Here is an 805,019-nt window from a genome sequence, read left to right on the forward strand (position 1 = left end):
CCATCGGCCGTCTGGTGGCGCGCGGTATCGACCTTCTCCAGCGCAAACGGCAAGCCACATTCCAGCAGCAGGATGTGGGGCGACAAGGAGCAGGCGGCGGGGGAAAAGTACAGCTTCATGGGGAGGCCTTGGGGGCGTGGTGGAAAGGTGAAGCGATGGTATTGGCGATGCAAACAGCAATAAACTAGGCACCAGTAATTTCACTGATTACATGAAGTAATAAACAAGACATGGCGCGCCAATTTGACGACCTGAAGCTGGGCAGCATCGAGCTGTTCTGCCTGACCGCGCAGTGGCAAAGCTTCACGGCCGCCGCCCAGGCGGCCGGGCTGACGGCGGCGGCGGTGAGCCGATCCGTGGCACGCATGGAGGCGCGCCTGGGCGTGCGCCTGTTCCAGCGCACGACACGCCAGGTGCGGCTGACCGACGCCGGCAAGCGCTACTACGAGCAATGCCGCCAGGCGCTGGGGCAGCTGGCCGAGGCAGAACGCGAGCTGTCAGGCCAGCAACAAAGCCCGGCGGGCCTCGTCCGCTTCAGCCTGCCCACCTCCTATGGGCACTGCCGCATCCTGCCCCTGCTGCCCGCATTTGCGCAGGCCTACCCCGGCGTGGAGCTGGAGCTGCAGTTGAGCAACCGCAACGTGGACTTCACCGAGGAAGGCTTTGACCTGGCCGTGCGCGGTCGCGCCCCCATCGACTCGGGGCTGGTGGCACGCAAGCTGGAAGACGCCGCCCTGGTGGTGGTCGCCGCCCCGGCGTATCTGGCGCGTTGCGGCACGCCACACGAAGCGGCCGACCTGGCGGCGCACGAATGCATCCAGTTCGTGCTGCCCAGCAGCGGGCAGGCGGTTGCGTGGATACTGCGCGACGCGGCCGGGCGCGATGTGGAGGTGCCCACCCAAGGCCGCCTGCGCTGCGCCGATGACATCCTGGGCCCCGTGACCCTGGCGCGTGCCGGCGCAGGGCTGCTGCAGACCTACCGGTTCATTGTGGAAGCCGACCTGCACAGCGGTGCCTTGCAGGAGGTGCTGCCCGCACATGCCGGTGCCTCCCGCCCGTTTTCGTTGCTGTACCCCGCCAACCGGCACATGCCGCTGCGCGTGCGGGTGCTGGTGGATTTCCTCGTTGATCGGCTGGCGCGGGCTTGACCCTGTCCCGTCCGCCATGCGCCAGACCCGCAAAATACACAAAACCAATCCTCACCCACCATGCTCCGCTACCTCACCGTCCCTGTTACTGCGTTCCAGCAAAACTGCTCCCTCGTCTGGTGCGACGCCACCCACAAAGCCGCCGTGATCGACCCCGGCGGTGACCTGGATGTGCTGCTGGCAGAAATCCAGCGCCTTGACCTCACGCTCGAACAGATCTGGCTCACCCACGCCCACATCGACCACGCGGGCGGCACGGGCGAGCTGGCAGAGCGGCTTTCGCTGCCCATCGTCGGCCCCCACCCGGGCGACCAGTTCTGGATTGACGGCCTGCCGCAGCAAAGCGCGATGTTTGGTTTTCCGCCCGCCCAGCACTTCACGCCCACGCGCTGGCTGCACGACGGCGACACGGTGCAGATTGGCGACGAGACGCTGAATGTGCGCCACTGCCCCGGCCACACCCCTGGGCATGTGGTGTTCCATGCGCCGCAGATTGACCGTGCTTTTGTGGGCGATGTGCTGTTTGCCGGCAGCATGGGGCGCACCGACTTCCCGCAGGGCAACCACCAGCAGCTCATCGACAGCATCACCCAGCGCTTGTGGCCCATGGGCAACCAGACGGTGTTCATCCCCGGGCACGGTCCTGAGAGCACGTTCGGGCGTGAGCGCCAAAGCAACCCCTATGTGGGTGGGACGTAAGCCGTTTTTTTGCATTTTTTGGTTCTAGCGCTTATCCAGAAAGCGCAGACGGCTATTATTTTTGAAGTAGCCCTGTGCCTCTGCGCGTGCCGCAGGGGCCAGCGTGCCCACCAGGATGCACGCCGGCCCCTGCAATGCGGCGTCAGAAATCGAACGAGGCCGACAGGCGCACGGCGCGTGGCGCACCCACGTTCACCCGGCCCGCGCCCCAGATACTTTCAAAGTAAGCGCGGTTGGTGAGGTTGGTCACCGTGGCGCGCAGCACCACGGGTTGTGCGCCAAAACGCGTCGCATAGCGGGCGCCCACATCCAGCGTGGTCCAGGACGGCAGCTTCACGCTGTTGTCGCCCGTGAGCCACTGTGCACCCGTGTGGTTCACCCGGCCGTTCACCGACAGGCCCTGCACACCAGGGATGGCCCAGTCCGCGCCCAGGTTCAGCGTGAGCTTGGGCACGCCAAACTGCGCACGGCCCTGGTTCACGCCCTTGGCGGTCTGGGTCTGCTCGGCCTCGGTGTAGGCAACGCCACCCAGCAGCGTGAGGGCCGGGGTCAGCTGGCCGAACACGTTCCACTCCACGCCCCGGTTGCGCTGCTCGCCGTCCAGCACCTGGCGGTTGTTGGCTTCGATCAGGGCAGGCTTGCTGATCTGGAACAGGCTCACCGTCTGCGTCAGGCTGCCCGCAACCCACTTCACGCCCACCTCGGCCTGCTTGCTCTTGTAGGGCTTGAAGGTCTCGCCCTCGTTGGCATAGGGCGCCTTCACGGTGGTGCCGGCGCTCAGGCCTTCCACGTAGTTGCCGTACAGCGAAACGTTCTCGCCCCAGGGCTTGGCGACCACGCCCACCAGTGGGGTCACGGCGCTTTCCTTGTACTTGTTGAGCTTCTGGTTCACCTGCTGCGCGCGCACGCCCAGGGTGAGCTGCACCCTGTCGTCGGCGAACGCCAGTGTGTCCACCACGCTCATTGCAGTCATCACGTCGTCGTTGAGGGGGTTGTAGGTGGAAGCCGCCCCGCCCGGCGGCATCGCAATGGGCCGGGGGTTGTAGATGTTGCTGTTGATGGCGGCCGTGCCATTGGCCCGGCTGCCACCCTGGTAGCTCATCACGTTGGCGGCCAGCGTCAGCTTGTGGGCCACGGCGCCGGTGCTGAACTGGCCGCGCACGCCGAGCTCGGCCGTGGTGGTGTCGTACTCGCCCCAGGAGTTGTAGGCCGTGCCCGTGGCGTTGCCCGAAGCCGCGTTCGCCGCCGTCCACACCGGGCGCGTGCCGAAAATGAAGCCGTCGTATGCATGCTCGGCCTTGCCCGCCGATGCAAACGCTGTCCAGCCGGCATTGATCCGCGCCTGGCCGCGCACGATGAGGCCCTGCGTCAGCGTGTTGCTGTACACGCCTTCGCCGTAGAAGAAGTTGGTGGAACCATCGGGTGCCTTGGGCACCGTGGTCCAGCCCGTGATGATGGGCTGCATGGGCGAGCCCTTGCGCACCTTGTTTGTGAGCGAATAGGCGTCCGCCTCCACGTTCCAGCCGTCGCCCTGGTAGTCCAGCGCTAGGTGGCCGATCTCGCGCGCCTTGGTCTGGTGGTCCAGCCAGGTCTCGCCGCCCGACAGCACGCCGTTGACGCGCACGCCCAGGCGCTGGTCTTCGCCGAAGCGGCGCGACACGTCGGCGTGCACACCCACGTTGGATTGGGACGAATAGGTGGTGGTCACGCGTGTGAGCGGCTCCTTGCCCGCGCGCTTGGGCACGAGGTTGATGGCGCCACCCACATCACCTGACGGCGGCAGCCCCATCATCATGGCGCCGGGGCCCTTGAGCACTTCCACGCGCTCGAAGATCTCGGTGGGCGTGTTCTGCTCGGGCGCGAGGCCGTAGGCACCATTGATGGCCATGGAACTGGCGCCCACGCCGAAGCCCCGGATGATGAAGTTCTCGACGATGTGGCCTTCGTTGGTGGTGGTGCGCACCGAAGGGTCGTTCTTGAGCACGGCGCCCACGGTCTGCGCCTGCTGGTCGGCAATGCCTTCGGCGGTGTAGCCCGTCATGTTGAAGGGCGTGTCCATCACGCCCACATTGCCCAGCACCCCCAGGCGCGTGCCCCGGGCCACCTGGCCACCGGGCGCGGCAGCGGGCAGGCTTTCGGGCGTCTCGGCCGCCGCGTTCACGGTCACTTCCCTGAGCACCACCGGGGCTGCCGGGCTTTGCGCCCAGGCTGCGCCGGCACTGGCGAACAAGGTCCACGCACAGGCCCGGGCGACCTGGCGCAAGGCAAAAGGGTGTGCCGGGGTGGCACCCCGGAATGGGCGGCAACTGTGCATAGCGGTCCTGAGTCAAAAAACAAAAAAGGGATGCCTTGCAACCGAATTGCAAACAAGAATGAGTGCGATTTCATTCTGAACACGAGCCTGCTCCGTGTTGGAGCTGTGAAGGACGCTGTGCCCAGGATGTGCTGCAAGGCGTGCCGGCTTGTCGCATCCGGTATGCAGCGATGATTTCACGCAGCCCGCCAGGCTGTGTTTGCAGGGCCAACAAAGATGTTTGCAGCACCCGCCCGCGCCGCTTGCCGCGGGCGCGGCCGCGCAAGGGCCGCCCCGCCGCGCTGGCGGCGTCCCCCTCTGGGGGAAAGCGCCGCAGGCGACTCAGGGGGGTTTCAGATTCGTGCCCGGGCCAGTTTGGGTGGCATGCCAAAGCGCTTGCGGTACGCCGTGGCGAAGTTGGCGGCGCTGTTGTAGCCCGCGACCAAGGCCGCCTGCCCTACCGTCAGGCCGTCGCATTCCAGCGCGTGGCGCGCCCGCTGCAGACGGTGTTCGCGCACAAAGTCGAACACCGTGGTGCCATACACCGCGCGGAAGTGCCGCTGCAGCGTGTTGGCATTGGTGCCTGCCTGGCGCGCCAGCGCATCGAGCGACATGTCCATCGCACCGTCGGTCTGCAAGAAGGCGTGCAGCGCGCGCATGCGCTGGTGCTCATGGGGCAGCAGGCGCAGTGCCGCCGCGGCCGGTGCCGGGGCGGGCGCGGGCGCTGGGGCTGGCCCCGGGGCGTGCTGCGCCAGGCTGCCCAGGGCTTCGCCCACCAGTTCCAGCGCGCGGCTTTCCAGGTACAGGTGCAGCAGCAGGGGGCTCAGGTCCGGCGCATGGGTGATCTGCTCTGCCAGCGCGGCAATGCGGGGCGACGGCTGCCAGTGGTGCATGGCCAGGTGCTGGCGGCGAAAGGCCTCGATGGCATCGGACGCTGCGGGCCCAGCCACCTGCTCCAGCCACTCGCCCCCCAGGCCCACGCTCACCCGGCGCGCGTAGGCCCCCCGGCGGGCGCGGCGCTCAAAGCGCTCGGGCTGGGCCACTGACACCAGCAGCGCGCGCGGCAGCCCTGGCTCCCGAGGGCGTTGGGCAGTAGCGCTCGACAGCGCCACGCGTCGCGGGCCATAGCTCACGTCCACCGAGCCCTCCAGCAGCACCACGATGCGCAGCCCCGCATCCATGTCGCCACTGGCGGTGAAGTCCTGCGCGTCGGCCGCATCGTCGGCGTGCAGGTGCAGCCCGGGGCGCAAGACCCGCACCCGCTGCAGATGGCGCTGCAGCGACGCCTGCATACCCTCCGACGGCGGTGCCGCTGGCTGGACATTCAAGGGGCTGACAACGGACATGGGCGCAGGGGCGAGGAGATGCAAAAAGGTGTGGATGAAAGCGCAGTGAAAAGGTGCAGGCCCTGGGGTTGGCATGGGATGTACCCGAACCACACCGGCCACGCCTGACGTTTGCGCAAAGGTTTTTCTCCACGGGGCAAACACGGCAGGCACCGAGCCATGGGATGCTAGCAACTTGCGATAATAAATGCAAATGATTCTCAATATTGCTTGTTGCCTGGGAGCTTCTTCAGCGGGCCCCCAGGCCCTCGCAGCCGTCCATGACCTTCACACTCCCCCGTTTTTTCGGCTCCCTGGGCGTTGCGCTCTGCGCCGTGCTCATCACCACAGCCCCGGTACAGGCCCAGGGCACACCCCAGACCGTCACCGACCTGGCAGGCCGCACCGTCACCCTGCCCGCCAAGGTGGACCGCATCCTGCTGGGTGAAGGCCGGCTGTTGCCTGCGCTGGGCGTGTTCGAGCGCGACGACGTGGCACGCCGCCTGGTGGGCATGATGGGCGACTACGAAACGCTGGACCCCGCCGGCTATGCGCAGTGGCGCAGCCGCTTCCCGCAACTCGACAAGGTGCCCCGCGTGGGCCGCAACAACGCCGGCAGCTTCAGCGACGAGCAGGCGATAGCGCTGCGCCCGCAGGTCGCCATCCTGGGCCTGGCGGGTGGCCATGGGCCGAGCATGAACGACCGCGAGACCCTGGCCCGGCTGGAGGCGGCCGGCATCGCCGTAGTGTTCCTCGACTTCCGCCATGACCCGCTCAGGAACACGCCGCGCAGCATGGAACTGCTGGGCGCCGTGCTGGGCAAGCGCAAGGAGGCCGACGCTTTCAACACCCTGTGGCGGGCCCAGCTCGAACGGGTCGAGTCTCGCCTGCGCACCCTGCCGGCCGGCACCCGCCACCCCAGTGTGTTCCTCGAAAACCGGGTAGGGCTGGCCGACGACTGCTGCGCCACCATGGTGGGCCTGGTGGGCGTGCTGCTCGATGCCGCTGGCGCCGAGAACGTGGCGCGTGGCCGCATTCCGGGCGAGCACGGCACGCTCAACCCCGAGTTCCTGATCGCCACGCAGCCCCGGCTGTACATCGGCACCGGCATCGGCAGCATGGCCACTACCGGGAAGTCGCCGCTGCGCATCGTGCTGGGCGCTGACGCCACGCCCGAGGCGGCCCGCGCATCGCTGGCGCGTGCCACCCAGCGCAGAGGCATCGCCCAGCTGGAGGCCGTGCAGCAGAACGGGCGCGCCCACGCCATCTGGCACCACTACTACAACTCCCCCTTCAACGTGGTGGCGGTGCAGGTGTTTGCCAAATGGCTGCACCCCGCGCTGTTTGCCGACCTGGACCCGCGTGCCACGCTGCAGACCCTGTTCACCCAGTTCCAGCCCATACCGCTGACCGGCGTGTACTGGACCAGCCTCTGATGCCCGTGCTCCTGTCACCACAGGGTACGCGCCGCGCACTGCTTGCCGCAGGCGCCGGTGCGAGCCTGGGCTTGCTGGGTGGGTGCGCCCACGGCAAGGCTACGGCGCCACCGCTGCTGCAGGCAGCACCCGCCCAGCTGCCGGGCACGCACCAGCAGGATCTGCGCGACCCGGCCAGCGGCCGCACCTGGCGCATCTGGGTGCAGCAGCCTGCGGGCCCCGCGCCCGCCACGGGGTACCCGGTGCTGTATCTGCTCGACGGCAACGCCGCCTTTGCACTGGCGGCCCAGCTGGCCCGCAACAGCGCGGGGAGGCCCGGAGACATGGGCACCGACAGCACCATCGTGGTCGGCATCGGCCACCCTGGTGACGCCGTGATCCACCCGGCAGAACGCCAGCGCGACTACACACCTCCCGTGCCCGGCAGCACGGCCACACCCGAAGCAGGCGGCGCTGACATCCTGCTCGACTTCATTGCGCGCGAGTTGCAGCCGCGCGTGGCGCATGCCTTTGCCATTGACCCGCAGCGCCAGACCCTGAGCGGGCATTCGTTCGGCGGCTTGCTGGTGCTGCACGCACTGTTCACGCGCCCCGCGCAATTCACGCGGTACGCAGCCACCAGCCCCTCGGTGTGGTGGAACGGCGCACAGCTTCTGCGCACGGCCGGGCAGTTCGCACAGGTCCACGCGATGGCGCCGCGCCCCTTCCGGGCGCAGTTGCTGCTGCGCGTGGGCAGCCTGGAACAGGCGCAGACGGCACCCACCGCAGCCCGCGCTGCCATACAGGTCGAGCGCCGCATGGTCGAGCGCACCCTGGCGCTGGCCGACCAGCTGGGCGCTCTGCAGTGGCCCGAGCTGCGCGTGGACATGGCCGTGCTGCCCGGCCTGGACCATGGCAGCGCCATGGCCCCGGGGCTCATCGACGCCCTGGCATTGGCCCAGCAGCCCCGCTGAAAAACACGGACGCTCTGAAACCCTTTCGCGCACCACACGCCCTATACCGGAATTGCCTCCGTTGAACCCAGCCACTGCCTCTCCCTTGCCCGTAGCCATGGCCTCCACCGATTCGCTCGCGCAGCGCTACGGGCATTTCGTGCGCCGGCGTCTGCTGCTGCTGGCCACCTTGCTGGCCGTGCTGTGCGCCAGCGCCGTGGCCGACATTGCACTTGGGCCCTCCACCTTCGCGTTTGCCGACGTGCTGCGCGGCCTCTTCGCACCCGACGCCCTGCCGCAAGCGCAGCAGGTCATCCTGTGGGAAGTGCGCCTGCCCTATGCAGTGATGGCCGTGCTGGTGGGCGCCAGCCTGGGCCTGGCCGGGGCCGAGATGCAGACCGCGCTCAACAACCCGCTGGCCAGCCCGTTCACGCTGGGCGTGTCGGCCGCCGCTGCGGTGGGCGCGTCAGCCGCCGTGGTCAGCGGTTTCACGCTGCTGGCCTGGGGCGAGAACCTCGCGGTGCCGCTGTGCGCCTTTGCTGGAGCGGCGTGTGCCACGGCGTTGATCCAGCTGCTGGCTTGGCGCCAGGGCGCCAGCGTGGACACGGTGGTGTTGTTCGGCATCGCGCTGCTGTTCAGCTTCGAGGCGCTGCTGTGGCTGCTGCAGTTCATTGCCGACAGCAACGCGCTGCAGCAGATCGTGTTCTGGACCATGGGCAGCCTGGGCCGCGCCACCTGGACCAAGATCGGCATCGTGGGCACCGTGCTGGCGCTGTGCATGCTTTGGTCGGCGCACCAGGCCTGGGCCCTCACGGCGCTGCGCGCGGGCGAGGACCAGGCGCGCAGCTTCGGCATCGCGGTGGAGCGGCTGCGCCTGGTGACACTGCTGCGCGTAAGCCTGCTGGCGGCCACCGCCCTGTCGTTCGTGGGCACCATCGGCTTCGTGGGCCTGGTGGGACCACACATCGCGCGCATGCTGCTGGGCGAAGACCACCGCTACTACCTGCCGGGCAGCGCGCTGGCCGGGGCGCTGATGCTGTCGCTCGCGTCCATCCTGAGCAAGGCGCTGGTGCCCGGCGTGGTGCTGCCCATCGGCATCATCACCGCGCTGGTGGGCGTGCCGCTGTTCATGGTGCTGGTGCTGCGCCAAAGAAGGGCTGCATGAATCACCGCCTGAGCCGCTGCGCGTCTTCCCCCTCTCTCACATTGCCGCGCAATGCGGGAGGGGGACGCCCCCAGCGCGGCGGGGCGGCCCTTGCGCGGGGGCGCTGGCCTGGGCCGCGCCAGTTTCATTGGCTGCTGAGGGTGCGTAGCGCCATGGAGGCTTGATATGACAACGGGCCTGACCCTCGAACAACTCACCGCTGGCTACCCCGGCCGGGCCGTGCTGCAGGGCGTGGACCTGCCTTGCGTGCCCGCCGGCACCCTGGTGGCCGTGGTGGGCCCCAATGCCGTGGGCAAGTCCACGCTGCTCAAGGCCGTGGCCGGGCTGCGGCCCGCACAGGGGCGCGTGCTGCTGGAAGGGACCGACCTGGCCATGCTGGCCCCGCGCGAACGCCTGCGCCGCGTGGGCTACCTGCCCCAGGCACTGCCGCAGAGCACCTCGCTCGTGGCCTACGAGACCTGGCAGAGCGCCCTGCGCGCCGGCCGCAGCGAATGGAGCACCGCGCAGCGCGAGGCGGCCATCGAGTCGGTGGTGGCGGCGCTGGGGCTGCAGGCGCTGGCGCTGCGCCGGCTCGACGAGCTGTCGGGCGGCCAGCGCCAGATGGTGGGTCTGGCCCAGGTCATCGTGCGCGCGCCGCGCCTGCTGCTGCTGGACGAACCCACCAGCGCCCTCGACCTGCGCTGGCAGCTGCAGGTGCTGCAGGCCGTGCGCGCCATGGTGCAGCAGCAAGGCGCGATCGGCTTGGTGGCCGTGCACGACCTGAACCTGGCCCTGCGCTTTTGCCAGCACGTGCTGGTGCTGGGCGGCGGCACGGTGCTGGCTGCCGGCGAGCCCGCGCAGGTGCTCACCCCTGCCTTGCTGCAGCGTGCCTATGGCGTCGAGGCCCGCGTGGAGCGCTGCTCGAAAGGCAATTTGCTGGTGTTGGCCGATGCAGCGCTGCCACTGTCCGAACCCTTTTCCCCCACAACAACCCCCCCGCACCCATGATGCAACGCCAGGGCCACCTGCCCACCACCGAGGCCAGCCGCTACCTGCAGCGCCTGTGTTACCACTTCACCCGCAAGATCCGCGTGACCTACGACGCACACCATGGCGAGGCCCACTTTCCCTGGGGCCTGTGCGTGTTGCGCGCGGATACCGAGGCCTTGCGTTTCGACTGCAGCGCCGAGGACGATGCCAGCCTGGCGCGCGTGCAGTTCGCCATCGACTCGCATGTGGAGCTGTTCTCGCGCAAGAGCCCCATGGCCGTGTGCTGGCAGCCGGCGCAGACCGGCCCAGGCGCTGGTGTCGCGCCAGAAATTTGAACAAAATCAGGCCCTAGCGCTTATTCAGTAAGCGCTGGCAGCTATCAAATTTGATAGCTCCAGGCACACAGGGGCGCCCGACAGGTCAGCCGCGTTGGGCGGCTTGGTAGAGGCCCTGCACCTTCGGCACGTTCATTTCCAATTCCTTGATGCGCGCCGGACCCGAGGGGTGGGTGGAGAGGAAAGCCAGCCCGCCCTGCTTGTTGCCGCTGGCGTTGCCCATCTTTTGCCACAGGCTCACGGCAGCCGAAGGCTGGTAGCCCGCGCGGGCGGCCAGCTCCAGCCCCACCAGGTCGGCATCGGTCTCGTCCGACCGGCTGAACTGCAACGTGAGCAGTTGCCCGCCCAGGCTGGCAGCCGCATTGCCCAGGTCTCCCAGGCCGAGCAGCTGCGAGCCCAGGCGCAGCGCCAGGTTGGTGCCCTGCGTCTTGGCGATGCGCTCACGCGCATGCTCGCGCAGCGCGTGGGCCATTTCGTGGCCCATGATCATCGCGGCTTCGTCGTCGGTGAGCTTGAGCTGGTCGAGGATGCCGGTATAGAACGCAATCTTGCCGCCGGGCATGCAGAACGCATTGATCTGCTGGCTGCCAATGAGGTTGACCTCCCAGCGCCACTGCCTGGCGCGCTCGTTCCAGGGCGTGGCGTGCGGGATCAGCCGCTTTGAAATGGCGTGCAGGCGCTGCAGCTGCGGGTGGTTGTCGGGCGCCAGCGCACGTTTGGCCTTGGCCTGCTGCAGCATCTGCTGGTACTGCTGGGCTGCAGAGTTTTCCAGCGTCTCGGCGGGCACCAGCTTGCGCAGGCTGGACGCGGTACCCACATCCACCTGCGCCAGCACGGGAGCCGCAGCGCTGACACCTGCTGCCAGCAGGAAGGCGCGGCGCGCCGACCATGGGGACGACGGCGCAACAGAGGGAGCGGGGCAGAAAAGACACATACAAGGCAATCCCAAAAGGAATAATGAGCAGCGCTGGCACACAACACACCAGAGTCTGCCGCGCAGATGGAGGCCGACAGGCTGGCTACAAGGGTGCGTCGGCGATGATAGACAAAACCCACGCTCGCCCATGTCAGACACCTCCACATCTTCCCGCCCCAGCCTCGCACCCACCACCGCCCCGGACAAGCCCCCGCGCACGCCCTGGCTGCAGACGCTGCGCGTGTACCTGGAGCCCGCCAGCCTGCGCATGCTCACGCTCGGGTTCTCCGCCGGGCTGCCACTGCTGCTGGTGCTGGGCACGCTGAGCTTTCGCCTGCGCGAGGCGGGCATTGACCGCAGCACCATTGGGTATCTGAGCTGGGTGGGCCTGGCCTACGGCTTCAAGTGGGTGTGGGCGCCGCTGGTGGACCGCATGCCGATCCCGCTGCTCACCCAGGCGCTGGGGCGCCGCCGCAGCTGGCTGCTGCTGTCGCAGGCGCTCATCGTAGGCGGGCTCATCGGCATGGCGCTGGCCGACCCGCGCCAGACGCTCGGACCCATCGTGTGGTGCGCGCTCGCGGTGGCGTTTGGCTCAGCCACGCAGGACATTGCGTTGGATGCGTTTCGCATCGAATCTGCCGACGCCAATCACCAGGCCGCGCTGGCAGCCTCGTACCAGACAGGCTACCGCCTGGCCATGATCTGGGCCGGTGCGGGCGTGTTGTGGATTGCGGCGCGCTCCGAAGTGGCCCCTGCGGTGGGGCAGGTGGTAGCGCAAGGCGCGGCCGCGTACCAGAACGGCGCCTGGCAGGCGGCCTACCTGGCCATGGCGGCGTCAATGGCGGTGGGCGTGATCACCGTGCTGTTCTCGCGCGAGCCCGCGCCCGTGCAACTGCCCCCGGCCAAAAACGCTGCCGAGTGGATCCAGAGCGCCATGGTGGATCCGTTTGCCGACTTCCTGCGCCGCTATGGCTGGCACGCGGCGCTGATCCTGGCGCTCATTGCCGTCTACCGCATCAGCGATGTGGTGATGGGCATCATGGCCAACCCGTTCTATGTGGACATGGGCTTCACCAAGGACGAGGTGGCCGCCGTCACCAAGGTGTACGGCGTGATCATGACGCTGGCCGGTGCTTTCGTGGGCGGCGTGCTGTCGATGCGTTTTGGCGTGATGCGCATCCTGATGCTGGGCGCCATCCTGAGCGCCGCCAGCAACCTGCTGTTCGCCTGGCTGGCGGGCCACGGGCACGATGTGACCGCGCTGATCGCCGTGGTCTCGGCCGACAACCTGGCCAGCGGGATTGCCTCGGCCGCGTTCATCGCCTACCTGTCGAGCCTGACCAACGTCAGCTACTCGGCCACGCAGTACGCACTGTTCAGCTCGATGATGCTGCTGCTGCCCAAATTTGTAGCGGGCTTCTCGGGCGACTATGTGAATGCCTTCGGCTACGCGCACTTCTTCACGGCCACCGCGATGCTGGGGCTGCCGGTGCTGGTGCTGGTATGGCTGGCTGCACGGGTTCGGGCGCCATCGGCAACGCCACCCGCACACAGGTCCCCTGACCCGGCGCAGCCGTGATCTCCAGCTGCGCGCCAATGGCCTGCGCCCTGGCCCGCATGTTGGCCAGCCCCTGCCCTCCAAGCTGGGCCGAACTCTCCATGCCGACTCCGTTGTCGGCAATCTCCAGCACCAGATGCGGCGGCTGGCCCGGCCCATCCTGATGGCGGGCACTCACCCGCACGGTGCTGGCCTGCGCGTGCCGCAGCACGTTGGTGAATGCCTCCAGCAGGAGGCGTTGGATCTGCAGCACCATGTGCGGCGTGAGACTTTCTAGGGCGGGGAGCTCCTCCACCTGCCAATCCACCTGGATGCCTGTGGCCGCCAGGCGCGGTTGCATCCGGTAGCGCAGCGTGGCCAGTACCGTAGCCAGATCACCACCCACCGGCTGGATGGCATCCACGGCCATGCGCAGTTCATCCAGCGCAGCATTCGCGTGCTCGCGCAGCTGGGCATTGGTGCGGCCTTTGCCAATGAGGCTGAGCAACCCCACCAGTTGCGAACCCACGCCGTCGTGAATGTCGCGCATGATGCGCTGGCGCTCCAGGAGCGCGGCATGCTGGGCGTGCTCCTGCTGCAACAGGGCGTAGCTGACCTGCAGCTCCTGCTCGCGCTGGCGAACCTTCTCGTCCAGCGAATTGCTCAACCCCTGGTAGGCACGCACCTGCCGGGCGTAGCGGTTCAGGATGAGCCATCCCATGAGCAGCACGAACAACATGGTGGCCAGTGGCAGATAAGAAGAACGGCCCACACTTTCTGTGGACACCCGAATTTCCAGGAAATCGTAAAGTCCTGCGCCGATGGGAATAAAGCTGGCAAGACACAACGCGATGGCTTCGGGCTGCCGGGCCACCAGCGCCTCTCGCGCAGCAACGGCATACGCCCAGAAGGCAGGCACAAACAGCAGTGCCAGGGCGGCAGTCCAGCACCAGGGCTGCCCAAACCCAAAGCCCCCCACGACCAGTGACGCCTCGGCGGCCAGCAGCACCCAGAAGCCCCGCCTGGCCCCCACGCCGTCCCGGCCCACCAGCGCCAAGGCGAAGCGCACCAACAACAGCATGTGAACCGTCAACGAGAAAGCCACGATGCCGCCCCATAGCGGCCACCCCAGGGGGGATGTCTCCCACAGCCGATCGCCATACCGCAGCATCCCGAACGGCGCGCAAAGCGCAAAATAGCCATACACAGGCTCGCGATTCAGGTGCCACAGCCCCCCGGCAACCACGCCCGTGAGTGCCAGCGCAAACACCACGGCCACCGCGCCCCACTGCCGCCAGATATAGCGCTCGCGGTATTGCGGCAGCAACGTGGCCTCTGGCCCGAAACGTGGCGCGGCCAACCCTCCCCAACGTACGGGTTGCACCGCCACACGCACCTCCAGCGCCGTGGAAGCGGTGCTGGAAAGGAGGCTTGTAGGTACAGGCACCCACAGCGGCGCCTTGGTTGCATCGTTGCGGCTGTCTCCGAGGACGCCGCGATGCGCTATCAAATCACCCCCCACATATATTTGCACCTGGTTTCCCACACGAGGGAAATAAAGACCCCGCAGCACGCCGTCCGGGGCGACCGGGGGCAGGACGAGCTGGTAGCGGGCGCGCCCTGCCAGCCCTGGATAGGCCTTGTCCCAAAGATGAGGAAGTTTCACCTGTCCTGACCAGGCCGGAGCCCCCTCCGGCTCCAGGTACGCCTGCGCAATGTCAATCGTGTCCGTACCCCCCTGCGCCTGCACCGCGCTGCACAGAAGCATCGACAAAGCCACCACCACACGCCATGCCCACGCACGCACCAAGCACTGGAGCTTGCTACAACAGCCCCAGCTGTCGTGCCTCAAAAATCGCTTCCGTCTTTGAGTGAACGGCCAATTTGTTGTAGATATTCTTGACATGGGATTGGACGGTGGACGGCGCGATGCCAAGGATCTCTGCGGCTTCGGCATAGGTAAATCCGCGTGCGAGTTTGGCCAGAATTTCCCTCTCGCGCACCGTCAAGGTTTCGGCGACTGGCGATGGCCCCTGTGGCAAGGGCACAGGAGACAGCCGGGCCAGCAGCTGACGCGCAATGATGGGCGTCATCGGGGAGCCCCCTGCGTTAAGGCTCACCACATGTTCCGCCAGATCGTCTTCGGTGCCATCCTTGAGCAGGTAGCCGCGTGCGCCCGCCTCGAAAGCGCGCATCATGTTCGCCTCGTCGCCAAACATGGTGATGACCATGATCTCGGTACCTGGAGACAATTTCTGGCACTGGCGGATCACTTCCAGACCCGATCCATCCGGCAGACCGAGATCCACCAAGAGTACATCCACACTGTTCTCGCGCAGCCAGGCGACCATCTCGCTCACTGTGGCCGCGGCATAGGCCAGACACAGGCGCTTTGCACGCGCGAGCGCCCGTGCAAAGCGCTCACGGGTGCGCGGGTCGTCTTCCACGATAGCGACGGAAATGCCAAGGTCTTGCACGGCGGAGCGGTGCTCGGAGGATTTCATGCAGGGGCCCGAGCATTGGTCTCTGGCTGCAAAGCCCCATTCGCCGCCATTTCAGCGCCCTCTTGCCGCACATCACTGGCCTGCGGCCCACGCATTGAATCCAGGGGGTTCGCCGCGTCCATGTAGGAGGTAAAGACGAGTTTCATGCGCTCAAGCGTAGAGGCAAAGCAGGGGACGCACAAGAAGCCGCAGCTCCCATGTTCATGGCATGCGCACATTTCGTGGTTTGGAGAAAGTCAGATCAGCGGGTGACCAAGGGCACGCTTGGCGGAGCCTTGTCGCCAACGGCCGTGACCCGCAGTGGTGCTTCATCCATCAAAGGCCGTCCCGGCACACCTGCTCCAGATGCAAAGGTGGCGCGGAGCGGCACGATGGTCATCGGCGAAACCACATGCACAACAACTTCTGCGAGGCACTTGGACGCCAAAGCCTGGAGGCTCATGTGCATCCAGCGGGGCTTGTCACCGGACCGCATCTAACCCGTGCTGCCAAGGGCACGTTTTCACGCTCCCCCAGGGGAGCTTTTTTTATTGCGCTCCATCGACCGTTGGCTCCCGTCCAGGCACGGCACGCCGGGATTTGCTTTACGGAAGCTTTACCTGGCCGATAAAACCGCGTGACGGCCCGTCGCCACCATGAGAGGCACCCCCCACTACACTGCCCCCATGAGCTCCCAACTGCTGATGATCGAAGACGACGCCCGCCTCGCACAGATGGTGGGCGAGTACCTGGGCCAGTCGGGCCTGCAGGTCACGCACCGCGCGGACGGCAAAAGTGGCCTGGCGCAGCTGCAGGGGCCCGACGCCGGGGCGCTGCCCGACCTCGTGATCCTCGACCTCATGCTGCCCGACATGGACGGCCTGGAGGTGTGCCGGCGCATCCGGTCGCTGCAAGGCAATGCGGCCCAGGTGCCGGTGCTCATGCTCACCGCCAAGGGCGACCCCATGGACCGCATCATCGGCCTGGAGCTGGGTGCCGACGATTACCTGCCCAAACCTTTCGAGCCGCGTGAATTGCTGGCGCGCATCCGTGCGATCCTGCGCCGCCGCACCGATGGCGGCACAGCTTCGGCCACCACCCAGGTGCTGCGTTTTGGCACGCTGGAGATCGACCGCGACGCCCGCACCGTGACCGTGGCAGGCGAGCTGGCCGACCTCACCTCCTACCAATTCGATTTGCTCGTGGCGCTGGCCGAGCGTGCGGGCCGCGTGCTCACGCGCGACCAGATCATGGAGGCCGTGCGCGGCCGCGAGCTGGAGGCGTTCGACCGCTCCATCGACGTGCACATGGGCCGCATCCGTGCCGCCATCGAGGCCGACGCCAAGAACCCGCGCCGCATCCTCACCGTGCGCGGCGTGGGCTATGTATTCGCGAAACAACAAGACTGACCGGTGGAGCGCGGCCTTGCCACGGCGCGCACCCCCGCTTTGCTGAATGTCCCTCTCCACCCCCTTTTCCCGCCGCCTGTACCTGCGCATCTGGCTCGCCGTGGTCGGCGGCATCGCGGTGCTCACGCTGACCGTAGGCTGGGCCTGGCGCATGGCCGAGGAGCAGAAGGCACAGACCACCCAGCCGTTTGTGCCGCCCTCGCGCGAGATGGTGCTGCGCGACCCCACGGGCAACCTGGTGCTGAAGGGCCTGGCCACACGCCAGCCCACGGAACCCGGCGAAGGGGCCGAGTTCCATATTGAGTCCGACACGGGCCAGTCTTTCACGCTTCAGATGGCGCCCCGCCAGCCCCGGGGTGACCGAGGCGGCGGCCGGCCGGGAGGCGGTGGCCCCAACCAGGGCGACGCTGCGTTCTGGACCCGCCCGCCGTTTGGCTTCCTGTGGCTCCTAGGCATCGTGGGCCTGGCCGTGGCCGTGGGCGTGTACCCCATCATCCGGCGCCTCACGCTGCGGCTGGAAGCGCTGCAGCGCAGCGTGCAGAAGTTTGGCGAGGGCGACTTGTCGGTGCGTGTGCCCGAGCAGGGGCAGGACGAGGTGGCCGACCTCGCGCGCCAGTTCAACGCCGCCGCGGCGCGCGTGGAAACGCTGGTCAAGTCGCACAAATCCCTGCTGGCCAACGCCTCGCACGAACTGCGCTCGCCGCTCACCCGCATCCGCATGGGCATGGAGCTGATGGGCGGGCAGCAGCCCTCGCCCGCCTTCCGTGAGGAGATCCTGCGCAACATCGCCGAGCTGGACCAGCTGGTGGACGAAATCCTGCTGGCCAGCCGCCTGGATGCGCGCGAAGCCGATGTGGGCACCGTGGAGCTGGTCGACCTGATTGGCCTGGCCGCCGAGGAGTGCGCGCGCGTGGATGCCGACCTGGACGTGAGTTCGGATTCGGTGGACGTGCTCGGCGTCTCCAAGCTGCTGCGCCGCGCCATCCGCAACCTGCTGGAGAATGCACGCCGCTACAGCACAGGTGACATCACGGTGGCGGTGCTCCGCCGCCAGGGCCATGCCGAAGTGCGCGTGAGCGACCGGGGGCCGGGCGTGCCTGTGACCCACCGCGAACGCATCTTCGAGCCCTTCTATCGGCTGCCCGGCGCCAGCGAACGCGCCGGGGGCGTGGGCCTGGGGCTGGCACTGGTGCGGTCCATTGCGGGCCGCCACAACGGCACCGTGCACTGCGAAGACAGCGAGGGCGGCGGCGCCTGCTTCGTGCTGCGGTTGCCGGTCAGCACGGCTGGCGCCAGCGCCACGCCATGAAGCCGTAAATCACCGCCCCCATCACCAGCATCGAGCCCGCCACGGCGAGCGCCCAATCGAACCCCTGCGCCTGAGAGCCCGCGCGCGCCAGCAGCGCAGCCGCCATGGGCGGCCCCACGATCTGGCCGATGCCATACAGCGCGGTCATCAAGCCCGTGAAACCCGCGCCCGCCTGCGGCCACTGGTGGCGGGCCTCCTGCAGCGCAAAGAACGTGATGGCTGTGAAGGGCAGGCCCAGGAGCAGACTGCCGAGCGCAAAGCCCGCAGGCCCGGGCCACAACACCCCCAGCGCGACACCGCCCGCCTGCAGCACATAGGCCACGGCCAGCAGCAGGCGCCGGTCCCGCGCGGGGCTGATGCGCGTGGAGAGCAGCGCGCCCAGCGCCACGCCCGCACCAAAGATCGGCCAGAACAGATCAGGCCACACCGACCCCGCTGGCAAGGCGGCGCGCGCGATGACCGGCAGGAACGTGGCTGTGACGATGTAGCCCAGGCCGGCAAGGCCATACGCGGCGGCCAGCAGCGACCGCTCGGCTGCAGGGCGCGGTGGGGGCATGGACAACACGGTGGCGGCGCCGGATGTACCGATGGCTGACGCATCGCCATCGTGAAAGGCGCGCCATGCACCCGTGCACAACACCGCCGCCAGCACCGCAAAGGCCGCCCAGCCCGTGGCAGCGCTCCAGCCCGCCGCCACCATGGCGCTGGTCAGCAAACCGGTGATGACAATACCCAGCCCCGGCCCGCAGAAGATCAACCCACCCCAGGCCGGGCGCCCCAGGTGCGCCAACCGCCCCATGCACCAGTTGGCCGTTCCCAGAAACACCAGCGCGCTGGCCACGCCCGCCAGCAGGCGCAGCAGCGGCCAAGACACCGGCCACGGCAGGGCCAGCAGCCCTGTGAGCAGCACCGTGGCAACCAGCCCGCCACGCACCAGGGCCGCATTGCCGGGCACGCCACCCAGCCGGCGGCCCACCCAGGGCAACGCCATGTACAAGAGCGCCCCCGCCAGGTAGCCAGCGTAGTTGGCCGTGGCCAGCCAGCTGCCGGTGGCGATGTCCACCACGCCGTCGTGCAGCATCATGGGCAAGAGCGGGGTGAAGGCAAAGCGGCCGATGCCCATGGCCGCGGCCAGTGCGGCCATGCCGGCCAGGGCCACCCGCAGCGCGGCGGTGCCGTCGGTGTGCCGATGGGCGGAAGGAGAAAGAGACGCCTGGTTCACGGTACAGGGTGGCGGAGGGTTGCCACGGGGGTGGAGGGTGTTTATCATCTTAACAAGAGATTGAATTTTTGTGATTCATACTTTTTAAAGATGGACAAAGCCCCACCCCTTCTGGACCTCGCCGCCCTCGACATCTTCCGCACCGTGGCGGCAGAGGGCAGCGTCACGCGCGCGGCCGAGCGGCTGTCGCGTGTGCAGTCCAACGTGACGACGCGGGTGCGTCAGCTGGAGGCCGACCTGGGCACCCCGCTGTTCCTGCGCGAGGGCAAGCGCATGGCGCTCACGCCCGAGGGCCAGGTGCTGCTGGGCTATGCCGACCGGCTGCTCGCGCTGGCCGAGGAGGCGCGGCAGGCGCTGCAACCCGGCCCGCCCGCCGGCCGCCTGCGACTGGGGTCGATGGAAAGCACCGCGGCCAGCCGCCTGCCCGCGCCGCTGGCGCGGCTGCACAGCCAGTGGCCCGGCGTGGCGCTGGAGCTGACGACCGCCGCGACCCGCGTGCTGGTGGAACGCCTGCGCGCGCACGCGCTCGACGCGGTGCTGGTGGCCTGGCCACCGGGCCAGCCCGCCGACCCGGCCCTGGAAACTCGGCCGGTGTTCACGGAAGAGCTGCTGCTGGTCCTGCCCGCTGGCCACCCGCATGCCGCCGGCCCCGACCAGGTGCAGCCCGGCACGCTGGCGGTGTTCGAGCCCGGCTGCACCTACCGCCGCATCGCGCAAGAGTGGTTTGCGCCCCGGCGGCAGCCGATGCAGTTGCTGGAGCTGGGCTCGTACCACGCCATCCTGGCCAGCGTGGCGGGCGGCGGCTGCGCGGGCATCGTGCCGCGCTCGGTGCTCAGCATCTCGCCGCACGCGGCATTGCTGAGCCAGCAGCCGATCACCACCATCACCACCTTGCTGACCTGGCGCCAGGGCTACCGCTCGGCCGCGCTCGATGCGCTGCAGCAGGTGCTGGTCGACTGACCGCCTTCAGCTCTTTTCCCCCTTTGTTTCCCACTTCATTTCCTTCTTTCTTTCACGGAACGTCACCATGCCCGACCGCAGCCTGCGCACCGCCCTCTCCCTTCGCCTGCCCATCGTGCAGGGGCCCATGACCGGCGCGGACACGCCGGCCCTGGCAGCGGCCGTGTCCGCGGCGGGCGGGCTGGGCACGCTGGGCTGCGGCATGCGCTCGGCGGCGGCCATGGCCGAGGCCGCCGCCGAGGTGCGCCGCCGCACGGACCGGCCCTTCGGGCTCAACCTCTTCGTGCAGGACACGCCCACGCCCGATGCCGCCACCGTCGATTTGGCGCTGGCGCGCGTGGCGCCGCTGTACGCCGAGTTCGGCTTGCAGGCCGCCGTGCCCGCGCGCTGGTGCGAGGACTTCCGTGCGCAGTTCGATGCCTTGGTCGAGGCCCGGCCCGCGGTGGCCAGCTTCACCTTCGGCATCCTCACAGCCGCACAGGTCGAGCGCCTGCACAGCGCGGGCTGCTACGTGATCGGCACGGCCACGACGGTGGCCGAAGCGCTGGCCTGGGCCGACGTGGGGGCCGATGCCGTGTGCGCATCGGGCATGGAGGCGGGGGGCCACCGCGGCACCTTTTTGCCCACGGGCCGGCCGCAGGCCGAGGGCCTTGCGCCTGCTGGCTCCACCATGCGTGCGGGGGTACCATCACAGGCCGACTTCGCCGCTGCGATGGTGGGCGCGCTGGCGCTGGTGCCGCAGTGCGTCGACGCCTTGCGCCCCCGCGGCGTGGCCGTGATCGCGGCCGGCGGCATCATGGATGGCCGCGGCATCGCCGCGGCGCAGGCGCTGGGGGCCGAGGCGGTGCAGATGGGCACCGCCTTCCTCGCCTGCGACGAATCGGGCATCGGCCGCGCCTACCGCGACGCCATGGCCCAGGCCATCGCCACCGACACGCGCACCACCCGCGTGTTCTCGGGCCGCCCGGCGCGCGGCATCGTCAACCCCATGCTGCAGAAGCTGCACGCCCACGAGACCGATGTGCCGGCCTACCCCGTGCAGAACGCCCTCACCGGCGCCCTGCGCCGCGCCAGCGCCGAGGCAGGCCGCGCCGACCACCTCTCGCTGTGGGCCGGCCAGGGTGTGGCCGGGGTGCGCCCCATGCCCGCCGCAGCGCTGGTGGCCGCACTGGAAGCGGAATGGCGGGCCGCGCTGGCCGAAATGGCGGCACAACTCACCGCACAGTAAAGCTATTCGATTGATAGCAGATACCGCTTGATAGACAAGCGGTATCTGCCATTTTTGTTTCCAAGCGAGCCCCCAATACCGGCGCGCCCCTAACGCCAGTGCACCCGCGGAACCGGCTTTGCCGGGCCACTGGGTGCGTCCCCCTCCGGGGGAAGGCGCGCAGCGCCTCAGGGGGCTTCACTGCCTCCAGGGCAGTTCGCGTGCAGGCCCCAGGATGACAGGGGGCTGGGCGTTGATCTTTTCACCGGCCAGCACGCGCTCGTACATCCGCAGGTAGTTGCGCGCCATGCGCTCGGCGCCAAAATGGTCGACCACGTGCTGGTGGCAGGCCCGGGCATCGAAGCGGTTGTTGCGCACGGCTTCGGCCAGCACGTCGGCCTCGGCCGAGAGCACGCCGCAGTGCAGCGGCACCAGCTCGGGCAGCGCGCCGTACGGCGTGGAGAACACCGGGCACCCGAAGTACAGGCTTTCGATCACGGCCAGGCCGAAGGGCTCGTGCCAGCGCACCGGAAAGATGAGCCCGCGCGATGCGTTGAGCAGCCCGGTCTTCTGCGTACCGCCCACCATGCCGTGGAAATGGATCTTGCGCGACAGCGTCCAGCGGAAGCCCCGCTTGAAGTTGATGCGCGTGCCGCCCAGCACATCGAGCTCCACACCCGCGCGCAGTGCCACCTTGATCGCGCCGCGCACGTTCTTCACACCCCAGGCCGCCTTGCCCAGGAAGTGGTAGCGCGGACGCGGCAGGCCAAAGTCCACCGGGCCGTAGCCGCTCCAGTCCAGGCCGTTGTAGACGAACTCGGTAGAGCCGTACCGCGCAGCGTGGTCGCGCGAGAGGAACACGGTGTTCAGCGGCAGCGGCTTGGGCTTGCGCGCGTTGCCGTGCTCGGTCACCAGGTACGGCTTGGCCAGCTCGGTGCGGGGGTTGAACTGGAAGTGCGTGATGTCCACGCCCTTCGGGATCTGCCCTTCCCACGGCTCGTCGGGGCGGATGGGCAGCACGTCGCCGAAGTCGCAGGTCGAGCCCTCGGGCACCAGGTAGCTCACCCGGTGGCCTTGCTGGACCAAGGTCTTGCCCAGGTCCCAGATCACGCGCTCGGTACCGCCATAGCCGTAGACCGGGATGGGAGAGTTGTTGACCAGCAGGATGTGCATGAAGAATGCCTCTCGTCTCAGGAGTCCATGGCGCTGGGCACCAGCCGCAACGATTGAAACTGGCGCGGCCCAAGCCAGTGCCACCGTGGCACTGGCTTCGCCAGGCCACCGGTGGCGTCCTCCTCCCGCGCAGCGAGAGAGGGGGAAGGCGCGAAGCGACTCAGGGGGTGCTTCATTTCACAGCGGGCGGGGACAGCCCATGCGCGTGCGCCGCTCATGCAGGGCTGCCAGCACCAGGGGGCACATGAAGAGGTAGAACATGTTGCCGCTGTTGTGGGCCAGGAAGACCTGTGTGAGACCGAAGCCGATGTACGACAGGGGAACCATTACACCCACCAGGCACAATGAAAGCGACTCCTTGTCCATCTTTCCAGACCCATCGCGGATGCGCCAGGCCGTGGGCCAGAACATCGCCAGCGGTATGCCGTAGAAAGCCATCAGCAGCAGCACACCGGGCAGCCCCCGCTTGGCAAACAGGTCCAGGATTTCGTTGTGCGCATGGCCAAATTCAAGCACCACCGGGTGCGCCAGCCCGGCCGCCACGCGCCGTGCCTTTTCCTCGGTATACCCTGCCCGGCCCCAGCCAGTGAGGGGCCGGTCCCAGCCCATCTGCCATGCCAGGCGCCAGTGCGCCAGCCGCTGGCCCACCGAGCTGCGGCCATCGCCGTGGTTCTGGTAGGTCTGCACTTCCTGGCGCGCCTCGTCCACCCGCTGCTCCACTGCGGGCACCTGCGACAGCGCGGCCGCGGCCAGCGCCAGCGCACACAGGCCCCAGTACACGCGGCGTTGTCCCGTGGTACGCACCAGCAGCCACGCGCTGACCGGCAGCAGCAACACCAGGGCCAGCCAGCCCCCACGCGACTGGGACAGCACCGACCCTGTGGCGCCCAGCAGGATGGCACTGGCCAGCAGCAGGCGCTGCCACAGCAACCAGCGCTTCCACTGCACCACCAGCAGCAGGCCACTCATGACGGCCAGCAGCATGCTCAGGTTGCCATACTGGATCGCATTGGTAAAACCACTCGCGCGGGGCAATGCCATCACGTAGGTCTGGTACAGCGCGACCAACCCACTGCCCACCGCGCCCACCGCCACGCCCATCCACAGCCAGGAGGCGCGGGGCTCGAACGTCATCAAAAAGAAGATGCAGGGCAAGGCGAGCAGGTATTTGATCGGGCGGTCCATGCTGCCCCAGCCCCAGGTGGCACCCACATCCAGCATCCACAGCGCAGCCATGCATGAAAAAGCCGCCGTCAGCCACCAGGCGGCACGCGGTGCCGGGCGGCGCAACCACAGCGGCGCACTGGCCAGGGTGGCCAGCAGCAGCAGGACGGCACCGTAGGAATAGCCCGAGGGCAGCCACAGCGCCAGCCCCGGAACCATGAACGCACCCACACTGGCGCTGCGAGAAAACCAGCGCCGGGTGTCCTGCTGAGACGTCATCACCGAATCACCCGCCCCGTCAGGCTGTCGCGGTCGTAGTGCAGGGCGGCATAACGAAAGAAACCCTCCAGCGCCACAAACAGGCAGTACAGGAATCCCGCACCACCACACAGAAAGCCCAGGCGAAACACATACAGCCGCAGGAACATCGACAACCCCGACGCCAGGCCGCGCAGCACCCCGCCGCGCTGGCCCTTCTCGGCACGCTTGGCGGCACCCAGCATCACGTACTGGGTGAGCTTTTCCAGGCTGCCGCGCACCGTGGTGCGGGAGTAGTGCAGCAGCCGCGCCTTGATGAGGCGACGCGGCACTTCTGCACCGCCGGGCAAGGCATGCAGCTGGGCCTGCTCGTGCACCACGCCGGTAAATTCCCGGACGAGCGCGCGCACAAACAGGCGTTCGATCTGAGATTGGGAGCGGAAATACGTGAGCTCGTGCCCATAAGCCACCATGCGCCAGCGAATGGTCCACACCGCCTGCTCGCCCGAGCGGACGATGGCTTGCAGCTCCTGGGCAAACGCAGGCGTCATCACTTCGTCGGCATCCAGGAAGAACACATAGTCGCCACGTGCATGCGCCAGCAACCGGTTGCGCTGCACAGCAAAACCCTGCCAGTCGGGGTGGCTATGGACCTCGGCGCCCAGGCGCGTGGCGATGGCCACCGTGTCGTCCGTGCTGCCACTGTCCACCACCAGCAACTGGTCGGCAAACGCGGCGCTCTTCAGGCAGGCTTCAACCCGGTGTGCCTCGTTGTGGGTCAGCACCGCAACGGTCAACGTGGGCGACACCGATGCGCCGCCGGTTGCAACTGGCATCAATCAGTGGCCAGCGTGTACGTGTTCGCCCGCCTTCAGGCGGTACACCGTCCCGCAATACGGGCACTTGGCTTCGCCCGTGCGGGCCACATCCAGGTAGACCTTGGGGTGGCTGTTCCACAGCTTCATCTCGGCCTTGGGGCTCGGGCAGAAAACACCACCCTGGGCGTTCAGGTCTTTGGCCAGCAATTCAACGGCAGCTTGCGACATAGGTATCAGTTCTCCATAGTGCATCGCGCGGGGGGCGATGCTGAAATCGGTGCGGCACACGCCCGCAGACGCAGCGCAACGGCCGCCCTGTAGCGGTTGCGCCGTCCCCTGCCCGGCAAAGCCGAAAGAAAGGGGATGCGGCGCGGCCGCTCAGGGGGTTGGTCAGACTTTCGCGAGCCAGTGGGCGTATTTCGGATTGCGGCCACCCACGATGTCGAAGAAGGCGCTCTGGATTTTTTCGGTGATCGGGCCGCGCGAGCCCACATAGCCCTCTTTACCCAGTTCGATGCGGTCGAGTTCGCGAATCGGCGTCACTTCGGCCGCCGTGCCGGTGAAGAAGGCCTCATCGGCGATGTACACCTCGTCGCGCGTGATGCGCTTTTGCACAATTTCCAGGCCCAGGTCCTTGGCAATGTGGAACACGGTGTTGCGGGTGATGCCGTTCAGGGCCCCGGCCGAAAGATCGGGCGTGTAGATCACGCCATTCTTGATGACAAAGATGTTTTCGCCGGCGCCTTCGGACACAAAACCCGAGCTGTCGAGCAGCAGGGCTTCGTCGTAGCCGTCGTCCAGCGCTTCCATGTTGGCCAGGATGGAGTTGGTGTAGTTGCTCACCGCCTTGGCCTGCGTCATGGTGATGTTGACGTGGTGGCGGGTGTAGCTGCTGGTCTTGACGCGGATGCCGCGCTTCATGCCCTCTTCACCCAGGTAGGCTCCCCAGGCCCAGGCGGCCACCATCAGGTGGATCTGGTTGCCCTTGGGGGAAACGCCCAGCTTTTGCGAGCCGATCCAGGTCAATGGGCGCAGATAGCAAGATTCGAGCTTGTTCTCGCGCACCACGGCCTTTTGGGCCTCGTTCACCTCTTCCTTGGTGAACGGGATCTTCATGCGCAGGATCTTGGCGCTGTTGAACAGGCGTTCGGTGTGTTCTTCAAGGCGGAAGATCGCCGTGCCGTCCGCCGTGTTGTAGGCGCGCACGCCTTCGAAGGCGCCGCAGCCGTAGTGCAGGGTGTGGGTCAGCACATGGATCTTGGCGTCGCGCCAGTCGACCATCTGGCCGTCCATCCAGATCTTGCCGTCACGGTCGGCCATCGAGGGAACTACGGGGCTCATGGGAATCCTTTGGTTGCTGTGGGTCGCAAAACAGGGATTTTACGGGGCCGCCGCATGCACGGAATCCGTGCAAAAGGGTGCAGTGCAGCAAATCGCACCCCGCCGACGGCGATTGCGGCGCCCCACGGCACACAGACATTCCAGGCCCGGCTGCGCCAGTGCCTCCTTCGGCGGCTAGTCCTGCGGTGTGGCGGGTGCACTGGTATCGGGCCGCACCAGCGTCCATTTCACCAATTTGCCGTGACGGAACTCACAGGTCACGTGCGACTGGGTGCCGTCCGTCCAGCGGTACATCTCGGGGTCGGCGCCCTCTGGCGACAGCAGCTCGCCCAGCGCCTGCGTCATTGCCACCACATGCATCAGGTTCACGCCCTCGGCCAGTCGCGCATTGAGCATGACCGCGCTGCCCACATAGCCGATGGGGCGCTTGGCGGCCTTCTTCATCACATTCACCAGCCGCGTGAAATGCAGCAGGGCCCACATGACCAGCCCTCCGCCCACGGCGGCCACACCGGCCCAGCCATAGGCGTAGAAACCAAACCCGATCAGGCCCACGGCGCCCAGGGGCACCAAGATATTGCGCAAATTCATGGGTCGATTGTCTTACGGCGTAGCACACACCACGCTGTGGGGATTGCTTACAGCCCCCGCACCACGTTCATGGCCTCTTCCACCCGCTCCACCGCGTGGATCGTCAGCCCCTCAATGGGTTTCTTGGGCGCATTGGCCTTGGGCACCACCGCCACGCTGAAGCCCAGCTTGGCGGCTTCCTTCAGGCGCTCCTGCCCGCGCGGTGCGGGCCGCACCTCGCCGGCCAGGCCCACTTCGCCAAAGGCCAGGAAACCCCGGGGCAGCGCCTTGCCCCGCAGGCTGGAGGTGATGGACAACATCACCGCCAGGTCGGCCGCTGGCTCGCTGATGCGCACGCCCCCCACCGCATTCACAAACACATCCTGGTCCATACACGCCACCCCCGCGTGGCGGTGCAGCACGGCCAGCAGCATGGCCAGGCGGTCCTTGTCCAGGCCCACCGACAGGCGCCGGGGACTGGGGCCACCACTGTCCACCAGGGCCTGGATCTCCACCAGCAGCGGGCGAGTGCCTTCCAGCGTCACCATCACGCAGCTGCCCGGCACGGGCTCGCTGTGCTGGCTCAGGAAGATGGCGCTGGGGTTGCTCACGCCCTTGAGGCCCTTCTCGGTCATGGCGAATACGCCGATCTCGTTGACCGCGCCAAAGCGGTTCTTGATGGCCCGCACCAGCCGGAACTGGCTGTGCGTGTCGCCCTCGAAGTACAGCACCGTGTCCACCATGTGCTCCAGCACGCGCGGCCCGGCCAGGGCGCCTTCCTTCGTCACATGCCCCACCAGCACGATGGCCACGCCCGAAGACTTGGCGCAACGTGTGAGGTGCGCCGCACATTCGCGCACCTGGGCCACCGAGCCGGGTGCGGACGTGAGCTGGTCGGAATACACCGTCTGGATGGAGTCGATCACGGCCACCGCAGGCTGCATGGACTCGATGGTGGCCAGGATTTTCTCGAGCTGGATCTCGGCCAGCACGTTGACCTGGCTGTGGTCCAGCCCCAGGCGGCGCGAGCGCAACGCCACCTGGGCGCCGCTTTCCTCGCCCGTCACATAGAGCGTGGGCAGCCCGGCGCGCTGCAGGGCATCAAGCGCCTGCAGCAGCAGCGTGGATTTGCCGATGCCCGGGTCGCCGCCGATGAGCACCACGCCTCCTTCCACAATGCCGCCGCCCAGCACCCGGTCCAGCTCGTCGATGCCACTCGGTGTGCGCTCCACATCGCTGGCCTCGATGGCCGACAGGGGCATCACCGCCTGCGCCTGGGCCAGGCCCGCAAACTGCGATCCGCTGTAGCGGTTCTTGCCTGGCCCGGCCTCGGCCACCGATTCGATCAGCGTGTTCCAGGCGCCGCAGGCCGGGCATTTGCCCAGCCAGCGCGGGCTGGTGCCGCCGCACTCGGTGCAGGTGAACGTCGTTTTTTCTTTGGCCATGGCAGGTATCGGTAAGGAGCCCCGAGGTGGGGGCAGCCGACTATAGCGGCCGTGCCAACACGCGCGGGCCACAGCCCGTACGATGGCGGGCTTGGCACCGCCGCATGGAGCTCACATTGCAGACACCCAACAACCCCTTCAAACAGGCCATGGCCCAGGGCCAGGCGCAAATCGGCCTCTGGCTAGGGCTGGCCGACGCCTACAGCGCAGAAATCCTCGCGGGCACCGGCTACGACTGGCTGCTGGTCGATGGCGAACATGCGCCCAACGATGTGCGCTCCATCCTGCACCAGCTGCAAGCCATTGCCAGCGCCAGCAGCGCCCTGCCCCCGGGCGCGCAGGCGCCCCACCCCATTGCCCGCGTGCCCGTGGGCGATACCGCACTCATCAAACAGTACCTGGACATCGGCGCACAAACCCTGCTCGTGCCCATGGTGGACACCGCCGAGCAGGCGCAGCAGCTGGTGCGCGCCACACGCTACGCACCCGAGGGCGTGCGGGGCATGGGCAGTGCGCTGGCCCGCTCGTCGCGCTGGCAGGCCTACCCCCGGTATGTGCACGAGGCCAACCAGCAGGTCTGCCTGCTGGTGCAGGCCGAAACGGTGGAAGCGATGGGGAATCTGGATGCGATTGCCGCCACCCCGGGCGTGGACGGCGTGTTCATCGGCCCGGCCGACCTGTCAGCCTCCATGGGGCACCCCGGCAATGCCGGGCACCCCGACGTGCAGGCCGCCATCCACGATGGCATCGCCCGCATCCTGCGCGCGGGCAAGGCGCCGGGCATTCTGGCCACCACCGAATCGCAGGCGCGCCAATGGCTGGCGGCGGGTGCCCTGTTTGTGGCTGTGGGGGTGGATACCATGCTGCTGGCCAGCGCCGCCCAGGATTTGCTGGGGCGTTTTCGCGCCGGTGCCGTGGGCACATCAGCGCGCCCGGCAGGCTACTGAAGTCCGTACGAAGCCAAACGCAACCATTCAGAACCACACTCCCTGGAAGACAAAGGCTCTACAACCATGAAAGCATGTATCTACGGCGCGGGCGCCATCGGTGGCTGGATTGCCATGGCTTTGGCCCAGGCGGGCAACCCGGTCAGCATGGTGGCGCGGGGCGACACGCTGCGCGCCCTGCAGGCCGACGGGCTGCGCATGCGGCGCGCCGATGGCACGCTGGCACAGGCGGCGGTCACCGCACACGACGACCCGGCGGCGCTGGGCGTGCAGGACCTGGTGGTGGTCGCAGTCAAGGCGCCGGGCCTGCCCGATGTGGCGCGCGCCATGGCACCGCTCATCGGGCCGGGCACCATCGTGCTCACGGCCATGAATGGCGTGCCGTGGTGGTTCCTTGACGGTTTTGGCGGCGCGGCGCAGGGCCATGCCCTGCAGTCGGTGGATGCAGGCGGCGTGATTGCCAAAGCCATCCCGGCGCGCAACGTCGTGGGCAGCGTGGTGCACACCAGCTGCTCGCTGGAATCGCCTGGTTTCGTGCGCCAGCATTTTGGCAACCGCCTCATCGTGGGCGAGCCCGATGGCAGCCGCAGCGAGCGGCTGCAGACCCTGGCCGACACGCTGCAGCGCGGTGGCATCGACGTGGAGGTGACCGACTGCATTCAGAAGGACATCTGGTTCAAGCTCTGGGGCAACCTCACCATGAACCCGATCAGCGCCCTGACGGGCGCCACCACCGACCGCATCCTGGACGACGACCTGGTGCGCGGCTTTGTCAGCGCGGTGATGCTGGAGGCCAAGGCCATTGGCGAAAAGCTGGGTCTGCCGATTGACCAGCAGCCCGAAGACCGCCACGCCGTCACGCGCAAGCTGGGTGCATTCAAGACCTCGATGCTGCAGGACGTGGAGGCCGGCAAACCCATGGAGATCGACGCGCTGGTGGGCGCCGTGCGCGAACTGGGGCAGATCACCCTTACGGCCACACCCCACACCGATGCACTGCTGGGCCTGACCCGCCTGATGGCACGCACACGAGGCCTGTACTGAAATATTTCAAGAAAATTGGCCACTAGCGCTTACCTATCAAGCGCCAATAGCTATTTATTTTATAGCGCATCAACCATGACCACTCTCACGCTCTACTACACCCCCGGCACCTGCGCGCAGGCCGTTCGCATCGCTTTGGAAGAGGCCGGCGCCCCGTACCAACTGATGCGCGTGGACTTTGCAGCGGGCCAGCAGCGCACGCCCGAGTACCTCGCCGTCAACCCCAAGGGCCGCGTGCCCGCGCTGGCCACGCCACACGGTACCCTGACCGAAACACCCGCGCTGCTGGCCTACGTGGCACAGAGTTTCCCCGAGGCGCACCTGACGCCCGCCGATGCCCACGGCTTTGCGCGCCTGCAGGAGTTCCACAGCTACCTCGCCTCCACGGTGCACATCGCCCATGCGCACCGCCCCCGCGCCAGCCGCTGGGCCGACGATCCTGAAGCGATTGCCGCCATGCAGCGCAAGGTGTCGCAGAACATGACCGACTGCTTCAACCTGATTGAAACCCACTACCTGCCCCCTGCAGAACACGGCCCCTGGGTCATGGGCGCGCAGTACACCGTGGCCGACGGGTACCTGTTCACCATCGCCAGCTGGCTGGCAAGCGATGGTGTGGACATTGCGCTCTTTCCCAAGGTGCACGCCCACACCCAGCGCATGCTGCAACGCCCCGCCGTGCAGCGCGCCCTGGCCTGAAGCCTGCTGCGAGGGGCAGAAAAAAGCCCCGGGCTCTGGCAGCACCGGGGCTTTTTTGCGGGGCGCAGGTGATCAATTCACCTTGAGATAGCGCCAGTCGATGCGGTTGTCGGCACGGTGGATGATGTCCACCTTCTTCGTCGCCGCCCACGGAATCACCTGGTTGTACAACGGGATGTGCGACACCAGCTCACGCTCCTTGATCAGCGCCTGCTCGATCAGCTGGTTGCGCGTGGTGGTGTCGGTTTCCTTCTTCACGCGCTCGACCAGGGCGTCGATCTGCGGATCAGAGAAGCGGCCCAGGTTGAAGTTACCGTCGCCCCCCGCGCCCGTTGTGCGCACCAGCGACTGCAGGCTGTAGAACGCATCGAACGTGGGCACGCCCCAGCCCAACAGGTAGATGCTCGCCTCATTGCGCTGGATCATCGGGAAGTAGGTGGCAAACGGCAGCGAGCGCAGCTTGGCTTTCACGCCCACCTTGGCCCAGTGTGAGGTGATGGCCTGGCACAGCTGCTCGTCGTTGATGTAGCGGCCCGCGCTGCAGGCAAAGTCCACTTCAAAGCCGTTGGGGTAGCCCGCGTCGGCCAGCAGCTTCTGCGCAGCCTTGGGGTCGTAGGGGTAGCGCACGTCGGCTTTCTTGCTCCAGCCATTGACCTGGTTGGCGATCAGCGTGCCGGTGGGCTGGGCCAGGCCACGCAGCACCACACGCTGGATGGACTGGATATCGATCGCCTGGTACAGCGCCTTGCGCACGCGCAGGTCCTTGAGCGGGTTCTTGCCCTTCACGTCCGAGCCAGGCAGCTCGTCGCGGAACTGGTCCAACCCCAGGAAGATGGTGCGGTACTCCGGCCCTTCCAGCACCTGCAGGTTGGGCGTCTGCTTGATGCGCGCCAGGTCCTGCAGGCTGGGGTCGATCACAAAATCAATCTCGCCCGACAGCAACGCGGCCGTGCGCGTGGCGTCGGCCTTGATGGGGGTGTAGACGATCTCGGTCAGGTTGGTGGGGTACTTGCCCTTGCCCCACCAGTTGGGGTTGGGCTCCAGCACCACGCGCTGGTCGGGCGTCCACTGCTTGAGCTGGTAGGGGCCGGTGCCCAGCGCGTTGCGGTGGGCATAGGTTTCGTCCTTGGTCTTGATGTCCTTGGGCTCGACCGACTTGTTCTTTTCGGCCCAGGCCTTGCTCAGAATGCGCAGCTCGGTGAGCTGGTTCACGAGCACCGGGTTGGGCAGGTCGGAGTGGATGTCGATGGTGTAGGCGTCGATCTTCTCGACCCGGTCAATGCCCTGCGTGTACACGGCAAAGTTGGAGCTTTTGGCCTTGGCCCGTTCCAGCGAGAACTTGGCATCGTCGGCCGTGAACTCGCTGCCGTCGCTGAACTTCACACCCTTGCGCAAGGTCAGGCGCAGCTGGGTGGGCTTGATGAGTTTCCACTCGGTGGCCAGCGAGGGCTCGGGCTTGAAGGTCTTGCTGTTGTATTCGACCAGTGTGTCGTACACCGCGCCGTGCATAGTGTTGTTCACGCCCACGTTCTGGGTGTGGATGTCCCAGGTGGAAATATCCACCGAGCGGGACCAGCGGAAGGTCTTGGCCTGCACAGCCATCGGAAGCGCCGTGGCCAGCGCGGCCGCGAGCAAGAGGGTCTTGAAACGCATGGGGGAATCACTCCAGGTCAGTCAGTCCCCCACTATCGCCCAAGTCACCGTTTTGCGGAACGAACTTGTCCTTCTTAGCTTAGAACCATCACACCCGCCAAAATCATCATGGTGGCTGCGGTCACCCCGTCCAGCACCCGCCATGCGCCGGGCGATGCGAACACGGGCGCCAGCCATCGCGAGCCGAACCCGAGGGTCAGGAACCACAAGGCGCTGGCCAGCGAGCCCCCGGCGGCAAAGGTGGCACGGCCCCAGGTGGGGTACGGGGTGGCCATGGTGCCCAGCAGCAGCACGGTGTCCAGATACACATGGGGGTTCAGCCAGGTCAGCGCCAGCACCGTGAGCACGGTAGTGCGCAGGCTGGCGCCCGGCCCGTTGGCGGACACCAGCAGCTGGGCGGGCTGGAAGGCCCGGCTGGCGGCCTGCACGGCATAGGCGGCCAGAAACAGCGCCCCCGCCCAGCGCATGAACTGCGCCCACTCGGGCCGCGCCAGCAGCACCCCGCCCATGCCCCACACCCCCGCCTGCAACAGCACCGCATCGGACAGCGCGCACACCAGCACCACCGGCATCACATGCTCGCGCCGCAGGCCCTGGCGCAGCACAAAGGCGTTTTGCGCGCCAATGGCCATGATCAGAATGGCCGTTGAAGTGAATCCATGGACAAAGGCGGTGGTGCTCATGGGCGTGGATTGTGGGCAGGGTGCCATGGTCACGCCAGCTATACTTTTTAACGATCCGTCAGAATTGCTAACCACCCATGCGCCTCGACTCTGCCCAGCTCAACGCCTTTGCCACCGTGATCGACGAGGGCAGCTTCGAGCGCGCCGCCGCTGTGCTGCACGTTACGCGTTCTGCGGTGTCGCAGCGCGTCAAGCTGCTCGAAGAACGCGTGGGCCAGGTGCTGGTGCGCCGTGCCACGCCCTGTACGCCCACCGAAGCCGGGCAGGCCTTGTACCGGCACGCCCGCGAAGTGGCCCTGAGCGAGGCCGACGCGCTGGCCACCCTCGGCGGCGGGCAGCACACGTCCACGCGCCTGGCCATCGGCGTCAATGCCGACTCGCTCGCCACCTGGTTTCCCCATGCCATGGCGCAGGCCGCGGAGGGCCAAAGCATCACCTTCGACATCCATGTCGAAGACCAGGACCATTCGGCCAACCTGCTGCGCGAAGGCCGCGTGATGGCCGCCGTGACGGCCGACCCACAACCCGTGCAGGGCTGCAAGGTGCTGCCGCTGGGCACGCTGCGGTACCGCGCGCTGGCCAGCCCCGCCTTCCTGCAGCGCCACTTTGCCCAGGGGGTGAACGCCGCCACCCTGGCACAGGCGCCCATGCTGGTGTTCAACCGCAAGGATGCGCTGCAGGCGCGTTTCGTGGGGCGCATCACGCGCCGCAAACTCGCGCCGCCCGTGCACTGGCTGCCCGAGGCGAACGCGTTTGTCATGGCCTCCCGGGCTGGCCTGGGCTGGGGCATGACCCCGGACCCGATGGTGCAGCACGACCTGAAGGCCGGGACGCTGGTCGAGCTGATTCCGGGCAAGCCCGTCGATGTTCCGTTGTACTGGCAATACTGGCGCCTGAACGTGCAGGCGCTGCACCACATGACCGAAGCGGTGCAGCAAGCGGCGGGGCTTACCCTGCTGCGCTGACCAGGTCTTCGTGGTGGTCCGCAGCGCCGCGCTTCCAGTAGGCGGAGATGCGCATGCGCTTGGCGTCCACGCCCGGCTTGGCCAGCACGGCACGGCGCACCGCGGCCATGTCGCTGTACTCGCCTGCGGCCCACACAAACCCCGCACCGGTTGGCAGCGAGAGATCTTCCACCGCCGCAGGCAGCGCGTCTACCCATTGCAGATCGAGCCGCGCCGCACTGGCCAGGACCCGCTGGTCGGCAGGATTGCTCACCTGGATGCGCACGGTGGCCTGGGTGTGCGCGGGCAGCTCGGCCAGGCGGCGGGCGATGGCGGGCAAGGCGGTTTCGTCGCCCAGCAGCCAATGCCAGTCAAAACCGGTGGGTACGACCATGCTGCCGCGCGGCCCGGCAATGCCCACCCACTGGCCCACGGCGGCGCTCGCGGCCCAGTCGGTGGCAGGGCCTGCGTCGTGCAGGGCCACTTCGATGTCCAGCTCGCCCGCAGCGGCGTCATGGCGCGCAGGGGTGTAGTCGCGCAGCACGGGGCGTGGGTCGGGGAAGACGGGGCGGCCGTCCTGCATCGACGGCAGCGACGGGCGCTCCTGGCCTGGCTGGGGCAGGATGAGCTTGAGGTGGTCGTCAAACCCCGCGCTCACAAAACCGGCCAGCTCGGGCCCGGCCAGGGTGAGCCGCACGAAACCGGGGCTGACGGCGGTGCGCCGCACCACCTGGAGGTGGCGGGCTTGCAAGGGGTGGCGAACGCGTTCGACGGCAAGGTGCGTAGCGTCGGCGCGGGGTGTGGCGGTAGGCAGGGGTGCGTTCATGACTTAAAATGTTGATTTAATCAACCAATGATCAGCGCATTGGTTGATTTTGTCAACTACAAATCCCCATGACCACCCACGCGCCCGCCGATGTCTTTGAAGCCATGCACGACCTGCTGCATGTCTACCGGGCCCACATGGTGCGCACCATGGCCGCCATCCACCCCGACCTGACGCACAACGAAGTGCGGGCGCTGATGTTCGTGGGCCGCCACCCTGGCACCACGCAGCGCGAACTGGTGGCGCACAGCGGCGCGGACAAGGCGCAGGTGGCCCGCATGGTGGGCATGCTGCAGGACAAGGGCTGGCTGGAGAGCGCACCGAATGCCGAGGACAAACGCAGCCGCTGCCTGCGCCTGAGCGCCCAGGGTGCGGCCCTGCACCAGGCGCTGCGCGACGCCCGCCGGGGGCTGGCGGCGTCGCTGCTCAAAGGGTGCGACAACGCCACGCAGGCCCAGCTGCTCGCCCTGCTGGCGCAGGTACGCAGCAACCTGGACACCATCGATACCGGCTGCCAGGGCGGCCGGGACTGCCGCCGCTAGCGACGGGAAGGAGGCGCAGGAGGCCAGCCCCCCCGCTCAAAGAGGAAAAATGGTGAAATTGGGATCTAGCGCTGGATAGTTCTATATTTATAGCTACCAATTTAGTAGCAATTTATCTTTTCCATCACTGCCCCTGGATCACGCGCACGGCCTGGGGCAACGACTGCACGCCGGGCATGAAATGGTCGATGGTGGCACCTAGCACCACGGCGCAGACCAGCGCGCCCAGCAAGGGCTTCCAGGTCAGGCGCACGGCGGCCGTGAGCCAGCCCTCGCGCTCCACGCCCACGGCGGCCCTCGCAGTGGCCACCGAGAAGGCGATCTCCACCGCCACGGTCAGCAAGACATCCCAACCAAAAAACAGCATCGCCAGCGAGCCCGCGCCAAAAATGATCGCCGCGCCGATGAGGAAGATCGCCACCACGGGCACGACCACCACGGCGCCTTCGTCGGCGCTGCCCAGGGCGTCGGCGGCGCCACTGGCCAGGTCGCCCAGCGCGCTGGAATCGCTGCTGGAGCCCCTGCTGGACAGGCCTTGCGTCCACCCGCCGCCAAAGTCGCCGGACGCCCCGCCACCGCCAAAATCACCGCCGCCCGTGCGCGGCAGCGGCACCTGGCCACTGCCACCGCCGGACGACCCGTTGCCAGGCCAGGACACGTCGGGCACCTCCGGACCACTGCCATCGCCACCCGTGTCGCGGTCCTGCCGCACCAGCCGCGCCGCCCAGGCCCGCAGCACCAGCAGATACCCCAGGTAGCCCACCGAGAGGGTGACGAAATACCGCAGCGCCAGCGACTCCACGCCCAGCAGCATCTGCACATGCGAGGTGCACCACATCAGCAGCAACGTGAAGCTGCCGATCAGCAGCCCATGCCAGCGCAGGCTGTAGCGCTGCTGCAGGGTGCGCGCCACCGTGCCGTGGTGGGGCATGCGCACGGAGCGCCAGGTGGAAGTTTTTTTCTTGCTATTGCTGTTGCGGTCGCTGCGGGAAGTGGCCATGGAGGAAACACCTGCGGTGGAAAGAGGGGGGCGGCCGGCGGTGTTGGGTGCCGGCGCCGCGCCATTTCACACCACTTTGGCCCGGCAGTGCAGCCCCGCGCCCCTCCTTGCGTGAACTTGTCGACGGATCGACTCAGCCGATGCCATCCACCGACACAGGCACACGCTGGGCCAACGCCGTCAGCAGCTCCCAGCTGACGGTGCCCGCAGCGCTGGCCACCTCGTCCACGCCCAGCACCGTGCAGTTGCTGGCCTGGCCCCACAGCGTGACTTCCGCGCCAAACCCTGCGGCCACGCCCGCCTGTTGCAGCGGCGTGAGGTCCACCGTCACCATGTCCATGCTCACCCGCCCCACCAGCCGCGTGCGCACGCCGTTGACCAGCACCGGGGTGCCGGTATCGCAGTGGCGCGGGTAGCCGTCGGCATAGCCACAGGCCGCCACGCCGATCAAGAGCGGCCCCTCGGCCGTGAAGCGCGAGCCATAGCCCACGGTGTCGCCCGCCTGCAGCTGCTGCGTGGCGATGAGGCGGGTGGCGAGCGTCATCGTGGGGCGCATGCCCCAGTGGCTGGCGTCATGCTCGGGGTAGTCGGGCGCGCTGCCATACAGCGCGATGCCGGCGCGCACCCAGTCGGCGCGCACGCGCGCGTCCGCCGCGTGGCGCAGGGTGGCTGCGCTGTTGCTCAACGTGCGCTCGCCGGGCAGGTCCTGGGCGGCGGTGTTGAACAGGGCCAGCTGGTGGGCCACGCCCCGGGGGCCATCGGCGTCGCTGAAGTGGGTCATGAACGATATCTCGTCCACCTGCGGCAGCGCGTTGAGCCGCGCCCAGGCTGCGCGAAAGCGCTGGGGCACAAAGCCCAGCCGGTTCATGCCCGAGTTCATCTTGAGGAACACGCGGTGCGGCACCTGTGTCTTGTGGGCGGCCAGCATGTCGATCTGCTCGTCGCAATGCACCGCGTGCCACAGGCCCAGGCGCGAGCACAGTTCCAGGTCGCGTGGCTCGAACACGCCTTCGAGCAGCAGGATGGGCCCACGCCAGCCCAGCTGCCGCACGCGCTCGGCCTCGGCCAGGTCCAGCAGCGCAAAGCCGTCGGCGCCGCGCAGGCCTTCGTACGCGCGTTCGATGCCGTGCCCGTAGGCATTGGCCTTGACCACGGCCCAGACCTTGGCATCGGGCGCCGCCTGTCGGACACGCTCCAGGTTGTGGTGCAGGGCTGCGGTGTGGATGGTGGCGGCGATGGGACGGGGCATGGAAAGGACCAGGTGGGGCAAGGGATTTACCGGGGAATACGCGCAGGATTCTGGCACCGTGGCCGTTTATCCGCGTGATATAACCGTCCGTCACTTGCCAGGGTCCCCACATTTAACAGGGCATCAGCCGAACTGATGCAGCCAACAGCCATTCGATGAAGCGCGGTTTTTACACCATCATGTCGGCGCAGTTTTTCAGCTCGCTGGCCGACAACGCACTTTTCGTGGCCGCCGTGGAGCTTCTGCGCACAGAAGGTGCCCCCGAGTGGCAACGCGCGGCCCTGGTGCCCATGTTTGCGCTGTTCTATGTGGTGCTGGCGCCCTTCGTCGGCGCCTTTGCCGACGCCCTGCCCAAGGGCAAGGTCATGTTCGTCAGCAACGCCATCAAGGTGGTGGGCTGCCTGATGATGCTGTTCGGTTCGCACCCGCTCATTGCCTACGCGGTGGTGGGGCTGGGTGCTGCGGCCTACTCGCCCGCCAAATACGGCATCCTCACCGAGCTGTTGCCAGCCTCTCAACTGGTCAAGGCCAATGGCTGGATCGAAGGGCTCACCATCGCGTCCATCATCCTCGGCGTGCTGTTTGGCGGCCAGCTGGTGGGCCAGCACCTGTCGCGCCTGCTGCTGGGCATCGACATCCCGATGATCGACACAGGTGTGGACACGCCCGCCGAATCGGCCATTGCCGCGCTGATCGCGGTGTACGCATTGGCCGCGTGGTTCAACACCCGCATCCCACACACCGGGGTGGAGATGCGCCCCATGCGCAGCGATACTTCGCGCGGCATTTTCTCGAACGCGCTGGGCCTGCTGCCCGACTTCTGGGCCTGCAACGGCCGCCTGTGGCGCGACAAGCTCGGCCAGATCTCGCTGGCCACCACCACATTGTTCTGGGGCGCGGGCGGCAATCTCAAGTTCATCGTGCTGGCGTGGGCGGCGGTGGCGCTGGGCTACAACACCACGCAGGCCTCGGCGCTCACCGGCGTCGTGGCCATCGGCACCGCCGTGGGGGCGGTGGTGGCCTCGATGCGCATGCGCCTGGACATGGCGACCAAGGTGATTCCGCTGGGCATTGCCATGGGGCTGCTGCTGATCCTGATGGTGTTCATCAACAACATCTGGCTGGCGATTCCCTTCCTCATCCTGCTGGGTGGCCTGGGCGGCTACCTGGTGGTGCCCATGAATGCGCTGCTGCAGCACCGCGGCCACAACCTCATGGGCGCGGGCCGCTCGATTGCCGTGCAGAACTTCAACGAACAGGCCTGCATCCTGGGCCTGGGCGCGTTCTACAGCCTGTCGCTCAAGCTGGGCCTGTCGGTGTTTGGAGCGATCATCACCTTCGGCCTCGTGGTGGCCGGGATCATGTGGATCATCCGCCGCTGGCACCAGCGCAACTGCATCAACTACCGCGACGAAGTGAACCACCTGCTGCACATTGCGCGGCACGATACGCACCACTGACTCCCAATTGCGAAGCCCCCCTGTGCGGCTGCGCCGCTTCCCCCGGAGGGGGACGCACCCGGTGGCCTGGAATCACGGAAGGCTCCCCCTGAGGCGCTGCGCGCCTTCCCCCTCTCTCGCTGCGCGGGAGGTGGACGCACCCCGTGGCCTGGCAGAGCCAGTTCCACGGGTGCACTGGTAGGGGAGCGTGCCAGTTTTAACGGCTGTGCTGCATGGAACTATTTGCTACATAATTGATAGCTATTAACGCTTATTCATCAAGCGCCAGAGCCTGTTTTTATTCTCAATGCATTCACCCCTGCCCTTTGCTGCCCTGCTGTTCAACGCCTTCGTCTGGGGCCTGGCGTGGTGGCCGTTCCAGCGCATGCACCAGGCGGGGCTGCATCCGCTGTGGGCCACGGCGTCGATGTACGCCGTGGTGCTGGTGGCGCTGCTGGCCTGGCGGCCGGGCATCTTGCGGCAGGTGCGCGACCACCCGCAGCTGTGGCTGCTGGCGCTGGCCTCGGGCCTGAACAACGTGGCCTTCAACTGGGCCGTGACCATTGGCGACGTGGTGCGCGTGATCCTGCTGTTCTACCTGATGCCCGCCTGGGCCGTGCTGCTGGCCTGGCGCATCCTGGGCGAGCGGCCCACGCCCTCGGCACTGCTGCGCCTGGCCCTGGCCTTCGCGGGCGTGGTGCTGGTGCTGTTGCCCGAGGGCGCGCCCGCGGCGCGCCTGCTGCAGAACCTGAGCCTGGCCGACGGTCTGGCCCTGTTGGGCGGCTTCATGTTCGCGCTCACCAATGTCACGCTGCGCCGCCTGCACGCCGTGCCGGGGCCTGCGCGCATGGTCACCATGTTCGGCGGCTGCATGCTCATGGCGCTGGCCGTGGCTGGCATCGGGCTGCAGGTGGGCGTGGTCGAGCCCTTCCCCGCCCCCAACAGCACCTGGGTCGTCACCGGCCTCCTGCTGGCGGGGGTGCTGATGCTGGGCAACTGGGCGCTGCAATTCGGCGCCGCACGCCTGGCGGCGGGCACCACGGCGCTGGTGATGCTGTCGGAGGTGATGTTTGCGAGCGTGTCGTCGGCCCTGCTGGGCGCAGCCACACTGAGCACGCGCACCGTGCTGGGTGGGGCGCTGATCCTGCTGGCGTCCTTGCTCGCGGCGCTGCAGTTTCGCCGCCCCGGCGCCACCGCCCACTGAGCGGGGCACGCACGCCGAGAGCCAACGGCTACCATGGGGCGTCATTCCAACCCCGGAGGTTCCGCATGCCCACCAGCATCTACGACTTTGAAGCCCAGCAGATGAACGGGAAGACCGTGCCGCTTGCGCAGTACCAGGGCAAGGTGCTGCTCATCGTCAACACAGCCAGCGCCTGTGGCTTCACGCCCCAGTTCGGCGGACTGGAAGAACTGCACAAGGACTATGCCGACAAGGGCCTTGTGGTTCTGGGGTTCCCCTGCAACCAGTTTGGCAGCCAGGACCCCGGCAGCAACGACGAGATCGCCAGCTTCTGCCAGATCAACTACGGCGTGAGCTTTCCGATGATGGCCAAGATCGACGTGAACGGCGCCGACGCGTCGCCCCTGTACCAGTGGCTTGCCGCCGAAGCCCCCGGGCTGCTGGGCAGCAAGGCGATCAAATGGAATTTCACCAAGTTCCTGGTCGGCAAGGATGGCCGCGTCATCCGCCGCTACGCGCCGCAGGATGCGCCGAAGAAGCTGGCAGGCGACATCGAGGCAGCGCTCGCGGCCTGACGTTCAGAACGTGTTCAGCCTGCGGCCGCTGCCGCAGGGGGGAGCCATCGGCACAGCACGCGCTCCCGGCCCGTGGCCGGATGGGTATCAACAGCGCCCTCCACCAGGCCATGCTGCGCATAAAAGCGCCGCGCACTGTGGTTGGCGGTGGCCACATGCAGGGTCCAGCCGCCTGGGCACAGGTGATGCACCTGTTGCAGCAGCGCAGCCCCCACGCCCTGGCCTTGGCAGTCGGGGTCCACAAACAGCTGGTGCAGATGGGCGTGGGCCATGTCCAGCACCAGAAACGCCGTGACCTCTTGCCCGATCGCACGTACCAGCGTCACACACGGCAGACCAAACTCCGCACGGACCCGCGCCTCCCAGTGGTCTGGTGGAGCCACCGACGCCACGGATGGGTTGGCGGAACACCAGGCCCTGCGCCATACGCGGGCAAGGCTGGCAAGGTCGGCGTCGGTCGCGGGCCGCACCAAGGGCAGGACGGTGGAATCATGGGAGTTGGACGACATGGATGCATTGTCTCCGGGCCCCCCCCGAAAGCCCTTCTTCCTCAGTCCCGGCTGGGCAAGTTGCTGCCCTCAACGCACCGGCGGTAGCGGGTCTGCGCGCAAACCCGCTACCGCCCCTTGGGCCATCGGCACCCTGCCTCGGCCCGGCAACCCGAACAGCGGCCGCAGCCATCCCACGCGCCGCACCACAGCGGTCAGCCCCCAGCACAGAACCACCGTCCCGGCCGCCAGGGCCAGCGGCTCCACCACCGGCCCCAGTTGCAAAGGCGCCAGCCAGACCACCAGCACGATGATGGCCGTCTGGTGCAGCATGTACCACGGGTAGACCGACTCGCTGGCCCAGCGCAGCCAGGGCCAGGGCCGGTTGAGGCGGTGGTGGGCCCAGCCCAGGATGGCGATCAGCGCGGCCCACAGGTACACGTCTGCCAGCATGCGCAGGGGCAAGCGCGCGGCCCGAACCCCGTGCTGCTGTGCCAAGCCGAGCAGCCCCAGGTACAGCGCCAACACCCCCAGCGCCAGGGCGAGGGTGCGCCAGCGCAGGCGCACGAGTTCCGTCCACAAGCCGGTATCCAGCCCGATCCAGTAGCCGTAGACAAACACCGTGAAGTACACGGCATGCAGCCATCCGTCATGGATCAGGTCGTGGGTGGGTGGGAAATGCTGCCACAGCAGTACCGAGTACAGCGCCAGCGGCAGCACGGGCATCAGCACCAGTGCCCAGCCCCGCAGGTGGAGGAAGGCACTGCGCACACGCAGGCCGACGGCAGACTCGGCCAGGGGCAGCAGCGCGGCCAGCACCACGGTGTAAACCCACAGGTAGGCCAGGTACCAGAGGTGGTTCCAGGTGACGCCCGCCTCCCAGCCATCGAACGCCCCCGCCGGCCAGGTGCTGCCAGCGTAGTAGCGCAGCAAAAAGGCGCCAAAGCCTGGCGCAATGAGGCCGTTGGCCACCCCCTGAGCATAGGGCTGGTAGGGCACGACGACCGCCATGCCGAAAGCCAGCGGGATCAGCAGGCGCAGGCTGCGCAGCCGCGCCAGCCCAGGCACCGTCTGCCCCCGGCGCACCAGCCCGAAGGCCAGGCCGGAGACCAGGAACACCAGGTCCATGCGCCAGAGGTTGAGCGCTCGCATGGGGGTCTGCAGCCATTCGGCCGCGTGCGGGCTCTTGAGGTGCCAATGCCAGTCGGCCACGTAATACATCGCCACGTGGTAGAGGATGACCAAGCCAAAGGCCAGCGCCCGCAGCGTATCAATGTCATGGCGGCGGACGGGGGCGGGGGCGCAGGAAGGGGTAGACATAGCACAAGTCAGGCAGGGTGGATCACAGGGCGGGATGCTGGACCCCCACCCCATCGTGCGGTGTTCCCAGGGGACGGGCCGGGGCGCCGCAGGGACGAGCGGCGGGTGGCAGGGACGAAAAGGAATCGCTCCGGGGGAAACTCCCGCCCGTCGGCGCACGGCCCTGCCTACACTTGCCATCCATGACCGCCCCCGCGCCCGCCTGGATCGAACGCTACCCCCACGACCGCGCCCTGCGGCGGCGTGCCGAGGTCGGTTTCTGGGCCGTGGTGCTGCTGGTGCAGGCAGCCTTCAACACGGTGGTGACCTGGATCGACCTGCGCGGCTCCGGCAGATCCGTGGCGGCGTGGGAGCCACTGCTGTGGGAGCTGTCGAGCGTGGCAGTGGTCGCAGCACTGATCCCGGCCGTGGTGGCCTTCGAGCGGCGCTTTGTGCTGCGCAGGGGCACGCTCCGGCGCCATCTGCCCTGGCATGTACTGGCCAGCGTGGTGTACTGCACCGTGCACCTGGCGGGCATGTGGGCCTTGCGCCATGCGGGCTACGCGGCCCTGGGCGAGCACTACCAGCCGCCCAGCTGGTGGACGCAGTGGGGTTATGAATATTTGAAGGATGTGCGCAGCTACGCGCTTACCGTGGGTGCGCTGGTCAGCTACCGCTTCTTGTTGCTGCGCCTGCAGGGCGAGGCCCGCGTGCTGGATGCCCCCGAACCGCCCGCAGAGCCAGAACCGCCGCTCCACGCGCCGGGTGCGCCCGGGGCAGCCACAGCCACGCAAGCCCCGGCATCAACGCCCGAGGCCCCGGCCGCCCCTCCCCCCCAACGCCCCGAGCGTTTCCTGGTGCGCAAGCTGCGCCGCGAATTCCTGATCGCTGCGGGCGACATCGCCTGGCTGCAGGCCGAGGCCAACTACGTGGGCCTGCATGTAAACGGCCACGACTACCTGCTGCGCTCCACGCTCACCGACTTTCTAACGCAGCTCGACCCCACACGCTTCGTGCGCGTGCACCGCAGCTACGCCGTCAATCTGGACGCCATCGCCGAGATTGAGCCGCTGGACAGCGGCGATGCGCGTCTGGTGATGAAGGATGGGAGCAGCGTGCCTTGTAGCCGGCGGTACCGGGACGGGCTGGTGACGACGGCACGATAGCGCCTGACGCATGCGAGCCGGTGCGCGCGCCTGCGCGGACCCCTCAGGCATTCAACCCGGGTGTCTGCGCAGCCGGCCACTCTGGCGGACACGAGCCCATCTCCGCCTCCACCTTGCGCAGCATGTCGGCCAGCGTCTTGCCGGGCTCCTGGCGGAACTGTTCGTCGAGCACCACCAGGTCCACGATGCGGTCGATGCGAAAGCCCCGGAAATCGCCCCGCAGCTCGCACCAGGCTGAAAGCGTCCAGACCTTGCCCCAATAAAAGCAGCCCAGCGGGCGCAGGCGGCGCAGGCTGGGACGGCCTTGGACGTCGGCGTAGTCGATCTGCACCACATGCCGGCTGTGCACCGCCTCGCGCAGGGCCTGCAGGGTGGCCTGGACGCGCGGGTCCAGCCCCACGGACGGCGCATACAGCGCCTGCGCCTCGGCCGCCACGCGCGCGGCCGGGGGCAGCACCGAAAGGATCTTGCCCAAGGCGCCTTCCACCTCGCGCGCCAGCCCGGCATCGAGCCAGGCCTGGGCCAGCCGTGCAGCGGCCACCAGCGCATTGGCTTCGCCCTGGCTGAACATGAGTGGCGGCAGCTCGAAGCCCGCGCCCAGGCGGTAGCCCACACCGGCTTCGCCCTCAATGGGCACGCCCTGGTGCTGGAGGTCCGCCACATCGCGGTAGATGGTGCGGGCCGAGACTTCAAGCCGCTCGGCCAGGAAGGCGGCGGTGGACAGGCGCCGCCCCCGGATGAGCTGGACGATCTGGAACAGGCGGTCAGCGCGGCGCATGGGATCTCGATTTTTCAGTGATTTCGGGCAATAGCGCTTGAAAAACAAGCGCTGATCGCTACTAATTTGGAAGCATGACGCCAATATGGATGGCCACCCGGTCCGGGCCTTCATAAGCTTCGAAGTCGGTGCCAAAGCGGCGTTGCACCTGCGTATTCTCGGCAAAGTAATGCCAGATGCGAACCCAGGTGTCGATCACCATCTGCGGCATGTCGCCCTGGCCGGTGAAAACCAGGTAGTCGCCTTCCTGGATATCGATGCGGGCGGCGCCGGGCACGGCCTGAGCCAGATCCGGGTCAGCCACGGCCACACCGGCGGTCACATCGAAAGCGCCATGTTCGTTGGACTCGTAGCCGCTGTACACACCGAAGATCCGCCCGTCGTCGCCCCGGCTGGGCAATTTGCGCTCCCAGCTCTGGCTGAAAAATCGGTCCCACAGGCCTCCGAGGCGTGCGATCGCGGGGTTCATCTCTTCGCTGTTGCGCGTGCGCACGGCAATGCCGGCCACGCTGAATGCGGGAATCTGGATGGTTGCGGGGGTGTTTGTCATGGCGGGTCCTCTCTGGTCAGTGAATGGGATCAATCGGCAGATCGATCATGGTGTGCAGCTGCGAGGGACGAATGGTGCGGGTCTGCTACTGACACCTTGATGTCAGTAGCGTGCAGACTCTTCAAGCCGCAGGCGGAAGGCTGCTGACACGGGGCGTCAGCAGCTTCCGCGCGGTCCGGGAGGCCAGGCTGTCAGCCCTGTGGCTCCACGATGGCGGCCGTGGCCCGGCGCACCAGCGGAAGCACCAGCAGCAGCGTGGGGAACGCCACCAGCCAGGACAACGCCCAGGAGCTCATCCAGAGACGGGGCACGTCCATCGACAAGCCCACCACACGCAGGGTGCTGATCAGGGACACGATGAAGGTCATGAGCAGCGACAACAGCAGCGGCGTGACCCAGGCCGCAGAACGCGCAGGGAGCTTGCGCAGGCCGAAAAAGGTCCTGGAGGACGAGGACCCAGAGGTGCGAGGAGACGAAGGTTGGTTCATTGAAGTTCCAGAAAGCAAACCGGTCAAGCAAGGCGCCGCCCCCAGCCCGCGCGCACGACCTGCCGTGCCACTTGCGAACCGGGGACCACCACCCCGGCAGGGCCGGTGTTGGTTGGCGCGTTGATTGACGTAAACGCTTACGGCAACCCATGAACCGGGTCACAACTGGCATTCTAAGCCGCCCGTGCGCTACGCCTTGGGGCGCTGTGCTGCGCCCTGCAGATGGCCTGCAATGTGCGCAGCCACTGCGCCCGCGTGCGTCACGGCCAGGTCGTGGCCACCGCCCGCCAGCACATGCATCTGGCTGTGGCGCAGCAGCCCGGACAAACGCTGCCCCACGGCAGTGGGGCTGATGGCGTCCGCATCCCCCCACAAAAGCAAGCTGGGTGCCTGCACCGAGGGCAGGCGGGCGGACAGGTCCAGGCGCACATCGGCCAACCACTGCGGAAACGCGGGATTGGATTGCAGGAAGCCTGGGCGCCAATCCTCGGGGTGCAGATCGTCGATGGGGACACCGCCCGAAGTCGCCACCAGCACCAGGTGCGTCAGCCACTCGGGCCGCTCCAGTGCGGCCAGCAGAGCCACCACGCCTCCCATCGATTGCGCAATGAGCGCGCAGGGCCGGTCCATGTGCACCGTGGTGGCCGCCACGAGGTCCTGCATATCCCGGGCCCCCGTGGCGGGCAGGTCGGCCGGGGACGCGGCACCAAACCACGGCCAGCCGAGCAACACATGCGCTGCAGGCTGTGGCAGTGCGTCCGCCACAGGCCGCCAGAAGGCGGGGTTGCCCCCCACGCCCGGGAGGAAGATGAGTTTTTCAGGCGCACGCATCATGGTCTTTCCAACGCGCGTGCACACGGCACGACTGTCAACACGCACGTGGGGTGGTCACACCCTGCAGGCCAGCCGCAGCCGGGTCAGTTATGCGCCTTCGGGCGCAGGTGTTGCTGCGGCGGCAGCGCTGGCGGCTGCGGCGGCCGCGGATGCCAGCCGGCGCGCGCGCTCCAGCTGCTGCCCCACCGTGCGGGGCACCATGCCATACATGTCGGCAAAGGCGTCCAGCGTCTGGCCGCTGGCTTCAAAGGCGCGCAGCAGGGCCTCATCCCTGGCGTTGCGCGCCGACCATTCGGCAAAGGCTTCTTCGAGGATGGCGTTGGCGGCGTCATCGCGGCTCAGCACCAGCTCGGTATACGCCTCGCGCGTGAGGCCCGAGGCCTCGAACGCGGCCATCATGCGGTTGCGCAGCTTGGGCAGCAGGTCTTCAGTGGCGCGCGCCTTCTTGCGGCGATAGACCTCCAGCAGCGCATGGTGCACATGCTCGGGGGCCATGTCTTCCACGGGTTGGCCTTGCAGGTCGTGGCGCTTGTCGCCTGCCGCCACGCTTTGCAAATAGCGTGTGGAGCGGGTGTGGATGCCCAGGGCCACCTTGAGCGCCTCGCGCTCGAACAGCTCGGGGTGCGCGGCCAGCAGGTCCTGGAAGATGCCCCGCTTGAGCGGGCGAAACACCGCGCCGAACAGAGGGGGGTACAGCGCGGCCAGTTGCTCCAGCGCAGGGTGAACACGCTGGGGCGCGCGTGGGCCCGCGCCAGGTGCGGCCCCCGCGGGCACTGCGGCGTCTGCCGCGCCCGGGGATGCCTCGCGGCCCTCGGGCTTGCGGCGGTTGCGGCCACCACGGCGCGAGCCGCCTGTGCGTGGCTGGTTCGCCCCGGCTTCGGTTGACGCGATGGGCGCAGTGGCTGCCACGGCAGCGGCGGCCTCGGCCGCAACAGGCGCTGCCAGCGGTGCGGCAGGGGCTGTGTGGGGTTGTTCTTGTGCGGACACGGAGTCGGTCATGGCGTTGCAGTTCGGGGCAAAAATGGGGGCGACAAAACCCTCGATCATGCCAGCGTTGCGGCTACAGGCACCAAACTGCCTTTGTTGCGGCCCCATTTGCCAGCCAGCAGCCCATCACCGCATGAAAGCTCAGCCCGCGCGCATCGCCTCGTCCAGCACCTCCACCCAGTGCCGCACCGGCGTGCCTGTGCCACTTTGCAGGTGGGTGATGCAGCCGATGTTGGCCGACAGGATCATGTCGGGCGGCTGATCGCCAAAAGCCTCGCCGAGCACACCGAGCTTGCGGTCGCGCAGCTGGTACGACAGGTCGGGGTTGAGCACCGAATACGTGCCTGCCGAGCCGCAGCACAGGTGGGCATCGTTGCGCGCCGTGCGCAGCTTGAAACCCAGCTGATTGAGGTGCGCCTCTACACCGCCGCGCAGCTTCTGGCCGTGCTGCAGCGTGCAGGGAGGGTGGTAGGCAAACAGCGTGTCGGGCCGCTGCACGCGCCCGGCAAGCTTGTCGGCCAGCTCGGGCAGCAGGGCGGGCAGCAGCTCCGAGAGGTCGCTCGTGAGGGCGCTGATGCGCTCGGCCTTGGCCGCGTACAACGGGTCGTCCTTCAGGATGTGGCCGTATTCCTTGACGGTGACACCGCAGCCTGAAGCGTTCATGACGATGGCCTCCGCCACGCCCCGCCCCTGCTCCACCAGCGGCCACCAGGCGTCGATGTTGACGCGCATCTCGGCCTTGCCGCCCTCCTGGTCGTTGAGGTGGAACTTGACGGCGCCACAACACCCGGCCTTGGGCGCGATCACGGTCTGGATGCCCACGGCGTCGAGCACACGCGCGGTGGCGGTGTTGATGTTGGGCATCATGGCCGGTTGCACGCAGCCGGCCAGCAAAAGCACCTTGCGCGCGTGTTCGCGCGTGGGCCAGGCCCCGGCATTTTGGGGCGCAGGCACCTTGGCCTTGAGGGATGCAGGCAGCAGGCCGCGCACCAGTTGCCCGGCCTTCATGGCGGGGGCAAACAGGGGCGATGGCAGGCCCTCCTTCAGCGCCCAGCGCAGGGCTTTTTCGCCCACGGAGCGGGGCACTTTTTCATCGACGATCTTGCGGCCGATGTCGACCAGGTGGCCGTATTGCACGCCGCTGGGGCAGGTACTTTCGCAGTTGCGGCAGGTCAGGCACCGGTCCAGGTGCATCTGGGTCTTGCGCGTGGGGGTCTCGCCTTCGAGCACCTGCTTGATGAGGTAGATGCGGCCGCGCGGTCCGTCCAGTTCGTCGCCCAGCAGCTGGTAGGTGGGGCAGGTGGCGGTGCAAAAGCCACAGTGCACACATTTGCGCAGGATGGATTCGGCCTCCAGGCCATCGGCCCGGGCGCGGTATTCAGGGGAAAGCTGGGTTTGCATGGTGCATGCCTGGGCGAAGAAACAGAAAATTTCAGGACGGATTCAGCGCGTGGCCGGTGGGTCAGCAGGTGGGCCCAGGGGTGGGTCGAGCGGAACATTGAGCGCGAGCGACTTTCGCAACGGGTGGCGCAGCCGGGCACGGTCGGCCCACAGCGGGGGCAGCGACAGCGCCAGCAGCACCAGCGCCAGGGGCACCACAAACACAAAACCCACATGCTTGAAGCCCGCCGCGCCCGCAATGCCGCCCACCAGGAACATGCCCACCAGCCCAGCAAACAGCCGCAGCCGGGCCTGGTTGGCGCGCACCTGGGATTCGGGCGCCGTGCCGGTGCGGTTCCAGTACAGCATCTTGCCCATCTCGATGCCCAGGTCGGTTACCACCCCCGTCATGTGGGTGGTGCGGATCTGCGACGAGGACATCTTGGTCACCGTCGCGTTCTGCAGGCCCATGATGAAGGACAGCAGCAGCACCGTCATCGGCACGGCAAACGGCGTGGGCCAGCTGAGCGTGATGGCGCCCACCAGACCGAACAGCAGCATGAGCACGGACTCCAGCACCAGCGGCAGCGCGAAGGTGCTGCGCAGCCTGCGCTGGCGCGCCCAGTTGATCATGATGGCGGTGGTGCCCGCGCCCGACATGAAGGCCCACAGCGCGCCGATGGCACCCAGCACGATTTTCATCTGGCCCAGCACCAGGTTGTCCGCCAGCGACGACAAAAAGCCGGTCATGTGCGAGGTGTACAGGTGCACCACCAGAAAACCTCCGGCGTTGACCGCCCCGGCATTGAAGGCGAGCAACAGGCCCAGCACCCGGTTGCTGGCGACCGTGCGGTGGTGTCCTGTGAGGTGGCGAAGGCGTCGCATGGCGGAGGACGCAGTGATGGCGCGCCTACCAGGCCCGCGCCATGCGGCCGGGGTTGAAGATGCCGGCCGGGTCAAAGCTGTGCTTGAGCCGGGCGTGAATGTGCTCCAGCGCCTTGGATTGAAGGTCAAATGTGCCCCTGGCGCTTGATCCACCTGCGCCAGCAGCTACAAAAACAGAAGCATTTCCACCCACAGCCCGGGCAGCTTCGCGCAGGGCGTCGCCTGCAGCTTCGGGGGCTTGCACCCAGCGCAGCGCGCCATGCCACTCCACCAGCGGCTGCGCGCCGCCTGGCAAGCTCAGCACCGGGGCCGTGGCGGGCACCGACAGGCGCCACAGGGCATGGCCGGGCCGCGCAGCGCGGGCCGCGAACCAGGGCAGGGTCTGCTCGCGGCAGGCAGTCCAGTCGGCAGCGACCGTGGCGTTGTCCATGCGCGTGCCCCCCATGGTCTTGCACGCGGCCTCCACCGCCGCCACCGCGCCACGCAGGCGCACATAGAGGGTGCCCACGCCCCCATCTTGCACCCAACAGCTGGCGTTGAGCGGCAGCGGCTGGCCGCCCCAGGCGTGCAGCTTGCGCAGGGCATCGGCCTGGTTGATGCCATCAAACCGCAGCGTGGCCTCGCCGGGCGCTACGGGCAGCACCTTGAGGCTGACCTCGGTCAGCAGGCCCAGCGTGCCCCAGGCGCCCGCCATGAGGCGCGAGACGTCATACCCCGCCACGTTCTTCATGACCTGGCCCCCAAAGGTCAGCAGCTCGGCTTTGCCATTGAGCAAGGTCACGCCCAGCAGGTAGTCGCGCACCGCGCCGACACTGGCACGTGCCGGGCCCGACAGGCCAGCAGCCACCATGCCGCCCACGGTGGCAGCGTCTGAAGGGGTTTTTGCGAGGTGCGGGGGCTCAAAGGGCAGGCACTGGCCTTGTTCGGCCAGTGCGGCCTCCAGCTCGGCCAGCGGGGTGCCCGCCCGCACGGTGACGACCAGCTCGCTGGGCTCGTAGCTCACGATGCCGCGCAGCACACGGGTGTCGAGCACTTCGCCGTGCAGCGCCAGGCCATGGAAGTCCTTGGTGCCCCCGCCGCGGATGCGCAAAGGGGTCTGGTCGGCGGCGGCGGTGCGCACACGTTCTGCGATCTGGGCAAGGGCGAAGTCCATGCCTTGCATCGTAGCGGCAGCCATGTCCGGCGCCACACAAGGAGCGCGTGAATTTTTTGAACAGCGCCTGTGCAAATGACTGGGGGGCTGCCGGGAGACGGGTCTGGGGATAGGTGTTCTGGCATACATGCCAAAACAGGCAGCGAGCCCCCCATCGGTACGAAAAAAACCCGCCGTTGCCGGCGGGCTCAACAACCAAAGGAGTGACTCGCTTGTTCTTGTTGCGACGCTGCGGTGCCACCAGACACCGCAGCGCGTGGGGCGCAGGCGGATCAGCGGTTGTACGCTGTTTCGCCGTGCGAAGTGATGTCCAGGCCTTCGCGCTCGTCTTCTTCCGTGACACGCAGGCCGATCGTCAGGTCAACGATCTTGTACGCCACGAAGGAGACCACACCCGACCACACGATGGTCAGCAACACGGCCTTGGTCTGCGTCCAGACTTGCGCGGCGATGGAATAGTCGGCAGAGGTCACCATGGTGGCGGTCACCCAGTCGGCCACGTAGCCAGGGCCACCCAGGCCAGGGGCGTTGAACACGCCGGTCAGCAGGGCACCCACGATACCGCCAATGCCATGCACGCCGAACACGTCGAGCGAGTCATCCGCACCCAGCAGCTTCTTGAGGCCGTTCACACCCCACAGGCAGGCAAAGCCGCCCACGAGGCCGATCACCAGCGCACCGCCGATGCCAACGTTGCCGGCAGCAGGCGTGATGGCCACGAGGCCGGCCACGGCACCCGACGCTGCACCCAGCATCGAAGCCTTGCCGCGCATCAGCGCTTCACCGATAGACCATGCCAGCACGGCCGCAGCCGTGGCCACCAGCGTGTTGATGAAGGCCAGGGCGGCGAAGCCGTTGGCTTCCAGCGCAGAGCCGGCGTTGAAACCGAACCAGCCCACCCACAGCAGCGAGGCACCGACCATGGTCAGCGTCAGACTGTGAGGCGCCATGGCTTCCTTGCCGTAGCCGATGCGCTTGCCCACCATGAACGCGCCCACCAGGCCCGCCACAGCGGCGTTGATGTGCACCACGGTACCGCCAGCGAAGTCCAGAGCACCCCACTGCCAGATCTGGCCGGCCTTGCCGGTCATGGCGTCGGCCACTTCCTTGGAGGCGTAGGCGTCAGGACCCATCCAGAACCACACCATGTGGGCGATCGGCAGGTAGCTGAAAGTGAACCACAGCACCATGAACATCATGACGGCGCTGAACTTGATGCGCTCTGCGAACGCACCGACGATCAGGGCACAGGTGATGCCGGCGAAGGTTGCCTGGAAGGCGGCGAACACCACTTCAGGAATCACGACACCCTTGCTGAACGTGGCTGCATTGGCGAAGGTGCCGGCAGCGTTGTCCCAGATGCCTTTCATGAACAGCCTGTCAAAGCCACCGATGAAGGCGCCGCCTTCGGTGAAGGCCAGGCTGTAGCCGTAGATGAACCACAGCACCACGATCAGCGAGAACGTGACCATGACCTGCATCAGCACGGACAACATGTTCTTGCTGCGCACCAGGCCGCCGTAGAACAGCGCCAGGCCGGGCAGGACCATCAGGATCACGAGGATGGTGGAGGTCATCATCCAGGCGGTGTCACCCTTGTTGGGCACGGGCGCAGGCGCCTCGGCAGCGGCCGGAGCGGCAGCCGCTGCCGCAACGGGCGCCGGGGCAGCTGCCGCAGCAGGGGCTTCAGCGGCCGGAGCGGCTGCAGCAGCGGGCGCGGCGGCAGCCGGCTCGGAGGCGGCGGGCGCCTGTGCCAGGGACAGGTTGCCCATGGTCAGCAGACCCAACCCCAGAATGAAAGAAGCAAGCAGTTTTTTCATGGCGTTTCTCTTCTTGGATGTAGTACGGCCGCGCCCTTACAGCGCTTCCTTGCCGGTTTCGCCAGTGCGGATGCGCACCACCTGCTCCAGGTGGGTCACGAAGATCTTGCCGTCGCCGATCTTGCCGGTGCGGGCAGCGCTTTCGATGGACTCGATCACGCGGTCCACGAGGTCATCCGCCACGGCGGCCTCGATCTTGACCTTGGGCAGGAAGTCGACCACGTATTCCGCGCCGCGATACAGCTCGGTGTGGCCTTTTTGGCGACCGAAGCCCTTGACTTCAGTGACCGTGATGCCTTGCACGCCGATGTCCGACAGTGCTTCACGCACCTCGTCCAGCTTGAAGGGCTTGATGATGGCTGTCACCATTTTCATTTTGGTTCCTCCGACAATGGACGCACCGTGCGCCCATTGAGACTTGCTTACAGGGTTTTGGTGAGCGTGACGATCACGCGCGACTTGTTGACATGGCCGAAGAAGGCCTTCTTGTTGGCGCCCACCACGGCAGCGCCCAGCGACAGGCCGCTGCCGAAGTCATAGGCACCGCCCACGCTGTAGTCCATGTAGTTCGGCACGCCCAGGTCCTTGATGTCACTGGCAAAACGTGTGAAGCCCACCGAGGCCTTCACAGTGACGCTGGGAGCCACTTCTTGAGCGAAGGCGAAGTTCAGGTAGCCGGTGTTGCGGCCCTTGAGGCCCGAGCCGGACTTGGCGCCAGCCCAGCCGAAGTAGTCGTTAGAGATGGTGTGCGAATACTTGGCAGTGAAGGGGCCCATGGTGGCCGCACCGTACAGCTCGGTGGTGTTGCCATTGGCGTTGCCAGGGTAGATGTAGGTCAGCGCGCCCAGGTCGAGGTCTGCGCCACCGGCCTTGAACTTGTAGCCACCGTACAGGTCGGATTCGATGGAGTTGTTGGCCAGCCAGTCCACGCTGGAGTTCCAGTTGCCCACGTACCAGCCGGAGTCACCGAAGGCGTAGTCAAAACCACCCTGGATGGCGGGCTTGACGGCTTTGGACTTGGAAACGTCCTGGTCCTGGCCACGGAACTTGTAGTTGGTGGTCAGGCTGACGTTGCCAGTGAGCTGGGCATTGGCCAGCAGGGGAAGGGTTGCAACTAGGGCAACGCCCAGGGTCTTGATGATGGCGCGGGTCATGTTTCCTCCGGTTGGACAAAGTAGGGACGAGCGCTTTAAGCACGGACCGTGCCACACGCCGGTGCATCCACCCCATCGCCGTTGCGTTGCGTTACACCGATCCCCAAGTACAGTGGCGGTGTGCGCGCAGACGATGCTGCACCTTGTTGGTGCGCGATGCAACCCGGCCGCGCAAAAAAACCATAAAACGCACCCATCTGGGGAGAAACCGCTTCATGAGTCTTGCTTTGGTGCAAAGCCGCGCCCTTCTGGGGCTGCAGGCACCTTCTGTCACCGTCGAAGTGCATCTGGCCAACGGTTTGCCCAGTTTCACCCTGGTGGGACTGGCCGAGGTGGAGGTCAAGGAAGCCCGCGAACGGGTGCGCTCGGCATTGCAGAACGCGGGACTGGAGTTCCCCCACAACAAGCGCATCACGGTGAACCTGGCACCCGCCGATTTGCCCAAGGATTCAGGCCGTTTCGACCTGCCGATTGCGCTGGGCATCCTCGCCGCCAGCGGGCAGGTGGACGGCAGCCGCCTGGCGGGCTATGAGTTTGCGGGTGAGCTGTCGCTGTCGGGGGAGCTGCGCCCGGTGCGCGGCGCCCTGGCCACCAGCCTGGCGCTGCAGACGCAGCAGATCGACGCGCAGCTGGTGCTGCCCCCTGGCAGCGCCGAAGAGGCCGCCCTGGTGCCCGATGCACAGGTGGTGCGCGCACGCCACCTGCTGGATGTGGTGCGGGCCTTCCTGCCGCCCGGCAGCACGGCCGTGGGCGATGCGGCCGTGGACAACGACGGTTGGACGCGGCTGCAGCCCACGCCCCTGACCGCCACCACCACCGGCGCCGACATGGCCGATGTCAAAGGCCAGGCCACGGCCAAGCGCGCGCTGGAGATCGCGGCCGCCGGGGGCCACAGTGCCCTGATGGCAGGCCCGCCCGGTTCGGGCAAGTCGATGCTGGCACTGCGTTTTGCCGGACTGCTGCCCGCCATGACGGTGCAGGAAGCCCTGGAGAGCGCCGCGATTGCGAGCCTGGCCGGGCGCTTTCGGCCCGAACTCTGGGGCCACAGGCCCACGGGGTCGCCCCACCACACAGCCAGCGCCGTGGCGCTGGTGGGCGGGGGCTCGCCCCCACGCCCTGGCGAAATCTCGCTCGCGCACCATGGGGTGCTCTTCCTCGACGAGCTGCCTGAATTCCCCCGCGCCGCGCTAGAGGCGTTGCGCGAGCCGCTGGAGACAGGCCACATCACGATCTCGCGTGCAGCGCAGCGTGCGGAGTTTCCAGCGCGTTTTCAGATGATCGCGGCCATGAACCCCTGCCCCTGCGGATTCCTGGGCTCCACGCAGCGCGCGTGCCGCTGCACGCCGGACCAGGTGAACCGTTACCAGGCCAAGCTCAGCGGTCCGCTGCTGGACCGCATTGACCTGCATGTCGAAGTGCCCGCCCTGCCCGCCGAACAACTGGTGCAGGCGCCCGCCGGTGAAACCACGGCCGCAATCCGCCAGCGTGTGGAACAGGCGCGCGGCCGCGCGCTGGCCCGCCAGGGCAAGACCAACCAGGCACTGCAGGGCCAGGAGATCGACACCCACCTGCATCTGCAAGATGCCGCCGCCAAGTTCCTCAACACCGCCGCCGCGCGCCTGGGCTGGTCGGCACGCAGCACACACCGTGCGCTGAAGGTGGCGCGCACCATTGCCGACCTGGCCGGCGCACCCACCACCGAGGTGGGCCATGTGGCCGAGGCAGTGCAATACCGCCGCGTGCTGCGCAGCCCCGCCTGAAGCGCAATGGGCTCCGCAGGTGCGCCGTGTGTGGCAAGGGCCGCACACTGAATACTATTATTTTTATAGCAACAAACAGCCATCAAATAAGCGCTAACGGCTGATTTGAATCAAATTTTTCGCGAACTGCTGCCAACCCGCGCCCACCCCCGCCACAATCGCCCCATGTCCAGCGTTCGCCCCACCAAAAAGACCACGGCCTCCATGGCCCCAACCACCCCAGCCCCTGCCTCCGAGTCCGTGGACACCGGCTTTCTGCGCACGCTGGTGGGCTACAACGCGCGGCGCGCGTCGCTCGCGGTGATCGAAGTGTTCATGGAACGCATGGCGGTGTACCGCCTGAAGGTGGTGGATTTTTCGGTGCTGTCGCTGGTCTCGCACAACCCCGGCATCACCTCGCGCCAGCTGTGCGCCACGCTCAACGTATTGCCACCCAATCTGGTGGGCCTGATTGCGGCGCTGGAGCGGCGCGGGCTGATCGAGCGTCGCCCACACCCCAGCGACGGCCGCGCCATGGGCCTGCACCTGACGCCTGCCGGTGTGGAGTTGACCGCACAGGCCGAGCAGACGGCTGCGCAGCTGGAGGTGGACGCCACGGCCAACCTTACGAGCGCCGAGCGCAAGACGCTGATCCGCCTGTTGCAAAAGGTCTACACGCAGAGCGCGTCGTAGCGCTCGGGCTGCGGCTCACTGCAGCCACCAGCGGCAAAGAGCCAGCGCGCCCCTCGGGTTCGCTGGCTTTTTTCTGAGCTGGAGCTTGCTTGCGTTACACGGCCAACCGGGGCCAGCGGCTACCGGCAGCCCTTCAAGCCTTCGCCGCCATAGCCTGCGCCAGCCCGCCCCACTGCGCGCGGAACAGGCCAGCGTCCATGGTCTTCACGTTGCGCATGATGGGCTTGAAGCCCATATGCGCCAGCACGTCGCGTTCCAGGTCGATGCCGGGCGCGATCTCGGTCAGCTCCAGGCCCTCGGTGGTCAGGTGGAACACGGCGCGCTCGGTGACGAACAGCACGTTCTGCTCGCGCTGCGCGGCGTCCAGCCCGTTGAAGGTGATCTGCTCCACCTTCTCGATGAACTTGCGCGAGCGGCCTTCCTTGACGATCGTGAGCTTCCCATCAGCCACTTGCACTTCCAATCCGCCCGCGGTGAAGGTGCCGCAGAACACCAGGTGCTTGGTGGACCGCGTGATGTTCACGAAGCCGCCGCAGCCCACGGGCCGGCCGTTGAACTTGCTCACGTTCACGTTGCCGTGGTTGTCGGCCTGCGCCAGGCCCAGGAAGCTCGCGTCCAGCCCGCCGCCGTCGTAGAAGTCGAACTGCAGCGACTGCTCGATGATCGCGTCGGCGTTGTAGGCCGTGCCAAAGTCGCCCAGCTGCGCCGGGATGCCGCCGGTGATGCCGCTTTCCACGCTCAGCGTGAACTGGTCGGACACGCCCTCTTCCGCCGCCACCGACGGCACGCCCGCCGGGATACCGATACCGAGGTTGGTGATGGCGCCGGGCGTGAGCTCCAGCGCCGTGCGGCGCGCGATCACCTTGCGCTCGTCCAGCGGCATGGGCGCCAGCGAGTTGAGCGGCACGCGCACATCGCCGCACAGCGCGGGGTTGAACTGGGTGGTGATGGTCTGCATGTGGTTCTCGGGCTGGCTGACCACCACGTAGTCCACCGACACGCCCGGCACCTTGACCGACTTGGGGTGCAGGCTGCCGGCCTTGACGATGCGCTCCACCTGCGCGATCACGATGCCGCCGCTAGCCTTGGCTGCGTGGGCGATGTTGATCTGCTCGAGCAGCACGCCTTCCTTGTCCAGCGTGATGTTGCCGTTCTCGTCGGCCAGCGTGCCGCGGATGATGGCGACATCGACCTTGGGCGCGGGGTAGAACAACCACTCCTCGCCGTTGAACTCGACGAGCTTGACCAGGTCTTCGGTGGACTTGCTGTTGAGCTTGCCGCCTTCGATGCGCGGGTCCACGAACGTGCCCAGGCCCACCTTGGTCAGCAGCCCGGGGCTGCGGCTGGCGATGTGGCGCGTGAGGTGCGACAGACTGCCTTGCGGGAAGTTATAGGCCTCGACCTCGCCGTCGAAGACCATCTTCATCATCTCGGCGCCGGTCTGGCCGAAATGGCCCGCGACCGTGCGCTTGATCATGCCCGGGTGGGCAAAGTGGACCATGCCCGCGTCCTTGCTGTTGCCGATGGCGCCGCAGGCCCAGGTGGTCACGTTCTTCGGGTGGCCGGTATCGAGGAAGTTCTTTTCCACGCCCTTGAGCACTTCTTCGGGCAGGCTGGAGACGGCCAGGCCGCCCAGGAAGATGGTGGCGTTGTCGGGGATCAGGGCCCCGGCCTGGGCGGCAGTGATGATTTTCATGGTGACCTTCAATTGAACACTATTACTTCGATAGCTGCTCGCGCTTATCCCATAAGCGCTTGAGCCCTGTTTCTCTCAAACTTCAAGCATCCGGGTTCTCGATGAGCAAGGCAATGCCTTGCCCGCCGCCCACGCACGCGCCGGAGATACCGTAGCGCAGCCCGCGGCGGCGCAGCTCGCGCGCCAGCGTCACCGTCAAGCGCACGCCGGTGGCGGCCAGCGGGTGGCCCAGGGCGATGGCGCCCCCGTTCACGTTGAGCTTGTTCAGATCCAGGCCCAGTTCGCGGCCCACGGCCAAGGTCTGCGCGCCTTGCGCTTCGTTGATTTCAAAAAGGCCAATGTCCGCGAGCGTGAGCCCCGTGCGCGCCAACAGCGCACGGATGGCCGGCGCCGGGCCGATGCCCATGTACTCCGGCGCCACGCCCGCGGCCGCGGCACCGCGCAGGCGCGCCAGGGGCTTGAGGCCGCGCCGCTGCACATAGGCGTCGCTCGCCACGATAGCGCCCGCGGCGCCATCGACCAGGGCCGAGCTGTTGCCCGCCGTCTGCACGCCGCCGGGGTACACCGTGCGCAGGCCCGCCAGCGTCTCGACGGGCGAGGGGCGCGGGTGCGTGTCGCGGTCCAGCTGCGCCACCTTGCGCGGCAAGGTGATGCCGCGCGTGGCATAGCCTGCCAGCTCGAACTTCTCGCTAATGACCGGCACGATTTCGCCCGCCAGAAAACCGTCTGCCTGCGCCTTGAGCGCGCGGTCGAACGACTGCGAGGCGAAGGCGTCCACCTCCTCGCGCGTGATGCCGTATTGCTTGGCCAGGTTCTCGGCGGTCTCGATCATCGTGACCGGGCCGGCGGTGTCGATCAGCGCTTCGACCAGGAAGTCCTTGAACTCCACCGGCGCGCCCAGCTTGAAGCCGGTGCGGTGCGTGTAGGCGGCAATGGGGTTGCGCGTCATGGACTCGGTGCCCACCACCAGCGCCACGTCGGCATAGCCCAGGGCAATCTGGTCCGCCGCCTGGCGGAACAGCTCAAAGCCTGTGCCGCAGATTCGCGATACCAAAATGGCCGGCACGCTCTGCGGCACGCCGGCATACAGGCCGATGTGGCGCGGCAGCACGAAGGCGTCGAAGTCGGCCTGCGCCATCGACCCGGTGATGACCGAGTTCACATCGGCAGCGGGAACACCGCTGCGCTCCAGCACGGCGCGCGCCACCTTGATGCCCATGTCGGTGGGCGACACATGGCCCAGCGGCCCGCAGTAGTCGACCATGGGCGTGCGCACGCCGTCGACCAGCCAGGCGTTCAGCGGGGCAGAAAAGGAATGTTCGGTGCTTGTTGTCATGGTCAGACCTTGGTGGTTGTACTGGTTCTGCTGTCGGTCACGCGCAGCACGGTGGCGTAGCCCGTGTCGCCCGCCGCGCAGCCGGTGAACAGGCCCACGCCGCCGCCGCGCAGCACCAGCTCTTCAATCAGTTCGATGATGGCGCGCATGCCGGTCGGCGCCTGCGGGTGGCCCCAGATGATCGAGCTGCCGTAGTTGTTCATGCGCTCCCACGCAAAGCCGGTGTCGCGCGCCAGGGCGATGTCGTTCACAGCAAACGGGTTGTGCGTCTTGATGGCGTGCACGTCGGCGATGGACAGGCCCGCGTGCTTCAAAGCGTTGAAGGCGGCCGGCGACGGCGCCATGGGCATGAAGCCGGCTTCGACCCGCGACATGCCGAAGCCCAGGATCTCGACCTCGATGCCAGGGTCGATGGACGCGGCCCGTGCGCGGTCACGCGTGGTGACGATGGCGCCCGCATTGCCGTCGGCCGGGTGCGTCTGGCCGCCGAAGGTCACGGTGCCGCCTTCTTTCACCGGCTTGAGCTTGGCCAGGCCTTCTGCGGTGGTGGGGAAGATGCCTTCGTCGGCGCTGAGCGTGCCGGTCTGCTTGCGGAACTTGGAGTCAGTGATCGGCACATCGGCCATGTAGCGCTTTTGAAAGGCGCGGTCGTCGGCCAGCGCCGCCTGGTACTGCGTGTAGCGGTGCAGCTTGAGCGCGTGCTGCTCTTCGGTGCTGATGCCATAGCGCGCGGCCACGTTCTCGCCGGTCTGCAGCATGGGGTTCTTGGCGTACGGGTCGTGGCCCATGTTGTCGGGCACCCAGTGCTCGGTGATGCCATAGCCGCCGGTGCCGCTGGAGTCGGGGTAGTACACCACCGGGCCGTTGGACTGGCGGTCGGCCATCACCAGCAGGGCGCTGGTAGCGGTGCCGCAGGCCACCTCTTGCGCGGCCATCTGCAGCGCGCGCACACTGGTGGCGCAGGCCTGCTGCACCGTGGGGCCCGCCACGCGGTCGATACCCATGAGGCCCGTGACCCACGGCAGGCCGTAGAAGCTGCCCTTTTGCGGATTGGTGATGCCAAGGATTGCCAGGTCCACCGCCGCCAGGTCGTACCCGCGCGCAGCCAGCGCCTGCTTGCCCACGGTGGCTGCCAGCGGCAGGGCATTGAGGTTGGCCAGCGAGCCCTGCCACTTGGCAAACGGGGACGACCAGTAGATACCGTAGGGAATGAAGGCGTTCATGGCGGGTCCTTGCGATGAGTCGGTGTCATTTTAGTTATTTATCATAACCATATGACAGCCCCGGAAAGCTAGGGAAACCACCTAGCAAAGAGCACCATTGCGGGCTTGTTTTAGTTATTTTTGATAACCATAATTTCCCTAACTCATACACACCACCATGACCAAGCATTCCGACATCTCCCTTGAAATCCGTGGCGAACACGAGGAAATCGCGGTCATCCGCCTCACCCGCCCCGCCAAGCGCAATGCCTTGAACGACGGCCTGATCCTGGCGCTGCGGGACCTGATGGAGACGCTGCCCGCCTCCGTGGGCGCGGCGGTGATCGATGGCGAAGGCGACCACTTCTGCTCCGGCCTGGACCTGTCCGAGCTCAAGGAGCGCGATGCCGGCCAGGGCCTGCACCACTCGCGCATGTGGCACGCGGCGCTGGACCGCGTGCAGTTCGGCCCCGTGCCCGTGGTGGCGGCGCTGCACGGCGCGGTGGTGGGCGGCGGCCTGGAGCTGGCCAGCGCCTGCCACATCCGCGTGGCCGACGAGTCCACCTTCTACGCGCTGCCCGAAGGCTCGCGCGGCATCTTCGTGGGCGGCGGCGGCGCGGTGCGCATCCCGCGCCTGATCGGCACGGCGCGCATGACCGACATGATGATGACCGGCCGCGTCTACAACGCAGTGGACGGCGAGCGCGTGGGCTTTGCGCAGTACCTCGTGCCCAACGGCACCGCATTCGACAAGGCCTTCGAGCTGGCCCAGCGCATTGCGCAGAACGCGCCGCTGACCAACTACGCGCTGATGCACGCGCTGCCGCGCATCGCCGAGCAGCCGTCGGACCAGGGCCTGATGACCGAAGCCATGATGGCCGCCATCGCCCAGAGCGCCCCCGAAGCCAAGGCGCGTGTGCGGGCTTTCCTCGACGGCAAGGCCGCCAAGGTCAAGAAGGACTGAGAAAGCGGTATCGCGCCCGCGAAAAGCCTCGAAAGCACCTATGACGGCAACCAACCCCTCCCCCCGCTACCGGCCGCTGCGCTTTGGCGTGACCGAAGTCAGCACCCGCCAGGCCGACGACGGCGTGGTCTACGTGCGGGCCACGCAAGACCTGGAGGCCTACCCGCTGCGCCTGACCGACCGGCTGGCGCATTGGGCCCAGACCGTGCCCGACCGGACCTGGATGGCCCAGCGCGTGAAGAACGCCGACGGCAGCCTGGGCGAGTGGCGCCACATCACCTACGGCCAGGCGTGGCAGGCCGCGCGCAGCATTGCCCAGGCCCTGCTCGACATGCACCTGAGCGCCGAGCGCCCCGTGGCCATCCTGAGCGAGAACGACCTGGACCACGCGCTGCTGTCGCTGGGCTGCCTGGTGGCCGGCGTGCCGCAGTGCACCGTCTCCACCGCGTACTCCACCATCAGCCAGGACTTCGACAAGCTGCGCCATGTGCTGGACACGCTGACCCCCGGCCTGGTGTTCGCGAGCGACGCCACGCGCTTTGCGCGCGCCATCGAGGCCACCGTGGCCGACGACGTGAAGGTGGTGCTGGGCACCGGCAGCATCCCGGGCCGCAGCACCGTGGCCTTCAGCGACCTGCTGGCCACCCCTGCCACGCCGGCCGTGGATGCGGCGCACAGCGCCATCACGGCCGACAGCATCGCGAAGTTCATGTTCACCTCGGGCTCCACCAAGCTGCCCAAGGCCGTGATCGTGACGCACGGCATGTGGGCCGCCAACCTGCAGCAGATGAACCAGTCGATGCCGGTGCTGGCCGAAGAGCCCCTGGTGCTGGTGGACTGGCTGCCTTGGAACCACACCTTCGGCGGCAACCACAACTTCGGCATCGTCATCTACAACGGCGGCACGCTGTACCTGGACGAAGGCAAGCCCACGCCCAAGGGCATGGCCGAGACCATCCGCAACCTGCGCGAGATCGCGCCCACGGTGTACTTCAACGTGCCCACGGGTTTCGAGGTGATCGCACAGACCATGAAGACAGACGCGCAGCTGCGCAAGAACCTGCTCAGCCGCGTGAAGATGTTTTTCTTTGCCGCAGCCGCGCTCTCGCAGCCCATCTGGGACTCTCTGTTCGAGAGCGCCGAGCGCGAGGTGGGCGAGCGCATCGTGATGAACACGGGCCTGGGCATGACCGAAGGCTGCCCGTTCTGCGTGGCGGTGAACAGCCCCGACGTGCAGGCCGGCGACATCGGCGTGCCCACGCCGGGGCTCGAGCTCAAGCTCGTGCCCGTGGACGGCAAGGTCGAGGTGCGCTACCGCGGCCCCAACATCACGCCCGGCTACTGGCGCAATGCCGAAGCCACGCGCGACGCCTTCGATGAAGAGGGCTTCTACTGCTCGGGCGACGCGGTGAAGTGGATCGACGAGAACGACCTGAACAAGGGCCTGAAGTTCGACGGCCGCATTGCCGAGGACTTCAAGCTCAGTACCGGCACCTTCGTGAGCGTGGGCCCCATGCGCGCGAAGATCATCGCGGCCTGCGCACCCTATGTGCAGGACGCCGTGATCACCGGCATCAACCTCAAGGAGATCGGCGCGCTGCTGGTGCCCACGCCGGCCATCCGCTTGCTCAGCGGGCTGCCCGACAGCGCCAGCCAGCAAGAAGTGCTGGAGAGCGCGCCCGTGCAGCAGCACTTCCAGCAGGTCTTCAACCAGCTGGCGGCCCACTCCACCGGCAGTGCCACGCGCGTGGCCCGCGCGCACCTGATGGCCGAGCCGCCATCGCTCGACAAGGGCGAGATCACCGACAAGGGCTCCATCAACCAGCGCGCGGTGCTGCAACACCGCGCTGCGCTGGTCGACGCGCTGCACGGCGGCGCCCTGCCTTTCACGATCGTTCCCCAACACTGACTCCTCCAAGGAAACCACCATGCACATCCAGGGACAAGCCGCCATCGTGACCGGCGGCGCATCGGGCCTCGGTGAAGCCACCGCCCGCGAACTCGCGCGGCTGGGCGCCAAGGTCGCCGTGCTTGACCGCAATGCCGAGCTGGCCGAGAAGGTCGCCGCCGAGATCAACGGCATTGCCTGCGCCTGCGACATCACCGACCCCGCCAGCGTCACCGCTGCGCTGGAGAAAGCCGCTGCGGCCCACGGCCCCGCGCGCATCCTCATGAACGTGGCCGGCATCGGCAGCGCCAAGCGCATCGTGCAGCGCGATGGGAGCGCCGCGCCGCTGGAGGACTTCACGCGGGTGGTCACCATCAACCTGATCGGCAGCTACAACGTGAGCCGCCTGTTCGCCGCCGCCTGCGCCAAGCTCGACGCCCTGCCCAATGGCGAGCGCGGCGTGATGATGTTCACCGCCTCGGCCGCTGCCTTCGACGGCCAGGTGGGCCAGCAGGCCTACAGCGCCTCCAAGGGCGGCCTGGTGGGCATGACGCTGCCCATGGCGCGCGACCTGGCGCAGCACGGCATCCGCGTGTGCACCGTGGCGCCCGGCCTGTTCGCCACGCCGCTGATGAAGGAACTGCCCGAGGCCGTGCAGCAGTCGCTGGCCGCGAGCATTCCCTTCCCCCCGCGCCTGGGCAAGCCCGAGGAATTTGCCGAGCTGGCCTGCCACATCGTCACCAATGGGCACCTCAACGGCGAAGTCATTCGCCTGGATGGCGCCCTGCGCATGGCACCGAGGTAACCGATGCACCCCCTGAGTCGCTTCGCGCCTTCCCCCTCTCCTGCGGGAGGGGGACGCAGCCAGCGCGGCGGGGCGGCCCTTGCGCGGCTGCCGCGCGTCTGCGCAGCGCCAGTTTCTACGCGCTGTGGGCCATTCACAGCGCCGACATAACGAGAGGGCTCCCCATGCCCCATGCACTTTCTGATTTTCACCAGCCACACTAGGAGACAACACCATGACCATTACCCGCCGTCAACTCGTCCAGGCCTTCGGCGCCAGCGCCGCGCTGGGCGCATTGCACCCGTTCGCTGCCCACGCGCAGGTCGAGCAGGTCAAGGTCTACTTCGGCTTTCCGGCCGGCAGCTCGGGCGACACCGTCGCGCGCCGCGTGGCCGAGAAGTGGGGCGGCACCGCGTTCAGCAAGAACGCCGGCGTGGTGGAGAACAAGCCCGGCGCAGGCGGCCGCATTGCGCTCGAGACACTGAAGGCAGCGCCTGCCGACGGCTCGGTGCTGGCCGTGGCGCAGGTGTCGGCCCTGGCCAACTACCCGCACATCTACAGCAAGATGAACTACACCGACAAGGACTTCGCGCCCGTGTCGATCGCCGCGGTGATGCACCACGGCCTGGCCGTGGGCCCCATGGTGCCGGCCAGCGTGAAGACGGTGAAGGACTTCCTGGCCTGGGCCAAGGCCAACCCCAAGGACGCGAGCTACGGCTCGCCCGGTGCGGGCTCCACACCCCACTTTTTGGGTGCGCTCTTGGGCATCAACAGCGGCGTCGACTTGCGCCATGTGCCCTACCGTGGCTCCATCCCCGGTGTGACGGACGTCGTGGGCGGGCAGGTCGCCGCCATGGTCACGCCGCATGGCGACTTCATTGCCAACTACAAGGCCGGCAAGATCCGCATCCTGGCCACTTCGGGCCCGAAGCGCTCCATCTACGTGCCGGATGTGCCGACGTTTGCCGAACAGGGCTTCCCTGAGCTGACCACCGAAGAATGGTTTGGCTTCTACGCGCCTGCTGCGACACCCAAGCCCGTGATCGCCGCCGCCAACGCCGCCATCAACGCGGCGCTGAAGGAAAAGTCGGTCATCGACAGCCTGGCCATCGTGGGCCTGATGCCCCACGGCTCCACCCCCGAAGAGCAAGCCCGCTGGCAAAAGGCCGAGTACGACACCTGGGGTCCGCTGATCAAGAAGATCGGCTTCACCGCGGATTCTTGAGTTCCCCCTGAGCGGCTTCGCCGCTTCCCCCTGAGGGGGACGCCACCCGTGGCCTGGCAAAGCCAGTTCCACGGTGGCGCTCGCCTGGGCCGCGCCCGTTTTCAAGGTTTCCAGCAAAAAGAGCCGCCAGCGCTTATCCACAAAGCGCAATCAGCTATCAAATAGTGAGCAAACCATGCCAGCACGCCAGGCCCTTGCCGACATCCAGCATCTGCTGACCTATGTGCTGCAGGCGCCCAGCCGCTGGCAGGCGCTGCCACCGTTTGCCGACACCGACGGCGAACTGGCCGCGCAGGTGCTCGACGAAGCAGCCAAGTTTGTCGACAACGCCGTGGCCCCGCTGCAGCGCATGGGCGACGAGGAGGGTTGCCGCTTCGACGCAGGCCAGGTGCACACGCCCGCAGGGTTCCGCGATGCGTACCAGGCCTTCTGGCAGGCGGGCTGGCCCTCGCTCTCGTGTGCGCCTGAGGATGGCGGCCAGGGCCTGCCGGCGGTGCTCGAATGTGTGCTGTTTGAGTGGCTGGCCGGTGCCAACCACGGCTGGACCATGGCGCCGGGCCTGCTGCATGGCGCCTATGAATGCATCAAGCACCACGCCAGCGACGCACTCAAGGCGCAGTATCTGGAAAAGATCGCCACCGGCGAATGGCTGGCCACCATGTGCCTGACCGAAGCCCACGCGGGCAGCGACCTGGGCCTGGTGCGCACACGCGGCGTGCCGCAGCCCGACGGCAGTGCACGCGTGAACGGCAGCAAGATTTTTATCTCCGGCGGCGAACACGACCTGACCGACAACATCGTGCACCTGGTGCTGGCGCGGTTGCCCGATGCACCAGCGGGCCCCAAGGGGCTGTCGCTGTTCCTGGTGCCCAAGGTCTTGCCGGACGGAAAGCGCAATGCCGTGGTGTGCGAGCGCATCGAAGAAAAGATGGGCCTGCACGGCAGCCCCACCTGCGTGATGCGCTTTGACGACGCCACCAGCTGGCTGGTGGGCGAGCCGAACAAGGGCCTCAACGCCATGTTCGTGATGATGAATGCGGCGCGCCTGCACGTGGGCCTGCAGGGCATTGGCCTGCTCGAAGCCGCCTGGCAAAAGGCCAGCGCCTACGCCGCCGAGCGCCGCCAGATGCGCGCCCCAGGCGCCACCGACACCAGCCTCATCCAGGACCACCCGGCCATCCGCCGCATCCTGCACACGCAGCGCGCCTGGATCGACGGTGGGCGCGTGCTGGCCTACCACACGGCATTGCAGCTTGACGTGGCCAAACACCACCCCGATGCGGGCGAGCGCGCCGCGGCCCAGCGCTGGTGCGCGCTGGTCACGCCCGTGCTCAAGGCGGCACTCACCGACCAGGGGTTTCACGGCGCCAGTGCCTGCCTGCAGGTGTTTGGCGGCCACGGCTACGTGCGCGAATGGGGCATCGAGCAGATCGTGCGCGACGCGCGCGTGGCCATGATCTACGAGGGCACGAACGAGATCCAGGCCATCGACCTGCTGGTGCGCAAGGTGCTGGCCGACGGTGGCCAGGGCCTGACGGCGCTGTTGGCATCGCTGCCCGGCCCTACACCCTCCCCCGCCGCTGGTGCGCGCCGCCACGCGCTGATCGAGATCACGCAGACGCTGGCAATTGCCGCGCAGTCCGAGCCCGAGCTGCCCTACTGGGTGGCCGACGATTACCTGCGCGCCGTGGCGCTGGTGCTGCTGGACTGGGCCTGGGGCCAGATCCGCGCGGCCAGCCAAGGCGAGCGTGGGAGCGAGCCCACCGGTTCCTCCGAGCGCGGGAACGAGCCAGCGCACAACCCCGAACGCTGGAGCGCACCCGCCCAGGCCCTCAACCACTGGGTGCTGCCCGAATTCGACATGCGCGCCGCCATCCTGCGCCAGCGCATCGCGCAGTCCCTCGAAATCAAGACCAAATTGGCCGCCATCGCTTGATGGAAGAGCGTTAACAGCTACTCAATTTGTAGCAATCGCTTCTCTTGCCACACCAATCCCTGCTGCGCGTTGAGGCCGCGCTGCGGGTTTCCTTGGGCCTCAGATCACGGAGACAACAGCATGAATATCAAGAAAAGAAGAATGCGCATCCACCCCCTCGCCCTGTCGGCCCTGCCAGCAGCCCTGCTGATCGGATGCGGAGGGGGGTCATCGGATGGCGGTCTGCCGCAACTGGCAGCGGCCAGCCCTGGCACCTTGAAGTCATGCAGCGACCTGGCGGCGCGCATCAACTTCCCCAACACCACGATCACGACGGCCACCGCCGTGACCGCTGGCACGCTCACCGTGGCGGGCACCCCCGTGGCCGCGCACTGCCAGATCACCGGCACCATGCACTCGCGCGTCAGCGCCGTGGATGGCAAGAGCTACGCCATCGGTTTCGAGATGCGCCTGCCCAACGCCTGGAACGGCCGCTTTTACTACCAGGCCAACGGCGGGCTGGACGGCAGCGTGGTGCCTGCCACTGGCGCCTACAGCTCCGGCGTGCAGGTGACCAGCGCCTTGCTGCAGGGCTTTGCAGTCATTAGCTCGGACGCGGGGCACACCGGCGCGCAGAACAATACCTTCGGCTTTGACCCCCAGGCCCGGCTGGACTACGGCTACCAGGCGCCCCAAAAGCTCACGCCCATGGCCAAGAACGCGATCGAGCTCGCCTATGGCCGCGCGCCGGACCGCTCGTACTTTGGCGGCTGCTCCAACGGCGGGCGCCACACCATGGTGGCGATGTCGCGGCTGGCCTCGGAGTACGACGGCTTCCTCGCGGGCGACCCGGGGTTCAACCTGCCCAAGGCGGCGGTCAGCCAGGTGTGGGGCGCCAAGAAGTACGCCGCCCTGGCCACCCCCGGCGCGATGACCACCGCGCCCGCCTGGCTGGGTGGCTTCCCGGTGCCCGACATCGGCACCGCATTCACCCCCGCTGAACGCACGATGGTGTCGAACCGCATCCTGGCCAAGTGCGATGCGCTGGACGGTGTCACCGATGGCATCGTGGGCGATGTGGCGGCCTGCCAGACCCAGTTCAAGCTGACCGAGGATGTGCCCACCTGCACCGGCGCGCGCGACGGCACCTGCCTGACCGCCGAGCAGAAAACCATGGTGGCAGACATCTTTGCCGGGGCCAAGACATCCACGGGCGCCAACCTCTACAGCACCTTTCCGCTGGACCCGGGCATCGCCAACCAGGACTGGGCGACCTGGGAGTTCGTGATCGGCCAGGTGCTCGACCCACTGTCCTCCGGCACCGTGTTCAGCACGCCCCCCGTGCAGCAGACACTGGCCACGGCCAACATCGACCAATTGGCCGCGTCCATCTTCGCCACCAACGCCACATTCACCGAATCGTCCATGTCCTTCATGACGCCACCCAACGCCACCGACCTGGCCAAGCTGAAGAACCGTGGCGCCAAGGTCATGGTGTTCCATGGCACGGGCGATGCCGTGTTCTCGTTCGACGACACCGTGAACTGGTACAAGGGCGTGGCCGCTGCCAACCAGGGCGACGCCAGCAACTTTGCCCGGCTGTTCCCGGTGCCCGCCATGGGCCACTGCGGCAGCGGCATCACCACGGACCAGTTCGACATGCTGACCCCGCTGGTCAACTGGGTGGAAAAAGGCCAGGCCCCCGACCGCGTAGTCGCCCAGGCGCGCGGCGCCGGCAATGCTGCCGGTGCCAACCTGGAGCTGCCCGCAAGCTGGTCTGCCACCCGCACCCGCCCGCTGTGCGCCTACCCCAAGATCGCGCGCTACAACGGCACGGGTGACATCGAAAGCGCCAGCAGCTTCAGCTGCAAATAGGGCAAGTGCGGGAAGGGCCATGGCCACCGTTCGGCCAGGGCCCTTCCCTCCCGGTCGCCCCCGTGCCACCATGGCGCGGCAGCCCCCAGAACCCCCAGGAGACCACCGCATGAACACCCGCCTCCCCATGCGCCCCCGCGCTCTGGCCCCCTCTTTCACATCTTCCGCCTCTGCAGCCACGGCAGCCCTGGCGGCCGCCGCCGCGCTGCTGGCGGGCTGCAGCACCGCGCCCCGCGCCAACGTACCGCAACTGGCCGCCGCAACACCCGCCACCTTGCAGTCCTGCACCACGCTGGCCACCAGCCTGGCGCTGGCCGACACGCGCATCACCTCCGCCGAGCAGGTGCCGGAAGGCCCCCTGACCCTGCAGGGCGTGACCACCCAGGTCCCCGCGCACTGCCTCGTCAAGGGCAAGATGAAAGAGCGCACCGGCCCCGTGGATGGCGCGGCCTACGCCATCGGTTTCGAGATGCGCCTGCCCGTGGCGTGGAACGGCCGCTTTCTGCACCAGGCCAACGGCGGGCTGGACGGCAGCGTGGTGACCGCACTCGGCGCGGTGAGCGGCGCCGCGCCCCTGGCCCCCGGCCTGGTGCAAGGCTTTGCCGTGCTCAGCTCTGACGCGGGCCACGGCGCGCCCACACCCTTCTTCGGGCTGGACCCCCAGGCCCGGCGCGACTACGGCTACCAGGCAGTGGGCACCCTCACGCCCATGGCCAAAGACCTGATCAAGGGCGCCTACGGCAAGGGCCCCGACCGCTCGTACATCGCGGGCTGCTCCAACGGCGGGCGCCATGCCATGGTGGCCGCATCACGTTACGCCGACCAGTACGACGGCGTGCTGGCGGGCAACCCCGGCTTCAGCCTGCCCAAGGCCGCCACGGCCCAACTGTGGAAGGCCCAGCAATACGCCAAGGCATCCCCAGCCGGAGCCAACGGCCAGCCCGACCTGACCAAGGCCGTGAGCCCCGCCGAGTTCCAGCTCATCGGCCGCAAGATCGTGGAGCGCTGCGACGCGCTGGACGGCGCCACCGACGGCCAGGTGAACGACGTGCAAGCCTGCCAGGCTGCATTCAACCTGCAGCGCGATGTGCCCACCTGCACCGCAGCCAACACTGTGCGGGATGGATCGTGCATCTCTGCCGAGCAAAAGAACGTGCTGGCCAGCATCTTTGCCGGGCCCAAGAACAGCAAGGGCGAAGCCCTGTACACCGGCACCTGGTTCGACCCCGGCGTGGCAGGCAGCAACTTTGCGTTCTGGCACTTCAACGCCCCCACCACGCGCGACGCAGGGGCCGTGGCCTTTTTGTTCACCACACCGCCCTCCACCCTGGACGCCTTCAAGGCCACCACCGGCCTGCAGTACGCGCTGAACTTCAGCATGGACGCGGACTACCTCAAGATGTTCGCCACCACACCGGTCTACACCGAGTCATCGTGGTCGTACATGACGCCGCCCAACCCCGCCGACCTGGGCGCCCTGCGCAACCGGGGCGCCAAGATGATGGTCTACCACGGCGTGGCCGACGGCGTGTTCTCGCCCATCGACACCGCCCACTGGATGGACCGCGTGCAGGCCCACCACGGCGGCAAGGCCGACGACTTTGCCCGCCTGTACCTGGTGCCCGGCATGAACCACTGCTCCGGCGGCCCCGCCACCGACCAGTTCGACATGCTGGCCCCGCTGGTGGCCTGGGTGGAACAAGGCAAGGCGCCCGACAGCGTGACGGCGAACGCACGCGGTGCGGGGGCCAAGGTGGTGAATGCCGAGCTGCCTGCGACCTGGTCTGCCAGCCGCACCCGGCCGCTGTGTGTGTACCCGAAGGTAGCACGCTACAACGGGACGGGGGATGTGGAGAGTGCGAGCAGTTTTAGCTGCAGGTGATGGGGGATTGAAAGTGCGATGCCCGGCTTGTGCCGGGCTTTTTCTTTGCACAAGGAAGTTGCCTAGAAACTGGCCTTGACCTGAGCCTAGGGTTGCGGAGATGTTGCCTTACGTCGAATAGCCTTCAAGCGAAGTTCGATGTAGTCCTTCAGGAACTCATACATGTCCTCGGTGGGTGCGACAGAGAACTCAATACGCATTGCCCTACCGTCAAGGTCAAGCACTTGCTCAATAAACGCACCAGCCGGTGCGGTCATCGCCGGGCCGCCCCCCCCGTAAAAACGGGGATGGTGGTTTGTCAGTTGAGTGTTCGTGAGACGGGGGCTTTCGACCACGTCCATACCTGATATGAGAGGCAACCCATCACCGACATTGCGCGCACCCTTATCTCCCAAAATCTCAACTTCTTCAGATAAATTTAACCCCCCAAGAATGCCTGCAAGCTGTTGATTTTCCTTAAGAATTTTAACCGCTCGATATGCATTCGCTGGAGCAAACGCCCTCTCCAAGACAAGATAGTGATTCAGAGTATCGTCGGAGGGAAGTCCTTCAGGCCAGTTACTGTGAACCTCTGCGGAGACGCTTGGATTCAAGGCTGCCCGCCTAATCATCTCTTGCCGCTCCAACGACTCAATTCGAGTGTCCAACACAATTCGCAGAGCAAGCTCCGTTAGCTTAAGGCGCCGATCTGCGCCCGAGCCTTCGTCGCTCATAAGCCCATAGCTCTTCAAAGCCGCTACCGTCTGGATTAAGCCACTGCTGTTCGGGCTGTACTTCCAGTGTATGGCCGCACGCGTCACGGGAGCAGCGCCTTTCCGCTCCTCGTCATAAAAGGCTTTCGCCCTCGCGATGGCGTTTTCTAAGCTAATGAAAGGGAAATTAGGACTCCGATCCTTCTTCCGCGACTCTTGCTCTTCCATAGTGTCCCCACTGAACTGAAGCCCAGATTTTATGCCCTATCCGACGAATTCGGATTTTTTATCAGAAGCATTGCAGATAAAAATAAAGAAGTTCACAATCCGCCTATCTTCAAGCAAGCAGGAAATTCTTGACATTCCATCTTTTTCTAAAGTAAATTCATCTAATCCAAGCGGGACAATGATAGAACTGCACAAATTAAGGGCCTTCATCATGAGATAGCTCAGCGGCGATACGCACACGCCACCGACGTGTCGCCCAAATAGAAAAGGCCTGCGGACCGCACAACCCCTAGACAAGGCGCGGACCGCAGGCCGGTGTGGCTTCAGTGGGATGCGCGCATCCCGCCTCAACCTTTCGAAAACGAGGAAATCCTATCATGCCCGTAAAACAGTCAGAGACCACGTCCTCGCGCGTGGCATCCCAAGCCAGCAAACTGCTGCGCGACCCTAAAACGCCCGCTCCCGTTAAATCGGTGGCGGCATCCGCCCTGACCCAGAAGGTCAAGGCCAAGGGGAAGTGAAGTGGCACTGTTCTTTCTTGACTACGACTTGCGCAAACAGCGCAACTACCAACCCTTGTACGACGAGCTCGCGAGCTTCGGTGCAGTCCGAATCCTGGAATCGAGCTGGTGCTTCAACCGATTCAACACAACGGCGTCGGGCCTACGCGACCACTTCATACAGTTCATCGACGCTGATGATGGGCTATGGGTGGCTCAAGTAACTGACTGGGCCACATACAAGACGTTGAAATCGCCGAATGCCGCAGTAACAATCTAAGCCGCCAGCGGGGCAGCAGCTGCAATGCTGTTGCCCCATTTTTTTGAAGCCAACCATGCGGTCATGGGCGCTAAACCAGTGACAGTAGCGAGCCTCAAACCGCCAGAAGCTTGGTCGCATTGCAACATTCAACCGACCCCGTGGCAAACGAACGGACTTTTGCACCCTGTTAGGGCGGAAGTGCTCAGGGGCTAAATCCGACGGTGATCGGGACATACGAAAGGGTGCGCAGGTACTGTCCCAAACAAGCCTGTTTTTTGTCGATGCGTTCTGCCCGGGTTTTAGTACCACCTAGCTCCAGCCAGCAGAGCCGCAGGCGCACGTAGATGCTCAAAACGGCAACCCCAAATCGTTCTCCGCCGGCGACCACGGCGCCTTCTCTACGAGAACATATAAGCTAGGTCCATGTCCTGCAGCTTCTGGTCGTAGGCCCCGCCGCGAGGCATCAGCCGCCTACTCCGCCGCGCCCGGCGTGCGCTCAGTCGGAATTGGCGATCTGCTGGCTTCGTTCTTCGCCTTCTTCCCTTGGTCGTAATGCCACTTGATGGCGAAGAACATGCCGGTGCCGAACACGGCCACCTTGAACACAATGAAGACTATCGGTACCCAATCCATTATTGAGATTTTCCTGGCTGTTGATAGGCACTATCGAGTGTGAAGTGCAGTGCCTCAAAACGCTGCGTCAGCAGCTTCATCGTGTTCAAGCCATCGTCGAATCGCACCTCGACACCGTTGGGCAAATGATCTGAAAACTTGGTGCGATGCTATCGGGCCTGCTGTGTGGGCGTAAGCATCAGTTCTGCCTAAATTTTGCGTAGCAGATGGAGGTCGCTGTGCAAGGCAACTGCCTGGAAAGCGGCTTTGTGATTGGGGCTGTGTGTGACCACTATGCGCGGGCCATGGTGCGCGCCGAGAGTGAGCAGGCGGATCGCCGGTTGCACGCAACGCCGACCGCGCGCACACAAAAAAGGCTTGCATAAGGGAACCCCATGCAAGCCTTTGATTGAGCGGCAGTGCTATTGCCGGATGCTCAGAACGGCAACCCCACGTAGTTCTCTGCCAGCGAGCCCAGCGCCTTTTCCGACGAGAACAGGTACGCCAAGTCCGTGTCCTGCAGCTTCTGGTCGTAGGCCAGCGACTCGGGGAAGGTGTGCAGCATGGTCGTCATCCACCATGAGAAGCGCTGGGCCTTCCACACGCGGGCCAGGGCCTTCTCGGAGTATTTGTCGAGGCCGGTGCTGTCGCCATTCTTGTAGTGCGCGACCATGGCGTGGTACAGGTAGTAGATGTCGGATGCCGCGCTGTTCAGGCCCCGTGCGCCGGTGGGCGGCACGATGTGGGCCGCGTCGCCGGCCAGGAACAGGTTGCCGTAGCGCATGGGCTCGGCCACGAAGGAGCGCAGGGGGGCGATGGACTTTTCGATGGATGCACCCGTAATCAGCTTGTCGGCCACCTCGGCGGGCAGGCGACGCTTGAGTTCAGCCCAGAAGGCTTCGTCGGACCAGTCTTCCACGGTGTCGGTCAGCGGCACCTGGATGTAGTAACGGCTCAGCACCTGCGAGCGCAGCGAGCACAGCGCAAAGCCGCGTTCGTGCTTGGCGTAGATCAGTTCGGGCGAGACGGGCTTGATGCGCGAGAGCACGCCCAGCCAGCCGAAGGGGTAGACCTTTTCATATTCCTTGAGCACGTCGCGCGGGATGGACTTGCGGCTTACGCCGTGGAAGCCGTCGGCGCCGATGACGAAGTCGCAGTCGATGCGCACCACTTCGTCGCCACTGCGGTAGGTCACATACGGGTTGGCACTTTTGAGGTCGTGCGGCTGCACGTCTTCGGCGTTGTGGATGACGATGCCCTTCATGCGGTCGCGCGCTTCGTACAGGTCGCGCGTCAGCTCGGTCTGGCCGTACACCACCACCGAGCTGCCGCCGCTGTACTTGTGCAAATCGACCCGGTCCATCTTGCCGTCGTGGGCAATGATGAAGCCGTCGTGGATCTCGCCCTCCTTGTCCATGCGCTCGCCGCATTGGGCTTCGCGCATCAGGGCTGCAAAGCCGTGCTCCAGCACGCCGGCGCGGATGCGGCCCAGCACGTATTCGCGGCTTTGGCGCTCCAGCACGATGGTGTCGATGCCCTTGAGGTGCAAGAGCTGCGAGAGCATGAGGCCAGAGGGGCCTCCGCCGATGATGCAAACCTGGGTTTTCATGGTGTCTCCTTTGTGGCGAGCGGCTCACAAAACTCCCCTGGCGTTGTTGTCCTGCCTTGCCGTACTACTTGTACTGTCTGCGGCAGGACGCCTAGCCAGGGACGCTTCGCTGAGTTGTGTGAGCCGCTCTGTTGGGTTGATGACATGGGTCAAACGGACCATCCAAAGATACGTGGCACAGTCGCCGCGTTGAATGGACGGATGGAGCCAGAACATGCACTTTTCGAACATGGCCGAGAACCACAGCAGCATTCAGTCGTACAGCCTGTTCGGCGAGTCGCAGCACCTGCCCGACGTGCTGCACTGCGAGACGATTGCTGCGCGATCGGTGCTGCACGACTGGGAGCTGGCGCCGCACCGGCACACGCGGCTGCACCAGGTGCTGCTGATCGAGTCGGGCGGCGGTGTGGCGCACCTGGATGGCGAGCAGCACGCGCTGGCCGCCGGTGCGCTCATCAACGTGCCGCCGGGCCATGTGCACGCGTTTCGGTTCACACAACACACACAGGGCTGGGTGGCCACGCTGGCCGATGAATTGATGGACGAAATTTTTGTGCGGGTGGGCGATGTGCGGCGCGACCTGGCGCGGCCCGCCGTGGTCACCGCCAGCCCGCCCATCAGCCAGGCCATGGGGCAGATCTGGCAGGAGTTTTCGGGCCGCGCCAAGGCGCGTGCTCTGGTGCTGCGGGGCCTGAGCGCCACGCTGCTGGGCTGGGTGGCGCGGGCCATTGAGGACCACAGCCCGGGCGACACCGCTGCACCAGAGTCCAGCCTGGTGCAGCGGCTGGATGCGCTGATCGAGGCGCATTTTCTGGAGCACTGGCAGGTGGCGGACTATGCGCGTGCGCTGGCCGTATCACCCACACACCTGAGCCGTGTGGCACGTGCCACCACGGGCGTATCGGCCCAGCGGCTGATTGAGGCGCGCCTGATGCGCGAGGCGCGGCGCAACCTGGCCTACACCCACCTGGGCGTGGCCACCATTGCCTACACGCTGGGCTATACCGACCCGGCGTACTTCACCCGAGCCTTCACCCGCGATGCGGGCCTGTCGCCGCGCAGCTTCCGGGCGCAGGTGGCGGCATCGGGGCCCGGCCGCAGCGCGTGACCCCGATGACACGCTGCTGACACTCCGCTGTCAGTAGCCCACGCACACCATCGAGGCTTCCTTCTTTCATTCACACACAAGGAGCCTCCATGAAAAACGCCATCACCTGGTTTGAAATCCCTACTACCCAACTGGACCGCGCCCAAGCCTTTTATGAAACCGTGCTGGGCCAGCCCATGCGCCGCGAGAACATGGGCCCGAGCGAAGGCGCCGTGTTTCCCTACGACGGCGCTGCAGACGGCGTGGGCGGCGCGCTGATGATGGGCCCTACAGCACCGCAGGTATCGGGCAGCGGCACACTGGTGTACCTGGATGCCTCGCCCTCGCTCGACGCCGCACTGGAGCGCGCCGTAGCCCAGGGCGGCCAGGTAGCACTGCCCCGCCAGGCCCTGCCGCCGGGCATGGGGTTTTTTGCACACATCCACGACCTGGATGGCAACCGCGTGGGTCTTCACGCACTTTCTTGAAGAAGGGACAACCGCATGGAAACACAGGAACTGCACCGGGGCCGGCTGATTGACCACATCCAGCTCGTTGTGCGCGATCTGGCGGCCAGCCAGGCGTTTTACACAGCCGCGCTCGGGGCCCTGAAGGTGCCGATGGGTGGCGCGGACGAGGGCTATTTCTGGGCGGATGAGCTGTTTGTGTCGTCCGCCCACAGCCTCGCCGCGCAAGGCCACCTGACCGGCCGCACGCACCTGGCCTTCCAGGCGCAGGACCGGGCGATGGTGGATGCCTTCTACCAAGCCGCGCTGGCCCATGGCGGCACCGACAACGGCGCACCGGGCGAACGCGCCTACCACCCCGGCTACTACGCGGCGTTTGTGCTGGACCCGGACGGGAACAACATCGAGGCCGTGTTCCACGGCGACGCGCGGCGTAGTGCGGCGTCCGTAAAGATCACGTTCTGAGGTGTGGATCAGCCCGCCTCCGGGCGGGCCAGGCCGCGCAGCGGGATGGGGGTGGAGAACACGATGGACGTGCGTGTTTCGCCATAGCCGTTGATGTCGCCCAGAAAGCGCTCCAGATCGGGCAGGTCGCGCGCCACGACCTGCATCACATACGAGTCGTTGCCACTGACATGGTGGCATTCGAGCACCTGGGGCGACTGGCGCAGCTTGTCGATCAGCGCCTTCTTGCCGGGCTGCGGCACGTTGATGCCCACCACGGCGCGCACGCCGTAGCCGACCTTGGCGGGGTCGATGTCGGCGTGCACGCCACGCACCACCCCAGCCTCCTGCAGACGCCGCAGGCGCTCCAAGGTGGCGGGCACCGACAGCCCTACCGTGTGCGCCAGGTCTTTGAGTGAGATACGCCCATCGGCCTGCAACGCGGTGATGAGCCGCCAAGCCTTGTCATCGACTTCCATAAAAGCCTTTATCGGTACAAGCGGAAAAAATCGAAATCAAAATTTAACAATACCTAATTTTCTGCATTCTCCGTCGCAAACCACCGCCCTAGCATTGGTGCATGGACTTCGCCTCACTCACCCTGTTTCTCCAAGCCGCCATCATTGGCGTCCTCATCGCGGCCCCCGTCGGCCCCATTGGTCTGCTGACGATGCAGCGCACCCTGGAGCGGGGCCTGGCGGCCGGGCTGGCCACGGGCCTGGGCGCCGCTGCCGCAGACGCGGTGTACGGCGCCATCGGCGCCTTCAGCGTGCGCTGGCTGATCGACCTGCTCGCCAGCGCCAAGACACCGCTCGCGCTCGGCGGCGGCGCGTTGCTGCTGGTGCTGGCCTGGCGCACCTGGCATGCGCCGGTGGCCCACACTGCGGCACCGGCGCGCGATGCGCGTGGCCTGCTGGGCCTGGCTGCGGGCACGTTCGCGTTGACGCTGGCCAACCCGGCCACCATCGTTTCTTTCATCGCGGTGTTTGGGTCGCTGGGCGGTGGCCAGCAAGCCATGCCGTCCCCGCTGTGGATGGTGGCGGGCGTTCTGGCGGGCTCGGCAGCGTGGTGGCTACTGCTGACCGGCGCGATTGCGTACCAGCGGCGGCGCTTCACGCCGACCTGGCGCCAGCGCATCAACCAGGCCTCGGCACTGCTGCTGGGCGGGTTTGCGCTGTGGCAATGGGTACAGCTCGTCTAAGAGCGTGTTTACGATCTCGCAGCCAACGAGGTAATGCTGCAAAGGTACTGACACTGCGCTGTCAGCAGCGCACCCGCACCATCACGGCTTCTTTCCCCTCAAGGAGCTTTCCATGACCGACGCCTTGCTTCAGCAAGCCCTGTGGCGGGACGCCGAGCCCATGTCCGCGGCACAGGCCCCCTTCGTGGCAGAAACCCCCGCGGCCCCACCACGCCGCAACTGGATTGCGGTGGCCAGTGCCCAGCATGCTCGCCGCGGATGTGCTGCGCCAGGCGCAGGCTACATGCAGGTGTGCCATGGCAAGGCCGCGCCGCTCAAGCGCATCCAGCCGGGAGACCGCGTGGCCTACTACTCGCCCACGGTCACCATGGGTGGCAAGGACCGGCTGCAGGCATTTGTCTCCATCGGCATTGTTCTGGCAGGCGATCCGTATGCGTTTGACATGGGCGGCGGGTTTGTGCCGTTTCGCAAGGACGTGGCCTATGTGCCTGCGCGGGAGGCTGCGATTGCGCCGCTGCTGGACGACTTTGAGTTTGTGGACGACCGCACGCATTGGGGCGGCAAGTTCCGCTTTGGGCTGTTTGCCGTCAGCGACCACGACATGCGCCTCATCGCGCAGGCGATGGGGGCAGACGCCACATTGCTCCATTGGACATAGCCGCGCGCTACCGGGCGGCAAACACTGACCGGCCTACAGAGGCGCCACATGGGGGCTGGCACCTGCCGAGGCAACACAGGCGGTACAACAAGACGGGACAACGCCGCCAGGGGAGTTTTGTGAGCCGCGCTAACACACGGCCATCAACGCATCCACAATTCTTCGTTGGGCCGCGCTCAGGGCGGCATAGCCTTCGCGCATCATGCGCAGCACGATCGCGTGGATTTCCAGTTCACCAGTAGGCATGGTCTGCTCCTTGGAGGAAAGTCTTCGGCCACCGCGCAGGCAGGCCGACGGATCACAGTGCATGTTGCAGGCCCGCAGACCTACAAGCACCCGGGCCTGCCCCGCCATGGACCAAGCCCTCATACCACTGTGCCGAGGTAGCAGCACTGGCGGTAGCGCGATAAAAGGGGAAGTTCACGGCTTTTTTCAGACGCCGCCCCGTGGCTGGTGCGCACCCTACATCGCCACCCGGGGGGGCGCAAATACGCTCTACGGCGCATTGGCACCCGGCACGTAGGCATCCACGATCGAGGGCTCCCGGTCTCCAGGGGCAGTGCGGGTCAGTTTGGACCATGACCAGGTTTCAACATCGGGCGCGTCGTAGGTACCGTAGGACTGGCCACCCCAGGAGAAGTAAGAGCCCTTGTTCCCCGTGGAGACGGTGCGGGTGCCCACAGCCAGCGCACCATCCTTCAGCAGCGCAAGGCGAAAACCCTGGAGAACGCCCGTGCCCCCAGCATCCTTGCCCTCGGGGATGTCCTGGGGAACCACGTCGAGCATGCCGGAGGTGCAACGCGTCTGCGCGCCGCCGTAGGTGACCAGGCTCCATCGGCGAGTAAGGGAGGAGCGTATGTTGCGTGCGCGGTTGATGGTGCGCGTGCGCAGGGTCATCTCCCCACCCGCCTGCTGCACCCATATCTGCATCTCGGGCCCATTGACATAAAAGGGCAGCCCGCCCTGCTCCCACCGGCGATTGGACGGCCTGTTGCCATGCACGCCGCTGGCATCGACTGGAGGCCAGGCGTAAACCCCTTGCAGGGGCGGGCAGCCGAACCAGCTGCTCTGCACGGGGCCAAACGCCTTGGGCGGCTTGGGCGACCCTTGCAATTCAGGCCCGCAGGCCGATAGCGCCACACAACACAGTGCCAGCACAGCCACCAGGCGCGCGTGGCATACACGCGGGTGCCCGGTACGGGGGCCACCGTGCGATGGCGGAGGGAAGGCTGGAGTCATGGTCACAGGTCTGCCGTGGTGGCCCGATTGTCGTGCCGAACGCCGCCTTGTTCGCACTCTGTTTTTGATAGCTGCCCGCGCTTATCCAACCTGCGCCAGGGCCTGAAATCTCATCAAGGATGCGCAGACCCCGCCCGCACACGCACCAGTGCCTCGGACACATCGCGCCACGCCGGACGGCCGGGGGCGTAGCGCTGGCGCATGTAGCCCGCCAGCTCGGTGATCTGCGCGTCGCTGAGTGCGTGGCCGAAGCCGGGCATGAAGCCGATGTCGCGCGCAGCAGGCTCGCGGATGCCGTGCACGATGACTTGCAGCAGGTTGTCGGGCCGGTCGCTGTGCAGGTTGCTGTTGAGAGCCAGGGGCACATTCACGCCCAGCAGGCGCGGACCATCGCCGTCGTGGTGGCAGGCGGCGCAGGCACCGTCGAACAGGCGCTGGGCCTGGCCGGGCTGCGGGGCCAGCGCGGCGGCCTGGGCCACGGCGGTTTGGGCGCGCTGCTGCGGGTCAGACACAGGCAGGGTGGCTGGCTGGGTAGCCGCTTCCGTAGCGGTAAACGAGGCCAGGTAGCTTGCCATGGCGCGGATGTCGTCGTCGGGCAAATGCGCTAGCTCGCGCACCACGGGCGCCATGGGGCCGGAGGCGTTGCCGTGCTGCGGGCTGTGGCCGTAGCGCAGGTAGGCGTAGAGCGCATCGGCCGTCCAGGGCACGGGCGCCTTCGAAAGGCCGGTGAGCGCAGGCGCCTCCCAGCCATCAATCATGGCGCCGGAGAGGAACGCAGCCTCGCCCAACTCGGCCCCCAGCGCATTGCGCGGCGTGTGGCAGGCGCCGCAGTGGCCCACGCCCTGCACCAGGTAGGCGCCCCGGTTCCATTCGGGCGGGCGATTCGGGTCGGGCTTGAAGGGCGTGGCGTCGTGGAACAGCGCGTTCCAGCCGGCCATCAAAGGGCGCACGCTGAAGGGGAAGGCCAGTTCCGTCTTGGGCACCTCGGCCCTCACCGCAGGCTGCGCCATGAGGTAGGCATACAGCGCGGTCAAGTCGTCGTCGCTCATCTTGGCGAACGAGGTGTAGGGGAATGCGGGGTACAGGTGCTTGCCGTCGCGCGAGATGCCTTCACGCATGGCGCGCTGGAAGGCGCTGAAGGACCACTGGCCGATGCCGGTCTCGGCGTCGGGCGTGAGGTTGGTGGTGTACACCTTGCCAAAGGGGGTATCCATGGCACGACCACCCGTGTTGGGCGTGCCGCCTGGGGCGGTGTGGCACACCACGCAGTCGCCAGCGGCGGCCACGATGCGGCCGCGCTCAATGGTGGCGGCGTTGTACACCGCGGCGCCTGCTGTCTGCACCACGGGCGCGATGGACGGGCGCCAGCCCAGCAGCGCTGCGCCCATGGCGATGCCACCAGCGACGAGAGCGAGCGCGCGGGCCCAGGGGCTGCGCTGGGTGGGCCATGTGGCGCTGGCGGGCACGGTGGGCGCGGGGAGTTCCAATGTGGGCAACACCTCGGCGGGTTCTGCGGGTTGGCTACCCCCCGCAGCAGCTTCGCCCGCCCCACCGGGCAGGGGATTGAGCCCGGCGCGCACCACCTCGGGGGTGAACGGCGGCGCCCGAAACCGGACGCCCGTAGCGTCGAAGATCGCGTTGGCGATCGCCGCCGTGCCGGGCACCGAGGACGACTCGCCCGAGCCCAGCGGCGCCTCGTCCTGCCGGGGCATGTGCATGACCTCGATGACGGGCACTTCGCGAAAGCTCAGGATCGGGTAGCTGCCCCATTCGCGGTTGTCCACGGCCTGCTTCACGGGCTCAAACGTCACCTGCTCCTTGAGCGCGCGGCTGGTGGTCTGCACCACGTTGCCGTGCACCTGGTGCTCCACGCCGGCCGGGTTGACCATGAGGCCCGCATCGTGCCCCACGACCACGCGGCGCACGTGGACCTCGCCGGTCTTCCGGTTCACGTCCACGTCGGCCACCCAGGCCGCCCAGGCGGCGCCAAAGCCCGGCCATTTGCTGTGGATGTAGCGCGCGTAGGCAAAACCCTGGCCCTGCACCCAGTCGCCGTCCAGCCCGCGCTGCAAGGGGCCGGTGCGGCGCACCCAGCCCGCCTTTTCCGCCGTGGCCTGCACGAGCTCGGCCGCGCGCGGATCGTTCAGCAGCTGCAGGCGGAAAGCCACGGGGTCCACGCCGGCCGCCGTGGCCAGCTCGTCCACATACGACTCGTGCGCGAACGAGTTGGGCAGCGCCGAGACGCCGCGCAGCCACGAGGCCCGCACGATGGGCGCCATGTCGTTCACGGCCACGCGCAGGTTCTCGTAACCGTAGGGCGGGCGCGCGGTGCGGTCGCCCATCTCGTAGGCCTGGGCCACGGGCTCGATGGTGCGCGTGAGCAGCAGGGCCAGTGTGGGCGCGCCGTTGGAGGGGTAGGAGGTCTCGAAGTCGTAGGCCGCCACCGAGCCATCGGCGTTGAGCCCGCCACGCACCTGCATGAGCTGGGCCGTGCCCTTGGGCTCCCACAGGTGCTCCTGCTCGCGCGTGAGCTGCACGCGCACGGGCGCCCCCACAGCGCGCGAGAGCAGCGCAGCATCGGCCGCCACGTCGTCGGCCCCGTTGCGGCCGTAGCAACCCGCAGCCTCCATGCGCACCAGGTCGATGTCCACGTCGGCCAGGCCCATCAGCCGGGCCAGGTCGGCGCGCAGCACATGGGGGTTCTGCGTGCCGGCCCAGACGGCCATGCGGGCACGGCCCGAGGTTTCGTCCTGGCGCCACTCGGCCACCGCGCACGAGGGGCCGATGGAGCCGTGCAGCTGGTAGGGCCACACATAGGTGCGCGGCATGGGCTGGTCGGCAGCGGCCAGCGCGGCATCCACATCGCCCTCGTCCACCAGGCGGCGCTGGGTGGCGGGGTTGGCGCGAATGGCCTGCTCCACCGCTTCAGCGCTGTCCTGGCGCGGGAAACCGGGCCAGTGCTTCCACTGCACCTTCAGCTCGCGCAGGGCTTGCTCGGCCTGCTCCTCGCGCTCGGCGACGATGCCCACGAAGTCGCGGATCACCACCACCGCGCGGATGCCCGGGATGTGGGCGATGGACGACTGGTCCACCGATTCCAGCGTGTTGCCGATGAAGTCGCCATGGTCGGCGCCCGCATAGGGCGGGCGCACCACGCGCCCATGCAGCATGCCGGGCACGCGCATGTCGTGCACGAAGACCAGCTCGCCGCGGACCTTGGCGGGGATGTCCACGCGCGGCACCGGCTGCCCGACCACGGTGTAGTCGGCCGCGGGCTTGGTGGGCGTGGCCTCGGCCAGCTCCAGGGCGGTGTGCGCGCCAGCGAGCAGTTCGCCATAGGCCACCTGGCGCGCCGGTTCGGCGGCCGCCTGCACCACCCCGGCCTGCACCCGCAGGGTGTCGGCCGCCACGCCCAGGCGCGCGGCGGCGCGCGCCACCAGCCAGTGGCGCGCCTGCGCCGCGGCGATGCGCAGCGGCCTGGCGTGGATCTGGATCGAGGCGCTGGCGATGGTCGCACCCTGGTTGGGCGCGCGCGCGGTGTCGCCCAGCACCATGTGCACCCGGGCCAGCGGCACATCGAGTTCCTCGGCCACGATCTGCGCCAGCGCCGTGCGGATGCCCGTGCCCAGGTCGACGTGGCCGTTGAGCGCGGTCACGCTGCCGTCGTCCCACACGGCAATCAGGATTTCGACCCCCTCGGCCGGATTGCCCGCCACCAGCGCGGGCTGGCCTTTGACGGGCGGCGGCGCGGGCGGCGGGTTGCGCACCACCAGCAGCACACCCTGCGCGGCATGGAAGTCGGCGCGGGTCAGGGGTGCGTGGGCGCGCAATGGCCAGGCGCCGGCGGGCGTGGTGCTCATGCCCTGGCCTCCCGCATCAGCACGGCCGCACGCAACACGGCGCGGATGATCTCCACATGGGTGCCGCAGCGGCACAGGTTGCTGGCCAGTTCGCGGCGGATGGCGGCCTCGTCGGGGTCGGCGTTGCGCTCCAGCAGGGCCACGGTCATCATCACCATGCCGCTCAGGCAATAGCCGCATTGCGCGGCCTGCTCGTCGATGAAGGCCTGCTGCACCGGGTGCAGCCCCGTGGCCTGGCCGCAGCGCGCCGGCAGCCCCTCCAGCGTGGTCACGTCGCGCCCCGCCGCGCCCCGCGCGGGGATCACACAGGCCCGCGCGGCCACGCCGTCCACCAGCACCGTGCACGCGCCGCACTGCCCCAGGCCACAGCCGTACTTGGGGCCGTTGAGCTGCAGGTCGTTGCGCAGCACGTGCAGCAGCGTGGCGCCGTCCGCACCGGTGGCGGGCAGTGCGCAGGGCTGGCCGTTGACGGTGGCCGTGGCGCTGGGGGTGGCGTGCATGGGGCGAACGGACTCCTGGCCTTCAGCGCTTCAAGGTGCCCGAGCGCGTGTACATCTCCAGGTCCACGAAGTTGGAGCCATTGTGGTTGCCCGGGCCGTATTGCAGCGGGAAGTCGCCGAGCTTGGTCGTCCCCATGTCCTCCATGGCCTTGATGAAGCCATCGCGCGTGAGGTTGCGGCCCGCGCGCTTGAGGCCTTCGACGAACACGCGCGCGGCGATGTAGCCTTCCAGCATGGTGTAGCTGTCGATCTTCTCGCCGGCGTCGGCGCGGTCCTTGCGGTAGTCCGCCACGATGGGCATGCGGCTGGACTGGGGCGACGGCACAATGCTGGCGGTCACCAGCCCTTCGATGCCGCCGTTCAGGCGCTGCGCAGATCCCGGCGCGTCGGTGATGCCGACGGAGATGGTGTACAGCGGCGCCGCGCTGCCGCTGGCACGGTAGTCGCGCAGGAACACTTCCACCATCTTGCCGGCCATGATCATCACCACGGCACCGGGCTGGGCCTTGGTGAGCGTGGCAACCTGGGGCTTGGCGTCGGTGGCGGCGATCTCCATGGGCACGGATTCCACCACCTTCACCTTCAGGCCCTGCGCGATCTGCAGGCAGGTCTCGAGGTTGGACTTGCCGAACGCGCTGTTCTGGTAGATGACGGCAATGTTGTTGATGCCCAGGGTGGCCAGGTGCCCCACGATTTTGCGCAGTTCCGTTTCGTAGCTGGCGCGCACATGGAACAGATAGCGGTTGTGGTTGGTGCGAAACGAGGTAGTGCCCACCAGTGGCGCAAACATGGGCACGCCCGCCTTCTCGGCAATGGGCATGGCGGCGATCAGATTCCCGGTGGCCACATAGCCGATCAGGGCAAAAACCTTGTCTTCATCAATGAGGCGTGTGGTGTTCTCCGCGGTTTTCTTGGGGTCGTAAGCATCGTCGTGGGAGACGAGTTCCAGCGAACGCCCCTGCACGCCACCGGTCTTGTTGACCTTGTCAAAGTAGAGCGCAATGCCCGCCTTGTAGTCCACCCCGAAATCCTTGGCAGGCCCCGTGAAAACGGCCGACTGCCCCACCTTGATGCGGGTGTCCGTCACCCCGGTCTCGGCGGCTGCCGGGCCAGCCACTGCCAGAGCAGCGGCGGCCAGGGTTGTCAGCACCACCCGGCGGTCGATGCCCCTGTCATCCATCCCACGACATTTCATGAAACGCTCCTTACATCAAAGGCGCAAGTTTCCCTGCAAGCGGAGCGGGTGTGCAACCATTTCTGCGGGGTGTTGTGAATCTGTCAAACCCTGGTACCGCCGCACCAGAGCAGTGCGCCATCAGGCGATATCGATGTCGCTGGACTGAATGCGCTTGACGCCTTTGGCCTTCATGTTGTTCCAGGCGACGTCCAGCGAGCCATTGAGGTCAATGGCCCGGCAGGCATCTTCGACCACATAAGTCTCAAAGCCCAGACGTTTTGCATCGAGCGCCGTCCAGGCCACGCAGAAGTCGGTGGCCAGGCCGGTGACAAACACCGTCTTGATGCCACGCTGCTTCAGGTAACCCGCCAGGCCTGTGGAGGTTTTGCGGTCGGCCTCTTCAAACGCCGAATAGCTGTCCACATGCTGGTGAAAACCCTTGCGCAGAATCACCTGCGCCTGGGGCACCTTGAGGTCTTTGTGCAGGGCGGCATCGTCGGTGCCCTGTACACAATGGTCGGGCCACAGCACCTGCTGGCCGTAACTGAGCTTGGCGGTCTCGAACGGCTTCTTGCCCGCATGGGTGCTGGCAAACGAGGCGTGGCCCTGGGTGTGCCAATCCTGTGTGACCACCACATTCTCAAACGCTGTGGCAATGCGGTTGATGACCGGCACCACTTCGTCGCCCTTGGCCACCGGCAGGGTTCCGCCGGGGACGAAGCAGTTCTGCACATCGACCACGATGAGCGCCGCTCGCTCACCGGGCTTGATCTTGCCCGCCGCCCAGGTGGCGGGGAAACTGGCTCCGGCCACGGTGAATGCGGCCGATTGAAGAAGAAAGCGACGACGCAGGGCTGTTTGCATGGTGAACACTCCGGTTGGGAACGCACTGACACATTGGCCACGGCCCGGTAGGGCCAGGCCCGGGAACGTCTTCAAACACTGAGGTAGGCCCGCCGAACTTCCTCGTTGGCGGCCAACTCGGCCATCGTGGCCTGGTAGCGGATCTGCCCTTTCTCCAGCACATAGGCGCGGTCGGACACCAGCTCCGCAAAGTGCATGTTCTGCTCGGACAGCAGAATGCTCACGCCCTGCTCTTTCAGCTCCAGGATCATGTGTGCCATCTGCTCCACGATGACGGGCGCCACGCCTTCGGAAGGCTCGTCCAGCAGCACCAGGTACGGGTTGCCCATGAGCGTGCGCGCCACGGTCAGCATCTGCTGCTCACCGCCGCTCATGCGCCCGCCGGGGCGCAGAGGCATTTCGCCCAGATTGGGGAAGAGCTTGAACAGGCGCTCGGGCGTCCACACCGGGGCTGACGTGCCATCGGGCCAAGCGCGGGCAGGCTGGCGGCCCACCTCCAGGTTTTCCATCACCGTGAGGTCGGTGAACACACGGCGGTCCTCAGGCACAAAACCCAGGCCCAGGCGCGCGGCGTCATGCGGGTCGCTTTTGGAGATGTCCTTGCCCATGAACTGGATGCTGCCCTTGCGCTTGGCGAGCATGCCCATCAACGTCTTGAGCGTGGTGGATTTGCCGGCGCCGTTGCGACCCATCAGCGCCACGACTTCGCCACGGCGCACATCCAAATCCACGTCATACAGGATTTGCGCCGCGCCGTACCAGGCTTGCAGCCCCTTGGCCTGCAGCAGCAGTTCTTTGGGTTCGTTGGTCTTCATGCTCATGCGGCCTCTGCAGCAGCGGCTGCCGTTTTCTTCTCAAAGGTCTTGCCGGTGCCGAAGTAAACCTCCTGCACCTTGGGGTGGTCGCGCAGCTCCAGCGGCTTGCCCTCGGCAATGAGCCGCCCGCGCGCCAACACGATCATGCGGTCGGCATAGGCGAACACCACGTCCATGCTGTGTTCGGTGAACAGCACGGCCATGTTGCGATCGATCACCAGTTGCTTGGTGAGCGCCATGAGCTCATTGCGCTCCTTGGGCGCCATGCCGGCGGTGGGTTCATCCATGAGCAGCAGCTTCGGGCTGTTGGCCATGGCGATGGCCAGTTCCACCCGTTTCACATCGCCATAGGCGAGCACGCTGCAGGGGCGATCGGCTTGGGACTTCATGCCCACCTGGTCCAGCAGCGCCAGGGCTTCATCGCGCTTGTGGTCCGCGGCCTTGCGCCACATCGAGAACAAACGGCTGTCGCTGGAGATCAGTGCCATCTGCACGTTCTCCACCACCGTGAGCGAAGCAAAGGTTTCGGCGATCTGGAAGGTGCGACCCACGCCCATGCGCCAGATGTCGCGAGGCTTGCGGCCCACCAGCTCCTGGCCGTTAAGCTGGATCGAGCCCACGTCGGCCGACAGCTGGCCGTTGACCATGTTGAAGGTGGTGGACTTGCCCGCGCCGTTCGGGCCGATAAGCGCCAGCAGCTCACCAGCGGCCAGCTCGAAGTGGATGCCATCCACCGCCTTGACGCCACCAAAGGATTTACCCAGGCCTGTGACTTTGAGCAAGCTCATGCCTTGCCCTCCTTCGTGTTCTTGGCTTCGCGCTGGTTGTCAAAGAGCTGCTTGATGGCGCCCGCAATGCCCTGCGGGAAGAGCAGCACCAAGATCAGGATGATGGCGCCCAGCATGGCACGCCAGTAGTCGGTATTGCGCGCCACGGTATCGTGCAGCCAGGTGAAGGTGACGGCACCCACCACGGGGCCAGCCAGCGTCTGAATGCCACCCAGCAGCACCATCACCAGGCCATCGACCGAGCGGCCCACGTGCAGCGTCTCGGGCGAGATGCTGCCTTTGGAGAACGCGAACAGCGCGCCGCCCAGGCCGGCGAACAGGCCGGCGATCACAAAGGCCGTCCACTGCATGCGTTTCACATCGATGCCAATGGCGTCAGCACGCAGCACCGAGTCACGCCCTGCGCGCAGCGCATAACCAAAGGGCGAGAACAGCACGCGGCGCAGCAGCAGCACGCCGCCCACTACCAGGGCCAGCGTGAGGTAGTAGTAATTGCGTTTGTCCGACAGCCACTCTGCAGGCCACACGCCCGTGAGGCCATTGCTGCCGCCCGTGAATCCATCCCACTGGTAGCAGATGGCCCAGGTGATCTGGGCAAACGCCAGCGTCAGCATGGCCAGGTAGACGCCCGACAGGCGCACACAGAACCAGCCGTAAAGCAGCGCACCCGCAGCCGCCGCCAGCGGCGCCAGCACCAGCGCCAATTCCATGGGAATACCCGCCGAACGCACCAGCAGTGCGGCGGCATAGGCGCCCAGGCCAAAATACGCCGCATGGCCGAACGAATGCATCCCAGCCGGGCCCATGATGAAGTGCAGGCTGGCCGCAAACAGCGCGGCGATCAGCAGATCGATCATCAGTACCGTGAGGTACGGCGAGCCCGTGGTCAGCAACGGCAGCAGTACCAGCGCCGCCACCAGCACCGCCCCGCCGATCTTGAACCAACGCTCGGGCTCACGCAGGGGCGCTTCGGGCAGGCCGGTGTTGCGGCTCACGCCCTGTGGCTTGCCCATGAGGCCCCAGGGGCGCCAGACCAGCACCACGGCCATCACCAAAAATTCAACCACCAGCGTGAGCTTGGAGAACGACACGCTGATGCCAAAAATCTCGACGACGCCCAGCCAGATGCAGATGGCCTTGATCTCGGCGATCAGCAGCGCGGCCACATACGCGCCTGGAATGGAGCCCATGCCCCCCACCACGACCACCACAAAGGCGGCGCCGATGGTGTTGAGGTCCATCTCCAGCGTGGCCGGCTCGCGCGGCAATTGCAGCGCGCCGCCCAGGCCCGCCAACAGCGCGCCCAGCGCGAACACCGCCGTGAACAGCCAGGCCTGGTTCACGCCCAGCGCGCTGACCATCTCGCGGTCTTGCGTGGCGGCGCGCACCAGCGTGCCCCAACGCGTGCGGGTGAGCAGCAGCCACAGCAAGCCCAGAACCACCGGCCCGACAACGATCAGAAACAGGTCGTAGGACGGAAACTGCCGACCCAAGATATTGACGGAGCCCGACAACCCCGGCGCGCGCGGACCCAGCAGCTCTTCAGGCCCCCAGAACCACAGCGCGGCGTCCTTGATGACCAGCACCAGCGCAAACGTGGCCAGCAGCTGGAACAGCTCGGGTGCCTTGTAGATGCGGCGCAGCAGCACCACCTCCACCAAAGCGCCCAACGCCCCCACCACGACGGCCGCCAGCAGCAGCGCAGGCCAGAAACCCAGGCCCGTACCCAGCTTGGCCACCAGCGAATAGGCAACGTAGATGCCCACCATGAAGAACGAGCCGTGCGCAAAGTTCACGATGCGCGTGACGCCGAAGATCAGCGAGAGCCCGGCCCCCACCAGGAACAGCGAGGAAGCCCCCGCCAGTCCGTTGAGCAGCTGAACGATAAAACTCGAAAAACCCATCTCTGGTCTCCACGGCGCGAACTACGCACCGCCCACAAGCGTTGAAACTGGCGCACTCCAGACCAGGGCAGCCGAGCAAGGGCCGCCCCGCAGCGAGGGCTGCGTCCCCCTTCCCGCGCGCAGCGCGAGAGAAGGGGGAAGACGCGAAGCGTCTCAGGGGGGGTTGTTGCTTATTCAGCAGGACGCATCTTCTTGACTTCGTCGTTCGAAGGCTGGACCTTGGCACCATCGATGTACCGGTAGTCCACCATCACACCCTTGCCGCCTTCGTTCTTGGTGCGGCCCACATAGCCACCCATGGTGGACTGGTTGTCTTCGGGGCGGTAGGTAATACGGCCAAACGGTGTAGGCACCTGCAGGCCCTTGAACGCGGCCACGAGTTTTTCGGTGTCGGTGGAACCGGCCTTCTTCATACCTTCGGCCAGCGACTTGATGGCGCTGTAGCCCACGATGGAGCCCAGGCGCGGGTAGTCGTTGAACTTGGCCTGGTAGGCAGTCTGGAAAGCCTTGTGCTCGGGCGTCTGGATGCCATACCAGGGGTAGCCGGTGACGATCCAGCCGTTTGGCGCTTCGTCCTTGAGCGGGTCCATGTATTCGGGCTCGCCCGTCAGCAGACTGACCACCTCACGACCCTGAAACAGGCCACGCGTATTGCCTTCGCGCACAAACTTGGACAGGTCGGCACCGAACAGCACGTTGAAGATCGCATCGGGCTTGGCGTCGGCCAGGGCCTGCACCACGCTGCCCGAATCGACCTTGCCCAACGGCGGCGCCTGCTCGGCCACGAACTCGACATCGGGCTGTGCAGCCTTGAGCAGCTGCTTGAACGTGGCCACCGCAGACTGGCCATACTCGTAGTTGGGGTACACCAGCGCCCAGCGCTTCTTCTTGAGGGCTGCCGCCTCGGGCACCATCATCGACACCTGCATATAGGTGGAGGGACGCAGGCGGTAGGTGTAGCGGTTGCCGTTCTGCCAGACGATCTTGTCGGTCAGTGGCTCGCCCGCGAGGAAGAAGAATTTCTTTTGCTTGGCAAAGTCGGTCAACGCCAGCCCGATGTGCGAGAGGAACGAGCCAGTGAGCACATCGACCTTTTCGCGCGACACCAGTTCTTCGGCTGCGCGCACGGCGTCGCCTGGGTTGGCGTTGTCGTCGCGGATGACGAGCTGGACCTTCTTGCCCAGAACACCGCCCGCAGCGTTGATCTCATCGACCGCCAGCTCCATGCCTTTCTTGTAGGGCTCCAGGAAAGCAGGTTGCGCCTTGTAGCTGTTGATCTCGCCAATCTTGATGACATCCTGGGCGTGCACCACAGGGGCCAGCGTGAGGGCCAGCGCGGCTGCGGCCGTGGCACGCATGAGGTTTCGTCGCATCGTCATGGGGAAGCTCCTGAAAGGTGGGGTTGGGAAAGGGATCGGTGGGTGTGCTCGGGATGGTAGTGCGCGCTCAACGCAGGCCATCCTCGCCTTTGATTTCGGAAACCTGAAGACCGCCGATACGCGCCAGCGGACGACCGCTGTCGGTGACAACAACGGCCACCACAATTTCGTTGGCGCGCGGCGCGTCGGCCACACGGGCTTCCATCGCATCGAAATGGCTGCGCACATAGGCGGCATCCTTGTGGCCAAGGGGAACGTCAATCGCAGCACCCAGGCCGCCGATCTTTTTGCTCGAAGGCACAAGGGCTGCGCCTTTCTCGACCGCCACACGCAGTGGCGCGCCCAGCTTCGGGTGGAGGATGGCGGCAGCATGCTCCAGCTCGCCCGCCTCGCCCACGATGGCAGCCTTGCCATAGCTGTGCGACTGGCCGGGAGCGATGCCCAGGGCCGCAACGCAGCGAGCACCCAGCAGCGCGCCCAGCTCTTCGCCGATGGCCACGAGTTCATCGAGGTTCTCGACATAGCGGCCAGCGCAGGGGTTCTCGATCACGGCCATGGCCAGCGCTTTGCGCACAGGCGGCTGCAATTCTCGCCCCATTTCCACGCGGACTTCGTCAGTTTGAACAATGATCTTCCGAATCTTGGCGGGCATGTTGTGGTCTCCTTGGGTCTTGTGTTTACGCAGTAGATCAGCGCAGGCCGTTCCACTGGCTGATGTCCGCGGCCTTCAGGCCTCCGACGCGCGCATGGATGCGAGCGCCTGTGGACATGGCCAGGATGAAGACGATTTCATCCGACACGGGCGCGCCGGGCACACGCACTTCGATGGCATCGAAATGGCTGCGCACATAGCTCGCGTTGATGTGGGTCAGTGGCACATCCAGCGCTGCGCCCGGGCCTCCAACCTTTTTGGTGGAAGGCACGATGGACAGCGCGTTGGCGGGCTGCCCCGTCTTCTCTTCGGCCTGGCCCTTGGCGTAAGCGTTGCGGTCGCCCTTCCAACCCAGCAGCTCGCGCATGGCGTACCCACCGGGCACATGCCACAGCGCGCCATGCTCCAGTTCCCCAGCCGCCCCCACGATGGCGCCCTTGCCATAGGTTTCGATGCGTTCGGCAGGCACTGCCATGGCCCTGAGAAGGCGCTGGGCCATGTCCAGCCCCACGTCCTGCAAGGCGTCCATCATGGGGAGGATGTCGGGCTCGTACCGGCCCGCAAAAGGGTTGGTCAGCACCGCGCCGATGGCACCACGCAGAAGCGGCATATCGGCCACCGGCCCGAATTCGTGCCTGATTTCCTCAAGATGGGTGAAAACGCGTCGTATCTGGATCATTTTTGAAGACCTGTGCAATTCGTTAAGCAAATACTGAACCAACTTCCGATTCCGTCACCCATTCCGCCGGCCACTTTGCACCCGCAATGGCTTCTGGTGCCGCCGTTGCCACAAACTGTCCCTGGCACGCCAGGAGTGCAAACCACAGCAAGCCGCCGGACTGCAATTCTTGCGCCTTTTGCAGCCCCTGCTGCAAGGCCCGGCGCACCTGCCCTTCTGGCAAAGCAGGTACGTCCACAGTGACAGGAATGGCACCGAGATCGCTGTCGTCCCGCACCAAACACGCCGGCATGCGGCCAATGCGCGCATCCTGCACATTGACAGCGTTGGCCACGATGGTCGCCGCCGCATCGGCCTGCGCGGCCGTGCGCGCCAGCACCGTGACGCTGTCGGCAATGCCCAGAGACTGGCTGCGCCCGCGCCAGCCACTGGTCGCCACACCCCGCACCGGCATGGCGCTGGTGACGCGGATCTTCCCGTCGAGCACCAGGCCGCTGTGCAACTGTGCGGCGCTCAGTGCTGCAATGTCAGCGTACACCCCCACCGTGACGGACTGCCCAGATGCCAGGTGCAGGGCAATATCACCTCCGTTGTTGACCCAGGCACGGTCAATGCTTGGCTGGTCATAGCCCGCCAGAATCTCCTGCGCCACGGCACCCGCCACCGCCGCCATCGACGTGATGAAGCCTGCGCGGTAAGGAGCGCACGCCTCCCACATGCGACGCGCCACCGCACCCTGCAACACACAGAGGTCACCCACGGGCGCCCTCAGGCCGGGGAGTTCGTCCACCAGCTCCTGCAGCAGCCCTTCAAAGCGGTGCCAAGCGCGCTCGTGCGCCTGCGCCACGGCGTCGCGTCCCCCTTCAGCCTGGAGGATGAGGTCCATCGGCCCATGCTGGAAATGCCAGCGGCCATCGGGCAGGAGCTTGCGACAAGCGTTCACGGCGTGTACCCACTCAGCCTAGCAAGGGCGGACGACCCAACGGCCACGGATTGGCGGCGGGCAAGGTCTGCCACACGCGCGCCTGCGGTGCTCCGTCGTTGTGCCAGGCACCACGCTCCAACACCTCGCGCAAGCTTCGGATCTGGTCGGTATGCCCGCCCAGCGCTTCGTAGTCCGCGCGGCGCATGCTGAACTCGATGGGTGCGACGATGGCGGGCGTGGGCACAGTGCCAAAGCTGTTGTCGGGCATGCGCAGCACATCGGCCATCACCGTGATGCCGCCCCCTGGCCACACATAGGCCGGTGCGCCGCCGCAGGTCACGTTGACCAGCGCATTCTTGATGGCACGCGTGAGCAGCACCGGGTTTTCGGTGACCCCCGCGCGGAGGCTGCCGCCTGCGCCGCCGAGGAACAACACGGAGGCCAGCGAGGGCTCGCAGTTCTCGCCGATGCGGTCCACAATGCGGCGGATTTCGGCGGGCATCTCCGCCTCCACCGGGACCAGAGTGTCGTCGAGCACATACCAGCTTGCATGCTCACCCGTGGTGGACGTCATCAAAAGGCGCAACCCGGGCCAGGCGATAGATTCGTCCCAGCCCTCGATGATCGACAGCGGGTCGGCGATGTCGGTGCCGCCCCAGCCTGTGCCGGGGTTGGCCACCTGAAAGTAACGGCCCGGCGTGGACTTGCGCCCGCGCATCTGGATGCCCGAGGACTTCATGTCCAGGCAACGACCGGCCTGGTGTTCGGTCAACACACCCGTGATGTGGTCGTCGACCACCACCACCTCGTCGGCGTGGCCATAGAACTGGCGCGCAAAGATGCCGATGGCGGCGGAGCCACAGCCCACGCGCATGCGCTGCTCTGCCACACCATTGACGATGGGTGCGCGCCCCGCCTGGATCACCAGTTGGGAGCCACCGTCGATGGTGAACTCCACAGCCTGCTTGTTGCCGAGCAATTGCATCATCTCGGCTGCGACGCGGCCTTCCTTCTTGGTGCCGCCCGTGAGGTGGTGCACGCCGCCCAGCGACAGCATCTGCGAGCCATACTCCGCCGTGGTCACGTGGCCCACCACCTCGCCTTTGCAGCGCACATTGGCCTGCTCGGAGCCAAGGAAGCGGTCGGTGTCGATCTTCACCTTGAAGCTGCAGTAGCTGAAGATGCCTTCGGTGACTACGGTCACCATGTCCACGCCGTCGGTTTGGGAGCCGACAATGAACGGCGCCGGTTTGTAGTCAGGATAGGTGGTGGACGAACCCACGCCTGTGACGAACACCTCTTCCGACAGCAGCAGATCGCCAGACCAAGGCTGCGGCGCGACCGTCGGTTCCGCCTCGGCACCCTCCTGCGCATCGCTCGCCCCCACACGGCCCGCAAACGGCACCAGTGTGGCCTCGCATGCCTCCAGGGTCTTGCGCAGCAGCACCACAGGGTCTAGCCGCACCAGCACGCCGGCATGGTTGGCATAACGATCACATGCACCTGCACGGCCTTCGGAAATCTGGCACAGCACCGGGCACGCATTGCACTCGACCTTGGCGGCATTCATGCGCTCATTGCGAGGCCGGGCGCGCTCAAGCACCTGCGGCAGTTCTGGCGCATCCATGCCCGGTAGACCATCGGTCTTGGTGTGTTCAGTCATCGTGGCGGCCTATTCATTGCATTGTTGCAAGTGCTTGTACGCTCATTGCATTTTGTGTAGCATTCACTTAACTTAAATGTTGTGTTCACTACATTTATCGCGAATGTAGCGCAATCGTTCATGGTCCGCAATGGTGTTTTTGCGCCCCCAAAAATGGTGCACAAGGAGCCCCAAAATGACGCACGTTGTCACTGACGCCTGTATTCGGTGCAAGTACACCGACTGCGTCGATGTCTGCCCGGTGGACTGCTTCAAGGAGGGACGGGAGTTTCTGGTCATCGACCCCGATGAATGCATCGACTGCGCCGTGTGTATTCCTGAATGCCCGGCCAACGCCATTTACGCCGATACGGACCTTCCCGCCGAGTTTGAATCTTTCCTTGAATTCAACAAAAAGCTTGCGCCTGGCCTGCCCACAATCACCAAAAGAAAGCCTCCCCTCCCAGATGCGGAACAATGGAGGGTTGTGAGCCACAAGCTTTCCGGCCTGGACATCGCGCTTTAGTGTGCTCCAGGGCCTGTACTTCAGCCAGTTTTCTTATTTGCTTCCAACTTATCCATCTAAATCACCATGAGCGCCTTTCTTGAAGAACGCGTCCTGACGGTCCACCACTGGACGGACCGCCTTTTCTCCTTCACCACCACCCGCGACACCGCCCTGCGCTTTTCCAATGGGCATTTCACGATGATCGGCCTGCGCGGCGAGAACGGCAAACCCTTGCTGCGCGCCTACAGCATCGTGAGCCCCAACTACGAAGAGCACCTGGAGTTCCTCTCCATCAAGGTGCCCGACGGCCCGCTGACCTCGCGCCTGCAGCACATCAAGGTGGGCGACACCATCGTGGTGGGCAAGAAGCCCACCGGCACCCTGCTGATCGACTACCTGCTGCCCGCCAAGCGCCTGTACATGCTGTCCACCGGCACTGGGGTGGCTCCTTTCCTGAGCCTGATCCGCGACCCGGAGACCTACGAGAAGTTCGAGGAAGTCATCCTGGTGCACGGCGTGCGTGAAGTGAAGGAACTGGCTTACCACGACTACATCACGCAGGAACTGCCGCAGCACGAGTTCCTGGGCGAGATCGTCTCCAAGCAGCTCAAGTACTACCCCACGGTGACGCGCGAAGCGTTCAAGCACCAGGGCCGTGTGACCACGGTGATCGAAAACGGCCAGATGGCGCGCGACCTCGGCCTGCCCGCACTCAACCCGGAGGAAGACCGCGTGATGATCTGCGGCAGCCCCGAGATGCTGCGCGACCTCAAACACATGATGGAAGAACGCGGCTTCAAGGAAGGCAACACCACGAAGCCCGGCGACTTCGTGATCGAACGCGCGTTCGCAGAGCAGTGATCCCCGGCTGGCCCGCCCTTTGGGGGCCAACTTTATCCACCAGGACCCGCCATGTCTGCCACTCCCACCAAGACCCGGACAGCGCCCACCCGCTCCACCTCTGCCCGCAAGACGGGCGTGCGCGAGCAGGCCGCACAGACCACGCGCGACAACATCCTGAAGGCGGCGACCAAGGTGTTCGCACGCTACGGCTACGAAGGCGGCAGCGTGGAGAAGATCTCCAAGGCAGCCAAGTCCTTCGACCGGATGATCTATTACTACTTCGGCAGCAAGGAAGGCCTGTTCATCGAGGTGCTGGAGGAAACCTACCGGCGCATGAACGATGCCGAGTCCAAGCTCGACCTGGATACCGGCAAACCGGTCGAGGCCCTGCAGGCCGTGATCCGCTTCGTGGTGGGCTACTACCGCAAGAACCCCGAGTTCATCACGCTGCTCAACACCGAGAACCTGCACAAGGGCAAACACATCTCCAAGTCGATGCGGGCCCGCGAATACTCGTCGCCCGCCATCGAGGTGATCCGCCGCGTGCTCGAAAGCGGCCAGGCCCAGGGCCTGTTCCGCAAGGATGTGTCGGCACGCGATGTGTACCTGCTGATCGCCGCCACGGGCTACTTCTACATGTCCAACCGGCACACACTGTCTGCCTTTCTGGGTGAAGACCTGGAGACCCCCGACGCCCTGGTGCACTGGGAGTCCTTCGTCATCGACAGCGTGCTGCGCACCGTTGCGCCAGGCCCCAGCCTGCCCAAGGGCAAGTGATGGGCTGAAGGTCGCCAGTACCCGCCTCAGCATTCGGATCAGGACACGCAGGACGCACCAGGCACAACGATTTTTCTGAGCGAGGGCCCCAACGAGCCCGAGCCCCCACCCCACGAGGAGAATCCATGGCAGAAGCAGCAACCGGCGGCAAGTCGGGCAAGGTCGTCATCCAAAACATCGGTCTTTTGTTGTCGGGCGACCTGGACCGCCCCATCCTCGACGCCGACACCATCGTCGTGAATGACGGCCTCATCGTCGCAGTAGGCCGTTACAAGGACTGCGACACCGAACACGCGCAGACAGTGATCGATGCGCGCCAGACCTGCGTGGCGCCGGGTTTGATCGACAGCCACGTTCACCCGGTCTTTGGCGACTGGACGCCGCGGCAAAACCAGATCGGCTGGATCGACTCCACCATGAACGGCGGCGTGACCACCATGGTCTCGGCCGGTGAAGTGCACCTGCCCGGCCGCCCCAAGGACATCGTGGGCCTGAAGGCGCTGGCCATCACCGCGCAGCGCTCGTTCGACAACTTCCGCCCCGGTGGCGTGAAGGTGATTGCAGGCGCCCCGGTCATCGAAAAAGGCATGACCGAGCAGGACTTCAAGGACCTGGCCGACGCGGGCGTGACGCTGCTGGGCGAAGTGGGCCTGGGCTCCGTCAAGGCGGGCTACGAGGCCCAGCAGATGGTGGCGTGGGCGCGCAAGCACGGCATCCAAAGCACCATCCACACGGGCGGGCCATCCATTCCGGGTTCGGGCCTGATCGACAAGGACGTGGTGCTGGAGGCCGATGCCGACGTGATCGGCCACATCAATGGCGGCCACACCTCGCTGCCCTGGAAGCACGTGTGCGAGCTGTGCGAGAAGTCGTCCCGCGCCATCGAGCTGGTGCACAACGGCAACGAGAAGATCGCCATCCAGGCCGCGCGCGCGGCCATCGAGCTCAAGTGCCCGCACCGCGTGATCCTGGGCACCGACGGCCCGGCCGGCTCGGGCGTGCAGCCACTGGGCATGCTGCGCATGATTGCGCTGATATCGAGCTTTGCCGACATTCCTGCCGAGCTGGTGTTCTGCTTTGCCACGGGCAACACGGCGCGCATCCGCAACCTGAACTGCGGCCTGGTCGAGCCGGGCCGCGCGGCGGACTTTGTGTTCATGGACCGGGCGCAGCACACGGCTGGCGCCACGCTGCTGGAGAGCGTGCAGCTGGGCGACATCCCGGGCATTGGCATGGTGATGATCGACGGCCTGGTGCGCTGCGGGCGCAGCCGCAATACACCACCCGCGACCGAGATCCCCGTAGTGCTGTAGCCCACGCTCATCCCACAAAAAAGCCCGCAATCAGCGGGCTTTCTGTTGGGGGATTTGCGGTCGAATCAATACGTGTCCGCCACACGCACCGCGCCGGGCTGTGCACGCGGGTAAGGTTCTTCAGCGCGCATGGCGGCACCATCGTCCACGCGGAAACCCTTGCCCTGCAGCACCACGGGTGTGCCCACGGCCGGGGGCTGGGCGCGGGTAAAGCGCCGCACTGAACCATCTTCCATGCGCACGGCGATCTGGTAGACCGTCTGCGTGCGCGTGCGCTCTTCCACCTTGTGGCCCACATAGCCGCCGCCCACGGCGCCCAGTACGGTGGCCGCCGTACGGCCCGAGCCCTTGCCCACCTGGTTGCCCACCACGGCCCCCAGCACACCGCCCGCTACCGCCCCCACGCCCGTGGCCGGGGCCGCCTGTTGCACCGCCTGCACCGACTCCACGCGACCACAGGTGGCACACACGGGAGCCTGTGCAGCGGTGCGCAGGGGTGGCTGCTGTTGCTGGTACTGCTGCGGGGCCTGCCCGGCATAGCCTTGCGAAGCTGCAGGCGGCTGATTTGCTGCACTATTCATAGCAATATTTCTATTACCGGAAAGCGCTGGAGCCGGTTTTTGTTGAAAATTCTCGACTCCGGTCATTCCGGACGCAGGCTGCGCCGCCACGGCCAGGGGTTGCGCGTCGGCGGTGGACTTGCCCGCGTTCTGCACCACCAGGGTCGTGCCCAGCGCCACCACGCTCACGCCCAGCACGCCGATGGCGGCCCACAGCCATTTGAGGGAGGGACCGGCCGCGCCGCCAAAGGCGCCAGCCTGCGCCACAGGAACGGCGGAAGTATTAGTGGGGGGCGAAACGATAAGGCTCATGATTTTTCTCCGGAAGGTCCAGAAAGCTCTGAATGAATGGTCGCCAGCGTAACCAGCAAGCCCGGAAATTCGGGCATAGCGGCTGTAAAGGACGTAAGAACGTGTTTACGACCTCCGAACCGGTTGAAGACTCAACCTATTGCGGCACATGCAGACGCCCCCGCACTGCGGGCAATGCACCCAGTTCCTGAAAGGCCCGGGCGCAGCTGGCAGAAAACAGCAGCACCGCCGACGAGAAGTAGATCCACATCAGCAACACCACCAGGGACCCCGCTGCGCCATAGGCCGACACCACCGCCGCCGTGGCTAGGTACCAGGCCAGCAGCTGCTTGCCCACCGTGAACAACGTGGCGCCCACCACGGCCCCAGCCATGATGCAGCGTGGCGGCGGCTTGGCCCCGGCGCCAATGCGCATCAGGCCCACAAACAGCGCCACGGCAAATCCAAAGGCGACCACTTCATTGACCAGCTGCATGGCAGGTGCCAACGGCGCCAACGCCAGGCGCGAGCCCGCCCAGCCCGCCAGCAGGTGGATCAGCGTGGACAGCGCCAGCGACACTAGCAACAGAAACCCCAGCGCCAGCACATAGGCCAGCCCGCGCAAGCGCAGCGATGCCATGCGCCACCAGGCGGCCCGCTGCGGCAACGGGCCCTCGCCACGCCACAGGTGCTCCAGCGCCGACTGCAATTCGACAAACACCCCCGTGGCGCCCGAGACCAGCACCACAAACCCCACCAGCGACGCCAGCCGCCCCTCGGCCGGGGCTTGGGCACTGGCCATCGCCTGCCGCACCACGTCGGCCACCTGCTGGCCCATCACAGCCTGCAACTGCGCGACGAGGTTGCTTTCCAGATAGCTGCGGTCCATCCACCAGCCCAGAACCCCCACCAGCAACAGCAACAGGGGCGCCAGGCTGAGCATGCCGTAGAACGACATGGCGGCGCTCATGCGCAGCCCATCGGCATCCAGCCAGAGCGTGGTGGCACGCCAGAAAGGCTGGAACAGGGTCCACACGGATTTGACAAGGCGCAGTGCGCGGCGCTTCAGGGAGGGTGCGGCCATATGCGGCAAGCCTAGGGCGACAGCCTGCGCGCGTCCATCCGCGTTTCGCTGCAACTGCAGTAGGCCTCATCCCACATCCGCCCCGGCCCTGCCAAAGTGCCCATGCCTGTTGCCCAGGCGACCCTCTGCCCGGCACAGGCGCGGGTATTCTGGAGACAAATCCCACCTGCCCAGAGACACCGCCCCATGCACCCCCACGCCCTTGCCCGCCTGCGCGCCGCACTTCAGACCCACGTCGGCCAGGGCCTGTTGCCCGGCGCAGTGGCTCTGGTGCACCACCAGGGGCGCACGGTGCTGCACGAAGCCATTGGGGCCCAGCGGCCCGGGGCGGGCGCACCCGCCATGGCGCCCGACACCGTGTTCCGCATCTACTCCATGACCAAACCGATTGCCTCGCTGGCGGCGCTGATGCTCATGGAAGAAGGCCGACTGCTGCTGTCGCACCCCGTCTCGCACTACCTGCCCGCGTTTGCGGGCCAGCGGGTGTACGACGCAGCCACCGGCACCACCACGCCTGCAGCGCGCGAGGCCACGGTGCACGACCTGCTGCGCCACACCGCCGGGCTGAGCTACGCGTGGGAGGCGGGCACGGTGCCCGACCAATACCGGGCGGCACGCGTCGGCTCGCGGCGCCACAACAATGCCGAGCTCGTGGCCGCGCTGGGCCCCCTGCCACTGGTGCACCAGCCCGGCAGCCGCTGGGAATACAGCCGCGCCACCGATGTACTGGGCGCGGTGCTGGAGGTGGTCGAGGGTGCCAGCCTGGGCACCCTCCTGAAACGCCGCGTGCTGGAGCCCCTGGACATGCACGACACCGGCTTTGTGGTGCCGCCCGACCGCCTGGCCGACCTGGCCGAGCCGTTTGCCCGGGACCCGCAGACCGGGGCCGAGGTGGCGCTGATCGACGTCTCTGCACCGCCCGCGTTTGAATCCGCTGGCGGCGGGCTGGTATCCACCGCCAGCGACTACGCGCGCTTTTTGCAGCTGATGCTGGGCCGGGGCTCCGTGCAAGGCCCGGACGGCCGCCCCGTCCGCCTGGCCAGCCGCGCCACCGTGGATTTCATGACCGCCGACCACCTGGGCAACATCCCCACCGCGGGCGACATCCTGCCCGCAGGCTACGGCTTTGGCCTGGGCGTGGCCGTGCGCAAGGCCACCGGCCTGGCCACCAGCCCCGGTTCGGCAGGCACCTACAGCTGGAGCGGAATGGGCGGCACCTTCTTTTTGGTAGACCCCGCCGAAGACCTCTTCGCCATCCTGCTCACCCAGGCACCCGGCCAACTGCGCACCCTCTGCGAGCTGTATCCGGCGCTGGTCTACGCCGCACTGTGAAAGCCTGAACGCTCCCCGCTGCTGCCAGGCCGCCAAGGGCCAGCGCGCACCACCCCCCTTACACTCGGCGTCCAGCGGCAGCTGCAGACAAACGGACAAACAGGCGGGCCCGCACGTACACAGGACAACATCTATGCAGATTCGCTGCGCTCTGGTCGGAATGCCCGGCTCGGGAAAATCCACCATCGGCCGGCAGTTGGCCCACCGGGCAGGGGTGCCTTTCATCGACCTGGACCACCGGCTGGAACAGACCATTGGCACCACCATCCGCAGCTTCTTCGAGGCCGAAGGCGAAGCCCGCTTTCGTGACCTGGAGGCGCAGGCCCTGGTCGACGTGGCTGGGCAGCCCGGCGGCATGGTCCTGTCCACGGGCGGCGGCGCCGTGCTGCGCCCCGAAAACCGCGAAACCCTGCGCCAGTTTGGCAATGTGCTGTACCTGCGCGCCTCGCCCGAAGAGATCTACCGGCGCGTCAAACACGACAAGACTCGCCCCCTGCTGCAGGGCGGCAACCCCATGGACAAGCTGCGCGACCTGTACACCCAGCGCGACGCCCTGTACCGCGAAACTGCCCACTACGTCATCGAAACCGGGCGGCCCACGGTGCACACGCTGGTCAACATGATCATGATGCAGCTGGAGATGGCGGCGGGGGCAGAGGGGACGCCCGCAGACAGCTAATCCCCAGCGCCACTGAAGCAACTCCCATTACAGCGATTTGCAGAATTCAGTCGGACGGCGCGTCGCTGGCAGCCCTGATGGCGGGCGAGGGAACATCCGTGGTTTTTCTCCACGCTGCAGTGTGCGACAAGCGCATGTGGCAGCACCAAATGAAGGCCGTGGCAGCCAGCGGCCACCAATTGGTGGTGTACGACCGCCGGGGGCATGTGATCTTCTGGGCGCCACAAGCGCACTCCTGAGCCGACACAACCATCTACGCTTCCATCGCAGACAGAAAAAATGGGGCGCAGACATCCGTCCACGCCCCCCGTCTTTGCGCTAACAGGCCGTCAAGCCCGGCCCAACGCGCCACTTCACATCATCACGGCACCAAAGCAGCCATCTCCCCCGCGGGCACCACCCCATAGTGGTCTAGCTGCATCGAATACTGCGCACGGCCTGAAGACAGGGCGCGCAGGCTACCGATGTAGCCGAACATCTCCTTGAGCGGTACCTCGGCCTCGACCGTGGCGGCGTTGCCGCGTTGGCCCTGGCCGCGCACCAGCCCGCGGCGGCGGTTCAAATCACCGATGGCATCGCCCAGGTAGTCGGCCGGGGTGATGACCTCCACGGCCATCACGGGCTCCAGCACCTGGGGGGCTGCCTTCGCAAAACCTTCGCGGAAGGCGGCCATGGCCGCCAGCTCGAAGGCCAGCGTGGACGAATCGCGCTCGTGGAAGCTGCCATCCACCAGCGTGGCGGCGAAGTCCACGGCGGGGAAGCCGGCGACCACGCCTGCCAGGGCGGCGCGGCGGATGCCGGCCTCCACCGCGGGGATGAATTCGCGCGGCACGGCGCCGCCGACGATGCGGTTGTCAAAGCGGATGCCTTCGCCCCGGGGCAGGGGTTCGAGCAGCAGCCTCACCTCGGCGAACTGGCCGGGGCCGCCCGATTGCTTCTTGTGCACATGGTGTACCTCCACACTCTTCGAAATGGTTTCGCGGTAGGCCACCTGGGGGCGGCCGACCGACACGTTGACGCCGTGGCGTGCGCGCAGCTTCTCGATCGAGACTTCGAGCTGCAGCTCGCCCATGCCGGACAGAATGGTCTGGCCGGATTCGGCGTCGTGCTGCAGCCTGAGGCTCGGGTCTTCGCGCAGCAGGGACTGCAGGGCCTTGGACAGGCCTTGCTGGTCCGCGCTCGCCTTGGGCTCGATGGCCACGTGGATCACCGGCTCGGGCACGCTGATCTGCTCCAGCACCACGGGATGGGCCGGGTCGCTCAGGGTGTGCCCCGTCAGCGTGTCCTTGAGGCCCACGACGGCGGCGATGTCGCCCGCCACCAGCTCGTCGCGCTCGATGTGCTTGTCGGCATGCACTTCGTACAGGCGCGACACGCGCTCGGTCTTGCCCGTGCTAGTGTTGAGCACCACGTCGCCGCGGGCCAGCCGGCCTGCGTACACGCGCACGAAGACCTTGGCGCCGTGGTCGTCGGTGACGACCTTGAACGCCAGGGCCTTGAACGGGTCCGCAGCGGTCTCGCTGCCTTCGCGCACGATGTCGTCCGGCGAGGGCAGGTAGTCCACCACGGCGTCGAGCAAGGGCTCCACGCCCCGGTTCTTGAAGGCCGAGCCGGCCAGCGCGGGCACGAAGGCGCCGGCCAGCACACCCTTGCGGATGGCGGCGTGCAGCACATCCACAGCGATCTCTTCGCCGTTCACATAGGCCTGCAGGGCCGCTTCGTCCTGCTCCACGGCAGCCTCGACCAGGCGGGCGCGGCTGCGCAACGCTTGCTCCAGCAGCTCGGCGGGCACGTCGGCTTCGCGGTAGGGCGCACTCGCGTCGTCCTTGTCCCAGATGCGGGCGCGCAGGCTCAGCAAGTCCACCACGCCGCGGAAGTCGCCTTCCGCACCGATGGGGATCTGCAGCGGCACCACGCGCACGCCCAGGCGCTCTTCCATCATGGCCACCACGCGGTGGAAGTCGGCGCCTACGCGGTCGAGCTTGTTGATGAAGGCGATGCGCGGCACACGGTACTTGTCTGCAAGGCGCCAGTTGGTCTCGGTCTGCGGCTCCACGCCGGCCACGCCGTCGAACACGACGACCGCGCCATCGAGCACGCGCAGCGAGCGGTTCACCTCGATGTTGAAGTCGATGTGGCCGGGCGTGTCGATCAGGTTGAGCTGCGTGCCTTTCCAGTGCACGGTGACGGCCGCGCTGTTGATGGTGATGCCGCGCTTTTGCTCCTGCGGGTCGAAATCCATGTGCGCGGTGCCGTCGTGCACTTCGCCGATGCGGTGGCTTTCGCCCGTGTAGAACAGGATGCGTTCGGTGGTCGTGGTCTTGCCCGCGTCGACGTGGGCGATGACACCGAGGTTGCGCAGATGGGCGTTGCTGGTATGGCGTGAATTCTTGGTCATGGCGAATCTTTCAATCATCTTTCTTGCGGCTGCACTCGGCTCTGCGAGCAGCTGCCGCCTGGTTGGCTTTGCGCCAGCCCAGGCATGAAGGATTCGCCTGGTCGCTAGCGTCTGAGATGTGTGCTGTCGCCGGAGCCCGGGCGCACGGGGCTCATGCTCCGGCGGTCGGGAATCGTGGCGATCAACTTGTCGTAGGTACGCATAGGTTGGTGTGAAGCAAGTAAGTCGAAAAACAAAAAACCCCGGGAGGGACAAAGCCTGCCGGGGTTTGGAGGTCCGGAAGGCGCAAGGTCCTCCGACACGCGATCAGGGGGCGCAACTAGGTGGCGAACGATGCCTTGATCACGTTGGTGAGAATTTTCATAAGAGCGAATTATCCTCCTCGCGCAGCAAGCTTGCAAGCGACCCACCTGCGCTTGCCATTTTCAGGCTGGCAGCAGCCGCGCCACCCACGAGCAACTACCGCCTGCCGCTGCCGGAGCAGACAGTGGTCGCCGCTGCGCGCATGCCGGTTCAAGGAAAGAACCGCTTCAGCGCATCTTCAAACGCGGGCACATCCGCACCCACGTGCGAGGTGCTGTACTCGGCCTTGAGCATCACCAGGCCCGGCAGGTTCTGCGAGGCCATCTGGTTGAAAAGAGGGATGCTTATCAGCGGGTGGTTGCCACCGCTTGCCCCCGCGAGCAACAAGGTCGTGGGCAAGGGCTTGCCGTCGATCTGTTTTTCAAACGCCAACACCCCTGCAGGGCTGGTGTGCTCCCCCACGCTGCATTCGGTTGAGAGGTAGTGTGAAAAGCTGGGCGGCACACCCGCACGGGCCTCCAGTATCAGCGCCGCCACCACAAAGTAGCCGCCATGGGACAAGCCCGACAACACCCGGCGTTTGGGGTCGGCACGGTACTGCCGCTCGATGGCTGGCGCCAGTTCTTTCACAAGGAAGTCGAGGTACTTGGCTGCGCCCGGCATGAGGAAGTCGGTACCCCGCCAGGCAGTGCCGCCAATGCCGACCAGAATGGCCTGGGTCCCCCGCCGCTGCAGCACCTCCTTGAAGGTGTCGAAGCGGGAGCGATTGGGGCCGCCGTACTGGGCATCACCCTCGGTTGCATAGATGACGGGCAGGGTCGCTGTGCCCGTGGCGTATGACTCGGGCAAGAAAACCTGAACAGGGTAGGTGCTGCCATTGGAGGCCGACTTGATGGTGGAGTTGATCACCTGGCCTACCGGCGCGGGTGCTTCTCCATCGCCAGAGCCTCCGCCCCCGCACGCTGCCAAAGCGGCAGCTACCGCCGCAGTGAGCGCAGCGCGGCGCGTTTGCTGGAATCCTGTGTTCATGGGTGTGCTCCTGTCGCGCCATTGTGGCAGTGCGAAGTTACGTTGGGGCTGCCGGCCAGAGCACGCGCCCCCTTGTACCGCCCAAGCCGTCAAAATCACCCTTCGTCCTGCACCGCGCGGATGCAGGTGTGCATCTCAGTTTTGGAGACCCTCACCATGCCCAGCAAAAACACCATCTGCCTCTGGTTCAACGGCAACGCCCTGGATGCCGCCAAGTTCTACGCTGCCACCTTCCCTGACAGCGCAGTAGGCCGTGTGATGCACGCGCCGGGGGACTATCCTGCGGGCCAGCAGGGCGACGTATTGACGGTGGAGTTCACCGTGCTGGGCATTCCGTGCCTGGGGCTCAACGGGGGCCCGGCGTTTGTGCACAGCGAGGCGTTTTCGTTTCAGGTGGCAACGGACGACCAGGCCGAGACGGACCGGCTGTGGAACGCCATCGTTGACAACGGTGGCCAGGAAAGCGCTTGCGGCTGGTGCAAGGACCGGTGGGGGCTGTCGTGGCAGATCACGCCACGGGTGTTGACGCAGGCCGTCACCGACCCCGACAGAGCGGCTGCCAAGCGTGCGTTCGACGCGATGATGGAGATGCGCAAGATCGACATTGCAGCCATTGAGGCGGCTTGGCGCGGGTGATTGGCATCTGGCTGGTTTCGGCCGATTTTCTGGAATGATTTTGAGGCCAAACCGGCCTCTGGCGCTTTTCCATCAAGCGCCATAAGCTATTCATTCGATAGCACCACATCTCTACCCTGCCCCACCACCGGCGCGTGCTGCGCCATCAGCCCCACCACCCAGTCGATGAACACCCGCACCTTGGCGCTCACGTGGCGGTTGGGCGGGTAGGCCACGTACAGCGGCATGGGGTCCATCGTCCAGTCTTCAAACAGGGGCACCAGCTCGCCGCGGGCCAGGTGGGGCTGGGCCATGTAGCTGGGCAGCCAGAGCAACCCCATGCCCGCCAGGCCTGCGGCCAGGTAGGCGTTGCCATCATCCAGCGCGCACACGTAGCGGCCTTGCACCTGCACGCTTTCCGCGCCCCGGCGCATGGCGTAGGGCACAGGGCGGCCGGTGCGGGCCCACAGGAATCCAACGGTGCGGTGGTGCGTGTCGGCGTCGTCCAGCACCTGCGGGTGCGTGGGGGTGCCAGCCCGACGCAGGTAGCTGGGGGCGGCGAACACGCGCAGGGGGAGGTCGCCCACGTGGCGCGCGACAAGGGACGGGTCGGTGATGGTGCCGCCGCGCACCACGCAGTCCACGTTGTCGGCCACCATGTCCACGCGGCGGTCGCTCACACCCATGTCAAGCTGGATGTCGGGGTATTGCGCGTGGAACGCAGGCAGCGCGGGGACGAGGATGAGGCGGGCCAGCGGACTGGGCACGTCCACCCGCAGGCGGCCCCGGGGCGCGGCGGATGCGGTGGAGAGACTGGTCTCTGCGTCGTCCAGATCGGCCAACAGGCGCACCACGCGCTCGTAGTAGGCAGCGCCGTCGGCCGTGACCTGCACGCGGCGTGTGGTGCGGTGGAGCAGCTTCACGCGCAGGCGGGCCTCGAGCTGCTGCACCAGCTGCGTGGCGGTGGTGCGGCTCATGTGCAGGGTGTGGGCGGCTTTGGTGAAGCTGCCGGACTCCACCACGCGGGCAAAGGCCTGCATTGCGTCAAAACGGTCCATGGCGGGCCCATTGTTCAAAGATTGTTTGGATTCTAAGAACAGTGGTGGGCAGAGTTGCCTGTTTATCGGCCGGGCGCGCACTCCTACAGTGCCTTCATCGTTAACCACGGGGCAATTTGCTGGCCCCACTGAAGGAGTTCTCTCATGCCACCACGCGAAGTTGTTTTTCCGGCTGGTCGCCAAGCGCTGTACGAGCGCAACCGCTATTCGCCTGCGGTGCGGTCCCACGGGTTTCTGTTCGTGTCGGGCCAGGTAGGCAGCCGCGAAGATGGCTCGCCCGAGCCCGACCTGAAGGCGCAGGTGCGGCTGGCGTTCACCAACCTGAACGCGGTGCTGCAGGCGGCGGGCTGCACGTTTGACGATGTAGTGGACGTGACGATGTTTGTGGTCAACCCCGAGGCCAACTTTGAAACCGTGTGGAGTGTTGTGCCCGAGTTCTGGGGCGAGGCGCCCCACCCCACCCTGACGGGCATTGGCGTGACCTGGCTGTACGGGTTTCAGTTCGAGATCAAGGTGATTGCCCAGCTGCCGCAAGGCCAGCGCCACTGAAGGTTGTATGGAAGGGGTGGCTGCAAACTTTGAATGAAATCAGCCCCTAGCGCTTATCCATCAAGCGCCAAAAGCTACCAAATTCATAGCATCACAGATTCGGCGCCAGCAGCCGCACCAGCACCGCCTCGTCCATCCCCCGGCGCTGGGCCATGTCGTGCAATTGGTCTTCACCGATCTTGCCGACGTTGAAATACACCGCGTCGGGGTAGCCGATGTAGAAGCCACTCACGCTGGCGGCCGGCATCATGGCCAGGCTTTCGGTCAGCGTCATGCCAACTTCTTCGCACTGCAGCACACGGAACAGCTCGCTTTTGGCGCTGTGGTCCGGGCAGGCGGGGTAGCCGGGCGCGGGGCGGATGCCGTGATACTTCTCGGCAATCATGTCGTCGTTGCTCAGCGCTTCGCCAGCGGCATAGCCCCACAGGTCGGTGCGCACGCGGTGGTGCAAGGCTTCGGCAAAGGCTTCGGCCAGGCGGTCGGCCAGGCTCTTGAACATGATGGCCGAGTAGTCGTCCAGCGCGTCGATGAAGGCCTTTTCCTTCTTCTCGATGCCCAGGCCCGCCGTGACCGCGAACATGCCTGCGTAGTCGGCAATGCCGCTGCTCTTGGGCGCGACGAAGTCAGCCAGGCAGCGGCTGGGGCGGGTCACGCCGTCGATGGTGTGCTTTTCGGCTTGCTGGCGCAGGCCGTACCAGGTCATGGCCACCTCGGTGCGCGTCTCGTCGGTGTAGAACTCGATGTCGTCGTCGTTCACGCTGTTGGCGGGGTACAGGCCCATCACGCCGCTGGCGGTGAGCCAGCGGCCTTCTATGATCTTTTTCAGCATGGCCTGCGCGTCGGCGAACACGCGTGTGGCCTCCACGCCCACGACCTCGTCGGTCAGGATGGCGGGGTACGGCCCGGCCAGGTCCCAGGTCTGGAAGAACGGACCCCAGTCGATGTACTTGGCCAGCTCGGCCAGGTCGAAGTTCTTGAACACGCGGCGGCCCAACGCACGCGGCACAGCGGGCTGGTAGGCGGCCCAGTCCACGGGTGTCTTGTTGGCGCGGATCTTGGCCAGGGGCCACAGGGGTGTGGCCTTTTTGTTGGCGTGCTGGGTGCGCACCTTGTCGTAGTCCGCGTTCAACTCATCCACGTAGTTCTGCACGCCGTCGCCCAGCAGGCTCTGCGCCACGCTCACGCTGCGCGAGGCATCGGGCACGTAGACCACGGGGCCTTCGTAGTGCGGCGCGATCTTCACCGCCGTGTGCACGCGGCTGGTGGTGGCGCCGCCGATGAGCAGCGGAATCTTCTTGATGCGGAAGTGCTCGTCCTTCTGCATCTCGCCCGCCACGTACTGCATCTCTTCGAGGCTGGGGGTGATGAGTCCCGACAGGCCCACGATATCGGCGCCCTCGACCTTGGCACGCGCCAGGATCTCGTGGCAGGGCACCATCACGCCCATGTTCACCACCTCGAAGTTGTTGCACTGTAGGACCACGGTAACGATGTTCTTGCCGATGTCGTGCACGTCGCCCTTGACGGTGGCGATGACAATCTTGCCCTTGCTGCGCACATCGCGCCCCGCCAGTTCGTCCTGGCGCTTTTCTTCTTCGATGTAGGGGATCAGGTGGGCCACGGCGCTCTTCATCACGCGCGCGCTTTTCACCACCTGGGGCAAGAACATCTTGCCCGCGCCAAACAGGTCGCCCACCACGTTCATGCCGTCCATGAGCGGGCCTTCGATCACATGCAGCGGGCGGCCGCCCTTGGCCAGGATGGCGCGGTAGGCCTCTTCGGTGTCTTCGGTGATGAAGTCGGTGATGCCGTGCACCAGGGCGTGGCTCAAGCGTTCGCCCACCGTCTTCGGGTGCTCGGGTGTGCCACGCCATTCGAGCCGCTTGCTCTCGTCCTTGGCGCCGCTCTTGGCGGTTTCGGCGATCTCGACCAGGCGCTCACCGGCGTCGGGGCGGCGGTTGAGCACCACGTCTTCCACGCGCTCGCGCAGCTCGGGCTCCAGGTCGTCGTACACGCCCACCATGCCGGCGTTGACGATGCCCATGTCCATCCCGGCCTTGATGGCGTGGTACAGGAACACGGTGTGGATGGCCTCGCGCACGGGGTCGTTGCCGCGGAAGCTGAACGACACGTTCGACACACCGCCGCTCACCTTGGCGCCCGGCAGGTTCTGCTTGATCCAGCGCGTGGCTTCGATGAAATCGACGGCGTAGTTGTTGTGCTCTTCAATGCCGGTGGCCACGGCAAAGATGTTGGGGTCGAAGATGATGTCTTCGGGCGGGAAGCCGACTTCATCGACCAGGATGCGGTAGGCACGCTCGCAGATTTCGATCTTGCGCTCGTAGGTGTCGGCCTGGCCTGTTTCGTCAAACGCCATCACCACCGCAGCGGCGCCATAGCGGCGCACCAGGCGTGCCTCGTGCTTGAACTTGTCCACGCCCTCCTTCATCGAGATGGAGTTGACGATGCCCTTGCCCTGCACGCAGCGCAGGCCGGCCTCGATTACCTCCCACTTGGAGCTGTCCACCATGATGGGCACGCGCGCGATGTCGGGCTCGGACGCGATGAGCTGCAAAAACCGCACCATGGCGGCCTTGCTGTCGAGCATGGCTTCGTCCATGTTGATGTCGATGACCTGCGCGCCGTTCTCCACCTGCTGGCGGGCCACGGCCAGGGCTTCTTCGTACTGGCCGTTCAAAATCATGCGCGCAAACGCCTTGGAGCCGGTGACGTTGGTGCGCTCGCCGATGTTGACGAACAAGGTGCCCTCGCCAATGGAGACGGGCTCCAGGCCAGACAGTTTCATGGGGGGCAGGGATACAGCGGACATAGGACTTACTCACTCACCTGTGCAGCAGGAACAGCGGAAAAACAGGTGAGCGTCGTTGCGGTGTACGGTGGGGTGCGCGGGACCCAAGCCTGACGAATCGCCATGCACCCAACCGGGCATGGCAAGTCGCTGCAACGCTCCTTGGGCCGAGGAGCGATTGTAGTTGCCCGTCTGCGATCAGCGCACTGGGCGGCGGCCCCAGAATGCGGCCAGCAGCATCAAGCCCGCCATCAGCCACAGAGCCCACTCGGACAGCGACGGAATCGCGCTCGCAGCCACTGCGGCGATGGTGTCGGTATCGGTGGCGCTGTTGTTGCCCGGGTTGGGGTCGGTCACCCCCCCTGAGGCCGTGACCGTCGCGGTGTTGACCAGCGTCCCCGTCGCCGACGCGCTCACCGTGGCAGTGACGGTGTAGGTCACCGATCCACCCGCAGGCAGGTTGACGACATCGTTGATGCTGCCGCTGCCCGCTGCCGTGCAAGTGCCGCCGCCGGAGCCCACGCAGGTCCAGGTGCCAGTGAGCACGGCAGGCAGGGTGTCTGCCACCGTCGTGCCCGGGGCGTTGGACGGGCCGGCGTTGCTGGCGATGATGGTGTAGATCACCGACCCGCCGGGGTTCGCCGTGGTCACGCCATCGGTCTTGGTAATGGCCAGATCGGCCTGCGATGCGATGGTGTCGGAATCCGTGGCACTGTTGTTGCCCGGATTGGGGTCGGTGACTCCGCCCGGCGCGGTCACCGTCGCGGTATTGACCAGCGTTCCGCTGGCCGCTGCGCTCACGGTGGCGGTCACCGTATAGGTCACCGATCCCCCCGCAGGCAAGTTGACGGTGTCGTTGATGTTGCCACTGCCTGCTGCCGTGCAGGTGCCGCCACCAGCACCCACGCAGGTCCAGGTGCCGGTGAGCGCAGCGGGGAACGTATCCGCTACCGCCGTGCCAGGGGCATTGGACGGGCCCGCGTTGCTGGCGGTGATGGTGTAGGTGACCGAGCCACCCGGGATGGCCGTGGTCACGCCGTCCGTTTTGGTGATGGACAGATCGGCCTGCGGCGTGATGGTGTCGGAGTCGGTGGCGCTGTTGTTGCCTGGGACAGGATCGGTCACTCCACCAGGTGCTGTCACCGTCGCGGTGTTGGTCAATGTCCCTGTGGCTGCACCGCTCACCGTGGCGCTGACGGTGTACGTCACCGATCCCCCTGCGGGCAGGTTGACGGTGTCGTTGATGTTGCCGCTGCCTGCTGCCGTGCAGGTGCCGCCGCCCGCACCCACGCAGGTCCAGGTGCCGGTGAGCGCAGCAGGGAAGGTATCCGCCACCGTTGCGCCAGGCGCATTCGACGGCCCCGCATTGCTGGCGGTGATGGTGTAGGTGACCGAGCCCCCTGGGGTGGCCGTGGTCACGCCATCGGTTTTGGTGATGGACAGATCGGCCTGTGGCGTGAGCGTGTCGGAGTCGGTGGCGCTGTTGTTGCCTGGGACAGGATCGGTCACGCCGCCCGGCGCAGTCACCGTCGCGGTGTTGGTCAGTGTCCCGGTCGCCGAGCCATTGATCGTGGCGCTGACCGTGTAGGTCACCGAGCCGCCAGCGGGCAGGTTGACGGTGTCGTTGATGTTGCCGCTACCCGCCGCCGTGCAGGTGCCGCCGCCCGCACCCACGCAGGTCCAGGTGCCGGTGAGCACGGCGGGAAACGTATCCGCCACCGTCGCGCCAGGGGCATTGGACGGGCCGGCGTTGCTCGCGGTGATGGTGTAGGTGACCGAGCCGCCCGGGGTGGCCGTGGTCACGCCATCGGTTTTGGTGATGGACAGGTCCGCGCTTTGGGCATGTGCCGCGGTCGCAGCCCCCATGGCCAACAAGAACGCAGCGAGCCACAGCAAAACACGTTGGAGCATGTGGAAGTCCCGATTGGAGTGGAAAGGTTGCCAAAGTGTAACGCTACGTTTTCACCCGGAACTTTCACGCACCGAGGCGCACGCCAACCCAGTCCCGCGCTGGAAGCGCTTGATCCGCGCTCAACGCACCGGCAGGAACTGCAGGAAAGTGCCGCCCACAATGCCCTGTACATAGCTGATGGCCGCGCGGCGGTACTTTTCGGTGGTCAGGGCGGCAAGCAGGTCAAGGCGCGCGATGACCTTGCCAAACTCACGCTCGAAGCTCAGGTTGCGGCCCTGGGGCCCGATTTCGTCGGCCAGCAGCAGCGGCTGGCCCTGGGCATTGCGGCGCTGGGCCAGCAGCCACACGGCGCTTTCCACATTGCGGGCGGCGTTGTAGAGGTGCTGTGCATCCACACCGTCGAGCAAAAAGAACTCCGTCTTGCCGCCATGGGCTGTGATGATCATGTCGGCCGTGGCATGGATGAAGGCGGCCACGCGGTCCCCGGTGAACTCCGGCGCCAGCGCAAAGCCCATCGCGGCGATGTCGCGGCGCCCTTGCAGCGGCGCCCAGGGCTGGCGCTGCAGGATGGCCACGCGCACCTGCTCGGCGGCGTGCTCGCGGCTGGTGGTGCTGGTTTTTCGCCATTCGGCGGGGTTGCGGCGGTAGAGCTTGTCCATCAGCCGGAACAAGCCTTCCAGGTTCTCCTGCATGGCCAGCGTGGCCACCCGGTTCATGTCGGACTGGGCCAGCTCGGCGGGCGAAGCAGATGCGCCCTTGACCTCGCCGCGTGGTGCGGGGGCGCTGCCCGCACAACCCGCGAGTGCGGCGCACAGCAGCGCACAGGACGACATCCACAGGAGAGAAAAGAACGGCCCACGCATGGGGCCGATTATCGGGCGCAGGTGGTGGGCCAGGCGGCTCGCCAGCGCCCGTTAACACTGTTTGAAGATCTGGGCGACCCAACCCTCAGGCGGCGGCCATGGCCGAGGCTGGCAGACCGAACAGATGGTCAAACACCCAGTTGAAGACAAAGGTGTAACACAGGAAGAACACGATCAGCCCCAGGTCCATCACGAAAGCGTGCCACAGGCTGATGCCGAACCACCAGGCAAACAGCGGCACCAGCGTGAAGACCAGCCCGCCCTCAAAACCAATGGCATGCGCCACACGCCGCGCCACGCTGCGCCCACGCACGGGCTGGCGCGCTTCCCAGCGCTCGAAAGCCCAATTGAAGACGATGTTCCAGACGATGGCAATCACCGAAGCCGCCACAGCCACCACGCTCGAATGGCCCGCGCCCTGGCCCGAGAGCAGGGCGAGCCCGGCCGTGGCCGCCGCGATGGCGATCAGTTCGTACAGGCTTACGTAGATCAGTCGGCGCTTGAGTCCTTGCAGGCCGAACAGAGTGGGTTTCTTGTCCATGGGTAGGACTTTATGTGCCTGCGGCTGATATATAAAGTCAGCTTATTTCAGTTTATTTGATAGATCACACGCATGGCCTTCTCTTCAGACAGCGTGCAGGTGTTTCTGGCCGCCCTCGACCACGGCTCGTTTTCGGCTGCAGCGCGGGCGTTGTCGCGGGTGCCGTCGGCCGTGAGCATGACCATTGCCCACCTGGAGGCCGAGCTCAATGTGCAGCTGTTTGACCGCAGTGGCCGCGAGCCCCGGCCCACGGCGGCGGCGCGCGCGCTCGAACCGCAGGCCCGGTTGCTGGCAGGGCAACTGCAGCAGCTCAACGCCCAGGCGCTCGCGCTGACGCAGGGCCTGGAGGAGCGCCTGACGCTGGCCATTGCGCCCGAGCTGCTGGCCGCCCGCTGGACGGGCCCGTTGGCCACGCTGGCGTCGGAGTACCCGCTGCTGCAGGTGGAGGTGCTGACCGCCCCGCAGGTGGATGCCCTGGCACTGCTGCACAGCGGCCGCGCGCAGCTGGCGCTGGTGTTCGAGCGGCCCAGCATCGACGGGCGCGAGGGGTTTCAGGAAGTGGGCACCGAAACCCTGGTGGCCGTGATGGCGCCGGACCACGCGGTATTGCAGGGCGCGCGCGCCTCGGCCCTGACCCGGGGCGAGCCGCCCGAGCGCGCCATGCTGCGCGAAGAGCACCTGACCACCACTCGGCAGATCGTGGTGGCCAGCCGCGACCTGGGCCAGACCGACCCACGTTTTGTGTTTGCCCGCCACCACTGGCGCACCGACAACCACCTGGCCGCGTTGGGCCTGATCGAGGCCGGCCTGGGCTGGGGCTGGCAGCCCCGTGCACTGGTGCAACCGCGCATCGAGGCGGGGCGGCTGGTGGAGATGCCGTTCGAGAACCTGAGCAACGGCACCGCACTGTGGGTGGATGTGGTGTGGTCCAAGGAGCGGCCCCTGGGCCTGGGGGCAGCACGTTTTGTGGCGCTGATGCGAGACAGCGCTGCGCAGCGGAACACGCCGGATGGGAAGTCGGCTGGGCCTGAAATATGAGTCAAAAGTGGCCCTGGCGCCTATCCATCAGGCGCTATTTGCTACTGTTTCGATAGTATTTTTATGCTTCGCCTCGTGCAGGTACTCACTGCGTTCACCGTCCTCGGGCACCCACAACCGGTGCGCCCAACCACCCTGCTGCGCCAGGGCACGCACGGACTCGCGCGTGGTGGGGCAGTGGTCCAGCGCCTGCAGGTGGTTCACCACCAGCGTGCCGTGGGCCAGCTGCGCGGCTTCGGCCATGTCGGCGGCGTCCATAAGGATTTCTGCCCCCACATCGAACCGCGCCCCGCCCGCAGGCAACACCGACACCTCGGGCTGCAGGCGCGCCAGGCAATCGCGCACCGTGGGCGTGAGCACGGTGTCGCCCGCCAGGTAGACGCTGGGCTCGCCCGGCAGCTCCAGCAGGTAGCCATGGCCGTGCTCCATGAAGCGGCCCACCCAGCCGGTGCCGTGCACACACGGGATCGGCGTGACATGGCCGCCCAGCGCAAACGGCTGGCGCCCCGGCCCCGCCAGCGGCCACACCAGCAGGCCGCGCTGCGCCAGGTAATCGGCATCGCGCGGCATGCACAGCACGGGGATCTGCCGCTCGCGCAGAAAGCGCTTGCCCAGCCGGTCCAGGTGGTCGAAGTGGCCGCGCTGGCAGTGTGTGATGAGGGCATGGGTCACGCGCTGCAACAGCGCGTCCGTGCCCTCGGGCAGCTCCACAATAGGGTTGCGCTGGCGCCCGGAGCCCAGATAGCGCAACGCGGGCAGGCTGCCCCGGGGGGCGAGCATGGGGTCCACCAGCAGGCCCACGGGGCGACCTTCTGCGGAGGTGAATTCAAGAAGCAAGGTGGCGTTGCGCAATTGGGTGATCTGCATGGGGTGGGCTCCGAAGCCAGTGGGTGTGCAGTAGATTGTTGGGATTCGAGCGCCCGGTGAGAATGGCCTGTTTTGACAATTTCTTTCCATTTCAAGCCATACCATCTCGCCGAATGCCCCGTGCCGCCGCCCCACCCCCACCACCCCTGCGCCTGGCACTGCTGCTGTACCCCGGCTGCATGCCCGCAGGCCTCTTTGCCACCGCCGACCTGGCCCGCGCCGCGAACCTGCGCGCGCAGCGCGCGGTCATCACCACCTGCTGGGCCGGTGCAGACCTGCAGCCCGTGCCCACCTGGCAAGGCCCTGCCCTCACGCCCAGCGTGGCCCTGGCGCAGGCCGAGGTGGACGCGGTGCTGGTGCCCGGCCTGTGGCTGTCTTCGCCCGATGGACTGCAGATGCCGCAGCTGCAACAGCAGATCGCGCCCGCCATCGCGGCACTGCGGGCCCTGCCCCGCCGCACCCAGGTGTGGAGCTATTGCGCGGGCGTGGCGCTGGCAGCGGCCAGCGGCCGGATGCGCGGGCGCGGCGCCACGGCCACCTGGTGGCTGCGGGCCCCGCTGCAGCAGCAGTTTGGCGCGGTGCACTGGCGCTTTGACGAGCCTTTGGTGGAAGACGGCCCCATCACCACCGCTGCAGGCGCCAACGGCTACCTACCCCTGATGCTGCACGCGCTGGCAACGCGCCTGGATGCCGCAGCCCTGGCGGATCTGCAGTCGCTGCTGATGCTGCCCCGCCCACGCACGACCCACCCGGCGTTTGCCGGGCACGACCTCATGGCGGTGGCCGACGCCGAACTGCGGCGCGCGATGCTCTGGGTGCAGCGTTGCCCCGCCACCGCCCTGCGCCTGCCCGCGCTGGCCGATGCGCTGGGCCTGTCGCCCCGCACGCTGGCACGGCGGGTGCAGGCGCACACGGGGCTTTCTGCCGCGCACTGGATGCGGCGCATCAAGCTGCGGCAGGTGAGCGAGGCCCTGTGCGACACACCCCTGCCGCTCAAGCGCATTGCCGAAGACCTGGGCTTTGCCAGCGAGGCGGGCCTGCACCGCGCTTTTCAGCAGGCCACGGGGCAGACACCGCTGGCCTACCGCATGGCGCACGGCTGAGAAGCTACGAGCGAGTCCGCCACACCCGCGGGCACTTCAGCCCGGGGGGACGGAGCGAAGTCACGCGCCGCACGTTTTGCGAACCGTTGGCACGCCACCGCCGGGGCGCAGTGTTCCAATGGGGCCATCTGCCGCATTGCCCGGAGCCCCCATGCCGTTTCCCCTTGATTCGAGCCAATCCTCCCTGTGGCAGCGCTGCCTGCCCTGGCAACCCGGCCCCGCCGAGCCAGCAACCCAAGGGCGGCGCAGCAAGGCCCCACCGACTGCCGTATCGCTGGAAGATTTCGACCCTGGCGCCAAACCGTTTTCGCTGGGCAGCAAATCCGAGGACAAGGCGGCGGTCGATGCACTGGCTGCCGAGCTCGACACGCTGCAGAACCTGTTCTACGCAGACAAGCGCCACAAGCTGCTGGTGGTGCTGCAAGGCACCGACACCTCGGGCAAGGACGGCACGATCCGTGGCGTGTTTGGCCGCATGAGCGCCCTGGGCGTGCACGCCGTCGGCTGGAAAGCCCCCACCGAAGCCGAGCGAGCCCACGATTACCTCTGGCGCATCCACCAGCAGGTGCCGCAGGCCGGTGACATCACCGTGTTCAACCGCAGCCACTACGAGGACGTGCTGGTGCCCGTGGTCAACGGCTGGATCACGCCCGCGCAGCACCAGCAGCGGCTGGCGCACATCAACGACTTCGAGCGCATGCTCAGCGAGACGGGCACCATCGTGCTCAAGTTCCTGCTGCACATCGGCTTTGACGAGCAGCGCGAGCGGCTGCAGGAGCGCCTGGACGACCCCACCAAGCACTGGAAGTTCAGCATGGGCGATATCGAGGTGCGCAAGCAGTGGGCGCAGTACCAAGATACCTATGGCACCCTGCTGGCCGCCACCCACACGCCCTGGGCCCCTTGGACCATCGTGCCTTCCAACTCCAAGACCCACCGCAACCTGATGATCGCCACGGTGCTGCGCGAGCTGCTGCAGAACCTGGACCTGCGCTACCCCGCCGGCGACCCCGCGCTGACCCGTTTCACGGTCGAATAACACCTTTGTGTGGCAGTGCACCACGCTGCCTTTTCAGCGCATCCATTAGCCACACTTTTGCTGCAGCGCCGCATTGGGCGGTGTTTTCCCGCGGTTATGCATTATTTGCATAGCACCCAAACACTACGGCCTTAGACAGCGTGCGGCGGCAGGCATAAGCTTCGCAGCCTGAACTGATCCCACAAGGAATTCACCATGTCTTCACCCACTGGTGCTGCTGGCACCACCCACACCCTGCCCTCGTATCTGCAGGCCGACCACCTCGGCCCCTGGGGCAACTACCTGCAGCAGGTAGACCGCGTCACCCCCTACCTGGGCAGCCTGGCGCGTTGGGTGGAAACGCTCAAGCGCCCCAAGCGCATCCTGATCGTGGACGTACCGATCGAGCTGGACAACGGCACCATCGCCCACTACGAGGGCTACCGCGTGCAGCACAACCTGAGCCGCGGCCCCGGCAAGGGCGGCGTGCGTTTTCACCAGGATGTGACGCTGTCGGAAGTGATGGCCCTGTCGGCCTGGATGTCGGTCAAGAACGCCGCAGTGAACGTGCCCTACGGCGGTGCCAAGGGCGGCATCCGCGTGGACCCCAAGAAGCTCTCGATGGGTGAACTGGAGCGCCTGACGCGCCGCTACACCAGCGAGATCGGCCTGCTGATCGGCCCGTCCAAGGACATCCCCGCACCTGACGTGAACACCAACGGCCAGATCATGGCCTGGATGATGGACACGTATTCGATGAACACAGGCGCCACCGCCACCGGCGTGGTCACCGGCAAGCCCGTGGACCTGGGCGGCTCGCTGGGCCGTGTCGAGGCCACCGGCCGCGGCGTGTACACCGTGGGCGTGGAAGCCGCCAAGCTGACCGGACTGGCGCTCGACGGCGCCCGCGTGGCGGTGCAGGGCTTTGGCAACGTGGGCGGCATTGCGGCCAAGCTGTTTGCCGAAGCAGGCGCTAAGGTGGTGGCCGTGCAGGACCACACCGGCACCATCTTCAACAGCAAGGGCGTGGATGTGCCCGCGCTGCTGGCGCATGTGAAGACCCGTGGCGGCGTGGGCGGCTTTGCCGGCGCCGATGTGATGAAGCCCGAGGAGTTCTGGGGCGTGGATTGCGAGATCCTGATTCCTGCCGCGCTGGAAGGCCAGATCACCAAGGACAACGCGGGCCAGATCAAGGCCAAGCTCGTGATCGAAGGCGCCAACGGCCCCACGACCACCGAGGCCGACGACATCCTGCACGACAAGGGCGTGCTGGTGCTGCCCGACGTGATCGCCAACGCCGGCGGCGTGACGGTGAGCTATTTCGAATGGGTGCAGGACTTCTCCAGCTTCTTCTGGAGCGAGGACGAAATCAACGCGCGCCTGGTGCGCATCATGCAAGAGGCTTTTTCCGGCATCTGGCAAGTAGCCCAGGAGCACAAGGTGAGCCTGCGCACCGCCACCTTCATCGTGGCCTGCCAGCGCATCCTGCATGCGCGCGAAATGCGCGGACTGTATCCGTGATTCCCCCTGTGTCGCCTCCGGCGCCTTCCCCCTGAGGGGGACGCCACCCGTGGCCTGGCAAAGCCAGTTCCACGGTGGCACTGGTCTGGATTGAGCACTCTCCACAGGCCCTGCCGTCATCCGTGTCTCCCGCCCCACCCCGGCGGTAAGTCCCTAACAAAACCGCCAGTGCCGCGATCCGGCCCTGGCGGTTTTTTTGCTTTCATCTGTGCTGGCACACATGCGCTGTGGCGCGGCAGCGACGGCGCTGCAATGCCACGTGCCGTTGGCTGGTCCAAACCGACCGCACAGACGTGCCAGCAACAACAAGATACGCGTACATACAAATTGTGGCGGCTTGCAACCTGCCCCCATGAAAAACTGGCCGGCCATGCCTTCTCTCGGAGACTTCCGTGGCCCTTCCATCCCTGCGCAGCCTGGTGGTGCGCTTTCTGCTCAGCCGCCTGCGCACGGCACGGTCGGTGGCGCGCCTGGCGTACCGCCGCAATGCCCACAAGCCTGCGCTCATCGACCGGCGTGGCACCCTCACCTACGCACAGCTGCAAGAACGTGTAGAGCGGCTGCAGGCCTGGATGCAGGCGCAGGGCGTGAAGAAGGGCGATGTCGTGTTCACCCTGCTGCCCGAGACCGGCGAACAGTATGAAACCCGGCTCGCCACGTTCGAGAACGGCACCATCTTCGCGAGCTTTCACAAACACCTGCCGGCCGATGCGGCGCTGGCCACCATGGTGCGCGTCAAGCCCGTGGTGCTCATCCACGACCCGCTGCTGAGCGCGCCCATCCTGCAGGCCGTGCGCGAACAACTGCCAGGGATACACCTGCTGGCGCTGGGCGAAGACTACGAGCAGGCGCTGGCGCAGCACGCCCCCGCACCCGGCACAGCCACGCTGCACGAAGACGATATCTTTGCGCTGCACATGACCTCGGGCACCACGGGGCTGCCCAAATCCATCGGCTACAGCAACCGCAAGTACCTCGACAGCGTGCGGCTGATCTCCCGGTCCATCGACTTCCGGCCCCCCGCCAGCCGCCAGGATGTGAACATGCTGGGCTTGCCACTCACGGGGCCGGGTTCCGGCCTGGTGCTGCCCACCTTGCTGGCGGGCGCCACGCTGGTGATGCCGGAAGACTTCTGCGCCGCCACCCTGGCCGCGTTGATCCAGAAGCACCACGTCTCCCGCGCCTTTCTGTCGCCCTCGGCCATCATCGACCTGCTGGACGAGCCCACGCTGGGTCAGTACGACCTCTCGTCCCTCACGCACGTGCCCTACGGTTCCGAGATGATGCCGGCGCCCAAGATCGCTGAGGCCATCCGCCGCTTCGGGCCGATCTTCCAGCAAGGCTACGGTTGCCTGGAGGCGCTTCCGCCCATCACCTGGCTGCTGCCCCACCAGCATGTGGACGCGCAGGGCCAGCCACTGGGCAATGACATCCTCTCCACCGTGGGCCGGGTGATGCCCGGGGTGCAGGTGGTCATCCGCGACGAACAGTTCGCGCCCTTGCCGCTGGGCCAGATGGGCCTCATCACCGTGTTGACGCCGGTGCGTTTTGACGGCTACTGGCTCGACCCCGAAAAAACCCAGGAGACGCTGCGCGATGGCTGGGTGGTGATGGGCGATGTGGGTTACTTCGACGCAGCCGGCTACCTCCATGTGCTGGGCCGCAGCGCCGACCGTGTCCTGCGCCATGGGCAGTGGCTCAACCCCCGCGAGGTGGAAGAGGTGGCGCACACGCACCCCGCCGTCAAGGAGGCGTGCCTGGTGCAGCATGGCGCCACGGCCGTGCTGGTGCTGAGCCTGCGCCAGAGCTGGCGCACCGGGCACGACCGGCTGGCGCTGGAGCACGACATTGCCCAATACTTGGCGCACAAGCTGCCCACCGCCCAACAGCCCGACGATGTGCGCATCGTCGAAGAGATCCCCCGAAGCTTCCTCAACAAGATGCTGCGCCGCGAGGTGCGCCTGATGCTGGAGGCCGCCCCGCCCCGCGTGGCCCATGCCCCCGCCACCGCGAGCCCAACGGCGCCTCTTTCGGCCGCGCATCCATGACGGGCCCAGCCACCCGGCTCACGCTGGGCACCAAGCTGAGCTACGCCACCGGCAATGTCGGCCTGCAGATGCTGATTGCCGCCATGAACTTCATGCTCATGATCTTCTACACCGACGTGGCCCTGGTGGCGCCCGCCGTGGCGGGTGCGGCCCTGCTGGTGGGCAAGGTGTGGGACACCGTCAACGATCCGCTTTTTGGCTGGGTGACCGACCGAACACGTTCGCGCCATGGCCGCCACCGGGTCTACCTGATCTACGGCGCGCTCCCGCTCGGCGTGGCGGCGGCAGCCGTGTGGATGGTGCCGCCAGGCCTGAGCCCCTGGGCCGCCTTCCTGTGGATCGCCCTGACCTACACGGTGTTCGACACGCTCATGACCCTGGTGCAGCTGCCCTACCAGGCCATGGCCGCCAACATGACCCGCGACTACGACGAGCGCACCAGCCTCACAGCCTACGCATCGATGGGCGCCCTGCTGGGTTTTTTTGCGGGCAGCGTGTTCATGCCGATGCTGGTCCGGGCAGCGCCGGACGCCCGCACGGGCTATGCGCTGGCGGGCTCGTGTTTCGGGCTGGTCGCAGGCGTGGCGATGGCCGTGGTGGCCTGGCGCGTGCGCGAACCGGCGGGCGATCCGGTGCGGCCCGCCGACGCCGATAGCCCCGCGATGTGGGAGTCCGTGCGCGAAACCTTGCGGACCACGCTGCACAACCGCCCCTTCCTGATGCTCATGTCCGCCGCAACGCTGGTGCGCCTGGGCCTGACGCTGGTGCAGGCCTCGCTCGCGTATTTCGTGATCTACCAACTGCAGGGTGACAAGGGCGACCTGCCCCGCTTCATGGGCACCCTGCTGGGCGTGGTGGGCCTGTCGCTGTTCGTTTGGAAGCGCGTGGTGGACCGCTGGGAAAAGAACCTGGCCTACATCCTGGGCCTGGTTTTTTGCGCGGCCGGGCTGGTGGCGCTGCACTGGGTGGGCCCAGGAGACCAACGCCTGGTCACCGCCATTTTGGTGGTGGTCGGTATCGGCATGGGCTCGCACTGGATCGTGCCTTTTGCCATGGTGCCCGACACCATCGACCACGGCCACATGCAAACCGGCGAGCGCAAGACCGGCATGTACTATGGCCTGTATGGCCTGATGGACAAACTGGCGCGCACGCTGGCCACCGTGCTGGTGGCAGGCATGCTGGACCTGACGGGCTACGTACCCAACGTGGCGCAGTCCGCCACGGCGCTGCAGGGCATCACGCTGATGACGGGCATCCTGCCAGCGGTGTGCCTGGTGCTGGCGATTCCGCTGCTGGTGGCCTATCCGATCACCCGGTCGCGCCACGCAGAGATCTTGCGCCACAGTGGCACGCCCTGAGAACCTGCAGACGACCGGGAGTGCACGGCTGGCCGCAAGCCGGGTGTTGCCAGATCATTCCAGCCAGCGGACGTTCTGCAGAATCTCGTCGAAGAAGCTGCGCAAAGTGGCGGCAGGCATGCTGTAGGGGTCAAAGTCGGCGGTCCCGGAGTATTTCAGGAACATCTGACGGTTGGCCTCAAGCGAAGCGATCAGTCCCATCGACCAGCCGGTGAAGCGCCGATGAGGGATCTCGCTCAAATCGAGGACCGCCGTGTCGCGGTGGCGGCCGTCCTTCAGCAGACGGTGGTACAGCGCGTTGACGGCAGCACGGTCACCTTCGAGCAGCTGCAGAAAGATGCCGTTGTTCAGGCACAGGGCTCCCGTGATCCCGGCGCGGGTGTTGTTGCGCTGTGATGCCCCCAGGATGTCCTTGACGTCTGCAGGTCCCAGCACACGCGAAGACCGGCTCGCGTAGATCAGTTGTATCAACATGTATATCTCCAAAACGCCGAGTGTGTCAGCGCTGGCCCCGCTGGGTTGCCTGCGGTGGGATAACCCCTCAAAACCCGTCGGAGAATCCCACCGAAGCCTCTTGGCCCACCACAGACGGCGCCTGCGTGGAGGGTCTTTGCGCACAGCGGCACCGCTGCCCGAGGGGATCGTGTAACTTCCAGCAGCCCAACTCGGTATGACACCCATGACGGAACTGCCGCCCCCCAAGCCTGCCGACGGAACCCAGATACAGGCGGCGCTTTGCAACCCCCAGCGCCTGGCTGCGGTGCGCGAAACCGGCTTGCTGGACAGCATCGCCGAAGAGAGTTTTGACCGATTGACCCGACTGGCCTCCAAGATCACCGGGGCTCCTGTCACCTTCATATCGCTGGTGGACTCCCGCCGCGATTTCTACAAAAGCACGTTTGGCATGGGCGCGCCGTTGAACACCCAGCGGCAGCTCACCGGGCGGACCTTCTGCCACTACGCCATGGTTTCCGAAGGCCCCCTGGTGCTGGAAGATGCCACTGTGCTGCCGGTATTTCGAGACGTCCCCACCGTGGCGTCACTGGGGGTGCGCGCCTATGCCGGCATTCCCCTGAAAAACGAAGCTGGCGAGGTGCTTGGCAGTTTCTGCGCCGTGGATTTCAAGCCCAAGCAATGGACGCAGCAGGACATCGAAGTCCTGGTCGAACTGGCCCACTCCACGATGCGCGAGATCCGGCTGCGCAGGGCGCTGCAGAGCGCCGAGACGCTCAACCAGCAGCTGCTCCAGCAACTCCAAAAGGTGGACGAACTGAACCTGGCCCTCAACGAGCTGGCCCGGACCGACCCGCTGACGGGCCTGCGCAATCGGCGCGCGTTCGATGACAGCCTGGAACTGGAGCTGGCCGTGGTGGAGCGCACGCGCTCGCCCCTGAGCCTGCTCATGCTGGACGTGGACCATTTCAAGCAGATCAATGACAACTTCGGCCACGCCGCGGGAGACAAGGTGCTGCGGTCGATCGCGCAAGTGTTGAGCGGTTGCGTCAGGATCATCGACATCGTGGCCCGTGTGGGGGGAGAAGAATTCGCGGTGATCCTTCCCCACACCGACGCGACCGGCGCACACGAAGTCGCCCAGAGAATGCGCGTTGCGGTGGCCCAGGCGAGCTGGCTGTGCCAGCCCACCACCATCAGCATCGGTGCGGCCAGCCTGCGAGACGCAGAGAGTGCCCGCAGCCTCTTCGCGCGGGCTGATGCAGCGCTGTACGCAGCGAAAAGATCCGGAAGAAATCGCGTGGTGGCAGCATAGGCTGGCACACCAGGTTTTCGCAGGGGCCTTCCTTCTCGCTTCAATCCTTGAAAGCGGTGCTATGCCGAGAATGTGCGCTCAGCGGGGCGAGATATCGAAGGCCGAGGCGTCCACCGTGGCCACCGAACGAAATGCGGGCCTGGCAAACAGATAGCCTTGCATCAGGCTGATCCCCACATCCCACAGGAAGTCGCGTTCTGCGGGAGTTTCGATACCTTCGGCGACGACCTTGATGTTCATCTCCTCGCACAGGCGCACCAGGCTGCGCACGATGGCCTGGCGGGCGCGGTTGGTATCCACGTTGCGGATGAGGTCCATGTCGATCTTGATGATGTCGGGCTGAAAATCCGACAACAGCTTCATGCCTGCGTAGCCCGCTCCGAAATCGTCAATGGCAGTCTGGAAGCCGCAGCGCTTGTACTCGCGCAGGATCTGTGCAAACCAGGGGCCGTCCTCGATGCGCTCGCCCTCGGTCACCTCGAAGATGATCTGCTCCAGCGGAAAGCCATGCGCTCTGGCCGCCTCCAGGGTTGTGCGGATGCACACCTCGGGCTTGTAGATCGCGTTGGGCAGGAAATTGATCGACACCGGCTGCGCCAGTCCCAGCTCGGCCGCGCCCTTGATGGCCTTCACCCGGCAGGCCTGGTCAAAGCGATAGCGGTTGTGGTCGTTGACCTGCGACAGCACAGTCATCGCGCCCTCGCCACCAGGCCCTCTCACCAACGCTTCGTGTGCAAAGACCGCCCGGCGCCCCACGTCCACGATGGGCTGGTAGGCATAGTCAAACTGAAACCCCAGCCCCACGGCCTTTCCGCAGTCCTCGCAGTCTTGCGAAGTGCCGCCGAGCGGGATGAAATCAGCAGGAAACGAAGAATTGGCCTGGGAGGAACGAAGCGCGCGCATGGCTCGGATTTTCCATTCGATTCAAAAATGATGGCGTGGGGTGGAATTTGACCTCATGCAAGCCTCTGCCTGCAAATGTCCGTGTGCGATTTCAGACCCTGGGGCTGCACCCTGATTCGACGACCACCGTTTCAACACGAGCAGCGATTTGAAGCCCCTGGGAACGTCTTCACGGTCTTGCAGGGGATCGTCAACACGTTCTCAGGCACTGGGCGTTGGCCCCACCGGCTCGGGCGGCAGCACGCCACGCATCGCCAGGCAAAACGGCTGCGCGCATTCGGCCCGCGCGGCGTAGGGGCAGCCCACCGTCTCGCACAGGCCTGACGCCCCGTTGCGCGCCCGGTCTTCCTCGCGCGGCACCTGCCCGCTGGCCTGCAGCACGGCCATCTGCGTCCAGGGGTCCATGCGCAGTTGCGTCAGCATGTCGCGGCCATACACGGTGGCGGGCAATTGCGGCTGGAAATCCATCACCAGCAAGGCACTGGTGCGGGGGGCCGACGCCTCCAGACCCTGCAACACCAGCGCAAACACCCCGGATTGCAGCGACTGCGCGTTCCCCGTGAACGGCACCTGCAGCAGCGGCACCGCAGGGGGCACGGCAGCGGCCGCCGTGGACGCAGCAGATGCCGACGCCGCCGCACCCGAAGGCGCCTGCGACGCCAGCCATGGCACCGGAACGCGCAGGGTCAGCGCAAAGCCACGCGGGCCTTCGGGCGTCTGCACGCTGCCCTGGCGCACCAGCCAGGTCTGCAGCGGGGGGGCATCAGCGTCCACCGCACCGCTTTCCAGCGCCTGCGCCAGCCCGATGGGCCAGGGCTGGGCGGCCGTGACCCGCTGGGGCGCCCCGCTGCCCGCCGTGAGCTGCGCCACCAGCGCACCCACCATGCGCATCAGCGGCGTGCCCAGCCCTGTGGCAGGCCAGTCGGCGCCCGACACCGATGTGGCAGAAGGGGCGGACACGGCGGGTGCCGGCGCTGGCGCCCCCACGGGCAGCGGCGGTGGTGACAAAGGCCCCCGCAGTGCACCACCGGGCCGGGCACCCGAGGCGGCAGCTGCGGCGGCACGGTCTGCCCCTTCGCGCCGTGGGTCAAAACCTGCACCGAGCTGCTCGCGCGCCTGGGCCGAGATGCTGGCCTTGTCGGCCGGGGCAGGCAAAGGCCCAGCGGGGGGGCTGGGCGAGGTGGGTGTGGGCGGGGGCGCGCTCGGGTCGGCCGTGGGCAGCGGTGCGGGCGCTGGGGTGGGCTTGTCCAGCCCCAGCAACGCCGACTGCCGCTGCAGCGCCGCCTCGGCCAGAAACTGGGCCACGGGCGGCAGCGCGCTGCGGGAGGGGTCGATGGGAAGGGCCATACCGTACGTGCAGAGGGATGCCCGATTCTGTAGCGATTCGACCGGCGTGAACAGGGCGCGCCGCCCACAGCGCGGCAGCTCACCAAAACGCTATTAAATACATAGCTCAAAATACAATACAGTAAAGCGCCAGCGGCCTATTTGATTCAAAATTTGATCGCCCCGCTGGTCCGCCCAACGCCAGCACCCCGTGGTTTCAAACCCCGCCATGCCCCAGCACCCCACCCTCCGGTTATCCGACAACACGCCAGGCCCCAGACCAGCGCCTCACCGCTGGGTCGCACCCGCCCTGCTGGGCGCGGTGGCGGGATTTCTGCTGTTCAGCGCGTGGATCTTTGCACCGGGCTGGGAGCGCGCATTCCGCTCCGACAACTCGCCCGCATCGTGGCTGTCGAGTGCGCTGCTGCTCACGCTGTGCATCACCGCGCTGCGCCTGACGGCCGAGCGCTGCCTGCCCTGGCGGCTGGGCGTGTGGCTGGTGCTGGCCTTCGGCGCGCTGGCGCTGGACGAGCAGTTCATGCTGCATGAGTTGTGGAAGTTCCGCTGCCACGAATGGACCGATGCCTGTCGCTGGAGCGCAGTGCGCGAGGCACCGATGCTCGCGGTCGCGGTGGTGGGTTTGTTTTCGCTGGCCTGGCTGCACGGGGCGCTGAGCCACCGCAGCACCCGGGCCCTGCTGTGGGCCGGGTTCGCGGTGGGGCTGGTGGCGATTGGCGTGGACCAATGGCCGGAGGTGCAGCCGCATGGGGGCTGGCTGCCAGAACTGCCCGCGCCGCTGGCCACGATGGAGGAAGCGTTGGAGGTGGTGGCGGAGGCGCTGGTGTTGGGGGCGTTATTGCGGCAGCCCGGGAACGTGCCTGTGAACTCCTCATACCCAAGCCCTGTACATTGACAAGGCAAGCGACCGTTGTCCCGCTCGCAGGTCCCGGTTCGCAGGCATCACACTAACGCTTAAACAAAACTTCCGCTGCAAACCAAAGATGGCCTATTGCCCCAATTGCTCCCAGCCTCTCGAGTCGACTGAGGTGTTGATTTGCCCACATTGCGACGCGCGCTTTGGCCCAGGCAGTTCTTGGACACCGCTTGAGACGCGCCCTTCAGATCGCTCAAGTGGTGGGCATTGGGGATGCCTTGTTCCAGTGCTTGCACTGGCAATCTGGTTAGGCATCGGTGTAGTAGCCATCGCTTCCGTAATTCCGTACGGTGGTTCGAGTGGATGGTGGCAAGTTTGGGGGGTGCTTACAGGGGTGTTAATCCTGGCCAGCGGAGCATGGTTAGTGGGCAAGGTCGTTGCCCTTTTTCGCAAATAGAGCTTCTGGATGGAGCAACTGCGGGAGCAAAAGAAATTCCTGCCGCTCCGGGTATCCGACATGCTCCGCTAAGTGAGACTAACGCGGACATATCAGCCCATACGCCCGTTGGCAGCGGGCTGGCAGTCTTCGCGCTGAGCATTGCCTAGCCTCCGTCCGCTGCTCTTGTCCGACTGCCCGTCACTCACGTGCACTCCTGATCCACCCAATACCCCGCCCGGAACCACTGGCCGTTGATGTTCAAGTACCACCGCCAGTCAAAAACCGGCTCAAAGCTCATGCCACCCGGCGCAGGGGTATCGATGCGCAGGATGTCCGCCACACCATCGCGGTCCACGTCGATCTCGTGCACCATCACCGCCGTGTTCTTGCGCTGGGGCTTGTCGCGGATGGGCGGGTCGGCGGGCTGCATCCAGCTCGTGGCATAGCGGCGGGTCTTTACCTTCACGGCATCGGGCGGCAGCTTGCCGGGCACGACCAGGCGGACCAGCACCTCGGCGGTGTCGGACAGTTTGGCGTAGCCACGCACGGGGACCGTTTCATCCTCGCGCGGGTCGTCAAAGCCCTTGCCGAGGTAGTGGCCGCCGCAGTAGTGGTCGGCGTTGCTGATGTCCCAATAGCGCTGGCGCAGGGCCCGTGCGCCAACCAGCCCCTGGTGGGTGACGGCATACAGGGTGAGCGCGGGGGCAAAGGCCAGGTCGGCAGACCCCACGTCCCAGAAGCCGGTCACAAACTCAATCTCGGGCCCCATGTGGCGGTTGAAGCTGCCATGCGGCGCGCCGGTGGGGACCACGCTGATGCGGGTTCCCGCCACCGCCGCCAGGCCATCGGCATCCGTTTCGTGCAGCAGGGCCACGCTGGCGTGGGTGCGGAAGTACGACGGGGCAATCGCGGGCAGAACGGGCCGCGTGGCGAGGGGAGCCACGGCGGGGATGTGGTCCACCGCGCGGGTGGCCAGCTTCAGGTCGACGAGCGGGTCCACGGGCTCGCCCCGGTTGATCTCCTGGTCCGGCCGCAGCAGCACCCCCGCGCGCAGCAGCTTCTTGGCGGCTTCGAACTCGGGGCGTACCGGGTACACCACGGGCGCCTCGGGCGGGTGGGTCTTGGTCAGGGCGCTGATCTGCAGCGATGTCGGCCGGGGCAAGGCGTTGCCATAGGCACGCAGCCGGTTGGGCGATGGTGCCACCCAGAAGGCGCGGGCTGCGTCCTTGCCCGCCTGGGCCAGGGTCAGGGGCTGGTCAGACAGCAGATTGCAGGACACATGGGCTTGCAACGGTGCCGCCAATGCGGGGCCGAGGCGCACATCGCCCCGGTAGAGCACGGCGCACCAGCCGTCGCGCTCAGTGAGCTGCTCCAGCGCAGTGTTGGCCGGCACCTGGGCCAGCACGCTGGCTTGGGCCTGGGCCGACTCGCGCAGGTTGACCCAGGAGCCCTGTACATAGCGCACCTTGGCGGGCGCCAACTGCGGCGTGCCTGCAGTGGAGCCCTGCGCCAGGGCGCTGGCGCTGGCAAGCGCGGCCACAACCGACAGTGCCCAAGCAGGCGCTCGGCTGCGATGGTGTGTCCACATGGTGGTGCGCCCCGCTCAGGCCATGGCGGCAGGTTCGGCCGCCGTGGCCGCAGGCGGTGCCTCCACCACGCGGGCCAGCAGCGCGCCGGTATAGCGCGCAGGCAGCGGAATCCACACGCGCACCGGGTTGCCTTGCGCCACCGCCACCGGTTGGCCTTCCGCATTGCGCATCTGGTCCAGCCGCACGGTGATGTTGCCGCTGGGGTGCACCACTTCGATCAGGTCGCCCACGGCAAAGTGGTTCTTGGTTTCGACCAACACCCAGTCGCCTTGCAGCCCCACTTCGGCCTGCCCCTCGGCGCCCAGCACCTCGCCCACGAACTGGCTGCGCTGAGTGGCCGAGTGGCCGTTGATGTAGTTCTGGTAGTCGTTGCTGGGGCGGCGCTCCAGCAGGCCGCCGGTGTAGCCGCGGTTGGACAGGCCTTCGAGCTCGATGAGCAGCTCGGGGTTGAAGGGCCGGCCGGCCACGGCGTCGTCGATGGCGCGGCGGTACACCTGGGCGGTGCGGGCCACGTAGTACAGGCTCTTGGTGCGGCCTTCGATCTTGAGCGAATCGACGCCGATCTGCGCCAGGCGCGCCACGTGCTCTACCGCGCGCAGGTCCTTGCTGTTCATGATGTACGTGCCGTGCTCGTCTTCCATGATGGGCATCATCTGCCCGGGGCGGCCGGCTTCTTCGATGAGGTAGACCTTGTCGGCCTTGGGGTGGCGCTCGCCGTTGCCGGTGGTCGATGCAAAGGCTTGCTCCGCTTTCTGCTGCGCGGCCTCGAAGTTGAAGTCGCCTTCCATCTTTTGCGCAATGGCTTCGCCGGTGGTGGCGTCGATGTCAGCGTCGTGGGTGGCGTAGTTCCAGCGGCAGGCGTTGGTGCAGGTGCCCTGATTGGGGTCGCGGTGGTTGAAATAGCCGCTGAGCAAACACCGGCCCGAGTACGCGATGCACAGCGCGCCGTGCACGAAGACCTCCAGCTCCATGTCGGGGCATTCTTGGCGGATTTTTTCGATCTCGTCCAGGCTCAGTTCGCGCGAGAGGATGACGCGCTCCACGCCCATCTTCTGCCAGAACTTCACTGCCGCCCAGTTGGTGGTGTTGGCCTGCACGGAGAGGTGCACCACCTGCTCGGGCCACTTCTCCTTGACCATCATGATCAGGCCGGCGTCGGCCATGATGAGGGCGTCGGGCTGGCAGTCGATGACGGGCTCGATGTCGCGCAGGTAGGTGCGGATCTTGTCGTTGTGCGCAATCAGGTTGCTCGTCACAAAGAACTTCTTGCCGCGTGCATGGGCCTCGCTGATGCCTTGGCGGATCTGCTCGAGCTTGAACTCGTTGTTGCGCGCGCGCAGGGAGTAGCGCGGCTGGCCGGCGTACACGGCGTCGGCGCCAAAGTCGTAGGCGGCGCGCATCTTGTCGAGCGAGCCCGCGGGCAGCAGGAGTTCGGGGGCTTTGAGGATGGTCATGGGGTGGCCCAATCTAGAAATCGTCGGGATCAGTTTCAGCGGGGCATGGCGGGCATCAGCGGCAGGCCCGCCAGTGTGCCCACGGCCTGCGCCGGAAACTCTTGGGCATCAAATGCCTTGTCGCCATCTGCGTCCTGCACGCCATTGGGCACCATGCCCTTGAAGTCGAACTGGCGCGGGTCCATGAAGTGCGAAGGCACCAGGTTGCGCAGGGCCACGGCCATGTTCTCGATGCGGCCGGGGTACAGCTGCTGCCAGTCGCGCAGCATCTGGCCGATCTGCTTGCGCTGCAGGTTCTCCTGGCTGCCGCACAGCGTGCACGGGATGATGGGAAAGGCGCGGATGTCGGCCCAGCGGCTGAGGTCGTCTTCGGCCACGTAGGCCAGCGGGCGGATGATGAGGTGGTCGCCGCGGTCGCTCTGCACCTTGGGCGGCATGCCCTTGAGCTTGCCGCCGAAGAACATGTTGAGGAAGAACGTTTGCAGCATGTCGTCGCGGTGGTGGCCCAGCGCGATCTTTGTGCAGCCCAGCTCGTCAGCCACGCGGTACAGGATGCCCCGGCGCAGGCGGCTGCACAGGCTGCACATGGTCTTGCCTTCGGGGATGTGCTCCTTGACGACGCTGTAGGTGTCCTGCGTTTCGATGTGAAAGGGCACGCCGACCTGCGCCAAATACTCGGGCAACACATGGGCCGGAAAACCCGGCTGCTTCTGGTCGAGGTTGACGGCGATCAGCTCGAACCGGTTCCCGTTGCGCTGCTGCAGCAAACGCAGCACGTCGAGCATGGCGTAGCTGTCCTTGCCGCCGGACACGCACACCATGACCTTGTCGCCGTCTTCGATGAGGCCGAAGTCGGTGATGGCCTGGCTGACCTGGCGCACCAGGCGCTTTTCGAGCTTGAGCGCGGCGTGGGCGGCGGCTTTCTCGGCGGCCTCAGCAACAGGGGTGTTGGGCAGGGTGGCGGTAACGGACATGGGGAGCGGGCCGGGGTTCTGGCAAAGAGTGCGGGCGAAAGTTCAACCGAAGGCGTAAGGGTGCCGCAGAGTCATGCGCCCGGCAATGCGCCACCGCAGAGCAGCGACTATTTGATTGCTGCGTTTTTTATAGCTACTAGCGCTTTCTGGATAAGCGCTAGAGGCCGATTTTTCTCCAAATTCAGGCTTCAGCAGGGTAGAACATCTTGCGCGTGGGCACGTTCTGGACAGCCTTGGCGATGGCGCCGATGTGGTCGGGCGTGGTGCCGCAGCAGCCGCCCAGGATGTTGACCAGCCCTTCGGCCGCGAACTCGTGCACCAGGCGGCTGGTGATCTCGGGGGTTTCGTCAAACCCGGTGTCGCTCATGGGGTTGGGCAGGCCCGCGTTGGGGTAGCAGCTGATGAACGTGTCCTCGGCCACGCGGTTCAGCTCCTGGATGTAGGGGCGCATCAGCGTGGCGCCCAGGGCGCAATTGAGGCCGATGGCCAGCGGGCGCGAGTGGCGCACGCTGTTCCAGAAGGCAGTCACCGTCTGGCCGCTGAGGATGCGGCCCGACGCGTCGGTGACAGTGCCGCTGATGATCAGGGGCAGGCGCTGGCCGCTGTTCTCAAAAAACTCGTCGATGGCGAACAACGCGGCCTTGGCGTTGAGCGTGTCAAAAATCGTCTCGACCAGCAGCACGTCGCTGCCGCCCTCGACCAGCGCCTCGGTCTGCTCGTAGTACGCGGCGCGCAACTGCTCGAAATCGACATTGCGCGCGCCGGGGTCGTTCACGTCGGGGCTGATGCTGGCCGTCTTGGGCGTGGGGCCCAGGGCGCCGGCGACGAAGCGGGGCTTGTCGGGCGTGGAATATTTGTCGCAGGCGGCGCGGGCCAGTTGGGCGGACTTCAAATTCATCTCGCGCGCCAGCTCGGCCATCTTGTAGTCCTCCTGCGCGATGGTCGTCGCGCCGAAGGTGTTGGTCTCGATGAGGTCGGCGCCAGCGGCCAGATAGCGCTCGTGGATGTCGGTGATCACATCGGGCCGGGTGAGGCTGAGCAACTCGTTGTTGCCCTTCACGTCGCGCGGGAAGTCCTTGAAGCGGTCACCCACACTGCCCGGGCCGGTGTAGCCCTCGCCCCGGTACTGCGCCTCGCCCAGCTTGAAGCGCTGGATCATGGTGCCCATGGCGCCGTCGAGGATGACGATGCGTTGGGCGAGGATGTCGGGCAGCTGCGCGGCGCGGGTGTAGTGAAGGGCTTGCATAGCCCCCTATTGTAGAAAGCGCGGCCCTGCCACGGTGCAGCGCACAATATGGGCCTTCGGTGTGTGCGCCGGTCGCCCCACAAGCACCCTTCGCCAGACACCAAAATAGCCGTCAAATCAGCTTGTAGCGCTTATCCAAAAAGCACTAAAAGCTATCAAATTCAGAGCATTCGTTTGTCTTCTCGCCTGTCCTCCGCTGTGTCCCCTGCCCACACCGTCCTGCACGACGTTTTTGGCTACGAGCAGTTTCGCGGCCCCCAGCAGGACATCGTCGAGCATGTGATCGGCGGCAGCGACGCGCTGGTGTTGATGCCCACGGGTGGCGGCAAGTCGCTGTGCTACCAGGTGCCGGCCATCGTGCGCCAGCAGCAGGGACGCGGGGTGACCATCGTGATCTCGCCGCTGATCGCGCTGATGCACGACCAGGTGGGCGCGCTGCACGAGGCGGGGGTGGATGCCGCCTTTTTGAACTCCACGCTGAGTTTTGACGAGGCGCAGGATGTGGAGCTGCGCCTGCAGACCGGCGACATCACGCTGCTGTATGCGGCGCCCGAGCGGCTGAACACGCCACGTTTCCTGGGCCTGCTCGACAGCCTGTACCAGGGCGGACACCTCTCGCTGTTTGCCATCGACGAAGCGCACTGCGTGAGCCAGTGGGGCCACGACTTTCGCCCCGAGTACCGCGCGCTCACGGTGCTGCACGAGCGCTATGCGGGCGTCCCACGCATTGCGCTGACGGCCACGGCCGACGACCTCACACGCGCCGACATCATCGAGCGGCTGCAGCTGGAAGACGCGCGGCTGTTCATCAGCAGCTTCGACCGGCCCAACATCCGCTACCGCATCGAGGAAAAAAAGGACGTCACCACACAGCTGCTGCGCTTCATCGAGCGCGAGCATGCGGGCGAGGCGGGCGTGGTGTACTGCCAGTCGCGCAAGCGTGTGGAAGAACTGGCCGCCACGCTGTGCGACGCGGGTCTGACCGCCCTGCCCTACCACGCGGGGCTGGACACCAAAGTGCGCCAGAAGAACCAGGACCGCTTCCTGCGTGAAGAGGGCATCGTGATGGTCGCCACCATCGCGTTCGGCATGGGCATCGACAAGCCCGACGTGCGTTTTGTGGCGCACGTGGACATGCCCAAGAACATCGAGGGCTACTACCAGGAGACCGGCCGTGCGGGCCGCGACGGCCTGAACGCCGATGCCTGGATGGCCTACGGCCTGAACGACGTGGTCAACCAGCGCCGCATGATCGACGAGAGCCCGGCGGGCGAGGAGTTCAAGCAGGCGCTGCGCGGCAAGCTCGACGCGCTGCTGGCACTGGCCGAGGCCACCGACTGCCGCCGCGTGCGGCTGCTGGCCTACTTCGGCGAACAGTCCACGCCGTGCGGCAACTGCGACAACTGCATCAGCCCACCGGCGGTGTGGGATGCCACCGATGCCGCGCGCAAGCTGCTGTCCACCATCTACCGCGTGAACCAGGCCAGCGGCATCAGCTTTGGCACGGGGCACATCATGGACATCCTGCGCGGCAAAAAGACCGAGAAGGTCGCGCAGTTCGGGCACGAGAAGATTTCCACCTTTGGCATTGGCGCCGACCTGACCGAGCCCCAGCTGCGCGGCGTGCTGCGCCAGCTGATCGCCACGGGCGCCCTGGGCCTGCAGAAGGTGATGCTGGACAGCGGCCACAGCTTTGACACTCTGTGCCTCACCGAGGGCTCGCGCGGCGTGCTCAAGGGCGAGGTGCCGGTGCAGCTGCGCGAATCGGTGTCGTCCGCACCGGCCAAGCGCACGCGCAAGGGCAGCGCCCCACCCGCCGCTGCCGCCAACCTGGGGCCGGACGCGCAGGTGCGCTTCATCAACCTCAAGTCCTGGCGCGCAGAAGTCGCGCGTGAGCACAACCTGCCGGCGTACGTGATCTTTCACGACGCCACGCTGGCAGCGATTGCCGAGCGCAACCCGACCACGCTGGACGACCTGCAGGGCATCAGCGGGATGGGGGCGAAAAAGCTCGAAGCCTATGGCGCGGAGGTGCTGCGGGTGGTGGGCGCAGGCTGAGCACGGCCAGCCTTACCCGCGCGGGGCCTGCAGGGTGTGGGCATGCGCGCGCGCGATGTTCCTGAAGCCTTCCGAAATCCGCCCATCCAGGGACGCTTCACGCCAGAACGCCAGTGCCAGTGCCTGGGCCTCGGGCCACACATCGAGCGTGGCCGCCGTGGGCACTTTTTTCTCCAGGGCCAGGTCCTGTGGCACCAGCTCGCCCGCGATGGGCATATACAACATGGGCAGCACGTCGTAGGCGGGTGACAAGCGCCAGTCGTCCTCGACCAGCACCAGGGAGATGTTGCCGTAGTGCCGGTCGGTATTGCCAATCAGCACGCCGTAGGCCTCGAGCAGGCGCAAGGCACGCGCATCCTCAGGGGTCAGCAGGCCGCGTGCCTGCATGCGCAGGGCCGTGGCGGCCCAGTGGTCCATCTCGCCCACGTACTGCGCGTCGTAGACCATCAGCGACACCATGCCGATGCGTCCGGGCGGCGGGCCATGCAGCCCGCCCACCCAGGGTGAGCGCCGGTCAAAACGTTCGGATTCAAGAAAGACCCGGCCCTCGCGCACAAAGACCGCCGTGTTTGCGGCGGGCAGGCCGGCCTGGCCCAGCACCTTGAGGGCCAGGTGTTCGCACAGCAGCAGGTCGCGCGTGCGCTGGTCGGCCGGGCTGTCCCCGCTGCTGGAGAATTTCACGATCACGCTGCGCCCCTGCGTGACGCAGCAGAATTTGGGCTGCTCACCGCCGGCCGAAGAGCCCGGTAGCTGCCCTTGCAGCGCGCTGCGGGCGAGCTGGGGATAGTCGTCCGCCGAGGTGGCGCGCACCAGGCGTTGGCCCAGGGTGTGAAATCGCTCCAGCGACGCATTGCCCACGAGCAGGTTGCCTGGAAGGTCCTCGCCGCGCAGCGCCAGAGCGCGCAGCACATCGTCGTCGGACCAGTGGCGCGGATCCACAGGCAACTGCAGATCCGGGTGCAGCTGCGCAAAGTTGCGGCCCATGAAGCCCTGGGGCCGCATGTCGGCCAGAAACCAGGGCAGGCTGTCGTGGCGCTCGCTCACACCGTCTTCTTCGTCCACCCAGAACGCACCACCCGGCAGGGGCACCATGCGGCCAAAGGGGGCGGGGACCCCGGCGGTATTCACCCGCATGATGGGGATGTCGTCGCCCACGCCCGCCACCGAGCGCGGCAGCAGATAGCGCTGCGATCGCGCCGCGCCCACCTTGCGGACCTGGCCCGTGCGTACCAGCGGCATGAGGGCGCGCGACACCGTGGGCTGGCTGACGCCCAGGTCGGCCACCAGGGCAGCACTCGTTGCCACGCCGCCGTGGCGGCGCAAGACGGCCAAAAGGTTTTCAGCGTGGGGCGCCGGGCGATTCATGCATGATTATATGAATAGATAAAAATGACGCAAACCCTATTGAAAAGCACATTTGTGAATAGATATTTTTGCTCCTCGCAATGACTAGGAAGCCCGTGTCCGCAGGGCCCGGATGCCGTCAGAAAAACGCCGCAGCGTGGGCGTGCTATCACCCGGGGGCACCATCAGTTCAATGAGCTGGAAGCGCCCGCGTTCGGAAAACGCGGCATCGAGCGCCGCCTTGAACTGGGCGCGCGTGTGCACCCGGTGGCCGCGCCCGCCCAACGCGTCGGCGGCATCGGCCAGGTGCCAGTCGCCGAGCGTGGCACAGCGCGACGTGGTCTGGAACGCGCGGATCATCTCCCAGGTCTGGTTGTTGAGAACGATGGCGATGGGGTCCAGCCCCAGGCGCGGGCAATTGCCCAGCTCCCAGCCCGTCATCTGGAAGGCGCCGTCGCCCACCAGGATCAGGCTGCGCTGGCCCGTGGCCACCTGGGCGCCGATGCCGGCCGGCACCCCGAACCCCATGGACGCGTAGTAGCCCGGCGCCACCAGCGGCGTGGGCAGCAGCTCCATCGCGGCGAACAGGCAGTCGCCGATGTCCGAGACGATGTTCATGGGGCCGTGCGTGCGGATGCGGTCGTTGAGCGCGCGGGAGAGGTCGGCCGCGCACACGGGCGCATCGTCGGCCACCAGGCCTTCGGGGCAGATGGGCGGGGGTGGCAGCGCGCGTGCCATTGCAACGCCCGCTGCCGGGGCACGGGCCAGCAACGCCTCCACCAGCGCGGCCAGGGGGATGTCCGGGTACAGGTGGTGGCCCACGCGCGCCTCGCGGTGCGCGGCGATCAGCGCGCGGCGGAAGTCCATGCGCTGGGCGCTCACGCCGAAGTTGCTGTCCGACAGGATGGCGCCCAGCATCACGGGCAGGTCGGAGTCGTCCAGCAGCGCGCTGGTCTCCGGTGCGCCCGCCACGCCCAGGTAGGTGCCGTGGAAGGGCACGCCGGCATGCCCCGCGTCCTCGGCCAGCAGGCCCCGGCCCATGAAGGTGGTGAGCACGGGCAGCTGAAGGCGGCGCGCGAGTTCGGCCACGCGGGCTTCCAGGCCAAAGCGGCGCACCTCCACGTCCACCACCAGCACGGGGCGCCGGGCAGCCTGGATGCGGGCCATCCATTCGTCGGCGCATTCGGCCACGGCGGCTGCGTTGAACGGGCTGGGGGGCAGCACCGGCACCTCGGCCATGGGGTGCAGCGTCATGTCGCGTGGCACCTCGATGAGCACGGGCTGCGAGTATTCGCGGCAGCTGCGCAGCACGCGGGCAAGGTCGGCTGGCGCGGTGGCGGGGTCGGACAGGCGCACCTGGTCGCAGGTGATCTCGCGGAAGATGCGCCACTGCGAATCGACATGGCGCACCTGGTGGTGCAGCACCAGGCCGGAATGAGCCTCGACCTCGCCGGGGCAGCCGGCCAGCACCACCAGCGGCGAGCGCTCGGCATAGGCCCCCGCCACCGCATTGACCACGTTGAGTGCGCCCGCGCCATAGGTGACAGCCACCACGCCCAGCCCGCAGTGCATGCGGGCGGCGGCATCGGCGGCGAAGCCCAGTGAGGGTTCGTGGCTGAGCGTGACCAGGGGCAGGATGCCGCTTTCCTCGATCTGCGCGAACAAGGGCAGGATGAAATCACCGGGGATGCCAAAGATCTCGCGCGCGCCGTGGTGCTTGAGCGCGTGCAGCAGCTGGAGGCCGAGGGGGTTCATGGAGGATTTCCTAGCAAGGTGGTGCCGTTGTGCGGCGGTGGCGCGAATGATCCGCGCGGACCGAGCAAAGCACCTCTGACGCGCATCAAAGCGTGTGCAACAGCGGCCGTATTTGCAGGTTCATTTCATGCAGGCCCTTGCAACGCAGGAAATCTGCGCTCGGCGCTCACACCCGGCGCAAGGTGAATCCGGAAAACAGCGCGGCCAGTTGCTGCTGGTGCGCGGGCGCCAGCGCCCAGGCCGGGGCGCCGAGCACGCGGCATTCCTGCAGCGCCCAATGCCGCACCCCGCGCGCGGCCAGGGCCTGGGCCAGTTCCAGCAGTTCGCCCAAACCAAACAGGCCCGCGTGCCAGGTGGTGCGGCATTCGTGGTCGATGCCATGGGCCAGCATGGCATCGAGCGCGGCCCAGGCGCGCGCGCCGCTGCCGGGGGTGGCGGTGATGGCGTCGTAGCGCTGCGGCAGGGCCTTGATGTCCAGCCCCACCCAGTGGAGGCGCGGCAGCAGTGCCGCCAGCCGCCCGGGGTACATGCCGCCGGTGTGCAGCGCGGTCTGCAGGCCCAGTGCGCGCACGGCATCCACCGCAGCGGGCAGCGCGGCTTGCAGCGTCGGCTCACCGCCCGAAAACACCACGCCATCGAGCAAGCCACGGCGGCTGTGCAAAAACTGCAGCGCCTGGTCCCACGGCAACGCCGGGGGCGCGGCGGCGTCCAGCAGCCCGGGGTTGTGGCAGTAGCCGCAGCGCCAGGGGCAACCCTGGCAATAGAAAACGGCCGCGAGGCGGCCGGGGAAGTCGATGGTGGTGAGCGGCGTCATGCCGCCCAGCCGCAGCGCGGACGCTGGCGGCGCCTCAGCAGGCGTTGCTTCCACCACGCGCCTGCTCTGAAAAGAAACGGCGCTCGGCGTGCTCGCCCTGCTTGCCCGTGTTGAAGCTGGCCACGGGGCGGTGGTAGCCCATGACGCGGGTCCAGACCTCGCAGGGCTGGCGCTCGTCGTCGGTGAGCTGCACGGCGGCGGCGCTGGAGATGGCGGTGTGTTCGGTGGCGGAGAAATGGCTCATGCCGGGGTCCTTTCGGGGGTTGAGGAAATGGTTTGCTTCTGTTTTGATAGCTGCTTGCGCTTGACCATCAAGCGCCAGGGCCACTTTTTGTTCAAAATCTAGTGTGGTGTTGCATGCTTGACGGCACATTTAAAACCGATGGATTTTTGGTCAGGGCAAGGCGCAAACCACAGCGATACCCGTGGGTATCGCGAGGATTTGCAACGCAGCCCTGGCCGAAAAGACGCGGTTTTAAGTGCCGGATAGCGTGCAAAACCACACTAGGCGACCAGACGCTGCCGCTTTGCGTCCAGCCGCTCTTCGTCGCAACGCGGGCAAAACGGGTGCTCGCCCGCCAGGTAGCCGTGTGTGGGGCAGATCGAGAACGTGGGCGTGACGGTGATGTAGGGCAGGCGGAAGCGCGTGAGCGCGCGCCGCACCAGCTCGCGGCAGGCCGCGCCGCTGGACAAACGCTCGCCCATGTACAGATGCAGCACGGTGCCGCCGGTGTATTTGGACTGCAGCGCGTCCTGCCGCCTCAGGGCCTCGAACGGGTCGTCGGTGAAGCCCACGGGCAGCTGCGAGGAGTTGGTGTAGTAGGGCTGCTGCTCCGTGCCGGCCTGCAGGATGGCGGGCCAGCGCTTTTTGTCTTCCTTGGCGAAGCGGTAGGTCGTGCCTTCGGCGGGCGTGGCCTCCAGGTTGTAGAGGTGGCCGGTTTCTTCCTGGAAGGCGGTCATGCGCTCGCGCACGTGGTCGAGCAGGCGCACGGCAAACGCATGGCCCCATTCGCTGGTGATGTCGTGCTGGTCCGCTGTGAAGTTGCGCACCATCTCATTGATGCCGTTCACGCCCAGCGTGCTGAAGTGGTTGCGCAGCGTGCCCAGGTAGCGCTTGGTGTAGGGGAACAGGCCCTGGTCCATCAGGCGCTGGATGAGCTTGCGCTTGGTCTCCAGGCTTTGTTTTCCCAGCTCCATCAGGCGGTCGAGCGCGGCGAGCAACCCCGCCTCATCGCCCGCATGCTGGTAGCCCAGGCGCGCGCAGTTGATGGTCACCACGCCCAGGCTGCCCGTCTGCTCGGCGCTGCCGAACAGGCCGTTGCCGCGCTTCAAGAGTTCACGCAAATCGAGCTGCAAGCGGCAGCACATGGAGCGCACCATGTTCGGCTCCAGCTCGGAGTTGATGAAGTTCTGGAAGTACGGCAGGCCGTACTTGGCTGTCATGTCGAACAGCAGCTGCGCGTTCTCGCTCTCCCACGGGAAGTCCTTGGTGATGTTGTACGTGGGGATGGGGAAGGTGAACACGCGGCCCTTGGCATCGCCCGTGGTCATCACGTCGATGTAGGCGCGGTTGATGAGGTCCATCTCGGCCTGCAGGTCGCCATACGCGAAGGGCATCTCCTGGCCCGCGATCACGGGCACCTGCTCGCGCAGGTCCTCGGGACAGGTCCAGTCGAAGGTGAGGTTGGTGAACGGCGTCTGCGTGCCCCAGCGCGAGGGCACGTTGAGGTTGTAGACCAGCTCCTGGATGCACTGGCGCACCTGCGGGTAGTCCATGGCATCAATGCGCACGAAGGGTGCCATGTAGGTGTCGAACGACGAGAACGCCTGCGCGCCCGCCCACTCGTTCTGCAGCGTGCCCAGGAAGTTCACGATCTGCCCCACGGCGGAACTCATGTGTTTGGGCGGCCCCGCCTCCACCTTGCCCGGCACGCCGTTGAGCCCCTCGTGCAGCAGCGTGCGCAGCGACCAGCCCGCGCAGTAGCCGCTGAGCATGTCGAGGTCGTGGATGTGCAGGTCGCCGCTCCTGTGCGCCTCGCCGATCTCCGGCGTGTAGACGTGCGACAGCCAGTAGTTGGCCGTGACCTTGCCCGCCACGTTCAGGATCAGCCCGCCCAGCGAGTAGCCCTGGTTGGCGTTGGCATTCACGCGCCAGTCGGCACGGGTGAGGTATTCGTTGATGGAGCTTTCCACATCGACCAGCGTCTGCCTGTCGGCGCGCAAGGTGGCGTGCTGCTCGCGGTAGACGATGTAGGCGCGCGCCGTGGCCAGGTGGTTGGCGGCGATCAGCGTCTGCTCGGCCACGTCCTGGATCTGCTCCACCGTGGGGGCCTCGCCCTGGAAGCGGTGGATCAGCACCTTGGTGACCTGCGCGGTGAGCAGCGCCGCTTCTTCGGCGCCATATTCACCCGAGGCCTGGCCCGCACTGGCCAGCGCTGCGCGGATGCGTTCGGCGTCAAAAGAAACACGCTGGCCACTGCGCAACACAACATCGCGGGGCAAGGTGACAAGGGTGGGCGCCATGGGTTCGACCAATCTATGGAACGGGTTAAAAACACTACCTATGGTGTCCACGATACCTATCAAACACTATAGGTAGTTTGACCCAACACAATCGAGGCGGTAAGCAGCGGTAAAAAAAATGCCGGCACAAAGGCCGGCGAAAGGGAGGTGCCGTCAGGCCCTACCGATGGATGGGGGTGCGTGTGATGGCACGCTGGCGCACCAGGGGTGCGTAAGAAAAGGGTGGGTTGTTTTTCTTGGGGGGTTGTGGGCCGTGGGGGCCACACCGCTGCGGCCGGGCTGTGCTCTCGTTGGCGCTCAATGGCAGGCGGCGGTTTCTTCCTCCTCGATGCGGGGATAGAAGTCATGGTCTTCGCGCTGCATGCGCTCGAACACCCGGCGCAGCACCACATTGGCCTCGTCCCGAAAGCCCTGCGCATCGCGGCGCACGTTCTCGGCCGTGTTCCAGCGGCGCGCAAAGGCGTCGTAGGCGCTGGCAATCGAGGCCATCTCGCTCTGGTACTGGCGGCCCAGGCGCGCCAGTTCGGGGTTGCCACCGCGCTGCAGTGTGGGGTAGAGCACCTGGTCTTCCACGGCCAGGTGCAGCTTGATGGTGCCGCTCATGGCCACGATGCCCTGCGCGATGGCGCTGGCATTGCCTTCCACGCCCGCCTGGGCCAAGGCGCGCAAGGTGGCGATGCTGCGCAGGATGTCGGTGTGCTGGTGCTTGAATTTGTCGAGGTTCATGCTCACTCCTTGTGGGATGAATGAAGGGCCTGCGCTGCCACCGAGGGTGGTGGCGGCAGCGCGCGGCGCGGATCAGCGGCGGGACTCCGCCAGGTAAACCCCTGCGGTGGCTGCCGGGGCGCGCGAACCGAACACACCACTCACCACCTGCCAGGCCATGGCCAGCGCGCCAACGATGAAGACCACGTCGCCGAAGGTGCGCACCCAGCGCAGCGTCTGGATGAAGGGCTGTTGCATGAACTCTTCGCCCCGGGCGTACCACAGGCCTTCGCTCACGCTGGCATGGAACTGGAACAGGGCAATGGGGAACAGGCTGGTGGCGATCATCAGCACCAGGCCGGCGTTGAGCCACCAGAAGCCCGTCTTCATGAGCCGCTCGCTGAACACCAGCTGCGGCCGGATGTAGCGCAGCACCAGCAGCGTGAACCCGAGCGCCAGGAAGCCATACACCCCGAACAGCGCGGCGTGGGCATGCACCGGCGTGGTGTTCAGGCCCTGCACGTAGTACAGCGAGATGGGCGGGTTGATCATGAAGCCGAAGACACCCGCGCCCAGCATGTTCCAGAAGGCCACGGCCACGAAGCACATCAGCGGCCAGCGCAGGCGGGCCATCCAGGGCGTGCGGTGCTGCAGGCGCCAGTGTTCCCAGGCCTCGTGGCCCAGCACGACCAGCGGCACCACTTCGAGCGCGCTGAAGGCTGCGCCCACCGCCATCACCGGCGTGGTGGTGCCTGCAAAGTACAGGTGGTGGAAGGTACCGGGCACGCCGCCCAGCATGAACAGCGAGGCCGAGGCCAGGCTGGCCGTGGTGGCCATGCGCACCGACACCAGCCCCAGCGTCGAGAAGATGAAGGCCAGCGCCGTGGTGGCGAAGACTTCGAAGAAGCCCTCCACCCACAGGTGCACCACCCACCAGCGCCAGTACTCCATCACCGACAGGTGGGTGCGTTCGCCGTAGAAGAAACCCGCGCCGTAGAACAGGCCGATGGCCACCACCGACGCCGTCAGCAGCGCCAGCAGGTTCTTGTCGCCGCCGGGGGTGCGCAGCGCCGGAACGATGCCGCGCAGCATGAGCACCAGCCAGAAGGCGATGCCGGTGAACTTGCCGATCTGCCACAGGCGGCCCAGGTCCACATATTCATAGCCCTGGTGGCCCAGCCAGAAGTTCCACTCAGGCGGCATGATCTGCGCGATGGCCAGGTAGTTGCCCGTGAACGAGCCCACCACCACCACGACCAGCGCCCAGAACAGGATGTCCACGCCCAGCTTCTGCCAGGCCGGGTCCTTGCCACCGTTGATCAGCGGCGCGAGGAACAGCCCCGCCGCCAGGAAGCCCGTGGCGATCCAGAACAGCGCGCTCTGGATGTGCCAGGTGCGCACCAGCGAATAGGGGAACCACTGCGACACGTTGATGCCGTAGAACTGCTGGCCTTCCACCGTGTAGTGGGCCGTGAAGCCGCCCAGCAGCACCTGGAAGCTGAACAGCGCCACGATGAGGAACAGGTACTTGCCCAGGGCGCGCTGCGAGGGCGTGAGCGGCACGCGCGCGAGCGGGTCATGCTGGGGTGGCGTGGGCTCCACCTCGTCGTGCTTGCGCAGGAAGGACCAGCCCCACACGAGGAAGCCCACGCCCGCCATCATCACGACCACGCTCATCACCGACCAGACCATGTTCTCGGCCGTGGGCTTGTTGCCTATGAGTGGCTCGTGCGGCCAGTTGTTGGTGTACGTGGCCGTGGTGCCGGGGCGCTCGGTGGCGGCGGCCCAGGCCGTCCAGAAGAAGAAACCCGTCATCTGCGCGCGCCGCTCGGCGCTGGGCAGGGTGTTCTCCTTCATGGCGAAGTGCTCGCGGGTCTTGTGCAGCGCAGGCACGTCGCTGAAAAGCTGGTCGTAGTACAGCGCGGTCATCGCGATAGCGTCGGCCCGCGTGGACGACACCGTGGCCACGCCCGTCTCGGGGCTGTAGGTGTTGGTGCGGTACTCGGTCTTCATGCGGTCGCGCAGCACGGCCTGGGCGGCGGCGTCGAGCTCGGCAAAGGGCTTGCCGTGCGCACGCTCGGCGGCGACGTCAAGCCAGTTGAGCAGCTCGCGGTGCAGCCAGTCGGCCGTCCAGTCGGGTGCCTGGTAGGCGCCGTGGCCCCAGATGGAACCCAGCTGCATGCCGCCCACCGATTGCCACGCGGTCTGTCCGTCGAGGATGCTGTCGTGGGTGAAAAGCACTTCACCCCCTGCCGTGGCGATCTTCGCGGGGATGGGCGGCGCGGTGCGGTAGACCTCAGCGCCGTAGTAGCCCAGCAGGCTGAAGGTGACGATGAGCACGCCGATCAGCGTGAACCAGAGCTTGCGGTAGTTACCCATGGCGGGCCTCCTGCTTCAACTGAACAACAACGAAGGGGCGGCGCCAGCGTGCGCTGGCGGCATGGGGTCGGGGTCTTGTGGTCATGGCTTTTCGGAACGAGTGAATCGGTGTCACTGCCCACATTGCAAGCGCTGGGCCAGAGCTTCTGGCCCATCAAATCAACCACTTACACCAGTCGTGGTCTTTTTTACCATCCACATATAGGGTCTAATTCACCCATTAAAGGTAAATATCACCATGGACCACCGCCCCCTGCTGGCCGACCTTGCCACTGATCTGCCCCAGGCCGTGCGCCTGCAGCGGCTGGTGGACCACATGCGCACGCGCTTTCATTCCGGCGCCGTGGCGCTGCTGCAGCTGGAGGAAGACCACCTGCGCCCCGTGGCCGTGGAAGGCCTGGTGCGGGAGGCGCTGGGCCGGCGCTTTGTGGTCAGCCAGCACCCCCGGCTCGCGGCCATCCTGGCGCGGCGTGAGGTGACCTGCTTTGACCACGACAGCACCCTGCCCGACCCCTACGACGGCCTGCTCGACACCCTGGTGGGAGAGCCCCTGCCCGTGCACGACTGCATGGGCGTGAGCCTGTGGGTGGACGGCCAGCCCTGGGGGGTGCTGACGCTCGACGCGCTGCAGACCGGCACCTTCGGCGAGGCCGCACGCGCCGCGCTGGCCGACTGCAAGGTGCTGGTGGAGGCGGCCGTGCGCATCTCGCGGCTGGAGCGCGAGGTGCAGGCGCTGCGCAGCGCCCCCCACACCCGCAGCCCCGACGACGAGCGCACCACCCGCGCGGGCGATGGCGACATGGAGATCGTCGGCCAGAGCGAGCCCCTGCTGCGCCTGCTACACGAGCTGGAGGTGGTGGCGGGCTCGGACCTGCCCGTGTTGCTGCTGGGTGAGACCGGCGTGGGCAAGGAGCTGTTCGCGCGCCTGCTGCACCGCCAGTCCACGCGCCGCACCAAGCCCCTGGTGCACGTGAACTGCGCGGCGCTGCCCGAGTCACTGGCCGAGAGCGAGCTCTTCGGCCACGTGCGCGGCGCGTTCTCCGGCGCGGTGACCGACCGGCCGGGGCGCTTCGAGGCGGCCGAGGGCGGCACGCTGTTCCTTGATGAGGTGGGCGAGTTGCCGCTGGCCGTGCAGGCCAAGCTGCTGCGCACGCTGCAGAACGGCGAGATCCAGCGCCTGGGCGCCGACCGCCCGCGCCGCGTGGACGTGCGCGTGATCGCCGCCACCAACCGCAACCTGCGCGAGCAGGTGCGCGATGGCGCGTTCCGCGCCGACCTGTACCACCGGCTGTCGGTGTACCCCGTGCCCATCCCGCCGCTGCGCGAACGGGGCAACGATGTGCTGTTGCTCGCGGGCCGTTTTCTGGAGCTGAACCGTGCGCGCCTGGGCCTGCGCAGCCTGCGCTTGTCTGCCAGCGCACAGGACGCGCTGCGCCGCTACCCCTGGCCCGGCAACATCCGCGAGCTGGAGCATGTGGTCAGCCGCGCCGCCCTCAAGGCCCTGAGCCGGGGCGTGAACCGCGCCGACATCGTGACGCTGGAGCCCGCGCTGCTCGACCTGGACGCCGACGCCGCCAGCGTGGCCCACGCGCCCCTGGACGCCAGCGCCCCCGCTGCGGCCACCACGCCGCCGCCCCCCGCCACCGCCGAAGGCCCGCTGCGCGACGCGGTGGATGCCTGCCAGCGGCTCGCCATCACGCAGGCCCTGGCCCGCCACCAAGGCAACTGGGCCCAGGCCGCGCGTGCGCTGGAGGTGGACGCCAGCAACCTGCACAAGCTGGCGCGCAGGCTGGGGATCAAGTAAGTAGCTTCAAAAACCATAGCTGCTAGCGCTTTTCAGATAAGCGCCAGAGGCTGATTTGATGCCAAATCACACCTCAACGGGCCACTGCGAACGCTGCTGCGCCACAATCGGCCCATGCTGACCCTCCAAGACATCCGCGACGCCGCCACCCGCCTACAAGGCCATGTGCTGGACACTCCGTGCGTTGAATCCAAAACGCTTTCGCAAATCGTGGGCGCGCAGGTGTTTCTCAAGTTCGAGAACCTGCAGTTCACCGCGTCGTTCAAGGAACGCGGCGCCTGCAACCGGCTCACGCTGCTGACCGACGCAGAGCGCGCACGCGGCGTGGTCGCCATGAGCGCTGGCAACCACGCGCAGGGCGTGGCCTACCACGCGCAGCGGCTGGGCCTGCGTGCGGTGATCGTGATGCCGCGGTTCACGCCCGGCGTGAAGGTAGAGCGCACGCGCGGCTTTGGCGCCGAGGTCGTACTGCATGGCGACACGCTGGAGGAAGCCCGCGCCCACGCCTATGCCCTCGCCGACGCGCAGGGACTGACCTTTGTGCACCCGTATGACGACGAAGGCGTGGCCGCCGGCCAGGGCACGCTGGGCCTGGAGATGCTGCAGGCCGTGCCCGACCTGGACACCCTGGTGATCGCCGTGGGCGGCGGCGGGCTGATCTCGGGCGTGGCCACGGCGGCCAAGGCCCTCAAGCCCGGTATCGAGATCGTGGGCGTGCAGACCACGCGGTTCCCCGCCATGGTGAATGCCGTCAAAGGAACGAGCCATCCGCAGGGCACATCCACCATCGCGGAGGGCATTGCCGTGGGCACGCCGGGCAAGATCACGCAGGAGATCGTCAAGCGCTTGGTGGACGACCTGGTGCTGGTGGATGAAGGCGATATTGAGCAGGCGGTGCTGATGCTGCTGGAGATTGAAAAAACCCTGGTCGAAGGCGCGGGCGCCGCAGGCCTGGCGGCGCTGGTGCGCTACCCCGAACGCTTCAAGGGCAAGCGCGTGGGGCTGGTGCTGTGCGGCGGCAACATCGACCCGCTGCTGCTGGCGGCGATCATCGAGCGCGGCATGGTGCGGTCGGGGAGACTGGCACGCATCACCGTGAGCGCGCGCGACGTGCCGGGCGTGCTGGCGCGCATCACCGCCACCGTGGCCGACGCGGGCGCCAACATCGAGGAGGTGCACCACCAGCGCGCTTTCACGATGCTGGCCGCGCAGAACGTGGAGATCGAACTGGTGCTGCAAACCCGGGGCAAGGCGCATGTGGATGAAGTGCTGGGCCAGCTGCGCTCGGCGGGCATGGAGGCCGTTCTGATCTGACCTATCATCAGGTTTTGCGCCCGACTCAGGCTGGCGCGGCTAGAATTGCGCAAGTTTTAAGCATCTGGAGCCCACCATGTCCGACCACAACACCTCGCACACCCCTGCAACGCCATCGAACGACGCCGTGGAAAATGTCGTTCATCTGGTACCCGTGGTGCTGCCCGTGGTGGGTGGCATCATGATGTTCCTGCTGGCCTTCATTGCCGTGACGATGGCCTGATCACACCGGCCCGCGCCACCACCAGCCCCGCAGCGCGGGGCTTTTTTTCGTCCCGCACCACCGTTTGACCTGGAGAATTCCCATGAGACCCGGACACGCACTCGTTCTTTTTTCCGGCGGCCAGGATTCCACGACCTGCCTGGCCTGGGCGCTGGAAAACTTTGCCCACGTGGAAACCATCGGTTTTGACTACGGCCAGCGCCACCATGTGGAGCTGGAGGCGCGCCAGACGGTGCTGTCGGCGCTGCGCGCGCAGTTCCCGCGCTGGGCAGCAAAGCTGGGCGAGGACCACATGATCGATCTGGCCGTGCTGGGCCACATCAGCGACACGGCGTTGACCAGCGATACCGAAATTCAGATGACCGCCGCCGGCCTGCCCAACACCTTTGTGCCCGGGCGCAACCTGCTGTTCTTCCAGTTGGCGGCGGCCGTGGGCTACCGGCGTGGCCTGCATACGCTGGTGGGCGGCATGTGCGAAACCGATTTTTCGGGCTATCCCGACTGCCGCGACGACACGCTCAAGGCCTTGCAGGTGGCCGTGTCGCTGGGCATGGGGCAGCGTTTCACGTTCGACACACCGCTCATGTGGCTGGACAAGGCCGAAACCTGGGAACTGGCCCGGTCACTCGGTGGGCCAGTGCTGGTCGATCTGATCGTGAACGACTCCCACACCTGTTACCACGGCGTGCGCGACACCCCACACGCCTGGGGTTATGGCTGCGGCACCTGCCCGGCCTGCGAGCTGCGCAAGGCAGGCTACGAACGCTGGAAGGGCGCTTCGGCCGCCACTTGACGCCGTTGCACGGGGCAAAACCCCATCATGCATAACCCCATGTTTTTTTTGCATAATTTTAGCCTGTGTCTGACAGACAAGCGGGCGGCAGATTCATAAAATTGACATCCCAGCCGACCCGCGGAATCCGTGGAACTAGCCTCCACCCGTGGGGTTGATTCACGCTCCCGCCCGCCGACTGAGCACGAAAGCCGTTTTTTCAAAGGCAGCGCTCAGCATCCGCACTTGCGCCAGGCCTTGCCGCGATCCATGGGGTCCGCTTCCTTTGAAAAAACGTTTTTTCAACTTAGGAAGCTCCCCGATGAACGCACCCACCATGCAGGGCCTGAATCTCAACGCCCCGTCGTACGTCAAAAATGCCCGGCTGCTTGCCTGGGTGGCCGACATGGCCGCCCTGTGCAAACCTGACACCATCTATTGGTGCGATGGCACGAAGGAAGAGTACGACCGTCTGTGCCAACAGCTGGTGGACGCCGGCACTTTCAAGAAGCTCAACCCCGCCAAGCGCCCCGGCAGCTTCCTGGCCTGGTCCGACCCATCGGACGTGGCCCGTGTGGAAGACCGCACCTACATCTGCTCGGCCACCAAGGAAGACGCCGGCCCCACCAACAACTGGATGGCGCCCGCACAGATGCGGGCCACGCTGCAGCCCCTGTTCGACGGCTGCATGAAGGGCCGCACGATGTATGTGGTGCCCTTCAGCATGGGCCCGCTGGGCAGCCACATCGCCCACATCGGCGTGGAGCTGACCGACAGCGCTTACGTGGCCGTGAACCAGCGCCTGATGACCCGCATGGGCAAGGCCGTGTACGACGTGCTGGGCGTGGAAGGCGAATTCGTGCCCTGCATGCACACCGTGGGCGCCCCCCTGGCCGACGGCGAGAAGGACACCACGAGCTGGCCCTGCAACCCCAAGGTCAAGTACATCGTGCACTACCCCGAAACGCGCGAGATCTGGTCGTACGGCTCCGGCTACGGCGGCAACGCGCTGCTGGGTAAGAAGTGCCTGGCCCTGCGCATCGCCTCCACCATGGGCCGCGACCAGGGCTGGCTGGCAGAACACATGCTCATCCTGGGCGTGACCAACCCCCAAGGCAAGAAGTACCACGTGGCAGCGGCCTTCCCCAGCGCCTGCGGCAAGACCAACTTCTCGATGCTGGTGCCGCCCGAGGCTGGTTTTGCGGGCTGGAAGGTCACCACCATCGGTGACGATATCGCCTGGATCAAGCCCAACGCCGATGGCAAGATGGTGGCCATCAACCCCGAAGCCGGCTACTTCGGCGTGGCCCCCGGCACCAACATGCACACCAACCCCAACTGCATGCTCTCGCTGGGCAAGGACGTGATCTTCACCAACGTGGCCCTGACGGATGACGGCGACGTGTGGTGGGAAGGCATGGAAAAGGACACCGGCAAGCTGCCGGACCACCTGATCGACTGGCAAGGCAAGGACTGGACGCCCCAGATCGCCAAGGAAACCGGCGCCAAGGCCGCTCACCCCAATTCGCGCTTCACGGTGGCCGCCGCCAATAACCCGGCACTCGATGCCCAGTGGGACGACGCCAACGGCGTCGCCATCGACGCGTTCATCTTCGGCGGCCGCCGCTCCACCACCGTGCCCCTGGTGACGGAAGCCCGCACCTGGACAGAAGGCGTGTACATGGCCGCGACCATGGGCTCGGAGACCACCGCCGCCGCCTTCGGTGCCCAGGGCGTGGTGCGCCGCGACCCGTTCGCCATGCTGCCCTTCTGCGGCTACAACATGAGCGACTACTTCCAGCACTGGCTCGACATGGAAGGCAAGATCACCGCCACCGGCAAGGCGCTGCCCAAGGTGTTTTGCGTGAACTGGTTCCGCAAGGACGAAGCCGGCAAGTTCGTCTGGCCTGGCTACGGCGACAACATGCGCGTGCTCAAGTGGATGATCGACCGCATCGAAGGCCAGGCCCAGGGCACGGAGACGATGTTCGGCGTGGCACCCCAGTACGCCGAGATCAACTGGGCAGGCCTGGATTTCAGCGCCCAGAAGTTCGACGCCGTCACCAGCATCGACAAGGCGGCCTGGACGGAGGAGTTCAAGCTGCACGATGCCCACTTCGAACAGCTGGCCTACCACCTGCCGCCGGCTTTGCTCGACACCAAGGCTGCGCTGGAAAAGCGCCTGGTAAGCTGACCCCTGGTTCTTCTCAGTCCTGACAACCGCCCCTTCTGAAAGAGGGGCGGTTTTTTTTGCGCTGATGGAGACGAATACTGGATCAGGGTGGTCCGCCCCGCGCGGCCATGAAGAACAGCCCTTACCGCCCCTGCGCCGCGTGGCACATGCCCCTGGAGGCCTCGTTTTCCGTCCCATGACGGCCTGGCAATGAAAAAAGCCGTGGCGAACACTCGCCACGGCTTCAAGAATCAGGGTCACTGCACGGCAGACCGTGCGTCGCCATCTCAGTAGTACTTGCGGATGTCTTGCACGGTGGCAATGCCCATGGCATGGTTCAGTTCGGCCATGATGCGGGGGTCCTTCACGGCCACTTGCCAGGTGCGTTCGTCTTCCGCAGCGCGGCGGCGGCTTTCAGCCCAGGTGTGGGCACCCACACGCAGTGCGGCACCGGCGCGGCGGGCGGGGGCGGTCAGCAGAGCCAGGGCCGCAAAGGCTACCAGCCACAGCACCATCCAGGCCGCCAGCAGATGGCCTTCGCTCCAGGTGTCGATGACCTGGTTGGCCACCACCAGCAATGCCGAAACAACGGCCGCCAGCAGAAGGGTGGCGGCGCCACGGGCACCGTCAAAATTGGCGGCTACGCGCTTGAGGGCGGCGGCGGCGTTTTCGGCGCGGACAACGCCGGGGTGTTCGGTGGGGTACTCAACGTGTGCAAAGCTGGTCATTTCGGTTTCCCTTTTCTAACGCTTGTGGCGAGATTGCCGGGCGATGGGGTGATATTAGGGTTTACCCTTTACATGTTCAAGTTTATATTTTGAATCATTGATATTCATATTGGTGATGAATTGACCATGAATCCCTTGAACTTCCGCTCTTTGGACTTGAACCTGCTGCGTGTTTTCGACGAGGTCATGGCCGAGCGCAGCCTCACACGCGCAGCGCACAAGCTGTCCATCACCCAGCCCGCCGTGAGCAACGCGATGCGGCGCCTGCGCGATGTGCTGGGAGATGAGCTGGTGGTGCGCAGCGGCCAGGGCGTGGAGCCCACTCCGCGCGCGCTGGCCCTGTGGCCCCCTGTGCGCGAGGCGCTGGCCCACCTGCAGGAATCCCTGGCGCCCGGGCACTTTGAACCTGCTACGGCCGAATCCACCTTTGTGCTGGCCATGGCCGATGCCACGGCAGCCACCCTGGTTCCTGCCCTGGTCGAAATCATCGAGCGCGAGGCGCCCGGCGTGTCTATCCGCGTACTACCCCTGACCACGCGCGACCCCCGCCGCCTGCTGGACGAGGAGGCGGCGGACATGGCGGTGGGCTACTTCCCCGCCGTGCTGGCCGACCTGACCGCCCGCGCGCAATCGGGGGGGGCCGTGGCCTTTGAAAGCCGCCGCCTGTACGACGGCGAGTACGTGTGCGTGATGCGGCAAGGCCATCCCCTGGCCGATGCGCCCTTGACCCTGGACACCTATTGCGCCGCGCGCCACATGCTCGTGAGCTTCTCGGGGCGCCCCTTTGGTTTCATCGACGAGGCCCTGGCGTCCCTGGGCCGCGAGCGCAAGGTGGTGATCACGGTCAACCAGTTCTTCACCGCCGGGCGCGTGGTGTCGGGCTCGGACCTGTTGACGGTGCTGCCCCGCCACTTTGTCCCCGTCACCGGGATCGCCGATGCCCTGGTGCAGCGGGCCCTGCCGCTGGACGTGCCGGCGGTCCACGTGGACGCACTCTGGCGCCGCCGCGGCCCGCAGCAGGCCGCGATGACCTGGCTGCTGCAAGCCCTGGCGCGCTCGGCGCGCCGGACTTTCCCCGAACAGTGAGGCGGAGAGGCTGAACCCGTAGACTGCGCCCAGCATGAACATCCAGCTTTTTTCCGACCTGCACCTTGAGGCGCACCCCCACTTCATCCCCGAACCGGCGCCCGGCGCCGATGTGCTGGTGCTTGCCGGCGATGTGGGCTCCTACCAGGAAGGCTCGCAACTGGGCGACGAGGACTTTGGCCTGGCCCGGTTTTCGCCGTTGCCCCAGGGAGCTGGCTGGCCCACCCCCGTGCTTTTTGTCCCTGGCAACCACGAATACGATGCGCAGGATTTCGATGCGGCCCACCATCGACTTCGCAGCACCTGCGATCGCCTGGGAATCACCTGGCTGGAGCGCGAAACCGTCGAGCTTCAGGGAGTCCGTTTCATCGGAACCACGCTCTGGAGCGATTTCGACGCCCTCGCGGACCACGAGGGAAGCACCGACCTTGGCAGGCGGCTGAAACTGCGCGACAAAGCCTTTCGCGCGGCCAATTTCTACCTGCGCAAGACGGGTGGCACCCGCCATGCAGCGCCTTTTCTGGCCGAAGCCATGCGCGACCACGCACTGGTCTGCCAGCAATGGCTGGCTGAAGCACTTGCAACGCCTTTTGACGGGCCCACAGTGGCTGTCACCCACTTTGCGCCCAGCCTGCGCAGCGCCGATCCACGCTACGGGCTGGTGCCCGGTACGGCGGGGTTCTGCAATGCCCTGGATGGTTTGCTGCCTCACGCGCAGCTGTGGCTGCACGGCCACCTTCACGCACCGAGCGACTACAGGGCGCAGGGCTTGCGTGCCGATGGCAGCCCTTGGCAGTGCCGTGTGGTGGCCAATCCCCTGGGGTATGCGCGCAAGGGAGAGCAGGCGGCTTTCCAGCCGCAATGCTGCATCACCTTATGATCAGGACACGGGGCTCTGCCGCCCCGCAGCGCAGAAGAAAAAAGCATGACCCAGGTCAAGACAACAGAAGTCCGCGCACGGTAGTCTGGCCCATACCTTCTCGGAGAACCTCATGAACATCCTGCTTGCTGTCGATGGCAGCGCTTACACCAAAAAAATGCTGGCCTATCTGGCCACCCACGAAGAGTTGCTCGGTGGCAACCACCAGTACACCGCGCTCACCGTGCAGGCTCCCCTGCCAACACGCGCACGCGCCGCTCTGGGCAAGGAAGTGGTGGACAGCTACCACGCTGAAGAGGCGGAAAAAATCCTCGCCCCCGTGTGCAAATTCCTCGCGCGCCATGGCGTGGAAGCCAAGCGCAGCGTCAAGATCGGCAGCGTGGGCGAAAACATCGCCAAGGTGGCAGACAGCGGCAAGTTCGACCTGCTGGTGATGGGCTCCCATGGCCATGGCGCCCTGGCAACCCTGGTCATGGGCTCTGTCACCACCCAGGTGCTTGCCCACTGCAAGGTCCCCCTGCTGATCGTTCGCTAACCCGGACACCCCGGCCCGAAGGCCCCAGCCCTGCTCCGGCAGGGCTTTTTTTTGCCCGAACAATACCAATTGGTTTTCATAATAACCAATTGGTTTACTTTGGAACCAATTGGTTATACATTCCCGCTGCGCCCATCCTGGCGTGTCATTTCCATCGAAACCGAGGAACCGACCCATGAAAAAAACCCTGATTGCATTGGCCCTGACTGCAGGAGCCGCTTTCAACGTGATGGCCCAGGACATCGTGGATACCGCCGTGAAGGCGGGCAACTTCAAGACCCTGGTGGCGGCCGTGCAGGCGGCAGGCCTGGTGGACACCCTCAAGGGCCCCGGCCCGTTCACCGTGTTTGCGCCCACTGACGAGGCTTTCGCCAAGATTCCCAGGGCTACCCTGGACGGCCTGCTGGCCGACAAGGCCGCACTGACCAAGGTTCTGACCTACCACGTGGTGCCCGGCAAGGTGATGGCCAAGGACGTCAAGGCCGGAAAGGTCAAGACCGTGCAGGGCCAGGAGATCACCGTCACCACCGGCATGGGTGTGATGGTGGACCAGTCCAAGGTCATCGCGACCGACGTGGCTGCGAGCAATGGCGTGATCCACGCCATCGACACCGTACTGATGCCCAAGTAATCCAGCGGAACAACGCTCTTTTCCCCCACCCACCATCCCATAGCGAGGAGAAGCCGCCATGCACACCGCATTCAACCGCCGTACCGTTTTGTTGGCCGCAGCCCTGGGCACCGGCACCACCCTGCTGCAGGCCTGTGGCGGCGGCGACGACGAGCCCCAGCGCAATATCGTCGAAGTCGCCCAGAACAATCCCGACCTCAGCATCCTCGTGGAAGCTGTGGTGGCTGCAGGTCTGGCGCCCACCTTGAGCACAGGCATGCTTACGGTTTTCGCCCCGACCAATGCAGCCTTTGCAGCGTTGCTCAGCGAGCTGGGCGTGACCAAGGAAGCCCTGCTGGCCGACAAGCCCCTGCTGACGGCGGTGCTGACCTACCACGTGCTCGGCAGCAAGGTCGCGCGTGCGGACGTCCCCCTGGGCAAGGCGATCACGCCCGTCGCAGGTGGTTTCTTCAAGATCGAATCGGCCAATGGGCTCAAGATCACCGATGGCCGCAACCGCGTCACCACCATCACCGCCACCGACATCCAGGCCAGCAACGGCGTGGTGCATCTGGTGGACCGGGTGCTGCTGCCAGCCAACAAGGACATCGTCGCTACTGCATCAGCGCTGCCGGATTTCAGCATCCTCGTGGAAGCGGTGGTGGCTGCAGGCTTGGCAGGCACTTTGCAGGGCGCGGGCCCGTTCACGGTGTTTGCGCCCACCAACGCCGCGTTTGCAGCGCTGCTGGCCGAGCTGGGGATGACCAAGGCAGCGCTGCTGGCAGACACCGCCCTGCTGACCAAGGTGCTCACCTACCACGTGGTGCCCGCGCGCGTGCTCAAGGCCGAGGTGCCCGTCAACACCGCCATCGCCACGGTTCAGGGGCAGACCTTCACGGTGAACGCGAGCTTCGTGATCACCGACCAGAACATGCGCACCAGCAACATCGCCATGGCCGATGTGTTCACCAGCAACGGTGTGGTTCACGCCGTGGACAAGGTGATCCTGCCCAAATAAGCCCATGGCGTAAACCGCACGCAAGAAAGCCCGGCATGCCGGGCTTTCTTTTTTAGATGCGTGCGCAACGCAAGGAGGGAAGTGCGACTACCGCGCCGCCAACCCGTCAAAACAGGTGCGCACCACCAGATCAACGATCTCCGCGTCAGAATACTGGCCACCTTCCTTGAGAAAGCTCACCACCGGGTCACAGGCGCGCGCATACAGCGTATAGAGCACCACCAGCGGCGGCAGAGTCGGGCTGATCACGCCCTGGGCCTGGGCCTGGGTGATCCACTCACCGATCTGGTCGCTCACCGTCACCAGGCCGTTGAGATAGTCCTTGTTGGCCATCAGCACCGCGCGCAAAGTCGAGTTGCGGCTGGGCAGCAGCGGCATCTCGTTGCTCAGCAGGCGCTCCAGCGACCAGCGCACCAGCGCATGGAGCTTTTCGAGCGGGGGCATTTCAGCGGGCAGATCCGCGAGGTAGGCCTGCACGCGACCCAGAATCTGCACCATGGCGGCGCTGCACAGCTCTTCCTTGCTGCAAAAGTGCTTGTACAGGCTGGCCTTGGCAATGCCCACGGCGTTGGCCACGTCGTCCATGGTCATGGCATCGAAAGCCTTTTCGCCCAGGAGCTGGCAGGTGGACTGGAGGATGGCATCCTCGCGCGCCTGGTGCATCTGCTCTTTGAACGAAACTTTGGGTTGCGGCGTTTGCATGTCTTGCATTTTATACATTGCAGTAAAAAAATAAATGACTAAGTTGCAATGCAACTACGTCGTTCACGTTTTCCCCAGCATGAATCGTGCCGCCGCTTTGCAGGCGAAGAACCTGTTCATGGTCTTTTCGGGGGCACGATGGCACTCTTGTCCTGGTGCCCACCCCCATCGGCCGCCATAATCGCGCCGCCATGCCCGTGCCCCTCGCTCTACCGTCGACCGTTTTCACCACTGACCAAGGCTCCGGGGAAGAGCGCTTCGAGGCCTGGCGCAGCAGCATTTCGGTGGTCTTCGACGTCGCCCCTTTGGACCGCGATCCGCTCGAGAGCTTCAGCGCATCCGTGACCGCCTGCCATCTGGGCGCGCTGCTGGTGGGCGATCTGCACTTCGGTCGGCAGCAATTCTCACGCGGTGCGCCACGCGTGGCGCGCGACGGCGTCAACCACTACCTGGTGCAGTGGTACCGCAGCGGGGGTTTCGTGGGCCAGCACGACAACGGCGTGGACATGCAGGTGCGGGCGGGGGACATCACCGTCTTTGATCTCGGCCGCACGCAGCGCACCTATGCCAACCCCTCCCACGTGCTGTCCATCGTCGTGCCCCGCGAGATCGCCGACGAGGCCTTCTGCAGCCCATCGGCCGATCTGCACGGTACCGTCTTGCGCGGCCACACGGCGCTGGGCGGGCTGCTCAGCGACTACCTGCAGTCGCTGCACCGGCGCTTGCCTGCTGTCACGCTCCCGGAAGCACCTGCCGTGGTGCAGGCCACCACGCAGATGCTGGCCGCCTGCCTGCGGCCAAGCCGGGACACGCTAGCCCAGGCGCAGCCGCAAATCCAGGTTGTCACGCTCGAACGCATCCAGCAATACATCGCGCAGAGCCTGGGCGCACCGCTCAGCCCCGAGCTGCTGTGCCGCACGTTTGGTATTTCACGCAGCATGCTGTACCGCCTGTTCGAGCCGCTGGGCGGCGTGGCGCACTACGTGCAGCAGCAGCGCCTGGTCCGGGCGTTCCACGCCCTGGCCAACCCGGCCAACCGCCGGCTGCGGGTGGGCGAGATCGCCACGCGCTCCGGCTTCACCAGCGAGGCGCATTTCAGCCGCGCCTTTCGCGCGGCCTTTGGCCTCACGCCCAGCGATGTGCGCGCCACCGCCCGGGGCACAGCCAACCGCGCGGGGGCATTCGCGGCGGGCGATGCCATGCGCCCGACCGCCGAATATGCCGACTGGGTGCGCGCGCTGCAGGTGTAGCCGCCCCACTCGCAACGCTTGAGCCCCCTGGTCGTTCTTCAGGACGGCCAGTCAAAAACGTCGAAACACACAGTCAAGCCAGCGCGCTGGCCCCGCCTAGGATGCGCCGCAGTCTGTTCTCTGCCCCCTTGCGCGCCACACCATGTCCTTTGTCCGCCGCCTCGCCGCCGCCCTGCTGGCGGCCATGCTGTGCTGCCTTGCATCCGCCGGTAGCCCGCCCACCATCACCGGCCTGAGCCCTACCGAGGGCACCATGTACGGCGGGACAGCCGTCACGCTGGCCGGCAGCGGCTTCACAGGGGCTATGGGCGTGTATTTCGGAAACATCCGAGCCACCCGCTTCACCGTGGACAGCGACACGCAGATCACGGCCATCGCACCCGCCCAGCCACCCGGGACCTCGGTGATGTTCGATATCGTCACACCCACGGGCGGCATGGTGCACCCGATCGGCTACTTCACCTACGTGGTGCCGCCCGAACTGCGCCCCACCGTAACCCACATCTCGCCAGCGCGGGGCCCTGCCAGCGGTGGCACCACGGTCACGTTCACGGGCACCAACCTGGCCAACACCCACCAGGTGCGCTTTGGCAATGTGGCGGCAGGGTTCACCGTGGTCAGCGATACGCAGGTCACCGCCACCACCCCGGCCTCTCCGGCGGGGATGGTTTCGACGGAGCTCACCACCGCCTATGGCATTGCGGACGGCAGCTTCGGCACCTTCTTCGAGTACATCCCTCAGCCCACCATCACCGGCGTGAGCCCCATCGAAGGGAGCATGTTCGGCGGCACGGCGGTCACCCTGGCTGGCGGCGGGTTCACCGGGGCTACCAGCGTGCATTTCGGGAACGTTGCGGCTGCCAGCTTCACCGTGGACAGCGACACGCAGATCACGGCCATTGCGCCCCCGCAGCCTCTGGGAACGGCGGTGATGTTCGAAGTCTTCACACCCGACGGCGGCGGCATGGTGCACCCTATCGGGTACTTCACGTATGTGGTGCCGCCCGAGCTGCGCCCCACCCTCACCAGCGCTTCACCCGCGCGGGTGTCCGCTGCGGGGGGCACGCAGGTGGTCCTCACGGGCACCAACCTGGCCGGTGCGTCGTCCCTGCGCTTTGGTGGCTTTCCGGCGGCCAGCTTCACGGTGGACAGCTCCACCCGGATCACCGCCACCACCCTCGCTGTGGCGTCCCCGGGCTTCGTGACCATCGACGTCACCACTCCCTATGGCGGGGCCGACAGCCCTTTCGGCTTTGAATTCGTCGCTGCGCCCACGCTCACCGGCGTGGCACCGGCCACGGCGAATGCAGCGGGTGGCACCACCCTCGTCCTCTCCGGATCGGGGTTCGCCGATGCCACGGCGGTGGTGCTGGGCGGTGTGGCCGCCCGGGCATTCACCGTGGAGAGCGACTCCCGCATCACGGCCATCGCCCCACCACACGCGGCCGGGCCGGTTGCGGTGGAGGTGAGTGCGCCGGGCGGTACGGCGACACTGGCCTCGGGCGTGGTGTTTGCGGATCTGGCCGTGCGCGGCGCCTGCGGCACGGCGACGGGGCAAGCGCGCCCGACCCCACCCGCCGGTGCCAGCCTGTGCAGCGCAGGCCAGGCCAGCAGCGTGGCCTCTGTCCAGGGCGAGTTTTCCTGGACCTGCGCAGGACAGAACGGTGGAGCCGACGCGCCGCGCTGCACGGCCCCCTGGGCCGCGGCCGGGGGCACGGGGAGCCGCGCAACACTCGACCTGCCGGAAGCTGCCGTCAACAACGGCTGGACACTCGAGACCGCCAGTTTCCAGCACACCCTTCCCGCGCCGCTGCCCCCGGGTGCCAGCACAAGCCATTGGCCCCTGCACCTCCGGTTGACCGGCGGCGCGGCAGGCTCCAGCGCCCGCCTGACGGTGCACTACAGCACCCCCGTGCCGCTGGGCGCGGTCTATCTCAAGCACGGCCCCAGCCCAGAAGGTTTGCAGTGCTCGGGCACCACCTGCGCCCAGCCCCACTGGTACACGCTCGCCCCCAGCGCGGCCCTGTTCGCGGCCGACCGGCGCAGCGTGACCTTGACGCTGACCGATGGCGGCTTGGGCGATAGCGACGACGTGCCTGGCCAGATCACCGACCCCGGCCTGCCCGTGCTGCTGGCGCCGCCGGCAGGTGGCGGCAATGGCGGTGGCCCGGCTTCCGCCGTGCCCGTCCCGGCGCTCAACCCCTGGGCGATCGCACTGCTGGCCTTGTGCTTTCCGGCACTGGGCCATCTTCGCGGGACGCGCCAGTCACTCTCAAAACAATAGCTATTCACCCTTTTAAAACAAGCGCCAGAAGGCAATTCAATGCAAAAAAACAATCCCTCCCTCCGCCTCGGAACCGCCCCGCGCAGCGCCCTGCTGTGGGCCGCCGCTGCCATCGCCCCCACCGCCTGGGCCCAAGGTGCACCCGTGGGCACGGTGGCCTATGCACCACTGGCCAGCGTGCAGGCCGTGCCCACACTGTCGCAGTGGGCCCTGGCGGCTCTGGTGCTGGTTCTGGCCGCGCTGGCCCGCCACCTGCTGCGCCATGGGGCGAACGGCGTGGTGCGCGCCCTGGTGCCCGGGCTGCTGGCCTGTGCGGCGCTGCTGTGCATGCCCTGGGGCGGGCAGGCCATCGCACTGCCTTCGAGCGAGGTTGTGCTGGACAACCCGGCCGGGGGCGTCGCCGACATCCCCGACCACCCGGACCTGGAAATTGCGTTCAGGGACTACCTGCACGTGTACGAAGTGCGCAACACCACGGACCGGCCCCAGCAGATCACGGCAGTCAGCGTGACCCCGGTGCATCGCCTCTTCGACACCGATGACCGGTGCACCGTCGGGCAGATGCTGGCGCCGATGGCCGCGTGCTACCTCCGGGTGGGGCGCCTGCACTGAGAGGCCCCCTTCCAAGGGGGGCACACACCACGCCGCCTATGCCGCAGGGGCCTCCAGCGTCCGCGCTGCGGTAGCGGTGAGGGCGGCAGTGAGCGCATCCAGCACCGCCGACTCCAGGTTCCAGCAGTGCCAGTACAGCTGGATGGGCAAAGAGCGGCCCGGTGCCAGATTCACCATGCTGCCATTCGCCAGCGCCTCGCGCGCCATCAGCTCGGGCATCACCCCCACGGCCCAGCCTGCGGCCACGGCACGCATCTGCGCCTCGGAGCCCGGCACGAACAGGTGGCTGAGCGCCACGCGCTTGAGCCCGAATGCACGCGCCACAAACTCGGCAGCCATGTCGTCCTTGCGGTTGAACGACAGGAACGACACCTCGCGGAAGTTGTGCGGCGTGAGCCCCTGGGGCAGGTACTGCTCCGCATAGCTGGCCGAAGCCACGGCCACGTAGTGCATGGCGCCCAGCGGCACCATCTTGCAGCCGCGCAGGGCCTGCTTGAGCGTGGTCACACAGCCCAGCACCTGGCCGGAGCGCAGCCATTCCTGCGTGAAATCCTGGTCGTCCACGATGATTTCCAGCGGCAGGCGCTGGCGCACCAGCTCGTGCAGGGCGCCCATGGCCCAGGTGGCGATGCTGTCGGCGTTGATGGCAATCGAGATGCGCTCGTCCTCGCGCGATCCGCCCGGCGCGCTGGGCGCCAACTCCTGCAGGTCGCGCTCCAGGTCGGCGCGCAGCAGGCGCATCTGCTTGGTGTGCTTGAGCAGCAGCTGCCCCGCCGAGGTCGGCCGCAGGGGCCGGCTGCGCACGATGAGCACCGAGCCCACCTGCGCCTCCAGGGCGCGCAGGCGCTGTGAGACGGCCGACTGCGTGACGTTCAGGCGCTGCGCAGCGCGCTCGAAGCCGCCCTCTTCAACGATGGCGGCAAGGCATTCCAGGGCGGCGGGATCGTAGGTGCTCATGGTCTCGGGCTCGAACAAAAGAGGGTTGTCTCTACCGCACCGTTTATTAGGTGCGCTGATGTTTTTGGAGTAAGTTTAATTTTGCTTTTAGTTGAATGCAATGTCGCGCACACTGCGCCCCATCGTGTCCCGCACTGGGGCGGGTGGCACGTACAGGTTCACAACGCATTCCGCTTATGAAAACCATTGTTCTCGGCGCCGGCATCATCGGCATCAGCACGGCCTGGCATCTGCTGGAACGCGGTCACGAAGTCATCGTGATCGACCGCCAGCCCGATGCTGCGCTCGAAACCAGTTTTGCCAATGCAGCACAGATCTCGGTGAGCTACTGCGAGCCCTGGGCCAACCGCGAGGCGCCGCTCAAGGCGCTCAAGTGGATGTTCGACAAGGAAGCCCCGCTGCTGTTTCGCCCGCAGATGGACTGGCAGCAGTGGCGCTGGGGCCTGCAGTTCCTCGCGCAGTGCAACGATGCGGCCTTCGAGCGCAATGTGCAGCAGATCGTGGCGCTGGGCGCGTACAGCCATGCCGCGCTCAAGGACCTGGTCAACACCACGGGCATCGAATACAACCGGCTGGAACGCGGCATCGCCCACTTCTATACCGACCAGAAATCCTTTGACGCCGCCGGCCACGCGGTGGAGCTCATGCGCAAGCACGGCGTGCAGCGCCGCCTGGTGAGCCGCGACGAGCTGCTGCAGATCGAGCCCGCGTTCAAAGCCTACGGCGACAAGATCACCGGCGGCACCTACACCAGCACCGACGAAAGCGGCGACGCCCGCGTGTTCACGCAGGAGCTGGCCCGCCGCTGCATGGCGCGCGGCGCGCAGTTCCTCTACGGCCACGATGTGCTGCGCCTGAATAAAATCGGCAATGCTATTGATTCAGTAGCTGTCATGCCAAAACAGGCAAGCGCTGGCGGCAAAAAAGACTTCATATTGAAGGCCGACGCCGTCGTCGTCGCCTGCGGCTCCTACAGCGCGCCGCTGCTGCGCAGCGTGGGCGTGGACCTGCCGATCTACCCTGGCAAGGGCTACAGCGCCACCTTCCCGCTGCTGCGGCCCGAGGGTGCGCCCATGGTCTCCACCATCGACGACGGCAAGAAGATCGCCATGAGCCGCCTGGGCAACCACCTGCGCGTGGCGGGCACCATCGAACTCAATGGCTGGGACCTGACGCTCGACAGCACACTGGCGCGCGCACGCTGCCACATGCTGTCGCGCCGCATCGAAGCCATCCTGCCCGGCGTGTGCGACACCCGCACCCCCGAACAGGGCGGCGACCCGCAGTACTGGACCGGCCTGCGCCCGGCCACCCCCACCAACATCCCATTCATCGGGCAGACCCGCGTGGGCAAGCTCTGGGTGAATGCGGGCCACGGCACGCTGGGCTGGACACACGGTGCGGGCTCGGGCAAGGCCCTGGCCGAGTTGATCAGCGGCGAACAGCCTGCGATGAACTTCGGCTTCCTGGGCCATAGCGGCTCTGCACGGCACACATCGACCACGGCGCTGGCTGCCTGAGAGCACCCGTACTGCCTGCCCGGGTTGGGGCGGACCTATCGCACCAAACCGCGCCCTGCGCGCGGGCACTCAGGTGGCCAGCGCGAGGCCGCCGTCCACCCGCAGGTTCTGCCCGTTGATGTAGCCCGCCCCTTCCGAGGCCAGGAACGCGATGGTCGCGGCCACTTCGGCGGCCTGCCCATACCGCTGCAGCGGCACTGCGGCGCGGCGCTCTTCCCACACGGGCAAGGTGTCAATCCAGCCCGGCAACACGTTGTTCATGCGGATGTTGTGCCGCGAATGGCTGTCGACAAAGATCCTCGTGAACGAAGCCAGCCCGGCGCGAACCAGCGCCGATGTCGGAAACAGCGCGCTCGGGTCCACCGCCCAGGCCGCCGACAGATTGACGACCACGCCACCGCGCTGCGCTTGCATCAACGGGGTCACCAGCCGCGTGGGCCGGATCACGCTCTGCAGATAGGTGTCCGTCCCCTGCAGCCACCGCTCATCCGCCAGGGACAACAACGGCGCGCGCGGTTCGTGGCCAGTGCTGTTGATGAGCACATCGACCCGGCCCCAGCGGGCTTGCGCCAGATCCACCAGGCGGCCCAGATCCGCCAGACACCGGCTAGACCCGGTGACGCCAACGCCTCCGAGTTCCTGGGCCAAGGCCTCGCCTTTGCCCGACGACGAAAGAATGCCGACCTGAAAACCATCCTCCGCCAACCGGCGGGCGGTGGCAGCGGCAATGCCGGTGCCGCCCGCGGTGATAAGTGCTACTTTTTCTACTGCCATGATCGTCCTTGGATGCCGCACACCGGCATCTGGCAATTGTTCCGTACCCTTTACGTTTTGGACGATCGGACGGAGCAGCCGCCGTGCTTCGATCCAGTAGAAAATCTACACCCATGACCTCCCCGTTGGGCCGCACGCCCTCTCTCAATGCGCTGCGAGCGTTCGAGGCCGCCAGTCGCCATCTGAACTTTCGCCTGGCCGGGCTGGAGCTGGGCGTAACCCAGGGCGCCGTGGCGCAGCAGATTCGTGCGCTCGAAGCAGAGCTGGGCCTCAAGCTGTTCGAGCGACACCCGCGCACCCTGGTGTTGACCCACAACGGCCAGCGCTATGCCACCAACGTGCGGCGCGCGTTCGAGATGCTCGCCGATGCCACACAGGGCCTGCGGCCAGAGCCCCTGCATGTGACGGTCAGCGTCACGCCGACCTTCGCCACCAAGTGGCTCATTCCAAGGCTGGCGGACTACACGCGCCTGCACCCCGGTGTGGATCTGCGGATCCTGGCGACCGAGCGCCTGTCGCACTTTCAGACCGAGGCGGTGGACCTGGCGGTGCGGTACGGCCGCCCACCATTCGGCCCGGGGCTCACGGCCGACCTCCTGTTCGAAGAGTGCCTGGTGGCGGTGGGCAGCCCGCTGTTGCTGCGCCGCTCCGGGCCACCCGACACCGCGGGGGACGTCGGCCGCTACGTGCTGCTGCACGACTCCCAGTCTCCGTGGGCCGACTACCTTGCGCAGCACACGCCGCCCGCTCCCGCGGCTTCAGATCCCACACCACAGGCCATCTGGTTCAACCAGACGACGCTCGCGATCGACGCGGCCCTGACCGGCCAGGGGCTCGCGCTGGTGCAGAAAGATTTTGTGGCGCAGGACCTGTCCGCCGGTCGGCTGGCCAAGGTGTTTGACGAAGAAGCGCACACGGGCGCCGGCTACTACCTGGTGGCTCCGCGCAAGCAACGCGCACCGGACGTCGTCGCGGGCGTGAGGGCTTGGCTGCGAAGCCAGGCCGGCGCATAAACCGCATCCACCGCAAAAGCCGCAGGCAGCGCAGATGCTCTGGCCCCCTTCAACCCCGACCTGCGAGCCCGGCCAGGGGGGCGAGGTAGCGGGCCGGAATCTCCAGCGCATGGAATCCGCCCGCCAGCAGCACCACCAGGCAAACGGCCAGCAGCCAGCCCACCAGCATGGACCCCACCAACGCCCGCGCCCGCAGGGGCTCCGGCAGGTTCCAGTACAAGGCGCAGCCCACATGCGTGCCCAGCGCGAACACGGCGAAAAAGTAGTACGGGCCAAAGAACCACTGCCAGGGCGGTGTGTGCATGCCCGCCGCTGCAAACTGCAGGTTCGTGTCCACGCCCTGAAACCGGCCCACCCAGACGGACGTCACATGGACCAACAGGAACAGCGCCAGGTAGCCCCCCGAGAGGGCCTGCATCCACGCCACGCCCCCACGGCGCCGGCCCCGCCCGCGCCACAGCAAGGTGAGGCCGCTGCCCATCTGGAACAGCAGACAGCCAAGCAGCACGCCTTCGACCAGCGGCTGGCGATAGACCAGGCGCAGGGCTTCCAGCACCGACTGGTGCGCTGCCGCTCCGGCCAGCCCCGCCAGGTGGCCCAGCAAGTGGGCCGCCAGGAACGATGCCAGCGCGATGGCACTGGCGCGGTGCACGGCCCGCAGCGCAAGGCGCTGGCGCCATGCCCAGGTGCCAGCCAGGCCGACGGCGGCGGCGGCTCCCAGGGCAAGTTGGCTGGTTTCGTGCATGAAGGTTTTCTCCGGATGTTGCATGGGACTGGCGGCAGAATAAGCAGCGGCGCCGTGTCCGCCTACTCGCATTGCGCTCAGGTTTTCCATGCCTCCTGCCTCCTCCGCCCCCCGCCGTTCGCCCCGCCAGGAACGCTCGCAGTTCACGGTCGATGCCATCTTCGAAGCCGTCGCACGCATCGTGGCGACACAGGGCGAGGACGCGCTCACCACCAACCGCATCGCCGAGCTGGCTGGTGTGTCCGTGGGCTCGCTCTACCAGTACTTTCCAAGCAAGGAAGCCATCCTCCTGGCCATGCTGGACCAGCACTGCGACCAGGTGATGCTGGAGCTGGACGCCCTGCTCGCCCAGGCCCGCACCGAAGGCTGGACGCCCGAGCAGCAGGTGCGCGGGTACGTGCGCCACTACCTGCAGGCCTTCGGCGGCGGCCCCCGGGAAGGGCGCGCACTCGCCCGCCTGTCGTGGAAGCTCGACTACCGCGCGTCCGTGCTGATCTCGGTGCGCGGCGCCAGCGAGCGGCTGGCCCTGCACCTGCAGCGCGTGGCGCAAGAGCAGCAGATGCCCGCACCCTCGGCGGCCCAGCTGTTCGTGCTCACCCGCGCCTTCATGGGTGCGGTGCGGGCGGCATCGCTGGAACAGTCGCCCTTGCTGGACAGCCCCGAATTCGAGCAGGCGCTGGTGGCGCTGTGCATCGCAACCCTGGCACCGGGCACGGGTCTGCGGGGCGGCGCTACGATGGCGCCATGACCACGCCCACCGCACCGCACTACCTCTTTCTCACCACCTCCACCCGCGAACCGGGCCACACCGGCAATACCGAATGGCTGGCCCGCCAGGCCGCCGCCGCACTGCCTGCCGGCACCCCACAAACCTGGCACCACCTGGCGCACTTGCACCTGCCGCCCTTCGTGGACCAGCGCCACACCACGGGCACCTATGCACCGCCCGAAGGCGACATGAAGACCCTGCTCGACGCCACGCTGGCAGCCACGCACATCGTCTTTGTAGCGCCGGTCTACTGGTACAGCATTCCCTCGCCGCTCAAGACCTACCTCGACCACTGGAGCGCCTGGATGCGCGTGCCCGGCCTGGCCTTCAAGGAGCCGATGGCCGCCAAGACGCTGGCGCTCATCACCACCAGCGGCGACCGCACCAAGGCCCAGCCCATGATCGATTCGGTGGCGCTGTGCGCGCAGTTCCTGTCGATGACCTGGGGCGGCGCCCTGTGGGGCAAGGGCGGGCCACCGGGCGCGGTGCAGGCCGATGCGCAGGCGATGGAGGCAGCCAGCCGTTTTCTGCTGACACCGGCCGCAGGTTGACGGCTTAGCGATCCAGCGACCCGTGCTGGGCCAGGATGCCCAGCCATTCGTGCAGCGCCAGGCTGCTGTCGGCCAGCGCGGAGGCGCGCGGCAACACCCGGTACAGCTTGCGGGCCTGCCCGCCCTTGAAGCCCATGGGCGCGGGCAGCACCTGCAGCCCGGCGCGCTCGAAGGCCTCGGCCGCGCGCACCATGTGCCAGCCATGGGTGACCAGGGCTATGCGCTCGATGCCCGCTGCCTTGAGCAGCGCGGCGGATTTCTCTGCATTGCTGCGGGTATCGAGCGACTCCACCTCCGTCCAGCGCACCCGCCCTTTGAACTCGCGCTCCACCACGTCCTTCATGACCAGCGCCTCGGCCCGCGTGCCGCCGGTGGAGCCCCCCGTGGCCAGGATGGGAAGCCCGGTCTGCTGCTGCAGGTACACGGCGTAGCGCACCCGCTCACGCGCGCCCCGGCTGAGCACGTCCACGCCGTATTCAGGCGCCACCGTGTCGGCGCCGCCGCCCAGCACTACGATGACCTGCACTTTTAGCGAAGGCAACTCCTTGGGGACGACCGCCGGATAGCGCTCCAGGCTGCGCACCAGCGCGTCCGACACCGGCGGCCAGGACAGCACCAGCATCGACAGCAGCGACAGCACCACCACCGTGATGCCCGTGCGGCGGTGGTACCGCGCGATCCACAGCCCCACCAGCGCCAGCAGGATGCTGGACACCGGGGGCAACAGCAGCGCAGACAGTATTTTCTTCAGGGCAAACCACATGGCAACAGAAGGAGAAGGAGCAATCAGACCTGCACGCACCCGCCCGGTGGCGCCACGGCGTGGCAGGAAAAAATGGACCATTTGGAAGGCTGAAAAAACGGCCGCGCCGGGTGGGGCAAGCTCAGTGCAGCATCCGCCGCTGGGCCAGAAAGTCCAGCAGCGCGGCATCGAAACCCTCGGGGTCCTCCAGCTGGGGCCAGTGCCCGACATGGGGCAGCACCAGGGTCTGCGCATCGGGCAGCACCTGGGCAAGCGCCTCCAGGGCCACGGGGGGTGTGCAGCGGTCCAGCTCGCCCCCCACCAGCAGCGTGGGCATGGCCAGGTGGGCCAGCGCGGCAGCCCCGCGATCAAACGAGGGCAAGGCCTCCAGCGCGCGCCGGTAGGCCCCCGGGTACACCTGGGCCAGCGCATGGCTGGCCAGCCGCACCCCTTCGGGCAGGGCTCCGGTGCCGATGAACTGGGGTACCAGCGTCTGCGCCAGCGCCTCCATGCTGCCACCGCCGTCCAGTGCGGTCAGGGCGCGCAGCCGGGGCGCCACCCAGTCTTCCACCGCCTGCGCGTCCAGCGCCGGCCCGCCCGCACACAGCACCAGGCGCTGCACCTGCGATGGGCTGCGCACGGCAGCCTCGAGCGCCACCATGGCGCCCATGCCATGCCCCACCAGCGTGACCGGGCCACCCTGCAGGGCGTCGATCAAGGCCAGGCAGCTCTGCGCCAGCGCCTTGAAGGTGTAGGGCTCCACGGGCGCACTGCGGCCATAGCCCGGCATGTTCCAGGCCACGGCACGGTAGCCGACCGTGGCCAGTGTTTCCACCTGGGGGGCAAAGGTGAGGTGGTCGCCATCGGCGTCGTGCAGCATGAGCACGGTGGGGCCGGAGCCCAGGGCGGTGAAGGTAGGAAGAACGGCCATGCGGTGGAAAGCGGAACAGGAATGACTTACGCAAAACAGGGTTCAGGCAGATAGCTCGCCCCCACGCCAGGTGGTGGTTGCATCCCGATTTGCGCAAGTCTGACGGAAGTAAACCCCGCAACAGCGCGGTGGTGGGTGGCGCCTGATAATAGTTGCTCCCCCCTGCTGCCACCGCTGGCACCGCTTTTGTGAACCCTTCGCCCCCCCGCCCCGCCCTCGCCCTGCCACCGAGCTTCTCCACACGCGAGTTTCGCGATGCACTGGGCATGTTTGCCACGGGCGTGACCATCGTCACGGCCCGCACGGCAGCGGGTGACCTGGTGGGCCTCACGGCCAGTTCCTTCAATTCGGTGTCGCTGGCGCCCCCGCTGGTGCTGTGGAGCCTGTCGCACGGCGCCAGCACCCTGCCCACCTTTGCCGATGGCTCGCACTACGCCATCCACGTGCTGGCCGCAGACCAGAAGGCGCTGGCCGAGCGTTTTGCCACGCGCGGCATCGACCGCTGGGCAGGCCTGGAACACCGGCCCGGCATCAGCGGTGCCCCGTTGCTGGCCGGGGCAGCCGCCACATTCGAGTGCTTCAACCGCAGCCAGTACAAGGAGGGCGACCACACCATCTTTGTGGGCGAGGTCGAGCGCTGCGAGCACCGCGAAGGCATCTCGCCCCTGCTGTACCACGGGGGCAAGTTCTACACCGAGCACCCGCTGTGACGACCCCCACCGTGGCCGTGCGCCACGTGAACATCGGCCTGGCCCGGCGCCTGAAGGTGGGCGAACGCTCGGTGCTCACCGCCATCGGCAAGGCGCCCGTCACCGGCCCGGTGGCGGTGGGCCCGCTGGGCCTGGCAGGGGACGAGCAGGCCGACCCGAGCGTGCACGGCGGCCTGGGCAAGGCCGTATACGCCTACCCCGCCGCCCACTATGCGTTCTGGCAGGCCCAGCGCCGCGAACGGGGTGTCAGCCTGTTCGATGAAACCTTGCCGCCGGGTTTCATGGGGGAGAACCTCACCATCGACGGGCCGCTGGAAGCGGATGTGTTTGTGGGCGATGAATGGCATTTCCCCCACTGCGTGCTGCGGGTGAGTGCACCGCGCGAGCCATGCTTCAAGTTCAACGCCGTCATGGGTTTTGCGCAGGCGGGCCGCACCATGGCCCTGGCCGGATGCTGCGGCTACTACCTGGCGGTGGACCAGCCCGGCACCATCGCTGCCGGAGAGACCGCCACGCTGGTGCCCGGGCAGCGCGGGCTGAGCATTGCGCAGGCGCTGGCAGGCAAGTGGGCGAAACACTCGCGCTAACCAGGCCCCACTGGATTCATCAATATTGATAGCTACTAGCGCTTACCAGATAAGCGCCAGAGCCCAATTTTGCTCGAAACCGAGCCTTCAACGCACCGTGTCGGGCAGCTCGATCTTGACTTCCAGAACTTCCAGGTTGTCCTGGCGCTCAAGGTGCACCTTGAGGTCTTCGGGGTTGATCTTGACGTACTTGGAGATCACGGCCACCAGCTCGCGCTGCAGCGCGGGCAGGTAGTCGGGCTCGGCGGCGTTGCGGCCGTTGCGCTCGTGCGCCAGGATGATCTGCAGCCGCTCCTTGGCGACGCTGGCGGTTTTCTTCTTCTCGCCGAGCAGGAAGGACAGGAAAGAAGCCATGGCTTATTTGCTCCCGAACAGGCGTTTGAAGAAGCCTGGCTTTTCCGCGTCGATGAAACGCAGCGGCTTGTCGGTGGCGCCCAGGAAGCGTTCGATCACATCCTTGTAGGCCTCGGACACATCCGAGTCCTTGGCATGGATCGCGGGTGTGCCCTGGTTGGACGACTGCAGCACCACCTCCGACTCGGGGATCACGCCGATCAGCTTGATGCGCAGGATGTCCTGGATGTCTTCCAGGCTCAGCATCTGGCCGTCCTGCACGCGGCTGGGGTTGTAGCGCGTGATGAGCAGGTGCTCCTTGATGGGCTCGCCGCCTTCAATGGCGCGCTTGGTCTTGCTGCCCAGCATGCCCAGGATGCGGTCGGAGTCACGCACGGACGACACCTCGGGGTTCGTCACCAGCAGCGCCTCGTCGGCAAAGTGCATGGCCATCAGCGCCCCGCTTTCGATGCCAGCGGGCGAATCGCAGACGATGTACTCAAAGCCCATCTCGGCCAGGTCCTTCAGGATCTTCTCCACGCCGTCTTGCGTGAGGGCGTCCTTGTCGCGCGTCTGGCTGGCGGCCAGCACGAACAGGTTGTCGCACTGCTTGTCCTTGATGAGGGCCTGGTTCAGGTTGGCCTCGCCCTGGATCACGTTGATCAGGTCATACACCACGCGGCGTTCGCAGCCCATGATGAGGTCCAGGTTGCGCAGGCCGACGTCAAAGTCGATCACGGCAGTCTTGTGGCCGCGCAGGGCGAGGCCGGTGGCAAAGCTGGCACTGGTGGTGGTCTTGCCCACGCCACCCTTGCCGGAGGTCACGACGACGATTTTGGCCATGTGTTGCTGATTCTCTGTGGGGTTGGTACGAATGAAATAAGAACTCAGGCAAGCGGCTCGATGATGAGCTTCTCGCCGTCCAGCCGCACCTGCGCGGGCTTGCCGCGCACGTCGGCGGGCAGCTCGGTTTCTGTGGTGCGGTAAATGCCTGCGATGGACACCAGCTGCGGCTCCAGGCAGGTCGAAAAAATGCGGGCTTCGGTGTTGCCGCGCGCACCGGCAATCGCCCGGCCGCGCAGCGGCGCATAGACATGGATGTTGCCGTCGGCAATCACCTCGGCGCCAAAGCTCACCACGGCCATCACCACCAGGTCGGCGCCACGCGCATACACCTGCTGGCCCGAGCGCAAGGGCTTGTCCACCACCACGGTGCCGGGGCCGGGCATGGGCACTTCGCGCACCACCTCCACCTCGCGCACCACTTCGCGGATGACCTCGCGCACCTCGGGTGCGGGGGCCTCGGCGCGGGCGGGTGGTGCATCGGGCGCAGCCGCCAGGCCTGCGGCGCGCGCAGCGTCCATCTGGGCCGGGCTGCCGCCGCGCACCGCCACCGGCAGCGTGCTGTGTGCGCGCAGCGCGGCCACGATGGACGCAAAGTCGATGGCGGCTTCAGCCTCGCGCACGGGGGCCAGATCGATCAGCACAGGGTCATTGTCAAAGAAGCCCGGGGCATCGGCCACGCGCTCGGCGAGGTCGGCGGCAAACTGCGCGGCGTCGGTGGTCTTGAGCACCACGGCCACCACGGGCAGCGAGGCGCTTTTGAGGTCAAAGCTGGTGCGGGCCTGGGCCGCCGTGGTAAGGGCCATGAATGGATTGCGGGGGTGAATATCGCTCCAGTGGCGCCGGGCAGGCACGCCGGCGGCTGGATCAAAAGCGCAAAGTGTACTGTGCAGCACCCCGCGCCATCGTAACGGGGCGTGCCTGCGCGCGACCCGCACGGCATTCAGGGGCGAGGTTCGTGCATCTGTCTGTGACAAGCGGCAACACACAAAAGCCGCCAGACAGCGATGGTCTAATCATTTGGTGTGCCACGACCACCCAGGAGCGGATCGCGTGGCGAACTTCAAACTTTATCTACAAGAAAGAGCATTGATGTTGAACCAGTACCCCCAGGGCCCCAAGGCAGCCCCAAAAATTTCTCGCGCCTTGGCCCCCTTGCGAACCACATGGGCTCTGGGCATCTCAGCGCTGGCATTGGCGGGCTGCGGGGGTAGCTCGGGCGATGCAACGCAGCCGCCTCCCCCACCCTCTAACCTCGCAGCGCCCTCGAACTTCACGGTCAGCAACCTGGGGACCTTCGGGTGGAACGCCACGCCAGGCGCGACCCGATACGAACTGTATGTTGACCCGGACGGCGCGGGCCCGCTGAAGGAAGCCAAGCCCGACGATTTAAACCAGGCCTCTGGCACCGGCTTTACATATTCGCAGGCAGGAACCCAAGGGTTTTGGGGAAGCCTCTACGCCACAGCATCCAGCCTGGCTACAACCCTCAACTCCACCTACCGCCTGCGTGCGTGCGACGCCACTGGCTGTGGCGCCTTCACGGACTCCAAGGCCTACGACATCGCCAATGGCATCAGCTACGAATTCGCGTCCGGACGGGTTGCACTGAAGTCGTCACTGGGCTCCGATGCTGGCCCCAGGTTGTCCCAAGACGCGCTCACACTGGCCATTAGTTCGCCCAGCGCCAACGCTGCGGATTCTGTCGTGTATGTGTTCACGCGCGCCAACAGTGCCCAACTGTGGCAACAGCAAGCCGTGCTAGGCAACGGCAAGGCCCAATTTGGCGGGCAAGTCGCCTTGTCGGCAGACGGCGGCACGCTGGCTGTGTTGGCAAGCGAGACGACGGGCGGTAATGGCAGCGCCACCAAGGGAGTCGTGTACCTGTACCAGCGCAGCGGCAGCGCCTGGAACCTGCAGGGCCAGGTGGAGGCACCCAGTGCCCCAGCAACCTGCACGCTGCCCTGCAGAACCAGTTTTGCCAGCCTCTTGACCTTGTCCTCCGATGGCGGCCTGCTGGCTGCGTCGGTGGGCTACAGCACGGCGTCGGGCGTGGGCTCCACTTCCATCGGCGCCGTGGCCACCTACACACGCACTGCAGGTGCCTGGACTCCCCAGGCTTTGATGGAGTCGGGGGGCAAGTTCGTGTCGTCCCTGGCCCTGTCGGGCGACGGAAGCACCCTGGCCGTGAACGAGGACGGGTGGCGTCTAGGCGACTTGAGGACAGCCACCACCCCGGCGGTGCGCATTTTTGTCCAGCAAGGAAACGGAAATTGGACCCAGCAGGCGCGGCTGCCGGCCGGGCTGGTGAGCATCACCGACACCACAGGCCTCGTGTATAGCAACCTGGCCCTTTCCAGCGACGGCAGCACCCTGGCCGTGCACGCGAGCAACGTGCCCGGGCATCCAACTTCCGAGCTCGACATCAAGCCGTCTGACCTGACCTGCCCGGGCCTGGCTGAGGACGGCTGGTACATCGGGTTGTACAAGCGCACGGGAAGCACCTGGCAGCGGCGGCTCGTGGCGTCGCGCGGGCTGAGCGGCCCTTGGGCGCTGGCACCTGACGGGACCAATCTGTTTTACGGCAACTCGCTGTTCAATTACATATGGGTCTACGCTTGGCTCTGCCCTTGACCACGCGTCGCCACCACAGCACCCAAGATGCCCCACACCCGCAAGCCCCACCTCGACGCCCTCGCCATCTCTCTGTTGCTGACTTGCTGCATGTTCTGGGGCTTCCAGCAGGTGCTGGTCAAAGCCACGGTGGCCGAGGTGGCGCCAGTGTTTCAGGCCTTTGTGCGCTTTGCGCTGGCCACGGTGGCGGTGGCGGCCTGGTGCCTGTGGCGTGGCGTGCGGCTGTCGGCGGCGGCCGAGCCTGCCGGGGCAGCCCGCGCCGGGCTGCTGGCCGGGGCGCTGTTTGCGGGCGAGTTTGCGTGTATTTACCTGGGCCTGCAGTACACCACCGCATCGCGGCTCACGGTGTTTTTGTATGCCTCGCCATTCTGGGTAGCCCTGCTGCTGCCGCGCTTCATTCCTGGTGAGCGCCTGCAAGGCTGGCAGTGGCTGGGCCTGGCTGCCGCGTTTGTGGGCGTGGGGCTGGCGCTGGGCGACGGGCTGCTGGGCCCCGCCAATGCCGCCCTGCCCCAGGCCTGGCTGGGCGACCTGCTGGGTTTGGCCGCAGGCCTGATGTGGGCGCTGACCACGGTGGTCATCCGCACCACGCCGCTGGCGCGCGTGGCCCCGGCCAAGCAGCTGCTGTACCAGGTGGGCGTGAGCACGGCGGTACTGCCCGTGCTGTCGCTGGGCCTGGGCGAGGCCTGGGTCTGGCAATTCAGCGGCTTTGCCTGGGGCTCGCTGCTGGTGCAGGCCCTGGTGGGCGCGTTTGTGAGCTACCTGGCCTGGATGTGGATGCTGGCGCACTACCCGGCCACGAAGATCTCGGTGTTTGTGTTCCTCACGCCCGTGTTTGCGCTGCTGTTTGGCGCCTGGTGGCTGGGCGAGCCCATCACCCCCGGGCTGGTGGCGGCGCTGGTGCTGGTGGCGGCAGGCATCGTGCTGGTGAACCGGCGGCCTGCGGTCGCGTAGTACCCGGGACAAAAGAGTTTTCATAAAAACATGGCCTAGCGCTTTACCAACAAGCGCTAAAAGCTACTATTTTGATAGCAACTCTTTTGCAGGCGGGTGTTGTCAGCCAACCCGACTCAGTGCGTACCGCGTATCCAGCAACACTTGAATGCGCGCACCCAGCGCGGCGCCCTCATCGTCCTCCAGTCGTGTGAACTGCTGGGTCCAAGCCTCAGACTGCGCAAAATTCGGAAACCGGGGCGGTTCGCCCCACAGCCAGTCCGGGTGGGTGGCCCGGGGGCTTCGCCCAAATACATGCAGGTGCATCTTGCGGTGCAGCGCGGGGGTTTTGGGCCCCTGCGGGTGGGCCAGCGGGTTCAGCGCGTTGTTGCCCGCCTCCCAGTAGTTCAGGCAGCCTCCGGCGAGCTGCGGCAAGGTGTCGAGCATGGCCCGGCCCGTTGCGGCCACCAGGCACGACCAATGCGCCAGCTCTTCGGGCGTCAGCTCGCTGCGTTCCCAGACGGGGCGCGGCGGGTGGACCAGCACATGCCCGCCATCGCTGCGGTGGTTCATGGGCCGCACGGGCAGGTCGACCGTGCCACCGGCACAGCGGATCAATGTGGTGTGGATGTTCACGGGGACTTCTCCAAAACGGAAGGTTGTAAAAGGGGGGCGATGGCCGATCCGCGCCTCATCCGTCGCTGCGCGGCGCCCAGCAGGCGATGGCCGTGGCCGACAGCAGCAAGGCTGCAACGCCATACACCCAGGCAGAGGGCGCAATGGGCAGCAGCACACCCGCCAGCACCGGGCCCGCACCGGCGCCCAGGTCCCGCCACACCGACCGCGTCGCCAGCGCCTGGATGCGCCCCGGCCCCGGTGTGCGGCGCGCGACCAGCGGCGGCAACAGCGGCAGCAGCAGGGCCCGCAAAATCACGATGGCCAGTGCGCTGGTCCACAGCCACCCCAGGCCAAAACCCACCAGGGCCAGCGACGTCAGCACCGCAAAGCCCACCAGCAGCACTTCGGCGCCGTAGCGCTCGGCCAGGTCGCCGCCCACCGCGCTCAGCACGATCTCGGCCAGGTAGCGGACCGACAGCAACAGCCCCGCCACGATCACCGGATTGCCCGGCAGCACATCGCGGCCCAGGTACGACAAGCCGATGATGAACAGGCCGTCCAGCACCAGCCCCTCGACGAATGAAAAACGGTCCAGGCTACCGGGGAGCCTGCCCCAGCGCTTCTCAGGGGGCGGCACGGCATGCGGCTGGGCGGGCAAATGCCGCGTGGCCAGCAAGGCGCACAACGCGACGGCGGCAAACACCAAGAAGATGGCTCGGGGCCCCCACCAGAGCGCACAGACACCCCCCGCAGGCAGGGCCAGCATGGGCCCCAGCGCTGCAAAGGCGCGCGACTGCCCCGCGCGGCGCGCTGCGCCCACGGGCTCGGCCGTGGCCAGCGCCTGCGTGGCGAGGTTCAGCGCCGCAAACGCCAGGCCCCACAGCAGCCGCAGGCCCAACAAGGCGATGAACCCGCCAAGGGTGGCGTACCCCAGCGCGCACGCGGCGGCGGCCAGCACGGCCAGCGAGCAGGTGAGCCGCTCGCCATGGCGGGCGTAGAACCGCGCCACCGCCCCGTAGCCCGCGATGCGCACCAGGCGGTTCGCGGCCAGCAGGAGGCCCGCCTCGAACAGGGTGACGCCAAACGCCGGGGCAAACATCGGCAGGAGCAGGTAGAGCACCGTGTCCCCGGGGAGTGCAAGGCCGAGCGCCAAGGCGGCGCAGCGCGAGTGGTGGTCTGAGGCCGAGGTGTTGGCTGAAGGCTGTGGCATGGCCCGCATGGTGCGCGGCGGCACCGGGCGCGACAAACGATATTGCGGCGCCCCATGCGTGACAAAATTGCACACATGCCACCCCGCCTGCCCCCGCTCAACGCGGTCCGCGCCTTTGCGGCGGCGGCGCGCCACCAGAGCTTCACCCGCGCCGCACTGGAGCTGCACGTCACCCACAGCGCCATCAGCCGCCAGATCAAGGCGCTGGAATCCCACCTGGGCGTGGACCTGTTCGAGCGCAAGACGCGGCAGGTGCTGCTCACGGCGGCGGGCCACCAGTTCCACGCGCAGGTCGGGCCTGCGCTGGCGCAGATTGGGGCCGCCGCACAGTCGTTACGGGGCGACGCCGGCCTGCGCAGCGTCAAGATCAATGTGCGGCCCAGCTTTGCGGTGCGCTGGCTGATCCCCAGGCTGCCGGGCTTTGTGGCCCAGCACCCGGACATCGAGCCCCAGGTCATCACCAGCACCCTGGCGCCAGACCAGGCGGCCGAAGCCTTCGACCTGGCCCTGCGGCGCGGCCCGCGCGGGTGGCCGCCGGGTTTGCAGGTCCACCCGTTCCTGGAGGACGAGGCACTGGTGGTGGGGTCGCCTGCCCTGTTCGCCCAGCGCCCGGTGACGCGGCCCGAGGCGTTGTCGTCCCACGTGCTGCTGCTGTCCAAGTCGCGCAGCAAGGACTGGGAAAGCTGGAAGAAGCAGGTGAACGCGCCAGCGCTCCAGCCCGCCAGCTGCCTGCAGTTTGACCACCTGCACTTTGTGCTGCAGGCCGCCGTGGACGGGCTGGGCTTTGCGATGGCGCCGGTGTCGTTGATCACGCACGACCTGGCGTCGGGTCGGCTGGTGTCGCCTTTGCCAAGCTTGCGGTTGCCGCTGACGCGGCACTACTTCGGCGTCGCCCCGGACCCGTCGCCGGAGACGCTGCGTTTTGTGCAGTGGCTCAGGGAAGAGATGGAAGCATCAGCGCCTTCCGAAGCAGCCCCCACACAGCCGACTTCTGATTAAAAACGAGGTCTAGCGCTTTATCATCAAGCGTCAATAGCTATAAAATTTATAGCAAATGTCAAATCATTCCCCGTCGCCCATCCACCGTGCCGTGCCCGACACGCGGATGGAGCTGCCCGCCACCGGCCCCACCTCGGCGCGCAGGCGCGAGCGCATGCCCATGTCCTCGCCCTGCACCACATCGATGGCGCCGCCGTGTGGCCAGCCCAGGTCGCGCAGGTAGCCCGCCAGCGCGGCGGTGGCAGCGCCCGTGGCCGGGTCTTCGAGCACGCCGCCCGAGGCAAAGGCATTGCGGGTGTGCAGCAGGCGGTCTGACTCCACACACACCAGCACGATGGTGACCAACCCGGCATTCACCATCAGCGTGCGGCCTGCATCCAGTGCGTAGTGCATGGCCGCCAACGTCGCACGGCTGCGCAAGGCCAGCACCAGGTGATTGGCGCCGCCATGGATGAGTGCAGGCGGGATGCGCGGGTCCAGATCGGCCGCGCTGAGGCCGAACAGGGACAGGGAATCGGCCAGCAGCGCCGCCGGTACCGGCCCGCTGTGCGTGGGCGGTGACTGCAGCGCCGCCTGCACCAGCTCGCCCTGTCGGCGGCCTTCGACCGTGATCTCGGCCTGGCTCAGTGACAGCACAAACACACCGTCGCCCTCGCGCTGCGCCAGCGCGGCTCCCAGGGCAATGGTGGCATGGCCACAAAAGGGCACCTCACTCTCGGGCGAAAAATAGCGCACACGCCAGCGGCCTTCGCCCAGCGGGGCGGTAAACGCGGTTTCAGAGAAGCCGACCTCGGCGGCAATGCGCTGCATGTCGGCAGGGGCGGGCAGCTCGTCACCGATCCACACACCGGCGGGGTTGCCGCCCTGTGTGCCGTCGGAAAACGCTGCGATTTTTTGAAGTGCCATGGTATTCAACATCCAGAACAACAGGACGAGCCAGGCAGCGGCTCAGAGCTTGGGAATGCGGATCCGGCTGATCATCAGCGACCCCGACACCGCAAACAGCAGCACCAGCGGGTGCAGCGTGAAGCCGCCGATCAGCACCTTGCCAAACCACAGGCTCTCGCGCACGGCGCCCAGCCAGGCGGCCAGGGCCAGCAGGCCCACCAGCACGATGGAGGTGGGGATGGGCGTGCCTTCAAAATATTTGACCTTGCCGTCGTCGCCCGACAGGGTTTCGGCCGTGACGTTGTAGCGCGCCAGACGCGACACGCCGCAGGCCACGAAGTAGGCGAGCACGATGCGGTCGTACAGGCCTTGCATGCCGCAGCCATAGGCAATGATGGCCGGGGCCACGCCAAACGAGATCACGTCGGCCAGCGAATCCAGCTCGCGGCCCATGGCCGAACTCTTCTGGCGCCAGCGGGCGATGCGACCGTCCAGCACATCAAAGATCAGCGCGGCGAGCACCAGGGCGCAGGCGAAGTACACGTGCACCACGTCGCCGGTTTCCAGGTAGGTCATCGACGAGAACAGCGCCCCCACGCCGCAGACCGCGTTGCCCAGCGTGAACCAATCGGCCAGGTGGAATTCGCGGATCATGGAGAAACGTTTGGGATGTTGGGGTGTGTTCATGTCGAGGGCTCCGGTCGCGCCATGCAGGCGAGAACGTGGTTACGTTCTCAGGACGCCGCATTATGAGCGGCTGTGCACGGCGTTTTCTGTAGGCACACCGCCCGCCCGGCGGAGCGGTGATACCGGGCAAGGTTGCCCCCGCAGCGCGTCCCGACGGGGACGCCCGGCGATTGTCAGGAAGGCCGGGTAGCCCAACAATGCCTGATCCGTTCACTGCCGATCCCATGACCACCACCCCCGCAGCCCCCCGAACCACGTCAGCACCGCCCCGCAACCCTCCGTTTGCCCCCACCACCCCGGTGCGCAGCCTGCAGGACGTGGAGCGGCTCGAAGCCCGGCCGCTGGGCGCGGCGCTGCCGGTACAAAGCACTTACGAAATCTTCTGCAACGCCGCCCATGCGTTTGGCGACAAGACGGCGCTGACCTTTCTGCCCACGGCCGACCCGGCGGACGAACCCATCCGCTGGTCGTACGCACAACTGCTCTGCGGCATCCACCAGACGGCCAACCTGCTGCACATGCTGGGCGTGCGTCCACAGGACGCCGTGGCCGTACTGCTGCCCGGCTGCCTGGAATACCACCTGGCGCTGTGGGGGGGCGAGGCGGCGGGCATCGTGCAGCCGCTCAACCCCATGCTCACCGACGAGAAGATCGCAGCCATGATGACCCTGGCACACGCCAAGGTGCTGATCGCCTATGGCGCCGAAGGCGATGTGGGTTACTGGAGCAAGGCCCAGCGCCTGATGGGCATGGTGCCCACCCTGACGACACTGCTGCGCGTGGCGCCCCACGACGAAGCCCCCGGTGCTGCGGGCCCGCTGCCCGAGGGAGTGGTGGACCTGGCCGAGCGTTTGCAGCACCCCGGCGACCATCTGGTGAGCGGCCGCCACATCGTGGCCAGCGATATCGCCGCCTACTTCCACACCGGGGGCACCACGGGTGCGCCCAAGCTCGCGCGCCACAGCCACGGTGCACAGGTATTCACGGCGTGGGGCTGCGTGCAGATGCAGGGCATCACGCCCGGGGACGTGGGCATCAACGGCTACCCGCTGTTCCATGTGGCGGGGGTGTTGCCGGGCTCGCTGGCGGCGCTGTCGGCCGGGGTGGAAACCATCATCCCGACCACCGGACTGTTCCGCAACCGGCAGGTCATCGCCAACTACTGGCGGCTGGTGGAGCACTACCACTGCACCTACCTGTCCGCCGTGCCCACGGTGCTGGCGGCGCTGGCCAATGTGCCGCTGGAGGGGGCGGACATCTCCACGCTGCGCTACTGCCGCACGGGCGCGGCCATCCTCGCGCCCGAGCTGGCGGCACGGTTTGAGCGGCTGTTTGGCCTGCACATCCACGAAAGCCTGGGCATGACCGAAATGGCCGGCATCTCCACCATCACCCCGCCCGGCGTGCACGCGCCCGCGGGCTGCGTGGGCTGGCCGCTGCCGTACACGCAGTTGCGCATCGTGGCGCTGGATGCGCACGGCAATGCGTCCGGCCAAGACATGCCACCCGGCCAGCCGGGCATGGTGCTGTTCCAGTCGCCCAACCTGTTCTCGGGCTTTCTGGATGCAGCCGACACGGCCAAGGCCTTCACGCCCGATGGCTGGCTAGCGACGGGCGACCTGGGCTTTGTGGACGAGCAGGGCCGCCTGCACCTGAGCGGCCGCTCCAAGGACCTCATCATCCGCAGCGGCCACAACATCGACCCCAAGGTGATCGAGGACGCGCTGGGTGCCCACCCCGCCGTGCAGCTTGCCGCCGCGGTGGGTGCGCCCGATGCCTATGCGGGCGAGCTGCCTGTGGCCTATGCGACGCTGGTGCCGGGCGCTGAGGCGACCGAGGCCGAGCTGCTTGCGTTCACCGCCGAGCGCGTGGACGAGGCCGTCGCCCGCCCGCGCTGGGTGCAGGTGCTGGGCACCATGCCGGTGACCAATGTCGGCAAGATCTACAAGCCCGATCTGCGCCAGCGCGCGGCCTGCCACACGGTGCAGGCGCTGGTCGATAACGTGTGCGCCGAAGCCCTGGGCCAGCCCCGCCCCCGGGTGCAGCCCGAGGGCGACAGCGCCGTGCGCGTGACCGTCACGTCTGCCAGCGCGGCCCCTGCCGACACGGACGCGCTGCTGGCCCGCCTGCGCGAAGTGCTCGCGCCCCTGCCTCTCACCGTCACGGTGGCCAGCGGCCCGGCGCCCGAAATCGATCACCCACCCGCATAAGCCCGCGTGACAGACCCCTGCCGGCGCGCCACGATGCACGGCGGAGCCCGTTCGGTTTCTTTGCTTCTTACAACAACCACGACAGGAGACAGCGCATGCCCTTCCACCATCCGTTGATGAACCGCCGCCACTGGCTGGGCAATGCCGCGCTGGCCGCCGCTGCGGCCTGTGTCGGCACCGGCACCAGCACGGCCGTCTTTGCGCAGGCACCCGCCTACCCCAACAAGCCCATCAAGGTGATCGTGCCCTTTGCCGCAGGCGGCGCCACCGATGTGCTGGCGCGCGTGCTGGCCGAGAAGATGTCGGTGGGGCTGGGCCAGCCCATGGTCATCGACAACAAGCCCGGTGCGGCCGGCATCATCGGCACCGATGCGGTGGCCAAGGCAGCGCCCGACGGCTACACGCTGTTGCTGGGCCTGAGCAATTCGATGCTCACCAACCAGTTCCTCTACACCAAGCTGCCCTACAGCCCCGAGCGCGACATCGCGCCCATCTACCAGATCGCCATTGCGCCGCTGGTGCTGGTGGCGCACCCCAGCGTGCCCGCAGCCACGGGGCCCGAGCTGCTCAAGTACGTGGTGGCCAACAAGGGCAAGGTGTCCTATGGCTCGTATGGCACAGGCGCATATCCGCACCTGGCCGGGGCCTACATGAGCCTCACGCAGAACGCCGACATGAGCCACGTGGCCTACCGGGGCGAGGCGCCCATGGTGCAGGACCTGCTGGGCGGCCAGATCCAGATCGCGTTCGCGAGCGCGCTGCAGGTCAAGGCGCACATCGACGCGGGCAAGCTCAAGGCCATCGGCGTGAGCGGCGAGCACCGCATGGGCACCCTGCCCAACGTGCCCACGCTGGCCGAGCAGGGCCTGAACGACGAGGCCTACCGCGTGGCGGGCTGGCTGGCGTTCGGCGCACCGGCCGGCACACCCACGCCCATCCTGGAACGCATTGCCGCCGAAGTGCGCAAGGCCACGCAGTTGCCCGACGTAGCCCAGCGCATCGCGGCCATGGGGTTTGATGTGCAGAACAGCTCACCCGCGCTGTTTTCCGCCGCGATTGCCAAGGAGCGGCCTGTGTGGGAGCGATTGATCAAGGCGTCCGGCGCGAAGCTGGATTGACGGATTGAGGGGCGGGGCAGCCTTCTATCGCCCCCATCGGTCATGGCGCCCCTGAACACTCCCTCTCCCCTCGCGGGAGAGGGCCGGGGAGAGGGGGTCACACCGACGCGCCGCTGGTGCTTGGTTGGCTAGGGCCACATGGGTGGTATGACAACACAAAAATCCAAGCCAAAATTGCCGCAACCGCCCATCCAACAAGCGCTATTAGCTATGAATTTTGTAGCTTTCCAGCCCGCTCCGCCGCAAACGCCACATACCAATTCAGACACCCCGGATTGGCCATCGCGTCCTTGTTGACCACCTTCTCGATGGGCTGGCCCAGCAGCAGCTTCTTGATCGGCAGCTCCTGCTTCTTGCCGCTCAAGGTGCGCGGCACCTCGGCCACCACAAAGATGTCGTCGGGCACAAAACGGGGGCTCAGCGCCGTGCGCACCGCACCGTTGATACGGCCGCGCAGGGCCTCGTCGAGCACGCTGCCGGGGCGCAGCACCACAAACAGTGGCATGTAGCTTTCGCGGCCCAGGTACTCCAGATCCACCACCAGGCTGTCGAGCACCTCGGGCAGGGATTCGACCGCGCTGTAGATCTCGCTCGTGCCCATGCGCAGGCCGTGGCGGTTGATGGTGGCATCCGACCGGCCGTAGATGACGCAGCCGCCGTTGCTGCCGATCTTGAGCCAGTCACCATGGCGCCACACCGCGCCCATGCTGGCCGGGCCGTCGCCACCGCCGGGCAAGCGGCCGTGGCCTGCGGGGTACATATCGAAGTAGCTCGACAGATAGCGCGAGCCGTCCTTGTCGCCCCACAGGTAGAGCGGCATCGACGGGATGGGCTGCGCGCACACCAGCTCGCCCACCTCGTCCATCACCGGCAGGCCCTCGGCGTTCCAGGACTCCACCGCCGCGCCCAGCATGCGGCACTGCATCTCGCCGGGCACCTGGGGCAACTCGCGGTGGCCGCCAATAAATGCGCCGCAGAAATCCGTGCCGCCCGAAATGTTGTTCCACCAGATATCGTGCGTGCCCAGCGCCTCGAACTGCGCCGTGCCCCACTGCTGCACCTCGGGCGACAGCGGCGACCCGGTGGTGCCCAGCGCGCGGATGCGCGTCAGGTCGCCATAGTCCGCGAGCGTGATGCCGGCCTTCATGCAGTTGGCAAAGAACGCCGCCCCGGCGCCGAAGAAGGTCACGCCCGTCTCCGCCGCAAAGCGCCACAGCACGCCCCAGTCCGGGTGCTCCTTGCTGCCGCCCGGGTTGCCGTCGTAGATCACGCAGGTGGTGCCCGACAGCAGGCCCGAGAGCTGTGCGTTCCACATCACCCAGCCGGTGGAGCTGTACCAGTGGTAGCGCTCGCCAAAGCTGTTGGCCTCGTAGCTGCAGCCGATGTCGTTGTGCAGCACCTTGAGCTGCAGCGCCACCAGCACCGTGCCGCCGTGGCCGTGCACGATGGGCTTCGGTAACCCGGTGGTGCCGCTGGAGTAGACGATCCACAGCGGGTGGTCGAACGGCAGCCACATCGGCTCGAACCCTGTGGTTTCAGCATCATTTTGGGCCGTAGCGCTGGTCCAGCTTGCCCAACCAGCTATCGAAACAGAAGCATCCAGGTTGCCCAGCAGCACCCCGTGCTGCACGCTGGGCAGCGCCGCGCGCAACTCGGCCAGCACGGCGGTGCGGTCGTGGTCGCGCCCGCCGTAGGTCACGCCGTCCACGCCGATCAACACCTTGGGCTCGATCTGCCGAAAGCGGTCGAGCACCGCATGCGTGCCCATGTCGGGCGCGCAAATGCTCCACACGCCGCCGATGCTGACGGTGGCGAGGAAGGCGACCATGGCCTCGGGCACGTTGGGCAGGTACGCGGCCACGCGGTCGCCGGGCTGCACGCCCTGCGCCTTGAGGTGCAGCGCAAGCGCCGCGACCTGACGGCGCAGCTCGGGCCAGGAGAGTTCGCGGTGCTGGCCCTTTTCATTGCGGCTGATGATGGCCGGCAGCCCTGCGGCGTGCGCGGCATCCACATGCCGCAGCGCCTGGCGCGCGTAGTTCACCTGGGCGCCGGGGAACCACTGCGCGCCGGGCATGGTGTTGCGCGCCAGCACCGCCGTGTGCGGCGTGGGCGATTCGATGCGGAAGTAGTCCCACACGCTCTGCCAGAAGGTATCCAGCTCCGTGGTCGACCAGCGCCACAGCGCGTCATAGCTGTCGAACGCAATGCCGCGCTGGTCGCGCAGCCAGTTCTGGTACAGGCGGATCTGGGGAACGTAAGGCGCCGCCTGGGTGGGGCTGCGAAGGGGTGTTTTGTGGCTTGTCTCCATGGCGACGCAGCGTAACAGCGGTGCGTGGGCTGGGCTAGGCATTTAGGTCGCTCGGTTGACACGGTGGTGGACGATTTGGAAAGTCCGGGCGGAATGCCTCTTTCCTGTCGGGGCTGCTTTACGTGGTCGCCAGACGGCTCGAAATCGCCGAGTACATGCTTCGTCAATGGTCGAACTGCCGAAGACCGCCGTGCTGGCAAGAAAAGCATAAAACCCAAACACCCAGCGGCTAAAAGAAGAGCCACCTGAATCCCACTGCTTTTTTCAATTATCAAAATTAATTTCTGCAGATCTCGCCTTCATATGCCCCGCCAAACAATTTTTAATCATTTTATTTCTAATACATGAAATATGAAAGTGCGCGAAGCCATTCACGACAAAGCATGCCAACTACCGCTGTCTGCACTCATCCGAAACGCGCAGCTAATGCAGCCTGAAATTTTTCAAGCACTTCATCAACTGAATGGCCACTTAATGAATCCGCGTCATAGTTGTCGTCTATTACATGAAGCAGTGCATCCGACGACCATTCGCACGGTTGACCATCAAGCAACGGATATGTGGGTTGCAGTCTGTAGGTTTCCAATCTATAAACGATGCCACGAAGCAAGCCGCCGTTGAAATCGCGTGTAATTTCAACGCGAAATCTAAACAGATCTCCCTCACCAGCTTCAAAGGGTTCTACATCAAAGATTTTGACTACTTCTATCAGATTTCGCATATCGTTTCTAATCTTTAGAGCAGGAGGTACATTGACAGTGTCGCGCATAAGTACCTCGGGGTGAAGATTGAGTAGCAGCTCGCTTTGCTTCAGCACAAGCATCCGCTTGAGTTTTTCCTCTCGCACTGCCTGTTACTCGTGCGGGGACTTTTCCATCTAGCACTTGATCAATAACTGTGACGTTGCATGAAGCCGTGCAAGACCAACGACCAGGCCCTGACATTGTGGTAATACACCAATCAATAACATTGACTATTGGCTTGAATGGGAGAGGAAATCCGACAGGGGGCATCGGCGGAATATAGGGATCCACCGGAGGAGGCAGCGGAAAATCCGGATCAATAGGCCGCGAAGGAGGTGTACCAGTGGGAGGCACAGGAACCGTTATTGGCAAGCCACCCGGGTCACTCAGCGGGGTCACACTCAGCGAACACTCAGCGGGGTCAAAACACTCAGCGGGGTCAAACACTCAGCGCACTCAGCGGGGTCAGGTCTTGTCTTTCGCACTCAGCGGGGTCACGCACTCAGCGGGGTCAGGTCTCACGCACTCAGCGGGGTCAGGTCTTGTCTTTTGCCTCCCCCAGACTCATTTCATCCAACCGAGTAGTCTCCCTCAACACACGCTGACCCGACACAAGCCGGCTGATGCGAGATACGGACAGCCCCAATTGCCGGGCAATCTCTGACAGGCTGATTTGCGACACATAGTGCGCCTGATACAAAGCCTGCTCACGCGTGGGGCACTGGGCCAGCCAATCTTGCAGGCTCTTGGGGCTGGCGCGCTGGGATTTGGGCACCTCTTTGTCGCTGACAGCCCGGTTACTGGCCAAAGCCTGCATGCGCAAGACAAAGTCTTCATCGCCCAGATACACCTGCTGGCGCAGCCCCTGGGCCCACAACTGCACCCCTTGCCCAGCCTGAACCAACGCTGCATAGGCCTGAGCCGCCTGGCTGCGCGTGCCCTCATCCACAACATCGCGCCCCAGCAGATAACCCCACACGGCCTGCACATCCAGCCAGTCCGGTGCAGGGCGCAGACCCGTCAGCGAGTGGTAGCTGCACCAAGGCCATTGGGCCGGATGCTCCACCAGTTGGGCGCGCACCCGGTTCAGCTCCACATAGCGGCACACCTCCAGCAAGTAGGCATCGCGGTCTACCAAAATGGCTTTGAATCGCCCTTGAAACAGATGCCCCACCTTGCCATGGCGACGGTTGAAACGCTGGGTATAGACACCGTTGATATGACGCATCAACAGCGACAAATTGGGCTGCCGCGTGTGCAGAACAAAGTGATAGTGGTTGTCCATCAAGCACCATGCCAAGGCACAAGCATCAAACCGATGCAGCCCCTGGCCCAACACGCCCAACAGGTCTTCGCGATCCTCGTCGCCCAGTACGATGGGCTCGCGCCGGTCACCCCGAGAAGTCACGTGATACACAGCGCCGGGGAACTCGATGCGCAAGGGTCTTGCCATATTCAAAAACTCCGCTGAGTTGGACTGCAGTGGGAGTTTGTGCGCAAAAGGCAAGACCTGACCCCGTTGCTCCAGGTGCTGGCGCACTACTGCGTGTGCTGGCTGCTGCACCCAAGTGGCAGCAAGGCCACAGATACCGCATGCACAGCAAAGCTTCTCCGCCCATGTGCAGCTATTGCGCCAAACGTTCCCGCAGTCTGGAGCGTTCCCCCCCACAGCAGCCGATACGACGCAAGCGCTGGTTTGAACAACTGCTGGCGGTCTGTGCAAGGCTGAGGGCGACGCGCACCACCGGCAAACGCAACAAGCGCATGGTCAAGCGCAGAAACTCACCCTATGCCAGCCATGACCGGACGGCACCCAGGCATGTGCCCATGGATTGCACGGTGGTTATGTTGGAGGCGTTGCCTGTGACGGTTCGGAAACGAGGGAAAGCTTTCTAACCGAACAGTATTGAGACCTGACCCCGTTGCTCTTGTGACCCCGTTGCTCTTGCGGCGGTTGCACCTTTTGGGCAAAGGACAAGGCCTGACTCCAACGAGTTCGGGGTCTTTTCAAGAGAACGCTTCTACGATCTTGCTGCAAGCCTGAAGAATATCTTTACTCATATCATTTAAGTAAGTTTGCATCTCGTCATCAGCACGCATCAAGTACTCCGGACTACAACTTGCACGAATCGCCCCTAGCGGGAAATGATCAGTTTCTGAGTCAACAGCACGAATCGGCAGGAAGACTTCGTTGTCTGGATCTCGGACAGAAAATCGCAATCCACATATGCGGCGCGTACCCTCAAGCAGATTCATTTCACCAGTCAGCATTAATTGCGCCGTGTTGACGAGTTCGCGGCGTTTCAATTCAAGGTTGTCTATGTGCTGCATTTTTATTCAGGGAATTTTGTTTTGAACTCGACACGCTGCCCAGTTCTGATGTTCTCAACCCAATGAGTTTCGAATTTCGTACCCTTGCCATCCGCAAAAGACGAACTGGTCTTCTTAACCCAATCAGCAGCATCGCCGCCAAAATCGTCGGCGACTCGTTGAGCACCTCGGAACGCAACCCGGCCACCAGGACCTGCCATTACGGTGCCAACCTCAGCCATCTGCCCCTGGCTCGCAAGCATATTCTTAAGCTTAAGGACCGTGCCAGCACCGGTATCCAACCCCTTTGCAGAGCAATAAGCTCCGGTATCAATGCCGTGGTTGATAGCTTGGACCACGGGGGTAATTTTTGCAACAGAAGCAGGAATCGCCTGCCCCACCATCGCAGCGCCAACGGAGGATCGTGCTGCAATGCTGGAGCCCGGCAGCGGCACCGGGTCCATCGCTGCAGAGTGGAGCAGCATGGTGACTTCTGCCATCGCAAAAACACCGACGCAGATGGGGCAAAGCCCGTTCGGATCGGTGAAGAACAACGGATTTTGTTCGGCATATCCAAACCGGTTCCAACCGCCGTTGAACCCAATCGGATCCCCTTGCGTATACCGCCCCGTGCTCGGCGCGTACGTGCGGAAGTAGTTGTAGTGCAGCTTCGTCTCAGGGTCAAAGTACTGCCCCGGATACCGCAGGTTGAACGTGACTTCCGGGATGCTGGTGGCGCCCGTGGTCGGGTTGGTGCTCTCGCTGGTGAATCGCTTGGCCCCGATGGTGGGCTGTTCGTCCCCAAACGCGCTGTAAGCCCACTGCCACGCAGTTTGCCCATCCGCCTGGGTGAGTTTTCTGGGGGTGTTCAGGTGGTCGCTGTGGACGGCGTAGGCCGTTCCCTTGATCACGGCCGCAATAGGCATGGGGCCGCTGGCGGTGGGCAGGTACAGGTATTGCGCGGTGCCTGAGCTGTTGGTGCCGCCCGAGCCGTATTCACCCAGCAGGCTGCCGTCTTCGGCATACACGTAGCTGAAGCCCAGTTTCTCGGCGTCGCTGGCGCCGGGGCTCCAGAGCCTGCTCCAGAAGCCCAGGAGCCATTGGACCAGGCCGGGTTGCTCGGCCTGGGCGGGTTCTGCCTCGTCGTCGTCGGCCAGCAGGTTGTTCAGGTTCTTGCCGGTTTTGTTGCCGGTGCTGCTGCTTTGGGTGCCGCTGTACAAAGGCTCGGTCTTGAACACGCGCTGGCCCAGGGCGTTGTGGGCGTATTTGGTGGTGGGGGCGTCTTCGCCTTCTCCGGTGCTGGCGCTCTCCAGGCGGCCTTGGCTGTCGTAGCGGTAGGTGGTCAGGCCATCGCCCAGCAGGTCGCCTGCGCTGTTGTACTGGTAGGTGACGCTGGTGGTGGCGGTGTTGCCTTCTGCGCTGCTGGTCTGCTCAAAGCCCAGCAGGCGGTTGTGGCTGGCGTCGCCTCCGTAGCTGCGGCTGGTGCTGGTGCCGGCCACGTCGCGGGTGCTGGCGGTGCGGTTGCCGTTGGCGTCGTACTGGAAGCTGGCGGTGTCGGCAGGCGTGCTGGCCGCGGTCTCCCGGGTGAAGCCAATGATGCGGCCCGCGGGGCTGTACTGCACGCTCCAGCTGGCGGGGGCGGACTCGATGGTGCTGTCCTGCGGGTTGATGCTGGCCGGCTGCCACAGGTTTTGTGTGATGCCGCTGATGCGGCCTGCGGCGTCGTACTGGTAGCTGCTGAACTCAGTTTGGGTGAGCTGGCCGGCGGTGTTGTAGCTGCGGGTGGCGGGGATGGTGGTGGCCCCGCCGGGCAAAGCCCAGTTCCAGCCGGTGGGTTGGCCCAGGGGGTTCCAGGTGATGCCCGATACCAAGGGTTGGCCGGCCCAGGTCATTCCAGTTAGTTGGCCGGTGCTGTCGTACAGGTACTGCAGCACTTGGCCGCCCGGATAGGTTGTGTTGGCCAGCAGGCCCTGGGGGTTGTAGCTGTAGCTGACGCTGCGGGTGTCGCCGTTGAGCAGGGTCTGGGTCTTTTGGGTGGTGCGCCCCAGCAGGTCGCGCTGGTAGGTGGTGGTGCCGCTGGCATCCACGATCTCACCCAGGGTGCCGGTGCTGGCGGCGGTGAGGTCGTAGCGCAGCGTGGTGGTGCGGCTGGGGGCATTGGCGCTGCCCGCATGGGTGATGAGCGTGGGGCGGCCCAGCAGGTCGCGCTCTATGGTGGTGGCCTGGCCCAGGGCGTCGGTGATGGTCTTGGGCAGGCCCAGGGCGTCGTACTGGGCGCTCTCGGTGCCGCTGTCGGGGCTGGTTTCTGTGGTGGCGTTGCCTAGGGCGTCGCGGGTGTAGGTGGTGGCTACGCCCTTGAAGTCGCTGGCCTGGGTGATGCTGTCCAGGGCGTTGTAGGCCAGGGAGGCGGTGGCGTTCTCGGCGTTGGTGATGGCTTTGGTGCGGCGCAGGGCGTCCAGGCTCTGGCTGGTGCTTTGGCTCAAGCCGTTGGTGGAGGCCACCCAGTCGCCATTGTTGTCGTAGCCGTAGGTGGTGCTGATCTGCCCGCCAAGGGTGGTGCTCTCCACGCGGTTCAAGCTGTTGATGGTGCGCGCCAGGCGCCAGACGGTCTGCCCCTGGGCGTTGCGGATGTCCTCCTGGGTGCGGTTGCCCATGGCGTCGAGCACGTAGGTGCCGGAGGCGCCCCGGTTGTCGCTCCAGCCCACAAGGCGCTGGGCCGCGTCGTAGGTGTAGGTGAGCACATGGCCGTGGGGCAGGCGGGCGGTGGCCACCTGGCCGGAGGGGCGGTAGGTGAGGGTGGTCACCAACCCGCCGCGGCCCACCGTGAGGATGCGGCCGCGGGGATCATAGGTGTAGGTGGTCACCAGGCCCGAGGGCGCGGTGTGGGTGAGCACCCGGCCTGCGCCGTCGTGGGTGTAGGTGTCCACGTGGCCAAGGGCGTTGGTGGCGCGGGTGAGGTTGCCGGCGCTGTCGTACTGGTAGCTGGTGGCTGCGCCGTTGGGGGCGGTCTCGCTGGCCACAAGGCCGCTCGCGTGGTAGGTCCAGGTCGTGGTGCGGGCGCTACTACCTGAACCACCACCGGTGTCGGCAATGGTCTGGGTCAGGGGGTTGCCTTGGCTGTCGTAGGTGTAGCTGGTAACTCGGCCGGGCTCAGTTACGGTCACTGGCAGGCGCCATTGGGGGTGCCAGACTGTGCTGGTCGTGCGTGATTCGGGCTGGCCTGTGGCTTCGGTGGTGGACAGGGGCAGGCGGCGGTTGGTGTCCCACTGGTAGGTGGTGGTGAAATTATTAAAGTCCACCTCGTAATCGATCAGGCCAAACGTGTTTTGCGCGCGGCTTGTAGCGTGTGGAAGTCCAGCAGACGCTGGCGCAGTCCCGTACGTCACGGCCGAAATCCCTCTTGTGACGCTGTATTGATAGATGCGCGCAAAACCCAGCGGGTCGGTTACGGTGGCGCTGACTCCCGGAGGTACACCACCGTAGTCCACGGTATAGCGGTTGGTGTTGTTGGCCAGCACTGTGGAAATTGCGTAACCTTGCGCGTCGTATCCGACCGTCGCATAACGAACACCCTGAATACTTACACCTGTAAGCAGGTGGACGTTGGACGGATTTTCATAGTGAAAGCTCCGATTGCTGCCGTCCGCATAGTTGACGGTTTGTAATCGGCCGCCGCTGTCATAGGTATAGCCTACTATTCCATCCGGCGTGGTGACACTGGTCAGTTGTCCATTGCCGCTGTAGCCAAAGCTGAGCGCGCGTCCAAACCGGTTACGCACTTCTGTAACCCTACCCGAGGCATCATGAGTGTAAGCAATTACCCAGCCGTTGCGGTCGGTTTCAGTAAGCAGAACTCCATCCGTATTAAATCTGAGAACACTGTCATTTGCCAGAACGCGCAATACCCAACCGTCAGGCAATCGATCCAGTGTGTCAAATCCATCGACGGGGCGCCAAGGACTCGGGGATATAAATGTGTCACGTACAAACAATCGTTGCTCGCCGCCAGGCAAGTCAATATCCAGTCTGTTATTGTCCCGCTGCTTAATTCGCGCGAAATAGTTGTGACGCCAAGCTCTCCCCATCGGCCCGATGCTGCCGATAGGCTCCCGAGACCATCGACTCAATGATATACGAGCTAATCGAAGACCGTGAGGGGCATGATCCGAATAATCAATTTCAGTTCTGAGTTCATCACCAGAGACAGGGAAAATTGGTTTTCCAACATGACCACCATCGGCATTTGTCCCAGATCGCTCGGCGTAATCTTCGGCTCTGCATTGCATGCCTGTAGGAATCTGCGGATAGGACAATCCAGTTTGTTCGCACCAAGCCTTCATATCCCGGGATACAGGATCAGGTGCATCATATTTTTGGACCCACTCCCCATCTCCTTGATTCTTACAAACAGTGGCAAGTAGCCCGCCTCCAGTCGTCCCCTGATAGTTTAGTGCGGGAGAGTCTCGATAGAATATTTTATAGTCCCATTTCCAATTGATAGAGTGACCATTAATCGAATTCGTGTCGCCAACGTCTTCGGGTCGAACATTAAATAGCTCACTGCGAATGTAGGGAAGGCTTTGCGAGTTTTGATATTCTTGAAGCGCGGCGACCGCATCTTGAGGGTTTGGGTAAATTCCACTGCCCATACGATACTCGTATGATGGATCCTTTTTGATTACATAGGTTTCCGCATTCAAGGCTTTGCAAAAAAGAATGCCAATAAAAATTGACGAAAGTGTCGAAAAATTCTTCAATTTTATCATGAATATTGTTTTTATGAATTTAATGCTATAGCCACAGGTTATATAAAATAATCGCCACAATCCATTCATGCCAATATGGATGTATGGCAATGCCCCCTCATCCTCAAACTAGCGTACTGTTGCGCATGAGACTTCCGGTATTGCAATCAGTCAATGGAAAACGATTTCTGTCAGGTCCGGTGCGCATTGCGCGGGTTAAACTATTCGAAATAGCCCTCTACTGATTCGTCAAATCGGTAATTGCTTTCTATTTTGACTTCGTGGCATAGCACTCTACCGAGTCGGCGTGCGCACGCGACCGTTTGGTGGCGCAACATACAAATACTGGTTGCATGTGTGCGTTTTACGCATCGTTTCCCGCCTCGCGTGGCGCTCCAGGAAGCGCGGTAACTGGCCCAATGCAAGCGTCCTTACTCAGCGCCGCCACCCCATCGCCCCACAAGCTGCCAAATCACAAGCCGCGCCATCGACATCAGCGCTTGTGAGAAACCCGCACCTGACAAAAATGGAACATGCGTTGGGCGCCACGCCCCATGGCTTCAGAAGGGCGCGCCATCGCCATCTACCCAAAATCCAGTACCGGCACAAGATTTGCATTGCACACCCGTTTACCAGTCACCCGCTCCGATGCCCGCCGACCTGCTGCCCGCCATCAGCCCGAGTTCCCGCCAGCCAAAAACCAAATGACCAACAACAACAACAACAACGAGAATTTCACCGCCCGGCGCCGGGCGGTGCTCAAGGGGATGGCTGTCATGCCGCTGGCGGGCACGTTGGTGGCTTGTGGTGGCAACCCCGCGGACGCCACCAATGCGCCCCCTGCGGCTTTCAGCCCTGTGGGCGCTGACACACCGCCACCGCCGGCACCGGCGCCCACCAACCCTGGGAGCCCCCCTCCGGCACCCGTGGCGCCGCCCTCGCCTTCGGCGCCTCCCACGACGGCCCCGCCTGCGCCGGGGGCACCGCCTCCGCCGCCCTCGGCACCACCACCTCCGCCACCGCCTGGCGCGCCACCTCCACCCCCCGCACCGCCGCCACCACCACCACCGCCGCCGGCCCCTTCGGCTTTTGCGCATCCCGGGGTGCTGCACACCGAAGCCGACTTCGTGCGCATGCGCACCAAGCTGGGCGAGGGTGCAGAGCCGTGGAAGCTCGCGTGGAACGTGCTCATCACCTCGGGCCACTCCAACCTGAGCAGCGACATGATGCCCAACCCTCTGACCGTGGTGATCCGCGGCGGCACCGGGCAGAACTTCGGCACCATGATCAAGGACATGCAGCGCGCCTACCAGCTCGCGCTGCGCTGGAAGGTGTCGCAGGACGATGCCTATGCCGACCGCGCGGTGGTGTTCCTGGATGCCTGGTCCAGCACCATGACCACGCTCACCGGAGATGGCGACCGCTTTCTGGCCGCGGGCATCTACGGCTACCAGTGGGCCAACGTGGTGGACATCATGCGCACCTACCCGGGGTGGTCCGCCCAGGGCCAGGCCCGGTTCCAGAACCTGCTGCTGCAGCAGTTCTACCCGCTGGCCCGCCAGTTCCTGCAGACGCACAACGGCTCCAACATCACCAACCACTGGGCCAACTGGGACCTGTGCTGCATCGCCGCCGTCATGGCCATCGGCATCTGCTGCGACCGGCGCGACATCTACAACGAAGGCATCAGCTACTACAAGAACGGCCGGGGCAATGGCGCTGCGGCGCACAGCGTGTACGTGATTCACCCCGGCAACTTGGGCCAGTGGCAGGAGACCGCGCGCGACCAGGGCCACTCCACGCTCGGGATGTCGCTGTGTGGGTCGATCTGCGAGATGGCGTGGTCACAGGGCGACGACCTGTATGGCCACTGGAACAACCGCTTCCTGTCTGGCGCGGAATACGTGGCGGCCTGCAACCTGGCCGATGCGAACGGCAGCTATGCCCAACTGCCCTTTGCGCGCTATGCCAACCGCCAGGGTACGTTCACCGCCGTGTCCACTGCCGGCCGCCCGCATCTGCGCCGCATCTGGGAGGTGATCTACAACCATTACGTGAACCGCAAGGGCCTGTCGGCGCCCTACGTGAGCGCGCTGGCCGCCAAGCTGCGGCCCGAGGGGCGCGGCACGGGCGACGACCCCGGCATGGGCACGCTCACCTTCTCGCGCGACCCCATCGCGGTGGGTGCGCCGCCCAGCGGGCTTACGGCCTATCTGGTCGACGGGCAGGTGCTGCTGTCCTGGTGGGGCACGGCCTATGCCACCGGCTACGAGGTGCAGCGCGGTGCCGCCGCGTCCGGCCCGTTCACGGTGCTCACCACTGTGGGCGAGGAGCGCACCCACACCGACAACCCCGGCAATGGCACCTGGCACTACCGCATCGTGGCAGTCACCCCAACGGGGCGGCTCACGGGTGCCGAAGTGCGCAGCGTCGCCACCACGCCGCAGCTGAGGCTGCACCTGCCCTTGAACGAAGGCAACGGCACATCGGCCACCGACCAGAGCGGCAACGCGCTGCATGGCCGCCTGGTGGGCGGCACGTCGTGGGGCACGGGCCGCACGGCGGGCAGCAGCGCCGTGGCCCTCGACGGCACCAGCGGCCACGTGGCCCTGCCCACGGGCATCATGAAAGACATGGCCGACTTCACGGTCGCAGTCTGGGTCTACCGGCAAAGCGCGAGCGCCGGGAACGCCCGCGTGTTTGACATCGGCTCCAGCGACATCGCCTACCTGGCCCTGCTCGCCAACACCAGCACGCTGCGCTTTGCCTCCACTGGCACCACCTATTTCGGCGAGGAAAACGTCACGTCCTCGGTGGCACTGGGCACGGGCCGGTGGGTGCACCTGGCGGTGACCCGCCGGGGCAACACCGTGACCCTCTTTGTGGACGGGCAGACCACCGGCGCCCTGGCGGATGCGCCCTTTGCACCCCACCAGCTGGGCGCCACCACGCAGAACTGGCTGGGCCGCGCGCAGTACGGGTCCGACCCGTACTTTGCGGGCCGCATGCAGGATTTCCGCCTCTACAGCGGGGCGCTGACTTCCGTGCAGATCGCGGCCCTGGCCCAGTGACGCGCTGCAGAGCCCCGGGGGCACACCGGGGCTCTGCGCGCTACCGGCTTTCAAAACACTGCTGACAACAGGGGTTGGTTTATTTCGCACAGTTGTGCTAAATTCCGCCCCATGGATGCCAAGACCCAGAAATCGGAACTCACCCGCGCCGCCATTGTGGGCGCGGCGCTGGACCTGGCTGCGGCCGAAGGGCTGGAGTCGATCACGCTGCAGGCCGTGGCCGACCGCGTGGGGCTGTCCAAGAGCGGCGTGTTTTCACGCGCCGGCTCGCGCGAGGCGCTGCAGAAGGCGGTGATCGAGGAGTTCGGGCGCCGCTTTCTGGCCGACGTGTTCGTGCCCGCCATGCAGCACCCCAAGGGCCTGCCACGCCTCAACGAGATCGTGCGCCGCTGGATTGCACGCACGCGCGACGTGGAGGCGTTCACCGGCTGCATCTACACCGCGGGCGCTTTCGAGCTGGACGACCGCGAGGGCGAGCTGCGCGACCTGCTGCATTCGGAGATCACCCGCTGGCGCGCCGCCTTGCGCCGCACGGTGCTGCAGGCCATCGAGGCCGGGCACCTGCCCGCCGACACCCCGCAGGAACAGCTGGTGGGCGAGATCTATTCCATGATCATGGGCTTGTTGCACGACGTCCGCTTCCTGCGCGATCCGCAGGCAGTGCCACGCACCGAGGCGTCCTGGGCGCGCCTCGTCAAGAGTTATCAGACCGCCTGATCCTCCCGGTCTCCGTGTTATTGCGCGATGGATACCTCTTGTTCTTCTTTGCCCCAATTTCGCACAACCGTGCGAAGAAAGGAAACACCATGCTGAGCTTCCTCATCTTCCTGGGCATGGCGGCCATCGTGGCCGCAGCGGGCGCCGTCCATGCGGTGCGCCAGACACTCGCCTGCCTCCCACGCAGCAACCGGGACTGGATCTTCTACTGACCTTTCACCACGCGCCGACCCACAGCCCGGCGCGTACCCACTCCAACCCTTCAGGAGCCCACCATGAACCCCTCGACTGCCCTGCAAGCCACGTCCAACTTCTACGGCGGGCATCCGGCCCTGCGGCTGCTGCGCCTGGCGCTGGGTGCCACCGAGCGCCTGTGGCCCGCCCTGGCCGTGCGCGCGGCCTACCGCCTGTTTGGTACGCCGCTGCCCTTGCGCAAACCCGGCCACCAGGCAGCACCGGCCAGCGGCTGGCGCACAGAACGCTGGCCGTTCGAAGACGCTGAGATCACGCTGTACACCCCCAGCGCCCAGCCCCATGGTCCGGCGGTGTTGCTGCTGCACGGCTGGGGCGGGCATGCGCGCCAGATGCTGCCGCTGGCCGAGGCACTGGCCGCGCGGGGCTTGCGCCCCGTGCTGGTGGACCTGCCCGCACACGGCGGCAGCCGGGGCAGCGTGAGCAACCTGCCGCAGTTTGCGCGCGCCATTGAATACACCACCGCGCGCCTGCATGCGCAGGACTCGGCGCCCCGCGCCGTGGTAGCCCATTCGCTGGCCGCCAATGCGGCCGCCCACGCAGCCAGCCGGGGCTTGGCCACCGGGCGGCTGGTGCTGCTGGCGCCGCCCGCATCGCCCCACGAATACACACGCCTGTTTGCGCAGGTGTTCGGCCTGTCCGAACGCACGCGTGCCGCCATGCAGCGGCGCATCGAGGCCCGCGAAGGCATCCTGATGCGCCAGTTCGAGCCCCCGGCCGTGGGCCCACGCATCACCCTGCCCACCCTGGTCGTGCACGACCGGGGCGACCGCATCAACCGTTTTGCCGACGGCGAGGCCTACCGCGACCACATCCCGGGCGCCACGCTGCTCGCCACCGAGGGGCTGGGGCACCGCAAGATCCTGCAGCAGCCCGATGTGCTGCAGTCGGTGGTGGACTTCGTGGCGAGCCAGGGGGCTGTCAGCCCAGACCGCTGAGCGCTTGTGCCAGATCCGCGCGCAGGTCAGCGGCGTCTTCCAGCCCCACATGCAGGCGGACCAGGCGGCCCTCGTCGGGCAGCGTGGCCAGGTGGCGCAGGTCGTAGGGCACGGCGGGCAACACCAGGCTTTCGTACCCGCCCCAGCTCGTGCCCAGGCTGAAGAGCGCAAGCGCGTCGATGAACGCCGCAAATGCGGCTTCGCTGCATGGCGCCAGCTCGAAGGTGAACGGCCCCGCAGCGCCCGAAAACTGAGCGCGCCAAAGCGCGTGGCCCGGGTCGGAGGGGAGCGCCGGGAACAGCACGCGCCGGACCTGTGGCTGCTGTTGCAGCCATTGGGCCGTCGCCAAGGCGGTCTGCTGGTGCCGTTCGAGCCGCACTGCCAGGGTGCGCAGGCCGCGCAGCGCCAGCCAGCACACATCGGGCGCCGCGTGGGCGCCGCTGCGGTCGCAAAAGCGCCGGGTGCTGGCCAGGTCTGCGTGCGAACCCGTGATGAGCCCCAGCATGAGGTCGGAATGCCCGTTGATGTATTTGGTGGCCGAATGGATGGCGATCTGCACACCCAGGGCGTGGGCATCCAGGAACACCGGCGTGCCCCAGGTGGCGTCCACCGCCACCGGGATGTGGCGCTGGCGCGCCGCCGCGCACACGGCGCGCGCGTCAAGCATCTCCATGGTCAGCGACGCGGGGGTCTCGATGTAGACCAGGCTGGTGTTGTCCCGCAGGTAGGGTGTGATGTCGGCGCCTTCCGGAAAGTACTCGACGGTGGTGCCCTGGGGCACCAGCTCCTGGTCGCAGAAGATGCGCGTGGGCCCGTAGACGCCCTGGTTCAGCAGCAGGTGGCGGCCCGGCCCGGCATGGGCGCTCAGCACGGCCACGATGGCCGCCAGCCCGCTGGCTGTGGCCAGGCAGGTTTCTGCGCCGGACAACGCGGCCATGCAGCGCTGCAGCTCAAACGTGGTGGAGGTGCCCGAGCGGCCGTAGCGCGGCGAGTCGAACACGGTCTGGTGGTGCGCGTGTTTGTAGGCGGCCAGGGTGCCGAACACGACGGTCGAGGCCCGCACCAGCGGCGGGTTGATGGCCTGGACGGCGTGGGCCGTCTCGCGGCCCGCATGGACAAGGAAGGTGGTGGTGTGCATGGGCTGGGGGCGGTTTTTGGGGAGGTGTGGCGAGAAGGTGGTTTCATAATAGGACGGCATGTCAGCACCAGAACGCCAACAAACATCGCCAGAACGCCAAGACGCCGGCCTGTGGGCCACGCTGGCCAAAACGCACGCGGCGGGCACACGGTTGCCCGTGCACCAGCACCGCAGCGGCCAGCTGGTGTTTGCCACGCGGGGCGTGATGCTGGTGGAGACACCCCACGCGCGATGGACCGTGCCGCCGCAGCGCGCGCTGTGGGTACCCCCGCACCACCCCCATGCGATCGAAGTGCTCTCTGCCACCGACCTGCGCACGGTGTACTGCCAGCCGGCGCTGGTGGCGCAGTGCGCATCGTTTGCGCGCCGGGACGAGGTGCACGCCGTGGTCGCGTCGCCGCTGATCCAGCAGCTGGTGCTGGGGCTCTTCAACGGCGGGTTCGACCACCCCACGCGGCAGCTGATGGTGTCCCTGCTGCTGCACACGCTGCAGCACACGCCCTGCCTGCCCACCCACCTGCCGATGCCTGCCAGCGAAGGGTTGCGGCGCGCGCTCGCGCTGTTGCTGCAGGCCCACCAGTGGCAGCTCCCGCTGCACGAACTCGCGGCCGAGGCCGCCATGTCCGACCGCACGTTCACCCGGCGCTTCACGGCGGAGGCGGGTCTGAGCTTTCGCGCCTGGCGCCAGCGTGCGCGCATCATTGCCTCGCTGGATCTGCTGGCCTCGGGCCGCCCGGTCAAGGGCATCGCGCACGCCCTGCAGTTCGAGAGCCCCGCCGCGTACATCGCCTCGTTCCGCGCGCTACTGGGCTGCACACCAAACACCTTCCGCCAGGGGCAGCACGACAACACGGCTGTGGCAGACGCGCACCCGTAGCCATGGCACGGACGGGCCACGCCATGGGGGCCACCGGGGACCGGGGGGGCCTCCTCTATCATTCGCAGTCCGCAGCCCCGAAGCGGCCAGCCCCTCTCGACCCCCAGATTCTTCCGATGCATCTCCTCATGTCCGCCTGGCCTGCCCTGGCCCTGCTGCTGCCCGCCCTGGTGCTGGTGTCGGCCATCTACTTCCTGGCCAAGGGCGACCGCAGGGCGTTTGCGCAACTGCTGGCCCTGCTGGCCTGCCTGGTCATCGGCGCGTTGCTGATGGAGTTCTTCATCTTCATGGCGGCGCGCATGGCGCGCTCGGGCAGCGCGGCGGCCATGCCGGTGCTGGGCACGGGCACACGCCAGCTGCTGGAGACCATGGCCAACCCGCGCTCCATCGCCGCACCCCCGCTGTCGCTGGCCGCGGTGGCGGCCTACAGCGTGCTGGCGGCGTACCTGTGGGTGCTGATCACCTGGGGGCTGCACCTGCGCGGCAAACCGGCGGGTGGCGCCAGGAAGAAGCCCGCCAAGGGCGCGCGCAAGCCGGCACGCTCGTAGAGCGCCATACTTTTCGGTTTTTTTGGGCCCTGGCGCTTATCCCACATCATTTTTTTGCTATTCAATTAATAGCATTCAGGCATGGTGCCTTGATACAGGGCAAATCGCCGCGCCGGGTGCCCGCCCACAATGGCAGGCCCCACCCCACCGTTGCAGGGTGGGTGCCGGGTGGTTTGGCCCGGTCTTCCTGCCATGACCTCCTCCTCACACAGCGACGTCCTCATCGTCGGCGCGGGCCCTGCGGGCCTGTCGCTGGCCATTTCCCTGGCGCAGGCCGGGTTCACCGCCACCGTGGTCGAACAGCAGCCCGAGGCCGCGCTGGCCCACCCCGCGCCCGATGGCCGGGAGATCGCCCTCACCCACCCCAGCGTGGCCACGCTGCAGCGGCTGGGCACCTGGGCGGGCTTGGCAGCGCACGAGGTGGGCACCATCCGCGAAGCGCAGGTGCACGACGGCCCGCTGGGCCAGCGCAGCGCCCTGCAGTTGGGCACGCAAGGCACGGGGCTCCCGGCCCTGGGCTTCATCGTGCCCAACCACGCACTGCGCCGCACGGCCTATGCCGTGGCGGCACGCACCCCGGGTGTGCGCATCGTGACCGGCGCCCAGGTGGTGCGCGTGGCCACGCAGTCCACCCACGCCGAGCTGGAGTACCTGCCACATGCGCCCGCCGGTGGCCCTGCGGCACCGCCGCAGCGTCTGCAGGCCCCACTGCTGGTGGCCGCGGACAGCCGCTTCTCGGCCACGCGGCGGCAGTTGGGCATTGGCGCACGCATGACGGACTTTGGCCGCACCGTGATCGTCTGCCGCATGCGCCATGCCCAGCCGCACGGTGACGTGGCGCACGAGTGTTTTGGCTACGAACGCACGCTGGCGGTGCTGCCCTTGCCGGATGACCCCCACGAGGGGCATGCGCTGTGCTCGGTGGTGGTCACGGCAGGCACCGCCGATGCAGCAGCGCTGATGGCACAGAGCCCGCAGGCCTTCGCAGCCACGGTGCAGGCCCAGCTGGGCGACCGCCTGGGGCCTTTGCAGCTGGAAGGCGAGCGCCACGCGTACCCGCTGGTGGCCGTGTATGCGCAGCGCTTTGCAGACCACCGCTGCGCGTTGCTGGGCGATGCCGCCGTGGGCATGCACCCTGTGACGGCGCATGGCTACAACCTGGGTCTGGCCGGTGTGGAGCGCCTGACAGCCGCCGTGATGGCAGCCCGCAGCCAGGGCCACGACATCGGCAATACCGAAACCCTGGCCACCTATGCGCGGGCGCACCACCACCACGCCTGGCCGATGTATGAAGGCACCAACGCCATCGTACGGCTGTACACCGACACGCGCCCCGTGCCGCGCCTGCTGCGGCAGCTGGTGCTGCAAGGCGCGCGGCGGCTGCCGCCGCTGCAGGCCGCCATCGTGGGGCAGCTCACGGGCCAGGCGCCAGGATGGATGCGAGCGCTGGCGCCCAGGCAGTAGCACAAGCTTTGCAAACGGCGCGCCCAACGCCAGCGCCACCGTGGAACTGGCTTTGCCTGCCCACCGGTGGCGTCCCCCTCAGGGGGAGCCATCTCCCACGCCCAAGGTGACCAAGCCGTACAGCGGCGCGCCCAGCCACGGCCACCACAGCGCTTCCAGCACCACACCCGGCCAGCCATAACATTCCGACACGCTCTGCTGGCGCAACAGCGCCAGGCGCGGGTGCGCGGCGGTCAGCTCGTCCATGTTGCCCACGCCCCAGTGGAACTCCGCCCCCGTGGGGCCGACGCTCGCGTGCTGCGCGGCATGGCCCACGGCCCGGTATGTCATCACATCGAGCACCAGGCGCGAGCCTGCCGGCGCACACTGCGCAAACTCGCGCAGCACAGCCTGCACTTGCGCGGGCTGAAAGTACATGAGCACCCCTTCGCAGACGATGAACACTGGCTGCACACCCGCGCCATCGCCCTGCGGGAGCCCCAGCCGCTGCCACCAGCCGGGCTGGGTGAGGTCCGCCGTGGCCTGGCGCGTGCGCGGGCAGCGCACCGGCAGCAGCTGCCCGCGCAGGTCCATGACCTCGGGCAGATCGGCATCCAGCCACTGGTTGGCGCCCGTATCGAGCCACTGGAAGTGGTGTGACAGGCCACACCCCAGGCTCACACCACGGGCCTGCGGGTGCGCGAGGAAAAAGCTGCGGCCCGCGTCCTTGATGGCGCGCGTGCGCCACAGTACGTTGAGCACCGTGGGCAAGTCGTCCAGGCACGGTTCCACATCGGCACCCAGGCGCTCCACCAGGCTGGTGGCCACCACGTCGTTGCAGGCCAGCCAAGGAAAGTAACGGCTCCCCCGCGCGCGCGCTGCCAGCGGGATCAGCAGGGTGCTGGGCACGGCCCGCAGGTGTGCGCGCTGCAGCAGGCAGGGGGTAGCGGCGTCGGAGGCGGCGGCGCCATCCCCCGCGTTCTCAGGGTTGCGCTGCGCCGGGGCGGCAGCGGTGCGGGCACGGCGTCGGGTTGGGGGCGGATGCGGCTGCAAGGTCCTCTCCTCCTGTGGCCACCGGGTGCCACGGCTGGTTGGTTGTTTGCGACGGGGCCCACCAGAACACAGGCCTGCGCCATTGTGAACGGGTTGGAGTGTGGTGCGGGGGATGGGCTGGGTGCGTGAAGGGACACCATCACGCCCTCCATCCGGCGCTGCCGCTGTGTCAACGCTCCATGATCCGCGCAAACGCAAGTGGCCGCCAGAGCCTGTGTGGGGTGTTCTTGATGGATCGCAAGGGCGTGGCTACACTGCGGCCCTTCACCACCTGGGTACCGCTTCATCGTACTGCCCGTGTCACTCGGTACAAGTGACAAACGGGCATGTTCGGCCAAGGTGCCCCATGAATCCAAACCTATCGGCCTGGCTGCTCGTCGCAGCCAGCGTCATTGCAGAAGTTGCCGGAACCGTCGCGCTCAAGTACTCCGATGGCTTTTCCAGACCCCTCCCATCCGGCATGGCCGCTGCGTGCTACGCGCTCGCCATCTGGCTCATGGCCGTGGCCATGCGCCAACTGGGCATGGGCATCACCTATGCGGTCTGGGCCGCAAGCGGCACGGCGGCCACGGCCATCGTGGGGGTTGCGTTGTTTGGCGAGCCAATGGACACCATCAAGGCACTGGGCCTGGTTTGTGTGGTGGGAGGCGTTGTGATGCTCCACCTTGGAAACCCTCAGTGATGGCTCCTGGTGTTGATCACCGCCCACACCAAGGCCACCCCGGCCGACAGCAGGTCGCCCGTGAATGAACTGTCATCGGCATCGCTGGTGCCGGTAAACGCCCGCTTTTGCCGCTCACGCTCGGCGCGCGTGCGGTCGCGCTCCAGGGCCACCAGCGCGTCGCCGATGTCCACCGGGCTGGAGGGCATGGCCCGCGGACTGCTGGCTTTGGCATAGCCCTCCATGGCGCGCACCACGGCCTCGGGGTCGATCAGCGAGAACGCGGCCCGGCAGTAGGGGCAGGCGTGGTCCTTGCGGATGTCCACAGGGGCACCGCAACTGGTGCAGTAGATGGCGCCCACGCGTTTGGCCAGGTCGTCGATCTCGGGGCGCGTCATGTGGCGCACAAAGCCTTTTTCCACCATGAAGGAGGAGAAGGTGCTGAAACGGCCATGCTGGCGCCCGCAGCGGTAGATCATGTAGCGGCCGCTGCGCACCACATCAAACCCTTTTTCCAGTGGCTTCACGCAGCGCGGGCAGGCCATGCTATCGCTCAGGGGCTGGTGATGGTCAATGCGGTGCTCATGCAGCAGGCGGAACAGCTCGACCACCGAAGCGGGGGTGAGCTTGAGGTTCTCGTGCCGGTCAAACCACAGGCCCTGGCAGGCAAAACAGATGTCCAGCTCCAGCGCCCCTCCCAGGTTACTGGCGAACTGGTGTACCTCCATCGGCTGGCGGCAGGACGGGCAGGACGGTGCGGATGTCATGGGTGGTCGATGAAAAGTGCCGGTGGCTCTAGCGGTGGCCGGTGCCGCAGATGCTAACCGCCCTGCCCGGCCACCAGCGGCCATCGGCAGCCAGCGCGGGCACGGTGGCCAGGGACCGGCCGGCATCAAAATCAGGGTAAACCCGCATTTCGGCATGCCCGCTTGCTACGATCAGCGTCTTTGCAGACAGTGGGCAGTGCAATGAGGCACCCAGCGCACCGGGCGCAGCCGTTTCTCCGCACCTGTTTGCCGATCCCCCCACGGAGCACGTTCATGACTTTGGCTGATCGGGTGTTGTACCCGGACTTTCTCTCCCGCACCATGTCCGCCGATGAAGCGGCCGCCCTGATCCCCGCCGGTGCCCACGTGGGCATGAGCGGCTTTACCGGCGCGGGCTACCCCAAGGCGGTGCCGGGCGCGCTGGCCCGCCGCATCGAGAGCCTGAACGCGCAGGGCCATGGCTTCAAGATCGGCCTGTGGACCGGGGCGTCCACCGCGCCGGAACTCGACGGCGCGCTGGCCCAGGTGGACGGCATCGAGATGCGCCTGCCCTACCAGTCCGACCCCACGGTGCGCCGCCAGATCAATGCGGGGCAGATGCAGTACGTGGACATCCACCTGTCGCATGTGGCGCAGTTCGTGTGGTTTGGCTTCCTGGGCAAGCTCGACGTGGCCGTGGTCGAGGTGGCGGGCGTGTTGCCCGACGGGCGGCTGATTCCCTCGTCCTCGGTGGGCAACAACAAGACCTGGCTGGACCAGGCCGACAAGGTGATCCTTGAAGTGAATGCCTGGCACAACCCGGGGCTCGAAGGCATGCACGACATCTACTACGGCACCGACGTGCCGCCACACCGCAAGCCCATTCCGATGACGCGGCCCGACGAGCGCATTGGCGAGCCCTACCTGCGCTGCGACCCGTCCAAGGTGATCGCGGTGGTGGTGACGAACCAGCCCGACCGCAACTCGGTCTACGCCGCACCCGACGACACCTCGAACCGCATCGCGGGCCACATCATCGAGTTTCTGCAGCACGAGGTGAAGAAGGGCCGCCTGCCCAAGGACCTGCTGCCACTGCAGTCGGGCGTGGGCAACATCGCCAACGCGGTGCTGGCTGGGTTGAACCACGGTCCGTTCGAGAACCTCACGGCCTACACCGAGGTGCTGCAGGATGGAATGCTGGACATGCTGCGCTCGGGCAAGCTCGCCAGCGCCTCGGCCACCGCCCTGTCGCTGAGCCCGGCGGCGATGCAGGATTTCAACGAGCGCATCGACTTCTACAAGCAGCGCATCGTGCTGCGCCCGCAGGAGATCAGCAACCACCCCGAGTTGATCCGCCGCATGGGCCTGATCGCGATGAACGGCATGATCGAGGCCGACATCTACGGCAACGTGAACTCCACCCACATCATGGGCTCGGCCATCATGAACGGCATCGGCGGCTCGGGCGACTTTGCGCGCAATGCCTACCTGTCGATCTTCATGACACCGTCGCTGGCCAAGAACGGCAGCATCTCGTGCATCGTGCCCATGGCCTCGCATGTGGACCACACCGAGCACGATGTGCAGATCCTCGTCACCGAACAGGGCCTAGCCGACCTGCGCGGCCACTCGCCCACGCAGCGGGCCGAGCTCATCATCGACCGCTGCGCCCACCCGGACTTCCGCCCTGCCCTGCACGACTACGTGGCCCGCGCCAAGCGGGGCGCCGTGGGCCAGCACACACCCCACCTGCTGGGCGAGGCGCTGTCGTGGCACCAGCGGTATGTGGAGACCGGCAACATGCGGCAGACCCCGTCCACCTGAGCACCGGGCGCCCGCACCGGAGGGCGCGCCGATTCCCTGGCCCGGGACAGGGACTACAGCGGGTTGCCACAGATCTCCGGCTAAAATAAGGGTTAACCCTAGGTTGCTTGACCCCTTCACCCCCCAGTTTTCCCTCCAACACCAGCCCCGTCCGGGCTGGTTGTGTTTTTTTGTCTGCGAGTTTTCTTCACCATGCAACGCCGTCAGTTCACCCAATCCCTTGTCGCCGCCAGCACCGGCCTGCTGCTTGCCACGTCGTCACGCGCCGTGGGCGTGCAAGACCCCATGGACGCCAAGAGCGTGACCATCGGCTGCTCCATCGGACTGACCGGCGCGCTCGCCAGCCTGGGCAAGGAGCTCAAGCAGGGGCTGGATGCGGGCATCGCCCACGCCAATGCACGCAACATCCATGGCCGCGAGATCAAGCTGCTGGCGCTGGACGACGGCTACGACGCCGCCCGCTCCGAAGACAACGCGCGCAAGCTGATTGCCGACGCCAACGTGGTCTCGCTGATCTCGTGCATGGGCACGGCCAACAACCAGCGCATCCTGCCGCTGGTGGACGAAGCGCAGATCCCTTACGTGGCACCACAAAGCGGCGCCACCTCGCTGCGCAAGGCCGAGTACCGCTCGGTGTTCCACGTGCGCGCCAGCTACACCGATGAAGCCCAACGCCTGGCGCAAAAGCTGGTGTCCATGGGCATCACCGACCTGGCCATCGTGTACCAGGACACAGCGTTTGGCCGCGAGTTTCTGGCCGACGTGAACAAGGCCATGGCAGCGGCCAAGCAGCCCACGCCCAAGGCTTTCAAGCTTGACGCCCAGGGCGCGCAGGTGGCCGACGTGGTGGGCAAGGCCGTGGCCGCCAAGCCCAATGCCGTGCTGCTGGGCACGGCAGGCGACATCACCGCCACGCTGGTCAATGAGTTCAAGAAAGTCTCGCCCAGCACGCCGCTGGCTGCTACCAGCGTGGCCCTGTCGGGCGACAACCTGCGCCAACTGGGTGGCAAGGCATCCGGCATTGCGCTGTCGATGGTGCTGCCCGACGCAGGCCGCACCAGCGTGGCCGTGGTGCGCGACTACCAGAAAGCCATGCGGGCGCTGGGGTTCCAGGAATTCTCGGCCCGCAGCTTTGAAGGCTACGTGAATGCCCGCGTGCTGACCGAGGGCCTGGACCGCGCGGGCCGAGACCTGACACGCGCCAAGCTGCGCACCGCGCTGGCCGGCATCCGCAGCAACGACCTGGGTGGCCTGTCCATCGACTATGCCGGCGGCGCACCCTATGTGGGCTCGCGCTTCCTGGACCTGGGCGTGATGGGTGCCAACGGCAAACTCGTCGGGTAACCTCCTGAGGCGCCCCCAAGGGGGATGCCTCAGGCGACCTGGCGAAGCCAGTTCCACGGTGGCGCTGGGCCGGACGGCGTCGGTAACAGCGGCGCAGACGCTATGGGCACAATGGGTGGTTTCTTCCCACTGCTGACCGAAGCCACCATGCCCATCTGGAAAAAGCCTGTCGACCTGGCTCGACTCAACGCCGACCACCACAACACCGCTGCCTCTCACCTGGGCATCGAGATCATCGAGCTGGGTGACGACTTTCTGCGCGGCCGCGTGCCGGTGGACCAGCGCACCAAACAACCGTTCGGGCTGCTGCATGGCGGCGTGAGCGTGGTGCTGGCGGAGTCGCTGGGCTCGGTGGGCGCCTACTACGCCAGCCCCGAGGGGCACAACGCCGTGGGCCTGGACATCAACGCCAACCACCTGCGCTCTGCCACCAGCGGCTGGGTGACGGCCACCGCGCGGCCCATCCACATCGGGCGCACCACGCATGTGTGGCACATCGACATGGTCAACGAGGCAGGCGAGTTGACCTGCGTGTCACGGCTGACCATGGCGATCCTGGCACCGAGGTAGGGTGCATCCCCGTGAGGCGCTGCGCGCCTTCCCCCTTCTCTTGAATCGCTGCGCGATTCGGTAAGGGGGACGCAGCCCTCGCTGCGGGGCGGCCCTTGCTCGGTTGCCCTGGCTTGGGCAGCGCCAGTTGCAAAGGCAAGGTTCAGATTACTAGCAAAATCACCCTCTAGCGCTTACTGGACAAGCGCAATCAGCTATCTATTCAGTAGCATTCTGCTGCGCCAGGCGCTCGCTTTTCCAGTACACGTCATCGCCGCCATCCATGCGGTTGAGTACGCGGGCCAGCACGAACATCAGGTCGGACAGGCGGTTGAGGTATTGCCGGGGCGCATCATGGATGGGTTCCGCATTGCCCAGCGCCACCACCACACGCTCTGCGCGGCGCGCCACGGTGCGGCAGACATGGGCCTGCGCGGCGGCGCGGGTGCCCGCGGGCAGGATGAACTCCTGCAGGCGCGGTAACGCGGGGTTGTGGTGGGCCAGGGCTTCGTCCAGTGCCAGCACCGCTTCCGGCTTGAGCAGTTCAAAGCCGGGAATCGACAGCTCGCCCCCCAGGTTGAACAGCTGGTGCTGCACCTCGACGAGCAGGTTGCGCACATCGTCCGGCAAGCGCTCGCACAGCAGCAGGCCGATGTGGGAATTGAGTTCATCCACATCCCCGAGGGCGTGGATGCGCAGGTTGTCTTTGGAGACCCGTTCGTTGTTGCCCAGGCCGGTGGTGCCGGCGTCGCCGGTGCGCGTGGCGATCTGTGTAAGTCGGTTGCCCATGGGTGCCTTGGTCGGTGGAGAGTGCGGGGAGGAAGCGCTGCGAACAAGGGCAGCTTCCCTGATTTTCCGCTACCACGCGGCGGCCGTCCCACCGTCGGCGCGCGGACCCTCGTTTGCCCACGAAAAACCCCTTGCACACGCGATGCAAGGGGCGCAGTGGACGGGTCCCGCAGTTGGCTGGCGCTGCGTCAGTGGGTGACCGTCGTGCGGTTGAGCTTGTCGACGTCTGCAGTGGAGACACCTGCGTTGGAAGGCTTCATGTTGTTCCACGCATTGGTGTGGTAGGTGTCCCATTCCTGGCGCGACACGGTGCCATCGCCGTTGGAATCCATCAGGCGTGCATTGGTGCGTGTATCTGCCTTGGCTGCAGCCTTGCCACCGGAAGCACTGGGGTTGATTTCGGCCACCGGGGCACCACGGCCATCGCCCTTGGCGGGGTCGGCGGGCGCGGCCGTGCTCTGGCTGGCGCGCTGGTCGACCTTGTTTTGTGCATTGCTCGCAGCAGCGCCACCAGAAGCTGAAGGGCTCACTTCAGAGGGCGGGCGCGCTGTGTTGCCAGCCGGCGCCTGGGCGAGGGCGGCAGTGCAGGCCAGGGCAACGAGGGCGGCAACAACGGTTTGCTTTTTCATGGAAGGCTCCTTGGGATAAACAATGAACAACATCCATCCAGCGGAGGATGCAGAAGGCCATTGTTTTGAGGGAAGCAACCCGGGCCGTGTAGGACATGCCCCGGCATGCCAGTCATCCAGCAAGCCCCATCAGCGGCCACAACTTTTTGGTACATCGGCGCAAGGTTGCGACACAAAAGGGCTGCGGGTGGTTACACCACGCTGGCAAATGTTGGCCCGGGCAACAGCAGGCAAGAGTGCTGGCCTTGGCAGGCGTGCTGCGGTGCAATGAAACCCTGTTCAACTTCGAAGGAGCTTAGCTTCCATGAAAGCACTGCAACGACGCACCTATTCGTTCGACACGCGCAGCGTGATGTTTTTCGCCGCCATCTCCCTGGGCGGTGCGGGCGCATTGCAAGCACAGACCACTTCGGCTTCGCCCCAGCCCGCCCCCGCCAGCAGGACAGCGCCCCAGGCGGACTCCAAATATTCGTATGGCCCTGGCACCGGCAACCCTTCCATGGCGGCCACCACGGCATTCAACCGCGCCGACGTCGACAAGGATGGCAAGCTCACCGAGAAGGAAGCAGCCCAGCTGCCCGCCATCAGCCAGCGTTTCAAGGAACTGGATGTCGACCAGAGCGGATCGCTGTCGCCCGCAGAATTCGAGAAGGGTCTGCTGTCCTGAGCATTTTGAGTGGGGACCCCTGGCCTGGCATTGGTGCCAGCCTTTGGGTGACCTCTGTGGTGTAGCGGGCCATTGGGGCCTGCGAGCCCGCCTGCCCTGGAGCTTTCCAGTCCGCAGGCGGGCTTTTGAACGTTGAACGCGCAGGGCTCCGTTTTCAGTCGTGCAGCGACGACAGAAACTGCTGCAGCTCCGCCGTTTGGGGATTGCCAAACAGTTCGGCCGGCGTACCGGTTTCATGCACGCGGCCCTGGTGCATGAAGATCACGCGGTCACTCACCTTCCGGGCGAAGGCCATTTCGTGCGTGACCATCATCAGCGTCATGCCTTCGAGGGCCAGGGACTCCACCACGCGCAGCACCTCACCCACCAGCTCCGGGTCCAGCGCCGAGGTGATCTCGTCGCACAGCAGCACCTGGGGCTCCATGGCCAGGGCGCGCGCTATGGCCACGCGCTGCTGTTGCCCACCTGAAAGCTGGTCGGGCATGGCGTCAAACTTTTCGACCAGGCCCACGCGGTCAAGCAGCTTGCGCGCCTGCGCTGCGGCCGTGGCGGCATCGCGCGACTTCACCAGCGTGGGGGCCAGCATGATGTTGCGGCCCACCGAAAGGTGGGGAAACAGGTTGAAGCTCTGAAAAATCATGCCCACCTGCTGGCGCAGCTCACGCATGGCCGTGGGGCTGTCGTGCATGAGCTTTTTGCCGTTGACGCTGAGGGCGCCCTCCTGAAAAACCTCCAGCCCGTTCACGCAGCGCAGCAGCGTGCTCTTGCCCGAGCCGCTTTTGCCGATGATGGCGATCACCTCGCCCTTTTGCACCTTGAGGTCGATGCCCTTGAGCACCTCGTTCGTGCCATAGGACTTGCGCAGGGCCGTGATGTCCACGATGGGCGGTGCGCCCACCACGATGCCGTCGTGGGCGGGAGCCGGGGTTGTATCAACTGCGGTTGCCATGGAGTTTCCTTTCAAGGGACTGCGCCACCAGACTCACCGGGAAGCACAAAACAAAGTACAGCAGGGCCACGCAGGCGTAGACCAGAAAGGGCTGGTAGGTGGCGTTGGAGATCATGCTGCCGGCCTTGGTCAGCTCGACAAAACCGATCACCGACGCCAGCGCCGTGCCCTTGATAACCTGCACCAGAAAGCCCACCGTGGGCGGCACCGCAATGCGCAGCGCCTGGGGCAGCACCACGTGGCGCAGTTGCTCGCTGAAGTTGAGCGCCAGACTCTGCGCGGCCTCCCACTGGCCCTTGGGGATGGACGCAACGCAGCCACGCCAGATCTCGGTGAGGTAGGCGCTGGTGTAGAGCGTGAGCGCAAACGCAGCGGCCGTCCACGGCGATGTCTTGATGCCAAAGAGCGCAATGCCGAAGTACGCGAGGAACAGCTGCATCAGCAGCGGCGTGCCCTGGAACACCTGCACATAGGCACCGATGAGCCGCTCGGTGCCGCGCACCTTGGACAGGCGCAGCACCAGCAGCAACAGGCCCACCAGGCCGCCGCCGATGAAGGCGATGAGCGAGAGCGACACCGTCCAGCGTGCCGCCAGCAGCAGGTTGCGCAGAATGTCCCATACAGAGAAATCAACCATGGCGATTTACCTCCCCACCAGAAAACGCGCCCCCACCCACATCAGCAGGCGGCGGGTCAGCATCGACAACGCCAGGTACACCAGCGTGGCCAGGATGAAGGCCTCGAACGCACGGAAGGTGTTGCTGGAGATCAGGTTGGCGGCGTAGCTCAGCTCGGGAGTGGAGATCTGGCCACACACGGCCGAACCCAGCATCACGATGATGATCTGGCTCACCATGGCCGGCCACACCTTGAGCAGCGCGGGTGGCAGCACCACGCGCCGGAAGGTCTGGCCTGGCGTGAGTGCCAGGCTCTGCGCGGCCTCGATCTGGCCACGGGGCGTAGCCTCGATGCCGGCGCGGATGATCTCGGCCGAATACGCGCCCAGGTTGATCACCATGGCCAGCACGGAGGCCACCTCGGGCGAGAGCTTGAGGCCCAGCGCTGGCAGCCCGAAGAACAGGAAGAACAGCTGCACGATGAAGGGCGTGTTGCGCACCAGTTCCACATACGCCGCCACGGCCCAGCGCAGCGGCACCGCACGCGGCCCGAGGTTGCGCGCACGCGCCCAGGCGCAGGCCGTGCCCAGCAGCAGCCCCAGCACGGTGCCCACGATGGTGAGGCCGATGGTCCAGACCACGCCGCGCACCAGCAACGGCCAGGAGGACAGCACGGCAGAAAAATCAAGCGCAATCAGCATGGTGCGGGTGCCCCGTGGCGCTTGTCGCGCCACGGGCCTGTTCGGTTCGTTCAGCGAAGGGCGAAGAAGGCGATCACAGGGGCAGATCGCCTGCCGGGCGGCCGAGCCACTTGCTGGACATCTTGTCGATGTCGCCGGCCTTGCGGGCTTCGGCAATGATTTCGTTCACCTTGAGGCGCAGCTTGTCCTCGCCCTTGGCCACGCCAATGAAGTTGGGGCTGTCCTTGAGCAGCAGCTTGTATTCGGTCTGCAGGTTGGGGTTCTTGACCATGATGGTGCCGGCCGTGGAGGCGCTGGTGGCAATGGCCTGCGTCTGGCCCGACACGAAGGCCGAGATGCTGGCCGCGTGGTCTTCAAAACGCTTCACGTCCACGCCCGCGGGCGCGACCTTGGCCAGTTCCTGGTCCTCCATGGCGCCACGTGTCACGGCCACCGACTTGCCCATAAGGTCGGCAAAACTCTTGATGTTCAGGCTCTTGCTGGCAAACACGGCCTGGAAGAACGGCGCGTAGGCCGCAGTGAAGTCGATGACCTTCTCGCGCTCGGGGTTCTTGCCCAGCGTGGAGATCACGAGGTCGGCCTTCTGCGTCTGCAGGTAGGGGATGCGGTTGGCGCTGGTCACGGGAATCAGCTCGACTTTCACGCCCAGCTTGGTGGCGATGTAGTTGGCCATCTCGACATCCAGGCCCTGGGGCTTGAGGTCGGTGCCGACAAAGCCGTAGGGCGGATAGTCGGTGGGGATGGCGATCTTGATTTCCTTGGCCTTGAGGATGTTGTCCAGCGCGTTCTGCGCGTGGGCGACAGGGGCCATCAGCGCGGCCGACAGGCCCGTGGCGGCGAGCACGCCCAGTGTCAGGCGGCGGGTCGAGGAAACAAAGGCATGGGGGGCGGTCATAGCAGGGCTCCTAGGTAGGTGGATGCGTCGGCGGGTGCTGCGTCCTGGTCGGGCGCTTTCGGGGTAGAACTCTTGGACGCAGCGCGGGGCTTGCGTTGCCGGGGCTGCGCGGTGGTGTCTGCTGCGGCGGTGCTCTTGCGCACCGGGGCCAGCGCATCGCGCAGCCCGGCCAGCGGGTCGGTGCTGGCCTGCAGGCGCAGCGCGGATTGCACCGAGCCGATGTGCTCTGACATGAGCGCCTCGGCATGGACGATGTCGCCCGCCTCCAGCGCCTCGACGATGCGCACGTGGTCGGCGCAGGACTGCGCCGCGTCGTGCGACGACTGGTAGAGCATGGCGATCAGCGTGGTGCGCGCCGTGAAGTCGCGCAGCGTATCGGCCAGCAGGCTGTTGCCCAGGCACTCGGCCAGGCACACGTGGAAGTCGCCCAGCAGGAAACTGCGCACGCCCACGTCGCTGCCTGCGAGCGCCGCCTTCTCGCGCTGCAGGTGGGCTTTGAGCTGGCGCACGGCGCCTTTGTCCACCGTCTTGAGCTGGTGCAGCAGCCCGAGCTCGATCACGCGGCGGGCCTCGAAGGCCTCACGGGCCTCGTCTTCGGAAGGCTCGATCACATACCAGCCACGACGCGCGCTCACGGTGACGATGCCACGCGTGGACAGCCGCGTGAGCGCCTCGCGCACGATGGTGCGGCTGCAGTCGAACAGCATCGCCAGTTGCTGCTCGCCCAGGCGGGAGCCGGGCGCGAGCTTTTGCGCCATCACGGCTTCGATGATGCGGTTGCTGATCTCGGTGGCGGTAGTCATTGCCGTCCATCGATTGCAGGTTCCGTGCCAACTGGTATACAAGATGGATGCACCAGTGTGGCGCACCACCCTGCAGCGGCCTCCGTCAGGATCAGCGGACTTCAGTCTCCCTGCTCAAAGAATGCCCTGCCACAGGTTGAATCTGGCGGGTTCGCTATGGATTTCGCAGCGCGATGCAGTGTTGAAATGTTGTACCCAGGGTGTGTCGCCGCCATACCGTGCCCAACCGGGGTCGCCCTGGCGTGCAAAACTCGCCCAGCTTTGGTGCATGGCCTGCGCCAAATTGGCAGGCGGTGCGACCCCTGTGAACTCTTGCCCCTGCGTGGTGTGGAGGTTGCCAAACACAAACGGCAACTCGACCGCATGCGCCGCGCCCAATCGCCCCTGCCACTGGGGAGACGCCCAGCCAAACTCATAGCGGTGGGCGCTTTGGGCCCATTCGCTGGCCAGCGCCGCGATGCGCTGTGCGGGCACGCGGTAGTAGAAATCAGACTGCAAGGCCGACAGCAGCTCGCCCGGTGTCTGCTGGGCAGGCGGCAGCAGCGCCCGACAGGCGCGAACCGCCTCCGTGGACAAGCCAACATCCTGCGCAAAAGCCAGCGCCTGTACCTCGGTCACGCGGTCGATGGCACCGCCGGGCACGTGGTACAGGCGCATCTCGTCCACATTGCAGCCCACCAGCACCTGCAGGTCCGGTGGTTGGGCCATCCATTGCTGGCGTATCGCCTGCAGCGGCGGCGCAGCCAGCACCTGCCCATCCACCACAGGGCGGAGCGGAAAGAAGTTGCGGCCCCCGATGCCATGCCGAACCCGCAGCGAAGGATCGGCTGCCAGCCTGTGGACGGCATGAAGCACCGAGCCGATGGGTGCCGAGGCCAGTGCGGGGCGGCCCGGCGCCACGCCCACCAATGAAGCTACTGCGCGGCGTATGGCGGCGGCTTCGTCCAGCGTCTGGCAGGCCACGCTCGGGCTTTGCAGGATGACCCTCTGGAACAAGCCGCGCGACGCTGGCATGCCCAGCAGGCACGCCAGCGCACCCGCGCCCGCCGACTGGCCGAATACCGTGACCTGCGCCGGGTCGCCACCCCAAGCGTGGATATGGTCCTGCACCCATTGCAGCGCAGCGATCTGGTCCAGCAAACCCCGGTTGGCGGGGGCACCGTCGTCCTCGCCCTCGAAGTGCATGAACCCATCCATGCCCAGCCGGTACTGCAGCGACACAAAAACCAACCCTCGCCGGGCGAACGAAGCGCCGTCGTACAGCGGCTCGCTCGCCGACCCGCGAAAGAAGCCGCCGCCGTGCACCCACACCAACACCGGCAGGCCCGCACCCGACTTCGAAGGCGGCGCCCACACGTTGACGGCCAGGCAGTCCTCGCCACCCAACATGGGCGCATCGGCCCTTGCGGTGCGGGCCAGCTGCGGCGCCATGGGCGCGAAGGTGGTGGCGTCGCGCAGGTCGGACCACGGCAACGCAGGCGCCGGTGCTGCAAAGCGCAGCGCACCACGTGGTGCCTGTGCATACGGCACACCACGGAACACACGCACGCCGTGGTCCCACAGACCCCGCAGCTGGCCGCCGTGGGGCAGCGTGACCTGGGGTGCCGCTGCGCCCACTGTCATTCCGTGGCCAGGCCCAGCTTGTCGATCAGGGGGCGCCACACCGCCGCATCGCGCGAGGCCCAGGTGCGCACGTCGCCCAGCACAGAGGCGGTAAGCGTGACGTTCATGGCCTCCAGCCGCGATTTGTACTGCGCATCGCCCCGGCACTTCTCCGTGACGGCGTTGAGCCTGGTCAGCAGCTCGGGTGGCGTGCCGGCCTTGGCCACCACCGCAATCCACGCGGGCCGCGCCAGGTCGGCAGCAGAGGGCAACGCCTCGGCAATAGTGGGCACATCCGGCAGCAGCGGCGAGCGCTGCGCGCCAAACAGCGCCAGCGGCACCAGCTTGCCCGCCTTGACCTGGGCTGCGGCCGTGCCAATGACCAGGGTCATCGCATGGATCTGCTGCCCCATCAGCGCCGTGAGGCCCGCGCCTTCGCCCACAAAGGGCACATGGGTGCCAGCCACGCCCAGGCGCTCGATGAGCGCTGAAGTCAGCAGGTGCGCAGGGCTGCCCTTGCCCGGCGACCCAAAGTTGACGCCACCCGGCGTGGCGCGCGCGAGCTTTTGCAGATCGGCCAGGCTGGCGATGCCCTGCCCCGCAGGCACGGCCAGCACCAGCGGCGACGTGCCCAGCACGGCCACCCCATCGAAGTCGCGCAGCGGGTCGTACGGCGGCTGCTTGTACACATACGGCGTGATCGTCATCTGCGACATGCCGATGCTCAGCAGGTTGTAGCCATCGGCGGGCTGGCCCTTGAGATAGTTGATTGCCAGAACGCCGTTTGCCCCCGGCTTGTTTTGCACCACCACCGCCTGGCCCAATTCACGTGCGGCGCAGTCGGCCCACACGCGGGTCATGGCGTCCGAGCCACTGCCAGGCGGCTGCTGCGCAATGAGCTGGATCGGCTTGGCAGGGTAGGCGCCCGGCTGGGCCAGTGCGGCGCCTGCCAACAGCACGAGGGCGGCCAGCAGCGGGATGTGCGGTGCGCGGGGGAAGGAAAAGGCCATGGTGTTTTGTCTCCTGGGGTTTTTGGGGGCAATGGGACGGCGTTGCGCAGGGGCGCAGCCGATGCGGCGGGGGCCAGGGCCTAGCGGCGGCGCGCTTGCGTCTTGGCAGATGCGGCGCTGGCGGCTGCAGCTTCGCAGCGGGTGGCGATCATGTCGGCCAGGCAGGCCAGCTGGGCCTGTTGTGCAGCATCCGGCGTGCTCTGCTGCGCAGGTGCAAAAAGCTGCAACATCCCCAGCCCGCGCAGCGACGACAGCACCAGGCCCAGCAGGCCATCGCGATTGGCATCGGCGGCCAGTTCGGGAAAGGCCGTGAAGAACCCGTCGCGCATGCGCGCCTGCACGCTCTGGCGCAACTCGGCAATGTGGCCCAGCACCTCCGGCTGGTTGCGGCAGCCCAGATAGATGTTCCACGCCACGATGAAGCGCGGCTGCGCATAGACCAGGCCCCAGACGGCCTGCACGAAACGGGTGGCCCTCTCGCGGGACGCGAGTGCGCTGTCGGGCCAGAGCGCGCCCGACAACACGCTGGACTCGATCAGCTCGCTGAGCACATTCATCATCAGCACCGCCTTGGACTCGAAGTGGTGCTGCACCGCTCCTGACGTCATGCCTGCGGACTTGGCCAGCTCATGGATGGACATCTCCTCCAGGCTGCGGTTCTGGATCACATCGATGGCCGTGGCGATCAGGTGCTGGCGGGTGGCAGCGCTGCGCTCGGCATGCGTGCGGCGCACCCCGGCCTTGGGGGAAACACGGTGGTTCATGGCATCGTCACAATATACATTTCAAACGTAATGTATTTAAGCAAACATCCGCGAACAAGCCCGTGAATACCCGAACCACGGCGCCCAATGCCAGCACGCCTTGCGCACCCGCGGGGTACGGCCTAGCTTGCACCTGCCTGACCACGTCCATGGCGCCACGCAAAGGCCGGTGGTATTCTTTTTGACCACCCTGGAGACAACCCATGAACGCCCCCACCACCACAGCCCACCTCCTGCCTGAAATCAACCTGCGCGAAGTGCCCCAGGCCCTCATCGAAGCGCTGCAGACCCGCTTTGGTGCGCGGTGCTCGCTGGCCCAGGCCGTGCGCGAGCAGCATGGCCGGGACGAGGGCTCTTTCCAGGCGCCACCTCCCTCGGCGGTGGTGTTTGCCGAGAGCACCCAGGACGTGGCCGACGCCGTGAAGCTGGCCAGCCAGTACGAGGTGCCGGTGATTCCCTACGGCGCGGGTTCATCGCTCGAGGGCCACCTGCTGGCCGTGCAGGGCGGCATCAGCATTGACGTGAGCCGCATGAACCAGGTGTTGAGCATCAATGCCGAAGACCTCACCGTGACCGTGCAGCCCGGCATCACGCGCAAGGCATTGAACGATGCCATCAAGGACACCGGCCTGTTCTTTCCCATCGACCCCGGCGCCGACGCCAGCATCGGCGGCATGAGCGCCACGCGCGCCAGTGGTACCAACGCCGTGCGCTACGGCACCATGCGCGAGAACGTGCTGGCGCTGGAAGTGGTCACCGCCAGCGGCGAAGTCATCCACACCGGCACCCGCGCCAAAAAGAGCAGCGCGGGCTACGACCTCACCCGCCTGCTGGTGGGCAGCGAAGGCACGCTGGGCATCATGACCGAGATCACCGTGCGCCTGTACCCCCTGCCCGAGGCCGTGAGCGCCGCGATCTGCTCGTTCCCGAGTATCGAGGCCGCGGTGCACACCGTGATCCAGACCATCCAGCTGGGTGTACCCATCGCCCGCGTGGAGCTCATCGACCACCACACGGTGCGCATGGTCAACGCGCACAGCAAGCTCACCCTGCGCGAGGAACCCATGCTGCTCATGGAATTCCACGGCTCGCCATCGAGCGTGAAGGAGCAGGCCGAAACCGTGCAAGACATCGCCACCGAGTTTGGCGGCAACGCGTTCGAGTGGGCCAGCACGCCCGAAGAACGCACCCGTCTGTGGACCGCGCGGCACAACGCCTACTTTGCCGCAGTGCAAAGCCGCCCCGGATGCCGCGCCATCAGCACCGACACCTGCGTGCCCATCAGCCGCCTGGCCGACTGCCTGCTCGACTCGGTGCAGGAGGCCGAGGACAGCGGCATCCCTTACTTCCTGGTGGGCCATGTGGGCGACGGCAACTTCCACTTTGGCTACCTGCTCGACCCCAACATCCCGGAAGAACGCGTGACCGCGGAAGACCTGAACCACAAGCTGGTGGCCCGCGCGCTGAGCATGGGCGGCACCTGCACGGGCGAGCACGGCGTGGGCTTGCACAAGATGGGCTTCCTGCTCGATGAAACCGGGGCTGGCGCGGTGGACATGATGCGCGCCATCAAGCGGGCGCTGGACCCGAAGAACATCCTGAATCCGGGGAAAATTTTTGCGCTGTGAGCGAGGTGCTGCGGCGCGCTGTTTGCTCATGTGCCTGCAAGCTTCTTCGCAATCACAGCCCATTGATACAGCGTGGATTTGAGGCTTTTTTGGCCTCTGGCGCTTGTCTGTTATGCGCTATAAGCTCTTATTTTTATAGCAATTTGTTGGCGTTGCGCTTTCATCGTACCGCCCACCTTCTCACATGACCCACCAAGCCCCAGCTGAACAAATACCTCCCGAAATAGCCCGCTATCTCCAAGGCCCGGCGTCCGAAGCAAAGCAGTTCGACTTCCTCATAGGCGACTGGAACGTCGAGGCGTCCCGATACAAGGAGGATGGCACTCCTGCGTTCAACTACCGGGCTTTGTGGAGTGCAAAGCCACTGAATGAGGGTCGGATGATCATGGACGACTTCCAGGCGCTGGGTCCGACGGGTGTGCCTGTGTCCTCATTCGTCACTCTGCGCACGTATTCTGAGATCACCAAGCGTTGGGAGATCGTTGGCCTTCAAGCGCTTCAACCGGCCGTGCCGACCGAGTGGCATGGGACCTCCAAGGACGGTGAAATGCTCCTCGACGCCATCGCCACCCTGCCGAACGGCCACCGTGTGCACACGAAAATTCGCTTCTTCGAGATTGCGCCTGACTCCTTTGCCTGGGAGAGCTCCATGACCGTTGATCAGGGCAATACATGGCGCAAAACGGCGTCCCTCAAGGCGACGCGCAAGACCTGAGGCCGAGGATGTTGATCGAGGGGCGTCTTCCAGCCACCCTCCAGCTCAAGCGCTAGAGCCATTGATTCTTCGTGTCTTCCCTGCGGGAGTGATGTGTTTGACACTCGGCCTTCGCGCGCAGGGCGGCTCGGGGATTTCCGGCGCTTCGTTCCTAGCAGGCATCTGGAATGCCTGAAGTGTCACGGGGCACGTGCGCAGCAAACTCATCCCTAAAACAATCGCTAGTCCGGCCATGCTTCTTGTGGTCCGCACTGGGTGGCGCAGGCGGCCCTGTGGCGCTGATCACATTCTTGCGGCGCGCAAGTCTCGGCGTCCCGCGCCTCCTAGAATGAAGCAATGATCAAATACTCCTTCCCCGCTGCGCCGGTGACTTACCGCCCCCCCGCAAACACCCCCGCAGTCCTGGCCGGTGAGTTGATCGAGTACCAGGCATGCCCGTTGTGTGAGAGCAAAGCCTTTCGGCCACTGCGCAGTGCGGACTGTTCCCACCACCCTCGCTACAGCCAAGAACTCTCTCGCACCATGCATTGGAGCCAATGCACGGCGTGCCAGCATGTTTTTCGGAGCGGCTACTACACCGAAGCAGCACTGAATATCGTTTTCCGTGGCACCAATGAATCCCAGGTGGTGGGCTATGACCTGGAACGGCAGCGCTATGTGTCTGCGCAGATGGTCGAGAAGGTGCTGTCCTACCAGACCGGAGGCACGTGGCTGGACGTGGGGTTTGGGAATGCATCACTTCTGTTCACCGCGCAGGAGTACGGCTTCGATCCCGTGGGCCTGGACCTGCGTCCGCAATCGGTGGAAGAGTTGCGCAGATGGGGTGTGACAGCCCATTGCCAGGATGTCACGGGGTTCGAGCTGCCGCGCCCCGCCAGTGTGATCAGCATGGCGGATGTGCTGGAGCACATGCCGTTTCCCAAGGTGGGCTTGCATGCCGCCCACCGGCTGTTGCAACCGGGCGGCGTGCTGCTGATCTCCATGCCCAACCTGGGCTCCTTTGTCTGGAAAGCACTGGATGCCAACAATGCGAACCCGTACTGGGGTGAGATTGAGCACTATCACAACTTTGACCGTGATCGCCTGTACGCATTGCTGGCCGAATGTGGCTTCAGGCCCGTGCGCTATGGCATCAGCCAACGCTACCGCGTGTGCATGGAAGTGATTGCCGTGAAAGTCCAGGCAGACGGGGCACACGACGCACCACAACAGTCGCCATGATCCACGGAAGTCCTGGCTAAAGATCAAGGCCTGCGGTGCGGTAACGTGCCTCTCCCAGGGCCTTGGCCTGCACCACCTTGGCGGGTAGTGGGCAGCGCCCAGGGGCCTCCTCAGGGTCATCACGTTGGACAACTTTCTGGCAGTGGTATGGGGCTCTCCACACTGCACCCTGTCAGAAATCGCATGTTGTCTCGCTGAAACCTCCAAGCTTCAAAAGCCCATGCAAAACGTTAGCCCCACGGAACACCCACTTCAGGTCGCCCTCGTCGCCGAACACCAGCATGCATCGCTGGTGGACCTGCTGTGCGAACTGCACGCCTTCTACAACGAAGGCGCCACGCCCGCTCGGCAGGTGGTGATGGAGCATCTCCGCCAGAACCTCCTGGCGCCCGGCTCCGCCCAGCATTTGCTGGTGGCTTCGCGCGGCGATGGGGTGGTGGTGGGCCTGGCGGCGTTCTCGCTGGTGTATTCGCTGGTCGAGTTTGCCGAAGACCAGCGCAGGCAATGCCAGTTGAAAGAGCTGTATGTGAGTTCGGCCGAGAGAAGCCAAGGGGCAGGCCGGGCGCTCATGTCCGGGCTCGCCCGATATGCCGTTGACCACGGCTGCCGCCGAATCGACTGGCCTGTGAAAGCTTCAAACGCCAGGGGAATCCTGTTCTACGAAAGCCTGGGTGCCGAGCAGGTGGCCGAACGGCTCAGCTACCGGCTGACTGAGCCCGCACTCGGCCGGCTGGCCCCGGACAGCGGATGTGCCAGCGTACGACCCGCATCGAACTGAAAACCGGAGACCTGCACCTTGTTTCGATCTTTTGTCCTCTTGCTCTCCCTGCTGGGCAGCGCCGCCTTCGGCGGGTTGCTGGCGGTATCGCTGCTGCAACCCGCCTGGATTGAACGCGGTGCGCGCGAGCTGATCCGCCAGCACATCGAGCACAAGACCGGCGAGAAGCTCAGAGCCCTGGACGAACGCTTCCTGAGCGCGCAGGCACGGGTCTTCTTGCGCGGCAAGGAACAGGAGATCGACGCCGCGCGCAAAGCGCTGTCTGCGGGATTGCCCGCCCGGGTCGCCACCATTGCGACCGAAATGGGGATTCCGGCCTGCGAATGCCGCAAACGTCACCAGCAGCGGCTCGAGTTGCAGATCGGCACCGCGCAGCAAATGCAGTCACAGCTCGATGCACTGATCCGCAGCGCCTACATGGACACGGCCGAGAAGCTACTGCGCGAATTGCGCATCTTCAGCGGCGCCAACGCCCTGGCATTCGCCCTGCTGGGCCTGGCTGCATGGCGGCGACCCCACGGCGCAGCTGGCGCATCGCTGGTGCCGGCCACCGCCACACTCCTCGTGGCAACGCTGGCGAGCAGCGCTGTCTACCTCTGGGGCCAGAACTGGCTGCAGACCATCGTGTTCGGCAGCTATGTAGGCGGGGCCCAGCTGGCTTACATCGCGCTGGTGTATGCGTGGCTGTGCGATCTCTTGTTCAACCGGGCGCGCATCAGCCTGCACCTGTGCCAGGGCAGCCTGAGCGGCGCTGTGTCCCCCTGCTGAAAGCCACCACCCCATGCGCATAGCCGGCTATCACTGGCGGGCAACCATGAGCGCCAGGTGCTGGAACTGCGCCCCGGGCATGGCGGCCCTTCGGACCAGTACCCGCACGCACAGCTCACCGAGGCGGAGTTCGCCTGGCTGCGCACGCTCAAGGCCTGGCATCGCTTCAGCGACGACATTTACCTGTGCCACAGCTCGCCGCGCAGTGACCACGAATACCTGCTGGAAACGCTGGACGGCAGCACGCTGCGCCTGGCCACCGCTGCGGAGATATCCGACCGGCTGGCCGACGAGCATTCACCTGTCATCGCATGCGGCCATGGCGGCGCTGGCCCGGCAACACGGCCGCCCGGACTGGGAGCACGCGCTGCTCACTGGCTACGCCGCTTAGCCCGCGCGCCCATCAGCCGTGCACTGACCGCGAATCTGCGGGAGCCTGGTCACGGTCGTGCATGCCGTAGTCGCGCACCACGGCGGCGACACGCAGGCGGTAGTTGTCGAAGATCCGCTCGCGGCCTGCTTTCTGCGTGGCGCGGTGGGCTTCCATCTGGCGCCATTGCGCCACCGCTTCCTCGTCACGCCAGAACGAAAGCGACAGCAGTTTGCCGGGAGCACTGAGGCTCTCGAACCGTTCGATGGAGATAAACCCGTCGATCTGCTCCAGCAAAGGCCGCAACGCAGCGGCAGCGCCCAGATAAGCGTCCTGCTGGCCCGGAGCGGGCTGTACCTCGAAAATGACGGCCATCATGCGCTGATCTCCAGTGGGTGTGCGGGCAGGTCCAGCGTGCCTTCCACGCCCTGCGTGAACGTGCGCTCCTCGCGCAGGATGAAGCGCTTTTCCTGCGCCATGGCGAAGTTGGCACGGCCTTCGGGGTCGGAGCGCAGGCGGGCGCGGTAGGCCTCGTAGGCAGCCAGCGACTCAAAGCCGATGAGCCCCCAGGCCTCGTAGTTGCTGCCCTCGTGCGGCAAAAAATAGCCGATCAGGTGGCCCCCGCAGCGCGGGATGATCTGGCCCCAGCGGCGCGCGTATTCGGCAAACAGCTCGCGCTGGAAGGGGTCGATGTCGTAGCGGATAAAGCAGGTGATCATGGTGTTCAGAAGTCGTTGGTGGACAGGGCTTCACGATAGGCGGTTGACGTCCTTCGATGGTTCGCCCAATATCGAACCATGAAAGATGGCCCCCACATCGCGCGCATTGCCGCGCTCATTGGCGACAGCGCGCGCGCTGAAGTCCTCACGGCCCTGATGGCCGACCGCGCACTCACGGCCACCGAACTGGCGGCGGTGGCAAGCGTGACCAAGCAGACCATCAGTGCCCACCTGGCCAAGCTGCTCGATGCGGGCCTGCTGACCGTCGAGCACCAGGGCCGCCACCGCTACTTCCGGCTGGCTGATCGTGATGTGGCTCACCTGCTGGAATCGCTCATGAACGTGGCCTTCCGCGCCGGTGCCGTGCGCCTGCGCTCCAGCCCGCGCGAGCCCGCGTTGCGCCGCGCGCGCATGTGCTACGACCACCTGGCCGGCGAAGTGGGCGTGCAGTTCTACGAAGCCCTGGTGCGTCAGGGGCTGCTGGACGCCACGCCCCAGGGTGCAGCGGTGACGCCCGCAGGCGCGCAGTGGTTTGCCCAGGTGGACATTGACACCACGGCACTGGCGCAACAGCGGCGCATGCTGTGCCGCCCTTGCCTGGACTGGAGCGAGCGCCGCCACCATCTGGGCGGCGCGCTGGGCGCTGCGTTGCTGCAACGCCTGTTCGACGGCGGATGGGCGCACCGGGCACAGGGCTCGCGCGTCGTGCACTTCACCGCCAAGGGCGAACTGGCGCTGCGCCAGTGGCTGGCAACCAGCCCAGAAGCACCACCATCCACCGCCCTTCGCGGCCCCGAACAATGATGAAGACCTTGCTGCTCTTCATCGCCACCGCCCTGGCTGAAATCGTGGGTTGCTACCTGCCCTGGCTGTGGCTCAAACAGGGCAAGCCGATGTGGCTGCTGATCCCTGCAGCGCTGAGCCTCGCCCTGTTCGCGTGGCTGCTCACGCTGCATGACACCACAGGCGCGGGGCGCGTGTATGCGGCCTATGGCGGGGTCTATATCGGCGCGGCGCTGGCCTGGCTGTGGGTGGTCGATGGCATCCGGCCCACACCCTGGGATGTGGCGGGCGTGCTGGTGGCGCTGGCGGGCATGGCGATCATCGTGCTTCAGCCTGCGCGCTAACGTCCGCGCACTTTGCGTGCCGACTGTGCGCGGACGCTCAAGGCTGGCACGCGTATCACTGCAACTCCTGGTAACAACCTCCACATTTGCAACCGGGGTGTTTTATAAGCAGTCATTTCTCAACTTTCACAAGACTGTCCATGCGCATTTCGACCGAGAAGGTTTCCTCTGACCTCACTCGCCGCCACTTTGCCCTGTGGATGACGGCCTCTGGTTTGTCGGCCTGCGGCGGTGGCGGGGGAGAGGTCGCCCCCGCGCCAGCCCCACCGCCCGGTCCCGCGCCGGGGCCAGCCTCGCTCAGTTTGATGGCGGGCGCATTGGGCGGCTCAGGATTTTTGCCAGGCGTGTTGACCGATGCACGTTTGCCCCCAGTGATGGCCGGGCATGCCTTCAACAGCAAGGGCGATCTTTGGTTCGTTGGCAGGTACGGCCGTGAACAAAAAGTAGGAAGGATCACCGCAGAAGGTACGCTGTCGTACTTTGCGTTCAACCAACAGATGCCCGTCACTCTCGGGGTCGTTGATGCGCGAGACCGGTACGTGATCGCCCATGCTGCGTTGGACGATTCCGGCACTGTGGTTTCGTTCTTCGACAATGAAACGCTGGTGACGCTGGCAGGCCAACCCAACGCCACCACCATGCAGGATGGCAAAGGCCCTGCGGCGCAGATCCTCTGGTTCGGGAACCCGCTGCTGGCGGGCGATGGGCTGGTGTACTTTCTGGACCGCGATGCTGGCGCCGCCAACTACACGCTGCGAACTTTGGCCCCCGATGGAACCGTGGTTTCCTTGCTGCCGGTGCCCAATAACAGCCGCTTGATCGCCTCCCCCACTGGGGCAGTGCGCAGGTTTACCGATGATTTTCAGAACAACCGCGTGCAATGGACGGAACTGGCGAGGGCCTCGTCAGGGCAATACTTCTGGGAAGTCCTGCCGAACAACTGGCGAAGTGTGGCCCACGCCGAACCCTTCGCGCCCGTCAAAGGCAGCAACGACATGTACTGGGGCTTTGACGCTGCGTTCAACACGATGGCCCACTACGCGCTGGATGGCACGCGTACGGACGTCTGGCAGCTGCCAGGGCGGGTGGATGCGGCGGTGTCCAACCCCCTCACCGGACACTTGGTGGCGCATGCGTGGCGGGGCCCTCTGGACCAATCCTCCCTCGAGAGCCCCGGCGTACTCTTGGTGCTGGACAGGGTGAAAACACCGACCGCTGTGCCGCAGCCCTGGGTCGGACTCGCCGATCAGCGCGGGCACACGGACGGCCAGGGCGATGCAGCACGGTTTGATTTTGAACGCGGAGCTCGCGCCACCTCGGAAGCATCGGGCCCGCTGTATGTGGCAGTGGGGGCTCAGATCCTATTGCCCGGTACGCCGCCGCAGTCGGTCCCTACGCCGCTGCGCACGGTCACACCGGCGGGCCAAGTGTCTTCGATGCCTGTCACCTACCCTTCCAGCTTTCGGCTGTTGTCCAGCGCATATGGCTACCTCGTGACCTACGACCAGGACACCAAGACACTGCTGCTGCGCACACCCAAGGGCGGGGCCGGCACGGCCTGGGAGCCTTGGGCCAAGAGCAGTCTCCTGGACAGCATGAGCCCCGACCTGAGCTTGTCCACGCTGCGGGCCGACACAACCGGCCTGCTTTGGTTTGCCACGCGGGTCCGCCCAATTCCGCTGAGTTGGATGCCCTTCAAAAACTCCGGCGTCTCGCTGATCGGCACCATCAGCGCTGCGGGGCAGGTGCAGGTGGTGGTGGGCGACCCGCAACTCATCCACTCACCCGACAACTACCCCCTGCTGGAGCAACGCCCCTGGCACATGGATGTGACGGACCTCGCCTTCGAGGGTGGCAACTCGCCCGTGTCGTGGGTGCTGTGCAACCGCCCCGTGCTGACCGCAGACCGCAAGGGCGTACAGTACCACGTGCCCGAACTGGTACGCTTGGAAGGCGCTACGCGCCAGTCCTTTGCCCTGCCCCCGGTAAGTGGAACCGATGCGTATTCGGTGCACTACTACCAGCTCTGCACCCTGCCTGGTCGGCCCGGCGAGGTGTTCATCATCTCCAACGCCTGCGCCGTGTACCGGTGGACAGTGGCGAAGGGCCTGGAATTGCTGGCCGGACAGGCCCAGACCACGCCGGGCGGCGTGCGACTGGGTGCGTTGCCCGCCAGCCTGAACGGGGTGAAGTTCATCAGCCCCGGCCCCGATGCCAACAGCCTGTACGTAGGCAGCGAAAACAGCGTACTGCGATTGGGTCTTCCCGGTTGAGACGGCATGCGCGCGCATCCGCCTCTGGATGAAGGCGCCCCTTGTTCAAACTTCGGAAACTGTTCATGAAACAACCCAGCGAGACCGTTGCCTCCGCCCTCACCAGGCGCCACTTTGCGCTTTGGATGACGGCTTCCGGCCTGACCGCCTGCGGCGGGGGTGGAAGTGGGGAAGCCCCCGCACCGGCGCCTGCGCCCTCGGCGCCCGGCCCCTCTTCAGTCAGCCTGCTGGCGGGCGGACTGGGGGGAAGCGGGTTCCTTGCAGGCACTGGCACGCAGGCCCGCCTGCCCTGGAAGTTGATCGGTCCGGCCTTCACCAGCCAAGGCCACCTGTGGTTCACCGGCGAGCACCTTGATGTGCAGCGGATCGGCAAGGTTTCCCCGGACGGGGCGCTCACCTACCGCACTCCCGAGACAGAGCTGCCGGCCTTCGTGACGGGTGGTGTGGTGGACGTGCAAGATCGCTATTTGGTCGCGATCCCCGTTGCAGGCTTGGGCCCTGTTCGAGTCATCTGTACGGTGCAAGGCGACTCGCTGGAGATCTTGGCGGGCCTAGCGACAGATCCCACCCAGCCTGATGTCATGCAGGATGGAAAAGGGCGATCGGCCCGGATCTGCCAGTTCGACTCCCCCGTTCTGGCCGGGGACGGGATGGTGTACTTCCTCGACAGGACCTTTTTGGGTCCGCACGAGATGCTGCGCACTCTGGCGCCGGACGGTACGGTGACGTCCCTCCTTCCGGCGCCCGTTGGCAGCCGGCTGGTCTTGTCTCCTACCGGGGCAGTGCGCAAGTTCATCGACGCCGCAGGCCACGTGGAATGGGCCGAACTGGCCAACACGGCACCAGGCGTTTATGCATGGAACCTCCTGCCCAGCAACTGGCCCAGCGGCAGCGCCGTGCCCTTGGCGCCTGTCAAAGGCAGTGCCGACAGGTACTGGGGTTACGACGCTGCCGCAAAAACCGTGGCGCATTACGCGCTGGACGGTACGCGGCAGAACGCACGGCAGCTCCCGGGCGCACCGGAAGCGGCAGCGGCCAATCCCGCCACCGGCCAAATCGCACTGAGCATTCGCCGTGATCTGCCAGGCGCGCCGCTCTTTCCCGCAGAGCTGTACCTGCTAGACCCTTCCCCGGCGCCCACGGCGCCGCTGTCGGCGTGGGTCGGGCTGCCGGACCAGTTGGGCCATGCGGATGGCGTGGGTGACGCTGCACGCTTTGACTTCACCGGAGGCGCCCACGCCGTCTCTGAAGGGTCTGGGCCGCTGTTCGTGGCAGTGGGCGCGGGCACGACCTACGGCGGCGCTGCACCGCCCGTGCGCACCGTGGCGCCGTCCGGCCAAGTGGCCTCCACCGCATTGCCCTACCGGCGCACCGGCCTGCTGGCCATCGCCTACGGCTATCTTTTGACTTGCGACCGCTCCACCAATACGGTGCTGCGCACGCCCAAGAACGGTAGCGGCACGGTGTGGGAACCGTGGGTGCAAAGCAGCATTTTTGCGGGGTACGGGGGGCTGCAGGTGCTTCGACCGGACACCACGGGCTTGCTGTGGTTTGCCACCCGCACGCTGCCCGCGGGCGGTGGCGGCGGCAGCAACCCGACCGGCGAAGGCACGTCCCTGATCGGGACCATCAGCGCCACCGGTCAGGTGCAGGTGCTGTTGGGTGACCCGCAGCAGGTCTACTCCGCGGCCAACTATCCGCCGCTGGCCCAGCGTCCCTGGTACCTGGACATCACCGATATCGCCTTCGAGGGCACGGCGTCCCCGGTGTCATGGGTGCTATGCAACCGCACGGTGCTGACCTCCCAGGGCGAGTTCGAGCGTTATGCGCCCGAACTGGTGCGGCTGGAAGGCGCCACGCGCCAAGCGTTTGCGCTGCCCGGGTTGGACATCCACCGGCGCGAGTTGATGCCCTACCAGCAGCTGTGCGTACTGCCCAGTCGGCCGGGCCAGGTGTTCCTGTCCGGCCCCTGCGGCGTGTACCGCTGGACCGTCGCCAAGGACCTGGAGCTGGTGGCCGGGCAGGCCGACCCGACGCCCGGCGGCGTGCGCCTGGGCTCCTTGCCCGCCAGCCTGAACCTGGTGAAGTTCATCAGCCCCGGCCCGGATGCCAACAGCCTGTACGTGGGCAGCGAAAACAGCGTGCTGCGGCTGAATCTGCCAGCGTAAGAGCGCCGCGAAAGGCCGTCCGTCAACGGACGGCCTTTCGCCCCCCTGCCCGTCAGTTCACCTTGATCAAGCGCCAGTCAATCCGGTTGTCCGGCCGCTGTACCAGCTCCACGTTTTTCTTCATGGCCCAGGCCAGCATCTGGTTGTGCAGGGGGATGTGTGCCACGGTGTCGTTCTGCAGCTGCAGGCCTTCGGTGAGCAGGCGGTTTCGCACGGGCAGGTCGGTTTCGGTCTTAACACGGTCCACGATGTAGTCCATGCGTTCATTGGTGTAGCGGCCCAGGTTGTAGTTGCCGTCGCCGCCCGTGGTCTTGGTGCGGACGAGTGATTGCAAGGTGTACAGCGCATCGAAGGTGGGCACGCCCCAGCTGAGCAGCGCAATGCTGGCCTCGTGCCGCTGTGCCATGGGGTAATAGGTGACCGCTGGCAGCGTGCGCAGCTTGGCCTTCACGCCAATGCGCGACCACATGGAGGTGATCGCCTGGCACAGCTCTTCGTCCTGCACGATGGCGTTGTTGCTGCAGGCAAAGTCCACCTCGAAGCCGTCTTTGTAGCCTGCCTCGGCCAGCAAGGCCTTCGCGGCATTGGCGTCAAAGGGCAGGCGCTTGTCCACGGCTTCCGTCCAGCCATTGACCAGCGGCGACACGATGGCTCCGGTGGGCTTGGACATGCCGCGCATGGTCACGCGCTGCAGCGTGGCACTGTCAATGGCCTGGTAGAGCGCCTTGCGCACGCGCAGGTCCTTGAGCGGGTTCTTGCCCTTGATGTTGCTGCCCACCAGCTCTTCGCGGAACTGGTCCATGGCGAGGTACACGGTGCGGTTCTCCACCATCTCCATGACCTTGAGGGCGGGGTTGGCCTTGATGCGGGCCAGATCCTGAATGCTGGTGTCGCGCACCATGTCCACCTCGCCCGACAGCAGCGCGGCGATGCGCGTGGCTTCGGACTTGATGGGGGTGTAGGTGATCTCAGTGACGTTGCCTTCGGCCTTGCCTGCATTCCACCAGTGGGGGTTGGCCGCGAACACGATCTTCTGGTCGGGCACCCATTCCTTGAGCACGAAGGGGCCGGTGCCCATGGCATTGCGGTGCGAATAGGTCTCGTCCTTGGCCTTGATGTCCTTGGGCTCGACCGAGTTGTTCTTCTCGGCCCAGGCCTTGCTCATCACGCGCAGCTCGGTGAGCTGGTTCAGTATCACCGGGTTGGGGTTCTTCAGGAAGATGTCAATGGTCTCGCCGTCTACCTTGGCGATGCGGTCCATGCCCTGGGTGTAGATGGAGTACGTGGAGGTCTTGCTCATCGCGCGCTGCAGCGAATAGACCACGTCATCGGCCGTCATGGCCGAGCCGTCGCTGAACTTCACCCCCTGTCGCAGCTTCACGCGCAGCTGCGTGGGGCTGACCTGCTGCCACGAGGTGGCCAGCAGCGGCTCGACCTTGAGCGTGCGGCTGTTGAACATCACCAGCGATTCATACACCGCCGCATGGATGCCATTGCCCAGGGCGCTGTTTTGCGAATGGATGTCCATCGTCTGGATGTCGCTGGAGCCTGCCCACTTGAACGGTTTTGCCGACACGGTGGGAGCAACGGTTGCCAGGGCCAGGGTAGCGGCCGCAAGCAGGGAACGCTTGAATTGCATGGCGAAATTTCCTTGATGAAATAGGAGAAACGGCAATATGCAGCAGGAAACAGGCCAGCCCAAGCCCCCACGCGCCATGTGTGGCACCGGCGATGCAAGCCCCGTGTCGGGACCGATTGCGCGCCGGGTGCGGCTGGGATAAAAGGGCCGTGGCAGGCCGGTGCACCGGCTACGGCACTGACCGCACCGGGTAGCGCACGCCATCGCGCTCAACGCCCACCTGCAGCAGGTTGATCACCCCCATCACGTCATCCACCAGCCACACGGCTTTCTCCAGCGCCTCGGCCTGCGCCTGCGACTGCACACAACCCATCAGTGTCACCAGCCGCCGCTCGCCCAGCACCCACACGCTGGTGTCGTCAAAACGGCCATCCTGCTGGATGTAGCGCTGCACGCGCGGGATGATCTCGGCGTCGTACAGGTACGAGTTGGGCAGGCGGCAGCGCCCCACGCGGTGGCAGCTGCCGCCGTGTTGCGATCGCACATGGGCCAGCTCGCGGACCTCGGCCTCGGTGTAGAGAGGGCCTTCGGGCACGGGACATTGCGGGATAGCGCTCGTGACCTGTACGAAAGGGTCATTGAAGGCGTTGGTGCGCGGGGCGGGGTTGTCAGCCACCTGGGCAGTGGTCAGGAATGGGGCCATGGCGACGGCCACCAACAACGCCATGACGAACCGGCGGAACACACAAACACGGCGCATGAATCGTTCCTTCCTGAAGATGGTCACAGCGCGGCTACAGCACGATCTGGTACCGCGCAAACTCTCTGCTGCCTTTGCGCACACAGTCGTTCAGGGTAAAACCAAAGCCCTCATACAGCCTTCGCAGCGGTTGCCGGTCGGCCACGCAGTCCAGCCGCAGATAGCGCAGGCCCAGGCTGCCTGCGTGCTGGCACCCAAATGCCAGCAGTGCCGTAGATACCCCCTGCCCCGCCCAAGCACGCCGCACGGCCAGCTTGTGCAAGAACGCGGAGGTGCCCGGTTCAGCGTCCGGCCAGAAGACTGGGTCTTCGCGCTGGAAGCGCACCACCCCCACTACCGCTTCGCTCGCTTTGGCCACCACATACAACCCGCCATCCACATCACGCTGCACGCTGTCATCTGTGAAATCAGACACGAGCCAGAGCGGAATTTTTTGATCGACCAACCACTGCGCGGCCTCGCGCAACACGGCAGCAATGGCAACGGCGTCTGACGGGCGGGCGATTTCGGTGCGCATACAAAAGCGGTGTTGGCCTGCAGACAGGGTGAAGCTGCACAAGATGATGGGACGAGGCGTTGACAGCGCTGACGGAATGAATCACGCTCAGCGCGATTGCTCACATATTTATAGCTGCCAGCACTCATCATATAAGCGCTAGAAGCCATTTTTATTCAAATTTTAGTCATGAAGCGTCGTCACGCAATCCCCAGCCCGCGCCCCGGCTTTGGCCCGCCGCCTACGATGTCCTGACCATGCACGCAAGCGACCTGATCGTCCACCGCTCCGAAGGCCTGTATTGCCCGCAGGGCAATTTCTACATCGACCCCTGGCGGCCGGTGGAGCGGGCCGTGATCACGCATGCCCATTCAGACCACGCACGCATGGGCTCGGCCCACTACCTGGCGCATACCGACAGCGCGGGCACGCTGCGCAACCGGCTGGGGGCGGACATCGCACTGCAGACGCTGGCCTACGGCGAGGCCATAGACCACCATGGCGTGCGCGTGTCGCTGCACCCGGCCGGGCACGTGCTGGGCTCGGCCCAGGTGCGCGTCGAACATGGCGGCCAGGTGTGGGTGGCCTCGGGCGACTACAAGCTCGAAGACGACGGCACCTGCACGCCGTTCGAACCCGTGCGCTGCCACACCTTCATCACCGAATCGACTTTTGGCCTGCCGATCTACCGCTGGCCCTCGCAGCCCACGCTGTTTGCCGACATCAATGCCTGGTGGGCGGCGAACGCAGCGGCGGGCAAGGCCAGCGTGCTGTACGCCTATGCCTTCGGCAAGGCGCAGCGGCTGCTGCATGGGGTGGACGCCAGCATCGGGCCCATCGTGGTGCATGGGGCGGTGGAGCCGCTCAACGCCGTGTACCGCACAGCGGGCGTGGACCTGCCGCCCACGCTGCGCGTGACGGACCCGGGCCTCACCAAGGCCGACCTGAAACGCGCGCTGGTGCTGGCGCCGCCCTCGGCCGCTGGCACCCCCTGGCTCAAGCGCTTTGGGGAGTTTTCAGACGCGTTTGCCAGCGGCTGGATGCTGGTGCGCGGCGCACGCCGACGCCGGGGCGTGGACCGGGGCTTTGTGATGAGCGACCACGCCGACTGGCCCAGCTTGCAAAAAGCCATTGGCGCCACGGGCGCGGAGCGCGTCATAGTGACGCACGGCAGCACGGCCGTGATGGTGCGCTGGCTGCGCGAGCAGGGGCTGGACGCCCAGGTGTTCGCCACCGAATACGGCGCCGATGACAACGAGGACGATGCAGGGGCTGCGCCCGAGCCAAGCAGCGAACCCGCACCCAAGGCGAAGGCATGAAGGCCTTTGCCCAGCTATTCCAGGCGCTCGACGCCACCACCGCACAGTCGGCCAAGCTCGCGGCGCTGGTGGCCTACCTGCGCGTGGTGCCGCCTGCCGATGCGGCCTGGGCCACCTACTTTCTGGCGGGTGGCAAACCGCGCCAGATGGTGCCCACCAAGCGCCTGAAGGCCCTGGCGCAAGAGGCTGCCGGCCTGCCTGAATGGCTGTTCGAAGAAAGCTACCAGGCCGTGGGCGACCTGGCCGAAACGCTGGCGCTGCTGCTGCCTGCGCCGGTGCAGCCGGTGGACCTGCCGCTGGCCGAGTGGATGGCGCAGCTGCTGCCACTGCGCACCCTGCCGCCCGACGAGGCCGATGCCCGCCTGCGCACGCAGTGGGACCTGCTGGCGCCCGAGCAGCGCTTCGTGTACTTCAAGCTCATCACCGGCAACTTCCGCGTGGGGGTGTCGCGCCTGCAGGTCACGCAGGCGTTGGCCACGGTGAGCGCCCTGGACCCCAAGCGCATCGCCCACCGGCTGATGGGCTACACACAGATCGGCCGACAGCCCGCTGCGGACGACTACGCCGCCCTGGTGGCGCCGGTGGACGAGGCCGCCGATGGCAGCACGCCCGGCACGGGCGACAGCGGCATGGCGGGCCAGCCCTACCCCTTCTTCCTGGCGCACCCGTTCAGCCAGCCCGTGGCCGAGATGCCCGCGCTGCTCGGCGCGCCCGGTGACTGGCTGGTGGAGTGGAAGTGGGACGGCATCCGCACGCAGATCGTGCGGCGTGCGGGCGCGGTGTGGGTCTGGTCGCGCGGCGAGGAGCTGGTGACCGACCGCTTCCCCGAGCTGGCCGAGGCTGCGATGGCGCAGCTGCCCGATGGCACAGTGGTCGATGGCGAGATCCTGGTGTGGCTTCCCGACGAGCCCCAGCCCCGCCCCTTTGCCGACCTGCAAAAGCGCCTGGGCCGCAAGACCCTGGGCCCCAAGCTGCTGCGCGAACTGCCCGTGGTGCTGGTGGCCTACGACCTGCTCGAACATGCGGGGCAGGACCTGCGCCAGCAGCCCCAACAGGCACGCCGCGCACTGCTGGAGGCCACGCTGCAGCCCGACCCGGCTGCGATCGCTCCCGCTGCGCAACCGGGCCTGCGCCTGAGCACGCTGCTGCACGGCGCCGACTGGCCGGACCTGGCACGCCAGCGCGAAGCCGCGCGCGGCATGGGCACCGAGGGCTTCATGCTCAAGCACCGCCAGGCGCACTACGGCGTGGGCCGCACCAAGGACGTGGGCGTGTGGTGGAAGTGGAAGATCGACCCGATGAGCGTGGACGCCGTGCTGATCTACGCCCAGCGCGGCCATGGCCGCCGCGCCAGCCTGTACAGCGACTACACCTTTGCCGTGTGGAACGGTCCGCCCGATGACCCCGACCGGCAGCTCGTGCCGTTCGCCAAGGCCTATTCGGGCCTAACGGACGTGGAGATCGGCCAGGTGGACACCATCATCCGCAAGACCACGCGCGAGAGCTTCGGGCCCGTGCGCAGCGTGGATGCGACCATGGTCTTCGAGCTCGGCTTCGAGGGCATCGGCAAGAGCCCGCGCCACAAGAGCGGCATCGCCGTGCGCTTTCCGCGCATGCTGCGATGGCGCCAGGACAAGACCGTGGCCGAGGCCGATACCCTGCAGACCCTGATGGCCCTGTTGCCAGGGCAGGACACCGCAGCATGAGCACGGCGCGCCGTCCGCGCAAGCCGCTGCCCACCGTGGCCGCGAGCGCGGCTGCTGGCTGGATGGCCGCGCGCGGCTGGCAGCCCTTCGGCTTTCAGCAGGAGGTATGGCGCGCCATGGGCGAAGGCCGCTCAGGGCTGCTGCATGCCACCACCGGCGCGGGCAAGACCTATGCCGTGTGGCTGGGCGCGCTGCAGCACCTGGCGCTGGCAGGCGAGCCCGTGGCACCGGCTGCACAGGCCAGTGCGCGCACGGCCCTGCGCACACGCCGCGCGGCAGCGCCACCGCTCACGGTGCTGTGGATCACCCCCATGCGCGCCCTGGCGGCCGATACGCTGCGTGCGCTGGTCGCGCCCCTGCCCGATCTGGCGCCGGACTGGACCAGCGGCCTGCGCACCGGCGACACCGCCAGCGGCGAGCGCGCCGCACAGGACCGGCGCCTGCCCACACTGCTGGTGACCACGCCCGAAAGCGTGTCGCTGCTGCTGGCACGCGCCGATGCACGCGAGCGCCTGGAGAAGGTGCGCCTGGTGGTGGTGGACGAATGGCACGAGCTGGTGGGCAACAAGCGCGGCGTGCAGGCGCAGCTGGCGCTGGCGCGCCTGTCGGGCTGGAACCCGGCCCTGCAGGTGTGGGGCATGTCGGCCACGCTGGGCAACCTGCAGGAGGCGCTGGACACGCTGCTGCCCCGGCCGGTGCCGGGCGCACCCGCAGTGCCGCCCGCCGTGCTGGTGCAGGGCCGCATCGACAAGGCGCTGCAGGTGGACGTGATGCTGCCGGCCAAGGTGGACCGCTTTGCCTGGGCCGGCCACATGGGCCTGGCGCTGCTGCCGCAGGTGGTGCAGTCCATCGAGGCCTGTGCGTCCACCCTGGTCTTCACCAACACGCGTTCGCAGGCCGAGCGCTGGTACCAGGCGCTGCTGGAGGCCCGGCCCGACTGGGCCGGCACGCTGGCATTGCACCATGGCTCGCTGGGCCAGGAGGTGCGCGCCTGGGTGGAGAACGGGCTCAAGGCCGGTCAGCTCAAGGCCGTGGTCTGCACATCGAGCCTGGACCTGGGCGTGGACTTTCTGCCCGTGGAGCAGGTGCTGCAGATCGGCTCGGCCAAGGGCGTGGGGCGGCTGGTGCAGCGCGCGGGCCGCTCGGGCCACGCGCCCGGGCGCACTTCCAGCATCACCCTGGTGCCCACGCACAGCCTGGAGCTGGTGGAGGCCGCCGCCGCGCGCCATGCACTGGCGCTGGGCCGCATCGAAGAGCGGCACACGCCGCACGCGCCGCTGGACGTACTGGTGCAGCACCTGGTCACTGTGGCGCTGGGCGGCGGCTTCGTGCCCGAAAACCTGCTGGCCGAGGTGCGTCGCGCTCCGGCCTATGCCACGCTGGCCGATGGCGACTGGCAATGGGCCCTGCAGTTCGTGCGCCAGGGCGGGGCCTCGCTGGCCATCTACCCCGACTTCCAGCGCGCCGTGCCCGACGAGGAAGGCGTGTGGCGCGTGCCCGATGCGCGGCTGGCGCGCCGCCACCGCAGCAACATCGGCACCATCGTGAGCGATGCCAGCATGCAGGTGCAGTTCGTGAGCGGCGGGCGCCTGGGTTCGGTGGAAGAGAGCTTCATCGCGCGCCTGCGCAAGGGCGACGTGTTCATGTTCGCGGGCCGCCTGCTGAAGCTGGTGCGCACCCAGCAGATGACGGCCTACGTGCGCATCGCGCCCAAGGGCAGCGCCGCGTTGCCGCGCTGGAATGGCGGGCGCATGCCGCTGTCGAACACGCTGGCCGACGCCATGCTGGAGATGCTGGAGCAGGCCGAGCGCGGGGTCTACGCATCGCCCGAGATGCAGTGCGCCCAGCCCCTGCTCGCGCTGCAGCACGCCTGGTCGGCCCTGCCCACGCCCAGCCGCCTGGTGGCCGAGACGCTGCACACGCGCGAAGGCTGGCACCTGTACCTCTACCCGCTGGCGGGCCGTCTGGTGCACCTGGGCCTGGCAGGGCTGCTGGCCTGGCGTGCATCGGAGCAGGTGCCCAACACCTTTTCCATCGCGGTCAACGACTACGGGCTGGAGCTGCTGTCCGCGAAGCCCGTGGACTGGGCCGCGCTGCTGCCGCGCCTGATCGGCGAGGGCACGCACACCACCATCGGCAGCGGGTTGGAGGACGAAGTGCTCGCCAGTCTGAACGCGACCGAGATGGCGCGCCGGCGCTTTCGCGAGATCGCGCGCATCGCAGGCCTCATCTTCCAAAGCCACCCGGGCGAGCAGCGCAGCAGCCGCCAGCTGCAGGCCTCGTCGTCGCTGTACTACGACGTGTTCGCGCAGTACGACCCCGACAACCTGCTGCTGGCCCAGGCCCGCGCCGAGCTGCTGGCCAACGAGCTCGACATGGAGCGACTGGCCCGCACGCTGCGCGGCATGCAGGCGCAGACCCTGTCCATCCATGCCCTCACGCGCCCCACCCCGTTCGCCCTGCCGCTGATGGTCGAGCGCTTTCGCGAACGTCTAAGTACCGAGACCCTGGCCGACCGCCTGGCGCGCATGGTGCAGGCGCTGGAGAAGGCCGCCGACGACACCACCGGCACCCACCACGCCGACAATCCCGTGGCCCCGGCCGACATGGCCTGGGACGTCCCCGACGGCGCCACCGCATCCCCCCGGCGCGCACGCCGCGGCGACACTGAGGGCGCACCCCGCCGGCCCCGGGGACGCCACGGATTCTGAGCACGACGACGAAGACGACGACTGACCTTGCCCGTGACCGCAGACACCGACACCACCGCCCCTTCGCTTGCATCCCCACCTGCTGGCGCCCACGCCATCACCCTGCCCTGCGGCACCGCCCTGTGGCTGCTGCCCCAGCGCGCCGTGTGGTGGCCCGCTGCGCGCATGGCCTTCGTGGCCGACGTGCACTTCGGCAAGGCGGCCACCTTCCGCCGCGCGGGCCAGCCGGTGCCACACGGCACCACGGCCGACAACCTGGCAAGGCTCGACGCGGTGCTGGCCGTGACGGGCGCGGAGCACCTCGTCTTTCTGGGCGACTTTTTGCATGCCCGCAGCGGTGCGGCCGATGCCCTGTGGCAGCAGTTGCTGCCGTGGCGCAAGCGCCATGCGCAGTTGCAAATGACCCTGGTGCGCGGCAACCACGATCTGCACGCGGGCGGCCCACCCCCACCGTTGGCCCTGGCCATCGTGAACGAGCCCTGGTTGCCCCATGCCGACACACCCTTGCTGGCCTGCCACCACCCGCAAGCTGTCGTCGGCCACACCGTGCTGGCGGGCCATCTGCACCCCACTCTGCGACTGAACGGCCCCGGGCGCGACTCCCTGCGGGCGCCTTGTTTTGGCTGGGGAGAGGGGCAACTGGTCCTGCCCGCCTTTGGGGCGTTTACCGGCACATCACCCGCTGCACTTCCTGGCACCTGGGTCCGGTTTGCGGTCACGCCGGGCCGCGTGGTGGCGGTCCCAGCAGGCTTTTCATAGCCCGCGCGGAGTGACGGTACGGCGGCACCCACCCACCCAAACCGCTCGTGGCAGAAGGGTGATTACCACCTTTTTGGTGAAAAAAAGTGCCGCAGGCTTATGATAATTTTGCATTGTGAGATTCGATTGCAAAAACAGCGGGCACAGACAGCCCCGAGCAAGGAGAATCAGAGAGCATCCGCGTTTGGCCCCGCTGCAACGCAGCCGAGGGCATTTACACACTCTGTTTCGTGAGACAAGCCATGACGACCCAGCAACCGACCATCATCTACACCCTGACCGACGAAGCCCCACGTCTGGCCACGGCTTCCTTCCTGCCCATCATCCGCACCTTTGCGGCGCCAGCGGGCATCAACGTGACCGAGAGCGACATCTCCGTGGCCGCACGCGTGCTGGGCGAGTTCCCCGAATCGCTGACCGCCGAACAGAAGGTGCCCAACACCCTGGCAGAGCTGGGCAAGAAGACCTTGCAGGCCGATGCCAACATCATCAAGCTGCCCAACATCAGCGCCTCGGTCGGCCAATTGCAGGCCTGCATCAAGGAACTGCAGGGCAAGGGCTATGCGATCCCTGACTACCCTGAAGATCCCAAGACCGAAGAAGAAAAAGCAATCCGCGCGCGTTATGCCCGCTGCATCGGCTCGGCCGTGAACCCCGTGCTGCGCGAAGGCAACTCCGACCGCCGCGCCCCCAAGGCCGTGAAGGAATACGCGCGCAAGAACCCACACAGCATGGCCGACTGGAGCCAGGCATCGCGCTCGCACGTGTCGCACATGCACGCTGGCGACTTCTACCATGGCGAAAAGTCCATGACGCTGGACCGCGCCCGCGACGTGAAGATGGAGCTGATCACCAAGAGCGGCAAGACCGTGGTGCTCAAGCAAAAGGTGTCGCTGCTGGACCGCGAAATCATCGACAGCATGTTCATGAGCAAGAAGGCGCTCGTCGAGTTCTACGAAAAGGAAATCGAAGACGCGCGCAAGACCGGTGTGATGTTCTCGCTGCACGTGAAGGCCACGATGATGAAGGTGTCCCACCCCATCGTGTTCGGCCACTGCGTGAAGATCTTCTACAAGGACGCGTTCGCCAAGCACGGCAAGCTGTTCGAAGAGCTGGGCGTGAACGTGAACAACGGCATGGCCAACCTGTACGAAAAGGTCGCCACGCTGCCCACGGCCCAGCGCGAAGAAGTCCTGAAGGACCTGCACGCCTGCCACGAAGGCCGCCCCGAGCTGGCCATGGTCGATTCGGCCAAGGGCATCACCAATTTCCACTCGCCCAACGACATCATCGTGGACGCCTCCATGCCCGCGATGATCCGCAACGGCGGCAAGATGTGGGGCGCCGACGGCCGCCTGAAGGACGTGAAGGCCGTGATGCCCGAATCGACCTTTGCCCGCATCTACCAGGAGATCATCAACTTCTGCAAATGGCACGGCGCGTTCGACCCCAAGACCATGGGCACAGTGCCCAACGTGGGCCTGATGGCCCAGCAGGCCGAAGAGTACGGCTCGCACGACAAGACGTTTGAGATCACCGAAGACGGCGTGGCCAACATCACCGATCTGGCCACTGGCGAAGTGCTGCTCTCCCAGAACGTGGAAGCCGGCGACATCTGGCGCATGTGCCAGGTCAAGGACGCCGCGATCCGCGACTGGGTCAAGCTGGCCGTGAACCGCGCGCGCAATTCCGGCATGCCCGTGGTGTTCTGGCTCGACTCGTACCGCCCGCACGAAGCGCAGCTGATCACCAAGGTCAAGATGTACCTGCACGAGCACAACACGGCGGGCCTGGACATCCAGATCATGAGCCAGGTGCGTGCGATGCGCTACACGCTGGAGCGCGTGATCCGTGGCCAGGACACCATCAGCGCCACCGGCAACATCCTGCGCGACTACCTGACCGACCTGTTCCCCATCATGGAACTGGGCACCTCGGCCAAGATGCTGTCCATCGTGCCCCTGATGGCCGGTGGCGGCATGTACGAAACCGGCGCGGGCGGCTCCGCACCCAAGCATGTGCAGCAGCTGGTGGAAGAAAACCACCTGCGCTGGGATTCGCTGGGCGAGTTCCTGGCGCTGGCCGTGTCGCTGGAAGATCTGGGCCTGAAGACCGGCAACGCCAAGGCCAAGGTGCTGGCCAAGACGCTGGACGCCGCCACGGGCAAGCTCCTGGACAACAACAAGAATCCTTCGCCCAAGACCGGCCAGCTGGACAACCGCGGCAGCCAGTTCTACCTGGCCCTGTACTGGGCGCAGGAACTGGCCGCGCAGACCGACGATGCCGACCTGGCCAAGTTGTTCGCACCGCTGGCCAAGCAACTGGCCGCTGACGAACAGACCATCGTGGCCGAGCTGGCTGCGGTGCAAGGCGCGCCCGCCGACATCGGCGGCTACTACCTGCCCGACACCGCCAAGCTGGACGCCGTGATGCGCCCCAGCAAGACGCTGAATGCAGCGTTGAAGACCGTGGCTGCGTAAACAACAAACAGCCCGCTCCCCCCCAAAAAAAGCCCCGCTTGTCGGGGCCTTTTTTATTGTCGGACCACACCAGTATGGAAAAAAGCAGCCCCTGGAGGGAGCCACATTTCAGGTCACAAATGATGGGGAAGAGCGGCGCTACCCCTGCCCGAACATCAGGGCCGTTCGCGGTCGGCCACGCGGGTGTTCAGCGCCGCAGGCACATAGCGGGGAAGGAACGCACACCCCTTGCCGAAATGCGCCTCGAAGGCCGGGCACTGCGCTGCGATGCCCTCGGGCGTGGGCTTCACACCTCCGTCCACCCATCGCAGCAAGGCGGTCATCAGCGTCGGGTAGGTGGGGTCGCTCAGGTAACTGTGGGTGTGGTGCTGGGTGAAGGTCTGCACCAGGCGCGCGGCGCTGCCACCTTGCTCCATGGTGGCCTTGAAGGCCGCGTCCAGCTCGACAAAGGCCGTGGGGTCGTCCACACCTTTCACGGTGAGCACCGGCACGGGGGTGCGACCACTGAGGTCCGTGTCCTGCGCAAACCGCGCCACGGCGGCGGGGTCCGCGCGGTAGCGCAGCACGGCGGCATTCAAGGCCGCATCGTCGGGTGAGCCCTTGTACTGCACGCCCTGGTTGCCAAACGGGCTCGCACCCCCGGTGCGGTGCTGCACCACGTCGCGGTAGTGGAACGTGGCCCAGTTCATGTGACCCTGGATGGAGCCGGCGGGGATGCGGATCACGTCGACAAGGGTCTTGAGTTTGCGCTGCTGCTCGGGCGTGCGCTCTGCAGCGGGTTTGTTCAGCGCCAGACATTCGTTCACGCGCGCCGCCAGATCCGCCTGCGTCATGGCCGCATCGCGCGGCAGGCCGATGTTGAGCGGGTACGCCGCATCGGTGGGCCGGGGGTGGTTGTTGCACAGGTATTGGTAGACCACGCGCAGATCGGTGCGGAAATCGTACGAACGCGTGCCGCCTGCCACCACGCCGCTGGTGAGCAGCACAGCGTCGTAAGGGCGTTTGCCGCTAGTCGCCGTGACCTGGAACATCTCGGCCCCCTTGGCCGCCACGCTGGCGCCCCACGACTGGCCGTGCAGGATGGTGCGCTGCGGCTGGGCCACCTGCTGCACAAAAATCTGCCGCAGGCGCTCGGTGTCTTCGGCCGCCGCGCGCACCTCCACGCCGCCCTGGCGGAAGGTGCTGCCCGCCCAGGCATAGCCCGCGCGGACCATGATGGACCAGCGCTCCAGGTCCTCCACCGCGCGCTCTATCCTGGGCGCGCCCAGCGCCGGGCCGCCGTGGGCGTGCAGCACCAGGTGGCCGTTCCATTGCTGCGGCATGGCAATCAGGTAATACGCCCCTGCGGAATCCTTGCCCGACAGGCAGCGGGCGATGGGCGCCAAGTCCTTGGGGCATGGCGTGGCGGCGGGTGCGGCCTCTGCCACCGCCTGGGGTTGGGTGGCAACCGGCGCGCAGGCAGCCAAAACAGCAGCCGCCAGGGCGGCCGGCGCGGCCCCGGTCCAGCGGGGCCAGGCGCGAAGCAGCGGAAAAGCAGCCATGGGGAAAGTCTCCGTTGAATGATGGTTGTGGTGGGTAGCTGCTGCGCATCGTAGAAACGGAGTTCCGATACGTCAAATAGGTCCATCCACCATCTTTGATACGATTTACGTATGAGATCACTACTTACACCATCGCACCGCTGACATGGACATCCGCCAGCTCCGCTACTTTCTCGCTGTTGCAGACGCCGGGCACATGACGCGCGCCGCCGAGCAACTGGGCATGGCCCAGCCACCGCTGAGCCAGCAGATCAAGCTGCTTGAAAACACGGTGGGCATGGCTTTGTTCAAGCGCCATGCCAAGGGCGTAACACTGACCGAAGCGGGCCGCGCACTACAAGCTGACGCCACGCGCCTGGTGCACGACTTCGATGCGCTGCAAAGCCGCATGCAGTTGCTGGCCGAGGGCAAAACCGGGCGGCTGGCGATTGCGTTCACCAGTTCCGCCGCGGCCCATGAGTTCACGCCGTTTGCGCTGCGTGAGTGCCGCGCGCGCCACCCGGGCCTGGTGCTGGAGATTGGCGAGAACAACGCGGCCGAGATCACCGAGGCCGTCGCCGATGGACGCCTGCACTGTGGCCTGCTGCGCGTGCCCGTGGCGCGGCCTGCGGGCCTGGCGTTCGACACGCTGCAGCACGAGCCCGCCATGGTGGCGCTGCCCATCGACCACCCGCTGGCACAACGCCAGCGGCGCGGCAAGCCGCTGCCCATTCAGATCGCCGACCTGGAGGGCGAGCCCATGATCCTGGTGCGCCGCCCGGGCGCACCGGGCCTGTATGCCAACCTGCTGGCGCTGTGTTTCGAGCAGGGCGTGCGCCCCCGTGTGGTGGCCGAAGTGGCACGCATGCTAACCAACCTCAACCTCGTGGCTGCGGGCACCGGCATTTCCGTGGTGCCGTCGTCCATGCTGGGCGTGCACCGGCATGCGATTGCCTACCGCCCGCTGGTGGATGGCGGGCGGCTGGATGTGCCGCTCACCCTGGTCTACCGTGCGGACGACAACATGGGCCCCACGGCCACCTTCACCGCCTTGCTGCGCACGCTGGCGGGCGAACAACATCCGGCGGTGGCCACAGAGCCTCCAAAGAAAAGGGCTGCCCGGTAGCCCACCAGACAGCCCTTCCGTGCGTCGGACCGACCCCATCAGGGGCAGAACCGATCACCTCGCCGCGCTTCAGTTGTTGCCCAGCGCAATCCCCTCACGGCGTGGATCGGCACCACCTGCATAGGTCCCGGCGCCGGGGTTGCGCGCCAGCAGGCCCGCATTGCCGTTGGACCGCAGGCCATTGAACACCGCACCATGCAGGCCGCTGGTGAAGGTGTCGGTCTGCGCCACGGTGTGGCCGCGGGCCTTGAGGCCGTCGCGGAGGGCGGCGGTGTCGATGACCGAGCCCTTTTCGATGGACGTGGTGGCATTGGTCTGCGCACCGAAGTTGGGCAGGTTGATGGCCTGCTGCACGTTCAGGCCCCAGTCCGTCATGCCCAGGATGGTCTTGGCGGTGTACTGGATGATGGCGCTGCCGCCGGGCGAGCCGACCACGCCTTCGAGGTCACCCGTGGTGGCGTTGAAGACGATGGTGGGCGCCATGGAGCTGCGCGGGCGCTTGCCCGGCTGCACGCTGTTGGCAATGGGGTTGCCCGCCGCGTCGGTGGCCGTGAACGAGAAGTCGGTGAGCTGGTTGTTCAGCAAGAAGCCGCGCACCATCTGCAGGCTGCCAAAGCCGTTCTCGATGGTGGTCGTCATGGACACCGCGTTGCCCGCGTTGTCGATGATGGACAGGTGCGTGGTCGATGGCAGGGCCAGCGAGTTGTCCTGCCCCTTGGCGCCGCTCACCCCCGGTGGCGTGCCGGCCACGGGCACGCCGATGCTCTTTTGCAGGCTGATGAGCTTGGCACGCTCCTTGAGGTAGTCGGCGTTGATCAGGCCCGCCTGGGGCACGCTCACAAAGTCGGGGTCGGCCACGTACAGGGCGCGGTCCGCATAGGCCAGGCGGTAGGCCTCGGACACCACATGCACCGAATCGAGCGTGTTGGGCTTCATGGCCGCCAGGTCAAAGCCCTGCAGCAACCCCAGTGTCTGCAGCACGGCAATGCCGCCCGAGCTGGGCGCGGGCATGCCACACACGCGGTACAACACGCGGTACACGCCACACACGGGCTCGCGCACCTTGTGGGTGTAGCCGCTCAGGTCATCGAGCGCCAGCTTGCCGGGGTTGGTGGGGTGGCTGGCCACCTTGGCCACGATGTCCTTGGCAATGTCGCCCTGGTAGAACGCGTTGGCGCCGCCAGCCGCAATGGCCTTGAGCGTGGCTGCCAGCTCCGGGTTCTTGAGCAGCGTGCCTGCTGCCTTGGCCGTGCCATCGGCGTTGAGAAAGTAGCTGGCGCCGGGCTCGCCCTGTGCCTTGATGCGTGCGGCCGAGCCTGCGATCGACACACTCATGCGCGGCGAAATCGCAAAACCTTCTTCACTGAGCTGGATCGCGGGCTCGAACAGGTCCTTCCATGGCAGCTTGCCGTGCGCCTTGTGGGCGGCTTCGAGCATGCGCAACACACCCGGCGTACCGACCGACAGGCCACCATCCACCGCCGCCAGGAAGGCCAGCGGCTTGCCATCGGCACCGATGAACAGGTTGGGCGTAGCGGCCTTGGGTGCGGTCTCGCGGCCATCGTAGGCCAACAGTTTGTTCGCGCCCTTGTCGTAATGCAGCATGAAGGCTCCGCCCCCTATGCCCGACGACTGCGGCTCCACCAGGTTCAGCACCATCTGCACCGCAATGGCGGCATCCGTGGCGGTGCCACCCTTGGCCAGGATGTCCACGCCCGCCTTCACCGCCAATGGGTTGGCCGCAGCCACCATGTCTTTGTTGGCGTAGCTGATGGCTTTGGGGGTGTAGCCTGAGGGCGGCTCGGGCGGCACGTACTGCTCGGTGGGTTCGGGTGTGGCCACCGGGGTCGTGGGGCCGTCATTGCCACCACAGGCGGCAAGCACGGCCAGTGCGGCGATGCTCAGGCCCGTGGCAAAAGGGTTGCGTCGAAAGACAGAAGGCGCCATGAATGAAATCCTTGGAAGAACGGGAGGAACAAAGCGGGCCCTGGCAGCGGGCCACGGTGGGCGGACTTGCCTGCACCACGATGGATGCAGGGCCCAGGATCTACGGCAATAGAACCGCAGATTCCGTGCCAGAAACACCTGTTCAGTATGTGGCACGGGTCCCGGAATCATTTTGCTTTTATGCCCCGATTAGCGCCAAATATGAGAAACGATTTTTCATATTTGCCGTGAAACAGAATCTGGATTCCATTGACCGCCAACTGCTGGCGATGCTGCAGCAAAATGCCGAGACACCGCTGGCCGAGCTGGCCGAGGCCGTGCACCTGTCCAACACACCCTGCTGGCGGCGCGTTCAGTGGCTGCGCGAGAAGGGCTACATCACCCGCCACGTCGCCCTGGTGGACCCGCGCAAGGTGAATGTGGGTGTGACGGTGTTCGTGGCGGTCAAGACCAGCCAGCACCACCAGCAATGGTTCGAGACCCTGCGGGATACCGTGATGGGGATTCCCGAGATCGTCGAGTTCTACCGCATGAGCGGGGACGTGGACTACCTGCTGCGCGTGGTGGTGCCCGACATCCGTGCCTACGACGCGGTCTACAAGCGGCTCACGCAGGCCGTGGCGCTGTCGGACGTGAGTTCGAGTTTTGCGATGGAGGAAATCAAGTTCACCACCGCGCTGCCACTGAACTACGCGCAGTAGCGGCCCTTGAGGAACCTTCTGCGCCCTGGCCTGTGGCATGGGTGCCGGTTGGCCCGGGGACAAGGCAGGCCCAGGTCACCCCGGGCTGCCTTTCAGGCGTACGGATCAGTATTTGCCCATGTAGTCGCGCTTGCCCAGTTCCACGCCGTTGTGGCGCGCAATGGCGTAGGTCGCGTTCACGTGGAAGAAAAACTGCGGCAGGCCGTAGTGCAGCAGGTAGTGTTCGCCCACAAACTGCTTCTCGCGCGGCGTGCCGGGCTGGATGGTGATCTGGCGCGTGGCGGCATCGGCAAACGCCGCCTCTGGCAGGCCTTCGACAAACGCCAGCACGGCGTCGAGGCGTTCATTCAGGTCGGCAAAACCGGGGCGCTCGGCGTCGGGGAAGGACGGCACCTCCACCCCGGCCAGGCGTGCGGCCACGCCTTTGGCGAAGTCGCAGGCAATCAGCACCTGGCGGGCCAGCGGAAACATGTCGGGGAACAGCCGCGCCTGCAGCAAAGCGTCCGGCTCGATCTTGCGCGCCGTGGCGTGGGCCTCGGTCTTGGCCAGCACGTCTTTCAGGGAACCCAGCATCTGGCGGAAGACAGGGATGCTGGCGTTGTAGATGGGGTGGGTCATGGGGGGTCCTTATGGTGTTGGGGGGCTGCACACTGCAGGCCATTCAAAGGCCCCAGCGCAGTCGACAGCGATTGCAACACAAGCCACATCCATGCGCTGACCCGCGCCCAGAACCCCTGGCGCACCGGGCCCATTGATCGATGACCCACCGACGATCCACCAACGGGGGACCGCTTCGCCCCTCCCGATCAGGCAGCGGTTGCCAGGGGCCGAGCGGCCCGTGCTGCCACACCCACTCCCACCAGCGCCGCCGACACCACACTCAGCGCGAGCGTGAAGGCCGAGCCGTAGAAGATGCCCGAGGTCATGCCCTGGTCCAGCATGGCGCCAAAGACCGGGGCGGCCAGGCAAAAGCCCAGGTCCAGCCCCGAATACACCGTGCCATACACCCGGCCCGTGGCGCCAGGGGGCGCCGCGCGCTTGATCAGCATGTCACGCGAGGGGCCGGCCAGGCCCGTGCCCAGCCCCGCCACTGAAGCCACGGCCACCGCCGCCATGCCGGGCAGGAAGCCCATGGCCACCACCACCAGCAGCGCGGCCGAGCCCAGCAGGCACACCGAGATGATCTTCTCCAGCCGCTGCACACGCCCCACCAGAAAGCCACCGATCAGCATGCCCGCCGCGCCGCACAGCATGTAGCCGGTGACGACCATGGCGGTGACGCTGAGCGGCAGCCCGTACATGGACTGCAGCGCCGGACTGGCAAAACTCTGGATGGCGCTCAGCGCGCAGGTGCTCCAGAAGAAGAACGAGAAACACAGCCACACCGAGGGCAGCTTGAGGAAGGCCATGGGGTGCTCGGGCTTGGCCGCCCCGGCCCCGCCCTTGGCCTGGTGCGCCCAGGCGCCCTGACGGTCATCCAGCGCATCGCGGTTCCAGACCATGATGGCCAGCACCGCAAGGGCGAACAGGGCGCCGCACAGGCAGGCCGTGCGCCACGACCCCGTGGCCGTGGCGATGCCCGCCATGAACACCGGTGCCGTGGCCCAGCCCAGGTTGCCGCTGATGCCGTGCACCGAAAAGCCATGCCCCAGGCGCTGCGGCGACACGCGTTTGTTCAAGATGGTGAAGTCCACCGGGTGGAAGGGCGCATTGCCCAAGCCCGCCAGGGCCGCTGCCAGCAAGAGCCCCGGGTAGCCCTGCGCGGTGCCCGCAGCCAGGCCTGCCGCCGCAAAACTCGACAGCGCAAAAAACATCACCGGCCGCGCACCCACGCGGTCCACCAAAAAGCCCGACAGCGCCTGGCCCACGCCCGAGATCACAAAAAACACCGACACCAGCAGGCCCAGCTCGGAGTAGCTGAAGCCAAACTCGCCGATCAGCCACGGGAACAGCGGCGGCAGGAGCATGTGGAAAAAGTGCGAGCTGCCATGGGCCAGGCCAATGAGGCCGATGGTGCGGGCATCCTGCCGCAGGGGGACAGGGTTGGTGGCAGTGCCGGAGGAGGAAGGGGTCATGGGCCTGATCTTAGGCAGGGAGGCTTCGGCAGGTTTACGATAGTCGGCCAAGTTCTATCGCAAACATGCCAAACCTGCCCGCCACGCCTCCCGCGCCCTTCGCGCCCCCCGAACCGGGGGTGGAGCACTTTGCCGCCCAGGTCGTGCCACGTGCCCGGCGCGGGCTGTCGTACGTCGGTTCGCTCACACCCGAGCTGTTTGTGCCCACCGCCGCCCGCCCGGTGCGCGCCAAGCTGCGCTGGCTGGCCGCCGACACCCAGGTGATGCCCCACAGCCACCCCTGGGCGCAAGTGGCGATCTCGACCACGGGGGTGATCCGGCTCACGGTGAGCCATGGCACCTACATCGTGCCGCCCTCGCGCGCGCTGTGGATTCCGCCCGGGGTGGAACATGCCGTGACGATGGTGGAGGATGCCGACCTGCGCACGCTGTACTTCCACCAGCCACGCGGCCAGTGCGGGCCAGGCGCCCTGGGCAGTGGCAACCCCCGCCAGCGCAGCGATGACGAAACCGCCGCCTGGCGCCAGTGCCGCGTGCTGGAGGTGTCCGACCTGCTGCGCTCGCTGGTGCGCGAGATGCCCACCACTCCTGACGGCGGCCCGCCCCCCACAGCCGCCGAACTGCTGCGCGAGCAGCACCTGAGCGCCCTGGTGCGCGACGAACTGGCCCGCGCCGCCGCCGTGAAGCTGGGCGTGGACCTGCCTCAGGACAAGCGCCTGCGCCATCTGTGCGAAGCCGTGCTGGCCGACCCCACGCGCCACGAAACCCTGGCCGACTGGGCGCGGGACACCGGCGCCAGCCCCCGCACCGTGGCGCGGCTGTTCCGCTCCGAACTGGGCAGCACCTTCACCCAGTGGCGCCAACAGGTGATCCTGGCCAAGGCCGTGTCGCTGGCCGCCGGGCGCATGCCCATGGGCCAGATCGCCGCCGAACTGGGCTACAGCCCCAGCGCCTTCAGCGCCATGGTGCGCAAGTCAGTGGGGCAGCCGCCGGGGCGGTTTCTGGGGCAGCAGCAGCCAGTGCCTGCGCACTAGGGCGAGCGCCACCACAGGGATGCCGACGCACAGTGGACGTGGACAGCAGGTCCCAGTGCTTTCCTGTCACATCTGCGCCCCGCTTGCGCCCCGTCTGTGCAGCCGCCCCGCCGGCGCACGCCGCGCAGCGGTGCGGGGCCGCCGCGTGAAATGGCCAGACCGGGCGTGCGCCTGACAGTCGATCAGCGCCCTGTCCTGGATCGTTAGTCCTGCCCGCCTACGTTCGAAATCTTCCGTGGCCGTCACAGTGGGCAATCTCCCTACAAAGGTTTGAACACCATGACAAAACACATTCGCAACCAGGTGGCAGCCTTTTTCCTGCTGCTCCCCGCCGCCACCGCCCTGATGGTCGTTCCGGGTACGGTCATGGCGCAGCCCGCCGCCCCTGAATTGCGATCACTGCAGGTGGTCACAGACGACGGTCTGCGGGCCGGCGCAGATCTGCAGTTCACGGTAGAAGGCACACCGCGGGGCCGGGTCCAACTCCATGTTGCCGGTGTGCCTCGGGCCATCGTGCTGCAGGAAACCGAACGGGGCGTGTACACGGGCAGCTACACCGTCCGCCGCCAGGACCGGCTCCATGAAGGCAGCGCCGTGCGCGCCACGCTGAAGGTGCGCAACCGCACCATCACCAGCAACTACTCGCTTCCGGCCGACGTTGGTGGCCGGAACGTGGTGGCGACACCGCCACCTGGCCTGAAGATCGACCGTTTCTCGGTTGCCCCCATCGACAAGATGGAACCCGGCGCCGAATTGCGCTTTACGCTGAACGGCGCCCCAGGAGGCAGGGCTGATTTCGACATTCCCGGTGTCATCGACAACGTGCCGATGCGCGAGGTATCGCCGGGCGTGTATGAGGGTGCGTACACCATCCGCCGCATGGACAACCTGGCACCGTCGCGCCCCACGGTCGCCACGTTGCGTGTCGGGGACCGCACGGTCTCCTCGACCCTGACCCAGCCCCTGATCGCCGATGCCAAACCGCCGGTGATCCGCCATGTGTCGCCGCGCGACGGGGAGACAATCCCGCGCAGTGCAGCCACCTCGGTGTCCGGGACGTTTGATGACGTCGGTGGTGTGGGTGTGGACCCCAAGAGCGTTCGCATCGTGATCGCGGGACGCGATGTCACGTCCACCTCGCAGATCACACCGCAGTTTTTCACCTACCGCGCGGACCTACCCACCGGCCGGTATCCGGTGGAAGTGACCGCCCGGGACCTGGTGGGCAACGGCATGCGCCAGAACTGGACCTTCAACGTCGCTTCGCAAGCGAACGCCGCGCCTACCACCGTGCAGCTGCAGGTGAGCAGCCATGCCAACCATGCCACGGTCGACAGGGGCGCCGTTGTCATACGCGGCCGCACCGTGCCTAGCGCGGTGGTGGATGTGAAGGTGAATGCGGTAGGCACCCTCGTCGGCGTGTTTGGCCTGAACCAGGAATTGCTGTCGCAGCGTGTACAGGCCGATGGCAACGGTGACTTCTCGTTCAGCTTCTCCTCGCAGGTACCGCTGCCCGGCACCCGCTACGAAGTGACGATGACCGCCGAACGGGGCGGCATGGTGGCGACAGAGACCCAGCTGGTGCTGTTCCAAAAATAAGCCGCTGCCGGCACCCCAGCGGTGACAGGAAATCGCCACCCAAAAAATGGAACCTTGTGGTCCATTTTTGATAGAAATGACCTTCTCCGCCTAACCACAAAGCGCTTTCAGCTATTATTTTTGTAGCGTTTTGAAATCCTGGTGACTGTCCCCAGCACAAGCCGGAGGTAATGTGCGAAACGGAGTCTGCGCGGTGAAAGGAACACCCGCTGCAGCGTGCACCTCATCCAACCTCCCAGCGCCCCATGAACACCACCCCACCCCGCCGCGACGACATCCACAGCTACGAGCCCCGCCTGGGCCACGGCCTGCCGCACGACCCGTTCAACGCCATCGTGGGGCCGCGCCCCATCGGCTGGATCTCCACGCAAAGCGCGGCGGGCGCCACCAACCTGGCACCCTACAGCTTTTTCAACGCCTTCAACTACGTGCCGCCCATCGTGGGCTTTGCCAGCATTGGCTACAAGGACACGGTGCGCAACGTGGAGGCCACGGGCGAATTTGTGTGGAACCTGGCCACGCGCGACCTGGCCGAGGTGATGAACCAGAGCTGCGCCGCCGTGCCGCCCGAGGTGAGCGAGTTCGAGCTGACGGGCCTCAGCACCCGGCCCTCCACCCGCGTGCGCCCGCCGCGCGTGGCCGAAAGCCCCGTCACCTTTGAATGCCGCAGCACGCAGATCCTGCGGCTGCAAGGCGTGGACGGGGAGAAGGTGGACACCTGGCTGGTGCTGGGCGAAGTGGTGGCCGTGCACATCGACCGGGCACTGCTCAATGACGGCGTGTACGACACAGCGAACGCGGGCCACATCCTGCGCGGTGGCGGCCCAGCCGATTACTTCACCGTGGGGCCGGAGCAGCTGTTCAAGATGGTCCGGCCGCGCTAGGGACCACAGCGCTCAGGCTGCAGCGTTGTTCTGGACCAGGTCCATCGCAAACCGGCCATGGCCCACGGACCAGTCGGAATAGTCGTTCTCGTGCATGAAGATGAACACATCGGCCGGCGCCACGCCCGCCATGGCCAACAGGTTGCGCGCGATGGCAGCATAGAGGGCCCGCTTCATCGCATCGCTGCGCCCACGCCGCAGCGTGATCTCGACCACCACCACGCGGTCGGACCGGGCCACGCCGTTGAAGGTGGGGCTGCAGGCAAATTCACCGGGAGCGTAGCCGGCCACCAGGTTGAACAGCTCGTCCGGCGGCATGCCGATGCCGTCCACCAGCGCCTGGTGGATGCCTTGCACGATGGCCTCGCGCGTGGCGGCGGGGGTGTCCTGCGGAACGTTGGTGCGGATAAAGGGCATGGTTTTCTCCTATGTTCATTTGAATCAAATATGACATTCAGGCCAGCGGTTGCCAGTTTTCAAACAATTCAAGCCGCTGGCGCTTAAAAGTCCATCTATTTTTGCTATCAATTTCACGATTGAAAAGCGATGATTTGGCTGGATTTATGTGCCCTAAAATCACATAGATGAGCCACCATCTCCCCCCACTGAGTGCCCTGCGCGCGTTCGAGGCTGCTGCCCGGCTGGGCCGCATGACAGCGGCGGCGGACGAGCTGTCGGTCACACCCGGCGCCATCAGCCGCCAGGTGCGGCAGCTGGAGCAGCACCTGGGCGTGGCCCTGTTTGATGGCAGCAAGGCCCGCCCCACCCTCACCCCGGCGGCGCATGTGCTGCAGCCGGTGCTGACCAATGCGTTTGCCCACATCGCCGACGCCGTGCGCGAAGTCAGCGATTCCAGCCGAGGGCCGCTGGACGTGGCCTGCTTCAGCACCTTCACCGTCAAATGGCTGATCCCCCGGCTGTTCGACTTCCAGGCCCGGCACCCGGGCATCGAGGTGCGCCTGCGCACGACCGACGCAGGCACCGATGCCAAACACCCACACGGCGATCTGGTCATCACCGCCGAAGAGGCCACCGGGGCGCGGGATGCCAGCAGGGAGCAACGGCTCTTTGCCGAACACCTGGGCCCCGTGCTCAGCCCCGAACTGGCGCAGCGGGTGGCGCTGCAGCAACCCGCCGACCTGGCGGACCCGGCCCTGGCCCCCCTGCGCCTGCACACCCGCACGCGGCGCAACGCCTGGGCCATGTGGGGGGCAGCGGCGGGCGCTGCCGTGCCCGTGCCCACACCTTCGCAGCCGGGGCCGGAGTTCGAGCACTACTACTTCACGCTGGAGGCCGCTGTGCGCGGGCTGGGCATTGCCGTGGCCCCGTGGCATCTGGTGGTGGACGACGTGTTGGCGGGGCGGCTGGTGGCACCGCTGGGGTTTGTGGCCTCGGGGTATGACTACGTGGTGCGCCGCCGCGCCAGCGGCCCCCTGCCCCGGCTCGATGTGTTCTGCGCCTGGCTGCAGGCGCAGGCTGCGGCAACACCGGCACCGCCTGGTCCGCAACAGCTGGATTGATGCCCCGTTGCCTTAAAAACCCGGCACCGCTGAGCCCGTCGCAGCACTGCTTAGCACGATGACGATCAGAGGTTACGACATCAGCGACTTGCTCATGTAGACGGTGACGCCACCCATGAAAGACTCCTCGCGATCCACCACAAACCCCTGTCGAAGGTACAGATCAACATTCGACTCGAACAGCTTGTTTGTAAAAAGCCGAAGACCTTTGAGTCGCAGCCCCAACGCCGTGTTCTGCGCGTGATCCATCAGGATGCGGGCACAGCCACGGCCCTGAAAAGACGGTGCGACCGCAACGTTTTCAATGAGCAACCACTCTGGCTCCGGGATCATCTCAATCAGCGCGGCAAAACTGCCGTCCACCTCCAGCAGATCGACCAAGTGCTCTCTGATGGCCGATTCGTAGTTGGCCTTCATGGGAAGCGGCTCGCGCCCGATCACCGGAATCCACTTCGCATAAGCGGCGCGAGTCAGCGATCTCACGGCCATCGCGTCCTTCTCTGCCGCTCGCCTGAATTGGAAGTTCATGGCGCAAAGCTACCGCAACAGCGGTGCGCACAGGCCAGCGGCCGGTTCGCGCGCCCACTGTTCGGTCCAGGCCCACACCTGCTGCACACCGTCCGCGCCCGCCCCACCGGCCACGAGGCGCTGCAGGCCGTGGTCTGCGCCGTCGATGCGCCGCGCGCAATAGGGCACGGTGCGCACAGCGGCCATTTCCGCAAAACGCTCGTAGGCGGGGGCGGGCACCAGCGCGTCGTCGCTGCCCCACACCTGCACCAACGGCCAGGGGCTTTGCACCAGCGGCAGGGTCAACGGCCAGTTCCACAGGTCGCGCCAGTAGCCCAGGCTGCGGCCCTGCGCCACGGCGCTGTCGGGACGGCGTCCAGCCACCACGCGGCCCAGCTCCTCCCAGTCTGCTTGCGCCTCCAGGCGCTGTGCCTGCAGGGCGCCGGCCTCCTGCGGGTCCAGCCCGCTGGAGGCCAGCACCACCAGGCCGGCAAGTTGCGGCACCTCGGGCGCCAGGGCGGGCAACAGCTCGGCCCCTTCGGAAATACCCACCAGCAGCTGCGGCAGCGCGGGCGCGCCTTCACGTTCGCGCTGCTGCGCATCCGCTACCAGGGCCGCGCGGGCGTGGGCCAGCCAGGTGGAGAGACGGTCCTGCTGCACAAAGTCGCGTGCGCAGTCAGCGGGCGCCGTGCGCGCCTGGGGGTCCACACCGGGCTTGTGCAGCACCAGCACCTGGGCGTGCAGCAGGCCGGCAAAGTAGCGGTCCGCAATCGGCCCCATGCCCGCGCAGCCGGAGCCGGGGATGACGATCACACGGTAACGCAGCGGTGCGGTGCGTTCGCTGCGCGCGAGGGCCTGGAGCGTGGCGCCATCGGCGCCTGGCAGCGGCCGCAGTGCGAAGGTCTCCGACGGGGGTGGGGCCTGCGCGGGCGCCTGCGGTGTCTCTGCGGAAGCTTCGGGCCCGTACACATTCACCAGCGATCCGGACACGGCCGCCGCATAGAACGGAGGGGGCGATGCGGCGCAGCCACCAAGCACACAGGCAACGGCCGTGGCCACGAAAAAGGCCAGCACAGGGCTGACCAGGGGCCGCAAAGGTGCGGCAGAAGCAGAAAGGTGTTTTACGTTGAGCACAGGCCACAGTCTGGCATGACTGCGACCACGCCGGGCGCTGCACCTGCTACTGGTGCGCCGCCCAGCGCGAGATACCGAGCAAGAGGCTGCCGCCTCCGGCGATCAGCACCGAGCGGCAGCGCATCAGGGGGTTGCCCCCTGCTACTTCAAGATGAGGACTTGCTCAGGCTGCTGGGGCTGCGGCATGGGCATGGGCTGGCCGCCCTGCTGGTACACCGGTGCAGGGCGCACGCCGCGCGCCAGGTTCGCGTCGGTGTAGCCCAGCTGCATGGCCATCTGCTGGTACACGTCCTGCGCCAGCGACAGCGAGGTCTCGCGGATCACCTTGGCACGGTTGGGCGGGGCGATGTCGCCACGGATCGACAGGATCTTGGTGTCGTTGCCTTCGCCCTGGGCGGAGAACGCAGCCTTGATCTCGTAGGTCTTGGTGTTGATCAGCGAGAAATCGGCCAGGAGCTGCAGGCCATACTGGCGTGTGGCGCTGGTGGTGCCCTGCAGCGGTGAGAGCGCGTCGGTGAAGTCGATGCTGGAGACCACGCCGAACAGCACGTAGTCGGCGCCGTTGAACTCGCCCTTCTTGATGCGGCTGATCACGTCGTTGACCTGGGGCTGCACCTGGGGCGTGGCCATCTTGCCGGTCTGCACCTGATTGAGTATCTGCTCGGCCTTGCTGTTTTGCGGCTTGCCAGCGTCAAAACCCTTGCCCTGGATCAGGCGGAAGTAGGTGCCCTGCAGGATGGCGCCCTTGATGTCGTTGGTGTAGCCGCCGAGCTCGCGCTGCTCGATGTAGCTGTAGCGCCCGGCCACGTAGGTGCCGCTGGCCTGCTCGGACGCCTGCATGTGCTGGCTGCCCGAGTGCGAGCCCGAGCCGCCGTAGGGGCCGTGGCTGTAGCCGCCACTGTGGCTGCCGCCCGCGCTCATCTGGCTGCTGCGCTGGTAGGTGCCGGCCAGGAAGTACTCGGACACGCGCTGGGCGTAGGCCAGGTCGGTCACGGCGATCTTGGGCGCCGCGCCGGGCTGCTGCGCCAGGGCGGTACCGCCCCAGGCCATGGTGGTGGCGGCGATCACGGCCAGGGCCGTGTGCAAAGTGGTTCTGCGTTGCATGGTGTGCTCCTTGTGAGCTAACGGAAAGTCTTGAATCAATCGACCGGCGCGAGCAGTGCTCATGCCGGTAAAAACTGGCGCGAACCAGGCGCGGGACGCCGAGCAAGGGCCGCCCCGCAGCGATGGCGTCGTCCCCCTTCCCGCGCGCAGCGCGAGAGAAAGGGGGAAGCGGCGCAGCCGCTCAGGGGGTTACCTCTTACTCGTCTTGCGGATTTCCTTCTCGTCCTGCCATTCGATCGTGCCTTCTTGCACATCAAACAGCTTGAGCGTGAACTTGTAGTACACGTCCTTGGTGTTGTTGTTCTGCTTGACGATGCTGGTGAGCTCGCCTTCCATGGTGTATTTGGCTGCCGTCATCTGGCCGACCTTGGCGGTGGTGCCCTGCTTGTACAGGCCGCTCTGGTTCTGGCGCTGCAGCTCGTCCACGCCCTGCTGCATTTCGTTGATGGAGCGCACAAAACGCACCTTGCCCGACTTGACCAGCGCGGTCTGGATCGAGCTCATCACGTTGGTGGTATCGATGTACTCGCTGGTCTTGTTCTTCACGGTGGAGATCGTCACCGTGGGGCGGCCCTGGAAGATGCCGGTTTCCAGCAGGCCGCCGGTCATCTTCTCGGCAATCATCTGCAGGTCGGTGGAGCCGAACTCGTTGGTCACCAGCTCGACGGCCTTGGCATCGCCGTAGTTGACCTGGCGGTCAAAACGCACGGTGGGCGAAGACAGGTTCTGGCAGGCCGACAGGGCCAGCGTGCCGGCCGCGAAGGCCAGGATCAGCGCGCTGCGCTGGATGGTGTGCTTGGTCATGGTTTTCAACTCCTCACTCAACAATATTGCGATGGGGCAGCGCGGGTTCAGCGCGGCTCCACATTCATTTCAAGGCGCAGGTCAACCGCCGCGGCAGTGGGCGCCACGCTCTTGACGGTCTGCTGGCCCAGGCCCAGCACGCTCATCTGCTTCCACGACTCGCCATCGCCCACCTGGTTGCCGACGTTGTCCAGCCACTTGAAGCGGTAGAACACGGTGCGGTCGGTGCGGCCCATGTTGGCCATGTCGGCCTGCACCACCAGGATGTCGTTCTTGCGCACGATGCGCATCTCGCGCACGGCGATGCTGTTGGCTTCGCCGCGCAAGGCGACCTTGGAGGCCACGGCCAGCGGGGTGGCTGGGTCGTGCAGCTGGGCACTGGCACTGGTGGCCAGGGTCATCGTGAGGGCCGCGCACACAAGGGCGGGTGCAGCAGCAAGGGCAAAACGGGTTCTCATGCCAGAGGCTCCTTGAAAATGGGACATATGCGGGTTCAGTTCTTGGCAGGCGCCGCAGGGGTGGTCGCCGTGGACTTGACCGCCGACTGGGGCACCGCGCGGGTGCGGTTGTTGTTGGAGGTGCGCGTCGGGGCGGCGGGTGTTGCTGCCGCCGGGGCCGCTTGTGCGGCAGCCACGGTGGGCAGCTGGCCCAGCATGGCCACGTCGCCGGTCAGCACACTGTTGTCATACATGCGCAGGGGCACCAGGGCGTACTGGCCGTCGATCTTGATCGGCTGGGGCAGTTGGCGGCCATTGACGCTCACCACGTGCTCGCCCGGTGGCAAGTAGCCACGGGCCACGTACACACGGCCGGGCAGCATGCGCCACATGCGATCGTCCGCCTGCTCGGTGGCCACCGAGGCCGCCGCACCGATGATGCCGCCAATCAGGCCGCCACGCTTTTGCAGTTCGTTCTGCAGCACGCCCTTGGCCACGGCACGGGTGAAGCCACGCAGCACCATGCCGGGCATTTCGTCCTTGAGCGCACGGCGCGCCATCACGTTCACGTCCACCACCTTTTCAAGCTTGAGGTCGGTACCGGCGGCGGAGATGGTGGTCAGCAGGGCGTCCTTGGAAGGCTCGATCACCGGATAGGAGATGCTGGCCGTGACCAGGCCCCGGCCCGTAGGCACGGGGATGGTGAAGGCCTTGGGTTTGCGCGCTGGAGCATCACCGGCTTCGACGATGAAGAGCACATCGGTCATGCGCTGGCGGCGCTTCCAGGTAAAGCCGGTGCGGTTGTCCAGGCCGCGCAGGCCTTCTTCGAGCACACCGGTTTCGGGCTTGAGTTCGATGGCCTTGCGGTAGCCGGGCGCAGCCAGGCCAGGCTCGTTGAGCATTTCGTACAGGAAGCCGGCCAGATAGTGGGAGAGGGCGTTCTGGTAGCCGTTCTTGAGGGCCAGCACTTCGGGGTCGTTGAGCGTCTCTACGGGGTAGCCGTTGAGTTCCTTGCCCCCCGAGGTGGCACCCTTGGACTTGGCTTCTTCTTCCGCCGCCAGGGTTTCCTTCGAACGGAACTCGGCAATGATGGCTTCACGCTCGTGGGTGCGCTTGATGTCCACGCGGGCATTTTCGAAATCCCCCACGGCCATGCGGTTGAGCGCCAGGCGTGTGGTCACCCACACTTTTTCATAGTCCTGGCCTTCATAGACCTTCAGGCGTTCGCTGATCAGCGCAGCGCCCACGGTGCCCATGAGCTTGCTGGGGTTGGTCTTGGCAGTCTCTTCCCATTCCTTGACCTTGATGTCAGCCAGCAGGAAAGCGTTGGTGCTGTCGGGGTAGCGGCGGTCCATGCGCAGCAATTCGCCGCGTTCCATGTTGTAGAGCAGCGCGGTTTTTTCTTCCTCGCTCTTGGCCGTGCTTTCGAGCTGGGCAATGGCGGCGGGAATGCCGCCGCTGCGGCCAGCGTTTTGCATGTCGGTCGCCAGCTTGTCATGGCTCTGCATGGTGGCGCAGCCGGTCAGGGCGGCGCTCAGGGCCAGCACCCACAGAAGGCGTGGGCGGAAACGGGATGGGTGGGCGGTCATGAATGCTCCTTGCAGATCGGTCGGTTGTGCACCAGAAAACCCCGGCCATGTCCACGCGCAAGACGGCACCGCGCTGCGGGCACACCGGTCATGGTGGTGCGCCGCAGAAGCCGGTGTGGCCTGCAGGATGGGAAGTCCGGACAAGGAAGGTGCTGGCGGCCGGTGCGCCCCCTCCCGGCGCGTTCACGTGCTGCTGGCAGCCCCCTCTGGCTGTGAGTTTCTTGGTAGTTTTGTATGGGGTTGTAGCCAGGGACGCAATGTAGCAAAAGCTTGTATCTTTTCTGTAACTGCGCCGAACAGCGCAAATCGCAATGGAACATGGGCATCTCATGCCTCCAGGCGGTTCAGGGGAAGGCGGTACAGCCACACCACGCGGCCACCAGGCGCACGCAGCTGCGCGCAGGGCAATACGCCGGGCACTGCGAACTCCAGGCTCACCAGCCACGCGCCGGGTGCCAGCTCGGCCTGGGCCTTGGCGGCGGCGCGGGCCATGCTCTCGGGCCGCTGGAACAGGTACACCATGCGGTAGGGGCTCCAGTCCTCGGCCCACATGTCGGCGCGCCGCACCCGGGCCCAGGGGCACCGCAGGGCGCATAGAAGGCGCAGGGGCCAGCTCCATTCGATGCCCTCCAGTTGCGCGGCCGGGTAGGCATGGCGCAGCGCCTTCAGGCCATCGCCCACGCCGCTGCCCGCATCCAGCACCCGGGCCCCCAGCGGCAGCGGGGCCTGCGAGGCCAGGGACTGCAGCGCATGGTGGGGCGTGGGAAACAGCGGCGCATCGCGCCAGGCGTTCAGGGGGTACACCAGCAGCAGCAGCGCCAGCGGCACCAGCCACGCCCAGGTCGGCAGGCTGGCCGCGCCCAGCAGCGCCAGCGACAGCGGAAAGCCCGCCGCAATCAGCCCGCGCCGCCACCAGCTGTCGCCCAGCACACTGGCCGCCGTCCCGAGCAGGCAGGCGACCAGCAAGGCCGCCACGGGCGGGACCGCGCGCTGCAGGGCCACAAAAATCAGCCACGCGCACGCCCACGCCACCAACGCGGGCAGGGGCCAAGGCATGCGCAGGGCCAACATGGGTTCGTTCTCAGCGGCCAAAAATGCCGCGCAGCAGGTTGACGGGGTTCACCACGTTGCCCGCATCCGTGCCACCCTCGCCCGCCGGCTGTTGGCCTGCCGGCGCGCCACCCATGCCACTCGAATAGGCACCGCCTGAGGCAGCCGCTGGAGCAGCCCCCATGCCGCCGCGCCGCCCCTGCATCTCTTCGCCCAGCATCGCCATGGTGTGCGACTTGACGCGCACGCGCACGGCCCACTCGGGCTCCCACGCGGCCTTGGGGTCGGCCGGGCGCGGCGGGTGCACGATGTGGCTTTCGCCGCCGTAGGCCATCATGCGCAGCATGGGCGTGGCATCGCGCCCGCCGCCCGCAAAGATGCCCTGCGGGATGGCGCACTGCGTGGTTTCGGGCTGCAGCAGCACCCGCTCCTTGAGCCAGCGGTCGATGGTGGCGGGCGACAGGTAGTCGAACAGGCCCATGCCCGTGTCGGGTGTTTCGGCGCTGGACCACATCACGAGGTCGTCCCCGTTCTGCGACATGGCGTGCAGGTAGTAGGCGCGCGCATTGCGCACGGGCTGCCAGCTGGTGCCCATGCTGTCCTGTGGCTTGCCGGTGGTGCGCAGGTCGATGGCGGGCATCAAATCCTGCGCCGTGCCCAGCGTGAACTTCATGGACGCGGGCACGCCGTCGCCGCGCACCTGGTGCTCGCCCACCAGCGAGGCGTCACGCGACAGGCTCACCTGGTTGCGTTCGTTGGGGTACAGCGCGTAGGCCGGGCCCACGCGCGGCCCCCGGTCGGGCACAGCGCGGCCGGCAAAGGCCTGTGCGTAGTCGGTCGGCTTGGCGCGCGCCAGATCGATGACGCGCGGCTGGCCTGCACGCACCGTGGCGCCGCAGCCCCAGTACAGCAGGATGCGGCCCTTGGGCTGGTGCTGCTGGTATTCCTGCGGCACCTCGCCCGGCTCGGTCTGGGTGGGCTGGGCACGGGGCGGGATCAGCGGAAGGGATTCACCCATGCGCATGCCGGGCGGGATGGCCTGGCTGGCTTCGACGCCGGGGCGCAGGGTGTTGTGCAAGGCGATGTCGATGACACGCGGCGGCATGATGGACATGGCGCGGGCGTTGCCATAGGACGTGTTGCCACCGCCCGCCCTGCCCTGCGCGCCACCGCCCATGGGGCCACCGAGCAAACCGCCGCCACCGGGCAGGCTGTCCATCTCGGGCATGCCCGCCATGGTGCCGGTGGACACGTCCATCCACAGCTGGACCTTGGGGGCTTTGGTGTTTTGGGCCTGGGCGCCCAGGCTGGCGATGCTCAGGCCAACGGCCAGGCAGGCGGGGGTCAGGACGAAGCGCAAAGGGGTCATGGGGTCTGCTCCAGGAGATACATGGATCACCCGGCAAACCATCGTGGGCCGCAGAACGGCGCTTTCGCCGCCCTGTGAAGAGGCCTTGCGGTCAACCCGGGTGTGTTGAACGCAGCGCAGTGTAGGCCCCGCACAGACGCATTTTGCCTGCGCAAGTTACGGCTGGAAACCGTTTCTGTGCGCTATTTCACGCATGGTTGCGCCGAAGTAGAACGGCGCCCCTGGTGTGCAGGGAGATCAGCCCCGCAGGCGGTCGATCAGCCCGTTCAAGGCCTCCAGCGAGCCAAACTGGATCGCCAGTTCGCCCATGTCCTCGACCCGGCCATGGCGCTTCACGCGCTTTTTCACGCGCACCTCGACCTCGGCCATGAGCAGGTCCGAGAGTTCTTCCTCCACGCGCTTCATGTCGCGCGACTTTTCCTTCTGGGGCTTTTGCGGCACCAGGCTGAACTCGGCGCCGATCTTCTTGACCAGGGCCTCGGCCTCGCGCACCGAGAGTTTCTTGGCCGCGATCTGGTTGCCCGCCGTGATTTGCGCGGCGCGGTCCAGCGACAACAGCGCGCGCGCATGGCCCATGTCGATGTCGCCCGCCATCAGCATGGTCTGCACGGGCTCGGCCAGGTTCAACAGGCGCAGCAGGTTGCTGGCGGCGCTGCGCGAGCGGCCCACGGCCTGCGCGGCCAGCTCGTGCGTGAGGCCAAACTCCTTGACCAGGCGCTGCAACCCGTGGGCTTCTTCCAGCGGGTTGAGGTCTTCGCGCTGGATGTTCTCGATGAGCGCCATGGCCGCCGCCGACTCGTCGGGCACATCGCGCACCAGCACCGGCACCTCGGCCAGGCCCGCTAGGCGCGAAGCCCGAAAGCGCCGCTCGCCCGCGATGATTTCGTACTTGCCGGCGTTGTCCCCACCCGTCAGGCGCCGCACCAGGATGGGCTGCATGATGCCCTGGGCCTTGATGGATTCGGCCAGCTCGTACAGCGCACCCTCGTCCATGCGCGTGCGGGGCTGGTACACGCCGGGCACCAGTTCAGACAGCGGCAGGCTGCTGGGCAGCCCGGCTTCAGCCGCCTGGGCCTGCTCCACTTTTTCTTCGACCTTGGGGCCCAGCAGGGCTTCGAGGCCGCGTCCCAGGCCCTTGGGTTTTTTGGTGACCATGAAATGCTTCTCGCGAAAAGGAATGGGGAAAGAGTCTTCAGCGGTCGATGATGACCAGCGTGCCATGGCTGCCCGGTGCCACCGCGTGGGGCACGCCAGCGGGCACGATGAACACCTCGCCCGCGTTCACCTCGGTGACCTGCCCTTGCAGGTCCAGGCGCATGCAGCCGTCGAGCACCAGCAGCGCCTCGTCAAAGTCGTGCGACTCGTCGGGGTAGGCGGCGGCGTCCATGCGCAGCACCTTGACGTTGGCGCCTGCGGCCTGGCCCACGACTGTGGAGCTCCAGGCGCGGGGCAGTTGGTCGGCGATGGCGGACAGGTTGATTTTGGTCATGTATCGGATCACTGAGAAATTCGGTAGCTGACGGCTACACGGCGCACCACGCGCCACAAGGCCCAGCGGCTCATGCCGGGTCGGCCAGCTGCATCAGCCAGCCGTGCCCCTCGTCCCAATCGCCCAGGCCCGATTCGGCATTGATGTGGCCGCGCTCGCCGCAGTCGATGAAGCGAGCGCCCCAAGCCTGCGCCAAACCCTCAGCGCGCTCCAGGCTGCAATACGGATCGTTGCGGCTGCCCACCAGCACGGCAGGGAACGGCAGGGGCTTGCGTGCAATGGGCGCCCAGCCGTGGATCTGCGCGGCCAGATCGGGCCGCTCCACATCGCCCGGTGCCACCAGCAACGCACCCAATACGCGGTGCGCGTTGGCTGAATGCGCAGCCCACCACGCGGTGAGAACGCAGCCCAGGCTGTGCGCCACCAGCACCACGGGGCCGTCGGCATCGACCACGGTTTCTTCCAGCCGCGCCGACCAGTCACCGCGCAGCGGGCGCATCCAGTCGTGCTGCTCCACGCGCTGGTAGCCGTGCACAGCCTCCCAGCGGCTTTGCCAGTGGTCGGGGCCGGAGTTCTGCCAGCCGGGCAGCAACAGGATGTTGGACGCCTTCATTACTATCAATTTAATAGCTGTTAGCGCTTATCCATCAAGCGCCAGGTGCCATTTTTGCCATGGAAGATGCAGCAGCTGGCATGTTTTTCACGCGGTCCACCATCTCTTGCGCAAACTCGACGAAGGCCTGGCTGCCCTTGGCCGCCGGGTCAAACACCACGCCGGGCAAGCCGTAGCTGGGCGCTTCGGCCAGGCGCACGTTGCGCGGGATCACGCTGTTGAACACCTTCTCGCCAAAGTGGCCCTTGAGCTGGTCGCTCACCTGCTGCTGCAGGGTAATGCGCGGGTCGAACATCACGCGCAGCAGGCCGATGATCTGCAGGTCGGCATTGAGGTTGGCGTGCACCTGCTTGATGGTGTTGACCAGGTCGGTCAGCCCTTCGAGCGCGAAGTACTCGCACTGCATGGGCACGATCACGCCATGGGCGCTGCACAGGCCGTTGAGCGTGAGCATAGACAGCGACGGCGGGCAGTCGATGAGCACAAAGTCATAGTCGCCATCGGCCTCGGCCAGCGCGGCCTTCAGGCGTTTTTCGCGGTGCTCCAGCGCCACCAGCTCCACCTCGGCACCCGCCAGTTCGCGGTTGGCGCCCAGCACCCAGTAGCCACATTTTTCCGACAACACGGCTGCCTCTTTGACCGAGGCGGATTCGAGCAGCACGTCGTACACCGTGAGGTCGAGGCTGCGCTTGTCCACGCCCGAGCCCATGGTGGCGTTGCCCTGCGGGTCCAGGTCCACCATCAACACGCGCTGGCCGATCTTGGCCAGACCCGCAGCAAGGTTGACAGTGGTGGTGGTCTTGCCAACGCCACCCTTTTGGTTGGCAACGCAGAAAATTTTGGCCATGTGGGTGTTGCAGTCCGTGTTGTTGTTGTCGTTGTTTTATTTGGAGATGGCGAGCTTGATGCCAAAGCCGATCAGAAAGACGCCCGCCACCTTCTCCAGCACGCGGCCGATGCGCGGGTTGGCGCGCATGCGCTCGGCCAGGTGGTGCGTAAGCAGCACGGCGACCAGCCCATAGATAAACGTCAGCACCGCCACCGTCGCTGCCATCACGCCAAAGGTCAGCAACCCCTGGTGCCGGGCCGGGTCCACAAACAGAGGGAAGAACGCCATGTAAAACACGATGGCCTTGGGGTTGAGCAAGGTGATCAGGCCGGCCTGTTTGAAGTAGTGGCGAGGCTGGATGTTGAGGATGGGTTGTGCGCCGGGCTTGGCCGTCAGCATCTTGAAGCCCAGCCAAGCCAGGTAGGCCGCGCCCAACCACTGCACTGCATTGAACGCTGTGGGGTACGTGGCCAGCAGCGCCGCCACACCGGCCACCGCGGCCCACATCAACACCTGGTCACCCGCGATCACCCCCATTGTGGCCGCCAGGCCGCCCCGCACGCCGCCCTTGCTGGTGGAGGTGATGAGCGCCAGATTACCGGGGCCCGGAATGAGCAGGAACAACACAATGGCGGCGACAAAGGCGCCGTAGTCTGCGATGCCGAACATGATCTCTCCCGGTGTGCTGGACGGGTGCGCAGATGGATGCACCCGAAGTGAGGTGCCGAGTTTACGCGACCACCCCGCCCCGGCCGCTGACAAGCTAGCGGCCGACAATCAGGTCGGCTTCATCCAGATGATGCAGCGCTCGGCGTCGAGGCCTGGGACGGTGAGCTGTTCCACGTGAAACACCGATACATCGGTGGGCAGGACCGTAATTTCATCCTCGGGGTGCTTGCCCTTCATGGCCAGCCAGACCCCGTGCGACGCTACCAGCGCGGCGCGCGACCAGGTCACAAAGTCAGGCAAAGAGGCAAAGGCGCGGCAGCTGATGATGTCGAAGGGGGTCGTCAGCGTCTCGACCCGCGCGTGCACGCCATGCAGGTTACGCAGCTTCAGCGCCACCGCCGCCTGCTGGATGAACGCCGCCTTTTTGCCCACGGTGTCTACGCAGCTCACATCCACCTCCGGACAGCAGATGGCAAACACCACACCGGGCAGACCTCCGCCCGAGCCGACGTCGAGCAAGCGCACAGCGTGGTGGCCCTCCCCTGCAAGCACAGCAACATGGCGGCGCAGCGGCGGCACAGCGGCAAGGCTGTCCAGCAGATGGTGCGTCATCATCTCCTGCGGATCGCGCACCGAGGTCAGGTTGTAGACCTTGTTCCACTTCTGCAGCAGGGCCAGAAAATCCATCAACAGGGTAATCTGGGCGTCGGTCAGACCCAGGGCCAAGGCATCGGCCCCTGCCTGCAGCTGTTGGCGCAAGCTGTCGTTTGTCACTGCCATCGTCATGCCGCCACTTCCCCTTCTGCCTTGGCAACCGCAACCGCCGCAAACTCCTTGAACCCGCCCTTCTTGAGATGCACCATCAGCAGCGAGATCGCCGCCGGGGTGATGCCAGTGATGCGCGAGGCGTGGCCCAGAGTTTCGGGCCGGTGGCGACTGAGCACTTGGCGTGCCTCGATGCTCAGGGCGGTGACCTGCATGTAGTCCAGATCGGCTGGCAGGCGCAGCTTTTCAAAGTGCGCGGCGCGCCCCACCTCATCTCGCTGCCGGTCGATGTAGCCCGAATACTTGGCGGCAATCTCCACCTGCTCCACCACGGGTTCGCTCAAATCGCCCAGCGTTTCACGTGAAACATCGTTGGTCGCGTATTTGCCACCATCCATGGACATCAGGTTGGTGTAGTTCACATCCGGGCGGCGCAGCAGTTCGAACAGGTTGTATTCATGCTCGATGCTCTTGCCCAACACGCGCTCGGACTCCGCCGCAGGCAGGCTGCGCGGGTTCACCCAGGTAGCTTTCAGGCGTTCTGTTTCACGTGAAACAGCGTCGCGCTTGCGGCTGAACGCATCCCAGCGCGCATCGTCCACCAGGCCCATACGGCGCCCCACTTCGGTCAGGCGCATGTCCGCGTTGTCCTCGCGCAGTTGCAGGCGGAACTCGGCCCGGCTGGTGAACATGCGGTAGGGCTCTGTCACGCCCTTGGTGATCAGGTCGTCCACCAGCACGCCCAGGTAGGCCTCGTCGCGGCCAGGCAGCCAGGGCGCGTCGCCCCGGCACTGCAGGGCGGCGTTGATGCCAGCGAACAGGCCCTGGGCCGCCGCTTCTTCATAGCCAGTCGTGCCGTTGATCTGGCCCGCAAAGAACAGGCCCTGGATCTGGCGCGCCTCGAAACTGCTCTTGAGCGAGCGCGGGTCAAAGTAGTCGTATTCGATGGCGTAGCCGGGGCGCAGGATGTGCGCGTTTTCCAGCCCCTTCATGCTGCGCACCAGCTCGTACTGGATGTCGAATGGCAGGCTGGTGCTGATGCCGTTGGGGTAGAACTCGTGCGTGGTCAGCCCCTCGGGCTCCAGGAAGATCTGGTGGCTGTCCTTGTCGGCAAAGCGGTTGATCTTGTCTTCCACACTGGGGCAGTAGCGCGGGCCGACGCCCTCGATCTTGCCGGTGAACATGGGGCTGCGGTCAAAGCCGCTGCGGATGATGTCGTGCGTGCGTTCGTTGGTGTGGGTGATCCAGCAAGGCATTTGGCGCGGGTGCATCTGTGCATTGCCCATGAAGCTGAACACAGGCACCGTTCCCTCATTCACGCCTCCGGGCATCCCATCACCGGGCTGCTCCGCGCACTTCGAGAAATCGATGCTGCGCCCGTCCAACCGGGGCGGCGTGCCGGTCTTCAGGCGGCCCTGGGGCAGCTTCAGCTCCTTGAGGCGTGCCGACAGCGACACGGCAGGCGGGTCACCCGCCCTGCCCGCCGCGTAGTTGTTCAGCCCCACGTGGATCTTGCCGTCGAGGAAGGTGCCCGCCGTCAGCACCACGGTCCGCGAGCGGAACCGGATACCCACCTGCGTGACGGCACCCACCACGCGGTCGCCCTCCACCATCAGGTCGTCCACCGCCTGCTGGAACAACCACAGATTCGGCTGGTTCTCCAGCATGCGGCGGATCGCGGCCTTGTACAGAATGCGGTCCGCCTGGGCGCGCGTGGCACGCACGGCGGGGCCCTTGCTGCTATTGAGAATGCGGAACTGGATACCGCCCTCGTCCGTGGCCAGCGCCATCGCGCCACCCAGCGCATCCACCTCTTTCACCAGGTGGCCCTTGCCGATGCCGCCGATGCTGGGGTTGCAGCTCATCTGGCCCAGCGTCTCGATGTTGTGGGTCAGCAGCAAGGTCTTGCTGCCCATGCGCGCAGCGGCCAGCGCGGCCTCCGTGCCTGCATGGCCACCGCCGACAACGATCACATCAAATTCCTGGGGGTACAACATGGGGAACACTCCGGGGCCTGGCGGGCCCGATAATCAAAACACCCGGTGCGCTAGGGTGCCCTGTCAAAGGCGCCGCATACCGGCCCTGCTGGTGGTGGGCGCACTTGGCGCCCCAGCAGGCAACCCGCGATTTTCCCACTTTGCGCAGACCGTGTCTGTTTCCAGCCCCCTCACCCTCTTCCTGACCGAGTTGCTGGGCGCTCCGCCTCCGGCCGTGGAGACCTGGTGGTTACGCGCCGAACGGCGCTTGCTGGAGCGCGGCCAGCCCCTGCTGCGAGCCGGCGAACACTGGCGGCACCTGTGGTGGGTGGAGCGTGGCGCGCTGCGGCTGTACTACCTGGACCGCGACGGCGCAGAGTCCAACAAGAACTTCTTTCTGGACGGCGCCCTGTGCTGGCCCATCACCCCCACGCTGCGCCAGCAGCCGGTGATGTTTCACGTGGAACCATTGGAAGACAGCGTGGTGTGGGCCCTGCCCTTCCCCGTCGATCCAGGTAAGCCGCTGCCCAGCGCGGGCTGGGCACCCTGGGCCGCCCTGGAGCACCAAGTGCTCTGCGCCCTGCTCGACGGCAAGATGCAGCGCGAGCAGGAATTTCTGCAGCTCAGCGCCCGCCAGCGCTACACCCGCTTGCTGGAGCAACACCCGCAATGGGCCGAGCGCATCGCCCTCAAGCACCTGGCGTCGTACCTCGGCATGACCGACGTCTCGCTGTCGCGCCTGCGCAGCGAGATGGGGCTTAGAGCGGCTAACAAAACTCAGCGCAGCGGCCCTGGCTAGGCGTTCCGTCGCAGGCAGTACAAGCGGTACGACAAGACGGAACCACGACGCCAGGGGAGTTTTGTGAGCCGCTCTTATCAAAGGATAAGGCGCAGGGCACGGGCCATCGGCAGAGTGCGGGCATCTCCCCAAAGGCCCGCCCATGACCACCGCCCAACACCCCCACAACACGCCTGCCCTGCTCTCCCTCATCCCCCATGCCTTCGCCGTGTTGTGGCTGGGCCTCATGGCCGGGTTCTTCGGCACCTACAGCGCCAACGTCAATCTGGCCACGTTGCAGATGGACGGCGCGACCTATGCCACCGTGCAGTCCGCCTTCAACCGCAACGTGCGGCACGCCCTGTTCTTTGTGCTGTTCTTTGGCCCACCCTTGTGGTGCGCGCTGGCGATAGCCACGGCCTGGCGTGAACACCGCGCGCTGTGGTGGCGCCTGCTGGCCGTGGTCGGCGTGGCCTACCTGCTGGGCATCGTGTTCTTCACCCAGCAGGTCAACCTGCCACTCAACTACACAACAGAAGCCTGGAACCCCCGGGCCCTGCCCGACGACTGGCCCCAGGTGCGCGACCAGTGGAATGCAGCCAATCTGTGGCGTGCGCTGCTCAGCGTGGGGTGTTTTGCGGCAGCGGTGGGAACGCTGGTGGGGCGGCTGGCCGGTCGTCGCACGTAGATCGCCGCACAGCCTGCACTCACCACCGTGGAGCCGCGACACAAAACCCTGTTCAGCACACCCCGCTTGCAGGATTCCTGCCGCACGCCTGTGATTCAATCGCAGGCACTATGCCCCAGACCACCACCCCCTCCTCCCTCCTCATCTTTGCCGGCAGCACCCGCCAGCAATCCTTCAACCGCAAACTGGCCCACGCCACCGCCGCCATCGCACGCGACGCGGGCGCCACGGTCACGCTGCTGGAACTGTCGGATTTCGACATCCCGCTGTACAACGCCGACCTCGAAGCCCAAGGCACACCGGCCGATGTGATCCGGCTCAAAGAAATTTTGTGGCAGCACCCCGCCTGGGTCATCTGCTCGCCCGAATACAACGGCAGCTACACCGCCCTGCTCAAGAACACCATCGACTGGGCCTCCAGCCCGGTCAAAGGCAACCCCGACTGGCAAGACGGCGGCAAGAGCTTTCGCGGCAAGGTGGTGGGCATGCTCAGCGCCTCGCCCGGCGCCCTGGGCGGCCTGCGCTCACAAAGCCACCTGGCCCCGCTGCTCATCAACGCCGAATGCTGGCTCGCACCCAAGGCATTTGCGCTGGGCTCGGCCGGCAGCGCGTTTGACGACAGCGGCGCCCTCATTCAGCAAACCCACCGCGACCGCGTGCGCGCCGTGGTGGACCAGGTACTGTGGGCATCCAGCCGCCTGCACGACGATGCTGCCGCAGGCCAGTGAGCGCAAAAATTTGAATCAAATTGGCCTCTAGCGCTTTATTCATAAGCGCTAGCAGCTATATAAATAATAGCAAACACCCATGAACTGCCGCCCCGGCTGCGGCGCCTGCTGCACCGCCCCCTCCATCAGCTCGCCTATCCCGGGCATGCCGCAGGGCAAACCGGCGGGGGTGCGGTGCATTCAGCTGGGGGACGACGCGCGCTGCCACATCTTTGGGCAGCCCGAGCGGCCGGCGGTATGCGGGGGGCTGATGCCGTCGGCCGAGATGTGTGGCACCAGCACGGAGCAGGCCATGGGTTTCCTGGCGCGGCTGGAGCGGCTGACGGAGCCCGGGAGCGTGGGCGAACCGGCGGGGTAACAGGCATTCCTCCCGATGGGTCCGCGCCCGCTACTTCATCGAGTGCAGCCCGACCTTGTTGCCCTCGGTGTCCGTGAAGTGGGCAAAGAAGCCGAAGTCATTGCCAATCTCCGTCTTGGGGACCACCACCGCCCCGCCCGCTGGCTCCACGCGCGCCAGCAGGGGGGCCAGGTCCTCGCCGCCATTGAGGTACACCATCGTCCCGTTCCGCGAGGGTACGCTGCCCTCCGCCTGCACGAGGGCACCGCCCACGGCGGCGGGGTCGGAGGACAACATCCCCATCGTGGTCGGCCCCATGGCCATGGGTGCGATGGTGATGCCCAACACCGTCTCGTAGAAGGTCTTGGCGCGGGTGAAGTCGGTCACAGGGATCTCGAACCAGTTCAGGGCGTGGGCCATAGGGGGCTCCTTGGGGTTGGGAAATCGAAAACCAGCACTGTGAACTTTTGCACTGACCAGCGCAAGGGAGGTGCCTCAGTTGGCGCCGCTGGCCTTTTGTGGTTTGTGCTTTTTGTATGCGACACCGGCCACCACCAGATTCGCAATCCCCAAACCCAGAAAACCAAGCACTCCCGCTCGCCAAAGGTTTGTGTGTGTGGCATTCAAAGCTTGAGTATTGAAGCGAAGAACCCGCAAATGAGCGTCAAAACGCTCGGCTTCCGGCGGGCTCAGCTGGGAACGGTCCGCCAGAAATCGATCTTCCAAATCTGCAATCACCGCTGCGGTGGGGTGTTTGATGAGCGGGATCTGCACAAAACAATAGGCTGCCAGAGAAAGCGCCAATAGTGCAAGGCTCAGAGATACGAGGAATAGACGCATGGTGAAGCTACTGGTGACGGGCGAGCGGAGGGTTCCACGCGGCACGCTGAATCACCACCCGGTACCCGTCCGCATCCTCAAACGTGCAGCCCTGCTGGCTCCAGTACGGATTGAACGATTCCACCTCCTTGAAGCCAGCGCCACGCATCGCCTGGCAGCGTTCCGTCCACGCCTGATGATCGGGCACATAGAAGACAAACAGATCTTCGGGCGTTGGCTGCGGCGTCACTGGGTGCCGGCGGCAGACGGTGAACTCAAAGTGGAAATCCGCGTCGCGGAAGCCCAGCATGGTTCCATCGAAGCCATCGTGGTCCGCAAAGTGGGCGAGTTCTTCAAAGCCCAGGCCTTGCTTGTACTGGGCGACAGTGCGGCAAAGATCCAGCACGGGGCGCGCGATTCGCAGATGAATGCTCATAACTGGGGTGGTTGGTGGGCGCGGCCTCACTATAGCCACCGCAACAAGAAGACCCACGTGGAAGGACCGTGTTTTTTGGCCTGGAATTTGGCTTGATGGCAATGCCACACCCACCGCCAACTGTCACGCCCTTCCTTCTTCAAGGCTTCGGCAGCGCCCGGTCCTCCCGGCACGCCTTCAACGGCTTCGCCGCAGCCGACGCAATGCGCAACACCCGCCCGTCGCTGCGGTCCACCACCACCTTCATGCACGCACACCCGTAGCCATAGTGGCCATTGGTTTTCTTCCACTGCGCGTCGGTGAACACGGGCCAGTCGCCTTCGGCACTGTCTCCGCCCTGGGTGGAGACCACCCACTCGCCATCACGGTCGGTCAGGGTGGCGTTGTTGGGGGTGGGGTTGTTGGGGGTGGGGTTGTGAAACCAGCCGCAGCGGTTTTCCAGCGGCTGGGCAACTCCGGCAGCAGGTTGCTGTGCTTGCGCCTGGGCTTGGGCCACCCACGGCAGCAGCGCGAACAAGAGCGTTGACACCACCGCGGCCCGGCTCTGTATCCCTACTCCACGCCGGGTTCCCTGCATGTCGGTGGTTGCGTACAACACTGCCATTTCTCGGTCCTTCGATTTAAGCTTCAAGACGGACCTCCCGCTTTACTGACAACCATCTATAGCTATACAAACAATAGCATAACCTCAAGGACGACTACCCCGGCCGCAGTGACTGTTGCATCGGGCTCGCAGTAACCCCTGGTACCCGTCTTTATTGGCGGTCTGCTGCAGCAAGGGGGCAGGCAGCGTCCATGTCCGTTTGTTGCACCCACTGCCCATTGCTATCGCCCGGCCTGTGTTTGCGAAGGCTGGGCGCCCTGAAGTTGTTCGAACTCACGCACCATCAACGCGACCCATGTGCCGGCTCAGCGCCACCGCACTGCCCGCCGCCAGCGTCAACCCCAACGCGCCGTGCCCCACGTTGAGGTACACATTGCTGGACCGCCAGCGCCCCACGATGGGCACCGACGTTGGGGTAGCAGGCCTCAGCCCTGCCCAAGACTCTGGCGCACTGACGTCGCAAAGTCCCGGGTAGGTTTGGTCAACAGCCTCCACCATGGCCTGGACCCTGGCGGGCGCGATGTCCAAGCCCGTAGCGCCCACTTCTGCCATGGCGGCCACGCGCAGGCTGTTGTGCAGCGGTGCAAACACGGTCTTGCGCGCCAGATCCGTCACGCTCGCGCAGGGGCGCTGCACACCGGGGAGAAACGGCACCGTGATGCTGTAGCCCTTGATGGGGTAGACGGGCAAATAGATGCCCAGCGCAGCGGCCAGCGTGACCGCGCGCGGTCCTGCTGCCAGCACGAAAGCATCGGCTTCGATCTCGCCCTGGTGGGTCATCACGGCGCTGATACGGCTGCGATGCCGCACAAAGCCGCTGGCTTGCACACCCAGCGACACGGTGCCGCCCAGGCGCTGCAGGCTGGCCACCATTTCCTGGCACAGAAGGTGGGGGTCGGCCACGCACTCGCTTTGCGTCCACACGCCGCCGACGAAGCGCAGCGCACGCGCGCGGCGCAGGGCGGGTTCCGCTTCCAGGCACTCCTGTACGGTCAATATCTGCTGGTCACAGCCCAGCGATGCCTGCAAATGCACTTGCCGTTCTTGCTGCCGCAGTGCCTGGTCCGTGGGGCAGAGCACCAGCTTCCCGTTTTGCTCGAAACCGAAACTCCAGTCTTCTGCCTGCATCCAGTCGGTCAGCGTGGCCCGGCTGGCCTGCGCCATCTGCAGCAGACTCTCGGTGCCACGCACCGACTGCCGCGCCGTGCAAGCCCTGAGGAATTGCAGGCCCCAAGCCCACTGCCTCCAGTCCCAGCGCGGATGAAACCGAACCGCCGACTCTCGCGACAGCAGCATCTTGGGCAGCGCCCAGAGCGTGGCGGGCGATGCAAAGGGCTCCACATAGCTGTAGCTCAGCTGCGCACCGTTGGCGTAACTGGTGGCCAAACCGGGGGCCGCTTCAGAGTCCAGCAGATGCACGTCAAAACCCTGCCGCGCCAGCTGGTAGGCCGTGGCACAACCGATCATTCCGGCACCGATGACACAGACCTTCATGGCTGCCCTCGACCCGTTGGCGCCCGCCCGGGCAGGATGCGTGACACTGCGAGCTGCGCCACCGCCACATCGGCCAGCCCAACGCCCACCGACTTGAACACGGTGATGGCGGGCTCTACCGGCCGCCAGGGTACCTGGCCCGCGTAGAGTTCGGGCAAATCCACGAAAGGCGATGCGGCGCTGCGCCCTGCCCACAGCACCACCTCGCCCGCCTCGGCCAGGCTCTGCGGCTTCCACTCCACGATGATGCGACCGGCTCGGTCCATGGTGGTGTCGTCCAGTTCGCGCCCCTTGGGCGTGCTGGTTCCGATGGCCGAGACAAAAGCGCCCGGCGCGAGCCATGCGCCATCAAACACGGGCGTGTCCGAGCGCGTAGCCGTGACCACGATATCGGCGTCCCGCACGGCCGCCTCTGGCGTGGTGAAGGCCACGCGGCAGCCCGTGCTGCGGGCCAAGGCCTCGACCCAGGCTGCGTCTCCCGCCGGGTCCACCAAGGCAATCTCCTCGAACTCAAACCATCCACACAGTGCGGCCACCTGCGCCCGGCCCTGCAACCCTGTGCCAAACAGTGCGAGCTTGCGCGGACGCGCCGCAGCCGCCTTGGATGCCACCAGTGTCGTAATGGCCGCCGTGCGCAGCCGCGTGATCTCGTTGCCGTCCAGCACTGCCAGTGGCTGGTTGCTGGCCAGATCGAACAACAGGATGGAGAAACTGAACTGCCCCCGCACCGTGGGATAGACCTTGACACCACCCACGGCGCGGTCGGCCCACACGGCCCCCATGGTGCTCAGGCGCAGGTCATGGCAATCCGTACGCTGGCGGAGATGGACGGCCGCGCCACCGGTCGCCAGGCTTGCAAAGGCTTCGCCCAGCACCGTGGCTACAGAGGGGAAATCAAGGGCTTCGGAAATCTGCTGATCGCTGATGAAGGGAATGCTGTTCATGTGGATAGGCTGGTACCGCCAGAAAAAGAGGGAAAGAAAGGAACAAGGCGTGCAGGGCGCGCGCCTTCAGGGAATGCCGTACTTGTTGGGGTAGCGGATGTTTTCGCGCATGTGCACGCTCATGGGAATCCGCAGCGATGCCGTGTCGAACCATTTGCGGTAGATGGCGGTCAGCTCGCCCGAGTGCATGAGGGAAAGCACCGTACGGTCCACGATCTCGCGCAGCGGCACATCGTCCTTGGGCAACATGAAGGCGTAGGGTTCCACCGTGAGGTGTCTTCCCGTCACATGCAGGCGATCCTTTGCGGGTGATGCAGCGATCAGGCCGTACAGCAGAATGTCATCCTGCGCAAACGCGTCCACGCGCCCTTCTTCCACAAGACGCACACCTTCGGCGTCGGTGGGCACCACCACCAGATCCAACGCCTGCTCCTGGCGCAAGCGCTGCAGCGTGTCCTGCGCCGTAGTGCCATTGCTCACGGCAATACGCCGCCGCCACAGACTGGACACACCATCAAGCTGCACCGATGGGCGCGCCACGAACCGCACGCCCGTGGTGAACAGCGTGTGCGAAAAGTCCACATCCCGCTGCCGGCCCACGGTATTGGTGTTGCCGCCGCACTCGAGGTCGATGGCACCGGCCTTCAGCAGCGGGATACGCTGCGCCGCCTCCAGCGGCCGAAAATCCACGCGCAGGTCCGGCCGGCCAACGGCCTTGCGAATGCCCTCCACCACCTTCATGCAAACGTCGATCGAGTACCCCACCGTGTTGCCACTCGCATCGCGGAACGCAAACGTACCCGGCGTTGGGATGTAGCCCACATTCACCGTACCGCTGCGCACCATGCGTGCCAAGGCGCCGCCTGCCGTCTGGGCATGACAAGCCGCTGTCCCCCACAGCAATGCCGCAACGAGCGGGGTCAGCAGGGATTTCACATCCAGGATTGCAGACATGGACCACTCCTTAACAAATAGACGCTGCAGACGGACCGTGAGGCGCCGGTGAATCGCACGGAACCCGTCAACAAACTGAGGGAAGAAAAACAAGGCTGGAAAGAGGCTTAAGCCTCCAGCCCAGGCGGCACAGCCTGGTGCCAGCGCGTCGCGCGCTCGAAGGCATCGCCTACCCGCAAAATGGTCGCCTCGTCAAACGGCCGCCCGATGACCTGCATGGACACCGGCATGCCCGCCCCCGTGAACCCCGCAGGCACCGCCACAGAGCAAAGATCCAGCAGGTTCACGAAGCGGCCAAAGCGCGACAGCGGCGTGGCCAATTCGTCCACCTCAGAGACCGGGATGGCAGCAATCGCGTTGGTGGGGAACGCACAGACATCCACACCCTCCATGGCAGTGAGCATGTCGGCCTTGGCCTGCTCACGCAGCTTGAGCAAGTGGATGTATTGCGCCGAGTCGATATCACGCCCCAGCAGAATGCGCCGGCGCACATGGGGGTCGAATTCAAGCCCATCCTGCTCGAACAAAGGCCCCAGGTTGGCGTACCCCTCTGCGCTCATCAGGCGTCCCGCCACGCGCATGGATTCCGCGCTGCTTTGGGGAAGCGCCCGCTCCACCCGCCGCATGCCCAGCGTGTCCAGCACCTGCAGCGCCTGGTCGTACACGGCGAGCACCTCGGCAGCCACATGCTCGCGCTCTGCCTCTGGCAGGGTCCACACCCGCATGCCCGCCACCGAGCGCTGCGCATCGAGCTGCGGCATGACTTCGCGCACAGGCACCGACAGCGAGACGCCGTCGCGCGGGTCCGGGCCTGAGAGCACGTCGAGCAGGAGGGCACTGTCGCGCACCGTGCGGGTCAGTGGCCCCACCGTGTCGTGCGTGGGGCACAGCTCGATCAGCCCATGGCGGCTGATCAGGCCGCGCGTGGTCTTGAGCCCCACCACCCCGCACAGCCCCGCCGGGATGCGCACCGAGCCGCCCGTGTCGGTGCCCACACTGGCCGAACACATGCCGGACGCCAGCGCCACGGCCGAGCCGCTGCTGCTGCCGCCGGGGGTGCGGTGGGTCTGCAGATCCCAGGGGTTCCACGGCGTGCCCATGGCGGCATTGGTGCCCCAGCCGCCAAAGGCGAACTCCACCGTGTGCGTCTTGCCGATCACCACGGCCCCGGCAGCACGCAAGCGCTCCACCACGGCAGCGCTGATCGCCGAAGTGCGCGGCGGGCGCGCTTTCGAGCCCGCCGAGATGGGCTTGTCCTGCACCTCGAACAGGTCCTTCACTGCCACGGTCACACCGTGCAACGGGCCCAGACGCACACCAGCCCGTGCCATCTGGTCCAGGCCGCGTGCGGTGGCGCGGGCCTCGTCGGCATACACGTCGGTAAAGGCATGCAGCTGGCCGTCATAGCGCGCAATGCGCGCCAGCTGCGCCTCCAGCAGCGCCTCGCTTGAGAGTTCTCCGCGATGGATGGCGGCGGCCAGCCGTTCCAGCGGCGCGTAGATCATGGATGTCATGGTGTTGTTGTCTCGGTTCATGCCGCACCCACCGTGCGGCGACCATGGGCCAGGCGCCGTTCCAGCCACCGCGACAACATGGACAAGGGAAACGCAATCGCGAAATACAGCAGCCCTACCAGGATGAAGATGTGCAGCGGCAGGAAGTACTCGCTGGACATGGCCTTGGCTGTCAGCATCAGTTCGTTGGTGGCGATCAGCGCACACAACGAGCTGTCCTTGAGCAGCGCCACATAGCTGTTGAGCAGCGGCGGCAGCATCACCCGCAGGGCCTGCGGCAGCGTGACGTAGAGGAATACCTGCCGTGGTGTCAGGCCCGCAGCCAGGCCCGCCTCGCGCTGCCCGCCATGTACCGACTTAAGCCCGCCGCGCAGAATCTCGGCCACGTAAGCCGCGCCGTGTACACCGAGGCCAATAGCGCCAGCCCAGTAGCCTGACAACGTGACCCCCGCTGCTGGCAGCGCGAAATAGATGGCCAAGAGCAGCGCCAGCAGGGGCACCGCACGCAGCAGCTGAATGAAGCCATTGGCCCCGTGCCACAGCACGGTCACACCGCTGCGCAGCATCCACACCAGCACGGCGCCCAGCACCAGTGCGATGACGAAGCCGATGGCCGAGAGTTCGGCCGTGACCACCGCCGCCTCCAGCAGCCGAAGCCACCATTCGCCCATGTACTCGGCGTAGGTTGCAAAGAACGTTTTCATCGCGCACCCCCTGCCGTGCTGAGTTCGAGGCGCGCAAAAGCCCAGCTGATAGGCAGCACCATCGCCGCATAGAGCAGCATGGCGGTCAGGTAAATGATCGGCGTCTCGAACGTGGATGTGACCAGATTGCGCGCATAGAACATCACCTCAGGTGCCGCAATGGCCGAGGCAATCGAGGTGTCCTTGACCAGCTGGCTTGCGTAGTTGCCCAGCGAAGGCAAGGTCACGCGCAGCATTTGCGGCAGCAGCACATTGCGCAACGCCTGGGCCGGTGTCAGGCCCACTGCCAGCGCCGCCTCGCGCTGGCCTGCGTGCAGGCAGCGCAGGCCCGCCGCGAACACCTCGCACAGGATGGCCGCGCCCACCAGGCCCAGGCCAATCACCGCCGCCGTGAGCGGCGAAAGCCGCACCCCCACGGACGCCAGCCCAAAGTACAGCACGAACAGATGCGCCAGCGCCGGTACATTGCGCATCCACTCGATATAGACCGCAATCACGGCCTGCAGCGCACGGTTGCGCACAAAGACCACCAGCAGCGCCAGCAAAAGGCCCAGGCTGGAAGCCAGCAGTCCTGCGCCCAGGGCCACCTGCGCCGCGGTCACTGCGCCACGCGCTAGCGTGAGAACGATGAGGGTCAGGGTGTCGGTACTGGGCATGGTCACAGCTCCAGCCCGGCTTCCTTGCCGACCTGGCCAAGAAAGCTTCGTGTGCGCTCCATGCGCGGCTGATTGATCACCTGCGCGGCCGGGCCCTCTTCCACGATGTGGCCGCCGTCCATGAAGATAACGCGGTCGGCCACATCACGTGCAAAGCGGATCTCGTGCGTGACCAGGATCATCGAGCGGCCCTCCTCGGCCAGCTCACGGATCACGCCCAGCACCTCGCCCACCAGCTCCGGGTCCAGCGCCGAAGTGGGCTCGTCGAAAAGAATCAGTTTGGGCTTTTGCGCCAGAGTGCGCGCAATCGCCACACGCTGCTGCTGCCCGCCTGACAGCTGCTCGGGGTAGGCATCGGCCTTGTGGCGCAGGTGCACCTTGTCGAGCATTTCTTCGGCCAGCGCATATGCCGCATCGCGCGGCATGCGCGCGGCCTTGATGGACGCCAGCGCCACGTTGTCGCGCACGGTGAGGTGTGGCCACAGGTAGAACAGCTGGAACACCATGCCGATCTCGCGGCGCTGCGGCGCCATCTCGGTGTCGGTCATGAAGCGCCAGGCGTTCTTCCCCGCAGCCACTTGCCCGATGCGCTCGGATTCGAGCAGCACCTCCCCCGCCTGGGGTTTCTCCAGAAAGTTCAGGCAGCGCAGGCAGGTGGACTTGCCCGACCCGCTAGGGCCAATGAGCGAGAGCGTCTCGCCTTTTTGCAGGTTGAACGAAATGCCCTTGAGCACCTCGGCCGGGCCATAGCTCTTCTTGAGGCCGCTCACTTGAAGCAGGGGATGGTTCACATGGTTCTCCAGACAAAACTGCGGGTAGCGCGGCACGGTCTTTGCAACCGCACACGTCGATACCCAGTGCCTCCATGCTAGAAATTTCGCCCATCTGTTCATTGCAGGCCGTCGCCGCTATATTGAACGTATGCGACATACCGGGAAAACCCCATGCCCCCCACCAAAGCCCGTCCCAAAGAGCTTCTTGAAGAGATTGGCGCAAATTTGCACCAGACCAGTGCACAGAACACAGGCGACATTGGTGCATTGATTGACCGGCTCGACGCCCCAGCCCGGGCCGCCCCTGTTCGGCGCAGGCCTGCGGCCACCGCATCGGCGGCGGAGCTGCGCGTGGGCATCCTGCTGTGGCCGCAGTTCCCGCTGCTGTCGCTGGCCGGGCTGTGTGATGGCCTGCGCCATGCTGCCGACGTCGGCGACCAGAGTCGGCAGATCCGCTGCTCGTGGACCATCCTCGGGGTGCCGGGGCAATCGGTGCAGGCCAGTTGCGGTGTGGCGGTGCCGGTACAGGAATCGCTTTCTTCCGAGTGCGACTACGACTACATCGCGGTCATCGGAGGCCTGCTGTCGGCCATCCCCACCGCCAGCCCGCGTTACAGCACCTTCCTGCATTTCGCGGCATCGCTGGGCAAGCCGCTGATCGGCATCTGCACAGGCTCATTCGCGCTCGCACAGGCGGGACTCATGGCGGGACGCCGCGCCTGCGTGCATCCTTTTCATGTGGAGGACTGGAAGGCCGCCTTCCCCGCGCTGGACTACAGCACTGACTGCCACTATGTGTTCGACGGCGACCGCATCAGCTGCGCAGGTGGCATCTCCATCGTGGAGCTCACGGCCGAGCTGGTGCGCCTGCATTGCGGGCCCGACCGGGCGGCCAAGGTCATCCACCAGATGACGGTGAACCCCGCCGCCAGCAGCACCCATGTGGCGCGCCGCCATGCGCTGGGCTATGGCACGGCCGACCACGACAAGCTGCGCCAGGCCATCGTACTGATGGAAAAGAACATTGGTACGCCGCTGGAGATCGCCGTCATCGCGCAGCTGGTGGATTCAAGCAGCCGCCAGCTCGAACGTGTCTTCCTGGCCGAGACGCGCACCACGCCGTCTGAGTACTACCGCAACGCACGGCTCAAGTACGCTCGCTGGATGCTCACCAGCACCGACCTGCCCATCATCACCATCGCCTACGAATGCGGCTTCTCGGACGCGTCGCATTTCATCCGGCACTTCCAGCAGCTCTACGGCATGCCCCCGGGGCGCATGCGCAAGGCGCTTCAAGCTGCCACGGTGGAGGCCTGAAGCAGGCGGCGCCCGCCATCGCCCGTTTCTTCTTCGATGCGAAAACGCGCCACCACCGACACCAACCGGCCAGACTGCGCATAGAGCGCTTCCGAGGCCCCGCGCGCTTCCTCCACCAGCGCAGCATTCTGCTGTGTGAACTGGTCGATGCGCGAAAGCACCTCAGTCAACTGGCGCACCCCCACATGCTGCTCGGCGCTGGCCGTCTGCACCGCAGCCATCAGTTGGGCAAACGAGTTGACGGCTTCGATCACACTCGCCGTCTGCACATGCGCGCGTTCCACCATGCTCCGGCACGCAGCGATCTGCTCGTTCGATTGCTGAATCAGCTGGCGGATCTCCTTGGCAGAACTCGCGGAGTGCAACGCCAGGCTGCGCACCTCGCTGGCCACCACGGCAAAGCCGCGCCCCTGCTCACCAGCACGGGCTGCTTCCACGGCGGCATTGAGCGCCAGGATGTTGGTCTGGAACGCAATGCCATCGATCACTGCAGTGGTCTCGGCAATGCGTGCACCATGCCCAGCCACCGCCAGCATGCTCTGCATGGCCCCGTCGACGATGGACTGGCCCTCGCGCGCCACACTGCAGGCCGATGTGGCAAGCCGGTGCGCATCCAGCACCGATTGTTGCGTGTTGCCCATGGTCGCCGCAAACTGCTCCAGCGCCGCAGCCGCCTGCTGCAGCTCGGCCGACTGCATCTCGGTGCGCTCGGACAGATTCTTGGCCTCGCCAACCAGGCTGCGGCTTTGCGCCGCCACGTCCACCGATGCGCTGCGCACCTGCTGCACCGTGTCACCCAGGCCACCCACCATGGCGCGCAGCGAAGCAATCACCGAACCGGCGGGCGCCACCACGCCCGGTAGTGGTGCAGTCAACAGCCCGTCCGAAACCCGGGCCATGGCCTGCGCCACGGCCCCGGGCTCTGCTCCCAGCCGGCGTGTCAGAGTGCGTACCAAGGCCACCGCCACAGCACAGCCCACCAACAACACCAGTGCGAATGACACGGCCATCTGCACCAGCATGCCCTGCAGCGCCGTGATGGACGCAGCGGCCGCCTGCTCCACCTGGCGCGCCTGGGCTTCTCGCAGTTGCGCCAGGGTCTGCAGATAGGCCGCCTGCGATTGGCGCAAAGCCCCGGTCAGCATGCCGCGTGCAGGGCCGCGCGCACCGCCCTGCAGAAGCGCCAGGAACTGGTCGCGGTCCTGCCGAAAGCGCGTGGCAGCCTGCCCGATCTGTGCCAGCAACTCGCGCTCGGGAGCGAGCACCACAGCTCCCTGCAACGCGGCCATCCGGCTGTCGATGTGCCGCTGCGCCGCATCAATGCGCTCCACCTCGGTGGGCAGGTCTTCCTGCATCTCCACCAGCACCGCATCGCGCAGGGCACGGGAGATGGACGACACCTCCAGCGACACCTCGTAGGCCGCACTCCAAAGAGGCAGGCTCTCACTGGCAATCGACGCCACCCGCGCATTTGCGGCCAGCCCCGCCTGTACGGCAAGCCCCAGCGCCAGTGCAAGCAGCGCGCCAATGGCCGAAAAACCGAGGATCAGCGACGCGCGTATAGACAGCCCGCGCCCGGCCCGTTCAAGGAATGCCATGGTGGTTAAAAAGAAGAAGAAAAGAAGATGAAGGGCCGGCGAGGCTGCCGGAACCCGCAATAAAAAAGCCGCATGCTGCGCGTGGCGGGCATGCGGCGTGTCAAGGCCAGGGGGTCATGGCCTACCCAATTGGGACTCACTTGCAGGAAGGCAGCTTCCAGTCGGCAGAGCGGTCAACACCGGCACGGGCGTTCTGGCCCACGGGGATGTACCAGACGTCCTGCACCAGGCCGTAGGTTTTGCCGATCTTGCGCAGGTCGCAGCTGCCCCAGAGCTTGGCGATCTCAGTGTTCACAGCCTTGAGCAGCTCAGGGTTGTCCTTGTTCAAGCCGAACACCACCTGGCCCAAGCCCGTCAGCAGCGGGTAGTCGGGCGAGGCATCAGTGAAGGCGTTGAACTTGACCTTCCACTGTGGGTTCTGCGAGATGGCGTACTGCATCACCGGCGGGTCACCGATCACCGCGTCAATGCGGCCCGCCAGCAGGTCGCGCACGGCGGCGTCCGAGGTGTCGTACAGCGCCAGCTGCAGGCCGTTGATCTTGCGCAGCTCGGGGATGAACGAGAAGCCGGTGATGGTGCCGACCTTCTTGCCTTCAAGATCCTTGAGCTTGCTCCAGTCCGTCTTGTCCGACTGGGTGATGCCGTTCTTGAAGTAGTGGATGGGATCACTCAACGCCATGATCTTGGAGCGCTGCTCCGTCCATCCCATGGTGCCTGCCATCACATCCACGCGCTTCGATTGCACCGAGGCAATCGTGCCCGACCATTCCATCAGCGCGGGCTTGACCTTGAGCTTGAGTGCATCGGCAATGCGTTGCAGGATCTCGCCGTCGTAGCCGACCATCTTGCCGTCCTGGTAGCCCGTGCCAGGCATGTCGCCAGAGAAGGCGATGGTGAAGGCACCTTTGTCCACCGTCTCCAGGGCATGGGCAGAAAGCCCCAGCGCCGACAGGCAGGTGACGGCAGCGAACGAGGCCAGAAGCCTCCTGATTTTCAAGCTTGGATTGAACATGGTGGTCTCCAAAAATCCGGTTGTTCCCTCCCACCGACTGATGGGATGGAATGACTTTAGAGACGCTTTTCATGCGGAGATTGGAGGTTCTCACAGCGCAATTGAACGGCCGCGACATCAAGGGAATTCACCAATCCCGCACCACCACCGTCGATCTGTGCACCAAGGAGGGGGCACACCACAAGCCCGGCAGCCTGGGTCAGGCCCACCATCACGACCACCCAAGAATATGCATCCAGATGGCCCCTACCGCCTTACCCACATGTATCAATAGCTATCTAATTTGCAGCAAATGCAGCACTGACACCCTTTCATCAACAGGGTGTCACAAACCCAGGCGCAGGGCCGTCTGGAGATCATCCTCGGACTATTCTTGAGCTGGCCATGACCGACCCTGCACCCACCACCGCCACCGACCCCTTCACCACTCTGCGCCCTCGCCTCTTCGGCATTGCCTACCGCATGCTGGGCGTGCGCGCCGATGCCGAGGATGTGCTGCAGGACGCCTGGCTGCGCTGGAGCCGCCAGGATGTGGCCGTACTGCAGTCGGCCGAGGCCTGGCTGGTGACGGTGGTCACGCGCCTGGCCATCGACCGGCTGCGCGCGCTGAAGGCCGAGCGCGAGGCCTACGTGGGCTGGTGGCTGCCCGAGCCGCTGGTGGAGCTGCACCACGGCGACGCACCGCACCACCACGACACCCCCGAGGCGGCCGCCGAGCTGGCGGGCGAGCTGTCGGTGGCATTTATGTATGTGCTGGAGCGCCTGGGGCCGGAAGAGCGTGCGGCGTTTTTGCTGCGCCAGGTGTTCGACTACGACTACCCCGAGATCGCCGCGCAGCTGGGCAAGAGCGAGGCGACCTGCCGCCAGATGGTGCACCGCGCCAGCGAACGTGTGCAGCAGGCGCGCACACGTTTTGAGGTGCCACACGCCGTGCACCACCAGCTGCTGCAGCGCTTCATGCTGGCCGCCCAAAGCGGAGACCGCAACGCCATCGAGGCGCTGCTCAGCGAAGACGCGCAGCTGATTGGCGACGGCGGCGGCAAGGTGCCATCCTTTCCCAAGCCGCTGGTGGGGCAGTTCCGCATCGCCAACCTGTACTGGGCGCAGTTCCGCCGCCTGGGCGCGCTGGTGGTCTACCGCATGGCGCTCCTCAATGGCGAACCTGGCCTGCTGCGCTATGTGGACGGCCGCATCGAATCGGCGCAGGCGTTCGTGACGGATGGCGAGCGCATCGTGGCCATCTATGCCGTGCGCAACCCGGACAAGCTGGCGGGCATCCCTGCCACGCTGGGGTGAAATCATTTTGAGGATTTTTGGGGCCCCGTGTCACAGAAGCAGACCCGGCAACGTCTAACCAGTATGAAAGGCAGCAACACCACCGCAGCCTTCATGCCCAACGTTTTCAACCCCAGGCCATTGCCACTTACACCCAAGGATCTGCCATGCCATCGACCACCCAGCACACCGCCCGCCTGCCCTATCACAAGCTGTCTTCCAAGGCCTTCATGGGCCTGGTGAGCCTGTCGGAAACCATCAAGAAAGGCCCGCTGGGCGCCCGCCTGGCCGAGCTGGTGTTTCTGCGCGTTTCGCAGATCAACGGCTGCGCGTACTGCATGGACATGCACTGGACCTACCTGGTCAAGGACGGCATGGACCCGCGCCACCTGAACGCCGTGGCCGGCTGGCGCGAGGCGCCTTTCTTCGGCGAACGTGAACGCTCCGCGTTCCGCTGGGCCGAAATCATCACCGCCACGCCCCACAGCGATGCGAGCGATGAGGAATACGCCAAGCTGCAGGCCGTTTTCACCGAGGCCGAAATCTCCGAACTGGGCTTTGCGATTGGCGTGATCAATGCGTGGAACTTGATCAACGCGGGCATGCGCGCGCCCATTCCAGAGGCGGGCTGACACCCCTGCGGCACAAGGGGCCGGCCTCACCCCTGGCGCGCGGGAGAGGCGTTGGGCCCCGACCCATCTCCCTTGCGCAATTCCGGATTGACTCCACAGTCCCGGTCACTCAAACTCAAGTGTTTCCATGGGTAACTGGCGTCGCAAAGATGCCTTGCCAACGTTCCCGTGCGCTTCCACCCGCTTGTGAGACCACCGCCATGAACTTCCTGCACCGAACCGCGATGGCCCTGATGGCGAGCCTCGTCGGCGCCACGTGCGCCGCCCAAGCTCCCGTTGCCTCCATCACCACGACACGCCAGCCCGAGCGCATCATCTGGACCGCCAACACCCCCCACGGGACAGGCAAATTGCGACTGGCAAGCCCTGACGGCACCACCACCGACCTGGCGTTCCCACGCGCCCCGATCGTGCTGGAGCCCCAGCGGGCCGGCCTGGCCGACGGGCGCTATTTCTATGAGCTGAGCCTGGATCCTCCGCTCGTCATGGATCCCGCACAGGCCCAGGCCACCATGCACCAGCGCATCGTGTCCGGCTCCTTTGTCGTGGCCCAGGGCCAGCTGGTGGTCGGCGGCACCGAGTCCAGTGTGCCGGTGCCCCGCGCCAAGTCGGCGACCACCACGTTTTCCACCAAGGATCAGGTCATCCCCGACGACCTGGTCGTGCAGGGCAGCCTGTGCGCGGGCCTCGATTGCGTCAACAACGAGTCCTTCGGTTTTGACACGCTGCGGCTGAAGGGAGCCAATCCCATCATCCACTTCCAGGACACGAGCAATAGCCCGTTTCCCACCAACGACTGGCGCATCCGGGCCAACGACGCCGCCTCGGGCGGCGCCTCCTACCTCGCCATCGAGGACGCGACCACCGGCAACCGGGTCTTCAGCGTCAGTGCCGGGGCCCCCACCAACAGCCTCTACGTCAGCTCCGGCGGCGACCTGGGCCTGCGCACCGCCACCCCGGTGCTGGACGTACACGCCCTGACGGGCGACACGCCCGGGGTCCGACTGGAACAGACCTCGGCGGGCGGCTTCACGGCGCAAACCTGGGATATCGCCTCCAACGAGGCCAACTTCTTTGTGCGCGACCTCACAGGCGGCTCGCGCCTGCCGCTGCGCATCCGCCCTGGAGCGCCCACCAGCAGCCTGGACATTGCCGCGTCGGGCAACGTCGGTCTGGGCATCGCGTCGCCGGCCGCCGCGCTGCATGTCATGCGCAACGACGGGACCGCCCAGGTCCTGGTGCAGGAGACCAACGGCACAGCCGCCCAGCGCACCCTGCTGAACCTGGCCAACAACGGCCCCGCCACGCTGCGCTTCACCACGGCACCGGCCACCGGCTGGGACATGACCGCTGGCACGGCCCTCACGCTGGCCACGCAGGGCGCGGGCACACCGCAGTTCACACTGGCGGCGAACGGCAACCTGGCAATCACCGGCACGCTGAGCACCGGCTCCAGCCGCACGCTCAAGACGGGCATCGAGCCCATCAATGGCACCACCTTGCTGGAAAAAGTGCTGAGCCTGCCGCTCTACCACTGGCGCTACAAGTCCAGCCCCACGCAAGAGCGCCACGTTGGCCCCATGGCCGAGGACTTCCGCAAGATCTTCCAGCTCGGCCAGGACGACAAGAGCCTGGCCCCCGGCGACCTCGCCGGCGTGACCCTGGGGGCCGTGCAGGAACTCGCACGCAAGGTGACCGAGCGCGAGGCAGACATCGCAGCGATCCGGGCCCGTATCTCGCTGCTCGAAGCACAGATGGCGGCCCCCGCCAAGCCCGCGCGTTGAAGGGGTTGCCAGCCATGCCCTACCGCCACACACCCCTGCAGGCCCGGCAGCAGCCGCGCGCCGCGGCCCTGCTGATAGCTACCGCGCTCGCAGCGTCGCTGCTGTGCCAAAGCGTGCAGGCACAACAACCGGGCGACACCCCCGGTGCCGCTGCAATCACCGCCCGCCTCTTGGCCCAGCGGCTCGAGTGGACCCCCGCCGCGCCCCATGGCCGCGCCGTGCTGCGCATCGCACGCGAGGGCGAGGCGCCGCAGCAAGACATCGTGCTGCGCAGCCCCCTGGTGTTCTCGCTGCAAGACACACCCCTGCCCGACGGGCGCTACACCTACGAGCTGACGCTGGCCCCCACCACCAGCGCCGTGCGAACCGACGATGCCACTGCGGCCCTGGTTCCGGCTGCACCCGTGGGCCCCGGTGGCGCCATGTTCAGCGGCAACGTATCCGTGGCCGGCGGTGCTTTCGTGCTGCCACCGGATGTGCCGCCCCGGGGCGAGGTCGGTGCGGCGGACAACAGCAGCGCCACCGCCCCCACCACCCGGGCCGGCACACGCATGTCCACCAAGGACGAGGTGGTCGCCGACGACCAAATCGTCCAGGGCAGCGTCTGCACGGGATTCGACTGCGTCAACGGCGAGGTTTTTGGCGACGACACCCTGCGGCTGAAGGAGAACAACACCCGCATCGGTTTCTGGGACACCCGGATTGCACCGTTTCCCAACAACCGGTGGACCCTGGTCGCCAATGACAGCGCCAGCGGCGGGGCCAGCTTCATGGGCATCGAAGATGTCACGGGCGCCAGGTTCCCCGCGCGCTGGCAGGCTGGCGCACCGGCCAGCAGCCTCTATGTAGACCCGCAGGGGCGCGTAGGCATCCGCACAGCCGTGCCCGTGCTGGACCTGCATGTGGTGTCCACCGACACGCCGGGGTTGCGGCAAGAGCAGAGCAACGTCAGCGGCTTCACGGCCCAGACCTGGGACATTGCCGGCAACGAGGCCAATTTCTTCGTGCGCGACGTCACGGGCGGCTCGCGCCTGCCTCTGCGCATCCGCCCTGGCGCTCCACACTCCAGCCTCGACATTGCCGGCAATGGCAACGTCGGCATGGGGACTCCGCGCCCCGTGGCATCGCTGAACCTCCGGCGCGCCGACGGCTCCGGCACCTTGCTGGTCGACAACACGACGACCGCTGCCTCTGCCGCGCGCATGCAGATGGAGCTGCAGAACAACGGCGCCATCGCTGCGCGGCTTGCACATGGCACGGGCACTGCGTACTGGACCCAGCACGCCACAGGCTCGGCATTCAGCCTGGCGCCCAGCGGCAGTGGCAGCAATGCACTGTCGATGCAGGCAGGCGGCGGCCTGGTGGTGGCTGGCACGCTCAGCCAGGGCTCCAGCCGTACGCTCAAACACGACATCAGCCCCGCCCCGGTCCACACCGTCCTCGGCGAAGTGTTGAACCTGCCGCTGTATGCCTGGCGCTATCTGAGCGACCTCAACGCCAGCCTGCATCTGGGGCCCATGGCCGAGGATGTGCACCACCGCTTCAAGGTGGGAGCAAGCCCGCAGACGCTTGCGCCCAGCGATGTCGCAGGCCTTGCGGCCGCCACGGTCCAGGCCTTGCACCAGAAGCTGGCCGCCAAGGATGAGGAACTCCTGGCCCTGGCGGAACGCCTCTCGTCCCTGGAACGGCAGCTTGAACGCAATCGCGGAGGCGCGCGATGATGGCCCGCGCAGCGCGGGCTGCAGCCACCTGGTGCCGGTACCTCCTTGCGGGAGCAGGGACCGTCGGCCTGCTGTTGTGGAGTGCTGCAGCCGCAGCCCAGAGCATCAACGTCACGCCCTCCACCATTCCCGTCCCGGTGCAGGGCGTGCCGTACAGCGTGACCTTCGTGGGCAGCAATGGTGTGGCGCCGTACCAGTTCCTGGTCAGCACCGGCATGCTACCTGCCGGCCTGAGCCTGTCGGCTGGCGGCGCCCTCACGGGCACCCCCACCACCGCGGCGGCCTACAGCTTCACCATCACGGTGTCCGACTTCCTGGGCCGCGAGGTGGACCTGACAGGCACGGGCGCCGTGACCAGTGCGCTGGTCATCACCCCGCCACCCGGACTCGTCGTCAACACGCCGTACAGCGGACAGATCCAGGTGACGGGAGGAACAGGCCCCTACACCTTTGTCATCAACTCGGGCGCCTTGCCACCGGGCATGTCACTCAGCGCCAGCGGCATGCTGACCGGCACACCCACCACCCTGGGCAACTACATCCTGGTCATCCGGGTCACGGATGCCAACGGCCTGTCCTCAGTCATCACGCTGAACATCAGCGTCGCGGCCACTGCCACGATTCCGGTCAACGACCCCTGGATGCTGGCCCTCGCTGCGCTGGGATTGGCCTGGCTGGGACGGCGTCAACTTCGGCAGCGGCAGCGGTACTGACGCACCGGCACCGGGCGCATAGGCGGCCCAGACACGCCTACGCCTGCTGCCCGACAAGGCCGGGTTGCCGGGTCCCTGCGCCAGTAGGGACCCGGCACCGCCGTTCCACGTCACGGCCAGACCCGTGCTTGGCGGCTCCTGGGCCACAGGGCCGCCAAGCGGCCCCGAAGTGCCTCAGGTGTAGCCTGCCTGACAGACCCTGGCGCAACACCGCCCTACAGTGGCGTCTCCCATCCCTACAAAAAACCGGAGACACCACCATGCTCAACATTCCTTCCCTGCAAGAAAGCGTCAGCCCCGAAGAATGGCAGCTGCGCTGCGACCTGGCCGCCTGCTACCGGCTCGTTGCGCTCTATGGCTGGAGCGACCTGGTCTTCACCCACATCAGCGCCAAGCTGCCCGAGTCGGTCTCGGGCCCGGAGCACCAGTTCCTCATCAACCCCTACGGCCTGATGTTCGAAGAGATCACGGCGTCGAGCCTGATCAAGGTGGACATGTTGTGCAACAAGCTCCACGAATCGCCCTTCCCCGTGAACCCGGCGGGCTTCGTCATCCACAGCGCCGTGCACGAGGCGCGGCCCGATGCGGGCTGCGTGTTGCACACCCACACCCGCGCCGGTGTGGCCGTTAGCGCGCAGAAGGGCGGCGTGCTTCCCATCAGCCAGCAGAGCACCTTCGTGCTGGGCTCGCTGGCGTACCACGGGTACGAGGGCGTAGCCTTTCGCGACGAGGAAAAGCCGCGCCTGCAGGCCGACCTGGGCGAGGCCAACTTCCTCATGCTGCGCAACCACGGCCTGCTCACCGTGGGCAAGACCATTGCCGACGCGTTCCTGTCGATGTACACCTTCGAGAACACCTGCCGCATCCAGATCGATGCCCAGGCAGGCGGCGAGCTCACGGCCGTGAACCCGCAGATCGTGAGCGGCGTGGCCCAGGCCATGCGCGTGCAAACCGGGGGCCTGGGCGGCGCGTTCGCCTGGCCAGCGCTGCTGCGCAAGGTGCAGCGCGAGGCGCCGGGGTACGACAGCTAAGGCCCTCCCACGGGGAAAAAAGAATCTGCCAGCGGCGAACGCGCCCAAGGCATAGGATCGGTGCCTCCTGACTACTCCCGAAGGATCCTCCATGAAGCTGTACTACTCGCCCGGCGCCTGTTCTCTGTCCCCGCACATCGCCCTGCACGAAGCAGGCCTCGCCTTCACGCCGGTGCTGGCCAGCACCAAGAGCCACAAGCTGCAAGACGGCACCGACTACTACGGCATCAACCCACTGGGCTACGTGCCCATGCTGGAACTGGACGACGGCACCCGCCTGCGCGAGGGCCCGGCCATCGTGCAGTACATCGCCGACCAGGTGCCTCAGAAAATGCTCGCGCCGCAAAACGGCACGCTGCAGCGCTACCGCCTGCAAGAGTGGCTGACCTTCACCGGCATGGAGCTGCACCGCGGCTTCAGCCCGCTGTTCAACCCGGCCACACCCGAGGAGTACAAAGCCATGGCCCGCGAAAAGCTGCTGGATCGGCTGCAGTGGGTGGATAGCCAGCTGGCGGGCAAGCAGTACCTGATGGGTGATCAATTCACCGTGGCCGATGGCTATTTGTTCACCGTGACCAGCTGGACGAAGCCGACCAACCTCGACATCTCCGGCCTGGCAAATCTGGCGGCTTACCGGGATCGCGTGGGCGCACGTCCTGCCGTGCAAGCGGCGATGAAAGCCGAAGGTTTGCTGAAGTAACGCTAGAGCGGGCGCTGGCGCGAAGCCACCAGCGCCCCCACCCACAGCGCGCAGGCCGAGAACACCAGCCCGCGCGCCAGGCCGCCGGGGCCGTCGGCGATCCAGCCGACCACCGTGGGCCCGACGATCTGGCCGGCCGCGAAGACGATGGTGAAGGCGCTGATACCGCTGGCCCACAGCGCCTGCGGCAGGTTGTGCCGCACCAGGGCCGTGGTAGACGCCACCACCGACAAAAACACCCCACCAAACAACAGGCCCGAGGCCAGCACCACCGGCCAGGCCCCCGTCAGCGCAGGCAGGATGGTGGCCACACCCAGCAGCGCATTCAGCCGCGCCAGTGCTTCGCCACCGTGGCTGCGGTCCAGCAGCCCGGCCCAGACGCGCGACGACGCCACCACAGCCAGCCCGAGCAAGGCATAAAACAGTGTCACCTCGCCCGCACCCCGGCCCTGATCACGCAACAGGGCCACCACAAAGGTCATGTAGCCGATGTAGCCCACGCCAAACAGGCCATAGCCGAGCAACGCAGGGGCCAGTGCCCGCCAGCGCACCCGCTCGGGCACTGTGGCTGCGGATGTTGCCCCGGCTCCGCCGGCCACGGGCGCTGCCAAACCGCTCAACACCCGCGCGGGCCACAGCAATGCCGCCGTGGCCCCCACGCAGGCCAGCGCCAACGCCCACCACGCCCATGTCCAGCTGTGCGGCGCGGGGGCCACTGCCAACACCGCAGGCACCAGCAGGGCCGACAGGCTGATACCCCAACCCGTGCCGCCGTAGTACAGGCCCAGCAACAAGCCGCTGCGTCCCGGCACCTGGGCCCCCAACCGCGCCGCCAGCAGGCCCCCCGCAATGAACACCAGGGCACTGGCCCCACCCGCCAACAAGCGTTGCACCAGCAGCGGCGCCGCCTGCGTGAAGAATCCGCTCAAGCCCATGAACACCGTGGCCATCACCGCCCCCACCATCAGCACGGCACCCGGGGCCAGGCGCCGCAAGAGCCAGGGTGTGGCCAACGCGCCCAGCAGATAGCCCAGGGCATTCACCGTGTTCATGGCCCCCGCCAGCGTGTAGGACCAGCCCAGGTCTTCGCGCATGGGCGGCAGCAGCAAGGCATAGGCAAACCGCGTGATGCCCAGCGACAGGGCGGCACCCATCGACAAAGCCACCGCCAGCCACAGGCTGCGCCACGGAGATGCAAAGGAGAAGGCCAAAGGCAGTGGCGCAGACATAGCGGCCCATTTTCACGCAAGGGGCTCAACACCACACTAGGCCATGGGCTAACACAAAACCGGAACCCTTGTTGACGCCAGTGTGCTGCACGTTTTGCGCTGCAGCATTAAGCTGCGAGGCTGCTTTTCCGCACGAACCTTTTCAGGACCTGCCCCATGACCTCTTTGTTTGACCCCATCCGCGCGGGCGACCTCCAACTGGCCAACCGCGTTGCCATGGCGCCGCTGACGCGCAACCGCTCGCCCGAGGCGATCCCCACCGATCTGGTCGCCACCTACTATGCGCAGCGCGCCAGCGCCGGGCTGATCATCTCCGAGGCCACGGCCATCAGCCCCCAGGCCCAAGGCTATGCCGACGTGCCCGGCCTGTACGGCACCGAGCAGCTCGACGGCTGGAAAAAAGTGACCCACGCTGTGCATGCGGCGGACGGCAAGATCGTGGTTCAGCTATGGCATGTGGGCCGTGTGTCGCACACCGACCTGCAGCCGGGCAATGCCCACCCGGTGGCACCTTCGGCCATCCGCGCGCACACCAAGACGGTGCTGATCAAAGAAGGCGTGCCCACCTTCACAGAAACCTCCGAGCCCCGCGCGCTCAAGGCCGAGGAAATCCCCGGCATCGTGCAGGACTACCGCCATGCCGCCCGCAATGCGATTGCATCAGGCTTTGATGGCGTCGAGATCCATGCGGCCAACGGTTACCTGATCGACCAATTCCTCAAGACCGGTGCCAACCAGCGCACCGACGACTACGGCGGCAGCATTGCCAACCGCGCCCGTCTGCTGCTCGAAGTGACCCGCGCCATCGTCGAGGAAATCGGCGGTGGCCGCACGGGCATCCGCCTGTCCCCCGTCACGCCCGCCAACGACATCGTGGACGCGGACCCCCAGCCGCTGTTTGACTACGTGGTGCGCCAGCTGGGTCCGTTGGGCCTGGCTTATGTGCACATCATCGAAGGCGCCACCGGCGGCCCGCGCGAGGTGGAAGGCCGTCCATTTGACTACGTCGCACTCAAGACGGCATACCGTGCAGCCGGTGGTCTGGGTGCGTGGATGGTCAACAACGCCTACACCCGCGAGCTGGCTGACGCAGCCCTGGCCCACTGCGCCGACATCGTGGCCTTTGGCCGCCCCTTCATCGCCAACCCCGACCTGGTGACGCGCCTGCAAGCCAACGCACCGCTCAACGAAGTAAACCGCGCCACGCTCTACGGTGGTGGTGCCGAGGGGTATACGGACTATCCCGCACTGACTGCATGAAATGATTCGCGCATTGCGACGCGCTCATCCCCGCCCCCGGCAACTGGCGTAGCGCTCTGCCAGCGGCCGCCGCGCAAGGGGCCACCGAGCCGCACGGGCGGCGCTTCGCTGGCGTGCGCTGGCGGAGTCCCCCTTGAGAGGGAGGGCGCCGCAGACGACTCAGGAGGGGCTTCCAAGTCCAATAGGGCTTGGCGCCCGCATCACGATCCGGGTGAACAGGCGGTCATACGCCGCATCACGTGGCTTGCCGGGCGCCAAGGGGTTGGTGTTGCTGGCAAAGGCCGCATCGATGGCCGCCCAGTCGCCAGGCTGCAGGCACTCCTGTGCCGCAGGCAGCACCACGGTTTCTTCCACGCGCATATGGTCCAGGTAAAAGCGCACATAGCGCAGCAGCGCCTCGGCAAAAACCTCGCGGCGTGCATCGCCCATCAGCTCCCAGCCCAGCAAAAGGTGCTGCAGCTCGCGCACTGCCGCCTCGCCGCCTTCGTGGTCACGCTCCAGCTGCGCAATGGCCTCGGCGGCCTGGGGTGCACGCTCGGCCACCTTGGGGAACAGCCATTGCGATTCCTTGGGGTGGTGCTGCCGCTCGGGAAACTCGTCGATATAGAACAGCATGGCCCGCATCACGTCAAAGAACGCGGCAGGCTCATCGCCCGGGCCCTGGTCGAGCATCAGGCGCAAGGAATGGAGCACGGCCGCAAGCGATGCATGCTCTTCGCGAATGGTCCGCAGGCTGATCGATGGCATGGCGCACTCCAGAGGTTAGACACAGCCCGAGGGTGCCACGCGGCGCCATGCACACCCATGACGCAGGTCAATAAATGGACAGCGACCTGCACGCGTGCCCAGGGCCCTGCGAGCACACCCGCTCGCGAAGAGCTGGTCTGCGCTCTGAACGCAAAAGGCCCTGCAAGCCGACACTGCAGGGCCTTCGATGCCGGCCCCCGCAAAGGGACGCTCAACGTTGCCGGATCAGCGTGCCAGCCGCGCCTGCGCGGGGGAAGCCAGCGCCTGAGACTCTGCATAAGGCGCCGCCACGCTGCTGCTGCGGTGGGCAGGGTGGCCATGCCCCATGGCCTCCGCGAGGCGGAACTGCTGCACCACCTGCGACAGCCGCGCCGCCTGCTCCCGCAGCGACTCGGCAGCGGCGGCGGACTCTTCCACCAGCGCCGCATTCTGCTGGGTCATGCGGTCGATTTCGCCCACCGACTGGTTCACCTGGCCAATGCCGGCCGACTGCTCGGACGCAGCCGCCGTGATCTCGCCAATGATGTCGCCCACGCGCTGCACGCTGCTCACGATGTCCTTCATCGCCGTGCCCGCGTCTTCCACATGGCGCACACCGCCGTCCACCGCCGTCACGCTGCTCTGGATCAGGCCCTTGATGTCACTGGCCGCAGCCGCCGAGCGCTGGGCCAGGCTGCGCACTTCGCTGGCCACCACGGCAAAGCCCCGGCCCTGCTCACCTGCACGGGCGGCTTCCACGGCGGCGTTCAGCGCCAGGATGTTGGTCTGGAAGGCAATGGAGTCGATCAGGCCAATGATGTCGCCGATCTTGCGGCTCGACGCCGATATCTCGTGCATGCTGGCCACGGCTTGCTCCACCACAGAACCACCGCGCGTAGCGGTGCTGGAGGCCGATGCCGCCAGCTGGTTGGCCATCTGCGACGACGACGCTGTCTGCTGCACCGTGGCGGTGAGCTGCGACAGCGAAGACACGGCCTCCTGGGCGTTGCTGGCCGTCTGCTCGGTGCGCTGGGACAGGTCCTGGTTGCCGGTGGCGATCTCCTGGCTGGCCGTGGCGATGTTGCCGCTGGCATCGCGCACTTGCGCCACCAATGCTCCCAGGCCCTGCTGCATGTCGCGCAGCGCGCGCTGCAGATCGGCCACTTCGTCCTTGCCCTCGGCAGCAATGTGCTGCGAGAGGTCGCCCCCCGCAATGGCCTGCGCCATCTTGCGTGCGTCTTCCAGGGGGCGGCAGATCGAGTTCATGTTCATCAGCGTGGTGGGCACCACCACCAGCACGGTGATCAGCACGGCCAGCACAAACAGCCATTTCGTCTCGTTGGACACCTGGCCCTGCTGCTCCACGGCCTTGGCGACATCGGCGCGCAGCACGGCGTCGAGTTCTCCCACCAGCTTGTCGGCCTGGTCGAATTCGGCCACGGCCTTGCCGCTCATGCGGTTGGCGATGGTGGCCGTGTCGTAGCCACTGGCCTCCAGCTGGCGGGCCACATGGGCGAACAGTTCGCGGTAGCTGTCCAGGCGCTTCACAATGTTGCGCACCACGACGTTGTCGGCATCCTCATCGCCCTCCAGAAACTTGGCCGCAATCTTCTTGGCCTTGTCCTGGCTTTCCAGCCATTTGGCGTGCGAGGCCTTTACGGCCTCCGGCTTTTCGTAGCCGATGATCATGTCCTTCTCGAACTGGCGGATGGCCCCCATCTCGCCGCGCAACTCCGCCATGTAGCCCACCTTGGCGAAGGAGTTGTTGGTGAAGTCCTCGCTCATCGCGTGGATGCGGAACATGCCCAGCATGCCCGCCCCTCCCAGCAGTCCCAGCAGGCCCAGCACCACGCCAATGGCCCCCAGCATGCGCAAACGTATGGTGAACTGCCGCATGAGCGAGAAGAGATTCATGATCTGTCGTCCTTGATATGGGTATGCCAATGCGTCCGCCGCCCATCCCCCGGGGCCACAGATTCGCAACAAATCGTTGCAGTTTGCCAGACATCGATGACCGCGCCGTACCTATTTATCACATGCGCCACCGCTTGAGTAAGAGGGCATTCGCCATCACGCTGACCGAACTCAGCGCCATCGCTGCCCCCGCCACCACCGGGCTCAGGTAGCCCAGCGCCGCCAGCGGGATGCCGGCCACGTTGTACGCAAACGCCCAGAACAGGTTCTGGCGGATTTTCATCACCGTACGGTGCGAGATGTCCAGCGCGGCTGCCACCAGCATCGGGTCGCCGCGCATCAGCGTGATGCCCGCTGCATGCATGGCCACATCCGTCCCGTTGCCCATCGCCATGCCCACATCCGCTGCGGCCAGCGCCGGGGCATCGTTAACGCCATCGCCCACCATCGCGACATGATGGTGCTTGCCGTCAGCGCCCTGTTGCAGCGCAGCCACCTTGGCCGCCTTGTCCCCCGGCAACACCTCGGCCATCACCTCGCCCGCGGCCGGGTCCAGCCCTAGGCGCCGGGCCATGGCCTCGGCCGCGCCCCGGTTGTCGCCCGAGATCATCACGGTGCGGATGCCACGCACCTTCAGCGCCGCCAGCGCCTCGCGGGCGCCGGGCTTGGGTTCGTCGCCAAAGGCCATGACCGCACGCAATGCCAACCCTTCTGTGACCCGCTGGGCCACCGCCGATACCGTGGCGCCTCCGCGCTGCAAAGCCTCCGCACGGTCTGACAACGGGCCCAGAGCCACCCCCAGCTCCTGCATCCAGCGCAAGCTGCCCACCAAGTAGCTCTGTCCCGCCACCTCGCCCTCAGTGCCGCGCCCAGGCACGGCGCGCACATTCTTTGCTGTCGCCACGCTGATCTGCCGCTCGCCCGAAGCAGCCACCACGGCACGCGCCAGCGGGTGTTCGCTGCCGCTTTGCACGGCCGCCACCGCCGCCATCACGGCAGCCTCGTCCAGGCCGGACACCACCTCAAACGCCGTCAGCCGGGGCTGGCCCACGGTCAGCGTGCCCGTCTTGTCAAAGGCCACCACATCCACCTTGTGCGCCAGCTCCAGCGCCTGCGCGTCCTTGATCAAAATGCCGTTCTTGGCCGCCACCCCCGTGCCCGCCATGATGGCCGCTGGCGTGGCCAGGCCCAGCGCACACGGGCAGGCAATCACCATCACCGCCACGGCGTGGATCAACGCGGCCTCCATGCCCACACCCATCCACAGCCACCCCAGCAGCGTGGCCAAGGCCACCACCAGCACCACGGGCACAAACACGGCAGACACCTGGTCCACCAGCCGCTGGATGGGCGCCTTGGCCGCCTGCGCGTCTTCCACCAGTCGGATGATCTGGGCCAGCACCGTCTCGGCCCCCACGGCCGTCACGGCCATCACGATGCGCCCGTCGCCGTTGATCGAACCGCCCGTGAGCGCTGCACCCACATCGCGGGCCACCGGCAAGGGCTCGCCCGTGAGCATGGACTCGTCCACCTGCGTGTGGCCCTCATGCACCGTGCCATCCACCGGGATGCGTTCACCCGGCCGCACCACCAGCCGGTCGCCCACCAGCACCTCGGCCACCGGCACATCCACCTCGCCCTGCTTGGACAGCAAATGCACCACATCCGGCCGCAACGCATGCAGCGCGCGGATGGCGGCCGTGGTCTGGCGCTTGGCGCGCGCCTCCAGCCACTTGCCCAGCAGCACCAGTGTGACCACCACGGCAGACGCTTCAAAGTACAAATGCGGCGCATGTCCTTCATGGGCCGTGAGCCACAGCCACATCGACAAGCCCCAGCCCGCACTCGTGCCCAGCGCCACCAGCAAATCCATGTTGCCCGACAGCGCCTTGGCCGCATGCCAGCCCGCCTTGTAAAAGCGCGCACCCAGGATGAACTGCACCGGCGTGGCCAGCACGAACTGCACCCAGGCGGGCAGCATCCAGTGCTGGCCGAACAGGTCACCGACCATCGGCAGCACCAACGGCGCCGATAGCAGCAGGCCGATGCCCACGGGCATGAAGCCGGCCCAGGGTGACAGGTCTTCGGGCGCATCGTCTTGCCCTGCGGCACGCGGCTCGTAGCCCGCGTTGCGAACCGCGCGGCGCAGCAGCGCCTCCACCGCAGCGGCATCGGCACCCACGCTGGTGGCGAAGGCAATCCGCGCGGACTCAGTGGCCAGGTTGACCGAAGCCTCCTGCACGCCCGGCACCTTGCGCAGCGCACGCTCCACGCGGCCCACACAGCTTGCGCAGGTCATGCCGGAGATGCCGAGGTCCAACGAATGGACGGCCTCAGAGGAATCGAGAGTTGGAGTGTTCATGGCGAGGATGGTGATCCTTGACGTGATGGCAAGGTCAAGCATTGATATTGATCAACCCTCACATCATGAGTGTCTTGAACGTGGTTTGACTCTGCCACGATGTCAAGCTTCAACATTCGCTTCGGTCGCTTCAACGGCCCTCTTGAAAACCAACCCAAGGACACCCCATGACAACCACCACGACTTTCCAAGTTCAAGGCATGACCTGCGGCCACTGCGAACGCGCCGTCACCCAGGCCGTGCAGCAGATCGACCCCGACGCCCAGGTCCGCATCGACCGCGCCAGCGGCAAGGTGGACGTGGACAGCACCGCCCCGCGCGAAGCCCTGGCCGCCGCCATTGCCGAAGAAGGCTACACCGTCGCGGCCTGAGTGCCACGCCACCATGCACCCAGCGAGGGCCACACCATGACCACGCCCCACTCCACGCGGACCACGGCGGGCCAAGCCGCCAACGGCAGTAAAGGCAGCACTGGCATCACCGACACCAAGGCCGCTACGAAGCCCCGCGCCACCTCCTGGCCCGTGCCCATCGGCGTCGCTGCCCAGCGCGCGGGCATCTCGGCGCGCATGGTGCGGCACTACGAATCGCTGGGCCTCATCAGCGGCGTGGCGCGCACCGACAGCGGCTACCGCCAGTACACCGAGGCCGACGTACACGCCCTGCACTTCATCCGCCGCAGCCGCGACCTGGGCTTTTCGATGGAAGAAATCGCCGAGCTGCTCGGCCTGTGGCACGACCGCAGCCGCGCCAGCAGCCAGGTCAAGCGCATCGCGCAGCAACACATCGATGACCTGAGCGAACGCATCGCCCAGATGCAAGCCATGCAGCGCAGCCTGCAGACCCTGGTGTCCTGCTGCAAGGGCAACGACCGGCCCGAATGCCCCATCCTCGACGACTTGGCGGCGGGGAACAGCGAACCCCGCAGCGCAGCACCGCGCAGAACGCTATCAAACAAATAGCTAACAAGGCATATCCATCGCGCGGCAGGGGCAAAAAAACCTTCAAACTCCTGCCCACCACGCGGCCTACACCTCTGCGGCAAGCCCCCCATGGCAGACTCTCAGGCTTTCCCACAGCCTGCTACTGCCTGCCCCATGCTCACCGGTGACCTACGCAACAAAGTCGATCAAGTCTGGAACGCCTTCTGGTCCGGCGGCATCGCCAACCCCATTGAAGTCATCGAGCAGATCACCTACCTGCTCTTTCTGCGCGCCCTCGACAGCGACCAGACCCGCGAAGACAACAAAGCCCTGCGCCTCAAAACCCAGCCCGTGCACCTCATCCCCGCAGGCGTGGACGCGCAAGGCCGCGCCCACGACGCCATGCGCTGGTCCCGCTTCAAGAACATGGCCCCGGCCGAAATGTTCGATGTGCTCAGCAACCAGGTCTTCCCCTTCCTGCGCGGCCTGCAAGGGTCGGGCGGCCCGGCGGCAGAGTCGGCCTTTGCCCGCCACATGCAAGGCGCCCGCTTCACCATCCCCACGCCCGGCCTGCTGGCCAAGGTGGTCGATTTGCTCGACACCATCCCGCTGGACGACCGCGACACCAAGGGCGACCTGTATGAATACATGCTCGGCAAGATCGCCTCTGCCGGGCAGAACGGGCAATTCAGAACGCCCCGCCACATCATCGATTTGATGGTGGCCCTCACGGCCCCCACACCGCAAGACACCATTTGCGACCCGGCCAGCGGCACCTGCGGCTTTTTGGTGGCCGCAGGCGAATACCTGCGCCGCACCTACCCCGACATGCTGCGCGTGCCCGCGCAAAACACGCACTTCCACCACGGCATGTTCCACGGGTACGACTTTGACAACACCATGCTGCGCATCGGCAGCATGAACATGGTGCTGCACGGCGTAGAACACCCCGCCATCGAATACCGCGACTCGCTGGCCGAAGGTGCGGCGGGTGATGTCGAGGCCTACAGCCTCGTCCTGGCCAACCCGCCCTTTGCGGGCAGCCTGGACTACGAAAACACCGCCAAGGATTTGCAGCAAACCGTCAAAACCAAAAAGACCGAGCTGCTCTTTCTGGCCCTCTTCCTGCGCCTGCTCAAAACCGGCGGGCGCGCGGCGGTGATCGTGCCCGACGGCGTACTGTTCGGCAGCAGCAAGGCCCACAAAGAACTGCGCCGCAAGCTGGTAGAAGAGCAAAAATTGGATGCCGTCATCAGCCTGCCCGGCGGCGTGTTCAAGCCCTACGCGGGCGTCAGCACCGCCATCCTGCTCTTCACCAAAACCATGAGCGGCGGTACCGACCACGTGTGGTTCTACGACATGCAGGCTGACGGCTGGAGCCTGGACGACAAACGCCAGCCCCTGCTGGATGCAAGCCTCTTAGGCCTGCAGCGCTTTGTGGACAAGCGCAACCAGCTATCAAAATCAGAGCACACTAAAAACAACCTGCCCGATGTGCTGGAACGCTGGGGCCAGAGGAACGGCACCGAACGCGACCGCCCCCGCACCGCCCAGAGCTTCTGCGTGCCCAAGGCCGACATCGAAGCCAATGGGTATGACCTGAGCATCAATCGCTACAAGGAAGTGGTGCATGCGCAGGTGCAGCACCGGGCGCCGGGGGAGATATTGGCGGAACTGCGGTCGCTGGAAGACGAGATTGCCCGGGGGATGGGGGTGTTGGAGGGGATGTTGAAGTGACTCCTTTCGCAACCATTGAAAGTGCCTGCGAACTTGTTACGGACGGCACACACTACACGCCCAAAGACGTGGGAGCCGGCATCCCCTTCCTAACGGTTAAAGATGTGTCGGGGGAAGGTCTGGACTTTGAGAACTGCTCCTTCATATCGGAATCAGATTTCATACTCGCCAAAGCAGGCAACAGCGCTCCTCGCCGAGGCGATGTACTTTTCTCAAAAGACGGCACTGTCGGAAAAGTGCATGTAGTTTCTACAGACAGGCCATTTGCTGTTTTGTCCTCGTTGGCGATATTGCGCCCGAACCCAACTAAGGCAAACGCCGACTATCTTGGGCACGTGCTGCGCTTTCCCGCAGTGCTCGATGACGCGCTGAAAAAAAAGACCGGGTCAGCGATCCGCAGAATCGTTTTGGGGGATTTGAAGCGAGTCCGATTTCCGCTACCTAAGCTTGAAGAACAACGCCGCATCGCCGCCATCCTCGACCAAGCCGAAACCCTCCGAACCCAACGCCGCACCGCCCTGGCCCTGCTCGACAGCCTCACCCAGTCCCTCTTTCTCGATATGTTTGGGGACCCGGTGGCGAATCCGAAGGGGTGGCCGGCGGAATCTCTGACCGATCTGTGCCATTGCTACAGCGGAGGCACTCCGTCAAAAGCAAAAAAGGAATATTGGGAAGGTGAGCTACCTTGGTTCAGCGCCAAGGACATGAAGGCCGAAGATTTGTTTGATTCGGAAGATCACATCTCAGAGCAGGTGCCCGAAACGACAACTTTGAAACTGTTGCCCAAAGACACTGTTGCGATAGTGGTGCGGGGAATGATCCTCGCTCATACGTTTCCGGTTTGCGTTTTACGTATACCGGCGACGATCAATCAAGACCTCAAAGCGCTCTTGCCCAAACAACCCGTCAACAGTCAGTTCTTGGCTGCATGCTTGCGCAGCCAGTCAGGATTCGTTCTTGAGAAGGTTTCAGAAGCAGGTCACGGCACAAAGCGATTGGACGCTCAAGGCCTGCAGAGCATCCGAATCCCAAGACCCGGTGATGCGCTAGAACAAACCTTCGCCACCCGCATCGCCTCCATCGAAGCCCTCAAAGCCACCCACCGCCGCGCCCTGGCCGCGCTGGATGCGCTGTTTGCCTCGCTGCAGCAGCAGGCCTTCAGTGGTGAGTTGACTCTGGCTGCCCCACGCTCTCCGGCACAAAGCCTTGAGCAATTGCAGCAATTGGAAGCGGCCATCGGCCTGGAAGCATTGATCTTTATTGCCAAGCGCATGCCCGATGGCGATCTCTACAACTCCCTCAAGGCCATCTACTTTGCGGACAGGCACCATCTGGAGCACTACGGACACCAGATCTACAACGAGACCTATTGCGCACTACCCCATGGCCCGGTCCCTCAGTCGGCTTACGACGCCACGCGGGTGCTCATTGGCGAACGGATGTTCAGCGACTTTGACGACGACGCCATGCGTGCCGCCCTGCGCCGCAATGACAAGAAACTCACGGCCCTGCGTGATGCCGATTTCAGCAAGCTCAGCCGGTCAGTGGTGGAGAGCCTGGAATGGGCCGTCCGTTACTGCAGCGACATGAAGTTTGGGCAGACCAAGACGGCATCGCACGACAGCGCCTACGAGCGCACACCCAAGAACGAGACGATCCCGTTGCAATACATCATCGACACGTTGCCGCCTGAAGCCCGTCAGCGTCACTGGAATCTCTAAGCTCCACCGTCCTGCTCACACCATGCCCACTTCCCTCACCCAGCTTCAACAATGGCTGCTTGAACCCGAAGGCCAGCGCCTGGAATTCAAGGAGGCCAAGCAGAACTACCACTTTGACACGCTGGTCAAGTACTGCGTGGCCCTGGCCAACGAGGGCGGTGGCACCATGGTGCTGGGCGTGACGGACAAGCGGCCCCGGCGCATTGTGGGCACACAGGCTTTCGACGAGCCGGGCCGCACCGAGGCGGGCCTGCACCAGAAGCTTGGGCACCGCATTCCGGTGGAAGAGCTGTTGCTGCCCGAAGGGCGCGTGGTGATCGTTCACGTTCCGCCACGCTTGCCAGGCACGGCGTGGGAGATTGATGGCCGCTACTTCAAGCGCGCGGGTGACGACCTGGCAGCCCTGAGCGGCCAGGAGTTGAGGGAGATGTTTGCCGAAGCAGGCCCCGACTTTTCGGCCCAGCCTTGCCCCGGTGCCTCGCTGGACGACTTGGAGCCCGAGTCCATCGCCCTGTTCCGCGAGCGCTGGGCCAAAAAGACCGGCGACCCGCGCAGGCGTGAACTGAGCGCTCTGCAAACGCTGCGCGATGCCGAACTGCTAGTAGACGGCGATCAGGTGAGCTATGCGGCACTCATTCTGTTTGGCACGCGTGCGGGCCTCACGCGGTGGCTGGCGCAGGCCGAGCTGGTGTTTGAATACCGCTCGTCCGAAGCCGCAGGCCCAGCGGCCGACCGCGAGGAATACCGCGCAGGCTTTTTTGCCTGGCAAGACGCGCTGTGGAAAAAGATCAACCTGCGCAACGACCGGCAGAGTTACCAAGACGATTTCTTTCGCATGGACCTGCCCACCTTTGACGAGGTGCCCGTGCGCGAGGCCCTACTGAACGCGGTGGCGCACCGCGACTACCGGCTGGGCGGCTCCATCTTTGTGCGGCAGTTTGCCAAGCGGCTGGAGGTGGTGAGCCCCGGTGGCCTGCCGCCCGGTATCACACCCGAGAACATCATTGACCAGCAATACCCGCGCAACCGCCGTCTGGCCGAGGCCTTGGGGCGCTGCGGGTTGATCGAGCGGTCCGGCCAAGGCCTGAACCTGATGATGGAAAGCGCCGTGCGCCAGGGCAAGCCCCTGCCCAGCTTTGCAGGCACTGCCGCGCACGAGGTGCGGCTGACGCTGGAGGGTGGCGTGCGCAACCCGGCGTTTGTGCGGTTCATGGAGAGGCTGGGGGAGGAGACGCTGCGCAGCTTTTCGACGATGGACTATTTGGCGCTGGAGCGGTTACACCAAGAAAAAGAACTAGCCCCCTCACTCAAAGAGCGCCTGCCTGGACTTGTGGCGGCAGGCGCTGTCGAATCGATAGGGCGTGGCAAGAACACGCGCTATATCCTCTCTGAGGCGTTGTACGCAACCCTGGGAGCCAGGGGCACGCACACACGCCAGCGAGGCCTGGACCGCGAGACGAACAAGGCGCTTCTGATCAAGCATTTAAGCAAACAGGAGGGACAAGGAGCCCCGCTGGCAGAACTGCGGCAAGTGTTGCCCTCCTTACCCGAAAGTGCTGTGCGGGATCTGCTGCGCGAAATGCGTACTGAGGGCCAACTTGCGCTAGTTGGCGAGCGCCGCTGGGCACGCTGGCATCTGGCTCAACGTGGGTCGTCTAAAGATTGAACATGAATAGAAACACTTTAGAGATTGGTCCGTTAGACAATTTTTCATTGAAAAACAACAAGTTATAAAGTCCTATCTAAAGCATAGATACATACCAAAGCTTTAGATGAAGTGATAGGTCGACATTTCTGAGTATCTGGAGGGATATCTCTTGAGCAGCCCGTCAAACTTTGCTTTCCTCCAGTCCGACTGGCCTGCCCTACTGGCCGAAGCCCGCCGTGCCGAGGCGGCTGCCCACGGCGACCCGCGCACTGCATGCTTTTATGCACGCCGCACGCTGGAGCTGGCCGTGGCGTGGCTGTATCAGGCTGAAGGGGGCCGGGGTGGCTGCCTGCGCATGCCGTACAAGGCCGATCTGTCGGCGTTTTTGTTTGAGCCCAGCTTTCAGCAACTGGTGGGCAACGCGGTACACGCCAAGATGGATGTGATTCGCCGCCTGGGCAACCAGGCCGTGCACCACGCCCGCCCAGTGCCGCCGCAAGACGCGCTCAACGCTTTGCGTGAACTGTTTCATGTGGCCTTCTGGCTGGCACAGCACTATGCGCGCCGCGTGGGCGACCGGCCTGCGGCGGGGCTGCAGTTTCGCGTAGACCTGTTGCCACCCCCTGCAAGCACAGCAGTGGCGCAAGAACAGGCAGCCAACCGCGCCGCCCAGACCGCAGCCCAAGAGGCTCTGGCCAAGCAAGCACAAGCCCTGGCCGAGCGCGACGCCGCACTGCGCGAGGCAGCCGCCCGCAATGCCGAGCTGGACGCAGAACTGGCTCGCTACCGCGCCGAGATTGCCGCCGCCAAGGCCGCCAACGCGGCGCAGCCCGCCACAGCCCACGACTACAACGAGGCCGCCACGCGCGACCTGTTCATCGACCTGCTGCTCAAAGAAGCCGGCTGGGCACTGGAGCAGCCGCGCGACCGCGAGTTTGAAGTGCAGGGCATGCCCAACAACGAGGGCAAAGGTTTTGTGGACTATGTGCTGTGGAGCGGCGAGCGGCCACTAGCGATTGTGGAAGCCAAGCGCACCCACCGCAGTGCCCAAGAGGGCCAACAGCAGGCCCGCCTGTACGCCGACTGCCTGGAGCGCAGCACCGGCCACCGCCCCGTGATCTACGGCACCAATGGCTATGAACACTGGATGTGGGACGACACCACCAGCCCGCCGCGCCCGGTGCAAGGCTTTCACACGCGGGACGAGCTGGAGCTGATGGCCCAGCGCCGCACCACGCGCAAGCCGCTGGCCAGCCTGCCGATTGCGGCGGGCATTGTGGAGCGCCACTACCAGCAGCGCGCCATTCGCCGCATTGCCGAGACCTTTGAACGTGACCAGCACCGCAAGGCGCTGGTGGTGATGGCCACCGGCGCGGGCAAGACGCGCACGGTGATTGCGCTGGTGGATTTGCTCATGCGCGCGGGCTGGGCCAAGCGCGTGCTGTTCTTGGCGGACCGCGTGGCGCTGGTGAACCAGGCGGTGAACGCCTTCAAGGCCCATCTGCCCGACGCCGCCCCGGTGAACCTGGTGACCGACCGCGCTACCGAGGGGCGGGTGTACGTGTCCACCTACCCCACGATGATGGGGCTCATCAACGAGGGCGCCGGTGGTGGCCAGCGCCGTTTTGGCGTGGGCCACTTCGACCTGATCGTGGTAGACGAGGCGCACCGCTCCATCTACCAAAAGTACCGCGCCATCTTCAGCTACTTCGACGCCCTGCTAGTGGGCCTGACGGCCACGCCTAAGGACGAAGTCGACCGCAACACCTACGGGCTGTTTGGACTGGAAAGCGGCGTGCCCACCGATGCCTACGGGCTGGACGATGCCATTGCCGAAGGCTACCTGGCGCCACCCCGGGCGATTTCGGTGCCGCTGAAGTTCCAGCGCGAAGGCATTCGCTACAACGAGCTGAGCGAGGACGAAAAAGACCAGTGGGACGCGCTGGAGTGGGATGAGGAAGGTGGTGAAGCCCCCGACGAGGTAAGCGCCGAAGCGGTAAACCAGTGGCTGTTCAACACCGACACGGTAGACAAGATGCTGGCCCTGCTGATGGAGCGCGGCCACAAGGTGGCGGGCGGCGACCGGCTGGGCAAGACCATCATCTTTGCCAAGAACCAGCGGCACGCCGAGTTCATCCAGGCGCGCTTTGACGCCAACTACCCCGGATACCGGGGCGAATTCGCGCGCACCATCACCTTCAAGACCGAATACGCGCAGTCGCTCATCGATGCCTTTGGGCAGAAGGACCGCGCGCCACACATTGCGATTTCGGTGGACATGCTGGACACCGGCATCGACGTGCCCGAGGTGGTGAATCTGGTGTTCTTCAAGATCGTGCGCTCCAAAGCCAAGTTCTGGCAGATGGTGGGGCGCGGCACGCGGCTGTGCAAAGACCTGTACGGTCCGGGGCAGAACAAGAAAGACTTTTTCATCTTCGACTTCTGCCAGAACCTGGAGTTTTTCAGCCAGGAGCTGGAAGGCAGCGAAGGCGCGCTGGCGCAGCCACTGTCGCAGCGGTTGTTCAATGCCCGGCTGGAGCTGATTGGTCTGCTGGACCAGCGCCAACAAGCTAACGGCGTCGCCGAAGAGGCGCTGCAATCGCCCGTGCTGACCGAGACCGCTATTCGCCGTGACACGGCCGCGCTTCTGCACAGCGTGGTGGCGGGCATGTCGCTCGACAACTTTGTGGTGCGCCCGCAGCGCCGCTGGGTAGAGACCTGGGCGCAGCCCGATGCCTGGAAGCGCCCCACATCGGAACAACTGGCCGAGGTGGCCGTTCACTTATCGGGGCTGCCCACGGCGGTGCGCGATGACGACGAGGATGCCAAGCGATTTGATGCACTGCTGCTGAACACCCAGTTGGCCCTGCTGCGCACCGAACCCGCGCTGGCCCGCCTGCAAACCAAGGTGCAGCAACTGGCGAACAGCCTGCTGGAGCTGGCCAACGTGCCCAGCGTGCGCGAGCACCTGCTGCTGATCGAGGCCGTGGCGGGCGATGAGTGGTGGCAAGACCTGACCCTGACGATGCTGGAGCAGGCGCGGCGCAAGCTGCGCAGCCTCATCAAGCTCATCGAGAAAAGCGGCCGCAAGGTGGTCTATACCGACTTTGAAGATGCCATCGACGAAACCGCCGAAGTGGATTTGCCATTGGTAGCCAGTGCGGTGGACTTTGAGCGTTTTCGCGCTAAGGCCAAGGTGTTCTTGCGCGCCCATGAAGACCGACTGGCACTGCACAAGCTGCGACGCAACCAACCACTCACGGCGGCCGACCTGCAAGAGCTGGAAGCCCTGTTGCACGAGGCGGGCGGCACAGACAGCGACATACAGCGCGCCCGCACACTACACACCAGCCTGCCAGTGTTTGTGCGTTCCCTGGTCGGCCTAGACCGCGAGGCGGCCATGGCAGCATTCACCACCCTGATTACCGCAGGCTCCGCCAGCGCGAGCCAGCTGCAGTTCATCGAAGAAATCGTGCAGCACCTGACCGAGCACGGCGCCATGCCTGCCGCACGGTTGTACGAGTCACCGTTTACCGACATCCATGCCCAAGGGCCCGACGGCGTGTTTGACGGCAACAAGGTCGAACAGCTGTTTCGGGCCTTGCAGGGGTTGGAGCTGCAACAGGCAGCGGCCTAAGCCCAGCGCTTGAGGACTCAGCGCCGCTCGTTAACGCTATCAAATAAATAGCATTTAGCGCTTGTACATCAAGCGCTAGAGGTCCATTTTTCTTGAATTCCGGCCCAACGCGGCGCATCAGTCTCCGCTGGACCGGACAGGGGTCTTGGCTTTGCCGCTCGCCGCACTGCGTTTGGGGACAGGCACAGCAGCGGCGTCCAGTGCAGTTTCGTCCGCGGACCGCCGCAGCACCCCGTCACACAGCGTCGCAATGCACTGCTGCGCTACCTGCTCGGGCGTGTATTCGCCACCCGGCTGGTACCAGCGGCCGATCCAGCTCAACGCCCCCGCAATCACAAACGCCGTCATCTTCGGGTCGCAGGGCTGCAGCGAGCCTTCTGCCACACCCTCGGCCACCAGGCGGCGGAACTCCTGGTCGATGGCGGACTTGAGGCGGCGCAGCTCCTTGCGGCTCTCGGGCGGCAGCTGCTCGTCGCCCACGCGGATCAGGCACATGCCGAAGTCCTGCGTGACGATGCGCGCATACACCTGCATGCAGGTCATGAGCTGGTCGATGGCCTTGCCGCCGGCCGCGCGCGAGGCGTCGATGCCTTCGAGCATCATCGTGAGCCCCTTGCTCACGCACTGCAACAGGATCTCGTCCTTGTTCTTCACGTAGTAGTACAGCGTGGGCTTGGTCACGTTCAGGCGCGCGGCAATGTCGTCGAGCGAAGTGGCGTGAAAGCCGCGCTCGTTGAACAGCTGCGCCGCAGCCTGCAGCACAGCGTTGCGCTTGGCCTCGCGCTGGCGCTCACGGTGCGACACCGGGGCCCAGGGCGAAGCACTGGCCGAGTCAGACTCCGGCGCTGCTGACGAAGGTCGTGGCGCCGCTCGCGGGGCGCTGCGGGGGGACGATGCCGCTTTGGCAGAGGGCATGGGTGGCGATTCCTCGGGAAAGTACGGATGCTGAATGGGGTGGCGGCTTCCAGAATCTACTCACGAGTAAACAGTTTACGCACAAGTAGGAAATTTCTGCTGGGTCCGAGAGAAATTTCTGTCAAAAGCTGCAGTCAACCCGTATTAGAAAGCCAATGGAGACAACCCCTTTCGGTCCCCCTGCCGCCGCACCCCTGCTCCAGGTAGATGGCGTGACCCTGGCGTTTGGTGGCGTCAAGGCGCTGACCGGTGTGGGGTTTGATGTGATGCCCGGCTCCATCACCGCGGTCATCGGCCCCAACGGCGCGGGCAAGACATCGCTGTTCAACACCATCTCGGGCTTTTACCGGCCCAGCCAGGGCTCCATCCGGTTTCAGGGGCAGGACATCACGCGCATCCCGGCGCCGCAGCGCGCCAAGCTGGGCCTGGGACGCAGCTTTCAGAACATTGCGCTGTTCCGTGGCATGACCGTGCTCGACAACATCAAGCTGGGCCGCCACGCGCACCTCCAAACCAACGTGCTTGACGCGCTGCTGTACTTCGGCCGCGCGCGCCGCGAAGAGGCCGAGCTGCGCCGCGACATCGAAGAACGCATCATCGACTTCCTCGAAATCGACCACATTCGCCATGCGCCTGTGTCGGCCCTTCCCTACGGCCTGCAAAAGCGCGTGGAGATGGCCCGGGCCCTCGCCATGCAGCCGCAGATCCTGATGTTGGACGAACCGGTGGCCGGCATGAACCGCGAAGAGACCGAAGACATGGCGCGCTTCATCCTCGACGTGCGCGAAGAGTGGGGCGTGACGGTGCTCATGGTGGAGCACGACATGGGCATGGTGATGGACCTGTCGGACCATGTGGTGGTGCTCAACTTCGGCCAGGTCATCGCCCAAGGCACCCCCGCTGCCGTGCAGGCGGATCCCGAGGTGATTCGTGCCTACCTGGGCGCTGGCGATGTGGGCGACCTGCGCGCCAAGCTCCGGGCCAGCAGCCACCCAACCACCCCGCAGGGAGCCGCATGATGGACTGGGCCTACCTGTTTGAAATCAGCCTCACCGGCATCGCGGGCGGCGGGCTGTACGCCCTCGCTGCGCTGGCCTTCGTGATGGTTTACAAGGCCACGCGCGTCGTGAACATCGCCATTGGCGAGCTGCTCATGGTCGGCGCCTACCTGTTCTTCACCTTTGCCGCCACGTTTGCGCTGCCGCTGTGGCTGGCCATTCCGGCCGCCGTGCTTGGCACGGGCCTGCTGGGTGCCGTGATCGAGCGCACCATGATCCGCCCACTGCTGGGCGAGCCACCCATCTCCGTCTTCATGGTCACCGTGGGCCTGGCTTCCGTGCTCGTGGGCCTGGTGGAAATGATCTGGACGGCCGACCAGCGCCGCCTGCCCGACTTCATGCCCAGCCAGCCCATCATGGTGGGCGACGCCTTCCTCGCGCCCAAGGTGTTTTGGGGCGCGGTGATTGCCATCGTGTTCATCGCCGCAGTTCTGGTGGTGTTCCGCTTCTGGCGCGGTGGCGTGGCCCTGCGCGCCACGGCCAGCGACCAGGCTGCGGCCTATTCCGTCGGCATCAACGTGCCGCGTGTGTTCTCGCTGGCCTGGGTGGTGTCGGCCATGATCGCAGCGGTCTCCGGGATCATCGTCGGCTCGATTGGTGGCATCTCGTCGAGCATGGGCGTGTTCGGCCTGTCGGTGCTGGTCGTAGTCATCGTGGGCGGACTCGACAGCGTGCTGGGCGCACTCATCGGGGGAGTGCTCATCGGTTTGATCGAAGCGCTGGCTGGGGCCTACCTGGGCGGCGAATACAAGCTGCTGGCCACCTTCATCGTGCTGGTCGCCGTGTTGCTGGTGCGGCCCTACGGCCTGTTCGGCACCCACGAGATAGAGAGACTCTGATGCGCATCGGAACCCTCAAGGAAACCTACATCGCCGATGCGGCGCTGTTCGACTCGCACACGCAAAAAGTGTGGCTGGCCGTGGGCGCCGCGCTGCTGGTGCTGTTCCCCTTCATGGCCAGCGACTACTGGCTGTACCTGGCCTGCCTGGTCAGCATCAACGTGGCCAGCGCCACGGGGCTCAACATCCTCACGGGCTACACAGGGCTGGTCAGCCTGGGGCAGGCGGCCTTCATGGGCCTGGGCGCCTACACCGTGGCCGTGCTGGAAACCAAGGTGGGCACGCCCTTTGTGCTCAACCTGCTGGCCGGTGGCTTTGTCGCCATGCTGGGCGGCATCGTGGTGGGCATCCCTTCGCTGCGCGTGAAGGGGCTGTACCTGGCGATTGCCACCATTGCCGCATCGTTCATCGCGCACTTCATCTTTGCCAACTGGAAGTTCACTGGCGGCACCGGTGGCCTGAGCGTGCCGCCCGCCAAGCTGTTCGGCATGGCGCTCGACACCTCGTTCCGCCTGTACTGGCTCATCGTGCCGGTCACCCTCCTCATGCTGCTGGGCGCGGCCAACCTGTTTCGCACGCGCGTGGGCCGTGCCTTCATCGCCATCCGCGACCGCGACATTTCGGCCGAGGTGCTGGGCATACCGCTGCTGCGCTACAAGCTGCTGTCGTTTGGCCTGTCGTCGTTCTACGCGGGCGTGGCGGGCGGACTGTGGGCCTACTTCTTTCGCGTGGTCACGCCCGAGAGTTTTCCGCTGCTCATGTCCATCTTCTTCCTCGCAGCCATCATCGTCGGCGGCATGGGCTCCATCCTGGGCGGCATCCTGGGCGCGGTGTTCATGACCATGGTGCCTGAGCTGCTCAAGCTCGTGGTGGGCCTGTTGCCCGGCGGCACGGAACTCACCGTGTTCCTCTCGCCTGTGCGCACCGTCATTTTTGGCCTGCTCATCATCGGTTTTCTCGTCTTCGAGCCCCATGGCCTGGCCGAAGTGTGGCGGCGCATCCGCCGTTTTTTCCATCTCTGGCCTTTCCGCAACTAAACCATTCAGGAGACAACATGGACACACCACACACTTCCCTCCAGCGCCGCCACCTGCTGCTCGGTGCCGCTGGCGCCGCCGCGCTCACCAGCCCGCTGTCGGTGCTGGCGCAGTCGGGTGAAGACATCGTGATTGGCGGCTCTATCCCGCTCACGGGTGTGTTCGCGTTTGCGGGTGTGGGCATCAACGCGGGCATTGGTGACTACGTGAAGATGGTCAACGACGCGGGCGGCATCAAGGGCCGCAAGCTCAAGTACGTGCCCGAAGACACGGGCTACAAGGTCGATGTGTCCGTGGCGGCTTACAAGAAGATCACCAGCCAGAACAAGGTGAACCTGTACTACGGCGACTCCACCGGTTTCTCCAAGACCATCAACCCCGAGCTGGACCGCGCAGGCACCACGCTGATGGCCGGGGCCTCGTTCGCATCCGAGCTGAACGACCCTGCCAAGTACCCGAACCAGTTCCTGGTGGGCCCCGACTACACGGAGATGTTCGGCATCCTGCTCAAGCACATCGCCAAAGAGAAGCCCGGCGCCAAGGTGGCCTTCGTGTACTCCGACTCCGAGTTCGGCCGCGACCCCATCGAGAAAAGCGAGGCTGCCGCCAAGGCGCTCGGCCTGTCGGTGCCCGTCAAGATCATGACGCCCGCAGGCAGCGTGGACGTGTCCACCGAAGTCATCAAGCTGCGCCGCGCAGCGCCCGACTACACCATCTTCCACGGCTACATCCTCGCGCCCATCCCCGAGTTCATCACCCAAGGCAAACAACAGGGCATGACCAGCAAATGGATGGGCACCTTCTGGACCATGGACAGCTCCACCGTGATGAAGATGGGCGAGGCCGCCGACGGCTTCATGGGCGTGATGCCCTACCGCTACTACTACGACACCGAGAAGGCGCCCATGCTGGAGAAGATCCGCGCGCTGCGGCCCGAGTACCAGAGCACGGCCTACATCCAGGGCTTCCTGGCCGCCATGCTGTTCACCGAATCGGCCAAGCGCACGCTGGATGCGGGCAAGCCACTCGATGGCAAAAACCTCAAGGCCGCACTCAACAGCATCAAGGACTTCGACACCGGCGGGCTGATCGGCGTGCCGATCACCATCAGCGGCAACTCCATCCCCGTGGGACGCGTGTACCGCGCCGACATGAAGGCGCAAAAAATGGTGGCCGCGTCTGACTGGATCAAGCTCTGATGCGGACCATCCCCCTGAGCGGCTGCGCCGCTTCCCCCTTCTCTCGCACCGCTGCGCGCTGCGGGAAAGGGGACGGCACCCTCGCTGCGGGGCGGCCCTTGCTCGGTGCCCCGCGCGCAGGCCATGCGATCGCCAACACCGCCGGTCAAGCACGTGCAACGACGTTTTGGCAATGCCCATGACAGACACCGGCCCAACCAACGTCCTCGAAGTCAACAACATCGAGGTCATCTACAACAAGGTGGTGCAGGCCCTGCGCGGCCTGTCGCTGGCCGTGCCACGTGGGCAGATCGTGGCGCTGCTAGGCAGCAACGGGGCGGGCAAAAGCACCACCCTCAAAGCGGTGTCGGGGCTGCTGGCGCTCGAAGACGGCACGGTGGAGAGCGGCAGCATCCACTTCAATGGCCAGCCCACGGCGGCCCTGGCGCCGCAGCAACTGGTGCGCAACGGCCTGAGCCACGTGATGGAGGGCCGCCGCGTTTTTGAAGACCTCACGGTCGAAGAGAACCTGGTGGCCGCCACCTATGCGCTCACGGGCCGCAAGGACGCAACACCGAATTTCGACCTGGTCTACAGCTACTTTCCGCGTCTGCATGAGCGGCGCAAAGGCCTGGCCGGGTACCTGTCGGGCGGCGAGCAGCAGATGCTGGCCATTGGCCGCGCACTCATCGCCCAACCCCAGCTCATCCTGCTCGACGAGCCCTCGCTGGGCCTTTCTCCGAAGCTGGTCGAAGACATCTTCACCATCATCGCGCGCATCAATGCCGAGCGGGGCACCAGCATGCTGCTGGTGGAGCAGAACGCCACCGTGGCCCTGGCCGTGGCGCACCGGGGCTACATCATGGAGAACGGCAAGATCGTGATCGACGGCACGGCCGAACGCCTGGCCAACGACCCCGATGTGCGCGAGTTCTATCTGGGCATGGGCGGTGGTGGCGAGGCCAAGAGCTTCAAGGACATCAAACACTACAAGCGCCGCAAGAGATGGCTGTCATGACGCTTCCCGACCTCACCCTGCCCCAGATGCTGCGCGAGCGCGCACGCACCGACGCGGACCGCATCGCCATCCGGCAAAAGGACTTCGGCATCTGGAAGCCCTTCACCTGGGCGCAGTACCACCAGCGCGCCAGCCACTTCGGCCTGGGCCTGCGGGCACTGGGCCTGCCTGCGGGCGGGCATGTGGGCGTGATCTCCGAGAACCGCATCGAATGGGTGCTGGCCCAGATGGGCACAGGCCTGGTGGGCGCCGTGACGGTGGGCGTGTACCCCACCAGCCCCACCAACGAAGTGGCCTATGTGGTGGGCCATGCCGACATCGAGATCATGGTCTGCGAAGACCAGGAGCAGACCGACAAGCTGCTGGCCGCACTGCCCGAGCTGCCGCGCCTGAAAAAGATCGTGGTCATGGAGACCAAGGGCCTGCGCAGCTTTGCGCCCGAGGTGCGGCAGTTCATCACCACGTTTGACGAGGTGGAACGGCTGGGCGCGGCATCCAATCAACAAACCACCATCGACGACGCCCTCGCACGCCAGAAGCTCGACGATGTGGGCCTGATGATCTACACCTCGGGCTCCACCGGCAAGCCCAAAGGCGCGATGATTTCGTACCGCAACATCCGAGGCGTGGTGCCGGGCATCGTGGACCGGCTGGAGCTATCGCGCGAGACCACGCACCTGTCGTACCTGCCGCTGTGCCATGTGGCCGAGCAGATGCTGACCAGCTTTGTGCCGGTGTACATCGGCTCGCAGGTGAACTTTGGCGAGTCCATCCGCACCGTGCAGGAAGACCTGCGCGAAGTCGCACCCACCATGTTCCTGGGCGTGCCGCGCATCTGGGAAAAGCTGCACGCGGCCATCCACATCAAGCTGCAGGAAACGGGTGGCCTGCGCCGCGCGCTGTTCCACAAGGCCTACAACGCCTGCAAGCCGCTCGCCGAAAAGCCGCGCAGTGCCTGGAGCGCTGGCGACAAGCTCACTTATGCCGCCAGCTACTGGCTGGTGTTCCGCGCGCTGCAGAACTTCATCGGCCTGCGCAATGCCCATGTGGCGCTCACTGGCGCCGCGCCCATTCCGCCCGATGTGGTGCGCTTCTTCCGCGTGCTGGGCGTGCCGCTCATCGAGGTGTATGGCCTGACCGAATCCACCGGCATGGTCACGGGCCACCGGCCGGACCATGTAGTGGTGGGCACCGTGGGCGTGCCCACTCTGGGTGTGGAACACCGCATTGCCGACAACGGCGAGCTACAGCTCAAAGGCGACATGGTGTTTGCGGGCTACTACAAGAACCCCGAGGCCACGGCCAGCAGCATCATCGACGGTTGGCTGCACACCGGCGATGTGGTGCGCGAATCGCAAGGCCAGATCCAGATCGTGGACCGCCTGAAAGACATCATGATCACGGCGGGCGGCAAGAACCTCACGCCCTCCGAGATCGAGAACACCATGAAGGGCAGCCCCTTCATCAAGGAATGCATCATCGTGGCCGAGGCGCGCAAGTTTGTCGGTGCGCTGGTGATGATCGACTACGAAACTGTGGGCAAATGGGCCGAGGCGCGGCGCATCCCGTTCACGCACTTTCGCTCGCTGGTGGAGCACCCCGAGGTGCGCAGCCTCATCGATGCCGAAATCAACCAGGGCAATCAGCGCCTGGCGCAGGTCTCACAAATCCGCAAGTTCCACCTGCTCACCAAAGAGCTGGACCACGATGACGGCGAGGTGACCGCCACCATGAAGGTGCGCCGCTCCAGCATCTACAAGACCTATGCGGCCGAGATCGAGGCGCTGTATCACTAGCCCGGGGCTCACCCCCGCACCGTGCAGATTACTATCAAAACAGGAGCTATCAGCGCATACCCATAAAGCGCCAGAAGCCAATTTGACATGAAAAACACCGCCGCCGCCCCTACCGCCCCCCTGCTGCTGGAGCGCAACGGCGCCATCGCCACGCTGCGCTTCAACCGGCCCGATGCCCTCAACGCCATCGACGTGCCCATGGCCGACGCCTTCCTCGCAGCCGTGCAGACCGTCGCCACCGACCCTGGTGTGCGTGCCGTGGTGCTGGCTGGCAACGGCCGGGGTTTCATGGCCGGGGGCGACCTGGCCACGTTGCGGGCCGACCCGGTGCTGGGCGCCATCGACATCCTCACGCCGCTCAACGCAGCACTGCTCCTGTTGGCACAGATGAACGCGCCCGTCATCGCCCAGGTGCACGGCGTGGCAGCCGGTGCGGGCCTGAGCCTGCTGCTGATGGCGGACTACGTGATCGCAGCCGAAGGCACGCGCTTCAATCTTGCCTATATCAACCTGGGCGCCAGCTGCGACGTGGGCGCATCGTGGGCGCTGCCGCGCCTGGTGGGCGTGCGCAAGGCGCTGGAAATCGCGCTGATGGGTGAAGCCTTCACGGCCGGCGACGCGCTGCGCATGGGCCTCATCAACCGCGTAGTGCCCGCAGTCGATCTGGAGACGGTCACCACCACCCTGGCCCAGCACCTGGCCGCCGGGCCCACCATGGCCTACGGCGCCATGAAGCGCCTCATGCGCGAATCGATGGACCGCACATTGTCCGAGCAGCTGGCTGCAGAAAAAGACGCCTTTGTGCACTGCGCGGGCACCGAGGACTTCCGCGCGGGGGTAGAGGCCTTTCACCAACGCCAAAGCCCGCAGTTTGTGGGCCGATAAAAGGGTGGCTGTGTAGCCGCCAGCAGCCCTACCCTGGCGCTCCAAAGCCCTTACACTTCCACCAAAAAGGATGGGGGTGGGGGTATGAAGAAAGCGCTTCAACAAGGCAAACTGCTGTTCAAAATCCTCGGCGCCCTTGCCGGGATCGTGTTCATCGTCTTTGGAATGCAGGAACGGTCCGAGCTTTCCAGGACCCTCAAAATCGGCAAACACGCCGTGGTCGAGCCCATCACGCAGTACACGGAATTCAAAAAAAGCGGCTCCACCACGTACACCGCCGAGTTCCGCTTCAAGACAGACAACGGCCAGCAGATGGTTGTCAAACACAGCTTCCCGGAAGAAGTGCTGGCCGAATTCAAAGCCAACCGCCCGGTCGAGATCGCCTATATGCCCAGCGACCCGAGCAGCTTTGTTTTCGTGAAGCAACAATCTTCCTGGACGCTGGTGCTGATCGGCGGCGCGTTGTTCGTTGCCGCGCTGCTGCTGGCCTGACACGGGCACCGCAGCGGCCTTGCAACGGCGCAGACACCAAGGTGCTGGTGTTCGCGCTGGCACACCGGTAAGCTGGCCCCGAGTCCCATGACAAGCCGCGACGCCTTCCTCCATCTGCCCGAGTTACAAGGCCGGTTGACCCCGGTCCATGCCTCGGGCCTGCGGCTGACCGATGAGGTGCTGGCCGAGTGGGACGCCCAGGCGCGCGGCCAGGGCCTGCCAGCCCACTGGCGCCTGCCCGATGCCGATGTGGAACGTTCGCGCCGCCACGTGTTGACAACGATCACCGCACAGCACGACCCCTTGTGGGTGTTTGCCTATGGCTCGCTGATGTGGAACCCGGGGTTTCACTTTGACGAAGTGCGCAAGGCCACCCTGCCAGGGTACGTGCGCCGTTTTGCCCTCGGCACCACCATTGGTCGAGGCACACCCGATTGCCCTGGCCTGGTGCTTACGCTGCAGCGTGACGGTGACAATCACGCGGGCCAGCAGTGCGAAGGCCTGGTGTTCCGCATCCCCGCCCCGCTGGTGCCCGAGGAGTCACGCCTGCTCTGGCGCCGCGAGATGATCACTGGCGCCTACTGCCCTGAACTGCTTCCCTTGCAAACCCCACAAGGTACTGTCAACCAGGCGCTGGTGCTGACGGCCAACACGGCCCACACGCACTATCGGGGCGATCTGTCGATGCAGATGACCGCCGCCACCATTGCGCGCGCCTGCGGTCGCATCGGGAGCAACCGCGAGTACCTGGATCAGCTGATCGCTCAATTGGGAGTGCTGGGCATTGAGGACTCCTATGTGCATGCGCTGGCGGAGATGGTCGAGACGACCAACTGAGCGCTTCTCTCAGTAAGCGGCAGCACTACTGTCGTGACCGATGCCAATGCCAATGCCAGTGTCGGCCCCAACATTGAAACAGGCGACCTGCCCTGTTCGTGAAACAATCTAACAAACAATTCACTTTGTTTCAACGGCTCTTCCCGTCGCCCTTTCAGCCGTTGGGCCGCCACCTCTCTCCGAGGCGGTCAGGCGCCATTTGAAATCTTCTTCGCGACTTCATGAAAAAAATTATCCGCATTGCCGCCGCCTTTGTTTCGCTGGTTGCGCTGGCCAGCCATGCAGCCCCACCTCCACCCGCCCCCGTCTCCAGCACCATCGTCATGCCCTGGGAGCTGAATCACAACCAGAACCTGCCCCGCGAACTCAAGGCCCAGGGCTTCAGCCACGCCACCTTCTATCTCAACTGGTCTGACATCGAAACCAGCAAGGGCCAGTACGAATTTACCCACTACCACCGCCATCTGGACGCCATCGTCAACAGCGGCCTGTCACTGCTGCTGGTCATCGACATGGGTGGACGCACTTTCAAGGACGACCCCAGCCAGTTGGTGCACAACATGTCCTCGTTACCGCTATGGATCATTACGGGACATCCCGAAACGGCCATGCGCGACTTCTCGGGTGAGCCCACCTGGCAGCCCGACTTCACCGATGCGTCGATCAGGAAATACGCTGAACCGTTCATTGCACAGACAATCGATCACTTCTCCAGGCGCTATCCCGGCAAGATCCTGGGCTACGCCATTGGCCTGCAAGAGGAGCACGAGATCAAGTACGGGCAAACGAACTACCAGTGGCGGGACTACAAAGACTCCACCCAGGCTGCGTTTGCCAAAAAGTACAACGCCAAGCAGCCCATCATTCACTACAACAACCACATCGCAGCAGGTGTGCCTAAAGCAGAGCCGCTGCTGCACGCCCACAAGGAATTCCGGGAAACCCGGCTCCAGGAAGCCACCTGCGCCTACGCCAACGTAATCCGCAGCAAAGGGGCTGAGGCAATTGGCTACTTCGCAGAAACCTTCACATCGCACGATGCCATCTACGCTACAGGCATTGTCGAAAAGCTGGCCCCGTGCATCGACATCGCGGTCATCGACTTCAACTTCTACGACGGCTACAGCCTGGTGCCAGACGCTGAAGTGCTGCCCACCCTGGCCAACTACATGGGTTCACTGGGCTACAAGAAAGTCATGGTGGGTGCCTACGGTGAATGGTGGGAGTCCGCCAAGAAGACCCCAGAGCTGGTGCCCATCATCCAGCAAACAGTGGTGCAATCGCTGGCCCAGCCCCATGTGATCGGCTACGAGATCGGGGGTTTTCGCCACCAAGCAGGTGGGGGTCCGCTGGCTGGCCTGCAGCTCAATCAGCTTCATGCCCGTACTGCCAAACAAGGCCTCGCCACGGCGGCAAGCGCAAAACCGCAGATCAACATTGGAATCCTAGGCTCTACCACCAACTTCCACGTATGGCACGGTGAGAGAAGCACAGGCAGAAACATCCACCGCGATGCACTGTTCGCGTCTTACAAGATCCTGAGCAACGAACCCGGCATGCAGGTCCACGTCATCGGCGAAAAGAACCTTATCGCGGACGACCCCATCATCGGGCAGCTGGATGCCATCCTGGTGCCCCACCAGGCAGCCATGCCGCAACGCATCAAGGCTAAGCTGACCGCCTACTGGAAGAACGGCGGTGCACTCATCCAGGACATGCGCCTGGGTGAATTCGACGAAAACGGTAAACCCACCTTTGACTGGATGCATGAGGTGTTCGGCATTGCCAATGTCGAATGGAAAAACCGCGGGGGCGTTTTCCTGATCGACGGCAAGGTATACCGGCTCAAGCCTTCAAAGCGCATGTACACGAACTATGCCTCCATGACGCCCCGCCCCGGCTATAAAGTGCTGGCCACTGAACCCCTGCAACGCGGCCACGGCATCATGGTGCGTGGAGACCGCACGCTGGTCTTCGGCTTCATGCCCCAGCTGATTGAAGACAAGGGCAAAAACGATTGGCAAAAGCTGTTCGTTCGCGAAATCATAGACGTGGTGCCCAGAAAGTCAGGACCTTCCAGTCTCTGACAGGTTCGGCAGACCGGTACCGGGACTGTGTAGCCAGCGCCACAGCGCTTTCACCTCCCTAGCGCTTCTTCGACTTTTCGTGCAAGGGCAGCGCCCATGAGCTGGCTGCCTGCCGTAGTGAAATGCCCTGAGTCAATGTACATCTGGACCCCCTCGCGGTTTATGTAGCAATACTGCGCATCGCAAAGCTCATCCAAGGTATTGAAGACATAAACGCCTTGGAGCCCAGCGATCAAACGGTCCACCATGGCGTCGTACTCTCGTCTTTCTGCCTCGACAGCATCCCTGGAACGCACGCACTCAACGGGTTGCCGCCGCCAGGCAGGCCGGACCTCGTCCAGGCAGCCAGTCACATTGAGCAGCACCGAATGGGTGGGAATGGACTTGACCAGCACCACCTTTTTCTGCTTTGCCAGCAGGCGTTGCACGGTACGCTGCAGCCCCCGTTCATAGGCCTGGGCTGACGTTTCGTCCGGTCCTGCGCCCTGGATGCTGCGCAGGCTGTTCCCCGTGAAATAAATCCGGTACACGTTGGACAAGATAACCAGCCGAATCTCAGGATCGGACTCGATGCGGCGCAGCACCTGCTCGGTCATCTCCACAGTGCCTACGTGCTCCGGATGGCGAGTGTGGCCATCGCGGTATTTGACGCCATCAAGGTAGGGCCAGCCGGGCGTGGCAGTGACGTCAACCCGGTCTCCGTACAGCACCGACAGGCCATACGACAAGTGCCCGGCATTGCTGTCCCCCAGCAAGGCCACACGGCCCTGGCTTTTCACCTCTGGCTTGTCATAGGCCACCAAAGCCGCATTCGGGTACGGTGCTGCAGTCAGTGGAATCTTGCCACTGGAGCCCATCCAGGCGAGCATCGCTACCATGGCCATCAACACCACCAGACCCAAGGCGAGGAGGTGCTTGCGGCCCACCCGCTGGACCAGCGGTCTTTCAACACCGTGGTGTGTCAGTACCGCCAGGACCACCGACGCTGCGACGGCCAGATTTCGATGGGAAGACGACCACTGCCCGTCACCGACCAGACGTGCAAAGACCAGCAGAGGCCAATGCCACAGGTACAACGGATAGCTGAGCCTGCCCACATAGACCAGCGCGGGATGCGCCAGCACTTTGCAGTTGAACCAAGCGTCCGGCCCCGCCAGTATCAGCAAGGCTGCAGCCAGTACCACGGCCACGGCGTAGAAGCCCGGGAAAGCGTCGGCATTCATCGACGCACCCTGGGTGGCGGCCAGCAAGGCAATGCCGGACCATCCCAACACGTTCCGGGCGCCCGGCACCTCAGGAACGCCAGTGGCCTGGCTACCGGGCCCCTGGCGGCGACGATTCCACTGGATACAGGCCATCAAGCCACCCGAAGCCAGCTCCCACAGGCGTCCGAACGGAAGATAAAACCCAGCGGCCTGGCTTTTGCTCGTGAGGAGCAGATTGACTACCAGCGAACCAAACAACACCGCCAGTGCAGTAGTCACCATCGAGCGCCTGGTGCGGTGCGCCCAGAGCAGAATCAATGGCCACACTAGGTAGAACTGCTCTTCCACCCCCAGTGACCACAGGTGCAGCAGCGGCTTGAGCTTGCTTGCCACATCCCAATAACCCGATTCCATATAGAAATGGATATTGGCGGAGAACAAGGCACTGAAAAGTGCCGACTTGCTCATCTGCCCATACTCGCCCGGGTACATCAACGCGGGGCCTGCGAGCATGCAGAAAAGCAACACAAGGGCCAGTGCGGGGAAAATCCGGTTCACCCGGCGAACGTAAAAATCGCGAATCGAAAACCGGCCGTCTGACAATTCCCTGCACAGGATGGCTGTAATGAGGTAGCCGGAGATAACGAAAAACAGGTCCACGCCCACATACCCATTGGGCAGCGTGGATGGCGAGGCGTGCACCGCAAGCACCATCAGCACCGCAATGGCGCGCAGCCCGTCGATGTCTGGTCGATATTCTAATTTATTATCAAGATGCACAATTGCCCCGCTGCGCAAACTGCCAATAGCAGCCGCTGCTATTTTTTACTGGAGGGGCAAATTGTTACATGAAATCCGAAAATCTAACGAAATTATTTAAACCTCGGCAGCATCGCTATGCAATCGAATCCGCAGCCTTGCCTTGCGGTACAGAATTTTTCGATTTGCGTTTCGCCATTCTCATGAACGGCTGCTCAATCCATCGATAGCTCAAATACGAAAGAAGCAGGGTTGCAGCAACTGATACAACTACCACCAGAGCGTCATTCTCTATTTTCTCCGAGACGATAGAAATGACGGGAAAGTGAATCAGATAAAAAGAATAGGAAATATCCGACAAAAAAACAACATACTTTTTATTGGTGTACTCCATATCCTTCAAAATAAGAAAAAGAGCCGCCACTCCAAAGCCGGTGATAAATATAGGGTCTGGAAAATGGGCCTTCCACGCGGACGACAAGACCACCGTCACCAAGAAGATGCATGCCAAACCCGCTTTATCAAAGCGAGGATTCTTTACAGCGATGTATGCGCCAAAGAAAAAGAACGGCAGCTGATTGATAAAATTATTGTTGACAAAGAAATATTTCAATCCAGGCTCCATCGTCGCCTGGGACGGGAAGTACGACGAGCCCCAAAATATCCAGACGTATGAAAACATCATGAACAGCAAGGTAATACCAGCTGGATGTTTCTTGAAACGGGCCGCACATAAAAATGCAAAAAAATACCAGGCCAACTCTATGGTCAAGGTCCAGCTGACGTGCAGAGAATCGTATTTGAAATACTGATCAGGAAACAGATGCTGCAGAAAAGTCAGATGAATCAGCAAAGCTTTAAAATCGATATCCATCCATACGAGTTGATTTAAAAAAATTGCAAATGCAATGAACCAGAACAAGTATGCAGGATATATTCTAAAAACTCGATGAATTACGTAATCTTTTGCAGAATAGCGTAGTGCACTCAAAATTATCAAATAACCACTGATTACAAAAAATATTTGCACCCCCACCCAACCACCGAAGTGTGCAATATAAGGCAGTGTAATATTGGCTATAGAATGGAGATGATGAATAAACACCAAAACCACAGCCAAGGCCCTCAAAGTTTCAATGGAAGGGTGCTTCAATTTTGAAAGGCTTTTCATTTTTTCCTGATGCAAGGCGTGGGGCATCGTGATGATTCTGTAAAATTTTTACGGCATATACTAAAAGCGATGCTTATTAAAAAATATTCATAAAGAGTGCGCAACTACCAATTCTGGTAGGGTCACTCTGCATTCATGATTTTTCACAACTTCGTTTTCGCGTTCAATCCGATTTTCCTGGATCAATAAAGAGAAGCTAAGCGCATATTTCTGTTCAGGAGTATTTGCAAGACGCTTATCTCTTCAGAGACTTCCGCTCATGCCCTCAAAACGGCGCCGACTCCGGATCCGTATCCACCGGGACTTGCGCAGGCCCCGTCACCACCCCACCAGCACCACTTTTTCGCGCAGGTGCTGAGGTCGTGGCGGCACGTGATGCCACGGAAGGCGCGGGCATGCTGCCTCCTTCCGAGGTCACTGCAGCTGCCGCACTGGCCACTCCACTCTCCGCCTCCCCCCCAAGCGCCTCGATCAGATCCGGAATCAGCTTGACCAGCTCTCCCGTGGCGATCGACACGTCGGTGTCAAAACCACCGTCATCCGCCTTGGTGCCTTCGAACACAGTGTCCAGAAACGACACCTTCTTGATCTGCAGGCCTTCGGTGAGCATGAACGACACGCGGTCGTCCCAGGTCAACGCCAGCTTGGTGGGCAGCTTGCCGGCGTCGATGTGCGCTTGCACCTCTTCGATATCGAGTGGGTGGCGGGCGTAGCGCACCACGGATTTTTCTTCGGTGGCGCTTTTGAGCTCGCATTCGCGGTCTACCGTGAAGCCCACGGGCGGCTCCTGCTCCTTGAGCCAGTGGGACATGGCGGCCTGCGGGCTGGTCTGGGTGTTGATGAGCGACACCGACAGCCCGGGCAGCGCTTCGATCAGCAGGGTGACCACTTCATCGGCCCGGCCCTGGCTGGACGTGTCCAGCACCAGCAGGCGCGATGCCGTATCTATCCACACCCACATCGATCCCTGCTTGGTGAAGGCCATGGGCAGCAGGTCGAGCTTGGCCTCGTCCTTCAGCTCCTTGCTTTCCTTCTTGCCAGGCTTGCGGCCGGTTTCCTGCTCGATGCGCTCGGCCTTTTCCTTCACGCGGCGGGCCAGCACGCTACCAGGCAATACCTTGGACTCGACCATGAAGCGCAGGATCCACTGGCCCCCGACCGATTCGGCGAGCGGGCCGTGCGCATCACCGCGCGGCGGCACCCAGCCCAGGGATTTCTCCTGCGTGGCGCCACATTCCAGGAAGGGCGCCTTGGCCAGGGCTTCTTCTAATTGCGTCAATTCAACCTGCCATTGCGGGGCAATGCGGTACACGATCATGTTCTTGAACACGGAAAACCTTTTGTTGGGAAATCGTTAAACAAACCACCGGCAAACGCCGAACACGCCATTGTCGGCGGTCGCTGCCAGCTCCCCTGCAAGCCCCGCCCCCGGTGCGAAAAGCACACGCTCATAAGCTAGTATTTTTATAGCTTAAAAAGCTTATAGATAAAGCGGTAGATACCATTTTCACCTGACATCTATTCGATGGAAGGCGAGCAGCTTCTTGTCACAACTTTACACAGCCTCACCCAACGGGTATGGCGGCGATACATGCGAGGCGGACACTGGCCCTCAATCGCCGGAACGGTCGTCCTGGCGAGCCCCCAACCCCTGTGAAAGGACTCACACCATGGTTTTCAAATTCCAACACCACCTGGCCGCCACCGCTGTTCTTGCTGCCCTGGCCCTGCCGGTGCTGGCGCAACAACCGCCCGCTGCCCCGCCTGCAGCAGGCGCCACGGCCCCTGAAGGCCGCCACAAGGCGGGTGACCGCCATGAACGCCACCAGGCCCACATGGCCCAGCGCATGGCAGCCCTCAAGGGCCAGCTCAAGTTGACTGCCGCACAAGAACCCGCCTGGACGGCGTTCACCGCCGCAATGCAACCCGGCGAACGCACGGCCCGCCTGGACCACAAGGACATGGACAAGCTGACCACCCCTGAACGCATCGACCGCATGCGGGCCCTGCGCGCCCAGCACGCTGCCGAGGCCGACCGCCGTGGCGAGGCCACCAAGACCTTCTACGCGGCCCTGACGCCCGAGCAACAGAAGACGTTTGACGCCCAGGCCCACCGGGGCCACCGCATGGGCGGCATGAAGGGCGAGGGAGAAGGCCGGCACGGGCACCACGGCATGCGCGGTGGCGAAGGCCACCATCCCAAGCCGCCTGCCGCACCCGCAAAGTAAACCTTTGGCCCAGGTCTCGGGTTCTACCGCTTAGGCGGTTGCCCCCTTCCTTCTTTCCTTTGCAAAGCCCGGAGTCCTCGACGGACCCCGGGCTTTGTGCTTTTTAGGGCCGCTGCAGGCGTCCATCCAAGCCCATTGTGGATAACGCTGGGAACAGTTCTGGCACAACCTGCAGGTTATCCACACCAAATGGCGATAGCTGGAAGTTGTTGTCTGCGAGCCCCGGCCTTTGTGCAGGCCGCCACACAGACTTTGCAGCGACGCAAGCCCGCGCCAGCATTGGTAAAAATGGGCTTGTCCACAGAAAGTGGCTCGCTCTACTACTACTGCTATTTATATATAGAACCATAAAAGAATAACCAGAACCCCTTCAGACAGGCCTCGCCGCACCACCAAGTCCAGGGCAATGGCCTGCAACGGGGACGGCAGACCTGGTGCTTGGGGACACCCCCAAAGGCACGGCGACCTGTCTGGCCAAGCTTTGGCGCCCATCGCATCCCGGGTGTGATAGGCCCCAACCACCCAAATTACTATCAATAAGATAGCTAAAACCGCTTATTCAATAAGCGCTGCGTGCCATTTTTTTCAAAAAAATCGGTGCAAATCCAGTCCAGTGCGTAAGACTGGGGATAGTTCTGGCACAACCACCTGGTTATCCACAGAAAAAGGCGGGCACCGTGTTTTGTCCCCGTTCCCACGACAGTGGCAAGAGGGTTCGGTGCACAGGGTTGGCGCGCGCGCAAGTGCCCGCCACACCTCAAGAAAAAGCGGTTGTCCACAATTCGGGGCGCCTTCTACTACTACGACTATGTATTTATAGACAACATAAGAAGAAGACAGAGGGACAACTTGGGGCGCAGCGGAGCGTCGTGGTGCCCATCTTCAGAAGGGGTTTGAGGGCGTCTGAGGTGGCCGAATGGAGGCAAGGGACAGCGTTGCAGCGAAAAAACGCAGCCGACGGCGGCGGGCGGGCCGACAGGGCGATGGGAAAAAAGCGGGGCCGCGTGGGCCGTCTATGCAGCGGCGGGGCGCAGGAAGGCCCCCAGAAGGTCCGGAGACAGGGGGCGGCTGAAGAGATAGCCCTGGTAGAGCTGGCAACCGGCGCGGGCCAGCAGCTCGCGTTGCTCGGGGGTCTCCACGCCTTCGGCGATGACTTCCAGGCCCAGGCTGCGCGACAGGCCAATGATGGTGTCCACAATGGCGGCGTCGTTCGGGTCGGTCAGCAGGTCGCGCACAAAACTCTGGTCGATCTTGAGCTGATCGAGTGGCATGCGCTTCAAGTAGCTCAGCGACGAATAGCCGGTGCCGAAGTCGTCCAGCGAGAACCCCACGCCGTGGGAGCGCAACGCCGCCATGGTGGCGATGGTGGTCTCCATGTCTTCCACCAGCAGGCTTTCGGTCAGCTCCAGCTTGAGCAGATGGGCTGGCGCCCCGGTGATGGCCAGCACGCGGGCCACATCGTCCACAAAACTGGCATGGCGGAACTGGCGCGAACTCACGTTGACCGCCATGGTCAGGTGCGCCAGCTGAGGATCGGCCTGCCAGGTGGCCAGCAGCTTGCATGCCGTGTGCAGCACCCAGCGGCCCAGCGGCAGGATGAGCCCGGTTTCTTCGGCCAGCGGGATGAATACGGAAGGGGGCACCATGCCGCGCTGCGGGCTGGCCCAGCGCACCAGCGCCTCCACTCCCACGCAGCGGCCAGACTGGTGCATCTGCGGCTGGAAGTGCAGTAAGAATTCCTCTTGTGCCAGTGCCGCGCGCAGGTCGGTCTCCAGCCCGGCGCGGGCCGTCACCACGGCCTGCATGTCGGGGTCGAAAAAGCGCAGTGTGTTGCGCCCTGCGGTCTTGGCCTGGTACATGGCCAAGTCTGCCTGTTTGAGCAGCTCGCCCACGCTGGTCTGCTCGCCGGTGAACGGCGCGACGCCGATGCTGGGCGTGCTGCGGTACTGGTAGCCCGCCAGTGCATAGGGCACGGCCAGCATGGCCAAAATCTTCTCGCCCACCCCGCGCGCGTGCAGAGCCAGCTCGTGGGGCTTGGGGCTCAGTTCTTCGAGCATCACCACAAACTCGTCGCCCCCCAGCCGGGCTACCGTGTCCACGCTGCGCACGCAGGTGTTCAGGCGCTGCGCCACCTGCTGCAGCAGCAGGTCGCCCTGGTCGTGGCCCAGGGTGTCGTTCAGGGTCTTGAAGTTGTCGAGGTCGATGAACAGCAGCGCCCCGCCCTGCTGGCGGCGCTGGGCATTGGCCAGCGCATGGCCCATGCGGTCCATCAGCAGCATGCGGTTGGGCAGGCCCGTGAGCGCGTCGTAGAAAGCCAGGCGCTGGATTTCACGCTCATTGGCCTTGCGCTGGCGAATGTCGGTGTTGATGGCCAGAATGGATTGCGGCTGGCCGTCGTCGCCACGCACCAGGGTCCAGCGGCCCTCGACCTCGATGGTGCTGCCGTCACGGTGGCGGTGCACGATCTCGCCCGTCCACTCGCCCTGCTCCAGCACCGTCTGCGTCGCATGGCGGAAATGGGCGGGGTCGTCGTAGAGCAGCGTCTCGATGGACTGGCCCAGCGCCTGCAACTGCGACCAGCCGTACAGGCGTTCGGCGCTTTTGTTCCAGAAGATGATGCGGTGTTCCAGGTCGCGCACGAGGATGGCGTCCTGGGCCTTGTCCAGCAGCGAGGCCTGGTGGCGGATGCGGGCATCGGCCTGCTGCCGGTCGATCTCGGACGACGCGCGCGCGGCGAAGATCTGCAGCGTGGATGTGATGAAGTCCGTTTCTGCAATGGGCTGGCGGAACAGCACAAACACGATGCCCACCACTTCGCCATCGGCGTTGCACAGCTGCTGCCCTGCGTAACCCTGCGCGCCCACATAGCGCAGCATCGGGGCATCGGGGTGCAGTTGCTGCACTTTGTCGGTCACCACGTGCGCGCGCTGCGACAGCAGCATGAGGCTGGGTGTGCCCTCCAGGCTGAATTCGTCGTTGGGCAACATCTGGCCATCGAGCACCGCAGCCAGCGTGGCCACCCGGGGCGGTCGCCCCTGCACGTCGGGCAACAGCCGCACCACGCAGCCGCCTTGGGCCCCCAGGGCGTCGGCCATGTTGCGCACCAGCTGCACAAAAAACTCGGTGCCTGTGCTGGCCGACACTGCCGCCGCCACCTTGAGCACCGAGGCCTGCAGCCGCTGCTGCGCCTTGTGCGCGCGCAGGCTGGTGATGCCAAAGGCCAGGTCGTTGGAGAGCTCCTGCAGCAGGGCCGCTTCTTCCGGGCTGATCTGCAAGATGTCGGGCGCGTAAAGGTACAGCAGGCCAAAGGTGCGGTCGCGGTTGCGATCGCGGTCCTGCAAAGGCAGACAGATCACGCCATGAAAGCCGTGGTCCAGCATGCGTTCGGTCCAGTCGGCAAAGTCACCCTCGGTGCGGATGTCCTGCACGATCACGGGTTTGCCCGAGCGCACGGCCGTGCCCGCCGGTCCCCGGCCGTAGGGGTCGTCGGCCGACCAGGAAAGCTGCAGGTTTTCGAGATAGTTCTGGTTGTACCCCGCATGCGCAACTGGCTCGATGGACTTGCGTTCGTCGTCCAGTGCAAACCCCACCCAGCCCATGCGGTAGCCGCCGATGTCCACGGCAATCTGGCAGATGGCCTGCAGCAGCGTGGTTTCTGACGTGGCGCGCACCAGGGTCTCGTTGCATGCGCTCAGCAGGCGCTGAGCACGGCCCATGCGGGCCAGCTCGCGTTCGGTGCGCAGGCGCTCGGTCACATCGGTGGCCAGCACCTGCCGCGCCGGGCGGCCATTGAAGCTGATGCTGCCAGCCGTGATCTCCACATCCATGAACGTGCCGTCCTTCTTGACGTGGCGGCTGATCACTGGTTTGTTGCGCTGGTCGATCGCAATCGCCTGAAGGGCTTCCCGGATGGTGGCGTGCCGTTCGGCCGGCCACAGGTCCGTCATTTCCATCGCCAGCAACTCGGCCTCGGTGTAGCCGTAGTGCGTTTCCATCGACTGGTTCACAGCCTGCAGGCGCAGCGTTTCCTTGTCGTACACCCACATGGGATGGGGATGTTCGTTGAACAGCATGCGGTACTGCTGCTCCGACGCCCGGAGCTGCCCGGCCACATGCCGCAGCTGCACCATCGCCCCCAGGGATTCGGTGAGGATCTCCAGGTGCGCCACATCGCGCCGCGAGAACGCGTTGGGCTTGTCCGACGTCACCTTGAGTGAACCCACCACCCCCTGCGCCGTGCGCAGCGGCACCGCCATGACCGAGCGCACGCCATGGCGGTGGGGCAGCGAGGCCATGTCCCAGCCCTCGGCCTCGGTGTCGTTGCACACCACCGTGCGCCCTTCGCGCAGTGCGGGCCACAGCAGGCTCTGGTCCACGGCCAGCAGATGCCCCACAGGCCGCACGTGGTCGCCTGCCGAGGCCTGCGCCACCAGCTGGCGGCCCTGCAACAGCTCCACCAACGCACCGCGGGCCAGGGTCTGGCGCAGAACCGTGTTGGCCACCAGCTGCAGCACTTCGGGCAGGGGCAGGTCCAGCGACGAGATGCGCTGCTGCACGTGCAGCAGCTCGGCATGGTTCTGGGCATCGCGCTGTGCGTCGAGTTCGGTCAGCTTTTGTGCGCTGATGTCGGTCATGCCGCCCACCATGCGCACGGCCTTGCCGGCCGAGTCACGAATCAGGAAACCCCGGTCCAGCACCCAGGCATACGTTCCATCCTGCCGCAGAAAGCGGTATTCGGCCGACCAGTGGTTGTCCGTGCCGTCAATGGCTGCGTGGATGCCGTGGAGGATTTCCTGGCTGTCCTCAGGGTGCAGCCGCAGTGTCCAGGAGGTGCTGTCGGGCGGAAGCTGGTCGAGCGGCACGCCAAACAGGTTCTGCATGCCTTCGTTCCACCACATGGCATCGGTGTTCAGGTTCCAGTCCCACACGGCATCGGCCGTGGCACGCGACACCAGGTGAAAACGCTCTTCACTTTCGCGGCGTGCCTGCCGGGCCTGGTGCTGGACCGAGATGTCCTGGAAGGCCCCCTGGATGCGGATGATCTGGCCACCGGCATCGCGCGCAGCCTGACCCGCCGTGCGCACCCAGAATCGCCCGCCACCGGGCATGGCCACCTCGGCCTCCATGTCGAACGGTGTGCCATGGAGCATGCACTCGTCAAACGCCTTTTGCATCGGCACCCGGTATGGCGGCGTGTACAGCTGCAGCACCTGGGCCAGGCTCCCCACGCGGTGGGGGAGCCCATAGGCGGCAGCGATCTCCTGCGACCAGGTCAGTTGCAGGCTGGGCAGTTCCACTGTCCATCCCCCGATGCGCGCAATCTGCCCCGCCACACGCAGCGCGTCGCTCTGGGCCAGCATCTCGGCGTGCATCTGGTCGCGCTCCTGCACCAGCTGGGCCAGCAGGCGCTTCTGGCGGCGCAGCTCCAGCTGCACCATGGCCTGCCCTGCGAGGATCTTCAGGCCGTCGAGCTGCTCGGCCCCCAGTGTGCGTGGCACGGTGTCCAGCACGGCCAGTGTCCCCAGCGCAAAACCTTCCGGCGTGACGAGCGGCACGCAGGCATAGAACCGGACGCGGGGTTCGCTCACCACCAGCGGATTGCCCGCAAATGCTGGGTGCTTGCTGGCGTCAGGCACCACCACGGCATCGCGGCTGCCGTCCAGTGCGTGGTCGCAAAAGGCGATGGCGCGGTCGGTCTGCGCGAACGGCACCCCCACCGCCGCCTTGAACCATTGGCGCTCGCTGTCGACAAAATTGACCACGGCCATCGGGCAATCGCAGATGCGCGCGGCCAGCGTGGCCAGTTGGTCAAACGCATCTTCCGAGGGCGTATCCAGAATGGCGTAGGACTGCAATGCGTGGAGCCGCGCGGCCTCTTGGGGTGCGTGCGCAGGCGGCATGGTCACGCGGGGGCAAGGCCCATGGGTACGCATCCGACCTCTGGGCGTTTTGCCGCCTGGGGAGGGTTATAGGGGGGCCGGAGCTGCGTCAACAACAAGGGAGTGGGGCGGTAAAGCGGCACATGCCGGACGGCCTAGCCGCTGCAGGAATCCGCAAACGCCGAGGCCACCACTGGTAAAACATCAATGCTACACCGCACAGGCCCGCGTTGACGCACCGCACCATGCGGGTTTGTCCCAAATGAAAAAACGACGACTTGACTGCGAGGGATGCGCGATCAGTCGCCAAGGCAACCTTCGCGCAACACTAGGCTTGCTAGCCTTCGCGGCATGCAGATCTCCGAACTTGCCCACCAGGCCTCGGTGTCCGTCCACGCCTTGCGCCACTACGAACGGCTGGGGCTGATTCGTCCGCACCGTCGGGCCAATGGATACCGGGACTATCCTGCCAGCATCAAGCGCGAGGTGGTTTTCATTGCCATGTCGCGCCAGCTGGGCTTTGCCCTGCCGCAGATTGCCCGGCGGCTCGATGACTACCGCGCCGGCACGCTGGGCATTGACGACATGGTGCAGGCCCTGCGGGAACGCGCGGCCGCGCTGGAGCAGCAGATCAGCCAGTTGCAAGCCCAAAAGCAGGTGGTGCTGGAACACCAAGCCTGGCTCGAAGCGCAACAGCGCAAGCGGCAGGCGCCACCCCCGCTGGTGCAGGCCGCCCAGAGCCCCCCTGCACCCGGTAAATGGCCGCGTGTGCGGCCCAAAACACCCATCAAGTCCTCATCCCAGCCCGCACCTCACAGGAAAACGCCATGACTTCGTCCCCACCGTCCACCTCCCACGTCGCTCAGTTGCAGACATTGGTTCTGGCCATGCCCATGGCCCGCACGCTGGGGCTGCGCTTCGTCCATGCCGAAGCGGGCCGGGTTGAAATGGAGATGCCAATCGGCGAAGCACTCTGCTTTCGCCCCGGCCAACTGCAGGCGGCGGCCGTGTTTGCCCTGGGGGACTTTGCCGCGGTGGCCGCGGCGGGCAGCGTGCTGCCGCCAGGCTGGACCAATGCCACGGTGGATGCGACCATCAAACTTGTGGCGCCCGCAAAAGGCACCTGCCTTCGGGCGCGCGGGTGTGTGGTCGATGCAGCGCGGCTGCTTACCGTGTGCGCGTCCGACGTGTTCGCGGTGGATGCAGGGGGCACCGAGACCCTGTGCGCCACCCTCCTGGCCACGGCCCGCAACATCGATCTCGCCGCTGCGAGGTAGGTCGTCAGCCGTACTGTTCTACAGGCGGCGCCCGCATGGTGCTCATGCCCGTGCGCGCCGCGCCCGCACGGCGGCCGCCAGCCCCTCCAGCACCGGAATGGTCTGCGCCATGCTGATGCAGGCGTCGGTCACCGACACGCCGTGTTGCAGCGGCTGGCCGGGAACGATGTCCTGGCGACCTTCCTGCAGGTGGCTTTCGATCATGAGGCCGGTGATGCGCTGGTCGCCCGCGGCGATCTGCTGAGCCACCTCGCCGGACACGGTGATCTGGCGCTGGTGCTGCTTGCTGCTGTTGGCGTGGCTCACGTCGATCATCACCTGCTCGCGCAGGCCCGCCGCCCGGAGCATGGCGCAGGCCGCATCCACATCGGTTGCGCTGTAGTTGGGCTGCTTGCCGCCGCGCAAAATCACGTGGCAGTCCTGGTTGCCGCGTGTCTCGAAGATCGCGGCCTGGCCCATCTTGGTCATGCCCATGAAGGCGTGCGATGCCTGCGCCGCCTGAATGGCGTCGCTGGCCACCTTCACACCGCCATCGGTGCCGTTCTTGAAGCCCACGGGGCACGACAGGCCGCTGGCCAGCTGGCGGTGGCTCTGGCTCTCGGTGGTGCGCGCCCCAATGGCGCCCCAGCTCACGAGGTCGCTGATGAACTGCGGGCTCAACAAATCCAGGAACTCCGTGCCCACCGGCAGGCCCACGGCCAGCACGTCCAGCAGCAGCTGCCGCGCCAGCTCCAGCCCTTCGTTGATGGCAAAGCTGCCATCGAGGTGCGGGTCGTTTATGTAGCCCTTCCAGCCCACGGTGGTGCGCGGCTTCTCGAAATACACGCGCATCACGATGAGCAGGTCGGCCTGCAGTGCATCGGCCTGTGCCTTCAACTGGTGGGCGTATTCCATGGCCTGGCTGTGGTCGTGGATGGAGCAGGGCCCCACCACCACGATGAGCCGGTCATCCTGCCCTTGGAGCACGCGCGAAATGGCGGCGCGGCTGGTTTCCACCAGCGTCTGTGCCGCATCGGGCGTGGGCAGCCATTCCTGCAGCAGAGCCGGCGTGATGAGCGGGCGCACGGCCTTGATGCGCGTGTCATCAATGCGCGTGGTGTCGTGGGTGGAAATGGGGGTGGCGGAGCGGTGTGCGTGGGTCATGGTGGCCCCGATTGTCGCGCGGCGCGGGGCAGCCACCGCAGGCAGATTCGGGCGAACACCTTTCTACCCATGGGCGACATCGGTAAAGACTGGCGCGCCCCAGGCGAGGGACGCAGAGCAAGGGCCGCCCCGCAGCGAGTGCGTCGTCCCCCTCAGGGGGAAGGCGCCGAAGGCGACTCAGGGGGAGCCGCTACGGTCTGCGGAACGCCGCATTCTGCCGCGACCAGTGCCGCGACTGCAGCTGGTCGAGCCGCACCGTGCCGCCGGTGGAGGGCGCATGTACAAAACGCCCTTCCCCCACATAGATGCCCGCATGGTTGGGCTGGCGGCCGGTACCGAACACCACCAAGTCTCCGGCCCGCAACTCGGCGCCGTCGATCGGGTAGCCCCAGCTGTTGAGCTGAGCTACCGTGCGAGGCGGTGGCGTGCCCACCTGGTTGCGGTACACATAGCCGATCAGCCCGCTGCAGTCGAAGCCTGAGTCGGGCGTGTTGCCGCCGTAGCGGTAGGGCGTGCCCACCAGCCCCAGCGCGTGGATCGCAATGTCGTGTGCCTGGTCCGCCGTCAGCGGCGGGGTCGTGCGGCTGGGCGCGGACGAAGATGGGAATGAAGTCGATGGGGGCCGTGAGGTGCCGCAGCCGGTCAGGGCGAGCAGGGCGGCGGTGCAGGCTGCAAAAGCCAGACTGTGAAAAACGCGCATGGACGCAAGGGTAATGGAGTTGTGGCGCGCCTGAGGAGGTTCCCCATGTCACCGAGCGGTTTTTGCGGTGTTTGCGGCCTCAGTGCTGGGCGGGGGCGTTCGGTGGTGTGCGGTTTTCACCATCGCCTTCGCGCACCATCGGCACGAAGGCGATACCCCGGGTCTGCACCGAAGGCCCGGTGGCAATGAACCCCATGCGTTCGTAGAAGCCCTGTGCGAAGGGTGTGGCGTTGACCGTAGTGCGCGCGCCGTGGCGTGTTTGCGACAACGCATGCAGCCACAATTGCCGCGCCCAGCCCCGCCTCTGGAAAGGCTCAGCGACGAACAGATGAAAAAGATGGCTGCCATCGCGCACCACGATCACGCCCGCCAGATCGTTTCTGCCTACCACCGCAACCCAGGTGGTGAACGCCGCCGTAGCCAGACGCGCGGCAACCGCATCGGGTTGCAGGGACTGCAGGAAATCCTCTGCCCCCCGGCCCTCCGGGTCCAGGGTGAAGAAGTGCGCTACGGACAGGATGAGCGCACTGATTCCTGGCGCATCCCCTGAGTTTGCTGGTCGAATTTTCATGGCCAGGCGTATCAGGGGATGTTGTGGTGCGCGGTCAGGCGATGGTGGTCGTGGCCTGCTGCTGCGTCGGGCGCCGAGCCACCAGCCGGTTGGCTACGCTCACGATGGCCAGCACCGACGCCGTCACGATGTTGTGGCTCATGCCCGCGCCAAAGGTGGAGCCTGCCACGCCTTCCATCGCAGCCTCCACGATGGCCAGCGCCTGGGCGTTGGCGCCCGTGCCGGTGGCGCGCTCTTCGTAGTGGTCCACGCGCAGCGGCAGGCCGAGGGCATCCACCGTGGCGGCGATCGGCCCATTGCCCTGGCCGCGCAAATGCTGGCGCGTGCCGTCGATGGTCACGTCGAGCTCGATGCCCTGCCCGTCTTCATCGAGCCGGTGGCTGTGGCAGATGATGGTCGCCTGGGCTGGGGCGCGCAGGTAGGTGGCCTGGAACAGGTCCCACAGTGCCTCGCCGCTCATCTCGCCTTCGCTCGCGTCCGTCTGGCGCTGCACCACGGCGCTGAACTCCACCTGCATGCGGCGCGGCATCACCACGCCGTGTTCGCGCTCCAGCAAGAAGGCGATGCCGCCCTTGCCCGACTGGCTGTTCACACGGATCACGCTGTCATAAGTGCGGCCCAGGTCCGCGGGGTCGATGGGCAAGTACGGCACCTCCCACAGCGCGCTCGGGTCCTGCGCGGCGAAGCCCTTCTTGATCGCGTCCTGGTGCGAGCCCGAGAACGCGGTGAACACCAGGTCGCCTGCGTAGGGGTGGCGTGGGTGCACGGGCAGCGAGGTGCATTCCTCGGCAATGCGCGCCACCGAGGTGATGTCCGAAAAATCGAGGTTCGGGTGCACGCCCTGCGTGTACATGTTGAGCGCCAACGTCACGATGTCCACGTTGCCGCAGCGCTCGCCGTTGCCGAAGAGGCAGCCTTCCACGCGGTCGGCGCCGGCCATCATCGCCAGCTCTGCTGCGGCCACGCCGGTGCCGCGGTCGTTGTGCGGGTGCACCGAGAGCGTGATGTGTTCGCGGGGGGCGAGGCGCCGGTCCATCCACTCGATCTGGTCGGCGAACACGTTGGGCGTGGCGTTCTCCACTGTGGTGGGCAGGTTGATGATGATGGGGCGGCCGGGCCCGGCGTTCCAGGCCGCGATGGCGGTCTGGCAGGCCTTGAGCGACACATCAAGCTCGGTGGCGCTGAAGGTCTCGGGCGAGTACTGCAGCGTCCACTCTGTGGCGGGCTGCGCGTCGGTGAGCTGCTTCAGGTAGCCCACGTGGTGCGCGATGAGCTGCATCACCTGCGTCACGTTCATGCCGAACACGATGCGCCGCCAGGCGGGGGCTGTGGCGTTGTACAGGTGCACGATGGCGCGGGGCGCGCCCTTGACGGCCTCCACCGTGCGCGCGATCAGGTCCTCGCGCGACTGGGTCATGACCATGATGGTCACGTCGTCGGGGATCAGGTCCTCGTCGATGAGGCGGCGCACGAAGTCGAAGTCGGTCTGCGACGCGGCCGGAAAGCCGACCTCGATCTCCTTGAAACCGATGCGCACCAGCTCCTCAAAGAGCTTCATCTTGCGCTCGCCGTTCATCGGCTCGAACAGCGCCTGGTTGCCGTCGCGCAAATCGGTGGAGAGCCACACGGGCGCGCGGGTGATGCTGCGGGTGGGCCACTGGCGGTCGGTCAATGCGACCGGGGCGATGGGCTGGTACTTGGTGGCGGGCTTGGCAATCATGAGAGGCTCCACGAACGGTGTGTGCGGTGCGCTGGAAGAAATGCGCGGTGCACGGGTCAGACGAAATGAAAGAAACAAAACGTGTGACATCCCCTGCAGCCCTTTGCGTGTGCAAAGGCTGGTTCGCGGGCCGGGGTCAGGGGGAGATCAGGTGTTGCGCTGAGCGAGTCAGGCAACGGTGGCGAACGCAGGCAGACCCCGGCCAAGCACTAGTAGGCTTAGCGATAGGGTGGGTAGGAGCATGCTGCGTTGCATAGGGGTTCGAAGATAGCACAGGCTTGCTGCGGCGCGCAAGGTTTTGATAAAAAATCGCCGCTAGCGCTTGATGGATAAGCGCTAATAGCTATCAAAATGGTAGTGAATGCTGCTGGTAGGATGGCGCCTTTCGCTTTGCCCCCTTCGCCTTCGCTTCGTCAGGAGACCCTCCCATGCCCTACATGCTGATCATCATGGAACCCCACGGCCAGCGGGCCGAGCGCGGGCTGGCGGGCGGGCAAGAGGCCTATGCCCGCATGCTGCGGTTTGGCGAGGGCCTGCAGGCCCGGGGCCTGCTGCGCGCCACCGAATCCCTGGCATCCACCGAACAGGCCGTGCGTTTGCAAGTGCGCGAGGGGCAGACCCGACTGGTGGATGGCCCGTTCGCCGAGACGAAAGAAATGGTGGGCGGCTTCTACCTGCTCGACTGCGCCACGCGTGACGAGGCGGTGGCCATTGCCCGGGAATGCCCGGCCGCCGAATGGGCCACCATCGAGGTGCGCGAGGTGGCACCGTGTTACCACGGGGCAACGTGAAGTGCTGCGCTGACGCTTTTCACGCCCCCCGGCGCGCCGTGCGTTCCTGCAGCAGGGCCTGAAACTGCTCCACCGGCATGGGCCGCGCAAGCAGGTAGCCCTGCAGCACGTCACAGCCCTGGTGCACCAGATAGTCGGCCTGTTCCGGCGTTTCCACCCCTTCGGCTGTGATCTGCAGCCCCAGGCCGTGGGCCAGCGCCACGATGGCGGTGACGATGGTGCGGCTGTGTTCCTGGCCGGGCAGGTCCTTGACAAAGCTGCGGTCGATCTTCAGGCGGCGCATCGGCAATTGACGCAGGTAGCCCAGGGACGAGTAGCCGGTGCCAAAGTCATCAATGGCCAGGTGAATGCCCAGCTGGCTCAGGCGGTGCAGGGTGTGAGCGCCAGCCTCCATGTTGTCCATCAGCACGGTTTCGGTGAGTTCGATTTCGAGCAGGTGGGCGGGCAGGCCCTCTTCGCGCAGGATGTCCATCACGCGCTCCAGGAACTGCGGGTCGCCCAGTTGCCGGGCCGAGATGTTGACGGACACCCGCAGCGGCCCGCCGGCCTGCCACCGGGCGGCATCGCGGCAGGCCGTGCGCATCACCCAGTAGCCCAGCGGCACGATGAGGCCGCAGTCCTCGGCCACCATCACCGCCTCCAGCGGCGAGACGTTGCCCAGCTCTGCATGCGACCAGCGCAGCAGTGCCTCGGCGCCCACCAGGGCGCGGTCGGTGGCGGCAAAAAGCGGCTGGTAGTGCAGCGCGAGGCCCTCGCCCCGCTGCAGCGCAGCGCGCAGCGCGTGCTCGATGGCCTGGCGCCGAACCACCGCCTGGTTCATCGATGCGTCAAACCGCACACAGCGGTTCTTGCCCATCTCTTTGGCGCGGTACATGGCGGTATCGGCATTGCTGACCAGGCCGTCCATGTCGGCCGCGTCGCCCGGGAAGGTGGCGATGCCTGCACTGCAGGTCACGGTCACCTGCTGGCCGACTTCGGTGAACGAATGGAGGAAGGTGCCGACGATCCGCTGGCCATAGGTATTGAGCGCCGCGTCGTCCATGTCCAACGGCAGGATCACGGCGAACTCGTCGCCCCCCAGGCGCGAGATCGCGTCGGTGCTGCGCACCACGGACTGCAGGCGCCTTGCCACCTGGCGCAGCAAACCGTCTCCGGCCGCATGCCCGAAGGTGTCATTGAGGGTCTTGAAATTGTCGAGATCGATGTACACCAGGGCCACGCGGGTGCCCAGGCCCCGGGCCGCTTCGATCTCTGCGCCCAGGCGTTCGTTGAAGGCATGCCGGTTGCCGGTGCCTGTGACCGCATCGGTATGGGCGAGCGCATGCAGGCGGTTTTCGGCATTGCGCACGGCCGCCCGGCTGCGCAGCACCATGGCGGCCGCCAGGGCCATCACACACCCGGCAATCAGCAACGCGCTGACAAAGCGGATGGCCAGGCGGGAGTACACCGCGCTCATCGACTTGCGAAAGTACAGTGTTCCCGATGCCACGCCCGCCGTTTCGACTGGCCGGACAATCTCCAGGACGCGCAGGCCCGCACGCTCGGCCATCCCTCCCATCCCAGCGGCCGCCAGCGTGGCGGGGAAGTTCTCGTCCGGGCTGCGTGTGTACTGCGCCAGCGGTAGGCCCCGCACGTCATACACGCTGGCACCCAGCACCATGGGCGATGATTTCAACGCCCCCAGCATTTCGGTGGCGGTGCGTGCATCACGGAACATGACAGCGGCCGCGATGTTGTCTGCCACGATGGAGGCCTCCACGCGGCTGTCCTGCAACATGGACTGGCGCGTGCTCCAGTAGTCCAGCCCGGTGAGGGCCAGCACCACGGTCAAAAGCGCCAAGCCTGCTGCCAGAATGCCTGTCACCACCAGCCTGGACGACAGCAGCACGGGCGGCAGCGGTGGTGCCGGTATCGGGGCCTGAGATTCGGGGGCCTGGGTTTTCATCGGTTCACCTTGGCCAGCCGCAGCAGTCTGGAGCTGATCGTGAGGCCGGCCTTGGCGGCGGCGTCGGGACTGATGCCAAACACGATACGCCCTTCCTGCTGGGCCAGGGCGATGACGATCTCCGGGTTGACGAAGGTGAGTTCATCCGCAATCGTCAAGACCCCGTGGGACGGGGGCAGTGTCCGCAGCATTCGCAATGCCTGCTCCACGTCTGCGTTCTGGAGGATGAGCATGCGGCAGTGGCGGATGCCCGCCAACTCCAGGAGTTTGATCCGCACGGTGCGGCCTTTGGCGGTTGGTTTGCCTTCCAGCGCGGTCAGCGGGCGTTTCAGTGGACTGAAGGGAGACACGCAGATGGACAGCTCGTTGCCCGCGGCCATATCGCTATCGGGCCATTCGATGAACTGGATGAAGTTGAAGATGTAGGCTGCCTTGAGGTCGAGTTCCTCCACGGGATCGGTGGCGTGCGCGAGGCCACCCACCCCGCCCAGCAGACACAGGCCGATCCACAGCATCTTGCGCAGTCGGATGGCGTTGTGCATGGCTCAGAACGCGTAGGTGAGCTTGAGCCGGTAGGTCCGTCCATCCTGCCGGATCGACGCTTCGCGGATCTCGTACGAGGCGGGGTCCGCAGCGCGGTGGTTGAACAGGTTGTACACGCCCATCGATACGTCCACATCCGCAAAGCGCTTGGTGTAGACGATATTGGTGACGATGGAGCCCGGCAGGCGCGAACCCGTGAGGGTTCTGCGCGCGCCTACGGCAATGGCCTCCACCGCATACTGACCCGGTTTGCCCGGGCCTTGCGCGCCCAGCGCCAGGGTGTCCGACCACTGTGCCTTGAGCAGGTGCCGGGGAGAATTGGTCAGTGGCTCCGGGGTGCTGGTGTCACGCGCCTTTTGCCAGCCATAGGCCACGCGCAGGCGGGAGCCGCCTTGCCAGCGCTGCTCCACCTCGGCTTCCAGGCCCTGAACCCGCACGCGGCCGGTGTTGCTGAACGTGAGCCTGTCCGGCACGTTGGCATCGCCCAGCGAGATCAGATCGGTCACCTGCGATCGGAACGCCGTCAGCAGCATGCGGGTGGCGCCGGTGGGGGCGTGTTCGAGTGCCAGCTCCGTGGTGCGCACCTTTTCTGACCGCAGCAGGTTGGTGGTGCTCATGATGCCGCCGGGCAGGTCCACGCGGTAGTCGCGCTCGTAGGCATTGGGCGGCCGGTAGGCCGTGCCATGCAGCAGCTTGAGGGCGGTGGAGGGGCTCCACCAATACACCAGACCCAGCCGTGGATGGAAGCTGCCCGCGCTGCCGGACTGCTTGCCCCAGCGCAGCCCGGTGTGCAACGTGAGCGTGGGGGCCAGTGCAAATTCATCCTGCACGTAGATGCCCAGTGCATCGCCTGTACGGCTGGCGTCGAGGTACTGCGCGGGTGGATCCAGGTCGATGTTGAGTTGCTGGACGCGCGTATCGCGCCGGTAGTCAATGCCCCACGCGAGCTTGTGGCGGGCAATTGCGGTGCTGACCCATTGCCCGTCGGTGCCCCACCATTGCCCGGTGCCGATGTCGCGGTTGAGCGTGAGGGGCGGATAGTCGTACGCGTAGTCGCCCACGAAGCGGTAGCGCCCCGCATGCACGCGGCCGGTGAATGCCAGCGAGGGCGACAGCTGGCTCGTCATTTCGGCCGCCAGGCGGGTGGTGGTGTCGATGTAACGTGAGCGCGGGTCGTTGAATGCCTGGGAGAACGAGGCTGTGGGCGTGCCCTTGGTGCGCTCGCCATGGGCCAGGGTGAGCGTCAGCCCTTCCCGCTGCATCCGCGCAAACAGCTGGGTGCTGCGGTCAAAATCCAGGCGCTGTGCGATGCCGTGGTTGCTTTCGGGCGCATCGAACGCCGAAAAATACTGGTCGGCGCCCCGGCTGCTCGAGCGTGTCACCGCGACGAGCCAGTCGCCGCCTTGGGTGTCCACCGTTCCCAGCGAGAAGCGGGCCTTGGCGCTCCCTTGGCTGCCAGCCTCCACACTGAGCTGCGGCCCGGCCAGCTGGCGGCCGTTGCGCGTGATGACGTTGACCACGCCAAAGAACGCATTGGCCCCATATACCGCCGAGCCAGGTCCGGGCACGAATTCCACGCGGTCCACCAGGTCCAGATCGAGCGGAAAATCCGTGCCGATGGTGGCCTGGTCGTAGAGGTTGTCGTTGAAGCGCACCCCGTTGACCAGCAGCAGCACCCGGGTGTTGTAGTCGCCCGGCGTGGCAAATCCGCGTGTGCCGAGGTAGTGGTAGGAGCGGTCGTACGAGACATACAGCCCGCGCATGCTGCCCAGCACTTCGGCCAGCGTGCGGTAGCCAAAAAGCCGGATGTCGTCTGCGGTCACCACGCTCACCACGGCGGGTGCTTCCAGGGCGGTTTGCGCATACCGGCTGGCCGTCCGGACCTCCATTTGCATGAGCTGCTCGAGCGGAAGCTGGGCGATGTCCTCCTGCGCAGCTGAATGGCATGTCCAGCCGCACAGCAGCGCCAGCGCCACCCGCTGTGCCCGCTGCGTCGTTCGTGGGTCCGATCCTCTTTTCATGGGCTGTGCACCCGCTGTGGTGGGGGCCCGCGCATGCGGGCCCTGGCGTTCTGGAGGTTCGTGAATCGGTGGGGCGAAATGTTTACAAAGTGTATCAATCGCCGGGCTTCCACAGGCCCTCTAGGGATCAGTGATGACCCTAGGGAAGATGTAAAAGATGGGCACTGCCTGCCCGGTGCCATGCCCCTTTCAGGGGCCTGCGCCTACTCTGCGTGTGCAGAGCCCTCACGGGCCGCAAATGCCTGCCCCACGCGGCGGTACAGGCGGCGCCAGCCGAACACGTACACCACCACCAGGGCCGCGGTGATAGCGAGCCAAGGGCTCCAGGGGCTGGAAGCCACAAAACGCCACGCCCAGTACAGCTCCGAAAAGCCCATCAGTGCAAAGGTGCCCAGCCCGATCCACGGGCCCTCGGCCCGCCAGGCCGCGACCGAGACGAACGCATGGCCCACCAAGGCTGCGAGGCCCAGCAGCAGGTGGGCGACCAGTGCCAGCACCGGCCGTTGCTCGAACCACCCCGCCATCCCCCGGAGGGTGGGGGGCGTGTCTGACTTGGCGGTCAGTGCGGCCTGCATCACAAACGCTGCCAGAAATCCCTTGTGCTGGAGCCTGCGTGCCGTGGTGTCCTGGCCTTGCAGGGCCGAGCCCACCACGCGCCGCGACAACCAGTCGCCCAGGTCACCACCCGCGCGTGGCCGGTCTTCTTCCTGCGCATCCGGGGGAAGCTGGGCCATCGCTTCGCGCGCCTTTGCACGCAGGGATTCGGGCACGTGTTCCAGCGCGCTGGGGCTGCGGCGCAGCGCGTGCGCACAGACAGCGACGGTGCGCAAGGTCTCGGGCACCTGCTCCAGGTGCCAGCCACCGTCCTGGACGTGGGCGATGCAGGCGTCCTCGCTGAGCATCCCGGCCGGTATTTGCGCAAAGCTTTTCACACCCTGCCGCAGTGCGGTGGCGTAGCGTGCGGGTGTCATGAGCCGCTTGGGCACAAAGCGCACGGTGTCTTCATCGGCGGCCAGCGCGGCGTCCACCATGGCGTGGGTGATGCGTTCACGCGGCACATCGGCCAGCGTGCGCGGGTGCGACTGCAGCTGTGCAATCAGCGTGGCGTCGTCGGCTGCATGGGCCTGGGTTTGTGCCAGGCTTTGCAGCCAGCGGGTGTCCTCGGCATCGTCCCATTGCGCGGTGTACGGGGACTGCAGCGACAACACCGTAGAGGCTTCGAGTGCGGCCTCCTCGGTACGGCCCAGCGCTCGGTAAACGCTGGCCAGGATGTAGCGCGGATGCTCTTCGTGGCGCACGCGGTCGAGGCTGAGGCGCGCGTCGGCGATGGCGCCTTCAAGGTCACCCGCCCACAGCCGCACCCAGGCGCGTTGCACATGCCAGTGGCTGCCCTCGCGGGGCTCGCCGTCCCGGTGGGCCTGGGCCAGGTCGTCCTCGACGAGTCGGGTGGTGACTTCCTCGCGCAGCGCCGCGGGCACGGAGGGAAACATGTCCCAGCGGTCGTGCAGTGCGGCCACGCACACATCCACGCTGCGCAGCGCCAGTGGAATCTTGTCCAGCGATAGGCCGTTGGCGCGCGCCGAGGCCAGGCACAGCGCGGGGGTGAGCATCCCGGCCGGGATGTGCTCGATCAGGCAACCATAGTCGTGCCTCACCGCGCGCTCGGCCAGCGCGGGTGTGATCTTGTGCGGGTCGATGTAGCTGATGTTGTAGATGTCTGCTTGCAGTGCCGCCTGCTCCACCGCATCGGTGCGCAGCCAGTGCGCAAGGTCCTTGAGCGGCGCCTGCGCCCGCACGGCCTTGAGCGCCAGCTCTGGCGTGAGCAGGCAGCCCCATACGTCGCACAGGCTGTTGTGGTCCCAGGTGGTGGGAATGCGGCTGTTGCGCTCGTCGCGCCAGTCCCATTCGGGCTGGCCGGCATACAGGCTGCGTGCCAGGGCCAGGGCTCCGGCGGTCATGCATTCGGGCGGTATGTCGGCCGCCTCGCGCAGGCCCCGGCGCACCAGTGCTTCGAGCCGCGAGGGGGTCTGCCAGGCCGCAGGCACATATTCCAGCGCTGCCACGTTCGCGGCCAGGGCGGCGTCCACCATGGCATCGTCCAGCCACTGCGCAGGCACATGGGCGATGGCGTAGCGGTCGCTGCGCACAGCCTGCAGCCACCCGTCAAGGGTCTGGGGTGGGTGCGTGGCCGATGCGTCATCGGGCGGTTGGCTGTGCAATGCCGGGCCATCGCTGTCGGGACCTTCAGGCTCGTCGTCGTCGCTGGGCGGTGCCGTGGCGGGGGCCGCCGTGCGGGTGCGCTGCGCCAGTTGCAGTGCGTCGATGCTGGGCGCGGCCATGAGCCACAGCTCCCACCACACATCGCCGTCGCCCGAATCCGAATGCTTGTAAAGCGTCAGCCACTGCTCGCGCGCCTCGTGCAGGGCTCCGCCGTCGCCTGGCAGGGGCTTGGCCAGCGCCACAGGCCAGGCCTGGGTGTAGTCGCCCCGTCGGTGCCAAGGTGCGGCGTGCTCCGGGTTGGGGTCGGCAGCGCCAAAGCGCACGGTCAGCTGCTGCACCATGGCCAAGCGGGCTTCGTCCACCGCGCGGTTGAGGTCGGTGCACAAAAACTCGTAAGGCCCGTTGTGCGACTCGCTCAGGTACGCGCGCATGACCCGCCGCACGACCACGGTGCGGTCGGCCTGCATCTGGTCGGGGTCTTTCGCCTCGTCGTCGTCGTCCTCCTCGCCGTCGGCGGGTTCGTCGGGCGCGAGTTCGTCGCCTGCGGCCAAGCGGTGCAGCCGGGCTTCGGCATCGGCCAGCAGGTCCATGGCCAGCGGCACGATGCCGTCGAGTGATTCCAGGTTTTCCAGGTGCTCGGTGAGCGGCGCGTTGAAGAACGGGCCTGGGGGCCAGCAGTTCTCGCGCACGCCGCTGCGCCACAGGGGCGTGCCCTCGGCGTCTAGCAAGGCCACCTGCTGTCCGTCGTAGTGCGCACGCCAGGCGACGATGCCCTCGCCGTCGATAAAAGCCAGCTGCCCGTCGCGGGTCAGAAAGGGCACCAGCGGCGTGTCCGGCGGGTGTCCCACCAGCCAGCCCTCGCCATCGGTCAGCGGCTCCAGCAAGTGGTCGGGGGCGGGCACGAAGCGCCCGTCCGGGTGCAGCAGACCCCAGTGCGCCGGGGCGGCTGCCGTGGCATCGGCCGCACCCTTGCGCACGGCGGCGGCGGTGCGCACCACGGCGTAGCCGCTTTCCGCGGAGAAGTCCGTTCCGTAGCTCAGGGGCGGCGTCGCAAGGGGCTTGCCGTCTGCCATGAGAAAGCCCGTGCCGTCATAGCTGTTGGCGGCCACGCCGCAGGCCATGCGCCGCGAGAGGTGGCGCCCGCCCTTCACAACCGCCTTGCCGCGCGCGTTGAGGTAGCCATGGCCGTTGTCCCAGGCGTTGGGTTCGTCGAAGAAGGCCAGGCCCTCGGCGTTGAAGGCGTCGATGCGCGGGTAGCGGGGCTCCAGCACCCAGCGGCCCTGTGCGTCGATGAGGCCGTAAGTGTCGCCGTCCAGCGAGGCGGCTGTGGCGCTGGATTCGCCAAAGGGCCGCGCATCGCGAAAGCGTGGCTCGATCACCCAGCGCCCCGTGCGGTCCACGAAGCCCTGGGTGCGCTGGTTGCCCGCCTTCTTCCACAGCGTGGCGCGCGCCAGGCCGTTGGTGCCAAACGGGCTCAGCTCGTGGAACACCTCGTCACCGGTGGTGTGCCCCGCGCGGTCAATGATGCGCCAGGCATCCTGGCCAATCTGCACCGCACACAAACCGTTGCGAAACGGCTGGGCGTTGTCGAACGCGGGGGGGATGACCACCGTTCCCGCCAGGTCCACGAAGCCCCAGCGTCCGCCGTCGCAAAAACGCGCCAGCCCATCCTCGGAAAAACTGCGCGCGTTCTGCAGCGTGGGCGGCACACGCCACCGGCCTTCGCCATCGATGTAGCCCCACAGCCCGCTGGCAGCCCGGGCGGCGCCGATCCAGCCGCCACACCCGTCAGCCCAGAAGCGCAGCACCTCGGCCAGTCCTTCGGGGGGCACCACGGCCCGGCCCGGATGGACGATGACCAGCGCCAGGGTCTGGTGGCTGGGCGTGAGCGGGATGCTGGCCAGCCAGGGGGGTGTCGGTTCGGTGTCGTTGTGGCTGGTCATTGTGTGGTCGGGGTCCCTCGCGGGGCATCCTACCGAGGCATATCGCGATGGCCGGTAACCATTTGCACGGCTTGGCGGATACGCCACAGCGGTCTTCACCGAAGGCCTTGACGACCCTCTCCAGCCTGCCAGACATCTTTTTTCTAGGTAAAAACCCTCATTCGGTCCCCAAGATGTCGATCTGCCGCAGGTTCGTTCGTCGTGTTGGTGAAGGCCACGGATTTCGCCATGGCCCGCCACTGGTAACCCGAGGAGAACCACCATGCGATTCATGATCATCGTCAAAGCCACCACGGAATCTGAACAAGGCTGCATGCCCACTGCGGCCCTCATGACCGAGATGGCCCGCTACCACGAAGCACTGGCCCATGCCGGCGTGTTGCTGGACGGCAGCGGCCTCAAGCCCAGCGCACAGGGCTGGCGCGTGCGCTACAGCGGCAGCAGTCGCACCGTGACCGACGGGCCGTTCACCGAAACCAAGGAACTCATCGCGGGCTACACGCTGATCCAGGTGCGCAGCCGCGATGAGGCACTGGAATGGACGCGCCGTTTTCCCAACCCACGCGGCGAAGGGCTGGATACCGAGATCGAAGTGCGCCAGCTGTTCGAGATGGAGGACTTTGCGGGCATCGACGGCGTGGAGCAATTCCGCGACCTGGAAGCCCTGCGCGGCTGATGTCGCACCCCGTTTTATTCAGAACCTCTTCAAGGACCACACCATGATCAAGACCATCGCCCTCGTGCTGCTCGCCGCCATTGCGCTGCTGCTGGCCTACGCCGCCACCCGCCCTGACACCTTCCGCGTGGAGCGCAGCCGCGTGATCCCCGCGCCGCCAGAACGTGTGTACGGACTCATCCACGACCTGCGCCAGTTCAACACCTGGAACCCGTATGAGCGCAAGGACCCTGCCGCCAAGGGCCAGTACAGCGCCACCACCACAGGCCCCGGCGCGCGTTATGCGTGGCAGGGCGACAAGGTAGGCACCGGCAGCATGGAGATCGTCGACGCCACGGCTCCTGCGCGGGTTGCGATGAAGCTCGACTTTGTGGCCCCGTTCGAAGCCCACAACCAGGTCGAGTTCACGCTGAAGCCCGAAGGGGCGGGCGGCACACGCGTCACCTGGGCCATGCAGGGCCCCGTGCCCTACCTCGCCAAGATCGCCCACCTGTTCTTCAACATGGACCGCATGGTGGGGCAGGACTTCGAGGACGGCCTGACCAACTTGCAGGCCGTGGCGCAAAAACCGGCGGCCTGAACAGCGCACCTTTGCCAAACCTCTTGTTTCCCTTTACCTTCTCACCCCTTCAGGAGCCTCCCATGCACAAGCAAATCTTCGTGAACCTGCCCATCGAAAACATGGCCCGCGCGCAGGCGTTCTTCCGCGCGCTGGGCTATGAGTTCAACCCCGATTTCACCAACGAACAAGGCGCCTGCCTGGTCGTGGGCGAGAACCTGTACGTGATGCTGCTGGTCAAGGACTTCTACCAGACCTTCACCAGCAAGACGATCGCCGACGCACGCACCACGTCCGAGGTGCTGGTGTGCTTCTCGTGCGACAGCCGCGAAGAAGTCGACGCCCTGGTTGCCAAGGCCGTGGCGGCCGGCGGCACCTCGCCGCGCCCGGTGCAGGACCTGGGCTTCATGTACTCGCGCAGTTTTGACGACCTCGATGGCCACAGCTGGGAGTTCGTGCACATGGTGGATGCCAGCAAGGCGCTGGGCTGAGCGTTCATCGAGGCCACCAATGCAAAACCCCGGCAGTCCTGATGCCGATGCCAGCGCCGATGCCCTGCACCGCACCATCGATTCGGTGTGGCGCATCGAGGCGGCGCGCATCATCGCCAGCGTGGCGCGCATGACGCGGGACGTGGGCCGGGCCGAAGAGCTGGCGCAGGACGCACTGGTGGCCGCGCTGGAGCACTGGCCCACTACCGGCCTGCCTGCCAACCCGGCGGCATGGCTCATGACCACGGCCAAGCGCCGTGCCATCGACCACCTGCGCCAGCACGCCCTGCACACGCGCGAGAACGAGGCGCTGGGCCACGACCTGGATGCGCTCGAAGCGCAGTACGCGCCCGACGTGGTGGACACCCTCATGCACGCACAGCAGGACGACATTGGCGACGACCTGCTGCGGCTGATCTTCACCGCCTGCCACCCCGTGCTGCCCACCGAGGCGCGCGTGGCGCTCACGCTGCGGCTGCTGGGCGGCCTCACCACGGTCGAGATCGCGCGGGCATTCCTCGTGCCCGAGCCCACCATCGCGCAGCGCATCGTGCGCGCCAAGCGCAGCCTGTCGGCCGCCCAAGTCCCGTTTGAGGTGCCATGCGCGGCCGAGCGCACGCCGCGCCTGGCCTCGGTGCTCGAAGTCATCTACCTCATCTTCAACGAAGGCTATGCAGCCACGGCGGGCGACGACTGGATGCGGCCCGCGCTGTGCGGCGAGGCGCAGCGCCTGGTGCGTGTGCTGGCCAGCCTGGTGCCCGACGAGCCCGAAGTGCAGGGGCTGGTGGCGCTGCTGGAAATCCAGGCGTCGCGCCTGCCTGCGCGCACCAACGCACAAGGCCAGCCTGTGCTGCTGATGGACCAGGACCGCGCGCGCTGGGACCCGCTGCTGGTGCGCCGGGGCTTGGCGGCGCTGGACAAGGCGGAGCAGCTGGCGCGCGCTGGCCACGCCTGGGGGCCGTATGCCCTGCAGGGCGCCATTGCCGCCTGCCATGCGCGCGCGCGCCGCGCGCAAGACACCGACTGGCACCACATCGTGGCACTGTATGACGCGCTGCTGCAGGTGGCGCCGTCCCCGGTGGTGGCGCTCAACCGTGCCGTGGCGGTGGGCATGGCCCTGGGGCCAGAAGCTGCGCTGGCCTTGGTGGATGAACTGGCCGCAGAACCCAGCCTGCGCCATTACCACTGGCTGCCCAGCGTGCGTGGCGATCTGCTGGCCAAGCTCGGGCGCCAGGCCGAGGCCCGGGGGGAGTTCGGAAGGGCCGCCGGCCTGACGCGCAATGCCCAAGAAAAGGCCCTGCTGCTGGCCCGAGCGGCAGCAGTTTCGCCAGAATGAAACCTGTCCTCACTGACACGCCGTTTCGACCATGCCACACCCCACCCTTGCGTTCCCTCTGGAAGGAGGCTGCGCCTGCCGCCATGTGCGCTACCGCATGGAGACCGCGCCGCTGTTTGTGCACTGCTGCCACTGCCGCTGGTGCCAGCGTGAAAGCGGGGCCTCCTTTGCGCTGAACGCCATGATCGAAGCCGACCGGGTGACGCCGCTGGTGGGTGCGGTGGAGCTCATCGACACCCCTTCAGAAAGCGGTTTTGGCCAGAAGGTCGCGCGCTGCCCCCATTGCCAGGTGGCGGTGTGGAGCCACTACGCGGGTGCGGGGCCGCTGGTGGCCTTTGTGCGCGTGGGCACGCTCGATGCGCCCGACCATCTGCCCCCCGATGTGCACATCTTCACGGCCTCCAAACAGCCGTGGGTGGTGCTGCCGCCCGGCACGCCGGCCGTGGCGGAGTACTACGACCGTGAAGCCCTGTGGCCCGCGGCCAGCCTGGCGCGCCGGCAGACCTTGCTGCCGCGCATTGCGGCGTACCGCACGGCGATGGGGCTTGACCCCGCCTGAGCGGGCCGTACCGGGTTCCCGGTGAAGGTTGGCCTAGCGTCGCTTGCGCTTTTTGACCAGTTGCCCGGATGGGGTGGCCACTTTGGGCGCCAGCCCCAGCGCAGCACGCGCCAGTGCATCGGCCGCTCCATTGTGGTGGCGCGGCACCCATTGCAGGTCCACCTGCGCAAACTGCCCCAGTGTTCTGCGTGCTTCGTCAAACAGCGGCGCCAGCCGCTCGATGGGTGCCACGGCCTGGGCGCGCCGCTGTCCTGGGGCGCCCAGTTGTTCTACCAGCACGCTGCTGTCGCTGATTACCTGCACTGTGGTCGAAGCCGCAACCACCTGTTGCTCCAACCACTGCAGCGCCCGCAGCAGCGCGCGCAGTTCGGCCTCGTTGTTGCAGCCGGTGAACGAGGTGGCTTCGGAAATGCGGTGCTGCGGGGTCCCATCAGGCCCCACCAGCAACGCCCCCAGCCCCATACGCCCCGGGTTGGGCACGGCACTGCCGTCGCAATGGACGACCCAGTGGGCGGGTTCAGCGGCCACGGCTTATTTGTAGAACGCTTCTACTTTGCCCTTGAGCTTGATCATCAGCGGCTGGCCCTTGCGGTCCACCGTCTTGCCCGCAGGCACCTTGACCCAGCCTTCGCTGACGCAGTATTCCTCGACATCGCTGCGGTCCTTGCCGTTGAAGCGGATGCCGATGTCGTGCTTGAACACCTCGGCCACATGGTGCGGGCTGCGGGGGTCCACCGACAGATGGTCGGGCAGGGGTGGTGGCGTGGAGGAGGTGGTGGCGTCGGTCATGCAGAAGGCTCTGTGTGAAAAGGCAAGAGGAAAGGAAAAAAAACGGAAAGCGCGGATTCTCCGGGATTTAGGGCCGCAGCGGCTCGCAATGCCCCTTGAACAGGTGCCTATCGCCCCATCGGGGCCACGCCGATCAGCCAGGCATGTGCCCAGAACGCAAAGCCAGCCCAGGCCAAGGCCCCCACCACCACAGCCACGCCCGTGCCCGCCGCTGTGCCGGGTGCGTAGATGGTGTTCTGCATCCGGTCGCGCTGACGTGCGGCGCGAAAGCTCAGCACGGCCCACAGCAAAAAACTGCCAAACAACAGCACATCGGCCAGGTTGCCGTTGGACAGCAGATGCGCCAGCGCCCACACCTTCACGCCCAGCACCATGGGGTGGTGCAGCCGGGCCTTGAAGGCATTGCGCGGCACATAGGTGGCGGCCAGCAGGACGAAGGCCATCAGCGTCAGCAACGCTGCGGCGTGCCGCATGCCCAGGGGTGGCACCCACAGCACCACGGGCTGCTGCCGCGCCAGGCCATAGCCCCAGACGATGAGCGCCAGGCCCACGGCTGATGCCAGCGAATACAGCCCTTTCCACGGCCCCTCGCCCAGGCGCGCCAGCGTTTGCGTGCGCCAGCCGTCGGCCACGATGCGCACCGAGTGCACGCCCAGAAACAACACCAGCCCAAGCACCAGAAACCACATGGCAAAGCCTTTCATCGAGGATCGAATATTTCGGATTGCGTTGGCATCTGCCCGGCAAGGTGGTCGCAGTGCCTGTGCATCAGTATGCAGGGATTTTTCGGGAAAATAATAGCAAAAAATGCCGGCGGCGCTTGTCTATCAAGCGCTGATAGCTATTATTTTGATAGTGATTGGCCCTGCGTGACAACGGCAGGCCTCCATCACACCACCGCATGCTGCGCCAGCAGCGCCTCCACCTTGGGCTTGGCGCATCGCTGCAGCGTTTGCAGCAGCGCGTAGCTGGGCTCCGCCACCCGCCAGCGCGTGCGCAGGTCGTGCTGCATGCGTGCCAGCAGCGCCGCCGCCATCTCTGCATCGGCCAGCGCCCGGTGGGCCTGCCCCGTGCGTGGCAGGCCGTGGTAGGCCACCAGCGTGCCGAGTTTGTGGCTGGGCGCCTGCGGGTACAGGCGCCGTGACAGCAGCACGGTGCACGCAAACGGCTGCGGCGCGGGCAGCCCCGCCAGGGCCAGTTCGGCCTGCCAGAACTTGCTGTCAAACGACGCGTTGTGCGCCACCATGGGCGCACCGCCCACAAAACGCGCTGCGTCCTGCATCACCCCTGCCGCATCGGGCGCCGCGTTCACCATGGCGTTCGTGATGCCGGTGAGCTGGGTGATGAAGGACGGGATCCATACCCCAGTTTTCAGGAGGCTTTGAAACCGGTCCACCACCTGCCCTTCTTCCAGCAGCACGATCGCCACCTCGGTCGCGCGTGCGCCCTGGCCAGGCGAGATGCCGGTGGTTTCAAAGTCGATGACGGCGATGGGGGGCATGGGTGGGGCGCGTGGCTTTGGGGGACATATTGTCCGCGGTGTGGGTCGGGCCGCCTCTCGTCGGAACCAGGGCTCCAAGATACAGGACAGGCTCGGGGCCCTTGCCGCGAGGGCCTTATGATCTGCGCTCTTCAAATCGTCCGGTTCAGCTTGAGAGGTTGTCGGTAAGGCGCCGACATGATTGACCTCTCTACCTGGTTGCAGGGCTTTGTACTTGGCTTGGGCGTGTTCATTTGCCCAGGCCCGAAGGATGTCCTGATCCTTCGCGAAGCACTGCGTGGACGCTCTCCGGCCCAGCTGATTGCTGTGGGCTGCGGCAGCGATGCGGTGCTGATTGCCCTGGGGCTTCTCGGGCTGTCTGCTGCGCTCCAGGCGGAACCTGCATTGCGGTTGGCCGCGCAGGTGCTTGGCATTGCGCTTTTGGTCCTGCACGGCGGGTTGGCGGTGCGCAACGCCATGCGTGCCTGTCCTGCCGCGTCATTGAATGACGTCGCCGCAGCGGCCTCGGGGTCGCACGGATTGCACCAGCTTCTGTTCGTGTCGTTGCTCAATCCAGCGGCTTGGCTGGACACGGTACTGATCATCGGAGCAGTGGGCGCAGCGCTGCCGGCAGAGACCCACTGGAGCTATGCCACGGGCGCGGTGAGTGCCTCGCTGGTGTGGTTTTCGGTATGGGTTTTGGGCGCACGCAAAGCGCAGCGATTCATGGGGGCCTCCAGCGCATGCCGAGCGTTGGATGCCAGCATTGCCCTGGCGATGTGGGGGATGGCCCTCTGGATGTCCTGGGATCTGTGGTGAAACACCTGGGGATGGCCCGCATGATTCCCTGTGGTCTGTGGTCGCGCGGCGTTGGGCATCTCGGCGTCGGCCGATGCCCGGTGGGCCTGGCCCGTGTGCGGCAGCCCTGCGGGAACGCGTGCCCTACACTGCCCATCCCTTTTTCTCGACGGATCGAGCGGAGCAACGCATGAAGAAGAACGGTACCGATTCAGCCTGGCTCAAGGCGGCACTGGACTATGTGCCGCAATGGCTGGGCCTCCAGCTGGAGCGCTTCCGCCAGCCCGGGTGTTCCGTGGCCATCGCACGCGGCGGCGAGACCCTGGCAGAGCTGGCGCTGGGCGTGGCCGATATGCGGACTGGCAAACCCCTCACGCCCCGGCACCGCCTGCGCATCGCGTCGCACTCCAAGAGCTTCACGGCCACTGGGGTCATGCTGCTGCGCGAGCAAGGAAAAATCGGCCTGGACGATCCCATTGGCCGCTATGTCGATGGCCTGCACAAGGACCTGGCCCGGGCGCGCATTGGCGAGCTGCTGTCGCACGCCGCAGGCGTCACGCGCGACGGCCCCGATGCGGGCCAGTTCCTGGACCGGCGGGCCTTTCTCTCCCGTGCAGAACTGCTGGCGGACCTGCGCGACAAGCCACCGCTGGAGGCGGGGGTGCAGCTCAAATATTCCAACCACGGCTATGGCCTGCTCGGGCTGATGATGGAGCAGGTCACGGGCACGGAGTACGCGAGCTGGATGGTGCGCCATGTGATTGATGCTGCAGGCTTGCAGGAAACGGTGCCCGACATGCCGCGCCTTGCGCGGGGCGCCCCGATGGCGGTGGGCCACAGCAGTGAGTTTCCGTTCGGCCAGCGCCTGATCGTGCCTGGCGACAACGTGTGCGACGCCATGGCCCCGGCGGCCGGGTTTGTGTCCACCGCGTCGGATGTGGCCCGCTTCTTTTCGCAGCTGGCGCCAGACAGCAAGCGCAGCATCCTTTCGCCCGCCAGCCGCCGCGAGATGGCGCAGCGCCGCTGGCGCGACCCCTGCAACGTGTTCGAGTCCCACTACGGGCTGGGCACCATGCTCAGCGCGCCGGGCCCGCGTGAATGGATGGGGCACACCGGCGGGCTGCAGGGGTTTCTGTCGCGCACGGCGCGCTACCCCGCGCTGGACCTGACGGTGACCGCGCTGACCAACGCGCAGGATGGCTTGTCCACCGAGTGGGTGGACGGCATTTCCAGCATCCTGTTTGCGTTCCAGCAGCACGGCGCGCCTGCCAAAAAAGAGGCTGCCTGGGCGGGGCGCTGGTGGAGTCTGTGGGGCGCCAGCGATCTGGTGCCCATGGGCAATGTGGTCTGCCAGGTGGTGCCAGCGATGTTCGTGCCGTTCCACGAAGGAATGACCGAACTGGCCGTCACGGGGCGCGACGCCGCGATCATCCAGAAAGCCTCGGCCTACGCCAGCCCGGGCCAGGCGGTGCGCCGCGTGCGCGATGCCCACGGCGTGCCGACCGAACTGTGGGTGGGCGGCTCCAAGCTTCTGCCCAAGGACGCGATGCTGGCAGAGGCCACCCAGCGCTATCGCAAGAGCAAGACGCGCCCGGGGCGCAGTGCCTCGCCACAATGAGCGATGCGCCCCCGCGCATGCGCAATGGGCGCGCAGTGCCGGCTAATACAGCAGCCATGAAAACTCCACAGCTCGCCGTGCGTTTGGGTCGGAGCCTCCTGCGCATCACCGGGGCCCTCGCCGCCGTGTTCGGCCTGCTCCTGGCCGCCATCCTGGTGCTCACCACCATGCCTGGCAGCTCATACCGTGGCGCGCTTCCGGCTGCCAGCGCGGACCAGCAGACGCTGGCGCAGGAGTTGCGCCGGCATGTCAACACCATTGCAGCGCAGGAGCACAACGTCCGGCATCCGGCAGCCCTCGAAGCCGCTGCAAACTATCTGGAGTCGGAACTGGCGTCTTACGGCTACCAGGTCCGGCGCCAGGAGTTCCAGGCGTTGGGCGTGAAGGTGCGCAATCTGGAGGTGACCGTCCCTAGCCAAAGCACGCCTGGCCAGCGCGTGATTGTGGTGGGCGCCCACTACGACTCGGCGCACGAGACGCCAGGCGCCAACGACAATGCCACGGGCGCCGCAGCGGTGCTGGCGCTGGCCAAAAGCCTCAAGCCCCTGGGTGCCACGGCGCAGTCGGATGTGATGTTGGTGCTCTACACCAACGAGGAGCCGCCCTATTTCAAAACCTCGCTGATGGGCAGCCATGTGCATGCCAAGGCGCTGAAGGCCCGGGGCGTGGCCGTGACGGCGATGCTTTCGTTGGAGACCATGGGCTTTTTTTCGGACGTTGCCGGGTCCCAAAAGTACCCTTGGCCCCTGAACCAGTTCTACCCCACGCAGGGCGACTTCATTGCCTTTGTGGCCACCCCTGGCGACCTGGGGCTGGTCCGCAAAGTGGTCCGGTCTTTTCGGTCCCACGCTGTGTTTCCGTCCGAGGGCATTGCGGCGCCCAGGCGCATCCCGGGGGTGGATTATTCAGACCACGCTGCCTACCTCGACGAAGGCTATCCCGCGTTGATGGTGACCGACACCGCCCCCTATCGCTATCCGCACTATCACACCCGCCAGGACACCCCGGACAAGGTGGATTTCGACCGGCTGGCCCGCGTGGTTCAGGGGCTGGAAGGTGTTGTGCGCGATCTCGCGCAGCAGCCCTGACGCGCTAAAGACTGAGCGAGTCGCGGGGTGGGCCGAGGCCATCGCATATCGTGGCGAAACCCTCTTGTGCGAAGAGTCTTTTTCCGGCGCCCTGTAATGGCCTGTAATCGTCAGCCAGCCTTCTCCTGCCTACATTGACTCTCCCGGCCCGGCACATCGTCGAGCTTCATCTTTGAGGAGATCCACATGGCTACCACCGTCACCGTCGCCCAAGACACCACCCGCGAAATCGACCTCGGCAATTCCACCGGCATGAGCATTGCCGCTCCGGGTGCCAAGGCCAGCGTGCATGTCGACTATCAGAAGCCGGCGGGCTCCGGAAACTACAGCAGCGCGATCAAAGGGTCGGCCGGCTACGGCAATCCGTTCACCGTCTCCGCAGGTGGGACGAAGGCTGTTCCCAAGACGGATCTTGAATCCGAGCATGTCAGGGTCGGCGCCAGCGACGCCGGCATCACCGTCACCTACTGAAAAAGTCTTTCGAGAGACCGCCGGTCTTCCTGCCAGCGATGAAGCGGCTGGACTTGGTGGACGGAGGGGCTGGTCCCTGCGGAAGGGTGGGTGGCGTAGCGGCGTCCCCGTTCATTCCGGGGGTGGATTGTTCAGGCCACGCGGCCTTGCAGCAGTGGAACGCGGGCCTTCTTGGAGAGCCTACGCCGTGAAGGTGTAGTCCACCGGCATGCGGCGCTCGTACACCGTCTGGCTGGAGGCATTTTTCATCAACAGCCTGAGGCTGTTGACGGTGCAGGGGTCGATGATGGTGAAGTGCTTGTGCACGACCCCCGTTTCGACCTGCCGACCCGTGGTGCCTTCGTAGGTCATGTTGGCCTGCGTTTCAGGGATGACCCAGATGTCCAGGCCTTCCACTGCGTTGATGTCGTACTCGACGTCGACATCGATGCGGGTGCCTGCCTTGACCGTGGCGGGGGATGGAATGGACAGCCGGATGCCGGTGATCTCAGACCCTGTGCCGTCATTCTTCTGCGCCTCCTCCAACACGGCCTCTTCATAGGTGAAGTCCACGGCAATGGCCTGGTTGAACACCTCCACGAAGTCCTGGTTCTTGACCACGATGAACAGCTCGCGCACGTTTCCGGCCTGCGTGAGGTGCACTGAGCGGCTGACGCGCCCGGTGCCGGGGCTCAGGCAGTCGCGCGAGCCCTCGTAGATGGAGTCGTAGGTGGTGTCCAGGATCTTTACCCAGGCGTACAGCGGCTCCCGAGGGGCGCTGTAGTGGTAGTCCATGGTCACGGTGATGGGGGCGTTGGCCTGCAGCACGCTGCCCGGCGGCGGCGAAATGGTGATTGCGGTGATCCGCAGGTTGGTCTGCGTATTGTCCTGGCGCTTGGCACGCCGCACGGCGTAGAAGATCAACCCGATGGCCACCAGGCCCGCGACGGTGATGTAAACGTTCTCCACGTGAATTCCCTCCCGCATTGCAGCTGCTGTTTCTGCTGCGCCTGGGTGTTGGTCTGTGTGGGGTGGCGCAGCTCCCGGGCGAATTATGGTGGGGCGTGGATGTGCCGGGCTCGGGTCGTCCCGACGCGGTGGTGTCAGCCCCTGGGATGCTCCAGAAAAAACCGCAGCATCTCCTGCGTGGCGCCCACACCGCGGGGGTCGGTGTGGCTGCCGCCCGCGTGCCCACCGGCCCAGGCGTGCCCTGCGCCGTGCAGCACCCAGTGTTCTGCTACGACCGGGCTGGGCAGTGCGTTGGCTGCGGAGGGGCCGCCCGCCAGCGCATACACCTTGCGTGTGTAGCCCTGCCCGCTGGTGGACCGGCCCTTGTGCACCGTCTCCACCGTGGTCTGCCCGCCGCCCGGGGCCGTGGCGAGGGCCGAGAGCATAGCCTCGATCAGCTGTTCACCGTTGTGTGCATGCACGGTAGGGTCTGCATCGCCATGGAACACGATGAGGGGTGGCGGTACAAGCACAGGGACGCTGGCAATACCCGCGGCGGAATGGTCGAAAGCCCCTGGTTTGGCCCCATTTTTCATCGCCGACAGCGCGCCCATCACGTTGTGCGCCGCACCTGCCTGCAGGCCGGAGTGCACGCCCACGGCCGCAAACACGTCGGGGTATTCGCGGCCCAGCAGTGCGGCCATGGCGCCGCCGGCCGACAGGCCTGCCACGTAGACGCGTTGCGCATCGACGGGGTGGCGCGCCATCACGTCGCGCACCATGGCCACCAGCAAGGCGGGCTCACCGCCGTCCCGGTGCTGGTCGCCGGGGCGAAACCAGTTCCAGCAGCCGTTGGGGTTGGCGCTGTGGGGCTGCTCGGGGTACAGCACCAGTGCGTTGGCGGGGACGGCTGCGTCATTCATGCCCGTGCCGGTGGCAAAGTCCACGGGGTTCTGCGTGCAGCCGTGCAGCATCAGCACCAGGGGCATGGGGGTGTCGGCCGTGGCGCCTGGGGGCACGTACAGGTGGTAGTGGTGCGGGTGGTGCCGCAGGCCGGGGTGAGCAAACGCAACGCGGGTGAAGCTTCCGGGCGGCTCCGCCTGCGGGTGGTGGTTGGCCGCGGGGCGGGATGTGGTGGGTGCCTGGGCTTCGGCCTGGGGTGGTGGGGCGCTGCGGTCGATGACCACGGCGTCTTCCACATCCTCTGTGGCGGTGGTTCTGCGCCAGGGTGAGACATCTCCGGCTGCGGGTGAAGGCGCTTGCAAGGGTGTGGCGCCTGCGCTGGCAGGTGCCGGGGCGCTGCCGTGGCGCGCCACAGCCCCGCCCAGGGTTTGCTGGATGGCGCGGGTTGCATCGGCCAGGTGGCCGCTGCGCACCAGCTGGGTGGCTTCGCCCATCAGGCGCTTGAGGTTGAGGTTCCAGTCCATGGGGACTCCTTGTGTGGGTGGGCGCGCCAGCGGCGCGCTGCGGTCCGGGTCGGTGTTGTTCAATGCATGCGCCCTGCCAGGGCGGCTTTGACCGCTGCACTGGCATGGAACGCGCCCAATACCGTCACCGAGGCAATCGTGGCCTGCGCCAGTGCGGGCGGCACGTCGTCGTCGATGCTGGCCAGGCCCAGCACGCGGACCTCCAGCGCCTGGCCTGCCGCCTGGACGGCCTCCAGCTCCGCCCGGCCAAAGCGTTGTAGCCCGAGCACAAGCATCTTGCGGGCCACCACCTGGCGCACGGCATCGTTCTGGGCGGTCAGCTGGTTGCGGATGGCGGTGCGGATGAAATCGGTGCGGTTGGCGTAGAAACCTTCCGACACCAGCAGATCGATGTGCCCCAGGTCCACGAAACCCAGGTTGATGGTGACTTTCTCGGACTCAGGCACCTTGCTGCGCGGGGAGGCGATGGGAACGATGTTGTTCATCAGTGAAACTCCATGAAACATCCATATGGATGGTGTATGGATGGCAATTGGATGCCGCAGTGCAAGGTTTCAAGTGCCGTGGCCAAAAGAAAAGGAGCCCTGGGGCTCCACGGTTTTGGCGGGATTTGCTATGAAATATGTAGCTCTCAGCGCTTTACACCAAAGCGCTAGAGCCTATTTTTCTTCAAATTCTGCGGCAAACGTTGTTGCTGGCAGCGGTGGAGGGGCGGCTGCCCCACCTTGGGGATGCCGCCCCTCCGGGCGCACCACCCACCGCTCAATACAAGGTCACTTCCTTGTGCTCGCCCAGGCTGCGCGGTGGCTCGCCGGTGATGGCAGCCTTGGCCATCTTGAAGAGCTGCACCATCTTGCTTTGGTCCACATCCCAGTACTCGGCGTGGCGAATGCGCACCGCCAGCAATGCCAGGTTGGGGTCAGACACCCCGCCCGGGAACCATGCCTTGGCCATGGGGGACCACAGGGCTTCCTTTTGCGCGTGGTCGTCCACCACGCGGGCCTGGCCCGACAGCGACACATAGCTGTCGTCGTCCGGGTTGGCATACGACACATTGACCTCGCCATCGGTCAGCAGGCGTTCATACAGTTCGCCAGACTTGGTGATGAAGAAATACAACTCGTTGTTTTCGTCGAACTGCCGGTTTTGCGTGGTGAGCGGGTGCGCGTGCAGCATGCCCGTGGAGGTGCGGTGCGTGAGCATGCCAAACCGGATGTCCTTGATGAGTTTCCACAAGGTTTCGTGGGCGGGGGTATGGTGTTGCATAGGGTCTCCGGGCGGCGAATGGCGGGTGGATGAAACAGTTCAGGTCAGTCCATTCACTTTAGGCAGCCCTCCGCGCTCCTCCTGTCAGCCCCACGCTCGCGGGGGCGTGGGCATTTGTCTCACATGGCCGGGGCCACAGCTGCCAATTGCGCCGGGTCGTAGAAGAACTGCTCCTGTGCAATCAGTTCGCCCTGCCAGCGCTGGTAGGCCAGTTCTTCCAAGCGCGTGTGGAGGCCATCCCGGCGGGTGATGTCAAAGACCCAGCGGATGACCACGGTCGTGCCTTCCACCAGCACCGGCCGGACGGCGGTGGCTTGAACCCGGGCCACGCCCGCCAGGGCCCTGGCTTCGTGGGCCAGCAACGCGGCCTTGCCAATGCGTGGCGGGTGCTGGTTCTCCTGCATCGATGCATCGTCCGTGTAGAACTGCTCGATCGGATCCAGCCCCGCGCCGGACTCCACCAGCGCAATGAATCGGTCAATGGTTTGCCGGGAGGGCATGTCACGCCTTCTTCAAAAACTCCGACTTCAGCAACATGCTCCCCAGGTCGGTCTTGCAGTCCACGTTGTGGCCGTCGGCGCCGTCGACCAGGCGGATGCTTTTGATCTTGGTGCCTTTCTTGAGCGTGGACGACGAACCCTTGACCTTGAGGTCCTTCACCAGGATCACGGCGTCGCCGTCGGCCAGGGGGTTGCCATTCGCATCGCGCACGATGCCGTCGCCTGCATCGGCGTCGGCCTCCAAAGCGTCCGCCGCCTGCGGCCATTCAAACGCGCAGTCGGGGCACATGTAGTTGCTGCCGTCGGGGTAGGTGTTCTCCTGGCCACATTGGGGGCAGGCAGGCACGGTGTTTGGCATGGGTTTCTTTCTGGTCGTAGTGGGCGAAAAGGCTGGCGACTTTACAGCGGCTACAGCGGCGCGCGTTGCTCCAGCGCAAACGGCGGCAGGCCCTTGAGCAGCCGCTGGCCGTAACTGGTGCGCGTCAGCCGCTTGTCGTAGCAATACACGTGCGCCTGGTCCTCTTCGGTGCGGATCGCACGGCCCACCCATTGCGCCAGGCGGATGGCAGTGGCGGGCACCACCAGTTCGCTGAACGGGTCGCGCCCCACGGCGCGCAGCCATTCGGCGCGGGCCTCGCCCACCGGGTCGTCGGGCGGGGCAAAGGGTAGCTTGGTGATGAACACCGACTCGCACAGGCGCCCGGGCAGGTCCAGCCCCTCGCCAAACGACTGCATGCCAAAGATGACCGATGGCTCGCCGTTCTCCACGCGCTCGCGGTGGCGCTTGAGCAGCTGCGTGCGCGGCAGCGCGTTCTGCACCAGCACCACGCTGCGCATGGCGGTGGGCAGCGCGTCCACGGCCTGGCGCATCTGTTCGCGTGAGGTGAACAGCACCAGCGCGCCGTATTCCACGCGCGCAATGTCGTGCAGCAGCGCATCGACCATCTCGGCCGTGAACTGCGCGGCGTTCTTGGGGTCGGCGCGTGTCTCGGCGGCAATCAGCGTGCCCTGTGCGGCGTAGTTGAAGGGGCTGGCCACCTCCAGCGTGGTGGTGGACTCGTCGCCATGCAGGCCGGCCTCGCGCAAAAAGAAATCGAAATTGCCGCAGCTGGTCAGTGTGGCCGATGTCAGCACTGCGCCGCGCACCGCGCTCCACAGGTGGTTGCGCAGCGTGGTGCCGGGCAGGATGGGGCTGGCGTGCGCCTTGACCACGATGAAGTCGCCATCCACCTCCAGCGTGAACCACTTGGCGGCGGGCACAAAGCTGCGGTCGGCGCCTTGGGGCGCATCCTGCAGCAGCAGTTGCGCGGTGGCGTGCAGCTCTTCCAGGCGCGGCGCCAGCATGCCGATCTGCGCGTACAGTGTGGACAGGCGCTTGGCCTCCTCAGGCTTGTCGCGCATCTCGGCGCGCAGGGCCTTGCTGATGGCGCGCAGCGCTTCCAGGAAACCATCGGCACTCGCGGCCAGCAGGCCCAGCGGCGCAACCAATTGCTCGGGCAATTCACCGCGTGGCACCCGCACGCGCGCCGGGCCCCAGGTGTCCTTCTGGCTTTTGAGCGCGGGGCCGTACACATCCATCACGATGCGGGCCAGGTCCTGCAGCGTCTGCCGCAACTGGGCCGCGTGCTTGGGGATGTCGGCAATCTCTTCGACCTCCAGCAGTGCCCCAATGCGCAGGCCCCGGCTCGACAGCCGCTCGATCCACGTGATGCGCGAGAGATCCATGCTGCAGGCAAACTGGTCGAGCGCCGTGGCGGGCAGGTGGTGGGCTTCGTCCAGCACCAGCAGGCAGTTGTCCAGCTCCGGCAACACGCGCGCGCCCAGCGACGACAGCAGCAAATCGTGGTTGGCCACAATCACCTGCGCACCCACCAGCTCCTTGCGCTTGTCGTAGTAGGTGCACTGGCTGAAGGCCGGGCAATGTTTGCCGGTGCACGAGGCGCCCTCGGCCGCCACGGGGCTCCACACCTCGGGCTCGGGGGGCGTGTCCAGGCTGTCGCGGTCACCATCCCAGCCGCCCTTCGACAGGGTCTGCGCCATCGTTGAATAAAACTGGATGCGCGCCTCGGTCTCGTGCCGGGGGCGCTTGGCGCGGGCGGCGGCTTCCTCCTCGGCAAACAGGTCGTCGTCGCCCTCTTCTTCGGCCTCTCCCGTGCCCGCCAGCCGGTCGAGCTTGAGCTTGCACACATAGCGCCCGCGCCCCTTGGCCAGCGCAAATTTGAAGGGCTGCGGCAGCAGCGCCGCCAGCGCGGGCAGGTCCTTGTTGACCAGTTGCTCTTGCAACGCCACGGTGGCGGTGGAGATCAACACCCGCGTGCCGCGCGACAGCGCCAGCGCAATGGCGGGTGCGCAATACGCCAGCGACTTGCCCACACCCGTGCCCGCCTGGATGACGGCGATGGAGCGCGTGGGTGCCGCCTCGCCGCCCTCCTCATCCACCTTGCCCAGCGTGGCGCTGCTGAACGTGTGCGCCACCTGCTCGGCCATCAGCCGCTGGCCGGCGCGGCTGCGAAAACCCTCGGTGGCCGACACCACCGCATCGAAAGATTCAAGGGCCTGCGCGGCCCACACCTGTTGAGACATACAGTAGTGTCGCATGCCAATGAAGGGATGGGGCCTGGCCATGCCTTGTGGCGGATGGACAGACTGGACCCCCACGGTAGCCATGAAAGAAAATCCCCGCATAGCTACAGGAGAGCAATGATGCGGGGGGGATATGCGGGGGGATGTGCGCAGAACCGTGGTTCGCCGCTGCGCGGCACGCCTGGGGTACGGGCAAGCCTTGTCCCAGGCTGGGCGGAAAGTGCGCCGGGCGTCTTGCTGCGGGCGCTGGGGTTCGTGGTGCTGCTGTGCATGGGCACATCTGGCGCGTGGGCACAAAAAGCCCCGCCTTCGGCTGCCCAGGCTGACAGCTCTGCGCGCCAGCGATTGCTGGCGCAGGAGCTGGTACCGCAGCAGCCTGCCCGGTATGCCTGGGGGCGCGCGGCGGAGGCCCTGGGACAAGAGGCTGATGCGCTCTATTTGCGGCTGGCTTTGCTCGACGAATGGTTGCTCGCCCTGGAAGGGCAGCCGGCGCAGGCCGGCCGCACCATCGAAGCTGCCATCACCCATGGGCGGGGGGTCGATGCTGACGACCTGCAGCGCCGCGCGCGCAGGGTGTGGCCCTCCATCCTGAAAGCCCACCTGCGGCCGCAATGGGACATGGACGGCCCCGGTGCCCCGCTACCGTCCGAACTCGACGCCCTGGGCGCAGACATTGCGCAAGAAGGCCCCGGCCTCTGGGTGCATCGGGCCAAGGATGGGCGAGTCCGGGGCCTTTACCTTTGGCTGGGCGTGCGCAATGGACTGAGCGAGCCCGTGCCCTTGCCCGAGTTTGCGCTGCGCCTGGGCCGCCCCGGCCAGCCGGCGGCTGCACCGCTGATGCAATGCTATTTGCCCCGGTACAGCGCGCGGCAGTTCGTCCCGCCGCAGAGCACCCAGCATTACCTGTGCCGCACGGCGGAGGGCGGCTTCGGGCTGCCGCCTTCCGGTGTGGGGTGGCTGGCGCAGATGGGGGAATGGTTCAGTCAAGGGGCCACCTTGCAGACCGAACTGCCCCAGCGCGACCAGGCCCTGTCGCGCACGGTCCGTATCCTGGTTCAGGTGGACAACCCGGCGGTGGACGACTTCCTGCGCGGCGCCCGTGAATCCGCTGAGATGCAACAACAGCAACAACAACGTGCCCAGGCGGCGGCAGCGGCTACCGCCACAGCGGGCAAGAAGGCGGCTGATGCAGCCAAGGCTTCCCGCCGCGCTGACGCGCCTCTGCCGCGCTGGCTCCGGCTGCTCGCGTTCTGTGGTGGCGCTGCGGGCGTCGTGTTGCTTTATGGCCTGCTCGCGCACCACGTCAGCGTTGCGGTGGCGTCCGGGGTGCTGTGGTTGGGCCTGGCCATTCCGAGCGCGATCTACTTGCGTTCGATCTGGACAATGGGCGGGACCGACGGCTGGGGCAAGCTCGTGGCCATCGTCTTGTCAGGTGCCGCCATCGCGGCGCCTTTTGTGGGCACGCTCGCCGCGTACACGGTCTACAAGCTGGTGGTGAGCGCGCAGGCGCGCCGCAAGGCGATCCTCTTCTTGATCGGCGTGATCGTGGTCATCGTGCTCAATGCGCTGGAGCGGTGGTTGTTCTGGTGACAGCAGGCTCCGCACGCCCGCAGCGGCGCGGGGACTGGGCCTACAGCGCGGGGCGGCCAGCGGCGTTAGGGTGGAGGGACTCTACGTTGCATACCAAGGCCCCGCATGAAAACGACCCCCACCGCCCCCCGCACGGAAGAGGAGATCACTCCCTCCGCTCCCGTTCCCGCCCGCACCGAGCGGCGCGTGAATACCACCCAGCCCCAGCCCCAGCCGCAGCCAGGCAGCGGACCTGAAGACCTGAGCGGGCCCGAACCTCTCCTGCCCCATGAACGCGACGAATCGGTGGACATGACCCACGGCAAGCCCGACGTCCAGATGGAGCAGGCCTACCGCGACGTGAAGCGGGGCTTGCTGGACACAGACCGGGGGCCTCCGGCTGACAAGGCCTATCAGAAGCAGAAATAGCAAATGCTCTGAATTTGGTAGCTATTCACGCTTTGTAGACAAGCGTTAGGAGCCAATTTCATCTGTTTTTATCGTCCCCACCGCCACGAACCAGCGTGGCAAATGGTCGTGCGCCGACACCAGCGATTCGAGCACGCCATGGCTGCGCCCGGCCACATCGGCGGCGGGTTGCTTGAGGTCCGGCACGATCACCACCGCCACGCCCGCAGCCTGTGCGGCGCGTGCGCCGTTTTCGCTGTCTTCAAAGGCCAGGCACTGCGCGGGGTCCACGCCCAGGCGGCCGGCCGCCAGCCGGTACAGGGCGGGGTCGGGTTTGCCACGCGGCACCTCGTTGCCGCCGGCCCACGCCTGAAAGTGGTGCAGCACGCCCACCCGGCCCAACCGGTGCTCGATTTCGTCACGCCGCGACGATGACGCCACTGCGCACGGCACACCTGCGTGCCGTAGCGCCTGCAGCAGCGATGCGGCGCCAGGTTTGAGGGGAAACAGCGGCTCTGGCCCGCCATCGGACAGCCGCGCCGCCACATCGGCCAGCACCTGCCCGAACACCTGCGGGCCGCCCAGCAGCGCGGTGAGCATGGCGTCGGAATCGGTGGACGCGCGCCCCACCACCTGCAGGTAGTCGGCCTCGGCCAGCGCAATGCCCCGCGCCCGCGCGGCGCCGATCCAGGCACGCAGGGTCACACGCTCGGAATCGACCAGCAGTCCGTCCATGTCGAAGATGGCGGCGGCGAATCCGGGACGGTGGGGGAGCTGGGGCATGTAAATGCAATGTTATTGATAGCAATCAGCGCTTGTTGGATAAGCGCTGGTGGCACTTTTTATCCGAACCATCGACCCACCAGCCGTTCGTCAACCCCGCTCGCGCAGCGCCCGCTCGATGCGGTTGCGCTGCACCGTGGTCTTGGGCACCTTGAAGGGGAACCAGCTGCGCACGTCTTCTTCGAGCCCGATGCCATGCATGTAGTTGTAGATGGCCTTCTTGAGCGCGCCGCCCAGCGCATCGTGGTCCACGCCCGTGGGGTCGATGAAGGCCACGTCGTTCTTGGCAAAGTCACCCGGGGGCAGCGGCGCCAGGGTCACACCGTATTCCTCGGGGTTCTTGCCCACCGGTGAGTGCACGGTGCAGGCAAAGCGGTGGAAGAACCCGCTCTGGATGCAGCCGTTGGCGAACAGCTGGCGCACGTATTCGAGCGCATCCACCGTGTCCTGCACCGTCTGCGTCGGAAAGCCGTACATCAGGTACGCATGCACCAGGATGCCCGCGTCGGTGAACGCCCGCGTCACGCGCGCCACCTGGTCCACCGACACGCCTTTTTTCATGAGAGTGAGCAGCCGGTCGGAGGCCACTTCGAGTCCGCCCGAAATCGCAATGCAGCCACTGTCGGCCATCAGCTCGGCCAGGTCGGGCGTGAAGGTTTTCTCGAACCGCACATTGCCCCACCAGCTGATGCCGGCGTTGCGTGCAATCAGCTCGGTGGCCAGTGCTTTCAGCGCCTTGGGGGGCGCAGCCTCGTCCACAAAGTGAAAGCCCGTCTGCCCCGTCTCGCGCACGATGGCCTCGATGCGGTCGGCCAGCACCTCGGCGCTCGCGCCCTCGTAGCGACTGATGTAGTCCAGGCTCACGTCGCAAAAACTGCACTTCTTCCAATAGCAGCCGTGCGCCACGGTGAGCTTGTTCCAGCGCCCGTCGCTCCACAGCCGGTGCATGGGGTTGAGCATGTCCAGCAGCGAGAGGTAGCGGTCCAGCGGCAGGCCGTCCCAGGTGGGTGTGCCCACCTCGGCGAAGGCCACGTCGGCTTCCATCATGTTGATGTACTGCACCGCACCATCGTCTCCACGCACAAAGGTACGCACTAAGCGCTGGCGGCCGCGCTCGCCGCGCACATGTTCCAGCAGCGCCAGCAGCGGGCGCTCGCCGGCGTCCAGCGTCACGTAGTCGAAGTGGTCGAACACGCGCGGGTCGGCCAGCTCGCGCAGCTCGGTGTTCACAAAACCGCCGCCCAGCACCGTCACCACCTGCGGGTGACGCGCCTTGATGGCCTGTGCAATGCGAAACGCCGCATACACCGAGCCCGGGAAAGGCACCGAGAGCAACACCACATCGGGCGTGTGGCGCTCCAGGGCCTCGTGCGTGAGCTGCTGCAGCATGTCGTCCACCAGCGTAGGCGGCGCGGCCAGCGCATCGGCCAGCGGGTCAAACGTGGGCTGGCTGCCCGCCAGCGATTCGGCGTAGCGCACAAACTCAAAACGCTCGTCCACCGCATCGCGCAGCACATCGGCCAGGTCGTTCAGATACAGCGTGGCCAGGTGCTTGGCCTTGTCGTGCAGGCCCAGGGCGCCAAACGCCCAGCCCAGCGGGTCGCCGCCCTCGTCGTCCACATACACGTCGAGCGTGGCAAAGCGCGGCCCCTCAGGCAGGTAGTGCCGCCCGGCGATGCGGTGCGCCAGCGTGCTGTCCCGGCCCTGCAGGAAGGCGATGGCCGGGCCAATGGTGGCGAGGTACCGGTCCTTCTGCGCGGCAAAGCTCTGCACGGCGGGGCTTTGTTTTTTGGTGGGCAGTGCATCCACCTTTGCAGCCACGGCCTTCAGGCCCTCGGGCGAGAGCAATTGCAGCACCAGCGCCAGCGCCAGGTCTTCCTGGAATGCGGTGACGCCGCGCGAGCGCAGAAAGCCCGTGAGGTAGGCGGTGGACGGATAGGGCGTGTTCAGCTGCGTCATCGGGGGGATGACAGAGAGCACGCGGCACGGAGAAGAGGCCATGGGACGCGGGGGTTGGTAAGCCCCGATTATCCGGGCCTGCGGTTTCTCCCGTGCGGGTGTGGCTACTGCAGCAGGCGGGGGCCTGCCTTTTGGGTGTGGCTCAGCGGTGGGCTGCCAGTCCGCTGCGCGCCTGGGCCACGGTGTCTTCGGCCCGCCGGCGCGCGAGCTTGACCTGGTACATGGTCTGGTCCGCCACGCGCAGTGCCTCTTCGGTGCCGTGTGGCTGGTCTGGGGCAATGGTGACGACGCCCACGCTGGCGCCGCCGTAGTCCAGTGAGGCGCCCGGCAGGTCAAAGCGGCCCTGGGTGACCTGCGTGATGCGCTGGCTCAGTGCGTCCTGTGCAGAGTGCGCTGCGTCGCCACCGTGCGCGCTCAGGCTGATCACCACAAACTCGTCGCCACCCAGGCGTGCGGCCAGGTCCTCGGCGCGCAGCAGGCCTTGCAGCCGCTGCGCGATGGCGATGAGGAATTGGTCGCCCACCTCATGGCCATGGGTATCGTTGATGGCCTTGAAGCCATCCAGGTCGATGAACGCGATCTGGACCCCCATCTGCCGGCGCCGGCCTTGCGCGAGCATCCGGTCCAGCGATTCCACGAGGGCCCGCCGGTTGGGCATTCCTGTGAGCTGATCGGTGGCCGCCATGGCCGCGAGCTGTTCGTTGGCCGACAGCAGCTTCTGGATGAGTTGCTCGCGCTCCACCTGCTGGCCGATCAGGTAGGCGAACAGCGTGAGGATGCGCTCGGCCTCGGGCGTGCGTGGGCGCGTGTGGGTGCTGGCCGCGCACAGCGTGCCGTACAGCGCGCCGTTGCCCATGCGGACGGGCTTGCTCACGTAGGTGCGGATGTTGAGGTCGCGCGCCGCCTGCGAATCGCCCCAGCAGGCCGGCACGTCGTCGGTGAAGGTGCGGCCTTCTTCCAGCGCACGTTTGCACAGCGTGTCGTTCCAGGGCACGACAAGGCCTTCGGGAATCTGCATGGCGCTGGAGTTGCGTGCATACAGCACATGCTGCACACCCTGGACCTCGTCGATGGAGGTGAGGTAGGTGGACTCCAGCCCCGTCACCGCCTCCAGCATTTCCAGAAGCGGCCGCGTCAGTTCCTCCACCGACTGGGCGGTGGAGACGGATTCGGACAGTTGCTGAAGAAGTTCGCTCATACACCAGAAATTATGGGCCGCGGCGCACAGGGGGGCCACGGCGGTAACCCGGGGAGGATCAGGCGGCTGGTGCCGGTGTGGGCGTGGCCTGGTAGTTGTTCTTCACGCGCACATAGTGCTCGGCCGAATACTTGAGGTAGGCCATCTCGGCCTCGGTGAGCGCACGCTGGCGCACGGCCGGGCGGCCGATGTAGAGGTAGCCGCTCTCCAGCACCTTGCCGGGCGAGACCAGGCTGCCCGCGCCCAGCATCACGCGGTCTTCGATGACGGCGTCGTCCATCACGATGGAGCCCATGCCGATGAGGCATTCGTTGCCGATGCGGCAGCCGTGCAGGATGACCGAATGGCCGATGGTGACGTAGTCGCCAATGACAAGCGGCGAGCCCTCGGGCTTGGCTGGATTGCGGTGCGACACATGGCCCATGGTCAGGTCCTGCACATTGCTGCAGGCGCCGACCACGATGCGGTTTACGTCGCCGCGCAGCACGGCGTTGCACCACACCGAGCTGTCGCGGCCCAGGGTGACGTCGCCGATGACTTGGGCGGAATCATGGATGAAAACGCCGGTGTTCAGAACCGGGGCGGTGTCGAGGTAGGGGGCAAGAGGCATCGGTGTCTGAAGCTGTGTGGGGAAACGGCCAAGCGTAGTGCAAACCGCAATGCGGATGCGCGGATGTTTTGAGGCGGCGTTGCGGTCGGCCGGAAGGAAGTCAGCGCGCCACCGCGTAGAACCCTAAAAACATGTCCACCGCATCGGCCAGCACCTGCTGCTGCTGGGCCGCGTCCAGCGGGGGGCGGCCCATGGCCAGCTGGGGCCAGAAGGCAAAGGCCTTGACCATGCCGTGCAGCTGGTGCGCTGCGTATTGCGGGTCCACGTTGGCACGCAGGGCCCCGTCCTGCTGGGCCGCACGGATCCACCGGGGCAGGCCCTCTTCCTTTTCGGACAGGCGGGTCACCATCGCCTCGGCGCGTTCGGGCGTGTGCATGATTTCTGCCATGGCCACGCGCGAGAGGTCGATGAAGCTCGCGTCGTTGAGCAGCTGCATCTTGTGCTCCAGCACCTGCAGCAACTGGTCCCGCAGCGGTCGGCCCGCGTCGTAGGCCACCTCGGCCAGCGATTGGCTGCGGTCCCACAGGTGCCCCAGGATGGCCTCGAAGAGTTCGTCCTTGCTGGGGAAATGGTTGTACACGGTGCGCTTGGAAACCTCGGCCGCCGCCGCCACGCGGTCCATGCTGGTGCCGTTGAAACCGTGCTCGCGAAACTCGGCAATGGCGGCTTGCACGATGGCCTCGCGCTTGCGGTCGGTCAGGCGGGACGGGGTGGGAACAAGGGCCATGGGGTCATTTTACACCGGCGAGTTTACTTTTTTAAAAAGTGAACTACACTGTGCAGTGCACTTTTAAGAAAGAGCCCCATGCCCCGCCGCATGTCCCGATTCCTCCTCATCCTCACTGCCCTTGTTGCCATGGCCTACAGCATCCTCTCCTGCGCCTCGTTGCCCGCCACGTCGTATGCCGACTCGCCCCAGCAGGTGGACGGCAAGTTCCGCAACACCGCCCCGCGCGAACAGCCGGGTTTGTTCAAGACCGCCGCCATCATGTGGCGCTTTGCCACAGGCAAGCCGGCCGACACCGTGCCCCGCCAAGCCCTGCCGGTGCAGGCGCTGTCGCAGGCCGACCTGTTGGCCGCGCCCGACCATAGCCTGTGGCGCCTGGGCCACTCCACCATGCTGCTCAAGATCGAAGGCAAGTTCTGGCTGACCGACCCGGTGTTCTCCGAGCGCGCATCGCCGTTCCAGTTTCTGGGCCCCAAGCGGTTCCATGCGCCGCCCATCGCCCTGGACGACCTGCCGCCCATCACGGGCGTGATCCTGTCGCACGACCACTACGACCACCTGGACTACGACGCCATCCAGCAACTGGCACCCAAGGTGGCCCACTTTGTGGCCCCACTGGGCGTGGGTGACCGGCTCATCGCCTGGGGGGTGCCCGCCGCCAAGGTGCAGCAATTCGACTGGTGGCAAGGCACCACCATCGAGGGCCTGCGCCTGGTGGCCACACCCGCCCAGCACTTTTCGGGGCGCAGCCTGTCGGACGGCAACCGCACGCTGTGGGCGTCGTGGGTGCTGATGAGCGGGCAAGGCTCCGATCAGTTGCGCATCTTCTTCAGCGGCGACACGGGCTACTTCGATGGCTTCAAGGCCATCGGCGAGCGCTTTGGCCCGTTCGACCTCACGATGATCGAGACCGGTGCCTACGACGCGCAATGGCCCGATGTGCACATGCAGCCCCACGAAAGCCTGCAGGCCCACCTGGACGTGAAGGGCCGCCACCTCATGCCCATCCACAACGGCACGTTTGACCTGGCCATGCACCCCTGGACGGAGCCGTTCGAACGCGTCACCGCGCTGGCAGCCAACGCTGCCGTGCCGCTGGTGGCGCCCGTCATGGGCGAGCGCCTGGACATCCGCACACCGGCCCTCTCGAAACACTGGTGGCGTGATGCAGCGCAGCCGCAGACTGCCCGCACGAAGATGACGGACGCGCAATCCGCGCCGTTGCCACGCCTCTGAACCCACGCGGCCTCGCGCATCCTCACGCGGCTCCGCGCAGCAGTGCCCCCACCACCCGCGCTGCCTCCAGGATCTCGGGCGTGTCATACCCTGCGTACCCCAGCAGCCAACCCCTGCGCGGGGACTGCATGGCATAGCGCGACAGCGGCGCCAGCATCACACCCGCTGCCAGCGCCTTGCGGCTGATCGCCTCATCATCGGTGCCGGGCGCGCCTTCGTGCAGCAGGTGCATGCCCCGGTCGCTGGGCCACAGCTGCACCGCGCCATCGCTGGCGTCGGCCAGGGCGCTGATCAGCACCTGCTGGCGCTGCAGATACAGCTCCCGCATGTGCCGCAAGTGGCGCAGCAGGTGCCCCTCGGCAATGAAGCGCGCCAGCACCGCTTGCGCATCACCGGGTGCATGCCGGTCGGTGATGGCGCGGGCCATGGCAAAGGCCTCCACCAGCGCGGGTGGCACCACCACGAAGCCCAGGCGCAGGCCGGGGTGCAGGGTCTTGGAGAACGTGCCCACGTACAGCACCCGCTCGGACCCCGGCAGGCTGCACAGCGCGGGCACGCGCTGCGTGTTGCTGCCGTATTGAAACTCGCCGTCGTAGTCGTCTTCCACCACCCAGGCGTCGTGTGCGCGGGCCCATTGCAGCAGCGCCTGCCGCCGCACCAGGCCCATGCCGACCCCCGTGGGGAACTGGTGGGTGGGCGTGACCACCGCCATGCGCGCAGCGGGCCAGCGGGTGGCGGCCTCGTCGATGCGCATGCCGTCGGCATCCATGCCCACCGGCCGCGCCAGCGCGCCATGCCCCAGCAGGCTGGCGCGGATGCCGGGGTAGCCGGGGTCTTCCACCAGCACCTCGTCGCCCACGTCCAGCAGCAGCCGTGCAATGAGGTCGATGCCCTGCTGCGAGCCCGAGCACACCACCACCTGCGCCGCATCGCAGCGGATGCCGCGCGAGGCCCACAGCCACTGCGCCACGGCCTGACGCAGGTCCGGGTCCCCGGCCGGGTCCAGGTACTGGGCGCGGTCCACGCGCTGGCGGGCGCTGGCCTGGCGGGTGAGCCGGTCCCACAGCACAAACGGAAAGGTGGCGACCTCGGGCGCGCCAATGCGGAACGCCTTGGCGGCCGCCAGCGGGGGGCGCCAGCGCGCCGCCGTGTCGGCAATCAGCTGCCCCCGGCGTGACAGGCCCCGGGGCGGCGCCACCAGGCCTTGCGGGGCGGCCGAGGTGGCCGCCACGGCCTGCGACACATAGGTGCCGTCGCCCACCCGCGCTTCCACATACCCTTCGGCCTGCAGCCGCTGCACGGCCCACAGCACGGTGTTGCGCGACACGCCCAGGCTGCTTGCGTGCTCGCGCGACGGCGGCAGCCGCGTGCCCGCGCGCAGGCTGCCCTGCTCGATGGCGCGGCGCAATTGCTCATACACCTGCTGGCGCAGGGTGGTGGCGGTAGATCGATGGGCTCGATTGGCTCCGGGGCGAGGCACGAATTGGCCCTTTCAATGTTGTGATGCCGCCATAAACTGAAGAACCATTGTAGAAACCCGGGCCGCCACCGTGCGATCCGCCTTTGTTGAGAGAACCCCATGGCCCCACACATCGCCACCGTCACCTGGCAGCGCGGCAACGACGACTTTCTGGACAAGCGCTACCACCGCGCCCACACCTGGCACTTCGATGGTGGCGCCACCGTGGCCGCATCGTCGTCGCCCCATGTGGTGCCGCTGCCGTATTCCGACGCCGCGGCCGTGGACCCTGAAGAAGCCTATGTGGCGGCCCTCTCTAGCTGCCACATGCTGTGGTTCATGGATTTGGCCAGCCGTGCGGGCTTTCGGCTCAACAGCTACACCGACGCGGCCGTGGGCACCATGGCCAAAAACGAGCAGGGCCAGCTCGTCGTTACCCAGGTGCAGTTGAGCCCCGCCACGCGCTTTGACGCGGCCCACGCGCCCAGCGCCGCACAACTCGACGACCTGCACCACCGCGCCCACGCGTCGTGTTTCCTGGCCAACTCGGTCAAGACGCGGATCGACTGCGCGCCCGTGCTGGAAGTGGAAGGGGCCTGACATGACGATTGCCAACCGCCAGTTCCAGGTGACGGCCCCGGCCATCTTGCAGGCCCTGGTGCGGGCCCAGCCCCTGGCCACCTTGGTCGTATCGCACGAAGGCGTGCTGCATGTGAACCATGTGCCGCTGTACCTGGACCCCACGCGTGGCCCGCATGGCACGCTGGTGGGCCATGTGGGGCGTGCCAACGGTGTCCTGCCACTGCTGCCGCAGGCCGCCGTGGCGGTGTTCCACGGCCCGCAGGCCTACGTCTCGCCCTCGTGGTACCCGTCCAAGGCCATCGACGGCAAACAGGTGCCCACCTGGAACTACGCCACTGTGCACGCCCACGGCACGCTCCATGCAGTGGACGACCCGGTGCAGTTGCGCGCCATCCTGCACACGCTGAGCGAGCGGCACGAGGCCCACCGCCCGGACCCTTGGCGCATTGACGATGCCCCGCCCGACTACATCGACAAACTGCTGCACGCCATCGTGGGCATCGAACTGCCGGTGGATCGCTGGGAAGGCATCTGGAAAGTCAGCCAGAACCGCACCGACACCGACCGCGCGGGCGTGGTGCAGGGCCTGATGGCCGAGGGCACATCCGCAGCAGAGGACATGGCCGCGCTGGTGTTGGGGGGCTTGATGCCATGAGCAACGGGGCTTGTCAAAATTGATAGCTGCTAGCGCTTGATGGATAAGCGCTAGCACCTGTTTTATCCAGAATTGAGTGTCCCACGGGGTTCTCAGCCCTCCAGCAGTTCCACCCGCAGCGTCACCACCGGGCCTGCCACCGCAGGGTGTGTGGCCAGCGCATGCACCGCCAGGTCCACGGTGGCCTGCGCCACGGCGTCCGTCAGCACCAGCACCTGGGTGTGGCTGCCCGATGGCAGTGATTTCTCGGCGGCCAAGGCCACCTGCAACACCGGCACCTGCTGCGCGGCCAGCCAGGCGCCCACGGCCTCGATCTGCTGCGCGCTGTGCACCGGCACGCGCAGGTAGTGGCGTGTGTGCACGGCCGCGCGGGGCAACACGGCCAGGCCTTCGTTGACCGCATCTGCGTGAAACCCCAGCTGCGGCACCCGCTGCGCGGCACGCGTGCCATCGAGCCGCGCCACATCCACCAGGTCGGCAATCACGGCCGACGCGGTCTGCTCCGACCCCGCACCCGCGCCGTAGTACATCGTCACGCCCGCTGCATCGCCCTTGACCATGATGCCGTTCATGGACCCGTTCACATGTGCCATCAGGTGCGTGGCGGGCACCAGCGCGGGCTGTACGCGCAGCTCGACGCCGTCCGCGCCACTGCCTGTGCGGCGCTTGGCCACGCCCAGCAGCTTGATGCGGAAGCCCAGCTGCTCCGCACACGCCACGTCCAGGCCCTGCAGCGCGGTGATGCCTTCGACCTGCGCATCGGCAAACCGCAGCGGCATGCCAAACGCATTGGCTGCCAGCAGCGTGATTTTGTGTGCGGCGTCGATGCCCTCGATGTCGAAGGTCGGGTCCGCTTCGGCGTAGCCCAGCGCCTGGGCCTGCGCCAGCGCTTCGGCAAAGCCAACGCCCTCGTCGCGCATCTTGCTCAGGATGAAATTGGTGGTGCCGTTGATGATGCCGGCCACCCATTCGATACGGTTGGCCGTGAGGCCCTCGCGCAGCGCCTTCACGATGGGGATGCTCACCGCCACCGCGCCTTCGTACGCCACGACCACGCCGTGCTGGCGCGCGGCGGCGAAGATCTCGTTGCCATGCACCGCCAGCAGCGCCTTGTTGGCCGTGACCACATGCTTGCCCGCACGGATGGCGGCCAGCACCCATTCACGCGCCGGGCCGGTGCCGCCGGCGGCCTCCACCAGCACGTCCACATCGGGGTGCGTGGCGACCTGCATGGGGTCGTTGGTGAGCGCCACGTCCTTACCCACCACGCTCATGGCACGGGCCAGGCTTCGGGCGCAGACCACCACCATCTTGATGCCCCGCCCCGCGCGGCCTGCGATGAGCGCCTGGTTGCGCGCCAGCACGCGGAAGGTGCCTGCGCCCACGGTGCCAATGCCGATCATGCCCACGCGCAGAGGGCGCATCGCCACGGTGGCGGCGTGCAACGGTTGAGGCTCTAGGGATGGGACGGGATCGCGGTACATGGACTTCTCCGGCTAACGAACAAACAAAAAAACCCAGCTGCCAGAGCTGGGTTTCGTGCATTCGTCTTGGGGGAGAAGAGAGCGATCACCAGGTGGCTGCCGAAACGGCCACCTGCGCGTGCTCAGGTGGCCGCGGGGGTAATGGTGGTAATCATTCGTGCAACCACAGCCCGCGTGAACGCGCGCTGCATCATGCCCATGCCTTGGAAGGCAGTGGCGCGTGCGGCGAGGGCGGGGGTGGTGTACGACATGAAGAGGCGCAGTGTACCTGACGGTGCCGGGCGCGCGTCAAGCCCGGGCGGTGCGGTGTGTTGCGCGCAGACGCCGCGCGGCTTGGCGGCAAGTGGTCTGCACATGCATCGAATCGTACGTGATGGTGCTATCAATTAAATAGCTATTTGCGCTTGATGGGAGAGCGGTAGCGGCCTATTTTTCTTGGAATGCCTGCACACCCAGCTGCGCCATCAGCTCCATCGCCCCTGCCGGGGCCCGCTCCTTCGCGCCGTTGATGAAGTACACGAACACGTCGCGCGGCCGCCCGCCGCCCGTCCACGCGCGCACGCCGTCCGCCCACTGCGCAATCGCCTCGGGCGCATAGCCGGTCGGTACGTCGGCCTGGCTGCGCATCAGCCGCAGGTAGGCGAAATCCGCCTCGGCATCGGCGATGGCTGGGAATTTTTCGGAATCGGTGTGCACCGGCACGCAGCCGTACTGGCGGGCCAGCGCAATGAAGGCGGGGGTCGCAAAGCTCTCGTGCCGCACGTCGAGCACATGGCGCAGGCGGCGGCCATCGACCTGCTGGGGCAGCAGCGCGAGGAAGGCCTCGAAGTCCCCCGGCTCGAACGCCTTGGTGGGCATGAACTGCCAGACGATGGGCCCGAGCTTGTCTTTCAGTTCGGAGATGCCGCTCTCGACAAACCGCGTGATCGAATCGCCCGCCTCCGCCAGCACGCGGCGGTTGGTTGCAAAGCGGTTGGCCTTGAGCGAGAACATGAAGCCCTCGGGCGTTTCGCCATGCCACTTGGCGAACGTCGGTGGCTTGAAGGTGCTGTAGTAGGTGCCGTTGACCTCGATGGCGGTGAGCTGGCGGCTGGCGTACTGCAGCTCTTTGCTGTGCGCCAGGCCTGCGGGGTAGAAGTTGTCGCGCCAGGGCTCGAAGGTCCAGCCGCCGATGCCGATGCGGATCTGCGGGCCGCCGCTGCTGCTGTTGCTGCTGTCGCCACTGCCTGCGTGGGTGGTAGTGCTGCTGGTGCTGTCCACGGCGTTCCCCCTGGTGAGTTCACGGAACAGGCACTGTAGCAGCGGCCTGGGTCTTGGCGTGGGCGTGGGCCGGGTGCGCGCGCGGCGGCGGCGCACCTGCACACGCGCTTCAAATTTTTGTGAACCCGCCGCGCGCTACGGCTGCTGCCCAGGCAGCTCGACCCGCGCCTCCAGGCCCGGCCCCTCGCCGCGCGGCCCGAGCACCAGGCGGCCGCCCAGCGCCTTCGCCAGCTCGCTCGCAATGGCCAGACCCAGCCCCGTGCCGCCGGTGCCGCGGTTGCGCGAGTCTTCCAGCCGCACATAGGGCTGCAGCACGGCGGCCAGGTCGGCCTGCGCAATGCCGGGGCCCCGGTCCAGCACGCGCAGCAGCCACGGGCCTTGCGCCTGTGCCTGTTCCTCCAGGCTCAGCTCGGCCGCGCCTGCAAACTTGATCGCGTTGTCCACCAGGTTGCACACCAGCCGGCGCAGCGCCTGTGGGCGCGTGTCGCAGGTGCCCGGGTCTGCGTGCAGCAGCGTCACGGGCAGGCCGGCATCGGCGTAGTCGAACGCAATGCTCTGCAGCAGCGCGCGCAGGTCCACGCGCTGCAGCGGCTCCTGCACGGCCTGGGACGAGCGCGCGTAGGCAATGCCTTCTTCCACCAGCGACTGCATCTCGGCCAGGTCCGCGTGCAGCTTGCCCTGCAGCGCGGTGTCGTCCAGCAGGTCGGCGCGCAGGCGCAGGCGGGTGATGGGCGTTTGCAGGTCGTGCGAGACGGCGGCCAGGATGCGCATGCGCTCCTCCAGGTGCGCCTGGATGCGCTGCTGCATGCGGTTGAAGGCCTGGGCAGCGCGCTGCACCTCGCGCGGGCCGTCCTCGGCCAGGGGCACGGCGGGGCGGTCGGCGCCCAGCGCATCGGCCGCGTCGGCCAGCGTGCGCAGGGGCCGCGTGGCCGCGCGCACCGCCCAGGCGCATAAACCCACCAGCAGCGCCAGTTGCAGCGCCAGCGCGCCCAGCACCCAGGGCGAGACCTGCAGCCGGGGCTCGTCCATGTCCACGGCCAGCGGCGTGCCGTCGGCCAGCTGCAGCTGCAGGCGCAGCTCGGTGCCGGGCACGCGCGGGTCGATCACGTGCACCGTGCGGCCCGGCGGCAGCGTGGCGCCCACGGCCCCTGCGATCAGGCGGGCCATGGCGGACGGGTCTTCGGGTGCATCGAGCGGCGCGGTCAGTGCAAACCGGTAATTGCGGCGCGCCAGCCGGTCCACCCACTGCGCGCGCTCTGCGGGCGGCAGGCGGTCCAGCATGGCGATGGAGCTGGCCACGTCGCTCGCCAGGTACGACACCATGGCGCGGCGCATGGTCATGCCGCGCTCGGTGATCGCCAGCACAAACGTCAGCGCGTGCGCCAGAGCCAGGCCGAGCGCCAGCACCAGCAGGATGCGCCCGAACAGCGAGCGGGGCCACCAGCGCAGCGTCATGCGGCGGTCCCTCCCCGCGCTGGCGTGGGTACCTGCACCGATGCGGGCAGCACGTCGGCGCAGAACACATAGCCCTCGTTGCGCACCGTCTTGATGTAGCGCGAGCCGCGTGCGCCATCGCCCAAACGCTGGCGCACGCGGCTGACCAGCAGGTCGATGGAGCGGTCGAACACGTCGGCGTCGCGCCCCTGCGTGAGCTGCAGCAATTGGTCGCGCGTGAGGATGCGCTGCGGGTGGTCCAGCAGCACGCGCAGCAGACGGTATTCGGCGCCCGAGAGCGCCACCACCGCGCCCGTGGCATCGAGCAGGTGGCGCGCCGTGGTGTCCAGCCGCCAGTCGCCGAATGCGAGATGGCGCGCGGGCTCGGCCACCGCCAGGTTGGGCGGCAGCATGCGCGTGCGCCGCAGCACCGCGTGGATGCGCGCCAGCAGCTCGCGCGCGGCAAAGGGTTTGGTCAGGTAGTCGTCCGCGCCCAGCTCCAGGCCCAGGATGCGGTCCGCCTCGTCGCTGCGCGCGGTGAGCATGATGATGGGCAGCGGCGGCGCGCCGGGGCTGCGCAGCTCGCGGCACAGCGTGATGCCGTCGGTGCCGGGCAGCATCAGGTCCAGCACGAGCAGGTCGATGCGCTGCGTGGCCAGCACCTCGCGCATCTGCCGGCCGTCGGCCGCCACGCTCACCTGCAGGCCCTGGCGCTGCAGGTACTCGGCCGCCAGCTCGCGGATGCCCGCGTCGTCATCGACGATCAGGATGTGGTCTTCGGTGGGCGTGCTCATGGGTGGTGATTCTCCGGGGTTTGCCCTGGGTGTGGCAGCGGCGCGGCGGGCCGTATGTATCTGAACTTGTCGGGCGGCGCTGCGGATACGCACGCATACCAAAAGGCCTTGCCAGGAAATATCACCGATACGTCCGCTCGCTTCAATGCAGTCTTCCTGAACTTCACGAGGACCTTGCCATGAAGATGAACCCCTGGATGGCCACGACCGGGCTGCTGGCGCTGTGCCTGGCCCAATCCGCAGGCGCCCAGCAATCCCTGGCCGCCACGCCTGCCAAGGCCCCGCTGGGCCGCTGGATCACCGAAAGCGGCAACCTGGAGGTAGACATTGCGCCCTGCGCCGGCGAGACCCTGTGTGGCAAGGTGGTGCGTGTGCTGGCCAACCGTTCCATGAGCGCCCCGGGCGCTGACATGGCCGCGGCCGACGCGCGGCCTGCGCTGGGCATGACCCTGCTGTCGGGCCTGCGCCCCAGCGGCGACGGCAGCACCGAATACCAGGGCGAGATCTACAACCGCGAGAACGCCAAGACCTACCGCGCCACCCTCACCCCCGCCGAGCCGGATCAGCTGCTGGTGCGCGCCTATGTCGGCATTCCGCTGTTCGGCAAGACGCAGGTGTGGCGCCGCCCTGCCATCGACCAGGGGGCGCCGCAATGACCAATACCTCGCCCTGGCTGGCCGTGGCCGCCGGCATGCTTACCGTGGGCGCGCCCTGCGTGCTGCCCATGCTGCCGGTGGTGCTGGGCGCATCGGTGGCGGGCGGCCCCGCGCAGCGTACGCGCCCGCTGTTCATCGCGCTGGGCTTTGCGCTGTCGTTTGCGGCCGTGGCGCTGCTGTTCAGCAGCTTTACGCAGGTGCTGGGGGTCTCGCCCGAGGGCTTGCGCCGGTTCGCCGCCGTGATGCTGCTGGTGTTTGGCGTGCTCACGGTGTGGCCCCGGCCCTTCCAGTGGCTGAGCCAACACGCGGGTGGCGTGCTCAGCCGCGTGGCCAGCCTGGGGCTGGGTTCATCGGGCGGCAACTGGGGCGGGCTGCTGCTGGGCCTGAGCCTGGGCGCGGTGTGGACGCCCTGCGCCGGGCCGGTGCTGGCCTCCATCCTCACCCTCATCGCCACCGAGCCGCCCGGCGTGGGCACCGCCGTGCTGCTGCTGGCGTATTCCACCGGCGCCGCGCTGCCCATGCTGGCCATCGCCTACGGGGGCCAGGCTGCGGCCAGCCATGTGCGCCGCATCTCGCGCCACGCGCACCGCGTGCAGCAGGCCTTTGGCGTGGTGGTCATTGCCGTGGCGCTGGCCATGCTGCTGGAGGTGGATGGGCAGGTCACCGCGTGGCTGTCGCAGTTCTATCCCTCGATTTCTGGCGGGCTGTGAGCGGCCCGCAGCAAGGAGTTTTCACCATGACATCGCGCCCTTCTTCACCCTTCTCGTTTCAGCGCCGCACGTTTCTGGCGTCTGCGGCCTCCGTGGCCGCTGCCGTGGCAGCGCCCACCCTCACCCACGCTGCAGGGCCCGCCATCCAGGCGGCGACGCTGCCCGACTTTGGCCCCGCGCCCGAGTTCACCGGCATCGAGCGCTGGCTCAACTCCGAGCCGCTGACCCTGGCCCAGCTGCGCGGCCGCGTGGTGCTGGTGGATTTTTGGACCTACGCCTGCATCAACTGCATCCGCACCCTGCCCCATGTGAACCGATGGGCCGAGCTGTACACGCCCCAGGGACTCACGGTGGTGGGCGTGCACACGCCGGAGTTTCCGTTTGAGCGCACCACCAGCAATGTCGAGGTGGCCATGCGCCGCCACGGCGTGAAGCACCCCGTGGCGCAGGACAACCGCTACGGCACCTGGAAGGCCTACAGCAACCAGTACTGGCCTGCCGCGTACCTCATCGATGCGCAGGGCCGCATTCGCTACAAGCATTTCGGGGAGGGCGAATATGAGCGCACCGAAGCCGTGATCCGCGCGTTGCTGGCGGCGCGGGGATAGACCTACTGAATCAATCGTTTCCCCGCCCTTTCCCTACTCACCTTTGCAGGACTTTTGCACCATGCCGTACCCCCGCCTTCAATTTGCCCTGGTCACGCTCGCCGCGGCCGCTGCCGCCCTCTGCATGGCCGCCGCCAGCCATGCCCAGGCGCCGCAACTGCCACCACCCGACGCCACCCACCCCGCCACGCTGCAGCTGATGCAGGGCTTTCCGCCACCGCCCGACAAGGTCGTGCGCCTGGCCAACATCCTCAAATACCCCAATGTGCGCTGGGCCGCGCACCACCTGCGCGAGCTGGGCCCTACGGCCGCCGTGTGGCGCGGCGCAGGCGCGCCCAGCGCGTTGACGGCCGCAGCCCGCACGCTGGACGACGCGCTGCCCGTGCCCGATGGCAAGGGCGGCGCCACCACGCTGGCTGACTGGCAGAAGGCCACCTACACCGACGGCCTGCTGGTGCTGCACCGGGGCCGTGTCGTGTACGAGCGCCACCACATCGGCATGCAACCGCACCAGCCGCATGTGTTGTGGTCCATGAGCAAATCGCTCACCGGCCTGCTGGCCACCGAACTCATCCAGGAAGGCGTGATCGACCCGAAAGCGCTGATCCCCCACTACCTGCCCGAGCTGGCCACCAGCGCCTGGGCCGATGCCACCGTGCAGCAGACGCTGGACATGACCACCGCCGTGCAGTACGCCGAGAACTTTGCCGACCCCGCGTCCGGCGTCTTCCAGTACCTGGCCGCCGCAGGCCTGCAGCCCGCGCCGCCCGGCAGCAACGCCGCCAAAAGCATGGCCGAGTTCTTGCCCACGCTGAAGAAAGACGGCGAGCACGGCACCGCGTTCGCGTACAAGTCGGTGGACACGGAAGTGCTGGGCTGGCTGTTGCAGCGCGTGACGGGCAAGAGCTACGCCACGCTGCTGTCCGAACGCATCTGGTCGCGGCTGGGGGCGCAGGAGGATGCGTATGTGTTTGCCGACGCCAACGGCGGCCAGTCCACCAGCGTGGGCGTGAACGCCACGCTGCGCGACTTGGGCCGCCTCGGCGAAATGCTGCGTGCCAACGGCCGGTTTAACGGGCAGCAGATCATCTCGCCCGCCACCATCGCCGAGCTGCGCAAGGGGGCGGATCCAACCCAGTTCAGCAAGGCTCCCGGTACCGCCATGCGCGCGGGCTATTCGTACCACAACCAGTGGTGGGTGCCACACGATGCCGACGGCACCTACGAGGCCAAGGGCCTGATGGGTCAGCACATCCACATCAACCCGGCGGCAGAGCTGGTGGTGGTGAAGCTGTCCACACACCCGGTGCCCAACACGGCCTTCACGCATGCGGTGGACCGGCAGGCGTTTTCCGCGTTGGCCGCAGCGGTGCGGGCGCGCTGAGCGGCGAAGAAAGATGGCATCGAGGTGTGCCCGGTGCCAGTGCATGCCCCGTTAGTTACTTCACCAGCGTGGCGGTCAGCGTGATCTCTGGCACCGAGGCCAGTGCCTTCGACAGCGGGCAATTGGCCTTGGCATCTGCCGCCATTTTCTGGAACGCGGCATCGTCCATGCCAGGCACCTTGGCCGTGAGCGTGAGGGCGATGCGGTCAATCACAAAACCGTCACCTTCCTTGCTGAGCCGCACGCTGGCCGTGGTGTCGATGGTCTCGGTGGCGATGCCAGCCTTCTCAGCGGCAAAGGAAAATGCCATGGTGAAACAGGCGGCGTGTGCAGCGCCCACGATTTCTTCGGGATTGGTGCCCTTGCGGTCATCGCCAAAGCGGCTGGCAAAGCCGTAGGGGTACTTGTCCAGCGCGCCGGTCTCGGTGCTGATCTGGCCCTGGCCGGCCTTGCCGGCACCTTCCCAGTGAACGCTGGCTTTTTTTTCAGGCATGGTGTGCTCCTTGTGGTGGTGAATGGGGTGAACCTCCGATGTCACCACGCCCCGCCGCTCGGGCATGTGGGACACCATCGCGTTGCGATGTCCATCCTGTCAATGTTTATGGCAGCGCAAGGGCATGCGCAGTAGCGTTACACGTCTTCAACGATGGGTTGGGTCCGCACCATGCGGATCGCACCAAACGGACACCGCACCGCGCACAAGGCGCACCCCGTGCAGGCCGCCGCGTCGTGCAGCTGAGACCATTTGGGCCCCCAGGCTTCTGGGCCTTGCACCTGCAGCGACAACACATGCGGCGCACACACTGCCACACACCAGCCGCAGCCTGTGCAGCGGTTGGTGTCGATGGCGGGCAACGCTTTGCGGGGGGCGTTCATGGGCAGGGTTGAAGGGCGCAGCAGCGGAGTGGAACTAGGAGCCAGGCGACCACGAGAGCATTGCAGCTTAGCGCGCGCAGCACCGTTGGTCGAGCGCTGCCGTGGTGGGCGGGCTGCAATCTGCACCCAAGGCGGGTCGCTGGCGATACAGTGCGTCCATGTCCCCAAGCAGCAGCAACACCACTTCCACCACCACCCGGCACCTTCTCATCCGTGGCCACGTGCAGGGTGTGAGCTACCGCTGGTCCATGGTGCAGGCGGCCCACCAGCGCGGCCTGCAAGGCTGGGTGCGCAATCGTCTTGATGGCAGTGTGGAGGCCCTGGCCACCGGCCCCGCCGAAGCTGTGCAATCCCTCATCGACTGGGCCCACCAGGGGCCGCCGCATGCGCGGGTGGATGGGGTGGAGGTGGGCAGCTTGGCAGAGCCTGCGGAGCTTTTGGCAGGCTTTGTTCAGCGGGAGACGGTCTAGTCTTGAAGTGGAGGCGCTGGTCGGGGCGCCTCTGCCGCGCTCAGCCCCTGCGCTGCAAATCCCGAGCCCCATAGGCGCAGTACCCAGGCTTGGGACTCTTCTTCTGTGGGTGCAGCCGGCAAGTCTCGGGCCGCTTGTCGTACACCGTGCACCGCCGCGTTTTCGGGTCGAGAAAATTGCAGTCCCCACTGGCCCGCCGCGCCATCGTGAAGATCGCGTTCTTGTGGTTGAAGTGATCGATCAGCCGCGCTTTCTGCAGCCGCTTGGCGATGTGCCGGGGCTCTTCATGCTCGGCCTCGAACGGGTCCACCAGTTCCAGCCGCACCAGGTCCGAAAGCTGCACCTCCAGAGGCATCGTGCAGCAGTTGGCCGCGCAGTTGTCGCACAGGCCTGCGCGGTAGCGGGTCCAGGTGTCGAGGCGGTCGACGTCAACGATGGAGATAGGGGATTTCATGGGAGTTGGATGGTAGCAATCTCCAACCCGTCGCCGTGCGCGGCAGCCCCGTCTGCTAAAAGGGCAGTGTGTCGGGCACCCATTTGTCACCGATGACGCCCAGTGGCTCGCCCGAGTCTACTGGCGGCAGCCCCTGGTGGTCCGGTCCACCAAAGTTCAGGTTTTCCCACGTCATGCCCAAGCAACTCGTACTATTTCTGGCGCTCATTGCCACTTGCTTCAGCGTGGGGGCTACGGAACTGAGCCAGCTCGCCCGCAAAGACCTGCTCGACGCGGTGCGGCCGAAGGCGGCAACCCTGGCCGGCCAGCCCGTGCGGATCAAAGTAGACCGACTCAATGTGGACCGCAACTGGGCGGTGTTGGTGGGCAGCATCGTGGCTGCCTCAGGCAAGGGCATGGACTGGAGCCTGTCCGATGGTTGCCACCCTGATCTGGACAAGATGCTCTGGGTGGTCTTGCACAAATCCGGCGCCGTCTGGCGGGTGAAGCACATGGACATTTGCGCGTCGGAGCCACCGTATTGGTACATGGAACAGTACGGCGGCCTTGTCTGGCCCTGCGGCGTGTATGCGGGGCTGGAGGATGGGAGTGAAGGGGGTACGCTGGAGAGCCGGTGCAGGAAGCAGCAGACGCTCAGAAGGCGCTGATGAGGGGGCAGCCCCGTTTTTTCTGAGGTGCCGAACCAGGGAGATCGTCGCTGGCAGCAGCTAGCGTTGAAAACGCTTGTCAGCAGCCGCGCATATTGGCTAGCCAACGTGCCGGTGCCATGCCCACCTGCCCCTTGAAGCGCCGCGTCATGTGGCTCTGGTCGGCGAAGCCGCAGGCCGCCGCCACGTCGGCCACCGCATGGCCCTGCCGCAGTGCCGCCTGGGCCTGGCGAATGCGCACCATGTTCAGGTAGGCATGTGGCGCCATGCCGTAGGTGGCTGTGAATGCACGGGTCAGGTGCGCGCGCGACAGGCCGGCCTGTGTGGCCAGGGCCTGCACCGTCACGTCATCGGCAAAGTGCGCGTCCAGGTACTCGCGCACCAGGGCCATGCGCTGTCGGCCTGCGCCCAGGCAGTCGCTTGCCCAGTGCGCTCTGGTCTCGCCATGGCGGCCCAGTAGCGCCACCAGGGCTGCGCTGGTGAGCTCCTCTCCGTGCAGTGACTCCTGCTTTTCGGCCACCGCAGCCACTGCCTGCTGCAGCAATAGGGCACCCTGCGGATCGTGCACCACGGGCGCCTTGAAGTACCGCGCCGCATGGCTGGTACCGCCCGCACCAAAAGCCGCCCGGTCCGCCACCAGGGCGTGCACCAGCGCGGCATCCACATACAGGATCGAATAGCCAAACCCCGCATCCGTGCCCCGGCTGCCATCGTGCGGCTCATCAGGGTTGAACAGGATCACATCGCCTGCCAGGCTGGCGTGGCGCGCACCACGGCATGCAAAGGTCTGCACGCCCGAGCGCGTGATGCCTATGGAATAGGTCTCGTGGCTGTGTCGCTCGAACCGGTGCTGTGTGAAGTGCGCATTGAGCAGCGTGACGCCCCCCGAGGCCAGCGGCCGCATCTCTGCCCAGTCGCGCTGGGTGCCGCCGCCACTGCCTGGCGGCGCGGGCGATGAAGAAGAGGAGGAGGGTGCGGCGGAATTGTCGTTCCCGGCGTGCATGCAACAAATGTACAAGACCGCCCCGTGCCGGGCGGCGACACTGCAGACAACCCGCCCACCGGCGTGGCCATGCAAGCCAACCCAGACCCAACCCGCCATGCCCGACACCGCCAACGCCCCTCCTACAACCGCAGTCCACCCTGTGGACTTGGCCCACAAGCTCACCCAGTTCACGGACCACTGGGCCCCGCGCACCGTGGCCGAATTCAACGGCCACGACATCATGGTCGCCAAGATTCAGGATGAGTACCAGTGGCACAGGCACCCCGATACGGATGACTTTTTTCTGGTGCTGAAAGGCACCGTAGAGATTGATCTCCCCGGTGGTGCCATGGTCACCTTGCACCCTGGCCAGCTATTCGTGGTGCCCAAAGGTGTGGAGCACCGTCCGCGCGCGAGTGCAGAGGCGCATATTCTGCTGATCGAATCGACGGGCACGCCGAACAGCGGAGACGCAGCTACGGCCGCGCCGCGCAGGGTACTGTGAAAAGGCTGTAGAGCCGATCGCATTCGACAATGCAGATGTCGAAGCCTTTGCTAGTGGTTTTCTCCAGCTGCTACTTCACTGTGGGCCGCAGTGGCAGCACATAGTGGTCCTTGCGCGTCTGCAGCAGCAACGGGGCCACCCGCTTCTCCACCTGGCGGGTGCCCGGCGTTGCCAGTGTGAGCGGTAGCCCGTTCGCCTGCAGGAGGTTCAGCACATCGGTGAACAGATACCTTGCGTTCGATGACCAACCTTGTTCACGACCAGCGCTGCTACAAAGCTGTTGGTCGAATGGAATGGATTCCGGTCGCGCTGTTGTGCAAATTTTTGAAGGCGGGGTGCCAGTTACTGGCGTGGTGCAGTGTCTTAAGACACGCTGAGTCGCCTATCTCCGCGTTAGCGGCAGTTCTCCGCCACCCCACGCTGCGCCGCCGCCATCTCCGCTTGCCGCTTGCTGTCATCCAGGTACTGCCGTTCGCCCTTGTTGTCGTACTGGAACACTGGGCGCTGGGCCTTGAGAGCACCCAGGTTGCTGCGTGCAGAGTTGCATTGCACGGATCGACTGTAGGCATCGGCCTGCTGACGTGCCTGCTGGGCATCGGCGGTTTGTGTTCCGGTGCCTGTCGTGCCCGTGTAGGGTGACCGTTGGCGCAGTGGCTGCTGCGCGCCGGGCGCGCGCGGCGGCGGGGCGTCGCTGGATGGCGGCGTGACCTTGATGTTTACGCTGCCCCCGGTGCCGCCGCTCATGTGGCAGGGCTGGTCCTGGAAGGCGGTTTTGCCGTCAGGCTGTGTGCATTTGTACGTTTGGGCCCAGGCCGACGATGCGGGGGCTGCCAGCGCCGTAAGCGTTGCTGCCGCAACAGCGGTGGTGGTGGTCACATTCCATTTCAGCAGCGACATGGCGGCTCAGCTCCGAAGGTGTATGCATAAACTGGTGCGGCGGGCGCCAGTCTGCAACGGGCGGGTGGTTGGGGTGCGAGCCGCCAACCCACCCCGATTCGACTCAATTCAAATTACACGTCAATATTGCCCGCCCGCAGGGCATTCGTTTCAATGAAGTCCCGGCGCGGCTCCACCTCATCGCCCATCAGCATGGTGAACACACGGTCAGCCTCGATGGCATCGTCGATCTGCACGCGCAGCAGGCGGCGCACGTTGGGGTCCATCGTGGTTTCCCACAGCTGCTCGGGATTCATCTCGCCCAGGCCCTTGTAGCGCTGGCGGCTGGTGGTGCGTTCGGCTTCGGTGATGAGCCACTTCATGGCCTGGCGGAAGTCGCCCACTTTTTCCTCCTTCTGCTTCTCTCCCTCGCCGCGCAGGGCCTTGGCGCCTTCGGCCAGCAGGCCACGGAAGGTTTCAGCGGCTTCGGCCAGGGCGGCGTAGTCGGCGCCGTGCACGAAGTCTTGCGTGATGACGCTGCTCTTGATGTTGCCGTGGTGGCGGCGGCTGATGCGCAGCAGGGGCTTGTCGGTGCGCACGTCGAATTCGCCGGCCACTTCGGCGGGGGCGCCGGTGGTGTTCAGTTCGCGCAGCTTGGCTTGCAGGGCCACGGCGCTGGCTTCGGCGTCGGCCACGGTGTCGAGCTTGAGGCTCACGCCGTCGGCAATGGCGCGCAGGGCTTCGGCGTCCATGAAGTTGCCCAGGCGGGCGATCACGCTTTCAGCGATCTGGTGCTTGCGCGCCAGTTCGGCCAGGGTGTCGCCGGTCAGCGTTTGCGGGTTGGTGCCGCCGGTGGTCACGCTGGCGTGGTTCAGCGCGATGCGCAGCAAGAAGCCATCGAGCGCGGGGGCGTCCTTCAGGTACAGCTCTTCCTTGCCGGCCTTCACCTTGTACAGCGGCGGCTGGGCAATGTAGATGTGGCCGCGCTCTACCAGCTCGGGCATCTGGCGGTAGAAGAAAGTCAGCAGCAGGGTGCGGATGTGGGCGCCGTCGACGTCGGCGTCGGTCATGATGATGATGCGGTGGTAGCGCAGCTTGGCCACGTCGAAGTCATCACCACCCGTGGTGCCCCCGGCCTTGCCGATGCCGGTGCCGAGGGCGGTGATCAGCGTCAGGATTTCGTTGCTGGTCAGCAGCTTTTCGTAGCGGGCCTTTTCCACGTTCAGGATCTTGCCGCGCAGGGGCAGGATGGCCTGGAACTTGCGGTCGCGGCCCTGCTTGGCAGAACCACCGGCGGAGTCGCCCTCGACGATGTAGATTTCGCACAGCGCCGGGTCTTTTTCCTGGCAGTCGGCCAGCTTGCCGGGCAGGCCCATGCCGTCGAGCACGCCCTTGCGGCGGGTCATTTCGCGGGCCTTGCGGGCGGCTTCGCGGGCGCGGGCAGCTTCCACGATCTTGCCGCAGATGATCTTGGCGTCGGCCGGGCGCTCCTGCAGGTAGTCGGTGAGCAGCTTGCCCACGATGTCTTCCACGGGGGCGCGCACTTCGCTCGATACCAGCTTGTCCTTGGTCTGGCTGCTGAACTTGGGCTCGGGCACCTTCACGCTCAGCACGCAGCACAGGCCTTCGCGCATGTCGTCACCGGTCACTTCGACCTTGGCCTTCTTGGCGAACTCGTTTTCTTCGATGTACTTGTTGATGACGCGGGTCATCGCGGCGCGCAGGCCGGTGAGATGGGTACCGCCGTCACGCTGGGGGATGTTGTTGGTAAAGCAGAGAACCTGTTCGCTGTAGGCGCTGTTCCACTGCATGGCCACTTCCACGCCAATGTGCGTGCCGGGGATGCCGCCATACGTCTCGGCCGGGCGTTCACCGGCCGCGTAGAACGAGGTGGGGTGCAGGACGGTCTTGCCCTTGTTGATGAACTCCACAAAGCCACGCACGCCACCAGCGCCCGAGAAGTCGTCTTCCTTGCCGCTGCGCTCGTCCTTGAGGCGAATGCGCACGCCGTTGTTCAAGAACGAGAGTTCGCGCAGGCGCTTGGCCAGGATCTCATAGTGGAACTCGTTGTTCTCTTTGAAGATTTCGGTGTCGGGCAAGAAGTGCACTTCGGTGCCGCGCTTGTCGGTGTCGTCCAGCACCTGCATGGGCGACACTTCCACGCCGTCCACCGTCTGCACGATGCGGTTCTGCACGAAGCCCTTGCTGAACTCCAGCGCGTGCACCTTGCCTTCGCGGCGCACGGTCAGGCGCAGCATCTTGCTGAGTGCGTTCACGCAGCTCACGCCCACGCCGTGCAGGCCGCCCGACACCTTGTAGCTGTTCTGGTTGAACTTGCCGCCAGCGTGCAGTTCGGTCAGCGCGATCTCGGCCGCCGAGCGCTTGGGCTCGTGCTTGTCGTCCATCTTCACGCCGGTCGGAATGCCCCGGCCGTTGTCCGTCACGCTGATGGAGTTGTCGCTGTGGATGGTGACGACGATGTCGTCGCAGTGGCCGGCCAGGGCTTCGTCGATGGAGTTGTCCACCACTTCGAACACCAGGTGGTGCAGGCCGGTGCCGTCGCTGGTATCGCCGATGTACATGCCGGGGCGCTTGCGCACGGCCTCCAGGCCTTCGAGGATGGTGATGGCGCCTTCGCCGTAGCTTTCGCTGGCCCCTGCCTGGTTGGTGTCGATCTTGGCGAGGGTGGGCTCAACATGGCCGGAGACGCCGGTGTCTTCGGGCTCGGAGGGGATGTTGTCAACGGTCATGGTGGGCCTTGGGATCCGTGGAAACCGGGGTTTCCAATGTGTCAATATGGGTCAAATTGGGCTCTGGCGCTTATCCGATAAGCACTAGTAGCTATCAATACAGTAGTGGCCGTGGTCAGGCGTTGCCATGGGACGGCGAGGCGCCTCAAATGCGCATTGGCATGACGACGTACTTGAAGCTTTCGTTCTCGGGGATGGTCAGCAGCGCGGAGCTGTTGCCGTCCGAGAGCTCCACCTTCACCATGTCCTGGTCCATGTTGGCCAGGGCGTCGATGAGGTAGGTCACGTTGAAGCCGATCTCGATGGTGTCGCCACCGTAGTCGATGTCGAGCTCGTCCACAGCCTCTTCCTGCTCGGCGTTGTTGGATGCCACACGCAGGGTGCCGGGTTCCAGGTTCAGGCGCACGCCCTTGAACTTGTCGCTGGTCATGATGGCCGTGCGCTGCAGGCTGGCCAGCAGTGGCGCGCGGCCCAGGGTGATGCTGTTCTTGTGGTTCTTGGGGATCACGCGGTTGTAGTCGGGGAACTTGCCCTCGACCAGCTTGGTCACGAACTCCATGCCGCCAAAGGTGAACTTGGCCTGGTTGTTGGCGAACTGCATCTCGATGTGGGGCTGGTTCTCGCCGCCAGCGTCGGACAGCAGGCGCTGCAACTCGATCACGGTCTTGCGCGGCAGGATGACTTCCTGCTTGGGCACTTCCACATCCAGCGTGGCGCTGGCAAACGCCAGGCGGTGGCCGTCAGTGGCAACGAGGCTCAGCGTCTTGCCTTCGGCCACAAACAGGATGCCGTTGAGGTAGTAGCGGATGTCCTGCACCGCCATCGCAAACGACACCTGGCCCAGCAGGTCCTTGAGGGTCTTTTGTGGCACGGCGAACACGGGGCCAAAGGCGGCGGATTCCTGCACCAGCGGGAAGTCCTCGGCCGGCAGGCTTTGCAGCGTGAAGCGGCTCTTGCCGCCCTTGAGGATGAGCTTGGATTGGGCCGATTCGAGGCTGACCGTCTGGTCGCCGGGCATGGTGCGCAGAATGTCGATGAGCTTGCGGGCACCCACCGTGGTGGTGAAGTCGCCGGTGTCGCCACCCAGCTCTGCGGTGGTGCGGATCTGGATTTCGAGGTCGCTGGTCGTCAGCTGCAGGGCATTGCCTGTCTTGCGGATCAGCACATTGGCCAGGATGGGCAGCGTGTGGCGGCGCTCCACGATGCCAGCCACGGACTGCAGAACCGCGAGAACCTTGTCTTGTGTTGCCTTCAGGACGATCATGTCATCAACCTCTTGTGGTTTTTTGGAACGGTGCGTGGACAGCGGCACAGATCATGCCTCCCCCTGCTGCACAACCCGTCATTTTGCCCCTTAACGGAGCCTTTTCTCTGGGGGGCCTCGATCACGCCTTTTTAGCCTTTCAGCGTCTGCTCCAGCACGTGCAATTGCTGGTTCAGTTCGGTCAGCTGCTGACGCTCGCCCGAAATCTTGCGCACAGCGTGCAAAACCGTGGTGTGGTCGCGCCCGCCAAACAATTCTCCGATCTCCGGAAGACTCTTTTGCGTCAGCTCCTTGGCCAGGTACATCGCAATCTGGCGGGGCCGGGCAATGCTGGCCGGGCGCTTCTTGCTGTACATGTCGGCGACCTTGATCTTGTAGTAGTCGGCCACCGTCTTCTGGATGTTTTCCACACTGATCTGCCGGTTCTGGATCGATAGCAGGTCGCGCAGCGCCTCGCGGGCCAGCTGGATGGAGATCTCCTTCTGGTTGAAGCGCGAGTACGCCAGGATCTTGCGCAGTGCGCCTTCAAGCTCGCGCACGTTGGAGCGCACGTTCTTGGCGACGAAGAAGGCGACTTCCTCGGGCATCTCGGTGCCTTCGACGCGGGCCTTGTTGATCAGAATAGCCACGCGCATTTCGAGCTCGGGCGGCTCGATGGCGACCGTGAGGCCCGAGTCGAAGCGCGACACCAGCCGCTCGTGGATGTTGGCCAGACCCTTGGGGTAGGTGTCCGAGGTCATCACGATGTGCGATTTCTTGGCCAGCAGGGCCTCGAACGCGTTGAAGAATTCTTCCTGCGTGCGGTCCTTGTTGGCGAAGAACTGCACGTCATCGATCAGCAGCAGATCGAGCGAGTGGTAGCGCTCCTTGAATTCATCGAACGTGCGCCGCTGGTACGCCTTAACCACATCCGACACGAACTGCTCGGCATGGATGTAGAGAACTTTGGCGTCGGGCTTGTCCTGCAGCAGGCGGTTACCCACAGCGTGCACCAGGTGGGTCTTGCCCAGGCCCACGCCCCCGTAGATGAACAGCGGGTTGTACAGGTGGCCCGGCATGCCGGCCACGTGCATGGCCGCCGAGCGCGCCATGCGGTTGGCCGTGCCTTCCACCAGGGTCTCGAACGTGAGGGCGGCGTTGAGCCGGTTGCGGAACGCGCCAGCGGACGCATCGTCGCTGCTGGGGGACTGCGATTCGGACGGCGCAGAGGTGTTGCTGGGCTCCGGTGCTGCAGGGCGTACGTAAGTACGGGCAACGGATTCACGCTGAGCGAGCGCTAACTCCAGGGTAACGGGTTGGCCATACAGGCCCTCCAGCAGCGAGGCAATGCGGCCCGCATACTGCGCCCGGATCCAGTCCAGCTTGAAGCGGTTGCCTACGAGCAGGGTAACCTTGGAGAAATCTTCTGCCACCTGGGCGATCAGGGGCTTGATCCAGGTGTTGAACTGCTGTTCGGGCAGGTCTTGCGCCAGTTGCTCTACGCAGGCTTGCCACAGGCCCTGGCCGGCATCTGCGCCGGGTGAATGTTGGGGGCTGTGGGAGGGTTCCTCGGTCATTTCAGGGGAATTCTTGTTGTGGATAGGAGGAACGGGGCTGGGCGGCGGATTGTAGCTTGTCAAGGAGTTATCCACAATTTGCGCGGTGTGCTTCGTCGCGTGTTTTTCGGGGTTGGATCATGGGGCCATCGGTGTGCGAGCCGGGAGGTTTCCGGGCTGCGCCATGGGGGCTTCGGCCGTGCTGGAAGGCCGTGACGGAGCTGTTCACAAAGGCCCGCCAGCCGAAAGGCATTGCCAGCAGCTGCCAAGCCTGCGATAATTTTGGGTTTCCCTGAATGTGTTCAGGGTGATTTGACCCGGCGCGCCGTTATTTCTGCCCCGTGGGTCTGCCGCCAAGGCGCTGTTTTATATGGTGTGGCTGTGCAGATTGCAGGGGGTTCAAGAGCAGCAGTCCGGAACTGAACCTCAAGGAATAGCACCATGAAACGTACTTACCAGCCCTCCAAGACGCGCCGCGCGCGCACCCACGGTTTCCTCGTCCGCATGAAGACCCGCGGCGGCCGTGCCGTTATCAACGCACGCCGCGCCAAGGGCCGCAAGCGCCTGGCCGTCTAAGGCCGTTACGGTCTACAGCCTGCTCCCCGGTTTGAACCGTCAGGGTCGAAACGGGGTGCTTGCATGCAACGGCTGAAAACCCGTCCGCAGTTCCAGGCAGCCATGGCAGGGGGCACTGTCTCCCGCACAGCGCATTTTGCGTTGCACCGTCTGGTTCTGGACACTGGCGGCAGCACGCCTGCTGGACAAGCCGATGCACCTACAGGGCCCGGTTCCTTGCCGTCAACGCAAGGGCCGCAGGCCCTGTTTGCCGTGCAGGGCGTCTGGCTGGGTGCCATGGTGCCCAAGCGCTGGGCGCGCCGCGCCGTGACGCGCAATACCATCAAGCGGCAGATCTACACGGTGGGCGCCACGTTTGAAGCGCGGCTTCCCCAGGCGGCCCATGTGGTGCGCCTGCGCACGGCGTTTGACCGCAAGCAGTTCGTGAGCGCCACGTCCGACCAGCTCAAGCAGGCGGTGCGTGCAGAGCTTCTGCAGCTGTTTGGTTATGCCGCCCGGCGTTCGGGTGGTGCAGTCTCTGCCCCCGTTTCACCGTTGGCGGCAGAGGCGGTTGCACCATGATGCAGCGCTTGTTGATCGGTGTGGTCAAGGGCTATCGGCTGTTTCTCAGCCCCTGGCTGGGTTCGGCCTGCCGGTTCGAGCCCACCTGTTCGGTCTATTCGCTGCAGGCGCTGGAACAGCATGGCGCTGCGGCAGGCAGCTATCTCACGGTGCGCAGGCTGGTACGCTGCCACCCCTGGTGTGACGGGGGCCATGACCCGGTCCCGCAACAATTGCCGCGCAGCATGCGGCTTTTCTCGCGGTTTTCCCATTCCACCAACCAACCATCCTCACCAAAGAAGTCTTCATGAACGACATTCGCCGCACCATCCTGTGGGTGATTTTTGGCTTTTCCATGGTTCTGCTGTGGGACAAGTGGCAGCTGCACAACGGCAACAAGGCCACCTTTTTCCCCTCCACGCCTGCCGTGACGGCGCCCGCCGCTGCCGGTGCTGCGTCCAGCGCGACCGGGGCCGCCAGCGTGCCCGCCACGAGTGCGCCCGTGGCCGCTGCGGCGTCGGGTGCCTCGGCCGTGCCCGGCCAGCCCGCTGCGGCGGCAGCGCCCGCCACCCGCGAGCGCGTGGAGGTCAAGACCGACCTGTACCGCCTGGTGTTTGACAGCGAGGGCGGCTCGCTCACGCATGCCGAACTGCTCAAGCACGCCGACATGACCGACAAGGCCCGCAATTTCCTGCTGCTGGACGAGAGTGCGCAGCGCGTCTACGTGGCGCAGACGGGGCTGATCGGCGGGACCTTCCCTACCCACAAGACCGCGATGACCGTGGTGCCCGGCCCCCGCGAGCTCAAGGACGGCGAAGACGAAATCAGCATCCGCTTTGAATCGCCCGTGCAGGGTGGTGTGAAGCTGCTCAAGACCTGGACCATCAAGCGCGGCGGCTATGACATTGCCGTCAAGCACGAGGTTGTCAACGCTGGCAGCGCTGCCGTGTCGCCCCAGCTGTACCTGCAACTGGTGCGTGATGGCAACAAGCCGCCGGGTGAGTCGTCGTTCTATTCCACCTTCACGGGCCCGGCGGTCTACACCGACGCCAAGAAGTACCAGAAGATCGAGTTCAAGGACATCGAAAACGGCAAGGTCGATATCCCTAAGGATGCGCCCAATGGCTATGTGGCCATGGTGCAGCATTACTTTGCCACGGCCTGGTTGCTGGCCGATGGCGTGCAGCGTGAGCCTTTCACCCGCAAGGTCGACGCCAATCTGTACTCGGTGGGCATGCTCACCTCCCTGGGCGCGATCGAGCCAGGTGCGACCAAGACCCTGGACGCGCGCCTGTTCGCCGGCCCACAGGTCGAGACGATGATGGAGAAGTTGTACCCCGGCCTGGAACTGGTCAAGGACTACGGCTGGCTCACCATCCTGTCCAAGCCGCTTTACTGGCTGCTGGACCAGCTGCACAAGCTGTTGAACAACTGGGGCTGGTCCATCGTGGCCCTGGTGCTGCTGCTCAAGATCGCGTTCTACTGGCTCAACGCCAAGGCCTACGCCAGCATGGCCAAGATGAAGGCCATCAACCCCAAGATCATGGAGATGCGCGAGCGCCTGAAGGACAAGCCGCAGCAGATGCAGCAGGAGATGATGCGCATCTACCGCGAGGAGAAGGTCAACCCGATGGGCGGTTGCTTCCCCATCATGATCCAGATCCCCGTGTTCATCGCCCTGTACTGGGTGCTGCTGTCCAGCGTGGAAATGCGCAACGCGCCCTGGATCGGCTGGATCCACGACCTGTCGGCGCCCGACCCGTTCTTCATTTTGCCGCTGCTGATGACACTGTCGTCGCTGCTGCAAACGGCCCTGAACCCCGCGCCACCCGACCCGATGCAAGCCAAGATGATGTGGTTCATGCCGCTGATCTTCAGCGTGATGTTCTTCTTCTTCCCGGCGGGCCTGGTGCTGTACTGGCTGACCAACAACATTTTGTCGATTGCGCAGCAGTGGCTCATCAACACCCGCATGGGCGTGCCGCCGCAGTTCAATCTGCCTAGCTTCAAGTGACGTTTCGTCGCTGATACGGCAGGATTCCCCCAAGGCCGCGCAAGCGGCCTTTTTCATGTGCATCCAATGCGCACCAACCTTGCCTTGTAAAGTTGCCACCATGCTTGCCCGCCACCATGACCCCATCGTTGCCATCGCCACCGCTCCGGGGCGCGGGGCCGTCGGCATCGTGCGGGTGTCGGGCCGCGCCATCGGCGCGCTGGTGCAGGCGCTGTGCGGCCGTATGCTGAAGCCCCGCGAGGCCACCTACCTGCCCTTTCGGGATGCGCAGGGGCAAGCCATCGACCAGGGGCTGGCGCTGTACTTCCCCGGCCCGCACAGCTACACCGGCGAAGACGTGCTGGAGTTGCAGGCCCACGGCGGCCCCGTGGTGCTGCAATTGCTGCTGGCGCGCTGCCTGGAGGCGGGGGCGACCGCCGACCCCGCCACGGGCCAGCCTTGCCTGCCTGGCCTGCGCCTGGCGCAGCCGGGTGAGTTCACTGAACGTGCCTTCCTGAACGACAAGATCGACCTGGCCCAGGCTGAGGCGATTGCCGATCTCATTGACGCCAGCACCGAGGCCGCGGCCCGCAGCGCCAGCCGGTCGCTGACGGGCGCTTTCTCCGCGGAAATCCACAGCCTGCGTGACGCGCTGGTCCACCTGCGTATGCTGGTGGAGGCCACGCTCGACTTTCCCGAAGAAGAAATCGACTTCCTGCGCAAGGCCGATGCGCACGGGCAGCTATCAAAATTGCAGCAAACGCTGGCCTCCGTGATGCAGCGTGCGCGCCAGGGTGCGCTGCTGCGCGAGGGCATCAAGGTGGTCATCGCGGGCCAACCCAACGCGGGCAAGAGCTCGCTGCTCAACGCGCTGGCAGGTGCCGAGCTGGCCATCGTCACGCCCATTGCCGGCACCACGCGCGACAAGGTGCAGCAGACCATCCAGATCGAGGGTGTGCCCCTGCACATCATCGACACCGCCGGCCTGCGCGACAGCAGCGACGAGGTGGAGCGCATCGGCATCGCGCGCGCCTGGGACGAGATCGCGGGGGCCGACGCGGTGCTGTTCCTGCATGACCTGGAGCGTGTGGATGCTCCTGAATACATAGCTGGTGACGCAGGTATAGCAAGCGCCATGGCCCAAAAAATGCCAAAAAGTATTCCAGTGATCGATGTCTGGAACAAGCTCGACCGCGCCCCGGCGGGAGCACCGGCCCCGGCGGCCGTGGAAACCCGGCCAGGTGTGCGCCTTTCTGCCCGCACGGGCGAGGGGCTGGATGGCCTGCGGCGCCTGCTGCTGCAGGTGGCGGGCTGGCAGTCCGCGCCGGAAGGCCTCTACATCGCCCGGGCCCGGCATGTCGAGGCGTTGCAGGCCGTAGGGGCCCACCTGCAAGAGGCGGCCGACCAGTTGCAGGCGCAGGGGCCGGCGCTGGATCTGCTGGCCGAAGAGCTGCGCCTGGCACAGAACGCCCTCAGTGCAATCACTGGCGAGTTCAGTTCGGACGACCTGCTGGGCGTCATTTTCTCCAGCTTTTGTATCGGCAAATAGGCTCGCAAAAAGCGTGCGGGGGGCGGCCACACCGCCGCTGCCCTCGGTGGATGGACGTGCTGGGCTCCGGCCAGGAAGCAGAGGCCGCCGCCTGTCGCTTATGTTGTAAACGGACGTAAACAGCGCTTGTGCGCAATCTGTAACAAGGGTACTTTCGGCGAACCATGAATGCTTCCACGCCTGTCACGCCTGTTGTTTCCAAGATAGACCTGTCGGGTCTGATCGATGCCATTGCCCAGGCCAGCGCCGACGACAGCATGATCAATCCGCTGACCCCTGCGCAGTGGGATGTCCTGTCGTCTTACCTGTTGCCCGTGGTGATGCCTGCTGGGCAGGTGCTGTTCACCCAGGGCGCGACGGACCGCACCCTGTATCTGGTGGAAAGCGGCAACCTGAGCGTGCACTACCAGGACGAAAAGGAGCGCCTGCGCCTGGCCATCGTGGGGGCGGGCTCCGTGGTGGGCGAGGGCGCGTTTTTCTCGCACCGCGCCCGCAGCGCCACCGTGCAGGCCAGTGCGCCGTGCAAGCTGTGGAGCCTGCCGGCGATCCGCTTTACCGAACTTTCCATCCGCCAGCCCGCCATTGCGCTGGGCCTAGTGATGGCCGCTGGCGCTGTATTGGCCAAGCGGCTGGGCAATCGCCGCCGCCGCGTTGCGGCCACCTGACAGACCACCGATGCAGTTGCGGCCTGCGGGCTTGTGCGGGGCAAAAATGTGTGTACAGCAAGTTACACTCAATTTGGATTTTTCTGGCGCCGTCCCGTAGAAAGCATGCCATGTCTCTGTTCAGTTGGTTTAGCCGCAAACCTGCTTCCCCCAAGCCCCGGCCCATGGCCGAACCGTCGGGCCTGTTGAATGCCGATGCCACGGTACCTCTCTCGCCAGGCCGCCAAGGCAAACCTCTGGTGGAGCCCCTGCCGCCAGAACATGCCGCCAACCGCAAGAACGAGCGCATGGAGCGCCGCGAGCTGCTCTACACCGTGGTCCGCGACGCGATGGTGCGGGCTGGTGTGCTGTCGGCCAGCTACAAGTTCAAGGTGCTGTCGCTGGACCAGCGCGGCCGCCAGTTCCTGGTGATGATGGATCTGGCGCGCGAATACGGCGGTGAGACCGTGCGCCTGAGTGAAATCGAGGCGCTGATCGCCCAGACGGCCAAAACCCGCTACGACATCCTGGTGACCGCCGTGTACTGGCGCATCAATGACCATGTGGCGGTGGGCATTCCGCAGAAGGGTGTTGCGCCCCAGGGGGCTTCCCTGCAGGCAGCGCCACCCTTGGCCCGGCGTCCGCTCCCGGTGGCCGCGGCACCGGCTCCGGTGGCTGCACCGGCCCGCCCGGTGGCGCCCGTGCCGGCAGCCGCCGCCACGGCCCCTGCACCCCTGCGCCCTCCCCTGGCCGCTCCGGCGGTTGCGCCTGCGGCGGTGCCCGCAGCACCAGCCGCGGCACCGCGCCCGGCGCCACGGTACGAACCGATCGAGGCGGACGAAGTGGCTGCGTTCAAGCGCGCCCTGGCTTCGGCGGCAGGCACCACCGCTGCAGCGCCTCTGGCTGCGGCCAAGCCCGGTGTGCCCGTGCGGTCAGGGCCCTTGTTGCCACCTTCTCAGCCCACGGGCTTTGAGGACACCGAAATGCCCGGGGCCGATGGCCCGGCGCCGGACCTGAGCAGCACCCAGTACGGCGAATTGAACTGATCGGCTCGACGCCCACAGAGGCCAAGCCTTCCCTGCGGCGGGCTTTTTTCTTCTGCGGGCGTCAAATGTGGTGGATGCGCGGCCTCAATGCCCTGCAAAATCCACCAGGGTGTACAGCGGCAGGCCCGATTCACGCAGGCGCTGCGAGCCGCCCAGTTCCGGCAAATCCACGATGGCGGCACCCTCGGTGACCGTGGCGCCCAGCTTTTCGAGCAGCTTCTTGCCGGCCATCATGGTTCCACCCGTGGCAATCAGATCGTCGATCAGCAGTACCCGGTCGCCTGCCTTGACGGCATCGGTGTGCAGTTCCACGGTGGCGCTGCCGTACTCGAGTTCGTAGGTTTCCTCGACCGTGGTGAAGGGGAGCTTGCCCTTCTTGCGGATGGGCACGAACCCCACATTCAGCTCATAGGCCACCACGGCGCCCAGGATGAAGCCGCGCGCGTCCAGCCCGGCGACCACATCGGGGCGCAATGCCTTGTCCATATAGCGGTGCACAAAGGCGTCGATCAGCACCCGGAACACCTTGGGGTCCTGCAGCAGCGGGGTGATGTCCCGGAACTGCACGCCGGGCGCGGGCCAGTCGGGCACGGTGCGGATGTGCTGGCGGAGGTATTCGTTGACGCTGAGTGGCTGCATGGGGTCTAGGGGATAAAGAAGGGCTGCACGGGCAAATGCGCGGAGGCCAAAGGCCGTTGCGGGGCAAAGTGTATCCAGCCGGGGCGGGGTGCTTCGAAGGCGTGCCCGGAGCGCTGCGAGCCCCCATAATGTTTCTGTGCTGTTACACCCTTGGTAGCAGCACGCTGGACCACTCCACCACGCCGATCGGCCATGCCCATCTCCATTCTGCTGATCGAAAGCGATCCCCACCACGCGCAGGCGGTGGTGGATGCGCTTGCAGACCCGTGGTCGGGTTGGCGGGTGGATGTGGCGGACTCCCTGGCACAGGCCCGGGACTACCTGGGGCGCCGCAGGCCAGACATCGTGCTGGCGGCGCAGCGCACGGTCGATGGCTCGGCCTTCGACCTGCTGCGGCTGCTCGATGGCGTCCCGGCCATGATCATCGTGCGCCGGGGCGCAGAGACCCATGCGGCCCAGGCCATGCGCCACGGCTTTGATGACTATGCCGTGCAGGACCCCGCACTGGACTACCTGCTGACCCTGCCCGCGCAGATTGATTCGGTGCTGGAGCGCAGTTCCAGCGCCCGTGCCCGGCTGGTGGCAGAGGCCATGCTGACGCGGCAGCACCGGTTGCTGCAGGCGATATCGCTCGCGCAGGCCATGTTCATCGCCAGCTCCGGGCCCCGCGCCGCGTTCGAAGCCTTGCTCAAGGAGCTGATGTCGCTCACGCAGAGCGCCTTTGGCTTGGTCGGGCAGGTGCAACGCGCCGCCGACGGGCATCCCTTCCTGCGGGTGCATGCGATGACGGACATCAGCTGGGACGAGGCCTCCCATGCCCTCTATGCCCAGCACGCGGAAGAAGGCATGGTGTTCGACAACCTGCACTCCCTGGTGGGCGCGGCGCTGGTGTCGGGCGAGCCGGTGCTCACCAACGATGCGAACCACGACCCGCGCAGCGCGGGCACGCCCCCGGGCCATCCCGCGCTGCGCACCTACCTGGGGCTGCCCATCCATGCGGCGGGCGAGCTGGTGGCCATGGTGGGCCTGGCCAACCGGCCCGAGGGGTATTCAGCGGCGGATGTGCAGTTCCTCCAACCCTTGTTGAACACCGTGGGCCAGCTGGAAATGGCCCGTCGCGCCGAGCTGGCCCGCAGGGCGGTCGAGGCAGAACTGGAGCGGACCAGCGCCTTGCTGGCGGAGAAGACGCGCGCCCTCGAAGGCACGCTGGCCAGCGTGTCGCAGGGCATCACCAACGTGGACGCCGAAGGGCGGATCCGGGTCTACAACCGGCGCTATCTGGAACTGCTGGATCTGCCCGAATCCCTGCTGGCCACCCAGCCCAAGGTCGAGGATGTGGTGCGTTTTCAGACCGAGCGGGGCGATTTCGGCACCGGGTTTGAGCTCATTGAGCCCATGGCACGCAACTATGTGGCGTCGGAATATTCTGCCCACGGCGGCAAGCTCACCATGCCGGACGCTTATGTGCGGCGTACCCACAACGGCCGCTACATCGAAGTGCGCACCCGTGCCCTGGAGCCAGGGGGGCGCGTGCGCACCTTCACGGATGTCACCGACTACCTGAGCACCCTGGAGGCCTTGCGCCTGAGCGAATCGCGGTGGCGCAGCCTCACCCACCTGTCCTCCGACTGGTACTGGGAGCAGGACGCGCAGTTTCGCTTTGTGCGCCTGGACGGCAACCCCTACAAGGAAGCCGGTGTGCCCGACGAAATGCACTATGGCCGCACGCGCTGGGAGCTGCCCAACAGCCTCGTGAGCGAGGGCCAGTGGCGCGCGCACCGCAGTCAGCTGGAGGCACACGAGGTGTTCCACGATTTCGAAATGCAGCGCCTGACCGAGGATGGAAAACCCGTATGGGTCTCCATCAGCGGGGAGCCCATCTTTGATGGGGCCGGCCAGTTCACGGGCTACCGGGGCGTGGCGCGCGACATCACCGAACGCAAGCTGGCCGAGGCCGAGATCCAGCGCCTGGCCTTCTATGATGAACTCACCGGCCTGCCCAACCGGCGGCTGCTCATGGACCGCCTGGACCGCACGGCCAACGCGTGCGCGCGGGAGGGTTGCCACGGGGCCTTGCTGTTCCTGGACCTCGACAACTTCAAGGGCATCAACGACACCATGGGCCACGAGTGGGGCGACCGGCTGCTCGTGCAGGTGGGCGGGCGCATCGCCGCTTGCGTGCGTGCCACCGACACGGTGGCACGTTTGGGCGGAGACGAGTTCGTGGTGGTGCTGCAGGGCCTCCATGCCGAAGTGGACGCTGCGGCCGCAGAAGCCGAGGCCGTGGCGCAGAAGGTGCTGGCGGCGCTGAACGAGCCCTATCTGGTGCAAAACAGCGAAGTGCACAGCACGCCCAGCATTGGCATTGCCCTTTTTCGCGGTGTGCAGCTGCCCGTGCAGGAGCTGCTCAAGCGCGCCGATCTGGCCATGTACCAGGCCAAGGCGCAGGGCCGCAACACGCTGTGCTTCTTTGACCCCGCCATGCAGGCGGCGGCGTCTGCAAGGTCGGCGTTGGAAGGCGACATGCGGCAGGGCATCCTGCGCAACGAGTTCCTGCTGCACTACCAGCCGGTGGTGGACGAGGCTGGCAAGGTGCTGGGGGCCGAGGCACTGGTGCGGTGGAACCACCCGCTGCGCGGCATGGTGTCGCCCGGGGACTTCATCCCCCTGGCAGAGCAGACCGGCCTGATCCTGGCGCTGGGCCGCCAGGTGTTGACCATGGCCTGCCGCCAGCTGGCGCTCTGGGCCGCAGCGCCGCAGACCGCAGGCTGGAGCGTGGCCGTGAACGTGAGCGCGCAGGAGTTCCGGCAACCCGACTTTGCCGAGGAAGTGATCAGCGTGCTGCGCGATTGCGGGGCGGACCCGGCACACCTCAAGCTCGAACTCACCGAAAGCCTGCTGCTGCATGACGTGGAGGACAGCATCCTCAAGATGCAGGCGCTGCGCACGCTGGGCGTGGGCTTCTCGCTGGACGACTTTGGCACGGGCTATTCATCGCTGAGCTACCTCAAGCGCCTGCCGCTGGACCAGCTCAAGATCGACCAGAGCTTTGTGCGCGACGTGCTCACCGACCCCAACGATGCCACCATCGCCTGCACCATCATCACCCTGGCCCACAGCCTGGGCCTGGACGTGGTGGCCGAAGGGGTGGAAACCGAAGGGCAGCGCGCGTTTCTGCTGCGCAACGGTTGCCAGCAGTTCCAGGGCTACCTGTTCGGGCGGCCCGGGCCCGCCGAGCTTTTGTAGATTGCTATTAAATATATAGCTATTAGCGCTTGATAGATAAGCGCTAGAGCCATATTTTGTTCAATTTTTTGCTTCCAGTCCCGCTGAAAACTGGCGCGGCTTGACGCCAGGACCGCCGCGCAAGGGCCGCCCCGCCGCGCTGGCGGTGTCCCCCTTCCCGCATTGCGTAGCGATGCGAGAGAAGGGGGAAGCGGCGCAGCCGCTCAGGGGGAAGCACTCTGCCTCTACCCGCGCAGCAACTTGTCTTCCGCCAGCGCCAGCGCCGCTGGGTGGCCCGAGAGCACCAGCGTATCGCCTTCGGCCAACTGTGCGTCGTCCACGGCGTCGCTCATGTGGCCGTTGCCGCGTCGCAGGTTCACCACACGCACGCCCATGGCGGGCAGTGCCAGCTGGCCCAGGCTGCGGCCCAGGGCCGTAGCACCGGGCGGCAGGTTGAGGGTGGACAGGCGCTCCTGGTCGCGCTCGTTGGCGGTGTCGTCGTCGGCGCCGTGGAAGTAGCCACGCAGCAGGTTGTAGCGCGCATCGCGCTGGTCCTGCACCAGGCGCAGCACGCGGCGCATGGGCACGCCCACCAGCGCCAGCGCGTGGCTGGCCAGCATCAGCGAGCCCTCGATGGCCTCGGGCACCACCTCGGTGGCGCCGGCGGCCTGCAGCTTGTCCAGGTTGGCGTCGTCCTGCGTGCGCACCACCACCGGCACGTGGGGTGCATGGGACCGCGTGTTGGCCAGCACCTTGAGGGCCGCAGGCACGTCGATGTAGGTCACGGCCACGGCACTGGCCCGCACCAAACCGGCCGCCATCAGCGCCTGCAGGCGGGTGGCGTCGCCGTACACCACCGAGTCGCCGGCGGCAGCGGCCTGGCGCACGCGGTCCGGGTCCAGGTCCAGCGCCATGTACGGGATGCCTTCGTGCTCCAGCATGCGCGCCAGGTTCTGGCCGCAGCGGCCGTAGCCGCAGATGATCACGTGCTTGCTGGTGTTGATGGACTTGCGCGCAATGGACGTCATCTGCAGCGACTGCTGCAACCAGTCGCTGGCCACCAGCTTCATCACGATGCGGTTGCTGTACATGATGAGGAAGGGCGTGGCCAGCATCGACAGCACCATGGCCGCGAGGATGGGGTTCATGAGCGCGGGCTGCACCAGCCCGTTGGCCTGCGTGAGCGACAACAGCACAAAACCGAATTCGCCCGCCTGGGCGAGGTACAGCCCGGTGCGCAGGGCCACGCCGGTGGTGGCCCCCATGCTGCGGGCCAGCACCAGGATGATCACCAGCTTGAGGAGCAAGGGCACCGTGAGCAGCGCCAGCACCAGCGCCCAGCGGTCCACCAGGATGTGCCAGTCCAGCATCATGCCGATGGTGATGAAGAACAGCCCCAACAGCACGTCGTGGAACGGGCGGATGTCCGTGCCCACCTGGTGGCGGTATTCGGTCTCCGACACCAGCACGCCAGCAATGAAGGCTCCAAGGGCCAGGCTCAGCCCGGCCAGCTCCGTCAGCCAGGCCAGGCCCAGCGTGATCAGCAGCAGGTTGAGCATGAACAACTCTTCGCTCTTGCGCCGCGCCACCAGCGTGAGCCACCAGCGCATGAACCGCTGGCCACCGGTGAGCAGAATGCCCACCAGCACGGTCGCCTTGATCAGCGCCCAGCCCAGTGACGTCAGCAACTCGTCGGGGGACGAGCCCAGGGCCGGAATCAGCACCAGCAGCGGCACCACGGCCAGGTCCTGGAACAGCAGGATGCCCATCACACGGCGGCCATGTTCACTCTCCAGCTCGGCCCGTTCGGCCATCAGCTTGACCACAATGGCCGTGCTGCTCATCGCCATCACGCCCGAGAGCGCCAGCGCGGTCTGCCAGCCCATGTCCCACACACCGCCCGCCCAGCGGGCCAGCAGCAGCGCGGTGCCAGTCACCACCACCATCGTCAGCACCACTTGCATCAGGCCGAGGCCGAATACCTGGCGCCGCATGGCGCGCAGCTTGGGCAGGCTGAACTCCAGGCCAATGGCGAACATCAGGAACACCACGCCAAACTCGCCCAGGTGCCGCACGCCTTCCGAGTTTTGTGCCAGCGCCAGCGCATGGGGGCCGATGAGCACTCCAGCGGCCAGGTAGCCCAGCATGGGTGGCAGCTTCAGGCTGCGGCAGACCACGACACCCAGCACTGCGGCCAACAGGTAAAGCAAGGTGAGGGCGAGGGAGGACATGGTTCGATGCTATCCGAGGCTCGCAGGCGGCCCAGGTGTTTTCTGCTCGAAGCATGCTCCGTGCCAGAGCGATGGCAAAAAATCTTGCCCCGTGCGGGCATGCCCCGGTCGATAGAATCCTCGGGATGACCCCTGCCCCCGCCACGCTGCCCCCTTTTGATGCCGAGCAGGCCCTGCGCCTGGCCCGTGAGACCTTTGACATCGAGGCGGCGGCGTTGACCGGGCTGGCGGCCCGCGTCGATGGCATCTTTGCCCAGGCGGTGCAGATGGTGCTGCAGGCCCGGGGCCGTGTGGTGGTGATGGGCATGGGCAAAAGCGGCCATGTGGGCCGCAAGATTGCCGCCACGCTGGCTTCCACCGGCACGCCTGCGTTTTTTGTGCACCCGGCGGAGGCCAGCCACGGCGATCTGGGCATGGTCACTGGCGACGACTTGGTGCTGGGCATTTCCAACAGCGGCGAAAGTGGCGAGCTCACCGCCATCCTGCCCGTGCTCAAGCGCCTGGGCGCCCCTCTGATCGCGATGACCGGCGGGCTGCAGTCCACGCTCGCCCGCCATGCCGATCTGGTGCTCGACTGCAGCGTGGAGCGCGAGGCCTGTCCCCTGAACCTGGCCCCCACTGCCAGCACCACGGCCCAGCTGGCCATGGGCGACGCCCTGGCCGTGGCCCTGCTCGACGCCCGGGGCTTTCGCCCCGAAGATTTCGCCCGTTCGCACCCCGGCGGTGCGCTGGGGCGCAAGCTGCTCACCCATGTAAGCGATGTCATGCGCACCGGCAGCGAGGTTCCGCGCGTGGCGCCCGACGCCTCTTTCAGCGACCTCATGCGCGAGATGAGCGCCAAGGGACTGGGCGCCTCGGCCATCGTGGATGCAGCCGGCCAGGTGCTGGGCATCTTCACCGACGGCGACCTGCGCCGCCGCATCGAGGCCGGGGCCGACCTGCGCACGGCCACGGCGGCCGAGGTGATGCACCCCAAACCGCGCCGCATTGCCCCGGATGCCCTCGCGGTGGATGCCGCGGAAATGATGGAAGCCCACGGCATCACCAGCGTGCTGGTGGCCGATGCGGCAGGTGTGCTGATGGGGGTCGTGCACATCGGCGACCTGATGCGCGCGAAAGTCATATGACCCCCGTGGAGAGGACCCCCCTGAGTCGCTTCGCGCCTTCCCCTCTTGAAGGGGGGACGCACCCTCTGGCCCGGCGAAGCCGGTTCCACGGGTGCGCTGGCTTTTGCCGTGCTTGTTCAAACGCTGCGTGATGATTTCTGACGTGACCTTTCCTGTGCTGCAATTTCCCCCCGAGCTGCTGCTGCGCGCCCAAGGCGTGCGCATTGCCTTCTTCGATGTCGATGGCGTGCTGACCGATGGCGGCCTGTATTTCAGCGAATCGGGTGAAACGCTCAAGCGCTTCAACACCCTGGACGGGCATGGGCTCAAGCTGCTGCAAAAGGCGGGCATCACCCCTGCGGTCATCACGGGCCGTGACTCCGCGCCGCTGCGCGTGCGCCTGAAGGCGCTGGGCGTGGAACATGCCGTGTTCGGCACCGAAGACAAACGCCCCGCTGCCGAGCAGATGCTGGCCACGCTGGGGCTGGACTGGTCCCAGGCTGCCGCGATGGGCGACGACTGGCCCGACCTGCCAGTGATGCGCCGCAGTGCTTTTGCGTGTGCCCCGGCCAACGCGCAGGCCGAAGTGCGCCATGCCGCCCATTTTGTGACGCAGGCCCGTGGGGGCGATGGCGCTGCGCGCGAGCTGTGCGATCTGCTGCTGGTGGCCACCGGGCGTTACGCCGCGCTGCTGGCGGAGTACACCGCATGAGCCTGAATTTCCTGCGCTCTTTGCCCCTCTGCCAGGTTGCCGTGCCCGGCCCGGAGGCAACGCCGTGACGCGCAACATGGTTCGCCAGGGCTGGGAACAGTTCTCGCTGTATCTGCCCGTCGTGCTCATGGGGCTGCTGGCGCTGGGCACCTGGTGGCTGGTGCGCAACGCGCCCATGCCGCTGCTACCTACTGCCGAGCGCCAGCAGGGGCACCAGCCCGACTATTTCATGAAGTCGTTTTCGGTAAAAAGCTTTGACGCCACGGGGCGCCTGCAAAGTGAAGTGCAAGGCGAAGAGGCGCGGCACTACCCCGACACCGATACGCTGGAGATCGACAACGCGCGCATGCGCTCGGTAACACCGCTCGGCCGCCTCACCGTGGCCACGGCAGACCGGGCCCTGACCAATGCCGATGGCTCGGAAGTGCAGCTGTTTGGCAACGCCATCGTCACGCGCGAGCCCCTGCCTGCCAAGCCAGGATCGCCCGCCCAGCCCCGGCTGGAGTTCCGCAGCGAATTTCTGCATGCTTACACCAACACCGAACGCGTGCGGTCCGACAAGCCCGTCACACTCACCCGCGGCAACGACCGTTTTACCGCCGATGGCATGGACTACGACAATCTCGACCAGGTGCTGCAGCTGCGCGGACGTGTGCGTGGCGTGCTCCAGCCCGGCGTGGCCAAGCCCTAGTACCTTGCCCCATTCGGAACCCGCATGACCACTCCCCTTGTTTTCATCACCGGCGCATCCAGCGGCATTGGCCAGGCCCTGGCCTTGCGCTTTCACCGCTCGGGCTACCGCCTGGCCCTCGTGGCACGGCGAACTTCTGAGGTGAAAACATGGGCTGGCGCTCAAGGAATAAGCGCTGATAGCTATGAAATTTATAGTGCTGACGTGGCCGTGACCGACAGCATCGTCGTTGCGGGCCGCGATTGCATCGCGCGCCAGGGGGTGCCCGATGTGGTCATTGCCAATGCGGGCATCAGCGTGGGCATGGACACGGCGGTGCGTGATGACATCGACGTGATGGCGCGCACCTTTGCCACCAACAACATCGGCGTGGCGGCCACCTTCCATCCGTTTGCCGACGCGATGGCGCAGCGGGGCAGCGGCACGCTGGTAGGCATCGGCAGCGTGGCAGGCATCCGGGGCCTGCCCGGGCATGGTGCGTATTGCGCCAGCAAGGCGGCCGTTATCAGCTACTGCGAGAGCCTGCGCGGGGAGATGCGCCCGCACGGAGTGCGTGTGGTCACCATTTCTCCGGGCTACATCGATACTCCGCTCACCCGCCAGAACCGCTACGGCATGCCGTTTCTGATGCAGGCCGATGATTTTGCGGACCGTGCCTATCGGGCTATCACGGCCGGCGTTAGCTACCGGGTCATCCCCTGGCAAATGGGGGTGGTTGCCAAGTTGCTGCGCATGGTGCCGAACGTGCTGTTCGACAAGCTGCTGGCCGGGCGCCCGCGCAAGCGGCGCCAGAGCGAGCAGTAGCCGCCAGCCAGGCCTCGGTCCCCTCTTTGGGGTCTTTTGTGCAGGCTCTTCGTAGCTGCGCAGGACGAAGGTACCGCCGCCAACCGCCGGAATCCCTTGCTTGTTGGTAGCGCATGAAAAAAGCCCCCGAGGGGGCTTTTAGAGAAATTTCAAAGACAGTTTTCAGTAGCTGTTGCCGCCGCCACCGTAGCCACCGCCACCACCGCCGTTGCGGCCACCGCCGCCGCCATTGCGGGAACCGGAACCGTAGGGGCTGCGGAATCCGCCTTCACTGCGGCCGCCGCCACCGTAACCGCCACCTCCGCCTTCACGGCCACCACCATAGCCTCCACCGCCGCCGCCTTCACGGCCACCGCCGTAACCGCCGCCACCACTGCGGCCCCCACCGCCGCCGCCGTAACCGCCGCCACCACCACCGCCAAATCCACCACTGCGGGGCGGACGGGGTTCCATGGGGCGTGCTTCATTCACAACGATGCTGCGGCCACCCAGTGGCTGGCCATTCATACCGTTGATGGCGGCCTGGGCTTCAGCATCGTTACCCATTTCCACGAAGCCAAAGCCCTTGGAGCGGCCCGTGTCGCGCTCCATCATGACCTTGGCGCTGGTCACCGCGCCGAATTGGCCAAAGGCCTGTTCCAGATCGCTGTCGCGCACCGAGTACGGCAGGTTGCCGACGTACAGTTTGTTGCCCATCGAGGGACTCCTCAAAAACACATGGATAAAGCGATGGAGTCCCGAAAACGCAGCCAGCTAATCTCAATGACGCTCTCAGCGCGAAACTGACGGATCACCGCAAACTTGGAAAACGGGCAAAGCCCGCGAACCCATTATGCGCCACACTTTTGGTGAAAAAGCAAGCGGCAATGCCGACTGTGGTGGCGATACCGCGCAGGCATGAAAAAAGGAGCCCTGGGGCCCCTTTGTTTTGCCTTTGGCAGACGAAAAGGTCTGCCAGCAAGGTCTTTTTAGTAGCTGCTACGGCCACCGCCGTAACCACCACCACCGCCACCGCCGCTACGGCCACCGCCGTAACCGCCGCCGCCGCCACCACCGCCGTAACCGCCACCACCACCGTTGCCGCCGCCGAAGCCGCCGCTACGGGGAGCGCGTGGCTCCATAGGACGGGCTTCGTTGACCACGAGGTCACGGCCGCCGAAGTTGGTGCCATGCACGCCTTGGATGGCGGCTTGGGCTTCAGCATCGCTGCCCATTTCGACAAAGCCGAAACCCTTGGAGCGGCCGGTGTCACGTTCCATCATGACCTTGGCGCTGCCGACCGAGCCGTACTGGCTGAAGGTCTGTTGCAGATCTTCGTCGCGGAAAGAATAAGGCAGGTTGCCCACGTAAAGTTTGTTGCCCATGAAGGACTCCTGAAAAAACACAAAAACGCGATGGAGTCCGACGCAATCAACAAACCTGTGACGACTTCAAAGACGCGAAACTGACCATTCACCGCTAAGCCAACTGCTTTCCTGCAAGCAGAAAAGCGAACCCATTATTAATCACTTTATGAGGTGTGTGGGGTTTATTTCTGGGGAAAGCCACTCATCGGGCACAAATTTGTAGAGATTCCGGGCTGCGCGCAAGGGGTATTCAGGGGAAACCCGCACAGTTTGTGGTGCCATGCCGCCGTACTCAGGCGCCAGCCACCGACGGCCCAGCCCGAGGTCCCTGTCCGCCAGCAGGGTAAAATACGCGGGTCTTTGGGGAGTAGCCCGCCCGGCCGCGCAACGCGCCGGGGGCATGCGTCAACACACTTGGGTTCTTCGAAACCTATGGCGTATGCGGTTTTTTTGAACTGGGCGAGACCATTGACTGCAAACCGATCCACATGGCCGGAGTCGGGGTGCAGTCAATGCGTTTTTCACCCATCCGGCCGGATAGGACCCCCTCCCCCATGGAAGCCTTCTTCATTTCTACCGCCATCGTCGCGCTTGCCGAGATGGGCGACAAGACGCAGCTGCTCGCGCTGGTGCTGGCGGCACGCTTTCGCAAACCCTGGCCCATCGTGTTCGGTATCCTGGTCGCCACGCTGGTCAACCACGGCCTGGCCGGTGCTGTCGGTGCCTGGGTGACCACCTTCCTGGGCCCCCAGGTACTGCGCTGGATCCTGGGTGCATCGTTCATTGCCATGGCGGTCTGGATGCTGATCCCCGACAAGCTCGATGAGGGTGAAGCCGACGGATCGCCACGCTGGGGTGTGTTTGGCACCACCGTGGTCGCATTCTTCCTGGCCGAGATGGGCGACAAGACCCAGATCGCCACCGTCATGCTGGCTGCCAAATACAACGCCTACCTGTGGGTGGTGGCGGGCACAACGCTGGGCATGATGCTGGCCAATGCGCCGGTGGTCTGGCTGGGCGAGCGCATCACGCGCAAGGTGCCCATCCGCGCGGTGCACCTGGTGTCTGCCGCCATCTTTCTGGTGCTGGGGCTGCTGGCGATTTTTTCGTCTGCAGGTTGATCTGGTCGGTGCGACGGGCTGTGCGTTGGGGCTCTGCTTTGGTATATTTGCCAAACGCGCCGATTTGCCACAGCTTGCGGGCGCTTTATAAATCCTGCTAAAGACCCGTCCGACACATCTGCCCGGCCTCGTTTTTAGCGACGCCGGGTATTTTTTTGCGCTGGGTCCGGTCTCCAGGCAAAAGCGGCTTCCTTGTGGAGCAGCGGCGCGCGCAAGCGGTGGAACGTGAGGGCCCACCAGTTCCAACTATGTCGTTCATCGCCACACCCCAGACCATGCACTTTGCGGAGGTGCTGCCGCTGCAAAGCGGTGCGACCATCCGCGCCTTCGACCTGGCCTACGAGACCTACGGCACGCTCAATGCCGACCGCTCCAACGCCGTGCTCGTGTGCCACGCGCTCAACGCCTCCCACCACGTGGCGGGCGTCTACGCCGGGCAGGACAAGAGCGAAGGCTGGTGGGACAACATGATCGGCCCGGGCAAGCCGGTGGACACCGACCGCTTCTTCGTGATCGGCGTGAACAACCTGGGCTCGTGCTTCGGCTCCACCGGCCCCATGCACACGCACCCCGACACGGGCGAGGTCTACGGCGCGGACTTCCCGGTGGTCACGGTGGAGGACTGGGTCAACGCCCAGGCCCGCCTGCTCGACCGCCTGGGCATACGGCAACTGGCCGCCGTGCTGGGCGGCAGCCTGGGCGGCATGCAGGCCCTGAGCTGGACGCTGCAGTATCCCGAGCGCATGCGCCACGCCGTGGTGGTGGCCAGCGCGCCCAACCTCACGGCCGAGAACATCGCCTTCAACGAGGTCGCCCGCCGCGCCATCGTGACCGACCCGGACTTCCACGGCGGGCACTTCTACCGCCACGGCGTGATCCCCAAGCGCGGCCTGCGCATCGCCCGCATGATCGGCCACATCACGTACCTCAGCGACGATGTGATGAACGAGAAGTTCGGCCGCAGCTTGCGTGCGCCCACGCTCCCCGCTTCGCGTGGTTCGCTGCCTCCCGAGGGGGCTGGTCCGGCTCGGGGCGGCCCAGCGCCGGACCTCCGCGACTATCTGTACAGCACCCAGGACATCGAATTCCAGATCGAGAGCTACCTGCGCTACCAGGGCGACAAGTTCAGCGACTACTTCGACGCCAATACCTACCTGCTGATCACCCGCGCGCTCGACTACTTCGACCCCGCCCGCGCGCACGCCGGCAACCTCACGCGGGCCCTCGCGCGGGCCACGGCGCGGTTCCTGCTGGTGAGCTTCACCACCGACTGGCGCTTCTCGCCCCAGCGCAGCCGAGAGATCGTCAAGGCCCTGCTCGACAACCGCCGCAGCGTGAGCTACGCCGAGATCGACGCACCCCACGGCCACGACGCCTTCCTGCTCGATGACGCCCGCTACATGGGCGTGATGCGCTCTTACTTCGATAGCATTGCCAAGGAGGTGCAGCCATGACCGACAAAGCCGCCATGGAGGCGCTGGCGCGCCTGGTGCCGCAGGGCAGCCGGGTGCTCGACCTGGGCTGCGGCAATGGCGCCATGCTCGACTACCTGCAGCGCGAACGCGGCTGCAGCGGCTACGGCGTGGAGATCGCCGATGCCAACGTGCTGGCCTGCGTGCAGCGCGGGGTGGACGTGATCCAGCTCAACCTGGACGAAGGGCTGGCCATGTTCGGCGACAACAGCTTCGACGTGGTGCTGCAGATCGACACGCTGCAGCACCTGCGCAATGCCGAGGTCATGCTGCGCGAAACGGCCCGCGTGGGCCGCACCGGCGTGGTGGCCTTTCCCAACTTCGCGCACTGGCCCAACCGCCTGTCCGTCCTGCGCGGGCGCATGCCCGTCACGCGCCGCCTGCCCTACCAGTGGTACGACACGCCCAACATCCGCGTGGGCACCTACAAGGACTTCGAGGTGCTGGCCACCAAGAACAGCCTGCGCATCCTGGAGTCCTTCGGCCTGCAGGACGGGCAGGAAGTGCGCTGGCTGCCCAACATGCGGGCCAGCACGGCAGTGTTCCATTTTGAACATGCGTAGCGATGCGGCGTCCATCGGCTTGAACCGTTCACGCTGACGCAGTCGAAGCGCCGCGCAAGGCTTCGACAGGCTCGGCCCGAACGGTGGGTGCGAGTGCGAAGAGGCCCATGCCATGGCGGCTCCCGAGGTGCGCGAAGCGACGCGACACGCGGCTGTCAACCGCATCGGCTAAGGTGCGCTCTTCCTGCAAGGACTGAAGGAGACCCGCATGAACCGCATTGCACTGCGCACCGTGGCTGCCGCCGCGCTGCTCGCCGCCTGGGCCCTGGGCGCCACAGCTCAGCAGGCCTGGCCGCCCACGCCCACCGTCATCGCCCACCGGGGCGCCTCGGCCCTGCGGCCCGAGCACACGCTGGCGGCCTACCAGAAGGCCATCGACGACGGCGCCGACATCATCGAGCCCGACCTCGTGATCACCAAGGACGGCGTGCTGGTGGCGCGGCACGAGAATGCCATCGCCATCCTGGGCGCCGACGGCGCGGTGAAGGAAGCCACTACCGACGTGGTGGACCGCCCCGAGTTCGCTGCGCGCAAGGCCACCAAGACCATCGACGGCCAGTCCATCACCGGCTGGTTCACCGAAGACTTCACGCTGGCCGAGCTCAAAACCCTGCGCGCCCGCGAGCGCATCCCGGCGCAGCGCCCGGCCAATGTGGCCTACAACGGCCAGTTCGAGGTGCCCACCTTGCAGGAGGTGATCGATCTGGCCAAGACGGCCAGTGCCAAAACGGGTCGTGTGATCGGCATCTACCCAGAGACCAAGCACCCCACCTACTTCGAGTCCATTGGCCAGCCGCTGGAGGCACCGCTGCTGGCCGTGCTGGAGAAAAACGGCTGGAACCACAAGGACGCCCCCGTGTTCGTGCAGTCGTTCGAGGTCAGCAACCTGCAGGCCATCCGCAAGCAGAGCAGCGTGCGCCTGGTGCAACTGGTGGCGCCCTCGGGCCGGCCGTATGACTTTGTGGCGCAAGGCGCGGCCAATGCGCGCAGCTATGCCGACCTGATCACTCCCGAAGGCCTCAAGCAGGTGGCCGCCTACGCCAACGCCATCGGCCCCTTCAAGACGCTGGTGGTGCCGGTGAAAGACGGTGTTCCCGGCGAACCCACGCCGCTGGTCGCACAGGCCCATGCCGCCGGGCTGGCTGTGCACATCTGGACGCTGCGGCCTGAAAACGCCTTTCTGCCCGCTGGCCTGAAGAAGGCGCCCAACACCGATGGCACCGCGCGCGGCGACAGCGTGGGCGAGATCACGGCGTATCTGCGCGCAGGCATCGACGGTTTCTTCACCGACGACCCCGCCGTGGGCCGCGCTGCCGTCCAGGCCTTCACGGCGAAGGGGATGACGGCGACGAAGTGACGGGCGCCGGGCGCGGCTTGCCCGGTGTAGCGCGTGTGCCCTGGCGCTGTCCCAGTTGCCGCGCCTTTTCCACCCACAACGCCAGCCGCTCGGCGCTGGCGCTGCGCACGGGGCCAAAGCTGTGCACCTGCACGGGCCGGATGCCACAGAACTCCAGGATGGCCTTCTTCATCTGGTGGTGCCCCGGCATGCGCGTGACCCAGCGGAAGTACCAGGGCGGCGAGTCCATGGTCACCAGCAGCTCGGCCGAGCGGCCTGCCAGCAGCTTGTCCCACAACGATGAGCCCTTGCGGTACTTGAAGGCGTAACCTGGCAGCAGCACGCGGTCGATAAAACCCTTGAGCAGCGCCGGCATGGCGCCCCACCAGATGGGGTAGACCCACACCAGGTGGTGGGCCCAGGTGATGTCGGCCTGCGCCGCCAGCAAGTCGGGTTCCAGCGGCTGGACGGCGCTGTAGCCCTGAAACAGCGGGTTGAATGCGAGCTGCCCCACATCCAGAAACCGCACCTGCGCCCCGGCGTGCCGGGCGCCCTCGGCATAGGCGCGTGCCATGCCTGCGCACAGGCTGTTGGCGGCGGGGTGGCCCAGGATGACCAGAATATTGTGTTGTTCTGCCACAGAGGCTCCATCACGGTGTTGTTGATGGCGCCATGGTCACCTTGCCCCATGGGACAGAGTCAAGCGGTCAGGTCAGCGATCAGGTCAAGGGGTGGCGAACCTTGCGGCGCCCGCCGTGGTGGCTGCGCTGAATGGCGCGGATTTGTGTTCTGGCGGCATCACTGGCAATGCGGGCGGTGCTGCGCACGCCTGGGGCGTGACGGGCACGGCCAGCGTGTCGCAGGTGTGCAGTTCGGCTTCCAGCACGGCCAGCTGTGTGTCCAGCGCGGCCAGGCGCGCCAGCTCCTGCGCCACGGCGGCCCGCCGCCCGGCGACGAGCTGGGCCATGCGTTCCCAGCCCGCAGCCGTGTCGATGTGGGGCAGGCCATCCAGTTCAGACAGCCGAAAGCCCAGCGCCTGGGCCTGGCGGATCAGCAACACGCGCGCCACGTCGGCCTCGCCATAGTGGCGGTAGCTGCCCGCGCGCGCCACCGTGCCCAGCAGGCCACGGGACTCGTACAGCCGGATGGCCTTGGGCGTGGTGCCGGTGCGGCGGGCGAGTTCTCCGATGCGCATGGGAGGTCCTGGTGTGGAGTGAAAACTATCAAAATAATAGCTGTTAGCGCTTATAGATAAAGCGCTAGCGGCCAATTTGACTCATATTTTGGTTGGGTGAAGTGTCGGAGGTCCCGCAGATCCCGATGCCACACGATAAGCTGCGGCGCTCTGATTCCCTCTTCCATCTCCCGCCCGCACCCGCCATGCCCCAGTTTGCCGCCAACCTGAGCCTGATGTACACCGAGCTGCCGTTTCTGGACCGCTTTGCCGCTGCGGCGCGCGATCGGTTCACGGCGGTGGAGTTCTTGTTTCCCTACGCCTTCGAGCCCGCCGAGGTCGCTGCGCGGCTCACGGACAACGGCCTGCAGCTGGTGCTGTTCAACGCCCCGCCCGGCGGTACCGACCGCATCCAGATGGCGGCGGCCTGGGACCAGAACGCGCGCGGCACCGCAGCGCTGCCCGGGCGTGAGGCCGAGTTCCGCACGGGCGTGCAAGAAGCCCTGCGCTATGCCGAGGTGCTGGGTTGCCCGCGCATCCACGTGCTCTCGGGCATCGTGCCGCCCGGTGTGGAGCGCGAATCGCTCAAGGACCTGTGTGTCAGCAACCTGCGCTGGGCGGCGGCCGAGGCTGCGCGCGCGGGGCGCGACATCCTTATCGAGCCCCTCAACCTGCGCGACGTGCCGCGCTACTTTCTGAACCGGCAGGACCACGCCCACGAGCTGCTCGACGCCGCGCAGGCCAACAATCTCAAGGTGCAGATGGACCTGTACCACTGCCAGATCGTGGAAGGTGACGTGGCCACCAAGCTGCGCCAGTACCTGCCCACGGGCCGGGTGGCGCATATCCAGATTGCCGGAGTGCCTGGGCGCCACGAACCGGACCAGGGCGAGTTGAACTACCCCTTCCTCTTCGACACCATCGACGCGCTGGGCTACGGCGGCTGGGTCGGCTGCGAGTACCGGCCGGCGGCGGGCACTTCGCAAGGCCTGGGCTGGATGAACAGGAAGACCCCCTGAGTCGCTTTGCGCCTTCCCCCTCGAGGGCGCGCCTTCGCTGCGGGGGCGGTCCTTGCTCGGCTTCCTCGGCTCGGGCAGCGCCAGTTTCGCAGGCTACGGCCCATGTGCCTGCCGCGATGAGGTACGCAGCTTTGCGTAAGGGAATGCGTGAATAAATGTAACAAGTCTCCGGACTTAGAGTGAAGAAGCGTGTTCTCAGGCGTTTGAGAACCCTTTCTGAGACCGGCTCAGCTGGCTTTGGGCTTTCAATCTAGAGGAGACACACTGCATGGCCGCTTCCCTTGCCAACAACCGTTCCGTCGCGCGCCAGGTCACGCTGACTGCCATCGCGCTGGTGGCCCTGGTGCTGGTGCTGGTGGGGTTGGCCATTGCCGTGCTGACCGAGCGCAGCACGCGGGCGCAGGTGGTGGCCAGCGTGGGCGACACTGCGCAAAGCGTGGCCCAGTCGCTGGACGCGGCCGACAACACCAACCGCGAACTGGTCCAACTCACCATGCGCGGTTTTCAGCGCTACTTCGAGGCCACCATGCAGCTCGACGAAGCCACGGGCGAGCTGCGCAGCTATGGCGCGCTGGTCAACGAGGACTACGGCTCGGTCGACAAGTTCGCCAGCGAGACGGGTGGCATTGCCACGGTGTTCGCCAAAAAAGGCGACAACTTCATGCGGGTGACCACCTCGGTCAAGAACGACAAGGGTGAGCGCCAGCAGGGCACGCCGCTGGGCAAAGACGACCCGGCCTATGCCACCGTCACCAAGGGCGAGCCTTATACAGGCGTCACCGTGGTGGGCGGCAAGCCCTACATGGGCCACTACCTGCCGGCCAAGGATGCGTCGGGCAAGGTGATTGCGCTGCTGTTCATCGGCAACGACATCAGCGTGTTCCACACCATGCTGCAAAAGCAGGTGGCGCAGACGAAGTTCTTCGAGCACGGCGGCACCTATGTGATCAACCCCGGCACCTCACTCGACCAGGCCGTGTTTGTGTACCACCCCACGGCGCGGGGCAAGCGTGTGCTGGAGGCCTACCCGCAGGCCCGTCCGTTTTTTGAGGCGCTGGCCGCGTCGCAGGACGGCTTTGTGCGCGAAGCCGCCCCGGTGCTGGGCGCGGGCGCCACCGACCCCTGGGCCCTGGTGCGCAAGACCGGCGGCGGCTGGTGGGTGGTGGCCGAGGTGCCCGACGGCGAGGCCATGGCCAGCCAGCGCCGCGTGACGCTGGCCGTGTGGGGCCTGATGGCGGTGGCCGTGGTGCTCCTGGCCGTGGGCCTTTTCCTCATGCTGCGCCGGGGCGTGAGCCGCCCGCTGCAGGACCTGACCCAGGCCATCACGCTGGTGGCGCAGGGCGATCTGACAGAGGCCTTCCGCACCACGCGGCGTGACGAGATCGGCGCGCTGGTGCAAGAGGTCGAAGGCATGCGCCAGCGCTATACGCAGATGCTGCAGCAGGTGCGCACGGCGGTCGACAGCATCACCACCGCCAGCGCCGAGATTGCCAGCGGCAACCAGGACCTGTCGGCCCGCACCGAGGCCACGGCCAGCAGCCTGGCCCAGACGGCGCAGAGCATGGAGCACCTCACCTCCACCGTGCGCCAGTCGGCCGATGCGGCGCGCCAGGCCAACCAGCTGGCCAGCACCGCCGCCGAAGTGGCCGCGCGTGGCGGCAAGGTGGTGGGTCAGGTAGTGACCACCATGGGCGACATCAACCAGAGTTCGCGCAAGATCGCTGACATCGTGGGCGTGATCGACTCGATTGCGTTCCAGACCAACATCCTGGCCCTGAACGCTGCCGTGGAAGCAGCCCGCGCGGGCGAGCAGGGCCGGGGCTTTGCCGTCGTGGCCAGCGAGGTGCGCAGCCTGGCCGGGCGCTCTGCCTCCGCCGCGCGCGAGATCAAGGCGCTCATCGGCGCTTCGGTGGAGCGCGTGGAATCCGGTGCACGCCTGGTGCAGAACGCGGGCACCACCATGGATGAGATCGTGGGCTCGGTCCAGCGCGTGGGCGACATCATTGGCGAGATCACGGCGGCGTCGAGCGAGCAGTCGGACGGCATCGGCCAGGTCAACACCGCCGTCAACCAGCTCGACCAGATGACGCAGCAGAACGCGGCGCTGGTGGAGGAATCCGCCGCAGCGGCTCAAAGCCTGCGCGAGCAGGCCATGCGCCTGGCCGGGGCGGTGCAGGTGTTCAAGCTCTCGCCCGGCGACGGCAGCGGTGGGTACCCTGCGGTGGCCGCGCTGGCCGCGCCTTCGGCGGGCCCGGCCCTGCAGGCCCCGGGCAGCGGCGCGTGGGCGCCAGCGCAGTTGCAATGACGGGAAAGGGGGCGCGCGCGCAGCGCGCTCCAGGGCGCGGTGGTCATCCTCTGGTTTGTTCTGCGGGGCCCTTGGTTTATGCTGGCCTGAACTTCCTTTGTCCCGACCACGCCACCTAGCCTGCCATGGCCGCCCACGTTCCCACCATGCTGGTCATGATCATTGTGAGCTCGCTCATGATGGCCGCCTCCATGGCGGTGGTGGGGTGGGGCCGACGGCGCGATGGCCTGGGGCGGTGGGCCGCTGCCCTGCTGGTCAATGCCATTGGGCACCTGCTGATCATGCTGCGGGGCCAGGTGCCCGATGTGCTGTCCATCGTGCTGGGCAACGTGCTGCTGTCCTGCGTGTTCGTGGGGATGATCGCGGCGATCTACCAGTTCCAGGGGCGTGCCCCACGGTGGCTGCTGCTGTTCACGCCGCCTGCGCTGGTCACGGCTTTTGTGGTGGTCTTCATAGACAACTTTCCGGCGCGCGCGAGTTTTGTGGGTCTGGTCATCGGACTGCAGGCCGTGTGGGCCCTGGCGGCGGCCCTGGAGCGCCGCCACGCCACGGTGGGGCGCGCGCAGTGGCTGCTGGTGGCGGGGCTGGGGCTGGAGGCGGTCGTGCTGGGTGGCCGCGCGCTGCTGGCCTTCGGCGGCAGCCAAGCGGCGACCAGCATCCTGCAGAGCAGCCTGCTGCAGACGCTCACGTTCATGGGCACGTTTTCGGTGGTGCTCATCAGCTCCATGGGTTTTGTGTTCATGTCTCGCGACCGTGCCGACGAAAACAACCGCATCATGGCCGCGCTGGACCCGCTCACCAGTGTGGCCAACCGCCGCTCGCTGATCGCGGCGCTGGACCGCGACGTCTCTCGCGCCGTGCGCTCGCGCGAATCCATTGCGCTCATGATGGTGGACATCGACCACTTCAAGCGGGTCAATGACCGCTATGGTCACCCCGCAGGAGACCAGGTGCTGTGCAGCGTGGTCAACGTGCTGAGCGAGCGCGTGCGGGCACAGGACCTTGTGGGCCGCTACGGGGGCGAGGAATTCATGGTGGTGCTGCCCGACACCACACTGCTGGGGGCCGAGCAGCTGGCGCGGGAACTGTGCAAGGCGGTGGAAGAATCACGCTGCCGCATCCGCGCAGCCGGCGGGGCCGCGCCAGACGCCGGCACCGACGCTGCCCTGGGGATTGCCGTCACGGTGAGCATCGGCGTCTTCGGCGGCCGGCTAGAGCCCGGCGACAGCTGGGACATGCTCATCGCCGCTGCCGACCGTGCGCTCTACCAGGCCAAGAACAATGGCCGCAACCGCGTGGAGGTGGCCACCGGACTGCGGCGCCCCGCCTCCCTGGCGGCGGTACAGGCCAATCCCGACACGCATCCTGTTTCCCGGTATTGACCCCCAAGAGGGACGCGGGACGGGCACGCTGGGCACGCCCCTGAAGAAGGGCGGAACCCCATGCTGCAGCGCGGCGGGAGCGCTGTCAGGGTGTTTGGAGATCTGCGATGGCGCCCGTACAGGCGTTGTGTTGGAATGCTGGTTTCGGTCCACAAGATCACCCGTATTCAGGAGAGCCGCCCATGAACGCCCGAGTCCCCGCCCACGCCCTTCAACCCGCCCTGGCCCTTGAAAGGGTCAGCCAGGCGTGGGACAACGACATCGTTCGTCAGCTCACCGACTACATCGCCATCCCTGCCAAGTCGCCCATGTTCTCGCCCGACTGGGCCGAGCAGGGCCTGCTCGACACGGTGGTGCGCAATGCTGCCGCGTGGGTCGAATCACAAAAGGTCGCAGGCCTCACGCTCGAGATCGTGCGCCTCCCCGGCCGCACCCCCGTGCTGTTTTTTGAAATCGAATCCACGCAGCCCGGCGCCACCGACACGGTGCTGATGTATGGCCACCTCGACAAACAACCCGAGTTCAGCGGCTGGCGCAACGACCTGGGCCCCTGGACCCCCAAGTACGAAGACGGCAAGCTCTACGGCCGCGGCGGCGCGGACGACGGCTACGCGGTGTACGCCAGCATCGCCGCGGTGCAGGAATTGAAGCGCCAGAACGTGCCGCACCCGCGCATCGTCGGCCTGATCGAGACCTGCGAGGAAAGCGGCTCGCGCGACCTGCTGCCCTACATCGATGCCTTGAAGCCCCGCATGGGCAACGTGGCACTGGTGGTGTGCCTCGATTCGGGTGCGGGCAACTACGACCAGCTGTGGCTCACCACCAGCCTGCGCGGCATGGCCACCGGCACGCTCAAGGTCGAGATCCTGACCGAAGGCATCCACTCCGGCGACGCCTCGGGCCTCGTGCCCTCGTCGTTCCGCATCATGCGGCAGGTGCTTGATCGCCTGGAAGACAGCGCCACCGGCCGCCTGCTGCCCCAGAGTTTCCATTGCGAAGTGCCTGCCGACCGCGTGGCCCAGGCCCGCGCCACGGCGGCCATTCTGGGCGAAGAGGTGTACAAGCGTTTCCCCTGGGCGCATTACGACTGCGGCGGTTCCACCACCTTTGCGCTGCCCACCACCACCGACCCGCTGCAGGCCTTGCTCAAGCGCACCTGGGAGCCCACGCTCAGCGTGACCGGCGCCGAGGGCTTCCCGGCGCTGCAGGACGCGGGCAATGTGCTGCGCCCCTACACCGCCTTCAAGCTCAGCCTGCGCCTGCCACCCCTGGTCGATGCTGGCCAGGCCGTGCAGGAGCTCAAGGCACTGCTCGAAGACAACGCGCCCTACCAGGCCAAGGTCACCTTCCAGGGCACCAGTGGCGCCACGGGCTGGAATGCACCCGCCACCACGCCCTGGTTCGAGCAGGCGCTCAACGAGGCCTCGCAGGCGCACTTCGGCGCGCCCTGTGGCTACATCGGCCAGGGCGGCACCATCCCGCTCATGAACATGCTCAGCGAAGGTTTTCCTGCCGCGCAGATGATGGTCTGCGGCGTGCTGGGCCCCAAGAGCAACGCACACGGTCCCAACGAGTTTTTGCATGTGCCCTATGCCAAGCGCCTCACGGCCTCGGTGGCGCAGGTGATTGCCTCGATGGCGCAGCAGGTGGTGGCACCGGCGGCTGTTGCGGGCTAAAGCTGTTTCTTCCTACCCCTTGCCCGGCCCCTCGCGGCCCCCTCTGGCAGCCCCGGGGCCTGTGCCCCGGGCTGCACGGGGTGTGCTGTTCCTGACGGATCTCTCCTTCTGCCATGACCTCTGAAGAAACCCTTCCCTCCACACTCACCACCTTCACCGCCAGCGATGGAGAGAACCTGGCCGTGCAGGACTGGCCCCTGCCGGAAGGCGAGCCCCAGCGCGGCACCGTGCTGCTGGTGCATGGCCTGGGCGAACATGTGGGCCGCTACGACGCGGTGGCGCGGCGGCTGAACGCCTGGGGGTTCGCAGCGCGCGGCTACGACCAATACGGCCACGGCGAATCGAGCGGGCCGCGCGGCGGGCTCACCTCGGACCTGCGCCTGCTGGACGATCTGGTCGACATGGTCGATGCAACGCGCGCCCGTTTGCCCGCCGGCCAGCCGCTGGTGTTGCTGGGCCACAGCATGGGCGGGCTGGTGGCATCGCGTTTTGTGGCGATGAACCTGCGGCCTGTGGACGCGCTGGTGCTGTCATCCCCCGCACTCGATGCGGGCCTGGGCGCCGTGCAAAAGCTGCTGCTGGCCACGCTGCCGCGCATCGCGCCCAACCTGCGCGTGGGCAACGGGCTGGATGCACAGTACCTCTCGCACGACCCCGCTGTGGTGGCCGCCTACCTGGCCGATCCGCTGTGCCACGACCGCATCAGCGCACGCCTGGCGCGTTTCATCGCCAACGGCGGCCCCGCCACCGTGGCCCGCGCCGCGCACTGGAGCGTGCCCACGCTGTTGATGTGGGCGGGCGGTGACAAGCTGGTCAACCCGGCGGGCAGCCGCGCCTTTGCAGCGGCCGCACCCAAGGCGCTGGTGCACGCGCATTGTTTCGAGCCCCTGTTCCACGAGCTGTTCAACGAAAGCCCGGAACTGGCCGATCCGGTGTTCGACCTGCTGCAGCAATGGCTGGTACAGCGATGCCCGGTGGCCTCCTAAGAACGTGTTCACGATCTCCCAGGAGTCGCGCAGCGGCCTTGGCGGGATGGGATGCTAGGCGCGGTGCGCAGCCAATAGCTTGGCTATTGGCAAGCGCCGCAACGCCGCAGACCGCCCGCCAAGGCCGCTGCGCGAAGGGTTGGAGCGAAATCGGGCGATTGGAAGCCCCGGCTGCTTGCATGGGCATGAGCCCATGCGGCGCATCCGAAGCATCCACTCATCCCGATTGCGCTCCAACGCGACCCCTGCGAGATCGTGAACACGTTCCAAGCGCTGCCACCCAGAATTTCAAATAAAAATGGTCGCCAGCGCTTATCCATCAAGCGCTGGTAGATATCATTTTTGCAGCAAACCGCCCAGCATTCCGAACAGGTCGTTCGATGTGCCAAACCCGCCCTGCGGTGCCTCGCCGCGTGGGCTGAGCTGGTCGATCAGGCCCGGCAGCACCTGGGCCAGTTGGCCTGCGGCGGCTCCGGGGCCTACGCCCAGTTGCGACGCGATCTGCGACAGCGGGCCGCTGCCCAGCACATCGGACAGCTGCTCGCCCGAGATCGCCTGGTTGGGCCCCGCGCTGAGCCAGGACGCAATCACATTGCCCAGCCCAGCCTGCTGAAACTTGGCCATCAGGCCCGGCAGGCCACCCACCGGGCCGTCGTTGCTGATCAGGGACATCACGGCCTGCACCAGCTGCGGGTTTTGCGCGGCCATGCTGATCAGCCCCCCCAAGCCACCTCCGGCCCCACCGGACGCAGCGGCGTCGCTGCCGCCTTGCGATGCATTGTTGATGACGGCACCCAGAACGGAATCGAGCAAACCCATGGTGTTCTCCTGCAGAAGGAATAAAAGACAACCGCAGAGCGGCCGGACCGTGACCACGGTCTGCTAACTGCCGATGGTACGCAGGCAGGGGCTGGCTGCTGTGTCAACAATCGTGAATTCTTCTACCGCAGGCCCCTTGGCGATAGGCAAGCGGATGCCGAATGCCACGACACCCTTAGTGCCGGTGCGTGGCAGGGCGACTGCGTTAGTGGGCGCGGGGTGGGCGCTTGTCCAGCAGCGGCGTGCTCACGCCTTGCACCCCCACCAGCCCCAGCACCGTGACCAGCGAGCTTTGTGCGCCCTTCCAGGCATCCGTCAGGTCGATCCATTCGGACAGCGCGTGGAAACCGCCCGTCTTGCCGCCGCCCCCGATCACGATGGCGGGGATGCCCAGCGACATGGGCACGTTGGCATCGGTGCTCGCGCCGCCCAGCACCGTCTTGCGGCCAAACGCCGTGTTGGCGCGCACGGCCGCTTCCACAATGACCGAATCCGCCGCCGTACGGCCACCGGGCCGGTCGCCGATGAGTTTGGTCGATGCGCTCAAGGTGTTCACACCCCAGCGCGCGTTTTCTTCGGTCACGGCACTGTCCACGGCGGCCAACACCTGCTTTTCCGTGGCCAGCATCGGGGCTGTTTCGTCGGAGCGGATGTCCACCGCCATGCGCGCATCGGGCGCGATGGTGTTGACGGATGTGCCGCCGCCCACCGTTCCCACGGTGAAGGTGGTTTTGGGACTCTTGGGGGTGCGGATCTCGGCGATCTTGGCAATGGCGCGGCCCATGCCGTGGATGGCGCTGGGCACCTCTCCAAACGCGGCGTAGCTGTGGCCGCCCGGGCCCTTGAAGGTGACTTCATGGCGGTGGCTGCCCGTGCCCAGCACCAGCACGGTGCCGTCGGGTGCGGGCTCCAGCGCCACCAAACCGTCGATGTCGAGGTGCTCCTTGAACAGGTGCTTCATGCCGCGCAGGTTGCCCAGTTCTTCCTCGCCCACATTGCCCACAAACACCAGGTCGCCCACGGTGGCGATCTTCTGGTCGTTCAACACCTTGAGCCACGACAGCAGCACGGCCAGGCCGCGCGTGTTGTCGGAAATGCCGGGCGCATACAGCTTGTCGTCGCGCTCCTTCACCTTCACGTCGGTGCCGGCCGGGAACACCGTGTCCAGGTGGGCCGAGATCACGAGCTTGGGGCCGTTGCCCGTGCCCTTGCGCACGCCCACCACGTTGCCTTCGGCGTCGATGGCGGCGCTGGCCAAGCCCAGGGTCTTCAGGCGTGCGAGGAACGCCTCGGCGCGTTTTTGCTCCTTGAACGGCGGGGCCTCGATCTCGGTGAGCATGCGCAGGTCTTCGGTGGCGCGGTCGTGGTCGGCCTTCACTGCGTCGAGCAGCTGCAGGATCTGGGGCGCAGCCATGAGCTGGCTATAGGCCTTGTCCACGGCGGGACGCAGCGCGGCGGGCGTGGGCGCCACGGCGCCGAACTGTGCATAGGCTGCAGAGGGCAGCAAGGCGGCGCAGGCGAGGGCCATGGCACCAGCAAGGGCTGTGGCACGGAAGGTATGGAGAGGGAGAGTCATGGTGATCCAGCGAAACACGAACACAAACGGAAGGAGTGACCGGCCTGTCCAGCCATCGTGGATGGAGCCGTGGGCCGGTATGCAGTGCCATGCAATTGTTGGACCGAACCCCGCCCCTGGGCTCTGCTTTAATCTGTCCTGCCGACAGTTTTTCTTACATGCGCCGACACATCCCCAGCACCCGCGCCCTGCTCGTTTTTGATGCCGTGGCGCGCCACCACGGTGTGAGCAAGGCCGCCGAAGAACTCTGCCTCACCCACAGCGCCGTGAGCCAGCAGCTGCGCCTGCTGGAGGGCCAGCTGGGCCTGCAACTGGTGCAGCGTGGCGCACGCGGCTCCACGCTCACCGAGGTGGGCCGCCGCTACCACGGGCAGATCGTGGGCGACCTGCTGCGGCTGCAGAACCACACACTCGAAGCCATGGCCCAGCGGCCCGATGGCGCGCGCCTGCTGGTGGGCTGCGTGCCCGTGTTTGCCGAGCGCTGGCTGTTGCCCCGGTTGCCCACTTTCCTCGCGCAGCAGAAGGGATGCAGCCTGCACCTGCAGGTGTACCCTACGCAGATCTACATGGTGGAGGTTCCGTTTGATGTGGCCGTGCAGTACGACGACGCGGCCTGGCCCGGGGTGGTGCCCGCGTCCCTGATGCCCGAGGTCTGCGTGGCCGTGTGTGCACCGCAATCGCGCCACCGCCGCGCGACAGAGCGCGGCGACTTCCGCGCCGTGCCGCTGCTGCAGCTCAGCTCGCGCCTGGGCGCGTGGGACGAATGGTTTGGCCGTGCCGGCATCACGCGCATCCCCGGCCACACTTTGGGAGGCCACCGATTCGACCTGTTCTCGATGCTGGTGGAGGCGGTGCGCGCCGACCTGGGCGTCGGCGTGGTGCCCCGGTACTTTGTCGAGCGCGAACTGCAGTCGGGCGAGCTGGTGCTGGCCCACCCGCACCACGACAGCGGCGTGCGCGGCTACAGCCTCTTCGTGGCGCCGGGGCGTCTGGAAGACCCTGCGGTGGCGGCCTTTGCACAGTGGCTGCGCACCACCGTGGCGGCGGAAGGCACCACGGCTGCCGCGTCCTCAGGCGCCGGTTGAAACGCGCTTGCGCTGCACACCCAGCCAGGCCAGTGCCAGCCCCGTCACCACAATCGGCACCAGCGAGCCGGCGTTGAGCAGCGTCCAGCCCTGCGTGGTGACCAGCACGCCCGACGAGAACGCACTCAGCGCCAGCGTGGCGTACACGCAGAAGTTGATGGCCGCCTGGGCGCGGTCCTTCTCCTCGGGGCGGTAGGCCGTCATGGCCAGCGTGGTGGAGCCAGTGAACAGGAAGTTCCAGCCCACACCCAGGAAGAACAGCGCAATGCCGAAGTGGTGCAGCTCCACGCCCATCAGCGCCACCGCCACACACGCCAGGTTGAGCAACACCCCCGTGCCCATGATGGGCAGCACGCCAAAACGCTTGATGAGGTGGCCAGTGACAAAGCCGGGTGCGAACATGCCGATCACATGCCACTCCAGCACCAGCGCTGAGGCGTCGAAGTCAAAGCCACACACCTGCATGGCCAGCGGCGTGGCCGCCATCAGCAGGTTCATCACGCCATAGCCCAGCGCGGCGCCCACAATGGCCACGATGAAGGCGGGCTGGCGCATCAGCACAGAAAGGGGGCGCCCTTGCTCGCGTTGCCCCGCCGCATTGAGCACCACGGGTTGCACCTCGAACCGGATGGCTGTCATGCACAGCATGGACAACAGTGCCACACCGATGAGCGCGATATAGGCGCCCGCAAACGGCACCGGGAACAGCGTGCGCGTGGCGCTGGCCAGGTTGGGGCCTGCCACGGCGCCCAGCAGGCCGCCCGCCAGCACCAGCGAGACGGCCTTTTCGCGGTAGTCCTGCTTGGCCAGTTCGGCGGCGGCAAAGCGGTACAGGCCGCCGTTGGCGCTGTAGTAGCCCGCCACCAGGGTGGCCGTGCACAGCAGCCAGAAGCTGGCGCTGAACGCCGCCCAGGCACACAGCGCGGCCGATGCCACGGCCACGGCCAGCCCGATCTGGAACGACACCTTGCGGCCCCAGCGCATCTGCGTCCTGGCCACCAGGGGCGTGGACAGCGCGCCGCCCACCACGTAGCCCATCACCGGCAGCGTGGCCATCCAGCCAAAGGGCGCCAGCTGCAGGCCCACCAGCCCGTTGATGGCGATGAAGACGACGTTGTTGGTCAGGAAAAGGCCTTGGCACAGGGCCAGCAACCACAGGTTCTTGTTCACGGTAGGGCAGCGCTTGGAGCGGGCAGAAGGGCGTTAAGGGACGGCAGCATAGATGCAAGTCAAGGCCGGACGGCAGTGGGGTGCGCCGGGAAGGTGGGGCACATCAAAACCCGACTGCTTTGCTCCAGCATTGTGCACCGCCGTTGATGAAGATCAGCGGATGCGTTGGGCGGCCCCCGTATGGTGGCGCCCAGTGCTGTGGCTCCCCACCGGGGCCAGCGTTTGAATGCTTGTGATGGAACCCCTGAAATCGATGGAGGCTGCGCTGCCTGAGGCCCCGGAGCCCGCCTCGCCCGCCCTGGAACTGGTCTGCCCCGCGGGCAGCCTGCCCGCCCTGAAAGCGGCCGTGGACCACGGCGCCAACTGCGTCTACCTGGGCCTGCGCGACGCCACCAACGCGCGCAATTTTGCGGGCCTCAACTTTGACGAAGCGGCCATCGCCCAGGGTATTGGCTATGCCCACGCGCGTGGCTGCAAGGTCTTCATGGCGCTCAACACCTACCCGCAGGCCGCCAATCCGGGGCCGTGGCGCAGCGCACTGGACAAGGCGGTCGACCTGGGCGTGGACGCGGTCATCCTGGCCGACCCGGGCCTCATGCAATACGCGGTGCAGCGCCACCCCCGGCTGCGGCTGCACCTGTCGGTGCAGGGCTCGGCCACCAACTACGAGGCCATCAACTTCTACCGCGAGCAGTTCGGCATCGTGCGCGCCGTGCTGCCGCGCGTGCTGTCGATGGAGCAGGTGCGCCAGGTCATCGACCGCACGCCGGTCGAGATCGAGGTGTTCGGTTTTGGCAGTCTGTGCGTGATGGTCGAGGGGCGCTGCGCGCTGTCGTCGTATGTGACCGGCGAATCGCCCAACACGCACGGCGTGTGTTCACCCCCGAAGGCCGTGCGCTGGGTGGAGACCCCGCAGGGCCGCGAGTCGCGCCTGAACGGCGTGCTCATCGACCGCTATGCACCCGGCGAGAACGCGGGCTACCCCACGCTGTGCAAGGGCCGCTTCGACGTGGGGGATGACGAGAACTACTACGCCATCGAAGAGCCCACCAGCCTCAACACGCTGGAGCTGCTGCCCCAGCTGCTCAAGATGGGCGTGCGCGCCATCAAGATCGAAGGCCGCCAACGCAGCCCCGCGTATGTGGCGCAGGTCACCCAGGTCTGGCGCGAGGCCATGGACCAGTGCCTGGCTTTTCCCCACCGCTACGCGCCCAAGACACGCTGGATGGCCAGCCTGGACCAGGTGGCAGAAGGCCAGCAGCACACGCTAGGCGCCTACCACCGCCCCTGGAAATGAAATGATCAGGCGACAACCCCCTGAGCCGCTGCGCGGCTTCCCCCTTCTCTCTACGCGCTTCGCGCTAGGGGAAGGGGGACAACGCCAGCGCACGCCAGCGAAGCGCCGCATACGCGGCTTGGCGGCCCTTGCGCGGCGTCCCCTGGCCTGGATCGCGCCAGATCGAAGGTCGGTGCGCCGCTTTGAATCCGAAATATCACGATGAAACCCCGGAGACCGCCCCATGAAACTCTCTCTCGGCCCGCTGCTGTACTACTGGCCCCGCGACACCGTGTTCGCGTTCTACGAGGCCATGGCCGCCACGCCCGTGGATGTGGTGTACCTGGGCGAGACGGTGTGCTCACGCCGCCATGAGCTGCGCCTGGCCGACTGGCTGGCGCTGGCGCGCATGCTGCGGGACGCGGGCAAGGAGGCGGTCTTGTCCAGCCAGGTGCTCATCGAGTCCAGCGCCGACGTGGGCGTGATGCACAAGATCACAGGCAACGGCGAATTTCTGGTCGAGGCCAATGACATGGGGGCGGTGAGCTGCCTTGCGCGTGCACCCGCCGGGCCGCAGGCCTTTGTGGCCGGACCGCACCTGAACCTGTACAACGCGCACTCGCTGCAATGGATGGCGCAGCTGGGTGCCACCCGCTGGGTGATGCCGCTTGAAATGTCGCAGGACGCCCTCTCCGCCGTGCTGGCGCAGCGGCCCGCAGACATCGAGACCGAGGTGTTTGCCTACGGGCGCATGCCACTGGCCTATTCGGCACGCTGCTTCACCGCGCGCCACCGTAACCTGCCCAAGGACGACTGCCAGTTCAGCTGCCTCGACCATGCCGACGGACTGCCGCTGCGCACGCGCGAGAGCGAGGGTTTTCTGGTGCTTAACGGCACGCAGACCCAGTCGGCCCGTGTTTACAACCTGGCCAACGAACTGGCCGCGATGCGCGCCCAGGGTGTGGGCGTGGTGCGGCTGAGCCCGCAGGCGCAGCACATGCCGCAGGTGATCGCCGCGTTTGACGAAGCCCGCCGCGCCGTGGCTGCGAAAGAGACTGCTGAAAAGACCCCCGACTTTGTGGAGCGCATGCAGCCCTTCATGCCCGATCTGCCCTGCAACGGCTACTGGTTCGGGCGCCCAGGCCTGGAGCAGGGGCTGCAAGGGGCAGCGCGTGGTGCTGCCGCGCGGCCTGCGATGCATCCATAACGCGAAGCGAATCACCGCATGTACCCCGGCGAACGTTTCAACAGCATCAGCCACCTGGTGGGCGCACTGCTGGCCACGGCGGGCGCGACTGTGCTCATCACGCTGGCGGTGCGCCTGGGTGACCCGTGGAAGGTGGTCGCGTTCAGCATCTATGGCGCCATGCTGGTGGCGCTGTACGCGGCGTCCACCGCGTACCACAGCGTGCGCCGGCGCGCCATCAAGGCCGTGCTGCAAAAGCTGGACCACTGCAGTATCTACCTGCTGATCGCCGGCAGCTACACGCCGTTTGCGCTGGTGTCGCTGCGCGGGCCCTGGGGCTGGTCGTTGCTGGGCGTGGTGTGGGGCCTGGCCCTGCTGGGCATCGCGCAGGAGATCTGGTGGGCACGGGGCGCGCGTGTGTTGTCGCTGGTCATCTACGTGCTCATGGGCTGGCTGGCGCTGGTGGCTGTGGTGCCGCTGTGGCACGCGCTCACGCCCGGGGGTTTTGGCGGGCTGCTGGCGGGTGGGGCCTGCTACACACTGGGCATCATCTTCTATGCGCTGGACCACCGCGTGCGCCATGGCCACGGGCTGTGGCACCTGTTTGTGCTGGGCGGCAGTGTCTGCCATTTTTTCACCGTGTTTTTCTACGTGGCCTGAGGGCCCGTCTTCTACCTATGGCTGCTTTCCCTTCTTCGCCCACGCCTGCCGCGAACCCACGGCTGGTGCCGCCTCCCGTGGGGGCTTTGCTGTCGCGCCTGCCTGCCTACCCCGGCTCGATGCTGCTGGTGACGGCGCTCAACCTGGCGCTCGCGCGGCACCTGCCTGGTGATGTGGGCCGCTTGTTGCTCCACAAGAAGATGCGGGTGCAGGTGCGCGATGCGCGCGTGGCCTTCGACTTTGCCTGGACGGGCCAGCGTTTTGCACCCCACGCCCCGCTGGTGGCCCCGGCGGTGGCCGACGTCACGCTGAGCGCCACGGCGCACGACTTCCTGCTGCTGGCCCAGCGCCAGCAGGACCCGGACACGCTGTTCTTCAGTCGCCGCCTGTCGATGGAGGGCGACACCGAACTGGGCCTGGTGGTCAAGAACGCACTCGACGCCATCGAGCTGCCGGTGCTGGACCCGCGCCAGTGGGCGCAGAAGTTGGCGCCGCGCCAGGTGCTGGGCCACCTGCGCCGCCGCCTGGACCCGACACCACGCAACGGAGGGTGAGCATGACCACCGACACCCATCCCCAGAACCACCCCTTGGTCTATTCCTGCTCCGGCTGCTCCAGCGCCGCGCAGCTGGCCAACCACGTGGCGCTGCAGCTCGACCGGCACGGCGTGGCCGAGATGTCGTGCATTGCGGGCGTGGGCGGCGATGTGCCGCACCTCATGAAGACTGTGCGCTCGGGCCGCCCCATCATCGCGCTCGACGGCTGCCCGCTGGTCTGCGTCAAAAGCACGCTCGCGCGCCACGGCATTGCGGCCGACCGGCATTACCAGCTGCAGCAATACGGTGTGAAAAAACGCGCGCACGAAGACTTCGACCCCGTGCAGGCCGCGCTGGTGCTGGAGCAGGTCGAGGCCGACCAGCTGGCCGAGCCGCTGCGTGCCTCGGCTGCTGAAGGGGTGCCCCATGGCTGAGTCCACATCCCTTCGCCGCGTCATCGTCGCCATCTCGGGCGCCAGCGGCGCCGTGTACGGCGCGCGCCTGCTGCAGGTGCTGCAGGGCCAGAGCGGCATCGAGACCCACCTGGTCGTCTCGGACGCAGGCTGGCGCAATCTGCAGCACGAGCTGGACATGGACCGCCCCGCCGTGGAGGCCCTCGCGCACCGCGTGCACGACGTCGCCAACGTGGGGGCAGCCATTGCCAGCGGCTCGTTCCAGTGCCATGCCATGGTGGTCGCGCCCTGCTCCATGCGCACGCTGGCCGCCATTGCGCATGGCCTGGCCGACAACCTGCTCACGCGCGCAGCCGACGTCGCCCTCAAGGAGCGCCGCCGCCTGGTGCTAATGGTGCGCGAGTCGCCGCTGCACCTCACCCACCTGCGCAACATGGTGGCCGTGACCGAGATGGGCGGCATCGTCTGCCCGCCACTGCCCGCCTTCTACCTGCGCCCGCAGACCGTGGGCGAGGTGGTGGACACCAGTGTGGCACGTGTGCTGGACCTGATCGGCGTGGAGCACAGCCTGATGCCTCGCTGGCAGGGATTGGATTGATTGCTATTGTATTAATAGCTGGTTGCGAATGATGGACGTGCGCAAACGGCCTTTTTTGTTCATGTTCTGATAACTAATATGGCCTACCGCGACCTGCGCGACTTCATGGCCCAGCTCGAAGCCACCGGCGACCTGCGCCGTGTGGGCGAAAGCGTCTCGCCCCACCTGGAGATGACCGCACTCAGCGACCGCGTGCTGCGCGCCGGAGGGCCTGCGTTGCTGTTCGAGCAGCCCACGGGCCACCACATGCCGGTGCTCACCAACCTGTTCGGCACACCCGCCCGCGTGGCCCGCGCCATGGGTGTGCCGGACCTGCGCGGTGTGCGCGCCCTGGGCGAATTGCTCGCCACGCTGAAAGAGCCCGAGGCCCCCAAAGGCTTCAAGGACATGCTGGGCATGGGCCAGCTGCTCAAGACCCTGTGGAACATGGCGCCGCACACCGTGGCGCGTGGTGCGCCCTGCCAGCAAGAGGTGTGGGAAGGCCCCGACGTTCATCTCGACCGCCTGCCCGTGCAGCACTGCTGGCCCGGCGACGTGGCCCCGCTCATCACCTGGGGCCTGACCATCACGCGCGGCCCGCGCAAGGCGCGGCAGAACCTGGGCATCTACCGCCAGCAGGTGCTCTCGCGCAACCAGGTCATCGTGCGCTGGCTGGCGCACCGCGGCGGCGCGCTGGACTTTGCCGACCACTGCGCCCAGCGCCCCGGCCAGCCCTACCCCGTGGCCGTGGCCCTGGGCGCCGACCCCGCCACGCTGCTGGGCGCCGTCACGCCCGTGCCCGACAGCTTGAGCGAATACCAGTTTGCGGGCTTGCTGCGCGGAGCCCGCACCGAAGTCACGCCCGCGCTGGGCGTGCCGCTGCAGGTGCCTGCGACGGCCGAGATCGTGCTCGAAGGCCATATCCAGCCCGATGCGCACCACAAAAGCGGCTGGCAGCACGCACTGGAAGGCCCGTACGGCGACCACACCGGCTACTACAACGAATGCGCCGAGTTCCCCGTGCTCACGGTGGACCGCATCACGCTGCGCCAGGACGCGATCTACCACAGCACCTACACCGGCAAACCGCCCGACGAACCCGCCGTGCTGGGCCTGGCGATGAACGAGCTGTTCATCCCGCTGCTGCAAAAGCAGTTCCCCGAGATCGTGGATTTCTACCTGCCGCCCGAAGGCTGCAGCTATCGGCTAGCGGTGGTCAGCATCCGCAAGGCCTACGCAGGCCACGCACGGCGCGTGATGATGGGCGTGTGGAGCCACCTGCGCCAGTTCATGTACACCAAGTTCATCGTGGTGGTGGATGCCGATGTGGACGTGCGCGACTGGAAGGACGTGATCTGGGCCATCACCACCCGCATGGACCCTGCCCGCGACACGCTGCTGGTGGAGCACACCCCCATCGACTACCTGGACTTCGCCTCGCCCGTGAGCGGCCTGGGCAGCAAGATGGGGATGGATGCCACGAACAAGTGGCCGGGTGAAACCCAGCGCGAGTGGGGCCGCCCCATGGCCATGGACGCCGCCGTGCAGGCGCGCATGGACACGCTTTTCACAGCGCTGGGCCTTTGACACCTCCGTGCACCAAGGCGGTGCTGCGCTCCCCAGTCACGTAGAAGACAAGCACGCCCCGCGTTGTTTGCGACGATGTGCCAGCCCCGATAAAGAGGGCCCTGCACCGGCACCCACGGATGCCGCGATGCAGCACAGCGCACATCCCTAGGAGACAACGGCAATGCAGCAGCAACAGCCCGGCAGCATGATGGACCGGCCATTACTGGTTTCGGCCATCCTCGAGCATGGCGAGAACCAGTACGGCGACCAGCAGATCGTCTCGCGCGATACCAATGGCAGCCTGCACCGCTACCGCTTTTCGGACATGGCCCAGCGCGCCCGGCAGCTCGCCAACGCATTGCAGGCGCTGGGCCTGCGCCCTGGCAGCGTGGTGGGGTCGCTGGCCTGGAACAACCACCGCCATCTGGAGGCGTACTACGCCGTGTCCGGCAGCGGCATGGTCATGCACACCTGCAACCCACGCCTGCACCCCGAGCAGCTGGCCTACATCGTCAACCACGCCGACGACGAAGTGGTTCTGTTTGACACCACCTTTGCACCGCTGGTGCGCGCCATTGCGGCGTCGTGCCCCCGCGTGCGGCACTGGGTGGCGCTGTGTGATGCCGACACGCTGGGCGCCATCGATCTGCAAGGCGTCAGCGGGGTCGAGGCGTACGAGACGCTGGTGGCCCGCCAGGCCGACCGCTTCACCTGGCCCCAGTGCGATGAAAAGTCCGGCGCGGCGCTGTGCTACACGTCGGGCACCACCGGCAACCCCAAGGGCGTGCTGTATTCGCACCGGGCGCTGGCGCTCAGTGCCCTGTCGGCCTGCATGCCGGGCGTGCTGAGCATCAGCGCGCGGGAGACCATTCTGCCCGTGGTGCCCATGTTCCACATCAACGCCTGGTGCCTGCCTTATGCGGCGCTGATCGGCGGCGCCAAGCTGGTGCTGCCCGGCCCGCGCCTGGATGCGGCAAGCCTGTACGAGCTGATGGAGACCGAGCGCGTCACCGTCAGCGCGGGTGTGCCCACCATCTGGATGGGCCTGATCCAGCATGTGGAGCAGCATGGGCTGCGCTTTAGCACCATGCGGCGCACGGGTGTGGGCGGCTCGGCCATGCCCAAGGCGCTGATCGCCAAGTTCAACGACGTGTACGACGTGGAGGTACGCCACGGCTGGGGCATGACCGAGACCACGGCGATTGCCACCATGAGCGTGCTGGGTGCGGCCGATGCGGAGCTGCCGCCCGAGGACCGCCACGCGCTGGTCGCCAAGCAGGGCAAGTCGGTGTTCGGCATCGAGCTCAAGCTGGTGGACGAAAACGGTGCCAGCCTGCCGCGCGACGGCGTGGCGCAGGGCGAGCTGATGGTGCGCGGCCAGTGGATCGTGGACCGGTACCACAAGGCCGAGCGTTCGGCGCTGGTGGATGGCTGGTTCCCCACGGGCGACATCGCCACCATCAACCCGCAGGGCGTGGTGCAGATCCGCGACCGCACCAAGGACGTGATCAAGTCGGGCGGGGAGTGGATCAGCTCCATCGACCTGGAGAACGCCGCGGTGGCGCACCCGGCGGTGGCCATGGCGGCGGTCATCGGCGTCAAGCACCCCAAGTGGGACGAGCGCCCGCTGCTCTTCATCGTGCGCAAGCCCGGCCAGTCGCTGGACAAGGCGCAGGTCCTGGACTTTCTGGCGCAGCGCGTGGCCAAGTGGTGGCTGCCCGACGACGTGCTGTTTGTTAACAGCCTGCCGCTGGGCGGCACCGGCAAGGTCCAGAAAAACGAGCTGCGGCAGCGTCATGGCGCGGTGTTCGGCGGCGAATGACACCGCCGCGCGCTGACGGTTTTCGGTTTTGGCTTTCCTTTCGTTCCCACTCACCCACCCCACGGAGACACACATGAACATGGTTCCCAGGAAATGGCCACGCCATTGGTTGAAGGTCGGCGCATGCGCCGCAGCGCTGGTGATGTCCGCGCACGCAGGGGCGGCCGAGACGGTGAAGATCGGCTTCATCGACCTGCTGTCCGGCCCGTTTGCGCTCACCGGCCAAAGCTCGCTCAACCAGTTGCGTGAGGTGGTGGCGCAGGTCAACGCCAAGGCCGGGCCCAACGAGCCCAAGTTCGAGGTGATGGACTTTGACAACAAGGGCACGCCGCAGGAGAGCCTGAACGCGCTCAAGGCCGCCACCGACCGGGGCGTGCGCTACATCACCCAGGGCGGCGGCTCGGGGGTGGCCCTGGCGTTGGTGGATGCGCTCAACAAGCTCGCCGAGCGCGACCCCGAACGTGCGACGGTGTACCTGAACTACGCCGCCATGGACCCCCAGCTCACCAACGAGCGCTGCAGCTTCTGGCACTTCCGTTTCTATCCATCGAGCGAGATGAAGATGGAGGCGCTGACCACCTACCTGCAGGGCCGCAAGGACGTGAAGCGCGTGTACCTGCTCAACCAGGACTACACCCACGGCCGCCAGGTCTCCAAGGCCGCCAAGGAATACCTGGCCCGCAAGCGGCCCGACATCGAGGTTGTGGGCGACGACTTCATCCCCATCGCCCAGACGCGCGACTTCGCCTCGTACGTGGCCAAGATCGCCGCCACCAAGGCCGACACGGTCATCACCTCCAACTGGGGCAGCGACCTCACGCTGCTGTTCAAGTCCTCGCGCGACTACGGCCTGAACATCAACTACTTCACGCTCAACGCCAACAACCCCGGCACACCCGCGCAGATCGGGCCCTGGGGCGAGGGCAAGGTCGGGGTGATCTGGAACTGGGTGCACAACGCGCCCACCCCCGAGCTGGAAAAGATCTACGTGGACTACAAGAAAAAGACCGGTGACGACTTTGTGTTTGCCGCGCACTGGAACAGCATGCACATGCTGCGCGAGGCGATGCGCAAGGCCCAGTCCACCGACGCCAAGAAGGTGGCCTTCGCACTGGAAAGCATGACCTACAAGAGCCCCATGGGCGAGGTGCGCATGCGCAAGACCGACCACCAGCTTGAAGCGCCGCTGTACCTGGGTATCTGGGCCAAGCAGGGCAGCAAGGGCGTGAAGTACGACGCCGAGAAGACCGGCTACGGCTTCCGCTCTGAGGTAGCCTGGGACAACTACATCAGCGCCCAGCCCACGTCCTGCCAGATGAAGCGGCCATCCTGAGCGCCCCGTAGCTCAGACATCTCCTCGCCAGTACGCCGCGCGCGCTGCGCAGGCCTGCTGGCGCAAGCTGGCAACGCTTTGGTGGGCGTCGTCGGCATGGGCCCCGTTCCCTCTCGCCTGCGAGCGGGGCCCGCACACGCTCATGCGCCTTGTGCGTGATCGCTTCAACGCCCCCGCCCGGGCATAAAGCCCGCAGCCCCTGCTGACGGGCGCCCCGCACCTCCAAGCCCCCGTGCGCCGCAAGCCATGAATCGGCCTGCGCCTCCTCCTGCGCCGTCCGTGGCGCTTCTACGCCCCTGTCCGCACGTGTGCACAAACCGTACAGGGACGAGCCCTCCCTCCGCAGGGATTGCGGCCAGCCAGTGCTCCCTTCTTCCGCTCTTCGCACCCCATCAGATGATTTGGTTGTAAAGAAAACGATTTTTATTCGTTTGGTTTTGACGGACCACCGCATAGATTGGTGGCTATCCCCATCCAAAACCGCTTTTCCCCCACGTTCCAGGAGACCCCGTCCATGTCCGCCGAAGCCCTTGAGATCACCTTGCCCGAAGCCCTGGAGGCGGCCCGCGCAGACGCCGTTGCCCAAGGGCTGAACTACGCCGGTGGCGTGCGCCCGGCGGTGGCGTGGGCGCTGGTGCAGTCGGGCCGGGCCATTCTTGTGGACGTGCGTTCGGCCGAAGAGCGCAAGTTTGTCGGCCATGTCCCCGGCAGCCAGCATGTGGCATGGGCCACAGGCACGGCGCTCACACGCAACCCACGGTTTGTGCGTGAGCTGGAAGCCAGGCTGGTCAAGGACGGGGGCAAGGATGCCGTGGCACTGCTGCTGTGCCGCAGCGGCAAGCGCTCGGTGCTGGCGGCCGAGGCCGCTGCCGCCGCAGGGTTTCGCCATGTGTTCAACGTGCTCGAAGGCTTCGAGGGCGAGATCGACGCCCAGCAGCACCGGGGCGGTGGCGATGGATGGCGCTTTCACAACCTGCCGTGGGTGCAGGACTGAAGCGCGGCGTGCAGACCTCCCCAACTTTGCAGACTGAATGAACCGGTTCCACCGGTGTGAAACCCCATGGCCCTTTTTGACATTGAACAGATCGCGCAATCCTTGAGCGCGGCCCGGCGTGAGTGGCGCGATGCGCACAACCGCGTGCAGGATGCGGGCGAGCGCGAGTTTCCCTCGCGCGATGCGCTGGCCCAGGTGGTGCACCAGCTCAAGGGCGTGCTCTTTCCCATGCGGCTGGGGCCCTACGACCTGCGCCAGGAGAGCGAAGACTTTTACGTGGCCCACACGCTGGACAGCGCCCTGCACGCGCTGCATGTGCAGATCGGGCTGGAGCTGCGCTACAGCGCCCGCCGGCAAGGCCTGGATGGGGCCGATGTGGAAGCGCAGGCGCGCCGGTCGGCCCAGGCGTTTGCACAGTCGCTGCCCGCCATCCGCCGCCTGCTCGACAGCGATGTGCTCGCCGCCTACCAGGGCGACCCGGCGGCGCGCAGTGTGGACGAAGTGCTGCTGTGCTATCCCGGCATCCTGGCCATGATCCACCATCGGCTGGCGCACCGGCTGTACCAGCTGGGCCTGCCGCTGCTGGCGCGCATCGTGGCCGAGCTGGCGCACAGCGAAACGGGCATTGACATCCACCCCGGTGCGCAGATCGGCCCGGGCTTTTTCATCGACCACGGCACAGGGGTGGTGATTGGCGAGACCGCCGTCATCGGCCAGCGCGTGCGGGTCTATCAGGCCGTGACGCTGGGCGCCAAGCGTTTTCCCACCGACGCCGAAGGCCACCTGCAAAAGGGCCTGCCACGCCACCCGGTGGTGCAGGACGATGTGGTCATCTATGCGGGAGCCACCATCCTGGGCCGCGTCACGCTGGGCAGGGGCGCCGTGATCGGTGGCAACGTCTGGCTCACGCACGACGTACCGGCGGGCGGCAATGTCACCCAGGCCAGCTCGATGGAGTCGGGCCGTTTTGCCTCTGTGCTGGCGGGAGCTGCGCTGTGAGCACGCTGGTCCAGGGTTTTGGCATCGCGGTGCGCCAGTCGCGCGAGGCCCGGGGCTGGTCGCAGGAGCGCCTGGCCGAACACTCCGACCTCAACCGCTCCTACGTGGGCGAGATCGAGCGCGGCAGCGTGATCGCCTCGCTTGCCACCGTCGAGAAGCTGGCCGGTGCGCTGGGTGTGGCGGCTTCGGGCCTGGTGGTGCGCGGTGAGGCCGTACAGCGCGCCCAGCTGGTGCGTGGCATTGAGTTGGCGGCTATAGCCTGTTGAGGCCTCCCACCCTGCCACGGGACACTGCGCCCATTCCATTTTTCATCACTGATTTTTACCCCAGGGAGTTTCACTATGTCGGCAACAGTGGGCGGCACGACCGCACTCGGCGATAGCGCCGCACGGCAACTAGCCAATGCAACCAAGACCGTCCCCCAGCTGGAGACTATCAGCCCCCGCTGGCTGACCCACCTGCTGCAGTGGACGCCGGTGGAGGCGGGCATCTACCGCCTCAACAAGGTCAAGAACCCCGAAGCCATCAAGGTGGCCTGCACCGCCAAGGAGTCGGAGAACCAGCTGCCGCGCACCTTCGTGGACTACGAAGAGAACCCGCGCGAGTATTTCCTCAATGCCGTGAGCACCGTGCTCGACGTGCACACCCGCGTGTCGGACCTGTACAGCAGCCCGCACGACCAGATCAAGGAGCAGCTGCGCCTGACGATCGAGACGATCAAGGAAAACCAGGAAAGCGAGCTCATCAACAACCCCGACTACGGCCTGCTGGCGCAGGTGACGGAAGAGCAGCGCATCTTCCCGCTCACCGGTGCCCCCACGCCGGACGACCTGGACGAGCTGCTGACCAAGGTCTGGAAAGAGCCCGCGTTTTTCCTGGCGCACCCGCTGGCCATTGCAGCGTTCGGGCGCGAAGCCACCCGCCGTGGCACGCCACCGCCCACCGTGAGCCTGTTCGGCTCGCAGTTCATCACCTGGCGCGGCATTCCGCTGATCCCTTCGGACAAGGTGCCCGTGGCCGATGGCAAGAGCAAGATCCTGCTGCTGCGCGTGGGCGACAAGCGACAAGGCGTGGTGGGACTGTTCCAGCCGGGCTTGCCGGGGGAGCAGGGGCCGGGCCTGTCGGTGCGTTTCATGGGCATCAACAACCACGCGATCGCGTCGTACCTGATCTCGCTGTACTGCTCGCTCGCCGTGCTGACCAGCGACGCGCTGGCGGTGCTGGATGACGTCGAGGTCAACAAGTACCACGACTACCCTGACACCTACAAGTAATCTGCGGTGAGCAACATTCCCTCCACCTCTGTGGGCGTGCCCGACGCGCCCGAGGCGCCGATCAGCCCGGCGCTGCTGGCGCAGATGGCCACGGCGTTCTTCTCGGCCCGGCCGGGCGAGACGCCCCAGCTTCCCACAGGCAACCCATCAGCCCCTGCAAGCCCGTTTGCAGTGCTGGGGTTGCCATCGACACCACCGGCCACAGTCCCGAGCTTTGCCCAGGCATCGCCCGGCCCGGCCGGTGTGCAGGCGCCGGTCAACATCGCGCCTGCGGGCTCGCCGCTGGCCAGCCCGGCGGGCTTTGGGCCCAGCGTGCCGGGCACGCCGTTCCCGCAAGGGCAGGTGCCGGGCGCCAACGTGGTGCCGGGCTCGCCCACGCCCGTGTTGTCGTTGGCGCACCGGGCGCCCGCTTTGCTGCCTCACGCCACCGCCGCCAACGGCGTGCCCGACACCGTGGTCACTGCCGTGCCGGGCTATGAGCCCCGCTTCGGCAGTGGCGTGCTGGGCGTGCCCGAGGCGGCGGGCGCCAGCGGTGCATCTGCTGGCAGCCACCCTGCGGCCAGCGCATCGCCGTTCTACTTCCTGTCGCCCCAGCACGGACAACCTTCGCCCGGTGGCTACAGCGGCACGCCAGGCAATGCGCTGGGCCCCACCCGTATCAGCGACGAACTGGCCCGCCAGCCGTTTGCCAACCTGCAAGGGGTGGACCTGCGCGGCACACCAGCGCCCTCGTCCGCACCTTTGGCGCAGGCGTCTCCTGGCACTGCCCCGCAGCTCTACTTTGCCGATGCGGTGGTGCTGCCCGGCGGCTATGTCACCCCGGCCAAGCCCGCGCCGCACGCCACGGTGCCGCTGGCGGGGCAGGGGCAGCATCCGCCGTTTGACGTGCATGCCATCCGCCGCGACTTTCCGGTGCTCTCCGAGCGCGTGAATGGCCGGCAGCTGGTGTGGTTCGACAACGCGGCCACCACGCACAAGCCTAAGGCGGTCATTGATCGCATCAGCTACTTTTACGAGCACGAAAACTCGAACATCCACCGCGCCGCCCATGAGCTGGCTGCACGAGCCACGGACGCCTACGAAGGCGCCCGCCAGCGCGTGAAGCACTTCATCAACACGCCCGATGTGAACGAGGTGATTTTTGTGCGCGGCACCACCGAGGCCATCAACCTCGTGGCCAAAAGCTGGGGCGCGCAACACATTGGCGAGGGCGACGAGATCATCGTCAGCCACCTGGAGCACCACGCCAACATCGTGCCCTGGCAGCAGCTTGCGGCGGCCAAGGGCGCCAGGCTGCGCGTGATCCCGGTGGACGACTCGGGCCAGGTGCTGCTGGATGAATACCAGAAGCTCTTGAACGACCGCACCAAGATCGTGTCTGTCACGCAGGTGTCGAACGCGCTCGGTACGGTGGTGCCCGTGAAGGAGATCGTGGCCCTGGCGCACCGCGCAGGGGCCAAGGCGCTGGTCGATGGCGCGCAGTCCATCTCGCACATGCGCGTGGACGTGCAGGACATCGGTGCCGATTTCTTCGTGTTCTCGGGCCACAAGGTGTTCGGGCCCACCGGCATCGGCGTGGTCTGGGGCAAGCGCGAGGTGCTGGAAGACATGCCCCCCTGGCAGGGCGGCGGCAACATGATTGCCGACGTGACTTTCGAGAAGACGGTGTTCCAGCCCATCCCCAACAAGTTCGAGGCTGGCACCGGCAACATTGCCGACGCCGTGGGCCTGGGGGCCGCCATCGACTACGTGAACCGCGTGGGCATCGAGAACATTGCGCAGTACGAGCATGACCTGCTGGTGTATGGCATGCAGCAGCTGGGCGCCATTCCGGGCGTGCGCCTGATCGGCACGGCGGCGCACAAGGCCAGCGTGATGTCCTTCGTTCTCGCGGGCTACACCACGGAGGAGGTAGGCAAGGCGCTCAACCAGGAGGGCATTGCGGTGCGCACGGGCCACCACTGCGCGCAGCCCATCCTGCGCCGCTTTGGTGTGGAGACCACGGTGCGACCGTCGCTGGCGTTCTACAACACGTTTGACGAAATCGACTGCCTCACGACCGTGGTACGCAGGCTGGCGGCGCAACGGCGATAGCCTGAGCCCACACCGGCTGCAGTGCCAGCCGGGTGGCGATCAAAAAAAGGGGGAAGTGGGTGTTGTGCCCACTTCCCCTTTTTTATGGTGCGGCAGTGCGTGGATCAGCCGCTATCAGGCCACCGCCAACTCAATGGCTGCTCCGTGGGTCTGGTCTAGTCCCCATGCCGGGGCAGTCTGTGCTGCCGGCGAGCTGGTGCCCAGTACCACGGCAAACGGCCCGGGGCCACGCGTGGCAAGCTGCTGCGCTCCGGCTGCGTGCGGCGCAGCACTTTGGGTTGGCTGCGTCAGTACCAGCGTGGTGGCGCCCAGGGCTATGGTGGCCACCCGTGCGCCGGCGCCAGGCAACACCAACGGCGTGCCAATGTGTGCCGCCTGCGCCTCCCCCAGCAAGGCGCGGTAGTGGGCCAGGCAGGCATCAAGGTCTTCCACCGCAATCGACAGGCTGAGCACGCCGCGTGCGCCGTTGGGGTGCACGCGGGCGTCGCCCTCGGGCACACGCAGCGCGCGAGGCGTGAGGTCTCCGCACAGAAACGGCAGATCGGCCGACGGCGGGCGGGCTGTTTGCCATTGCAGGCGCTCGCCATCAGGCCGCAGGCGGCCTCCGTCTTGCGGGCCGCTGTAGGCCAGGCCCCGGGCCTGTGCGTTGCTCACGGTGGCCGCAGTCCCAGGTGGCAGCAGCGCAAAGTCCACGATGCCGTCCCCATGCTGGTTCAGCAGTTCCCACCAGCGGTCACCGGGCGAAGGGGAACGCCAGGCGATGAGTTCAAAGTAGGCGCCATCGGCCAACACGATCAGCGCGTTGTAGGTGGGCCTGCCCGGGTGCTCGCCACCCTGCAGCACGTTAAAGCCAAGGGCGCGGTAGTCGGTGATGGTCTGCTCCAGATCCTTCACCGCGATCACGATGTGGTCGAGTGTCAATGCCATGGGGTTCCTTGTTGCTTTCGTCGAGTTCAGGCCGCCACGGCCTCTGTGGTGGCGCGTAGGGGTGCGGAGGCAACGGAGTTCACCAGCTTCACTTCGGCGTGGATGTGCTGCGGGTTGCGCAGCAGGTTGAGGATGGGGCAGGTCTGCTCGACCGCCTGAAACAGCGCGTCGATGTCGGCCCGGCTGGCGGGTGAGTCGATGTGCACCGTGTAGGCAATGTGGTGCGGCCAGATGGGCGTGGCCTCGTGCCCAGGCTTGCCGCCGCGCGGGTCGATCACACCGCTGACCTCCACCTCCAGGCTCGTCAAAGGCACCTGGCGCAAGGCCGCCTGGATCAGGAAGATGTGTGTCACGCAGCTGCCCAGCACGCCCAGTTGCAACTCGGGCGAGCTGGGTCCCAGGTTGTAGCCCGCGAAGTCGGGCGGGCTGTCGCTGATGACCTGGTGGTCGCGGATGCGGATGCGGCGCACGCCGCTGCGGCCCTCGGCGCTCACGCGCGCCTGCAGGGCGGCCGGTTGTGCAGTGCCTGCGTCGATGGCGGCATTGCGCGCGAGCACGGCGGCACGCTTTTCAGCCAGGTAGTCGTTGAGGTGGCTATTCGAATGGGGCATGGATGTTCTTTCCAACGCCTTCTGCGCCCGGACATCGGGCGTGGGTAAAGCGGCGTCGCACATCCATTGTTTGGGGCCACCCCCGCGCTGGAAACAAACAAAACTGCGCTCGCTTATGCGGGTTTCAGATATGCCAGCGGGGCTGTGTGTTGCGGCCTGCTTCGTCGTTTTCCGAATATGCATGCTACGTAATAGGTGCACGTTTGGATGGTGCGTCGATAGCATGCATACACATGAATCGGCCCACTTTGGGGCTGGTGTTTCATGGTCTTTCAATGCCGGTCCGGCGACGAGGTGCGAACGTGTTTTCTCTGAAGAAATCAATGGGATGGAGGGTGTGGGGTGCGTCGGCGCTGGCGCTGGGCGTGCTGGTGGCGGGCTGCTCCAAGCAGACCAGCGAGCCAGTCGCCTCCGCCAGTGCGGCCACCGACCAACCCGTGCAGGGTGGCACGCTGGTGTATCTGGAGCAGCAGGCCCACACCAACCTGTACCCGCCGGCAGGGGGCTTCTACCCGAACGGCGGCATCCTCAACCAGATCACCGACAAGCTTACCTACCAGGACCCCAAGACCCTGGAGATCCAGCCCTGGATCGCCGAGTCGTGGGAGGTGAACCCTACCGCCACCGAGTACACCTTCAAGCTGAAGAAAGGCGTGACCTTCTCGGACGGCACTCCGCTGGATGCCGCCGCTGTGGCCAGGAACTACGACACCTACGGTCTGGGCAACAAGGAGCTCAAGCTGCCTGTGTCCGAAGTCATCAACAACTACGAACGCAGTGAGGTGGTCGACCCGCTCACCGTCAAGTTCTACTTCAAGAAGCCATCGCCCGGCTTCCTGCAGGGCACATCCGTCATCGGCTCGGGCCTGGTGTCGCTGGCTACCCTGGCACGGCCGTTTGAAGAGCTGGGCGATGCGACCAAGATCATCGGCTCCGGGCCCTTCGTGGTGACGGCCGAGACGCTGGGCAAGGAGCTCACGCTCACCGCCCGCAAGGACTACGCATGGGGTCCCGCCAAGCACGCCCACCAGGGCCGTGCGCGCCTCGACGAGATCAAGCTCATCGTCACGCCCGAGGACAGCGTGCGCATCGGTGCGCTGCTGTCGGGCCAGGCGGGCTTCATCCGCCAGGTGCAGGCCTATGACGAAAAGCGCGTGCAAGACCAGAAGTTCGAGATCTACGCGCCCTCCACGCGCGGCGTGAACAACAGCGTGGTCTTTCGCCCCGACAACGCGCTGGTGGCCGATGTGAAGGTGCGCCAGGCGCTGCTGCACGCCACCAACACGAAGGAGATCGTGCAGACCCTGTTCTCGGCCAACTACCCGCAGGCCACCTCGGTCATCGCGTCCACGGCTTTGGGCTATGTGAACCTGTCGATCAAGCTGGGCTACGACGAGGCCAAGGCCAAGCAGTTGCTGGACGACGCCGGCTGGAAGCTCAATGCCAACGGCCTGCGCGAGAAGGACGGCAAGGAGCTGGTGCTGGCCGCCTACGAATCGCTGCCACAGCCGCAGAACAAGGAAACCCTGCAGCTCGTGGCCCAGCAGTGGGCCAAGGTGGGCGTCAAGCTCAACGTGCTGGCGGGCGACTCTGGCAGCCGCACCGTGGACAGCCTCGATCCCGAAAAGACCCCTGTCGCCCCCGGCATGGTGGGCCGCGCCGACCCCGACGTGATCAAGAGCAACTACTACCCCACCAACCGCAACGTGCTGCTGCAAAAGGGTGGGGTGAGCAGCAAGGTCAAGTCGTTCGAAGACACGAAGCTCAACGGCTTGCTCGATGCCATTGCTGCCGAGACCGATCCGGCCAAACGGCTCGCGTTCACGGCCGACGTACAGAACTACCTGATCGACCAGGCCTATGTGATCCCGGTGTTCGAAGAGCCGCAGGCCTTTGCGGGTGCGCCTTCGGTGAAGGGTGTGGAGTTTGAGGCAGTGGGCCGCCCCAGCTTCTACGGCACCTGGGTCGCTGCAAAACACTGACCTTTTGACGGCGCCGGTTTCGCAGGCCCAGAGCCCTTTGCAGCACAAGGAATGATCGATATGTTCATCAAGTACCTCGCCAACCGCACCGGGCAGGCCCTGCTGGTGCTGTGGGCCGCCTTCACGGCGTCGTTCGTGCTGCTTCAGCTGTTGCCGGGTGATGCGATCTTGATCAAGTTCCTGAACCCCGAACTGGGCCTGGGCCCGCGGGAGATCGCCGACATCCGCGCAGCCTATGGGGCCGACACGTCGGTGTGGCAGCAGTACCAACACACGCTGCTGGGCTTCCTCAGTGGCAACTTCGGTTACTCGGTACAGGCGGGCGTGCCGGTGAGCCAGGGCTTGGCCACCAACCTGCCGCCCACGCTGCGCCTGGCGGGGCTGGGTTTTGCGGCGGCGCTGCTGCTGGCGGTGGTGCTGGCCTTTGCCTCGCAGCTCACGCGCTGGGGCTGGCTGCGCTCGGCGCTGCAGTCGCTGCCTTCGCTGTTTATCTCGGTGCCGGTGTTCTGGCTGGGGATCATGCTGATCCAGGTGGTGTCGTTCCGCCTGGGGTGGATTCCGGTGATCAACCCCGGCAAGTGGCAGGGCCTGGTGCTGCCCACCCTCACGCTCGCCATTCCCATCGCCGCGCCGCTGGCGCAGATCCTGATCCGCAACATCGACGAGGTACTCACCCAGCCTTTCGTGGCCGTGGCGCGCGCCAAGGGCGCCACACGCCAGTGGGTGTTGTGGAAACACGTGGCGCGCAACGCGGTGCTGCCCACGCTGACGATTGCGGGCGTGCTGTTTGGCGAGCTGCTGGCGGGTGCTGTGGTGACCGAGGCAGTGTTCGGCCTCAACGGCCTGGGCAGCCTCACGCAGCAGGCGGTGGGCAACCAGGACACCGCCGTGCTGCAGGCGGTGGTGGTGGTCTCGGCCACGGCCTTCGTGTTCATCAACCTGGTGGTGGACCTGCTCTACCCCGTGTTCGACCCCCGCCTGCGTTCGCGCCTGGGCACCTGAGGAGATCCCGCATGACCACCACGTCTTCGACCGCCAGCCTGGGCGCTTTCACAGGTACCGCACAGCCGACCCTACACCGCTTTGAGCGTGCCGTGGCGGCGCCTGCTGCTGTCGTGGTGCCCACGGTGCCTATCCCTGCCGCCCCGCCGCCGCGCGCGCACAGTGGCAAATGGGGCCGCCGCCTGGTGCAGCGCGCGCGCAGGGCACCCATCAGCCTGTGGCTGGCCTGGGGCGTTCTTGCGCTGGTGGCGCTGTGGGCCGTCGCGCCCGGTGCCTTCACCAGCTACAGCGCCACGGTGGGCGTGGCCGGCCAGCAACTGCAGGCGCCGTCGGCTGCGCACTGGCTGGGCACGGATGCGCTGGGGCGCGACGGCTATGCGCGGCTGGTGTTCGGTGCGGTGCATTCGCTGTCAGGCGCATTCCTGGCGGTGGCCGTGGGGCTGGTGCTGGGCACGCTGCTGGGCGTGCTGGCCGGGTCCATCGGCGGCTGGGTGGAGGACGTGATCATGCGCACCGTCGATGTGCTGCTGTCGGTGCCGTCGCTGCTGCTGTCGCTCTCCATCATCATCATCCTGGGCTTCGGCACGCTGAACGCGGCGGTGGCCGTGGGCGTGGCGTCGGTGGCCAGCTTTGCGCGGCTCACACGGTCCGAGGTGGTGCGTGTGCGCCGCTCCGAATATGTGGAGGCCGCGTTCGGCAGCGGCGGGCGCTTCGGCGCCGTGCTGTGGCGCCACGTGCTGCCCAACTCGCTGACCTCGGTGATCGCGATGGCGGCGCTGCAGTTCGGCTCGGCCATCCTGTCGATCTCGACGCTGGGCTTCCTCGGCTACGGCGCGCCGCCCCCCACGCCCGAGTGGGGCCTGCTCATCGCGGAAGGGCGCAACTACATCTCGACGGCGTGGTGGCTCACCACCGTGCCGGGGCTGGTGGTGGTGGCGGTGGTGCTGGCGGCCAACCGCATCAGCGCGGCACTGACGAAGGGGCGCACATGACCACCATCGCCCATGCCGTTGCAAAGCCTCCGGTGCTGGAGGTGGAGAACCTCACCATCGCCTACCGCGACAAGGACCACGAGCAGCGCGTCGTGCACGGCGTGTCGTTCGCGATCGCGCCTGGCGAGGTCGTGGCGCTGGTGGGCGAGTCCGGCTCGGGCAAGACCACCACTGCGCAGGCCCTGATCGGGCTGCTCGCCGACAACGGCCGGGTGGAGCGTGGCGCGATTCGCCTGAACGGTACGGACGTCGCCGGCTGGTCGCCCGACCGCTTCGACAGCGTGCGCGGCCGCGTGGTGAGCCTCATCCCGCAGGACCCGACCAGCTCGCTCAACCCCGTGCGCACGGTGGGCGAGCAGGTGGGCGAGATCCTGAAAATCCACCGCTTTGGCGACCGCCAGGCCATCGCGCGGCGCGTGGTCGAGCTGCTGGCCAAGGTGGGCCTGTCGCAGCCCGAGCTGCGTGCGCGGCAGTACCCGCACGAGCTGTCGGGCGGCATGAAGCAGCGCGTGCTGATCGCCATTGCCATTGCGTTGCAGCCTGCGCTCATCATTGCCGACGAGCCCACCAGTGCGCTCGACGTGACGGTGCAGCGGCGCATCCTCGACCTCATCGACGAACTGCGCAGCGAGTTCGGCACCGCCGTGCTGCTGGTCACGCACGACCTGGGCGTGGCGGCCGACCGGGCCAACCGGCTGGTGGTGCTGCAGGGCGGGCGCATCCAGGAGCAGGGCGACACGGCCAGCGTGCTGCGCAACCCGCACAGCGCCTACACGCGCAAGCTGCTGGCCGATGCGCCGTCGCTCTCGCAGGGCGCGTTTCGCCCGGTCCGTGCCGCCGCCGCCAACGACACGCCCGAGCGGCCCGAGGACTTCGCCATCGTGGTGGATGGCCTGGTGCACGATTTCGACGTGGCCGGGCGCAAGGATCCGTTCCGCGCGGTGGACGGCGTGTCGTTCCGCGTGCGGCGCGGCACCACACACGCCGTCGTGGGCGAGTCGGGCTCGGGCAAGACCACCACCATCCGCGACGTGGTGGGCTTTCGCCAGCCCACGGCGGGCCGCATCGTCATCGAAGGCACGGACCTCACCACCCTGCGCGGCGAGGCGCTGCGGCAGTTCCGCCGCACGGTGCAGCTGGTCTACCAGAATCCGTTCAGCTCGCTGGACCCGCGCCAGACCATCTTCCAGATCATCGAGGAGCCCCTGCTCAATTTCGACCCGCTGCCCGCCGCCGAGCGCGCGCAGCGCGTGCACGACATCCTGGCCCGCGTGGGCCTGCCGCCCGCCGTGCTGGAGCGCCGCCCGTTGGCTCTGTCAGGCGGCCAGCGCCAGCGTGTGGCCATTGCGCGCGCACTCGTCCTGCAACCCCGCGTGCTGGTGCTCGACGAGGCCGTATCGGCCCTGGACGTGACCGTGCAGGCGCAAATCCTGGCGCTGCTGGACACCCTGCAGCGCGACCTGGGCCTGACCTACCTTTTTATCTCGCACGACCTCGCCGTGGTGCGCCAGATCGCAGACACCGTCTCGGTACTGCAGGCCGGCCGCCAGGTGGACGCGGGCCGCGTGGAAGACGTGTTCCTGCGCCCCGGCAGCGACTACACGCGTGAACTCATTGCAGCCATCCCCGGAAAGAAGAACCATCACCATGACCCTATCGACCCCTTCTCTCACCAAGCGCCTGGGCTTTTTCAGCAGGCTGCTTGACGACGTGCCAGCCGGTGAACGCTACCGGCTGGTGACCGAGCAGATCGCCCATGCCGAGGCCTTCGGCTTCGACTCTGCCTGGGTGGCGCAGCACCACTTTCACGAGCACGAAGGCGGCCTGCCCTCTCCCTTCGTCTTCCTGGCCCATGTGGCGGCGCGCACGCGGCGCATCCGCTTGGGCACCGGCATCGTGACCCTGCCCATGGAAAACGCAGTGCGCGTGGCCGAGGACGCCATCGTGCTCGACCTGCTTTCGGGCGGGCGCCTGGAGCTGGGCGTGGGCACGGGCGGCACGCCCGAGTCGTTCGCGGCCTTCGGCATCACCAGCGATGACCGCAGCGCGGTGTATGCGCGCCACCTGGCCCTGGTGCGTGAGGCCTGGGCTGGTCGTCCCCTGCCCGGTGGCGACCGGCTGTACCCGGCGGCCGAGCAGCTGCTGGGCCGCATCTGGCAGGCCACGTTCTCGGTGGCGGGCGGCGAGCGCGCGGGGCAGGCGGGCGACGGGCTCATGCTGTCGCGCACCCAGCCGCGCACGGTCGAGGCGCCCGGCGCCTCGCTGTCCGACCTGCAGCACCCCATCATCGATGCCTACCTGGCCGCACTGCCCGGCGGCGCCACGCCGCGCATCGTCGGCTCGCGCAGCCTGTTCGTGGCCGACGACCGCAAGGAAGCCTTGAGGCTGGCCGACGTGGGCCTGCGTCGTTCGGTGGCACGTTTTGCGGCAGCTACGCAGCTTGGGCAGGCCAATCGCCCGGGGCCCGATGCGCCGCTGGAGACCCTGATCGCCGCCTACGACGTGCACGTGGGCACGCCCGACGACGTGATTGCCTCGCTGCAGGCCGACACGGCGCTGGCGCGCACCACCGACATCGTGTTCCAGGTGCATTCGGTGGACCCGCCACATGCGCACATCCTGCGCTCCATCGAACTCACGGCCACCCACGTCGCACCGGCGCTGGGCTGGGTGCGCAAACAGCCTGGCAACGCCACTGCCGCATCCGTGGCCCTTCCTTCTTCCGCAACCCTTACCGAGGCCTTTGCATGAGCCAAGCCAACCCATCCCCCCCGCTGAGCCACACGTTGCCCGATGTGATCGACCTGCTCGTGGGCATCGAGCCCGGCGACCCCCTGGACTCCATCCGCCGTCACCGCCTGGAGGCGCGCACCCATGCGCAGGAGAGCTACCGCGCGCTGTTTGCACCCACCGCGCCGGCCCCGGGCACCGTCACGCTGGCCGAGCGCCTGGCGGTCGCGGCCTTCGTCGCGGGCCTGCACCAGCAGGCGGGCGCCGCGGCGTTCTATGCCGCCGCGCTGGTGGCGCAGGACGCGGGTGCGGGGCTTGCCCAGGCGATTGCAGCCGAGGTCAGCCGGGGCGCGGCGCAGGGCCCGTACGGCCACTACCCCGCCGGCCCGCTGAGCCGCGAAAACACCGACGGCCCGGCCTACGCCGTGGGCGAGGCGCAGCGCACCGTGCTGGGCGCGCGGCTGTCGGCGGGCCTGGCGCACGCGCACCTGCTGACCTTCCACCCGCGCGACGCGAGCCCCGAGGCCTTGCAGGCGCTGCTGGACGCGGGCTGGTCGGCCACCGACATCGTGATCCTGTCGCAGCTGGTGGCGTTCCTGTCGTTCCAGATCCGCGTGGTGGTGGGCCTGCGTGTGCTTGCAGCGCATCCGGCACCTGCCACGCCGTCATCCACCCCCCACACCGCAGAGGCCCAGCCATGAGCGATACCGCCGTCATCACCCACCCCGGCAACCACGAACCCACGGCCTTCACGCAGGCGCAGCTCGAATGGCTGCCCTGGCTGCCGCCGTTGGCCGAGGACGAGTTGACCGAGCGCCACTATGCCGGCTTGGTGGACGCGGCACGTGCCAAGTCGCCGTACTTTCGCCTGCTGGCGCGCGACCCGGACACGCTGGGCGCACGCACCCGCACCGACAAGGACATCTTCTACAACCCGGATGCCGGCCTGCCCCGGGCGGAGCGCGAGCTGTCGGCCACGGCCACGTCGCGCTCCAACGGCTGCATCTACTGCGCGTCGGTCCATGCGCGTTTTGCCTCGCACTTCTCGCACCGCCAGGCCGATGTGCAGCGCCTGCTGGACGAGGGTGTCGGGGCGGATCTGGACCCGCGCTGGAACGCCATCGTCGGGGCGTCGGTGGCGCTCACCACCACACCCGCGGCGCTGGACGGCACGCACATCGACAACCTGCGCGCTGCAGGGCTGGATGACTTCGCGATCTCCGACGCACTGCACGGCGCGGCGTTCTTCAACTGGGCGAACCGTCTGATGCTGTCGCTGGGGGAGCCGCAGTTGCAGGTGGGCGGCTAGGCGGACTCATTGCGCAGGGCGCTGTCTGCAATGAAGTCCTGGCGGTCGGATGCCAAGGTGCTTGCTGGGCCGGCCCAGCAAGCCCTCGGAACCTTGTCGTCCATTCTCGGAGGGCATAGAGGTTTGTCCTTGTCACCAGCTCCAATGGCATGGAGATTGCAATAGTCACAGCTGTTGCCCTGCTTTGCGCCCTGCCGCCTTTCCCGATCCGCGGCGCGCACGGACTTCTCAGTTCGTGCAGAAGATCCCAAGGCCGTAGCAGCCAGTTCGCACGGTGCGGTCATTGGCTGGAGGCGTCTCTAGCCAATGACCAATGTTTGCTTTCCGAGGAGAGAAGCAATCCCTGGTCGTTAACGCTCGACCTTTACGTCAGGGACTGTGATGAAACGCCTGCTGCCGGGAAGGCTCTTTCAGGACTTGAGTCCGCTTCTCACCTTGTTTCGCAACGGCTCAATCATTCGGTCTGCAATTTCGGACAATGCATAAGAAATTGCAATGATTGGAAGTAGGGAAACTGTGAACAAGAGTAATCCTCGGTGCTGTCCATCCAGGAACACTTGGCCCACTACGAAGCCAACGACCCAATGTGTAAGAAATACCGGATACGCGAGATCGCCGAGCCGTTTATCCCATAGGCTGATTGGAGCATCGCTTGATGGTGGGCGAATATTGGTGCAGAGAAAAATGGCGAGCGAGCAGAGGTTGATATAGGAAAATAACTCAAAAAATCGACTGTTCAAACCTCCCATGAAACCACAGAGTACCAGATTGCCTAGCCAGATAGTGCATGAAAATCTGCTCAAATATATTATTTGCTGTCGGCGTAGGACAATTATAGAGTTCTGGAAAAAATAGATGATTGCCCCCACGGAAAATGGCAAAAGAGCAGCATAAAAGGGTGAATAGCGTTGTCCCCAGCCTGCCCCACTCAGAAAGCTTGCAAGATGGTACGTGAAAGCGACCAAAAATAATAAAATTGCCAGCGCTCTGCTTCTGGCCCCAATCGCCCAGAGTATAAAATAATTAATTAATTCGACCGCAACAGACCAAGTGGGAGGTACCAGGCGGAAAGATGAGTTATAGAATTCAAAAGGGATGATCAGACTATTTCCGAGAATATCTATCCATCTTGTTTGAAGCTTCCATGCGGGGTGAAATTCGCTTGCGTTATTCGAGAAAGCAATGATGAACGCAGTGACTATCGCCACAATATAGTAGATGGGGAAGAGGCGTAAAAATCTGTTGAGTGCGAAGGCTGAGAGGCGGAAATGGTATGTCTCATTTAAAATCAAAGTAATGAGATAACCCGATATCATGTAAAAGCCAAAGACGGCGAAGCCACCCCAATGCGAGAAAAATGGCATGCCACCGGTTAAATGGGCTATGACAACAAATAGAGCAAGCAAAAAACGCAACGATCCAAGCATGGGGGAATTTAGATGAAGTGACCTCGAGAGGTTTGGATCGGATCAGACCACGGGACAACCAGTGGGGGACCTTGCCAGGTCGAGAAACTCTTGTGCAGCGCGAGAATGGAAGGATCGTCATGCTCCACAAGCTTGACCACAGTTGCTGCGAGCATTCACAGTGCAGCGGGGCACCCCACGGTCTCAATGTGCACGGCGCGGTGATTCTGGATAGATATCTCACCTACCCAGCTTTATGCGACCAATGTGCCTTGCCTGCAAACTGCGCACCGCGTTGATCAAGAAGAGGACGCGGTTTTTGCCATTTTTTGGCAAAAAGCTTGAGCAGGGATTCCCCATCCGGAGTGAAGATGGGAAATGCCCTGGACAAACTCAACATTTTTAGAAATGCGGGATGCTTCCTGTGGGCGTGCCGTTCACCACATTGCCACTTACCATATTGTCACCAAAAGACAAAAGACTACCACCCATATTGTTATAGCCAGCGTTGTTGGCAACTATTGTGGAGCCGCGCAAGTAAGTCACGCCACCGCGGGTGGTGATACCGTCCGTGTAGCCTCGAACAGATACATCGCTGATGGTTGAAATGGAGTTGGCTGCCCCAACGTGGATACCGGTGGTGCCAGCGAGGGTGGTTCCGTTCGTCATTCGCACATTACGGATATCCATTCGGCCATTCACAACCGTAGTGAGCATGTTGATACCGTTGGTGAAGCCTGAAATCGTGCAGTCTTCTACAACGACATACCGGGCTGCCAAGTATCTAACTGCATTAAGGGGGTTGTTAGGGCTTGCTGCGCCCGTGAAACTAAGTCCCCGCAATATTACAACATCGGTAGCGGCAGCATTAATTACAACTCCGTTCTGGCCAGCGCCAGAAATCAAGATGCCTGCAATATGCCCCCCGCCGTTGATGGTGATGGATTTGGTGATGGTGACGCCACCATAACCCGCGTCATCCATGGCATTGATTTCGCCGCCCGCCGCTGTTTTACTGATGGCCCCGGCAAATGTCTTGCAGGGTGCGGTTCGGCTGCAGGGGTTTACGTCGTCGCCGACGCCTGATACCCAGGTTCGTGTTGCTTGCGCGTACACCGAGGAACTCAGTCCCATCAAGAGCGCGACCGACAGCAATGCTCCCCATTTTGAGAAAGACTTTTTCATGTTGATCTCTTTCGTTTAGTCTGAACATGAACCAACCGCTGATAGATCGTGCTGATTGACTGGCACCACGTTCCTGCGCGGGGGTTGGCAAACCCGCGCAGAAACGAGTGTATTGATTTGTATCCCTCAGTACAACGAAATATCAGCGGGCTCGGCCTCACCAGCCAATGGCCCAGCGGGTGCCTCGCGTCCTTGCGGCGGCGGCTTGCGCAACTTTGTTCAGCTCAGCCCAACAATCCCTTGGGCACCTTGTCCGACTTCTTTTCGACGGGGTTGGCCAGCAGCCAGTTGGCCGCGTACTGGCGCATGAACTCCTTGGCCTTTTCGGGGCGGGCTGTCAGCCATGCGTCGTAGGCGCCTTCGTTCAGGATGGCGGGCATGCTTTTCTCGCTGCCTGGCTGGCCGTAGCGGTGCAGCAGCGCGTGGTTGTTGGCGTTCACCGTGAGCAGGCAGTAGCTGACGATTACCTCGCCGTCGCTGCCTTGCCAGCGTGCCCACAGGCCTGCCACGCCCATGGGTTTGCCGTCCACGCGGGCGATGCGGGTGGGCACGGCCTTGCCGCTGCGCAGGTCGTCTTCATAGAACGCCGCCATGGGCACGATGCAGCGCTGGCCGCCCAGCCACGCGTCGCGGAACGCTGTGCCGGTGGAGGCGGTATCGGACTTGGCGTTGACGAGTTTGGGCGCACGCAGCTTGGCGTCCGACGCCGACTTGACCCAGTGCGGCACCAGGCCCCACTGCGCGGGTATGAGCACGCGCTCGGTGTTGGATTCGGGCGCTTCTGTGGGGGCATCTGCCAGGGCATGGGTTTCGACATCGGTTGTCGCCTTGGCCACTGTCGGCTGGGAGATGGCCGCAGCCGTGGTTGCGTGCACGATGAAAAAGCCCGGCTTTCGGGGCCACAGGTGGCGTTCACCCAGGGCCTCGGGGGGGTCGACCGCAAACGCCTCGCGGTAGGTCTCAGCGTGGGGCAGGGTTTCGTAGTGGGTGCTCATGGGGCGATGGTAGCGCTTGGTGCCCGGGTTTTTGGGATGAAATATGGCTCTGGCGCTTGTTTTATAAGCGCTATCAGCTATAAAAATAGAAGCAACTACAGGTCCATGCATTGCCCGCCCAGTGCGACCCTGACATGCATCAAGCCGGTTGTCACCTGCGTTGTGACGCGCCTTGGCGGTGTTTTCACAATGCCCCCATGGACTTCGCACCCTCGCCCCTGGCCCGTGAAATGCACGAACGCCTCACCGCGTTCATCGACCGCTATCTGCTGCCGTACAACGCCGCATGGCATGCGGCGTTGTTGGCGGGCGACTACCCGCCCCCGTTTCTGGAAGACCTCAAGGCCCTGGCCCGCGAGGAAGGCCTGTGGAACCTGTTCCTGCCCACGCTGCAGAGCGACGAGCCGGGCACGCGCCTGTCCAACCTCGACTACGCGCCGCTGGCCGAGGCCATGGGCCGTCTGCCCTGGGCGGCCGAGGTGTTCAACTGCCACGCGCCGGACACCGGCAACATCGAGCTGCTGCACCGCTTTGCCACACCCGCGCAGCGCACCGCATGGCTCACGCCGCTGCTGGAGGGGCGCATGCGCTCGGCCTTTGCCATGAGCGAGCCCGATGTGGCGTCGTCCGACCCCACCAACCTGCAGACCACGGTGCGGCGCGAAGGCGATGATCTGGTGCTCAGCGGCCGCAAGTGGTTTATCACCGGCGCGGCACACCCGTACTGCAGGCTGCTCATCGTGCTGTGCCGCAATGCCGATGGCGATGCGGCGATCAGCAGCCACGCCCGCCACAGCATGGTGCTGGTGCCTGCCGACGCGCCGGGCGTGCAGATCGTGCGCAACATCAGCGTGTTGCACCACCATGCGCCCGAGGGGCATTGCGAGATCCTGCTGCAGGGCGTGCGCGTGCCGGCTGGCCACCTGCTGGGCGACTGGGGGGCGGGTTTTGCCATGGCGCAGGCGCGCCTGGGGCCGGGGCGGGTGCACCACTGCATGCGCACCATCGGCCAGTGCGAGCTGGCCTTGCGCCTGGCCGCTGAGCGTGCGCTGGAGCGCACGGCGTTTGGCAAGCCGCTGGCAGAGCAGGCCAATGTGCAGGAATGGCTGGCGGAATCGCGCATCGAGATCGACCAGGCACGGTTGCTTGTGCTGCACGCGGCCTGGTTGCTGGACCGGGGCAACGCCGTGGATGCCCGGCAGGTGCGTGCGCAGGTCGCCGCCATCAAGGTGGTGGCCGCGCGCTTGCAGCAGAGGGTGGTGGACCGGGCCATGCAGATCTTTGGCGCCATGGGCCTTTCGCCCGACACGCCGCTGGCGGCGTTCTGGACCTGGGGCCGCGCGCTGCGGCTTATGGACGGCCCGGACGAGGTGCACCTGCGCACCGTGGCGCGCCAGGAGCTGCGCCAGGCGCGCGAGCAGCTCGGTGCATTGGTGGCCTACTTCACCACCCCGGAGCAAATGTGCGCGCCGCCACGCCTGAGTGCTTGAGCGCCTGAACCGGCCTGGGCGCGAGGAGATCAGGACGAGGCCGAGGCCCGGGCGGCGCGCGGGCCGGAGGGCGCCACCACCACGCGGTTGCGCCCAAGCGACTTGGCGGTGTACAGCGCCTGGTCGGCGCGCTCCAGCGTCAGCTCCACCGTATCGCCGGGCAGGTGCAGTGCCAGGCCGGCCGAGACGGTCATGCGCAGCACACCCGAGGCATGCGGAATCTCCATCGCCGCCACGGCCTGGCGCACGCGCTCCAGCAGTTCACGGGCATCGTCCACCTGGGTGTCGGACAGCAGCAGCACAAACTCCTCGCCGCCCCAGCGTGCCAGCACATCGGTGTCGCGCACGCTGGCCCGCACGACGCCTGCAAAGGCCTGCAGCGCGCGGTCCCCCGTGGCGTGGCCGTGGGTGTCGTTGACGCGCTTGAAGTGGTCGATGTCCAGTTCCGCCAGCAGCATGAGGCGGCCACTGCGCAGGCTGCGGCGGCGCTCCAGGTCCATCAGATCCTGCATGGCACGTCGGTTGGGCAGGCCCGTGAGCTCGTCCCGGGTGGCCAGATCGCGGTTGACCGCGAGTGCCTGGGCCAGTGCCTCACGCTGTTCCTGCAGCCGTGCACGGATGCGCTGAATGCGCAGGTTGAGCGCGATGCTGCCGCCCAGAACGATCAGCACCATGAGCGCGTAGGCGGTATCCAGGTAGCCCAGCGGGCTGGCATTGAAGCGTGTGGTGGCCACCACGGCGCAGGCAAAGGCCAGCAGCGCATACACACCGATGCCGATCACCTCGGCCACGGTGAGGCCAAAAGTGCCGAAGAACAGGATCATGGCCAGCACGCTGGGCACCACGCCCCGCGCATCGCCCGCCAGCACATAGGCCACGGCGCCGCTGGTGATGGTCCAGACCATCTGGGGCACGGTGAGCGAGGGGTCGCTGAGCCGGGCGGTTTCGCCCGAGCGGATGAACGCGGTCATCACCACCAGCCCGCCGACCGAGATGGCTGCCCACCACTGCACGGCGACGGCGTTCACTGCGCTGCTCGCCGTCGCCACCATCAGCATGACGCCCGCGCTGCTGGCCATGAGCAACAGGGCGAGCAAGGCCATGCCCACAAGCGTGCGTCGCCGTCGGTCGGTGGAGAGGATCACATCCCGGATGCGTTGCCAGCGGGAAGGTGTGCGCAAGGTGAGGGCTCCTGCCAGGACGGTGGGGTCGAGTGGAACGGAGGGGGACGACGGCGTGCGGTCGGGGGTACCCCGTGCGCCGTTTCATTCTAGGGGGGTGGCCGTCCTGCGTACAGCCCTGCCCAGGCTGGGTCTGGGGTTGACAAGGCCCATGCGCGGCCCCGCAGAGCGTAGGCGGCGATCTAAACGAGGGTGAGTGCCGCCAGGGCCGCGAGTGGCGCCGTCTCGGCGCGCAGCACGCGGGGCCCCAGCGTGATCGGGGTGAAGCCGTGTTGCAGCGCCAGGTCTTCCTCGGCACTGGAGAGGCCGCCCTCGGGGCCAGAGAGGAACACCACGGGCCCGGATGGGGCCGCCGCCGTGCGCAGCGGTGCCGTGCCCGTGCGCAGCGACAGCAGCAGGCGTTGTGAAGCCTCAGTCTGGGCGCGCACCCAGGCTCCCAGGTCCACGGCGCCGTGGACCACGGGCACGCGGTTGCGGCCGCATTGTTCACAGGCGGCCACGGCCACGGCCTGCCAGTGGGCGATTTTTTTCTCGGCGCGCTCGCCTTTGAGCTTGAGGACGCTGCGCTCGGCCACCAGGGGTGTGATGCTGGCGACGCCCAGCTCGGTGGCTTTTTCGACGAGCCAGTCCATGCGTTCGTTGGCGGTGATGCCGGCCAGCAGGTGCACGGCGCGCGGGGCTTCGCGTTCAGTGGCATGGTGGGCACCCACCACCACGCGCACGTCGCTGCGGCCCATGCGCAGCACGGTGGCGTCAAACTCGCCGCCCGGGTCGCCCTCGCCCTGGCCGCCATGGAACAGCGTGATGGCGTCGCCCGGCTGCAGGCGCAGCACCTGCACGTGGCGCGCAGCGCCGGGGGGCAAATCCAGCTCGGCGCCGGTGGCCAGAAGGGCCGGGCAATGGAAACGGGGCATTTGCTACTTAATTTATAGCTGTTTACGCTTTTTGGATAAGCGCTAGAGCCTGATTTGATTCGATTTTTACTGCGTGTGCCCAGTCGCGCCATTACATCCGGCCGTAGGCAAAGCCCGTGACCGGCTCGGTGCCTTCGATCTGGTCGAGCATCTTGAGCAGAGGCCCCAGCTGCCGGTAGCGGTTGGCCGTGGCGCGGATGTAGGCCATGAAGCGGGGCGCATCGGCCAGGTACTTGGGCTTGCCATCGCGCAAGGTCAGGCGCGCAAAGATGCCGGCGACCTTGAGGTGGCGCTGCAGGCCCATCCATTCGACGCTGCGGTAGAACTCGCCAAAGTCGTTGCCCCAGCCGCTGGCACTGGTGGCACCCAGCAGCCCTGCCTTGCGGGCCTTCTCCCAGTAACGCACGGTAATGTCGATGACAAATTCCTCTTCCCAGCTGATGAACGCGTCGCGCAGCAGGCTGGCAATGTCATAGGTGATGGGGCCATAGACGGCGTCCTGGAAGTCCAGGACCCCGAGCGGCGCGCCGTCCTCGATGGGCGCCATCAGATTGCGTGTCATGAAGTCGCGGTGGACGTACACGCTGGGCGCGGCCAGGTTGTGCGCCACGATGGCGTCGAAGGCGCTGCCCAGGGTGGCCTGCTGCTGGTCGTTCAGCGTGACGCCCCGGTGCTGGCCCAGGTACCAGTCGGGGTACAGGGCCAGTTCGCGGCGCAGCAGCGCTTCGTCATAGGCCGGCAGCACGCCGGGCTGGGAGGCCTTTTGCCAGTCCAGCAGCACGTCCGTGGCTTGCTGGTACCAGGCGTAGGCGGCCTGGGGCTTCTCGGGGTTCAGCAGCTCGATCAGCGTCTGGTGGCCCAGGTCGGACAACAGCATGAAGCCGCCGGCTTCGTCCCAGGCCAGGATCTGCGGCACGTTCAGGCCTGCAGTGGCCATGAGGCCCTGCACCTGCACGAAGGGACGGCAGTTTTCCTTGTCCGGCGGTGCGTCCATCACGATGCGGCTGCTGCCCGTGGCGCTGTCGATGCGCAGGTAGCGCCGAAAGCTTGCGTCGGCCGAGGCCGGACGCAGTGTGGTGGGCAACAACTGGTGGGGCCCCACGAGCGGCGCAAGCCAGGCCTCGAAGGCCGCCTGGCGGGCCGCGTCGGGCCAGGCCACGGTGGAAGTTGCGGGGGTTGCCACGGCTGTGCCCGGGGGCGGGCAGGCGGGAGAAGGGGAAGATGGGTGGCTCATGGATAATCCGATTTTACAAACCCGCTCCCCCAGACTCTGAGGTGGGCGGGTTCCTCCTTTTTATCTGCCCCTGCCCACCGCCCCACGTGCCACGCTGCAAGCCCCCCACCGTGCAGACCTCCTCCCCCCGTTCCCGGTCCGTCAAGGCGAAGCCCGAGCGGTTGCGCGCCCCCGTGCCCCGGGCCCTGGCCTATGGCGTGGCGCTGGCCTGGTGCGGTCTGCCGCTCTCCGTGTGGGCGCAGGCGCCTGACGCCCCGCCTGCCAGCGCCTGGGATGCCCCCACTGCGTTGCGCAGCTCCCCGCTGCTGCAGGAAAAGATCCCGGATGCTGTGCGCCCCCAGCTGCCGGTGTTCGTGACCGGTGACCACATCAGCGGCCAGACCGACCTGAACGCCGTCATCGAAGGCAATGCCGAATTGCGCCGTGGCGATACCGTGATCCGTGCCGACCGGCTGGACTACAACGTGCCCGAAGACCTCGCCAAGGCCAATGGCAAGGTGCGCATCAACCGCGCGGGCAACGTGTACGAAGGCACGGCGCTGGAGCTGCGGGTGGATGCCTTCGAGGGCTTCTTCAGCGACGCGCGCTACAAGTTTCTGGCCACCCAGGCGCATGGCGATGCCACGCGCGTGGATTTCATCGACCGCGACCGGGCCGTGGTGCACAACGCCACGTACACCACCTGCGAGCGCGGCAATGAAGAAAGCTGGCGGCCCGACTGGGTGCTGCGCGCCGCCACCATCCGCATTGACAACGAGGAAGAGGTCGGCACGGCCGAAGATGCGGTGCTGGAGTTCAAGGGCGTGTCCCTGCTGCCCATTCCGTACATCACCTTCCCGCTGTCGGACAAGCGCAAGTCCGGCCTGCTGCCGCCCACCATCGGGCTGGACAGCCGCGACGGGGTGGCGTACATGCAGCCCTACTACTGGAACATTGCTCCCAACCGGGATGCCACGCTGCGTGCCGCCCTCATGACCAAGCGCGGCGCCAACCTGGGGGGCGAGTTTCGCTACCTGGAGCCCAGCTACGTTGGCCAGATCAGCGGCGATGTCATGCCCTCCGACCGCCTGCGCGACCGCATGCGCTGGAGCTTTTCAGGCCAGCACCAGGGCGCTTTTGATACGCCAATGGGCGGGCTGGGGCTCAACCTCAATGTCAACCGCGTCAGCGACGACAACTACTGGCGCGACTTTGGCCGAGCCTCTGACCTGCTGCGCCAGCGCCTGCTGCCCGGCGACGCCATGCTGTCGTGGGCCGGCACGGACATGTCGGCCCGGGTGCGCACCCTGAAGTGGCAGACGCTGCAGGACGTGACCTCGCCCATCGTGCCGCCTTACGACCGTCTGCCTCAGCTGCAATGGCGCTATACACCGTCGCAGCTGGGCGGCGGGCTGGATGCCAGCGTGGAGCTGGATACCACGCGGTTCCAGGCGGCCCGCGACCTGACGGGCCAGCCCAATGCCAACCGCAGCTATGCGATGGCGCAGATCAGCCGGCCGTTCCTGTCGCCCGGGGGCTTCATCACCCCGCGCCTGCAGCTGCATGCCACGCAGTACCAGTTTGACTCGGCGCTGTCCAACGGGCAGCGCTCGGCCAATCGCACCCTGCCCACCTTCAGCCTGGACAGCGGCCTGGTGTTCGAACGCGACGCCGCCTACTTTGGCCGGGCCTTCCTGCAGACGCTGGAGCCGCGCGCGTTCTACACCTACACGCCCTACCGCGACCAGAGCATGCTGCCCGTGTACGACACGGCGGCCAACGATTTCAACTTCGCCACGATCTATACCGAGAACGCCTTCGGGGGCAACGACCGGCTGGCCGACAACAACCTGCTCACCCTGGGCGTGACGACGCGGCTGCTGGACCCGAACACGGGCGCCGAGGCAGCGCGCTTCGGCATTGCCCAGCGGCTGCGGTTCTCGGACCAGAAGGTCACCCTGCCGGGCGGTACCCCCGTGAGCGAGCGCCTGTCGGACCTGCTGCTGGGGGCGGGCGTCACCTGGACGCCGCAGTGGGGCTTTGACTCCACGGTGCAGTACAACCCCAAGACGGGCCGCTCCATCCGCTCGACCATTGGCGCGCGCTACAGCCCCGGCAATTACCGCACCGTGAGCGCGGCCTACCGCCTCCAGCGCGGCACGAGTGAGCAGATCGATATCGGCTGGCAATGGCCGCTCAACGACCTGTGGGGCGACAAGGGCAAGGACCTGGGCGCGGGCCGGGGCCAGGGCGGCGGGCGCTGGTACAGCGTGGGCCGCCTGAACTACAGCCTGCAGGATCGCAAGCTGGTGGATACCGTGGTGGGCCTTGAATACGACAGCTGCTGCTGGATCGGCCGCGTGGTGCTGGAGCGCTTGCAAAGCAGCGTGACCACCTCCAACACCCGCCTGTTGTTCCAGATCGAGTTCGTCGGCTTCTCGCGCCTGAGCCTGGGCTCCAGTCCGCTGGACACCTTCAAGCAAAATGTGCCGCGTTACCAGAACCTGCGCGAGCAGGTCACGACGCCCAGCCGCTTCAGCAACTATGACTAACGCTTAACGCCATGAATCACCGTGTCATCGCACTGGCCATTGCCACCCTGGCTTCCCTGATGTCTCAGGGTGCCCTGGCCCAGGGCCTGCGCCCTTCCGGCACGCCGTCGGGCAAGGGGCTGACGGCGCGCCCGGCGGCCGCACCGTCGATCACGCTGCCTCCCGAGACGAGCGGCAGCCGCAGCTCTGCGCCCCGGCAAGCGGACTTCATCGTCGCCGTGGTCAATTCCGAGCCCGTGACCAACAACGAAGTGCGTTCGCGGCTTGCACGTGCCGAGGTCCAGCTGGCCCAGCAAGGGGGTGCCATGCCGGCCCGCGATCTGTTGGCCCGCGAGGTGCTCGAGCGGATCATTCTGGAGCGTGCGCAGCTGCAGCAGGCGCGCGAATCCGGCATCAAGGTGGATGACTTCGCCGTGTCGCAGGCCGAACAAGGCGTGGCCCGCCAGAACAACATGTCGGTCGATGACCTCTACCGCCGCCTAGCCCGAGACGGCATGGGCAAGGAGCGCTTCCGCGAGGAGCTGCGCAACCAGCTGCTGCTGCAGCGCCTGCGAGAGCGGGAGGTGGAAGCGCGTGTGAAAGTCTCGGACCTGGACATCGACCAGTACCTGCGCGAACAGCAAAAGGGCAACGATGTCGCCGCGATGGAGATCAACCTGGGCCACGTGCTGGTCCTGGTGCCTGAGAACGCGAGCCCCGTGCAGGTGGCCGAGCGCCAGGCACGCGCCCAGCGCGCGGCCGACAAGGTGCGCGCGGGGGAAGACTTTGCGGCCGTGGCCCGGGAGTTTTCCGACGCGCCCGAGGGGCAGCGCGCCAACGGCCAGCTGGGCCTGCGCCCGGCCGACCGTTATCCCGAGCTGTTTGTGAACTCCACGCTGGGCCTGCCCGTGGGCGGCATCGTCGGGCCCGTGCGCTCGCCAGCGGGTTTCCACGTGCTCAAGGTGATTGAGCGTGTCACGGCGGGCGTGCCCACCACGGTGGTGCAAAGCCACGCCCGCCACATCCTGCTGCGCACGGGGCCACAGCTTTCCGAAAGCGCAGCCGCCACGCGCCTGGCCGATTACCGCCGCCGCGTGCAGATGGGGCAGGCCGATTTTGCCGCGCTGGCCCGCGAGCATTCGCAGGATGGCAGCTCCAAGGAAGGTGGCGATCTGGGCTGGGCCACCCCGGGCCGTTATGTGCCCGAGTTCGAGCAGGCCCTGAACGCCCTCAAGCCCGGCGACATCAGCGAACCCGTGGTGTCGCGTTTTGGCGTGCACCTGATTCAGCTGCTGGAGCGCCGCGAGGCCAAGCTCACCCAGCGCGAGCAGCGCGACATGGCGCGCGATACCGTGCGCGAGAAGAAGCTGGACGAGGCCTACGCCACCTGGGCGCAGGAACTACGCGGGCGCGCGTACGTGGAATACCGCGACCCGCCGCAATGACCGACCGATGAACAGACAGGTAAGCACGCGTTGAAACACATCCCCCGCAAGCGCTTCGGGCAGCATTTTCTGTCCGACAAGGGCATCATCGAAGACATCGTGCAGGCCATTGCGCCCCAGCCGGGCCAGCCTATGGTCGAGATCGGGCCGGGGCTTGCAGCGCTGACGCAGCCCTTGGTGGAGCGCCTGGGGCGTCTCACGGTCATCGAGCTGGACCGCGATCTGGCCTTGCGCCTGCGGCTGCACGGCCAGCTGGAGGTGATCGAGTCCGATGTGCTCAAGGTGGATTTCACTGCGCTGGCGATCGCGATGCGCGAAAAAGCCGAACAGCCTGACCTGCGGCTGCGCGTGGTGGGCAACCTGCCCTACAACATCTCCACGCCCATCCTGTTCCATTTGCTGGACCATGTGCAGGTCATCGAAGACCAGCACTTCATGCTGCAAAAGGAAGTGATCGACCGCATGGTGGCCAAGCCTGCCACCAGTGACTACGGGCGCCTGTCAGTCATGCTGCAATGGCGCTACGCGATGGAAAACGTGTTGTTTGTACCGCCCGAGAGCTTTGACCCGCCCCCGCGCGTGGACAGCGCCGTGGTGCGCATGGTGCCGCGCGCGGAGCCCGCGCCTTTGTCTGTGCCCTTGTTGGAGGAACTTGTGCAGGTCGCCTTCAGCCAGCGCCGCAAGCTGCTGCGCCACACGCTGGGCCGCTGGCTCGAAGCCCGCCAGTTTGCCGGCCACTTCGACACCCAGCGCCGTGCCGAGGAGGTGCCGGTGAGCGAGTTTGTGGCTCTGGCACAGGAATGCTCTTAAAATAATAGCTGCTGGCGCTTTATGGATAAGCGCTAGCGCGTGATTTGATTAAAAACACGCAGCAACTGACGCGGCCCCGACCAGCAACCGCCGCGCAAGGCCATCGCGCCCGCTGCGCTGGTGGTGTCCCCCTTCCCGGCGAAGCCGAGAGAAGGGGGGAAGCGGCGCAGCCGCTCAGGGGGATTTGCCGAATTCAGGCGGCGCTGAGCCAGTAGCCCGCGTTGAAGGGGCTGCTCATGCGCAGCGCCATGGGTGAGACATCGACCAGCTTGTCGGTCGGCATTTTTTCGCCGGAGTCCGTGCCGATCTCAATGCCCTCGACACCTGGGGTGCCGGTAGCCTCGTTCGCCCGTTCTGCTTGGCTGGTGGATGCAGAACGGGCTACAGAAAAGAATAGAAACACCGGAACGGTATCTTGCGGTCGCCCCAGTAGTCGGCGGCGTCGCGGAAGATATCGAGCAGCTGTTCACGCGCTTCCTTGTCGAACTTGCCCGTGGCGGGGATCTGCTCCAGCACCACGATAAAGCCGGGCTGTGGGCCCGATTTGTGCAAGGGGTCCGTCATGCAGTCGTACAACGCATCAAAGTTCTTGCCGAAGTGCGACGGGAAGGTGAATTGCCCGGCAATCAGGTCCAGCACATCCTGCTTGGACTGCGCGTGGGCCAGGTTGGCGTACAAGAAATGGTGACCCATGGAAGTGGCCGCATCCTGCAAGTCCTGCACGCGGAAAGCGCGAATGGACTGCACGATGTTGGTGCGCACGCCACGCAGTGGCGTTTCCAGGTCCTTACGAAGTGGCGTCTGCATCTCCGCTACTCTTTCTTTTTAAAGTCCACAAACTTCTGGCATTTCGCAAGGCTGCGGGATGCAGCCTGCGGGTGGGGGATTCAAGGGGGCGCACTGACCGCCGCCAGCGTATCTCTGGCCTGCGTGCAGCGCAACGGGGGTCACTCAACGATCTCGCGAAAACTGGCGTAGTGATCGCTGGTGTAGTAGCAGGCGTCCGGAACCCGGGGCTTGCCGCCACACACGATGCGCCGGGCTCCCCGGTTACGCGATCCTGGTGTTCTGACGGTGTACTCACGGTAGTAACCCCGCTGGTGGGCGGGCAACAGCCGCTCGCGATTGCCAAAAACCGTTCCGTCCTTGTCATACGGAAAGGGCCCTCCTTCACGGATCAGCGCATACGTCGCCCGCCCTTGGGGCGGCAACTCGGCCAATGCGATAGGGGATATGGAGCCGTCGGTGGACGGGGAGTTCCGGGCATGCCCCGCAACCGGGGACAACACGAACGCAACACCCAAAACACACAAAAACCCTGCTTTGCGCGCCCGGGTGGCTACAGCCTTCAGCATCAACGAACCTTTCAGAAACTACGGGTTAACCCGAAATTTCGAGCCGCTAGTGTCGCTCAACGGCCCCCAAAAAGCAAGCGTCTGCACAAAGATTGGGCAGACGCTGAAGGGAGAAGCAAGCGCTTTAAGTTAGCGCTTGCTATCAATTTTTGGCTTATCTTGACACGTTGGCATCGGCCACAGTCAAGGCTGTCATGTTCACGATGCGGCGCACGGTGGCGCTGGGCGTCAGGATGTGAACCGGCTTGGCAGCGCCCAGCAGCACCGGGCCGATGGCGATGCCGCCGCCTGCGGCGGTCTTGAGCAGGTTGTAGGCGATGTTGGCCGCGTCGATGTTGGGGAACACCAGCAGGTTGGCGTCACCCGTCAGCTCGCTGCTGGGCATGAGGGCTGCTCGGGCCTTGCCATCCAGCGCCACATCACCGTGCATTTCGCCGTCCACCTCCAGCCAGGGGGCCTGTTGGCGCAGCAGTTCCAGCGTTTGGCGCATCTTCACGGCGCTGGGGTGGTTGCTGGTGCCGAAATTGGAGTGCGACAGCAGCGCGGCCTTAGGCTTGATGCCGAAGCGCATCATTTCTTCGGCAGCGAGGGCGGTGATTTCCGCCAGTTCGGTCGGCGTGGGGTCGTAGTTGACGTGCGTGTCCACCAGGAACACCTGGCGCCCCGGCAGCATGAGGCCGTTCATGCAGGCATACACCGGTACATCCTGCGCCGTGCTGTCGGCGCCGCCTGCGTGTTTGCCGATCACCTGGTCGATGTAGAGCAGGTGATTGGCGGTGGTGCCCCAGGTACCGCAGATCAGGCCGTCCACCTCGCCCTTGTGCAGCATCATGCAGCCGATGAGGGTCAGGCGCCGGCGCATCTCGATCTTGGCGACCTGCTGGGTGATGCCTTTGCGCTCGGTCATGCGGTGGTAGGTTTGCCAGAAGTCGCGGTAGCGGTGGTCAAAATCGGTGTTGACCACGTCGTAGTCCACGCCTTCCTTCAGGCGTAGGCCGAATTGCTCGATGCGCTGGGCGATGATGGCCGGGCGCCCAATCAGCGTGGGGCGGGCGACCTTCTCGTCCACCACGATCTGCGCGGCGCGCAGCACGCGTTCTTCTTCACCCTCGGCGTAGGCCACGCGCTTCTTGGCGGCGGTGCGCGCGGCGTCGAAGATGGGCTTCATCGTCGTGCCCGAGGCGTAGACAAAGGTCTGCAGCCGGTCGCGGTAGGCGTCCATATCGGCGATGGGGCGCTGCGCCACACCGCTGTCGGCAGCGGCCTGGGCCACGGCCGGCGCGATCTTCATCATCAGGCGCGGGTCGAACGGCTTGGGGATCAGGTATTCGGGGCCGAACGACAGCTTTTCACCCACGTAGGCTGCGGCCACCACTTCGCTCTGCTCGGCCTGGGCCAATTCGGCGATGGCGTGAACAGCGGCAATCTCCATCTCATCGGTGATGGTGGTGGCGCCGCAGTCCAGTGCGCCGCGGAAGATGTAGGGGAAGCACAGGACGTTGTTGACCTGGTTCGGGTAGTCCGAGCGGCCCGTGGCCATGATGATGTCGCTGCGCACGCTGTGGGCCAGCTCGGGCAGGATCTCGGGGTTGGGGTTGGCCAGCGCGAAGATCACCGGGCGTTCGGCCATCGAGGCGACCATTTCGGGCTTGAGTACATTGCCTGCCGACAGGCCCAGGAACACATCCGCGCCCACCATCACCTCGGCCAGCTTGCGGGCATCGGTCTTCTGCATGAACTGGCGCTTGTCGTCGTCCATCAGCTCTTCGCGGCCTTCGTAGACCACGCCGGCCAGGTCGGTGACGAACACGTTCTTGCGCTGCACACCCACCTTGAGCAGCAGGTTCAGGCAAGCCAGCGCTGCTGCGCCTGCGCCGCTGGTCACGAGCTTCACGTCTTCGATCTTCTTGCCCGCCACCTTCAGCGCGTTCACGATCGCTGCGGCCACCGTGATGGCCGTGCCATGCTGGTCGTCGTGGAAAACCGGGATCTTCATGCGCTTGCGCAGCTCGCGCTCCACATAGAAGCAGTCGGGCGCCTTGATGTCTTCGAGGTTGATGGCGCCGAACGTCGGCTCCAGTGCGGCAATCACTTCCACCAGCTTTTGTGGGTCCTTCTCGTCGATCTCGATGTCGAACACGTCCACGCCGGCAAACTTCTTGAACAGTACGGCTTTGCCCTCCATCACGGGCTTGGAGGCCAGGGCGCCAATGTCACCCAGGCCCAGCACGGCGGTGCCGTTGGTGATGACGGCGACCAGGTTGCCTCGCGAGGTGTAGCGGAAGGCATTGGCCGGGTCCTTCACGATTTCTTCGCAAGGTGCAGCCACGCCAGGCGAGTAAGCCAGCGCCAGGTCATGCTGGTTCACCATCTGCTTGGTGGCGGCAATCGCGATCTTGCCGGGCTTGGGAAACTCGTGGTACTCGAGGGCGGCACGGCGCAATTGGGCGCGCTTGTCGGAATCGTTGTTGTTGTTCTGGGCCGTGGTGTTCTCGGGCATTCAGTGTCTCCAACTCAGTCAGGATGGGTGCAAAAAAACATGCCGCAGAGGCTCCGCAGCGGTTGTCAGCTTTGTAAGGGTCTGCGATTGTAGGGCGGAGACGGTAAAAACCCTAGTAAGCGAATCTGCTTATATGGGTGGGTCAATTGTGATCCCGATGCAGCCAATGGTCCCTGGCGGTCCCTACATCGCCGGCGGCCGGGTTCAGTTCTTGCTGGGGTGGAAGGCATGAATGCTCCTGCGTGCCCTGCCGACTTTGCAACACTGGTACCGGTCCCCCTGACCCCCACGGCGTTTCTCCCTTTTGGAGCGGTGCTGCAGGCGCCTGCAGGCCCGGGCCGCCCCATCAATGCGGGCAGCTCAGAACGATTTGATCTGGTAGACGACCTGCAATTGGGGGCAGAGGGTGGTCGGGCGCAACTGGCGCTTTTTCGCGCGCAGGCACGCCAATTTCCGCTGCAAGTGCACGAGATGGAATGCCATCGGTGGGGCAGCCAGACCTTTGTGCCCTGGGGCGTGGTGCGCTTTGTGGTGGTGGTGGCCCCGGCAGGCGAAATGCCCAGCGGCGGAGAGATCCGGGCATTTGTCACCGACGGTCGGCAGGGCGTTGTGCTGGCACCGGGCACCTGGCACCACGCCTTGCTGGCAGTCGATGCGGGCGATTTTCTGGTGATAGAGCGCGCAGCCGCTGTGGTGGACTGCGAACTCCACCGGCTGGACCTGCCCTTGCGGCTGGAGCGGCGATAGCGCGCTGCGGGGGAGCCCGCTCACTCCTTCGTCGCAATGCGCTCGGCCAGCGCAATCAATGAGCGGTCGCTGCCTGCGGGGCCCAGAAGCGACAGCCCCAAGGGCGCACCGTCGCGCCGCGCCAGCGGCATGGACAGTTGTGGAAACCCGGACAGCCCGGCGATACACAACATCTGGATGGCCCGGTTGCGGTAGTCCTCCAGGCTGCTTTCGGGAGCCGTGCGCAGCGGTGCGATGTCGGGCATCGTGGGCAGAAGCAGGACACTGTCCTGGCCCAGCAGCGCCGCCAGATGGGCGCGATAGCGATCCCGAAAGGCGCGTGCGCTGGCCACCTGCCCATCGGTCACGTCACGGGACCAGGCAAAACGTTCGGCCACACCCGGCCCAAGGGAGGGCGCGTAGCGCTCGATCAGTGGCCCGTCGGTCATCCAGGCTTCTCGCCCCTGCACGTACCGAAAGTTCCAGTACATCGTGTCGAAGGACTCCAGCACCGCGTTGGCGGGCTGCGAGGGGCCGAGCAAGTTCGTCACCTGATGCGTGGCACCCTGCAGAGCGCCCACCACCGTGGGGTCGAGCAGCGCCCACACATCCGTGGGGAGCAGCAGGCGCACCTGGGGTGGCATCGGGGCCGCATCGTCGCCCAGCAATACGTCGGCGACCCGGGCAAAGGTCTGCACATCGCGCGCAAACCAGCCGCAGGTGTCCAGGCTCGGTGCCAGGTCCATCGCCCCTTCCAGGCTCACGCGTCCATGCGTGGGGCGCAGCCCGTACAGGCCGCAATGGTTGGCAGGCGCCCGTACCGACCCGCCGGTATCGGTGCCCAGCGCAAAGTCGCACAGCCCGGACGACACGGCCGCTGCGGAGCCTGACGATGAACCCCCCGTGATCCGGTCGGGCGCAGCCCCATTGAGGGGCGCGCCAAAGTGCGCGTTGTTCCCGTTCATCGAAAACGCCAGCTCATCGGTCACGGTCTTGCCCACAAACCGAGCCCCCGCGTCGAGCAGCTTCTGCACGGTGGGTGCGGTACGCGTCTTGGTGCCCGACAGTGCCAGCACCACGGGGTTGCCGCCTCCGGTGGGGTAGCCCGCCACATCAAACAGGTCCTTCGCTGCAAAACACAGCCCGCTCAGGGGGCCCGTGCTGGCGTTCACTACCGGTACGGGGGGATAGGGAACAAAGGCGTGGGCTGGGTCGTGCGCAGTCATGGAGTGGTGTCAACAACGGGAAGAAGCTCGGGGGCGATGGCTGCTGCGGCCTCAGTGCGCAGGCACAGCGCACGGTGGCCGGGCGCTATCTGGACGGCCGGAGGTTGTTGTGTGCGGCATGCTGGCGTTGCCAGCGTACAGCGCTCGGCAAAGGCGCAGCCGGGGGGCAGATTTGACAGGTCTGGGGGGGCACCGGCAATGGTCTCCAGCGGCGTGCCGCGTGCCATGGCGCCATGCGCCCGGCTTTTGAGCAGCGCAATGGTGTACGGGTGTCGCGGGTTGCGAATGAGGTCCCGCGCGGTACCCTCTTCCACAATGCGCCCTGCGTACATCACGGCAATGCGGTCGGCCACTTCGACGGCGGCGCCAATGTCGTGCGTGACAAAGATCACCGACAGGCCCAGGTCACGCTGCAGTTCGCGCAGCAGCTGCAGGATCTGGATCTGCACGGTCGCGTCAAGCGCGGTGGTGGGTTCGTCGGCCAGCAGCAGTTGGGGGCGGCAGGCCAGCGCCAGGGCAATCATGGCGCGCTGGCGCATGCCGCCCGACATTTCGTGCGGATAGGCCTGAAGCCGCCGCTCCGGGCTGGGTATGCGCACGCGCTCGAACAAGGCCAGCGCACGTTCCTGGGCCTGTGCGGCGGTCACATTCTCGTGGCGGCGGATCGACTCCACGATCTGTGCCCCCACCGTGTACACCGGGTCCAGCGCCAGCAAAGGCTCCTGAAAAATCATCGCCGCCACCTTGCCCCGGTAGTCCGCCAAGTCGCGGCCCGACAAGGTCAGCAGGTTCTGGCCGGCCACCCGTACCTTGCCTGCAATACGGGTGCGCCGCTCGGGGTGCAGGCGCAGCAAGGTGCGCAGCGTCACGCTTTTTCCAGACCCGGATTCTCCAATCAGCGCAACCACCTCGCCACGCTGCACCTGCAGGCTCACACCGCTGACGGCTTGTACCGGCTTGCGGCCACCGGTAAAGGTGACGCTGAGGTCATGAAGCTCCACCATGGGTTCGGTGGCCCCCGACGAAGGAGGAAGGGTGTCCAGGGTCATGGTGTTGCTTTCAGGCCGCCTGTGCCATCGGCTGGGGCGCTTGGGGATGGCCGCTGCCGGGTTCATGCACCAAGCAGGCTGCGACATGGTGCGGGCCGGTGGTGGTACGCACGGGCACCCGTTGCGCGCACACCGCCGCAGCCATGCTGCAGCGCGGATGAAACCGGCAGCCCGACGGCGGGTTGATGGGGTTGGGCGGGTCGCCCGCCAGCGGCGCCTCCAGCGTGCGGTGGTCGGGGTCCATGGACGGCATGGACGACAGCAGGGCGCCGGTGTAGGGGTGCGCGGGCTTTTTGAACAGGGCATCGGACGGCCCGATCTCTGCCACCTGGCCCAGGTACATCACCATCACCCGGTCGCTCATGTAGTGCACCACGTTCAGGTCGTGGCTGATGAACACATAGGTCAGGCCGAATTCCGCCTTGAGGTCGGTCAGCAGGTTCAGCACCTGCGCTTCCACCGATTTGTCGAGCGCAGACACCGCCTCGTCCAGGATCACCATGCGGGGTTGCAATGCCAGTGCACGCGCAATGTTGACCCGCTGGCGTTGCCCGCCCGACAGCTCGTGCGGATAGCGCTCGGCAAACCGCGCCGGGGCCAGGCCCACACGGTCTAGCAGACTGCGCGCACGGGCGATGGCCTCGCGCTGCGGCACGCCGTGCACCTGTGGTCCGAAGGCGATGGAATCTTCGATGGTCAGGCGCGGGTTCAGGGACGCATAGCTGTCCTGGAACACCATCTGCACCTGGCGCCGGAACTCCTTGAGGGGCAGATCGCGGCTGCCCACGGTGCGGCCGTCAAACACGATCTCCCCGGCCGTGGGTGCGATGAGCTGCATCAGCAAGCGCGCCGTCGTCGACTTACCGCAGCCCGATTCCCCGACCACCCCCAGCGTTTCCCCCTTGAGGACTTCGAAGTTCACGCCATCCACCGCATGCACCACGCCCCCGCCGCGCCCCAGCGCATCCTTCTTGAGCGGGAAGTGCTTGACCAGCCCCCTGATGGTGAGCAGAGGCTGCGCGGGTCCGCCGACATCGGTAATCGTGTGCATGGTCAGAAGACTTTCGGCCTCTCAGCCCTTGTTGTCCATGGCCGAGCGCAGGCCGTCGGAGAGGATGTTGAACGAGATCGAAGTGACGAAAATCATCAGTCCCGGCAGCGCCGCCACCCACGGCTGCACGTAGATGGCCGTGCGCAGCGTGTTGAGCATCAGGCCCCACTCGGGCTCGGGCGGCTTGACCCCCAGGCCGAGGAACGACAGGCCCGAAGCCAGGATCATCGACACCGCGATCAGGCTGGTGGCGTAGACAAAGATGGGCCCCAGCACATTGCCCAGCACGTGCACGCGCACGATGGTGAACGGGTTCGCGCCAGAAGCGCGCGCGGCCTCCACGTAGTCGCGGTTGCGCACCTGGGTGGTCACGCTTTCCGCCACCCGCGCAATCTGCGGAATGAACACGATGGTGAGTGAGATCAGCGAGTTGACGACGCCCGCGCCCAGCACGCCCGACAGCGCAATCGCCAGCAGCACCGACGGAAAGGCGTAGAACACGTCGATGGTGCGCATGATGGCCGTATTGGTGATGCCCCCGGCGTAGCCCGCCACGATGCCGATCACCGTGCCCAGCACAAAAGCGCACACCACGGGCGTGATGCCAATGAACAGCGACAGGCGCGCGCCCACGATGAGCCGCGACAGCATGTCGCGACCGAGCTCATCGCTGCCCAGTGGCAGCCCTTCGGTGCCGATGGGCTTGAGCCGCTTGAGCATGGACGCTGCATACGGGTCTGCCGGCGCAATCCAGGGGCCCAGCACCGCCAGACCGATGAGCAGCAACACCACCAGCGCCGCCCCCATGGCCACAGGGTCGCGGGTGAACCGCACCAGCGCGGCTGTCCAGTAGCCGCGCGAGCGCAGCGCGGGCGCAGGGCTGTCTGCAATGGCAGACGCCGAAGAGGAGGGTGCAGTCGTGGAGGCCATGGTGGGTGGTCTTGTTCTTCCGCTTCAGGCGCGGGCGATGCGCGGGTCCAGCAGCGTCTGCAGCACGTCCACGAGCAGATTGAGGAGCACAAAAAACAGGGCCAGCACCAGGATGGTTCCCTGCAGCAGCGGCAGGTCGCGCTGGAAGATCGCAGAGTTCAGCAGGAAGCCCGTGCCGGGCCAGGAAAACACCGTTTCGATCAGGATCGAGCCACCCAGCAGATAACCCAGCTGCAGGCCCATCACGGCCAGGGCCGTGGGGGCTGCGTTCTTCACCATGTGCCGGAACACTCCCCGGTGCGTAAGCCCCTTGGCGCGCAGGCCCAGGATGAACTCCTGGTCCAGGATGTCGGCCACCAGCGCGCGCACCGTGCGCGCGATGATGCCCATCGGGATCACCGACATGGTGACGGCAGGCAGCACCAGGAACTGCAGGTGTTCCCAGTCCCACGACCAGTCGCTGGAGCCGCCTGGCCCCGCGCCGGTGGCGGGCAGCAGCGCCCACTGCGAGCTGAACACGATCACCATCACCATGCCCAGCCAGTAGTGCGGCACGCTCACGCCCAGCACCGACAGCATGGACGCCAGCCGGTCCACCCACGAGTTGCGAAAGTACCCCGCAACAAAGCCAAACAGGCTGCCCAGCACAAAGCCGATGAAGGTGGCCACCACGGCCAGCCGCAGCGTGTTGCCCACGGCCGTCATCACCTCACCCGCCACGGCCCGGTTGCTGGCAATCGACACCCCCAGGTCGCCGTGCAGTGCGCGCCACACCCACATCACAAACTGCTCAGGCAGCGACCGGTTGAAGCCATACAGCTCGCGCAGCTGCGCCTGCAACTCTGCCGAGGCGTCGGGCGGCAGAATGGACACCAGTGGGTCGCCGGGTGCCAGGTGCACCAGCAGGAAACACACCAGTGCCACACCCAGCATGATGGGCAGGGCATAGAGGAAGCGGCGCAGCAGGTAGGCAAGCATGGAAGAGGCGGTGTGCAGAGGTCGGCGGCGTGGGCTCAGTCCATCGTCATCGTGGCGATGTCGATGAACCAGCTGCGCGGCTGCACCACGTTCTTGACCTTGGCCGACATGGCGCGTGGGCCCACGTCGTGGGCAATCCAGACAAACGGCGCGTCTTCCACGATGTGGGCATGCAGCTTGGCCAGGGCCGCGTCGCGGGCCTTTTCGTCAAAGCTGGTGCGGGCATCGGCCACCAGCTTGTCCACCTCGGCATTGCCGTAGTAGCCCCAGTTGTTGGACACCGGCGGAAAAGCCTTGGTGCTCACAAAACGCACCATCGCAAAAAACGGATCCATGGCGGCAAAGCTGATGTTCACCGCGTTGGCGCCGTTGGCCGATGCATCCTTGGCACCCTTGCGCCAGTTGGTGAACAGGGTGTTCCACTCGATCACATCAAACTGCACGTCAAAGAAACATGCTTTGAGTGACTGCTGCGCAAACTCGTTCATCGGCAGCGGCTGCATCTGGCCCGAGCCCGATGCCGAGATCTGCACCTTGACCTTGATGGGCTTGGCCGCCGAGTAGCCCGCCTGCGCCATCAGCGCCTGCGCGGCCTTCACGTCGTACTTGATGTCGAACTTGGGGTTGCCCCACCACGGGTGGCCTGGGGGAACCGTGCCCTTGGGCTCGGCCATCATGCCGCCCAGCAGCTGCTTCATGCCGCCACGGTCAATGCACAGGTTGGCGGCCTGGCGCACGCGCTTGTCCAGCCAGGGCGAGCCCTCGGCAAACGACAGCTGCCACGGCCATACGTGGGGCTGGGCGTTGGAGTAAATCTTGAACCCGCGCTGCGTGATCTGCGGCATGGCATCCGGTGCGGGGGCCTCGATCCAGTCCACCTGGCCGCCCAGCAGCGCGGCCGTACGGGCATTGGCCTCGGGCATGGGCAGCATCACCACCTTGTCGATCTTGGGGGTGCGCTTGGCGTCCCAATAGGCCTTGTTGGCGGCCAGCTCCAGGCGTTCGCGCGCCACAAACCGCGTGACCTTGAAGGGGCCCGAGCCTGCGGGATCGGCCGCAAAGGCGGTCCATGCCGCCTTGGACTTGTCGGCGGGCGTGGCCCCTGCCGCCGCGTCAAATTTCTTTTGCCAGTGCGCGGGCGACGCCATGAACAGGTTGGTCAGGTTGATGGGCAGGAACGCGTCGGGCTCGCTGGTGGTCAGCTCCACCGTCATGTCGTCGATCTTGCGGGCCGAGCGCAGCGTGGGCATGCGCGAGGCCGTCACGCCCACCTGGCTGGGGTCGAAATGCACGGCGTCCTTGTCCAGCACTTTGGCCACGTTCCACACCACCACATCGGCGTTGAGCGCGGCGCCGTCATGGAACTTCACGCCAGGGCGCAACTTGAACACCCACTTCGTCTTGTCCTTGTCATCCACCGTCCACGACGTGGCCAGCGCAGGGATCAGCACACTGGCTGCATCGGCCTTGGACAGGTCCCACTGCGTGAGCGAGTCATAGATCGGAATGCCCGTGAAGCGGTTGCCTTCAAAGCCCTGGTCGGGCTGGCCCAGCGTGCGGGGGATGTCTGCCGCCGTCATCGCGATGCGCAGCACCTTCTCTTGCGCCAGCGCGGCAGAGCCACCCATCCATGAGAAAGCCATCGCCAGGGCCAACGCCAGTGGCGCGGGGCGCTGGCGTGGAGGGGTAAGGGTGTGCGACGGCGGCAGGGCATGGCTCATGGGGATCACCTTCCAGAGAGGGGTTGAGGTCAACCTCTCAAAGCAAGTGACATGCCATCATTTCAGCGTTCACTAAACTTCCCCGTGCACCATGAACGAGGTGCGGCGGCGGGGTTTCCCCACCGTGGTGCGCCCTGCGCGTGCGCCACCCACAAGACAGCCCAAAGAAAACGGCCCGCGAGGGGCCGTTGGAATTTTGGGGAGGCGCCTGTCGCGCCCCTGATGGATCAGCGGCTGCTTGGAAAACTGAACACCGCGCCCTCGCGCACACCGGCCGACGGCCAGCGCTGCGTGATGGTCTTGCGCTTGGTATAGAAGCGCACCGCGTCGGGTCCGTAGGCGTGCAGGTCGCCGAACAGGCTGCGCTTCCAGCCGCCGAACGAGTGGTAGGCCACAGGCACCGGCAGGGGCACGTTCACGCCCACCATGCCGACCTGGATGTGGTCGGTGAAGTAGCGGGCGGCCTCGCCGTCGCGCGTGAAGATGCAGGTGCCGTTGCCGTACTCGTGGTCGTTGATGAGCTGCATGGCCTCCTGCAGCGTCTTCACGCGCACCACGCCGAGCACGGGGCCGAAGATTTCTTCCTGGTAGATCTTCATGCCGGGCTTGACGTTGTCGAACAGGCAGGCGCCCAGGAAGTAGCCTTCCGCATGGCCTGCCACCTGCACGCCCCGGCCATCCACCACCAGCGTGGCGCCTTCGGCCACGCCCTGGTCCACATAGCCCTTCACCTTCTCGAAGTGCTGCTTCGTGACCAGCGGGCCCATGTCGTTGCTGTTGTCGGTGCCCGGGCCAACCTTCATCTTGGCAATCTCGGTCTTGAGGCCCGCAATGACGGCGTCACCCACCGCGTCGCCCACGGCCACCAGCAGCGGGATGGCCATGCAGCGCTCGCCGCACGAGCCATAGGCCGCGCCCATCAGGGCGCTCACGGCGTTGCCCACGTCCGCGTCGGGCATCAGCACCGCGTGGTTCTTGGCGCCGCCCAGGGCCTGCACGCGCTTGCCGTGTTTGCAGCCTTCGGCGTAGATGTATTCGGCAATCGGGGTGGAGCCGACAAAGCTCACGGCCTTGACGCGCGGGTCCTGCAGCAGCGTGTCCACGGCCGTCTTGTCCCCGTTGACGACATTGAGCACACCCGGCGGCAGGCCGGCTTCCAGGGCCAGCTGGGCGATGAACAACGTGGAAGAAGGATCACGCTCGGAGGGCTTGAGCACAAAGGTGTTACCGCAAGCGACGGCCATGGGCCACATCCACAGCGGCACCATGGCCGGGAAGTTGAAGGGGGTGATGCCCGCGGTGACGCCCAGCGCCTGGAACTCGCTCCACGAGTCGATGCTGGGGCCCACATTGCGGCTGTGCTCGCCCTTGAGCAGCTCGGGCGCGTAGCTCGCGTATTCCACGTTCTCGATGCCGCGCTGCAGCTCGCCGTGCGCATCGGCCAGCACCTTGCCGTGTTCGGCCGTGATCAGGGCGGCGATCTTGTCGGCGTTGTCTTCGAGCAGGACTTTCAGCTTGCTCATCACCCGGGCGCGTTTCAGGGGCGGCATGTTGCGCCAGGCCGGGAAGGCGGCCTCGGCCGAGGCAATGGCAGCCTCGACGGTGGCCTTGCTCGCCAGCGCCACGCTGGTGGTCGATTGGCCGGTGGCGGGGTTGAACACCGGCTGCGTGCGCTCGGTGTCCGCAACGATCTTGCCGTCGATCAGGTGGCCGACGGTGGTGGTGACGTTCTTGTCGTGGTTCATGGCGAAAATATGAATAAAAAGTGCCGCTGGCGCTTATTCAGAAAGCGCTAGCAGCTATTGAATCAGGAGTGTTCCCGCAGGCGGATGAAACGGGCGCGCGCCAGGCCAGCGGCCGCCGCGCAAGGGCCGCCCCGCCGCGCTGGCGGCGTCCCCTTGGGGGAAGGCGCGTAGCGCCTCAGGGGGTGTGTCATCACGCCGTTTCAGCCAGGGCATCGCCCAGCGCGTTGACCAACCGGTCAATCTCGGCGCGCTCGCTGATGAATGGTGGCGCCAGCTGGATGGTGTCGCCGCCGTAGCGCACGTAGAAGCCCTTCTTCCAGCAGTTCATCGCGATCTCGTAGGGGCGCTTGGCGGGTTCGCCGGGCAGCGGCGCAATCGTCAGGCCTGCTGCCAGGCCGAAGTTGCGGATGTCCAGCACATGTTTGACGCCCTTGAGGCTGTGCACCGCTTCTTCAAAATACGGCGCCAGCGCTTTCACGCGGCCGATCATGTCTTCGTTTTGCAGGATGTCGAGCGCCGCAATGCCCGCTGCGCAGGCCACCGGGTGGGCCGAGTAGGTGTAGCCGTGCGGAAACTCCAGCATGTACTCCGGTCCGCCTGCGGCCATGAAGGTGTCGTAGATTTCCTTGGTCGCCACCACACCGCCCAGCGGCTGCGCGCCGTTGGTGACCTGCTTGGCAAAGTTCAGGATGTCGGGCGTCACGCCAAAGGCCTCGGCCCCGGTCCAGGCGCCGCTGCGGCCAAAGCCGCTGATCACTTCGTCAAAAATCAGCAGGATGTTGTTCTGTGTGCAGATCTCGCGCAGGCGCTGCAGGTAGCCCACGGGGGGGATCACCACGCCGGCCGAGCCCGAGAAGGGTTCCACGATCACGGCGGCGATGTTCGATGCGTCGTGCAGCGCGATCACGTCCAGCAGCTTGTCGGCCAACTCTTTGCCCGTGGGCGGCATGCCCTTGTGGAACGAGCCCGCAGGTGGCTGGGTGTGGGGCAGGTGGTCGGCCTCCACGCCCTGGCCGAACAGCTTGCGGTTGGCCACGATGCCGCCCACCGAGATGCCGCCAAAATTCACGCCGTGGTAGCCCTTTTCGCGGCCAATCAGGCGCGTCTTGGTGCCCTGGCCCTTGGCGCGCCAGTAGGCGCGGGCCATCTTGAGGGACGTGTCGGCCGACTCGGAGCCCGAACCCGTGAAGAACACATAGTCGAGCCCGGCGGGCGTGAGTTCCTTGACGCGGTTGGCCAGCTCAAAACCCAGCGGGTGGCCAAACTGGAAGGCCGGTGCGTAGTCCAGCTTCATCGCCTGCTTGCCGATGGCTTCGGCAATCTCGCGGCGGCCGTGGCCCAGGCCCGCACACCACAGGCCCGAGAGGCCGTCAAAAATCTTGCGGCCGTCCGAATCGGTGTAGTACGCGCCGCTGCCCTCCACGATCATGCGCGGGTTGGCCTTGAACTGGCGGTTGGCCGTGTACGGCATCCAGTGCGCGTCCAGCCATTCGGCGTCCATGCGGGGGCCTTCGGCGCCAGCGGCGGGTTTTTCGATGTTGACGAAGCTCATGGGGTTCTCCAGTGCAAAGGCGGCGACAAAAGGCAGGCAACCCCAGCGGTCTGGGGCTTGACGTAGGGCATTGTTGCGCTGCCTGTTAATCTCTCAAATACTCCAATATCAATGTTTACTTGACGGTTTATGCAAGTAAAAACACCTCCACCCCCCCCTTCCCCCAAACACCGCGCCGTACTGGGCCAGCTCAGCGACATGGACCTGCGCCTCTTGCAGGTCTTCAAGAGCGTGGTCGAGTGCGGCGGCATGTCGGCCGCCGAACTGGAGCTGAACATCGGCACCAGCACCGTCAGCCGCCACATGAAAGACCTGGAAACCCGCCTGGGCCTCACCTTGTGCCGCCGGGGCCGGGCCGGTTTTGCCCTCACGGCCGAGGGGCAGCGCGTGTACGACGAGACCCTGCGCCTGCTGTCGGCCGTGGACGCCTTTCGCAGCAGCATCGATGACATCCACCGCCGCATGGGCGGGCGGCTGGAGGTGGCGGTGTTCGACAAGACCGCCAGCAACCCGGCCGCGCACATCGGCGATGCGATTGCGCTCTTTGCCAGCCAAGCGCCGGAAGTCAGCCTGCAGATGCACGTGGCGTCCATCCCGGCCATCGAGCGCGGGCTGATCGACGGCAGCTTCCATGTGGGCATCATCCCGGCACACCGCACGTCGCAAAGCCTGGTCTATGCCGACCTGTTCGCCGAAACCATGCTGCTGTACTGCGGTGCACGCCACCCGCTGTACGGCACCGACCATGCCGCGCTCACCTGGGAATCCCTGCGCGCCTACCAGTTCGCGGGCCTGGGCTACCACTCGCCCAACATGGAGCTGAGCCACAGCACGCGCCTGCCGCGCAAAGCCACGGGGTTTGACCAGGAGTCGATCGCCACGCTGGTCCTGTCCGGCCGCTACCTGGGTTTTTTGCCCGACCACTACGCCGAAGGCTTCGAGCGCCAGGGGCTCATGCAGGCGGTTTCGCCCGCGCAGTTCCACTACCGCTGCCAGTTTGTGAGCGTGTTGCGCAAGTCGCCCCACCCGCCGCGCGCGGCCCAGGCGTTTGCGCAATGCCTGATCCAGGCGCATGGTTGATGGACCTGGGTTGCCCCAGGCGCGGCGCAGGCAGACAATGCCAGCTCTTTGGCGCTTTTTTAGCGGGGCACACGATGGCAAGCATTTCTTCAATTGGCAGTTCTGGCCTGCAGGCCGCGCAGTTGCGGCTGGATGCCTCGGCCAACAACGTGGCCAACATGAACACCCCCAATTACCGCCGCCAGGTGGTGGCGCAGGAAGAAGCGGCTGACAGCGCTGGCGTGCGCGCCACGGTGCAGCGCCAGCAAGAGGCTGAAGGGGTGGCGCTGGAAAAAGAGGCGGTGGAGCAGATGTCGGCCACCTACGCGTTCAAGGCCAACCTGCAGACCATCAAGACACAAGATGAAATGATGGGTTCGCTGCTGGATGTGAAGGCCTGAGTCGTTGCTCCCGCGCTCCCCACGATGCCCCGCCAGCCGGGGCATTGTTGTTTTCAGCGCCAGCGCTGGAGTGGCCTCGGTTGGCCTCAGTGGGTAGAGGCCAGCCCCGCCAGCCGGTGAACGAGCCAGCGCTGAAAGGCCAGCCCGGTGGCGGTGCGGCTGCGCAAGGGAATGCTGTACATGGCGGGCTCCTTGGGGTGGCGTTCAGGCGGATTGCAAGGCGGGGCTGGGCGATTGCGCCGGGGCACCATGGCTGGCGGTGCGCCGTGCCGCGCGGTCCCACGCCTTTTCGTGGAAAAAGAAGGCCACGGCCTGCACGGTCGGCTCCAGCAGGCTCAGCGTGAGCGACGCCCACAGGTTGCCCGTGACGGCATAGGCCACCAAGGCGGCCACACAGATATGGATCAGGTAGTAGCTGCCCGTTTTCATCAGCATGGTTTGGTTCTGGCGGGCGGCGCGGCGGATGCGGGACATGGCGAACTCCTTCTCTCTCTTTTTCAACAGGGCCTGCGGTGATGGCAGGGATGTTGAAATGGTAGTTATTCGCAATAGTGCTGACCAATTGATCATCGCTATGCTGGAGATAGTCACTATCAAGCGGTGGCTCATCTGCGTGCGGCGGCTCCTACTCCAAGCAGACTGGTTCTGCGCGTGAACTAGTTCACACCATGGGGCTAAAAAAAGCCGCTGCGTGCCATGCCCCCGTTGCTATGATGGCCGCTCTTTTCAACCCCCTCTTTTGCTTTGGGAGCACACATGGCCCTCATGGACTTCATCAAGAAACAGTTCATTGACATCATTCAATGGACCGAAGAGGGGGACGGCACCCTGGCCTGGCGCTTCCCCATGCGCGACATGGAAATCCAGAACGGTGGCACGCTGGTGGTGCGCGAGTCGCAGATGGCCATCTTCGTGAACGAAGGCCAGGTGGCCGACGTGTTCACGCCCGGCACCTACAAGCTCACCACGCAGACGTTGCCGGTGCTGACCTACCTCAAGAACTGGGACAAGCTCTTCGAGTCCCCCTTCAAGAGTGACGTCTACTTCTTCAGCACGCGCCAGCAGATCGACCAGAAGTGGGGCACGCCCCAGCCCATCACGATCCGCGACAAGGACTTTGGCGCCGTGCGCCTGCGCGCGTTCGGCAACTACGCGTTCCGCATCGCCGACCCCAAGCTGTTCCACACCGAGATCTCGGGCACGCGCGAGATGTATCCCGTGGCCGACCTCGAAGGCCAGCTGCGTGGCCTGGTGCTGCAGAACATCAGCAACGCCATTGCGGGCAGCGGCCTGCCGTTCCTCGACCTGGCGGCCAACCAGGTCATGTTTGCCGATGCGCTGACCAAGGAGCTGGCGCCCATCTTTGCCAAGCTGGGTATCCTGATCGAATCTCTCACGGTGCAGAACGTCTCGCTGCCCGAAGAGCTGCAAAAGATCCTCGACCAGAAGATCGGCATGGGCATGGTCGGCAACGACATGGGCAAGTTCATGCAGTACCAGACGGCGCAGGCCATCCCCAAGTTCGCCGAAGCCAGCGGCGGCGGTGGCGGCATTGCGGGGGATGCGATGGGTCTGGGAGCGGGCGTAGCGCTGGGCCAGGTGCTGGCGCAGAACCTGCAGCAGGGCCTGCAGACCCCGGTGGCCCCGGCGGCGGCCGCAGCGGCACAGGCAGCTGCCGCACCTCTGGGCGTCAAGCCCGAGGACGTGATGGCCACGCTGGAGAAGCTGGGCGACCTCAAATCCAAGGGCATCCTGACCCAGGAAGAGTTCGACGCCAAGAAGGCCGAGCTGCTCAAGAAGCTGGTCTGAATCCGGTTGCTATCATAAAAATAGCTGTTTGCGCTGGAGGGATAAGCGCTAGAGGCCAAAAAGGCCTCAAAGCCGTGTAGCGCGGCGCAGGCAGCAGCCCCACGATGGCCACCGACCCCACACAGCGTTATTACCGCGCGCCCTGCCCGGGCTGCGGCGCACCGGTTGAATTCCGCAGCGCGCAGTCCACGCACGCCGTCTGCGGCTACTGCCAGAGCACCGTCGTGCGCAGCGGCGATGTGCTCACACGCGTGGGCAAGATGGCCGAGCTGTTCGACGACCACAGCCCGCTGCAGCTCATGGCCAGCGGGCGCATCCAGCTCGATGGCAAGGACGTGCCCTTCACCCTGGTGGGCCGCCTGCAATACAAGGGCGATGCGGGTGTCTGGACCGAATGGGCCGCCTTCCTCAACGACGGCACCCTGGCCACCCTGGGCGAGGACAACGGCGCCTACGTCTTCACGCGCACGATCGACCCCGGCCGTGAAATGCCCGAGGCCGCGCGTTTTCGCATCGGCAGTACCACGGCCATCAATGGCAAGCCGTACAGCGTGGCCTACACGGGCCAGGCATCGCTGATCTCGGCCCAGGGCGAGCTGCCCAAGCTGCCGCCCCTGGGCGAGCCCTTCGGCATGGTCGAGCTGCGCAGCGCCGACGGCGAAGTGGTCAGCATCGACTACGGCCACACGCCGCCCAACGTCGAGCGCGGCAAGTCTGTGCTGCTGGAAGACTTGCAGCTCCAGGGCCTCAAGGACGAATCCGCCAAGGACGAAAAAGGCCGCCAGTTCAACTGCCCGCACTGCGGCGCGCCGGTGCAGGTGCAGCTGGCGGGCACCAAGAGCATCACCTGCGGCTCGTGCGCCAGCATCATCAGCCTGGACAGTGGCGTGGGCGGTGAGCTGCGCTCGGCCGAGCAGGACGAGCCCGTGCAGCCGCTCATCCCGCTCGGCGCCAAGGGCCAGCTGCAGGGTGTGCACTGGCAGGTGGTGGGCTTTCAGCACCGCATGGGCGTGGAGCCCGGCGACGACGAGCACTTCGGCTGGAGCGAATACCTGCTCTACAACCAGAAGCGCGGTTTTGCCTTCCTGGTGGATTCGGAAGAGGGCTGGAGCATGGTGCGCCCCACCACGGGCGCGCCGCAGATGGCGGCCACCGGGCGCTCGGCCACCTACATGGGCACCAAGTACGAGCTCAAGTACACCTACGAGGCCGAAACCACCTACGTGCTGGGCGAGTTTTACTGGCAGGTCACGCGCGGCCAGAAGACCACCAACCGCGACTTTGCCAGCGCCAAAGGCCTGCTCTCGATGGAGCAAAGCCCGAACGAGATCACCTGGTCGGCAGGGGACAAGCTCGCCAGCGATACGGTGGCCAAGGCCTTCAAGCTCGAAGACAAGGCGGACGCGCTGCAGCGCGACGACCCCGGCCCCTTCGCGGCCAAGTCGGGCCTGGGCTGCGGCACCATCATCCTGATTGCGATCATCATCATCATCTTGCTGTTGCTGCTCAGCCGCTGCAGCCGCTGCGACCCGCGGGTGGAAAACTGCTCGTCGTCCAGCTACCGCAGCTCGGGCGGCTCCTATGGCGGGTATTCGTCCGGCGGCAGCCACAAGTAACACCCCGTGGCCGGAAACCCAGGGGGACTCCGGCAGTTTTGCAACTCTTTCCGTCAGCTTGTCTGGCAGCAACCGTTTCGTTCAAGGAGATCCCATCATGATCGGCATCGAATGGCTCAAGCCCGCAGCGTTCCTCGGGTCCATCCTCTACGCCATCATCGGCGTGGTCATTTTCTGGCTGTGTTTTGTCATCGTGGACAAGATCACCCCCTACGACCTGTGGCGCGAAATCGTCGAAAAGCAGAACCAGGCCCTGGGGCTGGTGGTGGCGGCGATGTGCCTGGGCATCAGCATCATCGTGGCGGCAGCCATTCACTGACGCACCTTGCCTGAAGCGGCGCGTGCCCCTGCGGCGCGCCGGTACCTGCCTTGCAATCCGACCTGACTTCTCCTGCCTCGCCGTCCGAGGCCCCGGGCGCCCACTCCGGCCCCCGCCCCATCGAAATCGCCCTGCTCATCAGCGTGTTCGTCGTGGCCGCCTGCGGGCTGTTGTACGAGCTGGCTGCGGGTGCGCTCGCGTCCTATGTGCTGGGCGATTCGGTGCTGCAGTTCAGCACCATCATCGGCACCTACCTGTTCGCCATGGGCGTGGGCTCGTGGCTGTCGCGGTACTTCGAGCGGCAGCTGCCAGCGCACTTTTTGCGCATCGAATTGCTGGTGGCGCTGATTGGCGGCGCCTTGCCTGCCACGCTGTTCCTGGCCAACGCGTACGCGCCGGGCGCGTTTCGCTTTCTGCTGTACGGCATGGTGCTGATGGTAGGCACGCTGGTGGGCCTGGAGATCCCCTTGGTGATGCGCATCTTGAAGCGCAATGTGGCCCTCAAGGACCTGGTCTCCCAGGTGCTCACGTTCGACTACCTGGGCGCGCTGGCGGTGTCGCTGGCGTTCCCGCTGCTGCTGGTGCCACATCTGGGGCTCATCCGCACGGGGCTGTTGTTCGGGGTGATGAACGCGGCCGTGGCGCTGTGGGCGGTGTGGCTGTTTAGGCACGAGCTGCGGCGGCTGAAGGCGCACCTGATGGCCTGCGTGATGGTGCTGGGCATTCTGCTAGCCGCTCTGGCGGGGGCTGAGCACATCACCAGCGTGGCCGAAGACAAGTTCTACCAGGACCGCATTGTGTTCGGCACCGCGTCGCCTTACCAGCGCATCGTGGTCACGCAGGGGCGCGTGGGGCACCGGCTGTATCTCAACGGTAACCTGCAGTTTGCGCAGGCCGACGAGTACCGCTACCACGAAGCCCTGGTGCACCCCGCCATGTCGGCACACGGTGCGCCCAAACGGGTGGCGGTGCTGGGCGGTGGCGACGGCATGGCCGTGCGCGAGATCCTCAAGTACCCCTCGGTCGAGTCCGTGACGCTGGTCGAACTGGACCCGGCCATGACGAAAATCTTCAGCGAGAACCCCACGCTCGCGCGCCTGAACGGCAACGCGCTGCAGAACCCCAAGGTGAAGATCGTCAACACCGATGCCTTTGGCTGGCTGCAGGAGGGGGCGGACACTTTTGATGTCATCGTGGTGGACTTTCCCGACCCCACCAACTTCTCGATCGGCAAGCTCTACACCAACAGCTTTTATGCGCTGCTGGACAAACGCCTGGCGGCCAGTGGCTACGCGGTGGTGCAGACCACGTCCCCGCTGGTGGCGCGCAAAAGTTACTGGACGGTGGTGCAGACCATCGAGTCCGTGGGCTTGCACACCGCGCCTTACCACGCGCACGTGCCCAGCTTTGGCGAATGGGGCTTCATCATCGCGAGCCGCAGGCCCTGGCGCCTGCCCGAGGCCTTGCCCGACGGCCTGCGTTTTCTGGGCACCGACTCGCTGCCCCTGCTGTTCGATTTTCCGCGCGACATGGCGCGGGTGCCTGCCGAAGTGAACCGGCTGTCGAACCAGGCGCTGGTGCACACGTACGAGCGCGAGTGGGGAAAACACTGATGGCCCCCCTGAGCGGCTGCGCCGCTTCCCCCAGAGGGGGACGCACCCCGTGGCCTGGCAAAGCCAGTTCCACGGGTGCGCTGGCCTGGGCCGCGCCGGTTTCTCCGGGAGGTGGCAATATGGCGCCCCCAGGTTCTTGACGCCATGCAACGCCGCCACTTCCTAGCCACCGCTGCCGTCTCGGCGGCCACGGGCGTGCTGCTGCCGGGTTGCGACCGGGCGCCGCGCACGCTGGAAGGCGGCTTCACCGGCATCGACATGGCGCGGGGCCACCAGCTGCGCGATCGGCTCAAGGCCGGCACCTGGCCCGCACCGGCCGTGGTGCGGCGCGCGCAGGTCATCATCGCGGGCGGGGGCGTGGCGGGGCTGGCGGCGGCGCGGTCGCTGCGGCTGGCCGGGGTGGAGGACTTCGCGCTGCTGGAGCTGGAAGACAGTGCGGGTGGCAACAGCCGGGGCGGGGCCGTGCAGGGCATTGCCTGCCCGCTGGGCGCGCACTACCTGCCGGTGCCCGGCGACGATGCGCGCGAAGTGCAGGATCTGCTGGAAGAGCTGGGCTTGCGCCAGCGCGTGGCGGGCCGTTGGCGCTATGACGAACGCCACCTGTGCCACAGCCCGCAGGAGCGGCTTTTCTTTGAGGGCGAGTGGCAGGAAGGCCTGCTGCCCGCGCACGGGGTGCCGGACACTACGCTGGCCCAGTACCGCCGCTTTGCGCAGGCGGTGGACGACGCTGCCAAGGCCGCGCGTTTCACCATGCCCGTGCTGCGGTCGCTGGGCCCGGGCAAGCCGCTGGCCAAACCCCACCAGGCGCTGGATGCGCTGACGTTTGCCGCCTGGCTCGCACAAGAGGGCTTTGACGACGAGCACCTGCTCTGGTACCTGAACTACTGCTGCCGCGACGACTACGGCGCGGGCGCGGCGCGCGTTTCGGCCTGGGCGGGCATCCACTACTTTGCCAGCCGCCACGGTTTTCACGCCCCCGGCGAGGCGGCGGACGAGGCCCGTGAAAGCGTGCTGACCTGGCCCGAAGGCAATGGCTGGATCACCCAGCGCCTGGCCGAGCCCCTGCGCGCCGGAGGCCAGCTGCGCACCGCCACCAGCGTGCTGCGCATCACCGAAACCCGCCACGGCGTGGAGGTGGATGCCTTCAACCACGCCACCGACAGCGTGGAGCGGTGGCAGGCGCCGCGCTGCATCGTGGCGCTGCCGGTGTTCGTGGCGGCGCGCGTGGTGCAAAGCCCGCCCGCCTTCCTGACCGGCGCGGCGCAGCGCCTGCAGTCGGCCCCCTGGCTGGTGGCCAACATCCACATCGACAGCCCGCTCACCGACCGCCCCGGCGCCGCGCCCGCGTGGGACAACGTGCTCTACGCCGACCCCACCGCCGGCGGCCTGGGGTATGTGAACGCCGGGCACCAGCGGCTGGACACCCGCGCCGCTCTGGCCGGGCCCACGGTGCTCACCTACTACCAGGCGCTGGGCGACGTGCCCGACGGCCGCCAGCAACTGGCCACCCAGCCCTGGCAACCGTGGGCCGAGGCTGTGCTGGCCACCCTGGCCGTGCCCCACCCCGACCTGCGCCAGCGCGCCACGCGCGTGGACATCACCCGCTATGGCCACGCCATGGCCGTCCCTGCGCCGGGAATGCTCGGGTTTTTAAGCCAAATTGGCCTCCAGCGCTTATCTGGTAAGCGCAAACAGCTATCAAATGGGGAGCAAATGCCCTGGATTCCCACCCCCGCCACCGCGCGGCTGTCGTTTGCGCACAGCGACTGGTCCGGCTACTCGGTGTTGGAAGAAGCCTTCACGCGCGGGCATGGGGCCGGGCTGGTGGCGGCGGGGTGAGTGGGTGAAGGGGGGCGACGACGGGCAAGGCGCACCGCTACGCGCGCCGCACATCCCACCACAGGCCCAGGCACAACGCCACGCCCACGGCATACAGCATCCACGTGAGCGAGATGGCGTAGGGGTAGAACATGAGCGCCACGCCCCACCAGCGCGTGCGCCGCTGCGGCGTTTTTTTGCCATGCCAGTACGCGGCCATGCCGATAAGGCCGAACACGACGGCGCCCGCGATGTAGGCCGGGCTGGGCAGTTCCAGGCCGAGGGATTGCAATGCAGAAAGGGTGTCCATGCGGGTGGGTTCGGCGGTGGGGTGGCGGGGCGCGTGTGGGCAGCGGGACCGGTGTGATTCCCCAACGCGGCAAAAGGTCCATGAAAACAAGCCGGTGGGGGACCGCCTGAGTATCGGCATCGAACGCAGTACCCCGGTGGCAGTGGACATCACGTCCTGCGGGCATGCCATGTCCATTCCGGTGCCGGGCAGGCAGAAATTTTCATGAAAAAATGGCCTCTAGCGCTTGACAGTAAAGCGCAAGTAGCTATCAAATGGTGAGCAAATGCTCTGGATACTGACACCTGCAACAAGCCCGTTTGTGCACCGCGATGGGGCCGGCGATTCGGTGTTGGCAGAGGCCTTCACGCGTGGCCATGGGGCCCGGCGAATGGCGGCGGGTTGAACGAACACGATGGCGGGCACCGAACTGCACATCCACGTGGCGCGGCAGCAGCTGGACGTGGTGGTAGACGGCGCCATCGAGCGCAGCTACCCGGTATCGACCGCCCTGAACGGCGTGGGCGAACGCAGCGGCAGCGGCTGCACCCCGCGCGGCGCACACCGCGTGCGGGCCAAGGTGGGCGCGGGCTGCGCGCCGGGCACGGTGTTTGTGGGGCGCCGCGCCACGGGCGAAATCTATTCACCCGCGCTGGCCGCCCAGCACCCGGGGCGCGACTGGATCCTGAGTCGCATCTTGTGGCTCACCGGCTGCACGCCCGGCGTCAACCGGGGCGGCGCGGTGGACACGCTGCGCCGCTTCATCTACCTCCACGGTTGCCCCGATGGTTCGCCCATGGGCATGCCCGCCTCGCACGGCTGCGTGCGCATGACCAACGCCGATGTGATCGACCTGTTTGACCGGGTCACGGTAGGCACGTGGGTGCACATCGATGGAACACCGGCCACTTCGCCGCTGGCCGGTACAGCGCCATGACGGACCAGGCCCCTCCCCACAGCCCGGCGCCTGTACTGCCCGCAGTGGCCGCACCGCTTTCACTCGACCGCCGCTTCCTCGTTTTTCTCGGCCCCTTGGTGCTCACCAACATCCTGCAGGCGCTTACCGGCACGGTGAACCACATCTACGTGGGGCGGCTGCTGGGCGCGGGCTCGCTGGCGGCCGTGGCGTCGTTCATGCCGCTGTTCCTGCTGCTCAGCGCCTTCATCTTTGGCCTGGGCAATGGGGCATCCATCCTCGTTGGCCAGGCCTTTGGCGCGCGCAACCCTGCGCGGCTGCGCGCCGTGGCGGGGACCACGCTGTGCGCTGGCATGGTGCTGGGCCTCGTGCTGGGCACCGTGGGTATGGTGGTGGCGCGCCCCGTGATGGTGGCGCTGGGCACGCCCGCCGATGTGCTGACCCAGGCGGTGGTGTATGCGCGGGCCATGATGGCGCTGTTTCCAGTGCTGTTCACCTCCATGCTCACGGCGGCGCTGCTGCGCGGCACGGGCGACACCGTGACACCGCTGCGCGCGCTGGTGGTGTCGCTGTCGGCCACGGTGGTGCTGGCGCCGCTGTTCATCCGGGGCGTGCCCGCCATCGGGTTGCCTGCGCTGGGCATTCTGGGCGGGGTGGCCGCGCTGTTGCTGGCCACGCTGGCGTCGCTGGGCTGGACGGCCTGGCATCTGCGGCGCCGCGCGCATGTGCTGGCCCCCACGCGGGCGCTGGCGGGGCAGATGCGGCTGGACGCGGCCTTGCTGCGCACCCTCCTTCGTCTGGGCGTGCCCACGGGGTTGTTTTTCATCACAGGTTCTCTGGCGGACCTGGGCCTGCTGAGCCTGGTCAACGCCCATGGCTCAGCGGCCACGGCGGCCTGGGGCGCGGCCAGCCAGGTCATGTCGTATGTGCTGTTCCCGGCAATGGCGGTGGCCATTGCGTCGTCGGTGTTCGCGGCGCAGGCCATTGGTGCGGGCCAGGGCCACCAGGTGGTGGCCGTCACGCGCACCGGCATGCGCATGAACCTGTTGCTCACGGGCGGCCTGGCGGTGCTGATGTTCGGCGCCGCGCCCTGGGTGGTGGGCCTGTTTGTGGCCGACGCCCGCGTGACCGACATCGCTGCACGTGTGCTGCATCTCACGGTGTGGGGCGCGGTGTTCTTTGGGTGGGCCAGCGTGTATTCCAGCGTGATGCGCGCCAGTGGCACCGTGCTGGCGCCCACGCTCATTTCGCTCGGTTGTCTGGCATGCCTGCTCGTGCCGCTGGGCTGGCTGCTGGGGCGCCAGTTTGGCCTGGTGGCCACCTGGGCGGCCTACCCGGCCACCTACCTGTGTGCCCTGGTGCTGCAGGGGCTGTACTTCCATGGCGTGTGGCGGCGCAAGGGCTTGCCGCATCGCCTGGTCTGATACTGAACTGAAATTTGATGAAAATGAGGCTGTGGCGCTTGCTGAATAAGCGTAAGTAGCTATCAAATAAAGAGCATTCTGGGAAAAGGCGTGGCAGACGCCACCTTGCTGTTCGGGCCGTGCCCGGAATGCTCGCGCCGGGTGCGCGCCCTCCGCAGAAAAATGAGGCGTTTGCGGGGTCTGACCCCCATGGCTATTCCTGGTACACCGGCGTAGACTGGCAACGGAATTGCCCGTCAGTTGGAGTGGTCCATGCCAGCCAACTATGTCCCCGTGCAGCACCCCTGGTCGCCTTCGGCGTACCTCTCCAACGAGCCCGCAGGCTCCCGGGAGACGGGGTTCGCTTTTGCCACCATTTTTGTATCGGCGGCGCTGTTTGTGGTGGCAGTGGGGTTCGCCAGAATTCCACTGGGCCCGTTTCCTTCCTTCATCCCGATCTATGTCACCGCCCTGGTGATCTGCGATCTCATCACCGCCGTCCTGCTGTTCGGCCAGTACCGGGTGTTGCGGTCGGTGGCGCTGCTGGTGCTGGCGGGGGGCTACCTGTTCACGGCGACTTCCACCACCGCCTATGCCCTGATTTTCCCAGGCCTCTTTGCGCCGTCGGGGCTGCTCGGTTCTGGTCCGCAGACCTCGTCGGCCTTGTACATGTTGTGGCACACGGGGTTTCCGCTGGCCGTGATGGCGTATGTATCCGCCAGGACGGGGCCGCTGCGGCTGCCCGCACTGGTGCGGGTGGCGCGGGCCAAGCCCTGGCAAGGCATTGCGGGCGTGGTGGCGCTGGTGGTGTTGGTGGTGGTGCTGTTCACCGCCTTTGCCACGTCGGGGCATGCCTTTTTGCCCATGTTCATGGCGGGCGACCGCACCACGGTCGTGGGCAAGGTGTTCCTGGTGGGCATCTGGCTGTTGAGCCTGGCCGCGCTCGGGAGGCTGTGGCGCGGCAAGCCCCACACGGTGCTGGATGTATGGCTCCACGTCGTGATGAGCGTGTGGGTCTTCGACATCGCCTTGGCAGCCGTGCTCAATACCGGCCGCTACGACCTGGGCTGGTATGTGGGGCGCATCTATGGCTTGCTGGCGGCAGGCTTCCTGCTGATCGTGCTGCTCAGCGAAACGGCGCGCCAGCATGCGCGGCTGATGCAGGTCACCGCCGAGCTGCGGGTCGCCAACGACACCCTGTGGCAGATCTCGATGAAGGATGGGCTGACCCGGCTTGCCAACAGGCGTTCTTTTGACACGCACCTGGCAGAGCATCTGGCCGTTGCCGTGCGCCACCATCGGCACCTTGCGCTGGTCCTGGTGGATGTGGACCATTTCAAGGACTTCAACGACGCGTATGGACACCAGGCCGGAGACGAGTGCCTGAAATCGATTGCCCGCGCACTGGACACTTGCTGCCAGCGTCCGGCCGACCTGGCCGCGCGCTATGGGGGCGAAGAATTTGCGATGGTGTTGCCCGATACGGACCGCGAAGGCGCCGTGCACATTGCCCACGCCGCCCAGAAGGCGGTGGCCGCGCTGCAGATTGCACACCAGCACAGCTCCACAGGCGTGTGGGTCAGCATCAGCAGCGGCGTGGCCAGCGTCCGGCCTGGCGAAGGGCTGAGCGCCCAGGCGCTGATTGGCGAGGCAGACAAGGCCCTGTACCGTGCCAAGAACAGGGGGCGCAACCAGGTGGCCGTGGGGGAGGCTTCGCAGGCATAGCCGCTGCGCGCCCTGCCGCGCTTGTGGTGGGCCGCGCCGTGGGCGTCACGGGCACGTCACAGTGCATTCACCACCACGTCACATCGGCGCGGCATGGTTGCGGGTTTCCTCTTCGCCCCACAGTGACCATGTTCCGATCCTCTTCCCTCGCCGTTTGTGCCGCGCTGCTGTGCGTTGCCTCCTCCACCGCGTTTGCCCAGCAGGCGTATCCGGCCACGCTGGCAGGCCACGCCGTGCTGCCTGCCTTCACCGTGATCGCCGCGCCCAAGGACGGGCCTCAGGACCTGCAGGTCAGTGGCAAGTTCACCACGCCGCGCCGCGTGGAGGCCGTGGGTTCGGTGCCCGGCCTGTCCGGCGGCCGCAACACAGGGGTGGCGCTGCCCTTTCAGGGCCAGCCGGTGCAGGGCCACTCGGGCATCAAGCGCATGGCCGATGGATCGTTCTGGATCCTCACCGACAACGGCGCGGGTGCCAAGGCCAACTCGCCCGATTTCATGCTGTATCTGAACCACTACACCGTGGATTTCAAGACAGGTCACTTCAACCGCAAGAACACGGTGTTCCTGCATGACCCCGACAAAAAGGTGCCGTTTCGCATCACCCACGAGGGCACCGACAAGCGCTACCTGACCGGCGCAGACTTCGACCCCGAAAGCTTCCAGTTCGCCGGTGGCGCACTGTGGATCGGCGAAGAGTTTGGCCCCTTCCTCATCAAGGCCGACCTGAACGGCAAGGTGCTGGCCGTGTTCGAGACGCAGGTGGATGGCAAGGTCGTGCGCTCGCCCGACGCGCCCGGCGTGCTGATGCCCGGCGCCCCTGACGCCAAACCCACGCCGTTCGAAGTCAAGCGCTCCAAGGGTTATGAAGGCATGGCCTCGTCCAAGGACGGCAGCAAGCTCTATGCATTGCTCGAAGGCGCCCTGTGGAGCGACGAAGCCAAGGGCTATGAGAACGTGGGCGGCAAGCAGTACCTGCGTGTGCTGGAGTTTGACGTGAAGTCTGAGCAATGGACGGGCCGCCACTGGAAGTACGTGCTGGAGGCCAACCACCACGCCATTGGCGACTTCAACATGATCGACGGCACCACGGGCCTCATCATCGAGCGCGACAACGGCGAAGGCACGGCCGACAAGGCATGTCCTGAAGGTACCAAGCGCACCGACTGCTTCCACGACCTCGCCAAGTTCAAGCGCGTCTACAAGGTCGAGATGAGCGACGCGAACGTGGGCGGCGAGATCCGCAAGATCGGCTACATCGACCTCATGAACATCCAGGACCCGCAGCGCCTGGCGAAGAAGCCCCTGAACAATGGCGTGTTGACCTTCCCGTTCTTCACCATCGAGAACGTGGACGTGGTGGACGCCACGCACATCGTGGTGGGCAACGACAACAACCTGCCCTTCAGCAGCAGCCGCGAGCCCAACAAGGCCGACGACAACGAGCTGGTGCTGCTGGAAGTGGGCGAGCTGCTGCGCGCAAGGTAAGGGGCACCCCCCTGAGACGCTTCGCGTCTTCCCCCGCTCTCGCGCTGCGCGCGGGCAGGGGGACGCAGCCCTCGCTGCGGGGCGGCCCTTGCTCGGCTGCCCTGGCCTGGGTCGCGCCAGTTTTGAGCGCTGCAGACGGGTGCAATGCCCCGGAAAGACCGGTGTGTGGGGGCTCCAACCCTTGGGACACCTTTGAATGCTGCGGGTGGCAAAATTCCCGGTTCCCGTTCCAACGCTACACAAGCCGCGCCACCATGTTCACAGGCATCGTCCAAGCCACGGCAGGCATTGCCGCCATCCACGACCGCGCAGGCCTGCGCACCTTCACGCTCGACTTTCCCCAAGGCTTCTGCCAGGACCTGGCCATTGGCGCCAGCGTGTCCACCGATGGCGTGTGCCTCACGGTCACAGACATCCTCTCGCCCACACAGGCCAACTTCGACGTGATGCTGCAGAGCCTGAACATCACCACGTTGGGCAGCTACGGCCAGGGTGACCGCGTGAACGTGGAGCGCGCGGCCAAGGACGGCGCCGAGATCGGCGGCCACCCGCTGTCGGGCCATGTGGACTTCACCGGCACGCTCATCGAGCGGCGCGAGTTCGACAACAACCTGGTGTGGCGCGTGGCCGTGCCCGAGGCGTTTCGCCGCTACATCTTCGCCAAGGGCTACATCGCCATCCACGGCGCCAGCCTCACGGTGGCCGAGGTGAGCCGGCAAGAGGGCTGGTTCGAGATCTGGATGATTCCTGAAACACGCCGCGCGACGGTGTTTGAACACAAACAGGTCGGCGACCGCCTGAACATCGAGATCGAGCGCAGCACTCAGGTGGTGGTGGACACCGTGCGCGAGGCCGTGCAGGAGAGCCTGGGCCGGCTGCAGCCGGTGCTGGAAGCCCTGCTCAAGGAAAAGGGCCTGTCGCTCGAAGACTTCGTGCAGCCGCCGGTGCTGAAGTGAGGGCTTGAAATCGTCAACGCGTTCTGTTGGCGCTTGCGTTGGCCGAAAAAACGGGCGCGTTCAGGCCCCGGCCACGTAGTCCAGAAAACCGGTCACCCGGCGCATACGGCCATGTGCGTCGATCTCCGCCACATCGGTGCCGCGCGCTACGGGTTCTGCACCCTCGGCCGCCAGCGCCCACGAAAAACGCACCACATCATGGTGCCCCTCGGGTGTGCCCAGCAGCGTGAAGCGGTGGCCGGAAAACCGCTGCTGCGCACCGGCAATCAGTGCGGTCAGGCCGTCGTGGCCCTGGCCTTCCATCATGGGGTCCTGGTACTGCACTTCGCTGCTGAAGGTGCTGCGCACTAGGTGGTCGCGCTGTGCTCCGTCGGTAGCGTTCCAGGCCGCGATGTAGCGCGCGGCCAGATCGGGTGCGGCCGTGGCGGCGGTGGGGATGGTGGTGGGGTGCTCCAGGGTTTCGACGGTGTTCATGGCAAGGCTCCTTGTAGGGGTGGGGCGGGCCGTGCGCGGAGTGCTCGCGGCCTGGGGTCATTGTTCGAAGGAGCCTGAACGGCGTCGATAACCTCGCAGGTCATGCGCGTCCCTATCATCCAGGTCCCGGCATTTTCTGAACACCGTGCCCTGATGCTTTCTTCCACACCTCTCGTCCGCCCCCTGGCAGCGCAGGACCTGCCAGGCCTGCTCGCCGTGCAACTGGCCTGCTATGGCGCGGGCTTCGTGGAGAGCCGCGAGGTTTTTGCAGCCCGCCTGACCAGCCCGGCCAACTGCTCGCTGGTGCTCGAGCGCGCGGGCGTGGTCTGCGCGTACCTGGCGGCCTACCGGTCGTTGCGGGGCAAGGTGACGCCCCTGCATGGCGGCTTCGAGGCCGTACCGCAGCCCGATACGCTCTACCTGCACGACATGGCCGTGCTGCCCGGGTGCGCGGGCCAGGGCCTGGCCCGCGCGCTGCTGCAGCCGATGTGGAAAGAGGCCAAGGCCCGGGGCCTGCGGCATACGGCGCTGGTGTCGGTGCAGGGCTCGCAGGCGTACTGGGAGCGGCAAGGCTATGCCGTGCAAGCACTGGCCGATGCCGCGCAGCGCGAACGGCTGGCGAGCTATGGAGGCGGCGCGGTCTACATGGTGCGTGAACTCACCCCTTGATCAGCGCTTCCTTGCGCCATGATCCAGTCGCGGAAACGCCGCAGCGCGGGGTCGATCAAGGCTTCGGGACGGTACACCAGGTGGTAGGCCAGCGGCGTGGCCAGGGGCTTGCAGTGCACGCAGACCAGCTCGCGCGCGGCCAGTTCCTGTTGCACCAGCGCACGCCGCACCAGTGCAAAACCCCGGCCAGCCACGGCGGCCTCGATGGCGGCGTTGTGCGCGAAGACGATGCCGCCCTCGCAATCCAGGCCCGTGACGCCATGCGCCTCGCGCCACAGCCGCCAATCGCCTCGGTGCTCGTCGTGCAGCAGCCGGGCGCTGGTGATGTCGGCCACGCGCGCCGTCTTGCGCGGCGCCAGCAGGCGCGGGCTGCACACGGGCACCAGGTCATCGGCCACCAGCACCTCGGACTGCAGGCCGGGATAGATGCCCTGCCCATGGCGCACGGCAAAGTGCACGCCCTCGGCCGCCAGGTCCACCGCGCGGTTGGTGCTGCCCACGTGCACGTCCATGTCCGGGTGCAGCTGCAAAAAACCGTGCAGGCGCGGCACCAGCCATTGCACCGCAAAGCCCGGCGTGCAGCTCACCAGCACCGCATGCCGGCGGTTCGTCGATGCAATGCGTGAGGTGGCATGCCCGATCACGGCCAGACCCTCTGCGCAGGCGGCCTGGTAGTCGCGCCCGGCAGCCGTGAGCGCCAGCCCGCGCGGCTGGCGCTCGAACAGCGCGCAGCCCAGGAAGACTTCGAGCTTGCGCACCTGCTGCGAGACGGCGCCGGGCGTGACGTGCAGCTCTTCGGCCGCACGCCGCACGCTCGCGTGGCGCGCCGTGGCCTCGAAGAAGCGGACAGCGATCAGGGGAGGCAGGCGCATGGTGGTGGTGACTGGATAGTTTGGCTAAACAGGTGTAGAGAATAAATGGTTTGCCCTGGCTCTTCCCTGCGTCGAAGATCTACGGCATGGACCTCCCCAGCCTGCTCCGTTTTGTCGCCCTGGCCGCCCTGTGGGGCGGCAGCTTTCTGTTCATGCGCATCGCTGCCCCGGTGTGGGGCGCGGTGCCCACCGCCTTCGGCCGCGTGGTGCTCGGCGCCGCCGGGCTGTTGGCGTTGCTGGCCCTGGTGCGGCTGCGGCCTGCGTTCCAGGGCAAGCTCGGTGCCGCGCTGATGCTGGGCGTCTTCAATTCGGGCATACCTTTTCTGATGTTTGCACTGGCCGCACGCGTGCTGCCGGCGGGCTACAGCGCCATCCTCAACGCCACCACGCCGCTCATGGCCGTGGTGATCGGAGCGCTGGCCTTTGGCGAGCGCATTACCCTGGCCCGCGTGGGCGGGGTAGTGCTGGGCATGGGAGGGGTCGCGGTGCTCGCGCAGGCAGGGCCGGTCGTGCTCACCATGCCGGTGCTCGGCGGCATTGCTGCTTGCCTGGTAGCCACGGCCTGCTATGGCCTCTCCGGTTTCCTGACGCGGCGCTGGATCACCCAGCGCGGCGGACTGGACAGTCGCCTGGTGGCGCTGGGCAGCCAATGGGGTGCAGTGTTGGCGCTGGCTCCTTTCGCACTGTGGCAGACCGCGCAGCAGCCGGTGGCGACCTGGCTCTCGGCCGGCCCCGCCGTCTGGGGCGCCATGCTGGCGCTGGGCCTGCTGTGCACCTCATTCGCCTATGTGCTGTACTTCCGTCTTATTGCGGATGTGGGGCCGGTCAAGGCGCTCACCGTGACTTTCCTGATCCCGCTGTTCGGTGTGGGCTGGGGTTGGCTGGTGCTGGGCGAAGCGGCTACCCTGGCCCATGCGGCGGGCGGCGTGCTGATCGCGGTGGCGCTGTGGCTGGTGCTTCGGCCCGCGCCGGCAGCCGCAGCGCCCGCGTCCACCCCTGCAGCTGCCGTGCGGCGCTGAGCAAGGGTTAGCGAGGGTAGGCCGTGGCAGCCACGCGTCATGGCGGCTGGTCATAATGCGCGCCATGCCCCACCGCTGGAAACCCAACGTCACCGTGGCCGCCCTCATTGAGCGCGATGGCCGTTTTTTGCTGGTCGAGGAAGAGACCACGGATGGCCTCAAGCTCAACAACCCTGCCGGCCACCTGGACCCGGGCGAGTCGCCCATCCAGGCCTGCGCGCGTGAGGTGCTGGAGGAGACGGCCCACGATTTTGTGCCCACGGCGTTGATCGGCGTGTACCTCAACCGCTTCACCAAAACCCGCACGGGCGACGACATCACCTACATGCGGTTTGCGTTTGCCGGCACACTCGGCACCCACCACGATTGGCGCGCGCTCGACACCGGTATCGTGCGCACCCTGTGGCTCACGGCGGACGAGATCCGTGCATGCCCCGAGCGCCACCGCAGCCCGCTGCTGCTGCGCTGCCTGGAGGACTATCTGGCGGGCCAGCGGTTTCCGCTGACCTTGGTGCACACGGACATCTCGGTGACCGAACCTGCAGCCGAGTGACCGGCCCTGCCAGTGCGACAGTGGCTACTGGTCCACGGCGATCTTGTGGGTCTTCACGATGTTTTTGTAAAACTGGATGCGCTGCTGGATCTCCTTGCGGAAATCGACGGGCTTCACCGCTTCAGGGAGCATGGCGCCACGATCGTTCCACGCCTTGAGCGTTTGTGGGTCGCGAAGCACCGTGCGCATCGCTTCGTAGAGTTGCGCAACGATCGGTTCGGGCGTTTTTGCGGGCGCCGCCAGCCCCGTCCACGATGTGAGGTTCAACTCCGGCAACTTCAGCTCGTCGAAGGTCGGCACATCGGGCAGCTGGGGGGGGCGGATCGGTGACGCCACCGCCAGCGCGCGCAGGCGGCCGTTCTGAACCATGCTGAGGTTGGAGGACAGGTTGTTCCAGGTCATGTGTACTTGGCCCGCCTGCAGGTCGGTCAGCGCCGGGCCGGCGCCCCGGTATGGGATGTGGGTGATGGACAGCCCCAGCTTGGCCTTGAGCAGCTCCATGCTCAGATAGGCCAGCGAGCCGTTCCCAGACGAGGCGTAGTTCAGCTTGCCCGGGTTCTCCTTCACGTATTTCACGAACTCGGCGAAGTTCTTCACGGGCAGGCCGGGGGTGATCAAGAGCACATTGGCCAGGCGATCAATCAGCGTGATGGGGGTGAAGTCATTGACCGCGTCGTAGGGCAGGCTGGGCGACAGGGCGGGGTTGATCACATGCGTGGTCTGCGAGGTGACGATCAGCGTGTAGCCATCGGGCTGGGCCTTGGCCACCTGCGTGGTGCCGATGGTGCCGCCAGCGCCCCCTTTGTTTTCCACAATCACGGGCTGCCCCAGCACTCGGCCCAACCTGTCGGCTATCGCCCGGCCGGAGTTGTCTACGGCGCCTCCGGGCGGAAACGGCACCACCAGCGTGATCGGACGTGTGGGATAGCGGTCGGGCGCCTGGGCCAGGGCCGGCAGGGCAATGGCGCTCGTCACGGCGCTGGTCGATGCGATAAAGCGGCGGCGGTTCATGGGGGTGGGCATGGTGGGTCCTCTTGGTTGAAATCAGGCGTTGTCCAGGCAAGCGCTGCGGATATGGGCGGCCATCTCGTGCAGTAGGTCGGTGATGTCAGCGCGCACGTGGTTAGCGTGTGGCAGCGGCTCCCGCGTCTGCTCGTCCAGGTAGATGGCCCGGTTGATCTCGATCTGCAGGCTTTCATGACCCCGCGAAGGCGCCCCGAACCGGCGCAGCAGCTCCTGGCCTGCATAGGGGTCGTTGATGGCCACGCAGTAGCCGCGGCGGCGGAAAGCTTCGGCCACGCGCTGGGTGAATGCGCTGCTGCAGCTGCGACCGTTCAGGTCGCCCAGCACCACGTCGGCCAGCGGGCCGGGCGCCACGCGGCCCAGCCGCTCGTAGGCATTGCTGGGCATGGAATGCAAGTTCAAGTGCCAACGCGGGCCACGCTGGGCGGCGGCCTCCAGTGCCTGCGCCAGCGCATGCTGGTATGGGCGCCAGTAGTGGGTTATGCGGTGCGCCACCTCCTGGGCCGACAGGCGGCGCGCGTAGATGGGCTGGTGCGTGGGGGTGTGGCTGGGAACCAGTCCCATGCCCAGCTCCAGGGTGCGGGCGGTGGGGGCGGTGTTGCCGGGCCAGGCATCGGCCAGCATGGTGGGGTCGATGTCGTGCTCATGGCGGTTCGGGTCGATGTAGCTGCGCGCAAAGGTGGCGTGCACCAGCGTGCCGCCCACACGCGGCACGGCGTCCCACAGCCAGTGCACATGGGTGTCTTCGCACTTGCGCAGATCTGCGGTGGAGACGGCATAGCCAAAGTCGGGCGGATAGTCGGTGCCGCTGTGCGGAGAGTCGCAGACCAAAGGGATAGCGGCATCGGTGGCGGGCAGGAGCACCTGGACGGGCGCGGCGGGGAGAAGGGCTTCGGGTAGCTGCATGGTTCTCGGGAATCAAGGTGGGACAGATGTGCGAAGCGTAGGGAGCCAAGTGCCTGCGGGCAAACGACAATTTGATCTGCGCTGATAACCGGATGTAATCACCACCATGCAGTTCAAGTCCCCCTCGCTGCCCGAGTTGCACGCCTTTCTTGCGGTCTGCCAGCTTGGTAGTTTTCGACAGGCGGCGGGTGTGCTGTTCGTGACCCAGGCGGCTGTCAGCCGGGCAGTGCAACGGCTGGAGCAGCGGCTGGAATGCACGCTGCTGGACCGCTCCGGCCCCCGGGTGCTACCCACGGCGCGGGGCCGCGAATTCCAGCAATTGGTGGAGGCCCATGTGGCAGGCCTGGAGACCGCCGTGAGCCGGTTCGGGGTGCGCGCTTCAAAGCGTCGGCTGCGGGTCAGCGTAGTACCCACCCTGGCCACCCGCTGGCTTGTCCCACGGCTGGGCCAGTTCCACACGCTGCACCCGGACATCGAGATCGAGCTGCGGCCGTTCCACCACGATGAGAGTTTCACGCGCGACGACGTGGACCTGTGGGTCAATGTGAAGCGCCCCGGGCGCGCTTGGCCGCGCGGCATCCGTGCACGCTACCTGACGGGGCGAGAGATCGTGCCCGCTTGCACCCCGGCGCTGGCGGCCAAGCTGCGCCAACCGCGTGATCTGCTCAAGGCAACGCTGCTGTTGCACATCAACTTTCCCGGCAATTGGGCGCTGTGGCTGCAAAAGGCCGCAGGGATAGACGTAGCCCCCGTGCTGGGCCCGGGCTTTGATTTGGGCAACAACCTGATCGTTGCAGCCTGTGCTGGCATGGGGGTCACGGTGATCCAGCCCATGCTGATCGAAGCCGAACTGGCGTCGGGCCAGCTGGTGTTGCCCTTCAGCCCGGCCGTGAACACGGACCGGGGCTATTACCTGTGCAGCCGTGCAGCACTGGCCGAGAACGAAGCGGTCGCGCGGTTCACACGCTGGCTGCTGGGTGAGGCTCAGGCCAGCAGCGAACGGGCCGGCTTTTCAGCACGCGGCAGCGCGGCGCGCAAGAAGATGGCCTGACCTGCATGGTGCGGCGGGGGCACCCCTTTGCCGCCGAGGCCATCTCAGTCCGCCGTGAGCTTGCGCTCCTTGATGATCGCGGCCCACTGCGTGGATTCCTTCTGCATGAAGGCCGTGAGTTCAGCGCGGGTCGTGGGTTGGGGTGTCAGGCCATGCTTGTTCAACGCCTCCTTCACACCTGGGTCGTTCAGCACCTTGACGATCTCCTGGTTCCAGCGCTCCAGCAGCGGCACCGGTGTTTTGCCTGGGGCCACAAAGGCATACCAGTTCAGCGCCTCAAACCCCGGAAAGCCCGATTCCGCCACGGTGGGAATGTTGGGCAGATAGGCCGGACGCGTGAGGCCTGTTGTGGCCAGCGGGATCAGCTTGCCCGTCTCGATATGTGGCAAGGCCGTGGGTGGGGCCGCAAAGTAGGACGTGATGCGCTCGCCCAGCAGGTCCTGCAAGGCTGGCGCGCCGCCCTTGTAAGGCACGTGGGTCATGTCGATGCCCGCGCGCTGGTTGAACAGCTCACCCGCCAGGTGCGATGCGGAGCCCGCGCCCGTGGACGCAAAGTCCACGCTGCCAGGTTTCTTCTTGGAGAGCTGCACGAACTCTGTCAGCGTCTTTGCGCCCGCAGCCTTGTGCACCACCAGTACGTTCGGAAAGTTCACGCCCCCTGAAATTGCCACCAGGTCCTTGAACGGGTCGTAGCTCAGCTTCATGAGGTGCGGCGCGATGGTCAGCGGTCCCACCGAGCCGAACAGCAGCACCGTGCCATCGGGCGCCGCATTGGCCACGAACTGGTGCGCGATGTTGCCACCCGCGCCGCCCTTGTTGTCCACCACCACCGACTGGCCGATGTTCTCGCCCAGCTTCTTGGCGATCAGGCGCGCGGCGGCATCGGCCGCACCCCCGGCCGCAAAGCCCACGACCAAGGTAACGGGCTTCTTGGGCGGAAAATCCTGCGCGGCAGCGCCGAGGGCCAGTGGGAGGGCGGCCAGCGCCAGGGCGCAATGCAGCAGAGTGCGTTTTTTCATGGATGTCTCCTTCATCGTGGGTTGCTTGTGTGTGGGGTGGTGATGGCCTGGGCACTTAGTCGGCGCCCAGGCCAACCGGGTTGGGCTGGCGCTTTTCGACCGCATGGCGCAGCAGCGATGCGGTGCGGAAGATGCCGTGCGCAAACTTGCCGTAGGGCAGCGTGGCGAACAGCGCCATCACGGCGCCCAGGTGCAGGCACAGCAGCAGCGGCAATGCGGTTGTGCCGCGTGAGGCCCACAGCGCCAGGCCACTGGTGGCGGTGAGGAACAGCAGCGCGATGAAGGCGCGGTCCATGGGCTTTTGCGCGGCGTCGCCGTGCTCGGGGTGGCGGCGCAGGTTCAGCCGCCACAGGCCCGCAGTGCCGATGGCCAGGCTGATGCCGCCCACGCCGCCCAGCAGCTTGGGCAGGCTGGGCAGGTCGTAGGGCGCGGGCGCACCCAGCAGGTAGTGGTACAGCGTGGCCACGCTGGTGGCCGCAAAACACAGCAGGAAGCCGTAGAACGTGAGGTGGTGCATGCGCCTGCGCGACAGGGTGTAGGCGTCGTCCTCGTTGTGGCAGCCGTCGCCGTGGCCGCCGTCCAGGTATTTGAGGCGCAGCACGGCGTCGGTGGCCTCGGCAGCCGCTGGAGGCGACAGGCGCGCGCCGCTGGTGGCGGGTGTCACATCGCGCCAGAAACGGCGCACGCCCAGGCCCAGCGCGAGCACGGCGAACAGGAACACCGGCGTGAACAGGCCCACCAGCAGGTTGTGCGGGAAGATGCCGTAGAAGCCGCCTGAGGGGGCCTGCCATAGTGCGCTGAGGCCCTGGCCATGCAGCACCACGGCCAGAAGCAGGAACAGCGTGAGCCCGGCCACCAGCGCCAGCGCGAGGGTCAAGCCGTTGCGCTGGTACAGCTGGCCCAGCGCGGGCGGCCAGGCGTAGTCGGCATAGGTCTGGCCGCGCACCTGGGCCATGGCCTGCGGAATGTTCACTGCAAACTCGTGCGGCGGTGCGTACTGGCAGGCATGCAGGCAGGCACCGCAGTTGTGGCACAGGTTGGCGATGAAGTGGATGTCGGCCTTGCCAAACTCCAGCCGCCGCGTCATGGCGGGGAAGACGGCGCAAAAACCTTCGCAGTAGCGGCAGGCGTTGCAGATCTGCAGCTGGCGAGCTACCTCGGTCTCGGGCGCCGACAGCACGATCTCGCCATGCGCCAGCGCCCGGGCGTCGCGCGTCAAGGCTTCAAGCGTGTGCATGATTTGCTCCTGATTTTGTAGCCAATTGCGCATGATGAATAAGCGCTGGAGCCTGTTTTGATGCCAAAGCGGCCCGCGCACCCGCGATGCGACCAAACGCGGTGCCAATCGACATGCCGACACCGGCCGTGTAGCCCTTGCCCAGCACATTGCCAGCCATCATTTCGCCGGCCACAAACAGGTTGGGGCTGGGCTGGTTGTTGAACCGCACGGCAGCGGTGTCGTCGGTGTGCAGGCCCAGGTAGGTGAAAGTGACGCCGGGCTTGAGTGCGTAGCCGTAGAACGGGCCTGTGTCGATGGGCCGGGCCCAGTGCGTCTTGGCGGGCGCGACGCCTTCGGTGTGGCAGTCGTCCAGTGCGGTGTGGTCGAAGGTGCCCACGCGGCAAGCGGCGTTGTAGCCGTTGAGCGTGCGCATGAAGGTGTCCACGGGGAGGCCGAGCTTTTCCGCCAGCTCGGGCAATGTGTTCGCCTTCGCGCCCGGGAACACGGGCGGCATGAAGCGGCCAATGGCCTTGCTGTCGATGACCGAATAGCCAATCTGCCCCGGCTGCTGCGCTACCAGGCGGCCCCAGATGGCATAGCGCTTGGGCCAGAAGTCCTCGCCCTCGTCGTAGAAGCGCTCGCCGTTGCGATTCACCACTAGGCCCAGCGATACGCAGTCGATGCGTGTGCAGATGCCGCCGTCGTACAGCGGTGCGCGTGCGTCGATGGCCACCATGTGCGCCTGCGTGGGGTCGCCAATGCGGTCGGCTCCATGGGCGTCAAGCAAATGCTTGAGCAACACGCCCTTGTTGTAGGCCGTGCCGCGGATCAGGAAGTTGTCGGCTGGCCACTCGCCCCGTTCGTTCTGGCCCCAGGCCTCGCGCAGCCATTCGCGGTTCGATTCAAACCCGCCTGCGGCCAGCACGCAGCTTTTGGCGGCGATGCGCTCGCCATTCGCCAGGTGCGCGGCGATGAAGCGGCTGCCCTCCATCTCGATGCGCTCTACCGGCGCTTCGTAGCGGACCTGCACGCCCAGTTGTTCGGCGCTGCGGTAGTAGGCGTTGACCAACGCCTTGCCGCCGCCCATGAAAAACGCGTTGGTGCGCGCCACATGCAGCGTGCCTGCCAGCGCGGGCTGGAAGTGCACGCCATGGCGGCGCATCCAGGGCCGACAGGTACCCGATGCTCGGATCACCAGGCGCGCCAGGTGTTCGTTGGTCAGCCCGCCGGTCACCTTGAGCAGGTCCTGCCAGAACTCTTCTTCAGGGTAGGCATCGACCAGCACGTCCTGCGGCGCATCGTGCATGCAGCGCAGGTTGCGCGTGTGGGCCGAGTTGCCGCCGCGCCAGGCGCGCGGGGCCGATTCGAGCAGCAGCACGCTGGCGCCCGCTTCGCACGCCATCAGGGCGGCGCACAGGGCGGCGTTGCCGCCGCCGATGACGAGCACATCGACCGTGGTGGGTTCTGCGGAGTGGGGGGTATTTGGCACCGTGGTTTTCCATTCGTGGGGTGTAGCGCCACTGTAGAAATTTCGCCCCGGTGTGGGCAGGCCCGAAAGGGCAAGGGGCCATCACGTTTGGTGATGGCTTGATCACCTGAGTGCCGTTGGGGTGGCTACGCCAGCGTGGCGCCCACCCAGGTGCCCGATTGCACCAGCGCCCGCGTACAGTCCGCCAGCACCACGCGCGTGGCCAGGGCGGCGGGCGAGAGTTCGTCGTCTGACAGGCTGCACAGCGCTGCAGGGCGACTGGCCGGGGCGTCTGACAGCTCAGCCAGACCAAAGCGCTCATTGGCGTCGGGGTAACGCCCCACGGCGGCCCAGGGTTGCAGGGTGCTGCCCAGGCCCGCGTTCACGGCGTCCATCAACATCGCCAGCGAGTCGATCTCCATAGCCACATGGGGTGTCACCTGCGCTGCGGCAAACGCAGCATCGATGCGGCTGCGTAGCCCGTGAGGGCCTGTGGGAAGGATCAGCGGCTCGGCCTTTAGTTGTGCCAGGCGCAGCCGCTTGGGCAGCCTGGCGGGCAAGGTGCTGGCGCCGCCGTGGGCGCTGCGGATGAGGAACAGCCGCTCGTCCAGCAGGGGCAGCACGCTCCAGCGGCGCGCGGGCTGGGTGTCGAACAGCACGGCCAGGTCTAGTTGGCGCGCGTTGAGCATGTTGGAGAGGTGGCCCGACAGGCTCTCGACCATGTGCAAGCGCACATCGGGGTAACGCTCGCGCATGGCCCGCATCAGCGGCACGCCCAGCACCGACGCCGTCGTGGGCGCCAGGCCCACACTCACGGTGCCCGACAGGCGCGCCTGCTGCGCCACGCGCGCCGCCTGCTCGGCATGGCGCAGGGTGAGCTGCGCCTCGCGAAAAAAAGCCAGCCCGGCTTCAGTGGGCACGGTGCCCTTGCTGGTGCGTTGCAGCAGCCGCGTGCTGAGCTCGCCCTCCAGCCGGCTGATCTGCTGGCTCAATGCCGACTGCACCATGTTCAGGTCCAGTGCGGCGCGGCCCATGGAGCCGAGTTCGACGATGCGGACGAAGTAGCGAAGCTGGCGCAGTTCCATGGGGCGATGGTCGCACAGTCCCACCAGTGCCCGTGCGGCCGCCCACAGCCCTGTCGCCAGGACGCCAGTGCGTCAGAACGAGTGCACCACCCCGGCCGATACGCCCGTGGCGTTCGCTTTGTTGGCCGCGCCCTGGAAGCCATTGCGCCAGCGGGTGTTGTCCAGCTCGGCGTAGAGCTTGGTGCGGCGCGAGAGCTTGTATTCGGCAAAAGCCACCAGGCGGCCATAGCCGTCGTCGGTGGCACCCGTGCGGGTGCGGTCCACCTTGTAGTAGGCCGCTGTCAGGTCGAAAAGGGGTGTCACGGACCAGGTGGCGCCTGCCGAGAGCACGCGCTGCACGGTGTGTTTGCCGGCCGCTGTTTCTGCCTCGCTGCGTGCGGCATTGGCGGCAAGGCGCACGGTGCCCCATTGGTAGGCAGCGCCCAGGGTGCTGCCATCCAGCGTGCGCTGGTTCGTGTCCTTCAAGTTTTGGTACGCGCCCGAGACCACGAACCCGTCGGCGGCCCAGGCCAAGCCCAGGCCGCGCGACGACAAGGCCGATTGCTGCGAGGCCACTTCGCCCAGGCCCCACATCGCACGGGCGGTGAAGCCACCGAAACGGCCGGTGTACTTGAGGGCATTGTCCAGCCGGTACGAGCCCGATGTGCTCCCCGCGCTGCCGAACTCGATGCCCAGGCCATGCTGGCTGAGCGCGGCCACGCCGATGCTGGGGTTGAAGCTGGCAAAGCGCATGCCCAACGGGTCCACGGGCGAGACGGCATCGGCCAGCGTGGTGGTCTGGCGCCCCAGGGCCAGTGTGCCCCAGCCCCCTTGCAGGCCCACCCAGGACGCGCGGTCAAAATATTTGCTGGCGTTGGCCGAGGTGCCGGTGTCGGCGTTCAGGCCACTCTCGAACTGGAACAGCGCCTTGGCACCATCCCCCAGGTCTTCGCTTCCGCGAAGGCCCCAGCGGCTGGTGGTGTGGATGCCGCTGCCCAGGCTGTGTGACGACCCGGGTGCAGCTGCATGCGAGGCCGTGAGGCCGCTGCCATGGCGCAGGCCCAGGTCGATGGTGCCGTACAGCGTCACGCCGCTGGTTTGCGCTGCCACGCAGCTGCTGGCCAGCGCGGCGCAAAGCGCTCCTATTCCTTTTCTCATGGGTGTCTCCTGTTTTTGTGGAAATCTGAAAGGGGGCAAGGGCCTTTCCCGTGCCTCAATCGGGTGTGAGCTGCGCCTTCTGCACCACGCCCTTCCACTTGGCGATCTCCTGGCGCACGGTCAAAGCCAGCTGCTCGGGTGTGCTGGTGTCCACCACGGCACCCTGCTCTTCAATGCGCCGTGCCACGTCCTTGTCGGCCAGGGCGGTGTTCAGGGCCTTGTTGAGCTGATCAATCACGGGCCGGGGCGTTTTGCCGGGGGCAAACAGGGCGTACCACTGCGTGATCTCGACCCCCTTCACGCCCGCCTCTTCAAGCGTGGGCACATCGGGCAGCAGCGATGAACGCTTCGGGCCTGCCAGCGCCAGGGCGCGCAGCTTGCCGTTCTTGATGTGGGGGTAGGCCGAGAACAGGCTGGGGAACATGACCTGGGTTTGCCCGGCCATGGTGTCGTTCATTGCGGGTGCGGCGCCTCGGTAGGGCACATGGGCCATCTGCGCACCGCTTTCCAGTTTGAAAATTTCTGCCGAAAAGTGGGGGGCTGTCCCGTTGCCTGCAGAGGCGTAGTTGAAGTCCTGGGGCTTGGCCTTGGTCAGCGCCACCAGTTCGCTCACGGTCTTGGCCGGTACCTTGGGGTGCACCACCATGAGCGTAGGCGAGTAGCTCACCATGCCGATGGGCTCGAACTGCGCAATGGGGTCGTAGCGCAGCTTTTGCAGCGCAGGGCTCATGCCGTGCGTGCCGATGTAGCCAAAAAGAATCGTGTGGCCGTCGGGAGCCGCCCGTGCCACAAACTCTGCCGCAATGGCACCGTTGGCGCCCGCCTTGTTTTCCACAATGACCTGCTGTCCCAGCAAGCTGGACAGCTTGAGCGCCACCACGCGCGCCATGCCGTCATTGCCACCGCCGGCTGCGGTCGGCACCACGAGTGTGATGGGCTTGTCGGGATAAGCCGCATACGCCAGGGTGGGGATCATTTGCACAGCGGCAGCGAGGGCCGCTGCGGTTAATAGGGTGCGGCGTGTGCGCGGTGGTGCACTGTGTTGGTCAATCATTTTTGTCTCCTGTCATCCAAGGGTGGGGTTTGAAATCAATGGGTGAATGCGTTTTCTGAAACGAACAGCGTGCCCTCCAGAATCTTTCGCGCGGTGCGGACCAGCGCGGCCTGCACCAGCTTGAATTGGCCGTCCACGTCGGTGAGTTCCACGTCCACATGAATGCGGCCAGCGGGGTGCAGAACCTCCACACGGCGTGTGCCTGCCGTGGCGTGTTGGAGGCTGTCGGTGATCACCGTGCCTGGCAGCACGTGGGCGGCAGCCACGCCAATGGCGCCGGTCACGGCGTGTGAGCGGTGGCAGCGGTGGGGTGTGAAATAGCGCGAGACGACGCTGCCCGGTTGATCGCCCGCAGACACGATCACGGGCTTGGGCAGCACGCTGTTCGACACATCGCCCATGCCCATGCGCAGGCCGGCTTCGCACCGCAGGGCTTCCAGCCTGCGCAGCAGGTCACTGTTGGCATCCAGCTCCGCGGGGCTCTCGTTGCCGCGCAGACCCAAGTCTGCAGCGCGCACCAGCACCATCACCTGTGCAGCATCGATGCAGGTGACCTGCAGGCCGTGGAGGGTGTCGATACGCTGGCCGGTGGGGAAGATCTGGCCCGTGACGGCGCCCCAGGCATCCAGGAAGTTCATCAGCACGGGTGCAGCAGTGCCCTGCACACCGTCGATGTGCACGTCGCCTTCGTAGTGCACCCGGCCTCCGGCGGTGCACACCTGCACATCAATGCGCGAACGGGTATTGACGTTGTAGACCCGCACCGTGGTGGTGTTTCCATGGCCGGATGCGGGCACCAGCCCCTGCTCGATGGCAAAGGGCCCCACGCCCGCCAGCATGTTGCCGCAGTTGGGCCGTGTGTCTACGCGGGCCTCTTCCACGCTGACCTGGGCGAAGAGGTAGTCCACATCGCAGTCGGCATGCGCCGACCGCGAAACGATCGCCACCTTGCTGGTCAGCGAATTGCCGCCGCCCAGGCCGTCAATCTGCAATTCATGCGGCGAGCCCAGTGCCGCGATCAGGGTGCGGTCACGCGCCGCAGGGTCTTGCGGCAGCCAGTCGGCCAGGAAGAACGGCCCCCGGGAGGTGCCGCCACGCATCAGAACGCAAGGAAGGTTGTAGCTCATGGGTCGGCATGGTGCGGCGCTTCGTCTGTTCTGTGAATTGCATTGTTGGCAATGATTAATGCATGTGGCGCAATAGGCAGATAGGCCTTGTACATGTTGAAATCACGTTCGTGAATTGCAATGTTTTGATCGTTTGATGCGTGCTGCGCAACAGCGAAACGTCTTGAAAGCCCGTGCGTCATGAACAACAAATTCGATCTTGCTGACATCCAGGCCTTCGCCGCCGTAGCCGAGTTGCACAGCTTTCGCGCGGCGGCCGAATCCATCCATCTGTCGCAGCCCGCCTTCAGCCGCCGCATCGATAAGCTGGAAGAGGCGCTGGGCGTGCGCCTGCTGGACCGCACCACGCGCCGCGTCACCCTCACAGCCGTGGGGCGCGACTTCGCACGAAAGACGCGCGTGTGGCTCGATGACCTGGACGGCATGCTCATGGGCCTGGGCGACGTGGCGGCGCGCCGCATGGGCGAGGTGACGATTGCCTGTGTGCCCTCGGCCGTGTATTACTTTCTGCCGCAAGTGGTCAAGCGCTACCACGAGCGTTTTCCGAAGATCCGCGTCAAGGTGCACGACGCCAGCGCCAACGAGGTGCTGGTGGCTGTGGCGCAGGGCGATGCCGACTTTGGTCTCAATTTCATCGGCAGCCAGGAGGCCGAGATCGAGTTCAAACCGGTGCTGGCCGAGCGCTTCGTGGCCGCCTGCCGCCGCGACCATGTGCTGGCGCGGCGCAAGAAGGTCACCTGGGCGGAGCTGGGCCAGCACGACTTCATGTCGGTGGGAAAAACCTCGGGCAACCGCCTGCTGATGGACCTGGCGCTGGCCAACGTGCCCGACCGCCCCCAGTGCCTGTACGAGGCCAAGCACGTGACCACGCTGCTCGGCCTGGTCGAGGCAGGCCTGGGCGTGGCGGCCGTGCCCAGCCTGGCCATGCCGGGCAAGGACCACCCTACGCTGGTGAGCATTCCGCTGGTGGAGCCTGTGGTGACGCGCCAGATGGGCCTCATCAAGCGCAGGGGAAAATCGCTGTCGCCCGCTGCGCAGCAGCTCTATGACCTGCTGGTGGCTACGCGTTCTGTGCGTCCACGCAGTGCTGCCACGGCGCAAAAAATACAATCGGGGCAATGACTGCCAATACCAAACAGCCCAAACAACGTGTTGTCGTGGGCCTCTCGGGCGGAGTGGACTCGGCCGTGACCGCCCACCTGCTCAAACAACAGGGCCATGAAGTGGTCGGCATCTTCATGAAGAATTGGGAAGATGACGACGACAGCGAATATTGCTCGTCCAACATCGACTTCGTGGATGCCGCCGCCGTGGCCGACGTGATCGGCATCGAGATCGAGCACGTCAACTTTGCGGCCGACTACAAAGACCGTGTGTTTGCCGAGTTCCTGCGCGAATACCAGGCGGGCCGCACGCCGAACCCGGACGTGTTGTGCAACGCCGAGATCAAGTTCAAGGCCTTCCTCGACCATGCCATGCGCCTGGGCGCGGAGAAGATCGCCACCGGACACTACGCCCGCGTGCGCCAGAACGCGACCTCGGGGCTGTTCGAACTGCTCAAGGGGCTCGACCCGTCCAAGGACCAGAGCTACTTCCTGCACCGCCTGAACCAGGCGCAGCTCTCCAAGACGCTGTTCCCGGTGGGCGAGCTGCACAAGACCGAAGTGCGCCGCATCGCCGAGGAGATCGGCCTGCCCAATGCCAAAAAGAAGGACTCCACGGGCATCTGCTTCATTGGCGAGCGGCCGTTCCGCGAGTTCCTGAACCGCTATATCAGCCACGCCCCCGGCCCTATCCAGGACGACCGGGGACGCACCGTGGGCAAGCACGTGGGCCTGAGCTTCTACACGCTGGGCCAGCGCCAGGGGCTGGGTATCGGCGGCATCAAGGAAAAAGGCGCCCAGCGCGGCGGCGGCGAGCATGCGCCCTGGTTTGTGGCCCGCAAGGACCTAGCCAGGAACACGCTGCGCGTGGTGCAGGGGCACGACCATCCCTGGCTGTTGTCTTCGGCCCTGGAAGCGCAAGACGCCAGTTGGACCTCTGGCCGCCCACCGGCGCCCGGGGACTATGCCGCCAAGACCCGCTACCGGCAGCAGGATGCTGCGTGCTCTGTCGTCAGCGCGGAGGGCGCGGGCTTTGCGCTGCGGTTCCCGCAGGCGCAGTGGGCGGTTACGCCCGGGCAAAGCGCCGTCTTGTACGACGGCGATGTCTGCCTCGGGGGCGGGGTCATTTTTGGTGCGACAAACTGAAACATGTGAGGCGCGCGTGCCAGTCGGCAGGTCGCCAGCTGCAAGAAAAATCCGTCTTTCTAATTAAATAAGACTATGGATTGAGTAATTCAAATAGTAAATAATGAATTCTTGTGGCGCGACACCCACAAACTTCTACGTAGATACCGCCAGTTGAACTAAGTTGACCTTTGGTTCGCCACCAGAAGCGTCACTTGCGAGGGCTGGCCTTCTAGAATTCTCCAAAAACTGTTTGAAACCATATGTATCAATCGATGCACATGGTTAACCCTTAGTCCCTCCTGCTGGTGGCCGTCACAAGCGGGCCCGATGCTTGCTCTTGTGTGCACCATGTCTCAAATTGTTTCCATGCCCTCCAGCCCAGACGTCACCAACCATCTGGCCCTGCAGCGGTGTTCAATGCAGTGGCGGGGATTTTTCCAGGCCCTGGCGGCGGAATTCGCCGCGGCGCTGCCACCGGAAGACCTGCGTGCGCTGATGTTCCGTGTGGGTGTACGGTTTGCCGCAGACCACCCTTTGCCAGTGTGTGCCACGGTGGAGGATCTGCAGCGCGGCATGACGGCCGTCTGGGAGCGCATCGACTGGGGCTGGGTCGATTTGACGCAGGAAGTTGGACAGTTGAACATCCACCACAGCCTGTCGCCCGTATCCGCTGCACTCGGGCCGGACCACGTGCAGTGGTCGGGTGGTTTCCTGGAAGGGGTCTACCAAAGCTGGTTCGAGCAGGCGGGTGCTGGTCCGCTCAAGGTGGCCCAGTGTGCGCCTGCGGATGCCTGGGGGTGTGTGCACCTTCAGCTAGCGCGCTGAGCCTCCGGGCTTCGGATTTTTGGATATGTTCCGGCATTGGCGGTGACCATGAAACACTCAGACGACATCGTGAACCTCTTTCAGCAGTTTGGGGCCAAGGCGGACCCTTACCATGAGCTGGCCCGCAAGCAGGAGCACAAGCTTTCCAACGAACGCTGGCCCCTCGTCTCGGCAGTTCGAGACGCCGTGGCCCATGACGTACCTTCGGTAGACCGCCGCGCCGGTGCCGCCATGGCGCCAGCCCCCCTGCAGGTACAGGCGCCGGTTGCGGTGCGGCCTGAACCCGCAGTGGAACTGCCACGCGCCGCGCCTTTGGTCGCCGAGGCTCCCCGCCCGGTGGCTGCGCCCGTCACGGTATTGGCGGCGGCGGCAGACCGTCTGCCGCCCGTGGCCACCACGATGGCCTCGCGGTCCCCCTTGGCAGGTCTTGCTGGCCTGCGGGCCCCGGCTGCGCCGGCTTCTTTGGAGGAGCAGGCCGTGCCCCAGGAGTCCTTGCCCGTGGACCTTTCATCGGTTTTTGCGCGTCTGGCGGGTGCTCCCGTGGCAGGCAGCGCTGCACCAGCACAGGCCTGGCAGCCTCGCAAGGGCCATGCATGAAAGTGATTGCTATTGTTTCTGCCAAAGGCGGCGTAGGCAAGACGACCCTGACTGCGAATCTGGCCACCGCCTTGCAGCGTGAGGGTGTTGGCACACTGCTGGTTGTGGACATGGACCCCCAGAATGCTCTGGGCTTGCACTTTGGTGCCGATCCCCGGTCGCTTGCAGGCGTATCCCGCGCCAGTCTGGCAGGCCAGGAGTGGGGCTCGGTCTGCGTGCAAAGTCCGTCAGGGGTGCATGTGCTGCCCTATGGGGTGGTGAACGAATCCGACCGCATGGCCTTCGAGCGGCATCTGGACGCGTATCCGAACTGGCTGACGCAGCAACTCCAGGGTCTGGAGCTGCCGCCGGACGCGGTGGTGGTGGTGGATACGCCGCCCGGCCCATCTGTCTACATGCAGCAGGCGCTGTCGGCGGCCCAGGTGGTGGTGGTGGTCAGTCTGCCCGACGCGGCGTCCTATGCTTCGCTGGCCCTCATGCAGCGCCTGGTGCATACCTACTGCACGCCGCGCCCCGATTTTTCCGAAACGCTGTACGTGCTCAACCAGGCCGACGGTGCGCGCCAGTTGTCCAAGGACATCACGCGTGTGATGCAGGACAACCTTGGCGAGCGTCTGGTGGGTGTGATCCACGAAGACCAGGCGGTGCGCGAGGCGCTGGCCTATGACCAGAGTGTGCTGGAGTACGACCCCCAAGGTCAGGCGGCCGACGACCTGCTCAAATGCGCCCGTGTCCTTGCGCAGCGCCTGCGCCTGCCACGGGCTGGAGCCACGCGATGAGCATGGACCAACGCCCCAAGGCTGACGAGGTCGCCGACGCCGATTCCCACAGCCCCCAGGCGCATTGGCGCACCGTGGTGCATGCCATCACCGGGTGGGATCTGTGGCAACACCCCGTGGCGCGTGTTGCGGCGGTGGTGTTCAGTGCCTTGCTGATGGGGCTGGTCATCAGCGTGCCGCTGGATCTGCAGGGGCAAATTCTTTTTTCTTTGGGCTCGTTTGGTGCTGCCCTCCTGCTGAGCAGAACCCCTGGGCGACTGTCCACGCTGGCGATGATCGTGCTGTCGATCTCAGCGTCATCGCGCTACATCTACTGGCGCTTTACCGACACCATTGGTTTTACCAACTGGCTGGACGCGGCATTCGGGTATGGCCTGGTGCTGGCAGAGCTGTATGCCTTCGCGGTGTTGCTTATCGGCTACTTCCAGACCGCGTGGCCCCTGCAACGCCGCCCGGTTCCCATGCCTCAGGACATCAGCACCTGGCCCAGCGTGGACGTGTTCATCCCCTCGTACAACGAACCGCTCGAGGTGGTGCGCCAGACCGTGTTCTCGGCCATGAGTCTGGACTGGCCGGCCGACCGCCTGCACGTGTATGTGCTCGACGATGGCCGTCGCCCCGAGTTCCGCGAATTCTGCGAAGAGCTGGGCGTGGGCTACCTGATCCGCGACAACAACCACCACGCCAAGGCGGGCAACATCAACGCGGCGCTCAAGGTCACGTACTCCGAATACATCGCCATCTTCGATTGCGACCACATTCCCACGCGTTCTTTCCTGCAGGTGTGCATGGGCTGGTTCTTCAAGGACACCAACCTGGTGATGCTGCAGACGCCCCACGTGTTCTTCTCGCCAGACCCGTTCGAGCGCAACCTGGACACGTTCCACCGGATGCCCAACGAGGGCGAACTGTTCTACGGAATCGTGCAGGACGGCAATGACCTCTGGAACGCGTCGTTCTTCTGCGGTTCCTGCGCCATCATCCGCCGCAAGGAGCTGCTGGAAGTGGGCGGCATTGCGGTAGAGACCGTGACCGAGGACGCACACACCGCGCTCAAGCTCAGCCGTCTGGGCTACAACACGGCCTACCTCGAAGTGCCCCAGGCAGCAGGCCTGGCCACCGAGAGCCTGTCTGGCCACGTGGGCCAGCGCATCCGCTGGGCGCGGGGCATGGCGCAGATCGCGCGCACCGACAATCCGTTGTTCGGCAAGGGCCTCAAGTTCGGCCAGCGGCTGTGCTACTTGAACGCGATGCTGCATTTCTTCTACGGACTGCCGCGCCTGGTTTTTCTGACTGCGCCGCTGGCCTACCTGTTCTTCGGTGCGCACGTGTTCCAGGCCACGGCGCTGATGATCACCGCCTATGCGCTGCCCCACCTGGCCCACGCCAGCGTGACCAACTCCCGCATCCAGGGGCGCTTTCGCCACTCGTTCTGGAACGAGGTGTACGAGTCAGTGCTGGCCTGGTACATCATGCGCCCGGTGATCGTTGCCTTCATCAACCCCAAGTTGGGCAAGTTCAACGTGACGGCCAAGGGGGGCGTGATCGAGAAAGCCTATTTCGACTGGACCATTGCACGGCCTTATGTGGTGCTGTTGGTGATCAATCTGGTGGGTTTTGCGGTGGGGATCTGGAAACTGTTCTCCTCCGCAGGCGACGAAACCACCACGCTGGTCATCAACATGGTCTGGACCACCTACAACGTCATCCTGCTGGGCGCCAGCGTGGCGGTGGCCAGCGAGACGCGCCAGATTCGCGGCACACCGCGCGTGGCGGCGGCCTTGCCTGCCGTCATCCGCTTTGACAACGGGCGCACGTTGGTGTGCAAGACCGAAGATTTCTCGCAGCACGGGCTGGGCTTGTCCGTACCGCCAGACAGCGATATTCCCATGGGAAGCCGCCTTTCCGTGTCACTGTTCCGGTCGGACGAAGAAGGCGTTTTCCCGGCGGTTGTCACGTTCAGCGGCAAGGGGCGCCTGGGCGTGAAGTTCGACAACCTCAGCCTGCGACAGCAGGCCGAACTGGCATCGCTGACGTTTGCACGGGCCGATGCGTGGATTGCCACCTGGGGCACCGGCCAGCGCGACAAGCCACTGAGTTCGCTCCGCAGCGTGATCGTGATCGGGCTGCGTGGTGTGGGGCAATTGACCGTCTCCGCCGTCAAGTCCCTGAAGCCCCGTTAAGCCTTTCCCTGTTTCCAAAGATTCCAACCATGATTTCCAAAAGACATCCGACAGCGCGGCTGCCGCGCAAGCGCATGCTGCCTGCCATGCTGGCCTTGGTACTGGCAGGGACCGCCGTGCCTGTGTCCCAGCTCTCTGCAGCCCCCGCACCAGCGGCTGCTGGGAGGGAGATGACGCCTGCGGCGCAGTCCTCGGAAAGTGGGGTGCGCGTGCACCGCACCAGTTTCAAGGACCTGGGAGCCCTGTTTCCGCTGCAGTTGCGTGGCGTCGATGGCACCAGCGGCGTGGCGTTCAGCGTGCGCAACGACGAAGTGGTCACGGGCGCCCGACTGAAGCTGAACTATTCCTACTCCCCCGCCCTGCTTCCCAACCTGTCCCACATCAAGGTGCTGGTGAACGAGCAGGTGGCGGCCACCATCCCTGTGACCACACAGCAGGGGGGCGAAAACCTGCAGCGCGAGATCGTCATCCCGCCGCGCCTCATTACCGAGTTCAACCGGCTGAACCTGCAGCTCATCGGCCATTACACGATGGAGTGCGAAGACCCGCTGCACTCCAGCCTGTGGGCCAACGTCGGCAACGACAGCGTGCTGGAACTGACGGTGGCACCCGTGGCCCAGACGAACGATCTGGCGCTGCTGCCGCAGCCTTTCTTCGATCGACGGGATGTGCGGCCGTTGGAACTGCCCATGGTGTTCGGTGCAGCGCCCAACACGGGCACCTTGCAGGCCGCTGGCACGATGTCGTCGTGGTTTGGTGCGCTGGCAGGTTTCCGGGGCGCCAGGTTCCCATCGCTCGTGGGCGAGCTTCCGGCGCGTGGCAACGCCGTGGTGATGATTGCGGGCAAGGCGCAGGCCCCTGCCGGCTTGACCCTGCCAGACATCCAGGGCCCCACCGTGGCCGTGGTGAGCCACCCTGCAGACCGCAACGGCAAGCTGTTGCTGGTCATGGGGCGGGACGAGGCCGAGCTTGGCGTCGCCGCCAAGGCGCTGGCCATTGGCTCCTCGGCACTGTCTGGCCCGCTTGCGCGGATCACCGAGGTCACGGAACTCAAGCCCCGCAAGCCCTACGACGCGCCCAACTGGCTGGCCAATGACCGGCCCGTGAAGTTTGGGGAGTTGGTAGAGGCCGAGGCGCTCAATGTGTCTGGATACTCGCCGGATCTGATCCGCCTGAACTTCTTCTTGCCGCCCGATCTTTTCGCATGGCGCCAGAAGGGCATTCCGGTGGACCTGCGCTATCGCTACACACCGCGTCCCAACGCCGACAAATCCACCCTCAACATCAATGTGAACCAGCAATTCCTGCGTTCGCTGCCCTTGCACGCGGTGAACCATGAAGAGCCCGGTGCGCTGGACCGCCTGCTGACGACGGTGATGCCCAAGGGCGAGATGGCGCCGGAGCGCGAGACCTTCCACATCCCGCTGTTCAAGCTGCCAGCCCAGTCGCAGCTGCAGATGCATTACTACTACGACGTGGTCAAGCAGGGCGCCTGCAAGGACGTGCCTCTCGACAACGTTCGAGGTTCGGTGGAGGCCGATTCGACCATCGACATCTCCGGCTTCCCGCATTTCATTGCCATGCCGGACCTGGCGGCCTTTGGCAATGCCGGGTTCCCGTTCACCCGCATGGCGGACCTTTCAGAATCTGCCGTGGTGATGCCGGACAAGCCGGGCGCGCAGGAGTACGCGGCTTATCTGGGTTTGATGGGTGTCATGGGGCGCGTTACGGGTTACCCGGCCCTGGGCGTGACCGTGGCGCAGGCCCAGCAGGTGGATCGCCTCGCCGACAAGGACCTGCTGGTCATCGCCTCCGGTGGCAACCAGCCCCTGCTCAAGCAATGGGCCAGATCCATTCCCGCCGCCTTGCAGGGCGATGCGAAGAGTTTCCAGATGTCGGATTTCGCCAACCGCCTGATGCGCTGGTGGGGTTTTGGCCAGGAATCTGGCGTGCATGCCCGGCGCAGCCAGGTCGCGTTCTCCAGCACCAGCACCGACGCGCTGGTGGCGGGTTTTGAATCGCCGTTGCGCAGTGGCCGCAGCGTGGTGCTCGTGGCCAGCAACCAGCCGGCGGGCCTTTCGCAGGTGATGGACGCACTGCTGGACGCCGAACTGCTCAAGCATGTGCAGGGCAGCACCACGGTGATCCGTGGCAAACAGGTCGACAGCCTGGTCGCCGAGAAAAACTACCATGTGGGTCAGTTGGGCCCCTTCCTCTACTCGCAATGGTTTCTTTCGCGCAACCCGTTGCTGCTGATTGTGCTGGGCGTGTCGGCGGCGGTGCTGATTGCGATCATCATGTACCTGTCGCTGAGAGCGCGCGCACGGGCCCGACTGAAGCAAAAAGGCTGAGGCAGTGCAGAGCACGCCCCGCCGTTTCTGAATCACGCAACACATTCCTGGCACTTTGGTGGCCAGGAGCCTCGCAGGGAGAAGGAAGGCATGTCCTCCAAACGTCGTCATCACACACTCGCCATGGGGCTGCTGGCCTCGCTGATGGCGCCTGCTGCCGCCTGGGCGCAGACCGGGGCCGAGCAGACCCTGTTGGACCAGGGGCAGTACTGGCAAGAGCGCGGTGACACCGAGCGCGCGGGAGAGGCATGGCAGAAGCTGCTGCGCATCAACCCCCAGAACGCCCAGGCCCTATACGGGATGGCGCTGGTGGAGCTCAATGCCCAGCGTCCCGAAGGCGCCCAGCGCTACCTGAACCAGTTGCAGGCGGCCCACCCGCGCAGTCCGCTGGTGAGTCGCCTGCAGGAATCCATCCGCACAGGCCGCAGCGCGCCCCAGATCGAAACTGCGCGCCAGCAGGCCCGCAGCGGGCAGGCCAACCAAGCCTTGAGTACTTACCAGGCCGCGCTGGGAGACCGCCCGCCCACTGGTCCGCTGGCGCTGGAGTATTACCAGACCCTGGGCGCCACGGCGGGCGGCTGGGACGAGGCCCGCCGGGGCCTGAGCCGCCTGGCGCAGGAATCCCCCGAAGACCCGCAAATCGCGCTGGCCCTGGCGCAGCACCTGACCTACCGCGACGCCACGCGCCGTGAGGGTGTAACCCAGCTGGCGCGGCTGGCGGGGCGCCCTGACGTGGGCAAGGCCGCGACGGAGAGCTGGCGCAAGGCGCTCGCCTGGACGGGAAATCGCTCGGCCGACATTCCGCTGTACCAGGAATTTCTGCGTGCCAACCCCGGGGACACGGCGGTGCAAACGCGCCTGGCGCAGGCCCAGAACCTGCAAAAGCAAACCCAGGCCGCCCCCGTCCGGACCGCCGACCCACTGCGCCAGCGGACCACGGCGGGTTTCCAGTCACTGGACGACGGCGAACTGGATGCCGCGGAGGCTGCATTTCTGAACGTGCTGGAGTCGCGCCCCACCGATGGCGATGCACTGGGTGGTCTCGGCATCCTGCGGCTGCGCCAGGAGCGGTTTTCCGAAGCACGGGGGCTGCTGGAGCGTGCCTCGCGCGCGGGCTCGGCCAGTCGCTGGAAGCAGGCGCTGGACAGTGCCGCCTACTGGAGCCTGGTGGAGCAGGCCACCACCGAACGTGACCGTGGCGAGACAGCGGCGGCGCGGCGTTCGCTGGAGCAGGCCGTGCGGCTGAATCCGGCGGAAGTCACGGCCGAAACCGATCTGGCAGACCTGCTGGTCGAAGATGGCCAGTACGACGCGGCAGAGGCCGCCTACCGGCGCGTGCTGGCGCGCCAGGCCGACAACCCCGATGCAGTGCGGGGCCTGGTGGGTGTACTGGCGCAGAACAACAAGGCGGCCGAAGCCCTGGCGCTGGTCGAGAAGCTGTCGCCCTCGCAACAGGAAAAGGTGGGGGCCCTGGGGCGCCTGCGTGCCTCGCAGGCCCTGGGCCGGGCACGCGCCGCGACAGAGCGTGGCGACACCGCGGCCGCCCGTGCTGCGCTGGAAGATGCCCTGCTGAACGACCCGGCCAGCCCCTGGGTGCGGCTGGACCTCGCCCGCCTGTACCTGCGCATGGGGGCGGTGGCGGAGGCGCGGGGCGTGATGGACGGGCTGCTGCTGTCCAACCCCAACATGCCCGAAGCCCTGTATGCCAGCGCCTTGCTGGCCTCGGAGGCGGGTGACTGGCCTAGCGCACTGGCCTTGCTGGACCGCGTTCCAGAAAAGCACCGCACGCGTGACATCGCCGCGCTGCAAAAACGGGTGTGGGTGCATGTGCAGACTTCGGCGGCGTCGGCGCTGGCAGCGGAAGGCCGCCAGATGGAAGCCCTGGCCACCCTGGCCCAGGCCGAGTCCTTTGCCACGCAAGACCCCGAGCTGCTGGGCGCCCTGGCCCTGGCCTATGCGGATGCCGGCGATCCGCAGCGCGCGCTGGGCATGGTGCGCCAGGTGCTGGCCCGCACCCCCCGGCCCGATGTGGGCCTGCGCCTGCAGTACGCGGCTACCTTGCTCAAGACCCAGCAGGACGTGGAACTGGCGGGCATCCTGCGGCAGCTGCAGACGGCCCCCATGAATGACCGCGAGCGCAAGAGCTTCAGCGACATCCGCCGCGCCTACATCGTGCGCCAGGCCGACGGCCTGCGTGAGGCCGGTGATCTGGTCACGGCGTACGACACGCTCGTCCCCCTGCTGGCCGAACAGCCCGATGAGCCCTTGGCGATGGCGGCTCTGGCCCGCATGTATGCGGCCAACAATGACTACGCCCAGGCGCAGGCGCTGTACGCACGGCTGCTGGAAAAGTCTCCCAATGATGTGCCTCTGATCCTGCAGACCGCCGCCATGGCCACGGGCGCCAAGGACTACGGCTATGCGGAGTCGCTGTTGTCTGTGGCGCTCGCGCGCGCGCCCCGTGATCCCGAAGTGCTGACGGCCGCCGGGCGGCTGTACCGGGTGCAGGGCAAAAATTCGAAGGCCACTGAATTCTTCACGGCCGCCGTTGCCGCCGAGAACGCGCAGCGCGATGCCGTGCTGGCCGCCAGTGGTGTGGCGGCGGGGCCTGCACGCATGGGCAATCCGTTTGCCCAGCGCGCAGCGCTGCAGCAGCGTACCGGTGGCGGCCTCTCGGTGCCGGGCGTCGCTGCAGTGGCACGTTCCCCGGTGGGCTACACCCCCCAGCAGTACGCGCCCCAGCCGGTGGCGCGCAGCAACGCACCTGCAGGCCTTTACATACCGGACCCGGCGGGAGCGAGCCGCTTTGGCACGGCACCGCAGGCCTATGCACAGGCCGCTCCCATGACGCCCGCCAGCTACTACCCCGAGGCGTCCAGCCCGGTGGCTGCAGCCGATACGGCGGCTTCGGCCAATGCGGCACGGCGCAACGCAGCGGCGCTGCCCTCCTCCGCCCCACGGTCGGCAATGGCCCCTGCGGCGACACCGGCCATGGCGCCTGCCTATGTGCCGTCCGCACAGCCAATGCAACCGATGGGTGCGCAGCCAGCGGCTGCGGCGGGCTACTTCACCCCGGCCCAGGCTTACGGTGCTGGGTATGCGGGCGGTGCGCAGTCCTTGCCCCCACAGCGCGCAATGCCTGCCCCGGCAGCCCCTTCCGCCTGGGCCACGGCGGGCCTGGGCAACGTGCCCGACCCCACACGGCCTCGGACGGCCCGCGACGAACTGCGCGAAGTGCAGCAAAGCCAGATTTCTTCGTTCTCGGTGGGCGCGGTCGCGCGCGCGCGGCAGGGCGAGGCGGGCATGAGCCAGCTCTCGGAGATCGAAGCACCGGTGCAGTTGAAGATGAGCGTGGGTGATGGGCACCTGTTGCTGGGGGTCACCCCCACGGGCGCCAGCGCAGGTTCGCCCGGCTCGCCCTATGGCACCATCAGCCGTTTTGGCGGCGGCCCGGTCACAGCCCTCGCAATGCCAGAACGTGGCGCGGGCTCGCAGAGCGACAGCGGCATCGGGCTGAGCGTGGGCTATGAAAGCGGAGGCTTCCGGGCAGACATCGGTAGCACGCCGCTCGGCTTCGGACAGTCCGATGTGACGGCCGGTGTGAGATACCGCACCGCCATCACCGACGACCTGACTGTGGCCGTGGACCTCTCGCGCCGCCCGGTGACCGACAGCCTGCTGTCATTTGCCGGTGTCCGCGACGCCCGCACGGGCGACCGCTGGGGCGGCGTGTCTGCCTCTGGCGGACGTGCCGACCTGACCTGGGACGACGGCGAACTGGGGATCTATGGTTATGGTTCCCTGCATGGCCTGACCGGCACCCGCGTGCGCAGCAATGCGCGGGCCGAGCTGGGTGGCGGGATGTATTGGCACGTGCACCGCACATCGAACGCCGATCTCACGGCCGGCCTGAGTTTCACGGGGCTGTCGTACCAGCGCAACCTGCGCTACTTCACGGTGGGCCACGGCGGCTACTTCAGCCCGCAGCAGTTTGTGTCCTTTGGCATTCCTGTCGAATGGGCCCAGCGCAATGGCCGTTTGTCCTACCAGCTCAAGGGCTCGGTGGGCGTGCAGTATTTCAAGGAAGATGCGGCCCCGTATTTCCCCAACAGCCCTTCGCGGCAGGTGTCGGCCGTCCAGGCCGCCGCCGACGCGCTGGCCTTTGGCGAAACGGGCGCCACGGCCATCTACCCCGGCCAGTCCCGCACGGGCCTGGGCTACAACCTGGGCGCGGCCATGGAGTACCAGATGCATCCACAGGTGTTCGTGGGCGGGCACCTTGCGCTCAACAATGCGCGCAACTACCGCGAATTTGCGGGCGGCCTGTATGTGCGCTATGCCTTCCAGCCCTACAACGGCCTGCAGGCGTTCCCGGTGAACCCGTTGCGGTCACCGTATAGCTACTGAACTTTTCCAGGGCGTTCACCCGCTCTCTGCAAGTCACAAAAAGGCCCGTCGCACTTCCTGTGCGACGGGCCTTTTTTTTGTTGGCAACCCGCGTGTGGCGGGAGGGCTGTCTGCATGCCTGACGGCACATGCGCGGGGCGAAGGCACTGAAAGCCAAGACCCGCGAGCCACTCACAGTGGTACCGCAGCAATTGCACCGGTTGGCACACCCCCGCATAGCGCGAGGGGTGCCCCCTGCCGTTACGGCGTGGTCTGCTTGGCGCCCACAAACACCGTGTGGGCACGCGTGCCCGCCACAGACAATCCGGCGGTCAGGATGCGCAGGCCGATCACCTTGCCATTCGCGTCAAATTGCGCCGATGCCGAGCCGGACTGCGGTGGGCCGGAGGACAGGCCGCAGGTGATGGGCGCGTTGGGGCTGTTGAGATAGCCAAACGCTTCGACGCGGTACAGGTTCAGGCCACTGCCCAGCTCGCCCAGGAGCTTGCCCGCCACTTCGCAGCCGCTGGTGGTCAGGCCGGTGATGGCGCCGTCGGCAAACACCGTCAGCGTCGTGGTGTCGCCCCCAAAACCCGTGCCTGCCATCTTGTAGGTGCCGATGATCAAGGCCGCGTTGGGCACCTTGCCCGAGGGCAGGGCGTACAGCGGGTCGGGCGTGACGCTGAAGCGGGTGGGGAAGCCGCCCGGTTGCGTGGGATAGCTGAAGCTGCCGCTGAACAGGCCAGCAGTGCTGGTGCCATTGCCGCTTTGCAGCGTGCCATCGATCAGCACGGACTCGTTGTACGCGCCCGTGTTGGCCAGCAGGCGGTTGAAGAACACCCCGTCGTTGGCTGTCACAAACCGGTTGTTCGTGGCGTTGTTCTCGTACCGGATGAGCCGGCCGTACAGCGCGTTGTGGTCCAGGCTGCTGTTGGTGTAGAAGAACAGGCCGCCGTCCGGCAGCACGCTGCCCCAGACGGTCGTATCGCCAATCACGCCTGCAGGCAGCGTGAACGAGCCCTGCCAGTTGCCTGCCACCGACAACGGCGTGGTGGAAGGCGGCACCGTGGTGCGGGGGTCGGCGATGCCGTTGAGGGTGAAGGTGTTGTTCGGGCCCGTCGCATTGCGCGTGAACACCCAGATGCCGTTCGGGACGCCCGCTGCGTCAAACCGCAGCACGGCGATGCCGGACTGCTGGGTGCCGCTGGCCTCGCAGGAGGTGGTATCGCCCGAGAGATTCAGTGTCATCGAGTACAGCGGGGAGTCTGCGGCGCGTGGTGTGGCCGAGCCGGTCACCAGGCAGCCACCGACGCGGCCCGAGAGCTGGCCCTGGGGGGTGACCGTGAGCACCCATCCGCCACCAAACAGGCCTGTGCCCCGGTACGTGCCCTCGACCAGGCTCGCGCGGGCTGGATGAAAATTGAGGCTGCTGTACGCGAGCTTGATCGGCACCACGGCGCCCGATGCGGCGGCTGTCTGCACCGGGTCGCTGTAGTTGCCGCTGATGCCGTCCGTGCGGCCGATCTTGCCGCTGTTCGATGCCGTGCCACGGAGGGTCAGGCCCGAGGCAAATTTGCCGTCCTGGACCGAGTAGTAGGTGACGCCGGTGGCCAGCACTGCGGTCACGTTGACATTCAGGCGTCCGTAAAACGCGTCAAAACCGGCCGCACCCGGGGCCTCGCGTGCCATGTAGAACTCGCCCCCGGTGCCCAGTGGGCCGGGATCGATGTAACCGACCACCTGCCGCTGCGCCACGCCGGTGCCCACCGTGCCCTCCCATACGCCGCCAGGGAATTGCTGCACGCCCGGGGCTGGGCCCACGTCTTCGCCGTCGGACGAGCCGCCGCCGCAACTGGCGAGCAGCGCCGCACAGGTCAAGGATAGCCAGAAGTATTTGCGCATGATGGACAGAAAGAGGAACAGTGGGTGATGGAGATTCTTCGAGAAGCCGCCGTGGCGCGCCAGGCGCTATCGATGGGCCAGCGAGCGCGCACGGTCGCATGCTGGCTGTCTTGCTGTATCCAATTGTGCCAGCAGCGGGCGCCAGGGACGACAGGAAAATGGCATGCAAGTGTTGCGCTGCAGGCGGTGTGGCTGCAGCGCGCCCGCGCGAAATGCGGCCACCTGAGGGTGGCATGGCCGAGACCACTCAGTGCACCAGGATGCATAAACTCTCATTTGCTATCAATTAAGTAGCATTTGCCGCATATCCATTAAGCGCTGGGGCCTATTTTTGATGGAATTTCAGCCCGTGGCATAGAAAAAGGGCCGGCCCCTTTGCAGGAACCGGCCCTTGTCACCGCGCTGGGCGTGGTGGACAGCGGCTCAGTCGTCGTTGGTCGCCAGGCTGATCAGGATGCGCAGCACGTACCAGAGCATCAGCGCGATCGAGGCAAACAGGTGCAGCGCAGCGCCCGCGGGACGGTCAGCGGGGTAGTCGTGGATGATGCGCGAGGTGTCGTACAGCACGCAGGCGCCGGCAAACAGCACCATGATCCCCGAGAACCAGATGCCCAGCTTGAAGCCGAAGATGGCGCCGGCAATGATGGTGCCCAGGGCCACCAGGCCGCCCACCTTCAGGATGCCGCCCAGGAACGAGAAGTCGGTCTTGGTGGTGAATGCCGTCCAGGTGAGCGCGCCCACGAGCAGCAGCGTGATGAAGGCCGCAGCGCCAATGGCACCAGGGGCCACGATCTGTGCGATGCCGAACATCGGCGCGAAGATCAGGCCTTCTGCCAGCACGTACAGGCCCAGGCCCATCAGCTGTGTTTGCGGGTTTTCAGAGTTGTCGGCCATGTACGAGGCCAGCCAGCCCACCAGCATGAACGCGCCCATGACGCCCAGCCAGATGAATTTGTTGCCGCTGCCCAGCAGCATCTTGGCGGTGGTGCCCGAGAATCCGGACACCATCAAGACAGCGGACAGCACCACAAAGGCCAGCATGGCCGCGCCAAGGTGCTTATAGGTAGAGACGATGAAATCGCGCCGTTCAAACGGTGCGCCTTCCGGCGTCGAAGGGGTCAGGGCATTGGGGTTCATGGCACATTCCTCTATGGGTTCGTTGTGTAATCAGAGGAAAGGCGCGGCAGGCGCACTCCTCCCTCCCTCTCGGTGAAAAATCGTCAGGCGGCGCTGAGCTGCTGTTCCTGGTCCGCAGCGCGCAGCCTGCGGTTGGACCACACACCTGCAGCGCCGATCAGGGTCAGCAAGATCGCGAAGATCCAGGTGCCAGCTCCGCTGAAGGACTGGGCGGAGGACGCGGCCTCGGCCTGCAGGCGCTGCTTGGTCGCCTCATAGCTGATCACGGGCTTTCCATCGACCGCCACTTCGTACACCAGGTCGTTGTCGCTCTTGTCCACCAGCGCGGTGATCTTTTCGTCGATCAGGTTGCCCACCAGTTCCTGGGGCGTGCTGTAGTCGATGCGCAGCTTGCGCGCCTCGGCAACTGCGCCATCGGGCTTGACGCTGATTTCGTAGAACTTCTTGGTCGTGCGGCGCTTGCGCTTGACCGTGACCTCGGAGGCCTGTGTCACCGTGCCCGCCACGGTTTCCAGGCTTTCCCGCGCCGCATAGGCATGGTTGCCATCGGCCTTCCAGCCGCTGTACACCGACAGGGCGATCAGGCCCGGCCCGGCCAGCAGCAGCAGCCAAGCGTAACCAGTGACGAAAATCAGAATCTTGCGAACGAAGCCTGGCATGGCTATCCCTCTCTTGTGTTGTTGAATGTTGTTGGTACAGGCCAGAAATTGCCGGCTGCGCTGGGTGCCAGGCGCCGACAAGGGCACGATGATCTTCGAGTTGGGCGCAACGGGTGTAAGAAAGTGTTGGCGCCGTTGCACCGGTGCCGCACTGGACAAGCTGAGGGGGTGGCAGTGGCGCGGGTCGTTGTACAAGCGCCGCGCGCGGTCGCCACGGCATCTTCAGCGCGCTGGCGCATAAAAAAGGCCCGCAGCGTCTGCGCTGCGGGCCTGGTGTCTGAAGTGCAGTCGTTTGGTATTTAGAACGGGATGTCGTCATCCATGTCGTCAAAACCCGAGGCTGCGCGGGGTGCCTGTGCCACGGGCGCGGGTGCTGGGCGCTGTGCAGGGGCCGCCATGGGGCGTGGCGGGGGCGCGGCGCGGCGGGGGGCCTGGTCGTAGCCGCCGCCCTGGTCACCACCACCGTAGCCGCCATCGTCATAACCGCCGCCTTGCTGGCCACCACCACCCTGGCCACCGCCCATGCCCTGGCGGCTGCCCAGCATCTGCATCTGGTCGGCACGGATCTCGGTGCTGTACTTTTCCACGCCGCTCTGGTCGGTCCACTTGCGGGTGCGCAGGCTGCCTTCCACATACACCTGCGAGCCCTTGCGCAGGTACTGGCCTGCGATCTCGGCGAGGCGGCCGTTGAAGACCACGCGGTGCCACTCGGTGGCTTCCTTCATTTCGCCAGACTGCTTGTCTTTCCACTTGTCGGTGGTGGCAATCGTCACGTTGGCCACCTGGTCGCCACTGGGGAAAGTGCGCATTTCAGGGTCGCGGCCCAGGTTGCCGACGATGATGACTTTGTTTACGGATGCCATGGTGCTGTCTTTGCCTTAAAGGGGTAACGAAGCGCCGGATTTGGAGAGGGTTTCCGGGCGCCAAACGCGCCATTGTGCCGCAACCGGCCCGCAATGGAAGCCCTGGCGGCGTGGCGCGGTTCGCCGCTCAGTGCCCGCCGCGCCCCACGGGCCGCAGGGGCCAGGTCAGTACCAGCCACAGCGCCGTGAGGACCGTGGTGACGGCAAACAGGCCCGGAGCGCCGGCCCATTTCACCAGTGCGCCGCCCAGTGCGCCGCCCGCAAACAGGCCCAGCGACTGCAGCGTGTTGTAGCTGCCCAGCGCCGCGCCACGCAGCTGTGCTGGCGCCATGCGCGACACCAGGCTGGGCTGGCTGGCCTCCAGGGCGTTGAATCCGCAAAAAAACACAAACAGCAAAGGCCCCAGCACCCACAGTGTCGGCGTGTTGCCGCCGGCCGACAGCAGGCCCAGGCCCGCCTGCACCAGCAGCACCAGCGCGATGGCACCCAGCAGTGCTGCGCGCAGCCTGCCCGCGCGCTCCAGCGCGAAGAGCCCGCCCATGGCCACAAACGACAGCACCACCGCAGGCAGGTAGACCTGCCAGTGGTGGTCCTTGGCGAGGCCTGCCTGCACCAGCATGGCCGGCACGGCCACCCACATCGACAGTTGCACGGTGTGCAGCACGAACACACCCAGGTTCAGGCGCAGCAGGTCGGGGTGGCCCCACACATCGGCCAGGCGGCCCCGGGGGGCGTTCTGGTGCCGCGCGGGTTCTGCGGGCACCCACCAGACCACCACCGCCACACCCGCCAGCGCCAGCGCGCAGGTTAGCCCGAACAGGCCCGCCAGGCCGATGTGGGCGGCCAGCACGGGGGCGGCCACCAGCGCCACGGCAAACATCAGGCCAATGCTGCCGCCCACCAGCGCCATGGCCTTGGTGCGCACGGCGTCGCGGGTCTGGTCGGCCAGCAGGGCGGTCACGGCGGCCGATACGGCCCCGGCGCCTTGCAGCGCGCGGCCCACCAGCAGCCCCGTGAGCGAATCGGCCAGCGCGGCCAGCAGGCTGCCCGCCGCAAACACCAGCAGGCCCAGCACGATCACGCGCTTGCGCCCAAACCGGTCGGATGCCATGCCCAGCGGCAACTGCAGCACGGCTTGCGTCAGGCCGTAGATGCCCATGGCAAGCCCCACCAGGGCGGGGTCATCCCCACCGGGGTATTTGCGGGCCTCCAGCGCAAACACGGGCAGAACCAGGAACAGGCCCAGCATGCGCAGCGCAAAGATCAGCGCCAGGCTGAGGCTGGAGCGGCGCTCCAGCGGGGTCATGGCATTGCCGGAAGGCGATGGCGACAGGGGCGGCGGGGCAGCGCCCGCAAGTGAAGAAGGAGATTCCGGCACGGTGGTGCCCTATGGGGCAGGTAAAGCAGGGATTTTCGCCCATTGCGCAAGCGCCTCGATCCGCGTGGGCATGCGCGGGGCCGTGCCACGCCCCGCAAGGCAGGGCTGACCGGCCCAAAGGCTCACAGCAAACCGCAGATCCGCTGCACGCATTCCTGGGGCGTGAGCTCGGCTGTGGGCAGCACCAGCTCGGCGGCCAGCGGTGGCTCGTAGGGCGAATCAATGCCCGTGAACTGGCGCAGCTCGCCTGTGCGGGCCTTGCGGTACAGGCCCTTGGGGTCGCGCTCTTCGGCGAGTGCCAGGGGCACATCGACAAACACTTCCAGAAAATCCCCGGGGGCGAACAGTTCCCGGGCCGCCTGGCGCTCTGCGCAGAAGGGCGAAATGAAGGCCACCACCACGATCACGCCCGCATCCACAAAAAGGCGGGCCACCTGCGCGACGCGCCGGATGTTCTCTGCCCGGTCCGCGTCCGAAAAGCCCAGGTCCTGGTTCAGCCCCTGGCGGATGTTGTCCCCGTCCAGGATGTAGGTGCGTTTGCCCTGGCGATTGAGTGCGCGCTCCAGTGCGTTGGCAATGGTCGATTTGCCCGCACCCGACAGGCCGGTGAGCCAGATCACCCGGCCGGGGTGGCCACCCAGCTGCTCGCGCTCCGCACGGGTCACGGTCAGCGCCTGGGCATGGACATGGGGTGTGTGGGGTGTTGTGGAGTCTTTCACTTTGGCGCTAGCAAATGGATATGGCGTGCCATGGTAACGGCATGGCGGTACGCGCAGCACCGGGGATGGGTGCGGTGGGCAAGGTCACGGGGCTTGACCTATCATGATCGGTTTCCCTGCTGTTTCCCCACTCCGTGACCGACTCCCATTCCCCCACCGATGCCCAAGCTGCTGACAGCAGCGGCCTTTACCTCGCCCGCGCCCTGCGTGAGCAGCGCATCAGCATCCGGGGGGCGCGCACGCACAACCTCAAGAACATCGACCTCGACATCCCGCGCAACCAGCTGGTGGTGATCACCGGGTTGTCGGGTTCGGGCAAGTCGAGCCTGGCGTTCGACACACTCTACGCCGAGGGGCAGCGCCGCTATGTGGAAAGTTTGTCGGCCTACGCCCGGCAGTTTCTGGGGCGGCTGGACAAGCCCGATGTCGACCTGATCGAGGGCCTGTCGCCCGCCATCAGCATCGAGCAGAAGGCCACCAGCCACAACCCGCGCTCCACCGTGGGCACGGTGACCGAGATCCACGACTACCTGCGTCTGCTGTACGCCCGCGCTGGCACGCCGTATTGCCCCGACCACAACCTGCCGCTGGCCGCACAGACGGTGAGCCAGATGGTGGATGCCGTGCTGGCCCTGCCCGAAGACACCAAGCTCATGCTGCTGGCTCCCGTGGCGCGCGAGAAGAAAGGCGAGTTCACCGAGCTGTTCGCGCAGATGCAGGCGCTGGGCTACGTGCGCTTTCGCGTGGACGGCCAGATCTACGAGCACGAGAACCTGCCCGCGCTCAAGAAAACCGAGAAACACAACATCGACGTGGTGATCGACCGCATCAAGGTGCGGGCCGACCTGCAGCAGCGGCTGGCCGAGAGCATCGAGTCGGTGCTGCGCGTGGGCGGGCACGAGGGCAACGGCCGCGTGCTGGCGCTGGAGATGGACACTGGCCAAGAGCACCTGTTCAGCAGCAAGTTCGCCTGCCCCGTGTGCAGCTACTCGCTGCCCGAGCTGGAGCCGCGCCTGTTCTCGTTCAACTCGCCCATGGGCGCGTGCCCTGCGTGCGACGGCATCGGCCAGCGCGACGTGTTCGACCCGGCGCGTGTGGTGGCCTTCCCCACGCTGAGCCTGGCCAGCGGTGCCATCAAGGGCTGGGACCGGCGCAACGGCTACTACTTTGCGATGCTCGAGAGCCTGGCCAAGCACTACGCCTTTAACATCGAGGCGCCGTTCGAGTCGCTGCCCGCACCGGTGCAGCACGCCATCCTGCACGGCTCGGGCGAGGAAGAAATCGCCTTCAGCTACATCATGGACAGCGGTGCCTCCAAGGGCAAGGTGTATGCCAAGAAGCACCCCTTCGAGGGCATCATCCCCAACATGTCGCGGCGCTACCGCGAGACCGATTCGGTGGTGGTGCGCGAGGACCTCGCGCGCTTTCGCAGCACCCAGCCCTGCCCCGAATGCCACGGCACTCGCCTGCGCCGCGAAGCCCGCCACGTGCGGCTGGGCGAGGGCGAGCAGGCCCGCGCCATCTTTGAAGTGAGCCACGCCACACTGAACACCGCCCACACCTGGTTCAACGACCTGAAGCTCACGGGCGCCAAGGCCGAGATCGCCGACAAGGTGGTGCGCGAGATCGCCACGCGCCTGCAGTTCCTGAACGACGTGGGCCTGAGCTACCTGAGCCTGGACCGCAGCGCCGAGACCCTCTCCGGGGGCGAGGCGCAGCGCATCCGCCTCGCGTCCCAGATCGGCTCGGGCCTCACGGGCGTGATGTACGTGCTGGACGAGCCCAGCATCGGCCTGCACCAGCGCGACAACGACCGGCTGATCGCCACGCTCAAACACCTGCGCGACATCGGCAACAGCGTGATCGTGGTCGAGCACGACGAAGACATGATGCGCGCCGCCGACCATGTGATCGACATGGGCCCCGGTGCGGGCGTGCACGGCGGGCGCGTGATGGCGCAGGGCACGTACGACGAAGTGCGTGGCAACACACAGTCGCTCACGGGCCAGTACCTGTCGGGCGTGCGCTCGATTGCCGTGCCCCCGCGCCGCACGCCCTGGCTGCCGGTGCTCGAGCAGGCCGCACCCGTGGTGGAGGCCAAGGCCAAGTCGCGCTTTCCGCAGACCGAAGCCAGCAAACGCCGCGCCGAACGCATGGCCGAGCACCACGCACGCCAGGGCGCCCTGCAGGCGCTGCGGGTGGCAGGCGCCACGGGCAACAACCTGAAGGGTGTGACGGTGGACTTCCCCGTGGGCCTGCTCACCTGCGTGACGGGCGTGTCGGGCTCGGGCAAGAGCACGCTGGTCAACGACACGCTGTACGCCGCCGTGGCCCGCCAGCTGTACCGCGCGCACGAAGAACCGGCCGCGCACGACGAGATCGTGGGCATCGAGTATTTCGACAAGGTCATCAACGTCGACCAGAGCCCCATTGGCCGCACGCCGCGCAGCAACCCCGCCACCTACACCGGCCTGTTCACCCCCATCCGCGAGCTGATGGCCGAGGTGAACACCGCCAAGGAGCGCGGCTACGGCCCCGGGCGCTTCAGCTTCAACGTGGCCGGGGGCCGCTGCGAGGCCTGCCAGGGCGACGGTGTGGTGAAGGTGGAGATGCACTTCCTGCCCGACGTGTACGTGCCCTGCGACATCTGCCACGGCCAGCGCTACAACCGCGAGACGCTGGAAGTGCTGTGGAAGGGCAAGAACATCGCGCAGATCCTGGAGCTGACGGTGGAGGACGCCGCCGCCTTCTTCAAGGACGTTCCCACCATCGCCCGCAAGCTGCAGACGCTGCTGGATGTGGGCCTGTCGTACATCCGCCTGGGCCAGGCGGCCACCACGCTGTCGGGCGGCGAGGCGCAGCGCGTGAAGCTGGCGCAGGAGCTGAGCAAGCGCGACACCGGCCGCACGCTCTACATCCTGGACGAGCCCACCACGGGCCTGCACTTTGCCGACATTGACCTGCTGCTCAAGGTGCTGCACCAGCTGCGCGACGCGGGCAACACCATCGTCATCATCGAGCACAACCTCGACGTGATCAAAACCGCCGATTGGCTCATCGACATGGGGCCGGAGGGTGGTGCGGGCGGTGGCACCGTGGTGGGCGTGGGCACGCCGGAGGAGCTGGCAGCCAACCCGGCCAGCCATACGGGGCGGTATCTGGCGCCCTACCTGCAGGCGAAATTTGAATGAAAATGGCTGCTGGCGCTTATCTATAAAGCGCTAGCAGCTATTGATTCAGGAGCAAATTGCCGCTGCATCACTGCAGCCGCCGGGCCACCTCAGCGTCCAGCGATCCCATGAAGGCCTCCACCGCGCGGGTGTAATCGCTGTCCAGGCCCAGTTGGGCGTTGATTTCGCCATGGTCCAGGTCCTGCGGCAACACCTCGGCGCGGCCGCCCTGGTTGCGCACGTGGCGGGCCATGGCATCGGATTGCTGGCAGGGGTCGTCAGCCCGCTGGGCCGAGCACACCATCTGCATCGGCGGAGCGCCCGCCGTCCATTGGTGGAAGGGCGACATGGCCACCCAATAAGCAGGGTCAGTGCCAAATGCGTCGTCGTACAGCGGAAGGTGCGGGGCGCGCATGCGCGCCGGCACGTTCATCATGGCGCTGTCCAGCGAGACGGTGCCCAGCCACGGCCAGGCGCCTTCGCGCAGTGCCTGCGGGGCGCGGGCATTGAGCAGGGCCACCAGGTGGGCACCGGCCGAGTGGCCCATGAGGATGAAGCGGCTCGGGTCCCCGCCCCAGTTGCCCGCGCGCTGCTGCGCGGCCATGAGGGCTGCCTGCACATCGCGCTCCTGCACGGCCACGGGGGCGTCGGGCAGCATGCGGTAATTGATGGAGATGAGGATGAAGCCCTTAGGCACCCAGCGGTTCACCTTCTCCTGCACCACGCGGCCCATGGCCTTGTCGCCATGCCGCCAGCCGCCGCCGTGCACCATGAAGATGACCGGCGCGCGCACCGCGCTGGACAACAGGCTGTTGGTGCCCGTCGTGGAGTCTGTGAGGCTGGTGGGCACATACACATCCATGCGCTGTGCAGGGTCGGGTCCATAGGGCACATCGGCAATGCGCTGCACGCCTGCAGACAGCACGGCCGGTGTGGCGGCGGCCTGCTTTTGTGCGATGAGGGCACGCAGGCGGCCACCGTTCTGGGCAGAGGTCTGGGCCTGCACGCTGGCGGCGGTGAACATGAGCGTGGCCAGGGTGGTGAGGGAAAGGATGCAGCGCAAGGACATGGCAAAGCTCCTGGAATGAGAGGGTGGAAAATTCGGGGCGGTTCGCAGCGGTTTCACGGGCGTGTTGGGCAGGGCATGGCAGTGCCGCTCGCGTCGTAGCAGGTGGCGCTACGGGCGAGGCCCGTGTCTTTGCCATAGCTGCTTTGGGTCTGCACGCTGTTGCCGGTGGCTGCACTGGTCGCGGTGGTGGTGCGGCCCTGCGTCACCGTGCCATCGGCATTGCGGGTGGCACCGCCATTACTTTGCAGGCTGCCCTGGGCGTTCTCGGCCGACACAGCGCCGCTGTGGCTGGCGCTGCCGTCTGCATTGCGCGTGGTGCTGCCCTGGCGCACGGCCATCCCACCTTGCGCGCCCATGGCAGCGCCACGGCTGGTCACGCTGGCGTTGCCCCGCCCATCGGTGGTCACGGCTCGGCCGCGCAGCACCGCGCCATTCGGGCCGCTGCGGGCCACGCCGGTGTGTGCCGTGGTGCTGCCATCGGCGTGGTGCTCCACACTGCGGTGGGTGCGGGCGTTGGCGTCTGCCGGGGCGGCCAGCGCCAGCAAGGCGGCCAGCAGCACGGCCATGGAGGCCGAGAACATCAAAACGCCCGCTGCCATCGCGGGGCGCTGCAACAGGTCGTGCACGGTGGGTCGGTTCAGCGGGGTCATGGCGGCAGCTCCTTGGTAAGTCGGTGAACAGGTACCGAATGTGGCGGGCAGGTGTGTGCCAGTGATGGCAAACGCGCGCCCAGGTATGACAAACCATGACAGACGCCAGTGGCAACGCCATGCCTTGTCATGACCGGGAGTGCATGCGTGCGGCAACCGCCTACCATTGGCAAACGCTGTCGCCTTTTGCCTACTCGCCCCCTTTGGTACCCATGACCGACACCCTGGCCAAGATCCTGGTCGCCGATGACGAGCCCGACCTGCGCGCCCTGCTGCAGCGCTACCTCAGCGACCAGGGCTACACCGTGCGCACGGTGGATGGGGCCGGCCCGCTCGATGTGCTGCTGCAGCGCGAGCGCTTTGATGTGCTGGTGCTCGACGTGATGATGCCGGGCGAGGACGGCCTGGCCATCTGCCGCCGCCTGCGTGCGCAGGGCGAGACCATTCCCGTCCTGATGCTCACCGCGCGTGGCGATCCGGTGGACCGCATCGTGGGCCTGGAGATGGGCGCCGACGATTACCTGCCCAAGCCCTTCAACCCGCGCGAGCTGCTGGCCCGCATCCAGGCCATGGTGCGGCGCCAACGTGTGCTGGGCGCCCACACCGGGCCGCGCCAGGCGGGTGGGCACATTGTGTTTGGCGCCTTCACGCTGTGGCTGGACGAGCGCCGGCTGGAGCGCAACGACGGTGACGATGGCCACGGTGCGCAGGACGTGCCCCTGACCACCGGCGAATTCGCGCTGCTGCAGGCGCTGGCGCAACAACCGCACCGGCCCCTGGGACGCGACCGGCTTATTGCGCTGGCCTATGGGCCCGACCACACCGCCACCGACCGCAGCATCGACGTGCAGGTGATGCGCCTGCGCAAGCTCATCGAGGCCGACCCGGCCCAGCCGCGCCACATCCGCACGGTGTGGGGCGTGGGCTATGTGTTCGTGCCCGATGGCGCTGCCCCCGGTGGGGGGCGCCAGCCATGACGGCCTCCGCAACCACCCGCCGCTGGGGGCTCTGGCCGCGCAGCCTGCTGGGGCGCAACCTGCTGCTGATGGCCGTGCTCATCGTGCTGGGGCAGCTGGTGGCGGCGGTGCTGGTGCGGCAGATGATCTTCCAACCCCGCGTGGTGCAGGTGGCCGATGGCGTGGCGCGCAACGTGGCTGCGCTGCGGGCCGGGCTGCAGGCGCTGCCCCCGGCGCAGCGTGGGGCGTTTGTCGAGGCGTTCAACCGGCAGGCCGCATTGGCCACACCGCCTGTGGCGCCGGAGAGCGCAGCGCGGCGTGCGCTGCTGTCGCCCATGGAGCGGCAATTTGTGTTGGCCGTGTCGCGCCGTCTTGGTGCGGACGGCGCGGCAACACAAAGCCCGCAGCCGCCGCAACCGCTATGGCGCCGCGACAGCACCGGCGTGTTGGCCCTGCGTGTGATGCACGAGGGCGCCGACGGGCCAGAGAGCTATTGGCTGAACCTGCCCAGCGTGTTCCCCACGCGCGAGTTCACCGGCGCCTGGCTCATGGCCACGCTGGTCAGCATGTTGCTGGCGCTGCTCGGCGCATGGTGGCTGCAGCGGCACATCCACCGGCCGCTCGCCCAGGTGGTGGTGGCAGCGCGGCAGCTCGCGCGGGGCCAGACCCCCGCGGTGCTGCCCGAGGCCGGCCCCGAAGAAATCGCCACCGTGGGCCGCAGCTTCAACCAGATGGCACAGAGCCTGACCGCCGCCGACCACGAGCGCGCGCTGATGCTGGCGGGCGTGTCGCATGACCTGCGCACGCCGCTGACCAAACTGCGCCTGGGCGTGGAGATTGCCGGGGCACAGGTCGATGCGCCGCTGGCGGCCAGCATGGCGCGCAGCATCGACGAGATGGACGGCATCGTGGGCCAGTTCCTGCAGTTCGCACGCAGTGGTGAGACAGAAGCGCCCATCACCGCATCGCTCAACGACCTGGCCCAGGCCGTGGCCGAAGCACAGGCCGACCATGGCCGCGCGCTGCTGCTGGAACTGGGTGCCTTGCCCGACGTGCCCGTACGCCCCCAGGCCCTGCGCCGCGCGTTGGACAATCTCGTGGAAAACGCTTGGCGCCACGGCACCGCCCCGGTGGTGCTGCGCACGGGCGGTGGTGCGCAGCAGGCGTGGATCGAAGTGGCCGACCACGGCATCGGCATGGACGCCAACGAGCTGGACCACATGCGCCAGCCTTTTGCGCGCGGCGGTGGTGCGGCGCGTGCGGGCGCCCCCGGGGCCGGGCTCGGGCTGGCGATTGCCGAGCGTGTGGCGCGTGCCCATGGGGGTGCGCTGGAGTTGCACAGCGCGCCCGGCCAGGGGCTGCGTGCGCGGCTGGTGTTGCCGCTGGCGGGGCCGGGCGGTGAGCCTGCGACTGCGTGAACGGATGCGCAACGGAGGAGCGAGCGGTCTGCCCGGCCCATCCGCCGCTCCGTGCAGCACCGAGGAGTCACGGGGACTGCAGAATTTGAATAAAAATGGCCGCTAGCGCTTGATAGGTAAGCGCTAATAGCTATTGAATTCGTAGCGAATTCGTGGGGCGTGGTGCCCTGTGCTGGCCCTGGCCTTCGTCCCCCAGCCGGAACACCGACACCACATGCACCAGGTCTTCGGCCTGGTTCTGCAGGCTGCTGGCGGCGGCGGCCATTTCCTCGACCAGGGCGGCGTTCTGCTGTGTGACCTGGTCCATCTGCGTCACGGCCTCGCCCACCTGGGCCACACCCAGCGATTGTTCGTGGCTGGCCGCGCTGATCTCGCCCACGATGTCGGTCACGCGGCGGATGGACGCCACCACCTCGGTCATGGTGCTGCCCGCGCGGTCCACCAGGGCCGTGCCTTGCTCCACGCGCTCCACGCTGGCGCTGATGAGGGCCTTGATCTCGCGCGCGGCCTCGGCACTGCGCCCGGCCAGGCTGCGCACCTCGCTGGCCACCACGGCAAAACCCCGGCCCTGTTCGCCCGCGCGGGCGGCTTCCACGGCCGCGTTGAGCGCGAGGATGTTGGTCTGGAATGCGATGGAGTCGATCACGCCGATGATGTCCGAGATCTTCTGCGACGAGGCGTTGATGCCCTGCATGGTGTCCACCACCTGGGCCACCACCTCGCCGCCCTGCACGGCCACGGTGCTGGCGCTCGCGGCCAACTGGCTGGCCTGCTGGGCACTGTCGGCGTTCTGGCGCACGGTGGCGTTGAGCTGCTCCATCGAGGCGGCGGTTTCTTCGAGCGCGCTGGCCTGGCTTTCGGTGCGTGCCGACAGGTCGGTGTTGCCCTGGGCAATCTGCACGCTGGCCGTGGCCACGTTTTCAGACCCGTTGCGCACCTGGCGCACCACCTGCGTGAGCTGGGTGCGCATCTGCATCAGCGCTTCCAGCAGCTGGCCAACTTCGTTGGTGCCGTGGGGCAGCACGCCGCCGCTCAGGTCACCCTGCGCCACGGCACGCGACAGCGCCACGGCCTGCGTCAGCGGCCCGGTCATGGAGCGCACAAACACCAGCGCCATGCCGCTGGTGGCCGACAGCGTGACCACCAGGGCCAGCGCTACCCACAGCAGCCCCCGCTGCAGGTCGGACACCCGGGCCTGCAGGGCCTGGTCCAGGCTGGCCATGGACAGGTTGTTGAGTGCGTTCAGCGCTTCGATGGTGCGGGTGAACGCGTCGAAATAGTCCTTAGAGGGCAGCTGGAGTTCGCTGGCGTTGATCACGTCGCGCTCGGCCATCTGCAGCGATTGCTGGATCTGGCCCTGCACCGCCTGTGCGCTGCTGCCCAGGGCGCGATGCAGATCGGGGTTGCCCTGCAGGGCGCGGTCCAGCCCGCGGAAGGTGTCGGCCTGCAGCTCGGCCACACGCTGCTGCAGCACCAGCAGCTGCCCCTTGCCCTGGGGCGTCAGCTCGTGCTTGCCCAGTGCGCTGGCGCCTTGGGCGCGCAGCATGCCCAGCTTTTCGCCCAGCATGGGCGCCTGCACCAGCGAGGCCTGGATCAGCGCGTGGGTGTCGGCGTCAGGGTCGATCTGCAGGCCATAGGCATGCAGCAAGGATTCGTTGAGCTGCAGCAGCGACGCGATGAGCTGCGTGTGCTGCGCCGTGCTCTGGGCCTGCTCGATGCTGCGTGCGGCCACGGCCTGCTCCAGCGTGCGCCAGGTCTGCTGGGCCTGGGTCCAGGTGGCCATCTGGGAGGCGGGCACCTTGGCGGCCGCAAAGCGGGTGGTGACGTCGTCCAGGGCCGTGTTGACGGCATCGCGCGCGGCGGGGCGGCGCGCTGCCAGGGTTTCGTCGCCACCGAGCATGCCCACCGACAGGCCCCGGTGCACCTGCATCTGCTGCACCAGCCGGGTCAGCGCCTGTGCGGGGACCACGCCCTGCGCCTCGTGGCGCGCGTGGCCAATGGCGTGCAGCGAATCGCGCACCGTCAGGTAGGTGGGCAGCGCGCTCATCATGAGCCCGAGGGTTCCCAGGATGAGGAATTTTTCGAGCAGGTTTAACCGGTGCAGAAGTGACATGGCAGTAGGCGCACCGTCAATGTGTGCGCAAAAAGATAGACCTCAGGGGCGGGGTGTCGGCACCCGCCGACTGGGATGCGGCCCTCCATCAGACCGCGCGGAATGTAACGCAATGTAGGGGTCTATCTTCAGTAGGGTTTTGACTCAGGTCAATTTTTTGCGGCACCGCGTGTGTGTCCGCTGGGCGTCCCGCACCGCCCCTCGGTCGGCTGGGGCAGGGCCGCGGCAAATGGTGCGCTGGAGAATAATGAACCCATCCCGTCCTTTGGAGCACCCCGCATGCAATCGATCACCCTGCGTTTCCTGGCGTCTCAAAGCACCCTGCCGCAGGCTGGCCGCGTGCCCGGCGGCACCGTGCTGCGCTGGGTGGACGAAGCGGGCTTTGCCTGCGCGAGTGCCTGGGCCCAGGGGCCGTGTATCACCGAGTTTGTCGGTGGCGCGAATTTCATGCGCCCCATCCGGCCGGGGGACCTGGTGGAGGTGCATGCCCGCCTGGCCTTTACCACCGACACCTCGATGCACCTGGCGGTGGAGGTGCGCAGCGGCAGCGTCCACAGCGCACAGCAGCAAGAGGTGCTGCACTGCGTGGCGGTCTACACGGCGGTGGATGCCGACGAGCAGCCCCGCACCATTGACAAATGGAGCCCCGAAACCCCGGGTGACATGGCCCTGGCGCAGCGGGTGAAGGCGCATGTGGACGCCGCGCGGGCGGCGCAATGAGGGCGCGGAGGCGGAGTTCAAACACTGCGGTTGTCCCCAGGCCTTCACAACGCAGGGCAAGCCCCTGCCGCTGGAGGGCCGCTGGGCCGCTGGTGTGGGCACGGCAGTGCCTCACCTTGCGGCCGGGCCAGGGTCCTTGCCAGCCACGACGCGCCCCCGCTGCCATGCCTGCGTGCGGTCGCGCGCATCCACGTCCACGTCCGCAGTCGCAGTCGCAGTCGCAGTCGCATTGGACAGCACGGTGAAACTGGCCGCATCCGCCCGCGCCAGCGGCTCGCCCTGGTACCACACCCGCCACGCATCGGCCGCGTAGCCACGCCCCAGGGCGCGCAGCGTGGCCAGGTCAGCGCCGCGCAGGAGACGCAACACGGGGTGCGGCCCCCGGTCGGGCTGATTGACCTCGATGTGGCCGTGCCAGGCGTGGGTGCGGTCGCGTGCGTAGCCGGGGTCGTCTTCGTCCATCAGCGCAAAGCTTGGGCCGTGGCTGGCGGGAATCTCGGCATGCTCGAAGTAGCCGCGCTGCGCATCGCGCGCAAAGCGGGGGCTGAGCGGCTCGAAGCTGGCCGCATCGTGCACGGCGAAAGGCTGGCCGCGGTCGTAGGCGCGATGCCGGTCGTGGGCATGGCCGTGGGCCAGCACGCGGTAGCTGGCCGCATCGGCGCCGGGGATGGTGGTGGTGCGCAGGTGCTGGTAGGCCCAATACTCCTGCGCCTTGCGGTAGGTTTTGCAGTAGTAGACCGCACGGCTGTCGCGTGCCTCGTGTTCCGACAGGGCTTCGAACGTGGCGCTCTCGCTGCCCTCCACTGCGCTGCCCCGGCAGTAGCCTTGCTGCGCGTCGCGCCCAAAGTGTGGCGAGAGCGGCTGGAACGTTGTGGGGTCGCCCGGGGTGAAGGCCGCGCCGCCGTAGGTCCAGCCCACGGCCCAGCCTCGCTGGTAACCCGCGCCACCGTCGCAGCCGCACAGTGCGGCCAGCGCCCCGAGCGCCAGCGCACACACGCGGGCGAACCCGGTGGGGGCCTGCTGAAGCGTGCCATTCTCGTTCTGCATGGGAGGCGCAACGGCGCGCGGTGGGCTTACTGCACCGGCACGACCCGCACCGCTGCGGTGTACGGCTCCACGCGCAGGCTGTCGTGCGCCAGCACGCTGATCTTGGCGCGGGGCGCCATCTCCAGCGCGCCGTCGGCCCCTTTGCGCGGTGCGTATTGCCAGAGGGTGAGCGCGCCCTTGGCGGCCAGGGCCTGGCCGATGGCGGCGGCCTCGGGGCGCAGGGCACCGGCCTCGTCCGGCGGCACGGCGACGATGACCTCGTCGCGCACGGTGACGATTTTGAACAGCAAGGGCTTGGTGGTATCGGCCATGGCGGTGACAGCAGCGGTGGCCAGCACGCCCGCCACGCAGGCTGCGGCAGCGGTGGAGCGGACCAGGGACGTGGTTTTCATGGAGTTCTCCTGCGATGGGAACGGGTTATACGCTAAGCCGTCGCGCCGGCCTGCATGGTGCGCCCCACATGCGCGTACAGCGCCTCCCAGGCCTCGCGCGTGGCGGGCGTGAAAGCACCTCCGAGCGCATCGGCCAGCGTCTCCAGCAGGGCTGCGCCCACGGTCGCGTAGTGCGCGGCCTGCACGCCGTAGGCCGCGTGGCGCTTGCCTAGGGCGCGCAGCACGGGGTCCAGCCGTTCGGGGTGGTCCAGCAGGCGCACAGAGTTGCCGATCATGTCCAGCAGCTTGCGTGCCTGCACGTTCATGTCAGACGAGGAGAAAAGGCCGCTCAAGCCCGGCTCGCGCGCGAACAGGTTGGCATAGAACAGCGCGCCGGCCTGCGCCGCGATGGGCGCCACCTGCGCAAAGCTCTGGCGCACGCGGTGGATTTGTTCGGGGGACATGGAAGAGAACTCCTGAAAAAAAGACGCGGGCCGTAGCCCGCGCAAAGGGAGAGAAGACTCGCTATCAACTCACTCACTCGCTGCCTGTCGGTCTGTCGGTCTATCTGCCTGTCTGCGTACAGGCTGCCATCACGGTTGGTGCCAGCAGCCGTTTTGCTTTTGTGCGGCCTGGCCCCTGCGGGGACGGCTGCTATTTGAAAGGCCCTGTGCGCCGGCCGCGCAGGGCCAGGCCCAGCATGCCGGCGGTGGCCAGTGCCAGAGCGAAGGGGTTGTCTACAGGCACTGCCTGCACAGCGGCGGCGGGCGCGATGGCCATCGTGAAGCTTTGCACCGCGCTGGGCATCAGGCCGTTGTTGGCCGTGAGGGTGACCTGGTAGCTGCCCGTTGCCAGGGGCGTGCCTGTGATGGCGCCGGTGTTGGGGTCGATGGACAGGCCCGCCGGCAAGGTGCCCGCGTCGATGAAGTTCATCGGCTGAGCGCCCGCAGCCACCACTGTGTAGCTGTAGGGCACTCCCAAGGTGCCGCCAGGCGGCGTAGGGCTGGTGATGGTGGGAGGGCCCGAAGGGGCTGCGTTGGTGCTCCAGCCGCTGGCGCCGACGTGGATGGACGCCCGGCTGGTGGAGGCGTCGTCATTCGTATTCCTGCACACGCCAGGGCTCTCCAAGCTTGGGCAAGGAGTGTTGGAGCGGCTGACGGCATCCACCGTGATGGCGTTCACCCGGTCATTCAAGCCATGGCTCGCGGTTTGCCATTGGAATATCTGGATATCGCTAGCGACGATGTTGCCCGCTGAATCCGTGGATGCGAAGGCGAACAGCATGTTGTCGCCCGATGCTGTACTGCTGTATTGGTAAAGCCCGTCGTTGAACGAGTAGGACGTGATCAGGGGCAGGATGTCGGCATGGTTCAAATTGGCCGCCAGCGGCACCGCGGTGGTGAAACTGCCGGTCTGCCTCATGGTCGTGGTGAAGTCGGCGCAAGTGGGTGTGGCGCAGGGCGCAGTGAAAGGGCTGATGGAGTTGCTTGTGTAGGTAGCACCGATGTAGGTGTAGGTAGCGGCGAGGGCCGGGGCCTGGGCTGTTGCCCAAAGGGCGGCTGCAGCCAGCAGTGCAAGGTGATGTTTCATGGTTGCCTTGAAAGCCATGGCGCTTGAAATCGTGGTCGGGAAATGCATGGGATCTATCGCTGGGTGAGCCAGGCGCCCCGCTTGCGCAATGCCACTCCGAGCACGCCCAACGCGGCCAGCGCCAGGGCGAAGGGGTTGTCTACAGGCACGCTCTGCACGGCGCCCGCAGGCACCGCGCCCACATTGGCCCAGCTGGTGTTGCCGTCGATGCTGCCGCTCGCTTCCCAGATGGAGCACCGGTCTTCGATATCGACGGCCTGGCATATCACGTTGTGGTACGCGCCGGCCGCGGTGTTGACCGAATCCAGCCGCATGTTGGCGCCGCTGTGCGGGCCGGGGTTCTGCCAGCGCGCGACGATCATCGACAGCGCCGTCACCTGGCCTGCGGCATCGGTGGAGACTCTCACCTGGTACACCGTCACCTGCGGGTCACCCAGGGTATAGGTGGTGATCCCGTCGGACACCGTGAATGCCAGGATGTTGCCGCCGGGAAAAAGGACGTCGGTGTTGGTCAGGTTGGGCGCCAGCGGAACGGCCGTGGTGAAGGTGGCCGTGGGCGCCAGGGCGGCCGTGAAGTTGGCGCAGTTGCCGTCGCTGCAGGGGGGCGTGTAGTTGTGCAGGCTGGCCGGGTCGTAGGGGTTGTTGGTGAAGCTGTAGGTGGAGGCCCAGGCGCTGGCGTGGGTGAGGGCAGCCAGCACGAACAGCGCCATCGGTGCAATGTGTTTTTTCATGGGATGAGCAAGGTGCAATGCCCTGGAGGGCGAAATCAAGATGCCGCGGCTGGGCCCGAAGGTAGAAGGGGCCAGGAGGCGGTGTGCGAAAAGCACGGGCGGCCGTTCATGCGGCGAGGCGCAGCGTGCGCCGGCTGCGCAGGGCCAGGCCGAGCAGGCCGGCGGCCGTCAGCAGCAAAGCCACGGGGTTGTCGACCGGCACGGCCTGCACGCTCGCCGGGGCGATGGGCGCCCAGGCGCCGCTCTGGGCTGGGGCCACGGCGTAGCTGGTGGAGGTGTCCTCCGCTGTGCCGGTGCAGATGCCCGCGTTGCTGACGGTGGTGCAGAGCTCGTTGAAGGAGCTGTTGGAAAAGCCGCCCGGGTTCACCAGCACGAGGCCCATCCGCCCACCCACCAGATGGTTTGCGGTTTGCCAGTGGGTGATGGCGATGTGGCTGTCGGTGATGTTTCCTGCCGCGTCCGTGGTCACCAACGCATACAGCAAGCCATCGGAAAGGTTCGCGCTGGTGTACTGGGTGACGCCATCGTTGAATGCATAGCTGGCAATGAGGGGAGACACGTCCGCGTCGTTCAGGTTGGGCGCAAGGGGCTGGTTGGTGGTGATGCTGCCGGTCTGCCGCATGCCCGCGGTAAAGATCTGGCAGGGGCTCGCGCCGCAAGGGGCAGTGAAGTTGTGGACCAAGCTGCTGTAGGTGGCGCCGGTGTAGACGTAGGTCGCGGCCCATGCGCCCGCATGGGTGAGGCTGGCCAGGGCAGCAAGGGCGAAAAGGGCAAGGTGCTTTCTCATGGATGTACAGCGGCGGGCAGGTGAGGTGGTGGCGGGGTTTGATCAGAAAAAGGCCTTAGCGCCTGTCCGACAATCACTTGTAGCTATGCTTTCAGGAGCAAAACCTCTCTGTCGTCCAGTGTATGAATCCATCGGCCGCCGCGCCCCACCCCCGGGGGTGGGTGGCGAAAACACCCGCTGTGCTAGCGTTGCAGCGGTGCATTGCCTGGTGCGCCACGGCACATAACTTCAATACTCCATGCCAATTTCCCGCATCCAGCGGCACGCCTTGGCGCGCCTGCATCAGATGGCCTGCCTGGATTTCAGCGGCCTGCAGCTCATCGAGCCCGTGCTGCAGGAGCTGCACCACCTGATCGGCTTTGATACGGGCGTGTACTTCCACCCCGATGCCGAGGGCACGTTGGATGCGTACATCGAGCCCTCGGCGGCGCGCGAGTGGATGTACCGCTACTTCGATCCGGCCATGAGGGCACAGGAGCTCCAGCTGGTGCGCTACAGCCTGCACGACTTCGCCGCCGCCGTGCGCCATGAGCACGGCGTCCTGTCGATGGAGCAGATCATCACCGTGTCGCGCAACGAGTTCATCCGCAGCGACTTCTACAACGAGCTGGCGCGGCCGTCCGAGTGGCAGGATTTTCTGAGCCTGGTGCTGCGCACGCCGCAGGGCCGGGGGGTGGGCTCGCTCAAGCTGTGCCGCAGGCCGGGCGCGCCACGCTTTGAGACCGAAGACATCGCGCTGCTGGAGCGGCTCTCGCCCTGGCTGGCGCGTGCCTTGCAGCCCGGCGAGATGGATGCGCAGGACAGCGTGGTGCACGACAGCGCCATGCTGGTCGCCACGCCGCAGGGCCGGCTGCTGTGGACGTCGCCCCAGGCAGACCAGCTGATGGCGCTGGCTTTTGGCCTGCGCTGGTACCACCGCAGTGAGCTGCCGCCCGCACTGCGCGTGCTGCTGGAGCGCCTGCGGTATGTGGAGCGGGGCGGCATGGACCGGGGCCGGACGCCCGCGCTGCCGCAACTGGACTTGCACAACGCCAGCGGCTGGTTTTCGCTGCGCGCCACGCAGATGGCCGCCGCGGCGGAATCCGGCACGGGCGAGCACCACGGCGGCCAGGCCGTGGGCATCCACATCACGCAGCGGGTGGCGCGCGTGGCGCGGCTGCTGCCCACGCTGCGCGCGCTGGGCCTGCCGCAGCGCCAGCAGGAGCTGGCCTACTGGCTCGCGCGCGGCGTGCCTGAAGAACAGATCGCCGCACGCATGGGCATCAGCGCCAACACCGCCACGTACCACCGGCGGCAGATCTACACGCGGCTGGGCGTGCAAAGCCGCAAGGAGCTGCAGGCCTATCTGGCGAAATAGCCATCCAATGACCCACCAGCGCCTGTCTATCAAGCACTAGTAGCTAGCAAAAATGTAGCAAATCGCGCGACTTGTCGCCGCCTACAGCACACGTCGCCGCGCAAAACGCACCACCGTTACGCCCGCCCGCGCCTGCCGCACCGAGGGCATCACCAGCACGCAATCGTCGTACGGTGTGGCCACCGGCACGCCGTCGTTATCGCCGATCACCGTGCTGGCTTTCTCGAACACCTCCAGGCCCGTGTAAGGCGCCACGAAGCGGAAGGCGCTGCTGGTGGCCACCACGGGCCCGGTCACTTCCAGCGCCCACTGGCGGGGCGCATCGGGCAGGCACCAGCCGGGCAACTGCTGCGCCAAGGCCTCGGCGCTAAGCACGCCGGACTGAGCGAGGAAACGCACACACTGGTCCTGCGCCACGGTGCGGCTGGCGGGGTCACCGTGGAAGCCACATTCGATGAGCAGGGAGCGGGTGTCGCCGCCCTCGCCGTCGGGCAAACCGAAGCGGCCGTAGTCGCGCATGCGCACGCCGTCCTTGTGGCCTGCGTCCACCACGATGTGTTCGGGCGAGCGCATGGCGCGCGCCAGCTCCAGGTTGCGCGGCTGAGTACCGGTGAGCAGCAGCGGTGCCGAGGGCTCGTGCATGGAGTGGATGTCGAGCAGCCAGTCTGCGCGGGCCACAAAAGGGCGCAACGCGGCGGCCCGGCGGCGCTCAGCCGTGTCGGCCGCGTCGATGCGCTCGTCCAGCCACTGGCGGTTGAGGTCTTCGTCGGTGAAGCGCGAGGCGTCGTGGCTGCTGGCGTCGAAGCGGTCAAACGCTTCAAGGTTGCAGAACGCGAGGGTGAGCGTGCCCTGCTGCGGGCGCACGCCGGCCTCCAGCAGGCCCTTGAGCGCCCAGGCGCCGCACAGCTCGTTGCCGTGCACCAGGGCGCTGATCATGACGTGGCGCCCGGGCTGGCCCGAGTCGAAGTGCCACACGCCTTCGGTGCCGGTGTTGCCGGCACGCCAGGCGCTGATGTCGGGCGGGGGCAGCTTGAACACAAGCGGCTGTACGGCGGGATGGTCGGTGGTGTTGCTCATTCTTCGATCTTGGCGAATTCGACGATCTTCTTGTACTTGGCCACTTCGGCCGCCAGGTACTGGTCGATGTTCACGTTGGTGGCCGCGACGGTGGAGCCGGTGGCTTCCATCTTCTTGCGGAAGTCGGGCGACTGCAGGCTGTCGTTCAGGGCCTTCTTCACCTTGTCGAACACCGGCTTGGGCAGATTCGCAGGCGCCATGAGGGCAAACCACACGCCGATGTCCACGTTCTTGTACTGCGCGGTTTCGGCCAGGGCGGGGATGTCAGGGGTGGCGGCCGAGCGTTTGGCTTCGGTGGTGCCCAGGGCGATCACCTTGCCGCTCTTGATGTGCGGCAGGCCGCTGGAGAGCACGAACACGCCGTATTCCAGGTTGTTGCCCATGAGGTCGTTGGCCAGCGGCGCTACGCCGCGGTAGGGGATGTGGGTCATGAACAGCTTGCCCTGCTCCTTGACCATCTCGCCCGCGAGGTGCAGCGAGGTGCCCACGCCCGAGCTGCCATAGCTGAACTTGCCGGGGTTCTTGGAGACCTTCTGCGTGAACTCGGCAAGGTTCTTCACGCCCGCGCCAGTGGACGCCACCAGCACCAGCGGCTGCGAGGCGATCAGGCCGATGGCGGTGAAGTCCTTCACGTCGTACTTCACCTTCTTGGTCACCAGCTTGTTGATGGCGATCTCGTTGCTGGCGCCCACGAGCAGGGTGTAGCCGTCCGGCGCCGCGCTGGCCACCTTCTGGGCGCCGATGGCGCCACCGGCGCCGCCGATGTTCTCGATCACCACCGGCACGCCCAGTTTGTTGCCCAGCTCGGTCGCCACGGTGCGTGCGGTCAGGTCGGTGCTGCCGCCCGGGGGGTAGCCCACAACGATGGTGATGGGCTTGGAGGGATAGGCGGCATCTTGCGCCATGGCCGCAGTGGCAACCAGGGTGGCCAGACCGCACAACAGGGCGGCGCGGCGTGGCAGGGGGTGGGTGGTTCGCATGGGGGCTCCGGGTGGGGGTTCTTGTGGTGGAACCATTGTGAAAAGGCGGATCGGTGTCTGTGGTGCTGAACTGGCACCAGTTTGTGCCAAAGTGGTTCGTCCCCTTCGGGCAAACCCGGGGTGTCAGCGCTGGGCCAGGGCTTTCCACAGTGCCTCGGCCAGCGGGCCCAGGCGGCGCTTGGGGCGGTACAGGCGTACGTCAAAACGCACTTCCATGCGCGCATCACCCGCCGGCGCGAGGCGCTTGGCCAGGCAGTCCGCATGCACCATGGACCAAGGCAACCAGGCCACGCCCAGGCCCTTTTGCACGTATTCGTAGTGTGCGTCTGCCGAATCGCACTCCACCACGCGCTGAAGCAGGGGCGCATTCGGGTTGTGTGCCAGATGGTCTTCCACCAGCCGCCCTAGAGCGAGCTGGGGTGCATAGGCCAGGTAAGGCACCGGCAGGTGGTCCTGCCCGAAGCGGTGCAGCGCCTGACCCTGTGCCGTCGCCCGCGAGATGGGCACCAGCCGGTCGGACGCCACGGTTACATGCATGAACTGGCGCGCATCCAGCCGCACCGCCAGCGCCGGGTGGTGGTAGACCAGCGAGAAGTCGGCCTCATTGCGTTCCAGCAGGGCGACGGTGTCGGCCAGCGCCCGGGTGCGGATGCACAGCTCGCCGCCCTGCAAAATCGGCTGCAGGCGCACCAGCCAGTCGGCCACCACGGTGCGTGCCAGCGTGCGGCCGGTGGCGAGCGTCACCGTGCGGGCCTGCCGGCCGGCCAGGCTTTGCAGCTCCTCGTGCGACTGCGCCAAATTGCGCGCCAGCTGTCCTGCCGTCTCCAGAAAGCTCAGTCCTGCCGGTGTGAGGGTGACCGGGCCACCGCCGCGTTCGACCAGCGGCGTGCCTGCCCAGGCTTCCAGCGCGCGGATGCGGCGGCCGAAGGCCGGGTGCGTGACGTGCCGCAGTTCGGCGGCGCGGGTGAAGCTGCGCTCCTGCGCCAACACGATGAAGTCTTCCAGCCACTTGAGCTGCATGGTGGCGATCCAGGTGCCGCAGCGTTGGGGGCTAAAGGTGCCGTCGGCGAGGGTCAGCGCGCGCGGGCTGCTTCGAGCACGGCGCGGGTGCGCTGCGCCTCGGTGCGTGCTGCCGCAGCAAAATCGTCGCCCTTGGAGGCGTAAAGGATGGAGCGCGAGGAGTTCACGATGATCGGACCGCCATCGCGCAGCCCTGCGCGTACGGTGGCTGCGGCGTCGCCGCCCTGAGCGCCCACACCCGGGATCAGCAGCGGCAGCGTGGGCGCAATGGCGCGCACGCGCTCGATTTCCTGCGGGTAGGTCGCGCCCACCACCAGGCCGAGCTGGCCGTTTTTGTTCCAGGGCCCTTGCGCCAGACGCGCCACGTGTTCGTACATCAGCGGCTGGCCTTCGACGCTGGCCAGACGCTGGGTCTGCAGGTCGTCCCCGCCCGGGTTGGAGGTGCGGCACAGCAGGAAGGCGCCTTTGCCGTGGTAGGCCAGGTAGGGCTCGATGGAGTCGAAGCCCATGAACGGCGACAGCGTGACGGCATCGGCACCGTAGCGTTCGAAGGCCTCCTTGGCGTACTGCTCGGCCGTGGAGCCGATGTCGCCGCGCTTGGCGTCCAGGATCACCGGTACGTGTGGCGCATTGGCACGCATGTGCTGCATCAGGCGCTCGAGCTGGTCTTCGGCGCTGTGTGCAGCGAAGTAGGCGATCTGGGGCTTGAAGGCACACGCCAGGTCGGCCGTGGCGTCCACGATGGCGGCGCAAAAGTCATAGATCTTGTGCGGGTCGCCCTGCATCCCGGCAGGAAACCGCGTCGGTTCCGGGTCCAGGCCCACGCACAGCAGGGAATTGTTCTGCGCCGTGGCGTCGCGCAGCATGTCGGTGAAGGTCATGGGCGTGATTTTAGGTGGGGTGGCATGCACCGCCACGTGGTTCTACGGCTGTCGAGGCGGTTGAGAACGCGTGAGCGTCCGTCCCCCGGCATTCAGCAGGCAACAAAAAAGGCCGTCGAAACGGCCTTTTTGGGGTCTTGCTCGGGGGTGGGCTAGCGTCCAGCCTATTCCCTCAGTCTCAGCGCGGTACCGCCAGCAGGCGTTGCACGTCACGGTCGTTGGGCAGTGCGTAGTCGTAGCCACGGATGATGCGGCTGTCTTCGGTGCGCACAAGCTTCAGGCTTACGTAGGTGTAGTTGGCTGCAGCCGAGTACGTGCCCACGAGCACCAGCGAGGCGTTGTGGCTGCGTGCAATGTCTTTGATTTCACGCGACAGCAACAACTCGCCAGCACCTTCGCGCACGAAAACGTCGCCACGCAGCTTGATTTCCTTGACGTTGAAGCCACCGCTGGCCATGTGCGAGGCATATTGCTCGGACAGGGTGCGGCCCAGAGGGGCTGAGCGGCTCAGGTCGTTCACGTTGACCACCGTGGCAACCAGGACAGGGCCGCTGCCGATGGTGCTCATGTCGAAGCCAGCGGTCAGCTTGGCCACGGCATCCTGGCTGCTGGTCAGGAACTGGTTGCTGGCAGCTTCCTGGTACGTGGGTTCCGTGCGCACGGGCGCGCCGTTGTTGGCGCAGCCAGCCAGCAGGGCTGCTGCGGCCAGCGCGGTCAGAAGTGCTGTGGATTTCATTGCGAAACTACCTTCATGTTGACGTTCCTATAGGACGGACGCATGAACAGGGGCGTGTCCGCATTTTCCAGGTAGTACACGTCGGTCTTGCGCACCACGTACTGGCCGCCACGCGTCACGGTGGTGGTCAGGATCATTTCGGTGTTGGTCGGGCCGCCCGAGTTGATGCTGGCGCCGTAGTCGGCCAGCGAGGTCAGGCCCAGCGTGGCCAGCAGCTGCAGGTCCAGGTGTTCATGGCGCAGGCCATAGCCGGCCATCAGGCCCGCTGCAATCATGGTGAACTGGCCGGGAATGAAGTGGGGGCGTGGGCTGTTGTGGCGGACGATCTGCGTGTTGTAGGTCACGTTGAGCGTTTGGCCGGGGTCTTGCAGCACAGGGGCGCCGCTTTGGACCAGCTTGGTGATCAGGAAATCGCGGAACGCGAGGTCAAACGAGCTGGGGTTGGGTGGCAGAGCCACATGCAGCTGCGTACCTGGTGCCACACCGGACTTGTCGAGCGTGCTAAGGGTTTGCGCCACCACATCGTTCGAGACCAGCTCCCAGTGGCCCGCAGAGCGGACCTTGGGTTGTACGGTCAGCTCAAAGTTCTCCGCCAGGGGAATGGGCGAACGATAAGCACATCCCGCCAAAGTAGCCACAGCGCCAGCGAGTACCGCCAAGCTGACTGCCTTTGAAAATTTCATGATTCCCTCCTACGGACTTTGAGAGGCGGGGACATGAACAGATACATCCCACGCGATTGAAAAATAATTCTGGGCGCGATACTCAACAAAAACAAGAAAAAAATGAGGTAACTGCGCCCAGACACACGCAATTCGTTGTTTTTGGTCACAGATTGGCGTGCTTGCTTACGCGAGGCTGCATTTGCTTGTGTTCGCGTGCGTAACAGATTTCAAGCGATGGTAACGAAGCGTTTTTCGAGAATCTCGAACGCGGGAAGTGTTCTGCCTTCCAGCACTTCCAGAAACGCGCCGCCGCCGGTGGAGATGTAGCCCACCTGTTTCTCGATGCCATATTTGGCGATGGCCGCCAGGGTGTCGCCACCGCCCGCGATGCTGAAGGCGGGCGATTCGGCAATGGCTTTCGCAATTTCGCGGGTGCCGTTTTCGAAGGCCGCGAATTCAAATACGCCCACTGGGCCGTTCCAAACAATGGTGCCGGCGGATTTGAGTTGGGTGGCCAGGCGTGCGGCGGTTTCGGGGCCGATGTCGAGGATCAGGTCGTCCTCGGCCACTTCGGTGGCGGCCTTGACGGTGGCCGGGGCGTCGGCCGCAAAGGCCTTGGCGGTGACCACGTCGGTCGGGATCGGAACTTCGGCGCCGCGCGCCTTCATCGCGGCAATCACGGCGCGCGCTTCGTCCAGCAGGTCGGGTTCGGCCAGGCTTTTGCCGATGGGCAGGCCCGCCGCCAGCATGAAGGTGTTGGCAATGCCGCCGCCCACGATGAGCTGGTCCACCTTGTCGGCCAGGCTCTTGAGGATGGTGAGTTTGGTCGAGACCTTGGAGCCCGCCACGATGGCTGCCAGTGGGCGCTGAGGATGGGCCAGGGCCTTGGTCAGGGCGTCGATCTCGGCCGACAGCAGCGGGCCGGCGCAGGCGATGGGGGCGAACTGCGCGATGCCATAGGTCGTGCCTTCGGCGCGGTGGGCGGTGCCAAAGGCATCGTTCACGAAGATGTCGCACAGCGCGGCCAGCTTGCGGGCCAGGTCTTCCTTGTTCTTCTTTTCGCCCACATTCAGGCGGCAGTTCTCCAGCAGCACGACCTGGCCGGGGGCGACGGTGACGCCATCCACCCAGTTCGAGACCAGCGGCACCTCGCGGCCCAGAAGCTCTGCCAGGCGCTTGGCCACGGGGGCCAGCGAGTCTTCGGGCTTGAATTCACCTTCGGTTGGGCGACCGAGGTGGCTGGTCACCATGACGGCAGCCCCTGCGTCCAGAGCCAGGCGGATGCAGGGAATCGATGCGCGGATGCGGGTGTCTTCGGTGATGCGGCCAGCATCGTCCTGGGGCACGTTCAGGTCGGCGCGGATGAAGACGCGCTGGCCTTGGGCCTTGCCTTGGGCGCACAGATCGGAAAAGCGGAGGATGTTCATGGAGTGGTTAGCTTGGTGAGGGCACGTGGATCAGCGCCGCCATTTTAGTGATCGAAGCCCATGCGGCTCCCGCGTGCCCATGCCAGTGCACCCGTGGAACTGGCTTTGCCAGGCCACCGGGTGCGTCCCCCTCCGGGGGAAGGCGCCAAAGGCGACTCAGGGGGGCTTCACCGCCTACCAGCCCCAGCCGATGTGCAGTGGCAGGTACACCACCATGCCGACGACGATGGTGCCCAGGATGCCGCGCTGCCAGAAGTAGTAGGCGGCTGCGCACACCACCGCAGGGAGTCGGGCATCCATGAAGGTGTCAATCAGTTCGCCCTTCGTCATGAGCATCTCGGGCGCAATGACTGCAGCCAGTGCTGCCAGTGGTGCGTACTTGAGCCCACGCTTGAGCCAGTCGGGCAGCGGCAATTCGCGTTCGGGAATCATGAAGAACGAGCGCGACACCACTGTGATCACGGCCAGGCCGAAGATGGCGATGGCGGGTTCGATCCAGGACCAGTGGTTCATGGATGACGCTCCTCGCGCAGTGGCACGACATCGCCCGCCTCGACCTGCTCGCGCTCTTCGGGCGGCAGCACACTGTCCGCAGGCAGCAGGACCAGTTCGGGTTTGTGGCGGCGGCGGTCCACCGCCTCCATCAGCAGGCCGGCGGCGACCGCGGCGGCAATGGCCACCAGGATGTTGAGCTTGAGCGGCAATGCAAAGGCGGCAATCGCGGCCGTGGCGGCAACACCGGTGGCCAGCCAGGTGGCCCGGTCGAACAGCAGCGACAGCAGCACACCTAGCAGTGCCAGCACGCCCGCAAACCCCAGGCCCCACGACAGCGGCACGGCGTTGGCCAGCAGGATGCCCGCGATGGACGGCACCTGCCAGGCCAGCCAGTTGGTGGTGGCCGCGCCCCAGAAATAGGGCACCTGCTCGGGCTGGGGACGTGGCTCGGGGAAGCGCTTCATGAAGGCCACGTAGATCACGTCGCCGCTGAAATAGCCCACGGCCAGGCGCTGGCGCAGCGGCAGATGCACGAAGTAGCTGCGCCACATGCTGCTGAAGATCACGAAGCGCAGGTTCACGCAGCTGGCCGTCAGCCAGACCACCCACAGCGGTGCACCCACGGCCATCAGGGGGATGACGGCCAGCTGCGCGCTGCCGGCATACACCACCAGCGACATGAAGATGGCGATGCCGACCGGCAGGCCACTTTTGACCATGACGACCCCGGTCACCAGGCCCCAGGCCCCGATGCCCACGGCCGTGCCCGCCATGTCGATGGCGGCCACGCGAAAGGAAGGGTGGCGCAGCGTGCTGCCGATCGCGGCCCTGCGGCTCATGCCGGTGTCGCCGCCGTGGGGGGCGGGGTGCCCAGCACCATGCCGGGTCGGAGGTCGAAGCCCCGCAGGAAGTCCGCCGCCGCCAGCCGCTTGCCGCCCGCGCGCTGCAAGGTGGTCAGTCGCAACGCACCCTCGCCGCAGGCGACCACCACTCCGTCGCTGTCTACCGATAAAATTTGGCCGTGGCGCTTATCTGTATTTGATTTATTGCTATCAATTTCGTAGTTCCATATCTTGATCGTTTCCCCCGCGCATTCAGTGCTGGCCCCGGGGAAGGGATCGAACGCCCGGATGCGCTGGCCGATCACCCTGGCGGGCAGCGACCAGTCAATGGTGCTCTCGGCCTTCTCGATCTTGTGGGCATAGGTGATGCCCTCGGTGGGCTGGGGTACGGCCTTCAGCCCTCCACAAGCCGCCAGCTCCAACGCCTCCACGATCATGCGGCCCCCGAGGGTGGCCAGCCGGTCGTGCAGGGCGGCGGTCGTGTCTGTGGGGGCGATGGCCAGCCGTTCCATCAGCAGCATGGCGCCGGTGTCCAGGCCGGCGTCCATCTGCATGATGGTGACGCCGGTTTCGGCATCCCCGGACTCAATGGCACGGTGGATGGGGGCGGCGCCGCGCCAGCGCGGCAGCAGGCTGGCGTGGATGTTGAGACATCCCTGGGCCGGGAGATCCAGCACCCACTGCGGCAGGATGAGCCCATAGGCAGCCACCACCATCACATCGGCCTGCGCGGACCGCAGCGCATCGCGCGCGGCGGTTGCGTCATCGGGGTACTTGCCATCCAGGCGCAGGCTGCGCGGCTGCGCGACGGGGATGCCGTGCTCCAGCGCGCATTGCTTGACGGGGGATGCCTGAAGCTTCATGCCGCGCCCGGCGGGGCGGTCGGGCTGGGTCAGAACCAGGGGCACCGTGAATTCTGCGGCCAGCAGCCGCTCCAGCGCCACACGGGCAAATTCAGGCGTACCGGCAAAAATGACTCTCATGAAACAGATGTTGGGAGGTAAGTGCGCACTCAGTCGCGCGTGTTGTCAAAGTTGGGAAGCTCGTCCGTGAACATCACCAGCCGCACCACGCCCTGGGGGTCCAGGTGAACGTGGGCAAGGCGCGGGTCGGAGTTCTGGCGGAAGCGGTAGGTCCAGATGTCGCCCTCAAACCGTGCCACGCGCTCCACGCGCAAGGGGGGGCCGAAGGTGCGTTGCACATCGGCGGCAGTCCATACACCCACGGGAATGTTCTCAAAGCGCGTCTGCGTCAGCACCTGCTCGTTGCGCACCAGCCTGCCGCTGGCGTCGAAATCGAGGTTGTAGGCCGCAAACCCTGCGGGGAGTTCGGAGTACAGCAGGCGCTCGCCGCTTGGCAGGGGGACGGTGGCGGTGGGCGGCCCCAGCCGGGCGACCACCTCGGCGCGCAGGGCGCCGGGCTCTTCGCGGGCAGGCAGCGCACAGCCCGCCAGTTGAACGACCAGCGCCAGAAGCGCCAGCACTCCGCCACCCCTCAGGGTGCAGAGCGCCGGGCGCATCACTCGCGGGCTCCCCGCTGCTGCTTGATCATCTTGGTCTTGATGCGGTTGCGCTTGAGCGGAGAGAGGTACTCCACAAACACCTTGCCCATCAGGTGGTCCATCTCGTGCTGAATGCACACCGCCAGCAGCCCATCGGCCTCGATGACGCGGGACTGGCCCTGCGCGTCCAATGCCCGCACGTGCACGGCATCGAAACGCTCGACACCGTCGTAGATGCCGGGCACCGAGAGGCAGCCTTCGTCATTGAGGTGCTTTTCGGCACTGGTCCAGACAAGTTCGGGATTGATCAGCACCAGCGGTTGGTCGCGCTCTTCAGAGACATCGATGACCACCAGCCGCTCGTGCACATCCACCTGGGTGGCAGCCAGGCCAATGCCATGGGCGTCGTACATGGTGGCCAGCATGTCGGAGACCAATGTCCGGATGCGGTCGTCCACTGCCTGGATGGGGTGTGCAACCTTATGAAGCCGGGGGTCCGGGTAACAGAGAATGGGGAGGATTGCCATGAAAGCTGCCAAAAGATGTCGCTATTTTCGCCACTTTTAAGGCCTGCTGCAGCGCTCCAGGCCAATAATCGTTGCCGAATCAAGGGCTTGAGCAGAGAATCTAAGAAGCTTTGTAACGTATTTGCCCGGCTGCGCGGTTGCTCCGTGCACCGAGGTGCCAGCGAGGGGGCGTTTCCCAATGCATGAGAAAAGGAACAACATGACAGCATTCACCAGCGTGCGGCGGACCGCCCTGGGCGCGCTCACCATCATCGCTGGCGCTTTGCTGGTCGCACCGGCTCAGGCCCAGAACCATTCCGTCTCCAGTGGCCAGCGCGCCACGGCGCAGCAGGTTTCTGAGCGCGGTATCCCCCTTTCAGAGCTGGCGCCTAATGCGCCCGACACCTACACGGTTCAGCGTGGCGACACGCTGTGGGGTATTGCGGGCCTGTACCTCAAGCGTCCCTGGCGCTGGCCTGAACTGTGGGGCATGAACCTCAAGGCCATTGCGAACCCCCACCTGATTTATCCCGGTCAGACGCTCTATCTGGACAAGGATGGCGGTTATGCCCGCCTGCGGACCACGCCACCCGGCGTTTCCGAGTCCGAACCACAGACGGTGCGCGTGTCTCCCCGCACCCGCAGCGACAGCCTGGCCAGTACCGCGCTTCCCACGCTCAAGTCCCACCTGATCGAGCCCTTCCTTGTGGAGCCCCTGGTGGTGGATGCCCAAGTGCTCCAGCGGGCACCCCGCATCGTGGCCACTACCGAAGATCGCGTGCTGATGGCCAGTGGCGACCGTGCCTATGTGCGCGGTGACGCTTCGGCACCTGTTCGCGCCGAGCCGGGCGAGCCGCGCTTCTTCCGTGTCTTCCGCGATGCGGTGGCCATGAAGGATCCGGTGACGGGCGAAATCCTCGGTTACGAAGCGCAGTACCTGGGCAAGGCAGAGCTGGTGCGGGGCGAGTCTTTTGAAGACATTCCCAATGGCAAGGGCGGCTATGTTTCCGAATATGTGCCTGCCACCGTGGATCTGTCCGGCACCAAGGAGGAGATTCGCGCAGGGGACCGCATCCTGCCCGCGCCTGCCCGGGTCTTTACCAGCTACACCCCCCGTGCGCCCCATATCGATGTGGATGCGCGGGTCGTCTCCATCTATGGCAGCTTCTCGGCGGCTTATGCCGCACAGAACCAGGTGGTTGCGATCAACATGGGTGCGCAGGACGGCATCGAGCCAGGCCACGTCCTGTCGTTGCTGACCAAGGGCGACCGCATCAAGGATGTGACCGGCGATGCGAAGACCACGATCAAGCTGCCCAGCGAGAGCAACGGTACCGCCATGGTGTTCCGCACCTTCGACCGCGTCTCGTATGCACTGATTCTGGAAATCCGCAGTGGCGTGCGCGTGGGCGATCGCCTGATCAATCCTCAGGAATAACTGCGAGGGCCTGCCTTGGCCGCGCAGCCGCCTGCGGGCGGCTGGGTGGCTTGGCTGGCGCTGCCGCTGTTTCCTCCAAGAACCGCCACCATGGACCGCGAAGAGTTGGGTGCTTGGCTGCGCCTCACCCTTTCCCCGGGTGTGGGAAATGGCGCGGCGCGGCGTCTGCTGACACGCTTTGGCCTGCCCCAGGAAATCTTCCGGCAGCCCGAATCGGCCTTGCAGCACTGTGTGACCTTGGCCCAAGCCAAGGCGCTGTGCACCGTGCCCAGCACCTGGGAAGCGTTGCTGGAGGCCACCTGGCAATGGCTGGAGGGTGCAGATTTGCAGGGGCCTGCCCGTGCGGTGGTCACTCTGGGTGATGCCCGGTATCCGCCGTCGCTTCTCGACACCGAAGACCCGCCGCTGCTCATGTACCTGATGGGGCCAGCCCAGTTGCTTGCGCAAAACCCGTTTCCCACGGACCGGTGCCTTGCGGTCGTCGGAAGCCGCAACCCGACCGCGCAAGGCGCGGAAAACGCGCGGCTCTTCTCCCGAACCTTGCGCGGGGCGGGCTTCACCATTGTCTCGGGGCTCGCACTGGGGGTGGATGCTGCCGCCCATGAGGGCGCGCTGGACGTGCCCACTGGCCCGACGGTGGAGGTTGCACCTGCCACCATTGCTGTGGTGGGCACAGGGCTGGACCGTGTCTACCCTCGCAAGAACCTAGACCTCGCCCACCGCATCGCTGCCCATGGGCTGCTGGTCAGCGAGTACCCCTTGGGCACACCACCGCTGGCGGCCAATTTTCCCAAGCGCAACCGCATCATCTCCGGCCTCTCTCAAGGCACCCTCGTGGTAGAGGCGGCATTGGCATCGGGGTCGCTGATCACCGCCCGAATGGCGGCTGAGCAGGGCCGTGAGGTCTTCGCCATCCCCGGCTCCATTCACGCGCCGCAATCGCGGGGTTGCCATGCGCTCATACGCCAGGGCGCCAAGCTGGTGGAATCCGCGCAGGATGTGCTGGAGGAATTGCGCATGCCTCCCGCTCCGATGGGCGACAGGCGCTCGGCAGATTCTGGGGCTGCCGCGCCTGTCGGCGAACCCATGGCCACCCGAGAGGCCGAAAGCCCCCTACTGCAGGCGTTGGGCTTTGACCCCATGGGTGTCGATGCGCTGGTGGCCCGCACGGGCCTGGACGCCGCGTCGCTGCAGGTGGAATTGCTGGAGCTGGAACTGGATGGCCAAGTGGCGCGTTTGCCCGGTGGCCTGTACCAGCGACTGGGAAGCGCCTGACGCTTGCTCAGGATCTTGCGTCTGTGGCGTGCCTTGGTGTCACCGCGGGCGGTAGCACTGCGTTGACGCCCTCGCCTGAAAACAGCCTCAGTCCAGCAACCGCTCGGGGTTGGCGTCCAGCTTGGCCAATGCGTCGCGTGTGGCGCGCAAGGTCAGGCCTTCTTCGTCCTGCGCAACGAGCAAGCCGGCCTGCAGGTACGCAGCCAGCCTGCGCAGCTGGATCAGGTAGCTGCTGCCATCCACGGCCGCGAACAGGTGCAACTGTTTGCGCTGGCTCTGCCACGCGTACTGCACCTGGGCCGAGGCGCCGTTGTGGTCCAGCGTGTACCAGGTACCGGGTTGCAGTTCCTGGGCCCAGGCCACCATGGCGTCCTCCACCGGGGCGCCGTTGTCGGCAACCACATGGATCGAAGAGGCATCAATGCCCAGCATCATCTCGATGTTGTCCGCATTGAGTGGCATATCGCCCAGCGTTGCGTCGCTAATGAAGTCCTCCAGATTGGCAAGGCGTTTGGCCATGGCGTCGATGTGTGCCTGGGGAATGGAAGCCGTCTTGGACAGGAAGGCATCGGCCAGTGTGTCGGTCAGGACCTTGATCTGGGTGTCCTGTATCGCTCCGTTGATGCCCATGAGGGCCAATCCCTGGCGCAGGCGCTGCAGCAGGCCTGGAAGATTCTGGATGACCTGTGCGCGGTCGCTGCGGTTGGGCTTGGCGCTGGCGGCCCAGACGAGGTCGGCGGCGGTGCGCTTGAGCGAGATGGTGTCTGCGTGCTGGGGGCCGTCGCGCACAGCCGAGAGGGCCAGGACCTCGGCCCAGGTCTTGAAGAGAAACTCGCGGATCTCGTCGCGTACCGGCATGTCGCGCAGCATGGTGCGCAGTTCGATGGTGTACTGGATCGCCAGCGTTTCCTTCTGTTCGACCTGCTGGGCCACCGTCACCAGGCGCGAGGTGGCCTGCTTTTCGGTGAGGAACTTGGACAGGAACTTCTCGAACTCGTCGTAGACCAGCTGGAACACCCGGCGGCCGGTTTCGGGGTATTGCTCGATCACCTGAACCACGCGGCGGATCTCTGCCTCCAGCGCGCTGCCATTGATGCTGGTGGCGTCAAAGCCCATCACACAGGCGCCCATGCGGTCGATCAACTGGCGCGCGGGGTGGTTGAGATTGCTGAAAAACTCCGGCTCCGCCAGGGCCACGCGCAGCACAGGCACCTGCAGCCGTGCAAACCAGACGCGCACGGCTGGCGGAATGCGGTCTTCGGCCAGGATGCTCTGGAACATGAGGGCCACCACTTCGATGATGGCTTTTTCCCCTGCCGTGGAGGCTTTTTTCTTGAGTTCGGTCGAGCGTTCGCGCACGGCCCCTGCCAACTGCACCACGGCCGCAGGGCTGTAGTCCTCCATCAGCGTGGCAACGCCGCTGTAGTAGGTGTCCGCATGCACGCGGTGGGCGGTGAGGGCATGGGCCAGCGCCGCAGACGCCGGTGGGGCATTGACCATGTCAAACCCGGTGGCGGGCTGGGTCAGCAGCCTGCGCAATTGCCCCATCACGCCATGGGCGCGCTGGCGAGCGCGTGCCAGGGGAGTCATGCCCGTAGCAAACGCGGTGGGCATGCCGTGCTGCGGGTAGCCCGGTGGGGGCATGCGGGGCGGATGCTGCTGCGGGGTGCGGCCGCCCTGGGGGGTCATGCCTCCACGCGCTGCCGCCATGGCGTCCCGGGTCTGGGCCAGCGCCTGGGACGCCAGGCCTCCCGCGCCGGAGTCGTTGTTGGTACCGCCGCCGGTGACTGCGCCACCTGCCGTGCGCCGCACACGCGACTTCAGGTCGGTCTGGGGCGTCACACCCTGTTCCACATAGAACACGTTGACGGCCTGGTATTGCTTCTGGAGCAGGTTGGCCAGTTCGCGCTGCAGCGGGTCGACCACGGTCTGCAGGTCGGTGCGTGGCAGGCCAGCCTCCACCCACTGTTCGACCAGCAGCAGGCACACGGCCTCAGGACGGAGGATGTCGCTGTTGTCGAGCTCCTGGCCTTCCAGCGACTGGGTGCGCTGGCGCAGCGTGTCGAATTGTTGGCTGACCTGCTCGCTGACCGTGAGGGCCATGCGCGAAGCCAGGATCTTGTTTTCCACCACGTCGTCGCTCAGCAGCTCGAACTGCGGGCCCGCGCCGTTGGTGGCCAGCGCGCCGCGGGTGGTGCTGCTGTGGGGTGCCAGTGCATCGCGCCATGCCTTGCCGGTGCGATCGGTCCAGACGGAATGCCGTTGCTGGTAGAGCATCCAGGCATCACGGTGCGACTGCATTTCGCGCGCCGTGCCTGTCTGGGTCATCAGCGTCGTCAGAAAATCCAGGACGGTCTTGTCCAGGTCGGGAAGTCCGGCGCAAAGCCCCTCGACCAACCGCTGGCGTGCCTGGCGGGCTAGCCGGCGCTGCGGAACGGAAGAGGGTGTGGGCTGCATGGGCCGATATTAGCGGGTCAGACGGTAGCTCCGGCATGGGGATCGTTCGGATCCCCATCTTTTCTGATGGGCTTGACAAGGTCCTCGCGCTTTACGCCAAGCCACATGGCAATGGCTGCGGCGACGAACACGGATGAGTAGATGCCGAACAAGATGCCGATCGTGAGCGCCAGCGCAAAGTAGTGCAGGCTGGGGCCGCCAAAGAAGAACATCGACAGCACCATGGCCTCGGTCGAGGCGTGGGTGATGATCGTGCGGCTCATCGTGCTCGTGATGGCGTGGTCGATCACCTCGTGGGTGGTCATCTTGCGGTACTTGCGGAAGGCCTCGCGAATCCGGTCGAAGATCACGACCGACTCGTTCACCGAATACCCCAGCACGGCCAGCACGGCGGCCAGCACCGACAGCGAGAATTCCCACTGGAAGAACGCGAAAAAGCCCAGGATGATCACCACATCGTGCAGATTGGCGATGATGGCCGCGACACCAAACTTCCACTCGAAGCGGAAGGCCAGGTAGATCACGATGCCCACGACCACCATGGCCAGCGCCATCAGGCCGCCATGCACCAGTTCCTCGCCCACCTGCGGGCCGACAAATTCGGTGCGGCGCAGCGTGACCTCTGGGTTGGCTGCCTTGAGCGCGCCCAAAACCTGCTCGCTTTGCTGTGCCGACGTCACACCCTTTTGTACGGGCAGCCGGATCATCACGTCGCGGGCGGTGCCGAAGTTCTGCACTTGCACGTCGGGGTAACCCAGGCCGGAGACGGTCTCCCGGACCTTGGCCAGTTCGGCGGGCTGGCTGTAGGCCACTTCCATGACCGTACCGCCGGTGAACTCCACCGACAGGTGCAGGCCACGGGTCAGCAGGAAGAACACCGCGAGCGCGAAGGTGATGAAGGAGATCGCGTTGAAGATCAACGCGTGCTTCATGAAGGGGATGTCTTTTTTGATGCGAAAGAATTCCATGGCCGCTGTCCTTTAGTTCGTCTTGGCCACAGCGGTGTCGGCTGCTGGCTTCCAGACCGTACCGATCGACACACTCTTGAGCTTCTTCTGGCGGCCGTACCACAGGTTCACCAGACCGCGCGAGAAGAACACGGCCGAGAACATGCTGGTCAGGATGCCGATGCAGTGCACCACGGCAAAGCCGCGCACGGGGCCAGAGCCGAAGGCCAGCAGGGCGAGGCCCGCGATCAGGGTCGTGACATTGGAGTCGAGAATCGTTGCCCAGGCACGTTCGTAGCCCGTGTGGATGGCAGCCTGCGGAGAGACACCTTCGCGCAGTTCCTCGCGAATGCGTTCGTTGATCAGCACGTTCGAGTCGATGGCCACACCAATCGCCAGGGCCATGGCGGCAATGCCCGGCAAGGTCAAGGTGGCCTGCAGCATCGACAGCACCGCCACCAGCAGCAGCACGTTCACGCCCAGCGCGATGCTGGAGAACACGCCAAACAGCATGTAGTAAGCGCACATGAAGACGGCAATGGCCGCCAGGCCCCAGACCACGCTGTGGATACCGCGTTCGATGTTGTCGGCGCCCAGGCTGGGGCCAATGGTGTATTCCTCGATGATTTCCATGGGCGCGGCCAGCGAGCCGGCGCGCAGCAGCAACGCGGTGTCGTTGGCTTCGGCCGTGGTCATGCGGCCGGAGATCTGCACGCGGCCGCCACCAATTTCGCTGCGGATCACAGGGGCTGTGACCACTTCGCCCTTGCCCTTTTCAAACAGCACGATGGCCATGCGCTTGCCGATGCTTTCCGATGTGACCTGCTTGAAGATCTTCGCACCCTTCGCGTCGAGGGACAGGTTGACGGTAGGCTCCTGCGTCTGTCCGTCAAAGCCAGGCTGGGCATCGGTCAGGTTTTCGCCGGTCAGAATGACCTGCTTCTTCACGATCACGGGCTGGCCGCTGCGTTCCAGATAGCGTTCCGAGCCAAACGGCACAGGGCCACGGCCGGTTTCGGCGGCCCGCGCTTCGGTGCCTTCGTCCACCATGCGCACCTCCAGTGTGGCGGTACGGCCCAGGATGTCCTTGGCCTTGGCCGTGTCCTGCACGCCGGGCAATTGCACCACGATGCGGTCCAGGCCCTGTTGCTGGATCACCGGCTCGGCCACGCCGAGTTCGTTGATCCGGTTGTGCAGCGTGACCATGTTCTGCTTGAGCGCCTGCTCCTGCACGCGGCGCGTGGCTTCCGGCTTGATGGAAGCGCGCAGCTTGAATTCGGTGCCCTCGGGCGTGCTGGCGACCTGCAGATCTGTGAACTGGTCTGCAATCAGGTTGCGGGCGGCGGTCATCGTGGCTTCGTCGCGCACCTTGATGTCAATGTTCTGGCCTTCGCGGCTGATGCCGCCGTGGCGGATGCTCTTGTCGCGCAGTGCGGTGCGGATGTCGCCTGCGTACGACTCGGCTTTCTTGGTCAGCGCAGCCTGCATGTCCACCTGCAGCATGAAGTGCACGCCACCGCGCAAGTCCAGGCCCAGGTACATGGGATTCGCGTGCAGGGCTTTGAGCCAGACGGGCGAGCGAGATACCAGATTCAGCGCCACGATGTACGACGGATCGCTGGCGTCAGGCACCAGGGCCTTCTGAATCGCGTCCTTGGCCTTGAGCTGCGTGTCGGACGCGTCAAAGCGCGCGCGCACCGAGTTGCCCTCCAGCGCCACAAAGTCGGGCGTCAGGCCTGCGGCCTTGAGGGCCTCTTCCACCCGCTGCTGCACGGCGGTGTCCACCTTGATGGTGGCCTTGGCCGACGAGACCTGCACGGCAGGTGCCTCGCCGAAGAAATTGGGCAGGGTGTACAAGGCCCCCACCAGCAGCACGATCACCAGGATCGCGTACTTCCAGACCGGATAACGGTTCATGATCGCGCTCTTATGTCAGTTGTGCAGGCGCAGCGCGCCAACCCCCTGCGAGGGACGCCATGGATCGGGCTTGGCCGGTCCAGTGGCGTCGTCCCCCTTCCCGCGCTGGAGCAGCGAGAGGCGAGGGAAGCGGCGCAGCCGCTCAGGGGGGTATTCATTAATTACTTGACCGAGCCCTTGGGCAGCACCTGAACCACGGCACTGCGCTGCATTTGCACTTCCACGCCGTTGGCGATCTCGATGTGCAGGAAGCCTTCGGACAGGCGCGTGACCTTGCCGACGATGCCGCCGGAGGTGGCCACTTCATCGCCCTTTGCGATGGCCTCGATCATGGCGCGGTGTTCCTTCTGGCGCTTCATCTGGGGGCGGATCATGACGAAGTACAGCACCACAAACATCAGCACCAGGGGCAGCATGCCCGTGAGGGTGGACATCATGTCACCGCCGCCAGCGGCTGCGGCGGGTGCGGTTTGGGCAAAAGCGGAAGAAATAAACACGGACTGGACTCCACAACGGATGTTCAAAATTCACAAAACCCGCCAGGGGCAAGCGCCAAGGCGCCTGTCAGGGCGGAACAGGACATTGTATGCGGCGCCCCGTGCGCGCCCCAAGGGGGAAGACCCAAGGCGGCGGCGGGTGTTTGCCGCGCCAGCCGCACGCAAGGAGCGGTACGCAGAAATTTTCAATAAAAAGTGCCGTCAGCGCTTTATGAGTATTGGTTTAAAGCTCACCAATTGATAGTAAAAAGCCCGCGCTAGGCGCGGGCCCTTTCATCCTCAGTGGGCAGTACAGGCCCGGCGTCAGGCCGCCTGGCGTTCGGGCTGAACCACTTTGCCGCTGCGCCACTGGGCCATCAGGCCATCCCACTTGGGGCGCGCGGCCAACAGGTGTCGCTCCTTCACATGGCCGTAGCCCCGGATCTCTTCGGGAATGCGGGCGATGTCGACGGCCAGTGCCAGATTGTCGGCCGTCAGGCCATGCAGCAGCTCGTCGATCGAGGCGCGGTACTCCACGATCAGCGCGCGCTCCATGCGGCGCTCCTCGGTGCGGCCAAACACGTCGAATGCGGTGCCGCGTAGGCCCTTGAGCTTGGCCAGCATGCCGAAGGCGCTGCGCATCCAGGGGCCGAAAGGCTGCTTGACCAACTCGCCGCGGTCGTTCTTCTTGGCGGTCATTGGGGGCGCCAGGTGGTGCACCAGCTTGTAATCGCCTTCGAACATGTTCGCGATCTTGTCCGTGAAGGCCTTGTCGGTGTGCAGGCGCGCCACCTCGTACTCGTCCTTGTAGGCCATGAGCTTGAACAGGTAGCGGGCCACGGCCTCCGACAAACGGGTGCCGGCGCCCAGCTTGCCCTCCGCGGCTCGCACCTTTTCCACGAAGGCCGTGTACTCGGAGGCGTACGCGGCGTTCTGGTAACCCGTGAGGAAGTCCACGCGCTTTCCGAGCATTTCGGTCAGCGAGGGCTTCTTGACGAACTCGATCACTTGCGCGGCCTGGAACAGCGACTGCACGGCCTTGAGGTCGTGGGCGCAACGGCGACCCCATTCGAAGGCAGCCTTGTTGTTGTCCACCTGCACACCGTTGAGTTCCATGGCGCGCATCAGCGATGCAAAGGTCAGTGGCACGCGGCCCTTCTGCCAGGCGTAGCCCAGCATCAGCGGGTTGGTGTAGATGCTGTCGCCCAGCAGTTGGGTGGCCACCTGCTCGGCATCGAAGCTGCCCACACCGCCCGCGCCCACAGCGGCGGCAATCGCGCTGTCGCAGTTGGCACCGGGGAACTGCCAGTCCGGGTTGGTGACGAAGGCCGCCGTGGGCGTGCCGTGCGTGTTCAGCGCCACGAAGGTGCGGCCCGGCTGCATCACGGCCAGTGTGTACTTGTGCGCCGCCACGATGGAGTCGCAGCCGATCACCAGGTCGGCCTTGGCGGTGTCGACCTTGGTGGTGTAGATGGCCTCGGGCCGGTTGGCGATCTGGATGTGGCTCCAGGTGGCGCCGCCCTTTTGCGCCAGGCCCCCGGCGTCCTGCGTGATGACGCCCTTGCCGTCCAGGTGCGCGGCCATGCCCAGCAGCGATCCGATGGTGATCACGCCCGTGCCGCCCACGCCACCCACCACGATGCCCCAGGCCGTCTCGGCCACCGGCAGCACGGGATCGGGGATGGGCGGCAGGCTGGCCAAGTCGCCCTTCTTTTCCTTCTTGGGCTTCTTGAGCTTGCCGCCTTCCACGGTGACGAAGCTCGGGCAGAAGCCATTCACGCAGGAGTAGTCCTTGTTGCAGGTGCTCTGGTTGATGCGGCGCTTGCGGCCGAACTCGGTCTCCACCGGCTCCACGCTCAGGCAGTTGGACTTGGTCGAGCAATCGCCGCAGCCCTCGCACACCAGGTCGTTGATGACCACAGTCTTGTCGGGCGTGGCCAGGGTGCCGCGCTTCCTGCGGCGGCGCTTTTCGGTGGCGCAGGTCTGGTCGTAGATGATGACCGTGCAGCCCTTGATCTCGCGGAACTGGCGCTGCAGCGTGTCGAGTTCGTCGCGGTGGTGCACCGTCACGCCTTCGGCCAGCGCCACACCGTCGTACTTCTGCGGCTCATCGGTCACGATGATGAGCTTGACCACGCCTTCGGACTTGAGGCTGTTCATGATCTGCAGCACCGAGTGGCCTTCGGGCCGCTCGCCCACCTGCTGGCCGCCGGTCATGGCCACGGCGTCGTTGTACAGCACCTTGTAGGTGATGGTGGTGCCCGCGGCGATGCTCTGGCGAATGGCCAGCAGCCCGCTGTGGAAGTAAGTGCCGTCGCCCAGGTTGGCGAACACGTGCTGGTCGGTGGTGAACGGTGCCTGGCCCACCCACGTCACGCCCTCGCCACCCATCTGCGTGAAGGTGGAGGTGTTGCGGTCGGGCATCCAGTTGGCCATGTAGTGGCAGCCAATGCCGGCCACGGCGCGCGAGCCCTCGGGCACGCGGGTGCTGGTGTTGTGCGGGCAGCCGCTGCAGAACCACGGGGCGCGCTCGCCCGTGTCCACCTTGAGCTCGGTCATCGCGCGCTCGCTGGCCTCGATGACGGCGATGCGCGAATCCATGCGCGCGATGATGTCGCTCGACACGCCCAGCTTCTTGAGGCGCTTGGCAATCGCCTTGGCGATGATGGCGGGCGTCAGGTCGGCCTTGGCGCGCAACAGCCAGTTCTGGCTGGGGTTGGGCATGCTCCATTCCCCGCCCGTGGCATCGCCCTCGGGCTCGTCGAACTTGCCCAGCACATTGGGGCGCACGTCGGCGCGCCAGTTGTACAACTCTTCTTTCAGTTGGTATTCGATGACCTGGCGCTTTTCCTCCACCACCAGAATCTCTTGCAGGCCCTGGGCGAAGTCGCGCGTGATGGTGGCTTCGAGCGGCCACACCACGTTGACCTTGTGCACGCGGATGCCCAGCTGGCGGCAGGTGTCGTCGTCCAGGCCCAGGTCCACCAAGGCCTGGCGCGTGTCGTTGTAGGCCTTGCCGCTGGCGATGATGCCGAAGCGGTCGTTCCTGCCTTCGATCACGTTGTAGTTGAGCTTGTTGGCGCGCACATAGGCCAGGGCCGCGTACCACTTGTAGTCCATGAGGCGCGCTTCCTGCTCCAGCGGCGCATCGGGCCAGCGGATGTGCAGGCCGCCGGGCGGCATCACGAAGTCTTCGGGCATCACGATCTTCACGCGGTCCGGGTCGATGTTGATGCTGCTGGAGGACTCGACCACCTCCTGGATGGTCTTCATGCCCGACCACACGCCTGAAAACCGGCTCATGGCAAAGGCGTGCAGCCCCATGTCCAGGATTTCCTGCACGCTGCTCGGGAAGAACACCGGCGTGCCGCAGGCCTTGAAGATGTGGTCACTCTGGTGAGCGGCCGTGCTGCTCTTGCTGATGTGGTCGTCGCCCGCAATGGCGATCACGCCGCCGTGCTTGGCGGTGCCGGCCATGTTGGCGTGCTTGAACACGTCCGAGCAGCGGTCCACACCCGGGCCCTTGCCGTACCAGATGCCGAAGACGCCGTCGAACTTCTTGCTCTGTGGGTACAGGTCCAGCTGCTGCGTGCCCCATACGGCCGTGGCGCCGAGTTCCTCGTTCACGCCGGGCTGGAAGACGATGTTGTTGGCCGCCAGGTGCTTCTTGGCCGCCCACAGGGACTGGTCGTAGGTACCGAGCGGCGAGCCACGGTAGCCGCTGATGAAGCCGGCGGTGTTGAGGCCCTGCATCGCATCACGCTGGCGCTGCAGCATGGGCAGCCGCACGAGGGCTTGCACCCCGCTCATGAACGCCCGGCCGTGGTCCAAAGAGTATTTGTCGTCGAGGGTGACGGTTTCGAGGGCCTTGCGGATGTGCTCGGGCAGCGGTGCATTCATGGCTATGTCTCCAATGGCTTTTTTGGGGGCCGCGCCTTGTGGGCTCGGTGGGGCAGCACAACGCGGCCCGTTTAGGGCTGCGGCACTAGTGTGGGAGAAGTGTATGTCTGCATCGCTGATATGTCTTTGCGTTCTGTGCCGTCTTTAGGCTATTCTGAGAAAGGATCTTTCTCGGCACGGCTGTTTTGTGAATACTCTCGACAAATTCGATATCGCCATCCTCAATGAGCTGCAGGCTGACGCCCGGCTGACGAACGCCGAACTGGCCCAGCGCGTAGGCCTGTCGGCCGCGCCCTGCTGGCGGCGTGTGCGGGCGTTGGAGGAGCAAGGCTTCATCAAGGGCTACCGTGCCGAGATCGACCGGCACAAGATCGGCCTCGGGGTGCTGGCCTTTGTGCGGCTGGACGCCGACCGCAGCACCGGCAACCTCACCCGCGCCATGGAGGAAGCCATCCGCCAGATCCCCGAGGTGGTTTCCTGCCACTACATCAGCGGCACCGGCACCTTCGAGCTGCAAGTGGTGGCGCGTGACCTCGACAGCTTTTCGCAGTTTGCGCGCGACGTGCTGCTGAACCTGCCCAATGTGAAGGACATGCACACCAGCTTCTCGCTGGGCGAGGTCAAGGCCAGCGGGGCGCTGCCGCTCACGCACCTGGTGCGTGCCAAGTGATGGGCGCTATGTTTTCAATAGCTTTTTGCGCTTGCTAGATAAGCGTTAGAGGTCGATCAAGACAGTCATTGGTGCGGCGGCCCATGCCCCCGCGCACGCGCTCAGCGCGCCGAGCCGTGCCATCGAGCGTAACAAGGCGTTAGGGCGCCGATCCGCGGCATGGTGTGCTGTATAAGCCTGCTGAACCACGGGCGGAGCCATCGAGGCTTCGCGCGCGCTGCATCCACCACCACGCCCCGCGGGCTGTCTGCCCCGTGCCCACGGCCGGGGCTCTCGGCCGTGGTGCACGTGATGCCGGCGGTTTTCTGGTGGGTCCATCAAATAACTACGGTCCCCTTCGAGCACAGGCAGCCAGCCTGTCCACAAGGGCTCCAACGAGGGAGCGGTCGGCATGATCTTCTGGGGCATTTTTTGGGGCGCGGTACTGGGTTCGTGGTTTGGCGGCTACGGCGATTTCGGGCCGTACGTCGGCGGCATCCTGGGCTTTTTTGCCGGGCTGTCTCTGCGCTGGGCCGTCCGCTCTGCGATCCGCAGCGAGCTGCAGGCGCAGGCCGCGAAACCTGCCGTCAACCCTGTACCACTGGCTCCGACGCCTACCCTGGCTGAAGACCGGGCGCCCGCTGCGCCCGTGGTGGCGCCAGTCCCTGTGCCGGTCGTGGCCATGCCTGCCGCGAGTAAAAGTCCAATTGAGGAGGCCGATGCGGAGTGGGTTGGCGAACTCACGCCGCAGGGCTTGTCGCCTGTCCCACCATCTGTCGCACAGTCCCGTGCTCCCGCGCCACCTACAACGCCCAATGCCATCGAGCAGGCGGTGCTGGCCGCGAAAAACTGGTTCCTCGGCGGCAACACCATCGTGCGCGTCGGCTTGGTGATCCTGTTCATCGGCCTGTCCTTCCTGGCGCGGTACGCCGCCTCTGCCGGATTGCTCCCGGTCGAGTTCCGCCTGGCCGCGATTGCCGGCGTGGCCATCGCGCTGCTGGTGGTCGGTTTCCGCAAGCGTGTGGACAAGCCCGCCTTCGCGCTGGCCCTGCAGGGCGGCGGCGTGGCGGTCATGTACCTCACGGTGTTCGCGGCGTTCCGGCTCTACGGGCTGCTGCCGCCCACGCTGGCCTTCGCGCTCATGATCGCGGTCTGCGCCACCAGCTGCGCGCTGGCGCTGCTGCAGGACTCGCGCTCGCTCGCGGTGGCGGCGTTTGCCGGTGGCTTTGCGGCGCCCATCCTGCTGTCCACGGGCCAAGGCAGCCACGTGGGCCTGTTCAGCTACTACACCCTGCTCAACCTGGCCATTCTGTTCATCGCCTACAAGCGCTCCTGGCGCGTGCTGAACGTGGTGGGCTTTGTGGCGACCTTCGGCGTGGCCTCGGCCTGGGGCGTGCTCAAGTACGTGCCCGACCAGTACGCCAGCACCCAGCCCTTCCTCGCGGTCTTTGTGCTCATCTACCTGTTCGCCGCCATCCTGTACGCACGCAATACGCCCACCAAGCTGGGCAATGCGGTCGACACCATGCTGGTGTTCGGCACGCCGCTGGTGGGCTTTGGGCTGCAGGCCGGGCTGGCGCAGCCCTTCGAGCTGGGCGCTGCCTTCTCGGCGGTGGCCTTTGCCGCGCTGTACCTGCTGGCCGCCATGGTGCTGGTGCGCCGCGCACTCGCAAGCTACCGCCTGCTGATCGAATGCTTCATCGCCATCGGCGTGGGCTTTGCCACGCTGGCCGTGCCGCTGGCGCTGGACGCGCAATGGACGTCGGCGGTGTGGGCCCTCGAGGGCGCCGGCGCCTTCTGGGTCGGCATGCGCCAGGCCCGCTGGATGCCGCGCGCTTTCGGCCTGGTGCTGCAGGGCGTGGCGATGCTGGCCTTCATGGACGGCGTCTCCAGCGTCTCGCGCCTCGCTCTGGTCAACCCGGCCTTCCTGGGTGCCTTGCTGATCGCGCTGCCGGCACTGCTGCTGGCCTGGTGGCTGCGCAAGCCGCTGCCGCACAGTGGCTCGGCCTGGGCCAAGGGCTACGCGGGTGTGGAGGCGCGGCTGTCCAGCCCCGCCTATCTCTACGGCTTTGCCTTCTGGTGCCTGGCCTGGCTGCTTGAGATCACGCGGCGCGTGCCCGGCCTGGAGGCGGGCCAGTGGCCCGTGCCGGTGTTCTCCGAACGCATCATCGAACTGCTGGCCATGCTGGCCATCGTGCTCAGCGCCGCGCTGTCGATGGTGCTGGGCCTGCGCACGCGCTGGCCCGTGGCCACCTGGCCGGCGCGCGGCACCATCGCCGTGCTGGCGCTGGGTTTTGTCGCGCAGGTGGGCGACGGCTACCGCGTGCTGGCCACCCCCGCGTGGGCCGTGTGGCCGGTGGCGCTGGCGCTGCATGGGTGGATGCTGCGGCAGACGGACCGCCTGCAGGCAGCGGCCGCTGGGGACGGCAAGCCCGCCGCGCGCATGTCGGTCTTCGGCTGGTTCCATGCCGCCACGGCGTGGCTGGTGACCTTTCTGCTGGCCGACTGCCTGTGGTCCGGCATCGGCAAGGCCGAGCTGTGGCGCACCTCGTGGGCCGGCGTGGTCATGCTGGTCAGCGCCATTGCGGTGCTGATGGCGCTGGCACTGTGGGCCGGCCGCGGCAACCGGCCTGCGGCACGCGCAGCGCTGCCCTGGCCGCTGAACCCGCATGCCGAGGCTTACTACTGGCTGGCGGCGCTGCCGCTGGCGGTGCTGGTGTTCTGGGGCTCGCTGCTGGCCGCGGTGCATTCGTCGGGCCACACCGCGCCGCTGCCCTACATCCCGCTGCTCAACCCCACCGACCTGACCCTGGCGCTGGCGCTGGGCGGCTTGGTGTTCTGGCGGCGGGTGCTGGTGTCGGCGCAGCCGCAGCCTGCCCACGCGGGCTGGGTGACCGGCCGGCATGCGCTGGTGGCGCTGGCCCTGCTGGTGTTCATCGCGATCAACACGGTGTGGCTGCGCGTGGCCCACCATTTCTTCGGCGTGCGCTGGGATGCCTCGGCGCTGTTCGACAGCTTCGTCGTGCAGACCGGCTACGCCATCCTGTGGACGCTGCTGGCGCTCAGCATGATGGTGCTGGCGCACCGCCGCGCGCAGCGGCCGCTGTGGCTGGTGGGCGCGGGCCTGCTGGGCGTAGTGGTGGTCAAGCTGCTGCTGATCGATCTGTCCAACGCCGGTGGTGCCGAACGCATCATTGCCTTCATCGCGGTGGGTGTGCTGATGCTGGTGGTGGGCTACTTCGCGCCGCTGCCGCCCAAGGCCGCGCCCCGCGCGGCACCGGATGCTCCGCCGGTCGCGCCCGTGGCACCGGTCGCACCTGCGGCAACTGTGGCCCCGGCGCAAGAGGAATCACTGTCATGAAGTCTCCCCGTCACCACCTGCCGCGGCCCTTAGCCGCATGGCTGGCCGCTGCCGCCCTGTCCCTGGCCGCCGGGGGTGTCCAGGCGGCGGCCGATGCCAACAGCCCTGCCGCCTACGCCATCCGCATCCCTGTCACGCTGGCGGCCGATGCGCCGCTGCAGCGTGTGTTGCTGCCCGCCGAGGTGCTGGTGCGCCTGCAGAACCCGGGCTATGCCGACGTGCGCCTCTTCAACGGCGCAGGCCAGCCGGTACCCATGGCGCTGGCCGGCGTGGCCGCAGCCAGCGCGCCGGAGGAATCGGTGGTGTTGCCGGCGTTTCCCATCCTGGGCGCGCCCGGCATGCCAGGGCAGGCCGGGCTGGAGGGCCTGTCGCTGCGTGTCGAGGAGCAACAGGGCCGGCGCGTGGTGCAGATCGACACGGCGGGTACGGCAGGCACTCCAGGCACGGCAGGCGCGCAGACCGTGCGCGGCGCGCTGCTGGACGCGCGCAGCGTCCAACTGCCCGTGGCCCGCATGGCGCTGGACGCCGATCTGCCCGCCGGCCAACCGGTGACCTTCAGGGTGCAGGCCAGCCGCGACCTGAAGAACTGGCGGCCGCTGGCCGAGACGGTGCTGTACCGCGCCGACGCGGCGGGCACGACCCCATCCCCAGCGGCACCGGGCCGCCTGGGCAGCGAGCACATCGACCTGCAACGGGCCGACCTCAAGGACCACTATCTGCGCGTGACCTGGGGCGATGCCGCCGTGACATTCCGCGGTGCGACGCTGGTCACCTCGCGCGGCGCGGGCCCGCGCGAGCGCGTCAGCGCCAGCATGGCGGTGCCGCCGCTGGGCAACAACCCGCGCGAGCTGGTGTTCGCCCTGCCGTTCGCCACACCGGTCGCTGCGCTCAAGATCACGCCGCAGGGCAGCAACGTTCTGGTGCCGGTGCGCGTGCTGGGGCGCAACGACCGCGAACGGCCCTGGGCGCACCTGGCCAGCGCCACGGTCTACCGCATGTCCACGGGCGGCAAGGAGCAGACCAACGCCCCGGTCGAGCTGGGTGGCGCTTCGGTGCGCGAGGTCAAGATCGAGGCCGACGCCAAATCGGCCGGCTTTGCCGCCGCGCCCGACATCGCGCTGCAGTTCGAGCCGGCCCAGCTGGTGTTCCTGGCCAGCGGGCAGGGCCCCTTCACCCTGGCGGCTGGCCTGCCCGGCGCCAGAGCGGCGGCGAGCGCGTTCCTGCCCCTGGCGAGCCTGGTGCCGGACTACCAACCCCAGCAGGAGAACACCCTGCCCCTGGCGCTGGCCGATGTGGCCCGGGCCGACATCACCGGCGGCAAGCCCGCGGTTGGTCCGCTGGTGGCCGCTGCCACAGCCAGCGACGGCCTGTCGATGCGCAGCTGGGTACTCTGGGCGGTGCTGCTGGCGGGCGTGGGCGCGCTGGGGCTCATGGCCTGGCTGCTGATGCGGCAGACGAAACCGGCGAGCCAACCAGCGATCAAACCAGCGAGCAAGGCGCCGGATTCGCCGCACGACGCGGTGTGATGGTGCGATGTTGTGACCTTGTGGCGCACCGGCGAGGTGGCTATTCGATGCGGTACGCACCATGGCCGCTCCAACCGTCGCACAATGGGAGGACATGCCACCTTTGCCGTCCCACGAAAGCACGCGCAGCGTTGCGCCCACCCCCGCTCCTGACCTGACCCCCGCTGCCGATGCCGCAGCGCGCGGGCCGACCGACGACGCGGCCGCCGCAGACCGCGCTGCGGTCGCGCAGGGCACCGAAGAATCCGTCGCCGCGCAGCTCGACCAGAGCGCTGCGGCGCAGCTGAGCCAGGCCGCATCGCTCTCGCCGTTCGCCCCGCTGTCGGTGCCGGTGTTCCGCATGCTGTGGCTCACCTGGGTGGCGGCCAACACCTGCATGTGGATGAACGACGTGGCGGCCGCCTGGCTCATGACCACGCTTACCAGCTCGCCCATCCTCGTGGCGCTGGTGCAGTCTGCCTCCACCCTGCCCGTCTTTTTGCTGGGCCTGCCCAGCGGTGCGCTGGCCGACATCCTAGATCGGCGGCGCTACTTCATCGCCACGCAGTTCTGGGTGGCCGCCGTGGCGCTGGTGCTGTGCGTGTTCGTCATGGCCGGCGGCATGACGGCGCCGCTGCTGCTGATGCTCACGTTTGCCAACGGTATCGGCCTGGCCATGCGCTGGCCGGTGTTCGCGGCCATCGTGCCCGAGCTGGTCAGTCGCCCGCAGCTGCCCGCCGCCCTGGCCCTCAACGGCGTGGCGATGAACGCGTCGCGCATCATCGGCCCGCTCCTGGCCGGCGCCATCATCGCCAGTGCGGGCAGCGCCTGGGTGTTCGTGCTCAACGCTGTGCTGTCGGTCATCTCGGGCCTGGTCATCATGCGCTGGAAGCGCACCCACGTGCCCAGCCCGCTGGGCCGCGAAAAGCTGCCCAGCGCCATGCGCGTGGGCCTGCAGTTCGTGCGGCAGTCGCCGCGCATGCGCGCCGTGCTGTGGCGCATCTCCATCTTCTTCTTGCACGCCACCGCGCTGCTGGCCCTGCTGCCGCTGCTGGCGCGCGGCCTGGAGGGCGGCGGTGCGGGCACCTTCACGCTGCTGCTGGCCAGCATGGGCGCGGGGGCTATTACCGCCGCGATGTTCCTGCCGCGCTTGCGCCAGGCCATGGCGCGCGATGTGCTGGTGATGCGCGGCACCATGCTGCAGGCCGCTGCCACCGGCGTGATGGCCGTAGCGCCCAACGTGTATGTGGCCGTGCCCGCGATGTTCGTGGCGGGCATGGCGTGGATCACCACGGCCAATTCGTTGAGCGTATCGGCCCAGCTCGCACTGCCCAACTGGGTGCGCGCGCGCGGCATGTCGATCTACCAGATGGCCATCATGGGCTCCACCGCGCTGGGCGCCGCGGTGTGGGGCCAGGTGGCCACCATCAGCGACGTGCACGTCAGCCTGGGCATCGCCGCGGGCACCGGCGTGGTGGCCATGCTGCTGGTGCAGCGCCTGGTGGCCGACCGCAGCATGGAGGAGGACCTGAGCCCCTCCCGCGCCTTCAAGGCCCCGGTGGCCGATGCGCCGCCCGGCACGGGGCATGTGGTGGTCACGATCGAATACTTCATCGACCCCGCGCGTGCCACCGAATTCCGCGCGGTGATGCAAGAGAGCCGCCGCAGCCGCCTGCGCCAGGGCGCGCTGGCCTGGCAGCTGCTGCACGACATCAGCCAGCCCGCGCGGTATGTGGAGCGCATCGAGGACGAGTCGTGGACGGAGCACCTGCGGCGCTTCGACCGGGTGACGGCGTCCGACGTGGCGCTGCGCGACCGCAAGCTCGCGTTCCATGTGGGGGATGCGCCGCCGCGGGTGACACGGTGGGCGGTGGAGCAGTGAGCTGGTGTTTCTGAGCGATTTGAGGTGTTTTCGGCTGCTGGCGCTTGTGGAGTAAGCGCTGTAAGCTATAAATTCAATAGCATGCTGATTCACCTCCCCGCGCCCTTCGGGCTGAACGCCCCCGGCCTGTGCGACTCGGTTGAAAATCCTGGCCCATGACTTTTATTTTTCAGATGCTCTATCAAGTGCATCCGCTGTTTCCACTCGCGTATTTGATCGTGCTGGGGAACGGGATTCTTGCCCCCGCTATCTATTGCGCCGTGCGCGGTATTCCGTATGACATCACGAAAATTTGGTCGTTGGCCAAGCGCGGCCAGATCGGCGCGAGATATGCCGTGATTTCGTGGGCCGCATTTGCCGCAGCGTCGGTTTTGGTTCTCGTTCTTGGTGTGGCGAGGTGAACCCATGAAGTGCCTCGCACATTCCCGCTTGTTGCTTTCTTTCCTCTGGGTCGCCCCCTGTGTCCACGCCGCCACCCCCGACCCTGCCCTGCTCGGCTGCTGGCGCGCCGCCAAGATCGTGCTGACCACCCCGGATGGCGAAAAGGCCGAAGACACCTCTGGCCGCTGCACCCTTCAGTTCAAGGAGGACCAGTTCGAATCGACCTGCAAGACCACCAGCGGAGCGGCCACCACCACGTACCGGTACCAGGTCGTCCGCCCCCAGGTGTATGCGGCCACCATGGCGGGCAGCACCTTCAGGACGGAGATGGTGGGCACCACGCGCGAGTACGAGTACCGCATCGAAGGCGATCAATTGCGCACCGTGACCGTGCCCCCGGCGATGGCTTTCGCCGCAGCGGCTGCGGCCCAGCGGGTGGAGACCGAAGCGATGAGGGTGCCGTGCCCGTGAACGTGGAAGCCAGCCGCTGAACGCCGGTGCGCGGGGGCTATTGGAGAGTTTGCTCTTGATTTAATAGCTGCTAGCGCTTGTCCAATAAGCGCTAGCAGCCAAAATCTCTTAAAAATCACCGGGGCCACAACGCCCACAGCCGCAGGTTCTGCTTCAGGCGCCCGGCAATGTCCCCGGCCTCCGGGCCCCAGCCCGTGAAGAAGTCGGCACGCACCGCGCCCAGGATGGCGCTGCCGGTGTCCTGCGCCATCACCATGCGGTTGAGCTGCACCTGGGGGCCGCTGGAGGCCAGCCATACCGGCGTGCCGTATGGGATGCTCTGGCGGTCCACGGCGATGGAGCGGCCGGGCGTGAGCGGCACGCCCTGCGCGCCGCGCGGGCCGAAGCCGGCGTCCAGCGAGTTGAGCGGCTCCTCGCGGAAGAAAACGTAGCGCGGGTTGGTCCACATCAGTTCGTTGGTGCGCTGCGGGTTGGCCGCCAGCCAGGCGCGGATGCCGGGCCACGTCGCGTCGCGCGTGTAGCCCTGGTCCAGCAGCCAGCGGCCGATGCTCTGGTAAGGCTGGTCGTTGGTGCCCGCGTAGGCCACGCGCACCAGCGACACCGACCCGTCGGCCTCGGTGATGCGCAGGCGGCCCGAGCCCTGGATGTGCAGCACCATGGATTCCACCGGGTCGCGCAGCCAGGCGATGGCCCGCCCGGCCAGCGCGGCCTGTGCCTCGGGCAGCGATTCGATCTGCTGGCGGGTGTACCAGGGCTTGCGGGCGCCCAGCCCGGCGGGCGTGCGGTAGATGGGAACGTTGAAGCCGTTGCCCGGCTGGCGCGCGCCGTCCATCATCGGCTCGTAGTAGGCCGTGAGCAGGCCGTCGGGGTTGCCGTCGGTCGCTTCCACGCGGTAGGGCTGCAGCCGCGCGATGAGCCAGGCGCGCTGCTCTTCGGCGGTGGCGATGCTCAACTGGCGCACTTCGCTGCACAGCGCGGTGAAGGGCGGCGCGGGCCGCTCGCAGCTCTTGATCCAGGCGTTCCAGGCCTCGTGCAGCGCGTCTTCGGTAAAGCCGGGCAGCTCGGCCCAGCGCACGGGCACCCAGCGGCTCTTGGGCTGGGCCATCGGCGGAGGCAGCGGGCCGGTGTCGCCGGGCAACACCACCGCCGCACCGGGTGGCAGCGGCGCAGGGAAGGCCGGGGGGCGGGAGGGACTTGCGGGCGGCGGGCTGGAGCAGGCGACCAGCGTTCCTACAATCAGCGCCGTCGATACAAGGCGCAGGAGTGTCAATGTCATGGGGCTGATTTTGCTTGAAGCGCTGCTCGCGCTGGTGCTGCTGGTGGCGATTGTCTGGTGGACGATGTTTTCCGGTCGCAAGGGTGGTGAACTGCAACCGCCCCCGAAAGATTCCCCGTCGGCGGCGTCGCCCCCCGTTCCTCCTCCTCCACCGCCCCCGGCGCAATGACTAGGCGCGCGTGTGGGGCGTGGGCCCCAGGCGGCTTCGTCCTACAGCCAGGGTGCCGCTGTGCCGATGGTGCCCCAGCCTGACTGCGGCCACGATGGCGTTGAGCTGGGCGCACCCGAGGCCGGGGCCAAGGACAGGCCACACGGCACGCGAACGGAACTCCCGAAGCGCCCAGCTCCATTGAATCTTTCAAGGAGCACCACCATGCGCAAACACATTCTTCTCGGCGCGACCGCCGTCCTCGTTCTGGCCACCGGCTGTGCCAACATGGACGACACCCAGCGCCGCACTGCCACAGGGGCCGGCGTGGGCGCGCTGGCTGGCGCCGTGATCGGCTCGGCCACCGGCGGTAATGCCGGTACCGGCGCCGTGGTGGGCGCGGGCGTGGGGGCCCTGGGCACCTACATCTGGTCGCAGAACATGGAGCGGCAAAAGCGCGAGATGGAGCGTGCGACCCAGGGCACCGGCATTGCCGTGACCCAGACCGCCGACAACCAGCTCATGCTCAACATCCCGAGCGACATCTCGTTCGCCGTGGGCCGCTCGGACATCCAGCCCAACTTCGCGCCCGTGCTTGATCAGTTTGCCGCCGGGCTGCGCAACAACCCCAACACGGACGTGCGCATCGTGGGCCACACGGACAACACCGGCAGCGACGCCATCAACAACCCGCTGTCGGTGGACCGCGCCGCCAGCACGCGCAGCTACCTGGCTGCGCGGGGCGTGGATGGCCGCCGCATCGCCATCGATGGCATGGGCGAGCGTTACCCCATCGCCGCCAACGAGTCGGCTGATGGCCGGGCGCGCAATCGGCGTGTAGAAATCTTCGTCGGAGAACGTCCGAGGGGGTAAGCTTGGCGCCTGGAACGCGAAAGAGCGGTGAAACAGGCGGGGCGCAAGCCAGCGGAAACCGTGTAGCGGCTCAGGGGGTTATCTACTTCATTGTCCGGTGCGCAGTAGGTTGGCCAGCTCCACGGCCGACTTGACCTGCATCTTGTCGAACACGCGTGATCGGTGAACCTCCACCGTGCGCACGCTGATATCGAGCTGGTCCGCGATCAGCTTGTTGGGCAGGCCCGCCACCACTAGGTCCATCACATCGCGTTCTCGGTCCGTCAGGTCGCGCAGGCGCACCTGCAGGTCGCTGCGTTCGCGCAGTTGCGCCAGGCGCTCCGCCGATTGGGCCAGCGCTTGCTCGACACGGTCCACCAGGGCATTGTCGGAAAACGGCTTCTCGCAGAAATCGAACGCTCCCCGCTTGACCGTGTCCACGGCGGTGGGCACGTCCGCATGCCCGGTCAGGAAGATCACCGGCATGGTGGCCAGGTCGCCGCGCACCGCCAGCAGGTCAAACAGCGCCAGGCCACTCATGCCGGGCATGCGCACGTCCAGCAGCAGGCAGCAAGGCTGGCGCTGGGCAGGGCGGCCAGACAGCATGGCGTCAAAGGCCTCGGCACTCTCGAAGGATTCGCTGAGCAGCCTGCGCGAGCGCAGCAACCACGCCAGCGCTTCGCGCACGCTGGCGTCGTCGTCCACGATGTACACGGTGGCGTTGGATACGGGTTCCATCAGAGATCAGGTTTCAGGCGAAGGTTGGGAAACGGGCAGCGTGAAGGTAAATACCGTACCACGCGGCCCATGGGGCGCAAATCCGAGGAAACCACCGTGCTGCTCGATCACCGTGCGGCACATGCTCAGGCCCAGGCCCATGCCTTCCGGACGGGTGGTGAAGAACGGTGTGAAGAGCTTCGCGGCCACTTCGGGCGCAATGCCGGTCCCCAGGTCGGTCACGGCAAACTCGATCCAGCCGCTGTGCTGGTTCGACGCTGCACGCCGCACCCGGATGTCGAGCACACGTGTGGGGATGGTGGGGTCGTCCATCGCCTGCATGGCATTGCGCGCCAGGTTGAGCAGCACCTGTTCGACCATGGTGCGGTCGCACAACACGGGGGGCAACTGGGGTTCCACCGTGGTGTTCACGCGCACCCCCAGCTTGCGTGCCTGCAGGCTCACCAGCGGCAGGATGGCGTCAAGCAACTGCTGTGCGTACACGGCCTCGCGTGCCTGGTCGCGGCGGCGCACAAAGTCGTGCACGCTCTTGATCACCTTGCCAGCGCGTTCGGCTTGCCGCGCAATGTGTTGCATGGCCATGCGCACATCCTGCAACTGCTCGGCATGGGCGGCGGCGCCCGCGCCTTGGTCCTGTGGTGGGGGCGCCTCCAGCAGGTTGATGGAGCCCGTGGCGTAGCTGGAAATGGCGGCCAGGGGCTGATTGAGCTCGTGGCTCAGCAGCGAGGCCATTTCGCCCACGGTGGCCAGCCGGGCGGTGGCTTGCAGCCGCTCTTGCGACGCGCGCGACAGCTCTTCCACCCGCCGCTGCTCGCTGATGTCGAGGAACGCGCTCATCCATCCCGTGTGCAGGCCCTGGGCGTTGATGAGCGGGGCCTCAATGATCAGCACCGGAAAACGGGTGCCGTCCTTGCGCATGAATTCGGACTCGAAACCCTCGCGCGGCGGCATGGTGCCCGCGAAGCGGATGGCCTGGCGCTGGCGGTACTCCTCTACCCGTTCGGGTGGCCAGTAGGGCGCGGTGACGCTCTGGCCGAGCAACTCCTGCGCGCTGAACCCCACCATGGCGCAGAACGCCGGGTTGACATAGGTGATGCGACCTTCCAGATCGCGTGCGCGCAGGCCCGTGACCAGCGAGTCTTCCATGGCCTTGCGGAACGCCAGCGCGTCCGCCAGGTCGCGCTCGGCGCGCAGGCGCCTGCGGTTGTCGCGCACCAGCACCACCATCACGGTGACCAGCGCAATCGACATGGCGGTAACCAGCGCGGTCAATACATTGGGGAACAGGCTGGGCGCGCTGTGCCAGGTGTCCATGCGCAGCACCAGTGTGCTGCCGGGCAGATCCAGCAGGTGCGTGGCCGTGAACATGCGCGAGCCCCGGCGTGCGGCGCCCAGCACGGCCAGCCGGGTGCCGTCGGCCTCGGTGAAGGAGGCTTCCTGGCTGCGCGTGAGGTTGTGCGCCACCAGGTTGATCAGCACGTCCTGCAGCGAATACGTGACCACCAGGAAACCCGTGCTGCGTCCCCCCGAGGTGAGGGGCAGGCACAGCTCCATCATTTCCGAGCCCAGCCCGTCGCCATGGGGTTGGAAGTAGCTGCTCGAATAGGCCGGGCTGCTCAGGCGGCGCGCATTGGCACAGGCGATGGCGGCATCGGACTGATTGCCCTCGCGCAGCCGGGCGTCCCACGCCACGGGGCGGTAGGGCGACTGGGCGTGGGTGCGCACCCGCAGGTTGGCATCGCGCCACTCGATGCGCACCAGTTCGCGCCGGCTGCGCAGCAATTCGGCGGCATCGACCTCCCACGCCAGCTGGCCTGGGTCGCCCGCGTGCAGTGCCTGCAGGCTTTGCAGGTTGCGCGTGAGCGCCACGCGGATGTCGGACACCGCGTCGGCCGTGTCACGCTCGAGCCGCGACTGCACCTGGCTGGCCTCATAGCGCCCCGCAAGCCACACCATGGTGGCGAGCATGGAGATCACCAGGGCTACCAGCAGGGTCCACAGCGACCAGCGCCGCCAGGCGCCCCGCCAGCGCCTGGCAAGGATGTTCAGACTGACCTTCATCCCTTCCATCCCCCGCGTGCTGCGCGAGAGAAGGGGGAAGCGGCGCAGCCGCTCAGGGGGTTGTGCTTCATTTCACAGGACGCGGTGCGACAAGGCAGGCAATTGCAGGCGCAGGTCGCGCAGGCGCTGCGGGTCCACCACACCCGACACCACGCCCGCGAGCTGGTCCTGCTGCGCGAGCACGGTGCCCCAGGGGTCCACCAGCATGCTGTGGCCCCAGGTGTGCCGACCGTTCTCGTGCACGCCGCCCTGGGCTGGCGCCAGCACGTAGGCCAGGTTCTCCACGGCACGGGCGCGCAACAGTACCTCCCAGTGCGCCTGGCCGGTGGTGTGGGTGAACGCGCTGGGTACGAGCAGCAGGTCTGCACCGGCACTGGCGTGGGCGCGGTACAGCTCGGGAAAACGCAGGTCGTAGCACACCGAGAGGCCCACGCGCCAGCGGTGGCCATCGCGCGATGGCAGCTCGAACTGCACAGGGGTGTTGCCCGCTTCGATGACCCGGCCTTCGTGGAACTGCTCGCGCCCGTTGTCGAAGTAGAAGAGGTGGATCTTGTCGTAGCGTGCCACGCAGTTACCGCTAGGGTTGAACACCAGGGTGGTGTTGCGCACGCGCTCGGGTGTGGTGGCCAACAGGGGCAAGGTGCCACCCACTATCCACATCTGCAGCTCGCGCGCTGCACTGGCCAGAAAGTGCTGAATGCGACCTTCGCCCGGGGCTTCGCGCAGGGCGAGCTTGTCGGTGTCCTTGTGGCCCATCACGCAGAAGTATTCGGGCAGAACCGCCAGCTCGGCCCCTTCGCTGGCCGCATGCTCCAGCAGGGCGCGTGCGGCGCGCAGGTTGTCGTCAAGCCGGGTGCACGACACCATCTGGATCGCGGCAACTTTCATCATGAGGGTTCTCCGGTTCGGGGCGTGCTGGGGCGTGCTGGGGTGCCGGTGGCGGGGGTTGACTCGCGGTTGCGGCGCGCCACGCGCACCACGCGCGGGTCTGCCCAGGTGCCATCGACGCGGAATTCCTGCGTGGCCGCCTCGATCAGCGGGCCGCGCAGGAACACCTGGGCCAGGAAGCTGCCCAGTCCAATGACCGGGTTGATGGCCGTGGCCACCAGGGACGCGGTCATCGCGTTGATCTCGGGCACCACCACCACGCGCAGGTCCTGGGTTTCGTGGTCGATGTTGGCGCTGCCCTCCATCAGCACAGCAGCATTGACGCCCTTCATCTGCAGGTTGTTCGTGGTGGCCACGCCCTGCTCGATGCGCACGTCGCCGCGCACGAAGTCGAAGGCGAAGCCCTCGCTGAACACGTCGCGGAAGTCGAGCGTCAGGCGGCGCGGCAGCGATTGCAGGCTCAGCACGCCCAGCAGCTTGGCCAGGCCCGGGTCGGCCTTGAGAAACTGGCCCGACTCGATGTTCAGGTTGATCTGACCGGTCATGGTCCGGTAATCGGGGCTGAACGGAGCACCGATCCAGGCCACCTGCCCCTCCATGCGGCCCTTGCCACGCCGGACCACATTGGCCATGCCCATGCGGCCCAGCAGATCGCCCGAGTCGCGGATGTCCAGCTTGAAGTTGAGCACGGTACGCCGGTCGGGTGTGCGGGGACCCACCCCCGCGGTGTTCAGCACTGCCCAGTTGCCGTTGGCCGTGAAGTTCGCTTCGGGCGCCGTGATGTTGAACTTGGAGAGGCGCCATTCGCGCTGTGCGCCTTCGCCACCCCGGTTCTGGGCCTCCATCTCCACACGCCCGAGGCGCTTGCCGCGCAATTCAAAGTCGTCCACGACGATGTCCAGCGCGGGCAGGGCGCCGGGCTGTTCGTCCAGCAGCGCCTCGACCTGATTCACATCGCTCTGGGGCATGTTCACGCGTGAGAGCCTTGCAAACAGGCGCCCGTTGGGGTGGTCGGCGCCACCTGGCTGGCGGTATTCCAGGTAGCCATTGAGTTCCGTGGCGTCGAGGTTGGCGCGCCAGGTGGCGCCTTCACGCAGCGCGCCGGCCACGATGTTGTGCAGGGTGCGGCCCTGCAGGGTGAGTTCACGGGCGCGCAAGGCCAGCGTGGTCGGCAGGTAATCCTGTGCCACGCTGTGGGTTCCCGGCGATGCCAGCGCCGTGGCGGGACGTGCAGCGGGCTCGCTGCCCGTCGCTTGCGTTAGCACGTCTTCCCAGGCATCCACATCCAGCTTGCCTTGGCTGATGTTGGCTGCCACCCCCTGTGCGGGCACCGGGGCCGATTCACCACCCGAGAGACCGATGCCGATGGCGCCGCGCAGCACGCGGGCCTGGGGCCCGCTCAGGTCCCGCAGGTAGGTGGCTGAGCCCAGCGCTCCCAGGTCCAGCGTGATCTGATCGCGCAGTGGCGGTGCTTCCCCGCCGTTTCCTGTGTGTGTGAGGCCGACCAGCGATTCGCGGGCCACCTGGGTTTCAAAACGCAGGGGCAGGCTGCTCTCGGCCGTCTTGCCCAGCGGGGCCGGCAGCGCCAGCGCCAGCCCCTGCAGGCTGGTGGTGACTTGTATTTCTGGCACCCCACGGCGAAAAGCGAGCGCCATGGAATACGCGGTGCTGCCCGTGGCGCGGCGCGCCAGCTGCGAGAGCATGCCCAGCTGCGTTGCCTGCTGCAGCCCCTCGGCCGTGGCGGTGCCCTGTGCACGAAGCTGCACGGCCGATTCGGTGGCCGGAGCATTGGCTGGCAGCGCGCGCATCCCGCCCTCCAGCCGCACCGGCCCTCCCAGCGCCTGGGCCTGCATGGCGTTGAGTGAAAAACCGGCTTCGGTGAACTGCACCACACCCCGCACCCGGCTCAGCGTAGGGGTGTCGGGCGTGATGCGCAGTTCGTTGCCTGCCAGCGTGACACTGCCCTGGACCTTGGACTTGTTGATATCGCTGATGGGCAGGGCCAGGCGCAACTGAAAATCCGCGTTGCCGTTGCCGGTGGCCTGCTCCAGCGCGTTGCCTGTCATCCGGCCCAGTGGCGATGTGTTCATGAGCGTGAGCAGTTCGGTCAGCGGCCCCCGGGCATCGGCACTGACACCCACCACGGTGTGGGCGAGGTCCGGAATCTTGGCATCCACCTTTGACAGGCGCAGGCCTGGGCGTCCCGCAAAGCCGCCGCTGGCACCCCGGACCTGCATGGAGGAGCGCTCGAAGATCAGCTCGCCCGCAAGCTCGGTCAGCGCTGGCCACGGCAATGTGTTGGCCGGCTGCAACTGCGTGGGCACATAGGCGTAGGTGACATCCTTCACGCGGGCTGCAATGCGGAATTCACCCAGCTTCGGGTCGTTGAACGGCAGGTGGTGCAGATCCCCTTTGACCCGGAACTGGACGTTGCTCGCGCTGCCCGCCACCACGGCGTCGCGCACGTAATGGCGCGACTCGGCAGGGATGGACAGGGGCAGGTAGCGGTGCACGCGCGTCCCGTCCGCCCGGTTCAGCGTGCCCGTGAGGTCCAGCACCCCCGGAAAGCGCGAGCGGTGCGCCACCTTGCCCGCATCGCTGGTATGCCAGGTGGCCCGGGCTTCGCCCTGGGCATCGGCATTGGCGAACTGCACGTCGTTGGCCTGCACGGCGATGCGGTCGCCATCGAGTTGCCAGCGCACGTCGGCGCTGAGGCGGTCCAGCGGCAGCACAGGATCTTCGAACACGCCGGGCAGCACCAGGGCGCCGGAGGCAATGGTCAGTGCCGCCTTGCCACCCGCCTGCGTCATGTCGATGTCCACCGTGGCACCGCGCAGACCCAGCTGGGTGGAGGCGCTGCCCGGCGCGTCCCCCGCCAGGGCCAAGCCCCGGATGCGTCCGCGCACCTGGTATTGCTGCAGGTTTTCGAGCGGCCCTTTCCAGGTCGCCTGGATCTCGTCCACGAGCCCGTGGGGGGAATAGGTGCGCACGGCTTCGTGTGCCGTCGCACCCAGGGGCAGGCGGCTGGCGACCTGGGCCAGGGCGGCCAGGTCCAGGCGGTCGGCGCGGAATTCGCCTTGGGCGGGTGCCTTGCCGGCCGCCGCCGTGTGCACAAGCCGTACGTTGCCGCCGGGCCAGGTGATCCCGTCGTCGGTCTTGAATTGCAGCGCCTGGGTCGAGAACTCGAACCCCCCGTTCAGCCGGCGCCCACCCAGCCGCCCCTGAATGGACGGCAGCACCAGCGCCTGCAGATCCGCGCCCAGCGTGGCATTGACATCGGCGAGCGCCAGGTCGGCCGTGCCGCCCACGATCTGTCCGCGCTGCACATCGGCCCAGGCGCGCAATGCGCCCCGGCCCTGGGCGATCTCCATGCCCACATCGGCGTGGTGGCGAAGCCGGGAGACATCTACCCGGGAAAAGTCGGCGAAGACCTGCCCGTTCCAGTGCTTCCAGTTGCCATCGCGTGCGCGCAGCAGGGGCGCGCGGAACAGCCCGACCACCGTGAAGCGGTCTCCCCAAGCCGCAGGCGGCGTGGCATCCAGGCGCATGTGGTGGTGCCAGTTGCCGTTGCGCAGGAGAAGGTCCACCTTCTCCAGCGCAAGCTCCGGGGCGCCCCGCTGCTCGTCGGTCCAGCGCACCGTGCCGCCCCGGATGAAGACCTCACCCTGGGAAAACAGCCAGTCGGCTGCGGCGTTGTCTTCGCCCTGCTGTTGGGAAAAATCCAGTCCCGCCACCTGGATGCGGCCGTCTGCAGTGCGGCGTACATCCAGCTCAGGCTCTTCGATGTAGAGCTGTTCGAAACCGCCCTTGAGCAGGGAGCGCGGCGACAACGCCACCACCACCCGAGGAAGGCGCAGCGCAGAGCGGCCAGCAGCGTCCAGCAGGGTGACATCGGAGAGTTCGATGGAAGGGATCAGGCCTTCGGTGTGCGCCGCGATGGCGCCAATCTGGACCGGAACCCCCAGGGCCCGTGCGGCATGCGCCTCCAGCTGTGGGCGGAAATCACCGATTCGCGGCACAATCCAGCCATGAAGGGCACCCCACGCGATGGACAGCAGCAGCCAGAATGCCAGCAGCAAACCCAGCGACCACCGCGCGAGACCTGCCACAATTTTCAGCAGGCGGGTGGGGTGCGTGGTGGGATCGATCATGTTGGGATTGAATGTGGCAGGAATTATGACCCGCAGGCTTAGCGCGGGTTCACTACAAACCAGTGTCCTTATGTATGTGGCCCCTTGCCATGTCTGCCATGTCTTCGTCCCCCGCTGATCCCCGTTGTCACCAGCCCCGGCCCGAGGGCCCGCTGGCGGAGCATTCGCGTTTCTACCAGCGCCTGCACCGTCGCTATGCCGGCGATCTGGCCCTGTTGCCGCCCGGGGCTCCCGTGATGGCCACCATGGAACAGGCCTATGACGCGCTGCGCACGCGCGGTTGCGACACGGGTACGGCCTTGCGTGTGCTGCGCCAGCTTGTCATGGAACGGCTCATCCAGATGGACTGCGACGCGCAGGCGCCGCTCGCCGACATCACCCGCGCCGTCACCGAACTGGCCGAGCTGGCGCTGGACCGCGCCAGCCGCCAGGCGCGGCAGGAGCTGGACGAACGCCACGGCGCGCCGCGCGGGCCTGATGGCCAGCCCGTGCAGCTGTGGATCATTGGCATGGGCAAGCTGGGTGCGCGTGAGCTCAATGTCTCCAGCGACATCGATCTGATCTACGTGTATGAACACGATGGCGAGACTGCCGGCACAGCCGATGGCCGCGGTCGCATTTCCAACCACGAATACTTCGCGCGGGCGGTCAAATCCATTTACAGCCTGGTGGGGGACACCACCGAGCACGGATTTGTGTTCCGTGTGGACCTGGCGCTGCGCCCCAATGGCAACTCTGGCCCGCCTTCCGTCTCGTTGTCGGCGCTGGAGGAATATCTGCAGCTGCATGGCCGCGAGTGGGAACGTTTTGCCTGGCTCAAGAGCCGGGTGGTGGCACCGCGTGATTGCATTGCCAGCCCCGAGGTGCAGGCACTGCGGGGCGTCGTGCTGCCCTTTGTGTTCCGCCGCTATCTGGACTACAGCGTGTTTGATGCGCTGCGTTCCCTGCACCGCCAGATCCGGGACCATGCCGCCAAGCGCAGCGCGGGCCACCCCGAGCGCGCCAACGACGTCAAGCTATCGCGCGGCGGCATTCGCGAGATCGAGTTCACGGTGCAGCTGCTGCAGGTGGTGCGGGGCGGTCAGTTCCCCGAGCTGCGTCGCCGGCCCACGCTGGACGCGCTCACGCGCCTGGCCCAGGCAGGCCTCATGCCGCAGGAAACGGCAGATGCCCTTGCGTGCGCCTATGTCTTCTTGCGCCGGGTGGAGCACCGCATCCAGTACCTGGACGACCAGCAGACCCACGTGCTGCCCACGCGCGACGACGACCTCGCCTGGATCGCCTACACCCTGGGCTATCCCGACTGCTGCGCCTTTCTGCACGAGCTGGACGCGCACCGCGAATTGGTAGCCCAGGAATTCGACACGCTGCTGGGCGGAGCTGGCAAAAAGCAGTGCAATGGCGGAGGCTGTGGCGGCCCGCGCGCTGTGGCTGCCGCGCCCCCGGAATTCGACACCCTGCTGGAGCTGTTGCCGCCCGGATTCCGCGAACGCGTGGCCGAATGGCGCAACCACCCGCGCGTGGCGGGGCTGCGCGACGAAGCCCGCGCCCGCCTGTTCCGGTTGGTGCAACGCACCGCGCAGTGGCTTAAGGAAGGCCGTGTCACCGAAGAGGCCACCCTGCGCCTGGCCAACTGGCTGGAGCCGCTGCTGCGCCGCGAGAGCTATCTGGCACTGCTGCTGGAGCGCCCCTCTGTGCACGAGCAATTGCTGCACCTGCTGGGTGCGGCCAAATGGCCCGCCCGCTACCTGCTGCAGCACCCCGGTGTCATCGATGAACTGGTGGGAGATTCGCTGCTCGCCGAGCGCTTTGTGGTGGCGGACTTTGAGCGCGAACTGGCCGTGCGGCTCGCGTCGCTGCAGTCCACGGGCGAGGACGATGATGAAACCTTGCTCAATCTGCTGCGCCGCGCCCAGCACGCGGAAACCTTCCGCACCCTCGCGCGCGACGTGGAGCGGCGCATCACCGTCGAGCAGGTGGCGGATGACCTGTCCGCCCTGGCCGACAGCGTGCTGCGCATCACGGCCCAGTGGTGCTGGAGCCGGCTCAAGACGCGCCACCGCGAGAGCCCACAGTTCGCCATCATTGGCTACGGCAAGCTGGGCGGCAAGGAGCTGGGCTACGGCAGCGACCTGGACATCGTCTTTGTGTTCGACGACGACGATGAGCGCGCCCCCGAGGTCTACGCGGCTTTTGTGCGCAAGCTCATCAACTGGCTCACCGTGAAGACGGGCGAGGGCGACCTGTACGAGATCGACACTGCGCTGCGGCCCAATGGCAGTTCGGGCCTGCTGGTCACGAGCTTTGAGGCCTATGCCAACTACCAGCAACGCCGGGGCAGCAACACGGCCTGGACCTGGGAACACCAGGCCATGACACGCGCGCGTTTCGTGATGGGCAGCGAAGCCTTGCAGGCGCGCTTTGATGCCGTGCGCGAGGCCGTGATCACCTCCGAGCGCGATCCGGCCGCCCTGCGCGAGGAGATCGTGGCCATGCGTGAGCGTGTGCGCGCAGCGCACCCTACGCGCGCCGGGCAGTTCGATGTGAAACACAGCCCGGGCGGCATGGTCGATGCGGAGTTTGCCGTGCAATACCTGGTGCTCTCGGAGTCAGCGAACCACCCGGAGCTGGTGGGCAATGTGGGCAACATCGCGCTGCTGCAGCGCGCCGAGCAGGTGGGGCTGTTGCCACAGGGTGTGGGCGTGGCCGCCGCCGATGCCTACCGCGAGCTGCGGCGCGTGCAGCACGTGGCGCGCCTGGATGAGGCGCCCACCCAGGTCACGCCCCCGGCCCTGCAGGCCGAGCGCGATGCGGTGCTGGCCTTGTGGAGGTCCGTATTCGTTTGATCTGCATCCGGGCGTGACGTTTCGTTGCATTTTTGCGGGCTGATTTTTCGGCATTGCTTCGCTAATTCAAACAACTGTTTGAATTCTGGTGTTTAATCCGGTGCCATGAGTTTTGGCGCCCATTTCATTCCCGCAGCCCAGCGCACCGCCCGCAGTGATGGCGAGGATACGCGTGTGCGTTTGCTGCACGCCGCACTGCAGCTGTTTTCCGAGCGGGGCTTTGCGCAGACCTCGGTGCGTGCCATTGCGGAAGCTGCAGGCACCAACGTGGCGGCGATCGCCTACCACTTTGGCGACAAGGCACGCCTCTACACGGCCACGTTCTACGAGCCTTTTGGCAGCGGCAGCGATCTCATCCCGGTGTTTGCTGACCCTGCGCTGACCCTGCAGCAGGCGCTGGCCTCCTACTTCGGTGGGTTTCTGGAGCCGCTCAAGCACGATGACCTCGTGACCCAGTCGCTGCGCCTGCATGTGCGCGAGCTGCTGGACCCGACCCATGTGTGGCCCGAGCTCATTGAGCGCGAGTGCCGGGCCCCCCATCTGGCGCTGGTCCAGGTGCTGTGCCGCCACATGGGCGTGGCCGCAGCGGACGACGACATGCACCGCCTCGCCTTCTCACTGGCCGGGCTGGTCATGCAGATGTGGACCCAGCGCGACCCGCTGCAGGCTATTGCACCGCAGCTGGCGGGGTCTGGGGCTGTGGATGCGTGGGTGGACCGGCTGACGGGTTACGCCCTGAGCATGGTGCAGGGTGAGATCGCCCGGCGGCAGGCTGCACAACAGCCCTCGCGCCGCACTTCACGGAATTCGCACAAGGAATCCAACGCATGACTTTGAGCAAGACCCGATTCTTCTGGGCCGCCTGCCTGCCCCTGGCCCTGGGCGCCTGTGCCGTCACGGCGCCCCCCGCCCAGGTGCCCACAACGCCGCCTGTGGCGTGGCAGGCGCCCTTGCCGCACCAGGGTTCGCTGGGGGATCTGACCCGGTGGTGGACGCAGCTGGGCGACCCGCTGCTCGTCGAGCTCATCGATGCCGCGCAAGCCATCAGCCCCGGCGTGGCGCAGGCCCAGTCCCGCATTGCGCAGGCGCGTGCCACGCAAGTGGCCAGCCGTGCCGCGCTGCTGCCGTCGCTCGATGCACAGGCCAGCGCCAGCCGGGGTTTCAACGAGCAGCTCGCGGGCATCGCCACCACCGCGCAGGCCGGGCTGCAGGCGAGCTGGGAGATCGACCTCTTCGGCGCCAACCGGGCCACCAAGACGGCGGCCGACCAGCGCCTGGCGGGCGCCCAGGCGCTGTGGCATGAGGCCCGCGTGAGTGTGGCCGCCGAGGTGGCGCAGCAGACGAGCAGCCTGCGCACCTGCCTGGAGCAGCTGCGTGTGGCCGAGCGCGATGCGCTGTCGCGCGGAGAAACCTCGCGGCTGTCCGACCTCAGCGAACGCGCCGGTTTCACGGCGCCCGCCACCGCAGCCCTGGCGCGCGCCAGCGCCGCCGAAGCGCAGGCGCGCGCATCGCAGCAGCGCATGCAGTGCGATGTCGAAGTCAAGACCATGGTGGCGCTGACAGGGTGGGAAGAGCCTGCGTTGCGCGCACGCCTGTCCACACCGGCATCCGCCGCGCCCGACGCCCTGTTCACCATTGCCGCCCTGCCTGCCCAAGTGCTGGCCCAGCGCCCCGATGTGTATAACGCCGAGCGCGAAGTCGCCGCTGCCAGCGCCGAAGTGGGCAGTGCACAGGCCCAGCGTTACCCACGCCTGTCGCTCAGCGGCTCGGTGGGCACGGCCTGGGTGCGCAGCGGTGGTGTGACGACCGACCTGAACACCTGGACCATCGGTCCGCTGGCGTTGAGTGTGCCGCTGTTCGACGGCGGCCGGCGCGGCGCGCAGGTGGATGCGGCCCAGGCGCGCTACGACGAGGCCGCTGCGCTCTACCGCGCCAAGGTGCGCCAGGCCGTGAGCGAGGTCGAGCAGGCGCTGGTGCGGTTGCAGAGCACGGCCGAGCGCAATACCAGCGCGCGTGTGGCTGCAGCCGGCTACCGCGCGTCGTTCGACGCTACCGAAGCGCGCTGGCGCGGCGGCCTCGCCAGCCTGGTGGAGCTGGAAGACGCGCGCCGCACCTCCCTGGCGGCCGAGAACGCGCTGATCGCGCTGCAGCACGAACGCCAGGCCGCCTGGGTTTCGCTGTACCGCGCTGCGGGCGGTGGATGGAAAGAGTGAAACACCCCCTGAGTCGCTTCGCGCCTTCCCCCTCTCTCGACTCGCTGCGCGAGTCGGGAGGGGGACGCCCCCGGCGCGGCGGGGCGGCCCTTGCGCGGGGGCACTGGCCTGCGCCGCGCCAGTTTCATCCCGTGCGAGTGGCGCGTAGCGCCGTGGAAAGTTGATATGAATTCTTCAGGACGAAAGCAAATGCAAAATTTCTCTTCCTTCAAGTTCTCTCCGACGGCCTTCGCCGTGATTGCTGCCTGCGTGCTGGCCACCGGCGGCGCCCTGGTTTTCTCCAGCGCATCGCGCGCCGCCGACGAGCCCAAGGCGGGCCAGCCCCGCCCCGCGCTCACGGTGAGCACGGCGCAGCCCCAGCGGACGTCGGTGCCTTTGCGCCTGGCGGCCAACGGCAACGTCGCTGCCTGGCAGGAAGCCAGCATCGGCGCCGAAAGCAATGGACTGCGCCTGACCGATGTGCGGGTGAATGTGGGTGACGTGGTCAAGGCCGGCCAGGTGCTCGCCACCTTCTCGGCCGAAACGGTGCAGGCCGACGTGGCGCAGATGCGCGCCAGCCTGCTCGAAGCCCAGGCCAATGCGGCCGAAGCCGCCGCCAATGCCGATCGGGCCCGCTCGCTGCAGGCCACGGGCGCCTTGAGCCAGCAGCAGATCCAGCAGTACACCACGGCCGAGAAAACCGCCCAGGCCCGGGTGGAGGCCGCCAAGGCCACGCTGAACGCACAGCAGTTGCGCCTGAAGTACACGCAGGTGCTGGCGCCCGACAGCGGCGTGATCTCGGCCCGCACAGCCACCGTGGGCGCGGTGGTGGGTGCAGGCACCGAGCTCTTTCGCATGGTGCGCAAAGGGCGCCTCGAATGGCGCGCCGAAGTCACGTCCACCGAGCTGCGCCGCATTGCGCCGGGCGCCAAGGTCAGCGTGACGGCGGCCAGCGGCGCCACGGCCGAAGGCACGGTGCGCATGGTGGCACCTACGGTGGACCCGCAGACGCGCAATGTGCTGGTGTATGTCGATCTGCCACTCAACAGTGATTTCCGTGCGGGCATGTTCGCGCGGGGTGACTTTGCGTTGGGTGCCAGCGAGGCGCTTACCGTGCCGCAAGAGGCGCTGGTGGTGCGCGATGGTTTCTCGTACGTGTTTGTGGTGGGCGCTGAGCAGCGCGTGCAGCAGCGCAAGGTGCAGACCGGCCGGCGCGTGGCCGACCGGGTGGAGGTGCTGTCGGGCCTGGACGCCAACGCTTCGGTGGCGGTGCGTGGCGCGGGCTTCTTGAACGACGGCGATCTGGTGCGGGTGGCGAACACGCCGGTGCCAGCTTCAGCGCCCAGCAGCACGTCCGAGGCGCCAGATTTCAAGCAAAAAATGGCTCTAGCGCTTGTTGATAAATCCTTTTTGGCTATCAATTGAGGAGCATTCCACATGAATGTATCCACCTGGTCCATCAAGAACCCAATACCGGCCTTGATGCTGTTTGTGCTGCTGACCTTCGGCGGCCTGCTGTCCTTCAACGCCATGAAGGTGCAGAACTTCCCGGACATCGACCTGCCCACGATCTCCGTGACCGTGGCGCTGCCGGGCGCATCGCCCGCGCAGCTTGAAAACGATGTGGCGCGCAAGATCGAGAACAGCATCGCCACGCTGCAGGACTTGAAGCACATCTACACCAAGGTGCAGGACGGCGGCGCCACCATCACGGCCGAGTTCCGGCTCGAAAAACCCACGCAGGAGGCGCTGGATGACGTGCGCTCCGCCGTGGCACGCGTGCGCGGCGATCTGCCGGGCGACGTGCGCGACCCCATCGTGACCAAGATGGACCTGGCTGCGCAGCCTGTGCTGGCCTTCACGATCGCCTCGAACCGCATGGACAACGAGGCGTTGTCCTGGTTTGTGGACGACGCCGTGGCCAAGAAGTTGCTCACGGTGCGGGGTGTGGGCGCGGTCAACCGCGTGGGCGGCGTGGACCGGCAGGTGCATGTGTCGCTGGACCCGGTCAAACTGCAGGCCCTCAACGCCTCGGCGGCCGACGTGTCGCGCCAGCTGCGCCTGGTGCAGACCGAGAGCGCGGGCGGTCGCACCGACCTGGGCGGGAGCGAACAGCCCGTGCGCACGCTGGCCACGGTGCAGTCGGCGCAGGAGCTGGCCAACCTCACGCTGTCGCTGTCGGACGGCCGCCATGTGCGGCTCGATCAAGTGGCCACGGTGTCGGACACGATTGCCGAGCCGCGCGCGCTGGCCCTGCTCAACGGCAAGCCCGTGGTGGGCTTCGAGGTGGCGCGCAGCAAGGGTGCGAGCGAGATCGAGGTGGGCGGTGCCGTGCAGGCGGCGCTCAAGGAGATGCGTGCGCAGCACCCGGATCTGGAAATCACCGAGGCCTTCAATTTCGTGCAGCCGGTGCAGGAGGAATACGACGGCTCCATGCACCTGCTGTATGAAGGCGCCCTGCTGGCCGTGCTGGTGGTATGGCTCTTTTTGCGCGACTGGCGTGCCACGTTCGTGTCGGCCGTGGCGCTGCCCCTGTCGGTGATCCCGGCGTTCATCGGCATGCACCTGCTGGGCTTTTCCATCAACGTGATCACGCTGCTGGCGATGTCGCTGGTGGTGGGCATCCTGGTGGACGACGCCATCGTGGAGGTCGAGAACATCGTGCGCCACCTGCGCATGGGGAAGACGCCTTACCAGGCGGCCATGGAAGCGGCCGACGAAATTGGCCTGGCCGTGGTGGCCACCACTTTCACGCTGATCGCGGTGTTCCTGCCCACCGCGTTCATGAGCGGCATTGCGGGCAAGTTTTTCAAGCAGTTCGGCTGGACGGCGTCGCTCGCGGTGTTTGCCAGCCTGGTGGTGGCGCGCGTGCTCACGCCCATGATGGCTGCTTACATCCTCAAACCCATCGTGGATGACCACAAGGACCCGCGCTGGATGACGGTGTACCTGCGCTGGGCGGCATGGTGCGTCAAACACCGCTGGATCACCTTCATCGCCACCGGCGCGTTCTTCATCGGCTCGCTGGCGCTGATCCCGCTGCTGCCCACGGGCTTCATCCCGCCCGACGACAACTCGCAGACCCAGGTCTACCTGGAGCTGCCGCCCGGCGCCACGCTGGCGCAGACCCGCGCCGTGTCCGAAGACGCGCGCGAGCGCATCGCCAAGGTCGAGCATGTCAAAAGCGTCTACACCACCATCGGCGGCGGCTCGGCGGGGGCCGACCCCTTCATGGGCGGCGCCGGGGCCGAGACGCGCAAGGCCACGCTCACCATCCTGCTGGCCGAGCGCGGCGACCGGCCGCGCAAGCAGGGCATCGAAAACCACATCCGCGCCGCGCTGGAGACCCTGCCCGGCGTGCGCAGCAAGGTGGGCCTGGGCGGCTCGGGCGAGAAGTACGTGCTGGTGCTCTCGGGCGATGACCCGCAGGCGCTGACCACGGCGGCCCTGGCGGTCGAGAAGGACCTGCGCACCATTCCCGGCCTGGGCAGCATCTCGTCCACGGCCAGCCTGGTGCGCTCCGAGATCGCGGTGCGCCCCGACTTCGCGCGTGCCGCCGACCTGGGCGTGACCAGCAGCGCCATCGCTGAGACCCTGCGCATCGCCACCGTGGGCGACTACGACGTGTCGCTGCCCAAGCTCAACCTGGCATCCCGCCAGGTGCCCATCGTGGTCAAGCTGCGGGACGACGCGCGCCAGGACCTGTCGCTGCTCGAGCGCCTGGCCGTGCCGGGGAGCAAGGGCCCGGTGATGCTCGGCCAGGTGGCCACGCTGGAGTTCAGCGGCGGCCCGGCCGTGGTGGACCGCTACGACCGCGCGCGCAACGTGAACTTCGAGATCGAGCTGTCGGGCCAGCCACTGGGCGACGTGACCAAGGCCGTGGAGGCGCTGCCCTCCATCAAGAACCTGCCGCCCGGTGTGCGCCAGATCACCATCGGCGACGCCGAGATGATGGGCGAGCTGTTCGCCAGCTTTGGCCTGGCCATGCTCACCGGCGTGCTGTGCATCTACATCGTGCTGGTGCTGCTGTTCAAGGACTTCCTGCACCCGGTGACCATCCTGGCGGCGCTGCCGCTGTCGCTGGGCGGGGCGTTCGTGGGCCTCTTGATCGCGCAAAAGAGCTTCTCGATGCCCTCGCTCATCGGGCTGATCATGCTCATGGGCATCGCCACCAAGAACTCCATCCTGCTGGTCGAGTACGCCATCCTCGCGCGGCGCGAGCACGGCATGACGCGCTTTGAGGCGCTGATCGACGCCTGCCACAAGCGTGCGCGCCCCATCATCATGACCACGCTGGCCATGGGCGCAGGCATGCTGCCCATTGCGCTGGGCATCGGCGCTGCGGACGCGAGCTTCCGCTCGCCGATGGCGGTGGCCGTGATCGGTGGCCTGATCACCTCGACACTGCTGAGCCTGCTGGTCATCCCGGCCGTGTTCACCGGGGTGGACGACCTGGGGCAGTGGTTCGGCCGTACTCTGCGGCGGCTGCGTGGGGCGCACCATGCTCCGGCGGCCGAGTTGCCTGGGACACCGCCGCCAGCGGGATGACGAGGACGGGGAGCCAGCGTGGCAGAGAAAGCGGCATCCGCTGCGCCCGGGCTCCCCTATTCGTCTGAAAAAGCGGGCAATCCCCAGGGTTGCCCCGGCTTAGCCAAGCGTGTGGCCGTTAGATAATGTAACGAGCACCATGAACCTCGTCAGCCTGAACATCGAATCCATCCAGCTCGGCCATCCGCTGCCTTTTGTGCTGCGGGGTGCCGATGGCGTGTTGCTGGCGCAAAAGGGGTATGTCATCCGCACCCGGGAAGAGCTGGCCAAGATGGTAGGCCGGGGCCGGCAACTGTGCGTGGATACCGATGAGTCCGGCGACAGCCACCGGGCCTACCTGGCGCAGTTGCAGCGCATGCTGATCGCAGACACCAATCTGGGTGAAATTGCGGCGATGAAGATGACGGCGGCCGACGACGCGGGTGGGCGGGGACGCGGTGGCAAGACCCTGCCTGACTGGCCCGAGCTGCAGCTGCGTGCCACACAATTGCTGCGCGCGCCCTCGCCCCATGATTTTGGCGGGCGCTTCCAGATGCTGCACGACGAGCTCGCCCGCCACTGCGAGCAAACTCCCGACGCCACGCTGCTGGCCCTGATCTACCTGTCGGTGCAGGAAACCCGCATGTACAGCGCCACGCATTCGATGCTGGTGTGCTGCGTGTGCATGGTGGTGGCGCGCGAAATGCTGCGCTGGCCCGAAGCCCGCGTACAGCAGTTGGGCCACGCGGCGCTCTCCATGAACATTGCCATGACCGAGCTGCAGGACCAACTGGCCCAGCAGACCCATCCGCTCACGGCTGTGCAGATTGCCGCGGTGGAGAGCCATGCGGAGCGTTCCGAGGCGTTGCTGCGCACGCTCGGCGTGGCCGACCCTGTGTGGCTGGAGGCGGTGCGCTGCCACCACCACCGCACCCCTGGCCCGCTGGCCAAAAAGACGGAACCCCAGCAAATGGCCCGCCTTTTGCAGCGCGCCGACATATTTGGTGCGCGGATGGCACCCCGCGCGGCCCGCTGGCCCATGCCGGTCACGGCGGCCATGCAGGCGAGCTACTACGATGAAGAGCACCAGGTGGACGAGGCCGGTGCCGCGCTCGTCAAGACGCTGGGCGTGTATCCGCCAGGGGCCTTTGTGCGGTTGGCCAGCCAGGAGGTGGGTGTCGTCATCCGCCGGGGTACGACGGCCACCACGCCCAAGGTGGCGGTGGTGACCAACCGCGACGGCATGCCGACAGGGGAGCCCATTCCCCGCGACACCGGCATGCCCCCCTGGAAAGTCACGGGTGTGGTGGCTTTCAAGGACGTGCGGGTCAAGCTCTCGCTGGACCGTTTGCTCAACCTGGGCTGAACCGTCTCTGAGCCGCAGGCGCGGCACTCCGCCTGCAACGGGTGGACGGGCTTGACGCCCGGCGCCATCCACGAGCAGCTTCTGCCCGTCTTTCTTTCCCCCATCCCCTGCCGCGACGGTAGCGCCTGTACGGCCCGTGCCGCCCTGCCTTCGCCTGCGCCGGCAATAACCATTGAAGCCGCAGAGCTTTGAATCCATTGGGTGCGGGCATTCGTATACCAATCAGTCCAAATAAAAACTCATGTGGACAAAAAATGATGGAATGGTTAAATTGCCCATACCACTGCGCCCCAAGCCCTATGAACACCTCTTTCAGACGCCTTCTTTCGGTCGCCAGCCTTTTCCTCTTGGCAACGGTCGGCCATGTGCCCTTGGCCCACGCGGCGGATGCCGAAAGCTGTCCGGCCACGCTGCAGCACACGTTTGCCAGGCTGCAGGATGAAAAACCCCAGTCGCTGTGCCAGTACGCTGGCCGGGTGGTGCTGGTGGTCAATACCGCGAGTTTTTGTGGCTTCACCGGCCAGTACAAAGGGCTGGAAGAGCTGTATGCCCGCTACAAGGACAAGGGGCTGGTCGTGCTGGGCTTTCCGTCCAACGACTTTTCGCAGGAGACCGGCAGCAACCAGCAGATCGCAGATTTCTGCGAAAACACTTTTGGCGTGAAATTTCCCATGTTTGCAAAGAGCAGCGTCAAAGGGGCAGAAGCCTCGCCGCTGTTTCGCCAGCTGGCACAACTGTCCGGCACGGCGCCGCGCTGGAACTTCCACAAATACCTGCTGGGCCGCGACGGCAAGCTGGTGGACAACTACTCCAGCCTCACTGCCCCTGACAACAAGGGCCTCGTGCGCGCCATCGAACAGCAACTTGCTGTTGCCGCTACGAGGTAATTGCAATGCTTTCTTTACGTTTCTTTAAAAAAAACCAGGGCATGCTCTGGAACTTCGCCAGCGCAACCCCACTCTATCTATTGCGCAAGACGATTGCGCGACGTACAGTTTTAGTGTTGCGAAGCCTTTCGGGCCCCCGGGTTCCGACTGACCTCCTGGAGCGCTTCTCCTCCCTCCCTCTCTTATTCGTTTCGGGAAGCTTCGCAACCTTTTTATTCCATGTACCGGCCAGAGGGAGCCGGCCATGAAAATCGCCATCATCGGTTCCGGCATCTCCGGGCTGGCGGTCGCGCACCAGCTGCGCGGCCAGGCGGACATCACGCTGTTTGAAGCCAGCGACTACTTTGGCGGCCACACCCATACGGTGGACGTGACGTTGCCCGACGCGTCGGGCACGCCCGTCACGCATGGCGTGGACACCGGCTTCCTGGTGTTCAACGAGCGCACCTACCCCCACCTGATCCGTCTGCTGGCCGAGCTGGGCGTCGAGACTGCGAAGTCCGACATGTCGTTCTCGGTGCAGGTGCCGAGTGCCCTGGGTGGCCCTGGTGGTGGCCGCGCGCTGGAATGGAGCGGCACCAACCTCAGCACCGTGTTTGCCCAGCGTTCCAACCTGGTCAATCCGCGCTTCCTGGGCATGCTGCGCGACCTGCTGCGCTTCAACAAGCTGTGCACGCGCATCGCCGAAAAGCAGGCCGAGGCCGCGCTGATGCAGCCGCTGGGCGATTTCTTGCGCGAGCACCGCTTTGGCGACGCGTTCCGCGACTGGTATTTCTTGCCCATGCTGGGCTGCATCTGGAGCTGCCCCACCGACCAGATGCTCAAGTTCCCCGTGGCCACCATGATCCGGTTCTGTCACAACCATGGGCTCATCCAGGTGAGCAACCGCCCGCAGTGGTGGACGGTGTCCGGTGGTGCGCGCCACTACGTGGACAAGATCGTGGCGGGCATCGCCGACAAGCGCCTGAACACCCCCGTGCGCCGCATCGAGCGTGATGCCGCCGGTGTGCGCGTGGTGACGGCAGGCCACACCGAACACTTTGACAAGGTGGTGCTGGCCACCCATTCGGACCAGTCGCTTGCGCTGCTGGCCCAGCCCACCACCCAGGAGCGCGCCGTGCTCGGCGCCATTCGCTACCAGGCCAACCGCGCCGTACTGCACACCGACATCTCGGTGCTGCCCGCGCGCCGCGCCGCCTGGGCTGCGTGGAACTACGAGCGCGCCCAGCAGCGCAGCCGCGAGTCGGCCCGCGTGTGCCTGCACTACCTCATCAACCAGTTGCAGCCCGTGCCCTTTGCCCAGCCCGTGGTGGTGTCGCTCAACCCGGTGCGCGACATTGCACCCGAACACGTGATCGGCAGCTACGAGTACGCGCACCCGGTGTTCGACATGGCCGCCATCCGCGCGCAGCAGCAGGTGGGCAAGCTGCAGGGGCAGCAGCACACCTGGTTCTGCGGCGCCTGGACGGGCTATGGCTTTCACGAGGATGGCCTCAAATCCGGTCTGGCCGTGGCCGAGCAACTGCGGGCGGCCCTGCCAGCGCCTTTGGCGGAGGCTGCGTGAGCCACGCCCCGGCCCCACCCGCGGCGCCCCTCATCGGCTTCGGCCAGGTGCGCCACACGCGGCTGCGGCCCCGGCGGCATGCGTTTGCCTACCCGACGTTTTTTCTGATGCTGCCCATGCGCAACCTGCCCGGCCTGGGCAGCGAACTGGCCGTGAACCGGCGCGGCGCCATCAGCTTTCATGATGTGGACCACGGCGACGGCCGCAGCGCCGCGCAAGGCGGGGCGCTGGCGTGGTTGGACGAGCTGCTGCGCACCGAAGGCGTCATCGACGCCACGGGCGAGGTTTGGCTGCACTGTTACCCGCGGGTGCTGGGCTACACCTTCAAACCCGTGAGCTTCTGGTACTGCCACCGTGCCGACGGCAGCCTGCGCGCCATCGTGGTGGAGGTGAACAACACCTTTGGCGAGCGCCACTGTTACCTGCTGGATGCCCCGCGGTACGGCGTGGAGCAGCAGGCGCGCAAGGTGTTCCATGTGTCGCCGTTCTGCGAGGTGGGCGGCGGCTACCGCTTTCGCTTCATGCGCACCGAGGCCGGGGTACAGGACGCGGGCCGCACCGTGGTGCGCATCGACCACGACGACTACACCGGCCCGCTCATCCAGACCAGCGTGAGCGGCACCCTGCAGGCCGTCACACCCCAGACCTTGCGCCAGGCGCTCTGGGGCTACCCCGCCATGACGCTGGCCATCATTGCCCGCATCCACTGGCATGCGCTGCGGCTGTGGCTCAAGCGTGTGCGTTTCCACCGCAAGCCCGAGGCGCCTGCCTCCATCGTGACCCGCTGAATTCCATGACGAACGAGAACGCCGCCATGAACTCCACCACCGCCCCCCGCACCGCCCTGGCCCTGCCCGCTGGCACCCCGGCTGCCGCCCGCACGGCGCTCAAGCTGCTGCAGCGCCTGCAGCATGGTCACCTCACGGTGCAGCTGCCCGACGGCACCTTGCAGCATTTCGGGCATGACAACGGCCCCTCGGCCGCGATCACGCTCAAGAACTGGAACGTGTGCAGCGCCGCGCTCAAGTCCGGCGACATCGGTTTTGCCGAGAGCTACATCGCAGGCGACTGGACCACGCCGCACCTGACCGACCTGCTCAAGCTCTTTGTCGCCAACCGCCAGCAGGTCGAAGGCGTGATCTACGGCACCTGGGCCGGGCGCCTGCTGTACCGCATCAAGCACCTGCTCAACCGCAACACGCGCAGCAACAGCCAGAAGAACATCCACGCCCATTACGACCTGGGCAACGCGTTCTACGAGCTGTGGCTGGACGACACGATGAACTACTCCTCCGCCTGGTTCGAGGGCGATGCGGGCGGCGACATGCGCACCGCGCAACATGCCAAGGTGCGCCGCGCGCTGCGCATGGCGGGTGTGCAGGCCGGTGACCGGGTGCTGGAGATTGGCTGCGGCTGGGGCGCCTTGGCCGAGATGGCGACCACTGAATTCGGCGCATCCCTCACCGGCGTCACGCTGTCCACCGAGCAGCTGGCGTTTGCGCAAAAGCGCATGGCGGCGCATGGGGTGCAAGCCAAGGCCGACCTGCGCTTGCAGGACTACCGTGACATCCACGACGGCCCCTACGACGCGATCTGCTCCATCGAAATGGTCGAAGCCGTGGGCCGCGAATACTGGCCCACCTATTTCCAGTCGGTGAACCGCCTGCTCAAGCCCGGCGGCAAGGCGTGCATCCAGAGCATCGTCATCGACGACAGCCTGTTCGACCGCTACATCAGCTCCACCGACTTCATCCAGCAGTACATCTTCCCCGGCGGTTGCCTGCCTTGCCCCCGGGAGTTCCGCCGCGAGGCCGAGGCCGCAGGGCTGCGTGTGGTGGACGAGTTTGCGTTTGGCCAGGACTACGCCGAGACCCTCAAACGCTGGCGCGAGCGCTTCCTGGCCCAGCGCGTACAGATTCTGCAGCTGGGCTTCGATCAGCGCTTCATGCACATCTGGGAGTTCTACCTCGCCTACTGCGAAGCGGCGTTTGCGATGAGCAACATCGACCTGGTGCAGTACACGCTGGCGAAAGACTGATTGCTATGAAAAACATAGCTATTACCGCTTTGTGGATAAGCGCTGGGGCCTATTTTTATTCAAATTCTGTTCTCGCACAGGCCGTGCCGATGGCCCAGGCGGCAGAGCCAGCCACCGCCATGCCCCTGTCGGGCGTGCGCCTCTCGGGCCAGGGGGTGCTCCGGTTCCTGGGTTTCGAGATCTACCGCGCCCGGCTGTGGGTGCCGCCCGGCTTTGATGTCGACAACTACGGCGCACTACCTTTGGCGCTGGAGCTGACCTACCACCGCGACTTCACGGCGGAGGCCATCGCCAGGCGCTCCCTGGAGGAGATGCGCCGCATCGGCAGCTTCACGCCCCAACAGGCCACGCGTTGGCAGCAGGCGTTGCAGGCCGCGTTGCCCGACGTGAAATCGGGCGACCGCCTGCTGGGCATTCACCAGCCCGGCGTGGGTGCGGTGTTCAAGATGGCCGGGCGTGTGGTGGGGGAGGTGCCTGACGCCGAGTTCTCACGCCTCTTCTTTGGCATCTGGCTCTCGCCCCAAACCTCCGAACCCGGTCTGCGCCAAGAGCTGCTGGCCGCCATCCGCACTGCGGGCCAACCATGAGCAATGGGCAGCCCATCCGCGCCAGCGCAGGCCTGGCCTATGGGCTGCTGGGTCTGCCCCTGGCGTTTGTGGCGCTGCCGCTGTATGTGCTGCTGCCCAACCACTATGCGCGCGAATTTGGCATGCCACTGGCCACGCTGGGTGCGGTGCTGCTGGCGGCGCGGTTGTTCGATGCGTTCATCGACCCGCTGTTGGGTCGCCTGGCCGACCACCTGTTTGGCCGCTCGGTGCGCGCCGTGCTGGCGGTGGGCGCGGTGTCGGCGGTGGTGCTGGCACTGGGGCTGACCAGCCTGTTCTTTCCGTGGGTGCGCGGGGCCGATGCGCTGATCGCCTGGGCGCTGGTGGCGCTGCTCATCACCTACACCGCCTACAGCCAGCTGAGCATTGCGCACCAATCCTGGGGCGCGCGCCTGGGCGGCGATGAACTGCAGCGTGGCCGCATCGTGGCGTGGCGCGAAGGGGCGGCGCTGGTGGGCGTGGTGCTGGCCTCGGTGCTGCCCGCGCTGCTAGGGCTGCCGGTCATGCTCGGTGTGTTTGCCATTGCCTTGCTGCTGGGCTGGTGCGCCTGGGCGCGGTCACCCCGTCCTTCAGCCCATGCGGGCACCGTAGCGGGGGTGTACCGCCCACCGCAGCGCGCCAGCCTGTGGCGACCCTGGGGGCGTCCCGCCTTCCGTCGCCTGCTGGCGGTGTTCATGCTCAACGGCATTGCCAGTGCCATCCCGGCCACGCTGGTGCTGTTTTTCATCCAGGACCGCCTGAAGGCTCCGCCCGCGCAGGAGCCGATGTTCCTGGCGGCGTATTTCGTCTGCGCTGCGCTCTCGATCCCGCTGTGGCTGCGGGCCGTGGCGCGATGGGGCCTGGTGCGCACCTGGCTGGCAGGCATGCTGCTGGCGATCGCCGTGTTTGTGTGGACTGCGTTTCTGGGCGCGGGTGATGTGATGCCGTTCATGGTGGTCTGCGCGCTTTCGGGCGTGGCACTGGGCACCGACCTGGCATTGCCCTGCGCCCTGCTGGCCGGCGTGATTGCGGCCGAGGGCGACAGCGGGCAGCACGAAGGCGCGTACTTTGGCTGGTGGAACTTTGCCACCAAGCTCAACCTGGCGCTGGCCGCAGGCCTGGCGCTGCCCCTGCTGGGCTGGCTGGGCTACACCCCCGGCACGCGCAGCGAAGACGGATTGCAGACCCTGGGCCTGGCCTATGCGGTGTTGCCCTGCATGCTCAAGCTGATGGCGGCGGCAGCGCTCTATCTTCTCCTCCTGCGGCGCCCTCGCAGCGCGGAGATTGTTTGAATTCGACCGACCAAGGTGCACCCCCATGATGCAACGACGCCTTCTCCTTTCCGCCGCACTGACTGCACCCTTGGTGCTGTCCGGCTGCGCCAATCAGAGCATTGACGGTTACGCCAGCGAAAAACCGGTGCTGGACCTGGCCCAGTATTTCAACGGCAAGATCGACGCCCACGGCATCTTTCAGGACCGCAGCGGCCAGATCGTCAAGCGCTTCACCGTGGTCATGGACTGCTCATGGAAAGGCAATGAGGGCGTGCTCGACGAAGCCTTCACCTATTCGGACGGTACCGCCCAGCGCCGCATCTGGCGCCTGACGAAACACGCTGATGGTCGCTACACGGGCACTGCGGGCGACGTGATCGGCATGGCCAATGGACAGACACGCGGCAATGCCTTCCGCTGGAACTACACGCTGGCGCTGCCGGTGGATGGCAAGGTTTACCACGTCGATCTGGACGACTGGATGTACCTCATCGATGACCGCGTGATGCTCAACCGCGCCACCATGAGCAAGTTCGGCGTGCGCCTGGGCGAGATCACGCTGTCCTTCACCAAACGCGCACCATGAGCCTCAATCCTCCCCTGCGTGACTGGCATGGCCGCCGGGCCTGGCTCATTGGGGCCAGCAGCGGTATTGGCCGGGCCACAGCGGCGGCGCTGCATGCGCGCGGTGCGCAGGTCATCGTCTCGGCGCGCAGTGGCGATGCGCTGGATGCGTTTGTGGCCCAGCACCCAGGCAGCGTGGCCTTGGCCGTCGATACGGCAGAGCCCGAACAGGTGCAGGCTGCCGCCGCACAGGTGCTGGCGGGCGGTGCACCCGACATGGTGTGCTACTGCGCAGGTTACTACCGCGACATGCGCGCCACCGATTTCGACTTGGCAGAAATGCTGCTCCACGAGCAGATCAATTACAACGGCGTGCTTCAGGTGCTGGCCGGCGTATTGCCCGCGATGCTGGCGGCGGCGCAGTCCGGGCGTCCCGGGCATGTGAGCTTGATCAGCAGCGTGGCGGGTTTTCGGGGCCTGCCCAAGAGCCTGGCCTACGGACCCACCAAGGCCGCGCTCATCAACCTGGCCGAGGCGCTGTACCTGGATCTGCACGACCTGGGCATGGGCGTGAGCGTGATCAACCCCGGCTTTGTGGCCACGCCGCTCACGGCGGGCAACGATTTCACGATGCCCGCGCTGATCTCGCCCGAGGCGGCGGCTGCGGCCATCGTGCGGGGCTGGGAGCGGGGGCATTTCGACATCCACTTCCCCAAGCGCTTCACGCGCGTGATGAAACTGCTGCGCGTGTTGCCGTATCGGTGGTACTTTCCGGCGGTTCGCCGCTTCACAGGCCTCTGATCCTTCATGCACCCACCCCGCGCGCCCCTTACTGCCGAAGACGCCGTCACCCGCGTGGTGGCGTTTTTCGAGCACCTGTCACCGGCCGATGTAGCGACCATCGGCGAGTTCTATGCGCCACAGGCGCGCTTCAAGGATCCGTTCAACGAGATGCAGGGCGTGCCCGCCATCCAGGCCATCTTTGCCCACATGTTCGAGGCACTGGAGCAGCCGCGTTTTGTGGTCACCGGCCGCGTGGTGCAGGGCACGCAGTGTTTCCTGACCTGGGATTTTCTGTTCGCCTTCAAGGGCTTTGACAAGGGCGTGACGCAGACCGTGCGCGGCGCGTCGCACCTGGTGCTGGACGAACAAGGCCTGGTGACGCTACACCGCGACTACTGGGACGCCGCCGAAGAACTGTACGAAAAGCTGCCGGTGGTGGGCGCGCTGATGCGCTGGCTCAAGAAACGCGCCAACAGCTGATTACTGGCCGTTGACGCATTGATCACGCCAGTGTTTTGATGCGTGGGTGCCCGGGCAGCGGCACTGCGCGCTGCAGCACGCCCTCGGCCAGCCACAGCGCACTGTTCCATGCGCGTTGTGCCACATAAGGCAGCGGCAGCTGCTGGTAGTCGTCGTTGAAGACCTCAAAGCTGTAGTCGCCCTGGTAGCCCATGCCATCGAGCGTGCGCACCAGCTCAGCCAGGGCCTGGCTGTGCACGCCTTCGCCAGGGAACACGCGAAAGTGCCGCGCCGTGTCGATGCGCTCCTGCACGGTGCGGGTCTCCTGCCACATGAAGTCCGAAAGCTGCACCAGATAGATCTGCTCGGGGTCCACATCCGTGAGCGCCGAGAGCGGGGTGCTGGTGGCGAACTGGTGGTAAGAGTCGATGGCCAGGCCGAGGTTGGGGCAATCGGCCTGCTCGACCGCCGCCCACGCCTGGTGCACCTCGTTGATGTGCCGTCCCCACGAGAGCCCTTCAAACGCCACGCGGATGCCGTGCGGCAGCGCCAGCAGGGCCAGCTTGCGCAGGTCGCGCGCGATGGCATCGGCATCGGCGGTGGCGTGCGATGACGTGGAGCTGCAGGCCAGCAGCACGGGCGCCCCCAGGTCGCGCGCCATCAGGATCATCTGCTTGGCAATGTCCACCTTGTAGCTGTGCAGGTGGCCCGACAGGCCTTCAAAGTCGCGCAGCACCTGAAAGCCCGTCACGCGCAGGCCGCTGCTGCGCACGGCGTGCACGGCCGCCTCGATGCCTTGCGGATGGCCCACGATGTCGCGGGCGGCCAGCATGATCTGGCCAAATCCTGCGGCCTGGACGGCGGCGAGCTTGGCCTCCAGTGGGCCGGCCAGGCTGATGGTGTCCATGCCGAAATCGGCGACGTTGCGTTGCATGGTGGATGTGCGCATGGCGGGCTCCGTGGGCGGGGGGTCAGCGGGCGTCCAGCACCAGCTCGAAGCTGGGCGAGCCAGCGTCGGAGCGCGTGAGGGCGCCGCGCGTGCCGGTGTGCACGCCCGTGGGCGATTCGACAAACTCCACGCCCCGCGCGCGCAGTGCGTTCACGGCGGCCAGCACATCGGGCGTGCCAAAGGCCACGCGCTGCAGCAGTTCCTCGGGGTCGGCATCGAGTGCGTCGACCAGCGGCTCAATCAGCTGCCAGTGCAGCGTGCCGCAGGGGCTGGCCAGTATGCGGCCATGCGTGAGCACGCCAAACGATTGCTCGGGGGACAGCTCGGCAAACCCAAACAGTTCGCCATAAAAATGGGTCCAGTCCTGCGCGCGGCCCAGCCCGATGTATTGCACCACGCCAAACAGGTGCAGGCCTTGCAGCGCGGGTGGGCGCGGGTTGACGGTGGGGATGGGCACAAAGTCCACGTCGTAGATCGAGAACTCCTGGTACCGGTCCACAAAGTAGATGCGGCTGGACCCTACGCCGTGGATGGCGGGGATGTTGAGTTCCATCACCTCGACCTCGGTGTGCACGGCCCAGGCGCCCAGCTCCAGCACGCGGCGGTACGCGGCGGCCGCGTTGTTCACGCGGAAGGCGATAGCGGCCAGCACCGGCGTGTCCGTGAGTGCGGGGGGGGCATGCACGCCGGTGCGTTCGTTGTCCTGGTGGGCGTTGACGATGATGTTCATGTCGCCCTGGCGGTACAGCAGCACCTCGCGCGAGCGGTGCCGCGCCACCGGCTGAAAGCCCATGCGCTCCAGCGCCTGGCCCAGTGCCTGGGGGCGGCTGGTGGCGTATTCAATGAACTCCACCCCTTGCAGGCCCAGGGGGTTGGGCAGTTCGCCCAGCGCTTCGCGGGCGGCCATCATCGGGGTGCTCATGGATTCGACTCCTTGTGATTTGCTGCAGGGGGCGGGTGGGTTCAGCGGGTGCTGACCAGGCGGCGGAAATGCGCGTCCATGCGGGCTGCGTCGGGGGCTTCGCTGGTGAACAGCTCGAACGCGCCGACCGCCTGGCCCACGGCCATGCCGCCGCCATCCGACACCTTGCAGCCCAATGCCCGTGCGGTCTGGACCAGCGCAGTTTCGAGCGGAAAATACACCACCTCGGACACCCACATCGCTTGCCGCAGCAGCGCCGCGTCGAGGGGGAGCCCGGGCAGTTTGTCCATGCCCGTGGGTGTAGCGTGGATCAGCCCGGTGGCGTGGGCCATGGCCGATCGGATCTCGCCAGCCTCGGCGCGCGCGCCATAGAGGGCATTCACGTCGGCGGCCAGTTGTGCGGCGCGTTCGGGTTGGGCATCGACGATGGTCAGGTGCTGTGCCCCCAGCCGCAGCACGGCATGCGCAATGGCGGCGCCCGCACCGCCCGCGCCCAGCAGCACCACGCGGCTGAGGTCGGCGCCAGGCAGTGCACGGGTAAAGCCCCAGGCCCAGCCCGATCCGTCCGTGTTGTGCCCCACCAGCTGGCCATCGCGGATGACGACCGTGTTCACGGCGCCCATGGCGCGCGCCTCTTCCGACAGGCTGTCAAGGTAGGGGATCACGGCCTGCTTGCAGGGGTAGGTCACGTTGCAGCCCGCGTAGCCCATGATGCGCGCTGCCGACAGCAGCGTGGGCAGGTGCTCCGCTGAGGAAGCCGAGCGGTCCAGGTCAATCAGCTGGTAGTGCAGGCGCATGCCGTGGTGGCGCGCCTCTTCTTCGTGCAGGGCCGGCGACAGCGACTTCTGGATGCCGGCACCGATCAGCCCGATGAGCACCTTGCGGGGGCTTGTGGAAGACATGGTGGATGCGGTGGATAACACCGGGGGATCAAGGAGCGAGGTGCTCATGGGAGGAATGCGGGTGGGCGCGCTGCCGGGGTGTGGGTCACAGCGCAGCAGCGCGAGGGTTGCTGCGTTCGGGTTATTTGCCGCTGCGCAGCTTGGCCAGCGTGGCGTAGACCTCTTGCACGGTCTCGGCGCCCACCTTGTCGCTGTGCTTTTCGACCACGGGCTTGACCTTGGCGCGCAGCTTGTCCACTTCGGCCGGCGCGAACTCGTTGATCTGCATCCCGGCCTTCTTGAGGTCGTCCATGGCCACGTTGGCTTGCACACGCGATACGGCGCGCTGGAAGGTGGTGGCCTCGGCCATCGCATCGTTCACGGCCTTCTGGTCGGCGGGGTTCAGGCTGTCCCAGAACTTCTTGCTCACGATCACGGCCTGCGGGTTGTACATGTGGCGTGTGACCGTCAGGTACTTTTGCACTTCGGCGAACTTGGACGAGAGGATGGTCGAAAACGGGTTTTCCTGGCCGTCCACAGCCTTTTGCTCCAGCGCCGTGTACAGCTCGGGGAAAGGCATGGGCACCGCGTTGGCGCCCAGTGCGTTGAACATGTCGATGTAGATGGGCGACTGGATCACGCGGATCTTCAGGCCCGCGATGTCTTCGGCCTTGGTAATGGGCCGCTTGCTGTTGGTGAGATTGCGAAAGCCCAGTTCCCAATAGCCCAGGCCCACCAGGTTCTTTGCCTGCAGCTTGTCGAGAAGCTTTTTGCCGAAGGGGCCGTCGGTCACGGCATCGGCCTCCTGCGGCGAGGCGAACAGGAACGGGAAGTCGTAGATGCCGAATTCCTTGGCCTGGGCGGACAGGATGCCGGCGTTGAGCACCGTCATTTCCACCGTGCCGCCTTGCAGGGCAGACACGGTCTGCAGGTCACCCCCCAGCGTGCCACCCGGGAAGAGCTTGACCGCGATGCGGCCATTGGTCTTGGCGGCCACGAGGTCGGCGAACTTCTGCGCGCCCTGGGCCTGCGGGTGGTCCTTCTGGTTCTGGAAGGCGAACTTGATGGTCCGCTCCTGGGCATGCGCCGTGGGTATCAGCGACGCTGCGATCAGGGTGGTGGCGAGCAGGGTTTTGAGCAGTTTCATGGAAATGTCTCCTTGGGTTTTAGGCGGGGCAGAAAAGCGGGAAGCGAGGGCGGGTGCACGGGGCCGTGTCAGCCGCCCAGCCAGCGCAGGGGCACGGTGACGAGCGAGGGGAACACGACCAGCAGGAACATCACCACGAACTGCGCCAGCATGAAGGGCATCACGCCGCGTGTGACCTGCCCCATCGAGATCCGCCCCACGCCTGCCACGACATTCAGTACGGTGCCCACGGGCGGCGTGATGAGGCCGATGGAGTTGTTGATGATGAACAGCACGCCGAAGTACACCGGGTCGATGCCGGCGGCCTTGACCACCGGCATCAGCACGGGCGTCATGATGAGAATGGTGGGCGTCATGTCCATGGCCGTGCCGACCACCATGACCAGCAGCATGATGGCGACCAGTAGCAGCGTGGGGTTGCCCATGAAGGGCTCCAGCATGCCGATGACCTTGGACGGCAGATCGGCCACGGTGATGAGCCAGGCCGACACCATGGCGGCAGCCACCAGGAACATGATCACAGCGCTGGTGCGCGCGGCCGCCTGGAAGATACCGACCAGCTGGCGCCAGGAGAGTTCGCGGTACACCGCCATGGAGACGATCAGCGCGTACATCGCGGCCACCACGGCAGCCTCGGTGGGTGTGAAGACACCCATGCGAAGTCCCACGAGGATGATGATAGGCAGTCCCAGCGCCCAGGCGGCTTCGCGCAGGGCCAGCTTCAGCTCGGCGCGGGTGGCGCGTGGTGGGGGGGTGACGTTCTCTCGGCGGCCGAGCCACCACCAGGTGACTGCCAGCGAGACTGCCAGCAGCAGCCCCGGGAAGATCCCTGCGAGGAACAGCTTGCTGATGGACACATTGGCCGCCACGCCAAAGATCACGAAGCCGATGGAGGGCGGGATGATGGGGCCGATGACGCCTGCCGAGGCGATGAGGCCCGCCGAGCGCTCCTTGCTATGGCCCGCGACGATCATCATGGGCAGCAGCAGTGAGGTCAGCGCGGCCGCGTCCGCCACCGCAGAGCCCGACACCGCCGACAGGATCACCGCCGCCATGATGACCACATAGCCCAGGCCCCCGGGAATGTGACCCACCAGCGCCAGGGCGAGCTTCACGATGCGGCGGGACAGGCCGCCCACGTTCATGATCTCGCCCGCGAGCATGAAGAACGGCACCGCCAGCAACGGAAAGCTGTCGGCACCGTTGATCACGTTCTGGGCCAGGATCTGGGCATCGAACAAATCAAGGTGCCACATCAGCGCAACGCCGCTGAGCAGCAGCGCGTAGGCGATGGGAATGCCGATGGCCATGGCCAGCAGCAGAGAGCCGAGGAAGATCGCGACGGTCATGGGAGTGGTTCCGGGCTGGTTGTCGTCAGGGCTTGTTCGCGCCCGGGGTGTCGGATGCCGCTTGCGCGTCCCGCTGGATCTGCTCCAGCGCGGCAGCTTCTTCGCTCTCCTGCACCATGATCAGTTCGTGGTCGGCCAGCGGGATGAATAGCGTGCGCAGCAGGTCGCGCAGCAGGATGGCGATGGCGGAGGCGCCCATCAGCACGCCGCTGGCATAGAAGATGCCGACCGAAGCGCCAGTCACGGGGGCTTCGGTCTCCCAGTTGATGACCGTCTGCGACCAGCTGCCCGAGAGCAGCAGCCAGGACACGTAGAGCATGGCGACCTGTGCCACCACGAGGCAAATCTTCTTGCCCAACGTGGGCAGGCGGGAGACCAGGGCATCCACCCCCAGATGGCCATGTTCGCGCAGGGCCACCACGGCGCCCATGAAGGTCAGCCATACGAACAGCCAGCGCGACAGTTCCTCGGAGATGGTGATGCCGGAGTTGAACGTGTAGCGCAGCACCACATTGCCAAAAACGAGCACCACCATGATCGCCAGGCACAGGCCTGCCAGTGCATCCAGCACGCGGGTGTATCCCCGCAGTACGCGGTCGGCCAGTGCGAACATGGTGTCTCCAGTCGTTGTGGTTGAAAGCCTCGAATAATTTTGTACGAACTGGTTAGTATTTGATCTAGGTGCAAACCCTGCTCTTCGTTTGGGGGTAGCGGCAGGAGGCGCGGGCGGTCGCAGTGCTGCCTTGGATGCGGAGCAGCGGCGGGTTTTGCGGCCATCTGGCGGCACGCGCCAGGGCCGTTGGGTCAGGGCCGCAGGAAGCGCACGATCATTTCTATGATCGATTCACGGCGTTGCGCCGTGGCGGCAGGCGTGTCGAGTGAACGCTTGAAGATGGCACCAAAGGTGTGGCGGTTGGCCACATTGAAGAAGCACAGCGCCGAGATCGACATGTGCAGGTCCACCGGGTCCACGTCGGGGCGGAAGACGCCGGCAGCCACGCCGCGCTGGTACACGTTGTGCACCGCGTGAATGACAGGAATGTTCAGCTCCTGGATGGTCGTGGAGCGGCTGATGAACTCGCCCCGGTGCATGTTTTCATTCATGACCAGGCGAATGAAATCGGGGTTGGCGAGCTGGTAGTCCACGGTGAAGCCCACCAGCGTGCGCAGCGCCTGTTCGGGGGCCAGGTCTTCGAGGTGCAGCTCCGACTCGATGCGTCGAATGCGCCGGTAGGCCTCCTCCAGCACCGCCACGTACAGACCTTCCTTGCTACCGAAATAGTAGTAGATCATGCGTTTGCTGGTGCTGGTCAGGGCCGCGATTTCGTCGATGCGTGCGCCCGCCAGGCCCTTGTCGGCAAACTCCGCCGTGGCCACCTGCAGGATGTTAGCCATGGTGCGGTCGGGATCGTTCACGCGGACCCGGTCTGCCCCGGGCGTGGTGGCCGCCTCGCGCGCAGCGCGCTGCCGGGTGGCCCGTGCTTCGCCAGCCTTCGAGGGTTTTTGAACCATTTCGTTCATAAGCTCCGTAGCATACGGCACACGAGAACCCGCCCCGGCAATGAAAGGGGCTGTAGGTGCCGCCCTGGCACCGCTGCTGGGTTCAGGACGGCTTGGTGTCCGCGAAGCTCGGGCGCAGCATCAGCTTGTCGAGCAGCTTGCCCAGGTTGGGGTATTCGCTGCGCCAGGCGATGTCCGGAAAGCGGAATTCCAGCCAGCCCAAAGCGCAGCCCACGGCGATGTCGGACAGGCTCAGGTGGATGCCGCTGCAAAACGGCTTGTCACCCAGGCCTTGGCTCATCGACTTGAGGCCGTCATTCACCTTGAGCAACTGGCGGTCGATCCAGGCCTGGCTGCGTTCGCTGTCCTTACGGTGCGCCCAGGTGGCTTCCAGCCGCGCGAGGATGGCGGCGTCCATCACGCCATCGGCCAGGGCCTCCCAGGTCTTGACCTCGGCGCGCTCGCGGCCTTGGGACGGGATCAGCTTGCCAACAGGGGAGAGGGTGTCCAGGTACTCCACGATCACGCGGGAGTCGAAGACGGCTTCGCCGCCTTCCATCACCAGGCAGGGCACTTTGCCCAATGGGTTGGAGGTGGCAATGTGGGTATCGTCTGCCCAGACGTTTTCTTGCACGAACTGGTAGTCGAGCTTTTTCTCGGCCATCACGATACGTACCTTGCGGACGTAGGGGCTGGCGGTGGCTCCGATCAATTTCATGGTGTGTCTTCCAGTGCGCGGGATAGGCTGAGCGATTCGAGTTTGATTCTATCGGCAGCTGCCCGCACGAAGCTGACGGATGCGCGGCGCCTACAATTGCGCGCCATGAGCCTGTCCACCATTACCGCCCTGTCGCCGCTTGACGGCCGTTACGCCAGCAAACTTGCCGCCCTGCGCCCGATCATGAGCGAACATGGCTACATGCACCGCCGTGTCCAGGTGGAAGTGGCCTGGTTCATCGCGCTGTCCGACGCTGGTTTTGCCGAATTCAAGCCCCTGACCACCGGTGCGCGCGCCTACCTGCTGGGCCTCATCAAGAACTTCTCCGAGGCTGACGCCGCCGCCATCAAAGAGATCGAAAAAACAACAAACCACGACGTGAAGGCCGTGGAGTACTGGATCAAGAGCAAGTTCGAAGCGCGCCCCGAGCTGGAAAAAGCCTCCGAATTTGTGCACTTTGCCTGCACCAGCGAAGACATCAACAACACCAGCCACGCGCTGCAGCTGCGCTCGGGCCGCGACCAGGTCGTGCTGCCGGGCCTGGACCGCATCGTGCTCAAGCTGCGCGAAATGGCGCACGCCTATGCCGATGTGCCCATGTTGAGCCGCACCCACGGCCAGACCGCCAGTCCGACCACCGTGGGCAAGGAAATGGCCAACGTGGTGATGCGCCTGCAGACGGCCTGCGAGAAGATCGCCGCCGTCAAGATCATGGGCAAGATGAACGGCGCCGTGGGCAACTACAACGCCCACCTGTCCGCCTGGCCCGATTTCGACTGGGAAGCCTTCAGCAAGAAGGTCATCGAAACCCCCGAGCCGCTGGGCCTGGGCCTGACCTTTCAGCCGTATTCCATCCAGATCGAGCCACACGACTACATGGCCGAGCTGTTCGATGCCGTGGCCCGCGCCAACACCATCCTCATCGACCTGTCGCGCGACATCTGGGGTTATGTGAGCCTGGGCTACTTCAAGCAGCGCCTGAAGGCCGGGGAGATTGGTTCCAGCACCATGCCGCACAAGGTCAACCCGATCGACTTCGAGAACGCCGAAGGCAACCTGGGGCTGGCCAACGCGCTGCTCAAGCACCTGTCTGAAAAGCTGCCGATCAGCCGCTGGCAGCGTGACCTGACCGACAGCACCGTGCTGCGCAACATGGGCGTGGCGCTGGGGTACGCGGCGCTGGCCTATGCCTCGCTGTTGACCGGCCTGAACAAGCTGGAGTTGAATGAAGAAGCGCTGGCCGAAGACCTGGACGCTTCGTGGGAAGTGCTGGCCGAGCCCATCCAGACGGTGATGCGCCGCTTTGGTGTGCAGGGTGCTTACGAAAAGCTCAAGGAAGTGACGCGCGGCAAGACCGTGACGGCCGAGGCCCTGCACGGCCTGATCCACTCGCTGGAAATCCCCCAGGCCGAAAAGGACCGACTGCTGGCGATGACGCCGGGCAGCTACGTCGGCAAGGCGGCCGAGCTGGCGCGCCGGGTCTGACCGTAGATTTTCCAGCCTTTTTGGCCTCCAGCGCTTGTCTATCAAGCGCTGGCAGCTATCTATTTAGTAGTGAGGCTGCATGGCCATCAAATCCACCATCTTCAAGGCGAACCTTGCCATCGCCGACATCGACCACGGCTACTACGCCGACCATGCGCTCACGCTTGCGCGCCACCCCAGCGAGACCGACGAGCGCATGATGGTCCGGCTGGCCGCTTTGGCCATTGCCGCGCACCAGCTCAACGACCTGTGCAATGGCGACGCCACGCTGGCGTTTGGCGCGGGCTTGTCGGACCCCGATGACCCCGATGCCTCGCTGACCGACTTCACGGGCCGCAAGCGCGTCTGGATCGAGGTGGGCCAGCCAGAAGACAAGCCCCTCACCAAGGCCTGCAGCAAGGCCGATTCCGTGATCGTCTACTGCTTCAACCACGCAGCCGAAATCTGGTGGAAGGGCATCGAGACCAAACTCTCGCGGCTGGAAAAGCTGCAGGTGTGGCGCATCCCCACCGAAGCATCCCAGGCGCTGGCGCAGCTGGCCGAGCGCAGCATGCAGCTGCAGGCCACGGTGCAGGAGGGGGCGATCACCCTGAGCAGCACGCAGGGCAGTGTGCATGTGGAGCCCGTGCGCTGGAAGTGACTGAAATACTGGTAAAAATAGCCTCTGGCGCCTGATAGGTAAGCGCTAGCAGCTATTAATTTAGTAGTTGCTGATTCAATCCCGTGGCATGAGCGTGCCACATTGCCAGCACTGCTCGAACCCGCCTTCGACCGTCTCCCCACACTGGCATGCCCAGCGGCGCTGAGGCAAATCCTGGAGCTCCTGCAGCAGAGTACGCGCACGGGCAGCGTGTTCGTCATAGTCCAGCCAGATTTCGGGCAGGCACTGGTCGGGCGGCAGGTGCCCCGCTGCAGCGCCCAGATACTGGCGCTGCACGGAGGCCGCCATGCCCGCTTCGCACAACAGGTCCGCCCACAGCGTGGCGATGGCGATGTTCGGGGCTTGGGTGAGGCGCAGCATGGGCCCACCATAGCGGTTTGAACGCCCGGCGTACAGCCCTTGCGCGCTCGCAGGTGGGTGTGTGGTACAGGAGGTGAGCGAAAGAAACCGGCTATGCCGCGTCGGCTGGCACCGGCGCCGCCTTCGAGACCCCTTCGGCCGCCCTTTCCGCATACCGATTGAACCGCCACGCGGAGTGCTCCAGGGTGATGCGCCGCCACACCGTGCGCTTCTCGACCGGGCTCATCGCGGGCCAGAACTGGACTTCGCCAAACGTGCGCCCACACCCCTTGCACAGGTCGTCACCCTGGCTGGTGGAGCAGATGGCGATACAGGGCGTGTCGGGCGTGGTGCCATACCAGCCCTGCCAAGCGGCCATGGCCTCGGGGGGCAGGCGGTCCTCGTCCACCTCGTCTTCACGCCGGTACACCATCTGCGCATAGACCTCTCCCAGCGCACGGATCTCTGGCGCCAGGGAAATTCCGTCGGGCGAAGGCGCCCGGCTGCGCCAGTGGTTGATGGCGGCTTCGATGTCGGTGATGTGGATGGCGGCCATGGGCGATTGCGTGGAGAACCTGTTCAAAATCTCTCAAACTCTTCGGGCAAGGTACTTGCGCGACCCGGGGAGGATCTTGAACCGGTTCTTCGGGGGCTGGATCATAGCCGCGCGGGCAAGGGCACCCTGGCAAAGGTGTTATGCGAAATAGCTGCGCTGCCGTCCTTTGTACCCGCCAGCGCCCTTGTGTAAGCAATAACCACAATCGCACCGCACTTGCGCGACCGTGCTGGCGATGTTCCAATCAACGCTTCGAAGGGGAGTAGCTCCCGACTTGCATTCCGGCATTGCCAGGCTCTGGCGCGCGGGGGCGCGAGGCATCGGAACCGTCGTCAATACGAAGCGAAGCATCGCTTCCGGCGGTCCGGGTTCAGCGCATACCGCAAGGGGCGCCGGGCTGAGCAAGACCTTTGATGGGCCCGCTGGGGCTGATCAAGGCTGTCCTTTCGCATTCATGCCCGCCAGGGCAGTCCTTGATCATCCGGCCGCAGGTCCTCTATCCCTTGGGCGGAGTCGGCGCTACAGTGGCGGCGAGCTCCCCCTTCGCGCGTATTGATACTGAGGAATTTATGGAATTTTTGGCTTCGCCCGAATTTTGGCTCGCACTCGGCCAGATCATCATCATTGACATCTTGCTGGGCGGCGACAACGCGGTGGTCATCGCGCTGGCCTGCCGCAAGCTGCCCCCCGCCCAGCGGACCAAGGGCATTATCTGGGGCACCGCAGGGGCCATCGTTCTGCGTGTGATCCTCATCGCCTTTGCCATGACCCTGCTGGCGCTGCCGTTCCTCAAGTTCGTGGGGGCGCTGCTGCTGGTGTGGATTGGTGTCAAGTTGCTGGCTCCCGACGAAGACGGCCATGGCGACGTGCAGGGCAGCGACAAGCTGCTGGCGGCCATCAAGACCATCATCGTGGCCGACCTAGTGATGAGCGTGGACAACGTGATCGCCATTGCAGGCGCTGCGCAGAATGCGGGCGAACATTCCTTCCTGCTGGTCGTGCTGGGCCTGCTGATCTCCATCCCGATCATCGTCTGGGGCAGCCAGCTGGTCATCAAGCTCATGGAACGCTTCCCGATGATCATCACGCTCGGCGGCATGCTGCTGGGCTGGATTGCTGGCGGCATGCTGGTGACGGACCCCGCTTTCTCCAACCCCGACAAGTGGCAGTGGATGCTCAAGCTGCCACAGACCGATGTGGTCAAGTACGGCGCCAGCGTGGCGGGCGCCCTGCTGGTTCTGCTGGCTGGCAAGTTCATTGTTGCGCGGCGTGCGGCGGCAGCGCCTGCCGAGCAGCAAGGCTAAAGGGCGGGCAATCTGAATCGACTGGGAAAAGGGGGCCTTCAGCCCCCTTTTTTCCTTGGTCTTCAACGGGAGGCAGTATGGATAGAGTCATCGTGTATGTAGACGACGCGGCTTATGCGCAGCAGGTGCTCGCCCCTTTGTTCGCGCGCGGCGCAGCTGCTGGAACACAATGGGTGCTGGTCGCCTGCGCGCCCCGGATGACCCACCGCATCAGCAAATGGGTGAGCCACAGCGCGCGTGAGAACTGGCGCGCCAAGTGGGCGGACAAGCTGTTTGCCCAGATGCTTCCCGGGCTGCGGGTGCCGACGGACAGAGTGACCACCGTGCTGGCCAAGGGGCCGCTGGCGGAACTGACGGACCAGTTGCAAGCGGCGGGAACCTCCGCAGCCCAAGTGGTAGATGCGCGGCGGCCGAAGATGGATACGGCAGAAGAGTCGACACGTCAGGACAAGCGATGGTCGCCCCCGCCCGGAACGCTGCTGGGCAGCCTGCTTACCGGTTTTGGTGCGCTGTGGGTGCTGGCTCTCGAATAGGTCACCCTCGGCTGGGGCCGGATTCTGGAGATTCAAAACCAGCCTCGCGAATTTCCTTGCTCCACCGAGCCAGTGCTATTCTCAGCCCATGAAACTCATCCTGAAATGGTTGCTTAGCGCCGCATCGCTGCTGTTTGTGGCCTATGTCTACAGCGGTGTCGAAGTACAAAGCTTTACCTCCGCGCTGATCGCTGCCTTTGTGATTGGCCTGTTCAATGTGGTGTTGCGGCCCGTGCTGGTGGTGCTGACGCTGCCGGTCACCATCGTCACCGTCGGTCTTTTCCTCTTCGTCATCAACGCGCTGATGTTCTGGGCCGCCGCCAGCGTGCTGGAGGGGTTCCACGTCAATGGCTTCGGTGCGGCGCTGCTCGGATCTCTGATCTATTCGCTGCTGGGTGTGCTGATTGAATCAGCGCTCGGCGGCCTGTTCGCGAAGAAGTGACTCCACTGCGCGCAGCCGGGTATCGATGATGGATGCCTCGATGTGGTCCACCTGGGGGCCTCCTCGCCGCGCCAGATCCTGGCCTGCCTTGAAGCGGTCTACAGCGGCCGCATAGTCGTAGCGCGCTGCGTGTGCCTCTGCTTCAGCACGCACTGCGCGTAGTGCTTGACCCTGGGCCTGCCAGGTGGACGCCAAAAGCTGCCACACCGTGGCGTCCCGAGGGTGTGTGGCGACCCAGGTCTGCAGGGCACTGGTGCCCTCAGCGGCACGTCCAGCGCGCAGCAGGGCCTGTGAGCGTAAAACCAGTTCAGGGCGGCGATGGGTGCTGCTGCTCGTATCCGTCGCCAGGATGCTCACAGCGGCAGCGGCGTCGCCTGCGGCCAGTTCAATCTCCGTTGCCAGCAACTTTGCCAACCGTTGGGCTGGGGCATCATTGCGAACCAGCTCCTCCAGTTTCTTAGCGGCGGTGCGCGCGCCCGCAGCATCCCGCAGCTGATTGCTGCCCAGCGCCGCCGCGTACAGCACCGCCGCACGCCTGGGGGCGGGTTGGGCCGCAAAGCCGGAGCTTTGCGGCTCGGCAATCCACTGGCGCAGGGTGTCCACCCCAGGATTGGCCAATACCCTGGCACGTGCTGCGACCATGGCATGTTCTAACGTCGATGGCATTGCTGCAGCGGGTAGCTCCCCGGGGGGAATGCGCGAGTGCATGTCCGCCATGCGCTCGGTGGTCAACGGATGGCTGCGCAGGTACGGCCACGAGCCGTTGTCGTTGAGCCGGTTGGCCTGCTGGAGCTTGTCGAACATGCTCACAAAGCCCTGCGGAGCGAACCCGGCGGGGGCCATCAGGCCATAACCAATGCGGTCCGCCTCGCGTTCCATGTCGCGCGAGAAATTGAGCTGATTCTGCATGGCCAGAGCCTGCCCTCCCACCACCAGCGCCTGCGTGGCACCGGGGTTCTTGCTGGCCGCCAGGGCACCCAGAATCATCGCCCCCAGCAGCAAGGGCGTTTGCTTGCTCTGCTGCGTGATCAGGCGCGAGATGTGGCGCTGCGTGACGTGGCTGAGTTCATGGGCCAGCACCGAGGCGAGTTCGTCACGGGTGGTGACAACCCCGATCAGGCCCAGATGCACCCCGAGGTAACCGCCGGGCAGCGCAAACGCATTCACCGTCCGATCGCGCCCCAGCAATATTTCCCAGGCAAAGCGCTCATCCAACTCCGGGGAGAGTTCTCCGCGTGCCTTGGCGGCTGCCATCAGCGGGCGCCAGATGCCTTGCACATAGTCTGCGATGACGGGATCATCGATATAGTCAGGATCTCTGTAGAGTTCACGGATGATGCGGTCGCCTAGGCGACGCTCGGCGCTGGTGGTGAGGTCGCTGGGGTCGCCGAGGGTGGGGAGTGAGCTCTGAGCGCGGGCCGAAGTAATACTTGCAAATTGAATTGCTATCAAAAAAAGAGCAAAAAATGACCCAAAAAACATCCGCTGGAGCGATTCCAAGGTGTTTTTTTGAGAAAATTTTGTGCGCGTCCGTGGGCTTGCACAGCATGTGCATGGTGAGTTCTGCATGCATCGTATGATGCCCGGCCTGCCCAGGGTTTCCTATTCGAATCAACTGGTTGCAAAAGCACTATGCCTTCATCACTTACGCACTTCGACGCCCAAGGCCAAGCCCACATGGTGGACGTTGGTGCAAAGCCTGCTACCCATCGGGTTGCAGTCGCTTGCGGGCGGATTGAGATGCTGCCCGAAACCCTGGCACTGATTGAGGCTGGCACCGCCAAGAAGGGGGACGTGCTGGCTATTGCTCGGATAGCGGGAATTCAGGCGGCCAAGAAGACGAGTGACTTGATTCCGTTATGCCATCCGTTGGCAATGACGCGAGTAGCTCTCGATTTTGAGTTGGCTGGCAGCCAGTATTCTGGGGCCATCGGAATATCGTGCTTAGCTACCGTGGAAGCCCATGGCCCTACTGGGGTAGAAATGGAGGCGCTTACTGCGGTACAGATTGCGTTACTCACTATCTACGATATGTGTAAGGCGGTGGACCGGGCTATGTCGATCCATGATGTACGGGTGATAGAAAAGCGTGGTGGTAAATCAGGGACTATGGTGTTTTAAAAAATAAGCGGTATCAAAGTTATGGTTGTAAGACTAAATTTATTCATCGAAACCATCCACAGGCGCATAACCGACCATGTCCATTGACGGATTGAGCAGCGCCACCCACTCCCTTGTCTTACTGCTAGTGAGTGGAAGATAAGTCAAGGCCTCCACTTTGTAGCCGGCATGGCTCGCAGCTATATTCAGCTCGGCAGATTTATTTGAGCGTCGTGCAATAAGTTCAGCCAGCGGTTTAGCCTTGGTCCGCATCTGGTGGTGTTGATTTTCGATTGGTTCCCACCGAGCGGGGCGCATCGCAGGCGAAAGGCCTGCGAGTGAAAGATCAATGCTACGAAGAAATTCCGCATTGTCCTTGGGCTTGCGGCTTGTTACTTTTAAGACTCCACTGAAGGGTAGTACACGTAGCCCCTCTGGTGCTTGCATCAAATCTGAATGCTCAATTTCGTTGGCAGAAATGACAATCAGTCGATCATTTTCGAAAGCCAACACTGCAGGGCGTCCAATCCAAACTGCATGTATGCCGTATATCAATGCAATTGCTTGGATTATCCCAATTAAAGAAAGATCAAGTACCATTTCCCTTTTTGACTTGCTGGGGCTTGCCAACACCAAGGTCATCAATGGGCCGCATACAATATCAACGATTAATACTAAGATAAATATATTACCTACCCCTAGCATTTGGCGATAAGGCATGGGATACCACCATTGAAATACCAGCACAGCAGAAATCAACCCTACTGCCAGGCTGACAAAAGCGTGGCGCAGCGCCCAACGGACAGCGAAATACCAGCGATTCTGAAGCTTCATATAAAAGTACAAACCAATAAAAAAAGGCGCTTTCGCGCCTTTCAAGTATCAGGGTTTAAAGCCCGTGAATTTCAAGAATTAACGGCATTCTGCAGGGGCATACTTTGCCGTCAAGGTGCCCAATGGTCGGTTAACTAAACCGCGAGCCGTCGCTGCTTGGTTGGTCAAACTAGAACAAGCCCAGTCAATGGCACCTTGCGAGGTGGCCACTGGAATGTTGTTCTGAACATTGGGTGCCAACACAATGGTCATCCCGTTCAGACCCGCGGGGATACCGTTATTAGCATTGGCTGCAATAGCCACCGAAATAATCCAGTTAGCAATCGCACCTGTTGCTGGGCAGAGGGCCGCAGTGGGCGTTGTTACGGCAGCACCAACGCAATAGTTAAGAACATATTTAGAGGACTTTTGATTAGTGAGGGTTGCGTTAATGGCTGTTGCTGCAGACGACAAACCGGTGATGCCATCGGACTGGAATGCTTCGCTCAATACACTCTTAGCACTGGACCCAGCAATAATCCCTTCCGACACCTTCGCTCGCACAGTGTAGTCTTGGTAAGCAGGCAAGGCCACAGCTGCCAAAATACCAATAATAGCTACCACGATCATCAATTCGATCAGGGTAAAACCTTTTTGCAGGGAACGCTTCATAAAAATTCTCCTTGGGGCAGTTTGCATGTGAACACCTGTCGAACAGCTCTCCAGGTTGATGATCTAAAAGCACTTTACGTGCCACCTTCTTTAGAAGTCCTGCCATCTCTCTGGCGTAAGCTCTGGATAACGAACCCTGAGGCTGCAGAAGTCACTTTTTGTGACATTTTTGTTCTGCCATCATTGTCACGATGGATGATTTGTTACAGTTCAAAAACTTGTCCAGCTTCCAACCATCGTATGTCGTGTGCCCTGCACACATCAAGCGACGGCTCTGCATCAAACTGTCGAATTTCATCCATGATGAGCGCTGTCTCTGATGGCTTGGTATGCGTGATGTAGATAGGAAAGGATCGGTCCGCGCGGAGCTGCTTGAGCTCCCGGGCGAGACTATTGGGAGATAGGTGCAGGCTCTTTGCTGCTAGTCCGCTTTCGCGGTTGCTAAATGCGGTTTCGACAACCAACTGAGACACCGGCATCGCGTTGACCCATGCCCAAAAGGCAGGGTTTTTTGCTGTATCGCCGCTGAATGCCCACCATCCAGCGTCTCCGCGGATCCCATATCCCACTGCTGGCACCGTATGTACTGCGGGTAAAACTTCCAAGAGGCGAGTCCCGATGGTTATCTGCTGGCTCACCGAAACATGGGTGTATTGAAGAAGCGGCTGCTCGGCAGTCGGGATCGCGCTGAAATCTGGCCAGATCGTTCCATTGAACACATGAGTTTGCAGTGCCGCAATCGTCGGCTGTAAGGCATAGATTTTCAAGGGGGCATTGCGCAACGATGAAACGGCATCCAGCATCAGCGGCAACGCGGCAATATGGTCCAGGTGCGAATGTGTAAGAAACACATGGTCGATTTTGCGCATTTCGTCCAGTGTCAGGTCGCCGACCCCCGTGCCCGCATCGACCAAAATGTTGTCATCGATGAGGAAGGACGTGGTTCGGCAATCTTTGGCGATGGCTCCGGAGCAACCCAGCACGCGAACCTTCATGGGCCAACCTATCTATTTGGTGTCGAAATTGGTGGCGCCGTCCCATTCGGGGTCGGAGGCCTGCCCCTGCAGGGCTTGCACGCGGGTGGCATACAGATCGTAGAGGGCAGAGGGGGCGGCGGTTTGCTTCAAGTTCATCAGCAGTTTGCCGCATTGTGCCCAGTCCTGGGCACGATAGGCTCCCAAGAAGTGTTGCCAGATGGATATTTCTTCGGCTTTTTGCGGCGCGATGACGTTCAGTTCTGCCAGCGGCGAATAGATGGCCACCGCCTGTGCCTTGCCTTTGACGCGCACACGGTCCAGCTCCTGCCAAGTGAACTGCGGCGCCTGAGCCTGGGTGGTTTCACTCACCACGGTGCGCACGCCGTAGTGCTTAGACAAGCCTTCCAGGCGCGAGCCGAGGTTCACGGCATCACCAATCACGGTGTAACTGCGCCGAATGTCCGAGCCCATGTCGCCCACACACATGATGCCGGTGTTGAGTCCTATGCCGATACCAATCTCCGGCAGCTTGCGCTCCTGGTGTGAGCGGTTGATTTGCTCTACCGCCCGTTCCATGTCAAGCGCAGCCTGCACGGCGAGTTGCGCGTGTTCTTCTGTCGGAACTGGCGCGCCCCAGAACGCCATCACGCAGTCCCCCATGTACTTGTCGATGGTGCCCCGGTGGCCTCGGATGATGTGGGTCAACTGGCTGAACACATCGTTGAGAAGGGCTTGCAATTGCAAGGGCTCCATCTGCTCTGACATGGCAGTGAAGCCCCGCATGTCGCAGAACATCACGGTCAGTTCGCGGTTCGCAGCCTGCATGCTGTAGTTTTCAGGTTGCTTGACCATCTCGTCCACGAGCTCTGGGGGCACGTAGGTACCGAACAGCGCGGCCAACTCCCGCTTGGATCGACTTTCTACAAAGTAGCCATAGACCATGTTGAGCGCGAATGCGAGCACTGCCATCACGATCACCGTGGCCAGGGGCATCGCCAAGCCCTGAGTGAGGTAGAGCCACAGGTTCATCCCTGCAAGCGCTGTAACAACTCCCAGACTGAGCAGTACCGCCGAAGTGGCGGAAAGCGCGGGCAGGGCCAGGGCCAGCAGGACACCCGCGCAGAGCAGCTGGGCGGCGTCAAAGCCCACGGCATAGTCTGGTCGCACGATGCTTTTCCCATCGAGAAAGGCGGACAGCATATTGGCATGGGTTTCCACGCCGGGGTAGGTCCGGCCGACAGGAGTCACGCGCAGGTCGAGCAGACCGGGGGTGGTCGAGCCCACCAGCACCAATAGGCCCTGAAGACTGTGGGGTGGTAGCTTGCCGTCCAGAACATCCGACGCGGAAATGTAGCGAAATGAGCCGCCATTGACATCGCCAGCGCCGCGGAAAGGGATCAGTGTCGCTAGCTTGTTGTCCACAGGCAGGGCAAGCTCACGGCCGTCCTGGCGCAGCACGATGCTGTGCAATGTGTCGTGGGTGCCTAGAGGTGTGGTGCTGACAAAGCTGGGGTAAATCTCGGGCAAATCGAGCAAGGTGCGAAACATCGCCAGAGCCAAGGATTCATAGTAAATCCCTTGGTACTCCGCGAGCAAGGGAAGGGATCTGACGACACCATCGTCATCGGTCACTGAGTTGAAGAAGCCCGCAGCGGGCACGGACTGTGCCAGTTCCGCAATATTGCTGCCGTATCCTCCCCAGGAGGTTGCTCGCAATGGCAGGCCACGGAGTCTTTCAGTGGGCAACGCGGGCGCGGGCAAAACACCTTTCGTTCTTCCGTCCCGGTCACTGGTGAAGTAGTAGCCCAGAACTGCTGGTCGGCCTTGGAGAGCGCGGGCAAAGCGCGCGTCATAGTCGAGTGTGGGAGTCAGGCGTGCTAGCTGTTCCTTGAATCCCGGTTGGGCCCGTAAAGCCCCCTGTGCCAAGCGCTCCAGGCTTGCGAGGCCGGAGCTTCCATCCGTTTCCGCGAAAAGGACGTCAAATCCCACCACGGAGGCTTGCTGACGTTCAAACAGCTCTCGCGTGAAGGCGGCGAGCTTGTCCCGTCCCCAAGGCCAGTGTCCCACCCTGTCCAGGCTCTTTTCGTCAATGTCGATGATGACAATGCGCTCGTCCAGCGTGCGCGGCATGGTCGCACGCAGCCGGGTGTCATAGATGATGTTTTCGAGCCGCTCCAGGACCTGGAGATGGAGAACGCCAGAAATGTGCAACAACGCAAACGCCAGCGGAATCAAGGTGACCGCTGTGCGCCTGGCGTGGCGCCGGAACAGATGCAAGAGTCGCTGTCGCATAGGTTCCGGCGGCAATGGAGACGGATGAATTGCCTGGTTGGGCCGCGGCCCGGTCGCGGCTGTCAGCTCTGTTCGAACTGCATTTCCGTGCCGGCCAGTTCCAGGCGGTCACCGTTTTTGAGAGGCACGGGCGATGCACCGATAGATGCGCCATTGAGCAGCGGCATATCGGGGCCCTCGACATGGGCCAGCACAAAGCCCTGGTGCCGCTTGGTGATGGAGGCAACGGCCACGCCGGGCTTGCCAATGGTCGTCACCACCTTTTGCAGCGACACTTCCCGCCCTGCAGCGGCGCCAGACACTACACGGATCACTGCAGAAATCACGGGGGCGGCAGAACCTGCACCCAACGGGCTGGGGCGGGATGCCGTGCCCAAAGGAGGCACCATGCCCGGCTTGAAGATCATGGTCTTCTCGAAGTTCTGACCCTCCGCCTCGTGAAGGAAGCGGATCTTGTACTTGCCGACTTCGACGGTATCTCCATTGCGCAGCTCCTGCCGCTTGACCGCCTTGGCGTTGACGTAGGTCCCGTTGGTGCTTCCCAGGTCCTCAATCTCCACATCCTGGCCTGCCATATGGATCACGGCATGCTCGCCGCTCACGGCGAGGTTATCGATCACGATGTCGTTGTAGGGGCGGCGGCCAAGCGTAGTGCGCTCTTTGGTCAGTTGCACTTCCTTGATGACAACCCCGTCGATTGAAACGATCATTCTGGGCATGATCCACTCCTGATGTGATGAGTAATTGTTGTAGTCGGAGCCACTTACGCAGCCCCTAGCAATCGGGACATAAGGCCGCGCTTCTTGCCTCCCGCAGCCGCTTGCACCAGCAGTACGCTGACGTTATCACGACCACCGTTCGCATTGGCGGTGTCGATGAGCAATGTGGCTTTTTCCTCCAATGGCAGCGGTGCGCGCACCAATTCCGCCAGGTCTGCGTCCGCGACCATGTCTGTGAGGCCGTCTGAACACATCAGAAACAAGTCATTCGGGGCCACCTGAAATTCATTGACTTCCATCATGACATTGGGCTCTACGCCCAGCGCACGGGTGACGAGGTTGCGGTTGGACGAAAGCGCGGCTTGTTGGGCGGTGAGCAGGCCTGCGTCAACCTGTTCCTGCAGCCAGGAGTGGTCACGTGTGATCTGCTGCAGGGTCCCATCTCTCAGTCGATAGCAGCGAGAGTCGCCGATATGTCCCAGGATGAGGCGGCTGCCGTGGAAGACCCCGACCACCAGGGTGGTGCCCATTCCCGCATATTGTGGATTGGACAGCGAGGCTCCCAGAATGGCGTGATTGGCGTTTTCGACGCAGATCTCCAGAGCTCGGCGCACGTCAGTGGATTGGGGTGTGGTACCGGTCTGCCCCAGCCAGCGGGCCATCTCGGTGCGGATGAATGTGGTGGCCATGCCGCTTGCCACTTCACCGGCGTTGTACCCGCCCATGCCATCGGCGAGGATGGCGACCTGCGCATCCCGGTCGACTGCCACCGCATCTTCGTTGTTGGTGCGCACGCGGCCTTTGTCGGTTCGCGCGAAAAATTCATAGGTCATGGATGTTGGGGCGAGCGTCATCAGGTGCCTGAAATCGGCGGAGATGCTGCACCCCGCCCAGCGGGTGGCTCCATCACGGTTTTCTCAAAGTCCGCCATTTCATGCCCTGTTGCATCGCGGACCGCATCATAGACGACTGCTCCCGGCTCCGGCGATCCCGCCTGTCCGGCTGTCAAGCCCGCCTGCCGCAGGTCGGAGGCGAATTGGCGGCCGGTCTGGTACCGGGCCTCGGGGCGTTTCTTGAGTGCCAGGGCTACCACACTCGCCACGGCGGGGGAGAGATCGGGACGAAGCTGGCGAATGTCGGGCGCGTCCACGCTGGCAATCTTGTGCATGAGCTCGGTCATCGACTCGCCTCGCAATGGCAAGTGTCCGGTGAGCAACTGGAACAAAGTGACGCCCAGTGAGTACAGGTCTGATCGGCCATCCACCTTCTTGCCCGCGAGTTGCTCTGGTGACATGAAGCTGGGGGTCCCCAGAACCAATCCGGTGCGTGTCTTGCTGGAGTCCGTGATGCGCGCGATCCCAAAATCCGTCACTTTCACAGCGTCTGTTGCACTGTCGAACATGATGTTGGCAGGCTTGATGTCGCGGTGCACCACGTTGTGCGCGTGGGCGTAGTCCAGTGCCTCGGCAACGCGCGCGGCGATGGAAATCACCGTGGCCACCGGCAGGAGCTGCCCGGCCCGGCATGCCTGTGCCAGATCCGCGCCCTTGAGGAACTCCATGGCGATGTAGGCCAGGTCATGTTCTTCGCCAGCATCGAAGATCGTCACGATACAGGGATGCTGGAGGCGCCCTGCTGTCTCTGCCTCGCGGAAGAAGCGGGCTCTCGCATCGATCAGCGCGTCGCCCTCAAATTCTTCCCCGAGCGCCAGGGTCTTGATGGCAACCACACGTCCAATCTTTGGGTCTTTTCCCAAATAGACGACACCCATCGCGCCCTTGCCGATTTCCTTGTCTATCTGATAGCGCCCCAGCATGGGTATGCCGGTCGCCGCATCACCTGGCAGGTGTGGGGTGGCGGTCGGGGGGATCGATGCGGGCGTGCTGGAGGGTGCACCTGTTTCCTTTTGCAGATGAGCTCGCACGCGCTTGTACCGCGCGTGTGCATTCTTGTACCCCTTGTTGTGCTGCAGGATGTGTTTGTAAACCGATTTGGCCTTGGCAAAGTTGCGCTTGCGTTCAAAGTCCTGCGCCAGGTGGTACAGGTTGTCCATCAGGGCATCGCTGGGCGGCACCTTGCGCAGGCGCTCAAATGCCATGTCCAACTGGCCCTGTCCTTGCAGGGCGAGGCCCATCATGCGATCGGTTTCTGCGGTCTCCGCAGAGGGGGGCTGACCTCTTTTGCCAAACGCGCGCAGTGCGGTAAATGCAGCGAGACCCCCCAACAAGGCCAGCACACCAGGTCCCATAGGAATCCACAGCCCTGCATAACGCAGCAAGCTCCACTCGGTCGCAGCGAGTGTGAGCAACAGCGAAGTGCTCAGAGCCCATCCGGCTGGGCGGGAAAGCCGGGGAAGGGCCAGTGCGATAAAAAGCAGTGCAACCAATGCAGCACCCCAAGTCGCGGTCGTTGCCCACGCCGGCCGTTGCACACCGAGACTTTGCCTGATCGCGGAGAGGGTGTGTGCGAGCACCTCGACGGGGTACATGGCCCGCGTACTGGACTGGACCCATGGGGCAGCCAGTGCGTTGCTGGTTTCTCCCACCAGCACAACTTTGTCCTTGAAGGCCTGGGGCAGAAATTTGCCGCCGTATACCTGGGCAAAGGACACCACAGGGAATGCGGAGGCACCGTCCGGCGCTGCGTGAAAACGCGGGAACATCACCGCGGAGGCATCGGTGGCTACCTGCAGCCCGCCCATCCGGAAACCGTGGGGCTCTGTCTGGATTCGGAGCTCTCCCTGGCCCAGATGCAGGCTGTGCCTGGCCGCTAACAGTGCCAACGAGGGCACGCCGACGTTGTCGTATCCCAATAGAAGTGGAATGCGGCGCAAGCGGCCGTCTTCATCCAGGACCACAGACAAGTGGCCGACGCCCGCAGCCACTGAACCCAGCTCCGGGATTGGGTGCTGCGCCGACGTCGCAGGGATTGCAAAGCTCCCAGGGGCCGGAAAAACGCTGCGGTGTACATAGGCAGGCAGCGGTGTGTGGGCCCCTCCTGCCAGTGCGTAGCGAGAGGCCAGGAATACATTCCCGGCGCGCTGGATGCTGGCGGCCAGGCGCGCGTCGGTATCCAGCACCTTCTCCGCCTCGTCGGCGGCACGGTTCAGCTCTGATGCCAGCAAGGACGTGTCCCCCGCGCGCGCAATGGTGTCCCGCATTCTGCGGATGTAGGTTAAGCCGCGATCGGACTGCGGCTCGGCAAAAGAGGGGGTCAAGACGATGGCCTTGGCGCCTGCCGCCGAAAGCTGATCAATCAGCTTGGCATACACATCGCGAGACCAGGGCCAGTTTCCCAGAGCTGCCAGGCTGGCATCGTCAATGCCAATGATGGCAATTTCAGGCAAAGGAGGTGGGGCGGTGACGCTCGTTGCGGCGTCATATATGCGGTACTCCAGCCATTGAAAGCCGCCGGTGGCCGCGCACAACGCCACGACCACCACCGCCGCCAGTGCGCCCCGCAAACCATCGGTACGCCACATGCCAAGCCACCGTCCCGAGGTTGTTCGTCCCACTTGCTATTGTTCCACTCTCTGTATTGAATGGTACTGAAAGCAATATTTAAGCCGGGGCTAGGGGGTGCCTCGTCAGGCGTCCTACTGCGCGAAATCTGTGTTTCCCGGTGAATTCGATGACCGATCCTGTCGCGTTAGGCCGGTTGTGCCAATCGCAATGCCATTTTTGTCACAACAAGGGGCGGGTTGGACGTGATGTCCCGGGAGCCACTTCGGCAGCACGCTTTCTGAAAACGAAAAAAGCGCCCGGAACCTTGGTACCGGGCGCTTTTTTGGAGATTCGCCTCGACTCGCCTCTCAAGCCGCGCGGCCCGAGGCGTCCGTTGTTGCGCGAACGGTCGCGGCGAGATTTACTTCAGCTGGGCCTTGAGCAGCTTGCCCAGTTCCGACGGATTGCGGGTGATGATGAAACCTGACTCTTCCATGATGGCGAGCTTGGCATCGGCCGTGTCGGCACCACCGGAGATCAGAGCGCCGGCGTGGCCCATGCGCTTGCCGGGGGGGGCGGTCACGCCAGCGATGAAGCCCACGATAGGCTTCTTCATATTGGCCTTGCACCACTGGGCGGCTTCAGCTTCGTCAGGACCGCCGATTTCGCCGATCATGATCACGGCATCGGTGTCCGGGTCGTCGTTGAAGGCCTTCATCACGTCGATGTGCTTGAGGCCGTTGATGGGGTCGCCACCAATGCCCACGGCGCTCGACTGGCCCAGGCCCACTTCGGTCAGCATGGCCACGGCTTCGTACGTCAGCGTGCCGGAGCGGCTCACGACGCCGATGCGGCCCTTGCGGTGGATGTGGCCGGGCATGATGCCGATCTTGATTTCGTCGGGCGTGATCAGGCCGGGGCAGTTGGGGCCCAGCAGCAGCGTGCGCTTGCCGCCAGCGGCTTCCTTGGCCTTCATCTTGTTGCGCACTTCCAGCATGTCGCGCACCGGGATGCCTTCGGTGATGCAGATCGCCAGATCCAGGTCGGCTTCGACGGCTTCCCAGATGGCGGCAGCAGCGCCTGCGGGCGGCACATAGATCACCGACACGGTGGCGCCGGTCTGCGATGCGGCTTCCTTGACGGAGGCGTAGATCGGGATGTTGAAGATCGACTCGCCGGCCTTCTTGGGGTTCACGCCGGCCACGAAGGCATTCTTGCCGTTCGCGTATTCTTGGCACTTTTCAGTGTGGAACTGGCCCGTCTTGCCCGTGATGCCCTGGGTGATGACCTTGGTGTCTTTGTTGATGTAGATCGACATGTGTGTTCTCCGGGCTTACTTGACGGCAGCAACGATCTTGGTCGCAGCTTCGGCCATGGTGTCTGCAGCGATGATGGGCAGGCCGGACTCGGCCAGCATCTTCTTGCCCAGCTCTTCGTTCGTGCCCTTCATGCGCACGACCAGCGGCACGTTCAGGTTCACGGCCTTGCAGGCGGTGATCACCCCGGTGGCGATGGTGTCGCACTTCATGATGCCGCCGAAGATGTTGACCAGAATGCCTTCGACCTTGGGGTTCTTGAGCATGATCTTGAAGGCTTCGGTGACCTTCTCGGGGGTGGCACCGCCGCCCACGTCCAGGAAGTTGGCCGGCTCGCCGCCGAACAGCTTGATGGTGTCCATGGTGGCCATGGCCAAGCCGGCGCCGTTCACCAGGCAGCCGATGTTGCCATCCAGGCTGATGTAGGCCAGGTCGAACTTGGAGGCTTCCACTTCAGCCGGATCTTCTTCGTCCAGATCGCGGAAGGCCACGATTTCGGGGTGGCGGAACAGCGCGTTGGCGTCGAAGTTGAACTTCGCGTCCAGAGCCATCAGGTTGCCCTTGGAGTCGCAGTTCAGTGGGTTGATTTCCACCAGCGACGCATCGGTTTCCATGTAGCACTTGTAGATCTTGGCGAAGATGTCTACGGCCTGGTCGACGGAAGCACCGGTCAGGCCGATGGCGGCTGCGACCTTCTTGCTTTGCTCGGTGGTGATGCCGACGATGGGGTCGATCATCTCGGTGATGATCTTCTCGGGGGTGGAGTGGGCCACTTCCTCGATGTCCATGCCGCCTTCGCTCGACGCGATCAGGGCGACCTTCTGCGTGCCGCGGTCGGTGACCAGGGACACATACAGTTCGTTCTTGATGTCGGCGCCGTCTTCGATGTACAGGCGGCGGACCTTCTGGCCTTCGGGGCCGGTCTGGTGCGTCTTGAGCTGCATGCCCAGGATTTCGCCCGAGATGCGCTTGACGTCTTCAATGGTCTTGGCAACCTTCACGCCGCCGCCCTTGCCACGGCCACCGGCGTGGATCTGGGCCTTCACGACCCACACAGGGCCGCCGAGCTTCTGGGCTGCTTCGACGGCTTCTTGCACCGTGAATGCGGGAATGCCGCGCGGAACGGGCACACCAAAATTGCGCAAGATTTCCTTGCCTTGGTATTCGTGAATCTTCATGAGGTCTCTCTCAGGGAAGGATGGTGGTTACCCGTTTACCATGAACAACAAAATGTCTGGCCGCGGGCTGGGAACATGGCAACCAGCAACTGTATCATGTTGCAATGCACCATTCTTGTGCGTAGCTGACGACCCCCTGTCCCCGCCGGGTGGCTGGTTTTTGTCTCTTTTGTGGTTCGTTTTGGCAGACGCTGCCGCCTTTTTTTGCAGGAGCACCCCCATGTCCAAAGTCTTTATCGATGGCGAAGCCGGTACCACGGGCCTGCAGATCCGCGAGCGTCTGCAGGCCATGCCGCAGATCGAGTTGGTCAGCATCGCGCCCGAGTTGCGCAAGGACCCCGCAGCCAAACGCGATCTGATCGCCGGGGTCGATCTGGTGATCCTGTGCCTGCACGACGACGCCGCGCGCGACACCGTGGCCATGGTGGATGGGATTGCCCAGGGCACGGGCCGCAAGGTCAAGGTGATTGATGCCAGCACGGCCCACCGCACGGCACCGGGCTGGGTGTTTGGTTTTCCCGAACTGGCCCCGGGCCAGCGCGAAGCCGTGGCCCAGGCGGACCGTGTGGCCAACCCCGGCTGTTACGCCACAGGCGCCATTGCGCTGCTGCGCCCCCTGGTGGATGCAGGCTTGGTGCCCCAGGACTTCCCTCTGGCACTGCCTTCGGTCAGCGGCTACTCCGGTGGAGGCCGCACCATGATCGAAGCCTACGAGGCTGGCACTGCGCCGCTGTTTGAGGCCTACGCTCTGACCCTGCAGCACAAGCACCTGCCCGAAATCATGCGCTACACCGGCATCACGCGGCGTCCGATTTTCGTGCCTTCGGTGGGTAACTTCCGGCAGGGTATGCTGGTGCAGCTGCCCTTGCATCTCGATCTGCTGCCTGGCGCCCCCAAGGCGGCCGACCTGCATGATGCACTGGCCTCGCACTATGCCAAGAGCAACACTCCCGAGCAATGGGTCAGCGTGCTGCCCGCCACGGCCGACGGCAAGCTCGATGCCACGGCGCTCAACGACACCAACAAGCTGGAGCTGCGCGTGTTTGCCAACGAAGAACACCGCCACGCCGTGCTGATTGCGCGTCTGGACAACCTGGGCAAAGGAGCCAGCGGAGCCGCCGTGCAGAACCTGCAGCTCATGCTGGGCCTTTGAAACGCAGCGGGTTTCCGATCCTCCTGCTTTCCCGGTAGATTCTCAAGTGCGCCAGATCTGGCGCGCTTTTTCTTTGGGCGCCTCCATCGGAATCGTTTAAGCTGATTCCAGACTGCTGACCGTGCCAGGCCCGCTGGCGTACGTCGTAAGTTTTTTGGGGGGGGCTGATGGGTTTTCCACTGTCTTACGACATCGTGGCGCCGCAAATGCGGTCGCTGCAAAAGCTCGAAGCTGCGTTGCAGCGCCTGGACCTTCGCTGGGAGGTCATCGACACCACCGCGCGCATCGTGTGCCCTGGCGAGGCGGCGGGTTTCCTGCACACCCTGGACCAGACGCGCACGGCGTTTGCCACGCTCGCGCAGGAAATGGTGGAGCACATTGCCACCACCCACCTGAGCAATCGCCTGGGCGACCTGGCCTCGCGGGCCCAGGTGGCCATCGACATCCTGGTGCGCAATCTTTTCGAGCGCACGGCCGATGTGGGCTTCATCGCTACCGATGGACCGCTGGTGGCCTTTGTGGAGGCGGCGGGAGACAACGGCGACCCTGATACCGCCACGCTGCTGCGCCGCCGGCTGCAAGAGTACCGCGCCAAATACACCGTCTACGACGACATCCTGCTGCTGGATGCCTACGCCCATCCGTTGCTAGGCCTGGAGGACCGGCAGATGAGCGAGGCCCTGGTTGCGCAGGAGCCCGCCTGGTGGCGCAGCGCGATGGACCGCCCCGGCTATGGCGAGCACTATGGTGCCTCGGCCTGGTATCCCGGCGAAGGCGATCTGTTGCTGTACGTGCACCGGGTCGCGTCGGCCCAGGGGCGCGCCTGCGGTGCCGTGGTGCTGCGCTTCGGGCTCCATTCCGAGCTGGAGTCGATCTTTGCCGACCTGCGCGACCCCGAGGACCGCGTGGCGCTGCTGCTTGTGGATGGCAGTGACCGTGTCATTGCGTCCAGCAAGCCGGCTGAATTTTCGGTGGGCGAGTTCTTGGCCACCGGCTCTCTGCAGTCACTCGATGCCCGCCCCTGCACGCACCGTGGCCATGACTATCTGGCGCAGGCCCGCACCACCCGGGGCTACCAGGGCTACCAAGGCCTGCCTTGGCGGGCGGTGGCGCTGGTGCGCCTGGATGCGGCGTTCAAGGGCGAGCAAGGTACGCCGGACTCTGCAGCGGGCGCTGCCCAGCACATTGGCGCTGGGGCCGGTGGCGCGCAGGCACCGGTGGAGACTGCAGGCATGGAAGTGGACGATCCCATGCTGCGCGCCATTGTGGAACGCGCCCGCGCCATCGAGGAGGGGCTGACCCGCGTGATCTGGAATGGCAAGGTGGCCGAATCGGCGGTGAGCGCAGGTTCGTCGATCCATGCCGTGTTTGACCAGATCGGGCGCACGGGCAAGGACACCATTGCCGTCTTCGACGGTGCCATCCAGGAACTGCGCGGGCTGTTGCTGGCAGGGCGACGCGCCGAGATGAAGGCCCATGCCGGCCTGGCGGTCCGCATCATGGACCGCAATCTCTACGAACGCGCCAACGACTGCCGCTGGTGGGCCCTGTCTGAAGAGCTGGCCCATGCGCTGACAGACATACAGGCCCGGGGCGCGCCGGAGCAATCGGCAGCTGCAGCACAGCGCGCGGCGCAGATCCTCGCGCACCTCAACAGCCTCTATACGGTGTACCGGCGCGTGGCGCTGTTTGACCGCCAGGGGCGAGTGGTGGCCGTGTCTTGCGATGCCAACACGCTGCCCGCCGACCTGCAGCTGGATGCCGACCTGGTGCGGCGCACCCTGGCCTTGCAGGGTGCGCAGGCTTATGCCGTGTCGCCCATGCTGCCCCAGGCGCTGGCCGACGGCTTGCCCGCCTATGTGTACTGCGCTGCGCTGCGCACCGCGCCGGGTGGCCCGGTGGTGGGTGGCATTGCCCTGGCCTTCAACTGCGCCACCGAGCTGAAGGCCATGCTGCGCGATGCGTTGCCGCAGGGACAGGCCGTGCGCGGCTTCTTCACTGATGCGCAGGGGCGCGTGCTGGCCAGCGCCGACGAGGATGGCCCGGATGCCGCCGAGGGCTGCGTGCCACCTGTGCTGCCTTTTGTGGCCGATATGGCGCGGGCTGCGGTGCTGACAGGTGCTGCAGGGCGGCAGCCCGGGCCCGCCGGAAAAACTCCCTCTGTGGCCACGGCGTCCGCCATGCCCGCCACCGCGCAGCGCGTGCGCTGGCAAGGGCAGGACTATCTGGCGGGTGTTGCGGCCAGCACCGGATACAGGGAATTCAAGCGCGACGACGGGTACCGGGAACCCGTGTACTCCGTATTGCTGATGCCCGTGCAGCCCGCCGTGGCCAGCAGCAGTGCGCTGGCCCTGCCGCAGTCATCCGTGAACGGGGCCGGTGGCAACGTGCGCCGCTATGGCGTGGTGGCCTGTGGCGCCTTGTTGTTGGCCATCGACAGCGTGCATGTGCAGCAGGCCATGTCGGCCGCGCGCCTGGTGCAGGTGCCTGGCCCGGCGCAGTTGGCTGGCATGCTCGAGATTGCCCACGAAGGCGGGACCCGCATGGCACCAGCCTATGACGCCTGCCGCATTGCGGGCCTGTCTGCGTTGGCCGACCCGCGGCGGGCCGTGGCGGTGGTGGTGACGAGCCAGGGCCGCCCAGTGGTGCTGTTGGTGGAGCGCTTGGTGGGGGTGGTGTCGCAGGACAGCGTGCACCCTGTGCCGGGCAGCGTGTCCGCACACGCCCCGTGGATCACGGGCATCCTGAGCGACCGGGGCTCGGGCCAGGCCATCGTGTATGTGGTGGACCCCAATGGCCTGGATGCCCGGTGGGCACCCTTGCCGCCCGAGGTGCTTGCGGCACCATCAGCCAGCGGCACCGCCGCAGAGTTGCCAATGCAGCGCTGACCGGGCCTGGTCAGAGGACACGTTGGCTGCCGGCCTGGGTCAGGCAGCGCCAGGGTCTTCGTCCTCCGTGTCGCCCCCAATGGCTTTCTGGATGGCATACAGGGTGAAGCCACGTGCCATCAGGAAGCGGACCTGGCGCGAGCGTTCTTTCATGTCCAGAGGCACCTGGCCAAACTTGCGCTGCCATACCTCGCGCGCGCGCTGCACCTCGGTGGCCAGCAGCGGAGCCGTGGCCTCGCGCGCCAGCTCATCGGCCACGCCCCGGGTGCGCAGTTCCCGGACCAGGCGGGCGGCACCCAAGCGGGGGCCCCGGCGGTGCACCAGGGATTGGGCCGCGCGCTGGTCGCTCAGCCAGTCCTGCTCCACCAGCAGGTCCAGCAGGGCGGCCAGCTCCTCGGGGCTCTCCGCGTGGGGCGCCAGCTTGGTGGCCAGCTCGCTGCGGGAATGTTCCCGCTGGCTCAAAAGGCGCAGGGCCCGGCCCTTGAGCGAGAGCGTGGTGAATCCCATGAATCTCTGCGCTTCAAATTTGATAGCTGTCAGCGCTTGTCAATCAAGCGCTGGAGGCCTATTTTGTTTGAAGTTTCGGAGTTCACTCGTTCGCGGCGGCGGCAGGGGCTTGCAGTGCGTCGGGCAACAGCGCAATGCCCAGTCCTTCGCGCACCTTGTTCTCGATTTCACGGGCCAGGTCGGGGTTCTCGCGCAGGAACTCGCGCGCGTTGTCGCGGCCCTGGCCAATCTTCTCGCCGTTGTAGGCATACCAGGCGCCCGACTTCTCGACGATCTTGGCGGTCACGCCCATGTCGATGATCTCGCCCTCGCGGCTGATGCCCTCACCGAACAGGATGTCGAACTCGGCCGTCTTGAACGGGGGCGACACCTTGTTCTTGACCACCTTGACCTTGGTTTCGTTGCCGATGGCTTCGTCGCCCTTCTTGATGGTGCCGGTGCGGCGGATGTCCAGGCGCACGGAGGCGTAGAACTTGAGCGCGTTGCCGCCGGTGGTGGTTTCAGGTGAGCCGAACATCACGCCGATCTTCATGCGGATCTGGTTGATGAAGATGACCATGCAATTGGTCTTCTTGATGGTGGCGGTCAGCTTGCGCAGCGCCTGGCTCATCAGGCGGGCCTGCAGGCCGGGCAGGGCGTCGCCCATTTCGCCTTCAATTTCGGCCTTGGGCGTGAGGGCTGCGACCGAGTCGATGACGATCAGGTCCACAGCACCCGAGCGCACCAGGCTGTCCACGATCTCCAGCGCTTGCTCGCCGGTATCGGGCTGGCTGATCAGCAGGTCGGACAGCTGCACCCCGAGTTTCTGGGCGTATTGCACATCCAGGGCATGTTCCGCATCCACGAACGCGCAGGTGCCGCCCTGTTTTTGCATCTCGGCAATCACCTGCAGCGTGAGCGTGGTCTTGCCCGAGGATTCCGGGCCGTAGATTTCGACCACCCGGCCACGGGGCAGGCCGCCCACGCCCAGCGCGATGTCCAGGCCCAGCGAGCCGGTGGAGACCACCTGGATGTCCTCGATCACCTCGCCTTCACCCAGGCGCATGATCGTGCCCTTGCCGAATTGCTTCTCGATCTGGGCGAGCGCGGCGGCCAGTGCCTTGGCCTTTTCGGTGTTCACGGGCAATGCGGGGTTGGTGCCTTTGACTGCGACGTCCATGAGAAAACTCCTTGAAAAACAACAGGTTGGATGTTTGCATTGCTCTGCGATTAATCACAGGCTGGATGCTTGAACAGTAGTTTATGCGAGCTGTCGGAAGGTATTCAAGGATAATTTAGTCAGTTTGCCTGACAATTCAGCGATGCCTGATTTGCCCCTCCTATCCCCTGCCGAAGACGGCTGGCGCCAGACCCACCTGGGCCGCCTGTTCGGCCACGCCATGCGCCGTTTCGACGCGCGCGTGCTGCAGCTCATGGCGCACAACGTGGAAGTGCCGCTGGCGCTGTCCAACCTGGCCGCGCGCGACCAGGTGAGTGCCGCCCATGTGCACATCACACGCCACCTGGCGCTGCAGGGCGACCGGCTGACCGACCTGGCCCAGCGTGCGGGCATGACCAAGCAGGCCATGGCCAACCTGGTGGACCAGTGCGAGGCCTGGGGCCTGGTCACGCGCGAGGCCGACCCGCTGGACGCGCGTGCGCGCCGCGTGTGTTTCACGACCACAGGCCTGGCGTGGCTGCAGGCGTTCCGGGATGCCGTGGCACAGGCAGAAGCCGAGTTCCGGACCGAAGTAGGCCACGACGTGGCCACCGTGGTGGCCATTGGACTGGAGGCCTATGCGGGCGGCGATGGGGCCGGTACGTTGATGCGCTGAACCCGGGTCAGGCGGCTGCGCCCGTTGCCAATGGCACCTGGGCCTGCGCTGCAGCCGCCAGCTGGCCTGCGTCGATGCCCATGGCACGCAGTGTGCGCGCCGCCACGCCTTGCGGCATGGTGGCCACCACTGCCACTACGTGGGCCCCCAGAAGGGGGCCGCCCTGGTCCTTGCGGGAGCGCGCGAGCGTCTGCATGACCTCCTGGCCCGAGGGCTGGGCCCGGTAGAGGCCTGGAACCGGTGGCGCGAGGGCCGGCGCCTGCGGCAGGGTCCCATTCAGTCCCATGTCCTGGAGCGCATCGCGGTACTGCTGCTCGATCGCATCCCGCACGGCGACGGGGTCGGCCCCCACGCTCTCCAGCGCACGCCGGGCCGACCCCTCGGGAAGGTCGATGGCGGCCAGCAGAAAATGCTCGGCCCCCGGTGCGGCCTGGCCGCTTGCGCGGGCATGGGCCTCGGCGCTGGTGCACAGGCAGCTCAGCGTGCGCATGCTCTGGAAGCGGTGTTGCAATTGGCGAAACATGGCGAGAACTCCTTCTCAAGAACGGGACGTCTGTGGGGCCTGGGGCATGTGGGGTGACAGGCGCTTGTGCGCTGCCTGCTTGCTCACGCCCAGGGCCTGGGCGATCTGCGTCCACGACCACCCCTGCTCCAGCGCCGCGGCCACGGCAGCGGTTTCCAGCCGGTCGGCCATCAGGCGCAGGGCGACTACGGCAGCCAGCGCGGCCTCGGGGTTGTCGGGCGGGGGGAGTGCGGGTGGGGGCTGCATTCGTCAACTGTAGTTGACGAATGGCCGGGCGTCAACAAACATTGACGAAGGGGTTTTTTGAGCCGGAGTCAGACGGTGGCGAACGTATCCGCTCCCATGTCCGATGCGGGCAGGGGTTGTGGTGTTTCGCCGGCGGGCGAAGCGCAGGCCAACAGCCATTGTTGAAAACACTGCAACGCATGCAGCTGGGTGCGGCCTTCGGGATAACAAAACCAGTAGCCCATGTCGCTCCGGTAGCCACCGCGCAGCGGCGCGTCGGCCAGGGGCTCGCGCACCAGCCCGGCGGTGATCTCGTCCTGCACCAGGCAGCGCGGCACCAGTGCAAGGCCCATTCCGGCCATGACCGCGCGGATCATGGTCTGGAACTGGTCGAACTGCGGGCCCGCCAGGGGATCGATAAGGCCGGGCACCCCGTGTGTCTCGCTCCAGCGCAGCCAGGCCTCGGGCACTGTCACGTGGCGCATCAGCGTGTGGTGCGCCACGTCGCCCGGCGTGTGGATGGCCCAGTCGGCCACGCGGGTACGCGGGGCGATCAACGCCACCTCGTTGCCGGTGATGTAGTGCGCGTGTGCGCCGGGCCAGTGGCCTTCGCCGAACAGGATGGAGCAGTCCAGCTCGGGCCGCTCGAAGTCGTAGCTGTGCACATAGGGCACGAAGTGCAATGTGACCTGCGGGTGCTGCTGCTGGAACTGCGGCAGGCGCGGGATCAGCCACTTGGCTGCAAACGTGGGCAGGCTGGACAGGTGCAGTGCGCCACCACCGTCGTCGCTGGTGATCAGCTCCAGGGTCGCGGCCTCCAGCTGCGCCAATACCGCGCGCACGGCCTTTTCGTAGCGTTCGCCCGCCGGGGTCAGGGCCAGGCGCTTGCGGCTGCGCTCGAACAGCGCCACGCCCACCCACCCCTCCAGCTCCTTGACCTGTTTGCTCACCGCGCTTTGCGTCAGGTGCAAGGCCTCGGCCGCGCGGGAGACGCTGCCAAACCGCGTGACCATGGAAAACGCGCGCAACAGGTGCAAAGGGGGCGAAAGCCGACGAAGAGAGGACATGGTTGCAGGGTTGGATCATTCCATTTTGGAATGTTATCAGGCGTATCCATTGCTTGGAAATTGTCTGTGCCTCACTTAATCTTAAAGCACCCCATAGGAGAAACACCCATGCAACGCCGTCACATGCTCTCTGCGCTGGCCTCTGTATCTTTCGTTCCTGGAATGTCACTGGCGCAAGAGGGCAAGCCTCTGCGCATCATCGTGCCCTTCCCTCCAGGCGGCGCGACCGACATCACGGCCCGCAGTCTGCAGGAGCCGCTGGCCCGCATCCTCAAGCAGCCCGTGGTGCTGGAAAACCGTGGCGGCGCGGGTGGCTCCATCGGCATGGCCGAAGTGGCCCGGGCCCCTGCGGACGGTTTGACGTTGGGCGTGGCCACGCTGTCCACCCATGGCGTGAACCCCGCCGTCTACAACAAGCTGCCTTATGACCCCACCAAGGACTTTGTGGGCGTGACCGAGATCGTGAAGGCGCCCGGCGTGGTAGTGGTCAACCCGGCCGTCCTGCCCGTCAAGGACCTTGCGGATCTGGTGAGGCACCTCAAGGCCAACCCCGGCAAGGTGTCCTACGCCACCCCGGGCAACGGAACCATCGGCCACATGTGGGGCGAGCTGTTCAAGCGCAGCGCAGGCACCGCCATGGTTCATATCCCCTACCGGGGTGCAGGCCCGGCCATCAACGACGTGCTGGCTGGTCAGGTGGGGGTGTACTTTGACCAGGTGGCCTCCTCGCTGCCCTACATCAAGGCTGGAAAACTCAAGGCGTTGGCCGTTTCCTGGCCAGTACGGCTGGATGTGCTGCCCGATGTGCCCACCTATGCCGCGCTGGGCTACAAACAGGCCAACGAGCCCTCCTGGTTCGGTCTGGTGGCCCCGGCCGGAACGCCCCCGGCGGCGATAGACCGTATCCAGCAGGCCGTGGCACAGGCCCTCAAGGAGCCTGCCGTGCGCGAGCGCCTGGCGGGGCAGGGGCTGTATCCCTCGGGCACGACCTCCAAGGAATTCACTGCACAGATTGCCCATGAGATCGACAAAATGAAGGGTATTGCCACCTACGCCAAGGTGGCGCTGGATTGAACCCACACCGGGCCTGCGGGCCCGGCGGCCATAGCCGGGGAAGACCCTTGCAGGGATATAACCATGGTCTTCACCCGGTCTGGACGGCCAGGCCAGCCGCCCCACTTTGCGCACACTCTGCCTATGCATTCAGCCTTGAAACTGATCCACCACCGCTTCCAGCACGCCCAGCCGGGCGCCACCGGGTCACCCGGACAGGCCACCCACCCCCCCGCTTCCCGCAGGGTGACGGCCATGCCCGGCAACACCCCGCTGGTGCTCGACTCGCCCCACAGCGGCACGCAGTACCCCGCCGACTTCGGCTCGGCCTGTGACCTGCCCACGTTGCGCCGTGCCGAAGACACACATGTCGAAAAAATCTACGCCTTTGCCCCCGCGCTGGGTGCCGCCTGGGTCGAGGCCCATTTCCCGCGCATCTACCTGGATGCCAACCGCGACACCACCGAGCTCGACACCAGCTTGCTCGACGGCGAGTGGACCGACCCCATCTCCACCGACCCCCAGGTGCTCAGCAAGGTGCGCCTGGGCAAAGGCCTGATCTGGAAGTTCACCGACGAAGGCGAGCCCATCTACAACCGCCAGCTCACCGTGGCCGAGGTGCGCGCGCGCATCGACCAGTGCTGGCGCCCGTACCACGCGGCGGTGGCCCAGGCCATCGATGCCGCCCACGCGCGCCACGGCTACAGCATTCACCTCAACTGCCACTCGATGCCCGCCGTGGCGGGGCGGTTTGCCACCGACTTTCCGGGCTTGGAGCACGCCGACTTCGTGGTGGGCGACCGCGACGGCACCACGGCCAGCCCGGCGCTGTCCGCGCTGATCTGTGAGCATCTGCGCGGCTGTGGCTACAGCGTGGAATACAACCACCCCTACAAAGGCGTGGAGCTGGTGCGCCGCTACGGCAACCCCGCAGAGCACCGCCACAGCATCCAGGTTGAGATCAACCGCAAGCTCTACATGGACGAGCGCACGTTGGCGCAGGTGCCCGAGGGCATGGCGCGGCTGCAGGCAGACCTGCAGGTGCTGGTGCGCAGGCTGCTCGCGCACGATCCGCGCTGACGGGCGCGCACCGCTTTCAGAACCGCTTCTCAGGCCAGCAGCGCCGAAACGCTTTCGTACAGCAGCGCGATGCTGTCCTCGGTGGCGATGTTGCCGTGCGCAAAGGCGGCGCGCGAACCGTCCATGGCCACGAGCGACAACGCCTGAAACCCGCCGGTTTCGCCTGTGTGCAACAGCCAGCCTGCGCCTTGCATGGCGTGCGAGATCCACCCCAGCGCATAGCGGTTGGCGGGGGCGCGTGCCAGGTCTTGCAGCCCCTGCACGTAGCTGCGGGGCAGGGGCGTGGTATCGCCGCGCAGGGCGCGCAGGTGCCATTGCAGCCACAGGGCGTCGTCCCGCGCGGCCAGGCTCACGGCGCCGGCAGGGCTCAGGATTTCCAGCCATACCCGCTCGGGCGCCCCGGGCAGGCCTTGGGGCTGCAATTGCCCGCCTTCCAGGGCATGGCCTGCGGGCTGGTCGCTGCCCTTTCGCAAAGGCTCGCCTACGAACAGGGAGATGCCCAGCGGCTGGGCCACACGTTGGCGCAGCAGGTCTTCCCAGTCCTGGCCCGTGGCGGCGCGCAGCATGCGGGCCGCCAGCGCGTAGCCAGCGTTGGAGTACGCAAAATCCGGGTCGGCCCCCGTGCCCCGGACAGGGGCCTGGCGCAGCAGCCACTGCAGGAAGAAGTCCTCCACTTCGGCGGGCTCTTGCAGTCGGGTGAGCACGTCGGTGCCCACTTCGCCGAGGAATATCGCCACATCCTCCGGTTTGTTGAATGCCATCACGCCCGCGCGGTGGTCCAGCAGCTGCCGCAGCGTGACGCCCTGGTAGGCGGGCAGGGCCTCGCGGGCCAGGCCGGGCAGGGTCTGCGCCAGGGTGCTGTCCCAGCGCAGCAAGCCCTGGTCCACCACGCTGGCCGCCACACACGCGGTCATGGCCTTGGTGTTGGAGCCAATCGCCATGACATCGCCGCGTTCCAGCGCAGCAGTGCCGCCCAACCGGCGCAGCCCGGCCACCGCCCCACGGGCGCGCGTGGAATCCGCCCAGCCCGTGGCCGCACCCGCAACGCCATGGGACACCAGCTTGCGGGCCTGGGACTGCAGGCGCTCCATCAAGGCGTCGGCGCCATCGTCGCTGCTGCCGCCGCCACAGGCGGTCACCAGGGTGCCCAGGCCCGCAGCGGCCAGCCAGCGGCGCCGAGAGAGGATGGCGCCGCGCGCCGCAATGGAGTTCAGGAAGTTCATGGCATCTCGCAAAGAAAAGATGCCGGATTGTTGGAATGCGAACCTTGGGCCTACCCAAAGGCCTATCCCGACGCCCGGGCAGGCCAGCGCAGCGTGAAGCCCACGCCCCGGCCCTGCAGGCCCCCGCCCACGCTCACCCGCCCGCCGAGGTGCCCCATGGCCTGCTGCGCGATGGTGAGCCCCAGGCCGGAGCCGCTGCTGCGCGCGCGCGGCGAACGCCAGAATCGCTCGAAGACCCGTGCCTGCTCGCCGGCCTCGATGCCTGGGCCGTCATCGGCAATCCAGACCACCACATCGCCTGCCTCCTGGCCCACGCGCAACTGCACCGCGCGTCCGGCCCCCGGCCCGCAGCCATGCTTGAGGGCGTTGTCCAGCACATTGCCCAGCGCCGACCACAGCAGCTGGCGGTCAAAGACCAGCACCCAGGTGTCGGGCCCCTCGAGCGACAGCTCCACGCCCATCTCATCCGCCCAGCGCATGCGCTGGGCCAGGCAGTCCTGCAACAAGGCCATCAGATCCTGCCGCTCGGCGTTGGGGGGCGGGGCTTCCTCCAGCGCGGCCAGGGTGAGCAACTGCTCGCTCAGGTGGGCCGCGCGCTCAACGGCGTGCATCAGCGCCTCGGACGCCCGCGCCCGCGCGGGGCCTTCGGGGGCCTGGATGAGTACGTGGGCCTGGGTGGCGATGACCGCCATGGGCGTGCGCAGCTCGTGGGCCGCGTCGTGTACCAGCGCCTTTTCGCGCGCCAGATGGGCGCGCAGGCGGGTGAGCAAATGGTCGAATGCCTGGGCCAGCCCGCGCAGTTCGCGTTCGGGCGGCAGGTCCTGCAGGGGGCGCAGGTCGTGGGCAGAGCGCGCCGCGATCTGGGCGCCAAGCCGCGCCAGGGGGCGCAGGCCCGTGCGCACGGCCAGCCACAGCGGCAGGCCCACCAGGGGCAGCGCCAGCAACACCGAAGCCGCGAGGTCCTCGCCCATGAAGCTGAGCAGCCGCGCGTCGGGCAACAGGGGCTCGGCCGTCAGCACGCGCCACGCGCCCGAGGTTTCCCACGCGGCCCAGTGCGGGCGCCCCGCAATCACCATCTTGGCGTGGCCGGACGGGCCCGCCAGGGCCACGGCGGGGAGGTCGGCGGCGCTGCTGTGAAACAGCTGCCCGCGTGTGTCCTGCAGCTGCAGCAGGACCTTTTCACCCTGCAGCAGCTCCACATCCAGGCGCATGGCGTTGAAGGTTTGCGCCATGCCACGCACCAGCGCGCGGGCTTCCACCGGGTCGGGCATGGAGGCCAGTGGCCGCGCCAGCCCCTGCGCCAGCTGGCGCACGCCCGGGTTGGTGCCCATGGTTTCGTAGTGGGTGTAGGCCATCTGCGCCAGCAGGACCAGCCACACCAGCCCCATGGCTGCAAGCAGCGCCAGCAGGGTGCGCCGCATGAGGCTGGGGCCCCACCAGCCGTTCCCAGCGCCGTGTGCCCGGGCAAGCCACTTCATGGCTGCAGCCGGTAGCCCACGCCGCGCACCGTGACCACACGCTGGGCACCGATCTTCTTGCGCAGGTTGGAGACATGCACCTCCAGCGTGGCGGCGTCCAGCGCGTCGCCCAGCGGTTCGAGCCGCTGGGCAAGCACGTTCTTGGCGACCACGGTGCCGGGCTCGCGGGCCAGTTCCACCAGCAGGCGGAACTCGCGCGGCGACAGGGCCAGCGGGGCGTCGCCCTGCCAGGCCTCATGCCGCCGGGGCGCAATCCGCAGTGTGCCCAGCGTCCATTCCTCGCAGGCCTGGCGGGCGCTGCGCCGCAGCACCGCGTGCAGGCGCGACAGCAGCTCGGGCACGTGAAAGGGCTTGAGGACATAGTCGTCCGCGCCGCCGTCCAGGCCGTCCAGCCGGTCCTGCAGCGCGGTGCGGGCGGTGATGACGATCACGGGCACCGCAATGCCCGCGCGCCGCCAGCGGCGCAGCAGTGCCATGCCCTGGCCGTCGGGCAGGGTCAGGTCCAGCAGCACGGCGGCGATCTCGTTGGCGTCGGGCACGGGCGGCGTGGCGGCCACGCTGCGCAGCCATTGCACGGTGAACCCGTCCAGCTGCAGGGCCTGCAGCAGCGCTTGTCCCAGGTCCAGATCGTCTTCGATGAGCAGGATGTGCATGGCGGCGATTGTCTCTGCCCCAGCTTGCGCGAAACCAAAGACCAGACCGGGTAGCACGCGCCTAAAATCGTCGCATAGCCAGACAACAGGCCCGCCCCCCTGGGGCGTACCGCCCAAGGAGACACCCGCATGCGCATCCTCATTGCCGAAGACGACCAGGTGCTGGCCGATGGACTGCTGCGCACCCTGCGCGCCTCGGGCGCCGTGGTGGACCACGTGGCCAGCGGCACCGAGGCCGATGCGGCCCTCATGACCAACAACGAATTCGACCTGCTCATCCTGGACTTGGGCCTGCCCAAGATGCACGGGCTGGAGGTGCTGAAAAAGCTGCGTGGCCGGGGCTCGGCCCTGCCCGTGCTCATCCTCACTGCCGCCGACAGCGTGGAAGAACGTGTGAAGGGCCTGGACTTTGGCGCCGACGATTACATGGCCAAGCCTTTTTCGCTGCAAGAGCTGGAGGCGCGCGTGCGGGCCCTCACGCGCCGGGGCATGGGCGGCACCAGCAGCGCCATCAAACACGGTCCGCTGGTGTACGACCAGGCCGGCCGCGTGGCCACCATCGACGGCAAGATGATCGAGCTGTCGGCGCGCGAGCTGGGTTTGCTCGAAGTGCTGCTGCAGCGCGCCGGCCGGCTGGTGAGCAAGGAACAGCTGGTGGAGCGCCTGTGCGAGTGGGGCGAAGAGGTGAGCAACAACGCCATCGAGGTCTACATCCACCGCCTGCGCAAGAAGATCGAGGGCGGGCCCATCCGCATCGCCACGGTGCGCGGCCTGGGCTACTGCCTTGAGAAGATTTCAGGTTAACTATAAAAATAATAGCTGCTAACGCTTGTCTATAAAGCGATAGAGGCTATTTTTATTAAAAACCTGACACGGCGGATGCCTTGAAAATCTTCCAGCGAGAGCAGCGCTCCCTGTTTGGCGAAATCCTCGACTGGATGCTCACGCCGCTGCTGCTGCTGTGGCCCGTCAGCCTGGCGCTGACCTGGCTCGTGGCCCAGGGCCTGGCCAACAAGCCGTTTGACCGCGCGCTCGAATACAACGCCCACGCCCTGGCCCAGCTGGTGAGCGTGGCAGGCGGCAAGGTGCAGTTCAACCTGCCCCAGCCCGCCAGCGAGATCCTGCGGGCCGATGAGTCCGACATCGTCTACTACCAGGTGGTGGGCCCGGGCGGCGAGTTTCTCTCGGGCGAACGCGAGCTGCCCGAGCCGCCGGCCGATGAGGTACCCATGTCCGGCGAGGTGCGCCTGCGCGACGGTGAAATGCGTGGCATCGACATCCGGGTGGCCTACATCTGGGTGCGGCTGCCGTTGCCCGACACGCCCGTGGCCCTGGTGCAGGTGGCCGAGACGCGCGAAAAGCGCAGCGTGCTGGCCACCGAAATCATCAAGGGCGTGATGCTGCCGCAGTTCGTCATCTTGCCGCTGGCGGTGCTGCTGGTGTGGCTGGCGCTGGCGCGGGGCATCCAGCCGCTGAACCAGCTCGAGCAGCGCATCCGCGCGCGCAACCCCGACGACCTTTCGCCCTTGGACGACCGCACGGTGCCGCTGGAAGTGGCGCCGCTGGTGTCGTCCGTCAACGACCTGCTCACGCGGCTGAACGATTCGCTGGCCACGCAAAAGCGCTTTCTGGCCGACGCCGCCCACCAGCTCAAGACACCGCTGGCCGGCCTGCGCATGCAGGCCGACCTGGCGCAGCGCGAAGGCACCAGCACCGAAGAACTCAAACGCTCGCTGCAGCAGATCGGCCGCTCCAGCATCCGCGCCACCCACACCGTGAACCAGCTGCTCGCGCTGGCGCGGGCCGAGGGCAGCGGCGTGGGTTTTGCGCGCCAGCCGTGTGACCTCGCCCGCCTGGTCATCGAGGTCGTGCGCGACTCGGTGCCCCGCGCGCTCGACAAAAAGATTGACCTGGGCTACGACGGCGCGGAACCCGGCTCGCCCGGTGTGCTGATCGACGGCAACCCCACGCTGCTCAAGGAGCTGGTGCGCAACCTGGTGGACAACGCCATCAACTACACGCCTTCCTCGCCCGACAAGCCCGGCGTGGTCACTGCCCGCGTGCTGGCCGACACCTTTGGCCATGTGCTGCTGCTGCAGGTCGAAGACTCCGGCCCCGGCGTGCCCGAGGCCGAGCGCGAGCTGGTCTTTCAGCCGTTCTACCGGGCGCTGGGCAGCGAGGCCGACGGCTCCGGCCTGGGCCTGCCCATCGTGCTGGAGATCGCGCGCAAGCATGGCGCCGAGGTCACGCTCGAAGACGCGCGCCCCGGCCACCATCCGCCCGGCGCATGTTTCAGCGTGCGCTTTGCGGCACGGGATGTGGTGGCGGGCAGCTGACGGGAGCCATCGGGCGGCGGGGTGCCGGTGTCTGCGGCATCATGTGCGTTCCCCCAGCCTGATGCCCCACCATGTCCCCACCACCCCGCCGTTTTGCCAACACCCACCCCGGCGTCGTCATTGGCAATTTCCCCTGGTACGAAATGGTCTGGCGCTCGCTGCGCGGTGACTTCAAACCCCGCTCGGAGCCCACAGGGGGCTATGCGGCCTTCGCCCAGCAGTGGAGCGTGCCCGTGGACCACGCACGCCTGGCGCAACGCCAACAGGCGCCGGTGGTCACCTGGCTGGGCCATGTGTCCATCCTCCTGCAGGTGGCCGGCTTGAACGTGCTCATGGACCCGACGCTGTGCGGCTTTGCCGGACCACTGGGCCGCTTTGGCGCGCCGCGCCGCGTGCCTGCACCCCTGGCGCCCGAGCAGCTGCCGCCCATCGATGTGGTGCTGATCTCGCACAACCACTACGACCACCTCTGCTACGGCACCTTGCGCCGCTTGCGGGACGCCGGCCAGTCACCGCGTTTCGTGGTGCCGCAAGGGTTGGGCCACTGGTTCACCCAACGCGGCATGGGCCCCGTGACCGAGCTGAACTGGTGGGAACACACCGAGATCGCCCCCGGTGTGCGGGTGCACTTCACCCCCGCCCAGCACTGGAGCCGCCGCACCCCGTGGGACACCAATGCCTCGCTGTGGGGCGGCTACCTGCTTGAATGGGCGCGCCCGGAGGCTACAGACCCCTGGCGTTTTCTGTTCCCGGGCGACACGGGCTACAGCGATGATTTCAAGGCCATTCGCCAGCGCCTGGGTGCAGTCGATTTCCTGGCCCTGCCCATCGGTGCCTACCTGCCGCGCGACTTCATGAAACCCATGCACGTGAACCCCGAGGACGCCGTGCAGTTGATGCTGGATGTGGAGGCCAAGCAGTCCATGGGCGTGCACTGGGGCACGTTCATGCTGACGCAGGAGGCGTTTGACCACCCGCCGCGCGACCTGGCGGCCGCACTGGCGCAGCGTGGCATTGCGGCGGAGCGCGTATGGCTCATGCGGCACGGGGAGACGCGGGCCATCGCGGTGTGACCACCGGGCGGCCGTGTTGCGTGTCTGGCGTGCAGCACGCGTCGGCAGCGGGGGGCGTCAGCCCACCGTTTGCACGGACATCAGTGCCATGTAGAGAAAACCGTGGGCCGTGGGCGCTCGGTACACCCCTTGCGCCCCCAGCACGTCGGCGGCCACGCCCGATACTTCCCAGCCATCCGTGGCGTCGCCTTTCCACAGGGGCACGGTCAGGTGCCGAAAACCTTTGTCTTCACCAAATTCCCACACGTCCGGAATGCGGGAGACCACTTTGGCGTGGTTGTGGAAATTGGCCCAGGCCCACAGCCAGGTGTGGGTGGTTTCAGAGACGGAGCCGATGAACTCGATGTCTGCGACCACACGCGCCACGCCGTTGTCGGAGAAGGTCAGCGTTCCTGTGGGCTGGTCATAGTCCCACCGCGAGAAGCGAGAGATGCCGTAGTCCGACTCCAGCACCCGCTGCTTTTCGTGCAATGCCTGGTGGGCGGTTGCCACGGTGTCGATCCAGGCCTTCTCCACGGGGCCGTCCAGGGCATCGACGCTGGCAGCCATGGAAGCCTGGTAGCAGTGGTGGCAAATGATCTGGAGGTCCAGGCAGGCCTCGTTGCGCTCATTCCACTCGCCTTCTTTCAGGAGTTCGGCATGGCAGCTGGCGCACCAGGCATCCGGGTACCGGCAATCGGCTGATGGCATGTCGCAAAACCACCTTTGTGCAGAATTCCTGCACAGATGCCCACACACGTAGGTTGCCACCGCCTCGCCGTGGGTATCGCAGTGGACAGGCGGGTTTTCTTCGGTCATGGAGAAATCAGTAGGGGGAAGGAGGGGGGACGGGCGCGGTGGCTGCCATCCGGCTGCTGAGCCCTGTGCCGCACTGCGGCTACGCGCAGTTGCGCAGCGTCTTGCCCGCCATGGCGGTGCGCAGGGCATCGAACTGCGGGCGCAGTGCGTCGGTCACTGCAGGCAGGCGCAGCGTGAAGCCGGCCGTGTCCGGCCGCTCCTGGATCACGCGGGCTGTGCGCACGCCCTTGTTGCCCAGGTTGGCCAGTTCGCGCTCGGCCGCATCTTTGGTGGCAAAGCGGCCCAGCGAGAGGCCGAATTCGAGTGTTCCGCCCGCACGGTCGTGGTCCACCTTGCGGGCACGCAGCTCGGCGCGTTTCCTGTCCAGGGTTTCCACGTCTTCAAAGCGGCCCATGTAGACCATCCAGCGGCCCGGGACAGGCGTGGGCTCCAGCAGCCAGCTGCCTGGCGGCAGGTTGGCGGCGGCGGTGCGCAGGGCGTCGGCCTGGCGCTCGTCAAACACGCCCGCCTGCAGGCATTCGGCGGTATCGGCAGGGGGAGGGGGGGATGCTGCGGAAGACGCGCCGTCGGCCGAAGCGGTGGCCGTGCCGGGAGGGGGGGAGAACGAAGAAGAGGAAGAGGTCTTGCTGGGGTTCACCCGCAGGATCTGCAGCGTTTCAGGCCGGATCTGGTGGTTCATTCGCTGCGGCTCGGCCTGTTCCTCGGGGGCAAACCCCCAGTCCTTGAGCAGCCCCTGCGACCACGCGTAGTAGCCCACGTTGGCCAGCAGCAGTGCGATCACGGCAAGACGGAGCATGGAGCGTGGCCTTTCAAGGGAAGCTTTGTCACACCGGAGGCACCGCAGTCGGCCGGACACTGATTTCGGAACTCGTGATGGCCTGCATGCCTCCGGCCGTGTGCACCAGCAGCGCACCATCGTCGCCCACGCCGTGCGCGGTGCCGGTGTGGCCATCGCTCAGCGTCACGGCGCGGCCTTGCAGCACGTCGCGGGCTGCAAAACGGGGCTGCATGGGGCCAAACCCGTAGCCTTCGAACGAGCGCAGCATGGCCACCAGCGGGGGCACGATGCGCAGCAAGGCGGTGGGGGCGTCCAGCCCGGGTTCCACGTCCTGCAGGCAACCGGGGGGCATGCTCATGCCTTCGGCGCTGCGTGGCAGCACGTTGATGCCGATGCCCACCACCACATAACGTGCAGTGCCGGCGCTGGTGCCCTGTGGCACTGCCTGTGCATCTTGTGGCGAGACAAAACTGGCGGTCTCCACCAGGATGCCGCCCAGCTTGCGGTCACCCGCTGCGCCGCCCAGCCACAGGTCGTTGGGCCACTTGAGGCCCACGCGCGCTGGCTGGCCTGGGCCGAGTGGAGGCAGCACGGGCTGCAGGCTTTCGGCCACGCTCACCCCCACGGCCAGCGACAGGCCCGACCAGTCCTGGGGCGCCAGCGGCAGGCCCAGCGACATCATCAACGACGCACCGGCATCGCTTTGCCACACCCGCCCCAGCCGCCCGCGCCCGGCGGTCTGTTGCTCGGCCACCAGCAGCGTGGGCTCGCACTGGCCGGTGCGCGCGCGGCGCATGAGCTCGGTGTTGGTCGAGTCGATGCTGGGCAGCACTTCGACGGTAAAACCCGGTAACAGCGGTGACACTGCTTCCCAGATGGCCTCGGCGGGCCAGCGGATCGGGGTGGTGGTCACTGGCTGCGGCCCCGTGGCTGGGCCTTTTGGGGCGCCTTGCTGCTTTTGGAGGCAGACGGCTTGGACGGCGGCAGTGGCACGGGCGGTGCCCAGCCGCGTTTGGGCGCCAGCAGCGTGCCCCGGCAGTTGGTGCTGCCACACCAGCAGGGGTATTCGGCCTTGAGCTTCGGGGTGTAACGCTCTTCAATGATCAGGCCATAGTCGTAGTTCAACTCTTCGCCTGCCTGGATATTGCGCAGCGCAGTGATGAAAATGCGGCCGTCCCGTTCGTCGGCGTAGCAATTGGGGTTGCAGCTGTGGTTGATCCAGCGCGAGGAGTTGCCGCCGAACTTTGCGTCGATCACGTGGTCTTCATCCACGTGAAAGTAAAACGTGTGGTTGGGTTGCTGGGGGTCGTGGGGGTGCCGGTCCTGCGCTTCCTGCCAGCCAATCACTTCGCCCGTGTACTCCACAAGGACTTCGCCTTCCGCAATATCCTGCACGGCAAACACGCCCTTGCCATGGACGCCCGAGCGCCGGGTCTGGATGCGGCGGCCCGGTGCAAGGGTGGGGGCTGCAGGCGATGCGGAGCGGGGCATGGCAAAAACTCTGTTAACTTGATAGTGCACACATGTGTGCGTGCGCGTGTATGCGTGTGCATGCGCGTGAGACCCGAATTGTAGAAGCGCCCGGAACCCGGGCAACCAGAATGACTGGCGAGAGCCCCAAAATGACCAAGACCCTGGTAATTGCAGAAAAACCTTCCGTCGCGCAAGACATCGTGCGCGCACTGACCCCCGTGGCCGGCAAGTTCGAGAAACACGAAGAACACTTCGAGAACGACCGCTATGTAGTCACCAGCGCCGTGGGCCACCTGGTGGAGATCCAGGCGCCCGAAGAGTTTGACGTGAAGCGCGGCAAGTGGAGCTTTGCCCACCTGCCCGTGATCCCGCCGTACTTTGACCTCAAGCCTGTGGACAAGACCAAGACGCGCCTGAACGCCGTGGTCAAGCAGGCCAAGCGCAAGGACGTGACGCAACTCATCAACGCCTGTGACGCGGGCCGCGAGGGTGAGCTGATCTTCCGCCTGATCGAGCAGTACGCCGGCGGCGCCAAGCCCCTGGGCAAGCCCGTCAAGCGCCTGTGGCTGCAGTCCATGACGCCCCAGGCCATCCGCGACGGCTTTGACGCACTGCGCACCGAGCAGCAAATGGCGGGCCTCGCCCACGCCGCCCGCAGCCGCAGCGAGGCCGACTGGCTGGTGGGCATCAACGGCACCCGCGCCATGACGGCGTTCAACTCGCGCGATGGCGGGTTCTTCCTGACCACCGTGGGCCGGGTGCAGACGCCCACGCTGTCGCTGGTGGTGGAACGCGAAGAAAAGATCCGCAAGTTCATCAGCCGCGACTACTGGGAAATCCACGCCACCTTCGGCGCCGAAGCCGGCGAGTACCCCGCCAAGTGGTTCGACCCTAAGTGGAAGAAAAGCGAAGACGTCGAAGCCCGCGCGGACCGCGTGTGGTCGGCTGCAGAAGCCACGGCCATCGCCAACGCCGTGCGCGGCAAGCAGGCCACCGTCACCGAAGAGAGCAAACCCACCACGCAGGCGTCGCCCCTGCTGTTCGACCTGACCAGCCTGCAGCGCGAAGCCAACGGCAAGTTCGGCTTCTCCGCCAAGACCACGCTGGCCCTGGCGCAAAGCCTGTACGAGCGCCACAAGGCCCTGACCTACCCGCGGACCGACTCGCGCGCGCTGCCCGAGGACTATTTGCCCGTCGCCAAGCAGACCTTCGAGATGCTGGCCGACAGCGGCATGCGGCACCTGGCGCCGCACGCGCTCACCGCGCTGAACAACAACTACGTGCGCCCGTCCAAGCGCATCTTCGACAACAGCAAGGTGAGCGATCACTTTGCCATCATCCCCACACTGCAGGCGCCGAGCGGCCTGAGTGAAGCCGAGCAGAAGCTGTACGACCTGGTCGTGCGCCGCTTCATGGCGGTGTTCTTCCCGAGCGCGGAATACACCGTGACCACCCGCATTTCTACCGTGGCCCCCCACAGCTTCAAGACGGAAGGCAAGGTGCTGGTCAAGCCCGGTTGGCTGGCCATCTACGGCAAGGAAGCCGCCGATGAGGTGGAAGGTGGCAAGGACGGCGACAAGGGCCAGAACCTGGTGCCGGTGAAGCCTGGCGAAAGCGTCAACACCCTGCAAGTGGACCCCAAGGGCCTCAAGACCAAGCCGCCCGCGCGGTATTCGGAAGCCACGCTGCTCGGCGCCATGGAAAGCGCCGGCAAGCAGATCGACGACGAAGAGCTGCGCGAAGCCATGCAGGAAAAAGGCCTGGGCACGCCTGCCACGCGCGCGGCCACCATCGAAGGTTTGCTGACCGAAAAGTACATGCTGCGCGAAGGCCGCGAGATCATTCCCACGGCCAAGGCCTTCCAGCTGATGACGCTGCTGCGCGGGCTGGAGGTCGAAGAGCTCTGCCGTGCCGACCTGACCGGTGAATGGGAGTTCAAGCTCTCGCAAATGGAAAAGGGCCTGCTCAGCCGCGAAGACTTCATGGCCGGCATCGCCACCATGACCGAGCGCATGGTCAAGAAGGCCAAGGAATACGACCGCGACACCATCCCCGGCGACTACACCACGCTCGAATCGCCGTGCCCCAACTGTGGCGGCGTGGTGAAGGAAAACTACCGCCGCTTCGCCTGCGTGGGCAAGCCCGGTGCAGAAGGCTGCGGCTTCAGCTTTGGCAAGTCGCCCGCGGGCCGCACCTTCGAGACGGCCGAGGCCAACGCGCTGCTGCGCGACAAGAAGATCGGCCCGCTGGAGGGCTTCCGCTCCAAGGCGGGTTGGCCCTTCACGTCCGAGATCGTCATCAAGTACGACGACGAGGCGCACAACTACAAGCTCGAATTCGACTTCGGCGACGACAAGAAGGGCGAGGAGTCGGGCGAGCTGGTGGAGTTTGAAGACGCCGCGCTCGGCCCCTGCCCCATCTGCGGATCGGAAGTGCACGAGCACGGCAGCAACTACGTGTGCAGCAAGGCCGTGCCCACCGCCGCGCAGCCCACGCCGAGCTGCACCTTCAAGAGCGGCAAGATCATCCTGCAGCAGCCTGTGGAGCGCGAGCAGATGCACAAGCTGCTGGAGACCGGCAAGACCGACCTGCTCGATAAGTTCGTGAGCATGCGCACCCGCCGCGCCTTCAAGGCCCACCTGGCGTGGGACAAGGAGGCGGGCAAGGTCAACTTCGAGTTTGCGCCCAGCAAGTTCCCGCCGCGCCCAGGTGCTGCTGCAAAAGCAATAGCAGCCAAAGCAGGCAAGCCAAGCGCTGCGGCCAAAAAAGCCGCCAAACCTGCAGCTGCCAAGAAAGCGCCGGCCACCAAGACCGCTGCCGCCAAGGCACCGCGCAAGGCCGCCGCAGGCAAGGCCCCCAGCGCCGCCCTGGCCGCCGTGATCGGCACCGAGCCCGTGGCCCGTCCCGAGGCGGTCAAGAAGATGTGGGAATACATCAAGGCCCACAACCTGCAAGACCCCAAGGACAAGCGCACCATCGTCGCCGACGACAAGCTGCGTGCGGTGTTTGGCAAAGACAGTGCGGGCATGTTCGAGCTGGCGGGCATCCTGGGCAACCACCTGGGTGGCGAAGGATGACGCAACACGCTGATCAATCTGCCGCGTCCCCTGTGCGGGGCTTCTGGCGCTCCGCGCTGGTGGCCCTCGCAGTTGCTGGTGCGCTGGGCGGTTGCACCAGCACGCCAGGTTCTGCGCGCTCCAGCGACCCCGCCAGCCCGCAGCCATCGCAGGGTGCCAGCGGCGTCACCGTGTTTGGCGATATCGATGTGGGCGTATCGCGGGAGCGCACCCGCTGACGTGGGGTGTGCTGCCTTACAGGCCATCTCCATGGAAACTGCCGCACCTGCGCGGAGCCAGCCTTCCAGCCCCAACGATTGATGATGGACCCTGAGCCGCAAGGGAACGAATGATGGGCGAACCCGCACTGTCCTTGCAGATCGCCACCACGGTGCACCACCGCATCCACACCGTCACGGTGCGCATGGATTCGGTGGGCTGGGTGGTCTCGGGCACCAAGCACCTGGTCACGCCCGGCGGTGGGCACCGCTACCCCAGCGGGCGGGTGTTCGTGCTGCCGCGCGGCGCGCAGTGGGAGGTGGTCAACGACCCGGCACCCCAAGGCCGCTATGTGGCGCGGCTGCTGTGTTTTGCGCCCGAGCTGGTGGAGCAGTTCCACCGGCAGTTCGGCCAGTTCGCAGCCGTTGCACCGGTGCAAGGCTGCGCGGGCCTCGCGGCCGACGGCGCATTTGAAGACAGCTATGTGCGTGCCGTGGCCGCGCTGGAGAGCGATGCCAGCTCGCAAGCGCTGCGCGAACACCGTGCGCTCGAAGTGCTGCTGATGCTGGCCGAGGCGGGCATCGTCTTCGCCCCGCCCGGCGAGCTGGGCTGGGCCGAACGCGTGCGCCGCCTTGTGGGCCCCAGCCCGCAGGCCGACTGGACGGTGGAGCGCATCGCCAGCGCCTTTGCCACCAGCGCCAGCACCCTGCAGCGCCGCCTGGCGCAAGAGGGCGAAACCGTGAGCCAGTGCCTGCGCGACGTGCGGCTAGAGACGGCGCTGGTGCTGCTGCAAAGCTCCGCGCTGCAGGTGTCCGAGATCGCAGCGCGTTGCGGCTACGAGTCGCACAGCCGCTTCAGCGCGGCCTTCCGCGAACGCTTTGGCTTTCCGCCCTCGCAGCTGCGGCCCTGATTCCTGCGGCTGACGCGCAGCGCACAGCCATTGACGCCGCCGGGCCAATGCGAAGGCGCGGCGAGCAGCACCATCAAGCCCTTGTTTCACACGGCTACTGCAAGGAGCTTCTTGAATGCCAAAACTTCTCTCGCGCCCCCGTCGCGCATTGACCTCCATCGCCGCGCTTGCCTCCATTGGCCTGGCATTTGCCGCCCACGCCCAGGCCTTTACCCTCAGCAGCCCTGACTTTGTTGAAGGCAGCACGCTGCCCCAGCGCTTCGAGTTCAAGGGCTTTGGCTGCGCGGGTGACAACCAGTCACCGGCCCTGCGCTGGAGCGGCGCGCCTGCGGGCACACAGAGTTTTGCCGTCACCGTGTACGACCCTGACGCACCCACGGGCTCGGGCTGGTGGCACTGGTCGGTGGTGAACATCCCCGCCGGCGCCACCGAGCTGCGTGCGGATGCGGGCGCGGTGGGCGGCGCGCAACTGCCCGCAGGTGCCAGCCACGTGCGCATCGACTACGGCGTGGCCGCGTGGGGCGGCGCCTGCCCGCCCGAAGGTGATGCACCGCACCGCTACATCTTTACCGTGCACGCCCTCAAGGTGCCGCGCCTGGACTTGCCCACCGACGCCACCGCGGCGCTGGCCGGCTACATGATCAACGCCAACAGCCTGGGCAAGGCCACGCTCACGGCGCGCTATGGGCGCCCCGCTGCCAAGGGCGCGCAGCGGTGATGCCCCGTGGTCGGTGGGCGCCCTGATGTTTTAAGCTTGGTGGTCATACCCACCACACCCCAGGCCCACCCCATGCGCAGCACCCGCGAACGAGCCCTCTGGTCCATCCTGGCGGCCCTGCTGCTTGCCGCCGCGGCTGCCGCATGGTGGACGGCCGACCAGTGGCTGCCCCACGCCGGGCCGTGGACCGAGCAGGCCTGGAAGAAGATCACCCGCCCCGGCCCCGACACCTTGCCACCCGGCAAGCAGCAGCCCGCCGCACAAGCCCGCGCTGCGAGCGGCGGCGCGTCCGAGCCCGTGGCCCCGCAGCCGCGCAAGTGCGTGAAGGACGGCCGCACCACCTACACCGACCAGCCCTGCCCCAAGGGCACGCAGGAGTTGCCGGTGGATGGCGCCGTGACCTCGCTGCCGCGCGCGCAGTAAGTTCATGAAGATGGCGGGCAGCGGCTGGCCCGCCGGTGTGAGGCATGTCGTTTTTTTCCTAGCCCGCCAGGGGCTGCGCGGATTCAATCGGTGCGTTGATTCACTACCCAAGGCCTCTCTCTTTCTCTTTGGAGGGCCGCATGCACCCATGCAAAACCACACCCATCTGCGCGCTTTTTTTCTTCTGCTAGCCCTCCTGGGCCTGGCCGTTCCCTGGTACTTCAACACCGTGTACTTTTTGGCGGGTGGCAGCGTGATGCCCGATGTTTTCTGGCGCGATGCCTTTGCCAATGCATTGACCACCGGCATCACCTGCGACGTGTACCTGGCCGCCGTGGCGTTCTCGGCCTGGGTGGCGGTAGACCGCAGCCTGGGCGCATGGCGCTGGGCTTACATCGCCGCCTGCTTTGGCATTGGCCTCGCGTTTGTGATGCCGCTGTACCTGGCTCAGCGCTTGCGCGTGGGCTCCAAGGGTGGGGCTGGTTGATTCGGCAGGGCCTGCGCGCCGATCTGCAAGGGCCAGTGAGCGGTCAGCGGGCTGCGCGTGCCTTGCACCAGGGCCTGCAGCGGGTGGCCCGCCAGCCTGCGCACATCGCGCGCCATGTGCGACTGGTCGTAATAGCCCTGGTCGGCGGCAAGGTCCACCACCGGGCCGCCGGGCGCGGCGAGGGCGTTGCCCAGCGTGCTGTTCAGCCGCGCAATCACCTGAAACTGCTTGGGCGCCATGCCCCAGTGCGCCACAAAGCGCCGTTCAAACTGCCGCTGGCTCAGGCCCAGACGCTGGTCCGCGTCTGTTGCATCGTCGCTGGCCGCGTGCAGCAAGGCCAGCGCCTGCTGCCGCCGGGCTTCACACGGTGACGGCGGCGCGACCAGCTGCCGGACGAACTGGCACAGCACCGCGATCCGGGCGCCATCATCCTGCGCCGCATGCACGCCGTGCTCCACCTCGGTCCACCCAGGCCCCACCAGTTCCGCCAACGGCCGCAGTGTGTTCACCAGCCCGCGCGCGCTGGCAAACAGTGCCGCCGCGGCTTCGGGCTGCAGCACCAGCCCCACGGCCTGCACCGGCCCGCCGTGTTCGTACACCGTGGCCGTGGTGCTGGCGCTCATCCAGGCCGCTGGCGGCACCAGCGCTCCTTGGCAACACACCTGCCCGGCCAGCCGCACTACCAGCATGCTCGACACCATGGCCGGAAATTGCGACTGCACCAGCTCCGCAGGAGCATCGACCACCACCCCTGCCATCAACCAGGGCTGCAAATCAGAGGGCACGGGCACAAAACGCTGCATGCCCGGATTCTGCACACGGTCGCGCCCCACGCATTGCACCAGCCACCCGTGCGACATGCGCTTGCCGCACCACCCGACTATCCTTGTTGCTTCAGCATCCCTATCCACCGCACACCTGTGCCACGCACCATGCAGCAAGAGCAAGCACCTACCCGATCTCTCCCCCTCGCAGGCGCCACCAACTTTCGGGACCTGGGCGGCTACACCGGCCAGGGCGGGCGGCCCGTGAAGTGGCGGCGCATCTTTCGCTCTGACCACCTGGCGGCCCTGACCCCCGAGGACCAGGCCCTGCTGGCCGAACTGGGCGTGGCCCGCGCGGTGGACTTTCGCGGCAAGGCCGAAAGCGCTGCCTATGCCTACGCGCTGCCCGGCATCAGCTACCACCCGCTGGCCATCGAGCCCACCGTGGTGCAGCGCGCGCTAGAGCTGCAGCGCACCGGCCGCCAGCTCACCGCGCAAGACGCCGTGGGCCTGATGCAGGACACCTACCGGGGCTTTGTGCACGACAATGCCCCGCGCTTTGCCGAGCTGTTTGGCCTGCTGCTGGACAGCGATGCCCCCACCGTCTTCCACTGCACCGCTGGCAAAGACCGCACCGGCTTTGCCGCCGCCCTCATCCTGCTCACCCTGGGCGTGCCGCGCGACGTGGTCATGCACGACTACCTGCTCACCAACACCCTCTACCGCCGCCCCGAAGGCATGGGCAGCCACGCCCCCGAGGAGGTGCTGGCCGTGCTGTGGCGTGTGCAAGAGGAGTTTCTGGACGCCGCCCTGCACAAGGTAGACACCGAGTTCGGCGGCCTGCAGCCGTATCTGGTGGACGTGCTGGGGGTGGATGCCGCCGCGCAGAAGGAGCTGGAGGGGCGCTATCTGCAGGCGGCGTGATGCCATTGGTGGCCGTGCAGGTTAGGTCATTGTGAGTTGGTTTTGTGCCAATATTTGGCATGATCGTGCTAATATTTGGCAATGTCTGTCGCCTCCGCCTTTTTGACTGATCGCCAAACGCGGCTCTTTGCCTGGCTGTTTGGACAGCCTGCGCGCAGTTTTCACCTCAGCGAGCTGCGCCGCCTGACCGGGCTGGGCAGCGCATCCGTACAAAGCGAACTCAACCGGTTGACCGATGCTGGTTTGCTGGTGTCGGAGCGCGTGGGCAACCTGCGCAGCTTCAAGGCCAATGCCGATAGCCCCATTTTTGATGAGCTGGTCTCACTCACCCGCAAAACACTGGGGCTTGTGCCCGCACTGGGCGACGCCCTGGCCCCCTTGTCTCCACGCCTGCAGGCTGCGTGCGTGTTCGGCTCAGTGGCCTCGCATACGGACACCGCCCAAAGCGATGTGGACGTGATGCTGGTCGGCAAAGACATCACCCTTGGCGAAGTACTGGAGCAACTGGCACCCCTGGAGCAACAATGGGGCCGCAAAATCAACCCCAGCATGTATTCGCCGCAAGAATTTCTCAAGCGCCGCGCCGAGCCCGACTCGTTCGTCAACCGCGTGCTGTCGCGCCCCACACTGGCACTGATCGGAGACATGAATGGCCTCGACGACCGCCACCGCGCTGGATAACCTGGTGCGCATCGGCCAGCTCAAGGCCTAGCCCCGCAACGATGCAGAAGTGCAGCGCATGCCAGGGCGTGCCATCCATCGATACCCCCACGCGCTGACCCCGCAATGCGGATGGATGCGCGAAGCGGGGCGCAGCCCATAGTCATCTATGGGCAAGCCACGCGACAAAGCAGACGCCGCATTGCGGGGCCAGCCCGAAGGGAAAGCCAGCCAGGCCGCACATTGCGTCGTTGCCCTTCGCTTGTGTAGCCAAGCTACACGGCACTCAGGGCGCCTAGCACTGCACGGCCTGGCCGGCTTTCGCGTGGGAGTATCGATGGATGGCACGCCCCGACCATGGCCCAAACCCGCTGGGCAGATGCTCAACTTGCGCACGTCTCGCAAGAAGGCCGCTTTACCAGTGCCTACAACGCTGCCCATGCCGCAGCCCTGGCCGCATTGCGCTGGCACGGCTACCGCAGCGAGAACCGGTTCACCGTATTCCAGTGCTTGGCCCATACCGTGAGCTGGCCGCCCGCGCGCTGGCGGGTGCTGGACGCTGCCCACCAAAAGCGCAACCTCGCCGAATATGAGGGCTACCTGGAGATCGAGGAGTCCACCATTGCGGAGATGGTCACGCTGGCCGAGCAGCTGATTGCCGACGTGCGCACCTTGGCGGGCGGGGCAGGCGGCCACTGACTCCCCGCCACCGCGCAGAAAGAGCTCGCCAAGCGGTATCTGCAGGCGGTGGTGTAGCCAATCCGCACAAAGACCCCGAAGAAACGCGCAGCGCATTGCGCGCGGGCTTGCGCCGTGTAAATGCCATTTGCTATCAAAACGGGAGCTATTGGCGCAATACAGCAAAGCGGTATATCAATCTTTAGCTGTTTCTTCTTGCCGTACCCACGCCCCACAGAACCAGCCGTACCTACCAACTTTCGCAGGTTGCGCCGTGCCTCCTCACCCCCTACAGTGAAGTTGAAGTAACAAATGCATACAAGGTCGGGAACAGGGAGGAGAGGCTGACAGCAAAGGCGACGTAGTTGCTACTAGCGCGGGGCACATGCCTTCTGGATGAAGGCATGTGCCCGGTGAGAAGCGTCTTGCTGAGCTGCCCGAACACAGGGTCGAAGGCAACGACGACCTGCTCAGGGACCGCAGCTGCTACTGCGTTCCCGTGGGGCCCCGGCAGGTGCAAGCCGATCAAAAAATCGGGTTGCACCTGCCGGGGCCTGTTGAGCGAATGCTGTGGCGCTCAATTGCTCACAAATAAATAGCTTCTAACGGTTGTCCATTAAGCGCTAGAGGCCAATTTGAACCAAATTTCAGCGGCATGATGGCGCCCATGGTCAGCAAGCCGCCAGCGCTTGCCGCACTCACCCCGCACTGGGTTGCTCCCGCCCCACCACGGCACCCTGGCGCCGCACCCGCCAGTACAGCCAGCCCATGATCGACAGGTTCAGCAGATTCCACCCCATGCCGTTGATGAACGCCGCCTGGTAGCTGCCCGTCACGTCAAAAATCCAGCCCGACATCCAGCCCCCCAGCGCCATGCCGATCAGCGTGGCCATGATCACCGCGCCCACCCGGGCGCCCGCCTCTTGCGGTGCGAAATACTCGCGGATGATGATCGCGTAGGCAGGCACGATGCCGCCCTGGAACAGCCCGAACATCGCCGAGATCACATACAGCGGCACCAGCCCGTCAAACGGCAGAAACAGCGCCAGCCCCACCCCCTGCAACGCCGACCCCAGCAGCAGCGTGCGCACACCGCCAATGCGGTCGCAGATCACGCCCGACACCAGGCGGCTCACAATGCCGCACGCCAGCATCAGCGACAGCATCTCGGCCCCCCGCGCCGCGCCAAAACCCAGGTCGGTGCAATAGGCCACGATGTGCACCTGCGGCATCGCCATGGCCACGCAGCACGCGACGCCCGCCACACACAGCAGTAGCTGCGCATGCAGCGGGCGCAGGCCGAACGGGCGGCTGCGGTCCAGTGCCAAGGGAACCAAAGGTGCGGACGCAGTCGCTGTAGAAGCAGATGCACGCAGTGCAGCACCCCCTGCCGAAGGTGACGACGATGCAGGCACCGCAGCCGCAGCCACATCCATCAACACCATCGGCGCCCGCTGCCGCATGCGCAGCGCCAGCAGCAGCATGCCCGCGCCACACACCAGCCCCATCAGCACATAGGTCTGGCGCCAGCCAATGGCCTCGATGCCGTGCTGCACGATGGGCGGCCACAGCGCACCGGCGATGTAGTTGCCGCTGGCGCAAATAGCCACCGCAATGCCCCGCCGCTTGTTCCACCACAGCGCCGTGTCGGCCATCAACGGCGCAAACGTGGCCGAGCTGCCAATCAGCCCCATCAACCCATGCGCCAGCCCAAAGATCCAGATGCTGCTCGACAGTCCCGCCCACACAAAGCCGCCACACACCGCGACCGCCCCCACGCACAGCACCGGCATCAGCCCATGCCGGTCCGCCATCCGCCCCGTCCACAGCCCGCCCAGCCCCAGGCACACCATCATCAGCGTGTAGGGCAGAGATGCATCCGCGCGGCCTACGCCGAACTCGGCTTGCACGGCAGGCAGCACCACCGACACCACATACATGCTGCTGTTGCCCAGCACCACCAGCCCCAGGGTGGTCAGCAAGCGCCACGCGGCTTGGGGGGAGTCGATGAGGGAGGCCGGGGCGGCGACGTGTGCAGAAGCGGGAGTGGTACGCATGCTGTGCAATTTAACCCTGATCTGCGCCTGAATCCGCTCCTTCAACACATCCACATGGCCAATGATCCCGATCATCGTCCCGCTGGTATTCAGTGTCCATCGCGGTCAGTGCCACCTCCAGCGTGTTGTCATCCAGCGATCCAACACCCAAGCCTCACGGCGCCACACCCACGGGCTGAGGGAGCCTGCCCCGGGCACCTCTTCCATGGATACCAATTCAGCGGTGACCAGCGCTTGCAATAAATACATAGGCCCCAGGCACATTGAGCTAAACAAGGTGCACCTGGGGCCCTGAAAGTGCCTGGGCAGGCACCCCTCTCAGATCTTGATGAACTGCGTGCTCGACAGCGCTCCAAACGGCAGTTCCGACAACCGGCCACCCACCGCCAGCGTGCCCAGGTCTACCGGGAAGTAGCCGATGGCGTCCAGCACCTTGCGCACTTCGGCCTTGGCGGCCGCATCGTCGCCTGCATAGAACATGGTGCGCTGGCCGCCCGACACTTGGGGCTGCGCCAGCACGTTCACATCCAGGTGGTTGAACGCCTTGACCACGCGGGCGCCGGGCACGAATTCGCTGAACACTTCGCTGGACGAGCGCCCGCCTAGGTCGATGGCCTTGATGCCGTAGGCCGCCAGCGGGTTGGTGGGGTCTTGGGCGTCGGGCGAGTTGGGGTCCAGAAACGCCACGGGGTTGGTGCCGTCGATGACGATGCGCCCGTTCCACGCAGGCAGGCTGCCCAGCGCCTGGCCCAGGTCTTCCCAGCGCACGGCGATGAGCACGATGTCGGCGGCTGCGGCCTCTGCCACGGTGCCCGCCTTGATGGTGGGGCCCAGTTCGGCCACCAGAGCGGCCAATGATTCCGGACCGCGCCGGGTAGAGAGGGTGGCCGACAGTCCCTTGTTGGCCAATGCGCGGGCCACGTTGGAGCCGAGACCGCCAGAACCGATGATGCCGATGTTCATGATGTTTTCCTTGTTGAAATGAAGTGGGTTGAAGTGAGGTGGAAGGAGTGAGGTGAGAAAGCGTGACGGAAGGGCTAGGCGACTACCCGAGCCGCCCGGCCTGGCGCAGTTGTGTGGCAATGCGCCGGATTTCTGTGGCGCCCTGTGCCAGGGCGGCCGGGCTGGTGTGCACCGAGTAGCGGCCCATGACCAGGTCGTGGGGGTGCGGCACGGCAGAGCCCAGCACGAAGCTGGTGGCCTGGGTGGCCACAAAGTCGATGCTCTGGCTGCTGGGCTCAAACGCCACCAGCTCGCCTGCTGCAATGGGTTCGCCCGCCATCAGCGCGCCGGTGGCCACTGCCGCCCACGCCACCGTGTGGCCCTGGGGCGGGGTGTAGGTCCAGCGTTCGCCCTGGGCCAACTGCACGGACAAATAGGTCATGCCCTCAGGCGCCGCCACGGGGCTGTGCGCTGCGCCGTACTCGCCCAGCAGCACCCGCACCGGGCCTACCTGGGGCACCAGCTCGGGGGCGAGGTACTGACTGTGGGCGGGGGCGTTCTCCAATGCGGTGGGCAGGGCCACCCACAGCTGAAAGCCCCGGCCCGCTGTGTCGCCCACGGGGGCGCCGGTGTGCCACACGCCGTTGCCAGCACGCATCCATTCGACGCCGCCCGCAGGCAGCAGGCCGGCTTGGCCGGTGCTGTCTTCGTAGCGCACATCGCCTTGCGACAAGAACGTGACCGTGGCGATGCCCGAGTGGGGGTGCATGCCAAAGCCCTGCTGCGCTGCGCCGGGCTGAAAGTGCACCAGGTCCAAAAAGATAAAGGGCTTGAGCACATGGCCCAGGTCCCCGGGGCTCATGAGGCGGGTGATGGGGCCGTGTGTGGTGCCACGGGTGCGGTGGGCGATGGCGCGGGGGGCGGTGGCGGGTGCAGACATACAGAGAACCTTGGAGGTGTTGAACTGATGCCTGTAGCTTAAAAATTCGTCGATTGATTGACTAGATAGCGCAATATGATTGCACTCGTCCATTAATCGAATGAATCAGTGAGTGAGGGCGCGCGACCATGCTGGATCTGAACGACGTGGCCATCTTTGTGCAGGTGGTGCGCTGCGGCAGCTTTGCCGAGGCCTCGCGCCGCCGGGGCGTGCCGCCCAACACCCTGAGCCGCCGGGTGCAGCAGCTTGAAGCGCAGTTGGGCACCCGGCTGATGCAGCGCTCGACCCGCCATCTCACGCTCACCGGCGCGGGCCAGGTGTTTCTGGAGCGCTGCAGCGGCGCAGTAGAGGGGCTGATGGACGCGGGCGAGGAGCTGCTGGCGGTGAACCAGGAGCCCAGCGGCCTGGTGCGGGTGGCGGCCCCGGCGGATTTTTTTGATTTCTTTGCGATGGAGTGGCTGACCGAGTTCCTGGTCACGCACCCCAAAGTGCGGGTGGACTTTGTGCTGAGTGATGGGCGCGCCGACCTGATTGCAGACCGGATTGATGTGGCCCTTCGGGGCGGCATCCTGGAGGACTCCGGCCTGTTTGCGCGAAAGGTGCTGGACGCAGGCAACGACGGCCTGGTGGCCAGCCCGGCCTACATCGCCCGCCAGGGTGTTCCGGCCACGCTGCAAGACCTGGCAGGCCATGATTGCCTGGTGTTCAGCCACCCCAGCGGCAAGGCCACCTGGCGCGTGACGGGGCCGGAGGGCGCGCCGGCCGAGGTGCAGGTGGCTGGCCGCTTCAGCGGCAACACGGCGCAGGCCCTGCGCAAGGCAGCGCTGGCGGGTTTGGGCATTGCGCTGCTGCCCTCCACGCTGACGCACCGCGATCTGCGCGCTGGCCTGCTGGTGCCCGTGCTCCCGCAGTACCACCGGCAGGGGCACGGCGTGCACATGGTCTACCCCAGCCGGCGCTACCTGCCCCTGGCGGTGTCTGCGTTCATTGACCTCGTGATCCGCAAGATGGGCGCGATACAAGAACTGCCGCCGCAGGCCTGCGGCTGAGGCGGCATGAATTTACTGGAGCCGTTCTCGCTGAGCCTGCTGAAGCGCTGCGCGAGGCTGCGACAGGCTCCGTCCGCGCACGCTCCTGCCCGCTATGCTCCCCTACCCACTAAACACGAACAAGACACACGGTGACCGCCATGCACGACATCATCTGCCCCCACTGCAACAAGGCGTTCAAGGTCGACGAAACCGGGTATGCCGACATCCTCAAGCAGGTGCGCGACGCGGATTTCAGCGCGCAGTTGCACGAGCGGCTGGAGCTGGCCGAGCAGGACAAGCGCAATGCGGTGGCGCTGGCGCAGGCCCAGGTGGCCAATGAGCTGCAGAAGTCGGCGGCCGCCAAAGACACCGAGATTCAAGCCCTGAAGGCCCAGCTGGGTGCGGGCGCGGTGGAGCGCGATCTGGCGGTGGCACAGGCTCTGAGCGCGGTGGAAAAGCAGCGCGATGCCATGGCGAATGAGCTGGAGCGCGTGCGGCAAGCGCAGCAAACAGCGGCCCAGCTGGCAGAAGCCCGGCTGGCGCAGGAGCTGCAAGGCGTGGCCGCCAGAAAGGACGCTGAGATCCAGCAGCTCAAGTCGCAGCTGGAGGCGGGCGAGGTGGTGCGCAGGCTGGCAGTGTCCGAGGCGGTCACGGTGGTGGCCCGGGAGCGCGATGAATTCAAGAACGATCTGAACCTGGTGGTGATGAAAAAGCAGCTGGAGGAGAACGCCATCAAGGAGCAGTACGCCTTGCAGTTGCGCGACCGCGACGGCGAGATTGCGCGGCTGCGGGACATGAAGGCGCGCCTGTCGACCAAGATGGTGGGCGAGACGCTGGAGCAGCACTGCGAGACGGAGTTCAACCGCATCCGCGCCACGGCGTTTCCGCGCGCGTACTTTGAGAAGGACAACGACGCACGCAGCGGCAGCAAGGGCGACTACATCTTCCGCGACCTGGATGAGTCGGGCACCGAGATCGTCTCGATCATGTTCGAGATGAAGAACGAGAACGACGAGACCGCCACCAAGAAGCGCAACGAAGACTTCTTGAAAGAGCTGGACAAGGACCGCAACGAAAAAGGCTGCGAATACGCGGTGCTGGTGTCGCTGCTGGAGCCCGAGAGCGAGCTGTACAACACCGGCATCGTGGACATGTTCTACCGCTACCCCAAGATGTACGTGGTGCGGCCGCAGTTCTTCATCCCCATCATCACGCTGCTGCGCAACGCGTCGATGAAGTCGCTGCAGTACAAGTCCGAGCTGGCGCTGGTGAAGGCGCAGAACTTGGACATCACCAAGTTCGAGTCGCAGCTGGAGGAGTTCAAGGGCGCGTTTGGGCGCAACTGGCGCCTGGCGTCGGACGGGTTCGAGGAGGCCATCAAGCGCATTGACGAGGCCATCAAGGACCTGGAGAAAACCAAGGAAGCGCTGCACAAGTCGGCCAACAACCTGCGCCTGGCCAACGACAAGGCCGAAGATCTCACGATCAAGAAGCTCACACGCGGCAACCCGACGATGGCGGCCAAATTTGCGGACCTCAAGCAGCTGGGGATTTCGGATGGGGAGTGATGCGGGGCGGGGTGAAGCGGCCAGCGGACGGGGCCTTGCAAACAGGGCGGGCACAACCGGTCTGCGGCTGCTCCATCGCCATTGGTTGCATGGACGTTGAGCGGCGCTAGCCGCGCACCGACGCCCCCGTCGCATAAAACTGCCCGCCGGCCACATAGTGCAGCGTGCGCAGCGCATCGGGCGCGGTGTCGAACTCCCAGTGCCCGTTGCGGAACACGCGCTCGTCGGCCCAGGCGGCCACCACTTCGCCGATGAACAGGTCGTAGGTCTGCTGGTTGTGGGGCTCGGGGATCACGCGGCACAGCAGCCAGGCGGCGCAGCCTTGCACCAGCGGGGTGTCGGCGTGGCCGGGCGCGTGGAACAGCTGCACGCCATGTTGCTGCAGTTTGTCGGGGTGGGTCTTGGCGCTGTCGGTGCCAATCGCCACGGTCATCGCGGCCATGGGCACGGTGGGCAGCTGCAGTGCGAACTCGCCCCTGGCCTCCACCAACTCGCGCGTGCGCGTGGCTTTGTCGAGCACCACCGTCACCTTGGGCGGTGAAAAGTCCAGCGCACAGGCCCAGGCGGCGGCCATCACGTTGTGCTGGCCGGCGTGCGCAGCCGACACCAGCACCGTGGGGCCGTGGTTGAGCAGGCGGTAGGCCTTGTCGAGCGGGACGGGAGTGAAATATGCGGGGGGTGTGGGCAGCGGCATGGCGGGCGGTGTGGGTAGCGGAGCAGTCGGCAGTGGATGCTCTGCATTTAATAGCTGATCGCGATGGATGGGTAAGCGCTGGAGGCCAATTTTGCTTGAATTTTTGATGGCACGCCTGCTGGCCCCGACAGGCCGTTCGCCCCCGGGGTTCGCCAAAGGGTTGAAGGGCTGTTCGCAAGAAGCGCCCTGGCTTCGACGGGCTCAGCCCGAACGGATAGCGACATATGGGGCATGCGGCAGCGCAGTGTGGCGCGGAGGCCAAACGACCAAGGCCCGGCCCGGGCTACCTACCAGCAAGTAACATTCTTCCCGCCCACAACCCGCCCCACCGGGGCTTCAACGGAGACAAGAAATATGTTCAGTCATGTGATGGTCGGTGTGAACGATCTGGAGGTATCGAAGAAGTTTTACGATGCGCTGCTCGGCACCATCGGCGTGCCCCCGGGCGTTGCCAACAAGAACCGCTACTTCTACCGGGGCCCCACTGGCACGTTCTGCATCAGCACGCCCATCAATGGCGAGGCGGCCACCTTTGCCAATGGCGGCACCATCGGTTTTGCCATGCAGTCGCCCGAGCAGGCTGATGCGTTCCACGCGGCGGGCGTGGCCCACGGCGGCACCACCTGCGAAGACCCGCCGGGCTACCGTGAAGGCCCGTCGGGTCCGCTGTACCTGGCGTATCTGCGCGACCCGGATGGCAACAAGATTTGCGCGCTGCACCGCCCGCCCAAGCCCGCCGCGGCGTAGAGCGACTCACAAAACTCTTCTGGCGTCGTTGCTGCGTCTTGTCGTACTGGCCGTACTGCCTGCGACGCAGCGCCTAACCAGAACCGCTTCGCTGAGTTTTGTGAGCCGCTCTTGGGCTCCGCCTCGTTCCCTTCTTTAAGCCGCCGTGTGGGCCTGTGGCCGACGCACGGCGCGCACCTTGCCGCTGCCGCCACCACCGCAGTAGAACAGCCCGGCCCCATCCGATTCGAGCCCGCTCACACCCACGCCTTGCGGCATATCGAGCTGCTGCAGCACGGCGCCGCTCGTGGGGTCGATGTGGCGCAGGGTGCTTTCGTCGCCTTCCCAGGTGCCGTGCCACAGCTCACCGTCCACCCAGGTCACTCCCGTGACGAAGCGGTTGGATTCGATGGTGCGGCGGATGGCACCCGTGGCGGGGTCGATCTGGTGGATCTTGCGGTCGCGGTACTGGCCCACCCACAGGCTGCCTTCGGCCCAGGTCAGACCTGAATCGTTGCCGCCGCCCGGCGCGGGAATCGTGGCCACCACCTGGCCCGTGGCGGGGTCGATCTTGTCGATGCGCGACTCGGCAATCTGGTAGAGGTGGGTTCCGTCAAACGCCGTGCCTGCGTCGCAGGTCACGTCCAGCGTGCGGGTGGTGGCGCCGCTGGTGGGGTCGAAACCCACCAGCTGTTCGCCCGTGGCAGCCCACACGCGCTGGCCGTCGTGGGTCACGCCGTGGATGGCGCTGGCGCCCGCAAAGGGGCCGTATTCGCGCACGACCTCGGCGGGTTGGCGGGAGGCAATCGGCAGGTGTGTACGAGACGGCGGGGTGTCGGCGATGTCGCTGCTGCAGGCGGTGTCGCGGGCGTGGGCGTTGGTGGCGGTGGTCATCTGTGGCTCCTGGTGGGTGCCCGGTGCACGGCGGAGGGTGTGTGCGTTGGGCGGTGAAGTCACTTTATTGAATCGGCTGCGCGGTGGGGAGTAACAAGATCGTCGTGAATCCCACCAGCGGCGCGGCCAGCCAGCGGCGGGCTCGCGCCTGGCCGATGGCGCGCACGCGGCCGCTGCCTTCCAGATCGGCCAGCGCGCGCTGCACGGTGCGCTGGCTGTCGCCCAGGGCCAGCGCCAGGGCCGATGTGGACCAGGCCGCGCCGTCAGACAGCAAGGCCACCAGCGCGCCCTGCTCGCCATCCACGGGCGGGGCCAGCACGGCCACATCGCGCCCGCCGTGGGGCTGCAGCACAAAGCCGCGCGGTGTGGCCTCCACCCCGGCCAGCGGTGCGATCAGGGCGCGCAGGCGGCCGATTTCCACCCGCAGCCGGGCGCGGTGGGTTTCATCGGGGTGGCGGGTGCGGAACACGTCGGCAATCAAGGCTTCGCGGTCCACGCCGCCCGGCCAGGCCGTGGCCAGCGCACGCACCAGTGCAAACAGCACGGGGCGGCGCGCCAGTGGGTGCCACACGTCGCCCGCGCGCACGCCATGGCGGCAGGCATCCACCACCAGCGTGGGGGATGCGAGCAGCGCCGCCACGTCCTCCAGCCGCAGCATCTGCTCGGCGCCTTGGGCCAGGCGGCGGGCTGCAGGCTGGTGGAGCAGCGTGCGGGCGTGGGCCACCTCGGTCCCCAGGGCGGGCACGCCCGATTGGCCCGCCGCCTCGTGTGCGCGCTGCAGGGCCGTGCGTGCCGCACCGATGTGCAGCGAACGCAGGGCCAGTTCTGCGGCGGCAAGTTCGGCCACTGCGGCCAGGGATGCGGGCAGGCGGGCTGCCGAGCCGGTGGCGCGGGCACTTGGCAGCGCGCTCTCCAGCGCAGCCGATGCTTCGTCCAGCCTGCCCAGCAAGATCAGCTTGCGCGCCGCCACCAGCCGCGCCTGCAGTGCGTTGGCCATGTCACCGTGGGCCTGCAGGATGGCGGCGGCAGTCATCAGCGCGTGCGTTTGCCCGCCCAGGTCGCGCAGGGCCAGGGCCACCTCGGCCTCGGCCACGACACAACGCGCGCGGGCCACGGGCTCGTGCGCACCAAAGCCGCGTGCAGCGCGGCGCAGCAGTTCGCGGGCGCGTGGGTGCTCGCCCAGCTGGGCCATGGCAATGCCACGCAGGGCCAGGGCCGGTGGGTCGTCGCGCAGGGCCACCCGCTGCAGGGCGGCCAGGGCATCGCCTGCAGCCAGCGCGCGGGCTGCGGCGGAGATCAGCGAATCCATGGCCACAGACTACACCGCAATCGGCCAGGGCCACCGGGTGGGCGATACTCCCCGCCATGAACAGGTGCCCGGCGCCCGCCCCTGCAGGGTGGCCCGTGGCGGAAGGACCCAGCAGTGAAACCAGTGAGCGGCAGCGCGGACGCGGCCATCTTTGACGAGGCGTACTACCAGCGCTTTTACTTCGACAAGAAGACCAGCGTGGTGGACCCGGCGCACACCGAGCGGCTGGGTGCGTTTGTGTGCAGCTACCTGCAGTACCTGCGCGTGCCCGTGCGGCGTGTGCTGGATGTGGGTTGCGGCATTGGCCTGTGGCGCGATGTGATCGCGCGGCATTTTCCGCAGGCGCAGTTCCACGGCGTGGAGTTCAGCGAATACCTGTGCGAGCGGTTTGGGTGGGAGCGTGGCTCGGTGGTGGACTACAAGGCCCGCACGCCGTATGACTTGGTCATCTGCCAGGGCGTGCTGCCCTACCTGAGCGAGGCCGACGTGCAAAAGGCCATGCGCAACCTGGCGCGCCTGAGCCGGGGCGCGCTGTACGTGGAGGCCGTGGCGCGAGAGGACTGGGAGCAGGACGTGGTGGACGAGCAGGTGACCGACCCGCGCATGTTCCAGCACCCCGCGCAGCTGTACCGCCGCACGCTGGGCGAGGGCTTTACCGAGCTGGGGGGCGGCGTGTGGCTGAGCCCGCAGGCCGAACTGCCGCTGTTTGCGCTGGAACGTGCGGGCGGCCGGTGACGCAGCCCGTGGACCCCTCGGCGACTGGGGTGGCCACCCCCGCCACGCCGCACGCTGTTTCGCGCCTGCGCACTGAGCGCCTGGCCCGCAGTGCCAAGCCCTTTCTGGCCCGGGGCGGCCCCAAGGGCGAGCGCTGCGCGGGCTGTCGCCTGGTGCCCAGCCACTGCATCTGCGCGCTGCGCCCCGTGCTGCCCACGCGCGCGGGCATGTGCCTGCTGATGGCCGACATCGAGCCGCTCAAGCCCAGCAACACCGGCTGGCTGATTGCCGATGTGGTGGCCGACACCCATGCCTTCGGCTGGGCGCGCACCGAGGTGCACCCCGGCCTGCTGGCGCTGCTGGCCGACCCGCAGTGGCAGCCGTATGTGGTGTTCCCCGGCGAGTTCGTGGCGCCCGAGCGGGTGGTCACACAGGTGGCGGTGCCCCGAGCCGGGGTCGAACCAGAACGATGGAAGCGCCCGCTGTTTGTGCTGCTCGACGCCACCTGGCCCGAGGCGCGCAAGATGTTCCGCAAAAGCCCTTACCTGGACCGCTTTCCGGTTCTGAGTCTGCAGCCCGAGCAGCTCTCGCGGTACCACCTGCGCCGCTCCACACGCACGGACCACTTCTGCACCTCCGAGGTGGGCGCGCTGTGCCTTGCGCTGGCGGGCGAGCTGCAGGCCGCGCAGACGCTGGAGGCGTATCTGGACGTGTTCACCCACCACTACCTGCAGGCGAAGCACCAGCTGCCGCCCGAATGGGCCAGCGAGGCACACCAGGCGCTGCGCAACGCATCCATAGGCGGGGCCGGGTAAGGCGCCCGCAGGGCTTGCATGACCTGTTGCGAAAAATGCATCGCGCCGTTAGCGCATGGTTACAGCTGCGGGGCCCGGCACGCTGCACAATCCGCGGCGCTCCAGCCGCCCATGGCGGCGCGGGCCACTTGCGAGGGAGGAGCAAGGGCCCGTATTTCTGGAGCCCATCTCTTTAAGGAACTATGAAAAAACACACGCTGGTGATCGCATCCCTGAGCCTTGTCGCCGCATCTTTGGCCCACGCGGGCAAGGTCGAGCGCGACTTTTTTGCCGCCGAGGTGACCCCGGCCCTGAAGGCTGCCGCCGGCACCCTCAAGCAGTCGTGCGGCTGCGATGTGAAGATGGATGTGAAGCAGGACAGCTTTCAGACCGTGGACCACCTGCGCCAGGTGCGCTACGCGGCCGGCACCATCGTCGACAACGCGCCGCGCTACTGCAACGATGCCCCTTCCAAGGCCGCAGTGTGCAAACTCAAGACGCTGGAATTTGCCCGCACGGGCACCACCGCTTTCAAGTTTGCCGCAGGCAAGGGTGCGATCACCCTGGACGAAAGCTCCTACCCCAGCTGGGACATGCTGGCCGCCGAGCTGGACAAATAAGAAGCCCCGTTCGGTCACCATGGCCCAGCCAACGCCCCGGCACCACTTCGCGTGGTGCGGGGCGTTCGTGCGTGGGGGCACCTTCAGGCGGCTGAACCGGCATGCGGCAGCCGCGAACGAATCGCCGTTCTAGCGTGGGGTGGCGCCCGCTGCCGCGCGGCTTTGCACGGCCTTGGCGATGCCGTCCGGCTCCAGATACGGGCTGCAGGACTGGTACAGCGCAAACTTCCTCTCTGCCGAAGTCCCGACCAGCTCGGCCGACACCTCGGGTGCCGACTTCTTGAGCGCGTCCAGGTGGAAGTCGCCCTCGCCCGGGTGCAGCTCCACCGCTGCTTCCATCACTGCGGCCGCAGCGGCGCGCATGCCTTCCTGCCGTGGCTTTGCCACGCTGAGCGAAAGGCCGTTGAACACGTTGGCGCAGCGGATGAGGTCGGTGGCCACCGCCTTGCGTGCCTCGCTCTGCGCGGGCGTCCCCATGCCGTACGTGCCGTCCAGGTAGGCCCACACGTCCAGGGGCGGGGTGCCGGGCGCGCAGGCGCCCTGGTAGGTGCCAGAAAAAGCATTCTTCATCACCTGCTGTCCCGCAGAGGTCTTCATGCCGCTGTCGATGATGAGCTGCTCGCCGTCGGCATGCACGGTGAACTGGTACAGGTGCGCTGCGGTGGCACCCGCGCTCGCGCCCGGGGCCTTGGCGATGCAACTGGCTTTCCAGGTCTCGTGGCCGGGCAGGGGGCGGGTGGACTCGTTGACCATGCAGTCCATCCCGCGTTGCTGCATGGACTGTTTCCAGGCGGTGGCTGTCAGGCTGGCCATGTGCTGCGAGGTCACGCACACCGCCGCCGTGCCGCCGAGCGAGTCTGCATAGGCTCCCTGGCGGAACCCGGCAGCCGCCGCAGGCTGCGCAGCCAGGGCGCACGAGACCAGCAGGCCCGCCAACGAAGCGGCGCGCAGGGCAGGGTCTGGGTGCGCAGTGGGAAAGGGCATGGGGGAAGGCTCCTGGGTTTTCGCGGCGCGAAGGCGGGCGATGGGTGTTTGGGGGGACGCAGCAGCGGTCCGTGAAGTGCTGCGGTCTGTACAGCAGGCGGATGGCCGTGTGAAAGGGGTCGGGCCCAGGCGCAACAGGCATCCGTGGGCCGTGTCGGATTGTCGTTCAGAGCCTCGGTGGCCTTGGTGGCCTTGGTCTCGCTGGCGGCCGCCGAAAGCCCTGCAATGGCCTCAGAGCTTGTTCAAAGTCTTTTTGGAGTCGCACAAGTACCTTGCCGGGATGGGATGCAAGGCGCGGGGTGCAGTGGATAGCCCCGCTATCCACAAGCGCCGCAACGCCGCAGACCGCCCGGCAAGGCACTTGCCCGCAGGGTTGGAGTGAAATCGGGCGATTGGAAGCCTCGGCTGCTTGCATGGGCACGAGCCCATGCGGCACATCCGAAGCTTCCACTCATCCCGATTGCACTCCAATGCGATCTCCAAAAAGACTTTGAACAGGCTCTTACAGCGACAATGGACGGTTCCCCTCTACCGCACAGCCCCGATGAAAGCACCCCCCCGCCTGCAGTCCCTCATTGAGGAAGGCCTGATCGACACCGTGGTCCGGCAACTCATGAGTGGCAAGGAGGCCATGGTCTACGTGGTGCGCTGTGGTGACGAAACGCGCTGCGCCAAGATCTACAAAGAGGCCAACAACCGCAGCTTTCGGCAGGCCGTGGATTACACCGAGAACCGCAAGGTCAAGAACTCGCGCTCGGCCCGCGCCATGGCCAAGGGCAGCAAGTTTGGCCGGCAAGAACAAGAGGCCGCCTGGCAAAGCGCCGAGGTCGATGCGCTCTACCGCCTGGCCGCTGCGGGCGTGCGCGTGCCGCAGCCCTACAACTTTCACGACGGCGTGCTGCTGATGGAGCTGGTGACCGACGCCCACGGCGATGCCGCCCCGCGCCTGAACGATGTGAGCTTCACGCCCGAAGACGCGCGCACCCACCACGCCACGCTGGTGGCCGAGGTGGTGCGCATGCTGTGTGCGGGCGTCGTGCACGGCGACCTGTCGGAATTCAACATCCTGCTGGCGCACTTGCCCGGCGCCGAGGGTGAACCCGGCGCCGACGGCCCCGTCATCATCGACCTGCCCCAGGCCGTGGACGCTGCGGGCAACAACCACGCCCAGCGCATGCTGCTGCGCGACGTGGCCAACCTGCGCGATTTCTTCGGCCAGTTCGCGCCCGAGCTGCGCACCACCCAATATGGCCCCGAAATCTGGAGCCTGTACCAGAGCGGGCTGCTGAGCAACGAGACCCCGTTGACCGGCCGCTATGCGCCGCAGCATGTTGATGTGGACATGCAGGCCGTGCTGCGCGAGATCGACGACGCGCGCGACGAAGACGCGGCGCGCAGGCTGCGCATGGCGGCGGGCTGAAGCCTCTCGTCCAGCAGCCCGCCGCGTGCGGGAGATGCGCAGGTGGCAGGGTGACGCCAAGACCTTGCGGCACAATCGCGCCCTTTTTCTCTGCAGCTTGCTTGCCATGCCGTCCATCCACATCCGCAACTTTCGCCCTGGCGACGAACCCGCCTTGCGCGCCGTTTTCCATGCCTCGGTGCATGGCCTGGCCCGCAAGGACTACACCGCCGAACAACTCGCTGCCTGGGCGCCGCCGCACCATGACGCCGCGCAGTGGGCCGGGCGCATGCAGGCCAACCAGCCCTTCATCGCGCAGGCGCAGGGCGGTGGCGCCATTGCCGGGTTTGCCGATCTGCAGGCCAGCGGCACCATCGACATGTTTTTTGTGGCCCCGGCGCTTGCGGGCCAGGGCGTGGCCCGGGCGCTGATGGCACACATCCACACGCAGGCGGCGCAGCGCGGCATCACCCACTTGCACGCCCACGTGAGCCTGACCGCCGAGCCTTTTTTTGCCGCGCAGGGCTTTGTCGTGGAAGAGCGCCAGCAGGTGCAGCGCGCGGGCGTGGTGCTGCGCAATGCGCGCATGGCCAAGGCGCTGGTGGTGGGCTAAGAACCTGTTCAAAATTTTTCGAGGATTTCACTCCAACCCTTCGGGCAAGGTACTTGTGCACCCCGAAAAGATCTTGAACAGGTTCTAAGGGATAGCTCCATATTTGATAGCTGATTGCGCTTGCCCATCAAGCGCTGGAGGCCAATTTGGCTTCAAATTCAGCCGCCGTGCTGTGTCTTTGCCCCCGCAGGTGCCTTACAGTAGCCGCCCCGCAGCAGACAAACCCACCCCACCGGCCCACGACGGCTGACACCCCATGACCAAAGACCTGGCCCGACAGAACGATCTCAAACCCATGGCGCTGTGCGAGCCCTGCCAGGGCATTCAGCGCAACTGGCGCAAGGCGCCGGGCCACGCCGAGCTGGTGCAGCGCGGCAACCGCAAGGAAGACCGCGAGACGGGCTCCGTCACCATCACCCGCTATGTGTGCGACCGCTGCGGCACGGCGTGGGAATATGAAAACGACAAGGACAACCAGAAAGCAGGCTGGTCGGTGGTGGGGCGGTAGCCTCTTTTCTTCCTCAGCGGGCGCGGCGGATCAACAGCCTCTGGCGGGCCCGCACAGGGTGTTCTGGCCCCCCGTCACGGCCTCTCTCGGGGGGCGGTGGCCGCCAGCACCATCCCCACCAGCACGCAGCCCAGCCCGGCCCACTGCCAGGGGCGGATGGCTTCGCCCAGCACGCCGGCCGACAGCGCCAATGCCGACACCGGCAGCCACACGGTGGCCAGCGATGCGCGCACGCCGCTGGTGCGCGCGCTGCCTGCGTACCACAGCAGAAATCCGCCCACCGTGGGCACCCACGCGTAGTACAGCACCCCCGCCATTGCCGGGGCTGTGAAGGCCGAAGCAGAACCCGAGCCCTCGCGCGCCAGCCACGCGGCGGGCAGGGCCGACAGCAAGAGCCCGCCCGCCGACATGAGGGTGGACATCGCCAGTGCGGGCAGGGGCCGCGACAGGCGCTTGTTGGCCAGGATGAACACCGCTTCACACGCCACGGCGGCCAGCACCAGCGCGATGCCTGCCAGCCGCGTGGGGTTGCTGCTGCCACCAGCCGCGTCGGGAGAAAAGGCCACCGCCATCACGCCTGCCGTGGCCAGGCCGATGGCCAGCACCAGGCGCAAGCCGGGCCGCTCGCCCAGCAGCAGGGCCGAGAACAGCGCGGCCGCCGCCGGCAGCGTGCCCGCCACGATGCCCGCGTCAGACGCACTGGCCAGGGTGACGCCCAGGATCAGCAACACCGAGTACCCCACGCTCCCCGCTGCCGCCTGCACCGTGAGCAGCACCGCGTCGCGCCGGCCCACGCGCGGCAGCCGCTGGCCGCGCCAGCGCATCAGCGCAAAGAACACGGGCAGCGCCAGCGCGTGCCGCAGCACCGTGGCGAGAAAGGGTTCAATGTCCTGGCCAATGACCTTGCTGGCCACCACCGTGCTGCCCACGAGCACCATCCCCAGGCTGCACAGCAGCTGGCCTTTGAGAGAATCTGACATGAGCCCAAACCTTGCCGAAGTGATGAATCAACCGGCAGTCTCCCGGGGCCCGCGCGCTGCGTCTTGAACGTTATTGCGCCCCGGGGCGGCGGTGCGCCTTTTGCCATGCGCCGGGCGTGAAGCCAAATTGCCGCGCAAACATGCGTGTCATGTGGCGCTGGTCTGCAAAGCCGCTGTCCGCCGCGGCATCGGCCAGGCTGGCGCCGCGCCGGATGAGGTGGCGGCTGCGCTCGGCCCGCTGCTGAAGCAGCCAGGCGTGCGGCGGCAGCCCATAGGCCTCGGCAAAGCGCCGCAGCAGCTGGTAGCGGCTGAGCCCGGCGAGGGCCGCCATTTGCGCAAGGGAGGGCGGCGCCAGCGGCACATCGGCCAGCCAGTCGCGCACCTGTTGCACAACCTCGGCGGCAGCGGTGGCACGCGAAGTGGGCGGTGCCGCCGTGCTGGCGTGGCGCTCCAGGAGCAGCGCAGAGGTCAGGGCCAGCGATTCCTCGCAGGCCAGGCGGTCCACGGCATCGGCCGACGGCGGGGCGTGCGGCGGCTGTGCTTGCAGGGTGTTCCACTGGAACACACGCGTGATGAGCGTGTGCAGTGCGCGGGCCAGGGCAGGGTCCTGGATGACGGGGCGTGTGAGCGCGATGTCGGCCCCCGCCCCAGGGGCCTTGTTTTCCGCCAGGGCCTGCAGCGCCGCCGGTTCCAGGTACACCATGCGCCAGCGGCGCGAGGCACTGCCCAGCGGCTGGCCATCGTGCACCTCGCCCGGGTTGGTGGTGATGAGGTCGCCCGCATAGGCATCCACCGGGCCGCGCCCGCTGGCGGAGCTTTGCGCGCCATCGTCCAGCAGGCCCAGCCCGTAGACTGCATGCCAGTGCCGGCCGTAGTGGCGGGAACTTTCTGCGTGTGTGCAGTACACACCTTGCCAGGGAGATGCGAAAACCTGGCATCGATGGATGGGCGGTGGCGTCATCGCGCCGATTATTGCGCTGGCCTGCCCGGAGCATGTTCTGGCCCATCCGCCCTGCATACTGCCCGGCCGCCGCATCCGCGACACCGCGATCACCACAACGATGGCAACCATTGCATCGACTGCCACAACAGCCCCAAGGAGCGCACGCATGCTGCATCGCCGACGATTTCTGACCACCGCCTTCAGCGGCCTGGCCCTGGGCGGGGCCACGTTGCTGCTGGCGGGGCGTGGCGCGCTGGCCCAGCCCAGCTACACCGTGCCGCTCGCGCAGCTGCAGGAGATGGTGGCCACGAAGTTCCCGCGCAGCGTGCCGGTGCAGGGCCTGTTCGACCTTACCCTGCAGGCGCCCAACCTGCGCCTGCTGCCCGAGGTCAATCGCCTGGGCGCGGCCATGGCGGTGGACGCGGCGGGTGCTGCATTGCGCCGCAGCCATGCCGGGAGTTTTGATGTGGAGTTTGGGCTGCGCTACGAAGCCAGCGACCGCACGCTGCGCGCCCACCAGATCCGGCTGGTGCGGCTGGATTTCCCGTCCCTCAAGCCGGCCGTCACCGAACTGCTCAACGCTTACGCGCCCGTGCTCGCCGAACAGTCGTTGCGCGAAGTCACCTTGCACCAGCTGCGCCCGCAGGACACCGCCGTGTTCGACGGCATGGGCCTGCAACCGGGCCCGATCACGGTGACGGCCAAGGGGCTGACGGTGGCGTTTGTGGGCAAGCAGCCTTGAGCACGTTTGTTATTGGATGCTTGAAAAAGCATAGCTGCCTGCGCCTGATGGATAAGCGCTGAAGGGCAAAAAGACTCGAATTCTTTGGGGCAGTCTGGGCCGAAGGCTATTTCGGCTCGCCCGCCACGCGGCGCTGGGCCGCCGCAAAGAGCGGGCTGCGGATCAGCTGCAATGCATGGCCCCGTTGCTGGCTGTCGGATGACACGGTGGACGTGGTGGCCACGACGAGGTCCAGGGGAGGATAGACCCAGATGAACTGCCCGCCATACCCACTGGCCATGAAGGTGGGGCGCGGCGCCTTGCCGGGCACCACCCACCACAGGTAGCCATAGTGCAACCCCACCGGCGGGCCTCCTGCGTTCTGCGTCTGCACCGAGGCGTCCGCAAACGCTTCGGGCACCAGCGGCTTGCCGTTCCACTGGCCGTGCTGCAGGTACAGCTGACCGAGCTTGGCCATGTCCAGCGTGCGCAGGTGCACGATGCTGTCCCGGTAGCTTGGCTCGGCCAAGCCCATCGGGCCCACCAGTTGCTGGCGCGCGTAGTCGGCCAGGGGCATGCCGGTGGCTTTTTCCAGCACGGTGACCAGCAGTGGCGTGACAGAGTTGTCATAGGCAAACACCTGGCCCGGGTCTGCCGCCAGCGGCCGCGCCCAGGCCTCGCGCACGGGCAACGGCGCAGCGGTGCCAGCGCGGGTGCGCGGGCCGCTGTCCTGCGCAAATCCCGCCGTCAGTGTCAGCAGGTGCCGCAGCGTGATGGTGGCGGCGCGCGGGTCGGTGTTGAGGGGCGCCCACTCAGGCACCAGCTCCATCACGCGCTGGTCCACGCTGGTGATCCGGCCCTGCGCGATGGCCGCACCCAGCAAGGCCGACAGCGCGCTCTTGGAGGCGGACTGCGTATCGCGCAGCTTGTCAGGCTCCCCATCGCGGTAGAACCGGTACACCACCCGGCCGCGCAGCACCACCACGGCGCTTTGCACATCGGTGAACTGGGTGGCCAGTGCGGCGTCCACGCCCTGAAAGGCCGTGGCGTCCAGCGCTTGTTCGGCGGGTGCCGAGGTTTCGCGCCAGGGCGCATCGGCGGGCTGGGCGTGCACGGCACCGGTGGCCAGGCAGGCCAGCAGGCCGAGGGTCATCCAGGTGGTCGAACGGGTGGGCCAGCGGGGGTGCATGCGGGTTCCTTCCAGCGATCAGCAAGCGGTCAACGGGTGCGCGCAGTGTAGGAGCGGCAAGCTTTGCGCACGCCAAAGGCGCCGCCTGGCCCGGGCTGGCCGCTTGGAGACTCCCACCGGGCGTTCATCCATCTCCGCGCACCCGTTGCGCAAACCCGCGCTGGCTGAACTGCTCCACCACAAAATCCACAAACACCCGCGTGCGCGCTGGCAGCAGCTTCTTGCTGGGGTAGTACAGCGATGTCGGCCCCGCATCCGCCCACCAGCCTGGCAGCACCCGCACCAGGTCGCCGCGCGCCAGCCAGGGCTGCGCAAACGGCATGGGCAGCACGGCCAGGCCCAGGCCCATCAGCGCGGCCTGGCACATGGCCTCGGGGTCGTCGAACACGATGCGGGGGCAGAACTCTGCCGCTGCAGCGTCGCCCGCCTTGTTGCGCAGCGTGGTCACGGGCACGCGCCCCGTGCGGATCGCGCGGCGCGCAATGCCGTCCCACTGCGCCAGGTCTGCCGGATGGCGGGGCGTCTTGCGGCCCTTGAGCAACGCGGGGGCGGCCACCACCACCAGGTGGATGGGCCCCAGCGTGCGCGCCACCATGTCGGGGTTCAGGTTCAGGCCGCCGCCAATGCCGGCGTCAAAACCCTCGCCGATCAGGTCGACCTGGCGGTTCTCAAAGCGCCAGTCGGGCTGGATGGCCGGGTAGCGCTGCAAGAACTCGGTGAGCAGCGGCACGATGTAGGCGCGGCCAAAGGCTTGGCCCATGCTCACCTTGAGCGTGCCCGCAGGCTGCTGCTCGGCCTCGGCCGCGTGGTCCACCGCATCGGCCAGCGCGGTCAGCGGCGGGCTGATCTGCGCCAGCAGGCGCTGCCCGCCTTCGGTGAGCGTGAGGCGCCGCGTGCTGCGCTGGAACAGCCGCACGCCCAGGCTGGCCTCCAGCCGCGCCACGTTCTTGCTCACGGCGGCGGGCGTGAGGCCCATGAGCCGCGCAGCGGCCGAGAAGCTGCCGGACTCGGCGGATTTGACGAACGATTCGAGGTGGCTCAGGGGTTGCATGGCTTGCATTTTCAACTGATGGTTGAAATAGATCCAGCCTATTCATGGCTACCGATAAGGCAATGGTTTGCCGACACTGCAGGCATTCCGGGTTCTGTGACGAACCTTTTCAATCACCTGTTTTTTGGAGAAACACCATGTCTTCTGTGCTTGACGCATCCCCCTCGGCGGCGGTGCCCGCAGCCTCTTCACGTGTGCTGGCTGGCAAGGTTGCCTTTGTCACGGGCGGCGCGCGTGGCATTGGCGCCGCCATCGTCCAGCGCCTGGCGCGCGACGGAGCGGCGGTGGCCTTCACCTACAGCAGCTCCGAAGCCCCCGCGCAGGCGCTGGTGGCTGCCATTGAAGCGGGCGGTGGCAAGGCCCTGGCGCTGCGCGCCGACAGTGCCGATGCCGCCGCCCTCACGCAAGCCATCGACGGCGCGGCGCGCACGCTGGGCCGCCTCGACATCCTCGTCAACAACGCGGGCGTGGCGGTGGCGGGCGAGATCGACAACTTCGCGCTGGCCGATTTCGACCACACGATCAACGTGAACGTGCGCGCGGTGTTCGTGGCCACGCAGGCCGCCGTGCGCCACATGGGCCAGGGCGGGGCCTATGGCCGCGTCATCACCATCGGCAGCACCAACTCCGACCGTGTGCCATGGGCAGGCTTCAGCGTGTATGGCATGAGCAAGGCCGCCATCGTGGGCCTCACCAAGGGCCTGGCGCGCGACCTGGGGCCGCGTGGCATCACGGTGAACAACGTGCAGCCCGGCCCGGTCAACACCGACATGAACCCCGCCGACGGCCCCCTGGCCAGCAACATGCACGGCATGATGGCGCTCAACCGCCACGCCCACCCCGACGAAATCGCGGGCATGGTGGCCTATCTGGCGGGGCCGGAGTCGGGCATGGTGACGGGGGCCAGCCTGCTCATCGATGGCGGGTTTGCGGCCTGATCCAGAGCGCCCCTGGACGCGTTGGCCCCGTGCGGCAGGCTGATCCGCCGCGTCGCTTACGTCGCTTACGTCGCATCGGCGCGGGCAGCCGTCGTCGGTGGGAGTGTGTGGTGCGATGTCTTTGCCGTCCAGGGGGATCAGGGCTGGTGGTTGCACCCGCAGCGATATAGTGGCCCACCCTTCCACCTGGGACCACGTTTGTGAACCACACTCCTCGCCTCTTGCGCAGCGCCTGCGCCACTGCCGCAGCATTGGCCGCACTGACGGCCAGCTTCACCCTGCACGCCGCCACCACCGCCGAGTCCGGCTATGTGGGCGAATACCGGGGCGGCTCCGTGGACACCATCGCGCAACTGGCGCTGCTGGCCGACAACACCTTTTGTTTTGCCTTGACCGGCGGGGCGCTGGATATGGTGATGGCGGGCCGCTGGAAGTCGGAAGGCAGCGGAGTGCGTCTGCAACAGGTGCGACAGGACCAGACCTTGTTCCCGGCCTATGCCCGCAAGGTGGCCGCATTGGGTGCCATGGTGGAGTTCGACTTTCATGGCCACACGCTGTCCAGTGCCCGCGCGCCGGTGTTTGCGGTGTCGGCGGACGACAAGGCCCCGGCCGCGCTGCGCCCGCTGTTTGGCCAGGGCAACAGCAACTGGTCTGAAAACTACCCGCTGCCCCCTTTGCCTGCGGAGTCGGTGCGCTACTTCTACCTGGGCGAGGTGGTGGAGGAGGCACCGGGCAAGCCCGCGGTGGTGAAGGTGGTGCAGTACCGGCTGGACGGTGCCAATTCGGTGCGCGTGGGGTTCGATCCGCTGCAGGCCATGCCCCTCATGAACCAGCGGGCCGAGCTGCAAGGGGACATGTTGTTTCTGTCGGGCAGCCGCCTGGGCAAACGCCGGGCGCTGGACCCTGAAGTGGTGCAAACGGTGCGCACGGGTTGCATAGCGCCCGCGCTGAACCCTGGCGCCCCACGCCCTGCGCTGAAGCAAGGCGAGACCCAGCCCCTGCAGCCGCTGAGAACTTTTACCGTCAGCCCGTCGGCCATCCAGGGCACGCCGTTCTTCGAAGCCAAAAGCAACTGAGCTGTGGTGAGCGGTCGTCGGGCCGGATGGGGGCCGACTCAGGCTGAAATCGCCGGGCCTGCGGGCGCACGCAGTGGGGTCTCGATCTGCATCTTGGCCAGCCGCAGCGCCTTGCGCATGTAGCCGCGCCACAGCACGTTGGCCAGCAGCCAGAGCACCGGTGCGGCCCACTTGGATCGGGGATGAAACGCGTGGCGCCAGCGCACCGTGGTCTGCGTGCCACCCGCCTGGGGGTCAAACCACCAGGCCCCGTTGGCCCCGGTGGCCAGCCAGCGCAGTGCCCCGGTGAAGCCGCTGACGGTGTAGCTGAAGTACTGCGCCGGGTGGTAGTGCTTGAGCCTTTCTTCGGCCACGCTGCCGTCGGACAGCGCCACGGTGCGCGTCTGCCCCGGCGTGTCCCAGGCGCCCGTCTGGTCGCGCGTGCCGATCACTGCGGGCAAAGGCCCGTAGCCGGTGAACAGGGCGCGCGGGTCAATGGGCGCGATGTGCTGGAACGCCAGTGCCGGGGAGGCCTTGATGTGTGTCTGGACCGTGGCAGAGAAGGTGGTCATGGGTGAATCCGATGCGTTGGTTCCGCCCTCTCGGGCAGTCAAGCCAATGTAGGGCGCGCGGCAAAAGCGATAAATACCCTTTTCCACAACGGACTGTTTGCCGAATGACCCGCAATCGCCCCTTTCCCGGGTGAAGACGCTGTGCGTCAACACGGTTTGGGGGGCGCATAGGCGCATGTGGCGGCGCAAGCTACATGTGCCCGTTCAGGCCACCGGGGGCTTGCGCCGCCGGGGCCTTGGGGCCGTGCCCCGCAGCTCCTGCGCGCTCAGGCCGAACGCCGGGTTGTCTGCCAGCATCTCTACCGCCAGATCGATGAAGGCGCGTGCGCGGGCCGGCTGCGCCGCCCGGCTGCCGTAGTACACGTACAGGCCCAGGTGCTGGGGCACGAATTCGGTCAGCACGGGCACCAGTTGTCCGCTGCGCACCAGTGGTGCCGCCGTCACGCCAACGAGCTGGCCGATGGCGTGGCCGCCCAGCACGGCGCGCGCTTCCAGCTCGATGTCGTTGACGCAGAACGCAGGCGGTATGGCATGGGCCACGATGTCATCGCCCACCTGGAACTCCCAGGGCATGGGCTTGCCCGTGCTGGGGTGGCGAAACCCACTGCAGCGGTGCTGCGCAAGGTCTTCGATGCGGGTGGGTGTGCCATGGCGGGCCAGGTAGTCCGGCGTGGCGCACGCCACCAGCTGCAGCGCCATCAGGCGCCGCGCAATCACCCCGCCCTCGGGGGGGTAGCCTGAGCGAAAACCCACGTCCACCCGGTCCTCCACCCAGTTGCCGATGCGATCGTCCAGTTGCACATCGGGCTCCACCAGTGGGTAGCGGCGGCAGAACGCGTCGAGCACGGGCCAGACCACCTCCAGCATGACGGAGCGCGGCGCCACGATGCGCAGCGGCCCCGCAATCTCCTCGCGCCCGCGCCGCGCGCCGTGCACCGCCCGCTGCAGGGTCGACAGCCCTGGCTGCGCGGCCTCCAGAAACTGGCGCCCCTCTTCGGTCAGGCTCAGGCTGCGCGTGGTGCGGTGGAACAGCCGCACGCCCAGGTGCGATTCGAGCTGCCCCAGCGCCAGGCTGGCGGCCTGCGGGGTGATGCCCTGGGCCGAGGCGGCCTGCCGCAGGCTGCCCAGTTCGGCGGCTTTGGCAAACGTGGCAATGGCACGCAGTTCATTGATGGCCATGGTGCTCGTTCGGAGAGATTGGCAAGTTTCACTTGTGAATGAAGTCATTAATTATGGGCTAGTGCGATGGCAATGGTCTGCATAAAGTTCACCTCCATGGCCGCGGCTCTGCATCTCAGCGTGTTGCGTTTGCCAGAACCCCGCTTTCAATCCCTTTCAAGGACTTCCGCCATGACGACTTCGACTGCTCTCCCTTCCTCCTTCCCCCGCGTCTGGATGATCACCGGCGCCTCGCGCGGCATTGGCGCCCGCATTGCCGAGGCGGCGCTCGCCCAGGGCGACGCTGTGGTCGCCACGGCCCGCGATGCCGCGTCGATTGAAAAGCGCCTGGGCCCCAGCGACGCACTGTTGCCAGTGGCGCTCGACGTGACCGACGAAGCCCAGGCCCGCCACGCCGTGGGCGCCGCGCTGGAGCGCTTTGGCCGCATCGACGTGCTGGTCAACAACGCGGGCTACGGCCTGCTGGGCGCGGTGGAGGAGTCCACCGCCGACGAAGTGCAGCGACTGTTCGACACCAACGTGTTCGGCCTGCTGCATGTGACCCGGGCCGTGCTGCCCGCCATGCGCGCGCGCCGCGCAGGGCACGTGATCAACATCTCGTCGCTGGGTGGCGTGCGTTCCAGCGCAGGTTTTGGCGTGTACTGCGCCACCAAGTTCGCGGTGGAAGGCCTGACCGAGGCGCTGCGTGCCGAGCTGGCCCCGCTGGGCATCCATGCCACGGCGGTGCAGCCCGGTTACTTCCGCACTGAGTTCCTTGATGGTGCCTCGCTGGCCGTGGCACCACGTGTGCTGGACGATTACGCCGCCAGCGCGGGTGCCGTGCGCGAAGCTGCGCGCCGCATCAACCTGAACCAGCCTGGCGACCCCGTGCGCCTGGCCCAGGCCGTGATGAAGCTGGTGGCCAGCCCCACGCCGCCGCTGCGCCTGCCGCTGGGCACGGACACGCTGCAGACCATTGCCGACACACACGCCTTCGTGGCGCAAGAAACCGCGCAGTGGCGGGCCGTGGCAGCGTCCACGGACTTCCCGGCGCACGAGGCCGCGCAGGCAGTGACTGTGTAGGTGTCGGTAGTTGCTTCTCTTTTGATAGCTTCTACCGCAATGGGATCAAGCGGTAGTGGCTATTTTTGAGGAAAAAGCAGACGCTTAAACCATCCCGCCATTGGCCCGCAGCGTTTGCCCATGGATCCACCCGCCATCCGGCCCGGCCAGGAAGGCCACCGCGTTGGCGATGTCCTCGGGCGTGCCCAGGCGCTCCATCGGGTTGGCCTGGGCCAGGCGCTCGATCAGCTCGGGCGTCTTGCCGTCCAGGAACAGCGCGGTGGCTGTGGGGCCGGGCGCGATGGCGTTCACCGTGATGTTCCGGCCGCGCAGTTCCTTGGCGAGCACGCTGGTCAGGGTCTCCACCGCGCTCTTGGTGGCGGCGTACACGGCATAGCCTGGCAGGGCCGTGCCGACCAGGCTGCTCGAGAAGTTGACGATGCGCCCCCCGGGCTGCAGCCGGTGCGTGGCCTCGCGCAGGGTGTGGAACGTGCCCTTGAGGTTGATGGCGACCAGGCGGTCGAAGGTGGCATCGTCCGTCTGCGCCAGGTGCGGCAGGGTGGATGGCATCACGCCCGCGTTGTTGACCAGCACGTCCACGCGGCCAAAGGCCTGCTCGGTGGCATCGAACAGCTGGCGCACGGCGCCGCTGTCGGCCACGTCGGCCTGCACCGCGATGGCCTCTCCGCCCGCCGCCGTGATCGCCTGCACCACCATCTGTGCGTCTGCGGCCCGGCCCGCGTAGTTGACCACCACACGAAAGCCGTCGCGCGCGAGCCGGTGGGCAATGGCGGCGCCGATGCCACGCGATGCACCGGTGACGAGGGCGACGCGCGGGCCCGCGGGGGTCGACGCCTGAAAAGGGGTGGTGGTGATCGGGTTCATGGCAAGGTTCCTGGTGCGGTGATTGGGGCGCCGGGTGGGCGGCGCCAGGGATGGAGGCATTGTTCTGTTGTTGTCAGAATTGATAAATACCTAAAATTGCCATCACTGTTCAGCTGAACACAACAATCGCCCACAGCCGGAAGCCCTTTCGTGATGGACCGTTTTCAATCCATGCAGCTTTTCACGCGCATCGTCGAGCTGGGCAGCTTCACGCGCGCGGCCGAAGACCTGCAGCTGCCGCGCGCGAGCGTGACCCTGGCCGTGCAGGACCTGGAAAAGCGCCTGGGCACGCGGCTGCTGCAGCGCACTACGCGCCACGTCAGCACCACGCCCGACGGGCAGGCGTACTACGAACGCTGCCAGCGCCTGCTGGCCGACCTGGAAGAAACTGAAACCGCGTTCGGCAACGCCGTGAGCACGCCGCGCGGCAAGCTGCGCGTGGATTTGCAGGGCACGCTGACGCGGCACTTCGTGCTGCCGCGCATCGGCGAGTTCTGCATGCGCTACCCCGATGTGGAACTGGAGATCGGCATGGGTGACCGGCTGGTGGATCTGGTGCGCGAAGGCGTGGACTGTGTCCTGCGCGGCGGCGAGCTGCGCGACTCGACCATGGTGGCGCGGCGTGTGGCGCTGTTGCCGCAGGTGACCTGCGCGAGCCGCGAGTACCTGGCGCGCCATGGCACGCCCACCACGGTGGATGCGCTGCGCGGGCACCGCGCCGTCAACTTCCTCTCGCAGCGCACGGGCAAGCCGCTGCCTTTTGACTTCATTGTGGATGGCGTGGCCAGGAGCGTGCAGCTCAAGGGCCCCGTGGCCGTGAGCGATGCCGATGCCTACCACGCCTGCTGCGCCGCGGGCCTGGGGCTGATCCAGGTGCCGCGCTACCACATCGCGCCCCGGCTGGCCGATGGCAGCCTGTGCGAGGTGCTGGCGCCGTTTCGCCCCGCGCCCATGCCGGTGTCCGTGCTGTATCCGCACAGCCGCCAGCTTTCGCCACGCGTGCGGGTGTTCGTGGACTGGCTGGCCGAGGTGATGTCGGCCGCGCACTGAACGACCTGATTGCGTGCTGCGAGGCTTACGTCGGGCGCGAAAACTCCATCACCCAGTTCACCTCCCAGGTGGTGCCGCCGTCGTCCGAAAACGCCTGTTGCCAGCGAGGCGCGCCGCTGTGCTTTTGCGACCATTCGAAGCGCACGCGCACCGGTCGGCCTTCGAACACTTCTTCGCCTTCAAAGAGGCCTGCGCCGTCCTGGAAGCCGCCCACCACGGGTGGCTGCAGCAGGCCGGTGGCAGGGTCCAGGCCGCCCGTGGCGTTGTCGAGCCAGTAGATGCTCCAGCGCTTCGATACCGGGTTGAACACGCGCAGCGTCATGCCGACGAAGCCGGGCTTCCAGGCCAGGGGCGTGAAGTCGTCGCAGTTGCCGATGCCGCCAGGCAGGGCGTGGGCGGTGCCGGTGGCATCGAACACTTCCCAGTCGTTGCAGCCTTGAAGCCGGTGCACCAGGCGCGTGTTGCGGATGCGCCAGGGGCCCAGGAGGAAGTCGAAGTCGCGTGCGGCGCTGGGGGCTGCGGCAGGCGAGGGAATGGTGATGAGGTTCGGCGTGGTCATGGCGGGTTCTTTCATCGGCAAGGCGAGCGGGGGGACGTCATGCATGCAGCGCAGAGCGGGCGGTGGGCTGCAGGCGGTGGATTTCGGGCGCGCGGGCCAACCAGGGTGCAAGGCCCGGCGCCACACCGCGCGCCCATGCGGCGCTGTCGGTGAAAGCCTCCAGCGCGGCCTCGCGGCCGAACAGCGCCAGCCCCAGCAGCACGTGTTCGCCCTCGCGCACGGGCAGGCGGGGAAAGGTGTTGGCGCTGGTCTCGGTGCAGTACCAGGCCACGTGGCGCGCGCCACCGCGTTGCAGCGTGGGTGCCATGCGGTGGCGGCAGAAGTCCAGCAGCGCGGGTGTGGCGGCCTCGTGCAGGTGGAACACCGTGGCGGCCAGCACGCCTGGGGCCGAGCCACGGGCACCAGCCGCTGGGCGCGCGTGCTGCGGCAGCGCGCCTGCCGCCCCAGGCCACGCGGGGCGCAGCAGCAACACGTTGTCGGAGTCGACCATGGTGGCGTTGGCGGCGTTGCGGTGCGCGGCCCAGGTGGGGCCGCTGTAGAAGGCTTCGAGCGCCTGGCGGCGCGCCTCCATGCTGCTAAAGCCGCGCAGCCAGACAAACTGATCAGGCCGGTCCAGGTCGCGGAACTGGCCCAGCACGCGCAGGCCCTGCGCCTCCTGGGTCTCCACGAACTCGCGGTCGAACAGGTCGATCAGCACATCGCGCTGCCCCGCGTGCAGCGTGTACTGGCGCAGTTCGACGATGGGGCAGTCGTCGGCAACGACGGCGGCGGCAGTGATGGGGACGGATGTGTGGCGCGTGGCCATGGCGGTGTCGGGCATGCGGGCTCCTGGTGGGGTGGTTTCAACAGTCAGGCTGCAGTCTGCGCCGCAATACCTGCCAACCTATGGCAGGTATTTGCGCTATCTTTCGCCATTGCCTCAAGCGGCTAAAAACTCTTGGCCGCACCACACAAACTGACCCCCCATGCGCGCCAGCCGCCTGCTTTCCCTTCAGATGCTGCTCGAAACCCAGGGCCGCATGAGCGCACAGGCGTTGTCCCAGGCGCTGGAGGTTTCGGTGCGCACGCTGTACCGCGATGTGGACCAGCTCAGCGCGGCCGGTGTGCCGATCTACGCTGAGCGCGGGCGCCATGGCGGTTTTGCGCTGCTGCCGGGCTGGAAGACCACGCTCACGGGGCTCACACCGTCGGAGGCGCAGGCCGTCTTTTTGAGTGGCCTGCCCGGCCCCGCGCAGGAACTCGGCCTGGGCGGCGATGTGGAGGGGGCGCGGCTCAAGCTGTTGTCGTCGCTGCCCGCGTCGTGGCGCGAGGACGCGCAGCGCGTGAGCACCCGCCTGCACCTCGACCCGGTGGACTGGTACCGCGAGAGCGATCCAACGCCGCACCTGCCCACCGTGGCCGCCGCCGTGTGGAGCGGGCACCAGGTTGCGATGCGCTACGAAAGCTGGGCCGACACGGTGGAGCGCACGGTGAACCCGCTGGGCCTGGTGCTCAAGGCAGGGGTCTGGTACCTGGTGGCTGTGCCTGCGGGCGCGGCCGCTTCTGCGGAGGGCGGGCCACGCACCTACCGCGTGTCGAACATCCGGGCGGCCACGGCGCTGGCCACGCCGGTGCGCCGCCCTGCGCGGTTTGACTTGGCCGGCTATTGGGCGCAGTCGATCCAGCGCTTTGAAGCGGGGCTCTACACCGGCGAGGCCGCCCTGCTGGCCACGCCATCAGGGCTCAAAGGGCTGCGCGCGCTCAGCCGTGCCGTGGCACGCGCGGTGGCGGCCGCCCCGTCGCCCCGCCGCAAGGATGGTCGCGTGGCCGTGACCATTCCCATCGAATCGGTGGAGCATGCCTGTGGGCAACTCCTGCGGCTGTCCCCGCAGGTGGAGGTGCTGCGGCCTGCGGCGTTGCGCCGCGCGCTGGTGGAACGGGTGCGGGCCACAGCGCAGCTTTATGGGTTGGGGGTGGTGTGACGCCTGACCACATTTGCTATTTATTTGATAGCTATTGGCGCTTTATGAATAAGCGCTAGTGGGCAAAAAGGCTTCGAATTTGCTTACAAACCCCGCTCCACCATATCGAGCAGCCGCTGCCCCAGGCCATCCAGCATCTGCTGCGGCGTGCCGCGCAGTGGTCCGTCGATGGAAAGCAGTGCCATGCCGTGCACGGTGGACCAGGCCAGGTATTCGGCGCCGGGGCGGCGCGCGGGCGGCAGGGCGCCTGCGGTCACCAGGTCATCGAGCGCTGCGCTCAGGTGCTGGAACGGGTTGAGCCCGGTGGCGCCACCCATGGCGGGGTCGGGGTCGTGCTGCACGGTGAAGCGGCCACCGAAGGCGGTGCGGAACAGCCCGGTCTCGGCGTGCGCAAAACGCAGGTAGCCCGCGCCCACGGCGCGCACCTTGGCGTGGGCCTGCGCGGTGGGTGTGCCGGTGGTGGGCACCTGGGCCAGTTCGGCTTCCATGGCCTCGGCCACGGCCGCCAGGGCCGCCGTGCGGACGGCGGCCAGCAGGTCGTCCCGGTTGGCGAAATGGCGGTAGGCCGCATTCGGCGCCACGCCCGCGCGGCGTGTGGCCTCGCGCAGCACCACGGCATCGGGACCGCCCTGGCGCGCCAGATCGATGCCGGCCTCCAGCAGGGCGCGGCGCAGGTCGCCATGGCGGTAGGTGCTGCGGAAGGTCGGCGTGTTGCGGTTGGTTACGGTCATGGACGATGGAAACGTGGACACCGTCCATTCTCTTTGTTATGGTTTGTGGACGGTGTTCACAATTGTGCATCGAAATCACGTTGCTGAAACTTTGGCAGGCATTTGGCCCCGGCGGGGCGCCTGCTTTTACCCCCAAGGAGACGCCCCATGAAAGTCGAGCCCTATCTGATGTTTGAAGGCCGCTGCGAAGAGGCCCTGGATTTCTACCGACGCGCCCTGGGTGCCGAGGTCACCATGCTCATGCGCTACAAGGACAACCCCGAGCCCGCTGCCGGCCAAGGTTGCGCAGAAGGCGGCGGCCCCGGCCCTACGCCCGAGATGGTGATGCACGCTGCGTTCAACGTGGGCGAGACACAGGTGATGGCGTCGGACGGCATGGGATCGGGCAGCACGAACTTCCAGGGCATCTCGCTGGCGCTGAGCCCCGCGAACGAAGCCGAGGCCAAGCGCCTGTTCGATGCATTGGCCGAGGGCGGCCAGGTGCAAATGCCCCTGGGCAAGACATTTTTTTCACCCGCCTTCGGCATGGTGGCGGACCGCTTCGGCGTGGCGTGGATGGTGGTGGCACCACAATGAGCGCGACCCGATACCAAGGCAGCTGCCATTGCGGCAAGGTGGCGTTTGAGGTGGAAGGCACCATCGACAGCGGCCTGGCCTGCAACTGCAGCATGTGCGGCCGACGCGGGTCGCTGCTGTGGTTTGTGCCGCGCGACGCGCTGCGGCTGACCACCCCCGAGGCGGACGCCGCCACCTACACCTTTCACAAGCACGTGATCCAGCACCGCTTTTGCCCGGCCTGCGGCATTCATCCCTTTGGCGAAGGCGTGGACCCGAAAGGCAACCGCGTGGCGGCGGTCAACCTGCGTTGCCTGGACGGCGTGGACCTGGATGCGGTGCCGGTGCACCACTACGACGGCAAAGCGGTGTAGCCCCTCGGGTCGGCGCGTGCTCTTGCCAACCTCTTCAACACCAAGGAGACCGACATGATGAATCCCGAACCCCATGCCATGCACCGCTGGCTGCAGCAACTGCTGGGCGACTGGACCAGCACCTCCAACTGCGACGCGGACCCCGGCCAGCCGTCCGAGCAGTCGCACGGCACTGAACACGGGCGCGCGCTGGGCGACCTGTGGGTGATCCTCGAAGGCACCGGCACCATGCCCGGTGGCGGCGAGGCCCGCATGCAGATGACGCTGGGCTACGACCCCGAGAAGAAAGAGTTTCTGGGCACCTGGGTGGGCTCGATGATGGCCCACATGTGGGTCTACCGTGGCACGCTGGATGCCGACCAGAAGGTGCTGACGCTGGAGACTGAAGGCCCGAGCTTCAAGGACGACGGCAAAACTGCCCGCTACCGCGATGTGATCACCATCGTCAGCGCCAACGAGCGCACGCTCACCTCGTTTGGCCAGCAGCCCGACGGGAGCTGGAACCAGTTCATGCAAGCAAAGTATGTAAGGACCCCCTGAGCCGCTGCGCGGCTTCCCCCTGAAGGGGGACGCACCCGGTGGACTGGCGGAGCCAGATCCACGGGTGCACTGGCCTTGCGCCGCGCCAGTTGCCGCCGCCGCGCGTGACAAACTGTGGGGCGCGTCTTCTGCGCTTTCCACATTCCCATTGACCTCCATGACCCTCTCCATCGAAGGCCGCGCACGCTGGCCCGCGCTCATCTTGCTGTGCCTGGGCGAGCTGATGATCGTGCTCGACACCACCATCGTGAACGTGGCGCTGCCCAGCATCAAGGCTGATCTGGGCTTTACCGAGACATCGCTGGTGTGGGTGGTCAATGCTTACATGCTGACCTTTGGCGGCTGCCTGCTGCTGGGCGGGAGGCTGGGCGATCTGTATGGGCACCGGCGGCTGTTCCTGGCAGGAATCACGCTGTTCACCGTCGCGTCGCTGGCCTGCGGACTCGCAAATACGCAGGGGCTGCTGGTGGCGGCGCGTGCGGTGCAGGGCGTGGGCGGGGCCGTGGTGTCGGCCGTGGCGCTGTCGCTCATCATGAATCTGTTCACCGAGCCCGGCGAGCGCGCGCGGGCCATGGGGGTGTATGGTTTTGTCTGCGCGGGGGGCGGCAGCATTGGTGTGCTGCTGGGCGGTGTGCTTACCAGTGCATTGAGCTGGCACTGGATCTTTCTGGTCAACATCCCCGTGGGCGTGGCGATCTACGCGGCCTGCCTGGCACTGCTGCCGGGCGGCAAAGGGCAGGCCCACGGGCAGCGGCTGGATGTGGCGGGCGCGGTCACCATCACCGCGTCGCTGATGCTGGCGGTGTACGCCATCGTCAACGGCAACGAGGCGGGCTGGACTTCGCTGCAGTCGCTGGGCCTGCTGGGTGCATCGGCCGCGCTGCTGCTGGTGTTTCTGTACGTTGAATCCCACGTGGCCGCGCCGCTGGTGCCGCTGGCCTTGCTGCGGCTGCGCAATCTGGCCATCTCCAACGTGGTGGGCGTGCTGTGGGCGGCAGGCATGTTTGCGTGGTTCTTCCTGTCGGCGCTGTACATGCAGCTGGTGCTGGGCTACGACGCGATGCAGGTGGGCCTGGCGTTCCTTCCGTCCAACCTCATCATGGCGGCCTGCTCGCTGGGGCTGTCGGCCTGGGTGGTGATGCGCTACGGCATTCGCAGCACGCTGGGCTGGGGCCTGGTGCTGGCCACTGTGGGGCTGGCGCTGTTTGCGCTGGCGCCGGTGGACGGCCAGTTTGTGCTGCATGTGCTGCCCGGCATGGTGCTGCTGGGCGTGGGGGCGGGCATTGCGCTCAACCCGCTGCTGCTGGCCGCCATGGGCGACGTGAAGCCCGAGGATTCGGGCCTGGCATCCGGCGTGGTCAACACTGCCTTCATGATGGGTGGCGCGCTGGGCCTGGCCGTACTGGCCAGTCTGGCCGATGCACGCACGGGCGCGCTGCGCGAGGCGGGCGCATCGGTGCAGATGGCCTTGAACGGTGGCTACCAGCTGGCCTTCTGGGTGGCGGCCGGGGGCTCGCTCGTGGCGGCGTTGCTGGGCGGCCTGGTGCTGCGGCCTGCGCAGCCGTCTGGTGCAGGGGCACCGGTGGCGGTTCATTAAAAGGTGCAAAGCTATTAAAATAATAGCTAACAACGCAATACTGATAAGCGCCAGGGCCTGATTTGATTCAAAATTTGAGCGGAATGCGTCTGCCAGGATCGTCCCACTGTCCTGCCCGGTGCACCGCACTGTTCCACCGGGCGCACTTCTGCTCAGGCACCATTGGCTCCATATTCCACTGGCATACCGCCCGATCGTGGTGGTGCACAACACGAGGAGCCTTCGTATGTCGTCGTCCACACCTGCTGCAACCACCGCCCTGGTGCCCATCGTGCGCGCCCAGTTGCTGGGTCCGCAGTGGCCCACGCTCGACCCGTTTCTTTTCTGCGCCCACCACGACGATGCCTACCCCGCGGGCAACGCCGCGTTCGGCCCTGCCGTGCCCATTGAAGATCGCCAGATCGGCAGCGACTTCAGCGGCAAGGACGGCTGGAGCATGTACCACGGCGACACCGTGCCCGGCTTTCCGGGTCACCCGCACCGCGGCTTCGAGACCGTGACGTTGGTGCGCAAGGGCCTGATCGACCACTCCGACTCGCTGGGCGCGGCCGCACGTTTTGGCGGCGGTGATGTGCAGTGGGTCACGGCCGGCAAGGGCATCGTGCATTCCGAGATGTTCCCGCTGCTCAATGCCACCGAACCCAACCCGCTGGAGCTGTTCCAGATCTGGCTGAACCTGCCCGCCAGGAACAAGATGGTGGACCCGCACTTCACCATGCTGTGGGACGAGCGGATTCCGCGCCTGGTGCACCACGACGCCGCAGGCCGCGCGACCACCGTCACCGTGGTGGCCGGTGCGCTGCCCGGCGCGCCCGAGCCCCTGGCCCCGCCGCCCGAATCCTGGGCTTCGCAGCCTGAGGGCGATGTGGCGATCTGGACGCTGCACCTGGAGCCCGGTGCTGAATGGACACTGCCTGCGGCCAAGGGTGCGGACGGCGACAAGGGAACGCAGCGCATGCTGTACTTCTTCGTCGGCGACAGCCTGCGCGTGGGCCCGCAGGACGTGGACCGCCACGCGGCGCTGCAGGTGCGTGCCACCGAGGACTGGCTGCTGACCAACACCGGCACCACCGCCGTCGAGTGCCTGGTGCTGCAAGGCCGGCCGATTGGCGAGCCCGTGGCGCAGTACGGTCCGTTTGTGATGAACACGCAGGCCGAGATCATGCAGGCCATGAACGACTACCGCCGCACCCAGTTCGGCGGCTGGCCGTGGCCGGACCAGGACCCGGTGCATGGCACCGAGGCACGGCGCTTTGCGCGCTATCCGGGCCAGACCGACGAAGAGCGCCCTGCCGAGGTGGTGACGGGCGCATAGGCCCAGGCGCAAAGCCCGCTCACGAGGCGCCCGGCAGACGCCCCACGCCTCGTGGACAATTCAGGGTTTCGATTGGCGCAGCGGCTGGCGGCAGTAGCCCGCCAGCCCGCGCCGTTCTTTCACCGTCTGAAAGCGCAAGCACCACCATGGCCACCATCACCAAAGACTCCGCCGTCACCATCACTTACAAGGTCACCACGCCCGAAGGCAAGCCGCTTGACGCCGGCAGCCTGTCGTATCTGCACGGTGGCTATGAAAACATCTTCCCCAAGGTCGAAGCCGCGCTGGAAGGCCAGACCGTCGGCTTCACCACCGCGCTGGACCTCGCCGTTGAAGACGCCTTCGGCGCCCGCGACGAAAGTCTGGTGCGCACGATCCCCAAGGCAGAGTTCCCCCCAGGCGTGAAGGTCGGCGGCCAGCTGCAGGGCGTGGGCAGCGACGGTCAACCCGCCGTGTTCAATGTGGTGAAGATCAAGGGCCCTGAAGTGCACCTGGACGGCAACCACCCACTGGCAGGCCAGGCGCTGAAGTTCAGCTGCAAGGTCACCGAAGTGCGCGCTGCGAGTGCCGAAGAAGTGGCGCACCGCCACGTGCATGGGGCGCACGGGCATCAACACTGAAGTAGGGGGGCGGGCCGCAGCACAGCGGAAAACGCCTGCAGGTGGGGGCTGACCCGGTCTGCCTTACCGGTGTCATGGTGCGCCACACCCTCTGGCCTTCATGCGGCCCTTGGGCGTGATTGCACACAGAACAATCGGCCATTAAAAAAGCCCGCACTGCGGGCTTTTTTGCGGAAGAAGGCTTCGTGAATTACTTGGCCGCTTCAGGCTTGGCGGCGTCCGCCTTTTTCTCTGCTGTGGCCTTGGTCTTCTTGGCCTTCGCCTTTTTCTCCGCCTTCTTGTCTGCGGGTGCAGAGGCCGCGGCGGCAGGGGCTGCTACGGCGGGCTTGATCTCGGCTTTTGCGGCAGGTGTTGCGGGCGTGGCCGGGGCTGCGGGTGTCGCGGGCATTGCCGATGTTGCAGGAGTTGCGGGGGCAGCAGCCTTCGCGGGTGTTGCTGGCGTTGCGGGGGCAGCGGGTGCCTGGGCAAACGATGCGGACACAAAGAAACCGGCGAGCAGGGCAGCGATGAGCTTGTTCATGAGAAATCCTTTCAGATCGGATGACCGCCCGACAAAGCGTCGGACTTGTGTATGCAACGGCGCGGGGACGGGCGGCGATGACAGATCACGAAGTGATTGGCAACAAGGCGTTACCGCGTCCCAGGCCACGACCGTTCAGAACCGGTTCCTTGGCGAGGCGTTCGCGGGCCCACTCCACAAAGGACCGTACCTTCGCGGGGGCCCGCCGCCCTGCGGGGTACACGATGTGCACAGGCACCGGCGGCAGCTCGTGCTCGGCCAGCACGATGCGCAGCCGGCCTGTTCGCAAGCTGGCGGCGGCCTGGTAGGCCAGGCAACGGGTCAGGCCCAGGCCAGCCTCTGCGGCGGCAATGTCCACCTCGTTGCTGTTGCTGATCCATGCGAACTGAGGGTGGCCCGTTGCGCCGTCGCGGAACTTCCAGGGCGCTGGAGCCCGTGCGTCAAATGAAAATCCGATGGCCCGATGGGTACTTAGATCAGCGGGGTGGCGCGGTCTGCCGTGCTGCGCCAGATAAGCGGGTGACGCCACCACCAGGCGGCGCAAGGCACCCACCTGTACGGCGGTCAGCCCTGAATCGGGCAGGTGGGCGATGCGGATGGCCACGTCCATGCCCTCGTCCAGCAAATGCACGAGGCGGTTGACGAACAGCGTGCGCACCTGCACGCGCGGCTGTGCCTGCAGAAAACCTTGCACGATAGGCGCCACATGCTGAATGCCGAACATCTGTGGCGCGGTGATGGACAGCAGGCCCTGCGCTTCGGCCTGTGCGCCACTGGCCGCCTGCTCGGCCTCGTGCAGGTCGTTCAAGAGGGGGCGGCAGTCCTGCAAAAAGCGCTCGCCCGCTTCGGTGAGCCGCACCATGCGCGTGCTGCGCTGAAACAGCAGCACACCGAGCCGGGCCTCCAACGCTGCAATGGCGCGCGTGACGGCGGCGGCCGAGCAGCCCAGTTGCCGCCCCGCGACTGCAAAGCCGCCAACATCGGCCACGGCCACAAAACAACGCAGGGTGTCGAGGTGGTCCATTGTTTCAGTTCACGCAATTTTGAAAGCTGCACTATGGCTATTAACACCGTGCCGTGCAATAGATAAGGTCGGGGCTTCTTTGTTTACCCTTTTCACAAGGACCTCTCCATGGCGCCCACCACACCCCTTCGTCTCTATCGCATGTCCGTGTCGGGCCACTGCCACCGGGTGGAGCTGATGCTGTCGCTGCTGGGCCTGCCGCACGAACTGGTCAACGTGGACCTGCGGCGCGGAGAGCATCGCAGCGCGCAGCACCTGGCGCTCAACCCGCTGGGCCAGGTGCCGGTGCTGGTGGACGCAGGCACGGCCCTCAGCGACAGCAACGGCATCCTGGTCTACCTGGCGCAGCGCTACGCACCGGGCAGCGCCTGGATACCGCAGGATGCTTTGGGTCAGGCGCAACTGCAGCGCTGGTTCAGCCTGGCAGCAGGCATGCTGGTGCCGGGGGTTGCCACACCCCGCTACGCAGCGCTGTCAGGCCGACTGCCGGGTGCTGACCGCGAAGCTGCGCTCGCCACCGGTAAGCGCCTGCTGGACTACATGGAGGGTGAGTTGCAGGGCCGTGTGTGGCTGTTGGGCGGCGAGCAGCCCAGCCTCGCGGACATCGCCATGGTCAGCTACACCTCGCAGGCGCACATCGCGGGGCTCCCGCTGGCGGCCTACCCGCGCATTGCGGGCTGGGTGGCGCGCTTGCAGGCGCTGCCCGGCTATGTGCCGCTGGCCGACACCCTGGCCCCGTCCGCGCGGGAGGCAGCGTGACCACCACGTCCGACGCCTTCCACGCGGGCGAGCAGGCGCTGCAGCAGCGCGTGGGCCTGCGCGATCGCATGGCCGCCATCGGCCCCTTGGTTCTGCGCGACCACATGCCCGACCAGCACCGGGAGCTTTTCGAGAAACTGCCCACCTTGCTGGTAGGTGCGCTGGATGAACAAGGTCAGCCCTGGGCGACCATGCTGGCAGGCCCACCCGGTTTTGTGCAGACGCCGGATGCGCGGCAGATGGACATCGCCACCGCCCCCAACGCCGCCGACCCCGTGTTGAACCGGTTGGCGCCAGGTGCCCCGGTGGGCGTGCTGGGGCTGGAGCCCCACACCCGCCGCCGCAACCGCATGAACGGCGAGGTGGCCGCCTTCAGTGAGGCAGGTTTGTCGATTGCCGTGGTGCAGAGCTTTGGCAATTGCCCCAAATACATCCAGGCCCGTGAACCGGGCCTGCGTGCCACGGTCACCCCGCCGGGGCCTGTGCAGGTGCTGGGCCCGGCGCTCGATGCCGAGGCTCTGGCCCGCGTGCAGCAGGCTGACACGTTGTTCATCGCCAGCGCCTCGGCCGCGCAGCCGGGCAGTGCGCGCAACGAAGGTGTGGACGTGTCGCACCGGGGCGGCGAGCCCGGCTTTGTGCGCGCCGAGCGCACCGCGCACGGCGTGGTGCTGCGCCTGCCCGACTACCCGGGCAACCAGTTCTTCAACACGCTGGGCAACTTGGCGCAACACCCGCTGGCGGGCCTGCTGGTGGTGGACTATGACGGTGGTGGCTTGCTGCACATCGCCGCGCGTGCGGAGCTGCTGTGGGACGATGCGGCGCGTGCGCCCTGGCCTGGTGCACAGCGGGTGCTGCAGCTCACGGTGCAAAACGCTCTGTGGCGACCTGGGGTGTTGCCGTGGCGGTGGACGCCACCGGTGGCGGCTGCGCAGTTCAACGCGCTGCGCCGTCCCGGGGCCGCTGTGCCACCGGGTTGATGCGCCGACGCGGCACGGTGGCCTCGGCCTCCACCATCTTCGCGCTGCGCTCGTGCGCCGTCTGTGCCAGTTCGGTGATGAGCGCCGCCTCGGGCAGGTTGTGCCAGTAGCGCGTGGGCATTTCCTTTTTCATCATGCCCAGCTTGAGCCGCGCGGGGTTGAAGATGTGGCGGTAGTAGGTGAGCCACAGCGCCTCACCCGCATCGGGCGGTGGTGCGTCGCTGCGCTGCGCGCCGGGGCCGGTGTGCAGCTGCTGGCCGTCCCAGCGCACGCTCGCGTTGGGTGTGAGGATGGCCCAGCGCATCTGCGTGAAGCGGCGGATGAAGAAGCCCGCGTTGGCCACAGTGATGTAGTGGTCGGGCTCGAACCAGGCCATGTGCAGGGCCTGGCCGTCGGGCTCCACCACGGGCCGAAAGCGCACAAAGGCGTGCATCTTGTGTTTGTCGCGCGCCACGGCGCGGACCATGTGGTGGGCCAACATTCGGTCCGCGTCCAGCGGGTCGTGCCGCGCGGCTTCGGCCTCCGTGCCGCCTTGCGCCATGCGCCACAGCAGGCGGTACATCAGCGGGAAGCGGGCCGGGTCGCGGTGCAGGATGAGCTGTTCGCACAGGTGCACAAAGTCGGGCGGTACGCGCAGCGCGGGCGCATCGGGGCTTGGTGGTGGCAGGACGTTGTGGCTGTGAGGCTCGGGCGCAAACAGGTCGCTTGCCGCATCGGCTTGGCAGCGCCAGTCCACGGCCTGTGGGGGTACGTTGGCTTGCACCAGGGCGCGTGCCGCTTGGCGAAAGCCGGGCCAGTCGGTGGCGTGGTCCAGCGTGATGGTGTGGCGCAGCATGCGAGTCTCTCCAGCTCAGAACAGGCTGCGCTGCATCGGCGGCGGCGCCAGTTGCGCCGCCAGATCCGCTGCGTCCAGCGCACGCCCGGGGCGGTAGTCGGCCGCCTCCACAAAGGGCAGCACTTTTTTCAGTGGCACATGCAGCCGCGCCAGGTCCGCATGCCGCAGGCTGCGCGCGCGGCGGGCGGCCAGCAGGCGGTCCACCGTCTGCACACCAAAACCCGGCACGCGCAGCAGCAGTTCGCGCGGGGCGGTGTTGAGGTTGACCGGAAAGCGCTCGCGGTGCGCCAGTGCCCAGGCCAGCTTGGGGTCCATGTCCAGCGCCAGCATGCCCACCTGACCGCCTGGGGCGCCTTGGCTAGGCGGCACGATCTCGTCGTGGGTGAAGCCATAAAAGCGCATCAGCCAGTCGGCCTGGTACAGCCGGTGCTCGCGCACCGTGGGTGGTGCGGCCAGCGGCAGTGCGCGGGCCGCATCGGGAATGGGGCTGAAGGCCGAGTAGTACACCCGCCGTAGCCGGTGCACGCCGTACAGCCGCGCGCTGGTGGCGAGGATGGTGCGGTCGTTGGTCGTATCCGCCCCCACGATCATCTGCGTGCTCTGCCCGCCGGGCGCAAAGTGCGGCACGCTAGCCCGGCGCGTGGTGCGCGATTGCGGCATCGACACGATGGCCTGTGCGGCCTGCTCCTTGCGCGCGGCGCGCGATTCGCCAATGTGCACCGCCATGCGGGCCATGGATCGGTCAATCGCGGCGCTGTCTTTTTCTGGCGCCAGGGCCGTGAGGCCTTCGGCCGTGGGCAGCTCGATGTTGATGGACAGGCGATCCGCATAGCGGCCTGCGCGCTCCATCAGCTCCGGCGCTGCATCGGGGATGGTCTTCAGATGGATGTAGCCGCGAAAGTCGTGCTCCTCGCGCAGCACGCGGGCCACCTCCACCACCTGCTCCATGGTGTAGTCGGGGCTCTGGATGATGCCGCTGGACAGGAACAGCCCCTCGATGCAATTGCGACGATAAAAGTCCAGCGTGAGCCGCACCACCTCATCGACCGTGAAGCGCGCCCGGGGCACGTTGCTGGTCACCCGGTTCACGCAGTACAGGCAGTCGTACTGGCAGAAGTTGGTGAGCAGAATCTTGAGCAGCGAGATGCAGCGGCCATCTGGCGCGTAGCTGTGGCAGATGCCCATGCCCTCGGTGGACCCCATGCCGCGCCCGCCCACGGAGTTGCGCGGCGCAGCACCGCTGGATGCGCACGAGGCGTCGTACTTGGCGGCGTCGGCCAGGATGGCGAGTTTGGACTGTAAATTCACTGGATGAATTTACAGTATTTCTCCGCCTTCAGCCAGTCCAAGGGATTTTGTGTGCTATCAAAAATGTAGCTTCTGGTGTAGATGGATAAGGCGCTAAGGGCCAAAAAAGCTTAAAACCTGTTGGCCGCGCTGCTTCCTGTGTCTGCACCGCCGTGGCCAGCACGCCGCCGAGCGGTGTAAGGTGGCCCGTCGGCACCGTCGATGGACCGACAGGAGAACCCCATGCCAACGCCCATTGCCTCAAGCCGGGCCATACCGGGCCCCGGCTTGCCGGGGCAGCCCGCCACCGCCTGTGCGATGTGGGGCTTTGAAGAATGTCTGCCTTACCCCGTGCGCCGCCTGGAGGTCGCGCATGCGGGCATCAAGCTGATCATCGGCTGGCATGCGGCGTATGGAGTCAGGTTGCCCGCTGGCACCCTGCAGCCCTACCAATCCCTGGTGGTGGGGCTCGGTGGCGGGCCGGTGGTGACCGAGCATCGGGGCGCGCAGTCTTGCGTGGAGGTCACGTTGGCGCCCTGGTTGGGCTTTCAGCTGTTCCACGGCAGCCCGGACGTGCTCTCGTGTTCAGTGGTTGCGCTGACCGATGTGTGGGGCAGTGAGGCCGCGCAGCTGTCCGAGCAGCTGCACCATGCGCCGGATTGGCCCGCGCGCTTTGCCTTGGTACAGCAGTGCCTGCAGGGGATGCTGGCCCGGTCGCGCCACACGGTGCAGGCACCGGTGCGGCAGGCCTGGGAGATGCTGAGCGCGCAACGCGGCAACCTGCCCGTGTCGGCCCTGTGCCGCGCCGTGGGCTGGAGCGAGCGGCACCTGGCACTGCAGTCCTGCCACCAGCTGGGGGACACGCCCAAGCGCCTGGCGCGGCGATTGCGGTTTGGGGCTGCCCACCAGGCCCTGGAGGGGGGTACTGGCCCCGCTGGGCAAACCGACCTGGCGGACCTGGCCGCCCGCTGCGGATTTGCCGACCAGAGCCACCTGAGCCGGGAGTTCCGGCACTTTGCGGGTTGCTCGCCAGCGGCCTACCAGCGCGCGGGTTTTGCCGATGTGCCGGGCAAGCCCGCCAGTTTGGTGGAGTCTGTGGAGACGGCTGAGTCAAGGGGCTGACGATCTGCGAGCCACCCGGCACCAGGTCATTTTTCTTCAAGACGTGCGGGCACAAGGCGCCCAGACTGGCGCACTTGCCATGTTTTCCTCAAGGGAGCTTTTGATGCACGCCAACGTCTCATTCCTTGAAATCGGGGCCGAAAACGCCCAGGTTTCGCAGCAGTTCTTCAGCCAGTTCTTTCGATGGACTTTTGAGCCCACGGAGAAGGAGGGCGAGGGCTGGTTTGTGAATGGGTGCATGAAAGTCGGCCTGCATGGCGCAGACCCTGCGCAGTCCATCACCCCGTTCTTTGAAGTGGCCGATGCGGTGGAGGCGGCCCAGCGTGTGCGGGCGCTGGGCGGGACCGTGCAACCGCCGGGCCCGGAGGAGCCCGGTTTTGGCGTGTTTCTGATGTGCACCGACCCCGGCGGGGTTCGCTTTGGGTTGCACCAGCCGGCACGGCGCTGACGGGCAACGGACGCAGCGCTCTGCGCTACACCGCCTCCAGCGCCATCACCGCCGTGGCGGTGTTGGAGATCGGGATGTGGTAGTTGCTGTGCACCCGGCGCACTCTCGCACTCGCAGTGGCCAAGGCGCCCCGCATGGCCACCCACATCAGCAATTCCACGCCCTGGGTGCCGGCCTTTTCCACCAGCTCGTGCACGCTGAACTGCGTGGCCCATTCGGGGTTGGTGGTTAGGCTTTCGATGAACTGCAGGTCAAACGCCTTGTTGATAAAGCCCGCGCGCTCGCCGTCGAGTTGGTGACTCAGCCCGCCCGAGGCGATCACCGCCACCTTCCTGTCGCTGTCCCAGCTCTGGATCGCCTGACCCACGGCCTTGCCTAACGCGTAGCAGCGCTTGGCCGAGGGCAGCGGGAACTGCACGGTGTTGATGCACACCGGCACCACCGTCACCGGGCAATCGCCCTCGGGCCAGAAGAGCTTGAGCGGCAGGGCGCAGGCGTGGTCCACCAGCATCTCCTGGCAGGTGGTCACGTCAAACTCTTGCTCGACCAGCGTGTTGATGAGGTGCCACGACAGGTCCACCTCGCCCGGGAAGGGCGGCAACGTGGGGATGCCCCAGCCTTCGTCGGCGTTGTTGTATTGCGCCGCTGCGCCCACGGCAAAGGTGGGAATCTTGTCGAGGAAGAAGTTCAGGCCGTGGTCGTTGTAGAACATCACCACCACGTCGGGCTGCTTCTCGCCCAGCCACTGGCGGATGGGCGGAAAGCCGTCGAAGAAGGGCTTCCAGTACGGATCGTTTTGCAGGCCCTTGTGGATGGCGTTGCCAATGGCCGGGATGTGCGAGGTGCCGAGGCCGCCGATGAGTTGTGCCATGTTATTTTCCTGATGAAGGTTGTTGTGGCGTGCGTTGCTTCAGGCGGCGCCGGGCCGCCCCAAGCCGCCTGCGGCCCCCTTGGGGGGCAGCGAACCACACGCAGTGGGGAGCGTGGGGGCTTAGTCTTTGCCCGCTGCGACCAGCATGGCTTTGAATTCGTCTTTGGTCATGCCCGTCTGCTGCGCGCCGATGTCCTGCATGTCCAGCTTGAAGATGCCTGCGAACTTGGCCAGGTAGTAGGCGTTGCCGCCTGCGGCAATCAGCTGCAGCACGTTCTTGGCGCGGATGGCGGCAGCCTGCTGCTCGTTCAGGCCGTACTGCTTCATGTACGCCTCTTCGTCGTCCACAAAGGCCTTGCGGTTGGCCTCGTTGTTGAACGAGAAGCACATCTTGTTCAGCGCATAGCCCTTGCGGGCCTGGTCGCCATCGAACGGCGTGGTGCCGGGGATCGGGGGGTTGCGGGAAGGCAAGGAAGTCTCCGGGGCTTGATGTAAGTCAGCCCGCAGTGTCGCGACGGCATTGCCAAAGATGAAGGGGCCCAAGATCATCGAATGCATGAGCAAATTCGATGGATCACAGCTGGACGGGCACCTGCTGAAGCTGCTGCTGGCGGTGCTGGAGACGGGCAGCATCACGGCGGCGGCCGAGCGCTTGGGCGTCACCCAGTCGGCGGTGAGCCATTTGCTCCACAAGCTGCGCGCCATCACCGGCGACCCGCTGTTTGTGAAGCGCGGGCGCGGCATCGTGCCCACCGCACGCGCCGAGGCCCTGGCCCAGCCCGCGCGCGACATGTTGCGCCAGATGCAGCTCTTTGCCCAAGGGCCCCAGTTTGACCCGCAGGCCTGGCAGACCGAACTGACCATCGCTGCCAACGACTTCCAGCGCGACCTGGTGCTGCCCGCCCTCGCCGCACGCTTGCGGACCGCCGCGCCGGGCGTCACGCTGCGCATCGTGCCCAGCGGCGCGCCCAGCGCCGAACTGCTGCGCTCCGGCGCGTGCCAACTCGTCATCAGCCCCCGCCCGCCCGAGGGCACCGACATCGTGCAAAAGCGTTTGTTTGAAGACCAGTACCGCGTGTTCTACGACCCTGCGGTGCGTAACGCGCCGACCTCAGAGGCGGACTACCGGGCGGCCGACCACGCCACTGTGGCCTATGAGGCGCGCCGGGGGCTGGACCTGGACCGTCAGCTCGACGCGCGCGGTGTGCACCGCCGGGTGGTGGTGCGTGTGCCGGGCTTCGCTGCACTGCCCGCGTTTGTGCGGGGCACTTCGCTGCTCACCACGGCGCCGTCATTGATGGGGCGCACCGCATTGGCTGCGCTGGCGGGTGTGCCCGTACCGGTGGCCTGCCCCAGCCTGCCCATGTACCTGATCTGGCACATGCGCTACCAGCAAGACGCGGCACACCGCTGGCTGCGCGAGCAGATACAGGCGGTAGTCGGGCCCGCCATGGGGATGGGAGGCTAGGCCCGCTTTGCCAGCGCCCGCCGCAGCAGCCGCGACGCCCGTTCACGCAGTGGCGGCGAGGGATGGGCTACCGTCCGTGGGCTGGCCTTGGCCAGTTCGCAGGCAGACAGAAAATCCTCCAGGATCGCGGTGTCGTCCAGCGTGTCCGAGCCGACCTTGTGAAACTCGGGGTGCCACTGCGTGGCGGCGATGTAGCCACGCCCCGGTGCCGGTTGCAGGCGGATCGCTTCAGGCACGCCGTCGGGCTCACTCAGCGCTTCGACGACAAAGTCCGGCGCTACCCGCTTGATGCCCTGGTGGTGGATGCTGTTGACGCGTGCACGTGGTGTGTCCGGGTACAACTTGGCCAGGTGCGAGTCGGGCACGATGTGGATATCGTGAAAGTGCTGGTCGTACGTGCTGGCGTTGCGGTGTTGCTGCGCACCGGGGTGCTGGGTCTCGATGTCCTGGTACAGCGCGCCGCCAAAGGCCACGTTGATGAGCTGCAGGCCCCGGCACACGCCGAAGATGGGCTTGCCGACCTGGGCAAACGCCTTGACGACCGCCAGGTCGTACAGGTCGCGCACGCGGTCGCCCACCCACTCATCGCGCAGGGGCTCCTCGCCATAGTTGCCCGGCCACACATCGGCGCCACCGTGCATGACGATGCCGTCCAGCCACTCGGCATAGTGGTCGAGCGTCACGTCGCCGCGTGCCGTCTCGCCAGTGGGGCAGGGCACCATGACCACCATGGCCCCGGCCGACATGAGCCAGTGGGCAATGGACTGTTCGACGTACTGCAGGGTTTTGCCCTTGAACAGCGGGCGGGCGGGGTCGGCGTGTTGAAAGCAGGCAGACAGACCAATCTTGAGGCGGCGGGCGGCGGGCATGTTTGGAGGCTCCAGGCAACACGCGCGGGGCGTGTGATCAATGCAATCTTGGGTTACCAATTTGTAGCACCGCACCCGCGCCGCGTCTGTAGGAAGGGGCCGTGCGGGGCTGCGCTGGCGCTGTCGCCGGCGACGCAATGCTACGAAATGTGGCTTTCTTCATGAAAATGCAACCGCGCGGCGCGGGGCAAGAAGCTGTTTGAGGGGGTGGGCTCGCGATAATTTCTGCTCGCCGGGCGCCAGGGAGGTTGCGCCGGGTGGTGCCATTCCAGCCTTCTCCGAAAGCCCATGACATGTCCCACAAGAAGCATTGCCTACCCGCGCTCACGGCGCTGACCACGTTGACCGCTCTGGCCTGGCCGCTGTTGGCCCAGGCCGCCGTGCCCGCAGGTGCTGCCGCCGAGATCGTCAGTCTGCAGGGCACGGGCGACCAGCGCGCCGCCGCTGCGGCCGACTGGCAGCCGGCGCGCCAGGCCCAACCCCTGGCCACGGGTGACTTCGTGCGCACCCGGCAGGCTGCCAGGATGGCCCTGCTGTTTGCCGACGACACCCAGCTGCGCCTGCACCAGAACACGGTGCTGCAGGTCAAGGGCGTGGCCACACCGGCCCAGCCGGTGACCACGCTGCTGCTCAACGCCGGGAGGGCCTGGACGCAGACGCGCCGCGCCGACGGCTCCCGGCTGAACCTGGAGACCCCGGCTGCCACGGCGGCGATCCGGGGCACCGACTGGGACATCAGCGTGGAAGACGATGGCCGCACGTTGCTGACCGTGCTGTCGGGCACGGTGGAGTTTTCCAATGCGCAGGGGCAGGTGTCGGTGGGGGCCAACGAGGCCGCCTATGCCGAGGTGGGCAAGGCCCCGGTCAAGCTGGTGCTGAGCCAGCCGCGCGACCGCATCCAGTGGGTCAATGCCCTGCGTGCCGACCCGCTGCCGCACCTGGCCGCCGAGCCCGTGCCCGAAGCACTGGCCCCAGTGCGTGCCGCGCTGGTGGCCCGCGATTTGCCCGCAGCGCGCGCGGCGCTGGCGCAGGCACAAACATCTGGCAGCGCACCAGCACCCTGGGTGGCCGTGATGGAAACCGCCATCGCACTGCAGGCCGGTGACGTCCTCGCCGCGCGCGAACAATTGGCCCGCCAGGCAGCCACACCGGCGGCCCCGCTGCCGGTGTGGCTCATGCAGTCGGATGTGCAGCTCATGGACGGCGAAGCGCCCGCCGCGGTGGTCACATTGCGCACCGCCCTGCAGCGCTGGCCTGCGCACCCGGCCCTGGTGGCGCAGCTGGCCCGGGTACAACTGCTGAGCGACCGCGTGGACGAGGCCACCGCCACGCTGGCCCCGGCACAGGGCGCGGCGCACGCGGAGCTTGCGATGGTGCGCGCCGAGCTGGCCCGGCGCCGTGGCGATGCACCCGGCACGCTGGGTGCGTACACCGAGGCCACGCAGCTGGCGCCGCAAGACGCCCGGGGTTGGCAGGGCCTGGGCAGCGCCCACACCGAACGCGAAGATGCCCGCCCCGCCCGTGCCAACCTGCAGCAGGCGCTGGCCCTCTCGCCACAAAGCCCCGGCGCCTGGGGCGAACTGGGCACGCTGGAAACCTTTGCCAACCAGTTCACCGAGGCGGGCCAGGCCTTTGCCACCGCGCTGGGCGATAACCCGGCGGACTACGTGGCGCTCACGGGCCAGGGGCTGCTGCACCTCAAGCAGGGCCACCCGCAGGCGGCGCTGGATGCGTTCTTGCGCGCGGGCGTGATGGAGCCCCGCTATGCGCGCGCCAAGACCTGGACGGCCGTGGCGTACTACCAGCTGGGTCGCCACCAGGACGCACTGGCCACGCTGCACCAGGCGAGCAGCCTGGACGACAAGGACCCCGTGCCCTACATGCTGCTCGCACAGATCCACACCGACCTGTTCCAGCCCGGCGAAGCGGTGGAGGCGGCCCGCGCCGCCGTGGCGCGCATGCCGTACCTGAAGTCGCTCAACCAGGTCGCCAACGACCAGAAAGGCAGTGCCAACCTGGGCGCATCCATGGCCTTCTTTGGCATGGAAGACTGGGCGCTGGAGCTGGCGCAGCAGAGTTTTTATCCCTATTGGGGCGGTAGCCACCTGTTTCTGGCGGACCGGTATGCGGGCGAGTTCAACAAGAACTCCGCGCTGTTCCAGGGTTTTCTCACCGACCCCATGGCGTTTGGTGCGGCCCAGCGGTATTCGTCGCTGTTGCAGCAACCCGGGGCGCATGGGGCGGTGGGCGTAACGCTGGACCGCGACCAGTACCGCATGCGTGCCCCCGCGGTCACGCTCAACGGCATGGACAACAGCCGTGTGCCCGTGTCGTGGTTCTTCAAGGCGCAGTCGGCCAATGCCAGCGAGTTCCCGTTTGACCTCCAGGTCAACGATGCGCCTGCCGTGCGCGGTGGCTATGGCGACGTGCGCGCTCGGGCAGTCACGGTGGGGGCTGGCATGCAGCCCAACGAGCGCATCAACCTGTTTGCCTATGTGAACCAGTTCGACATGCGCCTGCGCAGCCAGAACCTGTTCGAGACGTCGATGGACAACACCAACACCCAGGGCGCCGTGGGCATGTCCTATCGCTGGGGGCCGACCGAACAGACCTGGGTCAAGCTGGGCCGCAGCGTGGAAAACATCCTGTTGCTGCGCTATCCCACCGTGTACCTGGAGCCGCCGTTTGTGAGCCTGATGGGTGTGAGCAGCGAGCCCAAGAAACAGATCAATGACCTGCAGCTGCGCCACACCGTGGACACCACGCCCGGGAGCCGATGGAGCGTGGCGCTGGAGCATGTGCGCGAGCGCCAGAACAACCTGATCGGTGGCGAGGCCGTGGTGGGCGCCGACATTCCCGGCGAGGGGCCCTATCGTGACTACCTGCTGGTAGGCGGCTACAACCATGTGGATCGGCGCTACACGGGCCTGACCCTGGCGACGACGCAGCGGCTGGACCCGGCGCTGAACCTGGACGCGGCGTTGGGGTTGCAGCAGATACGCCACCGCGTGGATGGCCTGACGCAAAGCTACCTGGTCGGGCTGGACCGATTTAGTGAGGTGGAGGCGCGTCGCGCCGAAATGGAGCGCGTCGTCACCCCCCGGGTAGGCATGGTGTGGCAACCCGCCGCAGGCACCACCGTGCGCATGGCCTACCAGGACTGGCTGCGGCCGCTCAGTGTTTCGACACTCACCAGTGTGGAGACAGCAGGCATTCCCGTTGAGGACCGGCTGGTCGAAGCCGGTGGCCGCCACAAGCGTACCGTGGCGCAATTGGGCATGGAGCTGGGGGCCAGCACCTTCCTCAGCCTGCGCGCAGACCACCTGCGGGTGCGCAACCCCGGCACGGTGGGCGTCGACCTGCGGACCCCGAGCCTGCCGTTCCTCGAAGAAATGCGCAACGTCCAGCTGGTCAACCTCTCCACCACCGACCTGCTGGAAGACACGCCCAGCTTTGACGCCGGCACCCTCAAGACCTTGGGCGCAGGCGTCAACCACATGTTCAGCCGGCGCTGGTCGGGCTATGCCAAATACCTCTACCAGGGCAGCGAAAGCCGCAGTTACGACACGGATGGGCTGGTGGGCCGGATTCCCTACATCCCGCGCCATACGGCCGTGCTGGGTGCCACCTGGGTCAGTCCGCAGCGGTTTTACGTCAGTGGCCGTGCGGTGTACCGGTCGGAGCGTTTTGAAGACAAGGAAAACCTCACGCGCATGGCGCCGGGTTGGGGCCTGGACCTGATGGGGTTCTGGGAATCGCAGGACAAACACTGGGTGGTGGGCGTGGCCGCATTGAACCTGTGGGCGCCGAAGTCAGACCGCAGAAAGACCCGGTATGTCCTGGACGCGCGCTACCGTTTCTGATTCCGTATCGCCAGCGGTCCGGCGCCAGCAACAGTTCTATGCGCTGGCAGCTTGCGCGCTGGCGTTGCTGCTGGTGGGGGCGGCCACGTTCAGCCGCACCTGGCACGCGCTGGAGTTCAAGACCTTCGACGTGCTCACGGCCTGGACTGCGCCACAGCGCACGGCACTGCCCGTGGTGATCCTGGCGATTGACGAACCCACGTTCCAGGAGCTGCAGCACACCTGGCCCTTCCCGCGCAGCGTGCATGCAGCGCTCTTGCAGCGTTTGCACGACGAGGGCGCCGCGGCCATAGGCCTGGACATCGTGTTCGCCGACCCGTCTACCGAGGCCGAGGATGCATCGCTCGCGCAGGCCATCGCAGAGACCGGCCCCGTGGTGCTGGCCGCCACGCGCGAAAAGATCGACAGCAGCAACGCTGCACTGTGGCTGGACGTGATGCCCCTGCAGCGGTTCCTGGACGCCGGGGCCGATGCGGGCGATGCGGGGGTGGAGCCCGACGACGACTTCGTGGTGCGCCGCGTTCCCGTGGCACGCGAGAGTTTTGCCCTGCGGCTGGCGCAGCGCGCGGCCGAGGCGCGCGGCAAGATGCCGGTGCTGCGCCACTTCGACTGGATCGGCTACCGGGGCCCGCGCGGCACGTTTGACACGCGCTCGTACTACCAGGCGCTGGAGCCGGGCCTGCTGCCCGCAGGTTTTTTCAAGAACAAGATCGTGCTGGTGGGGCGGTCTGCGCGCACCGCGACCGAGTTGTCGCGGTCGCAGGCCGACCTGTTCAATTCACCGTTTGGCACCGCAGGGGGCGAGCGCCTGTTTCCTGGGGTGGAGCTCCAGGCCACGCTGGTGGACAACTACCTCACCGGCGGTGGGCTGCGCAGCGTTTCGGACGGCTGGACGCTGGCGCTCGTGGTGCTGCTGGTGCCTTTGCTGCTGTGGGGTAACCGCAGACTGCACCCAGCGGGCGCCGCGGCGCTGGCAGCAGCGCTGGTGGCGGCAATAGCGGGGGCCTCGTGGTGGCTGTTTGGGCGTTTTCAGCTGTGGTGGCCCCCATTGCTGCCTGCGGCGGCAGCGGTGGCGGTCTGCGGCGCAGCGGCGCTGGCGGGCTATGCCTTTGTGCGCCGGCGCGCGCGCCAGACGCGGGCGATGTTTGCGCAGTACGTGCCGCCTGCCGTGGTCTCGCGCCTCATTGCGCAGCCTGATCTGATGCGCCTGGGCGGCGAGGCGCGCGAGGTCACGCTCATGTTCACCGACCTGGCCAACTTCACCACCCTGTCGGAGCAGCTGAGCGCCGAGCAGACGGTAGAGGTGCTCACCGCGTACTTCAACGCCATGACACCCATCGTGCATGCCACGGGCGGCACGGTGGACAAGTTCATTGGCGACGCGGTGATGGCCTTCTGGGGGGCGCCGCTCGACGACCCGCAGCACGCCGAACATGCCGTGGCCGCCGCCGTCGCCATGCAGCAGGCCATGGCGGTACTGGTGGCCGACCTGCGTGCGCGGGGCCTGCCGCCCATCCACATGCGCATTGGCCTGCACACGGGGCGTGTGGTGGTGGGCAACGTGGGTTCGGAGCAGCGCTTTTCGTACACCGCGATTGGTGATGCCGTGAACCTGGCCGCCCGGCTGGAGGGTGCCAACAAGGCGTTTGGCACCGGCATCTTGTTGTCGGCCGCCACCGCAGCCCAACTGCCGCCCACGGTGTTGCTGCGCGCGCTCGATGATGTGGTCGTGAAGGGAAAAACCGAGCCCGTGCGTGTGTTCACACCGTGTGACGATGCCGCTGTGCGGGATGCCAGTCTGGCCGCGCTCAATGCCTTCCACGCGCGCGATTGGGACGGTGCCAGCGGCTATCTGGCGCAGGTGCTGGCACGCGTGCCTGGGGATGCGGCGGCGCTGCGCCTGCAGCAGCGCGTGGCAGAGGCGCGCGCCTTACCCGTTGGCAGCGACTGGTCGCCCGCCGTGGCGCTGGACAAGTTGTGAGGATGTTTTGACATGTGTTTACCGGGGTCAAGGCCTGCGGTGCCATCATGGACCCCTGAGCAACGTCATCTGAAAGGAATCCTGATGCAAGTACAAGTCAACACCGACGACCACATCCATGGCGGCGAGTCGCTCGCGCAATGGATCACCGACGAGTCCAAGAGCCGGCTGTCGCGCTTTCAGGACCACGTCACGCGGCTGGAGGTGTTTCTGTCGGATCTGGACGCGGGCAAGTCCGGCGCCAACGACAAGCGCTGCCGCATCGAAGCCCGCGTGACCGGCCGCCAGCCCGTTACCGTGACCGACGAAGCCGACAAGATGGCCAACGCCTTCATCGGCGCCGCCGACAAGCTGGCCCGCGCCCTCGATACCGACCTGGGCCGCGCCAAGGACCGCCACGGCCGCGACACCATCCGGACTGCGGTGGAAGAGTAAAATTTGAATGAAATTGGCCGCTGGCGCTTGATGAATATGCGCTAGCAGCTATAAATTCAGGAGTAATTCGGCCCAGCTCCAGCGCGCCATCGCGTGAACCTAGCGCGCCCCACGCGAAGGATGCCGAGCAAGGGCTGCCCCGCAGCGCGGGCGTCGTCCCCCTTCAGGGGCTGAGGGCTGCGGCTCTGGGCCTGCCTGTGCAGGCCTGGACGAGCCCGAAGAGCCGCCGACTCTGGCGGCGGCACCGAGGTGCTGCAGGCGACTCAGGGGGTGTTCAATTTCACAAATCCAGTACGAGCAGCTTGCTGCGCGCGCGCGAGCAGCAGGGCATGAACTGTTCGTTGGCGGCCTTTTCTTCGTCCGTCAGGTACATATCGCGGTGGTCCACCTCGCCCTCCAGCACCCGGGTAAGGCAGGTGCCACACACGCCCTGCTCGCAAGAGGTCAGGATGTCGATGCCTTCACCGCGCAGGGCTTCCACCACCGACACATCGGGCGCGATGGCGTAGACCTTGCCGGTGCTGGCAATACGCACTTCAAAGCCCTGGTCGCCCGAGGTGTCCTGTGCCGGCGCGCCAAAGTACTCCAGGTGAATGTGGTCCTGCGCCCAGCCCATGGCCTTGGCGGTGTTCACCACATGGTCGATGAAACCCGCCGGGCCACACACATACAGGCGCTTGTCCGGGCCGGGCGCGGCCAGCACGGCGGCCAGGTCCAGCTTCTGCTCGGGTGTTCCTGCATCGAAATGGAAGTGCACACGCGGCGCCATGGGTGATGCGGCGATTTCGCCCGCGAATGCCGTGCGTTCGGCAGAGCGCGTGCAGTAGTGCAGCGCAAAGTCGGCGCCGGTGCGGGCCAGCCGGTCTGCCATGCACAGCAGGGGTGTCACGCCGATGCCGCCCGCCAGCAGCACCGTGCGCTGCGCCGGGTGCAGCGCAAAGTGGTTGCGGGGCGTGCTGATGGTGATCACGTCGCCCTCGTGCACGCTGTCGTGCATGGCGACCGAGCCACCGCGCGACGCCGGGTCGCGCAGTACGGCAATGCGGTAGCGGTGTGACTCGTGCGAGGCGTTGCACAGCGAATACTGCCGCGTCAGACCACCAGGCAGATGCACATCGATGTGCGAGCCTGCGCTGAACGGCGGCAGCGCGGCGCCGTCCACGCGCGCCAGCTCAAAGCTGGCGATGCCATCGGCCTCGGCCTGCTTTCTGACGACGCGGACCTGGAGTGTTTCCTGCGCGGTCATGCGGCCACCACCTGTTGCGGCTCAGGTGCGCGCTCGGCGGCGATGACGCGGTCGAGCACCTTGCGTGACTGCACGCCACCGGCGTCGATGTTGAGCATGAGCAGCTTGCGTTCGGGGTAGCGCAGCAGGTTCTGCTGCTGCATCTCCAGCATTTCCTGGTCCTCGGCAAAAATCTTGCCCTGGCCTTCGCGGATTTGGGTCGTCAGTGAAGGGTCTTGGGGTTTGAAGTTTCGCGCCATGCCCCAGAAGTAGTGGATGGAGGTCTCGGTCTCGGGCGTGATGAAGTCCACCACGATGCTCGATGCCTTCTTGTCGGCCGGCGCGTCGTAGCCGCCGTGGCCGGCCAGCGCCACGCCCACCTCGATCAGCACATGGCTGGGCGGCGTGAAGTGGCAGATCTGCCAGCGGTCCACCAGCTGGTCGTCGGGCAGGCCGTTCATGCGCAGCGCCATCTTCCAGAAGGGAGGGGCTTCGATGCCTTCCATGAAGCGGCTGGTGATGACCTCATCCCCCTCCACACGGGTCTTGCAGGGCACCTCGTCGATCTCTTTTTGGCCGATGCTGGTGGAGTGCACGTAGGTCTCGTGCGTGAGGTCCATCAGGTTATCGACCATCAGGCGGTAGTCGCAGGCAATGTGGTACAGCCCGCCGCCATAGGCCCACTCGGGGTTGTCGGCCCAGTGCAGGTGGTGGATCTTGGCGGGGTCGGCCTGTGCGGCATCACCGGGCCACACCCAGATGAAGCCGTAGCGCTCGACCGCCGGAAAGCTGCGCGTCTTGGGAAAGCCCTGCACACGCTGTCCGGGCATGGACACGGACTTGCCGGTGCATTCCACGCGCAGGCCGTGGTAGCCGCATTGCAAGTGGCCGTCACACACGCTGCCCAGCGACAGCGGAGCACCCCGGTGAGGGCAGAAGTCATCCAGCGCGGCGACCTGGTCGGGCGCAGGGCGGTAGAACACCATTTTTTCGCCGCAAATCGTGCGGCCCAGGGGCTTGTCGGCGATCTCGTCGGGTGTGCAGGCTACGTACCAGGTGTTTTTAGGAAACATGGTTGTCTCTCTCCGTGGGGTGGATGTGGTCGTCGCAGGCTTGGTATACAGCCAGCCGGCAGATCGCGTGTTTCGTGGGCTGATTGTGCGAAAAAGTGGAATTTGTGTATACATAGAAAAGGCATAAAACAGTTATTGCACTTTGGTATATCTTGTAAGTTGTTGTTTTGTATGGTGATCATGGATTTTGAGATGGATGTGCAGTGGATTTGTGTATACATTGCTGCCAGCCGTGCCACACACCCGCCTTGTTTCTGCCCCGCACCGTTCCCCCTGCCCACGCCACCCACCATGAACCCTCCCGAACCCCTGGTCGCAGCCTCTTTGGGCGAGGCGGCCGAAGCTGGTACGTCCCAGGCCGTCAAGGCGCAGCTGCGGCTGCGCGAGATGATCCTGGCGGGCGAACTGCCTGGCGGCGCGCGCATTGCAGAGCTGACCCTGGTCGAAAAGCTGGGCGTTTCGCGCACGCCCATCCGCGCGGCGCTGATGCGGCTGGAGCAGGAGGGCCTGCTGCACCGGCTGCCCGGCGGGGGCTATGCCGTGCGCACGTTTTCCGAGACCGATGTGGCCGATGCCATCGAACTGCGCGGCACCATGGAGGGGCTGGCCGCGCGCCTGGCGGCAGAGCGCGGTGTGGAGCCGGCGGTGCTGGCCGAGGCCCATGCCTGCCTGGACGCGATTGACGCCACGCTGAGCCCGCCCACGTTGAATGACGAGGGTTTTTCGCGCTATGTGGAGCTCAACGCACTTTTTCACCGGCTGCTCAGCCGCATGGTGGGCAGTGATGTGGTGGCCCGCGAGTTGGACCGGGTCAAGGGCCTGCCGTTTGCATCGCCATCGGCCTTTGTGGTGGTGCAGACCCATTCACCGCAAGCGCGCGACATGCTGGTGGTGGCGCAGGACCAGCACCGCCAGGCGCTTGACGCCATCGAGCGGCGCGAAGGCGCGCGGGCCGAGGCCATCATGCGCGAACATTCGCGCATCACCCGGCGCAACCTGCTGGCCGCCGTCCAGGCATCCCAGGGGCAGGGTCTGCCCGGGGTGCAACTGATCCGCTAGCGCCTCTGTACGAATCGAGCGTGGGTGTGGGCTGCGGATCAGGATGGGCTGCAGGGCGAAAACCGCGGTGATCGGATCGCCTGAGCCGTTGCGAGGCATTGGCAATGCCGCAGGTCGCCTGGGACCGCAGATCCGCACGCCCGTGGGATGCGCGCAGAGGCTTCCTGGTGCGCATAACCCCGCGCCTGGCGGGGTGCGGCTATGCCGTTTTGGGATACCTGAATGCTCGAATTCTCGCTTGTGAAATAACGCGGGCCACGCCAAACTCCCTCCAGCATTTTTCTGTATACAACGACATCCACAGGAGACAACGATGCAAAAACGCCGCCTTCTTCGCGCCTCGGCCGCCGCCGCCGTGGCCCTTTCCGCGGGCCTCCTGGCCGCAGTGCCCGCATCGGCGCAGGACAACGTCTTCAAGATCGGCCTGATCCTGCCCATGACGGGCCAGCAAGCCACCACTGGCCGCCAGATCGAGGCCGCTGCCCGCCTCTACATGGCGCAAAACGGTGACACCGTGGCGGGCAAGAAGGTGCAGCTCATCATCAAGGACGACACCAGCCTGCCCGACGTGACGCGCCGCCTGGCCCAGGAACTGGTGGTGAACGAAAAGGTCAACGTGCTCGCCGGCATGGGTATCACGCCCTCGGCCATGGCCACCGCGCCCTTGGCCACGCAGTCCAAGACCCCGCTGGTGGTGATGGCCGCCGCCACGTCCAGCATCACCGAGGCATCGCCGTATGTGGTGCGCACCAGCTTTACGCTGCCCCAGGTGTCCGTGGCCTTGGCCGACTGGGCGCCCAAGAACGGCATCAAGAAGGTGGTGACCCTGGTCAGCGACTACGGCCCGGGTATCGATGCCGAGAAGTATTTCAACCAGCGCCTGACCTTCAACGGCGGCCAGGTCACCGAAGCCCTGCGCGTGCCGCTGCGCAACCCTGACTTCGCCCCTTTCCTGCAAAAAGTGCGCGATGCGAAGCCCGATGCGCTGTTCGTCTTTGTGCCTTCGGGCGCAGGGGCGGCCGTGATGAAGCAGTTCCTGGAGCGCGGCATGGACAAGGCCGGCATCAAGCTCATCGCCACCGGCGATGTGACCGATGACGATCAACTGAACGACATGGGTGATGGCGCCTTGGGCGTGGTCACGTCGCACCACTACTCGGCCGCACACCCCTCGCCGCTGAACAAGAAGTTTGTCGAGGCTTTCGAGAAGGCCAACAAGGGCCTGCGCCCCAACTTCATGGCCGTGGGCGGCTACGACGGCATGCGCGTCATCTATGAAGCGCTCAAGGCCACCAAGGGTGCGGGCGGCGGTGATGCACTGCTGACCGCCATGAAGGGCCAGATCTTCGAGAGCCCCCGCGGCCCCGTGTTCATCGATGCACAGACCCGTGACATTGTGCAGAACGTGTACCTGCGCAAGGTGGAGCGTGTGAACGGCCAGCTGTACAACGTGGAATTCGACGTCATCAAGGACGTGAAGGACCCCGGAAAAACGAAGTAACCCCCTGAGGCGCTGCGCGCCTTCCCCCTACAGGGGGACGCCGCCAGTGCGGCGGGGCGGCCCTTGCACGGCGACCCTCGCCTGGGGCGCGCCGGTTGCGAGGGGCGGTGGCCTTCCTCCATCCGTTCGGGCTGAGCCTGTCGAAGCCGGGCGTGCAGGTTGAGCGCTCAGCCTTGGTGATTCGCCCCAATTCCACAGCCCTGGGCACTGTGGGCCTTTTTTGTCTTCAATGAAGTGATTTCATGCTGACCATTCTTTTCGACGGCGTTGCCTACGGCATGCTGCTGTTCATCCTAGCGGTGGGGTTGGCCGTGACCATGGGGCTGATGAATTTCATCAACCTTGCGCACGGCGCCTTTGCCATGGCGGGGGGCTACATCACCGTGTTGCTCATGCAGCGCCTGGACGTGCCCTTCCTGGTCTGCCTGCCGCTGGCCTTTTTGGGCTCGGCGTTGTTGGGTGGCGTGCTGGAGCGTACGTTGTACCGGCCGCTCTACCACAAGGCCCACCTGGACCAGGTGCTGTTTTCCATCGGCCTGGTGTTCATGGCGGTGGCCAGCGTGGACTACTTTGTGGGCTCCACGCAGCAGATCATGCAGCTGCCCGAATGGCTCAAGGGCCGCACCGAGATTGGCGAGGGTGCGCTGATGCTGGGCATGGGCCACTATCGGTTGTTCATCATCGCAGTGTGTGCGGCGCTTACCATCGCACTGCAGTACGTGTTGACAAAAACCCGCTTCGGCAGCCGTCTGCGCGCCAGCGTGGATGACCAGCGCGTGGCCGCTGGCATGGGCATCAACGTGAACATCGTGTTCCTGTCCACCTTTGCGTTCGGCTCGGGCCTCGCTGGCCTGGGGGGTGCGCTGGGCGCCGAGGTGCTGGGGCTCGACCCGAGCTTTCCGCTCAAGTTCATGATCTATTTTCTGATCGTGGTGGCGGTGGGCGGCACCTCGTCCATCACCGGCCCGCTGCTGGCCGCGCTGCTGCTGGGCATTGCCGATGTGGCGGGCAAGTACTACATCCCCAAGCTGGGCGCTTTCATTGTGTACAGCCTCATGATCCTGATCCTCATCTGGCGCCCCCAAGGCCTCTTTGTACGCAAGGGAGGCAAATGATGGCGAACCCGCAAAACACCTTGTTGCAAGCGCGCCGCTTCCGCTGGTGGGAGCCCGTGCTCTGGCTGCTGGCCTTCGTGGCGCCGCTGGCACTGCCCAGCCATGCACTCATCATCAACGAGATCGCCATCGTCGCGCTGTTTGCCCTGTCGCTGGACCTGATCCTGGGCTACACCGGCATCGTCTCGCTGGGCCATGCGGCCTTCTTCGGGCTGGGCGGCTATGCAGCGGCGCTGTTTGCCAAACATGTGATGCCCGATCCGCTGGTCGGCCTGGCCGTGGGCATTGCTGCGGCCACAGTGCTGGGCGCCGTGGCGTCGCTCACCATCATGCGCGGCACCGATCTCACCCGCCTCATGGTCACGCTGGGCGTGGGCCTGGTGATGCTGGAGCTGGCCAACAAGCTCGACTGGCTGACCGGCGGCGCCGATGGCCTGCAGGGAGTGGTCATGGGCCCCGTGCTCGGAAAATTTGATTTCGACCTCTACGGCCGCACTGCTGCCTGGTATTCGCTTACCGTGCTGCTGGTGTTCTTTTTGATCGCTCGGCGTATCGTGCAATCGCCGTTTGGTGCCACGCTCAAGGCCATCCGCGACAACCGGCTGCGCGCCATGGCCATCGGCATCCCGGTCACGGCCAAACTTGCTCAGGTGTATACGCTGGCCGCCGCGCTGGCCGGGGCTGCAGGCGCGCTGCTCACGCAGACCACGGGCTTTGCCTCGCTCGACCTGTTCGAATTCCACCGCTCGGCCGATGTGATGCTGATCCTCGTGATCGGCGGCGTGGGATGGCTCTACGGCGGCATCCTGGGCGCTATTGGCTTCAAGCTGCTGCAGGACGTGATCTCGTCGGTCACGCCCCAGTACTGGACGTTCTGGATCGGCCTGTTCCTGGTGGTGCTGGTGCTGGTGGGGCGCGAACGGCTATTTCGTCCCTGGACGTGGTTCGGGAGAAACGCATGAACACCGATAACACCACCGTGCTCTCCGCGCAGGGGCTCGTCATGCGATTTGGCGGCATCACAGCCACCAACAACGTCACGCTGAATCTGAAAAAGGGCGCACGCCATGCGCTGATCGGCCCCAACGGTGCGGGCAAGACCACGCTCATCAACCTGCTGACCGGCGTGCTGGAGCCCACCGAAGGCTCGATCACGTTGGAAGGCCAGGACATCACCCGCCTTGCGCCGCACCAACGGGTGCAGCGCGGCATGGTGCGCACGTTCCAGATCAACCAGCTGTTCGACACCCTCACGCCGCTGGAGACGCTGGCGCTCACCGTGTCGCAACAGCAAGGCCTGGGCGGCAAATGGTGGCAACCGCTGGGTGCGCGCAAGGCCGTCACCGAGCGCTGCGAGCAGCTGTTGGAGCAGTTCCACCTCACCTCGGTGATGGCCGAGGAAACGCGCGTGCTGGCCTACGGCAAGCGCCGCCTGCTGGAGATCGCGATTGCCCTGGCCTGTGAGCCGCGCGTGCTGCTGCTGGATGAGCCCGTGGCCGGCGTGCCTGCGGGGGAGCGTGAGGAACTGCTGCAGACCGTGGCAGCCCTGCCCGCCGATGTCTCGGTGCTTTTGATCGAACACGATATGGACCTGGTTTTCAGCTTCGCCAACCGCATGACGGTGCTGGTCAACGGCACCGTGCTTACCGAGGGCGACCCGGACACCATTGCGAACGACCCGCAGGTGAAGGCCGTGTATCTGGGACACGGGGAGGACGCCCATGTCTGAACTCTTGCGCATCGAGGGCCTGAGTGCGGGCTATGGCGAGGCCGTGGTGCTGCAAGGCATTTCACTGGCCCTGCCCGAGGGCGACACACTGGCCCTGCTGGGCCGCAATGGCACAGGCAAGACCACGCTCATCAACACGCTGGCCGGGGCCACGCGCCAGCATGCGGGCAGCGTGAGCCTGGGCGGCGTGGCGCTGCACAAGCTGCCGTCGCACGAGCGCGCAGCCGCCGGTATTGGCTGGGTGCCGCAAGAGCGCAATATCTTCAAGTCGCTCACGGTGCACGAGAACCTCACGGCCGTGGCGCGCCCCGGCCGCAAGGGCTCCAGCGCCCGGCCCTGGACGCCTGAGCGCGTGTACGAAATGTTCCCGCGCCTGGCCGAGCGCAAGACCAACCTGGGCACACAGCTGTCGGGGGGCGAGCAGCAGATGCTGGCCGTGGGCCGCGCGTTGGTGCTCAACCCCCGCCTGCTGCTGCTGGATGAGCCGCTCGAAGGCCTCGCGCCCATCATCGTGGAAGAGCTGCTGCGCGCCATCCGCCGCATCACGCGCGAAGAGGGTCTCTCGGCCATCATCGTGGAGCAGCATCCGCAGGCCATCCTGGCCATCTCAGACCGCGCCGCCGTGCTGGACCGGGGCACGGTGGTGCACACCGGCACGGCCGCCGAGCTGAGTGCGCAGCCCGAGTTGCTCGACCGCCTGCTGGGCGTGGCAAGGTAGCGGTCACCATGCAAGCACTGCACCGCAGAACCCTTCTGAGCTGGCTGGCGGCGTCGTCTTGCGGTGCGGCTGCACCTGCCGTGGCGCAATCGGCCTTTCCTTCACGCCCCCTGCGCATCGTGGTGCCCAACGCCGCTGGTGGCGCGGCCGACATCACGGCACGCACCGTGGGCCAGAAGATTGCTGGCCCGTTGGGGCAAAGCGTGGTCATCGAGAACAAGCCCAGCGCGGGTGGCGTGGTGGCAGGTGACCTGGTGGCGCGTGCCGAGCCCGATGGCCACACGCTGCTGTTGGTCAGCAGCGGCACGGCCGTCAGTGCAGCGCTTTTCAAAGCCTTGCCGTTCGACACCCTCAAGGACTTTGCCCCAGTCTCGCTGCTGGCCACGTTCGACCTGGCCGTAGTGGTCAAGGAGGGCGGGCGCTTTGCCACCCTGGCCGAGCTGTTGGCCTACGCCCGCGCCCACCCTGGCAAGCTCAACATTGGCACCCCGCAGATCGGCACCACGCAGAACCTGGCCGCCGAGCTGTTCAAGGTGACGGCGGGCATCGACGCGCAGGTGGTGCCCTTCAACGGTACGCCTCCCGTCATCACCGCGGTGCGCGGTGGCGAGATCGACGTGATGATCGACATCCTGGGCGGCCTCATGCCGCAAATCGGCGCCAAGGCCTTGCGGCCATTGGCTGTGATGGGCGCCCAGCGTGCCGCTCAGCTGCCCGATGTGCCCACGGTGCGCGAAAGCGGTGGGCCGTTGGCCAGCTTCAACGTCACGTCGTGGAACGGCCTGGCAGTGCCCGCCAAAACACCCGCTGCCGTGGTGGAGCGTCTCTCGCGCGAGGTGCAGGCCGCGCTGGCCCAGCCCGATGTGAAAAAGCGCCTGCTGGAGCTGAATCTCAACGCCCAGGGCAGCACCCCCGCGCAGCTGGGCGAACACCTGGCTGCTGATGTGCGCCGCTGGAGCGACGTGATCGCACGGGCCAAGATCGCGCGGCAGTGAGTACCACCGCTGCACGCCTGCGGTGCCAGCGGTGGTGCGGAGGCTTAAAGGGACATTGAATGAACATCACACACATCGGCCTCGTGGGCTATGGCGAGGTGGGCAAGATCTTCAGTGCGGGCTTGCGCGTTCAGCCCGGCGTGGCCTCCGTCGCCGCCTGGGACCTGAATCTGGCCGACGCTGCGCACCGCGACGCATTGCAGCAGCACGCCGCGCAGGGCGGTGTCGTGGCGGTGGATTCGATGCAGGCACTTTGCACACGCTGCGACTGCGTCATCTCGGCCGTCACCGCGTCGAACACACTCGCTGTGGCGCTGGAGGCGGCGCAGCACATCCGCCCCGGCACTGTGTTTCTGGACCTCAACTCGGCATCGCCCGGCACCAAGCAGCAAGCCGCTGCGTTCATCGAGGCGCGGGGTGCGCACTATGTCGAGGCGGGCGTGATGACCTCGGTGCCCCCCTACGGCATCCGCGTGCCTATGCTGCTCGGTGGACCCCAGGCCGAAGCACTGGCCTCCGTGCTGGTGGGTTGGGGTCTGGACGCCAAGCCGGTGAGTGAGCAGCTGGGCGTGGCCAGCGCCATCAAGATGTGCCGCAGCATCATGATCAAGGGGCTGGAGGCGCTGGTGATCGAGAGCTACGCCACGGCCCGCCACTACGGCGTGGAAGACCATGTGCTGCCCACCCTGGCCGAGACCTTCCCGTCCATCGACTGGCACGAACAGGGGCGCTACTTCTTCAGCCGCGTGGTGCAACACGGCCAGCGCCGCGCCGAAGAGATGCGTGAGTCCGCACACACCGTGCAGGAGGCAGGCATGCAGCCGCTGATGGCGTCGGCCATAGCGGCCAAGCAGCAGTGGGTGGCTGATCTCGCGCGCGAAGGCGTCTTTCAAGGCCTGCCCAAGGAGGCGCGCTGGCAGGACTATGCGGATCGTCTCTCGGAGAGTTTGCCCAAAGCCCCCGACAGACCCTGATCCTGATAGCTCCCCCAGCCTGTGAAACTGGCGTTGCCTCAAAGCGAGGGGCGCCAAGCAAGTGTCGCCCCGCAGCAAGGGCGCCGTCCCCCGTGGGGGGAGGCGCGCAGCGTCTCAGGGGGGAGACCTGTACAACGCTTGCAACGTGGAGCGGATCAGCTCCGCCATGGCCTGCTGCGTCAGTGTGGCTGGGCGTTGCGAACTCACCGCCATAAAGAGCTTGCTGCGCAGGCGGGTGTTGTCTTCTCCATCGGCATCGCTGCCCGCGCCGTGGATGGGCCGGGTGCTGAACACCTCGGGCTTGCCCGACGTGGTGACCGCATTCATGGGCAGCACGGCACAGCCAGCACCGTCGGCCACCAGGTCCAGAATGGCGGCCACGCCGTCGATCTCCAGGCTGATCTGCGGGCGCTTGCCCCGTGCCGCCAGTTCGGATTCCACCAGCATGCGGATCGAGTTGGGGCGCGTGGGGATCACCAGCGGAAAGCGGGGCAGCTCGTCCAGCGGCAGTGGCACGCGGGCCAAGGCGTCTGCCTCTGCCTCGCTTTGGCCCCCGGTGCGGCGTTGAACCAGAAACAGATCCTCCTCCAGGAGCGCCGTGGTCTCGATCCCGGGCGCGGGCGTGGTGTTGTAGAGCAGCGCAATGTCGAGCAAGCCCGTGGTCAGCGACTCACGCATGGCTACCGACAGCCCTTCGCTGATGGCCAGCGCGGCGTCGGGCATCTTCACGCGGAAGGCGCGGGTCAGCGGCACGGTCAGCACCTTGGCAATGCTGGGCGGCAGGCCAATGGCCACGCGCCCGGCCAGCGCGCCGCGCACGCGGCCCAGCTCCTCGCGGGCGCGCTCCACCTGGTGCAGGATGCCGCGCCCGTGCTCCAGCAGCAGCTTGCCCGCCTCGGTGGGCGTGGCGCCCCGGCCGTTGCGCACCAGCAGGTTCTGGCGCAGCTCCACCTCCAGCAGGCGCACCTGGCGGCTCAGTGCGGGCTGGGCAATGTCCAGCACCACCGACGCGCGGGTAAAGCTGCCCAGCTCGGCCACCCGCACAAAGTATTCGATCTGCTTGAGGTCCATGGCAAGGTTCTCTGTTAGGGCCTGTTCACACTATTTTTGCCAGATGCGTTGCGAAGCAAACGGGCCAGGCGCTAGGCGCCAAACGAAGCTGGGGTGCGGCCCCAGCGAGGATTGGCAACACAGCGGATGGCCCGTTTGCATCGCAACCCGAAGGGAAGGCAACCCCAGCCACGCCACTCGTCGTTGCGTTCCTAGCCAAGGCTCCGGCCTTGGCGTCGTCACGCGTCTAGATTGGCGTGGCTGGGGCTGCCTTCGCACTGGCAAAAATAGTGTGAACAGGCCAAAATTGCAATAGCTGTGGGTCAACGATCACGGAATGATATATCTGGTAGTGCCGGTGTCGCCTTCATGTTTTGGCCGCCGCTGCCCACAATCGGCGGCATGTATACAACTGCACGCACCGCCTGGGCCACCCGCAACCCGGCAGGAGACACAGCATGACCCCGCCCGTGATTCGCGGCATTTCCTCCATGGCCACGCGCCAGGTGCTGGCCGACCTAGTGACCGGTTTTGCACAGCAGTCGGGCACGCAGGCCGCCATCGAATCGGTGGGTGGTGTGGACGCGGCCAAGCGTGTGGCGGCTGGTGAAACCTTCGACGTGGTCATCCTCGCCTCCGACGCCATCGACAAGCTCCTCGCTGGGGGCCACCTGCTGCCCGGCAGCAAGGTGGATTGGGTGCACTCTGGCGTGGCCGTGGCCGTGCCAGAGGGCGCACCACTGCCCGACCTCAGCACCGAAGACGCCGTGCGACAGGCCGTGCTGGCCGCGCGCAGCATCAGCCTGTCCACCGGCCCCAGCGGCGTGGCGCTGGCCAAGCTGTTCGAGCGCTGGGGCATTGCCGACCAGATCGCCCCCCGCATGGTGCAGGCGCCCCCCGGCGTGCCCGTGGGCTCGCTGGTTGCGAAGGGCGAGGTGGCGCTGGGCTTTCAGCAACTGAGCGAGCTGCTGCATGTGCAGGGCATCCAGATCGTGGGCCCGCTGCCGCCCGCCATCCAGATCACCACCACGTTTTCAGCGGGCATCGGCGCGCAGTCGCAACAGGTCGATGCCGCGCGTGCGCTGCTGGCCTACCTGGCGTCGCCCGCCGCCGCAGAGGCAAAACGCCAGCAGGGCATGACCCCTGCCTGACCGATCACAAGAACACATTCCAGGAGCACCCAAAAATGAGCCTCATCATCGACTGCCACGGCCACTACACCACGGCCCCCAAGGCGCTGGAGAACTGGCGCAATGCGCAGATCGCCGGCATCAAGGACCCTGCCCAGATGCCCAAGGTGGCAGACCTGCAGATCAGCGACGACGAGCTGCGCGAGTCCATCGAGACCAACCAGCTCAAGCTGATGAAGGAGCGCGGCAGCGACATCACGCTGTTCAGCCCACGCGCCAGCTTCATGGCGCACCACATCGGCGACTTCAATGTGTCCAGCACCTGGGCCGCCATCTGCAACGAGCTGTGCCATCGCGTCTCCACCCTGTTCCCCGACCACTTCGTGCCCGTGGCCATGCTGCCGCAGTCGCCCGGTGTCGATCCGGCCACCTGCATCCCCGAGCTGGAAAAGTGCGTGCACGAATACGGCGCCGTGGGCATCAACCTGAACCCCGACCCCTCGGGCGGCCACTGGACCAGCCCCCCGCTGACCGACAAGCACTGGTACCCCATCTACGAAAAGATGGTGGAGTACGACCTGCCCGCCATGATCCACGTGAGCACCAGTTGCAACGCGTGTTTTCACACCACCGGCGCGCACTACCTGAACGCCGACACCACGGCCTTCATGCAGCTGATCCAGGGCGATTTGTTCAAGGACTTCCCCACGCTCAAGTTCCTGATCCCGCACGGCGGCGGCGCGGTGCCCTACCACTGGGGCCGTTTCCGCGGCCTGGCGCAAGAGATGAAGAAGCCGCTGCTGGACGACCATGTGATGAACAACGTGTTCTTCGACACCTGCGTGTACCACCAGCCCGGCATCGACCTGCTCAACACCGTGATCCCGGTGAAGAACGTGTTGTTCGCCAGCGAAATGATCGGCGCCGTGCGCGGCATTGACCCGACCACCGGCAACTACTACGACGACACCAAGCGCTACATCGAGGCGTCCAAGATCCTGAGTGGCGACGACAAGCACCGGATCTACGAAGGCAATGTGCGCCGCGTGTTCTCCCGACTCGATTCACGCCTGAAGGCGAAGGGGCTCTGACATGTTTGAACTTGGCGTTGTCTATCGCAATATCACCCGCGCCGATCGCGCAGCCGCCGACGGACTGGCCGCCCTGGGCTCGGCCACCGTGCACGAGGCCATGGGCCGCGTGGGTCTGCTCAAGCCCTATATGCGCCCTATCTACGGCGGCCAGCAGGTCAGCGGCACGGCCGTCACCGTGCTGCTGCAGCCCGGCGACAACTGGATGATGCACGTGGCGGCCGAGCAGATCCAGCCCGGCGACATCGTGGTGGCCGCAGTCACCTCCGAATGCACCGACGGCTACTTCGGCGACCTGCTGGCCACCAGCTTCCAGGCCCGTGGCGCCCGTGCGCTCATCATCGACGCCGGTGTGCGCGACGTGAAGACGCTGCAGGAAATGAACTTCCCCGTGTGGAGCCGCGCCATCAGCAGCAAGGGCACCATCAAGGCGACGCTGGGCTCGGTGAACATCCCGGTGGTGTGCGCCGGTGCGCTGGTCACGCCGGGTGATGTGATCGTCGCCGACGACGACGGCGTGGTGTGTGTGCCCGCCGCCCGCGCCGCAGAGACGCTCGCCGCCGCCCAAAAGCGCGAAAGCTTTGAAGGCGAGAAACGGGCCAAGCTGGCCAGCGGCGTGCTGGGCCTCGATATGTACAACATGCGCCCCGGCCTGGAGAAGGCGGGCCTCAGGTACATCGATTGAACGATAAATTCAAGTGTTTTTGGCCTCTGGCGCTTACCTATAAAGCGCTGGTAGCTATATTTAGCATAGCAAAGTAGTCGACCATGTCTGAATTCACCAAAACCCCTGGCTGGCTGGACTGGTACGCCGGCCCCAGCAAGCCCCGCTTTCAGGTGCCAGCAGGCGCCGTGGATGCCCACTGCCACGTGTTCGGCCCTGGCGCGGAGTTTCCCTACGCGCCCGAGCGCAAATACACGCCCTGCGACGCGAGCAAACACCAGCTGTATGCGCTGCGCGACCACCTGGGCTTCGCGCGCAACGTGGTCGTGCAGGCCACCTGCCACGGTGCGGACAACCGCGCGATGGTCGATGCGCTGGTGCACTCCGGCGGCAAGGCGCGCGGCGTGGCCACCGTCAAGCGCTCGGTCACCGATGATGAATTGCAGGCCATGCACGACGCTGGTGTGCGCGGGGTGCGTTTCAACTTCGTCAAGCGCCTGGTGGACTTCACGCCCAAGGACGAGCTGATGGAGATTGCCGCGCGCATCCACCAACTCGGCTGGCATGTGGTGATCTACTTCGAGGCGGTGGACCTGCCCGAGCTGTGGGACTTCTTCACCGCGTTGCCCACCACCGTGGTCGTGGACCACATGGGTCGCCCCGATGTGAACAAGCCGGTGGATGGACCGGAGTTCGAGCTGTTCCTGAAGTTCATGCGCCAGCACCCCAACGTGTGGAGCAAGGTGAGCTGCCCCGAGCGCCTGAGCGTGACCGGCCCCAAGGCCTTGAACGGCGAGCAGAACGCCTACACCGACGTGATTCCCTTCGCCCGCAAGGTGGTCGAGGAGTTCCCCGACCGTGTGCTCTGGGGCACCGACTGGCCGCACCCCAACCTCAAGGACCACATGCCCGACGACGGCCTGCTGGTGGACTTCATCCCGCACATCGCAACGACACCGGAGTTGCAAAAGAAGCTGCTGGTGGACAACCCCATGCGCCTGTACTGGCCCGAAGAAGTCACCGTGGAGGACTGACACCATGTCTCTCGATAAACCCTACCTCGACGTGCCCGGCACGACCATCTTTGATGCGGAGCAAAGCCGCAAAGGCTACTGGCTCAACCAGTTCTGTATGAGCCTCATGAAGGCCGAGAACCGCGTCCGCTTCAAGGCCAACGAGCGTGCCTACCTGGACGAGTGGGCCATGACCGAAGAGCAAAAACAGGCCGTACTCGCGCGCGACCTCAACTGGTGCATTCGTCTGGGCGGCAACATCTACTTTCTGGCCAAGATCGGCTCCACCGACGGCAAGAGCTTTCAGCAGATGGCGGGCAGCATGACCGGCATGACCGAAGAGGAATACCGCAACATGATGATCAACGGCGGCCGCTCGGCCAACGGCAACCGCGTGATCGGTGAAGACGGCGACGCCCAGGCGCACCGCCAACCGCAAGGCAGCGCGGGCAAGAAAGGAATTTGACAATGGCCAGAATCACCGCCTCCGTGTTCACATCGCACGTGCCTGCCATTGGCGCGGCCATGGACCTGGGAAAGACCCACGAGGACTACTGGAAACCCGTGTTCGCGGGCTACGACTTCGGCAAGCAGTGGATCAAGGACCACAAGCCCGACGTGATCTTTCTGGTCTACAACGACCATGCCACGGCCTTCAGCCTGGACCTCATCCCCACGTTCGCCATCGGCACCGCCGCCGACTACGAAGTGGCCGACGAGGGTTTTGGCCCGCGCCCCGTGCCCAAGGTCATGGGCCATCCCGACCTGGCAGCGCACATTGCCCAGTCGGTCATCCAGCAGGACTTTGACCTCACCATCGTCAACAAGATGGCGGTGGACCACGGCCTCACCGTGCCCCTGTCGCTGATGTTTGGCGAGCAAGACCCGGTCAAGGGTGCCTGGCCCTGCCCGGTGATTCCGTTCGCGGTCAACGTGGTGCAGTACCCCGTGCCCAGCGGCCGCCGCTGCTACAACCTGGGCCAGGCGATCCGCAAGGCCGTGGAGAGCTACGACGAAGACCTCAACGTGCACATCTGGGGCACGGGTGGCATGAGCCACCAGCTGCAGGGCCCGCGTGCCGGGCTCATCAACAAAGAGTTTGACAACGCCTTCCTCGACAAGCTCATCAATGACCCCGAGGCCGCCGCGAGCATCCCGCACATCGACTACGTGCGCGAAGCGGGCAGCGAGGGCATCGAACTCGTGATGTGGCTCATCGCGCGCGGTGCCATGGCCGACGTGGCCGGGGGCAAGCCGCCCAAGCTGGCGCACCGCTTCTACCACGTGCCCGCGTCCAACACTGCCGTGGGCCATTTGATTCTTGAGAACACGTAAAAGGACACACACCATGACCATCAAAGTCGCACTCGCGGGCGCTGGCGCCTTCGGCATCAAACACCTGGACGGCATCAAGAACATCGACGGCGTGGAAGTCGTCTCGCTGATCAGCCGCGATCTGGAGAAAACGAAGGAAGTGGCCGCCAAGTACGGCATCGGCCACGTGACCACCGAGCTGGCCGACGCGCTGGCATTGCCCGAGGTGGATGCCGTCATCCTGTGCACCCCCACGCAGATGCACGCCGAGCAGACCATCGCCTGCCTGAAGGCTGGCAAACATGTGCAGGTCGAGATCCCGCTGGCCGACAGCCTCAAGGGCGCTGAAGAGGTTGTAGCCCTGCAAAAGCAAACCGGCCTGGTAGCGATGTGCGGCCACACCCGCCGCTTCAACCCCAGCCACCAGTACGTGCACCACCAGATCCAGAAGGGCGAGTTCAACATCCAGCAGATGGATGTGCAGACCTACTTCTTTCGCCGCACCAATACCAACGCGCTGGGCCAGGCCCGCAGCTGGACGGACCACCTGCTGTGGCACCACGCCGCCCACACCGTGGACCTGTTCGCCTACCAGGCGGGCAGCCCCATCGTGCAGGCCAACGCCATCCAGGGCCCCATCCATCCCACGCTGGGCATTGCGATGGACATGAGCATCCAGCTCAAGGCCGCCAACGGCGCCATCTGCACGCTCTCCTTGAGCTTCAACAACGATGGTCCGCTGGGCACGTACTTCCGTTACATCGGCGACACCGCCACGTACCTCGCCCGTTATGACGACCTGTTCAACGGCAAGGACGAGAAGATCGATGTGAGCAAGGTGGACGTGTCGATGAACGGCATCGAGCTGCAAGACCGCGAGTTCTTCGCCGCTATCAAGGAAGGCCGTGAGCCGAATGCCAGCGTGGGCCGGGTGTTGGCTTGCTACCAGGTGCTGCACCAGTTGGAGCAGCAGCTGAATGTGGTCTGATTTCTAAGAAAATAGGGCTCTAGCGCTTGTCTATCAAGCGCTAGATGCTATCAAATCAGTAGTCTTGATTTGCCGGAGAGTCTTTTGCCGGGATCGGCGATGCGTGCGTGGAGAGGGCGTCTTCCGCTCCAGCGGTCCCGTCCGCAAGCTGCGGCCTTGGCACGCTTTATCGGATGGGTGGGGCATAAAATGCGCCTCAACGCCGTGGTGCTGCCCGCTCTTTCGGGCCACAAAATGTGCCCCATGCGTCCAGGGCGCATGTCTGCTTGACGTTGCCCAGCAGTTCGCTCAACCCTCCAGGCCTTTTCATATGCCCGCAACCGAAATTACAGTGACCTCCGCTGGCAAAGTGGCGGGCATGGACATGCTGATTCCCACGGGGCAAGAAGGTGCGCACTTCGCGCATATCCAGGACTGGCTCACTGCCAAACTCCAGACGAAGAAGGCCGTGCGGGACGTGAGCACGCAGGTGCTGGTCAAAGGTATCAAGCAGTGGGCGGCCTTCGAGGAAAAGTCGGGTTCCAAAAAGGTCCTGACTGTTTTCAAAATCACCTAGTTTTCATCCAGATTCAATCGGGTCAGCCCGTCTCCCTGTGGACGAGCTGGCTGCCGTTTTCAGCGGTTCCACGGTCGTTGCGCCGAAGGATCTAGAGGTGGTGAATGCCATGCGAACAGGGGCAGGCCTCGCCACAGACATTGGTCACAATGCTCCCGCATGACCTCCGCCACTTTCTTCGCTACCCCCGAAGCCTTCCGCCATTGGCTGCAAGCGCACGCGGCGAATGGCCGTGAACTGCTCGTAGGCTTCCACAAAGTCGGCTCCGGCCAGCCGTGCATGACATGGTCCGAGTCGGTGGACGAAGCCCTGTGTTTTGGCTGGATCGACGGTGTGCGGCGGCGCATTGATGAGCACACGTATTCGATCCGCTTCACTCCGCGCAAGCCGTCGTCCATCTGGAGCGCGGTGAACATTGCCAAGATGGAGCAACTGCAGGCCGCTGGCCGCATGACCCCTGCGGGGCTGCAGGCTTTTGCGCACCGCAAGGCCGGCAAGTCTGCGATTTATTCGCACGAGCAGGCGGCGCCCGCCGAGCTGCCTGCCGCGCAGCTGCGGGAGTTCCGGCGGCACAAGAAGGCGTGGCAGTTTTTTGAGGCCACGCCGCCGGGCTACAAAAAGACCCTGCTGCACTGGGTGACCTCCGCCAAGCGGCCTGAAACGCGGGATTCCCGATTCGCCCAGCTGCTGGCGGCCTGTGTGGCGGGCGAGCGGGTGGATCTGTGGGCCAAGCGTTCGGCTGCAGTGCAGTCGTCATAGAGCGTCATCACCGCCATGCCAACAACACCTTCACCAGTACCGGGCCCCGCCACCATTGCCGAGTACATCGCAGCGGCCCCAGCGGCGGGCCAGCCGCTGCTGCGCGCGCTTTACGGGGTCTTGAAGCGCGCTGCGCCGCAGGCCCAGGAGGTCATCAAGTGGAACACGCCGTTTTTCATCGAGCCGCGTTTTGTCTATGCCTTCTCCGCGCACAAGGCGCACGCCAGTTTTGCGCCGCCTGTTGCAGCGCTGGCGCATTTTCGAGAGGCGCTGCAGGCGCTCAAAACCACCAAGGGCACCATCGTGCTGCCGTATGACCACCCCTTGCCAGAGGGCCTGATTCGGCAGATAGCGGAATACAGCGTGCAGCGCGTGCGGGAGCGCCGCAGCGATGGGTTCTGGGAGTAGCCAACCTGGCTGCGCAGGCAGTCGGTGTTGACGTAAGCTCGCGCCATGCAACAAAGAAACCTTGGACCCTTCAACGTCTCGGCCATCGGGCTGGGCTGCATGAACCTCTCGCACGCCTATGGCGCGCCGGTGTCTGCCGAGCAGGGCGAGCGTGTGCTGCTGGCCGCGCTGGACGCGGGCGTGACGCTGTTCGACACGGCGACGCTGTACGGCTTTGGCGCCAACGAAACGCTGGTGGGCCGCGTGATGAAAAGCCACCGCAGCCGCTTCACGCTGGCCAGCAAATGTGGCATGCAGGGCGTGGATGTGAAGGGTGATGGCAAGCTGGTGCGCGTGATCGATGGGCGGCCCGATACGCTGCGCAAGACCTGCGAAGACAGCCTGCGCCGACTGCAGACCGATGTGATCGACCTGTACTACCTGCACCGCTGGGACAAGAGCGTGCCGGTTGAAGAAAGCGTCGGCGCGTTGGGCGAGCTGGTGCGGCGCGGGCACATTCGCACAGTGGGGCTGAGCGAGGTGTCCGCTGCCACGCTGCGCCGCGCGCATGCCGAGTTCCCGATCACGGCGGTGCAGACCGAATATTCGCTGTGGACGCGCAACCCAGAGATCGCCGTGCTGGACGCCTGCCGCGCGCTGGGGGTGGCCTTTGTGGCCTTCAGCCCGGTGGCGCGCGGTTTCTTGTGTGGTGGCTTGACCGATGTGTCCACGCTTGACGCCAAGGACATCCGCCGCGCCATGCCGCGTTTTGCGCCCGAGGCCTATGCGGCCAACCTGAGGCTGCTCGATGGCTACCAGGCGATTGCGCGCGAGGTGGGCTGCACGCCTGCCCAGCTGGCGCTGGCGTGGTTGCTGCATCGGGGCGAGCACATCATCCCCATCCCCGGCACCACGAGCGTGGAGCATCTGCTGGATGACATGGGCGCGGCCGGCGTGCCGCTCGATGCTGTGGTGATCGCGCGGCTTGATGCGCTGATCAATGAGCGCACGGTGGTGGGTGAGCGCTACAACGCGCAGAGCGCGAGTGAGGTGGATACCGAGACGTTCGAAAGCCGTCCGGTGTAACGCCGCTGGTGACCACCAGCCTGCCCGCAGCCCCCCACCCGCCCAGCCGGCGCAACAGCCCACATTCGGCCACCCCCGGGCCATTCAGCCGTACAAGAAAAAAATGTCTCTGCGCTCCATCCTCTCGACATTCGGACGCAAGCCTTCTTCGGTGCGGTCGAGCACGCCGTCGGTTCACGTTACCTCCCGCTGCAAGCTGCACGGCCATCCCGATTTCCAGATTCGCGTCTCGAGCAGCGCCGTGCCGCCTGAAGACATCTCCTTCCTGCTGCAGTTCTTTGAGCAACGGGTCGCACAAGGCGAGAAGTTCCGCAGCGGCGAGAGCCTGCAGGTCGGCTGGATGTTCACGATGCTGGAAGAGGGGCCTGCTGGGTTTCTGCGAGTGCTGGAGCCCGACATGAAGGTGGTGCCCGTGAAGTTTGTCGATTCGGTCGACAGCACGCTGATGCAGCTGCGTAATCAGAAAGATGTTGTCGGGAGCCTCTACCCACCCGTCGAGCCGGACTTTCCGTCGCTCCGGCAAAGCGTTGTCGTGAACGTGAACTACAAAGAGGCCAGCCGCATCCTGCTCACCCGAAACGAGGCCGTCAACGCTGTGGATTCCGGCTGGTGGCTCTCGGACCTTGACGACGAAGCGAGCCTTGAAGATCCGACGCGCTTTGTCAAGACCTCCCTCTACCAGCTGGGCGTCCACCGCCCGGACCTGATCCAGTTCTTTGCTGTGCCGGTGGGATTGCAAGTTGCCGTGGATGGCGCACGGATCAGTGTGCTAGGGCCCGTAGAGGAGGTAAGGCAGATTCCGGGGTCGTACCTCAGCGAGCTGAACAAGGTTCGGCAACGCGCAATCTCAGCAGGTCAAGCTTCTGAGGGCTAATGTCAGGCCTGGGCGCAAAGAGCCTGCGCCCGTATCAAGAAGCGGACTGCCACATTCGGCGATCACAAAATACTTCGAAGTGAGAAAAGCAGATGGCCCGCATCTCCACATCGGTTCGACGGCGCTTGGAGCGTGGCATGCGTCGGCAAGAAAATATTCTTCGCAATCCTTCCTATGGAGGGAGGCCCCGTCTTTATCGCTTTGATGCGTCACTGCGGATTGTCGGCGTCGGTGCGCATCACGACGCCATTTCGTTGAGGACGGGACTCCTGCCCGCACGTTCTATTCGAAAGGGTGAGCGGCGAGTGGGGCAAAGACTTTGGACGCAGGATGTGTGGTTGTTGGATTCGCCCTTGGGGGGAGATGCTTCCTTGGATGAGCACCTTGAATGGCTTTGGAACGCCATCGCTCCGCACAGAGATTACTTTCGAGAGATCATTTCCCAGTCACCAAGTGCTGACATCGTGCTTGGGTGCTTTTCCGAAAGTCCATATCCTTACTTGACGGTGAAAAACGATCCGTTGCACCTCCTGATGGAGTTGGATTTTGGTGTCTCGTTTAACTTCACCTGCGTGTAGGCAGGGAGGCGGGCACTGGAGCCAAGCGTTCAACAACAGCAATGTATGAAAAGACAAAGCCCTGGAACATCACTGCTCCAGGGCTTTCCTGTTCGGTACGCTGGCGGAATCTCGCGATTCCGCCACACCACGCCTCAGCTATTGGGCGAGAGGCGAGTGCTGAATGGCTCAACGACCGCGCAAATTCCCCTTGTCATCCGCAATCACGATCTCCACGCGGCGGTTCATCGCGCGGCCTTCGGGTGAGGCGTTGTCGGCCACGGGGTGGGCCTTGCCATAGCCGCGTGCGGTGATGCGGCTGCTGTCCACGCCGCGTTGCACCAGCGCGTCGCGTACGGCCTGGGCGCGGCGGTCTGACAGGTCCTGGTTGTAGCTGTCGCTACCCACGCTGTCGGTGTAGCCCTCGATCAGCAATTTGCGATCCGGAAACTGCTTGAGGAAGTTGGCCAGCTTGTCCAGGCGCGGACCTGCCTGGGCCGACAGCTCGGCCTTGTTGAAGGCAAACAGCACATCGCCCAGGGTGACCAGCAGGCCGCGTTCGGTTTGCTGGGCTTCCAGTTCGCGCAGTTGCGCTTCCAGTGCACGCACGCGGTCTTGTGCGGCGTTGGCCTGGGCCATGGCGGCTGTGGCCTGGGCTTGCTGCTGGGCGGCGCGTTGCTCGGCGCTCATTGCCTGCTGCTGGGCTTGCTGGGCGCGCAAGCGGGCGGCATCCGCCTCCTGGGTGCGGGCTTGCAGGCGGATGCGGTCGGCTTCGCTGCCTGCTTGCTGGATGCTGGCATCAAGCTGGCGGGCGCGGGCCGCGTTGGTGGCGATCTCGGCGCGTTGGCGGGCCAAGTAGGCCAGATGGTTGGTCTCGGAGGTATCGCGGTCATCGGCCCACACGCGGTCGGCCTTGGCGAGCGCGTCGGTGGCTTGCTTGAGTTCGAGCTGCGCGTACTGATTGACGGCCGGGTCCCCGGCGGCGGTGCTTACTGCGGTGCGGGCCTCTTCCAGCGCGGGTGATGGGGTGGTGCTTGCGCATGCGGCCAGCAGGCCAACGGCAATCAGGCTGGTGCACAGGGCGGTAGTGCGGTGAAAAAAGGGATGCATGGTCAGGTGTTCCTTGAAATGGGGGGGAGGGCAATCGCGGGGCCCCAACGGCGTTTTGGCGTGGGGCGAAGCCAGGCCGGGCGCAAGGGCCCAAATCTTTAGCGGGGCGATCGGCGGTTGATTTCTTCCTGCAGCGCGCGGATGCCGTCTTGCACCTGCGCCAGGTTGGCGGCATTGCTGGCGGCGTCGGCGCGGGTCTCGGCCACGCGAGCGTCCACTTCTGCTTCGGCAGCCAGGCGGCGCGCGGCGACATAGTCCTTCTCTGCCATGGCTTTCTCTGCCTGGATAAGCTTTTCGCGCGCTTGTTGCAACTGAACCGGTGCGCTGGTGGCAACGGCAGGTGCTGCGCCCACACGGTTGACGGTGGTGCGGGTGACAGCCATCTGCTCAGTGGGCGCAGGAGTGGAGGAACAGGCGGCGAGGGCGCCCAGTGCGAGGGCCGCGGTGGCGGTACGGATCAGTGCGGATGAATGCATGGTGTTGTGGACTCCTCTGGAGGTTGTGGGATGTGCCGCACCGACGTATCGGGCGGGCAACCAGGGGTGTTCTGGTGTTGATGCATTGTTGGGGTCCGCACGGCACAGGGGCGTAGGCCCGGCCTCTGTATTGCTGTGGGGCATGTCTTACGAACACTTGCAAATGATGTTCAAACCATTGGCGCAGCCGGCCTTGCCCGCCTGCCTGCGGGAACTCTGCCTTTCCCAGGGTCTCGATCCATGACAGCGCGCGTCCGTTGCGCTTCGGGGCAGGTGTTTCGTCACCCTGTGCCTCCGTGGCCGACCCTGTATCGGCCCCATGTCCACTGATCCCGTCCCGGCACCACGAAGAGGAGAGCCCCCACATGCAGCCAACCACCTTTCTGACATGGGTCCAGGAGACCACCTTTGCCGGCGTGCCCTTGTGGAGCCTGCTCATCGCCTTGGCGGCGACAGCGGCCACCTATGCCGCCATCCTGGTGCTTTTGCACCTGCTGACCCGCCGCGCCAAGGTGTGGGCCACGCAGTCGCACAGCGGCATGGCCCTGACGGTGGTGGATGTGCTGGAGGGCACCAGCCGCACGCTGATGCTGGTAGTGGCTCTGCTGGTGGGCGCCAGCCTGCTGGACCTGCCTGGCCGCTGGGAGAGCCGCCTGAGCCAGCTGTGGTTTGTGGCCGTGGCTTTGCAGATGGGCCTGTGGGGCCTGCGCGCGATTGGCATTGGCGTGCGCCGCTATGTGGAGCGGCACTCGTCCAGTGGCATGACGCAGGTCAGTGCATCGGCCACGCTGATGTCCTGGGGGCTGCGCACGCTGCTGTGGAGCGTGGTCCTGCTGGCCATTCTGTCCAACGTGGGCGTGAACATCACAGCCTTCATCGCCAGCCTGGGCGTGGGCGGCATTGCGGTGGCGCTGGCGGTGCAGAACATCCTGGGCGACCTGTTTGCGTCACTTGCCATCGCGGTGGACAAGCCGTTCGAGGTGGGTGACTTCATCGTGGTGGGCGGCGTTTCGGGCACGGTGCAGGTGATTGGTCTCAAGACCACGCGCATCCGCAGCCTGCAGGGTGAGCAGATCGTGATGTCCAACACCGACCTGCTCAAGCAGACCATCAGCAACTTTCGCATGCTGGAGAGGCGGCGCATTGTGTTCACGTTTGGCGTGGCCTACGACACCACACCGGAGCAGGCCGAGGCCATTCCGGGCGTTGTGCGCAAGCTCATCGATGCCCAGCCGCAGCTGCGTTTTGACCGCGCGCATTTCAAGGCGTTTGGCGCCAGCTCGTTCGACTACGAAGTCGTCTACACCGTGGAAGACCCGGCCTTCAACCTCTACATGGACCTGCAGCAGTCCATCAACCTGGGGCTGCTGCGCGAGTTCAAGGCCATGGGGGTGGCGTTTGCAGTTCCCACGAGCACGGTGCACATTGCCAGTGCACCCGGGCAAGCGCAGGGGCCTGCGCCACTGGTGGCGGCATCCGCAGCGGCGGCTGTTGGTGGTGCCCGTTGAATGCCAGGCGTTCCCTACACTCCAGGCGCGGACGGCGGGCAAAAAAAAGCCGGTGGCCTTTGCAGGCGACCGGCTTGAACAGGGTAGTTGCTACTAGCGCTTCTTCATCTTCAAAGGAAATACTGACCAAGACCCGCACAAACAGGGATGAATCCGCCGTTGCGTTCTGAGGACAAGCATGGCGCCTGATCCCCTTTTGCGCAAGTCGTACTTACTTGGATACCACGCGCACCATTTCCAGGCACTTGTTCGAGTAGCCCCATTCGTTGTCGTACCAGCTCACGACCTTCACGAAGGTGCCGTCCAGGGCAATGCCGGCGTCGGCATCAAAGATCGACGTGCGGGTGTCACCGCGGAAGTCGGTGGCCACCACCTTGTCTTCGGTGTAGCCCAGCACGCCCTTCAGGGCGCCTTCGGACTGGGCCTTCATCTCGGCCTTGATTTCTTCGTAGGTGGCGGCCTTTTCCAGCTCCACCGTCAAGTCCACCACCGACACGTCAGAGGTGGGCACGCGGAAAGACATGCCGGTCAGCTTCTTGTTCAGCGCAGGGATCACCACGCCCACGGCCTTGGCAGCGCCGGTGCTCGAAGGGATGATGTTCTCCAGGATGCCGCGGCCGCCGCGCCAGTCCTTGTTGGACGGGCCGTCCACCGTCTTTTGTGTGGCAGTCGCTGCATGCACGGTGGTCATCAGGCCACGCTTGATGCCCCACTTGTCGTTGAGCACCTTGGCCACGGGGGCCAGGCAGTTGGTGGTGCACGAGGCGTTGGACACGATGGCCTGGCCAGCGTAGGTGTCGTGGTTCACACCGAACACGAACATGGGCGTGTCGTCCTTGGACGGAGCCGACAGGATGACCTTCTTGGCGCCCGCATCGATGTGCTTTTGCGCGCTGACCTTGTCCAGGAACAGGCCGGTGGATTCGATCACCACGTCGGCGCCGACTTCGTTCCACTTCAGGTTGGCAGGGTCGCGCTCTTGCGTCAGGCGGATCTTCTTGCCGTTGACGACCAGGGTGTTGCCCTCCACCGAGACTTCGCCCTTGAAGCGGCCGTGCACCGAGTCGTACTGCAGCATGTACGCGAGGTACTCCGGCTCCAGCAGGTCGTTGATGCCCACAACTTCGATGTCGCTGAAGTTCTGGATGGCCGAGCGCAGCACGTTGCGGCCGATGCGGCCGAAACCGTTGATACCAATCTTGATCGTCATAGCTTGTAGTCTCTCCAAGGTTGCAAAGTCGAAATCAGGAATCTGCCGTGGCGCGCCCGCTGCAGTGGGCGCGCAGCGGGCGGGAGGAGTCTCAGTGGGCCTTGGCCTTGCTGGCCTTCTTGGCGGGCTTCAGGCGTGCGGCGCCGATGGCGACCAGCACTGCATCGGCGACGTTCTCTTCGGTGAAGCCGAAGTGCTTGAACAGCACGGGTGCAGGGGCCGACTCGCCGTAGGTGTCGATGCCCACCACAGCAGCGCAGCCGTATTTCCACCAGCCGTCCGTCACGCCCATTTCCACAGCCACGCGGGGCACGCCAGCGGGCAGCACGCTGCTCTTGTACTTGGCGTCTTCGCGGTCGAAGGTGGTGGTGCTGGGCATGGAGACCACACGCACGGCGATCTTCTTGTCGGCCAGCAGGCGCTGGGCCTTCAGGGCCAGCTGCACTTCGGAGCCCGTGGCGATGATCACTGCCACGGCCTTCTTCTTGATGCCAACGTCAGCGGGTTCGGAGAGCACGTAGGCGCCGCGCGAGATGTCGCCCAGGTCGCGCTTGGGCGCGTAGGGCAGGTTCTGGCGCGACAGCAGCAGGGCGGTGGGCTTGTTGCGGTTGGACAGGGCCACGCTCCAGGCCACGGCGGTTTCGGCCGTGTCACCGGGGCGCCACACATCGAGGTTGGGGATCAGGCGCAGGCTGGCGGCGTGCTCGATGGACTGGTGGGTGGGGCCGTCTTCGCCCAGTCCGATGGAGTCGTGCGTGAACACGTGGATCACGCGTTGCTTCATCAGCGCGGCCATGCGGATGGCGTTGCGGCTGTAGTCGCTGAAGGTCAGGAAAGTGCCGCCGTAGGGGATGAAACCGCCGTGCAGCGCGATGCCATTCATGATGGCGGCCATGCCGAATTCGCGCACGCCGTAGTTGATGTGACGGCCACCGATCTTCTTGCCGCCTTCGACCTCGGTCTGCACCACGTGGCCTTGCATGTCAAAGCGCAGGTTGGGCGTGCTCTTGGTGTTAGTGAGGTTGGAGCCCGTCAGGTCGGCGCTGCCGCCCAGCAGTTCGGGCAGCGCGGCGGTGAAGGCTTCCAGCGCCAGCTGGCTGGCCTTGCGGCTGGCCACGGTTTCGCCCTTGGTGTGGGCTGCGACCACGGTGTCCACGGCCACTTGCGCGAAGTTGGCGGGCAGGTTGCCCTCCATGCGGCGCGTGAGTTCAGCGGCCAGTTCAGGGAAGGCCTTGCTGTAGGCCGCAAAACGTTCGTTCCAGGCGGCTTCTGCACTCTGGCCCTTGGCCTTGGCGTCCCAGCCGGCGTACACGTCTTCGGGGATCACAAAAGGCTCGCTGGCCCAGCCCAGGGCGTCGCGGGTGAGCTTGATTTCCTCGGCGCCCAGCGGCTCGCCGTGGGCCTTGGCCGTGTTCACGCGGTTCGGGCTGCCCTTGCCGATGTGCGTCTTGCACACGATGAGGGTGGGGCGCTCGGTCTGCTTCTTGGCCTCGATGATGGCCTCGGCCACCTTGTCGGCGTCATGGCCGTCGATGGGGCCAATCACGTTCCAGCCGCTGGCCACAAAACGCAGGGGGGTGTTGTCGGCAAACCAGGGGGCGACCTGGCCGTCGATGCTGATGCCGTTGTCGTCGTACAGGGCGATCAGCTTGTTGAGCTTCCAGGCGCCGGCCAGCGACACGGCTTCGTGGCTGATGCCTTCCATCAGGCAGCCGTCGCCCAGGAACGCGTAGGTGTGGTGGTCCACCACGGCATGGCCTTCGCGGTTGAACTCCGAGGCCAGCAGCTTTTCAGCCAGTGCAAAGCCCACGGCGTTGGTGATGCCCTGGCCCAGCGGGCCGGTGGTGGTTTCCACGCCCGCGGTGTAGCCCACTTCGGGGTGGCCGGGCGTCTTGCTGTGCAGCTGGCGGAAGTTCTTGAGCTCGCCGATCGGCAGGTCGTAACCCGTGAGGTGCAGTAGTGCATACAGCAGCATGGAGCCATGGCCGTTGGAGAGCACAAACCGGTCGCGGTCAAACCACTGGGGGTTGGTGGGGTTGTGCTTGAGGTGGCGGCTCCACAGCGCCACGGCCATGTCGGCCATGCCCATGGGGGCGCCGGGGTGGCCGGAGTTGGCTTGTTGAACGGCGTCCATGGCCAATGCGCGGATCGCATTTGCCATCTGTTGGGATTGCTGGGTGTTGGCCATGGGGGGAGGGTTCAAGAGGGGTGGTGCAGGGGAAACCCGGTATTTTACCGGGGCGCGCTGCACTCACCCCGCGTGTCTTCGCCCGGGCTGCTCCAAGTTGGCTTCTGGAACGCTGTACGCCGCCCCTGGGTTTGGGGCGTGGCGCGCCAGATGGGGCGCCGCCCACCGCACTTCATGGCTGCGGGGTTGACGCTGGATACAGGTACGGTACAGCGGCTCCGTGCGGCTCTTCAGGGGACCTGCACAAACACTGGCGCAGACAGCGGGCCTTCGTTGCCTGCCGCGTCCAGCATGCTGACCTGGTAACCCCGATGACCACGCGGAACGGCGGTGTCTGTGAAGGTGATTCCGGTGACGGTGGCGATCAGCACGCCGTCTCTGTAGACCCGATAGCCTGCAGCCCCGGACGCGATGAACGCCTGCTTGACCGCCTGCATCTGCGGATTGCTGCTGGATTGCGGCAAATACCCGTAGTTGATGGTCCACACCAGGGTGCCGCCCAAGCCTTGCTCACGCACCCACTGGCCTTTGGCAGCGATGGAGCGCTCGTCTTCGAAGCTCAGATAGGTCACTGGCGTGTTGGGGCCGCGATTCCATGGCGGGGAGTAGGTGATATAGCCCTGTTTTGCCACGTCATCCCAATGGTAGGTGGCGCCCGTCCGGCCGAAGGCGTTGTCTTGAACCAGGCGCTGGTAGTTGTTTTCCCAATCGCCATTGTTCATCCAGCCTTGCATGCCATTCAAGCTCTGGCGCGGTCCGGTGACAGGCTTGTTGTAGTAGGCGCCATACAAACCGATGCCGATGCCCAGCTTGGAGCGTGGCACGCCTGCGTCAAGGTAGGCCTGGACTGTCGATTGGATCGACGTTGGATACAGTTCGCCTGCTCCGAACAAAGGGGAGTGGTGCCATGACAGCCAGCCCCAGTCGCCCGCCATGCTGTAAGTCATCAAATTGAAGCGATCGACTGCGGCGGCCACTTCGACATGCCAGGGCGTGATGTCGGACTGGTTCTGGTTGACCCAGAACCCAGGCCAGCTCAGTTCCAGCGGCGCGTTGGGTGCCTGGTATCGGGCCCTTTGCGCGGATGCGACGCGCAATTCACGCAGAAGTGCCAGGGCCTGGGCGCGTGCGGGGGCCGTGTCCAGGTTTTCTTCCCAGTCGATGTCCACGCCGTCGTAGTTTTTCTGTACGGCCTTGTCCAGAATGTTCTGGATGAAACGTGCACGAACCGTGGGGTCGGCGGTGGCGGCCAGAAATCCGGGGCCGTCACTATCGCCCCCTACCATCATCACCGCCTTGACGCCCGCAGCATGGGCCTTGGCGATCAGCGCATTCTCCACCTCTGGCGAGTGCCCTCCGCCCGCTCCTTCGAGCAGATCACCCGCCCGGCCGCCTGGGAGGGACCCGAGCGCTGGTGCGTAGCGTCCGAAAACGAAGTGTGTCATCGTGCCCATGTCCACGGCTTCGGGCGGATAGGTCTCCCAGAACCAACCTGCGTAGTAGCCGTTGACCCATTTGCCGCTGCGGGCCACCGGGTCCCAAGCCAGGCCCACCCCGCGGGCGGAAACTGTCGCACTTACCCCACTGACCGGGGGAAGCGGGTTGCTGGCCTCTACCGCAACCTGCGCGGAGGCAGTGGAGCTCTTGCCGGCGCTGTCGGTACAGGTCAGGGTGTAGGCGGTGTTTGTGGTGGGGCCTACCAGTTCGCTGCCTTCGGTGGCGCGCGGGCCACTCCATCCGCCCGACGCTGCGCAGCCCGCTGCGTTGCTCACCTGCCAAGCCAGTCGCGCGCTCTGGCCTGAGGTAATGCGGGGCGGCGTGGCCGTCAAGCTGATCGTGACGGGCGGTGGTGGCGTCTTGCGCACCGTGACGGTGGTGGATGCGCTGGCCGTGGCACCACCGGCCGCATTGCGGCAACTCAGACCATAGGTGGTGGTGGCGGCAGGCCGTACGGTGGCACCGCCGTTGGGGGCCTGTTCGCCGGTCCAGCCGCCGCTGGCGGCGCATGCGACGGTGTTTTCGGTGGTCCATGTCAGGATGCTGCTGCCCCCCATATCAATGGTTTCTGGCTGGGCCGTGAATGCGCCGATGCGTGGGGGTTCTGGCGGGGGCGGGGGCGTTGTGGTGGGCGTCAACCCCTCAATGAAGAGCTGCGCCAGCCCTTCGCCTCCGGCCTCAAAATACTCCATGCGCACGGTGTGAGGGCCCTCCGTCAATCGCATGGATGCGGTGTCCATCGCGATGCTGTGCCGAGCCCAGTGGTTGATGACCCGTTTCCCATCGACGAACAGGCGCACTCCGTCGTCTGTGAAGGTGGTGAACTTGGCGGCTCCAGCGGCGAACGGCAGGCTCGCCGTCCAGCGGGCTGAGAACGCGTCCACCGGCAGGCGCGCGTCGGGGCTGTTGGTCATCCAGTAGTAGTCGATGGGGCCCTTTTCGCACCGGGTCAGCACGGCGGCCCCGGACAGGCTGGTGTTGGGGAAGTATTCCGCCAGCCACTGGCCGGGCGCGCAATCGAGCGCAAGCGCCTGGGTGCTCGCCAGGAGCAGACCGGCTGCTATGGCACGCACCCGAGGTGCGAAGTGTGGTCTGGCTGCAGCGTCGTTTGGCATGGTTGTCCTGTTGTCTGGGTGCGTGAAATATGTGGAGACATCGCCGCGACAGTGGCTCGCATCCGTCGAGGAATAAAAAAGTGAGCAACCAGCGCTTGATGGACAAGCGCTGAGAGCCCTTTCTATAGAGGTATGAGCAGGCGTCAGCCAGTCATGGCAAGTCGTTCTTGACGCTGCCCGCAGTGCGCCCTGCGATCCTTGCTCGCACTGCGGGGCACAGTGGTGCCGAGCCGTCCATCAAAAAGCGCATGCGACGACTCTGAAGCAGCGCCATACCGGCCATCAGCACTGACAGCAGAATCAAGCCCCATTCAGACAATGTGGGAATGTTTTGCACACCACCCACCGCGCTGGGTACTGGCGTGACGGCAGCCGACGGAGGTGCTGATGCGTTGCCGCCTGCGGTGTTGGCGGTCACCGTGAAGGTGTACGCCGTGCCGTTGGTCAGGCCCGTCACGGTGCACGAGGTGGCAGGTGCCTGCACGGTGCAACTCGCGCCGCCAGGTTGGGCGGTCACCGTGTACGACGTGGGCGGGGTGCCCCCCACGGGGGGTTGCCAGGACACCGTAACCCGGCCATCGCCAGGGGTGGCGCTGACATTGGTGGGCGCGTTGGGCGCTCCCCCGGCCAGCACGCGCAGGGTGACCGCATCGGATGCCATGCCGTTGGCGAACAGCGTGAGCTGATACAAGCCCGCAGTGACCCCCGACGGCATGGGGCGCCCCGTGAAGGTGGTGGCGTTGGAGCTCTCTGCTGCGAGCCAACGGACGTCCCCGTTGTCTACGCGCTGCATGCGCACCAGGGGCACGTTGGTGGCAGATTGACTGAAACCGCCGCCGCTGCCTTCGCTGTCGCCAGTAAAACGCAGTCCGCCCAGTTGCAGCGCGGAGCCATGCGCGACCTGTGCCGGCGCCGTTGTGATGCGCGGGCGACGCGCATCCGAAACACCCAGTTTTCCACCGTAGAGCATTGCTGTGGCAGCGCCGTTGGCCAGACCGCCTGCGATCAGTACCTGTCCATTCGCCAGCACAGTCGCGGTGTGGTGGTTTCTCCCCTGGGGCAATGGGCCAGCAGTCTGCCAGGTTCCGGCACCTGGGTCGTAAACCTCCGCTGACCCTATGCCAGCCCCGTTGTACATACCGCCGGTGACCAGAACGCGGGCATCGCTCAGGAGCGTTGCCGTGTGGACAACGCGTTTTTGCTGTAGGTCGCTGGTGGGTTGCCAGGCATTCGTCGCGGGGTCAAATATTTCAGCGCTGTTCAGGTAGGTGAAGTTGGCTGTGCCTCCTGCCACCAAAACCCGGCCGTCCGATAGCAGCGTTGCCGTGTGCTGGCTCCGCGCACCTTGCATACTTGGGCCTGATGTCCAGGCACCCGTGCGGGGGGTGTAGAACTCCACAGTAGTGGTGGTTTGTCCGTTCACCGCGTCTCCGCCTACCAGCATGACGCGTCCGTCGCGCAGCAGGGTCGCCGTGTGCCCATTGCGCGGTGTCAACATGGACCCTGCGGACAGCCATTGGTTGGTCGCTACGCTGTAAATTTCCGCCTCTCCCACACCGCCGTTGTTGGTTCCTCCTGCGACAAAAACGTCGCCACCTGGCAGCAAAGTGGACGTGTGCACATACCGTCCATGGGTGAGCGAAGGCGCAGTGGACCACCGATTGGAGATGGGGTCGTACAGTTCGACATCGTTGAGCGAATACGCGCCCCCCACCGCCAATACGCGGCCATCGGTCAGCAGGGTTTGCGTGTGGTACTGCCGTGCCTTTGCCATCGGTGCAGCCGCTTGAAATTGTCCACTGGCGATGTGGTAACGCAGCGTGGTGGCAGAGGGCTGGGCGTAACCACCGTTGGGAATGAGACCACCAGCGATAAGTACGGTGCCGTCGGGCAGTGCAGTGGCTTTGTGATAAGCCCGCAGCGCGGGCAGCGGGCCAGTCGTGGCGGGCGCCAGGGTATCTGCGCTAAACAACTCAGCGCTGTCGAGAGCCACGGCACCACCCTGGCCGCCGACCACGAGCACGTCACCGGTATGCAGCACCAAGGCGGTATGCATGCTGCGCGCTGCGGTCATGGGTGCAAAAACGTTGATCGAACCCGATGACGGGTTGTAGATCTCAGTCTTGTCGATGGGGATCCCCCCCGCCTCGCCCCCGCTGAGCAGCACCCGTCCGTCGGGCAGCAGGGCCGCGGTATGCCGTGTGCGAGAAGCGTTCAGCGTCGCCGAGGGAGTCCACGTGTCGGCGGCGGAGTCGTACAGCAAGGTGCTGGCCAGTGCACCGCTTGCGTCATTGCCACCGGCTACAAACACCTTTCCATCGGGGAGCAGGGTCGCAGTGTGGTCAAAGCGAGGTGACGGCAGCGCTGCCACGGAGGCCCACGTGCCGGTCGATGGGTTCCAGATTGCCACCGCTTTGGTGGAGGACTGGCCGTTGTTGATACCTCCGACCACGAGCACGCGTCCGTCATTCAGCAGCGTGGCTGTGTGCTGGCGCGTGCCTTGGCCCGGCATTTGCGCGATGGAACCCCAGCTCTGCGTCTCGGGGTCATAGATCTCCGCCGATCGCCGCGCTTCAGCGCCAGATTTCCCTCGGCCGCCGACGATGAGCACGCGGCCATCCTTGAGCAGCGTGGCGGTGTGGTACTCACGTTCTACGCCCAGGGAGCCTACCGTGGTGAACTGGCCCGCTTGTGAATCGAAGATTGCGGCCGATGTCTGCGAAACGTTTCCGTTGCTTCCGCCCGCAAGCAATACCGTACCGTTGCGCAGCAACGTTGCTGTGTGGCGAGAGCGGGCTCCGCTGGGCAGTGCCGGCCCGGCAGTCCATTTGCCGGTGCCCGTGTCATAGATCTGGGTGCTCGCGTTGGTGGCGCTGATGGCGCTGCCACTGCGCCCTCCGGCCACGAGCACGCGGCCATCATTCATCTCGGTGGCGGTGTGCTCATAGCGTGCGGTGGCGAAGCTGACCACTGGTTGCCACCCTGCAGCGCTGGCCACGGCCGCGCTGGTCACTCCCAGCCAAAGGGCGGCGGCCCTCAGCACGCGCCGCGTATTCGCGGCCAGTGCGGTATCTGTCATGCGAAATCCCTTCCAAAGAAAACAAAATGGGCCCGCTACGGGCCCGTGGTGAATTCTTTAGAAAAGAGGCCATGGCGGCGACAGCCGTTCAGCGCAAATTCACAGCCGGCTGTTCGGTGGGGGCGTCGGCACCGGGCGTGACACCGCGCTCTCGCTTGTAGGCGCGCGCGAGGATCGCGCCTGTGGAATACCCCACGGCATCGGCCACTTGCTGCAAGGTGAGGCGCTGCTCTTTGAGCAAGCGCTCCGCTAGGTGCAGCCGCCACCGCGCCAGGTAGCGCATGGGCGGAAGCCCCGTCTGCGCCTGAAATCGCTGGGTGAACTGCGTTCTGCTCATGTGGCACAGCGCGGCCAGCGAGCTGGCTGTCCAGGGCTGGGCGCAGCGGGTATGGATGCTCTCCAACGCGACCAGGAGGCGCTCGTCCCGCAGGGCGCTGACGTCTCTGGCCGGGCTCTGCACCGCACGCCCAGGATCGTTCAACCACGCGAGCACCAGCCGCTGCAGGAGTGAGTTCATGACATGCGTGAGCCCGACGCCATTGCCACCTCCTCGAATGTCGGCCATCCATGCGACCAGTTGCGTCATGGTGGGGAGCCAGGTCATCGCATCCGCTTTTGCCAATACCAGGACGGGCGGCAATGAGGCCATCAGCGGATGGGCTGAGAGATCAGAGCGCCAGTAGAAACTGCCGCTCCAGCGCTCGTCCGCCGATGGTGGTGCGTTTGCCGCGTGCCCCATCACGATGTCAAAGGATTTGCCGCGTTGCTTTAGACCCTGGCCCACCAGGTCAGAAAATTGCTGCAGTGGTGCACGCTCATCGGTATAGATGCGGTGGCGCCCTGCGTGCGGCAAAAACACGACGTCTCCCGCATTCAGGGCCAGCGGGGCGTTGTTCTCCCAACACAGCTGGCAACCCTCGCTACCCACGATGTACAGCGGCGCGCGGCTGCGGCTGGTGATCTCCACGTGAAGAGGCGAGTCACATTGAAACTGAAAATGCAGAAAGGGTTCGAACGTGAGGCTGTTGACCATCGCCTCATGGGATCGGTTCGTGGGCGCCAAGGCTGGGCGTGCCTGGTCGGTGACGTTGTGGGTCGGATTGCCGACGATGGGGGCGGGGGATTCTGCACGCGCCTGAAGGGGCCATGCGGCATCTCTCATGGGGGCTCCGTTGAATAGGGTTGGGTGCGTGCGTGCACCCCAGGGAGCGCGATTGTGTGGGGCGGTGGCGGTGTGTACCAGCCCCCCAGGGGGGAATGGCGTTGCCACCCAACTGCTGCTAGTGCTGCTGCAGAATCCGGCCCAGGCTCTCCCAGTCGGCGGCGCCGGTGGCTTCGAAGATGGCCCGCAGATGCTTCTTGAGCGCCGCCGCGCCTACGCCGGTACGTTCCATGCACTCGCTGCGCGCGTGGCCGATACCCGCCAATAGTGCGATTTCGCGTTGCAACGGGCTGAGCGGCAAAGCAAGGACGCGACGCACCACATCAATGCAGCGGGAGTGCTCCAGTTGAAGCGTCAGCATGACCTGGCCGGGCCCCCCTGCAAGCGAGTGCAGTTCGTGCGCTTTGGCCACCAGCCAGCCGTGTGGAACGGGCACGCGCGATGTGCCCTCCTGTGGCAAGCCCAAACGCTGCAACAGATCTTGCGGCAAGTTTTGCGGCCGGCTTGATCGCGAGTCATCGCGCACACCCAGTCCGGCCAGATTGGCTTGACGCAGCAGCTCGGTGGCGGCCGCATCCATCAGCAGGGGGCGCTGATCGGCAGCATCCAGCAGGATATGGCCTGTGGCACCGAACCGCCCGGTTTCCCAGCGGGTGATGAGCGAGGTGGGCTTAAAAGCCCGTGACAGGCTCATGCAGGCACGCTCCAGCATCCTGGCCTGGGCATCGCTAAAGCCGGGGCCAGGCTTCAGAAACAGCGCCGCAATGGCGCGTGTGCGGCCCTCCACCTCGACGCGAAGATCCAGCGTATGTTGGTGGCCGCTGGCGCGCACCAGAAGGTTGTAGCTGTTGGACCGAAAGTACCTTGCCCCCGGGGCCAGGAGCCGACCGACCCGAGGGCCGTCGGTCTTGGCAAGTTCCAGCACGTTCGTTTCCCCGGGCCCGTTGAACAGACGCAGGTATTCGTTGAGAAAAAGATCCTGCGTGGATGCGGGTGAGTCCTCGTGGTGGAACCCGGCAGGAAGGCCGTCTTCGTCCAGCCAGAAAAGCGCAGCGGCATCGGCCCCGACCAGCGTGCGCAACACCGCGCAGACGTCAGGTGCGACCGGCGCAAGCCCCAGACCCAGGTCGCAGAGCATGTCGAGCTGTTGCCAGAGCCGCTGCTGCGAGGCGACGGTTTTGGGAGTGCTGATGGCCTGCGGGCGCATTGGGTTGGGATCTGTGCTACGGCTAATCGGGCATTATCGGCAGCCCGAAACCAGTTGGCGCGATCCGGTTGGCAGAAAATTGAAGCTCTTTGTGCGGTTGCGAGCTTCCGCCAAGCCGGCCGCGACCCGCCCGCCGATGCACTACAGTGCACCCCCATGCACGGATTGCACCTCACTGCCGACCTTCATGGCTGCCGATGCGCGCCCCACTGGCTGCTGGACGCGGACGCACTGGGCCGCGCCTGCACCGAGGCGGTGCAGGCATCGGGGCTGCAGGCGGTCGCCCAGCTTGCTCATGCGTTTCCTTCCACGGAGCATGGGCCCGGAGGAGTCACTGCCACGGTGTTGTTGGTGGAATCCCACTTGTGTGTCCACACGTGGCCCGAGCAGCGGGCGGTCACCCTCGACGTCTATGTCTGCAATTTTGGTGCGGACCACTCGGGCAAAGCGCACGCGCTGATGAATGCTTTGCTGGCACTTTTTGACCCTGTTGCCGCCGAGCGCCACGCACTGCAACGCGGCGCCGTTGTCCAAGAGCGTACGCCATGAACCCTGCGCTACACGCATCTTCCCAAGTCCCCGCATTGCTGCTGGCCGCAGGCCGTGGCGAGCGCATGCGCCCGCTGACCGACACCACCCCCAAGCCCCTGCTGCAGGTGCAGGGCCAGCCGCTGCTGCAGTGGCACCTGGCGGCGCTGCAGGAGGCGGGTGTGGAGCAGGTGGTGATCAACACCGCGTGGCTGGGGGCGCAGATCAGCGATCAATTTTCAAGTGATTTTGGCCTCCAGCGCTTGATAGGTAAGCGCAAGCAGCTATCAATTTCATACTCACACGAAGGTGTGGACTTTGGCGGCGCACTGGAAACCGCCGGCGGCATCGCCCGCGCGTTGCCCCAGCTTGGCCCCTTGTTCTGGCTGGCGGCGGGTGATGTGTTTGCGCCCGACTTCGTGTTCGACAGCGCCGCCGTGTCGGCCTTTGAAGCCAGCCACCACCTGGCCCACCTGTGGCTGGTGCCCAACCCGGCCCACAATCCGCGCGGTGACTTTGGCCTGTCGGCCGACGGGCTGGCGCTGAACCTACCCGCCGAGGACCCCGCGCCCCGCTACACCTACAGCACCATCGCCCTGCTGCGCGCCGAGCTGTTCGCGGCGCCCTGGTGCGACATTCCGCCGGGCAACCCAGGGGGCATCAAAGCCCCGCTGGCACCGCTGCTTCGCCGTGCGATGGACAATGGTCGCGTCAGCGCGCAGCTCTACACCGGCCGCTGGACCGATGTGGGCACGCCAGAGCGGCTGGCCGAACTCAATTCCTATTCTCACGACGCGCCATGAACACCACCGTGCCTGCCTCCGTCTATGCCCAGCGCCGCGCGCACCTGGCTGCCCAGCTGGGCCCTGGGGGCATCGCCATCATCCCCACGGCGCTGGAGCGCCCGCGCAACCGGGATAGCGATTTCCTGTTTCGCCACGACAGCTATTTCTATTACCTGACCGGTTTCACCGAGCCGGGTGCCTGTCTGGTGCTGGCCCACGATGGCCGCAGCACGCTGTTCTGCCAGCCCAAGGATCTGGAGCGCGAAATCTGGGATGGCTACCGCCTCGGCCCGGCCGCTGCGCCCGCCGCGTTGGGCGTGGACGCCGCGCATTCGATGGCCGAACTGGACAGCAAGCTGCCGCGCCTGCTCGAAAACACGGGCTGCGTCTGGTACCCGTTCGCCACGCACAGCGGTCTGGCCGCCCGAGTGGAGGGCTGGCTCAATGTGGTGCGGGGGCGCGTGCGCTACGGCGCCATCTGTCCCGCCGAGCAGAACGATTTGTGCACTTTGCTTGATGAGATGCGCCTGTTCAAGGACGCGCACGAGCAGGACATCATGCGCCGCGCCAGCGCCATCAGCGCGCAGGCCCACATCCGCGCCATGCAGCGCTCGGCCCGCATGCTGCGCGCCGGGGAGGATGTGCGCGAATACCACCTCGATGCCGAGCTGCTGCATGCGTTCCGCGACGCGGGCTCGCAGTACCCGGCCTACAGCTCCATCGTGGCGGCGGGCGCGAATGCCTGCGTGCTGCACTACCGGGCCGATACCGCACCGGTGCGTGATGGCGAGCTGGTGCTGATCGACGCGGGTTGCGAGCTGGACAGCTACGCCAGCGACATCACGCGCACCTTCCCCGCCAACGGAAAATTCACGGGCCCACAGCGTGCGCTGTACGACCTGGTGCTGGCCAGCCAGGACGCGGCCGTGGCTGCCACCAAGGCGGGTGCCCGCTTCAACGACCCGCACGACGCCACGGTGGCCGTGCTGGCGCAGGGCATGCTGGACCTGGGCCTGCTCGACAAGAACAAGGTGGGGTCGGCGCACGACGTGATCGACAAGCGTGCCTACTTCCAGTTCTACATGCACCGCACCAGCCACTGGCTGGGCATGGACGTGCATGACTGCGGCAGCTATGTGGAGCCCGGCGAAGTCGGCCAGGTGAGCGAGCGCAAGGACCCGCTCTCGGGCGAGACCATCACCAACCGCCCCAGCCGTGTGCTGCGCCCGGGCATGGTTCTGACCATCGAGCCCGGCATCTATGTGCGCCCCGCCGATGGCGTGCCTGAGCAGTTTCACAACATCGGCATCCGCATCGAAGACGATGCCATCGTCACGGACACGGGCTGCGAGCTGATCACGCGTGGCGTGCCCGTGAAGGCCGACGAGATCGAAGCGCTGATGCGCGCCTGAGCGTGGGCAAACCCATGGCCTTGGACAACGCTGTGTTGGCGGAATCGGCGGGTGCCCAGGGGCAACCCGCGAAGTGGCGACTGGGCGGTGCGCTGTGGTTGTTGGGCATGCCTGGCGTAGTGGCGGTGGTGTGGGCGCTGCTCCCGCCCTTGAGGGCCAACGAGGCCCTGCTGCCGTTGCCGCTCTGGGCTGTGGTGCTGCTCAGCGGGCTGCAAACGGCCGTGCTGCTGGCGCTGGCGGTGGCAATAGGTGCGTGGCTGGCGCCCCGCGTGGGCCTGCAGACGCCCGCTGTGTCTTCCTGGCTGGCCGGCAGGCCCATCGGCCCCGCCCTGCGTGCCCAGTCCCTGCCCGGCGTGTTGGGCGGTGTGGCGGGTGCTGCGTGGCTGTGGGCGCTGTCCCAGGTGGCGCCCGCCGCGTTGCAACCGTCGGACCCCGCCAGTGCCATGCCGCTGCTGGTCAAGCTGCTGTATGGCGGCATCACCGAAGAATTGTTGGTGCGCTGGGGCGTGATGACCCTGCTGTTGTGGCTGGGCTGGCGGGTGTGGCAGCGCGGGCAGGGCCGGCCGGGCAGGGTGCTTGTGGCTGTGGCGGTGCTGCTCAGTGCCCTGCTGTTTGCACTGGGGCACCTGCCAGCTGCCCAGGCGCTGGCCGGGGTGTTGACCTGGCCCATCGTGGTGTTCGTGCTGGTGGGCAATACGGCCTTTGGCCTGGTGGCGGGCTGGCTCTATGCGCGCCATGGTCTGGAGGCGGCAATCGTTGCCCATGTACTGGCGCATCTGTTGTCGTACCCGTTGCTCTGATGGGCCCCGGGCCACAGGGCGGATGCAAGGGGTAACTCGCATGTAACCGCTTCGTGTGAGAATTGAAACTCGATTACATCCACCAGACAAACGAGAGAAAGAGACAAACCCATGCCTACCCGCCGCGCCACCAAGATTGTTGCCACCCTGGGCCCCGCCTCCAGCGACCCGGCACTGCTGGAGGCCATGATCCGAGCGGGGGTGAATGTGGTGCGGCTGAACTTCAGCCACGGCAAGGCGCAGGACCATATCGACCGCGCTGCCACCGTGCGTGCCGCCGCGCAGCGCGCAGGCCGCGAAGTGGCCATCATGGCCGACCTGCAGGGCCCGAAGATCCGCGTGGGCAAGTTTGCCGAAGGCAAGGTGCAGCTGGAGTCGGGCGCCAAGTTTGTGCTCGATGCATCGCGCACCGAGCTGGGTGACATCGAAGGTGTGGGGCTGGACTACAAGGAGCTGCCGCGCGACGTGAAGGCGGGCGACCTGCTGCTGCTCAATGACGGGCTGATCGTGCTCACCGTCGATGCGGTGCGGGGCGAAGAGGTGCACACCACGGTCAAGGTGGGCGGCGAGCTGTCCAACAACAAGGGCATCAACAAGAAGGGTGGGGGCCTCACGGCACCGGCCCTCACGGCCAAGGACATGGAAGACATCCGCACGGCGATGAGCTTCCAGGCCGACTATGTGGCGGTGAGCTTTCCCAAGAACGCGACCGACATGGAAATGGCGCGCCAGCTGTGCAATGTGGCCGCGTCCGAGTACCGCCACAAGCCGGGCCTGATCGCCAAGATCGAGCGGGCCGAGGCCATCCCCCACCTGGAAGCTATCCTGCGCGTGAGCGACGGCATCATGGTGGCGCGCGGCGACCTGGCCGTGGAAGTGGGCAATGCGGCCGTGCCTGCGCTGCAAAAGAAGATGATCCGCATGGCGCGCGAGCTGGACAAGGTCGTCATCACCGCCACGCAGATGATGGAGAGCATGATCACCAACCCCGTGCCCACGCGCGCCGAGGTGAGTGATGTGGCCAATGCCGTGCTGGACGGCACCGATGCCGTGATGCTGAGCGCCGAGACGGCCGCGGGCCGCTACCCGCTGGAGACGGTGGAAGAAATGGCGACCATCTGCGCTGCGGCCGAGGCGGCGGAGGACCATCAGTTGGACGCCGACTTCACCGGCCAGACCTTTGGCCGGATCGACCAGTCCATCGCCATGGGCGCGCTGTTCACGGCCCACCACCTGGGTGCCAAGGCCATCGTGGCCATGACCGACAGCGGTGCCACGGCCCTGTGGATGAGCCGACACAGCATCCGCATCCCTATCTACGCACTCACCCCCAAGGTGGCCACGCAGCGCAAGATGGCCATGTACCGCAACGTGCGTCCCCTGCTCATGGACACCAGTGCGGACCGCGACACTGCGCTGGAACAGGCCGAGCGCCATCTCAAGAACCGGAATATCGTGCAAAAGGGCGATGTTTACGCCATCACCTGTGGCGAGCCCATGGGGGCGCCGGGCGGGACCAATATGCTGAAGATCTGCGTGGCGAGCTGAAAAGCCAGGCGCTGAGCAATCAGCTGGCGGCCCGGGGTGGGTCGTCGGCCGCTGTGGCGGCTGTGGAGAGGGCGGCCAGGCGTGGGCGCAGGGCCGAAGCGCCCAGGTCGCACAGCCAACCCACCGTCCAGCACAGCCACCCTGTCCACAGGGTGTGGCTCATGAAGTGTGCGCCCCGCGCCTGCTGGGCACCGCCCAGAACCAAGCCTGCCAGCAGTGCGCCTGCCAGCCACCATCGCGCGGCAGCAGGTGCTTTGTGGCGCAGCGCGAAGTAGCCCCCCACAAAAGCAAAGCCCGCTGAGGCATGGCCCGCCGGGAAGCACCGCCCGCCGCCGCCGTCGATCACCCCCAGCGCCCAATGGGAGGCATAGCGCGCCACGCCACCGAACTCCGCCAGGTCCCAGGGGCAGCTGGTGGTGCTCAGGTTCTTGACCACGCTCACCGCCGCAAGTGCCAGCAGGGCACTTAGGGCCATCTGCAGCCGCTCGCCCGCATCCAGGCGCCGCAGCACGCCCCGGGGCCACCACACCCCCAGCGTGAGCAGCAGCACCAGCAGCCACCCCAGTCGGCGGCCGCCTTCATGGAGCACCTGCACGAAGAACCATTGTTCCCGCAGCGGGAACCCCGTGGCAGAGCCAAACGCCTGGGCCAGGGGGATGTCCTGTCCCCCGGCGTCCCAGGCCACCACGGCGGCCAGGATACCCAGCGTCCAAAGGAGCAAAGTACGGTGGCGGGCGGCGAAACGACGGGGCTGGGAAGGCGGGGACAACATCCCACGGACCATAGGGTGCCCCACTTAACACTGTCTTAATGACCCTCCGCAGGGTGCACCGCGCGGCGACAATGGCTGCATGCGAATACTCGTGGTCGAAGACGATGCCGGCATTGCCGCAGGCCTGCGTACCAACCTCCAGCAGCGTGGCTATGCGGTGGATGTGTGCGATGGCGTAGCCAGTGCCTGGGGTGCGCTGCGCGTGGAGCGTTTTGATGCCGTGTTGCTGGACCTGGGGCTGGCCGATGGCGATGGCGGCGAGCTGCTCAGGCGGTTGCGCCTGAGCCCGGCGCCTGGGGCCGGGGCTCCGCAGATATTGCCCGATCCCTCCACTCCCGTGCTGATCGTCACCGCCCGTGACCAGGTGCATCAACGCATTGCGGGGCTGGACCAGGGGGCGGATGACTACCTGGCCAAGCCCTTCGACATCGATGAACTGGATGCACGCTTGCGCGCCCTGTTGCGCCGGGCCGCCGGCCGGGCGTCTCCCACCCTCCGCTACGCAGACATCGAGATGGACCCTGCGGCGCGAACCGTCCACCAGGGCGGCAAGCTGGTAGAGATGTCGCCCCGGGAGTTTTCGGTGCTGCTGGTGCTGCTGGAGGCCCGGGGGCGTGTGCTCTCGCGCCAGCAGATCGAAGAGCGCCTGTACAGCTGGGATGCCGCCATTGAGAGCAACGCGGTGGAGGTCCATATCCACCACCTGCGCCGCAAACTGGGCAGTGCGTGCATCCAGACCATGCGGGGCGTGGGCTATTTCATGCCCCAGGAGCCCTCGGCATGAGCGCCTCTGCAGCGACTCCTGTCGCGCGCGCCCGCCGGCCGTCGCTGACGCGCCAACTGCTGTTGTGGTGCCTCGGGGCGCTGGCACTGGTGTGGGGAAGTTTCGTGTTCATTGGCTACCAGACAGGGGTGCACGAGTCGGATGAACTGACCGACGGGCACCTGGCCAGTGTGGCTGCCCTGCTGCTGAACCTGCGCGCGACCGAGGCCACCGAAGGGCCGCAGGTCACGCAGCGCGCGGCCACACCCTGGCTCAAGTCGCACGACTACCAGCAGTCCCTCAGCGTGGTCCAGTGGGACGCGCAGGGTCGCATGCTCCATCACAGCGGTACGGCGCCGGCACCTGCCTTCGGCGATGTCGAGGGATTCGCCAACATGGCGCTGGGGCCGGACGAGGCGGTATGGCGCAGCTTTTCGCAGTGGGATGCCGCGCGGGCGCGCAAGATCATGGTGCTGCTGGAGTTGCGCGAGCGCGACGAGCTTGCCCAGGACATTGCCGAGCAGATGATCGAGCCTGGCCTCTGGTTGCTTCCCGTCGTGTCGCTCGCCCTGGGCCTGGCCCTGTGGCGGGGCTTGCGACCGCTGTATGCCTTGTCGGCAGACGTCGCGGCACTCGACCCTGCCAGCGCGCCACGCCTAGCCTCGCGCCATGCCTGGAGCGAGTTCGAGTCGGTGGTCGCGTCCATCAACACCCTGCTGGACCGTCAGCAGGCCGCGCTGGTGCGCGAACGCAGGTTGGCCAACGAAGTCGCGCACGAATTGCGCACGCCCCTGTCATCCATTGCCCTGCAGGCCAGTGCCTTGGGCGGAGAGCTGGATTCCGCCGCACGGGCGCAGGCCATTGCCCGCATTGGCCAGGACGCCCTGCGGGCCGGCCATGTGCTCAACCAGCTGCTGGCCCTGGCGCGCGCCAGCCGGGCGGAACTGCACGAGGCCAAGGCGCCGGTGGACCTGTGTGCCGTGGCCCGCCAAGTGTGTGTTGACTATGCGCAGGCTGCCTGGCAGCGGGGGGATGACATCGCCCTGTCGGCGCCACCGGAGCTTTGGGTGTCTGGGCACGTGTTGCTGCTGGACATCGCGGCGCGCAATTTGGTGGAAAACGCGCTCAAACACACGCCGGAGGGCACGCACATCGCGGTGCAGGTGGGGGCTACTGAGGGAGCGGGTGTTTGGCTGCAGGTGTGTGATGACGGCTCCAGGCGCCATGGCGACCTGCCCGCCACTGCGGGTGCGAGAAGTCCCGCCGACAGCCTGCACCTGGGCCACGAAATCCTGCGGCGGGTGGCAGACATCCATGGCGGTAATTTCGGTCCAGCACCTGCCGCCCAGCCCTTTACCACCTGTTTTCGGTTGGATTTGCCCCCTTCGGCGGTCACGCCCCCCGGTTAAAATCGCGAGTTACCAAGCGGTTACCACCGCAATGACCGGCTTACAGCGCCTTCTCCAACCCTCAACGGACCCTACGACCATGCCCCTCGTTTCGATGCGCGAACTGCTCGACCATGCCGCAGCCAACAGCTATGGCATCCCTGCCTTCAACGTCAATAACCTGGAGCAGGTCCAGGCCGTGATGGCCGCTGCCGACGAAGTGGGCGCCCCGGTCATCCTGCAGGCCAGCGCCGGAGCACGCAAGTACGCTGGCGAGCCTTTCATCAAGCACCTGATCCAGGCCGCCGTCGAAGCCTTCCCGCACATCCCGCTGGTGATGCACCAGGACCACGGAACCTCGCCCAAGATTTGCCAGGGCGCCATCGACCTGGGCTTTGGCTCGGTGATGATGGATGGCTCGCTGATGGAAGACGGCAAGACGCCCTCGTCGTTCGACTACAACGTCGAAGTGACCCGCAAGGTGGTCGACATGGCACACAAGGTGGGGGTTACCGTTGAAGGCGAACTTGGCTGCCTGGGGAACCTCGAAACCGGTGAAGCCGGCGAGGAAGACGGTATTGGCGCCGATGTGAAGCTCGACCACAGCCAGATGCTGACCGACCCCGAAGAGGCCGCCGTGTTCGTGAAGGCCACGCAACTGGACGCCCTGGCGATTGCCATCGGTACCAGCCACGGCGCCTACAAGTTCAGCCGCAAGCCCACGGGCGACATCCTGGCCATCAGCCGCGTCAAGGAAATCCACCAGCGCATTCCCAACACCCACCTGGTGATGCATGGTTCGTCGTCGGTGCCTGCCGAGCTGCTGGCCATCATCAACCAGTACGGCGGCAAGATGAAGGAAACCTACGGCGTGCCGGTCGAGGAGATCCAGGAAGCCATCAAGCACGGCGTGCGCAAGATCAACATCGACACCGACATCCGCCTGGCCATGACCGGCGCGGTGCGCAAGTTCCTGTTTGAAAACCCCGACAAGTTCGACGCGCGCGAGTGGCTCAAGCCCGCTCGCGAGGCGGCCAAGCAGGTCTGCAAGCAGCGTTACCTGGAATTCGGCTGCGAAGGCCAGGGCAGCAAGATCAAGGGGCTGAGCCTTCAGGCTGTGGCGGCCCAGTACGCGGCGGGTGCGCTGGCCCAAGTGGTGAACTGAACGTTGGCACAAGGCCCTGCAGGGCCGCCCGATCGGCCTGGCTGCGTTGCGCAGTCAGGCTTTTTTTTTGCCCCGATACGAGATGGACTGGGGAGTTCCCTCTACATCAGACAAAGGCGACAGCGGCAAGATTTTCTTCATGTAAGCTCGCGGTCAGCTTGCCCACCGGCAGCGCCGTAAGAAGTGTCCGATACCAGGGCGCTTTCAACACATTTCTCACCAGTTACACCGAGCTGGTTGTTGCATGGCAGAAGCCGTCGATGGACGGACTCGGGTGCCGTGGGATGATTGAAGGCGAATTCGTATGAACCTTTCTCTATGACTCTGACTATTTCGAAGTTTCGGCGCTTGTTGCCTGTATTTGCCGTGGCGGTGTTGACGGTGGCGTGCGCGCCCCTGACCGTTCCCCCAAAGGCCGAATATCCGGTCGGGCGCGCCCGTCTGGTGTTGCCGCCAGGGGCGTGGCAAGACCTGGGTACTTCTGATGAGGCCACATCAGGCCCCGGAGGCCGTACCTCGCTGCAAACCCGTGACGTGGGGCTGCGTGGTGCGAAAGGTGAATGGCTGGCTGCGCTGCGTGTGCAGACCAACCGCACGGGCGACTTGCGGGGGTCTCCGCAAGGGGTGGGGTACTGTCCGGCGCAACAGGACGTCATCGTGAAGGATCCCGCCGATGGCAGCCCTGTGCGGGCCGATTGCCTGCGCTTCAAGCTTTGGGCGAGCAGCCCCAAGTGGCTCGAAAAGAACAGGCCCGATCTTGTCCAATGGATGGCCAGCCGCCAGATCGCGCTGAACGCCCCCTATTCGCATGTGGGCTACCGCTACGTCACCGAAGCGGGTGTCTGGGTGGTGGTGGATGCCCTGGTGGACCAGCGGCTGATCAGCGTCCGGCCGCGCAACAACGAAGAGTTCCTGGTCGCAGGCCTGCCCTTCCAGCAATGGGCCCATGACCTGGCCCAGGCTGTGCGCCTGAGCGCCGGCATGGTGGACGGCCACCTGGCCATTCCGCCTTTCCCGTTTGCCGAAGCCGCATCCCGGAAATGAGCGGCGCAAACAGATAACAAAACAACAAAACTACAAGACAACACAAGAGAGGGAGATTCACCATGGGCGTGATCCTGCAAATCCTGGGGCTCATCATCACTTTCACGATGGCGATGGAAGCCCTGCGCCGTTTTGGCATTGACGTGGGCTGGCTCAATCCGCTGGCCTTTTTCCGCCGCCGTGCCTGGTCCAGGAAGGTCACAACGCCGCCGCTGTACACGCTGGAGCACCCTGTGGATGTGGTGGCTGTGATGGCATTGGCCATGGTGCAGGCGACTGGCGCCGTGACCGTGGAGCAGAAAGAGGGCGTTCTGGCCCTGCTTCGCCAACATCTGGGTCTGGGCGAATCCGATGTGAACAACCTCTGGGTTGCCAGTTCCCACATGCTGCGCAACCGCCCGTTGGCACCCAGCGAAGTGCCTGCTGTGCTGGAGCGCAGCTTAGAAAAATTCACCGATTACCACGTGCTGACCCTGCGTTCCGTGATGCAGGGCGCAGCGCAGATCGTGCCCCCAGCCAGCGCAGAGCAGCAGCAGCTCCTGGATGCCGTGGACGCCTGCTTTGCCAAGAAGCAGGCCGCCGCACGCCCCTGGGCGGGCTGACGCAGCGGTAGACACGCCGGCCCCAACGATTCCACAACTTCGAGGAGACCTCCCATGCAGACCAGCCCCGTCCCGCAGCCGCAGCGTATTGGCGTGCCCAGGGAAATCTTCCCCGGCGAAAAGCGTGTGGCCACCGTGCCCGATGTGGTGGAGAAGCTGATCAAGCTGGGTTTTGCGGTCACTGTGGAGTCGGGGGCTGGGGATGCCGCCAACTTCAGCGATGACGCCTACCGCGCCGCCGGGGCCCAGATCGTGGGCGGCGCTGCCGCGCTGTGGGCAGCATCAGACATCGTCTTCAAGGTGCGCCCGCCCAGCAGCGACGAAGTGGTGCTGATGCGTGAGGGCACGACGCTCATTGATTTCATCTGGCCCGCCCAGAACCCCGAGCTGATGCAGCAGCTCGCGGCCCGCAAGGCCACGGTGCTGGCCATCGACTGCCTGCCGCGCACGCTCTCGCGCGCCCAGAAGATGGACGCGCTGACCTCCACGGCTGGCGTCTCCGGCTACCGCGCCGTCATCGAGGCGGCCAATGCCTTCGGCCGCTTTTTCAACGGCCAGATCACCGCCGCGGGCAAGGTGCCGCCGGCCAAGGTGTTCATCGCAGGCGCGGGCGTGGCGGGGCTTGCCGCCATCGGCACGGCTGCCAACCTGGGCGCCATCGTGCGCGCCAACGACACGCGTGCCGAAGTGGCTGACCAGGTCAAGTCGCTGGGCGGTGAGTTCGTCAAGGTGGATTACGAGGAAGAAGGCTCGGGCGGCGGCGGCTACGCCAAGGTCATGAGCGAGGGTTTCCAGGCCGCGCAGCGCAAGATGTACGCGGAGCAAGCCAAGGATGCCGACATCATCATCACCACCGCGCTGATTCCGGGCAAACCCGCGCCCAAGCTCATCACGGCCGAGATGGTGCAGAGCATGAAGCCCGGCAGCGTGATCGTGGACATGGCCGCCGAGCAGGGTGGCAACTGCGAGCTGACCGTGCCTGGCCAGGCTGTGGTGCGCCACGGCGTGACCATCGTCGGCTACACCGACCTGGCTTCGCGTCTGGCCAAGCAGTCGTCCACGCTGTATGCCACCAACCTGCTGCGCCTGACTGAAGAGCTGTGCAAGGCCAAGGACGGCGTGGCCGTGGTCAACATGGAGGACGACGCGATCCGCGGCCTCACCGTGGTCAAGGATGGCGCGATCACCTGGCCTGCCCCACCGCTCAAGCAGGCCCCTGTGCCGGCACCCAAGGCCGCGGCAGCTCCTGTGGCTGCCAAAAAATCCAGCCATGGTCCGGGCGCACCGATGTCTGCCAAGACGCTGACCATCGTTTTTGCCGTGCTGGCCGTGCTGTTCTGGGCCATCGGTGCCTATGCGCCCGTGGCCTTCCTGGGCCACTTCACGGTGTTTGTGCTGGCTTGCTTCATCGGCTACATGGTGGTGTGGAATGTCACGCCCGCGCTGCACACGCCGTTGATGAGCGTGACCAACGCGATCTCCAGCATCATCGCCATCGGTGCGCTGGTGCAGATTGCACCGCCCGATGCGGGCATCAACGGGCGCCCGGATGGGCTCATCCTCTGGCTGGCCTTTGCCGCGCTGGTGCTCACGGCTGTCAACATGTTCGGTGGCTTCGCCGTCACGCGCCGCATGCTGGCCATGTTCCGCAAGTAACTCCATCACAACAAGAACACAAGGAGCACAGAACATGTCCCAAAGTCTCGCCACCGTTGCCTACCTGGGTGCGGCCATTTTGTTCATCCTGAGCCTGGGCGGGCTCTCCAACCCCGAAACCTCGCGCCGGGGCAACCTGTTCGGCATGGTCGGCATGGCGCTGGCCGTGCTGGCCACGGTGTTCGGCCCCCGTGTCAGTCCTGCGGGCGTGGCCTGGATCGTCGGCGCACTGGTCATCGGCGGTGGCATCGGCCTGTATGCGGCCAAGGTCGTCAAGATGACCCAGATGCCCGAGCTGGTCGCCCTCATGCACAGCCTGGTGGGCCTTGCGGCCTGCCTGGTGGGTTTTGCGAGTTACGTCGATACCTCGATCCAGCTGCAGGGCGCCGAGAAGATCATTCATGAGGTGGAGATCTATGTCGGCATCCTGATCGGCGCGGTCACGTTCAGCGGATCGCTGATCGCCTTCGGCAAGCTCAACGGCAAGATCGGTGGCAAGCCGCTGTTGCTGCCTGGCCGCCACTGGATGAATCTGGCTGCGCTGCTGATCGTGATCTGGTTTGGCCGCGAGTTCCTGCGCGCCGAGACCATTGAACAAGGCATGGTGCCGCTGATGGTGATGACGGCGATCGCGCTGCTGTTCGGCATCCACATGGTGATGGCCATCGGCGGTGCTGACATGCCGGTGGTGGTGTCCATGCTCAACAGCTACTCGGGCTGGGCGGCGGCGGCCACGGGTTTCATGCTGTCCAACGACCTGCTCATCGTCACGGGCGCGCTGGTGGGCTCTTCGGGTGCCATCCTGTCGTACATCATGTGCAACGCGATGAACCGCAACTTCATTAGCGTGATCGCGGGCGGCTTCGGGTCGGGCGCTGGCACACCTGCCAAAAAGGGCGAGGCAACCGAGCCGCAAGGCGAGGCCGAGCCCGTCAGCTCCGCCGAGACGGCCGAGCTGCTGCGCGATGCCAAAAGCGTCATCATCGTGCCCGGCTACGGCATGGCCGTGGCCCAGGCCCAGCACACGGTGTACGAGATCACCAAGACCCTGCGCGAAAAGGGCGTGGATGTGCGCTTTGCCATCCACCCGGTGGCGGGCCGCATGCCCGGCCACATGAACGTGCTGCTGGCCGAGGCCAAGGTGCCCTACGACATCGTGATGGAGATGGACGAGATCAATGAGGACTTCCCCAATGCTGACGTGGCCATGGTCATCGGCGCCAACGACATCGTGAATCCCAGCGCCCTGGATGATCCGACCAGCCCCATCGCAGGCATGCCCGTGCTCGAAGTGTGGAAGGCCAAGACCTCGATCGTGATGAAGCGCTCCATGGCGTCGGGCTATGCGGGGGTGGACAACCCCCTGTTCTACAAGGACAACAACCGCATGCTGTTTGGCGACGCCAAGAAAATGCTCGACGAAGTTCTTTCCGCGCTCAAGGGGTGACGGGCATAATTTCACCGCGAAAAAGCACGATCGTGCTGGAAATCCCAGGGCGGTCTTCACGGCATCAATAAAACTTATCAGGAGACAAAAAATGACGAATCGCCCCTGGCTGGCTGCCTATCCGCAAGGCGTCCCCGCAGATATCGACACCACGCAATACCCATCGCTCGTGGCCCTCATGGACGAGGCGTTTACCAAGTACGCGGGCCGCGTGGCCTACAGCTTCATGGGCAAGGAAGTGACCTATGCCCAGACCGACTCGCTCTCCAGCGCGTTTGCGGCCTATATGCAGGGCCTGGGCCTGGTCAAGGGCGACCGCGTGGCCATCATGATGCCCAACGTGCCGCAGTACCCCGTGACGGTGGCGGCCATCCTGCGTGCGGGCTTCGTGGTGGTCAACGTGAACCCGCTGTACACCCCGCGCGAGCTGGAGCACCAGCTCAAGGATTCGGGCGCCAAGGCCATCGTCATCATCGAAAACTTCGCCACCACGCTGCAAAGCTGCATTGCAAACACGCCCGTCAAGCACGTGGTGCTGTGCGCCATGGGCGACCAACTGGGCCTGCTCAAGGGAGCATTGGTCAACTACGTGGTGCGCAACGTCAAGAAGATGGTGCCCACCTACAACCTGCCGGGCGCCGTGCGTTTCAATGACGCGGTGGCCCAGGGCACGCGCGGCACCCTCAAGAAGCCCGACATCAAGCCCGACGACATTGCACTGCTGCAATACACCGGCGGCACCACGGGCGTGAGCAAGGGCGCGGTGCTGCTGCACCGCAATGTGATCGCCAACGTGCTGCAGTCCGAGGCGTGGAACGACCCCGTGATGAAGAAGGTGCCTGCGGGCGAACAGCAGACCAGCATCTGCGCGTTGCCGCTGTACCACATCTTCGCGTTCACCGTGAACATGATGCTGAGCATGCGCACCGGCGGCAAGACCATCCTGATCCCCAACCCGCGTGACCTGCCTGCCGTGCTCAAGGAGCTGTCCAAGCACACCTTCCACAGCTTCCCGGCCGTGAATACGCTGTTCAACGGCCTGGCCAACCACCCCGACTTCAACACTGTCAACTGGAAGAACCTCAAGGTCTCGGTGGGCGGCGGCATGGCCGTGCAGGGCGCCGTGGCCAAGCTCTGGCTGGAGAAGACCGGCTGCCCCATCTGCGAGGGCTACGGCCTGTCGGAGACCAGCCCCTCGGTCAGCTGCAACCCCGTGACCGCCAAGGAGTTCACTGGCACCATTGGCGTGCCGCTTCCCGGCACCCTGATGAAGCTGATCGACGACGACGGCCGCGACGTGACCACCCTCGGCCAGCCCGGTGAAATCGCGATCAAGGGCCCGCAGGTGATGGCGGGCTACTGGCAGCGCCCCGATGAAACCGCCAAGGTCATGACCGACGACGGCTTCTTCAAGTCCGGCGACATCGGCGTCATGGATGAGCGCGGCTTCTTCAAGATCGTGGACCGCAAGAAGGACATGGTGCTGGTCAGCGGCTTCAATGTCTATCCCAACGAGGTCGAAGAAGTCGTAGCCAACTGCCCCGGCGTGCTCGAATGCGCCGTGGTGGGCGTCCCGGACGAGAAGACCGGTGAAGCCGTCAAGCTCGTGATCGTCAAGAAAGACCCCGCTCTCACCGAAGCGCAGGTCAAGGAGTTCTGCCGCGCAGAACTCACGGGCTACAAGCAGCCCAAGGTCATCGAGTTCCGCACCGAGCTGCCCAAGACCCCCGTGGGCAAGATCCTGCGCCGCGAGCTGCGCGATAAGAAATGACCATCCCCCTGAGCCGCTTCGCGGCTTCCCCCTTCTCTCGGCTCGCGCCGGGAAGGGGGACGACGCCAGCGGCCTGGCGAAGCCAGTTCCACGGCGTCCGCTGGTATGAGTCGTGTCGGTTTCGTAGGCCATGACCACCGCCATCCTCAGCGCCTTGCCCGAAGAGCAAAGCTCGCTGGTCCAGCACCTGTTGCACCCCCAGCGCCTGATGCATGCGGGCCGCGCCTTTTGGCTGGGCGAGCTGCACGGCCGCGCGGTGGTGCTGGCGCTGTCGGGCATCGGCAAGGTGGCGGCTGCCACCACGGCCACGGCGCTCATCGAGCGTTTCGGCGTGGCGCGCATCGTCTTCACCGGGGTTGCGGGCGGTGTGGGCGATGGCGTGAATGTGGGCGACGTGGTGGTGGCGCAGGACTACCTCCAGCACGACATGGACGCCTCGCCCCTGTTCCCGCGCTGGGAAGTGCCCGGCTACGCGCGCAGCCGCCTGGCCTGTGACGGCGTGCTGTCTGCTCTGCTTTTGGAAGCTGCTGGCGCTTGTGTATCAAGCGCCAGCGGCCAATTTGGCTTGAGAACTGGTGCAACGGATGCGTTGGAAGACGTCTTGCACCGCACCCACCACGGCCTGGTGGCCAGCGGGGACCGATTTGTCTCTGCCGCCGATGAGTCCCACCGCCTGCGCAACACCTTGCGCGACGCCGGCCACGACGTGCTGGCCGTTGAAATGGAAGGCGCCGCCGTGGCCCAGGTGTGCCACGACTACGGCATCCCCTTCGCCGCCGTGCGCACCATCTCCGACCGCGCCGATGACACCGCCCATGTGGACTTTCCCCTCTTCGTGCAGACCGTGGCCAGCCGCTACGCCGAGCACATCATGCTGGCGTTTCTTCAAAAACTATGAAATTGATAGCTACTCGCGCTTGTTGAATAAGCGCTAGTGGCTATTTTTATTGGATGTTTTCATGCGTGGCCGTAGATCATCGGTCGCCGCGCCGTGAAACTGGCGCTCCCCCGTGCATCCGGCTTTGCCGGTCCACCGGAGGCGTCCCCCTCGGGGGAAGGCGCGCAGCGCCACAGGGGGCTACTTCAACCAGCCGCGCTTGCGGAAGTACCACATGGGCCCCACCGCACTGGCGATCATCAGCAGGATGCCGTAGGCATACCCGTAGCTCCACTCCAGCTCGGGCATGAACTTGAAGTTCATGCCGTACACGCTGGCGATCAGCGTGGGGGGCAGCAGCGCCACGCTGGCCACCGAGAAGATCTTGATGATCTTGTTCTGGTTGATGTTGATGAAACCGACCGTGGCGTCCATCAGGAAGTTGATCTTGTCGAACAGGAATGCCGTGTGGTTGTCCAGCGATTCGATGTCGCGCAGGATCTGGCGGGCTTCCTCGAACTGCTCGGAGTTGAGCATCTTGCTGCGCATCATGAAGCTCACCGCACGGCGGGTGTCCATCACGTTGCGGCGGATGCGTCCGTTCAAGTCTTCCTGGCGGGCAATGGCGCCCAGCACCTCGCCAGCAAGGGCATCGGTCACGTCGCCGGCCAGCACCTGCTTGCTCACCTTTTCCAGCTCGTCGTAGATGTTCTCGAGCGTGTCGGCCGAATACTCGGCGTCGGCGTCGAACAGCTTGAGCAGCACTTCCTTGGCGTCTTCGATGAGGCCTGGCGCGCGGCGTGCGCGCATGCGCAGCAGGCGGAACACCGGCACGTCTTCGTCGTGGATGGAGAACAGCACGCCCCGGCTCTTGAGGTTGGCGTTGTGCTGATTCAGGATGAAAGCCACCCGCACCGAGCGCGGGTCTTCATCGTCGTCGATCAAAAAGTCGCTGCGAATGTGCAGCTCGCCGTTGTCTTCTTCGTAGAAGCGGGCGGATTCCTCGATGTCCTCGTCCATCGCATCCTCGGGGATGGACAGGCCGTAGTGCTGCTTGATCCAGCGTTTTTCTTCGAGGGTGGGGGCTTCCAGGTCCACCCAGATTGGCTGGAAGCGGGTCAGCTCTTCCAGGGATTCGATTTCTTCCTGGAACAGCCGGCCATTGGCGAGCGTGAAGATGTTGAGCATGGGCTCACTCCCTTGTTGTGTGGCATCTGCGGTGTGGGGGATCGGGTGCTTTCAACCCCACAGCAGGCAGGCCGGGGAGCTGAAAGCTACCAACTCGGGTAGGTTTCCAAGGAGCTTTCTCCGTAAAAAATGGACAGGCGGCGGATTATGGCACTGCAGCTGCAGCGGGTCCTAAGAGGCCGTCGGACTTGGAAATCGCCGGCTGCAAATCGACCGCAGCGGTCCGATTTTCGCTGATCGGCGCTCCAAGTCCGACAGCCTCCTAGCAAAAGCCCGCGCCCGCGGTGGTCAGCGGGATGTGGCCTGGCGCACGATGGCCAGGGCCCGGCACAGGTCGGCCCAGGCAGCGGCCTTGACGTCTTGCGAGCGCAAAAGAAACGCCGGGTCGTAGGTCACCACGGCCGGGCAACCCGCCAGCTGGTGCGGGCCTGCGCGCAGGCGGCCCAGCGGCTCGGTGCGACCCAGCGCCGCCCGCGCTGCCACATGGCCCAGCACCAGGACCAGGGCGGGTTGCAGCGCCGCCACGGCGTCGGCCAGTGCTGCGGGGATGTTGTGGTCACCACCGGGTTCCGCGCCGGAGGCCGTGCGCTCCAGTGCCGCCAGGAACACGCGCGGGTGCTTGTTCAGCTGCATGGCGCGCAGCATGTTATCCAGCAATCGGCCCGCATCGCCACCCAGCGGCTCGCCCGGTGTAAGGCTTTCGGTCACGATCAGCCAGCCCGCACCCAGCCCGGTCGGGGTCTGCGCCGGGTCGGCGGTGGGGTACAGCGCCTGGGGCGCATGCAGCCGCAAGGTTGGGGTAGCCAGGGCTGCGCCTGTGCTCTCTGCCGCAGGTGCGGACACTCGCGGGGGTGTTGGCTGGGGCGCGCGTGCAGCCGGTAGGCTTGCCGCGGCGGGTGGCGGGGTGGGGGTGGGCACCACGCGGGTTGCAGGGGCGGGGGCGGCCATGGCGGGGGCGGGCGCCGGGGCTGCCGTGCGGGCTGCTGGTGCCTCCTGTGGCCCCCACACGGTGACCCCCATTTCTTGCAGCATGGCGCGCTGCCGCGCATCGAGGTGAAGACTCATGGGAAAAGGGGCCCGTTGAAGGTGTTGCTCACAATGCCAGGCTCATGACCACGGCATCTTCGCGCTGGCCCAGTTCGGCGGGGTAGTAGCGCTTGCGTTCGCCCACGCGGCGAAACCCGTGGGTCTGGTAGATGTGCTGGGCGCGCAGGTTGCTCATGCGCACTTCCAGCCACAGCCATTGGGCGCCGCGCCCGCGCGACCACAGGGCCAATGCGTCCAGCAACACCCGCGCCCAGCCTTGGCGCTGGAATTCGGGGGTGACGGTGATGTTGAGCAGGTGTACTTCATCCACCCCCAGCATGGCCACAAAGTAGCCCAGCAGGTGCTCTCCCGCCATCAGCACCTGCGCCTGGTAGCCCGAGGCCATGGCATCGGTGAAGTTGCCGCGTGTCCAGGGGTGCGAATAGGCGCGTTGCTCCACCGCCAGCACGGCATCCAGCCGCGAGAGCGTGAGGGCTTCAAAGCGCGCCTCGGGCGCGCCGGCAGACGGGGTGGGCAAGGCGCTCATGGGGTCTGGCAGGGATGATTCACTGGGGCGCGTCCACCGCGCGTTCTTGCTGGGCGGCGCGCAGCGCAGCCCGCTCGGCGGTGGTGTTCGCCACTTTATCGCGGATGTAGCGCGGCAGCGCATCGCTGGCGGGCACACCTTCGCCCGCCGCCAGCAGGGCCGGGGCCAGGCGCAGCAGAGCGCTGGCCGTGGGCAGTGTGGCCACATGGGCGGCTGTGGGCGCCAGTCGTTCGCCGTAAGGTGTGCGCGCGTTGCCCGCCACCGTCCATCCTAAGGGCACGAGCACGGATTCCGGCGCCCCCAGGCCAAAGTCGGCATCGGTGTGCCAGCGGCCTTGTGCGCCGATCCACTCGCAGCGCGCGTGGTAGACCTCGTCCATGCGCGCGTCCAGCACCGCAACCACCTGCGTGCAGCCGTGCGCCTGGCGCGCTTCCTCGGCCACAGCCAGCAGGGTGTCCACGGGCAGCACCGGTATGCCGTGGCCCCCGTGCGCGCCAAACGCCAGCCCCTGTGCCACGGCGCAGGCGGTGCGCAAGCCGGTGAAGGAGCCCGGGCCACGGCCAAACACAATGACTTCCAGCGTGTCGAACGACAGGCTGGCCTGCGCCATCAGGCTGCGCACTGTCGGAATCAGTGTGGCCGAAGCCTGCGCGCCCCCGGGGCCCGTGTGCTGCCACACGGCATCACCGTGCTGGACGGCGATGGAAAGGGTGTCGGTGCTGGTGTCGAAAGCGAGCAGATTCATGGGGCCAGAGGGTTTGCGCGGCAAAAGGGGTCAGGGGGCGGTGCGGCCAGAGGCGGGCGTGGGCGGGACGACCACGCCCGCCTGACTTTTGCGCAGCACGCCCAGCAGGATACCGGCAGTCACCAGCAGCAGGCCGGCGACGAGGTTCCAGTACATTGGCTCGTCCAGAAAAATCACTGCACCGATGGCCGAGAGGCCAGGCACCAGGGCCGTGATCATGGTGGATCGCACGGGCCCATAGTGCTGGATCATGCGTGTGAAGCCGATGCCCGAGATCACCACCGAGCCGCCGCCCTGGAACACCATGTGGAAGACGATCTCGCTCCAAGGCGCCAGCGCCAGGCGGCTGGTGACGGCGCCCAGCGTGGTCAGCAGGGCATAGCCCGGCACATAGACCAGGCATGCAAACGCGGTGATCGCGATGGTGGCCTGCACGGCATCCACTGCATGGCGCCGGGCCAGCACGCTGTAGGTGGCCCAGCACGCGGCGGCCAGCATGAACAGCACATCGCCCTTCCACACATCCCCGCCCGAAAACGCCGCCAGCAGGCTGCGCCCGCCGACCAACAGGTCGCCTGCCACGATCAGGGCCAGGCCCGCCGCACGCAGCGGCGTGATGTGGTCGCGCAGCAGCACGGCAGCCAGCAGCGCCGTCCACAGCGGCAGGCTGCCCGGCATCAGCACCGCCGCATGGGTGGCTGGTGCATGGAAGAATCCCGCGTAGGCCAGCATGGCGTAAAGCAGCCCGCCGAAGGTGCCCAGCAGGGCCGTGGTGCGCAGCGGCAGGGGCGAAATGCCCGCCAGGCTGGAGGGCGGGGCGGCCGAGCCCAGCGCTGCGGTGCGCCGCCGCACCAGCCACCAGCCCCAGGGCAGCAAGACCAGGCTGGCGCCGGTGATGCGCAGCAGCGCAATGTCGAACGGGGTGAGCGTGCGCTGGGCCGAGGCGCGGGCAATGACGATGAAACCCGTCCAGATGGTGACCGTCACGACCGCCGCCAGCAGGCCGATGGCACGAGGAGAAAAACGCATCGGGGGATTATCGGTGGGTGGGCGTGGCGGCGCTGGCATCCGGGTTCCTGGTCACGCGCGGCCTGCGGGCGGCGCGCTGCCGGGCGATAGACTCGCGCCATGTTTTTGTTTCCTGATTCTTGGCGCCACTTCGCGCTGCGTGGTGCCCTGGGCGGTGTGGCGGTGTGGTTCGTTCTGGCGGGGGCTGCTGGCACGGCCCAGGCCCAGGCGGCGGCTCCCGCCCCGTTGCCACCGGAGGTCGAAGCCGCCCTGGGTCGCGCCAAGTTGCCGCGCGAGGCCCTGTCGGTGATGGTGGTGGATGCGCAAGGCGGCAAGACATCGCCTGCACGCCTGGCACACCGGGCGCAGGTGCCGGTGAACCCGGCATCGGTGATGAAGCTGGTGACCACTTACGCGGCGCTGGAGCAACTGGGCCCCGCCTATGTGTGGAACACACCGGTCTACGTGCAAGGCTCGGTGCAGGACGGCAGCCTGCGGGGCAACGTCTACATCCAGGGCCAGGGCGATCCCAAGCTGGTCATGGAACGCCTGTGGCTGCTGATGCGGCGCCTGCAGGGCCAGGGCATCCAGGTCATCGTCGGCGACATCGTGCTCGACCGCACGGCCTTTGACGTGCCCGACCACGACCCGGCACGTTTTGATGGCGAGCCACTGCGCCCCTACAACGCCGCGCCCGATGCGCTGCTGCTCAACTACAAATCGTCGGTGATGACCTTTGTGCCGGATTCCGCCGCAGGCCTGGCGCGCATCCAATACGACCCACCCCTGGCGGGTGTGGTGCGCCAGGCCACCGTCGCGCTGGCCGCGCCGGGCACCGAGTGTGGCGACTGGCGTGGCGCCTTGCGGGCGGAGCTGGCCGACCCCGCCAAGGTGAGTTTCCAGGGGGTGTACCCGGCCACCTGCGGCGAGCGCGTGTGGCCCGTGGCGGCGGTGGACCCACGCGGCTTTGCGGGGCGTGCAGTGGAAGGCATGTGGCGCGAGCTGGGGGGCAAGCTCACGGGCAGCGTGCGCGAGGGCAAGGTGCCGCCCGGCTTGAAACCCGCCTTCGTGGCCACCTCACCCGCGCTGTCCGAAGTGGTGCGTGACGTGAACAAGTACAGCAACAACGTGATGGCGCAGCAGGTGTTCCTGACGCTGGCACTGCAGAAGAACGGTGTGGCCACCTTCGACGGTGCCCGCGAGGCCTTGCGCCAGTGGTGGCTGTCGCGCATCGGTGATGCCGAACTGCCCCTGGCCGACAACGGTGCAGGCCTGAGCCGCGATGCCCGCCTGACGGCGCAGGCGCTGGCTCGCATGTTGCAGGTGGCCTGGGTGTCCCCGGTGATGCCGGAGCTGGTGGCGTCGCTGCCCATCTCCGGGGTGGATGGCACGCTGCGCCGCAGCCAGAGCCGCGTGGGCACGGCCCATCTCAAGACTGGCAGCCTGCGCGACGTGATGGCCGTGGCGGGCTATGTGCACGCGGCCAGCGGGCGGCGCTATGTGCTGGTGGCTGTCGTCAACCATGCCAATGCCGGCGCTGCGCGGCCTGTGCTGGACAGCCTGGTCGACTGGACCGCGCGCGACCAGTGAATAATGGGGCGTTGCCCTGCCACACGCGCCAGAGCCTTCAGAACTTTCCCCCGTCCCATGCCCACCACCGAGCTCATCGGCTACCTCGCCGCCATCCTGACCACCTGCAGCTTTGTGCCCCAGGCACTGCATACCTTTCGTACGCGGGATGTCCGGGGCATTTCGCTGGGCATGTACAGCGTGTTCACGGCCGGTGTGGCGCTGTGGCTGGTGTATGGGCTGACCCTGGCGGCCTGGCCCATCGTGGTGGCCAACGCCATCACGCTCGCGCTGGCGGGGACGATCCTGGGCATGAAGGTGGTCTACGGAGCGCGTGGCCAGCGCTAAGCGCGACTCGCAAAACGCTTCTGATTTCGTTGCCGCGTCTTGCGGTACTGCGCGTACTGCCTGCGACGCCGCGCTTGGCCAGAACCGCTTCGCTGGGTTCTGTGCGTCGCTCCAAATGCTCGCCTGTGGCGGGCCACTGTCACCTAGGCGTCTGCCCACTGGTTCGGTCCGCGTTATCCCCTATGGATGGTGCAGTGCAGGTGCGCGCACGATGCGTCGTTGTTTCTTGACCTGAGGTATCCATTCATGAAGTATTTCCGCCTTACCTGTGTTGCCGCTGCTGCGGTGCTGCTTGTCGCCTGCGGCGGCTCCGACGATCCAGACCGTGGCGCGTTGATTGACCCCCCTGCCGTCATGATGACGCTGACGGCCGCGCAGATCGATGCAGGCACCTCCAGCAGTGGCCTGCAGGCCATCAGCGGCAAGGCGAAATGTGATGTGAAGGTGGTGGCTCTCAATTACGCCACCGCAGGCGCCAAGAGTGGAGAGCACACCAACGCTTCGGGCGTGATGCTGGTGCCCGCAGGCAGCTGCAACACAGCCGCACCGCTGATCGCCTATGCCAAGGGCACCGATGTGCAAAAGCCCCGCACGCTGGCCAACCCGCAGGACAACGAAACCTTCCTGCTCGCCGCCATGTATGCCGCCCAGGGCTATGCCGTGGTGGCCACCGACTACCTGGGCTTTGCCAAGTCGGGCTACAGCTACCACCCCTACCTGCATGCCGACTCGGAAGCCACCTCGGTCATCGACTCGGTGCGGGCCGCACGCAATGCAGCGGGCACCGTAGGGGCCAATCTGTCGGGCAAAGTGATGTTCACGGGCTACTCGCAGGGCGGGCACTCGTCGATGGCAGCACACCGCTCTGCGGAACGCGACTACGGCACTGAATTCAATGTGGTGGCAGGTGCCCATTTGGCCGGCCCTTACAACCTGTCGGGCTCGCTGCGTATCCCGGACGCCATTGCGGGTGTGCAGTTCTTCGTACCTTATCTGGTGACGGCCTGGCAGAAAGTTTATGGAGACGTTTACACGGACGTGAAGCAGGTCTTCAAGGCCCCGTATTCGGGCTACATCGAGACCTTGCTGCCCAACCCTACGATGACCTACACCACGTTGCTCACCTCGGGCACTCTGCCCGCCGGTACGCCCAACCAGGCGCGGGATGCGCTGTTCCAGTCCGCGTTCATCACGGGCTCGCAGACCAGCACCACCCACCCTCTGTACCTGGCGGCCAAAAAGAATGACCTGCTGGGCTGGAGCCCCAAGGCCCGCGTGCTGCTGTGTGGCGGCGCAGGCGATCCCACCGTGCCGCCTGCGATCCACCAGCGCGTGATGAAGGCCGACTTCGACAGCCGGGGCCTGACCAACGTGGCATCGGTGGACGTCGATGCGGCCATTCAGGCCACCTTTGGCCCGGGTGGCCAGGCACCCACCGATCCGACATCGGCCGCATTTGCCACCTACTACGGCGCCTACCATGGCACCTACGAACCGCCGTTCTGCCATGCCCAGGCGCGAGCAGTGTTCGACATGGTCAAATAAGGCAGCCAGCAAGCGGCGGCGTGCCGCACAACAAAAAGCCGACCCTTGGGTCGGCTTTTTTGATGGCTGTGGTGCCTGCATAGAAGCTGCAGCGTGGCCACAGCTGCCAGTGGCCAAATTTACCAGCGGGCGCGCAGGCGGTCGTAGGCGTAGGTGCCGAACTGGCGCTGCGCCGAGGGCGTGAGGTACACCGGGTCGGCAAACACGTAGGAGGTCTGGCTGGCGCCCGACAGCAGCGTGGAGGGGGTGCACAGGGCCGAATTGACCTTTCCGGCGCCAATGCCGATGCCATTGGTGGCGTCCACCGAGGTGCACACGGCGGTGGTGGCATTGTTGAAGCCGTAGTTGGCGGGCACGCCGGTATACAGGTTCACGTAGTAGGCCAGGTCCACATACAGCACGTTGGCACCCAGGTCCACGATGCCCACGAGCAGGCCGTCGTTGAAGCGGCTGCTGGCGTCGGTCAGCAGCGCCTCGCGGCCGATGGCCTTGGCCCACGGGGTCTTGCTCAGGTCGTAGGTGCCGGTCACCACCACGTACTTGGCACCGGCGGTCACCAGGCGGCGCACCTGGGCGGCCATGTCTTCACCCGCCTGGCGGGCTGCGGCCACCATGGCGGCTTCGGTCTGGGTGCCTGCCTGCACGGCGGCCATGCCGGCGATCACGTCGCTGATGCCGCCGCTGAGGATCACCACATCGTTGGCCGCGAAGCTGCCGCTGGCCAAAAAGGTGTCGATCTGCTCGGTGATGGTGGGCGTGCTGGCGTTGCCAGCGGCATCGGGCTTGGCCTTGACGCGGGCATTGCCCACGGCATAGCTCTTGCCTCCCGCAGAGACGGCCGAGAGTGGCTTGCCATAGTTGGCGGCCACCTGCAGGGTCCAGTTGTTCACGCTGCCGTCGTTGACGGTATAGCGAGAGCCTTTTTGCCCCACATCGCTGTTGGCATCACCAAACGCGATGAAGCGCTCGGGCGTGATGGCCGATTCGGTGGTGCTGGAACCGCAGGCCGCGAGCAACGCGGCCGACGCACATGCGGCGACCAGTACGGTGCGGCGCATCCAATTTGCTGCCATGTATTTCTCCAGAAAAGTGGGGGGTAGTTTAGCGGTGCAACGTCAACGCATGTAAAGCCGCCTTGTGCGGCTGGAATCATGCGGCAGATGCACGTTGCAGGCGGTCGTGCACACCTTCCCACTCGGGCTCGGCGGGCGGGGTCTCGATCCAGATCAGTTTCACGCCATCGTCGTCAAAGCCGCGCAGCACCGCAAACAGCTGCTGGGCCGTGGCGGCCGCGTCGTCGGGCATGCGGCGCATCACGAGCTTGGAGGATTGGGTGCGCAGTGCGGCGCGGGCATAGACCGCGATGTGGGCGGCGTCGGCGCCCAGCAGGTCCAGGCCGGTTTGCAGGGCCTTGGCGTCCATCAGGCGCACCTTGGCGGCGGGCGCGTAGTGCGCTTCGAGCGTGCCCGAGGCGCGGGGCGTGAGCGCGGGCATGTCGTCCCTGGACAGCGGTGCAATGCCGCAGGCGGCCTCAATCTGCTCGCGCGTGATGGCGCCCGGGCGCAACAGCACGGGCACACCGCGCGTGCAGTCCACGATGGTGCTTTCGATGCCCACTTCGCACGGGCCACCATCCAGCACCAGCAGCCCGGCGCCCAGCTCGTCCTGCACATGCTGGGCGGTGGTGGGGCTCACGCGGCCAAAGCGGTTGGCGCTGGGGGCTGCCACGCCCCACACCGGCGGGCCGCCTTGGGCCTCGCTGTCGCCCGGTGCGGCGCAGGCCAGCAGCAGGGCATGGGCCACAGGGTGGGCCGGGCAGCGCAGTCCCACGCTGTCCTGGCCGCCGGTGGCGGCGCCAGCCACGCCGGACAGGCGCGGCAGGATGAGTGTGAGCGGGCCGGGCCAGAAGGCATCGACGAGCTTCTGTGCAAAACCCGGTACCTCACTGGCGAAGTGGGCAATGCCCTCGGCATTGGCTACATGCACGATCAGCGGGTGGTCGCTGGGGCGTCCCTTGGCCGCAAAAATCTGCGCCACGGCGGCATCGCTGCTGGCGTCTGCTGCCAGGCCGTACACGGTTTCGGTGGGCAGGCCGAGCAGTGCGCCGCTGCGCACGGCCCGTGCTGCGGTGGCGATGGATGCGGGCTGGGTGCCGTCAAGAATCATGGGTTGGAAGGCCGACATCAGAACGGTGCAATACCCAGCAGCGCAGCGGCCTGCAGGGCCGTGGTGCGCGCCGCCCCGGGGGTGGCGGCGGTGATGTTGAGGTGCCCCATCTTGCGGCCGCGCTTGGCCTCGCGCTTGCCATACAGGTGCAGGTGCGTGCCGGGCAGGGCTAGCACCTCGTCCCAAGGGGGCGTCTGCTCGGTGTCGCCATGGGCAAACCACAGATCACCCAGCAGGTTGAGCATCACGGCGGGGCTGTGCTGGCGCGGCTGCGTGAGCGGCAGGCGGGCCATGGTGCGCACCTGCAGCTCGAACTGCGACACGTCGCAGGCGTTCTGGCTGTAGTGGCCACTGTTGTGCGGGCGGGGGGCGATTTCGTTCACCACCAGGCTGCCGTCCTGCAGCACAAAAAACTCCACGCAGAGCACGCCGACGTACTGCAAACCGTTTGCTATCGAAATTGCAGCTTCTACCGCTTGCTGAATAAGCGCTGGAGGCAGATTTGTTTCAAAAACCTCTGTCACGGCCAGGATGCCGTCGCGGTGCAGGTTGCGCTGCACGGGCAAGTACACGGTGGCGCCGTCGGCGCCGCGCGCCACGATCACCGAACATTCCAGCGCCAGGGGCAGCATCTTCTCCAGCACGCAGGGCACCTTGCCGACCGAGTCCCAGGCGGCGGCGAGCTCGGCAGCGGTCTTGACGCGGACCTGGCCCTTGCCGTCGTAGCCCATGCGGGCGGTTTTCAGGATGCCGGGCAGTAGATCAGATGAAACTGCAGCCAGTTGCTCAGCCGTTTCGACCACCGCATACGGCGCACAGGGTACACCGCAGGCCACGAAATGGGCCTTCTCGCGGGCGCGGTCCTGCGCCACCGACACAGCGCTGGCGGCGGGCGACACGGGGCGCTGCGCAGCCAGCGCAGCCAGCGCCGCAGCGGGCACGTTCTCGAACTCGGTGGTCACCGCATCCGACAGACGGGCCAGCTCGGCCAGGCCCTGCGGGTCTTCATAACCCTTCTGGATGTGGTGGTGGCTCACCAGCCCGGCAGGGCTGGAGGCGTCGGCATCGAGCACGGCCGTGAAGTAACCCATGGCCTGCGCCTGGTGCACAAACATGCGGCCCAGCTGGCCGCCGCCGAGCACGCCCAGCATCGATCCCGGCAGGAGGGGTTTGTTGCTGGCGCTCATGCGGCGGGCGGCAGGGTCATGTTGCGCGCCACCTCGGTCTGTTCGGCGCGGAAGGCTTCGAGCCGCTGGCGCAGTTCGGGGCTTTCGTTGGCCAGCAGGGCGACGGCAAACAGGGCGGCGTTGGCGGCGCCTGCCGTGCCAATGGCAAACGTGGCCACGGGGATGCCCTTGGGCATCTGCACGATGGAATGCAGTGAATCCACGCCTTGCAGGTGGCGGCTGGCCACCGGCACACCCAGCACGGGCACCGTGGTCTTGGCGGCAATCATGCCCGGCAGGTGGGCAGCACCCCCGGCCCCCGCAATGATGGCTTTGAGGCCCCGGCCCGCAGCGGCCTCGGCGTAGGCAAACATGTCGTCGGGCATGCGGTGGGCCGAGACCACGCGGGCCTCGTGCGGGATGCCGAACTGTTCAAGAATCTGCACTGCATGCTGCATGGTGTCCCAGTCGCTGCTGGAACCCATGACCACGCCGATCTGGATGGGTTTCATGGTGTGGAGGGTGCTGGTGGGCAGGTTGCGCCTGCCCCACCGCTGTAGGTGGAACCCGCGATTTTACTTTTTGCGCCCCCCTGGCTGGTGTGGGGCTGTTTCGATGGGCCAAAATAGCGGGCAAACTGCTCCACAGGCCCCTGGCCCCCACACCATCATGATTGACGTCACCGTAGAGAACTTTGAAGCCGAGGTGGTTGCCGCCTCGATGAACGTGCCCGTGCTGGTGGACTTCTGGGCACCTTGGTGTGGGCCCTGCAAGTCGCTGGGGCCGGTGCTCGAAAAGTTGGAGACCGACTATGACGGCCGCTTCAAGCTCGTCAAGATCGACTCGGACCAGGAGCAGCAGCTGGCGGGCATGTTCGGCATCCGCAGCATCCCCACCTGTGTGTTGCTCATGAACGGCCAGCCCGTGGACGGCTTCATGGGCGCCCTGCCCGAAGGCCAGGTGCGGGCTTTCCTCGACAAGCATGTGCCAACCGCCGAAGAACTGGTGGCGGAAATTGAGGGAGAAGAAGCCCATGACGCCCTGGCGGAAGGCGACACCGGCACCGCGCTGGAAAAGCTGCAGCATGCCGTGGTGACCGATCCTTCCAACGACGACGCACGTTTTGACTACGTCAAGCTGCTGCTGCAGCTGCACCGCGAGGACGATGCCAAGGTGGCCTTTGCCCCCGTCATCGCCAAGGCCGCAGGCTCGCGCAAGCTGGGTGCGCTAAAGGCCTGGATGGATGCTATTGATTTCGTAGCTTCGAGCGCTTATGGAGAAAGCGCTGGGGCTGAATTTGATGCAAAAATTGTCACCAACAAGCGCGACTTTGACACCCGCTACGCCCGTGCCCGCTGGCTCATGGCGGGCCAGCGCTGGACGGACGCCATGGACGAGCTGCTCGAAATCCTCATGCGCGACAAGGCCTGGGGTGAGGAGGTCGCCCGCAAGACCTATGTGGCCATCCTCGAAATCATCGAACCCCCGAAGGTGAAGGTGGCCGACGGCCAGATCCCGCCCGATGATCCGGTGGTGGCGACCTACCGGCGTCGCTTGTCGAGCGTGGTGCTCAGCTGAGCGGGGTTCGCCCCACCAAAAAAGAAAGGCCCGGGAAGGGCCTTTCTTTTTGCGGTGGGCTGATGGACAGGTCAGGCCGTCAGCCGTTCCAGCGCTTCCCGGTACTTGGCGGCGGTTTTTTCGATGACTTCGCGCGGCAGGCGGGGGGCGGGCGCGGTCTTGTCCCAGGGCTTGCCGTTCACCTGCGCCTGTTCGAGCCAGTCGCGCACGAATTGTTTGTCGTAGCTCGGTGGGTTCTGGCCGGCGGCGAGAGCTGCTTCGTAGCCTTCCACCGGCCAGTAGCGCGAGCTGTCGGGCGTGAGCACCTCGTCCATCAGCACCAGGGTGCCGTCGGGCGCCAGGCCAAACTCGAACTTGGTGTCGGCAATGATCATGCCTTTGGTGAGTGCGATCTCGGCAGCAGCCTTGTAGATCGCAATGCTCAGGTCGCGGATGCGGGTGGCCAGGTCGAGGCCAATCATTTCGACCGTGCGCTCGAACGTGATGTTTTCGTCGTGTTCACCCATCGCGGCTTTGGCGGCCGGGGTGTAGATGGGCTCGGGCAGCTTCGCGGCATTGGTCAGCCCTTCGGGCAGCGGCACGCCGCAGACCGAGCGCGATTCCTGGTATTCCTTCCAGCCGCTGCCGGCCAGGTAGCCGCGCACCACGGCTTCGACGGGGATGGGCTGCAGCCGCTGCACCAGCATGGACCGGCCACGGATTTGTGCCGCTTCTTCCGGGGATACCGCGCTTTCCGGTGCGTCGCCCGTCAGGTGATTGGGGCAGATATACCCGAGCTTGTCGAACCAGAACAGCGCCATCTGCGTGAGCAGCTCGCCCTTGCCCGGAATGGGCTCGCCCATGATCACGTCGAAGGCCGAAAGGCGGTCGCTGGCCACCATCAGGATGCGGTCGTCGCCCACGGCGTAGTTGTCACGCACCTTGCCGCGTGCCAGCAGGGGCAGCGACGTGAGGGCGGAGGTGTGCAGGGCGTTGGAGCTGGGCTGGGTCATGGTGTCGGTGTGGGCGATCGATGTGCGCTGCAGACAGGCCGAAAAACGGGGAGTGAGGCGCGGGAGCGGATGAAGTTGTCACTGCGTTCGCGCAGCTTGCGGATTTTACGCGCGAGCCCGAAGCGTGCCTGCGGCGGGGGGCCGAGCGGCGTCTGCGTGGAGGGCGGGCGATGCCCTGCGCGCGGGCCGCCCTTGCGGCACACTGTGTGGCCCTGAAGCTGACCGGGCCACCTTTGGCCACTCCCTGTGCCCTCACCCCCTGTACTCACCCCGCGCCGCGAACTGTGGCTGCTGCTCACCCTCGCGGGCATCCAGTTCACCCACATCCTGGACTTCATGATCATGATGCCGCTGGGCCCTCGGTTCACGCAGCTGTTTTCCATCAGCGACGCGCAGTTCGGGCTGCTGGTGTCGGCCTATACGCTCTCGGCCGGGGTGTCGGGTTTGCTGGCCTCCACCTACATCGACCGGTTTGGGCGCAAGCGCCTGATGCTGGTGTTGTATGTGCTGTTCGGGCTGGCCACGCTGGCCTGCGGCGTGGCACCTACTTACGGCACGCTGATGGTGGCGCGCATTCTGGCGGGGGCGTTCGGGGGCGTGTTGTCGGCCTTGTCGCAAACCATCGTGGCCGATGTGGTCCCGTTCGAGCGGCGCGGCCGGGCGATGGGCATCGTGATGACATCTTTCTCCGTGTCCACCGTGGCGGGTGTTCCGCTGGGGCTGATCCTTGCCGAGCATGGGGGCTGGAACATGCCGTTCATTGCGATTGCCGCGATGGTGGGGGTGCTGGCCGTGCTGGCGGCGCGCACCATGCCCGCGATGACGGCCCATGTGCAGGCGGCCAGCGGCAGAACGGCGCTGGGTGGCATCGGCCAAGTGCTCGCAGATCCGAACCACCGCTGGGCGTTCCTGTTCTCTGCGTTGCTCATGTTTACAGGTTTTACGGTGATTCCCTACATCACCATCTACATGCAGACCAATGCTGGCGTGCGGGCCGATCAGATTCCATGGGCCTACCTGTGCGGGGGTGTCGCGACCCTGTTCACCGCCCGCCTGTTTGGCGGGTTGACGGACCGGCTTGGCAAGGTGCGAACGTTTCGCGGGCTGGCCCTGGCTGCGGCGCCCTGCCTGCTGGGCATCACGCTGGTGCAGGGCTTGCCGCTGTGGGGCGTGCTGGCGGTGTCCACCCTGATGTTTGCCTTCGTGAGCGGCCGGATGATTCCCGGCATGGCCATCGTTGCCTCCGCGGCGCAGGCGCCGTTGCGTGGCACCTTCATGACCCTGAACGCATCGGTGCAGTCCGCCGCCATGGGAGCGGCGTCTTTGGTGGGCGGGATGCTGATCAGCCGCGATGCGCAAGGGCTGGTGCAGAACTACTGGGTGGCTGCGCTGGTGGGCATTACAGCGAGCCTGTTGTCGATGCTGGTGGTGGGGCGGTTGACGCTGCATGGTGCGGCGCCTTCAGGGCGCTGAGCCAAGGCCCGCTGGCTTGGGGCGTGTGCTGCCTGTCAACTCAGCCATTGTGCGCGCTTTCCGGGCGCTTGGCACCTTGGCGGGCATAACCCAGCGGGCCGGGGCGGAATGGGATTGCTTTTCAGGAAGGGCAGGGGCATAGTGACTTCACGTCAACGGGATGCATCCAAGTTCGCCGGGCCGCTCCTCTGATCCAGGGCGGCGTTTCTTCCACAGAGAGTGTTACAGGAGACTTATTTATGAACCTGACGATCAGCGGTCACCACCTCGAAGTTACCCCAGCCTTGCGCAACTACGTCACCACCAAGCTGGACCGGATCACCCGCCATTTTGACCAAGTTGTCGACGTCAAGGTACTGCTGACGGTAGAGAAGCAAAAGGAGAAGGAAAAGAGGCAGCGAGCGGAATGCAATATCCACGTCAAGGGCAACGACCTGTTTGCCGAGAGTTCCCACGCAGACCTGTATGCCGCCGTGGATGAGTTGGTGGACAAGATGGACCGCCAGGTCGTGCGCCACAAGGACCGACTGCAGGACCACCACCACGAAGCCGCCAAGCGCGAACTGCACGCTTGATGCGCCAGCCCTGAGCCTGGCACAGCAGCCGCCCCTTTTGGGCGGTTTTTTTGTTGCCCACAGCGCCGCGCTCAGGGTTTTCGCCAATATGTGCATAATTGTTACCCTTGACCATGAACCGACTCGCCTCCATCCTGCCTTCCGCTCAAGTGCTTGTGAGCGTGGACGCCACCAGCAAGAAGCGTGCTTTTGAAGAAGCGGGTCTGCTGTTCGAGAGCCAACACGGCCTCTCGCGTGCGTTGATCACCGACAGCCTTTTTGCGCGTGAGCGCCTGGGCTCCACCGGTCTGGGCCATGGCGTGGCCATTCCCCACGGGCGCATCAAGGGGCTGAAAGCGCCCATGGCGGCCGTGTTCCAGCTGCTGAATCCGATTGGGTTCGATGCCCCGGACGAGTTGCCTGTGGGCCTGCTCATTTTTCTGCTGGTGCCCGAAGCGGCCACCCAGAAGCACCTTGAAATCCTGTCCGAGATTGCCGAACTGCTCAGCGATTCGGCCCTGCGTGAAAGGCTCAAGGCCTGCACCGATGCCGCCGAACTGCACGGCATGATTGCGGGCTGGCAGTCCACGCAAACGGCCTGAGCCCGTCGGGCGCTGCGCACTTTCGCTGATTCGCCGTGAAACCTAATGTTGTCAGTGCCGATGTTCTTTTTGAGGAATTTCGCGGCCCCCTGAAGTGGGAATGGGTGGCCGGGCTGGGGGCTTCCGAGCGGCGCTTTGACGAAGTGGCCGTGCGGTCCGCGCGCTCCGGGGCCGATCTGGTCGGCTACCTCAATTACATCCATCCCTACCGCGTCCAGATCCTGGGCGAGCGGGAGATTGCCTATCTCGGCAGCGCTTCGCCCGACGATTGCAAGCGTCGCATCGCACGCATCGTGACGCTGGAGCCGCCCGTGCTGGTGCTGGCCGACAACCAGACCGCACCTGACGCGCTGGTGTCGATGTGTGAGCGCGCGCAGATCCCGATGTTCTCCACGCACGAGTCGTCGGCCTTTGTGATCGACGTGCTGCGGGCTTACCTGTCCAAGCACTTCGCCGACCGCACCACCATGCATGGTGTGTTCATGGACATCCTGGGCCTGGGCGTGATGATCACGGGCGAGTCGGGCCTGGGCAAGAGCGAACTCGGCCTGGAGCTGATCTCGCGCGGTAACGGTCTGGTGGCCGACGATGCGGTGGATTTGTTCCGCATCAACCAGACCACCATCGAAGGCAAGTGCCCCGAGCTGCTGCAGAACCTGCTGGAAGTGCGCGGCATTGGCCTCTTGGACATCCGCGCGATCTTTGGCGAGACGGCCGTGCGCCGCAAGATGCGCCTCAAGCTCATCGTGCACCTGGTGCGCAAGGAAACGCTGGAGCGCGACTACGAGCGCCTGCCGTATGAGCCGCTCACGCAGGACGTGTTGGGTGTGCCCGTGCTCAAGGTCGTGATCCAGGTGGTGGCCGGCCGCAACATCGCCGTGCTGGTGGAAGCTGCAGTGCGCAACACCATCCTGCAATTGCGCGGCATTGATACCTACCAGGAATTTGTGGAGCGGCACCGCCGCGCCATGGAGCGCGACACCGGCGTCTGACGCAGGCGTCTGCACGCCGACTGGCGCTGCATGTGCCAGCGCCCCCGCGCAAGGGCCGCCCCGCCGCTGCCCTCGCAGAGAAGGCGCGAAGCGCTTCAGGGGGAAACTTATTTACTTGCGCAGTTTGCGCATTGGCCATACAGGGCCATGGTGTGGTCTTGCACCAGCCACCCCTTGGCCTTGGCCACGGCCTGCTGGCGCTTTTCAATTTCCGGGTCGTAAAACTCTTCGACCTTGCCGCAGGATGTGCAGATGAAGTGGTCGTGGTGCTGCCCTTCATTGAGCTCGTACACCGCCTTGCCACTCTCGAAATTGCTGCGGATCAGGATGCTTGCCTGCTCGAACTGCGTGAGCACACGGTAAACGGTGGCCAGCCCGATGTCCGAGCGCTCTTCCAGCAGCACCCGGAACACATCTTCCGCCGTCATGTGGCGCTGTCCGCCTTTCTGGAAAATCTCCAGAATCTTCAGGCGGGGCAGCGTGGCCTTGAGTCCCGTGCTTTTGAGTTCGTCGATGTTGGTCATGGCATGGTCTTTCGGGATGCGGGCCTTGGCCTCAAGGTTGGAAGGCCTGCCGCTACAATGGGGCGATCATATCCTCAGCCCTTTTACCCATGCCCGTCAAAGCCCGTTGCAGCGCCCGCCTGGGCCTGGTCCTCTTGATCGGTGCCAGCGTGGCCGCCCTGGCCGGTTGCAGCAGCCTGGATGGCGCCAGTACCCGCATTGCCAGCATTGTCACCCCCTACAAAATCGACGTGGTGCAGGGCAACTTTGTGTCGCGCGAGCAGGTCGAGGCCCTGCAGCCCGGCATGAGCCGCCAGCAGGTGCGCGAGATCCTGGGCACGCCGCTGGTCACCAGCCTGTTCCATGCGGACCGCTGGGAATACGTGTTCACGCTCAAGCGCCCGGGTCAAGAGGTCCAGACCCGCAAGCTGACCGTGTACTTCAAGGGGGATGGGCTGGATCGCTCCGAAGGCGACCCGATGCCTACCGAGACCGAATTCGTGGCCACGCTGGGCTCGCGTGGCTCCAAGGGCAAGGTGCCTGTGCTGGAGGCCACACCGGAGCAACTGGCCCGCTACCCTGCGTCCCAGCGGCCATCTGCCTCCCCGACGGCGGCGCCGCTGGAGCCCGCATCCGTCAGCTATCCACCGCTTGAAGCGCCCGCCCGCTGATTCCTGCGGTCTGGCAACGGGTAGATGGATGTCTGCCGCACTTCAACGTCAACGTACAGGACACTCATGACAGGGACCCCTTCGCCTGCCCCCACATCCACGCCCTCGCGCGCCCTCCGTGTCGCCGTCGCCGGTGCATCCGGCCGCATGGGCCGCATGTTGATCGAGGCCCTTCGCGCCAGTGACGACTGTGTGCTGGCGGGCGCGCTGGACGTGCCGTCCAGCCCGGGCATTGGTTCGGATGCCACCGCCTTTCTCGGCCATGCCAGCGGCGTCACCATCACGGCCGACATTGCTGCGGGCCTGAAAAATACCGACGTTCTGATCGATTTCACGCGCCCCGAAGGCACCCTGGCCCACCTGGCCGTGTGCAGCGAACTCGGGGTGAGGGCCGTGGTTGGCACCACGGGCTTCACCGACGCGCAGAAGGCTGAGATTGCCGTCTTTGCCCAGCGCACCGCTATCGTCATGGCGCCCAACATGAGCGTGGGTGTGAACGTTACGCTCAAGCTGCTACAGATGGCGGCGAAGGCCATGGCCACGGGTTACGACATTGAGATTATCGAAGCCCACCACCGCCACAAGGTGGATGCGCCCTCGGGCACTGCGCTCAAGATGGGCGAGGTGATTGCCGACGCCATGGGGCGCGACCTCAAGGAGTGTGGTGTGTACGCCCGCGAAGGCGTCACGGGCGAGCGCGACCCGTCCAGCATCGGTTTTGCCACCATCCGCGGCGGCGATATCGTGGGCGACCACACCGTGCTGTTTGCCGGCATCGGCGAGCGCATCGAGATCACGCACAAGTCCTCCAGCCGCTCCACCTATGCGCAGGGCAGCCTGCGTGCAGTGCGGTTCCTCGCCGGGCACAAGACGGGCATGTTCGACATGTTCGATGTGCTGGGCTTGAACTAGGCCGCTGGCTTTCCATGGACGCCCTCCATTGGTGGCGCCAGGGCGATGTGGTGACCCAAGGCGCGGCCCTGGTGCTCTTGGCCATGTCGGTGGCCAGTTGGGTGGTCATTGTCTGGAAGCTGCGGCTCATGCGCCAGGCGAGTGCCGATGTGGCCCGCTGCACGGCGGCGTTCTGGCAGGCCCCATCCATGGAGGTTGCAGCGCAACGTTTGCAGTCTTTTGACCGTGCTGCGCTTGTCCTGCCCCTGGTTGTTGCTGCAAATTCAATAGCAAATCATTTCAACCCCACTGGGCAGGCCACCCTGGCTGCCGCAGGCAGCCTGTCGCAGCGGCTCACCCGTGTGCTGCGCGACGCCTTGCACGACGTGCTCGGGCGCCTGCAGTTCGGCCAGGTGCTGCTGGCCACGGTGGGCTCCACCGCACCGTTCGTGGGGCTGCTGGGCACCGTGTGGGGCATTTACCATGCGCTGACCGCCATGGCAGGCGCGGGCCAAATCACCATCGACCGCGTCTCCGGCCCCGTGGGCGAAGCGCTGGTGATGACGGCGGCCGGGCTGGCCGTGGCGATCCCCGCCGTGTTGGCCTACAACGTGTTTGGTCGCCTGATTGGCCGCATCGAGGCGGACCTGGAAGGCTTTGCGCGCGATCTGCGCGAACTGCTGATTGACACGGCGCCGCCCGCCGATTCGCGGTCCTGAATCCCTGGAGGTCTGCTTCAGCCATGGCCTTCGGAAGACTCGAACGCACCACGGGGCCCCAGCCCATGAGCGACATCAACATGACGCCGCTGGTGGATGTGATGCTGGTGCTGGTGGTCATTTTTATTCTCACGGCACCACTCATGGCCAGTTCCATCCGGCTTGAGCTGCCACGCGCCGAGGGTGCCACGCCCGGAGCCGCGCCACAGTTCGTCACGCTGGTGGTCGATGCGTCGGGCCAGGCCTTTCTGCAGGATGAGCCTCTGTCGCAGCCCGCGCTGGCTGAGCGCCTGCGCCGCATCGGCGCCGAACGGCCCGACACCGAAATCCAGCTGCGCGCCGATGCGGCCGTGCCCTATGGGCGTGTGGTCGAGGTCATGGGCGCGGCGCACCTGGCTGGGCTGCAGCGCATCGGTTTTGTTGCCGATCCACAGTCCGCAGGGGTGCCGTCTGCCCCTGCCAAAGCCCCCTGAAACCGCCGTGCGCCGTCGAGCCAACCGGTCTGCGCAGGCCACTGGCGGCGGTGGGCGCGAAATGCGGTGCCTGACAGCCTAAAATCTGCGCAGCGCGGCCCTGCGGCCACACCCCCCTCTCACCCCCGAGCCCCCATGCAAGACAAATACTCCCCCCAAGACGTCGAGCGCGCCGCGCACGACCACTGGACCGCCACCGACGCCTACCGCGTGACGGAAGACAACAACAAGAAGAAGTTCTACGCCTGCTCGATGCTGCCCTACCCCAGCGGCAAGCTGCACATGGGCCATGTGCGCAACTACACGATCAACGACATGCTGGCGCGCTACCTGCGCATGAACGGCCACAACGTCCTCATGCCCATGGGCTGGGACGCCTTCGGCCTGCCGGCCGAGAACGCTGCGCTCAAGAACGGCGTGCCGCCCGCCAAGTGGACGTACGAGAACATCGCGTACATGAAGCAGCAGATGCAGGCCATGGGCCTGGCCATCGACTGGAGCCGCGAGGTCGCCACCTGCGACCCCGAGTACTACCAGTGGAACCAGTGGCTGTTCCTCAAGATGCTGGACAAGGGCATCGCCTACCGCAAGACCCAGGTCGTGAACTGGGACCCGGTGGACCAGACCGTGCTGGCCAATGAACAGGTCATCGACGGCAAGGGCTGGCGCACCGGCGCGACGGTCGAAAAGCGCGAGATTCCCGGCTACTACCTCAAGATCACCGACTACGCCGACGAGCTGCTTGATTTCGTGACCGGCGACAAGCTGCCTGGCTGGCCCGAGCGCGTGAAGCTGATGCAGGAGAACTGGATCGGCAAGAGTGAAGGCGTGCGCTTTGCCTTCACGCACGACATTCGCGGTGACGACGGCGCGCTGATCGGCGACGGCAAGATGTACGTGTTCACCACGCGCGCCGACACCATCATGGGCGTGACCTTCTGCGCCGTGGCGCCCGAGCACCCGCTGGCCGCGCACGCCGCCAAGAGCAACCCCGCGCTCGCGGCCTTCATCGAGGAATGCAAGAACGGCGGCACCACCGAAGCCGAGCTCGCCACGCAAGAGAAGAAGGGCCTGCGCACCGGCCTGTTCGTCACGCACCCGCTGACCGAAGAGCAGGTCGAGGTCTGGGTCGGCAACTACGTGCTGATGAGCTACGGCGACGGCGCCGTGATGGGCGTGCCCGCGCACGATGAGCGCGACTTCGCCTTTGCGCTCAAGTACGGCATCGAGATCAAGCAGGTCGTGCTGGTCGACGGCGAGAGCTTCAACTACCACCAGTGGCAGGACTGGTATGGCGACAAGCAGCGCGGGGTGACCATCAACTCCGACAGCTTCAGCGGCCTGTCCTTCAAGGACGCCGTGAACGCCGTCGCCCATGCGCTGGAGCAAAAGGGCCTGGGCGAGAAGAAGACCACCTGGCGCCTGCGCGACTGGGGCGTCTCGCGCCAGCGCTACTGGGGTACGCCGATCCCGATCATCCACTGCGAAGAGCACGGCGCCGTGCCCGTGCCCGAAAAAGACCTGCCCGTGGTGCTGCCACAGGACTGCATCCCCGACGGCTCCGGCAACCCGCTGCACAAGCACGAGGGCTTCCACGCCGGCGTGACCTGCCCCGTGTGCGGCAAGGCCGCGCGCCGCGAGACCGACACCATGGACACCTTCGTGGACAGCTCGTGGTACTTCATGCGGTACTGCGACCCCAAGAAGAGCGATGCCATGGTGGGCGAAGGCACGGCCTACTGGATGCGCGACCAGAAGTCGGCCACCGGCGGTGCCGGCATGGACCAGTACATCGGCGGTATCGAGCACGCCATCCTGCACTTGCTGTACGCGCGCTTCTGGACCAAGGTCATGCGCGACCTGGGCCTGGTGACGGTGGACGAGCCCTTTGCGCACCTGCTCACGCAGGGCATGGTGCTCAACCACATCTACTACTGGCGCGACGAAAAGGGCGGCAAGAACTACTTCCCGCCGGAAGCCGTCACGCAGGTGCTGGATGCGCAGGGGCGGATCGTGGGCGGCCGGCTGACCGAGGCCGAAGGCCAGTATCCCCAAGGCCTGCAGCTGGAATACGGCGGTGTGGGCAAGATGGGCAAGACCGAGCGCAATGGTGTCGATCCGCAGGACCTGATCGCCAAGTACGGCGCCGACACGGCCCGCCTGTACACCATGTTCACCGCCCCGCCCGAAGCCACGCTGGAGTGGAACGACGCGGCCGTGGAGGGCAGCTACCGATTCCTGCGCCGCGTATGGAACTTCGGGCTCAAGCTGTCTGCTATGGATATGGAAGCGGCTACCGCAAGCGTGGCAAGCGCCAGCAGCCTGAAAGAGGTCGAATTTGGCAAAGAAGCCAAGGCCCTGCGCCTGGAGATCCACACCGTGCTCAAGCAGGTGGACTACGACTACCAGCGCATGCAGTACAACACCGTGGTCTCGGGCGCGATGAAGATGATCAACGCGCTCGAAGACTTCAAGGCCACCGACTCGGCCGGCGCCCAGGTGGCGCTGATCGAAGGTTTTGGCATCCTGCTGCGCTGCCTGTACCCGGCCACCCCCCACGTCGCCCACAGCCTCTGGAGCGGCCTGGGCTATGCGGCCGAGCTGGGCGACCTGCTGGACGCGCCCTGGCCCAAGGTGGACGCGCATGCGCTGGTGCAGGACGAGATCGAACTCATGCTGCAGGTCAACGGCAAGCTGCGTGGCTCCATCCATGTGCCTGCGCAGGCCGACAAGGCCGAGATCGAACGGATTGCCCTGGCCAGCGAGGCGTTTGTGGCCCAGGCCGCAGGCGCGGTGCCCAAGCGCGTCATTGTGGTGCCCGGTCGCCTCGTGAACGTGGTCGTGTAACCGTCATGAAAAAGCGCACACTGCTCTCCCTCGCGCCCGTGGCCCTGCTGTCCGCCTGCGGCTTTCGGCTGCGGGGCGTGCCCGAGTTCGGGTTTGACTCGCTCTACATCGCGGCGCCTGCAGGCTCGCCCCTCGCGCGGGAGCTGCAGCGCACGCTGGAGGGTTCGGGCGGCAAGTTGCAGCTGCTGCGCGACCCGGCGTCCATGCCCACCGCCCAGGCCATCCTGGACCTGCTGCAGGAGCAGCAGGAGCGCGCCGTGGTGGGGCTCAACGCGTCCGGCCAGGTGCGCGAACTGCAGCTGCGCCTGCGCATCAGGTTCCGGCTGCGCACCCCGGCAGGTGCCGAACTGATTCCCGAGACCGAACTGCTGCAGCAGCGCGACATCAGCTACAACGAAACCATCGCCCTGGCCAAGGAGGCCGAAGAGGCGCTGCTGTACCGCGACATGCGGACCGACCTGGTGCAGCAGCTCATGCGCCGCCTGGCTGCCGCAAAGCGCTGAGCCCAGGGCGTGGGGCTGTGGCCTCCTGTCGGTAGTGCACTGCGGTGCAGCTTGCAGCGATAGCGCCGTGCCGGGCGCCGGCGACGGGCGAGGCACAGGCGAGGACATCGTCTCCCTTCCCGCATCGCGCAGCGATACGAGAGAAGAGCCGCTGCCGCTGGCGGCCAGCACTGGGCGGCGGCGCAGCCGCTCAGGGGGATGTCCGCATCAGTGTGCTCTTGCCAAACAGCGACTCGACCAAGTCCACCGCCAGCACGGCCGTGCGGTTGCGCACATCGAGCGCGGGGTTGAGTTCCACAATGTCCAGCGACGCCAGGCGCCCGCTGTCGGCAATCATCTCCATGCACAGCTGCGCCTCGCGGTAGGTAGGGCCGCCAGGCACCGTGGTGCCCACGCCGGGCGCGATGTCGGGGTCCAGAAAATCCACATCAAAGCTCACATGCAGATGGGTCTGGGCGTCCAGCCCGGCCAGCGCCTGCTGCATGGTCTGGCGCATGCCCACCTCGTCGATGTAGCGCATGTCGAAAACTTCCAGACCCTGCTCGTGCACGAAGCGTTTTTCGCCCGCATCGACGCTGCGGATGCCGATCTGGCGGATCTGGTCGGGGCGCAATGCGGCACCACCCCCCGGCATCTGGGCCAGCCCGGTCAGCGCCTCGGGGCCAAAACCACACAGACAGGCCACAGGCATGCCGTGCACATTGCCGCTGGGGGTCAGCGCGCTGGTGTTGAAGTCGGCATGGGCATCGAGCCACAGCACGCGCAGTTTTTTGCCCGCCTCTGCGCAGTAGCGCGCCACGGCACCGATGCTGCCCAGGCCCAGGCAGTGGTCGCCGCCCAGCAGGATGGGCAGGTGGCCCAGCTGCAACTCGGCATACACCGCATCGAACACGCGCTGGTTCCATTCCACCACCTCGGGCAGGTGGCGGTAGCCGTCCACGGGCGGTAGCCAGGGGTTGGCCGGGCCACTCAAGTTGCCCCGGTCGAATACCTGCAGCCCGTGCGATTCCAGCGCCGCCTGCAGTCCCGCCACACGCAGGGCCTCGGGCCCCATCGATGCGCCGCGCGCCCCGGCGCCGATGTCGGTGGGGGCGCCGATCAGGCTGGTGGGCTGGGCGCTGCGCAGGGCTGTGGGGGGCATGGTGCAAGGGCTTTCGGAGAGGGCTAGAGGATCGATGCGGGCGGTGCGGGCGCGGGCGCCCGGGAGAATTCTCGGGGCTTTGGGCGCCAATGAACAGTAAAAGAGCTGATCAGTCCGTGGCCTCCATCGCGCACTGTGTGGGGAGAGCCTGGCAGTTTGCGCAAGGGGCCGCGTGGCAAGGCGATAAACTTTGCCGCATGCAAGTCGCCCTGGCCCAACTCTCACCGCATCTTCAACGGGGCCTGTCGCCGCTTTACGTGCTGCACGGCGACGAGCCCTTGCTGCAGCAGGAGGCGGCCGACACCATCCGCGCCACGGCCCGTGCCCAGGGTTATACCGAACGGACTTCGTACACGGTAGCAGGTGCTCACTTTGACTGGAGCGCCGTGCTGGCCGCAGGCGGTAGTTTGAGTTTGTTTGCCGATAAGCAGATCGTCGAGATCCGCATCCCCTCGGGCAAGCCCGGCAAGGATGGCAGCGTGGCGCTGCAGCAGATTGCTGAATCCGCCAAGGGCAACGACAGCACGCTCACGCTGGTGATGCTGCCGCGCCTGGACAAGGCCACACGCACCGGGGCCTGGTTTGCGGCGCTTGAGTCCAGCGGCACCTCGATCCAGATCGACCCCATCGAGCGCGGCATGTTGCCGCAGTGGATTGCCCAGCGCCTGGCCGCCCAGGGCCAGCGTGTGGTGGCGGGCGAGGAGGGCCAGCGCACGCTGCAGTTCTTTGCCGACCGCGTGGAGGGCAACCTGCTGGCCGCACACCAGGAGATCCAAAAACTGGCCCTGTTGCATCCGGCGGGTGAACTGACGCAGGCCCAGGTTGAAGCCGCCGTGCTCAACGTGGCCCGCTACGATGTGTTCAAGCTCTCCGAATCGGTGCTCGCCGGGCAGACGGGCCGCGTGCAGCGCATGCTCGACGGCCTGCAGGCCGAGGGCGAGGCCGAAGTGCTGGTGCACTGGGCGCTGGCCGAAGACATCCGCGCCCTGAAACGCGTGAAAGACGCCATGAACGCGGGACGCCCCCTGCCCATGGCCCTGCGCGAAAACCGCATCTGGGGACCCAAGGAGCGGCTGTTCGAGCGCATCCTGCCCAAGGCCAGCGATGCGGCGCTGGCACGCCTGCTGCAGTCGGCCCACACGGTCGATGGCATTGTCAAAGGCCTCAAGCAGCCCGATTGGCCGACCGATGGCTGGCAGGCGCTGCAGCGGCTGGCGTTTCAGCTGTGCAGGCTGACGCAGGCGGCACGCTAAGCCCCACCGCTGGGCGTCAGGTTTTTGGTATTTTTTGGCCCCTGGCGCTTATCTGGTAAGCGCTGGTAGCTATCAAATAAGTAGTGTTTGACCGCATCCAGGCGTTTGGCTCAAGGCTGCTCCAGAACTCCCCGCGCCTTGTCCACCCACATCCGCAAACTGTCGAGCAAGTCTTTCTGGCTGAACGAGCAGCTTTCTTCGGAGAAGAGTGCGCTGGATTCGAGTCGGTCCAGCAGGTCATGCAGCACGGTTGCATAACGGGGCGGTAGCGCTGCAAGGAGCGCAGTCTGCGCACGGGCTTCGGCGCTGAAGGCGGCAGGACGGACGTCACCGCGCTGCAGGGCCACCAGGGAGGTGTCCAGCGCGTTCAATTGAAGGGCGGGATTCGACATGCGCCGAATTATCTCCGCCGGGCGGCGAAAAAGCCGGTCCGCCGGATAGCGGGCCTGGTGCCCGCTGACCCAGCAATTCGTTGATTATTTGTCGGCGAGTACGAAAGTGACCTGCATGTTCACCCGGTAGCTCGTGATGCGGCCGCCTTCGATGGAGACCTGCTGTTCCTTGATCCATGCGCCGCGCACGTTGTCAATGGTGTCGCACGCCCGTGCAATGCCTTGGTTCATGGCGTCCTCAAAACTGGTTTCGCTGGTGGCGCTGATTTCAATAACTTTGGCGACGCTCATGGGATTTCCTAAAAGTGGGCAGAAGCCGCCATGCTAGGAATCCTGCGTTCGGCAGGCTGTGGGACAAGGGCGCCTTGCGGCGTCAGCGTGGGCAATGGGGGCGCCCGGCTGGCGAAGGGCCGCCCATAAAAGGCGAATGCAGCCCGCGATGGGCATCTGCGGCAAAATCGCCGGATGAACGCCCTCAACGTCGCTGAATACACGCACACCCTCGGCCTGCAGGCCAAAACGGCTTCGGCGCTGATGGCCAAAGCGCCGGCAGCTATCAAAAACAAAGCATTGAAGGCCCTGGCCCGCCTGCTGCGCGAGAACGTGGATGCGCTGCAGGTGGACAACGCCCGCGATCTGGAGCGCGCCCGCGCCGCAGGCCTGGCCGAGCCGATGGTCGACCGGCTGAAACTCAGCCCCAAGGTGCTGGAAACCTGCGCCGAAGGCTGTGAGCAGCTGGCCGCCATGCCCGACATCATTGGCGAGATCCTGGGCATGAAACAGCAGCCCAGCGGCATCCGCGTGGGCCAGATGCGCGTGCCGATCGGCGTGTTCGGCATGATCTACGAGAGCCGGCCCAACGTGACCATCGAGGCCGCGTCGCTGTCGATCAAGAGCGGCAACGCCTGCATTCTGCGCGGCGGCTCCGAGGCCATCGACTCCAACAAGGCCCTGGCCAAGCTGGTGCAGCAGGCGCTGGCCGAGGCCGGCCTGCCGCAAGACGCGGTGCAACTGGTGCAGACCACCGACCGCGAGGCCGTGGGCCAGCTCATCACCATGCCGCAGTTTGTGGACGTGATCATCCCGCGCGGCGGCAAGGGCCTGATCGAGCGCATCAGCCGCGATGCCAAGGTGCCCGTGATCAAGCACCTGGACGGCAACTGCCACACCTATGTGGACGACCCCTGCGACATCGCCATGGCGGTGAAGGTGGCCGACAACGCCAAGACCAACAAGTACAGCCCCTGCAACGCGAGCGAAGGCCTGCTGGTGGCGCGTGGTGTGGCGGCGGAATTTCTGCCGAAGATTGGCGCCGTCTATGCCGCCAAAGGCGTGGAGATGCGCGGCTGCACCGAGTCGCTGGCGATCCTGGCCGCTGTGCCCGGCGCCCAGCTGGTGCCTGCCACCGAGCAGGACTGGAGCGAGGAATACCTGGCCCCGATCATCAGCGTGAAGATCGTGGCGGGTGTGGACGAAGCCATCGTCCACATCAACCACTACTCCAGCCACCACACCGACGCCATCCTCACCACCAACCACGTGCACGCCCAGCGGTTCCTGCGCGAGGTGGATTCGGCCAGCGTCATAGTGAACGCCAGCACGCGCTTTGCCGACGGGTTCGAGTACGGGCTGGGCGCCGAGATCGGCATCAGCACCGACAAGTTTCATGCGCGCGGCCCCGTGGGGCTGGAAGGCCTGACCTCGCTGAAGTACGTGGTGCTGGGCGACGGTGAAGTAAGGGTTTGATTTGCTCCTAATTTAATAGCTGTTGGCGCTTGTCAATGAAGCGCTAGCAGCCAATTTGGCATGAAAATCATCATCCTCGGAGCGGGTCGCGTCGGTCAGAGCGTGGCGGACAGTCTGGTGTCGGAGCGCAACGACATCACCGTGATCGACACCGACGCCGCACGGCTGCGCGACCTGGAGTCGCGCTTCGACTTGCGGGGCGTGGTGGGCAACGGCATCGAGCCGGCCGTGCTGGCCGAAGCGGGCGCACAGGACACGGATCTCCTGATCGCCTGCGCCGCACAGGACGAGACCAACCTGGTGTGCTGCAAGATCGCTCAGCTGCTGTTCAACATTCCCAAGCGCATCGCGCGGGTGCGCTCCACCGGTTTCGAGTGCGAGGAGCGGTTGCTGGGCCCGGACGGTTTTGGCGTGGACCGCATCATCTGCCCCGAGGAGTCGCTGACCCGCTACATCCGCAAGCTCATCGAGTACCCCGAGGCCATGCAGGTGCGCGAATTTGCCGGCGGCCGCGCCAGCCTGGCATCCGTGCGGGCCCGCGCGGGGGCGCCCATGGTCGGTCACACCATCGGGGCGCTGCGCGAGAGCGCCCCCGACATGGCCATGCGCATGGTGGCCATCTACCGGCGGTTTCCCGATGAGCCCGACCGCTTCATCGCCTGCGACGGCAGCACCCGCATCGAGCCGGGGGATGAGGTGTTTGTTCTGGCCGCCCATGAGCACATCGCCAATGTGCTGGCGGCCTTGCACCGCCCCGCCGCGCAGCAGCCCCAGCCCGTGCGCCGCATCATGATTGCGGGCGGCGGCCGCGTGGGCCTGCGGCTGGCGCGCCAGCTCAGCCAGACGGGTGGGCGCTTTCACATCAAGATCATCGAAGACCACGCGGACCGCTGCGTGGAGCTGGCTTCGGCCTTGCCGTCCGACGTGCTGGTGCTGCAGGGCGACACCACCGACGAGGACCTGCTGGGCGACGAGGGCATCGAGGAGGTGGACCTGTTCCTTGCGCTCACCGACGACGACGAGGACAACATCATGTCCTGCCTGCTGGCCAAGCGCATGGGCGCCAGCCGGGTGCTGGCGCTCATCAACCGCCGCAGCTATGCCGACCTGATGCACGGCACGCAGATCGACATTGCGCTGTCGCCCGCGCAAGCCATGCTGGGCGAGCTGCTGGCCTATGTGCGCCAGGGCGACGTGCAGGCGGTGCACAGCCTGCGCCGGGGCGTGGCCGAGGCGCTGGAGATCGTGGCGCGCGGCGACCGCAAAAGCTCGCGCGTGGTGGGTCGCAAGGTGAGTGATCTGCAGTTGCCGCGCGACGTGCACATCGGCCTGATCGTGCGCGGGCTGCCGGACGCATTGGACGCCACAGGCACCGCCACCGCCGGCCTGCGCGAGCCCGAGGTCATCATCCCGCGCAGCGCGACGGTGATCGAGAGCAATGACCACGTGGTGTTCTTCCTGCCCAACAAGCGGCTGGTGCGTGACGTGGAAAAACTCTTCCGCGTGAGCGCGACGTTCTTTTGATGCACCCCCCTGAGTCGCTTCGCGCCTTCCCCCCGCTCTCGCAGCGCTGCGCACTGCGGGCAGGGGGACGCCCCCAGCGCGGCGGGGCGGCCCTTGCGCGGGGGCTGCGCCAGTATCGGCAGCCGCATGCGATGTTGGCGGCCATGGACCCAGGGCGCCGGCCATGACTGACATGTTTCCCGTTCTGCGCGTGCTGGGCATCCTGGTGATGATCTTTTCCTTGTCCATGGGGCTACCGCTGGCGGTGTCGCTGTGGACGCGCGACGGCGTCTGGCATGTGTACCCGCTGGCCATGGGCGCCACGCTGCTGGCGGGCGCATGGCTGTGGTGGCGGCTGCGGCTGTTTCGGCAAGAGCTGCAACCGCGCCATGGCGTGATGCTGGTCTCGCTGGTGTGGATGCTGCTGCCCCTGTCGGCCGCGTTGCCGCTGATGCTGGCGGGGCACCACACCGGGCATCCGCTGTCGTTCACGCACGCCTATTTCGAGGCGGTGTCGGGGCTCACCACCACCGGCTCCACCGTGCTCGCGGGCCTGGATGCCATGCCGGTTTCGGTGAATGTGTGGCGCACTTTCCTGCAGTGGATGGGCGGCATGGGCATCCTGATCCTGGCCGTGGCCGTGCTGCCCTTGCTGGGCGTGGGCGGCAGCCAGCTGTTCAAGGCCGAGGCGGCGGGGCCCTTGAAGGACACCAAGCTCACGCCGCGCATGACCGGCACGGCCAAGGGGCTGTGGGGCGTGTATGCATTGTTCTCCGTGTTGTGTGGCCTGGCTTTTTGGGCGGCAGGCATGGAGCCGCTGGATGCGCTGATGCACATGTTTGCCACCGTGAGCCTGGGCGGGCTGTCCTCGCACGACCTGAGCTTCGGGTATTTCCAGTCGCCCCTGCTGGAGGCGATCTGCATCGTCTTCATGCTGGTGGCCAGCTGCAATTTCGCGCTGTACTTCGTGGCGTTTCGCAAGGGGCAATGGGGCGGGTTCTGGCGCGACCCGGAGCTGCGGGCCACCTTGTTCTCGCTCATTGGTGGCGGTCTGCTGGTGGCGCTGTTGTTGTGGGTCAAGGGGGTCTACGCACCGCTGGATGCGCTGCGCCACGGCATGTTCAATCTGGTGTCGATGGCCACCACCACGGGTTTCGCCACTGTGGACTACCTGGCATGGCCGGTGTTCGCGCCTGTGTTCATGCTGCTGCTGTCGGGCGTGGCCACCAGTGCCGGGTCGACGGGCGGGGGGATCAAGATGGTGCGCATGCTCATCCTCGTCAAGCAGGCGCGCCGCGAGATGAATCGACTGGTGCACCCGCGTGCCGTGCAGCCCGTGCGGCTGGGCGACGCCGTGGTGGACAACCGCGTGATCTTTTCGGTGCTGGCCTTCATGCTGGTCTATGGCGGCACGGTCTTCGGGCTCAGCATGGTGATGCTGCTGACCGATCTGGACCCGGTGACGGCATTTTCGGTGGTGCTGGCCAGCGTGAACTGCGCGGGGCCGGGCCTGGGCAGCGTGGGGCCCGCGTCCAACTATGCGGTGCTGACCGATTTTCAGATCTGGGTGTGCACCTTGGGCATGCTGCTCGGGCGGTTGGAAATCCTGAGCTTCATGGCCCTGCTCACCCCGGCGTTCTGGCGGCGCTGAGCCCGGGGCCTCCGAAAAAGCGGGCGGTCGGACTTGCGAAGGCCCTGTCACGCCCCAACCCTACAATGGATTGCAATCGTTCCCGTCTCCTCTGAAGGCTCCCCATGGTTCCGCATCTCATCACGGCCCTGACCGGGCCGATCAACGAACTCGAACAGCGCGTTCTCGACTCGATGCCCGCCATCGAGCGCTGGTTCCGGCTGGAGTGGATGGAGCACACGCCGCCGTTCTACACCTCCGTGGACATCCGCAATGCAGGTTTCAAGCTTGCGCCCGTGGACACCAATCTGTTTCCTGGCGGCTGGAACAACCTGACCAAGGAGATGCTGCCCCTGGCCGTGCAGGCTGCCATGGCCGCCATCGAGAAGATCTGCCCCGAGGCGCGCAACCTGCTGATCATTCCGGAAAACCACACGCGCAACACCTTCTACCTGGCCAACGTGGTGCAGTTGCAGCGCATCTTCAACATGGCGGGCCTGAACGTGCGCGTGGGCTCCATCAGCCCCGAGATCAAGAAGCCCACGCTGATCGAGCTGCCCAACGGTGACACCGTGACGCTGGAGCCCGTGGTGCGCACCAAGCGCCGCCTGGGACTCAAGGATTTCGACCCCTGCACCATCCTGCTGAACAATGATCTGTCGGCCGGGCCACCGGGCATCCTGGAAGACATCCACGAGCAGTACCTGCTGCCCCCGCTGCACGCGGGCTGGAGCGTGCGCCGAAAGAGCACCCACTTCAAGAACTACGAAGAGGTGGCCAAGCGCTTCGGCAAGATGCTGGGCATCGACCCCTGGCTCGTGAACCCGATGTACAGCCAGTGCGACGGCGTGGACTTTGCCGAGGACAAAGGCATGGACAAGCTGCAGACCACGGTGGACGCGCTGCTGACCAAGGTGCGCCGCAAGTACAAGGAATACGGCATCAACGAAAAGCCCTTCGTCATCGTCAAGGCCAACAACGGCACCTACGGCATGGGCATCATGACCGTGCGCGACGCCAAGGAGCTGGATGCGGTGAACCGCAAGACCAAGAACAAGATGGCCATCATCAAGGACGGCCAGCCGGTCAGCGACCTCATCATCCAGGAGGGCGTGCTGACGCAGGAGCGGGTGCACGAGGCCGTGGCCGAACCCGTGGTCTACATGATGGACCGCTACGTGGTGGGCGGCTTCTATCGCATGCACGCCGAGCGCGGCGTGGATGAGAACCTGAACGCCCCGGGCGCAAGTTTTGTGCCCCTTGCCTTCGAGCACAGCACCCATATGCCCCAGCCCGGCATGCGCCCCGGGGTGAGCGCGCCCAACCGCTTCTATATGTATGGCGTGGTGGCGCGCCTTGCGATGCTGGCGGCCAGCTACGAGCTGGAGGCCACCAACCCGGACGCTGAGGTGTACGACTGAATGGAAGCCCCCCGCTGAAGGGACAACACTCTTGCCGCGGGGTGGTTCTTGCTTGGCGTCTCTTTGTCTGATCGCACCAATTACATAGGCAAGGTGCAGCGTTTTGGGGGCCCAGAAATGTGCGACGCCGGGTAGGCCTGCCATGTCTATGCCCGGCTGCCAAGGGCAAGTTGTTGCGTCGCAACATGGAGAGATGCCCCCAGGCACTTGATCTGGCTCAGGCGCACAATAGCGTTCCCAAAAGTAACGGAACCCCGTCTGGCCCTGCGCCCGGGGGCGGTCAGTGCAAAGCTCCAAGTCATCGCTCGCAGCGCTCACGCTGGGCGCCATCGGTGTTGTGTATGGCGATATCGGCACCAGCGTGCTGTATGCCATCAAGGAGGTCTTCGGGTCCGGCCATGTGCCGTTCACCCCAGCCAATATCTACGGCATCCTCTCGATTTTCTTCTGGACGCTCACCGTCATTGTTTCGCTGAAGTACGTGGTGCTGGTGCTGCGCGCCGACAACCACGGCGAGGGCGGCCTCATTGCCATGCTGGCGCTGGCGTCGCAGGCGGTCAAAGACAAGCCCCGGCTGCGCGGCGTATTGCTGGCGGTGGGGATCTTCGGGACCTCCCTTTTTTATGGCGACGGCGTCATCACGCCCGCCATTTCGGTGCTGTCGGCGGTGGAAGGGCTGGAAGTGGTCTCTCCCCACTTCAAGCAGTATGTGATTCCCATCACCCTGGTCGTGCTGTTTTGCCTCTTTGCGGTGCAAAAGCGCGGGACGAGTGGCATTGGCAAGTTCTTCGGGCCCATCACCCTGGTGTGGTTCGCCACCATTGCCTTGTTGGGGGTCTCCCACATCGTCGGCCACCCCGAGATCCTCTGGGCGCTGAGTCCACACCATGCGCTCGGCTTCATGTGGGCCCATCCGGGCACCAGCTTCATCATCCTGGGCGCGGTGGTGCTGTGCGTGACCGGAGCCGAAGCCCTCTATGCCGACCTGGGCCACTTTGGAAAGCGCCCCATCCGCCTGGCCTGGTTTGGCGTGGCAATGCCGGCGCTCACGCTGAACTACTTTGGCCAGGGGGCGTTGCTGCTGGCCGAGCCCGAGGCGGTCAAGAACCCGTTCTACATGATGGCACCCGACTGGGCGCTGGTCCCGCTGGTCATCATGGCGACCATGGCCACGGTGATCGCATCGCAGGCCCTCATCACCGGCGCGTTCAGCGTGACCAAGCAGGTCATCCAATTGGGCTATTTGCCGCGCCTGAACATCCAGCACACCAGCGTGCGAGATACGGGGCAGATTTACATACCGCTGGTCAATTGGGGGCTGTTTGCCGCCATCGTGCTGGCCGTGGTGATGTTCCGCTCGTCCAGCAATCTGGCCGCAGCCTATGGCATCGCCGTGACGCTGGACATGCTGATTACCACCACGCTGACGTTTTTCGTGATCCGTTACGGCTGGGGCTACCCGCTGGCGCTGTGCATCGCGGCCACGGGGTGTTTCTTCGTGGTGGACCTGGCGTTCTTCGCGTCCAACCTGCTCAAGCTGTTCCAGGGCGGCTGGTTCCCGCTGCTGATCGGCGGCATCGTGTTCTCTTTGATGATGACCTGGAAGGAAGGGCGCAGGCTGCTCAATGACAAGCTGCGTGCGGATGCCATCGACCTCAAGGACTTTCTGGAGTCGGTGTTCATCAGCCCCCCGACCCGGGTGGACGGAACGGCCGTCTTCCTCACCGCCGACGTGGGCGCCGTGCCCAATGCGCTGCTGCACAACCTCAAGCACAACAAGGTGCTCCACCAGCAGAACCTGTTCGTGACGGTCCACAACCATGAAACTCCCTGGATCGGGATGGACAAACGGCTGCAGGTCGAGCCGCTGGGCCACGATTGCTGGCAGGTCGTCATCCACTACGGCTTCAAGAACGACCCCGACGTGCCGCGTGCGCTGGAGTTGTTGCGGGGGCGGGGCTGCGAACTGGAGCCCATGACCACCAGCTATTTCCTCTCGCGCGATACGGTCATCCCCACCATGGGTGGTGGCATGGCCCCCTGGCGCGAAAAGCTGTTCGCCCAGATGCACCACAACGCGAGCGGCGCTGCGGACTTCCTGCACCTGCCCAACAACGCCGTGGTCGAACTAGGGTCCAAGATCGAGATCTGAGAGAGTTGGTGGCTTTTGAGGCCTGGCGCTTATCTATAAAGCGTTATTTGCTATTAAATATGTAGCAATTCGGGTGTTTGCCTCGCGAGGCATGCACTGGGTGGCCTGCGGTGGCACGGTGCCAGAATCCCGTCCATGCAATTTTTCAAAGACTTGAGCCTGTCGGCGTTCACTGCGGGGTTCGTGGCAGTGCTGGTGGGCTTCACGAGCTCGGTGGCCATCGTGTTCCAGGCCGCACAGGCGTTTGGCGCCACCCCAGCTCAGGTCACATCCTGGATGTGGGCGCTGGGTCTGGGCATGGGCTTGTGCTCCCTGGTGCCTTCGCTCGTTCTGCGCAAGCCCGTCATGGTGGCCTGGTCCACGCCCGGTGCGGCCGTGCTGGCCACCGCCGGCCTGGCGGGTGGCTTCCACATGGGCGAAGCGGTGGGGGCTTTCATGGTCAGCGCTGCACTCATCATCCTGGTGGGCGTGACACGCTGGTTCGAGCGCGCGATGGGCCGCATCCCCATGGAGATCGCTGCCGCCTTGCTGGCCGGTGTGCTGGCGCGCTTCGGCCTGCAGGCATTTGCCGCTGCCCAGACGGCATTGCCGCTCGTGTTGACCATGTTGGTCGTGTACCTGTTCTCGCGCAAGTTCGCCGCACGCTATGCCGTGGTCATCACGCTGGCGGTGGCCGTGGTGTTCGTGGCCCTGCAAGGACAGATGGCATGGTCCGCCGTGCACCTGGAGCTGGCCATGCCGGTATTCACGGCCCCTCAGTTCAGTCTTGCCGCCACCATCAGCCTGGCCGTCCCCCTTTTTGTGGTCACGATGGCGTCGCAGAACCTGCCCGGGGTGGCGGTGATCCGCGCCTCGGGCTACGACCTTCCTGTCTCCCGCCTGATTACGCTGACGGGACTCGCCACCCTGGTCCTGGCGCCGTTTGGCGCCTTCGCGCTGAATTTCAGCGCTATTACCGCCGCGATGTGCATGGGCCCCGAAGCACATGAGGACCGCCGTCGGCGTTATACGGCGGCCGTGTCCTGTGGTGCCTTGTATATAGCGATTGGACTGTTCGGCGCGGTGATCACAGGTTTGCTGACAGCGTTTCCCAAGGAGCTTGTGGTGGCGATCGCGGGGCTTGCCTTGCTGGGCACGATTGGCAATGGCCTGGCGGTGGCTCTGCGCGACGAGTCGCACCGTGAGGCGGCATTGGTTACGTTTCTGGTGACCCTCAGCGGGGTCGTGATCGCCGGAGTCGGATCGGCCTTCTGGGGCGTGGTCGCCGGCAGCTTTGCGCTATTTGTGCAACAGTACAGGCGTTCACCAGCGTGAGGCTCGTGGCGCCTTGCATGCGCCGCACCCAAATCTCTTTCTCTGTCCGCAAGTGATCTGCCATAGGCAGCGCCTGCGCACCTTTCTGACCCGACACCATGAAACTGCTCTTCATTGCCGATCCCCTGCAAAGCTTCAAGATCTACAAGGACACGACCTTCGCCATGATGCGCGAGGCCCAGCGGCGCGGACATACCCTGTCGGTGTGCGAGCCGCAACACATCACCTGGCAGCGTGGCAGCAAGGTGACGGCCCGCGTGTGCGACATCCAACTGACGGGAGACCCGGTGCAGTGGTACACCGCGCAGCCCGTGCACAGTGCGCCCCTGGCGGGGTTCGATGCGGTGCTGATGCGCAAGGACCCGCCTTTTGACAGCGAGTATTTCTATGCGACACATCTGCTGGAGCAGGCCGAGCGCGACGGCGCCCGTGTGTTCAACAAGCCCCGGGCGCTTCGCGATCATCCGGAGAAACTGGCGATCATGGAGTTCCCGGAATTCATCGGCCCCACCCTGGTGACACGGGATGCCGCAGACATCCAGCGTTTTCATGCGGAGCACGGGGACATCATTCTCAAGCCGCTCGACGGCATGGGCGGCATGGGAATCTTCCGCGTGGGCCCGGATGGGCTCAACTTGGGAAGTATCACCGAAACCCTGAACCGCCACGGCGCGCAGAGCGTCATGGTTCAAAAGTTCTTGCCTGAGATCACCGAAGGGGACAAGCGCGTTCTCATCATTGGCGGAAAACCGGTGTCCTTTTGCCTGGCGCGCATCCCGCAAGGCAGTGAGGTGCGGGGCAATCTGGCTGCAGGGGGCAAGGGCGTGGCGAAGCCGCTTTCGGCGCGGGACTGGGAAATCGGCAACGCACTGGGGCCAGTGCTACAGGCGCGGGGCCTGCTGTTGGCAGGAGTGGATGTGATCGGCGACTGCGTCACCGAGATCAATGTCACCAGCCCAACCTGCTTTCAGGAGATCTTTGACCAGACGGGGTGCGATGTAGCTTCCTTGTTCATCGATGCCCTGGAGGCTGCAATGACAGCCTCTGCCCCATAGCCTTCTGGATTTTTGCAGCCAGATCTTTCTAAACCCCTAAAACTAGTGCTATAGTCGAGGGCTTCGCTACTGAGGCGGTTCTGCAGAAATGCAGAGAGCTGGTTGTTCGGGTGGTGATGGGGCTGAGGCCTTGTTGCTGCAGGGGCTGAGAAGGTGGTGA

At 66.1% G+C, this 805,019-nt stretch carries 733 protein-coding genes and 2 riboswitches (1 of these 735 running past the window's edge); of the genes, 376 read left to right on the forward strand and 357 right to left on the reverse strand.

Features of this window, described 5'->3' with window-relative positions:
- On the reverse strand, positions 1-119 hold the beginning of the coding sequence (gene gstA / locus IB243_RS08975; RefSeq protein WP_057271026.1) for a glutathione transferase GstA. It extends 490 nt beyond the left edge of the window; 119 of the gene's 609 nt are visible here — the first part of the coding sequence; its start codon is at positions 117-119; the stop codon falls past the left edge of the window.
- Between the two features lie 111 nt (positions 120-230).
- Here gstA (IB243_RS08975) and IB243_RS08980 point away from each other — a divergent pair, with 111 nt between their 5' ends.
- Both IB243_RS08980 and IB243_RS08985 read left to right on the forward strand, forming a co-directional pair.
- Positions 231-1,148, forward strand: coding sequence for a LysR family transcriptional regulator (locus tag IB243_RS08980; protein WP_057228355.1), 918 nt, complete (start codon positions 231-233; stop codon positions 1,146-1,148).
- A 60-nt stretch (positions 1,149-1,208) separates the two neighbouring features.
- The gene (locus tag IB243_RS08985; RefSeq protein ID WP_010467036.1) at positions 1,209-1,847 is read left to right on the forward strand and encodes an MBL fold metallo-hydrolase; all 639 of its coding nucleotides are present in this window, start codon (positions 1,209-1,211) and stop codon (positions 1,845-1,847) included.
- Positions 1,848-1,989: 142 nt separating this feature from the next.
- On the opposite strand, the gene IB243_RS08990 is transcribed toward IB243_RS08985, so the two are convergent.
- Both IB243_RS08990 and IB243_RS08995 read right to left on the reverse strand, forming a co-directional pair.
- Positions 1,990-4,161 carry a TonB-dependent siderophore receptor gene (locus IB243_RS08990; protein WP_192426429.1) on the reverse strand — a complete coding sequence of 724 codons (2,172 nt, stop codon included), beginning with the start codon at positions 4,159-4,161 and terminating at the stop codon, positions 1,990-1,992.
- Between the two features lie 332 nt (positions 4,162-4,493).
- Positions 4,494-5,486, reverse strand: coding sequence for a helix-turn-helix transcriptional regulator (locus tag IB243_RS08995; RefSeq protein ID WP_225584859.1), 993 nt, complete (start codon positions 5,484-5,486; stop codon positions 4,494-4,496).
- Positions 5,487-5,746: 260 nt separating this feature from the next.
- Between IB243_RS08995 and IB243_RS09000 the strand changes: the two genes are divergently transcribed.
- The 5 genes from IB243_RS09000 to IB243_RS09020 all read left to right on the forward strand — a co-directional run bounded on the left by IB243_RS09000 (position 5,747) and on the right by IB243_RS09020 (position 10,302).
- Positions 5,747-6,901: an ABC transporter substrate-binding protein gene (locus tag IB243_RS09000; RefSeq protein ID WP_192426431.1), complete on the forward strand. Its 1,155-nt coding sequence runs from the start codon at positions 5,747-5,749 to the stop codon at positions 6,899-6,901.
- Complete coding sequence (locus IB243_RS09005) at positions 6,901-7,854, forward strand: alpha/beta hydrolase (protein WP_192426433.1); 954 nt, start codon at positions 6,901-6,903, stop codon at positions 7,852-7,854. Before IB243_RS09000 ends, IB243_RS09005 begins: the two co-directional genes overlap by 1 nt.
- 97 nt (positions 7,855-7,951) lie before the next feature.
- Positions 7,952-8,998, forward strand: a complete 1,047-nt coding sequence (locus tag IB243_RS09010) for an iron ABC transporter permease (protein WP_057271031.1) — start codon at positions 7,952-7,954, stop codon at positions 8,996-8,998.
- Positions 8,999-9,163: 165 nt separating this feature from the next.
- Positions 9,164-9,985 carry an ABC transporter ATP-binding protein gene (locus tag IB243_RS09015; protein WP_192426435.1) on the forward strand — a complete coding sequence of 274 codons (822 nt, stop codon included), beginning with the start codon at positions 9,164-9,166 and terminating at the stop codon, positions 9,983-9,985.
- Positions 9,982-10,302, forward strand: coding sequence for a DUF2218 domain-containing protein (locus IB243_RS09020; protein WP_010467019.1), 321 nt, complete (start codon positions 9,982-9,984; stop codon positions 10,300-10,302). The genes IB243_RS09015 and IB243_RS09020 overlap by 4 nt, the downstream gene beginning before the upstream one ends.
- 85 nt (positions 10,303-10,387) lie before the next feature.
- On the opposite strand, the gene IB243_RS09025 is transcribed toward IB243_RS09020, so the two are convergent.
- On the reverse strand, positions 10,388-11,236 hold the full coding sequence (locus IB243_RS09025; protein WP_192426437.1) for a M48 family metallopeptidase: 849 nt from the start codon (positions 11,234-11,236) through the stop codon (positions 10,388-10,390).
- A 130-nt stretch (positions 11,237-11,366) separates the two neighbouring features.
- Between IB243_RS09025 and IB243_RS09030 the strand changes: the two genes are divergently transcribed.
- Positions 11,367-12,797 carry an MFS transporter gene (locus IB243_RS09030; RefSeq protein WP_192426439.1) on the forward strand — a complete coding sequence of 477 codons (1,431 nt, stop codon included), beginning with the start codon at positions 11,367-11,369 and terminating at the stop codon, positions 12,795-12,797.
- Here the strand turns inward: IB243_RS09030 and IB243_RS09035 are convergent.
- Both IB243_RS09035 and IB243_RS09040 read right to left on the reverse strand, forming a co-directional pair.
- Positions 12,679-14,523, reverse strand: coding sequence for a sensor histidine kinase (locus IB243_RS09035; RefSeq protein WP_225584860.1), 1,845 nt, complete (start codon positions 14,521-14,523; stop codon positions 12,679-12,681). The two genes, IB243_RS09030 and IB243_RS09035, sit on opposite strands and share 119 nt — an antisense overlap.
- 55 nt (positions 14,524-14,578) lie before the next feature.
- On the reverse strand, positions 14,579-15,259 hold the full coding sequence (locus tag IB243_RS09040) for a response regulator transcription factor (RefSeq protein WP_057228219.1): 681 nt from the start codon (positions 15,257-15,259) through the stop codon (positions 14,579-14,581).
- A gap of 665 nt (positions 15,260-15,924) precedes the next feature.
- On the opposite strand from IB243_RS09040, the gene IB243_RS09045 reads away from it, so the two are divergent.
- Together IB243_RS09045 and IB243_RS09050 are read left to right on the forward strand one after the other, a co-directional pair.
- Positions 15,925-16,647, forward strand: a complete 723-nt coding sequence (locus tag IB243_RS09045; RefSeq protein WP_192426443.1) for a response regulator — start codon at positions 15,925-15,927, stop codon at positions 16,645-16,647.
- A 46-nt stretch (positions 16,648-16,693) separates the two neighbouring features.
- Entirely contained in the window at positions 16,694-17,956 is a 1,263-nt protein-coding gene (locus IB243_RS09050; RefSeq protein ID WP_192426445.1) for an ATP-binding protein, read from the forward strand.
- Here IB243_RS09050 and IB243_RS09055 read toward each other — a convergent pair.
- Complete coding sequence (locus IB243_RS09055) at positions 17,925-19,178, reverse strand: YbfB/YjiJ family MFS transporter (protein WP_370540330.1); 1,254 nt, start codon at positions 19,176-19,178, stop codon at positions 17,925-17,927. The two genes, IB243_RS09050 and IB243_RS09055, sit on opposite strands and share 32 nt — an antisense overlap.
- A 90-nt stretch (positions 19,179-19,268) precedes the next feature.
- On the opposite strand from IB243_RS09055, the gene IB243_RS09060 reads away from it, so the two are divergent.
- The gene (locus IB243_RS09060; protein WP_192426449.1) at positions 19,269-20,138 is read left to right on the forward strand and encodes a LysR family transcriptional regulator; all 870 of its coding nucleotides are present in this window, start codon (positions 19,269-19,271) and stop codon (positions 20,136-20,138) included.
- Between the two features lie 67 nt (positions 20,139-20,205).
- Entirely contained in the window at positions 20,206-21,366 is a 1,161-nt protein-coding gene (locus IB243_RS09065; RefSeq protein ID WP_192426451.1) for a nitronate monooxygenase family protein, read from the forward strand.
- A gap of 177 nt (positions 21,367-21,543) precedes the next feature.
- Here the strand turns inward: IB243_RS09065 and IB243_RS09070 are convergent, their stop codons facing one another.
- The 7 genes from IB243_RS09070 to radA all read right to left on the reverse strand — a co-directional run bounded on the left by IB243_RS09070 (position 21,544) and on the right by radA (position 28,114).
- A complete protein-coding gene (locus IB243_RS09070; RefSeq protein WP_057228214.1) occupies positions 21,544-22,518 on the reverse strand; it encodes a glycosyltransferase in 975 nt (324 codons plus the stop codon).
- Between the two features lie 177 nt (positions 22,519-22,695).
- Positions 22,696-23,961, reverse strand: coding sequence for an O-antigen ligase (locus IB243_RS09075; protein ID WP_192426453.1), 1,266 nt, complete (start codon positions 23,959-23,961; stop codon positions 22,696-22,698).
- Positions 23,961-24,776: a glycosyltransferase family 2 protein gene (locus tag IB243_RS09080; RefSeq protein WP_057271037.1), complete on the reverse strand. Its 816-nt coding sequence runs from the start codon at positions 24,774-24,776 to the stop codon at positions 23,961-23,963. Before IB243_RS09080 ends, IB243_RS09075 begins: the two co-directional genes overlap by 1 nt.
- A 3-nt stretch (positions 24,777-24,779) precedes the next feature.
- Positions 24,780-24,986 carry a zinc-finger domain-containing protein gene (locus IB243_RS09085; protein WP_010466991.1) on the reverse strand — a complete coding sequence of 69 codons (207 nt, stop codon included), beginning with the start codon at positions 24,984-24,986 and terminating at the stop codon, positions 24,780-24,782.
- Positions 24,987-25,148: 162 nt separating this feature from the next.
- A complete protein-coding gene (locus tag IB243_RS09090) occupies positions 25,149-26,099 on the reverse strand; it encodes a branched-chain amino acid transaminase (protein ID WP_010466988.1) in 951 nt (316 codons plus the stop codon).
- Positions 26,100-26,273: 174 nt separating this feature from the next.
- Positions 26,274-26,690 (reverse strand): hypothetical protein, encoded by a 417-nt coding sequence (locus tag IB243_RS09095; RefSeq protein WP_057228210.1) that lies wholly within the window; start codon positions 26,688-26,690, stop codon positions 26,274-26,276.
- 47 nt (positions 26,691-26,737) lie between these two features.
- Positions 26,738-28,114: a DNA repair protein RadA gene (radA, locus tag IB243_RS09100; RefSeq protein ID WP_010466975.1), complete on the reverse strand. Its 1,377-nt coding sequence runs from the start codon at positions 28,112-28,114 to the stop codon at positions 26,738-26,740.
- A gap of 116 nt (positions 28,115-28,230) precedes the next feature.
- On the opposite strand from radA, the gene hpaI reads away from it, so the two are divergent.
- From hpaI to IB243_RS09115, 3 genes are all read left to right on the forward strand, one after another.
- The gene (gene hpaI / locus IB243_RS09105) at positions 28,231-29,061 is read left to right on the forward strand and encodes a 4-hydroxy-2-oxoheptanedioate aldolase (RefSeq protein WP_057271429.1); all 831 of its coding nucleotides are present in this window, start codon (positions 28,231-28,233) and stop codon (positions 29,059-29,061) included.
- Between the two features lie 66 nt (positions 29,062-29,127).
- Positions 29,128-30,105: a 2-dehydropantoate 2-reductase gene (locus IB243_RS09110; protein ID WP_010466972.1), complete on the forward strand. Its 978-nt coding sequence runs from the start codon at positions 29,128-29,130 to the stop codon at positions 30,103-30,105.
- Between the two features lie 75 nt (positions 30,106-30,180).
- Positions 30,181-30,804, forward strand: a complete 624-nt coding sequence (locus IB243_RS09115; RefSeq protein ID WP_192426455.1) for a glutathione S-transferase family protein — start codon at positions 30,181-30,183, stop codon at positions 30,802-30,804.
- Between the two features lie 72 nt (positions 30,805-30,876).
- Here IB243_RS09115 and IB243_RS09120 read toward each other — a convergent pair whose 3' ends face one another.
- A complete protein-coding gene (locus IB243_RS09120) occupies positions 30,877-32,457 on the reverse strand; it encodes an ABC transporter substrate-binding protein (RefSeq protein ID WP_192426457.1) in 1,581 nt (526 codons plus the stop codon).
- 74 nt (positions 32,458-32,531) lie between these two features.
- Complete coding sequence (locus tag IB243_RS09125; protein ID WP_192426459.1) at positions 32,532-33,140, reverse strand: LysE/ArgO family amino acid transporter; 609 nt, start codon at positions 33,138-33,140, stop codon at positions 32,532-32,534.
- Positions 33,141-33,217: 77 nt separating this feature from the next.
- Between IB243_RS09125 and IB243_RS09130 the strand changes: the two genes are divergently transcribed.
- Positions 33,218-34,105, forward strand: coding sequence for a LysR family transcriptional regulator ArgP (locus IB243_RS09130; protein WP_192426461.1), 888 nt, complete (start codon positions 33,218-33,220; stop codon positions 34,103-34,105).
- Here the strand turns inward: IB243_RS09130 and IB243_RS09135 are convergent.
- Entirely contained in the window at positions 34,089-34,910 is an 822-nt protein-coding gene (locus IB243_RS09135) for a siderophore-interacting protein (RefSeq protein WP_192426463.1), read from the reverse strand. The two genes, IB243_RS09130 and IB243_RS09135, sit on opposite strands and share 17 nt — an antisense overlap.
- Positions 34,911-34,978: 68 nt before the next feature.
- Between IB243_RS09135 and IB243_RS09140 the strand changes: the two genes are divergently transcribed.
- Positions 34,979-35,452: a MarR family winged helix-turn-helix transcriptional regulator gene (locus IB243_RS09140; RefSeq protein ID WP_192426465.1), complete on the forward strand. Its 474-nt coding sequence runs from the start codon at positions 34,979-34,981 to the stop codon at positions 35,450-35,452.
- A gap of 124 nt (positions 35,453-35,576) precedes the next feature.
- On the opposite strand, the gene IB243_RS09145 is transcribed toward IB243_RS09140, so the two are convergent.
- Together IB243_RS09145 and alr are read right to left on the reverse strand one after the other, a co-directional pair.
- Entirely contained in the window at positions 35,577-36,452 is an 876-nt protein-coding gene (locus tag IB243_RS09145) for a hypothetical protein (protein ID WP_192426466.1), read from the reverse strand.
- Positions 36,453-36,585: 133 nt separating this feature from the next.
- Complete coding sequence (alr, locus tag IB243_RS09150) at positions 36,586-37,701, reverse strand: alanine racemase (protein ID WP_192426468.1); 1,116 nt, start codon at positions 37,699-37,701, stop codon at positions 36,586-36,588.
- A 155-nt stretch (positions 37,702-37,856) separates the two neighbouring features.
- On the opposite strand from alr, the gene lplT reads away from it, so the two are divergent.
- From lplT to IB243_RS09165, 3 genes are all read left to right on the forward strand, one after another.
- Entirely contained in the window at positions 37,857-39,161 is a 1,305-nt protein-coding gene (gene lplT, locus IB243_RS09155) for a lysophospholipid transporter LplT (protein WP_192426471.1), read from the forward strand.
- A gap of 286 nt (positions 39,162-39,447) precedes the next feature.
- Positions 39,448-40,344, forward strand: coding sequence for a DMT family transporter (locus tag IB243_RS09160; RefSeq protein WP_010466959.1), 897 nt, complete (start codon positions 39,448-39,450; stop codon positions 40,342-40,344).
- A gap of 65 nt (positions 40,345-40,409) precedes the next feature.
- Positions 40,410-40,898, forward strand: a complete 489-nt coding sequence (locus IB243_RS09165; protein WP_192426473.1) for a glutathione peroxidase — start codon at positions 40,410-40,412, stop codon at positions 40,896-40,898.
- A 14-nt stretch (positions 40,899-40,912) separates the two neighbouring features.
- Here IB243_RS09165 and IB243_RS09170 read toward each other — a convergent pair whose 3' ends face one another.
- Positions 40,913-41,407 carry a GNAT family N-acetyltransferase gene (locus IB243_RS09170; protein ID WP_192426475.1) on the reverse strand — a complete coding sequence of 165 codons (495 nt, stop codon included), beginning with the start codon at positions 41,405-41,407 and terminating at the stop codon, positions 40,913-40,915.
- Between the two features lie 69 nt (positions 41,408-41,476).
- Positions 41,477-42,706, reverse strand: coding sequence for an acyltransferase (locus IB243_RS09175; RefSeq protein ID WP_192426477.1), 1,230 nt, complete (start codon positions 42,704-42,706; stop codon positions 41,477-41,479).
- A gap of 182 nt (positions 42,707-42,888) precedes the next feature.
- Here IB243_RS09175 and IB243_RS09180 point away from each other — a divergent pair, with 182 nt between their 5' ends.
- Complete coding sequence (locus IB243_RS09180) at positions 42,889-43,851, forward strand: LytTR family DNA-binding domain-containing protein (RefSeq protein ID WP_192426478.1); 963 nt, start codon at positions 42,889-42,891, stop codon at positions 43,849-43,851.
- Between the two features lie 43 nt (positions 43,852-43,894).
- On the opposite strand, the gene IB243_RS09185 is transcribed toward IB243_RS09180, so the two are convergent.
- From IB243_RS09185 to IB243_RS09235, 11 genes are all read right to left on the reverse strand, one after another.
- Positions 43,895-44,629 carry a YafY family protein gene (locus tag IB243_RS09185; protein WP_010466953.1) on the reverse strand — a complete coding sequence of 245 codons (735 nt, stop codon included), beginning with the start codon at positions 44,627-44,629 and terminating at the stop codon, positions 43,895-43,897.
- 61 nt (positions 44,630-44,690) lie between these two features.
- Entirely contained in the window at positions 44,691-45,179 is a 489-nt protein-coding gene (locus tag IB243_RS09190) for a GyrI-like domain-containing protein (protein ID WP_010466952.1), read from the reverse strand.
- A gap of 191 nt (positions 45,180-45,370) precedes the next feature.
- Positions 45,371-45,667 carry a DUF2798 domain-containing protein gene (locus IB243_RS09195; protein WP_192426480.1) on the reverse strand — a complete coding sequence of 99 codons (297 nt, stop codon included), beginning with the start codon at positions 45,665-45,667 and terminating at the stop codon, positions 45,371-45,373.
- Positions 45,668-45,856: 189 nt separating this feature from the next.
- Entirely contained in the window at positions 45,857-46,501 is a 645-nt protein-coding gene (locus tag IB243_RS09200; protein WP_225584861.1) for an alpha/beta fold hydrolase, read from the reverse strand.
- 87 nt (positions 46,502-46,588) lie between these two features.
- A complete protein-coding gene (locus tag IB243_RS09205) occupies positions 46,589-47,548 on the reverse strand; it encodes a ProQ/FINO family protein (RefSeq protein WP_192426482.1) in 960 nt (319 codons plus the stop codon).
- A gap of 81 nt (positions 47,549-47,629) precedes the next feature.
- Positions 47,630-48,889 carry a glycolate oxidase subunit GlcF gene (gene glcF / locus IB243_RS09210; RefSeq protein ID WP_192426484.1) on the reverse strand — a complete coding sequence of 420 codons (1,260 nt, stop codon included), beginning with the start codon at positions 48,887-48,889 and terminating at the stop codon, positions 47,630-47,632.
- Between the two features lie 42 nt (positions 48,890-48,931).
- Entirely contained in the window at positions 48,932-49,753 is an 822-nt protein-coding gene (locus IB243_RS09215; RefSeq protein WP_035198711.1) for a YoaK family protein, read from the reverse strand.
- A 25-nt stretch (positions 49,754-49,778) separates the two neighbouring features.
- Positions 49,779-50,915, reverse strand: a complete 1,137-nt coding sequence (glcE, locus tag IB243_RS09220; RefSeq protein WP_192427372.1) for a glycolate oxidase subunit GlcE — start codon at positions 50,913-50,915, stop codon at positions 49,779-49,781.
- 263 nt (positions 50,916-51,178) lie between these two features.
- Entirely contained in the window at positions 51,179-52,726 is a 1,548-nt protein-coding gene (gene amt / locus IB243_RS09225; protein ID WP_192426486.1) for an ammonium transporter, read from the reverse strand.
- Positions 52,727-52,762: 36 nt separating this feature from the next.
- On the reverse strand, positions 52,763-53,101 hold the full coding sequence (glnK, locus tag IB243_RS09230) for a P-II family nitrogen regulator (RefSeq protein WP_010466918.1): 339 nt from the start codon (positions 53,099-53,101) through the stop codon (positions 52,763-52,765).
- Positions 53,102-53,148: 47 nt separating this feature from the next.
- A complete protein-coding gene (locus tag IB243_RS09235) occupies positions 53,149-53,880 on the reverse strand; it encodes a TorF family putative porin (RefSeq protein WP_010466916.1) in 732 nt (243 codons plus the stop codon).
- A 215-nt stretch (positions 53,881-54,095) separates the two neighbouring features.
- Here IB243_RS09235 and IB243_RS09240 point away from each other — a divergent pair, with 215 nt between their 5' ends.
- Both IB243_RS09240 and IB243_RS09245 read left to right on the forward strand, forming a co-directional pair.
- A complete protein-coding gene (locus IB243_RS09240; protein ID WP_192426487.1) occupies positions 54,096-55,640 on the forward strand; it encodes a YifB family Mg chelatase-like AAA ATPase in 1,545 nt (514 codons plus the stop codon).
- A 165-nt stretch (positions 55,641-55,805) separates the two neighbouring features.
- The gene (locus IB243_RS09245; protein WP_192426488.1) at positions 55,806-56,312 is read left to right on the forward strand and encodes a MarR family transcriptional regulator; all 507 of its coding nucleotides are present in this window, start codon (positions 55,806-55,808) and stop codon (positions 56,310-56,312) included.
- Positions 56,313-56,445: 133 nt separating this feature from the next.
- Here the strand turns inward: IB243_RS09245 and IB243_RS09250 are convergent, their stop codons facing one another.
- The 3 genes from IB243_RS09250 to IB243_RS09260 all read right to left on the reverse strand — a co-directional run bounded on the left by IB243_RS09250 (position 56,446) and on the right by IB243_RS09260 (position 60,567).
- Positions 56,446-58,008, reverse strand: coding sequence for an acyl CoA:acetate/3-ketoacid CoA transferase (locus tag IB243_RS09250; RefSeq protein ID WP_192426489.1), 1,563 nt, complete (start codon positions 58,006-58,008; stop codon positions 56,446-56,448).
- An 82-nt stretch (positions 58,009-58,090) separates the two neighbouring features.
- On the reverse strand, positions 58,091-59,344 hold the full coding sequence (locus IB243_RS09255) for a thiolase family protein (protein ID WP_192426490.1): 1,254 nt from the start codon (positions 59,342-59,344) through the stop codon (positions 58,091-58,093).
- A gap of 2 nt (positions 59,345-59,346) precedes the next feature.
- Entirely contained in the window at positions 59,347-60,567 is a 1,221-nt protein-coding gene (locus IB243_RS09260) for a thiolase family protein (protein ID WP_192426491.1), read from the reverse strand.
- 157 nt (positions 60,568-60,724) lie between these two features.
- Between IB243_RS09260 and IB243_RS09265 the strand changes: the two genes are divergently transcribed.
- From IB243_RS09265 to IB243_RS09295, 7 genes are all read left to right on the forward strand, one after another.
- Positions 60,725-61,510, forward strand: coding sequence for a crotonase/enoyl-CoA hydratase family protein (locus IB243_RS09265; protein WP_192426492.1), 786 nt, complete (start codon positions 60,725-60,727; stop codon positions 61,508-61,510).
- Between the two features lie 40 nt (positions 61,511-61,550).
- On the forward strand, positions 61,551-63,419 hold the full coding sequence (locus tag IB243_RS09270; protein WP_192426494.1) for a feruloyl-CoA synthase: 1,869 nt from the start codon (positions 61,551-61,553) through the stop codon (positions 63,417-63,419).
- A 19-nt stretch (positions 63,420-63,438) separates the two neighbouring features.
- Complete coding sequence (locus tag IB243_RS09275; RefSeq protein WP_192426496.1) at positions 63,439-64,203, forward strand: SDR family NAD(P)-dependent oxidoreductase; 765 nt, start codon at positions 63,439-63,441, stop codon at positions 64,201-64,203.
- Between the two features lie 214 nt (positions 64,204-64,417).
- Complete coding sequence (locus tag IB243_RS09280; protein ID WP_192426498.1) at positions 64,418-65,407, forward strand: Bug family tripartite tricarboxylate transporter substrate binding protein; 990 nt, start codon at positions 64,418-64,420, stop codon at positions 65,405-65,407.
- A 175-nt stretch (positions 65,408-65,582) separates the two neighbouring features.
- Entirely contained in the window at positions 65,583-67,343 is a 1,761-nt protein-coding gene (locus IB243_RS09285) for an acyl-CoA dehydrogenase family protein (RefSeq protein ID WP_192426500.1), read from the forward strand.
- Positions 67,344-67,463: 120 nt separating this feature from the next.
- The gene (locus tag IB243_RS09290; RefSeq protein WP_225584862.1) at positions 67,464-69,197 is read left to right on the forward strand and encodes a tannase/feruloyl esterase family alpha/beta hydrolase; all 1,734 of its coding nucleotides are present in this window, start codon (positions 67,464-67,466) and stop codon (positions 69,195-69,197) included.
- A 109-nt stretch (positions 69,198-69,306) separates the two neighbouring features.
- Positions 69,307-71,079, forward strand: a complete 1,773-nt coding sequence (locus IB243_RS09295) for a tannase/feruloyl esterase family alpha/beta hydrolase (RefSeq protein WP_192426503.1) — start codon at positions 69,307-69,309, stop codon at positions 71,077-71,079.
- 86 nt (positions 71,080-71,165) lie between these two features.
- Here IB243_RS09295 and IB243_RS09300 read toward each other — a convergent pair whose 3' ends face one another.
- Positions 71,166-71,999 (reverse strand): hypothetical protein, encoded by an 834-nt coding sequence (locus IB243_RS09300; RefSeq protein ID WP_192426505.1) that lies wholly within the window; start codon positions 71,997-71,999, stop codon positions 71,166-71,168.
- Positions 72,000-72,376: 377 nt separating this feature from the next.
- On the opposite strand from IB243_RS09300, the gene IB243_RS09305 reads away from it, so the two are divergent.
- Positions 72,377-72,520 carry a hypothetical protein gene (locus tag IB243_RS09305; protein ID WP_192426507.1) on the forward strand — a complete coding sequence of 48 codons (144 nt, stop codon included), beginning with the start codon at positions 72,377-72,379 and terminating at the stop codon, positions 72,518-72,520.
- Positions 72,521-73,232: 712 nt separating this feature from the next.
- Here IB243_RS09305 and IB243_RS09310 read toward each other — a convergent pair.
- The gene (locus tag IB243_RS09310; protein WP_192426508.1) at positions 73,233-73,394 is read right to left on the reverse strand and encodes a hypothetical protein; all 162 of its coding nucleotides are present in this window, start codon (positions 73,392-73,394) and stop codon (positions 73,233-73,235) included.
- A 415-nt stretch (positions 73,395-73,809) separates the two neighbouring features.
- On the reverse strand, positions 73,810-74,982 hold the full coding sequence (gene pobA, locus IB243_RS09315; RefSeq protein WP_192426509.1) for a 4-hydroxybenzoate 3-monooxygenase: 1,173 nt from the start codon (positions 74,980-74,982) through the stop codon (positions 73,810-73,812).
- Positions 74,983-75,196: 214 nt separating this feature from the next.
- Here pobA and IB243_RS09320 point away from each other — a divergent pair, with 214 nt between their 5' ends.
- From IB243_RS09320 to IB243_RS09330, 3 genes are all read left to right on the forward strand, one after another.
- A complete protein-coding gene (locus IB243_RS09320) occupies positions 75,197-76,090 on the forward strand; it encodes a helix-turn-helix domain-containing protein (RefSeq protein ID WP_192426510.1) in 894 nt (297 codons plus the stop codon).
- Between the two features lie 89 nt (positions 76,091-76,179).
- A complete protein-coding gene (locus tag IB243_RS09325) occupies positions 76,180-76,557 on the forward strand; it encodes a VOC family protein (RefSeq protein ID WP_192426511.1) in 378 nt (125 codons plus the stop codon).
- A 15-nt stretch (positions 76,558-76,572) separates the two neighbouring features.
- A complete protein-coding gene (locus IB243_RS09330; protein ID WP_192426512.1) occupies positions 76,573-77,001 on the forward strand; it encodes a VOC family protein in 429 nt (142 codons plus the stop codon).
- A gap of 8 nt (positions 77,002-77,009) precedes the next feature.
- On the opposite strand, the gene IB243_RS09335 is transcribed toward IB243_RS09330, so the two are convergent.
- Positions 77,010-77,459, reverse strand: a complete 450-nt coding sequence (locus IB243_RS09335) for an Lrp/AsnC family transcriptional regulator (protein ID WP_192426513.1) — start codon at positions 77,457-77,459, stop codon at positions 77,010-77,012.
- 101 nt (positions 77,460-77,560) lie between these two features.
- Between IB243_RS09335 and IB243_RS09340 the strand changes: the two genes are divergently transcribed.
- Positions 77,561-78,181, forward strand: a complete 621-nt coding sequence (locus tag IB243_RS09340) for a LysE family translocator (protein ID WP_057228145.1) — start codon at positions 77,561-77,563, stop codon at positions 78,179-78,181.
- A gap of 112 nt (positions 78,182-78,293) precedes the next feature.
- The gene (locus IB243_RS09345) at positions 78,294-78,839 is read left to right on the forward strand and encodes an EVE domain-containing protein (protein ID WP_225584863.1); all 546 of its coding nucleotides are present in this window, start codon (positions 78,294-78,296) and stop codon (positions 78,837-78,839) included.
- Between the two features lie 495 nt (positions 78,840-79,334).
- On the opposite strand, the gene IB243_RS09350 is transcribed toward IB243_RS09345, so the two are convergent.
- The 13 genes from IB243_RS09350 to IB243_RS09410 form a co-directional block, all read right to left on the reverse strand.
- Positions 79,335-80,078: a hypothetical protein gene (locus IB243_RS09350; protein WP_225584864.1), complete on the reverse strand. Its 744-nt coding sequence runs from the start codon at positions 80,076-80,078 to the stop codon at positions 79,335-79,337.
- Positions 80,079-80,191: 113 nt separating this feature from the next.
- Complete coding sequence (locus IB243_RS09355; protein ID WP_192426514.1) at positions 80,192-83,938, reverse strand: molybdopterin cofactor-binding domain-containing protein; 3,747 nt, start codon at positions 83,936-83,938, stop codon at positions 80,192-80,194.
- Positions 83,935-84,438, reverse strand: coding sequence for a (2Fe-2S)-binding protein (locus IB243_RS09360; protein WP_192426515.1), 504 nt, complete (start codon positions 84,436-84,438; stop codon positions 83,935-83,937). Before IB243_RS09360 ends, IB243_RS09355 begins: the two co-directional genes overlap by 4 nt.
- A 22-nt stretch (positions 84,439-84,460) precedes the next feature.
- Positions 84,461-85,633, reverse strand: coding sequence for an ABC transporter substrate-binding protein (locus IB243_RS09365; protein WP_192426516.1), 1,173 nt, complete (start codon positions 85,631-85,633; stop codon positions 84,461-84,463).
- Between the two features lie 120 nt (positions 85,634-85,753).
- On the reverse strand, positions 85,754-86,479 hold the full coding sequence (gene pncA, locus IB243_RS09370; RefSeq protein ID WP_192426517.1) for a bifunctional nicotinamidase/pyrazinamidase: 726 nt from the start codon (positions 86,477-86,479) through the stop codon (positions 85,754-85,756).
- Positions 86,480-86,550: 71 nt separating this feature from the next.
- Positions 86,551-87,294 (reverse strand): ABC transporter ATP-binding protein, encoded by a 744-nt coding sequence (locus IB243_RS09375; RefSeq protein WP_192427378.1) that lies wholly within the window; start codon positions 87,292-87,294, stop codon positions 86,551-86,553.
- Positions 87,295-87,296: 2 nt separating this feature from the next.
- Positions 87,297-88,082 (reverse strand): ABC transporter ATP-binding protein, encoded by a 786-nt coding sequence (locus IB243_RS09380; RefSeq protein ID WP_010466855.1) that lies wholly within the window; start codon positions 88,080-88,082, stop codon positions 87,297-87,299.
- Positions 88,079-89,986, reverse strand: coding sequence for an ABC transporter permease (locus IB243_RS09385; protein ID WP_010466854.1), 1,908 nt, complete (start codon positions 89,984-89,986; stop codon positions 88,079-88,081). Before IB243_RS09385 ends, IB243_RS09380 begins: the two co-directional genes overlap by 4 nt.
- Positions 89,987-90,156: 170 nt before the next feature.
- On the reverse strand, positions 90,157-91,365 hold the full coding sequence (locus tag IB243_RS09390) for an ABC transporter substrate-binding protein (RefSeq protein WP_192426520.1): 1,209 nt from the start codon (positions 91,363-91,365) through the stop codon (positions 90,157-90,159).
- 67 nt (positions 91,366-91,432) lie between these two features.
- On the reverse strand, positions 91,433-92,017 hold the full coding sequence (locus IB243_RS09395; protein WP_192426522.1) for an amino acid synthesis family protein: 585 nt from the start codon (positions 92,015-92,017) through the stop codon (positions 91,433-91,435).
- A 37-nt stretch (positions 92,018-92,054) separates the two neighbouring features.
- The gene (locus tag IB243_RS09400) at positions 92,055-92,696 is read right to left on the reverse strand and encodes an amino acid synthesis family protein (protein WP_029414376.1); all 642 of its coding nucleotides are present in this window, start codon (positions 92,694-92,696) and stop codon (positions 92,055-92,057) included.
- 22 nt (positions 92,697-92,718) lie between these two features.
- The gene (locus IB243_RS09405; protein WP_192426524.1) at positions 92,719-93,639 is read right to left on the reverse strand and encodes a UPF0280 family protein; all 921 of its coding nucleotides are present in this window, start codon (positions 93,637-93,639) and stop codon (positions 92,719-92,721) included.
- A gap of 13 nt (positions 93,640-93,652) precedes the next feature.
- Positions 93,653-95,284: a 6-hydroxynicotinate reductase gene (locus IB243_RS09410; RefSeq protein WP_192426526.1), complete on the reverse strand. Its 1,632-nt coding sequence runs from the start codon at positions 95,282-95,284 to the stop codon at positions 93,653-93,655.
- Positions 95,285-95,459: 175 nt separating this feature from the next.
- Between IB243_RS09410 and fdxA the strand changes: the two genes are divergently transcribed.
- The 4 genes from fdxA to IB243_RS09430 all read left to right on the forward strand — a co-directional run bounded on the left by fdxA (position 95,460) and on the right by IB243_RS09430 (position 98,704).
- Positions 95,460-95,789 carry a ferredoxin FdxA gene (fdxA, locus tag IB243_RS09415; RefSeq protein ID WP_010466846.1) on the forward strand — a complete coding sequence of 110 codons (330 nt, stop codon included), beginning with the start codon at positions 95,460-95,462 and terminating at the stop codon, positions 95,787-95,789.
- A gap of 66 nt (positions 95,790-95,855) precedes the next feature.
- A complete protein-coding gene (locus tag IB243_RS09420) occupies positions 95,856-96,632 on the forward strand; it encodes a ferredoxin--NADP reductase (RefSeq protein WP_010466844.1) in 777 nt (258 codons plus the stop codon).
- Between the two features lie 51 nt (positions 96,633-96,683).
- Positions 96,684-97,391, forward strand: a complete 708-nt coding sequence (locus tag IB243_RS09425) for a TetR/AcrR family transcriptional regulator (RefSeq protein ID WP_192426528.1) — start codon at positions 96,684-96,686, stop codon at positions 97,389-97,391.
- A 125-nt stretch (positions 97,392-97,516) separates the two neighbouring features.
- On the forward strand, positions 97,517-98,704 hold the full coding sequence (locus IB243_RS09430) for an amidohydrolase family protein (RefSeq protein ID WP_192426530.1): 1,188 nt from the start codon (positions 97,517-97,519) through the stop codon (positions 98,702-98,704).
- Between the two features lie 65 nt (positions 98,705-98,769).
- Here IB243_RS09430 and IB243_RS27355 read toward each other — a convergent pair whose 3' ends face one another.
- Entirely contained in the window at positions 98,770-99,576 is an 807-nt protein-coding gene (locus IB243_RS27355; RefSeq protein WP_225584865.1) for a glycine zipper 2TM domain-containing protein, read from the reverse strand.
- 136 nt (positions 99,577-99,712) lie between these two features.
- The gene (locus IB243_RS09440; protein WP_192426531.1) at positions 99,713-100,639 is read right to left on the reverse strand and encodes a YihY/virulence factor BrkB family protein; all 927 of its coding nucleotides are present in this window, start codon (positions 100,637-100,639) and stop codon (positions 99,713-99,715) included.
- Between the two features lie 186 nt (positions 100,640-100,825).
- Between IB243_RS09440 and IB243_RS09445 the strand changes: the two genes are divergently transcribed.
- From IB243_RS09445 to IB243_RS09455, 3 genes are all read left to right on the forward strand, one after another.
- The gene (locus tag IB243_RS09445) at positions 100,826-101,971 is read left to right on the forward strand and encodes a serine hydrolase (RefSeq protein ID WP_192426532.1); all 1,146 of its coding nucleotides are present in this window, start codon (positions 100,826-100,828) and stop codon (positions 101,969-101,971) included.
- 133 nt (positions 101,972-102,104) lie between these two features.
- Positions 102,105-102,650 carry a shikimate kinase gene (locus IB243_RS09450; protein ID WP_192426533.1) on the forward strand — a complete coding sequence of 182 codons (546 nt, stop codon included), beginning with the start codon at positions 102,105-102,107 and terminating at the stop codon, positions 102,648-102,650.
- A gap of 98 nt (positions 102,651-102,748) precedes the next feature.
- Positions 102,749-102,889, forward strand: coding sequence for a hypothetical protein (locus tag IB243_RS09455; protein ID WP_192426534.1), 141 nt, complete (start codon positions 102,749-102,751; stop codon positions 102,887-102,889).
- A gap of 122 nt (positions 102,890-103,011) precedes the next feature.
- Here the strand turns inward: IB243_RS09455 and fusA are convergent, their stop codons facing one another.
- Positions 103,012-105,048, reverse strand: coding sequence for an elongation factor G (fusA, locus tag IB243_RS09460; protein WP_192426535.1), 2,037 nt, complete (start codon positions 105,046-105,048; stop codon positions 103,012-103,014).
- Between the two features lie 513 nt (positions 105,049-105,561).
- On the reverse strand, positions 105,562-106,380 hold the full coding sequence (locus IB243_RS09465) for an alpha/beta hydrolase (RefSeq protein ID WP_192426536.1): 819 nt from the start codon (positions 106,378-106,380) through the stop codon (positions 105,562-105,564).
- A gap of 156 nt (positions 106,381-106,536) precedes the next feature.
- On the opposite strand from IB243_RS09465, the gene IB243_RS09470 reads away from it, so the two are divergent.
- Entirely contained in the window at positions 106,537-107,016 is a 480-nt protein-coding gene (locus tag IB243_RS09470) for a VOC family protein (RefSeq protein ID WP_192426537.1), read from the forward strand.
- An 86-nt stretch (positions 107,017-107,102) separates the two neighbouring features.
- Here IB243_RS09470 and IB243_RS09475 read toward each other — a convergent pair whose 3' ends face one another.
- Positions 107,103-108,053, reverse strand: coding sequence for a LysR family transcriptional regulator (locus IB243_RS09475; protein WP_192426538.1), 951 nt, complete (start codon positions 108,051-108,053; stop codon positions 107,103-107,105).
- 144 nt (positions 108,054-108,197) lie between these two features.
- Between IB243_RS09475 and IB243_RS09480 the strand changes: the two genes are divergently transcribed.
- The gene (locus tag IB243_RS09480; RefSeq protein ID WP_192426540.1) at positions 108,198-108,602 is read left to right on the forward strand and encodes a RidA family protein; all 405 of its coding nucleotides are present in this window, start codon (positions 108,198-108,200) and stop codon (positions 108,600-108,602) included.
- A gap of 91 nt (positions 108,603-108,693) precedes the next feature.
- On the opposite strand, the gene metH is transcribed toward IB243_RS09480, so the two are convergent.
- From metH to IB243_RS09500, 4 genes are all read right to left on the reverse strand, one after another.
- Positions 108,694-111,432 carry a methionine synthase gene (gene metH, locus IB243_RS09485; RefSeq protein WP_192426542.1) on the reverse strand — a complete coding sequence of 913 codons (2,739 nt, stop codon included), beginning with the start codon at positions 111,430-111,432 and terminating at the stop codon, positions 108,694-108,696.
- 40 nt (positions 111,433-111,472) lie between these two features.
- A riboswitch (S-adenosyl-L-homocysteine riboswitch) is annotated at positions 111,473-111,581 on the reverse strand.
- A gap of 28 nt (positions 111,582-111,609) precedes the next feature.
- Positions 111,610-113,322 carry an IPTL-CTERM sorting domain-containing protein gene (locus tag IB243_RS09490; RefSeq protein ID WP_192426544.1) on the reverse strand — a complete coding sequence of 571 codons (1,713 nt, stop codon included), beginning with the start codon at positions 113,320-113,322 and terminating at the stop codon, positions 111,610-111,612.
- Positions 113,323-113,442: 120 nt separating this feature from the next.
- Positions 113,443-114,186 (reverse strand): hypothetical protein, encoded by a 744-nt coding sequence (locus IB243_RS09495; protein ID WP_192426546.1) that lies wholly within the window; start codon positions 114,184-114,186, stop codon positions 113,443-113,445.
- 85 nt (positions 114,187-114,271) lie between these two features.
- A complete protein-coding gene (locus IB243_RS09500; RefSeq protein ID WP_010465366.1) occupies positions 114,272-114,727 on the reverse strand; it encodes a PACE efflux transporter in 456 nt (151 codons plus the stop codon).
- Positions 114,728-114,799: 72 nt separating this feature from the next.
- Here IB243_RS09500 and IB243_RS09505 point away from each other — a divergent pair, with 72 nt between their 5' ends.
- Complete coding sequence (locus IB243_RS09505; protein ID WP_192426548.1) at positions 114,800-115,765, forward strand: LysR family transcriptional regulator; 966 nt, start codon at positions 114,800-114,802, stop codon at positions 115,763-115,765.
- A 27-nt stretch (positions 115,766-115,792) separates the two neighbouring features.
- Here the strand turns inward: IB243_RS09505 and IB243_RS09510 are convergent, their stop codons facing one another.
- Positions 115,793-116,632, reverse strand: coding sequence for an MBL fold metallo-hydrolase (locus IB243_RS09510; protein ID WP_192426550.1), 840 nt, complete (start codon positions 116,630-116,632; stop codon positions 115,793-115,795).
- 113 nt (positions 116,633-116,745) lie between these two features.
- Between IB243_RS09510 and IB243_RS09515 the strand changes: the two genes are divergently transcribed.
- From IB243_RS09515 to IB243_RS09535, 5 genes are all read left to right on the forward strand, one after another.
- The gene (locus IB243_RS09515) at positions 116,746-117,735 is read left to right on the forward strand and encodes a GlxA family transcriptional regulator (RefSeq protein ID WP_192426552.1); all 990 of its coding nucleotides are present in this window, start codon (positions 116,746-116,748) and stop codon (positions 117,733-117,735) included.
- 151 nt (positions 117,736-117,886) lie between these two features.
- The gene (locus IB243_RS09520) at positions 117,887-118,774 is read left to right on the forward strand and encodes a PPK2 family polyphosphate kinase (protein WP_192426554.1); all 888 of its coding nucleotides are present in this window, start codon (positions 117,887-117,889) and stop codon (positions 118,772-118,774) included.
- Positions 118,775-118,969: 195 nt separating this feature from the next.
- On the forward strand, positions 118,970-120,274 hold the full coding sequence (locus IB243_RS09525; RefSeq protein WP_010465354.1) for a Glu/Leu/Phe/Val dehydrogenase: 1,305 nt from the start codon (positions 118,970-118,972) through the stop codon (positions 120,272-120,274).
- Between the two features lie 392 nt (positions 120,275-120,666).
- The gene (locus IB243_RS09530; protein ID WP_192426556.1) at positions 120,667-122,322 is read left to right on the forward strand and encodes a class I adenylate-forming enzyme family protein; all 1,656 of its coding nucleotides are present in this window, start codon (positions 120,667-120,669) and stop codon (positions 122,320-122,322) included.
- The gene (locus IB243_RS09535) at positions 122,319-123,683 is read left to right on the forward strand and encodes an MFS transporter (protein WP_192426557.1); all 1,365 of its coding nucleotides are present in this window, start codon (positions 122,319-122,321) and stop codon (positions 123,681-123,683) included. Before IB243_RS09530 ends, IB243_RS09535 begins: the two co-directional genes overlap by 4 nt.
- Positions 123,684-123,737: 54 nt before the next feature.
- Here the strand turns inward: IB243_RS09535 and IB243_RS09540 are convergent, their stop codons facing one another.
- Positions 123,738-124,157, reverse strand: coding sequence for a BLUF domain-containing protein (locus IB243_RS09540; RefSeq protein WP_010465348.1), 420 nt, complete (start codon positions 124,155-124,157; stop codon positions 123,738-123,740).
- A 196-nt stretch (positions 124,158-124,353) separates the two neighbouring features.
- On the opposite strand from IB243_RS09540, the gene IB243_RS09545 reads away from it, so the two are divergent.
- A complete protein-coding gene (locus IB243_RS09545) occupies positions 124,354-125,451 on the forward strand; it encodes a sensor domain-containing diguanylate cyclase (protein ID WP_225584866.1) in 1,098 nt (365 codons plus the stop codon).
- Positions 125,452-125,529: 78 nt separating this feature from the next.
- Here IB243_RS09545 and IB243_RS09550 read toward each other — a convergent pair whose 3' ends face one another.
- Together IB243_RS09550 and IB243_RS09555 are read right to left on the reverse strand one after the other, a co-directional pair.
- Positions 125,530-126,354, reverse strand: coding sequence for an EAL domain-containing protein (locus IB243_RS09550; protein WP_192426559.1), 825 nt, complete (start codon positions 126,352-126,354; stop codon positions 125,530-125,532).
- 201 nt (positions 126,355-126,555) lie between these two features.
- The gene (locus IB243_RS09555; protein WP_192426560.1) at positions 126,556-127,701 is read right to left on the reverse strand and encodes a hypothetical protein; all 1,146 of its coding nucleotides are present in this window, start codon (positions 127,699-127,701) and stop codon (positions 126,556-126,558) included.
- Positions 127,702-127,909: 208 nt separating this feature from the next.
- On the opposite strand from IB243_RS09555, the gene IB243_RS09560 reads away from it, so the two are divergent.
- Positions 127,910-128,593: a hypothetical protein gene (locus tag IB243_RS09560; protein WP_192426562.1), complete on the forward strand. Its 684-nt coding sequence runs from the start codon at positions 127,910-127,912 to the stop codon at positions 128,591-128,593.
- A gap of 602 nt (positions 128,594-129,195) precedes the next feature.
- Here the strand turns inward: IB243_RS09560 and IB243_RS09565 are convergent.
- The 4 genes from IB243_RS09565 to IB243_RS09580 form a co-directional block, all read right to left on the reverse strand.
- Entirely contained in the window at positions 129,196-130,581 is a 1,386-nt protein-coding gene (locus IB243_RS09565; protein WP_225584867.1) for an SH3 domain-containing protein, read from the reverse strand.
- 15 nt (positions 130,582-130,596) lie between these two features.
- Positions 130,597-132,036 carry a tRNA 5-hydroxyuridine modification protein YegQ gene (gene yegQ / locus IB243_RS09570; protein ID WP_192426564.1) on the reverse strand — a complete coding sequence of 480 codons (1,440 nt, stop codon included), beginning with the start codon at positions 132,034-132,036 and terminating at the stop codon, positions 130,597-130,599.
- 35 nt (positions 132,037-132,071) lie between these two features.
- Positions 132,072-133,010 carry a tRNA 2-thiocytidine(32) synthetase TtcA gene (ttcA, locus tag IB243_RS09575; RefSeq protein ID WP_192426566.1) on the reverse strand — a complete coding sequence of 313 codons (939 nt, stop codon included), beginning with the start codon at positions 133,008-133,010 and terminating at the stop codon, positions 132,072-132,074.
- A 181-nt stretch (positions 133,011-133,191) separates the two neighbouring features.
- A complete protein-coding gene (locus IB243_RS09580; protein ID WP_192426568.1) occupies positions 133,192-134,256 on the reverse strand; it encodes a homocysteine S-methyltransferase family protein in 1,065 nt (354 codons plus the stop codon).
- A 198-nt stretch (positions 134,257-134,454) separates the two neighbouring features.
- Here IB243_RS09580 and recQ point away from each other — a divergent pair, with 198 nt between their 5' ends.
- The gene (recQ, locus tag IB243_RS09585) at positions 134,455-136,314 is read left to right on the forward strand and encodes a DNA helicase RecQ (protein WP_192427384.1); all 1,860 of its coding nucleotides are present in this window, start codon (positions 134,455-134,457) and stop codon (positions 136,312-136,314) included.
- 12 nt (positions 136,315-136,326) lie between these two features.
- Here recQ and yjjJ read toward each other — a convergent pair whose 3' ends face one another.
- The 7 genes from yjjJ to IB243_RS09620 form a co-directional block, all read right to left on the reverse strand.
- Positions 136,327-137,679, reverse strand: coding sequence for a type II toxin-antitoxin system HipA family toxin YjjJ (yjjJ, locus tag IB243_RS09590; protein ID WP_192426570.1), 1,353 nt, complete (start codon positions 137,677-137,679; stop codon positions 136,327-136,329).
- Positions 137,680-137,763: 84 nt separating this feature from the next.
- Positions 137,764-139,413: an indolepyruvate/phenylpyruvate decarboxylase gene (ipdC, locus tag IB243_RS09595; RefSeq protein ID WP_192426572.1), complete on the reverse strand. Its 1,650-nt coding sequence runs from the start codon at positions 139,411-139,413 to the stop codon at positions 137,764-137,766.
- Positions 139,414-139,579: 166 nt separating this feature from the next.
- Positions 139,580-140,227 (reverse strand): anaerobic ribonucleoside-triphosphate reductase activating protein, encoded by a 648-nt coding sequence (locus IB243_RS09600; protein ID WP_192427386.1) that lies wholly within the window; start codon positions 140,225-140,227, stop codon positions 139,580-139,582.
- Positions 140,228-140,261: 34 nt separating this feature from the next.
- On the reverse strand, positions 140,262-140,471 hold the full coding sequence (gene nrdD, locus IB243_RS09605; RefSeq protein WP_192426574.1) for an anaerobic ribonucleoside-triphosphate reductase: 210 nt from the start codon (positions 140,469-140,471) through the stop codon (positions 140,262-140,264).
- A gap of 260 nt (positions 140,472-140,731) precedes the next feature.
- Positions 140,732-142,750, reverse strand: a complete 2,019-nt coding sequence (locus tag IB243_RS09610; RefSeq protein WP_192426576.1) for a ribonucleoside triphosphate reductase — start codon at positions 142,748-142,750, stop codon at positions 140,732-140,734.
- Between the two features lie 297 nt (positions 142,751-143,047).
- The gene (locus IB243_RS09615; RefSeq protein WP_192426578.1) at positions 143,048-143,476 is read right to left on the reverse strand and encodes a hemerythrin domain-containing protein; all 429 of its coding nucleotides are present in this window, start codon (positions 143,474-143,476) and stop codon (positions 143,048-143,050) included.
- A 72-nt stretch (positions 143,477-143,548) separates the two neighbouring features.
- Complete coding sequence (locus IB243_RS09620; RefSeq protein ID WP_192426581.1) at positions 143,549-145,834, reverse strand: nitric-oxide reductase large subunit; 2,286 nt, start codon at positions 145,832-145,834, stop codon at positions 143,549-143,551.
- A gap of 238 nt (positions 145,835-146,072) precedes the next feature.
- Here IB243_RS09620 and norR point away from each other — a divergent pair, with 238 nt between their 5' ends.
- From norR to IB243_RS09645, 5 genes are all read left to right on the forward strand, one after another.
- Positions 146,073-147,638 (forward strand): nitric oxide reductase transcriptional regulator NorR, encoded by a 1,566-nt coding sequence (gene norR, locus IB243_RS09625; RefSeq protein ID WP_192426583.1) that lies wholly within the window; start codon positions 146,073-146,075, stop codon positions 147,636-147,638.
- A gap of 114 nt (positions 147,639-147,752) precedes the next feature.
- A complete protein-coding gene (locus tag IB243_RS09630; RefSeq protein WP_010465309.1) occupies positions 147,753-148,952 on the forward strand; it encodes a threonine ammonia-lyase in 1,200 nt (399 codons plus the stop codon).
- A 76-nt stretch (positions 148,953-149,028) separates the two neighbouring features.
- Entirely contained in the window at positions 149,029-149,175 is a 147-nt protein-coding gene (locus tag IB243_RS09635) for a hypothetical protein (RefSeq protein ID WP_010465307.1), read from the forward strand.
- Positions 149,176-149,257: 82 nt separating this feature from the next.
- Positions 149,258-149,968, forward strand: a complete 711-nt coding sequence (queC, locus tag IB243_RS09640; protein WP_192426585.1) for a 7-cyano-7-deazaguanine synthase QueC — start codon at positions 149,258-149,260, stop codon at positions 149,966-149,968.
- Positions 149,969-150,269: 301 nt separating this feature from the next.
- Entirely contained in the window at positions 150,270-152,141 is a 1,872-nt protein-coding gene (locus IB243_RS09645; RefSeq protein WP_192426604.1) for a phosphoenolpyruvate carboxykinase (GTP), read from the forward strand.
- Between the two features lie 266 nt (positions 152,142-152,407).
- On the opposite strand, the gene IB243_RS09650 is transcribed toward IB243_RS09645, so the two are convergent.
- Positions 152,408-152,848 (reverse strand): hypothetical protein, encoded by a 441-nt coding sequence (locus IB243_RS09650; RefSeq protein WP_057271108.1) that lies wholly within the window; start codon positions 152,846-152,848, stop codon positions 152,408-152,410.
- Positions 152,849-152,974: 126 nt separating this feature from the next.
- On the opposite strand from IB243_RS09650, the gene IB243_RS09655 reads away from it, so the two are divergent.
- From IB243_RS09655 to IB243_RS09675, 5 genes are all read left to right on the forward strand, one after another.
- The gene (locus IB243_RS09655) at positions 152,975-153,934 is read left to right on the forward strand and encodes a LysR family transcriptional regulator (protein ID WP_192426606.1); all 960 of its coding nucleotides are present in this window, start codon (positions 152,975-152,977) and stop codon (positions 153,932-153,934) included.
- A 34-nt stretch (positions 153,935-153,968) separates the two neighbouring features.
- On the forward strand, positions 153,969-154,814 hold the full coding sequence (locus IB243_RS09660; protein WP_192426608.1) for a metallophosphoesterase: 846 nt from the start codon (positions 153,969-153,971) through the stop codon (positions 154,812-154,814).
- 112 nt (positions 154,815-154,926) lie between these two features.
- Positions 154,927-155,349, forward strand: a complete 423-nt coding sequence (locus tag IB243_RS09665) for a universal stress protein (protein ID WP_010465296.1) — start codon at positions 154,927-154,929, stop codon at positions 155,347-155,349.
- A 175-nt stretch (positions 155,350-155,524) separates the two neighbouring features.
- Positions 155,525-155,980, forward strand: a complete 456-nt coding sequence (locus IB243_RS09670; RefSeq protein WP_192426610.1) for a fasciclin domain-containing protein — start codon at positions 155,525-155,527, stop codon at positions 155,978-155,980.
- 58 nt (positions 155,981-156,038) lie between these two features.
- A complete protein-coding gene (locus IB243_RS09675; protein ID WP_192426612.1) occupies positions 156,039-156,977 on the forward strand; it encodes a fasciclin domain-containing protein in 939 nt (312 codons plus the stop codon).
- A gap of 87 nt (positions 156,978-157,064) precedes the next feature.
- Here the strand turns inward: IB243_RS09675 and IB243_RS09680 are convergent, their stop codons facing one another.
- Positions 157,065-157,688: a TetR/AcrR family transcriptional regulator gene (locus IB243_RS09680; protein WP_082615395.1), complete on the reverse strand. Its 624-nt coding sequence runs from the start codon at positions 157,686-157,688 to the stop codon at positions 157,065-157,067.
- Positions 157,689-157,870: 182 nt separating this feature from the next.
- On the opposite strand from IB243_RS09680, the gene IB243_RS09685 reads away from it, so the two are divergent.
- From IB243_RS09685 to IB243_RS09695, 3 genes are all read left to right on the forward strand, one after another.
- A complete protein-coding gene (locus IB243_RS09685; RefSeq protein ID WP_192426614.1) occupies positions 157,871-158,929 on the forward strand; it encodes a helix-turn-helix domain-containing protein in 1,059 nt (352 codons plus the stop codon).
- Positions 158,930-159,071: 142 nt separating this feature from the next.
- Complete coding sequence (locus IB243_RS09690; RefSeq protein ID WP_192426616.1) at positions 159,072-161,213, forward strand: IPTL-CTERM sorting domain-containing protein; 2,142 nt, start codon at positions 159,072-159,074, stop codon at positions 161,211-161,213.
- 39 nt (positions 161,214-161,252) lie between these two features.
- The gene (locus IB243_RS09695; RefSeq protein WP_192426618.1) at positions 161,253-161,825 is read left to right on the forward strand and encodes a midcut-by-XrtH protein; all 573 of its coding nucleotides are present in this window, start codon (positions 161,253-161,255) and stop codon (positions 161,823-161,825) included.
- Between the two features lie 36 nt (positions 161,826-161,861).
- On the opposite strand, the gene IB243_RS09700 is transcribed toward IB243_RS09695, so the two are convergent.
- Positions 161,862-162,782 (reverse strand): LysR family transcriptional regulator ArgP, encoded by a 921-nt coding sequence (locus IB243_RS09700; protein ID WP_029414220.1) that lies wholly within the window; start codon positions 162,780-162,782, stop codon positions 161,862-161,864.
- Between the two features lie 176 nt (positions 162,783-162,958).
- Between IB243_RS09700 and IB243_RS09705 the strand changes: the two genes are divergently transcribed.
- The gene (locus IB243_RS09705) at positions 162,959-164,302 is read left to right on the forward strand and encodes a D-amino acid dehydrogenase (protein ID WP_192426620.1); all 1,344 of its coding nucleotides are present in this window, start codon (positions 162,959-162,961) and stop codon (positions 164,300-164,302) included.
- Positions 164,303-164,371: 69 nt separating this feature from the next.
- Here IB243_RS09705 and IB243_RS09710 read toward each other — a convergent pair whose 3' ends face one another.
- Complete coding sequence (locus tag IB243_RS09710; protein ID WP_192426622.1) at positions 164,372-165,076, reverse strand: SDR family oxidoreductase; 705 nt, start codon at positions 165,074-165,076, stop codon at positions 164,372-164,374.
- A gap of 113 nt (positions 165,077-165,189) precedes the next feature.
- Here IB243_RS09710 and IB243_RS09715 point away from each other — a divergent pair, with 113 nt between their 5' ends.
- Positions 165,190-166,089: a LysR substrate-binding domain-containing protein gene (locus IB243_RS09715; RefSeq protein ID WP_192426624.1), complete on the forward strand. Its 900-nt coding sequence runs from the start codon at positions 165,190-165,192 to the stop codon at positions 166,087-166,089.
- Positions 166,090-166,138: 49 nt separating this feature from the next.
- Here the strand turns inward: IB243_RS09715 and IB243_RS09720 are convergent, their stop codons facing one another.
- On the reverse strand, positions 166,139-166,834 hold the full coding sequence (locus tag IB243_RS09720; protein ID WP_192426626.1) for a hypothetical protein: 696 nt from the start codon (positions 166,832-166,834) through the stop codon (positions 166,139-166,141).
- Positions 166,835-166,922: 88 nt separating this feature from the next.
- Between IB243_RS09720 and IB243_RS09725 the strand changes: the two genes are divergently transcribed.
- A complete protein-coding gene (locus IB243_RS09725; protein ID WP_192426628.1) occupies positions 166,923-167,582 on the forward strand; it encodes a TetR/AcrR family transcriptional regulator in 660 nt (219 codons plus the stop codon).
- Complete coding sequence (locus IB243_RS09730; protein WP_057228010.1) at positions 167,579-168,154, forward strand: flavodoxin family protein; 576 nt, start codon at positions 167,579-167,581, stop codon at positions 168,152-168,154. Before IB243_RS09725 ends, IB243_RS09730 begins: the two co-directional genes overlap by 4 nt.
- 4 nt (positions 168,155-168,158) lie before the next feature.
- Here the strand turns inward: IB243_RS09730 and IB243_RS09735 are convergent, their stop codons facing one another.
- Together IB243_RS09735 and IB243_RS09740 are read right to left on the reverse strand one after the other, a co-directional pair.
- Positions 168,159-168,998: a YdcF family protein gene (locus tag IB243_RS09735; RefSeq protein WP_225584869.1), complete on the reverse strand. Its 840-nt coding sequence runs from the start codon at positions 168,996-168,998 to the stop codon at positions 168,159-168,161.
- Between the two features lie 40 nt (positions 168,999-169,038).
- A complete protein-coding gene (locus IB243_RS09740) occupies positions 169,039-169,827 on the reverse strand; it encodes an alpha/beta fold hydrolase (RefSeq protein ID WP_192426632.1) in 789 nt (262 codons plus the stop codon).
- Between the two features lie 188 nt (positions 169,828-170,015).
- Between IB243_RS09740 and IB243_RS09745 the strand changes: the two genes are divergently transcribed.
- Together IB243_RS09745 and IB243_RS09750 are read left to right on the forward strand one after the other, a co-directional pair.
- Positions 170,016-170,537 carry a flavin reductase family protein gene (locus IB243_RS09745; protein WP_029414219.1) on the forward strand — a complete coding sequence of 174 codons (522 nt, stop codon included), beginning with the start codon at positions 170,016-170,018 and terminating at the stop codon, positions 170,535-170,537.
- Positions 170,534-171,124 carry an MOSC domain-containing protein gene (locus IB243_RS09750; RefSeq protein WP_192426634.1) on the forward strand — a complete coding sequence of 197 codons (591 nt, stop codon included), beginning with the start codon at positions 170,534-170,536 and terminating at the stop codon, positions 171,122-171,124. The genes IB243_RS09745 and IB243_RS09750 overlap by 4 nt, the downstream gene beginning before the upstream one ends.
- Before the next feature lie 87 nt (positions 171,125-171,211).
- Here the strand turns inward: IB243_RS09750 and minE are convergent, their stop codons facing one another.
- The 3 genes from minE to minC are packed head-to-tail and all read right to left on the reverse strand — an operon-like array spanning position 171,212 to position 173,106.
- Positions 171,212-171,478 carry a cell division topological specificity factor MinE gene (gene minE, locus IB243_RS09755; protein WP_010465263.1) on the reverse strand — a complete coding sequence of 89 codons (267 nt, stop codon included), beginning with the start codon at positions 171,476-171,478 and terminating at the stop codon, positions 171,212-171,214.
- A gap of 3 nt (positions 171,479-171,481) precedes the next feature.
- Complete coding sequence (minD, locus tag IB243_RS09760) at positions 171,482-172,300, reverse strand: septum site-determining protein MinD (RefSeq protein ID WP_010465261.1); 819 nt, start codon at positions 172,298-172,300, stop codon at positions 171,482-171,484.
- A gap of 44 nt (positions 172,301-172,344) precedes the next feature.
- The gene (gene minC, locus IB243_RS09765; RefSeq protein ID WP_192426636.1) at positions 172,345-173,106 is read right to left on the reverse strand and encodes a septum site-determining protein MinC; all 762 of its coding nucleotides are present in this window, start codon (positions 173,104-173,106) and stop codon (positions 172,345-172,347) included.
- A gap of 286 nt (positions 173,107-173,392) precedes the next feature.
- Between minC and IB243_RS09770 the strand changes: the two genes are divergently transcribed.
- Positions 173,393-174,934 (forward strand): hypothetical protein, encoded by a 1,542-nt coding sequence (locus IB243_RS09770; protein ID WP_192426637.1) that lies wholly within the window; start codon positions 173,393-173,395, stop codon positions 174,932-174,934.
- Between the two features lie 27 nt (positions 174,935-174,961).
- The gene (locus tag IB243_RS09775) at positions 174,962-175,885 is read left to right on the forward strand and encodes a DMT family transporter (protein WP_010465255.1); all 924 of its coding nucleotides are present in this window, start codon (positions 174,962-174,964) and stop codon (positions 175,883-175,885) included.
- 102 nt (positions 175,886-175,987) lie between these two features.
- On the opposite strand, the gene IB243_RS09780 is transcribed toward IB243_RS09775, so the two are convergent.
- Positions 175,988-176,500, reverse strand: coding sequence for a hypothetical protein (locus tag IB243_RS09780; RefSeq protein ID WP_192426639.1), 513 nt, complete (start codon positions 176,498-176,500; stop codon positions 175,988-175,990).
- 55 nt (positions 176,501-176,555) lie between these two features.
- Positions 176,556-177,701, reverse strand: coding sequence for an MFS transporter (locus tag IB243_RS09785; protein WP_370540331.1), 1,146 nt, complete (start codon positions 177,699-177,701; stop codon positions 176,556-176,558).
- Between the two features lie 66 nt (positions 177,702-177,767).
- On the opposite strand from IB243_RS09785, the gene IB243_RS09790 reads away from it, so the two are divergent.
- Positions 177,768-178,691 carry a LysR substrate-binding domain-containing protein gene (locus tag IB243_RS09790; RefSeq protein WP_192426643.1) on the forward strand — a complete coding sequence of 308 codons (924 nt, stop codon included), beginning with the start codon at positions 177,768-177,770 and terminating at the stop codon, positions 178,689-178,691.
- A gap of 63 nt (positions 178,692-178,754) precedes the next feature.
- Here the strand turns inward: IB243_RS09790 and IB243_RS09795 are convergent, their stop codons facing one another.
- Together IB243_RS09795 and pssA are read right to left on the reverse strand one after the other, a co-directional pair.
- Positions 178,755-179,597: a PhzF family phenazine biosynthesis protein gene (locus tag IB243_RS09795; RefSeq protein WP_192426645.1), complete on the reverse strand. Its 843-nt coding sequence runs from the start codon at positions 179,595-179,597 to the stop codon at positions 178,755-178,757.
- 42 nt (positions 179,598-179,639) lie between these two features.
- On the reverse strand, positions 179,640-180,266 hold the full coding sequence (pssA, locus tag IB243_RS09800; protein WP_010465242.1) for a CDP-diacylglycerol--serine O-phosphatidyltransferase: 627 nt from the start codon (positions 180,264-180,266) through the stop codon (positions 179,640-179,642).
- Between the two features lie 224 nt (positions 180,267-180,490).
- Here pssA and IB243_RS09805 point away from each other — a divergent pair, with 224 nt between their 5' ends.
- The gene (locus IB243_RS09805; RefSeq protein WP_192426647.1) at positions 180,491-182,476 is read left to right on the forward strand and encodes an acyl-CoA synthetase; all 1,986 of its coding nucleotides are present in this window, start codon (positions 180,491-180,493) and stop codon (positions 182,474-182,476) included.
- 95 nt (positions 182,477-182,571) lie between these two features.
- On the forward strand, positions 182,572-183,594 hold the full coding sequence (locus tag IB243_RS09810) for a tripartite tricarboxylate transporter substrate binding protein (protein ID WP_192426649.1): 1,023 nt from the start codon (positions 182,572-182,574) through the stop codon (positions 183,592-183,594).
- 208 nt (positions 183,595-183,802) lie between these two features.
- Here IB243_RS09810 and IB243_RS09815 read toward each other — a convergent pair whose 3' ends face one another.
- The 5 genes from IB243_RS09815 to IB243_RS09835 form a co-directional block, all read right to left on the reverse strand.
- On the reverse strand, positions 183,803-185,902 hold the full coding sequence (locus IB243_RS09815) for an acetoacetate--CoA ligase (protein WP_192426651.1): 2,100 nt from the start codon (positions 185,900-185,902) through the stop codon (positions 183,803-183,805).
- 406 nt (positions 185,903-186,308) lie between these two features.
- Positions 186,309-186,725 (reverse strand): hypothetical protein, encoded by a 417-nt coding sequence (locus IB243_RS09820; protein WP_225584870.1) that lies wholly within the window; start codon positions 186,723-186,725, stop codon positions 186,309-186,311.
- A 455-nt stretch (positions 186,726-187,180) separates the two neighbouring features.
- Positions 187,181-188,098 (reverse strand): transposase, encoded by a 918-nt coding sequence (locus IB243_RS09825; RefSeq protein WP_192426655.1) that lies wholly within the window; start codon positions 188,096-188,098, stop codon positions 187,181-187,183.
- A 554-nt stretch (positions 188,099-188,652) separates the two neighbouring features.
- Positions 188,653-188,976, reverse strand: a complete 324-nt coding sequence (locus IB243_RS09830) for a DUF2489 domain-containing protein (protein WP_192426657.1) — start codon at positions 188,974-188,976, stop codon at positions 188,653-188,655.
- 2 nt (positions 188,977-188,978) lie between these two features.
- Positions 188,979-193,790: an RHS repeat-associated core domain-containing protein gene (locus IB243_RS09835; protein WP_370540340.1), complete on the reverse strand. Its 4,812-nt coding sequence runs from the start codon at positions 193,788-193,790 to the stop codon at positions 188,979-188,981.
- A 614-nt stretch (positions 193,791-194,404) separates the two neighbouring features.
- Between IB243_RS09835 and IB243_RS09840 the strand changes: the two genes are divergently transcribed.
- From IB243_RS09840 to IB243_RS09850, 4 genes are all read left to right on the forward strand, one after another.
- Positions 194,405-196,771, forward strand: a complete 2,367-nt coding sequence (locus tag IB243_RS09840; protein WP_225584872.1) for a LamG-like jellyroll fold domain-containing protein — start codon at positions 194,405-194,407, stop codon at positions 196,769-196,771.
- A gap of 111 nt (positions 196,772-196,882) precedes the next feature.
- The gene (locus IB243_RS09845; RefSeq protein WP_010465224.1) at positions 196,883-197,488 is read left to right on the forward strand and encodes a TetR/AcrR family transcriptional regulator; all 606 of its coding nucleotides are present in this window, start codon (positions 196,883-196,885) and stop codon (positions 197,486-197,488) included.
- A gap of 89 nt (positions 197,489-197,577) precedes the next feature.
- The gene (locus IB243_RS27280) at positions 197,578-197,700 is read left to right on the forward strand and encodes a hypothetical protein (protein WP_255509274.1); all 123 of its coding nucleotides are present in this window, start codon (positions 197,578-197,580) and stop codon (positions 197,698-197,700) included.
- A 63-nt stretch (positions 197,701-197,763) separates the two neighbouring features.
- Positions 197,764-198,678 (forward strand): alpha/beta fold hydrolase, encoded by a 915-nt coding sequence (locus IB243_RS09850; protein WP_192426660.1) that lies wholly within the window; start codon positions 197,764-197,766, stop codon positions 198,676-198,678.
- On the opposite strand, the gene IB243_RS09855 is transcribed toward IB243_RS09850, so the two are convergent.
- Complete coding sequence (locus IB243_RS09855; RefSeq protein ID WP_225584873.1) at positions 198,662-199,816, reverse strand: PLP-dependent aspartate aminotransferase family protein; 1,155 nt, start codon at positions 199,814-199,816, stop codon at positions 198,662-198,664. The genes IB243_RS09850 and IB243_RS09855 overlap by 17 nt on opposite strands.
- Positions 199,817-199,874: 58 nt before the next feature.
- Here IB243_RS09855 and IB243_RS09860 point away from each other — a divergent pair, with 58 nt between their 5' ends.
- The 3 genes from IB243_RS09860 (at position 199,875) to ubiM (ending at position 202,705) form a co-directional block, all read left to right on the forward strand.
- The gene (locus IB243_RS09860; RefSeq protein WP_192426664.1) at positions 199,875-200,693 is read left to right on the forward strand and encodes a helix-turn-helix transcriptional regulator; all 819 of its coding nucleotides are present in this window, start codon (positions 199,875-199,877) and stop codon (positions 200,691-200,693) included.
- A gap of 128 nt (positions 200,694-200,821) precedes the next feature.
- Positions 200,822-201,241: a hypothetical protein gene (locus IB243_RS09865; protein ID WP_082606922.1), complete on the forward strand. Its 420-nt coding sequence runs from the start codon at positions 200,822-200,824 to the stop codon at positions 201,239-201,241.
- 192 nt (positions 201,242-201,433) lie between these two features.
- Entirely contained in the window at positions 201,434-202,705 is a 1,272-nt protein-coding gene (gene ubiM, locus IB243_RS09870; RefSeq protein ID WP_192426666.1) for a 5-demethoxyubiquinol-8 5-hydroxylase UbiM, read from the forward strand.
- Positions 202,706-202,783: 78 nt separating this feature from the next.
- Here the strand turns inward: ubiM and IB243_RS09875 are convergent, their stop codons facing one another.
- Positions 202,784-203,737: a class I SAM-dependent methyltransferase gene (locus IB243_RS09875; RefSeq protein ID WP_225584874.1), complete on the reverse strand. Its 954-nt coding sequence runs from the start codon at positions 203,735-203,737 to the stop codon at positions 202,784-202,786.
- A 346-nt stretch (positions 203,738-204,083) separates the two neighbouring features.
- Here IB243_RS09875 and IB243_RS09880 point away from each other — a divergent pair, with 346 nt between their 5' ends.
- Positions 204,084-204,419: a multidrug efflux SMR transporter gene (locus IB243_RS09880; protein ID WP_192426668.1), complete on the forward strand. Its 336-nt coding sequence runs from the start codon at positions 204,084-204,086 to the stop codon at positions 204,417-204,419.
- Here the strand turns inward: IB243_RS09880 and IB243_RS09885 are convergent.
- Positions 204,413-205,165, reverse strand: coding sequence for a zf-TFIIB domain-containing protein (locus IB243_RS09885; protein ID WP_192426671.1), 753 nt, complete (start codon positions 205,163-205,165; stop codon positions 204,413-204,415). The two genes, IB243_RS09880 and IB243_RS09885, sit on opposite strands and share 7 nt — an antisense overlap.
- 273 nt (positions 205,166-205,438) lie before the next feature.
- Between IB243_RS09885 and IB243_RS09890 the strand changes: the two genes are divergently transcribed.
- From IB243_RS09890 to IB243_RS09900, 3 genes are all read left to right on the forward strand, one after another.
- Positions 205,439-206,968: an acetyl-CoA hydrolase/transferase family protein gene (locus IB243_RS09890; protein ID WP_192426673.1), complete on the forward strand. Its 1,530-nt coding sequence runs from the start codon at positions 205,439-205,441 to the stop codon at positions 206,966-206,968.
- Positions 206,969-207,160: 192 nt separating this feature from the next.
- Positions 207,161-208,312: an ABC transporter substrate-binding protein gene (locus tag IB243_RS09895; RefSeq protein WP_010465208.1), complete on the forward strand. Its 1,152-nt coding sequence runs from the start codon at positions 207,161-207,163 to the stop codon at positions 208,310-208,312.
- A gap of 147 nt (positions 208,313-208,459) precedes the next feature.
- Complete coding sequence (locus IB243_RS09900; RefSeq protein ID WP_010465207.1) at positions 208,460-208,882, forward strand: hotdog fold thioesterase; 423 nt, start codon at positions 208,460-208,462, stop codon at positions 208,880-208,882.
- 198 nt (positions 208,883-209,080) lie between these two features.
- Here IB243_RS09900 and IB243_RS09905 read toward each other — a convergent pair whose 3' ends face one another.
- Together IB243_RS09905 and IB243_RS09910 are read right to left on the reverse strand one after the other, a co-directional pair.
- Complete coding sequence (locus IB243_RS09905; RefSeq protein WP_192426675.1) at positions 209,081-209,650, reverse strand: cob(I)yrinic acid a,c-diamide adenosyltransferase; 570 nt, start codon at positions 209,648-209,650, stop codon at positions 209,081-209,083.
- Between the two features lie 188 nt (positions 209,651-209,838).
- Positions 209,839-210,279 (reverse strand): hypothetical protein, encoded by a 441-nt coding sequence (locus IB243_RS09910; RefSeq protein ID WP_192426676.1) that lies wholly within the window; start codon positions 210,277-210,279, stop codon positions 209,839-209,841.
- Between the two features lie 304 nt (positions 210,280-210,583).
- On the opposite strand from IB243_RS09910, the gene IB243_RS09915 reads away from it, so the two are divergent.
- Positions 210,584-210,946: an EF-hand domain-containing protein gene (locus IB243_RS09915; RefSeq protein ID WP_192426677.1), complete on the forward strand. Its 363-nt coding sequence runs from the start codon at positions 210,584-210,586 to the stop codon at positions 210,944-210,946.
- A 154-nt stretch (positions 210,947-211,100) separates the two neighbouring features.
- Here IB243_RS09915 and IB243_RS09920 read toward each other — a convergent pair whose 3' ends face one another.
- The 8 genes from IB243_RS09920 to IB243_RS09955 form a co-directional block, all read right to left on the reverse strand.
- Positions 211,101-211,895, reverse strand: coding sequence for an amino acid ABC transporter ATP-binding protein (locus IB243_RS09920; RefSeq protein ID WP_225584875.1), 795 nt, complete (start codon positions 211,893-211,895; stop codon positions 211,101-211,103).
- The gene (locus IB243_RS09925) at positions 211,879-212,532 is read right to left on the reverse strand and encodes an amino acid ABC transporter permease (RefSeq protein ID WP_192426678.1); all 654 of its coding nucleotides are present in this window, start codon (positions 212,530-212,532) and stop codon (positions 211,879-211,881) included. The genes IB243_RS09920 and IB243_RS09925 overlap by 17 nt, the downstream gene beginning before the upstream one ends.
- 6 nt (positions 212,533-212,538) lie before the next feature.
- Entirely contained in the window at positions 212,539-213,213 is a 675-nt protein-coding gene (locus IB243_RS09930; protein ID WP_192426679.1) for an amino acid ABC transporter permease, read from the reverse strand.
- Positions 213,214-213,286: 73 nt separating this feature from the next.
- Positions 213,287-214,108, reverse strand: coding sequence for a transporter substrate-binding domain-containing protein (locus IB243_RS09935; protein WP_192426680.1), 822 nt, complete (start codon positions 214,106-214,108; stop codon positions 213,287-213,289).
- Positions 214,105-214,911, reverse strand: coding sequence for a GntR family transcriptional regulator (locus tag IB243_RS09940; RefSeq protein WP_192426682.1), 807 nt, complete (start codon positions 214,909-214,911; stop codon positions 214,105-214,107). Before IB243_RS09940 ends, IB243_RS09935 begins: the two co-directional genes overlap by 4 nt.
- 114 nt (positions 214,912-215,025) lie before the next feature.
- The gene (locus IB243_RS09945) at positions 215,026-216,534 is read right to left on the reverse strand and encodes a carboxylesterase/lipase family protein (protein ID WP_192426684.1); all 1,509 of its coding nucleotides are present in this window, start codon (positions 216,532-216,534) and stop codon (positions 215,026-215,028) included.
- Positions 216,531-217,523 carry a tripartite tricarboxylate transporter substrate binding protein gene (locus IB243_RS09950; RefSeq protein ID WP_192426686.1) on the reverse strand — a complete coding sequence of 331 codons (993 nt, stop codon included), beginning with the start codon at positions 217,521-217,523 and terminating at the stop codon, positions 216,531-216,533. The genes IB243_RS09945 and IB243_RS09950 overlap by 4 nt, the downstream gene beginning before the upstream one ends.
- A gap of 80 nt (positions 217,524-217,603) precedes the next feature.
- On the reverse strand, positions 217,604-218,287 hold the full coding sequence (locus IB243_RS09955) for a TetR/AcrR family transcriptional regulator (protein ID WP_192426688.1): 684 nt from the start codon (positions 218,285-218,287) through the stop codon (positions 217,604-217,606).
- Between the two features lie 203 nt (positions 218,288-218,490).
- On the opposite strand from IB243_RS09955, the gene IB243_RS09960 reads away from it, so the two are divergent.
- The 5 genes from IB243_RS09960 to IB243_RS09980 all read left to right on the forward strand — a co-directional run bounded on the left by IB243_RS09960 (position 218,491) and on the right by IB243_RS09980 (position 223,397).
- On the forward strand, positions 218,491-219,915 hold the full coding sequence (locus IB243_RS09960) for an FAD-binding oxidoreductase (protein WP_192426690.1): 1,425 nt from the start codon (positions 218,491-218,493) through the stop codon (positions 219,913-219,915).
- A 184-nt stretch (positions 219,916-220,099) separates the two neighbouring features.
- Positions 220,100-220,630: a hypothetical protein gene (locus IB243_RS09965; protein ID WP_057227960.1), complete on the forward strand. Its 531-nt coding sequence runs from the start codon at positions 220,100-220,102 to the stop codon at positions 220,628-220,630.
- 522 nt (positions 220,631-221,152) lie between these two features.
- The gene (locus tag IB243_RS09970) at positions 221,153-221,851 is read left to right on the forward strand and encodes a class I SAM-dependent methyltransferase (RefSeq protein ID WP_192426693.1); all 699 of its coding nucleotides are present in this window, start codon (positions 221,153-221,155) and stop codon (positions 221,849-221,851) included.
- Between the two features lie 220 nt (positions 221,852-222,071).
- Entirely contained in the window at positions 222,072-222,629 is a 558-nt protein-coding gene (locus IB243_RS09975; protein WP_192426695.1) for a GNAT family N-acetyltransferase, read from the forward strand.
- Positions 222,630-222,647: 18 nt separating this feature from the next.
- Entirely contained in the window at positions 222,648-223,397 is a 750-nt protein-coding gene (locus IB243_RS09980) for a hypothetical protein (protein ID WP_192426696.1), read from the forward strand.
- 30 nt (positions 223,398-223,427) lie between these two features.
- On the opposite strand, the gene IB243_RS09985 is transcribed toward IB243_RS09980, so the two are convergent.
- From IB243_RS09985 to IB243_RS09995, 3 genes are all read right to left on the reverse strand, one after another.
- The gene (locus tag IB243_RS09985) at positions 223,428-223,694 is read right to left on the reverse strand and encodes a hypothetical protein (RefSeq protein WP_192426698.1); all 267 of its coding nucleotides are present in this window, start codon (positions 223,692-223,694) and stop codon (positions 223,428-223,430) included.
- A 106-nt stretch (positions 223,695-223,800) separates the two neighbouring features.
- Entirely contained in the window at positions 223,801-224,145 is a 345-nt protein-coding gene (locus IB243_RS09990; RefSeq protein WP_192426700.1) for an antibiotic biosynthesis monooxygenase, read from the reverse strand.
- The gene (locus IB243_RS09995) at positions 224,142-224,486 is read right to left on the reverse strand and encodes an NIPSNAP family protein (RefSeq protein WP_010465174.1); all 345 of its coding nucleotides are present in this window, start codon (positions 224,484-224,486) and stop codon (positions 224,142-224,144) included. Before IB243_RS09995 ends, IB243_RS09990 begins: the two co-directional genes overlap by 4 nt.
- A 78-nt stretch (positions 224,487-224,564) precedes the next feature.
- Here IB243_RS09995 and IB243_RS10000 point away from each other — a divergent pair, with 78 nt between their 5' ends.
- From IB243_RS10000 to IB243_RS27360, 4 genes are all read left to right on the forward strand, one after another.
- On the forward strand, positions 224,565-225,290 hold the full coding sequence (locus IB243_RS10000) for a helix-turn-helix transcriptional regulator (protein WP_192426702.1): 726 nt from the start codon (positions 224,565-224,567) through the stop codon (positions 225,288-225,290).
- The gene (locus IB243_RS10005; protein WP_192427394.1) at positions 225,290-225,613 is read left to right on the forward strand and encodes a YnfA family protein; all 324 of its coding nucleotides are present in this window, start codon (positions 225,290-225,292) and stop codon (positions 225,611-225,613) included. Before IB243_RS10000 ends, IB243_RS10005 begins: the two co-directional genes overlap by 1 nt.
- A gap of 140 nt (positions 225,614-225,753) precedes the next feature.
- The gene (locus tag IB243_RS10010) at positions 225,754-227,886 is read left to right on the forward strand and encodes a hypothetical protein (protein WP_225584876.1); all 2,133 of its coding nucleotides are present in this window, start codon (positions 225,754-225,756) and stop codon (positions 227,884-227,886) included.
- Between the two features lie 65 nt (positions 227,887-227,951).
- Positions 227,952-230,054 (forward strand): hypothetical protein, encoded by a 2,103-nt coding sequence (locus tag IB243_RS27360; RefSeq protein WP_304503441.1) that lies wholly within the window; start codon positions 227,952-227,954, stop codon positions 230,052-230,054.
- Positions 230,055-230,106: 52 nt separating this feature from the next.
- Here the strand turns inward: IB243_RS27360 and IB243_RS10020 are convergent, their stop codons facing one another.
- The 3 genes from IB243_RS10020 to IB243_RS10030 form a co-directional block, all read right to left on the reverse strand.
- Positions 230,107-231,693 carry an ABC transporter substrate-binding protein gene (locus IB243_RS10020; RefSeq protein WP_192426704.1) on the reverse strand — a complete coding sequence of 529 codons (1,587 nt, stop codon included), beginning with the start codon at positions 231,691-231,693 and terminating at the stop codon, positions 230,107-230,109.
- 169 nt (positions 231,694-231,862) lie between these two features.
- Entirely contained in the window at positions 231,863-232,393 is a 531-nt protein-coding gene (locus IB243_RS10025) for a BON domain-containing protein (protein ID WP_192426706.1), read from the reverse strand.
- Between the two features lie 34 nt (positions 232,394-232,427).
- Positions 232,428-232,910, reverse strand: coding sequence for a GNAT family N-acetyltransferase (locus IB243_RS10030; RefSeq protein ID WP_176887722.1), 483 nt, complete (start codon positions 232,908-232,910; stop codon positions 232,428-232,430).
- A gap of 236 nt (positions 232,911-233,146) precedes the next feature.
- On the opposite strand from IB243_RS10030, the gene IB243_RS10035 reads away from it, so the two are divergent.
- The 5 genes from IB243_RS10035 to IB243_RS10055 all read left to right on the forward strand — a co-directional run bounded on the left by IB243_RS10035 (position 233,147) and on the right by IB243_RS10055 (position 241,864).
- A complete protein-coding gene (locus IB243_RS10035; protein WP_192426708.1) occupies positions 233,147-234,208 on the forward strand; it encodes a ligase-associated DNA damage response exonuclease in 1,062 nt (353 codons plus the stop codon).
- Positions 234,205-235,914, forward strand: coding sequence for an ATP-dependent DNA ligase (locus IB243_RS10040; protein ID WP_192426710.1), 1,710 nt, complete (start codon positions 234,205-234,207; stop codon positions 235,912-235,914). The genes IB243_RS10035 and IB243_RS10040 overlap by 4 nt, the downstream gene beginning before the upstream one ends.
- Complete coding sequence (locus IB243_RS10045; protein WP_192426712.1) at positions 235,911-238,625, forward strand: ligase-associated DNA damage response DEXH box helicase; 2,715 nt, start codon at positions 235,911-235,913, stop codon at positions 238,623-238,625. The genes IB243_RS10040 and IB243_RS10045 overlap by 4 nt, the downstream gene beginning before the upstream one ends.
- Positions 238,626-238,652: 27 nt before the next feature.
- Positions 238,653-239,384 carry a ligase-associated DNA damage response endonuclease PdeM gene (gene pdeM, locus IB243_RS10050; protein ID WP_192426714.1) on the forward strand — a complete coding sequence of 244 codons (732 nt, stop codon included), beginning with the start codon at positions 238,653-238,655 and terminating at the stop codon, positions 239,382-239,384.
- Positions 239,385-239,626: 242 nt separating this feature from the next.
- Positions 239,627-241,864: an NADP-dependent isocitrate dehydrogenase gene (locus IB243_RS10055; protein ID WP_010465148.1), complete on the forward strand. Its 2,238-nt coding sequence runs from the start codon at positions 239,627-239,629 to the stop codon at positions 241,862-241,864.
- Positions 241,865-242,019: 155 nt separating this feature from the next.
- Here the strand turns inward: IB243_RS10055 and IB243_RS10060 are convergent, their stop codons facing one another.
- On the reverse strand, positions 242,020-243,405 hold the full coding sequence (locus tag IB243_RS10060) for a hypothetical protein (RefSeq protein WP_192426716.1): 1,386 nt from the start codon (positions 243,403-243,405) through the stop codon (positions 242,020-242,022).
- A gap of 145 nt (positions 243,406-243,550) precedes the next feature.
- On the opposite strand from IB243_RS10060, the gene IB243_RS10065 reads away from it, so the two are divergent.
- Complete coding sequence (locus IB243_RS10065) at positions 243,551-244,510, forward strand: LysR family transcriptional regulator (RefSeq protein ID WP_192426718.1); 960 nt, start codon at positions 243,551-243,553, stop codon at positions 244,508-244,510.
- Positions 244,511-244,579: 69 nt separating this feature from the next.
- Here the strand turns inward: IB243_RS10065 and ggt are convergent, their stop codons facing one another.
- A complete protein-coding gene (gene ggt / locus IB243_RS10070; protein ID WP_192426720.1) occupies positions 244,580-246,457 on the reverse strand; it encodes a gamma-glutamyltransferase in 1,878 nt (625 codons plus the stop codon).
- 239 nt (positions 246,458-246,696) lie between these two features.
- On the opposite strand from ggt, the gene IB243_RS10075 reads away from it, so the two are divergent.
- The gene (locus IB243_RS10075; protein WP_192427399.1) at positions 246,697-247,158 is read left to right on the forward strand and encodes an Lrp/AsnC family transcriptional regulator; all 462 of its coding nucleotides are present in this window, start codon (positions 246,697-246,699) and stop codon (positions 247,156-247,158) included.
- 105 nt (positions 247,159-247,263) lie between these two features.
- Here IB243_RS10075 and IB243_RS10080 read toward each other — a convergent pair whose 3' ends face one another.
- Positions 247,264-247,776: a DUF1993 family protein gene (locus tag IB243_RS10080; RefSeq protein ID WP_010465138.1), complete on the reverse strand. Its 513-nt coding sequence runs from the start codon at positions 247,774-247,776 to the stop codon at positions 247,264-247,266.
- Between the two features lie 188 nt (positions 247,777-247,964).
- Positions 247,965-249,233, reverse strand: coding sequence for an MFS transporter (locus tag IB243_RS10085; RefSeq protein WP_192426721.1), 1,269 nt, complete (start codon positions 249,231-249,233; stop codon positions 247,965-247,967).
- A 65-nt stretch (positions 249,234-249,298) separates the two neighbouring features.
- On the opposite strand from IB243_RS10085, the gene IB243_RS10090 reads away from it, so the two are divergent.
- From IB243_RS10090 to IB243_RS10100, 3 genes are all read left to right on the forward strand, one after another.
- A complete protein-coding gene (locus IB243_RS10090; RefSeq protein WP_192426723.1) occupies positions 249,299-250,267 on the forward strand; it encodes a helix-turn-helix domain-containing protein in 969 nt (322 codons plus the stop codon).
- A 279-nt stretch (positions 250,268-250,546) separates the two neighbouring features.
- Positions 250,547-251,866 carry a hypothetical protein gene (locus tag IB243_RS10095; RefSeq protein WP_192426725.1) on the forward strand — a complete coding sequence of 440 codons (1,320 nt, stop codon included), beginning with the start codon at positions 250,547-250,549 and terminating at the stop codon, positions 251,864-251,866.
- Between the two features lie 245 nt (positions 251,867-252,111).
- A complete protein-coding gene (locus IB243_RS10100; protein WP_192426728.1) occupies positions 252,112-252,750 on the forward strand; it encodes a flavin reductase family protein in 639 nt (212 codons plus the stop codon).
- Between the two features lie 12 nt (positions 252,751-252,762).
- Here IB243_RS10100 and IB243_RS10105 read toward each other — a convergent pair whose 3' ends face one another.
- A complete protein-coding gene (locus tag IB243_RS10105) occupies positions 252,763-253,167 on the reverse strand; it encodes a tautomerase family protein (protein WP_192426730.1) in 405 nt (134 codons plus the stop codon).
- Between the two features lie 167 nt (positions 253,168-253,334).
- Between IB243_RS10105 and IB243_RS10110 the strand changes: the two genes are divergently transcribed.
- Positions 253,335-254,270: a LysR substrate-binding domain-containing protein gene (locus IB243_RS10110; RefSeq protein ID WP_192426732.1), complete on the forward strand. Its 936-nt coding sequence runs from the start codon at positions 253,335-253,337 to the stop codon at positions 254,268-254,270.
- A 72-nt stretch (positions 254,271-254,342) separates the two neighbouring features.
- Here the strand turns inward: IB243_RS10110 and IB243_RS10115 are convergent, their stop codons facing one another.
- The 15 genes from IB243_RS10115 to mnmG form a co-directional block, all read right to left on the reverse strand.
- Positions 254,343-254,798 (reverse strand): GNAT family N-acetyltransferase, encoded by a 456-nt coding sequence (locus tag IB243_RS10115; protein ID WP_225584877.1) that lies wholly within the window; start codon positions 254,796-254,798, stop codon positions 254,343-254,345.
- A 9-nt stretch (positions 254,799-254,807) separates the two neighbouring features.
- The gene (locus IB243_RS10120; protein WP_370540332.1) at positions 254,808-255,851 is read right to left on the reverse strand and encodes an alpha/beta hydrolase; all 1,044 of its coding nucleotides are present in this window, start codon (positions 255,849-255,851) and stop codon (positions 254,808-254,810) included.
- 201 nt (positions 255,852-256,052) lie between these two features.
- Positions 256,053-257,015 (reverse strand): hypothetical protein, encoded by a 963-nt coding sequence (locus IB243_RS10125; protein WP_010465120.1) that lies wholly within the window; start codon positions 257,013-257,015, stop codon positions 256,053-256,055.
- Between the two features lie 189 nt (positions 257,016-257,204).
- A complete protein-coding gene (lpoB, locus tag IB243_RS10130; RefSeq protein WP_225584878.1) occupies positions 257,205-257,819 on the reverse strand; it encodes a penicillin-binding protein activator LpoB in 615 nt (204 codons plus the stop codon).
- A 47-nt stretch (positions 257,820-257,866) separates the two neighbouring features.
- Complete coding sequence (locus IB243_RS10135; RefSeq protein WP_010465116.1) at positions 257,867-258,277, reverse strand: YcfL family protein; 411 nt, start codon at positions 258,275-258,277, stop codon at positions 257,867-257,869.
- A gap of 35 nt (positions 258,278-258,312) precedes the next feature.
- Positions 258,313-259,845: a COG3014 family protein gene (locus IB243_RS10140; RefSeq protein WP_010465115.1), complete on the reverse strand. Its 1,533-nt coding sequence runs from the start codon at positions 259,843-259,845 to the stop codon at positions 258,313-258,315.
- 327 nt (positions 259,846-260,172) lie between these two features.
- On the reverse strand, positions 260,173-260,916 hold the full coding sequence (locus tag IB243_RS10145) for a class I SAM-dependent methyltransferase (RefSeq protein ID WP_192426734.1): 744 nt from the start codon (positions 260,914-260,916) through the stop codon (positions 260,173-260,175).
- Between the two features lie 10 nt (positions 260,917-260,926).
- The gene (locus tag IB243_RS10150) at positions 260,927-262,264 is read right to left on the reverse strand and encodes a hypothetical protein (protein ID WP_192426736.1); all 1,338 of its coding nucleotides are present in this window, start codon (positions 262,262-262,264) and stop codon (positions 260,927-260,929) included.
- A gap of 237 nt (positions 262,265-262,501) precedes the next feature.
- The gene (locus IB243_RS10155) at positions 262,502-263,419 is read right to left on the reverse strand and encodes a ParB/RepB/Spo0J family partition protein (RefSeq protein ID WP_055402181.1); all 918 of its coding nucleotides are present in this window, start codon (positions 263,417-263,419) and stop codon (positions 262,502-262,504) included.
- A gap of 37 nt (positions 263,420-263,456) precedes the next feature.
- Positions 263,457-263,753, reverse strand: a complete 297-nt coding sequence (locus tag IB243_RS10160; RefSeq protein WP_192426738.1) for a cupin domain-containing protein — start codon at positions 263,751-263,753, stop codon at positions 263,457-263,459.
- A 70-nt stretch (positions 263,754-263,823) separates the two neighbouring features.
- Complete coding sequence (locus IB243_RS10165) at positions 263,824-264,366, reverse strand: alpha/beta hydrolase (RefSeq protein ID WP_192426740.1); 543 nt, start codon at positions 264,364-264,366, stop codon at positions 263,824-263,826.
- Positions 264,367-264,400: 34 nt separating this feature from the next.
- Positions 264,401-265,213 (reverse strand): ParA family protein, encoded by an 813-nt coding sequence (locus IB243_RS10170; protein WP_192426742.1) that lies wholly within the window; start codon positions 265,211-265,213, stop codon positions 264,401-264,403.
- Between the two features lie 36 nt (positions 265,214-265,249).
- Positions 265,250-265,864 carry a LysE family transporter gene (locus IB243_RS10175; RefSeq protein WP_055402191.1) on the reverse strand — a complete coding sequence of 205 codons (615 nt, stop codon included), beginning with the start codon at positions 265,862-265,864 and terminating at the stop codon, positions 265,250-265,252.
- Positions 265,865-265,972: 108 nt separating this feature from the next.
- On the reverse strand, positions 265,973-266,650 hold the full coding sequence (gene rsmG / locus IB243_RS10180; RefSeq protein ID WP_192426744.1) for a 16S rRNA (guanine(527)-N(7))-methyltransferase RsmG: 678 nt from the start codon (positions 266,648-266,650) through the stop codon (positions 265,973-265,975).
- The gene (mnmG, locus tag IB243_RS10185; RefSeq protein WP_192426746.1) at positions 266,647-268,626 is read right to left on the reverse strand and encodes a tRNA uridine-5-carboxymethylaminomethyl(34) synthesis enzyme MnmG; all 1,980 of its coding nucleotides are present in this window, start codon (positions 268,624-268,626) and stop codon (positions 266,647-266,649) included. Before mnmG ends, rsmG begins: the two co-directional genes overlap by 4 nt.
- A 151-nt stretch (positions 268,627-268,777) precedes the next feature.
- On the opposite strand from mnmG, the gene IB243_RS10190 reads away from it, so the two are divergent.
- The 4 genes from IB243_RS10190 to IB243_RS10205 all read left to right on the forward strand — a co-directional run bounded on the left by IB243_RS10190 (position 268,778) and on the right by IB243_RS10205 (position 271,157).
- The gene (locus tag IB243_RS10190; protein WP_370540333.1) at positions 268,778-269,404 is read left to right on the forward strand and encodes a Crp/Fnr family transcriptional regulator; all 627 of its coding nucleotides are present in this window, start codon (positions 268,778-268,780) and stop codon (positions 269,402-269,404) included.
- 142 nt (positions 269,405-269,546) lie between these two features.
- Positions 269,547-270,071 carry a DUF1772 domain-containing protein gene (locus IB243_RS10195; RefSeq protein ID WP_192426748.1) on the forward strand — a complete coding sequence of 175 codons (525 nt, stop codon included), beginning with the start codon at positions 269,547-269,549 and terminating at the stop codon, positions 270,069-270,071.
- A gap of 110 nt (positions 270,072-270,181) precedes the next feature.
- Complete coding sequence (locus IB243_RS10200; protein ID WP_192426750.1) at positions 270,182-270,799, forward strand: NADPH-dependent FMN reductase; 618 nt, start codon at positions 270,182-270,184, stop codon at positions 270,797-270,799.
- Between the two features lie 79 nt (positions 270,800-270,878).
- The gene (locus tag IB243_RS10205; RefSeq protein ID WP_192426752.1) at positions 270,879-271,157 is read left to right on the forward strand and encodes a YkgJ family cysteine cluster protein; all 279 of its coding nucleotides are present in this window, start codon (positions 270,879-270,881) and stop codon (positions 271,155-271,157) included.
- A gap of 30 nt (positions 271,158-271,187) precedes the next feature.
- On the opposite strand, the gene IB243_RS10210 is transcribed toward IB243_RS10205, so the two are convergent.
- The 11 genes from IB243_RS10210 to IB243_RS10260 form a co-directional block, all read right to left on the reverse strand.
- Positions 271,188-271,556, reverse strand: coding sequence for a VOC family protein (locus tag IB243_RS10210; RefSeq protein ID WP_192426754.1), 369 nt, complete (start codon positions 271,554-271,556; stop codon positions 271,188-271,190).
- Between the two features lie 75 nt (positions 271,557-271,631).
- Complete coding sequence (locus tag IB243_RS10215; protein ID WP_192426755.1) at positions 271,632-271,976, reverse strand: hypothetical protein; 345 nt, start codon at positions 271,974-271,976, stop codon at positions 271,632-271,634.
- A gap of 7 nt (positions 271,977-271,983) precedes the next feature.
- Positions 271,984-272,391 carry a VOC family protein gene (locus tag IB243_RS27425; RefSeq protein ID WP_370540334.1) on the reverse strand — a complete coding sequence of 136 codons (408 nt, stop codon included), beginning with the start codon at positions 272,389-272,391 and terminating at the stop codon, positions 271,984-271,986.
- A gap of 139 nt (positions 272,392-272,530) precedes the next feature.
- Positions 272,531-272,995 (reverse strand): DUF4087 domain-containing protein, encoded by a 465-nt coding sequence (locus tag IB243_RS10225; protein WP_225584879.1) that lies wholly within the window; start codon positions 272,993-272,995, stop codon positions 272,531-272,533.
- Between the two features lie 273 nt (positions 272,996-273,268).
- Positions 273,269-274,489: an FAD-dependent oxidoreductase gene (locus tag IB243_RS10230; RefSeq protein ID WP_192426759.1), complete on the reverse strand. Its 1,221-nt coding sequence runs from the start codon at positions 274,487-274,489 to the stop codon at positions 273,269-273,271.
- Complete coding sequence (locus tag IB243_RS10235; RefSeq protein WP_192426761.1) at positions 274,486-275,433, reverse strand: ornithine cyclodeaminase family protein; 948 nt, start codon at positions 275,431-275,433, stop codon at positions 274,486-274,488. The genes IB243_RS10230 and IB243_RS10235 overlap by 4 nt, the downstream gene beginning before the upstream one ends.
- A gap of 66 nt (positions 275,434-275,499) precedes the next feature.
- The gene (locus IB243_RS10240) at positions 275,500-276,387 is read right to left on the reverse strand and encodes an amino acid ABC transporter substrate-binding protein (protein WP_192426762.1); all 888 of its coding nucleotides are present in this window, start codon (positions 276,385-276,387) and stop codon (positions 275,500-275,502) included.
- A gap of 107 nt (positions 276,388-276,494) precedes the next feature.
- The gene (locus tag IB243_RS10245; protein WP_225584880.1) at positions 276,495-277,922 is read right to left on the reverse strand and encodes an amidase; all 1,428 of its coding nucleotides are present in this window, start codon (positions 277,920-277,922) and stop codon (positions 276,495-276,497) included.
- Positions 277,919-278,605, reverse strand: coding sequence for an amino acid ABC transporter permease (locus IB243_RS10250; protein WP_192426764.1), 687 nt, complete (start codon positions 278,603-278,605; stop codon positions 277,919-277,921). Before IB243_RS10250 ends, IB243_RS10245 begins: the two co-directional genes overlap by 4 nt.
- Positions 278,602-279,261 (reverse strand): amino acid ABC transporter permease, encoded by a 660-nt coding sequence (locus IB243_RS10255; RefSeq protein ID WP_192426765.1) that lies wholly within the window; start codon positions 279,259-279,261, stop codon positions 278,602-278,604. Before IB243_RS10255 ends, IB243_RS10250 begins: the two co-directional genes overlap by 4 nt.
- Positions 279,262-279,263: 2 nt before the next feature.
- Positions 279,264-280,052 carry an amino acid ABC transporter ATP-binding protein gene (locus IB243_RS10260; RefSeq protein WP_370540335.1) on the reverse strand — a complete coding sequence of 263 codons (789 nt, stop codon included), beginning with the start codon at positions 280,050-280,052 and terminating at the stop codon, positions 279,264-279,266.
- 153 nt (positions 280,053-280,205) lie between these two features.
- Between IB243_RS10260 and IB243_RS10265 the strand changes: the two genes are divergently transcribed.
- Positions 280,206-281,351, forward strand: coding sequence for a GlxA family transcriptional regulator (locus tag IB243_RS10265; protein WP_192426766.1), 1,146 nt, complete (start codon positions 280,206-280,208; stop codon positions 281,349-281,351).
- Here the strand turns inward: IB243_RS10265 and IB243_RS10270 are convergent.
- Both IB243_RS10270 and IB243_RS10275 read right to left on the reverse strand, forming a co-directional pair.
- The gene (locus IB243_RS10270) at positions 281,327-282,949 is read right to left on the reverse strand and encodes a methyl-accepting chemotaxis protein (protein ID WP_192426767.1); all 1,623 of its coding nucleotides are present in this window, start codon (positions 282,947-282,949) and stop codon (positions 281,327-281,329) included. The two genes, IB243_RS10265 and IB243_RS10270, sit on opposite strands and share 25 nt — an antisense overlap.
- Positions 282,950-283,085: 136 nt before the next feature.
- A complete protein-coding gene (locus IB243_RS10275) occupies positions 283,086-283,961 on the reverse strand; it encodes an ABC transporter substrate-binding protein (protein ID WP_225584881.1) in 876 nt (291 codons plus the stop codon).
- Positions 283,962-284,345: 384 nt separating this feature from the next.
- Here IB243_RS10275 and IB243_RS10280 point away from each other — a divergent pair, with 384 nt between their 5' ends.
- From IB243_RS10280 to gstA (IB243_RS10310), 7 genes are all read left to right on the forward strand, one after another.
- A complete protein-coding gene (locus tag IB243_RS10280; RefSeq protein WP_192426768.1) occupies positions 284,346-285,257 on the forward strand; it encodes an RNA polymerase sigma-70 factor in 912 nt (303 codons plus the stop codon).
- 146 nt (positions 285,258-285,403) lie between these two features.
- Complete coding sequence (locus tag IB243_RS10285; protein ID WP_192426770.1) at positions 285,404-285,868, forward strand: carboxymuconolactone decarboxylase family protein; 465 nt, start codon at positions 285,404-285,406, stop codon at positions 285,866-285,868.
- Between the two features lie 200 nt (positions 285,869-286,068).
- A complete protein-coding gene (locus tag IB243_RS10290; protein ID WP_192426771.1) occupies positions 286,069-287,652 on the forward strand; it encodes a tail fiber domain-containing protein in 1,584 nt (527 codons plus the stop codon).
- 14 nt (positions 287,653-287,666) lie between these two features.
- Entirely contained in the window at positions 287,667-289,373 is a 1,707-nt protein-coding gene (locus IB243_RS10295) for a tail fiber domain-containing protein (RefSeq protein ID WP_192426772.1), read from the forward strand.
- Entirely contained in the window at positions 289,370-290,086 is a 717-nt protein-coding gene (locus IB243_RS10300; RefSeq protein ID WP_192426773.1) for a putative Ig domain-containing protein, read from the forward strand. The genes IB243_RS10295 and IB243_RS10300 overlap by 4 nt, the downstream gene beginning before the upstream one ends.
- Before the next feature lie 260 nt (positions 290,087-290,346).
- Positions 290,347-291,117, forward strand: coding sequence for a class II aldolase/adducin family protein (locus tag IB243_RS10305; RefSeq protein WP_192426774.1), 771 nt, complete (start codon positions 290,347-290,349; stop codon positions 291,115-291,117).
- A gap of 91 nt (positions 291,118-291,208) precedes the next feature.
- A complete protein-coding gene (gene gstA / locus IB243_RS10310) occupies positions 291,209-291,817 on the forward strand; it encodes a glutathione transferase GstA (protein WP_010465072.1) in 609 nt (202 codons plus the stop codon).
- 2 nt (positions 291,818-291,819) lie between these two features.
- On the opposite strand, the gene IB243_RS10315 is transcribed toward gstA (IB243_RS10310), so the two are convergent.
- On the reverse strand, positions 291,820-293,046 hold the full coding sequence (locus IB243_RS10315; protein ID WP_192426775.1) for a YbfB/YjiJ family MFS transporter: 1,227 nt from the start codon (positions 293,044-293,046) through the stop codon (positions 291,820-291,822).
- Positions 293,047-293,202: 156 nt separating this feature from the next.
- On the opposite strand from IB243_RS10315, the gene IB243_RS10320 reads away from it, so the two are divergent.
- On the forward strand, positions 293,203-294,306 hold the full coding sequence (locus IB243_RS10320; RefSeq protein ID WP_192426776.1) for an alkene reductase: 1,104 nt from the start codon (positions 293,203-293,205) through the stop codon (positions 294,304-294,306).
- A gap of 159 nt (positions 294,307-294,465) precedes the next feature.
- Here the strand turns inward: IB243_RS10320 and IB243_RS10325 are convergent, their stop codons facing one another.
- From IB243_RS10325 to IB243_RS10335, 3 genes are all read right to left on the reverse strand, one after another.
- On the reverse strand, positions 294,466-295,053 hold the full coding sequence (locus IB243_RS10325; protein WP_192426777.1) for a hemerythrin domain-containing protein: 588 nt from the start codon (positions 295,051-295,053) through the stop codon (positions 294,466-294,468).
- 225 nt (positions 295,054-295,278) lie between these two features.
- Positions 295,279-296,946, reverse strand: coding sequence for a methyl-accepting chemotaxis protein (locus IB243_RS10330; RefSeq protein ID WP_010465065.1), 1,668 nt, complete (start codon positions 296,944-296,946; stop codon positions 295,279-295,281).
- 118 nt (positions 296,947-297,064) lie between these two features.
- Entirely contained in the window at positions 297,065-299,308 is a 2,244-nt protein-coding gene (locus tag IB243_RS10335) for a cation-translocating P-type ATPase (RefSeq protein ID WP_192426779.1), read from the reverse strand.
- Between the two features lie 167 nt (positions 299,309-299,475).
- On the opposite strand from IB243_RS10335, the gene IB243_RS10340 reads away from it, so the two are divergent.
- The 6 genes from IB243_RS10340 to IB243_RS10365 all read left to right on the forward strand — a co-directional run bounded on the left by IB243_RS10340 (position 299,476) and on the right by IB243_RS10365 (position 308,974).
- Complete coding sequence (locus IB243_RS10340) at positions 299,476-299,679, forward strand: heavy-metal-associated domain-containing protein (RefSeq protein ID WP_029414201.1); 204 nt, start codon at positions 299,476-299,478, stop codon at positions 299,677-299,679.
- Positions 299,680-299,715: 36 nt separating this feature from the next.
- The gene (cueR, locus tag IB243_RS10345) at positions 299,716-300,270 is read left to right on the forward strand and encodes a Cu(I)-responsive transcriptional regulator (RefSeq protein WP_225584882.1); all 555 of its coding nucleotides are present in this window, start codon (positions 299,716-299,718) and stop codon (positions 300,268-300,270) included.
- A gap of 135 nt (positions 300,271-300,405) precedes the next feature.
- Positions 300,406-301,968 carry a class I SAM-dependent DNA methyltransferase gene (locus IB243_RS10350; protein ID WP_192426781.1) on the forward strand — a complete coding sequence of 521 codons (1,563 nt, stop codon included), beginning with the start codon at positions 300,406-300,408 and terminating at the stop codon, positions 301,966-301,968.
- Entirely contained in the window at positions 301,965-303,689 is a 1,725-nt protein-coding gene (locus IB243_RS27430) for a restriction endonuclease subunit S (RefSeq protein ID WP_192426783.1), read from the forward strand. Before IB243_RS10350 ends, IB243_RS27430 begins: the two co-directional genes overlap by 4 nt.
- 22 nt (positions 303,690-303,711) lie before the next feature.
- Entirely contained in the window at positions 303,712-305,355 is a 1,644-nt protein-coding gene (locus IB243_RS10360) for an ATP-binding protein (RefSeq protein WP_192426785.1), read from the forward strand.
- Positions 305,356-305,506: 151 nt separating this feature from the next.
- Positions 305,507-308,974, forward strand: coding sequence for a DEAD/DEAH box helicase family protein (locus tag IB243_RS10365; protein WP_192426786.1), 3,468 nt, complete (start codon positions 305,507-305,509; stop codon positions 308,972-308,974).
- A gap of 117 nt (positions 308,975-309,091) precedes the next feature.
- On the opposite strand, the gene IB243_RS10370 is transcribed toward IB243_RS10365, so the two are convergent.
- Complete coding sequence (locus IB243_RS10370) at positions 309,092-309,889, reverse strand: TetR/AcrR family transcriptional regulator (protein WP_192426788.1); 798 nt, start codon at positions 309,887-309,889, stop codon at positions 309,092-309,094.
- Positions 309,890-310,044: 155 nt separating this feature from the next.
- Here IB243_RS10370 and IB243_RS10375 point away from each other — a divergent pair, with 155 nt between their 5' ends.
- From IB243_RS10375 to IB243_RS10420, 10 genes are all read left to right on the forward strand, one after another.
- Positions 310,045-310,908 carry an ABC transporter ATP-binding protein gene (locus IB243_RS10375; RefSeq protein ID WP_192426790.1) on the forward strand — a complete coding sequence of 288 codons (864 nt, stop codon included), beginning with the start codon at positions 310,045-310,047 and terminating at the stop codon, positions 310,906-310,908.
- On the forward strand, positions 310,905-311,786 hold the full coding sequence (locus IB243_RS10380) for a branched-chain amino acid ABC transporter permease (RefSeq protein WP_192426792.1): 882 nt from the start codon (positions 310,905-310,907) through the stop codon (positions 311,784-311,786). Before IB243_RS10375 ends, IB243_RS10380 begins: the two co-directional genes overlap by 4 nt.
- On the forward strand, positions 311,786-312,823 hold the full coding sequence (locus tag IB243_RS10385; protein ID WP_192426794.1) for a branched-chain amino acid ABC transporter permease: 1,038 nt from the start codon (positions 311,786-311,788) through the stop codon (positions 312,821-312,823). Before IB243_RS10380 ends, IB243_RS10385 begins: the two co-directional genes overlap by 1 nt.
- A gap of 17 nt (positions 312,824-312,840) precedes the next feature.
- Positions 312,841-314,022 (forward strand): ABC transporter substrate-binding protein, encoded by a 1,182-nt coding sequence (locus IB243_RS10390; protein WP_192426796.1) that lies wholly within the window; start codon positions 312,841-312,843, stop codon positions 314,020-314,022.
- 178 nt (positions 314,023-314,200) lie between these two features.
- The gene (locus IB243_RS10395) at positions 314,201-315,019 is read left to right on the forward strand and encodes an ABC transporter ATP-binding protein (RefSeq protein ID WP_192426798.1); all 819 of its coding nucleotides are present in this window, start codon (positions 314,201-314,203) and stop codon (positions 315,017-315,019) included.
- Complete coding sequence (locus IB243_RS10400; protein WP_192426800.1) at positions 315,016-316,815, forward strand: long-chain fatty acid--CoA ligase; 1,800 nt, start codon at positions 315,016-315,018, stop codon at positions 316,813-316,815. The genes IB243_RS10395 and IB243_RS10400 overlap by 4 nt, the downstream gene beginning before the upstream one ends.
- Before the next feature lie 87 nt (positions 316,816-316,902).
- The gene (locus IB243_RS10405) at positions 316,903-317,700 is read left to right on the forward strand and encodes an enoyl-CoA hydratase/isomerase family protein (RefSeq protein WP_192426802.1); all 798 of its coding nucleotides are present in this window, start codon (positions 316,903-316,905) and stop codon (positions 317,698-317,700) included.
- Between the two features lie 84 nt (positions 317,701-317,784).
- Positions 317,785-318,192, forward strand: a complete 408-nt coding sequence (locus IB243_RS10410; protein WP_192426804.1) for a DUF3592 domain-containing protein — start codon at positions 317,785-317,787, stop codon at positions 318,190-318,192.
- A gap of 87 nt (positions 318,193-318,279) precedes the next feature.
- On the forward strand, positions 318,280-319,029 hold the full coding sequence (locus IB243_RS10415) for a gamma-glutamylcyclotransferase (RefSeq protein ID WP_192426806.1): 750 nt from the start codon (positions 318,280-318,282) through the stop codon (positions 319,027-319,029).
- A gap of 221 nt (positions 319,030-319,250) precedes the next feature.
- Positions 319,251-321,116: a beta-galactosidase gene (locus IB243_RS10420; RefSeq protein ID WP_192426808.1), complete on the forward strand. Its 1,866-nt coding sequence runs from the start codon at positions 319,251-319,253 to the stop codon at positions 321,114-321,116.
- 50 nt (positions 321,117-321,166) lie between these two features.
- Here IB243_RS10420 and IB243_RS10425 read toward each other — a convergent pair whose 3' ends face one another.
- The 3 genes from IB243_RS10425 to IB243_RS10435 all read right to left on the reverse strand — a co-directional run bounded on the left by IB243_RS10425 (position 321,167) and on the right by IB243_RS10435 (position 325,581).
- A complete protein-coding gene (locus IB243_RS10425) occupies positions 321,167-323,101 on the reverse strand; it encodes an acyltransferase family protein (protein WP_192426810.1) in 1,935 nt (644 codons plus the stop codon).
- 115 nt (positions 323,102-323,216) lie between these two features.
- Positions 323,217-324,278, reverse strand: a complete 1,062-nt coding sequence (locus tag IB243_RS10430) for an acyltransferase (RefSeq protein WP_192426812.1) — start codon at positions 324,276-324,278, stop codon at positions 323,217-323,219.
- Between the two features lie 238 nt (positions 324,279-324,516).
- A complete protein-coding gene (locus tag IB243_RS10435; RefSeq protein ID WP_192426814.1) occupies positions 324,517-325,581 on the reverse strand; it encodes a recombination-associated protein RdgC in 1,065 nt (354 codons plus the stop codon).
- A 340-nt stretch (positions 325,582-325,921) separates the two neighbouring features.
- Here IB243_RS10435 and IB243_RS10440 point away from each other — a divergent pair, with 340 nt between their 5' ends.
- Positions 325,922-326,479 carry a Spy/CpxP family protein refolding chaperone gene (locus IB243_RS10440; RefSeq protein ID WP_010465025.1) on the forward strand — a complete coding sequence of 186 codons (558 nt, stop codon included), beginning with the start codon at positions 325,922-325,924 and terminating at the stop codon, positions 326,477-326,479.
- 1,013 nt (positions 326,480-327,492) lie between these two features.
- On the opposite strand, the gene IB243_RS10445 is transcribed toward IB243_RS10440, so the two are convergent.
- Positions 327,493-332,379 (reverse strand): EAL domain-containing protein, encoded by a 4,887-nt coding sequence (locus tag IB243_RS10445; RefSeq protein WP_192426816.1) that lies wholly within the window; start codon positions 332,377-332,379, stop codon positions 327,493-327,495.
- Positions 332,380-332,709: 330 nt separating this feature from the next.
- On the opposite strand from IB243_RS10445, the gene IB243_RS10450 reads away from it, so the two are divergent.
- On the forward strand, positions 332,710-333,189 hold the full coding sequence (locus IB243_RS10450) for a MerR family DNA-binding transcriptional regulator (protein WP_192426818.1): 480 nt from the start codon (positions 332,710-332,712) through the stop codon (positions 333,187-333,189).
- Positions 333,186-333,635 (forward strand): PaaI family thioesterase, encoded by a 450-nt coding sequence (locus tag IB243_RS10455; protein ID WP_192426820.1) that lies wholly within the window; start codon positions 333,186-333,188, stop codon positions 333,633-333,635. Before IB243_RS10450 ends, IB243_RS10455 begins: the two co-directional genes overlap by 4 nt.
- A 42-nt stretch (positions 333,636-333,677) precedes the next feature.
- Here IB243_RS10455 and IB243_RS10460 read toward each other — a convergent pair whose 3' ends face one another.
- From IB243_RS10460 to leuA, 4 genes are all read right to left on the reverse strand, one after another.
- Positions 333,678-334,778, reverse strand: a complete 1,101-nt coding sequence (locus IB243_RS10460) for a 3-deoxy-7-phosphoheptulonate synthase (protein ID WP_192426822.1) — start codon at positions 334,776-334,778, stop codon at positions 333,678-333,680.
- A gap of 190 nt (positions 334,779-334,968) precedes the next feature.
- Complete coding sequence (locus tag IB243_RS10465) at positions 334,969-335,478, reverse strand: C40 family peptidase (RefSeq protein ID WP_192426824.1); 510 nt, start codon at positions 335,476-335,478, stop codon at positions 334,969-334,971.
- A gap of 79 nt (positions 335,479-335,557) precedes the next feature.
- On the reverse strand, positions 335,558-336,049 hold the full coding sequence (locus IB243_RS10470) for a GNAT family N-acetyltransferase (RefSeq protein ID WP_192426826.1): 492 nt from the start codon (positions 336,047-336,049) through the stop codon (positions 335,558-335,560).
- 34 nt (positions 336,050-336,083) lie between these two features.
- Positions 336,084-337,769, reverse strand: coding sequence for a 2-isopropylmalate synthase (leuA, locus tag IB243_RS10475; RefSeq protein WP_192426828.1), 1,686 nt, complete (start codon positions 337,767-337,769; stop codon positions 336,084-336,086).
- 428 nt (positions 337,770-338,197) lie between these two features.
- On the opposite strand from leuA, the gene IB243_RS10480 reads away from it, so the two are divergent.
- A complete protein-coding gene (locus IB243_RS10480) occupies positions 338,198-338,560 on the forward strand; it encodes a YciI family protein (protein ID WP_010465011.1) in 363 nt (120 codons plus the stop codon).
- A 19-nt stretch (positions 338,561-338,579) separates the two neighbouring features.
- Here the strand turns inward: IB243_RS10480 and IB243_RS10485 are convergent, their stop codons facing one another.
- The 4 genes from IB243_RS10485 to IB243_RS10500 form a co-directional block, all read right to left on the reverse strand.
- A complete protein-coding gene (locus IB243_RS10485) occupies positions 338,580-340,505 on the reverse strand; it encodes a bifunctional diguanylate cyclase/phosphodiesterase (protein ID WP_192426829.1) in 1,926 nt (641 codons plus the stop codon).
- Positions 340,502-341,047, reverse strand: a complete 546-nt coding sequence (locus tag IB243_RS10490; RefSeq protein WP_192426831.1) for a YfiR family protein — start codon at positions 341,045-341,047, stop codon at positions 340,502-340,504. Before IB243_RS10490 ends, IB243_RS10485 begins: the two co-directional genes overlap by 4 nt.
- A gap of 3 nt (positions 341,048-341,050) precedes the next feature.
- Positions 341,051-343,069, reverse strand: coding sequence for a TonB-dependent siderophore receptor (locus tag IB243_RS10495; RefSeq protein WP_225584884.1), 2,019 nt, complete (start codon positions 343,067-343,069; stop codon positions 341,051-341,053).
- Positions 343,070-343,272: 203 nt separating this feature from the next.
- Entirely contained in the window at positions 343,273-347,232 is a 3,960-nt protein-coding gene (locus IB243_RS10500) for a WG repeat-containing protein (protein ID WP_192426833.1), read from the reverse strand.
- Positions 347,233-347,494: 262 nt separating this feature from the next.
- Here IB243_RS10500 and IB243_RS10505 point away from each other — a divergent pair, with 262 nt between their 5' ends.
- From IB243_RS10505 to IB243_RS10525, 5 genes are all read left to right on the forward strand, one after another.
- A complete protein-coding gene (locus tag IB243_RS10505; protein ID WP_010465001.1) occupies positions 347,495-347,908 on the forward strand; it encodes a YciI family protein in 414 nt (137 codons plus the stop codon).
- Positions 347,909-347,951: 43 nt separating this feature from the next.
- A complete protein-coding gene (locus IB243_RS10510) occupies positions 347,952-348,488 on the forward strand; it encodes an SRPBCC family protein (RefSeq protein WP_057271194.1) in 537 nt (178 codons plus the stop codon).
- Positions 348,489-348,550: 62 nt separating this feature from the next.
- Positions 348,551-348,958 carry a VOC family protein gene (locus IB243_RS10515; protein ID WP_010464999.1) on the forward strand — a complete coding sequence of 136 codons (408 nt, stop codon included), beginning with the start codon at positions 348,551-348,553 and terminating at the stop codon, positions 348,956-348,958.
- Between the two features lie 19 nt (positions 348,959-348,977).
- Positions 348,978-350,294, forward strand: coding sequence for an RNA polymerase sigma factor (locus tag IB243_RS10520; RefSeq protein ID WP_192426835.1), 1,317 nt, complete (start codon positions 348,978-348,980; stop codon positions 350,292-350,294).
- A gap of 31 nt (positions 350,295-350,325) precedes the next feature.
- Positions 350,326-350,853, forward strand: a complete 528-nt coding sequence (locus IB243_RS10525) for a GFA family protein (RefSeq protein WP_192426837.1) — start codon at positions 350,326-350,328, stop codon at positions 350,851-350,853.
- A gap of 33 nt (positions 350,854-350,886) precedes the next feature.
- Here IB243_RS10525 and IB243_RS10530 read toward each other — a convergent pair whose 3' ends face one another.
- The 4 genes from IB243_RS10530 to IB243_RS10545 all read right to left on the reverse strand — a co-directional run bounded on the left by IB243_RS10530 (position 350,887) and on the right by IB243_RS10545 (position 353,143).
- Positions 350,887-351,381 (reverse strand): ribonuclease HI family protein, encoded by a 495-nt coding sequence (locus IB243_RS10530; RefSeq protein ID WP_192426839.1) that lies wholly within the window; start codon positions 351,379-351,381, stop codon positions 350,887-350,889.
- 3 nt (positions 351,382-351,384) lie between these two features.
- The gene (locus IB243_RS10535; protein ID WP_192426841.1) at positions 351,385-351,642 is read right to left on the reverse strand and encodes a DUF3297 family protein; all 258 of its coding nucleotides are present in this window, start codon (positions 351,640-351,642) and stop codon (positions 351,385-351,387) included.
- 107 nt (positions 351,643-351,749) lie between these two features.
- On the reverse strand, positions 351,750-352,331 hold the full coding sequence (locus IB243_RS10540) for an NnrU family protein (protein ID WP_192427416.1): 582 nt from the start codon (positions 352,329-352,331) through the stop codon (positions 351,750-351,752).
- 200 nt (positions 352,332-352,531) lie between these two features.
- Positions 352,532-353,143 (reverse strand): PolC-type DNA polymerase III, encoded by a 612-nt coding sequence (locus IB243_RS10545; RefSeq protein WP_192426843.1) that lies wholly within the window; start codon positions 353,141-353,143, stop codon positions 352,532-352,534.
- Between the two features lie 177 nt (positions 353,144-353,320).
- Between IB243_RS10545 and IB243_RS10550 the strand changes: the two genes are divergently transcribed.
- The 4 genes from IB243_RS10550 to IB243_RS10565 all read left to right on the forward strand — a co-directional run bounded on the left by IB243_RS10550 (position 353,321) and on the right by IB243_RS10565 (position 357,097).
- On the forward strand, positions 353,321-353,941 hold the full coding sequence (locus IB243_RS10550; RefSeq protein ID WP_192426845.1) for a LysE/ArgO family amino acid transporter: 621 nt from the start codon (positions 353,321-353,323) through the stop codon (positions 353,939-353,941).
- Between the two features lie 169 nt (positions 353,942-354,110).
- Complete coding sequence (locus IB243_RS10555; RefSeq protein ID WP_192426847.1) at positions 354,111-355,538, forward strand: serine hydrolase; 1,428 nt, start codon at positions 354,111-354,113, stop codon at positions 355,536-355,538.
- Positions 355,539-355,594: 56 nt separating this feature from the next.
- Positions 355,595-356,626: a M28 family peptidase gene (locus IB243_RS10560; RefSeq protein WP_192426849.1), complete on the forward strand. Its 1,032-nt coding sequence runs from the start codon at positions 355,595-355,597 to the stop codon at positions 356,624-356,626.
- A 186-nt stretch (positions 356,627-356,812) separates the two neighbouring features.
- Complete coding sequence (locus tag IB243_RS10565; RefSeq protein WP_192426850.1) at positions 356,813-357,097, forward strand: hypothetical protein; 285 nt, start codon at positions 356,813-356,815, stop codon at positions 357,095-357,097.
- A 180-nt stretch (positions 357,098-357,277) separates the two neighbouring features.
- Here IB243_RS10565 and IB243_RS10570 read toward each other — a convergent pair whose 3' ends face one another.
- The 7 genes from IB243_RS10570 to dinG form a co-directional block, all read right to left on the reverse strand.
- Positions 357,278-358,045: a hypothetical protein gene (locus tag IB243_RS10570; RefSeq protein ID WP_370540336.1), complete on the reverse strand. Its 768-nt coding sequence runs from the start codon at positions 358,043-358,045 to the stop codon at positions 357,278-357,280.
- Between the two features lie 134 nt (positions 358,046-358,179).
- Positions 358,180-359,451 carry a PHB depolymerase family esterase gene (locus IB243_RS10575; protein WP_192426852.1) on the reverse strand — a complete coding sequence of 424 codons (1,272 nt, stop codon included), beginning with the start codon at positions 359,449-359,451 and terminating at the stop codon, positions 358,180-358,182.
- 59 nt (positions 359,452-359,510) lie between these two features.
- Positions 359,511-359,936, reverse strand: coding sequence for a CopG family transcriptional regulator (locus tag IB243_RS10580; RefSeq protein ID WP_192426853.1), 426 nt, complete (start codon positions 359,934-359,936; stop codon positions 359,511-359,513).
- 277 nt (positions 359,937-360,213) lie between these two features.
- Complete coding sequence (locus IB243_RS10585) at positions 360,214-360,717, reverse strand: pyridoxamine 5'-phosphate oxidase family protein (protein ID WP_010464975.1); 504 nt, start codon at positions 360,715-360,717, stop codon at positions 360,214-360,216.
- 119 nt (positions 360,718-360,836) lie between these two features.
- Positions 360,837-361,217 carry a nuclear transport factor 2 family protein gene (locus IB243_RS10590; protein WP_192426854.1) on the reverse strand — a complete coding sequence of 127 codons (381 nt, stop codon included), beginning with the start codon at positions 361,215-361,217 and terminating at the stop codon, positions 360,837-360,839.
- 1 nt (position 361,218) lies between these two features.
- The gene (locus IB243_RS10595; protein ID WP_192426855.1) at positions 361,219-361,575 is read right to left on the reverse strand and encodes a zinc ribbon domain-containing protein YjdM; all 357 of its coding nucleotides are present in this window, start codon (positions 361,573-361,575) and stop codon (positions 361,219-361,221) included.
- Positions 361,576-361,625: 50 nt separating this feature from the next.
- Complete coding sequence (gene dinG, locus IB243_RS10600; RefSeq protein WP_192426856.1) at positions 361,626-363,800, reverse strand: ATP-dependent DNA helicase DinG; 2,175 nt, start codon at positions 363,798-363,800, stop codon at positions 361,626-361,628.
- Between the two features lie 270 nt (positions 363,801-364,070).
- On the opposite strand from dinG, the gene IB243_RS10605 reads away from it, so the two are divergent.
- Both IB243_RS10605 and IB243_RS10610 read left to right on the forward strand, forming a co-directional pair.
- A complete protein-coding gene (locus IB243_RS10605; RefSeq protein ID WP_225584885.1) occupies positions 364,071-365,390 on the forward strand; it encodes a hypothetical protein in 1,320 nt (439 codons plus the stop codon).
- A gap of 105 nt (positions 365,391-365,495) precedes the next feature.
- The gene (locus tag IB243_RS10610) at positions 365,496-365,798 is read left to right on the forward strand and encodes a hypothetical protein (protein ID WP_192426858.1); all 303 of its coding nucleotides are present in this window, start codon (positions 365,496-365,498) and stop codon (positions 365,796-365,798) included.
- A gap of 45 nt (positions 365,799-365,843) precedes the next feature.
- On the opposite strand, the gene IB243_RS10615 is transcribed toward IB243_RS10610, so the two are convergent.
- The 5 genes from IB243_RS10615 to IB243_RS10635 form a co-directional block, all read right to left on the reverse strand.
- Positions 365,844-366,560, reverse strand: coding sequence for an HAD family phosphatase (locus IB243_RS10615; RefSeq protein ID WP_192426860.1), 717 nt, complete (start codon positions 366,558-366,560; stop codon positions 365,844-365,846).
- A 90-nt stretch (positions 366,561-366,650) separates the two neighbouring features.
- Positions 366,651-368,561 (reverse strand): radical SAM protein, encoded by a 1,911-nt coding sequence (locus tag IB243_RS10620; protein ID WP_192426862.1) that lies wholly within the window; start codon positions 368,559-368,561, stop codon positions 366,651-366,653.
- 100 nt (positions 368,562-368,661) lie between these two features.
- A complete protein-coding gene (locus IB243_RS10625) occupies positions 368,662-369,717 on the reverse strand; it encodes a sensor domain-containing diguanylate cyclase (protein WP_192426864.1) in 1,056 nt (351 codons plus the stop codon).
- A 58-nt stretch (positions 369,718-369,775) separates the two neighbouring features.
- Positions 369,776-370,327: a gamma carbonic anhydrase family protein gene (locus tag IB243_RS10630; protein WP_192426866.1), complete on the reverse strand. Its 552-nt coding sequence runs from the start codon at positions 370,325-370,327 to the stop codon at positions 369,776-369,778.
- 100 nt (positions 370,328-370,427) lie between these two features.
- Positions 370,428-371,054, reverse strand: a complete 627-nt coding sequence (locus IB243_RS10635; RefSeq protein ID WP_192426868.1) for a TetR/AcrR family transcriptional regulator — start codon at positions 371,052-371,054, stop codon at positions 370,428-370,430.
- 129 nt (positions 371,055-371,183) lie between these two features.
- Here IB243_RS10635 and IB243_RS10640 point away from each other — a divergent pair, with 129 nt between their 5' ends.
- Positions 371,184-372,290 (forward strand): MBL fold metallo-hydrolase, encoded by a 1,107-nt coding sequence (locus IB243_RS10640; protein WP_225584920.1) that lies wholly within the window; start codon positions 371,184-371,186, stop codon positions 372,288-372,290.
- Positions 372,291-372,312: 22 nt separating this feature from the next.
- Here IB243_RS10640 and IB243_RS10645 read toward each other — a convergent pair whose 3' ends face one another.
- Positions 372,313-373,770, reverse strand: coding sequence for a PLP-dependent aminotransferase family protein (locus IB243_RS10645; protein ID WP_192426872.1), 1,458 nt, complete (start codon positions 373,768-373,770; stop codon positions 372,313-372,315).
- Positions 373,771-373,869: 99 nt separating this feature from the next.
- Between IB243_RS10645 and IB243_RS10650 the strand changes: the two genes are divergently transcribed.
- Both IB243_RS10650 and IB243_RS10655 read left to right on the forward strand, forming a co-directional pair.
- Positions 373,870-374,349, forward strand: a complete 480-nt coding sequence (locus IB243_RS10650; RefSeq protein WP_192426873.1) for an OsmC family protein — start codon at positions 373,870-373,872, stop codon at positions 374,347-374,349.
- Position 374,350: 1 nt separating this feature from the next.
- A complete protein-coding gene (locus tag IB243_RS10655; protein ID WP_057271215.1) occupies positions 374,351-374,986 on the forward strand; it encodes an FMN-binding negative transcriptional regulator in 636 nt (211 codons plus the stop codon).
- A gap of 92 nt (positions 374,987-375,078) precedes the next feature.
- On the opposite strand, the gene IB243_RS10660 is transcribed toward IB243_RS10655, so the two are convergent.
- The 5 genes from IB243_RS10660 to IB243_RS10675 all read right to left on the reverse strand — a co-directional run bounded on the left by IB243_RS10660 (position 375,079) and on the right by IB243_RS10675 (position 379,958).
- Positions 375,079-376,470 carry a homoserine dehydrogenase gene (locus tag IB243_RS10660; protein ID WP_192426874.1) on the reverse strand — a complete coding sequence of 464 codons (1,392 nt, stop codon included), beginning with the start codon at positions 376,468-376,470 and terminating at the stop codon, positions 375,079-375,081.
- Between the two features lie 122 nt (positions 376,471-376,592).
- Positions 376,593-376,721 (reverse strand): hypothetical protein, encoded by a 129-nt coding sequence (locus IB243_RS27295; protein ID WP_255509275.1) that lies wholly within the window; start codon positions 376,719-376,721, stop codon positions 376,593-376,595.
- A 175-nt stretch (positions 376,722-376,896) separates the two neighbouring features.
- Positions 376,897-377,730 (reverse strand): DUF72 domain-containing protein, encoded by an 834-nt coding sequence (locus IB243_RS10665; RefSeq protein WP_192426875.1) that lies wholly within the window; start codon positions 377,728-377,730, stop codon positions 376,897-376,899.
- A 135-nt stretch (positions 377,731-377,865) separates the two neighbouring features.
- Complete coding sequence (locus IB243_RS10670; RefSeq protein ID WP_192426876.1) at positions 377,866-379,185, reverse strand: ATP-binding protein; 1,320 nt, start codon at positions 379,183-379,185, stop codon at positions 377,866-377,868.
- Positions 379,182-379,958: a response regulator gene (locus IB243_RS10675; RefSeq protein ID WP_192426877.1), complete on the reverse strand. Its 777-nt coding sequence runs from the start codon at positions 379,956-379,958 to the stop codon at positions 379,182-379,184. The genes IB243_RS10670 and IB243_RS10675 overlap by 4 nt, the downstream gene beginning before the upstream one ends.
- 179 nt (positions 379,959-380,137) lie before the next feature.
- Here IB243_RS10675 and IB243_RS10680 point away from each other — a divergent pair, with 179 nt between their 5' ends.
- The 4 genes from IB243_RS10680 to IB243_RS10695 all read left to right on the forward strand — a co-directional run bounded on the left by IB243_RS10680 (position 380,138) and on the right by IB243_RS10695 (position 383,316).
- Positions 380,138-380,614: a DUF2147 domain-containing protein gene (locus tag IB243_RS10680; RefSeq protein ID WP_192426878.1), complete on the forward strand. Its 477-nt coding sequence runs from the start codon at positions 380,138-380,140 to the stop codon at positions 380,612-380,614.
- A complete protein-coding gene (locus IB243_RS10685; protein ID WP_192426879.1) occupies positions 380,611-381,324 on the forward strand; it encodes a cytochrome c biogenesis CcdA family protein in 714 nt (237 codons plus the stop codon). Before IB243_RS10680 ends, IB243_RS10685 begins: the two co-directional genes overlap by 4 nt.
- A 26-nt stretch (positions 381,325-381,350) precedes the next feature.
- Entirely contained in the window at positions 381,351-381,932 is a 582-nt protein-coding gene (locus IB243_RS10690) for a thioredoxin family protein (RefSeq protein WP_192426880.1), read from the forward strand.
- A gap of 61 nt (positions 381,933-381,993) precedes the next feature.
- Positions 381,994-383,316, forward strand: a complete 1,323-nt coding sequence (locus IB243_RS10695; RefSeq protein WP_192426882.1) for a serine hydrolase — start codon at positions 381,994-381,996, stop codon at positions 383,314-383,316.
- A 55-nt stretch (positions 383,317-383,371) separates the two neighbouring features.
- Here IB243_RS10695 and IB243_RS10700 read toward each other — a convergent pair whose 3' ends face one another.
- Entirely contained in the window at positions 383,372-383,809 is a 438-nt protein-coding gene (locus IB243_RS10700; protein WP_192426883.1) for an OsmC family protein, read from the reverse strand.
- 137 nt (positions 383,810-383,946) lie between these two features.
- A complete protein-coding gene (locus IB243_RS10705; protein ID WP_192426885.1) occupies positions 383,947-384,192 on the reverse strand; it encodes an ATP-binding protein in 246 nt (81 codons plus the stop codon).
- Between the two features lie 158 nt (positions 384,193-384,350).
- Between IB243_RS10705 and IB243_RS10710 the strand changes: the two genes are divergently transcribed.
- The gene (locus IB243_RS10710) at positions 384,351-384,662 is read left to right on the forward strand and encodes an acylphosphatase (protein ID WP_192426887.1); all 312 of its coding nucleotides are present in this window, start codon (positions 384,351-384,353) and stop codon (positions 384,660-384,662) included.
- A 40-nt stretch (positions 384,663-384,702) separates the two neighbouring features.
- Here the strand turns inward: IB243_RS10710 and IB243_RS10715 are convergent, their stop codons facing one another.
- Entirely contained in the window at positions 384,703-385,116 is a 414-nt protein-coding gene (locus IB243_RS10715) for a YkgJ family cysteine cluster protein (RefSeq protein WP_192426889.1), read from the reverse strand.
- Positions 385,117-385,289: 173 nt separating this feature from the next.
- Here IB243_RS10715 and IB243_RS10720 point away from each other — a divergent pair, with 173 nt between their 5' ends.
- Positions 385,290-385,763, forward strand: a complete 474-nt coding sequence (locus IB243_RS10720) for a hypothetical protein (protein ID WP_192426891.1) — start codon at positions 385,290-385,292, stop codon at positions 385,761-385,763.
- Positions 385,764-385,842: 79 nt separating this feature from the next.
- Here the strand turns inward: IB243_RS10720 and IB243_RS10725 are convergent, their stop codons facing one another.
- On the reverse strand, positions 385,843-386,766 hold the full coding sequence (locus tag IB243_RS10725; RefSeq protein ID WP_225584886.1) for an AraC family transcriptional regulator: 924 nt from the start codon (positions 386,764-386,766) through the stop codon (positions 385,843-385,845).
- A gap of 97 nt (positions 386,767-386,863) precedes the next feature.
- On the opposite strand from IB243_RS10725, the gene IB243_RS10730 reads away from it, so the two are divergent.
- Positions 386,864-387,253, forward strand: a complete 390-nt coding sequence (locus IB243_RS10730) for a cupin domain-containing protein (protein ID WP_192426893.1) — start codon at positions 386,864-386,866, stop codon at positions 387,251-387,253.
- A 70-nt stretch (positions 387,254-387,323) separates the two neighbouring features.
- On the opposite strand, the gene IB243_RS10735 is transcribed toward IB243_RS10730, so the two are convergent.
- The 5 genes from IB243_RS10735 to dnaA all read right to left on the reverse strand — a co-directional run bounded on the left by IB243_RS10735 (position 387,324) and on the right by dnaA (position 393,699).
- Entirely contained in the window at positions 387,324-387,467 is a 144-nt protein-coding gene (locus tag IB243_RS10735) for a hypothetical protein (protein ID WP_192426895.1), read from the reverse strand.
- Positions 387,468-387,646: 179 nt separating this feature from the next.
- Positions 387,647-388,150 (reverse strand): DUF4124 domain-containing protein, encoded by a 504-nt coding sequence (locus IB243_RS10740; protein WP_192426897.1) that lies wholly within the window; start codon positions 388,148-388,150, stop codon positions 387,647-387,649.
- A gap of 113 nt (positions 388,151-388,263) precedes the next feature.
- The gene (gene gyrB, locus IB243_RS10745; protein WP_192426899.1) at positions 388,264-390,879 is read right to left on the reverse strand and encodes a DNA topoisomerase (ATP-hydrolyzing) subunit B; all 2,616 of its coding nucleotides are present in this window, start codon (positions 390,877-390,879) and stop codon (positions 388,264-388,266) included.
- Positions 390,880-391,024: 145 nt separating this feature from the next.
- Complete coding sequence (gene dnaN / locus IB243_RS10750; protein ID WP_192426901.1) at positions 391,025-392,143, reverse strand: DNA polymerase III subunit beta; 1,119 nt, start codon at positions 392,141-392,143, stop codon at positions 391,025-391,027.
- Positions 392,144-392,274: 131 nt separating this feature from the next.
- Positions 392,275-393,699 (reverse strand): chromosomal replication initiator protein DnaA, encoded by a 1,425-nt coding sequence (dnaA, locus tag IB243_RS10755; RefSeq protein WP_192426903.1) that lies wholly within the window; start codon positions 393,697-393,699, stop codon positions 392,275-392,277.
- A gap of 420 nt (positions 393,700-394,119) precedes the next feature.
- Here dnaA and rpmH point away from each other — a divergent pair, with 420 nt between their 5' ends.
- The 7 genes from rpmH (at position 394,120) to IB243_RS10790 (ending at position 400,026) form a co-directional block, all read left to right on the forward strand.
- Entirely contained in the window at positions 394,120-394,254 is a 135-nt protein-coding gene (rpmH, locus tag IB243_RS10760; protein ID WP_005798102.1) for a 50S ribosomal protein L34, read from the forward strand.
- Between the two features lie 63 nt (positions 394,255-394,317).
- The gene (locus IB243_RS10765) at positions 394,318-394,815 is read left to right on the forward strand and encodes a ribonuclease P protein component (protein ID WP_192426905.1); all 498 of its coding nucleotides are present in this window, start codon (positions 394,318-394,320) and stop codon (positions 394,813-394,815) included.
- The gene (yidD, locus tag IB243_RS10770) at positions 394,812-395,105 is read left to right on the forward strand and encodes a membrane protein insertion efficiency factor YidD (protein ID WP_010464896.1); all 294 of its coding nucleotides are present in this window, start codon (positions 394,812-394,814) and stop codon (positions 395,103-395,105) included. Before IB243_RS10765 ends, yidD begins: the two co-directional genes overlap by 4 nt.
- Entirely contained in the window at positions 395,102-396,808 is a 1,707-nt protein-coding gene (yidC, locus tag IB243_RS10775) for a membrane protein insertase YidC (protein WP_192426907.1), read from the forward strand. The genes yidD and yidC overlap by 4 nt, the downstream gene beginning before the upstream one ends.
- A gap of 100 nt (positions 396,809-396,908) precedes the next feature.
- On the forward strand, positions 396,909-398,336 hold the full coding sequence (gene mnmE, locus IB243_RS10780) for a tRNA uridine-5-carboxymethylaminomethyl(34) synthesis GTPase MnmE (protein WP_192426909.1): 1,428 nt from the start codon (positions 396,909-396,911) through the stop codon (positions 398,334-398,336).
- 164 nt (positions 398,337-398,500) lie between these two features.
- Positions 398,501-399,001, forward strand: a complete 501-nt coding sequence (locus IB243_RS10785) for a Crp/Fnr family transcriptional regulator (protein ID WP_010464890.1) — start codon at positions 398,501-398,503, stop codon at positions 398,999-399,001.
- 110 nt (positions 399,002-399,111) lie between these two features.
- Positions 399,112-400,026 (forward strand): hypothetical protein, encoded by a 915-nt coding sequence (locus IB243_RS10790; protein WP_029414184.1) that lies wholly within the window; start codon positions 399,112-399,114, stop codon positions 400,024-400,026.
- 84 nt (positions 400,027-400,110) lie between these two features.
- Here IB243_RS10790 and IB243_RS10795 read toward each other — a convergent pair whose 3' ends face one another.
- Positions 400,111-400,665 (reverse strand): adenine phosphoribosyltransferase, encoded by a 555-nt coding sequence (locus tag IB243_RS10795; protein ID WP_010464886.1) that lies wholly within the window; start codon positions 400,663-400,665, stop codon positions 400,111-400,113.
- Positions 400,666-400,857: 192 nt separating this feature from the next.
- On the opposite strand from IB243_RS10795, the gene IB243_RS10800 reads away from it, so the two are divergent.
- Positions 400,858-403,911, forward strand: a complete 3,054-nt coding sequence (locus tag IB243_RS10800) for an EAL domain-containing protein (protein WP_192426911.1) — start codon at positions 400,858-400,860, stop codon at positions 403,909-403,911.
- A gap of 224 nt (positions 403,912-404,135) precedes the next feature.
- On the opposite strand, the gene IB243_RS10805 is transcribed toward IB243_RS10800, so the two are convergent.
- Positions 404,136-406,121 carry a monovalent cation:proton antiporter-2 (CPA2) family protein gene (locus IB243_RS10805; RefSeq protein ID WP_192426913.1) on the reverse strand — a complete coding sequence of 662 codons (1,986 nt, stop codon included), beginning with the start codon at positions 406,119-406,121 and terminating at the stop codon, positions 404,136-404,138.
- Between the two features lie 125 nt (positions 406,122-406,246).
- Between IB243_RS10805 and IB243_RS10810 the strand changes: the two genes are divergently transcribed.
- The 4 genes from IB243_RS10810 (at position 406,247) to IB243_RS10825 (ending at position 409,434) form a co-directional block, all read left to right on the forward strand.
- Positions 406,247-407,248, forward strand: coding sequence for an SIS domain-containing protein (locus IB243_RS10810; RefSeq protein WP_010464880.1), 1,002 nt, complete (start codon positions 406,247-406,249; stop codon positions 407,246-407,248).
- Between the two features lie 130 nt (positions 407,249-407,378).
- Positions 407,379-407,939, forward strand: coding sequence for an HAD family hydrolase (locus IB243_RS10815; protein ID WP_192427419.1), 561 nt, complete (start codon positions 407,379-407,381; stop codon positions 407,937-407,939).
- A 76-nt stretch (positions 407,940-408,015) separates the two neighbouring features.
- On the forward strand, positions 408,016-408,630 hold the full coding sequence (lptC, locus tag IB243_RS10820; protein WP_035197631.1) for an LPS export ABC transporter periplasmic protein LptC: 615 nt from the start codon (positions 408,016-408,018) through the stop codon (positions 408,628-408,630).
- Positions 408,631-408,654: 24 nt separating this feature from the next.
- Positions 408,655-409,434, forward strand: coding sequence for an SDR family oxidoreductase (locus IB243_RS10825; protein ID WP_192426914.1), 780 nt, complete (start codon positions 408,655-408,657; stop codon positions 409,432-409,434).
- Positions 409,435-409,596: 162 nt separating this feature from the next.
- On the opposite strand, the gene IB243_RS10830 is transcribed toward IB243_RS10825, so the two are convergent.
- Together IB243_RS10830 and IB243_RS10835 are read right to left on the reverse strand one after the other, a co-directional pair.
- A complete protein-coding gene (locus tag IB243_RS10830) occupies positions 409,597-410,130 on the reverse strand; it encodes an RNA-binding protein (protein ID WP_192426916.1) in 534 nt (177 codons plus the stop codon).
- A gap of 272 nt (positions 410,131-410,402) precedes the next feature.
- A complete protein-coding gene (locus IB243_RS10835; protein WP_010464871.1) occupies positions 410,403-410,798 on the reverse strand; it encodes an RNA-binding protein in 396 nt (131 codons plus the stop codon).
- Between the two features lie 332 nt (positions 410,799-411,130).
- Positions 411,131-411,325: riboswitch (yybP-ykoY riboswitch) on the forward strand.
- 9 nt (positions 411,326-411,334) lie between these two features.
- Here IB243_RS10835 and IB243_RS10840 point away from each other — a divergent pair.
- From IB243_RS10840 to IB243_RS10855, 4 genes are all read left to right on the forward strand, one after another.
- Positions 411,335-411,901: a TMEM165/GDT1 family protein gene (locus IB243_RS10840; protein ID WP_010464869.1), complete on the forward strand. Its 567-nt coding sequence runs from the start codon at positions 411,335-411,337 to the stop codon at positions 411,899-411,901.
- Positions 411,902-412,149: 248 nt separating this feature from the next.
- Positions 412,150-413,355 (forward strand): homoserine O-acetyltransferase, encoded by a 1,206-nt coding sequence (locus IB243_RS10845; RefSeq protein ID WP_192426918.1) that lies wholly within the window; start codon positions 412,150-412,152, stop codon positions 413,353-413,355.
- Positions 413,352-413,936 (forward strand): methionine biosynthesis protein MetW, encoded by a 585-nt coding sequence (metW, locus tag IB243_RS10850; protein WP_192426920.1) that lies wholly within the window; start codon positions 413,352-413,354, stop codon positions 413,934-413,936. The genes IB243_RS10845 and metW overlap by 4 nt, the downstream gene beginning before the upstream one ends.
- Positions 413,937-414,144: 208 nt before the next feature.
- Positions 414,145-415,293, forward strand: coding sequence for a glycerophosphodiester phosphodiesterase (locus IB243_RS10855; protein WP_192426922.1), 1,149 nt, complete (start codon positions 414,145-414,147; stop codon positions 415,291-415,293).
- Here the strand turns inward: IB243_RS10855 and IB243_RS10860 are convergent.
- Both IB243_RS10860 and IB243_RS10865 read right to left on the reverse strand, forming a co-directional pair.
- Positions 415,262-415,912 carry an NAD(P)H-dependent oxidoreductase gene (locus tag IB243_RS10860; RefSeq protein WP_192426924.1) on the reverse strand — a complete coding sequence of 217 codons (651 nt, stop codon included), beginning with the start codon at positions 415,910-415,912 and terminating at the stop codon, positions 415,262-415,264. The two genes, IB243_RS10855 and IB243_RS10860, sit on opposite strands and share 32 nt — an antisense overlap.
- Positions 415,913-415,996: 84 nt before the next feature.
- A complete protein-coding gene (locus IB243_RS10865; RefSeq protein WP_192426926.1) occupies positions 415,997-416,467 on the reverse strand; it encodes a MerR family transcriptional regulator in 471 nt (156 codons plus the stop codon).
- A gap of 185 nt (positions 416,468-416,652) precedes the next feature.
- Between IB243_RS10865 and otnI the strand changes: the two genes are divergently transcribed.
- The 5 genes from otnI to IB243_RS10890 all read left to right on the forward strand — a co-directional run bounded on the left by otnI (position 416,653) and on the right by IB243_RS10890 (position 423,814).
- Positions 416,653-417,465, forward strand: coding sequence for a 2-oxo-tetronate isomerase (gene otnI, locus IB243_RS10870; RefSeq protein ID WP_192426928.1), 813 nt, complete (start codon positions 416,653-416,655; stop codon positions 417,463-417,465).
- A gap of 268 nt (positions 417,466-417,733) precedes the next feature.
- A complete protein-coding gene (locus tag IB243_RS10875) occupies positions 417,734-419,770 on the forward strand; it encodes a methyl-accepting chemotaxis protein (RefSeq protein ID WP_192426930.1) in 2,037 nt (678 codons plus the stop codon).
- Positions 419,771-419,895: 125 nt separating this feature from the next.
- Positions 419,896-421,152 carry a diguanylate cyclase gene (locus IB243_RS10880; protein WP_192426932.1) on the forward strand — a complete coding sequence of 419 codons (1,257 nt, stop codon included), beginning with the start codon at positions 419,896-419,898 and terminating at the stop codon, positions 421,150-421,152.
- A gap of 182 nt (positions 421,153-421,334) precedes the next feature.
- A complete protein-coding gene (locus tag IB243_RS10885; protein WP_057227723.1) occupies positions 421,335-422,828 on the forward strand; it encodes a M20 family metallopeptidase in 1,494 nt (497 codons plus the stop codon).
- A gap of 113 nt (positions 422,829-422,941) precedes the next feature.
- The gene (locus IB243_RS10890; RefSeq protein WP_192426934.1) at positions 422,942-423,814 is read left to right on the forward strand and encodes an alpha/beta hydrolase; all 873 of its coding nucleotides are present in this window, start codon (positions 422,942-422,944) and stop codon (positions 423,812-423,814) included.
- 336 nt (positions 423,815-424,150) lie between these two features.
- Here the strand turns inward: IB243_RS10890 and IB243_RS10895 are convergent, their stop codons facing one another.
- Positions 424,151-424,633, reverse strand: coding sequence for a YidB family protein (locus tag IB243_RS10895; protein ID WP_192426935.1), 483 nt, complete (start codon positions 424,631-424,633; stop codon positions 424,151-424,153).
- 205 nt (positions 424,634-424,838) lie between these two features.
- On the reverse strand, positions 424,839-426,209 hold the full coding sequence (locus tag IB243_RS10900; RefSeq protein ID WP_192426937.1) for a M20/M25/M40 family metallo-hydrolase: 1,371 nt from the start codon (positions 426,207-426,209) through the stop codon (positions 424,839-424,841).
- Between the two features lie 158 nt (positions 426,210-426,367).
- Between IB243_RS10900 and IB243_RS10905 the strand changes: the two genes are divergently transcribed.
- Positions 426,368-427,294 (forward strand): LysR family transcriptional regulator, encoded by a 927-nt coding sequence (locus IB243_RS10905; RefSeq protein ID WP_192426939.1) that lies wholly within the window; start codon positions 426,368-426,370, stop codon positions 427,292-427,294.
- On the opposite strand, the gene IB243_RS10910 is transcribed toward IB243_RS10905, so the two are convergent.
- On the reverse strand, positions 427,280-428,464 hold the full coding sequence (locus tag IB243_RS10910) for an MFS transporter (protein ID WP_192426941.1): 1,185 nt from the start codon (positions 428,462-428,464) through the stop codon (positions 427,280-427,282). The two genes, IB243_RS10905 and IB243_RS10910, sit on opposite strands and share 15 nt — an antisense overlap.
- 253 nt (positions 428,465-428,717) lie before the next feature.
- Here IB243_RS10910 and IB243_RS10915 point away from each other — a divergent pair, with 253 nt between their 5' ends.
- The 14 genes from IB243_RS10915 (at position 428,718) to IB243_RS10980 (ending at position 443,197) form a co-directional block, all read left to right on the forward strand.
- On the forward strand, positions 428,718-429,761 hold the full coding sequence (locus IB243_RS10915) for a peptidase U32 family protein (protein WP_010464843.1): 1,044 nt from the start codon (positions 428,718-428,720) through the stop codon (positions 429,759-429,761).
- Positions 429,762-429,984: 223 nt separating this feature from the next.
- Complete coding sequence (locus IB243_RS10920) at positions 429,985-430,947, forward strand: U32 family peptidase (RefSeq protein ID WP_192426943.1); 963 nt, start codon at positions 429,985-429,987, stop codon at positions 430,945-430,947.
- An 18-nt stretch (positions 430,948-430,965) separates the two neighbouring features.
- Entirely contained in the window at positions 430,966-431,586 is a 621-nt protein-coding gene (locus IB243_RS10925; RefSeq protein WP_192426945.1) for a hemolysin III family protein, read from the forward strand.
- A 17-nt stretch (positions 431,587-431,603) separates the two neighbouring features.
- Positions 431,604-432,140: an SCP2 domain-containing protein gene (locus tag IB243_RS10930; protein WP_057227710.1), complete on the forward strand. Its 537-nt coding sequence runs from the start codon at positions 431,604-431,606 to the stop codon at positions 432,138-432,140.
- 2 nt (positions 432,141-432,142) lie between these two features.
- Entirely contained in the window at positions 432,143-432,556 is a 414-nt protein-coding gene (locus tag IB243_RS10935; RefSeq protein WP_192426947.1) for a putative zinc-binding protein, read from the forward strand.
- On the forward strand, positions 432,549-433,133 hold the full coding sequence (locus IB243_RS10940) for a UbiX family flavin prenyltransferase (RefSeq protein ID WP_192426949.1): 585 nt from the start codon (positions 432,549-432,551) through the stop codon (positions 433,131-433,133). Before IB243_RS10935 ends, IB243_RS10940 begins: the two co-directional genes overlap by 8 nt.
- 78 nt (positions 433,134-433,211) lie before the next feature.
- The gene (gene ubiD / locus IB243_RS10945; RefSeq protein WP_192426951.1) at positions 433,212-434,699 is read left to right on the forward strand and encodes a 4-hydroxy-3-polyprenylbenzoate decarboxylase; all 1,488 of its coding nucleotides are present in this window, start codon (positions 433,212-433,214) and stop codon (positions 434,697-434,699) included.
- 163 nt (positions 434,700-434,862) lie between these two features.
- Positions 434,863-436,503, forward strand: a complete 1,641-nt coding sequence (locus tag IB243_RS10950) for a long-chain-fatty-acid--CoA ligase (RefSeq protein WP_192426953.1) — start codon at positions 434,863-434,865, stop codon at positions 436,501-436,503.
- A gap of 73 nt (positions 436,504-436,576) precedes the next feature.
- Positions 436,577-437,836, forward strand: a complete 1,260-nt coding sequence (locus IB243_RS10955) for a branched-chain amino acid ABC transporter substrate-binding protein (RefSeq protein WP_192426955.1) — start codon at positions 436,577-436,579, stop codon at positions 437,834-437,836.
- A 514-nt stretch (positions 437,837-438,350) separates the two neighbouring features.
- On the forward strand, positions 438,351-438,830 hold the full coding sequence (locus tag IB243_RS10960) for a rhodanese-like domain-containing protein (RefSeq protein WP_192426957.1): 480 nt from the start codon (positions 438,351-438,353) through the stop codon (positions 438,828-438,830).
- Between the two features lie 66 nt (positions 438,831-438,896).
- A complete protein-coding gene (gene epsC, locus IB243_RS10965) occupies positions 438,897-439,829 on the forward strand; it encodes a serine O-acetyltransferase EpsC (RefSeq protein ID WP_192426959.1) in 933 nt (310 codons plus the stop codon).
- Positions 439,826-440,095 carry a helix-turn-helix domain-containing protein gene (locus IB243_RS10970; protein WP_056742656.1) on the forward strand — a complete coding sequence of 90 codons (270 nt, stop codon included), beginning with the start codon at positions 439,826-439,828 and terminating at the stop codon, positions 440,093-440,095. The genes epsC and IB243_RS10970 overlap by 4 nt, the downstream gene beginning before the upstream one ends.
- 75 nt (positions 440,096-440,170) lie before the next feature.
- Positions 440,171-441,103: a family 2A encapsulin nanocompartment shell protein gene (locus tag IB243_RS10975; RefSeq protein ID WP_010464819.1), complete on the forward strand. Its 933-nt coding sequence runs from the start codon at positions 440,171-440,173 to the stop codon at positions 441,101-441,103.
- A gap of 84 nt (positions 441,104-441,187) precedes the next feature.
- Positions 441,188-443,197, forward strand: a complete 2,010-nt coding sequence (locus IB243_RS10980; protein WP_225584926.1) for a family 2A encapsulin nanocompartment cargo protein cysteine desulfurase — start codon at positions 441,188-441,190, stop codon at positions 443,195-443,197.
- Between the two features lie 114 nt (positions 443,198-443,311).
- On the opposite strand, the gene IB243_RS10985 is transcribed toward IB243_RS10980, so the two are convergent.
- Together IB243_RS10985 and IB243_RS10990 are read right to left on the reverse strand one after the other, a co-directional pair.
- Positions 443,312-444,124, reverse strand: a complete 813-nt coding sequence (locus IB243_RS10985) for a VOC family protein (protein WP_192426963.1) — start codon at positions 444,122-444,124, stop codon at positions 443,312-443,314.
- 26 nt (positions 444,125-444,150) lie between these two features.
- Positions 444,151-444,735: an OsmC family protein gene (locus tag IB243_RS10990; RefSeq protein ID WP_010464813.1), complete on the reverse strand. Its 585-nt coding sequence runs from the start codon at positions 444,733-444,735 to the stop codon at positions 444,151-444,153.
- Positions 444,736-445,058: 323 nt separating this feature from the next.
- Here IB243_RS10990 and IB243_RS10995 point away from each other — a divergent pair, with 323 nt between their 5' ends.
- From IB243_RS10995 to IB243_RS11025, 7 genes are read left to right on the forward strand one after another with little or no spacing between them, the layout of a single operon-like run.
- Positions 445,059-446,717, forward strand: a complete 1,659-nt coding sequence (locus IB243_RS10995; RefSeq protein WP_225584887.1) for a TIGR04028 family ABC transporter substrate-binding protein — start codon at positions 445,059-445,061, stop codon at positions 446,715-446,717.
- A 60-nt stretch (positions 446,718-446,777) separates the two neighbouring features.
- Complete coding sequence (locus IB243_RS11000) at positions 446,778-447,719, forward strand: ABC transporter permease (RefSeq protein WP_192427420.1); 942 nt, start codon at positions 446,778-446,780, stop codon at positions 447,717-447,719.
- Between the two features lie 11 nt (positions 447,720-447,730).
- Positions 447,731-448,711: an ABC transporter permease gene (locus IB243_RS11005; protein ID WP_192426967.1), complete on the forward strand. Its 981-nt coding sequence runs from the start codon at positions 447,731-447,733 to the stop codon at positions 448,709-448,711.
- Positions 448,708-450,417, forward strand: coding sequence for an ABC transporter ATP-binding protein (locus tag IB243_RS11010; RefSeq protein WP_192426969.1), 1,710 nt, complete (start codon positions 448,708-448,710; stop codon positions 450,415-450,417). The genes IB243_RS11005 and IB243_RS11010 overlap by 4 nt, the downstream gene beginning before the upstream one ends.
- Positions 450,359-451,462: a putative FMN-dependent luciferase-like monooxygenase gene (locus tag IB243_RS11015; RefSeq protein ID WP_192426971.1), complete on the forward strand. Its 1,104-nt coding sequence runs from the start codon at positions 450,359-450,361 to the stop codon at positions 451,460-451,462. Before IB243_RS11010 ends, IB243_RS11015 begins: the two co-directional genes overlap by 59 nt.
- A complete protein-coding gene (locus IB243_RS11020; RefSeq protein ID WP_192426973.1) occupies positions 451,459-452,142 on the forward strand; it encodes a CMD domain protein in 684 nt (227 codons plus the stop codon). The genes IB243_RS11015 and IB243_RS11020 overlap by 4 nt, the downstream gene beginning before the upstream one ends.
- Entirely contained in the window at positions 452,139-452,750 is a 612-nt protein-coding gene (locus tag IB243_RS11025; RefSeq protein ID WP_192426975.1) for an alkylhydroperoxidase domain protein, read from the forward strand. The genes IB243_RS11020 and IB243_RS11025 overlap by 4 nt, the downstream gene beginning before the upstream one ends.
- Positions 452,751-453,160: 410 nt before the next feature.
- On the opposite strand, the gene IB243_RS11030 is transcribed toward IB243_RS11025, so the two are convergent.
- The 3 genes from IB243_RS11030 to IB243_RS11040 all read right to left on the reverse strand — a co-directional run bounded on the left by IB243_RS11030 (position 453,161) and on the right by IB243_RS11040 (position 456,336).
- Complete coding sequence (locus IB243_RS11030; RefSeq protein ID WP_192426977.1) at positions 453,161-454,177, reverse strand: acyltransferase; 1,017 nt, start codon at positions 454,175-454,177, stop codon at positions 453,161-453,163.
- A gap of 381 nt (positions 454,178-454,558) precedes the next feature.
- Positions 454,559-455,341, reverse strand: a complete 783-nt coding sequence (locus tag IB243_RS11035) for a hypothetical protein (protein ID WP_192426978.1) — start codon at positions 455,339-455,341, stop codon at positions 454,559-454,561.
- Between the two features lie 224 nt (positions 455,342-455,565).
- The gene (locus IB243_RS11040) at positions 455,566-456,336 is read right to left on the reverse strand and encodes an SOS response-associated peptidase (protein WP_192426980.1); all 771 of its coding nucleotides are present in this window, start codon (positions 456,334-456,336) and stop codon (positions 455,566-455,568) included.
- Positions 456,337-456,533: 197 nt separating this feature from the next.
- Between IB243_RS11040 and IB243_RS11045 the strand changes: the two genes are divergently transcribed.
- The gene (locus tag IB243_RS11045; protein WP_192426982.1) at positions 456,534-457,826 is read left to right on the forward strand and encodes an acyl-CoA dehydrogenase family protein; all 1,293 of its coding nucleotides are present in this window, start codon (positions 456,534-456,536) and stop codon (positions 457,824-457,826) included.
- Positions 457,827-457,855: 29 nt separating this feature from the next.
- Here IB243_RS11045 and IB243_RS11050 read toward each other — a convergent pair whose 3' ends face one another.
- From IB243_RS11050 to IB243_RS11060, 3 genes are all read right to left on the reverse strand, one after another.
- Entirely contained in the window at positions 457,856-459,007 is a 1,152-nt protein-coding gene (locus IB243_RS11050; protein WP_225584888.1) for a diguanylate cyclase, read from the reverse strand.
- A gap of 182 nt (positions 459,008-459,189) precedes the next feature.
- The gene (locus IB243_RS11055) at positions 459,190-459,921 is read right to left on the reverse strand and encodes a 16S rRNA (uracil(1498)-N(3))-methyltransferase (protein WP_192426992.1); all 732 of its coding nucleotides are present in this window, start codon (positions 459,919-459,921) and stop codon (positions 459,190-459,192) included.
- 91 nt (positions 459,922-460,012) lie between these two features.
- Positions 460,013-461,155, reverse strand: coding sequence for an aminoglycoside phosphotransferase family protein (locus tag IB243_RS11060; protein ID WP_192426994.1), 1,143 nt, complete (start codon positions 461,153-461,155; stop codon positions 460,013-460,015).
- Positions 461,156-461,316: 161 nt separating this feature from the next.
- Here IB243_RS11060 and IB243_RS11065 point away from each other — a divergent pair, with 161 nt between their 5' ends.
- The 3 genes from IB243_RS11065 to rsmA are packed head-to-tail and all read left to right on the forward strand — an operon-like array spanning position 461,317 to position 465,920.
- The gene (locus tag IB243_RS11065; protein ID WP_192427422.1) at positions 461,317-463,686 is read left to right on the forward strand and encodes an LPS-assembly protein LptD; all 2,370 of its coding nucleotides are present in this window, start codon (positions 461,317-461,319) and stop codon (positions 463,684-463,686) included.
- Positions 463,687-463,697: 11 nt separating this feature from the next.
- On the forward strand, positions 463,698-465,110 hold the full coding sequence (locus tag IB243_RS11070; protein WP_192426996.1) for a peptidylprolyl isomerase: 1,413 nt from the start codon (positions 463,698-463,700) through the stop codon (positions 465,108-465,110).
- Positions 465,111-465,140: 30 nt separating this feature from the next.
- Positions 465,141-465,920 carry a 16S rRNA (adenine(1518)-N(6)/adenine(1519)-N(6))-dimethyltransferase RsmA gene (gene rsmA / locus IB243_RS11075; RefSeq protein WP_192426998.1) on the forward strand — a complete coding sequence of 260 codons (780 nt, stop codon included), beginning with the start codon at positions 465,141-465,143 and terminating at the stop codon, positions 465,918-465,920.
- 381 nt (positions 465,921-466,301) lie between these two features.
- On the opposite strand, the gene IB243_RS11085 is transcribed toward rsmA, so the two are convergent.
- The 3 genes from IB243_RS11085 to IB243_RS11095 form a co-directional block, all read right to left on the reverse strand.
- Positions 466,302-466,727 carry a barstar family protein gene (locus tag IB243_RS11085; RefSeq protein ID WP_010464776.1) on the reverse strand — a complete coding sequence of 142 codons (426 nt, stop codon included), beginning with the start codon at positions 466,725-466,727 and terminating at the stop codon, positions 466,302-466,304.
- A gap of 140 nt (positions 466,728-466,867) precedes the next feature.
- Entirely contained in the window at positions 466,868-467,275 is a 408-nt protein-coding gene (locus IB243_RS11090) for a ribonuclease domain-containing protein (RefSeq protein WP_010464775.1), read from the reverse strand.
- A gap of 154 nt (positions 467,276-467,429) precedes the next feature.
- On the reverse strand, positions 467,430-469,775 hold the full coding sequence (locus tag IB243_RS11095; RefSeq protein ID WP_010464773.1) for an NADP-dependent malic enzyme: 2,346 nt from the start codon (positions 469,773-469,775) through the stop codon (positions 467,430-467,432).
- A gap of 228 nt (positions 469,776-470,003) precedes the next feature.
- Here IB243_RS11095 and IB243_RS11100 point away from each other — a divergent pair, with 228 nt between their 5' ends.
- Positions 470,004-470,522, forward strand: a complete 519-nt coding sequence (locus IB243_RS11100) for an ureidoglycolate lyase (protein WP_010464771.1) — start codon at positions 470,004-470,006, stop codon at positions 470,520-470,522.
- Between the two features lie 20 nt (positions 470,523-470,542).
- Here IB243_RS11100 and IB243_RS11105 read toward each other — a convergent pair whose 3' ends face one another.
- The 8 genes from IB243_RS11105 to IB243_RS11140 all read right to left on the reverse strand — a co-directional run bounded on the left by IB243_RS11105 (position 470,543) and on the right by IB243_RS11140 (position 480,753).
- Positions 470,543-471,727 (reverse strand): amidase, encoded by a 1,185-nt coding sequence (locus IB243_RS11105; protein ID WP_192427000.1) that lies wholly within the window; start codon positions 471,725-471,727, stop codon positions 470,543-470,545.
- Positions 471,724-472,731, reverse strand: a complete 1,008-nt coding sequence (locus IB243_RS11110) for an ABC transporter ATP-binding protein (protein ID WP_192427424.1) — start codon at positions 472,729-472,731, stop codon at positions 471,724-471,726. Before IB243_RS11110 ends, IB243_RS11105 begins: the two co-directional genes overlap by 4 nt.
- A 55-nt stretch (positions 472,732-472,786) precedes the next feature.
- On the reverse strand, positions 472,787-473,827 hold the full coding sequence (locus IB243_RS11115; protein ID WP_057227662.1) for an ABC transporter ATP-binding protein: 1,041 nt from the start codon (positions 473,825-473,827) through the stop codon (positions 472,787-472,789).
- 21 nt (positions 473,828-473,848) lie between these two features.
- On the reverse strand, positions 473,849-474,757 hold the full coding sequence (locus IB243_RS11120; RefSeq protein ID WP_192427001.1) for an ABC transporter permease: 909 nt from the start codon (positions 474,755-474,757) through the stop codon (positions 473,849-473,851).
- Positions 474,758-474,781: 24 nt separating this feature from the next.
- Positions 474,782-475,735: an ABC transporter permease gene (locus IB243_RS11125; RefSeq protein WP_057271265.1), complete on the reverse strand. Its 954-nt coding sequence runs from the start codon at positions 475,733-475,735 to the stop codon at positions 474,782-474,784.
- A 35-nt stretch (positions 475,736-475,770) separates the two neighbouring features.
- Positions 475,771-477,456: an ABC transporter substrate-binding protein gene (locus tag IB243_RS11130; RefSeq protein WP_192427003.1), complete on the reverse strand. Its 1,686-nt coding sequence runs from the start codon at positions 477,454-477,456 to the stop codon at positions 475,771-475,773.
- Between the two features lie 227 nt (positions 477,457-477,683).
- On the reverse strand, positions 477,684-479,201 hold the full coding sequence (locus IB243_RS11135; RefSeq protein WP_192427005.1) for a CoA-acylating methylmalonate-semialdehyde dehydrogenase: 1,518 nt from the start codon (positions 479,199-479,201) through the stop codon (positions 477,684-477,686).
- 190 nt (positions 479,202-479,391) lie between these two features.
- Positions 479,392-480,753 (reverse strand): aspartate aminotransferase family protein, encoded by a 1,362-nt coding sequence (locus tag IB243_RS11140; protein WP_192427007.1) that lies wholly within the window; start codon positions 480,751-480,753, stop codon positions 479,392-479,394.
- Between the two features lie 129 nt (positions 480,754-480,882).
- On the opposite strand from IB243_RS11140, the gene IB243_RS11145 reads away from it, so the two are divergent.
- Both IB243_RS11145 and IB243_RS11150 read left to right on the forward strand, forming a co-directional pair.
- Complete coding sequence (locus tag IB243_RS11145; RefSeq protein ID WP_192427009.1) at positions 480,883-481,833, forward strand: LysR family transcriptional regulator; 951 nt, start codon at positions 480,883-480,885, stop codon at positions 481,831-481,833.
- A gap of 74 nt (positions 481,834-481,907) precedes the next feature.
- Entirely contained in the window at positions 481,908-482,213 is a 306-nt protein-coding gene (locus tag IB243_RS11150) for a flagellar basal body protein (protein WP_057227648.1), read from the forward strand.
- Positions 482,214-482,417: 204 nt separating this feature from the next.
- On the opposite strand, the gene IB243_RS11155 is transcribed toward IB243_RS11150, so the two are convergent.
- Positions 482,418-482,687, reverse strand: a complete 270-nt coding sequence (locus IB243_RS11155) for a DUF2061 domain-containing protein (RefSeq protein WP_057271268.1) — start codon at positions 482,685-482,687, stop codon at positions 482,418-482,420.
- A gap of 282 nt (positions 482,688-482,969) precedes the next feature.
- On the opposite strand from IB243_RS11155, the gene IB243_RS11160 reads away from it, so the two are divergent.
- The 5 genes from IB243_RS11160 (at position 482,970) to IB243_RS11180 (ending at position 489,409) form a co-directional block, all read left to right on the forward strand.
- Positions 482,970-484,022, forward strand: coding sequence for an SPFH domain-containing protein (locus IB243_RS11160; protein WP_010464747.1), 1,053 nt, complete (start codon positions 482,970-482,972; stop codon positions 484,020-484,022).
- Between the two features lie 104 nt (positions 484,023-484,126).
- Positions 484,127-485,638, forward strand: coding sequence for a DUF4178 domain-containing protein (locus IB243_RS11165; RefSeq protein ID WP_192427012.1), 1,512 nt, complete (start codon positions 484,127-484,129; stop codon positions 485,636-485,638).
- A 97-nt stretch (positions 485,639-485,735) separates the two neighbouring features.
- Positions 485,736-485,957: a DUF350 domain-containing protein gene (locus IB243_RS11170; RefSeq protein ID WP_010464743.1), complete on the forward strand. Its 222-nt coding sequence runs from the start codon at positions 485,736-485,738 to the stop codon at positions 485,955-485,957.
- Between the two features lie 50 nt (positions 485,958-486,007).
- Complete coding sequence (locus tag IB243_RS11175) at positions 486,008-487,570, forward strand: polyamine aminopropyltransferase (protein WP_192427014.1); 1,563 nt, start codon at positions 486,008-486,010, stop codon at positions 487,568-487,570.
- A 144-nt stretch (positions 487,571-487,714) separates the two neighbouring features.
- Positions 487,715-489,409: an NAD(P)-binding protein gene (locus IB243_RS11180; protein WP_192427016.1), complete on the forward strand. Its 1,695-nt coding sequence runs from the start codon at positions 487,715-487,717 to the stop codon at positions 489,407-489,409.
- A 37-nt stretch (positions 489,410-489,446) separates the two neighbouring features.
- On the opposite strand, the gene IB243_RS11185 is transcribed toward IB243_RS11180, so the two are convergent.
- Positions 489,447-489,698 (reverse strand): hypothetical protein, encoded by a 252-nt coding sequence (locus IB243_RS11185; RefSeq protein ID WP_192427018.1) that lies wholly within the window; start codon positions 489,696-489,698, stop codon positions 489,447-489,449.
- 394 nt (positions 489,699-490,092) lie between these two features.
- Here IB243_RS11185 and IB243_RS11190 point away from each other — a divergent pair, with 394 nt between their 5' ends.
- The 5 genes from IB243_RS11190 to IB243_RS11210 all read left to right on the forward strand — a co-directional run bounded on the left by IB243_RS11190 (position 490,093) and on the right by IB243_RS11210 (position 496,161).
- The gene (locus tag IB243_RS11190) at positions 490,093-490,614 is read left to right on the forward strand and encodes a L,D-transpeptidase (protein WP_192427020.1); all 522 of its coding nucleotides are present in this window, start codon (positions 490,093-490,095) and stop codon (positions 490,612-490,614) included.
- Positions 490,611-492,017, forward strand: a complete 1,407-nt coding sequence (locus tag IB243_RS11195; protein WP_225584889.1) for an MATE family efflux transporter — start codon at positions 490,611-490,613, stop codon at positions 492,015-492,017. Before IB243_RS11190 ends, IB243_RS11195 begins: the two co-directional genes overlap by 4 nt.
- Before the next feature lie 252 nt (positions 492,018-492,269).
- Positions 492,270-493,721 carry a diguanylate cyclase domain-containing protein gene (locus IB243_RS11200; RefSeq protein WP_192427033.1) on the forward strand — a complete coding sequence of 484 codons (1,452 nt, stop codon included), beginning with the start codon at positions 492,270-492,272 and terminating at the stop codon, positions 493,719-493,721.
- Between the two features lie 128 nt (positions 493,722-493,849).
- Positions 493,850-495,205: an esterase-like activity of phytase family protein gene (locus tag IB243_RS11205; RefSeq protein WP_192427036.1), complete on the forward strand. Its 1,356-nt coding sequence runs from the start codon at positions 493,850-493,852 to the stop codon at positions 495,203-495,205.
- Between the two features lie 254 nt (positions 495,206-495,459).
- On the forward strand, positions 495,460-496,161 hold the full coding sequence (locus tag IB243_RS11210; protein WP_192427039.1) for a riboflavin synthase subunit alpha: 702 nt from the start codon (positions 495,460-495,462) through the stop codon (positions 496,159-496,161).
- A 60-nt stretch (positions 496,162-496,221) separates the two neighbouring features.
- Here IB243_RS11210 and IB243_RS11215 read toward each other — a convergent pair whose 3' ends face one another.
- Positions 496,222-496,635: a nuclear transport factor 2 family protein gene (locus IB243_RS11215; protein WP_192427042.1), complete on the reverse strand. Its 414-nt coding sequence runs from the start codon at positions 496,633-496,635 to the stop codon at positions 496,222-496,224.
- Positions 496,636-496,788: 153 nt separating this feature from the next.
- Here IB243_RS11215 and IB243_RS11220 point away from each other — a divergent pair, with 153 nt between their 5' ends.
- Positions 496,789-497,304 (forward strand): GNAT family N-acetyltransferase, encoded by a 516-nt coding sequence (locus tag IB243_RS11220; protein WP_192427045.1) that lies wholly within the window; start codon positions 496,789-496,791, stop codon positions 497,302-497,304.
- Here the strand turns inward: IB243_RS11220 and gcvA are convergent.
- The gene (gene gcvA / locus IB243_RS11225) at positions 497,277-498,176 is read right to left on the reverse strand and encodes a transcriptional regulator GcvA (RefSeq protein ID WP_192427048.1); all 900 of its coding nucleotides are present in this window, start codon (positions 498,174-498,176) and stop codon (positions 497,277-497,279) included. The two genes, IB243_RS11220 and gcvA, sit on opposite strands and share 28 nt — an antisense overlap.
- A gap of 86 nt (positions 498,177-498,262) precedes the next feature.
- Between gcvA and IB243_RS11230 the strand changes: the two genes are divergently transcribed.
- The gene (locus IB243_RS11230) at positions 498,263-499,195 is read left to right on the forward strand and encodes a DMT family transporter (RefSeq protein ID WP_035197523.1); all 933 of its coding nucleotides are present in this window, start codon (positions 498,263-498,265) and stop codon (positions 499,193-499,195) included.
- A 64-nt stretch (positions 499,196-499,259) separates the two neighbouring features.
- Positions 499,260-499,748, forward strand: a complete 489-nt coding sequence (locus IB243_RS11235) for an NUDIX hydrolase (RefSeq protein ID WP_010464715.1) — start codon at positions 499,260-499,262, stop codon at positions 499,746-499,748.
- A 24-nt stretch (positions 499,749-499,772) separates the two neighbouring features.
- On the opposite strand, the gene IB243_RS11240 is transcribed toward IB243_RS11235, so the two are convergent.
- Positions 499,773-500,771 (reverse strand): tripartite tricarboxylate transporter substrate binding protein, encoded by a 999-nt coding sequence (locus IB243_RS11240; RefSeq protein ID WP_192427051.1) that lies wholly within the window; start codon positions 500,769-500,771, stop codon positions 499,773-499,775.
- Between the two features lie 21 nt (positions 500,772-500,792).
- A complete protein-coding gene (locus IB243_RS11245) occupies positions 500,793-501,677 on the reverse strand; it encodes an N-formylglutamate amidohydrolase (protein WP_057271278.1) in 885 nt (294 codons plus the stop codon).
- Positions 501,678-501,783: 106 nt separating this feature from the next.
- Here IB243_RS11245 and IB243_RS11250 point away from each other — a divergent pair, with 106 nt between their 5' ends.
- Entirely contained in the window at positions 501,784-502,728 is a 945-nt protein-coding gene (locus IB243_RS11250; RefSeq protein ID WP_010464709.1) for a LysR substrate-binding domain-containing protein, read from the forward strand.
- Positions 502,729-502,772: 44 nt separating this feature from the next.
- Here the strand turns inward: IB243_RS11250 and IB243_RS11255 are convergent, their stop codons facing one another.
- The 8 genes from IB243_RS11255 to IB243_RS11290 form a co-directional block, all read right to left on the reverse strand.
- On the reverse strand, positions 502,773-503,747 hold the full coding sequence (locus tag IB243_RS11255; protein WP_192427053.1) for a tripartite tricarboxylate transporter substrate binding protein: 975 nt from the start codon (positions 503,745-503,747) through the stop codon (positions 502,773-502,775).
- A 55-nt stretch (positions 503,748-503,802) separates the two neighbouring features.
- Positions 503,803-504,984, reverse strand: coding sequence for a tricarballylate utilization 4Fe-4S protein TcuB (gene tcuB / locus IB243_RS11260; RefSeq protein WP_192427055.1), 1,182 nt, complete (start codon positions 504,982-504,984; stop codon positions 503,803-503,805).
- On the reverse strand, positions 504,971-506,455 hold the full coding sequence (gene tcuA / locus IB243_RS11265; protein ID WP_192427057.1) for an FAD-dependent tricarballylate dehydrogenase TcuA: 1,485 nt from the start codon (positions 506,453-506,455) through the stop codon (positions 504,971-504,973). The genes tcuB and tcuA overlap by 14 nt, the downstream gene beginning before the upstream one ends.
- Before the next feature lie 125 nt (positions 506,456-506,580).
- On the reverse strand, positions 506,581-507,519 hold the full coding sequence (locus tag IB243_RS11270; protein ID WP_057271281.1) for a LysR substrate-binding domain-containing protein: 939 nt from the start codon (positions 507,517-507,519) through the stop codon (positions 506,581-506,583).
- A 72-nt stretch (positions 507,520-507,591) separates the two neighbouring features.
- Positions 507,592-508,656 (reverse strand): porin, encoded by a 1,065-nt coding sequence (locus tag IB243_RS11275; RefSeq protein WP_192427059.1) that lies wholly within the window; start codon positions 508,654-508,656, stop codon positions 507,592-507,594.
- Positions 508,657-508,711: 55 nt separating this feature from the next.
- On the reverse strand, positions 508,712-509,710 hold the full coding sequence (locus IB243_RS11280) for a Bug family tripartite tricarboxylate transporter substrate binding protein (protein ID WP_370540337.1): 999 nt from the start codon (positions 509,708-509,710) through the stop codon (positions 508,712-508,714).
- Positions 509,711-509,745: 35 nt separating this feature from the next.
- The gene (locus IB243_RS11285) at positions 509,746-510,837 is read right to left on the reverse strand and encodes a 4-oxalomesaconate tautomerase (protein ID WP_192427061.1); all 1,092 of its coding nucleotides are present in this window, start codon (positions 510,835-510,837) and stop codon (positions 509,746-509,748) included.
- Complete coding sequence (locus IB243_RS11290) at positions 510,834-511,019, reverse strand: hypothetical protein (protein ID WP_139019210.1); 186 nt, start codon at positions 511,017-511,019, stop codon at positions 510,834-510,836. The genes IB243_RS11285 and IB243_RS11290 overlap by 4 nt, the downstream gene beginning before the upstream one ends.
- Here IB243_RS11290 and IB243_RS11295 point away from each other — a divergent pair.
- The 8 genes from IB243_RS11295 (at position 511,018) to IB243_RS11330 (ending at position 524,210) form a co-directional block, all read left to right on the forward strand.
- Complete coding sequence (locus IB243_RS11295; RefSeq protein WP_010464693.1) at positions 511,018-511,959, forward strand: LysR family transcriptional regulator; 942 nt, start codon at positions 511,018-511,020, stop codon at positions 511,957-511,959. The two genes, IB243_RS11290 and IB243_RS11295, sit on opposite strands and share 2 nt — an antisense overlap.
- The gene (gene mnmA / locus IB243_RS11300) at positions 511,956-513,086 is read left to right on the forward strand and encodes a tRNA 2-thiouridine(34) synthase MnmA (protein ID WP_192427063.1); all 1,131 of its coding nucleotides are present in this window, start codon (positions 511,956-511,958) and stop codon (positions 513,084-513,086) included. The genes IB243_RS11295 and mnmA overlap by 4 nt, the downstream gene beginning before the upstream one ends.
- A gap of 348 nt (positions 513,087-513,434) precedes the next feature.
- Positions 513,435-513,893 (forward strand): cellulose biosynthesis protein BcsD, encoded by a 459-nt coding sequence (gene bcsD, locus IB243_RS11305; protein ID WP_225584890.1) that lies wholly within the window; start codon positions 513,435-513,437, stop codon positions 513,891-513,893.
- A 48-nt stretch (positions 513,894-513,941) separates the two neighbouring features.
- Positions 513,942-514,490, forward strand: coding sequence for a cellulose biosynthesis protein BcsP (gene bcsP / locus IB243_RS11310; RefSeq protein ID WP_192427065.1), 549 nt, complete (start codon positions 513,942-513,944; stop codon positions 514,488-514,490).
- The gene (bcsQ, locus tag IB243_RS11315; RefSeq protein ID WP_192427067.1) at positions 514,487-515,269 is read left to right on the forward strand and encodes a cellulose biosynthesis protein BcsQ; all 783 of its coding nucleotides are present in this window, start codon (positions 514,487-514,489) and stop codon (positions 515,267-515,269) included. The genes bcsP and bcsQ overlap by 4 nt, the downstream gene beginning before the upstream one ends.
- Positions 515,266-517,452, forward strand: a complete 2,187-nt coding sequence (gene bcsA, locus IB243_RS11320) for a UDP-forming cellulose synthase catalytic subunit (protein ID WP_192427069.1) — start codon at positions 515,266-515,268, stop codon at positions 517,450-517,452. The genes bcsQ and bcsA overlap by 4 nt, the downstream gene beginning before the upstream one ends.
- A 29-nt stretch (positions 517,453-517,481) precedes the next feature.
- On the forward strand, positions 517,482-519,803 hold the full coding sequence (gene bcsB / locus IB243_RS11325) for a cellulose biosynthesis cyclic di-GMP-binding regulatory protein BcsB (RefSeq protein WP_192427071.1): 2,322 nt from the start codon (positions 517,482-517,484) through the stop codon (positions 519,801-519,803).
- A 90-nt stretch (positions 519,804-519,893) separates the two neighbouring features.
- Complete coding sequence (locus IB243_RS11330; RefSeq protein ID WP_225584891.1) at positions 519,894-524,210, forward strand: cellulose biosynthesis protein BcsC; 4,317 nt, start codon at positions 519,894-519,896, stop codon at positions 524,208-524,210.
- 240 nt (positions 524,211-524,450) lie between these two features.
- Here IB243_RS11330 and IB243_RS11335 read toward each other — a convergent pair whose 3' ends face one another.
- The 6 genes from IB243_RS11335 to cysC all read right to left on the reverse strand — a co-directional run bounded on the left by IB243_RS11335 (position 524,451) and on the right by cysC (position 530,847).
- Entirely contained in the window at positions 524,451-526,091 is a 1,641-nt protein-coding gene (locus tag IB243_RS11335; protein WP_225584892.1) for a hypothetical protein, read from the reverse strand.
- 423 nt (positions 526,092-526,514) lie between these two features.
- Entirely contained in the window at positions 526,515-527,228 is a 714-nt protein-coding gene (locus IB243_RS11340) for a Bax inhibitor-1 family protein (protein WP_010464675.1), read from the reverse strand.
- Between the two features lie 83 nt (positions 527,229-527,311).
- Positions 527,312-527,887, reverse strand: a complete 576-nt coding sequence (locus tag IB243_RS11345) for a hypothetical protein (RefSeq protein WP_192427073.1) — start codon at positions 527,885-527,887, stop codon at positions 527,312-527,314.
- A 299-nt stretch (positions 527,888-528,186) separates the two neighbouring features.
- Positions 528,187-528,750: a single-stranded DNA-binding protein gene (gene ssb / locus IB243_RS11350; protein ID WP_010464671.1), complete on the reverse strand. Its 564-nt coding sequence runs from the start codon at positions 528,748-528,750 to the stop codon at positions 528,187-528,189.
- Between the two features lie 127 nt (positions 528,751-528,877).
- Positions 528,878-530,056, reverse strand: a complete 1,179-nt coding sequence (locus tag IB243_RS11355; RefSeq protein WP_192427431.1) for an MFS transporter — start codon at positions 530,054-530,056, stop codon at positions 528,878-528,880.
- Between the two features lie 194 nt (positions 530,057-530,250).
- Positions 530,251-530,847: an adenylyl-sulfate kinase gene (gene cysC, locus IB243_RS11360; RefSeq protein ID WP_192427074.1), complete on the reverse strand. Its 597-nt coding sequence runs from the start codon at positions 530,845-530,847 to the stop codon at positions 530,251-530,253.
- Between the two features lie 134 nt (positions 530,848-530,981).
- Between cysC and uvrA the strand changes: the two genes are divergently transcribed.
- Positions 530,982-534,038: an excinuclease ABC subunit UvrA gene (gene uvrA, locus IB243_RS11365; RefSeq protein ID WP_192427076.1), complete on the forward strand. Its 3,057-nt coding sequence runs from the start codon at positions 530,982-530,984 to the stop codon at positions 534,036-534,038.
- Positions 534,039-534,105: 67 nt separating this feature from the next.
- Here uvrA and IB243_RS11370 read toward each other — a convergent pair whose 3' ends face one another.
- Both IB243_RS11370 and IB243_RS11375 read right to left on the reverse strand, forming a co-directional pair.
- Positions 534,106-535,086 carry an alpha/beta hydrolase gene (locus IB243_RS11370; RefSeq protein WP_192427078.1) on the reverse strand — a complete coding sequence of 327 codons (981 nt, stop codon included), beginning with the start codon at positions 535,084-535,086 and terminating at the stop codon, positions 534,106-534,108.
- 53 nt (positions 535,087-535,139) lie between these two features.
- Positions 535,140-535,736, reverse strand: a complete 597-nt coding sequence (locus IB243_RS11375; protein ID WP_225584893.1) for a hypothetical protein — start codon at positions 535,734-535,736, stop codon at positions 535,140-535,142.
- Positions 535,737-535,948: 212 nt separating this feature from the next.
- Here IB243_RS11375 and IB243_RS11380 point away from each other — a divergent pair, with 212 nt between their 5' ends.
- On the forward strand, positions 535,949-536,713 hold the full coding sequence (locus IB243_RS11380) for a response regulator (protein WP_192427433.1): 765 nt from the start codon (positions 535,949-535,951) through the stop codon (positions 536,711-536,713).
- A complete protein-coding gene (locus IB243_RS11385) occupies positions 536,710-538,110 on the forward strand; it encodes an ATP-binding protein (RefSeq protein ID WP_192427080.1) in 1,401 nt (466 codons plus the stop codon). Before IB243_RS11380 ends, IB243_RS11385 begins: the two co-directional genes overlap by 4 nt.
- 130 nt (positions 538,111-538,240) lie before the next feature.
- On the opposite strand, the gene IB243_RS11390 is transcribed toward IB243_RS11385, so the two are convergent.
- Positions 538,241-540,223, reverse strand: a complete 1,983-nt coding sequence (locus IB243_RS11390; protein ID WP_192427082.1) for a methyl-accepting chemotaxis protein — start codon at positions 540,221-540,223, stop codon at positions 538,241-538,243.
- Positions 540,224-540,502: 279 nt separating this feature from the next.
- On the opposite strand from IB243_RS11390, the gene IB243_RS11395 reads away from it, so the two are divergent.
- A complete protein-coding gene (locus IB243_RS11395) occupies positions 540,503-540,943 on the forward strand; it encodes an acyl-CoA thioesterase (protein ID WP_057227585.1) in 441 nt (146 codons plus the stop codon).
- A 111-nt stretch (positions 540,944-541,054) separates the two neighbouring features.
- On the opposite strand, the gene IB243_RS11400 is transcribed toward IB243_RS11395, so the two are convergent.
- The 6 genes from IB243_RS11400 to IB243_RS11425 form a co-directional block, all read right to left on the reverse strand.
- On the reverse strand, positions 541,055-541,990 hold the full coding sequence (locus tag IB243_RS11400; RefSeq protein ID WP_192427084.1) for a DKNYY domain-containing protein: 936 nt from the start codon (positions 541,988-541,990) through the stop codon (positions 541,055-541,057).
- 26 nt (positions 541,991-542,016) lie between these two features.
- A complete protein-coding gene (locus IB243_RS11405; protein ID WP_192427086.1) occupies positions 542,017-542,382 on the reverse strand; it encodes a hypothetical protein in 366 nt (121 codons plus the stop codon).
- A gap of 32 nt (positions 542,383-542,414) precedes the next feature.
- Positions 542,415-542,825, reverse strand: a complete 411-nt coding sequence (locus IB243_RS11410; RefSeq protein ID WP_192427088.1) for a globin family protein — start codon at positions 542,823-542,825, stop codon at positions 542,415-542,417.
- Between the two features lie 190 nt (positions 542,826-543,015).
- The gene (locus tag IB243_RS11415) at positions 543,016-543,951 is read right to left on the reverse strand and encodes an Ig domain-containing protein (protein WP_192427090.1); all 936 of its coding nucleotides are present in this window, start codon (positions 543,949-543,951) and stop codon (positions 543,016-543,018) included.
- 53 nt (positions 543,952-544,004) lie between these two features.
- A complete protein-coding gene (locus IB243_RS11420) occupies positions 544,005-544,682 on the reverse strand; it encodes a hypothetical protein (RefSeq protein ID WP_192427092.1) in 678 nt (225 codons plus the stop codon).
- A 106-nt stretch (positions 544,683-544,788) separates the two neighbouring features.
- The gene (locus tag IB243_RS11425; protein ID WP_192427094.1) at positions 544,789-545,469 is read right to left on the reverse strand and encodes a hypothetical protein; all 681 of its coding nucleotides are present in this window, start codon (positions 545,467-545,469) and stop codon (positions 544,789-544,791) included.
- A 238-nt stretch (positions 545,470-545,707) separates the two neighbouring features.
- On the opposite strand from IB243_RS11425, the gene IB243_RS11430 reads away from it, so the two are divergent.
- Positions 545,708-546,826, forward strand: a complete 1,119-nt coding sequence (locus IB243_RS11430; protein WP_225584894.1) for a helix-turn-helix transcriptional regulator — start codon at positions 545,708-545,710, stop codon at positions 546,824-546,826.
- Between the two features lie 81 nt (positions 546,827-546,907).
- Here IB243_RS11430 and IB243_RS11435 read toward each other — a convergent pair whose 3' ends face one another.
- The 12 genes from IB243_RS11435 to def all read right to left on the reverse strand — a co-directional run bounded on the left by IB243_RS11435 (position 546,908) and on the right by def (position 556,977).
- Complete coding sequence (locus IB243_RS11435; RefSeq protein ID WP_192427096.1) at positions 546,908-547,903, reverse strand: succinylglutamate desuccinylase/aspartoacylase family protein; 996 nt, start codon at positions 547,901-547,903, stop codon at positions 546,908-546,910.
- Positions 547,900-548,883 carry a tripartite tricarboxylate transporter substrate binding protein gene (locus tag IB243_RS11440; protein ID WP_192427098.1) on the reverse strand — a complete coding sequence of 328 codons (984 nt, stop codon included), beginning with the start codon at positions 548,881-548,883 and terminating at the stop codon, positions 547,900-547,902. Before IB243_RS11440 ends, IB243_RS11435 begins: the two co-directional genes overlap by 4 nt.
- A gap of 123 nt (positions 548,884-549,006) precedes the next feature.
- The gene (locus tag IB243_RS11445; RefSeq protein ID WP_192427099.1) at positions 549,007-549,903 is read right to left on the reverse strand and encodes a LysR family transcriptional regulator; all 897 of its coding nucleotides are present in this window, start codon (positions 549,901-549,903) and stop codon (positions 549,007-549,009) included.
- Positions 549,904-549,956: 53 nt separating this feature from the next.
- Entirely contained in the window at positions 549,957-550,784 is an 828-nt protein-coding gene (gene pyrF / locus IB243_RS11450; RefSeq protein WP_192427100.1) for an orotidine-5'-phosphate decarboxylase, read from the reverse strand.
- A 178-nt stretch (positions 550,785-550,962) separates the two neighbouring features.
- Positions 550,963-551,520 (reverse strand): FlgO family outer membrane protein, encoded by a 558-nt coding sequence (locus IB243_RS11455; protein ID WP_010464633.1) that lies wholly within the window; start codon positions 551,518-551,520, stop codon positions 550,963-550,965.
- Positions 551,517-552,203, reverse strand: coding sequence for a hypothetical protein (locus IB243_RS11460; RefSeq protein WP_010464632.1), 687 nt, complete (start codon positions 552,201-552,203; stop codon positions 551,517-551,519). The genes IB243_RS11455 and IB243_RS11460 overlap by 4 nt, the downstream gene beginning before the upstream one ends.
- A 209-nt stretch (positions 552,204-552,412) precedes the next feature.
- Positions 552,413-553,612, reverse strand: coding sequence for a phosphoglycerate kinase (locus IB243_RS11465; protein WP_010464631.1), 1,200 nt, complete (start codon positions 553,610-553,612; stop codon positions 552,413-552,415).
- 174 nt (positions 553,613-553,786) lie between these two features.
- Positions 553,787-554,125, reverse strand: coding sequence for an AzlD domain-containing protein (locus tag IB243_RS11470; RefSeq protein WP_010464630.1), 339 nt, complete (start codon positions 554,123-554,125; stop codon positions 553,787-553,789).
- Positions 554,122-554,946, reverse strand: coding sequence for an AzlC family ABC transporter permease (locus IB243_RS11475; protein WP_010464629.1), 825 nt, complete (start codon positions 554,944-554,946; stop codon positions 554,122-554,124). Before IB243_RS11475 ends, IB243_RS11470 begins: the two co-directional genes overlap by 4 nt.
- On the reverse strand, positions 554,943-555,932 hold the full coding sequence (gene fmt / locus IB243_RS11480; RefSeq protein ID WP_192427101.1) for a methionyl-tRNA formyltransferase: 990 nt from the start codon (positions 555,930-555,932) through the stop codon (positions 554,943-554,945). The genes IB243_RS11475 and fmt overlap by 4 nt, the downstream gene beginning before the upstream one ends.
- Before the next feature lie 29 nt (positions 555,933-555,961).
- Positions 555,962-556,468, reverse strand: a complete 507-nt coding sequence (locus tag IB243_RS11485; RefSeq protein ID WP_010464624.1) for a hypothetical protein — start codon at positions 556,466-556,468, stop codon at positions 555,962-555,964.
- Positions 556,468-556,977, reverse strand: a complete 510-nt coding sequence (def, locus tag IB243_RS11490) for a peptide deformylase (RefSeq protein ID WP_010464622.1) — start codon at positions 556,975-556,977, stop codon at positions 556,468-556,470. Before def ends, IB243_RS11485 begins: the two co-directional genes overlap by 1 nt.
- 199 nt (positions 556,978-557,176) lie before the next feature.
- Here def and IB243_RS11495 point away from each other — a divergent pair, with 199 nt between their 5' ends.
- Together IB243_RS11495 and dprA are read left to right on the forward strand one after the other, a co-directional pair.
- Positions 557,177-558,394, forward strand: a complete 1,218-nt coding sequence (locus tag IB243_RS11495) for a LysM peptidoglycan-binding domain-containing protein (RefSeq protein ID WP_010464621.1) — start codon at positions 557,177-557,179, stop codon at positions 558,392-558,394.
- 90 nt (positions 558,395-558,484) lie between these two features.
- The gene (gene dprA / locus IB243_RS11500) at positions 558,485-559,669 is read left to right on the forward strand and encodes a DNA-processing protein DprA (protein ID WP_057227563.1); all 1,185 of its coding nucleotides are present in this window, start codon (positions 558,485-558,487) and stop codon (positions 559,667-559,669) included.
- An 87-nt stretch (positions 559,670-559,756) separates the two neighbouring features.
- Here the strand turns inward: dprA and IB243_RS11505 are convergent, their stop codons facing one another.
- The 5 genes from IB243_RS11505 to IB243_RS11525 all read right to left on the reverse strand — a co-directional run bounded on the left by IB243_RS11505 (position 559,757) and on the right by IB243_RS11525 (position 569,366).
- The gene (locus tag IB243_RS11505) at positions 559,757-562,126 is read right to left on the reverse strand and encodes a DUF1631 domain-containing protein (protein ID WP_057227561.1); all 2,370 of its coding nucleotides are present in this window, start codon (positions 562,124-562,126) and stop codon (positions 559,757-559,759) included.
- Between the two features lie 17 nt (positions 562,127-562,143).
- Entirely contained in the window at positions 562,144-563,094 is a 951-nt protein-coding gene (secF, locus tag IB243_RS11510) for a protein translocase subunit SecF (protein WP_010464615.1), read from the reverse strand.
- 12 nt (positions 563,095-563,106) lie between these two features.
- Complete coding sequence (gene secD, locus IB243_RS11515; protein ID WP_010464613.1) at positions 563,107-564,990, reverse strand: protein translocase subunit SecD; 1,884 nt, start codon at positions 564,988-564,990, stop codon at positions 563,107-563,109.
- A 161-nt stretch (positions 564,991-565,151) separates the two neighbouring features.
- Positions 565,152-565,487, reverse strand: a complete 336-nt coding sequence (yajC, locus tag IB243_RS11520; RefSeq protein ID WP_010464611.1) for a preprotein translocase subunit YajC — start codon at positions 565,485-565,487, stop codon at positions 565,152-565,154.
- A gap of 303 nt (positions 565,488-565,790) precedes the next feature.
- Positions 565,791-569,366, reverse strand: coding sequence for an indolepyruvate ferredoxin oxidoreductase family protein (locus IB243_RS11525; RefSeq protein WP_192427102.1), 3,576 nt, complete (start codon positions 569,364-569,366; stop codon positions 565,791-565,793).
- Between the two features lie 187 nt (positions 569,367-569,553).
- Here IB243_RS11525 and IB243_RS11530 point away from each other — a divergent pair, with 187 nt between their 5' ends.
- The 6 genes from IB243_RS11530 to IB243_RS11555 all read left to right on the forward strand — a co-directional run bounded on the left by IB243_RS11530 (position 569,554) and on the right by IB243_RS11555 (position 577,615).
- A complete protein-coding gene (locus tag IB243_RS11530) occupies positions 569,554-570,036 on the forward strand; it encodes an Lrp/AsnC family transcriptional regulator (protein WP_010464607.1) in 483 nt (160 codons plus the stop codon).
- Positions 570,037-570,427: 391 nt separating this feature from the next.
- The gene (locus IB243_RS11535) at positions 570,428-573,376 is read left to right on the forward strand and encodes a DUF2339 domain-containing protein (RefSeq protein ID WP_192427103.1); all 2,949 of its coding nucleotides are present in this window, start codon (positions 570,428-570,430) and stop codon (positions 573,374-573,376) included.
- Positions 573,373-574,902, forward strand: coding sequence for a DUF3999 domain-containing protein (locus tag IB243_RS11540; protein WP_192427104.1), 1,530 nt, complete (start codon positions 573,373-573,375; stop codon positions 574,900-574,902). Before IB243_RS11535 ends, IB243_RS11540 begins: the two co-directional genes overlap by 4 nt.
- A gap of 94 nt (positions 574,903-574,996) precedes the next feature.
- Positions 574,997-576,763, forward strand: a complete 1,767-nt coding sequence (locus tag IB243_RS11545) for an MFS transporter (RefSeq protein ID WP_192427435.1) — start codon at positions 574,997-574,999, stop codon at positions 576,761-576,763.
- A gap of 155 nt (positions 576,764-576,918) precedes the next feature.
- Complete coding sequence (locus IB243_RS11550; RefSeq protein ID WP_192427105.1) at positions 576,919-577,164, forward strand: hypothetical protein; 246 nt, start codon at positions 576,919-576,921, stop codon at positions 577,162-577,164.
- Positions 577,165-577,168: 4 nt separating this feature from the next.
- Positions 577,169-577,615, forward strand: coding sequence for a hypothetical protein (locus IB243_RS11555; protein WP_192427106.1), 447 nt, complete (start codon positions 577,169-577,171; stop codon positions 577,613-577,615).
- 115 nt (positions 577,616-577,730) lie between these two features.
- Here IB243_RS11555 and IB243_RS11560 read toward each other — a convergent pair whose 3' ends face one another.
- Entirely contained in the window at positions 577,731-578,957 is a 1,227-nt protein-coding gene (locus IB243_RS11560; protein ID WP_192427437.1) for an MltA domain-containing protein, read from the reverse strand.
- On the opposite strand from IB243_RS11560, the gene IB243_RS11565 reads away from it, so the two are divergent.
- Together IB243_RS11565 and IB243_RS11570 are read left to right on the forward strand one after the other, a co-directional pair.
- Positions 578,890-579,060 (forward strand): hypothetical protein, encoded by a 171-nt coding sequence (locus IB243_RS11565; protein WP_167539798.1) that lies wholly within the window; start codon positions 578,890-578,892, stop codon positions 579,058-579,060. The genes IB243_RS11560 and IB243_RS11565 overlap by 68 nt on opposite strands.
- A gap of 204 nt (positions 579,061-579,264) precedes the next feature.
- Positions 579,265-579,912: an OmpA family protein gene (locus IB243_RS11570; protein WP_010464596.1), complete on the forward strand. Its 648-nt coding sequence runs from the start codon at positions 579,265-579,267 to the stop codon at positions 579,910-579,912.
- Between the two features lie 87 nt (positions 579,913-579,999).
- Here the strand turns inward: IB243_RS11570 and IB243_RS11575 are convergent, their stop codons facing one another.
- The 4 genes from IB243_RS11575 to IB243_RS11590 all read right to left on the reverse strand — a co-directional run bounded on the left by IB243_RS11575 (position 580,000) and on the right by IB243_RS11590 (position 587,729).
- Positions 580,000-580,629, reverse strand: coding sequence for a response regulator transcription factor (locus IB243_RS11575; protein WP_010464595.1), 630 nt, complete (start codon positions 580,627-580,629; stop codon positions 580,000-580,002).
- Between the two features lie 6 nt (positions 580,630-580,635).
- The gene (locus tag IB243_RS11580; protein WP_010464594.1) at positions 580,636-582,690 is read right to left on the reverse strand and encodes a nitrogen regulation protein NR(II); all 2,055 of its coding nucleotides are present in this window, start codon (positions 582,688-582,690) and stop codon (positions 580,636-580,638) included.
- Between the two features lie 72 nt (positions 582,691-582,762).
- Positions 582,763-583,578, reverse strand: a complete 816-nt coding sequence (locus tag IB243_RS11585; RefSeq protein WP_192427439.1) for a carbon-nitrogen hydrolase family protein — start codon at positions 583,576-583,578, stop codon at positions 582,763-582,765.
- Positions 583,578-587,729 carry a YhdP family protein gene (locus tag IB243_RS11590; RefSeq protein ID WP_192427108.1) on the reverse strand — a complete coding sequence of 1,384 codons (4,152 nt, stop codon included), beginning with the start codon at positions 587,727-587,729 and terminating at the stop codon, positions 583,578-583,580. The genes IB243_RS11585 and IB243_RS11590 overlap by 1 nt, the downstream gene beginning before the upstream one ends.
- A 98-nt stretch (positions 587,730-587,827) precedes the next feature.
- Between IB243_RS11590 and glnE the strand changes: the two genes are divergently transcribed.
- From glnE to IB243_RS11665, 15 genes are all read left to right on the forward strand, one after another.
- Entirely contained in the window at positions 587,828-590,575 is a 2,748-nt protein-coding gene (glnE, locus tag IB243_RS11595; protein WP_192427110.1) for a bifunctional [glutamate--ammonia ligase]-adenylyl-L-tyrosine phosphorylase/[glutamate--ammonia-ligase] adenylyltransferase, read from the forward strand.
- A gap of 105 nt (positions 590,576-590,680) precedes the next feature.
- A complete protein-coding gene (locus tag IB243_RS11600) occupies positions 590,681-591,406 on the forward strand; it encodes a TetR/AcrR family transcriptional regulator (protein WP_192427111.1) in 726 nt (241 codons plus the stop codon).
- Positions 591,403-592,788, forward strand: a complete 1,386-nt coding sequence (locus IB243_RS11605; RefSeq protein ID WP_192427112.1) for an efflux transporter outer membrane subunit — start codon at positions 591,403-591,405, stop codon at positions 592,786-592,788. Before IB243_RS11600 ends, IB243_RS11605 begins: the two co-directional genes overlap by 4 nt.
- Positions 592,789-592,977: 189 nt before the next feature.
- Positions 592,978-594,192, forward strand: a complete 1,215-nt coding sequence (locus IB243_RS11610; RefSeq protein WP_192427113.1) for an efflux RND transporter periplasmic adaptor subunit — start codon at positions 592,978-592,980, stop codon at positions 594,190-594,192.
- A gap of 12 nt (positions 594,193-594,204) precedes the next feature.
- Positions 594,205-597,315, forward strand: a complete 3,111-nt coding sequence (locus IB243_RS11615) for an efflux RND transporter permease subunit (RefSeq protein ID WP_192427114.1) — start codon at positions 594,205-594,207, stop codon at positions 597,313-597,315.
- Positions 597,316-597,454: 139 nt separating this feature from the next.
- Positions 597,455-598,660, forward strand: a complete 1,206-nt coding sequence (locus IB243_RS11620) for an HD-GYP domain-containing protein (RefSeq protein ID WP_010464583.1) — start codon at positions 597,455-597,457, stop codon at positions 598,658-598,660.
- Between the two features lie 299 nt (positions 598,661-598,959).
- Complete coding sequence (locus IB243_RS11625; protein ID WP_057271317.1) at positions 598,960-599,547, forward strand: glutathione peroxidase; 588 nt, start codon at positions 598,960-598,962, stop codon at positions 599,545-599,547.
- Between the two features lie 244 nt (positions 599,548-599,791).
- Entirely contained in the window at positions 599,792-601,111 is a 1,320-nt protein-coding gene (locus IB243_RS11630; protein WP_192427115.1) for an NAD(P)/FAD-dependent oxidoreductase, read from the forward strand.
- The gene (locus tag IB243_RS11635) at positions 601,108-601,899 is read left to right on the forward strand and encodes a DUF1365 domain-containing protein (RefSeq protein WP_192427116.1); all 792 of its coding nucleotides are present in this window, start codon (positions 601,108-601,110) and stop codon (positions 601,897-601,899) included. Before IB243_RS11630 ends, IB243_RS11635 begins: the two co-directional genes overlap by 4 nt.
- Before the next feature lie 26 nt (positions 601,900-601,925).
- Entirely contained in the window at positions 601,926-603,149 is a 1,224-nt protein-coding gene (locus IB243_RS11640) for a cyclopropane-fatty-acyl-phospholipid synthase family protein (protein ID WP_192427441.1), read from the forward strand.
- 89 nt (positions 603,150-603,238) lie between these two features.
- Positions 603,239-603,736, forward strand: coding sequence for a chalcone isomerase family protein (locus tag IB243_RS11645; protein ID WP_192427443.1), 498 nt, complete (start codon positions 603,239-603,241; stop codon positions 603,734-603,736).
- Positions 603,733-605,025 (forward strand): MFS transporter, encoded by a 1,293-nt coding sequence (locus IB243_RS11650; RefSeq protein WP_192427117.1) that lies wholly within the window; start codon positions 603,733-603,735, stop codon positions 605,023-605,025. Before IB243_RS11645 ends, IB243_RS11650 begins: the two co-directional genes overlap by 4 nt.
- Positions 605,026-605,050: 25 nt before the next feature.
- The gene (locus tag IB243_RS11655; protein ID WP_192427118.1) at positions 605,051-605,593 is read left to right on the forward strand and encodes a DUF3833 domain-containing protein; all 543 of its coding nucleotides are present in this window, start codon (positions 605,051-605,053) and stop codon (positions 605,591-605,593) included.
- A complete protein-coding gene (locus IB243_RS11660; RefSeq protein WP_192427120.1) occupies positions 605,590-606,372 on the forward strand; it encodes an SDR family oxidoreductase in 783 nt (260 codons plus the stop codon). Before IB243_RS11655 ends, IB243_RS11660 begins: the two co-directional genes overlap by 4 nt.
- Positions 606,373-606,378: 6 nt before the next feature.
- Positions 606,379-606,834 carry a nuclear transport factor 2 family protein gene (locus IB243_RS11665; protein WP_192427122.1) on the forward strand — a complete coding sequence of 152 codons (456 nt, stop codon included), beginning with the start codon at positions 606,379-606,381 and terminating at the stop codon, positions 606,832-606,834.
- A gap of 22 nt (positions 606,835-606,856) precedes the next feature.
- Here IB243_RS11665 and IB243_RS11670 read toward each other — a convergent pair whose 3' ends face one another.
- From IB243_RS11670 to IB243_RS11705, 8 genes are all read right to left on the reverse strand, one after another.
- The gene (locus IB243_RS11670) at positions 606,857-607,762 is read right to left on the reverse strand and encodes a sugar phosphate isomerase/epimerase (protein ID WP_192427124.1); all 906 of its coding nucleotides are present in this window, start codon (positions 607,760-607,762) and stop codon (positions 606,857-606,859) included.
- Positions 607,763-607,784: 22 nt separating this feature from the next.
- Entirely contained in the window at positions 607,785-608,684 is a 900-nt protein-coding gene (locus tag IB243_RS11675; RefSeq protein WP_192427126.1) for a VOC family protein, read from the reverse strand.
- Positions 608,685-608,725: 41 nt separating this feature from the next.
- A complete protein-coding gene (locus IB243_RS11680; protein ID WP_192427128.1) occupies positions 608,726-609,586 on the reverse strand; it encodes a shikimate dehydrogenase in 861 nt (286 codons plus the stop codon).
- A 121-nt stretch (positions 609,587-609,707) separates the two neighbouring features.
- The gene (locus tag IB243_RS11685; RefSeq protein ID WP_192427130.1) at positions 609,708-610,712 is read right to left on the reverse strand and encodes a TRAP transporter substrate-binding protein; all 1,005 of its coding nucleotides are present in this window, start codon (positions 610,710-610,712) and stop codon (positions 609,708-609,710) included.
- Between the two features lie 68 nt (positions 610,713-610,780).
- Positions 610,781-612,061, reverse strand: a complete 1,281-nt coding sequence (locus IB243_RS11690) for a TRAP transporter large permease (protein WP_010464558.1) — start codon at positions 612,059-612,061, stop codon at positions 610,781-610,783.
- Between the two features lie 25 nt (positions 612,062-612,086).
- Positions 612,087-612,674 (reverse strand): TRAP transporter small permease, encoded by a 588-nt coding sequence (locus IB243_RS11695; RefSeq protein ID WP_192427132.1) that lies wholly within the window; start codon positions 612,672-612,674, stop codon positions 612,087-612,089.
- A gap of 191 nt (positions 612,675-612,865) precedes the next feature.
- On the reverse strand, positions 612,866-613,582 hold the full coding sequence (locus IB243_RS11700) for a TetR/AcrR family transcriptional regulator (protein WP_010464554.1): 717 nt from the start codon (positions 613,580-613,582) through the stop codon (positions 612,866-612,868).
- 82 nt (positions 613,583-613,664) lie between these two features.
- Positions 613,665-614,279 (reverse strand): glutathione S-transferase N-terminal domain-containing protein, encoded by a 615-nt coding sequence (locus IB243_RS11705; protein WP_010464552.1) that lies wholly within the window; start codon positions 614,277-614,279, stop codon positions 613,665-613,667.
- 105 nt (positions 614,280-614,384) lie between these two features.
- Here IB243_RS11705 and purB point away from each other — a divergent pair, with 105 nt between their 5' ends.
- Together purB and IB243_RS11715 are read left to right on the forward strand one after the other, a co-directional pair.
- Positions 614,385-615,764 (forward strand): adenylosuccinate lyase, encoded by a 1,380-nt coding sequence (gene purB, locus IB243_RS11710; protein WP_192427134.1) that lies wholly within the window; start codon positions 614,385-614,387, stop codon positions 615,762-615,764.
- A 79-nt stretch (positions 615,765-615,843) separates the two neighbouring features.
- The gene (locus IB243_RS11715; protein ID WP_057227510.1) at positions 615,844-616,404 is read left to right on the forward strand and encodes a YaeQ family protein; all 561 of its coding nucleotides are present in this window, start codon (positions 615,844-615,846) and stop codon (positions 616,402-616,404) included.
- 75 nt (positions 616,405-616,479) lie between these two features.
- On the opposite strand, the gene IB243_RS11720 is transcribed toward IB243_RS11715, so the two are convergent.
- Together IB243_RS11720 and IB243_RS11725 are read right to left on the reverse strand one after the other, a co-directional pair.
- The gene (locus IB243_RS11720; protein WP_010464546.1) at positions 616,480-616,785 is read right to left on the reverse strand and encodes a putative signal transducing protein; all 306 of its coding nucleotides are present in this window, start codon (positions 616,783-616,785) and stop codon (positions 616,480-616,482) included.
- A gap of 91 nt (positions 616,786-616,876) precedes the next feature.
- Entirely contained in the window at positions 616,877-617,320 is a 444-nt protein-coding gene (locus IB243_RS11725) for a DUF3717 domain-containing protein (protein ID WP_192427135.1), read from the reverse strand.
- A 569-nt stretch (positions 617,321-617,889) separates the two neighbouring features.
- On the opposite strand from IB243_RS11725, the gene IB243_RS11730 reads away from it, so the two are divergent.
- The 3 genes from IB243_RS11730 to IB243_RS11740 all read left to right on the forward strand — a co-directional run bounded on the left by IB243_RS11730 (position 617,890) and on the right by IB243_RS11740 (position 619,599).
- On the forward strand, positions 617,890-618,624 hold the full coding sequence (locus IB243_RS11730; protein WP_010464541.1) for a TerC family protein: 735 nt from the start codon (positions 617,890-617,892) through the stop codon (positions 618,622-618,624).
- Positions 618,625-618,701: 77 nt separating this feature from the next.
- The gene (locus IB243_RS11735; protein ID WP_057271330.1) at positions 618,702-619,157 is read left to right on the forward strand and encodes a hypothetical protein; all 456 of its coding nucleotides are present in this window, start codon (positions 618,702-618,704) and stop codon (positions 619,155-619,157) included.
- Positions 619,158-619,245: 88 nt separating this feature from the next.
- Complete coding sequence (locus IB243_RS11740; RefSeq protein WP_010464537.1) at positions 619,246-619,599, forward strand: phage holin family protein; 354 nt, start codon at positions 619,246-619,248, stop codon at positions 619,597-619,599.
- Here IB243_RS11740 and IB243_RS11745 read toward each other — a convergent pair.
- The gene (locus IB243_RS11745) at positions 619,567-621,081 is read right to left on the reverse strand and encodes a M48 family metalloprotease (protein WP_225584897.1); all 1,515 of its coding nucleotides are present in this window, start codon (positions 621,079-621,081) and stop codon (positions 619,567-619,569) included. The two genes, IB243_RS11740 and IB243_RS11745, sit on opposite strands and share 33 nt — an antisense overlap.
- A 150-nt stretch (positions 621,082-621,231) precedes the next feature.
- Here IB243_RS11745 and moaC point away from each other — a divergent pair, with 150 nt between their 5' ends.
- The gene (gene moaC / locus IB243_RS11750) at positions 621,232-621,720 is read left to right on the forward strand and encodes a cyclic pyranopterin monophosphate synthase MoaC (protein WP_192427137.1); all 489 of its coding nucleotides are present in this window, start codon (positions 621,232-621,234) and stop codon (positions 621,718-621,720) included.
- A gap of 39 nt (positions 621,721-621,759) precedes the next feature.
- On the opposite strand, the gene IB243_RS11755 is transcribed toward moaC, so the two are convergent.
- The 9 genes from IB243_RS11755 to sucC all read right to left on the reverse strand — a co-directional run bounded on the left by IB243_RS11755 (position 621,760) and on the right by sucC (position 633,109).
- A complete protein-coding gene (locus IB243_RS11755; protein ID WP_192427139.1) occupies positions 621,760-622,578 on the reverse strand; it encodes a fimb protein in 819 nt (272 codons plus the stop codon).
- Between the two features lie 33 nt (positions 622,579-622,611).
- Positions 622,612-623,184, reverse strand: a complete 573-nt coding sequence (locus IB243_RS11760; protein ID WP_082606907.1) for a pilin — start codon at positions 623,182-623,184, stop codon at positions 622,612-622,614.
- Positions 623,185-623,387: 203 nt separating this feature from the next.
- Entirely contained in the window at positions 623,388-624,179 is a 792-nt protein-coding gene (locus IB243_RS11765; protein ID WP_057227499.1) for a 3',5'-cyclic-nucleotide phosphodiesterase, read from the reverse strand.
- 12 nt (positions 624,180-624,191) lie between these two features.
- Positions 624,192-626,453, reverse strand: coding sequence for a CHASE2 domain-containing protein (locus tag IB243_RS11770; RefSeq protein WP_192427141.1), 2,262 nt, complete (start codon positions 626,451-626,453; stop codon positions 624,192-624,194).
- A 62-nt stretch (positions 626,454-626,515) separates the two neighbouring features.
- Positions 626,516-627,172, reverse strand: a complete 657-nt coding sequence (locus IB243_RS11775; protein ID WP_010464526.1) for an FHA domain-containing protein — start codon at positions 627,170-627,172, stop codon at positions 626,516-626,518.
- A gap of 44 nt (positions 627,173-627,216) precedes the next feature.
- The gene (locus IB243_RS11780) at positions 627,217-628,026 is read right to left on the reverse strand and encodes a Stp1/IreP family PP2C-type Ser/Thr phosphatase (RefSeq protein ID WP_057271334.1); all 810 of its coding nucleotides are present in this window, start codon (positions 628,024-628,026) and stop codon (positions 627,217-627,219) included.
- Positions 628,026-630,635: a CHASE2 domain-containing serine/threonine-protein kinase gene (locus IB243_RS11785; protein ID WP_225584898.1), complete on the reverse strand. Its 2,610-nt coding sequence runs from the start codon at positions 630,633-630,635 to the stop codon at positions 628,026-628,028. The genes IB243_RS11780 and IB243_RS11785 overlap by 1 nt, the downstream gene beginning before the upstream one ends.
- Positions 630,636-631,036: 401 nt before the next feature.
- Entirely contained in the window at positions 631,037-631,933 is an 897-nt protein-coding gene (sucD, locus tag IB243_RS11790; RefSeq protein WP_010464520.1) for a succinate--CoA ligase subunit alpha, read from the reverse strand.
- Between the two features lie 15 nt (positions 631,934-631,948).
- Positions 631,949-633,109 (reverse strand): ADP-forming succinate--CoA ligase subunit beta, encoded by a 1,161-nt coding sequence (gene sucC / locus IB243_RS11795; protein ID WP_010464519.1) that lies wholly within the window; start codon positions 633,107-633,109, stop codon positions 631,949-631,951.
- A 220-nt stretch (positions 633,110-633,329) separates the two neighbouring features.
- On the opposite strand from sucC, the gene argC reads away from it, so the two are divergent.
- Both argC and IB243_RS11805 read left to right on the forward strand, forming a co-directional pair.
- On the forward strand, positions 633,330-634,262 hold the full coding sequence (gene argC, locus IB243_RS11800) for an N-acetyl-gamma-glutamyl-phosphate reductase (protein ID WP_192427145.1): 933 nt from the start codon (positions 633,330-633,332) through the stop codon (positions 634,260-634,262).
- Positions 634,263-634,429: 167 nt separating this feature from the next.
- Positions 634,430-637,150: a chemotaxis protein CheW gene (locus IB243_RS11805; RefSeq protein WP_192427147.1), complete on the forward strand. Its 2,721-nt coding sequence runs from the start codon at positions 634,430-634,432 to the stop codon at positions 637,148-637,150.
- A gap of 39 nt (positions 637,151-637,189) precedes the next feature.
- Here the strand turns inward: IB243_RS11805 and recX are convergent, their stop codons facing one another.
- Both recX and recA read right to left on the reverse strand, forming a co-directional pair.
- Positions 637,190-637,657, reverse strand: a complete 468-nt coding sequence (gene recX / locus IB243_RS11810; protein ID WP_010464513.1) for a recombination regulator RecX — start codon at positions 637,655-637,657, stop codon at positions 637,190-637,192.
- Between the two features lie 82 nt (positions 637,658-637,739).
- The gene (gene recA, locus IB243_RS11815) at positions 637,740-638,816 is read right to left on the reverse strand and encodes a recombinase RecA (RefSeq protein ID WP_055394584.1); all 1,077 of its coding nucleotides are present in this window, start codon (positions 638,814-638,816) and stop codon (positions 637,740-637,742) included.
- A gap of 142 nt (positions 638,817-638,958) precedes the next feature.
- Here recA and IB243_RS11820 point away from each other — a divergent pair, with 142 nt between their 5' ends.
- Positions 638,959-639,471 (forward strand): MarR family winged helix-turn-helix transcriptional regulator, encoded by a 513-nt coding sequence (locus IB243_RS11820; RefSeq protein ID WP_192427149.1) that lies wholly within the window; start codon positions 638,959-638,961, stop codon positions 639,469-639,471.
- 7 nt (positions 639,472-639,478) lie between these two features.
- On the opposite strand, the gene IB243_RS11825 is transcribed toward IB243_RS11820, so the two are convergent.
- The 3 genes from IB243_RS11825 to IB243_RS11835 form a co-directional block, all read right to left on the reverse strand.
- Complete coding sequence (locus IB243_RS11825) at positions 639,479-639,994, reverse strand: Clp protease N-terminal domain-containing protein (protein WP_192427151.1); 516 nt, start codon at positions 639,992-639,994, stop codon at positions 639,479-639,481.
- 15 nt (positions 639,995-640,009) lie between these two features.
- Positions 640,010-640,240 carry a helix-turn-helix domain-containing protein gene (locus tag IB243_RS11830; RefSeq protein WP_192427153.1) on the reverse strand — a complete coding sequence of 77 codons (231 nt, stop codon included), beginning with the start codon at positions 640,238-640,240 and terminating at the stop codon, positions 640,010-640,012.
- Between the two features lie 68 nt (positions 640,241-640,308).
- Entirely contained in the window at positions 640,309-641,286 is a 978-nt protein-coding gene (locus IB243_RS11835) for a LysR substrate-binding domain-containing protein (RefSeq protein ID WP_192427155.1), read from the reverse strand.
- A 108-nt stretch (positions 641,287-641,394) separates the two neighbouring features.
- On the opposite strand from IB243_RS11835, the gene IB243_RS11840 reads away from it, so the two are divergent.
- Complete coding sequence (locus tag IB243_RS11840) at positions 641,395-642,360, forward strand: tripartite tricarboxylate transporter substrate binding protein (protein WP_192427157.1); 966 nt, start codon at positions 641,395-641,397, stop codon at positions 642,358-642,360.
- A gap of 123 nt (positions 642,361-642,483) precedes the next feature.
- A complete protein-coding gene (locus IB243_RS11845) occupies positions 642,484-643,419 on the forward strand; it encodes an N-formylglutamate amidohydrolase (RefSeq protein WP_192427159.1) in 936 nt (311 codons plus the stop codon).
- Between the two features lie 29 nt (positions 643,420-643,448).
- Here IB243_RS11845 and IB243_RS11850 read toward each other — a convergent pair whose 3' ends face one another.
- From IB243_RS11850 to IB243_RS11860, 3 genes are all read right to left on the reverse strand, one after another.
- Positions 643,449-644,642, reverse strand: coding sequence for a serine hydrolase (locus IB243_RS11850; RefSeq protein WP_192427161.1), 1,194 nt, complete (start codon positions 644,640-644,642; stop codon positions 643,449-643,451).
- A gap of 62 nt (positions 644,643-644,704) precedes the next feature.
- Positions 644,705-646,120, reverse strand: coding sequence for a cell wall metabolism sensor histidine kinase WalK (locus IB243_RS11855; RefSeq protein ID WP_225584899.1), 1,416 nt, complete (start codon positions 646,118-646,120; stop codon positions 644,705-644,707).
- Positions 646,117-646,773, reverse strand: a complete 657-nt coding sequence (locus IB243_RS11860; protein ID WP_192427162.1) for a response regulator — start codon at positions 646,771-646,773, stop codon at positions 646,117-646,119. The genes IB243_RS11855 and IB243_RS11860 overlap by 4 nt, the downstream gene beginning before the upstream one ends.
- A 129-nt stretch (positions 646,774-646,902) precedes the next feature.
- Here IB243_RS11860 and IB243_RS11865 point away from each other — a divergent pair, with 129 nt between their 5' ends.
- From IB243_RS11865 to IB243_RS11875, 3 genes are all read left to right on the forward strand, one after another.
- Entirely contained in the window at positions 646,903-647,577 is a 675-nt protein-coding gene (locus IB243_RS11865) for a response regulator transcription factor (protein WP_192427164.1), read from the forward strand.
- A gap of 80 nt (positions 647,578-647,657) precedes the next feature.
- Positions 647,658-649,109 carry a sensor histidine kinase gene (locus IB243_RS11870; RefSeq protein ID WP_192427166.1) on the forward strand — a complete coding sequence of 484 codons (1,452 nt, stop codon included), beginning with the start codon at positions 647,658-647,660 and terminating at the stop codon, positions 649,107-649,109.
- A gap of 71 nt (positions 649,110-649,180) precedes the next feature.
- On the forward strand, positions 649,181-650,182 hold the full coding sequence (locus tag IB243_RS11875; protein ID WP_192427168.1) for an MBL fold metallo-hydrolase: 1,002 nt from the start codon (positions 649,181-649,183) through the stop codon (positions 650,180-650,182).
- 57 nt (positions 650,183-650,239) lie between these two features.
- On the opposite strand, the gene IB243_RS11880 is transcribed toward IB243_RS11875, so the two are convergent.
- The 4 genes from IB243_RS11880 to IB243_RS11895 all read right to left on the reverse strand — a co-directional run bounded on the left by IB243_RS11880 (position 650,240) and on the right by IB243_RS11895 (position 653,249).
- Positions 650,240-650,872, reverse strand: coding sequence for a DUF6882 domain-containing protein (locus IB243_RS11880; protein WP_192427170.1), 633 nt, complete (start codon positions 650,870-650,872; stop codon positions 650,240-650,242).
- Between the two features lie 187 nt (positions 650,873-651,059).
- Entirely contained in the window at positions 651,060-651,776 is a 717-nt protein-coding gene (locus IB243_RS11885; RefSeq protein ID WP_192427172.1) for an SPOR domain-containing protein, read from the reverse strand.
- Positions 651,777-651,804: 28 nt separating this feature from the next.
- A complete protein-coding gene (locus IB243_RS11890; protein WP_192427174.1) occupies positions 651,805-652,671 on the reverse strand; it encodes a biotin--[acetyl-CoA-carboxylase] ligase in 867 nt (288 codons plus the stop codon).
- Positions 652,668-653,249 carry an SET domain-containing protein gene (locus IB243_RS11895; protein WP_192427176.1) on the reverse strand — a complete coding sequence of 194 codons (582 nt, stop codon included), beginning with the start codon at positions 653,247-653,249 and terminating at the stop codon, positions 652,668-652,670. Before IB243_RS11895 ends, IB243_RS11890 begins: the two co-directional genes overlap by 4 nt.
- A gap of 131 nt (positions 653,250-653,380) precedes the next feature.
- On the opposite strand from IB243_RS11895, the gene IB243_RS11900 reads away from it, so the two are divergent.
- From IB243_RS11900 to IB243_RS11925, 6 genes are all read left to right on the forward strand, one after another.
- Positions 653,381-656,308, forward strand: a complete 2,928-nt coding sequence (locus IB243_RS11900; RefSeq protein ID WP_192427178.1) for a DNA topoisomerase III — start codon at positions 653,381-653,383, stop codon at positions 656,306-656,308.
- Positions 656,305-656,526, forward strand: coding sequence for a hypothetical protein (locus tag IB243_RS11905; protein ID WP_057271347.1), 222 nt, complete (start codon positions 656,305-656,307; stop codon positions 656,524-656,526). Before IB243_RS11900 ends, IB243_RS11905 begins: the two co-directional genes overlap by 4 nt.
- Positions 656,527-656,636: 110 nt before the next feature.
- Complete coding sequence (locus tag IB243_RS11910) at positions 656,637-657,416, forward strand: helix-turn-helix transcriptional regulator (RefSeq protein WP_057271348.1); 780 nt, start codon at positions 656,637-656,639, stop codon at positions 657,414-657,416.
- Between the two features lie 115 nt (positions 657,417-657,531).
- Positions 657,532-658,134 (forward strand): YbhB/YbcL family Raf kinase inhibitor-like protein, encoded by a 603-nt coding sequence (locus IB243_RS11915; RefSeq protein WP_225584900.1) that lies wholly within the window; start codon positions 657,532-657,534, stop codon positions 658,132-658,134.
- Positions 658,135-658,206: 72 nt separating this feature from the next.
- The gene (locus tag IB243_RS11920; protein ID WP_057228470.1) at positions 658,207-658,557 is read left to right on the forward strand and encodes a DUF4124 domain-containing protein; all 351 of its coding nucleotides are present in this window, start codon (positions 658,207-658,209) and stop codon (positions 658,555-658,557) included.
- Between the two features lie 148 nt (positions 658,558-658,705).
- Positions 658,706-659,044 (forward strand): DUF2834 domain-containing protein, encoded by a 339-nt coding sequence (locus tag IB243_RS11925; protein ID WP_010464472.1) that lies wholly within the window; start codon positions 658,706-658,708, stop codon positions 659,042-659,044.
- Here IB243_RS11925 and IB243_RS11930 read toward each other — a convergent pair.
- Positions 659,005-659,904 (reverse strand): helix-turn-helix domain-containing protein, encoded by a 900-nt coding sequence (locus IB243_RS11930; protein WP_192427179.1) that lies wholly within the window; start codon positions 659,902-659,904, stop codon positions 659,005-659,007. The genes IB243_RS11925 and IB243_RS11930 overlap by 40 nt on opposite strands.
- A 72-nt stretch (positions 659,905-659,976) precedes the next feature.
- On the opposite strand from IB243_RS11930, the gene IB243_RS11935 reads away from it, so the two are divergent.
- From IB243_RS11935 to IB243_RS11945, 3 genes are all read left to right on the forward strand, one after another.
- The gene (locus tag IB243_RS11935; RefSeq protein ID WP_192427182.1) at positions 659,977-660,732 is read left to right on the forward strand and encodes a tyrosine-protein phosphatase; all 756 of its coding nucleotides are present in this window, start codon (positions 659,977-659,979) and stop codon (positions 660,730-660,732) included.
- A 102-nt stretch (positions 660,733-660,834) separates the two neighbouring features.
- Complete coding sequence (locus IB243_RS11940; protein ID WP_225584901.1) at positions 660,835-661,413, forward strand: transcriptional regulator; 579 nt, start codon at positions 660,835-660,837, stop codon at positions 661,411-661,413.
- A gap of 336 nt (positions 661,414-661,749) precedes the next feature.
- The gene (locus IB243_RS11945; protein ID WP_192427186.1) at positions 661,750-662,091 is read left to right on the forward strand and encodes a hypothetical protein; all 342 of its coding nucleotides are present in this window, start codon (positions 661,750-661,752) and stop codon (positions 662,089-662,091) included.
- A gap of 677 nt (positions 662,092-662,768) precedes the next feature.
- Here IB243_RS11945 and IB243_RS11950 read toward each other — a convergent pair.
- From IB243_RS11950 to IB243_RS11960, 3 genes are all read right to left on the reverse strand, one after another.
- Positions 662,769-664,127: an MFS transporter gene (locus IB243_RS11950; protein WP_192427187.1), complete on the reverse strand. Its 1,359-nt coding sequence runs from the start codon at positions 664,125-664,127 to the stop codon at positions 662,769-662,771.
- 318 nt (positions 664,128-664,445) lie between these two features.
- Positions 664,446-665,090 carry an NADPH-dependent F420 reductase gene (locus IB243_RS11955; protein ID WP_192427189.1) on the reverse strand — a complete coding sequence of 215 codons (645 nt, stop codon included), beginning with the start codon at positions 665,088-665,090 and terminating at the stop codon, positions 664,446-664,448.
- 82 nt (positions 665,091-665,172) lie between these two features.
- Entirely contained in the window at positions 665,173-666,009 is an 837-nt protein-coding gene (locus tag IB243_RS11960; RefSeq protein ID WP_192427191.1) for a pirin family protein, read from the reverse strand.
- 128 nt (positions 666,010-666,137) lie between these two features.
- Between IB243_RS11960 and IB243_RS11965 the strand changes: the two genes are divergently transcribed.
- Positions 666,138-667,058 (forward strand): LysR family transcriptional regulator, encoded by a 921-nt coding sequence (locus tag IB243_RS11965; protein ID WP_192427193.1) that lies wholly within the window; start codon positions 666,138-666,140, stop codon positions 667,056-667,058.
- A 140-nt stretch (positions 667,059-667,198) separates the two neighbouring features.
- Positions 667,199-668,608: a DUF2130 domain-containing protein gene (locus IB243_RS11970; RefSeq protein WP_192427451.1), complete on the forward strand. Its 1,410-nt coding sequence runs from the start codon at positions 667,199-667,201 to the stop codon at positions 668,606-668,608.
- A 106-nt stretch (positions 668,609-668,714) separates the two neighbouring features.
- Here IB243_RS11970 and IB243_RS11975 read toward each other — a convergent pair whose 3' ends face one another.
- Entirely contained in the window at positions 668,715-669,302 is a 588-nt protein-coding gene (locus IB243_RS11975) for a flavin reductase family protein (protein WP_192427195.1), read from the reverse strand.
- A 354-nt stretch (positions 669,303-669,656) separates the two neighbouring features.
- Here IB243_RS11975 and IB243_RS11980 point away from each other — a divergent pair, with 354 nt between their 5' ends.
- Positions 669,657-670,049 (forward strand): VOC family protein, encoded by a 393-nt coding sequence (locus IB243_RS11980; protein ID WP_192427196.1) that lies wholly within the window; start codon positions 669,657-669,659, stop codon positions 670,047-670,049.
- A gap of 135 nt (positions 670,050-670,184) precedes the next feature.
- Here the strand turns inward: IB243_RS11980 and IB243_RS11985 are convergent, their stop codons facing one another.
- Positions 670,185-670,922: a hypothetical protein gene (locus IB243_RS11985; RefSeq protein WP_225584902.1), complete on the reverse strand. Its 738-nt coding sequence runs from the start codon at positions 670,920-670,922 to the stop codon at positions 670,185-670,187.
- A 64-nt stretch (positions 670,923-670,986) separates the two neighbouring features.
- Positions 670,987-672,231, reverse strand: a complete 1,245-nt coding sequence (locus IB243_RS11990) for a helix-turn-helix domain-containing protein (RefSeq protein WP_192427198.1) — start codon at positions 672,229-672,231, stop codon at positions 670,987-670,989.
- Positions 672,232-672,345: 114 nt separating this feature from the next.
- Between IB243_RS11990 and IB243_RS11995 the strand changes: the two genes are divergently transcribed.
- From IB243_RS11995 to IB243_RS12005, 3 genes are all read left to right on the forward strand, one after another.
- Complete coding sequence (locus tag IB243_RS11995) at positions 672,346-672,966, forward strand: class I SAM-dependent methyltransferase (protein WP_192427200.1); 621 nt, start codon at positions 672,346-672,348, stop codon at positions 672,964-672,966.
- A 29-nt stretch (positions 672,967-672,995) separates the two neighbouring features.
- Positions 672,996-673,760 (forward strand): tRNA-uridine aminocarboxypropyltransferase, encoded by a 765-nt coding sequence (locus tag IB243_RS12000; RefSeq protein WP_370540338.1) that lies wholly within the window; start codon positions 672,996-672,998, stop codon positions 673,758-673,760.
- A 182-nt stretch (positions 673,761-673,942) separates the two neighbouring features.
- A complete protein-coding gene (locus IB243_RS12005; protein WP_192427204.1) occupies positions 673,943-674,359 on the forward strand; it encodes a hypothetical protein in 417 nt (138 codons plus the stop codon).
- Between the two features lie 129 nt (positions 674,360-674,488).
- Here the strand turns inward: IB243_RS12005 and IB243_RS12010 are convergent, their stop codons facing one another.
- The gene (locus IB243_RS12010) at positions 674,489-675,343 is read right to left on the reverse strand and encodes a hypothetical protein (RefSeq protein WP_192427206.1); all 855 of its coding nucleotides are present in this window, start codon (positions 675,341-675,343) and stop codon (positions 674,489-674,491) included.
- 544 nt (positions 675,344-675,887) lie between these two features.
- On the opposite strand from IB243_RS12010, the gene IB243_RS12015 reads away from it, so the two are divergent.
- The 3 genes from IB243_RS12015 to IB243_RS12025 all read left to right on the forward strand — a co-directional run bounded on the left by IB243_RS12015 (position 675,888) and on the right by IB243_RS12025 (position 677,863).
- Entirely contained in the window at positions 675,888-676,763 is an 876-nt protein-coding gene (locus tag IB243_RS12015) for a PA4780 family RIO1-like protein kinase (protein WP_010464444.1), read from the forward strand.
- Positions 676,764-676,869: 106 nt separating this feature from the next.
- Positions 676,870-677,355, forward strand: coding sequence for a GNAT family N-acetyltransferase (locus IB243_RS12020; RefSeq protein ID WP_192427208.1), 486 nt, complete (start codon positions 676,870-676,872; stop codon positions 677,353-677,355).
- A 256-nt stretch (positions 677,356-677,611) separates the two neighbouring features.
- Positions 677,612-677,863, forward strand: a complete 252-nt coding sequence (locus IB243_RS12025) for a hypothetical protein (protein ID WP_192427210.1) — start codon at positions 677,612-677,614, stop codon at positions 677,861-677,863.
- Between the two features lie 74 nt (positions 677,864-677,937).
- Here IB243_RS12025 and IB243_RS12030 read toward each other — a convergent pair whose 3' ends face one another.
- Positions 677,938-678,843 (reverse strand): DMT family transporter, encoded by a 906-nt coding sequence (locus tag IB243_RS12030; protein ID WP_192427212.1) that lies wholly within the window; start codon positions 678,841-678,843, stop codon positions 677,938-677,940.
- A gap of 70 nt (positions 678,844-678,913) precedes the next feature.
- Positions 678,914-679,750 (reverse strand): helix-turn-helix domain-containing protein, encoded by an 837-nt coding sequence (locus tag IB243_RS12035; protein WP_370540339.1) that lies wholly within the window; start codon positions 679,748-679,750, stop codon positions 678,914-678,916.
- Positions 679,751-679,952: 202 nt separating this feature from the next.
- Between IB243_RS12035 and IB243_RS12040 the strand changes: the two genes are divergently transcribed.
- The gene (locus tag IB243_RS12040; protein ID WP_192427216.1) at positions 679,953-680,528 is read left to right on the forward strand and encodes a DUF1439 domain-containing protein; all 576 of its coding nucleotides are present in this window, start codon (positions 679,953-679,955) and stop codon (positions 680,526-680,528) included.
- A gap of 106 nt (positions 680,529-680,634) precedes the next feature.
- On the opposite strand, the gene IB243_RS12045 is transcribed toward IB243_RS12040, so the two are convergent.
- A complete protein-coding gene (locus IB243_RS12045) occupies positions 680,635-681,696 on the reverse strand; it encodes a serine hydrolase (protein ID WP_192427218.1) in 1,062 nt (353 codons plus the stop codon).
- Positions 681,697-681,820: 124 nt separating this feature from the next.
- Positions 681,821-682,747, reverse strand: coding sequence for a LysR family transcriptional regulator (locus IB243_RS12050; protein ID WP_057228460.1), 927 nt, complete (start codon positions 682,745-682,747; stop codon positions 681,821-681,823).
- A gap of 137 nt (positions 682,748-682,884) precedes the next feature.
- Between IB243_RS12050 and IB243_RS12055 the strand changes: the two genes are divergently transcribed.
- Positions 682,885-683,685 carry an SDR family oxidoreductase gene (locus tag IB243_RS12055; protein ID WP_192427220.1) on the forward strand — a complete coding sequence of 267 codons (801 nt, stop codon included), beginning with the start codon at positions 682,885-682,887 and terminating at the stop codon, positions 683,683-683,685.
- 200 nt (positions 683,686-683,885) lie between these two features.
- Positions 683,886-684,761, forward strand: coding sequence for a hypothetical protein (locus IB243_RS12060; protein WP_057271367.1), 876 nt, complete (start codon positions 683,886-683,888; stop codon positions 684,759-684,761).
- Positions 684,762-684,799: 38 nt separating this feature from the next.
- Here the strand turns inward: IB243_RS12060 and IB243_RS12065 are convergent, their stop codons facing one another.
- Both IB243_RS12065 and IB243_RS12070 read right to left on the reverse strand, forming a co-directional pair.
- Positions 684,800-685,312, reverse strand: a complete 513-nt coding sequence (locus IB243_RS12065) for an SRPBCC family protein (protein ID WP_192427222.1) — start codon at positions 685,310-685,312, stop codon at positions 684,800-684,802.
- Positions 685,313-685,516: 204 nt separating this feature from the next.
- Positions 685,517-686,491, reverse strand: coding sequence for a LysR family transcriptional regulator (locus tag IB243_RS12070; protein WP_192427224.1), 975 nt, complete (start codon positions 686,489-686,491; stop codon positions 685,517-685,519).
- 171 nt (positions 686,492-686,662) lie between these two features.
- Here IB243_RS12070 and IB243_RS12075 point away from each other — a divergent pair, with 171 nt between their 5' ends.
- Positions 686,663-687,553, forward strand: coding sequence for an oxidoreductase (locus IB243_RS12075; protein ID WP_192427226.1), 891 nt, complete (start codon positions 686,663-686,665; stop codon positions 687,551-687,553).
- 84 nt (positions 687,554-687,637) lie between these two features.
- Here the strand turns inward: IB243_RS12075 and IB243_RS12080 are convergent, their stop codons facing one another.
- A complete protein-coding gene (locus IB243_RS12080; RefSeq protein ID WP_192427228.1) occupies positions 687,638-688,417 on the reverse strand; it encodes an SDR family oxidoreductase in 780 nt (259 codons plus the stop codon).
- A gap of 153 nt (positions 688,418-688,570) precedes the next feature.
- Here IB243_RS12080 and IB243_RS12085 point away from each other — a divergent pair, with 153 nt between their 5' ends.
- The gene (locus tag IB243_RS12085; protein WP_192427230.1) at positions 688,571-689,467 is read left to right on the forward strand and encodes a LysR family transcriptional regulator; all 897 of its coding nucleotides are present in this window, start codon (positions 688,571-688,573) and stop codon (positions 689,465-689,467) included.
- A gap of 25 nt (positions 689,468-689,492) precedes the next feature.
- On the opposite strand, the gene IB243_RS12090 is transcribed toward IB243_RS12085, so the two are convergent.
- Both IB243_RS12090 and IB243_RS12095 read right to left on the reverse strand, forming a co-directional pair.
- A complete protein-coding gene (locus IB243_RS12090) occupies positions 689,493-690,026 on the reverse strand; it encodes a hypothetical protein (RefSeq protein ID WP_192427232.1) in 534 nt (177 codons plus the stop codon).
- Between the two features lie 37 nt (positions 690,027-690,063).
- The gene (locus IB243_RS12095; protein ID WP_192427234.1) at positions 690,064-690,846 is read right to left on the reverse strand and encodes an NIPSNAP family protein; all 783 of its coding nucleotides are present in this window, start codon (positions 690,844-690,846) and stop codon (positions 690,064-690,066) included.
- A gap of 145 nt (positions 690,847-690,991) precedes the next feature.
- On the opposite strand from IB243_RS12095, the gene IB243_RS12100 reads away from it, so the two are divergent.
- Positions 690,992-691,987, forward strand: a complete 996-nt coding sequence (locus tag IB243_RS12100; RefSeq protein WP_192427236.1) for a YafY family protein — start codon at positions 690,992-690,994, stop codon at positions 691,985-691,987.
- A gap of 83 nt (positions 691,988-692,070) precedes the next feature.
- Here the strand turns inward: IB243_RS12100 and IB243_RS12105 are convergent, their stop codons facing one another.
- Entirely contained in the window at positions 692,071-692,718 is a 648-nt protein-coding gene (locus IB243_RS12105; RefSeq protein WP_192427238.1) for a TetR/AcrR family transcriptional regulator, read from the reverse strand.
- A gap of 147 nt (positions 692,719-692,865) precedes the next feature.
- On the opposite strand from IB243_RS12105, the gene IB243_RS12110 reads away from it, so the two are divergent.
- The 6 genes from IB243_RS12110 to IB243_RS12135 all read left to right on the forward strand — a co-directional run bounded on the left by IB243_RS12110 (position 692,866) and on the right by IB243_RS12135 (position 697,719).
- On the forward strand, positions 692,866-693,294 hold the full coding sequence (locus IB243_RS12110) for a VOC family protein (RefSeq protein WP_010464407.1): 429 nt from the start codon (positions 692,866-692,868) through the stop codon (positions 693,292-693,294).
- Entirely contained in the window at positions 693,291-693,647 is a 357-nt protein-coding gene (locus IB243_RS12115; protein ID WP_192427240.1) for a GFA family protein, read from the forward strand. The genes IB243_RS12110 and IB243_RS12115 overlap by 4 nt, the downstream gene beginning before the upstream one ends.
- Positions 693,648-693,701: 54 nt before the next feature.
- Positions 693,702-694,187: a DUF1579 domain-containing protein gene (locus tag IB243_RS12120; RefSeq protein ID WP_010464403.1), complete on the forward strand. Its 486-nt coding sequence runs from the start codon at positions 693,702-693,704 to the stop codon at positions 694,185-694,187.
- Positions 694,188-694,344: 157 nt separating this feature from the next.
- The gene (locus IB243_RS12125; RefSeq protein ID WP_010464401.1) at positions 694,345-695,784 is read left to right on the forward strand and encodes an MFS transporter; all 1,440 of its coding nucleotides are present in this window, start codon (positions 694,345-694,347) and stop codon (positions 695,782-695,784) included.
- A gap of 226 nt (positions 695,785-696,010) precedes the next feature.
- Entirely contained in the window at positions 696,011-697,099 is a 1,089-nt protein-coding gene (locus tag IB243_RS12130; protein WP_192427242.1) for a pirin family protein, read from the forward strand.
- Positions 697,100-697,245: 146 nt separating this feature from the next.
- On the forward strand, positions 697,246-697,719 hold the full coding sequence (locus tag IB243_RS12135; RefSeq protein WP_192427244.1) for a peptidylprolyl isomerase: 474 nt from the start codon (positions 697,246-697,248) through the stop codon (positions 697,717-697,719).
- A 190-nt stretch (positions 697,720-697,909) separates the two neighbouring features.
- Here IB243_RS12135 and IB243_RS12140 read toward each other — a convergent pair whose 3' ends face one another.
- Together IB243_RS12140 and IB243_RS12145 are read right to left on the reverse strand one after the other, a co-directional pair.
- Positions 697,910-698,239 carry a hypothetical protein gene (locus IB243_RS12140; RefSeq protein WP_192427246.1) on the reverse strand — a complete coding sequence of 110 codons (330 nt, stop codon included), beginning with the start codon at positions 698,237-698,239 and terminating at the stop codon, positions 697,910-697,912.
- A gap of 85 nt (positions 698,240-698,324) precedes the next feature.
- Complete coding sequence (locus tag IB243_RS12145; RefSeq protein ID WP_010464393.1) at positions 698,325-699,263, reverse strand: LysR family transcriptional regulator; 939 nt, start codon at positions 699,261-699,263, stop codon at positions 698,325-698,327.
- Positions 699,264-699,371: 108 nt separating this feature from the next.
- On the opposite strand from IB243_RS12145, the gene IB243_RS12150 reads away from it, so the two are divergent.
- Positions 699,372-700,022: a glutathione S-transferase family protein gene (locus IB243_RS12150; RefSeq protein ID WP_192427248.1), complete on the forward strand. Its 651-nt coding sequence runs from the start codon at positions 699,372-699,374 to the stop codon at positions 700,020-700,022.
- Positions 700,019-700,999 carry a pyridoxamine 5'-phosphate oxidase family protein gene (locus IB243_RS12155; RefSeq protein ID WP_192427250.1) on the forward strand — a complete coding sequence of 327 codons (981 nt, stop codon included), beginning with the start codon at positions 700,019-700,021 and terminating at the stop codon, positions 700,997-700,999. Before IB243_RS12150 ends, IB243_RS12155 begins: the two co-directional genes overlap by 4 nt.
- Here the strand turns inward: IB243_RS12155 and IB243_RS12160 are convergent.
- Together IB243_RS12160 and IB243_RS12165 are read right to left on the reverse strand one after the other, a co-directional pair.
- Entirely contained in the window at positions 700,956-701,834 is an 879-nt protein-coding gene (locus IB243_RS12160; protein WP_192427251.1) for a TIGR03915 family putative DNA repair protein, read from the reverse strand. The genes IB243_RS12155 and IB243_RS12160 overlap by 44 nt on opposite strands.
- A gap of 15 nt (positions 701,835-701,849) precedes the next feature.
- Entirely contained in the window at positions 701,850-703,142 is a 1,293-nt protein-coding gene (locus tag IB243_RS12165) for a putative DNA modification/repair radical SAM protein (RefSeq protein WP_192427252.1), read from the reverse strand.
- Positions 703,143-703,364: 222 nt separating this feature from the next.
- Between IB243_RS12165 and IB243_RS12170 the strand changes: the two genes are divergently transcribed.
- Both IB243_RS12170 and IB243_RS12175 read left to right on the forward strand, forming a co-directional pair.
- Complete coding sequence (locus tag IB243_RS12170; protein WP_192427253.1) at positions 703,365-704,243, forward strand: AraC family transcriptional regulator; 879 nt, start codon at positions 703,365-703,367, stop codon at positions 704,241-704,243.
- Positions 704,244-704,346: 103 nt separating this feature from the next.
- Complete coding sequence (locus IB243_RS12175) at positions 704,347-704,691, forward strand: VOC family protein (RefSeq protein ID WP_192427254.1); 345 nt, start codon at positions 704,347-704,349, stop codon at positions 704,689-704,691.
- Positions 704,692-704,716: 25 nt separating this feature from the next.
- On the opposite strand, the gene IB243_RS12180 is transcribed toward IB243_RS12175, so the two are convergent.
- Positions 704,717-705,562: a class III extradiol dioxygenase family protein gene (locus IB243_RS12180; RefSeq protein WP_192427255.1), complete on the reverse strand. Its 846-nt coding sequence runs from the start codon at positions 705,560-705,562 to the stop codon at positions 704,717-704,719.
- Positions 705,563-705,682: 120 nt separating this feature from the next.
- Positions 705,683-706,033, reverse strand: coding sequence for a protocatechuate 4,5-dioxygenase subunit alpha (locus IB243_RS12185; RefSeq protein WP_192427256.1), 351 nt, complete (start codon positions 706,031-706,033; stop codon positions 705,683-705,685).
- A gap of 85 nt (positions 706,034-706,118) precedes the next feature.
- Here IB243_RS12185 and IB243_RS12190 point away from each other — a divergent pair, with 85 nt between their 5' ends.
- Complete coding sequence (locus tag IB243_RS12190; RefSeq protein WP_225584903.1) at positions 706,119-707,030, forward strand: LysR family transcriptional regulator; 912 nt, start codon at positions 706,119-706,121, stop codon at positions 707,028-707,030.
- Here the strand turns inward: IB243_RS12190 and IB243_RS12195 are convergent.
- Positions 707,027-707,899: a gamma-glutamyl-gamma-aminobutyrate hydrolase family protein gene (locus IB243_RS12195; protein ID WP_192427259.1), complete on the reverse strand. Its 873-nt coding sequence runs from the start codon at positions 707,897-707,899 to the stop codon at positions 707,027-707,029. The two genes, IB243_RS12190 and IB243_RS12195, sit on opposite strands and share 4 nt — an antisense overlap.
- A 293-nt stretch (positions 707,900-708,192) precedes the next feature.
- On the opposite strand from IB243_RS12195, the gene IB243_RS12200 reads away from it, so the two are divergent.
- From IB243_RS12200 to IB243_RS12210, 3 genes are all read left to right on the forward strand, one after another.
- Complete coding sequence (locus tag IB243_RS12200) at positions 708,193-711,762, forward strand: TonB-dependent receptor domain-containing protein (RefSeq protein ID WP_192427261.1); 3,570 nt, start codon at positions 708,193-708,195, stop codon at positions 711,760-711,762.
- Entirely contained in the window at positions 711,734-713,743 is a 2,010-nt protein-coding gene (locus IB243_RS12205; protein ID WP_192427263.1) for a CHASE2 domain-containing protein, read from the forward strand. The genes IB243_RS12200 and IB243_RS12205 overlap by 29 nt, the downstream gene beginning before the upstream one ends.
- Positions 713,744-713,827: 84 nt before the next feature.
- The gene (locus tag IB243_RS12210; protein WP_010464369.1) at positions 713,828-714,178 is read left to right on the forward strand and encodes an HPF/RaiA family ribosome-associated protein; all 351 of its coding nucleotides are present in this window, start codon (positions 713,828-713,830) and stop codon (positions 714,176-714,178) included.
- Between the two features lie 280 nt (positions 714,179-714,458).
- On the opposite strand, the gene IB243_RS12215 is transcribed toward IB243_RS12210, so the two are convergent.
- Together IB243_RS12215 and IB243_RS12220 are read right to left on the reverse strand one after the other, a co-directional pair.
- Positions 714,459-715,424, reverse strand: a complete 966-nt coding sequence (locus IB243_RS12215) for a PDR/VanB family oxidoreductase (protein ID WP_192427265.1) — start codon at positions 715,422-715,424, stop codon at positions 714,459-714,461.
- A complete protein-coding gene (locus IB243_RS12220; RefSeq protein ID WP_192427267.1) occupies positions 715,421-716,476 on the reverse strand; it encodes an aromatic ring-hydroxylating dioxygenase subunit alpha in 1,056 nt (351 codons plus the stop codon). Before IB243_RS12220 ends, IB243_RS12215 begins: the two co-directional genes overlap by 4 nt.
- 291 nt (positions 716,477-716,767) lie before the next feature.
- Here IB243_RS12220 and IB243_RS12225 point away from each other — a divergent pair, with 291 nt between their 5' ends.
- The 8 genes from IB243_RS12225 (at position 716,768) to IB243_RS12260 (ending at position 724,567) form a co-directional block, all read left to right on the forward strand.
- A complete protein-coding gene (locus IB243_RS12225) occupies positions 716,768-717,535 on the forward strand; it encodes a GntR family transcriptional regulator (RefSeq protein ID WP_057227382.1) in 768 nt (255 codons plus the stop codon).
- A gap of 313 nt (positions 717,536-717,848) precedes the next feature.
- Complete coding sequence (locus tag IB243_RS12230; RefSeq protein WP_057227380.1) at positions 717,849-719,036, forward strand: ABC transporter substrate-binding protein; 1,188 nt, start codon at positions 717,849-717,851, stop codon at positions 719,034-719,036.
- 242 nt (positions 719,037-719,278) lie between these two features.
- On the forward strand, positions 719,279-720,151 hold the full coding sequence (locus IB243_RS12235) for a branched-chain amino acid ABC transporter permease (protein ID WP_010464364.1): 873 nt from the start codon (positions 719,279-719,281) through the stop codon (positions 720,149-720,151).
- Positions 720,151-721,113, forward strand: coding sequence for a branched-chain amino acid ABC transporter permease (locus tag IB243_RS12240; RefSeq protein WP_192427269.1), 963 nt, complete (start codon positions 720,151-720,153; stop codon positions 721,111-721,113). Before IB243_RS12235 ends, IB243_RS12240 begins: the two co-directional genes overlap by 1 nt.
- Positions 721,110-721,880: an ABC transporter ATP-binding protein gene (locus IB243_RS12245; RefSeq protein ID WP_057227378.1), complete on the forward strand. Its 771-nt coding sequence runs from the start codon at positions 721,110-721,112 to the stop codon at positions 721,878-721,880. The genes IB243_RS12240 and IB243_RS12245 overlap by 4 nt, the downstream gene beginning before the upstream one ends.
- Positions 721,873-722,598, forward strand: coding sequence for an ABC transporter ATP-binding protein (locus IB243_RS12250; RefSeq protein ID WP_010464360.1), 726 nt, complete (start codon positions 721,873-721,875; stop codon positions 722,596-722,598). The genes IB243_RS12245 and IB243_RS12250 overlap by 8 nt, the downstream gene beginning before the upstream one ends.
- An 8-nt stretch (positions 722,599-722,606) precedes the next feature.
- Positions 722,607-723,593, forward strand: a complete 987-nt coding sequence (locus IB243_RS12255; protein WP_192427271.1) for a tripartite tricarboxylate transporter substrate binding protein — start codon at positions 722,607-722,609, stop codon at positions 723,591-723,593.
- A gap of 59 nt (positions 723,594-723,652) precedes the next feature.
- Complete coding sequence (locus tag IB243_RS12260; protein ID WP_192427273.1) at positions 723,653-724,567, forward strand: NAD(P)-dependent oxidoreductase; 915 nt, start codon at positions 723,653-723,655, stop codon at positions 724,565-724,567.
- 114 nt (positions 724,568-724,681) lie between these two features.
- Here the strand turns inward: IB243_RS12260 and IB243_RS12265 are convergent, their stop codons facing one another.
- The gene (locus IB243_RS12265) at positions 724,682-725,638 is read right to left on the reverse strand and encodes a LysR substrate-binding domain-containing protein (RefSeq protein WP_192427275.1); all 957 of its coding nucleotides are present in this window, start codon (positions 725,636-725,638) and stop codon (positions 724,682-724,684) included.
- 437 nt (positions 725,639-726,075) lie between these two features.
- Here IB243_RS12265 and IB243_RS12270 point away from each other — a divergent pair, with 437 nt between their 5' ends.
- The 13 genes from IB243_RS12270 to IB243_RS12330 all read left to right on the forward strand — a co-directional run bounded on the left by IB243_RS12270 (position 726,076) and on the right by IB243_RS12330 (position 736,057).
- A complete protein-coding gene (locus IB243_RS12270; protein ID WP_192427277.1) occupies positions 726,076-726,768 on the forward strand; it encodes a substrate-binding domain-containing protein in 693 nt (230 codons plus the stop codon).
- 35 nt (positions 726,769-726,803) lie between these two features.
- Entirely contained in the window at positions 726,804-727,838 is a 1,035-nt protein-coding gene (locus IB243_RS12275; RefSeq protein WP_192427295.1) for an amidohydrolase family protein, read from the forward strand.
- Position 727,839: 1 nt separating this feature from the next.
- Entirely contained in the window at positions 727,840-728,523 is a 684-nt protein-coding gene (gene ligK, locus IB243_RS12280) for a 4-carboxy-4-hydroxy-2-oxoadipate aldolase/oxaloacetate decarboxylase (protein WP_010464349.1), read from the forward strand.
- Positions 728,524-728,606: 83 nt separating this feature from the next.
- Positions 728,607-729,536 (forward strand): amidohydrolase family protein, encoded by a 930-nt coding sequence (locus IB243_RS12285; protein WP_192427297.1) that lies wholly within the window; start codon positions 728,607-728,609, stop codon positions 729,534-729,536.
- 4 nt (positions 729,537-729,540) lie between these two features.
- On the forward strand, positions 729,541-729,981 hold the full coding sequence (gene ligA / locus IB243_RS12290; RefSeq protein WP_010464344.1) for a protocatechuate 4,5-dioxygenase subunit alpha: 441 nt from the start codon (positions 729,541-729,543) through the stop codon (positions 729,979-729,981).
- A gap of 2 nt (positions 729,982-729,983) precedes the next feature.
- Positions 729,984-730,850 carry a class III extradiol dioxygenase subunit beta gene (locus IB243_RS12295; RefSeq protein ID WP_192427299.1) on the forward strand — a complete coding sequence of 289 codons (867 nt, stop codon included), beginning with the start codon at positions 729,984-729,986 and terminating at the stop codon, positions 730,848-730,850.
- Between the two features lie 13 nt (positions 730,851-730,863).
- A complete protein-coding gene (locus IB243_RS12300; protein ID WP_192427301.1) occupies positions 730,864-731,817 on the forward strand; it encodes a Gfo/Idh/MocA family oxidoreductase in 954 nt (317 codons plus the stop codon).
- A gap of 310 nt (positions 731,818-732,127) precedes the next feature.
- Positions 732,128-732,373: a hypothetical protein gene (locus IB243_RS12305; RefSeq protein ID WP_010464339.1), complete on the forward strand. Its 246-nt coding sequence runs from the start codon at positions 732,128-732,130 to the stop codon at positions 732,371-732,373.
- A 159-nt stretch (positions 732,374-732,532) separates the two neighbouring features.
- Entirely contained in the window at positions 732,533-733,132 is a 600-nt protein-coding gene (locus IB243_RS12310; RefSeq protein ID WP_192427303.1) for a YdeI family protein, read from the forward strand.
- A gap of 15 nt (positions 733,133-733,147) precedes the next feature.
- Positions 733,148-733,540 carry an iron chaperone gene (locus IB243_RS12315; protein WP_192427305.1) on the forward strand — a complete coding sequence of 131 codons (393 nt, stop codon included), beginning with the start codon at positions 733,148-733,150 and terminating at the stop codon, positions 733,538-733,540.
- A gap of 45 nt (positions 733,541-733,585) precedes the next feature.
- Entirely contained in the window at positions 733,586-734,605 is a 1,020-nt protein-coding gene (locus IB243_RS12320; protein WP_192427307.1) for an aldo/keto reductase, read from the forward strand.
- Between the two features lie 103 nt (positions 734,606-734,708).
- On the forward strand, positions 734,709-735,479 hold the full coding sequence (locus tag IB243_RS12325; RefSeq protein WP_192427309.1) for a hypothetical protein: 771 nt from the start codon (positions 734,709-734,711) through the stop codon (positions 735,477-735,479).
- A gap of 92 nt (positions 735,480-735,571) precedes the next feature.
- Positions 735,572-736,057 (forward strand): DUF4279 domain-containing protein, encoded by a 486-nt coding sequence (locus IB243_RS12330; RefSeq protein ID WP_192427311.1) that lies wholly within the window; start codon positions 735,572-735,574, stop codon positions 736,055-736,057.
- Between the two features lie 168 nt (positions 736,058-736,225).
- Here IB243_RS12330 and IB243_RS12335 read toward each other — a convergent pair whose 3' ends face one another.
- Positions 736,226-737,146, reverse strand: a complete 921-nt coding sequence (locus IB243_RS12335; RefSeq protein WP_192427313.1) for an OmpA family protein — start codon at positions 737,144-737,146, stop codon at positions 736,226-736,228.
- A gap of 98 nt (positions 737,147-737,244) precedes the next feature.
- Positions 737,245-737,622: a DUF4398 domain-containing protein gene (locus tag IB243_RS12340; RefSeq protein ID WP_192427315.1), complete on the reverse strand. Its 378-nt coding sequence runs from the start codon at positions 737,620-737,622 to the stop codon at positions 737,245-737,247.
- Between the two features lie 365 nt (positions 737,623-737,987).
- On the opposite strand from IB243_RS12340, the gene IB243_RS12345 reads away from it, so the two are divergent.
- Positions 737,988-739,130, forward strand: a complete 1,143-nt coding sequence (locus IB243_RS12345; protein WP_192427317.1) for a mechanosensitive ion channel family protein — start codon at positions 737,988-737,990, stop codon at positions 739,128-739,130.
- Between the two features lie 211 nt (positions 739,131-739,341).
- On the opposite strand, the gene gap is transcribed toward IB243_RS12345, so the two are convergent.
- The 6 genes from gap to IB243_RS12375 all read right to left on the reverse strand — a co-directional run bounded on the left by gap (position 739,342) and on the right by IB243_RS12375 (position 750,588).
- Positions 739,342-740,340, reverse strand: coding sequence for a type I glyceraldehyde-3-phosphate dehydrogenase (gene gap, locus IB243_RS12350; RefSeq protein WP_057227358.1), 999 nt, complete (start codon positions 740,338-740,340; stop codon positions 739,342-739,344).
- Positions 740,341-740,431: 91 nt separating this feature from the next.
- On the reverse strand, positions 740,432-742,528 hold the full coding sequence (tkt, locus tag IB243_RS12355; protein ID WP_192427318.1) for a transketolase: 2,097 nt from the start codon (positions 742,526-742,528) through the stop codon (positions 740,432-740,434).
- Positions 742,529-742,758: 230 nt separating this feature from the next.
- Positions 742,759-745,140, reverse strand: coding sequence for a glycosyl hydrolase family 18 protein (locus IB243_RS12360; protein WP_225584904.1), 2,382 nt, complete (start codon positions 745,138-745,140; stop codon positions 742,759-742,761).
- A gap of 151 nt (positions 745,141-745,291) precedes the next feature.
- The gene (locus IB243_RS12365) at positions 745,292-748,219 is read right to left on the reverse strand and encodes an IPTL-CTERM sorting domain-containing protein (protein WP_192427319.1); all 2,928 of its coding nucleotides are present in this window, start codon (positions 748,217-748,219) and stop codon (positions 745,292-745,294) included.
- Between the two features lie 88 nt (positions 748,220-748,307).
- Positions 748,308-749,381, reverse strand: coding sequence for an AraC family transcriptional regulator (locus IB243_RS12370; protein WP_225584905.1), 1,074 nt, complete (start codon positions 749,379-749,381; stop codon positions 748,308-748,310).
- A gap of 118 nt (positions 749,382-749,499) precedes the next feature.
- Positions 749,500-750,588, reverse strand: a complete 1,089-nt coding sequence (locus tag IB243_RS12375; RefSeq protein WP_192427320.1) for a hypothetical protein — start codon at positions 750,586-750,588, stop codon at positions 749,500-749,502.
- 156 nt (positions 750,589-750,744) lie between these two features.
- Between IB243_RS12375 and IB243_RS12380 the strand changes: the two genes are divergently transcribed.
- The 5 genes from IB243_RS12380 to pyk all read left to right on the forward strand — a co-directional run bounded on the left by IB243_RS12380 (position 750,745) and on the right by pyk (position 755,661).
- Positions 750,745-751,137, forward strand: coding sequence for an S-adenosylmethionine decarboxylase family protein (locus IB243_RS12380; RefSeq protein WP_192427321.1), 393 nt, complete (start codon positions 750,745-750,747; stop codon positions 751,135-751,137).
- Positions 751,134-751,919: a nucleotidyltransferase family protein gene (locus IB243_RS12385; protein ID WP_192427322.1), complete on the forward strand. Its 786-nt coding sequence runs from the start codon at positions 751,134-751,136 to the stop codon at positions 751,917-751,919. The genes IB243_RS12380 and IB243_RS12385 overlap by 4 nt, the downstream gene beginning before the upstream one ends.
- Complete coding sequence (locus tag IB243_RS12390; protein WP_192427323.1) at positions 751,916-753,313, forward strand: aminopeptidase P N-terminal domain-containing protein; 1,398 nt, start codon at positions 751,916-751,918, stop codon at positions 753,311-753,313. The genes IB243_RS12385 and IB243_RS12390 overlap by 4 nt, the downstream gene beginning before the upstream one ends.
- Before the next feature lie 14 nt (positions 753,314-753,327).
- Positions 753,328-754,113, forward strand: a complete 786-nt coding sequence (locus IB243_RS12395; protein ID WP_192427324.1) for a CPBP family intramembrane glutamic endopeptidase — start codon at positions 753,328-753,330, stop codon at positions 754,111-754,113.
- Positions 754,114-754,224: 111 nt separating this feature from the next.
- Positions 754,225-755,661, forward strand: a complete 1,437-nt coding sequence (gene pyk, locus IB243_RS12400; RefSeq protein ID WP_010464296.1) for a pyruvate kinase — start codon at positions 754,225-754,227, stop codon at positions 755,659-755,661.
- Positions 755,662-755,680: 19 nt separating this feature from the next.
- On the opposite strand, the gene IB243_RS12405 is transcribed toward pyk, so the two are convergent.
- Positions 755,681-756,433, reverse strand: coding sequence for a phosphatase PAP2 family protein (locus IB243_RS12405; RefSeq protein ID WP_192427325.1), 753 nt, complete (start codon positions 756,431-756,433; stop codon positions 755,681-755,683).
- 79 nt (positions 756,434-756,512) lie between these two features.
- Here IB243_RS12405 and IB243_RS12410 point away from each other — a divergent pair, with 79 nt between their 5' ends.
- The 9 genes from IB243_RS12410 to IB243_RS12450 all read left to right on the forward strand — a co-directional run bounded on the left by IB243_RS12410 (position 756,513) and on the right by IB243_RS12450 (position 767,167).
- On the forward strand, positions 756,513-757,217 hold the full coding sequence (locus IB243_RS12410; protein WP_192427326.1) for a response regulator transcription factor: 705 nt from the start codon (positions 756,513-756,515) through the stop codon (positions 757,215-757,217).
- On the forward strand, positions 757,214-758,605 hold the full coding sequence (locus IB243_RS12415; protein WP_192427327.1) for a histidine kinase dimerization/phospho-acceptor domain-containing protein: 1,392 nt from the start codon (positions 757,214-757,216) through the stop codon (positions 758,603-758,605). The genes IB243_RS12410 and IB243_RS12415 overlap by 4 nt, the downstream gene beginning before the upstream one ends.
- Before the next feature lie 79 nt (positions 758,606-758,684).
- The gene (gene fba / locus IB243_RS12420; protein WP_192427328.1) at positions 758,685-759,749 is read left to right on the forward strand and encodes a class II fructose-bisphosphate aldolase; all 1,065 of its coding nucleotides are present in this window, start codon (positions 758,685-758,687) and stop codon (positions 759,747-759,749) included.
- Positions 759,750-760,067: 318 nt separating this feature from the next.
- The gene (locus IB243_RS12425) at positions 760,068-760,793 is read left to right on the forward strand and encodes a hypothetical protein (RefSeq protein ID WP_192427329.1); all 726 of its coding nucleotides are present in this window, start codon (positions 760,068-760,070) and stop codon (positions 760,791-760,793) included.
- Between the two features lie 62 nt (positions 760,794-760,855).
- Positions 760,856-761,395: a phenylacetic acid degradation protein gene (locus IB243_RS12430; protein ID WP_192427330.1), complete on the forward strand. Its 540-nt coding sequence runs from the start codon at positions 760,856-760,858 to the stop codon at positions 761,393-761,395.
- Positions 761,396-761,449: 54 nt separating this feature from the next.
- Positions 761,450-763,051 (forward strand): Re/Si-specific NAD(P)(+) transhydrogenase subunit alpha, encoded by a 1,602-nt coding sequence (locus IB243_RS12435; protein ID WP_192427331.1) that lies wholly within the window; start codon positions 761,450-761,452, stop codon positions 763,049-763,051.
- Positions 763,052-763,085: 34 nt separating this feature from the next.
- The gene (pntB, locus tag IB243_RS12440) at positions 763,086-764,498 is read left to right on the forward strand and encodes a Re/Si-specific NAD(P)(+) transhydrogenase subunit beta (protein WP_192427332.1); all 1,413 of its coding nucleotides are present in this window, start codon (positions 763,086-763,088) and stop codon (positions 764,496-764,498) included.
- Between the two features lie 91 nt (positions 764,499-764,589).
- Complete coding sequence (locus tag IB243_RS12445; protein ID WP_192427334.1) at positions 764,590-766,269, forward strand: long-chain-fatty-acid--CoA ligase; 1,680 nt, start codon at positions 764,590-764,592, stop codon at positions 766,267-766,269.
- 130 nt (positions 766,270-766,399) lie between these two features.
- Positions 766,400-767,167, forward strand: coding sequence for a 5'-methylthioadenosine/adenosylhomocysteine nucleosidase (locus tag IB243_RS12450; protein ID WP_192427336.1), 768 nt, complete (start codon positions 766,400-766,402; stop codon positions 767,165-767,167).
- Positions 767,168-767,347: 180 nt separating this feature from the next.
- Here the strand turns inward: IB243_RS12450 and corA are convergent, their stop codons facing one another.
- The 5 genes from corA to IB243_RS12475 all read right to left on the reverse strand — a co-directional run bounded on the left by corA (position 767,348) and on the right by IB243_RS12475 (position 771,681).
- Positions 767,348-768,334: a magnesium/cobalt transporter CorA gene (gene corA / locus IB243_RS12455; protein ID WP_010464274.1), complete on the reverse strand. Its 987-nt coding sequence runs from the start codon at positions 768,332-768,334 to the stop codon at positions 767,348-767,350.
- Positions 768,335-768,622: 288 nt separating this feature from the next.
- Complete coding sequence (locus tag IB243_RS12460; protein WP_192427338.1) at positions 768,623-769,399, reverse strand: uracil-DNA glycosylase family protein; 777 nt, start codon at positions 769,397-769,399, stop codon at positions 768,623-768,625.
- Between the two features lie 28 nt (positions 769,400-769,427).
- Positions 769,428-769,907: a ribosomal protein S18-alanine N-acetyltransferase gene (gene rimI, locus IB243_RS12465; protein ID WP_192427340.1), complete on the reverse strand. Its 480-nt coding sequence runs from the start codon at positions 769,905-769,907 to the stop codon at positions 769,428-769,430.
- A gap of 19 nt (positions 769,908-769,926) precedes the next feature.
- Positions 769,927-770,652, reverse strand: coding sequence for a tRNA (adenosine(37)-N6)-threonylcarbamoyltransferase complex dimerization subunit type 1 TsaB (tsaB, locus tag IB243_RS12470; protein WP_192427342.1), 726 nt, complete (start codon positions 770,650-770,652; stop codon positions 769,927-769,929).
- 30 nt (positions 770,653-770,682) lie between these two features.
- Complete coding sequence (locus tag IB243_RS12475; protein ID WP_057271409.1) at positions 770,683-771,681, reverse strand: DMT family transporter; 999 nt, start codon at positions 771,679-771,681, stop codon at positions 770,683-770,685.
- A gap of 99 nt (positions 771,682-771,780) precedes the next feature.
- On the opposite strand from IB243_RS12475, the gene dacB reads away from it, so the two are divergent.
- From dacB to IB243_RS12490, 3 genes are all read left to right on the forward strand, one after another.
- Entirely contained in the window at positions 771,781-773,250 is a 1,470-nt protein-coding gene (dacB, locus tag IB243_RS12480; RefSeq protein ID WP_192427344.1) for a D-alanyl-D-alanine carboxypeptidase/D-alanyl-D-alanine-endopeptidase, read from the forward strand.
- 57 nt (positions 773,251-773,307) lie between these two features.
- The gene (locus tag IB243_RS12485) at positions 773,308-773,577 is read left to right on the forward strand and encodes a SemiSWEET transporter (RefSeq protein WP_010464262.1); all 270 of its coding nucleotides are present in this window, start codon (positions 773,308-773,310) and stop codon (positions 773,575-773,577) included.
- Positions 773,578-773,823: 246 nt separating this feature from the next.
- On the forward strand, positions 773,824-775,122 hold the full coding sequence (locus IB243_RS12490) for a lipase family protein (protein WP_010464261.1): 1,299 nt from the start codon (positions 773,824-773,826) through the stop codon (positions 775,120-775,122).
- A gap of 119 nt (positions 775,123-775,241) precedes the next feature.
- On the opposite strand, the gene IB243_RS12495 is transcribed toward IB243_RS12490, so the two are convergent.
- From IB243_RS12495 to purE, 4 genes are all read right to left on the reverse strand, one after another.
- A complete protein-coding gene (locus IB243_RS12495; protein WP_057271411.1) occupies positions 775,242-776,195 on the reverse strand; it encodes an SGNH/GDSL hydrolase family protein in 954 nt (317 codons plus the stop codon).
- A 76-nt stretch (positions 776,196-776,271) separates the two neighbouring features.
- Positions 776,272-777,288, reverse strand: a complete 1,017-nt coding sequence (locus IB243_RS12500) for an L-threonylcarbamoyladenylate synthase (protein WP_192427457.1) — start codon at positions 777,286-777,288, stop codon at positions 776,272-776,274.
- 17 nt (positions 777,289-777,305) lie between these two features.
- Positions 777,306-778,475: a 5-(carboxyamino)imidazole ribonucleotide synthase gene (locus IB243_RS12505; RefSeq protein WP_192427346.1), complete on the reverse strand. Its 1,170-nt coding sequence runs from the start codon at positions 778,473-778,475 to the stop codon at positions 777,306-777,308.
- Entirely contained in the window at positions 778,472-778,966 is a 495-nt protein-coding gene (gene purE / locus IB243_RS12510; protein ID WP_057227318.1) for a 5-(carboxyamino)imidazole ribonucleotide mutase, read from the reverse strand. Before purE ends, IB243_RS12505 begins: the two co-directional genes overlap by 4 nt.
- 157 nt (positions 778,967-779,123) lie before the next feature.
- Between purE and trxA the strand changes: the two genes are divergently transcribed.
- A complete protein-coding gene (trxA, locus tag IB243_RS12515) occupies positions 779,124-780,032 on the forward strand; it encodes a thioredoxin (protein ID WP_192427348.1) in 909 nt (302 codons plus the stop codon).
- A gap of 71 nt (positions 780,033-780,103) precedes the next feature.
- Here trxA and IB243_RS12520 read toward each other — a convergent pair whose 3' ends face one another.
- Positions 780,104-781,024: a phosphoribosylaminoimidazolesuccinocarboxamide synthase gene (locus IB243_RS12520; RefSeq protein ID WP_010464249.1), complete on the reverse strand. Its 921-nt coding sequence runs from the start codon at positions 781,022-781,024 to the stop codon at positions 780,104-780,106.
- 246 nt (positions 781,025-781,270) lie between these two features.
- Here IB243_RS12520 and IB243_RS12525 point away from each other — a divergent pair, with 246 nt between their 5' ends.
- The 4 genes from IB243_RS12525 (at position 781,271) to hprK (ending at position 784,645) form a co-directional block, all read left to right on the forward strand.
- Positions 781,271-782,497 (forward strand): MFS transporter, encoded by a 1,227-nt coding sequence (locus IB243_RS12525; protein ID WP_010464247.1) that lies wholly within the window; start codon positions 781,271-781,273, stop codon positions 782,495-782,497.
- A 239-nt stretch (positions 782,498-782,736) separates the two neighbouring features.
- The gene (gene hpf / locus IB243_RS12530) at positions 782,737-783,072 is read left to right on the forward strand and encodes a ribosome hibernation-promoting factor, HPF/YfiA family (protein WP_010464246.1); all 336 of its coding nucleotides are present in this window, start codon (positions 782,737-782,739) and stop codon (positions 783,070-783,072) included.
- A gap of 113 nt (positions 783,073-783,185) precedes the next feature.
- A complete protein-coding gene (locus IB243_RS12535) occupies positions 783,186-783,653 on the forward strand; it encodes a PTS sugar transporter subunit IIA (RefSeq protein ID WP_055395439.1) in 468 nt (155 codons plus the stop codon).
- A gap of 35 nt (positions 783,654-783,688) precedes the next feature.
- Positions 783,689-784,645 carry an HPr(Ser) kinase/phosphatase gene (gene hprK, locus IB243_RS12540; RefSeq protein ID WP_010464242.1) on the forward strand — a complete coding sequence of 319 codons (957 nt, stop codon included), beginning with the start codon at positions 783,689-783,691 and terminating at the stop codon, positions 784,643-784,645.
- A 107-nt stretch (positions 784,646-784,752) separates the two neighbouring features.
- Here the strand turns inward: hprK and fur are convergent, their stop codons facing one another.
- The gene (gene fur, locus IB243_RS12545; RefSeq protein ID WP_010464241.1) at positions 784,753-785,169 is read right to left on the reverse strand and encodes a ferric iron uptake transcriptional regulator; all 417 of its coding nucleotides are present in this window, start codon (positions 785,167-785,169) and stop codon (positions 784,753-784,755) included.
- Between the two features lie 89 nt (positions 785,170-785,258).
- On the opposite strand from fur, the gene IB243_RS12550 reads away from it, so the two are divergent.
- From IB243_RS12550 to lptE, 6 genes are all read left to right on the forward strand, one after another.
- On the forward strand, positions 785,259-785,819 hold the full coding sequence (locus IB243_RS12550) for an outer membrane protein assembly factor BamE (RefSeq protein ID WP_010464238.1): 561 nt from the start codon (positions 785,259-785,261) through the stop codon (positions 785,817-785,819).
- Between the two features lie 66 nt (positions 785,820-785,885).
- A complete protein-coding gene (dapB, locus tag IB243_RS12555) occupies positions 785,886-786,731 on the forward strand; it encodes a 4-hydroxy-tetrahydrodipicolinate reductase (protein ID WP_029414124.1) in 846 nt (281 codons plus the stop codon).
- 14 nt (positions 786,732-786,745) lie between these two features.
- The gene (locus IB243_RS12560) at positions 786,746-787,429 is read left to right on the forward strand and encodes a MotA/TolQ/ExbB proton channel family protein (RefSeq protein ID WP_192427350.1); all 684 of its coding nucleotides are present in this window, start codon (positions 786,746-786,748) and stop codon (positions 787,427-787,429) included.
- Positions 787,430-787,452: 23 nt separating this feature from the next.
- On the forward strand, positions 787,453-787,902 hold the full coding sequence (locus tag IB243_RS12565) for a biopolymer transporter ExbD (RefSeq protein ID WP_192427352.1): 450 nt from the start codon (positions 787,453-787,455) through the stop codon (positions 787,900-787,902).
- A gap of 135 nt (positions 787,903-788,037) precedes the next feature.
- A complete protein-coding gene (gene leuS, locus IB243_RS12570; protein ID WP_192427354.1) occupies positions 788,038-790,749 on the forward strand; it encodes a leucine--tRNA ligase in 2,712 nt (903 codons plus the stop codon).
- Between the two features lie 5 nt (positions 790,750-790,754).
- The gene (gene lptE / locus IB243_RS12575) at positions 790,755-791,252 is read left to right on the forward strand and encodes an LPS assembly lipoprotein LptE (RefSeq protein ID WP_192427356.1); all 498 of its coding nucleotides are present in this window, start codon (positions 790,755-790,757) and stop codon (positions 791,250-791,252) included.
- 190 nt (positions 791,253-791,442) lie between these two features.
- On the opposite strand, the gene rocF is transcribed toward lptE, so the two are convergent.
- Positions 791,443-792,393, reverse strand: a complete 951-nt coding sequence (gene rocF / locus IB243_RS12580) for an arginase (RefSeq protein WP_010464227.1) — start codon at positions 792,391-792,393, stop codon at positions 791,443-791,445.
- A 197-nt stretch (positions 792,394-792,590) separates the two neighbouring features.
- Here rocF and holA point away from each other — a divergent pair, with 197 nt between their 5' ends.
- Entirely contained in the window at positions 792,591-793,646 is a 1,056-nt protein-coding gene (gene holA / locus IB243_RS12585) for a DNA polymerase III subunit delta (RefSeq protein WP_010464225.1), read from the forward strand.
- A 110-nt stretch (positions 793,647-793,756) separates the two neighbouring features.
- Here holA and IB243_RS12590 read toward each other — a convergent pair whose 3' ends face one another.
- Together IB243_RS12590 and IB243_RS12595 are read right to left on the reverse strand one after the other, a co-directional pair.
- Positions 793,757-794,038, reverse strand: coding sequence for a hypothetical protein (locus tag IB243_RS12590; RefSeq protein ID WP_192427357.1), 282 nt, complete (start codon positions 794,036-794,038; stop codon positions 793,757-793,759).
- An 84-nt stretch (positions 794,039-794,122) separates the two neighbouring features.
- The gene (locus IB243_RS12595) at positions 794,123-794,329 is read right to left on the reverse strand and encodes a dodecin family protein (protein ID WP_057227300.1); all 207 of its coding nucleotides are present in this window, start codon (positions 794,327-794,329) and stop codon (positions 794,123-794,125) included.
- Between the two features lie 174 nt (positions 794,330-794,503).
- On the opposite strand from IB243_RS12595, the gene IB243_RS12600 reads away from it, so the two are divergent.
- The 7 genes from IB243_RS12600 to gshB all read left to right on the forward strand — a co-directional run bounded on the left by IB243_RS12600 (position 794,504) and on the right by gshB (position 804,859).
- Entirely contained in the window at positions 794,504-795,784 is a 1,281-nt protein-coding gene (locus tag IB243_RS12600; RefSeq protein ID WP_192427359.1) for a glutamate-5-semialdehyde dehydrogenase, read from the forward strand.
- A 60-nt stretch (positions 795,785-795,844) separates the two neighbouring features.
- The gene (trkA, locus tag IB243_RS12605; protein WP_192427361.1) at positions 795,845-797,308 is read left to right on the forward strand and encodes a Trk system potassium transporter TrkA; all 1,464 of its coding nucleotides are present in this window, start codon (positions 795,845-795,847) and stop codon (positions 797,306-797,308) included.
- 163 nt (positions 797,309-797,471) lie between these two features.
- Entirely contained in the window at positions 797,472-798,938 is a 1,467-nt protein-coding gene (locus tag IB243_RS12610; protein ID WP_010464214.1) for a TrkH family potassium uptake protein, read from the forward strand.
- A gap of 104 nt (positions 798,939-799,042) precedes the next feature.
- Positions 799,043-800,338, forward strand: coding sequence for a glutamate--cysteine ligase (gene gshA, locus IB243_RS12615; RefSeq protein ID WP_192427362.1), 1,296 nt, complete (start codon positions 799,043-799,045; stop codon positions 800,336-800,338).
- Between the two features lie 283 nt (positions 800,339-800,621).
- Entirely contained in the window at positions 800,622-802,490 is a 1,869-nt protein-coding gene (locus IB243_RS12620) for a potassium transporter Kup (protein ID WP_010464210.1), read from the forward strand.
- A 135-nt stretch (positions 802,491-802,625) separates the two neighbouring features.
- Entirely contained in the window at positions 802,626-803,804 is a 1,179-nt protein-coding gene (locus IB243_RS12625; RefSeq protein ID WP_192427363.1) for a benzoate/H(+) symporter BenE family transporter, read from the forward strand.
- A gap of 98 nt (positions 803,805-803,902) precedes the next feature.
- Complete coding sequence (gene gshB / locus IB243_RS12630) at positions 803,903-804,859, forward strand: glutathione synthase (RefSeq protein WP_057227291.1); 957 nt, start codon at positions 803,903-803,905, stop codon at positions 804,857-804,859.
- Positions 804,860-805,019 lie beyond the last annotated feature (160 nt).

The sequence above is a fragment of the Acidovorax sp. ACV01 genome (assembly GCF_014851495.1).
GTDB classification, from domain to species: Bacteria; Pseudomonadota; Gammaproteobacteria; order Burkholderiales; family Burkholderiaceae_C; genus Acidovorax; species Acidovorax radicis.

Coding starts and splice junctions, on each gene's coding strand:
- IB243_RS12405 (WP_192427325.1), bottom strand. CDS start 756,433: ATGTTGTCCCCGCCTTCCCAGCCCCGTCGTTTCGCCGCCCGCCACCGT.
- IB243_RS10385 (WP_192426794.1), top strand. CDS start 311,786: ATGCGCATCGGAACCCTCAAGGAAACCTACATCGCCGATGCGGCGCTG.
- IB243_RS11735 (WP_057271330.1), top strand. CDS start 618,702: ATGGATAGAGTCATCGTGTATGTAGACGACGCGGCTTATGCGCAGCAG.
- IB243_RS11145 (WP_192427009.1), top strand. CDS start 480,883: ATGCAAGTAAAAACACCTCCACCCCCCCCTTCCCCCAAACACCGCGCC.
- IB243_RS12430 (WP_192427330.1), top strand. CDS start 760,856: ATGGGCGTGATCCTGCAAATCCTGGGGCTCATCATCACTTTCACGATG.
- IB243_RS10950 (WP_192426953.1), top strand. CDS start 434,863: ATGCAGCAGCAACAGCCCGGCAGCATGATGGACCGGCCATTACTGGTT.
- IB243_RS09695 (WP_192426618.1), top strand. CDS start 161,253: ATGCAAAAAAACAATCCCTCCCTCCGCCTCGGAACCGCCCCGCGCAGC.
- IB243_RS12320 (WP_192427307.1), top strand. CDS start 733,586: ATGCAACAAAGAAACCTTGGACCCTTCAACGTCTCGGCCATCGGGCTG.
- IB243_RS10920 (WP_192426943.1), top strand. CDS start 429,985: ATGAAACTCTCTCTCGGCCCGCTGCTGTACTACTGGCCCCGCGACACC.
- IB243_RS09065 (WP_192426451.1), top strand. CDS start 20,206: ATGCCCGACCGCAGCCTGCGCACCGCCCTCTCCCTTCGCCTGCCCATC.
- IB243_RS09245 (WP_192426488.1), top strand. CDS start 55,806: ATGTCCAGCGTTCGCCCCACCAAAAAGACCACGGCCTCCATGGCCCCA.
- IB243_RS12080 (WP_192427228.1), bottom strand. CDS start 688,417: ATGAACCCGATCACCACCACCCCTTTTCAGGCGTCGACCCCCGCGGGC.
- IB243_RS10275 (WP_225584881.1), bottom strand. CDS start 283,961: ATGTTCAATCCAAGCTTGAAAATCAGGAGGCTTCTGGCCTCGTTCGCT.
- IB243_RS11875 (WP_192427168.1), top strand. CDS start 649,181: ATGTCCCCACCACCCCGCCGTTTTGCCAACACCCACCCCGGCGTCGTC.
- IB243_RS10915 (WP_010464843.1), top strand. CDS start 428,718: ATGGAGGCTGCGCTGCCTGAGGCCCCGGAGCCCGCCTCGCCCGCCCTG.
- IB243_RS10210 (WP_192426754.1), bottom strand. CDS start 271,556: ATGGCCCACGCCCTGAACTGGTTCGAGATCCCTGTGACCGACTTCACC.
- IB243_RS10995 (WP_225584887.1), top strand. CDS start 445,059: ATGGGATGGAGGGTGTGGGGTGCGTCGGCGCTGGCGCTGGGCGTGCTG.
- IB243_RS09725 (WP_192426628.1), top strand. CDS start 166,923: ATGCCTCCTGCCTCCTCCGCCCCCCGCCGTTCGCCCCGCCAGGAACGC.
- IB243_RS09795 (WP_192426645.1), bottom strand. CDS start 179,597: ATGGCACTTCAAAAAATCGCAGCGTTTTCCGACGGCACACAGGGCGGC.
- IB243_RS10890 (WP_192426934.1), top strand. CDS start 422,942: ATGACCTCTGAAGAAACCCTTCCCTCCACACTCACCACCTTCACCGCC.
- tsaB (WP_192427342.1), bottom strand. CDS start 770,652: ATGAATCTGCTCGCTTTCGACACCAGCACCGACACCCTTTCCATCGCC.
- IB243_RS12245 (WP_057227378.1), top strand. CDS start 721,110: ATGAACACCGATAACACCACCGTGCTCTCCGCGCAGGGGCTCGTCATG.
- IB243_RS12270 (WP_192427277.1), top strand. CDS start 726,076: ATGACCCCGCCCGTGATTCGCGGCATTTCCTCCATGGCCACGCGCCAG.
- IB243_RS10985 (WP_192426963.1), bottom strand. CDS start 444,124: ATGGCATTGACACTCGACCACATCGTGATCGCGGTGAAGGATCTGGAG.
- dinG (WP_192426856.1), bottom strand. CDS start 363,800: ATGTCTCAACAGGTGTGGGCCGCGCAGGCCCTTGAATCTTTCGATGCG.
- IB243_RS10715 (WP_192426889.1), bottom strand. CDS start 385,116: ATGAAATCCCCTATCTCCATCGTTGACGTCGACCGCCTCGACACCTGG.
- IB243_RS12345 (WP_192427317.1), top strand. CDS start 737,988: ATGCAGCCAACCACCTTTCTGACATGGGTCCAGGAGACCACCTTTGCC.
- IB243_RS12030 (WP_192427212.1), bottom strand. CDS start 678,843: ATGTCAGATTCTCTCAAAGGCCAGCTGCTGTGCAGCCTGGGGATGGTG.
- IB243_RS10885 (WP_057227723.1), top strand. CDS start 421,335: ATGAACGCCCGAGTCCCCGCCCACGCCCTTCAACCCGCCCTGGCCCTT.
- ggt (WP_192426720.1), bottom strand. CDS start 246,457: ATGGCGCCTTCTGTCTTTCGACGCAACCCTTTTGCCACGGGCCTGAGC.
- IB243_RS08980 (WP_057228355.1), top strand. CDS start 231: ATGGCGCGCCAATTTGACGACCTGAAGCTGGGCAGCATCGAGCTGTTC.
- IB243_RS09445 (WP_192426532.1), top strand. CDS start 100,826: ATGCACCCCCACGCCCTTGCCCGCCTGCGCGCCGCACTTCAGACCCAC.
- IB243_RS11565 (WP_167539798.1), top strand. CDS start 578,890: ATGGGGCTGATTTTGCTTGAAGCGCTGCTCGCGCTGGTGCTGCTGGTG.
- IB243_RS09070 (WP_057228214.1), bottom strand. CDS start 22,518: ATGCACATCCTGCTGGTCAACAACTCTCCCATCCCGGTCTACGGCTAT.
- IB243_RS10545 (WP_192426843.1), bottom strand. CDS start 353,143: ATGCCCCCCATCGCCGTCATCGACTTTGAAACCACCGGCATCTCGCCT.
- IB243_RS12225 (WP_057227382.1), top strand. CDS start 716,768: ATGAACCCTCCCGAACCCCTGGTCGCAGCCTCTTTGGGCGAGGCGGCC.
- IB243_RS11865 (WP_192427164.1), top strand. CDS start 646,903: ATGCGCATCCTCATTGCCGAAGACGACCAGGTGCTGGCCGATGGACTG.
- IB243_RS12610 (WP_010464214.1), top strand. CDS start 797,472: ATGACTGACATGTTTCCCGTTCTGCGCGTGCTGGGCATCCTGGTGATG.
- IB243_RS10895 (WP_192426935.1), bottom strand. CDS start 424,633: ATGGGTTTGCTCGATTCCGTTCTGGGTGCCGTCATCAACAATGCATCG.
- IB243_RS10250 (WP_192426764.1), bottom strand. CDS start 278,605: ATGAAAACGTTCTTTGCAACCTACGCCGAGTACATGGGCGAATGGTGG.
- IB243_RS11370 (WP_192427078.1), bottom strand. CDS start 535,086: ATGTCCTTGCGCTGCATCCTTTCCCTCACCACCCTGGCCACGCTCATG.
- hpf (WP_010464246.1), top strand. CDS start 782,737: ATGAACCTGACGATCAGCGGTCACCACCTCGAAGTTACCCCAGCCTTG.
- IB243_RS09475 (WP_192426538.1), bottom strand. CDS start 108,053: ATGGACCGTTTTGACGCAATGCAGGCCTTTGCCCGCGTGGTGGAGTCC.
- IB243_RS10295 (WP_192426772.1), top strand. CDS start 287,667: ATGCCCTACCGCCACACACCCCTGCAGGCCCGGCAGCAGCCGCGCGCC.
- IB243_RS10575 (WP_192426852.1), bottom strand. CDS start 359,451: ATGGACTGGAACCTCAACCTCAAGCGCCTGATGGGCGAAGCCACCCAG.
- IB243_RS10330 (WP_010465065.1), bottom strand. CDS start 296,946: ATGAATCTCTTCTCGCTCATGCGGCAGTTCACCATACGTTTGCGCATG.
- IB243_RS12590 (WP_192427357.1), bottom strand. CDS start 794,038: ATGTCGAATCCCGCCCTTCAATTGAACGCGCTGGACACCTCCCTGGTG.
- IB243_RS10400 (WP_192426800.1), top strand. CDS start 315,016: ATGACGCTTCCCGACCTCACCCTGCCCCAGATGCTGCGCGAGCGCGCA.
- IB243_RS09680 (WP_082615395.1), bottom strand. CDS start 157,688: ATGCAAGACATGCAAACGCCGCAACCCAAAGTTTCGTTCAAAGAGCAG.
- IB243_RS09730 (WP_057228010.1), top strand. CDS start 167,579: ATGACCACGCCCACCGCACCGCACTACCTCTTTCTCACCACCTCCACC.
- IB243_RS09655 (WP_192426606.1), top strand. CDS start 152,975: ATGAATCCCTTGAACTTCCGCTCTTTGGACTTGAACCTGCTGCGTGTT.
- gap (WP_057227358.1), bottom strand. CDS start 740,340: ATGACGATCAAGATTGGTATCAACGGTTTCGGCCGCATCGGCCGCAAC.
- IB243_RS10170 (WP_192426742.1), bottom strand. CDS start 265,213: ATGGCCAAAATTTTCTGCGTTGCCAACCAAAAGGGTGGCGTTGGCAAG.
- IB243_RS11935 (WP_192427182.1), top strand. CDS start 659,977: ATGCAGCAAGAGCAAGCACCTACCCGATCTCTCCCCCTCGCAGGCGCC.
- IB243_RS12215 (WP_192427265.1), bottom strand. CDS start 715,424: ATGACCGCGCAGGAAACACTCCAGGTCCGCGTCGTCAGAAAGCAGGCC.
- IB243_RS12415 (WP_192427327.1), top strand. CDS start 757,214: ATGAGCGCCTCTGCAGCGACTCCTGTCGCGCGCGCCCGCCGGCCGTCG.
- IB243_RS09285 (WP_192426500.1), top strand. CDS start 65,583: ATGCCAGCACGCCAGGCCCTTGCCGACATCCAGCATCTGCTGACCTAT.
- IB243_RS12050 (WP_057228460.1), bottom strand. CDS start 682,747: ATGCAACCCCTGAGCCACCTCGAATCGTTCGTCAAATCCGCCGAGTCC.
- IB243_RS12395 (WP_192427324.1), top strand. CDS start 753,328: ATGGCCTTGGACAACGCTGTGTTGGCGGAATCGGCGGGTGCCCAGGGG.
- IB243_RS11405 (WP_192427086.1), bottom strand. CDS start 542,382: ATGAAAACCACGTCCCTGGTCCGCTCCACCGCTGCCGCAGCCTGCGTG.
- pyk (WP_010464296.1), top strand. CDS start 754,225: ATGCCTACCCGCCGCGCCACCAAGATTGTTGCCACCCTGGGCCCCGCC.
- IB243_RS10090 (WP_192426723.1), top strand. CDS start 249,299: ATGCCAAACCTGCCCGCCACGCCTCCCGCGCCCTTCGCGCCCCCCGAA.
- IB243_RS11860 (WP_192427162.1), bottom strand. CDS start 646,773: ATGCACATCCTGCTCATCGAAGACGATCTGGACCTGGGACAAGCGCTG.
- IB243_RS12385 (WP_192427322.1), top strand. CDS start 751,134: ATGAACCCTGCGCTACACGCATCTTCCCAAGTCCCCGCATTGCTGCTG.
- IB243_RS10000 (WP_192426702.1), top strand. CDS start 224,565: ATGAAAGATGGCCCCCACATCGCGCGCATTGCCGCGCTCATTGGCGAC.
- IB243_RS10550 (WP_192426845.1), top strand. CDS start 353,321: ATGATTGACCTCTCTACCTGGTTGCAGGGCTTTGTACTTGGCTTGGGC.
- IB243_RS11675 (WP_192427126.1), bottom strand. CDS start 608,684: ATGAGCACCCCGATGATGGCCGCCCGCGAAGCGCTGGGCGAACTGCCC.
- IB243_RS09385 (WP_010466854.1), bottom strand. CDS start 89,986: ATGGGTTTTTCGAGTTTTATCGTTCAGCTGCTCAACGGACTGGCGGGG.
- IB243_RS10030 (WP_176887722.1), bottom strand. CDS start 232,910: ATGCGCACCGAAATCGCCCGCCCGTCAGACGCCGTTGCCATTGCTGCC.
- IB243_RS09390 (WP_192426520.1), bottom strand. CDS start 91,365: ATGACGATGCGACGAAACCTCATGCGTGCCACGGCCGCAGCCGCGCTG.
- IB243_RS09115 (WP_192426455.1), top strand. CDS start 30,181: ATGACCACTCTCACGCTCTACTACACCCCCGGCACCTGCGCGCAGGCC.
- IB243_RS11525 (WP_192427102.1), bottom strand. CDS start 569,366: ATGAATGCACCGCTGCCCGAGCACATCCGCAAGGCCCTCGAAACCGTC.
- IB243_RS10455 (WP_192426820.1), top strand. CDS start 333,186: ATGACTTCGTCCCCACCGTCCACCTCCCACGTCGCTCAGTTGCAGACA.
- IB243_RS10020 (WP_192426704.1), bottom strand. CDS start 231,693: ATGCAATTCAAGCGTTCCCTGCTTGCGGCCGCTACCCTGGCCCTGGCA.
- IB243_RS09970 (WP_192426693.1), top strand. CDS start 221,153: ATGCATTGGAGCCAATGCACGGCGTGCCAGCATGTTTTTCGGAGCGGC.
- IB243_RS10835 (WP_010464871.1), bottom strand. CDS start 410,798: ATGGGCAACAAACTTTACGTGGGCAACCTGCCTTATTCTTTCCGCGAC.
- IB243_RS12110 (WP_010464407.1), top strand. CDS start 692,866: ATGAAAGTCGAGCCCTATCTGATGTTTGAAGGCCGCTGCGAAGAGGCC.
- cueR (WP_225584882.1), top strand. CDS start 299,716: ATGACCACGCCCCACTCCACGCGGACCACGGCGGGCCAAGCCGCCAAC.
- IB243_RS10205 (WP_192426752.1), top strand. CDS start 270,879: ATGAACTGCCGCCCCGGCTGCGGCGCCTGCTGCACCGCCCCCTCCATC.
- IB243_RS09990 (WP_192426700.1), bottom strand. CDS start 224,145: ATGATGGCCGTCATTTTCGAGGTACAGCCCGCTCCGGGCCAGCAGGAC.
- IB243_RS10830 (WP_192426916.1), bottom strand. CDS start 410,130: ATGGGCAACAAACTGTACGTCGGCAACCTGCCGTACTCGGTGCGCGAC.
- pncA (WP_192426517.1), bottom strand. CDS start 86,479: ATGCAAACAGCCCTGCGTCGTCGCTTTCTTCTTCAATCGGCCGCATTC.
- IB243_RS09825 (WP_192426655.1), bottom strand. CDS start 188,098: ATGGCAAGACCCTTGCGCATCGAGTTCCCCGGCGCTGTGTATCACGTG.
- IB243_RS11185 (WP_192427018.1), bottom strand. CDS start 489,698: ATGGACACCCTTTCTGCATTGCAATCCCTCGGCCTGGAACTGCCCAGC.
- IB243_RS10845 (WP_192426918.1), top strand. CDS start 412,150: ATGTCGTTCATCGCCACACCCCAGACCATGCACTTTGCGGAGGTGCTG.
- IB243_RS11335 (WP_225584892.1), bottom strand. CDS start 526,091: ATGCGCAAATACTTCTGGCTATCCTTGACCTGTGCGGCGCTGCTCGCC.
- IB243_RS11250 (WP_010464709.1), top strand. CDS start 501,784: ATGCAGTTCAAGTCCCCCTCGCTGCCCGAGTTGCACGCCTTTCTTGCG.
- IB243_RS10395 (WP_192426798.1), top strand. CDS start 314,201: ATGACAGACACCGGCCCAACCAACGTCCTCGAAGTCAACAACATCGAG.
- IB243_RS09840 (WP_225584872.1), top strand. CDS start 194,405: ATGACCAACAACAACAACAACAACGAGAATTTCACCGCCCGGCGCCGG.
- IB243_RS11010 (WP_192426969.1), top strand. CDS start 448,708: ATGACCACCATCGCCCATGCCGTTGCAAAGCCTCCGGTGCTGGAGGTG.
- IB243_RS12450 (WP_192427336.1), top strand. CDS start 766,400: ATGACCACCGCCATCCTCAGCGCCTTGCCCGAAGAGCAAAGCTCGCTG.
- IB243_RS11025 (WP_192426975.1), top strand. CDS start 452,139: ATGAGCGATACCGCCGTCATCACCCACCCCGGCAACCACGAACCCACG.
- IB243_RS09545 (WP_225584866.1), top strand. CDS start 124,354: ATGACACCCATGACGGAACTGCCGCCCCCCAAGCCTGCCGACGGAACC.
- IB243_RS10925 (WP_192426945.1), top strand. CDS start 430,966: ATGTACCCCGGCGAACGTTTCAACAGCATCAGCCACCTGGTGGGCGCA.
- IB243_RS09710 (WP_192426622.1), bottom strand. CDS start 165,076: ATGGCAGTAGAAAAAGTAGCACTTATCACCGCGGGCGGCACCGGCATT.
- IB243_RS11130 (WP_192427003.1), bottom strand. CDS start 477,456: ATGAGCCATGCCCTGCCGCCGTCGCACACCCTTACCCCTCCACGCCAG.
- IB243_RS10940 (WP_192426949.1), top strand. CDS start 432,549: ATGGCTGAGTCCACATCCCTTCGCCGCGTCATCGTCGCCATCTCGGGC.
- IB243_RS10790 (WP_029414184.1), top strand. CDS start 399,112: ATGTCTCTGTTCAGTTGGTTTAGCCGCAAACCTGCTTCCCCCAAGCCC.
- sucD (WP_010464520.1), bottom strand. CDS start 631,933: ATGTCGATCTACATCAACAAAGACACCAAGGTCATCACCCAGGGCATC.
- lptC (WP_035197631.1), top strand. CDS start 408,016: ATGGTTCGCCAGGGCTGGGAACAGTTCTCGCTGTATCTGCCCGTCGTG.
- yidD (WP_010464896.1), top strand. CDS start 394,812: ATGATGCAGCGCTTGTTGATCGGTGTGGTCAAGGGCTATCGGCTGTTT.
- IB243_RS10720 (WP_192426891.1), top strand. CDS start 385,290: ATGCCCAAGCAACTCGTACTATTTCTGGCGCTCATTGCCACTTGCTTC.
- IB243_RS09880 (WP_192426668.1), top strand. CDS start 204,084: ATGAATCCAAACCTATCGGCCTGGCTGCTCGTCGCAGCCAGCGTCATT.
- IB243_RS10465 (WP_192426824.1), bottom strand. CDS start 335,478: ATGCGCGTTTTTCACAGTCTGGCTTTTGCAGCCTGCACCGCCGCCCTG.
- IB243_RS10055 (WP_010465148.1), top strand. CDS start 239,627: ATGACGACCCAGCAACCGACCATCATCTACACCCTGACCGACGAAGCC.
- IB243_RS10010 (WP_225584876.1), top strand. CDS start 225,754: ATGCGCATTTCGACCGAGAAGGTTTCCTCTGACCTCACTCGCCGCCAC.
- IB243_RS09690 (WP_192426616.1), top strand. CDS start 159,072: ATGTCCTTTGTCCGCCGCCTCGCCGCCGCCCTGCTGGCGGCCATGCTG.
- ligA (WP_010464344.1), top strand. CDS start 729,541: ATGTCTCTCGATAAACCCTACCTCGACGTGCCCGGCACGACCATCTTT.
- IB243_RS10245 (WP_225584880.1), bottom strand. CDS start 277,922: ATGAACCGAGACAACAACACCATGACATCCATGATCTACGCGCCGCTG.
- rpmH (WP_005798102.1), top strand. CDS start 394,120: ATGAAACGTACTTACCAGCCCTCCAAGACGCGCCGCGCGCGCACCCAC.
- IB243_RS10380 (WP_192426792.1), top strand. CDS start 310,905: ATGATGGACTGGGCCTACCTGTTTGAAATCAGCCTCACCGGCATCGCG.
- IB243_RS09325 (WP_192426511.1), top strand. CDS start 76,180: ATGAAAAACGCCATCACCTGGTTTGAAATCCCTACTACCCAACTGGAC.
- IB243_RS10390 (WP_192426796.1), top strand. CDS start 312,841: ATGGACACACCACACACTTCCCTCCAGCGCCGCCACCTGCTGCTCGGT.
- IB243_RS11285 (WP_192427061.1), bottom strand. CDS start 510,837: ATGAGCTACAACCTTCCTTGCGTTCTGATGCGTGGCGGCACCTCCCGG.
- IB243_RS09630 (WP_010465309.1), top strand. CDS start 147,753: ATGCTGACCCTCCAAGACATCCGCGACGCCGCCACCCGCCTACAAGGC.
- IB243_RS11465 (WP_010464631.1), bottom strand. CDS start 553,612: ATGAACATCCTCCGCTTTTCCGATCTGTGCGCCCAAGGCAAGGCCCAA.
- IB243_RS11105 (WP_192427000.1), bottom strand. CDS start 471,727: ATGACTGCGCACGACCCAGCCCACGCCTTTGTTCCCTATCCCCCCGTA.
- IB243_RS09815 (WP_192426651.1), bottom strand. CDS start 185,902: ATGGAGACAAGCCACAAAACACCCCTTCGCAGCCCCACCCAGGCGGCG.
- IB243_RS10200 (WP_192426750.1), top strand. CDS start 270,182: ATGCCCCAGACCACCACCCCCTCCTCCCTCCTCATCTTTGCCGGCAGC.
- IB243_RS09190 (WP_010466952.1), bottom strand. CDS start 45,179: ATGACAAACACCCCCGCAACCATCCAGATTCCCGCATTCAGCGTGGCC.
- IB243_RS09250 (WP_192426489.1), bottom strand. CDS start 58,008: ATGAAAATCATCACTGCCGCCCAGGCCGGGGCCCTGATCCCCGACAAC.
- IB243_RS09175 (WP_192426477.1), bottom strand. CDS start 42,706: ATGTCTACCCCTTCCTGCGCCCCCGCCCCCGTCCGCCGCCATGACATT.
- IB243_RS11230 (WP_035197523.1), top strand. CDS start 498,263: ATGGACCTCCCCAGCCTGCTCCGTTTTGTCGCCCTGGCCGCCCTGTGG.
- IB243_RS09975 (WP_192426695.1), top strand. CDS start 222,072: ATGCAAAACGTTAGCCCCACGGAACACCCACTTCAGGTCGCCCTCGTC.
- IB243_RS09660 (WP_192426608.1), top strand. CDS start 153,969: ATGAACATCCAGCTTTTTTCCGACCTGCACCTTGAGGCGCACCCCCAC.
- IB243_RS12220 (WP_192427267.1), bottom strand. CDS start 716,476: ATGTTTCCTAAAAACACCTGGTACGTAGCCTGCACACCCGACGAGATC.
- IB243_RS09650 (WP_057271108.1), bottom strand. CDS start 152,848: ATGACCAGCTTTGCACACGTTGAGTACCCCACCGAACACCCCGGCGTT.
- metW (WP_192426920.1), top strand. CDS start 413,352: ATGACCGACAAAGCCGCCATGGAGGCGCTGGCGCGCCTGGTGCCGCAG.
- IB243_RS09365 (WP_192426516.1), bottom strand. CDS start 85,633: ATGAAATGTCGTGGGATGGATGACAGGGGCATCGACCGCCGGGTGGTG.
- IB243_RS12200 (WP_192427261.1), top strand. CDS start 708,193: ATGTCCCACAAGAAGCATTGCCTACCCGCGCTCACGGCGCTGACCACG.
- recX (WP_010464513.1), bottom strand. CDS start 637,657: ATGGGATTCACCACGCTCTCGCTCAAGGGCCGGGCCCTGCGCCTTTTG.
- IB243_RS09355 (WP_192426514.1), bottom strand. CDS start 83,938: ATGAGCACCACGCCCGCCGGCGCCTGGCCATTGCGCGCCCACGCACCC.
- IB243_RS11240 (WP_192427051.1), bottom strand. CDS start 500,771: ATGCCCACCCCCATGAACCGCCGCCGCTTTATCGCATCGACCAGCGCC.
- IB243_RS11760 (WP_082606907.1), bottom strand. CDS start 623,184: ATGAAGCGTTCCCTGCAAAAAGGTTTTACCCTGATCGAATTGATGATC.
- IB243_RS10725 (WP_225584886.1), bottom strand. CDS start 386,766: ATGCACGCCGGGAACGACAATTCCGCCGCACCCTCCTCCTCTTCTTCA.
- IB243_RS09560 (WP_192426562.1), top strand. CDS start 127,910: ATGCCCCAGCACCCCACCCTCCGGTTATCCGACAACACGCCAGGCCCC.
- IB243_RS12490 (WP_010464261.1), top strand. CDS start 773,824: ATGAAGTATTTCCGCCTTACCTGTGTTGCCGCTGCTGCGGTGCTGCTT.
- IB243_RS09340 (WP_057228145.1), top strand. CDS start 77,561: ATGGACTTCGCCTCACTCACCCTGTTTCTCCAAGCCGCCATCATTGGC.
- IB243_RS11395 (WP_057227585.1), top strand. CDS start 540,503: ATGCAATCGATCACCCTGCGTTTCCTGGCGTCTCAAAGCACCCTGCCG.
- IB243_RS11100 (WP_010464771.1), top strand. CDS start 470,004: ATGAATGCTCCTGCGTGCCCTGCCGACTTTGCAACACTGGTACCGGTC.
- IB243_RS11855 (WP_225584899.1), bottom strand. CDS start 646,120: ATGAAGTGGCTTGCCCGGGCACACGGCGCTGGGAACGGCTGGTGGGGC.
- IB243_RS11200 (WP_192427033.1), top strand. CDS start 492,270: ATGCCAGCCAACTATGTCCCCGTGCAGCACCCCTGGTCGCCTTCGGCG.
- IB243_RS10975 (WP_010464819.1), top strand. CDS start 440,171: ATGTCGGCAACAGTGGGCGGCACGACCGCACTCGGCGATAGCGCCGCA.
- IB243_RS11115 (WP_057227662.1), bottom strand. CDS start 473,827: ATGCACACGATTACCGATGTCGGCGGACCCGCGCAGCCTCTGCTCACC.
- purE (WP_057227318.1), bottom strand. CDS start 778,966: ATGAAACCCATCCAGATCGGCGTGGTCATGGGTTCCAGCAGCGACTGG.
- IB243_RS11380 (WP_192427433.1), top strand. CDS start 535,949: ATGACCGACACCCTGGCCAAGATCCTGGTCGCCGATGACGAGCCCGAC.
- IB243_RS10855 (WP_192426922.1), top strand. CDS start 414,145: ATGAACCGCATTGCACTGCGCACCGTGGCTGCCGCCGCGCTGCTCGCC.
- IB243_RS10040 (WP_192426710.1), top strand. CDS start 234,205: ATGAAGGCCTTTGCCCAGCTATTCCAGGCGCTCGACGCCACCACCGCA.
- IB243_RS12010 (WP_192427206.1), bottom strand. CDS start 675,343: ATGCCCTTTCCCACTGCGCACCCAGACCCTGCCCTGCGCGCCGCTTCG.
- gyrB (WP_192426899.1), bottom strand. CDS start 390,879: ATGACCGTTGACAACATCCCCTCCGAGCCCGAAGACACCGGCGTCTCC.
- IB243_RS09885 (WP_192426671.1), bottom strand. CDS start 205,165: ATGACATCCGCACCGTCCTGCCCGTCCTGCCGCCAGCCGATGGAGGTA.
- IB243_RS10625 (WP_192426864.1), bottom strand. CDS start 369,717: ATGAGCGAACTTCTTCAGCAACTGTCCGAATCCGTCTCCACCGCCCAG.
- IB243_RS09905 (WP_192426675.1), bottom strand. CDS start 209,650: ATGGGCAACCGACTTACACAGATCGCCACGCGCACCGGCGACGCCGGC.
- IB243_RS11600 (WP_192427111.1), top strand. CDS start 590,681: ATGAGTTTTGGCGCCCATTTCATTCCCGCAGCCCAGCGCACCGCCCGC.
- IB243_RS09620 (WP_192426581.1), bottom strand. CDS start 145,834: ATGGGTAACTACCGCAAGCTCTGGTTCACGCTGATCGGCGTGCTCATC.
- holA (WP_010464225.1), top strand. CDS start 792,591: ATGCAAGTCGCCCTGGCCCAACTCTCACCGCATCTTCAACGGGGCCTG.
- IB243_RS11555 (WP_192427106.1), top strand. CDS start 577,169: ATGAAGTGCCTCGCACATTCCCGCTTGTTGCTTTCTTTCCTCTGGGTC.
- IB243_RS09490 (WP_192426544.1), bottom strand. CDS start 113,322: ATGCTCCAACGTGTTTTGCTGTGGCTCGCTGCGTTCTTGTTGGCCATG.
- IB243_RS10695 (WP_192426882.1), top strand. CDS start 381,994: ATGCCGTACCCCCGCCTTCAATTTGCCCTGGTCACGCTCGCCGCGGCC.
- IB243_RS11715 (WP_057227510.1), top strand. CDS start 615,844: ATGGCCATCAAATCCACCATCTTCAAGGCGAACCTTGCCATCGCCGAC.
- IB243_RS10710 (WP_192426887.1), top strand. CDS start 384,351: ATGTCCCCAAGCAGCAGCAACACCACTTCCACCACCACCCGGCACCTT.
- IB243_RS10150 (WP_192426736.1), bottom strand. CDS start 262,264: ATGACCCCTTTGCGCTTCGTCCTGACCCCCGCCTGCCTGGCCGTTGGC.
- IB243_RS11550 (WP_192427105.1), top strand. CDS start 576,919: ATGACTTTTATTTTTCAGATGCTCTATCAAGTGCATCCGCTGTTTCCA.
- IB243_RS10880 (WP_192426932.1), top strand. CDS start 419,896: ATGGCCGCCCACGTTCCCACCATGCTGGTCATGATCATTGTGAGCTCG.
- IB243_RS11220 (WP_192427045.1), top strand. CDS start 496,789: ATGCTTTCTTCCACACCTCTCGTCCGCCCCCTGGCAGCGCAGGACCTG.
- IB243_RS12105 (WP_192427238.1), bottom strand. CDS start 692,718: ATGACCGTAACCAACCGCAACACGCCGACCTTCCGCAGCACCTACCGC.
- IB243_RS12595 (WP_057227300.1), bottom strand. CDS start 794,329: ATGAGCGTCGCCAAAGTTATTGAAATCAGCGCCACCAGCGAAACCAGT.
- IB243_RS10500 (WP_192426833.1), bottom strand. CDS start 347,232: ATGACCAGCCACAACGACACCGAACCGACACCCCCCTGGCTGGCCAGC.
- IB243_RS11060 (WP_192426994.1), bottom strand. CDS start 461,155: ATGAGCCACCCATCTTCCCCTTCTCCCGCCTGCCCGCCCCCGGGCACA.
- IB243_RS12250 (WP_010464360.1), top strand. CDS start 721,873: ATGTCTGAACTCTTGCGCATCGAGGGCCTGAGTGCGGGCTATGGCGAG.
- gcvA (WP_192427048.1), bottom strand. CDS start 498,176: ATGCGCCTGCCTCCCCTGATCGCTGTCCGCTTCTTCGAGGCCACGGCG.
- IB243_RS11845 (WP_192427159.1), top strand. CDS start 642,484: ATGCATTCAGCCTTGAAACTGATCCACCACCGCTTCCAGCACGCCCAG.
- IB243_RS09005 (WP_192426433.1), top strand. CDS start 6,901: ATGCCCGTGCTCCTGTCACCACAGGGTACGCGCCGCGCACTGCTTGCC.
- IB243_RS09075 (WP_192426453.1), bottom strand. CDS start 23,961: ATGACGTCTCAGCAGGACACCCGGCGCTGGTTTTCTCGCAGCGCCAGT.
- IB243_RS10240 (WP_192426762.1), bottom strand. CDS start 276,387: ATGTCTGCAATCCTGGATGTGAAATCCCTGCTGACCCCGCTCGTTGCG.
- IB243_RS11670 (WP_192427124.1), bottom strand. CDS start 607,762: ATGCGCACATCCACCATGCAACGCAACGTCGCCGATTTCGGCATGGAC.
- IB243_RS10315 (WP_192426775.1), bottom strand. CDS start 293,046: ATGTCTGCGCCACTGCCTTTGGCCTTCTCCTTTGCATCTCCGTGGCGC.
- IB243_RS10535 (WP_192426841.1), bottom strand. CDS start 351,642: ATGACCGACGCCACCACCTCCTCCACGCCACCACCCCTGCCCGACCAT.
- IB243_RS10505 (WP_010465001.1), top strand. CDS start 347,495: ATGCGATTCATGATCATCGTCAAAGCCACCACGGAATCTGAACAAGGC.
- IB243_RS11880 (WP_192427170.1), bottom strand. CDS start 650,872: ATGCCATCAGCCGATTGCCGGTACCCGGATGCCTGGTGCGCCAGCTGC.
- sucC (WP_010464519.1), bottom strand. CDS start 633,109: ATGAAGATTCACGAATACCAAGGCAAGGAAATCTTGCGCAATTTTGGT.
- IB243_RS10875 (WP_192426930.1), top strand. CDS start 417,734: ATGGCCGCTTCCCTTGCCAACAACCGTTCCGTCGCGCGCCAGGTCACG.
- IB243_RS09685 (WP_192426614.1), top strand. CDS start 157,871: ATGCCCGTGCCCCTCGCTCTACCGTCGACCGTTTTCACCACTGACCAA.
- bcsD (WP_225584890.1), top strand. CDS start 513,435: ATGCCCTCCAGCCCAGACGTCACCAACCATCTGGCCCTGCAGCGGTGT.
- IB243_RS09335 (WP_192426513.1), bottom strand. CDS start 77,459: ATGGAAGTCGATGACAAGGCTTGGCGGCTCATCACCGCGTTGCAGGCC.
- fba (WP_192427328.1), top strand. CDS start 758,685: ATGCCCCTCGTTTCGATGCGCGAACTGCTCGACCATGCCGCAGCCAAC.
- IB243_RS11205 (WP_192427036.1), top strand. CDS start 493,850: ATGTTCCGATCCTCTTCCCTCGCCGTTTGTGCCGCGCTGCTGTGCGTT.
- IB243_RS09040 (WP_057228219.1), bottom strand. CDS start 15,259: ATGAAATCCTCCGAGCACCGCTCCGCCGTGCAAGACCTTGGCATTTCC.
- IB243_RS12145 (WP_010464393.1), bottom strand. CDS start 699,263: ATGGACCACCTCGACACCCTGCGTTGTTTTGTGGCCGTGGCCGATGTT.
- IB243_RS10080 (WP_010465138.1), bottom strand. CDS start 247,776: ATGACCCACCCCATCTACAACGCCAGCATCCCTGTCTTCCGCCAGATG.
- IB243_RS09240 (WP_192426487.1), top strand. CDS start 54,096: ATGAGTCTTGCTTTGGTGCAAAGCCGCGCCCTTCTGGGGCTGCAGGCA.
- IB243_RS09960 (WP_192426690.1), top strand. CDS start 218,491: ATGAACGCCCCCACCACCACAGCCCACCTCCTGCCTGAAATCAACCTG.
- IB243_RS10630 (WP_192426866.1), bottom strand. CDS start 370,327: ATGCCTCTTGCCCCCTACCTCGACACCGCCCCGGTTCTGAACACCGGC.
- IB243_RS12410 (WP_192427326.1), top strand. CDS start 756,513: ATGCGAATACTCGTGGTCGAAGACGATGCCGGCATTGCCGCAGGCCTG.
- IB243_RS11330 (WP_225584891.1), top strand. CDS start 519,894: ATGTCCTCCAAACGTCGTCATCACACACTCGCCATGGGGCTGCTGGCC.
- IB243_RS09855 (WP_225584873.1), bottom strand. CDS start 199,816: ATGCACACCACCACCTTCCTTGTCCATGCGGGCCGCGAGACGGCCCAC.
- IB243_RS12475 (WP_057271409.1), bottom strand. CDS start 771,681: ATGCGTTTTTCTCCTCGTGCCATCGGCCTGCTGGCGGCGGTCGTGACG.
- recA (WP_055394584.1), bottom strand. CDS start 638,816: ATGGACGTCGCAGTCAAAGGCACCAACCCCGCATTGCCCGTGAACACC.
- IB243_RS10620 (WP_192426862.1), bottom strand. CDS start 368,561: ATGGCCTCTTCTCCGTGCCGCGTGCTCTCTGTCATCCCCCCGATGACG.
- IB243_RS11950 (WP_192427187.1), bottom strand. CDS start 664,127: ATGCGTACCACTCCCGCTTCTGCACACGTCGCCGCCCCGGCCTCCCTC.
- IB243_RS10700 (WP_192426883.1), bottom strand. CDS start 383,809: ATGCCTGAAAAAAAAGCCAGCGTTCACTGGGAAGGTGCCGGCAAGGCC.
- IB243_RS11705 (WP_010464552.1), bottom strand. CDS start 614,279: ATGAAATTGATCGGAGCCACCGCCAGCCCCTACGTCCGCAAGGTACGT.
- IB243_RS09995 (WP_010465174.1), bottom strand. CDS start 224,486: ATGATCACCTGCTTTATCCGCTACGACATCGACCCCTTCCAGCGCGAG.
- IB243_RS12565 (WP_192427352.1), top strand. CDS start 787,453: ATGGCCTTCGGAAGACTCGAACGCACCACGGGGCCCCAGCCCATGAGC.
- IB243_RS11900 (WP_192427178.1), top strand. CDS start 653,381: ATGACCAAGACCCTGGTAATTGCAGAAAAACCTTCCGTCGCGCAAGAC.
- IB243_RS11910 (WP_057271348.1), top strand. CDS start 656,637: ATGATGGGCGAACCCGCACTGTCCTTGCAGATCGCCACCACGGTGCAC.
- trkA (WP_192427361.1), top strand. CDS start 795,845: ATGAAAATCATCATCCTCGGAGCGGGTCGCGTCGGTCAGAGCGTGGCG.
- IB243_RS11495 (WP_010464621.1), top strand. CDS start 557,177: ATGACAGCATTCACCAGCGTGCGGCGGACCGCCCTGGGCGCGCTCACC.
- IB243_RS09790 (WP_192426643.1), top strand. CDS start 177,768: ATGCCACCCCGCCTGCCCCCGCTCAACGCGGTCCGCGCCTTTGCGGCG.
- IB243_RS10045 (WP_192426712.1), top strand. CDS start 235,911: ATGAGCACGGCGCGCCGTCCGCGCAAGCCGCTGCCCACCGTGGCCGCG.
- nrdD (WP_192426574.1), bottom strand. CDS start 140,471: ATGAGCCATTTCTCCGCCACCGAACACACCGCCATCTCCAGCGCCGCC.
- IB243_RS12005 (WP_192427204.1), top strand. CDS start 673,943: ATGAAAAAACACACGCTGGTGATCGCATCCCTGAGCCTTGTCGCCGCA.
- IB243_RS11660 (WP_192427120.1), top strand. CDS start 605,590: ATGAGCCTCAATCCTCCCCTGCGTGACTGGCATGGCCGCCGGGCCTGG.
- IB243_RS10225 (WP_225584879.1), bottom strand. CDS start 272,995: ATGGCAGTGTTGTACGCAACCACCGACATGCAGGGAACCCGGCGTGGA.
- IB243_RS12335 (WP_192427313.1), bottom strand. CDS start 737,146: ATGCATCCCTTTTTTCACCGCACTACCGCCCTGTGCACCAGCCTGATT.
- ipdC (WP_192426572.1), bottom strand. CDS start 139,413: ATGAACCCCCTCGGCCTCCAGCTGCTGCACGCGCTCAAGCACCACGGC.
- fdxA (WP_010466846.1), top strand. CDS start 95,460: ATGACGCACGTTGTCACTGACGCCTGTATTCGGTGCAAGTACACCGAC.
- IB243_RS09185 (WP_010466953.1), bottom strand. CDS start 44,629: ATGCGCCGCGCTGACCGCCTGTTCCAGATCGTCCAGCTCATCCGGGGG.
- IB243_RS10610 (WP_192426858.1), top strand. CDS start 365,496: ATGAAAACGACCCCCACCGCCCCCCGCACGGAAGAGGAGATCACTCCC.
- IB243_RS12310 (WP_192427303.1), top strand. CDS start 732,533: ATGACCTCCGCCACTTTCTTCGCTACCCCCGAAGCCTTCCGCCATTGG.
- IB243_RS12625 (WP_192427363.1), top strand. CDS start 802,626: ATGCAATTTTTCAAAGACTTGAGCCTGTCGGCGTTCACTGCGGGGTTC.
- IB243_RS12495 (WP_057271411.1), bottom strand. CDS start 776,195: ATGGCAGCAAATTGGATGCGCCGCACCGTACTGGTCGCCGCATGTGCG.
- metH (WP_192426542.1), bottom strand. CDS start 111,432: ATGTCCGCTGTATCCCTGCCCCCCATGAAACTGTCTGGCCTGGAGCCC.
- IB243_RS11850 (WP_192427161.1), bottom strand. CDS start 644,642: ATGAACTTCCTGAACTCCATTGCGGCGCGCGGCGCCATCCTCTCTCGG.
- IB243_RS10705 (WP_192426885.1), bottom strand. CDS start 384,192: ATGAACGCCCCCCGCAAAGCGTTGCCCGCCATCGACACCAACCGCTGC.
- IB243_RS12040 (WP_192427216.1), top strand. CDS start 679,953: ATGCTGCATCGCCGACGATTTCTGACCACCGCCTTCAGCGGCCTGGCC.
- IB243_RS12255 (WP_192427271.1), top strand. CDS start 722,607: ATGCAAGCACTGCACCGCAGAACCCTTCTGAGCTGGCTGGCGGCGTCG.
- IB243_RS11620 (WP_010464583.1), top strand. CDS start 597,455: ATGAACCTCGTCAGCCTGAACATCGAATCCATCCAGCTCGGCCATCCG.
- IB243_RS09535 (WP_192426557.1), top strand. CDS start 122,319: ATGACGGGCCCAGCCACCCGGCTCACGCTGGGCACCAAGCTGAGCTAC.
- norR (WP_192426583.1), top strand. CDS start 146,073: ATGGACCACCGCCCCCTGCTGGCCGACCTTGCCACTGATCTGCCCCAG.
- IB243_RS11070 (WP_192426996.1), top strand. CDS start 463,698: ATGAATCACCGTGTCATCGCACTGGCCATTGCCACCCTGGCTTCCCTG.
- IB243_RS11985 (WP_225584902.1), bottom strand. CDS start 670,922: ATGACCACCGCCACCAACGCCCACGCCCGCGACACCGCCTGCAGCAGC.
- IB243_RS11295 (WP_010464693.1), top strand. CDS start 511,018: ATGAACAACAAATTCGATCTTGCTGACATCCAGGCCTTCGCCGCCGTA.
- IB243_RS10540 (WP_192427416.1), bottom strand. CDS start 352,331: ATGTGGTTTCTGGTGCTTGGGCTGGTGTTGTTTCTGGGCGTGCACTCG.
- radA (WP_010466975.1), bottom strand. CDS start 28,114: ATGGCCAAAGAAAAAACGACGTTCACCTGCACCGAGTGCGGCGGCACC.
- IB243_RS12315 (WP_192427305.1), top strand. CDS start 733,148: ATGCCAACAACACCTTCACCAGTACCGGGCCCCGCCACCATTGCCGAG.
- IB243_RS11400 (WP_192427084.1), bottom strand. CDS start 541,990: ATGCAGAACGAGAATGGCACGCTTCAGCAGGCCCCCACCGGGTTCGCC.
- secD (WP_010464613.1), bottom strand. CDS start 564,990: ATGAACCGTTATCCGGTCTGGAAGTACGCGATCCTGGTGATCGTGCTG.
- IB243_RS11700 (WP_010464554.1), bottom strand. CDS start 613,582: ATGAACGAAATGGTTCAAAAACCCTCGAAGGCTGGCGAAGCACGGGCC.
- IB243_RS11805 (WP_192427147.1), top strand. CDS start 634,430: ATGGGTTTTCCACTGTCTTACGACATCGTGGCGCCGCAAATGCGGTCG.
- IB243_RS10480 (WP_010465011.1), top strand. CDS start 338,198: ATGCCCTACATGCTGATCATCATGGAACCCCACGGCCAGCGGGCCGAG.
- IB243_RS09470 (WP_192426537.1), top strand. CDS start 106,537: ATGCCCAGCAAAAACACCATCTGCCTCTGGTTCAACGGCAACGCCCTG.
- IB243_RS09080 (WP_057271037.1), bottom strand. CDS start 24,776: ATGCCAGTTGCAACCGGCGGCGCATCGGTGTCGCCCACGTTGACCGTT.
- IB243_RS12340 (WP_192427315.1), bottom strand. CDS start 737,622: ATGCATTCATCCGCACTGATCCGTACCGCCACCGCGGCCCTCGCACTG.
- IB243_RS10175 (WP_055402191.1), bottom strand. CDS start 265,864: ATGTTCGGCATCGCAGACTACGGCGCCTTTGTCGCCGCCATTGTGTTG.
- IB243_RS10445 (WP_192426816.1), bottom strand. CDS start 332,379: ATGCCGCCTGCGCACGCACCCCAAGAGGCCGCGCGGCTCCACGCATTG.
- IB243_RS09090 (WP_010466988.1), bottom strand. CDS start 26,099: ATGAGCCCCGTAGTTCCCTCGATGGCCGACCGTGACGGCAAGATCTGG.
- IB243_RS11820 (WP_192427149.1), top strand. CDS start 638,959: ATGCCTGATTTGCCCCTCCTATCCCCTGCCGAAGACGGCTGGCGCCAG.
- IB243_RS10490 (WP_192426831.1), bottom strand. CDS start 341,047: ATGCACAACGCCATCCGACTGCGCAAGATGCTGTGGATCGGCCTGTGT.
- IB243_RS10955 (WP_192426955.1), top strand. CDS start 436,577: ATGAACATGGTTCCCAGGAAATGGCCACGCCATTGGTTGAAGGTCGGC.
- IB243_RS09555 (WP_192426560.1), bottom strand. CDS start 127,701: ATGGCCCTTCCCATCGACCCCTCCCGCAGCGCGCTGCCGCCCGTGGCC.
- IB243_RS09775 (WP_010465255.1), top strand. CDS start 174,962: ATGCCCCACACCCGCAAGCCCCACCTCGACGCCCTCGCCATCTCTCTG.
- IB243_RS12305 (WP_010464339.1), top strand. CDS start 732,128: ATGCCCGCAACCGAAATTACAGTGACCTCCGCTGGCAAAGTGGCGGGC.
- IB243_RS11905 (WP_057271347.1), top strand. CDS start 656,305: ATGACGCAACACGCTGATCAATCTGCCGCGTCCCCTGTGCGGGGCTTC.
- IB243_RS11270 (WP_057271281.1), bottom strand. CDS start 507,519: ATGGAACTGCGCCAGCTTCGCTACTTCGTCCGCATCGTCGAACTCGGC.
- IB243_RS12210 (WP_010464369.1), top strand. CDS start 713,828: ATGCAAGTACAAGTCAACACCGACGACCACATCCATGGCGGCGAGTCG.
- IB243_RS09735 (WP_225584869.1), bottom strand. CDS start 168,998: ATGGTCCATTTTTTCCTGCCACGCCGTGGCGCCACCGGGCGGGTGCGT.
- IB243_RS11840 (WP_192427157.1), top strand. CDS start 641,395: ATGCAACGCCGTCACATGCTCTCTGCGCTGGCCTCTGTATCTTTCGTT.
- IB243_RS09280 (WP_192426498.1), top strand. CDS start 64,418: ATGACCATTACCCGCCGTCAACTCGTCCAGGCCTTCGGCGCCAGCGCC.
- IB243_RS12095 (WP_192427234.1), bottom strand. CDS start 690,846: ATGCCCGACACCGCCATGGCCACGCGCCACACATCCGTCCCCATCACT.
- ligK (WP_010464349.1), top strand. CDS start 727,840: ATGTTTGAACTTGGCGTTGTCTATCGCAATATCACCCGCGCCGATCGC.
- IB243_RS09600 (WP_192427386.1), bottom strand. CDS start 140,227: ATGACGCCGCTCACCACCATCGACTTCCCCGGCCGCCTCGCGGCCGTT.
- IB243_RS10405 (WP_192426802.1), top strand. CDS start 316,903: ATGAAAAACACCGCCGCCGCCCCTACCGCCCCCCTGCTGCTGGAGCGC.
- IB243_RS09810 (WP_192426649.1), top strand. CDS start 182,572: ATGCCCTTCCACCATCCGTTGATGAACCGCCGCCACTGGCTGGGCAAT.
- moaC (WP_192427137.1), top strand. CDS start 621,232: ATGCCTTCATCACTTACGCACTTCGACGCCCAAGGCCAAGCCCACATG.
- IB243_RS10415 (WP_192426806.1), top strand. CDS start 318,280: ATGACAAGCCGCGACGCCTTCCTCCATCTGCCCGAGTTACAAGGCCGG.
- IB243_RS10035 (WP_192426708.1), top strand. CDS start 233,147: ATGCACGCAAGCGACCTGATCGTCCACCGCTCCGAAGGCCTGTATTGC.
- IB243_RS12070 (WP_192427224.1), bottom strand. CDS start 686,491: ATGGCCATCAATGAACTGCGTGCCATTGCCACGTTTGCCAAAGCCGCC.
- IB243_RS11580 (WP_010464594.1), bottom strand. CDS start 582,690: ATGAAGGTCAGTCTGAACATCCTTGCCAGGCGCTGGCGGGGCGCCTGG.
- IB243_RS11195 (WP_225584889.1), top strand. CDS start 490,611: ATGACGGACCAGGCCCCTCCCCACAGCCCGGCGCCTGTACTGCCCGCA.
- IB243_RS09255 (WP_192426490.1), bottom strand. CDS start 59,344: ATGACAACAAGCACCGAACATTCCTTTTCTGCCCCGCTGAACGCCTGG.
- IB243_RS10095 (WP_192426725.1), top strand. CDS start 250,547: ATGACAAAACACATTCGCAACCAGGTGGCAGCCTTTTTCCTGCTGCTC.
- IB243_RS10555 (WP_192426847.1), top strand. CDS start 354,111: ATGAAGAAGAACGGTACCGATTCAGCCTGGCTCAAGGCGGCACTGGAC.
- IB243_RS10085 (WP_192426721.1), bottom strand. CDS start 249,233: ATGACCCCTTCCTCCTCCGGCACTGCCACCAACCCTGTCCCCCTGCGG.
- IB243_RS12285 (WP_192427297.1), top strand. CDS start 728,607: ATGTCTGAATTCACCAAAACCCCTGGCTGGCTGGACTGGTACGCCGGC.
- IB243_RS11140 (WP_192427007.1), bottom strand. CDS start 480,753: ATGAGCTTCGTCAACATCGAAAAACCCGCCGCTGGCGCCGAAGGCCCC.
- IB243_RS09645 (WP_192426604.1), top strand. CDS start 150,270: ATGAACGCACCCACCATGCAGGGCCTGAATCTCAACGCCCCGTCGTAC.
- IB243_RS09910 (WP_192426676.1), bottom strand. CDS start 210,279: ATGAAAAAGCAAACCGTTGTTGCCGCCCTCGTTGCCCTGGCCTGCACT.
- IB243_RS12445 (WP_192427334.1), top strand. CDS start 764,590: ATGACGAATCGCCCCTGGCTGGCTGCCTATCCGCAAGGCGTCCCCGCA.
- IB243_RS12205 (WP_192427263.1), top strand. CDS start 711,734: ATGTCCTGGACGCGCGCTACCGTTTCTGATTCCGTATCGCCAGCGGTC.
- IB243_RS11030 (WP_192426977.1), bottom strand. CDS start 454,177: ATGCTTGGATCGTTGCGTTTTTTGCTTGCTCTATTTGTTGTCATAGCC.
- def (WP_010464622.1), bottom strand. CDS start 556,977: ATGGCAATCCTCCCCATTCTCTGTTACCCGGACCCCCGGCTTCATAAG.
- IB243_RS10340 (WP_029414201.1), top strand. CDS start 299,476: ATGACAACCACCACGACTTTCCAAGTTCAAGGCATGACCTGCGGCCAC.
- bcsB (WP_192427071.1), top strand. CDS start 517,482: ATGATTTCCAAAAGACATCCGACAGCGCGGCTGCCGCGCAAGCGCATG.
- IB243_RS11645 (WP_192427443.1), top strand. CDS start 603,239: ATGGCCCAGGCGGCAGAGCCAGCCACCGCCATGCCCCTGTCGGGCGTG.
- IB243_RS09095 (WP_057228210.1), bottom strand. CDS start 26,690: ATGAATTTGCGCAATATCTTGGTGCCCCTGGGCGCCGTGGGCCTGATC.
- IB243_RS10320 (WP_192426776.1), top strand. CDS start 293,203: ATGACCTCTTTGTTTGACCCCATCCGCGCGGGCGACCTCCAACTGGCC.
- IB243_RS10235 (WP_192426761.1), bottom strand. CDS start 275,433: ATGAACAGCATTCCCTTCATCAGCGATCAGCAGATTTCCGAAGCCCTT.
- IB243_RS09160 (WP_010466959.1), top strand. CDS start 39,448: ATGCATTCACCCCTGCCCTTTGCTGCCCTGCTGTTCAACGCCTTCGTC.
- IB243_RS12460 (WP_192427338.1), bottom strand. CDS start 769,399: ATGAGTCTTCACCTCGATGCGCGGCAGCGCGCCATGCTGCAAGAAATG.
- ubiM (WP_192426666.1), top strand. CDS start 201,434: ATGACCTCCTCCTCACACAGCGACGTCCTCATCGTCGGCGCGGGCCCT.
- IB243_RS11135 (WP_192427005.1), bottom strand. CDS start 479,201: ATGAACCACGACAAGAACGTCACCACCACCGTCGGCCACCTGATCGAC.
- bcsQ (WP_192427067.1), top strand. CDS start 514,487: ATGAAAGTGATTGCTATTGTTTCTGCCAAAGGCGGCGTAGGCAAGACG.
- pyrF (WP_192427100.1), bottom strand. CDS start 550,784: ATGACCTTCACCGACATGCTGCGCGACGCCACGGCGCAGAACAATTCC.
- IB243_RS09515 (WP_192426552.1), top strand. CDS start 116,746: ATGCCCCGTGCCGCCGCCCCACCCCCACCACCCCTGCGCCTGGCACTG.
- IB243_RS09700 (WP_029414220.1), bottom strand. CDS start 162,782: ATGAGCACCTACGATCCCGCCGCCCTGGAATGCCTTGCCGCCATCGTT.
- IB243_RS12055 (WP_192427220.1), top strand. CDS start 682,885: ATGTCTTCTGTGCTTGACGCATCCCCCTCGGCGGCGGTGCCCGCAGCC.
- IB243_RS12425 (WP_192427329.1), top strand. CDS start 760,068: ATGACTCTGACTATTTCGAAGTTTCGGCGCTTGTTGCCTGTATTTGCC.
- IB243_RS10110 (WP_192426732.1), top strand. CDS start 253,335: ATGAGCCACCATCTCCCCCCACTGAGTGCCCTGCGCGCGTTCGAGGCT.
- IB243_RS09345 (WP_225584863.1), top strand. CDS start 78,294: ATGACCGACGCCTTGCTTCAGCAAGCCCTGTGGCGGGACGCCGAGCCC.
- pntB (WP_192427332.1), top strand. CDS start 763,086: ATGTCCCAAAGTCTCGCCACCGTTGCCTACCTGGGTGCGGCCATTTTG.
- IB243_RS10635 (WP_192426868.1), bottom strand. CDS start 371,054: ATGGCCCTTGTTCCCACCCCGTCCCGCCTGACCGACCGCAAGCGCGAG.
- IB243_RS12125 (WP_010464401.1), top strand. CDS start 694,345: ATGACCCTCTCCATCGAAGGCCGCGCACGCTGGCCCGCGCTCATCTTG.
- IB243_RS12295 (WP_192427299.1), top strand. CDS start 729,984: ATGGCCAGAATCACCGCCTCCGTGTTCACATCGCACGTGCCTGCCATT.
- IB243_RS09945 (WP_192426684.1), bottom strand. CDS start 216,534: ATGACAGTGGGCGCAGCGGCACCCCAGGTCACGCTGCCCCACGGCGGC.
- IB243_RS11975 (WP_192427195.1), bottom strand. CDS start 669,302: ATGCCGCTGCCCACACCCCCCGCATATTTCACTCCCGTCCCGCTCGAC.
- IB243_RS09010 (WP_057271031.1), top strand. CDS start 7,952: ATGGCCTCCACCGATTCGCTCGCGCAGCGCTACGGGCATTTCGTGCGC.
- rocF (WP_010464227.1), bottom strand. CDS start 792,393: ATGCCCCCCACAGCCCTGCGCAGCGCCCAGCCCACCAGCCTGATCGGC.
- IB243_RS09940 (WP_192426682.1), bottom strand. CDS start 214,911: ATGACTACCGCCACCGAGATCAGCAACCGCATCATCGAAGCCGTGATG.
- IB243_RS10935 (WP_192426947.1), top strand. CDS start 432,143: ATGACCACCGACACCCATCCCCAGAACCACCCCTTGGTCTATTCCTGC.
- IB243_RS09145 (WP_192426466.1), bottom strand. CDS start 36,452: ATGGCCACTTCCCGCAGCGACCGCAACAGCAATAGCAAGAAAAAAACT.
- ttcA (WP_192426566.1), bottom strand. CDS start 133,010: ATGTCCGTTACCGCCACCCTGCCCAACACCCCTGTTGCTGAGGCCGCC.
- IB243_RS09785 (WP_370540331.1), bottom strand. CDS start 177,701: ATGCGGGCCATGCCACAGCCTTCAGCCAACACCTCGGCCTCAGACCAC.
- IB243_RS09715 (WP_192426624.1), top strand. CDS start 165,190: ATGACCTCCCCGTTGGGCCGCACGCCCTCTCTCAATGCGCTGCGAGCG.
- IB243_RS09025 (WP_192426437.1), bottom strand. CDS start 11,236: ATGTGTCTTTTCTGCCCCGCTCCCTCTGTTGCGCCGTCGTCCCCATGG.
- IB243_RS10510 (WP_057271194.1), top strand. CDS start 347,952: ATGATCAAGACCATCGCCCTCGTGCTGCTCGCCGCCATTGCGCTGCTG.
- IB243_RS10865 (WP_192426926.1), bottom strand. CDS start 416,467: ATGCGCATCGGAGAACTCGCCCGCCGCACCGGCACCACGCCCAAGGCC.
- IB243_RS11640 (WP_192427441.1), top strand. CDS start 601,926: ATGAACTCCACCACCGCCCCCCGCACCGCCCTGGCCCTGCCCGCTGGC.
- IB243_RS11610 (WP_192427113.1), top strand. CDS start 592,978: ATGCAAAATTTCTCTTCCTTCAAGTTCTCTCCGACGGCCTTCGCCGTG.
- IB243_RS12120 (WP_010464403.1), top strand. CDS start 693,702: ATGATGAATCCCGAACCCCATGCCATGCACCGCTGGCTGCAGCAACTG.
- IB243_RS10375 (WP_192426790.1), top strand. CDS start 310,045: ATGGAGACAACCCCTTTCGGTCCCCCTGCCGCCGCACCCCTGCTCCAG.
- IB243_RS11655 (WP_192427118.1), top strand. CDS start 605,051: ATGATGCAACGACGCCTTCTCCTTTCCGCCGCACTGACTGCACCCTTG.
- IB243_RS11740 (WP_010464537.1), top strand. CDS start 619,246: ATGAAACTCATCCTGAAATGGTTGCTTAGCGCCGCATCGCTGCTGTTT.
- IB243_RS09985 (WP_192426698.1), bottom strand. CDS start 223,694: ATGCTCGTCGGCCAGCCGGTCGGATATCTCCGCAGCGGTGGCCAGGCG.
- IB243_RS09140 (WP_192426465.1), top strand. CDS start 34,979: ATGACCACCCACGCGCCCGCCGATGTCTTTGAAGCCATGCACGACCTG.
- IB243_RS12240 (WP_192427269.1), top strand. CDS start 720,151: ATGGCGAACCCGCAAAACACCTTGTTGCAAGCGCGCCGCTTCCGCTGG.
- IB243_RS09955 (WP_192426688.1), bottom strand. CDS start 218,287: ATGAACCACCGTGTTTCCCCCAAGGCCGGGGTGCGCCGCACGCATGCC.
- IB243_RS10280 (WP_192426768.1), top strand. CDS start 284,346: ATGACCGACCCTGCACCCACCACCGCCACCGACCCCTTCACCACTCTG.
- IB243_RS11830 (WP_192427153.1), bottom strand. CDS start 640,240: ATGCAGCCCCCACCCGCACTCCCCCCGCCCGACAACCCCGAGGCCGCG.
- IB243_RS11605 (WP_192427112.1), top strand. CDS start 591,403: ATGACTTTGAGCAAGACCCGATTCTTCTGGGCCGCCTGCCTGCCCCTG.
- IB243_RS10335 (WP_192426779.1), bottom strand. CDS start 299,308: ATGAACACTCCAACTCTCGATTCCTCTGAGGCCGTCCATTCGTTGGAC.
- IB243_RS09890 (WP_192426673.1), top strand. CDS start 205,439: ATGACTTTGGCTGATCGGGTGTTGTACCCGGACTTTCTCTCCCGCACC.
- IB243_RS11020 (WP_192426973.1), top strand. CDS start 451,459: ATGAGCCAAGCCAACCCATCCCCCCCGCTGAGCCACACGTTGCCCGAT.
- leuA (WP_192426828.1), bottom strand. CDS start 337,769: ATGATTGCCAAGCCCGCCACCAAGTACCAGCCCATCGCCCCGGTCGCA.
- IB243_RS10960 (WP_192426957.1), top strand. CDS start 438,351: ATGTCCGCCGAAGCCCTTGAGATCACCTTGCCCGAAGCCCTGGAGGCG.
- IB243_RS09295 (WP_192426503.1), top strand. CDS start 69,307: ATGAACACCCGCCTCCCCATGCGCCCCCGCGCTCTGGCCCCCTCTTTC.
- IB243_RS10065 (WP_192426718.1), top strand. CDS start 243,551: ATGGACATCCGCCAGCTCCGCTACTTTCTCGCTGTTGCAGACGCCGGG.
- IB243_RS11695 (WP_192427132.1), bottom strand. CDS start 612,674: ATGTTCGCACTGGCCGACCGCGTACTGCGGGGATACACCCGCGTGCTG.
- IB243_RS10255 (WP_192426765.1), bottom strand. CDS start 279,261: ATGCCCAGTACCGACACCCTGACCCTCATCGTTCTCACGCTAGCGCGT.
- ssb (WP_010464671.1), bottom strand. CDS start 528,750: ATGGCATCCGTAAACAAAGTCATCATCGTCGGCAACCTGGGCCGCGAC.
- IB243_RS10135 (WP_010465116.1), bottom strand. CDS start 258,277: ATGAGAACCCGTTTTGCCCTTGCTGCTGCACCCGCCCTTGTGTGCGCG.
- IB243_RS11015 (WP_192426971.1), top strand. CDS start 450,359: ATGACCCTATCGACCCCTTCTCTCACCAAGCGCCTGGGCTTTTTCAGC.
- IB243_RS09935 (WP_192426680.1), bottom strand. CDS start 214,108: ATGACCGCCCCCCATGCCTTTGTTTCCTCGACCCGCCGCCTGACACTG.
- IB243_RS09350 (WP_225584864.1), bottom strand. CDS start 80,078: ATGACTCCAGCCTTCCCTCCGCCATCGCACGGTGGCCCCCGTACCGGG.
- IB243_RS10840 (WP_010464869.1), top strand. CDS start 411,335: ATGGAAGCCTTCTTCATTTCTACCGCCATCGTCGCGCTTGCCGAGATG.
- IB243_RS11425 (WP_192427094.1), bottom strand. CDS start 545,469: ATGAGAAAGCACCTTGCCCTTTTCGCCCTTGCTGCCCTGGCCAGCCTC.
- IB243_RS11055 (WP_192426992.1), bottom strand. CDS start 459,921: ATGCCCCGTTTCCATTGCCCGGCCCTTCTGGCCACCGGCGCCGAGCTG.
- IB243_RS09425 (WP_192426528.1), top strand. CDS start 96,684: ATGTCTGCCACTCCCACCAAGACCCGGACAGCGCCCACCCGCTCCACC.
- IB243_RS09035 (WP_225584860.1), bottom strand. CDS start 14,523: ATGCTTCTGTGCAGCGCGGTGCAGGCGCAGGGGGGTACGGACACGATT.
- IB243_RS09215 (WP_035198711.1), bottom strand. CDS start 49,753: ATGCGACGCCTTCGCCACCTCACAGGACACCACCGCACGGTCGCCAGC.
- IB243_RS09675 (WP_192426612.1), top strand. CDS start 156,039: ATGCACACCGCATTCAACCGCCGTACCGTTTTGTTGGCCGCAGCCCTG.
- IB243_RS10805 (WP_192426913.1), bottom strand. CDS start 406,121: ATGTCCTCCCTCGCCCTCACCTTGCTTTACCTGTTGGCCGCAGTGCTG.
- IB243_RS09235 (WP_010466916.1), bottom strand. CDS start 53,880: ATGACCCGCGCCATCATCAAGACCCTGGGCGTTGCCCTAGTTGCAACC.
- mnmG (WP_192426746.1), bottom strand. CDS start 268,626: ATGTTGTACCCCCAGGAATTTGATGTGATCGTTGTCGGCGGTGGCCAT.
- yjjJ (WP_192426570.1), bottom strand. CDS start 137,679: ATGAATCGCCCGGCGCCCCACGCTGAAAACCTTTTGGCCGTCTTGCGC.
- IB243_RS11765 (WP_057227499.1), bottom strand. CDS start 624,179: ATGAAGGTTCGCGTGCTGGGTTGCTCCGGAGCCATCGCCAAAGATTGC.
- IB243_RS11775 (WP_010464526.1), bottom strand. CDS start 627,172: ATGCCCAGAATGATCGTTTCAATCGACGGGGTTGTCATCAAGGAAGTG.
- IB243_RS09110 (WP_010466972.1), top strand. CDS start 29,128: ATGAAAGCATGTATCTACGGCGCGGGCGCCATCGGTGGCTGGATTGCC.
- IB243_RS12505 (WP_192427346.1), bottom strand. CDS start 778,475: ATGAGCGCCAGCAACAAACCCCTCCTGCCGGGATCGATGCTGGGCGTG.
- IB243_RS11535 (WP_192427103.1), top strand. CDS start 570,428: ATGATCTTCTGGGGCATTTTTTGGGGCGCGGTACTGGGTTCGTGGTTT.
- IB243_RS10580 (WP_192426853.1), bottom strand. CDS start 359,936: ATGAACAACATCGTTCCCATCGCCTCCCCGCGCAGCAAGGTGCCTGAG.
- IB243_RS09610 (WP_192426576.1), bottom strand. CDS start 142,750: ATGGCGCCCACCCTTGTCACCTTGCCCCGCGATGTTGTGTTGCGCAGT.
- IB243_RS09440 (WP_192426531.1), bottom strand. CDS start 100,639: ATGGCCGCACCCTCCCTGAAGCGCCGCGCACTGCGCCTTGTCAAATCC.
- IB243_RS10305 (WP_192426774.1), top strand. CDS start 290,347: ATGCTCAACATTCCTTCCCTGCAAGAAAGCGTCAGCCCCGAAGAATGG.
- IB243_RS10360 (WP_192426785.1), top strand. CDS start 303,712: ATGCCCACTTCCCTCACCCAGCTTCAACAATGGCTGCTTGAACCCGAA.
- IB243_RS12175 (WP_192427254.1), top strand. CDS start 704,347: ATGCACGCCAACGTCTCATTCCTTGAAATCGGGGCCGAAAACGCCCAG.
- IB243_RS11160 (WP_010464747.1), top strand. CDS start 482,970: ATGGCCCTCATGGACTTCATCAAGAAACAGTTCATTGACATCATTCAA.
- IB243_RS10905 (WP_192426939.1), top strand. CDS start 426,368: ATGCGCCGACACATCCCCAGCACCCGCGCCCTGCTCGTTTTTGATGCC.
- IB243_RS10795 (WP_010464886.1), bottom strand. CDS start 400,665: ATGCAGCCACTCAGCGTCAACGAATACCTCCGCCAGCACATCCGCACC.
- IB243_RS10650 (WP_192426873.1), top strand. CDS start 373,870: ATGGCCCCACACATCGCCACCGTCACCTGGCAGCGCGGCAACGACGAC.
- IB243_RS09085 (WP_010466991.1), bottom strand. CDS start 24,986: ATGTCGCAAGCTGCCGTTGAATTGCTGGCCAAAGACCTGAACGCCCAG.
- IB243_RS11375 (WP_225584893.1), bottom strand. CDS start 535,736: ATGACCCCGCTGAACCGACCCACCGTGCACGACCTGTTGCAGCGCCCC.
- IB243_RS10350 (WP_192426781.1), top strand. CDS start 300,406: ATGCTCACCGGTGACCTACGCAACAAAGTCGATCAAGTCTGGAACGCC.
- IB243_RS11390 (WP_192427082.1), bottom strand. CDS start 540,223: ATGTCACTTCTGCACCGGTTAAACCTGCTCGAAAAATTCCTCATCCTG.
- IB243_RS11245 (WP_057271278.1), bottom strand. CDS start 501,677: ATGCAGCTACCCGAAGCCCTTCTCCCCGCCGCGCCCGTCCAGGTGCTC.
- IB243_RS12550 (WP_010464238.1), top strand. CDS start 785,259: ATGCCCGTCAAAGCCCGTTGCAGCGCCCGCCTGGGCCTGGTCCTCTTG.
- IB243_RS09520 (WP_192426554.1), top strand. CDS start 117,887: ATGCCGTTTCCCCTTGATTCGAGCCAATCCTCCCTGTGGCAGCGCTGC.
- queC (WP_192426585.1), top strand. CDS start 149,258: ATGAGACCCGGACACGCACTCGTTCTTTTTTCCGGCGGCCAGGATTCC.
- bcsP (WP_192427065.1), top strand. CDS start 513,942: ATGAAACACTCAGACGACATCGTGAACCTCTTTCAGCAGTTTGGGGCC.
- IB243_RS11720 (WP_010464546.1), bottom strand. CDS start 616,785: ATGCTGCGCCTCACCCAAGCCCCGAACATCGCCATCGCCACGCTGTGG.
- IB243_RS10680 (WP_192426878.1), top strand. CDS start 380,138: ATGAAGATGAACCCCTGGATGGCCACGACCGGGCTGCTGGCGCTGTGC.
- IB243_RS09310 (WP_192426508.1), bottom strand. CDS start 73,394: ATGGATTGGGTACCGATAGTCTTCATTGTGTTCAAGGTGGCCGTGTTC.
- IB243_RS09410 (WP_192426526.1), bottom strand. CDS start 95,284: ATGACTGAACACACCAAGACCGATGGTCTACCGGGCATGGATGCGCCA.
- IB243_RS11745 (WP_225584897.1), bottom strand. CDS start 621,081: ATGTTTTTTGGGTCATTTTTTGCTCTTTTTTTGATAGCAATTCAATTT.
- IB243_RS09400 (WP_029414376.1), bottom strand. CDS start 92,696: ATGATCCAGATACGACGCGTTTTCACCCATCTTGAGGAAATCAGGCAC.
- minD (WP_010465261.1), bottom strand. CDS start 172,300: ATGGCCAAAATCGTCGTCGTGACCTCCGGCAAGGGTGGCGTGGGCAAG.
- IB243_RS12065 (WP_192427222.1), bottom strand. CDS start 685,312: ATGACCACCTTCTCTGCCACGGTCCAGACACACATCAAGGCCTCCCCG.
- IB243_RS09050 (WP_192426445.1), top strand. CDS start 16,694: ATGTCCCTCTCCACCCCCTTTTCCCGCCGCCTGTACCTGCGCATCTGG.
- glcF (WP_192426484.1), bottom strand. CDS start 48,889: ATGCAAACCCAGCTTTCCCCTGAATACCGCGCCCGGGCCGATGGCCTG.
- dnaA (WP_192426903.1), bottom strand. CDS start 393,699: ATGACCGAGGAACCCTCCCACAGCCCCCAACATTCACCCGGCGCAGAT.
- IB243_RS09925 (WP_192426678.1), bottom strand. CDS start 212,532: ATGGTTGATTTCTCTGTATGGGACATTCTGCGCAACCTGCTGCTGGCG.
- IB243_RS11170 (WP_010464743.1), top strand. CDS start 485,736: ATGATCGGCATCGAATGGCTCAAGCCCGCAGCGTTCCTCGGGTCCATC.
- IB243_RS09500 (WP_010465366.1), bottom strand. CDS start 114,727: ATGGACAAGAAACCCACTCTGTTCGGCCTGCAAGGACTCAAGCGCCGA.
- IB243_RS11920 (WP_057228470.1), top strand. CDS start 658,207: ATGCGCAGCACCCGCGAACGAGCCCTCTGGTCCATCCTGGCGGCCCTG.
- IB243_RS12160 (WP_192427251.1), bottom strand. CDS start 701,834: ATGCTGCGCCACACCATCACGCTGGACCACGCCACCGACTGGCCCGGC.
- IB243_RS11435 (WP_192427096.1), bottom strand. CDS start 547,903: ATGAGCAACACCACCGACCATCCCGCCGTACAGCCGCTTGTGTTCAAG.
- IB243_RS11685 (WP_192427130.1), bottom strand. CDS start 610,712: ATGAAACTGCTCAAAACCCTGCTCGCCACCACCCTGATCGCAGCGTCG.
- gshB (WP_057227291.1), top strand. CDS start 803,903: ATGAAACTGCTCTTCATTGCCGATCCCCTGCAAAGCTTCAAGATCTAC.
- IB243_RS10785 (WP_010464890.1), top strand. CDS start 398,501: ATGAATGCTTCCACGCCTGTCACGCCTGTTGTTTCCAAGATAGACCTG.
- IB243_RS09820 (WP_225584870.1), bottom strand. CDS start 186,725: ATGCTTGTGCTGAAGCAAAGCGAGCTGCTACTCAATCTTCACCCCGAG.
- IB243_RS11275 (WP_192427059.1), bottom strand. CDS start 508,656: ATGAGAAAAGGAATAGGAGCGCTTTGCGCCGCGCTGGCCAGCAGCTGC.
- mnmE (WP_192426909.1), top strand. CDS start 396,909: ATGCTTGCCCGCCACCATGACCCCATCGTTGCCATCGCCACCGCTCCG.
- IB243_RS09495 (WP_192426546.1), bottom strand. CDS start 114,186: ATGCGTGGGCCGTTCTTTTCTCTCCTGTGGATGTCGTCCTGTGCGCTG.
- IB243_RS12535 (WP_055395439.1), top strand. CDS start 783,186: ATGAACCGACTCGCCTCCATCCTGCCTTCCGCTCAAGTGCTTGTGAGC.
- rsmG (WP_192426744.1), bottom strand. CDS start 266,650: ATGACGATGGCAGTGACAAACGACAGCTTGCGCCAACAGCTGCAGGCA.
- IB243_RS10215 (WP_192426755.1), bottom strand. CDS start 271,976: ATGCGTCTATTCCTCGTATCTCTGAGCCTTGCACTATTGGCGCTTTCT.
- IB243_RS11120 (WP_192427001.1), bottom strand. CDS start 474,757: ATGGCCTCCACGACTGCACCCTCCTCTTCGGCGTCTGCCATTGCAGAC.
- glnE (WP_192427110.1), top strand. CDS start 587,828: ATGTCTTCGTCCCCCGCTGATCCCCGTTGTCACCAGCCCCGGCCCGAG.
- IB243_RS12520 (WP_010464249.1), bottom strand. CDS start 781,024: ATGACCCAGCCCAGCTCCAACGCCCTGCACACCTCCGCCCTCACGTCG.
- trxA (WP_192427348.1), top strand. CDS start 779,124: ATGATTGACGTCACCGTAGAGAACTTTGAAGCCGAGGTGGTTGCCGCC.
- fusA (WP_192426535.1), bottom strand. CDS start 105,048: ATGACCAAGAATTCACGCCATACCAGCAACGCCCATCTGCGCAACCTC.
- IB243_RS10980 (WP_225584926.1), top strand. CDS start 441,188: ATGGCCACGGCGTTCTTCTCGGCCCGGCCGGGCGAGACGCCCCAGCTT.
- IB243_RS12020 (WP_192427208.1), top strand. CDS start 676,870: ATGCCGTCCATCCACATCCGCAACTTTCGCCCTGGCGACGAACCCGCC.
- IB243_RS09510 (WP_192426550.1), bottom strand. CDS start 116,632: ATGCAGATCACCCAATTGCGCAACGCCACCTTGCTTCTTGAATTCACC.
- rimI (WP_192427340.1), bottom strand. CDS start 769,907: ATGAGCGCCTTGCCCACCCCGTCTGCCGGCGCGCCCGAGGCGCGCTTT.
- pobA (WP_192426509.1), bottom strand. CDS start 74,982: ATGAAAACCCAGGTTTGCATCATCGGCGGAGGCCCCTCTGGCCTCATG.
- IB243_RS11475 (WP_010464629.1), bottom strand. CDS start 554,946: ATGAGCCGCAGGGCCGCGATCGGCAGCACGCTGCGCCACCCTTCCTTT.
- IB243_RS09180 (WP_192426478.1), top strand. CDS start 42,889: ATGACCGCCCCCGCGCCCGCCTGGATCGAACGCTACCCCCACGACCGC.
- IB243_RS12130 (WP_192427242.1), top strand. CDS start 696,011: ATGTCGTCGTCCACACCTGCTGCAACCACCGCCCTGGTGCCCATCGTG.
- IB243_RS11110 (WP_192427424.1), bottom strand. CDS start 472,731: ATGGTGGAGCTTCATGACCTCAGCGTCACCTTTACCGGTGGCCGCAAG.
- IB243_RS11290 (WP_139019210.1), bottom strand. CDS start 511,019: ATGACGCACGGGCTTTCAAGACGTTTCGCTGTTGCGCAGCACGCATCA.
- IB243_RS08995 (WP_225584859.1), bottom strand. CDS start 5,486: ATGTCCGTTGTCAGCCCCTTGAATGTCCAGCCAGCGGCACCGCCGTCG.
- IB243_RS11005 (WP_192426967.1), top strand. CDS start 447,731: ATGACCACCACGTCTTCGACCGCCAGCCTGGGCGCTTTCACAGGTACC.
- IB243_RS11925 (WP_010464472.1), top strand. CDS start 658,706: ATGCAAAACCACACCCATCTGCGCGCTTTTTTTCTTCTGCTAGCCCTC.
- IB243_RS11345 (WP_192427073.1), bottom strand. CDS start 527,887: ATGCCAGGCTTCGTTCGCAAGATTCTGATTTTCGTCACTGGTTACGCT.
- IB243_RS10515 (WP_010464999.1), top strand. CDS start 348,551: ATGCACAAGCAAATCTTCGTGAACCTGCCCATCGAAAACATGGCCCGC.
- IB243_RS11095 (WP_010464773.1), bottom strand. CDS start 469,775: ATGCCCGAGAACACCACGGCCCAGAACAACAACAACGATTCCGACAAG.
- IB243_RS09615 (WP_192426578.1), bottom strand. CDS start 143,476: ATGAACCTCGACAAATTCAAGCACCAGCACACCGACATCCTGCGCAGC.
- IB243_RS09465 (WP_192426536.1), bottom strand. CDS start 106,380: ATGAACACAGGATTCCAGCAAACGCGCCGCGCTGCGCTCACTGCGGCG.
- pssA (WP_010465242.1), bottom strand. CDS start 180,266: ATGAACACACCCCAACATCCCAAACGTTTCTCCATGATCCGCGAATTC.
- IB243_RS10825 (WP_192426914.1), top strand. CDS start 408,655: ATGACCACTCCCCTTGTTTTCATCACCGGCGCATCCAGCGGCATTGGC.
- IB243_RS11385 (WP_192427080.1), top strand. CDS start 536,710: ATGACGGCCTCCGCAACCACCCGCCGCTGGGGGCTCTGGCCGCGCAGC.
- IB243_RS12140 (WP_192427246.1), bottom strand. CDS start 698,239: ATGAACAAGCTCATCGCTGCCCTGCTCGCCGGTTTCTTTGTGTCCGCA.
- IB243_RS10100 (WP_192426728.1), top strand. CDS start 252,112: ATGAACACCACCCCACCCCGCCGCGACGACATCCACAGCTACGAGCCC.
- IB243_RS10655 (WP_057271215.1), top strand. CDS start 374,351: ATGACGATTGCCAACCGCCAGTTCCAGGTGACGGCCCCGGCCATCTTG.
- IB243_RS10155 (WP_055402181.1), bottom strand. CDS start 263,419: ATGGTCACCAAAAAACCCAAGGGCCTGGGACGCGGCCTCGAAGCCCTG.
- IB243_RS10765 (WP_192426905.1), top strand. CDS start 394,318: ATGCAACGGCTGAAAACCCGTCCGCAGTTCCAGGCAGCCATGGCAGGG.
- IB243_RS12380 (WP_192427321.1), top strand. CDS start 750,745: ATGCACGGATTGCACCTCACTGCCGACCTTCATGGCTGCCGATGCGCG.
- gshA (WP_192427362.1), top strand. CDS start 799,043: ATGGTTCCGCATCTCATCACGGCCCTGACCGGGCCGATCAACGAACTC.
- IB243_RS11835 (WP_192427155.1), bottom strand. CDS start 641,286: ATGTCCTCTCTTCGTCGGCTTTCGCCCCCTTTGCACCTGTTGCGCGCG.
- IB243_RS10060 (WP_192426716.1), bottom strand. CDS start 243,405: ATGGCTGCTTTTCCGCTGCTTCGCGCCTGGCCCCGCTGGACCGGGGCC.
- IB243_RS11255 (WP_192427053.1), bottom strand. CDS start 503,747: ATGAAAAAACGCACTCTGCTGCATTGCGCCCTGGCGCTGGCCGCCCTC.
- IB243_RS10495 (WP_225584884.1), bottom strand. CDS start 343,069: ATGAAAAGAGGATCGGACCCACGAACGACGCAGCGGGCACAGCGGGTG.
- IB243_RS10520 (WP_192426835.1), top strand. CDS start 348,978: ATGCAAAACCCCGGCAGTCCTGATGCCGATGCCAGCGCCGATGCCCTG.
- IB243_RS10420 (WP_192426808.1), top strand. CDS start 319,251: ATGAAAAAAATTATCCGCATTGCCGCCGCCTTTGTTTCGCTGGTTGCG.
- IB243_RS11420 (WP_192427092.1), bottom strand. CDS start 544,682: ATGAAAAAACACATTGCACCGATGGCGCTGTTCGTGCTGGCTGCCCTC.
- IB243_RS09850 (WP_192426660.1), top strand. CDS start 197,764: ATGAACCCCTCGACTGCCCTGCAAGCCACGTCCAACTTCTACGGCGGG.
- amt (WP_192426486.1), bottom strand. CDS start 52,726: ATGAAAAAACTGCTTGCTTCTTTCATTCTGGGGTTGGGTCTGCTGACC.
- corA (WP_010464274.1), bottom strand. CDS start 768,334: ATGCTCAACATCTTCACGCTCGCCAATGGCCGGCTGTTCCAGGAAGAA.
- IB243_RS10230 (WP_192426759.1), bottom strand. CDS start 274,489: ATGAAGGTCTGTGTCATCGGTGCCGGAATGATCGGTTGTGCCACGGCC.
- IB243_RS11155 (WP_057271268.1), bottom strand. CDS start 482,687: ATGTCCCGCATCCGCCGCGCCGCCCGCCAGAACCAAACCATGCTGATG.
- IB243_RS27355 (WP_225584865.1), bottom strand. CDS start 99,576: ATGAGCCTTATCGTTTCGCCCCCCACTAATACTTCCGCCGTTCCTGTG.
- IB243_RS11085 (WP_010464776.1), bottom strand. CDS start 466,727: ATGCAGACGCCACTTCGTAAGGACCTGGAAACGCCACTGCGTGGCGTG.
- IB243_RS12075 (WP_192427226.1), top strand. CDS start 686,663: ATGACGACTTCGACTGCTCTCCCTTCCTCCTTCCCCCGCGTCTGGATG.
- ubiD (WP_192426951.1), top strand. CDS start 433,212: ATGGCCTACCGCGACCTGCGCGACTTCATGGCCCAGCTCGAAGCCACC.
- IB243_RS09205 (WP_192426482.1), bottom strand. CDS start 47,548: ATGATCGAGGGTTTTGTCGCCCCCATTTTTGCCCCGAACTGCAACGCC.
- IB243_RS09380 (WP_010466855.1), bottom strand. CDS start 88,082: ATGAGCTTGCTCAAAGTCACAGGCCTGGGTAAATCCTTTGGTGGCGTC.
- IB243_RS12265 (WP_192427275.1), bottom strand. CDS start 725,638: ATGGACCTCAAGCAGATCGAATACTTTGTGCGGGTGGCCGAGCTGGGC.
- purB (WP_192427134.1), top strand. CDS start 614,385: ATGAGCCTGTCCACCATTACCGCCCTGTCGCCGCTTGACGGCCGTTAC.
- IB243_RS09135 (WP_192426463.1), bottom strand. CDS start 34,910: ATGAACGCACCCCTGCCTACCGCCACACCCCGCGCCGACGCTACGCAC.
- IB243_RS11945 (WP_192427186.1), top strand. CDS start 661,750: ATGGCCCAAACCCGCTGGGCAGATGCTCAACTTGCGCACGTCTCGCAA.
- IB243_RS12500 (WP_192427457.1), bottom strand. CDS start 777,288: ATGATTCTTGACGGCACCCAGCCCGCATCCATCGCCACCGCAGCACGG.
- IB243_RS10900 (WP_192426937.1), bottom strand. CDS start 426,209: ATGACTCTCCCTCTCCATACCTTCCGTGCCACAGCCCTTGCTGGTGCC.
- IB243_RS09635 (WP_010465307.1), top strand. CDS start 149,029: ATGTCCGACCACAACACCTCGCACACCCCTGCAACGCCATCGAACGAC.
- IB243_RS11970 (WP_192427451.1), top strand. CDS start 667,199: ATGCACGACATCATCTGCCCCCACTGCAACAAGGCGTTCAAGGTCGAC.
- epsC (WP_192426959.1), top strand. CDS start 438,897: ATGGCCCTTTTTGACATTGAACAGATCGCGCAATCCTTGAGCGCGGCC.
- IB243_RS09195 (WP_192426480.1), bottom strand. CDS start 45,667: ATGAACCAACCTTCGTCTCCTCGCACCTCTGGGTCCTCGTCCTCCAGG.
- IB243_RS09895 (WP_010465208.1), top strand. CDS start 207,161: ATGCAACGCCGTCAGTTCACCCAATCCCTTGTCGCCGCCAGCACCGGC.
- alr (WP_192426468.1), bottom strand. CDS start 37,701: ATGCCCCGTCCCATCGCCGCCACCATCCACACCGCAGCCCTGCACCAC.
- argC (WP_192427145.1), top strand. CDS start 633,330: ATGTCCAAAGTCTTTATCGATGGCGAAGCCGGTACCACGGGCCTGCAG.
- IB243_RS11090 (WP_010464775.1), bottom strand. CDS start 467,275: ATGCTGAAGGCTGTAGCCACCCGGGCGCGCAAAGCAGGGTTTTTGTGT.
- IB243_RS10730 (WP_192426893.1), top strand. CDS start 386,864: ATGCCCGACACCGCCAACGCCCCTCCTACAACCGCAGTCCACCCTGTG.
- IB243_RS10115 (WP_225584877.1), bottom strand. CDS start 254,798: ATGAACTTCCAATTCAGGCGAGCGGCAGAGAAGGACGCGATGGCCGTG.
- IB243_RS09480 (WP_192426540.1), top strand. CDS start 108,198: ATGCCACCACGCGAAGTTGTTTTTCCGGCTGGTCGCCAAGCGCTGTAC.
- IB243_RS10460 (WP_192426822.1), bottom strand. CDS start 334,778: ATGACCCACGCACACCGCTCCGCCACCCCCATTTCCACCCACGACACC.
- IB243_RS09740 (WP_192426632.1), bottom strand. CDS start 169,827: ATGGCCGTTCTTCCTACCTTCACCGCCCTGGGCTCCGGCCCCACCGTG.
- IB243_RS11590 (WP_192427108.1), bottom strand. CDS start 587,729: ATGATCGATCCCACCACGCACCCCACCCGCCTGCTGAAAATTGTGGCA.
- tkt (WP_192427318.1), bottom strand. CDS start 742,528: ATGGCCAACACCCAGCAATCCCAACAGATGGCAAATGCGATCCGCGCA.
- IB243_RS09540 (WP_010465348.1), bottom strand. CDS start 124,157: ATGTTGATACAACTGATCTACGCGAGCCGGTCTTCGCGTGTGCTGGGA.
- IB243_RS09845 (WP_010465224.1), top strand. CDS start 196,883: ATGGATGCCAAGACCCAGAAATCGGAACTCACCCGCGCCGCCATTGTG.
- IB243_RS10160 (WP_192426738.1), bottom strand. CDS start 263,753: ATGACCAAAATCAACCTGTCCGCCATCGCCGACCAACTGCCCCGCGCC.
- IB243_RS11190 (WP_192427020.1), top strand. CDS start 490,093: ATGGCGGGCACCGAACTGCACATCCACGTGGCGCGGCAGCAGCTGGAC.
- IB243_RS11725 (WP_192427135.1), bottom strand. CDS start 617,320: ATGGCCGCCATCCACATCACCGACATCGAAGCCGCCATCAACCACTGG.
- IB243_RS09915 (WP_192426677.1), top strand. CDS start 210,584: ATGAAAGCACTGCAACGACGCACCTATTCGTTCGACACGCGCAGCGTG.
- IB243_RS12045 (WP_192427218.1), bottom strand. CDS start 681,696: ATGCACCCCCGCTGGCCCACCCGTTCGACCACCTGGATGACCCTCGGC.
- lpoB (WP_225584878.1), bottom strand. CDS start 257,819: ATGACCAAGCACACCATCCAGCGCAGCGCGCTGATCCTGGCCTTCGCG.
- IB243_RS11040 (WP_192426980.1), bottom strand. CDS start 456,336: ATGAGCACCCACTACGAAACCCTGCCCCACGCTGAGACCTACCGCGAG.
- IB243_RS09360 (WP_192426515.1), bottom strand. CDS start 84,438: ATGCACGCCACCCCCAGCGCCACGGCCACCGTCAACGGCCAGCCCTGC.
- IB243_RS10470 (WP_192426826.1), bottom strand. CDS start 336,049: ATGAAAATTCGACCAGCAAACTCAGGGGATGCGCCAGGAATCAGTGCG.
- IB243_RS11960 (WP_192427191.1), bottom strand. CDS start 666,009: ATGTCTGCACCCGCCACCGCCCCCCGCGCCATCGCCCACCGCACCCGT.
- IB243_RS11035 (WP_192426978.1), bottom strand. CDS start 455,341: ATGAAAAAGTCTTTCTCAAAATGGGGAGCATTGCTGTCGGTCGCGCTC.
- IB243_RS11440 (WP_192427098.1), bottom strand. CDS start 548,883: ATGCGAACCACCCACCCCCTGCCACGCCGCGCCGCCCTGTTGTGCGGT.
- IB243_RS09270 (WP_192426494.1), top strand. CDS start 61,551: ATGACGGCAACCAACCCCTCCCCCCGCTACCGGCCGCTGCGCTTTGGC.
- IB243_RS10265 (WP_192426766.1), top strand. CDS start 280,206: ATGCCCCCCACCAAAGCCCGTCCCAAAGAGCTTCTTGAAGAGATTGGC.
- IB243_RS09835 (WP_370540340.1), bottom strand. CDS start 193,790: ATGAATGGATTGTGGCGATTATTTTATATAACCTGTGGCTATAGCATT.
- IB243_RS12150 (WP_192427248.1), top strand. CDS start 699,372: ATGGCGCCCACCACACCCCTTCGTCTCTATCGCATGTCCGTGTCGGGC.
- IB243_RS10430 (WP_192426812.1), bottom strand. CDS start 324,278: ATGCCCCACGCCTTGCATCAGGAAAAAATGAAAAGCCTTTCAAAATTG.
- IB243_RS10660 (WP_192426874.1), bottom strand. CDS start 376,470: ATGTACCGCGATCCCGTCCCATCCCTAGAGCCTCAACCGTTGCACGCC.
- IB243_RS11470 (WP_010464630.1), bottom strand. CDS start 554,125: ATGAACCACTGGTCCTGGATCGAACCCGCCATCGCCATCTTCGGCCTG.
- IB243_RS10675 (WP_192426877.1), bottom strand. CDS start 379,958: ATGAGCACGCCCACCGAAGACCACATCCTGATCGTCGATGACGACGCG.
- IB243_RS09120 (WP_192426457.1), bottom strand. CDS start 32,457: ATGCGTTTCAAGACCCTCTTGCTCGCGGCCGCGCTGGCCACGGCGCTT.
- gstA (WP_010465072.1), top strand. CDS start 291,209: ATGAAGCTGTACTACTCGCCCGGCGCCTGTTCTCTGTCCCCGCACATC.
- tcuB (WP_192427055.1), bottom strand. CDS start 504,984: ATGCACACGCTTGAAGCCTTGACGCGCGACGCCCGGGCGCTGGCGCAT.
- IB243_RS11930 (WP_192427179.1), bottom strand. CDS start 659,904: ATGTCGCACGGGTGGCTGGTGCAATGCGTGGGGCGCGACCGTGTGCAG.
- IB243_RS11730 (WP_010464541.1), top strand. CDS start 617,890: ATGGAATTTTTGGCTTCGCCCGAATTTTGGCTCGCACTCGGCCAGATC.
- IB243_RS12485 (WP_010464262.1), top strand. CDS start 773,308: ATGCCCACCACCGAGCTCATCGGCTACCTCGCCGCCATCCTGACCACC.
- IB243_RS11575 (WP_010464595.1), bottom strand. CDS start 580,629: ATGGAACCCGTATCCAACGCCACCGTGTACATCGTGGACGACGACGCC.
- dacB (WP_192427344.1), top strand. CDS start 771,781: ATGTTTTTGTTTCCTGATTCTTGGCGCCACTTCGCGCTGCGTGGTGCC.
- IB243_RS12230 (WP_057227380.1), top strand. CDS start 717,849: ATGCAAAAACGCCGCCTTCTTCGCGCCTCGGCCGCCGCCGCCGTGGCC.
- IB243_RS10930 (WP_057227710.1), top strand. CDS start 431,604: ATGGCTGCTTTCCCTTCTTCGCCCACGCCTGCCGCGAACCCACGGCTG.
- IB243_RS09290 (WP_225584862.1), top strand. CDS start 67,464: ATGAATATCAAGAAAAGAAGAATGCGCATCCACCCCCTCGCCCTGTCG.
- IB243_RS09060 (WP_192426449.1), top strand. CDS start 19,269: ATGGACAAAGCCCCACCCCTTCTGGACCTCGCCGCCCTCGACATCTTC.
- IB243_RS10815 (WP_192427419.1), top strand. CDS start 407,379: ATGATTTCTGACGTGACCTTTCCTGTGCTGCAATTTCCCCCCGAGCTG.
- IB243_RS12090 (WP_192427232.1), bottom strand. CDS start 690,026: ATGACCACGCCGAACCTCATCACCATTCCCTCGCCTGCCGCAGCCCCC.
- IB243_RS12275 (WP_192427295.1), top strand. CDS start 726,804: ATGAGCCTCATCATCGACTGCCACGGCCACTACACCACGGCCCCCAAG.
- mnmA (WP_192427063.1), top strand. CDS start 511,956: ATGACTGCCAATACCAAACAGCCCAAACAACGTGTTGTCGTGGGCCTC.
- otnI (WP_192426928.1), top strand. CDS start 416,653: ATGCCCCAGTTTGCCGCCAACCTGAGCCTGATGTACACCGAGCTGCCG.
- IB243_RS09505 (WP_192426548.1), top strand. CDS start 114,800: ATGGCCTTCTCTTCAGACAGCGTGCAGGTGTTTCTGGCCGCCCTCGAC.
- IB243_RS09665 (WP_010465296.1), top strand. CDS start 154,927: ATGAACATCCTGCTTGCTGTCGATGGCAGCGCTTACACCAAAAAAATG.
- IB243_RS09165 (WP_192426473.1), top strand. CDS start 40,410: ATGCCCACCAGCATCTACGACTTTGAAGCCCAGCAGATGAACGGGAAG.
- IB243_RS09920 (WP_225584875.1), bottom strand. CDS start 211,895: ATGGCAACCGCAGTTGATACAACCCCGGCTCCCGCCCACGACGGCATC.
- IB243_RS11210 (WP_192427039.1), top strand. CDS start 495,460: ATGTTCACAGGCATCGTCCAAGCCACGGCAGGCATTGCCGCCATCCAC.
- IB243_RS10595 (WP_192426855.1), bottom strand. CDS start 361,575: ATGCCAAACACCGTGCCTGCCTGCCCCCAATGTGGCCAGGAGAACACC.
- IB243_RS10670 (WP_192426876.1), bottom strand. CDS start 379,185: ATGACGCTGCGCTGGTGGCCCCGCTCGCTGTTCGGGCGCATCCTGCTG.
- IB243_RS11990 (WP_192427198.1), bottom strand. CDS start 672,231: ATGGATTCGCTGATCTCCGCCGCAGCCCGCGCGCTGGCTGCAGGCGAT.
- IB243_RS09030 (WP_192426439.1), top strand. CDS start 11,367: ATGTCAGACACCTCCACATCTTCCCGCCCCAGCCTCGCACCCACCACC.
- IB243_RS09375 (WP_192427378.1), bottom strand. CDS start 87,294: ATGAAGACCAACGAACCCAAAGAACTGCTGCTGCAGGCCAAGGGGCTG.
- IB243_RS10690 (WP_192426880.1), top strand. CDS start 381,351: ATGACATCGCGCCCTTCTTCACCCTTCTCGTTTCAGCGCCGCACGTTT.
- IB243_RS10810 (WP_010464880.1), top strand. CDS start 406,247: ATGACCCCTGCCCCCGCCACGCTGCCCCCTTTTGATGCCGAGCAGGCC.
- IB243_RS11165 (WP_192427012.1), top strand. CDS start 484,127: ATGGCCACCGACCCCACACAGCGTTATTACCGCGCGCCCTGCCCGGGC.
- leuS (WP_192427354.1), top strand. CDS start 788,038: ATGCAAGACAAATACTCCCCCCAAGACGTCGAGCGCGCCGCGCACGAC.
- IB243_RS10325 (WP_192426777.1), bottom strand. CDS start 295,053: ATGCCATCGATCAGCCTGCGGACCATTCGCGAAGAGCATGCATCGCTT.
- IB243_RS12190 (WP_225584903.1), top strand. CDS start 706,119: ATGAGCAAATTCGATGGATCACAGCTGGACGGGCACCTGCTGAAGCTG.
- IB243_RS10560 (WP_192426849.1), top strand. CDS start 355,595: ATGAAAACTCCACAGCTCGCCGTGCGTTTGGGTCGGAGCCTCCTGCGC.
- IB243_RS09275 (WP_192426496.1), top strand. CDS start 63,439: ATGCACATCCAGGGACAAGCCGCCATCGTGACCGGCGGCGCATCGGGC.
- IB243_RS10145 (WP_192426734.1), bottom strand. CDS start 260,916: ATGTTGGCCCTGCGCATGCCTTGGCCCCTGCCCGCGTTGGTGGCGTGG.
- IB243_RS10410 (WP_192426804.1), top strand. CDS start 317,785: ATGAAGAAAGCGCTTCAACAAGGCAAACTGCTGTTCAAAATCCTCGGC.
- dnaN (WP_192426901.1), bottom strand. CDS start 392,143: ATGATCGTCCTGAAGGCAACACAAGACAAGGTTCTCGCGGTTCTGCAG.
- IB243_RS09305 (WP_192426507.1), top strand. CDS start 72,377: ATGCCCGTAAAACAGTCAGAGACCACGTCCTCGCGCGTGGCATCCCAA.
- IB243_RS11235 (WP_010464715.1), top strand. CDS start 499,260: ATGCCCCACCGCTGGAAACCCAACGTCACCGTGGCCGCCCTCATTGAG.
- IB243_RS10565 (WP_192426850.1), top strand. CDS start 356,813: ATGGCTACCACCGTCACCGTCGCCCAAGACACCACCCGCGAAATCGAC.
- IB243_RS10800 (WP_192426911.1), top strand. CDS start 400,858: ATGCCCATCTCCATTCTGCTGATCGAAAGCGATCCCCACCACGCGCAG.
- IB243_RS12330 (WP_192427311.1), top strand. CDS start 735,572: ATGGCCCGCATCTCCACATCGGTTCGACGGCGCTTGGAGCGTGGCATG.
- IB243_RS12390 (WP_192427323.1), top strand. CDS start 751,916: ATGAACACCACCGTGCCTGCCTCCGTCTATGCCCAGCGCCGCGCGCAC.
- IB243_RS11215 (WP_192427042.1), bottom strand. CDS start 496,635: ATGAACACCGTCGAAACCCTGGAGCACCCCACCACCATCCCCACCGCC.
- IB243_RS11540 (WP_192427104.1), top strand. CDS start 573,373: ATGAAGTCTCCCCGTCACCACCTGCCGCGGCCCTTAGCCGCATGGCTG.
- IB243_RS11455 (WP_010464633.1), bottom strand. CDS start 551,520: ATGAAATCCACAGCACTTCTGACCGCGCTGGCCGCAGCAGCCCTGCTG.
- IB243_RS12115 (WP_192427240.1), top strand. CDS start 693,291: ATGAGCGCGACCCGATACCAAGGCAGCTGCCATTGCGGCAAGGTGGCG.
- IB243_RS11180 (WP_192427016.1), top strand. CDS start 487,715: ATGCAACGCCGCCACTTCCTAGCCACCGCTGCCGTCTCGGCGGCCACG.
- dprA (WP_057227563.1), top strand. CDS start 558,485: ATGGACCGCGAAGAGTTGGGTGCTTGGCTGCGCCTCACCCTTTCCCCG.
- IB243_RS10440 (WP_010465025.1), top strand. CDS start 325,922: ATGGTTTTCAAATTCCAACACCACCTGGCCGCCACCGCTGTTCTTGCT.
- IB243_RS10285 (WP_192426770.1), top strand. CDS start 285,404: ATGCCATCGACCACCCAGCACACCGCCCGCCTGCCCTATCACAAGCTG.
- IB243_RS12235 (WP_010464364.1), top strand. CDS start 719,279: ATGCTGACCATTCTTTTCGACGGCGTTGCCTACGGCATGCTGCTGTTC.
- IB243_RS09860 (WP_192426664.1), top strand. CDS start 199,875: ATGTCAGCACCAGAACGCCAACAAACATCGCCAGAACGCCAAGACGCC.
- IB243_RS11780 (WP_057271334.1), bottom strand. CDS start 628,026: ATGACGCTCGCCCCAACATCCATGACCTATGAATTTTTCGCGCGAACC.
- IB243_RS11630 (WP_192427115.1), top strand. CDS start 599,792: ATGAAAATCGCCATCATCGGTTCCGGCATCTCCGGGCTGGCGGTCGCG.
- IB243_RS12015 (WP_010464444.1), top strand. CDS start 675,888: ATGAAAGCACCCCCCCGCCTGCAGTCCCTCATTGAGGAAGGCCTGATC.
- IB243_RS09450 (WP_192426533.1), top strand. CDS start 102,105: ATGCAGATTCGCTGCGCTCTGGTCGGAATGCCCGGCTCGGGAAAATCC.
- IB243_RS11955 (WP_192427189.1), bottom strand. CDS start 665,090: ATGAACATCGGCATCATCGGTTCTGGCGGTCTCGGCTCCAACGTGGCC.
- IB243_RS12360 (WP_225584904.1), bottom strand. CDS start 745,140: ATGCCAAACGACGCTGCAGCCAGACCACACTTCGCACCTCGGGTGCGT.
- IB243_RS11825 (WP_192427151.1), bottom strand. CDS start 639,994: ATGTTTCGCCAATTGCAACACCGCTTCCAGAGCATGCGCACGCTGAGC.
- IB243_RS11895 (WP_192427176.1), bottom strand. CDS start 653,249: ATGCCCCGCTCCGCATCGCCTGCAGCCCCCACCCTTGCACCGGGCCGC.
- yidC (WP_192426907.1), top strand. CDS start 395,102: ATGAACGACATTCGCCGCACCATCCTGTGGGTGATTTTTGGCTTTTCC.
- IB243_RS09330 (WP_192426512.1), top strand. CDS start 76,573: ATGGAAACACAGGAACTGCACCGGGGCCGGCTGATTGACCACATCCAG.
- IB243_RS10195 (WP_192426748.1), top strand. CDS start 269,547: ATGACCACCGCCCAACACCCCCACAACACGCCTGCCCTGCTCTCCCTC.
- lplT (WP_192426471.1), top strand. CDS start 37,857: ATGAAGCGCGGTTTTTACACCATCATGTCGGCGCAGTTTTTCAGCTCG.
- IB243_RS10105 (WP_192426730.1), bottom strand. CDS start 253,167: ATGCCCTTTATCCGCACCAACGTTCCGCAGGACACCCCCGCCGCCACG.
- IB243_RS11045 (WP_192426982.1), top strand. CDS start 456,534: ATGGACTTCGCACCCTCGCCCCTGGCCCGTGAAATGCACGAACGCCTC.
- IB243_RS09430 (WP_192426530.1), top strand. CDS start 97,517: ATGGCAGAAGCAGCAACCGGCGGCAAGTCGGGCAAGGTCGTCATCCAA.
- IB243_RS12260 (WP_192427273.1), top strand. CDS start 723,653: ATGAACATCACACACATCGGCCTCGTGGGCTATGGCGAGGTGGGCAAG.
- IB243_RS10300 (WP_192426773.1), top strand. CDS start 289,370: ATGATGGCCCGCGCAGCGCGGGCTGCAGCCACCTGGTGCCGGTACCTC.
- IB243_RS10590 (WP_192426854.1), bottom strand. CDS start 361,217: ATGCCCTCCCGGCAAACCATTGACCGATTCATTGCGCTGGTGGAGTCC.
- IB243_RS10485 (WP_192426829.1), bottom strand. CDS start 340,505: ATGAAAACCCAGGCCCCCGAATCTCAGGCCCCGATACCGGCACCACCG.
- IB243_RS10450 (WP_192426818.1), top strand. CDS start 332,710: ATGCAGATCTCCGAACTTGCCCACCAGGCCTCGGTGTCCGTCCACGCC.
- IB243_RS10165 (WP_192426740.1), bottom strand. CDS start 264,366: ATGAAGGCGTCCAACATCCTGTTGCTGCCCGGCTGGCAGAACTCCGGC.
- IB243_RS10605 (WP_225584885.1), top strand. CDS start 364,071: ATGGGCACATCTGGCGCGTGGGCACAAAAAGCCCCGCCTTCGGCTGCC.
- IB243_RS09200 (WP_225584861.1), bottom strand. CDS start 46,501: ATGATGCGTGCGCCTGAAAAACTCATCTTCCTCCCGGGCGTGGGGGGC.
- IB243_RS10685 (WP_192426879.1), top strand. CDS start 380,611: ATGACCAATACCTCGCCCTGGCTGGCCGTGGCCGCCGGCATGCTTACC.
- yegQ (WP_192426564.1), bottom strand. CDS start 132,036: ATGACCATCCTCAAAGCCCCCGAACTCCTGCTGCCCGCGGGCTCGCTC.
- IB243_RS09125 (WP_192426459.1), bottom strand. CDS start 33,140: ATGAGCACCACCGCCTTTGTCCATGGATTCACTTCAACGGCCATTCTG.
- IB243_RS12300 (WP_192427301.1), top strand. CDS start 730,864: ATGACCATCAAAGTCGCACTCGCGGGCGCTGGCGCCTTCGGCATCAAA.
- IB243_RS08990 (WP_192426429.1), bottom strand. CDS start 4,161: ATGCACAGTTGCCGCCCATTCCGGGGTGCCACCCCGGCACACCCTTTT.
- IB243_RS12560 (WP_192427350.1), top strand. CDS start 786,746: ATGGACGCCCTCCATTGGTGGCGCCAGGGCGATGTGGTGACCCAAGGC.
- dapB (WP_029414124.1), top strand. CDS start 785,886: ATGACAGGGACCCCTTCGCCTGCCCCCACATCCACGCCCTCGCGCGCC.
- IB243_RS09420 (WP_010466844.1), top strand. CDS start 95,856: ATGAGCGCCTTTCTTGAAGAACGCGTCCTGACGGTCCACCACTGGACG.
- IB243_RS11585 (WP_192427439.1), bottom strand. CDS start 583,578: ATGAAAGTTGCCGCGATCCAGATGGTGTCGTGCACCCGGCTTGACGAC.
- IB243_RS12180 (WP_192427255.1), bottom strand. CDS start 705,562: ATGGCACAACTCATCGGCGGCCTCGGCACCTCGCACATCCCGGCCATT.
- IB243_RS10125 (WP_010465120.1), bottom strand. CDS start 257,015: ATGCAACGCAGAACCACTTTGCACACGGCCCTGGCCGTGATCGCCGCC.
- IB243_RS09395 (WP_192426522.1), bottom strand. CDS start 92,017: ATGCCCGCCAAGATTCGGAAGATCATTGTTCAAACTGACGAAGTCCGC.
- IB243_RS09865 (WP_082606922.1), top strand. CDS start 200,822: ATGTCCGCCTGGCCTGCCCTGGCCCTGCTGCTGCCCGCCCTGGTGCTG.
- IB243_RS10025 (WP_192426706.1), bottom strand. CDS start 232,393: ATGCGCCGTGTTTGTGTGTTCCGCCGGTTCGTCATGGCGTTGTTGGTG.
- IB243_RS10370 (WP_192426788.1), bottom strand. CDS start 309,889: ATGCCCTCTGCCAAAGCGGCATCGTCCCCCCGCAGCGCCCCGCGAGCG.
- IB243_RS10740 (WP_192426897.1), bottom strand. CDS start 388,150: ATGTCGCTGCTGAAATGGAATGTGACCACCACCACCGCTGTTGCGGCA.
- IB243_RS11615 (WP_192427114.1), top strand. CDS start 594,205: ATGAATGTATCCACCTGGTCCATCAAGAACCCAATACCGGCCTTGATG.
- IB243_RS09525 (WP_010465354.1), top strand. CDS start 118,970: ATGTCTTCACCCACTGGTGCTGCTGGCACCACCCACACCCTGCCCTCG.
- IB243_RS10640 (WP_225584920.1), top strand. CDS start 371,184: ATGGCCTACAGCATCCTCTCCTGCGCCTCGTTGCCCGCCACGTCGTAT.
- IB243_RS11460 (WP_010464632.1), bottom strand. CDS start 552,203: ATGAAATTTTCAAAGGCAGTCAGCTTGGCGGTACTCGCTGGCGCTGTG.
- IB243_RS12135 (WP_192427244.1), top strand. CDS start 697,246: ATGGCCACCATCACCAAAGACTCCGCCGTCACCATCACTTACAAGGTC.
- glnK (WP_010466918.1), bottom strand. CDS start 53,101: ATGAAAATGGTGACAGCCATCATCAAGCCCTTCAAGCTGGACGAGGTG.
- IB243_RS11885 (WP_192427172.1), bottom strand. CDS start 651,776: ATGCTCCGTCTTGCCGTGATCGCACTGCTGCTGGCCAACGTGGGCTAC.
- IB243_RS10990 (WP_010464813.1), bottom strand. CDS start 444,735: ATGCCCCATTCGAATAGCCACCTCAACGACTACCTGGCTGAAAAGCGT.
- IB243_RS09900 (WP_010465207.1), top strand. CDS start 208,460: ATGCCCATCTGGAAAAAGCCTGTCGACCTGGCTCGACTCAACGCCGAC.
- IB243_RS10270 (WP_192426767.1), bottom strand. CDS start 282,949: ATGGCATTCCTTGAACGGGCCGGGCGCGGGCTGTCTATACGCGCGTCG.
- IB243_RS11505 (WP_057227561.1), bottom strand. CDS start 562,126: ATGCAGCCCACACCCTCTTCCGTTCCGCAGCGCCGGCTAGCCCGCCAG.
- IB243_RS12085 (WP_192427230.1), top strand. CDS start 688,571: ATGGACCGTTTTCAATCCATGCAGCTTTTCACGCGCATCGTCGAGCTG.
- IB243_RS09965 (WP_057227960.1), top strand. CDS start 220,100: ATGACCCACCAAGCCCCAGCTGAACAAATACCTCCCGAAATAGCCCGC.
- IB243_RS11625 (WP_057271317.1), top strand. CDS start 598,960: ATGAACACCTCTTTCAGACGCCTTCTTTCGGTCGCCAGCCTTTTCCTC.
- IB243_RS12325 (WP_192427309.1), top strand. CDS start 734,709: ATGTCTCTGCGCTCCATCCTCTCGACATTCGGACGCAAGCCTTCTTCG.
- IB243_RS11415 (WP_192427090.1), bottom strand. CDS start 543,951: ATGAAACATCACCTTGCACTGCTGGCTGCAGCCGCCCTTTGGGCAACA.
- IB243_RS11430 (WP_225584894.1), top strand. CDS start 545,708: ATGCCAATTTCCCGCATCCAGCGGCACGCCTTGGCGCGCCTGCATCAG.
- bcsA (WP_192427069.1), top strand. CDS start 515,266: ATGAGCATGGACCAACGCCCCAAGGCTGACGAGGTCGCCGACGCCGAT.
- IB243_RS11915 (WP_225584900.1), top strand. CDS start 657,532: ATGCCAAAACTTCTCTCGCGCCCCCGTCGCGCATTGACCTCCATCGCC.
- IB243_RS12435 (WP_192427331.1), top strand. CDS start 761,450: ATGCAGACCAGCCCCGTCCCGCAGCCGCAGCGTATTGGCGTGCCCAGG.
- IB243_RS11770 (WP_192427141.1), bottom strand. CDS start 626,453: ATGCGACAGCGACTCTTGCATCTGTTCCGGCGCCACGCCAGGCGCACA.
- IB243_RS12375 (WP_192427320.1), bottom strand. CDS start 750,588: ATGCGCCCGCAGGCCATCAGCACTCCCAAAACCGTCGCCTCGCAGCAG.
- IB243_RS12195 (WP_192427259.1), bottom strand. CDS start 707,899: ATGCCCGCCGCCCGCCGCCTCAAGATTGGTCTGTCTGCCTGCTTTCAA.
- IB243_RS10140 (WP_010465115.1), bottom strand. CDS start 259,845: ATGACCGCCCACCCATCCCGTTTCCGCCCACGCCTTCTGTGGGTGCTG.
- IB243_RS09130 (WP_192426461.1), top strand. CDS start 33,218: ATGCGCCTCGACTCTGCCCAGCTCAACGCCTTTGCCACCGTGATCGAC.
- IB243_RS11000 (WP_192427420.1), top strand. CDS start 446,778: ATGTTCATCAAGTACCTCGCCAACCGCACCGGGCAGGCCCTGCTGGTG.
- secF (WP_010464615.1), bottom strand. CDS start 563,094: ATGGAATTCTTTCGCATCAAAAAAGACATCCCCTTCATGAAGCACGCG.
- IB243_RS09550 (WP_192426559.1), bottom strand. CDS start 126,354: ATGCGCGCGCTTCGTTCCTCCCAGGCCAATTCTTCGTTTCCTGCTGAT.
- IB243_RS11665 (WP_192427122.1), top strand. CDS start 606,379: ATGCACCCACCCCGCGCGCCCCTTACTGCCGAAGACGCCGTCACCCGC.
- glcE (WP_192427372.1), bottom strand. CDS start 50,915: ATGCAAGGCATGGACTTCGCCCTTGCCCAGATCGCAGAACGTGTGCGC.
- IB243_RS09015 (WP_192426435.1), top strand. CDS start 9,164: ATGACAACGGGCCTGACCCTCGAACAACTCACCGCTGGCTACCCCGGC.
- IB243_RS09770 (WP_192426637.1), top strand. CDS start 173,393: ATGTTGAACCAGTACCCCCAGGGCCCCAAGGCAGCCCCAAAAATTTCT.
- IB243_RS08985 (WP_010467036.1), top strand. CDS start 1,209: ATGCTCCGCTACCTCACCGTCCCTGTTACTGCGTTCCAGCAAAACTGC.
- IB243_RS09265 (WP_192426492.1), top strand. CDS start 60,725: ATGACCAAGCATTCCGACATCTCCCTTGAAATCCGTGGCGAACACGAG.
- IB243_RS27280 (WP_255509274.1), top strand. CDS start 197,578: ATGCTGAGCTTCCTCATCTTCCTGGGCATGGCGGCCATCGTGGCCGCA.
- IB243_RS10615 (WP_192426860.1), bottom strand. CDS start 366,560: ATGCCCCAGCTCCCCCACCGTCCCGGATTCGCCGCCGCCATCTTCGAC.
- IB243_RS10290 (WP_192426771.1), top strand. CDS start 286,069: ATGAACTTCCTGCACCGAACCGCGATGGCCCTGATGGCGAGCCTCGTC.
- IB243_RS27425 (WP_370540334.1), bottom strand. CDS start 272,391: ATGAGCATTCATCTGCGAATCGCGCGCCCCGTGCTGGATCTTTGCCGC.
- IB243_RS10005 (WP_192427394.1), top strand. CDS start 225,290: ATGAAGACCTTGCTGCTCTTCATCGCCACCGCCCTGGCTGAAATCGTG.
- lptE (WP_192427356.1), top strand. CDS start 790,755: ATGAAAAAGCGCACACTGCTCTCCCTCGCGCCCGTGGCCCTGCTGTCC.
- IB243_RS11980 (WP_192427196.1), top strand. CDS start 669,657: ATGTTCAGTCATGTGATGGTCGGTGTGAACGATCTGGAGGTATCGAAG.
- minC (WP_192426636.1), bottom strand. CDS start 173,106: ATGGCCCTTACCACGGCGGCCCAGGCCCGCACCAGCTTTGACCTCAAA.
- IB243_RS09300 (WP_192426505.1), bottom strand. CDS start 71,999: ATGGAAGAGCAAGAGTCGCGGAAGAAGGATCGGAGTCCTAATTTCCCT.
- IB243_RS09260 (WP_192426491.1), bottom strand. CDS start 60,567: ATGAACGCCTTCATTCCCTACGGTATCTACTGGTCGTCCCCGTTTGCC.
- IB243_RS09580 (WP_192426568.1), bottom strand. CDS start 134,256: ATGCAAGCCCTTCACTACACCCGCGCCGCGCAGCTGCCCGACATCCTC.
- IB243_RS12370 (WP_225584905.1), bottom strand. CDS start 749,381: ATGAGAGATGCCGCATGGCCCCTTCAGGCGCGTGCAGAATCCCCCGCC.
- IB243_RS09830 (WP_192426657.1), bottom strand. CDS start 188,976: ATGCAGCACATAGACAACCTTGAATTGAAACGCCGCGAACTCGTCAAC.
- IB243_RS11570 (WP_010464596.1), top strand. CDS start 579,265: ATGCGCAAACACATTCTTCTCGGCGCGACCGCCGTCCTCGTTCTGGCC.
- IB243_RS11650 (WP_192427117.1), top strand. CDS start 603,733: ATGAGCAATGGGCAGCCCATCCGCGCCAGCGCAGGCCTGGCCTATGGG.
- IB243_RS09000 (WP_192426431.1), top strand. CDS start 5,747: ATGACCTTCACACTCCCCCGTTTTTTCGGCTCCCTGGGCGTTGCGCTC.
- IB243_RS11125 (WP_057271265.1), bottom strand. CDS start 475,735: ATGCTTGCCTACCTGCTGCGCCGCTTCCTCTATGCCCTGCCCATCATG.
- IB243_RS09705 (WP_192426620.1), top strand. CDS start 162,959: ATGAAAACCATTGTTCTCGGCGCCGGCATCATCGGCATCAGCACGGCC.
- fur (WP_010464241.1), bottom strand. CDS start 785,169: ATGACCAACATCGACGAACTCAAAAGCACGGGACTCAAGGCCACGCTG.
- IB243_RS09565 (WP_225584867.1), bottom strand. CDS start 130,581: ATGTGGACACACCATCGCAGCCGAGCGCCTGCTTGGGCACTGTCGGTT.
- IB243_RS09020 (WP_010467019.1), top strand. CDS start 9,982: ATGATGCAACGCCAGGGCCACCTGCCCACCACCGAGGCCAGCCGCTAC.
- IB243_RS11680 (WP_192427128.1), bottom strand. CDS start 609,586: ATGTCTTCCACAAGCCCCCGCAAGGTGCTCATCGGGCTGATCGGTGCC.
- IB243_RS11410 (WP_192427088.1), bottom strand. CDS start 542,825: ATGTCCCCCGAACAAATCCACCGCGTGCGCCAGAGCTTTGCGCAGGTG.
- IB243_RS11485 (WP_010464624.1), bottom strand. CDS start 556,468: ATGCGCCCGGCGCTCTGCACCCTGAGGGGTGGCGGAGTGCTGGCGCTT.
- minE (WP_010465263.1), bottom strand. CDS start 171,478: ATGGCTTCTTTCCTGTCCTTCCTGCTCGGCGAGAAGAAGAAAACCGCC.
- IB243_RS09670 (WP_192426610.1), top strand. CDS start 155,525: ATGAAAAAAACCCTGATTGCATTGGCCCTGACTGCAGGAGCCGCTTTC.
- IB243_RS10525 (WP_192426837.1), top strand. CDS start 350,326: ATGCCACACCCCACCCTTGCGTTCCCTCTGGAAGGAGGCTGCGCCTGC.
- IB243_RS10585 (WP_010464975.1), bottom strand. CDS start 360,717: ATGCAACACCATACCCCCGCCCACGAAACCTTGTGGAAACTCATCAAG.
- IB243_RS09950 (WP_192426686.1), bottom strand. CDS start 217,523: ATGGCCTTTTCCTTCCCCCGCGCACCGCACATCCCGCTGCTGGCCGCC.
- IB243_RS09930 (WP_192426679.1), bottom strand. CDS start 213,213: ATGCTGATTGCGCTTGATTTTTCTGCCGTGCTGTCCTCCTGGCCGTTG.
- IB243_RS12025 (WP_192427210.1), top strand. CDS start 677,612: ATGACCAAAGACCTGGCCCGACAGAACGATCTCAAACCCATGGCGCTG.
- IB243_RS09320 (WP_192426510.1), top strand. CDS start 75,197: ATGCACTTTTCGAACATGGCCGAGAACCACAGCAGCATTCAGTCGTAC.
- IB243_RS27360 (WP_304503441.1), top strand. CDS start 227,952: ATGAAACAACCCAGCGAGACCGTTGCCTCCGCCCTCACCAGGCGCCAC.
- IB243_RS12365 (WP_192427319.1), bottom strand. CDS start 748,219: ATGACAGATACCGCACTGGCCGCGAATACGCGGCGCGTGCTGAGGGCC.
- IB243_RS11690 (WP_010464558.1), bottom strand. CDS start 612,061: ATGACCGTCGCGATCTTCCTCGGCTCTCTGCTGCTGGCCATGGCCATC.
- IB243_RS11340 (WP_010464675.1), bottom strand. CDS start 527,228: ATGAACCCCAATGCCCTGACCCCTTCGACGCCGGAAGGCGCACCGTTT.
- IB243_RS11280 (WP_370540337.1), bottom strand. CDS start 509,710: ATGATTGACCAACACAGTGCACCACCGCGCACACGCCGCACCCTATTA.
- IB243_RS09170 (WP_192426475.1), bottom strand. CDS start 41,407: ATGTCGTCCAACTCCCATGATTCCACCGTCCTGCCCTTGGTGCGGCCC.
- IB243_RS12100 (WP_192427236.1), top strand. CDS start 690,992: ATGCGCGCCAGCCGCCTGCTTTCCCTTCAGATGCTGCTCGAAACCCAG.
- IB243_RS27295 (WP_255509275.1), bottom strand. CDS start 376,721: ATGTCGTACACCACCCCCGCCCTCGCCGCACGCGCCACTGCCTTCCAA.
- IB243_RS09045 (WP_192426443.1), top strand. CDS start 15,925: ATGAGCTCCCAACTGCTGATGATCGAAGACGACGCCCGCCTCGCACAG.
- fmt (WP_192427101.1), bottom strand. CDS start 555,932: ATGAGAGTCATTTTTGCCGGTACGCCTGAATTTGCCCGTGTGGCGCTG.
- IB243_RS11445 (WP_192427099.1), bottom strand. CDS start 549,903: ATGCAGCTCAAGTGGCTGGAAGACTTCATCGTGTTGGCGCAGGAGCGC.
- IB243_RS11150 (WP_057227648.1), top strand. CDS start 481,908: ATGGCAAGCATTTCTTCAATTGGCAGTTCTGGCCTGCAGGCCGCGCAG.
- IB243_RS11355 (WP_192427431.1), bottom strand. CDS start 530,056: ATGACCCCGCTGGAGCGCCGCTCCAGCCTCAGCCTGGCGCTGATCTTT.
- IB243_RS09720 (WP_192426626.1), bottom strand. CDS start 166,834: ATGCACGAAACCAGCCAACTTGCCCTGGGAGCCGCCGCCGCCGTCGGC.
- IB243_RS11965 (WP_192427193.1), top strand. CDS start 666,138: ATGCTGGATCTGAACGACGTGGCCATCTTTGTGCAGGTGGTGCGCTGC.
- IB243_RS11545 (WP_192427435.1), top strand. CDS start 574,997: ATGCCACCTTTGCCGTCCCACGAAAGCACGCGCAGCGTTGCGCCCACC.
- IB243_RS09805 (WP_192426647.1), top strand. CDS start 180,491: ATGACCACCACCCCCGCAGCCCCCCGAACCACGTCAGCACCGCCCCGC.
- IB243_RS12600 (WP_192427359.1), top strand. CDS start 794,504: ATGAACGCCCTCAACGTCGCTGAATACACGCACACCCTCGGCCTGCAG.
- IB243_RS12170 (WP_192427253.1), top strand. CDS start 703,365: ATGCCAACGCCCATTGCCTCAAGCCGGGCCATACCGGGCCCCGGCTTG.